This is a genomic window from Streptomyces sp. NBC_01268 (assembly GCF_036240795.1).
GTDB lineage: Bacteria > Actinomycetota > Actinomycetes > Streptomycetales > Streptomycetaceae > Streptomyces.
Genome location: NZ_CP108454.1, coordinates 1 through 922,746 on the forward strand (window position 1 = coordinate 1; position 922,746 = coordinate 922,746).

The 922,746-nt window shown below is 72.6% G+C and carries 744 protein-coding genes, 1 tRNA gene, 29 pseudogenes and 1 riboswitch (1 of these 775 only partly in view); of the genes and pseudogenes, 399 read left to right on the forward strand and 375 right to left on the reverse strand.

Annotation, left to right across the window (positions count from 1 at the left end):
• Positions 1 to 4,367 precede the first annotated feature (4,367 nt).
• The 4 genes from OG309_RS00005 (at position 4,368) to istB (OG309_RS00020) (ending at position 7,031) form a co-directional block, all read left to right on the forward strand.
• On the forward strand, positions 4,368 to 4,679 hold the full coding sequence (locus tag OG309_RS00005; protein WP_329417070.1) for a hypothetical protein: 312 nt from the start codon (positions 4,368 to 4,370) through the stop codon (positions 4,677 to 4,679).
• A gap of 204 nt (positions 4,680 to 4,883) precedes the next feature.
• Entirely contained in the window at positions 4,884 to 5,465 is a 582-nt protein-coding gene (locus OG309_RS00010; protein ID WP_329417072.1) for a hypothetical protein, read from the forward strand.
• Positions 5,466 to 5,550: 85 nt separating this feature from the next.
• On the forward strand, positions 5,551 to 6,240 hold the full coding sequence (locus OG309_RS00015; protein WP_329417074.1) for a Mu transposase domain-containing protein: 690 nt from the start codon (positions 5,551 to 5,553) through the stop codon (positions 6,238 to 6,240).
• A complete protein-coding gene (istB, locus tag OG309_RS00020) occupies positions 6,237 to 7,031 on the forward strand; it encodes an IS21-like element helper ATPase IstB (RefSeq protein ID WP_329417076.1) in 795 nt (264 codons plus the stop codon). The genes OG309_RS00015 and istB (OG309_RS00020) overlap by 4 nt, the downstream gene beginning before the upstream one ends.
• A gap of 64 nt (positions 7,032 to 7,095) precedes the next feature.
• On the opposite strand, the gene OG309_RS00025 is transcribed toward istB (OG309_RS00020), so the two are convergent.
• On the reverse strand, positions 7,096 to 7,635 hold the full coding sequence (locus OG309_RS00025; RefSeq protein WP_329417079.1) for a 2'-5' RNA ligase family protein: 540 nt from the start codon (positions 7,633 to 7,635) through the stop codon (positions 7,096 to 7,098).
• A gap of 230 nt (positions 7,636 to 7,865) precedes the next feature.
• A pseudogene (locus OG309_RS38080) lies at positions 7,866 to 9,529 on the reverse strand (transposase).
• A gap of 322 nt (positions 9,530 to 9,851) precedes the next feature.
• On the opposite strand from OG309_RS38080, the pseudogene OG309_RS00040 reads away from it, so the two are divergent.
• From OG309_RS00040 to OG309_RS00095, 11 genes and pseudogenes are all read left to right on the forward strand, one after another.
• A pseudogene (locus OG309_RS00040) lies at positions 9,852 to 9,968 on the forward strand (IS5/IS1182 family transposase); the annotation flags it as partial.
• A gap of 333 nt (positions 9,969 to 10,301) precedes the next feature.
• Positions 10,302 to 10,730 (forward strand): hypothetical protein, encoded by a 429-nt coding sequence (locus OG309_RS00045; RefSeq protein WP_329417084.1) that lies wholly within the window; start codon positions 10,302 to 10,304, stop codon positions 10,728 to 10,730.
• 66 nt (positions 10,731 to 10,796) lie between these two features.
• Positions 10,797 to 11,432, forward strand: a complete 636-nt coding sequence (locus OG309_RS00050) for a Crp/Fnr family transcriptional regulator (RefSeq protein ID WP_329417087.1) — start codon at positions 10,797 to 10,799, stop codon at positions 11,430 to 11,432.
• A gap of 104 nt (positions 11,433 to 11,536) precedes the next feature.
• Positions 11,537 to 12,373 (forward strand): hypothetical protein, encoded by an 837-nt coding sequence (locus OG309_RS00055; RefSeq protein ID WP_329417088.1) that lies wholly within the window; start codon positions 11,537 to 11,539, stop codon positions 12,371 to 12,373.
• A gap of 371 nt (positions 12,374 to 12,744) precedes the next feature.
• A complete protein-coding gene (locus OG309_RS00060) occupies positions 12,745 to 14,814 on the forward strand; it encodes a hypothetical protein (RefSeq protein ID WP_329417091.1) in 2,070 nt (689 codons plus the stop codon).
• A 20-nt stretch (positions 14,815 to 14,834) separates the two neighbouring features.
• Positions 14,835 to 15,503, forward strand: a complete 669-nt coding sequence (locus OG309_RS00065; RefSeq protein WP_329417093.1) for a hypothetical protein — start codon at positions 14,835 to 14,837, stop codon at positions 15,501 to 15,503.
• Positions 15,504 to 16,467: 964 nt separating this feature from the next.
• Positions 16,468 to 17,499 carry a YaaC family protein gene (locus tag OG309_RS00075; protein WP_329417095.1) on the forward strand — a complete coding sequence of 344 codons (1,032 nt, stop codon included), beginning with the start codon at positions 16,468 to 16,470 and terminating at the stop codon, positions 17,497 to 17,499.
• A 278-nt stretch (positions 17,500 to 17,777) separates the two neighbouring features.
• On the forward strand, positions 17,778 to 18,878 hold the full coding sequence (locus OG309_RS00080) for a dsDNA nuclease domain-containing protein (protein ID WP_329417098.1): 1,101 nt from the start codon (positions 17,778 to 17,780) through the stop codon (positions 18,876 to 18,878).
• Positions 18,868 to 19,449 carry a hypothetical protein gene (locus OG309_RS00085; RefSeq protein WP_329417099.1) on the forward strand — a complete coding sequence of 194 codons (582 nt, stop codon included), beginning with the start codon at positions 18,868 to 18,870 and terminating at the stop codon, positions 19,447 to 19,449. The genes OG309_RS00080 and OG309_RS00085 overlap by 11 nt, the downstream gene beginning before the upstream one ends.
• Positions 19,446 to 21,365, forward strand: a complete 1,920-nt coding sequence (locus OG309_RS00090; RefSeq protein ID WP_329417100.1) for a hypothetical protein — start codon at positions 19,446 to 19,448, stop codon at positions 21,363 to 21,365. Before OG309_RS00085 ends, OG309_RS00090 begins: the two co-directional genes overlap by 4 nt.
• A 1,345-nt stretch (positions 21,366 to 22,710) precedes the next feature.
• The gene (locus OG309_RS00095) at positions 22,711 to 23,526 is read left to right on the forward strand and encodes a hypothetical protein (protein ID WP_329417101.1); all 816 of its coding nucleotides are present in this window, start codon (positions 22,711 to 22,713) and stop codon (positions 23,524 to 23,526) included.
• A 5-nt stretch (positions 23,527 to 23,531) separates the two neighbouring features.
• On the opposite strand, the gene OG309_RS00100 is transcribed toward OG309_RS00095, so the two are convergent.
• From OG309_RS00100 to OG309_RS00115, 4 genes are all read right to left on the reverse strand, one after another.
• Positions 23,532 to 24,929, reverse strand: a complete 1,398-nt coding sequence (locus OG309_RS00100) for a hypothetical protein (RefSeq protein WP_329417102.1) — start codon at positions 24,927 to 24,929, stop codon at positions 23,532 to 23,534.
• A 33-nt stretch (positions 24,930 to 24,962) separates the two neighbouring features.
• Positions 24,963 to 25,382 (reverse strand): hypothetical protein, encoded by a 420-nt coding sequence (locus OG309_RS00105; RefSeq protein ID WP_329417105.1) that lies wholly within the window; start codon positions 25,380 to 25,382, stop codon positions 24,963 to 24,965.
• A gap of 245 nt (positions 25,383 to 25,627) precedes the next feature.
• A complete protein-coding gene (locus OG309_RS00110) occupies positions 25,628 to 25,876 on the reverse strand; it encodes a hypothetical protein (RefSeq protein WP_329417107.1) in 249 nt (82 codons plus the stop codon).
• A gap of 470 nt (positions 25,877 to 26,346) precedes the next feature.
• A complete protein-coding gene (locus OG309_RS00115) occupies positions 26,347 to 27,483 on the reverse strand; it encodes a DUF4238 domain-containing protein (RefSeq protein ID WP_329417109.1) in 1,137 nt (378 codons plus the stop codon).
• A 136-nt stretch (positions 27,484 to 27,619) separates the two neighbouring features.
• Between OG309_RS00115 and OG309_RS00120 the strand changes: the two genes are divergently transcribed.
• The 6 genes and pseudogenes from OG309_RS00120 to OG309_RS00145 all read left to right on the forward strand — a co-directional run.
• Positions 27,620 to 29,017: a DNA-binding protein gene (locus OG309_RS00120; RefSeq protein ID WP_329417112.1), complete on the forward strand. Its 1,398-nt coding sequence runs from the start codon at positions 27,620 to 27,622 to the stop codon at positions 29,015 to 29,017.
• A 183-nt stretch (positions 29,018 to 29,200) separates the two neighbouring features.
• Positions 29,201 to 29,932: a TnsA-like heteromeric transposase endonuclease subunit gene (locus OG309_RS00125; protein WP_329417115.1), complete on the forward strand. Its 732-nt coding sequence runs from the start codon at positions 29,201 to 29,203 to the stop codon at positions 29,930 to 29,932.
• On the forward strand, positions 29,896 to 32,028 hold the full coding sequence (locus tag OG309_RS00130; protein WP_329417117.1) for a Mu transposase C-terminal domain-containing protein: 2,133 nt from the start codon (positions 29,896 to 29,898) through the stop codon (positions 32,026 to 32,028). The genes OG309_RS00125 and OG309_RS00130 overlap by 37 nt, the downstream gene beginning before the upstream one ends.
• Before the next feature lie 74 nt (positions 32,029 to 32,102).
• On the forward strand, positions 32,103 to 33,071 hold the full coding sequence (locus tag OG309_RS00135; RefSeq protein WP_329428052.1) for a TniB family NTP-binding protein: 969 nt from the start codon (positions 32,103 to 32,105) through the stop codon (positions 33,069 to 33,071).
• A 225-nt stretch (positions 33,072 to 33,296) separates the two neighbouring features.
• Positions 33,297 to 34,157, forward strand: a pseudogene (locus tag OG309_RS00140) (helix-turn-helix transcriptional regulator); the annotation flags it as partial.
• A 173-nt stretch (positions 34,158 to 34,330) separates the two neighbouring features.
• Positions 34,331 to 34,619 (forward strand): annotated as a pseudogene (locus OG309_RS00145) (HNH endonuclease); the annotation flags it as partial.
• A 258-nt stretch (positions 34,620 to 34,877) separates the two neighbouring features.
• On the opposite strand, the gene OG309_RS00150 reads toward OG309_RS00145, so the two are convergent.
• Together OG309_RS00150 and OG309_RS00155 are read right to left on the reverse strand one after the other, a co-directional pair.
• Positions 34,878 to 35,123 carry a hypothetical protein gene (locus OG309_RS00150; RefSeq protein ID WP_329417118.1) on the reverse strand — a complete coding sequence of 82 codons (246 nt, stop codon included), beginning with the start codon at positions 35,121 to 35,123 and terminating at the stop codon, positions 34,878 to 34,880.
• Between the two features lie 894 nt (positions 35,124 to 36,017).
• On the reverse strand, positions 36,018 to 36,419 hold the full coding sequence (locus OG309_RS00155; protein ID WP_329417120.1) for a MarR family winged helix-turn-helix transcriptional regulator: 402 nt from the start codon (positions 36,417 to 36,419) through the stop codon (positions 36,018 to 36,020).
• A gap of 162 nt (positions 36,420 to 36,581) precedes the next feature.
• Here OG309_RS00155 and OG309_RS00160 point away from each other — a divergent pair, with 162 nt between their 5' ends.
• Complete coding sequence (locus tag OG309_RS00160; protein WP_329417122.1) at positions 36,582 to 37,529, forward strand: quinone oxidoreductase family protein; 948 nt, start codon at positions 36,582 to 36,584, stop codon at positions 37,527 to 37,529.
• 1,056 nt (positions 37,530 to 38,585) lie between these two features.
• The gene (locus tag OG309_RS00165; RefSeq protein WP_329417125.1) at positions 38,586 to 38,933 is read left to right on the forward strand and encodes a hypothetical protein; all 348 of its coding nucleotides are present in this window, start codon (positions 38,586 to 38,588) and stop codon (positions 38,931 to 38,933) included.
• Here the strand turns inward: OG309_RS00165 and OG309_RS00170 are convergent.
• Complete coding sequence (locus tag OG309_RS00170; protein WP_329417127.1) at positions 38,914 to 39,198, reverse strand: hypothetical protein; 285 nt, start codon at positions 39,196 to 39,198, stop codon at positions 38,914 to 38,916. The genes OG309_RS00165 and OG309_RS00170 overlap by 20 nt on opposite strands.
• Before the next feature lie 387 nt (positions 39,199 to 39,585).
• Positions 39,586 to 40,265 (reverse strand): annotated as a pseudogene (locus OG309_RS00175) (IS5 family transposase); the annotation flags it as partial.
• Between the two features lie 197 nt (positions 40,266 to 40,462).
• On the opposite strand from OG309_RS00175, the gene OG309_RS00180 reads away from it, so the two are divergent.
• Positions 40,463 to 41,212, forward strand: coding sequence for a transposase family protein (locus tag OG309_RS00180; RefSeq protein WP_329417130.1), 750 nt, complete (start codon positions 40,463 to 40,465; stop codon positions 41,210 to 41,212).
• Between the two features lie 173 nt (positions 41,213 to 41,385).
• Entirely contained in the window at positions 41,386 to 42,135 is a 750-nt protein-coding gene (locus tag OG309_RS00185; RefSeq protein WP_329417132.1) for an RICIN domain-containing protein, read from the forward strand.
• A gap of 261 nt (positions 42,136 to 42,396) precedes the next feature.
• Here OG309_RS00185 and OG309_RS00190 read toward each other — a convergent pair whose 3' ends face one another.
• The 4 genes and pseudogenes from OG309_RS00190 to OG309_RS00205 all read right to left on the reverse strand — a co-directional run bounded on the left by OG309_RS00190 (position 42,397) and on the right by OG309_RS00205 (position 44,537).
• Entirely contained in the window at positions 42,397 to 42,546 is a 150-nt protein-coding gene (locus OG309_RS00190; RefSeq protein WP_329417133.1) for a hypothetical protein, read from the reverse strand.
• Positions 42,547 to 42,683: 137 nt separating this feature from the next.
• Positions 42,684 to 43,148, reverse strand: a complete 465-nt coding sequence (locus tag OG309_RS38085) for a transposase (RefSeq protein ID WP_443067524.1) — start codon at positions 43,146 to 43,148, stop codon at positions 42,684 to 42,686.
• Positions 43,094 to 43,322 (reverse strand): annotated as a pseudogene (locus tag OG309_RS00200) (transposase); the annotation flags it as partial. The pseudogene OG309_RS00200 and the gene OG309_RS38085, both read right to left, overlap by 55 nt.
• Before the next feature lie 204 nt (positions 43,323 to 43,526).
• Positions 43,527 to 44,537 carry a PucR family transcriptional regulator gene (locus OG309_RS00205; protein ID WP_329428054.1) on the reverse strand — a complete coding sequence of 337 codons (1,011 nt, stop codon included), beginning with the start codon at positions 44,535 to 44,537 and terminating at the stop codon, positions 43,527 to 43,529.
• Positions 44,538 to 44,871: 334 nt separating this feature from the next.
• Between OG309_RS00205 and OG309_RS00210 the strand changes: the two genes are divergently transcribed.
• From OG309_RS00210 to OG309_RS00240, 7 genes are all read left to right on the forward strand, one after another.
• On the forward strand, positions 44,872 to 45,273 hold the full coding sequence (locus tag OG309_RS00210) for an SdpI family protein (RefSeq protein WP_329417135.1): 402 nt from the start codon (positions 44,872 to 44,874) through the stop codon (positions 45,271 to 45,273).
• A 34-nt stretch (positions 45,274 to 45,307) separates the two neighbouring features.
• On the forward strand, positions 45,308 to 45,991 hold the full coding sequence (locus OG309_RS00215; protein ID WP_329417137.1) for a hypothetical protein: 684 nt from the start codon (positions 45,308 to 45,310) through the stop codon (positions 45,989 to 45,991).
• A complete protein-coding gene (locus tag OG309_RS00220) occupies positions 45,991 to 46,599 on the forward strand; it encodes an SdpA family antimicrobial peptide system protein (RefSeq protein WP_329417139.1) in 609 nt (202 codons plus the stop codon). Before OG309_RS00215 ends, OG309_RS00220 begins: the two co-directional genes overlap by 1 nt.
• Positions 46,581 to 47,522 (forward strand): sporulation-delaying protein SdpB family protein, encoded by a 942-nt coding sequence (locus OG309_RS00225; protein WP_329417141.1) that lies wholly within the window; start codon positions 46,581 to 46,583, stop codon positions 47,520 to 47,522. The genes OG309_RS00220 and OG309_RS00225 overlap by 19 nt, the downstream gene beginning before the upstream one ends.
• A gap of 457 nt (positions 47,523 to 47,979) precedes the next feature.
• On the forward strand, positions 47,980 to 48,159 hold the full coding sequence (locus OG309_RS00230; RefSeq protein ID WP_083102527.1) for a CopG family transcriptional regulator: 180 nt from the start codon (positions 47,980 to 47,982) through the stop codon (positions 48,157 to 48,159).
• A gap of 1 nt (position 48,160) precedes the next feature.
• Entirely contained in the window at positions 48,161 to 48,505 is a 345-nt protein-coding gene (locus OG309_RS00235; RefSeq protein ID WP_329417146.1) for a VOC family protein, read from the forward strand.
• A gap of 25 nt (positions 48,506 to 48,530) precedes the next feature.
• The gene (locus OG309_RS00240; protein ID WP_329417148.1) at positions 48,531 to 49,388 is read left to right on the forward strand and encodes a class I SAM-dependent methyltransferase; all 858 of its coding nucleotides are present in this window, start codon (positions 48,531 to 48,533) and stop codon (positions 49,386 to 49,388) included.
• 383 nt (positions 49,389 to 49,771) lie between these two features.
• On the opposite strand, the pseudogene OG309_RS00245 reads toward OG309_RS00240, so the two are convergent.
• Positions 49,772 to 49,971: pseudogene (locus OG309_RS00245) on the reverse strand (GlsB/YeaQ/YmgE family stress response membrane protein); the annotation flags it as partial.
• A 437-nt stretch (positions 49,972 to 50,408) separates the two neighbouring features.
• Here OG309_RS00245 and OG309_RS00250 point away from each other — a divergent pair.
• From OG309_RS00250 to OG309_RS00275, 6 genes are all read left to right on the forward strand, one after another.
• Entirely contained in the window at positions 50,409 to 50,639 is a 231-nt protein-coding gene (locus OG309_RS00250; RefSeq protein WP_329417150.1) for a hypothetical protein, read from the forward strand.
• 802 nt (positions 50,640 to 51,441) lie between these two features.
• Entirely contained in the window at positions 51,442 to 51,687 is a 246-nt protein-coding gene (locus OG309_RS00255; RefSeq protein WP_329417152.1) for a hypothetical protein, read from the forward strand.
• A gap of 106 nt (positions 51,688 to 51,793) precedes the next feature.
• On the forward strand, positions 51,794 to 52,600 hold the full coding sequence (locus OG309_RS00260; protein ID WP_329417154.1) for an HlyD family efflux transporter periplasmic adaptor subunit: 807 nt from the start codon (positions 51,794 to 51,796) through the stop codon (positions 52,598 to 52,600).
• A gap of 197 nt (positions 52,601 to 52,797) precedes the next feature.
• Complete coding sequence (locus tag OG309_RS00265; protein WP_443067525.1) at positions 52,798 to 54,918, forward strand: NHLP family bacteriocin export ABC transporter peptidase/permease/ATPase subunit; 2,121 nt, start codon at positions 52,798 to 52,800, stop codon at positions 54,916 to 54,918.
• 1 nt (position 54,919) lies between these two features.
• A complete protein-coding gene (locus tag OG309_RS00270; RefSeq protein ID WP_329417159.1) occupies positions 54,920 to 55,291 on the forward strand; it encodes a hypothetical protein in 372 nt (123 codons plus the stop codon).
• 37 nt (positions 55,292 to 55,328) lie between these two features.
• The gene (locus OG309_RS00275; protein ID WP_329428056.1) at positions 55,329 to 58,352 is read left to right on the forward strand and encodes an NHLP bacteriocin export ABC transporter permease/ATPase subunit; all 3,024 of its coding nucleotides are present in this window, start codon (positions 55,329 to 55,331) and stop codon (positions 58,350 to 58,352) included.
• A 436-nt stretch (positions 58,353 to 58,788) separates the two neighbouring features.
• Here the strand turns inward: OG309_RS00275 and OG309_RS00280 are convergent.
• Positions 58,789 to 59,586, reverse strand: a pseudogene (locus OG309_RS00280) (MerR family transcriptional regulator).
• 157 nt (positions 59,587 to 59,743) lie between these two features.
• Between OG309_RS00280 and OG309_RS00285 the strand changes: the two are divergent.
• Together OG309_RS00285 and OG309_RS00290 are read left to right on the forward strand one after the other, a co-directional pair.
• A complete protein-coding gene (locus OG309_RS00285; RefSeq protein ID WP_329417161.1) occupies positions 59,744 to 59,932 on the forward strand; it encodes a hypothetical protein in 189 nt (62 codons plus the stop codon).
• A gap of 99 nt (positions 59,933 to 60,031) precedes the next feature.
• Entirely contained in the window at positions 60,032 to 60,355 is a 324-nt protein-coding gene (locus tag OG309_RS00290) for a hypothetical protein (protein WP_329417164.1), read from the forward strand.
• Positions 60,356 to 60,364: 9 nt separating this feature from the next.
• On the opposite strand, the pseudogene OG309_RS00295 reads toward OG309_RS00290, so the two are convergent.
• Together OG309_RS00295 and OG309_RS00300 are read right to left on the reverse strand one after the other, a co-directional pair.
• A pseudogene (locus OG309_RS00295) lies at positions 60,365 to 60,556 on the reverse strand (transposase); the annotation flags it as partial.
• Positions 60,557 to 60,631: 75 nt separating this feature from the next.
• Complete coding sequence (locus OG309_RS00300) at positions 60,632 to 61,006, reverse strand: hypothetical protein (protein WP_329417166.1); 375 nt, start codon at positions 61,004 to 61,006, stop codon at positions 60,632 to 60,634.
• A gap of 180 nt (positions 61,007 to 61,186) precedes the next feature.
• Here OG309_RS00300 and istB (OG309_RS00305) point away from each other — a divergent pair, with 180 nt between their 5' ends.
• The 3 genes from istB (OG309_RS00305) to OG309_RS00315 all read left to right on the forward strand — a co-directional run bounded on the left by istB (OG309_RS00305) (position 61,187) and on the right by OG309_RS00315 (position 65,867).
• A complete protein-coding gene (gene istB, locus OG309_RS00305; protein ID WP_329417169.1) occupies positions 61,187 to 61,813 on the forward strand; it encodes an IS21-like element helper ATPase IstB in 627 nt (208 codons plus the stop codon).
• A gap of 191 nt (positions 61,814 to 62,004) precedes the next feature.
• Entirely contained in the window at positions 62,005 to 62,343 is a 339-nt protein-coding gene (locus OG309_RS00310; RefSeq protein WP_329417170.1) for a cyclic-phosphate processing receiver domain-containing protein, read from the forward strand.
• Positions 62,344 to 62,855: 512 nt separating this feature from the next.
• Positions 62,856 to 65,867, forward strand: coding sequence for a hypothetical protein (locus OG309_RS00315; protein WP_329417173.1), 3,012 nt, complete (start codon positions 62,856 to 62,858; stop codon positions 65,865 to 65,867).
• Here OG309_RS00315 and OG309_RS00320 read toward each other — a convergent pair whose 3' ends face one another.
• Positions 65,868 to 66,020, reverse strand: a complete 153-nt coding sequence (locus OG309_RS00320) for an ATP-binding cassette domain-containing protein (protein ID WP_329417175.1) — start codon at positions 66,018 to 66,020, stop codon at positions 65,868 to 65,870.
• A gap of 361 nt (positions 66,021 to 66,381) precedes the next feature.
• On the reverse strand, positions 66,382 to 66,543 hold the full coding sequence (locus tag OG309_RS00325) for a hypothetical protein (RefSeq protein ID WP_329417177.1): 162 nt from the start codon (positions 66,541 to 66,543) through the stop codon (positions 66,382 to 66,384).
• Positions 66,544 to 67,426: 883 nt separating this feature from the next.
• Between OG309_RS00325 and OG309_RS00330 the strand changes: the two genes are divergently transcribed.
• Both OG309_RS00330 and OG309_RS00335 read left to right on the forward strand, forming a co-directional pair.
• Positions 67,427 to 67,837, forward strand: a complete 411-nt coding sequence (locus tag OG309_RS00330) for a hypothetical protein (protein WP_329417179.1) — start codon at positions 67,427 to 67,429, stop codon at positions 67,835 to 67,837.
• Positions 67,838 to 67,894: 57 nt separating this feature from the next.
• Positions 67,895 to 68,770, forward strand: coding sequence for an IS5 family transposase (locus OG309_RS00335; protein ID WP_329417181.1), 876 nt, complete (start codon positions 67,895 to 67,897; stop codon positions 68,768 to 68,770).
• Here the strand turns inward: OG309_RS00335 and OG309_RS00340 are convergent.
• Entirely contained in the window at positions 68,725 to 68,907 is a 183-nt protein-coding gene (locus tag OG309_RS00340) for a hypothetical protein (RefSeq protein WP_327383086.1), read from the reverse strand. The two genes, OG309_RS00335 and OG309_RS00340, sit on opposite strands and share 46 nt — an antisense overlap.
• Positions 68,908 to 68,990: 83 nt before the next feature.
• On the opposite strand from OG309_RS00340, the gene OG309_RS00345 reads away from it, so the two are divergent.
• The 3 genes and pseudogenes from OG309_RS00345 (at position 68,991) to OG309_RS00355 (ending at position 70,409) form a co-directional block, all read left to right on the forward strand.
• Positions 68,991 to 69,152 (forward strand): hypothetical protein, encoded by a 162-nt coding sequence (locus OG309_RS00345; protein WP_329417183.1) that lies wholly within the window; start codon positions 68,991 to 68,993, stop codon positions 69,150 to 69,152.
• A gap of 109 nt (positions 69,153 to 69,261) precedes the next feature.
• Positions 69,262 to 69,528: pseudogene (locus tag OG309_RS00350) on the forward strand (GNAT family N-acetyltransferase); the annotation flags it as partial.
• 110 nt (positions 69,529 to 69,638) lie between these two features.
• Positions 69,639 to 70,409 carry a transposase gene (locus tag OG309_RS00355; RefSeq protein WP_329417185.1) on the forward strand — a complete coding sequence of 257 codons (771 nt, stop codon included), beginning with the start codon at positions 69,639 to 69,641 and terminating at the stop codon, positions 70,407 to 70,409.
• 287 nt (positions 70,410 to 70,696) lie between these two features.
• Here OG309_RS00355 and OG309_RS00360 read toward each other — a convergent pair whose 3' ends face one another.
• The 3 genes and pseudogenes from OG309_RS00360 to OG309_RS00370 all read right to left on the reverse strand — a co-directional run bounded on the left by OG309_RS00360 (position 70,697) and on the right by OG309_RS00370 (position 73,673).
• A complete protein-coding gene (locus OG309_RS00360; protein WP_329417187.1) occupies positions 70,697 to 71,959 on the reverse strand; it encodes an FAD-dependent monooxygenase in 1,263 nt (420 codons plus the stop codon).
• Positions 71,960 to 72,524: 565 nt separating this feature from the next.
• Positions 72,525 to 72,677, reverse strand: a pseudogene (locus tag OG309_RS00365) (hypothetical protein); the annotation flags it as partial.
• Positions 72,678 to 72,845: 168 nt separating this feature from the next.
• On the reverse strand, positions 72,846 to 73,673 hold the full coding sequence (locus OG309_RS00370) for a class E sortase (protein WP_443067526.1): 828 nt from the start codon (positions 73,671 to 73,673) through the stop codon (positions 72,846 to 72,848).
• A gap of 85 nt (positions 73,674 to 73,758) precedes the next feature.
• Between OG309_RS00370 and OG309_RS00375 the strand changes: the two genes are divergently transcribed.
• The 3 genes and pseudogenes from OG309_RS00375 to OG309_RS00385 all read left to right on the forward strand — a co-directional run bounded on the left by OG309_RS00375 (position 73,759) and on the right by OG309_RS00385 (position 78,451).
• Positions 73,759 to 74,190 (forward strand): hypothetical protein, encoded by a 432-nt coding sequence (locus OG309_RS00375; protein WP_329417189.1) that lies wholly within the window; start codon positions 73,759 to 73,761, stop codon positions 74,188 to 74,190.
• Between the two features lie 206 nt (positions 74,191 to 74,396).
• Positions 74,397 to 77,579 carry a glycoside hydrolase domain-containing protein gene (locus OG309_RS00380; protein WP_329417191.1) on the forward strand — a complete coding sequence of 1,061 codons (3,183 nt, stop codon included), beginning with the start codon at positions 74,397 to 74,399 and terminating at the stop codon, positions 77,577 to 77,579.
• Positions 77,580 to 77,706: 127 nt separating this feature from the next.
• Positions 77,707 to 78,451, forward strand: a pseudogene (locus OG309_RS00385) (IS5 family transposase).
• On the opposite strand, the gene OG309_RS00390 reads toward OG309_RS00385, so the two are convergent.
• The 4 genes from OG309_RS00390 to OG309_RS00405 all read right to left on the reverse strand — a co-directional run bounded on the left by OG309_RS00390 (position 78,448) and on the right by OG309_RS00405 (position 82,451).
• A complete protein-coding gene (locus OG309_RS00390) occupies positions 78,448 to 78,921 on the reverse strand; it encodes a ribosomal maturation YjgA family protein (protein WP_329417193.1) in 474 nt (157 codons plus the stop codon). The pseudogene OG309_RS00385 and the gene OG309_RS00390 sit on opposite strands and share 4 nt — an antisense overlap.
• Positions 78,922 to 79,647: 726 nt before the next feature.
• On the reverse strand, positions 79,648 to 80,835 hold the full coding sequence (locus OG309_RS00395) for a serine hydrolase domain-containing protein (protein ID WP_329417195.1): 1,188 nt from the start codon (positions 80,833 to 80,835) through the stop codon (positions 79,648 to 79,650).
• Between the two features lie 298 nt (positions 80,836 to 81,133).
• Complete coding sequence (locus tag OG309_RS00400; protein WP_329417197.1) at positions 81,134 to 81,472, reverse strand: hypothetical protein; 339 nt, start codon at positions 81,470 to 81,472, stop codon at positions 81,134 to 81,136.
• A gap of 403 nt (positions 81,473 to 81,875) precedes the next feature.
• Positions 81,876 to 82,451 (reverse strand): TetR/AcrR family transcriptional regulator, encoded by a 576-nt coding sequence (locus tag OG309_RS00405; RefSeq protein ID WP_329417200.1) that lies wholly within the window; start codon positions 82,449 to 82,451, stop codon positions 81,876 to 81,878.
• A 110-nt stretch (positions 82,452 to 82,561) separates the two neighbouring features.
• Here OG309_RS00405 and OG309_RS00410 point away from each other — a divergent pair, with 110 nt between their 5' ends.
• The 3 genes from OG309_RS00410 to OG309_RS00420 all read left to right on the forward strand — a co-directional run bounded on the left by OG309_RS00410 (position 82,562) and on the right by OG309_RS00420 (position 86,270).
• On the forward strand, positions 82,562 to 82,999 hold the full coding sequence (locus tag OG309_RS00410) for a nuclear transport factor 2 family protein (RefSeq protein ID WP_329417202.1): 438 nt from the start codon (positions 82,562 to 82,564) through the stop codon (positions 82,997 to 82,999).
• Entirely contained in the window at positions 82,992 to 84,002 is a 1,011-nt protein-coding gene (locus tag OG309_RS00415) for a zinc-dependent alcohol dehydrogenase family protein (protein ID WP_329417204.1), read from the forward strand. The genes OG309_RS00410 and OG309_RS00415 overlap by 8 nt, the downstream gene beginning before the upstream one ends.
• A gap of 69 nt (positions 84,003 to 84,071) precedes the next feature.
• Complete coding sequence (locus OG309_RS00420) at positions 84,072 to 86,270, forward strand: hypothetical protein (RefSeq protein ID WP_329417205.1); 2,199 nt, start codon at positions 84,072 to 84,074, stop codon at positions 86,268 to 86,270.
• A gap of 215 nt (positions 86,271 to 86,485) precedes the next feature.
• Here OG309_RS00420 and OG309_RS00425 read toward each other — a convergent pair whose 3' ends face one another.
• Positions 86,486 to 89,836 (reverse strand): FlgD immunoglobulin-like domain containing protein, encoded by a 3,351-nt coding sequence (locus tag OG309_RS00425; RefSeq protein WP_329417207.1) that lies wholly within the window; start codon positions 89,834 to 89,836, stop codon positions 86,486 to 86,488.
• A gap of 620 nt (positions 89,837 to 90,456) precedes the next feature.
• On the opposite strand from OG309_RS00425, the gene OG309_RS00430 reads away from it, so the two are divergent.
• Positions 90,457 to 92,307 (forward strand): IPT/TIG domain-containing protein, encoded by a 1,851-nt coding sequence (locus OG309_RS00430; RefSeq protein ID WP_329417209.1) that lies wholly within the window; start codon positions 90,457 to 90,459, stop codon positions 92,305 to 92,307.
• Between the two features lie 525 nt (positions 92,308 to 92,832).
• Here the strand turns inward: OG309_RS00430 and OG309_RS00435 are convergent.
• Both OG309_RS00435 and OG309_RS00440 read right to left on the reverse strand, forming a co-directional pair.
• Positions 92,833 to 92,994 carry a DUF5670 family protein gene (locus OG309_RS00435; protein ID WP_329417210.1) on the reverse strand — a complete coding sequence of 54 codons (162 nt, stop codon included), beginning with the start codon at positions 92,992 to 92,994 and terminating at the stop codon, positions 92,833 to 92,835.
• Positions 92,995 to 93,114: 120 nt separating this feature from the next.
• Positions 93,115 to 93,519, reverse strand: a complete 405-nt coding sequence (locus OG309_RS00440) for a hypothetical protein (protein ID WP_329417211.1) — start codon at positions 93,517 to 93,519, stop codon at positions 93,115 to 93,117.
• A 141-nt stretch (positions 93,520 to 93,660) separates the two neighbouring features.
• Here OG309_RS00440 and OG309_RS00445 point away from each other — a divergent pair, with 141 nt between their 5' ends.
• Together OG309_RS00445 and OG309_RS00450 are read left to right on the forward strand one after the other, a co-directional pair.
• The gene (locus OG309_RS00445; RefSeq protein WP_329417212.1) at positions 93,661 to 95,280 is read left to right on the forward strand and encodes an FMN-binding glutamate synthase family protein; all 1,620 of its coding nucleotides are present in this window, start codon (positions 93,661 to 93,663) and stop codon (positions 95,278 to 95,280) included.
• 157 nt (positions 95,281 to 95,437) lie between these two features.
• Positions 95,438 to 97,168, forward strand: coding sequence for a thiamine pyrophosphate-dependent enzyme (locus OG309_RS00450; RefSeq protein WP_329417214.1), 1,731 nt, complete (start codon positions 95,438 to 95,440; stop codon positions 97,166 to 97,168).
• A gap of 361 nt (positions 97,169 to 97,529) precedes the next feature.
• On the opposite strand, the gene OG309_RS00455 is transcribed toward OG309_RS00450, so the two are convergent.
• On the reverse strand, positions 97,530 to 100,970 hold the full coding sequence (locus tag OG309_RS00455; RefSeq protein ID WP_329417215.1) for a phosphocholine-specific phospholipase C: 3,441 nt from the start codon (positions 100,968 to 100,970) through the stop codon (positions 97,530 to 97,532).
• Between the two features lie 363 nt (positions 100,971 to 101,333).
• On the opposite strand from OG309_RS00455, the gene OG309_RS00460 reads away from it, so the two are divergent.
• The 3 genes from OG309_RS00460 (at position 101,334) to OG309_RS00470 (ending at position 103,656) form a co-directional block, all read left to right on the forward strand.
• Complete coding sequence (locus tag OG309_RS00460; RefSeq protein ID WP_329417217.1) at positions 101,334 to 101,810, forward strand: hypothetical protein; 477 nt, start codon at positions 101,334 to 101,336, stop codon at positions 101,808 to 101,810.
• A gap of 134 nt (positions 101,811 to 101,944) precedes the next feature.
• Entirely contained in the window at positions 101,945 to 102,280 is a 336-nt protein-coding gene (locus tag OG309_RS00465; protein WP_329417219.1) for a hypothetical protein, read from the forward strand.
• A gap of 869 nt (positions 102,281 to 103,149) precedes the next feature.
• Positions 103,150 to 103,656: an HAD domain-containing protein gene (locus OG309_RS00470; RefSeq protein WP_329417221.1), complete on the forward strand. Its 507-nt coding sequence runs from the start codon at positions 103,150 to 103,152 to the stop codon at positions 103,654 to 103,656.
• A 471-nt stretch (positions 103,657 to 104,127) separates the two neighbouring features.
• Here the strand turns inward: OG309_RS00470 and OG309_RS00475 are convergent, their stop codons facing one another.
• Entirely contained in the window at positions 104,128 to 104,802 is a 675-nt protein-coding gene (locus OG309_RS00475) for a hypothetical protein (RefSeq protein ID WP_329417223.1), read from the reverse strand.
• Positions 104,803 to 105,407: 605 nt separating this feature from the next.
• Here OG309_RS00475 and OG309_RS00480 point away from each other — a divergent pair.
• Positions 105,408 to 106,298, forward strand: coding sequence for an NAD-dependent protein deacetylase (locus OG309_RS00480; RefSeq protein WP_329417225.1), 891 nt, complete (start codon positions 105,408 to 105,410; stop codon positions 106,296 to 106,298).
• 98 nt (positions 106,299 to 106,396) lie between these two features.
• Here the strand turns inward: OG309_RS00480 and OG309_RS00485 are convergent, their stop codons facing one another.
• Genes OG309_RS00485 through OG309_RS00495 form a run of 3 tightly spaced genes read right to left on the reverse strand, consistent with a single transcriptional unit; the run spans position 106,397 to position 112,079 of the window.
• Positions 106,397 to 107,608 (reverse strand): tetratricopeptide repeat protein, encoded by a 1,212-nt coding sequence (locus OG309_RS00485; protein ID WP_329417227.1) that lies wholly within the window; start codon positions 107,606 to 107,608, stop codon positions 106,397 to 106,399.
• A 23-nt stretch (positions 107,609 to 107,631) separates the two neighbouring features.
• Positions 107,632 to 111,501, reverse strand: coding sequence for an ATP-binding protein (locus OG309_RS00490; RefSeq protein ID WP_329417229.1), 3,870 nt, complete (start codon positions 111,499 to 111,501; stop codon positions 107,632 to 107,634).
• Positions 111,502 to 111,503: 2 nt separating this feature from the next.
• A complete protein-coding gene (locus OG309_RS00495) occupies positions 111,504 to 112,079 on the reverse strand; it encodes a hypothetical protein (protein ID WP_329417231.1) in 576 nt (191 codons plus the stop codon).
• Positions 112,080 to 113,330: 1,251 nt separating this feature from the next.
• Between OG309_RS00495 and OG309_RS00500 the strand changes: the two are divergent.
• The 3 genes and pseudogenes from OG309_RS00500 to OG309_RS00510 all read left to right on the forward strand — a co-directional run.
• Positions 113,331 to 113,477, forward strand: a pseudogene (locus OG309_RS00500) (Chromate resistance protein ChrB); the annotation flags it as partial.
• A 346-nt stretch (positions 113,478 to 113,823) separates the two neighbouring features.
• Positions 113,824 to 114,195 (forward strand): ClpX C4-type zinc finger protein, encoded by a 372-nt coding sequence (locus OG309_RS00505; protein ID WP_329417233.1) that lies wholly within the window; start codon positions 113,824 to 113,826, stop codon positions 114,193 to 114,195.
• A gap of 715 nt (positions 114,196 to 114,910) precedes the next feature.
• Positions 114,911 to 115,444: an RICIN domain-containing protein gene (locus OG309_RS00510; protein WP_329417235.1), complete on the forward strand. Its 534-nt coding sequence runs from the start codon at positions 114,911 to 114,913 to the stop codon at positions 115,442 to 115,444.
• An 18-nt stretch (positions 115,445 to 115,462) separates the two neighbouring features.
• Here the strand turns inward: OG309_RS00510 and OG309_RS00515 are convergent, their stop codons facing one another.
• The gene (locus OG309_RS00515) at positions 115,463 to 115,765 is read right to left on the reverse strand and encodes a hypothetical protein (RefSeq protein ID WP_329428060.1); all 303 of its coding nucleotides are present in this window, start codon (positions 115,763 to 115,765) and stop codon (positions 115,463 to 115,465) included.
• Between the two features lie 193 nt (positions 115,766 to 115,958).
• On the opposite strand from OG309_RS00515, the gene OG309_RS00520 reads away from it, so the two are divergent.
• Positions 115,959 to 116,756 (forward strand): DUF817 domain-containing protein, encoded by a 798-nt coding sequence (locus OG309_RS00520; RefSeq protein WP_329428062.1) that lies wholly within the window; start codon positions 115,959 to 115,961, stop codon positions 116,754 to 116,756.
• Between the two features lie 209 nt (positions 116,757 to 116,965).
• Here the strand turns inward: OG309_RS00520 and OG309_RS00525 are convergent, their stop codons facing one another.
• From OG309_RS00525 to OG309_RS00550, 5 genes are all read right to left on the reverse strand, one after another.
• Positions 116,966 to 117,229 carry a hypothetical protein gene (locus OG309_RS00525; RefSeq protein WP_329428751.1) on the reverse strand — a complete coding sequence of 88 codons (264 nt, stop codon included), beginning with the start codon at positions 117,227 to 117,229 and terminating at the stop codon, positions 116,966 to 116,968.
• 646 nt (positions 117,230 to 117,875) lie between these two features.
• Positions 117,876 to 118,079: a cold-shock protein gene (locus tag OG309_RS00535; RefSeq protein ID WP_329417240.1), complete on the reverse strand. Its 204-nt coding sequence runs from the start codon at positions 118,077 to 118,079 to the stop codon at positions 117,876 to 117,878.
• Positions 118,080 to 118,311: 232 nt separating this feature from the next.
• The gene (locus tag OG309_RS00540) at positions 118,312 to 118,941 is read right to left on the reverse strand and encodes a hypothetical protein (protein WP_329417242.1); all 630 of its coding nucleotides are present in this window, start codon (positions 118,939 to 118,941) and stop codon (positions 118,312 to 118,314) included.
• Between the two features lie 117 nt (positions 118,942 to 119,058).
• Complete coding sequence (locus tag OG309_RS00545; RefSeq protein WP_329417244.1) at positions 119,059 to 121,035, reverse strand: RICIN domain-containing protein; 1,977 nt, start codon at positions 121,033 to 121,035, stop codon at positions 119,059 to 119,061.
• A 918-nt stretch (positions 121,036 to 121,953) separates the two neighbouring features.
• On the reverse strand, positions 121,954 to 122,208 hold the full coding sequence (locus tag OG309_RS00550) for a zinc finger domain-containing protein (protein ID WP_329417246.1): 255 nt from the start codon (positions 122,206 to 122,208) through the stop codon (positions 121,954 to 121,956).
• 449 nt (positions 122,209 to 122,657) lie between these two features.
• On the opposite strand from OG309_RS00550, the gene OG309_RS00555 reads away from it, so the two are divergent.
• From OG309_RS00555 to OG309_RS00575, 5 genes are all read left to right on the forward strand, one after another.
• A complete protein-coding gene (locus OG309_RS00555; RefSeq protein ID WP_329417248.1) occupies positions 122,658 to 124,169 on the forward strand; it encodes an aldehyde dehydrogenase family protein in 1,512 nt (503 codons plus the stop codon).
• Positions 124,166 to 125,692, forward strand: coding sequence for a GMC family oxidoreductase (locus OG309_RS00560; protein ID WP_329417250.1), 1,527 nt, complete (start codon positions 124,166 to 124,168; stop codon positions 125,690 to 125,692). Before OG309_RS00555 ends, OG309_RS00560 begins: the two co-directional genes overlap by 4 nt.
• Positions 125,689 to 126,786, forward strand: a complete 1,098-nt coding sequence (locus OG309_RS00565; RefSeq protein WP_329417252.1) for a quaternary amine ABC transporter ATP-binding protein — start codon at positions 125,689 to 125,691, stop codon at positions 126,784 to 126,786. The genes OG309_RS00560 and OG309_RS00565 overlap by 4 nt, the downstream gene beginning before the upstream one ends.
• Before the next feature lie 214 nt (positions 126,787 to 127,000).
• Positions 127,001 to 129,013 carry an ABC transporter permease subunit gene (locus tag OG309_RS00570; protein ID WP_329417254.1) on the forward strand — a complete coding sequence of 671 codons (2,013 nt, stop codon included), beginning with the start codon at positions 127,001 to 127,003 and terminating at the stop codon, positions 129,011 to 129,013.
• A gap of 1 nt (position 129,014) precedes the next feature.
• On the forward strand, positions 129,015 to 129,974 hold the full coding sequence (locus tag OG309_RS00575) for an ABC transporter substrate-binding protein (RefSeq protein WP_329417256.1): 960 nt from the start codon (positions 129,015 to 129,017) through the stop codon (positions 129,972 to 129,974).
• A 211-nt stretch (positions 129,975 to 130,185) separates the two neighbouring features.
• Here the strand turns inward: OG309_RS00575 and OG309_RS00580 are convergent, their stop codons facing one another.
• A complete protein-coding gene (locus OG309_RS00580) occupies positions 130,186 to 130,440 on the reverse strand; it encodes an LPXTG cell wall anchor domain-containing protein (RefSeq protein ID WP_329417258.1) in 255 nt (84 codons plus the stop codon).
• Here OG309_RS00580 and OG309_RS00585 point away from each other — a divergent pair.
• The gene (locus tag OG309_RS00585; protein ID WP_329417260.1) at positions 130,405 to 130,698 is read left to right on the forward strand and encodes a hypothetical protein; all 294 of its coding nucleotides are present in this window, start codon (positions 130,405 to 130,407) and stop codon (positions 130,696 to 130,698) included. The two genes, OG309_RS00580 and OG309_RS00585, sit on opposite strands and share 36 nt — an antisense overlap.
• A gap of 306 nt (positions 130,699 to 131,004) precedes the next feature.
• On the opposite strand, the gene OG309_RS00590 is transcribed toward OG309_RS00585, so the two are convergent.
• The 3 genes from OG309_RS00590 to OG309_RS00600 all read right to left on the reverse strand — a co-directional run bounded on the left by OG309_RS00590 (position 131,005) and on the right by OG309_RS00600 (position 136,262).
• Positions 131,005 to 132,606 (reverse strand): alpha/beta fold hydrolase, encoded by a 1,602-nt coding sequence (locus tag OG309_RS00590; protein ID WP_329417263.1) that lies wholly within the window; start codon positions 132,604 to 132,606, stop codon positions 131,005 to 131,007.
• The gene (locus tag OG309_RS00595; RefSeq protein WP_329417266.1) at positions 132,603 to 133,967 is read right to left on the reverse strand and encodes an alpha/beta fold hydrolase; all 1,365 of its coding nucleotides are present in this window, start codon (positions 133,965 to 133,967) and stop codon (positions 132,603 to 132,605) included. Before OG309_RS00595 ends, OG309_RS00590 begins: the two co-directional genes overlap by 4 nt.
• Positions 133,968 to 134,921: 954 nt before the next feature.
• Positions 134,922 to 136,262 (reverse strand): helix-turn-helix domain-containing protein, encoded by a 1,341-nt coding sequence (locus OG309_RS00600; RefSeq protein ID WP_329417268.1) that lies wholly within the window; start codon positions 136,260 to 136,262, stop codon positions 134,922 to 134,924.
• Between the two features lie 162 nt (positions 136,263 to 136,424).
• On the opposite strand from OG309_RS00600, the gene OG309_RS00605 reads away from it, so the two are divergent.
• Together OG309_RS00605 and OG309_RS00610 are read left to right on the forward strand one after the other, a co-directional pair.
• Complete coding sequence (locus OG309_RS00605) at positions 136,425 to 137,750, forward strand: M64 family metallopeptidase (RefSeq protein WP_329417270.1); 1,326 nt, start codon at positions 136,425 to 136,427, stop codon at positions 137,748 to 137,750.
• Positions 137,751 to 138,235: 485 nt separating this feature from the next.
• Positions 138,236 to 139,471, forward strand: coding sequence for a DUF7507 domain-containing protein (locus tag OG309_RS00610; RefSeq protein ID WP_329417272.1), 1,236 nt, complete (start codon positions 138,236 to 138,238; stop codon positions 139,469 to 139,471).
• A gap of 141 nt (positions 139,472 to 139,612) precedes the next feature.
• Here the strand turns inward: OG309_RS00610 and OG309_RS00615 are convergent, their stop codons facing one another.
• On the reverse strand, positions 139,613 to 140,407 hold the full coding sequence (locus OG309_RS00615) for an SGNH/GDSL hydrolase family protein (protein WP_329417274.1): 795 nt from the start codon (positions 140,405 to 140,407) through the stop codon (positions 139,613 to 139,615).
• 350 nt (positions 140,408 to 140,757) lie between these two features.
• On the opposite strand from OG309_RS00615, the gene OG309_RS00620 reads away from it, so the two are divergent.
• Both OG309_RS00620 and OG309_RS00625 read left to right on the forward strand, forming a co-directional pair.
• A complete protein-coding gene (locus OG309_RS00620) occupies positions 140,758 to 141,870 on the forward strand; it encodes a patatin-like phospholipase family protein (protein ID WP_329417275.1) in 1,113 nt (370 codons plus the stop codon).
• Positions 141,794 to 144,178 carry a hypothetical protein gene (locus tag OG309_RS00625; protein WP_329417276.1) on the forward strand — a complete coding sequence of 795 codons (2,385 nt, stop codon included), beginning with the start codon at positions 141,794 to 141,796 and terminating at the stop codon, positions 144,176 to 144,178. The genes OG309_RS00620 and OG309_RS00625 overlap by 77 nt, the downstream gene beginning before the upstream one ends.
• A gap of 89 nt (positions 144,179 to 144,267) precedes the next feature.
• Here the strand turns inward: OG309_RS00625 and araA are convergent, their stop codons facing one another.
• The 4 genes from araA to OG309_RS00645 form a co-directional block, all read right to left on the reverse strand.
• On the reverse strand, positions 144,268 to 145,776 hold the full coding sequence (gene araA, locus OG309_RS00630) for an L-arabinose isomerase (protein ID WP_329417277.1): 1,509 nt from the start codon (positions 145,774 to 145,776) through the stop codon (positions 144,268 to 144,270).
• 12 nt (positions 145,777 to 145,788) lie between these two features.
• Entirely contained in the window at positions 145,789 to 146,451 is a 663-nt protein-coding gene (locus OG309_RS00635; protein ID WP_329417278.1) for an L-ribulose-5-phosphate 4-epimerase, read from the reverse strand.
• Positions 146,452 to 146,453: 2 nt separating this feature from the next.
• On the reverse strand, positions 146,454 to 148,151 hold the full coding sequence (locus OG309_RS00640; protein ID WP_329417279.1) for a ribulokinase: 1,698 nt from the start codon (positions 148,149 to 148,151) through the stop codon (positions 146,454 to 146,456).
• A 283-nt stretch (positions 148,152 to 148,434) separates the two neighbouring features.
• A complete protein-coding gene (locus OG309_RS00645) occupies positions 148,435 to 149,463 on the reverse strand; it encodes a LacI family DNA-binding transcriptional regulator (RefSeq protein ID WP_329417280.1) in 1,029 nt (342 codons plus the stop codon).
• 300 nt (positions 149,464 to 149,763) lie between these two features.
• Here OG309_RS00645 and chvE point away from each other — a divergent pair, with 300 nt between their 5' ends.
• The 3 genes from chvE to mmsB all read left to right on the forward strand — a co-directional run bounded on the left by chvE (position 149,764) and on the right by mmsB (position 153,757).
• Positions 149,764 to 150,858, forward strand: coding sequence for a multiple monosaccharide ABC transporter substrate-binding protein (gene chvE / locus OG309_RS00650; RefSeq protein ID WP_329417281.1), 1,095 nt, complete (start codon positions 149,764 to 149,766; stop codon positions 150,856 to 150,858).
• 112 nt (positions 150,859 to 150,970) lie between these two features.
• Entirely contained in the window at positions 150,971 to 152,518 is a 1,548-nt protein-coding gene (gene mmsA, locus OG309_RS00655) for a multiple monosaccharide ABC transporter ATP-binding protein (RefSeq protein ID WP_329417283.1), read from the forward strand.
• 3 nt (positions 152,519 to 152,521) lie between these two features.
• Positions 152,522 to 153,757, forward strand: a complete 1,236-nt coding sequence (gene mmsB / locus OG309_RS00660) for a multiple monosaccharide ABC transporter permease (RefSeq protein WP_329417285.1) — start codon at positions 152,522 to 152,524, stop codon at positions 153,755 to 153,757.
• A 362-nt stretch (positions 153,758 to 154,119) separates the two neighbouring features.
• Here the strand turns inward: mmsB and OG309_RS00665 are convergent, their stop codons facing one another.
• From OG309_RS00665 to OG309_RS00685, 5 genes are all read right to left on the reverse strand, one after another.
• Positions 154,120 to 155,286: an aldose epimerase family protein gene (locus OG309_RS00665; RefSeq protein WP_329417287.1), complete on the reverse strand. Its 1,167-nt coding sequence runs from the start codon at positions 155,284 to 155,286 to the stop codon at positions 154,120 to 154,122.
• A 109-nt stretch (positions 155,287 to 155,395) separates the two neighbouring features.
• Positions 155,396 to 156,862 carry a non-reducing end alpha-L-arabinofuranosidase family hydrolase gene (locus OG309_RS00670; RefSeq protein ID WP_329417290.1) on the reverse strand — a complete coding sequence of 489 codons (1,467 nt, stop codon included), beginning with the start codon at positions 156,860 to 156,862 and terminating at the stop codon, positions 155,396 to 155,398.
• A 152-nt stretch (positions 156,863 to 157,014) separates the two neighbouring features.
• Positions 157,015 to 157,845, reverse strand: a complete 831-nt coding sequence (locus tag OG309_RS00675) for a carbohydrate ABC transporter permease (RefSeq protein ID WP_329417292.1) — start codon at positions 157,843 to 157,845, stop codon at positions 157,015 to 157,017.
• Positions 157,842 to 158,738, reverse strand: a complete 897-nt coding sequence (locus OG309_RS00680; RefSeq protein WP_329428065.1) for a carbohydrate ABC transporter permease — start codon at positions 158,736 to 158,738, stop codon at positions 157,842 to 157,844. Before OG309_RS00680 ends, OG309_RS00675 begins: the two co-directional genes overlap by 4 nt.
• Positions 158,739 to 158,847: 109 nt before the next feature.
• Positions 158,848 to 160,140, reverse strand: coding sequence for an extracellular solute-binding protein (locus tag OG309_RS00685; protein ID WP_329417294.1), 1,293 nt, complete (start codon positions 160,138 to 160,140; stop codon positions 158,848 to 158,850).
• A gap of 234 nt (positions 160,141 to 160,374) precedes the next feature.
• On the opposite strand from OG309_RS00685, the gene OG309_RS00690 reads away from it, so the two are divergent.
• From OG309_RS00690 to OG309_RS00705, 4 genes are all read left to right on the forward strand, one after another.
• A complete protein-coding gene (locus OG309_RS00690; RefSeq protein WP_329417296.1) occupies positions 160,375 to 161,388 on the forward strand; it encodes a LacI family DNA-binding transcriptional regulator in 1,014 nt (337 codons plus the stop codon).
• A 9-nt stretch (positions 161,389 to 161,397) separates the two neighbouring features.
• A complete protein-coding gene (locus OG309_RS00695) occupies positions 161,398 to 163,617 on the forward strand; it encodes a glycoside hydrolase family 3 N-terminal domain-containing protein (protein WP_329417298.1) in 2,220 nt (739 codons plus the stop codon).
• Positions 163,614 to 165,083: a glycoside hydrolase family 43 protein gene (locus OG309_RS00700; RefSeq protein WP_329417299.1), complete on the forward strand. Its 1,470-nt coding sequence runs from the start codon at positions 163,614 to 163,616 to the stop codon at positions 165,081 to 165,083. Before OG309_RS00695 ends, OG309_RS00700 begins: the two co-directional genes overlap by 4 nt.
• A gap of 267 nt (positions 165,084 to 165,350) precedes the next feature.
• On the forward strand, positions 165,351 to 166,784 hold the full coding sequence (locus OG309_RS00705) for an endo-1,4-beta-xylanase (protein ID WP_443067527.1): 1,434 nt from the start codon (positions 165,351 to 165,353) through the stop codon (positions 166,782 to 166,784).
• A 13-nt stretch (positions 166,785 to 166,797) separates the two neighbouring features.
• On the opposite strand, the gene OG309_RS00710 is transcribed toward OG309_RS00705, so the two are convergent.
• Both OG309_RS00710 and OG309_RS00715 read right to left on the reverse strand, forming a co-directional pair.
• On the reverse strand, positions 166,798 to 167,328 hold the full coding sequence (locus OG309_RS00710) for a universal stress protein (RefSeq protein WP_329417303.1): 531 nt from the start codon (positions 167,326 to 167,328) through the stop codon (positions 166,798 to 166,800).
• A gap of 4 nt (positions 167,329 to 167,332) precedes the next feature.
• Positions 167,333 to 168,592, reverse strand: a complete 1,260-nt coding sequence (locus OG309_RS00715) for an SLC13 family permease (protein ID WP_329428067.1) — start codon at positions 168,590 to 168,592, stop codon at positions 167,333 to 167,335.
• Positions 168,593 to 168,970: 378 nt separating this feature from the next.
• Between OG309_RS00715 and OG309_RS00720 the strand changes: the two genes are divergently transcribed.
• The gene (locus OG309_RS00720; RefSeq protein WP_329417304.1) at positions 168,971 to 171,118 is read left to right on the forward strand and encodes a glycoside hydrolase family 9 protein; all 2,148 of its coding nucleotides are present in this window, start codon (positions 168,971 to 168,973) and stop codon (positions 171,116 to 171,118) included.
• 238 nt (positions 171,119 to 171,356) lie between these two features.
• Here the strand turns inward: OG309_RS00720 and OG309_RS00725 are convergent, their stop codons facing one another.
• From OG309_RS00725 to OG309_RS00740, 5 genes and pseudogenes are all read right to left on the reverse strand, one after another.
• Entirely contained in the window at positions 171,357 to 172,367 is a 1,011-nt protein-coding gene (locus tag OG309_RS00725) for an ATP-grasp domain-containing protein (RefSeq protein ID WP_443067528.1), read from the reverse strand.
• A pseudogene (locus OG309_RS38090) lies at positions 172,262 to 172,531 on the reverse strand (hypothetical protein); the annotation flags it as partial. The gene OG309_RS00725 and the pseudogene OG309_RS38090, both read right to left, overlap by 106 nt.
• A gap of 102 nt (positions 172,532 to 172,633) precedes the next feature.
• Positions 172,634 to 173,335, reverse strand: coding sequence for an ATP-grasp domain-containing protein (locus OG309_RS00730; RefSeq protein ID WP_329417308.1), 702 nt, complete (start codon positions 173,333 to 173,335; stop codon positions 172,634 to 172,636).
• Between the two features lie 100 nt (positions 173,336 to 173,435).
• On the reverse strand, positions 173,436 to 173,930 hold the full coding sequence (locus OG309_RS00735; RefSeq protein WP_329417310.1) for a DUF3237 domain-containing protein: 495 nt from the start codon (positions 173,928 to 173,930) through the stop codon (positions 173,436 to 173,438).
• 809 nt (positions 173,931 to 174,739) lie between these two features.
• Positions 174,740 to 175,309, reverse strand: a complete 570-nt coding sequence (locus OG309_RS00740; RefSeq protein WP_329417312.1) for a TetR/AcrR family transcriptional regulator — start codon at positions 175,307 to 175,309, stop codon at positions 174,740 to 174,742.
• A 72-nt stretch (positions 175,310 to 175,381) separates the two neighbouring features.
• On the opposite strand from OG309_RS00740, the gene OG309_RS00745 reads away from it, so the two are divergent.
• Positions 175,382 to 176,233: a patatin-like phospholipase family protein gene (locus OG309_RS00745; protein ID WP_329417314.1), complete on the forward strand. Its 852-nt coding sequence runs from the start codon at positions 175,382 to 175,384 to the stop codon at positions 176,231 to 176,233.
• A gap of 83 nt (positions 176,234 to 176,316) precedes the next feature.
• On the opposite strand, the gene OG309_RS00750 is transcribed toward OG309_RS00745, so the two are convergent.
• Positions 176,317 to 176,781, reverse strand: coding sequence for a Clp protease N-terminal domain-containing protein (locus OG309_RS00750; RefSeq protein ID WP_329417315.1), 465 nt, complete (start codon positions 176,779 to 176,781; stop codon positions 176,317 to 176,319).
• 7 nt (positions 176,782 to 176,788) lie between these two features.
• The gene (locus OG309_RS00755; protein ID WP_329417318.1) at positions 176,789 to 176,992 is read right to left on the reverse strand and encodes a helix-turn-helix domain-containing protein; all 204 of its coding nucleotides are present in this window, start codon (positions 176,990 to 176,992) and stop codon (positions 176,789 to 176,791) included.
• 371 nt (positions 176,993 to 177,363) lie between these two features.
• Here OG309_RS00755 and OG309_RS00760 point away from each other — a divergent pair, with 371 nt between their 5' ends.
• Positions 177,364 to 178,008: a GAP family protein gene (locus OG309_RS00760; protein ID WP_329417320.1), complete on the forward strand. Its 645-nt coding sequence runs from the start codon at positions 177,364 to 177,366 to the stop codon at positions 178,006 to 178,008.
• Positions 178,009 to 178,098: 90 nt separating this feature from the next.
• Here the strand turns inward: OG309_RS00760 and OG309_RS00765 are convergent.
• Positions 178,099 to 178,691, reverse strand: a pseudogene (locus OG309_RS00765) (DUF1214 domain-containing protein).
• Between the two features lie 280 nt (positions 178,692 to 178,971).
• Here OG309_RS00765 and OG309_RS00770 point away from each other — a divergent pair.
• A complete protein-coding gene (locus tag OG309_RS00770) occupies positions 178,972 to 179,766 on the forward strand; it encodes a DUF4389 domain-containing protein (RefSeq protein WP_329417322.1) in 795 nt (264 codons plus the stop codon).
• A 231-nt stretch (positions 179,767 to 179,997) separates the two neighbouring features.
• Here the strand turns inward: OG309_RS00770 and OG309_RS00775 are convergent, their stop codons facing one another.
• On the reverse strand, positions 179,998 to 180,375 hold the full coding sequence (locus OG309_RS00775; RefSeq protein ID WP_329417323.1) for a nuclear transport factor 2 family protein: 378 nt from the start codon (positions 180,373 to 180,375) through the stop codon (positions 179,998 to 180,000).
• A gap of 141 nt (positions 180,376 to 180,516) precedes the next feature.
• Positions 180,517 to 183,540, reverse strand: a complete 3,024-nt coding sequence (locus OG309_RS00780) for an AfsR/SARP family transcriptional regulator (protein WP_329417325.1) — start codon at positions 183,538 to 183,540, stop codon at positions 180,517 to 180,519.
• A gap of 150 nt (positions 183,541 to 183,690) precedes the next feature.
• Between OG309_RS00780 and OG309_RS00785 the strand changes: the two genes are divergently transcribed.
• From OG309_RS00785 to OG309_RS00825, 9 genes are all read left to right on the forward strand, one after another.
• Entirely contained in the window at positions 183,691 to 183,897 is a 207-nt protein-coding gene (locus OG309_RS00785) for a hypothetical protein (protein ID WP_329417327.1), read from the forward strand.
• A gap of 172 nt (positions 183,898 to 184,069) precedes the next feature.
• On the forward strand, positions 184,070 to 184,627 hold the full coding sequence (locus tag OG309_RS00790; RefSeq protein WP_329417329.1) for a MauE/DoxX family redox-associated membrane protein: 558 nt from the start codon (positions 184,070 to 184,072) through the stop codon (positions 184,625 to 184,627).
• Positions 184,628 to 184,655: 28 nt separating this feature from the next.
• Positions 184,656 to 185,177 carry a TlpA disulfide reductase family protein gene (locus OG309_RS00795; protein WP_329417331.1) on the forward strand — a complete coding sequence of 174 codons (522 nt, stop codon included), beginning with the start codon at positions 184,656 to 184,658 and terminating at the stop codon, positions 185,175 to 185,177.
• A 128-nt stretch (positions 185,178 to 185,305) separates the two neighbouring features.
• Positions 185,306 to 187,144, forward strand: coding sequence for an ABC transporter ATP-binding protein (locus tag OG309_RS00800; RefSeq protein WP_329417333.1), 1,839 nt, complete (start codon positions 185,306 to 185,308; stop codon positions 187,142 to 187,144).
• The gene (locus tag OG309_RS00805; RefSeq protein ID WP_329417335.1) at positions 187,141 to 187,950 is read left to right on the forward strand and encodes a S26 family signal peptidase; all 810 of its coding nucleotides are present in this window, start codon (positions 187,141 to 187,143) and stop codon (positions 187,948 to 187,950) included. The genes OG309_RS00800 and OG309_RS00805 overlap by 4 nt, the downstream gene beginning before the upstream one ends.
• Positions 187,947 to 188,405 (forward strand): hypothetical protein, encoded by a 459-nt coding sequence (locus tag OG309_RS00810; RefSeq protein WP_329417337.1) that lies wholly within the window; start codon positions 187,947 to 187,949, stop codon positions 188,403 to 188,405. Before OG309_RS00805 ends, OG309_RS00810 begins: the two co-directional genes overlap by 4 nt.
• A 40-nt stretch (positions 188,406 to 188,445) precedes the next feature.
• Complete coding sequence (locus tag OG309_RS00815; protein ID WP_329417339.1) at positions 188,446 to 188,802, forward strand: hypothetical protein; 357 nt, start codon at positions 188,446 to 188,448, stop codon at positions 188,800 to 188,802.
• A gap of 653 nt (positions 188,803 to 189,455) precedes the next feature.
• Positions 189,456 to 189,668, forward strand: coding sequence for a hypothetical protein (locus OG309_RS00820; RefSeq protein ID WP_329417341.1), 213 nt, complete (start codon positions 189,456 to 189,458; stop codon positions 189,666 to 189,668).
• A complete protein-coding gene (locus OG309_RS00825; protein WP_329417343.1) occupies positions 189,650 to 190,639 on the forward strand; it encodes a PucR family transcriptional regulator in 990 nt (329 codons plus the stop codon). Before OG309_RS00820 ends, OG309_RS00825 begins: the two co-directional genes overlap by 19 nt.
• Positions 190,640 to 190,678: 39 nt before the next feature.
• Here the strand turns inward: OG309_RS00825 and OG309_RS00830 are convergent, their stop codons facing one another.
• From OG309_RS00830 to OG309_RS00865, 8 genes are all read right to left on the reverse strand, one after another.
• The gene (locus OG309_RS00830) at positions 190,679 to 192,079 is read right to left on the reverse strand and encodes a carboxylesterase/lipase family protein (protein ID WP_329417345.1); all 1,401 of its coding nucleotides are present in this window, start codon (positions 192,077 to 192,079) and stop codon (positions 190,679 to 190,681) included.
• 118 nt (positions 192,080 to 192,197) lie between these two features.
• The gene (locus tag OG309_RS00835) at positions 192,198 to 193,040 is read right to left on the reverse strand and encodes an alpha/beta hydrolase family protein (RefSeq protein WP_329417347.1); all 843 of its coding nucleotides are present in this window, start codon (positions 193,038 to 193,040) and stop codon (positions 192,198 to 192,200) included.
• Between the two features lie 202 nt (positions 193,041 to 193,242).
• On the reverse strand, positions 193,243 to 193,758 hold the full coding sequence (locus OG309_RS00840; protein WP_329417350.1) for a hypothetical protein: 516 nt from the start codon (positions 193,756 to 193,758) through the stop codon (positions 193,243 to 193,245).
• The gene (locus OG309_RS00845) at positions 193,755 to 195,020 is read right to left on the reverse strand and encodes a molybdopterin-dependent oxidoreductase (protein ID WP_329417353.1); all 1,266 of its coding nucleotides are present in this window, start codon (positions 195,018 to 195,020) and stop codon (positions 193,755 to 193,757) included. Before OG309_RS00845 ends, OG309_RS00840 begins: the two co-directional genes overlap by 4 nt.
• A gap of 137 nt (positions 195,021 to 195,157) precedes the next feature.
• A complete protein-coding gene (locus tag OG309_RS00850) occupies positions 195,158 to 196,672 on the reverse strand; it encodes a glycosyltransferase family 87 protein (RefSeq protein WP_329417356.1) in 1,515 nt (504 codons plus the stop codon).
• Positions 196,669 to 197,403: a class I SAM-dependent methyltransferase gene (locus tag OG309_RS00855; protein ID WP_329417358.1), complete on the reverse strand. Its 735-nt coding sequence runs from the start codon at positions 197,401 to 197,403 to the stop codon at positions 196,669 to 196,671. Before OG309_RS00855 ends, OG309_RS00850 begins: the two co-directional genes overlap by 4 nt.
• Positions 197,400 to 198,029 carry a TIGR04282 family arsenosugar biosynthesis glycosyltransferase gene (locus OG309_RS00860; RefSeq protein ID WP_329417361.1) on the reverse strand — a complete coding sequence of 210 codons (630 nt, stop codon included), beginning with the start codon at positions 198,027 to 198,029 and terminating at the stop codon, positions 197,400 to 197,402. Before OG309_RS00860 ends, OG309_RS00855 begins: the two co-directional genes overlap by 4 nt.
• Complete coding sequence (locus OG309_RS00865; RefSeq protein ID WP_329417364.1) at positions 198,026 to 198,733, reverse strand: glycosyltransferase family 2 protein; 708 nt, start codon at positions 198,731 to 198,733, stop codon at positions 198,026 to 198,028. Before OG309_RS00865 ends, OG309_RS00860 begins: the two co-directional genes overlap by 4 nt.
• 159 nt (positions 198,734 to 198,892) lie before the next feature.
• Between OG309_RS00865 and OG309_RS00870 the strand changes: the two genes are divergently transcribed.
• On the forward strand, positions 198,893 to 199,621 hold the full coding sequence (locus tag OG309_RS00870; protein ID WP_329417366.1) for a response regulator transcription factor: 729 nt from the start codon (positions 198,893 to 198,895) through the stop codon (positions 199,619 to 199,621).
• The gene (locus OG309_RS00875; RefSeq protein WP_329417369.1) at positions 199,618 to 200,736 is read left to right on the forward strand and encodes a sensor histidine kinase; all 1,119 of its coding nucleotides are present in this window, start codon (positions 199,618 to 199,620) and stop codon (positions 200,734 to 200,736) included. The genes OG309_RS00870 and OG309_RS00875 overlap by 4 nt, the downstream gene beginning before the upstream one ends.
• Positions 200,737 to 200,757: 21 nt before the next feature.
• Here OG309_RS00875 and OG309_RS00880 read toward each other — a convergent pair whose 3' ends face one another.
• The 3 genes from OG309_RS00880 to OG309_RS00890 form a co-directional block, all read right to left on the reverse strand.
• A complete protein-coding gene (locus OG309_RS00880) occupies positions 200,758 to 201,819 on the reverse strand; it encodes an NAD-dependent epimerase/dehydratase family protein (protein WP_329417371.1) in 1,062 nt (353 codons plus the stop codon).
• 64 nt (positions 201,820 to 201,883) lie between these two features.
• A complete protein-coding gene (locus tag OG309_RS00885; protein WP_329417372.1) occupies positions 201,884 to 202,570 on the reverse strand; it encodes a cytochrome b/b6 domain-containing protein in 687 nt (228 codons plus the stop codon).
• Positions 202,554 to 203,267, reverse strand: a complete 714-nt coding sequence (locus OG309_RS00890; protein WP_329417375.1) for a molybdopterin-dependent oxidoreductase — start codon at positions 203,265 to 203,267, stop codon at positions 202,554 to 202,556. Before OG309_RS00890 ends, OG309_RS00885 begins: the two co-directional genes overlap by 17 nt.
• Positions 203,268 to 203,467: 200 nt before the next feature.
• On the opposite strand from OG309_RS00890, the gene OG309_RS00895 reads away from it, so the two are divergent.
• The 3 genes from OG309_RS00895 to OG309_RS00910 all read left to right on the forward strand — a co-directional run bounded on the left by OG309_RS00895 (position 203,468) and on the right by OG309_RS00910 (position 207,513).
• Positions 203,468 to 204,133 (forward strand): TetR/AcrR family transcriptional regulator, encoded by a 666-nt coding sequence (locus tag OG309_RS00895; protein ID WP_329417377.1) that lies wholly within the window; start codon positions 203,468 to 203,470, stop codon positions 204,131 to 204,133.
• Between the two features lie 138 nt (positions 204,134 to 204,271).
• The gene (locus OG309_RS00900) at positions 204,272 to 205,489 is read left to right on the forward strand and encodes a serine hydrolase domain-containing protein (RefSeq protein WP_329417379.1); all 1,218 of its coding nucleotides are present in this window, start codon (positions 204,272 to 204,274) and stop codon (positions 205,487 to 205,489) included.
• Between the two features lie 863 nt (positions 205,490 to 206,352).
• On the forward strand, positions 206,353 to 207,513 hold the full coding sequence (locus OG309_RS00910) for a hypothetical protein (RefSeq protein WP_443067650.1): 1,161 nt from the start codon (positions 206,353 to 206,355) through the stop codon (positions 207,511 to 207,513).
• Between the two features lie 12 nt (positions 207,514 to 207,525).
• Here OG309_RS00910 and OG309_RS00915 read toward each other — a convergent pair.
• Together OG309_RS00915 and OG309_RS00920 are read right to left on the reverse strand one after the other, a co-directional pair.
• A pseudogene (locus OG309_RS00915) lies at positions 207,526 to 207,687 on the reverse strand (GNAT family N-acetyltransferase); the annotation flags it as partial.
• A gap of 32 nt (positions 207,688 to 207,719) precedes the next feature.
• Positions 207,720 to 208,568, reverse strand: a complete 849-nt coding sequence (locus OG309_RS00920; protein WP_329417382.1) for a LysR family transcriptional regulator — start codon at positions 208,566 to 208,568, stop codon at positions 207,720 to 207,722.
• A gap of 95 nt (positions 208,569 to 208,663) precedes the next feature.
• On the opposite strand from OG309_RS00920, the gene OG309_RS00925 reads away from it, so the two are divergent.
• Positions 208,664 to 209,395, forward strand: coding sequence for an SDR family oxidoreductase (locus OG309_RS00925; protein WP_329417384.1), 732 nt, complete (start codon positions 208,664 to 208,666; stop codon positions 209,393 to 209,395).
• A 165-nt stretch (positions 209,396 to 209,560) separates the two neighbouring features.
• On the opposite strand, the gene OG309_RS00930 is transcribed toward OG309_RS00925, so the two are convergent.
• Complete coding sequence (locus OG309_RS00930; protein ID WP_329417386.1) at positions 209,561 to 209,992, reverse strand: VOC family protein; 432 nt, start codon at positions 209,990 to 209,992, stop codon at positions 209,561 to 209,563.
• 262 nt (positions 209,993 to 210,254) lie between these two features.
• Between OG309_RS00930 and OG309_RS00935 the strand changes: the two are divergent.
• From OG309_RS00935 to OG309_RS00955, 5 genes and pseudogenes are all read left to right on the forward strand, one after another.
• Positions 210,255 to 210,437, forward strand: a pseudogene (locus OG309_RS00935) (amidohydrolase); the annotation flags it as partial.
• A gap of 881 nt (positions 210,438 to 211,318) precedes the next feature.
• Complete coding sequence (locus OG309_RS00940) at positions 211,319 to 211,513, forward strand: DUF6229 family protein (RefSeq protein ID WP_329417388.1); 195 nt, start codon at positions 211,319 to 211,321, stop codon at positions 211,511 to 211,513.
• A 128-nt stretch (positions 211,514 to 211,641) separates the two neighbouring features.
• Positions 211,642 to 214,494 carry a type 2 lanthipeptide synthetase LanM family protein gene (locus tag OG309_RS00945; protein ID WP_329417390.1) on the forward strand — a complete coding sequence of 951 codons (2,853 nt, stop codon included), beginning with the start codon at positions 211,642 to 211,644 and terminating at the stop codon, positions 214,492 to 214,494.
• A 38-nt stretch (positions 214,495 to 214,532) separates the two neighbouring features.
• On the forward strand, positions 214,533 to 214,787 hold the full coding sequence (locus OG309_RS00950; RefSeq protein ID WP_329417393.1) for a hypothetical protein: 255 nt from the start codon (positions 214,533 to 214,535) through the stop codon (positions 214,785 to 214,787).
• Between the two features lie 432 nt (positions 214,788 to 215,219).
• Positions 215,220 to 215,492 carry a TetR-like C-terminal domain-containing protein gene (locus OG309_RS00955; RefSeq protein ID WP_329417395.1) on the forward strand — a complete coding sequence of 91 codons (273 nt, stop codon included), beginning with the start codon at positions 215,220 to 215,222 and terminating at the stop codon, positions 215,490 to 215,492.
• Positions 215,493 to 215,612: 120 nt separating this feature from the next.
• On the opposite strand, the gene OG309_RS00960 is transcribed toward OG309_RS00955, so the two are convergent.
• Positions 215,613 to 216,548 (reverse strand): virginiamycin B lyase family protein, encoded by a 936-nt coding sequence (locus OG309_RS00960; RefSeq protein WP_329417396.1) that lies wholly within the window; start codon positions 216,546 to 216,548, stop codon positions 215,613 to 215,615.
• Positions 216,549 to 216,898: 350 nt separating this feature from the next.
• Between OG309_RS00960 and OG309_RS00965 the strand changes: the two genes are divergently transcribed.
• The 3 genes from OG309_RS00965 (at position 216,899) to OG309_RS00975 (ending at position 220,395) form a co-directional block, all read left to right on the forward strand.
• Positions 216,899 to 217,513: a dihydrofolate reductase family protein gene (locus OG309_RS00965; RefSeq protein WP_329417398.1), complete on the forward strand. Its 615-nt coding sequence runs from the start codon at positions 216,899 to 216,901 to the stop codon at positions 217,511 to 217,513.
• 546 nt (positions 217,514 to 218,059) lie between these two features.
• A complete protein-coding gene (locus tag OG309_RS00970; RefSeq protein ID WP_329417401.1) occupies positions 218,060 to 218,710 on the forward strand; it encodes a DUF4360 domain-containing protein in 651 nt (216 codons plus the stop codon).
• Positions 218,711 to 219,120: 410 nt separating this feature from the next.
• Positions 219,121 to 220,395 (forward strand): ricin-type beta-trefoil lectin domain protein, encoded by a 1,275-nt coding sequence (locus OG309_RS00975; RefSeq protein ID WP_329417403.1) that lies wholly within the window; start codon positions 219,121 to 219,123, stop codon positions 220,393 to 220,395.
• Between the two features lie 206 nt (positions 220,396 to 220,601).
• On the opposite strand, the gene OG309_RS00980 is transcribed toward OG309_RS00975, so the two are convergent.
• From OG309_RS00980 to OG309_RS00990, 3 genes are all read right to left on the reverse strand, one after another.
• The gene (locus OG309_RS00980; RefSeq protein ID WP_329417405.1) at positions 220,602 to 221,558 is read right to left on the reverse strand and encodes a helix-turn-helix transcriptional regulator; all 957 of its coding nucleotides are present in this window, start codon (positions 221,556 to 221,558) and stop codon (positions 220,602 to 220,604) included.
• A gap of 243 nt (positions 221,559 to 221,801) precedes the next feature.
• On the reverse strand, positions 221,802 to 222,152 hold the full coding sequence (locus tag OG309_RS00985; protein WP_329417406.1) for a hypothetical protein: 351 nt from the start codon (positions 222,150 to 222,152) through the stop codon (positions 221,802 to 221,804).
• A 526-nt stretch (positions 222,153 to 222,678) separates the two neighbouring features.
• Positions 222,679 to 223,401: an NAD-dependent epimerase/dehydratase family protein gene (locus tag OG309_RS00990; protein WP_329417408.1), complete on the reverse strand. Its 723-nt coding sequence runs from the start codon at positions 223,399 to 223,401 to the stop codon at positions 222,679 to 222,681.
• A 725-nt stretch (positions 223,402 to 224,126) separates the two neighbouring features.
• On the opposite strand from OG309_RS00990, the gene OG309_RS00995 reads away from it, so the two are divergent.
• A complete protein-coding gene (locus OG309_RS00995) occupies positions 224,127 to 226,709 on the forward strand; it encodes an FG-GAP-like repeat-containing protein (RefSeq protein WP_329417410.1) in 2,583 nt (860 codons plus the stop codon).
• A gap of 133 nt (positions 226,710 to 226,842) precedes the next feature.
• Here OG309_RS00995 and OG309_RS01000 read toward each other — a convergent pair whose 3' ends face one another.
• Positions 226,843 to 227,007: a hypothetical protein gene (locus OG309_RS01000; protein ID WP_329417412.1), complete on the reverse strand. Its 165-nt coding sequence runs from the start codon at positions 227,005 to 227,007 to the stop codon at positions 226,843 to 226,845.
• A gap of 310 nt (positions 227,008 to 227,317) precedes the next feature.
• Between OG309_RS01000 and OG309_RS01005 the strand changes: the two genes are divergently transcribed.
• Positions 227,318 to 227,722 (forward strand): type II toxin-antitoxin system PemK/MazF family toxin, encoded by a 405-nt coding sequence (locus OG309_RS01005; protein ID WP_329417414.1) that lies wholly within the window; start codon positions 227,318 to 227,320, stop codon positions 227,720 to 227,722.
• Between the two features lie 513 nt (positions 227,723 to 228,235).
• Entirely contained in the window at positions 228,236 to 228,778 is a 543-nt protein-coding gene (locus tag OG309_RS01010; RefSeq protein WP_329417416.1) for a DUF3291 domain-containing protein, read from the forward strand.
• A 27-nt stretch (positions 228,779 to 228,805) separates the two neighbouring features.
• Here OG309_RS01010 and OG309_RS01015 read toward each other — a convergent pair whose 3' ends face one another.
• The gene (locus tag OG309_RS01015) at positions 228,806 to 229,333 is read right to left on the reverse strand and encodes a GNAT family N-acetyltransferase (RefSeq protein ID WP_329417418.1); all 528 of its coding nucleotides are present in this window, start codon (positions 229,331 to 229,333) and stop codon (positions 228,806 to 228,808) included.
• Between the two features lie 171 nt (positions 229,334 to 229,504).
• Entirely contained in the window at positions 229,505 to 229,894 is a 390-nt protein-coding gene (locus OG309_RS01020) for a VOC family protein (protein WP_329417421.1), read from the reverse strand.
• A gap of 206 nt (positions 229,895 to 230,100) precedes the next feature.
• On the opposite strand from OG309_RS01020, the gene OG309_RS01025 reads away from it, so the two are divergent.
• The gene (locus OG309_RS01025) at positions 230,101 to 230,730 is read left to right on the forward strand and encodes a class I SAM-dependent methyltransferase (RefSeq protein WP_329417423.1); all 630 of its coding nucleotides are present in this window, start codon (positions 230,101 to 230,103) and stop codon (positions 230,728 to 230,730) included.
• A gap of 132 nt (positions 230,731 to 230,862) precedes the next feature.
• Here OG309_RS01025 and OG309_RS01030 read toward each other — a convergent pair whose 3' ends face one another.
• On the reverse strand, positions 230,863 to 231,429 hold the full coding sequence (locus OG309_RS01030; protein WP_329417425.1) for a DUF4291 domain-containing protein: 567 nt from the start codon (positions 231,427 to 231,429) through the stop codon (positions 230,863 to 230,865).
• A 345-nt stretch (positions 231,430 to 231,774) separates the two neighbouring features.
• Between OG309_RS01030 and OG309_RS01035 the strand changes: the two genes are divergently transcribed.
• A complete protein-coding gene (locus OG309_RS01035) occupies positions 231,775 to 232,215 on the forward strand; it encodes a VOC family protein (protein WP_329417427.1) in 441 nt (146 codons plus the stop codon).
• A 202-nt stretch (positions 232,216 to 232,417) separates the two neighbouring features.
• Here the strand turns inward: OG309_RS01035 and OG309_RS01045 are convergent, their stop codons facing one another.
• Positions 232,418 to 233,353, reverse strand: a complete 936-nt coding sequence (locus OG309_RS01045) for a helix-turn-helix domain-containing protein (RefSeq protein WP_329417429.1) — start codon at positions 233,351 to 233,353, stop codon at positions 232,418 to 232,420.
• A 132-nt stretch (positions 233,354 to 233,485) separates the two neighbouring features.
• Here OG309_RS01045 and OG309_RS01050 point away from each other — a divergent pair, with 132 nt between their 5' ends.
• Positions 233,486 to 234,523, forward strand: coding sequence for a saccharopine dehydrogenase family protein (locus tag OG309_RS01050; protein ID WP_329417431.1), 1,038 nt, complete (start codon positions 233,486 to 233,488; stop codon positions 234,521 to 234,523).
• Positions 234,524 to 234,555: 32 nt separating this feature from the next.
• Here OG309_RS01050 and OG309_RS01055 read toward each other — a convergent pair whose 3' ends face one another.
• Positions 234,556 to 235,005, reverse strand: coding sequence for a TetR/AcrR family transcriptional regulator C-terminal domain-containing protein (locus OG309_RS01055; RefSeq protein ID WP_329428071.1), 450 nt, complete (start codon positions 235,003 to 235,005; stop codon positions 234,556 to 234,558).
• Between OG309_RS01055 and OG309_RS38095 the strand changes: the two genes are divergently transcribed.
• Positions 234,963 to 235,331, forward strand: coding sequence for an aromatic-ring hydroxylase C-terminal domain-containing protein (locus tag OG309_RS38095; RefSeq protein WP_443067529.1), 369 nt, complete (start codon positions 234,963 to 234,965; stop codon positions 235,329 to 235,331). The genes OG309_RS01055 and OG309_RS38095 overlap by 43 nt on opposite strands.
• 190 nt (positions 235,332 to 235,521) lie before the next feature.
• Here OG309_RS38095 and OG309_RS01065 read toward each other — a convergent pair.
• Together OG309_RS01065 and OG309_RS01070 are read right to left on the reverse strand one after the other, a co-directional pair.
• Positions 235,522 to 235,595: transfer RNA gene (locus tag OG309_RS01065), tRNA-Met, on the reverse strand.
• 54 nt (positions 235,596 to 235,649) lie between these two features.
• A complete protein-coding gene (locus tag OG309_RS01070; RefSeq protein WP_121829160.1) occupies positions 235,650 to 235,850 on the reverse strand; it encodes a cold-shock protein in 201 nt (66 codons plus the stop codon).
• 472 nt (positions 235,851 to 236,322) lie between these two features.
• Between OG309_RS01070 and OG309_RS01075 the strand changes: the two genes are divergently transcribed.
• Complete coding sequence (locus tag OG309_RS01075) at positions 236,323 to 237,483, forward strand: ATP-binding protein (RefSeq protein ID WP_329417435.1); 1,161 nt, start codon at positions 236,323 to 236,325, stop codon at positions 237,481 to 237,483.
• A gap of 116 nt (positions 237,484 to 237,599) precedes the next feature.
• Here OG309_RS01075 and OG309_RS01080 read toward each other — a convergent pair whose 3' ends face one another.
• Entirely contained in the window at positions 237,600 to 238,481 is an 882-nt protein-coding gene (locus OG309_RS01080) for an ATP-grasp domain-containing protein (RefSeq protein WP_329417438.1), read from the reverse strand.
• A 198-nt stretch (positions 238,482 to 238,679) separates the two neighbouring features.
• Positions 238,680 to 239,165 (reverse strand): cupin domain-containing protein, encoded by a 486-nt coding sequence (locus OG309_RS01085; protein ID WP_329417440.1) that lies wholly within the window; start codon positions 239,163 to 239,165, stop codon positions 238,680 to 238,682.
• Between the two features lie 25 nt (positions 239,166 to 239,190).
• Here OG309_RS01085 and OG309_RS01090 point away from each other — a divergent pair.
• A pseudogene (locus OG309_RS01090) lies at positions 239,191 to 239,739 on the forward strand (LysR family substrate-binding domain-containing protein); the annotation flags it as partial.
• 128 nt (positions 239,740 to 239,867) lie between these two features.
• Here the strand turns inward: OG309_RS01090 and OG309_RS01095 are convergent.
• Positions 239,868 to 240,104, reverse strand: coding sequence for a DUF6479 family protein (locus OG309_RS01095; RefSeq protein WP_329417442.1), 237 nt, complete (start codon positions 240,102 to 240,104; stop codon positions 239,868 to 239,870).
• 249 nt (positions 240,105 to 240,353) lie between these two features.
• Here OG309_RS01095 and OG309_RS01100 point away from each other — a divergent pair, with 249 nt between their 5' ends.
• The 3 genes and pseudogenes from OG309_RS01100 to OG309_RS01110 all read left to right on the forward strand — a co-directional run bounded on the left by OG309_RS01100 (position 240,354) and on the right by OG309_RS01110 (position 243,241).
• Positions 240,354 to 241,571: an MFS transporter gene (locus OG309_RS01100; protein WP_329417444.1), complete on the forward strand. Its 1,218-nt coding sequence runs from the start codon at positions 240,354 to 240,356 to the stop codon at positions 241,569 to 241,571.
• Between the two features lie 34 nt (positions 241,572 to 241,605).
• Positions 241,606 to 242,004, forward strand: a pseudogene (locus OG309_RS01105) (TetR-like C-terminal domain-containing protein); the annotation flags it as partial.
• Between the two features lie 40 nt (positions 242,005 to 242,044).
• Positions 242,045 to 243,241, forward strand: a complete 1,197-nt coding sequence (locus tag OG309_RS01110) for an SGNH/GDSL hydrolase family protein (protein ID WP_329417446.1) — start codon at positions 242,045 to 242,047, stop codon at positions 243,239 to 243,241.
• Positions 243,242 to 243,304: 63 nt separating this feature from the next.
• Here OG309_RS01110 and OG309_RS01115 read toward each other — a convergent pair whose 3' ends face one another.
• The 3 genes and pseudogenes from OG309_RS01115 to OG309_RS01125 all read right to left on the reverse strand — a co-directional run.
• Positions 243,305 to 244,354: an LLM class flavin-dependent oxidoreductase gene (locus OG309_RS01115; protein WP_329417448.1), complete on the reverse strand. Its 1,050-nt coding sequence runs from the start codon at positions 244,352 to 244,354 to the stop codon at positions 243,305 to 243,307.
• Positions 244,355 to 244,541: 187 nt separating this feature from the next.
• Positions 244,542 to 245,384 (reverse strand): serine/threonine-protein kinase, encoded by an 843-nt coding sequence (locus OG309_RS01120; protein ID WP_329428073.1) that lies wholly within the window; start codon positions 245,382 to 245,384, stop codon positions 244,542 to 244,544.
• A gap of 81 nt (positions 245,385 to 245,465) precedes the next feature.
• Positions 245,466 to 246,023 (reverse strand): annotated as a pseudogene (locus tag OG309_RS01125) (SPFH domain-containing protein); the annotation flags it as partial.
• Positions 246,024 to 246,426: 403 nt separating this feature from the next.
• Between OG309_RS01125 and OG309_RS01130 the strand changes: the two are divergent.
• Genes OG309_RS01130 through OG309_RS01140 form a run of 3 tightly spaced genes read left to right on the forward strand, consistent with a single transcriptional unit; the run spans position 246,427 to position 248,848 of the window.
• Positions 246,427 to 246,981 carry a hypothetical protein gene (locus OG309_RS01130; protein ID WP_329417449.1) on the forward strand — a complete coding sequence of 185 codons (555 nt, stop codon included), beginning with the start codon at positions 246,427 to 246,429 and terminating at the stop codon, positions 246,979 to 246,981.
• Between the two features lie 20 nt (positions 246,982 to 247,001).
• Positions 247,002 to 248,183 carry a sensor histidine kinase gene (locus OG309_RS01135; RefSeq protein ID WP_329417451.1) on the forward strand — a complete coding sequence of 394 codons (1,182 nt, stop codon included), beginning with the start codon at positions 247,002 to 247,004 and terminating at the stop codon, positions 248,181 to 248,183.
• Positions 248,180 to 248,848, forward strand: a complete 669-nt coding sequence (locus OG309_RS01140) for a response regulator transcription factor (RefSeq protein WP_329417452.1) — start codon at positions 248,180 to 248,182, stop codon at positions 248,846 to 248,848. Before OG309_RS01135 ends, OG309_RS01140 begins: the two co-directional genes overlap by 4 nt.
• Before the next feature lie 81 nt (positions 248,849 to 248,929).
• Here the strand turns inward: OG309_RS01140 and OG309_RS01145 are convergent, their stop codons facing one another.
• On the reverse strand, positions 248,930 to 249,457 hold the full coding sequence (locus OG309_RS01145; RefSeq protein ID WP_329417454.1) for a GNAT family N-acetyltransferase: 528 nt from the start codon (positions 249,455 to 249,457) through the stop codon (positions 248,930 to 248,932).
• A gap of 297 nt (positions 249,458 to 249,754) precedes the next feature.
• Here OG309_RS01145 and OG309_RS01150 point away from each other — a divergent pair, with 297 nt between their 5' ends.
• The 3 genes from OG309_RS01150 to OG309_RS01160 all read left to right on the forward strand — a co-directional run bounded on the left by OG309_RS01150 (position 249,755) and on the right by OG309_RS01160 (position 254,366).
• Positions 249,755 to 252,067, forward strand: a complete 2,313-nt coding sequence (locus OG309_RS01150) for an FdhF/YdeP family oxidoreductase (protein WP_329417455.1) — start codon at positions 249,755 to 249,757, stop codon at positions 252,065 to 252,067.
• Positions 252,068 to 252,474: 407 nt separating this feature from the next.
• Positions 252,475 to 253,704 carry an NUDIX hydrolase gene (locus tag OG309_RS01155; RefSeq protein ID WP_329417457.1) on the forward strand — a complete coding sequence of 410 codons (1,230 nt, stop codon included), beginning with the start codon at positions 252,475 to 252,477 and terminating at the stop codon, positions 253,702 to 253,704.
• Between the two features lie 77 nt (positions 253,705 to 253,781).
• Positions 253,782 to 254,366 (forward strand): SAM-dependent methyltransferase, encoded by a 585-nt coding sequence (locus OG309_RS01160; protein ID WP_329417459.1) that lies wholly within the window; start codon positions 253,782 to 253,784, stop codon positions 254,364 to 254,366.
• Positions 254,367 to 254,497: 131 nt separating this feature from the next.
• Here the strand turns inward: OG309_RS01160 and OG309_RS01165 are convergent, their stop codons facing one another.
• On the reverse strand, positions 254,498 to 255,484 hold the full coding sequence (locus OG309_RS01165) for a deaminase domain-containing protein (protein ID WP_329417461.1): 987 nt from the start codon (positions 255,482 to 255,484) through the stop codon (positions 254,498 to 254,500).
• 581 nt (positions 255,485 to 256,065) lie between these two features.
• Between OG309_RS01165 and OG309_RS01170 the strand changes: the two genes are divergently transcribed.
• Positions 256,066 to 257,136 carry a hypothetical protein gene (locus OG309_RS01170; protein WP_329417463.1) on the forward strand — a complete coding sequence of 357 codons (1,071 nt, stop codon included), beginning with the start codon at positions 256,066 to 256,068 and terminating at the stop codon, positions 257,134 to 257,136.
• Between the two features lie 16 nt (positions 257,137 to 257,152).
• Here the strand turns inward: OG309_RS01170 and fabV are convergent, their stop codons facing one another.
• Positions 257,153 to 258,361, reverse strand: a complete 1,209-nt coding sequence (fabV, locus tag OG309_RS01175) for an enoyl-[acyl-carrier-protein] reductase FabV (protein WP_329417466.1) — start codon at positions 258,359 to 258,361, stop codon at positions 257,153 to 257,155.
• 742 nt (positions 258,362 to 259,103) lie between these two features.
• Here fabV and OG309_RS01180 point away from each other — a divergent pair.
• Positions 259,104 to 259,328: a hypothetical protein gene (locus OG309_RS01180; RefSeq protein WP_329417468.1), complete on the forward strand. Its 225-nt coding sequence runs from the start codon at positions 259,104 to 259,106 to the stop codon at positions 259,326 to 259,328.
• Positions 259,329 to 259,580: 252 nt separating this feature from the next.
• Positions 259,581 to 259,799, forward strand: a complete 219-nt coding sequence (locus OG309_RS01185) for a hypothetical protein (protein ID WP_329417470.1) — start codon at positions 259,581 to 259,583, stop codon at positions 259,797 to 259,799.
• Positions 259,800 to 260,244: 445 nt separating this feature from the next.
• On the opposite strand, the gene OG309_RS01190 is transcribed toward OG309_RS01185, so the two are convergent.
• Entirely contained in the window at positions 260,245 to 260,700 is a 456-nt protein-coding gene (locus tag OG309_RS01190) for a VOC family protein (RefSeq protein WP_329417472.1), read from the reverse strand.
• 363 nt (positions 260,701 to 261,063) lie between these two features.
• Between OG309_RS01190 and OG309_RS01195 the strand changes: the two genes are divergently transcribed.
• Positions 261,064 to 262,242 (forward strand): Cmx/CmrA family chloramphenicol efflux MFS transporter, encoded by a 1,179-nt coding sequence (locus OG309_RS01195; protein WP_329417474.1) that lies wholly within the window; start codon positions 261,064 to 261,066, stop codon positions 262,240 to 262,242.
• Positions 262,239 to 262,709: a helix-turn-helix domain-containing protein gene (locus OG309_RS01200; protein ID WP_329417476.1), complete on the forward strand. Its 471-nt coding sequence runs from the start codon at positions 262,239 to 262,241 to the stop codon at positions 262,707 to 262,709. Before OG309_RS01195 ends, OG309_RS01200 begins: the two co-directional genes overlap by 4 nt.
• A 69-nt stretch (positions 262,710 to 262,778) precedes the next feature.
• Here OG309_RS01200 and OG309_RS01205 read toward each other — a convergent pair whose 3' ends face one another.
• The 3 genes from OG309_RS01205 to OG309_RS01215 all read right to left on the reverse strand — a co-directional run bounded on the left by OG309_RS01205 (position 262,779) and on the right by OG309_RS01215 (position 264,504).
• On the reverse strand, positions 262,779 to 263,150 hold the full coding sequence (locus OG309_RS01205; RefSeq protein ID WP_329417477.1) for a hypothetical protein: 372 nt from the start codon (positions 263,148 to 263,150) through the stop codon (positions 262,779 to 262,781).
• A 351-nt stretch (positions 263,151 to 263,501) separates the two neighbouring features.
• Positions 263,502 to 263,732, reverse strand: a complete 231-nt coding sequence (locus OG309_RS01210) for a hypothetical protein (RefSeq protein ID WP_329417478.1) — start codon at positions 263,730 to 263,732, stop codon at positions 263,502 to 263,504.
• Positions 263,733 to 264,132: 400 nt separating this feature from the next.
• Positions 264,133 to 264,504: an RICIN domain-containing protein gene (locus OG309_RS01215; protein ID WP_329417479.1), complete on the reverse strand. Its 372-nt coding sequence runs from the start codon at positions 264,502 to 264,504 to the stop codon at positions 264,133 to 264,135.
• Positions 264,505 to 265,125: 621 nt separating this feature from the next.
• On the opposite strand from OG309_RS01215, the gene OG309_RS38100 reads away from it, so the two are divergent.
• Together OG309_RS38100 and OG309_RS01220 are read left to right on the forward strand one after the other, a co-directional pair.
• Positions 265,126 to 265,356 carry an SRPBCC family protein gene (locus tag OG309_RS38100; protein ID WP_361838290.1) on the forward strand — a complete coding sequence of 77 codons (231 nt, stop codon included), beginning with the start codon at positions 265,126 to 265,128 and terminating at the stop codon, positions 265,354 to 265,356.
• 447 nt (positions 265,357 to 265,803) lie between these two features.
• On the forward strand, positions 265,804 to 266,502 hold the full coding sequence (locus tag OG309_RS01220; RefSeq protein ID WP_329417480.1) for a YoaK family protein: 699 nt from the start codon (positions 265,804 to 265,806) through the stop codon (positions 266,500 to 266,502).
• A 217-nt stretch (positions 266,503 to 266,719) separates the two neighbouring features.
• Here the strand turns inward: OG309_RS01220 and OG309_RS01225 are convergent.
• The 3 genes and pseudogenes from OG309_RS01225 to OG309_RS01235 all read right to left on the reverse strand — a co-directional run bounded on the left by OG309_RS01225 (position 266,720) and on the right by OG309_RS01235 (position 270,858).
• A pseudogene (locus tag OG309_RS01225) lies at positions 266,720 to 268,608 on the reverse strand (alkyl/aryl-sulfatase).
• Between the two features lie 274 nt (positions 268,609 to 268,882).
• Positions 268,883 to 270,544, reverse strand: a complete 1,662-nt coding sequence (locus tag OG309_RS01230; RefSeq protein ID WP_329417481.1) for a serine/threonine-protein kinase — start codon at positions 270,542 to 270,544, stop codon at positions 268,883 to 268,885.
• 11 nt (positions 270,545 to 270,555) lie between these two features.
• Complete coding sequence (locus tag OG309_RS01235) at positions 270,556 to 270,858, reverse strand: hypothetical protein (RefSeq protein ID WP_329417482.1); 303 nt, start codon at positions 270,856 to 270,858, stop codon at positions 270,556 to 270,558.
• Between the two features lie 133 nt (positions 270,859 to 270,991).
• Between OG309_RS01235 and OG309_RS01240 the strand changes: the two genes are divergently transcribed.
• The 4 genes from OG309_RS01240 to OG309_RS01255 all read left to right on the forward strand — a co-directional run bounded on the left by OG309_RS01240 (position 270,992) and on the right by OG309_RS01255 (position 275,573).
• Positions 270,992 to 272,443: an MFS transporter gene (locus OG309_RS01240; protein WP_329417483.1), complete on the forward strand. Its 1,452-nt coding sequence runs from the start codon at positions 270,992 to 270,994 to the stop codon at positions 272,441 to 272,443.
• Positions 272,444 to 272,680: 237 nt separating this feature from the next.
• Positions 272,681 to 273,298, forward strand: coding sequence for a hypothetical protein (locus OG309_RS01245; RefSeq protein WP_329417484.1), 618 nt, complete (start codon positions 272,681 to 272,683; stop codon positions 273,296 to 273,298).
• A gap of 342 nt (positions 273,299 to 273,640) precedes the next feature.
• A complete protein-coding gene (locus OG309_RS01250) occupies positions 273,641 to 275,149 on the forward strand; it encodes an APC family permease (RefSeq protein WP_329417485.1) in 1,509 nt (502 codons plus the stop codon).
• Position 275,150: 1 nt separating this feature from the next.
• Positions 275,151 to 275,573: a universal stress protein gene (locus OG309_RS01255; protein WP_329417486.1), complete on the forward strand. Its 423-nt coding sequence runs from the start codon at positions 275,151 to 275,153 to the stop codon at positions 275,571 to 275,573.
• Positions 275,574 to 275,593: 20 nt separating this feature from the next.
• Here the strand turns inward: OG309_RS01255 and OG309_RS01260 are convergent, their stop codons facing one another.
• Positions 275,594 to 276,436 carry a GntR family transcriptional regulator gene (locus OG309_RS01260; protein WP_329417488.1) on the reverse strand — a complete coding sequence of 281 codons (843 nt, stop codon included), beginning with the start codon at positions 276,434 to 276,436 and terminating at the stop codon, positions 275,594 to 275,596.
• A gap of 286 nt (positions 276,437 to 276,722) precedes the next feature.
• Here OG309_RS01260 and OG309_RS01265 point away from each other — a divergent pair, with 286 nt between their 5' ends.
• The 5 genes from OG309_RS01265 (at position 276,723) to OG309_RS01285 (ending at position 282,981) form a co-directional block, all read left to right on the forward strand.
• Entirely contained in the window at positions 276,723 to 277,994 is a 1,272-nt protein-coding gene (locus OG309_RS01265; RefSeq protein ID WP_329417490.1) for an extracellular solute-binding protein, read from the forward strand.
• Positions 277,995 to 277,996: 2 nt separating this feature from the next.
• Entirely contained in the window at positions 277,997 to 278,932 is a 936-nt protein-coding gene (locus OG309_RS01270) for a carbohydrate ABC transporter permease (RefSeq protein WP_329417492.1), read from the forward strand.
• On the forward strand, positions 278,929 to 279,795 hold the full coding sequence (locus tag OG309_RS01275; protein WP_329417494.1) for a carbohydrate ABC transporter permease: 867 nt from the start codon (positions 278,929 to 278,931) through the stop codon (positions 279,793 to 279,795). Before OG309_RS01270 ends, OG309_RS01275 begins: the two co-directional genes overlap by 4 nt.
• Positions 279,796 to 279,854: 59 nt before the next feature.
• Positions 279,855 to 281,465 carry a beta-N-acetylhexosaminidase gene (locus tag OG309_RS01280; RefSeq protein WP_329417496.1) on the forward strand — a complete coding sequence of 537 codons (1,611 nt, stop codon included), beginning with the start codon at positions 279,855 to 279,857 and terminating at the stop codon, positions 281,463 to 281,465.
• 85 nt (positions 281,466 to 281,550) lie between these two features.
• Complete coding sequence (locus OG309_RS01285; protein ID WP_329417498.1) at positions 281,551 to 282,981, forward strand: cellulose binding domain-containing protein; 1,431 nt, start codon at positions 281,551 to 281,553, stop codon at positions 282,979 to 282,981.
• 229 nt (positions 282,982 to 283,210) lie between these two features.
• Here OG309_RS01285 and OG309_RS01290 read toward each other — a convergent pair whose 3' ends face one another.
• The 4 genes from OG309_RS01290 to OG309_RS01305 all read right to left on the reverse strand — a co-directional run bounded on the left by OG309_RS01290 (position 283,211) and on the right by OG309_RS01305 (position 288,928).
• Positions 283,211 to 284,230 (reverse strand): TolB family protein, encoded by a 1,020-nt coding sequence (locus OG309_RS01290; protein ID WP_329417500.1) that lies wholly within the window; start codon positions 284,228 to 284,230, stop codon positions 283,211 to 283,213.
• Between the two features lie 5 nt (positions 284,231 to 284,235).
• On the reverse strand, positions 284,236 to 285,612 hold the full coding sequence (locus OG309_RS01295; RefSeq protein WP_329417502.1) for an MFS transporter: 1,377 nt from the start codon (positions 285,610 to 285,612) through the stop codon (positions 284,236 to 284,238).
• Between the two features lie 103 nt (positions 285,613 to 285,715).
• Positions 285,716 to 287,134: a CBM96 family carbohydrate-binding protein gene (locus OG309_RS01300; RefSeq protein ID WP_329417505.1), complete on the reverse strand. Its 1,419-nt coding sequence runs from the start codon at positions 287,132 to 287,134 to the stop codon at positions 285,716 to 285,718.
• Between the two features lie 294 nt (positions 287,135 to 287,428).
• The gene (locus tag OG309_RS01305; RefSeq protein WP_329417507.1) at positions 287,429 to 288,928 is read right to left on the reverse strand and encodes an alpha/beta hydrolase; all 1,500 of its coding nucleotides are present in this window, start codon (positions 288,926 to 288,928) and stop codon (positions 287,429 to 287,431) included.
• A gap of 327 nt (positions 288,929 to 289,255) precedes the next feature.
• Between OG309_RS01305 and OG309_RS01310 the strand changes: the two genes are divergently transcribed.
• Positions 289,256 to 289,432, forward strand: a complete 177-nt coding sequence (locus OG309_RS01310; RefSeq protein WP_329417509.1) for a hypothetical protein — start codon at positions 289,256 to 289,258, stop codon at positions 289,430 to 289,432.
• Positions 289,433 to 289,456: 24 nt separating this feature from the next.
• On the opposite strand, the gene OG309_RS01315 is transcribed toward OG309_RS01310, so the two are convergent.
• Positions 289,457 to 290,575, reverse strand: a complete 1,119-nt coding sequence (locus OG309_RS01315) for an FAD-dependent oxidoreductase (RefSeq protein ID WP_329417511.1) — start codon at positions 290,573 to 290,575, stop codon at positions 289,457 to 289,459.
• Between the two features lie 54 nt (positions 290,576 to 290,629).
• On the opposite strand from OG309_RS01315, the gene OG309_RS01320 reads away from it, so the two are divergent.
• Positions 290,630 to 291,322, forward strand: coding sequence for a TetR/AcrR family transcriptional regulator (locus OG309_RS01320; protein ID WP_329417513.1), 693 nt, complete (start codon positions 290,630 to 290,632; stop codon positions 291,320 to 291,322).
• Between the two features lie 12 nt (positions 291,323 to 291,334).
• Here OG309_RS01320 and OG309_RS01325 read toward each other — a convergent pair whose 3' ends face one another.
• On the reverse strand, positions 291,335 to 291,838 hold the full coding sequence (locus OG309_RS01325) for an anthrone oxygenase family protein (protein WP_329417514.1): 504 nt from the start codon (positions 291,836 to 291,838) through the stop codon (positions 291,335 to 291,337).
• A gap of 170 nt (positions 291,839 to 292,008) precedes the next feature.
• On the opposite strand from OG309_RS01325, the gene OG309_RS01330 reads away from it, so the two are divergent.
• Positions 292,009 to 292,302, forward strand: coding sequence for a putative quinol monooxygenase (locus tag OG309_RS01330; protein ID WP_329417516.1), 294 nt, complete (start codon positions 292,009 to 292,011; stop codon positions 292,300 to 292,302).
• Between the two features lie 25 nt (positions 292,303 to 292,327).
• Here the strand turns inward: OG309_RS01330 and OG309_RS01335 are convergent, their stop codons facing one another.
• Together OG309_RS01335 and OG309_RS01340 are read right to left on the reverse strand one after the other, a co-directional pair.
• A complete protein-coding gene (locus OG309_RS01335; protein WP_329417518.1) occupies positions 292,328 to 293,533 on the reverse strand; it encodes a hypothetical protein in 1,206 nt (401 codons plus the stop codon).
• A gap of 185 nt (positions 293,534 to 293,718) precedes the next feature.
• Positions 293,719 to 294,297 carry a hypothetical protein gene (locus tag OG309_RS01340; RefSeq protein ID WP_329417519.1) on the reverse strand — a complete coding sequence of 193 codons (579 nt, stop codon included), beginning with the start codon at positions 294,295 to 294,297 and terminating at the stop codon, positions 293,719 to 293,721.
• 279 nt (positions 294,298 to 294,576) lie between these two features.
• On the opposite strand from OG309_RS01340, the gene OG309_RS01345 reads away from it, so the two are divergent.
• Complete coding sequence (locus OG309_RS01345; protein ID WP_329417521.1) at positions 294,577 to 295,494, forward strand: SDR family NAD(P)-dependent oxidoreductase; 918 nt, start codon at positions 294,577 to 294,579, stop codon at positions 295,492 to 295,494.
• 148 nt (positions 295,495 to 295,642) lie between these two features.
• Positions 295,643 to 296,080, forward strand: a complete 438-nt coding sequence (locus OG309_RS01350) for a glutaredoxin domain-containing protein (protein WP_329417523.1) — start codon at positions 295,643 to 295,645, stop codon at positions 296,078 to 296,080.
• Between the two features lie 118 nt (positions 296,081 to 296,198).
• Here the strand turns inward: OG309_RS01350 and OG309_RS01355 are convergent, their stop codons facing one another.
• On the reverse strand, positions 296,199 to 297,413 hold the full coding sequence (locus tag OG309_RS01355; protein ID WP_329417524.1) for a glycosyltransferase: 1,215 nt from the start codon (positions 297,411 to 297,413) through the stop codon (positions 296,199 to 296,201).
• A 9-nt stretch (positions 297,414 to 297,422) separates the two neighbouring features.
• On the opposite strand from OG309_RS01355, the gene OG309_RS01360 reads away from it, so the two are divergent.
• A complete protein-coding gene (locus tag OG309_RS01360) occupies positions 297,423 to 299,612 on the forward strand; it encodes a hypothetical protein (RefSeq protein WP_329417525.1) in 2,190 nt (729 codons plus the stop codon).
• A gap of 181 nt (positions 299,613 to 299,793) precedes the next feature.
• Here OG309_RS01360 and OG309_RS01365 read toward each other — a convergent pair whose 3' ends face one another.
• Positions 299,794 to 300,138: a hypothetical protein gene (locus OG309_RS01365; RefSeq protein ID WP_329417526.1), complete on the reverse strand. Its 345-nt coding sequence runs from the start codon at positions 300,136 to 300,138 to the stop codon at positions 299,794 to 299,796.
• Positions 300,139 to 300,789: 651 nt separating this feature from the next.
• Between OG309_RS01365 and OG309_RS01370 the strand changes: the two genes are divergently transcribed.
• Positions 300,790 to 309,051: a SpvB/TcaC N-terminal domain-containing protein gene (locus OG309_RS01370; protein ID WP_329417527.1), complete on the forward strand. Its 8,262-nt coding sequence runs from the start codon at positions 300,790 to 300,792 to the stop codon at positions 309,049 to 309,051.
• 13 nt (positions 309,052 to 309,064) lie between these two features.
• Positions 309,065 to 309,358: a hypothetical protein gene (locus OG309_RS01375; RefSeq protein ID WP_329417529.1), complete on the forward strand. Its 294-nt coding sequence runs from the start codon at positions 309,065 to 309,067 to the stop codon at positions 309,356 to 309,358.
• Positions 309,359 to 309,457: 99 nt separating this feature from the next.
• Here the strand turns inward: OG309_RS01375 and OG309_RS01380 are convergent, their stop codons facing one another.
• The 5 genes from OG309_RS01380 to OG309_RS01400 form a co-directional block, all read right to left on the reverse strand.
• Positions 309,458 to 310,114, reverse strand: coding sequence for a hypothetical protein (locus tag OG309_RS01380; protein WP_329417530.1), 657 nt, complete (start codon positions 310,112 to 310,114; stop codon positions 309,458 to 309,460).
• A 67-nt stretch (positions 310,115 to 310,181) separates the two neighbouring features.
• Complete coding sequence (locus OG309_RS01385) at positions 310,182 to 312,992, reverse strand: TIM-barrel domain-containing protein (protein WP_329417532.1); 2,811 nt, start codon at positions 312,990 to 312,992, stop codon at positions 310,182 to 310,184.
• Between the two features lie 291 nt (positions 312,993 to 313,283).
• Entirely contained in the window at positions 313,284 to 315,533 is a 2,250-nt protein-coding gene (locus OG309_RS01390; protein WP_329417534.1) for a choice-of-anchor A family protein, read from the reverse strand.
• A gap of 226 nt (positions 315,534 to 315,759) precedes the next feature.
• On the reverse strand, positions 315,760 to 315,963 hold the full coding sequence (locus tag OG309_RS01395) for a YdeI/OmpD-associated family protein (RefSeq protein WP_329417536.1): 204 nt from the start codon (positions 315,961 to 315,963) through the stop codon (positions 315,760 to 315,762).
• A gap of 43 nt (positions 315,964 to 316,006) precedes the next feature.
• Complete coding sequence (locus OG309_RS01400) at positions 316,007 to 316,420, reverse strand: VOC family protein (RefSeq protein ID WP_329417538.1); 414 nt, start codon at positions 316,418 to 316,420, stop codon at positions 316,007 to 316,009.
• 429 nt (positions 316,421 to 316,849) lie between these two features.
• On the opposite strand from OG309_RS01400, the gene OG309_RS01405 reads away from it, so the two are divergent.
• Positions 316,850 to 317,719 (forward strand): alpha/beta fold hydrolase, encoded by an 870-nt coding sequence (locus OG309_RS01405; protein ID WP_329417541.1) that lies wholly within the window; start codon positions 316,850 to 316,852, stop codon positions 317,717 to 317,719.
• A gap of 31 nt (positions 317,720 to 317,750) precedes the next feature.
• Here the strand turns inward: OG309_RS01405 and OG309_RS01410 are convergent, their stop codons facing one another.
• The gene (locus OG309_RS01410) at positions 317,751 to 318,416 is read right to left on the reverse strand and encodes an MSMEG_1061 family FMN-dependent PPOX-type flavoprotein (protein WP_329417543.1); all 666 of its coding nucleotides are present in this window, start codon (positions 318,414 to 318,416) and stop codon (positions 317,751 to 317,753) included.
• A 189-nt stretch (positions 318,417 to 318,605) separates the two neighbouring features.
• Here OG309_RS01410 and OG309_RS01415 point away from each other — a divergent pair, with 189 nt between their 5' ends.
• A complete protein-coding gene (locus tag OG309_RS01415) occupies positions 318,606 to 320,012 on the forward strand; it encodes a mycothione reductase (protein ID WP_329417545.1) in 1,407 nt (468 codons plus the stop codon).
• Between the two features lie 59 nt (positions 320,013 to 320,071).
• Here OG309_RS01415 and asnB read toward each other — a convergent pair whose 3' ends face one another.
• From asnB to OG309_RS01445, 6 genes are all read right to left on the reverse strand, one after another.
• Positions 320,072 to 321,913 carry an asparagine synthase (glutamine-hydrolyzing) gene (gene asnB, locus OG309_RS01420; protein ID WP_329417547.1) on the reverse strand — a complete coding sequence of 614 codons (1,842 nt, stop codon included), beginning with the start codon at positions 321,911 to 321,913 and terminating at the stop codon, positions 320,072 to 320,074.
• A 526-nt stretch (positions 321,914 to 322,439) separates the two neighbouring features.
• Entirely contained in the window at positions 322,440 to 323,978 is a 1,539-nt protein-coding gene (locus tag OG309_RS01425) for an MFS transporter (protein ID WP_329428075.1), read from the reverse strand.
• A 345-nt stretch (positions 323,979 to 324,323) separates the two neighbouring features.
• A complete protein-coding gene (locus OG309_RS01430) occupies positions 324,324 to 325,469 on the reverse strand; it encodes a mannosyltransferase family protein (protein WP_329417549.1) in 1,146 nt (381 codons plus the stop codon).
• Positions 325,470 to 325,715: 246 nt separating this feature from the next.
• Complete coding sequence (locus tag OG309_RS01435; protein ID WP_329417550.1) at positions 325,716 to 326,231, reverse strand: hypothetical protein; 516 nt, start codon at positions 326,229 to 326,231, stop codon at positions 325,716 to 325,718.
• A complete protein-coding gene (locus OG309_RS01440) occupies positions 326,224 to 326,748 on the reverse strand; it encodes a SigE family RNA polymerase sigma factor (protein WP_329417552.1) in 525 nt (174 codons plus the stop codon). Before OG309_RS01440 ends, OG309_RS01435 begins: the two co-directional genes overlap by 8 nt.
• A gap of 251 nt (positions 326,749 to 326,999) precedes the next feature.
• Complete coding sequence (locus tag OG309_RS01445) at positions 327,000 to 327,680, reverse strand: response regulator transcription factor (RefSeq protein WP_329417554.1); 681 nt, start codon at positions 327,678 to 327,680, stop codon at positions 327,000 to 327,002.
• Between the two features lie 237 nt (positions 327,681 to 327,917).
• On the opposite strand from OG309_RS01445, the gene OG309_RS01450 reads away from it, so the two are divergent.
• The 3 genes from OG309_RS01450 (at position 327,918) to OG309_RS01460 (ending at position 331,512) form a co-directional block, all read left to right on the forward strand.
• Positions 327,918 to 328,859, forward strand: a complete 942-nt coding sequence (locus OG309_RS01450; protein ID WP_329417557.1) for an ATP-binding cassette domain-containing protein — start codon at positions 327,918 to 327,920, stop codon at positions 328,857 to 328,859.
• A complete protein-coding gene (locus tag OG309_RS01455; RefSeq protein ID WP_329417559.1) occupies positions 328,856 to 329,677 on the forward strand; it encodes an ABC transporter permease in 822 nt (273 codons plus the stop codon). Before OG309_RS01450 ends, OG309_RS01455 begins: the two co-directional genes overlap by 4 nt.
• Before the next feature lie 125 nt (positions 329,678 to 329,802).
• Entirely contained in the window at positions 329,803 to 331,512 is a 1,710-nt protein-coding gene (locus tag OG309_RS01460) for a sensor histidine kinase (RefSeq protein ID WP_329417561.1), read from the forward strand.
• Positions 331,513 to 331,554: 42 nt separating this feature from the next.
• Here the strand turns inward: OG309_RS01460 and OG309_RS01465 are convergent, their stop codons facing one another.
• The 3 genes from OG309_RS01465 to OG309_RS01475 are packed head-to-tail and all read right to left on the reverse strand — an operon-like array spanning position 331,555 to position 335,302.
• Positions 331,555 to 332,130, reverse strand: a complete 576-nt coding sequence (locus OG309_RS01465) for a 2OG-Fe(II) oxygenase (protein WP_329417563.1) — start codon at positions 332,128 to 332,130, stop codon at positions 331,555 to 331,557.
• Positions 332,127 to 333,248 carry a hypothetical protein gene (locus OG309_RS01470; protein ID WP_329417565.1) on the reverse strand — a complete coding sequence of 374 codons (1,122 nt, stop codon included), beginning with the start codon at positions 333,246 to 333,248 and terminating at the stop codon, positions 332,127 to 332,129. The genes OG309_RS01465 and OG309_RS01470 overlap by 4 nt, the downstream gene beginning before the upstream one ends.
• Complete coding sequence (locus OG309_RS01475; protein WP_329417567.1) at positions 333,245 to 335,302, reverse strand: carbamoyltransferase family protein; 2,058 nt, start codon at positions 335,300 to 335,302, stop codon at positions 333,245 to 333,247. The genes OG309_RS01470 and OG309_RS01475 overlap by 4 nt, the downstream gene beginning before the upstream one ends.
• A gap of 209 nt (positions 335,303 to 335,511) precedes the next feature.
• On the opposite strand from OG309_RS01475, the gene OG309_RS01480 reads away from it, so the two are divergent.
• Both OG309_RS01480 and OG309_RS01485 read left to right on the forward strand, forming a co-directional pair.
• Positions 335,512 to 336,963 carry a radical SAM/SPASM domain-containing protein gene (locus OG309_RS01480; RefSeq protein ID WP_329417569.1) on the forward strand — a complete coding sequence of 484 codons (1,452 nt, stop codon included), beginning with the start codon at positions 335,512 to 335,514 and terminating at the stop codon, positions 336,961 to 336,963.
• 20 nt (positions 336,964 to 336,983) lie between these two features.
• The gene (locus tag OG309_RS01485) at positions 336,984 to 337,193 is read left to right on the forward strand and encodes a hypothetical protein (RefSeq protein WP_329417571.1); all 210 of its coding nucleotides are present in this window, start codon (positions 336,984 to 336,986) and stop codon (positions 337,191 to 337,193) included.
• Positions 337,194 to 337,285: 92 nt separating this feature from the next.
• Here OG309_RS01485 and OG309_RS01490 read toward each other — a convergent pair whose 3' ends face one another.
• Both OG309_RS01490 and OG309_RS01495 read right to left on the reverse strand, forming a co-directional pair.
• Positions 337,286 to 338,305, reverse strand: a complete 1,020-nt coding sequence (locus OG309_RS01490) for a metallophosphoesterase family protein (RefSeq protein ID WP_329417573.1) — start codon at positions 338,303 to 338,305, stop codon at positions 337,286 to 337,288.
• 303 nt (positions 338,306 to 338,608) lie between these two features.
• Entirely contained in the window at positions 338,609 to 338,830 is a 222-nt protein-coding gene (locus OG309_RS01495) for a DUF7489 domain-containing protein (RefSeq protein ID WP_329417576.1), read from the reverse strand.
• 233 nt (positions 338,831 to 339,063) lie between these two features.
• On the opposite strand from OG309_RS01495, the gene OG309_RS01500 reads away from it, so the two are divergent.
• On the forward strand, positions 339,064 to 340,575 hold the full coding sequence (locus tag OG309_RS01500; protein WP_329417578.1) for a DUF4246 domain-containing protein: 1,512 nt from the start codon (positions 339,064 to 339,066) through the stop codon (positions 340,573 to 340,575).
• Positions 340,576 to 340,695: 120 nt separating this feature from the next.
• On the opposite strand, the gene OG309_RS01505 is transcribed toward OG309_RS01500, so the two are convergent.
• Positions 340,696 to 341,142: a MarR family winged helix-turn-helix transcriptional regulator gene (locus tag OG309_RS01505; protein WP_329417580.1), complete on the reverse strand. Its 447-nt coding sequence runs from the start codon at positions 341,140 to 341,142 to the stop codon at positions 340,696 to 340,698.
• Positions 341,143 to 341,260: 118 nt separating this feature from the next.
• Between OG309_RS01505 and OG309_RS01510 the strand changes: the two genes are divergently transcribed.
• The 3 genes from OG309_RS01510 to OG309_RS01525 all read left to right on the forward strand — a co-directional run bounded on the left by OG309_RS01510 (position 341,261) and on the right by OG309_RS01525 (position 347,089).
• Positions 341,261 to 342,388: an NADH:flavin oxidoreductase gene (locus tag OG309_RS01510; protein ID WP_329417582.1), complete on the forward strand. Its 1,128-nt coding sequence runs from the start codon at positions 341,261 to 341,263 to the stop codon at positions 342,386 to 342,388.
• A 709-nt stretch (positions 342,389 to 343,097) separates the two neighbouring features.
• Complete coding sequence (lanKC, locus tag OG309_RS01520; protein ID WP_329417584.1) at positions 343,098 to 345,698, forward strand: class III lanthionine synthetase LanKC; 2,601 nt, start codon at positions 343,098 to 343,100, stop codon at positions 345,696 to 345,698.
• Between the two features lie 464 nt (positions 345,699 to 346,162).
• Entirely contained in the window at positions 346,163 to 347,089 is a 927-nt protein-coding gene (locus tag OG309_RS01525; RefSeq protein WP_329417586.1) for a serine hydrolase, read from the forward strand.
• Between the two features lie 82 nt (positions 347,090 to 347,171).
• Here the strand turns inward: OG309_RS01525 and OG309_RS01530 are convergent, their stop codons facing one another.
• The 8 genes from OG309_RS01530 to sigK all read right to left on the reverse strand — a co-directional run bounded on the left by OG309_RS01530 (position 347,172) and on the right by sigK (position 359,430).
• Positions 347,172 to 347,588, reverse strand: a complete 417-nt coding sequence (locus tag OG309_RS01530; RefSeq protein WP_329417588.1) for a hypothetical protein — start codon at positions 347,586 to 347,588, stop codon at positions 347,172 to 347,174.
• A gap of 323 nt (positions 347,589 to 347,911) precedes the next feature.
• Entirely contained in the window at positions 347,912 to 348,394 is a 483-nt protein-coding gene (locus OG309_RS01535) for a helix-turn-helix transcriptional regulator (RefSeq protein WP_329417590.1), read from the reverse strand.
• Positions 348,395 to 348,565: 171 nt separating this feature from the next.
• Positions 348,566 to 348,976 (reverse strand): VOC family protein, encoded by a 411-nt coding sequence (locus OG309_RS01540; protein ID WP_329417592.1) that lies wholly within the window; start codon positions 348,974 to 348,976, stop codon positions 348,566 to 348,568.
• Positions 348,977 to 349,134: 158 nt separating this feature from the next.
• Positions 349,135 to 355,224 (reverse strand): DNRLRE domain-containing protein, encoded by a 6,090-nt coding sequence (locus OG309_RS01545; protein ID WP_329417594.1) that lies wholly within the window; start codon positions 355,222 to 355,224, stop codon positions 349,135 to 349,137.
• 110 nt (positions 355,225 to 355,334) lie between these two features.
• Positions 355,335 to 355,883, reverse strand: coding sequence for a hypothetical protein (locus OG309_RS01550; RefSeq protein ID WP_329417597.1), 549 nt, complete (start codon positions 355,881 to 355,883; stop codon positions 355,335 to 355,337).
• 208 nt (positions 355,884 to 356,091) lie between these two features.
• On the reverse strand, positions 356,092 to 357,534 hold the full coding sequence (locus OG309_RS01555) for an RICIN domain-containing protein (protein WP_329417599.1): 1,443 nt from the start codon (positions 357,532 to 357,534) through the stop codon (positions 356,092 to 356,094).
• Between the two features lie 484 nt (positions 357,535 to 358,018).
• Positions 358,019 to 358,768, reverse strand: coding sequence for an anti-sigma factor (locus OG309_RS01560; RefSeq protein WP_329417601.1), 750 nt, complete (start codon positions 358,766 to 358,768; stop codon positions 358,019 to 358,021).
• Entirely contained in the window at positions 358,765 to 359,430 is a 666-nt protein-coding gene (gene sigK / locus OG309_RS01565) for an ECF RNA polymerase sigma factor SigK (protein WP_329417603.1), read from the reverse strand. Before sigK ends, OG309_RS01560 begins: the two co-directional genes overlap by 4 nt.
• A gap of 615 nt (positions 359,431 to 360,045) precedes the next feature.
• On the opposite strand from sigK, the gene OG309_RS01570 reads away from it, so the two are divergent.
• Both OG309_RS01570 and OG309_RS01575 read left to right on the forward strand, forming a co-directional pair.
• Positions 360,046 to 361,632 carry a molybdopterin-dependent oxidoreductase gene (locus tag OG309_RS01570; RefSeq protein ID WP_329417605.1) on the forward strand — a complete coding sequence of 529 codons (1,587 nt, stop codon included), beginning with the start codon at positions 360,046 to 360,048 and terminating at the stop codon, positions 361,630 to 361,632.
• A gap of 88 nt (positions 361,633 to 361,720) precedes the next feature.
• Positions 361,721 to 362,371: a fasciclin domain-containing protein gene (locus OG309_RS01575; protein WP_329417606.1), complete on the forward strand. Its 651-nt coding sequence runs from the start codon at positions 361,721 to 361,723 to the stop codon at positions 362,369 to 362,371.
• Between the two features lie 760 nt (positions 362,372 to 363,131).
• On the opposite strand, the gene OG309_RS01580 is transcribed toward OG309_RS01575, so the two are convergent.
• Complete coding sequence (locus tag OG309_RS01580) at positions 363,132 to 363,347, reverse strand: hypothetical protein (RefSeq protein WP_329417608.1); 216 nt, start codon at positions 363,345 to 363,347, stop codon at positions 363,132 to 363,134.
• A 216-nt stretch (positions 363,348 to 363,563) separates the two neighbouring features.
• Here OG309_RS01580 and OG309_RS01585 point away from each other — a divergent pair, with 216 nt between their 5' ends.
• A complete protein-coding gene (locus OG309_RS01585; RefSeq protein ID WP_329417610.1) occupies positions 363,564 to 363,920 on the forward strand; it encodes a PRC-barrel domain-containing protein in 357 nt (118 codons plus the stop codon).
• A 19-nt stretch (positions 363,921 to 363,939) separates the two neighbouring features.
• Positions 363,940 to 364,107, forward strand: coding sequence for a hypothetical protein (locus OG309_RS01590; RefSeq protein ID WP_329417613.1), 168 nt, complete (start codon positions 363,940 to 363,942; stop codon positions 364,105 to 364,107).
• Between the two features lie 88 nt (positions 364,108 to 364,195).
• Here OG309_RS01590 and OG309_RS01595 read toward each other — a convergent pair whose 3' ends face one another.
• From OG309_RS01595 to OG309_RS01615, 5 genes are all read right to left on the reverse strand, one after another.
• On the reverse strand, positions 364,196 to 364,462 hold the full coding sequence (locus OG309_RS01595; RefSeq protein ID WP_329417616.1) for a DUF4235 domain-containing protein: 267 nt from the start codon (positions 364,460 to 364,462) through the stop codon (positions 364,196 to 364,198).
• Entirely contained in the window at positions 364,459 to 364,926 is a 468-nt protein-coding gene (locus OG309_RS01600) for a hypothetical protein (protein WP_329417618.1), read from the reverse strand. Before OG309_RS01600 ends, OG309_RS01595 begins: the two co-directional genes overlap by 4 nt.
• 295 nt (positions 364,927 to 365,221) lie before the next feature.
• Positions 365,222 to 366,274: a YihY/virulence factor BrkB family protein gene (locus tag OG309_RS01605; RefSeq protein WP_329417620.1), complete on the reverse strand. Its 1,053-nt coding sequence runs from the start codon at positions 366,272 to 366,274 to the stop codon at positions 365,222 to 365,224.
• Between the two features lie 152 nt (positions 366,275 to 366,426).
• Complete coding sequence (locus OG309_RS01610) at positions 366,427 to 367,296, reverse strand: serine hydrolase (RefSeq protein WP_329417622.1); 870 nt, start codon at positions 367,294 to 367,296, stop codon at positions 366,427 to 366,429.
• The gene (locus OG309_RS01615) at positions 367,293 to 368,258 is read right to left on the reverse strand and encodes a LysR family transcriptional regulator (RefSeq protein WP_329417625.1); all 966 of its coding nucleotides are present in this window, start codon (positions 368,256 to 368,258) and stop codon (positions 367,293 to 367,295) included. Before OG309_RS01615 ends, OG309_RS01610 begins: the two co-directional genes overlap by 4 nt.
• 249 nt (positions 368,259 to 368,507) lie before the next feature.
• Here OG309_RS01615 and OG309_RS01620 point away from each other — a divergent pair, with 249 nt between their 5' ends.
• The 4 genes from OG309_RS01620 (at position 368,508) to OG309_RS01635 (ending at position 373,916) form a co-directional block, all read left to right on the forward strand.
• Entirely contained in the window at positions 368,508 to 370,136 is a 1,629-nt protein-coding gene (locus OG309_RS01620; RefSeq protein WP_329417627.1) for a penicillin-binding transpeptidase domain-containing protein, read from the forward strand.
• Between the two features lie 209 nt (positions 370,137 to 370,345).
• Entirely contained in the window at positions 370,346 to 370,885 is a 540-nt protein-coding gene (locus tag OG309_RS01625) for an ArsR/SmtB family transcription factor (protein ID WP_329417629.1), read from the forward strand.
• Between the two features lie 17 nt (positions 370,886 to 370,902).
• Positions 370,903 to 372,168 carry an MFS transporter gene (locus OG309_RS01630; RefSeq protein WP_443067625.1) on the forward strand — a complete coding sequence of 422 codons (1,266 nt, stop codon included), beginning with the start codon at positions 370,903 to 370,905 and terminating at the stop codon, positions 372,166 to 372,168.
• Positions 372,169 to 372,743: 575 nt separating this feature from the next.
• Positions 372,744 to 373,916 carry a glycosyltransferase gene (locus tag OG309_RS01635; RefSeq protein ID WP_329417635.1) on the forward strand — a complete coding sequence of 391 codons (1,173 nt, stop codon included), beginning with the start codon at positions 372,744 to 372,746 and terminating at the stop codon, positions 373,914 to 373,916.
• Positions 373,917 to 374,180: 264 nt separating this feature from the next.
• Here the strand turns inward: OG309_RS01635 and OG309_RS01640 are convergent, their stop codons facing one another.
• Positions 374,181 to 375,995 (reverse strand): CAP domain-containing protein, encoded by a 1,815-nt coding sequence (locus tag OG309_RS01640; RefSeq protein WP_329417636.1) that lies wholly within the window; start codon positions 375,993 to 375,995, stop codon positions 374,181 to 374,183.
• Positions 375,996 to 376,411: 416 nt separating this feature from the next.
• On the opposite strand from OG309_RS01640, the gene OG309_RS01645 reads away from it, so the two are divergent.
• From OG309_RS01645 to OG309_RS01655, 3 genes are all read left to right on the forward strand, one after another.
• Entirely contained in the window at positions 376,412 to 376,915 is a 504-nt protein-coding gene (locus OG309_RS01645) for an SRPBCC family protein (protein ID WP_329417637.1), read from the forward strand.
• Between the two features lie 191 nt (positions 376,916 to 377,106).
• Positions 377,107 to 377,844 (forward strand): VOC family protein, encoded by a 738-nt coding sequence (locus tag OG309_RS01650; RefSeq protein ID WP_329417638.1) that lies wholly within the window; start codon positions 377,107 to 377,109, stop codon positions 377,842 to 377,844.
• Between the two features lie 228 nt (positions 377,845 to 378,072).
• Positions 378,073 to 380,448, forward strand: a complete 2,376-nt coding sequence (locus OG309_RS01655; protein ID WP_329417641.1) for an Orn/Lys/Arg decarboxylase N-terminal domain-containing protein — start codon at positions 378,073 to 378,075, stop codon at positions 380,446 to 380,448.
• Between the two features lie 28 nt (positions 380,449 to 380,476).
• Here the strand turns inward: OG309_RS01655 and OG309_RS01660 are convergent, their stop codons facing one another.
• The 3 genes from OG309_RS01660 to OG309_RS01670 form a co-directional block, all read right to left on the reverse strand.
• Complete coding sequence (locus OG309_RS01660; protein ID WP_329417644.1) at positions 380,477 to 381,307, reverse strand: phosphatase PAP2 family protein; 831 nt, start codon at positions 381,305 to 381,307, stop codon at positions 380,477 to 380,479.
• A 311-nt stretch (positions 381,308 to 381,618) separates the two neighbouring features.
• Positions 381,619 to 382,578, reverse strand: a complete 960-nt coding sequence (locus OG309_RS01665) for a hypothetical protein (protein WP_329417646.1) — start codon at positions 382,576 to 382,578, stop codon at positions 381,619 to 381,621.
• Positions 382,575 to 382,916, reverse strand: a complete 342-nt coding sequence (locus OG309_RS01670) for a PadR family transcriptional regulator (protein ID WP_329417648.1) — start codon at positions 382,914 to 382,916, stop codon at positions 382,575 to 382,577. The genes OG309_RS01665 and OG309_RS01670 overlap by 4 nt, the downstream gene beginning before the upstream one ends.
• A 248-nt stretch (positions 382,917 to 383,164) precedes the next feature.
• Here OG309_RS01670 and OG309_RS01675 point away from each other — a divergent pair, with 248 nt between their 5' ends.
• Positions 383,165 to 384,235 carry a hypothetical protein gene (locus tag OG309_RS01675; RefSeq protein WP_329417651.1) on the forward strand — a complete coding sequence of 357 codons (1,071 nt, stop codon included), beginning with the start codon at positions 383,165 to 383,167 and terminating at the stop codon, positions 384,233 to 384,235.
• 88 nt (positions 384,236 to 384,323) lie between these two features.
• Here OG309_RS01675 and OG309_RS01680 read toward each other — a convergent pair whose 3' ends face one another.
• Entirely contained in the window at positions 384,324 to 384,878 is a 555-nt protein-coding gene (locus OG309_RS01680) for a hypothetical protein (RefSeq protein ID WP_329417653.1), read from the reverse strand.
• 373 nt (positions 384,879 to 385,251) lie between these two features.
• Between OG309_RS01680 and OG309_RS01685 the strand changes: the two genes are divergently transcribed.
• Positions 385,252 to 385,659: a TipAS antibiotic-recognition domain-containing protein gene (locus OG309_RS01685; protein ID WP_329417654.1), complete on the forward strand. Its 408-nt coding sequence runs from the start codon at positions 385,252 to 385,254 to the stop codon at positions 385,657 to 385,659.
• 144 nt (positions 385,660 to 385,803) lie between these two features.
• On the opposite strand, the gene OG309_RS01690 is transcribed toward OG309_RS01685, so the two are convergent.
• Complete coding sequence (locus OG309_RS01690) at positions 385,804 to 386,685, reverse strand: GNAT family N-acetyltransferase (RefSeq protein WP_329417656.1); 882 nt, start codon at positions 386,683 to 386,685, stop codon at positions 385,804 to 385,806.
• A gap of 205 nt (positions 386,686 to 386,890) precedes the next feature.
• Positions 386,891 to 387,352 carry a pyridoxamine 5'-phosphate oxidase family protein gene (locus tag OG309_RS01695; protein WP_329417658.1) on the reverse strand — a complete coding sequence of 154 codons (462 nt, stop codon included), beginning with the start codon at positions 387,350 to 387,352 and terminating at the stop codon, positions 386,891 to 386,893.
• A gap of 181 nt (positions 387,353 to 387,533) precedes the next feature.
• Here OG309_RS01695 and OG309_RS01700 point away from each other — a divergent pair.
• Positions 387,534 to 388,482, forward strand: a pseudogene (locus OG309_RS01700) (IS481 family transposase).
• Between the two features lie 342 nt (positions 388,483 to 388,824).
• Here the strand turns inward: OG309_RS01700 and OG309_RS01705 are convergent.
• Complete coding sequence (locus OG309_RS01705) at positions 388,825 to 389,181, reverse strand: hypothetical protein (RefSeq protein WP_329417660.1); 357 nt, start codon at positions 389,179 to 389,181, stop codon at positions 388,825 to 388,827.
• 301 nt (positions 389,182 to 389,482) lie between these two features.
• Here OG309_RS01705 and OG309_RS38105 point away from each other — a divergent pair.
• Both OG309_RS38105 and OG309_RS01715 read left to right on the forward strand, forming a co-directional pair.
• A pseudogene (locus tag OG309_RS38105) lies at positions 389,483 to 390,088 on the forward strand (eCIS core domain-containing protein); the annotation flags it as partial.
• A gap of 780 nt (positions 390,089 to 390,868) precedes the next feature.
• Entirely contained in the window at positions 390,869 to 392,374 is a 1,506-nt protein-coding gene (locus OG309_RS01715; RefSeq protein ID WP_329417663.1) for a hypothetical protein, read from the forward strand.
• An 83-nt stretch (positions 392,375 to 392,457) separates the two neighbouring features.
• Here OG309_RS01715 and OG309_RS38110 read toward each other — a convergent pair.
• A pseudogene (locus OG309_RS38110) lies at positions 392,458 to 392,680 on the reverse strand (hypothetical protein); the annotation flags it as partial.
• Positions 392,681 to 393,006: 326 nt separating this feature from the next.
• Here OG309_RS38110 and OG309_RS01725 point away from each other — a divergent pair.
• From OG309_RS01725 to OG309_RS01755, 7 genes are all read left to right on the forward strand, one after another.
• Entirely contained in the window at positions 393,007 to 394,440 is a 1,434-nt protein-coding gene (locus OG309_RS01725; RefSeq protein ID WP_329417666.1) for a multicopper oxidase family protein, read from the forward strand.
• Between the two features lie 469 nt (positions 394,441 to 394,909).
• On the forward strand, positions 394,910 to 395,815 hold the full coding sequence (locus OG309_RS01730; RefSeq protein ID WP_329417668.1) for a sterol desaturase family protein: 906 nt from the start codon (positions 394,910 to 394,912) through the stop codon (positions 395,813 to 395,815).
• An 80-nt stretch (positions 395,816 to 395,895) separates the two neighbouring features.
• Positions 395,896 to 405,321: a non-ribosomal peptide synthetase/type I polyketide synthase gene (locus OG309_RS01735; protein WP_329417670.1), complete on the forward strand. Its 9,426-nt coding sequence runs from the start codon at positions 395,896 to 395,898 to the stop codon at positions 405,319 to 405,321.
• Positions 405,308 to 406,993 carry a phytoene desaturase family protein gene (locus tag OG309_RS01740; protein WP_329417671.1) on the forward strand — a complete coding sequence of 562 codons (1,686 nt, stop codon included), beginning with the start codon at positions 405,308 to 405,310 and terminating at the stop codon, positions 406,991 to 406,993. Before OG309_RS01735 ends, OG309_RS01740 begins: the two co-directional genes overlap by 14 nt.
• Positions 406,994 to 407,004: 11 nt before the next feature.
• Positions 407,005 to 408,648 (forward strand): phytoene desaturase family protein, encoded by a 1,644-nt coding sequence (locus OG309_RS01745; protein WP_329428077.1) that lies wholly within the window; start codon positions 407,005 to 407,007, stop codon positions 408,646 to 408,648.
• Positions 408,645 to 409,700: an MDR family NADP-dependent oxidoreductase gene (locus OG309_RS01750; protein ID WP_329417672.1), complete on the forward strand. Its 1,056-nt coding sequence runs from the start codon at positions 408,645 to 408,647 to the stop codon at positions 409,698 to 409,700. The genes OG309_RS01745 and OG309_RS01750 overlap by 4 nt, the downstream gene beginning before the upstream one ends.
• Positions 409,697 to 410,779 carry a Rieske 2Fe-2S domain-containing protein gene (locus OG309_RS01755; protein ID WP_329417673.1) on the forward strand — a complete coding sequence of 361 codons (1,083 nt, stop codon included), beginning with the start codon at positions 409,697 to 409,699 and terminating at the stop codon, positions 410,777 to 410,779. Before OG309_RS01750 ends, OG309_RS01755 begins: the two co-directional genes overlap by 4 nt.
• An 89-nt stretch (positions 410,780 to 410,868) precedes the next feature.
• On the opposite strand, the gene OG309_RS01760 is transcribed toward OG309_RS01755, so the two are convergent.
• The 5 genes from OG309_RS01760 to OG309_RS01780 all read right to left on the reverse strand — a co-directional run bounded on the left by OG309_RS01760 (position 410,869) and on the right by OG309_RS01780 (position 414,753).
• On the reverse strand, positions 410,869 to 411,513 hold the full coding sequence (locus tag OG309_RS01760; protein WP_329417674.1) for a response regulator transcription factor: 645 nt from the start codon (positions 411,511 to 411,513) through the stop codon (positions 410,869 to 410,871).
• The gene (locus OG309_RS01765; protein WP_329417675.1) at positions 411,465 to 412,739 is read right to left on the reverse strand and encodes a sensor histidine kinase; all 1,275 of its coding nucleotides are present in this window, start codon (positions 412,737 to 412,739) and stop codon (positions 411,465 to 411,467) included. The genes OG309_RS01760 and OG309_RS01765 overlap by 49 nt, the downstream gene beginning before the upstream one ends.
• A gap of 16 nt (positions 412,740 to 412,755) precedes the next feature.
• Positions 412,756 to 413,589 (reverse strand): CPBP family intramembrane glutamic endopeptidase, encoded by an 834-nt coding sequence (locus OG309_RS01770; RefSeq protein WP_329417676.1) that lies wholly within the window; start codon positions 413,587 to 413,589, stop codon positions 412,756 to 412,758.
• A gap of 109 nt (positions 413,590 to 413,698) precedes the next feature.
• On the reverse strand, positions 413,699 to 414,373 hold the full coding sequence (locus OG309_RS01775; RefSeq protein ID WP_329417678.1) for an NUDIX domain-containing protein: 675 nt from the start codon (positions 414,371 to 414,373) through the stop codon (positions 413,699 to 413,701).
• Positions 414,370 to 414,753, reverse strand: a complete 384-nt coding sequence (locus OG309_RS01780) for a DUF4406 domain-containing protein (protein ID WP_329417679.1) — start codon at positions 414,751 to 414,753, stop codon at positions 414,370 to 414,372. Before OG309_RS01780 ends, OG309_RS01775 begins: the two co-directional genes overlap by 4 nt.
• A gap of 48 nt (positions 414,754 to 414,801) precedes the next feature.
• Here OG309_RS01780 and OG309_RS01785 point away from each other — a divergent pair, with 48 nt between their 5' ends.
• Positions 414,802 to 415,560 (forward strand): DeoR/GlpR family DNA-binding transcription regulator, encoded by a 759-nt coding sequence (locus OG309_RS01785; protein ID WP_329417680.1) that lies wholly within the window; start codon positions 414,802 to 414,804, stop codon positions 415,558 to 415,560.
• 107 nt (positions 415,561 to 415,667) lie between these two features.
• Here OG309_RS01785 and OG309_RS01790 read toward each other — a convergent pair whose 3' ends face one another.
• Positions 415,668 to 416,288 (reverse strand): TetR/AcrR family transcriptional regulator, encoded by a 621-nt coding sequence (locus OG309_RS01790; protein WP_329417681.1) that lies wholly within the window; start codon positions 416,286 to 416,288, stop codon positions 415,668 to 415,670.
• An 85-nt stretch (positions 416,289 to 416,373) separates the two neighbouring features.
• Between OG309_RS01790 and OG309_RS01795 the strand changes: the two genes are divergently transcribed.
• Positions 416,374 to 416,778 (forward strand): DUF4345 domain-containing protein, encoded by a 405-nt coding sequence (locus OG309_RS01795; RefSeq protein ID WP_329417683.1) that lies wholly within the window; start codon positions 416,374 to 416,376, stop codon positions 416,776 to 416,778.
• Between the two features lie 307 nt (positions 416,779 to 417,085).
• Here the strand turns inward: OG309_RS01795 and OG309_RS01800 are convergent, their stop codons facing one another.
• Together OG309_RS01800 and OG309_RS01805 are read right to left on the reverse strand one after the other, a co-directional pair.
• Positions 417,086 to 417,997 (reverse strand): SDR family oxidoreductase, encoded by a 912-nt coding sequence (locus tag OG309_RS01800; RefSeq protein ID WP_329417684.1) that lies wholly within the window; start codon positions 417,995 to 417,997, stop codon positions 417,086 to 417,088.
• A gap of 25 nt (positions 417,998 to 418,022) precedes the next feature.
• Positions 418,023 to 418,802 carry an SDR family oxidoreductase gene (locus OG309_RS01805; RefSeq protein ID WP_329417685.1) on the reverse strand — a complete coding sequence of 260 codons (780 nt, stop codon included), beginning with the start codon at positions 418,800 to 418,802 and terminating at the stop codon, positions 418,023 to 418,025.
• Between the two features lie 78 nt (positions 418,803 to 418,880).
• Between OG309_RS01805 and OG309_RS01810 the strand changes: the two genes are divergently transcribed.
• Genes OG309_RS01810 through OG309_RS01825 form a run of 4 tightly spaced genes read left to right on the forward strand, consistent with a single transcriptional unit; the run spans position 418,881 to position 422,363 of the window.
• Positions 418,881 to 419,660 (forward strand): enoyl-CoA hydratase family protein, encoded by a 780-nt coding sequence (locus OG309_RS01810; protein WP_329417686.1) that lies wholly within the window; start codon positions 418,881 to 418,883, stop codon positions 419,658 to 419,660.
• The gene (locus OG309_RS01815; RefSeq protein ID WP_329417687.1) at positions 419,657 to 420,523 is read left to right on the forward strand and encodes a CoA transferase subunit A; all 867 of its coding nucleotides are present in this window, start codon (positions 419,657 to 419,659) and stop codon (positions 420,521 to 420,523) included. The genes OG309_RS01810 and OG309_RS01815 overlap by 4 nt, the downstream gene beginning before the upstream one ends.
• Positions 420,520 to 421,302 carry a CoA-transferase subunit beta gene (locus OG309_RS01820; protein ID WP_329417688.1) on the forward strand — a complete coding sequence of 261 codons (783 nt, stop codon included), beginning with the start codon at positions 420,520 to 420,522 and terminating at the stop codon, positions 421,300 to 421,302. Before OG309_RS01815 ends, OG309_RS01820 begins: the two co-directional genes overlap by 4 nt.
• Positions 421,299 to 422,363, forward strand: a complete 1,065-nt coding sequence (locus OG309_RS01825) for an NAD(P)H-dependent flavin oxidoreductase (protein WP_329417689.1) — start codon at positions 421,299 to 421,301, stop codon at positions 422,361 to 422,363. Before OG309_RS01820 ends, OG309_RS01825 begins: the two co-directional genes overlap by 4 nt.
• A gap of 98 nt (positions 422,364 to 422,461) precedes the next feature.
• Here the strand turns inward: OG309_RS01825 and OG309_RS01830 are convergent, their stop codons facing one another.
• The 4 genes from OG309_RS01830 to OG309_RS01845 are packed head-to-tail and all read right to left on the reverse strand — an operon-like array spanning position 422,462 to position 426,229.
• The gene (locus OG309_RS01830) at positions 422,462 to 423,619 is read right to left on the reverse strand and encodes an acetyl-CoA C-acetyltransferase (RefSeq protein ID WP_329417690.1); all 1,158 of its coding nucleotides are present in this window, start codon (positions 423,617 to 423,619) and stop codon (positions 422,462 to 422,464) included.
• A 2-nt stretch (positions 423,620 to 423,621) separates the two neighbouring features.
• On the reverse strand, positions 423,622 to 424,245 hold the full coding sequence (locus OG309_RS01835) for a TetR/AcrR family transcriptional regulator (protein ID WP_329417691.1): 624 nt from the start codon (positions 424,243 to 424,245) through the stop codon (positions 423,622 to 423,624).
• The gene (locus OG309_RS01840) at positions 424,242 to 425,030 is read right to left on the reverse strand and encodes an SDR family oxidoreductase (RefSeq protein ID WP_329417692.1); all 789 of its coding nucleotides are present in this window, start codon (positions 425,028 to 425,030) and stop codon (positions 424,242 to 424,244) included. Before OG309_RS01840 ends, OG309_RS01835 begins: the two co-directional genes overlap by 4 nt.
• Positions 425,027 to 426,229: an acyl-CoA dehydrogenase family protein gene (locus tag OG309_RS01845; RefSeq protein WP_329417694.1), complete on the reverse strand. Its 1,203-nt coding sequence runs from the start codon at positions 426,227 to 426,229 to the stop codon at positions 425,027 to 425,029. Before OG309_RS01845 ends, OG309_RS01840 begins: the two co-directional genes overlap by 4 nt.
• 45 nt (positions 426,230 to 426,274) lie before the next feature.
• Here OG309_RS01845 and OG309_RS38115 point away from each other — a divergent pair, with 45 nt between their 5' ends.
• The 4 genes from OG309_RS38115 to OG309_RS01865 are packed head-to-tail and all read left to right on the forward strand — an operon-like array spanning position 426,275 to position 429,852.
• Complete coding sequence (locus OG309_RS38115; protein WP_443067530.1) at positions 426,275 to 426,568, forward strand: hypothetical protein; 294 nt, start codon at positions 426,275 to 426,277, stop codon at positions 426,566 to 426,568.
• The gene (locus OG309_RS01855) at positions 426,568 to 427,737 is read left to right on the forward strand and encodes an acyl-CoA dehydrogenase family protein (RefSeq protein ID WP_329417696.1); all 1,170 of its coding nucleotides are present in this window, start codon (positions 426,568 to 426,570) and stop codon (positions 427,735 to 427,737) included. The genes OG309_RS38115 and OG309_RS01855 overlap by 1 nt, the downstream gene beginning before the upstream one ends.
• Entirely contained in the window at positions 427,737 to 428,735 is a 999-nt protein-coding gene (locus OG309_RS01860) for an acyl-CoA dehydrogenase family protein (protein ID WP_329417697.1), read from the forward strand. Before OG309_RS01855 ends, OG309_RS01860 begins: the two co-directional genes overlap by 1 nt.
• A 46-nt stretch (positions 428,736 to 428,781) precedes the next feature.
• Positions 428,782 to 429,852: an acyl-CoA dehydrogenase family protein gene (locus OG309_RS01865; protein ID WP_329417698.1), complete on the forward strand. Its 1,071-nt coding sequence runs from the start codon at positions 428,782 to 428,784 to the stop codon at positions 429,850 to 429,852.
• A gap of 48 nt (positions 429,853 to 429,900) precedes the next feature.
• Here the strand turns inward: OG309_RS01865 and OG309_RS01870 are convergent, their stop codons facing one another.
• Positions 429,901 to 430,551, reverse strand: coding sequence for an HAD family hydrolase (locus tag OG309_RS01870; RefSeq protein ID WP_329417699.1), 651 nt, complete (start codon positions 430,549 to 430,551; stop codon positions 429,901 to 429,903).
• Positions 430,552 to 430,728: 177 nt separating this feature from the next.
• Positions 430,729 to 431,151, reverse strand: coding sequence for a MerR family transcriptional regulator (locus OG309_RS01875; RefSeq protein ID WP_329417700.1), 423 nt, complete (start codon positions 431,149 to 431,151; stop codon positions 430,729 to 430,731).
• A 55-nt stretch (positions 431,152 to 431,206) separates the two neighbouring features.
• Between OG309_RS01875 and OG309_RS01880 the strand changes: the two genes are divergently transcribed.
• Positions 431,207 to 432,178, forward strand: coding sequence for an SDR family NAD(P)-dependent oxidoreductase (locus OG309_RS01880; protein WP_329417701.1), 972 nt, complete (start codon positions 431,207 to 431,209; stop codon positions 432,176 to 432,178).
• Positions 432,179 to 432,446: 268 nt separating this feature from the next.
• On the opposite strand, the gene OG309_RS01885 is transcribed toward OG309_RS01880, so the two are convergent.
• The 3 genes from OG309_RS01885 to OG309_RS01895 form a co-directional block, all read right to left on the reverse strand.
• Positions 432,447 to 434,606, reverse strand: a complete 2,160-nt coding sequence (locus OG309_RS01885) for a GAF domain-containing SpoIIE family protein phosphatase (protein WP_329417702.1) — start codon at positions 434,604 to 434,606, stop codon at positions 432,447 to 432,449.
• Positions 434,607 to 434,976: 370 nt separating this feature from the next.
• The gene (locus tag OG309_RS01890) at positions 434,977 to 436,113 is read right to left on the reverse strand and encodes an erythromycin esterase family protein (protein ID WP_329417703.1); all 1,137 of its coding nucleotides are present in this window, start codon (positions 436,111 to 436,113) and stop codon (positions 434,977 to 434,979) included.
• Between the two features lie 653 nt (positions 436,114 to 436,766).
• Positions 436,767 to 437,171, reverse strand: coding sequence for a hypothetical protein (locus OG309_RS01895; protein ID WP_329417704.1), 405 nt, complete (start codon positions 437,169 to 437,171; stop codon positions 436,767 to 436,769).
• A 437-nt stretch (positions 437,172 to 437,608) separates the two neighbouring features.
• Here OG309_RS01895 and OG309_RS01900 point away from each other — a divergent pair, with 437 nt between their 5' ends.
• From OG309_RS01900 to OG309_RS01910, 3 genes are all read left to right on the forward strand, one after another.
• Positions 437,609 to 439,150 (forward strand): adenosine deaminase family protein, encoded by a 1,542-nt coding sequence (locus OG309_RS01900; RefSeq protein WP_329428079.1) that lies wholly within the window; start codon positions 437,609 to 437,611, stop codon positions 439,148 to 439,150.
• Positions 439,151 to 439,396: 246 nt separating this feature from the next.
• Complete coding sequence (locus OG309_RS01905) at positions 439,397 to 439,558, forward strand: hypothetical protein (protein WP_329417705.1); 162 nt, start codon at positions 439,397 to 439,399, stop codon at positions 439,556 to 439,558.
• A gap of 36 nt (positions 439,559 to 439,594) precedes the next feature.
• Positions 439,595 to 440,293 carry a response regulator transcription factor gene (locus OG309_RS01910; protein ID WP_329417706.1) on the forward strand — a complete coding sequence of 233 codons (699 nt, stop codon included), beginning with the start codon at positions 439,595 to 439,597 and terminating at the stop codon, positions 440,291 to 440,293.
• Here the strand turns inward: OG309_RS01910 and OG309_RS01915 are convergent.
• From OG309_RS01915 to ligA, 4 genes are all read right to left on the reverse strand, one after another.
• Entirely contained in the window at positions 440,265 to 441,503 is a 1,239-nt protein-coding gene (locus OG309_RS01915; protein WP_329417707.1) for a sensor histidine kinase, read from the reverse strand. The two genes, OG309_RS01910 and OG309_RS01915, sit on opposite strands and share 29 nt — an antisense overlap.
• A gap of 161 nt (positions 441,504 to 441,664) precedes the next feature.
• Complete coding sequence (locus tag OG309_RS01920; protein ID WP_329417708.1) at positions 441,665 to 443,047, reverse strand: ABC transporter permease; 1,383 nt, start codon at positions 443,045 to 443,047, stop codon at positions 441,665 to 441,667.
• A 5-nt stretch (positions 443,048 to 443,052) separates the two neighbouring features.
• A complete protein-coding gene (locus tag OG309_RS01925) occupies positions 443,053 to 443,805 on the reverse strand; it encodes an ABC transporter ATP-binding protein (protein WP_329417709.1) in 753 nt (250 codons plus the stop codon).
• 310 nt (positions 443,806 to 444,115) lie between these two features.
• Entirely contained in the window at positions 444,116 to 446,185 is a 2,070-nt protein-coding gene (ligA, locus tag OG309_RS01930) for an NAD-dependent DNA ligase LigA (protein ID WP_329417710.1), read from the reverse strand.
• A gap of 61 nt (positions 446,186 to 446,246) precedes the next feature.
• On the opposite strand from ligA, the gene OG309_RS01935 reads away from it, so the two are divergent.
• Positions 446,247 to 446,810: a hypothetical protein gene (locus tag OG309_RS01935; RefSeq protein WP_329417711.1), complete on the forward strand. Its 564-nt coding sequence runs from the start codon at positions 446,247 to 446,249 to the stop codon at positions 446,808 to 446,810.
• 25 nt (positions 446,811 to 446,835) lie between these two features.
• On the opposite strand, the gene OG309_RS01940 is transcribed toward OG309_RS01935, so the two are convergent.
• From OG309_RS01940 to OG309_RS01960, 5 genes are all read right to left on the reverse strand, one after another.
• Entirely contained in the window at positions 446,836 to 448,740 is a 1,905-nt protein-coding gene (locus OG309_RS01940) for a hypothetical protein (RefSeq protein ID WP_329417712.1), read from the reverse strand.
• Positions 448,737 to 452,720 (reverse strand): DUF5682 family protein, encoded by a 3,984-nt coding sequence (locus OG309_RS01945; RefSeq protein WP_329417713.1) that lies wholly within the window; start codon positions 452,718 to 452,720, stop codon positions 448,737 to 448,739. The genes OG309_RS01940 and OG309_RS01945 overlap by 4 nt, the downstream gene beginning before the upstream one ends.
• Positions 452,717 to 453,871 carry an ATP-binding protein gene (locus OG309_RS01950; protein WP_329417714.1) on the reverse strand — a complete coding sequence of 385 codons (1,155 nt, stop codon included), beginning with the start codon at positions 453,869 to 453,871 and terminating at the stop codon, positions 452,717 to 452,719. The genes OG309_RS01945 and OG309_RS01950 overlap by 4 nt, the downstream gene beginning before the upstream one ends.
• Positions 453,872 to 454,013: 142 nt before the next feature.
• A complete protein-coding gene (locus OG309_RS01955; protein ID WP_329417716.1) occupies positions 454,014 to 458,927 on the reverse strand; it encodes a DNA-binding protein in 4,914 nt (1,637 codons plus the stop codon).
• Positions 458,924 to 459,790 carry a DUF4132 domain-containing protein gene (locus tag OG309_RS01960; protein WP_329417718.1) on the reverse strand — a complete coding sequence of 289 codons (867 nt, stop codon included), beginning with the start codon at positions 459,788 to 459,790 and terminating at the stop codon, positions 458,924 to 458,926. The genes OG309_RS01955 and OG309_RS01960 overlap by 4 nt, the downstream gene beginning before the upstream one ends.
• A 192-nt stretch (positions 459,791 to 459,982) precedes the next feature.
• On the opposite strand from OG309_RS01960, the gene OG309_RS01965 reads away from it, so the two are divergent.
• From OG309_RS01965 to OG309_RS01980, 4 genes are all read left to right on the forward strand, one after another.
• Entirely contained in the window at positions 459,983 to 460,387 is a 405-nt protein-coding gene (locus tag OG309_RS01965) for a VOC family protein (protein ID WP_329417720.1), read from the forward strand.
• Between the two features lie 307 nt (positions 460,388 to 460,694).
• A complete protein-coding gene (locus tag OG309_RS01970) occupies positions 460,695 to 461,594 on the forward strand; it encodes a hypothetical protein (RefSeq protein ID WP_329417722.1) in 900 nt (299 codons plus the stop codon).
• Positions 461,595 to 461,749: 155 nt separating this feature from the next.
• Positions 461,750 to 462,199: a hypothetical protein gene (locus OG309_RS01975; RefSeq protein WP_329417724.1), complete on the forward strand. Its 450-nt coding sequence runs from the start codon at positions 461,750 to 461,752 to the stop codon at positions 462,197 to 462,199.
• Complete coding sequence (locus OG309_RS01980; RefSeq protein ID WP_329417726.1) at positions 462,196 to 465,741, forward strand: NB-ARC domain-containing protein; 3,546 nt, start codon at positions 462,196 to 462,198, stop codon at positions 465,739 to 465,741. Before OG309_RS01975 ends, OG309_RS01980 begins: the two co-directional genes overlap by 4 nt.
• 102 nt (positions 465,742 to 465,843) lie before the next feature.
• Here the strand turns inward: OG309_RS01980 and OG309_RS01985 are convergent, their stop codons facing one another.
• Complete coding sequence (locus OG309_RS01985) at positions 465,844 to 466,497, reverse strand: hypothetical protein (protein ID WP_329417728.1); 654 nt, start codon at positions 466,495 to 466,497, stop codon at positions 465,844 to 465,846.
• Positions 466,494 to 466,796: a hypothetical protein gene (locus tag OG309_RS01990; RefSeq protein WP_329417730.1), complete on the reverse strand. Its 303-nt coding sequence runs from the start codon at positions 466,794 to 466,796 to the stop codon at positions 466,494 to 466,496. The genes OG309_RS01985 and OG309_RS01990 overlap by 4 nt, the downstream gene beginning before the upstream one ends.
• 268 nt (positions 466,797 to 467,064) lie before the next feature.
• On the opposite strand from OG309_RS01990, the gene OG309_RS01995 reads away from it, so the two are divergent.
• The 3 genes from OG309_RS01995 to OG309_RS02005 are packed head-to-tail and all read left to right on the forward strand — an operon-like array spanning position 467,065 to position 471,988.
• Positions 467,065 to 470,691, forward strand: coding sequence for a CHAT domain-containing protein (locus OG309_RS01995; RefSeq protein WP_329417732.1), 3,627 nt, complete (start codon positions 467,065 to 467,067; stop codon positions 470,689 to 470,691).
• On the forward strand, positions 470,688 to 471,323 hold the full coding sequence (locus tag OG309_RS02000; protein ID WP_329417734.1) for a hypothetical protein: 636 nt from the start codon (positions 470,688 to 470,690) through the stop codon (positions 471,321 to 471,323). Before OG309_RS01995 ends, OG309_RS02000 begins: the two co-directional genes overlap by 4 nt.
• Entirely contained in the window at positions 471,323 to 471,988 is a 666-nt protein-coding gene (locus tag OG309_RS02005; RefSeq protein ID WP_329417735.1) for an RES family NAD+ phosphorylase, read from the forward strand. The genes OG309_RS02000 and OG309_RS02005 overlap by 1 nt, the downstream gene beginning before the upstream one ends.
• A 70-nt stretch (positions 471,989 to 472,058) precedes the next feature.
• On the opposite strand, the gene OG309_RS02010 is transcribed toward OG309_RS02005, so the two are convergent.
• The 4 genes from OG309_RS02010 to OG309_RS02025 are packed head-to-tail and all read right to left on the reverse strand — an operon-like array spanning position 472,059 to position 478,688.
• Positions 472,059 to 472,547 (reverse strand): FHA domain-containing protein, encoded by a 489-nt coding sequence (locus tag OG309_RS02010; protein WP_329417737.1) that lies wholly within the window; start codon positions 472,545 to 472,547, stop codon positions 472,059 to 472,061.
• Entirely contained in the window at positions 472,544 to 474,607 is a 2,064-nt protein-coding gene (locus OG309_RS02015; protein WP_329417739.1) for an AAA family ATPase, read from the reverse strand. The genes OG309_RS02010 and OG309_RS02015 overlap by 4 nt, the downstream gene beginning before the upstream one ends.
• Positions 474,604 to 476,355, reverse strand: coding sequence for a hypothetical protein (locus OG309_RS02020; RefSeq protein WP_329417741.1), 1,752 nt, complete (start codon positions 476,353 to 476,355; stop codon positions 474,604 to 474,606). Before OG309_RS02020 ends, OG309_RS02015 begins: the two co-directional genes overlap by 4 nt.
• The gene (locus tag OG309_RS02025) at positions 476,352 to 478,688 is read right to left on the reverse strand and encodes a protein kinase domain-containing protein (RefSeq protein ID WP_329417743.1); all 2,337 of its coding nucleotides are present in this window, start codon (positions 478,686 to 478,688) and stop codon (positions 476,352 to 476,354) included. Before OG309_RS02025 ends, OG309_RS02020 begins: the two co-directional genes overlap by 4 nt.
• 196 nt (positions 478,689 to 478,884) lie before the next feature.
• On the opposite strand from OG309_RS02025, the gene OG309_RS02030 reads away from it, so the two are divergent.
• On the forward strand, positions 478,885 to 480,114 hold the full coding sequence (locus OG309_RS02030; protein ID WP_329417745.1) for a macro domain-containing protein: 1,230 nt from the start codon (positions 478,885 to 478,887) through the stop codon (positions 480,112 to 480,114).
• Here the strand turns inward: OG309_RS02030 and OG309_RS02035 are convergent.
• A complete protein-coding gene (locus tag OG309_RS02035; RefSeq protein ID WP_329417747.1) occupies positions 480,089 to 480,823 on the reverse strand; it encodes a 4Fe-4S single cluster domain-containing protein in 735 nt (244 codons plus the stop codon). The genes OG309_RS02030 and OG309_RS02035 overlap by 26 nt on opposite strands.
• Positions 480,824 to 481,025: 202 nt before the next feature.
• Between OG309_RS02035 and OG309_RS02040 the strand changes: the two genes are divergently transcribed.
• The 5 genes from OG309_RS02040 (at position 481,026) to bla (ending at position 486,886) form a co-directional block, all read left to right on the forward strand.
• Positions 481,026 to 481,778, forward strand: coding sequence for a hypothetical protein (locus OG309_RS02040; protein ID WP_329417749.1), 753 nt, complete (start codon positions 481,026 to 481,028; stop codon positions 481,776 to 481,778).
• Positions 481,775 to 482,545, forward strand: coding sequence for a hypothetical protein (locus OG309_RS02045; RefSeq protein WP_329417751.1), 771 nt, complete (start codon positions 481,775 to 481,777; stop codon positions 482,543 to 482,545). Before OG309_RS02040 ends, OG309_RS02045 begins: the two co-directional genes overlap by 4 nt.
• Positions 482,520 to 484,253, forward strand: coding sequence for a hypothetical protein (locus tag OG309_RS02050; protein ID WP_329417753.1), 1,734 nt, complete (start codon positions 482,520 to 482,522; stop codon positions 484,251 to 484,253). The genes OG309_RS02045 and OG309_RS02050 overlap by 26 nt, the downstream gene beginning before the upstream one ends.
• A 467-nt stretch (positions 484,254 to 484,720) precedes the next feature.
• Entirely contained in the window at positions 484,721 to 485,872 is a 1,152-nt protein-coding gene (locus tag OG309_RS02055) for a hypothetical protein (RefSeq protein WP_329417756.1), read from the forward strand.
• Between the two features lie 72 nt (positions 485,873 to 485,944).
• Complete coding sequence (gene bla / locus OG309_RS02060; protein WP_329417758.1) at positions 485,945 to 486,886, forward strand: class A beta-lactamase; 942 nt, start codon at positions 485,945 to 485,947, stop codon at positions 486,884 to 486,886.
• Between the two features lie 54 nt (positions 486,887 to 486,940).
• Here bla and OG309_RS02065 read toward each other — a convergent pair whose 3' ends face one another.
• The 3 genes from OG309_RS02065 to OG309_RS02075 form a co-directional block, all read right to left on the reverse strand.
• Positions 486,941 to 487,420: a hypothetical protein gene (locus tag OG309_RS02065; protein WP_329417760.1), complete on the reverse strand. Its 480-nt coding sequence runs from the start codon at positions 487,418 to 487,420 to the stop codon at positions 486,941 to 486,943.
• Positions 487,421 to 487,477: 57 nt separating this feature from the next.
• The gene (locus OG309_RS02070; RefSeq protein WP_329417762.1) at positions 487,478 to 488,887 is read right to left on the reverse strand and encodes a choice-of-anchor A family protein; all 1,410 of its coding nucleotides are present in this window, start codon (positions 488,885 to 488,887) and stop codon (positions 487,478 to 487,480) included.
• A 236-nt stretch (positions 488,888 to 489,123) separates the two neighbouring features.
• Positions 489,124 to 490,056: a peptidoglycan-binding domain-containing protein gene (locus tag OG309_RS02075; protein ID WP_329417764.1), complete on the reverse strand. Its 933-nt coding sequence runs from the start codon at positions 490,054 to 490,056 to the stop codon at positions 489,124 to 489,126.
• 473 nt (positions 490,057 to 490,529) lie between these two features.
• On the opposite strand from OG309_RS02075, the gene abc-f reads away from it, so the two are divergent.
• A complete protein-coding gene (gene abc-f / locus OG309_RS02080) occupies positions 490,530 to 492,182 on the forward strand; it encodes a ribosomal protection-like ABC-F family protein (RefSeq protein ID WP_329417766.1) in 1,653 nt (550 codons plus the stop codon).
• Positions 492,183 to 492,239: 57 nt separating this feature from the next.
• Here the strand turns inward: abc-f and OG309_RS02085 are convergent, their stop codons facing one another.
• Positions 492,240 to 493,082: an isocitrate lyase/PEP mutase family protein gene (locus OG309_RS02085; protein WP_329417768.1), complete on the reverse strand. Its 843-nt coding sequence runs from the start codon at positions 493,080 to 493,082 to the stop codon at positions 492,240 to 492,242.
• Positions 493,083 to 493,227: 145 nt separating this feature from the next.
• Here OG309_RS02085 and OG309_RS02090 point away from each other — a divergent pair, with 145 nt between their 5' ends.
• From OG309_RS02090 to OG309_RS02100, 3 genes are all read left to right on the forward strand, one after another.
• On the forward strand, positions 493,228 to 493,965 hold the full coding sequence (locus OG309_RS02090; RefSeq protein WP_329417771.1) for an SOS response-associated peptidase: 738 nt from the start codon (positions 493,228 to 493,230) through the stop codon (positions 493,963 to 493,965).
• 391 nt (positions 493,966 to 494,356) lie between these two features.
• Positions 494,357 to 495,583 (forward strand): FUSC family protein, encoded by a 1,227-nt coding sequence (locus OG309_RS02095; RefSeq protein WP_329417774.1) that lies wholly within the window; start codon positions 494,357 to 494,359, stop codon positions 495,581 to 495,583.
• Between the two features lie 47 nt (positions 495,584 to 495,630).
• On the forward strand, positions 495,631 to 497,118 hold the full coding sequence (locus OG309_RS02100; RefSeq protein WP_329417776.1) for an MFS transporter: 1,488 nt from the start codon (positions 495,631 to 495,633) through the stop codon (positions 497,116 to 497,118).
• Positions 497,119 to 497,143: 25 nt separating this feature from the next.
• Here the strand turns inward: OG309_RS02100 and OG309_RS02105 are convergent, their stop codons facing one another.
• Positions 497,144 to 498,334, reverse strand: coding sequence for a M20 family metallopeptidase (locus OG309_RS02105; RefSeq protein ID WP_329417779.1), 1,191 nt, complete (start codon positions 498,332 to 498,334; stop codon positions 497,144 to 497,146).
• Between the two features lie 334 nt (positions 498,335 to 498,668).
• Here OG309_RS02105 and OG309_RS02110 point away from each other — a divergent pair, with 334 nt between their 5' ends.
• On the forward strand, positions 498,669 to 498,851 hold the full coding sequence (locus tag OG309_RS02110; RefSeq protein ID WP_329417782.1) for an SflA family class IV lanthipeptide: 183 nt from the start codon (positions 498,669 to 498,671) through the stop codon (positions 498,849 to 498,851).
• A 2-nt stretch (positions 498,852 to 498,853) separates the two neighbouring features.
• Positions 498,854 to 501,460 carry a class IV lanthionine synthetase LanL gene (gene lanL / locus OG309_RS02115; protein WP_329417784.1) on the forward strand — a complete coding sequence of 869 codons (2,607 nt, stop codon included), beginning with the start codon at positions 498,854 to 498,856 and terminating at the stop codon, positions 501,458 to 501,460.
• A 9-nt stretch (positions 501,461 to 501,469) separates the two neighbouring features.
• On the opposite strand, the gene OG309_RS02120 is transcribed toward lanL, so the two are convergent.
• The gene (locus tag OG309_RS02120) at positions 501,470 to 502,108 is read right to left on the reverse strand and encodes a DUF998 domain-containing protein (protein ID WP_329417787.1); all 639 of its coding nucleotides are present in this window, start codon (positions 502,106 to 502,108) and stop codon (positions 501,470 to 501,472) included.
• Positions 502,109 to 502,248: 140 nt separating this feature from the next.
• Positions 502,249 to 503,112 (reverse strand): helix-turn-helix transcriptional regulator, encoded by an 864-nt coding sequence (locus OG309_RS02125; RefSeq protein WP_329417790.1) that lies wholly within the window; start codon positions 503,110 to 503,112, stop codon positions 502,249 to 502,251.
• 137 nt (positions 503,113 to 503,249) lie between these two features.
• Between OG309_RS02125 and OG309_RS02130 the strand changes: the two are divergent.
• Positions 503,250 to 504,030 (forward strand): annotated as a pseudogene (locus OG309_RS02130) (NAD(P)H-dependent oxidoreductase).
• 16 nt (positions 504,031 to 504,046) lie between these two features.
• On the opposite strand, the gene OG309_RS02135 reads toward OG309_RS02130, so the two are convergent.
• Positions 504,047 to 504,199, reverse strand: coding sequence for a rhodanese-like domain-containing protein (locus tag OG309_RS02135; RefSeq protein ID WP_329417792.1), 153 nt, complete (start codon positions 504,197 to 504,199; stop codon positions 504,047 to 504,049).
• Between the two features lie 243 nt (positions 504,200 to 504,442).
• Here OG309_RS02135 and OG309_RS02140 point away from each other — a divergent pair, with 243 nt between their 5' ends.
• Positions 504,443 to 505,066, forward strand: a complete 624-nt coding sequence (locus OG309_RS02140) for an RNA polymerase sigma factor (protein ID WP_329417794.1) — start codon at positions 504,443 to 504,445, stop codon at positions 505,064 to 505,066.
• A gap of 62 nt (positions 505,067 to 505,128) precedes the next feature.
• Positions 505,129 to 505,416: a hypothetical protein gene (locus OG309_RS02145; protein WP_329428081.1), complete on the forward strand. Its 288-nt coding sequence runs from the start codon at positions 505,129 to 505,131 to the stop codon at positions 505,414 to 505,416.
• On the opposite strand, the gene OG309_RS02150 is transcribed toward OG309_RS02145, so the two are convergent.
• Both OG309_RS02150 and OG309_RS02155 read right to left on the reverse strand, forming a co-directional pair.
• The gene (locus OG309_RS02150; RefSeq protein WP_329417796.1) at positions 505,406 to 506,458 is read right to left on the reverse strand and encodes an iron-containing redox enzyme family protein; all 1,053 of its coding nucleotides are present in this window, start codon (positions 506,456 to 506,458) and stop codon (positions 505,406 to 505,408) included. The two genes, OG309_RS02145 and OG309_RS02150, sit on opposite strands and share 11 nt — an antisense overlap.
• Positions 506,455 to 506,763, reverse strand: coding sequence for a CDGSH iron-sulfur domain-containing protein (locus tag OG309_RS02155; RefSeq protein ID WP_443067531.1), 309 nt, complete (start codon positions 506,761 to 506,763; stop codon positions 506,455 to 506,457). Before OG309_RS02155 ends, OG309_RS02150 begins: the two co-directional genes overlap by 4 nt.
• A 172-nt stretch (positions 506,764 to 506,935) precedes the next feature.
• Here OG309_RS02155 and OG309_RS02160 point away from each other — a divergent pair, with 172 nt between their 5' ends.
• Positions 506,936 to 507,496, forward strand: a complete 561-nt coding sequence (locus OG309_RS02160) for an SRPBCC family protein (protein ID WP_329417799.1) — start codon at positions 506,936 to 506,938, stop codon at positions 507,494 to 507,496.
• Here OG309_RS02160 and OG309_RS02165 read toward each other — a convergent pair.
• The gene (locus OG309_RS02165) at positions 507,448 to 508,176 is read right to left on the reverse strand and encodes a HemK2/MTQ2 family protein methyltransferase (RefSeq protein WP_329417802.1); all 729 of its coding nucleotides are present in this window, start codon (positions 508,174 to 508,176) and stop codon (positions 507,448 to 507,450) included. The genes OG309_RS02160 and OG309_RS02165 overlap by 49 nt on opposite strands.
• A 199-nt stretch (positions 508,177 to 508,375) precedes the next feature.
• Here OG309_RS02165 and OG309_RS02170 point away from each other — a divergent pair, with 199 nt between their 5' ends.
• The gene (locus OG309_RS02170; RefSeq protein ID WP_329417805.1) at positions 508,376 to 508,531 is read left to right on the forward strand and encodes a hydrophobic protein; all 156 of its coding nucleotides are present in this window, start codon (positions 508,376 to 508,378) and stop codon (positions 508,529 to 508,531) included.
• Positions 508,532 to 508,712: 181 nt separating this feature from the next.
• On the forward strand, positions 508,713 to 509,120 hold the full coding sequence (locus OG309_RS02175) for a hypothetical protein (RefSeq protein WP_329417808.1): 408 nt from the start codon (positions 508,713 to 508,715) through the stop codon (positions 509,118 to 509,120).
• 96 nt (positions 509,121 to 509,216) lie between these two features.
• Here OG309_RS02175 and OG309_RS02180 read toward each other — a convergent pair whose 3' ends face one another.
• The 4 genes from OG309_RS02180 to OG309_RS02195 are packed head-to-tail and all read right to left on the reverse strand — an operon-like array spanning position 509,217 to position 513,836.
• Positions 509,217 to 510,077, reverse strand: a complete 861-nt coding sequence (locus tag OG309_RS02180; protein WP_329428084.1) for an amidohydrolase family protein — start codon at positions 510,075 to 510,077, stop codon at positions 509,217 to 509,219.
• A gap of 8 nt (positions 510,078 to 510,085) precedes the next feature.
• Positions 510,086 to 510,970 (reverse strand): 3-hydroxyacyl-CoA dehydrogenase NAD-binding domain-containing protein, encoded by an 885-nt coding sequence (locus OG309_RS02185; protein WP_329417811.1) that lies wholly within the window; start codon positions 510,968 to 510,970, stop codon positions 510,086 to 510,088.
• The gene (locus OG309_RS02190; RefSeq protein ID WP_329417813.1) at positions 510,967 to 513,045 is read right to left on the reverse strand and encodes an acetoacetate--CoA ligase; all 2,079 of its coding nucleotides are present in this window, start codon (positions 513,043 to 513,045) and stop codon (positions 510,967 to 510,969) included. Before OG309_RS02190 ends, OG309_RS02185 begins: the two co-directional genes overlap by 4 nt.
• Entirely contained in the window at positions 513,042 to 513,836 is a 795-nt protein-coding gene (locus OG309_RS02195; RefSeq protein WP_329417816.1) for a crotonase/enoyl-CoA hydratase family protein, read from the reverse strand. Before OG309_RS02195 ends, OG309_RS02190 begins: the two co-directional genes overlap by 4 nt.
• Positions 513,837 to 513,972: 136 nt before the next feature.
• Between OG309_RS02195 and OG309_RS02200 the strand changes: the two genes are divergently transcribed.
• The gene (locus OG309_RS02200) at positions 513,973 to 514,398 is read left to right on the forward strand and encodes a MarR family winged helix-turn-helix transcriptional regulator (RefSeq protein ID WP_329417819.1); all 426 of its coding nucleotides are present in this window, start codon (positions 513,973 to 513,975) and stop codon (positions 514,396 to 514,398) included.
• A gap of 22 nt (positions 514,399 to 514,420) precedes the next feature.
• On the opposite strand, the gene OG309_RS02205 is transcribed toward OG309_RS02200, so the two are convergent.
• The 8 genes from OG309_RS02205 to OG309_RS02240 all read right to left on the reverse strand — a co-directional run bounded on the left by OG309_RS02205 (position 514,421) and on the right by OG309_RS02240 (position 523,171).
• Entirely contained in the window at positions 514,421 to 515,449 is a 1,029-nt protein-coding gene (locus OG309_RS02205; RefSeq protein ID WP_329417821.1) for a LacI family DNA-binding transcriptional regulator, read from the reverse strand.
• A 70-nt stretch (positions 515,450 to 515,519) separates the two neighbouring features.
• Positions 515,520 to 517,556 (reverse strand): glycoside hydrolase family 36 protein, encoded by a 2,037-nt coding sequence (locus OG309_RS02210; RefSeq protein WP_329417824.1) that lies wholly within the window; start codon positions 517,554 to 517,556, stop codon positions 515,520 to 515,522.
• Between the two features lie 5 nt (positions 517,557 to 517,561).
• Complete coding sequence (locus OG309_RS02215) at positions 517,562 to 518,377, reverse strand: carbohydrate ABC transporter permease (RefSeq protein WP_329417826.1); 816 nt, start codon at positions 518,375 to 518,377, stop codon at positions 517,562 to 517,564.
• A complete protein-coding gene (locus OG309_RS02220; RefSeq protein WP_329417828.1) occupies positions 518,374 to 519,369 on the reverse strand; it encodes a carbohydrate ABC transporter permease in 996 nt (331 codons plus the stop codon). Before OG309_RS02220 ends, OG309_RS02215 begins: the two co-directional genes overlap by 4 nt.
• A 2-nt stretch (positions 519,370 to 519,371) precedes the next feature.
• A complete protein-coding gene (locus OG309_RS02225) occupies positions 519,372 to 520,715 on the reverse strand; it encodes an ABC transporter substrate-binding protein (protein ID WP_329417830.1) in 1,344 nt (447 codons plus the stop codon).
• A complete protein-coding gene (locus tag OG309_RS02230) occupies positions 520,691 to 521,971 on the reverse strand; it encodes an aminotransferase class V-fold PLP-dependent enzyme (protein ID WP_329417833.1) in 1,281 nt (426 codons plus the stop codon). Before OG309_RS02230 ends, OG309_RS02225 begins: the two co-directional genes overlap by 25 nt.
• Before the next feature lie 192 nt (positions 521,972 to 522,163).
• Positions 522,164 to 522,802 (reverse strand): hypothetical protein, encoded by a 639-nt coding sequence (locus tag OG309_RS02235; RefSeq protein ID WP_329417835.1) that lies wholly within the window; start codon positions 522,800 to 522,802, stop codon positions 522,164 to 522,166.
• 18 nt (positions 522,803 to 522,820) lie between these two features.
• Entirely contained in the window at positions 522,821 to 523,171 is a 351-nt protein-coding gene (locus OG309_RS02240; RefSeq protein WP_329417837.1) for a hypothetical protein, read from the reverse strand.
• Between the two features lie 87 nt (positions 523,172 to 523,258).
• Between OG309_RS02240 and OG309_RS02245 the strand changes: the two genes are divergently transcribed.
• Both OG309_RS02245 and OG309_RS02250 read left to right on the forward strand, forming a co-directional pair.
• Complete coding sequence (locus OG309_RS02245; protein ID WP_329417839.1) at positions 523,259 to 523,864, forward strand: TetR/AcrR family transcriptional regulator; 606 nt, start codon at positions 523,259 to 523,261, stop codon at positions 523,862 to 523,864.
• Between the two features lie 509 nt (positions 523,865 to 524,373).
• Positions 524,374 to 525,090 (forward strand): tectonin domain-containing protein, encoded by a 717-nt coding sequence (locus OG309_RS02250; protein ID WP_329417842.1) that lies wholly within the window; start codon positions 524,374 to 524,376, stop codon positions 525,088 to 525,090.
• Here the strand turns inward: OG309_RS02250 and OG309_RS38120 are convergent.
• From OG309_RS38120 to OG309_RS02265, 3 genes and pseudogenes are all read right to left on the reverse strand, one after another.
• A pseudogene (locus OG309_RS38120) lies at positions 525,060 to 525,435 on the reverse strand (Tn3 family transposase); the annotation flags it as partial. The gene OG309_RS02250 and the pseudogene OG309_RS38120 sit on opposite strands and share 31 nt — an antisense overlap.
• A gap of 112 nt (positions 525,436 to 525,547) precedes the next feature.
• Positions 525,548 to 525,949, reverse strand: coding sequence for a VOC family protein (locus OG309_RS02260; RefSeq protein ID WP_329417844.1), 402 nt, complete (start codon positions 525,947 to 525,949; stop codon positions 525,548 to 525,550).
• Between the two features lie 250 nt (positions 525,950 to 526,199).
• On the reverse strand, positions 526,200 to 526,766 hold the full coding sequence (locus OG309_RS02265; protein ID WP_329417847.1) for a GNAT family N-acetyltransferase: 567 nt from the start codon (positions 526,764 to 526,766) through the stop codon (positions 526,200 to 526,202).
• Between the two features lie 64 nt (positions 526,767 to 526,830).
• Here OG309_RS02265 and OG309_RS02270 point away from each other — a divergent pair, with 64 nt between their 5' ends.
• Positions 526,831 to 527,448 carry a hypothetical protein gene (locus tag OG309_RS02270; RefSeq protein WP_329417850.1) on the forward strand — a complete coding sequence of 206 codons (618 nt, stop codon included), beginning with the start codon at positions 526,831 to 526,833 and terminating at the stop codon, positions 527,446 to 527,448.
• A gap of 85 nt (positions 527,449 to 527,533) precedes the next feature.
• Positions 527,534 to 528,004 carry a hypothetical protein gene (locus OG309_RS02275; RefSeq protein WP_329417852.1) on the forward strand — a complete coding sequence of 157 codons (471 nt, stop codon included), beginning with the start codon at positions 527,534 to 527,536 and terminating at the stop codon, positions 528,002 to 528,004.
• 4 nt (positions 528,005 to 528,008) lie between these two features.
• Here OG309_RS02275 and OG309_RS02280 read toward each other — a convergent pair whose 3' ends face one another.
• Positions 528,009 to 528,917, reverse strand: coding sequence for a hypothetical protein (locus OG309_RS02280; RefSeq protein ID WP_329417854.1), 909 nt, complete (start codon positions 528,915 to 528,917; stop codon positions 528,009 to 528,011).
• A 368-nt stretch (positions 528,918 to 529,285) separates the two neighbouring features.
• Here OG309_RS02280 and OG309_RS02285 point away from each other — a divergent pair, with 368 nt between their 5' ends.
• Positions 529,286 to 530,854 (forward strand): carboxylesterase/lipase family protein, encoded by a 1,569-nt coding sequence (locus OG309_RS02285; RefSeq protein ID WP_329428086.1) that lies wholly within the window; start codon positions 529,286 to 529,288, stop codon positions 530,852 to 530,854.
• Between the two features lie 38 nt (positions 530,855 to 530,892).
• Here OG309_RS02285 and OG309_RS02290 read toward each other — a convergent pair whose 3' ends face one another.
• Complete coding sequence (locus OG309_RS02290; RefSeq protein ID WP_329417856.1) at positions 530,893 to 532,068, reverse strand: amino acid aminotransferase; 1,176 nt, start codon at positions 532,066 to 532,068, stop codon at positions 530,893 to 530,895.
• Positions 532,061 to 533,014, reverse strand: a complete 954-nt coding sequence (locus OG309_RS02295) for a DMT family transporter (protein ID WP_329417858.1) — start codon at positions 533,012 to 533,014, stop codon at positions 532,061 to 532,063. The genes OG309_RS02290 and OG309_RS02295 overlap by 8 nt, the downstream gene beginning before the upstream one ends.
• 147 nt (positions 533,015 to 533,161) lie before the next feature.
• Between OG309_RS02295 and OG309_RS02300 the strand changes: the two genes are divergently transcribed.
• Positions 533,162 to 533,632, forward strand: a complete 471-nt coding sequence (locus OG309_RS02300) for an Lrp/AsnC family transcriptional regulator (protein WP_329417861.1) — start codon at positions 533,162 to 533,164, stop codon at positions 533,630 to 533,632.
• A gap of 414 nt (positions 533,633 to 534,046) precedes the next feature.
• Positions 534,047 to 537,406: a S8 family peptidase gene (locus OG309_RS02305; RefSeq protein WP_329417864.1), complete on the forward strand. Its 3,360-nt coding sequence runs from the start codon at positions 534,047 to 534,049 to the stop codon at positions 537,404 to 537,406.
• Between the two features lie 135 nt (positions 537,407 to 537,541).
• Here the strand turns inward: OG309_RS02305 and OG309_RS02310 are convergent, their stop codons facing one another.
• The 3 genes from OG309_RS02310 to OG309_RS02320 form a co-directional block, all read right to left on the reverse strand.
• Positions 537,542 to 538,597 carry a polyprenyl synthetase family protein gene (locus OG309_RS02310; RefSeq protein ID WP_329428088.1) on the reverse strand — a complete coding sequence of 352 codons (1,056 nt, stop codon included), beginning with the start codon at positions 538,595 to 538,597 and terminating at the stop codon, positions 537,542 to 537,544.
• Between the two features lie 68 nt (positions 538,598 to 538,665).
• Positions 538,666 to 539,817 carry a tetratricopeptide repeat protein gene (locus tag OG309_RS02315; RefSeq protein WP_329417866.1) on the reverse strand — a complete coding sequence of 384 codons (1,152 nt, stop codon included), beginning with the start codon at positions 539,815 to 539,817 and terminating at the stop codon, positions 538,666 to 538,668.
• A gap of 229 nt (positions 539,818 to 540,046) precedes the next feature.
• Positions 540,047 to 541,015 (reverse strand): winged helix-turn-helix domain-containing protein, encoded by a 969-nt coding sequence (locus tag OG309_RS02320; RefSeq protein WP_329417867.1) that lies wholly within the window; start codon positions 541,013 to 541,015, stop codon positions 540,047 to 540,049.
• An 85-nt stretch (positions 541,016 to 541,100) separates the two neighbouring features.
• On the opposite strand from OG309_RS02320, the gene OG309_RS02325 reads away from it, so the two are divergent.
• Positions 541,101 to 542,219: an alpha/beta hydrolase family protein gene (locus OG309_RS02325; RefSeq protein WP_329417869.1), complete on the forward strand. Its 1,119-nt coding sequence runs from the start codon at positions 541,101 to 541,103 to the stop codon at positions 542,217 to 542,219.
• 85 nt (positions 542,220 to 542,304) lie between these two features.
• On the opposite strand, the gene OG309_RS02330 is transcribed toward OG309_RS02325, so the two are convergent.
• Both OG309_RS02330 and OG309_RS02335 read right to left on the reverse strand, forming a co-directional pair.
• Positions 542,305 to 543,186, reverse strand: a complete 882-nt coding sequence (locus OG309_RS02330; RefSeq protein ID WP_329417871.1) for a diacylglycerol/lipid kinase family protein — start codon at positions 543,184 to 543,186, stop codon at positions 542,305 to 542,307.
• Between the two features lie 78 nt (positions 543,187 to 543,264).
• A complete protein-coding gene (locus OG309_RS02335; protein WP_329417873.1) occupies positions 543,265 to 544,860 on the reverse strand; it encodes an FAD-binding oxidoreductase in 1,596 nt (531 codons plus the stop codon).
• Positions 544,861 to 544,934: 74 nt separating this feature from the next.
• Between OG309_RS02335 and OG309_RS02340 the strand changes: the two genes are divergently transcribed.
• Together OG309_RS02340 and OG309_RS02345 are read left to right on the forward strand one after the other, a co-directional pair.
• Positions 544,935 to 545,534: a TetR/AcrR family transcriptional regulator gene (locus OG309_RS02340; protein ID WP_329417875.1), complete on the forward strand. Its 600-nt coding sequence runs from the start codon at positions 544,935 to 544,937 to the stop codon at positions 545,532 to 545,534.
• Positions 545,531 to 547,108: a glycerol-3-phosphate dehydrogenase/oxidase gene (locus tag OG309_RS02345; RefSeq protein ID WP_329417878.1), complete on the forward strand. Its 1,578-nt coding sequence runs from the start codon at positions 545,531 to 545,533 to the stop codon at positions 547,106 to 547,108. The genes OG309_RS02340 and OG309_RS02345 overlap by 4 nt, the downstream gene beginning before the upstream one ends.
• Positions 547,109 to 547,250: 142 nt before the next feature.
• Here OG309_RS02345 and OG309_RS02350 read toward each other — a convergent pair whose 3' ends face one another.
• Together OG309_RS02350 and OG309_RS02355 are read right to left on the reverse strand one after the other, a co-directional pair.
• Positions 547,251 to 548,324: a chitinase gene (locus OG309_RS02350; protein ID WP_329417880.1), complete on the reverse strand. Its 1,074-nt coding sequence runs from the start codon at positions 548,322 to 548,324 to the stop codon at positions 547,251 to 547,253.
• Between the two features lie 160 nt (positions 548,325 to 548,484).
• Positions 548,485 to 549,903 carry an amidase gene (locus tag OG309_RS02355; RefSeq protein WP_329417883.1) on the reverse strand — a complete coding sequence of 473 codons (1,419 nt, stop codon included), beginning with the start codon at positions 549,901 to 549,903 and terminating at the stop codon, positions 548,485 to 548,487.
• 387 nt (positions 549,904 to 550,290) lie between these two features.
• On the opposite strand from OG309_RS02355, the gene OG309_RS02365 reads away from it, so the two are divergent.
• From OG309_RS02365 to OG309_RS02380, 4 genes are all read left to right on the forward strand, one after another.
• Positions 550,291 to 550,965 carry a response regulator transcription factor gene (locus OG309_RS02365; protein WP_329417885.1) on the forward strand — a complete coding sequence of 225 codons (675 nt, stop codon included), beginning with the start codon at positions 550,291 to 550,293 and terminating at the stop codon, positions 550,963 to 550,965.
• A gap of 101 nt (positions 550,966 to 551,066) precedes the next feature.
• Positions 551,067 to 552,374, forward strand: coding sequence for a sensor histidine kinase (locus tag OG309_RS02370; protein ID WP_329417887.1), 1,308 nt, complete (start codon positions 551,067 to 551,069; stop codon positions 552,372 to 552,374).
• An 83-nt stretch (positions 552,375 to 552,457) separates the two neighbouring features.
• The gene (locus OG309_RS02375) at positions 552,458 to 554,146 is read left to right on the forward strand and encodes an alpha/beta hydrolase (RefSeq protein WP_329417889.1); all 1,689 of its coding nucleotides are present in this window, start codon (positions 552,458 to 552,460) and stop codon (positions 554,144 to 554,146) included.
• A gap of 176 nt (positions 554,147 to 554,322) precedes the next feature.
• Entirely contained in the window at positions 554,323 to 556,305 is a 1,983-nt protein-coding gene (locus tag OG309_RS02380; protein WP_329417891.1) for an ABC transporter ATP-binding protein, read from the forward strand.
• Positions 556,306 to 556,363: 58 nt separating this feature from the next.
• Here OG309_RS02380 and OG309_RS02385 read toward each other — a convergent pair whose 3' ends face one another.
• Positions 556,364 to 557,632, reverse strand: a complete 1,269-nt coding sequence (locus OG309_RS02385; RefSeq protein WP_329417894.1) for a phospholipase D-like domain-containing protein — start codon at positions 557,630 to 557,632, stop codon at positions 556,364 to 556,366.
• Positions 557,633 to 557,785: 153 nt separating this feature from the next.
• On the opposite strand from OG309_RS02385, the gene OG309_RS02390 reads away from it, so the two are divergent.
• Positions 557,786 to 559,078: a nitric oxide synthase oxygenase gene (locus OG309_RS02390; RefSeq protein WP_329417897.1), complete on the forward strand. Its 1,293-nt coding sequence runs from the start codon at positions 557,786 to 557,788 to the stop codon at positions 559,076 to 559,078.
• 21 nt (positions 559,079 to 559,099) lie between these two features.
• Here the strand turns inward: OG309_RS02390 and OG309_RS02395 are convergent, their stop codons facing one another.
• Positions 559,100 to 559,567 carry an Lrp/AsnC family transcriptional regulator gene (locus tag OG309_RS02395; RefSeq protein ID WP_329417900.1) on the reverse strand — a complete coding sequence of 156 codons (468 nt, stop codon included), beginning with the start codon at positions 559,565 to 559,567 and terminating at the stop codon, positions 559,100 to 559,102.
• A 101-nt stretch (positions 559,568 to 559,668) separates the two neighbouring features.
• Between OG309_RS02395 and OG309_RS02400 the strand changes: the two genes are divergently transcribed.
• Together OG309_RS02400 and OG309_RS02405 are read left to right on the forward strand one after the other, a co-directional pair.
• Entirely contained in the window at positions 559,669 to 560,637 is a 969-nt protein-coding gene (locus OG309_RS02400; RefSeq protein ID WP_329417903.1) for an SMP-30/gluconolactonase/LRE family protein, read from the forward strand.
• Positions 560,638 to 560,720: 83 nt separating this feature from the next.
• Entirely contained in the window at positions 560,721 to 561,104 is a 384-nt protein-coding gene (locus OG309_RS02405) for a VOC family protein (RefSeq protein WP_329417906.1), read from the forward strand.
• Positions 561,105 to 561,129: 25 nt separating this feature from the next.
• Here OG309_RS02405 and OG309_RS02410 read toward each other — a convergent pair whose 3' ends face one another.
• The 3 genes from OG309_RS02410 to OG309_RS02420 are packed head-to-tail and all read right to left on the reverse strand — an operon-like array spanning position 561,130 to position 563,887.
• Positions 561,130 to 561,657, reverse strand: a complete 528-nt coding sequence (locus OG309_RS02410; protein ID WP_329417908.1) for a hypothetical protein — start codon at positions 561,655 to 561,657, stop codon at positions 561,130 to 561,132.
• Positions 561,654 to 563,201: an ATP-binding protein gene (locus tag OG309_RS02415; RefSeq protein ID WP_329417910.1), complete on the reverse strand. Its 1,548-nt coding sequence runs from the start codon at positions 563,199 to 563,201 to the stop codon at positions 561,654 to 561,656. Before OG309_RS02415 ends, OG309_RS02410 begins: the two co-directional genes overlap by 4 nt.
• A complete protein-coding gene (locus OG309_RS02420; RefSeq protein ID WP_329417912.1) occupies positions 563,198 to 563,887 on the reverse strand; it encodes a response regulator transcription factor in 690 nt (229 codons plus the stop codon). Before OG309_RS02420 ends, OG309_RS02415 begins: the two co-directional genes overlap by 4 nt.
• A gap of 154 nt (positions 563,888 to 564,041) precedes the next feature.
• Between OG309_RS02420 and OG309_RS02425 the strand changes: the two genes are divergently transcribed.
• From OG309_RS02425 to OG309_RS02440, 4 genes are all read left to right on the forward strand, one after another.
• Positions 564,042 to 564,710 carry a hypothetical protein gene (locus tag OG309_RS02425; RefSeq protein ID WP_329417913.1) on the forward strand — a complete coding sequence of 223 codons (669 nt, stop codon included), beginning with the start codon at positions 564,042 to 564,044 and terminating at the stop codon, positions 564,708 to 564,710.
• Positions 564,707 to 565,795, forward strand: a complete 1,089-nt coding sequence (locus OG309_RS02430; protein ID WP_329417916.1) for a peptidoglycan-binding protein — start codon at positions 564,707 to 564,709, stop codon at positions 565,793 to 565,795. The genes OG309_RS02425 and OG309_RS02430 overlap by 4 nt, the downstream gene beginning before the upstream one ends.
• A 113-nt stretch (positions 565,796 to 565,908) precedes the next feature.
• Positions 565,909 to 566,697 carry an ABC transporter ATP-binding protein gene (locus OG309_RS02435; protein WP_329428090.1) on the forward strand — a complete coding sequence of 263 codons (789 nt, stop codon included), beginning with the start codon at positions 565,909 to 565,911 and terminating at the stop codon, positions 566,695 to 566,697.
• Positions 566,694 to 567,890: an ABC transporter permease gene (locus OG309_RS02440; RefSeq protein WP_329417918.1), complete on the forward strand. Its 1,197-nt coding sequence runs from the start codon at positions 566,694 to 566,696 to the stop codon at positions 567,888 to 567,890. The genes OG309_RS02435 and OG309_RS02440 overlap by 4 nt, the downstream gene beginning before the upstream one ends.
• Here the strand turns inward: OG309_RS02440 and OG309_RS02445 are convergent.
• Positions 567,877 to 568,335, reverse strand: coding sequence for a MarR family winged helix-turn-helix transcriptional regulator (locus OG309_RS02445; RefSeq protein ID WP_329417920.1), 459 nt, complete (start codon positions 568,333 to 568,335; stop codon positions 567,877 to 567,879). The genes OG309_RS02440 and OG309_RS02445 overlap by 14 nt on opposite strands.
• Positions 568,336 to 568,493: 158 nt before the next feature.
• Here OG309_RS02445 and OG309_RS02450 point away from each other — a divergent pair, with 158 nt between their 5' ends.
• From OG309_RS02450 to OG309_RS02460, 3 genes are all read left to right on the forward strand, one after another.
• Entirely contained in the window at positions 568,494 to 569,984 is a 1,491-nt protein-coding gene (locus OG309_RS02450; protein WP_329417922.1) for an MFS transporter, read from the forward strand.
• Positions 569,985 to 570,068: 84 nt separating this feature from the next.
• A complete protein-coding gene (locus OG309_RS02455) occupies positions 570,069 to 570,752 on the forward strand; it encodes a GntR family transcriptional regulator (protein ID WP_329417925.1) in 684 nt (227 codons plus the stop codon).
• Between the two features lie 170 nt (positions 570,753 to 570,922).
• Positions 570,923 to 572,266 (forward strand): amidohydrolase, encoded by a 1,344-nt coding sequence (locus tag OG309_RS02460; RefSeq protein WP_329417928.1) that lies wholly within the window; start codon positions 570,923 to 570,925, stop codon positions 572,264 to 572,266.
• Between the two features lie 184 nt (positions 572,267 to 572,450).
• On the opposite strand, the gene OG309_RS02465 is transcribed toward OG309_RS02460, so the two are convergent.
• The 3 genes from OG309_RS02465 to OG309_RS02475 all read right to left on the reverse strand — a co-directional run bounded on the left by OG309_RS02465 (position 572,451) and on the right by OG309_RS02475 (position 575,774).
• A complete protein-coding gene (locus tag OG309_RS02465) occupies positions 572,451 to 573,308 on the reverse strand; it encodes a LysM peptidoglycan-binding domain-containing protein (protein WP_329417931.1) in 858 nt (285 codons plus the stop codon).
• Between the two features lie 4 nt (positions 573,309 to 573,312).
• Positions 573,313 to 573,467: riboswitch (cyclic di-AMP (ydaO/yuaA leader) on the reverse strand.
• A gap of 271 nt (positions 573,468 to 573,738) precedes the next feature.
• On the reverse strand, positions 573,739 to 574,542 hold the full coding sequence (locus OG309_RS02470; protein ID WP_329417934.1) for a pyridoxamine 5'-phosphate oxidase family protein: 804 nt from the start codon (positions 574,540 to 574,542) through the stop codon (positions 573,739 to 573,741).
• A complete protein-coding gene (locus tag OG309_RS02475; RefSeq protein ID WP_329417937.1) occupies positions 574,539 to 575,774 on the reverse strand; it encodes a globin domain-containing protein in 1,236 nt (411 codons plus the stop codon). The genes OG309_RS02470 and OG309_RS02475 overlap by 4 nt, the downstream gene beginning before the upstream one ends.
• Before the next feature lie 400 nt (positions 575,775 to 576,174).
• On the opposite strand from OG309_RS02475, the gene OG309_RS02480 reads away from it, so the two are divergent.
• A complete protein-coding gene (locus OG309_RS02480; protein WP_329417940.1) occupies positions 576,175 to 578,268 on the forward strand; it encodes a SpoIIE family protein phosphatase in 2,094 nt (697 codons plus the stop codon).
• On the forward strand, positions 578,265 to 580,757 hold the full coding sequence (locus tag OG309_RS02485; RefSeq protein WP_329417943.1) for a SpoIIE family protein phosphatase: 2,493 nt from the start codon (positions 578,265 to 578,267) through the stop codon (positions 580,755 to 580,757). Before OG309_RS02480 ends, OG309_RS02485 begins: the two co-directional genes overlap by 4 nt.
• Positions 580,758 to 580,764: 7 nt before the next feature.
• Here OG309_RS02485 and OG309_RS02490 read toward each other — a convergent pair whose 3' ends face one another.
• The 9 genes from OG309_RS02490 to OG309_RS02530 form a co-directional block, all read right to left on the reverse strand.
• Entirely contained in the window at positions 580,765 to 581,175 is a 411-nt protein-coding gene (locus tag OG309_RS02490) for a RidA family protein (RefSeq protein WP_329417946.1), read from the reverse strand.
• 69 nt (positions 581,176 to 581,244) lie between these two features.
• A complete protein-coding gene (locus OG309_RS02495; RefSeq protein ID WP_329417949.1) occupies positions 581,245 to 581,922 on the reverse strand; it encodes an HAD family hydrolase in 678 nt (225 codons plus the stop codon).
• A complete protein-coding gene (locus OG309_RS02500) occupies positions 581,919 to 584,987 on the reverse strand; it encodes an alpha-mannosidase (RefSeq protein WP_329417951.1) in 3,069 nt (1,022 codons plus the stop codon). The genes OG309_RS02495 and OG309_RS02500 overlap by 4 nt, the downstream gene beginning before the upstream one ends.
• A gap of 86 nt (positions 584,988 to 585,073) precedes the next feature.
• Positions 585,074 to 586,828, reverse strand: coding sequence for a glycoside hydrolase family 35 protein (locus tag OG309_RS02505; RefSeq protein WP_329417954.1), 1,755 nt, complete (start codon positions 586,826 to 586,828; stop codon positions 585,074 to 585,076).
• 69 nt (positions 586,829 to 586,897) lie between these two features.
• Entirely contained in the window at positions 586,898 to 588,835 is a 1,938-nt protein-coding gene (locus tag OG309_RS02510) for a glycoside hydrolase family 5 protein (protein ID WP_402545312.1), read from the reverse strand.
• Positions 588,836 to 588,969: 134 nt separating this feature from the next.
• Positions 588,970 to 589,812, reverse strand: a complete 843-nt coding sequence (locus OG309_RS02515) for a carbohydrate ABC transporter permease (protein WP_329417958.1) — start codon at positions 589,810 to 589,812, stop codon at positions 588,970 to 588,972.
• A gap of 7 nt (positions 589,813 to 589,819) precedes the next feature.
• The gene (locus tag OG309_RS02520) at positions 589,820 to 590,884 is read right to left on the reverse strand and encodes a carbohydrate ABC transporter permease (RefSeq protein ID WP_329417961.1); all 1,065 of its coding nucleotides are present in this window, start codon (positions 590,882 to 590,884) and stop codon (positions 589,820 to 589,822) included.
• A complete protein-coding gene (locus OG309_RS02525; RefSeq protein WP_329417964.1) occupies positions 590,884 to 592,164 on the reverse strand; it encodes an ABC transporter substrate-binding protein in 1,281 nt (426 codons plus the stop codon). The genes OG309_RS02520 and OG309_RS02525 overlap by 1 nt, the downstream gene beginning before the upstream one ends.
• A gap of 162 nt (positions 592,165 to 592,326) precedes the next feature.
• Positions 592,327 to 593,517, reverse strand: coding sequence for an ROK family transcriptional regulator (locus OG309_RS02530; protein WP_329417967.1), 1,191 nt, complete (start codon positions 593,515 to 593,517; stop codon positions 592,327 to 592,329).
• A gap of 176 nt (positions 593,518 to 593,693) precedes the next feature.
• Between OG309_RS02530 and OG309_RS02535 the strand changes: the two genes are divergently transcribed.
• The 3 genes from OG309_RS02535 (at position 593,694) to OG309_RS02545 (ending at position 599,802) form a co-directional block, all read left to right on the forward strand.
• Complete coding sequence (locus OG309_RS02535) at positions 593,694 to 595,823, forward strand: alpha-galactosidase (protein ID WP_329417970.1); 2,130 nt, start codon at positions 593,694 to 593,696, stop codon at positions 595,821 to 595,823.
• A gap of 144 nt (positions 595,824 to 595,967) precedes the next feature.
• Positions 595,968 to 596,813, forward strand: coding sequence for an alkaline phosphatase family protein (locus tag OG309_RS02540; protein WP_329417972.1), 846 nt, complete (start codon positions 595,968 to 595,970; stop codon positions 596,811 to 596,813).
• A 190-nt stretch (positions 596,814 to 597,003) separates the two neighbouring features.
• Positions 597,004 to 599,802, forward strand: a complete 2,799-nt coding sequence (locus OG309_RS02545; RefSeq protein WP_329417975.1) for a hypothetical protein — start codon at positions 597,004 to 597,006, stop codon at positions 599,800 to 599,802.
• 50 nt (positions 599,803 to 599,852) lie between these two features.
• Here OG309_RS02545 and OG309_RS02550 read toward each other — a convergent pair whose 3' ends face one another.
• Together OG309_RS02550 and OG309_RS02555 are read right to left on the reverse strand one after the other, a co-directional pair.
• The gene (locus OG309_RS02550; RefSeq protein ID WP_329417978.1) at positions 599,853 to 600,473 is read right to left on the reverse strand and encodes a DUF998 domain-containing protein; all 621 of its coding nucleotides are present in this window, start codon (positions 600,471 to 600,473) and stop codon (positions 599,853 to 599,855) included.
• 115 nt (positions 600,474 to 600,588) lie between these two features.
• Complete coding sequence (locus OG309_RS02555) at positions 600,589 to 601,005, reverse strand: hypothetical protein (RefSeq protein WP_329417980.1); 417 nt, start codon at positions 601,003 to 601,005, stop codon at positions 600,589 to 600,591.
• 110 nt (positions 601,006 to 601,115) lie between these two features.
• Here OG309_RS02555 and OG309_RS02560 point away from each other — a divergent pair, with 110 nt between their 5' ends.
• Positions 601,116 to 601,664, forward strand: coding sequence for a GNAT family N-acetyltransferase (locus tag OG309_RS02560; protein ID WP_329417982.1), 549 nt, complete (start codon positions 601,116 to 601,118; stop codon positions 601,662 to 601,664).
• 20 nt (positions 601,665 to 601,684) lie between these two features.
• Here OG309_RS02560 and OG309_RS02565 read toward each other — a convergent pair whose 3' ends face one another.
• The 5 genes from OG309_RS02565 to OG309_RS02585 form a co-directional block, all read right to left on the reverse strand.
• Positions 601,685 to 602,830, reverse strand: coding sequence for a PP2C family protein-serine/threonine phosphatase (locus tag OG309_RS02565; protein WP_329417984.1), 1,146 nt, complete (start codon positions 602,828 to 602,830; stop codon positions 601,685 to 601,687).
• A 346-nt stretch (positions 602,831 to 603,176) separates the two neighbouring features.
• A complete protein-coding gene (locus tag OG309_RS02570) occupies positions 603,177 to 603,785 on the reverse strand; it encodes a GNAT family N-acetyltransferase (RefSeq protein WP_329417986.1) in 609 nt (202 codons plus the stop codon).
• 69 nt (positions 603,786 to 603,854) lie between these two features.
• Positions 603,855 to 605,186: a sugar ABC transporter permease gene (locus tag OG309_RS02575; RefSeq protein WP_402545227.1), complete on the reverse strand. Its 1,332-nt coding sequence runs from the start codon at positions 605,184 to 605,186 to the stop codon at positions 603,855 to 603,857.
• Complete coding sequence (locus tag OG309_RS02580; RefSeq protein WP_329417988.1) at positions 605,183 to 606,001, reverse strand: ATP-binding cassette domain-containing protein; 819 nt, start codon at positions 605,999 to 606,001, stop codon at positions 605,183 to 605,185. Before OG309_RS02580 ends, OG309_RS02575 begins: the two co-directional genes overlap by 4 nt.
• Before the next feature lie 15 nt (positions 606,002 to 606,016).
• Positions 606,017 to 607,108: a sugar ABC transporter substrate-binding protein gene (locus OG309_RS02585; RefSeq protein WP_329417990.1), complete on the reverse strand. Its 1,092-nt coding sequence runs from the start codon at positions 607,106 to 607,108 to the stop codon at positions 606,017 to 606,019.
• Between the two features lie 350 nt (positions 607,109 to 607,458).
• On the opposite strand from OG309_RS02585, the gene OG309_RS02590 reads away from it, so the two are divergent.
• Entirely contained in the window at positions 607,459 to 609,237 is a 1,779-nt protein-coding gene (locus OG309_RS02590; RefSeq protein ID WP_329417992.1) for a B12-binding domain-containing radical SAM protein, read from the forward strand.
• 15 nt (positions 609,238 to 609,252) lie between these two features.
• Here OG309_RS02590 and yddG read toward each other — a convergent pair whose 3' ends face one another.
• A complete protein-coding gene (gene yddG, locus OG309_RS02595) occupies positions 609,253 to 610,206 on the reverse strand; it encodes an aromatic amino acid exporter YddG (protein ID WP_329417994.1) in 954 nt (317 codons plus the stop codon).
• Positions 610,207 to 610,373: 167 nt separating this feature from the next.
• Between yddG and argG the strand changes: the two genes are divergently transcribed.
• Positions 610,374 to 611,828 (forward strand): argininosuccinate synthase, encoded by a 1,455-nt coding sequence (argG, locus tag OG309_RS02600; RefSeq protein WP_329417996.1) that lies wholly within the window; start codon positions 610,374 to 610,376, stop codon positions 611,826 to 611,828.
• A 108-nt stretch (positions 611,829 to 611,936) separates the two neighbouring features.
• Here argG and fusA read toward each other — a convergent pair whose 3' ends face one another.
• From fusA to OG309_RS02615, 3 genes are all read right to left on the reverse strand, one after another.
• A complete protein-coding gene (gene fusA, locus OG309_RS02605; RefSeq protein WP_329417998.1) occupies positions 611,937 to 613,985 on the reverse strand; it encodes an elongation factor G in 2,049 nt (682 codons plus the stop codon).
• Between the two features lie 322 nt (positions 613,986 to 614,307).
• Complete coding sequence (locus tag OG309_RS02610; protein WP_329418000.1) at positions 614,308 to 614,748, reverse strand: nucleoside deaminase; 441 nt, start codon at positions 614,746 to 614,748, stop codon at positions 614,308 to 614,310.
• A complete protein-coding gene (locus OG309_RS02615) occupies positions 614,745 to 615,542 on the reverse strand; it encodes an LLM class flavin-dependent oxidoreductase (RefSeq protein WP_329418002.1) in 798 nt (265 codons plus the stop codon). Before OG309_RS02615 ends, OG309_RS02610 begins: the two co-directional genes overlap by 4 nt.
• A gap of 93 nt (positions 615,543 to 615,635) precedes the next feature.
• Here OG309_RS02615 and OG309_RS02620 point away from each other — a divergent pair, with 93 nt between their 5' ends.
• The 5 genes from OG309_RS02620 to OG309_RS02640 all read left to right on the forward strand — a co-directional run bounded on the left by OG309_RS02620 (position 615,636) and on the right by OG309_RS02640 (position 620,883).
• On the forward strand, positions 615,636 to 616,091 hold the full coding sequence (locus OG309_RS02620) for an Lrp/AsnC family transcriptional regulator (RefSeq protein WP_329418004.1): 456 nt from the start codon (positions 615,636 to 615,638) through the stop codon (positions 616,089 to 616,091).
• A 147-nt stretch (positions 616,092 to 616,238) separates the two neighbouring features.
• Entirely contained in the window at positions 616,239 to 618,518 is a 2,280-nt protein-coding gene (locus tag OG309_RS02625; protein ID WP_329418006.1) for an MMPL family transporter, read from the forward strand.
• A 163-nt stretch (positions 618,519 to 618,681) separates the two neighbouring features.
• On the forward strand, positions 618,682 to 619,641 hold the full coding sequence (locus tag OG309_RS02630) for an aldo/keto reductase (protein ID WP_329418008.1): 960 nt from the start codon (positions 618,682 to 618,684) through the stop codon (positions 619,639 to 619,641).
• A gap of 116 nt (positions 619,642 to 619,757) precedes the next feature.
• On the forward strand, positions 619,758 to 620,627 hold the full coding sequence (locus OG309_RS02635) for an N-formylglutamate amidohydrolase (RefSeq protein WP_329418010.1): 870 nt from the start codon (positions 619,758 to 619,760) through the stop codon (positions 620,625 to 620,627).
• 1 nt (position 620,628) lies between these two features.
• Positions 620,629 to 620,883: a DUF6296 family protein gene (locus tag OG309_RS02640; RefSeq protein WP_329418012.1), complete on the forward strand. Its 255-nt coding sequence runs from the start codon at positions 620,629 to 620,631 to the stop codon at positions 620,881 to 620,883.
• Here OG309_RS02640 and OG309_RS02645 read toward each other — a convergent pair.
• On the reverse strand, positions 620,835 to 621,455 hold the full coding sequence (locus OG309_RS02645) for a hypothetical protein (RefSeq protein WP_329418014.1): 621 nt from the start codon (positions 621,453 to 621,455) through the stop codon (positions 620,835 to 620,837). The two genes, OG309_RS02640 and OG309_RS02645, sit on opposite strands and share 49 nt — an antisense overlap.
• A gap of 166 nt (positions 621,456 to 621,621) precedes the next feature.
• Here OG309_RS02645 and OG309_RS02650 point away from each other — a divergent pair, with 166 nt between their 5' ends.
• The 3 genes from OG309_RS02650 (at position 621,622) to OG309_RS02660 (ending at position 625,572) form a co-directional block, all read left to right on the forward strand.
• Positions 621,622 to 621,945 carry a hypothetical protein gene (locus tag OG309_RS02650; protein ID WP_329418016.1) on the forward strand — a complete coding sequence of 108 codons (324 nt, stop codon included), beginning with the start codon at positions 621,622 to 621,624 and terminating at the stop codon, positions 621,943 to 621,945.
• Positions 621,946 to 621,995: 50 nt separating this feature from the next.
• Positions 621,996 to 624,182, forward strand: a complete 2,187-nt coding sequence (locus tag OG309_RS02655) for a protein kinase domain-containing protein (protein WP_329418018.1) — start codon at positions 621,996 to 621,998, stop codon at positions 624,180 to 624,182.
• A 151-nt stretch (positions 624,183 to 624,333) separates the two neighbouring features.
• Entirely contained in the window at positions 624,334 to 625,572 is a 1,239-nt protein-coding gene (locus OG309_RS02660) for a glycoside hydrolase family 64 protein (protein WP_329418019.1), read from the forward strand.
• Positions 625,573 to 625,667: 95 nt separating this feature from the next.
• Here the strand turns inward: OG309_RS02660 and OG309_RS02665 are convergent, their stop codons facing one another.
• On the reverse strand, positions 625,668 to 627,479 hold the full coding sequence (locus tag OG309_RS02665; protein ID WP_329418021.1) for a S8 family serine peptidase: 1,812 nt from the start codon (positions 627,477 to 627,479) through the stop codon (positions 625,668 to 625,670).
• 194 nt (positions 627,480 to 627,673) lie between these two features.
• On the opposite strand from OG309_RS02665, the gene OG309_RS02670 reads away from it, so the two are divergent.
• Positions 627,674 to 628,039: a YrdB family protein gene (locus OG309_RS02670; protein WP_329418024.1), complete on the forward strand. Its 366-nt coding sequence runs from the start codon at positions 627,674 to 627,676 to the stop codon at positions 628,037 to 628,039.
• Positions 628,040 to 628,076: 37 nt separating this feature from the next.
• Here OG309_RS02670 and OG309_RS02675 read toward each other — a convergent pair.
• Positions 628,077 to 628,729, reverse strand: a pseudogene (locus OG309_RS02675) (maleylpyruvate isomerase N-terminal domain-containing protein).
• Positions 628,730 to 628,799: 70 nt separating this feature from the next.
• Complete coding sequence (locus OG309_RS02680; RefSeq protein WP_329418027.1) at positions 628,800 to 629,753, reverse strand: dihydrodipicolinate synthase family protein; 954 nt, start codon at positions 629,751 to 629,753, stop codon at positions 628,800 to 628,802.
• 72 nt (positions 629,754 to 629,825) lie between these two features.
• Between OG309_RS02680 and OG309_RS02685 the strand changes: the two genes are divergently transcribed.
• From OG309_RS02685 to OG309_RS02705, 5 genes are all read left to right on the forward strand, one after another.
• A complete protein-coding gene (locus tag OG309_RS02685; RefSeq protein WP_329418029.1) occupies positions 629,826 to 630,773 on the forward strand; it encodes a LysR family transcriptional regulator in 948 nt (315 codons plus the stop codon).
• Between the two features lie 61 nt (positions 630,774 to 630,834).
• Complete coding sequence (locus OG309_RS02690; RefSeq protein ID WP_329418030.1) at positions 630,835 to 632,676, forward strand: acyl-CoA dehydrogenase family protein; 1,842 nt, start codon at positions 630,835 to 630,837, stop codon at positions 632,674 to 632,676.
• 550 nt (positions 632,677 to 633,226) lie between these two features.
• Entirely contained in the window at positions 633,227 to 635,947 is a 2,721-nt protein-coding gene (gene mgtA / locus OG309_RS02695) for a magnesium-translocating P-type ATPase (protein ID WP_329418032.1), read from the forward strand.
• A gap of 83 nt (positions 635,948 to 636,030) precedes the next feature.
• Positions 636,031 to 636,816 (forward strand): methyltransferase domain-containing protein, encoded by a 786-nt coding sequence (locus tag OG309_RS02700; RefSeq protein ID WP_329418034.1) that lies wholly within the window; start codon positions 636,031 to 636,033, stop codon positions 636,814 to 636,816.
• Between the two features lie 106 nt (positions 636,817 to 636,922).
• Positions 636,923 to 637,999 (forward strand): ferritin-like domain-containing protein, encoded by a 1,077-nt coding sequence (locus OG309_RS02705; protein ID WP_329418036.1) that lies wholly within the window; start codon positions 636,923 to 636,925, stop codon positions 637,997 to 637,999.
• Between the two features lie 162 nt (positions 638,000 to 638,161).
• Here the strand turns inward: OG309_RS02705 and OG309_RS02710 are convergent, their stop codons facing one another.
• Positions 638,162 to 638,569 (reverse strand): DUF5997 family protein, encoded by a 408-nt coding sequence (locus OG309_RS02710; protein ID WP_329418038.1) that lies wholly within the window; start codon positions 638,567 to 638,569, stop codon positions 638,162 to 638,164.
• A 58-nt stretch (positions 638,570 to 638,627) separates the two neighbouring features.
• Between OG309_RS02710 and OG309_RS02715 the strand changes: the two genes are divergently transcribed.
• Positions 638,628 to 639,461, forward strand: coding sequence for a LysR family substrate-binding domain-containing protein (locus OG309_RS02715; RefSeq protein WP_329418039.1), 834 nt, complete (start codon positions 638,628 to 638,630; stop codon positions 639,459 to 639,461).
• Between the two features lie 18 nt (positions 639,462 to 639,479).
• On the opposite strand, the gene OG309_RS02720 is transcribed toward OG309_RS02715, so the two are convergent.
• A complete protein-coding gene (locus OG309_RS02720) occupies positions 639,480 to 640,286 on the reverse strand; it encodes an SDR family NAD(P)-dependent oxidoreductase (RefSeq protein WP_329418041.1) in 807 nt (268 codons plus the stop codon).
• A 35-nt stretch (positions 640,287 to 640,321) separates the two neighbouring features.
• Positions 640,322 to 641,776 carry an MFS transporter gene (locus tag OG309_RS02725; protein WP_329418043.1) on the reverse strand — a complete coding sequence of 485 codons (1,455 nt, stop codon included), beginning with the start codon at positions 641,774 to 641,776 and terminating at the stop codon, positions 640,322 to 640,324.
• Between the two features lie 150 nt (positions 641,777 to 641,926).
• Here OG309_RS02725 and OG309_RS02730 point away from each other — a divergent pair, with 150 nt between their 5' ends.
• The 3 genes from OG309_RS02730 to OG309_RS02740 all read left to right on the forward strand — a co-directional run bounded on the left by OG309_RS02730 (position 641,927) and on the right by OG309_RS02740 (position 647,451).
• Positions 641,927 to 642,382, forward strand: coding sequence for a MarR family winged helix-turn-helix transcriptional regulator (locus tag OG309_RS02730; RefSeq protein ID WP_329428094.1), 456 nt, complete (start codon positions 641,927 to 641,929; stop codon positions 642,380 to 642,382).
• 100 nt (positions 642,383 to 642,482) lie between these two features.
• Positions 642,483 to 642,881 carry a Pepco domain-containing protein gene (locus OG309_RS02735; protein WP_329418046.1) on the forward strand — a complete coding sequence of 133 codons (399 nt, stop codon included), beginning with the start codon at positions 642,483 to 642,485 and terminating at the stop codon, positions 642,879 to 642,881.
• A gap of 13 nt (positions 642,882 to 642,894) precedes the next feature.
• Complete coding sequence (locus OG309_RS02740) at positions 642,895 to 647,451, forward strand: wHTH domain-containing protein (protein WP_329418048.1); 4,557 nt, start codon at positions 642,895 to 642,897, stop codon at positions 647,449 to 647,451.
• A 12-nt stretch (positions 647,452 to 647,463) separates the two neighbouring features.
• Here OG309_RS02740 and OG309_RS02745 read toward each other — a convergent pair whose 3' ends face one another.
• On the reverse strand, positions 647,464 to 648,648 hold the full coding sequence (locus tag OG309_RS02745; protein ID WP_329418050.1) for a 4-hydroxybenzoate 3-monooxygenase: 1,185 nt from the start codon (positions 648,646 to 648,648) through the stop codon (positions 647,464 to 647,466).
• Positions 648,649 to 648,836: 188 nt separating this feature from the next.
• Here OG309_RS02745 and OG309_RS02750 point away from each other — a divergent pair, with 188 nt between their 5' ends.
• Positions 648,837 to 650,489, forward strand: coding sequence for an IclR family transcriptional regulator domain-containing protein (locus OG309_RS02750; RefSeq protein ID WP_329418052.1), 1,653 nt, complete (start codon positions 648,837 to 648,839; stop codon positions 650,487 to 650,489).
• Here OG309_RS02750 and pcaDC read toward each other — a convergent pair.
• The 6 genes from pcaDC to OG309_RS02780 form a co-directional block, all read right to left on the reverse strand.
• Positions 650,455 to 651,606 carry a bifunctional 3-oxoadipate enol-lactonase/4-carboxymuconolactone decarboxylase PcaDC gene (gene pcaDC, locus OG309_RS02755; RefSeq protein ID WP_329418054.1) on the reverse strand — a complete coding sequence of 384 codons (1,152 nt, stop codon included), beginning with the start codon at positions 651,604 to 651,606 and terminating at the stop codon, positions 650,455 to 650,457. The genes OG309_RS02750 and pcaDC overlap by 35 nt on opposite strands.
• Positions 651,603 to 653,048, reverse strand: a complete 1,446-nt coding sequence (gene pcaB / locus OG309_RS02760; protein WP_329418056.1) for a 3-carboxy-cis,cis-muconate cycloisomerase — start codon at positions 653,046 to 653,048, stop codon at positions 651,603 to 651,605. The genes pcaDC and pcaB overlap by 4 nt, the downstream gene beginning before the upstream one ends.
• Positions 653,045 to 653,602: a protocatechuate 3,4-dioxygenase subunit alpha gene (gene pcaG / locus OG309_RS02765; RefSeq protein ID WP_329418058.1), complete on the reverse strand. Its 558-nt coding sequence runs from the start codon at positions 653,600 to 653,602 to the stop codon at positions 653,045 to 653,047. Before pcaG ends, pcaB begins: the two co-directional genes overlap by 4 nt.
• 3 nt (positions 653,603 to 653,605) lie before the next feature.
• Positions 653,606 to 654,382, reverse strand: coding sequence for a protocatechuate 3,4-dioxygenase subunit beta (gene pcaH, locus OG309_RS02770; protein ID WP_329418060.1), 777 nt, complete (start codon positions 654,380 to 654,382; stop codon positions 653,606 to 653,608).
• 99 nt (positions 654,383 to 654,481) lie between these two features.
• On the reverse strand, positions 654,482 to 655,138 hold the full coding sequence (locus OG309_RS02775; RefSeq protein WP_329418063.1) for a CoA transferase subunit B: 657 nt from the start codon (positions 655,136 to 655,138) through the stop codon (positions 654,482 to 654,484).
• Between the two features lie 7 nt (positions 655,139 to 655,145).
• Positions 655,146 to 655,922 carry a CoA transferase subunit A gene (locus OG309_RS02780; RefSeq protein WP_329418065.1) on the reverse strand — a complete coding sequence of 259 codons (777 nt, stop codon included), beginning with the start codon at positions 655,920 to 655,922 and terminating at the stop codon, positions 655,146 to 655,148.
• A gap of 193 nt (positions 655,923 to 656,115) precedes the next feature.
• Between OG309_RS02780 and OG309_RS02785 the strand changes: the two genes are divergently transcribed.
• From OG309_RS02785 to OG309_RS02800, 4 genes are all read left to right on the forward strand, one after another.
• Positions 656,116 to 656,577 carry a MarR family winged helix-turn-helix transcriptional regulator gene (locus tag OG309_RS02785; RefSeq protein WP_329418067.1) on the forward strand — a complete coding sequence of 154 codons (462 nt, stop codon included), beginning with the start codon at positions 656,116 to 656,118 and terminating at the stop codon, positions 656,575 to 656,577.
• 86 nt (positions 656,578 to 656,663) lie between these two features.
• Positions 656,664 to 657,416, forward strand: coding sequence for a VanZ family protein (locus OG309_RS02790; protein WP_329418069.1), 753 nt, complete (start codon positions 656,664 to 656,666; stop codon positions 657,414 to 657,416).
• Between the two features lie 90 nt (positions 657,417 to 657,506).
• On the forward strand, positions 657,507 to 658,196 hold the full coding sequence (locus tag OG309_RS02795) for a response regulator transcription factor (protein ID WP_329418071.1): 690 nt from the start codon (positions 657,507 to 657,509) through the stop codon (positions 658,194 to 658,196).
• Complete coding sequence (locus tag OG309_RS02800) at positions 658,189 to 659,268, forward strand: sensor histidine kinase (RefSeq protein WP_329418074.1); 1,080 nt, start codon at positions 658,189 to 658,191, stop codon at positions 659,266 to 659,268. The genes OG309_RS02795 and OG309_RS02800 overlap by 8 nt, the downstream gene beginning before the upstream one ends.
• Before the next feature lie 14 nt (positions 659,269 to 659,282).
• Here OG309_RS02800 and xylB read toward each other — a convergent pair whose 3' ends face one another.
• Positions 659,283 to 660,770 carry a xylulokinase gene (xylB, locus tag OG309_RS02805; RefSeq protein ID WP_329418076.1) on the reverse strand — a complete coding sequence of 496 codons (1,488 nt, stop codon included), beginning with the start codon at positions 660,768 to 660,770 and terminating at the stop codon, positions 659,283 to 659,285.
• A 190-nt stretch (positions 660,771 to 660,960) separates the two neighbouring features.
• Here xylB and xylA point away from each other — a divergent pair, with 190 nt between their 5' ends.
• The 4 genes from xylA (at position 660,961) to OG309_RS02825 (ending at position 664,921) form a co-directional block, all read left to right on the forward strand.
• Positions 660,961 to 662,130: a xylose isomerase gene (xylA, locus tag OG309_RS02810; protein ID WP_329418078.1), complete on the forward strand. Its 1,170-nt coding sequence runs from the start codon at positions 660,961 to 660,963 to the stop codon at positions 662,128 to 662,130.
• A 94-nt stretch (positions 662,131 to 662,224) separates the two neighbouring features.
• On the forward strand, positions 662,225 to 662,800 hold the full coding sequence (locus tag OG309_RS02815) for a hypothetical protein (RefSeq protein ID WP_329418080.1): 576 nt from the start codon (positions 662,225 to 662,227) through the stop codon (positions 662,798 to 662,800).
• Positions 662,797 to 663,915 carry a hypothetical protein gene (locus OG309_RS02820; RefSeq protein WP_329418083.1) on the forward strand — a complete coding sequence of 373 codons (1,119 nt, stop codon included), beginning with the start codon at positions 662,797 to 662,799 and terminating at the stop codon, positions 663,913 to 663,915. The genes OG309_RS02815 and OG309_RS02820 overlap by 4 nt, the downstream gene beginning before the upstream one ends.
• A gap of 76 nt (positions 663,916 to 663,991) precedes the next feature.
• Positions 663,992 to 664,921 (forward strand): poly-gamma-glutamate hydrolase family protein, encoded by a 930-nt coding sequence (locus OG309_RS02825; protein WP_329418085.1) that lies wholly within the window; start codon positions 663,992 to 663,994, stop codon positions 664,919 to 664,921.
• Between the two features lie 87 nt (positions 664,922 to 665,008).
• On the opposite strand, the gene OG309_RS02830 is transcribed toward OG309_RS02825, so the two are convergent.
• Positions 665,009 to 667,972 carry a glycoside hydrolase family 48 protein gene (locus OG309_RS02830; protein WP_443067532.1) on the reverse strand — a complete coding sequence of 988 codons (2,964 nt, stop codon included), beginning with the start codon at positions 667,970 to 667,972 and terminating at the stop codon, positions 665,009 to 665,011.
• Positions 667,973 to 668,237: 265 nt separating this feature from the next.
• Between OG309_RS02830 and OG309_RS02835 the strand changes: the two genes are divergently transcribed.
• Positions 668,238 to 669,800, forward strand: a complete 1,563-nt coding sequence (locus tag OG309_RS02835) for a cellulase family glycosylhydrolase (protein ID WP_329418087.1) — start codon at positions 668,238 to 668,240, stop codon at positions 669,798 to 669,800.
• Positions 669,801 to 669,814: 14 nt separating this feature from the next.
• A complete protein-coding gene (locus OG309_RS02840) occupies positions 669,815 to 671,563 on the forward strand; it encodes a glycoside hydrolase family 6 protein (protein WP_329418090.1) in 1,749 nt (582 codons plus the stop codon).
• A 327-nt stretch (positions 671,564 to 671,890) separates the two neighbouring features.
• On the opposite strand, the gene OG309_RS02845 is transcribed toward OG309_RS02840, so the two are convergent.
• The gene (locus tag OG309_RS02845; protein WP_329418093.1) at positions 671,891 to 672,955 is read right to left on the reverse strand and encodes a LacI family DNA-binding transcriptional regulator; all 1,065 of its coding nucleotides are present in this window, start codon (positions 672,953 to 672,955) and stop codon (positions 671,891 to 671,893) included.
• Between the two features lie 344 nt (positions 672,956 to 673,299).
• Between OG309_RS02845 and OG309_RS02850 the strand changes: the two genes are divergently transcribed.
• The 5 genes from OG309_RS02850 to OG309_RS02870 all read left to right on the forward strand — a co-directional run bounded on the left by OG309_RS02850 (position 673,300) and on the right by OG309_RS02870 (position 678,853).
• Entirely contained in the window at positions 673,300 to 674,643 is a 1,344-nt protein-coding gene (locus OG309_RS02850) for an ABC transporter substrate-binding protein (protein WP_329418095.1), read from the forward strand.
• Positions 674,644 to 674,720: 77 nt separating this feature from the next.
• On the forward strand, positions 674,721 to 675,725 hold the full coding sequence (locus OG309_RS02855; protein ID WP_329418096.1) for a carbohydrate ABC transporter permease: 1,005 nt from the start codon (positions 674,721 to 674,723) through the stop codon (positions 675,723 to 675,725).
• 3 nt (positions 675,726 to 675,728) lie between these two features.
• Positions 675,729 to 676,586, forward strand: a complete 858-nt coding sequence (locus OG309_RS02860; RefSeq protein ID WP_329418097.1) for a carbohydrate ABC transporter permease — start codon at positions 675,729 to 675,731, stop codon at positions 676,584 to 676,586.
• A gap of 100 nt (positions 676,587 to 676,686) precedes the next feature.
• Entirely contained in the window at positions 676,687 to 678,132 is a 1,446-nt protein-coding gene (locus OG309_RS02865) for a GH1 family beta-glucosidase (RefSeq protein WP_329418098.1), read from the forward strand.
• A gap of 76 nt (positions 678,133 to 678,208) precedes the next feature.
• Positions 678,209 to 678,853, forward strand: coding sequence for a maltokinase N-terminal cap-like domain-containing protein (locus tag OG309_RS02870; protein WP_329418099.1), 645 nt, complete (start codon positions 678,209 to 678,211; stop codon positions 678,851 to 678,853).
• A 65-nt stretch (positions 678,854 to 678,918) separates the two neighbouring features.
• Here the strand turns inward: OG309_RS02870 and OG309_RS02875 are convergent, their stop codons facing one another.
• Positions 678,919 to 679,836 (reverse strand): glutaminase, encoded by a 918-nt coding sequence (locus OG309_RS02875; RefSeq protein ID WP_329418100.1) that lies wholly within the window; start codon positions 679,834 to 679,836, stop codon positions 678,919 to 678,921.
• 123 nt (positions 679,837 to 679,959) lie between these two features.
• Here OG309_RS02875 and OG309_RS02880 point away from each other — a divergent pair, with 123 nt between their 5' ends.
• Together OG309_RS02880 and OG309_RS02885 are read left to right on the forward strand one after the other, a co-directional pair.
• Positions 679,960 to 680,919 carry an endonuclease/exonuclease/phosphatase family protein gene (locus tag OG309_RS02880; protein ID WP_329418101.1) on the forward strand — a complete coding sequence of 320 codons (960 nt, stop codon included), beginning with the start codon at positions 679,960 to 679,962 and terminating at the stop codon, positions 680,917 to 680,919.
• A 127-nt stretch (positions 680,920 to 681,046) separates the two neighbouring features.
• A complete protein-coding gene (locus OG309_RS02885) occupies positions 681,047 to 681,850 on the forward strand; it encodes a VOC family protein (RefSeq protein ID WP_329418102.1) in 804 nt (267 codons plus the stop codon).
• A 19-nt stretch (positions 681,851 to 681,869) separates the two neighbouring features.
• On the opposite strand, the gene helR is transcribed toward OG309_RS02885, so the two are convergent.
• The gene (helR, locus tag OG309_RS02890) at positions 681,870 to 684,038 is read right to left on the reverse strand and encodes an RNA polymerase recycling motor ATPase HelR (RefSeq protein WP_329418104.1); all 2,169 of its coding nucleotides are present in this window, start codon (positions 684,036 to 684,038) and stop codon (positions 681,870 to 681,872) included.
• Between the two features lie 186 nt (positions 684,039 to 684,224).
• Complete coding sequence (locus tag OG309_RS02895) at positions 684,225 to 685,289, reverse strand: enoyl-CoA hydratase/isomerase family protein (RefSeq protein WP_329418106.1); 1,065 nt, start codon at positions 685,287 to 685,289, stop codon at positions 684,225 to 684,227.
• 210 nt (positions 685,290 to 685,499) lie between these two features.
• On the opposite strand from OG309_RS02895, the gene OG309_RS02900 reads away from it, so the two are divergent.
• On the forward strand, positions 685,500 to 688,271 hold the full coding sequence (locus OG309_RS02900) for a SpoIIE family protein phosphatase (RefSeq protein ID WP_329418107.1): 2,772 nt from the start codon (positions 685,500 to 685,502) through the stop codon (positions 688,269 to 688,271).
• Positions 688,272 to 688,315: 44 nt separating this feature from the next.
• Entirely contained in the window at positions 688,316 to 688,726 is a 411-nt protein-coding gene (locus OG309_RS02905; protein WP_329418109.1) for a VOC family protein, read from the forward strand.
• Positions 688,727 to 688,739: 13 nt separating this feature from the next.
• Here the strand turns inward: OG309_RS02905 and OG309_RS02910 are convergent, their stop codons facing one another.
• On the reverse strand, positions 688,740 to 691,049 hold the full coding sequence (locus tag OG309_RS02910; RefSeq protein ID WP_329418111.1) for a glycosyl hydrolase family 18 protein: 2,310 nt from the start codon (positions 691,047 to 691,049) through the stop codon (positions 688,740 to 688,742).
• A gap of 314 nt (positions 691,050 to 691,363) precedes the next feature.
• On the reverse strand, positions 691,364 to 692,533 hold the full coding sequence (locus OG309_RS02915; protein WP_329418113.1) for an erythromycin esterase family protein: 1,170 nt from the start codon (positions 692,531 to 692,533) through the stop codon (positions 691,364 to 691,366).
• 101 nt (positions 692,534 to 692,634) lie between these two features.
• Here OG309_RS02915 and OG309_RS02920 point away from each other — a divergent pair, with 101 nt between their 5' ends.
• Complete coding sequence (locus OG309_RS02920) at positions 692,635 to 693,339, forward strand: TioE family transcriptional regulator (RefSeq protein WP_329418114.1); 705 nt, start codon at positions 692,635 to 692,637, stop codon at positions 693,337 to 693,339.
• A 48-nt stretch (positions 693,340 to 693,387) separates the two neighbouring features.
• Complete coding sequence (locus tag OG309_RS02925; RefSeq protein ID WP_329418115.1) at positions 693,388 to 693,972, forward strand: TetR/AcrR family transcriptional regulator; 585 nt, start codon at positions 693,388 to 693,390, stop codon at positions 693,970 to 693,972.
• Between the two features lie 27 nt (positions 693,973 to 693,999).
• Here OG309_RS02925 and OG309_RS02930 read toward each other — a convergent pair whose 3' ends face one another.
• On the reverse strand, positions 694,000 to 695,277 hold the full coding sequence (locus tag OG309_RS02930) for a phosphoribosyltransferase family protein (protein ID WP_329428098.1): 1,278 nt from the start codon (positions 695,275 to 695,277) through the stop codon (positions 694,000 to 694,002).
• Between the two features lie 211 nt (positions 695,278 to 695,488).
• Here OG309_RS02930 and OG309_RS02935 point away from each other — a divergent pair, with 211 nt between their 5' ends.
• Entirely contained in the window at positions 695,489 to 696,808 is a 1,320-nt protein-coding gene (locus tag OG309_RS02935) for a serine hydrolase domain-containing protein (protein WP_329418116.1), read from the forward strand.
• 11 nt (positions 696,809 to 696,819) lie between these two features.
• On the opposite strand, the gene OG309_RS02940 is transcribed toward OG309_RS02935, so the two are convergent.
• Complete coding sequence (locus OG309_RS02940; RefSeq protein ID WP_329418117.1) at positions 696,820 to 697,413, reverse strand: DUF6197 family protein; 594 nt, start codon at positions 697,411 to 697,413, stop codon at positions 696,820 to 696,822.
• A gap of 162 nt (positions 697,414 to 697,575) precedes the next feature.
• Here OG309_RS02940 and OG309_RS02945 point away from each other — a divergent pair, with 162 nt between their 5' ends.
• Positions 697,576 to 698,223, forward strand: coding sequence for an NADPH-dependent F420 reductase (locus tag OG309_RS02945; protein ID WP_329418118.1), 648 nt, complete (start codon positions 697,576 to 697,578; stop codon positions 698,221 to 698,223).
• Positions 698,224 to 698,233: 10 nt separating this feature from the next.
• Here the strand turns inward: OG309_RS02945 and OG309_RS02950 are convergent, their stop codons facing one another.
• Together OG309_RS02950 and OG309_RS02955 are read right to left on the reverse strand one after the other, a co-directional pair.
• Positions 698,234 to 699,655, reverse strand: a complete 1,422-nt coding sequence (locus OG309_RS02950; RefSeq protein WP_329418119.1) for an aspartate ammonia-lyase — start codon at positions 699,653 to 699,655, stop codon at positions 698,234 to 698,236.
• A 218-nt stretch (positions 699,656 to 699,873) separates the two neighbouring features.
• Complete coding sequence (locus OG309_RS02955; protein ID WP_329418120.1) at positions 699,874 to 700,917, reverse strand: asparaginase; 1,044 nt, start codon at positions 700,915 to 700,917, stop codon at positions 699,874 to 699,876.
• Between the two features lie 110 nt (positions 700,918 to 701,027).
• On the opposite strand from OG309_RS02955, the gene OG309_RS02960 reads away from it, so the two are divergent.
• The 5 genes from OG309_RS02960 to OG309_RS02980 all read left to right on the forward strand — a co-directional run bounded on the left by OG309_RS02960 (position 701,028) and on the right by OG309_RS02980 (position 706,443).
• Positions 701,028 to 701,483 carry an Lrp/AsnC family transcriptional regulator gene (locus tag OG309_RS02960; protein ID WP_132918258.1) on the forward strand — a complete coding sequence of 152 codons (456 nt, stop codon included), beginning with the start codon at positions 701,028 to 701,030 and terminating at the stop codon, positions 701,481 to 701,483.
• Between the two features lie 179 nt (positions 701,484 to 701,662).
• Positions 701,663 to 703,189 carry a hydrolase gene (locus tag OG309_RS02965; protein WP_329418121.1) on the forward strand — a complete coding sequence of 509 codons (1,527 nt, stop codon included), beginning with the start codon at positions 701,663 to 701,665 and terminating at the stop codon, positions 703,187 to 703,189.
• 95 nt (positions 703,190 to 703,284) lie between these two features.
• Complete coding sequence (locus OG309_RS02970) at positions 703,285 to 704,085, forward strand: endonuclease I family protein (RefSeq protein WP_329418122.1); 801 nt, start codon at positions 703,285 to 703,287, stop codon at positions 704,083 to 704,085.
• Between the two features lie 189 nt (positions 704,086 to 704,274).
• Positions 704,275 to 705,621: an AMP-binding protein gene (locus tag OG309_RS02975; RefSeq protein WP_329418123.1), complete on the forward strand. Its 1,347-nt coding sequence runs from the start codon at positions 704,275 to 704,277 to the stop codon at positions 705,619 to 705,621.
• A gap of 105 nt (positions 705,622 to 705,726) precedes the next feature.
• Positions 705,727 to 706,443 carry a flavodoxin family protein gene (locus OG309_RS02980; protein ID WP_329418124.1) on the forward strand — a complete coding sequence of 239 codons (717 nt, stop codon included), beginning with the start codon at positions 705,727 to 705,729 and terminating at the stop codon, positions 706,441 to 706,443.
• A gap of 25 nt (positions 706,444 to 706,468) precedes the next feature.
• Here the strand turns inward: OG309_RS02980 and OG309_RS02985 are convergent, their stop codons facing one another.
• Complete coding sequence (locus OG309_RS02985; RefSeq protein WP_329418125.1) at positions 706,469 to 707,185, reverse strand: GntR family transcriptional regulator; 717 nt, start codon at positions 707,183 to 707,185, stop codon at positions 706,469 to 706,471.
• Between the two features lie 184 nt (positions 707,186 to 707,369).
• Between OG309_RS02985 and OG309_RS02990 the strand changes: the two genes are divergently transcribed.
• The 3 genes from OG309_RS02990 (at position 707,370) to OG309_RS03000 (ending at position 710,164) form a co-directional block, all read left to right on the forward strand.
• On the forward strand, positions 707,370 to 707,960 hold the full coding sequence (locus OG309_RS02990) for a hypothetical protein (protein WP_329418126.1): 591 nt from the start codon (positions 707,370 to 707,372) through the stop codon (positions 707,958 to 707,960).
• Positions 707,961 to 708,056: 96 nt separating this feature from the next.
• Positions 708,057 to 709,355, forward strand: coding sequence for a VWA domain-containing protein (locus tag OG309_RS02995; RefSeq protein ID WP_329418127.1), 1,299 nt, complete (start codon positions 708,057 to 708,059; stop codon positions 709,353 to 709,355).
• A complete protein-coding gene (locus OG309_RS03000; protein ID WP_329418128.1) occupies positions 709,355 to 710,164 on the forward strand; it encodes a hypothetical protein in 810 nt (269 codons plus the stop codon). The genes OG309_RS02995 and OG309_RS03000 overlap by 1 nt, the downstream gene beginning before the upstream one ends.
• An 84-nt stretch (positions 710,165 to 710,248) precedes the next feature.
• Here the strand turns inward: OG309_RS03000 and OG309_RS03005 are convergent, their stop codons facing one another.
• The 7 genes from OG309_RS03005 to OG309_RS03035 all read right to left on the reverse strand — a co-directional run bounded on the left by OG309_RS03005 (position 710,249) and on the right by OG309_RS03035 (position 718,303).
• The gene (locus OG309_RS03005; protein ID WP_329418129.1) at positions 710,249 to 711,004 is read right to left on the reverse strand and encodes a response regulator transcription factor; all 756 of its coding nucleotides are present in this window, start codon (positions 711,002 to 711,004) and stop codon (positions 710,249 to 710,251) included.
• Positions 711,001 to 712,311 (reverse strand): sensor histidine kinase, encoded by a 1,311-nt coding sequence (locus OG309_RS03010; protein ID WP_329418130.1) that lies wholly within the window; start codon positions 712,309 to 712,311, stop codon positions 711,001 to 711,003. The genes OG309_RS03005 and OG309_RS03010 overlap by 4 nt, the downstream gene beginning before the upstream one ends.
• Before the next feature lie 55 nt (positions 712,312 to 712,366).
• A complete protein-coding gene (locus OG309_RS03015) occupies positions 712,367 to 713,680 on the reverse strand; it encodes an acyltransferase family protein (protein WP_329418131.1) in 1,314 nt (437 codons plus the stop codon).
• On the reverse strand, positions 713,673 to 714,665 hold the full coding sequence (locus tag OG309_RS03020; protein ID WP_329418132.1) for an alpha/beta hydrolase: 993 nt from the start codon (positions 714,663 to 714,665) through the stop codon (positions 713,673 to 713,675). Before OG309_RS03020 ends, OG309_RS03015 begins: the two co-directional genes overlap by 8 nt.
• Before the next feature lie 152 nt (positions 714,666 to 714,817).
• A complete protein-coding gene (locus tag OG309_RS03025) occupies positions 714,818 to 715,399 on the reverse strand; it encodes a dihydrofolate reductase family protein (protein WP_329418133.1) in 582 nt (193 codons plus the stop codon).
• Positions 715,400 to 715,437: 38 nt separating this feature from the next.
• On the reverse strand, positions 715,438 to 715,917 hold the full coding sequence (locus OG309_RS03030; protein ID WP_329418134.1) for a (2Fe-2S)-binding protein: 480 nt from the start codon (positions 715,915 to 715,917) through the stop codon (positions 715,438 to 715,440).
• Positions 715,918 to 715,948: 31 nt separating this feature from the next.
• Positions 715,949 to 718,303 carry a molybdopterin cofactor-binding domain-containing protein gene (locus tag OG309_RS03035; RefSeq protein ID WP_329418135.1) on the reverse strand — a complete coding sequence of 785 codons (2,355 nt, stop codon included), beginning with the start codon at positions 718,301 to 718,303 and terminating at the stop codon, positions 715,949 to 715,951.
• A 104-nt stretch (positions 718,304 to 718,407) separates the two neighbouring features.
• Here OG309_RS03035 and OG309_RS03040 point away from each other — a divergent pair, with 104 nt between their 5' ends.
• The 5 genes from OG309_RS03040 (at position 718,408) to OG309_RS03060 (ending at position 721,767) form a co-directional block, all read left to right on the forward strand.
• Positions 718,408 to 719,262 (forward strand): NADPH-dependent F420 reductase, encoded by an 855-nt coding sequence (locus OG309_RS03040; RefSeq protein ID WP_329418136.1) that lies wholly within the window; start codon positions 718,408 to 718,410, stop codon positions 719,260 to 719,262.
• A 20-nt stretch (positions 719,263 to 719,282) separates the two neighbouring features.
• On the forward strand, positions 719,283 to 719,930 hold the full coding sequence (locus OG309_RS03045) for a class I SAM-dependent DNA methyltransferase (RefSeq protein ID WP_329418137.1): 648 nt from the start codon (positions 719,283 to 719,285) through the stop codon (positions 719,928 to 719,930).
• A gap of 54 nt (positions 719,931 to 719,984) precedes the next feature.
• The gene (locus OG309_RS03050) at positions 719,985 to 720,146 is read left to right on the forward strand and encodes a hypothetical protein (RefSeq protein ID WP_329418138.1); all 162 of its coding nucleotides are present in this window, start codon (positions 719,985 to 719,987) and stop codon (positions 720,144 to 720,146) included.
• A 330-nt stretch (positions 720,147 to 720,476) separates the two neighbouring features.
• Entirely contained in the window at positions 720,477 to 721,238 is a 762-nt protein-coding gene (locus OG309_RS03055; protein ID WP_329418139.1) for a type 1 glutamine amidotransferase, read from the forward strand.
• An 88-nt stretch (positions 721,239 to 721,326) separates the two neighbouring features.
• Positions 721,327 to 721,767: an OsmC family protein gene (locus OG309_RS03060; RefSeq protein ID WP_329418140.1), complete on the forward strand. Its 441-nt coding sequence runs from the start codon at positions 721,327 to 721,329 to the stop codon at positions 721,765 to 721,767.
• Between the two features lie 66 nt (positions 721,768 to 721,833).
• Here OG309_RS03060 and OG309_RS03065 read toward each other — a convergent pair whose 3' ends face one another.
• Complete coding sequence (locus tag OG309_RS03065; RefSeq protein ID WP_329428100.1) at positions 721,834 to 722,526, reverse strand: RraA family protein; 693 nt, start codon at positions 722,524 to 722,526, stop codon at positions 721,834 to 721,836.
• 303 nt (positions 722,527 to 722,829) lie between these two features.
• On the opposite strand from OG309_RS03065, the gene OG309_RS03070 reads away from it, so the two are divergent.
• On the forward strand, positions 722,830 to 723,597 hold the full coding sequence (locus OG309_RS03070) for a metallophosphoesterase (protein ID WP_329418141.1): 768 nt from the start codon (positions 722,830 to 722,832) through the stop codon (positions 723,595 to 723,597).
• 53 nt (positions 723,598 to 723,650) lie between these two features.
• Here the strand turns inward: OG309_RS03070 and OG309_RS03075 are convergent, their stop codons facing one another.
• Positions 723,651 to 725,123 (reverse strand): carboxylesterase/lipase family protein, encoded by a 1,473-nt coding sequence (locus OG309_RS03075; RefSeq protein WP_329418142.1) that lies wholly within the window; start codon positions 725,121 to 725,123, stop codon positions 723,651 to 723,653.
• A 305-nt stretch (positions 725,124 to 725,428) separates the two neighbouring features.
• Between OG309_RS03075 and OG309_RS03080 the strand changes: the two genes are divergently transcribed.
• Together OG309_RS03080 and OG309_RS03085 are read left to right on the forward strand one after the other, a co-directional pair.
• On the forward strand, positions 725,429 to 726,700 hold the full coding sequence (locus OG309_RS03080; RefSeq protein ID WP_329418143.1) for an ROK family transcriptional regulator: 1,272 nt from the start codon (positions 725,429 to 725,431) through the stop codon (positions 726,698 to 726,700).
• Positions 726,701 to 726,752: 52 nt separating this feature from the next.
• On the forward strand, positions 726,753 to 727,121 hold the full coding sequence (locus tag OG309_RS03085) for a hypothetical protein (RefSeq protein WP_329418144.1): 369 nt from the start codon (positions 726,753 to 726,755) through the stop codon (positions 727,119 to 727,121).
• Here OG309_RS03085 and OG309_RS03090 read toward each other — a convergent pair.
• From OG309_RS03090 to OG309_RS03145, 12 genes are all read right to left on the reverse strand, one after another.
• Positions 727,103 to 727,633: a GNAT family N-acetyltransferase gene (locus tag OG309_RS03090; protein WP_329418145.1), complete on the reverse strand. Its 531-nt coding sequence runs from the start codon at positions 727,631 to 727,633 to the stop codon at positions 727,103 to 727,105. The two genes, OG309_RS03085 and OG309_RS03090, sit on opposite strands and share 19 nt — an antisense overlap.
• 95 nt (positions 727,634 to 727,728) lie before the next feature.
• The gene (locus OG309_RS03095) at positions 727,729 to 728,238 is read right to left on the reverse strand and encodes a DinB family protein (RefSeq protein ID WP_329418146.1); all 510 of its coding nucleotides are present in this window, start codon (positions 728,236 to 728,238) and stop codon (positions 727,729 to 727,731) included.
• Between the two features lie 79 nt (positions 728,239 to 728,317).
• Positions 728,318 to 729,415: a hypothetical protein gene (locus OG309_RS03100; protein WP_329418147.1), complete on the reverse strand. Its 1,098-nt coding sequence runs from the start codon at positions 729,413 to 729,415 to the stop codon at positions 728,318 to 728,320.
• Positions 729,412 to 730,380: a hypothetical protein gene (locus OG309_RS03105; RefSeq protein ID WP_329418148.1), complete on the reverse strand. Its 969-nt coding sequence runs from the start codon at positions 730,378 to 730,380 to the stop codon at positions 729,412 to 729,414. The genes OG309_RS03100 and OG309_RS03105 overlap by 4 nt, the downstream gene beginning before the upstream one ends.
• On the reverse strand, positions 730,377 to 731,297 hold the full coding sequence (locus OG309_RS03110) for a hypothetical protein (RefSeq protein WP_329418149.1): 921 nt from the start codon (positions 731,295 to 731,297) through the stop codon (positions 730,377 to 730,379). The genes OG309_RS03105 and OG309_RS03110 overlap by 4 nt, the downstream gene beginning before the upstream one ends.
• 108 nt (positions 731,298 to 731,405) lie before the next feature.
• Positions 731,406 to 733,721, reverse strand: a complete 2,316-nt coding sequence (locus tag OG309_RS03115) for an arylsulfatase (RefSeq protein WP_329418150.1) — start codon at positions 733,719 to 733,721, stop codon at positions 731,406 to 731,408.
• Positions 733,718 to 733,897 (reverse strand): hypothetical protein, encoded by a 180-nt coding sequence (locus tag OG309_RS03120; RefSeq protein WP_329418151.1) that lies wholly within the window; start codon positions 733,895 to 733,897, stop codon positions 733,718 to 733,720. The genes OG309_RS03115 and OG309_RS03120 overlap by 4 nt, the downstream gene beginning before the upstream one ends.
• Positions 733,894 to 735,753, reverse strand: coding sequence for an ABC transporter ATP-binding protein (locus OG309_RS03125; protein ID WP_329418152.1), 1,860 nt, complete (start codon positions 735,751 to 735,753; stop codon positions 733,894 to 733,896). Before OG309_RS03125 ends, OG309_RS03120 begins: the two co-directional genes overlap by 4 nt.
• Positions 735,750 to 736,700, reverse strand: a complete 951-nt coding sequence (locus OG309_RS03130) for an ABC transporter permease (protein WP_329418153.1) — start codon at positions 736,698 to 736,700, stop codon at positions 735,750 to 735,752. The genes OG309_RS03125 and OG309_RS03130 overlap by 4 nt, the downstream gene beginning before the upstream one ends.
• A gap of 5 nt (positions 736,701 to 736,705) precedes the next feature.
• A complete protein-coding gene (locus OG309_RS03135; protein ID WP_329418154.1) occupies positions 736,706 to 737,650 on the reverse strand; it encodes an ABC transporter permease in 945 nt (314 codons plus the stop codon).
• A gap of 3 nt (positions 737,651 to 737,653) precedes the next feature.
• Positions 737,654 to 739,246, reverse strand: coding sequence for an ABC transporter substrate-binding protein (locus OG309_RS03140; RefSeq protein WP_329418155.1), 1,593 nt, complete (start codon positions 739,244 to 739,246; stop codon positions 737,654 to 737,656).
• Between the two features lie 528 nt (positions 739,247 to 739,774).
• Entirely contained in the window at positions 739,775 to 741,013 is a 1,239-nt protein-coding gene (locus OG309_RS03145; RefSeq protein WP_329418156.1) for an ROK family transcriptional regulator, read from the reverse strand.
• A 399-nt stretch (positions 741,014 to 741,412) separates the two neighbouring features.
• Here OG309_RS03145 and OG309_RS03150 point away from each other — a divergent pair, with 399 nt between their 5' ends.
• Together OG309_RS03150 and OG309_RS03155 are read left to right on the forward strand one after the other, a co-directional pair.
• On the forward strand, positions 741,413 to 742,369 hold the full coding sequence (locus OG309_RS03150; RefSeq protein ID WP_329418157.1) for a TauD/TfdA dioxygenase family protein: 957 nt from the start codon (positions 741,413 to 741,415) through the stop codon (positions 742,367 to 742,369).
• Positions 742,369 to 743,892 (forward strand): sulfatase-like hydrolase/transferase, encoded by a 1,524-nt coding sequence (locus tag OG309_RS03155; RefSeq protein WP_329418158.1) that lies wholly within the window; start codon positions 742,369 to 742,371, stop codon positions 743,890 to 743,892. The genes OG309_RS03150 and OG309_RS03155 overlap by 1 nt, the downstream gene beginning before the upstream one ends.
• Here the strand turns inward: OG309_RS03155 and OG309_RS03160 are convergent.
• Positions 743,868 to 744,239 (reverse strand): cupin domain-containing protein, encoded by a 372-nt coding sequence (locus OG309_RS03160; RefSeq protein WP_329418159.1) that lies wholly within the window; start codon positions 744,237 to 744,239, stop codon positions 743,868 to 743,870. The genes OG309_RS03155 and OG309_RS03160 overlap by 25 nt on opposite strands.
• Before the next feature lie 347 nt (positions 744,240 to 744,586).
• Here OG309_RS03160 and OG309_RS03165 point away from each other — a divergent pair, with 347 nt between their 5' ends.
• Positions 744,587 to 744,970 carry a VOC family protein gene (locus tag OG309_RS03165; RefSeq protein ID WP_329418160.1) on the forward strand — a complete coding sequence of 128 codons (384 nt, stop codon included), beginning with the start codon at positions 744,587 to 744,589 and terminating at the stop codon, positions 744,968 to 744,970.
• Here the strand turns inward: OG309_RS03165 and OG309_RS03170 are convergent.
• Positions 744,945 to 745,115, reverse strand: coding sequence for a hypothetical protein (locus OG309_RS03170; RefSeq protein WP_329418161.1), 171 nt, complete (start codon positions 745,113 to 745,115; stop codon positions 744,945 to 744,947). The two genes, OG309_RS03165 and OG309_RS03170, sit on opposite strands and share 26 nt — an antisense overlap.
• Positions 745,116 to 745,684: 569 nt before the next feature.
• Between OG309_RS03170 and OG309_RS03175 the strand changes: the two genes are divergently transcribed.
• From OG309_RS03175 to OG309_RS03185, 3 genes are all read left to right on the forward strand, one after another.
• The gene (locus OG309_RS03175) at positions 745,685 to 746,026 is read left to right on the forward strand and encodes an SPW repeat protein (protein WP_329418162.1); all 342 of its coding nucleotides are present in this window, start codon (positions 745,685 to 745,687) and stop codon (positions 746,024 to 746,026) included.
• Positions 746,027 to 746,222: 196 nt separating this feature from the next.
• Positions 746,223 to 746,579, forward strand: a complete 357-nt coding sequence (locus OG309_RS03180; protein WP_329418163.1) for a DUF805 domain-containing protein — start codon at positions 746,223 to 746,225, stop codon at positions 746,577 to 746,579.
• Between the two features lie 202 nt (positions 746,580 to 746,781).
• On the forward strand, positions 746,782 to 748,071 hold the full coding sequence (locus tag OG309_RS03185; protein WP_329418164.1) for an ATP-binding protein: 1,290 nt from the start codon (positions 746,782 to 746,784) through the stop codon (positions 748,069 to 748,071).
• A gap of 76 nt (positions 748,072 to 748,147) precedes the next feature.
• On the opposite strand, the gene OG309_RS03190 is transcribed toward OG309_RS03185, so the two are convergent.
• The 3 genes from OG309_RS03190 to OG309_RS03200 form a co-directional block, all read right to left on the reverse strand.
• A complete protein-coding gene (locus OG309_RS03190; RefSeq protein WP_329418165.1) occupies positions 748,148 to 748,636 on the reverse strand; it encodes a GNAT family N-acetyltransferase in 489 nt (162 codons plus the stop codon).
• Between the two features lie 62 nt (positions 748,637 to 748,698).
• Positions 748,699 to 749,886 carry a threonine synthase gene (locus OG309_RS03195; RefSeq protein ID WP_329418166.1) on the reverse strand — a complete coding sequence of 396 codons (1,188 nt, stop codon included), beginning with the start codon at positions 749,884 to 749,886 and terminating at the stop codon, positions 748,699 to 748,701.
• A 66-nt stretch (positions 749,887 to 749,952) separates the two neighbouring features.
• A complete protein-coding gene (locus OG309_RS03200) occupies positions 749,953 to 751,485 on the reverse strand; it encodes a hypothetical protein (protein ID WP_329418167.1) in 1,533 nt (510 codons plus the stop codon).
• Positions 751,486 to 751,698: 213 nt separating this feature from the next.
• Here OG309_RS03200 and OG309_RS03205 point away from each other — a divergent pair, with 213 nt between their 5' ends.
• Positions 751,699 to 753,129: a PP2C family protein-serine/threonine phosphatase gene (locus tag OG309_RS03205; protein ID WP_329418168.1), complete on the forward strand. Its 1,431-nt coding sequence runs from the start codon at positions 751,699 to 751,701 to the stop codon at positions 753,127 to 753,129.
• Between the two features lie 237 nt (positions 753,130 to 753,366).
• Here OG309_RS03205 and OG309_RS03210 read toward each other — a convergent pair whose 3' ends face one another.
• The gene (locus OG309_RS03210; RefSeq protein ID WP_329418169.1) at positions 753,367 to 754,857 is read right to left on the reverse strand and encodes a DNA-binding protein NsdB; all 1,491 of its coding nucleotides are present in this window, start codon (positions 754,855 to 754,857) and stop codon (positions 753,367 to 753,369) included.
• Between the two features lie 237 nt (positions 754,858 to 755,094).
• Here OG309_RS03210 and OG309_RS03215 point away from each other — a divergent pair, with 237 nt between their 5' ends.
• The 3 genes from OG309_RS03215 to OG309_RS03225 all read left to right on the forward strand — a co-directional run bounded on the left by OG309_RS03215 (position 755,095) and on the right by OG309_RS03225 (position 760,897).
• Positions 755,095 to 756,222 (forward strand): aminoglycoside phosphotransferase family protein, encoded by a 1,128-nt coding sequence (locus tag OG309_RS03215; RefSeq protein WP_329418170.1) that lies wholly within the window; start codon positions 755,095 to 755,097, stop codon positions 756,220 to 756,222.
• Between the two features lie 368 nt (positions 756,223 to 756,590).
• Positions 756,591 to 758,471, forward strand: coding sequence for an N-acetylmuramoyl-L-alanine amidase (locus tag OG309_RS03220; RefSeq protein WP_329418171.1), 1,881 nt, complete (start codon positions 756,591 to 756,593; stop codon positions 758,469 to 758,471).
• A gap of 161 nt (positions 758,472 to 758,632) precedes the next feature.
• The gene (locus OG309_RS03225) at positions 758,633 to 760,897 is read left to right on the forward strand and encodes a terpene synthase family protein (protein ID WP_329418172.1); all 2,265 of its coding nucleotides are present in this window, start codon (positions 758,633 to 758,635) and stop codon (positions 760,895 to 760,897) included.
• 46 nt (positions 760,898 to 760,943) lie between these two features.
• Here the strand turns inward: OG309_RS03225 and OG309_RS03230 are convergent, their stop codons facing one another.
• The 8 genes from OG309_RS03230 to OG309_RS03265 all read right to left on the reverse strand — a co-directional run bounded on the left by OG309_RS03230 (position 760,944) and on the right by OG309_RS03265 (position 769,614).
• The gene (locus tag OG309_RS03230; RefSeq protein WP_329418173.1) at positions 760,944 to 761,309 is read right to left on the reverse strand and encodes an RNA-binding S4 domain-containing protein; all 366 of its coding nucleotides are present in this window, start codon (positions 761,307 to 761,309) and stop codon (positions 760,944 to 760,946) included.
• An 18-nt stretch (positions 761,310 to 761,327) separates the two neighbouring features.
• The gene (locus OG309_RS03235) at positions 761,328 to 761,828 is read right to left on the reverse strand and encodes a hypothetical protein (protein ID WP_329418174.1); all 501 of its coding nucleotides are present in this window, start codon (positions 761,826 to 761,828) and stop codon (positions 761,328 to 761,330) included.
• 49 nt (positions 761,829 to 761,877) lie between these two features.
• Positions 761,878 to 764,979, reverse strand: a complete 3,102-nt coding sequence (locus tag OG309_RS03240) for an ATP-binding protein (protein ID WP_329418175.1) — start codon at positions 764,977 to 764,979, stop codon at positions 761,878 to 761,880.
• A 118-nt stretch (positions 764,980 to 765,097) separates the two neighbouring features.
• Complete coding sequence (locus OG309_RS03245; RefSeq protein WP_329418176.1) at positions 765,098 to 765,508, reverse strand: ACT domain-containing protein; 411 nt, start codon at positions 765,506 to 765,508, stop codon at positions 765,098 to 765,100.
• A 61-nt stretch (positions 765,509 to 765,569) separates the two neighbouring features.
• Positions 765,570 to 766,736, reverse strand: coding sequence for a thiolase domain-containing protein (locus tag OG309_RS03250; RefSeq protein ID WP_329418177.1), 1,167 nt, complete (start codon positions 766,734 to 766,736; stop codon positions 765,570 to 765,572).
• Positions 766,729 to 767,790, reverse strand: a complete 1,062-nt coding sequence (locus OG309_RS03255; RefSeq protein ID WP_329418178.1) for a thiolase domain-containing protein — start codon at positions 767,788 to 767,790, stop codon at positions 766,729 to 766,731. The genes OG309_RS03250 and OG309_RS03255 overlap by 8 nt, the downstream gene beginning before the upstream one ends.
• Positions 767,787 to 768,749: a Zn-ribbon domain-containing OB-fold protein gene (locus OG309_RS03260; protein ID WP_329418179.1), complete on the reverse strand. Its 963-nt coding sequence runs from the start codon at positions 768,747 to 768,749 to the stop codon at positions 767,787 to 767,789. Before OG309_RS03260 ends, OG309_RS03255 begins: the two co-directional genes overlap by 4 nt.
• Before the next feature lie 61 nt (positions 768,750 to 768,810).
• The gene (locus tag OG309_RS03265) at positions 768,811 to 769,614 is read right to left on the reverse strand and encodes a crotonase/enoyl-CoA hydratase family protein (protein WP_329418180.1); all 804 of its coding nucleotides are present in this window, start codon (positions 769,612 to 769,614) and stop codon (positions 768,811 to 768,813) included.
• 176 nt (positions 769,615 to 769,790) lie between these two features.
• Here OG309_RS03265 and OG309_RS03270 point away from each other — a divergent pair, with 176 nt between their 5' ends.
• Positions 769,791 to 771,437 (forward strand): acyl-CoA synthetase, encoded by a 1,647-nt coding sequence (locus OG309_RS03270; protein WP_329418181.1) that lies wholly within the window; start codon positions 769,791 to 769,793, stop codon positions 771,435 to 771,437.
• Positions 771,438 to 771,516: 79 nt separating this feature from the next.
• Here the strand turns inward: OG309_RS03270 and OG309_RS03275 are convergent, their stop codons facing one another.
• Positions 771,517 to 773,052: an alpha/beta fold hydrolase gene (locus tag OG309_RS03275; RefSeq protein WP_329418182.1), complete on the reverse strand. Its 1,536-nt coding sequence runs from the start codon at positions 773,050 to 773,052 to the stop codon at positions 771,517 to 771,519.
• Between the two features lie 102 nt (positions 773,053 to 773,154).
• Between OG309_RS03275 and OG309_RS03280 the strand changes: the two genes are divergently transcribed.
• Positions 773,155 to 773,970: a pentapeptide repeat-containing protein gene (locus tag OG309_RS03280; protein WP_329418183.1), complete on the forward strand. Its 816-nt coding sequence runs from the start codon at positions 773,155 to 773,157 to the stop codon at positions 773,968 to 773,970.
• Positions 773,971 to 773,986: 16 nt separating this feature from the next.
• On the opposite strand, the gene OG309_RS03285 is transcribed toward OG309_RS03280, so the two are convergent.
• The 5 genes from OG309_RS03285 to OG309_RS03305 are packed head-to-tail and all read right to left on the reverse strand — an operon-like array spanning position 773,987 to position 778,926.
• The gene (locus OG309_RS03285) at positions 773,987 to 774,763 is read right to left on the reverse strand and encodes a GNAT family N-acetyltransferase (protein WP_329418184.1); all 777 of its coding nucleotides are present in this window, start codon (positions 774,761 to 774,763) and stop codon (positions 773,987 to 773,989) included.
• Between the two features lie 42 nt (positions 774,764 to 774,805).
• Entirely contained in the window at positions 774,806 to 776,017 is a 1,212-nt protein-coding gene (locus OG309_RS03290) for a cytochrome P450 (RefSeq protein WP_329418185.1), read from the reverse strand.
• Positions 776,014 to 776,583 carry a cupin domain-containing protein gene (locus OG309_RS03295; RefSeq protein WP_329418186.1) on the reverse strand — a complete coding sequence of 190 codons (570 nt, stop codon included), beginning with the start codon at positions 776,581 to 776,583 and terminating at the stop codon, positions 776,014 to 776,016. Before OG309_RS03295 ends, OG309_RS03290 begins: the two co-directional genes overlap by 4 nt.
• 16 nt (positions 776,584 to 776,599) lie before the next feature.
• Positions 776,600 to 777,823, reverse strand: a complete 1,224-nt coding sequence (locus OG309_RS03300) for a cytochrome P450 (protein ID WP_329418187.1) — start codon at positions 777,821 to 777,823, stop codon at positions 776,600 to 776,602.
• Positions 777,820 to 778,926 carry a type III polyketide synthase gene (locus OG309_RS03305; protein WP_329418188.1) on the reverse strand — a complete coding sequence of 369 codons (1,107 nt, stop codon included), beginning with the start codon at positions 778,924 to 778,926 and terminating at the stop codon, positions 777,820 to 777,822. The genes OG309_RS03300 and OG309_RS03305 overlap by 4 nt, the downstream gene beginning before the upstream one ends.
• Before the next feature lie 360 nt (positions 778,927 to 779,286).
• Here OG309_RS03305 and paaK point away from each other — a divergent pair, with 360 nt between their 5' ends.
• Both paaK and OG309_RS03315 read left to right on the forward strand, forming a co-directional pair.
• Positions 779,287 to 780,576 carry a phenylacetate--CoA ligase PaaK gene (gene paaK / locus OG309_RS03310; RefSeq protein WP_329418189.1) on the forward strand — a complete coding sequence of 430 codons (1,290 nt, stop codon included), beginning with the start codon at positions 779,287 to 779,289 and terminating at the stop codon, positions 780,574 to 780,576.
• A 23-nt stretch (positions 780,577 to 780,599) separates the two neighbouring features.
• Positions 780,600 to 780,980, forward strand: coding sequence for a VOC family protein (locus OG309_RS03315; protein ID WP_329418190.1), 381 nt, complete (start codon positions 780,600 to 780,602; stop codon positions 780,978 to 780,980).
• A gap of 60 nt (positions 780,981 to 781,040) precedes the next feature.
• Here OG309_RS03315 and OG309_RS03320 read toward each other — a convergent pair whose 3' ends face one another.
• Entirely contained in the window at positions 781,041 to 782,573 is a 1,533-nt protein-coding gene (locus tag OG309_RS03320; RefSeq protein WP_329418191.1) for a fatty acyl-CoA synthetase, read from the reverse strand.
• Positions 782,574 to 782,702: 129 nt separating this feature from the next.
• Between OG309_RS03320 and OG309_RS03325 the strand changes: the two genes are divergently transcribed.
• The gene (locus OG309_RS03325; RefSeq protein ID WP_329418192.1) at positions 782,703 to 785,132 is read left to right on the forward strand and encodes a penicillin acylase family protein; all 2,430 of its coding nucleotides are present in this window, start codon (positions 782,703 to 782,705) and stop codon (positions 785,130 to 785,132) included.
• Here the strand turns inward: OG309_RS03325 and OG309_RS03330 are convergent.
• The 3 genes from OG309_RS03330 to OG309_RS03340 form a co-directional block, all read right to left on the reverse strand.
• Positions 785,122 to 786,228, reverse strand: coding sequence for a calcium:proton antiporter (locus tag OG309_RS03330; RefSeq protein ID WP_329418193.1), 1,107 nt, complete (start codon positions 786,226 to 786,228; stop codon positions 785,122 to 785,124). The two genes, OG309_RS03325 and OG309_RS03330, sit on opposite strands and share 11 nt — an antisense overlap.
• Positions 786,229 to 786,306: 78 nt before the next feature.
• Positions 786,307 to 787,857: an acyl-CoA synthetase gene (locus OG309_RS03335; RefSeq protein ID WP_329418194.1), complete on the reverse strand. Its 1,551-nt coding sequence runs from the start codon at positions 787,855 to 787,857 to the stop codon at positions 786,307 to 786,309.
• Positions 787,854 to 788,963: an NAD(P)H-dependent flavin oxidoreductase gene (locus OG309_RS03340; RefSeq protein ID WP_329418195.1), complete on the reverse strand. Its 1,110-nt coding sequence runs from the start codon at positions 788,961 to 788,963 to the stop codon at positions 787,854 to 787,856. Before OG309_RS03340 ends, OG309_RS03335 begins: the two co-directional genes overlap by 4 nt.
• A 170-nt stretch (positions 788,964 to 789,133) precedes the next feature.
• Between OG309_RS03340 and OG309_RS03345 the strand changes: the two genes are divergently transcribed.
• Positions 789,134 to 790,939: a serine hydrolase gene (locus OG309_RS03345; protein WP_329418196.1), complete on the forward strand. Its 1,806-nt coding sequence runs from the start codon at positions 789,134 to 789,136 to the stop codon at positions 790,937 to 790,939.
• A 662-nt stretch (positions 790,940 to 791,601) separates the two neighbouring features.
• The gene (locus OG309_RS03350) at positions 791,602 to 794,655 is read left to right on the forward strand and encodes an NPCBM/NEW2 domain-containing protein (RefSeq protein ID WP_329418197.1); all 3,054 of its coding nucleotides are present in this window, start codon (positions 791,602 to 791,604) and stop codon (positions 794,653 to 794,655) included.
• A gap of 14 nt (positions 794,656 to 794,669) precedes the next feature.
• Here the strand turns inward: OG309_RS03350 and OG309_RS03355 are convergent, their stop codons facing one another.
• From OG309_RS03355 to OG309_RS03400, 10 genes and pseudogenes are all read right to left on the reverse strand, one after another.
• Entirely contained in the window at positions 794,670 to 795,623 is a 954-nt protein-coding gene (locus tag OG309_RS03355; protein WP_329418198.1) for an IS481 family transposase, read from the reverse strand.
• Positions 795,624 to 795,726: 103 nt separating this feature from the next.
• The gene (locus OG309_RS03360) at positions 795,727 to 796,632 is read right to left on the reverse strand and encodes a LysR family transcriptional regulator (RefSeq protein ID WP_329418199.1); all 906 of its coding nucleotides are present in this window, start codon (positions 796,630 to 796,632) and stop codon (positions 795,727 to 795,729) included.
• Between the two features lie 4 nt (positions 796,633 to 796,636).
• Positions 796,637 to 797,836 carry a glycine C-acetyltransferase gene (locus tag OG309_RS03365; RefSeq protein ID WP_329418200.1) on the reverse strand — a complete coding sequence of 400 codons (1,200 nt, stop codon included), beginning with the start codon at positions 797,834 to 797,836 and terminating at the stop codon, positions 796,637 to 796,639.
• A gap of 45 nt (positions 797,837 to 797,881) precedes the next feature.
• A complete protein-coding gene (tdh, locus tag OG309_RS03370; RefSeq protein ID WP_329418201.1) occupies positions 797,882 to 798,910 on the reverse strand; it encodes an L-threonine 3-dehydrogenase in 1,029 nt (342 codons plus the stop codon).
• Positions 798,911 to 799,116: 206 nt separating this feature from the next.
• Positions 799,117 to 800,661: a phytoene desaturase family protein gene (locus tag OG309_RS03375; RefSeq protein ID WP_329418202.1), complete on the reverse strand. Its 1,545-nt coding sequence runs from the start codon at positions 800,659 to 800,661 to the stop codon at positions 799,117 to 799,119.
• A 91-nt stretch (positions 800,662 to 800,752) separates the two neighbouring features.
• Complete coding sequence (locus OG309_RS03380) at positions 800,753 to 803,062, reverse strand: serine/threonine-protein kinase (RefSeq protein WP_329418203.1); 2,310 nt, start codon at positions 803,060 to 803,062, stop codon at positions 800,753 to 800,755.
• A gap of 71 nt (positions 803,063 to 803,133) precedes the next feature.
• Positions 803,134 to 803,973: pseudogene (locus OG309_RS03385) on the reverse strand (oxygenase MpaB family protein); the annotation flags it as partial.
• A gap of 66 nt (positions 803,974 to 804,039) precedes the next feature.
• On the reverse strand, positions 804,040 to 804,504 hold the full coding sequence (locus tag OG309_RS03390) for a hypothetical protein (RefSeq protein ID WP_329418204.1): 465 nt from the start codon (positions 804,502 to 804,504) through the stop codon (positions 804,040 to 804,042).
• Positions 804,505 to 804,592: 88 nt separating this feature from the next.
• Positions 804,593 to 805,858, reverse strand: coding sequence for a phage baseplate protein (locus tag OG309_RS03395; protein WP_329418205.1), 1,266 nt, complete (start codon positions 805,856 to 805,858; stop codon positions 804,593 to 804,595).
• Between the two features lie 105 nt (positions 805,859 to 805,963).
• The gene (locus tag OG309_RS03400) at positions 805,964 to 806,644 is read right to left on the reverse strand and encodes an MBL fold metallo-hydrolase (protein WP_329418206.1); all 681 of its coding nucleotides are present in this window, start codon (positions 806,642 to 806,644) and stop codon (positions 805,964 to 805,966) included.
• 105 nt (positions 806,645 to 806,749) lie between these two features.
• Between OG309_RS03400 and OG309_RS03405 the strand changes: the two genes are divergently transcribed.
• Complete coding sequence (locus tag OG309_RS03405; RefSeq protein WP_329418207.1) at positions 806,750 to 807,709, forward strand: GlxA family transcriptional regulator; 960 nt, start codon at positions 806,750 to 806,752, stop codon at positions 807,707 to 807,709.
• Positions 807,710 to 807,836: 127 nt separating this feature from the next.
• Positions 807,837 to 808,835, forward strand: a complete 999-nt coding sequence (locus OG309_RS03410; RefSeq protein WP_329418208.1) for an aldo/keto reductase family protein — start codon at positions 807,837 to 807,839, stop codon at positions 808,833 to 808,835.
• 39 nt (positions 808,836 to 808,874) lie between these two features.
• Here the strand turns inward: OG309_RS03410 and cynR are convergent, their stop codons facing one another.
• Positions 808,875 to 809,843 (reverse strand): transcriptional regulator CynR, encoded by a 969-nt coding sequence (gene cynR, locus OG309_RS03415; RefSeq protein ID WP_329418209.1) that lies wholly within the window; start codon positions 809,841 to 809,843, stop codon positions 808,875 to 808,877.
• 147 nt (positions 809,844 to 809,990) lie between these two features.
• Between cynR and OG309_RS03420 the strand changes: the two genes are divergently transcribed.
• The gene (locus OG309_RS03420; protein ID WP_329428104.1) at positions 809,991 to 810,596 is read left to right on the forward strand and encodes a carbonic anhydrase; all 606 of its coding nucleotides are present in this window, start codon (positions 809,991 to 809,993) and stop codon (positions 810,594 to 810,596) included.
• Positions 810,597 to 810,682: 86 nt separating this feature from the next.
• A complete protein-coding gene (gene cynS / locus OG309_RS03425; protein WP_329418210.1) occupies positions 810,683 to 811,153 on the forward strand; it encodes a cyanase in 471 nt (156 codons plus the stop codon).
• 238 nt (positions 811,154 to 811,391) lie between these two features.
• On the opposite strand, the gene OG309_RS03435 is transcribed toward cynS, so the two are convergent.
• The 6 genes from OG309_RS03435 to OG309_RS03460 all read right to left on the reverse strand — a co-directional run bounded on the left by OG309_RS03435 (position 811,392) and on the right by OG309_RS03460 (position 816,493).
• Complete coding sequence (locus tag OG309_RS03435) at positions 811,392 to 812,012, reverse strand: anthrone oxygenase family protein (protein ID WP_443067533.1); 621 nt, start codon at positions 812,010 to 812,012, stop codon at positions 811,392 to 811,394.
• Positions 812,013 to 812,165: 153 nt separating this feature from the next.
• On the reverse strand, positions 812,166 to 812,729 hold the full coding sequence (locus OG309_RS03440; RefSeq protein WP_329418211.1) for an Rv1733c family protein: 564 nt from the start codon (positions 812,727 to 812,729) through the stop codon (positions 812,166 to 812,168).
• A 91-nt stretch (positions 812,730 to 812,820) separates the two neighbouring features.
• Positions 812,821 to 813,639, reverse strand: a complete 819-nt coding sequence (locus OG309_RS03445) for an ABC transporter permease subunit (RefSeq protein ID WP_329418212.1) — start codon at positions 813,637 to 813,639, stop codon at positions 812,821 to 812,823.
• Complete coding sequence (locus OG309_RS03450) at positions 813,636 to 814,583, reverse strand: ABC transporter ATP-binding protein (RefSeq protein WP_329418213.1); 948 nt, start codon at positions 814,581 to 814,583, stop codon at positions 813,636 to 813,638. Before OG309_RS03450 ends, OG309_RS03445 begins: the two co-directional genes overlap by 4 nt.
• A gap of 4 nt (positions 814,584 to 814,587) precedes the next feature.
• Positions 814,588 to 815,568 carry a universal stress protein gene (locus OG309_RS03455; protein WP_329418214.1) on the reverse strand — a complete coding sequence of 327 codons (981 nt, stop codon included), beginning with the start codon at positions 815,566 to 815,568 and terminating at the stop codon, positions 814,588 to 814,590.
• 58 nt (positions 815,569 to 815,626) lie between these two features.
• Positions 815,627 to 816,493, reverse strand: coding sequence for a universal stress protein (locus OG309_RS03460; protein WP_329418215.1), 867 nt, complete (start codon positions 816,491 to 816,493; stop codon positions 815,627 to 815,629).
• 343 nt (positions 816,494 to 816,836) lie between these two features.
• Between OG309_RS03460 and OG309_RS03465 the strand changes: the two genes are divergently transcribed.
• The 3 genes from OG309_RS03465 to OG309_RS03475 all read left to right on the forward strand — a co-directional run bounded on the left by OG309_RS03465 (position 816,837) and on the right by OG309_RS03475 (position 818,692).
• Entirely contained in the window at positions 816,837 to 817,679 is an 843-nt protein-coding gene (locus tag OG309_RS03465) for a universal stress protein (protein WP_329418216.1), read from the forward strand.
• A 77-nt stretch (positions 817,680 to 817,756) separates the two neighbouring features.
• The gene (locus OG309_RS03470) at positions 817,757 to 818,191 is read left to right on the forward strand and encodes a VOC family protein (protein WP_329418217.1); all 435 of its coding nucleotides are present in this window, start codon (positions 817,757 to 817,759) and stop codon (positions 818,189 to 818,191) included.
• 144 nt (positions 818,192 to 818,335) lie between these two features.
• Entirely contained in the window at positions 818,336 to 818,692 is a 357-nt protein-coding gene (locus OG309_RS03475; protein ID WP_329418218.1) for a hypothetical protein, read from the forward strand.
• A gap of 25 nt (positions 818,693 to 818,717) precedes the next feature.
• On the opposite strand, the gene OG309_RS03480 is transcribed toward OG309_RS03475, so the two are convergent.
• Positions 818,718 to 819,908: an acyl-CoA dehydrogenase family protein gene (locus OG309_RS03480; protein WP_329418219.1), complete on the reverse strand. Its 1,191-nt coding sequence runs from the start codon at positions 819,906 to 819,908 to the stop codon at positions 818,718 to 818,720.
• A gap of 161 nt (positions 819,909 to 820,069) precedes the next feature.
• Positions 820,070 to 820,270: a hypothetical protein gene (locus tag OG309_RS03485; RefSeq protein WP_329418220.1), complete on the reverse strand. Its 201-nt coding sequence runs from the start codon at positions 820,268 to 820,270 to the stop codon at positions 820,070 to 820,072.
• A gap of 155 nt (positions 820,271 to 820,425) precedes the next feature.
• On the opposite strand from OG309_RS03485, the gene OG309_RS03490 reads away from it, so the two are divergent.
• Complete coding sequence (locus OG309_RS03490; protein WP_329418221.1) at positions 820,426 to 821,307, forward strand: siderophore-interacting protein; 882 nt, start codon at positions 820,426 to 820,428, stop codon at positions 821,305 to 821,307.
• A 205-nt stretch (positions 821,308 to 821,512) separates the two neighbouring features.
• On the opposite strand, the gene OG309_RS03495 is transcribed toward OG309_RS03490, so the two are convergent.
• On the reverse strand, positions 821,513 to 824,821 hold the full coding sequence (locus OG309_RS03495; protein WP_329418222.1) for a BTAD domain-containing putative transcriptional regulator: 3,309 nt from the start codon (positions 824,819 to 824,821) through the stop codon (positions 821,513 to 821,515).
• A gap of 141 nt (positions 824,822 to 824,962) precedes the next feature.
• Here OG309_RS03495 and OG309_RS03500 point away from each other — a divergent pair, with 141 nt between their 5' ends.
• Both OG309_RS03500 and OG309_RS03505 read left to right on the forward strand, forming a co-directional pair.
• Positions 824,963 to 827,038, forward strand: coding sequence for a SpoIIE family protein phosphatase (locus tag OG309_RS03500; protein ID WP_329418223.1), 2,076 nt, complete (start codon positions 824,963 to 824,965; stop codon positions 827,036 to 827,038).
• A 19-nt stretch (positions 827,039 to 827,057) separates the two neighbouring features.
• Positions 827,058 to 828,083, forward strand: a complete 1,026-nt coding sequence (locus OG309_RS03505) for a PHP domain-containing protein (protein WP_329418224.1) — start codon at positions 827,058 to 827,060, stop codon at positions 828,081 to 828,083.
• A 26-nt stretch (positions 828,084 to 828,109) separates the two neighbouring features.
• On the opposite strand, the gene OG309_RS03510 is transcribed toward OG309_RS03505, so the two are convergent.
• The 3 genes from OG309_RS03510 to OG309_RS03520 form a co-directional block, all read right to left on the reverse strand.
• Entirely contained in the window at positions 828,110 to 829,501 is a 1,392-nt protein-coding gene (locus OG309_RS03510; protein WP_329418225.1) for an NADP-dependent succinic semialdehyde dehydrogenase, read from the reverse strand.
• Between the two features lie 107 nt (positions 829,502 to 829,608).
• The gene (locus tag OG309_RS03515) at positions 829,609 to 830,280 is read right to left on the reverse strand and encodes a ThuA domain-containing protein (protein ID WP_329418226.1); all 672 of its coding nucleotides are present in this window, start codon (positions 830,278 to 830,280) and stop codon (positions 829,609 to 829,611) included.
• Between the two features lie 332 nt (positions 830,281 to 830,612).
• A complete protein-coding gene (locus OG309_RS03520; RefSeq protein ID WP_329418227.1) occupies positions 830,613 to 831,221 on the reverse strand; it encodes a TetR/AcrR family transcriptional regulator in 609 nt (202 codons plus the stop codon).
• 115 nt (positions 831,222 to 831,336) lie between these two features.
• Between OG309_RS03520 and OG309_RS03525 the strand changes: the two genes are divergently transcribed.
• The 3 genes from OG309_RS03525 to OG309_RS03535 are packed head-to-tail and all read left to right on the forward strand — an operon-like array spanning position 831,337 to position 835,652.
• On the forward strand, positions 831,337 to 833,685 hold the full coding sequence (locus tag OG309_RS03525; protein ID WP_329418228.1) for an FHA domain-containing protein: 2,349 nt from the start codon (positions 831,337 to 831,339) through the stop codon (positions 833,683 to 833,685).
• Between the two features lie 6 nt (positions 833,686 to 833,691).
• The gene (locus OG309_RS03530) at positions 833,692 to 834,552 is read left to right on the forward strand and encodes a hypothetical protein (protein ID WP_402544931.1); all 861 of its coding nucleotides are present in this window, start codon (positions 833,692 to 833,694) and stop codon (positions 834,550 to 834,552) included.
• Positions 834,549 to 835,652 carry a serine/threonine-protein kinase gene (locus OG309_RS03535; RefSeq protein WP_329418229.1) on the forward strand — a complete coding sequence of 368 codons (1,104 nt, stop codon included), beginning with the start codon at positions 834,549 to 834,551 and terminating at the stop codon, positions 835,650 to 835,652. Before OG309_RS03530 ends, OG309_RS03535 begins: the two co-directional genes overlap by 4 nt.
• A 44-nt stretch (positions 835,653 to 835,696) precedes the next feature.
• Here the strand turns inward: OG309_RS03535 and OG309_RS03540 are convergent, their stop codons facing one another.
• The gene (locus OG309_RS03540) at positions 835,697 to 837,049 is read right to left on the reverse strand and encodes a streptophobe family protein (protein WP_329418230.1); all 1,353 of its coding nucleotides are present in this window, start codon (positions 837,047 to 837,049) and stop codon (positions 835,697 to 835,699) included.
• An 84-nt stretch (positions 837,050 to 837,133) separates the two neighbouring features.
• Here OG309_RS03540 and OG309_RS03545 point away from each other — a divergent pair.
• Positions 837,134 to 838,507: pseudogene (locus OG309_RS03545) on the forward strand (DUF6777 domain-containing protein); the annotation flags it as partial.
• Positions 838,508 to 838,686: 179 nt separating this feature from the next.
• Here the strand turns inward: OG309_RS03545 and OG309_RS03550 are convergent.
• Both OG309_RS03550 and OG309_RS03555 read right to left on the reverse strand, forming a co-directional pair.
• Positions 838,687 to 839,220 carry a universal stress protein gene (locus OG309_RS03550; protein WP_329418232.1) on the reverse strand — a complete coding sequence of 178 codons (534 nt, stop codon included), beginning with the start codon at positions 839,218 to 839,220 and terminating at the stop codon, positions 838,687 to 838,689.
• Positions 839,217 to 839,417 carry a hypothetical protein gene (locus tag OG309_RS03555; protein WP_329418233.1) on the reverse strand — a complete coding sequence of 67 codons (201 nt, stop codon included), beginning with the start codon at positions 839,415 to 839,417 and terminating at the stop codon, positions 839,217 to 839,219. The genes OG309_RS03550 and OG309_RS03555 overlap by 4 nt, the downstream gene beginning before the upstream one ends.
• Before the next feature lie 109 nt (positions 839,418 to 839,526).
• On the opposite strand from OG309_RS03555, the gene yczR reads away from it, so the two are divergent.
• Complete coding sequence (gene yczR, locus OG309_RS03560; RefSeq protein WP_329418234.1) at positions 839,527 to 841,008, forward strand: MocR-like transcription factor YczR; 1,482 nt, start codon at positions 839,527 to 839,529, stop codon at positions 841,006 to 841,008.
• A gap of 76 nt (positions 841,009 to 841,084) precedes the next feature.
• Positions 841,085 to 841,588: an FBP domain-containing protein gene (locus OG309_RS03565; RefSeq protein ID WP_329418235.1), complete on the forward strand. Its 504-nt coding sequence runs from the start codon at positions 841,085 to 841,087 to the stop codon at positions 841,586 to 841,588.
• A 76-nt stretch (positions 841,589 to 841,664) separates the two neighbouring features.
• Here OG309_RS03565 and OG309_RS03570 read toward each other — a convergent pair whose 3' ends face one another.
• Complete coding sequence (locus OG309_RS03570; RefSeq protein WP_329418236.1) at positions 841,665 to 842,870, reverse strand: acyl-CoA dehydrogenase family protein; 1,206 nt, start codon at positions 842,868 to 842,870, stop codon at positions 841,665 to 841,667.
• Positions 842,871 to 843,007: 137 nt separating this feature from the next.
• On the opposite strand from OG309_RS03570, the gene OG309_RS03575 reads away from it, so the two are divergent.
• The 5 genes from OG309_RS03575 (at position 843,008) to OG309_RS03595 (ending at position 849,005) form a co-directional block, all read left to right on the forward strand.
• On the forward strand, positions 843,008 to 844,177 hold the full coding sequence (locus OG309_RS03575) for a CaiB/BaiF CoA transferase family protein (protein ID WP_329418237.1): 1,170 nt from the start codon (positions 843,008 to 843,010) through the stop codon (positions 844,175 to 844,177).
• 128 nt (positions 844,178 to 844,305) lie between these two features.
• Positions 844,306 to 844,971 (forward strand): GntR family transcriptional regulator, encoded by a 666-nt coding sequence (locus OG309_RS03580; protein WP_329418238.1) that lies wholly within the window; start codon positions 844,306 to 844,308, stop codon positions 844,969 to 844,971.
• Between the two features lie 94 nt (positions 844,972 to 845,065).
• Positions 845,066 to 846,835: an FAD-dependent monooxygenase gene (locus OG309_RS03585; protein ID WP_329418239.1), complete on the forward strand. Its 1,770-nt coding sequence runs from the start codon at positions 845,066 to 845,068 to the stop codon at positions 846,833 to 846,835.
• A gap of 88 nt (positions 846,836 to 846,923) precedes the next feature.
• On the forward strand, positions 846,924 to 848,261 hold the full coding sequence (locus OG309_RS03590) for a serine hydrolase domain-containing protein (protein ID WP_329418240.1): 1,338 nt from the start codon (positions 846,924 to 846,926) through the stop codon (positions 848,259 to 848,261).
• Between the two features lie 108 nt (positions 848,262 to 848,369).
• The gene (locus OG309_RS03595) at positions 848,370 to 849,005 is read left to right on the forward strand and encodes a CBS domain-containing protein (protein WP_329418241.1); all 636 of its coding nucleotides are present in this window, start codon (positions 848,370 to 848,372) and stop codon (positions 849,003 to 849,005) included.
• Here OG309_RS03595 and OG309_RS03600 read toward each other — a convergent pair.
• Both OG309_RS03600 and OG309_RS03605 read right to left on the reverse strand, forming a co-directional pair.
• Positions 849,002 to 850,405: a DUF7507 domain-containing protein gene (locus OG309_RS03600; protein WP_329418242.1), complete on the reverse strand. Its 1,404-nt coding sequence runs from the start codon at positions 850,403 to 850,405 to the stop codon at positions 849,002 to 849,004. The two genes, OG309_RS03595 and OG309_RS03600, sit on opposite strands and share 4 nt — an antisense overlap.
• A 425-nt stretch (positions 850,406 to 850,830) precedes the next feature.
• Positions 850,831 to 851,130, reverse strand: coding sequence for a DUF1876 domain-containing protein (locus OG309_RS03605; RefSeq protein WP_329418243.1), 300 nt, complete (start codon positions 851,128 to 851,130; stop codon positions 850,831 to 850,833).
• A 202-nt stretch (positions 851,131 to 851,332) separates the two neighbouring features.
• Between OG309_RS03605 and OG309_RS03610 the strand changes: the two genes are divergently transcribed.
• The 3 genes from OG309_RS03610 (at position 851,333) to OG309_RS03620 (ending at position 855,265) form a co-directional block, all read left to right on the forward strand.
• The gene (locus OG309_RS03610) at positions 851,333 to 852,808 is read left to right on the forward strand and encodes an APC family permease (RefSeq protein ID WP_329418244.1); all 1,476 of its coding nucleotides are present in this window, start codon (positions 851,333 to 851,335) and stop codon (positions 852,806 to 852,808) included.
• On the forward strand, positions 852,805 to 853,245 hold the full coding sequence (locus tag OG309_RS03615; RefSeq protein WP_329418245.1) for a hypothetical protein: 441 nt from the start codon (positions 852,805 to 852,807) through the stop codon (positions 853,243 to 853,245). Before OG309_RS03610 ends, OG309_RS03615 begins: the two co-directional genes overlap by 4 nt.
• 157 nt (positions 853,246 to 853,402) lie before the next feature.
• Positions 853,403 to 855,265: an eCIS core domain-containing protein gene (locus OG309_RS03620; protein WP_443067534.1), complete on the forward strand. Its 1,863-nt coding sequence runs from the start codon at positions 853,403 to 853,405 to the stop codon at positions 855,263 to 855,265.
• A 270-nt stretch (positions 855,266 to 855,535) separates the two neighbouring features.
• Here the strand turns inward: OG309_RS03620 and OG309_RS03625 are convergent, their stop codons facing one another.
• A complete protein-coding gene (locus tag OG309_RS03625) occupies positions 855,536 to 856,846 on the reverse strand; it encodes a COG1470 family protein (protein ID WP_329418246.1) in 1,311 nt (436 codons plus the stop codon).
• 213 nt (positions 856,847 to 857,059) lie between these two features.
• Between OG309_RS03625 and OG309_RS03630 the strand changes: the two genes are divergently transcribed.
• From OG309_RS03630 to OG309_RS03740, 23 genes are all read left to right on the forward strand, one after another.
• Positions 857,060 to 857,875: a helix-turn-helix transcriptional regulator gene (locus OG309_RS03630; protein WP_329418247.1), complete on the forward strand. Its 816-nt coding sequence runs from the start codon at positions 857,060 to 857,062 to the stop codon at positions 857,873 to 857,875.
• Positions 857,876 to 858,060: 185 nt separating this feature from the next.
• On the forward strand, positions 858,061 to 861,237 hold the full coding sequence (locus OG309_RS03635) for a hypothetical protein (RefSeq protein ID WP_329418248.1): 3,177 nt from the start codon (positions 858,061 to 858,063) through the stop codon (positions 861,235 to 861,237).
• Positions 861,234 to 861,938: a DUF4255 domain-containing protein gene (locus OG309_RS03640; RefSeq protein ID WP_329418249.1), complete on the forward strand. Its 705-nt coding sequence runs from the start codon at positions 861,234 to 861,236 to the stop codon at positions 861,936 to 861,938. The genes OG309_RS03635 and OG309_RS03640 overlap by 4 nt, the downstream gene beginning before the upstream one ends.
• 176 nt (positions 861,939 to 862,114) lie before the next feature.
• Positions 862,115 to 864,232 (forward strand): ATP-binding protein, encoded by a 2,118-nt coding sequence (locus tag OG309_RS03645; protein WP_329428109.1) that lies wholly within the window; start codon positions 862,115 to 862,117, stop codon positions 864,230 to 864,232.
• A 160-nt stretch (positions 864,233 to 864,392) separates the two neighbouring features.
• Positions 864,393 to 865,955, forward strand: a complete 1,563-nt coding sequence (locus OG309_RS03650; protein ID WP_329418250.1) for a phage tail sheath family protein — start codon at positions 864,393 to 864,395, stop codon at positions 865,953 to 865,955.
• Positions 865,956 to 865,999: 44 nt separating this feature from the next.
• Entirely contained in the window at positions 866,000 to 866,440 is a 441-nt protein-coding gene (locus OG309_RS03655; RefSeq protein WP_329418251.1) for a phage tail protein, read from the forward strand.
• Positions 866,437 to 866,928: a hypothetical protein gene (locus OG309_RS03660; RefSeq protein WP_329418252.1), complete on the forward strand. Its 492-nt coding sequence runs from the start codon at positions 866,437 to 866,439 to the stop codon at positions 866,926 to 866,928. Before OG309_RS03655 ends, OG309_RS03660 begins: the two co-directional genes overlap by 4 nt.
• Entirely contained in the window at positions 866,925 to 867,083 is a 159-nt protein-coding gene (locus OG309_RS03665) for a DUF6760 family protein (protein ID WP_329418253.1), read from the forward strand. Before OG309_RS03660 ends, OG309_RS03665 begins: the two co-directional genes overlap by 4 nt.
• A gap of 1,783 nt (positions 867,084 to 868,866) precedes the next feature.
• A complete protein-coding gene (locus OG309_RS03670) occupies positions 868,867 to 870,141 on the forward strand; it encodes a hypothetical protein (protein ID WP_329418254.1) in 1,275 nt (424 codons plus the stop codon).
• 34 nt (positions 870,142 to 870,175) lie between these two features.
• Positions 870,176 to 870,601, forward strand: coding sequence for a phage tail protein (locus tag OG309_RS03675; RefSeq protein ID WP_329418255.1), 426 nt, complete (start codon positions 870,176 to 870,178; stop codon positions 870,599 to 870,601).
• A gap of 95 nt (positions 870,602 to 870,696) precedes the next feature.
• Entirely contained in the window at positions 870,697 to 871,425 is a 729-nt protein-coding gene (locus OG309_RS03680) for a CIS tube protein (RefSeq protein ID WP_329418256.1), read from the forward strand.
• Positions 871,422 to 873,239, forward strand: a complete 1,818-nt coding sequence (locus OG309_RS03685; protein ID WP_329418257.1) for a VgrG-related protein — start codon at positions 871,422 to 871,424, stop codon at positions 873,237 to 873,239. The genes OG309_RS03680 and OG309_RS03685 overlap by 4 nt, the downstream gene beginning before the upstream one ends.
• Positions 873,240 to 873,312: 73 nt before the next feature.
• Positions 873,313 to 873,630 (forward strand): PAAR domain-containing protein, encoded by a 318-nt coding sequence (locus tag OG309_RS03690; RefSeq protein WP_329418258.1) that lies wholly within the window; start codon positions 873,313 to 873,315, stop codon positions 873,628 to 873,630.
• Entirely contained in the window at positions 873,630 to 874,052 is a 423-nt protein-coding gene (locus tag OG309_RS03695; RefSeq protein WP_329418259.1) for a GPW/gp25 family protein, read from the forward strand. Before OG309_RS03690 ends, OG309_RS03695 begins: the two co-directional genes overlap by 1 nt.
• Positions 874,052 to 876,025, forward strand: a complete 1,974-nt coding sequence (locus tag OG309_RS03700; protein WP_329418260.1) for a putative baseplate assembly protein — start codon at positions 874,052 to 874,054, stop codon at positions 876,023 to 876,025. Before OG309_RS03695 ends, OG309_RS03700 begins: the two co-directional genes overlap by 1 nt.
• The gene (locus OG309_RS03705) at positions 876,022 to 876,600 is read left to right on the forward strand and encodes a phage tail protein (protein ID WP_329418261.1); all 579 of its coding nucleotides are present in this window, start codon (positions 876,022 to 876,024) and stop codon (positions 876,598 to 876,600) included. Before OG309_RS03700 ends, OG309_RS03705 begins: the two co-directional genes overlap by 4 nt.
• A gap of 415 nt (positions 876,601 to 877,015) precedes the next feature.
• Positions 877,016 to 877,735, forward strand: coding sequence for a zinc ribbon domain-containing protein (locus OG309_RS03710; RefSeq protein WP_329418262.1), 720 nt, complete (start codon positions 877,016 to 877,018; stop codon positions 877,733 to 877,735).
• Positions 877,736 to 877,844: 109 nt separating this feature from the next.
• Entirely contained in the window at positions 877,845 to 878,837 is a 993-nt protein-coding gene (gene dhaK, locus OG309_RS03715) for a dihydroxyacetone kinase subunit DhaK (RefSeq protein WP_329418263.1), read from the forward strand.
• A 5-nt stretch (positions 878,838 to 878,842) separates the two neighbouring features.
• Positions 878,843 to 879,451: a dihydroxyacetone kinase subunit DhaL gene (gene dhaL / locus OG309_RS03720; protein WP_329428110.1), complete on the forward strand. Its 609-nt coding sequence runs from the start codon at positions 878,843 to 878,845 to the stop codon at positions 879,449 to 879,451.
• Positions 879,448 to 879,852: a PTS-dependent dihydroxyacetone kinase phosphotransferase subunit DhaM gene (locus tag OG309_RS03725; RefSeq protein ID WP_329418264.1), complete on the forward strand. Its 405-nt coding sequence runs from the start codon at positions 879,448 to 879,450 to the stop codon at positions 879,850 to 879,852. The genes dhaL and OG309_RS03725 overlap by 4 nt, the downstream gene beginning before the upstream one ends.
• 309 nt (positions 879,853 to 880,161) lie before the next feature.
• The gene (locus tag OG309_RS03730; protein ID WP_329418265.1) at positions 880,162 to 882,192 is read left to right on the forward strand and encodes an NADPH-dependent 2,4-dienoyl-CoA reductase; all 2,031 of its coding nucleotides are present in this window, start codon (positions 880,162 to 880,164) and stop codon (positions 882,190 to 882,192) included.
• A gap of 31 nt (positions 882,193 to 882,223) precedes the next feature.
• Complete coding sequence (locus OG309_RS03735; RefSeq protein WP_329418266.1) at positions 882,224 to 882,775, forward strand: PadR family transcriptional regulator; 552 nt, start codon at positions 882,224 to 882,226, stop codon at positions 882,773 to 882,775.
• 103 nt (positions 882,776 to 882,878) lie between these two features.
• Positions 882,879 to 884,282: an NAD(P)/FAD-dependent oxidoreductase gene (locus OG309_RS03740; protein WP_329418267.1), complete on the forward strand. Its 1,404-nt coding sequence runs from the start codon at positions 882,879 to 882,881 to the stop codon at positions 884,280 to 884,282.
• 71 nt (positions 884,283 to 884,353) lie between these two features.
• Here the strand turns inward: OG309_RS03740 and OG309_RS03745 are convergent, their stop codons facing one another.
• On the reverse strand, positions 884,354 to 885,691 hold the full coding sequence (locus OG309_RS03745) for a DUF2252 domain-containing protein (protein WP_329418268.1): 1,338 nt from the start codon (positions 885,689 to 885,691) through the stop codon (positions 884,354 to 884,356).
• Positions 885,692 to 885,893: 202 nt separating this feature from the next.
• On the opposite strand from OG309_RS03745, the gene OG309_RS03750 reads away from it, so the two are divergent.
• Complete coding sequence (locus OG309_RS03750; protein WP_329418269.1) at positions 885,894 to 886,661, forward strand: GntR family transcriptional regulator; 768 nt, start codon at positions 885,894 to 885,896, stop codon at positions 886,659 to 886,661.
• Between the two features lie 16 nt (positions 886,662 to 886,677).
• Here OG309_RS03750 and OG309_RS03755 read toward each other — a convergent pair whose 3' ends face one another.
• Together OG309_RS03755 and OG309_RS03760 are read right to left on the reverse strand one after the other, a co-directional pair.
• Positions 886,678 to 888,210 (reverse strand): amino acid permease, encoded by a 1,533-nt coding sequence (locus tag OG309_RS03755; protein ID WP_329418270.1) that lies wholly within the window; start codon positions 888,208 to 888,210, stop codon positions 886,678 to 886,680.
• A 60-nt stretch (positions 888,211 to 888,270) separates the two neighbouring features.
• On the reverse strand, positions 888,271 to 889,266 hold the full coding sequence (locus OG309_RS03760) for a hypothetical protein (protein WP_329418271.1): 996 nt from the start codon (positions 889,264 to 889,266) through the stop codon (positions 888,271 to 888,273).
• A gap of 307 nt (positions 889,267 to 889,573) precedes the next feature.
• Between OG309_RS03760 and OG309_RS03765 the strand changes: the two genes are divergently transcribed.
• From OG309_RS03765 to OG309_RS03785, 5 genes are all read left to right on the forward strand, one after another.
• Complete coding sequence (locus OG309_RS03765) at positions 889,574 to 891,055, forward strand: FGGY family carbohydrate kinase (RefSeq protein ID WP_329418272.1); 1,482 nt, start codon at positions 889,574 to 889,576, stop codon at positions 891,053 to 891,055.
• Positions 891,052 to 892,473 (forward strand): FAD-dependent oxidoreductase, encoded by a 1,422-nt coding sequence (locus OG309_RS03770; protein WP_329418273.1) that lies wholly within the window; start codon positions 891,052 to 891,054, stop codon positions 892,471 to 892,473. Before OG309_RS03765 ends, OG309_RS03770 begins: the two co-directional genes overlap by 4 nt.
• Positions 892,470 to 893,672, forward strand: a complete 1,203-nt coding sequence (locus tag OG309_RS03775) for an FAD-dependent oxidoreductase (protein WP_329418274.1) — start codon at positions 892,470 to 892,472, stop codon at positions 893,670 to 893,672. Before OG309_RS03770 ends, OG309_RS03775 begins: the two co-directional genes overlap by 4 nt.
• A gap of 47 nt (positions 893,673 to 893,719) precedes the next feature.
• On the forward strand, positions 893,720 to 894,199 hold the full coding sequence (locus tag OG309_RS03780; RefSeq protein ID WP_329418275.1) for an NUDIX domain-containing protein: 480 nt from the start codon (positions 893,720 to 893,722) through the stop codon (positions 894,197 to 894,199).
• A gap of 62 nt (positions 894,200 to 894,261) precedes the next feature.
• The gene (locus tag OG309_RS03785; RefSeq protein ID WP_329418276.1) at positions 894,262 to 894,507 is read left to right on the forward strand and encodes a hypothetical protein; all 246 of its coding nucleotides are present in this window, start codon (positions 894,262 to 894,264) and stop codon (positions 894,505 to 894,507) included.
• 130 nt (positions 894,508 to 894,637) lie between these two features.
• On the opposite strand, the gene OG309_RS03790 is transcribed toward OG309_RS03785, so the two are convergent.
• A complete protein-coding gene (locus OG309_RS03790; protein WP_329428112.1) occupies positions 894,638 to 896,578 on the reverse strand; it encodes an NAD-binding protein in 1,941 nt (646 codons plus the stop codon).
• Positions 896,579 to 896,798: 220 nt separating this feature from the next.
• Between OG309_RS03790 and OG309_RS03795 the strand changes: the two genes are divergently transcribed.
• Positions 896,799 to 898,055 (forward strand): D-alanyl-D-alanine carboxypeptidase family protein, encoded by a 1,257-nt coding sequence (locus OG309_RS03795; RefSeq protein ID WP_329418277.1) that lies wholly within the window; start codon positions 896,799 to 896,801, stop codon positions 898,053 to 898,055.
• A 235-nt stretch (positions 898,056 to 898,290) separates the two neighbouring features.
• Here the strand turns inward: OG309_RS03795 and OG309_RS03800 are convergent, their stop codons facing one another.
• Together OG309_RS03800 and OG309_RS03805 are read right to left on the reverse strand one after the other, a co-directional pair.
• Positions 898,291 to 898,623 (reverse strand): DUF3040 domain-containing protein, encoded by a 333-nt coding sequence (locus OG309_RS03800; RefSeq protein ID WP_329418278.1) that lies wholly within the window; start codon positions 898,621 to 898,623, stop codon positions 898,291 to 898,293.
• 91 nt (positions 898,624 to 898,714) lie between these two features.
• Positions 898,715 to 898,969, reverse strand: coding sequence for a DUF5133 domain-containing protein (locus OG309_RS03805; protein WP_329418279.1), 255 nt, complete (start codon positions 898,967 to 898,969; stop codon positions 898,715 to 898,717).
• Positions 898,970 to 899,152: 183 nt separating this feature from the next.
• Here OG309_RS03805 and OG309_RS03810 point away from each other — a divergent pair, with 183 nt between their 5' ends.
• On the forward strand, positions 899,153 to 900,190 hold the full coding sequence (locus OG309_RS03810) for an NAD-dependent epimerase/dehydratase family protein (RefSeq protein WP_329418280.1): 1,038 nt from the start codon (positions 899,153 to 899,155) through the stop codon (positions 900,188 to 900,190).
• 21 nt (positions 900,191 to 900,211) lie between these two features.
• Here OG309_RS03810 and OG309_RS03815 read toward each other — a convergent pair whose 3' ends face one another.
• Positions 900,212 to 901,105: a glutathione S-transferase C-terminal domain-containing protein gene (locus OG309_RS03815; protein ID WP_329418281.1), complete on the reverse strand. Its 894-nt coding sequence runs from the start codon at positions 901,103 to 901,105 to the stop codon at positions 900,212 to 900,214.
• 476 nt (positions 901,106 to 901,581) lie between these two features.
• Here OG309_RS03815 and OG309_RS03820 point away from each other — a divergent pair, with 476 nt between their 5' ends.
• The 4 genes from OG309_RS03820 (at position 901,582) to OG309_RS03835 (ending at position 905,655) form a co-directional block, all read left to right on the forward strand.
• Complete coding sequence (locus tag OG309_RS03820) at positions 901,582 to 902,040, forward strand: RrF2 family transcriptional regulator (protein WP_329418282.1); 459 nt, start codon at positions 901,582 to 901,584, stop codon at positions 902,038 to 902,040.
• 156 nt (positions 902,041 to 902,196) lie between these two features.
• A complete protein-coding gene (locus OG309_RS03825; protein ID WP_329418283.1) occupies positions 902,197 to 903,612 on the forward strand; it encodes an acyl-CoA dehydrogenase in 1,416 nt (471 codons plus the stop codon).
• Positions 903,613 to 903,774: 162 nt separating this feature from the next.
• On the forward strand, positions 903,775 to 904,662 hold the full coding sequence (locus OG309_RS03830; RefSeq protein ID WP_329418284.1) for a universal stress protein: 888 nt from the start codon (positions 903,775 to 903,777) through the stop codon (positions 904,660 to 904,662).
• 105 nt (positions 904,663 to 904,767) lie between these two features.
• A complete protein-coding gene (locus tag OG309_RS03835) occupies positions 904,768 to 905,655 on the forward strand; it encodes a CAP domain-containing protein (protein ID WP_329418285.1) in 888 nt (295 codons plus the stop codon).
• Between the two features lie 18 nt (positions 905,656 to 905,673).
• Here the strand turns inward: OG309_RS03835 and OG309_RS03840 are convergent, their stop codons facing one another.
• The 6 genes from OG309_RS03840 to OG309_RS03865 all read right to left on the reverse strand — a co-directional run bounded on the left by OG309_RS03840 (position 905,674) and on the right by OG309_RS03865 (position 913,138).
• Positions 905,674 to 907,194 carry a sigma-70 family RNA polymerase sigma factor gene (locus OG309_RS03840; protein WP_329418286.1) on the reverse strand — a complete coding sequence of 507 codons (1,521 nt, stop codon included), beginning with the start codon at positions 907,192 to 907,194 and terminating at the stop codon, positions 905,674 to 905,676.
• Between the two features lie 126 nt (positions 907,195 to 907,320).
• Positions 907,321 to 907,611, reverse strand: coding sequence for a hypothetical protein (locus OG309_RS03845; RefSeq protein ID WP_329418287.1), 291 nt, complete (start codon positions 907,609 to 907,611; stop codon positions 907,321 to 907,323).
• Between the two features lie 106 nt (positions 907,612 to 907,717).
• Positions 907,718 to 909,943, reverse strand: coding sequence for an NADP-dependent isocitrate dehydrogenase (locus OG309_RS03850; protein WP_329418288.1), 2,226 nt, complete (start codon positions 909,941 to 909,943; stop codon positions 907,718 to 907,720).
• A gap of 45 nt (positions 909,944 to 909,988) precedes the next feature.
• Positions 909,989 to 911,026 carry a phosphoesterase gene (locus tag OG309_RS03855; protein ID WP_329418289.1) on the reverse strand — a complete coding sequence of 346 codons (1,038 nt, stop codon included), beginning with the start codon at positions 911,024 to 911,026 and terminating at the stop codon, positions 909,989 to 909,991.
• A gap of 60 nt (positions 911,027 to 911,086) precedes the next feature.
• Positions 911,087 to 911,284: a hypothetical protein gene (locus OG309_RS03860; protein ID WP_329418290.1), complete on the reverse strand. Its 198-nt coding sequence runs from the start codon at positions 911,282 to 911,284 to the stop codon at positions 911,087 to 911,089.
• A 15-nt stretch (positions 911,285 to 911,299) separates the two neighbouring features.
• Complete coding sequence (locus tag OG309_RS03865) at positions 911,300 to 913,138, reverse strand: glycoside hydrolase family 15 protein (protein WP_329418291.1); 1,839 nt, start codon at positions 913,136 to 913,138, stop codon at positions 911,300 to 911,302.
• 218 nt (positions 913,139 to 913,356) lie between these two features.
• Between OG309_RS03865 and OG309_RS03870 the strand changes: the two genes are divergently transcribed.
• From OG309_RS03870 to OG309_RS03900, 7 genes are all read left to right on the forward strand, one after another.
• Complete coding sequence (locus OG309_RS03870; protein WP_329418292.1) at positions 913,357 to 914,139, forward strand: glycosyltransferase family 2 protein; 783 nt, start codon at positions 913,357 to 913,359, stop codon at positions 914,137 to 914,139.
• Between the two features lie 615 nt (positions 914,140 to 914,754).
• Positions 914,755 to 915,531 (forward strand): glycosyltransferase, encoded by a 777-nt coding sequence (locus OG309_RS03875; protein ID WP_329418293.1) that lies wholly within the window; start codon positions 914,755 to 914,757, stop codon positions 915,529 to 915,531.
• A 5-nt stretch (positions 915,532 to 915,536) separates the two neighbouring features.
• Entirely contained in the window at positions 915,537 to 917,084 is a 1,548-nt protein-coding gene (locus OG309_RS03880; protein WP_329418294.1) for a glycosyltransferase family 4 protein, read from the forward strand.
• On the forward strand, positions 917,081 to 919,531 hold the full coding sequence (locus OG309_RS03885; RefSeq protein WP_329418295.1) for a lipopolysaccharide biosynthesis protein: 2,451 nt from the start codon (positions 917,081 to 917,083) through the stop codon (positions 919,529 to 919,531). Before OG309_RS03880 ends, OG309_RS03885 begins: the two co-directional genes overlap by 4 nt.
• Positions 919,528 to 921,411, forward strand: coding sequence for a glycosyltransferase family 4 protein (locus tag OG309_RS03890; protein WP_329418296.1), 1,884 nt, complete (start codon positions 919,528 to 919,530; stop codon positions 921,409 to 921,411). The genes OG309_RS03885 and OG309_RS03890 overlap by 4 nt, the downstream gene beginning before the upstream one ends.
• Positions 921,393 to 922,217 (forward strand): PIG-L deacetylase family protein, encoded by an 825-nt coding sequence (locus OG309_RS03895; protein ID WP_329418297.1) that lies wholly within the window; start codon positions 921,393 to 921,395, stop codon positions 922,215 to 922,217. Before OG309_RS03890 ends, OG309_RS03895 begins: the two co-directional genes overlap by 19 nt.
• Positions 922,214 to 922,746: the 5' portion of an ArnT family glycosyltransferase gene (locus tag OG309_RS03900; protein ID WP_329418298.1), read on the forward strand. It continues 1,036 nt past the right edge of the window; the window shows 533 of its 1,569 coding nt (coding positions 1-533); it begins with the start codon at positions 922,214 to 922,216; the stop codon falls past the right edge of the window. The genes OG309_RS03895 and OG309_RS03900 overlap by 4 nt, the downstream gene beginning before the upstream one ends.

Consider the following 922,746-nt stretch of genomic DNA (forward strand, 5'->3'; position numbering starts at 1 on the left):
CCGCGCAGGCGGGGAGCAGAAGACGGCCGACGACTTGGCCCGCCGGTCGGTGGGACCATCCCCGCGCAGGCGGGGAGCAGTGGCGTCGCTCGGTGACGTACCCGATCCCGCCGGGACCATCCCCGCGCAGGCGGGGAGCAGACTCCGTGACCTGCAGTCCTACCCCACACTCACTGCCGTCTGAACCACTTTCACCGAAACCGGCAAACCAGACACACCTAACAGCACATACCGAGCACCCACGGTAAACCGGTCCCGCCCAGGCATCCACGACCAGGAACACCGCCGGGCACGCACAGCCGTCACACCGCTGACGCCAGACCTGAGCCGTCACACAGGCGAACAGACGACACAAGCCCTCGCTCAGCCCAAACCCACAGCCGGCACCACCAGACGCCAACCTCACCACTCACAGCACTCCCCCCTCACCCGAGGAAACACCCCCAACCTCACAGACCAACACCCCACCAACCCTGCAATGAGCACCAACTCACCACCAGCCAAACCCGAGCCGGGACCATCCCCCGCGCGGAGCAGCCGACCTCGCCGACGCCCCGAAACACGCGGAAAGAAACACCCCGCAGACACGAAGAACAGCCAAATACAGATTCCGCATACCGAATCCCAAAGGACGCAGGCGCGGGCGCAGGCCACCCGGCCTGAGACCATCCCCACACGAACACGGAACAGACACGGCCACCTGTCCCCCTTCGCCAGGATGCAGAAGCCATCCCCACACGAGCAGGGAACAGGAGCTGGTGATCGTGTGCCGCTCACGCTCCACAGGACCATCCCCGCGCAGGCAGGGAGCAGCGCGCGGACCTGGGCTCTGACGCCCATTACCTGGAACCATCCCCACACGAGCAGGAACACCCCCGCCGCCGTCGTCTTCGTCGACGAGGGGCCACCCCCGCACAGCCGGGAGCAGAAGGCGCTCACGCCGACGGCGGAGAGCAGGATGGGACCATCCCCGCAGGCGGGAAGCAGGCCCCGGGCCCAGAGGCCGGCGCCCGTTGAGGGGACCATCCCCACGCGAGCACGAGGAACACGGGCCGTGGATGCCGTGCATAGCAGCCTCGTCCGGACCAACCCCGCAGGGTACGGGGAGCGATGCCGCAGCTCGGCCGCGACATGAGCAGGCATCGAGCCATCCCCGCGGCAACCGGGAGCAGACGGTCCGCCAGATCCACAGCAGCTCTGGCATGGGACCATCCCCGCACACGCGGGGAGCAGATAGAGCCGGACCAGCGCGCAGTGGGCATAGGGGCCATCCCCGCACGCGTGGGGAGCAGGTCCTGCTGACGCTGCAGGCCGGGATGGAGACGGGACCATCCCCGCAGGCGCGGGGAGCAGTGTGCGGGGGGAGAGACCGACAAGCCGATAGTGGGGACCATCCCCGCGGGTACGGGGCTCAGTCCTCGTTGAAGGTCTCGCGCGGCTGGTCCTCGGGACCATCCCCGCGGGCGCTGGGAGCAGGGTGGCCGCGACTCCGGCGTTTTCATCCTGCCGGGACCATCCCCGCCAGCGCGGGGAGCACTGCGCGCCGGCGCGCGTCAGGGGCCGGTCGTCGGGACCATCCCCGCGTGCACGGGGAGCAGAACCTGTCCATCCGCCTCGCCCAGGCCAAGCAGGGACCATCCCGGCGTGCACGGGGAGCAGAGCCACGCCTTCATCGCGGAGAGTAGGCCGCGGGACCATCCCCGCGGGCACGGGGAGCAGCTCGCCGCGGCGACGACCAAGGATCAGGCCCGGGGGCCATCCCCGCAGGCGCGGGGAGCAGGTGGAGCAGCACCTGCTGGACGGCTACACGGTGGGACCATCCCCGCGGGCGCGGGGAGCAGAACGGCTACGCCTACTACACGGGCGCCTGGGCGGGACCATCCCCGCAGGCGCGAGACACAGTCGTTGGTAAGCACGGTGGTAAGCCGCAGACACAGCCAAGCCAGCACACCGCAACACTCGCCCAACACAGCGACCCAAGCGACCAGAACTCCACGTACGTGGGGAACAAGTCACGTACCCGTCACGGGTACCCCTTGATCTCGAGACCATCCCCGCAAGCGCGGAGAGCAGCCCGACGCCTGGCTCGCCTACACCTACGGGCCCGGGACCAACCTCCCGCACACGCGGGGAGCAGGGACGGCCGTCCCGTACTGCTGATCAAGCCGCGGGACCATCCCCGCGGGCGCGGGGAGCAGGACGCATGACACGACGGCGAGGAGTGCGGTCTGGGACCATCCCCGCAGGCGCGGGGAACAGATCGAGGCGCAGACCCCAGTAGCGAGCACTGCGGAGCATCCCCCCTCGCGTACGGGGAGCAGGTCCAGATGCCCGTCACCGAGTTCCACCCATTGGGGCCATCCCCACGGACACAGGGAGCAGCCGGCGGGGTGTACGCCCACCCGGCCCGGCCGGGACCATCCCCGCGCGGGCGGCGAGCAGGGCTTCGGCTGGTCCGTCTGCTGGCTCACTCGGGGCCATCCCCGCGCGGGCGGCGAGCAGTCCGTGCTGTCGGTGTGCGTGCCGTGCCAGGAGGGACCAACCCCGCGGGCGCGGGGAGCAGTCGACGACGACGCCGTACCGCAGCTTCTGCGGGGGACCATCCCCCGCGGACGCGGGGAGCAGCCCTGGTCCTGCCGGGCCGTCAGACGGCCTCGGGGGCCATCCCCGCGCGGGCGGGGAGCAGACCCTCGCGGCGTCGGCGAGGCTGTAGCGCGTGGGACCATCCCCGCGGGTGCGGGGAGCAGAGGCCAGCGTCCATGATCTCGCGCCAGAGGTAGGGACCATCCCCGCAGACGCGGGGAACAGTGGCGGTCGGTTCGGTGCGGGGCCCGGTGGGGGGACCATCCCGGCGCAAACGGGGAACAGTCTTTCCTCGGCTTCGGCCCCGCCCCGGTCGAGGGACCATCCCCGCGTGCGCGGGGAGCAGCTGGCGGACGCCCTGACTGATCTGCGGCTGTGGGGACCATCACCGCGGTGCGGGGAGCAGTACGACGCCGCTGACGCTGTCACCATGCAGGCGGGACCATCCCCGCGGGTGCGGGGAGCAAGACGTAGCCGACGGCCACGGCCGGGACACCGGACGACCATCCTCGCCGGCACGGGGAGCAGCCGAGGGTGTAGTCCGCATCGACGGACGGGGCGGGACCATCCCCGCGGGCGCGGGGAGCAGGTACCGCCGTGCGCGGCGCTGTCGCGTCTTCTGGGACCATCCCCGCGGGCGTGGGGAGCAGGCGTCGCTGCCGAACAAGTCCGGCACCGCGATGGGACCATCCCCACGCGAGCGGGGAGCAGGACCAGCCTTTCGTGCCCTGAACGCTCGGATTGGGACCATCCCCGCGCGAGCGGGGAGCAGAGGCTGGCGCCGGTGAGGTTGGTGCCGGTGGAGGGACCATCCCCGCGGGCGCGGGCAGCAGCTCGGCTTCGAGGCGTGGAACGCCGAGTGCCGGGGACCATCCCCGCGGGCGCGGGGAGCAGGACGACTCCGAACCCGCCCTCTGGGGCAGGGCGGGACCAGCCCCGCAGGCGCGGGGAGCAGCAACGTCAAGCCGCACGTCAGGTGGTTCCGCGAGGGACCATCCCCGCAGGCGCGGGAGCAGCAGACAGCGCGCAACGAGACCGGGCTGGCGTGGGGACCATCCCCGCGGGCGCGGGGAGCAGGCCCGTGGCCGGGCGGCGGGACGCCGCCCGGGGGGACCATCCCCGCGCAGGCGGGGAGCAGACTTCCTGACCTGCAGTTCTACCCCACGCCCCAGGCCATCTGAACCAGTTCACCGAAACCGACAAACCAGACAGCACTCCCCCGCACCCGCAGGAAACCGGAACGACCGCCAGGCACCCGCCTCACAACTCACAACACGCCCACCCAACACGAACAACAGCCTGCAAGCCACACAGGCCAAGCCGGCCCCACCCCCGCGGTAAAACCCACTCACCACACCCACAGACACATGAAGCAGAACCTCAACGGCAGCCGCCGACCGATGAGAGAGCAACCATCCCCGCACGAGCAAGAAAGAGCCACACGCCAAGGACTGACGGGACGCCGACGAAGAACCATCCCCACACACGCCAGGAGCAGAGGACCTCGGCGAGCCGGGTGGCCGCGCCCGCGGGACCATCCCCGCCAGCGCGGGGAGCAGCTCGACAACGAGACCGCCAAGTGGATGGCGAAGGGACCATCCCCGCGGGCGCGGGGAGCAGGGCTTCACTCTTGTCTCGGGACCCTACGCCTTGGGACCATCCCCGCGCAGGCGGGGAGCAGCCCCAACAGGTCTAACCCTGGTGAGTACCTGATCCATATCCCTCGCGGTGCTCCTCTGCCGACGTGGTCCGGGTCCATGTAGCGTCACGGCCAGGGGGATGAGATGAACTTCGACGAGAACGAACCTGAGTCTGTTCGAGAGGAACGGTTCGCCGCAGAACGAGCCGAGGGCGGAGCGGCGCGAAAGGCTGCGTCGCTCGACTCGCGGGGAGCCCACCTCGGCGCGGCAATCGTGACTATCGCCTTGGTCCTCCTCAGCTGGTACGGCAAGCTGGTAGCTCTGGGCATCGTCAGCGGAGTCTTTCTGCTTTGGTTCTCCGCAGCCCTCGCGTGGGCCTACGCCGACGGGGACCATGGCCGGCACGCACTCCAGCGCGCGTACAACGTCACCTTCGGATGGGGCGACGGGTTCTGAGTACCACTGTCCTGTCTCAGTTGATCATTGCCGGTGAGCCGTCCAGTGCCCTGGGCCGATGCAATCAGTGGTGAGAGGTGCTGGGCGGCCAGTCTCAGTCGATGTTGCCGCTGGGCGGCAGATCGGCAGGTCTGTCTCGCCTGACGCTGTCGGTTGCTGACCCAAGCTCGTGCTGCAGCAAGACAGCATCGGATACTGACCAGTGTGATCACTGAGCCCTCGCCCTCACCCGTCAATGACCCAGCTGACTTCGCGTCGCTACTGGCTGCGGCCGAGGACTGGACCAGTGCCGCTGTGGAAGCGCAGCAAGAGGGACAGTGGGTCCTGACTGGAGCGGAACGCCAGATCCTGGCCGACGTGGAGGCGGCCACCAATCCCCTGCACGGTGGCCATTTGCCGCCGCACGACGACGAGTCCGTATACGTGCGCCTTGGACGCATCAGGAACTGGGCTGGTGTGCTGCGGCTCGCGGCACGGGCCGGGGGCTGGGAACTTCATCCTGTCGTGGGCACGAAACCCTCATCACTCTCTCGCCCGGTCGGCATGGCCGACCTGCTCTCTGGCATTTACGCGCTCGCCGAACAGGGCGAGCGGTGGCAACAACTGATGTTGGCAACCATCTCCGACCTCAACGCCACGGCCCGGGACCAGCCTCTGCAGCAACGACAAGACCTCGACCAGGCACTGGCCGAGCGCGAGCCCCGATTCGCCAGAGACCTGGCCACCGCGGAGGGCTTCTTCACCGGCCCCGGCTCGTTGGAAGACCTGTCCCTCTTCTTCGACTGAGCCATCCCCACGGGCGACGCGACGGAGCCGTCTCGGCTGACCTTGTCGCTGACGTACGAACGGAGAGGTCGAGCGACCGCTGCTGATGCCGCTGCCGGAAGAGTCCTTTGAGACGGGCCGGCTCTTCACTCCGAGGGTCGACCGCTACAGCCAGATCGCGGTCCGCACGAACCGCTACTCGGTGCCGGTCCGGCTGATCGGCAAACGGGTCCGTGTCGTGCTGCACGCCTCTCACCTGGTGGTTTACGACCGGAACGTGGAAGGGGCCCGACACGAGCGGCTGATCGCTAAGGACGGCTGCCGCCTGGATCTGGACCACTACCTGGAGGCCCTGATCCGCAAGCCAGGTGCCTTCCCCGGCGCCACCGCGCTCGAACAGGCCCGCTCGGCGGGCAAGTTCACCCCGGTCCATGACGCCTGGTGGGCCGCGGCGGTCAAGGCCCACGGAGACACAGCCGGGACGAGAGCGCTGATCGAGGTGCTGCTGCTGGCCCGCCACCTCCCGCACGAGCACCTGGTCGCCGGACTCGCGATGGCCTTGCGGGCAGGAGCCCTGACCGCGGACACGGTCGCACTGGAAGCCCGCAAAATCGCCCAGGCCGAGGACGAGCCGGACGGAACCCCGGGCGCGGCCACCGTGACGTTTCTGCACGAGTGGCGGCTCGCGCATTTTCCCCCGGACACCAGGCCGCTGCCCTCGGTGACCCACTACGACCAACTGCTCCGACGCCGTCGCGCCAGCGCCGGTGAACAACGCGAGGGAGAAACACAGTGACCCTGCCCCGCCAGCGAGGACTGACCGAGCAGGCCGCCACCACGGCCATCGACACCGCCTGCCGCCTGCTACGGCTCCCCTCGATCAGAAACGAGTTTGCCGACATCGCCGACCGGGCGCTGAAGGACCAGATGACCTACCGCGGCTTCCTCGCCGAACTGCTGATGGCCGAGTGCGACGACCAGTCCCGGCGCCGTTCGGAACGGCGGATCAAGGCAGCCGGCTTCCCCCGGGACAAGTCCCTGCGGACTTTCGACTTCGACGCGAACCCGAACATCGACGCCGCCACCATCCACACCCTCGCCAGCTGCGAATGGATCAAGAAGAGCCAGCCCCTCTGCCTGATCGGCGACTCCGGAACCGGCAAGTCGCACATGCTGATCGCCCTGGGAACCGAGGCGGCCATGGCCGGCTACCGGGTCAAGTACGTGCTCGCGACGAAGCTGGTCAACGAGCTCGTCGAGGCCGCCGACGAGAAGCAACTCTCCAAGACGATCGCCCGCTACGGCCGGGTCGATCTTTTGTGCATCGATGAACTCGGCTACATGGAACTCGACCGCCGCGGCGCCGAACTCCTCTTCCAGGTCCTGACCGAACGCGAGGAAAAGAACAGCGTCGCCATCGCCTCCAACGAGTCGTTCGGCGGCTGGACCAAGACGTTCACCGACCCTCGCCTCTGCGCGGCCATCGTCGACCGCCTCACCTTCAACGGCACCATCATCGAGACCGGCACCGACTCCTACCGCCTCGCCAGCACCCGAGCCCGCGCCGAGCACGCTGAAGCCGGCTGACCGGAGTCCTCTGCTGGTCCGCTGCCCCAAGGGGCAGCGGACCAGCCAAGCCTCATGACCTGCTTCATTCTCCGAGTGCGAACGACGCCCGTTCTTGCCACTTCGTGCCGTCGTGCACGATGAGTTCAACCGACGAGACCTGAGACGTGAACGGGAGCCTGCTGGCGAGGTCAGCCTCGATCTCCTCCAGGACCACGTCTTCCTGACCTTGAGCGATGGTCAGGTGCGGCACGACCTCGGCGAACCGGCCGCCATACGGCGGAGCCTCAGGCCAACGATCAGCGATCGCCTCCGTGAGCTGCCGCAACTGCGTATCAGGCTCGGGGACGAGATACAGCACTCCCGGGAGCCGTCCACATCTCTCGAACCGCAGGTCAAAGGTCTGGTGACTTCCCAGCACGCTCGCGAGAGCCGAGTAGACGAGCGCATCTATTCGGCTCTCGTCGAGGAACGGGAAAAGCACGGTGACATGGGCTGGAACCCCGGCCCGAGCTGAGGGGTCGAGCCGTTCACGCCACCCACGGACGGCCGGCTCCGCCTCCGGAATCCGGACGATGAGCCCCGTCTGGCCCGCCTGAAACGCACTGGTGCTGTCATCTGCCATGACACCGCATGGTGCCACCTCTGCCCCAGACAGCACGGCTCCTTTTTCGCTGACCGATCACGCCGATCGGAGACGCACGTCGACGAGCGGCACGACCAAGACGCTGCCGCTATTTCCCGTGAACATTCCAAGCGCCGATCATCACCGAACGCCGCCGGAACTCACGAACAAACGCTGTCGGTTGAAGTGAACAAAGCCAGGTAGGTCGACGTACTGGTAGGTGACCGCGGTCACGAGGCATCTCCATGTTCGTCGGTGGAGCGAGGCGACGAAGCGTCTGCGTCGTCGGCGCAGGCAGGTTCCGTCAGCTCGTGAGGGGCTTCGGGGGCGCAGGCACCGCTTGAAGCGGGTGAGGCACCGTTGTGAGCGAGTGATGCCGGCCCGGGCCGGCCGGGACCGGTCAGCGCGGCCAGGGAAGCAGGAGTACGCCACCCGGCCGGGGGTACGGCGGGCGGGACGATGTCCGGCAGCGCGAGCTGCGACAGGCTGGCGCCGGCACTCAGGGCGAGCTCGGCGTCGGCCTGCGCACCGGTCAGCGCGCCGAGCCGCTGGGGTGCCTCGGGCTGATTGACGGCGGCGTAGCGCTCGCGCTGGGAAGCCTGGAGGTCCTTCTTCAGGCGGCGGGTACGGGCCGCTCGTGCCTTGCGTACGGCGCTGATCTGTTCATCGGTGGCCCGGTCGGCCAGGTCCGCGGGGCCGAGGTAGCGGCCGGTGGTGGCGTGGTAGACCTCGACGCGGTGGTCGTGGTGGGGCATGAAACGGATACGGACGGGGACACCGGCCTGGCCGGTCATCCACGCCCCGACGTAGTCACGTCTCCTGAAACGGATGCCGCGGGTGGTCAGCGTGCGGGTGCCGGCGTCTTCCAGGGTGAACGTCCACAGGTCCACGGCCGGTACGTCCCGCAGCGGGGTGAGATCGTCCTGCCACGCCTCAAGCGGAGTCCTGCCCTGCAGGGGTGCGGGGCGGTGCTCGGCGTTCCACCACCGGGTCCAGTCCAGCAGCCGGGCGGTGAAGTCCTCGAAACTGAGCAGTACCTCGTCCTTCGCACGGGCAGCTCGTTTGCCGGGGCGCGGCTGGCGGGCGTAGCCGGGCAGCGCGGCCAGGAACATGCTCTCCACCGCACGGTTCAAGCCCTCCACGTGCCTTTGAGATGAGGGGTGTAGGCGGGCAGATCCTCCACGGTGACGTCGAGGAGAGTGAACGCGGCGGTCACCGTCCGGGACAGGAAGTCCTTGCCACGGTCCACCCGCACCTTCTCTGGTAGACCGCCGAACGGGCCGTAGGGGTCCTCGCGCACCACGGCGGAGCGCAGCGCGGCCAGTACCGACTCCCGCGACGGATACACCGGGGTGACGGCAACGCCGGTGATCGCGTTCGTGGCGCAGTCGGTGAACCAGGTGATCCACGGCCGGCGGGCTTTGCCATCAACGTCGACCAGCACCGGGGCCTGCACATGGTCGGTCTCCCACACCTTGTTACGCCAGCCCCGCGGCCGGGCCAGGAACACATCATGCTTACGCGCCGCCCGCTCCCCGCCCGCAAGCCCCACCCGCTCCCCCGGTGTCAGATCACGACGGATCGCACGGTGCAACGTCGGAATCGACGGAGGCGACTCCCCCTCACCCCTGGCCGCGCGAGCGGTCAACTCACGATGAACCGCCGCGACGTTGCCCTTCCACAGCCCCAACAGAACCCGGATCTCATCAGTAACCGTGAACCGGCCGGGATACGCGGCCCGCTCACCCGGCGCCGCAGCCGCGGCCTCGTCCCCCTCAGCCGCGGCCAGCCACCGCCACACCGCACGCTCCCGCACCTCCAGCACGTCCGCCACCGACCTCACCTGCCCAGTGGTGAGTTTCCCCTCTCGCCGCAGGGCCAGCAGACGACGCACCGCCGGTGACCGCAACGCCCGAACCGACACGGCCGGCAACACCCCACCCACATCACCACCCGCCCCTTCCGGAGTCAGGTCCTGCTCTGTCCGATCCACACCCTCGAGCACACCAGCACCCACCCGCCAGCGGATCAGAACTCACGAAACTGACACAGCATCACCCCCCATGCGAAAACACTCCACGACAGCCATGCTCTATAGATCTCTCACTTCCAGGACAGTGACCTTTCAACCCCAAAACAATCCATGACCAGCATCAACACCCTCACAACCCGCTGCCCCTCACACCACTGCCACCAAAACGAGAGATCGCAGCCACGGCATCCCGCTCTCCGTGTCGCTGACCGGCGGCAATCGCAACGACGTCACCCAGTTGATGGCCCTGCTCGCGAAGATCCCGTCCGTCGCCGGCTTTGTCCGACGACCGAGGCGGCGGGCGGTGCGGGCGGGGGTGGAGCCGGAGCGGGTGTTCGCTCTGGCCATGCGGTGGTGGCGCGATGGTGGAAGCAACTTTGGCTGGGAACAGGGGCGATCTTGCAGCGGCGCCTGCATCAACTGCGTCTGGCGAGTGGTAGGTGCGGAGGCGTTCCAAGGAGTCGTCCGCGCATGGGGTGTGAGGAAGCGCTCGTGTCCGGTGCCCTGCTGAGGGCGGCGGGCGGGGCGCCGTAGGACGAAGGTGGAGGTCGAAGCCAGAGGCTGAGGAGAGGGGCTACTCGTGGGGAAGCGGCGGATTCATGGACGTGCCGGGGAGGGTGAGGAGGCACTGAGCATGCTGCGGACGCGCAACGCTGAGTTGTTCGTGGAGGTGCAGCGGGCAGATACGAAGGCGACGGCCCTGTGCGGGGTGGCCGGTGGTCTCCTGGCCCTGATCGCAGGGGTGTGGGTGACGTCGCCGGGCGGTGGTCCGATCGAGCCGGTGCTGATGGCCATAGCGGTCCTGCTGGGATCGGCCGTGGGCACGGCGCTCATGGCGCTGCGGCCGGTGCTTCCCCGTGGGGCCGCCTTCGGGTGGGGGGCCGCGGGCGTCGCGCAGCGGACGGATGTCGAGTCGTTGACGCATCAGGAGGTCGGCCGGCTGGCTGTGTTCGAGGTGCTAGCCCGTCGGAAGTTCGGTGCCGTCCGTTGGTCCGTCGATTTCGTCATCGCGGCGTTGGCTATGGCCGGAATGGGACTGTTGATCGCTCTTCTCGCTCCCTGACAACCTTCGTCCGGTTTGGTAGAGCCGCGGGTCTGGGGGGATATGTATCAACCACACAGGAACGTGATGGGCGAGCGGCTGTGGGCGCTGTTGCGTGCCCTCGCCCCCGAGCGGGTACGTCCCGCGCGTAGCGTGCTGCTGCGCCAGGGTGATCCGGGTACGCATGTGATCGTCCTGTCGGAAGGGTCGGCGCTGGTGACCCTGACAGGTTCCGGCGGGGAGCGAACGCTTTTGTCGGTGCGGGGGTCCGGCGAGTTACTGGGTGAACTGGCGGTCCTGGACGCGCAGCCGCGTTCGGCGTCCGTGATCGCGGCGGAGACCTGCCGTGTCCACCTCGTTCCCGCGCCTGAATTCCTTCAGTTCGTCGAACGATACAGCCTGCTCGACTCGCTGCTCCGGCATGCGATCGCACGCATCCGGGAGGGCGAGGCGGTCCGGCTCGAGCTTGCCACCGCATGTGTGCCCGTACGGCTGGCGAATGCGCTAGGCCGGCTCGCGCGGGCGGCTCCGGCGGGCCGGGCCGGACTCGTCGTACGCCTGACTCAGGCCGAGCTCTCGCAGATGATCGGGGCTTCCCGCAACGCCGTGGGGGCAGCGATCAAGCCGTGGCGGGAGCGGGGGTGGCTGGAGACCGAGCCGGGCGGCGGTCTGCTGATCCACGACATCGAGGCGATCGAGGTTCAGGCCAGCGGCACCGAGTGACGGGGCACACACGCGCGGTGCCCAGTAGTGGGCACCGCGGTGCGAACGGACCGCTGACCATGATGCGACCGCTTCCCGCTCCTGACCGAAAGGCCCGTGGCGTCATGCCCGATTCCCCGTACGCGTCGTCCGACGTCCCGCCCCAACAGGCCCTGCTGGCCGTCGACATGCAGGGCTACAGCAGGCTCCCCGAGGCCATGATGGCGCCGGTGCGGTCCGACCTGGACGATGTCCTCACCACCGTGCTGGCCCATAGCGGGATCGCGGACCCTCGGTCCGTGCCCGGCACGTTCAAGGACACAGGCGATGGCGCGATCCTCGTGCTGCCCGCCAAGGACACCGGCCGGCTGATCGATCCTCTACTCGGCCACCTGCACGCGGCGCTCGTCCGTTACGACCGGGAGCGTCTCCCCGACGGCCCCTCGATCCGGCTGCGCGCCGCCGTGCACATCGGGTCACTTTCCCTGCCCGATCATCGCGGCGACGCCATCAACGAGGTGTGCCGGCTGTTGGACAGCGGCGCCGTCCGCCAGGCGCTAGCCGCTGCTGGCGAGCACGAGGGCGGGTTCCTGGCGGCCATCGTCTCGGAGCCGGCGTACCGGTGCACCGTGGGTGCGGGCCGGACGGCGGAGCCGTCCGAGAGGCACTTTCTGCCTGCGGTGGCGCGGGTCGAGGGGAAGCCCGGCTTCGAGGAGCGGTGCCGGCTTTACGTACCGGGTCTGACCCCGTACCTCCTCAGCCTGGCGATGTCCGCGAAGGCGACCGAGGCTACCGAGGAGACGGGCGGTACCGCCGATGTCTGCGCAACGGCCCCAGCCGACGCCCCGCCGCACACCCCGTCAGGGGGCTCCTCGTCGGTCTTCCAGATCAACGGTGCCATGTCCGACCCGACGCTCATCAACCACGTCGACCACATGCGCATCGACCGGCGCGGCATCTGACACGCGCGTACCTGGCCGTACCCGTGCGCGAGCCCGTGTCTGTGCCCGTGCCCCCCCTGCCCGTTGCCGTACCGACCCTGTCCGCCTCGTGGAAAGGCATCCCCCGCATGACCTCGCACGACCCGCTCGTATCCCCTGATTCGGTACCGTCCGGACCCGGGAACGGCTTCCGCGCCGGTGGCTCGCCTGCCAGTGGCTTCCCTGCCGGTGACGAAACCGGCACCGGCGATCCCGCTACCGGTGATGTCACCGATGCCGACGGCGGTCAGGCGCCTCCGCCCGGTGTTCCCGCCCCTCCCTCGTTCGCACCCCCCGCCCCCTCCCGGCACACGGAGGACCCGCTCGTTGGACGACGCACCGATCCGCCGGTCGTGGTCGTGCCGTCCCTGACGGCGGGCTCGGCACAGGTCCCGGTCACGGTGAACCGCCCCGAGATGGTCGTGGGCAAGGTCGACCACATGCACCTGGAGACCCGTAAGAAGGACGTTCTGGAGGGTGTCGTCCAGTCCCGTGAGGCCATCCGACGCGGCCCGCTGGTTCGCGCGGGGCAGTGGAACCAGGTGTGGGCGCAGGCGCTGGAGCCCGAGGCGGCGCCGGCGCGGTTGCGCGAGCCGGTGCTGATCATCGTGTCCCCCCGTTCATACGGTTCGACCACGCTCGCCCTGCATCTGCTCGCCGAGACCACGGACGATCGCGTTCCCCTCGTCAAGCTGGACGCCGACTGGAACACGCCTAAGGCGGGACGGCTCCCCCTGGAGCTCCGCCATGCCTATCAGCTGGATCTCAAGGACGCCGAGCACGACAGGATCTCGCCGGATTTCCTTGACAATCTCGCCCACCACTCGAAGAAGCTGGGTGATCTCGGTTCCACTCTGGTGCTGGCCGTCGACAAGAACCTCTGGAACGAGCGCTACGCGCCGGCCCGTACGGGGATCCATGTTGTCCACCTGACCGAACCTCCCCCGGCACGGGAGGTGGTCGAGGCCCATCTGCGGGCCCGACACGTTCCCGGTCTTGTCCCATACCTCCATTCCGGCGGCGCGGCGAAGGACTCGCTCGACGGCCGGGACGCCGTGGAAGCGGTCCGCGCGACCGACACCATCGTGCTCGCATGGCAGGAGCACGTCCGGCTGACGAGCACCGAGCTGCCCATGGACGAAGTCTCCTGGAGCAAGGTCGACGCCGGACTCTCGGCACGGATCACCGCCGCCCTCTCCGACTGGCGGGACAAGCTCGACCTCCTGTTCGGCGAGACGACCTCTACGCACCGCGGCAAGGACGCATCCCTGCCCCTCGAGGACCGCTGCCTGCTGCTCGCCCTCGCCGTGCGCCAGTCCGCGTCGATGCCTCAAGTGGCCGTGGCCGCCCGCAGCCTTCAGAACATCATCACCACCAACGACGCGGACAAGGGCGGCTTCACGTCGACGCCCGAGGCCGTCTTCGCGGGACGAGGGTTGCGTCGCCGCGTAGTCGACGCTGGAGCCCGTGTCGACACCCAGGACAACGTGGTGTTCGACCAGCCCGGCTACGGCGGGGCCGTCCTCACCTATGTCTGGGACAACTACGAGATCATGCGCGACCCCCTGCTGAAGTGGCTGGTGGGCGGCAGAGAAGGCGCCGGCGACGGAGAGCGCGTTGTCGACGCGCTCTCCGTCCTGACCCTGCGGCACGGCAGCACCCCTCGCTTCGGTCAGCTCGGCCCCCTCGCCCGCACCGGCAAAAAGGAAGTGCTCAGCGCGGTGATGACGCGGGCCGTGCGCGACGAGCACGCGGGGCGCCAAGCCTGGGGCACGCTGTACGGATGGGCGTCGGGTGCCGAGTACGCCTCGACGGTGATCTCCATCTGCCGCGGCGTCCTCAGCGCCGCGGACGCCACCTCGTCCCAGGCCAGGATGGCCATGGTCCGGCTGCGCCGCGTCGCCAACCACACGCGCGACGAGGCGGCTCTCGCGGAGGTCCTCGACGCCTTCGAGGAACTGGCGAAGCAGCCCGACGGCATGGAACGGTTGGTCTTTGAGGTCCGTTCCTGGCAGCAGCCTGGGAAGTCCGGCAAGGCCGGTCCGCTGGCCTTCCTCGCCCTGATGCCGGTGGCAGGCGATTCCGGACCGTGGCTCCTCACTGACGACGCCCGGTCGAAGGTCGACGTGGAAGCGGCCCTGCGCGCACTGCTGGGCAGTGTCGCGACGGCGCCTGACGCCATCACCCGGATCACCGACTGGGTCAGGGCCGCGTCGGCCGATCCCGCCGCTTACGCCCGGCTCCGGGATCGGCTGCTCCCCGCTCTGCGTGGACAGAGAATGTTCAAGGCTTCCATGGCTCTGATGAAGGCTCTGGCCGACGTCACCCTCGAAGAGGGCGCGACCGCCGACGAGGACTTCTGGGACCGCCTCGTCGACCCGCGCGTACGCACCGTGTTCCCGCTCACCAGGGCCTCCGTATGAGGTGGCCCTGGCAACGCTCGGTGTGTACCGTCCGGTGCGCCGAGCCCCGGCTGCTGCCCTGTGCCACACCGGGCATCTGCTTCGAGGCGACGTTCACCATCACATGGCGTCCCGCCCTGCGCACCCGCCCCGGCCTCGAAGAACTCGTCGTCAGCCGCACCGTCGCGCGGGCCCGCGAGATCGCACGGCAGTTCCCGGCAATGGAAGTACGCAGCGCACAGGACGCCGTCAACGCGGAGCTCGGCGCCGAACAGCCCACGCGCGGCGCCCCGTACCGCTACCTGACCGCCCGCACTGAGCTCGGGCTCCCGGCGGCGGCACGTGCCACTGTGGCGCAGCGACAGGCGGACGAGGAGCGCGTCCAGCGCCTGCGGTTCCTGCGCACCCACCTCTATGACCATCCCGACCTTTTCGTCCTCGACCGGATCGAGCGGCACGGAGGGTGCCCCGGGCCCGAGCAGGTGGCGGACTGGCACCGGCTGGCCCGGTCCATCGCCGCGGCCGGCCAGTGGTGGGAACCCGTGCTCGCCCAATGGGAGAGCGTTGGCCGAGGGTTCACCGACGTCGACCTGCAGAACCGGGCCATGCTCGCGCTCCACGACGCACTCGAAACCCTGAAGGGAAAGGACGGGCCGGCCCAGCCCCCGGACCCGCTGCCACCGGCACACGCAGGGGGACCACGGGCATGAGACTGACGCTGTTACGTGTCCTACTCGACCCCGTCACCTCCTGGCGGGCGCTCCGCATGCGCCACGGAGACCCGACCGCCACTCCGGTGAGCTTCGACGCCGCTTGGCGTCGCGCACGCATGATCTCGGCACCTGACGAAATGGTGTTCCGCCTGCACGGCCACTGTTTCCCCGCAGAACGGGAGCCGGACAGACCCACCCGGTCCTGACCATCCGCTTTGCACTACGAGGTGCCCCGCCTCCTTCCCAACCTCCTCCAGCGCGAGTAGGGCGGTCGCACGAAGGACGGCGAGTGCACCGCACCACGACACTCACCCTGCAGGACCCACAACGTGCTTCGGACCGTGCGGCCCAGCTGACCGCGTTCGACGAGCAGTGAGACTGCCCGTGGGCGCTGGACTCGCAGCGGCAATACCGCGTCCTGGCGGGACCTGGTCGACGCCGACGGCGTCCTGCCCCACATCGCGCACCGGGCGTCGTCTTCGACGGCAGCGACGTCGCCAAGTGGCTCCGGCCCATCTGAGCACGGCTCCTGCCCGAGCGGCAGGCACGGCTGACGGCTCTCGGCGTGCAGCCCGACCAAACGCCCTCTCCCTCCCCTGCAGCCAGTCGCGGGGCCCGAAGGGCCAAGCGAGGCGCAGCAGGCGTTCCAGCGGAGGCTGGCGGCACTCGCGCAGCCGACCAGCTCGTGTCGCTCGCGAAGCTGGGTGTGGACTGGGCGTGACACGCCACCTCGCCCATCGTTGAGCTGGGAGGTCAGCGAAGTGGAGGCCTCGGGACGTCGTGACCCCAGGGACTTCGTCTCGTCTTCCGGCAGCGGGTGGGGTGGAACACAGGGTGCAACGCGCCGGCGGGTTGCAGTGCCGCTGTTGCACGGCCGAGCGGGTACGTTGCACTCGCTGGTCGAGTCGGCTGCCCGTGGGAACGCCCTCCGACGGCACCGGCTGTTGGATAGCGTCCCACCATGTACATGCGGATCGATCCACTTGAGGCTTGGGAGAGGCTGCGGGCCAGCCGTTCCAGCCGGCCCGGTAGAGCAAGCGGTGGGGCGCGGGCCAAGACGTACTCCACGGCGCTGGAGCAGGCGCAGCAGATGTTCAGGGCGGCTGAGGGCGTGGGTCCGCAAACCCGCCCCCTGCTGGTGTTCTACGGCCTGAGTCAGGCTGGCAGAGCAATCGCGGCCGCGGCCGTCGACCTCAAGGGCGAGGACTGGAACCTGATCTCGCACGGCATCCATGCCTCGGGCTATCACCTGGACTTCGCCGACATCGAGATCCGCACGGATCCTGCTGGCACTGCTGGGAGTTTCGTACGGCTGAGCGAGCTGCTGCGGTCACCGGTCTGGGGCAACGACACGGTCGTGCGGTTGGAAGAAGTCTGGGACACGCTCCCTGCCAATTTGCAGTACCCGCTGACAGGCCGGGAGCGGTTCACGCCCCTCTACGCCGGCGCGGACTCAATCGACGGCACTGACTTTCACCCGCTGCTCACCCTGCACGTCGGCGACATCTTGGACCGCGTCATGGACGACGGCAGTCGCGCGGCACTGGATGAGTTCCTGCAGAGCTACCCCGGCACCGCTGGGTACGAGGAGTTCGCCCGTCGCCGGACGGGAGCCAATGCCGAGCCAGATTACGTGCGTCACCACCCGAACGCCGGCTGGCTCTACATGCACTGGAAGATGCCAGCAGGGGCAGGCACCAAAGAGGAGCGTCTGGAACGCCTGTCCGGGATGACTCGAAGCTACGCCGGGCATTGCTATTTCCTCCCCACCGTCGCGGACCTGCCACGTGAACTCCACCCGCTGATGGCGTGGTGGGCGGTGCTGTACGCGCTGTCAATGCTCGCTCGCTACCAGCCCGCCCAGTGGGCGAACCACATCAACGTGGACGGCAGCCGACACGCGGTGCCCATCGAGAAGATTCTGGAACGGGCCATGGAGCACCTGCCCGTACTAATCGCGGACACCATCGAGGAAGTCGCTGCCTGGTCGTAGGCGCCGAGCAAAGATCCATCTTCGGGGCGGCCCTTTCGGAACGACGGCGCGCAACTCGGGCGGGGCGGATGCTGGGAGCACGTGGCCGAGCTGAAGGGGCTCAAGGGTGCGCAGTTCTGGGCACTTCACACCTTCCGATCTATCCGAACGGACCGTTGCGATCCGTATCCACTGGGTGATCTACTGCACTCTCCACACGCCGTTGGGGGGCACTGTGCGAATAGGAACCAGTACCGCTGTCGCGGTTATGTCCAGTCGGCGACGCAGCAGGAGCGCCGGTGACGCTTGCACCTGCTGATGGAGGGCGCCGAAGTCGGCGCGGCTTCCTCTACCAGGACGCGGTCACGCTACTGGACTGCCTCGACATGCTGGATGGCCACTGGACGGAAGTCTCCTGGGAGGATCTGGAAGACATCCTCTGCCTTCGCGGAGACGTGCCTGTCTATCGTCAGGTGAAGACGGTAGAGGGTCCCGGAAAGCGCCACAGCATCGCCGACGTCTGCCGTCCCGACATGTCCAAGAAAGAAGCGAACAGAACAGCGGAGTCGAGCTACCTCGGCAAGCTGTTCATGGGGAAGCCACTCCCTGAGGGCACGCGGTTCACCCTCATAGTTAACGAGACCCCCTTTGCGGACCTGTACCCCTTCGCCTGCGAGCGCGGCGGCAAGCGTGAGCCGGTGAGCAGTGCGACCCACACCAAAGTGGTCGGGAAGCTCTCGGGGCTGAGCCTGCGTGACGGCCGGGACGTCGGATGGTGCGTCGATCGCCTGGATGTCCTGATCACAGCCCGGACTACGGAGCACGTCGAGAGCGAGGCCCACCGGCGCTTGGTTCCGCTGATCAAGGACTACCTTGGGCAGGAACCCTTGGTGACTGAGGTCGACGAGGTGCTGAGCGGCCTGGCCCAGTACATCGCGCGAAGCGCAGCCGAGCTACGTCCGCGAAGTCACACCGCTGAGGACTTCCGAGCCATCCTGGACGGCTGTATTCGCAAGGTCACAGGCTTGCGCAGTGACGGCTCCACCGAGCGCCTGATGACCCTCCAACAGAAGCTTCGTCCCGCCGGCGTACTTGAAGCCGAAGCCGAGCGTCAGCATGAGTCGATGCTCGCCTTCCGCCAGGCCCAGCGCAGCACCGTAGGACTGGGCCGTCAACGCATTGCCGCCTTCGCAGACAAGGTATATGCCATCTGTCAGCTGGCCTCGGCCCGAAGGCGTGGCGGCTCCATCGCAACTGGTCAGCTGGCATACGCAGCCATCCTGGAGGCGATCCTCCAGCTTCCCGAGGTGCAGTCCGGGGAAGTGGACTTCAGCCAGGCCGTGGCAGTGCTGAGTGACATTACTGCGCGCTGCCAGAACAGGTACGAAGATGCCTCCTAAGATCGGCAGGCAGGCCGTGCCGCCCGCCCACAGGGCCTGGGACCCCGATGATTCGGTCGACTTCCACGCCTCCCGGCTGCTGCTTCTCATCCACCTGTGCGGAGAGAGCCCCGGTCCGTACATCGCGGGGCGGACGAAGTTCGCGAAGCTCGACTTCTTTCTGCGCTACCCGGGGTTCCTTGAGCGAGCCCACGCTGCCCTGCCAGGGATGAATGACTGGCAGGGCAGGTACGTCGCCTCGGACGCTGCCGAGATCGAGGCGCCGATGGTGCGCTACCGATACGGTCCCTGGGATCACCGGTACCGCCAGTTCCTGTCCTTCCTCTCCGCTCGCGGTCTGGTCTCCATCACCGTGTCCTATACCCCCGAGCGCGTGAAGCTCACTGCGGCTGGCAAGGCCGCAGCAGCGCGCTTCGCGGCGATGGATCAATTCGGGCCCCTGGTACGCCGCTGTGAAGCCATGCAGGGCAACCTGGCGACGATGTCGGGCACCGACTTGAAGGACCTCATCTACGACCTGTTCCCGGACGAGGTCGGCAACGCGACGTTTCATCAGGAGATTCGACCATGAGTGAGCCCCGTACATCCGAGCGCGGCCTGCGGATCGACAAGGTCTCCTTGGTCCATCACAGCGGCGAGCTGGACGAGTACGCCTTCGAGTCGGGCAAACTCAACATCCTCACCGGTGTCCGGAACAGCTCAAAGACTACGACCCTCAAAGTGATCGACTACTGCCTGGGCGACCGGGGAAGCCCAGCCGATGCACTCAAGGCCGCCGTCGCCAGTGAGCACGTCGAGGTCAGTACGGATCTCCGGGTCGATGGTCGGCCGTACAAACTCACGAGGTACTTCACTCATGGGCGGATGGGCAAGATCGGCATCAACGGTGACGAGATCGCAGCATCCGACTTCTCCGACTGGATCCTGAACGAGCTGGGCTGGCCCAACCTGCTCATCCCCAAGGGTCTCCATCCGACCTCAGCCACCGAGCAGACCCCTCTGTCCTTCCGCAACACCCTGCGACACTTCTATCGGAACGAGGACTCCTGGACCAGCTTCGCCGACAAAGAGCAGGAGTTCACGCGGCGAGCCGTAGTCAGCCAGCTCTTGGGCTTCGTCCGGTCTCGGACTGCTCAAGCGAACAGGGACTTCGATCTCGCCCGAGCGAAGCGGCGCCTGAACGAAGCCGAGGCCGTCGACCGAGAGGTTCGCGAAAGCACGCTCCAGGCCGTCACAGCGATCTCCCAGAACCTGGATCTCCCCCTCGTCCGCTCCGTTGAGGAGGTTGCGGGCGCCCGGAGGGAGCTCCGTCGCGAACTTGATGCTGTGTACGAGCGGCGCCGGCTCCTGACGGAAGAGATTCAGGGCCTCACCGACGGGAGCCCCTCGGCCGGCTCCCCTGCCGGGTACGACCCCTCGCTGACGGACGTGTACAGCGACATCACCAACCGCCTCCGTCGAGCCACCGAGGAGGTGACCAATCTCGGGCAGCTTCTTGAGGAGCACCAGCGCTCGGCTCGAACGGTCACCGCGGAGGTAAGCCGCATGGAGCGCCTGGCGACATCCATCGAGGTGTTCGACACGCTCCCGGTCCGGCTGTGCCCCGCGTGCGAGCAGAACGTCGACCCGCACCGTGACCACGACGAGGATGCCTGCTACCTCTGTTTCCAGCCCGTGGACGACGACAAGCGTCAACGCAGAGCCCAGGTGGAGATCAGGTCCCTGAAGTCAGAGCTGGACGATCTCGATGACGTCATCGCGCGCTCACGGGGCGACCTGGATTCCGCGCGAGCCCATCAGCAGCAGTTGCATGCGCGGCAGGCTCAGCTGGCCCAACAGCTCAACCAGCGCCGCGCGGCGGAGCTCGCTCCCTTCATGGCCACGCTGGAAGGTCTCGCCGCGCAGATCGCTCAGCTGGAACACAAGCTGACGGCCTTCCCCGCGATGGAGGAGATCTTCCAACGGCGTACCGATGCGCATCGCAGCGTGCTCTCCGCGCAGCTGCTGGTTGAACGGATCGAGAAGGAACAGGCAAACTCAACGGCGCCCGGGCTGAGTCCCATGGACCGCTGTTTCATCTTCGCCGAGCGCATGAACGGCTTTCTTGCCCGCTATATGGACACGCTGTGGGTGGCCGGACAAGTCTCGATCAGGGACACCGACCTGACCTTCTACGTCGGCTCAAAGCCGTGGGATCAAGGGCTGGGCGCAGAGGCGAAGGTTCTCTTCTTCCTGGCCTACAGCTACGCCACCCTCTTTCTCAACTCGGACCTTGACGAGGAATGTGCCTTCCCCGGCCTGCTCCTGCTCGACAACCCCTACCAACAAGGCATCGCCAGCGGCGTGGTGCACCAGGCGCTTACAGAGCTGGCCGAAGCCGCCCACGTCACCGGCACTCAGGTCATCAGCACCCAGACGCTGCGGCCACCGAGTGCCCAGCACACAATCCGCGAGATCCCGATGCTGCAGGTCTACGACACCCCGTAAGCGGTGCAGCGGATCCCGTCGGCGGGGTGTCACTCCAGCACCGGATCGACGGCGCGGCGTCGCGGAGGCGGTGACGTGCGGACGGAAGCGGCGGGGCTGCCCAAGCGCTTCGGTGAGGCGGTCGGCCGCCCAGGACGCTCCGGTCGGTCCGCGCGGCGCGGACCGCTTCCGCGTCGGCGGCCTCCACGACGGCCCGGGACCTCAGGCGGGTGCCCGCATCGGCGGGTGGGGCGACGCCGGAGGCGGTGGCCCAGCGCCAGGCCGCGACCGACACCCTCAGCCGGCCCGCAGCCGCTGACCAGGTACCCCCAAGGCCCCAGACGAACGAGCAAAACGGAAGCCGAGGAAAAGCGGCCGTCACCGGAACGGCGCCAGCCGCAGCAGAGGACCGGGACGGCTGGAGGCCGGGGCGCAGGGTTGTGACCGGCCTCGACGAGCACGCCGCCGACGCCGGCTGGCCCCACACAGGCAGGCAGCGGGAGCAGCAACAGGCCAGAACGGGCAGACACGCAAGTATCAGAGGTATTAGGCCGCGTATGCAGAAAACGCAAACAGTCATAGCCTCCGGACTGCGCGTACGTATGCGGAAAACGCAAGCACTGGAGAGCGATCGCCCTAGAGATGCGGGAACCACATACGGTGACGAAGAACGACCAGCCACAGGCCGGTCACACGCACCCAGGTACGTACAGATAACCCACCGCGAATCCCAGTCGCCCCAGTCACTCACAAGTGCCCTGGCCCCCTGTGCCAGGACCCCGCCGTGATCCCGTGCGACGCCTGCGACGGCACGGGCACCGTGCCCGCGGACACCCACGCCGACTAACACCTCACAGCCTCACAGACCACCCCTCCACCAGGGAAAACGGTCTGTGAGCCTCACAGACCGCCCGCTCACCACCACCCCGTGGTGAGCAGCAACTCACCACGCAGGGACGGCCGCCGCAGGCATCGGACGAGGACGACCCGGCAGCGCACTCGCGTACGCGCAGGGCACGCAGCGGTCCGGCCCTCACGGCCTGGTGGAGCGGCTCCTGGTCCACGCCGAGGCCGGGCCGGCGGCGCCCGTCCCACCCACGGACGCGGTCGAAGGTGGGCCTTCCTGGCTGCTACGGGCGCGTCACTAGCGCCGGTGCGACCGGGCTCCTTCCCTCCCGCCAGGAACAGCCGCCATTGGCCCCGTGCAGGGCCGTGTCCGGGCGTGTGGTCGGGAAAGAGACAAGGAAGGAACCCTCGATCGTGTCATCACCGCGCCCGGCCAGGCCCCAGGCAGCCGGGAGCGCCACAACCAGGGCAGCCGCTACGGTCTCCTCCAACCGACTACGCCAACGTGAGGACCGCCCACATGGCCAACTCCCCGTCGATACCCGTAGCTGCCAATCCGACTTCGCCACGCGACTTCGACTTCTCCCAGGTCTTCTTCAGCCAGGCCCTCCGCGCGGCGCGGCAGGCGAAGCAGTACGCGAAGCAGGCCCAGGCCGAACAAACCGGATCCGAGCGCCGTGCCCGCGAGCGCGAGGCGGTCGGCCAGGTCATCGTGCTGGCTCAGGCCGCTGTCGAGGGCTACATCAACTGGACCCTCATCAGGGCCGGTGTGACTGCCGGGGGGAACTCCTTCAACCAGCACAGGGACGCCTTCCTTGACGCCGTGAAGGTGCTCGTCCCGAAGGCGCCCGCGTTCGCCTGGTCGTTGGAGAACGAGTCTTTCTTCCTTTTGCTCAACCGGTGGCGCAACTTCCTCGGTCACTCCGATGAGAAGGCGCGGGAGAACCTGGCGATGCACCTCGCCAGCCTGGGCGAGGTAGAACCTGGAGCGGCGGACACCGAGCTCGTCGCCCTCCTCACAATGGAGCTTGCCGAACGCATCATCAGCGGCGCCGGAGCAGCCTTCGACAACGCTCGGTCTGCCCTTGGGACGGCGCCGTCCGCGACCGGGGCGTGGGTGCCGCTGGACGAGCAGGAGACCCCTTCGCTCGAAGACCCTGTCACGCTGCGGGCCGTGCTGAGGATCTCTCTCAGGCAGGCCGGAGAGGTCAGGTTCACCGAGGCGGAGCTCGCCGCTGAAGCCCGGCTTCAGGCCGCAGCAGGCCAGGGCCTCAGGCTGGCCCCCGGCACTGCTGGCGACGGCACCCAGTGGTCCGTGAGCGTCGCTGCGGAGTGATCTCGTCAGGCTGTTCCAGCGCTGATCTCGAAGCGCTGGAACAGTGCTGGCAGGAACTGTTCCATGAGGGCTTGGGCGTCACGGGCTTCTTCAAGTTCGTCGTGGCCGAACCGGAAGACCTCGTACTTCCTGAGCTTGAGGTCGCGGTCGGCGGCCACCATCTCCGCGTACTTCGCGGTGTCGGGGCGCCGGCCTTCGTCGCGGGTGTAGTGCTGGGATCCGTCGACTTCCAGAACGATGCGCTGTCCGTACGGAAGCAAGAGCAGGAAGTCCATGCGGGAGCGGAGGAGGGCCTGAGGGCCGCGTTCGCGGACCGTGCGGGGGTCCCAGTGGAGCCACACCTCGGGGAGCAGCACGGGCAGGTCGTGGACCCTGTCGCCGAGGACATGGTGGTAGGCGCCGAAGAGGTTGCGTTGGCCCGGCGAGTTCTCGGGCAGGCAGCGGTGGAGTCGCTTGTAGAGGGAGGCCTTGGCCTCGGCGTCGTTTTGGATCTTCTGCGTGTCCTGCCACCAGGCCTGGAGGTCGCGCCAGCGGAGGCCGTGATCGGGTGTCGGGCGGTCGTAGACCAGTTGGTTGTCCGGGTCGCCGACGATCTCGATGTCGTTGTCCATGGCGTTCTTGAAGCGGATGTCGGGCTTGGTGAGGGACGCGAAGATGATGTTCTTCGGCTTCCCGTTTCCGCCGAGGCGGGTGGAGACCAGGGTGAAGCGCGGGTAGCCGCCTTCAGTCCCCGTTTCCCTCAGTTCAATGGCTGCACTGCGGACGTGTTCGTTGATCGTGTCCACGAGGCGCCGTTGTGCGGATTCGTCGAGGAGGACGTCGGCGGAGACGATCGCTTCGAGGAACCGGGCGAACCTGGCGTCGCCAGCCTCGAAGGCGCCCAGGTGCTCGAAGAGGTCCTCGGTCGTCCAGTCCCCCGGGTTCCGGAAGACGTGCTGCTCGATGTCCCCCTTGATGCTGGGGCCCTGAGAGCCGAAGAACGCATCCAGGACGGGGCTCAGCTCGCTGCCGAGCACCCAGTACTGGCCCAGCATCGCCATGAACCGGCTCTCGCTGGGCGTCATCACGTCCAGGTCCAGGTGCCTGGCCAACTCGCGCCGGATCCTCGCGGGTATCTCCGGCGGCGAGGACTCCGCCCAGAGCGCATCCTCAATCCGGAATCTCTGCGGACGACTCCCCTGACCTGCGGCCAAGATACGGGTCGCCACGAGCGGGAGATCGCTGTCGGTCACCTGCGCGAAGCTCCGCTCCAACCGCTCTGCCTTGGTTCCCTCCTCAGGAACTTCTGGCATGCCCAGCTCCGCGAAGGCCGCGTTCAGTCTGGGGTGTGAGTGCCCTCCGAGCAGAGCGACGACGTCGCGCACCGCCCGTCGAAGAAGCGAGCGATCCCTGCTGTCGGCCATCCGTCGATCCTCGCAGAGGGCACCGACATCCCATCAGGAAATCGGGGCACCGGCCTCTACCGCCAGCACGAGACGGCCACCACCTTGGTGGACACCGCGAAGGCAGTCGTCCCAGTCCGTCTGCGGCAGCCACGCCTTCTCCATGAGGTGGGCCGTCCAGTCCAGGAGTTGCTCCCACGACCGGATCTTGGCCGCGGGGATGTCGTAGGCGCCCGCGCCTGGTGCCGGATCACAGCGAGCGTGGTGTGCCTGCCAGCGCACCTTCTCGGGGTAGTCGAAGATGTCGCCCCCGCTGAAGGAGAGGGATCCATCGGCGTCCGTTCGCTCGGACTCCCATGCGCGCACGGACTCTTCGGTGCGACGGACCTCCGTCGTGTCCACCCAGAGGTATCCGTCGTCGTCGGCGATGGGCTTTCGGCATCCATCACAGATCAGGTTCAGTGCAGGGGCCACATCACGCTCCAGGTGTCGCTTCCTGCGTACAGACTGCCGTAGCAGCCCCCTCAGGCGGGCGGGAATGCGGCGACGGGGCAGCCCACGCACGGCGAGCTCGCACAGGCCCATGAGACGGCTGGCGCGGACGTGTTCCGCGAAGACCCACGCGAGGGCGGCCAGTGCTAGAAGCGGGCAGCGTGATCCGATGCGGAAAGCGAATACGGTGCTACGGCTGCGGTACGCGCACGGCCGCCGGGAGACGTTCAGGCGTCTGCGGCGAGGGCTGCGGCGGCCGCGCGGGCCACGGCGGGGTCCGCCCGGATCGCCGCGACGATCGCCTCGGCACTCACACCGGCACCCTGCGCGGGCACGGTCCGGCACACCCTGTCCCCCAGCTCCGCCAGGAGCGCCTGCGCGGTCGCGCACTCCTCAGCCAGCTCCGCGTCGTCCTGGGCGAAACCGGCGCACCCTGCGTCCAGGGCGGTGCTCAGGCCGGTGAACACCCTCTTCATCTGCCCGGGGCAGCGGGCTGTGGGGAACAGACTTCACTGCGAAGCGAAGGGCGCTGGACCAAGCCCTGCAACGCCGACTTCAGAATGGCCGCTTGTCGCCATGAACTCGCTCTCACGCCCATCGGGCAAGCGGAGCACTCCCGGGTCCGCGTCGAAGAGGTCAACGCGGCTTCCCGGATCTGCCAGTGTGATGCTGCCAGCCCAGGTGCTGTCCCGGTCCGACTCGCGGTTGTCGCTCCGGAGCGGGTCGTAGCGCAGAACGAGGGACGCGGTGACCGCGACTTCGCGACCGTCAGGCATGACAACGACAGCAGGGCCCGCATAGCGCTGACGGCCATCGCCTGGGTGGAAGGGCGCTCGAGGATCCATGCCGAGAGGCTAACGCGCAGCACGTGCACCTTCTACGTCCCCCGGCCGTCACTCAGGCACGCCGGACTGCTCGGGCCAGATAGTTGGCAGCGTCTCGCGGGTCAGGCATGGGCCGTGTCTGGGGAACGAGGCGGTGGATGCTCCACGGTCCAGCGACGTTCGATGTTCAGGCTGGGCGGGAAAGCGGCGTACTTCAAGATGTACTGAGGAGCGGAATGTGTCTGCCCCTCCCAAGGCTTGGGCTGACTTGGGCTGTTCGGCTTCCAATGCTTCCAGGGATCGTGCTGCGGGTGGTGGATCACGAACTGGTCAGCTACGTCGTACGCCACCTCCACAAGTGCGAAGCCGGTGGCGCCCTCGGCGTGCATCAGGTGGTCTACGTGCTTATGCCGGTCGGTGCCCCGGGTAGCGGGGCTGGGTAGAAACAGAAAGCGGTGAGGGTCCAGCGGGAGCAGGATGTCGCTCATTGCTGCAGCACGCAGTTGGTCTTCGTCGTCGGGGCGGTTCCATATGGCGACTGGCGTATCGCTGGTTAGCAGACACATGTCGCTGAAGCCCAGCGCCCACGGACGTGCTTCCAGGCGAAGCGCCAGCGTGGCGATGTTCTCGACGATGTAGCGCAGGTGGGAGTTGTTCTGTGCGAGCGTGTGCACTCCCTGCGGGAGGCTGGTGATATCCGGCGCTTCGGCCTGCTGGTGGGTAAGCCGTTTTCGTTGGCGCGTCGTGCGCAAGATCTGAGCAGCCATCCACCATGCGAGGACATGGCGCTGGTCCGGGCTCAACGGCCAGCGCGGCGTGAACGCCCAGTCCGGGTCGTTCAGAAGGACCTTCAGCACTGTTTCGGCTTGTCCCTCGAGGGAGGTGAACAGTTCCTCGACAGCGTGGTGCGGGACCCCTTCAGCACTGATCCCCCAGTAGTAGCCGGTCTCGGCGGCGATGCCGGGGGGCGTCACGGGAAATGGCTCATCGATCTTGTCGAGCCGCCGCACGTTCAACTCGTACTTGCGGCTTGCGACGTGCTGAGCGAAGTGCTTCAGGTACATCTGCGGCACTGTGTGATCCCGGGTACCGCCTGCCTTCGTTGCCCGCTTCCGCGACGACGCCTTCCCCACGGCTGCCTCCCTTGTCTGGCTCTCCACGCCAGTCATACAGGGAACCGAGCGAGGGGTGTCAGCGGATTTCTTGGGGCACCGCGAACTGTCTAGTGACCAACCGCAGCGTTGTAGGGCCTTGGACATGGGGGTCCCGTGCCGCGTGCGGTGGCGGGAGCTCCGCCACGACGTCGTTCACGGCTCCTCATCCGGTTCGTTTGATCTTCTAGGCATCCGTTGCGAACGTGCCCGTCCGGGGCTGCGAACACGGCACTGTGGTGGAGTGTTCCATCACCTTGGCCTCCTGCGGACCGCTCCCCTGCAGGGGGAGACGGCCTCGTCGCTGATCTGCCGCATCGCGAGCTGCTACGGGCTGGAAGCGAAGGCTTTGCGGTCCTGCTGGCACTGGCACAACCATCAGCCCAATCACGATGGCGGCGCCTGTCGGGCTGACGCCGAAGTGCTGCTGAACGCAACCGGGCGTCAGCTCCTGGCAGATCTGTGCGGCGTCGACGAGGACGTGCTGGCGCGTGCGCTGCCGTCCTGGGCGGGGCAGGACGGCGAGCTGCCGGCCGAGGGGGATGGAGTGCCAGCGGCGGCGTGGCGGGTTGGCGGCGTTGTTGCTGGGCCGGTGGCGTTTGGCTGTCGGTTGTGCGCGGCCCGGCGCACGGGGACAGCTTTCCGGACGATGCGGTACGCCCCTCGGTGGGATCGGGTGTGCGTGCGGCATGGGCGGTGGCTTTTGGACGCGGACGCCGACCAGCCTCGTGAGTACCTGGACGTGCGGCAACTGCCGGAGGTGGTCGCGGCGCAGCGTCGGTGGAGGGGGGTGGCGCGGCGGGCCGTACGGGCCGGGGCCGAGCCGGAGCGGGTGTTCGCTCTGGCATGGGCGGTGGTGGCACGGTGGTGGGATCAGGCGTATGGCTGGGAGCAGGAGACGGTCTGGCCGCGGCGGCTGCACCAGGTCGCGGGCGGGGATGCGGGTGGTGATCTGGAGTGGTGGCGGGTTGTGGGGCGGGATGCGGTCGTCTTCCCTGAGGTGGTGGCGGTCGCGGACGCTCTGCTGGATCCGGGCATGTCTGAGCTGGTGTGGGTGGACAGTGGTGCGGGGCGGCCGCGGGCGCTGCCCGCTGACGGGATGTTCTGCCGCCGGCTCGGGGAGGGGGTCGGGCGCGCGTGGCTTGGTCCGTTGGCGGCGACGGATCATGGCGGTCCGTTGATCGCGTGGATGGGCGGCGTCATCCGTCGGCGCCGCGGAACCGGCAGCCCGCCGGGGTACGCGGACGATCCGTGGTGGGTGCGCCAGGAGCATCAGCCGGTGACCATGGCCGGGCAGCTTCGGGTGCTGGGCAAGGAGAAGCGGGCGCCGGGCTCGGGGACGATGTGGCGGGCGGTGGTGCCGCCCGAGCAGCGGGCGCGGATCGGCAGTCTCGTCGACAGTGCTGAGGAACAGTTGCTTCAGCTGCGCCGTGTGCAGAGCGGGCCGACCGCCGATGTAGCCCAGCAACTGCTGCGCGGTCTCGGTCACTGCGCCGGTCTGATCGAGGCGGCCTGGAAGCGGACCGCGGTGGCGGCGGTGAACGGCGGGGTGCCATGGGAGGAGGTGGCCCGGTGGGCGGACGTGCCCGTCGAGGTTCTTAGGAGCATGCTGACGACAGGCGGGCGGGAAGACGGCGGCTGAGAACGACGGGACGGGGTGTCACCTGTTAGCTGATAGGGCACTCGTTTGTGGCAGAAATCCTGAAAACAGCGATATCTGCCGGCGGGAGCGGCTTGGCTGACGCAGGTGATCAGCACAGGGGCGACCCGGCCTGGAGGCCGGGCAGGGCGAGTGGCCGTGGATCGAGGGTGCGGGTTCGAGGCGGTGTTCCTCGATCCGGTGGGGCAGCCGGTCCAGCAGCGGTGGGCGGATGCCGCCATGACCGCGGCGTTCGAGGAGCTGCCGCCGGTGTCGGCGTTCCCGGTGATCCCGGGGCGGCGCTGGGGGCCAGGCCTGTGGTGGTCAGCAACCACCGGGCGGCACGTGGCTGCGGGGTCGAACGCGATGCGTACCCAGCTGATGGTCTTGGACCGCGACCCGCATGTGACCGGGCTCGCGGGGCGTCCGGTGCGGCTGCTGTGGCGGGACAATCGGGGGCGGGTGCGTTCCTGGGTGCCGCAGCTGTTCGTCCGGTACCGCGACGGCACGGGTCTGCTGGCCGACTGCCCCAGCCACCCAGAAGCCGGCGGCGACCGTGCTTTGAAGGCTGCCGAAGCGATGGGCGAGGCGTGTGAGGAGATCGGCTGGAACTACCGGCGCCTTGCGCCGCTCGACGATGTGCCGGCCGCCAATCTGAAGTGGCTGGCCGGCTACCGCCATCCCCGCAACGCCGGCCGCCTGGGCCTGACGCCCGCTGTTGTGGAGGTGTTCGCGCGGCCACGGCCGCTGCTGGAGGGAGCCGAAGCTGTCGGTGACCCGATCGAGGTTCTTCCCGTCGTCTTCCACGCCCTGTGGCACGGACAGCTCACCACGGACTTGGAGGTGCCGCTGCACGAGTGCGTCCTTGTCGGTCCCAGGGGATGGAACGGTCTGGGCGGGACGGGAGGTGCCGGGTGAGCGCGCGGCGCACTGCGCGGCCGGCCGTGGCGGTCGGGGCGCATGTCTGTTTCCGCGGTGTGAAGTGGCAGGTGGCCGCCCTGTCCGGGCAGACCGTTCACCTCGTCGGCCCGGACGGCGGTGGCGAGGCGGTGCTCGCCGGGTACCTGTTCGCCGATCCCGGCTTCAGCGTCATCGGGGCCGACGCACCGCAGGCGGCCCCGCAGTGGGGGCTGTTCGAGACCGCGCCCGCCGCGGCGCGGAACAAGGCCCTGGCCTGGCAGCGGCACGTGAGGGAAGTCGAATGCGGCCTTGCCGACGGGCCCGGCAGCGGTGGAGTGGTGCGGGAGCAGTACGACCCCGCACGGCACACGCTGGCCGAGCGGGAGCAGGCCAAGGCCGAGGAGCTGACCGCCCTGGGGTTCGGGCGGGTGTCGCGTACCACGGTGCAGCGCATGCGCCTGGCCTACCGCAAGCAGGGACTGTGGGGGTTGCTCGACCACCGCACCACCCGCGCCTCCAGCCCTACCGGGCGCTGCGACGAACGGGTCGTCGCCGCCGTCCGTGAGGCGCTGCGCCGCCGGCGCGGGCGTTCCAGGGGCACCATCAGCGGCCTGTTCCCGCTGATCAACCAGATTCTCAAGGAGCGGCACGGCCCCGGTGCGGTGCCCGTTCCGTCCCAGGCCACGCTGTACCGGCTCGTCACCACGCTCGCCCGCCCCGGTGAGCTGCCCAGTGGCCCGGTGCGGCAGGTGCCTGCGAGTGTCGAGGGGCGGGCTTTCACCCCTGCCACGGCGCTGCGGCCGGGCGAGCAGGTCCAGATCGACACCACCCGCCTGGATGTTCTGGCTCTCTTCGACGACGGGCGCCTGGCCCGGCCCGAGCTGACCATCGCTGTCGATGTCGCGACCCGCTCCATCCTGGCTGCCGTGCTGTGCCCGAGCGCGACCAAGGCTGTGGACGCGGCCCTGCTGCTGGCGGAGATGGCCGTCCCTCACCCGGCCAGGCCGGCCTGGCCGGACATCCTGCGCATGGACCATGCCCGCGCGCTCCCCCACCAGCGGCTGGCCACGCTGGACGAGCGTCTGGCCGGTGCGGCGGCCCGGCCGGTCGTCCTGCCGGAGACGATCGTCGTCGACCGGGGCAAGGTCTTCGTCTCCGCCGCGTTCACCGCCGCCTGCGAGACCCTCGGCATCAGCGTCCAGCCCGCCCCGCCCCGCGCTCCCACCGCGAAGGGCATCGTCGAGCGGACTTTCGGCTCCATCAACGCCCTGTTCTGCCAGCACCTGCCCGGCTACACCGGATCCGACGTCACCCGCCGCGGCCCCGATGCCGAGAAAGACGCCTGCTACAGCGTCGCCCAGTTGCAGGACCTCCTCGATGAGTGGCTGGTGCACTACCACCACCGGCCTCACGAAGGGCTGCGCCACCCGATGATGCCCAAGAAGGCCCTTACCCCGAATGAGATGTGGGGCGTGCTCGTCGCCGTCGCCGGACACGTACCCGTCCCATTGACCGGGCGCGATTACCTCGAACTGCTGCCCGTGCGCTGGCAGGCCATCACCCCCGCCGGCATCACCATCCACCACCGCACCTACGACGCCGATCTCCTCGCCCCGCACCGCGGCCAGGCCTCCCCCGTCGCCGGCCGCGGCGGGAAATGGGAGATCCACTACAACCCCCACGACGTACGCCAGATCTGGGTGCGCCTGCCTGACGGTGAACTCACCGAGATTCCGTGGATCCACCGCGACCACGTCCACCGGCCCTTCGACGAACGCACCTGGCAGCACATCCGCACCCAGGCCGTCGACGGCAGCCACGGTGACGCCGAGCAGTACGAAGCCAGCCTCGCCGACGCCCTCGACCAGCTCATGCGACGCGTCCACAGCGGCCACGCCACCAAAACGGATCAGGCCCTCATGGCCCGCACCGCTCACATCCCGCTTCCCACAGCCCGCAATGGGAACCACGGCACCGAAGCAACCGCCGGCAGCCCGGAACAGCGGGACGACGACAGCATCGACGACCTCGACGACCTGCCCGACGACGTCAGCCCCGCCCCGGCCACCGGATTCGGGCTCTACAACGCGCACGAGGAAGCCGCCACATGGTGAACCCCGGCCAGACAAGCGCGAGCAGCACACAAGGCGGCACCGACGACAGCGGCGAGGCCGAGCTGTCCTGGCCCCTGACCACCTGGCAGGGCTGGCACCGATTCGCCACCACCGACCCACCCACCCCGCCCAGCCCCGGCGACCCGCCCCGCAGCACAGAAGAACGACTGGCCTACCACTCCGCGTTCGTCACCATCCGCACCCCCGCCATCAGCCAGCTCGCCACCCAGGTCCGCACCCTGATGATCCTCGGCCGCCACCAGCAGACCACCGCACGGCCCTCACTGATCGTCACCGGACCCGCCGCAGCAGGGAAAACGACCGCACTCCTCAACGTCGGCCGTACCTGCCACCTCGCCCACACCCGCAAAAACCCCGCACCGCCCGGATCAGCACACGCAGCAGTACCCGTCGCGTATGTCCTCGTCCCGCCCGGCGCGACCGCAAAGACCCTCGTCACCGAGTTCGCCCGCTACCTCGGCATCCCCACCACCGCGCGCATGACCCAGACCCAGATCACCGACGCCGTCTGCCACACCTACACCCAAGCCGGTGTGCAGCTGGTGATGATCGACGAGATCCACCGCCTCAACCCCCGCACCACCACCGGCGCCCAAACCGCCGATCTGATCAAAGACCTCAGCGAACGCCTGCCCGCCACGTTCGTCTACGCCGGCATCAACGTCACCGAAACACCCCTGTTCAGCGGGACACGGGGTGCCCAGCTCGCCGGACGCGCCACCCTCGTCGACTGCGGTCCCCTCCCCGCCCGCCACGGCACCCGCCACCCGTTCCGCGACGTCATCACCGACATCGAAAACAACCTCGACCTCCACCAGCACACACCCGGCACCCTCCCCCGCCACGCCCCCTACCTCCACCAGCGCACCGCCGGCCGCATCGGATCCCTCACAAGGCTCATCCGACAAGCCGCCATCACCGCCATCCACGACGGCACCGAACGCATCACCAAGACCACCCTCGACGCCATCCGCCTCGACCACCTCGCCGAAACCCACCACCGCCCCCGCCGAAGCCGATAAGCCCACCCCGCCGAACAGGCAGAACAGCCCTGACCAGCACAAACACCAACCGGGCCTTTACACGCTAGAACTACCTACAACACACCCAGCCCCACTCAACACAGAACACATATCCCCAGCCCACACACCACAGCCACCCCGTCGAACCGCCAACTCAACCTCTCAACAAACCCACAACACCCCAGGCCACCAACGACCCGACACACCAACAAACCCCCCACCGAGCGTTACCGCCGCACCCAGACACGCCCCGAACAGGTCGGTCTCACCATCGGCGCCGGCCTGCGCCGCACCCCGGGCCTGCGACGCGAAGAGCTCGCCACCCTGGCGGGGATCAGCATCGACTACTACGTGCGCCTGGAGCGCGGCAAGGAGACCCGGCCCAGCCCCGCCGTCCTCGACGCCCTCGCCCGCGCGCTCCACCTCGACGACCAGGAACACCAGCACCTGCGCGAGCTCGCCGTCCACGCCGCCCGCTACGCCCCCGAACCGCCCCCGGCGCCCAGCCGCACCGTGCACCCCCACCTCAAACTGCTCCTGGAGACGATGCGCCCCAACCCCGCGTACATCGTCAGCCGCAGCATGGACTTCCTCGCCTCCAACCCCGGCGGGCTCGCCCTCTACACGGGCCTGGCCGACTGGCCGGTCAAGCAGCGCAACCTTGCCCGCTACCTCTTCCTCCACCCCGCCTCACGCGACCTGTTTCCCGACTGGGACCGCCAGGTCCGCGCCTGCGTCGTCCGCCTGCGCGCCACCGCCGGCACCATCCCCGACGCCCCCGACCTGACCAACCTCGTCGGCGAGCTCCTCCTCAAGAGCCCGGACTTCGCAAGGCTCTGGGAACGCTACGAGGTCACCGGCAACAAGCCCGCCCGCAAGACCTTCCACCACCCCCAGGTCGGCACCATGCACCTCACGGGCCAGTCCATGTTCCTCGACGGCACCCCCGGGCAACGTCTCGGCGTCTACACCGTCGAACTCGGCACCCCCGACTACGACGCCATGATCCTTCTCGACATGACCGCGCCCAAGCCTGACCGCGCCCCCACCGCGAAGGACGAAGAGCAGCAACGCACGGACTCCTGAGCCGACTTCCGGAGCGGCCCCCGGAATCTCATGGAATAGCGCATCGAGAACGCCTCTTCACCAGTACAGGACCTCCTCGCCGCGCAGGCGCACCAGTAGGAGCACTGGTGCGAAGCGCTCAGACAACCGCGCCAGGCACGAATACCGCACGGTTCGAATGACGCTCCCCGCCAGCTGGCGCCAGCGCCTGGACGGCGCAGCGCAGGGAGGCGTACGCCAACGACCAGGACGCCTCCACGAGTCTGGTCGCGGTGAACCGCGCGGTCCAACCGGCAGAAGGCCGACCAGGACCCGCAGACCTGGCTCCCCCCGGTCCCCGAACCGGTGTGCCGGTACCTGTCCGAGTGGGCCGGCACCAAGCTGCGCTGGAGCCTGGCTGCAGATGCCGGCGAGCGGGACGCTTTGACCAGGCTCGCGGAGTCTTGCCCTGACGCCACGGTCAGCTACGAGCAGGCCCTCTGACCACTGGCGTGCGGCGGCCCGGTGGCCACCACGCGGTGCGTGGCCCCTGAGTGCCGTGAAGCTGACTCGGCGCGGTGCAGGTGTGTCTCCCGTGTGGTGCGCGGATGTGGTCCGCTTCCGTAGAGGGGCGTTGCCCCCGGAACCGGCACCCTCCAGTTTGAAAGGTCCGGGCCCGGCTCTGCGGCTTGGCCGTTGCAGCTGCTGTTCGATCGGCGGCGCTGTTGCGCCGCCGATCGAACACGTCGGCGCCGGCTTGGATCAGCCGAAGGTGACCTTGTCGGTCCACAGGTCGTCACCGGTCTGGATGACGTTGCCGTAGGAGGCCTGATGTGAGGTGCGTCCGCCTCGGTAGAAGCGGACGTTGCCCGTCTTGTACATGGCCCAGAAGTCGGGGATTCCGTCGGCGACAACCCGCTCGACATCCCGGCCCTGGAGGCGTTCTTCGCGGCGATCGCCGTACTCCTGCGGGCGGGTACGACCGTCGTCGCCGAAGCCGCCTTCCAAGACCGTCTCTGGCGCCCCGGGCTGGAGCCGCTCGCGGAGTTCGCCGACCTACGGATCATCCGGTGCACCACCCCCGCCTCAGCCATCGCCCGACGTATCGCCGACCGAGCGCACAGCGACCGCCACCGGGTCGCCCATGGAGACAAGGCTCTGCTCGCCGACATGGAGGCCGGCGTCTACGACCCTGACCGGTTCATTCCCATCAGCCTGGCCGCCCCTAAGCTCCTGGTGGACACCTCCGACGGCTACGCGCCCGGCATGGCGGAGATCCACAGATTCCTGCTGCGGCCGGGCAGGGCCGACTCGGGCATGCTGCCCGCGTGAAGCCACCCGGGATCGGCGAGGTGACTGAAGCGCGTGTCGCCCGCTACCTCCGCGAGCGGGCTACACCTTCGCGGTGGAGCCCGAGTTCGGCACCGGCCGCCACCCCGACTACCTGACCACCGCAGGCGAGCACACGCTCGTCGCCGAGGTGAAGGCGCTGGAGACCTGTGACATGTTCGAGAACACTGTCCCGAGCCAGGTGATGCACCGCTCGTCGACCGAGGATCCGGCCCCGACCCGCAAGCAAATCACAGCATGGCCGACGGGTGCCAGGCGCGGCGCAAGAGGCCGAAGACCCAGAAGTCGCAGACGTCACCGTTGACGACGCAAACAGGTCTCGGTGGCTATCCGGGCGTTGCTACGGCCACGAGCCGCCGGCAAGGCGGTCGCCGCCCGCTGCTGCATCTGGTGCGGGGCTGGTGGCCGTAGGCCCTCTTCTTCAGCCGGTGGCACTCAGCCGCGGTCAGCACCACGGGCGCGGCAGGGCAGGCAGACCTCGCAGGCAGGTCAGCCGAATCTTCCGGGGTCGTACGGAGGGACGGGGCTCGTGCGCGTCCGGCGGCTGAGGACTCAGGTGGCGGGCGGGGCCGTCGCGTGGCGCGTCTGCTGGATCAGCACGGCAGTGGCTCGTTCCAGGAGTTCGCAGAGTGCTGCGTGTTCGGAGGGCGTGAACGCGTCGGTCAGTGCGCGCTCAAGGATGATCACCTCCTGGTAGGCGCGGTCGAGGACGGTCTGACCCTCATCGGTCAGGGTGGCGATCTGCACCTTGGCGTGCACCGGGGACGTCTCGCGGCGGATCAGTCCCTTGGCGTCCATGTTGGTCAGCACACTGCTCATGCTCTGCTGCGTCACCCCGCAGGAGCGGGCCAGCTGGGCGCCGGACATGCCGCCTTCACGCGAGAGGGCCAGCAGCACGGTGTACTGCGTCATGGTCAGCCCGTAGCCGCGCAGCACGGCCTCGTGATGCGCCATCAACGCCTGCTCCGACCGCCTGATCCGGGTACAGAGGGACTCCTCGACCGGGGTTTCCACGATGCACTCCTACTCAACTAACAGATTCATGGGTTGACTCAGGAACCTTATACACCTAGGTTCCAGTATCAGGATACTGAGTCAACGCAAGGAGCTGTACTCATGAAGGCTGTCCTTCTCGACGCCGAGGGCCACTACCAGGTCGCCGAACTCGATGAGCCCGCTCCCGGCCCCGGCGAGGTGGCGATCCAGGTCGCCTACGCCGGAATCCAGTGGGGGGACACCATGCTCCGGGACGGCCACTTCCCCGCCCCGCGCCCCTTCGTCCCCGGATTCGAGGCGTCCGGGTACATCTCCGCGGTCGGCGAGGGCATCGACCATGACCGCATCGGTACACCCGTGGCCGCACTGACCGCTGCGGGCGCCTGCGCCGAGGTGGTCGTGGCGCCCGCCGTCCTCAGTCTGGACGTCGGCGACCTGCCACTGCGGACGGCCGGGGGGCTCGGCTGGGCCGCACCGACCGCCTACGACCTGATCAACACCGCGACTCGAGTACGGCCCGGCGAAAGCGTGCTGATCCATGCCGCGGCCGGCTCGGTAGGCACCCTCGCCGCCCAGTTCGCCCGGCTTGCCGGGGCCGACCGGATCGTCGGCGTCGTCGGCAGTGCGGCCAGAGCCGACTACACGGCCCGGTTCGGCTATGACCAGGTCGTGCTCCGCGAAGAGTTCCCGACCGAGCTCGGCGACGAACGCTTCGACGTGATCCTCGACCCGGTCGGCGGCTCGACCCGCCGCACCGGCCTGGAGCAGCTTGCACCGCACGGCCGCCTTGCGGTGTACGGCAACCTCAGCACCTACGAACCCGTCCTGGCCGACACCAACGACCTGCTCATGCAGGGCAAGTCACTGATCACCTACAACAGCAACCTGCTCAGCCGGACCCACCCCGAACGCCTCGCCGACAGCGCCCGCCGCGCACTCGGTCTCGTCTCAGACAGTACGGTGCACGTGGACATCACCGCCGAATACGAACTGGCCGACCTGGCCACCGCCGTACAACGGCTCGCTGAGGGCGCCACCTACGGCAAGAGCATCCTGCGCATCGCCTGACAAGGCGATAACCCGCACAACCTCGCCAACCACCAGCCACCAACCACCCGGGCGGGTGAACCGCGGTGCGCGTCGGCAGCACCGTGACCACGCCGACAGGGCTCGGTCACAGACAGGCCACACCGGCCGACGCCCCCCTGGCCGCCGACCGGACACCGCGCGCGGCTCGGCGCGGGGACGGCGATAGTGGCCGCAGGACCCCGCCGGCCACCCAGACCACGAGCCGCACACCCCTGTCCCCACTGACCGTCCAAAGCCAGCGGCCCGCAGGTCAGACCCCGTGACCAAGGGGCTCCGTGCGCGCCAGCACTTCCGCGTGCATGACGGGCGGCATCGAGGGCACACGGAGGTGGAGCGAGTGGGACACGCTCACTCACCGGAACCCTCCGGCATCCCCCGCCGCCGGGGCCCCCACAGGTGAACACCGCCCGCACCGTCGTGGGTGCGCACACGAGGAGCCCCCCGACCGGAAACGGCCCGGGGGACTCCTCACCATCCAGGCCCGAGAGGAGCGTGGCGAGCGCTCCCTCGTCGTGGCCGCCGGCGTCGCTCGTGCGGCTATCGGCCAGGACGATGCGGCGGGCGGTGGCGTCGTCGCACTGGCAGACGGCGACCTGGGCGGCGGGCACCCGCTTGCGGACGTGGCGAGGGCGCACAAGCGCTCCTCCTCGCCGGCGCGGGTGACCAGGCCCTAGGGGCCGGAACCGTGGGGCGGAGGGCCTACAAGGTGTGGTTGCCGGCGAAGACGTCCAGCTCCCCGTCCTCCTGCTCGCGGACACCAGCGGGCGGAACTGGCCGTTCCCGGCCAAACTCTCCAGGATCATCCCGACGTCCCCACGGCGCGGGCCGCCAAGAGACGGCGCCGGCGGGCCCGGTGGTGGTCGTCATGGTTGGGTCTCTCCTGGTCGGCCGGAGGTTGGGCCGCAGGAGGATAGGCGCCCGTGGTGATCACTTCCGGAGGAAGGATGATCACTCGTTGTGGTGATCGGGGACCAACGGCCGCGACTCCCACTCTAGGTTCTGATCATTCATCGCCGAACGAAAGGCGGATCAGCCGTGGTGAAGAGGGCTCTTGGAGCGGCGCTGGCGGCAGCGGGGCTCGCCCTGGGAATGGTGGTCGGGACGGGAGGCACGGCCTACGCCGTCACCTGCCCCTCCTCGGCTCACCCGAGGACAACGGGCGGGGAGGCGAGTTGGCAGCTCACGTGCGACCAGTGGGGCCACCTGACCGTCCACGGGTGGGTGGAGGACACCCTGCCCGACAACCGGTGCGCACACGTCACCATCAAGCCCCAGAGTGAGCAGAGCCGGACAATCAAGGCATGTGGCTCCGGCGTGCGAAAAAACTTCAGTGAGGTGTTCGTCGACGAGTACGAGGCAGAGGTCAAGCTCCGCGTCGCCTGACGACACGTGACCTCGCACGTCGCAGGGCCCGCCCGGGTGGGGCGAGCCCTGCAGCGGCACCAGGAGCTTCGTCCCGGCTCATCGTGCTGATCGGGCCCGCGTCGATATCGACGCCGAGGTCACCGAACCAGTAGCCGAGGGTGTCGACGACGTCGCCGCCGTTCCAGCTCCCACCCGGATCCTCGTCGGCCTTGATCAGGTTGAACAGAACGACGATCGCCTCACCCCCGGGCGTGGCCGGGTCGAACTGCAGGCGGTGAGCCATGGTCTTCTCCTTGTCCTGGCCAAGGCGGGATGGGAGCTACTCGAGGCTGGTGCTCGCCGAGCGGTTCCAGACCTCGGATGCCGGGCGGGACCCGCTCTTCTCGCCGGTGTGAGCGAGCCCCGTCTCCGGGGTGACCCCCGAGGCCTCCATGCGCTGTCCAGGACACGGCCGGCATCGCCAAGGCCGCGCCGCAGGCGGCCCCGCACGGTGCGCAGGGCCGCGAAAGGCCCGTTGGCCTGCGGGATCACATGAGCACGAACAAGGACACAAGCCGGGACACGAACCGAAACACCAGGACACGGCACAGACCCCCGCGCGGCCCGGAACGACGAACCCGCCGCGGAGGGGCCGGCTGTCGCCTCAGGCGTTGCAGCACCGGACCGCCACCCGCTCGACTACCCAGCGGGTCTTGCCCAGGCCGGAGCCGTGTGGAACACCGCGTCGGGCGATCTTGGGCGTGATGCCGCGGGCCCAGAGGATGCGGCGGTACTTGTCGTAGTCGTAGCCGCGGTCGGCAAACAGCCGGCCCGGCCGGTGCCGCTGCCGCCCGACCAGGCCGCGGATGCGGGGGATCGCGTCCAGCAGCGGTGTCAGCTGGGTGACGTCGTGCCTGTTTCCGCCGGTCAGAGTCACGGCAAGGGGAGTGCCAGGTCGGTCGACGATCAGGTGGTGCTTGCTGCCCGGCCGTGCGCGGTCGATCGGCGAAGGTCCGGTGTGAGCCCCCCTTTCAGCGCTCTGACGTGCGAGCCGTCGATCGCGCAGTCGTCCATGTCCAGCAGACCTGCCTTGCACAGCTCGGCCAGGAGCACTTCGTGCAGGCTGGGCCAGACTCCGGCCTCGGTCCAGTCCCGCAGATGCCGCCAGGCCGTCACTCCACTGCAGCCGGTCCGCTCGGCGGGCACGTCTCTCCAGCTGACGTTCTTGCGCAGCACGTACACGATGCCCCGCAGGGCCGCACGGTCGTCCGCCGGCAGCCGCCCCGGATACCGATGACGCCGCGGCGGCCGGGGCGGCAGCAGCGGAGCGATACGTTCCCACAGGTCATCAGGCACAAGATCATCCGACACCCGCAACACTCTGCCGTCAACAAGCCCGACAACCATCCCCCAGCAGCGAACTCATTCTGAAACGATCAGTGAGCTCTTTCAGGGTGGCCACTGATCGAGTGACCCCGGTCGAGTCAGTACGAGGACCGCAACGCACAAGGCTCCCGTGCCGTTGAGGGAGGTGTTCGAAGTCTCAACCCATCGGCACAGGAGCCCTGTTGGTTCCCCATCCTGCCGCACTCGACCTGCCGCACGCCCTGGTCGAGTGGGTATCCATGCTCATCGTCACCCGTGAGGGTGACCGCCGCTGCAAGCTCCCGCCCCACCAGCGTGCTCTCGTCGGCCTGGTCTACCTTCGCCGGCACGACACGCTCGCGCAGATCGCCGCCGGCTTCGGCATATCCGTCGGCACCGCCCACGCCTACGTCAAAGCAGTCGTCCAGCACCTGTCCGGCCGGGCACCCGGACTGCTGCGGGTTCTGCGTGAGACCGGCCCGGACTACGTCCTGCTCGACGGGACCCTCGCCGAGTGCGACCGCGTCGACGACAGCCGGGCCGACTTCTCGCAGAAGCATCGCCGTCACGGCGTGAACGTGCAGGTCGTCGCCGATCCCGCGGGCAACCTGCTGTGGATCTCGCCCGCGCTGCCCGGCCGCACCCATGACCTGACCGCGGCCCGCACCCACCGCATCATCCGGATCTGCGAACGCCAGGGTGTCCCCGTCCTCGCCGACCGCGCCTACATCGGCGCCGGCCCCTGGGTGACCACACCCATCAGACGGCTCCCCAACCGGGACCTCAACCCGACCCAGCAGACGATCAACCGGGCCCTGTCAGCGGCGCGGGCACCGGTCGAACGCAGCATCGCAAGGCTGAAGACCTGGCGAATCTTCCGCAAAGCCCGCTGCAGCCCCAACCGCATGACCGCGATCGCCGCAGCCATCCTCACCCTGGAGCGTCAACGCTGAAAAGGCTCAGTAAGCGCCATTGCACGGACCGCTGGCGTGATCTCCACCCTGCGTTGTTGACCATGCTCACATCGCACCCGAAACTTCCACGTGACCCGCACAACTGTCGCATCGTCACCACGGCCTGTCGGCAGGCGGGTTGACCGGCTACCCGTCTTCGTGAGGATCTTTCGATGCGCCGTACCGCCGCGCTGTTAGCCACCGTCCTGCTCGCGGGAGCCGCCGCGCTCATCGCGCCCGCCGCCGACGCCGCCGAGAAGCCCGCCCCCGCGCGGTCCGCGGCGACCGTCCCGGGCCCCGGCGGCGTCGGGAGCTGCGTCGAGTCCGGCTCGTCCGCCACCTGCACCGGCCTCGACGAGATGCAGACCTGGAGCGTCGGGGGCACCTGCGCGACCTGGGACTGGAACACCAACCTCTACAGCTTCTCGCAGACGTGGAGCGGCTGGGTCAGGGGCAACACCACCGCCTCCGCGAGCTGCTTCCCCACAGGCACCTGGTGGGGCGGCGGCGTCTCCTTCGGACCCGCCGTCCCGGCCGGACCGGTCGGGCAGGTCACGGGCCTCGCGGGCAAGTGCCTGGACGTACGCGGCGGCAGCATGGCCAACAAGACGCCCACCCAGATCTGGGACTGCCTCGGCAACGTCAACCAGAGATGGAAGATCGGCACCGACGGCACCATCCGCGCCGTCGGCGTGTGCCTGGACATCTGGGACGGCCGCACCGCCAACGGCACCCCGGTACACACCGGCCCCTGCAACGGCAACATCGCCCAGCAGTGGTCGGTCCGGAGCGACGGCGTGATCGTCAACACGAAGTCCGGCCGCTGCCTGGACGTCCGGGGCTACGACAGCACCAACGGCAACATCGTGCAGATCTGGGACTGCAACGTCACCTCGAACCAGATCTGGCACCTGCCCGTCTGACACGACCCGGCCGCCCAAGCGGCGCCCAGGGTCGGCCAGGTGCTCGATGACGTACGCGCGCAGGCCGTCGAGCACCCCGCCGGCGTCCGGCCCCGGTCACGCCCACGCCCATACGCCCCGATCCGCCGACGGCGGCCGTACCGTACGGACCTCCCACGGCAGGACGCCGACTCCATGCGTTCGGACAGCACCGGTACACGGCGGGCCGTGGCTACGGTGCCGGGATGTCCGACGAGGCACGCCCCTCCATAAGACGTCATCTCATGTGATGAGGTGCTGTCGGATGAACGGTGCCGTTCCCAGGACGAGTGTGGCGAAGAGGGTCAGTCGTTGAAGTCCGGGCTGAGCGGCGAGGTTGCTGTGCTGGATGCCGTGGACCGCGTACCAGTTGGCGGCGAGATCGGTCGCCATGATGGCGCAGGCGAGGTCGATTCCTCGGCGTTTACCCGGACGGCTGCGATGCCGCAGGCCGATATGACCGCCCAGCGCGGGGTGTGGTGCATCCGTCCGATCACGCTGTGGATCGTCCCACCTGCGGGTGCCACCCGTCAGGCTGCCAGTCTGCGGTAGCAGATGAGGGTGCAGGCGATAGCGGTGAAGGCCAAGAGGTGCTCGGCCTTGCGCTCGTAGCGGCGGTGCAGGCGGCGGCAACCGCCCAGCCAGGACATCGTGCGCTCGATCGTCCAGCGATGCCGGCCCAGCCGCGTGGAGGATTCGAGTCCTCTGCGGGCGATGCGGTGCCGGATGCCGCGCGAGCGGAGCCAGCAGCGCAGATTGGTCGTAGTCGTACCCCTTGTCCGCGTGGAGCGTGGCGGGCCGCCGGCGTCGCGGGCCGCGACGCGAGCGGATCGGCGGAATGCCGCGCACCAGCGGCTCAAGCGCCTGGCTGTCGTGGAGGTCGCAGTGGAGATCCCGACGGAGATGGGCAGACCGGTCCGCTCAGTGATCAAGTGGATCCGGACTCGACACCCTTGCGCGCGATGCGGACGCCGATGCGTTTGCCACGGAGCCATCTTCGCAGTTCAGGTATGTCGTAGGCCTTGTCGGCATGAAGACGCAGGGGTTTGAAGTAGCGGCCGCGGTGAGGGTCGTGTCGTTTGGTGACCGAGCACCATGGGTTTCAGCCCTTGGCTGTCGTGGGTGTTGGCGGCCGAGAGGCCGACGAGGAGGGGCAGGCCGTTCGCGTCGCGGCTTCGCGATCTCCCACAGCGCGTCCGGAACAATCCAACTCCACGTACCCCGCCCCGTGAACGGACCAACGACCGCTTCACCACAGAGGACGCGGTCTTAGCCTGCGGGGCCTCCCTGTACGTAGCTGGGCCCCCGGGCACCGGGGAGCGCCGTCTGGGCCGTCGACGGCCAGCTGCGCCACCGCAGGACCGGTGCCGGGCTCAGAACTCCTGGCGCGGCCAGTCCAGGATTCGGGCGCCGATCACCGCCGTCTGCAGCGCGTAGCGGTCCTCCGGATCGGCTGCGTCGGCACCGGTGAGCCAGTGGATGCGTTCAAGGCGGTAGGAAAGGGTACGCACACTCACTCTTAGGTGTCGGGCTGCCGCGGCCGCGTTGCAGCCCGTGCCGAAGTACACATTGAGCGTGTCGAGCAACGGGAAGGCTCCGCCCCGGGCGTTCTGCAGCGGGCCGAGAGTGTGGCGCACGAGGTCGACCATGGCGTCACGATCCCGTGTCAGCACGGGGTAGACGAGGAGTTCAGCAGCACGCAGTATGGGCCCAGCGAGGTTCATGCGCTCCGCAAGATCATGGACGTTGAGGGCCTCTTCGTAGGACCGGCCCACTCCTCCAGCGCCGTTGTGGGCACGGCCGATAGCGACGCAGGCGCCGTCAAGGGCGGGACCCGCCTGCTGGGCGAAGCAAACCAGAACCTCGTCTTGGTCGCCGGGGGCGACACACACCAGCCGGCCGTCCTTGGTCGTGAGCAGGATGCGGCGGTTGCCGAAGCGGGCGAACAGCGTCTGTTCCACGCGGCGCAGGAGGTATTCGGACTGCTCGTCCGACGCGGAGCGTCCGGCGACAGCGACGGCGTGACTGCGCGAGAAGCGCAGCCCGAAGCGCTCAGCGCGCTCGGCTAGCCGACCGAGGTCGCTCCGCCCGTACAGCAGGTCATCGACGAACTCCCGGCGAGCCGCATGTTCTTGGCGGACCGAGGAGTCCTGTGCGCGCTCGAATCCCTGAACAAAGGCGTCGATCGCATCTGCGACGGCTGCAAGCAGGCGGTCGGCAGGGGCGTCTGGCCCGGGCCACGCGGCGCGCGTGGCGAAGAGGTGCGAGCCGACCAGAGTCCGCAGGGCGTGGCCCGCCTCGGCGGCCCGCTCGCCGAGCTCCCTGCGGGTGCGCAGCTCGTTGAGGGTCAGCGACCGCCCGGTCGCGGCCACGTCCGCGAGCATTCGCTCGTACCCCGCCAGGTACTCGGGGGATCTCCGCTGCTCCGCCACTCCGTTCTCCTTTGTCTTCCCGATATCGATGCAGCGTCGAGAGTACATAAAGCGCGCCGAGGTGCATCAATCTGGTGATAACTGCGCTGTTTGCCGATCGCGGGATGGAATGTGGCAACCCAGACAGGGGGAGGTTGCCGGATTCTGGCGGTGAAATCTGATGCTCATGCCAGCCAAGATGTTCATGATCGTTTTCGCGTGGGGCCCTCCCCTGGCTCATGGACACCCGTGCGCGAAGCGGCTTCGGCCGCATGCCGTCAACACTTACGTCCTTGGAGGATGCGCAGTGGATCCGACCGCGGGATTCGGTTTCGCCGCAGGGCTCGCCCCACTGGGCGCCCTGGTTCACTACGTGAGGAACCAGGTCGCGAACGGGAGGGTCGGGCGCAACTCCGCGGTGGGCATCCGAACGAGGGCGACCCTGGCTTCGGACGACGCCTGGCAGGCCGGTCACACGGCGGCCGCGCCGATGCTGACGGCCTCGTTCCTGACCGCGTACGCCGCGGCCCTGACATGCCTGGCGCTGGCCATGACACTCACGCCAGCCGGCTCCGAGAGCCCGGCGGCGGGAATCGTCGCAGCAGCGGGCATCGTGGCAATCCTCGTGCTCCTCACAGGGGCTGCGGTCAAGGCGAACTCGGCCGCACGCGCGGCCATCGATTCGGACGATCGCTTCGGCTCGCGCTGAACGCGCGCCACAACCCACGTCCCAGGAGGACAGAGTGAAGTTCACATCCAAAAGGACCGTAGCCACCGTGGCAATGCTCTCCATACTCGCCGGAGGCAGCGTCACCGCCCAGACCGCGTTCGCGGCCGCGGGCCACGGGGCTCCCGCACCGGGCAAGGCGCGGCTCAAGGAGGCGGTGAAGAAGACCGCCGAGTACAGCGACACGGACCTCCTTCGGCTGCTTCTCGCCGCGCAGGGGCCCATCGCCGACTCGCATCCTGAGCTGAAGCAGATGCTCGGCTTCAATCCCGACAAGCCCCAGACCGACACCGACGCTCTGGACCGGGTCATCGCCGGGTACCTGGCCGCCCACCCCAGCTTCCATCGGGATGTGGCGGCTGCCTTGCAGAGCGGCGATCCGGTACGCGTTGACACCGCACTGCGCGCCTTCTCCGTTTGCTTCAACGGATGGCTCAAGCAGACAGCCCAGCCCGCACCCGGTGGCGGTGGGCCGGTCGTTGCACAGGCGCGGGGCTGGTTCTGGATGGGAGCCTACGTGGCCATCTACGCGAACGCCGTGGGAGCCGCCAACGCCCTCGCTTACACGAATGCGGGAGTCGCCACCAACGCCCTCGCCACACTCGTGGTCGTCACTTGGTACCTCGAGGACGGCAGTCCGGGTAGCTCGGACATCGAGCGCGACGCGTTCGTCAACGCCCTGACCTCCGCGCTGACGTGATGCACGGTCTGGCGGCCACAGAGCAGCACACCGCCCCCGCCGGGGGCGCGGCCCGACGGCCGGTCCTGCTCTCCGCCGCGGGCAGCATTATCGTGGTCGGAGTCCTGCTGGCCGGGTCGGTCTTCTTCTCGCTCCCCAGCAACGTGCTCTCCACCCGCGACGGCGGCGACCTACGGTCACTGTCGGCGAGGGTCCTGCCGCAGAGCTGGGCCTTCTTCACCAAGCCCCCGAGCGATCCCGAGTTCGTTCCCTATCTGGTGTCCGGCGACGACGTCTCCAATGCGTCACGGCTGCCGAACTCGCGCTCGGAGAACCTGTACGGGCTCACCCGACGTCAGCGCGCGCAAGGCCCCGAGGTGGCGAACATGGCCAACCAGGTGCGGGAGTGGCGCAACTGTGAGGAGATCGAGGGGGACTGCCCAACCGTGGTCGCCCGGTCCTCGACACCCGTCCCCGCCGAGAACGCCTCTCCCGTCCCGACTCTGTGCGGGCGAGTGGTCCTCGTCCAGACGAGGCCCGTTCCGTGGAAGTTCCGCGAAAAATACGAAGGCTGGCGGCTCGACAAGAGAGCCGCCCTGGTGGAGGCGAAGTGTTCACGGAACGGCTGATCGCGGAAATAGAGCGCTCCGTCCGCCGCTTCCCCGCCGAATCCCGGGCCCTAGGAGCGGGCCGGTCGACGATCGCCCTCGCCCAGGCGTCGATTCTGCTCTTCACCCCCGCGTCCCACCTCTTCGTGCCGGTAGGCGCGACACAGGCCGGGGTCGACTGCTCGGCCCCGGTACAGGCCATGTCGCTGTACTGCCTGGCGGACACCGCGGACCGGCAGTTCCTCAACCTCGTGCTCCTAGTCCTGCTGCTCGTAGTAGCGAGCGGGATCCTGCCCCGCTACACGACCGTGCTGCACTTCTGGGCGTCTTTCTCCCTGAGCCAGTCGGTCTCACTGCCCGACGGCGGTGACGCCGTCTCACAGGTCGTGACCTTCTTCCTCGTCCTGGCCTGCGCCAATGACAGGAGGACCTGGCACTGGCAACGGCCGGGAGGCAAGGACCGGTCAGGATCCCTGTGGCAGGGTCTCGCTTGGGCTGGCTGGTGGGGGGTACGGCTCCAGGTTGCGTACATCTACCTCAACAGCGCAGTAGCGAAGCTGCCGGTCGGCCCGTGGGCCGAGGGCAGCGCGACGTACTACGTCGCGCGAATGGAGAACTTCGGAGCAGCCGGCTTGTTCGCCGACCTGTTCCGCTGGGCGACGGGCATCACGGTGATCGCCCTCCTGTCGACCTGGGGGACGATCCTCGCGGAATCGCTGATAGCGCTGTTCCTGCTGCGCCGGGCCTCCCGGCAAGTGGTGGCGGCGATGATCAGCGTGGCCCTGCACCTCCTGATCGTCCTTCAGATAGGAATCGTGTCCTTCGGCTTCATCATGGTCGGTGCGGTGCTGTGCGCGGCGTCCCGAGGCATCGACGCGTACGCCCCGCGATGGCGGCGACGGTTCACAGGCGGGCTCCCTGCCGGCTTCGCCACCGACCCCTAACGGGCGCGGCGGACCACCCGGAGGTGGTCCGCCGCGCTTCGTCGCTCCCGGCGAGGTCCAAATCCCTCCTGGTCCGGGGTTCTTGCACGGGAGGTCACCCGGCCCTCTCCGACTCGCTGGGATGCAGGGGTATGCCTCGTGGTTAGCGTGCTCGGCGAGCGCCCGGTAGATGCTGGCCACCGAGGGGTTATGTCCCTTGTGCTTGCCGGTGGGAACGACGCGCCGATCTTTACCAGGGTTTGCTCGAACTCGCCTGCAGCCTGACCTGCATCCGACATCCATCCAGCGGTCCCAGAGTGATCGGCTAGGAGTCCGAGCGCAGCCCCAGGGCGCTGTGCTGAATCAGGTCAGCCGGAGCATCGGAACCCGACTCCCGACGTGTCAACTCGACCAACTTCGTCCGGCTCGGATCGGTTCACCACAACGGCTAGTTGGCTAGGATGCTAGCATCCGGCCTGTGGGTGATGAGGAAGTCAAGCAGTTCAACGTGTACCTGCCGATCGGACTGATCAAGCAGGTCAAGTACCGCGCCATCGACTCGGGCATGTCGTTGTCAGCGCTCGTCGCTGACGCGCTGCGCGCCTACCTCGACGACGCCCAAGGGGACCATCAGCAATCGCCTGAGAAGGAGACCTGACATGACGACCGAAGGCATCGAGGCCGTGTTCCTGACGACGCACAACTGGGGAAAGGCGGCGAAGTTCTTCCAGGCGCTGGGCTACGAGCTGGAGTTCGCGACGGACCACAGCTCCGGCCAGTTCCGCAACGGCGAGGGTCCCTACATGTTCATCGCCGAGGTTCCCCAGGACCAGGAGCCCCAGACGCGGATCGTGCTGAAGGCGCCGGACGCAGACGCGCTGTGTCCCGATCCTGTCGTCGAGGTGGTCACGCCGTTCGAGGACACCCATTACGGGACCAAGGAGATGACCGTCCGCGACCCCGATGGGCGCCTGTGGACCCTCCAGGCTCCCGTCAAGAACTGACTACGGCAAAAGAAGGGGGAACACCATGGCGCACGAGCAGATCGAGGCACCGGACAACACCGCGGTACGGACCGCCCTCTGGCGGGCGATGCACCTTCAGATCGACCCGCCCCCGCACGTGGTCGAGGACGAGATCGGCCTGCAGTTGGCGGCCCCCGGCGACGCCTGGCGCGCCCGCCCGGACATGGACCCTCGGGCCACCGGCGGGTTTCGGGCAGCCATCGTCGCCCGCGCTCGTTTCATCGAGGACCTGATCGCCGAACAGGCCGACCAAGGCGTGACCCAGTACGTCATCCTGGGAGCCGGTCTGGACACCTTCGCCCAGCGCAAGCCGGAGCTCGCCTCCCGCCTTCAGATCTTCGAGGTCGACCAGCCCGGCACCCAGGCCTTCAAGCGCCGCCGCCTGGTCGAGCTCGGCTACGGCATCCCCGACTGGCTGCACCTGGTGCCGGTCGACTTCGAGGCCGGCGCGTCCTGGCCTGAGCAACTGTCCATTGCCGGCTTCGATCCCGGCCGGCCGGCGGTCATCGTCTCCACCGGCGTCACCATGTACCTCACCAAGGACACCACCGCCGCCACCCTGCGCGAGATCGCCGGGCTTGCACCCGGCTCGACGCTCGCCATGACCTTCCTGCTGCCGACCGAACTCGTCGACGCCGCCGACCGCCCCGGCCTCCAAGCGAGCGAGGAAGGCGCACGAGCCTCAGGGACGCCGTTCATCAGCTTCTACACCCCGAACGAAATGTTGGCACTGGCCCGCGACGCCGGCTTCACAGATTCCCGGCACGTATCGGGAGCCGCGCTCGCCGAACGCTACTTCGCCGATCGCACCGACGGCCTTCGCCCGTCAAGCGGAGAAGATCTACTGCTGGCCACCACCTGACTTCCCGCTCAACTCCGCGTGCTCCAGGAAGCTGCATGCCGCACGCCCCTGCCGCCCACCCCGTCCGGGGCCGGCCTCGTCCAGCGCCCCGCACGGCTGCGGTGCCGGACGAGGGCAGGAGCGGGCGCCGAGGGTCATTTCCCGGTCAGGGTCCGATGCCGACCGAGGACACGCAGGATCCCGGCAGCTTCGCAGCAGGGGTAGAACTGCGGGGCAGGAAGCCTGCTCCCCGCGCGTGCGGGGAACAGGCTCGCTGACCGGTAGTTCCACCCCTGCCAGAGCACCACCCGAACCGCTCACCACCCCCGCGTCCGGCGTGGTGAGCGCAGCTCATGACCTGTGACAGCGGATCTGGACCGATTGCCATCGACGGTGGGCCCCGGTCAGCGCGAACGCTGCCCGGTGAAGAGGCGGTACAGCAGGAGGACGATCATCGAGGCGACGATCGCGGCGATTCACGTCGAGAGGTGGAAGAAGCCGTTGATGGAGGGCACGCCGAAGATCACCTTGCCGAGCCAGCCGCCGAGCAGACCGCCGACGATGCCGATGAGCATGTGACGAGGCAGCCACCCGGCACCCGACCCGTCGCCCCATGCTGTCGAGAGCAGACTCGGTGACGGGTTCACCTTCGATGGCATCGGTCCAGCTGCCGTCACGGTCAACGTTCACGCCGGCCCAGCCGAGTACGGCGGTGGGTGGCTGCATGGCGGCGAGCCCTCGCATGCGGGGCACGCGCGGCCCACGACGGATCACCCCGCAGCCTGCCCTGGGTGCTGGAAAGGGTGTGTCACACGAGGCGTCGTACAGGGGATTCGGGGCTCGTTGGGCAGCTGACCTTGTGATCGGCCGTGATGCGGTGAGGCATGTGACTGTCACGTGACTCGGGCGCGGGGTGCGCGAGTCACAGGTGGTGTCGAGGCGGACCGGGACGTTTCTGTGCCCCCGGCCTGGCAGTGGCCAGGCATGCAGGGCGGGGGTGGGGCGTGGGCGGGTGCTGATACTGACGCAGGAAGCGGTGCCGTGACCTGGCTGACGGTCTTTCTCTTTTCGCATGGGCATGAAACCTTCGAATCCAAGACGCGGGGGCGCGGTGGCATCTTCGATTCGATGGCAGGTGGGGCGGGCTTGTGGGTGTCGATGGTGCTCGATCGGCGGCAGTTGGTGTCTGTGGCGCCGATCGAGCGCGTCGGGATGGGTTCGATCGACCGGGCGCAACCGTGTCGGGCCGCGGGTCGTCGCCGGTCTGGGTGACGTTGCTGTAGGCGGCCTGATGTGAGGTGCGTCCGCTGCGGTAGAAGCGGACGTTGTCTGCCTTGTGCATCGCCCAGGGGTCGGGGATTGCGTCGCCGTTGATGTCGGGGGTTGCCGTGAACTGGGTGATCCCGGTCGGCTGCCAGTCGGGAGAGGTGGCTGCGGACGGGGCCGGTCGGAGTGGTTGGTGTCGCGGCGCTGGACAAGGGCATCGGGTCGGTTCCGTCGGAAGCGGCGGGCTGCCCTGGCTCAGGCGGGCTCGCCTGGGGGTGTTGGGCGGAAGAAGCGGTCTCTCGTTTCCACCAGGGCGTGATGAACGTTGCCGCCGCGATGAAGGGAAGGAACGCATCCCGGTTTCGCAAGGGCGGCTGACCCACCAGCACGTGTGGTGGCGGGTGCTCCTCACTTCGGCGAGGGCACCCGCCGCCCGGCTTTCCCGGTGCCACCTTCACGGAGTGTGACTCTCCGTTTCCGTTCGCGGCACCCCAGGAACCTGCACATTGTGCGTATGGCTTGAACCATGCCTCCCTCACCTTTCCCTGGTCGGGCACACCGTCCGGTGTCTCTTGTCGGGTTTCGGCCCGGTCCGTCCCGCGGGTGCGGAGCACCTGCGGAATCTGTTACTCCGTTTTGCGGAGATGCTGTCGCCGCCGCGTGAACATGCCGCACACCACGGCGCCCGAGGGTGCGCTTGGGGCGCTGAAAAGGCCTCAACGCGGTTGGCTCGGACGGTCGTTCGCGTGCTTTGATCTGCGGCGCCGCGGTAATTCGGATTCCCCCCACTGACTGAAAGGTGCGCATCATGCGTAACGACCTTGAGACCCGTGTGATCGACGACGCCGAGCTGGACGCCGTGTCCGGCGGTCTCGTCAGCGTCAACGGTGGTCTCGTCGGCGCCGTGACCGGCGACGTCAACACCGTCCTCGGCACCGTCGGCGCGCTGCAGACCGTCGGTGCCGTCGAGGGCCTCGCGGGCGGTGTCCCGGGCCTGGCCCAGGGCATCACCGGCGTGCACGTGAACGCCGGCCTCGGTGTCGCCGGTCTCTGAGCGACCGCGCGGTCGTGAACCCCGGGGCCTTCCCGCCCCCGGGGTTCACACCCTTCCGGGGCGCCCGGCCCGCGGAGTGCAGGAAATGCGGTCGAAGGAATAGTCCATGCAGTTTCGCCAAAAGGCCCTTTCCACACTGCAGTCGCCCGAAGAACTCGATCTTCCGGTGCGTTTCGCCCGCCCCCAGGGACGGCTCGTCCTCGCCGTCACCGTCCTCGTCATGGCGGCCGCCGCGTACTGGACGTTCACCGGCACGGTCACCTCGAAGCTGTCCGCGCCCGGGATCCTCACCCACACCCAGGGCCGCTACCTGCTGCAGAGTCCCCTCGCCGGACAGGTGACCGAGGTCCTCGTCACCGAGGGATCCGTTGTCTCCGCGGGCCAGCCCCTCGTCGTCGTGCGCACCGGGCGCGGCGAGGCGCAGGTGCGGGCGCTCGCCGCAGGGCGGCTGACCGCGCTGTACGCGCGGACCGGAACGGTCGTGTCCACCGGCACCGACGTGGCGACCGTCGAACGCACCACCGGCCCGCACGAGCCGCTCGTCGCCGTCCTCTACGTCCCCGGCAGCGACACCTCAAAGCTGCGCAAGGGCGCACGCGTCGACCTCACCGTCGCCTCCGCCGCCCGTGACACGTACGGCGTACTACGCGGCAAGGTCACCGCGGTGGGCCGCGCGCCGCAGACGAAGGCGCAGATCGGCGGCTTCCTCGGCGACGACCAGCTCGCCGCCGCGTTCACCCGCCAGGGCAACCCCATCGCCGTGCTCGTCACCCTGGACCGCTCCCCCGACACCGCATCCGGCTACGCCTGGTCCTCGGCCGACGGCCCGCCGTACGCCGTCGAGTCCGGCACGCCCGTGAGCGGCTCGGTCCATCTGTCCTCGCAACGCCCCGTCGACTGGCTGCTCCCGTGAACCCGCACTCCCACACCCCCACCACCAGCCCTACCGACGCTCCCGCCGGCACTCCCGCCGATGCTCCCGTCAGTGCGTCCCGCGCCGCCCGCCCGCGCAGGAAGAACGCGCATCCGCGGCGCCGTCCGCCGGCCCGCCGCCGCCCGGTGCCCCGGAGCCGGCGGCCGCGCACGGTCCGAACCCCCACGGTGCTCCAGATGGAAGCCGTGGAATGCGGCGCGGCCGCACTCGCCATGGTCCTGGGCCACCACGGCAGGCATGTGCCGCTCGAAGAGCTGCGCATCACGTGCGGTGTCTCCCGGGACGGCTCACGGGCGAGCAACCTGCTGAAAGCGGCCCGCAGTCACGGCCTTACGGCCAAGGGCATGCAGATGGACCTGGCCGCGCTCGCCGAGGTCGCAGCCCCGGCCGTGCTGTTCTGGGAGTTCAACCACTACGTCGTCTACGACGGGATGAGCCGGCGCTTCGGCCAGGCGGGTGTGTATGTCAACGACCCGGCGAAGGGACGCCGGTTCGTACCCATGGAGGAGTTCGACTCGGCGTTCACCGGCATCGTCCTCGTCTTCGAGCCCGGCCCCGGCTTCCGGCGCGGCGGCCGCAAGCCGAGCGTGCTCGGCGCGCTGCCGGCCCACCTGCGCGGCACCTCGGGCACCATGGCCGCAGCCGTGCTCTCCAGCGTGCTGCTCGTGGCCGTCGGCGCCTGGGTACCGGCGCTGAGCCGTACGTACATCGACACGTTCCTGATCGGCGGGCAGACCTCGCTGCTCGGCGTGCTGTTCGCCGCCATGACCACCGCGCTCGTGCTCACCGCCGCGCTGACCGCGCTGCAGCAGGGCAATCTGCTGCGCGGCCGGATCGTCTCCTCCACCCTCGCCGGCGCACGATTCCTGCGCCATCTGCTGCGGCTGCCCGTCGCCTTCTACGCCCAACGCGGCCCCGCCGACCTGGTCCAGCGGCTGCGCTCCAACGACACGGTCGCCGAAACCCTGGCCCGCGACCTGTCAGCGGCAGGCGTGGACACGGTCGTCGTCCTGCTCTACGCCGTGCTGCTGTGGACCTACGACCCCCAGCTCACCGTCGTCGGCATCGGCGTCGCCCTGCTCAACGTGGTGGCGCTGCGCATCGTGGTACGCGTACGGGCCACCGGCACCCGCAAACTACGCGCCGAAACCGCCCGGCTGACCAACACCTCCTACGGCGGACTCCAGCTCATCGAGACCATCAAAGCCACCGGCGGCGAAGACGGCTTCTTCCGCCGCTGGTCAGGACAGCACGCCCTCACCCTGGACGTCCAGCAACGACTCGGCGTGCCCAGCGCCTGGCTGGCCATCGTCGCACCCACCCTCGCCGCACTCAACAGCGCATTGATCCTGCTCATCGGCGGGCTGCGGGCGGTCGAAGGGCACCTCACGGTCGGCCTGCTCGTCGCCTTCCAAGCCCTGGTGACCGGCTTCACCACACCCATCGCCCGCCTCGGCAACGTCGCCAGCCGCATCCAGGACTTCACCGCCGACCTCGCCCGCCTCGAAGACGTCGAGAACTTCCCCGTCGACCCGGTCCACTCCCACCCCCAGCCCGCGGCCGGCAACATCCGCAGGCTCGCCGGCCACGTCGAGCTCGACCAGGTCACCTTCGGCTACAGCCCGCTGGACGCACCCCTGCTCACCGGCTTCTCCCTCACCGTCGGCCCCGGGCAGCAGGTCGCGCTCGTCGGCGGCTCCGGCAGCGGCAAATCCACCGTCTCCCGACTCATCGCAGGCCTCTACACCCCCTGGGAAGGCACCATCCGCATCGACGGACGACGCCTCGACACGATCCCCCGCGGCACACGCGCCGCCAGCGTCGCCTTCGTCGACCAGGACGTCTTCCTCTTCGAGGGCACCGTCCGCGACAACATCACCCTGTGGGACCCGTCCATCCCGGACGAGGCCGTCACCGCCGCACTCGCGGACGCCGCCGTCCTGGACGACGTCTCCCGCCGCCCCGGCGGCATCCACAGCCGCATCGAACAAGACGGCCGCAACTTCTCCGGCGGACAACGCCAACGCCTCGAACTCGCCCGAGCCCTCGTCCGCGACCCCGCCGTACTCGTACTCGACGAAGTCACCAGCGCCCTCGACGCCGCCACCGAACAAACCGTCATCGACAACCTCCGCCGCCGGGGCTGCGCCTGCATCGTCATCGCCCACCGCCTCAGCACCATCCGCGACAGCGACGAAATCCTCGTCCTCCACCGGGGCACCATCATCGAACGCGGCCGCCACGAACACCTGCTGGCCACGGGCGGCCCCTACGCCCAACTCGTCAAAGAACACTGACATGACCACCCCACACACCACCACCACAGACGTCCCGACGGCTGTCGGGGACGGCACGACCGCTGTCGGGGACTTCACGACGGGCGTCGGAGTCATCGCCGACCAAAGCCGCATCCTCGGCCCCGATGACCAGCACACCCTGCTCAGCCGCCACAACCGCGCTCAAACAACAGGCGCGGCCGACAACCCGGACGCAGCACGGGACCTGTACACCGCCGTCCTCGCCGACCGGGGCCTGAAGGCGACCATCCACATCGGCGACGTGACGACGGCGGTCGGCGACCGAGTCGGCGACCCCGGTCGAACGCCCCCCACCCACGAACACCTGGCGGCCGCGGGCGGCCCGTACGCCGAACTGGTCAAGGAGCACTGACGTGACCACCCCGCACACCGCCACCGAAGACGGGACCATGGTCACCGGAAGCGTCCCGACGGCCGTCGGAAACGCGACGGCGGCCGTCAGTGACACCGTCGTCACCGCGTTCGGCGCCCTCGGCGCGCCCGTCGACTGCACCGGCCTGCGCAGCCTCCCCTTGGAAGGCCCGTCCGTCCTGTGGCTGGTGGTGCACGGCGCGCTCGACCTGTTCGCCGTGGACGCGGCACACGCCAGAGCCTGGCACTTCCTCGGCCGCGCGGGCCCCGGCGCAATGCTCCTCGGCCCGGCCGAAGGCCCGCACCACACACTGATCGGCCGGCCCACACGCGAATGCCGGCTGCGCCGCATCGAACTGCGCGAGCTATACCGGCAACAGCCCTACGAGGGCGGGTACGAGGCGCAGTACGGGATGCCGTACGAGGGCGGGTACGGGATGCCGTACGAGGGCGGGTACGGGATGCCGTACGAGGCGCAGTACGCGCAGGGAGACGACACACCGTACGGGCAGGGGTACGAGGCCCCCTACGGGCCGGGGTACGGCGACGGATACGGGACGGTCGGCGGGGCGGCGCCCAGCCCGCTGGAGGCGGCCTTCGCGCTCGGTGTCGGCCGGGGGCTGCGCGTGCTGTACGAGGCCCCGCTCGGCAGCACCGGCGTCGGCGGGGCCGGCGGGCCGGACGCGGGCCATCCGGCGGACGACGACATCGTGTGGATGCACGTCGCGCCCGGCAGCATCGGCTACGGCCCCGCCTACGACCTGCTCGTCGAAGCGGCACTATGGCAGGGCATGGTCGAGCAGCAGTACCGGCTCCTGTACGCCCTCGACGACTGGATCGAGGAACGCGAGCGCGCCCACCAAGACCGCACGGCCGCCGGTCTCGCGGCGGGCCGGGCAGCCGGCAGCGAGGCGGACCGGACGCTGCTCGCCGCCATCGACCGCCCCAGCGGCGGACGGGCGGGCGGCGGGCGGCGCGGGGCGGGCACGGACGCGACGCTCGCCGTGTGCCGGCTCGTCGCGGCCGACGCCCGCATCACCCTCCCGCAGTCCGCGGAATCGGTCGAGGCCGCCTCAGGGTCCTCGGGCCCGGACGAGTCCGATCCCTTGGAGCGGATCGCGCTCGCCGCCCGCGTGCGCACCCGCCCGGTCGGCCTGCGCGGCCGATGGTGGCGGGAGAACTACGGCCCCCTGGTAGGCCGGCGCGAACACGACGGGGCGCCGGTGGCACTGCTGTGGCGCCGCGGCGGCTATGAGGCCCTCGCCCCGGGCGGGCACCGGGAACGGATCGACCAGGACAACGAGGCCGCCTTCGAACGCCAGGCCGTCATGTTCTACCGGCCGCTACCCGAAGGCCCCATCGGACTCATCCGGCTGCTGCGCTTCAGCACCCGCGGCACCCGCCAGGAACTACGGGCCCTGCTCCTCGGAGGCCTGGTCTCGATGGTGCTCGGCGCGGCCGTACCGGCGGCGACCGGGCGGGTCCTGGGTGAGTACGTGCCGGCCGCGGAGAACGATCTGATCGCGCAGACCTCGGTGGCGCTCGCCGCCGCGGCCGTCGTCGCCGCCGCGTTCGGCCTGCTGCAGAACGTCGCCCTGCTCCGCATGGAAGGCCGCATCGAAGCCACGCTGCAGCCCGCCGTCTGGGACCGGCTGCTGCGCCTGCCCGCCACCTTCTTCACCGGCCGCTCCACCGGCGAACTCGCCAACGCCGCCCTCGGCATAGGCGCCATCCGCCGCATGCTCGCCGGCGTCGCCCCCGTCTGTCTCCAGGCCGCCACCGTCGGCACCATGAACATCGTCATGCTGTTCGTCTACAGCCCCTCCCTCGCCGCCGTGGCGCTCGCCCTGCTACTCGCCGTCGGCGCCGTCTTCACCGGCCTCGGACTGTGGCAACTGCGCTACCAACGCCAGCTCGTCGAGCTGAACAACCGGCTCGACAACCAGGCCTTCCAGACCCTGCGCGGCCTGCCCAAACTCCGCGTCGCCGCCGCCGAGAACTTCGCCTACGCCGCCTGGGCCCGCACGTTCGCCCGCACCCGCATCCTCCAGCAACGCGCCGGCCGGATCCAGAACACCCTCACCGTGCTCGGCGCCCTCTGCCTGCCCCTGTGCACACTCGTGATGTTCACGCTCCTCGCCGGCCCGGCCCGGGGCACCATGACCGCCGCCGGGTTCCTCACCTTCTCCACCGCCCTGACCATGCTGCTCTCCGCCGTCACCCAAATCACCGGCGCACTGCTGTCCATCGCCGCCGTCCAGCCCGTCTTCCAGCAGGTCGCCCCCATCCTGAAGGCCGCCCCCGAGGTCCGCGGCGGCGCCGCCCGACCCGGCCCGCTCACCGGCGCTATCGAAGCCCGCCAGCTGTCCTACCGCTACAACGACGACGCACCCCTCGTCCTCGACGGCATCGACCTACGCATCAGACCCGGAGAGTTCGTCGCGATCGTCGGCGCCAGCGGCAGCGGCAAATCCACCCTGCTCCGCCTCCTCATCGGCTTCGACCACCCCACTGAGGGCAGCGTGCTGTACGACGGCCAAGACCTGTCCGCGCTCGATCAGGCCGCCGTACGCCGCCAATGCGGCGTCGTCCTCCAATACGCCCAACCCCTCACCGGATCGATCTTGGACTGCCTCCGCGGCACCGACGCCTTCACCCTGGAGGAGGCGTGGGCGGCACTCGCGATGGCGGGCCTCGCCGAAGACGTCCAAGCCATGCCGATGGGCCTGCACACCATGCTCACCGACGGCGCCGGCACACTCTCCGGCGGCCAACGCCAACGACTCATGATCGCCCAGGCTCTGATCCGCAGACCACGGATCCTGTTCCTGGACGAGGCGACCAGCGCACTCGACAACCAGGCCCAGCGCACCGTCATCGACTCCACACGCACCCTGCGCGCGACCCGGATCGTCATCGCCCACCGGCTGTCCACCGTCATGAGCGCCGACCGGGTCATCGCCATGGCGGGCGGCCGCGTCGTCCAACAAGGCACACCTGCCGAACTCCTCACCGACCCCCACGGACTCTTCCACCAACTCGCACACCGACAACTGACCTGACGAGCTGACTCGGCCGAAGAGACACCCCAAGGCGCCAGGCCCCCCGGGCGCCCCCGGCGTGCGTGACGGCGCTGGAGCAGCAACCGCTGGACAGCCGGCGGTGGTCAGCACGGCGGCGTACTCCTCACCACGGGCGCCCTCGATACGGACCTCCTCAGACAGCGCCCACAGGCTGACCCGCAGCAGGCACCACAGGCGCCGTCCCCACACGCGCAGGGAGCAGGACGCGCTCGCCCGCTCGTCGAGGCCGACGGGGGCGAGGTGGCCGCGGCTGGCCCACTGGCGGATGGTGGCTGGTGTGACGGCGGCGGCGCCGGCGAAGGGGGGCGACGCCACTTGGATAAGGGGGCGGTCCTCGGGATCGAGCATCGGTGGCCCGCCGTGACGTGGTGCAGCCGCCATCGTGGTCCTCCCTCGATGGCGGCTGCACCGTGTCTCAGTTCAGCCGGGTGGTGGCGTACGCCTCGATGGCGTCGCGCTGGTACGCGGCGAGCCCCGGGGCGATGGCCTCGTATGCGACCCGCCAGGTCTCGTTGTCGACGACGGAGCGCCCGATGGCCCGGTACTCCTCGGCGGACACAGGTCGCAGTTCGGCCAGCGCCCGGTACTGGTTGTCGATCTCGGCCTGGACCAGGTCGGCGTCGGCCGGGTGACCCGCGGTCACGAGTTCGGCCAGCCGGACCATCTGGGCGGTGCGCTCGCGGTGCGCGGTGTCGGCGTCGGCCTGGCTCATCGTGGCGGCGCGTCGTGCGACTTCCTGGGCGAGTTCGGGGAAGTCGCGCATGTTGTCCTCGTAGTGGGAGGGCGTCACGCCCTCGAAGAGGTTCTCCGGGCGGTTGATGGTCATGGGATGGCCGTCCTTCCTGGATTGCTCCAGTTCGGCGATCGTGCGGGCGACGGTGCCGGCCTAGGCATCGAGTCGGTTCCTCTCCGCGAGGAGGCGCTGGTGGTGGCCTCGCGGGGCGTCCGCCTCGTCGACCTGTGAGGACACGATCCGGCCGATCTCCGGCAGAGCGACGCCCAGTGCCCGCAGCACGAGGATCTGCTGCAGCCGCAGGAGCTGACGCTCTTCGTAATAGCGGTGGCCGTTGGCGCCGATCCGGGCCGGTGTCAACAGGCCGATCTCGTCGTAATGGCGCAGTGTCCGGGCGGTCACGCCCGACATCCGGGCCACCTCTGCGATCGGCCAGTCCGTCGCCGCACGGGCTCTGGTCCACTTTCCGTGGAGGCTCACTGATCGTGATGTCAGCGGCGTGTGGTGGGATGGCCGGACTCTGCCGTTGATCTACTGGGAGACCGTCGTGACGTCTTCGTACCCGTCCCTGACTCGTGCTTTGGCCGAGGCTTTGGTCGATGTCCTGTGGTACATCGACGGTAGCGAGGACGAGCAGATGGATCAGGACGATGCGGTCAAGGTCATGGAGGGCGTCGCCCACGTGGTCAGCGCGCTGCCGAGTGATCAGCAGCAGGAGCTGATCGCCCTGCTCGGAGAGATGGCAGCTGCCGAGACCAACCCCGCTCGCCGTGAGTTCCTGGAGGAGTGCCCGGAAGGCTTCGGGCTCATCGACGATCTGTCCTGAAGGTTCGGCTTGCCGCGCGGCCGGCACAAACCCGTGCTGCGGCGGTTGACCCTCCACCCAGACTCATCACCATGAACTCGACGACGTTGGACAGGCGGCATGGTGAGACGCAAGAAGGAAAAGAAGAAGCGGCCCGCCTGGGGCATTCCGCAGGGGATCCTCCTGTTTGCGACGCCGGCGGGCTGGCGCACCAGTGTCCTCACTGAAAGCGGAAATCTCTGCGGACGGCTGGACGTGCCGATCAACACCGACCCGCAAGACGCGCGGGCCGCGGCGGCGGTGATGGTGACGGAACTCGCACGCGACTTCCACGACACCGAGGTGGAGGTGAACTGGGAGCCGCCCCGGGAACCTTGGTCATGGACCGCCCAGGTCACCCTCGCCGCCGAAAACGACTCACCTTCGCCGGACGCTGAAGGCTGAACGGCAAGTTCAGGAGTAGAGCAGAACGCGCTTGCGGAGGAGTTCGAAGCCTGCTCGGCCGAACATCTGGCGTTTCAGCATCTTGATCCGGTTGACGTGGCCTTCGACGACTCCGGAGTTCCACGGCTGTGTGAGACCGGCGGTGACGGCGTCGAGGTCGCGTTCCAGGTGCCGGGCGAATCGCTGGAGGCTGGGCAGGTCGGCGGTGGTGGCCATCGAGCGCGAGAACGACGTGGTCTGACCATCCACGACGCTTCCGGCGGCCGAGCACTTGGATCATTCGTTGGTCACCCGTTGAAAGATCTTGGAGAACTCGCCGTTCTCGATCAGGCCGGCGATCACGCCGGTCATGCCGTCGATGCCGGGATCCCTGACGATCAGGCCGTCCGAGACCCAGAAATACCGGCCCCCGAGGGCCTCGTCGGTCCCTGTCCAGAGCTTCATCAGGCGCTCGACTTCCGCGACGGTGAACACGGTCGCGGTCCCACAGGAACCGTCCTTCAGAGTCACGAAGACATCGACGTTGCAGACCTCGTCCAAGTCCTCGCCGTCGCTGGGCAGGAACGACGCCTGGAAGTTCTCCATGCGGACCCGATACCAGGGCTCGTCCCACCCTCGCTCGATCGGTTCAGACGATGTGCTGGGGCTCATCGCGTGAGTGTCCCTGCTCGGGTCATCGATCTCAACCGAGATCCTCTGTCCCGTTGCCGCTGCCTGCGGCCAGAGCCGGGGGCGTTCGTCCGTACGCATCTGGGGAGAAAAGTCCGTACGCCGACAAGTGGCTTCGACCGACCGGCGCGAGCCGGCCACTACAAGCAGTTCCTGCTGGACGTGCTGCAGGTCGAACTAGCCGACCGGGACCTCCGCCGCCAGCAGCGGCTGCTGCGGCTGGCCCGCTTCCCGCGGCCCAAGCGGCTGGAGGACTTCGACTTCGCGAAGAACCCCAACGTCGCCCCCGAGGTCGTCGCGGACCTCAAAACCCCGACCTGGGTCCGCGAGGGCCGGCCACTGGTGCTGATCGGCGACTCCGGCACCGGCAAGTCCCACCTGCTGATCGGCATCGGCACCGCAATCGCCGAGACCGGCCTGTCCGTCCGCTACACCACCACCAGCGCGCTGGTGAACGAACTCGCCGAGGCCGATGCGAACCGCCGTCTGTCCTCCGTGATCGCCCGCTACGGCAAGATCGATCTTTTGTTCCTGGACGAATTCGGCTACCTCGGCCTGGACCGCAAGGGCGCCAAGCTGCTGTTCCAGATCTTCATCGAGCGCGAGGAGCGCAAGGCCACCGCGGTCGCCAGGAACTCCCCCTTCACCGAGTGGGACAAGACCTTCGGCGACGCCCGCCCCTGCGCGGCCCTCTCCGACCGGATCACCTTCCGCTGCACCCTGATCCAGACCGGCACCGAGTCCTACCGCTACCAGGCCACCCAGGAATCCCTCTTTCCCCCGAACTGACACGCCACCCCCGCACCGCTGTGAGCACCACTCAGGCCCAAGTCGGAACCTCAAACGGCTTTGGACGGGCACCGGCCCACTCATGATGGATCAACAGAAGCCTGTGGCCCCGCCTTGATGTGGGCGCGGCCTGTCCAGCAGAGCCTCAATACCCCGTGGTTATCCCACCCGCCTACTGTGACAATAACCCGGTGAAAGAAGCGCCTACCTCGTCGATACCGGTCATCCTTGGCATAGACGACCTCCGCCCCTTTCCCAGGGCCACGCGGATTGCCCGCACCAGCAGCGAAGGTATCCAGCTGCTGGAAGAGCACCGTGACCGCTTCATTGACGAGCTGTGGCTTGACCACGATCTCGGCGGCGACGACACCATCATGCCGGTGGTGACCCTCATGGAAGAAGCCGCCTTCAACGGACAGCCCTTTCGGGTCGGAGCTGTATTCGTTCACAGCGCCAACCCCATCGGTGCTGCAACCGTCGTCAGGTCACTCGCACGCTGGAGCTACCGTGTCCAGCGGGCAACGGTCTAACTGCTCGATTCAGAAAGAAGTTCGGAGCTTCCGGAGGCATGTGCTGCCAGCCCGGATCAAGCGCAGGCTGGTCCCCGCGCTAGACAACAAGGCGCTTTGACGCGTGGCCACTCCGCTCCCCAGTTCGTCCCGGAGGACAGAGGACACCGCGCCGTACGCGCTGCGTCCTCGATCCGCGCAAGCACTGTGCTCCGAGGCCAAAAAGGCCGTGCGGTCATCGTCATGAAGCCCGGCAGGCGGGCGGGCAACGACCTCAACTCCATGCTGTGACAGCGTTGTTGATATCTCAGGTGCATCTTCTGGCCATTTCCGGCAGAGTTTGCTGCTGCTGTGAACAAGCTGTGTAGCTTTCGAGCGGTACGGAAGGCGACGTTGCCTTTGCGCCAGACGCCGTGGGGGCCTGGCAGGCCTGGCGACTGCCCTTCTCTCCTCTTGAGACGGGACACTTGATGAGCACTCCGAGCACCGGAACACCCGCGACCACCCCGACGACCTCGGCGAGTACGCCTGCCATGTCCGAAGCGGACAAGACGATGCTCGACGGCCCGACGCCGAAGGACCTGCTCCCCACCACCGGCAACTACCCGACGGAGATCGTCCGGTACCGCTCGGTGGTGCTCACCGACATTCCCGGGGCGAAGCCGGCACGCGCGCTGACCGGTGCCATCGACCTCGGCGAGGAGAACCTGCCGTTCTACGACCGCCCGGCGGAGGGCATGATCGTCACCACCGAGCAGAGCTGGTCGGCCCAGGGCGTCACGCTCGGCAGGCTGCTGCACAGCCTGGCGCTCGCGCCCGGCGAGAGCACCAGGGTCGCGGTCGTCGACTGGCAGCGCACCACCCGGGCTACCGGCACGGAGACGGCGTCCGAGGCCGAGGCGCTGTCCGGGACCACCGAGCAGAATCGGTCGATCAGCGAGGTCGCGAACGCGATCGCCCGCGAGGAGCAGTTCGGCGACTCCCTGGGGTTCCAGTCCAGCCAGTCGTCCAGCTCCGGCGGTAGCGTCGGCGTCGCGCTCTTCGGCATCGGCGGCGGCGGCAACTGGAGCAAGTCGTCGAACACGGGCATCGCGACGTCGGTATCGCGCTCCACGGGCGTGAAAACGGTCGCGGCGGAGGCGACGCAGCGGATCAGCGCGCGGACCCAACAGCTTGCGACTGCGGCCCGCAGCCGGAACATGACGGTCGTGCGCGAGACGACGCAGACGGAGAAGGACCAGGTCATGACCCGGGTCGTGACCAACTACAACCACATGCACGCGATGTCGGTGCAGTACTACGAGGTCGTGCAGGTCTACAACGTGACGACCAGGCCGACCAAGCTGGAACGCTGCCTGTTCATCCCGCTGCAGGAGCTCACCTTCACCCACACCAGCCTCCAGCGGTACAAGGAGGTGCTCGCGTCGGTGGCGCCGGTCGACTGGGCGGCGAAGATCCGCGCGGCGAACCCGTTCGACACCGCCGTGCGCAAGCTCGACGCGTGCTCGGCGCCGGAGGTGCCGGACCGCCAGGAGTTCGACGGGGTGGAGCTGGCCGGCATCGCCGCTTCGGCGATGGGCGTGTACGGAGTGCGCAAGGCCGACGGCAGCCCGGTCCGGTTCGATCCGGCTACTCAGCGGTGGAACCCGCTGCCCACCACAGGTCTGGGCGGCGGCCTGATCGGCATCGCACCGGGCAAGGACACCGTCTGGGCGCTCAGGACCGATAAGGCGGTCATGCAGTTCGACGGAACGACCTGGCGAATTGATCCAGCAGGTGGCTGGGGGCTGCGCATCGCCTGCGGCACGGACGGCACGGTCTTCGTCATCGGCACCAACAACACGATTCACCAGCGCGGCCCGAGCTCATGGACGAACCTGGGCATCACGGCCGACGACCTCGCAGTCACCGGCAAGGACAAGGTGTGGTACTCCCGGCAGGGTGTCGTCTACGAGCGCAGTGGCACCGACGGGATTCGGCGGAACGGGCCGGGCGTGCAGCGCCTGTCCGCCACGTCCGACGGTGCGCTCTGGGCCGTCGTCCAGTCCCAGTCCAGCGGCGAGACGACGCCCCTGCTGGTGGAGTCCGGTGCGACGACCGTGATCCGTCCCGCGACCGGCGGCCTCCAGAGCATCACCGGGCTGGCGCAGATCGCCTCTGCAGGCGCGGACTACTGGGTGCTCATGAGCAACGGGACAGTGCGCCGGATCATGGGACGAGAAACACAGATACCCTTCGACGACCAGCCGAAGGCGGACTCCTCCTACGCGTCCAGGATCGACGTCTGGTCCGACACCGACGGAATCCGCGGAGTCCAGGTGGTCTTCCCGAGCCACACCTTCGGCTGCGGCGACATCGGCGGCTCCGGCGCGCAGCAGGCGTCCTACACCTTCGGCGGCGCCGACAAGCTGATCTCCTACGAAGCCTGGTCCGGCAAGGCAGCCCGCGGCAGCCTCGCCGGGCTGCGCCTGAAGATGACCTCGGGCGTGGCGAACTTCGGCGTCGCCGCGACCACCACCGTCGCGCCCGACCTGTCCGAGGACGCCGGCGGCGCCTCGACCATCTGCGGGCTGTTCGGCTCGACGGCGAAGTCCGGCAGCCGCACCTACGTCGCGTCGCTCGGCTTCCACGTGCGGGGCGGGAACGTACCCCAGACGGTCCTGGACCACCTGAACGACAACAGCCGGCACTACAGCCAGGCCGTCTGGGCCAACGCCGACGAGCTGACGCTCAGCCGCATCCTCGCCAACTACTCCTACACCCCTGCGGGCTCGACCGCCGCGCCGGTCCCGCTCGGCACCCTGCTGGACCCGAAGCCGATCGCCGCCACCGGCAACTACCTCGGCTTCCGCTGGAACTTCGCCAGCGAGGAGGAGCGACAGGAGTGGACCGACTCCCGCAAGGCGAGCGACAACACGTTCGGGGCACCGGCGACCAACACGATCGCCATCGCCACCAACGGCGTCTTCGCCGAGGCCGTCCTCGGCCGGTCCAACTCGGCCGAGAAGATCGACCTCACCCGCTTCTGGAACTGGAAGGACTCGCCCATCCAGATCACCCCCGCCGACATCGCCCCCCTCTCCACCGCCTCACGCGCGCAGAACCTCGACACCACAGCGGCCGGCATGGGCGCCTCCCAGGCCAGGTTCACCCCGCTGGTGGCCATGCCCGACCCGAACGGCCTCCAGGCGGTCCAGGCCATGACCACGGCCAACCTGTTCCGCGACATGAGCGGCCTCGCCCAGATGAGCCAGGTCCTCAGCAAGGGCATCGAAGCCGCCGCCACCAACGACAAGGAAGCCGGCGCACGCGCCCAGGAAGCCCTGAAGACCGCCACTGAACACCTCCAGAAGATGGCCCAGATCGCGGTCGACGCGGCCAGCAAGGCGGCACCGCTCGTCACCGGCGGAGCCGGGGGCGGCAACCTCAGCGCCCTCGGCGGCATGCTCAACCAGGGCGGCAAGGCCGACACGCCCAAGCCCACCCCCGCGTCGGCGTCCGGGACCGCCCCCGCGTCCGGCGGGGACTCCGGCACGAAGGCCTGATCACCGCGCCGGGTGGGTCCGGGCCGCCGCCCCGACCCACCCGGCGGCAGAGGTCGGCTCGTCGCAGATCAGCACGGGAGCGTCCTGGCGGAAGAACGCGCGCGCCCCAGCAAGGCGCTGCCACTGCCCGCCGGACAGGTCCCGGCCACCCACTGCGACGGAGCCGGGTTGGTGTCGAGCCCATCGGCGAGCTGGGCGATCACTTCGCCGGCCCCGGCGAGCTTGGCCGCTGTCATCACCGCCTGGTCGTCACCGTCACCTTGACCGAGGGTGGCATTCTCCCGGGCCGTGACGGGCCAGCGGGCGATGTCCTGCGGCAGCATCGCCGGCTTCACCCACACCGCTTCCCGGTTCGACGTCCGCCAGGTCGACGCCGCCCCACTCGACCGCGCCCGACGTCGGCTCGTACAGCCCCGCGAGCAGTTAGGACCTCTTGGCGAGCCGCCGGTCTAGGGGGTGAACCCGCGGATCCGTCGCTACCGTCCATCGTCCGGCTTCTGGTCGGGTCCCACGATCACCCGGGTCCGCCGACCGCCCTGTCGGCCGGCTGGCAAGCGCTCCAGGAGTGGGCCGCCACGACGAGGCCGAGCAGCAGGACCAGGACGGTGAGGAGGACGCCTTCCACACCGGCCCGGGCGTGCAGAAGACCGCCCGTGAGCGCCCCTGCGGCCAGCACCGCTACCGACACTCCGCGCCGCAGGCTCGCGAGCCCCGGCCGGTCCGCCGCCGAGGAACCCGGCCGGGCCCGGTAGGGGTGGCTCGCCGCGGGTGACCCTCTGGAAGCACGCACAGAGTTCTGTGATCGCAGGCTTTCGGGCCGTGACGGCCCCCGGCACGGCAGGTTAGGTCGAGATTCGGCGGCGCCTGGCACTGCCGACCATAAGACCGGTCTATGACCCTATAGGGCTGTAGGTACTACCTGTCCGTTTCTGGAATGGGAGAGGCTGTAGCGAACAGTCTGAGTGGGATCGAGGAATTTGTGCGTCTGGGGAGTGTTGTTCTCGCAGCCATGGCCGGCACGGACAGGGCGGTGCCGACTGGAGGATCAGGGCTGCCGCGGCTGCCGCGGACATCGCCTGCTCCAAGGGCCGCCGCAGAGAGCCACCCCGCCGCGGGGCGGGAGACACCGGCTGTGTCCGTGGGTCCTTCACGGCAGTCCGCTATGGAGGGTGCGGTGCAGGTACCGGACTCCGATGGGCCGAAGCCGGCGAGGTTCGCTTGGCACGGTGGCCCGAGGAGCCCGGATGCCGGAGGCGTCTGGGCGGAGGCCGACCTGCTCGTGGACAACTCCACCGGTGCGCTGAAGCACAACGACGCCTACAAGCAGGGCATCGCCGCCGGCACCCTTCCTGCTGTATGTCACGAGCACCGTTTTCTCTTTCCCCCGTCCTCGGCATCGCGCTCCACGCGACCTTGGACGGAGCCCAGCGGCCGAATGGTGCCTCGCCCATGGGACGAGACCGCCGTTGCCACCGAGACACGGACGGCCACGCTGGCGGCCCGGAATTCCCCGGGACGGGCGCCGTCAGGACAACATACGAGGGCGATTGAGGTGCGACGTGAAGCGTAAGGGAAGCGAATTCGGGTGCGCTGCGGCAGCTGTTCTGGCCGCAATGGCGCTTGTCGTCGGGGTGTACACGCAGCGAGCCGGTATCACGGGGAAGGCGTGGGACATCACCTACACGGCCTCTGGATCAGAAGGCGCGGCACTATCGGTGGTCTATCAGGACACCGCGAGCCGCTATCTATGGGGGGACCGGTCGGTCAGGGAACACGTCGAACCGAACGTGCACAAGACGTGGTCCAAGAACGTGCTTCTGGCCGCGAATCGGCAAGCAAAGGTGACCGTGACCCCTCAAGCGGGTGCCAGTGCCACATGCCGGATCGTCCTGGACGGCAAGAAGGAACTGGCGCAGTCCACTTCCGCAGCACCCGGCCAGCCGGCCGTCTGTATCGCTGACCTGGATTAGGTCGTGTTCTAGGCTGTGTGTCGAAAGTGGATCTTGTGTTGTGGATGATCACGGTTCATGGGTCGGGGAGATCTCACGGACGAGCAGTGGGCGGTGCTGGAGCCGTTGTTGCCGAAGGGCTCGAAGGCGGGTCGGCCACCTGTCTGGCCTCGGCGGCGGTTGATCGATGGCATACGGTTTCGGGTCCGTACAGGGGTTCCGTGGCGGGACGTGCCCGTCGAGTACGGGCCGTGGGGCCGGGTCTACGACGTGTTCCGCCGGTGGCAGCGCAACGGCACCTGGCATCAGGTCCTCACCCGGCTGCAGTCCTTGGCCGACGCGAAGGGGAGGATCACGTGGGACCTGAGCGTCGACTCCACGGTCTGTCGTGCTCATCAGCATGCGGCTGGGCCCCGCAGGCAGGGTGACCTGCAGAAGGAACCGCCAGGCGGTGTGTTCACCGAACCCGAGGATCACGGACCGGGTCGCTCACGCGGCGGGTTCACCACCAAGTTGCACCTGGCCGTCGAGCAGGGTCAGAAACCCATGTCGATCGTGATCACGGCCGGGCAGCGCGGTGACTCGCCGCAGTTCGAACCCGTGTTGGACAAGATCCGCGTGCCCCGCATCGGTCCGGGACGGCCACGCGTCCGCCCCCACCGAGTGCGGGCCGACAAGGCGTACGCCTCCCGCAGGAACCGCGGCTACCTGCGCCGCCGCGGGATTCGCTGCACCATCCCGGACAAGACCGACCAGGCCCGCAACCTCCGAAGGCTCGGTTCCCACGGCGGCCGGCCGCCGCGCTTCGACCCGGCCGACTACCGCGAGCGCCACGCGGTCGAGTGTGGGATCAACCGCCTCAAGAGGAACCGCGCTGTCGCCACGCGGTACGACAAGCTCGCTGTCCGCTACGAGGCGACAGTCCTGGTCGCGGCGATCAACGAGTGGCTGTAGTCCTTCACTGAAAAGGCATCGGGGTCCACGGCAACGCCTCCCGCCATCTCAGACAGCAGGTCGTGCAGAACCTCCTTGGTCGGATCGTCCACGGTACGACCGCCCGCTTCAGCTACACGCAGCACTGGCTTCAGCATGCACGCGACTGTGCCGACCCATAGGAGTCAACTGCCCAGCCGTCCACAACCTCCCGAGGCACACTACGGGTAGGCTCGTGGGTATGGGAATTGACTGGGAGAACATGCTCGACGCAAGCGGTAACGGCCTCGACGATGCCTACGACAGCGCGGTCTCCGCGGTCATCTACAGCGATGACCCGGTGGAGGAGCGTCGGCCACTCCCAATCGGCGAAGAGCACGACGACACAGACGGCTTGCGCTGAACTGAGCGCACGCACGAAACGCCGCGGCATGCCGCGGCGTTTCGCCGTCTCAGAGATCGTGTCAGGTCAGGGACCAGTCAAGAGACGGCCGAGCTCAACTCTGCGGATCGTCGCCGCCTTCACCGAACTCGTCATCCCCGGCAACGGCACAGGTGACGGCCAGCACTACGGCACGGGGGTGCTGCCCGAGCACCGAGGTCACGGCCTCGGCGAATGGATGAAGGCCGAGTCGATCCGACAGGCCCACAGGGACTATCCGGGCCTCGGTGGCCTCCTGACCGACACCGCCGACAGCAACGCGCACATGCGACGGGTCAACGACGGTCTCGGCTACACACCCACGCACACGACACACCAGTACCAGCTCGACCTTTAGCAGAGAGCGGACGGGCCGGACCGGGACTTCACCCCGCTCGGCCTGTCCGTGCATTCGATACACGCCCTAAAGGGTGTTGCAGAAGGCTTCGTTCTGGGCATTTTGCCTGTATGGGTGGGGTGTTGCGGGCTGAGCCGGTGTGGGTGGAGACGTTCACTGGGTTGCGGATGGAGCGGTTCGCGAAGCTGGTGAAGGCGGTGCGCGAACGAGGCGGGAACGGACCGGGTGGTGGCCGGCCGTGGTGTCTGCCGCTGGCGGACCGGGTGCTGCTGGTGGCCGTGTACTACCGCACGAACCTCACCATGCGGCAGCTCGCGCCGCTGTTCGGTATCTCGCCTGCCACGGTCTGCCGGGTCATCCAGCGGCTGCGGCCGCTGTTGGCGCTCGAGCGGGCTCCGCGGCCGGTTGCGGACACCGAACGGTTGTGGATCGTGGACGGCACCCTGATCCCGGTCCGCGACCGCAAGGTGGGCGCCTCGTCCCGCAACTACCGGTTCTCGGCGAACGTGCAGGTCATCATCGACGCGGACACCCGCCTGGTCATCGCGGCGGCCCGGCCGGCGCCGGGCAACAAGGCCGACGCACATGTCTGGCGCGAGTCGGACCTGCCCGCCCTGGCGGCGAGCACGACGGTCATCGCGGACGGCGCCTACCTCGGCACCGGCATGATCGTCCCGCACCGCAAGAGAGCCGGTCGCCCCCTCCTGCGCGGGCAGGAGGAGGACAACGCCGAGCACCGAAGGGTCCGAGCCCGTGTCGAGCACACCTTCGCCCGGATGAAGAACTGGAAGATCCTGCGCGACTGCCGTCAACGAGGCGACGGCCTCCACCACGCCGTCCAGGCCGTCGCCGCCATGCACAACCTCGCCATGACCCGGTGAACCAGCAGGTCAAACGCCATACAGGCCTGCCCGAAGCGGACCTTCTGCAACACCCTTTAGTAGCGTTTCGTTAGGTCCTGGGTTGCGTCCAGACGGCGACTGCGGCCGCGCATCCTGCTTCCGGGCTATGCGGCCGCGGGCCGAAACGGCGGGAGAGCCAGCTGCCCCTTGCCTGCAGGAGCTCGGCGTCGCTGGCTCCGGAATCTGGCAGCAGGCGGGCCGCGAGCTTGCTCGCTGACCGGGGCGACCAGCGTGGGGACGTACGTGAACGGCAGGCCCGGCCCTCCCTACGGCTTGGCTGACGAGGTGATCGGCGACCCGGCCGGGGCTGCGGAGTCAGGCACCCCCGCGTAGTCGGGCAGCTCGATGCCGTTGATCGCGCGCTCGACCAGCTCGGCAAACCATTCGCTGGCGAAATCGGGGCGCGGCTCGGCGTCTGGCCCGGGGACGTCGCGGCTGCGGGCGTTCAATCGGCCGATCTCCTGGTTGGCCTCGACGAACGAGCGCATCCGCGCCTCGTAGCGGGCGAACCCGGTGTCGGGTTTCCAGTCGGCGGCGGCCAGCTCTCCGGCCAGCACGTAGGCGCCGACCAGTGCCAGCCCGGTGCCCTGCCCGGACATCGGCGACGAGCTGAACGCGGCGTCCCCGAGCAGCCCCACCCGTCCGCTCGACCAGCGGTCCATCACCACTTGGGCGACCTGGTCGAGGTAGAAGTCCGGGGTGTCGTCCAGGTGCGCGAGGATGTCCGGAGCCAGCCAGCCCAGGCCTTCCATCCGCTCACGCAGCAGGCGCTTCTGGGCCGCGACGTCACGGTAGTCGACGTCGAAGTCAGCGGAGGCGAAGTAGAACATGGTCATCGCCCGGGTGGCGTCCTGGATGGGTCGCAGGAGGGCTGAGCGCCCGGACTCCTGGTCCTGGTACTCGAGCAACCAGCGGTCCAGCCCGAACTCGTTGGGCACACTGTAGAAGGCCAGTACGTGCCCGAGGTGGCGGAGGAACCGCTCGTGCGGCCCGAAGGCCATCGCCCGCAGTGCCGAGTGCAGCCCGTCGGCTCCGACCACCAGGTCGAAGCGCCGCCGGTTGCCGCCCGCGAAGACCACGTCGACCCCGTCCGCGTCCTGGGCGAGCTCGGCGATTCGGTCGCCGAAGATGTACTCGACGCCGTCGCGGGTGTCGTCGTAGAGCAACTGGGACAGGTCTCCGCGCAGGATCTCAATGTCCGCGATGAACCCGTCGCCACCGTCGTCGTCCGCGCGGAAGGTCTCCAGCACCTGTCCGTCCGCGTCCACGGTGTGCGCGCCGGCGGTGTCGGTGCACGCCGCGCGGACCGCCGCGTCCAGCCCCATGCGCCCGATGACCTCCTTGGCGACCCCGCGCGCGTCCACCGCCTGCCCGCCGGGACGCAGCTCGGGAGCCCGCTCCACCACGGTCACCTCGGCCCCCCGCCGGCGCAGCCAGTGGGCCAGCGCGGGTCCCGCGATGCTCGCCCCCGCCACCAACACCCTGGGACCGCTCACCCGCGTCCGCCCCGCGGAGTCGTCGACGCCCATCACTGCCTCCTCGTGCTTCCTCCCGTGCTGGAACGATCCCAGCACAGGCCCACCGCTGTCGGTGGATCCAGCGGTATCGACTGCGGATCCGCACACAACTCATCGGTATACGCGGCCGCACCGTAGCCTGCGGTCCTACCGTCTTCTTCGCTGCCTGCGCCCGCTTGATCGCCTCGCGCTGCGCCTTGCCGTACCGCTTCTTCGGCTGCTGCCCGCGTGCCGGCTTCGCGGCCTTCTGTGCCGGGGTCTGACCCACGCCCGGATCGTAGAGGCCGGCGTCCGGTGGGCGACGCGCACCACGCTCGCCGGAGGTCCGGGACCACAGCGCGCCGATGCGGACCGGGGCGCGCACGGCGCGTTGAGCGACGCACGAGGCACCGCGCTCACCGCACCGTGGAGCGCACCCTGGACTCCACCCGCATCCGCTGCGCAGCTCGAAGGCCTCCCCTAGGACTGCCCTGCCCCCCATGTGATCAGCCCCGCCACGTCCGCGCGGCCTGCAATACTGCTCCAGTACACGCGCCCAGGTGCCGTCGCGCTGCCAGCGCCGGAACAGGCTGTACGCGGACTCCCACGGACCGTACCGCTCGGGTATGTCACGCCACGGCGTGCCTGTTGCGTACGCCACCGGACCGCATGGATCTGATCGCGTCGTGTCCACTCCGTCGGCCGGCCGCGCTTCCGCGCAGTCGGCAACAACGGCTCCAGAGCCGCCCATTGCCTCTCGGTCAGATCTCCCCGTCCACCCGGCGATCACCTCAGGACAAGATCCACTTTCAAGTGGACCCTAGTCGAGGCCCCTCGGGGTGCTGGCGTCTTCCGGCGCGGTTTCCCGACTTCGCCACCAGCGAGGGCGCGGCCGAACCCGAGCGGGCGTGTCCGTCCCTCACGGCGTCCCCGGTGCCGGCCGTACCGCCGCCAGGACGCCGATCTTGTCGATGCGGTGCTCTGGGTTGCCCTGGGCGTCCCGCCAGTAGTTGCCCGCCGCGTTGTCCTCCGGCGTCGCGCAGGTGGACAGCGTGATCATCGCGCGAGTGGGCTTCTCACCCGGCTCTCCGGGCACGGCGGCCCGCTGCTCGGCGAGGGAGCGGGCCGAGCGGAACGAGGTCACCCGGGTCTTGACGATCCGGTACTCGTACGCGCTGCCGCTGGCCGTCACGACGACCCGGTCGCCCACGTCGACGGCGGGCAGATCCTGCAGCGGCCCGCCCGCCGAGATCCGGTGTCCGGTCACCAGATAGTTGCCGATCTCTCCCGGCCCCACACCGCCCCGCTCCCCGTACGGGCTCGCGGCCATCCCACGGTCCTGGATCCGTGTGCCGGCCCGGTCGTCGGTCGTCCCCTCGAACGGTACGACGCGCAGGTCGACCACACCGATCGACGGGATGTCCAGCTCGGCGGCCCGTGAGCGGGCGACGGGCGGCGGCGTCGGCGAGTGGCTCGGCGCGGGCACCTGCCTCAGGGAGAGAGCCTGGTCGGATGTGCGTACCGCCTCCGGGGCGCCCGTCCGGGAGCCCGAGGAGGAACAGCCCACGAGCACGCCGACGACCGTCGCGAGGGCCGCGAGGACGGCGACGGCCCCGTGCCGACGGGACCGGGCCACGCCCCCCGGCCGTCGGGCCGACGAGGTCGCGCCTCCACGCGTGATGACCATGAGGCGTCCCAGTGCTCCGGTCGGGCGGAGCCCGGGCAGCAGGCGCCACCTCTGGGGCACACCCGACACCTCCACGCTACGCGCTGCCGCCGGACGCGGCACGGCGCCCCTGATCGCGACACGGGGAGGGTGGGAGGATGACCCGATGGGGATGATCGACAGCGACGGCGAGACCGTCCAGTACGTACGGTTCCAGTCGCCTCACCGGAACAGCAGGGGCCACTTCACCGGCGTCTTCGGGCTCGTGAACAACCTGGCGCGCGAGGGCAGGCTCTCGGACCGACAGGAGTCCTTCCGCCGCACCAACAACAGCTGGTACGACGCGGCGTACACCGACCCCTCGACCGTTGACCCCACCGTCTACGACGACGCGATCAACCCTGGCGCCGCGGCGTGGTTCAAGCCGTCGGCCGCACATCTCCTCGCTCGGGTCCCCGGCTATCTGGAGATTCTGGCCGCTCACGGCGTCGATTGCCGGGTTCTGCGTTCCGCGGATCCAGGGCGCGTCGTCTACGAGGACGACGTACAGGTCGTGGTCGTGCCACACGTGTCGGATTCCACGGCTCTCGACGCATGACCTGCTGAGCGACGGCCCGGCCGCGCGTCAGGTGTCGACGGGCAGTTCTGTGTGCCCACTCGCCGAGCCAATTGCCATGCGCATGTCGCCGTGAGGTATGACTGGCCGTGCCACGGATCCGCCGTGAGCAGATCAGGATGCATTCCCAAAAGGACATTGTGAGACAGATATTCATAAGAGCATCAGTCACGGCAGTCGCCTGCCTGTTGCTCACGTCCGTCGTCGCCCCGACGCAGGCCGCCGCCGCGACACAGCCGTCCGTGTGGGTCGCGAGCGGGGCCGACCACGTCTTCTCGTCGTCGCCCGCCCCCCAACGGCCGACGAACGCGGTGACGCTGTTCGCAGCGCGCAACGAGGTCCAGGCCGCCCAGATCGTCGTCCGCTCGGGCGAGACGCTGAGTGGCGTGTCGGTGCAGGCGAGCGACCTCGCCGGGCCGGGGGGAGCAGTGATCCCGTCCTCCCGGATCACCGTGAACCGTGAGTACAACCACCCGAACATCGCGAAGGTCCAGACCGGACGCCAGCAGGAGCCGCCGAACGGCGGCACGAGCTACTACGACGCGCTCGTCGGCAACGCCCCCTACCAGCTGGCACCGAACACGACGCAGCCCTATCACTACAGCGTGGCGGTGCCCACCGGGCAGGCGCCCGGCACCTACACCGGCAAAGCCACCGTGCAGAGCTCGGCCGGCCCGGTGGACGTGCCCGTCTCCGTGAAGGTGTACGACACCGAGCTGCCCCCGACGAACCGCTCGACGTTCCGGATGAACAACTGGTTCACCTCGGTCGGCTGGGACTACCAGTGGACGGCGACGTCCATCCCCGACCAGTACGGTGTCGCGGACTTCTCCCCCGAGTGGTGGACGCTCATGGGGAACTTCGCCAAGAACCACGCCAAGCACCGCAACAACGTCATCTACGCGGACTTCCAGGCCCTGTCCATCCCGGACACCACGCTCGTGAACGGCACGTACACGTTCACCTGGACGAACTTCGACCGCTTCGTCCAGCTCTTCCAGGACGCCGGGGCACTCCAGTACATCTACACCCCCACCCTCGTCGAGGACGCCGGCCGCAAGGTCGAGGCGCTCGTCAGCGACGGCAAGGGCGGGGTGAAGATGAACTACCTGACGCCCGGCACGCCCGAGGCCACCGCGTACCTCGACACCGTGCTCCCGGCGCTGAAGGCCCACCTCGACTCCAAGTGCCTGGACGCGGGGCCGACCTGCGCACCGGGCCGCCGGTGGAGCGACGTGTTCTATATGAGCGCGGTCGACGAGCCCTACCGCGCGGACCAGACCCAGGTCTCCGCCGCGCGCTGGCTGTACGAGCGCTTCCACGCGTACTTCCCCCAGGGGCAGTCGAACGAGGCGCACCACGAGGCCGTGCCCGCCCTGGACGACGTCCTCGGCACCGTCACGCCGCTGGCCAACGATCACTACGACGAGAACGCCGGCTACTACCAGAGCCAGCGACTCGCCGGAAAGGATCTCTGGCTCTACTACTGCATCGGCCCGCAGGACCGCCACCTGAACCGCTTCATCAGCTACCCGCTCTCCGACTCCCGACTGACACCGTGGATGGTCTCGGCGGTCGGCGGCAACGGAGCCCTGCACTGGGGCTGGAACATCTGGACCTGGCCGGTGGGCAGCCCCGCGACCCGCTACGACCACATCGACACGTTCGACGGCTGGACCAACGGGGACCCGTTCCTGGTGCGCCCGAACAAGAACGCCCTCGATGTCTACGACAGCATGCGCAGTGAGGCGCTGCTGGCCGGCATCCAGGACTACGAGCTGCTGACCCGCCTCGCCGCCGACAAGCCGGTCCTGGCCCGGGCGCTGACCTCGTCCCTGATCACGAACACCACCGAGACCACCACCTCGGGTGCGGAACTCGACCACCGCCACAAGCAGATCCTGGACGCGCTCACCACCCAGGGCGCCGACGCCTCCTACCCGTTCGCCGAGGACTTCGCCTCCGGCGGCGACGGGGAGTGGCGGCACACCCGCGGCTCCTGGGCGGTCACCGGCGACCAGGCGTATGCGCAGAGCGACACCGCCGCCAACTGGGACACGGTCTCCGCGGTGGCCGGCCGGGCCTACGGTGACGTCGCGGCCTCCGTCGACGTCCGGATCACCGGCGTCAACGCGGATGGCGGCAACACCAACTGGGCCGGCCTGACCGTCCACAGCCAGAACCCCACCGACCGGCAGACCGGCTACCTGGTGGCCCTGCGCAACAACGGCGAGGTCTTCGTCCACCGCAGCGGCACCGACCTCGCCAAGGCGCAGGTGCCCGGATACACCCCCGGTCAGACGGTCACCCTGCGGGCCGTCACCCGCGGCTCCACCCTCACGGTGTACGCGGGCGCGACGCAGCTGATCTCCCTCACCGACGCGAGCTACCCCGTCGGCAACGTCGGCCTCGCCACCGGCGGCGCGAGCGCCCGGTTCGACAACGTGCGGCTCAACCCCGGCACCAACCCCGTCGAGAACGGCACCGTCACCGCCTCCAGCAGCTACGAGGCCGACGGCTGGAGCAGCAAGGCCCTCACCGACGGCCGCCGCTCCCTGCCCACCGGCACCAACGGCTGGACCAGCATCGACAACCTCTCCGTCGACCACACCGAATCGGTGACCGTGGACCTCGGTGCGGCTCGCCGGATCGGCCGCCTGGACCTCTTCGGCCGCGCCGACGGCGCCAACACCGGGCTCGGCTTCCCCGTCGACTTCACCGTCCAGGTGTCCGCCGACAAGGCCACCTGGACCACCGTCGCCGACCAGCACGACTACCCGAGGCCCGGCGCCGGCGCGCAGGCCTTCCCGTTCGCGGCCACCGACGTGCGCTACGTCAGGGTCACCGGGACGAAGCTGCGCCAGGACCCGCGCGGCAACTTCCACCTGCAACTGGCCGAGATCGAGGCCGCCGGCGAGGAACTGGCCGCCAACCGGCCGGTGAGCACGTCGAGTTCGATCGAGGGCTCGGGCTGGAAGCGCACCGCCGCCACCGATGGCGTACGGAACTCGGCACTGGGCTACTCGATGGGCTGGAGCAGCCTCAAGTCCCCCACGGCGACGGCCAACGAGTCGATCACCGTCGACCTCCAGGGACCGAGCCTGATCAGCCAGGTCCGGCTCACTCCGCGCACCGACGGCGTGAACACGGGGCTCGGCTTCCCCGTCGACTTCACCGTCCAGGTCTCCCCCGACAACGTCACCTGGACCACCGTCGCCGACAAGCGCGACCACCCGAGGCCCGACGCCTCCGCCCAGACCTTCCCGTTCGCGCCCACCAAGGCCCGCTACGTGAAGATCACCGGCACCAAGCTCAGCGCCGACCAGTTCGGTGACTACTACATGCAGCTCGGCGAGATCGGCGTCAGCTGACGTCCGGATCGTCATGACGGCCCCGGACCCGGCGATGCGCCGGGGCCGGGGCCGTCCTCTTGGCAGTGTCTGATGGCTCTTGCCCGGGTGGTGGATCTACCGCTGTTCCGGGCAGGAGTTCGTCTTGGTGCGTCGGCATGAACTGACGAATGCTCAGTGGGAACGGATAGCCCCGCTGCTGCCGGAGACCGGAAACCCGGGCGGGCGGTGGGCTGATCACCGCACCGTGGTCAACGGTGTGTTCTACCGGACACGGACCGGGATTCCCTGGCGTGACCTGCGCGAACGCTACGGAACCTGGCAGACCGTCTACGAACGTCACCGCCGCTGGTCGGCCGACGGCACCTGGTCGAGAATCCTGCGCGCCTTGCAGACCGGTGCCGACGCCACCGCGTCGGCTGCGGACGGCGAGTGTGCGGTGAACATCGACTCGACGACCTGCCGGGCCCACCAGCACGCGGCAGGAGCCCGGCACGCTCCCCCGACCGACCATCCCGAAAAAGGGGCGGCGCACGTGTGGACGAAGACGGGCGTGCGGCCCTGGGACGTTCCCGGGGCGGACTGACCAGCAAGGTCCACCTGCTGGCCGACGACCGCTGCCGGCCTCTGGTCTGGCTGACCTCGCCCGGTCAGCACGGGGACAGTCCGGTGTTCATCCCGCTCATGCAGGCCCTCAAGGTGGCCCGCACCGGGCGAGGGCGTCCCCGGACCCGACCGGACCGGGCCCGCGGCGACAAGGAAAGCTGAAGCAACACCGGGCCGTCGCCACGCGATACGACAAACGCGACTACAACTTCAACGGCACCCTGACCACCGCAGCCATCAGGATGTGGCTCCGCGACCTCATCAAAGAGCCGTCAGACACGGCCTAGGTCGCCCCGGTGCGCGTGCTGCGCCGGGCCCGCCGCAGCACAAAGTGGACCAGCCAGCCCGCAGCGGCGCCGACCGTGTACCAGGCCAGGTCGGGCGTGTTGAAGGTGGAGCCCAGCACGAGACGGGCGAGGGTGCTGCGCCGGGAGAGCTCCGCGGGCACCGGACCGAGCTGGAGGAACTCGACCGCCCAGCTGGCGGTGAGCGCGATCGCGGCGGCTCGCGCGGGCGACAGCCGCGGGGCGGCCGCGACGACGAGCGTCACAAGAAGGACGGTGTACAGCGCATCGCCGCCGTACTTGGCCACGTCCCCCGCCGCCATCGCCCTGAGCCCCAGCCCCGCGCCGACGGTCAGCGCAGCGGCCACCACCGCCACCGCACGGGTACGGGTACGGGACGGCCTGGCAGGGGCGCGGTCCGGTGCGGCGGGGTCCGGGGTCGCACGGTCGGGATTCGCTGGTGCGGAGGCCATCCAGCCATGGTGCCGGATGGCAGTCCGGGCCACGGACTGGGGCCGGTGCAGCGGGGGCGGGCAAGACCCGAAGGAAACGCCCCTGGTTCGGCCTGGGCGCAGTCGAATGCGTGGCGGCGAGCCGTTGCACAGCGGTGACCTCTGGCGTACGGGCGGAACCGCGCGCACCGCAGAGCCCCGAGTCACGCCCTCAGACGAGGCGGGGCCACGTACGCCACGCCGGGCTCTGGAGCGATCGCCTCACTCGTCCTCGCGTCCGTGCAGTACGCAGTGAAGGCGTCGGCGGTGCTGAACGGTTCGGCGCACAACTCCACCAGCTTGCCACCGCGTACCCGGGAGATCTCGGCAGCGAGGCTCGTACGCATCACCACGCCCCGCCGACGGACGCCGCGAGAGCGAGGATCGCCTCGCTTCGTGAGCATCGTCCGGGTCCAGGCCGGTCGCCCCTCCCATGGTGTGGAACGGCACGGGGGCCCAGTGCGCTGCGGCCGTCCGCCCGACCCTCCGCAGTCACCCGGTCGATGGCCGCACGGGAAGGCTCACTGATCTATGGGGTCTCGTCAGCGCCGGCGCCGCGACGTGTGCATGGGCTTGTCACTTCGGCCGTCTCGCGTACATGAACGGCCTCGTCCAGACCGGCGTGCTGTCAGGATGCCTCAGTGGCAGGCGCGAGCACCGTGCCAGAGGGCCGTGCTCGTCGTCCCCTCGCAGCCGCGCACGAGCTGGTCAGCTGCCGAAAGCCGTCAGGGCCAGTCGTTGGGCGACCGCGGGGACCCCGTCGACGGGTCCGGCGGTGCCCACCGCGTACACCGCGCGCAAGCGCAGATCCCGGGAAGCGAAGACACCACTGCGGTACCCCGGATCCGATCCGGTCTTGCCCCACAGCAGCGTCCCGTCAGGCAGCGGCGTGGACATCAACCCCACGCTGAAGCAGGCTGTGCCCTTGCCAGGACCCGTGTTGCAGTGGGAGCCGCCCACGTACGGCACGGGCTTGCCATCGGTGCCCTTCGGCACCGTGAACAGTTCGGCGGCCTGCTCCGGGCGCAGCAGCCGGCCGTCGAACAGGCCGGAGATGAACCGGTCCAGGTCCGCCGTTGTCGACGTCATGCTCGCGGGCAGCCCGCCTTGCACGTTGACGTCGACCAGATCGCCGCCGTTGCCTGCAAGGTAGCCGGGCAGGTACGGCCTGGGCACGGGCGTGGCTCGGTTGGGGACGGTGGGGCGCGTGTCCCGCATGTTCAGCTGTCCGACGATCCGGGTCATTACCTCGTACTGGTACGAGTGCCCGGTGATCTCCTCGATGAGCTTGCCCGCGATGCGGTATCCGAAGGAGTTGTACTCCTGACGGGTGCCGGGGCTGAAGTGCGGCCCCGGGCCCGGCCTTCCTTCGGGGCGAAGAGTCTTTTGGATCACCTCGTCGAAGGTGACGTAGTCCAGCCGTCGCTCGATCTCCTCGTCCGGCGTGGTGGCCGGCGCACCCTCCAGGTCCTGCGGGAGTCCGCTGGTGTGGTCGAGCAGCTGTCGCACGCTGATCGGTTCCGTGAACCGGTCCTGTGGCAGCAGGCCGGGCAGATAGTGCTGGACGGTGTCGTCCAGATCGACGCGGCCCTCGGCGGACAGCTGGAGCAGGGTCACCGCCTCCATGGTCTTGGTGACGCTGCCGATCCTGAAGTGCGCGCGGGGTGCGATGTGCCGGCCGGTGACGATGTCCCCGGCCGCGCCCCGCCACGTCTCCCCGTTCTTGTGTACCTCCGCTACGACACCGGCCGTACTGTCACCCGGGCGCGGTTCGATCGCCGCGCGCAGCGCGGCCCGGTCCAGCCCCGGGGCCGGACCGTCGGGGACGGCCTCGGCGGGCGCGACCACGCCCAACGCCAGAGCAGCCGACAGAACGAGGATCGCGGAACGACGCATGGGAGGACTCCACCTCTCGAAGCGGTGATCACTATGGCTCGACTCTGGCCGCATGGGTGTGTCCGCGACGACAGGGATCACCCTGGCTCCACCCCTGAATCAGCCCTGAATCAGCCCTGACCACTCCTCAGGGATCACCCCGCCCACACACTGCCGACGATCGGGCACGGGGGAGGGTGCAACGTCGACATGCCGACGTGTTCAGCGCGTTGCATCGAGTCTGCAGCCAAGACCAGCCTCGGTGCCCGGCCTCGTAAAGATCACCTCTGCCACACGCCCCAGAATGCCGAGTGAGCTGTCAAGCGACAGCGAGGACGTCCAAAAGACCCACAGCGGGGCGGCCTAGCATGTCCGTCAGCGTGCGCCGCTGACGCTCCGTCAGGGAAGCGGTGAAGATCACTGCGTCAGCGTTGGCCTGCTCACACGCCAGGGCCACCTCGCGGACTTTCCCGTAGGTCAGCAGAGTTCTCGAGGAGTAGGGCAGACCCATCTTCTGGGCACCGCCGTCCGAGACCCCTCGGCGTTGCACAATCTGCACGACGACCCGAGCGCCGTGCGCTGCCAGTTCCGTGGCTGCCGATGCCATGAGTGCCTCGAAGTCCTTCTGCTTTGCGGAGAAGTAGCCGACCAAGGCCACATCGACGCCCCTTGCAGGGACTCGGAAGGCCTGGGGCTGGGCCGGCTCTGACGACACACGGCGAGCCGGGCGCCGGTCGCGCCTTCGAGGCTGATGCATGGACCGCAGGCTAGAGCCCGGCTTCCGGCAGCGACACCGAATTCCTCTCTGACCGAGCCTGGCGAGCAACATCAGAGCCACTCGCCGATGACTGCGATCAAGACATCGAGCGCCTTGCGGGCGCGGGACCAGCCCCGAAGGCGCAGGGAGCAGCGCGCAGTCCGGCACCCGCGCCAGGACGCCCTGGGACCATCCCCGCGTGCGCGGGGAGCAGGAGCCGACGGAGGCGCTGGGGGCGGTCTGAACCGCGCTGGTCCGGTCGCCCGACCGGGTCGGCGGGCGGGCAGCCGGGCGGCCGGGCGGTTCAGCTGCCCGCCGCCTCCGCGAGGATCCCCTCGGCCAGCTCCCGCGCGGAGGCGACCGGGTCGGTGGCGGGGCGGGTGGCCCCGACGGCCATGGCCCCGTCGATGAGCAGCAGGAGCTGGTCGGCGGCGCGGGCCGGGCGGGGGTGGCCGAGCCGGGTGAGCTCGGCCGCCAGGAGGCCGCTCACACGCTCGCGGTACGCACGGGTGACGGCGTGCCCGGGATGGTCGGGGTCGGCCAGCGCCAGGTCGGCGGCGAGGTAGCGGCAGCCCCGGAAGTCCGGTCGCGCGACGACGGCGGCGAGCTCGTCGAAGACGGCTGTGAGCCGCGCGCGCGGGTCGTCGCCCGCCGCGTCCATGACCCGCTCGTACGCGGCCTCGTCCTCGGCGGCGCTGCGCCGCAGCACCTCCGCGATCAGGCCGTCCTTGCCGCCGAAGTGCTCGTACAGGGAGCGGCGGGCCACGTTCGCGCTCTTGAGCAGGGTGTCCACGCCCACGCCGACGCCGTGGCGGTAGGTCAGTTCCTGGGCGGCGTCGAGGAGGCGGTCGCGGGGGCCGGGTCCGGTACGGGTGCTCATGGCCACCAGTGTGCCGACCCTTGACCGGTAGATCAACCGGTCTATATATTTCGAGCCCGCACCCAGTAGACCGACCGTTCTATCTACTGTTTCCTCCACCTGGAGACCTCATGCATCCCCACCCCCGCACCACCACGGACGTCATCGACCTCTTCAACCACGCCTTCATCCACCACTCCCCCGACGTCCTCGACGACCTGGTGGCCGAGGACTGCGTCATGGAGTCGGTCCAGCCCGCCCCGGACGGCGAGCGCTTCGAGGGCCGGGAGGCGTGCCTGGCCTTCTGGCGGACGCTGGCCGCCGACCGCACCACGCGCTTCGGCCCCGAGGACGTCTTCGTCGCGGGCGACCGGGCCACGATCCGTTGGCGCTACCGCTTCGGCGACGGCCCCGCCGACCACGTGAGCGGCGTGAACCTCATGCGCGTCGAGAACGGACGGATCGTGGAGGCCCTGGGCTACAGCAAGACGGCGGGCGAAGTCCCCCTGGCCACCGACACTCTCGGCTCCGGCTCCCGCTCCGACGCGGAGGGGGCGGCCCGTGCGTAGCCACCACGTCGACAGCGGCGCCGGCATCGACGGCCTGACGCTCCGGGAGCACGCCGACCCCACCCCCGGCCCCGGCCAGGCCCTGGTCGCCGTCCGTGCGGCCTCCCTGAGCTACCGCGACCTGATGATCCTGCGCGGCGACTACGTCCTGCCCGTACGCCCCGACGTCGTGCCGCTAGCGGACGGCGCCGGCGAGGTGGTGGCGGTCGGCCCCGGCGTGGATGCCGTACGGGTCGGGGACCGGGTGGCCGCCACGGTCTTCCCGAGCTGGCGGGACGGCCCCTTCGGCCTGGGCCACCTCCCCCAGCTCGGCGGCTCCCTGGACGGCATGCTCACCGAACTCGCCGTGCTCGACGCGACGGCCCTGGTGCCCGTACCGGCACACCTGTCGTACGAGGAGGCCGCGACGCTGCCCGTCGCGGCGGTCACCGCCTGGAACGCCCTGACCGGCGACGGCGAGGGCCTGCGCGCCGGGCAGACCCTGCTCACTCTCGGCTCCGGCGGGGTGTCCCTCTTCGCCCTCCAGCTCGGCAAGGCCCTCGGCGCCCGCGTGATCGCGACGACCAGCAGCCCGGAGAAGGCGAAGCTGCTGACCGGCCTCGGCGCGGACGCAGTGATCGACTACCGGGCCGTGCCCGACTGGCCGTCCGCCGTGCGGGAGGCGACGGAAGGCGGGGGCGTCGACCGGGTGGTCGACGTCGCGGGCCACCTCGACGCGTCCCTCCGGTCGGTACGGGTCGCGGGCCACGTCGCCTGCGTCGGCTTCGTCTCGGACACGGCACCCCCGCTGGACCCCCGCGTCCTCTTCGGCTCGGGCGCGACCGTCCGCGCGCTCGCTGTGGGCAGCAGGGCCCAGTTCACCGCCCTGAACGCCTTCCTGACCCGGCATCACATCCGCCCGGTCCTGGACCGCGCCTTCCCGTTCGAGCGGGCGGCGGACGCGTTCCGTCACTACGCGTCGGGGGCGGCGTTCGGCAAAGTGGTCGTGCGCGTCGGGGCGTGAGGGCGGTTTCGCCGGTGTCGGCGGTGCGCCTCCGTGTCACGGGCCGGCGGCTGGGCTTGATTGCCGTCCATGTGGAGACGACTTGTTCGGGCCCTGGCCCTGGTGACGCTCGTCCTGGCCACCACGCTCGCGGCGGTCCCCGCCGACACGGTCGCGCAACAGACCTGCGAGGCGGCCGACGGCCACCGCGGGCAGGGATCGTTGAACAGGGCGCAGGCTCTGTACGAGTCCGTGAAGGCGGGAGACGGCGACCAGAAGTGCGCGGTGGACGGCCTCCGGCTGGTGGCCGAGGCGCGCCGGGCGGCGGCCGAGCTCGTCACGGCCGGTCAGCTCCTGATCCGCTCCGGGCACCTCGACGGGGCGAAGGGCAAGTTCGACGCCGCCCTTCGCCTCGACGCGACGAACGCCGCCGCGGGCGCGGGCATCGCGAAGGTCGTGGACCTCGAAAGCCGCCCCCTGCCCACAGCGGTCTCGAACGGCGATCGCTTCTACCAGGACTGGGCGCTCCCCATCGGACGCCTGGTCGTGCTCGCCACGATCGGGATGCTGATCTTCTACGCCCTCGCCGGCCTCTCCTCACGCTGGCTGGTCAAGGTGGACGCGGTCGCCTGGCAGAAGTGGATCCGGTGGACGACCGGGAGCCTGGGCGCCCTTCTGCTGTTCGCGGCCGCGGTGATGGCACCGCTGTTCGCCATGTTCAGCCCTTTCTCCCCCACGTGGACCGAGTGTCGGATCGGCGCGCTGGGCATCGGGGTGGTCGCCCTGGCGGCGGTCGCCCTGGTGCTCTGGGGCACACGCGGCAGGGCGAAGCCGTGGCGCAGGCTGCTCATCGCCCTGGGCATCGTCACCGCGGCCGGGATCCTTCCGGTGCTGCTGGCCGACGCGCTCAGTTACGACGTACGGCTCATGCTCGTACACATCGCCCTCTCGGCGCTCGGGGTGTTCCTGACGGGGGCGGCGCTGGGCCAGAACCTGCGGCTCCAGGTCGAGGTCCAGCAGTCCGACGGCAGCGTGAACGCCGCCTCGTCCGACTACCTGCTCGCCAGGATGAAGGACCTCGGAACCGAGACCCCGCAGGCCCTGCACAAGAGTACGAGCACACCGGGGAGCACACCGCTGAGCCAGATCCCGGTGGAGGAGCTGAGCGTCCTGCCCGCGGGGAAGTTCGTGGGAGCACTGACGCGCCTGTTCTTCGCCCTCAGACCGGATCTGACCTGGCGTGCCAGGGTCACCCTGGTGGACGGCAACCGTGTCGCGACCACCCTCACGCGCAACGGAAAGCATGCCGCGAGCGCGGTGTTCAGTAGGCCGGACCTGAGACTCCCCACGGACGACGACGAAAACCGGGCCAAGGCACAGATGCTCACCGGCGCCGCCGCCTTCATCCTCGTGCAGCTGAGCGCGGTGCACACGGATCTCCAGCGCGGCCTGTACGGCGCCCGGCAGTGGCGGAGCGTCGCCCTCCAGGTGATCGCGACCAGCAAGTCGCTGCTCAAGAACGACGACAGCCGGCCCGCCACGCAGGTGCGGCTCCTGGCCAGAGCCGTCAACGAGGACCCCGGGAACGAGCTGGCACGGTTCGAGTACCTGTGGGCGGCGTACGAGCACAGGACCTACAAGGAGACGGATCTCGGCGCGTTCGCCCGTGTCATCGACAACGCCTACGAACGCTCCTCGATCCTGCAGGTCACCGACGACCAGGAGGGGTGGATGCCGCTGAAGATCCGGATCCTCTACAGGCTCGCCACACAGTGGCTCAACGCCTACGCCTACGCCCGAGCCGACATCGACGGCGACGGCGACGGCAGCTACGTGGACCGTGCCGCCGTGCTGGCCTCCGCCCGGCCGCCCACGGACGAGCTGAGCCGCCTGTGCGATGCGGGCAAGATCACCTGGAAGGGCCAGGATCTGCGGCGCCGGCTGACGGTGATGCACCCGCACGCCGTCAATCTCCTGGCATGCCTCGACGTGCTGCAAGGCGTCAAGGCGGTCGAGGACGTCGACGCAGAGCACCCCCACAAGGGTGCGACCGCCACCCCGAGACTGGCCTACGACCATGCGTGCCTGCACATGTTCGTCGCACGGCGGAGGGACGTCGGGGAGGAAGCCCGTCGGCAGCAGTGGGACTACGCGATCGAGGACCTTCGCCACGCCCTCGTCACCGCAGACGAGAGGCAGGAGGCCCAAAGCGATCCCTGTTTCATGGAACTCCGGTCGGACCCGCGCTTCCGGGAACTGATCACCGTCGCCGGAGGGCCTGTCCGCTGATGCGGCCGGGTCGCGAGCGAGACAGAACGTAAACCTTAGTTGTCGTCTGTCTGAACGCACGGCGCGTGACGACCCACGCAGCAGGGCGGGCACGAGGACGAGAGAGCAACTGAACCCGCATTCCCTCGCGTTCTACGTGGACGTGGTCATGAGGGCCGGGCGCGCACCGCGATGGTGCACGCCCGGCCCTCGGAGTTTGTTCTGCGTCCAGTGGGTCAGGGGCCGTAGAACCCGGCGACGTCGGCGATGAGGTCGATGCTGCCACTCCGGTTGTAGAAGGTGACCTTGCCGTCCTTCACCGGGACCACGACGAGGTTGGGGACGGTCTGCCCGGCGACGACGTTGAGGTTCGACGCGCTGGTGCGGGTCGTCCCGTACGGGTAGACGGAGACGAACGTCGACGAGGTCGGGTTCGTGGCCGTGACGTTCAGGACGACGGCCGTCACGCCCTCAGCGGGGACGCCGCCCCTGCCCGCGACGGTCAACGTGACGGTCTTGTCCGCGCCGACCTTCGGCGGGGGCCCGCCGAATCCGTCGCGGGTGTCCATGAGGCGGGCCGGGGTCACCGGCTCGTACAGGGAGCCCGTGGTGCCGCTGGTGTAGTACCCGGCGACGTCGGCCAGCAGGTCGAGCGAGCCGTTGCGGTTGTAGAAGGTGACCTTGCCGTCCTTGACCGGGACCACGACGAGGTTCGGGACGGTCTGCCCGGCGACGACGTTGAGGTTCGACGCGCTGGTGCGGGTCGTCCCGTACGGGTAGACGGAGACGAAGGTCGATGCCGTCGGGTTCGTGGCCGTCACGTTCAGGACGACGGCGGTCACGCCCTCGGCGGGGACGCCGCCCTTGCCCGCGACGGTCAGGGTGACGGTCTTGCCGGCGCCGACCTTCGCCTTGGCGACGCCGGTGCCGTCGCGGGTGTCCATCAGCCGGGTCGGCGTCACCGGCTCGTACAGCGAGCCCTGGCCCGACAGCGTGTAGTACCCGGCGACATCGGCGAGGAGATCGACGCTTCCGCTGCGGTTGTAGAAGGTGACCTTGCCGTCCTTGACCGGGACCACGACGAGGTTGGGGACGGTCCGGCCGGCGACGACGTTGAGGTTCGACGCGCTGGTACGGACCGTTCCGGAGGGGTATGCCGAGACGAACGTCGACGCCGTGGCGTTGGTCGCCGTCACGTTCAGGACCACGGCCGAGACGCCCTTGGCGGGCACCCCGCCCCGGCCCGCGACGGTCAGGGTGACCGTCCTGTCTGCGCCGAGCTTCGCCTTCGCCACCCCGGTGCCATCACGGGTGTCCATCACCCGGGTCGGCGGCACCGGCTGGTAGCGTCCGGTGGCGAGGGTGGACTGCCCGCGGACCAGGACCGTGTCGCCGGTGCGGGTGAGCGCGGGGCCCACGCCGTCCGCCGGGGCGGCCGTCAGGGTCCAGTCGTACAGCCCGTCCGGCAGCGCGTTCCCGGCCGCGTCCTTGCCGTCCCAGGCGGGCTTCACCACGCCTCGGGCTTCACCACCGCTTAGCGTGCGCACGACCGTGCCCGCGCTGTCGCGCACGTCGACCTTCCAGGAGGCGGCGGGCTTGTTCAGCCACCACTTCGCGGTCCACGTCGGGTCCTTGGCCTTGCGGTCCACCTTTCCGCGCTCCTCGTCGAGGAGGCGCAGCGGTGAGGCGGGGACGCCGGTCGGCACGACGTGGATGTTCTGGTCCGCGTCCACGAGGCTCACGTGGCCGCCGAAGCGGTCGACCGTCCAGCCGTAGTCGGGCCGTGAGTCGGCCACGGTCCCGATCGCGCGGGTCGCGCCACCGCCGCGCAGCGGGGTGACGGAGACCGTGCCGCCCTTCTCGTGGGCGAGGTAGCCGTCGCCCAGGAGCGCGTTGGTGTGTGCGGGCAGGGAGATGTTCGCGAGGGTGTCGAGGTTCTTCACGCCGGAACTCGTCGCGCACTTCCAGTACGCGAAGGAGCCCACGACCTGGAGCCCGGTGAGGTCACACCCGGCCAGCTTCACCGTGCGCTTCGTCGTGCTGGTGCGCAGATCGACCGCGTCGACAATGCCGGTGGTGGTCGACTCGGCCCACAGGGTGTCGCCGTCGAGGGCGGTCCGGCGGTCGCCCAGGTCGTGGCTGAACACCGCATTCGTGGTGTCGATGTCGCGGACCTCGCGCATCCGGGACGGCCCCGTCTGCGCCTCCGCGACGAACGAGACGTAGCGGCCCGAGACCTGGAAGTCGCGCCCGTACTCGAAGGGTTCGGCACCCGTCCAGCTGGCGTGGTCCATGTCCTGGCCCTCACCGATCGCGTACAGGCCGCCCGGGTACTTCTGGAGGACGATACGCCCGTCGCCGGTGGGGACCACGGGCACGCAGGCCGGAAGGCAGTGGCCCGGGATGAGAGCCTCGGGGTCAAACCCGAGATTGGTCTTGGGGCCCACGGCGAGCTCGCCGCTGACGGTGAGCCTCCTGCTGGTCACCCGCCCGTACATGTCGTCGAAGCCGTTGGCGTCGAGGCCGAAGTTCTCCGAGGCGTTCAGCTCGCCCTGGGCGACGGCGATCCGCCGGGTCTGGGCGATCATGCCCGGAGTGGCGTAGAGCCTGGTGAGGACCGGCGCCGAACCGTCCGCCGGGATCGCGGCCTTGTGGACGACACTCTGGTCGTCCGCGCCCGTGATCGTGGCCAGGACGCCGCCGTCCTGGGTGGGGACGACGTCGGCCGCGTCGAACGCCGGGCGGGGCTCGCCGCCGGAGAGCGGGTACAGCGCGTACACGTCGTTGCCGGACTGGACGTTCTTGGTCCGCACCAGGACGTCCTGGCCCACCAGCGCGGTCGGCGGCTCGGGCAGTGCGATGTCCGCCACGGGCTTGGTGAGGTCGCCGGCCAGGTCCCAGAGGCTCAGCCGGTGTGCCTGCCAGTCGTACGTGTAGGCGCGCATCCCCGAGACACCGGGCGGGCTGACGCTGTCGACGTACGGGATCGATGTGGGTCTGACCGCCGCGTTCGGGTCGTCGAGGGCGACCCAGCCGACGAGGGTCTTGCCGTTCAGGGAGTACGCGACGAAGAAGCCCCGGCCGTTGCCCTGCCAGTCGCCCATCCGCGGCAGGGGGGAGCTCCAGGCGGAGCCGGCCGGGGCGACCGCCTTCACGTCCTTCTGGACGCCGTTCTCGACCGACAGGACGTGTACGGCCTTGTCCTCGCCGTTGGTGAGGACCTTGCCGCCCTGGACGCCCGCGAAGCGCTGCCGCTGCGGGATCGTCACGGTCCGCCCGGGCCCGGTGGGCCCGTCCTGGAGGACGACCCTGTCGTCGTACTGGCGCGCGATGACGTCACCGTCACCGCCGTGCATTGTGTACGTGCGGTCGGCGGCGAACCGGGTGGGCTTCCCGCCCGCGTACGGCACCCAGGCGTAGCCGCCGGAGTCCTCGTGCATGAAGCCGGTGGTGCCGGCGAAGCGGAGCAGGCCCTGGCCCGGGTGGCGCTCCGCCGGAATGGTCAGCGGCGCCTGTGCGGCGGGTGCCTCCGCCGCGACCGCCGTCCCCCCGGCGAGCGGTGCGAGCGAGGCGACGGCCGCCGTCACGGCGACCGCGGTCGCCGTCAGACGTCTGCCGCCGGTGTTCCTTCGGGACCGGCTTGATCGTGTGTCGCGCACAGTGTCCCCCCTCAGAGTCACTAGTAGTTCACGTGTCAACCTCCTGAGGTTAAAAGCTTCCCCTCCTTCGAAACGTTCATGATCGTCACAATCTCGTCCCTGTTCGTCACGGGTCTGTGACAACGCCCCCATCTCACCGCATCGGCCCACTGACCACCTCAGATGACGTGGCACCCCGTGGCCACCGAGACCACTCACCAGCCGACGCTGCGGCCGCCCCAGGGATCCGCGACGCCGACCTACTGCGGAAGGCGCCGGTCGACGATGACGGCGTGGCCGACCGGATCGGGCCGGCGCCCGAGAAGCGCGTCCGCCCTCGAAGAGCCCCGTGCGCGCACCCCCGGCCGGGAGCTCGCGCCAACGGCTGTACCGATGTCCTCCGAGGCGGTGATACGAATCCCGCGCCGTCAATGACGATCAGCTCCAGTCAAAGAAGATCATGTTGAGTCACAATCACGCATGTGATGAATCGTCAAAAGAGCTGTGAATAGCATGAGTTGCAACCAGATCGACAGGATTCGGTCACTTCCCTCCGAGAGGTGTCACCCATGCCACTGGCCTTCCACAGCAGCACCAGGCCCGACGGGCGGCTGCACCGCCTGCGGCGCGGTGCGGCGGCAGCGCTGACGACTGCGGTCCTCGGCTCAACTGCCGCGGTGCTGCCGGTTGGGCCCGCGCACGCGGCCGGCCCGGGACAGCTGATCTACGTCGCCGACCAGGGCTCGAACTCCGTCGCCGCCGTCGATTCGGCGACCGGGGCGACGGTCGCCACCATCCCGGTCGGCACCCAGCCGGTCAACGTGGCGCTCACCCGGGACGGCTCACAGGCGTGGGTCGTCAACAGCGGCAGCGACTCCGTCTCGGTGATCGACACCGCCACCAATTCCGTCTTCGCCACCATCGCCGTAGCCGACGCCCCAGGGTCGATGTCCGTCTCGCCGGACGGCGCACGGGTCTACGTGGCCCACACCGGCCCTGCCGGAATCGAGGTGATCGACACCTCCTCCCTGACGGTCTTCACCACCGTCCCGGTCGGCACGTACACGTCCGGGCTCGGGCTGTCCCCGAACGGGAGCCGCCTCTACGTCAGCGACTTCAGCAGCGGCGCGGTGTCGGTAGTCGACACCGCGACCCTGACCGTCACCGCCAGTGTCCCGACCAACGACCCGGCCGGGATCGCCGTCAGCCCCGACGGCGCGCACGTCTACGTCGCCAACTACAACGACAGGGCCGTCACGGTGATCGACGGCGCCACCAACACGGTCACGGCGACCGTGCCGGTCGGCCAGGTGCCGTATGGCGTCGCCGTCGCGCCGGACGGCGGAACCGTCTACGTCGGCAACCGGCTGGGCAACTCGGTCTCCGTCATCGACACCGCGACCAACACGGTGACCACCACCATCGGTGTCGGCGCCGGGCCGCAAGCCGTCCTGGCGGACCCAGACGGCACCCGCGTGTACGTCGCCAACACCTTCACCGACACCATGACCGTGATCGACACCGCGACGCTCACCGTCACCGCCACCGTCCCCGCCGGATCCCGCCCGTACGGCCTGGCGATGGGCAAGGCCGTCCTGCCCGCGGTGACCGCCCTGGCCCCTGACAACGGCCCGACCGCCGGCGGCACCACCGTCACCCTGACCGGCAGCAACCTCACCGGCACCACCGCCGTCACCTTCGACGGCACCCCGGCGGCCAACCTCACCGTGGTGAACGACTCGACCGTCACCGCCACCGCTCCGGCGCACACCGCCGGCACCATCGACGTGACGCTCACCTCCGCCGGCCACACCGCGGCTGCCGGGCAGTACACCTACGAAGTCCCCGCGCCCGCGATCACCCACATCGCCCCCGCCAACGGGCCCGTCGCCGGCGGCACTGCGGTCACCATCACCGGCAGCAACCTCGGCGGCGCCACCGCCGTCGCCTTCGGTGCCGTGCCCGCCGCCTCGTTCACCGTCGTCGACGACACCAAGATCACCGTTACCGCGCCCGCCGCCCCCGCGGCCGGGCCGGTCGATGTCACCGTGACCACCCCCGGCGGCAGCAGCGCCCCGGCGGCGGTCGGCCGGTACACCTACAGCAAGGACACGACCAAACTCACTGCGAAGCCGCTGCTGCTGTCCATCGCCCCCGGCCAGCTGACGGTCAACCTCAACCTGTCGGCCACCCTCACCGACACCACCACCGGCAAGCCCGTCGCCGGCGCCACCATCACCTTCACCGTCGGCACCACCACCGTGTGCACCGCCGTCACCACCGCGGCCGGCACCGCCACCTGCACCGGCCCGTGTCCCGTCGTCGCCGTCCTGCTGAACCTCGGCTACACCGCGACCTACACCGGCTCCCCGGCCCTGGCACCCACCAGCGCAACCGCCGGCCTGGTCCGCCTCGGCTGACCCGACACGGCACCGACAGCCACGCGCAGGCGGCCGGCCCGAGAACACGCCGATCGGCTCAATGCAGCTCAGGGCGCCACCTTCACTCTCCGCCTCCACGTAGAGGCGCGCCGACCTCGCCAGATCGCTGTCGCGCAACCTGGATGCCATGCGTCCAGCACGTCGAAATCGTGCCGACTGCAGTCGAACTCGGAAGGAACCGGTGTACGGCGTTGGCTACGAGACCGTGCGGCGGGCGTCGGCAATCGGCCTTGTCGGAACCGTGCAGGAAGGAGGTCGCGGGCGCCACATCTGAACCACCCCTACGGGCCGTGGTCACACGTGTGGGGCCGATGGTCCCCACGGCCCCTCGCCGACGCGGAACCCACCCTGGTGACCCAGGCCGTTCGACAGCCTCCGCTAGTCCTGGAGACCCTGGGCGACACCACCCTCGAGTGACGCCCGTCTACCCGGCGCCGGAGCACGCGCTGGGGCCCGCCCCGCAACAGAAGCGGGACGGGCCCCAGAACTCCCAGGGGGAAACGCCTACCAGCGGTACCAGCGGCCCGTGCTCCCCTTGGGTCGGGCCACGAAACCGATCAGCCACAGGACGAGCACGATCACGGCGATCCACCAAAGCGCCTTGACAGCGAAGCCGACGCCGAAGAGCAGCAGAGCGAGCAGGAGAACCAGCAGCAGGGGGACCATGTGTGTCGACCTCCGGAATAGCAGGGACGGACGGTGCGCACGAACGACATGCGCGAACGGGCGGACGAGCCTCCGGGAAGGGGTGGGGCGCCCTCCGGGGGCGGAGGCGGCTTCCGCGCCTCAGGCGCGGCCGCCCAAGAGCAAGGTCAGCGGGCCGCGGCGACGCCGCCCCGCCCGCCGTCCCCACGCGTACGCACCGGCGACGGCGGCCGTCGTCCCCACGGCGGCGGCCCCGGTCGCCGTCTTGTGCGAGCGCACCACGGTCCACATCGCGCCCCCGCTGCCGCGCGCCACGTACGCGGCCGTACGGGCCTTCTCGGCGAACGGGGCGGGAAGGACACGCAGCGCCCCCGTGGCCGCCCGGTCGGACGTCTCCGCCGTCCCCGGGCCTGACTCTCCCGCCCGTACGGCGGCTCCGGCCGCGTCCGACGGACCCGTGCCGTCCGACGGACCCGTGCCGTCTGTCGCCGCGGGCTCGTCACTCCAGCGGGAGGGGTTGCGGTCGTTGTTCTGCGAAGCACTCATGTGGGTCGTGTAGCCGGGTCCGCCCGGCGCAAACCCGCCCTCGTCGCGCCGCGCCGGATTCACCCCTCCCCGGCCGGCCGGACCACGGGCGCCCTCGCAGCGGCGGGCGTGACATCCCCGATCGGGGACAGGCGGCGTTGCATGGTGACGATTCTGCTCGCGGCCTTCCCGGCCCTGACCGCGCTCGCCGCCGGCCTCCTGGCCGCCCTGGTGTCCCCGTGGTGGTGGTGCGCGGCCGGCCCCGCCCTGCTGCTCGCCGCGGTGGCGGCGTACGACCTGCTCCAGCGCCGCCACTCGGTCCTGCGCAACTACCCGGTCCTGGGACACCTGAGGTTCGCGATGGAGGCGCTCCGGCCCGAGGTGCAGCAGTACTTCGTGGAGCGGAACGTCGACGGCGCGCCCTTCGACCGGGACACCCGCTCCATCGTCTACGAGCGGGCCAAGGGAACCGACGCCGAGGACCCCTTCGGCACGGAGCTGGAGCTGGACCGCCCGGGCACCGACTACCTCGTGCCCTCCATGGCCCCGCGCCCGGTCCCGACCGAGCCGCCCCGGGTCCGGATCGGCGGGCCCGCCTGCACCAAGCCGTACGACATGGCCCTGCTCAACGTTTCGGCGATGAGCTTCGGCGCCCTGTCGGACCGCGCCGTGCGTGCCCTGAACGAGGGCGCCCGCCGGGGCGGCTTCGCCCATGACACCGGTGAGGGCGGGATATCGGAGCACCACCTCGCCCCAGGCGGGGACCTGGTCTGGGAGATCGGGACGGGGTACTTCGGCTGCCGGACCGAGGACGGCGACTTCGACCCGCGGAGGTTCGCCGAGAAGGCCGCCCTCGACCAGGTCGCCTGCGTGCTGCTGAAGATCAGCCAGGGAGCCAAACCCGGCATCGGGGGAGTGCTGCCCGGCCCCAAGGTCGGCCGGGAGATCGCCTCGGTCCGGGGCGTCCCGGAGGGTCGTACGGTGATCTCACCGCCGTACCACCGCGTCTACCGGACTCCCCGGGAACTCGTGCGCTTCCTGGACCGGATGCGCGACCTCGCCGGCGGCAAGCCCGTCGGGTTCAAGCTGTGCGTCGGCTCGCGACGCGAGTTCCTCGCCGTCTGCAAAGCCATGCTGGAGGAGGACGTCACCCCCGACTTCATCGTCGTCGACGGGGCCGAAGGCGGCACCGGCGCCGCGCCGCTGGAGTTCGCGGACTCCGTCGGACTCCCGCTCACCGAGGGCCTGACGACGGTCCACCGGGCCCTCGTCGGCGTCGGGCTCCGCGACCGGATCCGTATCGGCGCCTCCGGAAAGATCGCCACCGGCGGCGACATCGTCAAGCGGCTCATCCAGGGGGCCGACTACACCAACTCCGCCCGGGCCATGATGTTCGCCCTCGGCTGCATCCAGGCACAGCGCTGCCACACCAACACCTGCCCCGTCGGCGTCGCCACACAGGACCCCCGACGGGCCCGGGCCCTGGATGTCGAGGACAAGGCTCGGCGTGTCCAGCGCTTCCAGGAGGCGACCGTCAAGAGCGCCCTGCAGATCATGGCCGCCATGGGCGCCGACGGCCCCGTCGAACTGACGCCCGGGATGCTCCTGAGCCGGGTCGGACCGGACGACGTCCGATCCCATGCGGAGGTGTACGAGCCGCTCACCCCGGGACAGTTGCTCACGTCGGCCGGGTCCGGGGATCCCGGCACCTCCGGATCGCTCCCGGATTCCTGGGCACGCGACTGGAAGGCGGCTCACCCGGACCGGTTCGCCCTCCGGTGACCCGGTCGGTCGGCGTTCCCTCCTCCGTACCTCCCCCCTCCCTCCGTCCGTTCCTCCCCCCTCCCTCCGTCCGTTCCTCCCCCGTCCCTCCGTTCCTTCTGCTCTCGTGCCCTCTCGGCCTCGACAGCCGACGTTCCTTCTCGACAAGGGAGACCTCATGACCCGTACCGTCGCCCAAGTGATCGTCGACGGTCTCGCGGACCTCGGCGTGGAGCACGTCTTCGGCGTCGTCGGCGACGCCCTCAACCCCCTGACGGACGCCATCCGGACCACCGACGGCATCGAGTGGACAGGCTTCCGGCACGAGGAGGCGGCGGCGTTCGCCGCCGGCGCACAGGCGCAGCTGTCGGGCCGGCTCGCGGTCTGCATGGGCACCGTGGGGCCCGGCTCGGTCCACCTGCTCAACGGTCTGTACGACGCCGCCAAGAGCGGCGCCCCGGTCCTGGCCGTCTGCGGCCAGGTACCGCTGTCGGAGGTGGGCGGCGACTACTTCCAGGAAGTCGACAACGACCTCCTGTTCCGGGACGTGGCCGTGTACCGGGCCACCGTGACGTCCCCCGCGCAGATGCCGAGGCTGCTGGAGTCCGCGGTGCGGGCGGCCGTGACCCGCCGGGGCGTTGCGGTGCTGACCGTGCCCGGGGACGTCGGCGACCGGAAGGTGGAGGAGGACCGGCCGACGCGGTTCGCCCTGCCCCGTCCTGCCGTGACCCGCCCCGACGACCCGGCCCTGGCCGAGGCCGCCGAGGCGATCGCCGCCGGTTCCCGGATCACCCTGCTCGTCGGACGCGGCGCCCGAGGCGCCCGCGAGGAGGTACTGCGCGCGGCCCGGCTCCTCTCCGCGCCCATGGTGCTCACGCTCAAGGGCAAGGAGGGCTTCGAAGCTGACAACCCGTACGAGGTCGGGCAGACCGGCCTGATCGGCAACCCGGCCGCCGCCCACGCCCTGGACACCTGCGACACCTTGATCATGCTGGGTACCGACTTCCCCTACCGCGAGTGGTACCCGGAGGACTGCCGCGTCGTGCAGATCGACGTCCGCGAGGAACACCTCGGCCGCCGCGTACCGGTCGACGTCGGACTCGCCGGGGACGTCGGCGCGACGCTGCGAGCCCTGTTGCCGCTGCTCGACACGGTCGGCTCGCGGGCCCACCTGGACGAGGCACGCGAGCGGTTCCTGCGGTGGGAGGAGGGTCAGGCGGGCTTGGCCGATCCCGCCCATGACCGACGCCTGCTCGGGCGGGTGCGGGCGATGTTCGACAACCGGGTCGAGGAGATCCGCCCGGAGGCCCTGGTGGCGGCGGTGGACCGGCACGCGGCCGACGACGCGATCTTCACCTCGGACACCGGAATGGCCACCGTCTGGCTGTCGCGTTTCGTCCGGATGCGCGGCGGCCGCCGGCTGATCGGTTCGTACAACCTGGGCTCCATGGCCAACGCGATGCCGCAGGCCATCGGCGCCCAACTGTGGGCACCCGAACGCCAGGTCGTCGCCCTGTGCGGCGACGGCGGCCTGAGCATGCTGCTGGGCGACCTCATGACGATCCGGTCCGAGCGCCTGCCGGTCAAGCTGGTCGTCTTCGACAACCGCCGCCTCGGCATGGTCAAGCTGGAGCAGGAACAGGCCGGGCTCCCCGAGTTCGGGACGGTCCTCGACAACCCCGACTTCGCCGCGGTGGCCGAGGCCCTCGGACTGACGGGCATCCGCGTCACCGACCCGGCGGAGCTCGACGAGGCCGTACGCCGGGCGCTCGCGCTCCCGGGCCCGGTCCTCCTGGACGTGCTGACCAATCCGGCAGAGGTGGCCGTGCCGGGCAAGCCGACGGTGTCCCAGGGCTGGGGCTTCGCCATCGCCAAGATCAAGGAGAACCTGCCGTCGGGCGACAGCTGAGCTGTTCCGGCCCCACCGGACGGAACTCGGAGCCGGTGAGGCGGGGACACGGACAGCGCGCTGACGAAAGTTCAGCTGACGCGATCCGCCCACCCTCTGGAGGGATCTGGCCGCGGGGTACGGGCCGTAGCGGGCGCTCTACGGATTCTTCCGCCGTCGGCAGCGTGACGGCAGGTGAGACCGAACTGCCCACTACGGGCCTGGCGATGCCGGAGGCCGACGTCCTGGGGCACCCGCCCCGTCGGCGTCCTGGAGCGCAGTGGACGCCGGCGGGCTCGGTAGCGGGCCGGTGCTCGCCGCGGAGGTGACGGCCCGGCTGGCCCCCGGTGTCCGGGGCCCAGCCGGAGAGGCCCAGGGTCGGTCAGGCGTCGGTGACGGGGAAGGCGCTCAGCCTGATGTTGTCCACCGCCCAGAACCAGTTGTTGCCCGCGTGGTGGATCCGGAAGCCCACCTTCACCGAGCGCGCGTCGGCCGGCACCGGGAAGGAGGCGGTGACGAGACGGTTCTGCTGGTCGCGGCCGCCGTTGGTGTTCCCCGACGCCGCGCTGGAGTAGTGCAGCACCCGAGAGGTGGCGCCGGTGTCGAAGACCACGGTCACCTCCGCCTCCTGCGGGCTCTCCTGCCGGTAGTGGGAGTCGAAGCCCAGGTACAGGGTCTCGGTCCCCGCCGGGATCACGACCGCAGGCGTCGTCAGCGTCGAATCGAAGGTGCCACGGCTGGACGGGCTGCCCGTGTCGTCCCAGTCGTCCGGGTCGGCGACGGCGACGATGCCCAGGGACCGGCCGAACGCCGAGCGTTCCTGGCCGGCCGGGAACCAGAACTGCCGGGACAGGAACGACCAGCCGTTGAGCTCCTCCGTGCCCTTCGGCATCCCGGCCGCGTTGGTGACCGTCCACCCCTCGGGTGCGGTCCGCGTCCAGCCCTTCAGCCCCGGACGGCTCAGGTCGGTGGCCGGGGCCAGCCGGTCGGTGAGGGACTCGAAGTCCTCGGCCATCAGGTAGCCGGTCATCACCGGGCCCACCCGGGTGGCCAGCGACCCGGCCTGCTCCACCGCCGCGCCGCCCGCGGTGCGCGCTCCGATGGTCGCCTTCAGCGTCGCCGAGGTGCGGGCCGCCGATGCCGGGGCCGTGACCTCCCAGACCACCTTCACCGACGTACGGGCCGGGACCGAGGCCGGGGTGCCGGCGGTCGCCTCGGCACGCCACCCGTCCGGTACGGCCAGCGCCGCCGACAGCGCGGTGAGCGGAGCGCTCCCCGCGTTGGTGACGGTCGCGGTCACGGCCAGCGGCTTCTGCGGGTACAGCGCGCAGCCGTCGGTGCCGGGCGAACTCGCCGGCGCGGTCAGGGTGAGGCTCACCGCGCGGGCGACCTCGGCCCGGACCCGGGCATCCGCGATCCGCAGCAGTCCGTCGCCCTCGGCGCGGGCGGCGACGGTGAGCGTGGCGGCGGTGGCGTCCGCCGCGGGGGTGACGGTGAACCGCAGGTCGGCCGATCCGCCGCCGGACAGGCTCCGCGGGGCCGGCCCGGAGGATTTCACCGTCCAGCCGGCCGGTGCCAGCAGGGACACCGCGAGGTCCCTGAGCCGTCCCGTCTCCTCATTGCGTACGCGCACCACCACGTCGGCGGGACTGCCCTGCACGAACGGGGCGGTCAGCGGAGGCAGCGGCTCCGGCAGGGTGAGCGCCGCGCTCAGCGCCGACCCTGTCCCGATCGCCGGGTCGGTGCTGCCCGGTCCGCTGTCCGCGGGCCGGCCGGACATCCGGCGCAGGAAGCGCGGGTCGTCCTGGTCGAGCACCACGATGTCGTACCAGCCGTGCCGGGCGAGCGGTACGGACACGGTCCGCTTCCGACCGGGCGCCAGCCTGACGGTCTGCACGCCGCCCTCGCCGCGCCTCCGGTGGGTGGACTCCCCCACCAGGAGCGTCCGAGTCCGCTTCGACGGGTTGCTGCATTCCACGTCCACGCTGCGGGCGTGGGCACGCTCCACCACATGCGCCTCGGCGCCGGTACCCGCGCCGCGCAGTTCCCACAGCGCCCAGCCGGGCCCGTGCACCTGAAGGTCGTAGCCCTCGGGGCCGTACGGGAGGCTTCCGGTGGTGCTGTCCCGGCCGGCGACGGTCCAGGTCCGCGGGGCGGTCCCGTCCCCCGGGTACGCGGTGATCGCGGCGGTCCGCCGCCCTTCGTTGCCGAGCCCCAGCCGCACCTCGGTGTCGGTGACGGTGGCACGCAGCGAGAGCCGGTACGGGGAGGGTCGTGTGGGGCGGACGCCGTGCTCCTGGACGGGCCGCTCCTGGGTCGCGGGCGGCACCGGGTTCCAGCGTCCGATCGGCGCCGGGACCGCGCCGGGCTGCTTCACCTCGGGCTGCCGGTAGCTACGGTCGAAGTCGAACGCGGAGGTCAGGTCACCGAAGACGCTGCGCCGCCAGGCGCTGATGTTGGGTTCCTGGACCCCGGTCCACTTCTCCAGGAACCGGATCACCGAGGTGTGGTCGAAGAGCTCGGAGTTCACGAACCCGCCGACCGTCCAGGGGGATACGACGGTCATCGGGACGCGCGGGCCGGGGCCGACGGGACGGCCGCTCACCCAGTCGTCTCCGTCGCCGGTGTCCGGCCTGGGGGCGGTGGGGGCGGGGACGTGGTCGAAGTAGCCGTCGTTCTCGTCGAAGTTGATGAACAGCGCGGTCTTCGACCAGGTCTTGGGGTCCGAGGCGATGGCGTCCAGCAGGTCGTAGACGAGGCCGGCGCTGCCGACGGGCGTGGAGGAGCTGGGGTGTTCGGACAGCGCGGCCGTGGGCACCACCCAGCTGACCTTCGGGAGGGTCCCGGCCTTGATGTCGGCCTTGATCCGGGTGAGCAGGGTGCCCGGTTCGGAGCGGTGCGCGCCGCGGAGGAACAGCCGACGCTCGTCTTCGGGGAGGGCGTCGACCGCGGTACGGAACCGGGCCAGGTCGGCCTGGCGCTCGCCGGCGCTCTTCGCCCACAGCTTGTCGTAGAACTCCTCGGTCGTGGCGTAGGAGAACCCGGCGGCGGTGAGGATCTTCCGGCCGATCCGCTTCCACGGCTTGAAGTACTCCACCGCGTTGTCGGTGAAGTTGTCCCACTCCTGGTAGATCTGCCAGGACACCCCGGCGGCCTCCAGGCGCTCCGGGTAGGTGGTCCAGTCGTAGCCGGCGTGGCTGTAGGAGTACGCGGCGTTGGTGACGGCCCGGCCCCCGCCGTTGGGTTCGAACCCGGTCGTGCCGGTCCACAGGAAGTTGCGGTTGGGGTTCGTGGAGCCGAAGACGGAGCAGTGGTAGGCGTCGCAGATCGTGAAGCGGTCGGCGAGTTCGTACTGGAGGGGGATGTCGCGCCGGTCGTAGTGGGCCATGGTGCTCTGCCCCTTGGCCGCGATCCAGTCGTTCCACCAGCCGTTCGCGCGGGCCTGCACCCCGTCGGCGAAGCCGTGCGGCAGCGAGCCGAGGTACTGGATGTCGCTCTCGGGCCGTCCGGCGTCGACGGCCGCCTGCCGCGCGGAGAACGGCAGGACGGCGGGCCCGCCGGAGCGGGGCTGCTCGAACACGCTCGCGCCGTCGGGCAGTCGCAGTGCTCTCCGGTCGCCGAAGCCGCGGACGCCTCTGAGGGTGCCGAAGTAGTTGTCGAAGGAACGGTTCTCCTGCATCAGCACGATGACGTGCTCGACGGCCCGGAGGCCACCGCGCGGCATGGGGGCGGCCATGGCCGTCAGGAGGGAGGGCGGCAGGACGGAGAGCGCGGAGCCCGCGGCGAGGGTGCCGAGGACCTTACGGCGTGAGAAGTCGGACATGGCGGGGACGCTAAGGCGTTGCACGGCGCCTCCGAAACCCGTCGCGCCAGGGGTTCGCCCACTGTTCACGCCGGTGACTCGTACGAAATCCGCAGGTCAAGGCCATGATCACGCGGGGGCGTGGACTACGGCGGGAGCCTGGACCGCCCGCCCGGTCCAGTCGTCCGGGCCCGTCCTGCGACTCCTCAGCCCCGCCGATGCCCAGCCCGTGGAGGCGACGCGTGCGCGCCATCGCGCAGCGGCCATCGCTGCCGTTCCAGATCCCCCGCATCTGCGGAGTCCGCGGAGTTCGCGGAGTTCGCGGGCGACCGAGACAGCGTCCGAGCCGGCTGTTCACCGACGACGGCGACCACAATGAGAGCCATGGTCAATGAGGGGAACACCGGCTTCGCACTGCCGCGGGGCGCGACGGGCTTTCTCGTGCCGAAGGACGGCCCCGTTCCGGAAACCGATCTACGGGCCTTCCGAGGCGCCCTGCACGCCGCTGCCCGAGCCGTCGAAGGCCAGGTCGGCGAGATCCAGGTCCAGGAGTACCCCCTGACCTTCCACACCGCCTCGGTCGTCGACCGCACGCGCGAGCACGTCGTTCTGTGTCACGCCCACCACCCCTGGATAGCCTTCGCTCAAGAACGCCGGACCTGGTACGCGGAGGAGTTCGTCCCCCTTCCCTCGTGGTCCTCCCACTTCACGGAGGCAGGCTTCGCGGTTCTCAGCGATGAGCTGCTCGCCACGCCTCTCTCGGACATCGACACCTCGATGCTCACGCGGAACGAGTGGCGTCACATTCGTTCCTACGGCATCACCACGCTGGGCGGCGCACTCATCAACGCCTGGGACTGACGACCGAGACCCCGCACACCGCGCGGCCCTGCCCGACACCACCGTCATGGTCATCTGCGTCTCCGGACCCGGCTACCTCAGCACACCCTCACATCTCTTGCCCTGAGCGGCGCAAGCACCCGAGCATGATCGGTATGACCGGATTCCTGAGCTGGGACAAGAAGACCGACGCCGTCCTCCTGATCCGGGAGGCGGACACGATCGCATCCGCCCTGCGGGACACCCTGGCCGAAGCGACCCCTGCCGAGCGACCGGGGCTGCGGCGTGCGCTCGCTTTGGCCGAGGCCGCCGCCGCAGTTCCCGAGGCCGCGCTGCGAGCGGGGTGGGTGCGCACACGGCTCGCCGCCGTCGAATTCACCGAGGACATCGCCTCGATCGCGGCACTCAAAGCACTGCGCCAGGCCGAGCCGAGGCTGAGCCTGCTGGCCGCGACTCAGCTGCAGAAGGACGCGGTCGCACATCCCGCCTGACGCCCCAAGAGGGTGTCTCACCGTGCCTGACCGCTCTGTCGCTCGATGAGCGGATCCGTTCAGCTGATCGCCAACGGCATGGGATCCAGTCCCAGCTTGCTCCGGCAGGAGTTGACGGTTCGTGTGACCCAGGCGGTCACGGCGTCGTGATCTGCCGCGATCGAGTGAAGATCACGCGCTTTCTCCTGGGATACCGGGCGACGTCCGACAGGGCTGAGAACCTCTCCCTCAGCGCGGGTCACGTTCTCCACAACCGTGACCGTCCGCGCTGGACCAGGCCGAGCGGTTTCAGGGAGTCGCGCGCGGCTGAGGTGATGATCCGGAGCACCGGACTGCGATCTGCCATGCCCGGCATTATCGACTGCCCCACCGACACCCCGTCGGTCGTCGTGGCACATCACCATCCCGCGCATGCGCCGGACCCAGGTGCGGTCCGCGTGGCCACCGGTCGGCTCGGCCAGGCTTGTCCATCTCTCTCCCCGCCCAGCGCGCGCCGCACCGTCGCCGAGCTGTGCGACCAGTTCGGCTCGGCCCCGCCGCCCGAACCTGATATGACGCACAACTCGTCAGGGTGGGCAGAGGAGGCTGACAGGGCGGAGCGGACAGAGAGCGCGCCCCTCCCTGCCGCGCTCCGGCCACGAACCCGCCGGGAGGGCCCGTCGGCGACGTTCGGCCGAGGGAAGGACGCCCCGGCCCGCCATCCCGTATCCCCAGCCCGTATCCCCAGCCCTGCCCGGCATCGCCTTCGGCGGGGTACCAGGGGGCATCATGCGGCAAGGACAGCGAGAAAGGATCCATTGCGGACGATCGGCGAGAGACCGAAAGACCGGCGCAGGTGCGGGGCAGGGGTCTCGTGGCAGGCTGAGGGCATGCGGCCTTTGCTTTTCCTTGACGTGGACGGTCCTCTGATTCCTTTCGGCGGCCCTGGCCCGCACCCTGCGTACGCCCCCGAGCCGCCCCCGGACGCCCATCCACTCCTCCGCCGCGTGGACCCCGCCCACGGGCGGCGCCTGACAGCGCTGGGCTGCGAGCTGGTCTGGGCGACCACCTGGACCGACGAGGCGAACGACGTCCTCGCCCCGCGGCTCAAACTCGAACGGCTGCCAGTCGTGCACTGGCCGGACGAGGAACAGGAGCCGGGCGCGGGGGGGGCGGCGGGCCTGCACTGGAAGACGCGGGCCCTGGCCGCCTGGGCTGCCGGACGTCGGTATGTCTGGCTCGACGACGAGATCACCCGGGCCGACCGGGACTGGGTCACCACATGTCATACGGCCCCCGCCCTCCTCCACCGCATCGACCCGCAAAGAGGCCTGACGGAGGCCGACTACGCTGCGGTCGCGGCCTGGGTGGGTGAGTACGGAGCCACCAGGAGATGAGCGGGCCGCTCAGACCGGCCCGGGTCGCGCGGTGAGGACCGGGCCGTCACCCCGCATCGCGCCCAAGGAGTCGTCCATGAACCCCGAGGCGCACACGACGCTGTACGGCCCGGCCGACCGTTGCGGACGCGGACAGGCCCGGCCCGCGGGCGCCGCGGAGGCGCCCAGCGCGGTGGGCGGACGGGCGTCGGCACTACGGCCACAGCAGGCCAACACTCCGCGGGTCGACGAGCCTTCCCGCGGCACAGCACGAAGGCCGAGAGGCCCAACTCGACGGCGAACGGCTGGTCAGCGGGCGGACGTCCGGGGTGCCAGGGGCCGGCCGCGTGGATGCGGCGGGGCATGCGGGAGTCGTCGAGGGCCAGGACGCATTCGGCGCCGGCCGGCGCCTGACCGGGTTGGTCTCGCAGGAACCGCCACCGGACTTCGACGTACCGGGCGCGCGCCTCCAGGTCGCCGGGCCGACCGGCCTCAGTGGGCCGCGATTTCCTCCCGCGAGGTGACGTCTCGGTCCGTGAGGATGTGGAACTCCCGGTCCTGCTCGGTCAGCACCTTGAGGAAGCCTGGTTCGGCTGCCAGGACGAAGGCCCGCAGCCGTGTCCCGTCGAGCAGGTCGATCCGCTCCAGTGGCAGCCACGGGGTGGTGATCGTCGCGGCCCCGATCAGCATGGCCAGACCGACCAGCGCCACCAGGTGGCGGCTGGCCCACAGGGCACCCTGCTTGACCCGACCGCCGACGCTGAGGCCGTAGCCGATCCCGAAGACCAGCCCGCCGGCCACGAGCACGAGCACCGGCAGCCACCAGCTGCGGTAGGTCCCGACGTACGCGATGACGGCCACGACGGCGACGAGGAGGAGCACCGCGCCCGTCATGTCCGGCCGCTCGGGCACTCCCGCCTCCGGACCCGGGCGGCTCCCGGCCCCTCGCATCCTCCGTAGTTCCATGATCGTCCGTAGGGCGGCGATGGGTACGAGGAGGGCGAGGACCAGGACCGCCGCGAGGGACTCGGCCATGACGGTGCCGAGAACCAAGCCGATCGTGTCGTCCAGGTCCAGCGTGTGGAGCACGGCGAAAGCCGTGTGCCAGTTGTAGCCGGACACGGCGAAGAGCCGGAGAACGAGAAAGGCGAACGCGGCTGCGGTCACGGTGAGACCGGTGCGATGCCCGCCCTGTTCTGCCTCATGAGGTGCCATGTACGCCTGACTGCCTTCCTGCCCCCATGAGGGGATCTCGCACGGCCGAGGCCGTGGAGATCGCGGGGGCTCATGACTCCCCCATGGGTTCGCCGGCCGTCACCCGGGAGGGAGACCAGCTTGCCAGGGCGAGCCCGTCCAGCATGAGACAAGGCCTCAGCCCGGTGTGGCGCGGACAACCGCGGGCTGGTGGGGGCCGCCACGACCCCGGGTTCCGGGCCTCGGCGTCTCTCCACCCATGGACTTCCGCGAGCGGTGCGAACGCGGGGTCAGCAGCAGTTGCGGGGTGGTGCCTTCGGCGGGGGCTGGCCGGTCGGCTGCCACCCGGGCCGGCGCGGCGGCGATCGGTGCTTCGATGACCGGACGTCGGCGCGCCGACACCGGGGCCCGGGGCGGCGTCAGCGTGCCAGCGCCTGGAGGTAGCCGTCTCACGTGGGCACGTACACCCAAGGGGCGCTGGCCGTGAGCAGTCCGTCCACGGTCGTCGTGTAGGGCACCCCGACGCTCCAGCGGGGCGGGTTGCGGTGTTCCGGGTTCGGCGTCCGTACCCTGGCAGCATGCGTATGCGCCCGACGCTCTCCTGGACCCCGCCCGCCGATCTGCCGCCGGGCACCACTGATCCGCGGCCGATCGCGGACGCGCTGCGTCGGGGCGGGGTGCTGGTGCTGAGCGGGGCGGGGATCTCCACGGAGTCGGGGATCCCCGACTACCGGGGCGAGGGCGGCAGCCTGAGCCGGCACACCCCGATGACCTATCAGGACTTCCTCGCCGCTCCGAACGCCCGGCGCCGGTACTGGGCGCGCAGCCACCTCGGCTGGCGTACCTTCGGCAGGGCCCGTCCCAACGCCGGGCACCGGGCCGTTGCCGCGTTCGGCCGCCGTGGCCTGCTGTCGGGGGTCATCACGCAGAACGTGGACAACCTGCACCAGGCTGCGGGCAGCGACGGGGTCGTGGAGCTTCACGGCAGCCTGGAGCGGGTCGTGTGCCTCGCGTGCGGTGCCCGCAGCCCGCGCCGCGAGCTGGCCCGGCGGCTGGAGGAGGCCAACCCCGGCTTCGCGCCGGTGGCTGCCGGGATCAACCCCGACGGTGACGCCGACCTCACCGACGAGCAGGTCGCGGACTTCCGGGTGCTGCCCTGCGTGGACTGCGGCGGGGTCCTCAAGCCGGACGTGGTGTTCTTCGGGGAGAACGTCCCGCCGGATCGCGTCGAGCACTGCCGTCGGCTGGTCCGCGAGGCCGCCTCGTTGCTGGTGCTCGGCTCCTCGCTGACGGTGATGTCGGGGCTCCGCTTCGTCCGCCAGGCGGCCGAGTCGGAGAAGCCGGTACTGATCGTCAACCGGGACCCGACCCGAGGGGACGCCCATGCGGTCACCCGGGTCGCGCTCCCCCTGGGGGCGACGCTCACCGCGGTGGCGGAGCTGCTCGGCGTCACGTCGGACACGGTCTAGACGTAGGGACCCGCACGGTTGGCGACTCGGCTGACGGGCGGGGGGCCGTCGACTGCGGCGCCGGCCTGGCGGTGACGGGCGGAGAGGCCCGGTGGGGCCTATCGGAGCGACCGCTTCAGCTCCTCCAGGTGGCCGCGCACCTCGGGGAGTCCGGGGTGGTCGGGGCCTCCGACGCGCAGCAGGGCGGCGACGAGCCGTTCGGTCGCCTCGACGGCCTCGGCGATCCGGCCTGCCCGGTCGAGGACGTTGACCAGGTAGACGAGGGCGTCCAGGGTCCTTCCGTGGTCGGCGCCGAAGGAGTGCTCGCACGCCGCGAGGGCCTCCTCCAGGTGGGGAATGGCCCGGTCGGGGTGGCCGCCGTCCAGGTGGGCGATGGCGAGGTTGTGGTAGCGGTAGGAGATGGCCTCGCTGTCCGGGCCGTGGATCTGCTCGAGGCCCGCGATGGCCCGCTCGTAGCAGGCGATGGCCGCCTCCAGGTCCTGTTCGTCGTGGTGGAGGTGGGCGAGGTTGTCGATCCAGACGTAGGTGTCGAGGTGGTGCGCGCCGTAGAAGCGCTCGCTGTCCCTGATGATCTCCTGGCACAGGGCGATGGCCTCGGCCCGTCGGCCCGCGTCGCGGTGGGCGTCGAACAGCTTGGCCTTGCGGTTCCGCACCGTCTCGGCCCCCGGCGGGAGCAGCCTCTCACTGACCGCCACCGTCTCCTCCAGCAGGGCGATGGCCCGGTCGGTCATCCCGGCCGCGGCGCAGGCGTCCGACAGCTTCTCGCGGGCGGTCAGCGTGGCCTCGTCGTCGCGGGCCTCGTCGTGCTTGCGGCCCTCCAGGACCCGTTCGAGGTACGGGATGGCGAGCTCTGGCCGGCCCGCGGTCAGATGGGTGTGTCCGATGGACTGGCAGGTGCTCAGTGTGGCGCGGTGGTCCGGACCCAGTGAGGCCTCCTGGTAGCCCAGGTTCACCTCCAGCAGGGCGAGCACCCGGTCGGCCATCCGCGTGTCGCCCGGCGGGGCCGCGGCGGCCCAGGAGCCCAGCAGCATCGCGTAGTTGTTGCGCGTCAGCAGCACGTCCTCGTGTCCCGGGCCCAGGTCGCGCTCCATCTCCGCGAGCTCTGCGTGCCACTGCGTGATCAAGTCGGGCGTCAGGTGCAACGCGGGGGTGTCGTGGTGCTCGTCCAGCCGGAGGTCGAGGGGCTCCGGCTCCGCGGGAGCGTCGGCCTCGGCCGGGCCGCCCGGCTCGGCGGGGCCCGCGGGCTCGGCGGGGCCCGGCGGATCGGCCGGGGTGTCCTGGGCGCCCTTCTTGCGGAACAACGCGGTCACTCTCCTCGCTCCGGTGGCGGTGGTCAGTCGGCGGACGCGAGGTCCCGTACGAGTCCGAGCAGCTCGCGGACGGCCGCGGGCGCCGCGGCGCCGCCGTCGAGGAAGGTGCCGAGTGCCGCCCGGTCGGCGGGGGTCAGCGAGGCGACCGGCCGCCCGGCGAAGGAGAGCGGGAGGCCGAGGTCGTGCACCTCGTCGCCGTGGACCACGTACCGGCCTCCCGGTGAGGCGGTGACCGTCCGGGGCCTGCGCCCGGAGGTCCCCGCGAGCGGCCGCGGGGTCGGCACCGGGGCGAGGTCCACGGCGTCGAAGGTGTGCACGGTCTCCTCCCCCGCCGCCCCGCCGCCGAGCACCCGCCACGCCGGCACCGCGAACAGGTGGTCCATGCGGGGGGAGTCGGACATGGCGGTCACCAGGGTCCGGTCGGCCTCCTGCTCGAACAGCCAGACGCCGCCGGTCGACGCGGAGGTGACCACCTCGTCCGGCGACAGGAACACCGCGGCATCCACCTCACCGTGCCCTTCCGGCACCCGCCACCAAGAGCGGGCGGACAACGGCTCAAGCCCGGCGTCGGTCAGGACCACGCGTTCGCCGCCCGCGAGCAGGACCCGCTGCCCGGTCGGGTCGACGGCGTAGGTGGTGCAGTTCTGGACCAGTCCGAGGTCGACCAGGCGGACCTCACGCACCGGCCGGCCCGGCTCCGCGACCAGGGCGACGGACGCACCCCACGGCAGGATCACGAACCCGCCGGCCGTCGCGAAGATCCGGGCCTCCATGAGGGTGGGATCGCTCGAAAGGACCTCCATCCGTCCGCCAGGCCGGTACAGGACGAGCTCGATCTGGCCCCAGAGCCTGCCCGTGCGCACAGCGAGGACGGCATCGGGCCCGAGGCAGGCCACCGGATCGGTCCCCGTCCTGACGTGGTCGGCCGACCAGAGGAGCGAGCGGCCGGCGAGGTCGTACACGTCGATGCGGGTGGCGTGCTCGCCGCGGCGGCGCTCCTTGCCCGGACGGTACGTCTCCCACGCCATCACCGGCTGCTGCCCGGGCGCGAACGAGACCCGCTCCGGTGCGCCGAGAGCGCCGGTGCGGGGCAGCCGCCACACCGCCCGCGCGGCCGCGGCCCGGGCGGCCCGGTCGACGGCGTGCGGCCGCCGGCTCCGGGCGGCGAGCCGCAGCGCGGCCGACCGGGCGGGCCCGTCCTCGGGAGGGGCCCAGTGGTCGGGGCCGTGGGCGTGGGCGATCCTGACCGCGTCGGGGGCGGGGACCGCGCGCAGGAGGTCCCACAGGCCCCGCGGGTCGGCGGCCCGTACCAGCCGCTCGGCCTCCGCGTCGATCTCGGCCGGCCCGCCCCAGGGCAGCCGGTCGGCGCCGCGCCGCCCGCGCAGGTAGTGCCGGGCCTTGTGGATGGCGATGAACGCGGCCTCGGCGGCTTCGCCCGGCTCGGGCCCGAGGACGGCCAGGCGCTCCCGCTGGAGTGCGAGGACCTCCTCGACGAGCGCGGCCGCCTCGGTGTGCCGGTCCAGCGCGATGAGCCGGTCCGCAGCCTCGTCGATCCGGCCGGGCAGGGCGTCCCGGTGACCGGGGCTGACCGCGGCGAGCTGGCGGTAGAGGTGGAGCGCCTCCAGCAGTGCGCCGACGGCTTCGACACGGCGGCCGGCCGCCCACAGGTGAGTGCTCTGCAGAGAGAGGGAATGAGCCAGGTCACGCCCGTGAAAGGCGGGGCTGAACTCGGCCATCTGGCGCGCGTTCGCCACCACGACCGCGGCGCCTTCGATCGCCTCCTGTGGGCGGCCCTCGGTCGTCAGCAGGGCTCCCCTGATCGTCTGCACGAGGCCCACGTCGGAGGACATGGACCACCAGCGGAAGGGGTCCTGGTCCAGCAGGTCCGCGAAGGCCTGATGGGCCTCCGCGAGGGAGGCGTGCGCCTGCGCCAGGTCCCCGGTCTCCCAGCGGGCGACGGCCAGCCTGGTGTGCGCGATGCCCAGAGAGCCCAGGACGGCGCCAGGTCGCCGCAGTCGCTCCTCGTCGTCCTCCTCGCCCTGCTGCCCCTCCTCGGCCCCCCTTTCCGCCTCCGCCCGCAGCAGCGTGATCGCCTCCTCCAAGAGGGCGGCCCGCCGCCCTCCCGGGATCTCGCCGATGAACAGACCACCCAGGTTGAGAAGGGCGTCCGCGTAGTCGGGCAGGTGTGCCGGGTCCTGCGCGGCGGCCTCCCGGGCGAGGCGTACGGCCTCCTCCATGTGCGGGAGCGCCTCGGCGCGGCGGTCCGCCCTGAGGTGGGCGGAGGAGAGCTCGGCGTGGAGGCGGGAGCGCTCCGCCGGGTGCTCGGCTCGCTGGAGCCGGCGGGTGGTGATCCGGGCGGCGAGTTCCCCCGCCCCGGCACCCATGCGTACGTCTCCCCGCGGCACCAGGGGGGCGATGGCCTCGAGGACGTCGGGGTCCACGAAGTCGAGGGCGGCGATCGCGGCCAGTACGGCGTCGCCGCCCCGGACGGCGAGGGCCGGGTCGCGGCGCAACAGCGGGAAGAGGACGTCGGGGCCGATGTGTGGCCAGCGCTCGGCCGCGGCGAGGAGGAAGGTGAGGGAGCGGGGGGTCCAGGCGGGCGCGTTCCCGGTCTCGCGCCGCAGGATGCGGGCGACGGCGGTCACGGACCACAGATCGGTGGGATAGCCGCTGACGGGGCTACCCGGGAGGGTCAGGGCCAGGTAGTCCTCGGCGAGCCGGTCGGGGAGCATCGGTTCGAGCACGTGGGCGGCCGCCGGGTCGGTGGGCGGGTAGCGCTCGGCGTGAGCGCTCAGGAGGCCGTCCACGGGGGTGCGCAGGAGGAGACGGTCCAGCAACGGGCGGGCGTCGGCGCGGCGCATCGGGCCGGTGAGGACGGCGGTGAAGACGGTCCGCGCGAGGTCGACGGCGTACCGGTCGTGGCCCCCGGGCAACCGGACTGCCGGCTGCCCGGCGGCGTCGTGCTCGCCGGGCGGCCGGCGCCAGTTCTCGTGTTCGCGGTCGAGGAGGTACGCGGTCATGCCGGTGAGGTCGGACGGCGGCTCCCGGCCGGCGGCGCGGGCGTCGACGGCGACGAGGGCGGCCATGTGGACGGCGAGGGTCAGCCCGAAGTCGGGACGGGCGAGGTCCTCGTACGGCGGACGCAGCGCGGCCAGGGCGGTGGGGTCGGGGTAATGGGAGGCGAAGCTGCGGCCTGCGGCCTCGAACATGCGGAGGCGTTCGCCGCCCTGTCGGCCGGAGAGCGGGCCCAGGGGCTGGTCGGAGAGGTCGGTGGCGCGCCGCTGGCGCGTCAGCTGGGCCCGGAGGGCGGGCCAGGGGCGCACGGAGCGGGCGATGAGGAGGACCCGGGCGGGGAGTTCGCCGAGGAGGAGGCCGTTGTGGAAGAGCCACCGCAGATGGGCGTCGGGCCAGCGGTCGGCGTAGTCGACGAGCAGCAGGACGCCGGTCCTGTGGTCGGTGCGAAGGTCCTGGCTGCCTTCGGCGGGCGGATAGGTGTCCGTGCCGTGCACGGCGTCCACCACGAGCCAGCCCGCTTCGGCGCTCTCGGCGGCGAGGCGAGCGGCGAGGCGTGACTTGCCCGCGCCACCGGGGCCGTGCAGCCACCGCACGGCCGACCGGACGGGCCGGTCGCGCCACTGGCGCAGCCCGGCCAGGTCCGCCTCGCGGCCGGTGAACTCCACGATCTCGCTGCGGGCGTCGAGCATGCGGCTGGGCTGGGCGCGCAGCCAGGCCGAGTCCCGCCGCAGGGGATCGGCGGAGCCGCGGGTGTCGCGTGCGTAGAGGAGGTAGACGGGTGTGCCGTCGCCGAAGACGTGGATGTCGGCGCCGACCGCGCCGTAGGCGAAGCCGGCGACGGCGTGGACCTGCTGATGGACCTGGTCGGGGAGGTCCACGGTCAGCGGGCCCCGCCGGTGCCGTCCCGGCCGTGCTGGCCGTCCCCGCCGTGCTGGCTGTCCCCGCCTTGCTGGCTGTCCCCGCCTTGCTGGCCGTTCCGGCCGTCCTGGCTGTGCTGGCCGTCCATGCTTTCTGGGGCCGGCACGTGTCCGTCGCTTGCCTGGTGGTAGTGGATGCTGCCGCCCTGGACGGCGAAGAGGGTGCCGTGGTCGCGCGCGGTGTTGTTCTGCGTCCACACCTGCTGCCCGTCGGCCGGCCCGCCGCGCACGCTCTCGACCAGTGCCCGCAGGTCCGCCTCGTATTCGGGGTGCTCCTCAAGCAGCAGAATCAGCCGACGGCGCCACACCGGCAGCAGCTCCGCTCGGATCTCGTCCGCGTCGCCGTCCGGATCCGCGCGGCCGACCAGGGCAGCGTCCTCGTCGAGCTGGGCCCCGATCGCGCTGCCCCGCGCCTCGCCGCCCCGCCCGAAGAGCCGTACGGCTCCACCGCGGGCCCCCTGCCACAGGTCGGTGGCCATCGCTCCGATCAGAGCGGTCGCGCCCGCCCCGGCGAGCGCCGTCACCTGCTCGGCCAGCATCCGTCCTCCTGGTGCGGTTCCATGCGGAGCCGGTCGGTTCCGAACTGTCCTTGCCCGTAACCAGGTTAGCCCGGGAGTGGCGGCGCGGGCCGGGCCGTCAGCCCGGGAAAGCCGACGACAGTTCCGGGAGGCGTCCTCGGGGTCCCGGCGGGGCCTCGGCGGGGGGCCCGGCGGGGGCCCCGGCGCGAGCCTCGTAGCCGCCCTTCGACCGGGCCCGCGCCCACTTCGGGCCCGCGATCGCCGCAGCCGCCTACTGCCTAGCTCCGGCTGATACTCGCGCAGCCCGGCGTCTGACCACCGGACGCTGCCTCCAGCACGGACGGATGCATGTGGCCACGGATGGGTGAGGAAATTCGACCGTGTCGGGGAAGACGCCCTCCAGCAGGGGTGAAACAGAGGGGGCGCCCGCACCGGCAGTGCCGTGAGGCCGGTTGAAGCAGGCATGAGTTCTGTTGCGAGCAGTCCGATACTGACCAGTGCCGCGTCGACGACCGCCGAAGGGGTGGGCGGGGACACCGCCCTCGGGGCCATACGGCCGACCTGGGCGACCCCGGCCACGCAGCAAGCAAGGATCACCCTGAAGCGCTCGCACAGGCGCCGGACCGGGTCTCCCTACGAGCGCCTCAGCCAGTACGTCCGGCTCCAGTGCCACGCCGCCGTCGGGCAATTCCTCCGCGGCCTCGCCTATGGCACCGGCCTCAGCCTCGCCGGAACCATCGTCCTGAGGATGCGTGGACTGTGGTGATCACCCGCGGCGCTGAGCAGCCGATGCCGAGGATACGAGGGGATGCGAGGGTCGTCGGCGCCGGCACCGATGTGCCGGACCTCGGCGGCGGGTTCGCAGATCAGGCCGGGACGCCTCCTCGCCGTCGCCGAAGCGGTACCGCGCGGACTCGCCATGACAGTCTTGCCGACGCCGCGGGCGGTCCGCACCCGGGTCTGACCGCCGTCGCCGCCACGTAGACCAGGCAGCCCGGCTTCTCACCCTCGCCGAAACCCTCGAAACCCCTGCCCATCCGAACGCCCGCGCCTTTCTGGCGCGGGCGTTTCGCTGCCCTCCCCGCGTCTGGCGCGAGTTGCGCCGCATCGGAGCCCTGACCCTCGGCCAGGGCGTGTGGGCCGTGCCGGACGTACCGGCCTTCCCCGACGGCACCGCCCGGGCTCTGGAACTGACCGACAGGGCCGGCGGCCACGCGGTGACGCCGAGCGCCACGGGGCGCGGCCCCCGGGGACGCCGCTCGCTTCCGCGCCCTGTTCACGGCGGCCGGGTCGGCGGACTGGGCCGAGTTCCTGGCGGACTGCGGCAAGTTCGAGGAGGAGATCGCCGAGGAGATCCGGATCGGCAAGTTCACCCTCACCGAGCTGGAAGAGGAGGAGCAGTCGCTGGAGCGGCTGCGTCGCTGGCACCGCGACCTGACCGCCCGGGACGTCTTCGGCGCCCCCGAGGGGCGTAGAACCGGGCCCGGCTCGGTCCGGAGGCAGCGCGCGCAGGCCCGGCCGGGCAGACCACGGCGCGGGTTGCGAGAGACGGCCGAGGCCCCGGCGGGAGAGCGGCCCGGCAGCGGGCGAGCCCCGGCAGGCCGGCGGCGGGGCAACGGGGCAGCCGCCGCGGCCCTGTCCGCGTCACACTCAGCACCCGCTAGAGAGGCCGGCGACAGCCTGTTTGGCGATTGCGATTGTCAGGGTCCCCCTGACGCCCTAGCCTGCCAGGGAGACCCTGACACACCATCACGGGAGCACGCCCATGTCGGCACTCACCCCGCCTACGGGCCCCCCGCACTGCTCCTTCTGCGGGAAGCCCAGCTCCGACGTCAAGAAGCTGGTCGCGGGGCCCGGGGTCTACATCTGCGACGAATGCGTCGCCCTGGCGGAGCAGATCGTCGCCGACACGCTCGGACAACACTCCTCTCAGGGCACGACGGTAGGGGACTCGATGACCGACGAGGAGCTCCTGAAACACCTCCCCCAGGTCGCCGCGCGCATCGAACAGGCCGAGGCCGACCTCCACCTGTGGGTACAAGAACTGCGACGCCGCAAAGTGACCTGGACGCGGATCGGCGAAACCCTCGGCATCACCCGCCAGTCCGCCTGGCAGCGATTCTCCGGCGAGGAATGACCGCACGCAGACCAACGGCCCAACCATCGCGACAAACAACGCGTGGACGCCAGAAGGTCAGGCCCGACGGGAAGACGGCGCGCACCCTTGCGCCCGGCCGGGGGCAGCAACCCGTCAGGCCCCGGGGGGCGAGCCCTGAAATCGACCGGGCGCCGAGCGTGCCGGCGAGGAGACAGCACACCGCAGGCGACCGAAGAAGTGACGGGTGTCAGGGACAACGACCGCCCGCCGAGCCGGCGCCGGAGCGGCGCGCGCCCCGGCAGCGCACCGGCGCCGGCCGGAGAAGTGCGGCGCAGCGACAGGAGCATCTTGGCCCCCGGCTGGACTACGCCCGGTACCACCCCGGCCACCCGTCTGAGGACGGGCGACCCGACAGACGGGCCAGTTCCGGGACGACTACGCCGGCGGTGGAGTCCTGTCCCGGGATCAGGCACGGCTCGCATCGGCTGAGGCTGGTCACCCCCGATGTCCACGAAGTCGTCAGCGGGGAGGAGAACGCGTACGTCCTGCGGGAGTGGGTGAACCACTTCGGGGACGTGCCGGCCGAGCTGGAGGCGGATCTGCAGCAGGAAGTCACCTGTACGGAAGACAGGCGCCGACGCCGGACCGTGAGCGCCCGGTCGTGATCAAGAAAGGCCGGTACGCGTCTGTGAACTGACACCGGCACGGACCTAGCGTCAGGTGACCGACACGGCTCGCCCACGGGAGTCCACGCATGAAGGTTTCCATACGGATCGGCTCGGTCCTCGGGGCCGCTGCGGCCGCGTCTGTGCTGTGCGCCGGGCCGGCCGCCGCGAACGGACAGCCCGCACCGTCCCCGGCAGGAGCGGTCGCGCAGGTCGGCCAGGCCTCCACGATCACCAGCGCCAGTCCGGAGGCCGCCGGGAAGTGCCTGGACGTCTACGACTGGGGCAAGGGGCCGTGGATCCAGATGTGGGACTGCCACGGCGGCAGCAACCAGTCCTGGAGTGTCTCCTGGAACAGCACCAGCGGGGGCTGGAACATCCGGAGCAACGCCAGCCAGTACTGTGTCGACGGCTCCCTGGGCCACGGAGAGCAACTCATCCAGAACTCCTGCGGCAACGGCCTGGGACAGGCCTGGAAGATCGACTCCCTCTCGGGCCCGACCCGCATCGAAAGCATCGCCTTCCCCGGCCAGTGCGCGGACATCTACAACTGGGGGCGCAGCCCTGTGGTCATGCTGTGGGACTGCGGCAGTCAGGCCAACCAGTACTGGCTGTTCAACTGACCGTCCTGTGTGCCCCGGTCAGCCGGGCGTGCCCGCGATGTGGCGACGCGCGCGCCCCCAGACCTCCTCGAACTCCTCAGAGGTGAGTTGTTCGGGGTCGTGGCCTTCCCATTCCGAGACCGCCAGATAGGCTGTGGCCCCGTACCTGCCGTCGTACTCGTCAAGACGGCCTGCGTCGTAGCACCGCTGCCACTCGGCGAGGGAAGCAGCTGCGATCGGGGTCAGCTCAGGCCCTTCGAGTTCGACCTGCCGCATCACCCGGCCTTCGGCATCGACCTCGAAGTAGAACCACGTGGCTTCCTCGTCCCAGTAGCAGCGCATCCATGTCGTCGTCACCGGGTCATGATGCCCGGCATGGTGCGCTGCCCTCCTCCGCTTTGTTTCATGGCTGGGCGATGCATCCTGCGGATCGGTCCGGGGGCAGGTGGGGTGGGCCTGCGGGTTTCACGCAGAACGCGACCGCGTGGCACCGCCCGCAACCGCGCCCACCGTCGTGCTCGTCCTACAGCGCACCATGCCGAGCTTCCCAGCGCCGTTCGCCGCCACCCTGACCACGTCCTGCCGCCGCCTGCTCGCCTTCGCCTGGGGACAGACCCGTGCCTGCGCCTTCGCGATCGCGCTGCTGTCGGGGGTGGCGGCCTCCAGCCTGCTCCCCGGGCTTCCGGTGGCCCGCTACGACCTGCTCGTCGTGTACGGGGTCCTGCTGACCGTGCTCTTTTGGACGCGCGGCTGGGAGACCGGTCGGGAGGTGGCGGTCATCGCCGTCTGCCATGTCATCGGCCTGGCCTTCGAGCTGGTGAAAGTGTCGCTCGGCTCATGGAGCTATCCGGAGCCCGCCGTACTCAAGTTCGCCGGCGTCCCGCTGTACGGAGGGTTCCTGTACGCGGCCGTCGGCAGCTACGTCTGCCGGGCTTGGCACCTCTTCGAGCTGGAGCTGGTCCGCTACCGGCCCCGGTCGACTGCGGTGGTGGCCGCGGCGATCTACGTCAACTTCTTCACCCATCACTGGCTGCCGGACGCACGCTGGCCGCTGGCCGCGCTCCTGCTGCTGGTCACCACGGGCACCTCCGCACACTTCACGGTCCACGGCGCCCGCCTGCGGATGCCGCTGGCGCTCTCGTTCGTCCTGATCGGCTTCTTCCTGTGGCTGGCGGAAAACCTGGCCACCTACATCGGCGCCTGGCGCTACCCGTACCAACTGCACGGATGGCAGCCCGTCGGCGTGGAGAAATTCGGCGCCTGGTCCCTGCTCATCAGCATCACCGTCGTCCTGGTGGCCGCCATCCACCACACACCAGCCCGCAGACCATGACAGAACCTGCCAAGAACCCGCCGAGACGGGGCCGGCGAGGCGGCGTCGCCCATGCTCGGCAGAGTACGGGTTGGGGATGAGGGCGCCGCAGACCTGCCGTGCAGCCGGAGGGCGGGCAGGTACCGAAGCCGGGCCGACGCGGCCGTTCGGTCGTGATGCACGTCGGGGGCCGACGCGGCACCTGGTGGCGAAGCCCGGCGGGTGGGAGGTCAGGAAGAGCGGAGGAATCCACCGATCTGGTAATCCAGCCCCTCACGGAACTCCAGGCGCGGGATGGCACTGCGCATCGCCGGGTACAGCGTGGGCGGCACCTCGTAGACCGCGGTCTCGAGGAAGTCGTCGTCCCGCTCGGGGAACAGGCCCCTGATCCGCAGGATCTCGACTCGGTCCAGGGAAGTGACGTGCGCGGCTTCGTCATCGGCGTCCCAGCCGATGATCTCCCATCCGAGCACGTCGGTTTCCATGTCGTTCACACGCCTACCGTATGCGATCACTGTCGCCGCCCGCGGGCGGCGGGCTCGACAACGCCGATCCGGGTCGGCCGCTGGTGCTGCCTGCGGTACCCGGTCGCCCGCGACCTCGCCGACTACCGCCAGGTCTGGTCGCCGTCCGCCCCTCACCGCCCGGACGGGGCCCTCGGCGCGCTGCTCGCCAGCACCCGCGCACGCGTGCTGCGGGCCGCCGAGGCGCCCGCGAGCACGGCGGAGCTGGGGCGGCGCGCGGGTACGTCTCCGGCGACCGCGAGCCACCACGCAACGGTGCTGCGGACGGGCGGCCTGCTGACGTCGGACCGGAACGGAAACGGGGTCCGCCACACCCTGACGCCCTTGGGTCGCGCGCTGCTGAGCGACAACCCTGAAACGTCGATTCAGGACCGTGAGTTCTCGCGTCACGGGCTGCCGGGGCGTGTGGACGACTGACCAGTGGCCGGTCGGTCCTCGGCATCGCAGCCCTGCAGCCAGGCGCTCCCCGTCGCGGTGTGGCGTCGCCAAGGGCGCGCCCGCAAAGGGGCCGCGTATGAGAGGGAGGGAAAGCACGAAGGCCCTGCTCCTCCTGGGAAATGAATCCAGAAGGAGCAGGGCCTCGGGGCAGGCTCAGCTGCCCATGAGGCGCGAAGGGTCAGGCGGGGGTGATGTTCTCGGCCTGGGGGCCCTTCTGGCCCTGGGTGATGTCGAACGTCACGGCCTGGCCCTCCTGGAGCTCACGGAAGCCCGACGCGTTGATGGCGGAGTAGTGGGCGAAGACGTCCGGGCCGCCACCGTCCTGGGCGATGAAGCCGAAGCCCTTCTCCGCGTTGAACCACTTCACAGTTCCCGTAGCCATATCTCATGCCTTCCAGTCGATGAACGCCTTCCGCACCATGCGGAAGACGGAGGTGATCGCCCTGGTTCCTGCGGCACAGCACAGCAAAAAGCCCACGCCTCAGGCGTGGGCAAGGGAACTTCCGAACCACGACAGCTGACGCAGACGGTACACGCCCGCACATGCTGTCACCACCCTAAATCGAGTACACGCCGTGAACCTTGTGCAGGCAGCCCGCGCCGAGGGCCCGTCCTCAACGCCTGCGGGCGCGGGCCCGCCGTACGAGCAGGCCGACCGCGGCGCCCACGAGCGCGAACCCGGCCAGACCGGCCACGGTCCACTGGACGACGTGCGTACGGTCCGTCCCGTCGCCCGCCGGGCTCGCTGGGCTCGCGGAGGGAGAGGAGGGCGCGGACGGGACCGGAGCGACAGCCGTGGTCGGGCCCGGAGCGGGCGTGGCAGGGGTGGGGCGGGGGCCGGGCGGTGACGGGTCGACCGCGGGCACCGAAATCTCTCCCTCCCCGTGGCCGAGGGAGGGGAAGCCCACGTCGACGGTGACCTTCCAGGTGCCGGGGGTGAGGACCTCGGAGGTGCTCCAGCGCGTACGCGTGCCGGGGTCGCGGACCAGCACCCACGGGCCCACGGAACGAGATCCGTCGGGGCTCCTCGCGTTGACCGTGGCGGCGACGGCCTCGTCGACGGCGTCCCCGTCGTTCTCCCAGGTGATCTCGGTCGTGACATGGCCGTCTCGCTGGCCGGTCACCACCACTTCGACGGTGTCGCCGTGGGCCTGGGCCGTGGTCGGCAGGGCCACGGCATGCGTGAAGAGCATGAGCAGGAGGCCGAGGCCCGTGCCGGCACGGGAGGCCAGGTGTGTACGCATCTTTGCAGGGCTCCTGGTACGTGGGTGTGGTGCGGCGGTGGCGCCGGTGAACGGCCACGGTGGCCGTTCACCGGCGCTGGGGCGACCCAGAGGTCGCCGCCGGGGTTCAGATCGAGGTCAGGAGAGCTTCTGGACCGTCCAGGACTGGGTCGCACCGCCGTCGGTGCGCTGCATGTCGAGCAGCCAGCTCCCGTAATACGCGCGGCTGCTCACCGCCAAGGCGTATGCGCCGCTCGGGTCGGTCACGGTGATCGCTCCCTTGCTGCTGGACAGCCGCCACCTCTGCGTGGCGACGTTGCCGCACGTCTGCTGCGCGATCCACATGCCCTGGGCCGGGGCTCCGCCCGTCTGCAGGCACTTGCCGGAGACGGCGGAGCGGATGCGGACGAGTCCGCCGCCGGCGTCGTCGAACAGCCACTGCTGCTGGGCGTAGCCGGTGGCCCGTGCCCCGACGAGCACCGTGCCGTCGGCGGAGCGCCCGCCCCAGATCTCCGCGGCCATGCCGGTACCCGCGTTGCCGAGGGTGTAGCGGGTGCCGGGGGTGGTGGCGCCACCGCCCGCTTCGGCCGTCCGGAAGGTGGTCGTCGGTCCAGCCCCGCTGTCACGGTCGGAACGGTCACGGACCGAGACGGCGACCTTGTACGCGGTGCCGGGCTGGAGGTTGTAGATGCGCAGCGCCTGTGACTGCACCCAGGTGAGGTGCCTGCCGTTCAGCAGGACCTGGTACCAGGCGGCGCCGTCGACCCGGGGCCAGCTCACGACGGCGGCCGTCGACTGGATCTGGCCAACCGTCACTGCGGGGCCGCCGGTGGGCTGCCTGGTGGGTGTCGGCGTCGGGCTCGGCGTGGGCGTCGGGCTGGGGTTCGGGTCGGGTCCGGTGCCACCCCCGGACCGCATCAGGAACTGGTTGTCGGCGATGTTCCAGTGCGTGGCCAGGTAGCTTCCGGGGCTGGGGTTGGTGTGGAAGTAGTCGTCGTGATGGCAGTCCAGGATGTTCTCGGCCGCCTGGTTGGAGCACACGTACCGCATCTGGGGGTAGTACGGGGTGTCCGAGTAGCACATGACGTCGTACTCGTCCGTGCAGTGCGCGCCGCGGCTGGTGTTGGGCGCACTGTTGTTGACCGCGCCGAGGTTGTGCCCCAGTTCGTGCGCCGCGGTGTGACCGCCCCAGCAGCCGGCGTCGGTACGTCCGTAGGAGGGGCCGAAGTTGCTCTGGTTGTTCTGGCCCGGCCGTTCGTCACCGGCGAAGGTGCCGATGCCGCAGTAGACCTTGGTGTCCGCGAAGATCATGTACTTGCGGTCGCGACGGTTGAGGCCCTTGTCGGCGAGCGCCCGGTTGGTGGCGCTGAACTCGGCGAGCGCGGAGTCCGGGAGCTCGATGTCGAGCACGGTCGGCGTGCAGTCGGCCGCGGTCACATAGCGGATGTGCCGCACACCGCCGGTCTCCTTGGCGCTCGTCGCGTAGATGAGGTCGGCGTCGGCCGCCCACTTGCGGAACGAGGCGACGTACTCGGCGTACCGGTCACGGTCGGGGCCGTGCAGATACACGACCTGTACGCGGTTGCCGGTACTGCCGTCACCGTCGCACTGGACGGTCTGGCCCGCGGGGCCTGCTGCGACGGCTTGGCTTCCGGACGTCGCGGCCGGCTCAGGTGCCGCGGCGGCAGCGGCCTTGGCGCCGGAGGCGTCGGCGGCGGGCGCGTCCTGCGGCCGTCCGGCTGCGGGCGCCTTGGCTCTCACCACAGGTGCCACGTCCGCCTTGATGTCCACGCCCTTGGGCGGAGCGTCGGGGCCGTGGGTGCACAGTCCGGCTTCGGTGCGGTAGACGCCCGTGCAACGGTCGCCCTTGGCGGCCGCCTTGAGCCCGTCGTACACCATCCCCCGCCGGGTGTCGTTGGCGGGCTTCCCGACGATGGGCTTCGGCTCCTCGTCCCTGGCCGGCACGGCGGCCGGCGCGAGGGGGGCCGTGGCTGATCCGGCCTGCGCGGGTATGCCCGCTGCCGGCGTCCCCGCTTGGGCATCGCCCCCTATGCCGGCGTAGGCGACTCCTGCCGCGATCACCGCCGCCGACGCCACGGCGACGGTGGCGAACATCAACCCCCTGGGCTTGCGTCTGTGTTCAGGCTTCCTGCGATGTCTGGTCATGCGCACCTCAAATCCTTGGTCGGAGGAGTGGGTGGCGGAAGCCTGCCAGACGCACACGGTGGAGAATTCGGGCAAACAGGAATGGCCGTCGAGATATCAGACCGTTACCTCCCCGATTGATCTGATGAACACTCAACTCTCTTAAGATTTCGGCTAGTTGGGGAAGCTCGCGCGAAAGGTCTAGGCTTTTCGGGAGATCTCGTTATCGAATCGAGATATACAGACCGAACCTATTGACGGTAATTCAGTATGGGATTCACCTAATTACTACTTCGCGAATTCCCTTAGTCACCAGCCGTGAGGGTCTCGGCTTCCGTCGAGCAGGCCGGCCGCCCCGCCACCGGTGCGCACTCAACCGCGCGGCCGTCAGGGGCACTTTGCCGACGGATCCCCGTCCCCCTGCGCTACCTGAATGCACTCGGACTACAGGCACCCCTGCTCGTCGCAGGGCGCGTGCTTCACGGGGTACGAGCGCTGCACCATCGGTCAGCTGTGCATCTTCAAGAGGCCGAACGCCTGTGACGGATGCGCGGCACCGCGCACGAAGGGCCTCGGGCCCCGTCACGGCGTCTCCCAGTCAAGGTCGTAGAGGGTGTTCTCCACGATGTCGAGCCTGAGGCCGTCACGGGAGCGGGCCAGATCGGTGGACCTCTCGCCATTGGCTTGGGCCTGCATACCCCTACGCAACGACGTCCCGGGCGCCTACAGGGGCTGCCTACGGGGCGTCGTCCGGTCGGATCTGTTCCTCGCGACCGATTCCCGGCCGGTCACGCTTGGCTCGGTGACCACCGGCGGTGGTCCGGCTCTCGCCTTGCCGGGGTCTCCGACCCACCGGTCAGGGCCCCATCGTCACCGTGCCGCGCGATGTCAGCGGGCGGCCGCGACGAGCAGCGGGACGAGCGTGCGGCCCTCCAGGGCCTGTCGGTATGCCCCGCGCCGCTCGGCGTGCACGCTGCGGCGGGCCAGGCACAGCGTCCCGGCCGGCACTCCGCACGTCGGGCAGGGAACACCGAACGCGCCGTGCCCGTACAGGCGCTGCGTCTCGTACGCGGCGTCCAGGACCGCGTCGGCGATCCGGTCGCCGAAGGACGGTGCGCGGCGCGGCGTGAGGGTCGTGCTCATGGCGGGTCCATCTCCTGAGTTCGGCGGAGGTCGGCATCGTCAGGCCGTCCCGGGACTCCGACCCCGCCGCCGTTCACCCGTCGGCACGGAGGGGAGCCCTGGTTCACGACTCGACTGCGATGAGCCCTGTTCTACGGGATGGGTCTGACAGTGAGGGGCGGAGCCGATTCCGGGGGCCCTGACTCCGGCCTGGCAGCCGGTTCCGGGGGCCCTGGTCGCGGGACTGGCTGCCGCCCTGCCACGCTCCTCGACGGTCAGGTGCGGCGTTGCACGCCCGGCCGTCGAGCCTCGCTCACTCGAATCCCCCCGATGCCGCTTTTGTCCCTTCTCGTCAGTGATGCAGGTCACTCTCCGTAGGGCGTTGCGCATGGATCGCAGAGGTCAGGGCAGGTGGCCGGATCGCCGGACACCCGGCAGGGGGACTAGGAAAACGGAAGGCCAGACGCGACGTGACGGCAGCACAACAGACCATCCATGTGGGCGGAGAGTGGCGCGCAGCCCTGTCCGGAGCCACGCGCGAGATCATCGACCCCGCCGACGCGACCGCCTTCGCGCTCGTGGCCGAGGGCGGTGTCCAGGACACGGACGACGCCGTGGCCGCGGCGCGGGCCGCGTTCGACGCCGGTTCCTGGCCCCGTACGCCGGTCGCCGAGCGCGCCGCCCTCCTCAGGCGGGTCGCCGACCTGCTGAAGCGCGACCGCGAGCTGATCGGCGCTCTGGAGAGCCAGGACGCGGGCAAGACGCTGGAGGAGGGCCGCGTCGACGTCGACTGCGTCCGCGACGCCTTCCTCTACTTCGCCGACCTCGTCGCGAACGAGGACGGTGGCGGGCGGGTCGTCGATGCCGGATCGGACGAGATCCGCAGCGTCGTCGTGCACGAGCCCGTCGGGGTCTGCGCCCTGATCACGCCGTGGAACTACCCGTTGCTCCAGGCCAGCTGGAAGATCGCGCCCGCCCTCGCCGCCGGCAACACCTTCGTGATCAAGCCCAGCGAGATCACCCCGCTGAGCACCGTCGTCCTGGTCGAACTGCTCCTGGAGGCCGGACTGCCACTCGGCGCGGCCAACGTCGTGACCGGCCCCGGCGACACCGTCGGCGCGCGGCTCGCCGAGCACCCCGACGTCGACCTCGTCTCGTTCACGGGCGGTCTCGTCAGCGGGACGAAGGTCGCCAGGGCGGCTGCCGACAGCGTGAAGAAGGTCGCCCTCGAACTGGGCGGCAAGAATCCCAACGTCGTCTTCGCCGACGCCTGTGCGACGCCCGAGGGGTTCGACACCGCCGTCGACCAGGCCCTCAACGCCGCGTTCATCCACAGCGGCCAGGTCTGCTCCGCCGGCTCCCGTCTCATCGTCGAGGCCTCGCTGCGGGAGCGCTTCGTCGCCGAACTCTCGCGGCGTGCGGCCCACATCAGGCTCGGGCGCGGTACCGACGAGGGCGTGGAGTGCGGTCCGCTGGTCTCCGCCGCGCAGCTGGCGAGGACCGAGGAGTACGTCGCCTCGGCCCTCGGCGAGGGCGCGGTGCTGCGGGCGGGCGGCGAGCGACCGGCCGGGGCGGGCTACTTCTACCGGCCCACGGTCCTCGACCGCTGCCACCGCCGCATGCGGGTCGTCCGCGAGGAGGTCTTCGGGCCCGTCCTCACCGTGGAGACCTTCGAGACGGAGGACGAGGCCGTCGCCCTCGCCAACGACACCGAATTCGGCCTCGCCGGAGCGGTGTGGACCGCCGACGAGGACCGCGCCCAGCGCGTCGCGGCCCGGCTGCGCCACGGCACCGTCTGGATCAACGACTTCCACCCGTACCTGCCGCAGGCGGAATGGGGCGGCTTCGGGAAGTCCGGCATCGGCCGGGAACTGGGCCCCAGCGGTCTCGCCGAGTACCGCGAGACCAAGCACATCTACCGGAACCTCGCTCCGCGCCCCGTGCGCTGGTTCGCGGGCGAGACGCAGAAGGACCAGGCATGAACGACCAGCACCTGTACGACTACGTCGTCGTCGGCGGCGGCACCGCGGGTTCGGTGATCGCCTCCCGGCTGACCGAGGACCCGAACGTCACCGTCGCCGTCATCGAGGGCGGCCCCAGCGACGTCGGCCGCGACGACGTCCTCACCCTGCGCCGCTGGATGGGCCTGCTCGGGGGCGAGCTGGACTACGACTACCCCACCACGGAGCAGCCCCGGGGCAACTCGTACATCCGGCACAGCCGGGCCCGGGTGCTGGGCGGCTGCTCCTCGCACAACACCCTCATCGCGTTCAAGCCCCTTCCCTCCGACTGGGACGAGTGGGCCGAGGCCGGTGCCGAGGGCTGGGACGCCGCCGCCATGGACCCCTACTTCGCCCGGCTGCGCAACAACGTCGTTCCCGTCGACGAGGCCGACCGGAACGCGATCGCGCGGGACTTCGTCGACGCGGCTCAGACCGCGCTCGGGGTGCCCCGCGTCGAGGGCTTCAACCGCGAGCCGTTCCACGAGGGCGTCGGCTTCTTCGACCTCGCCTACCACCCGGAGAACAACAAGCGGTCGTCCGCCTCCGTCGCCTATCTCCACCCGTTCCTGGACCGGCCGAACCTGCACATCGCCCTGGAGACCTGGGCGTTCCGGCTGGAGTTCGAGGGCACCCGGGCGACCGGCGTGCACATCCGCGCGAAGGACGGCACGGAACACGTCGTGCGCGCTCGGCGCGAGATCCTGGTGTGCGCGGGCGCCGTGGACACCCCGCGCCTGCTGCTGCACTCCGGCGTCGGGCCGCGCGCCGATCTCGAGAAGCTCGGCATACCCGTCGTGCACGACCTGCCGGGCGTCGGAGAGAACCTGCTCGACCACCCCGAGTCGGTCATCGTGTGGGAGACCCACGGCCCGATCCCGGAGAACTCCGCGATGGACTCCGACGCCGGTCTCTTCGTCCGCCGGGACCCGGAGTCCGAGGGACCGGACCTGATGTTCCACTTCTACCAGATCCCCTTCACCGACAACCCCGAGCGACTGGGCTACGAACGGCCCGCGCACGGCGTGTCGATGACACCGAACATCCCCAAGCCGCGCAGCCGCGGCCGGTTGTACCTGACGAGCGACGACCCCGAGGTCAAGCCCGCTCTGGACTTCCGGTACTTCACCGACGAGGACGACTACGACGGCCGGACCCTCGTCGACGGGATCCGCATCGCCCGGCAGATCGCGGCGAGCGAACCCCTGGCCGGCTGGCTGAAGCGCGAGGTGTGCCCGGGGCCGGAGATCACCTCGGACGAGGAGCTCAGCGCCTACGCCCGGCACGTCGCACACACCGTCTACCACCCGGCCGGCACCTGCCGGATGGGTGCCGTCGACGACGAACTCGCCGTCGTCGCACCCGACCTGAGGATCCGGGGCCTCGACGGCATCCGGATCGCCGACGCGTCCGTCTTCCCGACCATGACCGCCGTCAACCCCATGATCGGCGTGCTCATGGTCGGCGAGAAATGCGCCGACCTGCTGGGAGGTACGACCCGATGAGCATTCCGTACGCCCCGACCCGCACCACCACGCCGTCCCCGACCGCCGCGAGGTCCGTCTTCTCCGTACGCGGTCTGTGGAAGGTCTTCGGGCCCAAGGCCGAGCGTGTGCCCGACGACCAGGCGCTCGCGCGGCTCGGCGCGGCCGAGCTGCGCGAGCGCACCGGCTGCACCGCCGCTGTCCGCGACGTCTCCTTCGACGTCGCGAAAGGCGAGGTCTTCGTCGTCATGGGCCTGTCGGGCTCGGGCAAGTCGACGCTCGTACGCTGCCTGACCAGGCTGATCGAGCCGACCTCGGGCTCGGTCTCCATCGACGGCGAGGACGTCCTGTCCATGGACCCCGGCCGGCTCCGCGAACTGCGCCGGCACCGGGCCGCGATGGTCTTCCAGCACTTCGGTCTGCTGCCGCACCGCACCGTGCTCGACAACGTGGCGTACGGCCTGGAGATCCAGGGCGTGGGTCGCGGTGAACGGCGTGAGCGGGCGGCGGAATTCGTCGCCAAGGTCGGCCTCGCAGGCATGGAGCAGCGCAGACCGGGTCAGTTGTCCGGCGGTCAGCAGCAGCGGGTCGGTCTGGCCCGCGCTCTCGCCGTGGACCCCGAAGTACTGCTGTTCGACGAGCCGTTCAGCGCGCTGGACCCGCTCATCCGCCGGGACATGCAGGAGGAGGTCGTGCGCCTGCACCGGGAGGAGGGGCGCACGATGGTCTTCATCACGCACGACCTGAGCGAGGCGCTGAAGCTCGGCGACCGCATCGCGCTGATGCGCGACGGCCGGATCGTGCAGCTCGGTACGCCGGAGGAGATCGTGGGCTCCCCCGCCGACGACTACGTCCGGGACTTCGTCCGTGACGTGCCGCGCGAGCAGGTGCTGACCGTGCGCTCGGCGATGCGCCCCGCGCTCGCGGAGGAACACGAGGCCGGCCCGGCGCTCGCCCCCGACGCCACCGTCCAGGAGGCCATCGAAGCCGTCGCCCGGACGGGCGAGAACGCCCGGGTGGTCGAGGGCGGCCGGTGCCTCGGTGTGGTGGACCACGCGGGACTCCTGGGTGTCGTCGCCGGCGTACCGGCCGCGGCGGGGAAGGCGGTGGCCTGATGCACTCCCCTACGACCTTGTCGCCGCCGGGCGGCACGACCGGTGCCGGTGCCCGGGGAGAGCGCCGCTGCACCGGAAGCCCCCGCCCGTCCTTCGGCGCCCCCGGTTCCGCTCTTGACGCCGGACGCGCCGGCGTCGCTCCGGCCGGCGGGGACTCCGGCCGCCGCGCCATGCGGCCCGCGGGCCGTACGCGCGGCCCAGGGCGGTGGGTGCGATGACCGTGACCGTCACCCCCGCCCCTTCCGGCCGGACGGCCACCGGCACTGCCGGCGTCGACGACGCCGACGGCGCCGCGACCCATGACGCCCGGCCCGGAGCGCTGCGCGCGCTCGCGCGGCACCGCGGCCGCCTGATCGGCGCCGGCACGGCCCTCGGCCTGCTTCTCGGCGCCGTACTCCTGGGCGGCGGCAGCTGGCCGGGAGCGCTGGCCGTCGACGTGTCCGCCCCGCTCGGGCGCGGCAGCGACTGGATCATCGACAACCGCGACAGCCACCCGCTGTTCCTCTACTTCCTCGGTCACGTGAGCAACCTGGTGGTCGTGTCCGTCCGCGCGGTGTACCTGGTGCTGCTGGCCGCCGGCTGGGCCGGCGTCGTCACGGCCGCCGGCCTGGTGGCCTGGCGTGTCGCCGGTGTCCGGCTCGCGCTGGCCTCCGTCGTCGCCCTCGCCGGGTGTGGACTGCTCGGCATGTGGGTGCCCACCATGCAGACGCTCGCGCTGATGGTGGTCGCCGTCGCCGCGTCGGTGCTGCTGGGTGGTCTCCTCGGGCTCGCCGCCGGCCTGTCGGACCGGATGCACCGGATGCTGCGACCGGTCCTCGACACGATGCAGGTGCTGCCGGCCTTCGCGTACCTGCTTCCGGTCGTGCTGGTCTTCGGCATCGGCGTGCCCGCGGCCGTCCTCGCGACCGTCGTCTACGCCGCCCCGCCCATGGCCCGGCTCACGGCGCTGGGCCTGCGCGGCGCGGACGCCGGGGTCATGGAGGCGGCCGCGTCCCTGGGCGCCACCGCGAGGCAGCGGCTGCTGACCGCTCGGCTGCCCCTGGCCCGCAAGGAGCTGCTGCTCGGCGTCAACCAGTCGATCATGATGGCCCTCGGCATGGCCGTGATCGCGTCCGTCATCGGTGCGGGCGGCCTCGGTGACCGCGTGTACCAGGCGCTGGCCTCGGTCGACGTCGGTGCCGCGCTCGCCGCCGGTGTGCCGGTGGTGCTGCTCGCCGTCGTCCTGGACCGCGTCACCGCCGCGGCGGGAGCACGGATCGGCGCGCCGCCGGTCCCCCGCGCGCGGCTCGGCTGGGCCGTCGCCGTCGTGGTGACCGCCGCCGTCGCGCTCGCGGGGCGCCTGTCCGGCCGGCTCTCCTGGCCCACGGAGTGGACCGTGGACGTCGCCGAGACCGTCAACCGGGTCGTGGACTGGATGACCGCCCACCTCTACTCCGGTGTGCCCCTCGTCGGGGGGACCGCCGACTGGGCGGGGCGGTTCACCGTCTGGGTCCTCAACCCGCTGCGCGACGGGCTGCAGTGGCTGCCCTGGTGGGCGGTCCTCATCGGCGTCGGCGCGCTCGCCCTGCTCATCGGTACCTGGCGCACCGCGGCGACCGCCGTCCTCGCGATGGGCGTGATCGGTGTGCTCGGGGTCTGGACCCCGGCGCTCGACACGCTGTCCCAGGTCCTGGCCGCCGTCGCCGTGACCCTGGTGCTCGGCGTCGCCCTCGGGGCCGCCGCGGCCCGCAGCAGCCGGTTGGGGCGCGTGCTCCGTCCGGTGCTGGACGTCTTCCAGACGCTCCCGCAGTTCGTGTACCTGATCCCCGTGGTCGCCCTGTTCGGGGTGGGCCGCGCCCCGGCGGTCGCGGCGGCGGTGGTCTACGCGCTGCCCGCGGTGGTACGGATCACGGCGCAGGGCGTGCGCGCCGTGGACCCGGCGGCGCTGGAGTCCGCCCGGTCGCTCGGAGCGACCGGCCGCCAGCAGCTTCTCCAGGTCCAGCTGCCGCTGGCCCGGCCGGCGCTGCTGCTCGCCGTGAACCAGGGCGTCGTGCTCGTCCTCGCCGTGGTCGTCATCGGCGGCCTCGTGGGCGGCGGCGCGCTCGGCTACGACGCGGTCTTCGGCCTCGCCCGGGGCGACCTGGCGACCGGTCTGGTCGCCGGTGCCGCGATCGTCTGCCTCGGCCTGGCGCTGGACCGGGTGACCCAGCCCACGGAACGCCGTGAGCTCGCCGGAAAGGGGGCCTGACATGGCTCGCACACGTTACGCCGCTCTCGCGGCCGCCGTCGCCCTGACGGCACTCACCGGTTGCGGTGCCGCCGACATGACCCGCCAGGCCTCCCCGTACGCCGCTGCCGAAGGCTCCCGGACGGTGACGCTGTCCGTGCAGTCGTGGGTGGGCGCGCAGGCCAACGTCGCCGTCGCCCAGTACCTGCTGGAGCACGAGCTCGGCTACCGGGTCGACACCGTCCAGATCGACGAAGTGCCGGCCTGGGACGCACTCAGTCAGGGCCGGGTCGACGCCATCCTGGAGGACTGGGGCCACCCGGACCAGGAGAAGCGGTACATCGACGACAAGGGGACGATCGAACGGGGCGGCGATCTCGGGGTGACCGGTCACATCGGCTGGTTCGTGCCCACGTACTTCGCCGAGCAGCACCCGGACGTCACCGACTGGAAGAACCTGAACAAGTACGCCGAGGCGTTCCGCACCGCGGAAAGCGGCGGCAAGGGCCAGCTGATGGACGGCTCCCCGTCCTACGTCACCAACGACAAGGCGCTCGTGGACAGCCTCGGCCTCGACTACCAGGTCGTGTTCGCGGGCTCGGAAGCGGCGCAGATCACGCAGATCAAGCAGTTCGCCAAGGAGCAGAAGCCGTTCCTGACCTACTGGTACAAGCCCCAGTGGCTGTTCGAGAAGGTCCCGATGACGGAGGTGAAGCTGCCGGCCTACAAGGAGGGCTGCGACGCCGACCCGGAGAAGGTGGCCTGCGCGTACCCGCACACGCCGCTCCAGAAGTTCTTCAACGCACGCTTCGCCGAGGGCGGGGGCGACGCCGCCGCCTTCCTGAAGAGGTTCCGGTGGACGACCGACATGCAGAACGACGTCGCCTTGATGATCGCCGAGCAGAAGCTGTCGCCGCAGGAGGCGGCCGGCCGATGGGTGAAGGACCACGAGTCCACCTGGCGGGCGTGGCTCCCGTCCTGACGCGCACGGGGAGACCGGCCGCCCACGCCGGTGTCCCCCGGACGTGCGACGCGCACGTGTCGTACCGACGGTGATCGAATCGAGGCGGCGGGACCGGATGAGGCCATAGACGGTCGAGCGACCCGGTCCGACTGCGGCAGCACACAGGGGAAGGGCCCCGCCCCGGGGCGAACCGGGGTGGGGCCCTTCCTGTTCGTGCTGCCCGTTCGGGCTACTGGTGGACGGTGCGGCGACGCCGCATCCACCACACCAGGGCCGCGCCGGTGGCGGCGATCGCCACGGCGATGCCGGAGATCAGGCCGACCGGGGTGTCCGATCCGGTGTCGGCGAGGCCGCCGTCCGGGTCCGGCCTGTTCGCCGGAGGCGTCGCGCCCCCACTGCCGCCCGTGTCACCGTTGCCGGGCGCCGCTCCCTCTTCCTCCAGGGTGCCGTGTGGTACATCGGCGAGACCCTGCGCCGACGGCACGAGGGCTGGGCGTGGAAGTTCGAACCGGACGTCACCTTCGGCCTGCTCCCGACGTTCTATCCGACGGTCCCGGACCCCGCGTACCTGGACACCCCCTGCGTCGGCGCACCCGATGCCGAGCCCGGCGAACACTGGTACCCCCTGAACACGCTGCGCCGGCTCCTCGCCACCGAGGACGAGTTCGACAACCCGATCGACGAACGACTCGTCGGCATGGTCGAAGGCTGGTACGACGAGGACGATGAGGACAACGAGTAACTGACGTGCGCAGTACGGGCGTCAGGTCGTGTCTGATCGACCGATCCCCTGGCAGGTCGTAGTGAGCTGACGGATGCGGCGTGGCTCGGCTCCCCCGCGCCCTCCCCTCCCGAACCAGCACCTCGCGTTCGGCGACGGACATCGCGGCCGTTCTCTACACCCGCGGCACCACGGGCAGGCCCAAGGGCGCCCGGGACGCCCACCGCGCCCAGGAATCGACCGTCGCGGTCCACAGTCGTCACAGAGCCCGGCCCGCTCCCTCGGGTCGAGGGAGCGGGCCGGGCCGGTGCCGGAACGGGTCGCCTTCTACGGTGCGATCTCGAACGTGGGCGGCTTGAGGCCCGCGAGACAGCTGGTGTCCGGCGCGGTCGGGCTGTCGAAGAACGAGACCGTCATGGTCTGCGCGCACTTCGAGTCGGCGAAGACCACGTGGGCGACGTAGGGCACCGTGACGACGGTGGACCGGCTCAGCGTGCGGCCGACGTACGCCCCGTTGCTCGCCGCGGTCTGGGCGTCGAAGCCACCGGACAGGACGAAGGTCGGGATGTCGCTGACCGTTCTGTCCCGGATCGAGGGGTCCGCCGGGGGGACGTCCCAGGCGCGGCAGTCCTGGTGGAGCCAGGCGAGCTGCGGGGCGTTGGCGAGGAGCGAACGCGGGAACGACGGGAACGCGCGCCGGCCTCCCCGGATCACGTCCTCCTCGCTCTCGTACGGCGTCCACTGCCTGCAGAAGACGCCGTAGACGAGACCGTGGGACGTCCTCCCCAGGGCCTGCGGGCTGTACTTGCCGCCCGCCAGCTGCTCGGCGATCCGCTGCGGGTTGCCGTGCGCCAGTTCGTCGATGGAGCGGGGCACGCCCTCCGCCAGGTGGGAGGCGGAGGTCAGCCAGTTCACCAGGGTTCCACCGTCGACCACGACCTTCACCGGCGCCGACTGGCCGGGCACCGCGACGGTGGTGGAGGCCGGCCGGGCTTCGAGGTCGACGACGAGCCGCTCGAAGGTGGCCTTCAGGTTCGGATAGCGGGTGTTGCAGGCGGGCTGGTTCGCGCAGGCCTTGAAGATGCCGTCGAATCCCTCTCGTGCGGCCTTCCAGGTCACGGCACCGCCGGCCAGGGACGGCGGCAGGATGCCGTCGATGCCGACCGACCGGATGCCCTCCGGGTGCAGGCGCATGTACTGGAGCGCCAGGTCGGTGCCGTAGGAGATGCCGAACACGTTCCACTGCCGGATGCCGAGCGCCTTGCGCAGGTCCGCGTAGTCGGCGGCGCTCTCCGTGTCGTCGTAGGCGCTGAGGTCGGCCCCCCGATCCACCAGCCGGTCGCGGCATTCCCGCGTCGCCCGGACGTGGAGGCGGCCGGTGGACGAGGCGTTGGAGACGAGGCCGAGGGCACGCGCGTTGAACTGGTCGATGTTGAGGCAGGTGAGCTCCGGGTCGGCCGAGTAGGTGCCCCGCTGGGACATGAAGATCAGGTCCCGGTCGCGGTTCAGGCCGCCGTTGAGCGCCATCGGGATCTCCGACACCGCGTCGTCGCCGGGTCCGCCGGCGAGCCACACGATCGGGTCGCCCGCCGGCTTTCGCGTGGCCGCCGGGATGATCGCCACGGCGAGGGTGATCCTGCGCCCCCAGCCCTTGTCGTGCCGGTCACGCTTCTCGGGGACCGTGAGCGTCCCGCACTGGGCGTCCTTCAGGGCGGGGATCGGGTCCGCCGTCCTCGGGCAGGGCCCCGGTACGTAGTGGGCGTGCCCCGCCGTCCGGGCGACTGTGCCGAGGTGCGCTCCGCCGCCGGACTCGGCCTGGGCGGGCATCGCGGCGAGGCCGACCACGAGGACACCGGCTGTGGCTCCGGCCAGCGTGGCCGCGAGCCGGCGCGAGGCAGGCCCGTGGCGCGGTGGGCAGGGGGATCTCATGTTCTCTCCGGGTCAGGGGCGATGGTGAACGGGGCCGGTGCGAGACCTGCCACGCAACGGCTGTCGGGTGCGGTCGGACGCGCGAGGAAGGAGGCCAGGACGGTCTGCGCGCAGGGCGACTGGGGGACCACGAAGTGGCCGATCCCGGGAATCCGCACGGCGGTCGAGCGGGGCAGCGTGCGGCCGGTGTACGGCCCCCACTTCGCCCCCGTCTTCGCGTCGAACGTTCCGGAGACGATCAGCGTCGGCACCTTGCTGAAGGTGGCCACCCGCTGGATCGCGGTGCGGTCCGGGACGTTCCAGGCGCGGCACAGGTCCTGCTCGAAGGGAAGCTGCGGTGCGTGGGCCAGGACCGTGTCCGGCCACCCCGGGAAGGCCCGGCGCCCCGCCTCCAAGAGGTCGGACTTCGTATAGCCCGGCACCCACTCGCTGCACGCCACCGAGTGCGTCAGGCCATGGGCGAACTCGGCGGTCGAGGGCGTCGCGCCGGCGGCTCGTGCCTTCGCCAGTCGCTCGGGGTTTCCGTGGGCGAGTTCGTCGAGAGCCGCCGGGACATCGGCGGCAGGCAGGGCGCCGCCGTCGGCGACCAGCAGGTTCACCAGCGCGCCCCCGTCGAGGACGACCTTCACGGGGCTTCCGCCCCCGGGCGGCTCGACCGTCAGCGTCAGTGGGTTCGCCTCAAGGCGCCGGACCTGTTCGGTCAGCGTGCGCGGGAGGTCGGGATAGCGGTTCTCGCAGCGGGGCTGGGCCTCGCACGCCGCGAAGATCGTGTTGATCCCCTCCTGTGCGCTGTCCCAGGTCCAGGGCAGGCTCACGATCTGTGGAGGGGCGACCGAGTCGATCGCGACCGAGCGGATCCCCTGGGGGTGCAGGCGCAGGTACGTGAGGGCCAGGTCGGTGCCGTAGGAGTAGCCGTAGACGTTCCATTTCCTGATGCCCAGGGCCTTGCGCAGATCGGCGAAGTCGGCGGCGTTCTCGGTGGTGTTGTAAGCGCTCAGACGGATTCCGTCGGCCGTCAGACGGTCCCGGCACTCCTTCGCCGCGCGCACCAGGAGCCGGCCGGTCGAGGGCGCGCCGTAGGGCAGCCCGACGGCCCGCACGTTGAATCGGTCGATCTCCGGGCACGCGAGGTACGGCTCCGAGTAGGGCCCGCCGCGCTGGGTCATGACGATCAGGTCGCGGTCCTGGTTCAGCTTGGAGGCGATCAGGAAGGGGATGGCGTCGATCGCGTCGCCCCCAGGACCCCCTTCCATGAACACCACCGGGTCCTTGGCCGGCTTCGCCGACGTGGCCGCGATGATGGCGACGGTGAGTTTGATGGTCCGGCCGCCGCGGTGGGCTCGGCTCTCCGGCACCTCCATGACCCCGCACCGCCCGTGGATGGGCTCGGGCGCGTCCGGGCAGGGGCCGGGCACGAACCGCGCGGGGGTGCCCCACGGGGGCCCGTCGAGCGCCGGCGAGAGGGCGCTGCTCGGTGTCGGAGCGGCGGCAGCCAGGAAAGCCAGGCCCGCTGCGGCAAGCGCCGCTCCGGTGCGTGCGTCCCGGGAGCGTAGCCGCCTGTCCCGGTGTTCCCCCCGTTTCCGGAGGAACCTGCCGTTCCCCCGAACGGACCGCGGCCGGCCCGTTCTGATGCCCTGTTCCGTCATGTGATCCCGTCTCTCCTGCGTGGTCGGGCTTCCCGGCCGTCGCGTCGGGGCGGTGCCGGCCGACTCCGCCCGCCGCCTCATGGTTCGGGCGGGCTCTGCCCGGCCCAGCCTGCGTTCGAGGCGGGAGGTCCGCCACCAGTGGGCTCCACTCGGAGCAGCCCGCCGGCAGGACGGGCGCTCGTCGGCGAACTGGCGTCGGCGGAGGGCTGAGGACCGTGGCTGAGGGAGGGGTGGAGGGAGGGGTGGAGGGAGGGGTGGAGGGAGGGGTGGAGGGAGGGGCAGCGGGTGAAGAGGCAGCCCCTGGTCGTCCGCCGTCGAGGGGACGGCGGACGGGATCGAGGGCTGCGCCACGGATCGGCGCGGCCGTTGCGCGAGCGCCTTCCGCGCGAGTCCTTACGGGCCGCCGCCTCCGAGGGCCCTCAGAGGTAGGAGGGCGGGAACCCAACCGGTCGTCCGGCCTCGACCTCGGCCGACCGGCATCCGTCCGACTCCCGGTACCAGGTCCGGACCTCGCCGGTCACCAGCCGGCTTCGCCACCGAGAAGGTGTTCCCGTCCTTCGCCCGTCCTCGTCCTTCGCCCGTTCCCGTCCAGTCCCGCACGCCATGGGTGTTGGCCCGCTCCCCCGGGTCCCGTCCGAGGGCGACGGCGCTCGGCGGTCGGCTGCTCGTTCAGCGCCGCGGGAACGCCGGTGCCGTGGGAGCCGGCCCCAGTGTCGTCGTGCCGGGGAGCGACCGGTGACCCAGCCCCGTACGGTAGGCGTCCAGGGCTGCTTCGGTACGGCCGCCGCGGCGCAGAAGGTCGCCCAGCAGGCGGCACAGATCGGCGAGGTCGCCGCTCGCGCCGCTGCGCTCCAGCAGCCCCAGGGCCGTGACGTAGTGCTCCTCGGCAGTCTCGCAGTCCCCCCGCTCCTCGGCGATCAGCCCGAGCAGCCGGTGCGCACCCCCGGCGTGCACCGCGCCGTGCCGGTCACCCAGCTCGAGAAACGCCGAGAGCAGATCCGACGCCTCGCCGTGCCGGCCGAGTCGCCGGAGGACATCCGCCAGCTCCACCTCCACCTGCGCGGTGAACAGCGCCGCACGTCTGACGTTCAGTATGTCCCGGGCAGCGCGCAACTCCGTTTCAGCTGCCGCCAGTTCTCCGCTCTGAGCCAAAACGTAGCCGCGCATCCAGTGGCAGTGCGCGAGGTCGGTGCGCAGGCTCAGCTGGTGGTAGATCGCCTGCGCCTTGGCCAGTGAGGCGTCCGCGTCAGCCGTGCGCCCCTCGGCGAGGAAGGTGCGGGCCACCTGCCGGTGCATGCCCGCCACCAGTGCCGGGTCGTCGACCTGTGGAGCCAGTGCCAGGGCGAGCTCGGCGGCGTGGGCGGCACGGGCGTGGGCGCCCATGTCCATGTACGGACCGATCACGGCGGCGTACAGGACGACCAGTGCCTCGGGGTCGGCCAGGCCGCTCGCTCCGAGCTCGTCGATGGTGGACTCGAGGAGGTAGCAGGCGTAACGCAGCTCGCCGGCCAGGAGGTGCGCGACGGCACGGCCCCGGATCGCGCGTGCGCGGCGCGGCAGCGGCTCCTCGGCGAGGAGCCGCTCGACGGCCTGGAAGTGGTGGCCCGCATCGACCAACTGACCGGTCTCCAGGGCACAGTCACCGAGCCCGAGCAGCGCCTCGGCCTGCTCGGGCACGAGGTCGAGGTGCTCCGCGTCGGTGAGCAGGCGCCGGTAGCGCACGGCGGCCTCCTCCGCCGTCCCGGTGGCCAGCTGCCGCCGCGCTTCGACGAGGGCGAGCCGCAGCTCCGTGGCGAGGTGCGCGGGCCTGCCGGTGGCCAGCTCCTCGTACGACGTGCCGAGCCGCTCCGCGAGGAAGCGCAGCGCGGTCTCCGAGGGCCTGACCCGGCCCGACTCCAGCGTCGACACGTACGCGGGGGTGTACGAGGGCTCGGCCAGCTGCCGCTGTGTCAGACCGCGTTGGGCGCGCAGTCGCTGCACTCGGCGGCCGATCGTGGCCGGATCGTCCATGAGGACCCCCTGGTTCGTGAACTGCCCAGTATCCAGAAGCAGTAGGCATTGCGCACGCCCTCGCCTTCCCCCTAGGTTAAGCGACTCGTTCAGTGTATTTACTCCTTCAGTTAACTCGCTTGGCAAGGGGCTGATCTCATGCGTTCAGTACGACGAGGGGCCATGGCGGTCGGAGTGGCCGTCGCCCTCACGGCCGTGCTCGCCGCCGCACCCGGCAGCGCCGCCGCAGACCCGTCGGCACCACGCACGGCCGGAGTCGAGGTCGAGGTCCCGGGTCCGGAAGACGGGACGTTCGCCGGCTCCGGCCACACGCACGTGCCGCCGGAGCGCCGGAACCGGACGGCCTCCCGCCTGACGTCGGCAGAGGTGGCCGCCGACGGCGAGGTGACCAAGACGGTCGACAACGGCCCCACCGCCGACCGGCTCGACATCGTCGTCGTCGGAGACGGCTACACCCTCGCCGAACTGCCCCGGTTCCACGCCGACGCCCAGAAGAAGTGGGCCGAGCTGACGGCCGTCGAGCCCTACACCACCTACCGCAACCTCTTCAACGTCTGGACCGTCGACGCCGTCTCGAACCAGTCAGGCGTCTCCGGCGACCCCTCACCCGACACCGTCCGCGACACGGCGCTCGGCTCGTACTTCTGGTGCGACGAGATCGAACGACTGCTCTGCGTCGACCAGGACAAGGTCGACGGATACGTCGCGAAGGCGCCGGAGGCCGACCTGGTCCTCGTCCTCGCCAACAGCACCAAGTACGGCGGCGCCGGCTACAACGAGCGCAGCGAGACCCTCGGCTACGAGGGCATATCGACGGCCTCGGCGGGCAACGAGAAGTCCGGCCAGGTCGCGATCCACGAGACCGGCCACTCCTTGGGCAAGCTCGCCGACGAGTACTTCTACGCCGACTACCCCGGCTACGAGCGGTACCTGGGCCCCGAGCCCGCCGACTCCAACGTCACCACCCTCACGGCCGACGACATGGCCGACCGGGGCACCAAGTGGCACCGCTGGCTCGGCGAGCAGTCTCCCGACGGCGGCATCGTCGGCGCGTACGAAGGCGGCGGGTACTACGTCACCGGGCTGCGGCGCCCCACCGAGGATTCCCTGATGCGCTCGCTCGGCAAGCCCTTCAACCTGCCCGGAGTGGAGGCGATGATCGCCGGCTTCTACCGCGAGGCGCGCATCGCCTCCCCCGTCACGGCCACCGGTCGCACCCTCCGCACGGGTGACACCGCCAAGGCCCTCGTACCCCGACTGGCGGGGGCGGACGGGCGTCAACTCACGATCCGCTGGTACCTCGACGGGCGGGAGATGAAGGCCCTCGCGGGCCGCAGCCACGTACGGGTGTCCGACCTGACCCTGCGTCTGCTCGACCTCCGGAAGCACACGTTGTCCCTCACGGCCGAGGACCGCACGCCTTCGGTTCGGGACCGCGGCATCGCCCGGACGATGAGGTCCACGGTCAGCTGGACGGTCCGGCTCTGACGGTCCGGCGGGCGTACGTCTTGGTTCACGGCCGCCTCGAAGGAAGCAGCCGAAGAACGCCTCCGGGCGCCGGTCGCGACCAGAGAGGCTCGCGACCGGCGCAAGCAGTCACGCCACCTGACGCGCACCGGGAGAGCCGGTACGGGCACCTGGGTGAGGACCTCGGGAACCGGCCCGGTGCCCCCCGCAGAACGGCGCCCCCCACGGCTATCTGCGGCTGACCGACTCCGGGAACGACGAGAGCGGCGCCGTCCTCTTCGACCAGGCCCTCCCGGCGGGCAACGGCCTCGACGTCACCTTCGACCAGTGGCAGTACGGCAGTACAACCCCAACCTCGAGTTCCTCCCCGGCGTCGACCGCGGCTACCTCGGCGTCGGCCTCGACGTCCTCGGGAACACTTCGGCGACTGGGAGCACCGCGGCAACGGCTGCCCGACCCGCTCCCCGGGCGGCACCGGCTTCCGCATCCCCGCTCCCGGCCGCAACATGGTCACCGTCCGCGGCCCCGGCGACGGCACCGTCGGATACTGCTTCCTGACCGCTACGGCCAGTAACTTCACCACCACCCCGCCCTGGCCGTCCACCCTGCCCGGCTCCCTCCAGGGCCCGCTCACCACCCTGCCGGCCGATGCGACTCCGCAACAGGCGGAGACCCTGCTCGAACCGTCGCGCCGCCGAGTGAACGTGCACCTCACCCCGGCCCCCTCCCCCGTCCTCACCGTCTCGGTCGACTTCAACGACGGCCAGGGCATGCGCCAGGTCCTCCAGACCCTGGCCCGCGAGCCGGTGCCGTCCACCTACAAGTTCGGCTTCGCCGGGTCGACGGGCCTGTTCACCGACGTCCACCTGATCCGCAACGTCTCGGTCAGCACCCAACAACCGCTGCCCGAGCTCAACCTGGTCAAGCAGGTCCACGAGCCGAGGCCGGGCGAACTCGTCGTCGGCACCCCTGTCCAGTACGACTTCGTCGTCACCAATGCCGGCAGCACCCCGATCAACGACATCGCGGTCCACGATCCGACGGTCGGCGACATCGACTGCCCGGTCAGCGTGCTCGAACCGGGGCGGACGATCACCTGCACCGGCACCTACCTGATCACCGCCGCGGACGTGGCCCGGGGCCACGTCACCAACACCGCGCGCGCCACCGGCACCTCCGGCAGCGCCCCGGTCACCTCCCCCGACTCCACCGTCAAGGTGCCGATCGAGGCGCCCCCGAGCATGCCCGTCGTCAAGAGCGTCGACGCCGCCGAGCCCTTCGACATCGGCGACGTCGTGCCGTACAGCTACGTGGTCACCAACGTGGGCGGCACCGAGATCACCGGCCTCTCCATCACCGACGACCGCGTCACCGGCATCACCTGCGACTCCGCCACCCTCGCCCCGGCCGGCAGCCCCGGCGACAGCACCACCTGCCGCGGCTCTTACACCGTGACCGCCGCCGACGCCCAGACTGGACACGTCACCAACACCGCCAAGGCCACCGGCACCGACCCCGACGGCGCCACTGTCGAGAGCCCCTCGGTCCGGCTCCGCATCCCCGCCGTCTGCCCTCCCGACTACGGCTACGGCGGCTGCAAGGAAGGTGATCACGGCTACGGCAACGGCAACGACGGCTACGGCTACGGCTACGGCTACGGCTACGGCTACGGCGACAGCCACGGCTACGGCGACAGCCACGACAAGACCGCGAAGCGGCCCGGGAAGGAGACCGGCCGCTGACCTGGAGCAGATGTGACACGGGACCGGACCGAGCCGCCGAGCGGCCGGTCCGGTCCCTTCGTACGGGCGGGCCGCGCATGTGCGGGCTTTCGCCAGCGCCTTGGTCCCGGCGCCGGCGCCGGTCGGCAGCTGCGGGCAGCGTCAGACCGCCGAACGGAAGGCGGGCAGGTATCCGCCCGACTGCCCGGCGGCCGTGGGGTGGTAGGAGTTGTAGACCGGTACGGACAGGCTGTGCAGCCAGGAGTCCCCGGAGCAGATCTCGTGGCCGGTGAACTCGTCGACGACGCTGCTGAAGGTGAAGCCGGCGTTCGCCGCCTGCTTCGCCAGAACGCCGTTGAGGGTGTCGGAACCCCGGTTGATGGCCGCTCGCTCGGTCTCGCTGAGTCCGGCGATACAGCTTCCGGACAGCTTGTAGAACCGGGGGTACCCGAGAACCACCACGCGCGCCTGCGGTGCGCGGCTGCGGATGTCCCCGTAGAGCGCGGAGAGGCCGCCGGGCAGCGTGCCGTTCATCTTCACGATTGCGGCGTTCACGGCCGCGACGCAGGTGGCCTCGCTGTTGAGCACGCAGGTCTGCATGACGTCCGCGAACCCGACGTCGTTGCCGCCCGCCGTGACGCTGACGAGCGTCGTGGTGGAGTTCAGAGGGCCGAGCTGGCCGCTGCGGACGGACCCGGTGGTCGCACCGGAGCACGCGGTGAAGGAGAACGAGGAGGGAGAGTTGGCCGCTGCCCACAGGCGAGGGTACGCGTGGGTGCTGCGACGGCAGTCGCCGCTGTCCGAGAGGTAGCTTCCGGCCCCCACACCGGAGGAGTACGAGTCTCCGAGGGCCACGTAGCGGTGGCCGGCGGCAGTGGCCGGCTGGGCGACTCCGAGGGCCGCGGCGGCCACTGCGAGCGCGGTTGATGCGGACAGCACGAATCTTCGCCAGAGCATGGCGATCAGCCTCAAATCCGGAGCGTGGGAGGTGAGTTGGTTGAACGCGACACTTCTAGCAGGGTGCGCGTACCGGCGGGTAGCCCCCGGTACGGATGTCTTCCGCTTTGGGGCGCCTCCTTTTTCTCCGCGCGTAGACTCGTCCCGATTGCGCCAGGTACGCGCCGGGCGGCGGCCCAAGGCCGTGACAGCGACAAGCGGCATCGCGGTGAAGAGATCGCGCCAAGGCCCGTGACCCCAGGGAAGGTTCCGGACACGCTGCGCCCCGGGCGTTTGGTGCGAGAGGGGAGGGGGACAGGGTTGTGCGGTGTGGTGACGTCGCATCGGGGATCTGATCGCACGGGGGGACCATGCAGGTCGACGCTGTCAAGAGCATGCACGAGTACTGGGATCCGGCGCATCCCGTCCTGGAGATCCTGCGCGCCCGCCGGGATTCCGGGAGCTTGCCGGGGCAGCGCACGGACGGTGCGACCGTCGCCCTCGCCGTCGAGGGCGGCGGCATGCGCGGGGTGATCTCCGCGGCGATGCTTTCCCAGTTGGAGGACTTCGGATTCAAGAACGCCTTCGACGTGGTCTACGGGTGCTCCGCCGGAGGGATCAACGCTGCCTACTTCCTCGCGGGCGAGACCTGGTACCCGCTGTCGATCTACTACGACGACCTGACGAACAAGCAGTTCGTCGACTTCTCCAGGGCCCTGCGCGGGCAACCGATCCTGAACCTGGCCTACTCCTTCGACCACATCATGGAGCAGGTCAAACCGCTGGACTACGAGGCCGTCCTGCGCTCGCCGATCGCCCTGGCCGTCCCGATCACCGACGTCGACGCCCTGCGGACCGTGGTGCTGCGGGAGTTCGCCTCCCGGCACGACCTCAAAGCCGCGTTACGCGCCTCCGCTTGGCTTCCCATCGCCGTCCCCGGCACCTTCGCCACGCCCGACGGGAGACGCGCCGTCGACGGCGGCGTCCTCACCGCCCTGCCCTTCCGGCTCGCCGTCGGGGACGGCTGTACGCACGTCCTGTCGCTCAGCACCCGGCCGATGGGACCGGCCGGCACCGGGCTCAACCTGATGCACCGCTACACCTTTCTGCACCTGGAGCGGATGCGCCGCGGCCTCGGCGCCGGGTACCTGGCGGCGATCCGTCAGAAGCACCGCGACCAGGACTGGCTCCGCCGGATGAGAACGGCCCCCGCAGCCGACGCGCCGTACGTCCTCGATCTGGCCCCGCTGCCGTGGATGCCCGAGCTCAAGCGGCACGAGCAGAACCAGGGCCGGCTGCTCCACCACGCGCGGATGGCCTACGGCATCGCGTTCTGCGCCACCGAGGGAAGACCGGCCGAGCTGATGCGCCAGGGCGGAATCCGTGCCATGCCGAGACTGAGGGTGGTTGACAGCGCGAATGGAGCACCGGGGCGCGACGCTGGATCTGCTGCTCGCAGCACTGTCCGATCTGACGGGATATGACGAGGGGCACCTGGCACGGCTACAGGACCTGCTCGAGCTGCCCGCCGACGGCGGACCGGAAGCCGCCCGGCAGCGGACCCGCCGGCTCGAACTATGGCGGCGCCTGCTGCAGGACATCCCCCTCGACGAGCGGTCGTTCGACGACCGCTTCGGGCTCGCGGGCAGGCGGACCGCGATAGCGCACCTCGAAGCCTGGTGCCTCGGGCACCGGGACCCGGACGGCGGACGCCCGGGGGGCCCGGACGAGCTGTTCGGGTTCGTCAGCCTGTTCCTGCTGACCCTGCTCGGCCTCGCCGAATCCGAGGCGCAGCGCTCGCTCCCGCAGCCGGGGGCCGTCACCGGCCGGAGCGGCCAGGCGCTGACCCACGACTGCGACGGCGTCTGCGGGGTGCTCGTGGCCGAGGTCGCGGTCGCGGAGGTCATCGCCGACGTCTACAGCCCGCAGCGGCGGCCCGCCGGGCGCAGCGCGGCCGAGACCGTGGAACCCGCCCGGCGCGAATGGGACGCCATGCAGCGCAAGCTGCGGTTCCATCGACACGGCAGCACCTCGATGATCCTGCGCGGTGCCACCGCGGACGCCGTGCACGGCATCCGTCCGGAGTTCGCCCTCAAGCTGATCCTCTACCCCTTCACGCGGATCGGGACCCTCGCGCAGGCCACCCGCACTTACGCGGAGACGTACGGCACGTCGAGCACCGGGTCACGGCACCTGGTGCGGGTCTGGGCCAGCTGGGACAGCTGGATCCTCATGGACTTCATCGAGGGCAGGACGCTGGCCGAGCTCGTCCGCGAGGAGTGGGGACCGGAGGCCGGCGGCGCGGGCCAGGTCGCCTCCCTCCGCCTCGACCGGCTCCGGGAGAAGGGGCTGCTGCTCTTCGAGGCCCTGGAGGACCTCCAGCGCGTCGCGCGCGACGACCCCGTCCACGGCGGGCTCAAGAGCGTGCATGCGGACCTCGCACCCTCCAACATCATCGTGTCCGCGGCCGACGGCGCCTTCAAGCTCATCGACCTCGGCCGCAACTACTTGTACACCCACACCGTCACCGGGACGGCAGGGGCCGAGGCTGCCTACATCGCTCCGGAGGTGAGGGCCGGCGAGACCGGGATCGCCCGGGCCGACCTCTACTCGCTCGGGCAGCTACTGATCCTCTTCGGCACCGGACGGGCGAGCGCCGACGGCGTCGTTCCCGACATCTTCTACATGCGCGCCGCGCTGCTCGCGCGGTTCGTCGAGGACCTGGTCGACGCCGACCCGAGGCGGCGACTGCTCATCTTCTCCGCCGGAGCCGGGCGGGCGCTCTCGTACGCGCGGGTGAAGGACGACTTTCTCGCGGAGCTCGACATGGTCCAGGCCGCCGAGCAGGGCGAGTCCGACCTGCGGGTCGAGACCGGGTGGCGGGCCCTGCGCGAACTGACGCGGCCGCTGGCCGGCGACCCGGGCCGCGAGTGGCGGCTGTGGCGGATGCGGAGACGACTCGACGAGCGGCCGGAGTCCGACCGCGGGCAGTTCACGGACTGGCTCCTCGCCTGGTCCCTCCTCTCGGCACTGATCTGGGCCGTGACGAACACCGTCGTCGTCACCTGGTTCCTGCGAGACCTGGACCTGGACTGGGGGAACAGGCTCGTGGAGCTGGCTCAGCACGCCAGTCGCAACCCTGAGGGCCTCCCGGTCATCGACGCCTGGCGGCGCGACGGCTACGAGGTGCCGGACTGGCGGGCCAACCTCCCGGCCCGGATGGTCGGGCTCTCCTACGCGATCGCCGCACCGAAGTACTACCAGATGCTGTTCTCCGGCCTGACGCCCCTCGTCATCGGCTGGCGGGCCGGCTCGATGACCCGGCTGGCCCTGCTGGCCGAGGCGAGCATGCGGATCATGGCCGTCGTGCCGTGTCTGCTCGTGCTGGCGATCACCCTGGTCGATCCCCGATGGTGGCCGATCAACTCCGCGATCGGGCAGGTCCTGACTCTGCTCGCGAACGTGCTGACCCTCGCCTACGTCCGCGCGGTCATCGTCCGTTCACGACAGCTCGGCCTCAGCACGGTACCCGGCGACGACACCAAGATCACGGGCCTGGCCTCCTTCACCCAGTGGGTGCCGACCTCGCTCTTCTACGCCACGGCCGTACTGACCATCGGCACCGCGCTCTACCTGGGACTCCTCCACGACACCTACGTGTACGCGCTCGCCGTCACCTCGACCAACATCTTCCTCTTCTACGCGATCAAATGCGGCATCGGCGGCCCCACGATCCGCGTCACGATCGTCCGGATCTGCCTGGCCGCCGAACGCGTCGGCCGATGCCGGTGACCACTTCCACGGCGAAGCCCTGGGTCTCCTGGCGAGCACGCCCCCGTGACTCCTTGCGCGGCTCCGTCGCCGATCCGGGACCGCAGGGGTCAGAAGCCCTGGGCCAGCCGGTGGTAGGCCTGGTTCCAGCGCAGTTCCTTGGTGAAGCGGCGCATCGTGGTGTCGGCGTCGATCACCAGGAGTTCGACGCCGAGCATCTCGGCGAGGTCGTCGATCTCATCGGTGCCGACCGCTCCGGAAAGCACGGTGTGGTGCGGCGCGCCGGCGGTCAGCCAGGCTTCGGCGGAGGTGCGCAGGTCCGGGCGCGGCTTCCAGACGGCACGGGCGACGGGCAGCTTGGGCAGCGGCTCCGGTGACGGGACCACGTCGACCTCGTTGGCGACCAGCCGGAAACGGTCACCCAGGTCCGCGAGGCCGACCACCACGGCCGGACCGGGTTCGGCGTCGAAGACCAGACGGACCGGGTCCTCGCGGCCGCCGATGCCGAGCGGGTGGATCTGGCACGAGGGGGTGCCGGAGGCGATGCTCGGGCAGACCTCCAGCATGTGCGCGCCGAGGATCAGCTGACGGCCGTGCTCCAGGTGGTAGGTGTAGTCCTCCATGAAGGACGTGCCGCCGGGCAGTCCGCCGGCGGTCACCTTGAGGGTGCGCAGCAGGGTCGCGGTCTTCCAGTCGCCCTCGCCGCCGAAGCCGTACCCGTCGCCCATCAGCCGTTGCACCGCCAGGCCGGGCAGCTGGCGCAGCCCGCCGAGGTCCTCGAAGTTGGTGGTGAAGGCCTTGAAGCCGCCCTGCTCCAGGAAGCCGCGCAGGCCGAGCTCGATGCGCGCGGCATAGCGCAGTGACTCGTGGCGTTCCGCGCCGGCCCGCAGTTCGGGCGCGAGGCGGTAGGTGTCCTCGTACTCCTTGGTCAGCTCGGTGACGTCGGCGTCGTCCGTCGCGTCCACGACGGCGACCAGGTCGTTGACGCCGTAGGTGTTGACGGAGACCCCGAAGCGCAGCTGGGCCTCGACCTTGTCGCCCTCGGTGACGGCCACGTCACGCATGTTGTCGCCGAAGCGGGCCAGCTTGAGGCCGCTCAGTTCGGCGCGGCCGGCCGCGGCACGGGCCCAGGTGGAGACCCTGGCGGCCACGTCCGGGTCGCTGACGTGTCCGGCGACGGTCTTGCGGGCGACGCCGAGGCGGGACTGGATGTAGCCGAACTCGCGGTCGCCATGGGCGGCCTGGTTCAGGTTCATGAAGTCCATGTCGATGCTGTGCCAAGGCAGTTCGACGTTCGCCTGAGTGTGCAGATGGAGCAGCGGCTTGCGTAGGGCGTCCAGGCCGGCGATCCACATCTTGGCCGGCGAGAAGGTGTGCATCCAGGCGATCAGGCCGACGCAGGCGTCCGCGGAGTTGGCGTCCAGACATACCCGGCGGATCGCGTCGGCGTCCGTGAGGACGGGCCTCCAGACGATCTCGACCGCAACGGCGGGGTCCCGGTCCAGGGTTTCGGCGATGCGCTGGGACTGCTCGGCGACCTGGCTCAGCGTGTCCTCGCCGTAGAGCCCTTGGCTGCCGGTCAGGAACCAGACCTGGCGGCCTTCGAGTGGCTTGCTCATGGGGGTGGCTCCTTACCGGGCCTGGGGCTGGCCGTAGACGTTCTGGTAGCGGAAGTTGAGGCTGTCGATGTCCGCCTGGGCGATCGGCAGGGGCTCGCCGAGCTGGCGGGAGAGGTGGACGGTGCGGGCGACGTCCTCGCACATCACGGCGGCCTTGACCGCTGCCCTGGCGTCCTTGCCGATGGTGAAGACGCCGTGGTTCTGCATCAGGACGGCGGGCGAACGGTGGCCCTTGAGGGTGTCCACGATGCCCCGGCCGATAGAGTCGTCGCCGATCAGGGCGAAGGGGCCGACCGGGATCTCGGCTCCGAACTCGTCTGCCATCGCGGTGAGGACGCACGGAACGGCCTCCCCGCGGGCCGCCCAGGCGCAGGCGTACGTGGAGTGGGTGTGCACCACTCCACCGACCTCGGGCAGGTGGCGGTAGACGTGGGCGTGCGCGGCGGTGTCGGAGGAGGGCGCGTGCTCGCCTTCGACGACGTTGCCTTCCAGATCGCAGACGATCATGTTGCCGGGCGTCAGCTCGTCGTAGGAGACGCCGCTGGGTTTGATGACCAGCAGGTCCTCGCCGGGAACGCGGGCGGAGACGTTCCCCGCCGTCCACACGACGAGGCCGTAGCGGACGAGTTCCTGGTGGAGGTCGCTGACCTGGCGGCGGATGACGTCGATGGTCACGTTCACAATGCCTCGCTCGGGGTGGTGAGGGCGGCGTTCCGGATGTCACGCAGGCGGTGCAGGAGCTTGTCCGGGCCCAGACCGAAGGAGTCGTGCAGGGCGCGGTATTCGGCGAAGAGCAGGTCGTACGTGTCGGCGTCGGCCCGGTGCGGTCGGTAGGCGCCCCGGTGCACCCGGCCCATGGCGGCGGCCGCGGCACGGACGTCCGGGTGGGCTCCGGCCGCGACGGCGGCGTGGATCGCCGAGCCGAGGGCCGGGCCCTGCTCGGACGCGGCGACCGAGACGGGGCGGCGCAGCACGTCGGCGTAGATCTGCATCAGCAGGGCGTTCTTCTTCAGCCCGCCGGTGACGATGAACTCCGTGACGGGGACGCCGCCCTGCTCCAGGGCCTCGACGATGACGCGGGTGCCGAAGGCGGTGGCCTCCAGCAGCGCGCGGTAGATCTCCTCGGGCCGGGTGGCGAGGGTCAGGCCGGCGATCACCCCGGAGAGGTGGTGGTCGACCAGGGTGGAACGGTTGCCGTTCATCCAGTCGAGCGCCACCAGGCCGTGCGCGCCGACGGGTTGGGCGGCGGCCTTGCGGGTGAGCAGCTCGTGCGGGTCTTCGCCGGTCTCCTCGGCCTCGGCCAGGTAGTCGGCCGGCAGGCCCTGGCGCAGCCACCAGGCGAAGACGTCCCCGACGGCGCTCTGGCCGGCCTCGTAGCCGTAGGAGCCGGCGACGATGCCGTCCTCGACCACGCCGCAGATGCCGGGGACGTCGGCGAGCGTGGCACCGTTGACGACGTGGCAGGTGGACGTGCCCATGATGGCGAGGAGTTGACCGTTGTCGACGGCTCGGGCGGCCGGTGCGGCGACGTGCGCGTCGACGTTGCCGGCGGCGACCGCGATGCCCTCGGGCAGGCCGGTCCACTCGGCGGCCTGCGCGGTGAGCGAGCCGACCCGGGAGCCGAGTGGGGAGAGCGGGTGCTCCAGTCGGGTGCGGGCGAAGTCGGCGAAGTCCGGGTGGAGAGCGGCGAGGTAGTCCTCGCTCGGGTAACTCCCGTCCTGATGGATGCCCTTGTATCCGGCGGCGCAGGTGTTGCGGCTCTCGGTGCCGGTGATCTGCCAGACGATCCAGTCGGCTGCCTCGATCCAGCGGGCGGTCGCGGCGTACACGGCCGGGTCCTCTTCCAGGACCTGGAGAGCCTTGGCGTACTGCCACTCGGCGGAGATCCTGCCGCCGTATCGGGAGATCCACTTCTCTCCTCGGGCATGGGCCAGCGCGTTGATCCGGTCCGCCTGCCCCTGGGCGGCGTGGTGCTTCCAGAGCTTGGGCCAGGCGTGCGGGCGTTCGGCCCACTGCGGCAGTTCGGCGAGCGGGGTGCCGTCGGCCAGGGTCGGCAGGACGGTGCAGGCGGTGAAGTCGGCGGCGATCCCGATGACGTGGGCGGGGTCGACGCCGGCGGCGGCGAGCGCGGCCGGGACGGTGGTGCGCAGCACCTCCCGCCAGTCGGCGGGGTGCTGCAGCGCCCAGTCGGGCGGCAGCGCCCGGCCGGTGCCGGGCAGCTCACGCTCGATGACGCCGTGCGGGTACGCGTGGACGGCGGTCGCGATGTCCTCGCCGTCACGTACGCGGACCACCACGGCGCGGCCGGAGAGGGTGCCGAAGTCGATGCCGACGACGTAGCGGTCGGCGTCATGGGCGGCGGGGATCACGGTCACTTCCTCATCCTTCGTACGGGAGGTATGCGTCGTCGCCAGTCGCAGGCGCCCTCGTCGGCTCCCTCCGGGGGCGGAACGAGGGGCTCGCCGGTAGACGGACGGGAGCGGGGGATGTCGGCCCGGCAGGCGGCTCGGGGAGAGCATTTCCGTCAACGCTCACGGTGATTGTGAGCGCTCACAATCACCTGCGTCAAGGGTGCTTCCGAGCCGAGTGGGCCACCGGACCGCCCTCCGGGGACCCCCCGCGAACCGGGTGGACCCGATGTTCCGAACCGCTAGGACGTCATCGGCGGGCGGGGGCGACGCTGCGGCGCAGCACCATCTCCGGGGAGATCTGCGCATGGGCCCGGGAGGCCGCCCCGCCTTCCAGCTCTTCGACCAGCAGTTCCAGAGCACGGCGGCCGAGTTCACCGAAGTCCTGCCGCACGGTGGTCAGCGGCGGACTGAAGTACGCGGCTTCCGGGATGTCGTCGAAGCCCACCACGCTGATCTCGTCCGGCACGGACCGGCCGGCCTCGTGCAGGGCGCGCAGCAGGCCGAGGGCCATGTGGTCGTTGGCGCAGAAGACCGCGGTGACGTCCGGCAGTTCGGCGATCCGCAGACCCGCCTGGTAGCCCGAGCGGGCACTCCAGTCCCCGCGTTCCACCTCCGGTACCGGTGCTCCGGCCGCCTGCAGGGCGAGGCGCCAGCCCTCCTCACGGTCCTGGCTCTCCAGCCAGTTGGCCGGGCCCGCCAGGTGGTGCACGGTACGGTGCCCCAGGTCGAGCAGGTGACCGGTGGCCACACCGGCACCGTAGCGGTTGCCCACCGACACCATGGGCACCCGGGCCTGGTCGCCGGAGCCGACCGCGACGAGCGGCACGGAGCTGGAGAGCCGGGCCACCGCGCTGACCGCGGAGATCTGCGGCGCGATCACGACGACACCCTCCACCCCCTGGTCCCGCAGCCGGTCGACGGCCTCCTGGACCGACCGGCCGTCCAGGGAGCGCAGACTGGTCACGCTCACATAGTATCCGGCGCTGCGCGCCGCCCGCTCGATGCCCTCCAGCATCGAGGCCGGGCCGTAGAGCGTCGAGTCGAAGCTCACCACGCCGAGCGTCTGGGAGCGGCGTGTCACCAGGGCGCGGGCCGCGGAGTTGGGCCGGTAGTCCAGCTCCCGGATGGCCGCCAGCACCCGGTCGCGGGTGTGCGGCCGCACGTGCGGGGCGCCGTTGAGCACACGGGACACCGTCTGGTGGGACACTCCCGCCAGCTTCGCCACGTCCGCCATCACGGGCTGGCGCTGTTCCGTCCCGGCGCTCTCGGTTCCCACGCGTAGTCCCTCCTCGACCGTGGACCACAGTACGCGACCAGGTCCAGGCCAATCCGTCACTCTCGGCTTCGACGATGCCTCTCTCTTCTTACCAGCCGTGAAGGCCTGCCGTTAGTGCTCCCCGAACCCTTGACGGTCGTTCTTGTGAGCGTTAACACTTCATCCACGCCAGGCCGGAGCCACCGCAGCCCCCGATGCCCCACAGCCCGAGGGAGCACTCCCGGCCGGCCCCGCCCGACCGCTCCCAGTCGCCCAGTCAGGGTCGCTCTGCGCCGGTCGCGGAACACCACTGGAGGAACTGTGCGAAAGATTTCGGCGGGCCTCGTCGCCGCGGGCCTGGTGCTCTCGTTGGCGGCCTGCGGCCAGAGCGCCAACGGCGTCGGCGACGGCGCGCCCAAAGGGGCCGCCAAGGGCGGCCTGGTCGGCATCGCGATGCCGACCAAGTCCTCGGAACGCTGGATCAACGACGGCGCCAACATGGTCAAGGAGTTCCAGGCCAAGGGCTACAAGACCGACCTGCAGTACGGCGACAACGTGGTCGAGAACCAGGTCTCCCAGGTGGAGAACATGATCACCAAGGGCGCCAAGCTGCTGGTGATCGCCGCCGTCGACGGCTCCTCCCTCACCAACGTGCTACAGAAGGCTGCCGACGCCCACATCCCGGTGATCTCCTACGACCGGCTGATCCGCGGCACGGCGAACGTCGACTACTACGCGACCTTCGACAACTACAAGGTCGGTGTCCTCCAGGGCGGATACATCGTCGACAAGCTCGGGCTCAAGGAGGGCAAGGGCCCGTTCAACATCGAGTTGTTCGCCGGCTCCCCGGACGACAACAACGCCGGATTCTTCTTCAACGGCGCGATGAGCGTACTCAAGCCGTACATCGACAAGAAGAAGCTGGTCGTGCGGAGCGGCCAGACCGACTTCAACCAGGTCGCCACACTGCGCTGGGACGGCGGCCTCGCCCAGTCCCGGATGGACAACCTCCTGAGCAAGTCGTACACCAGCGCCCACGTCGACGCCGTGCTCTCGCCCTACGACGGCATCTCGATCGGCATCCTCTCCTCCCTGAAGGGCATCGGCTACGGCACCGCCAAGCCGCTGCCGATCGTCACCGGCCAGGACGCCGAGCTGGCCTCGGTGAAGTCGATCATCGCGGGCGAGCAGACCCAGACCGTCTACAAGGACACCCGTCAACTCGCCAAGGTCGCCGTCCAGATGGGCGACGCGGTGCTGACCGGCGGCAAGCCCGAGGTGAACGACACCCGCCAGTACGACAACGGCGTCAAGACCGTCCCGGCCCATCTGCTGCAACCGGTCAGTGTCGACAAGGACAACTACCGGAAGGTCCTGGTCGACAGCGGTCAGTACACCGCCGGCCAGCTCAAGTAGCCCGCGGGGCCCGGTTCCCCGATCCTCACGCCGACCCCGCGGTGCGGAATCCGGGCTCCCTCGCGCCCCGAGGGCTCCCCCACCGCACCGCCCCGAACGATACGGACGCAACATGGACGGACCCGTTCTCGAAATGCGGTCGATCAGTAAGTCGTTCCCCGGTGTCAAGGCGCTCGCCGAGGTCAACCTGAGCGTCGCCGCCGGTGAGGTGCACGCCATCTGCGGCGAGAACGGCGCCGGCAAGTCCACCCTGATGAAGGTGCTCAGCGGCGTGTACCCGCACGGCGGCTACGAGGGCGAGATCCTCTTCGAGGGCGAGCCCTGCCGGTTCAAGGACATCCGGGCGAGCGAGCAACGCGGCATCGTCATCATCCACCAGGAACTGGCGCTGGTGCCGTACCTGTCCATCGCCGAGAACGTGTTCCTCGGCAACGAGCACGCCTCCCGGGGCGTCATCAGCTGGCACCGCACGCTCACGCACGCTGCCGAACTGCTCCGCCAGGTCGGCCTCGACGAGAGCCCGCACACCAGGATCGCCGACCTCGGCGTGGGCAAGCAGCAACTGGTCGAGATCGCCAAGGCGCTCGCCAAGAAGGTCAGGCTGCTCATCCTGGACGAGCCGACGGCCGCGCTCAACGACGAGGACAGCGGCAAGCTGCTCGACCTCATCCTGGAACTCAAGGCGCAGGGCATCTCCTGCATCATCATCTCGCACAAGCTGAACGAGATCGCCCGGATCGCCGACGCCGTGACCATCCTGCGCGACGGGCAGACCATCGAGACCATCGAGATCGGCCCCGGGGGCATCTCCGAGGAGCGGATCATCCGCGGCATGGTCGGCCGCGACCTGGAGCACCGCTATCCCGAACGCGCCCCCGACATCGGCGAGATCGCCTTCGAGGTCGAGGACTGGAGCGTCCGGCATCCGATCGACCAGCAGCGCACGGTGGTGGACGGCGCCTCGCTGAACGTGCGGCGCGGCGAGATCGTCGGCATCGCCGGACTGATGGGCGCCGGCCGCACCGAGCTCGCCATGAGCGTCTTCGGCCGCTCGTACGGGCGGTGGGCCGCCGGTCGGGTGCGGCTGCACGGCCGGGAGATCCGTACCCGGACGGTTCCCGAGGCGATCGGGCACGGCATCGCGTACGTCACCGAGGACCGCAAGCAGCTCGGTCTCAACCTCATCGACGACATCAGCCGGAACATCTCGCTGAGCGCGCTCGGCAAGGTCGCCCGGTACGGCCGGGTCGACCGGCACGAGGAGGCCCGGGTCGCCGAGTCCTTCCGGCGCACCATGAACATCAAGGCCCCCTCCGTGTTCGCGGAGACCGGCAAGCTCAGCGGTGGCAACCAGCAGAAGGTCGTCCTCAGCAAGTGGATCTTCGCCGAACCCGAGGTGCTGATCCTCGACGAGCCCACCCGCGGGATCGACATCGGCGCCAAGGCGGAGATCTACACCGTCGTCGCCGATCTCGCCGCCCAGGGCAAGGCGGTGCTCGTCATCTCGTCCGAACTCCCCGAACTCCTGGGCCTGTGCGACCGGATCTACACCATGGCCGAAGGCCGGATCACCGGTGAGGTGGCCCGTGCCGACGCCACCCAGGAATCTCTCATGCGGCTCATGACCATGAGCGCCGCATCCAGCAACGAGCAGGTGTGAGGCATGGCCCAGACCGAGATCATCCCGGATTCGTCCCCGAAGGCACGGCAGGACGGCCCGAGCGCCTCCGCCGGCTCCGCCCTGGCCCGCGCGCTGCGCGGCAACGTGCGCCAGTACGGCATGCTGGTCGCCCTCGCGCTGATCGTGCTGCTGTTCCAGATCTGGACGGACGGCATCCTGCTCCAGCCGCTGAACATCACCAACCTGATCCAGCAGAACGGCTACATCCTCATCCTGGCGATCGGGATGATGATCGTCATCATCGCCGGGCACATCGACCTCTCGGTCGGCTCCCTGGCCGCCTTCGTCGGGGCGGCCGCCGCGGTGATGATGGTCGAGCACCACGTGTCGTGGCCCGTGGCGATGCTGGCCGCGCTGCTGATCGGCGCGCTGGCCGGCGCCTGGCAGGGCTTCTGGATCGCCTACCTGGGGATCCCTTCGTTCATCGTCACCCTGGCGGGCATGCTGCTGTTCCGCGGCGGCACCCAGATCCTGCTCCAGGGACAGTCGGTGGCGCCGTTTCCCAAGGGCTTCCAGAACATCAGCAGCGGGTTCCTCCCCGAGGTCGGCCCGCAGACCAACTACCACAACCTCACCCTGCTCCTTGGTCTCGCGGTGCTGGCCGTCGCGATCCTCCAGGAGCTGCGCGGACGGCGCCAGACCGCTTCGTACGGGCTGGAGGTGCTCCCGCTCGGGCTGTTCCTCGCCAAGCTGGCCGTGATCACCGCGGCCGTGGCCGTCTTCACCCTGCTGCTGGCCAGCTACCACGGCGTGCCGATCGTGCTGCTGATCCTCGGCGCGCTGCTGGTCGGCTTCGGCTACCTGATGCGCAACTCCGTCATCGGACGGCACACCTACGCCATCGGCGGCAACGAGGCGGCGGCGAAGCTTTCCGGGGTGAAGAGCAAGCGGGTCGTCTTCCTCGCCTTCACCACGATGGGCGTCCTCGCGGCCCTCGCCGGACTGGTCTTCGCCGCGCGCCTGAACGCCGGCACCCCGCAGGCCGGCATCAACTTCGAACTGGAGGCCATCGCCGCCGCGTTCATCGGCGGCGCCTCCGCCAGCGGTGGCGTGGGCACCGTCCTGGGCGCGATCATCGGCGGCCTGGTGCTCGGCGTGCTCAACAACGGCATGTCCCTGGTCGGCGTCGGCACCGACTACCAGCAGGTGATCAAGGGCCTGGTCCTGCTCGCGGCCGTCGGCTTCGACGTCTACAACAAGCGACGGGCCGGTTCCTGACCGTCGCCTCCGAGCCTCCAGCGATTCCGGTGCCGCCCCGCCTCCGGGCAGAGAGGCGGGGCAGGCGGCTCCGGTGGCCCCCGGGAACCGCATCCTGCGGCGGGTGCCTGACTCAGTGACCGTCGACCTGCCGGATCCAGTCGGGCGTGGGGGCAGGCGGAGATCCTCACGGGCCGCCGTACGCGCACGGAAGTCGTCGCCCACCGCCTTGCGGTCCCACGCCCGCCCGACCTGGGCTGATCCCCGACCGTCACCCGACCGGGTGGCCCGGGCCGGCGAGGAGCCGGCCCGTCCGCACGGGCCGGTCCGACGACCCGTGCGGGGAAGTGCTGGGGTCAGCCTGGTCTCTTGACCCTCCCGTGTCAGAGGGTGGCGAAGGAGTGGACCGTCGTCGAGCGGTAGGTCCGTCCGGGACGGAGCACGGTCGACGGGAAGGACGGCTGGTGGGGCGAGTCGGGGAAGTGCTGGGTCTCCAGGCAGAAGCCGTCACCCTGGCGGTAGACCTTGCCGGAGGAACCCGCGAGCGTGGCGTCGAGGAAGTTCCCGCTGTACAACTGCACGCCCGGCTCGGTGGTCGCGATCTCCATCACGCGGCCGTGGACGGGTTCAGTGATGGTCACGGCATGCTGCGGAGCATCGGTGAGCCCCTTGTCGAGCACGAAGTTGTGGTCGTATCCGCGGCCGAAGACGACTTGTGGGTGCGCCTCGCGGATGTCCCGGCCGATGGGCTTGCCGTGGCGGAAGTCGAAGGGGGTGTGCGCGACCGCGGCGAGTTCACCGGTCGGGATGAGGGTGGAGTCGACGGGGGTGTAGCGGGACGCGGCGATCCTCAGCGTGTGGTCGAGGATGCTGCCGCCGCCTTCGCCCGCGAGGTTGAAGTACGTGTGGTTGGTGAGGTTCACGATGGTGGGCCGGTCCGTGACGGCCTCGTAGTCGATACGGAAGTCACCGCGGGGCGTGAGGACGTAGTCGACCCGGACGCGCAGGGTGCCGGGGTACCCCATCTCGCCGTCAGCGCTGACATAGCGCAGGGTGAGGCCGGTGTCCCGCCCTCGCGCGTACGGCTCGACGTCCCACACCCGCTTGTCGAAACCCTTGTCCCCGCCGTGCAGGCTGTTCGGGTCGTCGTTGAGGGGGAGGCGGTACGTCCTGCCGTCGAGCGTGAAGGCGCCGCGCGCGATGCGGTTGCCGTAGCGGCCGATGATCGCGCCGAAATACGGGCTGCCCGCCACGTAGTCCTCGAGGTGGTCGAAGCCCAGCGACACGTTCGCGTACCGCCCACGCCGATCAGGTGTTTCGAGGGCCTGGACGATCCCGCCGTACGACAGCACGCGCAGCCGGGTGCCTCCCGCGGCCACGGTCCAACGGTGGACGCGTGTGCCGTCGGGCAGGGTCCCGAAGGGCTCTTTCATCGGCCTTTCACCCCGCGGCTCCGCGCCGTCCGAGGCGAACGCCGGGGCCGTCCCCACGGCCGCTGCCGCCACTCCGGCGGCGCCCGCCGCCATCACCGTACGTCTGTTGATGGTCATGTCGTCGTGGCTCCTTGACAGAGAGGGTTCCGTGCTTCGTCACATGTTCGAGATCGTGGCGTGGCGGATCGGCCGTCGGCGAGCGAGCCGCCACGCCGGTGTCGGGTCGTCACCGCTGCAGCGTCAGCAGGCCCGGCCGGTAGGGCAGGAGGCCGTAGTCGACGCCGTCGGAGCTGGGGCTGCGTCCCTGGTAGAGCAATTGCAGACGGCAGGGATCGACGGTCATGGTCTGATCGGCGCCGGTGCGGATCAGTTCGCCGTGGCTGATGTCGTCGGTCCAGGTGGCGCCGCTGTTGGCCTTGCCGGCGAAGGGGGTGCTCTCCGTCGCGGCCTGGGGTGTCCATGAGCCGTTGAGGCTGGTGGCCGTGAACGAGCGGAAGTACCGGCCCCGCGAACCGATCGCCTCGACGAGCATGAGGTAGCGGTCCTGGCCCTGGAGCTTGTAGACCTGCGGGGCTTCGAACAGGTTGTTCGTCGTGTCACTCATGACCACGGTCGAGGTCGTGCCGAAGCTGCCCGGAAAGTTCCCGATCGGCATACCGGCCCGGTAGATCCTGCCGTTGTCACCGGCGAAGAACAGGTACATGGTGGTCCCGTCAGCGATGAGCGTCTGGTCGATGGGGCCTGTTCCGGAGTCGGCGATGGTTCCGGAGAAGAGCTCCTTCGGGGACGACCACCCCTTCGGGTCGGTGGGGTCGTTCGACGTCCGGTAGGAGAAGGAGGTCCCACCCCACTGGTAGGCGAGCACCCAGATGTTCTTCGGCGCGAAGTAGAAGAGCGTGGGCGCCACGGTGGAACTCGACATGGCGTTCTGGCCGGCCGAGGCCATCTCCGACCAGTTCGTGAACGGGCTGAAGCTCATCGAGCCCCAATTCGTCCCGGTGTCGTGCGTCGTCGCGTAGACGAGCTGCTTGCCGTTGTGCGGGACGACGGTGAAGTCCTTGAGCGAGGCCCACCCCGGCTTGGGCTGTGCCAGCGCGCCCGTCGAGGTCCAGCGATAGGTCGACGGAAGATCGCACACGCCTGGGTTGCCGGCGCCCACCTGGACGAGTTGCCACTGCTGGTTGGCGCCGCCCCAGTCCTCGTACTGGACGATGTTCGCGCCGTCGGCGGTGGAACCGCCCTGCACTTCGAGGGCCTTGTCGCTCTGGCGCGCGATCAACCGCACGTAGCCGCCCGAGCTGTCGGCGAGCCGCCACTGCTGGTTCGCGGCGTTCAGGTCGGTCCACTGGACGATCGGAGCGCCGTTGGCGGTCGATCCGCCCTGGACGTCCAGCACCTTGCCGGAGTGGCGGGACTTGATGCGGTAGTAGCCGCCGCCGGCGTCGACGAACTGCCACTGCTGCTGGTTCTGGTCGTTCCTGGTCCACTGGGTGAGGCGCGCGCCGTCCCCGGTCGCCAGGTTGTAGACGTCCAGGGCCTTACCGCTGTTGCGGTTGACCAGCACGTACCAGGCGTTGGGTTCGACGCTCGCCGCGGCGGCGGGCGGGGCATTGAGGAGAGCGGCCCCGAGTAACAAGGACGACAGGACCGCGAGCACGAGACCCAGGATCAGGGGTGGATGGCGAAAACGCATCAGAACAGCTCCTTCGGGGGACGGAGGTGGGTGGACTCGACGAACCGGGGGCGGCCGCGGCGCAGAAATGTTAGCGCTCACAATCTGGCGAACATCCGTGCGCTCGGACCATTCACGAGGATTCCTCGGGATGGAGGGGGCGCGGGGGCGCGTCAGCCCTTGGTGGCGCCCGCGGTGAGGCCGCCGATCAGCTGACGCTCGGCGACGGCGTAGAAGGCGAGGGCGGGGACCATGGCGAGCACGATGTAGGCGAGGACGAGCGCGTAGTCGGTCGAGTACTGACCCTGGAACTGCTGGACACCGACGGGGATCGTCTGCCATTGCGGGTCGTTGAACACCAAGAGCGGCAGAAGGAAGTTGTTCCAGCTCGCGACGATCGCAAGCACCGAGACCGTGCCGAGCGCCGGCCGCGCCATCGGCAGCAGGATCTTCCAGAAGAAGCGGAGCTTGCCGCAGCCGTCCATGATGGCCGCCTCCTCGACCTCGGCCGGGATGGTCCGGAAGAAGCCGCGCAGAATGATGATCGTCATGGGGAGCCCGAAGGCGGCCTGCGGGAGGATCACTCCGAGCGGGTTGTCGAGCAGGTCGAGCGTGCGCAGCAGCAGGAACAACGGCAGGACGGCCACCGCGAACGGGAACATCAGCCCGATCGTCAACAGCGTGGAGAAGAGCTCCCTGCCCCGGAAGGCGTAGCGGGCGAGCACGTACGCCGCCATGGCGGAGGCCGCGACCGTGCAGAAGGTCGTGCCGATCGCGATGCCCGCGCTGTTGGCGATCTGCCGCCAGAACATCCCGTCGCCGAGGATGCCGGTGTAGTTGCCGGTCTTCCAGTGCGCCGGCAACCCGAACGGATTGCTCGTCAGCTCGCCGGTGCTCTTGAACCCGGAGATCACCGCGTAGACCAGCGGTCCGGCGACGAAGGCGGCGATCAGCCAGACCACGGTGTGTGTCGACAGGCCGCGTACTGCCCTGCGCGCGTTCATCGGCCGCCTCCCGTCGTGACGGCCCCGCTCAGGTCACGGCGGAGTACGTAACGCTGGTAGAAGAGGGAGAAGACCAGGCTGATCATGAACAGCACCACGCTGATCGCGCTGGCGTAGCCGACCTGGTAGCGCTTGAACCCGAACTGGAACATCGAGAGGGCCATCGTCTCGGAGGAGTGGTTGGGGCCGCCGGTGGTCATGACCCAGACGAGGTCGAAGAGCTGGATGGCCCCGATGACCGAGAGGAAGGCGCTGATCCGGATCGTCGGGCCGAGCAGCGGCAGCGTCACGTACCGGAATCGCTGCCAGGCTCCGGCGCCGTCGATGGAGGCGGCATCGAGGATCTCGCGCGGGATGCCCTGCAGCCCGGCGAGGAAGAGCATCATGTGGAAGCCGAAGTACTTCCAGGTCATGACCAGGAACAGGGTCGGCATGACCGTCGAGGGATCGGCGAGCCACCTGCCCCGCAGCCCCTCCAGGCCGAGAGCGCCGACAAGGTGGTCGGCCACGCCGTCCCCGGGGAGGAAGACCATCGTGAAGAGGACCGCCGTGACCACCTCGGACAGGACGTACGGCGCGAAGAACAGCATCCGGTAGACCGCCCGGCCGCGCAGCTTCTGGTTGAGGAGTACGGCGGTGAACAGCGCGAAGGGCAACTGCACCGCGACCGAGAGGACGATCAGGTACAGCCCGCGCCCCATGTCGCCGAGGAAGACCTGATCGGCGAACAGCTTCGTGTAGTTCTCGAGGCCGATGAAGTCGTCCAGGGGGCCGATCCCGCCCCACTTGAAGAAGCTGGTGCGAACGGCGACGACGATCGGGGCGAGGACGAAGACCAGGAAGAGGACCAGAGCCGGGAGGAGGAACCAGGCGACCGACACCCAGCTTCGCAGCCCGCGCGGGAGCGACCGGGCCGTGGCGGGCGGGCGGACCGGTACGGCGTTCTCCGTCCGCTCCTCGGCCGGGCCCTTGACCGGGCCCTTCGTCGGGGTGGCCACGGAGCTAGGCACTCTTCGCAGCCTCGGTGATCGACCGGGTGACCTGCTCGGGCGTCTTCTTGCCCGCGATGAGGTCGGCGACGCTGTCGTTGACCTCCTGGCCGACCGCAGGCGGATAGGCCTGGTCGAGGAAGAGCTGGAAACCCGTCGCCTTGACCAGGTGGTCGGCGACCACCTTCTTGTTGGCGTCGGTGAGCTGTCGCTCCGCACCCTTGACCACCGGCAGGTAGCCGTTGGAGGCCAGCAGCTTGGACTCGTTCTCCAGAACGAAGAACTTCAGGAAGTCCAGCGCTTCCTTCGGAGCGCCCTTGCGCACCGCGAAGCCACCACCGCCGCCGAACACCTCGGTGGCCCGGCCGACACCGCCGTCGACCGTCGGGAAGGGAAAGAAGCCCAGGTCCGCTCCGAGGTCGGCGCCCGCGTCCTTCTGCACCGACGGTCCCCACTGCCCCATCAGCTCCATGGCGGCCTTGCCGTTGCCCATGGTCGCGGCCTGGCCGCCCGGCGTGGCGTAGCCGGCGCCGAGGAAGCCCGCCTGGAACGGCCGGAGGTCGACCAGCTCCTTGAGATGGGTACCGGCCTGGACGAAGCCGGCGCCGTCGAAGTTCTTGCCGGTCGCGGCCTGTTGCAGTGCGGGGAGGCCCGCGACGCGCATCGCGAGGTAGGCCCAGTAGTAGTGGCCCGGCCACTTCTCCTTGCCCGCGAGGGCGATCGGAGTGACGCCCGCCGTCTTGAGCCTCCTGACCACGTCGAGGAACTCGCCCCAGGTGGCCGGCGGCGCGGTGATCCCGGCCCTGGCGAAGAGCTTCTTGTTGTACCAGAATCCGACCATGCCGATGTCGTAGGGCACCCCGTAGGTACGCCCCTCGATCTGATAGGCCTGCAGCGACACCGGAGTGAGGTCGGACGACCAGCCGAACGCGTCGGTGAGGTCCTCGACAAGGCCCGCGTCGACCTGCTGCTGCAGCACGCCCCCGCCCCAGGTCTGGAAGACGTCGGGGAGCTTGCCTGACGAGCTGGTGGCGGTCAGCTTGGACTTGAACGCCTCGTTCTCCAACGAGGTCGTGCGGATCCCGATGTCCGGGTGAGCGGCCGTGAACGCCGAGGCTATCTGCGGGAAGAGGGACTTGCCCGGTTCCGTCGTGGCGATGTTCCACCACTCGAAGGACACCTTGCCGTCGGCCGCCGGCTCGCCGCCGGAGCCGCCACCGCCGCAGGCCGCGGCCAGCGGGACGGACAGAGCGGTCAGGGCCGAGAAGGCCAGGAACTTTCGTCGGCTCGGGGGAACGCCGGCCATGAGACCTCCGGGGTGAGGGATGCCATTGCGAGCTCGAAAACCTTTCGTAACTTTCTCGAATTCCGCGCTGCCACAAACTAGGAAGGCAGGGCTCCTCGGTCAAGACCTGCCACCGAACTTCCCCCAGAGGTCTGCCAGTTACGGGGTTGACAAGCAGGTCACACGGCCGGAAACTCTTGCGAAAAGTTTGCGGTACTTGTCGCCGGACGAAGACGTCCGCGCAGAGGAGATGAGTTGAGCGAGCCGCGTCCGACCCTGGCCGTCATCGCCGAGGCGGCAGGGGTCTCCCTGGCCACCGTGTCCAAGGTGGTCAACGGTCGCCCCGACGTCGCACCCGCGACGCGCGAACGGATCGAGACCCTGCTGCGATCCCATCGCTACCTCCAACCCGGCCGGGAACGCAGGGCCCGCAGGTCGGGCCTGGTCGACCTGATCATCGGCGGTCTGGACAGCGCGTGGGCGGTGGAGATACTGCGTGGCGTCGAGGCCGAGTGCGCCCAGCGGAGCGTCGGCACCGTCGTGTCGCTCGTCCCTCCGGGCGAAGCCACGCCGTCGAGCTGGGCCGCACTGCCGGTCCTGCACCACAGTGACGGCGTCATCCTCGTCACCGCCTCGGTCACCCAGGCCCAGCGCGCCCAGGTCGAACAGGCCGGGGTGGCGCTGGTCGTCATCGACCCGATCGACCTGCCGGACCAGGGCGTGCCGAGCATCGGAGCGACCAACTGGGCGGGCGGCCTCGCCGCCACCGAGCACCTGTTGGAGCTGGGGCACCGCCGGATCGCCACGATCGGCGGGCGCAAGGAGATGCTCTGCAGCCAGGCCCGCATCGACGGGTACCGGGCAGCCCTGGAGCGGGCCGGGATCGAGGTCGACCGCGATCTGATCCGGTTCGGCGATTTCCAGCACGAGAGCGGCTTCCGGTGCGCGCAGGAACTGCTCGCCCTCCCCGAGCCGCCGACGGCCGTCTTCGCCGGTAGCGATCAGCAGGCGATGGGCGTCTACGAAGCCGCCCGGCAGCGCGGACTGAGCATCCCGAATGACCTCAGCGTGGTCGGCTTCGACGACCTGCCGATGGGCGAATGGCTGTCACCTCCCCTGACGACGGTACGTCAGCCGCTGGAGGAGATGGGCCGCCTCGCCGCCCGCGCACTGTTCCAGCTTCTGGAAGACCAACCCCTGGTCAGCCCCCGGATGGAGCTCTCGACCGAACTCAAGGTCCGGCTCTCCACAGCCCCGCCTCGCCTCTAGGAGAACCCCTTGACCGAGCCCTGGCGTGACCCCCACCTACCCGCGTCCGAGCGCGTCACCGATCTGCTCGGACGCATGACGCTGGAGGAGAAGGCGGGACAACTCGCGGGCTTCTGGGCGTTGCCCTCGGATCCGGGCGCACCCGTCGCGCCGATGGAGGACGATTCCGGCGAGCCCGCGCCCGGCCTCGACGACATCGTCGCCCACGGGCTCGGCCAGCTCACGCGGGTGTACGGCACCGCCCCGATCAGCGCGGAAGCCGGGATGGCGCGGCTCGGTTCGCTCCAGCGGCAGGTGACCGCATCCGGCCGCTTCGGGATCCCCGCGGTCGCTCACGAGGAGTGCCTGACCGGGTTCATGACGTTCGGCGCGACGGTCTTCCCCGGGCCGCTCGCCTGGGGTGCGTCCTTCGACCCCGGGCTCGTGCGCCGGATGGCCGCCGCCATCGGCACGGCGATGCGGCGGGTCGGCGTCCACCAGGGGCTGGCTCCGGTCCTCGACGTGGTCCGCGACTACCGGTGGGGCAGGACCGAGGAGTGCATCGGCGAGGATCCCTACCTCGTCGGAGCGATCGGCACAGCGTACGTGCAGGGCTTGGAAGGCGCCGGGATCGTCGCGACGCTCAAACACTTCGCCGGGTACTCGGCCTCGCGCGGCGGCCGCAACATGGCCCCCGTCGCCTCGGGGCCGCGCGAGTTCGCCGACGTGCTGGTCGAGCCCTTCGTACGGGCCTTGCGCGAGGGGGGAGCCCGATCGGTGATGAACAGCTACACCGACGTGGACGGCGTCCCGGTCGCCGCCGACAGAAGACTGCTGACCGAACTCCTCAGGGGCGAACTCGGTTTCAGCGGCGTGGTCGTCGCCGACTACTACGCCGTCTCCTTCCTGGAGACCCGTCACGGCGTCACCGGATCGCGGGGCGCGGCCGGCGCGCTGGCGCTGACCGCCGGGATCGACGTCGAGCTGCCCACGGCCCGCTGCTACGGCAAGCCGCTGACCGAACTCGTGCGGGCGGGAACCGTACGCGAGGAGCTCGTCGACCGGGCCGCGGAGCGGGTCCTGCTGCAGAAGGCCGAACTCGGCCTCCTCGACCCCGCCTGGGAACCCGTCAAGCCCGAGCCGGTCGATCTCGACCCGCCGGAGAACCGCGCCTTGGCCAGGCTCCTGGCCGAACGGTCCACCGTGCTCCTCTCGAACGACGGCATCCTGCCGCTGCGGCCGTGCCGGGTCGCGATCAGCGGCCCGTACGCCGACGACCCGCAGTCCTTCCTCGGCTGCTACTCCTTCCCCAACCACGTCGCGCTGCCCGGTGACCTCGGGCTTGAGATCCCGACGCTCGGCGAGGCGCTCACCGCTGCCGGGTTCACTGTCACCACGGACGATCCCGACGTGCACGTGCTGATGCTCGGAGACCGGGCCGGCATGTTCGGCCGGGGCACCTCCGGAGAGGGCTGCGACGCCGAGACCCTCGACCTGCCCGGCGACCAGGCCGCACTCGCCTCCGCAGTTCTGGACTCCGGAGTGCCGACCGTCCTGGTCCTCGTCTCCGGACGCCCGTACGCGCTCGGCTCACTGGCCGAACGCGCGGCGGCCGTGGTGCAGGCGTTCTTCCCCGGCGAGGAGGGAGGGACGGCGCTCGCCAGGATCATCAGCGGGGCCGCCGAACCGTCCGGGCGGCTGCCCGTCTCCATCCCTCGGCAGGCCGGCGGCCAGCCCGGCACCTACCTGCACTCCAGGCTGGGCGGGCACACCGACTGGAGCTCGGTGGACCCGACCCCGCTGTTCCCCTTCGGACACGGGCTGAGTTGGACCAGCTTCACCTACTCGGGGCTCTCGGTGGATCCCGTCGCCGCGACGGACGGAGCCGTCTCCGTGGCGGTCACCGTGCGCAACGTCGGCGAGGTGCCCGGGACCGAGGTGGTCCAGCTGTACCTGTCGGACCCCGAGGCGTCCGTCGTCCGGCCGCACCGGTGGCTCGCCGGCTTCGGAAGGGTCGAGCTGCGACCGGGCGCGGCCGCCAGGATCACCTTCTCCGTCCATGCCGACCGGACCTCCTTCACCGGGATCGACCTGCGGAGAAGAGTGGAGCCCGGGGAGATCGGCGTGGCCGTCGGACGGTCCAGCGGCGACCTTCCGCTCCAGGGCTCCTTCACTCTGCACGGCCCCGTGCGTCACCCGGCGGCCGAGCGTGTGCTGTCCGTGCCGGTCGAGATCGTGGAGGTTCCATGACGACGCCGTTCGGTGATCCCGTGCTGCCCGGGTTCCGGCCCGACCCGTCCGTCTGCCGAGTGGGAGCGGACTACTACCTGGTGACGTCCAGCTTCGAATGGTTCCCGGGCCTTCCCGTGTTCCACAGCCGCGATCTGGTGAACTGGCGCCGCATGGGCTCCGCGCTCGACCGGGCGTCCCAGCTCGACCTCGACGGGTGCGAACCCTCACGGGGCCTGTTCGCACCGACGATCCGGCACCACGACGGGGTCTTCCATCTCGTATGCACGCTGATGGACGGCCCCGGCCATTTCGTCGTCACGGCGACCGACCCGGCGGGGCCGTGGTCGGACCCTCACTGGTTGGAGGGCGAGGGCTTCGACCCGTCGCTCTTCTTCGATGACGGGCCGGACGACGGCGTCGACGGCGACGGCGACGGCGACGGCCGCGCCTGGTTCACCGCTGCCCGCGTGGTGGACCAGGCCGCCGGTCGCACAGAGATATGGATGCGCGCATACCTCCCCCGTGAGCGTCGGCTCACGGGACCCGAGTACGTCCTGTGGCAGGGAAGCCACGAAGGCGCCCGCTGGTCGGAAGCCCCACACCTCTACAAGGTCGGCGGCCGCTATCTTCTCCTCACCGCCGAGGGCGGCACCGATGTGGACCACAGCGTGGTGGCCGCCCGCGCGGACCGCGTGACCGGCCCCTACGAGGGCGCCCCCGGCAACCCGGTGCTACCACCTGCCGAGGGCCCGGTCACCTGCATCGGACACGCCGACCTCGTCCAAACCCCGCACGGCGACTGGCGGGCCGTCCTGCTGGGCGTGCGCCCGGGCTCCGCCCTCGGCCGCGAGACGTTCCTCAGCCGGATCACCTGGGACGCCGGCTGGCCGGTCTTCTCCCCCGTGGTCCACACCGGCCTTCGCCGCCCCCTCCACGACGACTTCGCCACCCTGTCCGCCGACTGGGGCACCCTGCGCACCCCACGCGAGCGGTTCTGGACGACCGGCGACGGGCTCCGTCTCCGGCTGTCCCCCGAACGCCTCGGCGATCACACCACCGCATCCCTCCTGGCCCGTCCCCAGGAACAGCCCGACTGCGACGTCTCCACCGAACTGCACTTCGCGCCCTCCTCACCGGACGAAGAGGCAGGCCTCGCCGTAGTCGTCGATGACGACGCCCACCTCCTCCTCCTTCGCACCGCGGAAGGGCTCAGCCTCCGCCGCGGGACCGAGGTCCTGGCCGGCGCTCCCCTTCCCCCGGGTCCCGTTCGCCTGGGGGTCCGCATCCGCGGCTTCAGCCACACCTTCGCTCACGCGGCACCCGACGGCGCCTGGAAGGACCTCGCCACCGTCGAAGCCACCTTCCTCGCGCCGCTGTTCACCAGCGTCCAGCTCGGCCTGTACGCCACCTCCAACGGCCGCCCCTCCACCCATCAGGCCCACTTCACGTGGTTCGACATCACGTACCCGGCCGCCACGGGCTGAGCCGAATTCCCGCCCGCCCGAGCTCTTCCCCTATTCGAATGCCGCGCGATTTCACCTGAGCCACGAAATGCTTTCGACGGGGATTATCGAAACCCCTTCGAAACCGTTGACATGTTCCTGCCGCATTTCCACACTGAGTTCCGAGGCCCTGGCGGCAATCGCCCTTTGCCTGTGGACGCGACACGCCGCCGCTGCGGTTTCCTTCCGCCGCGCGCCAATTCTTCCGTGATCTTCCACGATTTCAGCCCGGGAGGCCCAGCCATGCGCTTGGACACCATTCCCCCGACCGCCCTCCGCCGGAAGACCGGCGGCCTCCGTACGGCCCTGATCGGCGGCGTCCTCGTTCCGGCCGCCGTGCTGGTGGCGCCGGTGACCGCACACGCCGCCGAGAGCACGCTCGGCGCCGCGGCCGCCCAGAGTGGCCGCTACTTCGGAACCGCCATCGCCTCGGGCCGGCTCAACGACTCGGCGTACACGACGATCGCGGGCCGCGAGTTCGACTCGGTGACGCCCGAGAACGAGATGAAGATCGACGCCACCGAACCCCAGCAGGGCCGGTTCGACTTCACCGCCGGCGACCGCGTCTACAACTGGGCGGCGCAGAACGGCAAGCAGGTCCGCGGCCACACCCTGGCGTGGCACTCCCAGCAGCCGAGCTGGATGCAGAGCCTCAGCGGCAGCGCGCTGCGCCAGGCGATGACCAACCACATCAACGGCGTGATGGCCCACTACAAGGGCAAGATCACCCAGTGGGACGTGGTGAACGAGGCCTTCGCCGACGGCAGCTCGGGAGCCCGGCGCGACTCCAACCTGCAGCGCACGGGCAACGACTGGATCGAGGTCGCCTTCCGTACCGCGCGCGCAGCCGACCCGGCCGCCAAGCTCTGCTACAACGACTACAACGTCGAGAACTGGACCTGGGCCAAGACCCAGGCCGTGTACGCCATGGTGCGGGACTTCAAGCAGCGTGGCGTACCGATCGACTGCGTCGGCTTCCAGTCGCACTTCAACAGCGACAGCCCGTACACCAGCAACTTCCGCACCACCCTGCAGAGCTTCGCCGCCCTCGGCGTCGATGTGGCCGTCACCGAACTCGACATCCAGGGCGCCTCGGCCACGACCTACGCCAACGTCACCAACGACTGTCTGGCCGTCCCGCGCTGCCTCGGTGTCACCGTCTGGGGCGTGCGCGACACCGACTCCTGGCGAGCGGAGCAGACGCCGCTGCTGTTCAACGGCGACGGCAGCAAGAAGCCCGCGTACACCTCCGTCCTCAACGCACTCAACGCCGCCTCCCCCACCCCTCCGACCCCCTCGCCCGGTTCCGGGCCGATCAAGGGCGTCGCTTCGGGCCGCTGCCTGGACGTTCCCGGCGGCGGCACCACCGACGGCACCCAGCTCGACCTGTGGGACTGCAACGACCGCACCAACCAGCAGTGGACCTACACCGCCGCGGGCGAGCTCAGGGTCTACGGCGACAAGTGCCTGGACGCCGCCGGCACCGGCAACGGCGCCAAGGTCCAGATCTACAGCTGCTGGGGCGGTGACAACCAGAAGTGGCGCCTGAACTCCGACGGCACCGTCGTCGGCGTCCAGTCCGGCCTCTGCCTCGACGCCGCCGCCGGCGGCACCGCCAACGGCACTCTGATCCAGCTCTACTCCTGCTGGAACGGAGGCAACCAGCGCTGGACCCGCACCTGACACCCTGCGGAGCTCAATGAGCACCGCCGGTGTGACGCGGAGGAGGGGACGGCATGGTGGGGAGCCCCGGCGGCGGCTCGGGCCACACGAGCAGCACCGGACAAGGGGCGTGGTCGACGACGAAGCGTGCGGCGGGGCCGAGGCTGTGCGGTCCGAGGTGGGTGCGGTCGCCGTCCCGGGCCAGGATCAGCAGGTCACTCCCTTCGGCCGCGGCGACGACCTCGCGCTCGACGCGGCCGGTGCGTTCCGTACGGACGCAGGGGCGGTCCAGGCGGTCGGCGGCGTCCTGGAGCAACTGCCGCGCGGAGGTGGCGGCGAGGTGTTCCAGGCGCGTGCCGGGGTCCCTCCCCCAGCCTTCGGCAGGGCGATCCTCCGCAGGGTGGCCGCGGCCGAGGAGTCCGGCGAAGGCGCCGTGCGCGGCGCCCGGGACGTCGGCGGGGGTGACGTGCAGGAGGACGACGTCGGCGTCCGCCGGGGTGTGCGCGCGGGCGGCGTCCACGCAGGCGCGCCACGTGCCTTCGACGATCCAGACGACCACGGCCATGGGTTCAGCCTCCTCCGATGACGGTCAGCGAGAGCCACAGTGCCAGTACGGCGGCGACCAGGCTCGCGGGTACCGCGTACACGCCGAGCCGGGTGAACTCCTTCAGTTCCACCTCGCCGTCGTGGGCGTGGACGATACGCCGCCACAGCAAGGTGGCCAGCGAGCCGGCGTAGGTGAGGTTGGGGCCGATGTTCACCCCGAGCAGGACGGCGAGGACGGCGCCGGGCCCCGACGGCGCGGTCAGCGGCAGGAGTACCAGGACCGCGGGCAGGTTGTTGATGACGTTCGCGAGGACGGCCGCCAGTCCGGCCAGGGCGAGGAGCTCCGGCAGGCCGGTGCCGTCGGGGATCAGGTGCCCCAGGGCGTCGTCGAGACCGTTGTCCACCACGGCCAGGACCACGATCCCGAGGGCCAGGACGAAGGCGAGGAACGGCACGGAGGCGGCGCGGACCAGCGCACGGGGACTGGTGCGGCGGCGGACGAGGGCCCGTACGGCGAGGGCGAGCGCCCCTGCCAGGGCGGCCCACGCCGGATCGACGCCGACCACCGAGGTCAGCACGAACCCTGCGAGCGTGCACCCCACCGTCACCATGGCGAACAGCGGCAGCGGCGGCGGTTCGACGGCCGTGGGGGCCTGCGCTCCCGCGTCCAGGTCGGTGGCGAAGAAGCGCCGGAAGACCAGGTACTCGACAGCGATCGCGGCTGCCCAGGGCAAGGCCATCAGGGCGGCGAACCGGGTGAAGCTGAGCCCGCTGGCGGCGAAGGCCAGGAGGTTGGTGAGGTTGGAGACGGGCAGCAGCAGGGAGGCCGTGTTCGACAGGTGCGTGCAGGCGTACACATGGGGCTTCGGACGGGCGCCGATACGGGCCGCGGTGGCGAAGACCACGGGGGTCAGGAGCACGACCGTGGCGTCCAGGCTGAGCACGGCGGTGATCACCGAGGCCGCCAGGAACACCTGGGCGAGCAGCCGACGCGGCCGGCCCGCCGCCGTACGCGCCATCCACGCCCCGCAGGCCTGGAACAGCCCCTCGTCGTCGCAGAGCTGAGCCAGCACCAGTACGGCCGCCAGGAAGCCGATCACCGGCCCGAGCCGTTCCGCCTCGGCCAGGGCGTCGTCGAGGGAGACGGCCCCGGTGACGATCACCAGGACCGCCGCCGGGACGGCCACGACCGCCTCCGGCCATCCGAAGGGGCGGATCACCGCACAGGCCAGCACGAGGACAAGCAGGGCCGCGGACAGGGCCTCCGCGAGCTGGGGGTTCAGAATCGGGTCCTTCCGTCGCGGCGGGCGACCGCCTGCACCTTCGCGCCGAACGCTACCCGTACGAGCGTCGCGTCCTGGGGACCGGCCAGGCGGTCGACTTCGCGCCACCGGTCGATCCCGTTGACGGTGGGGGCGCGCCTCACTAACCTGCGCTCAGATCTCCGCCTCCCTCGACCGGTGTTCGATCCTTCACCGTTTGGGAGCGCTCCCACCCCAGGGAGGCCAAGAGACAACCCTGGACAGCCCCCTCGTGCAGATGAGCCCTCCGCCAGGGTCCTGGTCCGCCGGAGGCGCCCGTCTCCGCCACCCCGGCGGAGGGGCCTGCTCACGCAGACCCGCACACCTGCTGTTCTCCCCGACGACACACAGGAGCCGCACATGCCACCCTCTCGCTCGTTACGTCTCTCCACCGCCCTGCTGACGGGCGCCCTGCTCCTGGGCGGTCTCGCGTCCGCACCCGCCGCCGCGGACGTCCCCGCCGCCACGGCGGCGACCACGGCCGTGCGCGTCAACCAGGTCGGCTACCTGCCCGACGGGCCCAAGCGCGCCACGGTGGTCACCACGGCGACGCAGGCGCTCTCCTGGCAGCTGCGGAACGCGTCCGACACGTTGGTCGCCTCCGGTTCGACCGTCCCGCGCGGCGCGGACACCCCCTCCGGGCAGACCGTCCAGGTGGCCGACTTCTCCTCGTACCGGAGCACGGGCTCGGGATACGTCCTGTCCGTGGACGGCAACAGCAGCGCCCCCTTCGACATCCGCGCGGACCTCTACGACACCTTGCGCTCCGACTCGATGGCGTTCTTCCACCACCAGCGCAGCGGCATCGCGATCGACGCCTCCCTGGTGGGGTCCGCCTACGCACGCCCGGCCGGACACCTCGGCGTCACGCCCAACCAGGGCGACACGTCCGTACCGTGCCAGGCCACCGTGTGCGACTACACGCAGGACGTCAGGGGCGGCTGGTACGACGCGGGCGACCACGGCAAGTACGTCGTCAACGGAGGCATATCCACCTGGCTGGTCGTCAACTCCTTCGAGCGGGCCAAGCGGGCCGGCAGGGATGCCGCGCTGGGCGACTCGACCCTGCGCGTCCCCGAACGTGGCAACGCCGTACCCGACGTCCTCGACGAGGCACGGTGGGAGCTCGACTTCCTGATGCGCATGCAGGTGCCCGAAGGAAGGCCGTACGCGGGCATGGCCTTCCACAAGGTCCACGACGCGGCCTGGACCGGCATGCCGCTGCGTCCCGACCAGGACGCACAGCCCCGCGAGCTGCACCGGCCGTCCACGGCGGCGACCCTCAACCTCGCGGCGGCCGCCGCACAATGCGCCCGGGTCTTCCGCCCGTACGACTCCACGTACGCCGACCGGTGCCTGTCGGCCGCCCGCCGGGCCTGGACCGCGGCGCAGGCCAACCCCGCCCTGTACGCGTCGGCTTCGGACAGCACCGGCGGCGGAGCCTACGAGGACTCGCGGGTCACCGACGAGTTCTACTGGGCAGCCGCCGAGCTGTACGCGACGACCGGCGAGAGCGCCTACCGGGACGCGGTGACCTCCTCGTCCTGGCACACCTCCGCCGACGCGTTCAGCCCGTACGGCTTCGGCTGGGCGGACACGGCGGCGCTCGGCCGGCTCGTCCTGGCCACCGTCCCCAACGGCCTGCCCGCGTCCGACCTGGCCCGGATCAGGTCGTCGGTGGCCGCGGCCGCCGACGGCTATCTGTCCAGGATGGCCGCGCAGGGCTACGCCGTGCCCGTCCCGGCGGACGGATACTTCTGGGGCTCGAACGGCGAGGTCGCCAACGACGCGATCGTCATGGCCGTCGCCGGTGAGCTGACGGGCGACGGGCGCTACCGCGCCGGCGCACTGGAGACCATGGACTACCTGCTCGGCCGCAACGCCCTCGGCATGTCGTACGTGACCGGCCACGGCGAGAGGTCCTCGCAGAACCAGCACCACCGCTTCTGGGCCCACCAGTTGGACGCGTCCCTGCCCCACCCGCCGGCCGGGTCGCTCGCGGGCGGTCCCGACAGCGCGCTCCAGGACCCGGTCGCGCAGGAGAAACTGACCGGCTGCGCGCCCGCCGCCTGCTACGTCGACGACATCGGTTCGTACTCGACCAACGAGGTGGCGGTCAACTGGAACGCGCCGCTGGCCTGGCTCGCCGCCTACGCCGCCGAGCGGACCTCCACCGGCGGCGAACCGCCCACCGCCGCCTGCGTGGTGACGTACACGGTGAACAACGTCTGGAACACCGGCTTCACCGCGACCGTCACCGTCAAGAACTCCGGCCCGACGGCCGTGGACGGCTGGGTGTTGGCCTGGGTCTACCCCGGCGGCCAGCGCGTCACGAGCGCCTGGAACGCCACCGTCACCCAGCTCGGCACCACCGTCAGCGCCCGCGACGCCGGCTGGAATCGGACGATCGCCCCCGGTGGGACCGCGAACTTCGGAGTACAGGGCACCCACACAGGATCGAATCCCTCCCCCACGGCCTTCACGCTCAACGGGAGCGCCTGCGCCTGAACCACGGCCGGCCGGGACCGTGCGGAAGCGTCCGCCCGGTCCTGGCCGGCGCCGCACCCGGCCGGAGCCGCCCCCGTCATCGCGGTCGACCCGCTGGCCGAGGCCACGGACGCCGTCTCTCGACTGGAGAGATGATCGGAGACCCGATCCGCCTCGTGCTCTCCCCCTGAGCAGGAGGGGCGGTGGCCGGCTGACCACGCACGGCGCGGACGATGCGGCCCCTGCCCCCACCGTCGTTTCAGGTGTCCGTGGAGGTCCAGCCGTAGACGAAGCGCAGCATGCCGGTTGCGGTGCGGGCGTGGTGGAGTGCTTCCCGAGGTGAGTCGCCGACGGCGAGGACCCGGCCGGAGCGGTCGAAGTTGTGCCGGACGGTGGGCTGGGGACTGCCCGGTTCCCTCAGGAGCGTGACGGCGCGGACATGCGGGAGGTCGCGGACCTCGTCGATGCCCTGGACTTCCAACAGGGTGCGCGTCGGGGGGCCGGAGGGTGCCGCGTACCAGGCGGCTGCGCTGCGTTCGTGGACGATCTCCTCGGGCAGCAGCGGGCCGATGTCCTCGCCGATGCTCTGCCGTGCGACCAGGTCGTACATGTCCACCCCGGTGGAGAGGTGGACGAGGTCCATGATCGCGTCGCCGCCGATCCGGTTGTGCATCTCGATGATCCGCGGGCCGTGCTCGGTGAGCATGACCTCGGTGTGCGAGGGGCAGTCGTGGAAGCCGAACGCGTCGAGGACACGGGTGACGTACGCCGTCACGGCGGCGTGCTCGTCGGTGGTGAGGGGGGCGGGGATCACGTGGCCCCGCGAGACGAAGGTCATCGGGTCGGTGAACTTGCGGGTGACCGCGATGATGCGATGGCGGCCGCCCGTGGACAGCGCCTCGACGCTGAACTCGTCGCCGTCGAGGAACTCCTCGACCACCACACCCCTTTCGACGTGGTGGGGGCCGACCCGGCGCAGTGCCGCCTCGATGTCCTGCGCGGTGTCGATGCGGGACACCCCGAGGCTCCCTTCGGGACGGCCCGGCGGCCCCGTGCGAAGACGAAGCTGCAGCTGGGGATGGCGTGTTCGTCGAGGATCCGCCGCATCCGTGCCTTGTCCAGGACCCGGTGGAACAGTTCGGCGTCGACCGTGGTGGGGATGCCCAGCCGCTCGCTGACGGCCCGCACGAGGGGATAGGTGTGCTCGTTGTAGGCGGCCACGACGTCGAAGGGGTACCGGCGGTGCAGGACCTCGGCCGTCTCGGCCCACAGGTCCGTGTCGGCCTCGTCGTCGAGGATCACCACATGGGAGTACGGGCCGACGGCGTCCTCGCGCCGGGCCCGGCCCCGGGGAACGAAGAGCACCATCTCGTGCCCCTGGTCGCGAAGTCGGTCGTGGCACACCCGGTTGGTGCCGGTGACGAGAACGCGCATGGTCCCTCCAGGACGTGGTGCGGGGGCGGCGCCGTGCCCGGTGCACGGCGCCCGGAGGGATCCGGATCCCTCCGGGCGCCGGTCCGGATTCCTCCGGGGTGCTCAGGTCCCTCGTGTCGTGCCGGGACCTTCGGTGAGCGGCACGGAGTCGACCCGGACGAGGTCCCGCGCCGCCTCGGCCTTGGCCATGGCGTCCTTCGTGCTGTCACCGGCGCAGAGCACGTATCCCTGCCGGGAGTCGGAGGACAGGAGCGGGCCGAGGTCCTGGCCGGGGCGCAGCGTGCACACCACCCGGATCACGCCCGGTGCGGTCCCGGCTTCGGTGACACCGTCCACGTGCCGGACGCGGACGTTCGCCTGGGAGAGGAAGCGGATGGCGGCCGCGGGGGCGCGGGGGACGCGCGGCGGGTCGGGAAGGCCGAGCAGGGCGCACATGGTCTCGGTGATCTGGTCGGCTCCGCTGACGGTTTCGCACATCTCCCAGATCTGGTCGCCGCCGACGCGAGTCTGGGCCTCGATCAGGCGGGGGCCGTGCGCGGTGAGGCGCAGTTCGCTGTGGACCGGACCGGTCTTCTGGCCGATGAGTTCGAGGAACTCCAGGATGAGCTTCTCGATCGCCTCCAGATCTCCGGTGTCGAGGCGGGCGGGGACCTGGTGGCCGAGTTCCACGAAGCCCGGGAAGCCGGTGGTCAGCTTCTCGGTGACCATGACGACTTCGTGGGCTCCGTGCCGGGAGGCGGACTCGACGCTGTACTCGGGCCCGGACAGGAACTCCTCGGCGAGCACCGGTTCCGGGCCGGCCACGGCCGAGGTCCAGGCCCATCGCTCCGCGAGCTGGCGGACGGTGACCGAGGAACCGGCCCGCCACGGCTACCTGACCAGCCCCGGTTCGTCGCGAATGCGGTCAGGACACGGAATAGAAGCGGATGGCGACTTCGGAGTCGTCGCCGCGGGCGAGACCGATGAAGACGGTCCGGGCGAGCCAGAGATGGGCGGGGGCGTCAGTGCGGAAGACGGGGGAGGTCCGGTAGTACACGCCCGCCTCGGACACCCGCAGGACGCCGTCGTACTGGGCAGGCACAGTGGGATCGTCCTCGTGGTAGTAGCCGCGGTTGGTGATGTCGATGACCGCTCCGTCATCGGCTTGCAGGAGGTATCGGGCATCGAGCTGATAGACCCCGCCGCGTCTGTCGCACCAGTCGCCGCCGCCGGCCAGGACAGTGCCGCGCAGACGGGGTCCGTCAACAGTGCCCCCGGTGATGGGGACGTACTCGGTGATCTCGCCGGCGCCATGCCCGATGTGCAGGGAGGGAGCGAGGAAGACACGGACCTCGAATGCGAAGTCGAGAGCGGGCGTGAAACCCGACCCGGCGACGGTCTGCGACTCTGAGTCGATCACGGCACTCCGTAAGGCTGCAGGGGGGCGCGGCGGTACGGCAGATACTAGGCAAGCCACACCCAAGCCGGTCAACAGCGTTGACATAACGCAGCCGGCCCGCCCAAGGCCGTTGACGGGAGTCCGTGCGGCGAGTACTCCCCTGTGCACGGTGATCGAGGAAGCGCCGCCACGCCTCGTGGTCGTCGCCCTCAGGACGGGGGCCGGGCTCGCTGCTTGCGGAGCCGCAGCGCTGCACGGGCCGGGCTCGCCGAGGAGCCCGGGCGGGGCCACGAGCCCCCGGGTACGGCAAGTGCTGCGGGGCCTCTGGCAGTTTCCGCTCTACCGGTGCTTGCGGACCCGCCGGTCGAAGGCCGGGGCGGCGATCCTCTGCCGCTGACGGCCGGTCCGAGACGTGCGTGCATGCCGAGGGGCGCGGGGTCGTCGGTGTAGGGGCGAGCATGCCGCAGGATCCGAGAACCGCGGTCGCCGATCCGGATGAACTCCGAGGTCATCGCCAGGTTTCGGGGCAGATCTCGAAGGCGCGGCGGCATGCTGCTCCACCCGACGACACGGACCAGGTCTCGCATGTGGCGATGCTCTGGTGGCGAGAGGGCGACGACCTGGAGCGGGGCCAGGCTTGCCGACCTGGGCGGCGACGGGACGACGCCGGCGAGCATCGCCTCCGCGTTGGAGACGGAACGGGACATCGACGGCCTGGGCGGCTGGGCGAGGAAGTACCTGAGCCTCACCGTAAAGACGGTCAACCGCCCCAAGGACGCAAAGGCGATCGCGCTCCTGCCCCGGCTCGGGACGGCCGAGCGCTCCGCCAGTCAGGTCTTGTACGCCTGGAAGAGGGCGGCGAACTGCCGTAGGGCGAGGTCGACGCGCTCGCGTTCGTTGGTGGTGGCGAGGTCGAAGAGAAGGCCTCGCATGACGGCCATGACGAGGGTGGGGGTGGCCGTGTCGTCGTTCCCGGTGGCGACGTCGGCGAAGACGGTACGGAGGGGTGCGAACCAGTCGGTGATGGCCCCCGCCTGGTCCGGGTAGTTCTCGGGGTGGGCCTGCAGGTCTGCGTGGACTTCGAAGAACAGCCTGACGAGCGGTACGCGTTCGGGGGCGCTGAGCCACCTCCAGACTCCGTGCAGCCGCTCCTCGATGTCGGCGCCGCCCGGCGGCAGGTCGTTCACCAGGCGCTCGGCGTCACGACGGCGCGCCTCGGCGAGAACCGCGGACACCAACTCCTGCTTGCTGCCGAAGTCGTAGAGCAGCATCCGCGGGCTCGTACCCAGGGCCGCGGCCAGCGGACGAAGGCTCATCCCGGCCAGCCCCTCCGCGAGGACGTGGTCGGTGGCCTGCGCGAGAACGCGTTCGCGCCGGTCCGGATCGGGAGGTCGTCCCACAGTGCGTCGTCCTTTCTCACGAGGGCTGTGCAAGTATATGACACGGGCGTTTCAATAATGAATGGAGAGCCAATGGACACCGACGGCACGCACGAGCTCGACCGGGCGCTGGTTCTGGGTCCCGGCGGACGCCTTGGCACCGCGTGGACGGCCGGACTGGCCGCCGGCCTTCGCGGCTTCGGGGTCGACCTGGGTGAGGCCGACCTCATCGTGGGCACCTCGGCCGGGGCCATCGTCGGCGCGGTCATCGCCACCGGACAGGACCCCGCCCGCCTCGCCGCCGTCTCCCTCCCGCGCACTGCCGACGCTTCGTCCGCGCCGCGTCACCCCGACCCGGCGGTGATGGGCGCGGTGCTCGCCACCCTCGCCGACCCGGGCCTGGACCCCGCCGAGAAGCGTCGCCGCGTGGGCCGGATCGCCCTGGAAACGGTCGACGCGGAGGCGGACCGCCGGTTGATCGCCCAGCGTGGCGCACTGATCGGCACCGACACATGGCCGCGACGCCCCCTGCTGATCCCGGCCGTGGACGCCGAAAGCGGCGATCCGGTCGTGTGGGACACCGGCGCCGGAGTCCCCCTGGCGCATGCGGTCGCCGCGTCCAGCGCCTTCCCCGGGGTCGAGTCCCCCGTCGCCATCGGCGATCGCCGTTACCTGGACGGCGCCTTGCGGGCCGGTACCAACACCGACCTGGCGGGCGAGGCCCGCACCATGGTGATCGTCGCCCCACTCGCCCACCGCCGCCCTCAGCCCACACCCGATGGTGCCCACCTCCTCGCGCCCGACGCGGCCGCTGTACGCATCCTGGACGCCGAAGGAACCGGCCCGGAGGCGTGGACGGCGGCCTTCCAGGCGGGCGAGGCCCAGGCCGGAGCGGCGGCCGAGAAGTTGCGCCCGCACTGGTCCTCCGGCTCTGCACGGGACTGAGGGAGGTTCAGCGGCTTCGGCCGTCTCGGGGTCCATGGCGCCGAGCAGGCCGGGTGGCCGTTGAGGCGCCGCACCTTTGCCGCTCAGGCGCCCGTCCGCCGCACGCGTTCCCGGACAGCGGCGCGGTCGACGCCGCATCGTTCCATGAGCTCTGCCGCGGGGTCCGGCTGCTCACAGTCGAGGAGGGCCATCAGGAGGTGCTCCGGCGCGATGCGCCGGCTGCCGGCCCTCCTCGTCTCAGCCAGGGCGCGCGGGAGAACGGCACGGGCACCGGAAGTGAACGGGGTGCGCTTGCGCGAGGGCGGAATCGGAGGCCGCTCGATCCCCTGGACGTCAATGCCGACCGCGGCCAGCGCGGACCGGTCGAGGGCGTCGAGAGCGGCGCGTGCGCTCTCCAGGTCGGTTCCGAAGGCCCGGACCGATTCGGGGTCGTGGAGCACTCCCAGGAGGAGGTGCTCGGTACCGATGCGGCGGTCGCCACGCAGCGCGGCTTCGCCCAGCGCCGAATTGACGGCCGCACGGGCGGCCGCTGCGAACTGTTCGAACATGGTCGTCTCACTTCCCGTACTTGGCGTGCACGGACTGCCGGGAGACGCCGAGGGCGTCACCGATCTGTTCCCAGGACCACCCCTGCCCCCTGGCGCGTGCGACTGCCGCCGCTTCGACCTGCTCGGCCAGCCGGTGCAGGGCGCCCACGGCCCGCAGCCCCACCGCGGGGTCATGCGACCTGAGTCGTTCCGAGAGATCTCCCGCTTCCATGCTTGTCAGTCTGGGTTGACGTGACGCTGCTTGTCAACCCAGACTGACGCCGCGATCTCCGCGAGCGGAATGCGGTTGCCGTCCGGGTCCACCGCCTCGACAGGGACCCGAACGGACAGTCCACGGGCTCGGACCCCTCGCAGGCGACGCCACGACGGCGCACGATCTCGAAGGCCTGTTCGCACGTCCTCGGATGCGGGAATCAGCGGACCGGGCGACCGGCAGCGCCTCGTGGGCGTGCCGTGCTTGACCTGTCAGGCCCCCACCTGCACAGTCGGGATGCGGCGCCGTGGCAGCGCCGCATCCCTCTGTCGACCGGCTCCTCGTCCGCGGGTGGCGGACGGCCCTGACGCCCAGGAGCCACTGGTCCAATGGTCCTCGACCTCGTGGTGATCGGTACGGCCATCACCCTGGGGCCTTTGCACAACAGCGCCTTCATCCTGCTGCTCTCGTCGCGGCGCGGCGTCCGTCAGGGCTTGGCGTTCCTGTTGTCCTGGCTGGCCAACCTGATCGCCGTGATCGCCGTCGTGGTGCTGTTGACCGGCGGTCAGCCACCGGCCCGCCACAGCGCGCCCTCGACCGCCGCGATCGCCGCGAAACTCGCCATCGGTCTGGCGCTGGTGCTCTACGGCGCGCACCGGCGACGCCGGCCCCCTCGCCCGCACGGCCCACCCCGCTGGGCGGCCCGGATCGACAACGCTTCCTGGGTTGCGGCAGCCGGTCTGGCGTGGCTGCTGCAGCCATGGGGACTGGTCGGCGCCGGTGCTGCGACGGCCCTTGAGGCGGACCTCTCCACCGCCGACGACTGGTTGGCGCTGGCCGGCTACTGCCTGCTGGCCAGCCTGAGCCTCATCGTCATGGAGATGTACGCGGTGTGGGCACCTGCGGCCGCGGAAGCCCGGCTGAACGCCCTGTGGAGCTGGCTGGGCCGGCACCAAGAGCAGCTGATCATCACGCTGTCCGTCCTTGCCGGCCTGTGGCTGACGGCCGCGAGCATCTACGAGCTGGTCTCCTGACGCAGGCGCCGGCAGCTGCGATCAGCACCCTCGACCGGCTCGGTGGTGATCCACGCGGAGCCCTGGGCGGGGAGCCACGGCGAGAAGGACTCAGCTGGTGCGCCGCAGCGTCGGTGGGATCCAGTCGCCGGTGAGGGCGGGCTGCTGGGGCCAGTACAAGCGCAGGAAGACATTGAACTTCGCCGCGGGGGCGGGTAGCCGGTGGCTCTCGCGGCCGGCGCCGGGGCTGTCGTGCTGGACGTGGATGTCCAGCGAGCCGTCGGGGTTGGTCCGCATGCCGCTGAGGTCGCCGATCGCGCAGCGGTTCAGCGCGTTGTCGGCGAAGAGCTGCCGCTCGTCATCATCGTGAGGGACCAGAATCCGTCGACGGGCGGGGTCTGAGCGGCGTCGACGTGGAGGACGTAGGCGTGGGCGGCGCCGTCGAGAGGCCGGCCGTCGGAGTCGGTGGTGGCGTGCGGGTACAGGGCGTCGGCGTCGAGGTCGGCTCCGTACCCGAACCGGGTGATGAGCGCGCGCTTGGCGTAGTCGGTGCCGTAGTCCCCCAGGCCTCGGTGGACGGTCCACCCGCCGGCGTCCGCGGATTCCGCCTGGGTGAGCAGATCGCGCAGGGTCTCCGGATCCGCGCCGCGCGCCCGCGTCCAGGGCGCGGAGCTCCTGGTCGGACAGGTCGTCCAGGCTCGCACCGGGTGCGATGCCGAGTTTGGCGAGGCGGCCCAGGACGGGGGCGTCGGCGGCGGCGGGAGGGTTGTCCACCATCATCCGGTTGAGCAGGCCCCCGGCACCGCGAGCCCGCCGAACGGGTGACGGCGGGAGACGGCCTGCGGGCGATCCCCAAGTGGCTGCGAATGCCCAGGCCCCCGCGTGGGTCCGGTGGCGTCGTCGCGGTGCGAAGGCCGGTCGGATACGGCAGCATCGACGTGACCCTGGAATCCACGGGGAGCGGGAGAGACGGAGGTGGGCAACATGGCAGCAGGTTGGGAGCCCCGGCCCTCGGCCGACGCCGAAGGAGCCGAATGGCGGCCGGCTCTGGACGTGCCCCCGCCGGGGCGGCAGCGTCGCTGGACGGTACTGCTGCGCTGGTTGTTGCTCCTGCCGCAGTTCATCGTGGTCGCCGTGCTGTCGTTCGCCGCGTTCTTCGTCACGATGGTGGCCTGGTTCAGCGCCCTCATCCTGGGCCGTCTGCCCGAGTCGATCGCGTCCTTCCTCCGCTCGGTCCTCGCCTACCAGACCCGGGTCTCGGCCAGTGCGTCCCTCCTCGTCGACCGATATCCGCCGTTCGCCTTCGACGCCTTCGACTACCCGGTGCGCATCGAGCTGCGCGCCACCCCGCTCAACCGGCTCGCCGTACTGTTCCGGCTGATCCTGATGATTCCAGCAGCGATCGTCAGCAGCCTCGCGCAGACCGGCTGGTTCGCGATCAGCTGGGTGTTCTGGCTGATCGGCATCGTCCTGGGCCGTCTGCCCGAGCCGGTCTTCGGTGCGACGGCGGCCGTCGTCCGGTACCGGATGCGGCTGGCGGCGTACGCCATGATGCTGACCCCGGTGTATCCCAAGGGACTCCTGGGCGACACCCCCGACCCAGCCGGGCAGCCCTCGTACTCCGCGACGCGTCCGCTCCGCCTGAGTACCGGCGCGCAGGTACTGGTCTGGCTGTTCCTGTTCCTCGGGCTCGCGGGCCATGTGACCTCGGGCTCGATCGACTACGACGACTCACGGGACGACCACACGGAGGTGTCCGCCGAAAGGGGCGCGGGGTGATCGCGCCGAAGGGCCCCTAGGGCCTGTCGTCACACTCCCGTCGTCGCCCGAAGGGCGGCCCCGCGGCGTCTGGAGCGCGTGCCAGGCGTCGCGGGGCCAGCGGGAGTTTGACGACAGGCCCTAGTGCTCTGACCGGGAAGGTGCGCCGGGTTGGTGGTCGCGACGGTCGGATGTGCGGTGACGTCCGGAGGCGCGGTGGCTGAGCCTGTCCGTGTAGGCGGGCTGACCGACTCAGGGGGCGGACGGCTCGATCTCCCCCGCGAAGACGATGACCTGGTCGATGAGGCTCCGTCGCAGATGGACGACGTCCGTTCCCGCCAGGCGGGGGCCTCCGTCAGGCGTGGTGAAGACCCACTGGTACCGGGCCCATTCGCCAGGCATGTCCACCGCTGAGCAGCGCACCATCGTGCCGGTCCCGGCCGGGTGGCGCCGGATGTCCAGCACGAACCGCTCGACCGCCGCGATTCCTTCGCTGCGACCCAAAGGTCCCCAGAAGACCACGTCCGAGGTCAGGGCCTGGGAGAGCAGGGCAGTCACATAGCTGTCGTCCGAGGCGTTGAACGCGGAGATGAACGTGTCGATCGCGGAGCGTGCGGTCTCTTCCTGCATGCCCCAGTAATACCAGCCGTTTCGCGTGCGCTCGTCCCACGAGCCGCTTTCCGGTCACGGTGAACCACCCTGGTCGCATCGTCGGCCGGGGCGGCCCGGCGACCCGCTGAAGTCCCCCCCCGGCACGTGTGCTGATACGGGCTATCGACCGGCTGCCCCGGCTCGCAGCGTGTCCGCCTCCTCGCGTGCGCGGGCCGCAGCCGCATGGTCGCCGTTCAGGGCGTGTGCCGCGCCCAGGGTGTCGAGGCCGACGGCCAGCCACCTGCTCGCGCCGATCTGCCGCCAGAGTCTGACGGCGGCCTCGCCGCGTCTGCGGGCGGAGGCCGGGCGGCCCACCGCGAGGTGGGCCTCGGCGAGGGCGTACAGCGTCGCGGCCTCGCCCCAGAGGTTGCCGTACTCCCGGTAGGTCCACAGGCTGCGGGCCAACAGGCGCCGCCCTTCCCGGTGTTCGCCCTGCCGGACCAGGACGTCGCCGAGCCAGCAGGTGGCGTGTGTCGCGGTGAGCCGGTCGCCGAGGTCCTCGCTGATCGCGGCGGCCCGCCGGTAGGCGTCGGCGGCGGCCTGGTGGGCGCCGAGTGCCCGGTGGCTCTGGCCCAGGCACCGCAGGGCCTGGGCCTCCCCCGGCCGGTAGCCCGCGGCACGGCTGACCCGCAGGCACTTCGTGAACCGCTCGACGGCGGCCTCCACCCGACCCTGCTCCAGGTCGATGACGCCGAGGCCGTTCGTCGCGTAGACGAGGCAGTTGACGTTGCCGGCCGACTCGGCGAGCCGGGCGGCCTCCTCGAAGTGGTGTACGGCGGAGGCGTACTGGCCGAGGAGCCGGTGGACGTAGGCGAGCCCGGCCGTGGCACTCGCCCGGTACGTGGGTGCCTGGCCCTCGGCGCGCTGCAGGGCCTGTTCGAAGTGGTCCAGGGCTTCCGGGTAGCGGTCGAGGATGGTGGTGAGTTCGCCGAGGCAGCGGTGGACCTTGGCGGCGCTGTGGCGGTCGCCGCTGCTGAGGGCCGCTTCGAGGGCCCTGTTCTGAAGCCTCTCCCAGTCGTCGAAATGGCTGCCGACCTGGAAGAGGGTGGTGAGGGCGGTGGCCAGTCCGGCGGCGGGTGCGACGTTCCTCGCTCCCTCAAGCGCCCGCTCCGCCACGTCGATGAGGAACCGGCGTTCGTCGGTGAACCAGGCCAGCGGATCACCGAGCAACTGGGCGGACTCGGCGGCGGGCGGCCGCCAGGTGACCAGGTCCAGCTGCGGGATGCCCTGGAAGTCGACGCTGAGGGTGTCCGCGGCCAGGTCGGCGAGGTGCAGGCTCGCACTGAGGAGTCGGGTGAGCGCGGCCTCGCGATGCCGTGCCGGGACGTCCTGCTCGGCCCGCTCCTTGCTGAACAGCCGTACCAGATCGTGCAACTGATAGCGGATACCGGAGGTGCCCGCCGCCTCGACCTGTACGAGGTGCACCTCGACCAGGTCGTCGAGGACGGCTTCGGCCTCGGCCAGCCCCGTGTCCAGGAGCGCGGCCAGCGCCCAGGCGGCGAAACTCGGTTCGGGCAGCAGGGCGATCATCCGCAGAGCGTGCTGCGTCGCCGCGGTCATCTGCTGATAGGTGAGTTCGAGACTGGCCCGTACGGCGATGTGGCCGACGGCCAGCTCGTCCAGCTTGCGCTGCTCGTCGGCGAGGGCACGCGCCACCTTGGCCAGGGGCCAGCCCGGCCGGGCGGCCAGCCGCGCACCGGCCACCCATACCGCGAGCGGAAGGCCCCCACAGGTGTCCACGATGGCGCGGGCCGGACCGGGCTCCGCGTCGGTCCGGTCCCGGCCGACCATCTCCCGCAGCAGGTCGAGCCCCGTCCCGGTGTCCAGTACGCCCAGCGGGAGCCTGCGGCAGGACAGCTCGGCCATGGTCGTCCGGCTCGTGACGATGGCCGCACAGCGCACCCCGCTGGGCAGGAGGTCGCTCACCTGCTGGACTGCGGCGGCGTTGTCCAGGACGACGAGGGTCCGCTGTCCTGCCAGCAGGGTGCGGTAGAGATGGACGCGGTCCGTCAGCTCCGCGGGCACGGCTCCTCCAGGGATGCCCAGCGCGCGGAGGAAGGCGCCGAGCACCGTGAACGGCTCGGCCGGCTCGTCGCCGAAGCCACGCAGATCCGCGTGGAGCTGGCCGTCCGGGAAGAGGGCGGCGAGCAGATGCCCCGTCCGTACGGCGAAGGCGGTCTTGCCCACTCCGGCGGCGCCCGTGACCAGCAGCGTAGGTGGCCCGGGCTGCTCCGCACCGAGCAGCCGCCGGGCCTCGTCCACCTCGCCCTCCCTGCCGACGAAGAGCGAGGGGCCCGCCGGCAGGAGCCGGGGTACCAGGCGCACCGAGGGCGGGCTGACCGCCGGGCTGCTCGGGCCGGCCGCTCGTGCGGTGGCGGTGGCGGTCGGCGCGGTGGAGCGGGGCTCGGCCGGTTCGGGATCGCCGGCGAGGATCCGTGCGTACAGTCCCCGCAACGCCGCGCCGGGGTCGACGCCCAGTTCGTGGGCGAGCCGCTGCCGAGCCCGCTCGTACACCTCCAGCGCCTCGGCTTGGCGTCCGCACCGGTGGAGGGCCAGGATCAGCTGACCGGTCACCCTTTCGTCGAGCGGATGCGACCGCGCCCGGTCGGCCAGTTCGCTCACCATCCGGTCGTGCTGCCCCAGCCGCAGCCGCACATCGACCGACTCCAGCTGCGCGGTGAGTCGCTCGTCGTCGAGGAGACGGCGCTGGGCGTTGAACCACGGCGTGTCCGCCCCCGCGAAGGCGCTGCCCCGCCACAGCGCCAGCGACTCCTGCCACAGCGCCTCGGACTGCGCGTCCCCGCCCGCCTTCCGGGCCCGGTCCGTCAGTTCGCGGAATCGGTAGGCGTCCACCGCCGAGGGCTCGACCGTCAGCCGGTAGCCGTCGCGCTCCCGGGTGATGGACGTGCCGTCGGCCGCCAGCACGTGCCGCAGTCGGGAGAGGTACCCGTACAGCTTCTGGCGGCTGTAGCCCGCCCCGGCGTCCCCCCACACCCGCTCCACCAGCGCATCGGCGGACACCCCTTGATCCGCGTCGACCAGCAGCGCTCCCAGTACCCGCCGCTGCATGGCGTGCCCCACGTCGATGGGGACGCCGTTCCGCCGTACCTCGATGGTCCCGAGGATCCCGAACCGCGTGGCCATCACACCCCCTGTGTCACCCGACGGACCCCTCCCTCACACTGTGGGCGCCACCGACCTGCGGATCCAGGCGGATTCAAGCTATTCCGAAGGTTTGCCGACGCCTGCCCGGCCAGCGTGAACAGCACGTATCCGGACCACAGGAGAGTGGACATGTACCGAAAACTGGAATCGCTCGGCGCGGCACTGCTCGGGGTCTTCGTTCCCCGGATCGAAGCCGCGGCGGGCTGCGGCTCCTGGCCCAGCTGCTGGCAGTGCGCCTCCGCGTGCGGCGGCTGCTGGGCTCCCTGCGAGGGGTGCACGCAGGGCATGCCGGACAAGCCCGGCGAGTGGCTGTACTGCCGCTGCGAAGAGTGCTGACCGGAGCACCCGGTGCGGCGTCCGCGGTGAGCGCGCCTGACCACCGCGTACGGCGGAGCCGCCCGAGTCCCGGGATCCGGCATCGATTCCTCCGCCGGCTTCCGGGACTCGACCCCGCGGCGGTCGCCGACGGCTGCCGGACACCGGCCGCAGGACCCTGGAGAGGCTTCTGATGCAGTACTTCGAGATCGGCGTTCGCTACCTGCTGGGGACGGTGTTCCTGACGTCGTTCCTCGGCAAGGCCACGGGGCGGGTCGCCTACGACGGCTTCGTCGCCTCCTTGCGCGCCACCCGGCTGTTGCCGGGTCTGGCGGGGGTGATGGCGCCGGCCCTGGTGGCCGCCGAAGCGGTGGTCTGCGCGCTGCTCGTGGTGCCGGTGGCCCCGACGGTCACCGTCGCCGGTCTCGTCGCCGCCGCATCGCTGCTGGCCGGCCTCACGGCGGGGGTCGCCCTCGTCGTGAGGCGCGGTGTCACGGCCCCCTGTCACTGCTTCGGCGCGTCGGCCACCGTGCTCGGCCGACGCCACGTCGCCAGGAACGGGGCACTGGCCGCCCTCGCCGTGGCGGGTGCGGTCGCGTCGCCGGACCTGCGCGCGCACCCGGCGGGAGCCGTCCTGGCCGCGCTCGGCGGGGTGGTGCTGGGGGCGCTGGTCGTGCGCCTGGACGACGTGCTCGAACTGTTCCGTTCCACTCCTCACGCCCCGCCGAGCACGGTCCGGAGCGGGCGGTAACCGCGTTGGCAGAACTCAGGGAGCAGAAATGCCATTCCTCATCACGGCGGTCGTGTTCGTCGGACTGCTCTGTGCCCTCGACCTCGTCCTCACGTTCGGAGTCGTGAAGCGGCTGCGGGAGCACAGTGGTCTGCTGTCCGCGATGGAGCCCGGGCCCGGCCTGGGTGTGGGCGAGAGCGTGGGCGGGTTCCGGACCGCGGACGTCGACGGCGCACCGCTGAGCCCCGACACTCTGGCGGCCGCCACCTTCGTCGCCTTCATCTCGCCGACCTGCGGGTCCTGCAAGGAGAAGCTGCCCGAGCTGGTGCGTTACGCCCACCGGCTGCGGGAGGTGGGCGAGGAGATGCTCGCCGTCGTCGTCGGGAACGCCGAGGAGGCCCGTTCCTTCGCCGCCGACCTGCGTCCGGTCGCCCGCGTGGCGGTCGAGGGTTCCGGCGGGCCGCTGGGGACCGCGTTCAGGGCGTCCAGCTACCCGACGATGCTGTGGGTCGCGCCGGACGCCGACGGCCGCCTCGTGAGGGTGGCGCGCTCGGCCGCACTCGCGTCATGAGCGGGCGACGAGGCGGGGGGCCGTCGGGATACGGTGCGAGCCGGCCGTCCGGCCGGGCCTCCGGGAGTGCGGCGGGCGCACCGTCCGGCCGCGATCCGGCCGGGGAGGTGCCCGCCCGGGGCAGGTCGGTGCGTGCCGTCTGCCGGACGGTCCGCGCGGCCGTCGTGCTGGGGGTGACGGTGGCTCCCGGGCTGACCGCCTCGTATGCCGCTCTGATGCTGGCGGGCGGTGCGCTGCCGGTCGCGGCCGCCTGGCTGACCAAGGTGCTGCTCGACTCGCTGGCCGACCCGGCCGGTTCCTCCTCGCTGATCGGCGTCGGAGCGGGACTTGCAGCGGTCGGCACGGTCACCACGGTCATGCCGCACGTCGTGCGGTACCTGCGGCAGGAGGCCGGGCGCCAGGTGGGCCTGCGAGCCCAGGACCGCCTCTTCAGGGCGCTGAACGGCCAGGCAGGGATCGGCCGCTTCGAGAACCCCCGCTTCCTCGACCGGCTGCGACTGGCCCTCCAGGCCGGCGGGAGCAAGCCCACCGAGATGCTGGACAGCCTGCTGGCCACCGCTCGGGCACTCATCACGATCACCGGCTTCCTGGGCGTACTGACGCTCCTCGGCCCGCTCATGCCGGCCCTGGTGCTGGCCGCTGGAATCCCCGTACTCCTCGCGGAGATGGCGCTGTCGCGCCGCCGCGCACGCATGCACTGGTCGGTCACTCCCACCGAGCGCCGCGAGTTCACGTACATGCAGCTGTTGTCGACCGTCGCGGCGGCGAAGGAGGTGCGCCTGTTCGGAGTCGGTGATCTGCTCCGACACCGGATGCTGCACGACCGGCGCGGGATCAACGCCGAGCGGCGCGCGCTGGACGTCCGCGAGACGCGGGTGCAGGGCGCGCTCGCGCTGATGGCGGCCGTCGTCCCCGGCCTGGGGTTGTTGTGGGTCGTCTCCGCGGCTCGGGCGGGCCGGTTCTCGATCGGCGAGGTCACGGTGTTCCTCGCGGCGGTCGCCGGGGTGCAGACCGCCATCTCCATGCTGGCCGCCGAGATCGCCCGCGTCTACCAGGCACTCCTGCTGTTCGAGCACTACGTGGCGGTGACGACGGCCGGTCCGGACCTGCCGGTGACGGTCCCGCCCGTCTCCCTGCCCCCGCTCCAACGCGGCATCGAACTGCGCGGCGTATGGTTCCGCTACTCCGACGACCACCCGTGGATCCTGCGCGACGTCGACCTGACCATCCCGGCGGGCGGTTCGCTCGCCCTGGTCGGACTCAACGGCGCCGGCAAGTCCACCCTCATCAAGCTGTTGTGCCGGTTCTACGACCCGACCCGCGGCACCGTCCTCTGGGACGGCGTGGACATCCGCGACGCGGACGTGACCCGTCTGCGCGAGCGGATCAGCGCCACCTTCCAGGACTTCGTGCAGTACGAGATGACCGCGGCGGAGAACATCTCCCTCGGGGACGCGTCGGCACAGGGAGACATGCCCCGCGTTCGGGCCGCCGCGGACCGCGCCGGTGTACACAAGAGCCTGGCGCAACTGCCGCACGGGTACGAGACGTTGCTGACCCGCGTGTTCTCCCATGAGTCCGACGACGACCACCCCGCGCCCGGGGTGGTGCTCTCCGGGGGGCAGTGGCAGCGACTCGCCGTGGCGCGCGCGTTCCTGCGCGAGCGGCGGGATCTGGTGATCCTCGACGAACCCTCCGCCGGACTCGATGCCGAAGCGGAGCACGAGGTCCACACGTCCTTGCGCCGCTACCGCGCGGGGCAGACCAGTCTGCTCATCTCCCACCGCCTCAACACGGTCCGCGACGCCGACCGCATCGTCGTGCTGTCCGACGGACGGGTCGTGGAGCAGGGCGATCACGAGGAACTCATGGCCGCCGACGGCCGGTACGCCCGGCTGTTCATGCTCCAGGCAGCCGGCTACCGAATCCCGTCGTCGACGCTCCTCAAGCCGATCGGAGAGCGATGACCGCCGAACCCGGTACGGAGCGGGGTGTGGTCCGGGTACGTCACGACTGGTCCGGACAGCCTCCCCACCCGACCGTGCCGCGGCCGCCGGACCCGCACCGCCGCCGAGCCGGCTCAGCCGCCGCCGTCACCGGCGCGCCCGCCCTGGCGGCGGCCGCGTCGATCACCGCGGGCGCCTGCCTCCCCGTGGATCGTGGACTGCTGTACGCGCTACCGCCGCTGCTGGTCTGCATCGTCGTGACCGCCCGTCGGCTCCTCGCCCGTCGTCTCGCCGCGGTCACCGTGCGCGGCCGGAGCATGGAACCCTCCTACCACGACGGCGACCGCGTCCTGGTACGGCGTACCGGCACCCCCGCGGCGGGAGAGGTCGTCGTGGTGGAGCAGCCGGGAGCGGACGGCCGGTGGCTCGGCCCCCCGCCGGCCTCCGGAGCGGACGACGCGAGGTTGTCCGGACGCCGTTGGCTCATCAAACGCGTCGCCGCCGTACCCGGTGAGCCGGTGCCGCGTGCGGACTTTCCCGCGCTGGCCCATGCCGAGGAGGACGCCGTCCCCCCGGGCAAGGTCGTGCTGGTCGGGGACAACCGGCGGCTGAGCCTCGACTCGCGGCGGATCGGCTACTTCCCCGCGGAACGCGTGCTCGGCGTCGTCGTACGCGGAGCTCATCCGGCGCCGGGCCACCGGACCGCGCCGGAACGGAACGCGCCTCGGGCCGCCGCGCAGGCGTCTCGACCGGGACGCGCCCCCCACACCACCACCTCGCTCCACTCCCGATCCCGACACACCCCAAGAGGAAAGGAATCCCCATGATCACCCGTATCGCGCGGCGTACCCGCCGCGCCCTCTCCGCCGCAGGTGCCGCCACGGTGGCCTTCACCGCCCTCGGCGTGGCCCTGCCCGCCCCGGCCCAGGCGGCCGGCTGCGAGACCCTGTCCGCCACGGTGCGGAACTCCGCCGGACTCAGCGGCGGCCACGTCCAGGCGACGGTCTGCATCTACAGCGCCAGCGCCGACTTCAACGACTCGTACTTCAACTACGTCCAGGACTACCAGGCCGACGGAGTCGCCGCCCGCGCCTACGTGACCACCCCCGGCTTCCTCTACGGGCCCCTCGCCACCGACGACACCTCCACCTCCGGCGGCCAGGACATGGTCTGGGAATCGACCGACTCCGACGTCGCGTGGGTCCGCGTGTGGGTGTGCCTCGGCAAGTCCTACCCGGGCCAGAGCGGCGCGCGCTGCGCCTCCGACATCACCTACGCATGACATCGACGCTCACCGGCTCCCGGTGAAGGAAGGGGCTTCCATGCGCAACGCCTCCCGCTTGGCGGTGGCCGTCGCCGGCGCCGCCGCGACCGTCCTGTGGTTCTCGACGTCGGCCCACGCCGATGCCGTGGTCAGCAACGGATACGCCGACGGCGGATTCATCAGCTACGGCGACAAGATCTGGGTCGAGCACTACGAGGGCCGTACGAGTTCCGTCGAGTGGTTCACGAACTACGGCCGTTCGGGTTCCTGCAGCGTGACCACCCCAGCGGTATCGAAGACCTGCAACTACGACATGCGCGAGGACGGAACCATCACCCTCTGGGTCTGCACCACGGGGCCCGACCTGGGCAACGACGAGTGCAGCACGCCGGTGACCGACCGGATCGGCGGCTGAGTCACGCGGTCGTGAGCCGAACGGGGCTCACGACCGCGGGGGCGGAAGGGCGTGCATGGGAGGGAGGTTCGAGGGCATGCGGGAGGAGAGCGGAAGACATGGCCGCTCCATCTGGGCCCATGGCCTCCCCCGCCCGTGGGTCCGGCAGGGTGAAGACCGGCCCGCACCAGTGGTGGGTGCGGGCCGGCCGCCCAGGCGCTCCGGCCAGTCCTGCCGTCGGCCATGCGAGCCGGTGAGCGGCTGGTGGGCCTATGTGGAGGAACGGACCCGCCGAGAGGTCGACGCGGACGTGCTGCGCGACCGCCGGATGTCGGCGGTCAGGTCCGTGTGGCAGACCCTGAGCCCGTTGGGCTCCCGGCGTTGGCTCCGAAGAGGCCGGCCGGGCGCTGGCCGAGCACCTTGGCGTGCCGTTCCCCTTCGCTTCCCCGCACATCCCGGACGACGACTCCCCGCGGTGGCGGACGCTCCGGCAGGCGGCGAAAGGACCCCGCCTGAGGGCGCGTCTTGTCAGCCGGCACGCCCACGACAGCTCGCCGTCCTCGTGAAGGGTGCCCGGGAGGTCAGGAGGGGCGGATCCAGCCTTGGGCGTTCGCGAGGCACGGACCGGGGGGCTCTCATTGACGGCTCGGTCGGGGTGGTGTGACGATGCGCCGATGTCGGAGCTGCACGCCCGGATGGCCGCCCGGGTCGGTGACCTCACGGCCGTCGTGATCGCGCGCTGCGCGGCGGAGGCGCCGTTCTACGCGGCGCTGCCCCGCGCCACCCTCCAGGGCGAGGTGGCGCGGTCCGTCGAGGCGGTGCACGCGCTGTTGCTCCGGGCACTGCGCGACGGCGGCGTCGGAGTCCGATGGGGCCGAGCGATCTGACCCGGCTCATCGAGTGGTCGGCGCGCCGGGCGGAGGAGCGGGTCCCCCTGGAGGCGGCGATCACCGCGTACCTGATCGGCGCCGAAGTGTGGTGGCAGACACTGGCCGAGGTCGCGGAGCCCGGTGAGCTGGCCGGGGCCGGCGGCACGCTGCTCGCCTGCCTGCACGCCGCTCTGCCCGCGGTCGTCCTCGCCCACCAGAACGCCCAGGAGGACCTCCACAGCGAGGACAGGCGCGTACGGCGGGCGCTGCTCGACGCCCTGCTGGCAGGACGGCCGTACGAGGAGCTGGCGGGCGTGGCGCGGGTGGCCGTGGCGGGTGCGTACGAGGTGGTGGCCTTCCGGTTCGAGTCCGATCCGCCGAGCAGACTGGTGCAGTCCTCGCTCGACGCCTTCACAGGGATCCCCGTGCTGATGGACCACGTCGCTCGGATCGCCGTGCTGCCGGGCAGGCCCGACGTACCGGGCCTGGTGGCCCGGTTGGCCAAGGACGTGGGGCAGCCCGTGCGGGCCGCCGCCGGCCACGCCTCCGCGCCGGGGGCCATCGCCTCGGCGGCGCAGGAGGCCGGCCGCGTGCTGGATCTCGTCCTGCGCCTGCGACGCCCGCCCGGCTGCTACCGCCTCGACGACGTGCTGCTGGAGCACCAGCTCGCGCGCCCCGGGGTCGGCCTGGTGCGGCTGGCGGCCAAACTCGACCCCTTGGAGGAGCATCCGTACCTGCTCGAGACGGTGCGCGTGTGCGTGGAGCAGGGGCTCAACCGTCGCCGGACGGCGTTGGAGCTGTGCGTCCACCGCAACACCCTGGACTACCGGTTGCAGCGGGTGACCGCGCTGACGGGCCTCAACCTCGCGGTTCCCGCGCAGGCGCGGCTGATCCAGGCGGCGCTCGTGGCGAGGGACCTGACCGGACGCGGGGAGGACCGCGGGGTCCTCGGTGGGCAGGGTTCCTCAGGGGCTGCGGACGGCGGATGAACCACGGCCGGTGCCGGCGGGCGCTCGGCTGGTCATCTCTCAGAGCCAGGCGCCGAGTTCCTCGTGCCGGGGGGACAGGACCGTGCCGACGCCGGGGTGGTCGAAGACCATGAGGGGCCGGTCCGGGCTCCAGCCGGGCCAGCCCGGCTGTCCGGTGGTGGCGAAGGCGACCCAGGCCCGGTGCATGGCGTCGGCCAGTGGCTGGGGCGCACCGGGCCCGGTCAGGTCCTCGGCGGCGCGCAGGTTGTCGAAGACGAAGCCGATCTCCAGCGCATGGCACGCGCCGAGCTCCATCACGGGCGAGCGCCAGCCGAATTCGTAGACGAAGGTGCGGGCGGGCCGGGAGTCGGCGAGGCGGTTGAGCGGTCCCCGCAGCAGCAGGTCGGTGGCGATCTCTCCGAGGATCTCACCGGGTTTGGCGTGCGGCCGGGTGGCCCGGTAGAGCCGCGCCAGGCGCTGCGGGACACCGGCCTTCAGCAGGGCCAGCCGCAGGGTGAGCCGGCTGATCCGGTCCACGGTTCCGCCCGGCACGAGCCACAGTCGGTACTCCTCCCGGTTGCAGCCCAGCAGCAGATCGGCCTCGGGTGGGGGCGGGGCGGCCGGCACCACGTCGCCGTCGACGACGATGTGGAAGCCGGGACCGCCGCCGATGGGATCGGACCGGTCGACGACGGCGGCCTGCGCGTCCAGCAGCAGGTCCCGGTCCACCGTCGCGAACGCCGCGGCGGTGGCCGGGATCCGCAGTCTCCTCGCCATCGACCGTACCGACTTCGCACCCTCACGGCGCGACACCGTGTGCGGCGGGCCGCTCTGCAGGACCGCCCGCCGGAACAGTCCTGTCGCGCGCGGGCTCGTCATGAGGGCCGCGATGCTGATCGCACCGGCGGACTCCCCGCACACGGTGACGTTCGCCGGATCTCCGCCGAAGGCGGCGATGTTGTCGCGGACCCAGGTGAGGGCCGCGATCTGGTCGAGGAGGCCCCGGTTGTCGGGGGCGTCGGGGAACACCCCGAACCCCTCCACGCCGAGCCGGTAGTTGAAGGAGACGAGGACCACCCCGTCGCGCGCGAAGGCGCCCCCGTCGTAGAGCGGCAGGCTCGACGAACCGTTGCGCAGGGATCCCCCGTGGATCCAGACCAGGACGGGCAGCCGGCCCTCGCCGACGGATGGGGTCCAGACGTTGAGGTTGAGACAGGCGTCCCCGGCGATGCTCGGGTCGGGTATCAGCCGGTCGAGGGGCGGGCGGTAGGGGCGCTTGGGGGCGGTCGGCCCGTACTCCAGAGCGTCTCGCACCCCTTCCCAGGACTCGACCGGGGCAGGAGCCCGGAAGCGGTGGGCGCCGAAGGGCGCGGCGGCGTAGGGGATGCCGAGGAAGGTGGCGATCCCGTCGTGGAATCGGCCTCGGACCTTTCCCTGCCCGGTGGTCGCGATGGCGTCCATGGCGGTCCTTCCGTCAGTGAACGGGGGGCCGGCCGCCCTGACCGCGGGGAGCGTCAGGAGCGGGCGGCGTGGATCGGAACGGCCGCCGGTCACGGCGGAAGGGGTCTCCGGCAGCGGGTCACCGGTCGGCGAGGCCGTTGCGGCGGACGTCGGACCAGGTGGCGCTGTCCGTGCAGATCCCGCAGTCGGGCCCGAAGAACTGTGCGCGCGCCGCCTGGTCCCCCATCAGCTGCGCCTTGAACCAGGCGGTGGTGGGCGCGGCGAACGGACCGGGGTCGCCCACGACCGTGAAGTGATCGGCGCCGCGCAGCTCCCCGTAGACGGCCGGTATGTGGTCGGCGTCGTCGTAGAAGGCCTTGACCAGGAAGGGGAAGACGATGCTGTCCTTCTGCCCGGCCAGGAGCAGCGCGGGTCCGTGCACGTCGTCGATGTCGGCCAGCGGCCCGGGCTGGATGGGCAGGATGGTGTCGATGCGCGGGTCCGCACCGACGACGATGGCGGCGGCGCCGCCCTGCGAGTGACCGGAGGCGCCGATGTGCTCCAGGTCGACCCGGTCGTGGAAGACGCTGCCGGGGTCGGCGTCGCGGCGGGTGAGCATGTCGATCCCGGCGCGCATGGAGATGCCGAGGTTGGACTGCGGGGTGTTGGCGGCGGCGACGATGAAGCCCTGACCGGCCCAGTGGAGCAACAGGTCCCGGTAGACGACCGGGAAGGCGAAGGTGCCGTTTCCCCATACGATCACGGGGTGCCGGCGGTCGCTGGTCGCGATGTCCCGCGGGTAGTACAGGGTGGTCACGACCCCGACCTCCACGGCGGTGGCGTAGGGGCCGGGAGCACCGTAGTCGGGCGCGGTCGCCTCGGCGGGGGCGCTCGTGGGCGACGCTGCCGCGCCGGCGCCGGCGGATGCCGTCAGGAGCAGCAGGGTCGAGGTCAGAGGGACGAGCAGTCTTCTCCACGGCACAGCGGACTCCCGGGGTCGTCACGGTGAGCCGGACGGTTCATCCGGCTCCCACCTTGTCTGTTCGCACATCCTGGAGCAGGGCTCGCGTCCCGTCTCTGCGCCAGCGCGGCAAGCAGCGGCCTCGCGATGTGTGCAACATGCCGAGAGGCCTCGGCGCGGAGGGACCGGTGCTGCGCTCTGTGTTCCTCCGCCCGGGCCGGCCCTACGCCCGTGCGCGAGCCCTCGCCTTCCGCCGGTCTTTGCCGCCGTTCCACGACCGCACGGCGAGGACGGCTGCCGATGCGGCGAACAGGCCGGCGGTGATCAGGAGCCACCGCCCCAGGAAGGTGTCGGCCGGGAGGCCCGTGGCGGCCGAGTAGTGACCGACCTGGCGGAGGATCAGTGGCCAGTACACGAGCAGCAGGACGCCGGAGACGAAGGCGGGTACCCGGACGTGGTTGACCCCGATCCGCGGTCTTCCCGGTGCCTTCGCCGGGCGGTGTCCCAGGACCCGTTGCACGGCCAGGTCGGTGCACGCGTACAGGGGCAGGAGGACGAGGTCGTGCAGGAGCGCCGCACCGACGAACCACACGGCGACGCCGAGGGTGTCCCCTTCGAGCATGCGCAGACCCGCGTAGCAGGCCAGGGCGAAGGAGGCGAGGACGAGGAGGAGGTGGAGCGGCGAGGCTCCGTAGCGGCGCCGGAAGGCCGTGCGGAACGAGGGCCTGGAGGATGTCATGACGGTTCCCCGAAGGTGAGGCGGGTGACCCACTTGGTGTTGTGGACGCCTGGCGCGCCGGGGATGATGACCCGGGCCGGGTAGCCGTGGTCCCGGGACAGGACGGCTCCGTTGACCCGTACGGCCAGGAGCGACCGGGCGTCGCGGGCTTGGTGGGCGGCCAGGACGACGGAGCTGAACGACCCGCCTCGTTGGAGGGACTCGACCAGGACCTGGGGGGTGTCCGTGCCCAGGCCGACGAGTGCGGCCAGGTCGGTGAGGCGGACGCCGCTCCAGTGCTGGTCGGGGGTGGACCAGCCTTCCACGCAGGCGATGGGCAGCAGTGCGTCGTTCTGCGGCAGGGACAGCAGTCGGTCATAGGTGAGGTCGGTCTGGCGGCCGGCCCCCCGTACGGTCAGCCGCCACGCGGGGCCGGTGTCGCTGGGCCGGATGCCGACGGAGGCGGCGGTCTTGTTGATCTGGAAGCCGTTCGGGCCGGGGCCCGGGTCCTGCCCGTGCGGGGCCAGCAGGGCCGTCTGCCGGAACCAGCCGCCGATGCTCTGCCCGGCGGTCACCACGAACAGCGCCAGCGACCCCAGTCCGACCATCCCCAGCGCGCCCCGCCGGGAGATCGTGGGCGCCGCGGGACGGGGCGAGACGAGGCCGGCCGCCTCCTCGCTGTCCGCGGCGGGCTGCCGCGGCCCGGCGCGCAGGGACCGCACGGCCCGCGGCAGGCGGAAGGTCACGTGGACGGCGAAGGCGCCGATGAACACCCAGGCGCCGTACAGGTGCAGCGTGTAGAAGGAGCCGGGGAAGATGTAGTGCAGCTGCACGTTGAGGATGCCGGTGACGAACTCGAAGCCGGCGCCTCCCACCAGCAGGAGCAGAGAGAGACGCTCGACGGCCTGGGCGGCCGAGCGGACCGGTGGCCAGGCGAACAGCTTCGGAATCACCGACCACAGCTTGGCCAGGAGCACGGGCACGAGCACGATGCCGAGGGTGACGTGCACGCCCTGGGTGACGCGGTAGAGCCAGTACGGGGAGGTCGGCCAGGAGAACAGGTAGAAGCCGAGCCATCCCTTGTCCGGGGTCTGGTCGTTGACCGCCGCGAGATCCGGGTCGTACGCGGCGTACGACAGCAGGCCCGTGAGGAAGAGGATCGTGACGCCGAAGAGGAGGACCGTCCCCAGCACGGCGGTCAGCCAGGGGCCGCGCAGTGGACTGCGCCAGAACTCCGGTCGGGACGGCCCTCCCGGCGGGCCGGCCTGCCACCTGGAGGCCATCGTCGCGCGCAGGCGCGTGAGCGGTGTCGGGCCGGCGTCGTCGGGACCCGTTCCCGCTCGCGTCCGGCGGCCGGGGACGGATGAATCACTGCCGTTCGCTTCCATCGCAAGCCTCCGCAGGTTGCGCGTTCCAGGGCTCAACGGGCATCCCCCGCCGAGAAGAACCGGCTTGTCCGCAGGCGCGGGAGGGCCGGTGGCGGGCCGGTCCGGAGCGCGTCGCTCCGACGCCCGACCGCATGAGGACCCGGCCGGCGGACCTCGTGGGACCGGGGGCTCCGCTCCTCACCGGGCGTCCCCGCGGTCCCGGGTCGCCTCCGGACCAGCCCGCCGCACACGACGGCCAGGGCGGTCACGGCATACGCGACCGTGCCCGCGTCGGCGACCGCGCGGGTCGTCAGGTACGCGGCCGCTCCGGCCACCGCGACGCCCATCCACTCCCAGCGGCCGTCGAGCGCCACCAGGGCCACCACGAGGAGGGAGTACCAGGAGTAGCCGGGTGTCGTCAGGAGGAACGCGGTGCCGGTGACCAGGAGGGCGCCGCTCCAGGGCCGTCGGGGGTCGCCGCGCAGCATCACGTACAGGACGACGGCGAGCATGCCGGCGATGACGGCGGGCAGGGCCCAGGAGTCGGGGAGCAGCAGCCGCAGCAGTGCGTAGCGGTTGCCGGTGGCGGCGTCCTGGTAGCCCTCTTCGTCGGCGTAGCCGCCGAGGTAGCCGAGGACGGAGGAGTGCGACACCAGGACGTAGGGCACGTAGAGGGCCGTGAGGACGGTGGCGGCGGGGACCAGGACCGTCGCCACGTCGCGGGCGCCGCGCGCTCCGGACAGGGCCCCGGGGACGAGGACCGCCGGCAGTAGTTTGACGGCCGTGGCCAGGCCGAGTAGCGCGGCGCCCCACACCCGGTGGCGGACCGTCAGGCCCAGGGCCGCGACGGCCAGGAGGACGCCGAGGACGTCGGCGTGGGCGTTGTTCACCGCTTCGACGGGGACGGCGGGGCACCATGCCCAGGAGGCGGCGGTGCGGGGATCCCCTCTGCGGCGGAGGATCCGCAGCAGTACCAGGGTGGTCGCCACGGCGAGGGCCGCACCGCCTGCCTGAAGGGCCTTGTGTCGGGCGCCGTCCGGTGAGACGGCGTGGACGAGCAGGAAGTACAGCTCACCCGCCGGGGGGTAGATCGTGTGGACGCGGGGGCGGTTGATGCGCGTGCAGACGCCCTCGGACACGGCCGCCCGGCCCGGCCCGGCGCACTCCCGCCCGGTGGGGAACAGCCATGCGTCCCGGTACGGCACGAGGGCGGCATCGGCCGGGGCGTGGTCGTAGGGCGAGATGCCGGCCGCCTGCACCCGGCCGTCCCAGGCGTAGCGGAACATGTCGCTGCTCGTACGGGGCACCGCCACCAGACCCGTGGTGGCGACGACGACGCCTCCGGCGAGCACGAGGGCGGCGACGTGCCGGCCGGGCACCGAGCGGAGGGACCAGGCCGCCGCCGCGAAGAGCGCCCAGCACACGGCGTACCACCAGGACAGGCCCGCCGGGTCCGTGTAGTAGCCGTCCTTGCGGACGGTGAGGAGGAGGACCGCGCCGAGCGCCGCCACGAGAACGGCGGTGCGGAGGGTCGCGCCGATGCGGGAGCGGGCCGACGGTCGCGTCACCGTGCGGCCCCCTCGGAGCTCGGTGCTCCGGCAGTGACGTGACCGCACGCGGCGACGGGCACGAGCTCGGCGAAGTGCCGGCCGGTCGCCTGCCAGCTGCGGACCGTCCGCCAGCCGGTCGACTCGGCGTGGCGCCCCAGGGCCCGTGTGCCGACGCGAGCCCAGAGGAAGGGGGCTCCGAGGCTGCCTCGGCCATCGTCCAGGCGTACCTCGCAGCGCTCGTCCACCTCGGCGGACGCCGTCTCGACGAGCAGGCGTCCGCCGGGGGCCAGGAGGCCCGCGACGCGCTCCAGGAGTGCCGCGGGATCACCGCCGATGCCGATGTTCCCGTCCATCAGCAGGGCGGTGTCCCAGCGGTGTTCGCCGGGCAGGGGGTCGAACACCGAGCGGCACAGGGCCGTGCCGCCGCGGCTCACCGTCCGTGCCACCGCGGCCGGGGTGACGTCGATGCCCAGGGCGCGCCGGCCGCGTTCGGCCAGGGCCGCGACGAGCCGGCCGGGACCGCAGCCGATGTCGAGGACGGCCCCGTGGCAGCGGGCCAGGACGCTCTCGTCCGCGGTGTCGGTGCCGGCGCACCAGCGTCGGACGTCCAGGGGCAGCAGCCAGCCGTCGGTCCGGTGCAGGAAGAGGGGGCCACGCCCGGCGCGCAGGGCCACGGAGTAGGGGTCGGCCCGCCACGCCAGGGACAGCGCTCCGCGCGGGTCGGAGGTCGTGGGGGCGATGGTGGTCATCGTGTCACCGTCAGCTCGGTCGTGAGTTCCCGGTGGCGTAGGGCGAACCGCCCGTTCGGCACCAGTGCGGCCACCTCGGCGGCGTCGGCCGCGGTGTCCACGTCCCGGAGCAGAGGGAGGAGCCCCGTGCGCAGCCCGGCCGCGCGGAGTCTTCGGTACTGCACGTCACCGGTCTCGGGCACGGACATGGGTACGCCGAGCAGCAGGTCCGGGTCCGGGTCCGCCAGGCCCAGGGCCCAGAAGCCCCCGTCGGCGGCGGGGCCGAACCAGGCGTCGCAGGTGTCGAAGTCCAAGGCGGGCGCCAGGAGCTCCGGGGTGGCCTGAGGGGTGTCCATGCCGATCAGCAGCGCGGGGCCGCGACACGCGGCGAACGCGTGCGCGAGCCGCTCGTCCAGGCACCCGCCGGACTGGGGCACGACCTCGAAGCCGGGTGGCAGCCACGGGCCGGGGGCGCCGTCCAGGACCAGGACGTGCCGGTCGGCGGGAGTGGCCGCCGCCACGGCCAGGGTGTCGGTGAGGGCGGCCTCGGCCAGGGCCGCCGCCTCGCGGGCGGTGAACGGCGGGGTGAGCCGGGTCTTGACACGCCCAGGGACGGGCTCCTTGGCGATCACGAGGAGGCTCGTCACCGCGCACCCCCGAGGGCCGGGGCAGTGCGGGGAGCCTCTGCGAGCACGGCCCGCATGTCGCGGACCGCGTGCCAGGTCCCCCGCCAGGTGCCGGTGACCTTGGACTTCCCCGCTCTCGGCAGGTAGGGCACGTCCTCCTCCCGTACCCTCCAGCCCGCGTCCGCGGCCCGGACGACCATCTGCAGCGGATAGCCGGAGCGTCGGTCGGTCAGCTCCAGGCTCAGCAACGCCTCCCGGCGCATCGCGCGGAGGGGGCCGAGGTCATGCAGCCGCAGCCCTGTGCGGCGGCGCAGCATCCGCGCCAGCGCCACGTTCCCGGCCCGGGCGTGCGGCGGCCAGGTGCCCCTGCCCTGCGGCCGGCGGCGTCCCAGCACGAGGTCGGCCTGTCCGGCCGCGACGGTACGGACGAAGCCGGTCAGCAGGCCGGGGTCCAGGGAGGCGTCGCAGTCGCTGAAGCAGACGTACTCGGCGTCCGAGACCATGGCTCCGGCGTGGCAGGCGGCTCCGAAACCCCGCCGGGACTCGGTCACGACGGTCGCCCCGAGGGAGCGTGCGATGCCGGCGGACCCGTCGGTGGACCCGTTGTCCACGACGAGGGCCCGCCAGCCGGCGGGGATGCGGCCGAGGACCCAGGGCAGGGCCTCGGCCTCGTTCAGGCAGGGAAGGACGACGTCCACGGTGTTCACGGGGTCCCCGGTGTTCACGGGGTTCCTCACGGGGTTCACTCGGTTCACGGTCACAACCGCCACCGTAGGAACTCTGGCCGGACATAGCGGACATCGACTCCTTACGAAACGCGGACGTCGGCCGTTCGTGGCTGCCGCGGGGCGGACGGCGGGGCGGTGGGGTGCGAGGCTTGCGGCATGAGCACGTCCTCGCCCCCGCCGCCCGCCCGGGTCCTCGTCGTCGACGACGACCCGACTGTCGCCGAGGTCGTCACCGGCTATCTGCGCAGGGCCGGTCACGACGTCGAGCACGCCGCCGACGGTCCGGCCGCCCTCGGGAGCGCCGCCAGGACCGCGCCCGACCTGGTGGTCCTCGATCTGATGCTGCCCGGCATCGACGGGCTGGAGGTGTGCCGCCGACTGCGCGCCGAGCGCCCCGTACCGGTGATCATGCTGACGGCGCGGGGGGACGAGGACGACCGGATCGCCGGCCTGGAGCTGGGCGCGGACGACTACGTCACCAAGCCCTTCAGCCCCCGCGAGCTGGTCCTTCGCGTCGAGTCGGTGCTCCGGCGCAGCCGCACGACGCTCCCCGCCCGGCCCGGCCCGACGGTGCTGCGCGCTGCCGGGATCCTCGTGCATCCCGAGACGCGCCGGGCCACCAAGGAGGGCCATGACCTCGCCCTCACGCTGCGGGAGTTCGACCTCCTCGCCCACTTCCTCGCCCACCCCGGCCGGGCTCACGGCCGCGAGGAGCTGATGCGGGACGTGTGGGGCTGGGACTTCGGCGACCTGTCCACCGTCACCGTCCATGTGCGCCGGCTGCGCGCCAAGATCGAGGACGACCCGGCCTCCCCCCGCCTCATCCAGACCGTCTGGGGCGTCGGCTACCGTTTCGCACCGACGGGGCCGGAGGCCACCGGATGAAGGACGCCCTGCTGATCGCGCTCTTCGCGCTGGGAGGCGCGGCCTGCGCGGGCGCGGTCGGGGCGGTCGTGCTGCGCCTGCTGCGGCACCGGTCCGTCGCCGTCTCCCTGACCGTCGTCGCCGCGGTCACCGTCACCGCCATGCTCGCCGGCACCCTTGCCGTGGCCTGGGCGATGTTCCTGTCCCCGCACGACCTGACCGTCGTCACGCTCGTCGTCGCCATGGCAGCCGTGGTCTCGCTGGCCACCGCGCTCGCGCTCGGCCGATGGGTCGTGGCCCGCGGGCGCGAACTCGCCCGTGCTGCGCGCGAGTTCGGCGATGGGGGCAGTTTCTCCGCACCTCCCGGCAGGGCCACGGCGGAGCTGGCCGCGGTCACTCGCGAACTCGCCGCCACGAGCGCCAGACTCGCCGCCTCGCGGGAACGCGAACGGGCCCTGGAGGCGTCCCGCCGTGAGCTCGTCGCCTGGATCTCCCATGATCTGCGCACCCCGCTCGCCGGGCTCCGGGCCATGGCGGAAGCCCTTGAGGACGGCGTGGCCTCCGAACCCGCCCGCTACCACCGCCGGATCCGCACCGAGGTCGAACGCCTCGACTCCATGGTCGGCGATCTCTTCGAGCTCTCCCGCATCCACGCCGGCGCCCTCGAACTGGCTCCCAGCCGCATCTCCCTGCAGGACCTGGCGGCCGACGCCCTCCTGGGCGCCGACCCGCTGGCCCGCGAGCGCGGCGTACGGCTGCGCGGCGACGGCATCGCCCACGCCCCCGTCGACGTGGACGGCAAGGAGATGACCCGGGTCCTGGCCAACCTCCTCGTCAACGCCATCCGCCACACCCCCGCCGACGGCACCGTCGCCGTGCGCGTCATCCGGCACGAGAGCACCGCCGTCCTCTCCGTCACCGACGGCTGCGGCGGGATCCCCGAGCAGGACCTGCCGAAGGTCTTCGACACCGGCTGGCGCGGAAACCCGGCCCGCACCCCTCCCGCCGGCGCCGGGCTCGGACTCGCGATCGTACGAGGCATCGTCGAGGCCCACGCCGGGGAGGCCCGGGTGCACAACGTTCCCGGCGGCTGCCGCTTCGAGGTGACACTGCCGCTCGCGCGTCCGCACGCGTGACGGTCGCCGCGTCGCCGTGGGCTACCCCACTACGGCCGAGGGCCGCTGCCCCGCTCGGGCGAACTCGGCCATGCCCTCGGCGAACCCCACGCAGGGACGCCAGCCCAGTTCGCGCCGCAGGCGGGACGAGTCCGCGGTGATGTGCCGGACATCGCCCAGACGGAACTCCCCCGTCACCACCGGTCCGGGACCGCCGTGCTCGGCGGCGAGCGCCGCGGCCATCTCCCCCACCGTGTGGGTTTCTCCGCTGCCCACGTTGTACGCCGTGTGGCCTCCCGGAGGCAGATCCCCGACGCCCGCCAGGACGGTGGCATTGGCGCCGGCGACGTCGCTCACATGGACGAAGTCCCGCCGTTGCGCGCCGTCCTCGAACACCCGGGGCGCCTCACCCCTGGCCAGCGCCGAACGGAAGAACGAGGCCACACCGGCGTACGGGGTGTCCCTCGGCATCCCCGGCCCGTACACGTTGTGGTAGCGCAGCGAGACGGCCGTACCCCCGACGGACCGTGCCCAGGCGGCGGCCAGATGCTCCTGCGCCAGCTTCGTCGTCGCGTAGACGTTCCGCGGATCGGTCGGGGCGTCCTCCGCCACCAGCCCGGGCCGCAGCTCGGCCCCGCAGCGCGGACACCATGGCTCGAAGCGGCCGCCCTCCAGGTCCGCCACCGTCCGCGCGCCCGGCCGCACCGCCCCGTGCTCACCGCACTCGTAGCACCCCTCGCCGTACACCACCATCGACCCCGCCTGTACGAGCCGGCGCACACCGGCCTCGGCCATCGCGGCCAGCAGGACCGCGGTGCCCAGATCGTTGCAGGCGACGTAGTCGGGCGCGTCGGCGAAGTCCTTCCCCAGGCCGACCATCGCGGCCTGGTGACAGACCGCGTCCACGCCTCGCAGGGCACCCCGGACCGTCTCCGCGTCCCGGACGTCGCCCCGCACGAACTCGACGTCCGGAGCGTCGGGCGCATGGGGATGGACGGACGGCAGCAGCGCGTCGAACACCACCGGTGTGTGCCCCTCGGCCGCCAGAGCGGATACCACCTGTGAGCCGATGAACCCGGCTCCTCCTGTGACGAGTACTCGCATGCCCCGCACGCTACGGAACCCGGCCCCGCGGTGGCCGTTCCCGCACCGGGCCGTAAGGCTTCCGTCATGCTCCCGGCCCGAAGAACGGAGCTCTCGTGGCCCTGCTCCCACAGCCGTGGGAGGACGTCTCCCCGCTCTGCTCGCTCTCCGCCACGCCGTCCTTCCACAGCGGATGCTCACGCGCGGCCCAGCGGGGATCCACCGTGCCGGTCCGCATGCCCGTCCTCGCCTCCGGGTCCCGCAGGGCCATGGCGACGTGAGCGAGGACCGCCGCCGAGACGGCCGTGGCTCCCCAGTCGTGCACGAAGTTCGCTCCCGTCCGCCACGCGAGCGGAGCGAGCCCTGTCGCAGTCATGACCAGTCCGGTTCCGAGCATCACGAGCATGGACCCCAGCGTCCACTGGGCGTAGAGCTTCTGTCCGGCGTTGAACTTGCCCGCGGGGCGTTCGGGCAGCCGGCGGCGCACGGCGCGCAGCCACGCCCGGTCGGCCGGGCCGAACCGGCTCAGCCGTACCGCGTCGGCCCGGACCGCCCGGAGGGCGAGCCCGCCTGCGAACGGAACCGGAAGGGCGATGCCGCACCACAGGTGGACGGCCGCCACCGCCCGCCGGTTGCCCACCATCTGGGCCAGCGGCGGGAGGTAGAGGCAGGCCGCGGTGGCCAGGCAGACCAGCATCAGGCAGGCGGTGGTCCGGTGGACCCGTCGCACGGCTCGGTCGAAGCGGATCAGCCGGTCAGACGGTGGCGGCATCGTCACGTCCGTTCGACCTCCCGACCCAGGCGTCGGTGTCGTACCCGCGTTCCTCCCAGTACCCGGGACGGACCGTGTCCGTCACGGTGATTCCGGACAGCCACTTGGCCGACTTGTAGAAGTACATGGGTGCGACGTAGAGGCGGACCGGTCCGCCGTGGGCATGGGAGATCGGGGCGTCGCGGAGCCGCAGGGCGATCAGGACGTCGTCCCGCCGTGCCTGCTCCAGGGTGAGGCTTTCGGTATACGCGCCGTCGAAGCACCAAAACCGCACCGCGCGCGCCTCGGGCCGCACCCCCGCCGCCGAGAGGACATGGGCGAGCGGTACGCCTTCGAAGGGGGTGCGCGGCACGCGCCAGCCGGTCACGCACTGCACGTCGTGCACGATCCTGCGCTGCGGCATGGCGTGGAGGTCGGCCAGTCGGTACTCCGCGGGGCGCTCGACCAGTCCGTCGACCCGCAGGGTGTACGTGGCCGGTCCCCGTTCCGGGACCGACGAGGTCACGGAGTAGTACCGGAAGCCGGCGGATCCGGGCAGCACCGCCGTCAGCCCGGTCGGGTCCCGGCTCACCACCTCCTCCTGCGCACGCTGGAGTCGAGGTCCCGCCAGGACTCCCACCGCCCCAAGGCCGAGGATCCCCAGCACGACACGTCGGCCGACCGGAGCGCCCCGGATCTCGTCATGGTCGTCGTCCATGGCGTCGATTCGACCAGGTGGCGGCGCCGACGAACAGGGCCGACGCCCGCCCGTCAGGGTTTCGTCATCTTTCGCCCGGCAGGTGGCGCCGCCGATGCACCGCCCGCCGCCGCGCCTTGGCGCCGAAGCCGGCGTCGCCTCCCGTCAACGCGGATGTCATCATTGATGACATCGGTGATTTCTTGGTGGAGGGAAGGTCCGTGGCCGGCGGAAAGCAAGGGGTACGACTGTCGCCCGAGTCGATCGTGGAGGCCGCCGTGCGGATCGCGGCGCGTGCGGAGCCGGACGGTCTGACCGGCAAGACGCTGGGGGTCGAACTGGGTGTGGACCGTTCCTCGGTGTGGCGGCACTTCGCGGACCGTGACGCGCTGCTGCTCGCGGTCGGCGACCGCCTGTTGCGGATGGCCGTGGAACGGGTGCCCGACGGGCTGCCGCCGCGTGACCGGCTCACCTGCCTGGCCCACCGTGTCGTCGAGGTCTACGTGGCCCACCCGTACGTCGGAGCGGCCATCGCCTGCCGCACCCTGCGGGGACCGGGCGAACTCGCGGCGATCGAGATGATGCTGGCGGCCCTCCAGGAGCTCGGTCTTCCGCCGGACGCCGCGGCTCGCCTCCAGAAGCTGTTCGCCAACACGGTGCTGTCCTACGCCGGCATGCTCGCGGGATACGCGGTCCTTCCCGCGCACGTCCGGGAGGCCGACGAGCGTCTGTGGGCCGGGACCTACGCCACCGTCTCCGCCGACGAGTACCCGGCGCTCGCCGCCCACCTCCCGTATCTGGCCCGGCAGGACGAGGACGTCTTCGACTCGCTCCTGCAGACCTTCTGGCTGGCCGCGGAATCGGTCCAGGCGACGAGCGACGGCTGACGGCTCCTCGGACCACCTCACGCGCACCGCTGTTCCTGCCCGCCCCCGAACTCCCGGGACGGCCGACCTCGGCGTCCAAACCAGCACGACCGTCCCGGGCCCCCATCCCCGTACGAAACGAGCTGGGAGACCTCCAGTATGAATCCCTCGAGCGAGCACACGCCCCGTGTCTCCACCCGCGCCCCGTGGTGGCCCGCGCGCCGGACCGGACGGGCGGCGGCCGGCACAGGCATAGCCCTGACCCTGCTGGCCGGTTCGACCTACGCGGCGACCACGCTCATGGACGTCCCCGCGCCCCACGATCTGGCCCGACTGCAGTCCACCCAGCCCTCCCGGCAGGGCGACCGGTTCCCCGCCCGTACGGTCACCACCGCCTCCACCACCTCCGAGCTGCCCGCGTCCCCGCAGCCGGCGCCTCGCACTGTGCCGTGGAAGGGAGGGAGCCTTCCGTTCGAGCAGTTCCTGGAGACAACGCACACCAACGCCTTCGTCGTCCTCCAGGACGGCAAGATCGCCCATGAGTGGTACGCGGACGGGGTGACCGCCGACACCCGCATGTCGTCCTGGTCCATGGCCAAGTCGCTCGTGTCCCTGCTCGTCGGCCAGGCCGTCCAGCGCGGCGAGCTGAGCGAGGAGGACCGACTGGTGGACCTCCTGCCGGAGCTGCGCACCGGAGGCGCCTACGACACCGTCACCGTGCGCCACCTGCTGGACATGTCCTCGGGCATCGACGTGGACGAGAACTACAAGCCCTGGTGGCCCTTCACCGGGACCGCCCGCATGCTCCTCACCCGGGACCTGCCCGCCTTCGTGCGGGACCACCGGAGCGTGACCTACACACCCGGCAGCCAGGCCACCTACCGCAGTGTCGACACCCAGATGCTGGGACTCGTCCTGTCCCGCGTCGAGGGCAGGCCCCTGGCCGAGATCCTCGGTGAACGCCTGTGGGGCCCCATGGGCGCCACCCGTACGGCCACGTGGAACCTCGACCGCGACGGCGGCACCGAGAAGGCCTTCTGCTGCGTCAACGCCACCGCCCGCGACTTCGCGCGAGTCGGCCAGCTGGTGCTCGACAGGGGCAGGGCCGGCGGCCGGCAGGTCATCCCCGAGCAGTGGATCGACCGCCTCTCCACCCCCACACTCCACAGCATCGACGGCTGGGGCTACTCCGCCCAGTGGTGGCACCCCACGGGAGGCAACGGCAAGGACTTCTCCGCCATCGGCGTCTACGGCCAGTACACCTACGTCGACCCCGTCAGCCGCACCGTCATCGTCAAGCTGAGCGACCACGGCACCCAGCAGGACGAGCAGGAGACCATCGACGCCCTGCGCTCCATCGCCCATGGCGATGCCTGAACGGTCCTTCCCCGTGGCTTGCGGGTGGCTCTAGGCTCGTCCCGTGGCCGGAAGCTCGCAACCAGGCGTCAGCACCGCTATCCAGGGGAGACCGTGGACGTCCCTACGTTGATTCTGTTAGGGGCGTCGGGCGGTCTGTTGCGCGGGGCACTGGACCTGTACACCCGGTTCGTCTGCTGGCAGGCCGACCGTCGCGCCCACCGGCAGTCGGCAGCAGAGGGAACGGCACCGGGAGCAGCCCCGCAGTTCACGGCCTACTTCGACCCCGTCGTCGACCCCGTCGCTGCCATCGTGCACAGCGTGATGGGGGCAGGGGCCGCTGTGCTGTTCGGGACCACGGGTCAGATCAGCGGTGGGTACGCCGCCCTCGTCGTCGGAGTGTCGGCACCCATGCTGCTGACCCAACTGGGCCGCATACAGACGGTGAACGAGGCGGTGACGGGCGAACGGTCACCGGCCGGCGCTGCCACGGAGACCGAGGCGCCCATCCCTACGGCCACCGGTGCCGTGGGGGTGGGCGGTGCGGGCGACCCGGGTGCCGTCGGCTCCCTGCCCCGAGTGGTGCAGAGGTCCATGCCCACCGCCGAGCTTCCCAACCAGCCCACCGCCTCCGAGGAAGGACCGCATTCCTCCGTGTCCGGGCGACGCTCGCGTTCGCCGGCGCAGCCTCCGAGGCTCACGGACACCCGTAGGCCGGAGCCCGTGTTCGACGAACTCTCCATGGAACACCCACAGCTCCCGGATTCCCCGCAGATCGGGGACACTCCCCTCCCCGCCGTGCCCCCCGACACGGCGGGGCCGGGCCTCGACGGTCCAGGCGCGCCACGATGGCGCCCGGGGCCCGCACTCGGGGAGGAGAGGCCGTGAACAGCGGTCCGTACTTGAATGACGAAGACCGCCCCGAGTACGAGCGGCTCCTCGACGACGTGCTCCGTCGCGCCCACGAACGACCGGGGCTGCGGGCGGGCGGGGAACGGCTCAGCACCGAGCAACTGCGCACCTTGGCGCTGGGCGCCACCCACCGGATCGCTGCGGCAGCGGCGACCGAGTACGACCGCTACGTTCAAGTCCGTGAGGGACGGCGGGGGTCGGCAGTTCTCTCCGCATCCTCGGGCACGGTGTTCTCGCCCCCGCGCTCGGATTCCGACTTCTCCGGCTCCGGAAGCCGGACCTCCGTCCGCCGCGCCTCGGCAGCTCTGGGCCTTCGGTTCGCGGCTGCCGTGCTGGGCGCCGGACGACCGGGAGACCGCCGGATCAGCGACGGAGTCGCCCCGCGGCGGTGGGCCGGTATGTCCTTCGGCCGTCGTCTGCTGGCAGCGCTGCTTGGGCTGCGTGTGATTCCCGAGGCACCGAGAGCCGCGCAGACGCATCGCCGGCGCGGCTCAGAGCGGCATCGGGCACCGCACACCTCAGTGCGGCGTCCCGCCGACCACACGCCTGATCGCTCTCGGCCGATCAGTCATGAGTTCCTGGACGAGGAACCGACCGGGGCCGGCGCACTCGCCGTGGCCGCGGTCCTGGCGCCCGTGTTCGCGGGCACCGCCACGGTGATCTTCCTGCTGGTCGGATATCTCCTGGCCTTGCTCAGCCCGCAGCCCGGGTTCGCGCACACCCTGGTGACTGTGGGCTGGTGGTTCGCGGCGGCCACTGCGGCAGCCGTCCTGGCCGCCGCCGTCGGACTCGTCGTCACCGCCCTACGGTCCGGCCCGACGTCACCAGCTGCCGAGGAACAGGCCGAGGACCTCGGAGATGACGTGTCGTCCGCCAGAGAGGCATGGCAGCGCGCCTTGGTGGAGCGTGGCATCCTGCCGTTTCTGCGTGAGGCAGAAGCCGACCCCAGCGCCGAACCTCCCCAGCACGACGCGCACCGCTCGCCCGGCCGCATCCCGACCATCGGCTACGGGAGGGTGGGCCTCTCCAACCCCGACTTCTCCGGCCCGACAGTCGGTCCGGGACCCGCCTCCTACTCCAGGCCCGACCTCGCCACGCCTGACTTCGGGGGCTCGGAATCCCCCTCGGAATGAGGCTGCCGCCGCATTCTCCTCGTCCGTGATCGTCCACACGCCGTAGCAGCCCCGCTCACGTGACAGGTCCGCAAGCGCAGACACCAGAGCCCGGCCGACGCCACGCCCACGGAACGACTCGTCCACGCCCAGCTCGTACTGGAACGTCTCGGTTCCCTTGTCCGGGTGGGTCATTTCTCCCCCGAGCGATCCCGACGCTGGAACCGCTAGAGACGGGTCGCAGTCCGGACCAGGTCGGCGACGGCTCTGGACCGGCTCTGCGGCGGCCAGGCGATCACGGTGGTGACTGTCGGCGCGTCCAGCACGGGCACGGCTGCGAGGTCACCGTGCAGCTGGGCTCGGCACGACTCCGGTGAGACTGCGCAAGCACGGCCGAGCGCGACGAGCTGCAACAGCTGCGCGTGGTCGCGGACCTGCGGGCCCGGGCCCGGCGGGTAGGTGCCGTCGGGGTCGGGCCAGCGTGGCAGCGGCAGGCCCGGCAGGCCGGTGATGTCGGCCATGGACACATGGGGCCGGGCGGTGAGCGGATGCCCGGCCGGCAGGACCGCGACCTGGCCCTCCGTGCTGAGCTCCTCGGTGTGGAACCCGGCCGTCGAGTCGAACGGCCGGTGCAGCAGCGCCACGTCGGCCCGGCCTTCGCGCAGGAGCCGTTCCTGCTCGGCCGGGCCGCACAGGATGACGTCGACGGGGACCGCGCCAGGTTCGGCGGCGTACGCGTCGAGCAGTTTCGCCAGCAGTTCTCTGGACGCGCTGGCCTTCGTGACCAGGACCAGGCCGGGACGGCCGGTCGCGGAAAGGGCAGCGCGGCGGGTCCGGCGCTCGGCGGCGTCGACCGCGTCGAGGGCCGCCCGGCCCTCGGCCAACAGCACCGAGCCCGCCTCGGTCAGCGTGACAGTGCGGCTGGTTCGATCCAGCAGCGCCGCCCCGAGCCGGCGTTCGAGCTGCTGGATCGCCCGTGACAAAGGCGGCTGCGCGATCCCGAGCCGCTGCGCGGCGCGCCCGAAATGCAGCTCTTCAGCGACAGCGACGAAGTATCGCAGTTCCCGCGTCTCCATGGCGCCACGCTATCCCCGATCAATACCCTGACGGTATCGCCGACCACCCGATCGGTCTTGGACCCCCGCCGCGGCCCGAGGGCAGCATGGTCCCCATGAGCGAACGAACGATTGCGCTGGTCACCGGCGCGAACAAGGGAATCGGCTACGAGATCGCCGCGGGTCTGGGCGCCCTCGGCTGGCGCGTCGGCGTCGGCGCCCGCGACGATCAGCGCCGCAAGGCAGCGGTGGAGAAGCTGCGAGCGGGCGGCGTCGAGGCGTTCGGCGTACCGCTGGACGTGACCGACGACGCGAGCGTGAGCGCCGCCGCGCGGTTGGTCGAGGAAGAAGCCGGGCGCCTCGACGTGCTCGTCAACAACGCCGCCATCACCGGCGGCGGGCCGCAGGAGCCCACCCAGGTCGATCCCGCCACCATTCGGACGGTGGTGGAGACCAACGTGATCGGCGTCATCCGCGTCACCAACGCGATGTTGCCGCTGCTGCGCCGCTCCGCCTCACCGCGGATCGTGAACATGTCCAGCACTGTCGGCTCTCTCACCCGGCAGTCAGGAGCCGCCGCCGAGCAGACGACGGGTCCCGTGTCCGCGGCGTACACGCCGTCGAAGACCTTCCTGAACGCCGTCACCCTCCAGTACGCCCGGGAGCTGAGCGGCACGAACATCCTGATCAACGTCGGCTGCCCCGGCTACGTCGCGACCGACCTCAACGGATTCAGCGGCGTGCGCACCCCCGAACAGGGCGCGGCGATCGCCATCAAGCTCGCGACCCTGCCCGACGACGGCCCGACCGGCAGGTTCTTCGAAGACGCCGGGGTAGTGCCGTGGTGATGTGCACGGCGGTCGTCACCCGCCGGACAGATGGCAATGCGCCGCAGGCTGCAAGTCCGCGACACCCGGATTTCCACTTGATCAACCAGCGCCCCAGTGTCGATCCTCTTGGCGAGTGGGTCATCTTGCTGAGGGGCGGCTTCCCCTCGCGGTCTCGGAGGAGGTTCAGGCGAGGCAGAACTCGTTGCCCTCGATGTCCTGCATCGTGATGCAGGACTCGTTGACGCCATCGGCGCGCTGCGTCAGCACGTGCTTCGCGCCGAGCGCCATCAGCCGTGCGCATTCGGCCTCGAGTGTGGCCAGGCGCTCGTCACCCACGAGTCCGGTGCCGACCCGCACGTCAAGATGCACCCGGTTCTTGACGACCTTGCCTTCGGGGACTCGCTGGAAGAGCACGCGCGGCGCCACACCCGAGGGATCAGTGCACGCGAAGTAGACCTCATCCTCAGGCGGCAGCGAGTCGTGGTACTCCTCCCACGTGGCGAAGCCCTCCGGGACGGTCGGTACGACGTACCCCAGCACCTCGCACCAGAAGGCGGCGAGGCGCGCGGGTTCCGCACAGTCGAAGGTCACTTGGAACTGCTTGATCGTTGACATCGGCGCACGATAACAGGGGCCCTGCTCATCTCCCCCGCGCGGGTCGGTCCACACGTTGCCGGTGGGGGCGGTCGCGCTGTCCGGCTCCTCGGCCAGGTTGTGCCGGTGCACCGGGACGGAGTCGGTGGCCTCTACCTGGACGTCCACCGGACCCCGGAGCTGTCCGGTGCGGAACGCCGTACGGCCGCGCTGTTCGGCGACCGGGCGCTTCGGCAGATCGGACGTCGTCCTCGCCCAGCACACCGCGCCCCTTCCGGCTGGCATGGTCGCGCACGGCACCGGACAGGCCCCGTTGACCGCGGCGAGCGTCGCGCTCGACGTCGTCCTGCACGGGCGCGGCGGGCACGCCGGCACTCCCCATCTGACGGTCGACCCGGTGGTGACGGCGGCCGCCGTGATCACCCGGCTGCAGACCGTCGTCTCCGGCGAGAGCGCCCCGGGCGAGCAGCTCACGCTCACCGTCGGCACCGTGCGCGCGGGGACGGCGGTGAACGTGGTGCCGGACCCGGTCGCGACCCGGGCGGTCCGCGCCGCCCACACGGGGCTCTTCGGCCCCGCCCGGGGCGCGGACTGGCCGCCGTCCCTGGCCTCGGAGGACTTCGCGCTGTTCGGCGACGCGGGCACCGCGCTGCACGGTGAGCAGGGCGTCCCCCTCGTCTACTGGACGATCGGCACCGCGAGCCCCCGCCCGTGGGCGTCCTCGGCCGGCGGCCTGCCGCCCAACCACTCGCCCCTCTTCGCCCCCGACCCGCGCACGGCCCTGCCGCCCGCCATCAGCGCCCTCGCGGTCGCGGCGCTCGACAGGCTCGCCGGGGACGGAACCGGGGCCGGGGCCGGGGGCCCGGGGGCCCGGGGGCGCGGACGCAGGACGTCAGGTGAACCCGCGGCGGCGCCCACTTGGAACCGAGCGCATCGCCGCCCCGCATGCTCAGCGACGGTCTGCTCCGTACCCGGAACGCCGATCCGCTCGCCGAGTTCCCCTTCCGACGGTGTACGCCGTGTCCGCGGTGTCCGCCTACCGGACGGCTGTTGGCCGGATGTACGCGGACCGCACCCCTTGACGGGCGCAGTCGTCGCACGGCCGGGATCGCGCGGCAGCGCGGCAACGGGGGAAGGCGCGACGCCCGCGACCACGGCGTACCCCTCCCGCGCCGGGTCCCTACGCCGCCGCGTCGACGGCGCGAGGCGGCTTGCATGCCGGCTCGACGCCGCCCGAACGTCCCGCGGGCAATTGGCCGGTTCAGGCGGATCCCGGATGGGGTTCCTCCGGTGGATTCTGGAGCTCCGCGCCATTCCGGCGAATCACAGGAGGAATCCATGCCTGTCATGTCCACGACGCATACGGACGAGATCGTCACCGCCTGGCTCCAGGGCGCCGAAACGGCCTTCGGCGCCGACAACCCGGCCGGCCCGCTCTACGTCGGCGGCGCCGCCGGAGAGGCCGCGCTCACCGACGGCACGGAGGCCCTGCTGACGGGGTGCAGCAGCTGTACCGGCTCCTGGCACAGCTACTGCTGCTGACGAGCCGCCGCACCGAACGCACCACCCGGGGAACCCGCAGCGGGTTCCCCGGTCCGGGCCGGCCGGCCCTCAGCTCCGGCCGGCCCGGTGCGCGGCACCCCGCCCCAGCCGTCAGGAGAGGACTCAGCATGGTGGAACCCGTGGCAGCGGCCCGCGCGGCCGAAGGACCGCCCCCCGAAGGGTGGTTCGCGGGGCCGGTGGACACCTTCGCGGAGCCCCTGTTCACGGAGCTGGACCGCCGGGTGCCGCAGATCACCGGGCTGGCTCCCGAGGAGCGCGAGGTACTGCGCGAGGCGACACGCGACGCCCTCCGCCGTACCCTCCAGCTCCGGCTCAACCGCGTACTCCTGCTGGAACTACGGGCCGCCTCCCTGGCCGGCGAGCTACCGGGCGCAGACCCGTCCGCGCGCTGGGACGCCTTCCTCGGGCGCGCCTGTGCCCCCGGCTTCGCCGAGACCCTGCGTCGACGGTATCCGGCGCTGCACCCGCGGGCCCTCGCCTCCGGACGACTGCTGATCGAAGGGGCCCTGGAGCTGGGGGGCCGGTTCGCCGCGGACCGGCAGGCGGTCACGGAGCTGCTCGGCGCCGACCCCGGCCCCCTGCGCGGCCTGGAGCTCGCCCGAGGGGACACCCACCACGGCGGGCGGGCAGTGGCCCGGCTGGCCTTCGCGCACACCGCCGTCATGTACAAGCCGCGGCCGGTGGAGGTGGACGCCGCCCTCCGCGCCTTCGTCACGGCCGTCCCCGGCGCCGAGGACCTCGGCGTGCCGAGGGTGGTGGTCCGGGACGGCTACGGCTGGGCCGAGTACCTCGCGCACCACTACTGCCGCGACGAGGCCGAGCTGGCCCGCTTCTACCGCGCCCTGGGCGGCTGGCTGGCGGTCATGCGCCTGCTCGGCGGGACCGACCTCCACGCCGAGAACCTGGTGGCCCACGGTCCGGTGCCCGCCGTGGTCGACGCCGAGGCCCTGTTCACCCCGGACGTGGAGGTCGCGCCGAGTGGGCGCGGCGACGCCGTCGACCAGGCTGCCCGGACGATCCGCACCACCGTGCTGCGGACCGGCATCCTCCCGCTGCGCACCGACGGCTACGCCCTGGCCGGGGTGGACCTCTCGGCCGCCGGCGGCCTGCCCGGGCAGCAGCCGCGTATCCGCGTCCCGGTCATCGCGGACGGAGGGCGGGACACCGCGCGGCTGGAGGTCGAGGAGGTGGACCTGCCGCCGGCCGCCAACCACCCCAGCCCCGAGCCTGTGCTGATCCGCCACTGGGACCGGGTGCTGGCCGGCTTCGACGCGGTCACCGAAGCCCTCACCGAGCTCGACGCGGCCGGTGGACTCGGCCCGCTTCTCCATGAGTTCGCCGGCTGTCGGGTGCGCCGGATCCGCCGGCCCACCCAGACGTACACGGACATCGGCCGGATGCTCTGGCACCCCGCCTCGCTGCACGACCCCGACGCCGCCCGGGCACGGGCCCAGGACATCCTCCACCGCAACGCCCTCGCCGCCCCGGGCGCACCCCGTGAACCCGCGGTGATCGACCGGGAGATCGAGGACCTCATGGTGGGGGACGTCCCCGTGTTCGACACGCGGGTGGAGGCGGAGCTGCCGGCCGCCTTCCTGGCGGGGTGGCGGCACGCGGACCTCGCACGCGAGCGGGACACCATCCGCAGCGCGTTGGTCGGCGCCTATCTGAACGAGCGCCGCCTTCCCGGACGGGTACGCACGCCCGCCCGCTCCCCTCACGCCGACGACCTGGACCGGCGCCGGCGCGCGTTGGCGGCCCAGGCCGTGGGGACGGTCTGCGCGGCCGCCGTGCGCGGCACCGACGCCACCGCGACCTGGATCAGTCCGGTGCTCACGGACTACGGCTGGGCGATCCGCCCGCTCGGCGCGGACCTCTACACCGGGCAGGGCGGTGTCGCCCTCGCCCTCGCCGAGTACCTGCGGGAACAGCGCGCCGGCCGGGCCGATCAGGTGCACGGCGTCGACTCCGTCCTGGCCGGCACCCTGGAGGTGCTGGCCGCCACCGAGGATGCGACGCCGACCCGTCAGCTCGGCGGGTTCACCGGCATCGCCTCCCAGGTGTGGACGTGGGCCGCGCTGCACCGCCTCCTCGGGACGCCCGGCCTGCTGGAACGGGCCCGCGCCAGAGCCGCGCTGCTGACTCCGTCGGCCCTCGCCGAGGACCGGGCGCTGGACGTGCTCAGCGGCGTGGCCGGCGTGCCGGTCCCGCTCCTCGACCTCGCCGAACTCACGCGCGAGGAACGCTGGTTGGACGTCGCCGCGGAGGCCGGCCGACAGCTGGAACGGACGGCGATCGTGAACGACCGCGGAGCGCGCTGGTCCACCGTCATGTTCCCGGAGGGCATCGGCGGGTTCGCCCATGGCGCCACCGGGGCCGGGTGGGCGCTCACCCGCCTCAGCCTCTCCCCGGCCGGCAGTCCGGCCGACCGCAGCCGGTGGCGCGAACTCGGCTCTCTGGCACACGACTTCGAGGAGACGCTGTACGAGCCGGAGGTGTCTGCCTGGGCCGACGCGCGGGTCGGAGGGGACGTGGACCATCCCACCGCGTGGTGTCACGGCAGTACGGGCATCGGGCTGGCCGCCATCGACCTCCACGCACGCACGGGCGACCCCCGCCACCTGCGCACGGCGCTCCGCTCGGGTCCCGCCGGCCTGCGCGAGGGGTTCGGCTGGAGCCACACCCTGTGCCACGGCGACCTCGGGCTGTCGGAACTCCTGCACCGCCTGCGCGCCCTGGAGGGCTACGAGGGCCCGTCGGCCGCACAGGCGGACGGCGAGTTGCTCACCGGCATCGAACAGCGGGGCCCGGTCGGCGGTCTCGCGAAGGAGGCGTTCTCACCCGGCCTGCTCCCCGGCCTGTCCGGCGTGGTGCACCACCTGCTCGGCATGCATCCGGACGCCCGACTGGGCTCACCGCTCCTCCTCGCCCTCCCCGAGGAGCCGGATGCCGCTCCCTGACCCGGCCCCGCCGCAAGAAGACCGCTCCGGAGGACCCGTTGCACCGGCGCGCCTTCCTCACCGCCGCCTCCGTCGCCGCCGGCACCGTGACCCTCTCAGGGGTCGCCCCGCCTGTCGGCAGCGGTGACATCCTTCGCCTGGGCCGGCAACTGGACACCGTCAACGCCCTCGACGCCCAGCGCGCGGGACACGACCGGATGGACCGTCCCGTGACGGCACGCTCGTCAGCCAGTACGGACCAGCGCCGCATCGGGCGCGCCACCGTCCTGGCGGCCTTTCCTTCCGTAGTCTGAACACCTGGCCGCGCTCACCTTGCAGACGGAAAGTCCCTGACCCTTGACCATGCGACGTGTGACCTGCGCAGAGATTGGAGTGGCCTTCACCGTCTTGGGCACAGCGATCGGTGTGCTGACCTACCTCGGCCTCCAGCCGCACAGCGGTAGTGGACCGTCGCGACCACCCGAGATCGGCCGCCCGATCAACGTCCTCGCATACTGCGTGCACGAAGGGTTCGCCTCGTCACGCTCAGAAGGGGACGATCTCCAGGCCGTCAAGGACTGGACTTGCATACGCGCGGACGGAACTTCTGAGCCGATCAAGGACAAAGGCCGATTGTCTTGGACTGAAGCCTGCCAGTACCAGTACGGCCCTGCCGTCGTCGCCACGAACACCGCCCCCGACGATCCGTGGGACACCGTCAGGTGCGTGAACGGCTGAGGAATTCGATGCTGGTCCCGGAGCCGCCCGCTCAGGCATGCGGCGTGGCCGCCGCGCTCCACGAGCGGTTCATCGCGCCACAGGCGCAGAAGACCGTGGCGCGCCTCACGACAGCACGAGACCAAGGGCGACTCGCGCCCGCATTCGACCTGGACCTGGCGATGGGCGTCCTCTCCGGCCCCCTGTACTTCCGCCTGCTCATCACGCAGGAACCCCTGACACACGCGTACATCGGCCGTGTTCTCGACGCCCTCTTCAACGGGACGGGGCCCCGGCCCTGAGGTGGGACCGCTCCCCGCCCGGTGTGTCCTGCGCTGCCACAGTGGGCCTCTGGGTCCGGCCGGTCCGGGATCGCCGCCCGGACGCCTCGCCCGCGCGTCGGTTCCCGGCAGGCCTGGTGCTCATCGTTGTACCGGCGGGAATGCGAGGCCCGTCGGGGTGTTGAGGCCGGTCGACGGGACGGTGGTCTGACCGCCGCCGGTCTCCCGGACGCGCACCACCCGGTTGTGGAAGCCGTCAGCGATGTACAGGCCGCCGCAGCCGTCGAGTGCGAGGCCCAGCGGATCGGCGAGGTCGTCGGTGGTCACCGTCGTCTGGCGCCCGCCGTCGGCCGCCACCTTCACCACACGGTTGTTGCCGCTGTCGGCGATGTACAGGTCCCCCGCGGAGTTCAGCGCGAGCCCCGTGGGCTGGGAGAGGCCGACGGTGGGCACGGTGGACTGGCCGCTGCCGTCGGCGCCCACTCTGACCACGCGGTCGTTCACGAAGTCGGCGATGTAGAGGCTCCCCGCGGCATCGAGAGCGAGTCCCCAGGGGTGCAGCAGGCCGGAGGTCGGGACGGTCGTCTGCCCACCTCCGGAAGCGGCGATCCTCACGACCCTGTCGTTGAAGCTGTCGGCGACGAACAGGTCCCCGTCACGGGCGACGGCGAGGCCCAGGGGCCGCGAGAGCCCCTCGGTCGGGACGGTGGACTGGCCGCCGCCGGCGGCCAGGACGACCACGCGGTTGTTCCCGGTGTCCGATACGTAGAGGCGTCCGCCGGCGTCCCACGCCATGCCGGTCGGGCGTACGAGGCCCTCGAAGGGCACGGTGGTCTGGGCGCCGCCGTCCGTGGGCAGGACGACCACGCGGTTGTTGCCGTAGTCGGACACGTACAGGCTCGCCGGCCCGTGTGGCCGTCCCGGCCCGGTGTCGGTCGCGCCCGCCGCGCCGACGGGTAGCGCGCACAGGGCCAGGAGGCCCGCCGCCGCGGCCAGCCGACGGGCCCATCGACGTGCCGTGGGCCGGCCGGGGAGCTGCGAGGTCACCGCGTCAGGACCGACCGTCGTACGTCTCATCACTCACCCACCGCATCCGGGCGACCGGCCCTGTGCCGTGCCTCCGCCGACCCTAGGGACCGGCACCGGCCGCGACGGGGACCACGCCGCTCCCCCTCCGCCGCACCACTCCAATGCGCGGACTCCTGAGCCTCGCCGGCGCGCACGCGAAGGCCGTGCGCGCAGCCCTGGACCTTCCGCGGGGGCCTGGGTCAGCGGTGTCCCCGCGCTCCCTGTGTCGTTGTGCCGGGCATGCACTCATCTCCACCGCTGCACGGCCGTCCGGCTTCCCCGCCTCCCCCGCCCCCACGGCCGGCGCACGGCTACGGGAGGGGCGGAGACCGCGGGCCCCGGGTGGGGACGGTGGCCGCATGACGCGTGTCGTCGCCGACATCTCGGTCTCCCTCGACGGCTTCGTCACGGGTCCCGACCCAGGGCCGGACACGGGTCTGGGCACGGGCGGGGACGCCCTGCACACCTGGGCCTTCTCCGACGACCCCGACGACCGGCGCCTCCTCGCGGAAGGGACCGCCCGCTCGGGCGCCGTCGTGCTCGGGCGTCACCTCTTCGACGTGGTCGACGGGCCGTACGGCTGGGACGACACGACCGGCTACGGGGCCGGCGAGGTCGGCAAACCGGCCTTCGTGGTGGTGACGCGCACGCCGCCCGAGACGGTACGGCTCGTCGACCTGGACTGGACCTTCGTCACCACCGGTCTGGTCGACGCCGTCGCCGTCGCGCGCGAGCGCGCCGAGGCCGCGTCGGCTGCCTCGGGACGCGCGCTCGATGTCGTCCTCATGGGAGGGGGTGCCACGATCGGCTCCGCCTTGGCGGCGGGGCTCGTCGACGTCCTGGTACTGCACCTGGCCCCGGTCGTACTGGGCGCCGGGACTCCGCTGTTCACGGGTGGCGCGCCCCTGACGCTGGCGCAGCGGAGCGTCACGGTGACCTCGACGGCGACGCACCTGGTGTACGACGTTCCCTGACGGCGCTGCTCCTGCGACGGGGGCTGCCGGGGCGGCCCGTCGAACGGACGTGCCGGTGGACCGGACGGGCCGGCGAGTGGCGGGCCGGGCGAGCCGGCGGGGCGACGGACCGGACGTCCGGCGGTCCTTCGTTCCGGAATCGGCTGTGCCGCTTCCGTGACAGGCGAGACGTGGGGTGGGGGTGGGACCCCAGAGGCGTCACCCGATGTGTCCGAGCCAGAACAGGGCCTTCAACGAGGCGATTGTTGGCCGGGCTCCCCCCTGCCCCGCAGCGTCGGGGCTCCTAGCATTCCAGCACCCCCGCCCGCACTGGCGGGGACACCGTCGGCAGCGACCTGTCATGCCCATGATGCTTCAACTGTTGCCGACTACACCACCCTTCTGCACGACCAGGACCGCAATCCGTACGTGCGATCCGTCGCATCAGGTCACGTGACGGGCATCCGCGCCGAGGGCTCACCGAGCGACCTGTCCCTCCGTCACCCGGACGCGCCGCCGTGCGCCCGCGCCCGCCCGGCACCGAAGCTCTGGATGGGAGAAACGAACATGAGAGTCCCCCTGCTGGTCGCCGCGGCGACCGCCGCGCTGTTCGCCTCGGCGCTGCCCGCACACGCGGGGCCGTCGTCGATCGTCGACCCGCCCCCGGACCGGATCGTCATCGACATCGCCACCGTGAACGGCTCCGGCTGCCCCCTGGGCACCGCCGCCATCGCCGTGTCCGAGGACAACACCGCCTTCACCGTCACCTACAGCGAGTACCTGGCCCAGGTGGGCGGCAACTCCGCCCCCACGGCCGCCCGGAAGAACTGTCAGCTCAGCCTCGTGGTGCACGTTCCGCAGGGCTTCACCTACGCCGTCGCCAGCGCCGACTACCGCGGCTACGCCTCCCTCCGGCCGGGCGCGAGCAGCACCGAGAAAGCCTCGTACTACTTCCAGGGCTCGCCGAGCACCGCGTCGCGCACCCACGCCTTCCGCGGCCCGCACGAGGACAACTGGCAGGCCACGGACGAGACCGACTGGGCCCAGCTCGTCTGGGCGCCGTGCGGGGTGCAGCGGAACTTCAACATCAACACCGAGCTTCGCGTCAACCTCGGCACGTCGAACCCCGCCAACACCAGCTACATGACGATGGACTCCACCGACGGCGACATCAACACCATCTACCACCTCGCATGGAAGGAGTGCCCCGGCAAGTGACCCGATTCCCCGGTCGGCCCCACAGAGGCCGGCCGGGGCCCCTCATCGGGAGGATCCGCGCTCGGCGCACCGGCACCCGACCGCGCGGTGTCGGCCGTCCCCTCACCCCCGGAACAGCAACAGTTCCCTCAGCGGCTGGAGTTCGAAGGAGAACGCGCGCTTCCGCAGGCGCTCCAACCCTCTTGACGGGCTCTTAACTTACTTCTTAAATCATGGGGGCAACAAACGAGTCGCGCGCTCCCCGACCGGCGCGGCATGTCATGCGCACGACATATGGCACCTGGCGCATCGGAGCCCGTGCACGGACTCGGCTTGGATCGGGTCCGGATCGAGCTCGGATCGAGCTCGGATCAGGCCTCGGGAACGCCCGCCCCCTCCCCCCACCCCCTACCGCTGACGGAAGAGAGAGCATGCACTCCTCCCGCCCACCCCGCCGCCGCCTCGGCAAGGCCCTCTCGGCCCTCGCCGGCGCCGCCCTGCTGCTCGGGCTCGCCGCCACCGCTCCCGCACCCGCCGCCGAGGTCGACACCCGCGTCGCCCCGGCCGCGCAGGCCGCCGCCGTCACCTTCAACGAGGACTTCGACGGCCCCGCCGGCTCCGCCGTCAACGCCGGTCGCTGGCAGATCGAGACGGGCGACAACGTCAACAACCACGAGCGGCAGTACTACACCGCGGGCGCCGCCAACGCCGCCCTCGACGGGCAGGGCCACCTGGTCATCACGGCGCGGCGCGAGAACCCCGGCAACTACCAATGCTGGTACGGCCGTTGCGAATACACCTCGGCCCGCCTCAACACCTCCGGCAAGTTCACCGCGCAGTACGGGCGGGTCGAGGCGCGGATGAAGGTGCCCCGCGGTCAGGGCATGTGGCCCGCGTTCTGGATGCTCGGGAACGACATCGGCCAGGTCGGCTGGCCCAATTCCGGCGAGATCGACGTCATGGAGAACGTCGGCTTCGAGCCCTCCACCGTCCACGGCACCCTGCACGGTCCGGGCTACTCGGGCTCCGGCGGCATCGGCGCCGGCTACACGCTGCCCGGCGGGCAGGCCTTCGCCGACGCGTTCCACACCTTCGCCGTCGACTGGGCGCCCGACCGGATCACCTGGTCCGTGGACGGGACCGTGTACCAGACCCGTACGCCCGCCGACCTGGGCGGCCGCAGCTGGGTCTTCAACAAGCCGTTCTTCCTGATCCTCAACCTGGCCGTCGGCGGCTACTGGCCCGGCGACCCGGACGGCTCGACCACCTTCCCGAAGGAACTCGTCGTGGACCACGTCCGTGTCACCACCGGGGACGCCCCCGGCACGGGCGGCCGGATCACGGGCATCGGCGGCAAGTGCGTGGACGTCGCCGCGGCGAACACGGCCAACGGCACCCCCATCCAGCTCTACGACTGCAACGGAACCGCCGCCCAGCAGTGGACGGTCGGCTCGGACGGCACGATCCGCGCGCTCGGCAAGTGCCTCGACGCGGCCTCCGGGGGTACGGCGGACGGGACCCTCGTGCAGCTGTGGGACTGCAACGGCACGGGAGCCCAGCGCTGGGCCGTCAGCGGAGCACGGGACATCGTGAACATCCAGGCGAACAAGTGCCTGGACGCGACGGGCAACAGCTCGGCGAACGGCACCCGGCTCCAGTTGTGGACCTGCAGCGGCGGGGCGAACCAGAAGTGGACGGTCGGCTGACCGGGCTCCGGCCCCGCACCGACTCCAGAGCGGTCACCAAGCACTGACCACCCCGCCCGGCGTCCGACGCCACCTCCGTCGCCCGGTCGGGCGGACATCTCGTCGTCGTCACGCGCCCCCGACGAGATGTCCGTCCGGCCGGGGGTGGTCGGTCTGCCCGTGGAAGTGTTGGAGGCTACCCCTAGGGCCAGCGCGCTGCCTATTGCTCAGGAAGGGGCCGGCGGTCCGTACACACCGGCCAGCTCCACCGCAAGACGTGCGAGCCGCTCCCTTGCCTCCGGCGGGTCCAGCACCTCGATGCGTGCCCCGAGCCCGGCCAGCTGTGTCGCGACGACCTCCGTCGTCGGCCCGTCGACCCGTATCTCCGTCCACCCGTCGGGGAGCTCCGGGCCGACGTGCAGGCGCCCGGCGAAGAGCCTCTCCAGGATCGCCATGGCACCCGGCTCGGCCCGGGCCCGGACCGTCGCCGCGTACAGCCGTTCCTCCAGGCGCGCGGCGAACGAACGCCAGACCGTGGGAAGGTCGAAGCCGGGCGGCCGTACGACGGGCTCGCCGGTCGCCTCGACCGAGGCGACCCGGCTGAGCCGGAACGTCCGCAGGCCCCGCTCCGTCTCGGCGACGAGATAGTCGTGACCGGCCTTGGCCACGAGCCCGAGCGGATGGACGGTTCGCACCCCGAGGGGCTTGCCGGGCCCGGCGTACCCGAGCCGCACCTGGATCCCGTCCACCACGGCCCGCCGGAGCGCGTCGAGGTGCGGCCCCGTGGCCGTGACGTCGGCGCGGGACCAGTCCGTGCCGTCGTTGTGGCCGGCCCGCGACGCGGCCTCGGCACCCGACCGCAGGGGTGCGGGAAGGGCACGTACCAACTTGCGCAGTGCCGTGCGGAGTTCGGGCGTGGTCGACGAGGGGCCCGCCAGCAGGAACAGTGCCCGGGTCTCCTCCGCTGTCAGCCCGGTGAGGTCCGTACGGGCGCCGCCGACCAGCGACCAGCCGCCGCCACGGCCACGCTGCGAGTAGACCGGGATGCCCGCGGTGGACAGGGCCTCCAGGTCGCGGCGCGCCGTCCGCGGCGACACTTCGAGTTCGGCGGCGACCTCGGCCACGGTCACACGGGTACGCGTTTGGAGGAACAGCAGGGTTGCCACCAGGCGATCGGCTCTCATGCCGACCATTCTCTTTCTGAAAGCGGCCAGGAGATGACCTGTTTCGGCTTCCAGGATGAGGTCATGACGCACACCGTGTGACGGTGCGCCGTTCGGGGCCGCGGTCGACGTCGACGAGGACGCGCCGGCCATCGACCGCCTCGTAGCGTGGTGTGGACGCAAGCCGTGATCAGCCTCCGAAACGAGGCATGACGGCGTCGGCCCCGTCCTCGGACGAGGACGGGGCCGACCGGGGGCTTTCGGTCAGAGGTTCTTCCAGCTCGAGCAGCCCTTGTTGTCCTCGCAGACCCGGATCGATGTCACGCTGGACCAGTACGTGACGGAGGAGCCAGTGGAGTCGTGTCCGGTGCCATCCCACTGGGACAGGTGACTGCCGTCCGCCAGCCGGAAGTCCGCGAAGACCCCGTTGCCGTCGGACTCGCCGTCGTAGACGTAGACGTTGCTGCCGTTGGCCACGGCGAAGTCGTCGCCGTGCCAGACCTCGGCGTAGCCGAGGGTCGATGCGGACGCCGACGTGGTGACGGCGAGAGTGGCGGCGGCGACACCGATGGCGATGGCCGCGATCTTGCCCGCAAGGGGCTTCTTCGTTGTCATGCCGTGGACGCTAGTAGGGGCTGATCGCCCCCTGTCATACCGCTTCGCGTCGTCTGGGAAGGCCTCTGGAACAGGTCGTTCGCCGGTCGGGCGCCGGCTGCCCACCGGTGGTATCCGACCGCAAACGAACCGCAAGGCGCGTCAGCAGTGGCGATGACGCCGACGCCCTGACCGGCGCAGCGGTGCCGCTTGACACGATTCAGCCGGAGCCGGGGCGCCCCGCACCGTTCCGCGCGGCGTGAACTGGGCGTCGTGACACCCCGTCGGGCCTCTGTCCGCCCGCGCCGAGTGAGGCCTTACGGGCCTGGCGGTCATCCGGCGCCCTGAGCCTCGGTGTCCAGGTGCCGAGGGTCGGCCGGAACGGGCAGAGTCCCCGGCCGGCTCCCCGCCGTACGCGGAGTCAGGACCCGCCCAGCCTCTTCTTCGACAGGGTCACCGTCGGGGGACGTGCGCGGAGGCGAGCCGGCGCACGTGGCCGTCGCGGTGGTTGACCTACCTGGCCGGGGTGTTGTCGCCGGACGTGTGGTCAGCGGCGTCGTGGTTCCCAGCGCAGCACGTCGCGGGCCTTGGCGGGGCTCCAGCGTCCGTCTTGGTCCGTGCCGGTGATGTGGAAGACGTCGAAGCCGTCGCGGTGCTCGAGGGCGGCCAGCACGGCTCGTGCCAGGTCGTCGGCGGCCAGGGCGTGGACCGGTGCACCGTCCGCGGTGTGGGTCCTGGGTGGTTGGCCGGGCAGTGCCCAGGCGGGCCATGCCTGGTCGGTGGTCGGCCAGGCCAGACGCAGCACGGTCACCGACATGTCCCACTCGAAGGCGGCGGCGTGGCAGACCTGTTCGGCCAGGCGTTTCGTCAGGCCGTACAGGTCGGTGGCGTCCGGCGGCACCGATTCGTCGAGGCGGCGTGTGGTGAGGTCGCGGTAGACGGAGAGGCTGGACAGGTGCACCGCGTGGGGGACGCCGGCCTCGTGGGCGGCGGCCAGGGCGAGGTGGACGGAGGTGACGTTGACTTCGAAGGCGTGCGCGGCGTCGGCCAGCTGGTGGCCGGCGGGGTTGGCGAGGGCGGTGTGCAGGATGACGTCGGCGCCGACCATGGCGGCGGCGAGGTCGTCCGGATCGGTGGCGGATCCGGTGCGGTGGGTGTGGGCGCCGGTGCTGGGCCGCGGGTCGAGCACGGTGACCTCGTGCCGAGCGGCCAGGGCGGGGAGGATCAGCCCTGCGACGTAGCCGCCACACCCGATCACCAGGACGCGCATGCCGCCACGCTAGCAGCCGGGTACGCGCGCCGGGGAGACGGAGGATCCGGAGCTCTCGTTCTCCTTCGTGAGGACGAGCGGGCCGAAGGGGGGAGGGCGAGGGCAGGTCGTCGCCGTCGGCCGCTGCCGTCTCCCGCCAGTGCGCACCTGCCCCGTCTCCCGACCTGTCGGATCCGGTCGGCAGCTCCTCGGGCCGTCCAACGCGACACGGTCCCTCCACACGGTCCATGCGGTGCCGGCAACGGAGAGACCGCTGTACCGCTCACACGAGAACGATCAGGACACGACGCAGTCGACGGCTTCACGGCCGAGGACCGTTCACGCCGTCTACCGGACTCTCCGCGCCAACCGGGATGTCCACACCCGACCGGGCGGCCGTCCCACGGAGCCTCCGGCGATCCGGAGATCGATGCCCTCACCTGCACGACTGCGCCGACAGCCCCGCTGGGGCCGCCTTCGCGCACAAGGTGGCGACGACTCAGGTGAGAAGCCGGCCCGCTTGACCTGACCCCGTGCAGTGGACCATGGTCACCCGGGCCTCGGTGATCCCCATCGACCCGCATACTTCACGCCGCCGGCTAGGCCGGCATCAGTCTCGACCACCGCCCCTTCCGCCGAAGGCCTCTGCACCGGCGGCGGTCCCCGCAAGCGACGAAGCGACGAAGCGACGAAAGGCAGTTCCTGTCATGCCTGGCACAACATTCAGACTCACGAGGACGAGGTCCGTGGCGGCCGCCCTCGTGATCGGGCTGGCCGCCACCGGACTCGCGGCGACGCCCGCGAGCGCCGCTGACACGATCTATCCCTCGTTCAGCAGCGCATTCAACAACGCCGGCATCGCGACGAACGCCAATCCGAGCATCGCCGACCTCGACGGCGCGGGCAACAGCCTGTCCGCCGACGCGCTCAACGCCGCCGGCTGGACCCGCGGAGCGAACGTCACCGTCAACGCCACCACGTACACGCTCCCCGACGTGGCCCCCGGTCAGCCGGACAACATCATCGCCGACCAGCAGACCGTCCCCGTGTCCGGTTCCGGCAATGCCCTCGGATTCCTGCTCACCTCGACCGGTGGCGCGGTGAGTGGCTCGGGGGAGGTCCACTACAGCGACGGCACCACCTCGGCATACGATCTCGACAAGGTCGGAGACTGGGCCACAGGCAGCTCCGTCGTGGCCGCTGTCGTCCTGAACCGCTCTGCGCGGGCCACCACCCCGGTGAATCTCTACGCAGTGACCGTTCCGATCACCCAGAGCAAGACCGTCAGCGCCGTCACCCTGCCGGCCGCCACCGCCGCAAAGCGCCTGCACGTCTTCTCCGCTGCGGTGCGGAGCACCCCGGCAGCACCTGGAGGCGACTTCTGGACCGGGAGCTGGGGCACGGCCTTCAGTTCTGCCTATACCACCACGAAGATGGGGGCCGCGTACCCCGACTGGACGAACCAGACCTTCCGCATGGTCGTCAGTCCTCATACGAGCGGTACCACGGCCCGCCTGCGGTTCGCCAACACCTTCTCCCCCAGTCCTCTGAAGCTCGGGCATGTCACGGTGGCCACACAAGCCGCGGGAGGAAGCGCCACGCAGACCCCGGCCACCCTGACCTTCCGGGGCAGCCAGCAGGCGACCATCCCCGCGGGTGGCGAACTCGTCAGCGATCCGGTTCCCTTCCCCGTCACGGCCGGGAAGAGCCTGCTGGTCAGCTACCACCTGCCGGGGTCCGTGAAGGTGTTCTCCTACCACGGGTACGCCAAAGCGACCTCGTACACCACCGCCTGGCAGGGTGGTGATCACACCACGGACGTGAGCGAGACCGCTTTCACCAAGAAGGACCTCACGTTCTGGGGGCTGCTCAACGGCATCGACGTCGCCACCAGCGGCAATCCGGGAACCGTCGTCGCCCTCGGTGACTCCCAGACCGACGCCGCACGCAGCACCACCAACGCCAACCGGCGTTGGCCCGACTTCTACGCGGCCTTCCTCAGGGAGAAGGGCGACGGCAGCGGAGTCCTCAACGCCGGCATCAGTTCCAACCGGCTCATCAAGGATCCCGAAGATCACCCGGACAGGGGGCCCAGTGCGCTGAACCGCCTCGACCGTGACGTCTTCGCCCAGCCCAACGTCCGCGAGGTCGTCCTCTACGAGGGCGTCAACGACATCGTCCACGAGGGAGCATCAGCCGCGGACGTCACGGACGGCATCAAGAAGCTCGCCGCCCAGGCACGCGCCCGTGGAATCCGCGTCACCGTCGCCACCATCCCCGGGTTCTCCGGCTACACCGCCTACCCCGCTCTCTACGCGTCCTCCAACTTCCGCATCCACGAAGCGGTCCGCCAGTCGGTGAACGCGTACATCCGCACCACGGGCGACATCGACGCCTACGTCGACTTCGACCTCGCCACCCGGGACACGGACGACCCCTACGCGCTCCGCAGCACGTACGCACTCGCCGAGGAGGGCGAAACGACCGACTGGCTGCACTTCAACGACGCCGGCACGGAGCTCCTCGCGCGTACCCTCGCCGACCGTTCCAACGGTGTGCCGTTGCCGATGGGGGAAACCGTGTCAGCCGACTTCAACGGCGACTCGATCTCCGACGTCCTCGCCCGACACGACCCTTCGGGCGCGCTGCAGATGCGGCTCGGCCTCGGCGACGGCAGCTTCGCCGCCCCCACCCATGTGACCAACGGCTGGCAGGACTTCTCCGAGACCGTCGCCGGGGACTTCAACGGCGACCACAAGGCGGACATCCTGGCCCGCTACGACGGCCCCGCCCGTCAGGGCGCCCCTCCCAGGGGCACCCTCCGCATCTGGACCAACCGGGGCGACGGCACCTTCAACGCCCCCACGACGGTCACCGAGGACTGGGAGTTCACCCAGACCACCGCCGCCGATTTCGACGGCAACCACACGACCGACCTCATCGCCCGCGACGCCGCCGGCAACCTCAAGATCTGGTCCGGCCTCGACACCGGCAAGTTCCTGGGCCCTTGGCAAGTCACCGCGGGCTGGAACTTCACCCAGACGACCGCGGCGGACTTCAACGGCGACGGCGCGGCCGACATCATCGCTCGTGAGCCCACCTCGAACCGGCTCAAGATCTGGACACACAACAAGGAGGGATACTTCAACGCCCCGACCAACGTCACCGGCGGCTGGAGCTTCGGCCAGACCACCGCAGCCGCTGACCTCGACGGCGACGGCAAAGCCGATCTCATCGCCCGGGACGACACCACCGGCATCCTGAAGGCGTGGTCAGGCCGAGGCGACGCCACCTTCACCACCGCCAGCAACGTGATCGAAGGCTGGTAGCCCCCACCGGACGACACGCCCTCGGCTCCCCCATCGAACAGCGGCCCAGGCCAAACTGCGCCCGGCACGCAGGGCGCAGCTGAACCCCACCCCCACACAGGCCACCGCGGAGGCAGCCCGCCGTCAGCTCGGGTCAGGCGACCCGCTGGCGCGCGGGCGCCTTCCGCGTCTTCACCCCTCCGATGACGAGCGCCAGCCCCACGGCCACGATGCCGAGGTAGGCGGAGGACGGCAGGTCGACGAGTTTGTGCATCCAGCCCCACTCCGTGCCGAAGAAGGTCTGCGAAGCGAAGCTCACGAGCCCCTGGGCTCCTACGACGTAGCCGATGCTTTCGAGGGTGTATCCGATGGTTGTCCGCACAGGTCAACCCTCTCGCGGCGGTGCCTCAAGATCGTCCTTCGTAGGGTCGAGAACGCAGTAGGCCAAAGGATGCAGACCGAGTGCTCGAAGCCATCCGCCAGGAAGCCGAAGCCCTGACCGATGCCGTATCAGGGTTCTCGCCCCGGGCTGACGTAGTCTCCCGTCCGTGACCTGACCATCCGGCAATCACCCGGTACGCGGGCGCAGCGTGTGTGCGTCCGCCCGCCGTCTTGTATGAGGAGGACTTGTGCGACGTGGTGAGGTCTGGTGGGTCGAGTTCGACGAGCGGCGGCCGGCCGTACTGCTGTCGGGAGACAGTGCGTCCGGGGTCCGGGTGATGCAGGTCGTCGCCCCGGCGGGTGTCGACATCAGCGGTCTCGGTGTCGAAGTGGCCGTGGGCGCCATGGAGGGGCTGCCCTTCGAAGGTGTGCTGCGGCTCGCGTTCCCGCGCCCGGGTTTCATCCCCTGTACGTGGCTGACCACGGTGTCCCGGGACGAACTGATCGAGCGGGCAGGCGTCCTGCCCTCCGCGAAGCTTCGTGAGATCGAGGAGGCCCTCCGACTCGCCGAGCAGGCGCGGGAGCGGACCCCGGAGGCGACCGCGAAGCTCAGTGAGATAAGGGACGCTCTTCTTCTCGGCGACCGCGGGTAGGCGGAGCGGGAACGAACGCGCGTCGGCGATGACGTCGTCGCGCCTCGTCCAGGTGACGGTACCTCGGTCCCGTCAGGGCGTTACAGCCCCCAGCGCGTCGCGCCTCGTCCATGCCGGCCCCGCGCGGCTCCCATGGCACTGCGTCCCGGTCCTCTGGCGACGCGCTGGTGGAATCGCCTTCCGACTCGTCGGCCGAAGCGCCTTCCGACGGACCCGGGCGGCGTGTTGCTCGTGATCGCCGGTACCCCGCAGCCTGCCCCTCCGGCACCGCCCCCGAACCCGGAATGCCCGGTACAGGAGGGCACTTGGGCTGGGAAAACGCAACTTGGACAGGGTCTGCTGAGGCAGCTACCTTCACCTGGTCCGCGGCGATCACGCATGGTCGCCCAGGAGTTGTTCGAGGCTGAGCAGCGCGCGACGGGACGAGTCGGTCGATCACGCCCCACGAGTCGTCGCCCCGTGCGCATGCCACCGAACCTGGTCCGCACCAGGCGCCCCCAACCAAGGAGAGACATGCCCCGCCTCGCGCTGTACACATTCGGCGTCCTGAAGTCACCTCTCACCGATCCCACACCCCTCACGCGCGAACTCCAGGACGCCGGCAAGGCCATCTACCAGAAGATCGGACAGCATCCCGGGTACCTCACTCGCGCCCAAGCGGCAGACAGCACCCTGGGCACCCACTTCGACCTGGACTGGGGTGCATGGGGAGAGTTCGCCGTACCGACCTGGTACGGCAAGGGCCGAGCGGCGGGAACCACCGCCCTGGACGCCACCCTCTCGCTCTGGACCGACCCGCACTCGGCCTTCGACGCCATCTACACCGGTCTGCACCGTGCGGCTCTGAACAGGCGTTACGACTGGTTCGAGAGGACGGGACACCCGAGTTACGTACTCTGGTGGGTTTCTGACGAGGCGATACCCGCCTGGCAGGACGGGGTTTCCAAGCTGGAACACCTCCACGAGCACGGCTCCGCGCCGCACGCCTTCACCTTCCACCACTCCTTCGCCCCGGACGGAACTCCGACCGAGATCAAAGGCATCGGGTCGAAGTGACCCGCGCCTCGTCGGCATGGTCGGTTCTCATGCGTTCCCGGGTTGTGTCACCAGATCACGGGCCATGCGCACGTTGGGCAACCTGCCTCGCCACAGCTCGCGCTCACCCGTGAGCTCGAACCCGTATCGCTCGTAGAACCGGACCGCTCTCTCGTTGTACTCAGTCACCCACAAGCGCATGGGGACATCGTCCGCCCATGCCAGGAACTCGTCCATCAGCCGGCGGCCGGTGCCCTGGCCTTGGGCTTCGTCCAGCAGGTACATCGGTCCGAGACCGACCACGGTGTCCCGGCGGCCGCAGAGGACTCCGACGATCTGCGCCCCGGAACGGACGACGCGGCAGAACAGCAGCTCTGGGTGACGTATCACCTCCTCGATGAACTGTTGCCACTGCCCTATGCCCTCCGCGGAGACAGCAGACCCTCGTTGCTCGAGAATCCATGTCTCATCAACGCCGGCGTCTTCGTTCGGGTAGGTCTGGAGCCAGGCCGTGAGCAACATACGGCCCACGGATTCAGCATCGCCAGGGTCGGGCACTTCGATCTGGTGAACCATGCGGTCATTCTCATGGTGCGACCGAGCCACCGCATGCGGATATGCCCGAACCGTCAGCCGGGCGACGAAGCGCCGCTCGACGAGGGGCAGTTCCTTCAGCCGAGGTCACGGTGGGGCACTGGGGGCGCAGGCCGCACCCCGGGGACGGGGTGCGGCCCGCAGCGCAGGTGCCTACGCGGTCCAGCCGCCGTACGGCACGGTGATCAGCTCCATGGCATGGCCCGCGGGGTCCATGAAGTACACCCCGCGGCCGCCGTCGTTGTGGTTGATCGCGCCGGGCTGCTGCCGCTGCGGGTCGGCATAGTGCTCGACGCCGAGCTCGCAGATCCTCCTGTACGCCGCGTCGAACTCCTCCTCGGAGACCAGGAAGGCGTAGTGCTGCATCACGATGTGGTCCGCGGGGATGGTGGCGAAGTCCAGCGTGACGCCGTTGCTCAGGCGGACCGCGATGAACGGGCCCCACTCTGCGGTGATCTCAACGCCCAGCAGGTCCACGAAGAACTGGGCGGACTCCCGGTTGTCCCGGGCATGGACGATCGTGTGGTTCAACTCGACTGACAAGGAATGCCTCCGAAGGCACCTTCTGACACCTCCATGCCTCACCCAGCCGGTGATCGACACGCGATGTCCCGGTAGATCCTAGCCGACCTTGTCAACGAGACGTCCATGTGCGGCGTCAGGGGTTCGATCCGCTCCCCCACCCCGTCCGCCACCTCATCTCGGCCCGCCACAAGACCACTGCCCCGACCGGCTATAGGGTCCGTCCTGTGGCGAATCATCGGGACGAGACCAAGGCGGCCTACGACGGTGTCGTCGAGCTGTACGCGTCGCTGTTCGCGGACCGGCTGGAGGCACGGCCGTTCGCCCGGGCCATGATCGGCACCTTCGCCGAACTGGTGCGCGCGACGGGCAACCCACGGGCGGCGGACGTCGGGTGCGGGCCCGGACATCTCACGGCCATGCTGAACGAACTGGGCCTGGACGCCTTCGGGCTCGACCTCTCTCCGGGCATGATCGACCACGCCCGCCGGGCCCATCCGGGGCTGCGCTTCCAGGAGGCGCGGATGGAGTCCCTGCCGATCGAGGACGGTGCGCTCGGAGGCGTACTGGCCCACTACTCGATGATCCACACCCCTCCGCGGGAACTGCCGGAGCTGCTCGACGAACAGGCACGCGTCCTGGCCCCGGGCGGCCTGCTCCTGGTCTCCTTCTTCGGGACGGACGGACCGGAGCCGATCCGATTCGACCACAAGGTGACGCCTGCCTACAGCTGGCCGGCGGACGACCTTGCCGGACTACTGGCCGACGCCGGTCTCGTGCCCTTCGCCCGGCTGCTCCACGACCCGGCCACCGAACGGGGCTTCCTCGACTCCCACCTGCTGGCCCGCCGTTCGTAGGGCCCGTCCCCGCACTGCCGGCTCGGAAGGCCGGTCGCTGTCCGACCGGAAGCGCCGGACAGGCCCTACGGCGTGTGCCGTAGGCGCTCGTTTGGCGATGGCTCGGGGGGGCGGACCCTCACCGGTCCGCCCTCATCTGCCGGGGGAAACGAGGCCTTCCAGCGCCCGGGGCATCGGGTAGGCGCGCTCCGCAGGAAGCAGCCGCTGCGCCTTGCTCGCGTGCCCGGTCTGTATGAGCGTCGCGGCCTTGCGAACCAGGGGGGTGAGGTCGGTGAGACCGACGATCCACTCGTCGGTGAACGTGCGGATCAGGTGACGGCCGATGCCGACCTGGATGCTGTAGTGGTTCAGTGCCGCTCCGCGAGGCGAACGCTCCGGGTCCCACTGGACGTGTACGGCTGCCTGGGCCACCGCCGCCGGGTCGGCGGTCGTCAGCACGGCCTGGGACAGGGCCTCCTCCCAGCCCTCCCGGGTGATCCGCACCGCGAGAACGCGTTCCTGGCCGGGCTTGCGGGCCCAGTTGCTGCGGTGCATCAACCACATGAACGACGGCTTGATCCATGTCATCCGGTGGAACGAGAACGGCGCGACGAAGCGGCCGGCCCGGAGTGCCGGGTCAGCGATGGCAGGTGAGTACGCCTGATAGACCACGATCGTGCGAGCGTCGTAGTCGGCACGGATCTGATGCTGGGGCGTCATGCTCCGCACCCTGCCATCTGGTCCGCCGACGCGGCGAGCCGATTTCGCCGCACCAGTCCGGGCGTCACGACAGACCGGCAAGCGGCGTGCGCCGTGGACGCGCTCGCGGCGGGCGCCGGCTGGACTGCGAGCGGCGGCGCGGGGATCACGGCAGCGAGAGTCGCGGTTGCGGGGGATCTTTCGCGCGTGGCCGCAGGCACCCCGGACAGGCTCTGACCGTGCAGCGGGGTCAACGCGCGGGCCTGCGGAACCCAGCCCCTTTCCGGGTGTCGAGACGGGGCCGCCGGCTCCGTCCCCGGTATACCGGTGGCCTCGAAGAGGCGGCAGCGGAGAGGGAGAACGATCATGGTGCTTCATCGGATGGACAACGTCGGCATCGTCGTCGAGGACCTGGAGGGCGCCATCGCCTTCTTCAGCGAACTGGGCATGGAGGTCGAGGGCAGGGCACAGATCGAGGGGCTCTTCGCCGACCAGGCCGTCGGACTCGACCAGGTCCGCAGCGACATCGCGATGATGCGGACTCCGGACGGCCACGGCAAGCTGGAGCTCGCGCAGTACCACAACCCCGCGGTGGTCGGCTGCGAGCCGCGGAACCCGCCGCCGAACACGCTGGGTCTGCATCGCGTCATGTTCGCCGTCGACGACATCGACGACACCATCGCCCGTCTGCGCCCCCACGGTGCGGAAGTCATCGGCGAGGTGGCGCAGTACGAGGACGTCTACCGGCTGTGCTACCTCCGGGGCCCGTCGGGCATCCTCCTCGCCCTGGCAGAGCAGATCGGCTGACGGTCCCGGGTCCACGAGCGGGCGCACGGCATGGCGAGCCACCGCCCCGAGTCGCCGCTGGGCGAGAGGATCCGCTTCGACGCGGCGCCACGCGGCCGGGCCATGCCGGGCAGCTGGGCGGTCGTGGCGCCGTCAGCCCGGCCCCGGCACGCCGACGTCCCGTCCGGCCGCGGGCCGGGGAGGGACGGTGAGGCGGCACCGGTCACGCGCGGAAGGTACGGCGGTACGCGTCGGGCGGGACGCCCACGCTGCGGTGGAAGTGGCGGCGCAGGGTGGTGGCGGTTCCCATGCCGGTGGTCTCGGCGATGGTGTCGACGGTGGCGTCGGTGGTCTCCAGGAGCTCCTGGGCGCGGCGGATGCGCTGGGTGTGCAGCCACTGGAGCGGGGTGGTGCCCGTGATGTGCTTGAAGTGCCGGGCCAGGTGACGGGAGCTCATGCGGGCCCGGCGGGCCAGGTCCTCGACACTGAGGGGCCGGTCCAGTCGCTCCAGGGCCCAGGGCAGGAGGTCGGTCAGGGGGTGGTTGCCCGGGGCGGGGAGGGGGGTCGCGATGAACTGGGCCTGGCCGCCGTCGCGGTGCGGTGGGATGACCAGGCGGCGGGCGATCCTGTTCGCGTCGGCCGAGCCGTGGTCGAGGCGTACCAGGTGCAGGCACAGGTCCATGGCGGCGGCCTTTCCCGCGGAGGTCAGGACGTCGCCGTTGTCGACGTAGAGGACGTCCGGGTCGACGGTGGTGGCGGGGTGACGCCGGGCCAGCTCCCGGGTGTGGGCCCAGTGCGTCGTGGCGCGCCGGCCGTCGAGCAGGCCGGCGGCGCCGAGGACGAAGGCGCCGGTGCACAAGGAGGCCACACGAGCACCGGCACGGTGGGCGGCACGTACGGCGTCGAGCAGCTCCGCCGGGGGTTCGCGGTCGGTGTCGGCCCAGCCGGGGACGATGACGGTGTCCGCGTGCGCGAGGTGGCCCAGGTCCTGATCGGGTTCCAGGACGAATCGGCCGACGCGCACGGGTCCGGGCCCGCACAGCGCGAAGTCGTACCAGGGGTTCACGACATGGGTGAGGTCGGATCCGAAGATCTCGACCGCTACGGACAGTTCGTAGTGGAGCATGCCGTCCGTGACGGCCAGCGCAACACGATGCATGTCCGAAAGTGTACGCGTCCCGTCGTTTCCGACTCTCGTGCGGGGCTCATGCGGCCCGGCACGATGAGGGCATCACATCGGGCCGCAGCGGAACGAGACCGTCGCGGACGTACGAATGCAGGGAGCAGTCTCATGGAGTCTGGCCGACGGGTAGCGGTGTTCGGGGCGTACGGTCACACCGGGCGGTTCGTGGTCGCGGAGCTGCTCGCCCGTGGTTTCGTGGCCGTGCCGTCGGGGCGCAACGCGGAGGCGCTGCGGGAGCTGGCCGACGAGAACGGCTTGGAGGCACGAGTGGCGTCGGCGGACGACGCCGCCTCGCTGGACCGCGCCCTGGCGGGCACGGCGGCGGTCATCAACTGCGCCGGGCCCTTCGCCTCGACGACGGGCCCCGTGATCGAGGCCGCGCTGCGCGCGGGCATCCCGTACCTGGACGTGGCCGCCGAGATCGAGGCCAACCTCGACACCTTCGCCCACTACCGCGACCGCGCCAAGGACGCGGGGGCGGTGATCGTCCCGGCCATGGCCTTCTTCGGCGGCCTGGGCGACCTGCTGGCCACCGCGGCCATGGACGACTGGACCTCCGCCGACGAGGCGCACATCGCCTACGCGCTCAGCAGCTGGCACCCCACCGCCGGCACCCGCCTGTCCGGCGCGGTCTCCCGCGAGCGACGCGGCGCGCGCCGTCTGCGCTACCACGGCGGCCGGTGGGAGCACCGCACCGACGCCTCCCCCACCCTCGACTGGGACTTCCCCCAGCCTCTCGGCCGGCGGCCTGTGATCGGGGAGTTCACCATGGCGGACGTCGTGACCGTCCCCCAGCACCTCCCCATCCCGGACGTGACCACCTACATGAGCATCGAGGCGGCCCGCGACGTCGCCTCCACCGACACCCCGGCCCCGACGGCCGCCGACGGGAGCGGTCGTTCCGACCAGACCTTCCTCGTCGACGTCCTGGTCCGCTCCGGCGGAGCCGAACGCCGCGCCACGGCGGCCGGCCGGGACATCTACGCCGTCACCGCGCCCCTCGTCGTCGAAGCCCTGGACCGCGTCCTGACCGGCCGGACCAAGACCGTCGGTGTCGCCTCCGCCGGCGAGATCTTCGACGCCGCCGACTTCCTGCGAGCCCTCGCCCCCCACATCACGCTCGACGGGCATCAGCAGGAGCTCTGACCCGGCCTGCCGAGCCGCCCGGCAGGGCGGGTTCAGGAAGGGCGGCTGGTCGCGGTGATGCCGGCGAGGATGAGGTCGATGCCCGTGAGGAACTGCTCCCGGTCGTCGTGTCGGCGCATCTGGTCGGCGACGTCGTGGAGGAACGGGTAGTCGCCGACGTCGAGGCCCTGCCACGCCTCGGCCGCGGAGTCGAGGTGTTCGGCCCGCCGCGCACCGGCCCGCGAGGCCGCGAGGCCGTCCGCCGGTTCGGAGGGCTGGGCGTTCTGTCTGGTGGCGCCGAGGATGTAGAACACCAGCGTCGAGGTCGTGGCGAACCATTCGCTCCGTGGAATGCCCAGCGTGCGCACGCGCCCGCCGATGCTCTCGAAGACCCGAGGCGTCACTGCTCCCCAGGGACGGCGGGTGACCTGCACGGCGAGCTGGGTGGCCAGCCAGGGGTGTGCGGCAACCGCGTCGTACAGGCCGAGGGCGACGGCGCGGATCTGGTCGCGGCCGACATCGACACCGGCGCCCTCCCGCCCCGGCTGCCCGGACCGGCGTTGGAAGGGGTCATGACCAGCCTCGAAGCGGTCACCAGCGTCCTGGAGGAGCGGGCGGTCGCGCTCGGCGCGCGGATCGTGCGCGACGCACCGCGACCCACTGGCAGGACCGCATCCGCTACGCCCCCGGCCCGGTGGTCAACGACCTCGGACTCGGCGCCCCGCTGATCCGGCCCGACGGTGTCGTGGCCTGGGCCGAGGGCCCCGACCCCGACCCCGAGGCGTTCCGGCGCGCCGCCACCCGCTGGTTCGGCGCCCCCACCGCATGACTGCGCACACCACGCGGCCCTGCCTGCGCCCGTTGCTTCCCGCCCGCCTGAAGGAGCGTCAGGTCTACCGCTGACCGCAGGTCGTTCGATCCGGATGCCTCGCCGCCGATGCCGGCGGAGTGCGGTCGGTTGAGGCCGAGACTAGAAAAACGCGACAGGGGCCCGGCACATGCCGGGCCCCTGCCTTTCGTAGCGGGGACAGGATTTGAACCTGCGACCTCTGGGTTATGAGCCCAGCGAGCTACCGAGCTGCTCCACCCCGCGTCGGTAGTGCCACCTTACACGGCTGACGACGCGAGATGCGAACAGGTCTACCGGTCAGCCGCGAACGATGTTCTCGGCCTGCGGACCCTTCTGCCCCTGGGTGACGTCGAAGGTGACCACCTCGCCCTCGACCAGCTCCCGGTACCCGTTGCCGCTGATGTTGGAGTAGTGAGCGAAGACGTCCGGGCCGCCGTCCTGGGCGATGAAACCGAAGCCCTTCTCAGCGTTGAACCATTTCACGGTGCCGCTGGCCATGCTGCGTATCCTTCGACTCTTGCCGGGTTCCCCCGGCGGGTGACGTGGAGAGGCCTTCCGCTGCCGGAGAGACCCGGCGTCCGTCCTACCCCGCCCAGGGCCCGACTATTCGATCACCCGTCCACGCATCGGATGTTGCACGGGCCGACAGCCGCACGACCCTCCCGAGCGCTGGGGCGAGGCGCCGCTGAGCCCCGTTGGGCCGTGATCGGCACACGGAGAGGCCCTGGCAGAGACCTTGCACGGGACGAGTGGAATCGGGGGCCTCGGGGCCGCCGTGAACGGTGCCGTGCGCGGCGTCGGCGAGCTCGCAGCCGCGGTCCTGCGGCGGTCGTGGAGTCCGGGTCCAGCCGGGGCCGGACAGGCGATCAGACGCCCGTCCATACCCCCGGGCAACCTGCCCTGACCTGGTGCTTTATCGGGGTACGCCTAGGCTTTGAGAGTCCTGGGGAGCAGCTTCGGAGGGGGCCTCATGAGCGATGACATCAACGCGTACGACGCCAGCCGGATCCAGGTGCTGGAGGGGTGGCAAGCCGTGCGGAAGCGGCCCGGGATGTTCGTCGGCTCCATCGGTGAGCGTGGTCTGCGGCAGATGGTGTTCGAGGTCGCCGACCGGGCGGTGGGCGAGGTCCTGGCCGGCCGGGCCACGCGCGTGGATGTCACCCTCACTCCGGACGGCGGCGTGCGGGTCGGCGACGACGGGCCAGGTGTTCCCATCGAGGAGACGGCGGATTCCGGTCCTGGCCTCGAAGACCTGCTGACTCGGATGCAGTCCGGGGCGGGAGCCGGTGACCGTCACACCGTTCCACTCGGCCTCTGCGGCATGGGGCCCTTCGTCGTCAATGCCCTCTCCAGCCGGCTGACGGCCGAAGTGCGGCGCGAGGGCGTCCGCTGGGTCCAGGAGTACGGGCGCGGCGTCGCGATCGCCCCGCTCACCGAGCAGGGTCCGGCGACCGGCAGCGGGACCACCATCACCTTCTGGCCCGACTCCGAAATCTTCGGGGAAGCCGAGTTCTCGTTCACGGAACTGGCGCATCGCTTCAGGGAACTGGCCTTCCTGAACCGCGACCTGGAAGTCACGCTGACCGACCAGCGTCGCTCGTCCCGGCCCCGGTCGGACCGGTTCCGCTCCACGGGCGGCGCCAGGGACTTCGTCGCCTTCCTCGACTGCCAGGCGACGGCATCCGACGAGCCGGACGTCATCCATGTCGAGCAGGAGGACCCTCGGATGGCTGGAACGCTGGAGGTGGCCTTGCGGTGGCATGACTCCGGCGAAGGGCGCGTCCACGGCTTCGCCAACAGCCGGCCCACCGCCGGTGGGACGCACGAGCAGGGATTCCGCGACGGGTTGGCAGCGGCTGTCAGCACGTATGCGCGGAAGCGGCGGCTGCTGACAGGAGCGGATCCCGATCTCGACCCTGAACGGATGGGTGCGGGGATCACGGCTGTCGTGTCGGTAAAGCTGGACGATCCCGAGTTCCACGGCTCCACGCGGGAGATGCTGGGTGGCCGCTTCGTGCGCTCCTGTGTCGACCAGACCGTCCGGGAGCACCTCGGCAGCTGGCTCGAGGAGCACCCCGAACGGGCGGCGACCGTCATCGGCCGAGTCGTCCGGGCCGCCCACCGGACTTGACCGGTTCAGCCGGCGGGGCGCTTCCATTCCTCCGGTTGCGGCTGTTGCTCTGCCGGCGCCGCCGGTGACTGCGGTGCCGGCATGAGCCGTAGGCCTTGTCGGCGCACACGGAGGAGTCACTCGACCTGTTCCGGACGCGCCCCGGCCATGCGAGCCTTGGCGGTCACAGCGTCGACGAGACGCTTCAGGCCTTTCGGGTAGTCTCCGAGGAACAGGTTCGGCTCGATCAGTTCCAGCTCCATGACCACGGGCCTTCTTCTCTCGTCCAGGACCAGATCCACTCTGGCGAACAGCGGGATCTCCGGTGCCGGGACGGCTGCCAGCGCAGCCAGGGCCACCGAGATCTCGTCGTCCGTCGGCTGGTACGGGGTGACGTCGGGGTGCGGCACTCGTCCGTTGTCCACCACTCCTGACTCGGTGAGCACGGGGCCTTTGCGGATCGCGTGGCTGAACGTGCCGGAGATGAAGACCAGTGCGCGTTCCCCCTCTTCCACGAGCCGCAGGTACGGCTGCACCATCACGGCCCGGCCCTGGTCCAGAAGCATCCGGACGTGCCGCTCGGCGTCGGCGCGCTGATCAGGCTCGTACCGTGCCGTGTCGAGTGCGCCGGCGGAGACCACGGGCTTGACCACCACCGCGCCGGTGCCGGGGAAGTCCTCCTCGCCGTATGACGAGCCCGGTTCGATGAAGCGGGTGGGAACGACGGCGACCCCTTGCTCGGCAAGGTCCGTCAGATAGCGCTTGTCGCTGCTCCAGCGGACCACGGGAGCCGGGTTCCACAGACGCGTGAGGCGAGCCGTTGTGTCGGCCCAGGCCAGGTACTCGTCGATGCGTTCCGCGTAGTCCCAGGTCGACCGGATGACAGCCAGATCGAAACCGTCCCACTCCGCGTCCTGTGCGTCCCAGGCCACCGCAGTGCCCGACACGCCGTTGGCACGCAACGCCTCCACGATCAGCGGAAGGTCGGTGTCCCACGCCCTGCCGGCCTCGCTGGTCACGATCGCCACCCTGCCCACGCCCACGTGCCACTCCTGTCGTCCACCGTCCCGCCTTCACTGCCCGGACCACATTGTCGTCTCGCCCTCGGGCGGAACCCCACGGGCCCACCTCAAGGGGCGCAGCTTGGGGCAGTGAGCGTACGAGGAGATGTCGGCGGGCGGACGCGGGAGGTGGCCGGTCCTCCTGTGCCGTCGGCCTCAGGCGCGGTCGGTTGCGGGCTCGGTCGCGTAGCGGCTCATCGCGTCGATGTCGGCCTGTGGTGTCAGCGGCCTGCCGTCGGCGAGCGCCTCTTGGAGGTCGCGGAAGTACTGCACGTACAGGTCGGGGGTGAAGGTACTGAGCATGACGGCGGGTTGGTCGGTCACGTTGGCGAAGGTGTGCGGGGTGCCGGGCGGAACCATCACGAGCGTGCCCGCGGTGGCGTCGTGGTCCTCGTCCCCGACGGTGAACCGCACGGTGCCGGAGAGGATGTGGAAGCCCTCGTCGTGCAGGCCGTGGCGGTGCTGCGGCGGTCCCTGGGTGTGCGGGGCGAGGACGGACTCGGCGATCGCGAGACGGTGCCCGGTGCGGCTGCCGTCCTCCAGGACGCGCATGCGCGTGGTGCCCAGAACGATCGTCTCGCCCTCGCCCGGACCCACTACCGACAGGATCTGCGGCTCGCCGGTCTTCGCTTCGTCGGTCATGTGCACCAGTGCACCGTCCGAGCACCCGGGGGTGGCCAGGCTGGCCGCCGCCTACCGCCGGAGCCGGCCCGGCATCGACGTCCGCATCCGCGAAGCCGATCTGACCGACCCGACCTGCGGGCTACGGGCCGGACTGGTCGACGTCGCACTGACTCGGGCGCCGTTCGACGAAACCGCCCTGACGGTGCGTGCGCTCCGGACCGACCCGGTCGGTGTGGTCCAGCGCGCCGACGATCCGCTGGCCCGTCGCGACGGGCTGCGGCTGGCCGAGCTGAACGACCGTCACTGGTTCCAGTTCCCGCCAGGAACCGACCCCGTGTGGCAGTCGTACTGGAACGGGGGCAGGCCGCGCGAGGGTCCGGTGGTGCGCGCCGTCCAGGAATGCCTGCAGGCCGTGCTGTGGAACGGCACGGTCGGCCTCACCCCCCTCGGACACGACCTGCCCGCACAACTGGCTGCGGTGCCCCTCCTCGACATGCCGCCGAGCCGCGTGGTGGCGGTGTGGAACGAGGGCGACACCAATCCGCTGATCCGCTCCTTCGTCGAGACCGCGACGGCCGCGTACCGTCACTGAGCACCGGCAGCCGGCGTTTTTGCGGAGGGTGAGCGACTCGCGCGCACGCCGCCGCCCAGGAGCCGCTCCACCCCCGTCGGGCCCGAACCGGCGGACGGGGGGCGGTCGCCGGCCGCTGCCGCCGCTCCTCAGCGGCCGGATCCCCCGCCGCCGGGGTCTTCGGGGGTGGACCACGATTCCCGCCCTCCGCCGGCATCCGTGCGCGCGGGGTCACCGGTCGCCCGGCGCCTGCGCGCGACACGGCGGCTGCCCCACCAGAACGCGGCGAGGAGGACGAGGACGACCACGATCCCGAGACAGATGGCGAAGAGCAGGGCGTTGGATCCGGCCGACGCGAGAGCAGGGAAGGCAGCGATGCCAGTCATGTTCACCTTTCCAGGGGCAGCGACACGCCGCGACAGCCGGGCGTCGCGGGCATGCATCGCGACTGTCCCGTCCCGGCCCTCGCAAACGCTCGGCCCCGCGCATGCGGCGGTAGACGTTCGCGATGCCGAGCCGCCCCTGACGAGTGGGGAGCTCAATGTCGGTGTCGGAAACCTGCCGGAGGATCATGCCCGTTCCTGCTGGACTGGTGGTCGCACCCTGCATGTGACGACCGACTCAGGACGGGATTCATGTCCGCAGCAACCACGCCTTCTGTCCAGGCTCCCGCACCGCCGGATCGCCCTTCTCTGATTGCCTGGCTGGCCGTGATCTCGGTGATGCTGGGGATCTTTTCGATCGTCACCACGGAAATTCTGCCGATCGGCCTGCTGACCTCCATCGGATCGAGTTTCGCCGTCTCGGACGGAATGGCCGGTCTCATGATGACCATGCCGGGATTTCTGGCCGCGGTTTCAGCCCCCTTGGTGACGGTGGCCACGGGGCGCATCGACCGGCGGGTCATGCTGGGTGTGTTCATCCTTCTGCTGGCGCTGGCCAATTTCCTCGCCGCCGTCGCACCGAACTACTGGCTGGTCCTGGTCTCCCGCGTCATGGTGGGCGTCACGATCGGCGGATTCTGGTCCATCGGAGCCGGGCTCGCCGGCCAGTTGGTGCCCGCCGCATCCGTGGGCCGCGCGACCTCGGTGATCTTCTCTGCGGTGCCGCTCGGCTCCGTACTCGGGGTACCGCTGGGCACGTTCATCGGTGACGTCGCGGGCTGGCGGACGGCGTTCCTGGTCATGGGCTGCTTCACGCTGACCGTCCTCGCCCTGCTGTTCCTGGTCGTCCCACCGCTCCCCTCCGACCGATCGACGCGCCTCGACGTCCTCGGTCGCTTGCTCCGGAGCACCGACACCCGCTTCGCCCTGGTGATGACGTTCCTCGTCGTCCTCGCACACTTCGGCACGTACACGTACGTCACCCCCTTCCTGGAGCAGGTGACCCATACGAGTGCGGCTCTCATCACGATCTTTCTGCTCGTGTACGGAGCAGCCGGAATCGCCGGCAACTTCCTCGGCGGGTCAACCGTGGGGCGCTATCCGCGGGCGACTTTCGCCGCGGCCGCCGCGTCGATCGCCGGTGCGACGCTGCTCCTCCCGGTCCTCGGCCGGTCGGAGGTGGGAGCGGTAGCGCTGCTGATCGTCTGGGGCGTCGCGTACGGAGCCGTGCCGGTCTGCTCGCAGACCTGGTTCGCCAAGGCTTCGCCCGACTCCCCCGAGGCGTCCGCTGTCCTCTTCACCGCCTCTTTCCAGGCCACCATCTCCATGGGAGCCCTGGCCGGAGGGGCTCTCCTCGACCGTTCCTCGCCCTCGACGGTCATGGTGCTGGGCGGAGTGGCAGCCGCCCTGACTGTGCTGGTGGTCTGGGTCCACTGGGCGGGGAGGTTCCACCGACCCAGGGTGTCCTAGCCACAGCGTGTCAGGCACAGCCGTCCCCCTCGGCGCGTGTCGTTGGGCCACCGCGCTGGCGGGGCGGTCGGGCCGGGACGCGCTGGAGGCGTTCGCCGAGGTCTACCGCGACTACGCCCGGTCGCACCCCGGCCGCCACGCCGCCGCCCGGCTGCCGCTGGCCCCACAGGCCGCGGCCGCGAGCGCGGGGCCCCGGCACGCGCGGATGATGCGGGCGATCCTGCATGGATACGACCTGTCCGAGCCGGAAGCCACGCATGCCGTACGTCTGCTCGGCAGCGTCTTCCACGGCTACGCGGACCTGGAACTCAGCGGGGCCTTCAGTCACAGCGCCCCGGACAGCAGGGAGAGCTGGACCCGGATCGTCGACGCCTTGGACGTCGCCCTGCGCCACTGGCCGACCGGCGGCGCCGAGCCGCGACGACAGCCCTGACACGAACGAGGACGAGCGAAGAGACAAGGACGAACGAGACATGGACACCGAACACACCCCGACGCCCGCGCCCACCACTGCCGCCTCCACTCCCGTGGACCCCGACCTCGTGCTCGGAGCGATCGAGCTGGAACGTACGGCGAACGGTCTGCTGCCGCACCGGCTCCCCGCCCGGGCCCGCGCGCAGAACACCGACCCCCAGCTCGCCATGGTCGAGGCACAACCGTCCGGCGTGCGGCTGGCGTTCCGCACCCGGGCGAGCCGCGTCGAGCTGGACACGCTGCCTACCAAGCGGGTCCATCCGGGGGCTCCCCCGCGCCCCGACGGCGTGTACGAGCTGTACGTCGACGGGCAGCCGGTCGCGAGCGGGGTCGCCCACGGCGGCAACGTGATGACCGTCGACCTGACCACCGGCCACTCCCGGACCGGGCCCGGACCGGTCGCGACGCTGCGCTTCACGGATCTCCCGGACACCGAGAAGGACGTGGAGATCTGGCTCCCGCACAACGAGACCACCGAGCTGGTCGCCCTGCGGACGGACGCCCCCGTCACACCGCTCGGCGCGGGAGGACGCCGTGTGTGGTTGCACCACGGAAGCTCGATCAGCCACGGCTCCGACGCCGCCGGCCCGAGCACGACCTGGCCCGCGCTCGCCTCCCGCCTCGGTGGGGTGAACCTGGTGAACCTGGGCTTCGGCGGCAGCGCGCTCCTCGATCCCTTCACCGCCCGCGCCCTCCGAGACGCGTCCGCCGACCTGATCAGCCTCAAGATCGGCATCAATCTCGTCAACACCGACCTGTTGCGGTTGCGCGCCTTCGGGCCGGCGGTGCACGGCTTCCTCGACACCATCCGTGAGGGACACCCGACGACACCACTGCTCGTCATCTCCCCCATCCAGTGCCCGATCCACGAGGACACACCCGGCCCCACCCTCCCGGACACCTCCGCCCTCAGCTCCGGCCGGCTCTCCTTCCTCGCGGCCGGCGACCCGGCGGAATCGGCCACCGGCAAGCTCACGCTGAACACCGTACGGACGGAGCTGGCCCGCATCATCGCCCAGCGCTCCGCCGCCGACCCCCACCTCTTCCACCTCGACGGCAGGCAGCTCTACGGGCCGACCGACGCGGCCTCCCTCCCCCTCCCGGACAACCTCCACCCCGACGCCCCCACCCATCGTCTGATGGGCGAACGCTTCGCGCGGTACGCCTTCGCACAGGAAGGGCCCTTCGCACCGTAGAACCCCACCGTAGAACCCCAAGGGGCGCGGTGGTGCGGGGACTCTTGGCACGGTTGCGCGGCATCAGGGCAGCAGGAGCCGCGCGAGCTCGGCCATCTCCGCCTCGGGATCCACCACGGGCTGGATCACCAGCTCGTCGACCCCTGACTGCTCCAGCGCGTCGATCTGCTGTCTGATCCGGTCTTTGGTCCCGACCAGACCGAACGTGTCCACCAGGGACGGCACGACGAGATCCCGGTCCTCGGTGGTCAACCGGCCGAGGTAGTTGCGGTAGAGGGTGTGGTGGCGGTCGGGGTCGGTGGCGGTGGTACCGCGTAGCTGGAGAAGGCGGTCGACGGCCCCGGCCTCCTCCGGAGTCAGGGACGCCCGGAAGGCCGGGTTCTCCACTGCGAGGATCAGGGCGCTCACCGCGATGTGCCCCATCGCGTCCTTGACCTCATCGCCGTACCGGTCCTCTCCGTCGGCAAGGACGTACAGGGAGGAGATGAGGTACGCATGCGTCTTCTCGCTGTTGCCCGCGGCCTGCGCCGCTGACCGGCGGGCGTGGCCGAGCGCGGACCAGACCGCGGGGGCGTGCAGCGCGAAGGAGATCAGTCCCGTACCCAGGCGGCCGGCGACGGCGGCGACCTTCGGGCCGAACGCGGCCACGACGAACTCCACCGGGTCCTCGACGTTGACGTAACCCCCGGCGTGCAAGAAGCGCACGCTTCTGGTCCGGGTTCCCTCGCGGTAGGCCGTCTCACGGCCGGCGGTGAGGTCCTGCAGGGCGGCCGTGAACGACTCCAGCTCCGCCGTCTTCGCAGGTCGCATGCCCAGCGTGCGCCGCGCGGTGTTGCCGGTGCCGACCCCGCAGATGATGCGGCCGGGAGCAAGGGCGTTGAGACTGCTGAGCGCCGCCGCCGCGGCCGGTGCGGAGCGCAGCGCCGGTGAGGTGACGCCGATACCGAGTCTGATGCGGCTGGTGGACTCGGCGCAGAGCGCGAGGCTGACGAACGGATCCCCGTGGACCATCGGCGTGTCGTACACCCAGAAGCTGCTGAAGCCGAGTTCCTCCGCGCGGGCGGCCAGGCGCTCCAGACCCGGGCGGGCGGTCATGACGATGCCGGTCCGCATGCTGACCCCTCTCACCGTCGGGATCTCTGGCTCGACGACTCACGTCGCGTCTTCCCCGGCGGTGGCTGTGATCGTGCCCCATGGAGCGATGGCTGCACGCCACCCCTGGCCTATCGGCCCGCATGTTCACGCGCTCGGCTCCGTCCACCGTAACGCGCGGTCCGTGACCGGGCGACGCTCCGTCCCCTCAAGGCGCCTGGGAATGACCGGTGTTGTACAGATCGACCATCGTCCGCACAGAAGGCGGCAGCCATGCGTCGGGCGGCGACGTGTGCGGAGAGAGGTGTGCGAGTACCTCGGTGGGTGTGGGACGCCGGGCGGGGTCATGGTCGAGGCATCGGGTGACGATGCCGACGAAGCTCGACGGCAACAGGCCGAGGGCCGACTCCAGGGACTGCCCGTCCGCGAGCGGCACGACTCCGGCGGCATGGCACAGCACCATGCCGAACGCGTAGAGGTCCGAGGCACGCGTGATCGGTGCGCCGGTGAGCTGTTCCGGCGCGAGGAAGCCCTGGGTGCCGATCACGTAGTTCGTTCGGGTGAGTGCGGTGCCGTCGAGCGATCGGGCGATTCCGAAGTCGATGATCCGAGGGCCTGAGGCGGAGATGATGATGTTGGAGGGTTTCAGGTCACGGTGGACGATGCCGCAGGCGTGGATGCGTTCGAGTGCTTCGGCGACGCCGGCGGCGAGGGTGTGCAGGGTTCTTGTGGGCAGGGCACCCTGCTGCCTGAGGACGTCGTCCAGTGACGGGCCGGGGATGTACTCGGTGGCCAGCCAGAGCGGGTTGCCGCGGGAGGCCGCGTCGACCACCGGTGCGGTGTGGAATCCGCCGACACGGCGTGCGGCTTCGATCTCGCGGGTGAACCGCTCCCGGAACGTCGGGTCCGCGGCGAACTCCGACCGGATGACCTTGACCGCGACCAGGCGTTGCCCGGGCGACCGGCCGAGATAGACCGTGCCCATCCCTCCTTCGCCCAGCACGGCCGTCAGTTGGTAGCGGCCGATACGGCGAGGATCGTCCTGTCGCAGCGGCCGGTGTCCGGGCGCGGAGCCTGCCTGGGCGGCTGACTGCGGTGCGCTGCGGACCGCTCCGCCCCCGCCGGCGGCAGAGGCGGCGCGCTGGTTCCGGTCGGTGTGCCTCTGCCCTTCCGCCGCAGGCCGGGTGGGCGGTTCGATCGCCTCGAACTCGACGCGGTGGACGCTGACGCCCCAACGTGCGGTGGCCTCGTCCAGCACGCCGCGCAGGGCTGCGGTGATCACCCCGCGGGAGGTCAGGGTCCGTTCCAGCTCCATGCCGCTGACGATGCTCCGCAACGAGGTGACAGCGAGCTGCTCGATCGCCTGGATGTAGCTCGCGACTTCGTAGGTGGCGGACCGCGCGTCGGTGACCTGGTACGTGATGACGACGCCGATGTCGACGACCCGGCTGTCCCGCGTGATCAGCTGTTGCGGCGGAATCGTCAGTGCCTGTTCCCGCAGGTCGACCCGGTTGCGGATGCTGTCGACGGCCGGGACGACGAAGTTCAGGCCGGCGCTGAGGGTACGGGCGTAGCGCCCGAAGCGCTCCACGATGACGACGGTCGTCTCCGGAACGACCTGGACCGTCTTGACCAGGGTGATGAAGAAGAGCACCGTCAGAATGATCAGGACGATGACGATCGGTTCCACAGTGGCTCCCCCTGCCCCTCTGGTTTCCCTGTGCTGGCGTCGGCTCGTGCCGCGCGCAGCCTTCCAGATCTACCACACCAGGAGGCGGGTGTTCAGATGCCTCCGCGTATTCACCCCCGGCGCCGAAGCAGCCGGCGGCGGCCGGTACGCCTGCTCGGCGTGGTGGCCCAAAATGCCGAGCGCGAGGTGCTCGTTCGTGCCGGTGACGGTGAGACCGGCTCCTTGGAGCCACTGCTGGACGGCCTTGCCTGCGCGGCCGGTATCCCGGCGGCGAGTGCCAGGGAATTGAGGAGAGGGCTCCCCCGGTCGCCTGCCGTCCTGGGCGCGTCTGGGCCTGCATCTCCACCCGTACCTCCACCCGTGGGTGCAGGTGTCACGAGGCGGCCTTCAACATGCTGGATCCATGACTCTCACCGACTGGCTCGTCGACATCGCGCTCATCCTCGTCGTCTTCCGGCAGCTGCGGGAAGGACGGCTGGGGCCCAAGTCCTACCTGATCCCTCTGGGGATCGTGGCGTTCTTCGCCTCCCAGTACCTGGACGGCATACCTACGGAGGGTAACGATCTGCTGCTCATCGGCGTGACGGCCGGTGTGGGAGCCGCGCTCGGCGTCGCCGGTGGTGTGTTCACCCGGATCCGCGTGCTGGACGGCGACCTGATGATCAAGGCCGGGGCGATCTCGGCGGTCCTGTGGGTGCTCGGCATGGGCTCCCGGCTGGCGTTCCAGCTGTGGGTCGAGCACGGGGGCGCCGATGACGTCGGCAGGTTCAGCCTCGCGCACCGGATCACCGGCCAGCAGGCATGGGTCACCGCGCTTCTGCTGATGGCGGTCGCCGAGGTCGTCACCCGTCTGGCCACGATCTTCGTCCGCAGCCGGATGGTGGCCCGTGCGCCCGGTACGCCCCGTACGCCTCAGCCCGGGACGCCGAGCATGCCGCTCACCGGTCGGCTCAAGTGATCATGGCGTATCGTCACAGCATGCCCCTGAGGAACCCATGGTCTCCCGGCAGCGTCGAGGGAGCCGGGCCTGGTCTCACGGAGCGCAGCCGGGTTGCTCCGTGGGTGTGGACGGCGGTTCTCCTCGTCGCCCAGATCCTCACCCTTCGGCCGCTGGGTCTCAGTGGCCGTGGTCTCGCCGTGACGGTGCTCTTCGTCGTCAACTTCGGTGTCTTCGCGCTGCGGCTCGTTCCCCGGAGACTGCTGCCCGACCGCCTCCTTCTTCCTCTGATGGTGGTCGGGGTCGCGGCGGTGGCGGGCCTGCTGGCCGTCGCGGACACGGGGACGGCGTCGCTCTTCGCCTTCTTCCTCGCCGCTTACATCGGCTACCGGCTGAGCGTCAAGCCGGCCGTGGCTCTCGCGGTGGCACTGAGCCTCCTGTGCGGCGCCGCTCTGGCGTTCCGTGCCGACCCGGGCCAGCAGGGACTGCTCTTCATGGCCGGGTTGTCGACCGGCGCCCTGGTGCTGGCGGGAATGTCGGGGCGGAGCCGGAGCCAGGCCGTCGAGGCCGCGATCGCGGCCGCCGCAGCGTCCGAGCGGGCCGCCCGCGCCGAAGCCCGCACCTTGGTGCTGACCGAACGAAGCAACGTGGCACGGGACGTCCACGACGTACTCGCACACTCCTTGGCCGGCATCAACATGCAGCTCGAACTGGCGGACGCACTGATCGAGGTCGGCGAGACGGAGAAGGCGCGGGAGGCGACCGCCCGGGCTCAGAGCCTGGTGAGGGAGAGCCTGAAGCAGGCGCAGTGGACGGTGCGTGCGCTGCGCGAGGAGGACCTGCCCCTGCTGGAGAGTCTCACCGCCATGCTGGAGTCGTCCGGTCACCGTCAGGCCCTCACGGTGACCGGAACGGTGCGTGAGCTGCCCACGCAGACCGCGCACAACCTCCTGCGGATCGCGCAGGAGGCCCTGACCAACGCGACCCGACACGCGCCTGGCGGCACGGTGCGCGTGACGGTTTCGTACGAGGAGAAGACGACCACCTTGAGCATTCTCAACGGGCCGGCGACGCTGCCGGTGTCCACGGGCGCGGGCAGCGGGATGGGGCTGATCGGCATCCGCGAGCGCGTCGCCCTCATGAACGGGACGGTGACGACGGGGCCCGTGCCGTCCGGCCCCCAGCGGGGGCACTGGAAGGTCGAAGCGGTGATTCCGGCATGACCGGGTCGGCAACGGCCTCTCCCCCGATCAACGTCGTCATCGCCGACGACCAGGCCGCCGTGCGCGAGCCGCTCGCGATGGTCCTCGCACTGGCCGGAGACATCAGCGTCGTGGCGACCGCCGCCAACGGCCGCGAAGTGCTGGACATCGTCGCCGCGGAACCGGTCGACGTCGTGCTGATGGACCTCCGCATGCCCGAGATGGACGGCACCGAGGCGACACGTCGGCTGAGCGAAGCCCACCCGGACGTGGCCGTGGTCGTCCTCACGACGTTCGCCGACGACGACTCGATCATGGCGGCGCTCGCCGCGGGTGCCCGTGGCTATCTGACGAAGAACGCGGGCCGTGAGGACATCGCCCGCGCGATCCGCGCCGCCGCGGCCGGCCAGTCGGTCCTGGATCACGAGGTGCGCAATCGCCTGCTCGCCGCCGTGACCGGGGCGCAACGCTCCGCGCCGGGTGAACCCCTGCCCGACGACCTGACCCCGCGCGAGCGCGAGGTGCTGGCCCTGATCGGGGAGGGACTCCCGAACCGGGCGATCGCCGAGCGGCTCTTCATCAGCGAGGCCACGGTCAAGACGCACATCAACAACCTGTTCGCCAAGGCCCGCATCCGGGACCGGGCGGATGCCGTGCGACGGGCCATCGCCGCCGGACTGGCGTGAGTGCCGCGACCGTGCCGGCCGGGGCCCGGGTCGGCGGACCGGGTTGCGTCGTCGAGGCGGGCTGCGTCGTCGCGCCGGGCGTCAGCTCGCGCGGGCGGCGCGTCGCAGGCGGGCGCGGGCCGGGTCCTGGGTGGGGCGGGTGGACGGTGCGGGGTGGGCGTGCGGGGCGCCGCGGACGAAGAGGGTGACGGAGACGCCCTCGGTGAAGCCGTTGCGCCGCATCATCGCCGCGGACGCCTCGTTGCTGCTCTCCACGTCGGTGATGATGCGTGAGGCGCCCGCCGCGAAGAGGGCGTCACAGCAGTGCTCCACCAGCGCGCTCGCGACGCCACGGCCGCGGGCGCGTTCCTCCAGGGCGATCCACTCCAGGTAGCCCCAGTCCTCTCTTTCGTCGTACGAGAGGGAGCCGAGGACGAAGCCGAGCAGCCCCTGATCGTCGCGGGCGACCCAGCAGGCGTCCGGTCGGGCGTCCCAGTGCGCCGCCACCGAGGACAGCGACCAGGAGGTGTACGGCATCGCCTTGACGTCGTAGACCCGGTGTCCGAGGTCGAGCACGTCGTGGAGGTGGACCAGTTCCAGCGGGACGATCTCGACTGCGCTCTCACCCATGGAAGCGATGATGACAGAAGATGACATGACCGGATGGAAGGCATTCCGCATCCTTTGTTCTCGTCGCTGACGAGTCGGGCGTTCGCGGGACGCTTCAGCCGGGGGGCGCGCCGTCGGGTCTCTCCCGGCACCGAGGGTCGTCCCGGCCGTCACGGGCTGCGATGGCGGGGCTTCGCCGGGCGTCCTAGGCTGGGGAACCGTACGCAGGACCACATGTCGAATGCACCCGTCGAATCCACGATCCGCATGTCGGACCGTACTTTTCGGCGGGTACGCCCTGGCGGAGGGGTGAGTGACGTGAGCGCTTCCCAGGATGAGGCGGGCGGACGCGAGACCCGGGTCGGGCCCGCACCCGTGGGGGAGCCCGAGTTCGAGCCGTATCACCACCCGGCCGCGGGCTGGGGTGCCGCCAAGAGCGTGACCCGCTTCATGTCGCGCGAGGGCGCCCTCGTCGACGGGCCCCGCGCCATCCTGCGGATGAACCACGAGAACACCGGCTTCGACTGTCCGGGATGTGCCTGGCCCGACGACACCAAGGGCCTGCACCTCGACATCTGCGAGAACGGCATCAAGCACGTCACCTGGGAGATGACCCGCAAGCGGGTCGGGCCCGAGTTCTTCGCCTCCCGCTCGGTGAGCGAGTTGTCGGGCTGGAGCGACTACGACCTGGAGAACCAGGGCCGGCTCACCGAGCCGATGGTGTACGACCCCGAGACCGACCATTACGTCCCCATCAGCTGGAAGGACGCCTTCGAACTCGTCGGGAGCACCCTGCGCGGCCTGGACTCCCCGCACCAGGCGGCGTTCTACACCTCCGGCCGACTCGGCAACGAGGCCACCTTCCTCTACCAGCTGATGGCCAGGGAGCTGGGCACCAACAACCTGCCCGACTGCTCCAACATGTGCCACGAGGCCAGCGGCCGGGCCCTCACCGCCTCCCTCGGCACCGGCAAGGGCACCGTCGACCTCAAGGACTGGGAGACCACCGACGCCCTGTTCATCATCGGCGTCAACGCCGCCTCCAACGCGCCCCGCATGCTCACCGCCCTGGCCGAGGCCCACAAGCGCGGTGCCCGCATCGTGCACGTCAACCCGCTCGTCGAGGCCGCCGCCACTCGCGCCATCATCCCGCACGACTTCCGGGATATGGCCACCCTCCACTCCACACGCACCAGCAACCTCAACATCCAGCCCCGCATCGGCGGAGACATGGCACTGCTGCGCGGCGTGGCCAAGGCGCTCCTGGAGCAGTCCTCGGCCGACCCCAAGGCCCTCGACCGGGAGTTCATCGACCGGTACACCGCCGGTTTCGAGGAGTACCGGGCCGCGTGCGAGAGCGCGTCCTGGGAGGAGATCGAGCGCCAGTCCGGCGTCGACCGCGCCGCGATCCTCCAGGCGGCCCGCGTCTACCGCGAGGCGGACCGCTCCATCGTCAGCTGGTGCCTGGGCGTCACGCAGCACGAGCACGGTGTCGACACCGTGCGGGAGATCGTCAACCTGCTCCTCCTGCGCGGGAACCTGGGCCGCGAGGGCGCCGGCCCCTCCCCGGTCCGCGGCCACAGCAACGTCCAGGGCAACCGCACCTGCGGCATCGACCATCGCCCGGCCCCGGAGTTCCTCGACCGCCTCGGCGAGGTCTGCTCGATCGACCCGCCCCGCGAGCACGGTCTCGACACGGTGGGCACCATCCGGGCCATGCACCGCGGCGATATCAAGGTCTTCGTCGGCATGGGCGGCAACTTCGCGCTCGCCGCGCCCGACACCCCGTACACGTACGAAGCGCTGCGGCAGTGCGAGCTCACGGTCCAGGTGAGCACCAAGCTCAACCGCAGCCATCTCGTGCACGGCCGCAAGGCCCTCATCCTGCCGTGCCTGGGCCGCACCGAGAAGGACGAGCAGCGCGGCGGAACCCAGAGCACCTCCGTCGAGGACTCGATGAGCATGGTGCACCTGTCCGTCGGCATGAAGCGGCCGGCCTCCCCGCACCTGCTGTCCGAACCGGCCGTCGTCGCCGGCATGGCCCGCGCCGCGCTGCCCGACAGCGCGACGCCGTGGGAGTGGTACGTCGAGGACTACGACCGGATCCGCGACACCATGGCCCAGGTCCTCAACGGATTCGAGGACTTCAACCGGCGGGTCCGGCTGCCCCTCGGCTTCCGCCTCAAGCAGCCGGCGCGCGAACTCGTCTTCCTCACGCCGTCCGGACGGGCCGAGTTCTCCGCGGCCCCGCTGCCCGACGTGGTTCCCGAGCCCGGCACGCTCGCACTCGGCACCATGCGCTCCCACGACCAGTGGAACACCACGATCTACTCCGACAACGACCGCTACCGCGGCGTCAAGAACCTGCGCACGCTGGTCTTCATGAACGAGGACGACATGCGGGAGCGCGGCATCGCCAAGTTCGACCCGGTCGACATCACCAGCACGGCCAAGGACGGCAGCCGGCGCGGCCTCAACGGCTACCTGGCCATCCCCTACGACATCCCGCGCGGCTGCGCCGCCGGCTACATGCCGGAGATGAACGTGCTGTGCGCGCTCGGCGACTACAGCACGCAGAGCGACCAGCCGATCATGAAGCACGTCAAGGTGACGATCACGCACGCTGCCTGACGTACCGCCGTGGTGCGCGGCCGGCGCTCGCAAGGCTGCCGGTCCGCGCCACGGGAGCATCGCCGTCACCACCGCCCGCGCTGCGCATCACCATGGCACGACGGCCTCGCCCCCACCCCACCACCTTCCTGACCACGTGCGAGGAGGCCGGCCTGCCGCGCCCGGCGTACGGTCGAACTCCTCTGGCCGGCGCGTGACTTCGCCCTCGGCGTTTCGGCCATGCGCGACATCGAAGGCCCCGGCGGCAAGGGCTTGCCCCACACGGATCGATGCACGCCACACGAACTCGCTTTCGCCTGAGCTCGGGGTTCGAACGGCGTCCGAATCCGCTGTCCTCGAACCACGCACCCGCGTCGTTGAGCCACCCGACACCCCAGCATTCCGTCTCGACCTGGCGAGGTGCCGACATGCCGCCATCCGTTGACCACATCCGATGTACGGTCGCCGACTACCTCGGCCGCCATCCCTCCGAGCGCATCGCTCTCTCCGGACTCCTGTCCACGCTCGACTCCGGGAGTGACCCGACCAGCCGGGGCACGCTGCCCGGGCACGTCACCTGCAGTGCCGTCGTGCTCGACGCCGATCGACGCATCCTGCACATCGCGCACCGGGCCAGCGGTCTGCTGCTCACCCCCGGCGGTCACGTCGACAGCGGTGACGACACGCTGCTCGCGGCCGCGCTGCGGGAGCTCCAGGAGGAAACCGGCATCCCGGCGGCGTGTCTTGCTCTCACGCACGAGTTCGGAGGGGCGCCCCTCGACATCGACGTCCACGACATCGACGCCCGCCCGTCGAAGGGCGAACCCGCGCACCAGCACTACGACTTCCAGTACGTCTTCCGCCTGACACCCGACGCCCCGGACCTCGCCCTGCAGGAGGAGGAGATCGCGGGGGCGGTCTGGCTGCCTCAGGACGAGGTCCGATCACCGACTCTGCGCATGAAGCTGCGGGACGCCGCCTTGGACGGCACGATCACCCCGGTGAACGCGTCGGCGCGCGGGGTCGACTCCGGCACGACCTCGTGCACACCCTGGCGCGCCGCGCGACGGCTGGGCACAGAGGGTGACGCACACAGCCGGCCGGCCCCGGTCCGCCTCGACACCACGGAGAGAGCATTGTCCAGCTCTACAACGAACGACAGCGGCACGCGGCCCGACCTGGCTCAAGAGCTCCTGGCACGGGCGGCAGCCGATCAGAAGGCCGGGCATCAGGGCGACGGCCCCGCGATCCGACGTGTCGACGCCGCCAACACCGCGTGGCTCCAGCACGTCGTCACCGCCTTCGGCTGGCCGGTCCGGAGCCTGGTCGGCGAGGCGGCGTCCGAAGCGGCCTGGCTCCTTGCCCAGCACGCCGACCGCGACCCCGCGTTTCAAGAATCCGCCCTCGCCCTGATGGTCGAAGCGGCCGCACACGGAGAAGTCCCCGGCCGGCACCTCGCCTATCTCACCGACCGCTGCCAAGTCGCCAGGGGCGAGGCCCAGACCTACGGAACACAGTACGGGCCAGGCCCAGACGGCCGGCTGGCTCTGCAGCGGGTCATCGACCCCGCCGGCCTCGACGAACGGCGTGCGAGCGTCGGACTGGGACCGCACGCCGAGTACGCCGCGCTGATCAATGAGCGGTACGGATCCACCTGACCGCCCGCCCCGCCATCGTGCGGCCTGCCCGCCCCCGCCATCGTGCGGCCTGCCCACCCACCAGAGAGAAGGCCCTGATGACCACCAGCCTGTCCACCGCGAGCAGTGCCTACTGGGAGCCCCTCTGGGCCGACGGCCGACGCTACCGGCAGTTGTGCGAGGCCGAGTTGCGGCTGATGTCCGAACACCTCGGTCCCGGCGCAGGCCGCCCCGCCCTCGACATCGGCAGCGGCGACGGCACCCTGGCCCGGTACCTCCACCACGAGCGCGGCTACCGCACGACCGGCATCGACTGCTCCCCCAGCGCGGTCGCGCTCGCCGCATCCCGCGACACCGTCCCCGGGCCGTCCTGGAGGTGCCTCGACATCACCACCGATGCCCTCGCCACCCTGCCGAACCCGGCCTACGCTCTGATCACTTGCCGTTTGGTGTACCGGTGGATGGAAGACAAGCCGACGTTCCTCGACCGCGTGCGCCGCCTCCTCGCGCCCGGTGGGACGTTCTGGGTCGTCACCGAAATCGCGGGCCGCCGCAGGACCACCGACTCGGCTCTCCTGCGGCTCGGGATTCAGCCCGCGGACGCCGAGCTGCTGACGGCCGGCTGGTCCGCGATGCGTACCGCCGACCTCGACGTCCTGCGCTGCTACGCCCTACGCCCCTGACCCTTGCCGCTCGATGCGCAGCAGGCAGCCCCGCGCGCCCACAGAGGTGGCCCCGATGCCGATACCCACGCCGCTGACCGCCCGTCCGTGGCGTGGGCCATCGCCGGAGGCGATGGCCCGGGGGACGTTGTCTAGGAGGAGGCGGGGAAGGACTTCAGCCAGGTTCCGTCGCCCTGGGCGATGGCGTTGGTGTACCCGCAGTCGTCGGCCTGGGCGGCGGCTCCGGGGTAGGCCACCTCGACGGCGACCTTGGGGAAGTCCTTGATGAACGCCGCGACCGCGATCCTGCCCTCCTTCACGGGCCCGCGTTCGCAGTCGAGCCTGACGGTGCCCCGTTCGATGCCCTGGATCCATTGCCGGAAGGACTGCGGGCGCATCAGCGGTTCGGGCACCATCTGGGCGCTGAGGTCCAGGGCGATCCCGTCGAGCACGGCGGTCACCTCGTCGAGCGGTACGGATCCCGCCTTCGGTGCCGGGTACAGGTACGAGGAGTGCGGTTGCCGGTCGATGGCCGTCGCCGTCCCCGCATAACGCTTGCCGGCCTTCCCCCCGGCGAACTTGACGTCGAAGGTGCCGGTGGCCGCGGCCACCGGGCTGCCGGGGTACGTCTTGGCCCACAGCCCGTCACTGCCCTGTGTGGCATCGCCGATGCCGTACGCCCCGTACAAGCCGCCGCCCGCTTCGATCAGTGCCGCGGAGCCGCCGCCGCGCACGGCGTTGCGATAGCGGACCCGGAGGGTCAGGGCCGGGAAGTCCTTGCGGAAGTCCTTGATCACCGAGCGGCAGGAGTGGCACGGGCCCATGTCGGAGTACAGGTCCAGCGTGCCCTTGCGGACGGCTCCGATGCGCCCCTTGTAGTCGGCGGTGCTCGTACATCCGAGGTGGTTGTAGATCTTGTCGGCCAGGAGGTTCACCACCTGGCGCTCGGCGTCCTTGGTGTGCTGACGCTCCCTCAGGGCACCTGTCCAGTCGGCGGGTTCGGGAATGTCCTTGTAGTAGTTGTCCCCGCGCAGCGCCTGGTGCGAGACGCTCTGGAACTCTCCTTCGAGGCCGGGATACCCGATGAAGGCGATCGAGTACGTGAGGATCGCCTTGTTCGTGAATGCGGCGGTGGTCATGGGCTGAGCTCCCCCACTCCGTCACAGGATGTACCGGGCGGCCGCCCCCGCAGGCCCGTACGCGCTGCGCGCAGGACGGGCCCGGCGGGCGGCCCCTGGTGGCTTCCCCTCCGAAGGACCCGCCAATCCCGGGTTCACGGGTGTCCGGCCCTTGGCCGGGAAGGACGCCGATCGGCCCCCTGCGCCGCTGAGTTGGTCCATGCCGACGTCCATTGGGTCCACCCCCGCGTCGGCACCAGCTACTGGGCTGCCGGGCTGAAGCCGAAGGCTTCGACCCGGCCACTTCGAGGTTCACCCTGAACGTGCCGGCCGACCCCGGCCAGAGGATCCGCTCCCTGCGGGACGCTGCCTCCTCCTGAGCGGCAAGGTGGCCACGTCCGACCTCCGCAACGTGAGAACGCGACAGGGCCGGGCGGCTAGAAAGGTTGTAGACCGGTCGATGCGTACCGAGCCCGGAGCGCGCACGCGGAGTGGGTGAGCAAGTCCGCCGCCTGGACGGAAATGGCCGGTTGAAGGCTGAACGGATCAGTCGGCGGGGGCTGAGGATGAGCCTTCGAGGTGTACGGGGGATAGGGGGCGCCGTGGAACCGGCAGAGTTGGCAGTGGCTGCGGTGAGCGTAGTGGTCGCGACGGCGACAGGAGCGGCTACCGGCCTCGGGGAAGGCCTGGGTGCCGCGGCCGCCGACTTGGTGCGTTCGCGGCTGCGCGCCACAGACCGTGGACGGGCGGCCCTCGAGCGGCTCGACGAGGACCCGGCAGCGCCGGGGGCGCGAGAGGAAGCCCAGGAGGTTCTGCGCGAGGAGATCGAAGCCGATCCTGAGTGGAGAGACCGCCTGCAGGTGCAGCTGACCTCCCGCACGACACACACCACCACGCACGTCAGCGGCGGAGTGCTGATCAGCGGCGGACGGGTGTCCCGCAACCAGATCGTGGTCGGCCCGCTGACCGTCAACAACACTCCAGGCGGCAGGGCGCTCCTCGCCGCCGTCATGGTCCTCGTTCTCGTCCTGCTCTCGCTCGGCACCTACGGAGTCGTGCAGATCGTCACGTCCGACGACGCCGCGGGTCCCTCACCGCGGAGTGCCACAACGGGGCCACTCGAAGGCCCTCCACCGAGCGAGGATGCGAGCAGCGCCACCACCCCCGATCCGGCTCCCACCACGCCTGGGTTCGACCTCAAGCGGGATGCCATGGAGGTGCTCCTCTTCCAAGACGAGATGCCGCCATGGCTGGAATACGGCGTGGTGGCCCATGTGCTGTCCGAGAGCGGGATTGGTTGCAGCACCTCAGTCGTCACCTACGCAAAGCACGACAGTCAGACGGACCTGGTGAGCTGCCACGCCGACGCCTGCGACTCCATCACCACTGCAGAGTCCACTTACAAAGACAGGGTCCGGCAACTCGATGGCTCACCCGACGACTCGGCACCACCCCAACCGGTGCCCATGGCAGACCTCGGCGACGTCTACGTCAGCTATGTACGCGAGGAGTCGATCAGCGCCAGCAAGATGCGCTTCGTGATCGTACGCACGGGAAGGATCGTCCTCAGGTTCGCGTACGGACCCATCAGTGACAAGGCCGTCTTCCCGAAGGAAATCGACACCATGATCCGCACCTTCGTGAAGAAGGCCGCGGCGAAACCGGTCGGATAGAGAGAGCAGGTGCGCGTCAGATGGTGGCCGTGGGCCAGGGGACATCGGTTTCCACTGCGGCGGTGTAGTCGATGCCGGGGACGGAGAAGCCGTAGAGCCGGCGGACTTCGTCGCTGAACCAGTCGAGGTCGGCGAGTTCTGTGATGGTGTCGCTCGTGGCCGAGCTCCAGCGTCTCGCGACGGCGTTCTGCACAGCGGGGCCGAGTTCCCAGGTGTCGAGGCGGACCCGGCCCTCGTCGTCAAGGTCAAGCGGGCGGGCTCCGGTCAGTTGGTCCCACAGCTGAACCAGTTGACCGATCGGGGCCACCACGTCATCACCGAGGACGCCGCGCAGCAGCCCGACGTACAGGGCGATGCCGGGGATGGCGGTGGACGACTGGGTGACGGCAGCAGCGTTGACCGACGTAACGGCCCGGCCGCCCAGAGTCCTCCCCAGGCGCTCGTCCAACGTGCGCGCGGTGGCTTCCACGTGGGACTTTGCCGCGCCGATGGTGCCCTGCCGGTAGATCGCCGCGGTAAGCGGCGAGCCGATGTAGGACAAGGCGGCGGTTGTGAAGCCGTCGGCGAGCAGGGACCGGTCGTCCAGGAACGTGACCCACCGTTCCCAGTCCGTGCCCCCCATCACCCTGACAGTCTGCTCGATGTCGTCGCCCTGGGCCGGTGCCGTGGTGACTTCCTTGACCTCGGGTGCCCCGTGCTCGTCGAAGACGAGGGTCTTGGTCGTGTACGGGGAGCCGATCGGCTTGAGAACCGAGGCGTACACGTCACCGGTGTCCGGGTCGCTGCGGCGAGGAGCGGCCACCGAGTAGATCAGGAAGTCGAGTCGCCCCCCGAACCGCTCGGCGAGGAGGTCGGCAACCTGCTCCTTCACCACGTCACTGAACGCGCCGCCGTTGAGAAAGACCATGTCCCGCCCGTGCTGACGCGCGAGCCGGGCGGTGGCGGCGGTGCGATACCAGCCGGCCGTTCCGGTGCGCCGCCCGGGCGCCTTCTCGAAGCACACGCCGATGCCACGGATACCGGCACGGGCCAGGCCCGCGATCGTAGCGGCCAGTCCATAGCCCGCTGACGAGCCGATGACCAGCGCCACCGGCCCCTCACCTCGGGCGGGCACCGGGCCGGGGACGGCCTGCCACATCTCGTCCACCAGCTGCCGGCAGCCACCAGGATGGGAGTCGAGGAACAGGAATCCTCGGCTCTTGGGCGCAATGACGCGTTCGCTCACAGTGTGGTGTCCCCGATGTCGTCACGGACGAAGACGCGGCGGCCACCTCGACCGCTGCGTCCTGTCAGTCTCCGGGCGTGCCGATGAGCACGGTGATCTTGACCGCCACAACGATGCCCGGCCGGGCTTGGAGGGTTCCCCACTGGCTCACACCCCCGCGGGCCGGCGATGCCCACGTCCGGTCCCGCAGGGCCGGACGGACCCGGCCGACCGAATCACGCACGCGCCATCAGCTGGGACAACGCACGGGCCCGGCAGCGCGGCCGCCAGGGCAGCCTGCCGCGGACGACCGCGAGCAGCCAAAAGACACGACGCCGCGGGCGGGCGGGTTGGCGCCAAGGGCGCGACAACGGCCGAGTCCAGGCCTGCCCCGGCAGGACAGCGGCCGGCGGGACACAGCCTCTGCCGACCCCAGGCGGCCGGCCCGGCGGCGGCCAGACACCACGCCCGGCACCGGGCAGCGACATCTCCTCGCTGGGCCCGCTGAGAAGTCCGGCGCCAGCCACTTCAGTCACCACGCTCTCGCGTGAATCCGGCTGGGAGCGTGCGGTGTGGCGACTTCCGGGGTGGCGGCCTCGGCGTGGAGGCCGGGCCACCGGTGGCCGCGCGCGTTGACCTCAGGGCCCGGCGGGGCGCAACACGTCACTCGCGTTCCGCCTGCTCACCCCTCTGACCTGGTGGTTCCCCCGCCCGTCGTATGCTTCATCGGCACTGTGCAGGGGTGAGGGTTCGGAGGGACGAAGTGAAGGAGCTCGCCAAGGCGTGGGGCTTCTGGCTCGTGCTGGGGTTCGTCACGATCGACGACCGGCACAACAGGAATCTTGCCGACACCATCTCCCTGGTCCTCTTCGCGATCGTCACCCTCGCCGTCATCGGTACGACCCTCCGCTCCCTGTACCGGTTCACCCGCGCGCTGCATCGGCTCACCGTGGCGAGACGGAGCGCGGAAGCCGACCCGACCGGCTGACCCGGCTGCCACGGAGGTGCACCACGGAGGAAGCACTGCGAGCCATGCGCCAAGCGGGTCAGGACCTGTCCTGTCGATCAACGATGTCGTCGTCCGGCAAGCTCGACGTCTGTCTGCTGCCGGAAACCGGCAGTGTGGTGGGCGGCCTTCTTCGTCTACGGTCGGTCGGCCGCCTGTCGGTTTCGACAGCCCGTGGCCACTTCGCATGGCGGCGCGCACACTAGGGGTCACGTCGTATAGGGGGAGGTAGCCATGGCATTCATCGTGCTCTTCGGTGTCTTGGGTGGGCTGGTTCTGCTGTTGGTCCTCACGCTCCTGCGCCGCAGCCGGAACCAGACGGAGACCGCCGAGGGGCTCCGCATCGAGGAACAGGCTCGCACGCAGGCAGGACGCGACCGCGTCTCCTTCAGCACGACGGCCATGCACAACGCGCCGCCCACCGCCAGCGACGCTCATCACCGCCGCCGCTGAAGCCCCGGCATAACCGGGGCCCGGCCCCCTTCTGACCGGGCACCACGTGCCTGCCCGTACTCAAGTCCCTGCTCCAAGGCCAGCCTTGCAGGAGCCAGGGTGCGCATGATCGGCCGGAGCTCCCAGACGGCGTGCCACTCGAAGAGAAAGCGCCTGAGTAGGGCGATGCGGCGAGTCACGACAGCCGGGTCGGCGCCGGGAAGGGTCGTACCCCTTGGGCTAGGGTCTGCTGCGAAAGTGGATCTTGTTCGTTGGTGATCCCGTGTCGTGGGACGTGAGGATCTGACGAATCCGGACCGGGTCCGGGCCGACGAAGCCTACGACTCCCGCAGCAACCGTTCGGGCCGTTGCCACTCGGTACGACAAACTCGCTGTCCGCTACGAAGCGACCGTCCTGGTCGCAGCCATCAACGAATGGCTGCGACCAGGACCGTACCAACGCCCCTCAGACGATATCGAATTCGTTGCCCTCGGGGTCCTGCATGGCGGCGGCGTAGAACCCCGCTTCCGGATCGTCCTTGATCCGCAGCACGGTGGCGCCGGCTTTGACCAGCCGCTCCACCGTAGCCTTGACCCGCTGCATGCGGACGTCCAGTGGGACGTCACGGCCCCCACCGACCTTCAGGTCGAAGTGCCACCGGTTCTTGGCGGCCTTCGGCTCTGGAACCTCCTGGAACCACACCCGTGGCCCGCGCCCCGCGGGATCGATGATCGACTCCGGAATGTCCCCGGCGCCGGCCGGCAACTCTTCCTCCGGCACCCCCATCGCCCCCCAATAAGCACGCCACGTGGCATGCCCGTCGGGCGCAGGCTCAGGCACGTAGCCCAGGGCCTCGGCCCAGAAGGCCACCATCCTCTGAGGATCGGAGCAGTCGATCGTCAGCTGCACTGTCATCTCCATGGCGCGAAGCATGCCAGGCAGGTCTGACAGGCGATCCACTTCACAACAGGCCCTAGCCCCATCTAATTCTGCGGGGCCCGGAAGCTGCGCACGTACGCCACCGAGATGGGCCGACAGCTGGATGTTGCGGGACATGACGTTGGTGACACAGGTGCCTCGCTGGGCGTGGGTCGGGTAGCGTGCGAGCTATGTCGAGTCCTGAGTCAGACAAGGTGGGGGCTTTCGGTCACGCCGCCAGCCCCCTGAAACCCTGAGCTTGAGCCCTGTCGTTGCGCCGCATTCTGTGGTGGACGAGTGTGCCCGTGGGGCTGGCCGCGGTGACGAGATGACCCTCTCGTGCTTCTCCTCACCTCGGAGCCTTCGATGTCTCTCCCGCTGTACCTGCTTGCCGTGGCGGTTTTCGCCATGGGCACCTCGGAGTTCATGCTCGTCGGCCTGTTGCCGGACGTCGCCTCAGATTTCGGCGTCCCCGTCGGGACCGCAGGTGTCCTCACCTCGGCCTTCGCGATCGGTATGGTCGTCGGGGCCCCTCTTGCGGCCGCGCTTGCCCGCAACTGGCCCAGGCGATCCAGCCTTCTCGCATTCGTCCTGACTTTCGCGGCAGCTCACGCCGCGGGGGCCGTCACCACCAGCTTCCCGCTCCTGTTCGCTACCCGGGTCCTTGCCGCACTCGCGAACGCAGGGTTCCTAGCCCTCGCTCTGACGGCTGCCGCCACGCTGGTCCCGCCCGACAAGAAGGGACGTGCGCTGGCCGTGCTGCTGTCGGGCACGACGGTGGCCACGATCGCCGGTGTCCCCGGAGGGTCGGTACTCGGCACGGTGCTCGGCTGGCGGGCCACATTCTGGGCAGTCGCCGCTCTCTGCCTGCCCGCGGCTCTAGGTGTCCTGAAGGGCATCGCAGCAGGACGAGTGAAGGCAGCGGCCACGGGCGGCCCTGCCTTGCGGGCGGAGCTCGCCCTGCTCACAAGGCCGCGGTTGATCCTGGTGATGCTGCTCGGCGCGCTGGTGAACGCGGCAACATTCGCAAGCTTCACCTTTCTCGCCCCCGTCGTGACCGCCACCGCCGGGCTGGATGAGCTGTGGATCTCTGTCGTGCTGATGCTCTTCGGTGCCGGTTCCTTCGTCGGCATCACCGTCGCCGGCCGGCTGTCCGACCAGCGTCCCGGTCTGGTCATCGCCGTCGGTGGTCCGCTGCTGCTCGTTGGCTGGCCGGCCCTGGCGGTACTGGCCGACAAACCAGTCGCCCTGTGCACTCTTGTGTTCGTGCAGGGCGCCCTGTCGTTCGCACTGGGCAGCACGCTGATCACCCGGGTCCTCTACGAGGCAGCACAAGCCCCCACAATGGCCGGCTCGTATGCGACCGCGGCACTCAACATCGGCGCCGTCGCCGGCCCTCTTGTCGCCGCGACCACCCTCAGTACCAAGGCCGGGAGCGTCGGACCGCTGTGGGCGAGCGGACTCCTGATCGCTGTCGCGCTACTCATCACCTTCCCCCTCCGCACGCGCGTCGCGACCAGCCCAAGCGCCGAGGTGTTCCAGTGACACATGCGAACGCCCCCTTGGACATCGAAGGACGCCGAAGGCTCGTGGAACGCTGCCGCAGCCGTCCGATCGCCCACGTGGCAGCCGAGGCCGGCGTCTCCCGCGCCTGCCTGTCCACGTGGAAGAGCCGATACGACACATACGACGAGGCCGGGCTACAGGACCACTCCAGCGTCCCGCACTCTTCACCGTCCCAGACCCCGCCCGAGGTCGTTGAACGGATTGAGCGGCTGCGTCGAGACAACGAATGGTCCGCCCGCCGGATCGCGCTCGAACTCACGAATCAAGGCGTGCGGATCAGCGAACGCACCGTGGGCCGGTGGCCGGTCCGCCCGGGCACTAACCATCGCCGATACCTCGACCCCGACGGATCCATCAACCGACACCCGTCACAACAGATCGTGGCCCGCTACCCAGGCCCCGCGCGATCCGATCCCATCTGCGGCGGCGTGAAATCCGTGCGGTGATCCCACAGCCGTCAGGTCAGACTCTCCGCCCTCTTCGTCCGGGCGGCGAGATGACTCCAGCCAAGCTGTCTAGACCCATCCGTCGTCGAGGCGGACCGTCCAGGTGTCTCCTACTGCCCGGTGCATTTCGACCAAGGCCGCGACGTCCGCGATGACTGCGGGCGCGTCGGACAGCCGCAGGGGAAAGGCCGGGACTCCGTTGCGTGTGTAGGTCGGCAGCTCACCGTTGCAACTGAACGCATGAAGCCGCGGCGGGCCATCGTTGAACCATGCAGGGCAGTTCTCCTCTGCCCACGCAGCTGCGGCGTCGACACGATCCACCTGCGCAAGCAGGTGCTCAGGAGCTGGACCGCCGCTGAACTGCACGAGGAAGCCCTGGGCATCCACTGCCCACCAGTCCCACATGAATCCAGGTCGAGGGTGCCGCAAGATCGTTGTCATGCCGTCACCGTATCCGGGCCGCACATGACCGGTGAAGACGATCCGCAGGGGACGGCCTACGGGCTGTCCCGCAAACGATCTCTGTCTCAGGGCCGTTGCGGGTCGTCAGGGTGATCGGCGTAGGGCGAGGCGAGGTCGAGCCGGCGTGGTCGACTGACAGACCGGCTCCACCCTGCGGTGGTGGAAGTTCCTCCCGCCCGACGAGACCATCCGCCAGGGTCAGGGCGCGCCGCGTCGTTGCGGTGCGAGTCGGCTCCGTGTTGTTCGTCGCAGGTGTCCAGGGGTCCAGCCTGCGACTGGCCCAGGTCACGACCGGTCGGAGCGTCGCCCCCTGGCCTGGTGGCCGCATCTTCAGCGGACCAGGCGGTCCAGCATCGCGTTCAACTCAGGAGGGCACTCTTCGCGGGGAACCCCGCACTGTTCAACCAACCGGGCCGTCTTCGCGAGTTCCGCAGGATCGTTCGACTCGTCCAGAACCTGCGCGAGCAGGCCTAGAGCCGGGACGAGATTGGCCTCCAAGCGATCGGGAAGTGAATCGAGGAAGATCGCGTCCTCGGTGAACACCAAGTCGAGCAGAGCCACACAACGTGCCCTCAACCCGTCCGAGTCGTGAGCACTGCCGTTCGGCTGGGTCGTGAAGTCCCGGTCAACCACGGATCCTCCGCAATCATCGACGTCCTGCCGGAAACCAGCCCGGCGGACAAGGATCCCTCGTACCGGACAGGTAGATCAACTTTCCGCCAGCACTACCGGCGCCGGATCGGTCGACATCACCCAGCTGACGGCAAGCGCCGAACGAACGGCGGGCACCGTGCCGCCTCCCGTGGCCGGGACGGCCCGGCGCAGTGTCCGGACGGGGAGTCGGCTCGTGGTGGGTCGTCATGCCTGGTCATCGATCCGGCGTGGGGCGGGTCGCGAGCGGGCGGCCGTCACTGGGGCGAGGGCCGCGCGGCCTCGCTGCGCCTGCGGCGCCTGGAACAGGTCAGTAGCCCCACGCCTGGTAGCCGTTGAGGAAGGCCGCTTCGCTGCACGTGTGCAGGCGCAGACCGCGGCTGGCGCTGTAGTCCAGGCACTGTCCGGTGGCAACGTTCTGGTAGCTGAACTGCGAGAGGGTGTGGTTCGTCCGGACGGCCTTCCAGGCCTGGTAGCCGTTGTTGTAGCTCGCGGTGCTGCACGAGTGGGTGCGGACACCGTAGTTGACGCTTCCGTCGAGGCACTGTCCCGTGGCGACATTGCGGAACTGCGCTGTGGAGAGGCCGCTGCCGAGCGTCACCTCCCACTGCTGCTGCCCGTTGACGTAGCGCACGGTGCTGCACTCCTGCATCCGCAAGCCCTGGGCACTGCTGTCATCCATGCAGAGCCAGCCGCTGCTCAGGGACCTGTTGCTGTCGCTCGTCTCCGCGGTCGAGGCCGCCGCGGCGGGCGCGGCAGCGAATGCCCCGATCAGCGCTATGGCGGCGGCAGCCGGGGCAAGGATCTTGTGCATGGGTGAAGCCCTCCGAAGCAGTGGTGTGGTGTGACGTGGCAGCGCCGGGCGACAGCCGGAAACCGGAGACGTTCGGTCGCACTCACCGCGCTGCCGTCCCCTCCAGCACCGCTGTCAGGCACCACCCATGAACCTAGAGGGCCGTGCGTGATCTCTTGGAGGTCCGAGCACGCCAGATGCGGGACACACCGCGCCACCATGCGTACCGATCTGCTCGGCGTCGCAGAGGTGTGGGCCTGCGGCCGGACACCCCCACGTCCTCGGCCCAGGAGACCTGCCCCCTTCGTCTCGCGACACCGCACCGGGAGGCCGATGGCGCACAAGGCAGGCAGCCCGTGGAACCGCGATCTTGCTGGTCGGCGACTCGTCCGGCGCGAACATCGCACTCGCGGTCGCCACCCGCCGCCCGAAGGGGCTGCGCGCCCTGGGCCGACCGGGTGCCCGGCGAAGGAACGACCAAGCACTTCGACAACACCCTGACCGTCCACCATCCACGCACCCGTCAGGCAGGTCTTCGCCTACCTCGCGCGGCCCGAGAACCTCCCCCGCTGGAACTACGCGCTCGACCACACCGAGCAGACCTCCCCGGGACCGATCAGCCTCGGATCGACCTACCGCCGGACGCGCACGCTCCCGCGCCCGGCCGAGGAGCACTTCCGCGTCACCGAGTACGCCCCCCGAACCTGCTCACGGCGGAAGGCGGCGTCGGCCCACACCTGACAGATTCCGTCACACACCGGGTACGGGCAACGACGGAGGGCTACTCTGTGACGCGTGCAGCCGGCCCCGTCCGGCAGGTGCTGCTCATGGACCCCTGGCTCCCCCGTGCCAGGGGTCCTTTGCGCAACCGACCGGGCCCGAGCATCCCCCGGAGCCACCCACGAGGCGTCACCCGGTTCCCCTCCTTCGTCTTCTGGCGATGGTCGCGGCCGCCTCGTGAGCAGCCACTGGTCCCGCCGAGCGTTCCGGGACGCCTGCCGATGCTCGGCCTCCGCGCCGCCGCATGGCGTTCGAGTGGGCCTGCGCCCGGCGTGTGAGGTCCGGCTGCCTCACCGTTTTCTGGTCCAGTGAGGAGATGAGAGGGACACCAGTCGTCGACGAAGTCGGCGGCCCCTGGCACGGGTGCTCCTGCGACGGCCGGAGACGTACCGGCGGGAAGAGGACGCCGTGAGCGGTGGCGGGCAGGTCTCGCGGTGGCTGTTCCCCGACGGGCACCGCTACGCGCGGTTCGTGCCCCTGCTGCTCGTGCTGACGTTCGTCAGCGGGCTGGTGGACGCGGCGAGCTTCCTCGGACTGGGCCGGGTGTTCGTGGCCAACATGACCGGCAACGTGGTCTTCCTCGGGTTCGCCCTGTCGGGCGTGGCTCAGCTGTCGGCCCTGGCCTCCGCGGTGGCGCTGGCAGGGTTCCTGGCCGGTGCTGTGGCGGGCGGTGCTTGGCGCCGGGAGACCGAGCCGGGGGGTCTGTTCGCTTCGCTGATCGCCTTCCAGGCCCTCCTGCTTGCCTTCGCCCTCGCAGCCCAGGCGGCCGGCTGGGGCCGGTACGCGGTCCTGGTGCCGCTGGCCTGCGGGATGGGGCTGCAGAACGCCGTCGTGCACCGCCTGGGGGTTCCGGACCTGACCACCACCGTGATGACGCGGACCCTGACCGGGCTCGCGGTGGACCCGCCGGGACCCACGAGCCTGCGGCGCGGCGTGTCGGTGGCGGTGCTGGCCGCAGGAGCGCTCGCGGGCGGTCTTCTGCACGCCCACGCCGGTGTGGAGGGCGTCCTCGGCACAGTCCTGGTCCTGCTGCTCGGCGTCGTCGTGGCGGCCCGTTCCTTCAGCGCCCGCCGGCCGGCCGACGGTGGGCTCGGCGAGCCCGGGTGACCAGCAGCCGGTGCGTCTCGGCAGGGCGTTCGGTCTCGGGCAGCTCGGTGGCAGCCGGAATCCGGCAGCTCATCCGAACCGCCAGGTCGCGTGGTTCGGCTGACGAGCGGGTCGTCTTCGGCATGAGCGGCGAGGCGTTCCCCTCCTCGGCGAGCGGGTACGGCGAGGGGCGGGACGCCGGTGGTGTCCCGCCCCGTACGCCGCTCGGCGCTCCCCGTCAGGGGGTGACGATGGCGAAGTCCGGGTCCGGGGCGGTCAGGTGGCCCATCAGTTCGCGCAGGATCCTCGGGTCGCCCGTGATCTCGGCGCGGCCGTCGGCAGCCAGCTGCTCCAGGTCGGCGGCGCCGAACAGGACGGCGCGCAGGTCCGCCTCGTCCAGGGTGATGGTCACCCCGGGCGCGGCCACGGCCGGACCCTCGCCCGTGACGTGGATGAGCACGCCGTTGTGCAGGCGCATGGTGACCGCAACCGCGCCGCGCAGGTTCCAGCGGACCGTCAGGTCGGCGTCCCAGCTGCCCGGCCCGTCGACGCGGATGGCGAGGGAGTCGAAGAGCTGGTCGACGGTCAGGGCGGCGAGCACGTCCGCCGACGCGGCGGATGCGGGTGTGCCGACGATGCCGTCGCGCAGTTCGAGGGCGCCCATCAGGTAGAAGTTGCGCCAGGTGGCGTTCTCGCTGCCGTAGCCGAGCTGTTCGAGCGCCGCGGCTTGCAGGGTGCGGGCGTCGGCGTTGCCGGGGTCGGCGAACACCACGTGGTTGACCACCTCCGCGACCCACCGGTAGTCGCCCGCCGCGAACGACTCCCGGGCCCGGCGCAGTACCTCCTGCGCGCCGCCCATGAAGTCGACGTAGCGGCCGGCCGCCTCGGTCGGCGGGTGCTGCCACAGATGGGCGGGGTTGCCGTCGTACCAGCCCATGTACCGCTGGTAGATCGCCTTGGTGTTGTGGCTGACCGAGCCGTAGTAGCCGTGGGTGTGCCAGGCCTTCTCCAGTGCGGGCGGCACCTGCATCAGCTCGGCGATCTCCGGCCCGGTCATTCCGGTGTTGAGCATCCGCAGGGTCTGGTCGTGCAGGTAGCCGTACAGGTCGCGCTGCTCGGACAGGAAGGCGATCACCCGCTCGCGGCCCCACACCGGCCAGTGGTGCGAGGCGAACGCCAGGTCCGCGTCCGCTCCGAACAGGTTGATCGCCTCGGTCAGGTAGCGCGACCACACGTGCGGATCGCGCACCTGCGCGCCGCGCAGGGTCAGCAAGTTGTGCAGGTTGTGGGTGGCGTTCTCCGCCATGCACAACGCCGCGTGTGCGGGGAAGAAGATGTTCAGCTCCGCCGGGGCCTCGGTGCCGGGCGTCAGCTGGAACACCATCCGGATGCCGTCCACCACCTCCTCCTGCCCGGTCCGGGTGATGTCCACGGTCGGCGCGACCAGGGTCACCGTCCCGGTCGAGTTGGTCCGTCCCAGCCCCGCCCCCACCTGCCCGCGCGGCCCCTTCGGCAGTACCGCCCCGTACATGTACCCCGCCCGCCGCGACATCGCCGTGCCCGCGTACACGTTCTCGCTCACCGCGTGCGCCAGGAACCCCTCCGGCGCCAGGATCGGCACCTCCCGGTCGGTCGGCAGAACGCCGCGCACGCCGCCGAAGTGGTCGATGTGGCTGTGCGTGTACAGCACGCCCGTCACCGGACGCTCGCCCCGGTGCTCCCGGTACAGGGCCAGGCCGGCCGCCGCGGTCTCGGCGGACACCAGGGGGTCGATCACCAGGACGCCCTGCTCGCCCTCCACGAGGTCATGTTCGACAGATCGAAGCCGCGGACCTGGTAGATGCCCTCGGTGACCGCGAACAAGCCGTGGTCGCTGGTCAGCCGGCTCTGCCGCCACAGGCTCGGGTTCACCGAGTCCGGGCATGCGCCGGACAGGAAGCCGTACGCCTCCAGGTCCCACACCGTCCGGCCGCCGCTCTTGATCAGCGGGTCGGCCGCGGTGCCGAGGAAGCCGCGCTTCGCGTCGTCGAAGTCCTGGGTGTCGTCGAAGGGGAACCGGCCGAGCACCGCGCGGTTGGCTTCGACGATGCTCGGCTCGGCGGCCTCGGACGGAGTGTGCTGCGCCATCGGTGTCTCCCGGATCGACAGGCGTACCCTGCCGCCACCCTCACCCAGGTCCGACGGGCCCGCCTGCCGCAGATAGGCCGACCGGATGACGCTCCGAGGCCCGCACACCCTCCGCCGTCCCGCCCGGAGAAAGCCCGCCGGACAGCAGCCGAGTCGAGCGGAGACCCCGCCCCGCACCAACCCGTGTGCTCGTTCCCCGCGACCGAACATCCCGCCGACACCATGCTGCCGGGTTCACGTCCCCCTGGGCCGGGCCCAGGAGCCGCAGGCCGGATCAGCTGCGGTACACCTTCACCACCTTGCCGTCGATGCCGGCGTGCACGTAGCCGCCGTCCCCGGTCTCGTCGGTGAGGTACGGGCGCATGGAGGGGCTGCCGTCCATCAGCCACGGTTCCACCAGTACGTAGCGCAGGTTGACGTGGCCGACGCCCAGGTCGCGCTGGGCCCGTGCCATGAGGGCGGGCAGGGCGTCCCAGTTCACCTTGGTCATGTCGAACGGCGGCTTGCCCTGCTGTACCGGCATGCCGCTCGCCCCGAAGCGGCTGACCTTGCCGCCGCTGTAGCGGTAGGAGTCGGTCGCCTTGGCCCCCGGGGTGACGGGGACGTCGGCCAGCACGTAGCTCTCGTAGATGCGCAGGTTGAGGAAGGTGGTGGTACCGGTCTCCTGGCGCAGCGCCTCGACGGCCGCACGAGCGCCGGCCGGGCTGATCAGGCTGCCCTCGGGGGCGGTGGCCGCTGGGGTGGCCGGGGCGGAGCCGGTCGGGTCGTCCGCGGGCGGCGCCGTGCTCTGGCTCTGGCTCTGGCTCTGGCGACTGGGTCCCGCCGCCCCGTGGTTCGATCCGGAGCCGTCGGGCAGCCACTGGACGGCGGCCAGCGCGCCGCCCGCGAGGACGGCCGCCGCGGCCAGCGCGATCACGGCGTTGCGGCGGCCCCTGGCGGGCCGCGGCCCGGGAACCGGCACGGTGGGCGGGGCCCCGGAGCCGCCGGGCGGCGAGGGCAGCGGCTGCACCACCTCCGTGGGGACGGGGATGGCAGGGCCGAAGCTGCCGAGCGGCGGTGCGACGGCGGGCGCGGCCCCGGCGGCGGCGAGGGCGGCGCCCGCCGTGCGGAGCAGGTGCTCCAGCCGCGCGGCGTCGGGGCGCGCGGCCGGGTCCCGTACGAGCAGCTCCTGCAGTACCGCGCCCAGCGGGCCGGAGCGCACCGGGGCCGGGATCGGCTCGTCCAGGACGGCGACGACGGTGGCCAGCCCGGTGGCCCGGCGCAGCGGATGGACACCCTCCGCGGCCACGTACAGGAGCATGCCGAGCGACCACAGGTCGGAGGACGGGTTGCCCTCCTGGCCGCGGACCCGTTCGGGGGCGATGTACTCGGGCGAGCCGATGAGGTCGCCGGTGGCGGTGAGGTTGGTGGCCCCCTGCAGCGCCGCGATGCCGAAGTCGGTGAGGACGGCGCTGCCGTCGGGGCGCAGCAGGACGTTGGCCGGCTTCACGTCGCGGTGCAGGACACCCTCGGCGTGCGCGGCCCTGAGGGCGGAGAGCACTTCGAGGCCGAGCCGGGCCACGTCGGACACCGGCATGGGCCCTTGGGCGAGCCGGTCGTGCAGGGAGCCGCCCTTGACCAGCTCCATCACGATCCACGGGTGTCCACCGCTGTGCGGGGCCGGCTCGACGATGTGGTGGATCGTCACCACGTGCGGGTGGGCCAGCCGGGCCAGGGCGCGGGCCTCCCGGACAGCCCGTTCGCGTAGTTGCAGGGCGAGCCCGGGGTGGGCGGCGGCGATCGCCGGGTCGGGCGGGCGCACCTCCTTGAGGGCGACCTCGCGGTGCAGGGCGGTGTCGCGGGCCCGCCACACGGTGCCCATGCCACCGCTGCCCAACGGGGAGATCAATTCGAAGCGGCCGTCGACCGGCTGTCTGCCGCCCTCACTCGTGTCCATGGCGCGTCATGCTAGGGCCCCGGCGCGGCGGCGGCCGAACGGACCCCGCGGCCCCGGCGGGACAGCGGCCGGTACGACGGGCGAGGGCCGTCCGGGCTCAGGCAGGCGCGATCGGTCGTGTGGTGAGGGGCGTCGAGCGTCGGCCCGGACGACGGCGGCTCGGCCTCACCTCCGTGCACGATCGTGCGACGGGTTCCCGCGGGCTCGGCGATCCGGGCGACGAGCGGGGCGTCTTCGGCGCTGGTGCAGCCGTCGGTGCAGGTGACCGCGTGGACCTGGCCGACCGGGCGGGGCTCGGCATTTGCCGACGTCAACGGATGATCCCGGAGGAAAGAAGGCATCGGGAACGCCCGCGCCGGGTAACCGGGCCTTCGCAGGCCGGAAGGCGCACACGGCCCGTGCCGCACGCCGTCCCCCGCGCCGAACCCGACGGAACGAGGAGGACACGTGACCTGGCAAGAGGCGGCGCAGGCCCCGCGCCGACAGCAGGAGGAACCGGACCCGAACCGTTGGAAGGCGCTCGGCGTCTGCCTCGTGGCGGGCTTCATGACCCTCCTCGACGTGTCGATCGTGAACGTCGCGCTGCCCTCCATCCGTTCCGGACTCGACACCCCCGAGTCGGACCTGCAGTGGGTGCTCTCCGGGTACGCGCTCGCCTTCGGCCTCGTCCTCATCCCGGCCGGCCGGCTCGGCGACGCACGCGGCCGGCGCACCGTCTTCATGGTCGGCCTCGCGCTCTTCACGCTCGCCTCGGCCTCCTGCGGAGCGGCGCAGTCGAGCCTCTGGCTGGTGGTCTCGCGGCTGCTGCAGGGAGCGGCCGGAGGCCTCGTCTCGCCGCAGATCTCCGCGCTCATCCAGCAGATGTTCCGGGGAGCCGAGCGGGGCAGGGCCTTCGGGATGTTCGGCACCATCGTCGGCGTCTCCACCGCCGTCGGCCCCCTCCTCGGCGGGCTGCTGATCCAGGGGGCGGGGTCCGAGGAGGGCTGGCGCTGGGTCTTCTACGTCAACCTCCCGATCGGGATCGTGTGCCTGGCCCTCGCCCGGCGGCTGCTGCCCGACACGCCGGACGCCAAGCCGGTGCGGCTCCGCAGCCTCGACCCGGTCGGCGTGGTGCTCCTCGGCGCCGGCGTCCTCGCCCTGCTGCTCCCCTTCGTCCAGTCCCGGCAGTGGCCCGGGAACGCGAAGTACCTGCTCGTCCCGCTCGCCGCCGTCCTCCTCGCGGCGTTCGTGGGATGGGAGCGGCGCTGCGCGCGGTCGGGGACCGAGCCCCTCGTCGACCTGGAACTCTTCCGCCTCCGGTCCTACTGGCTCGGCTCGCTGCTGAGCCTGCTCTACTTCGCGGGCTTCACCTCGATCTTCTTCGTCAGCACCCTCTACCTGCAGAACGGCCTGCACTACACCGCGCTCCAGGCAGGTCTCGCCATCACCCCCTTCGCCTTGGGCTCGGGGGTCGCGGCCGGGATCGGCGGCCGGATCGTGGACCGCTACGGCCGGCCGCTCGTGGTCGTCGGCCTGGTCATGGTGACGGTCGGCTTCGCCGGGGCGGTGCTGGCGGTGCACCAGGTGCCCGGCCAGGGCGCGGGCTGGGCGCTCCTCGCCCCGCTGCTCCTGGCGGGGCTCGGCAGCGGCCTGGTGATCTCCCCGAACCAGACCCTCACCCTGTCCGAGGTGCCGGTGCAGCGGGGCGGCAGCGCCGGCGGCACGCTCCAGACCGGTCAGCGCGTCGGCTCGGCGATCGGCATCGCCGCGGTCGGCTCGGTCTTCTTCGACCGCGTCTCCCTGGACGGCTGGGCCGCCGCCTACGACCACGGCCTCCTCGTCTCGATCGCCTTCGTCGCGGCCGCCCTCGTCGCGGCGCTCGCCGACGTGGCGGCAGGGCGCCGCGCCGCCCGCGGCTGACGCTCCGCGCGCCCCGGACGCAGGCACCGCCAAGGACGTGCGTCCGGTCGGCTGCGCGGGTGTCGCTTGTCCGAGGACAAGACGGCTTGTCCACCTTCCTCGCTGTGCTGAGCTGCGGGTCCTCCACGGGAGGACCCGGACAACGCACCTCGCCGCGAGGGTGACGGTGCTCCCGGCAGGCGCGGACGACGTGCGCCGCGGCGAGCGGCTTCCATGTAGGCAGACAGAGGAGATCCGATGCCGCCCACTCGCGCATCCCTTGTTCGTACGGCAGTCGCCGTCGCCGTCGCCCTGGCGGGGCTGGGCCTCGGCGTTCCGCAGGCCACCGCCGAGGGTCCGGGGGCCGTCGGAGCGAAGGACAGGACCACGGCGGCGGTAGCCGCTCCGGTCCAGCGCTCCGCCTCGGCCGCAGCTGCCCCGGCGGCGGTGTCCGCCACGGCGAGCGCCTCCACTCGGGCCATCGCCGCGGCCGACCCGGCGGCGGTGAGGGCGGCGGCCACCGTCTGCGGCAGCGGATGGACGCTCGACTACGCCGAGACGCTTCCGCCGCATCTCAACCGGCTGGGCACCCTCTTCATCTACGTGGGGAACCCGCCGAACTACGATCCCAACGACGTGCCGGTCTGCACGATCTTCGACAACAACACCGGCTCCCGAAAGTGGATGAAGCTGAAGCTCTGCTCCAACTACATCGACGACGGCTGCGCCGAGGACGTCGGCAACTACTCGCAGTACGCCGGTCCCGTCTACCGCACGCGCGGCGGCTGCGGCAAGGTAACCGCGATCATGAAGAACACCAGCACCTCCTCCACCGCCTTGATCGATGCCATCCGCGGGGCCACGACCTGCAACTGAACGCACATCAGCGGGGCAGCCCGTCGAGAACGCTCCTGACCTGATCGGCGTACCGCGCGGCGCCCTCTTCGACAGCCCCGCCGTCCCCCACGGTGTGATCGCCCCGTCGGCCGGGCACTCCATGTCGGTGGCCGACGGGGCTCCGGCGGAGCCGTAGCGCGCTCGACGCGGTGGCGCCGGCTCCTCCGCGGACGGTTCGCGGACGCGCTGGGGCGCGCCGCCCCAGCGCGAGCGGCGCGTACGCCGTCACGCTCCCTCCTGCACATGCACGCCCGCGCCGGTCTCCCTACGATGAAGGCGCCGGTCTGGCTGTTCTGTCCGGCTCGACGGGAGCGAGGGAGCATGGCCGCAGAGGACGCCGCGCCGGCTGGGCGCCCCGAGGGCTTGAAGCCCAACGCCATCGGGTTCGTCGACGCCCTCGTCATCGGGCTCAACGCCACCTCCCCCGCGTACTCCCTCGCCGCCGTGATCGGCCCTGTCGTGGCCTTGGTCGGGGTCTACGCACCCGGCGTCATGGTCGCGTCCTTCGTCCCGATGCTGCTCATCGCTTCGGCCTTCTACTACCTGAACCGGGTCGACCAGGACTGCGGCACCACCTTCTCCTGGGTCACCCGCGCCATGGGCCCGTGGGCCGGCTGGCTCGGCGGCTGGGCCATCACGATGACCGGGGTCCTCGTCGTCGGCTCCCTCGCCGACGTGGCCGTCAGTTTCGCCCTGCTCGCGTTCGGCCTGGACGGCTGGGTGGACAACACCTTCGTCCGGCAGCTGCTCACGGTGCTGCTCATCCTCGTCATGACCGCCGTGTGCGTCATCGGCACCGAGCTGTCGGCCAAAGTGCAGAACGTGCTCATCCTGGCCCAGGTCGCCTGCCTGCTGATCTTCGTGGGCGTGGCGCTGTACAGCGTCTACGACGGCACGAGCGCGTACGACTCCGTGGAGCCTTCCCTCGGCTGGCTCAATCCGTTCGGCGCCGGTGGTGCCGCGCTGACGGGTGGGCTGCTCCTCGGCGTCTTCATCTACTGGGGCTGGGAGTCGGCCGTCAACCTCACCGAAGAGGTCGAGGACTCTGCGACCGCCCCCGGCAAGGCCGGGCTCTGGTCGACCGTCATCCTGCTGGTGACCTACGTGTCCGTGGGCTTCGCCGTCGTGGCGTACGCCGGCCCGACGTTCCTCGCGGAGAACGCGGACGAAGAGGAGTTCGTCTTCGCCCAGCTGGCCACGGACGTTCTCGGCGGCTGGGACTGGATCCTCCTCCTGGCCGTCGCCACCTCCGCCATCGCCTCCACCCAGACGACGATCATCCCGGCCTCGCGCACGGCGCTCTCGATGGCCCGCCGCCGGGCGCTGCCCGCCTCGTACGGCCACATCAGCCCGCGCTTCCGCACTCCCGACGTGAGTACGTGGTGGGTCGCCGCGATCGCCATCGCCTGGTACCTCGTGGTGAGCCGGATCAGCTCCAACGCGCTCTTCGACTCCCTCACCGCGCTCTCGCTCCTCATCGCCTTCTACTACGCGCTCACGGGAATCGCCTGCGTGGTCTACTACCGCCGCCACCTCTTCGCGAGCGTCCACAACCTCCTGTTCATCGGGCTCGGCCCCCTGATCGGTTCCGCACTGCTGACGTGGCTCCTGGTGCGGTCGGTCGCCGACATGTCCGATCCGCAGAACTCGTACAGCGGTGACTCGTGGCTCGGCCTCGGTCCCCCGCTCGTGATCGGCATCGGCATCACTCTCGTCGGAGTGATCCTCATGGTCGTGTGGCGCCTGCGGTCACCCGCGTTTTGGCGGGAGCGCCCGAGCGTCGCCGACCCCGACCTGGTCCGCTCCCACAGCCCGCGCAAGGAGCCCTGAGATGTCGGTCGTCCTGGGATACGACGAATCCCCCGGCGCCGCCCGGGCGCTGCGCATCGCGGTCGAGGTCGCGGCGGCCTTCCACGAGCGGCTCGTCCTCGTCTACGGAGCGGCGGCCCCCGGCCCGGTGGGCGAGGAGTACGCGTCCCACTACGAGGCCATCCGCCAGGCCGGCCGCACCGGGCTCGAGCACGCGGTCACCGAGGCCGACCGGGCGGGCGTGCCGACCGTCGTCGAGGTGATCGACGACAAGCCCGCCCAGGCCCTCATCGACGCGGCGACCCGGCACGCCGCGCGCGTCATCGTGGTCGGCAGCTGGGGCGACAGCCCGATGCGCGGAGCGCTCCTGGGCTCGACCCCGCACAAGCTCCTGCACCTGTCCACGGTCCCCGTGCTGTGCGTCCCTCCCGAGGAACCGGAGTGAAGCGCGGTACGGCTTCGGGTTCAGTGGCCCTCCTGGACGACGCCGCTCGTGGAGTAGGTGACCGGGTCGCCGCTGGTGAAGTCGCTGGGAGGGATGCCGGGGTGGTGGCCTTCGCGTGATGCCGGCGGCGCGGGGTGGGGGCTGAGCGCGAGTCGGGAGACGATGCGATAGCGGTCGCCCCGGTAGAGGGAGTGCACGTACTCCACCGGGCGGTCGCCCGCGTCGCGGGTCAGGCGTTCGAAGAGCAGGGCGGGCGAGAGCTCCGGGACGCCGAGCAGTTCGCCTTCGGCGGCGGTGAGGACGGTGGGTTCGATGGACTGCACGGCTTCGCTGACGTGCACGCCGTGTCGGGCCAGGTGGTGGTAGAGGTCGCCCTGTTCCAGTTCGTCGCTGGTAAGGCCGGGTACGAGGTCCGCGGGGATGTGGATGTGCTCGATGGCGATGGGTGCGCCGTCGACGAGGCGGAGGCGGGCCACGTAGTGGATCTCGGCTGCGGGTGACACGCGGAGCTTGCGGCCCACTCGGGCTCCGGCCGGGAGGGTTCGCAGCTCCAGCAGCCTGCTGGTCCAGACGCCCGAGGCCTGGGGCAGGGTGAAGGCGTGCCGGTCCGGGAGTAGTTCCTGGCTGATCTTCTCAGCGGCGACGAACATGCCGCGGCCGTGCTCGCGTACGAGCAGACCGGCGACGACGAGTTCGTCGACCGCGGCGCGCAGGGTGGGCCGGGAGACGCCGAGGTCGGCGCACAGGGTGCGCTCGGAGGGGATGGCGTCGCCGGGGCGCCGCACTTCGATGAGTTCCAGGATCGCGTCGCGGACACGTTCCCGCTTGAGCAGAGCGCCGGAGGCGGCGGCGTCGATCTCCATGGAGGGTTCTCGTTCCTCGTCGGGCGGCGGGCACTGGTTCGGTGCCGATCCTAACTGGTCAGGCTCCGACTGGTCCGCTGGTCAGGTATCAACTTCGCCTCCAGAGGCCGTCCGCTTCGACCGCCGGAGCGCGGGATGCAGCCAAGTCCCGTTTTTTCGCGCAGGGTTGACGTCGACATTGGTCCATGCCACCTTCATCCCGGCACCGACTGGTAAGGCCAACTGGTCAGATCGGGGGCTCGACTGTCGTGTGCCGTTCCGTCTCCAGCTCCCCCAGAGGTGAACCGTGAAGAACCGCTCTTTCGCCCTGCTCGGCGCCGTGGCGCTGAGCGTCGGGCTCACCGCTTGCAGCTCCTCGTCCAGTGGCTCCTCGGAGGGCACCGAGAACGGCAGGACCGTTCTCGACGTGTGGCTGATGCGGGACAGCGTCTCGGCCGCCTTCCAGGACGAGTTCGAGGCGGGCTTCGAGAAGGCCCACCCCGAACTCGACGTGAAGATCCAGATCCAGGAGTGGGACGGGATAGGCGAGAAGGTCACCGCGGCCCTGGCGAGCAACGACGCGCCGGACGTCATCGAGGTGGGCAACACCCAGGTCGCCCAGTACGCGCAGAGCGGAGGCCTGACGGACTTCACCGGCGAGGTCGCCCGGCTCGGGGGCCGTGACTGGCTGAAGGGCCTGGCGGAGCCCGGCTCGTACGAGGGCAAGCAGTTCGGCATCCCGTACTACGCCGCCAACCGCGTCGTCATCTACCGCACCGACCTGTTCGAGCGGTCCGGTGTGGACGCGAGCACGATCAGGACGCGTGAGCAGTGGATCGCCGCGACCGAGAAGCTCAACCAGGGCGGCACGCAGGGCATCTACCTGCCGGGGCAGAACTGGTTCGCGTTGTCCGGCTTCATCTGGGACGAGGGCGGCGACCTGGCCGTGAAGGCCGGCGGCACATGGCGCGGTGGGCTCGACTCTCCCGAGGCGCTGCGTGCCATGGCCTTCTACCAGCGCCTCCAGGGGCTCGGAAGGGGCCCCCGGGATTCCGACGAGGCCCAGCCTCCGCAGGCGGAAGTGATGGCCAAGGGGCAGATCGCCCAGATCATCGCCGCCCCCGGCGGCGCGAAGGTGGTGGAGGAGAAGAACCCCGCCCTCAAGGGCAAGCTCGGCTTCTTCCCGATCCCCGGAAAGAGCGCGGACACCCCTGGTGCCGTCTTCACCGGCGGCTCCGACCTCGTCGTACCCGCCGTCGCCGCGCACCAGAAGGAAGCGCTCACGTTCATCGAGGAACTCACCGGCGACGCCTGGCAGAAGAAGCTCGCCCTCGCGATGAGCTACGTGCCGAACAAGACCACCCTGGCCGGTGCCGTCGCTTCGGACCCTGGCGCCGCGGCCATGGCGGTCGGCGCCGCCAACGGGCACGCGACGCCCCACACACCCCAGTGGGCGGCGGTCGAGGCGAAGAACCCGATCAAGGAGTACATGACGGCCGTACTCACCGGTCGCGCCACGGCCGCCGAGGCGACGAAGGCCTCGAAGACCATCGCCGACGCGCTCAACAGCGGTTCGTGAGCGTGGCCTGGTCCTCCCGGGCGGCCCGGTCGGCCCTCCCGGTCCGCCCGGGCACCTCCCCCTGGCCGTACGTCCTGATCGCACCCGCGGTTCTCTGCATGCTCTACCTGCTGCTCTATCCGCTCGCCCGCGCCGTGGTCATCTCGTTCCAGGACTTCCGGCTGCGCCAGCTCATCCTGGGCGATGCCGAGTTCGTCGGGCTGCGCAACTACCGCACCCTGCTGTCGGACCCTCGGTTCTGGGAGGTCGTGCGCCGCACCTTCTGGTTCATGTCGGTGAACGTGGTCGCCATCATGGTCCTCTCGACGCTGGTGGCGCTCATGGTCGAGCGGCTCGGGCGGACCGGCAGGACGATCGTCCTCAGCTCTCTCGTGCTGGTCTGGGCGATGCCCGTCGTCGCCGCCACCACCGTCTTCCAGTGGCTGTTCCACTCCGAGTTCGGCATCGTCAACGAAACGCTCACCGGCCTCGGCTTCACTTCCTTCGAGGGATACCCCTGGTTCGCGCACCCGGGCGCCGCGTTCACGATCGTGGTCGTCCTGATCGTCTGGCAGTCCGTGCCGTTCGCCGCGATCACCCTCTACTCGGCACTCACCACCGTGCCCGGCGAGCTGTACGAGTCGGCACGGCTGGACGGCGCCGGCGCGGCACGCGTCTTCCGCTCCGTGACGTTCCCGCTGATCCGGTCGATCTTCATGCTCGTGCTCTCGCTGGAGGTCATCTGGACGTTCAAGGCCTTCGTCCAGATCTGGGTCATGACCCGGGGCGGGCCGGGTGACGCGACCACCATCCTCCCGGTGTACGCCGTGCAGACGGCACTCGCCGACCAGCGCTACGACCTCGGATCGGCCGCCTCCGTCATCACCGTCCTGCTCATGAGCAGCGTGCTGGTCCTGTACTTCCGTCAGCTCTTTCGTCAGGAGGGCGAGAACCTGTGACCGTCACAACCCCCGTCGCCCGCCGTGGTGCGGTGCGCAAGGCGGTGCGGCGGCTGCCTCTGCACGCTGCTGCCGCCCTCGCCGTCGTGGTCTGCCTGCTCCCCGTCTACTGGATGGTGGTCACGGCCTTCAAACCGTCCCAGGACATCCAGTCGTACGACCCGCGTCTGATCCCCGAGACCTGGACGCTCGACCACTTCCGCCACGCGGTGCAGGCCGAGGGGTTCGCACTGTTCTGGCGCAACAGCATCCTGGTCACGCTCAGCGCCGTCCTGCTCGCCCTGCTCGTCGCGCTCGGTGCCGCCTACGCCGTGGCGCGGATGCGGTGGCGCGGCCGGCGTCAGTTCATGCTGGCGGTGTTCCTCGCGCAGATGGCGCCGTGGGAGTCGCTGATCATCCCCGTCTACATCATCTCCCGTGACACCGGCATGCTCGACCGGCTGCCCACCCTGACCCTCGTCTACTTCATGATCACTCTGCCCTTCACGCTGGTGGTCCTGCGGGGTTTCATCGCCGGCATCCCGCCCGAGCTGGAAGAGGCGGCCCAGGTCGACGGCTGCACCAGGGTCGGCGCCTTCCGCAGAGTGGCCTTCCCGCTGCTGGCACCCGGCCTGATGGCGACCTCGCTGTTCGGGTTCATCACCGCGTGGAACGAGTTCACCTACGCCAACTTCCTGATCATCAAGCAGCAGGACAGCCGCACCCTGCCGGTCTGGCTCGCCTCCTTCCAGTCCACCTTCGGGACGGACTGGGGCGCCACGATGGCGGCCGCCACCCTCTTCGCGCTGCCCGCGCTGATCATCTTCGCCGTCCTGCAGCGCCATGTGACCTCGGGCCTCGCGTCCGGCGGAGTCAAAGGCTGACCTTCACGCCCTGCTCCCCCGCCCCGTACGAGAAACACCGATCCCGGAGAGGCATCCTCGTGGACCTGCCGCGTCCCGAACTCGCCCTGATCCCCCGTCCCAGCAAACTGACCCCACGTCCCGGCCGCTTCCGCCTCGACCACGCCACCCGCCTGCGCGTCACCCCCGGGGCCGAGGCCGCGGCCGCGCTCCTGCGCACCTCCCTCGCCCCCGCGACCGGACTGCGCCTGGACCACGCCGCCGACGGCTCCTTCGTCCTGGCTCTCGACCCCACCCTCACCGGCCTCGGGGACGAGGGGTACGGCCTGACCGTGGGCAGCAGCGGAGTGCTGCTGCGTGCGGCCCGGTCGGCGGGCCTCCTTCGCGGAGTCCAGACGGTACGCCAGCTCCTTCCTTACGAGGCCCTGTCCGACACGCCCCGGCGTGAGGTGCGCTGGGAACTGCCCGGCGTGGAGATCACCGATGTCCCCCGGCACTCCTGGCGCGGCGCCATGCTCGATGTGGCCCGCCACTTCCAGCCCGCCGCCTACCTGCGCCGATACGTCGACCTGCTGGCCCTGCACAAGCTCAACGTGCTCCACCTCCACCTCACCGACGACCAGGGCTGGCGGATGCCCATCGCCGCCTACCCGCGGCTGACCGAGGTCGGCGGCCGCCGCTCCGAGTCGATGATCGGCCCGTCCGGCAGCGACCGCTTCGACGGCCGGCCGCACGCCGGCCATTACACCCGTACCGAACTCTCCGACCTCGTGGCGTACGCGGCCGGACGCGGCGTGACGGTGCTGCCGGAGATCGGCGTTCCCGGTCATGTGCGGGCCGCGCTCGCGGCCTATCCCGAGCTCGGCAACGACCCTGGCCGACAGCTGGAGGTGTGGACGCAGTGGGGCGTGTGCCGCAACGTCCTCGGCGTCGGCGACCACGTCCTGGACTTCTTCCGCACGGTCCTGGACGAGGTCATGGACGTCTTCCCCTCTCCGCATCTCCACATCGGCGGCGACGAGGTCCCCACCGACGAGTGGGAGGACAGCCCCGTCGCGCGCGCACGCGCCCGCAGCGAGGGACTGTCCGGACCGCGCCGGCTGCACGGATGGTTCATGGCCCGGATGGCGGACCACGTCCTGCGGGCGGACCGGCGGCCGGTCGCCTGGGCCGAGACCGGCACGGCCCTCCCCCGTGAGTGCACCGTGATGAGCTGGCGCGAACCGGCCCACGCCTGGGCCGCGGCACGGCGCGGGCACGATGTCGTCTACGCCGATCACCGTGCCACGTACTTCGACTACGCCCGCGGCAGCGGCCCGCTGGAGCCGCCCGCCCAGCCCGGTCTCGTCGTCGACCTGCGCACCGTGCACGGCCTCGACCTCACGCCGCCGGCGTCCGACCCGGAGACGGCCCGCCGGGTGCTGGGTGCGCAGGGGCAGCTGTGGACCGAATTCGTCACGACACCAGGCCACGTCGAGTACCTCGCCTTTCCCCGCCTGTGCGCCCTGGCCGACCGGGTGTGGGGCCCGTCGCGCACCTGGCAGGACTTCCGCCGACGCCTGAGCGGGCACCAGGCACGACTGGACGCCCTGCACGTCCCGTACGACACCCCACCTGCCGTGCCACGACCCCAGCCGTCCTCGCACGGCGTCGCCGCGTGCACGACGTCCTCCGTCCACGCGAGCGGATAGCGCCGTCCGCGGCCCTCCAGGCGCTCCGCGCGCAGCACCCTCGACTCTCCCGCAGGCAGCGGGAGTTCCCTCGAAAGGATCAGGCATGACTACTCGTCCCACCCGCCACCGCACCCGGGCGGCTCTGGCCGTGACGGCCCTGCTGGGCAGCGCCGTCCTGGCCGCTCTTCCGGTCTCCTCCGCTTCCGCGGCCGGTGAAGGACTCGCTGTCCAGTACCGCACCAGTGCGTCCGGAGCCACCGCCGACCAGAGTGAGCCCTGGCTCAAGCTGCGCAACACCGGTTCGGCCGCGGTCAGTCTGAGCCAGGTCAAGATCCGGTACTACTTCAAGGCCGACTCCGCGAACGCCTCGTACCGCTTCGCCTGCTCCTGGGCGGTCAAGGGGTGTTCCGTCATCACCGGCACCTTCGGCACGCTCGCCAACCCGACCTCCACGGCGGACCGCTATCTGGAGATCGGCTTCACGCCGGCCGCGGGATCGCTCGCGCCGGGCGCGGACACCGGCGACATGCAGCTGCGCTTCTACCAGTCCACGTGGCAGACCCTGAACCAGGGCGACGACTACTCCTTCAGCGGCGCCCAGACCTCCTACGCCGACTGGACCAAGGTCACCGCCCAGCTCTCCGGCAGCACCCTGTGGGGCACCGCACCGGGCGGCAACACCCCCGATCCGACCCCCACGCCCACTCCGACCGACCCGGGGCCGTCCGGCGCCACCCTGTTCGACGACTTCAGCTACGCCTCCTCCACCGACCCCGCCCTCTCGGCCCACGGCTGGAACGTCCGGTCCAACGCCGGTGGCCCCGGCGTCCCGGGGGCGACCTGGGACCCGTCCAAGGTCACGTTCAGCAGCGAAGGCGGCAGCTCGGTGATGAACATGGAGACCTCCAGCGCGGGAACGGGCTCCACCACCACGCACACCGAAGTCCTCACCAAGAACACGAAGTTCAAGAACGGCACCTACGCCGCGCGCGTGAAGTTCTCCGACGCACCCAAGTACGGGCCCGACGGTGACCACATCGTCCAGACGTTCTTCACCATCAACGACCTCAAGGCCCCGATGGCCGACGACTACGCCGAGTACGACTTCGAGTACCTCCCCAACGGTGGTTGGGGCGAGCCGGCGAACATCCTCTACACGACGTCCTGGGAGACCTACGATCCCGACCCCTGGCAGGCGGTCAACCAGCACAGCGAGAGCCGCCAGAGTTTCGCCGGCTGGCACGACCTGGTCGTCACCATCGACAACGACGCCATCACCTACTCCATCGACGGCCGGCTCTTCGGCACCCACGGCTCCCAGTACCTGCCCGAACGCCCGATGTCGATCAACTTCAACCAGTGGCTGATCGACCTCAACGGCCAGACGTCGACGACCGCGCGCGCCTACGACCAGCGCGTCGACTACGTCCTGCACGTCAAGGACCAGGTGCTCACCCCGGCCCAGGTGGCCGCGAAGGTCGCCGCCCTGCGCGGTGCCGGCACGTCGTTCGTCGACGAGGTCCCGGCCTCCTAGCAGGTCCGACGAGACCAGGGGACCGGCCCGCGCAACACCACGAGCGCGGGCCGGTCCTTCACCCGGTCGGACCCTGCGGCAGGGGAGGACCGCGGGCCCGATGAGCAGTCCCACCTGCTCGACAACCGCCTGCCCACGAATCGGATCAGCATGCACGCGGTTTCACTCCGGCATCCGCGTCTTCCGGCTCGGTCACGACGGCGTGATCCCGACCGGAGCCGCGACTGGCTCAGTCTGCCGCCGGCAGGACGGCCGGGGAGTTGGCGCCGGGGACGAGCAAATGGGGGCTGCCCGATCCGTCGGCGGGGACCGTCCACACGTCGTTGGTGCCGTCGGGGCGCTGGAGGGCGTACGCGACGGTGGTGTCGTCAAGCCATGCAGCTTGGTCGTCCACGTTCCGCGTCTCGGCCAGTTCCGTGCGCCGGAGCGTGGCGAGTTCGAGGACGGACACCCGCCAGCCCTTGGCCGGGTCGGCGCCGACTGCCTGCTTGAAGGCGATCCGCCTGCCGTCCGGGGACAGCGACGGGCACTCGACGTTGTCCGCCAGGGTGCGCAGGGTCCTCGCCTCGATGTCCCCCTCCACCAGAGAGCGGGTGCCGGCGCTGGCGACCGTGGCGTAGAAGCGGTTGGCGTCGGATGCGAACGTCACACCCCACACGTTGATGTCCGCCGCCCGGTAGCGGCGGCCCTCCCGGAAGACGGCGAAGTCCTCCAGTGACGGCACGAGGCGCCCCGTACGCGTGTCCAGGATGCCGGTCCGGGTCGAGAAGCCGCCGCCGGCGTACGAGTCGCCGCCCACGAACAGCGTCCAGGCGACCATGCGGCCGTCGGCCGACACGCGGGTGCGGTTGGGGAGGCCGGTCAGGGGCACGGTGCGGCGGGTCCGCTGGTTCTCGTCGAGCACGAGGAGCCTCGGCCCGCTGAGCGCTCCGGCGGGCGTGAGGCAGGCGGTGGTACCGCCCGACGTGTACGCGCGGTCGCAGTGCGTCGACGTGACGGTGCGCGGCCCTGACGGGTCGTCGAGCGACACCGTGGACAGCAGCCCGTTGCTCAGCACCCGGACCCGGACGCCGGGGTGGCGGGCGGCCTCCGAGGAGGCCGCGGCGCCGGCCGGCGCCCGGTCCGCTCCCCCGGTGCCGGGCGCCGCGTTCTGCCGGGCGCGGACGACGGTGGCAGCCGCCAGGGCCGCCAGCAGGACGGCGGCGAGCACGGTGATGAGGATCTTCACGCGCGGGGAGGTGGCGTTCATGGCCTTCATGAGGAGGAGCCGCGCCTTTCGTGCGGGGTTCGGGAGTCCGGCGGCAACGGTGCATCCGGGTCGGCCGGGGAATCCGGGGAATCCGGGGAATCCGGGGAATCCGGGGAAGTCTGAGGGGGCCGGGTGGCTCGGTGCAGCCGAGGAGACAGCAGGAGCGCCGTCGCCGCCCCCGTCACGACGACCGTCACGGCCGCTCCCCGGCTCGCCGCCTCCGGGCCCCACGCCTGCCACGCCGAACCGAAGAGCACGGACGAGCCGAGGTACGCCAGGGCCTGGCCGCTTTGGACCAGGGCGATGCCCGTCGTCCGCAGTCGTTCCGGCAGGACGGGACCCGCGAGGGCCATCAGGACTCCGTCGGTGGAGGCGTAGAACAGGCCGTACAGGAAGAGGACCGTGACGAGCAGGACCGGCCCGTCCAAGGGGCCGTGCAGCAGCAGGTAGACCACGGCGAGGACGCCGTAGCCACCGAGCATCACCGGCAGGCGTCCGATCCGGTCGGCCAGCGCCCCGAGTGGGGCTGCCAGCAGGAGGTAGGAGAGGCTCGTGCCGACGGCGAGGAGGGGGAACCAGCCCAGGGACAGGGATTCGCGCCGCTGGAGCAGCAGGTAGACGAATCCGTCGCCGACGGTGGCCAGTCCGAGGAGGCACGCGACGATCGCCAGACGCCGTACCGGGGCGTCCCGCAGCAGCCGTCCCACGGCACGCGGCGAGACGGTGCCCGTCGGCGGCCGGGGGGTCCTGTGGTCCCGTACGAAGACGAAGAGGACCAGCACGCCGAGGGCCGCCAGACAGAAGCTGGTGACGAAGACCGCCTCGAAGGACTGGGCGGCGACCGTCAGCACGGCGAGGGCCACGAGGGGGCCCGCGAACGCGCCCGCGCTGTCCATCGCCCGGTGCACTCCGAAGGCGCGGCCGAGCGCGTGCTCGGGGGTGGACAGGGTGATGAGGGCGTCGCGGGGAGCGGTGCGCAGGCCCTTGCCCGCCCGGTCGGCGGTCAGGACGAGGCCGAGCGCCGTCGCGGAACCGCCCGCCGCGACCAGGCCGAGTTTGGCGAGAGCCGACAGACCGTAGCCCACTCCGGCGACCGTCCTGCGCCGGCTGACCCGGTCGGCGACGTAGCCGCCGACGACCCTGAGCAGGGCCGTGGCCCCCGAGTTGAGGCCGTCGAGGGCACCGTACGCCACCGGGCTGAGCTGCAGCCCGAGGACGAGGTAGAGCGGCAGCACGGCCGTGACCATCTCGGCGGAGACGTCGGTGATCAGGCTGACGGTGCCGAGCGCCAGGACGTTGCCTCCGACCGCCTTCCAGCGGCGGCGGCCGGGCGGCGGGGTGTCGGCCGGCAGTTCCGTCCTGCCGATCGTGGAGAGGTACACGGGATGACGACCTCCGAGTGGGGGGTCCGGGCGCCGGACGCCGCCCGCGCCGCCACCCGTGTGCGGGGCGGCGCGAACGGTGTCCGGGCCGGTCGGGCTGGGGTCAGTGGCAGGAGCCCGTGCCGCTGTCGTTGTACGTCTTGCCTGCCTGCGGCACGAACTGCCAGTCGTAGCTCTGCGCGTGCAGGGTCAGCTTCAGGACGCCGAAGGTGTCGTTGTTGCGGGCCTCGCTGTTGGGCTGGACGGTGCCGAAGCCGTAGAGGTCGGCGCCGCCCATGCCGGCGACGAACTGCCGCAGGCCGCGGGCGGTGTCAAGCTGTCCGCTCGGGTTCTGCGGGGCGAAGCGCTCGTACTGGTGGTTGTGCCCGGTCAGGATGACCTCGGCGTTGTAGTCGTACAGCGCCTGGACCAGCGGACCCGTCGCCGGGTCGGGGGCGTGGCTGGAGCTCGAGGTCCAGCGCGGCTTGTGCCAGTAGGCCACCGTGCACTGCTTGGTGCTGGCGGCGAGGTCGGCGCGCAGCCACTTCTCCTGGGCCGAGCCGACGGCCATGGAGGTCTCCGAGTTCAGCGAGACCACGTGCCAGTCGCCCAGGTCGTAGGAGTAGTAGCCCCGGCCCGTCGGGCCCGCGTTGGCACCGAAGTAGCTGTAGTACGCGGACGCGCCGGACGTGTTGTAGTCGTGGTTGCCCGGTGCCGGCTTCGTGCGGCCCTTGTGGCGGCCCCAGGTCGGCTCGTAGTACGTGGAGAAGTCCGAGGCCGTGCCGTTGGGGTAGGCGTTGTCGCCGACCGTGAAGACCGTGCCGGAGATGTTGTCGAGCAGGTTCGCGGTCGCGGTGTCCCCGGAGCCCGAGGTGGCGATGTCGCCCGCGCCGACGAGCACCGGGTCGCCGGCCGGCGGCGTGGTGGTGGAGGTGGGCGTCGGGGTGGTCGGCGTCGGGGTGGGCGTGCTGCCCGTCTCGATCACCAGCTGCGGAGCGGTGGCACCGGTCTCCCGCGAGTCGTAGTCGGCGCCGTTGCTGCTGGACGACGTGACGCCGATGGAGAAGGTGCCGTTGCCCTTCACGTAGGAGGTGACGTCGACCTCGTACCAGGTGTTGCGGGCGACCGCGCCGAGGGTGCCGAGCGTGGCACCGTCGATGGCGGGCCGGTTGTTGTAGGTGACCGAGGTCTCGGGCCACGTGGTGTTCGACATCGCGCGGAACGTGCCACCGACCGATGCCTCCGCGCCGGACACGTCGTCGACGTGGATCCGGAGCTTCGCACCCGTCACCGGCTGGGTGAGGCCGGACACGTCGAAGCGCAGCAGCAGCTGCTTGACGGGGCTGTTGTCCACGCCGAGCTGCTGCGAGGCGCCGTAGTTCGTGGTGGCGTTCTGGCTGTCGACGTACGTGTCCGCCGTCGCGGTGAACGTGGTGCCCGCGGCGGCGGCCGTGGGCGCGAGACCGGTCAGGGCCGTGGTGGCCACGGTACCTAGGGCGAGGGTGCCGACGAGGGCCACCATGGTGACCTTCCGACTGGGCATGCCAAACCTTTCGATCGCAGGACGAGGGCGTTGGCAAGGTAGGGCGCGCGCGGAGATCCCCGGTGTTGCAACGGAGTTGGCCCGGTTGCGATTGGGTGAACTGACAGAGGCGGCGGACGACACCGGGGCACGGCGGGACCGTCGACGTGACGGATGCCTTCCGCCACCTCGACAGGGGGCCACCTCAGGCAGCGGCGGCGCCGAGGCAGCGGACGGCCACGAGCCCGGGCCTTCGTCGACTGCCCCCGCGCGTCACCGTGAGCCCGAGGCCACAAGTCACCTGCGGCGGTCTTGTCAGCTGCAGGTGCGGTCCTTCGCGGGGAGCCGCCCCGTCGTCAGGTAGCGGGTGACGTCGGCGTCGGCGCAGGACGGGCGGCCGGTCACCAGCACCCCGTGGCCCTCACCGCCCGCGACCGTCACCATGCGGGCGCCGTGCAGGGCGCGCCGCATGCCCTTGGCCATCGCCAACGGCGTCTGCGGGTCCCACTCGTTCTGCACGATCAGCGCGTCGACGTCGTTGTCCACCATCGTGGCCGCCTCACGCGGAGCGGACTTCCAGAACGCACAGGGCTGGACGTTGGCGCCGAAGTCGCCCGCCAGGGGGCGGGCGGCGCGGTCCCGGATCGCGTCGCGGCGGTACTGCTCGGGATCGCGCGGCCAGCTCCGGCCCTCGCCGCACAGGACAGCCCAGGCGACCGACACCACGTTGTCCACGTCCGGCCCTTCGGTCGCCGCCTCGGCCGCCGCAGGCACGGAGGTGCTCGCCCCGGCCGGGGCCTCGGCGCCCGCCGCCGCGGCCTTGAGCGCGACGATGAACGGCGTGACGGCCTCGACCTGGACGAAGGCCCGGTACTGTGCCCGGATCGCGTCACCGTCGAACGGCCGGCCTTCCAGCACGACCGGTGTGCGGTCAGCACTCGCGACCAGCTCCCAGAACGCCGCGCGCACCGCCTGCGGGGTCGCCCCCAGCCCGTACGTCGCGTCGCGCGCCGCGGCCCACTCCGTCCAGCGGGTGAAGGCGAGTTCGGCCGCCCCGGTCGTCCCGCGCTGCACGCCCCGCCAGACCAGAGTCGGGTCGAGCGCGCTGTCGAGCACGAAACGGTCCGCCCGGCGGGCGAACATCTGGGTGTAGACCGCACCCAGGTAAGTACCGTACGAGTGCCCCAAGTAGGAGATCTGCCGCTCCCCCAGCGCGGCCCGGATCACGTCCATGTCCCGCGCCGTGTTCCGGGTGGTGAGGTGCGGCAGCAGGTCCCCGGCCTTGGCCCAGCACTTGTCCGCCACGCTCCGGGCCCGGGCCACGTCCTGCCCGAACGTCCCGGCCGAGTAGGGGTGGTCGAGGCCCTGCTCGTCCGCCGCCAGACCGCAGTTGACCGGCGCGCTGCGTCCGACGCCGCGCGGGTCGAAGCCGATCAGGTCGAAGCGGTCACGCACCTCCTCGGCCAGCAGCGGCGCCATTTCGGCCGGCATGGTCAGCCCCGGACCGCCTGGACCGCCGGGGTTCATCAGCAGCACACCGCGCCGCTTCGCCGTACTCCCCGTCTTCACCCGCGACACCGCGATCCCGATGCTCCGCCCGTGCGGATCGCCGTAGTCCAGCGGCACCTTCACCGTCGTGCACTCCAACGACGTCGGCTGGTCCTCCGCGCAGCGCTCCCAGCGCAGTTGCTGCCGTCCGTACTCCTGGAGCGGCTCCTGGGCCGCGAGCGCGGTCGCCGGCGTGAGCGCCGCCAACACGGCCGTCGCCGCCCCGGTCGTCAGGAGGGAAGTCGTTCGTCCAGCTCGCAGCACCATGCCGCCCCTTACACGGAATTCGGTCTCTCGGATCGCCTCAAGTCTCCGATCGGAAGAGACCGTGACCCGTCCTGCTACGGGATGGCTTCATGATCCAACTGAAGTACCGGGGACCACTCCGCACCCCCTACGGGACCGGCGCCACCAACCCTGAGCCGGGGGCGCCAGCCGCGGCGGTCACGACGAGCACCCAGCGGCCCGTCGCCGGAGCAGGGGCGGGCGCCAGCCGTCACCCCTGCGGACGACCGGCCGACCGCCCCGGTGCCCGTCCAGGGGCCCGTCCAGGGGCCCGTCCAGGGGCCCGCCGGCGACGTCGACGGCCCGCGCATGGGCATGGGCGCCATATGGTCGCGCAACCTGCTGTTGGTCACCAGCAACTGGGCCACCGTCCTCTCTCTCGGGCTCGATGGCTTCGACGAGGTCGGCGATGCCATCGGCGAGTTCGCCCGCCTGCGTGCCGTTGTGTCCCGTGAAGCCGAGGCGAGCTGCCGGCGCTTGTGCTGATGCCGGGGTCTTCGTGTTTGGCGGTCAGGATGGCTGCACTTCATCGAAAAGGGCGAGGGCTTGTGCGGGGTCCGCGCTGACGAGGCGTTCCAGACCGGCCGTCGTGATCTCCGACCACCTGCCCGCCCGTGCCCACATCCGTTCCTCGAAGGCGCGGACGGCCTCGTTCAGGTCTCCAGGGCCGGTGGCGATGGACTCGGCGAGTTCGGCGCCTTCCAGCATCGCGAGGTTCGCGCCCGCTCCCAGAGGGGGCATGAGGTGGGCGGCGTCGCCCAGGAGCGTCACCCCGGGGACGTTGGTCCAGGTGTGGGACACGGGCAGGACGTAGAGGGGGCGGTGGACGAAAGCGCTGCCGTGGCGGAGGAGCTCGAGGACCGGAGCGGCCCAGCCGTCGAACAGGGCCAGAAGGCTCTGGCGCACGGCCTCGGCGTCGGCCAGGTCCAGGTTCGCGTGCCAGTTCAGCGGCGCGCGGAACTGGGCGTACACCTTGGCGTGGCCGCCGCTGTTGCGCTGGGCGACGAGGGCTCGGTTCACGCCGTACACGGCCAAGGAACCGTCGCCGATGAGCCGGGAGAGGTCGGGGTGGTGGGTGTCGATGTCGTCGAGGGAGGTTTCGACGTAGGTGACGCCGGTGTAGTGCGGTGTCACAGGGGAGACTGCCGGGCGTGTCCGGGACCAGGCGCCGTCCGCGCCGACCACGAGGTCGAACGTCTCCTGTTGCCCGTCCGCGAAGTGGACCGCTACGCCGTCCCGGGTTCCCGGCACTACCTCCGTGACGTCCCGGCCCCACTGGACGTCGAGAGGGCCGAGGAGCAGGTCGCGGAGCTGCCCGCGGTCGATCTCGGGATTGGCCCGGTCATCAGGTCGCGGTTGCCAGTCGCGCAGGACGGTGCCGTTCGGGTCGAGGATGCGCATGGCTTGCCCCTCGGGGCGGGACAGCGCCTGGAACTCTGTCAGCAACCCAGCCTTGTTCAGCGCGAGCTGGCCCATCCCTTCGTGCAGGTCCAGCGTGCCGCCCGGGGGACGGGCGTCGGGGGCGGGGTCGCGTTCGAGGACGGTGACGGGGTGCCCGTGGCGGTGCAGGACACGGGCGAGGGTAAGGCCTCCGGGGCCGCTCCCGACCACAGCGATACGATGTCTCATGGCGATACACTGTATCGATTCAATTCGCCGCATCGCAGCAGAACGGTGTGAACCATGAGTGTGTGGGACCGGCCTGAGCCCCCGACCCGGCCCGTGCCGCTCGACCGGGAGCGGATCGTCGCCGCCGCCATCGAGCTGGCCGACGAGGGCGGGCTGGAGGCGGTGTCGTTGCGCAAGGTCGCCGCCCGACTGAACGCCGGCCCGATGCGGCTGTACGGATACATCTCCACCAAGCAGCAGCTGTTCGACCTCATGCTCGACGAGGTCTACGCCGAAATCCTCCCCCCGGAACGGTCCGGTGACTGGCGTGAGGCGCTGCGCACTCTCGCCCACCGCACCCGAGACGCCGCTCTGCGGCACGCATGGCTGGCCGACCTCCTTGGCGGCCGACCCGCCCTGGGCCCGAACGCCCTCGCCGTGGGCGAAGCGACGCTCGCAGCCTTCGACGGCCGCACCGACATCGACACCGCCCTGCGCGCCGTGGAGACCGTCGGCGCCTACTCCACCGGCGCGATCCGACGCGAGATCGCGAACCTGCGGGCCGAGGACGCCACGGGCCTGTCGAAGCACGAATGGCAGCGCGCCTCCGGCCCGCATCTGACGAGGATGCTGGCCACCGGCCGCTTCCCGACGCTGTCCAAAGCCGTGTGCGACGGCACGGACGTGGATGCCGAGACCTCCTTCGCGACCGGCCTGGACTGGGTCCTCGACGCCGTGGCCGCCAAACTCGCTCGGCCGCCCCTTTGACGTCGCCCCGCGTCAACCCCGCGTCCTCACCGCCAACGCCCGCAGCAGGCACCCGAATCCCGCCACCGTGAGCACCCCGCGGACGTCGTTCCAGACCGCCCACGGGCCCTCGAAGGCCGCCCGGGCCTGCACCGGGTCGGTGGCGGCCGCAAGAGCGTCGTTGAGCGGGACGTTCGCGGCCGAGGTGACGGCGAACACCGCCACGTACAGGACCAGAGCGGCCACCGTCCAGCCGCGCGCCCGGCCATCGGCCCGCAGCTGCCAGGCGGCCAGCGCCGTGAGCAGCAGCGCGCCGAAGAACGGGGTGAAGAACACCGGGTTCTGGATGACGTCGTTGATGTTCCGCATCACCTCCACGTAGACCCGTGCGTCGCTGCGCGCGAGCGCCGGCATCACCGAGCACGCGTACGCGAACCACACTCCCGCCGTCAGCCCCGTCGCCACCACCGCCGCACCCAGCGCCACCCCGGCGGCGCTCTTCGTAGGAGCTGAGGTCGTCTGCTTCGTCATCGTCATGGGCCCATTCAAGGACGGTCGTTGGAGCGGGAACATGGTTCTGCGTCGCACCGGCATACGCAGACGTCCACGGGACGGGGACGAAGGAGGGAGCAGTGGCGCGTTGTGGCGTACGGAGCAGGGACGTAGACTCGCGCGTCCCGCCGACTGCGCCTGGAACGGAGCTCCCGATGCCCAAGGTGACCACGATCGCCCTGCTCAAGGCTGCCCCTGGCGCCGAGGACAAGGTCCGGGAGCAGGCCCTGTCCTTGGTCGCGCCGTCGCGGGCCGAACCGGGCAACATCAGCTACCAGGCGTACGTCCACCCCGAGGACCCGAGTGCATGGCTCGTGTTCGAGGAGTGGGAAGACCGCGCCGCGTTCGAGGCGCACCTGTCGAGCCCGCATCTGACCGAGGCACTCGCAGCAGGTCCGGGACTGCTGGTCGGCCCGCCGACCGAGCACGTGTTCACCGCCGCGGACTGACCGGCACCCCGGCGACCGCCTGTCACTACGGCTTCAGAGCGTCCTCGATGGCCTCGACGACGTCGCTCAGGCGTGGGAAGATCCGCACCGGCCGGCGCAGGCGCTCGACGCCCTGCTTCAGCGCACCGCCCATGGCCCGCTCGCAGACCACGAAGTCCGCGTAGCCGGCGGCGCAGGACAGGTAGAGCATGTCCGTCAGGTCGTTGGTGCGCCACGTGGTGCCCTTGTTGAGGTGGCGCTCGTGGAACATCTCACGCAGCAGGCCCAGCGCCGGTGCTGCGGCCAGATCACCGGTGGCGTGCTCCGTCACCCACGCGGACGCGGCCGCGGGCGCCAACCGTGCGGCGCGGGCCTCGGTCGCGATGTCCATCCGGATGTCGTTCAGGAAGAACACGTCGACGCTCCTGCGTTTTTGCCGTGCGTCACGCTTCTCGCTGTCCAGCCAGTCGCTGAACCTCTGGTGGGACTCCACCCAGCCGGATACCGATCCGGGAGGAACCCGTTCGGTGTCGAGCATGACATCGATCAGGGCCGCGGTGGATCTCAGCGCTACAAGCTGGAACCGCTGCTCGGACGGCAGGTCGGCGGGCACCCGAGCGGGGGTCCACCCGCGGGCGGCTCCATGGATGACGTCGGGGGCGAGTGTGAACACCGCGTCCACCGGCGCCTCGGCGTGCGTCGCGCCGTGGCGGGCGAGAGCAGCGCGGAGTTCGTCGCGGCGCACCTGCAGCGGGTCACGCATCTGCCAGCCCCGGCCGAGTCGCAGCATCGTCAGGCCGAGCTGGTAGCGCTTGTCGGTGTCGGACCACTTCGTGGTTTCGGCCCAGTGGGCGGCGGACACGGGCAGGACGATCTTCCGTTCCCCCACCCAGTGAGCCAGTTGCCGAGCGGCCTCGAGTTCTGCGGGCGTGGTGCGGCCGATGCCGGTGAGGGCGTTGGTGACGTCCCGCCACTTGTTCTGGTCCAGGTAGACGGCCAGGCGCCCGTCACGCTGGTCCGTGCCGTCGCGGGCGGGCAGTTCGAGAGCGACGTCGTCGCCGGCGGTCGTCGTCGCGAGGAGCGCGTCGAAAGCCCCCGTGTGGGCAAACCGGGCCACGGTACTGGTGGCCTCGAACGGACTGTGCGTCAGCGGGAGGTGCGCTTCCCTTCCGTCCGAGCGTGTGAAGACCACCGACTCCGACGCGCGGTCCATCGTGACCAGGAGGATCGACGGCTCAGATTCCGGACTCATCCCCTCATGATGCACCGACGGTCCGACAGACTGGACGGCGCCCACCGTGGGGATAGCCCGAGGCCGTGACCGGCCGCCACCAGGGCCGGGCCGCCGCCTGCCCGCACGTTCCGGTCCTGCCTCCGCCGACGCGGGATCAAGACCACGATCCCCGAACGCACGGGCCGGCTCGACATCCGGGCCGTTCACGCACGCCGCAGCATGGCTTCCTTGCCCCACTCCAAGCCGTTGAGGAACAGCGTGGCCCCCTTCAGCGTGAAATCGATCTGCGCCTCGGCGCGGCATCTCCGCTGGGGGTCCTCGGTGATGACCTCGTGCATGACCACCTTCTCCGTCATGACGGCCATCAGGGTCAGCTCTCCCTTGCACGACGCCAAGGGCCAATCGATCGTTCCGACCACCTGGCCCTCCTTCCCCGTCCTCAGATTCACGATGATCAGCTCATCGTCGTCATGGGTGGAACCCCGCCACGTCCCTGCCCAGTCCGCGGGGAGCCGGCCGCTGAGTGCCGGGGAGACAGGCGTCGTCGACGGGGAGGTCTCCCCTCCGGGCGTCGTCGGCGCCTTCGGTTCGCCAGGCTGAGTGGTGCCGCCGGAAGGTGTCCCGCCGCCTGTCCCGGCCGCAGCCGATTCGCTTGCGCGCCCTCCCCCGTCCCTCGCCCCGCCGACCACGGGAAACAACCAGGCCAATATCCCGATGACGATCCCCAGAGCCGTGACACCCAGGCTCGCGAACACCGTCCAGGACGGTCTCGTGTCGGTCATTCGCGTCTCCCCCGCTCCCTGCACTCCCGTGACCACGTAAAGGGTGGCCGATGCCCGGTCGTCTCGCCAGACACTGGCGAGCCGCAGGACGCTCATGGCGGTCAGGGATCAAGCAGTCCCGTCGCTGCTGGTGGCGCGGCGGGCGTGCGCCCGCGAGTGGCCTCGCGGTCGGAGCATCGCTGTCGGTCGGATATCGGCGATATATCGGTGGCCGATGGCACCGTGGACGCCAGTTGCTCCGCCGAGCAGCCGCCGTCACGCCCCAAAGGAGCTCCCGTCATGTCGCAGGCCCCATCCACGAGCCGTCGCGTGTACCTGGTCACCGGCGGCAACGCAGGCATCGGGTACTTCACCGCTGAGCAGCTGGCCGGCACCGGCGCCACTGTCGTGCTGGGCAGCCGGAGCGCCGCGCGGGCCGAAGCCGCCATGGCCGCCATCCGCGCGCGAGTGCCTGGAGCACGCGTACGGTCGGTGGGCCTGGACCTCGCGGACCTCGGCTCGTTGCGGGCGTCGGCGGAATCTCTGGAGGTGGAGCGCCTCGACGCAGTGGTCCACAACGCCGGCGTGCTCCTCGAAGGACCCGAACGGAAGGAGACGACGGACGGCAACGAGATCCACTTCGGCACCAACCACCTCGGGCACTTTGCGCTGACCCACTGGCTGATGCCGCTGCTGGAGGCCGCACCGTGCGCCCGCATCGTGACCGTCGGCAGCTTCGCCGCCAAGTCGGAGCACCTGGACCTGGAGGATCTGCAGACCCGCAGCGACTACCAGGCCAAGCGCACGTACGCCCGGTCGAAGCTGGCCCAGATGCACTTCGGCCTGGAACTCGACCGCCGGCTGCGCGCCGCGGACAGCACGGTGTCGAGTGTCGTGGTGCACCCTGGCGGGGCACTGGACTCACTCACCCCGTCACGACCGCCCGTCCACGTCCGGAGGGCCGGGGTGCTGCTGCGCGCGGCGCCCGCCGCCCTCGTGCTCCAGGGCAAACACGCCGGTGCCCGGCCCGCGGTCCGGGCCGTGCTCGACCCAGGGATCACCGGAGGCGAGCTGTGGGGCCCGCGCGTCTTCGGCCTACGGGGCCGACCGCACCGCGAGCGACTGTGGACCCAACTGGAGGACCCCGAAGCAGGGCGCCGGCTGTGGGACGCCAGCGTGAAGGCGACCGGTGTCACGCCCGCTGCCCACCGCCGATAGCCCCCAGAGGACTTGAGACGGGCCGGGCAGCTGCCGGACAGCCGCAACCAAGCGACCGGGCTCGATGGCGGGCGAGGAGACGCGGACGGCTCGGCCAGGAGGCAGGCCGGCGTCGAGCTCGGCCCTCTGATCGGTAACATGCATCACCATGGTGCGCGCGTGGATCCTGCCGATACTGCTGGTACTCAGCGGCGCAGCCGTCGCGACTGGGCAGTTCTCGAAGGGGAGCCCCGGGACGGCCGCAGCACTCCTGCTGGGGTTCCTGGCGCTCGCCGGCGTACACTCACCCCTGATCTTCCCGAGGGCGATCGGTGCGCAGGAGGCGCAGCGCCTCAGTGCGCTCGACGGTCGGCCGGTCGTCTTCTGGCGGCCGGGCTGCAAGTACTGCATACGACTGCGCATCCGGCTGGGCCGCGGCGCCCGCCAGGTCCACTGGGTCGACATCTGGCGCGACCCGGCAGGAGCCGCAGCGGTGAGAGCAGCCAACGACGGCAACGAGACCGTGCCGACCGTGGTCGTGGCAGGCCGGCCGCACACCAACCCCGATCCCGTCTGGGTGCGCGAACAGCTGTCCCCTTCCGCCTGATCAGATGTCGCGCCCTGGGGGCATCCGAAGACACAAGCGCGCAGGTCCCCCGGAGTTGCTCTGCACCGTCACCGCACCGCTCTCCGGGACGGGCCACGCCGACGCGGCTGACGAGCGGTCAGCGAGCGAGCCGGGCGAGCGCTGCGAGTACCGGCGCGACGCCGTCCTCCGCGGCCAGGCGGTCGGCCAGCGCGCGGGCCCGCGCACGGTGAGAGCCGTCCTCCGTGGCCCGGCGCAGGGCCACGGCCAGAGCCCCGGAGGTGAGGCGGCGCAGCGGCACCACCCCGGGAGCGGTCCCCAGCGCCGTCAGCCGGGACGCCCAGAACGCCGCGTCGAACTGGACCGGCACCGGAACGGTGGGCACCCCGGCCCTCAGGACGGCGCCGGTCGTGCCCGCTCCCGCGTGGTGGACGACAGCGGCCGTGCGGGGGAACAGCAGGGAATGCGGCACCTCGTCGATGGTGAGGATGTCGTCGCCCCGGGCACCCAGCCCCGCCCATCCCCGTTGGACGATCCCGCGCACCTTCGCCGCCCGCAGCGCGGTGACGATCTCACCGCTCACCCGATGGGGATCAGGAACGGTGGCGCTGCCCAGACCGACGAAGACCGGCGGGGGCCCGGCAGCGAGGAAGTCCTCGAGTTCCCGGGACAACTGCCCGGTCTCGTGCGGCCACCAGTACCCGGACACCTCCAGTCCCGCGGGCCAGTCCCGGGGCCGGGGGACGACGAGTTCGCTGTAGCCGTGCAGCACGGGCCTCGTCCGGGACCGGCCCGCCGTGGCGAGCCCGTGGCGTCGCAGCGACCGTACGGCGTCGGAGAACAGCAGCTCCACCGACGCCATGACCGCTTGCCCGCTCAACCGGTTCCCCAGCGTGCCCAGGGACCGCGTCCCCAGGACCGGGGCGGGAAACTCGCGCGTCGGATGCAGGGGCTGGAGGTGCAGGCCCAGGGCGGGCACCCCTAGCCCCTGGGCGATGGCGTACCCGAGCGGCCCCAGCGCCCCGCCGACCAGCAGGACCTCGCCTTCTCGCGCGGCCTCCACCAGGGCGGCCGCCATCGCGTCGGCCGCTCCCCGGGCCATGGACGCCAGCCGTACGAGCTTCCCCGCGCCGGTCCTCGCGTCATGGAGCCGCCGGCCCCGCGCGGAATGCAGCTCGGCACGGGGATCCACCGGCAGCGGGCGGAACCGCACTCCCGACCCGGCCACCAGCGGCTCGAACACGCCGTGGGCGGCCAACGTCACGTCGTGCCCGGCCCGTACGAGACCTGCACCCAGACCCGTGTACGGCGCGACGTCGCCCCGGGATCCCGCCGTCATCATCACGATGCGCACCCGGCCAGTGTGCCCCACCCGCACGCGACGCCGCGGCAGACCTGCCCGATCGACCCGGTGACGGCCCAGGCGGAGCGCCGTCGGCTGGACGGCTCCGATGGCTTCGCCGTGGTCCCACGCATCCAAGTCCGCCCTGCGCGGTCGATCCGCGGGGCTGGCGTGGTGCCCTCTCGGTTCGGCAGGATTTCCGGCATGGGGATACGGCGAGCGCTCCAGCGCCGCCTGCTGTGGTCTGGGGCAGGCGCGGTCACGGTGTGGCTCCTGGCGTTGGGGGTCTTCGGCGGCTGGGACGTCGCGGATCCCGTCGCCAGTGTCGTGGGGGCCTTGGCCGGCGTGGCGGGCCTGTGCTACGCGCTGGTTGCTCCTGTGGACGTGGAGCAGATGGCTGATCGGCTGGCCGGCGAGGTCGTGCGGCGGGAGCAGGGCGAGTACGCGCGGTGGCTGGACGGGAACATCGGTGGGCGCATCGACCTTGCCTACGCCGTCCACGTCCACGGCCAGGTCGCAGGCGCGCAGTCCGAAGGGCGACTGGACGACCTGACCGCACTGCACGGGCGGTTGTCGCCGCCGCGCATGGTCATCACGGACGGCGACGCGACGGACGACGCCGGAACCGGAAAGTCCCTCGCGGCTCTGTCGATGGTGCTCGACCTCGCACGGGACAGGCGGTCCGGCCAGGCCGTGGCCCTGCGCATGGCCGCCGCCTCGTGGACCGGCCAGGAGCTGGAGGAGTGGATCGCCCGGCATCTCGTGACGGCCTTCGGGGTGGGCCGTGGGCTCGCACGGCGGTTGGTGGAGGCACGCCTGGTGCTTCCCGTCGTCGACGGCCTGGACGAACTGGACCCGCCGGGCACCGCCCCGTACTCCAGCCGGGCCGCCGAGTTGGTGCGCCTGCTCAACAGCTGGCAGCACGGTACGCAACCGGCCGCCGTGGTCGTCACCTGTCGACGCGGCGCCTACGAAGGCCTCGTCGGCGTGGAAGCTCACCTGCGGACCGCCGCCGTGGTGCGCCTCGCTCCGGTCGACGCGGAGCAGAGCCGCGCGTTCCTCCGCAGCAGCGTGGCCGACACCGAGGCGGGGCTGAGCCGCTGGCAGCGGGTGCTGGACGTGTTGGTCACCGCCCCGCAGGCGGACGGCGTTCCGGATCCTCCCACCGTCGTGCGGCTACGGCAGGCACTGGCGACACCGTGGCGCCTGTCGCTCGCTGTGGCGGTCTACCAGGAGCGGACCTCCGACGGCCGCTATCGACGCGACCCCTCGGACCTCCTGCCCCTCGCCGAGTCCGGCACGCTCCACCAGCACCTGCTCGGCCTCTACGTCCCGGCGGTGCTGGCCTCCCGGGGAGACGGGACGGTGGACCCCGACGGTCCGGCTCGGCGCTGGCTGGCCGTACTGGCCGCCTACCTCGACGGCAACCGCGAAGGCAGGCAGGTCGAGGGGCGCAGGCTCTCCGCCACGGACCTCGTCCTGCCCGAACTGTGGCCGATGGTCGGGGCGGAGCGCGCCAAGCGGGCGATCCGGTGGGCCTGCCTGTCGTGGGCGGGAGCGATAGAGCTCGCCATCGTGGCCCAGGCGGCCGTGAGCTCCTGGGAGCATCTCGTCCTCTCCTTCCTGCCGCTGATGGCTGCGCTGTTCGCGGTCAATCCGGACCTTTGGGAAGGGGAAGACCGCATGGTTCTGCGTCCGGTCCGGTTCGCACTGGGCTGCGCCCTGGGTTCCGCTCCTGTCGTGCTCATCGGATTGCTCGATGCCGCTGCGGATGCAACGGCCGACTGGGTGATGGTCGCGACGGTCTTCGGGCTGATGGTGGGGGGCGCCATGGGCATGGCCGTCGTGCCCGACGAACGTCGAGACGGGCCTCGCGCTCTGGTGCGCCGTGACGCGGTGTCGTGGACGCTCTTCCTCGGGGACCTCGTGACGATCTTCGCCGTGCTGGGCTATGGGGCGGGCGGTTGGCGAGGTGCCTTCGTGATGCTGGTGGTCATAGCGCCCTTCGGTGCGCTGGTCTTCCACTCGTTGTCCTTCCGGTACGTGGCCTTCCTCGTGCTGGCCCGCGGAGTGCTGCCGTGGCGCTTCGGGCGATTCCTCCACGCGTGCCACCACGCCGGCATACTGCGCACGGTGGGGGCCGCCTACCAGTTCCGGCACCGCGAGCTCCAGGATCACCTGGCTGATCGACACCCCGCGCGGTCTCAGTGACGGTCCGGCCTGTGCGGGAAGACCGAGGCCACTGCGGCGGATGACGGGGCCCGCTCCAGGGCGCCAGAACGCCCTGAGCTTGTCGTTCGGCGTCCAGCCGGATCCGGCTGGACGCCGAACGACAAGCTCAGGTGCGAGGCCCTGTGGTCATGGACGGCTCCCGCTGCTCGCGGGGGCCCGATCAGTAGTACATGAACGTCGGGATCAGGCCGCCACCGCTGGCGTTCGGGATCGTCACCAGCCCGCCGGGGCCGACGCCCCTGCTGTTCGCGACGTTGACCACGTCGTAGACCGAGCCGTAGTTGCCCATCCAGTGCCATGAGGGGTCAGCCCTCTGAGACTTGCAGGCGTTGACGAGCTCGATGCCTTCCTGGGCGGTGAGAACCTGGTCAGCCCCCGGCTTGTAGCAGCTGGCGGCCGGCATGGTCGGCGCCTGCGGCATGGGTGCGGCGGGAGCAGGAGACGCCAGGCCGATCAGCAATGCTGCGGGCGCGGCCGCGATGGCGAGGGTGCGAAGTCGGATCATGGTTGACCTCCCTAGCTGGCCCCCTGTCTCGGAACCGAGATCTGAACCGACCGTAGAGTCGCCGGGCGCTGTGCCGCCATTCGGATGCGTCCATTCGAGTGATGGCGAGTTGTCGATCCGGGGATCGTTCAGATGGGGCGCGCAAGGGGACTGACCTGGGGTGTTGCCGGTTGGTTGGCGTCCAGGTCTTCCCGCAGCCCCACTCTGCCGGGTGACTCGAGGCCACGCGCCGGCGAGTTGCCGAGACAGCGGAATTGGTGCTCACCGTCCTCGTGAACCCGGCATTCCGGGGCCGGATTCCCGGTCCGCCTGACCTGATCGACGCCTTCCGTGGGTCGGATAGCCGGTAACGGCGGCTCTCATCCGCGAGAGCCGCTGCTTCTCATAACGGCTGCGGGAGGCGCGTGGCGATGCCACGCACCACCGGCGTTCCAGGGGTCGGACTATCGGCCACCCGCGCCGCGGGAGTCCGATCACCGACCTTGCCCGCATTCTTTTTGAACGTGTACGTTCAATGCGCGATCGCCGGGGTGGGGCTATGGGTCGCGTTTCCACGGAAAGTGCCGTGTTCCAGGTCGAGTTCAGTCTCCAAAGGGGGTCGGGGGCATGATCGTCCTCGCGTCGGCTCGTGCGCGCGTCAAGAGCTTGCTCGTGACCTTGGTCGTCGCGTTGCCGGCCATGGGGGTGGCGCCGCCGGGGTGGGTCACGGCGGCGGCACCGCAGGCGGGTGCCGACTCGTCGGTGCAGGCCCCCGAGCACCCTGAGGGCACGTCGTTCAATCCGAACCAGATCAAGGACATCAAGGCCGCCGACCCCGGCTCCGGAGTGAACCTGATCGAGGCGCCCTCGGCGAACAACAGCGGTGACGCGCGGCTGTCGTACCCACTGGAGGTGCCCAAGGGCCGCGCGGGCCTGGAGCCGAAGCTGGCCGTCACCTACAACTCGTCGGGGACGAACGGGTGGCTGGGCGTCGGGTGGGACGTGACCGCCCCGGTGGTCGCGGTCGACACACGGTGGGGTGTGCCGCGCTACGACGCCGGGCTGGAGACCGAGACCTACCTCCTCAACGGCGAGCAGCTGACCCCGGTGGCGCACCGGAGCCAGTTACGGGCGCGTACGGCGGAGAAGGTGTTCCACTCCCGGGTGGAGAGCCGGTTCGACCGCATCGTGCGGCACGGCGACAGCCCCGCGAACTACTGGTGGGAGGTCACCGACAAGCAGGGTGTCCGCACGCTCTTCGGCGGCACCGCCGACAGCACGCTGGCCGACGACAAGGGGCGCGTCGCGACCTGGGCGGCGCGGGAGATCCGCGACGGCAACGACAACGTCCTGCGCTACCGGTACGCCAAGGTGGCTGACGGCGGCACGGCGGACTCCACGGTGCCGGGCAGCGACCTGTACCTGAAGAAGATCACCTACACCGGCCGCGGCGACACCGACGGCAGGTACTCGGTGACGTTCATCCGGGACCGTGAGCGCGGCGAGCCCCGCCGGACGGACGTACGCATCGACGCGAGGTACGGGTTCAAGAAGGTCACCGCCGACCTGCTGCGGCGCATCGAGGTCAAGCTGGACGACCAGCTGATCCGCGCCTACGAGCTGAACTACCGGACCGGCGCGTTCGCCAAGACACTGCTCACCTCGGTGTCGCAGTACAGCGAGACCAACCAGCTGTTCAACACCCACACGTTCGACTACTTCGACGACGTGCGCGACCAGTCGGGAAACTACAACGCCTTCGCCGACGCGGCGGGTTGGTCGGTGCCGGACGACGACCTCGGGGTGAACATCCGCGAGGGCGAGGCCAGTGCGATCTCGGCGAACACGTCGGTCGGCTTCGGCGCGCACCTGTTCGCGGGCTACAACGTGCAGGGGCTGCCGACCAAGGAGGGTTCCGTCGGGTTGAAGGTCGGGTTCAGCGCGGGCCAGTCCGACGGCCTGTCGACCCTCACCGACATGAACGGCGACAACCTGCCGGACAAGGTGTTCCGCAAGAACGGCGACGTCTACTACCGGCCCAATCTGGCCAAACCGGGCGGTCAGCCGAAGTTCGGCGACACGCCGGTCAAGCTCACCGGGCTGCCGGGAATCTCGACCGAGCGCACGCTGTCCGGCACCATCGGCGTCGAGTCGTACGTCCTCACCACCTCGGCCCAGCTGGACTTCGTGGGCACCACGACCACCTCGGACCGGTTCTTCAGCGACGTCAACGGCGACGGCATCACCGACCTGGTGAACAACGGCGGCGTGCTGTTCGGCTACCTGGACGCCGATGGGCAACCCGCCTACAGCGCGGACTCCGCCCACACCCCGGCGCCGATCGGGGGCGGTGCGGTCACCGGCGCGATCGTCGGCGATCAGACCGCGCAGTTCAACCAGCAGGTGGACAACTCGCCGCTCCTCGACACGGTCCGCCGATGGGTGGCGCCGTACGACGGCAACGTCCGCGTGGACGGGCCCGTGCAGCTGACGCAGGACCCTTCGGCGGCGCGGGCGGCGTACACCAAGGCCGACGGCGTGCGGGTCACCATCCAGCACAAGGACGCCGAACTCTGGGCGCAGCGCATCGGCCCCGATGACCACACCGAGTTCACCCCGGGCAACGTGGCCTCGATTCCGGTGAAGAAGGGCGACGCGCTCTACTTCCGCACCCAGTCCATTCTGGACGGCAAGTACGACACCGTGGCGTGGGACCCGGTGATCACCTACACCGGCCTGCCGGCCGGCACGGACGCGAACGGGTTGGCGAACACCGTGTTCCGCGCGTCGACCGACTTCACCTTCGGCGGCAGGCCGTCCCTGGTGACCGTGCCGGTGAACGGCACCCTGCGGCTGACCGGTGACGTGGTCAAGTCCAAGGCGACCTCGGACGACGTGACCGTGGTGATCGAGAAGGGCAACGGCGTCCACCCGGGCACGGAGGTGCTCCGCAAGGTCCTGCCCGCCGCGTCGACCGGCACCACCGCGATCGACCTGAGCATCCCGGTCAGCACGTTCGAGAAGATGTCGTGGAAGCTGAAGACCGACTCCCCGATCGACGCCTCGGCCGTGAGCTGGGCCCCGAAGGCGTACTACACGGCAGCGCAGGGCGTCGAGTCGGTCGTCGACGCCAAGGGCGAGCCCACGCTGGTGATCACCCCGCCGTACGACCAGACCATGTACCCGGCGGACACCCTCACCGCGCCGCAGCAGACCTACAAGGCCACCAAGACCGGCCAGTTGAAGGTGCGGCCGAAGCTGAACTTCAACTTCAACCTCCTCGGTGACGCCAAGATCGCGTTCACCGTGAAGAAGCGCGGCGGGCAGCTGGTCGGCAAACGGATCTTCCAGGCCAAGGACACCTCCCCCTTCGGTGGCCCGAACCTGGACCTGACCGTGCCGGTCACCGCGGGCGACGACCTCTACATCGACTACTCCACGGCGGAAGCCGGACTGCTCCCCCTGCTCGTCGACCAGTCCGCGTCGGTCACCTACGACGTGGCCTCGTCCTGGCCGACCTTCACCCCGGCGCCCAGCGCCATGCACGGTTCCGTCGGGCAGGGCGCCTTCGCCCAGCCCTACCGCGGCTGGGGGGTGATCGGCTACCAGGGCAACCGCGACCGTGCCACCCAGCCGCTCAAGCAGGCCGAACTCACGTTGGACCAGAGCTTCAAGGACGCGCTTCCCAAGGAGCCCAAGGAAGCGGACGTCCCGGCGTTCGCCGCGAATCCCCGGCTCAGCATGCCGCGACTCGCGGTGTTCGCCCCCGTTCCCGCCAAGGGCGGCTGGGCCGCTCAGGACGAGTCCTCCTGGGTCACCGCCGCGATGGCGACGAGTTCCCGCCTCGGCGCGGACACCATCGACGTCGTCACCGACGCCGACGTGGCGGGCGACCGCGCGGTGATGCGCCGCGGTGTCACCGGTCAGGTGTCGGCCACCCTCGCGGCGGGCCCGTTCGGCGGCACCGTGGTCGGCGGGATCACCGCGGGTTCGGTCGACTACCTCGACCTCAACGGCGACGGCTACCCCGACGTCGTGGGCGCCAAGGAGATCCAGTTCTCCGACATGAGCGGCGCGCTCGGCGCCACGCGCGGCACCCTCGGCGGCAACGTCCGCGAGGCGGACAACGTCTCCGGCAACGTGTCGCTCTCCGCGGGCAGCGAGACCGCCACCATCGCCAGCGCCCTGGGCATGGCCGCGCCCGACGCGGGCACCAGCGCCAACACCGCCACCACCGGCGCGGTCCAGCCCTCGCTCGGCATCGGCGGCAGCCTCGGCGGCGGCGAGTCCGACGCCCGCGTCGACCTCATCGACATCAACGGGGACGGGTTGCCGGACAAGGTGTTCGGCAACGGCGACGCCCAGCTGAACCTGGGCTACTCCTTCGCCGCCCGCGAGCCCTGGCCGACCGGACCGATCAACGACGCGTCCACCCGCAACGTCGGGGTCAACCTCGGCTTCAACATCGACCGCTACGGCTTCGCGGGCGGCGTCTCCGCCGAGCTGGGAACCTCCTTCACCAACGCGAGCATGCTGGACGTCAACGGCGACGGCCTCACCGACCGGGTGTTCACCGACGGGGCCAACCCGCTCAAGGTCGCTTTCAACACCGGCACCGGCTTCACCGCGCCCACCCCGTTCCGCGGCAGCTTCCCCGAGATCGCCGTCGACAAGAACGCGACTCTCGGCGCGGGCGTCTACTTCACCGTCGGCCTGCCCACTCCCGTCGGCGTCTTCGTCTTCAACCCGGGCGCCAGCGCCTCCACCGGCATCAGCCGGGCCGAGACCATCCTGCGCGACGTCAACGGCGACGGCCTCGCCGACCACGTCAGGTCGACCCGCGACAACGAGATGCTGGTCGCCGCCAACAAGACCGGGCGCACCAACCTCCTGCGCTCGGTGTCGCGCCCGATGGGCGCGCGGATCGACCTGGACTACTCCCGTACCGGCAACACCCAGGCCATGCCCGAGAGCCGCTGGGTCCTGTCCCGCACCTCCGTGTTCGACGGGCTCGCAGGTGATGGCGCCGACACGCGTCTGACCACCTTCCGCTACGAGCAGGGCCGCTACCACCGCGCTGAACGCGAGTTCCTCGGCTTCGGCCGGGTGATCACCGCACAGCGCGACCCCGGCGCCGACGACGCCGTCCGCCGCGTCCGCACCGACGACTACCGCACCGACGGCTACGTCACCCGCGGACTCCCCACCCGCAGCCTCACCGAGGACGGCGCAGGGCACCCGTACAAGGAGACGCTGAACACCTACACGCTGGTGGACGCCGCCTCCGGTGGGACTGCCGAGCCGGACAGCCTCACCGCCACCGTCTTCCCGCAGCTCACCCAGGTCGAGCGGAAGGACTACGAAGGCGCCGCCAACGCCGGAGCCGGCACGATCACCCAGCTCACCTACGACTCCTACGGCAACGTCACCCGCGTCTTCGACACCGGGGGTGAGGGCACCGCCGACGACCTGGAGACCACCTACGCCTACACGGCCTCCGACGCGCAGTGCCGCGACGCGAACCGCACCGGCATCGCTGACGAGATCAGTCAGAAGGACGCCGCCGGGAAGGTGCTACGCCACCGTGCGACCGACGTCGACTGCGCCACGGGTGACGTCCGCCAGGTCCGCGAGTACCTCGACGACGGCACCGCCGCCGTCTCCGACATGGTCTACCACCCCGACGGCAACCTGAAGTCGGTCACCGGCCCCGCCAACGCCGAGGGCCAGCGCTACACCCTCAGCTACGGCTACGACCCCACCGTCGGCGTCCAGATCGAGTCGGTCGAGGACAGCTTCGGCTACCGCTCCACCTCCGCCTACAACCTCCGGTACGGGGTCCCCACCCGGAACACGGACCAGAACGACCAGTCCGTGACGATGACGTACGACAGCGTCGGCCGCCTCGCCACGCTCACCGGCCCCTATGAGCAGGACGCGGGCCGGGCGACGATCACCTTCGGCTACCACCCCGAGGCGCCTGTCCCGTACGCCACCACGCAGCACCTCGACCGGGCCGTCGACGGTGTGCGCGAGGACACCATCGACACGGTCACCTTCAGCGACGGCCTTCAGCGGATCCTGCAGGAGAAGAAGGACGCCTCCGTCGCCGGCTCACCGAACGCCGACCCGACCGACGTCATGACGGTGTCCGGCCGTATGAAGTTCGACGCCCTCGGCCGCACGGTGGAGACGTACTACCCGGTCACCGAGCCGAAGGGCGCCGCCAACACCACCTTCAACACGGCCTACGACACGGTCGCGCCGACGAAGCAGACCTTCGACGTCCTCGACCGATCGGTGAAGACGGTCCGGCCCGACGGCCTCAGCACCAGCACCGCATACGGCTTCGGCCCCGACAGGTCCGGGGTCACACGCTTCGAGACCACCGTCACCGACGCCAACGGCAGGAAGCGCGTCACCTACACCGACGCGCGAGAAGTGACCACCGCCGTCAAGGAGTTCCACGACGCCCAGCCGGTGTGGACGAGTTACGCCCACGACCCGATGAACCAGGTCACGGCCGTCACCGACGACAAGAACAACGTGACCAGGGCGAGTTATGACGGCCTGGGCCGCCGCGTCTCGTACGACAGCCCCGACACGGGCCGCACGGAGACCCGATACGACCTCGCCGGGAACGTCACCTCCAAGATCACCGCCAACCTCCGCGCCGCCGACAAAGCCGTCGAGTACGACTACGAGTACTCCCGCCTCAAGGCCGTCCGCTATCCGACCTTCCCCGCGAACAACGTCAGTTACAGCTACGGGGCCCCGGGCGCAGCCCACAACGCCGCCTCCCGCGTCAGCGAGATCCACGACGCCGCCGGCACGGTGCAGCGCGTCTACGGAGCCCTCGGAGAGCTCACCAAGGAGACCCGCACCGTCACCGCGGTGCACGGCGGTCCCCGCACCTACGACACCTCCTGGCGCTACGACGCCTTCAACCGAGTCCTCGCCATGACCTACCCGGACGGCGAGACCCTCACCTACGACTACGACTCCGGCGGCCAGGTCACGCGGGCCACCGGCACCAAGAACGGCGCCACCTACACGTACGTGGCCCGGATCGACTACGACAAGTTCGGTCAGAAGGTCCTCCAGCAGGCCGGCAACAGCGTCCGCACGACCTACACCTACGACGCCGAGGACCGCCGCCTCGCCACCCTGAAGTCCGCGCCGTCGGGCGGAACGGCCTTCCAGGACCTCGGCTACACCTACGACAAGACCGGCAACGTCGCCTCGCTCGCCAACAACGTGCCCCAGGGCGGCGACATCGGCGGGCCCAGCACCCAGACCTACGGCTACGACGACCTGTACCGGCTCACCTCGGCGTCCGGCACATACACGGACAAGAACGCGGCCCGGAACACATACACACTGAGCCTTGAGTACGACTCGATTCACAACACCACACACAAGGCGCAGACTCACGAGATCACCGGCGGTGCCCCGGCCTTCCCGTCCGGCGGAGGCGGCAGCGGGCCCATCGAACCGGTCGAGAACCCGGACAACAATCCCGCCGTCCAGGACCGCACCAGCTACGACTACACGTACGCGTACAACGGCTCAAAGCCGCATGCCCCAGGCGAAGTCGGCCCGGTCAGCAACGAGTACGACGCGAACGGCAATCTGACGAGCGCTCTCAACACCGCCGTCGCCGACAAGAGTCGCCAGTACGTCTGGGACGAGGAGAACCGCCTCGCCTGCAACCAGGACACCGCGACGGGTGCCGTCACCCAGGACCCCAGCGGCTGCGACGGCGCCACCGTGTCGTATACCTACGACGACCAGGGCGACCGCGTCGTCAAGACCGGCGACGCAGGTCTCTCCCTCTACCCGAACCGCTACTACAGCGAACGCGACAGCATCGGCTACAAGCACATCTTCGTCGGCGACAGCCGCGTCACCACTCAGACGGTGAAGGCAACGGGCGTCGAGGAGGACCAGCAGTTCTTCCACGCCGACCACATCGGCTCCTCCGGCTATGTCACCGACAAGTACGGCAAGGTGACCGAGCACCTCGAATACTTTCCCTACGGCGAGACCTGGATCGAGGAACGCGCCGGAGACGCCGACACCCGGTACCAGTTCACCGGCAAGGAACTCGACACCGAAACCGGGCTCTACTACTACGGCGCTCGCTACTACAACCCGCGCACGCAACTGTGGGCCAGCCCTGACCCGGCGCTGCCGGACTACCTCGACAAGGACATCGCGGGCGGCATCAAGGAGCCACGCAACCTCGCCGCTTACACGTACACGCACAACAATCCGGTGCGGTACACCGATCCCACGGGCGAATTCCTCCAGCTGGCTCCCCTGGCGGCAGGGGCCGCCTCCACGGGGGTAGGAGCTGTGGTCGTGGGCGCCATTGTGGCCACCGTCGTGATCGGAGGCGTCACCTACGCAGTCTGGGACAGTACAAAAAACGGTGGCCCTTCCACGCCCGCCGGTTGCAACGCGAGTCCCCCCGTAGCGTGCGCACCGAGTGATCGAGCCCCCTCGGCTCCGACGACCACTGCGCCCACTACGGCAGCACAACCTGGCGCTGTTCCCAGCCCTCCGCCCGCACCGGGTGGTGCGAGTACAGACGACGACGATGACACCGTCACGCTCTACAAGGCACCCGGCAAGGGAATGACCCAGCGACTGCTTCAGTTCGGGTTCCAGCCACAAGACTTCCCCGGCGAAGGTAACGAGTATCCGGATGGTCGCGCATATTTTGGCCTGGGTGAGGCGGGTAGAATGATTGCGCTGGACTACGCCAGCCGGGGTGGATATGACGGCACGGTCATTGAAGTCCGAATACCGAGAAAAGACTTCGAGATGTATTTCCGGGACAACGTCGGACGGCATAACGGTGTCCCAGATTCGGAAGTCGGCATCCCGAAGGAGAAGTTCGACATCCTCAATCGCTATCCCCGAATTTAGAAGTGGAGATGCAGTGACCGATCTCGACGACATCAGCGAGTCCGAAAGGAAATTGATCGGCAGCGTCACGGAAGGAGTGATCGAGGCGGTATTTCGGTGGGGAGTGATCGTCGATCTAGGACTTTCACGCGTAGGCCTCATCGATGCACTCTATATCGATGAGGCGAGCCATTACTTGCCAGGCGAGCTGGTGCGCTGCCACCTCGACGACTTCGACGAGATGAAGGGGAAATTCATCCTGCGGCCCATGGGACAGATCCCTCTCATGGAACGTTTGAGGGACGCCGGGTACCGGCCTGGCGGATGAATTTCAATCCGCTCGTACGAGGAGGTGGTCGATCTCGTACGTACCGCCTGCGCCGGGGTGACGGTCGTCAGCCTGGTCGCGGCTGCGGCCGATCCGCTCCTATGACCGCGGTGTGCTGTCCGAACGCCACGTGGTGAGACGAGGGTGCCCGGGCAGTTCGGCGCGGCCGGTGGCCCACAACAGGCTGAGCCAGGGGTCCTCACCCCGCGGAGCCTCTGGGAACAGACGGGCGAGCAGCCGCGAGCAGAGAGCGGAGGGCGGGGTCCAGTCGAGCCCGAAGCCTTCCGCCACATCGTGCATGTGCACCAGCGTTTCCTGCACGCCCAACGCCGCGAAGCCTTCGGGGTCCGACACCCCGGCGGCGTGGTGGGCACGGACCCGGGGCGACGTCGTACGCACCATGGCGACCAGGAGCGCGCCGCACGCCTCCAGCACCTGCACCAGGCCGGCCGGACCCGCATCGCGGTCCGCGTAGACGAAGACCGTGGGTCCGTCCGGCCTCTTCTTGCACAACGCGAAGGGCACATGGGTGTCCAGCGGCGGGCTCTGCGGCCCCAGCTGCACGGCGTAGTAGAACAGGTCGTTGGCGAGGTGCTCGACGGTCTCCCAGCAGTCCCACTCCAGCGAACCGGCTCTACCGTCCCACCCCTCCGGGGGCGCGTCCCGAAGGACGCCCACGGCGAGCCGCACGGCAAGGTCGACGTCGTCCGCGGTGACGGGAGACAGGACTGATCCGGTTTCGACTGGTCGAGACATGACAGCACCGTATCGCGGGAGAGGGCGGGCGCCCGCTACAGCGCCCGCCCCGCTTCCGTGGCCGGGCTCAGCCCGAAGGCCGCCCGGTCGCCGTCAGCTCGGCCAGGCTGGTCCACGGGCCGCGGTTCCCCGCCTCCGACAGTGCCCGCAGCCGCAGGTAGCGGCCGGACTTCGCGGTGAACGCCACCCGGGTGGCCGCCGCGGTGTCCGGGAAGGTGCCCGTGGCCACAGGGGCGCCCCAGGAGGTCGTGCTGTCGGAGACGTACACCTCGTAGGAGCCGATGCGGCCGTTGACTCCCCCGTCCTGCCGGGGCAGCTGGGTGACGGAGTCGACGTCGTAGCGGGCGCCGAGGTCGATCTGGATCTCGTGCGGGAGTGCGGTGGCGCCGTTGGACCACTTGGTGTGCCAGTGGGTGGACGGCTTGCCGTCGATGGCGTTGGCGGCGGCGCCGTTCTCCGAGGCCGTCTCCTGGCTGTCGGCGTAGCGGACGGTCCAGCCGGCCTGGCTGATCGGGCTGCTCGGAGCCGTGCCGCCGACAGGGGTCCCGGCGGGGACGGTCAGCCCGGTGGCGGTGAACGCGAAGGCGGCACCGGTGCTGCCGGTCTTCACCGCCAGGGTGCCCGAACGGTCGGCGGCGTCGTAGAACCAGCCGGTTGTCGCGGCGTCGTAGGCGGCCCTGCTCGCCAGCGCCGGGAGGGTGGTGCCGCCGACCTTGACGGTTCCCGGCGCGCTCGCGCTGCGCAGGGTGAACGCGTAGCCGCGGGTGGCGGGCTTGCCCGTGTACGAGCCGGTGCTCGCGCCCACCGAGACGGTCACGTCGCCCGTGCCGGACGCGGGCGCGGTGACGTCGACGCGCTGCCGCGCGGAGGCGCCGGTCTTGTAGGCGCGGGTGACCCCGTCGTCCTCGTAGAGGGTGAAGGAGGAGGAGCCGCGCGGCTGGATGTCGTACGTGAGGGTGGAGACGGGCTTCTCGCCCGTGTAGTTCATCTGCGGCCACATCGGCACGATCGCGCCGGCCTTCACGAAGAGCGGCAGGGTGTCGAGCGGCGCGGAGTAGCCGTCGAGCCAGCCGGGTCCGTTGTAGACCTTTCCGGTCCAGTAGTCGGTCCAGCTGCCGGCCGGCAGGTAGATGCCGTCGCGGGTGGTGGTGTCGGTGACGACGGGGGCGACGAGGAGGGAGTCGCCCGCCATGAACTGCCCGCTGGTCTGGTTCCCGCGCGCCACCGGGTCGTTCGGGTACTCCAGCACCATGGCCCGGGTGGACGGGACTCCGGTGTCGGTGGCGTTGCGGCTCAGGGTGTACAGGTAGGGCATCAGGCGCATCTTCAGCTGCAGGTACTTGCGGTTGATCGACAGGTAGGGCTCGGCGAAGCGCCAGGGCTGCTTGTCCTGGTAGCCGGCGGAGGGGTTGACGGGACCCCACCCGGACATCGTCATGAACGCCGGGGTGAGGGCCTTCCACTGCAGGTCGCGCACGTACGTCTTCGGGCTGCCGCCGAAGATGCCGTCGATGTCGCCGCTCGCGTAGTTCAGGCCGGACAGGCCCGCGCCCGTGATGGCGGGAACGTGCCAGCGCATGGCGTCCCAGGTGCCGGAGGTGTCGCCGGTCCACACGACGGCGTTGCGCTGGGTACCGGCCCAGCCGTCGACGGTCCATACGAAGCGGCGGGCGTCGGAGTGGGACTCGATGCCGTCCACGGCCTGCTGCACGCCCTTGAATGCGGTCTTGTAGCCGCCGCCGATCCACGCGACGTCCGTCTTCACGGCCCGCGAGCCGGCCGTGCCGACCTCCCAGCCGATGCCGGAGAGACCGGTGGAGGTCCACAGGCCGGTCTGGAATCCCTTGGCCTTCAGCTGCGTGGCCGTCTCGGGAAGGCTGGTGTAGCCGCAGCCGTAGCCGTCGTTGGGGAGGAACCAGCCGGAGGGCATGTCCGCGGCGCGGGCGTCCGTCGCGTACCCGACGACGTCCGGGGTCGTCTGGTGCCGGAGCCGGTCGTGGGCGCCCTGGTAGTCGGGGTTCGAGGCGTTGAAGCAGTCGGCGTTGCCGAGTTCCAGGCCCCAGATCGGGGCGAGGAACGGCTTGCCGGTGACGTCGGTGTACCCGTTCAGGACGTCCTTGAGGGAGCTGCCGGCGAAGTACCAGGCGTCGAAGCGGCTCTCGTTGTGGCGCAGGGAGGTCGGCGCGGTGAAGGAGTACGAGCCCGGTGACCAGGTGTTGCGCATGACGCCGTAGCCGTTGGTGGACATGTAGAACGGCGCGGGGCTCGCGTTGGTGTTCTCGCTCCACTGGTTGGAGACGGCCACGGGCACGGTCTTGTCCCGCAGGGCCCACTCGCCGAGCCGCAGCCCGGTGCCGTAGAACTGCTCGTCGGCGGCCCGGGTGAGGTACTGGGTGGTCTGGGAGCCGGTCCAGTTGGTGGGCTGCGCCTCCGACCACAGCAGCGTGGTGTCGTTCGCCCGGTACAGGGCGAAGGTCAGCGGGGACTTGTTGATCCGCAGGCTGACGGCGGAGGTGCCGATCCGGTAGTACGACCCGGCGTCGGTCAGGGTGGCGCCGACGGCGCCGAAGGCGGTCGTGACGGCGAGGTCGCCGCCGGCCGGGTCGTCGGTGAAGGCCCCGTTGGGCGAGAGCCAGATCCGGAAGATGTCCGCCCGCGCCATCACGATCCGTGCGGCGGCGCCGCTCGACGTGGCGACCGTGAACGTGTCGCCGGACCTGGTGACACCGGTGGCGTCTCCGGCGGTGGCGGCGTGCGCGGACGGGGCGGGAAGGACGACGGACAGGAGGGCGGCGATCAGGACGGCGGCGAGTGCCAGGGCGGTGCGTCTGACGCCCGGTCGCGGGCGTGGCGGGGCGGGCAGGGCTGCGGCTGTCATGCGGCTGGTTCTCCTCACGAGGTCTGCGGCGCCGGGAACGCCGGGCAGTGGTCGTTGGAGCTCCCCCGCGCGTGGGGGCGTGAGACATGGCAGCAGCGAGGCATGGATGACGTCAAGTGCTCAAACAGGCATGGTTACGCGCAAGTTCAAGCATCCAGGAGGAAGGGTCGGTGAGCGGCGGGCGGTGGGACCCACGAGTCGGCGACGTGGCGGGGCGGGCCGGACGAGCGCGTGTGCTCGTCCGGCCCGCCCCGGTGTTCGTCCGCTGCGCGGGGACCCGACTCCGTCGGATCAGGCCTTACGCGCGCGTGAGGTGCAGGCGCCGTAGCCCTGGTCTCCGTGACCTTCGTCGCCGTAGCCCTGGTCGCCGTAGCCCTCGTCCCCGTAACCGGTGGGCTCGCAGGGCGTGTCCTCGCGGCTGTTTTCCAGACGCGCGATCACGGCCGGGTGGTCGGCACTGACGACGTAGGGGCCCGACACGGGGTCGGCGGGCAGGACGTACCCGTTCGGGACGCCGGTCTCGCGGAGGTAGTACGTGCCCAGCTCCAGGTGGTCGAAGGAACACAGTCCGCCCGCGCTCGTGGTGCAGGCCGTGCCGACGCGGGTGTCCGGAGCGGAGCCGGTGGTCTGGAGGCCGTCGCGCCCGTTGGTCTCCTCCCACAGCTCGAACGTGGCCCCGCGCAGCGGCGCCTTCGTGTCGGCGTCGGTCTTGAAGAGCTTCAGGCTCCCCTTGTCCTGCGGGATCACGGACTTCCGGTTGGTGGCGGTGACGGAGACGCCGGCGCTCGCGTTCTCCTTCGTGAGCACGAGCGGGCCGAAGACCGCGGGCGACGGCAGGTCGTAGCCGTCGGGCGCGTCCGTCTCCTGCCAGTAGTACGTGCCCGTCTCCACCGTCCGGGCACAGACACCGTCAGCACCCGTCACACACGCCGCCCCCACCTGCGTGTCGGCATTCGCGCCGGTCGTCTGCAGGCCGGTGACACCGTTCGTCTCCTCCCACAGCCGGAACGTCGCCCCGGGCAGCACCGCACCCGTCTGCGCGTCCGTCTTCACCACCTTCACCTGGCCCTTCGTCGGCACGACGGGCGTGGCGGTGTTCTTGGCGGTGACGGAGACGCCGGCGCTCGCGTTCTCCTTCGTCAGGACGAGCGGGCCGAAGACCGCGGGCGAGGGCAGGTCGTAGCCGTCGGGCGCGTCCGTCTCCTGCCAGTAGTACGTGCCCGTCTCCACCGTCCGGGCACAGACACCGTCAGCACCCGTCACACACGCCGCCCCCACCGGCGTGTCGGCATTCGCGCCGGTCGTCTGCAGACCGGTCACACCGTTCGTCTCCTCCCACAGCCGGAACGTCGCCCCGGGCAGCACCGCACCCGTCTGCGCGTCCGTCTTCACCACCTTCACCTGGCCCTTGACCGGCGGAGGGGTGGTGCCGCAGTCGGGCAGGTCGCCGTCGAAGGGGTAGGCGTGGAACTCCTGGCCGCCGCCGCCCGTGGCCGAGCTGGTGTGGGTGACCGATCCGGTGGTGAAGAAGCGGCCGTTGATGCCGGGCAGGGTCACGGTCGTCATCGAGGACTGCTCGCCCATGAGGAAGCTGCCCTGGAACTGTCCGGTGCCGTTCAGGCCGATGGTGGTGGCGTCGGGGAAGTTCCACAGCAGCCGCTCGCGGTAGGCGTTGAGCGGGTCGGTGGCGTCGACGAGTGCGCCGCTGTACGTGTTGATGGTGCGGTTCGCGCCGAGGACGTTGACCAGGATCGTGGCTCCGGCGGGGATGCCGGCGAAGACGACGCCCTGCTGACCGCCGTTGGAGGAAACCAGGTCGAAGTCCACGTTGAAGACCTGGAGGGCGGAGGTGCCGTCGCCCGTGAAGAGGGTCTGGTAGTTCTGGTTGACGGCCGTGCCGGTGGCCGGCCGGGGCTGCCCGTCGACGCGGGCGTAACAGCGGCTCGCCGTGGTGAGCTGGTCGCGGAGGCCCGTGTACGGCGCGGCGGCGTTGGCGTCCTTGACGAGGGTTCCGGTGACGTTCCCGGTGACCGTGCCCGCGTGACGTACGGTCCCCGTCTCGTCGAGCAGGCCGCCCGTCGTCTCCAGACGCTGGCCCGTGGCGATGGTGACGTCGCCGCCGGTGGTCAGGAAGTCCGCGTCCTTGGGCGGGACGACCCGGGAGCCGACACCGACGATGCCCAGGTTGTACAGGCCGCCGGCGGCCGCGTCCTTGTTCTGGTCGAAGTCGTCGAGGACCACGACACGGCCCTCCGCCTCGGCCGCTCGGCCCCGTACGAGGTAGTCGTTCCCCACGAAGATGTTGATGCCGGCGTCACGGCCGGCGAGGGGCCTGTTGCCGACTTCGGGGAACGGATCGGGGCAGCTGCCCGGGACGCACGGGCCGAGCCCGCCGGGAAGGGGCGCGGCCGCAGCGGCCTGGCTGCCCGGGCCCAGGAGAAGGGCGGGGACGGCGGCGAGGGTGACGGCGCAGGAGAGTCCGGCCGAGAAGACGGCCCTCCTCGGCCGGCGCGAAGAGCGCCGCACGGTGTGATGTCTCATGTCGGGAGTCTTGGTCGGCGGGACCGGGACCACCATCCGTGCGGATCAGGGTTGGGCCGCTCAGGGAGCGCGCTCACCGAGGGGCGTGAAGTGTGGCCGCCGAAAGGAGTACGGGAGACCCGGTCCCGTCGCCACCCCTGCTCCCCGCTCTTGTCGCCCCCGCCCTGGCCTCCCCACCCCGCGGTGGGCAGTCCGTGGCCGAGCCCCTGGGTGTCGGTTTCAGGGTTCAGGTCCGCAGGGTGGCGATGGCCTTCTCGATGCGCCGTCGGCACGTCTCGGGCTTCTTCGCGCCCTCGATCGCGTGCACATGCTCGCGCTTGCGGCTGTAGGCGAGCTTGTCGTAGGCGGCGCGGGCGGCCGGGTCGGCGTCCAGGGCCTCGGTGAAGTCAGCGGGCTCGACGACGACGCGCGGCTCGGTGTCGGGTTCCACGACGACCTCACCCTCCCTGATGCCGGTTCGGCGCGGACCGCGGTCACTCCGCGTAGGGCTGGTCGGTGCCGTGCTCGCTGTAGCCGAGGCTCCAGATGTAGCCCTCCGGGTCCGCGAAGGTGCCGCCGTACCCACCCCACTGCAGTGCCGCCGCGGGCTTGAGGATCGTGGCGCCTGCCTTCCGCGCCTCCGCCATGATCTCGTCGACCCGCGCCTCGCTGCGCACCACGTAGGTCAGGACCAGGCCGCTGAAGCCGCTTCCCTCCTGGTCCGTGCCCACCTGGTCGGCCAGGCCCTCGCGGCTGTAGAACCCGACGGGCGATGCGCCGTCGGACGCGAAGAACACCGAGATCCCGAAGTCGTTCTCGACCTTCCACCCGAGCCCCTCGGTGTAGAACCGCTTGGCCCGGTCCATGTCCCGGACACCCAGAAGAATCGAGCTGACGTGCGCCTTCATGTCGTACTCCTTGCGGGTTGGATGTATGCGTGGCGGACATGCGGGCCAGGGCCCGGATGTCTCCTCGGCGGGTGTTCGCCGCTCGATCGGTACGGCAGGACGGACGTCACGAGGGGGTGGGGACGGTGACGTCGTCCGGAGATCAGCCGGCTGCGGTGGAAGCCGTGGTTGCCATGTCCCTCACGCTAAGGGCTGCGCAGCGGCCGGGGCTTCTCGAATCCTGACCGGTCGCACGATCTGCGTCGTCCAGCCGGACGTGCCCTTCGCTCTCCTCTCGGTGAACCAGCGGTGCTCGTCCCGGCCGCCGAGATCGACCGGGTCGTCGGGGGAGTCGTCGGAACGCGGGAGAAACTGATCCGCTCGGGACCGATGAGGAGAGCCCCGACGGGACGTCTACCCTACGACCGCCACACCACCGAGGAGATCACCATGACCGAGACCGACACCCGCGTCCTGCACACCGTCGGCGCGACCCTCCACTACGACGTCCGCCCCGGCACCGGACCGGACCCGCGACCCCTGCTGCTGATCGGCTCCCCCATGGACGCCACCGGCTTCGCCACGCTCGCCTCGCACTTCGCCGACCGCACGGTCGTGACGTACGACCCGCGCGGAGCCGGCCGCAGCAAGCGGACCGACGGCGCCCCCGAGAACCTCCCGGAGGAGCACGCCGACGACCTGGCCCGGCTCATCGAGGTGCTCGACGCCGGCCCCGTCGACCTCTTCGCCAGCAGCGGCGGCGCCGTCAACGCCCTGGCCCTCGTCGCGGCCCGCCCCGATCTGGTCCACACCCTCGTCGCGCACGAGCCGCCGAGCGTCCCCGTCCTGCCGGACCGCGAGGCCGCCCTGGCACTGTGCGCGGACATCCACACCACGTACGTCCGGGAGGGCTTGGGCGTGGCGATGGCGAAGTTCATCGCGCTGGTCGGCCGGACGGGCCCGATCCCGGCGAGCTGGGCCGAGGAGCCCGCGCCCTCCCCGGAGGCCTTCGGTCTGCCCACCGAGGACGACGGCACCCGCGACGACCCCCTGCTCGGGCAGAACATGCGCGGCTGCACCTCGTACGCCCCCGACTTCGGCGCCCTGCGGGCCGCGTCGACCCGGATCGTCATCGCCGCGGGCAAGGAGTCCGAGGGCACCCTCTGCGCGCGGACCGCCGTGGCCGTCGCCGAGGGCATCGGCATCCCGCTCGCCGTCTACCCCAGCCACCACGGCGGCTTCCTCGGCGGCGAGTACGGCCAGCAGGGTGCCCCGGCGGAGTTCGCGGAGGCGCTGCGCGCTTCACTCGAGGACGCCTGAACGGTCGGGCGACCGTGACGAGTCCGGCGGCTCACTCGTAACGCAGGCGCAGCGACTCCCTCTCGGCCTCCTCGATCTGCTCGACCGTGAGTTCCGGGAGGTCGAGCTGGGCCAGGGTCACCTCGGCGCTCGTCGGCTGCGCGTCGGCGGGCAGCCATTTCTCCGGCTGCCACGCGTGGGCGCGCATCAGCGACTTGGGGCAGTGCGGGTAGGCCTCTTCGATGTGGACGACCAGCGCGGTCACGGGCGGCTTGCCGACGGGCGTGAGCTGTGAGAGCAGCTCCGGGTCGGCCGAGACGCAGGCACGGCCGTTGACCCGGAGGGTGGTCGGGCGGCCGGGCGTGAGGAAGAGCAGGCCGACGCGTCCGGTTTCGAGCACGTTGTGCAGGGTGTCCAGGCGCTTGTTGCCGGTGGCGTCGGGTATCGCCAGGGTCCGCTCGTCGAGGACGGAGACGAAGCCGGCGGGGCCGCCGCGCGGCGTCACGTCCGCTCTGCCCTCGGCGTCGGCGCTGCCGATGAGGACGAGCGAGGAGCAGCCGATCAGCGCGCGGGTCTGTTCGGTGAGGTGGTCGATCTCCTTGCGGAGGGAGTTCGGGTTCGGCTGTGCGTACCGTTCGCGCAGTTGGTCCGGGCTGGTGAGGGCGTCCGCGCGGAGGGTGTCGAAGAGCCGGTTGCGCGTCCCCGTGTCGATCGTCATGGGGACGACCCTAGAAGACGCCGGCGGGGGGGGGATCTGCCGCGGAGCGCCATGGACGCCGGGCGCAGCGGCCCCGAGGGGCACCCTCGCGGCCCACGGACGCACCGCACGGGTCATGATGGCAACCGGCAGCACGGATCTCGCCGACAGCGCCGTCATGGCTCATGGCGGCTCGATAAGGAGCATGTCGTGGAGCGTCACTTGGACCTTGTCGTCATCGGCTCGGGTTCCGGGAACTCGATCGTCGACGAGCGTTTCGCCGACTGGGAGGTCGCGTTCGTCGAGAAGGGCATCGGCCCGCTCGACAGTTACGGCGGCACCTGCCTGAACGTCGGCTGCATTCCGACGAAGATGTTCGTGCACCCCGCCGACATCGCCCGCGCCCCCGAACACGGCGCGCCCCTCGGCGTCGACCTCGCCCTGCGGGGTGTGGACTGGCCGGCCGTACGCGACCGGGTCTTCGGCCGCATCGACTCGATCGCGTCGGGCGGCGAGCGCTACCGGGAGACCGGAAGCGACAACGTCACCCTCTACCGGGGTACGGCCCGGTTCACCGGCGAGCGCCGCCTGACCGTCGCGACGGCCGACGGGCTCGTCACCCTCACCGCCGACCGGATCGTCGTCGCCACGGGCAGCCGCCCGGTCGTGCCCGACGTCCCCGGCCTCGACGAGGCGCTCGGCTTCCACACCAGCGACACCGTCATGCGCCTGGAGCGGCTGCCTCGCCGCATGACCGTCCTGGGCTCCGGGTTCGTCGCCACCGAACTCGCCCACGTCTTCTCCTCGTTGGGTGTCGACGTCACGCTGATCGCCCGTGGCGACCTGCTGCTGCGACACGAGGACTCCGACGTCGCACGCCGCTTCACCGAGCTCGCCCAGGGCCGGTGGGACGTACGCCTCAACCGCAAGCTGCTGCGCGCCGAGCGCGCAGCGGACGGAACGGTGCACCTCGAACTGGAGGGTCCCGAGGGCTCGGAGAGCGTGGAGACCGACGAGCTGCTCGTGGCGGTCGGCCGGCGGCCCAACTCCGATCTCGTGGACGCCGGGGCGGGCGGCCTCGCCCTCCACGCCGACGGGCGGATCGTCGTGGACGAGCGCCAGGCCACGTCGGTGCCGGGCGTGTGGGCGCTCGGCGACGTGTCCTCGCGCTGGCAGCTCAAGCACGTCGCCAACCACGAGGCCCGGACCGTCCAGCACAACCTGCTCCACCCGGACGCCCCACGCGCCTCCGACCACCGCTACGTCCCGCACGCCGTGTTCTCCGAGCCGAGGATCGCCTCGGTGGGCCTGACCGAGCGGGAGGCGCAGGCGACCGGCCGGGCGTACGTGACGGCGACGCGGGAGTACGGCGGCACCGCCTACGGCTGGGCCATGGAGGACACCACCAGCTTCACCAAGATCCTCGCCGACCCGGCCACCGGCGAACTCCTGGGCGCTCACATCATCGGCCCCGAGGCCCCGACCCTGATCCAGCCGCTCGTCCAGGCGATGTCCTTCGGCCTGGACGCCCGCGCGATGGCCACCGGCCAGTACTGGATCCACCCCGCGATGCCCGAGGTCGTCGAGAACACCCTGCTCGACCTTCCCCTCGACTGACCGGCTCTCCGGCCGAACGCCCCGGTCCGTGCGGCCTCTCCCGCCCTCGCGACCAGGGGTCAGTTCGGCCGGATCTCCGGGCGGTACAGGTCCAGCCACAGGGCGAGGTCCAGCGTGCGCTCCAGGCCGCGCCGTTCCGCCTGCGTGCTGACCGGGGAGTCGCGGTGGAGCAGCCGGCGCAGGCGGTCGGGGTCGACGAGTTCGAAGACCGGGTGGGCGGAGCGGGCCAGGAGGTCCTTGACCTGGTCCTGGAGGGCCGCGGCGTACTTGGGGTCCTGGGTGGAGGGGTACGGGCTCTTGACCCTGTCGTAGACGGACCTGGGCAGCAGGTCGGCGGTCGCCTCGCGCAGCAGGCTCTTCTCCCGGCCGTCGAACGACTTCAGCGCCCAAGGGGTGTTGTAGACGTACTCGACGAGCCGGTGGTCGCAGAACGGGACCCTGACCTCCAGGCCGACGGCCATGCTCGCGCGGTCCTTGCGGTCGAGGAGGACGCGGACGAAGCGGGTGAGGTGGAGGTGGGAGATGCGGCGCATCCGGTACTCGAGGTCGCTCTCGCCGTCGAGGCGGCCGATGCCGGCGGTCGCGGTGCGGTACTGGTCGGCGACGTAGCCGTCCAGGTCGAGGGTGTCCAGGAGTTCGGGGCGCAGGACCTCCGCGTCGTCGCCGAAGTGGCGTCCGAAGCGCACCAGCCAGGGGAAGGTGGTGCCACGACGCGCCTCTTCGTCGAAGAACTGCTGGTAGCCGCCGAAGACCTCGTCGGCGGACTCCCCGGACAGGGCGACCGTCGACTGCTCCCGGATGGCCCGGAAGAGCAGGTACAGCGAGGCGTCCATGTCGCCGAACCCGGTGGGCAGGTCGCGCGCACGGACCATGCTCGCGCGGACCTCCGGGTCGGCCAGGGCCTGGGGGTCGAGCACGATGTCCTGGTGTTCCGTGTGGGCGGCGCGGGCCACGTCGTGCACGAACGGGGTGTCGGGGGTGCCACGCAGTTCGTCGGCGACGAAGTTGTCCGTCCGCCCGACGAAGTCGACGGCGAAGCTGCGGACCTTATCGCCGTGCGCGCCGAGCCGGCGGGCGGCGAGTGCGGTCATGGCGGAGGAGTCGAGGCCGCCGGAGAGAAGGGTGCAGAGGGGCACGTCGGCGACGAGCTGGCGGCGCACGATGTCGTCGAGGAGGGAACGCACCGTGGTGATCGTGGTGTCGCGGTCGTCGGTGTGCGGGCGGGTCTCCAGCTGCCAGTAGACCTGCCGGTGCACCCCTGTCCGGTCGACGGTGACGACGGTGCCGGGTTCGACTTCCACCATGCCGTCCCAGACCGCGTGTCCGGGCGTCTTGACCATGGTGAAGAGTTCGCGCAGGCCGTCCGCGGTGACGCGGGCGGTGGCCTGCGGGTGGGCGAGGATCGCCTTGGGTTCGGAGCCGAACAGGACTCCGTCGGGCGTCGGGTAGTAGGAGAGGGGCTTGACGCCCATGCGGTCCCGGATCATCAGCAGGCGGTCGTGCCGGGCGTCCCAGACGGCGAAGGCGTACATCCCGTTGAGCCGTTCCGCGATCCGTTCGCCCCATTCGAGGTAGCCGCGCAGGACCACTTCGGTGTCGGACCGGGTCGTGAAGCGGTGCCCGCGGCCGCTCAGTTCGCTGCGGAGTTCGGTGAAGTTGTACACCTCCCCCGAGTAGACGAGGCAGACGCTGCCGTGCGGGGTGTCGACGGTCATCGGCTGGCGGCCGCCGGGGAGGTCGATGATGGCCAGCCTGCGGTGGCCGAGGGCCGCGTGGCCCTGGATCCACGTGTCGTGGGCGTCGGGGCCCCGGCATGCCATCGTCTCCGTCATCGCGTCCAACGCGGCGGGCTGGGTGCCCAGGTCGCGGTCGAAGGAGATCCAGCCGGTGATGCCGCACATACGGTGCCTCCTGCTCCGGGTGTGTCCGGGCCGCCGGCCGAGCGGTCTCGCGTACGCGCCGGCCGGCCCTCGCACAAACAAGTTGCAGTTGCCATGCATGTGGAGTGTGCGCCGCCCCTCGGGCGACGGTCAACACTCCCGCCGGAGCCCGCGATCCCCCAACCCGGCTCATTTCGGCCCCACTTGACGTGCGCGATACCTTCGGACGCCGGTATCCACGGTTCGGCTCGCAGGGGAATGCGCCACAGGCAAAGCCTTCGCCAGTTCGGCGGCACCCATCGACCGCGCTCCGCGGGCGGCCGCGCCGCATCGGGGCGGGGGTCGCGTCGGGAAGGCGTCTCAGGCGGCCTCCACCGGCGTCCCCGCCGGTCCGGCGCGTCCGCCGGTGGTGCCCACCCGGAGCGCCCCCTGGTCAGCGGCCCCCCGGCGCCTCACCCGCACCGCCGATGACGGCCTCATGGAGCACCGCGCCCACGGGTCCACCGCGCCCCGGGCGTCCGCGTTCCCGGACGCCGGCCTCCTGCCGTCAGGCGCCGCGCTCCGCACTCGGGTCCGCTGGCGTCGGGTCCTTGACGGCGACCCGGCCGCCCGGGTGGCGCAGGGCGCACACGAAGGCCAGGGCGAGGGCGACGGCCATGCCGTAGAAGACCCACTGGTTGGCCTGGGCGAAGTCCGTCTGGATGGCCGACATGGCGTCGCGGGTGGCCTCGGCGACAGGACCGGTGCCGGTCGGCGGGGTCCCGTCGCCGTGGCCGGAGACGGAGTCGGTGATGCCGCGCGCGACCTGGTCCGCCACGGCGGGCGAGACGCCCCGCGCCCGGAGCGTGTCCGTCACGTTCTGCGTCATGGCCCGGGACAACAGGGTGCCGAAGACCGCGAGGCCGACGCTCGCCGCGTAGTTGCGGACGGTCTGGGTGATGCCGGTGACCTCGCCGTACGAGGCGCCGATGGCCCGGTTGACCGCGTCCGTCGACGCCGGGGCCAGGATGAAGCCGATGCCCGCGCCGGCCAGGGCCGCGTAGGGCCACTGGTCGTGCATGGACAGGTTGGTGAGTTCGTGGGCCCAGAGGGCGAAGCCGACCGCGCCCAGGACCGCTCCGGCCTTCAGCGCGGGGCGCGCGCCCCGTTTGTCGAGGATCCGGCCGCCCCACTGGGAGGCGAGGGCGAAGCCGGCGAAGAAGTAGAGCAGGAAGAGCGCCGCCTGGTTCGGGGAGGCGCTGAGGGACACCTGGGCGTAGACGGAGGAGAAGAAGAACACCGGCACGAACGCGAGCATCGCGAAGAACAGCACGGCCGTGTCCGCCCGGAACGCCTTGTCCTGGAAGACCCGCAGGTCGATCAGGGGGTGGCGGACACCGCGCTCGTACCGTACGAACACGTACAGGATCACGAGACCGCCGACGACGCACAGCCAGGTCGCCCAGTTGCCCCATCCCCAGGTCCAGGCCTGCTGGAAGCCGAGGACGCTCAGGCCCATGCCGGCGGCGACGAGGGCCGCGCCGGGCACGTCGAGGGTGCCGGGGCGCGGGCGGTTCGTGATGTGGGCGAGGGCGGTGAGGACCAGGGCGATGACGGCGACGGGGACGTTCACCCAGAAGACGGCGCGCCAGGTCCAGGAGGCCGTGAGCCAGCCGCCGAGGAGCGGGCCGACGGCGGTCAGCGCACCGGAGATCCCGAAGAACAGGGCGAGGGCCCTGCCCCGCCGTTCGACGGGGAAGACGGCCACGACCACGGCCAGCGCGGCCGGGAACAGCAGCGCCGCGCCGAGGCCCTGGACGGCCCGGAAGGCGATGAGCCAGGGCTGGGCATAGGTACCCGAGGGGACGCAGCCGCAGAGGACCGACGCGATCACGAAGACGAGCGTGCCGATGACCACGATGCGCCGTGGCCCGTACAGGTCGGCCAGGCGGCCGCCGAGGGCGAAGAACGCGGCGAGGGCCAGCAGGTAGGCGTTGACCACCCACTGCATGCCCGAACTGGAGAGTCCCAGCTCGCGCACGATGTCGGGCGCGGCGATGGAGACGATGGTCTGGTCGATGAAGGTCATCGCCACCGCGAACATCATCGCCGCGAGTGCCACGGTCTGGTTCGGGAACCGCCCGCCCTCCTGCCGCGCGGGGCGCGGCGGCGGACCGGGTTCTGTCCGGCTGCTCACTCTGCCCAGTGTGATCCCGGACGCGACGCCGCGCACGCCGCGGCGGAGCCGGGGGGGCGGCCCGTACGGGACGGGAGGCGAGGTCCGGGACCGCTCGGCCGCTCCCCCGGCATGATCCACGGATGGCGTTCGACGCCCAGGCACTTGCGGGCCATCCGATCCCTCCGGTCGTGCGCCTCCTCAGCCCGGGGACGTACCGCCTCCGGGCCCGGCGCGGCGGAAGGACGACCGGGAGGGGCGGGACGCGGCGGGGCCTCAGCCCGCCCAGCGCCCCGAGAAGTAGGTCACAGCGAGGATCACGCAGAGCGGGACCGACAGGCAGAACCAGACCGCCGTCCGCCGGGAGGAGCGCAGTGTCCATCCGGCGAGGCCGATCCACAGGGGCCACCAGAGCAACGTGGCGCGCGGGATGGACATGTACCAGTACGAGGTGCCCAGCGCCCAGAGGCTGAGCGCGACGTAGACGGCTTCCGGCCAGCGTCGTGCCCGCGCGAGCAGGACGACGGTCGCGATCCCCACCAGCATCGCGACGAGTTCGCCCTGCCACAGGAGCGCGTACGGGGTCGGGTAGGCCTGCCCGAAGGCGGCCTCCCAGGTGGTGCTCCACGACTCCCACGGGGAGTGGAACTGCCGGTACCAGCCGCGCTCCTGGGCGTGCTTCCATGCCATCCAGTCCCCGGTCCGGCTGTACAGGTATCCGACGTAGAGCAGCGGCGGGACCGCAGGCAGCGCCGGCCAGGGGAACGCGCGCAGCGTGCCCCTGCGGCGGGCCGTGAGGGCGAATTGGACGACGAGCGCGGCGACCAGGAAGAGGCCGGTCACGCGCACGGTGGTGGCACCGGCCGCGAGGAGCGAGGCAAGCCGCCAGGCGTCGCGGCGGGCGGCGAGCCAGGCCGGGAGGGCGAAGGCGAGAAAGAGCGACTCGGTGTAGCCGACGGCGAGGAAGACCGCGCACGGCGAGGCGAGGAGGAGCAGCGCGGCGCGGCGGGGGCCGCCCGGCTCCGGCAGGTGGTGGCGGGCGATGCGGGCGAGGGCGACGACCGCGACGGCCCCCGCGGCCAGGGAGACCGCGAGCCCGGCGGCGATCCAGTCGCCGAGGAGGAGGTGTGCCGACCGCAGGGCGAGGGGGAAGCCGGGGAAGAAGGCCTCCCGGTTGTCCCACTCGCCGGGGCGGGCGGCGGGGTCGTCGGGGAAGTACCCGTCCCGGGCGATGTGCAGGTAGTGGTTCCAGTCCCATCGGCCCACGACCGCGCCGAAGGGGGCGGGCACGTGGCTCTCCGGGTCGTGGGGGAAGAGCCAGGCGGTGCAGTACGCGGTGAGGAGCAACGCGACCCGGGTGGCGAGGTAGAGGACCAGGACGTCGCGGTCGGCGCCGTCCAGGTGGCGCAGGGCCCTGCGCACCACGAGAGGGAGACGCGGACGCGACCTCCGGGACGCGGACGGGTACGGGGGCGAGGCGGGTATGTCGGGCGCGCCCCGCACGCCGCAGCCCGCGCCCCGCCCCGTACGGGCGACCCTTGCCTCGCGGACGTCCTGAAAGTCATCGTCTGTCACTGTCATGGTGATGTGCACTCACTTCGAAGGCGCGACGGGGCGAGGGACGACCTCGGGGCGACGGCGGTCCCTGGGGGGGTGGGCGGGCGGGTGCTACCCGGCGCCGCCGGGCGGGGCGGTGGTGGCGGAACCGCCCGGCGGCGTGGTGCTCCTGAACCTGCCGGACGGGGGCGCAGTCGTGGAGCTGTCCGACCCGATGGTGCTCGTCGACGTGGGCTCACCAGCGGGCGGAGAGGACGTGGCGCCGGCCGACGGGGCCTGCGTCGGCGACGAGAGAGGGGTGGACGGACCGGTGGCCGTGCCGGCAGGGGCCGGCCCGGTCACGGACGGGCTCGTCGCGGGGGCGACCGGCCGGGACGGCCCCGACAGCGCGGCGCCCAGCCCGACCCCGCCCGCGCCCACCACCAGGCAGGCCCCCGCGGCAAGCACCGCGACGCGGTGCCGGTGGACGCGTCGGCCACGGGCGCTGATCTCACCCGCCGGCGCGTACGTCGCCCGGGACCGGCCCGCTGCCGCCGCCTGCTCGAACAGCGCCTTCAGCGGATCCTGGGAGGCGTCGTGGGACGGGCCGGGGGCGGGGTCCTGCGACGGACCGGGGAAGTCATGCATCGGGTGCCTCCTCGCTGGACGGGCGGGCGGTACGAGGGTCGTGCGGATCCTCGATGCGGCCGGCGAGCGCCGCCCGGCCGCGGGACAGGTGGGTCTTGACGGTGCCGGCGGACAGGCCGGTCTCGGCGGCGACCTGGTCGACGCTCAGGTCGCAGAGGTAGTGCAGGGCGAGGGTCCGCCGCTGCTGCTGCGGCAGGTCCCGCATCGCCTCGACGAGGACGAGGTGGTCGGGCCCGGGCCCCTCGACGGCCGCCGGCTGCACCGTGCCGCGCCGCCACGCCTCGCTCGTCCGTCGGCGGCGCCGCCAGCGGCTGACGGCGAGCCGCCACGCGACCGTGCGGATCCAGGCCTCAGCCTGCCCGTCCCGGTCCAGCTGCCGCCGACGGTTCCAGCCCTTGACGAAGGCCTCCTGCACGACGTCCTGCGCCTCGTGCAGATCGCCCAGCATCACGTACAACTGCCCCGTGAGCCGCGCCACCGCATGGGCGTAGAACTCTTCGAACTCCTCGACCGTCAACGAATATCTCCCGGATCTCCGACTACACCCCGCATACGCCCGCCGCGCGGTCCCCGGTTGACACGGCACCGCAACGAACAGAGTGATCGTCCTCACGCAACCGGACGGACACGACACGCGTCCTGGCCTGCTCCTCCGGCAGGGTTGTCGACCCGCCTCCTCTGGTTGGACGGCGAGGGAAGCCGCACGTCCTGACCGCCGGGGGGCGCGCCGCCGCTCACCGACCGGGGCGCCTCTCCTTCAGCTCGCCTTCACCCGCGGTGCGACCGGGTCAGGCCCGCCTCGTGGGCGGCGACGGCCGCCTCCACCCGGTTGCGGGCGCCCAGTTTCGTCAGGACGGCGCTGACATGTGCTTTCACGGTGCCCTCGACGAGGTGCAGCCGGCCCGCTATCTCCGCGTTGGACAGCCCTGCGGCGAGCCCGGTCAGGACGTCGCGTTCCCGCTGCGTGAGCCGGTCCAGGGAGCGGTGGGGATGGGCCGTGCGGTGGGCGCGCATTCCGGCGATGACCCGGCCGGCGACCCGGGGTGACAGGTAGGCGCCGCCGGCGCCGACCGCCCGTACGCCGTTGAGGAGTTCTCTGGGGTCGTCCGCCTTCAGCAGGAATCCGTCGGCGCCTTCCTCCAGTGCCCGGGTGATGTACTCGTCCTGGCCGAAGGTCGTCAGCATGATCACGCCGACGGGTGTCGGCTCGCGGCGGAGCCGGGCCACCGTCGTCAGCCCGTCGAGGCCCGGCATCTGGATGTCCAGCAGGACCACGTCCGGCCGATGCCGGCGGGTGAGCACGAGGGCCTCGCTGCCGTCGCCCGCCTCGGCGACCACGTCGACGTGCGGGTCCCGGGCCAGGATGGCCCGGATGCCGGCCCGGACCATCGCCTCGTCGTCGGCTACCAGGACGCGTACCGGCCGGCTGTGCGGCGTCGTCTCTTCCACGCGAAGAGCCTACGGCGGGCTCAGGGCCGTGCCGGGGGTGAGCCGCGGAGTTCGTCCCCGGGGTGGGGTGCTCCCCCTGACGAAAGGCAGGGCGCCTCTTCCCTTCGGCCCATGTGCGACGGCCTCGTGCGCTCATAGCGTCGACGCCGTACGGGAAACACGACGGGCTGCCACGTTCCGGACGCCGCGCTTCGCGTCCCGTGCGCCGAGTCCTCCGACCTACAGCAAGGAAATCTCGTGATCAGCCTTCGAGGACTGACCAAACGCTACGGCGAGACGCCGGCCGTGGACGACCTGACGCTCGACGTCCACGCCGGCCGGGTGACCGGCTTCCTCGGCCCCAACGGGGCCGGGAAGTCGACGACGATGCGCATGATCCTGGGGCTCGACCGCCCCACACGCGGACGGGCCCTGATCGCCGGCCGGCCCTACGCCGACCTCCGCCGGCCGTTGCGGGCGGTCGGGGCGATGCTGGACGCCCGCGCCGTCCACCCGGCCCGCTCCGGCCGCGCGCACCTGGTCGCCCAGGCCCGGGCCAACGGCATCGGGGTACGACGGGTGGACGAAGTCCTGGAGGCGGTGGGTCTGGCCGAGGCGTCCCGCAGACCTGCGGGGACGTACTCCCTGGGTATGAGCGGGCGGTTGGGAGTGGCGGGCGCTCTGCTCGGCGACCCTCCGGTGCTGATCCTGGACGAACCGGTCAACGGCCTCGACCCCGACGGGGTGCAGTGGATCCGCGGACTCGTGCGGGACCAGGCGGCGCAGGGGCGCACCGTGTTCCTGTCCAGCCATCTGATGAGCGAGATGCAGGTGACGGCCGATCATCTCGTGGTGATCGGGCGGGGGCGGCTGCTGAGCGACACGTCCCTGGCGTCGTTCCTGGCTGCCGCGTCGCCCGCCTCGGCTCGGGCCTCGGTGCCCGACCCGGAAGGGCGGTCCGCGCTGGTCCGCTGTCTGACGGCGGCCACCGACGTGCGTGTGGAGACGTCCGCGTCGGGGGAACTCGCCGTGGGTGGCATGAGCGCGGCCGAACTCGGGGACCTCGCCCACCGCTGCGGCGTGCGGCTGCACGCGCTGGGCGACGTGACGGTTTCGCTGGAGCAGGCGTACATGGACCTGACCGCGCGGAGCGTCGAGTACGCCTCGGGCGCCACCGAGCAGAAGGGGGCACAGCGGTGAGTACCGGGATGTCCACCGGCAATCCGGTGACCGGGCGGCCCGAGGAGGAGCCCGCGGCTCCAGGACGGCGCTGGGCTGGTGGCTTCGCCGGGGCCGTGGCCTGCGAGTGGACCAAGCTCTGGTCCGTCCGCGCCTCCTCCCTCTGTCTTCTGGCGGGACTCGTGGTCACCGCCGTGTTCACCTTCTACTACGCCTCGATCTCCCGTATCAACGAGCACCCGGTCCAGCCCGCGGGGAACGCGGTGGCCGCCTCCGTGGTCGTCACCCAGTTCGCGGTCGTCGTCCTGGCCGCGGTCGCGGTGACCTCCGAGTACTCGACGGGGACCATGCGTTCCTCCCTGTTGTGGGTGCCGCGGCGGCATCGGGTCCAGGCGGCGAAGGCGCTGGTGGCGGGCGCGGTCGCGTCCCTCGCGGGTGCCGTGTACACCGTGGTGGGCACGGCCGTCGCCTGGCCGGCGTTCGAGGGGCGGGCCTCCTTCGACGCCGGCACGACCGTCGGTCAGATCCTCGCGATCGGGGGCTATCAGGCGCTCGTGGCCGTACTCACCGTCGGGGTGGCTTTCGCCGCGCGGCATCCGGCCGGCGCGCTGTCGGTCCTCGCCGGGCTGCTGTGGGCGCTGCCGAGCGTGCTCCTGGGGCTCGGCAGCGACGCGCTCGCGGCCGTGAACGACGCCCTGCCGTACGGAGCGGGCTCCCATCTCATGCGCTCCGGCGGCGACGCCCCGTACTCCTCGGCCACGGCCCTCCTCATCGTGGCCGCGTGGACGGCGGTGGCGCACATCACCGGCCGGTACGTGCTGCGCCGCAGGGACGCCTGACCGCGTCGCCGCCGGACGACCGGGCTTCGGCCCCGGCGGGCGAAGGCGGGCGGCCGGTCCACGTACCCGAGCGAGAATCGACGCGAGCGGCTCTCGCCACCCGACCGGAAGGACGTCCCCACCCCATGCGGCACCCTCTCCTCCCTCCGACCAGGCTCGTCCTCGCCGACGGGGCGCTGTGGGCCGTGCTCGCGACCGTCACCGGATACGGGTTCCGGGACGCGGGCGGGGCCGCCTCTCCGGTCCGGGACCTGCTGCTCCCCCTGGCCGTCCTGGCGGTGTCGGTCCCGCTGGCCCGCACCAGGCCGGCGTCGGCGGTGCTCGTCGTCAACGGGCTGTGCGCACTGGGTCTGGCGGATTCCGCGACCCCGGCCAACGCTCACGTCCTGTCGCTGGCCGCGTTGAGCTGTCTGCTCGGTGTGCGGATCGCCCGGGCCCGGGCGGCGCTGGTGGTGCTTGCGGCGTGCCTGGTCGTCGACGTCGCGACCTGCGCGGTGCTGCGGGTACCGGCCGTGTGGTGGTTCTACACCCTGACCGTGATACCCGCGGCGCTCCTGCTGCCGTGGCTGGTGGGCCGCCACTGGCGCGGCCGACGCGAACTCGTGCGGGGTGGCTGGAGGTTGGCCCGGAGCCTGGAGGAGCGCCAGCATCTCGTCGCGGAGCGGGCGCGGCTGACCGAACGCGCGGACATCGCGGCCGACATGCACGACTCGCTCGGCCATGTCCTGAGTCTGGTCGCCCTGCGCGCCGGGGCCCTGGAACTCTCCCCCGACCTCACCGACCGTGATCGCGCCGACCTGGCCGAGCTGCGCGGGACGATCGCCGATGCCGTCGAGCAGCTGCGGCAGACCGTCACCGTCCTCCACGACCCACGGGACGCGGGTACCGGGACCGGGACCGTGGCCGGCGCGGGCGGCCTGCCCGTCAAGGACACGGTCGCGGACCTCGTCGCCCGGGCGGCCGCCTCCGGGGTGCCGGTGAGCTGGGAGCAGCGCGGACCGGTGCCGGTGCTGCCGCCGCTGGTGGAACGCGGAATCTACCGGGTGGTGCGGGAGGGCCTCACCAACTCCGTGAAGCACGCCCCGGGAAGCGCCGTCAGGATACGGATCGACCACGCGCTCGACCACACCCGCGTGAGTGTCGTGAACGCCGCGCGGGCGGACGCACGGGCCGGAGAAGCCGACGAGCAGACGTCCGCCACCGGCGGCCGGGGACTGACAGGGCTTCGGGAACGGATGGAGGTCCTCGGCGGCGCCTTGCACACCGGTCCGCACCAGGGCGGCTTCCGCGTCACCGCCGTCCTCCCCCACCAGACGACGGCCCGCCCCCTGGAACGGACAGCCGTCACCGGGGCAGGCACGCACACCGACCACCTCGGGGCCACGGAATCCGCCGAACGACTCGCCGCGGTGAGGCGCGCCGCGCGGCGCCGCACCGTTGCGGCGTTCGCCGCGCCCGCCGCTGCGGCAGCGATCTTCCTCCCGGCCGCCGCCTATCTTGCCTGGCAGCTGACGACGGGAGTGCTGACACCGTCCCGGTTCGATGCCCTGGAGCCGGGACGCCCCCGCGCCGAGCTCGGCCGTCTGCTTCCGGCACGCGCCTTCCCGTATCCGCCGGACGACGCCCGTTCCGCACCCCGACCGCCCGGTACCGATTGCGACTTCTACCGCTCCGGCCGCGACCTGCTGCACCAGGTCGATCTCTACCGGCTCTGCTGGTCGGACGGCGTCCTCGTGGCCAAGGACACCCTGGAAGCGAACCGGAGCCGACCGGCCCGGCCCGCGGAGACGCCTCACGACGTCGAGAGCCCGGCCGCCACGACGTACAGCCCCTGACCGACAGGCACCCCGGGGACGAACTGCTGCGGTGGCTGCGTCCTAGCGCAAGGGCGGTCCGGCCAGCCACCCGACCAAGGCGCACCTGATTCCCGATGTCACGGGTGTGACCTTGTGGTGTACGAAGGCGGGGAGCACGATGATGCTGCCCTGCGTCCTCGGCATGGGCTGCGGCGTGCCGAACACCTCGAGGTCGCCGCCCTCGTAGTCGCGGCCATCGCTGAGTTGGATGCTGACGGTCAACTTCCTTTTGGACAGCGGTTTTTCGAGGCCGTAGTCGTTGTGCCAGTGGAAGTGCCCGTGGCCCCCGACGTACTCGAGGAACTGCGGGGGTTTGACGATCTCGGTCACGTCCAGCTCGAAGTAGTGGCGGTTCAGCACCTCGGCCGCGTCCCAGATGAGTTGGTAGACGTCCTCGAACAGCGCCGACCGCGGAAGCAGACGTGAATGGCCGACGCGGTGATCGGGCAAGGACTCCTGGCCGACGACGCCAGTGGCGACGGTGTCGAGAGACCTGCACCGCTCGGCGAGTTCCGCACACACATCGGGGGCGAGGCCGGGCACGATCGTGGCCCACTGCCCGGGCTGGCCCGTGACGCGAGCCGTGTCGTTCCTCATCCTGCTCCCTCGCATGCCAACGGTCGGAGCATCATGTGGTCGAAGGGTCGCTCGGCGGGGATGTCCAGTGCGCCGGTGTCCCTCACGGCGCGTACGAAGCCCGCGATGAGCGAATCGGTTTCGGCGGCCACGTGCTTCCGCAGGAACCCACGCACCTGTGAGGGTTCGTCGAGCGCGGCCAGGGCTCCGAGCACCACCCGGTGGTCGGGCTCGGTGATGCGGTGCAACATCGTCACGGCGCCCACATGGCGCAGCTCGGCCGACACAGCGTCGCCGAACGGCCCCGCCACTCCCGGCCACCGCGCCTCCGACCACCCGAGCGCGGCATGCACCAGTGTCGAGGCCGCCGCGTTGCGACTGAGTTCGCGCACCACCAGGAACGCCGTGTGCACGTCGCAACGGGCGATCAGCGTCTCCACCGTCCGGGCGAGCCCTGTGGCGCCGGAACGGATCAGCATTCTGACCAACTGCACGGTGCGCGTGCGCAGCAGATCGTCCTTGCTGGGGTCGAGAGCGATGGTGGGAGGGAAGTAGGCGTACTCGGGGATGGGGGAGGAATGCCCACAGGTGCGCGCCACCAGGGTGACGCTCGGGCAGCCGAGATGCACGACGGAGTGGATCAACGCGGGGCCTTCGTGGATCTCGTGCACGGCTCCGACGTCGAGCAACTCCGCACCGGTGGCGACGACCCGTCCGATCATGAAGTGGTCGTCGAACCGGTGTGTCTCGGCGAACTCGAAGCGGGTGTGGACGCTCTGACCGTCCAGGACGGCGAACGCACCGGAGAATCCGTGCGCGTGCACGTCGGTGCTGCTCTGGACCCAGTACAGGGCGTCGAGCTGGAACTCGCCGTCGTGGTAGAGCGTGACGGGTGGTTGCCCGAAGGTCTCGTCGAGCCGCGGCTGGAAGGGGAGTTCGGCGCCGTCGAGTACCCAGTGCAGGACGTCGTCGCCCGTGACGGGCTCGCGGGCGAGGCCGTCCGCGATGGCTCCGGCGGCGAGGGATGGAAACGATGCGCGGGTGCTGTCGGCCCGGCGCCAGCGGCGCCGGAGCTCGGCGGCGGTGGAGGACACGAAGCTGTCGACCCGAGCGCGTGTCAGCGTCTCGATGCCCGTCACGATGCTGCAACCTCCTGGCGGTCAACCAATGGAATCGAGGGCACCGTTGCCCGGAAATCCAGAATCCGGGTTCGGCGGAGGAACCGCATCGTCCGGGTCAGCTGGGCGGCGGTGAGTTCGTCGTTCCGGTCGCGCCGAAGCCGCTCGTGGATCTCGTGCCCCGTCGACACGCCGTCGACCGACGCCAGCACGGACAGCGCCTCCGCGGTGACCGGCTGGACCCTGCTGCCCCACGGTGTGGCCACTTCGAACGCGACGGCCGACGCCCGGCTCTCGACCGAGGCCGTTGGCCCTGGCGGGAGCGCGTGGTCGACGGTGTACCCGGCGGCGGCGATGACGGGCACCAGCCCCAGGATGGAGTCGAAGTCCGGCGCCGGCTCGACGAGCACGCCTTCGATCACCGCGAAGTCCAGCCCCAGTTCGAGCATCGTCCACAACGCGTCGGTCGGCGTCTCGACGATGGGCTGCCCGGAGCCGTTCAGCGAGGTATTCAAGATCATCGGCACGCCGGTGCGCTCGTGGAAGCGCCGGATCAGCGCGTGGTAGCGCGGCTGGAGCTCTTCGTGAACGGATTGCACGCGCGCGCTGTCGTCGACGTGCGCGACGGCGGGCACCCGGGACCCGCAGCCCGGTCGGAAGGTGAACGTGCGCAGCATGAACGGGCTGACGCACCGCGTCTCGTCGACGTCGAACCAGGTGTGGACGTGTTCGGCCAGCACCGACGGAGCGAACGGGCGGAACGCCTCTCGCTGCTTGACGTCGCGGTTCAGCCTCACCTTGTGCTCCGCACGGCGAGGATCCGCCACGATGCTGCGTTGCCCCAGCGCGCGTGGGCCGAGTTCGCTCCGGCCGTCGAACCACGCCCCGAGCTGTCCGCGCTCCAACCGGTCCGCAGCGACGTCGGCGATGTCGGTCACGTCCCGGTCCGGGCACACGGCGACGAGCGGGACCGACCGGATGGCTTCCTGCACGTCGCTCGGTTCGTAGCGGTGCCCGAATCCCTCACTCACCAGCCTGGCAGGTCGGTGCCGGCGGTGACGCCAGAGACCGTAGAACGCGGCGCCGACGGCGGGTCCGCTGTCCTCGGCGAAGGGCGCGACGAAGACGTCGGAGAAGCCGGACTCGTGCATCAGGCGTTCGTTCACCAGGCAGTTCAGCGCCACGCCGCCGGAGTAGCACAGGTTCGCCGAGGTGGACGACGCGCGCAGCCGACGCACCAACGCCAGGATCGCCTCCTCAAGGGCGGACTGGACCGAGGCGGCGAGGTCGGCGTACTCGCGCCGGCGCAGAGGCCATCGGTCGGAGTGCGGAAACCGCTCCGGTACGGCGGTGGCGAACGTCGCCAAGCCGTCGGTCACGGACACGAACTCGTGCGGCTGGAACGACGGCGTACCGAACGGAGCCAGCCCCATGACCTTGCCCGCGTCCATGGGGTCGCCGAAGATCTGCTGAGCGACGGCGGAGTACATGCCGCCGATACTGCCGAAGCCGGGCATTCCCGCGCCGTCGCGGTCCAGCCACTTGCCTGCTGGGACGAGCTGCTTGGCGAGGGGGCGGACGGTCGCTCCCGACGCCTCGTACGTCGAGATGATCTCCCAGCCGCCGGGTGCGCCGATGACGGCGCGGCACTCCTCTTCGCTGAGATCTCGATCGGGTGACCCCATTCCGTCCACGACGAGGATGGCGGCATCCGAGAAACCCGACACGGCGTAGGCGCTGAGGGCGTGGCCGAGGTGGTGCGAAATCCGCAGGGTGGGAATCCCGTGGAAGCACGGGCGCAGTTGACGATTCAGGCTCACGTCCTGCTCGGCCTGACCCGCCTCCCCCTGCACGCACAGCACGATGGCGTCCAATTGCCGCGGCTCGATCCCGGCATGGCGCAGGCAGTACTCGGTGGCCAGGCTGACGGAGGCGCCGTAGGTGCGGTCGCGCTTGATTCCCGAGAGCCGTTCCTCTTGGACGGCGGCGACGATCTCGTCTCCGTGCAGCAGACACGCACCGCCGTTGTGTGCGGCGCTGAGTCCGAGAATCCACGGCGTTTCAGTGTTTCTCAAGCGATCTCCCGCCCTATCATCGGAAATCGGTGGCGACCCGGCGCGCGTACCAAGCAAGCCTATGCCCGACGGGTGCGTCGTCCTCGAACTGGCCGATGGAAGACCGGCCCGATAACCCATCCGAACGAAAGTCGCGCCGCCAAACGGCGGCACCTCGATCAGGTTCGGCACGGGGATTACGGATTCCGGTCCCCACGAATGGAGGCGGAATGCTGAAGCAGCTGCCGCTCTTGAACTCCGCGAACACGTCCGGGTGCGGGTCATGCACGTCCAAAGCCCGCCCGCGGGACATCTCCGCCCTCGCGCTGCAGGAGGAAATGCGCACTCTGGTGCAGCGAGCAGCCGACGAGCAGGCTGAACACGTCACGCTGAGCGCAGCGCCGACCGACCCGGGGCCGGCGGAGCTCACGCTCGCGCTCGACGAACCCGTGCCGCTGGTCCACGAACTGCACCACGAGCCGGTGAACGGCTCGCACGTCTGGGTGGGCGTCCAGGAGGCCGCGCTGGCAGTGGCGGACGACGCACAGCACCGGCTCATCACCAGACTCGCGGCCGGCGAATCGCCGCGCAGCATCGCGAACGACGTCGGATGGAGCGAAGCTTCGGACGTCGTGTCCCTCCTGGCGACCTCCGGGCTGATTCGCGGCTTGACGGGCTACCGCGACCGCACGCCCTCAGGCGTCACGGTGTTCGCCCGCCTCCACCTCACGCAGGCCTGCCAGCTCGAATGCGCACACTGCTACGCGGACTCGAGCCCGCACGTCGATCGCGCGAACGAGCTCCCGACGGAGCGGTGGCGCAGGTTCATCGACGACTTCGCCGCGGTCGGGGGCAAGCAGGTGCTGTTCACCGGCGGTGAGGCGCTGATGCACCCCGGCTGTCTCGAGCTCATGGCGGCCGCCAAGGCGCACCGGATGAAGGTGACGCTGTTCAGCAACGGCCTGCTGATCCCCAAGCTGGCCGAGCGCATTCATCCGCTGGTCGACCTGGTGCAGATCAGCATCGATGGACCCGACGCCGAGTCACACGACGCCATCCGCGGCCGCAACTCCTTCAAGCATGCGATCGCGGCGGTCGACAGGTTGGCCGAACTGGGAACTCCGACGCGCATCGGCATGACGATCGTGCCCTCCACATGGCCCAACTGGGTGCAGAATTTCCCCCAGCTGCGAGACCGCTTCGCGGGGGCGCCGAACGTCGTCTTCAAATTCACCTACGGCATCATGCCGCACGGCCGCGGCAGCCAGATCGACCCCGCAGGGCCTGCGTCGCGAGAGGAAGTGAGCGACCTCCTCTCCACGGTCAACGGTTCCGCTCCCCAGATCACGCGCTATATGGCCACGTGCGGATACGCCGATCAGATGGTGATCGGTCCCGATGGGTCGGTCTACCCGTGCCATCTGCTGGACGGAAAGGTCTGCCACATCGACGACATGCCCGTGCGCGACATCGTCGACCTGGTGGGGGGACTGGCAACACAGATCGACGTCGACCATGTCGAGGGATGCAAGACGTGCGAGATTCGGTATCTTTGCGGCGGGACGTGCCGCGTACGCGACAGCAAGAACACCGGCTCTCGCCTGATCACCACGTGCACGCCTGAGGACAAGCGTCGTATCTACGTGAAGATGGCTGGCGATTTCGCTCAGCACGCGCGGTAAAAGCCGAGAAAGGGAAAATCATGCCTGACGAGCCCAAGGCGCCCGAGTCCGTGGAATCGGAGTGCGAGGACACGCTTCGCGTCCCGTCGGCGAACATCAAGCTGTCCGCCGACGAGGGGTTGCGGATCGTGCTCGACGAGGCCCAGCTCGCGGACCTCAGCAACATGCTGGACCAGAACGCGGAATGTTCGCCCGGGTGCATCAGCCTGCCGGGCGGGCCCCGCTGCTGACTGCCAGGTGAGGCTCGGGGCGCTCGGTCGCGTCGGGCCCTGCCGGCGCGAAGAGGGCGCCGGGACTCCGGCGCCCTCCGGTCACACGTGGCTCAGATCCGCGTCGACAGCGGGACGGTGATCTGCTTCAGCCAGGAGCCGGCCGCGAAGTCTCGTGCCTTTACGACGACGCGGTCGTGGAAGACCTCGACCTGGAGGCCCTGGTTGAACGTGCCGGGGACGGACACCTCCCCGCCCTTGCCGTCGTCCGTGTATCCCGTCTGCACCGCGCCGGTGTTGATGACGGAGAAGCCGTCCAGGTTCGCGGTGCCGGGCACCACCCTGCGGACGTACCAGTCCGAGAGGGCGAGGTCCCAATGCGTGTGGCCGCAGAAGAGGAAGACGTCGCGGTGTCGGCCCAGGATCCCGAGGAGCCGGTCCGACTGGAGGTAGTCGCGCGAGTAGAGCTGGTTGTGGCTGCCGGAGACGGTGTTGGGGAGCGGGTGGTGCGTCACGACCATCACGGGCTTGCGGCGGTGCGCCCAGTGCGCGAGGCGCTGCTCGAGCCAGGTGAACTGCGCCTCGCTGATCCACACCTCGTCCCACAGCTCGGGGTCGTGGTAGTGCATGTACTTCTCGGTGCCGAGGCTGAGCACCGGGATGCCGCCGAAGGAGTGCTCCGCGTACACCGTGTTGCGGCCGGCGAAGGTGTAGAAGCTCTTGAAGAGCGAGTCCTCGGTGGTGCCGTTGGGCCAGGTCGCCTGCGCGAGGGTCGCCGGGTCGCGCCACTTGGGGACGTAGAACTCGTGGTTTCCGATGGCCCAGGCGAGCGCCCTCGGGTGGGTGTGGTGAGCCAGTTCGGCGCTGACGGCCGCGTACTCGGCATCGTACCCGCGCGGCGTGATGTCGCCCGCGATCGCGAGGCCCGAACTCCGGGGGTTGGTCCGGTTCATGTCGTCCAGCGCCACACCGAGGTCCCGGAGGTCGCCTTGGATGTCGCTGATGACGTTGAACGTGGTGAGCGGGCGTCCCTCACCGGCGTGTGCGGGCGTGGCCGCGCTCGCCGGTATCCGGGAGGCGGCGACCGCACCCACCGCTCCTGTGGCGACGGTGAGCAGAGATCTGCGATCCACGGAAAGTTTCCTTCCGACGGGCGGCAGCCGCCGACGGGCGCCCCTGCTGGCGCGCCCAGCCGCTCAGCCCCCGCACACGCTCCCGGGGCCACCGCTCTTTGAACTAGACCCGTTACGAATACGCAGCTTGATCGACCCGCTGCCCGCTCCGAGGTGTCAGTTGCGTGAACGCGTCTCGACGACGGGCCTGCTGCGGTGATGACACACCCTGGAACCGGCTCGCCTGGGTGCCACCAGGTGCTCAGCCGCCTTGGGCCGGTTGTTCGCGGAAGCCGCTGCCCGTGGCGCGGACTCGTCCGGGGGCTACCCCTTGGCCGGTTCGGTGCCCGGCCGCTTGACGACCCGGTCGTCGACTTCGAGCGACCTCCAGAGGCGGCGGCCGATCCTGACCTTCACGAGTTCGCCGTCGGCCAGGCGCACTTCAACGAAGTGGTACATGTTCGAGCCGTCGAGCATGCCTCGGGTCTTACCCGTGACGATGCCTTCCCAGGCGTCATCCTGTCCTGCTTTGCGCGATTTCATCATGTTCTGGAGTCTACGAGGACCGGCCCGCCACCTGGCAGGTCCTGGAGTCACCTCCTGGCGATGACAAATGTCATGGCCGCGGCCGGGCTCGGGCCGCTGGAGCAGATCCGTATCCTCGTCGAACCGGCCTGGACCGCTCCGGACCGGGGGCCCGGTGGGTGCGCGAGCACGGCCCCGCCCGGTCCGGTCCGGTTCTTCCCGCCACCGCACACCGATACAGAGGAACAAGAGACTTGACCGCGCTGTCCGCTTTCCCGCTGCCCTTTCACGCCCCGCGCTCCCGGCCGTTCGCGTCGCCACCCCGGACGCTGCGGGAACTGGAGATGATGGAGTGCAGCGCGCACATCCGGGCGAAGTCGGGGTGGTTCGACAAGAGGAACGACGCCGGGATCGTCGCCCGGTGGACCGAGGAGGCCCTCGCCCAGGGCCTGACCGAGGCGCAGGTCCGCTATGTGCTGGACGAACTCGCGTACTACGCCACGCTGCGGGACGCGCGGACCGGCGTCGAGGTGTCCGCCGTCGACGGTGTCTGGCAGTCGGACACGCTCGTCGACGACGCGCTGCGTTCGCGGCTGCGCGAGGCGGTGCGGGTTCTGGAGGAGGTCCCCGAGGAGGAACGCGACTGGCATCCCGGTTCCGAGGGGAAGGTCCTGGATCTGGTGCACCCGTCGCTGTTCTGTCTGGTGCGCGAGGTGAGCGGGGCGCCCGAGCAGGCGTGGCGGAATCCGTCCGACCGCTATGCGAAGTACGAGTTCTCGGAACGGTTCCAGTGGCTGCCGACGGAGGTCGACGTCGACGACGACGGCGGTGTCGCCTTCCGTTCGTACGTCAACAACGTGCACCCGGAGCGGCACCGGGAGCTGCTCTCCGTGCTGCCGGACGTCTTCGCCCGGATGCGCCCGCTGCTGGAGAACGTGCTCACCGACCTACGTCATCCGCGGCCCCTGCGGATCGACGTCGATCCGTACGGCTGGTACGACTCCGAGCCGACGTACCCGACGAGGTCCGCCTACAGCGATGACGCGGCCTACGAGGTAGCGCGCCAGGCCTGGTCGGAGGCGCACGACGAGTGGTGGGAGAACCGCCGCCCGGTCGTCCCGGACGCCCCGGCCTTCACCGCGCCCGAACGGCCCGCCGCGTCCGCCCGCGTCGACCTGCGCGGCCGCCGCCTCCAGGTCATCGTCAAGGTGGCCGCCATCCATCTCACCCCGGACAGCCCCGAGTACGCCGGCGGCTCCTGGCACGTCGAGGGGATGTCGAACGAGCGGATCGTCTCGACCGGCCTCTACTATTGGGACAGCGAGAACATCACCGAGAGCCGGCTGAGCTTCCGGACCGCACTCGACGACCCGGAATACGAGCAGAGCGACGACGACGGCGTGCGCGAGGTCTACGGCCTGGAGAACGAGGACGCGCTGAACCAGATAGCGGGGTCCGCGTCGACCCCGGCGGGCCGCTGCCTCGCGTTCCCGAACGTGCTGCAGCACCGCGTCGGCTCGTTCCGCCTCGCGGACCCCACCCGTCCGGGGCACCGGAAGATCCTCGCGTTCTTCCTCGTCGACCCTTCGGAGCGGATCGTGTCGACGTCCGACGTGCCGCCGCAGCAGCCCTGGTCCGACAGCTCGACCATGACGCTCGACGAGGCCAAGGAGTACCGCGAGCAGCTCATGCGGGAGCGCACGTTCTTCGTCGACGAGCACAACGAGCAGCTCTACGAGCGGGAGTTCTCCCTCTGCGAGCACTGAGCGCGCCCGCCCGCCCCGAGAAGGCCGCCCTACCGGGGTGACCTGGGGCGGACCGGGATGACCACTGCCTGACCGCTGCCCTACCGGTGTGACCTGCGTGAACCCGCGCGGGTCACCCGGTCAGGTCGCGGGCCGGCAGCCGAAGACGCGTTCCAGCAGGAGACAGAGGGCGTCGCGCTCCTCGGCGGCGAGCCCGTCCAGGCCGTCCTGCGTGGTGCGCATCTTCGCGCGGATCGCGTCGGTGACGCGCTCGCCCTCGGCGGTGAGGATGACGTTCTTGACGCGCCGGTCGGACGCGTCGGCTTCGCGGTGCACCAGGCCGCGCTTCTCCAGCCGGTCGACGATGCCGGTGATGTTGGAGGCGTCGCAGGTCATGGTCTCGGCCAGCGCGCGCATCGCGGCGGGGCCGCGGCGGAGCACGGTCAGCGCCTTGGCCTGGCTCGCGGTGAGGTTCTCGCTCGCCGCCGCGACCGTGAAGTCGCCGAGGTAGACGCCCCAGGACATCGAGAGCTGCTCCATGAGCCGGTCCGTGTCGACGGGCGCTTCCGCACGAGGAGCTTCTGTCATGGGACCCATTCTATCCCGAGAAACTTGACCATCTCAAGCATGTGGCTCTACCTTCGCCCTATTGCATGAAGTTCTCAAGCATCAAGGTTGTCAAGTAAACGCCATAAGGAGCGCCCCTGTGACCGTCACCGCGTCCCCCGCCTCCCGCGCGGCCGAGATCCTCTCCCGGCCCGTGGCCCTGAACGGCCTTACCGTCCCGAACCGCATCGTGATGGCGCCGATGACGCGCATGTTCTCCCCGGGTGGCGTGCCCGGCGAGGACGTCCGCTCGTACTACGCCCGCCGCGCCGCCGCCGGCGTGGGCCTGATCGTCACCGAGGGCACCTACGTCGGCCACGATTCGGCCGGGCAGAGCGACCGTGTGCCGCGGTTCCACGGCGAGGAGCAGCTGGCGGGGTGGGCGAAGGTCGCCGAGGACGTGCACGCGGCGGGCGGGACGATCGTGCCGCAGCTGTGGCACATCGGCATGGTGCGCCAGCAGGGCCAGGCGCCCTACCCCGACGCCCCGGCCATGGGCCCCTCCGGCATCCGCACCGACGGCACCGAGGGCACGGGCCAGGCGATGACCCTCGGCGACCTCGACGACGTCATCGGCGCCTTCGCCGAGGCCGCCGCGGCCGCCGAGCGCATCGGCTTCGACGGCGTCGAGCTCCACGGCGCCCACGGCTACCTCATCGACCAGTTCCTGTGGGCGGGGACGAACCGGCGCACCGACGCGTACGGCGGCGACCCCGTGGCCCGTACGAAGTTCGCCGCCGAGATCGTGGCCGCGGTCCGCGCGTCCGTCTCGTCCGACTTCCCGGTGCTCTTCCGCTACTCGCAGTGGAAGCAGGACGCCTACGACGCCCGGCTCGCCGAGACCCCGGAGGAGCTGGAGGCGATCCTGACGCCCCTGGCCGCCGCCGGTGTCGACGCGTTCCACGCCTCGACCCGCCGTCACTGGATCCCCGAGTTCGACGGATCGGACCTCAACCTGGCGGGCTGGACCAAGAAGCTCACCGGCCGCCCCACCATCACCGTCGGCTCGGTCGGCCTCGACGGCGACTTCATCCACGCCTTCGCGGGCGAGGGCGCGCCGGTCCAGGGCATCGACGAGCTCCTCGACCGTCTGGAGCGCGACGAGTTCGACATGGTCGCCGTCGGCCGCGCGCTGCTCCAGGACCCGGAGTGGGCGGCCAAGGTCCTCGCGGGCCGGACGGACGAGCTGAAGCCGTACGACGCGGCGGCGGTCAAGACCCTGAGCTGAGGACCGCGCCGCAGGCGCTGATCGACCGCCGCGGCGGCCGGGAGATCGCTCCCGGCCGCCGCGGCGGCGTGTCCGCCCGTCCCGGGGCCGATGCGTACCGGCCGGCCGTCGTACGGTCCGTGCGCGGTCCCTTCAACCTGGTCGCGGACCCCGTCCTGGACACCTCGGCCCTCGCGCGCCTGTTGAACGCCCGGACCGTTCCACTGCCCGCCGCGGCGGCCCGCACCGCCCTGGCCGCGGCCTGGCGACTGCACCTGGTCCCCGCCGCGCCCGGACCGCTCGGACGCCGTCCTGCGACTGCCTCTCCTCGACGCGGGCCGGGCCGGTGACGAGCTCGGCCGGGCCCCGTCGCGTACGTCCACGGAGGCGGTCAGTGCCTTCCTGGAGGGCCTGCGCCAAGGGGCCGGACTGGACACCCCGCCCCTCGCGGGGACGGGTCCCCGGGCATAGCCAGGCACCCCCGAACGGCATCGGGAACTCCCCGGCCGTCGCCACCCCGGCCCTCCGACCGGCGAGCACAGCAAGGGTGTCGCCCGGTTCGTCACGCGGCGACGCCCCACGTGAGCACCGCGCGGCGCCCCGGAGGCGCTCGCACCCGGCGCCGTCGTACACCGCCGCCGGAACCGCCTCCGCACCTGCCGGTCCTGACGTCCGGCCCGCGAGACGGTGGTGACGGCCCACCATCACCACCGCCCTGTGAGGAGATCCCGTGCTCGAAGGCTTCGGCGAGGCGCTCGCGGACCGGGAGTACTACCTGCCGCTGGCCGGCGTGGCCGACCCCGGGCCGCGCTTCGCTCCCGGCGAGGTTCCGCCGGGCCTGCGCGGCTCCGCCCAGGGCATCTGGACGGTCTGGGGCAGCCCGCGGACCGGGCTCGCCGAGCAGGGCTGGAAGATCCACGTGTCGGCGCGGCTGGACCGGGCGCAGCACGTGCTCGACACGGTCGCCGAGATCTGCTTCTCCGAAGGCGTGCCGTTCAAGCACCTGAGCGCCCGGCTGTTCTTCCTGTTCCTCCACCACAAGCACGCGCCGCGGACCCAGGCGGGCAAGTTCTGCGCCGTCTACCCTCCGGACACGGCGACCGCCGGCCGGCTGCTGGAACGCCTGCGCGACGCGCTCGACGGGGAGGAGGGGCCGTACGTCCTCACCGACCGGCGCTATCGCGACTCGCGGACCGTCCACTACCGCTACGGCTCCTTCGACGGCGCCCGCAGCCGGCTCCGGGCCGACGGCACCCGGGAGGGGATCCTCCGCGACGGGTCCGGACGCGAGGTCGTGGACTCCCGGCTGCCCGTGTTCCACCTGCCCGCGGGGATCACGGACCCCTTCGTCGAGCGGGAGGAGCAGCCGCACGCGGGCCCGATCCTGATCCGCGACTACGAGGTGACCGGCGCGGTCCGCCTGAGCAACGCCGGCGGCGCCTACCAGGCCCGCGACCGGCGGACCGGCCGCGCCGTCTTCCTCAAGGAGGCCCGCGCCCACAACGGCCTGGTCTTCGACGGGACCGACGCGCAGCAGCGGCTGCGGCACGAGTACGAGGTGCTGCGCGAGCTGCACGCCGCGGCCCCGGGCGTGGGCCCGGAGCCGCTGGACCACTTCACGGAGTGGGAGCACGACTTCCTCGTCACCGAGTACGTCGCGGGACAGCCGCTGGTGGGCTGGCTGAGCCGGTCCTCCCCGCTGGCCCGCGCCGACCGCACGGCCGAGTCGGTCGCCGCCTACTACGCGGCGTGCCGGCGGCTGCTGGCCGCGCTGGACGCCTCTCTTGAGCGGCTGCACGCCGCCGGCTACCGATTCGGCGACCTCAGCCTGGGCAACGTCCTGGTCACGCCGTCGGGCGGGGTCCGGCTGGTGGACTTCGAGGCGGCCTCGGCGCTGTCCGCTGCCCCGTCCGGGATCGGCACTCCTGGGTTCACGCCACCGCCCGGCCTGCGCCGCTCCGACAGCGATCCGCTGCTGCAGGACCGGTACGGCACGTCGGCGGTCGCGCTCGCCTTCCTGGCGCCGTTCAACGAGGTCGCCGAGCACGCGCCCGCCAACCTCGCACTCCTGCGCCGCGATCTGGCGGACGTGGCTCCGCCGCAGGACCTGTGGCAGCGGGCGACCGTCTTCCACCTGACGAAGGAAGGGGCGCAGGACCGGAACGTTCCCGACTGCCCGCTCTCCCCCGCCGATCCGGACACCGATCCGCGCGGCCGCCTCACCCGGCTCGCCGAGGAAGTGGCCGCGGGGCTGCTGGAGATGGCCGACGCCGACCGGCCCGACTGGGCCTTCCCGCCCTCGCCGGAGGCGTTCCGCACCAACAACGTGTGCCTGGCGTACGGCACGGCCGGGGTGGTGCACGCCCTGCACCGCGCCGGGGCCACGGTCCCGGAGGAGATCCGCGAACGGCTGCGCCGCGACACGCTGGCGCAGCGCGGCGCCCTGCCCCCCGGCCTGCTCGTCGGCTCGGCCGGCATCGCCCAGGTGTTGGCCGGCCTCGGCCTGTTGGACGAAGCCGTCGACCTGCTCCGCGACGCCGACGGGCACCCCCTCACGGCCTCCTGCGCCACGCTGGCCGGCGGGCGGGCCGGAGTCGGCCTGAGCTGGCTCACGCTGCACCGGCTGACCGGGGAGAGCAGCCACCTGGAGCGGGCCGCGGCTGCGGGGGAAGCCCTCCTGCGCACCCCGGACCTGCCGGCCGCCCTCGGCGAGCACGACGCCCGCGGCCTGCTCCACGGCCGCTCGGGGCCGGCCCTCTTCCTCCACCGCCTGGCCCGCGACACCGGCGAGGCCCGCTTCCTGGAGGCCGGCCGCCTGCTGCTCCACCAGGAGCTGGACCGGACCTTCCCGCTGGACGACGGCAGCCTGTCCCTCTCCGACAACGCGCAGCTCACCCGCGCCATGCCGTACCTGGCCACGGGCGCGGCCGGTCTCGCGACGGCACTCACCCGTTACGTGGCCACCGCGCCGGACGAGCGCTGCGCCGCCGCCCTGCCGCGGCTGGTCTCCGGCATCCGGGTCTCCTGCGCCACGAAGGAGGCGGGCCTGTACCGGGGGCTGGCCGGACTGACCTGGTTCCTGGCCGAGCACGCCGAGCTCACCGGCACGGACGCCGCCCGCGGGGACGCCGTGCGCGCCGCGACCGGACTGCTGAAGTACGCCGTTCCGCACCGGCGCGGTGTCCGCTTCCTCGGAGCGGGATCCCAGCGCTTCACCGCCGACCTGTCCAGTGGCGGGGCCGGTGTCCTGCTGGCGCTCCACCGCCTGCTGTCCGGCCCGCCCCTGACGGGGCACCGGCACGCGCGTCCCCGGCTCCCGGCAGCAGCCTGACGTCCCCGGACGCGCCCCCCCATGAACCCCTGGGCACGGCGGCGAACGCCGCCGCGCCCAGGTACGCAGTGACCGACCGACCGTCACGACCCCGACAGGAAAAAGGAGATCATCCAATGAGTCAGATCCTCGCGCTCCAGACCCTGGACACCGAGCAGGAGACCCACGCCCTCGTTCCCTGCTTCAGCGTCGCCTGGAGCATCAGCGACATCTTCCCCGAGCCGATGTAGCAGGCCGATACCGTGAGGGCCGGGAGCGGGCGGCATGGCGCCCCTTGTCTCCCGGCTCCCGGCTCCCCCGGTGTGCCGGCGGGCCCCCGCAGATCATGGAATCCCTCACCGGAGAGTCTCCGGCTCTTCCAGGCGCACCGTGGTCGGATTCGTACGCAACCATCCGGGCCCACAGGAGTCATGTAAAGCGAGTACGCCATCGGCGTGTTCGCTTCACTTCCAAGGGGGACCCGCATGACTCACCACATATCCCTGCGCGCCCGCGTCCTTCCGGTCGTGGCCGCCGCCGGGATGCTCGTGCCTGTCGTCGTCGCAGGCGCGGCGCCCGCTTCCGCCGCTCCCGCGCCGCAGGTCAGCTGTACCTCGGGCAAGGCCGGGCTCGCGTCCAAGCTCCAGCGGGACATCACCGCCGCTCTCGCCGGTCGCACCGGTACCGTCGCCGTCGGCGTGCACGACCGCACCACGAACACCACCTGCACCCTGCGCGCCACGGTCTCGTACGACTCGGCCAGTGTCGTGAAGGTGACCGTCCTCGCCACGCTCCTCTGGGACGCGAAGAAGCACCATCGGTACCTGACCACACGCGAGTCCCATCTCGCGAACGCCATGATCACCAAGTCCGACAACGCGGCCACCACCGCCCTGTGGAACCAGCTCGGCGTCAGCAAGGTGAAGGGGTTCCTGGCGGCTGCCGGGATGACGCGGACGGTGCCGGGGTCCGGCGGCTACTGGGGGCTCACCCGGATCAACGTCACCGACGAGCAGCGGCTGCTCTCCCTGCTCACCACCAGGAACACCGTCCTCAGTGACAACTCCCGTGCCTACATCCTCAAGCTCATGGGGAACGTCATCACCTCCCAGAAGTGGGGGACCCCCGCCGGCGCGCCCTCCACCGTGTCCAAGCATGTCAAGAACGGCTGGCTGCAGCGCGCCTCACGCGGCTGGCGCGTGCACAGCGTCGGGGTGTTCCGGGGCGGCGGCCACGACTACACGATCTCCGTGCTCAGCGACGGCAACAGCACGATGAACTACGGCGTGCAGACGATCCAGGCCGTGGCCAAGGTGATCCACCGGGACCTGGTGCCGACCGCTCCCGCCGCGTCGCGCTACACGCCGACCACCTCGCCGAGGGAGGCCTACGTCGCGGTGCCACGGGGCTGACGCCCTGATCCCGTACGAGAATTCACGGGCATGAGCCGGTGGGGCGGGGCGATGGACGCGCGCCCGCACCGCCTCAACGGCCTCAGGACCTGGCCGCCGGAGCGTGCGCGGCCGCCCCGGTGGGCGGGGCCTGGCAGGGCAAGGTGACGGTGACGACGACGCCCCCGTCCTGACCGGCCTCCATCTCGCCCCTCAGGGAAATGCTGTACGGGTCGGGCTTGTGGACGGCCTCGAAGTCCCCGGCGGGCGAGGTGGACGAGGTGGACCCGCCGGCCGAACCGGACTCGTCCGGGGTGACCTCGAAGCCCTCGTCCGCGAGCTTCTCCCGCAGCGCCCGGAGCACCTCGTGGCGCCGGTCATCCGTGACCTTCAGCTGGGTCGCCGAGCTGAGCTCATACGCCTCACCCTCCTCGGCCAGACCGGCCCCCCGCCCCGGGCACCTGTAGTAGGCGAGGACGTTGATCCACGGATTCCGCTCAAGGCCCGTCAGGTCGCGCACCTGGTCCTGGACCCGCTGCGCCCGTGTCAGCGCCGCCTCCCGGGACTCGACGCGCGTAGGCTCGCTCGGCGTTCCCGGTCCCCCGCCGGGTGACCCCACGAGCGAGCATGAGCCGAGCGTCAGTGCGCCTGACACCATCAGCACGGCCGCCCCGGCCGCTCGTGCGGCCGCCCCGGACTTCCGAGCCGTCGATCTGGTCAGCAAGTGCGGTACTCCCCCGTGGACAGGCGTGCGTTTCCGACGTCCGGATGCTAGGCACCACCAGGAAGAATCCGCACGCGATTATGAGCATGACGGGTTGACCCGTACGGCAGGGCCAGGGGTCAGGACGGCATGGGGGCGAGCGGTACGGCGGCCTGGGCTTCTCGGTTCCTGACCGGTCTCGCGACGTGCTGCGCCACGCACGCCGGCATCCCCTCCAGCTTGGCCGCCGCATCCGCCGCTTGCCGCCGAAAGGCCTCGGGCGGCATGCCGACCAGCTCTGTGAAACGGGTGGTGAACGCGCCCGGCGACGCGCAGCCGACCGCGACGCGGACCTCCGTGACGCTCAGGTCGCCCCGTTGCAGCAGCGCCGCCGCCCGCTCGACGCGACGCGTCATCAGATACGCGTACGGCGACGCACCATAAGCCGCCCGGAACTGCCGACTGAGATGCCCCGCGGGCATGCTCGCCTCATGAGCGAGCGCCTCCAGGTTCAGCGGCTGCGCGTACTGCCTGTCGATCCGGTCACGGACACGGCGCAACCTGGCGAAATCAGCCAGACGCTGCGCCTGGACACGTGCACGTCCCCACTCAGGTCGACACATGAGACTCCTCCCCTCCCTCTGTCCTCTTCGTTTCCAACGAGGTCTTCGAGCGTCCGGGGCACCCGCCGAAGTGGGCGGCCCGGACGCCCGTCCGTGTGAACCGGCCCGCCGGCCCCTACCGGCCGCCGGCCTGGCGACGGCCCTCAGGGCCGCATCGCCACCCCGCACGGCTCAGCGCAGCTCCTGGAAACGGACCAGGTTGCCCGCGGGGTCGCGGAATGCACAGTCACGGACGCCGTACGGCTGCTCGGTGGGCTCCTGGACGACCTCGGCGTCCCCCGCCTGCACCTTCTCGAACAGCGCGTCGAGGTCCGGGGTGGCCAGCAGGATCCAGCCGTAGGTGCCCTTCGCCATCATCTCGGTGATCGTGCGGCGCTCGTCCTCCGTGACACCGGGGTCGGCGGCAGGCGGCGCCAGAAGGATCGACGTACCCGGCTGACCAGCCGGACCCACCGTGATCCAACGCATCCGGCCCTGCCCGACATCGCTGCGCACCTCGAATCCCAGAACGTCGCGGTAGAAGGCGACCGACGCGTCCGGGTCGACATGCGGAAGGGAAACCGTGTGAATGGTGATGTCCATGCCCAGCAGACTAAGCCCGGCTCCGTGACCGGCGCTTCTCCGAACCTGACCGATCCGCACACACCTCACGCAGAGGTCGCGCGTGCGGCCCCCTGATCGCTCAGGGGGCCGCACGGTGGGTCAGATGCCCGGGGGTGCCGGCTCAGGCCGGAGCGGTGTCAGAAGCATGGGGTGTTGCCCCATGAGACGTATCCGGAGAGGTAGACCCTGCTGTAGGCGCACTTGCGCTTGTTGATGGCCTGGCGTGCGTTCCACGCCCCGGCGTAGATGGCGCCCGCCACCAGCCAGCCCCACGGAGGCGGTACGAGGAACCTGATCCAGTACGTGGAGAGGGTGCTCAGCATGATGGAGAACGTGAAGTCACGGTCCCATCGGATACCGACGCTGTACCAGTTGCCGCAGCACAGCTGGACCCGCCACAGGCCGGTGAGGTCCTGGTTGGTGACGGGGTTCTGGTCGGCGTAGTCGTAGGCGTTGGCGCTTCCGTAGCGCACCGGGTCGGTGCTCTGGAAGCGGCCGGTGGCCGGGTTGTAGACGCGGACGCCCATGAGGATGCTGCGGGTGGGGGTCTCGGAGGACCGCTGGTAGCCGCCGAGCCAGCCGTAGCGGTCCGTACCGCCGGACTTGGGGTTCCCGTACTCGTCGTAGTCCAGGACCCGGGGTGCCTGGGACGAGTTGAGGGGAAGGGTGACGTTGATGTCGCCGTGCAGGCCGGTGAGTTCCAGTGCGACGGCGCCGGTGTCGGTGGTGACGGCGGCGAGGTTGCCCGTGGGGGCCGTCACCTGACGGCTGGTGCCTCCGGTGGTGGTGTTCTCCACGATCCAGCGGGGGTTGTCGCCGTCGGCTCCGTAGTGGTTGAGCTTGCTCGCGGTCGGGGACCAGGTGCCGGCGGTGTTGGTCTCGGTGGTCCAGCCGCGGAAGCGCAGGGCCGCGTCCAGCGTCCAGGTCTGCCGGCTGTTTCCGGCGGTCTGCTGCTGGGCGAGGTCGTTGGTGTAGTAGGCGGTGGTGGCGCCGGGCTGCGCGGTGGTGCGCCCGAGGGCGTCGTAGGTGTACCCGGGGTCGGTCAACCGATCGCCCGAGTCGTAGGTGTGGGCGGCGGTGGTGGCTCCGGAGGTCGTGCACGGGGCTCCCGGTGCGGCCTTGGTGGTGCCCTGGGCCGTGCGGTTGGTGTTCTTGTCGAAGGTGTAGGTGCGGGTCGTGCACACCCCGTTCGCGCTGTCCGCGACCTGCGTCAGGCGGCCGATCGCGTCGTAGGTGTACGCCTGGTTGGAGGCCTGACCGGGGGTGCCGGTGTGGGCGGCCCACCCACCGTGCGCGGTGACCGCGACGCTGTCGTTCATGACGGTGACGTGGTCGGCGTCGCGGGTGTAGGTGCGCGCGGTGAGGTTTCCGGCGGTGTCCTTGGTCTGCCGCATCGTGTAGCCGCCGGGCAGACCGCCGCCGACGGGTGCGCCGTCGGTGTCGTAGCGGGCGGTGAAGACGCCGGCCGCGGAGTCGTCGGTCGAGGTGAGCAGGCCGCGCGGGTCGATCGCCGTGTCGTAGGTGTAGGTGGTGGTGGACGGCGCGGTGTCGGTGACCTTGGTCGGTCGGTTCAGCGCGTCGTACCGGGTGGTGGTCACGCCGCCGTCGGCGTCGGTGTAGGAGATCAGGCGGCCGAGCCTGTCGTACGCCTTGGTGATCGTTCCCGCGGTGGGCGAGCCGCTGGTGGCGGGCAGGCCGGTCGCCGGGTCGTAGTCGGTGGTGGTGGTCGGGGTGGTGGTGCCGAGGCCGCCGGTGACGGTGACGGTGGTGGGCCTGGCGGCCGCGTCGTGGCCGGTGGTCGTGGTGCGGGTGACGCCGTTGGCGGCCTCCGTCACCTTGGTGGTCTGGCCGAAGAGTCCGTACTCGTGGGTCTTGGTGGCCAGTTGGGCGGGGTTCGATCCGCCGCCGGTGGTGTTCCCGGCGGGGCCGACGGTGCAGACGAGGTCGGCCCATTCCGGCCTGCCGCCGCACGGGCCGGTGCCGTCACCGCTGTAGTACGTGGTCACGGTGGCACCGGCGTCCGTGCCGTTGGAGGCGGGCAGGGTGGTCCTGGTGACGCGGCCTTGCGCGTCGTAGGCGGTGGTCTTGCTGAGGTTGAGGCCGCCGGGGTCCTGGGTCACGCTGGTGGCGAGGCCCTTGGTCCAGTCGTAGCCGGTGGCGGTCACCCGGGCGTCCGCGAGCAGCGCCGTGTTCACGCGCGGTTGTGCGCCGACGCTGGTCTTGGTGATCTCGTCGCGGGACACCGCGGTGCCGTCGGTCGGGCGGCCGGTGTCGAACTCGTTGACCGTGCGGGTCCTGGCCGCGATGGCGGTACCCGCCGCCGCCACGGTGGTGGAGCCGTCGACGAGGGCGCCGGCCAGGGTGATCATGTGGAGCGGGCCGCGGACCTCCAGTTCACGGGTGCCTTGCGGGCTGAACCTGCGCTGCGTCGACAGCTGCAGCGCGCGCTCCGCGGTGGAGAGCCCACTGATGCCCAGCGCGTCGAGCGCGGCCGTCGCGCCCGGCGCGCCGCCGAGGGCCAGCTCCCGGTTGCCGGCGGTGAGCTCCCGGACGAGGTGGCCGGTGCGGTCGTACTCGGTGGTGGTGATGCCTCCGCCGGGTCGGACGGTGTTCACCGGCCGGCCGGAGGCGTCGAGGTAGGTGGTCGTCGCGCGGCCGTAGGCACCGGCGCCGAGCTGCGGACCGTTGCTGGACGCCGGGATCTGGTCGGGCGGGAAGACCGCGGTGGCGTCGGTGGCGAGGTCGGTCTGGCCCCAGCCCGCGGCCGCCGTGGCGCCGAGGTTCTGCGGGGCGGAGGCGCCGGTGACCGGGACGCCGTAGACGAGGGTGGTCGTCGCGGTGCCGTCGGTCTGGTCGGCGCTGCCCGCGGCGAGCGTCGGGCGGGCCACGGACAGCAGCATGCCGTCGCCGGCCGTCGCCGACCCGCCGGCCTGCCCGTAGGCGAAGGTCCACGGCAGCTGGCCGGCCGGGGTGAGCTGGGTGACCCGGCCGGCGGCGTCGTAGGCGTAGGCGGTCTTCAGCGCGGGACTGATGCGCGGATCCCACACCTCGCGCAGGCGTCCGGCGCTGTCGTAGGCGTACCGGGACACCTCGGTCGCGGTCGACGCGGTGGCTCCGGGCACGGTGGCCCAGAGCCGGATCGTCTGGACCTGGCCCGTGTAGTCGCCGAGCGTCGAGGCGGTCGCGGTGGTGGTGTCGGCGTAGACGAACTCCAGGATCCTGCAGCCGCGGGCCGCCTGGTTCGCCTCGCAGGCGGCGAGGGTGACCGCGCTGCTGGCCGTGATGATCCGCTTCGGGCGGGCCAGCGTCCTGTTGTCGGATGTGGTGACGGTCTCGGAGATCACCTCGGTCGTCGAGTTGTTCAGGCCGTTCGACAGCGAGGTGGTCACGGTCCACACCGTCGCGGCCGGGGAGGCCTTGGCGAAGGTGGTGACGGAGCCGGCGCTGTCGGTGAGCGTGAAGACACCGGTGAAGGAGCCGGTGAGCGTGAGGTGCTCCGCCCCGGGTTCGGGTACCCATCCCGTGCCGGCGGTGTTCGCGGTGAATCCGATGGTGGTGCCGTCGTTCTTGACCAGGTCGACCGAGGTGTCCGACGTCCGGCGTACGGCGGTGTGGTCGGGGTTGGTCTTGGCCGCCTGGACTCCGGAGACCCACTCCTTGCCGAAGACGGGTGCCTGGCCGTCCTGCTTCGCACCGGCGTCCGGGGTGCGCGAGTTCGCGCTGCGGGTCACCGTCATGTCGAACGCCGAGGCGTCGTTGCCGCCCAGGTTGTAGCTGCCCGTCAGCAGGTTGACGGTGCCGGGGCCGACGCCGGTCGAGGCCGCCCCGTCGGCGGTGCGGTCCACGACGACGCGCAGGGCGTCCGCGCTGCCGTTGCCGCCGGGGCCCGTGAAGTCCGCCTTGATCTGGACGGCGCCGTCGGGGTTGGCGGTACTCGTGGCGTTCCACACCAGTTGCGGGCTCGCGCCGTCGGTGAGCGCGACCGGCCATGCGGACAGCGGCTGGCCCGCGAGGGTGACGTGGCCGGGCGGAATCGGCGCCCAGGGGTCCGCGTCGGAGCGGCGCCAGGCGAAGGTGACCTTGTCGTACTTGGAGGCGTCGGCCTCCGCGGCGAGCGGGAGGCGGGCCGGGGTGCGCTGCCCTTCGCCGACGGAGGTGATGCCGCCGGCGCCGACGTGGAAGACGTACGGGACCGCCTCGGACTTGTTGTCGGCCTTGTCGACGCTGCGGACCAGCAGGGTGTTGGTGCCGCCCTTGTCGGGGGTGACCTGGACCGTGACGGGGGTGGTGGCCCCGTTGGTGGCGACCTTGGTCCAGGTGACGCCGTCCAGGGACCATTCGATCCACTCGTGGTCGGCGGCCGGCGGGCTGACGGTGAACGCACCGGTCTGACCGATGCCCTTCACCCAGCCGGACGACGGGTAGTCCGTCGAGGCCACCGACGCGGGCGCGGACGGGGCGGTGGTGTCGACGGTGAACGTCCGCCACGCCGACCAGTCCACGTTGTAGTGGGTGCCGTCGTACGGGTTGGTGCGGAACCGGTAGGTCCTGCCGTTCTGCAGCAGCCCGGCCGGAACGGTCACCGAGACCGGCTGTCCGCTGGGCGCGTACGGGGAGACCAGCAGGTTGCCGATCTGCGTGTCCATGACGCCGTCGAAGATCTGGAAGGTGCCGTTGATCTGGTCGTTGTTGGTGTCGGTGAACGTGTCGCGCAGGTTCGGCGTCAGCGTGTTGACGACGTAGCCGCTGCCGTTGGCGAAGAACGGCGGCCCGGCCTGGAGGTCGGCGCCCGTCTTCGGACGGTAGTTGTACGTCACCGACAGCTTGGGGATCTGCGTCGCGGCGGCGTTGCCGGAGTAGAACCGCTTCCACGCCAGGGTGTTGGCCTCGTCGGTCGCGCGGATGCCCAGCCCCTGTCTGGCCACGGTGGTCTGACCCGCCCAGTACTGCAGCAGTGTGGTGACGTCGGCGTTGACGTACCCGCCGTTGGAGCAGTTCTGCCCCTTGGTCTCGGTCGAGGTGCCGTATCGCTGGTACCAGGTCGGCTGCGCGGTCCACACGGTGCCGGTGTTCGCGGTGCCGGTGTCCCACACCTCCCAGGACGTGGGCTTGGTGCAGTCCCAGGAGTGGTAGTTGAAGAGCGACAGCGTCGCCTTGGAGACCAGGGCGTCCTTGATCGGCGCCATGTCCCAGGTGATGAACGAGCGTGCCACGCGGGGCTTGGTGTTCGGACCGGGATCCGCGTAGTCGCCCGGCCAGCCGATCTTCAGATCGGTGGTGTTGGACTGGTCGACGGTGTCGCCCTGCTGGACGTAGGTGTCGAAGACGTCCGACAGGACGCCGTCCGACGGGTCGACGGTGACCGGGTACGTCGTCGCCGGGTCGGCCAGGAACCCGGCGTTCGGGGTCAGCCGCAGTTCGATGTCGTCACCGAGCTGCACCACCTTCAGGGCCACCGGCGCCTTGTGGGTGTGCTCCAGCGACCTGCGGTCGACGGTGGCGTCCCACATCACCGGAGCGGGCATGGTGGACAGCTTGCGTCCGGTCGCCTTGTCGGTGAACAGGACGGATCCGTCGCGTTGTTGACGTGCCGCCACTCCGGGTGCCTTGATCGGCAGCGTGAACGCCGCCGTTCCCGCGGGGCGCTTCCTGAGGACCAGGGACTGCTCGTATCCCGTGCGGGTCGCGTCGACCACCAGGTCGGCGTCCGGCAGGACGTTCCGGTACGTGGCCCGGGCGCCGTCGAGGGTGGGGGCCGGCAGGCCGCCCTTCCACTTCAGGGACATGCTCTTGCCGCCCGCCGACAGCGACAGGAGCTCCTGTGCGGGAGCCTGGGAGGCCGCCGCGAACGAGGGTGCCGCCGTCCCCTTCGGCCCTGACAGGGTCAGACCGCGCGGGTGCGCCTCGGAGGCGACCGTGCCGTCGGGACGCCGGGCGAACGCCACCTCGACGTCGACCCAGTCCGCGCCGCGGCGGAACCGGACCGGCCCCGCGGCCGTCTCCGTGGTGAGCGTCCCGTCCGGGTTCGCCCACGTCGTGGACGTCGTCGTGCGTGCGTCCAGGGCTTCGACGCGCGTACCCCACAGCTTCGCCGCGAGCCGCGCGGAGGCCACGTCGTCGACGGGTCCGCCGGGCTTGGGCGCGTCCACGGGCGGTTTCGGTTTCGCGGGCGCGGCGAAGGCCGCCTCGGAACCCGCCAGCAGGGTGATCGCCAGCGTGCCGGCCATCACGGCTGAGGTGAGACGCCGGGCACCGGGCCGTGGTGATCTCTCGCGCTGTCGCCGGGCGGATCTGAATGAGCGTACGGACATGATTCCCCCTCCTCGGGTGTCGGCAGTCAGAACGGGAACCACTGCGTGCACCAGGAACGGCCGTCGGCGTTCAGGTAGACGCACGCCTGCACCTGCTTGTAGGACGGGTCGTAGTACATCCCGGACCAGGTGGCGATCGTGTTGGTGCCCGCGGACGTGGTCCAGTTGGTCTGGCCCAGCTCACGCGGTCCCAGACCGCCTTCGAAGCCGCCGCCCCCGTAGTTCCGGCGGTTCACGTACACGTGCCCGCCGCCGCTGCCCGTCGCGTAGGTCGCGCGCGCCCAGGCGTACCGGTCCCCGTCCGTCGTGCCCAGACGGAGGGAGAGCCCTCCGAAGGGGTGGGGGATGTCGAACTGGCTGCCCGGGCCGCTCTGCCAGGTCTGGATGTTCGGGTTGTGGTCGTCGCAGCCGAACCCCGCGCACGCGGTGGCCGTGGCGGAGGCCTCTCCGGCCAGCCCCGCCGAAGCGCCGAAGGTGAGGCACAGGGCCGCCGCCGTCGAAGCGAGGCGGCGGGCGCGGGCCCCACGCCGCGACGACGGCGGATCCATGGGCTGATGGGTCGTCTTGCCGTTCAAGTGGGTTCTCCCTGCTGTGGCATGTCCGAGCCGCCGGCCACACCACCCCCCGTCGACGCGGTGTGGACGGCGGCCTTCCCGATCTGCGACGAGGGTGGCGGCACACAGGGTTGTCCTGACCGGCACGCTGCCATCACCGCAGGTCAGAGACGTCACTCGAACGGACAACGGCTTGTCCGGGGACAACGGGGCTCGTCAGGCACGAGCCTCAGGGGCGCCACAGCATCCACGGGTCGTCCGCGCAGGTCGACTGGAGTGCCTGCTCCAGGTCGGCGCCACCGGGGCGGATCGCGACGCACTTCCCGCTGTTGCGGTTGACCAACTGCCACGCGCGGTGCGACGGACGGTACCGGAAGGACCAGAACTGATCGGGGAAGAGCCCGGCTTCGTCGCCGCACGGGTAGTGGGTGATGATCGCGTCGTCCGTCGTCCGCGCCGCGTCGACCGAAAGGCACAGGCCGCTGAACCGGTTGCGCACCGCGTACACCGTCCCCTCCCGCCCGGTCTTCTCCGGCGTCAGCCGCCAGAACTGTTCCGCGTCCGCGGCACATGTGGTCTGCACCATTCCCGCCGCGGGAATGTCGCTGTTCCGAGGTGTGGACAGGCACATACGGCTGGCCACGCCCGTCAGCCGGAACAGGCCGTCCGGCAGCGGAGGAGCGGCATGCCGGCCCGGAACTCCATGACCTCCGGTGGCCGAGGCGGAGGGCGACGCCCCGGATGTCGGGCGCGCCGAGGCACCGTCCGGGGGCGGGGCCGCCGGAGCGGTCCGCTGCGGCTTCCCGGGCCCTCCGGGAAGGGCGTTCGCGTAGGTGGGCGATGCGGAGCCGGGCCCCGGCGTCGCGGCGGCCGGCGAACCACCGCCCGCGCCACCCGAGGGGAGCAGCCCCGGGGACGGCATCACCATCGTGACACTCACGCGGGGCGGCACGTCACCGGCGACGTCCGCGGCGGGCGCCCGCCCACCCGCGATCACCACACCGGCTGCCGCGGACACCAGAGCGAGGCACAACACGCCTGCCGCGTACAGACCGCCTGACCGACTCCCCTTCGAGCCGTCGCCGACCCGTTCCAGGAAGCTCCGCGCCGCGCCGCCCGCCGCGAGCGCGCGGCTCACCGGCACGGCCCAGGGCACCAGCTCGGCGGCGTACGGGCCGAGGGCCTGCCCGCTGATCCGCCACTGCAGCACCAGCACCTCGTCCCCGTGGTGCTGGAGCAGGCACGCGAGCCGCGCGAGCGCCAGGACGTGCTCATGGTCCGCGGCCGCTTCCCCCCTCACCACGCCCGGCTCGATCTCGTCGGCCAGGCGGAAGGCCGCGACCTGCACCTCCCGCACGGCAGCGAGGCGCGCCAGGGCGTCGTCCGCGCGGACGACGGCCGTGGACCGCACCACGGCCGCGACCAGGGGAAGCCTGTTCCTGTCCGCGTCGCCCGGCTCGTCGACCCCGAGCACCGCTCCCCCGCCGGACCCCGCAGCCAGGAAGGGGCCCTGAAGAAGCCGGATGATGGCGAGCAGTACCTCGACGAGCACGGCGGCATCGGCGGCCGCCGCCTCGGCGCGCCGGAGCGCCTCGCCCGGAGACAGCTCCGGATCGGCGGCGGCCTGCGCGGTCAGCGCCGCGTCATGCAGCACCCGGGCGCGCTCCAACATGGCAGCACGCCCCCGCGCATCCCGGAATCGGTCGCGTACGACCGCGTTGAGCCTGCCCAGCGGCGTGACGCGAGCACCCGAGCGGTATTCGCTCCATAACGTCCGCCCTCCGCCGAAACGATCCGCCAGTTCGCGTACGGTGAGATGCGGGGTGATGTCCCGCAGGAATCCGGCGAGTTCGTCCGCCGCCGGATTGGCTCCCCTCACCGGTCCTTGCCGCCGTCCCGTCCTTGCCATCGTGCAACCCCCCTCGGATCACGCCCGTCAGCCGGATCGACCAGAGACAACCGGCCCGCGCCGACACCCGTCCAGCGCCCTTCGACGAATTGACGGAATTACGCGGATGTGGCGTGATCGCATCATCGGGGCGACGGGGACCGGGGACGCGCCGCCGCGTCCCGCGACGGCGCCTCGCGACGGAGAAGCGTCGCGCCGCACGACAGCTTCCTGGAAGGGGAGGGACTCGCGACCGAAGCTCTCCTGGTCAGGCGGGGAGGGCCATCAGGAGCAGCGGGCTGGTGGTGGGCTGGGGCGAGCCTCCGGCGGGTTCGAGGGTGAGGCCGACGGCTCCCGCTTCGGTGGGGTCACCGGTGAGGACGACGGTGCCGTCGTGGTCGATCAGGCCGGCCGGGCGCATCGTGCCGTCGTGGTCCAGCCAGAGCTGGTAGGTCTTGCCGGCGCCGGGTGCGGGCAGGTTGGCCGCGGTGAAGACCGCCTTGTGCTGCCGGTCGGAGGCGACGACGGTGGTCAGTGCTCCGTTGGCGGCCCGTGCGTGGGCGGTGCGGGCGTCGGGTGCGGCGAGGACGGCGCTGACCGCGTCGAGTTGCTGCTGGGCTTGGCGGGCCTGCCGTTCGAGGTCCTGGGTGTGCCGCAGTTGCCACACCGTGGCGCCGCCGAGTACGGCCGCGGCCACGCCGGCCGCCAGGGCCAGCGGCAGGGCCTTGCGGCGCAGGGCGCTGCCGAAGGCGGGGGCGGTGGCCTGGGCGGGGATGCGCGGCGGAAGCCGGCGCACTCCGTCGATGGCGGCCATGACCGCGGCTTTGGCTGTGGCGGGGGGTGTCTGGGAGACGGCGGCCGCCAGGCGGGCAGCGGTGGCCTCGAACTCCGAGGCTTCCTGCCGGCATGCCTCGCAGGTGCGCAGGTGCGCTTCGAAGGCGCGGCGTTCGGCCGGGTCGAGTGCGCCCAGGGCGTAGGGGGCGGCGAGGGTGTGGGCGTCGGTTGCGTCGTGTTTCATGTGGTCACCCCCATGCAGTCGCGGAGCCGGATGAGCCCGTCGCGCATGCGTGTCTTGATGGTGGGAAGAGGCGTGCGCAGGGCTTCGGCGACTTCACGGTAGGTCAGCCCCTGGTAGTAGGCGAGGGTGACCGCCTGCCGCTGGAGTTCGGTCAGGCCGCGCAGGCAGCGGCGGACCTGCTCGGACTCCAGCCGGGTCTCGACCTGTTCGGCGACCTCGTCGAAGGCGGTGGTGTGTTCGCGGGCGGCCTGGGCGTGCTCGCGGTCGGAGGCCGCCTGGGCCGAGCGGACCCGGTCCACGGCCCGCCGATGGGCGAGGGTCGCGGCCCAGGTGGTGACCGAGCCCGCGTCCGGGCGGTAGCGCGCTGCCTGTCGCCACAGGTCGATCATCACCTCCTGCGCGACCTCCTCCGACTGCGCACGATCCCGTACGACCTTGATCACGATCCCGAACACCAGGGGTGCGAGGCCGTCGTAGAGGACGGCGAAGGCCTGTTTGTCACCGTGCGCGACCTTCTGCATGACCTCGGCCAGGTCGCTGCGGGCGGAGTCGCCGCGGCGACCGGCGGCGAAGGGGTGCGGTTGTGTCACCGGCGCGGCTCCGGACGTGGTGAGGAGGTGAAGGGGTGGTCGGGCAGGGCCGCCGGGGGGCGGGGTGTCCATCGCATGTCGGTCCTCGACTGGTCGCTCAAGGGGTGCTGGTGCCGCCCCGCGTGCCGGGCCGGCCACCAGGGGAGGCGTGGGTGTGTCGGGGGTTCTTCGTAGCGGGCGGGCGCGCGGATGGGTGGCCGCGTCGTGGCTGGTGCCTCTGCCCGGCGGACCGGTCGGGGGATCCGTGACTCGCGGACCCGGCCGTGGAAGGAGCGGGAGCGGCGAGGGCACGGGAGCGGGATCCGTCTGGTGTTCCCCCATGGCCGGTGCCGCGGGCGGCGCGATGCCGATTCCGGCATGTCCGCGACGCCCCGCGTCGGCGGCACGGACAGAACTCCTGCCGGGGCTCCGGCAGTCGGGCACCGTTCGCGGGGGCACACCGTCATGGCAGTCAGCGCCTCCAGCTCGTCGATCAGCGTGTGCGTCGATCAGCGTGTGTCGTGCGTCCTCCGGCTTCGGAGGTCTCCTACGGACACTTCGGGGCGGGGGCGCCCGACGGATGCCGCGCGTGCCGGGGGGAATGTTCGCGTCCGTACCCCCTGTTCCACGGCCGTTCCGTGAGACGACTCGGGGCGGAGTGTTCACTCGTCCGGGGGGCGGACCCATCCGCTGGGCGGGGCCTGCCGAATGCCGGGTGTGAGCAGCTTCCGCACCACCCTTTCCCGCGCCGCAACGGGCGCGTCGGCCGGGCTTCTGGCCGGTTCCACGGCGCTCGCCGTGGCCGAGCTGGTCGCCGGGCTGGGGCGGCCGGCCTCGGGACCGGTGACGGTGGTGGGCGGCGCGCTGATCGACCGGACTCCGGCCCCGGTGAAGGACTTCGCGATCCGCACGTTCGGCGAGGACGACAAGACCGTCCTGCGACTCGGCATCCTCGCCGTCCTCGGGCTCGCCGCGGTCGGTCTCGGTGTGATCGGCCTGCGCCATCGACGCCTCGCCGCCGCCGGCGTGCTGTTGTTCGGGACCGTCGGCGCCGTCGCGGCCCTGGGCCGCCCGGACTCCAGCGGCACCGGTGACGCGCTCCCCTCGATGGCCGGGGGCCTGGCCGGTTCCTTCGCCCTGTACGTCCTGCTCTCTCAAGCAGCCGCCGTGAAGGCCCCGGCCGGCCGCGGGGGCGAGTCCGCGGTGTGGGACCGGCGCGGTTTCCTCGTCGCGGCGGGCGTCACCGCGGTGACGGCGACGTCGGCAGGTGTGCTCGGGCGCTTCCTTTCCGCGCAGCAGGGTCAGGGGGCTGGAGTGTCCCGGGACAGGCTGGTCCTGCCCGAGCCCTCTTCCCCGGCCCCCGCTGTTCCGGCCGGCGCGCAGTCGAGGGTGCCGGGCATCTCCTCCTTCCTCACGCCCCACCGCGACTTCTACCGCGTCGACACCGCCCTGACCGTCCCCAGGGTCGACGCCGCGACCTGGCGGCTCCGGATCCATGGCAAGGGCGTCACCCGTCCGCGTACGTACACCCTCGACCAGCTCCTGGCACGCCCGCTCATCGAACGCGACATCACCCTCACCTGTGTCTCGAACGAGGTCGGCGGCCCCTACGTCGGCAACGCCCGCTGGCTCGGCGTGCCCCTCGCCGGTCTGCTCCGGGAAGCCGGTGTCCGGCCGCCCTCCCACGGTGGCGCGGCGGATCAGCTCGTGGCCCGGTCGGTGGACGGCATGACGCTCGGCTCCCCCGTCGAAGACGTCATGGACGGGCGCGACGCGATGCTCGCCGTGGGCATGAACGGAGAACCCCTGCCCTTCGCCCACGGCTTCCCCGTCCGCATGGTCGTCCCCGGGCTGTACGGATACGTCTCGGCCTGCAAGTGGATCGAGTCCATCGAGCTCACCACCTTCGACGCCTACGACCCGTACTGGGTCAAGCGCGCCTGGGCCCGCCGGGCGCCGATCAAGACCCAGGCGCGCATCGACACCCCCCGGCCCTTCGCCCGGCCCGCCGCCGGCACCGTCACGATCGCGGGCGTCGCCTGGGCCCAGCGCCGCGGCATCGCCCGCGTCGAGATCCGCATCGACGACGGGCCCTGGCAGGACGCCGACCTCGCTGCCCAGGACAGCATCGACACGTGGCGCCAGTGGTCCTACCGCTGGAACGCCGCTCCCGGCGCACACACGATCACCGTCCGCGCCACCGACGGCAGCGGCCGGATCCAGACCGGACGACGCGCTCCCACCGTCCCCGACGGAGCGAGCGGCCGGCACAGCGTTCTCGTCACCGTCCCCTAGACCACCGGACCGCCCTCAGGGCACGCCCGGCAGCTCGACCCACGCCCCTCACCACCCGTACGGACAGCTCTTCAAGGAGTAAAAGGTCATGAACAGCATGAACATCCGCCGCACCGCGATCGCCGTCGCCGCGGCAGCCCTGCTCCCCCTCTCCCTGGCCGCCTGCTCGAACGCGGACGGCGACACCAAGGCCGGTCCCACCGCGGCCGCCGGGGACCAGGCGCGGACGGAGGCGAGCTCCCCCTCCGAAGAGGCGATGACCGGTGACCAGCCCTTCGGCCCGGCATGCGCCGGGGTTCCCCAGGAAGGTGCCGGTTCCTTCGACGGCATGGCCAAGGACCCGGTCGCCACTGCCGCGTCCCACAACCCGGCCCTGTCGACCCTGGTCACCGCGGTCGAGAAGGCCGGACTCGTCGACACTCTCAACAACGCCAAGGACATCACCGTCTTCGCGCCGACCAACGAAGCCTTCTCGAAGATCCCGAAGGCCGACCTCGACAAGGTCCTCGCCGACAAGGCCGCCCTCACCGACATCCTCACGTACCACGTCGTCGGCGAGAAGCTGACCCCGAAGCAACTCGAGAACGGCACGTTCGCAACCCTCCAGAAGGGCATGATCACCACCACCGGATCCGGCCAGTCCTACAAGGTCAACGGCACGGCCCACGTGGTCTGCGGCAACGTCAGGACCGCCAACGCCGAGGTCTACATCATCGACACCGTCCTCATGCCCAAGTAGCCCGCTCGGGCCCGCACCATCGGGCCCCGACAGCCGAGGGGCGGCGGCCGACCGCCCCACGCCGCCGGTGAAGTGGCGCCGCGAGAGCAACGCCGGCCGCCACACCCCACCCACCGACCGCGCAGGCCCCGCCGAGCCGGCAGGGCCTGCGCATCCTGCACCCGCAGGAACGCACCATGCCCCCCTCCCCGGCCGACGGCGTTGCACCCGGCCTACGAGGGGCGGGCCGTCTGCTGTCTGCCTGTGGACCAGCCTGACCAGCGCGCCGAAGGCGCGGGACCGTTCACCACCCGCCTCACCTGGCACCCGCCCACCGGCGGCACCGCCACCTGGGACTCCAGCCCCGCCCGCCGCCAAGGGCTCATCACCGTCCGCCCACCCGGCACGGTCAGCCCCCGGCAGGCCGCCGCCGACACCGTCCTCGCCCGGCTCCGCACGCTCAACGCGAACGCCTACACCCGCCCCGCCACCGGCAGCCCTGATCAACACCGACCCGGAGCGCGGGCAGGAGGAGCAGCAGGCGGGCATGGGGCTCGTGGACACCGGGGGCGTCCAGGTCGGACGTGCCGGCGAGGTGCGCGAGCTCCCACCAGGAGAGTCCCGGGCCCGCAGGGTGCCCGTCGACACTCGCCAGGTGCCCGTGCCCGTCCCATTCCTCCTGAGTGACGAGGTACTCGGTTCCTGCCCCCACCGACATCCGTCCGCCTGCGTACGGTGGGTGTGCGGGGCCCGGCTCCGCGACCCGCGGCGGGGCGCGGTGTCAGGCGGCCTCGTACGTGTGGGCTCGTCCGCCGCGCCACTCCACCCAGCGGGGGTCGTCGAGCAGCGGCTCCGCGTCTTCGAGGCCCGCGCGCCTCAGGAATTCGGTGACGTCCTGGTCGCTGTGGGCCAGCCCGAGGATGCCGCCCTGGCGGACGGTGACCCTGCGGCCGCCCGTAGGTGAGGGTGGGTGGACGATGATCGGGGCAGTGCCCATGCCTCCAAGGATGCTCCTGGCGGGCCGAGGACGAAGGGTGTCGGCGTCCCGGAGGCGGTGATCCCGCTGGTTCCGGCGTTCCTGCAGCAGCAGGCGTCGCAGCGCTTCCGGGGCCGGACCGCCCGCGGCCGTCACACCGATGACCGTGTTGTCCGCAGGGCGAAAGGGCACATCCGGCCACATGATGGAGTCCGGGCATCGAACGGAGGCCGATGGATGATCCAGATCGCCGACATCCGGGAATGGCGCGAGCATGACGTCGTGGACGCGGACGGGAAGAAGATCGGCACGCTCGAGTCGGTCTACGTGGACACCGCCACCGACGAACCGTCGTTCGCGACCGTCACCATCGGCCTTCCGACCCGGCACCGGCTGGTCTTCGTACCCCTCGGCGAAGCCACGGTCGGCCCTGGCTATGTGCGGGTCCCGTTCACCAAGTCCTCGGTGAAGGACGCACCGGCCATCGACACCGACGGGGTGCTGCCGGCCGAGCGGGAACCCGAGGTGTTCGCGCACTACGAGCTGGAGTACCGGCCCGGCGTCGGCGGCGAGCGACGTCTGGCCCGGCGCTGAACGGCGGGAAGAAGCGCTCATGGTCTGGGTACTGCTGCTCGTCATCGTGGCGATCGTCCTCGGCATCGTCGGTGCGGTCGTCGACGGACTGCTCTCTCTCCTGGTCATCGGCGTCCTCGTGTTCGCCACCGCGCTGACCCTGGGGGCCCTCCGATTCCGGCGCACCGGGCGCCGCCCGGTGCGCTAGGGCGCGGCGAGGTAGCGCTGACTCGCGCCGTCGACCGGCCCGCGGTCACGCACGGTGCCGGACGATCGGGCAGGCGGGGGACGTCTCGTCAGCCGGGCCAGCTGCCGGTCAGACGCCGGGTGGCGGTCGCCCCGCCCCGGTCGACGGCTGCCTTGACCACGGCGAAGATCGCGCCCTGCAGGGCCGCGGCGACCAGGACCTCCTGCCAGGTGCGGTCCTCGTCGGTCGCGCCCGGAGCGTCGCCCTCGTGGCCGATCAGCTTCCAGGCCTGCTTGAAGGCGGCACCGGCCGCCATCCCGCTGACTGCGCCGAGCGCCAGCCCGACGGGCTTGTAGGCGATCTTGGATGCTTTCACTGGGGCCTCCGGTTGCGGCGCAGGAACAGGAGCACCGCGATCGTCGCGGCGGCTGCGGCCAGGACGGGGGCGCGGTGGGATCGTGCGGTGGTCCCGGCCGATGCCACCCTCGCGCGCACCTGGTCAGGGATCTTGACGGCCGTCAGGTACCCGGCCGGGACCTTGCCGTGACGGACCCGGGCCGCGGCGTGGGCTGCCCGGTCGACGAGCGGGTCGGGCGTCTTGTCCTTGACCACCTCGGCCGCCTGCGCCACCGTCGTCCGGAGGCGGTCCGCCACGAGGGTGGCCGCCCCCGCCGCCTGCTCCTTGAGCGCGTGCGCCCTCTCCCTGGCCTGCGCCGTGACGTCGGCCTTGCCGGCCGGCACCGCCACGGTGCGGCCGTGTTCGTCACGGGTGCGCCTGACCTGCTCGCGCGGTCGGGCCGTACCCGGTGCGGATGCGCCGTCCTCGGCATGGTGGCTCATAGGTGTGCCCTCTCCTCGGTCCCGGCCACGTCGGCCTGACGCTGTCGATGGTCTGCTCGGGTACAGGACTGTGGGGCCGTCGGTGTCACGGGCATCGGGCTCACCGGCTCGTCGCCGCCGTGGCCGCGACCTCGTTCGACGGCGCTCATCGGCTCATCACCTTCCTCCACTCGCCGTGGGGTGTCCCTGACGCGCCTACCCGGCAACCGGCCGGTCACCCACCGGGCGGTGATGATGACCCCGCGGCCCGTCGGCAACCCCGTACCCGAGTCGTCGCCGCCCGGGCCGGAGCCCCTCACTCCACCCGGCGTCGGTCCTCGTCGTTCCACGCCCGGGTGTCCCGCGGCTCGACGTACGGCTCCTCGTCCTCGGGGAACCCACCTGCGATGGCCCGCTGCCTGACCATCTCGGCATCGAACTCCAGACCCAGGAGCACGGCCAGGTTGGTGATCCACAGCCACACCAGGAAGACGATCACGCCCGCGAGCGTGCCGTACGTCCTGTCGTACGAGCCGAAGTTCGCGACGTAGAACGCGAATCCGGCCGAGGCGATCATCCAGATCACCAGCGCCAGGAGACAGCCCGGGGTCACCCACGTGAAGCCTCGGCCCTTCGCGTTCGGCGCGGCCCAGTAGAGCAGCGCGATCATGACCGTGACCAGGACGACGAGGACGGGCCACTTCGCGATCGACCACACCGTCATCCCGGTGTCCCCCACCCCCAGGGCCGCCGCGGCCTCGCGGGCCAGACTGCCGGTGAAGACCACGATCAGCGCGCCGACGACGGCCAGGACCATGAGCGTCAGGGTCAGGCCGAGCCGCAGCGGCAGCACCTTCCACACCGGGCGGCCCTCGGGCACGTCGTAGACGGCGTTCGAGGCGCGGATGAACGCGGCGACGTATCCGGAGGCGGACCAGATCGCGACCACCAGACCCACGACGGCCAGCAGCGAGCCGACGCCGCCGTCGTCCTGCAGTCGCCGTACCGCGTCGCTGATCACCTCGCGGGCCGCGCCTGGCGTGAGCCTCTCCAGACTCGCCAGCACCCGGCTCGTGACCGACTCGCCCGCGATGCCCAGCAGCGACACCAGGACCAGAAGGGCCGGAAAGAGAGCCAGCACCCCGTAATAGGTCAGCGCCGCCGCGCGGTCGGCCAGCTCGTCGTTCCTGAACTCCGTCAGCGTCCCGCGCAGCACCGCCCGCCAGGACCCCCTGGGCAGCTCGGAGAGCCGGTCCGGCGCCCGCTCCTCGACACCAGGGCTCGGGCCTGCCGCCTCGCCGTGACCCGGCTCGGACGGCCGGCCTTCACCTCGTCCCGAACCGTGCCGGGTCTTCCCTGTGGGTCTCATGGTCGGCGCCTGTCCGCTCACGCCCCTCTCACGCGCTCCCGAGCGGCCTGCCACACCTGCCCCTTTCGGCGCCCGGACACGCTCGAACGTCGCGGCCCCGGCCGGCCCCGGCCGGCGTTCACCCGTCGAGCGACGGCGGGGATTCCCGTCGGCTACCGGCTGCGCAGGCTGTCTACCGCGATGCGTGCGGTGGTTCCGATGACGGCGTCGACGGCGGGGAGCGTGGCTGCGGGGTTGGCGGCGCGGGTGAAGACCGCGATCGCGTACCGGCCCCCGTCGGGGTACTCGATGACGCCCACCTCGTTGCGGAGGGTGGGCAGGCTGCCGGTCTTCCCGGCGACGTGTACGTCGTCGAACGGGAACCCCGAGGCCATGCGATGGGGCCAGACCTGAAGGCCCAGGAGGCGGCGGATCGCCGCGCCGTGCTCGGGCATGCAGGCCTCGTCGCGCCACAGGGCCCGCAGGAGCGTGGTCATGTCGCGGGGGGTGCTGTGGTTGGTGCGGGCGGGGTCGAGGGCGCGGAGGCGGGCGATGACACGGGGGTCGGCCAGGGCGTGCGTACCGCCGGGGCCCGCGTCGTCCCGGATGGTGGCGAGGACCTGGGCGAACGAGTGGAGGGCACGGGTGCGGGTGAGGCCCAGTCCTGCGGTGGTGGCGTTGACGGCGTCGAGACCGACGCGTTCGAGGAGGAGGCCCGCGGCGGCGTTGTCGCTGAGCGCGGTCATGAGGTAGGCGGCGTCGCGCAGTGAGATGCGGACCGGGTCGAGCATGGCGGACAGGCCGGTGGGCCCGGTGGCACGGGGCTGGGGCGGGCATTCCACCTGCTCGGTCAGGTCCAGGAGGCCTTGCTCGGCTTGCTGGTGCAGGGCGACGAGCAGGCAGAGTTTGTGGACGCTCGCGGTGACGACCGGATGGTCTGCGCCGACGTTGACCTCCGCGCCGCTGTCGATGTCGACGGCGTGGAGCCAGCCGGTGGCTCCTGCTTCGCCGAGAGCGCTGTGGATCAGCGGGACGGGGTTCACAGCCAGTACTCCGATGCGGGGCGCAGGTGCAGGGGGCGCGGCGGCAGGTCGTCGGACATGCGGGTGGTGCGGCTCAGTGCCTTGGGAGTCGCGTCCGCGAAGGCGGTGACGGCGGCGTCCTTGCGGTCGCGCGGCCAGGCGACCGAGTAGCGCCAGGCGAGCGGAGCGTCGGCAAGGGGCCGCCAGACGACGTCGGGGCTCGGCGGGCCGACCGTGGGGCGGGACGGCTGCGGGCCGAAGGCCACGGCGTTCAGGGAGAGGATCAGGCCTCGGACGAAGCTGTCGCCCTGGCCGTGGCGGATCAGGCCCGGGGTGTATCCCCCTCGGGCGCAGGTGGTGAGCATGTCGTCGTAGAGGGCGGGTGCGTCGGCGCGGGGGAAGAGGACCAGGCCGTGTCCGGTGAGGGCGGCCAAGGGCACCTCGTCGCGTGCGGTGAGTGGCGAGGCGGGTGGCAGGAGGACGCCGAGTTCGCAGCGCAGGACGGGGCCCAGTTCCAGTCCGGCGACGTCGCACGGGTGGTGGATCAGCCCCGCGTCGAGGTCGTGCGAGGCCAGGCGGGCGAGCTGGTCGGAGGTGCTCAGTTCGTGCAGCTCGACTTCCAGGCCGGGGTGGTGCTCCTGCAGTTCGGCCAGGATCGCGGCGACGGTCTCACCACCGATGCCGGAGGGCAGGGCGGCGCGCAGGAGTCCCCGGTGGCCGTCCCTGATCCGGGCGGCACTGGCCGTGAACGTGTCGCAGCCGGCGATCAGGGCGCGTGCTTCGCCGAGGAGGAGGGCGCCGGCCCGGGTCAGGGTGACCTGGCGGCTGGTCCGCTCGAAGAGCCGTACGCCGAGTTCCTTCTCCAGGCGCTGGATCCGCTGGGACAGGGGAGGCTGAGCCATCCCCAGGCGCGCCGCGGCCCGTCCGAAGTGTCTTTCTTCTGCAACAGCGACGAAGCACCGCACATGCCCGACCATGTCCACGAGCAGCAACCATATCAAATATTGATTGATTCTCTCTTGATCCAGATATTGGACATGATGTGGTGCTTGCTGTTGATGTCGCGTCATGCCCGCATTCCTCCACCTCTTCGTGCTCGCCGCGCTGTTCGCGGCGGGGCTGACGGCCCGCGCCCTCGCGACCCGGCCGCGCTCCGCCCCGCGGCGCGGGGGGCCACCCCGGGCCGGCCGCCCTGCCGCACGAACCTGGCGTCGACAGCGAAGGACTCCGTGATGTACGACACCGATCACCAGCTCCCCCCTCACCGCAGGGCCTCCCGCGCCGCCCGCCCCGCCGTGGCAGGGGCCGTCGTCCTCGCCGTTGTCGCGGGTGGCGCGTACGCCGCCGAGTGGGGACCGTTCGGGCCGGGAACCGCACCTGTGGACCCCGCCGCCGTGTCCGAGGCGCGGGCCTTCCTGGCGGACTGGGCGGCCGGCCGCATCGAGAGCGCCGGGGCCCGGACCACCGACCCCGACGAAGCACGGACCATCATCCGCAACTTCACCGCCGGGCTGGAGATCAGCAAGCCCAGGCTGACGGCGGCCGAGGCGAAGGCGGCGGAGGACGGCACGATCACCGTCCCCTACTCGGCGGACATGCCGGTCACGGGACTGGGCACCTGGTCCTACGACGCGCGGATCCCGGTACGTCGTCAGGCCGACGGGTCCTGGAAGGTCACCTGGGCGTTGTCCGTGGTCCACCCGCAGCTGAGCCGCACCGAGAAGTTCCGCCTGACGCGCCAGGACGACGCGGCGCCGCCGGTGACCGACCGGGCGGGAAAGCCGCTGTCCCCGGAGCGCAGCCCCTCCCTCAAGCCCGTGCTCGACCAACTCGCGCGAGCCTCGGGAACCCGCCCGCGCGGTGCCATCGAGCGGATCGACCGGGCCACCGGGCAGGTCACCGCCACCGAGGTCTCCTTCGGCGAGGCCCCGGCCGCCGAAGCCGACCGGGACATCCGTACCACCCTCGACTCTCGATGGCAGACGGCGGCCGACCGGGCCCTGGCAGCGAAGGCGGGCGGCAAGAACGCGGCGCTGGTGGCACTGCGCATCGACAACGGCGAGATCCTCGCCGTGGCCAACTCGCCGGCCACCGGATTCAATCGGGCCGTCTCCGGCACCTACGCCCCCGGCTCGACCTGGAAGATCGTCACCACCACGGCGCTTCTCCTCGACAAGGCCGTGGCGCCGGACGACATCGTCGACTGCCCCCGGTACATCACCGTCGGCAAGGAGTTCCACAACGTCGAGACCTCCGAGTTCCCGGGCGCCACCTTCACCAAGAACTTCACCGAGTCCTGCAACACCGGCTTCATCGGCCTCCGCGGCAAGGTCTCCGACAGCGGACTCGGGGATGTCGCCAGGAACTACTTCGGCATCGGCCAGGAGTGGAACGTGGGCATCCCCTCGTTCGACGGCTCGGTACCGGTCCCCGGCGACCAGACCGAGAAGGCCGCCTCGATGATCGGGCAGGGCAAGGTCCTGGGCAACCCGCTGACCGTGGCCTCCGTCGCCGCGACCGCCGCATCCGGCACCTTCCACCAGCCCACGATCACCGGCGGCACCGAGGACACCACCCGGACGAAGCCGCTGCCCCGCGATGTCGTCGCGCAGCTGCGCACCCTCATGCGGGCCACGGTCACCGACGGCACCGCCCGTCACCTGGCCGGCCTGCCCGGGAACGTGGGGGCGAAGACGGGCACCGCCGAAGTCAGCGAGAGCGCACCCAACAACGGCTGGGTCGCCGCCACTCGGGGCAACGTCGCCATAGCCGTCGTCGTGGAAGGCGGCATCACCGGCGGATCCTCCGCGGTACCCGTGGTGCGCCACCTCCTGGAAGCCGTCCCCCAGGATCCCTCCTGACCCGCCTCGCCCTCGTCTGGACGGCGAGGGCGAGGCGGCGGCGCCGGAACCTGTCGCGGAACGGTGTCAGGGAAGCTGATCGGTCATCACGGTCACCACGGCCAGGAGCACTTCGAAGGCGCACGCGGCCGGCGTGTGGAGCGACTGGTTCCGGAAGCCGGAGCGAAATCCCCTTGCTCAATGGTCAAGAATCGTTGACCATTACTCACATGCCTACCGATGATCTTCCCGAGACGTTTCACGTCACCACGGACGAGCAGTTGCGCGCCGTCTCCAATCTCACCCGCCACCGGATCATGGCCGTGCTCCGCTCCGCGCCGGCGACGATCACGCAGATCGCCGAACAGGTCGGCCTCGCGAAGGGGAGTTCCAGCTACCACGTGCGACTGCTGGAGCGGGCAGGCCTGGTGAAGGTGGTGCGGACGCGGAAGGTGCGGGGGGTCACCGAGCGGTACTACGCGATGGCCGCGCGGTCCATCGAGCTGCCGGCACCCGCGACGGGGCAGCCGGATGTGCTGATGCGGCACGCGCTGGCGGACCTGGAGGCGTCGCCGGTGGACGGCGAGCGGCACGTGGGGATGGCGCATCTGCGGCTCACCGACGCGCAGTTCACACAGCTCGGAAAGCGGCTGCAGGCGCTGGCGGAGGAGTACCGGGAGCTGCCCGACCCCTCGCTGCCCGCCGCGTCGTTCGTCTTCGCGCTGTTCCACCCGGCGACGCCCGACCAGGCCGAGGGGGAGGCCAAGTGACCAAGGACATGGAGAAGTTGCCGACCGGGTTCGGACGCCTGTGGACCGCGCAGACGGTCTCCTCGCTCGGTGACGGGGTGACGCATGCCGCGCTGCCGCTGCTCGCGCTGACGTTGACGCGCGATCCGATGGCGCTCGCCGTCGTCATGGCCGCGGGGACGCTGCCGTGGCTGCTGTTCGGGGTGCTCGGCGGTGCGCTGGTGGACCGCTGGGACCGCCGGCGCACGATGTGGGTCGCGGACGCGGCACGTGCGGCGCTGCTCGCGATACCCGCGGCGGCGGCCGTGCTCGACGTGCTGAGCATTCCGCTGCTCGCGGCCGTCGCCTTCCTGCTCGGCCTCGGCGGACTCTTCTTCGACACGGCCGCCACCGCCTATCTGCCGGATCTGCTCCACCGCGACGCCGCACTCCTCGAGCGCGCCAACTCCCGTCTGCGCGGCGCCCAGACCGCCATGTCCGGCTTCGCCGGGCCGCCCGCGGGCAGCGCCCTGCTCACGCTCGGCCGGGCGGTTCCCCTGCTCGCCGACGCGGTGTCGTTCGCGCTCTCCGCCCTGCTCGTACGGTCGCTGCCCGCCATGCCCCGGCCCGTGCCGGAAGCCCGTGAGTCGCTGCTCCGGCAGGCGCGGGCCGGCGCCGCGTACGTCTTCCGGGACCGCTTGCTCCTCGGGCTCGCGCTGCGTCCGGCGGTCGGGAACATCGCCTTCCTCGCCGTGGAGACCGTCCTCGCCCTCTTCGCGCGCGACCACCTCGGCATCGACACGTACGGCTTCGGCCTACTGCTCACCGCGGAGGCCACCGGCGGCCTGCTCGGTGCGGGCATCGCCTCCCGGTTCGGCCGACGACTCGGCACCGGCACCGCACTGACCTGCACGGCCGCAGTCGAGGGACTCGCCATCCTGGGCCTGGCCGCCGCCCCGAACCCGTACGTCGCCGGCCTCGCGCTCGCCGTCTGCGGAGCGGGCATGGGCGCCACGATGGTGCTCGCCCCCTCCCTGCGACAGGCGATCGTCCCCGCGCATCTCATGGGCCGGGTCGCCTCCACCTCCCGCATGCTCGCCATGTGCGCCGCCCCCGTCGGCGCCTTCCTCGGCGGCTGGCTGGCCACCGCCTACGACCTCCGCACCCCGCTCTACACCGCCGCCGGCCTCCTCCTGGCGATGACGGCCATCACGGCGTCCATGACCAGCAACCGCCGGGTCGAGGCGGCGCTGCGGGCCGCCGCCCCGGCCGAAGCTCCAGAGCACCCGGCATCCTCGGACCGAGTCCGGGAAAGCGCCCCGTAGGGAGACCGCCGGGTCGCTGAGCCGGTGCCGAGCGCACTCGGCTTGGGCCTGGACGCATGGGCGCGTGCGCGTGGGCGCGCTACGGTACTTCCTGGAGCCCTTGTACTCGGCCGTGTAGCCGCCACCGAGCGCCTGCACCCACGCCTGGGGTCACCGGTGTACTCCTTGGTGTGGAGGACCGCGTCACCGTTGGCGTCGGTGATGGCCGTACCGGCCGCCTTGTTGTCGATCACGAAGACGATCCGCTCACCCTTGATCGGCTCGCCGTCCTCGTCCGTGAGGTTCGCGGGTCACCGAGTCCGAGATCAGAACGGACAGTCGGCCGTAACCGTCCGACGTGGTGAGCAGGGGCACGTTCGAGAGGATCCCGCCGGGAGTGCGGCCGGACCGGGCCGGGACCGGAGGAGGCGCACCCACCCCTTCCATGATCAACATATAGCGCACCGGGGGGCTTGCGGCAAGGCCCCCGGCATGCCGCAGAATTGCCGATCTCAGCCACACAACACGAGGTCACGGGGGCGCAAGAGATGCGGGTGCTGTTGTCGACGTACGGGGGGCGCGGGAGCGTCGATCCGATGGTGGGGCTCGCGCTCGGGCTGCGGGATCTCGGCGTGGAGGTACGGGTCTGCGCGCCGCCGGACGAGGAGTTCACGGCCCTGTTCGACGGGGTGGGGGTCCCGGTGGTGCCCGTCGGCGCGCCGGTGCGGCCGCTCGTGACCACGGTCGTGCCGGGGTCCGCGGAGGGTCTGGCACAGCGCATGGCCGAACTGATGGCCGCCGAGTTCGCCACGCTGGCCGTGGCCGAGGGGTGTGACGCGCTGGTCGCGACCGGGCCGCTCCCGGTCGTCGCCAGTGCGCGGTCGGTGGCCGAGAAACTGGGCATCCGGTACGTGCACGCCAGCCACCAGCCGGTCAGCATGCCGTCGCCGCACCAGCCGCCGCCCGCGCGGCGGGGCCGGCCGCTGCCGCCCGGGGTGCGGGACAACCGTGAGCTGTGGGAGATCGACGCCCGCAACGCGAACGAGATGTTCGGCGCGGAGCTCGACGCCCACCGGGAGGCCATCGGCCTGCCCCCCGTCAGCAACGTCCGCGACTACGCCTTCACCGACCGCCCGTGGCTGGCCACGGACCCGGTGCTGAGCCCGTGGCGGCCGACGGAACTCGGCGTCGTGCAGACCGGCGCGTGGCTGCGGTCGGACGAACGCCCGCTCCCCGCGGACCTGTTGGCGTTCCTGGACGCCGGAGACGCACCGGTGTACGTCGGCTTCGGCAGCATGCCCGTCGGCGATCCGAAGGGCGTCGCCCGAGCGGCCGTCGAGGCGATCCGCGCCCAGGGGCGTCGTACCGTCGTCTCCCGGGGCTGGGCCGAACTGGACCTGATCGACGCCGGTGCCGACTGCATCGCCGTCGGCGAGGTCGACCAGCGGGCACTGTTCGCCCGCGTCGCCGCCGTCGTGCACCACGGCAGCGCGGGCACCACCACCACGGCCGCCCGGTCCGGCGCGCCGCAGGTCGTGGTGGCTCAGGGTGCGGACCAGCCGTACTGGGCGGACCGGGTCGCCGGACTGGGCATCGGCGTGGCCCACGACGGACCCGCGCCGACCCCCGAGTCCCTGACCGCCGCGCTCCGTACGGCCCTCGCGTCCGAGACCCGCGCCCGGGCCGCCGCCGTGGCCGGCACGGTCCGCACGGACGGGGCGAGCGTGGCGGCGCGGCTGCTGGTCGAGGAGGTCGGCCGCGCGCGGTGATCCGCCGTGCTCCGCAGGGCCGGCGGCGCGGCCGGCGATCTCGTCTCCCCTCTGCCCTGACAGGTCTACGGAGTTCGCCGATCGCATCCGACGGCGAGAAGGTCGACCAGCACGCCCCTCCCCCGCGCCACGGACGACGGCACCGGCCGCCTCACGGACGAACACGGTTCACGGGAAGGCGTGTTCGTCCGGGAGGCGGCTCCGGCGGGCTGCGCTGCCAGGTGCGGGCACGCCGGTCTGCGGCCCTGTCCCGTACCTCGGGGGTCAGCGCGCGCCGAAGACCTGGGTCCAGTACGGGCCGCCGGCGTCGTGGATGCCGACGCCGATCTCCTTGAAGTCGCAGTTGAGGATGTTCGCGCGGTGGCCGGGACTGTTCATCCAGGACTCCATGACCTGCTCCGGGCTGCTCTGCCCCATGGCGATGTTCTCGCCGTACGTGGACCAGGGATAGCCGGCGGCCGTCACACGGTCGCCCGGGCCGGCGCCGTCGGGGTTGGTGTGGTCGAAGAAGTCACGGGCCGCCATGTCGTCGGAGTGCCCCTGAGCCGCCCTGGTGAGTGTGGCGTTGGCTGTCAGCGGGCCGCAGCCGGCCTTGGCGCGCTCGGCGTTGACCAGGGCGACGACCTGGTCGGCGACCGAGGACTCGCCGGAGTCCTGTCGGGGGGTGCGGGTGGGGGCGGTCTTCGGCCGGCTCGCGGGCGTCGTGGCGGCGGACGCGGTGGTGCGCTTGGGGGCCGGGGTCGTCGTGGCGGGCCGGGGGGTCTTGCTCGGGGTCGCGGCGGGCGACTTCGAAGCGCCGGGGGTCCGCGTCGCGGAGGCGGACGCGGAGGGGGACGAAGAGGCGGTGGACGGCGAGGCGGTGAGGGTGCCGGGGTCGTTCGTCAGGGGGAGGCCGAGGTCGGGAGCCGAGGCCCGGCCCGCTTCCAGGAGGCCTTCGTCACCGCCACGTCCGGCGTGCAGCGTGAACGCGCCCCCGGTGACCGCGACAACGGCCAGGCCGGCCGCGACGACCACACGGCGGCGGTTGCGCTCGTCCGCCTGGCGACGGCGCCGGCGGTCGGCCCGGGTGCCCCGCCGCCCGGCCATGGCCACGGTGGCCTCCCGCCCCGCGGGGGCCGGGTGCCCGGCCGCGCCGGAAGGGACGGCCGTGAACGTCTCGGTCGGGGCGAGTGCTTCGAGCCCGACCGCGCCGACCGCTCCCGCCGCGGCGAAGCGGTCGGCGGCACTGCCGTACGTGACGTCCCTACCGTCGGCGCTGCCGTACGTGCCGTCCCGACCGTCGGCCCTGCCGTACGTGACGCCCCAACCGCCGGCGCCGACGTCCGTGCCGTCCCCACCCGCGGCGCCGACGTCCGTGCCGCCCCTGCCGACAGCGCCCGGGACCGCCGCTCCGTACGCCTGAGGCGCGCCGGCGGGCGCTGCCGCAGCGAACCCGGTCGTGCAGTACCCGCAACGGGCGGTGTGCCCGGCCAGCTCGTCACGCCAGCCGGCGTCGGGGTAGCCGTCCCAGGCGGCGGCCCGCTCGTCGAGGGCGGGGCAGCGCGGGGTACGGGCCAGGGCGGTCGTGACGGACCGGGCCGCGTCCAGACGCACCCGCACCACATCCAGGCGCAGGGCCAGCTCCTGCGGGGACCAGCTCAGCGCGGCCGCCGTCTCGAATCGCCCCAGAAGCCCCTCCTCCTCCAACGACCACAGGGCCGCCAGCGCGGCGTCCTCGACGTCGAGCCAGGACACGGTGCCGGAGAGACCTGCGGCCGGACCGGCCGGGGCGGCCTGAACGGGGAGGCCGGCCACGTACGCGAGCGTGCTCGCCACCCCGATGCCGACGAGCCAGGGGCGGAACGCGTCCGGCGACGTCAGAGTGCCCAGCGCGAACTCGGCGCGCCCCAGCGTGTCCCGCACGATCGCCTGCACGGCGGCGTCGGCCCCGAGTCGGCCGTCGGCAGCACGGGACGCGAGCGCGTGGACAAGAGGCCGGCAGCCGCCGACGAGCTGCTCCCGCGCCCAGGTGTCCCCGTACTGCGCCGCTTGTATCAGCTCTACGTCCGTCAACTGCTCGAAACCCGTCGTCCGCTGCACGCTGCCCGTCCTTCCCATGCCCCTTGTGGAGATCGTTGTGCAAGGGAGAGCCACCACCCGGACCTGGATAACGGAAAGACGAAAACCGGCGCTATGACGTGGGTCACATGCGCGACAGGGGTGTCGGGGCGAGCATGGCGACGATTGCGCCGCCTTGGGGCTCCGCCCTCACCTGGTTGGCCGAGCGGACCGCTCGGCGCCCGCTGGAGGGACAGCACGCGACGAGATCGTGATCGCGCCGGGTGACCCGGTCGCCCTCGATGCCGAGCCGATGACGTGCCGGCCGCCGCTGCGAGTGCCGAGGGTGCGCACCGCGGCTAGTGTCGAGGAGCACTCCGAGCAGCCGGGAAGGCGCGCCGCGCCCGACGGCATGGTCATGAGGGCCGGTCCCAACGGCAAGAAGGAGCGTGGTCGGTGTGTCTCGGAATCGTCGGCTGATCCTGAGTTCGCCGCCCAGAGTCTGGGACCTGCTGTCCGCCGGCCATCGGTACGGGGAATGGGTCACAGGAACGCAGCAGGTCATCGCCACGGACCCGCACTGGCCGAACGTGGGCGCCCGACTGCAAGTACGAGTCGGCGTCGGGCCTCTGGTCCTCGACGACACCTGCGTCGTCCGCATCTGTGAGCCGCAGCGGCGTCTGGAGCTGGAAGCGAAGGCAGGCCCCTTCGGTGCGGCGCGCATCGCCATGAACTTGATCCCCTGGGGCGAGAACACTCTCTTCGTTCTCGACTGGCATCCCCTGCGAGGACCCGGCACCCGGATGCACGGGCTGCCCGTGGACTACGTCGTCTCGATCCGCAACGGGATGATGCTGACGAAGCTGGCCCGGATCGCCGTCCGCGAGAACGGCGGCACCGCCGGCGGCTCCGGTGGCACCGCCGGCTCCGGCGCCGCTCCGCAGAGCACGCGGAGCGGATGAGCAGACGATCGGACGAGGGACGAGCGGATGAGCAGACGATCGGACGAGCGGACGAGCGGACGAAGCACTGTCCAGGCGTTCCTCCGGCTCGATGGCCACGGGCTCGAGCCCGAGCAGGTCGCTCCCGCCGGGCGACCTGGACGGCTGATCGCGGGGGCCCGGGGGCAGCCGCCGCTTCTAGGATCTGCGGCATGGCGACAAGACTCGTACAGATCAACATGAAGGCCCAGGACGACGCCGCGCTCGGCCGTTTCTGGGCGGACGCGCTCGGTTGGGGCATCGACAGCGAGGCGCCCGGCGTCACCAACCTCGAACCCGTGGGCTTCTCCTACCCCGACCCCGTGGCCGTCTGCATCGACATCGTCGCCGGCCCCGAACCCAAGACGGTGAAGAACCGGGTGCACCTCGATCTGGCCACCACCTCGCCGGCCCACCAGGCGGAGCTCGTCGCACGCTTGAAGGACCTGGGCGCGACACTCGCCGACGTGGGGCAGGGCGACGTCCCCTGGACGGTCATGGCCGACCCGGAAGGCAACGAGTTCTGTGTCCTGGAGCCGCGCCCGATCTACCGCGACACCGGGCCGGTCGCCGCGGTCGTCGTCGACTGCGCCGACCCACGGGAGATGGCCCGGTTCTGGGGTCAGGCCATGGACTGGACGGTGCACGAGGTCACCGACGGCCAGGCTGCCCTGCGATCCGCCGAAGGCGTCGGACCCTACCTGGAGTTCATCCGCACCCCTGACGCCAAGAGCGTATGGAACCGCGTCCACCTCGACGTCCGCCCCTACCCCGGTGACGACCTGGAAGCGGAAGAGGCCCGGCTGCGTGCCTTGGGCGCCACCGACCCCGGCATCGACCAGTCCGCGATCCCCTGGACGGTTCTGGCCGACCCGGAAGGCAACGAGTTCTGCCTCCTCACCCCGAGCTGACCCGAAGCGAGCCGGGTGCCGGCCGGGCAGCCCCGTCGGCCGTGTCGCGTGCCTGCGCGGGTCGCCCTCGTGCGGGTGAAGCCGGTGGTGAAGACGGGTTGCGGGGTGGCCCCCTGGACAGACTGATCACTGCCCTGCACGTGGCGGTCTCGTCCGGGTTCGCGTGTCGGGCGGCCCCGCCGGCGTCCGGCCCGTCGGGCCCCCTCGTGAGGGAAGGCGGATGCGGTCATGGCGAACGGCACGGTGCTGCTGGCACTGCGGGAGGACCCCCTCGGAGGCGGTGTCGGCGCCGAGCAGCTGCGGCGGATCGCCAAGGAGCTGGAGAACCGGGGCCTGGAGCTGCGGCGGGCCTGCGGGGCGCGCGACGCTCGGGCGATGCTGCAGACGGAGGCGGGCATCGCGGCCGCGGTCGTCGCCTGGGACCTGCCCTCCCAGGCCGTCGGCGCCCGCAGCGACCCCGCGTGGACGACGCCCGACGATACGGAAGCGCCGACGGGCGGGGCGGAGGTCCTGGACCGGATCCGGCACCGTTTCAAGGACCTTCCCGTCTTCCTGCTGATGACCGACAGCTCGGACCACGACCTCGAACACCTGCCGCTGTGGGTGTCGGAGACGGTCGTCGGGTACATCTGGCCGCTGGAGGACACCCCCGCGTTCATCGCCGGCCGCGTCGCGGCCGCCGCCCGCACCTATCTGACCGACGTCCTGCCGCCGTTCTTCCGCGCCCTGAAACGGTTCGAGGACGCGCACGAGTACTCCTGGCACACTCCCGCCCACTCCGGCGGAGTCGCCTTCCTGAAGTCACCGGCCGGCCGGGCGTTCTTCGACTACTACGGCGAGCGCCTCTTCCGTACCGATCTGTCGATCTCCGTCGGGGAACTCGGCTCGCTCTACGAGCACAGCGGACCGATCGGCGAGGCCGAACGCAACGCCGCCCGTGTCTTCGGCTCCGAGCGCACCTACTTCGTCCTGCACGGCGACTCCACGTGCAACCGCATGGTCGGCCACTACAGCGTCACCGCCGACGAGATCGCCCTGGTCGACCGCAACTGCCACAAGTCGGTCCTGCACGGCCTGGTCGTCTCCGGCGCCCGCCCCGTCTACCTCGTACCGACCCGCAACGGATACGGTCTCGCCGGACCGCTCCCGCCCGCCACCATCGCCCGGGCCGCGGTCGCCGCCCGCGTCGCCGCCAACCCCCTCACCGCCGGCGCCGTCTCAACCGACGTCCAATATGCGGTCGTCACCAACTCCACGTACGACGGCCTGTGCTACGACACCGTGGCCACCGCCCGAACGCTCGCCCCCAGCACGCCCCGCCTCCACTTCGACGAGGCATGGTTCGCCTACGCCCGCTTCCACCCCCTCTACCAGGGACGCTACGGCATGTCGGTGACCGCTGACGCCCTTCCGGACGCCGACCGGCCGACCGTGTTCGCGACCCACTCCACCCACAAACTCCTCGCCGCGCTTTCCCAGTGCGCCATGGTTCACGTCCGCCCCGCGCCCCGCGCGCCGGTGGAACACGACCGCTTCAACGAGGCGTTCATGATGCACGGCACCACCTCCGCCTTCTACCCGGGCATCGCGTCGCTCGACGTGGCCACCGCGATGATGGACGGCCCGCAGGGCCGATGGCTGATCGACGAGGCCGTCACCGAGGCGATTCGCTTCCGGCAGGCCGTCGTCCGCACCGGCCGACGCATCAGCGCCGCCGCGGACCGCCCGGACTGGTTCTTCGGCGTCTGGCAGCCCGAGCACGTCCCCGACCCCGAAACCGGCGCCCGCATCCCCCTCGCCGACGCCCCCGTCGCCCTCCTGGCCACCGACCCCGCCTGCTGGCAGCTCGAACCCGGTGCCGCCTGGCACGGCTTCGCCGGCCTCACCGACGGCCACTGCCTCCTCGACCCCGTCAAGGTCACCCTCACCTGCCCCGGCGTCACCGCCACCGGCCACACCCAGCCCTGGGGCATTCCCGCCCGGGTCCTGACCGAATACCTCGCCACCCGGGGCATCGTCGTCGAGAAGACCGACAGCTACACCACCCTCGTCCTGTTCTCCATGGGCATCACCAAGGGCAAGTGGGGCACGCTCATGGACGCCCTGATGGACTTCAAGGCCCTCTACGACGGGGACGCCCCCCTCGACCGGGTCCTGCCCGCCCTCGCGGAACGCCACCGGGCCCGCTACCGCGGCACCACTCTGCGCGAGCTCTGCACACAGATGCACGAGCACCTCACCCGCGGCGCCTTCATCACCGCACTCGACGAGGCGTTCCACGACCTGCCCACCCCTGTGCACCCGCCCCGCCACTGCTACCAGCAGCTCATCCGCGGCGGCACCGAACGCGTACGCCTGAGCGACGCAGCCGGCCGGATCGCCGCGGCCATGGTCACCGTCACCCCGCCCGGAATTCCCGTCCTCATGCCCGGCGAGTCCCTCGGCACACCCGAAGGCGCCCTCCTGCGCTATCTCACCGCCCTGGAGAACTTCGATCGCACCTTCCCCGGATTCGGCAGCGAGGCCCACGGCGTCACCACGGACCCCGACACCGGCGACTACCTCATCGAATGCCTCCGCGTACCTGGCTCGTCGGCTCGGTGACGCGGGAAGCGCGCCGTTCCCGACCCCCTTAGCCCCGTACGGGGCGGGTGCCGCGCGAGCTGCCTGCGCCGAGTCCGGGGTGTGCGCGCCCCGGCGCCGTGGCGAGCCAGAACAGGCCCGCGCACAGGAACGCCGCTGCCGCGAAGACCAGCGACTGAGTGACCGAGTCGTCCCGCGCGCCGGCGACGAGCGCGCCCGCCGCGGCCAGTGCCAGGGCGACCGCCGGCAGCGCGCGGGGGTGCCGGGCGGTGCCCGGTGCGTCGGCCTTGCGCAGCAACCGGGTCGCCAGGGCGTAGCAGGCGCAGGCCAGCAGCGTGGAGCCCAGTACGTCGCTGGGCCGGTGGTGGTAGGTGGCCTGGACGGCCCCGGCGGTGACGGCGAGCCACAGGATGCCGACCGTGGTGACGTAAGGGCGGAGGCGGGGGGAAGCGACGAGGACGGCGCCGAGGACGAGCCCGGCGGGGACGGCCACGTGTCCGCTGGGGAAGCTGGCCTCGGTGAGCGAATCCCCCGCGGCCACCAGATCGGGGCGGGGCAGGAGCAGCCTGGTGAGCTCCTTGGACCCGATCGTGCCGATGACGACGCCGATCGCCGCGACCCCCTGCCGCCAGCGCCTGCGCACCAAGGTGACGGCCGCGATCACCGCGATGCCCACGAGCAGGGTGGGCATCGCGGTGTGCTCCAGGGGCGGCAGGGCCGAGGACCGGTAGGCCGCGCCGGACCAGTCGTATATCCACGCCGGGTCGGCGCCGTCGCCGCTGAGCAGGGCGTTCTCCGCACGTTGCCCGAACGGGGTGCAGACGGCGACCAGGTAGACCGTCAGGAACGCGAGCAGGCAGAGCGGAGCGGAGACCCGCATCCGCACCGCCCGTGCAGGGTCAGGGCTGGGGCTGAGGCCGGGGCTGGGGCTGGGGCTGGTCGAGCTGCTCGGGGCCTGGGCGGGGTGCGGTCGCGTGGACGGGGTGGTCGAGGGATCTTGCCGAGTCATCGTCTTCTCTGTCTTCGTGGGCGAGCAGCGCCGTCACGCGCCGCTTCGTGCACGGGTGCGGGCGCGTGGGTGCGGGCGCGTGGGTGGGTCCCAGGGGCTCAGGCGCGAGGTGCGCCGACAAGGTCCAGTGGGCTCAGGCCGGGATGAGCCGGCCCGGTCGTCGGCCCACCGGGTCTCCGTTCCTATCCGAGGAGCGCCCGGCTCTCCCGGCGTCGGGCGGTGATCGCCAGGACCGGCAGGGGAGCGACGAGAAGGAGGAGGACGACCAGGTCCGGAAGGGACTGCATGAAGCCGTCCGGCTGGGCGACGATCGCCTGCGTCCGGATGAAGGCGAACGCGGCGACGGGGATCAGCCACCTGCGGTCACCGGTGGCCGCCGTAGCCACCCACGCACCGATCAGCGCGGCGACTTCGAGGGTGAACATGCCGCGCTGGAAGCTCGGGCTGACGGAGATGACGTGGAGGGACCCGGCCACGGACATGGCGAGGACGACGGGGACCAGCCGGCGGTACGAGTGGCGCCGCAGCCGGCCGGGACGGCAGGCCGCCAGCACGGCGCACGCGGTGCACAGCGCTCCGGACAGCATCAGGTCCCTGGCCGTGATCGGGGCGCCGAGACCGTAGTAGCCGAGGCCCGCCTTGCCCTCGTCGCCGAAGAACGGACTGCTGCCGAAGGTGGCACCGGCGTAGATCATCGCTGCCGCGGAGGGCAGGGCGATCCACGCCTTGCCGCGCAGCAGGGCGACCAGGCAGACCAGCGGCAGCAGCCCGTAGGGCAGGAGTCGTGTCCGGGTGTCGGGACCCTGGGCCCACGGGTACCAGCCCGAGAAGTCGAAGGCGATGGCGTGCGGGCCGGGATCGATGTGCAGGGCCCAGTGCCACACGTCCTGGAGGTACGGCACCAGGGCCAGCGCCGCGAGGACGAGAGCGGTGAGGTGGATGCCGTCCAGCCACCAGGGCCGGGCCGGGTCGTCCGCGACGGCGCGGGCGCGGGCCTGCGCCCCGGCGCGCACCACGGCGACGACCTCCCGCGGCGGGGGCCAGGAACGGCCGGGGTAGGCCTCGGAGAGGCAGTCCAGCAACTCCCTTCCCTGCCGGGAGCGGTAGGGCTCGGGGTAGGCGGCGAGCAGCAGTCGGTTCATGCCGGGGCCACCCCGACGTCCCGGGTACGCCCGAGGACGACGGCCGCGGCCTGCCGCATCCGCAGGGCCTCGCGGCCGAGCGCCTGGTCGCCGTCCTCCGTGATCCGGTAGTAGCGCCGAGCCCGCCCGTCCACGATCTCCTCGTCACCGGCGGCCACCAGCCCGGCCCGCTCCATCCGGTCGAGAGCGCCGTAGAGGGTCCCGACGGCGATCCGGAGCCGCCCCTCGGTGGCCTGCTCGGCGGCTTTGATGATGCCGTAGCCGTGCAACGGTCCGTCCATGAGCGCGGCGAGGATGAAGTACTGCGGTTCCGTCAGGGACGGGCTCTGGCGTGTCATGGGCCGAGCATATATCGGAGCGCGAAGTATATCGGCAGCGGGCGGGCCACGCGGTGACCTGGGGTGCAAGGTCGCTCGCAAGGTCGCTCGCAAGGTTTCTCGCAAGGTCGGCCGTGCATCGTTGCCGACGTGTCCGAACCCGGGTGGTCCGCCGCCCGGAACAGGTCGGGCAGCTCTCGTGCCGCACGAGTGGCGGGAAGAGACGACCCGCTCGTGCCGCACACGGCCTTTGATGGGGAGGAAGATTCATGAGCAAGCACCTGCGCGTCGGCCTGCCGTGTCTGGCGGCGGTCGTGATGACGCTGGTTCCGAGCGGGGCGGGGGCGTTGGCCGCTCCGGCCGGGGGCGAGGACGTGACCGTGTACGTCGGTTCCGGCGGGACCTCGCTCGCCGGGCTTTCGGGGAAGTCGCTGCTGCGTGCGGCGGGGAAGGCCGGCCTCTCGGCGCAGCGTCCGGTGGGCTCCCTGCGTGACGCCCAGGCCGTGCTCAAGGCCAGGAACACGACGAACGCGACGATCATGGTCCGCGGCGGCACCTACACCGACGCGGGAGTGGAGTGGGGGCCGGGCATCGCCAAGGGCACGGTCACGGTCACCGCGCAGCCGGGGACGGGTCCCGTCACCTTCGACGGACGGGCGGCCAAGGCCGGGTACTGGACGAAGGTCGGTCCGAAGTCGCCCAAGCTGAGGTTCCAGGGGCCGTACACCGTGCAGCGCTACGGCGACGGCGGGATCAAGGCCACCGGGACCAGGAGGGACGGCCCGGTCAAGGGGCTCGTGGTCAACGGGATCACCTTCAGGCAGATCGGCAACGCCTGGGTCAAGGGCGGCAAGGGCTACGCCGGCGTTCACCTGAACTACGTCTCGAACGCCGCGATCACCGGAAACGCGTTCATCAATCTCGAGAACAGGACGGACGCGGGCCCGGGGAACACCCACGGTGTCTACCTCGCCTTCAACCAGACGGAGAGGACGCCCGGGAGCAACGGGAACCTGGTGAAGGGGAACACGTTCCAGGTCATCTCGGGCGACCCGGTCCGCGCCAGTGACGGCAGCAGCGGCAACAAGGTCCAGGGCAACACCTTCAAGAAGGGCCGCGACTACACGGGCAAGACCCGGGGGAACGGCAACTACGGGATGTTCACCTACTGGGTGTTCCCGAGGGCCGACACCTGCGGAAGGGGCGGGAACACCTTCTCGGGCAACACGTACACCGTGAACTACTACGGCAAGAGGGCACCGGCCGTCCGCTCGGGGTCCTCCACCGCTCGCACCTGCACGTCGGTCAAGGCGACGGGGAGCAACCCCTACAAGCGCTGACCGACCCGCATCCGACGGCGCCCACGACCTCGGGCTGCGCGTCCGCCCCCGCCCCCAGGGAGGGCGAGGGCGGCTGCGGGGGTGGGGATCAGCAGGGGCGGATGTGGTAGACGGGGGTCCAGGACGCGGTGCCCGAGCCCTTGGCCACGTGGGACCAGCGTTCGCTGCCGTCACTGTTGTAGAAGCGGGCGCGGGTGCCGGGGGTCTGGTTGTTGTTGAAGGTTCCGTCGCCGATGCCGTTGAAGTCGTAGTAGCCGCAGCGGTAGTAGTCGTAGTTGACGCCGCGCCCGTCCGTGATGCACAGGTGTCCGTCGTTGCAGGCCCGGGGCGCGCTCGGGGAGGCCAGGTCGCGGGGTTCGGACTGTCCGGGCACCGGGATCGTGACGGTGCCGCCGGGGATGGCGAGGGTGTTCGCCGAGGTCTGGCGGGCCTGCGGGTCCTGGGCGAGAACGGCGTCGACCCGCCGCTGGAGATGCCCGACCTGCTGGTCGGTCAGGCCCGCGGCCCGCGCCTGATCGGAGTAGGTCTGCTGCTCGTTCGGGGCCGTGGGGGTCGAGGCATGGGCGGACAGGGCGGGACCTGCCATCAGGGCCACGGCGGCGACCACCAGTCCTGCGGACCGGCGGAACGGAACACGCTTCAAGGTCTTCTCCCAGAGTCGGCTGCGCTCCTCACTCGAGGAGCAAGGCCACCCTTTCCACTCCCACATCCCTTCAATGACCACTGGCGAGGGTGCGCCACACGGCATGAGCGTCACAGCCCACCAGGACGCCACCCGCACGACCCACCAGCCTGCCCCCGGCGCGCAAACGCCCCGACGTCGCCAGTCGCCACGTACACCTCCAACAGGTCCGACGGAGCGCCGGAGGGTCCGAGAAATGGTTTGCCGACCCATTTGCCTGCGTGTCACCGTTCGGCCTGGACCGGCAGTTGATCATCGGCGGCGCCGATGTCGACAAGTCGGCGGCCTCTCGGGGATCCACCGGAGAGGTGACGAAACGACGGGAACGGGTGCCATGGGGAACAGCTACGAGGACGAGTGTCGCCGGGCTTTGGCCGAGGAGCAGGCGAAGAGCCTTGCCGGGACCAACGACTGGGAACACGTGGACAGGGAGCGGGTCCACCAGGACTGGGACGTCCTGTACCGGGAGATCACGGCTTGCCTGGACGGCGGCTCCCTGCCCGGAGACCAGCAGATCCAGGAGCTCGTCCGCAGGCACTTCGACATCGCCTGCCGGTTCTACATCCCCTCCAGGGAGGCTTACGTCGGCATGTCGTTCTTCTACGCCGAGGACGAGGGCATGAGGGCGTTCCACGATTCCTACCACCCCGGGTTGGTGGAGTTCATGGGCGCCGCGATCAAGGTGTTCGCCGAGCAGGGCCACGGGTTCGCCCCCAGCGCAGGGGCCGGGGCTTCGGCGTAGTCGGGCGACACGGGCCAGGACCATGCATGCGGATCAACGTTCGTCTGGTCCGCCCGCTGATCCGGAAGAAGGGCCCAAGGCCGCGTATCGACGCACGGGCGGACCGGACGGTGTGATGTCCAGGCCCGGCCCGCCCGACCGCCGCTACAGGTTGAGTTGGTACTGATGTGTCGTGTGTGTGGGCGTGTAGCCGAGACCGTCGTTGATCTGTCTCATGTGCGTGTTGCTGTCGGCGGTGTCCGTCAGGAGGCCGCCGAGGTCCGGAAAGCGCTCATGGGCGTGTCGGATCGACTCGGCCTTCATCCATCGGCCGAGGCCGTGTCCACGGTGCTCGGGCAACACGCCGGTGCCGTAGTGCTGGGCGTCCCCTCTGCCGTCGCCGGGGACGACCAGCTCGGTGAACCCGGCGATCGAGTCGTCGGAGGCGTCGACGGCAACGACGGTGTGCAGATGGTCGCCACGCTGTTCGACAGCCTTCGCCGCGGCCCGGACACGGTCCACGTCCCAGGTCACCGTGCCGTAGTCGGTGTCGTCCATGGGCATGTCGTCCATGGCGCGACGCGAGTCGGCGAACGTCTCGGCGAGGCCGTCGGGCACGGTTCCGTGCCATGACATCAGCCGGTAGCCGGGATGCGGACGCCCGATGATGCGGTCGAGGGCGGTGGCGTCCGTGTCGCCCAGCGACAAGCGGGAGAACCTCAGGGTGAGGACCTTCCCGAAACCGCGCGCCGGCAGGAAGTGGTCGCCTGGCGATCCGGCCTCGGCCTGCGCGATGACGCAGCGTCGGGCATCGGCTCGGGCGGCGGCCACGGCGGCGTCGAGGAGCTGCGAGCCGACGTGCCGGCGTCGCTCCGCCGGGTGGACCTGGAGCGTCAGTTCGGCCAGGTGCTCCTGTCCGGGACTGTTGAACAGGCGCAGAAAGGCGGTTCCGATGGGAATGGAGTCGACGTCGGACGCCAGCCATGCAAGGCGCCGGCTGTTCGCGCCGTGAGCGGGGTCGGTCAGTGGGGTGATGCGAGACGACAAGGTGTCTCCGTCGTGAGGAAGTGGCCAAGGTCAGTACGCGGGCTCAACTGCTGGGCACTCCTGCGCATGTGCTCCACACCTCCTCGTCGACGGCACCGGTCCCGAACGGCATCGGACGGCCGGGAGAACCTAGCCGTCCCATCGGCTCCTCTGCAAAGGGTTAACGAAAGGCTGGTGCGATTCTGCAAGCCGCTTGAGGCCCCTGCTACCCCAGCCACGCCCCGTCGCGCATGACGACCCTGCCGCGCAGTTCCGGTACTCCGCGCCACGCACGCACCGTCAGCGGCGCCACGCGCAGGTACACGTACGGCGTCGCCTCCTTCCGCGGATCCCAGCCGAACTTGCCCGCGAACGCGTCCGCGGCACCCTGAGGTACCTCCCTCGCGGGATGGCACTCCGCCTCCCCTTGCAGCAGCACCACGTCCATGGCGTCCGGCAGCGCCAGCCGTACGCGCGGCTCGCTGCGGGCGTTGCGCACGGTCGCGGAGTTCGCGCCGGTACACATCCACACCGCCTGCCCGTCCCACACGAACCACAGGGGTACCTGATGCGGGCCGTGGTCGGGGTGAGCTGTGGACACCCACATGTCGCGCTCTGTACCGAGCCGTTCCAAGGTGTCCCGGCAGCGCTCCGCCGTGTCGCGGCAAACGATCTTCGTAGCTTCCACGAGCGTCGACCCTAGCCAGCGGGTTCACCGTGCGCATGGGGCGCGCGCCCTAGGCCCGAAGTGAGGCGCAGGTCCTAGGTGTATTGATCACGAGCGTTGTTGACACCGGTTCGGTCTTGAACATGGCGAAGACCTCCGATGTGGTGGGAGCTGTCTAGGAACTCACCGCACGGAGGTCTTCGTGCCCCACCGTAATGCCCGACTGACCGTCTTCGGTAGGAGACTGCTGGTCGAACGTGTCTGCTCAGGCCGTCCGGTCGCCCACGTGGCCGCCGAGATGGGCATCTCCCGGGCCACCGCCCACAAATGGATCCGCCGGTGGCGGACCGAGGGCAGGCCTGCACGACCGGCCGAGCCGGCCTCACACCACCCCGCACCGGACCCCGGCTGACATCGAAGCCCGGGTCTGCGGCCTGCGACAGAGCCGCAAGCTCGGCCCGGCCCGGATCGGCCCGATCCTGGGCCTGCCCACCTCGACCGTGCACCGGATCCTGACCCGCCACCGGCTCAACCGGCTCGCCTGGATCGACCGGCCGACCGGCACCGTCATCCGCCGCTACGAGCGCGACCGCCCCGGCGAACTGATCCACGTCGACGTGAAGAAACTCGGCCGGATCCCCGACGGCGGCGGCCACAAGGCCAACGGCCGCGAGGCCGGCCGTCCGATCCGCGGCATGGGCTTCGACTACGTCCACTCCGCCGTCGACGACCACTCCCGCCTCGCCTACAGCGAGATCCACGGCGATGAGAAGGTCGCGACCTGCGCCGGGTTCCTGACCCGCGCGGCCGCGTTCTTCCAGGCCCAGGGCATCGACCGCATCGAGCGGGTCCTGACCGACAATGCCTGGGCCTACCGCAAGGGCCTGGCCTGGAAGAACGTCCTGGCCGACCTCGGCGCGACCGGCAAACTCACCCGCCCCTACCGGCCCCAGACCAACGGCAAAGTCGAACGCTTCAACCGCACCCTCCTCGACGAATGGGCCTACCTACGGCCCTACACGTCGAACAACGAGCGAACCGAAGCCCTGGCAGACTTCCTCCACACCTACAACCACCACCGCTGCCACACCGCACTCGACGGACACCCGCCCATCAGCCGCGTCAACAACCCTGCGGGTCAATACACCTAGGACGTCGTCTCGAATGGCCGTCCGGCACCCGACGGCGTCGCCCGCGGTTCGGTGTCAGTCGAACCGCGTAGCGTTGCGTCGAGTGGGTCTCATGGGGAAGCGCATGCGGTGCTGACCCTTGGACGAGGCAGATGTTCAGCTCGGCGACAGATCCTCGGCGAAGCGCCGTGCGGCTGCGCAACGGCTGCGCAGACTCGCTGCCACGACCGCCGGCCCGTCGCTGCTCGATGCCCTGCGGCGCGAGGCTCTCGGTTCGCGGACGTGGGAAACCCAGCACCAGATGGTCATGGCGCTCGAAGCGTGCGACCACCGGCCGGCGGTCCCGTTCCTGATCGATCTGGCTCAGCGCCCCAGGGATGCCATGGGCCACCTCTCCAGGGCCTGGACAATCTGCGCCAGTTCGGTCTGGAAGTCCGTCATCTCGACCTTGCCGCGCCCGAACGCCTGCCACAGGCCCACGAGCCGGTCTTCCCACTCGCCGAACTCGATCAGCTTGTCCGCCAGCGTGAACCCGTCCAGCGACGGCTTGCCGACCTCAAGCACCCAGCGATTCGCGGCCGCGCTCGCGGTGACACCCCGGCCGGCCAGCTCGACCACGGCAAACGGTGTCCGGTCATCCGCCGCGACTGCAAGGAACACACCCAGCGAAACGGAATTGTTCACGGCCAACCCCCGCCCAGAGGCATCCGACTCGCTCACTCGCCGTCCTTCCTGCCCGGGGCCCCGATCTGGAGAAGACTACCGAGTCACCCAGACAACGATCCGAGACGAGCCACCAGCTCGGGCCGGACGAGCCGTGGCGGTCGCCGGCATCTGACTGCTCGGGCAGCAGAGACTGCCCTTGGGGACCTTCCCGGGCGCTTTGTGCCCGCAGTTTCGTGGCTATGTCAAAGACCACTACCGAAGGCGCCTCGTGACACACCAGCACACCAAGGACCAAGCCGCTACGAAGCGATCGCCCACCCCCCGAGTCCCCGCCGCCACGGAGCCCACAGGTCTGATGGCGCTCCAGCGGGCCGCCGGGAACGCAGCCGTGCTTCACGTGCTGCAACTCGCAGGTCACCCCTACGCCCAGCCGCAGGCCCAGGCGGGATCCCAGGAGCGGCACGAGCACGGTGCGGGCTGTGGCCACCGGCAGGCCGATCAGGCCCCCATGGTCCAGCGCTCGGCCGTGCACGAGGTGCTGCACGGTTCCGGACGGCCGCTGGATGCGCCGCTGCGCGAGGAGATGGAGGCCCGGCTCGGCGCGGACTTCTCCGACGTCCGCGTCCACGACGACGGCGCTGCCCGCGCCTCCGCCGCCGAAGTAGGCGCCCGCGCCTACACCTCCGGCAGTCACGTCGTCATCGGCGACGGCGGAGCGGACAAGCACACGCTCGCCCACGAACTCACCCACGTCATCCAGCAGCGCCAAGGCCCCGTCGCGGGAACGGACAACGGCAGCGGACTGAAGATCTCCGACCCGAGCGATCGATACGAACGGGAAGCCGAGGCCAACGCCCGGCGCGCCATGGCCTCCGCCACGCCTGCCGACCGGCAGGCGACGAACGACCCGGCTCAGAGCGGCACTCCACTGACCTCGGCCTCCGACACGCCCGTGCAGCGCATGAACAATCCGAACAACCAGAACCCGTTCGGAGGCTATCGCCGCGCCAACATCTCCATTCCTATCACCCGCGAAATGCTGCAGTACCAGGACACCGGTATGCAGTCTCCTCGAGGGCAGCAGAGAGCAGCGGATTTCCAGACCGGCGGCGCCAACCCCAACACCTGGGACGACGCCTTGTCCGCGAACCTCGCCAACGGGGGCAACAGGATGGGAAGCGGCCCCAACGGCCGGATCTCCAGGAACCATCGCCTGGCCGACAACCAGATCAACCTGATCATCCAGAGCCTGGGAACAACCCATCAGCAGCAGGGAGGATTCCAGCCGGCACAGCAGGCCGCGATCAACGAATTCGTCGAGGCCATGGCACCGAGCAACCAACACGCCGCACTGACACAGGACATGAACGCCCTGTTCCAGAACCCGAACCCCGCCAACAACCAACTCTTCAACAACGTCGTGGCCAGGTTGTCCAACAACGCGAGAAACCTTCGCGCAGGCTACCTGAACGAGAACAGCGCCATCCACGACCACTACGACCCCGTCTACCATCAGGCCGGCGGCATGACGCCCATTTCGAACAACATCCAGGCCGCGGTGACCAACCTGGGAATGTCCGGAGCGATTCCCATGACGGTCTCGACCCGAGCCACTCAGGTGGACCCGAATCACCCGACTTCGTCCGACCACCGGTAGAAGGGGAGTCGTCGACGCACCACCAGATCGACGCGGTCGTCGCATGGCCCCGGCCCGGGAGGGAGGAGGTGGCACGATGGCGCGGTGTCCGATCCTCTCGAAGCGCTGTGGCTACGCGGCGTCGCCTTCAACCCGGCGGCGCCCTCCGACGTACTGATACGCCTGTTGGATCGGGCGGCGGCAGGTGAGGCCGGCCTGCTGATGTGCGAGGGTCGCGACCTGCCTGACGTCGTCATCGACGCGACCCTGCGCCATCCGGACTACGTCATGCGCCGCGCGCTCGCCCGCAACAGGTACGTCGACCCGGCGCGGCTCGCGCCCTTGGCGACGGACCCGTCGGGGATCGTCCGCGGATGGCTCGCCGCCGGCCCCCGCCACTACCCCCGATGGGTCCGACCGCTGCCGGACGACATCCTCGTGGCCCTCTTGACCGCTCGGGACGGGGGCGAGGACGGCAAGGTCACCGCGGACGAGATCGCCGGGGAGCTCGACTCGTCCCGGCAGATCCCTCCGTCCTTCCACCGCTCCATGGCCGGCCACGAGCACCCCGAGCTCCGGATTCGGGCCACCCGAAGGTGGCAGTCGCTCACTCCGGCGCAGCGGGCGCGGCTGCTGGACGATCCGGACCCGGCGGTCCGCGCAGCGGCGCGGGACCGGAGCTGGGAGCTGGACCCCGAACGGGTGGAGGCCACGCTGCCGTCCCTCGGCTCGCACGGCAGGGGATTCGTGCTCGGCACGTGCGCCCTGTCCCCCGCGCTCGTCGAGCAGTGCTTCACGGACGGCACGGTGCAGCCCCTGGCACGGAACCGGCACACACCGGCCCACGCCGTCGCCCGACTGGCCCGCCATCCCGATGCGGTCGTCCGCGCTCTGGTCGCCGCCCGCCCCGACCTGGGACCGGACCTGGTCGGCGAGCTCGGCAGAGACGCGGACCACGACGTGCGGAGACGGGTACGGCTCCACCCCTTCCCCCGTACCTGGGCCGAGTACGGGGCGATCCAGAGAGTCATGGGGCACGGTCCGGACTGCACCTGCCCGATCGCCGGGCCCGACACCGAGCCGTCACCGGACTGGTTCGCCGCCTGCGCGGCGTCCGAGGAACCGGCGCTCCGCCGTGTCGCGGCGAGCTGGCCCGGCCTGCCCGCGGGACGCGTCGCGGCACTCGCGCAGGACACCGACGAGGAGGTACGGATCCGGCTGGCCTGCCACCACCCCCTGGCTCCGCCACGCCTCCTTCTGGACGTCTTCGTCACCCGCCCTGCCCACCGCCCGCACCTGCTGTCCCTGCCCGCGTTCCCTCGCACCGGCACGGCCTCCCTCATCGGCCATCCGGATCCGCAGGTGCGCGCCCTGGCCGCAGCCGATCCCGCCCTGCCCGAGCCCCCGGTGGACGACCCCGACGAGACGGTGCGCAGGGCCGCCGCCGCCAACCCGAGCCTGACACCGGGGGCCTTGGAGGCCCTCCTCGCCGACCCCCGCACCGCGGAGGGGGCCGCGGCCAACCCGTCCCTCCCCGTCGCCCGCATGCGGGCGCTCCTCGACCGCTGCCCGGACGGCGCCGCCTCCCCGCCGCCGGCGGTCCCGCGCTGAGAGACGTCGCCTGCCCGGCGATCACGGGCAGGGCGCCTTCCGTCGGCCGCAGACGGAGGCCGGCCGTGTCCCGCGCGCTCCCTTCCGCGGTCGGGGCTGTCGACCGCCGGCGTCACGGTGGGGTCGAGCACATCGGCGTCCAGGTGCACCCGGAAGCCGTCCAGGGCCGGGGTCTCCAGGCCGACGGCGGTCACGGAGCCGAGCGCCCAGCGGGATGGAGCAGTCGCCGCCGAGGACGAGCACGAAGTCCCCGGCCGACACGTGGCGTTCGATGCGGTCGGCGAGGCGGACGGTGTACGCGGCGAGGGGGCTCAGGAGCAGGCACAGGGCGACCTCGGGCAGGTGGGGCCGGAGGCGGGCGCCGTCCGTCTGTCGCGACCTCGCGCCTCCCGTCGTCCCGGATGCCCACGGTGCGCCATCCAGTCCCACGGGGGCGAATTGCACTAGATTGCCCGGTTATGAGAAACGGTGACGGGATCACCCGTCGATCGGTGCTGAAAGCCATCCCCGCCGTGGGTCTCGCGGTGGGGCCCGGCCACATCCTGGCCCCGCAGTACGCGGTCGCGGCGCCGGCGCCCTTTCCGCAGCCTGCCGTATCGGCCTCTCGGCGGTTGCCCGGTTCGACGTCGGGCGTGCTGGAGCAGACGCTGGACGTCCGGGTCACGGACGTCTCCGTCCCGGGGTTCGGGCCCGTCACCACACGTGCCTACAACGGGTCACTCCCGGGGCCGACCCTGCGCCTGCGCGCAGGGGACACCCTGCGGCTGACGCACATCAACGGCCTGCCGCCCAATCCGGCCCACAGGGGCCGCAGCAACACACCGCACCACCCCAACAGCTTCAACGTGCACACCCACGGGATGCACGTCTGTCCGTCGGGGGACGCCGACAACGTCCTGCGCGAGTTCGCGCCGCGCACCCCGGACGAGGTCGCCGCCGGTGCCGCGGAGCCCCGTTTCGCGACGACCATCCAGGTGCCGGCCGATCACCCCGCCGGCACCTACTGGTACCACCCGCACCTGCACGGGTCCATCGCCGAGCAGATCGCCGGCGGTATGGCCGGGGTCATCGTCGTCGAAGGCGATGTCGACGAGGTCCCCGAGATCAGGGCGGCCGCCGACGTCGTCGTGTGCATCAACGAACTCAAGGTCAAGGACGGCAGGATCCCCGCCTTCACCTCGGGCGGCTGGGTGAACGGCGTCCCGTCCACCTTCACCGTCAACGGCGCGGTCAACCCCACCGTCCGGCTGCGCCCGGGCGAGGTGCAGCGGTGGCGGCTGGTCGCCGCGACCGCGTTCACCTCCCTGCGGCTCCGGGTCGGCGGGGACGGCGGCAGCATGTCGCTGCACCAGATCGCCCAGGACGGCGTCACGCTCCCCAAGCCCGTGGCCCTGGACCGGGTGGACCTGGCCATGGGCAACCGCGCCGACGTCCTGATCCGCGGTGCCGCACCCGGCCGGTACGAACTGCGGGCCGAGAAGGTGACCGTGCCGCTGATGACGATCGAGGTCGCGGGAGATCCCGTACAGCCGCCGATGGGACTGCCGACGTCGCTGCCACCCGGCCGGCCGTTCCTCGACGAGAGGGACATCGCCAACCCCGGCGCCGACCGGGAGGTCGTCTTCCACGCCGACGCCGGCGTCTTCGGGGCGCCGTTCCCCCACGCCTTCCGCGTCCTGGGCACCAACCCGACGCCCGCGACCGACCCCCACGGCGACCTCACCCGCGACCCGACCTACGGCCTGTTCGACCCCGCCTTCACCAACCACACCCTGCGCCTCGGCGCCATCGAGCGATGGACCGTCCGCACCGACGAGACACTGCCACCGCACCACCACCCGTTCCACCTCCACACCAACCCGGTGCTCCTCACCCACCGCAACGGCCGACGGCTCGATCCGCCGGTCTGGCACGACACCATCGGCCTGGCGGGCGGCAGGCCCGGGGACTCCGCCACCTTCCTCGTCAAGTACGAGGACTTCACCGGCCGCACCATCGGGCACTGCCACCAGCTCCAGCACGAAGACCTCGGCATGATGCAGACCGTCGAGTACGTCCCAGCGTGACGACCCGCGCCGGCCGAACACCCCGCCGCAGGGCGGGCTCGGCGCCCCCGCGCAGAGCAGCCCGGTGATCCGGCCTCCCGCGCGGGCGCCAGGGCGTTTTCGGGCATTTCCCTTCCTGGGGGACTCCCTCGGTCCACCCCCCACGCGATCGCCAATCGGTGCCCGCGGACGGCGGCCCGGCGGCCCGGCCCCCGACCGGAGGCACCGCGACCGGGGAACGTCGGGGGCGAGGGCCGGTGGCGACGGCCGCTTCACAGAGCCGCTGAATCGTTGCTGCCGCCGGGCGACCGGCCCGCATCGTCATCCCGGATATGCCAGTGATGACGAACGTAAAGCACTTCTTCCTACCAATCGCATGGACGTAGCCCTCGTCGCGCGCTGGCCAGAAAGCGTCGTCGTGGAATGCACGGGCCCTCTCGTCCGCTGCTAGTGTTCGGTCCCTCATTCGGACATGAGGGAGATTCTCCGTATGGAAAATCGACCCGAGATGGGGTCGCTTTCGGCGAAATCGCGGGCCATTGGCGCTTCCTCGCGCGAGGTGCTCCGCTATGCCGCTTACCCGGCCCTGGCCCTCTCCGCGGTCTGGCTCTTCGCCTCGACGCTGCGCCACGGCTGGGACCGCGGGGAGGCCGTCCAGTTCTTCCTGGTCGGGGTCATCCTGTATCTCACGGTGCTGGAACGACTGATCCCCCATCGCACCGACTGGCATCCCAGCCTCCGGGAACTCTGCTGGTACGCGGCCTACTTCCTGTTCACCATGGCGGGGGCCGTGCTCGCCCAGGCGGTGGTCGCGGTCGTGGTCGCGGCGGCTCCCGGGGCGGGGCTGGGGCTCGCGCTGTGGGCGGAGGTTCCCGTGGCCCTGGCGGCCTCCTCGCTGGCCGGGTACCTGGCGCACCGCTTCGCGCACTCCCATCGGTGGCTCTGGAAGTTCCACGGAATTCACCATGTTCCACGGAAGGTCAATGTCGCCAATAACGGCGTCAATCACGTGCTGGACGTCGGGTTCAAACAGGGTGCGGTTCAATTGAGTCTCGGATTGCTCGGATTCTCCGCCGACTGTCTCTTCGCCGTGGCACTCTTCACCATCGTTCAGGGCTATTTCGTGCACGCGAACGTGGATGTCCGCCTCGGGCCGCTCAACCACGTCCTGGCCGGCCCCGAACAGCATCGGCTGCACCACAGCGCCGACGTGGCCGAGGCCGGCCACTTCGGCGTCGACCTGTCGGTCTGGGACCGGCTCTTCGGCACCTTCACCTGGCGGCCGGGCCGCCGACCGGCCTCGGTGGGCGTCCAGGATCCGAGCGCGTTCCCGGAGACCGGGGCGGTCCTCGCCGGCCTGCTCCACCCCTGGCGCCGCCCCACTCGCACCGCGTAGCCCCGTGCCGTACGGGCCTCGTGCCCGAAACCGCTCATCGCCTGGCCCGTACCGAGGCGCCATCACCTCCGGATTGGATCATGACGGACTCACCCAACGCCGCCTTCCGTGACAAGGTCGCGATCATCGGCATCGGCTGCCGCCTCCCCGGACACGCGGGTGACCACCGGGCCTTCTGGCGGAACCTGATCGAGGGGCGGGACTGCCTCGTCCCCACCCCGGCGGACCGGTACGACACCACCACGCTCGGCAGCCGCGACCGAGCCAAGCCGGGCCGGCTCATCGGTGGCCGGGGCGGCTACATCGACGGATTCGACGAGTTCGACCCGCACTTCTTCGGCATCAGCCCGCGCGAGGCGGAACACATGGACCCGCAGCAGCGCAAGTTGCTGGAGGTGTCCTGGGAGGCACTGGAGGACGGCGGGCAGAAGCCGGGCGAACTGGCCGGCCGGAACGTCGGGGTGTTCGTCGGCGCCTTCACCCTGGACTACAAGATCCTGCAGTTCGCCGACCTCGGCTTCGAGACGCTGGCCGCCCACACCGCCACCGGCACCATGATGACGATGGTGTCGAACCGCATCTCGCACTGCCTCGACTTCCGCGGCCCCAGCGTCTCGATCGACACGGCGTGCAGTTCCTCCCTGGTGGCGGTCCACCTGGCCTGTCAGAGCCTGCTGCGCGGTGAGAGCGAACTGGCCCTGGCCGGAGGCACCCTGCTGCACCTGGCGCCGCAGTACACGATCGCCGAGACCAAGGGCGGCTTCCTCTCCCCCGACGGGCGCTCGCGGGCCTTCGACGCCTCCGCCGACGGTTACGTACGGGCCGAGGGCGTCGGTGTGGTGGCGCTCAAGCGCCTGTCGGACGCCCTGCGCGACGGCGACCCGGTGCACGCGGTCGTGATCGGCAGCGGCGTCAACCAGGACGGGCGTACCAACGGCATCACCGTTCCCAGCGCGGACGCCCAGGCCACGCTGATCGAGCGGGTGTGCACCGAGGCGGGCGTCGCACCGGGCAGCCTCCAGTACGTCGAGGCGCACGGCACCTCGACGCCGGTCGGCGACCCGATCGAGGCCGAGGCGCTCGGCCGGGTGCTGGCATCCGGCCGGCCACCGGGGGCCCGCTGCTACGTCGGCTCGGTCAAGACCAACATCGGGCACACGGAGTCCGCCGCAGGAGTGGCCGGACTGATCAAGACGGCGCTCGCCCTCCGGCATCGCCGCATCCCGCCGCACCTGAACCTGGAACACCCCAACCCCGCCATCGACTTCGCCGCCCTGCCCTTCGAGATCCCGACCGTCGCGGTCGACTGGCCGGAGCACGACGGCCCCGCCCGGGCGGGCGTCAACTCCTTCGGCTTCGGCGGCACCAACGCCCACGTCCTGCTGGAGGAGGCTCCGCCGCTCGGGCGACGCGAGCGGAGCGCGGCGGGTCAGGCGCCGCCCTTCTCCGTGCTTCCGCTGAGCGCCCGCCACCCGGCGGGGCTCGCCGAGCTGGCCGGCGGGATCCGGCGGGAGCTCGCCGCGGGGGTGTCGCTCGCGGACCTCGGGCACACGCTCGCACACCGCCGCCAGCGGTTCGAGGAACGGCTGGCGGTCGTCCACACCTCCCGGGAGTCCCTGGACGAGGCGCTGGCCGCCTGCGAGCGCGGCGAGCAGCACCCCCGGGCGGTGCGGGGCCGCCGGCGGGAGCCCGGGCAGCGGCGGCTGGTCTGGGTGTTCACCGGCATGGGGCCGCAGTGGTGGGGCATGGGACGTCAGCTGCTCGACGCGGAGCCGGTCTACCGGGCGGCGGTGGAGCGTTGCGACCAGGAGATCCGCCGGCAGGCCGGCTGGTCGCTGCTCGACGAGCTGACCAGGCCCGAGCCGGAGTCCCGGATGGCCGAGACCTGGCTCGCCCAGCCGGCCAACTTCGCGGTCCAGGCGGGGCTGGCGGCGCTCTGGGAGCACTACGGGGTGCGGCCCGACGCGGTGGTCGGCCACAGCACCGGTGAGATCGCGGCCTTCCACCAGGCCGGGGTCTACGGCCTGGAGGACGCGGTCCGGGTGGCGCTGGGGCGCAGCAGCCTGCAGCACCGGCTCGCCGGTACGGGCGCCATGCTGGCGGCGAACCTGCCCGAGGAGGAGGCCGAACGGCTCGTCCGCCCGTACCGGGACCGGGTGTCGGTGGCCGCCGTCAACAGCCCGGCCTCGGTGACGCTCTCCGGGGATGCGGACACCCTCCGCGAGCTCGCCGACCGGCTGGGCCGTGACCAGGTCTTCACCAGGTTCCTCGACGTCGAAGTCCCGTACCACAGCGTACGGATGGACCCGATCCGCGACGAGCTGCACGAGGCGCTGGCCGGGATCGAGCCGCGTCCGGCGACGCTCCCGCTGTACCTGACGGCCCGGGACGGACGCGCGCGCGGGCCCGAACTGGACGCCGGCTACTGGTGGGAGAACGTCCGGCAGCCCGTCCGGTTCCGCTCGGCGATCGACCGGCTCGTCGACGACGGCCACACCCTGTTCCTGGAGCTCGGCCCGCACCCCGTCCTCGGTCACTCGATCCGGGAGTGCCTGGACGGCCGGGCCGCGGACGGGCTGGCCTTGCCCTCGATCCGCCGCCGGGAGGACGAACCCGAGCGGTTCGCGCGCTCCCTGGCCGAGCTCCACACCCTGGGCGTCGAGGTGGACTGGACGGTGCTCCAGCCCGAGGGCCGGCCGGTGCCGCTGCCCTGCTACCCGTGGCAGCGGGACCGGTACTGGGTCGAGCCCCGCCCGGTGGCGCAGATCCGCCTCGGCCGGCTCGACCACCCCCTGCTCGGCCGCCGTACCGCCTCGCTCCAGCCGACCTGGGAGAGCCGGCTGGACACCGAGCGCCTGGCGTACCTGGCCGACCACCGGATCGAGGGGAGCACGGTCTTCCCGGCCGCCGGGTACCTGGAGATGGCCGCCCAAGCGGTCCGCGCGATGACCGGCGGCGATCTCGCCACGCTGGCCGACGTGGAGTTCTCCCGGGCGCTGTTCCTGCCCGAGGGCGAGTCCGCCACCGTCCAGCTCTCCTTCGCACCGGAGGAGGCCAGGTTCACCATCGCCTCCCCCGCCGCCGGAGGCGGAGGCGGACAGGACGCCGGAGCCGGAGGCGCGGACCCCACGGTCCACGCGAGCGGAGTCGTCCGCACCGGCCAGCCGTGCCGGGTCACGGGCCCGCTGGACGCCGAATCCATCCGTGCCCGCACGGAGCGCCGTCTCGACCGGGCCGCGTGTTACGGCGAGCTCGCGGCGCTCGGCTATCAGTACGGCCCGGCTTTCCAGGCCATCGACGAGGTGTGGACCGGCCCCGGCGAGGCGCTGGCCCTGATCCGCCCGACCCCGGGGATCGGCGCCGACGCGGCGGGCTGCCACGCGCATCCGGTGCTGCTCGACGCCTGCTTCCAGACCATGCTGACCGCGCTGTCGCCGCACGGCGGCCGTGCCGGTGGCATCCGCCTGCCCGTCGCGATCCAGGAGCTGCGCCTGGACCCGGTCGGGGACCGGCCGCTGTGGGCGCACGCCACCGTCACCGAGCAGAACGGGGAGGAGCTGGTCGGCGATCTCGCCCTGTACACCGAGGACGGGACACCGCTCGGCAGGATCACCGGGTTCCGCGCGGCTGCGGTGGATCGCGTGGCCTCCGCGGTCAGGCTGGGCACCATCGACGGGTGGCTGGCCGAGGTCGGCTGGGAGGAACTGGCGTCCCCCGAGCCGGTGCGCCCGGAGGGTGAGGTGTCCGGCGGCCCGTCGGGGACGCGGGCTCCCGACCTGCTGCTGTTCGCCGACACGGGTGGCCTCGCCGACCGGCTGGCCGATCGGGTGCGGGGCCGCGGCGGGCGGTGCCGGCTCGTGCGTCCCGGCCGCCGGTACGAGCACGGCGAGCGGTTCACGACCGTCCGGCCGGACTCGGCCGACGATCTGCGGAGGCTGTTCGCGGACCTCGACCCGTCCGTCCGGACCGTGGTCCACCTGTGGAACCTCGACCTGCCGCCGATGGACACCGTCGCCGCCGAGGACCTCGCCGGGATCGGCACCCTCGGCGCCTTCTCTCTCGTCCCGCTCGCCCAGGTGCTGCCCGAGGCCCGACCGGACGGACGGCTGCACATCGTCACCCGGGGTGCCCAGGCCGTCCGGCCGGGCGATCCGGTGGAGCCGTTCGGCGCACCCGCCTGGGGCATCGGCCGGGTGCTGTGGCAGCAGGAACTCATCGGCCACTCCGGAAAGCTGATCGACCTCGATCCGGCCACGGGACCCGACACGGGACCGAACCCGGGAGCGGACCAGGGAGCGGACGTGGGCCCGGACACGGTCCCGACCGCGACCCCGCCCGCCCCCTCCGCGGAGGAAGGGGAAGCCGACGCCCTGCTGCGCGAGCTGGCGGCCGACGACGGCGAGGGCGAGATCGCTCTGCGTGGCGGCCGCCGCCACATCAGTCGGCTGCGGCCGCCCGCCGGGCTCACCCGCCCGCTGCCCCTGCGACTGCGCGCGGACGGCAGTTACCTGGTCACGGGCGCTTTCGGCGCGCTCGGGCGGCTGCTCTGCCGCACCCTGGTCCGGCGCGGAGCCCGGCGCCTCATCCTGCTGGGCCGCACCGCCGTGCCCGACCGCGGCGCGTGGCACGGGCTCGATCCGCGGAGTCCCGCCGGGCAGCGGGTCGCCTTCCTGCGCGAGCTCGAGGCCCTGGGGGCCGAGGTGCTGGTCGCGGCGGTCGACGTGACCGATCAGGAGGCGATGGAACGCTGGCTGGCGGAGCGGACGAGCAGCGGGCTGCCGCCGGTGCGGGGCGTGTTCCACCTCGCCGGGCAGGTGCGGGACGTCCTGCTGCCGTCGCTGGACCGCGCGGCCTTCGACGCCGGCTACGGGCCGAAGGTGCACGGCGGATACCTGCTGCACCGGCTGCTGTGCGAGGAGCCGGTGGAGCACTTCGTCCTGTTCGCCTCGGTCGCCTCGCTGCTGACCACGGCCGGCCAGGTCAACTACGCGGCGGGCAACGCCTTCCTGGACGCGCTCGCCCATCACCGTCGCGCGCGGGGCCTGCCCGCGCTCAGCCTGGACTGGGGGCCCTGGGCCACCGGCATGATCGAGGAACTCGGGCTGGTCGCCCACTACCGGGACGCCCGGGGAATGAGCTCGCTCGCACCGGAGACCGGGATGGCGGTCCTGGAGCGGGTGATCGGGCAGGACCGGGCCCAGCTGCTGGTCGCGACCGTGGTGGACTGGCCGGTGTTCCTCTCCTGGTACCCCACGCCGCCGCGGCTGGTCTCCGGGCTCGCGGCCGCCGCGGCGCGGGCCACCCCGGCCGGGCAGGACGGCAGCCTGCTCGACGCCTTCCGCCGCTCGGACGCGACGGCCCGCGCGGAGCTGGTCGCCGAACGCTTCGCCGCGCTGGCCGCGGGCGTGCTCCGGGTGGGGCCGGAGCTGATCGACGCGGACAGCCGTCTCGGCTCGCTCGGTCTCGACTCCCTGCTCGCGATGGAGCTGCGGGCCCGGGTCCACACCGAACTGGGTGTCTCGCTGCCGGTGGTGGCGCTGCTCAGCAACGGTCCGGTCGGTGAGCTGACGGGCCGGCTCCACGAAGGACTGGACGAGCTGGTGTCGGCCGACGGAGCGCCGCAGGAGACGGATGTGGAGCTGTTCACCGACGAGCGGTGCCACCCGCTCACCCACAACCAGCAGGCCCTGTGGTTCCTCCGGCAGCTCAACCCCGACGGCTTCGCCTACAACATCGGCGGCGCGGTGGAGGTCCGCGCCGAGCTCGACCCGGAGCTGGTGTTCGAGGCGTTCCGCACCCTGATCGGGCGGCACCCCAGCCTGCGGGCCAACGTCACCACCGAGTCCGGCCGCCCCGTCCAGCGCATCCGGAGCGACGTCCGCGCCGACACCGGCCTGTTCGACGTCGAGGGCCGGCCCTGGGAGGAGATCCGCGCCCTGCTGGTCGGGGAGTACCGCAGGCCGTACGACCTGGAGGCCGATCCCCTGGTCCGGCTGCGGCTGTTCCGGCGCGCGCCGGACCGATGGGTGATCATGAAGGCCGTCCACCACATCGTCTCGGACGCGATCTCCACCTTCACCTTCATCGAGGAGCTGTTCGAGGTCTACCACGGCCTGCGCACGGGCCGGCCCGCGGAGCTCGCCCCGGTGCCCGCCCGCTACCTCGACTTCCTCAACCGGCAGAACCGCTTCCTGGCCGGGCCCGAGGCACGGCGGATGCTCGACTACTGGCGCGGTCATCTGCCCGACGAGGTGCCGGTGCTCGACCTGCCCACCGACCGGCCGCGCCCGCCGGTGCAGACCGACAACGGCGCCTCCGAGTTCTTCCTGCTGGACGAGCGGCTCAGCGCCCGGGTGCACGCGCTGGCCCGTGAGCACAACGTCACCGTGTACACGGTGCTGCTGACCGCGTACTACCTGCTCCTGCACCGGTGGTCGGGCCAGGACGAGATCGTGGTCGGCAGCCCCGTCACCGGCCGCACCGAGGAGGAGTTCGCCTCCGTCTACGGCTACTTCGTCAATCCGCTGCCCCTCCACGTCAGCCTGGCCGGCGATCCGACGGTGTCCGAGCTGCTGGCACGGGTGCGTGACACCGTCCTCGGCGGGCTGGACAACCAGGAGTACCCGTTCGTGCTGCTGGTCGAGCAGCTGGGCCTGCAGCACGACCCGAGCCGCTCGGCGGTCTTCCAGGCGATGTTCATCCTGCTCACCCACAAGGTCGCCGCCGAGCGCGTGGGATACGAGCTGGAGTACATCGAACTCCCGGAGGAGGAGGGGCAGTTCGATGTCACGCTGTCCGCCTACGAGGACCGTTCGGACGGGCGCTTCCACTGCGTCCTCAAGTACAACACCGACCTGTTCGACGCGGGGACGGTGCGGCGGATGGCCGAGCACTACCGCAACCTCCTCGACGGGCTCACCCGCGCACCCGCCGAGCGCCCGGCCGACCGGCTGCCGATGCTCGGTGCCGGGGAACGGGACCGGATCCTCACGGAGTTCAGCGGCGGCACCCGGAGGATCGACCACGACGTCCCGGTGCACGACCTGATCGGCAAGGTCGCCGCCCAGTACCCGGAGGCGGTCGCCGTGTCCGTCCCCGGCGGACGGCGGCTCGGCTACCGGGAGCTGGAGCACCGCTCCCGGCGCATGGCGGCCTCGCTGCGCGAACTCGGCGTCGGGGACGGCACGGTGGTGGCCCTCTGCCTGGACAAGTCCCCGGAGCTGGTGATCGCGCTGCTGGCGGTGGTCCGGGCGGGCGGCGCGTACCTGCCGCTGGACCCGGACCATCCGGCCGAGCGGCTGGCCGAGCTGATGACCCACGCCGGTGCCCGGCTCGTCCTGACCGATCGGCACCAGGACGGCGCGTGCCGCCTGCCCGGCAGGCCGGTGACCCTGGACGAGCTGGACCGGCCCGAACTCGACGCCCGGCCGGAGCCGGTCGTGGGCCTCGACCAGGCCGCGTACGTGATCCACACCTCCGGATCCACCGGCCGCCCCAAGGCCGTCCAGGTCAGCCACCGCAACCTCGCCTCGGTGTTCGTGGCCTGGCAGGCGGAGTACCGGCTGGACACCGAGGCCCGGGTCCACCTGCAGATGGCGGGCGTCTCCTTCGACGTCTTCACCGGGGACGTGGTCCGGGCCCTGTGCTCCGGCGGCACCCTGGTCCTGGTCGACCGCGAGCTGCTGTTCGACACCGCACGGCTGTACCGGACCATGCGGTCCGAGGGCGTCGACTGCGCCGAGTTCGTCCCGTCCGTGGCGCGCGGCCTGCTGGCGTACTGCGAGCGGGAAGGTCTGCGCCTGGACTTCATGAGACTGCTGATCGTCGGCTCGGACTCGTGGAAGGCGGGCGAGCACCAGCGGCTCCTCGCGCTCTGCGGACCGGACACCCGGGTGGTGAACTCGTACGGACTCACCGAGGGCACCATCGACAGCGCCTACTTCGAGGGCCCGGCCGGCCACCTGGAGGCGGGCCGGATGGTGCCGATCGGCCGGCCGCTGCCCAACAGCCAGCTGTACGTCCTCGACCGGCACGGCGAGCCCGTGCCCCCGGGCGTGGCGGGCGAGTTGTGGGTCGGTGGCGCCGGGGTCGCCACCGGGTACCTCGGCGAGCCGGAGCGGACGGCCGAGCGGTTCGTCACGCTCACGCCGGGCCGCGAACCCGTGCGGCTGTACCGGACGGGCGACCTCGGTCACTGGGACGCCGACGGGGTCCTGCACCTCCTCGGCCGGGCCGACGGCCAGGTCAAGGTCCGCGGCCACCGGATCGAGACCGGCGAGATCGAGGCCCGGCTGGCCGCCCGGCCCGAGCTCGCCCAGGTGTGCGTCACGGTGCGCCGGGACGAGGCCGGCGAGAACCTCCTGTGTGCCTACTGCGTGCCCGCTGAAGGCGCCGGCGTCGACCCCCGGGAGCTGCGCCGCCACCTCGCGGAGCAGCTGCCCACGTATCTGATCCCCGCGCACTTCACCGAACTCCCGGCCCTGCCCCTCACCGCGAACGGCAAGGTCGACCTCGCCGCACTGCCGGAGCCCCGGGCAGAGGCGGGACCGGACCGGCACGAGCCGCCGGTGACGCTGTACGAGCAGCGGATGGCCGCGCACTGGAAGACCCTGCTCGGGCTCGGACAGCCGGGCCTGCGGGACGACTTCTTCGAGGCGGGCGGCAGCTCGATCAAGCTGATCGAGCTGATCCACCACCTCCGGACCGAGTTCAACGCAGCCGTCCCGGTCGGCAGGCTGTTCCGGACCAGCACCCTGCACGGCATGGCCCGCACCCTGGAGGACGTCGTCACCGGTCGGCTCCCCGGCGCCGAGCCGTACCTGTGGTTCAACCCGGGTGCGGAACGGAGCAGGACGGTCTTCTGCCTGCCGCCGGCGGGTGGTCACGGGCTGGTCTACCGGCAGCTCGCCGCCCTGCTCCCCGAGTACCGCTTCGCCGCGTTCAACTACCTCTCCGGTGCGGACAAGGCCGCCCGCTACGCGGATCTGGTCGAGGAGCTCCACCCGGACGGGCCGTACACCCTGTTCGGCTACTCGCTGGGCGGGAACCTCGCCTTCGAGATCGCCGAGGAGCTGGAGCGGCGGGGCCGCACGGTGCGCACCGTGGTCATCATGGACTCCTACCGGATCGCCGAGGCCGTCACCCTCGGCGAGGAGCACCTGGCCGAGTTCGAGCACGAGCTGGCCGGGCACCTGCGCCGGCACACCGGGTCGGAGATCGTCGCCCGGGAGACCGTCGAGCAGGCCCGGGAGTACCTGGCCCACTGCGGTGCCCATCCCTCCGTGGGTGTGCTGCGCGCCCCGATCGTGGTGGTCGCGGACCAGGACAAGCTGCGCCGTTTCGCGGCGGGCGAGCCCGGCAGCTGGCACAGCGCCTCCACCGCCGGCTGCACGCTGCACCAGGGCCACGGGCGGCACGCCGAGATGCTCGACGGGGCGTTCCTGGAGCGCAACGCCGAACTGGCCCGCACCCTGCTGGCGGGAGGTGCCCGGCATGGCGGCGCGTGACACCGGCCCCCAGTGGAGCCCCCGGCCTCCGGGCGGACGGCCCCGCGTCATCATCATCGGCGCGGGCATGTCGGGCCTCGCCGCCGGCTGCTACGCCCAGATGAGCGGAGTGGAGAGCCGCGTCTTCGAGAAGCACGTCCTGCCCGGCGGCTGCTGCACCGCCTGGGCCCGGCAGGGCTACCTCTTCGACTACTGCATCGACTGGCTGATCGGCACCGCCTCCGGCACCGGGGCGAACGAGGTCTGGCGTGAGCTCGGCGCGCTGGACGGCAAGCGGATCACCGTGTTCGACCAGTTCAACCGGGTGGTCGACGAGCAGGGCAGATCCGTCACCTTCTACAACGACCCCGACCGCCTTGAGCGCCACCTGCTGGAGATCTCGCCCGCCGACGCCCGGCTGATCCGGTCGTTCTGCCGGGACCTCCGACGCTTCGCCGCCCTCGACCCGCGCTGGGAGCTGAAGCCGCCGCCGCTGAAGTCCGCGGTGGAGAAGGCCCGGACGCTCCTCGGCATCCTGCCCGCGTTCCGTCTGTACTGGCGCACCGCGGCCACCCCGATGCGCCGCTTCGCGGACCGCTTCCAGGACCCGCTGCTGCGCCGGGCCTTCCCGAACATGTTCCTGCAGGAACTGACCGGCTTCCCGCTGCTCCCCTACCTCTTCACCATGTCCTGCGCGCACAACGGCAACGCCGGCTTCCCGGAGGGCGGTTCGCTGGGGCTGGCCCGTTCGGTCGAGGAGCGCTATCTGGGCCTCGGCGGGCACGTCGGCTACCGCTCGCGGGTGGAACGCGTCCTCGTCGAGGACGGGCGCGCCGTCGGCGTCCGGCTCCGCAACGGGCAGGAGCACTTCGCCGACCACGTGATCGCGGCCTGCGACGGCCCGACGGTCCTGGACCGCCTGCTGGACGGGCGGTGGACGAGCCCGCGTACCGAGCTCCTCTACGGCGAGCTGCTGGACCGTCCGGACAACCTGTACCCGGCGGTGGTCTCCGCGTTCGTCGGCCTGGACGGCGCCCTGCCCGCCGGTGAACCGCACAGCACCACCTACCTGCTCGGCGCGGAGCGGGGCGCCGCCCTGCCGGGCTGCCTGCAGAACAGCCTGGTGGTCCAGCAGCGTTCGGGCTACGGCACCGGCTTCGCGCCGGCCGGGAAGTCGGTGCTGCACTGCACGTACTTCACCGACCACCGGTCCTGGCAGGAGCTGCGCACGGCCGACCGCCCGGCGTACCGGGCCCGCAAGCGGCAGGTCGTCGACTTCGTCCGCCGGTTCCTGGCGGAGCGGCACCCGGGCATCGACGAGCGGATCGAGCTGGTCGACGTGGCCACCCCGGCCACCACGGAGCGCTACACCGGCAACACCTACGGGAGCATCCTGGCCTGGAAGGCGTTCTCCGAGGCCGACGACGTGTCGACCGCGCTGGTCAACCGGGACCGGATGCGGCTGCCGGGCCTGAGCGGCTTCTCGATGGCCGGGCAGTGGACCGGCATGGGCGGCCTGATCCGGGCGGCCACCAGCGGCCGGTTCGCCGTCCAGTACCTGTGTGCCGAGCTCGGCCTGGAGTTCCGGGCCCGGCCGAGCGAGGGGACCGGGACCTGGCATCCCGGGAAGCTGGGCCGGCTGCCGCAACTCGAACCACGACGGACTGCCCGGAAGGCGGCGGTGGCCGAATGACCAGAAGGACCATGCTGATCGTCGGCGGGGGTCTCGGCGGACTGTCCACCGGCTGCTACGCCCAGATGAACGGCTACCGCAGCAGGGTGCTGGAGATGCACGAGATCCCCGGTGGTTCCTGCACCGCCTGGGACCGGGGCGACTTCACCCTGGACTGCTGCGTCAGCTGGCTGCTCGGCAGCGGCCCCGGCAACGAGATGCACCAGATCTGGCTGGAGCTCGGTGCCCTCCAGGGCAAGCGGATGCGCAACTTCGACGTGTTCAACACGGTGCGCGGCCGGGACGGTCGGGCGGTGCACTTCTACTCCGACCCGGATCGCCTGCAAGCCCATCTGCTCGCCCTCTCGCCCGCCGACGCCCGCCAGATCCGGGACTTCTGCGACGGGCTGCGCACCTTCCGCCGGGCCCTGGCCCGATACCCCTTCCTCACCCCGGTCGGGCTGATGAGCCGACGGGAACGCTGGCGGATGCTGGCCTCGTTCGTCCCCTACTTCAACGTGATCCGGCGCTCCCTCACCGTCCTGATGCGGGACTACTCCCAGCGGTTCCGGGACCCGCTGCTGCGCGAGGCGTTCAACTTCATCCTGTACGAGAAGCACCCCGGCTTCCCGGTCCTGCCGTTCTACTTCCAGCTCGCCGCGCATGCCGGCCAGTCGGCCGGCGTGCCCGAGGGCGGCTCGCTCGGCCTGGCCCGCTCGGTCGAACAGCGCTACCGCGGGCTCGGCGGCGAGGTCGCGTACAACGCCAAGGTGGTGGAGATCCTGGTCGAGGAGGACCGTGCGGTCGGTGTCCGGCTCAGCGACGGGAGCGAGCTCAGGGCCGACATCGTGGTCTCCGCCTGCGACGGCCGCACCACCCTGCTGGAGCTGCTCAAGGGCCGGTACCTCACCGACGCCTACCGCGAGCTCTACACCAGGACGATCACCGAGCCGGGCATGGTCTTCCCCGGCTACCTCACCGTCTTCCTCGGCCTGCGCCGCGCCTTCCCGGAGGGCGAGCCCTGCACCACCCACCTGCTGGACGAGGCCTTCGCCGCCCGACTCACCGGGATCCGCCACCCCAGCATCAACGTCCAGTTCCGCAGCCGCCACTACCCCGAGCTGTCGCCCCCGGGCACCTCCGTCGTCTACGCCACGTACTTCTGCGACATCGCCCCCTGGCGGGAGCTGAGCACCGGCCCGGAGCAGGCCACGCGGCTGCGCCGCGGCGAGGAACTGCACACCCTGCCGGTCGGCCGCGGCCGCGCGTACCAGCGGGCCAAGCGGCAGGTGCGGGACGCGATCACGGACTTCCTGGAGCAGCGCCACCCGGGCCTGCGCGACGCGATCGCGGTCCGGGACGTCTCGACCCCGCTCACCCAGGTCCGCTACACCGGCAACTACGACGGCACGGTGCTCGGCTGGCAGCCCTTCGTGGCGAGCGGCGAGGCCGTGGAGCAGGAGGTCAAGCGCCACGGACCCGGCCTGCCCGGGCTCGCGAACTTCTACCTCTCGGGAGTCTGGGCCACCACCGGCGGCCTGATCAGGGCCGCGGCGTCCGGACGGCACGTCATGCAGTTCGTCTGCCGTGACGACGGCCGGCCGTTCACCGCCACCGTCGACCACAGCGCCCCCCTCCCCGTCCAACTCATCGACCCGGCAGGAGCAACCCCTTGAAGACCGAGAAGTGGATCGTCAGCGAGCACAACGACGGTGTCCCGGACGTGGACCGGATGTACGTGAAGGTGGTGGAGGACCTCGACACCGAGCTCGCCGACGACGAGATGCTGCTGCGCACCCGGTACGTCTCCGTGGACCCGTACCTCCAGGGCATCGCCCTGGACACTCCGGTCGGCGACCACATGGGCGCCGACTCGATCATGGAGGTGCTGGCGGCGGGACCGCGCGCCAGGTTCGCCGTCGGTGACCTGGTCCAGGGCTTCGGCGGCTGGCGGACGCACCTGGTCAGCACCGGTGCCCCGTCGCTGTGGCAGACCGGGACCTTCCCGATGGTCTTCCCCGCCTACCGCCGGTTGGACCCGGCCCACTACGACGACGCGCTGCCGCTGAGCACCGCGCTCGGCGTGCTGGGCGGTGCGGGCATGACCGCCTGGGGCACCCTGAACCGGTTCATGAGCGTCCGGCCCGGCGACACGCTGGTGATCAGCGGCGCGTCCGGCGCGATCGGCACTCTGGTGGGCCAGTTGGCCAAGCGTTCCGGCGCGCGGGTGGTCGGCACCACCGGTTCGCCGGAGAAGGCGGCCCGGCTGACGGCGCTCGGCTTCGACGCGGTGGTCGCCTTCCGGCACGGCGGGGACTCCGGCCAACTGCGCGAGGACCTCGCCAAGGCGGCCCCCGGCGGGGTCGACAAGTACTTCGACAACCTCGGCGGGGTCATCACCGACACCGTCTTCCCCATGCTCAACGTGGACAGCCAGGTCGCGGTCTGCTGGCAGTGGGCCAGCCAGGTCGGCGGCGAGTGGTCCGGCCCTCGCCTGCTGCCGTACATCATGTTCCCCCGCACCACGATCCGCGGGATCTTCGCGCTGGAGTGGTTCACCGACGAGAACTGGGCGGCCCTGCACGCCGACCTCGGCCCGCTGGTCCGCGGCGGGGAGGTCCGGTACCAGCAGACCGTGCACCGGGGCTTCGACAGCATCCCCGCCGCCTACCGCAGCCTGTACACCGACCGGGCCGGATCCTTCGGCAAGGTCCTGGTCGAGCTGTGAACCGCGGGTACACCCGGTCCTTCACCGAGGGACCGAGCCCGGCCGACGCCCACGCGCCGAGCCTGCCGTACCCCGACGGCTGGTTCGCGGTGGCGTTCTCCTCGGAGCTGGTGCCGGGCACGGTGCTGACCCGGCCGCTCCAGGGCGAGGACGTGGTGCTCTACCGGCTCCGCGACGGCGGGGTCCGGGCGGTCCGGCCGTACTGTCCGCACCTGGGGGCCCACCTCGGGCTCGGCTCGGTGGAGGGGGACGACCTCCTGTGCCCCTTCCACCGGTTCGCCTTCGGCCCCGACGGCTCCTGCGTGCGCACCGGGTACGGCACGCCTCCCCCGCCGTCGTCCGACCTGACCCTGCTGCCGGTGCGCGAGGTCAACGACACCGTCTTCGTCTGGCGGCACCATGACGGTCGGTCCCCGGACTGGGAGCTCCCGGCCTGGCACACCCTCGGCGCGCGGGCCCCCCGCCTCGCCACCTGGGAGATGGCGGGCCACAGCCAGGACGTGGTCGAGAACGCGGTGGACCTCGGCCACTTCACCCCCCTGCACGGCTGGGGCGAGTCCGAGGTCGCCGAACCCGCGGTGTTCGAAGGACGGAGCTTCCGGGTGTCGGTCCGCTCCCGCGAGCGGGTGCCGCTGCTGGGCGAGAGCCCGCTGGAGGTGACGCTGGAGGGCTGCGGCATCAGCCGCGTCCACGTGTGCACCGCCCTCCCGAGGTTCGGCGTGCGCACCTGCGCCATGTACGCGGCCACGATGATCACGCCCGGCGCCTTCCAGTTGCGGCAGGCGAGTTGGCTGGACGTGGCCGAGCCGGACGCGCTTCCGGCTCCGGTGGGCCGGTGGCTGAGCCGGTCGGCGGCGCGCCTTCTGGCCGGGGTGATGTTCCGGGGGAACTGCGAGTTCGTCGCCCAGGACTTCCCGGTGTGGGCGACCAAGCGCTACCAGTCCCCGCCCCGGCTGGCCCGGGGCGACGGTCCGATCGGACCGTTCCGGCACTGGGCCCGCCAGTTCTATCCGGCGGACCCGCTGCGGGCGCACGTGCCGTCGTCGGTCCGCGCGGCGGAGGGGAGCAGGGCGACCTGAAGGGCGGGCCGGAGGCACCATGCCGCTGGGCCGAAGCTGACGGCGCTGACGGCACTGACGGCACTGACGGACGGCACCGACGGCGCGGGTCAGCGGCGCAGGTAGGCCAGGACCGCGAGGACGCGCCGGTTGTCGTCGGCGGACGGTTCGATGTGCAGCTTCGTGAAGATGCTCGCCGTGTGTTTGGCGATGGCGCTCTCGCTGATGTGGAGGGTGTGGGCGATCGCCGCGTTCGAGCGGCCTTCGGCCATCAGCGTGAGGACGTCGTGTTCGCGCGGGGTCAGCGTGGAGGTGTTGCCGCGGGCGTCGCTGCGGGCGAGGAGCCGGGCCACGACCTGCGGGTCGAGGACGGTGCCGCCGGCGGCGACGGTCCGTACCGCGTCGACGAACTGGGCGGTGTGGGTCACCCGGTCCTTGAGGAGGTAGCCGACGGCTCCCTCGCCGCCGGCCAGGAGCTCCTGGGCGTAGAGCTGGTCGACGTACTGGGACAGGATGAGCACCGGGAGTCCGGGACGGTCGCGGCGGGCGTCGAGTGCGGCCCGCAGTCCTTCGTCGGTGAAGCCCGGCGGCAGGCGGACGTCGATGACGGCGACGTCCGGCCGCTGCTCGTGCAGTGCCCGCCGCAGCCCGGGCTCGTTGTCGACGGCCGCGACCACGTCGAAGCCGTGTTCGCGCAGGGTCCTGGTCAGTCCGTCGCGGAGGAGGAAGAGGTCTTCGGCGAGGACGACGCGCACGATATCTCCAGGGTCGCGAGGGTGGGTCCGCCCGGTGGGCTGTGGAGGGTGAGGGTGCCGTCGAAGGCGAGCAGCCGGCGGCGCACGCCGGGCAGTCCGCCGCCGGTGGCCGCGTCCGCACCGCCTCGGCCGTCGTCGGCGACGCTCACCCGCAGGACTCCGGCGTCGTGGCCGAGGCCGATGCGGACCTCCCGGCCGCCCGAGTGCTTGCCCGCGTTGGCGAGCAGCTCGGCGACGGCGAAGTACGCGGCGGACTCGACGGCCGCCGGGAGGCGTCCGGGAGGCAGGGCGTTGTCCACGTGCACGTCGAGGAAGCTGTCCAGGGCCAGCGAGCGGACGGCGTCGCCCAGGCCCCGGTCGGCGAGGACCGGCGGCAGGATGCCGTGCACGAGCTCCCGCAGGTCCTGCAGGGCCCGTTCCGAGGTCGCGCGTACCTCGACGAGCAGGGCGCGGGCCGCCGGCGGATCGGTGTCCAGGAGCCGGGTCGCCTGCTCCAGCGTCATCCCCAGGGCCACCAGGCGGGCCTGCGCACCGTCGTGCAGGTCCCGCTCGATGCGGCGCAGTTCGGCGGCCTGCACGTCCAGCGCGTCGGCCCGGGTGCCCGTCAGGTGGTCGATCCTGCGGACGAGTTCGGCGGTGTACGGGGCGGCGAGGGCTCGGGCGCTCCAGCGGGCGTGCCCGGCGAGCACCCGGGGCGCGAGCGTCCCGGCGGCGGCGACGAAGGCGAGGCCCAGGGCCATGGCGGCCGTCATGGTCGCGGTGGACCGGACGGGCACGAAGGCGTACCAGTTCCCGTCCCCCAACTCCCGCCACACGAAGGGCTGTACGAGCAGGGCGAACGCCCCGTACCAGAACAGGCACAGCGGCACCGCCACGAGCAGACCGCCCGTGACGGGCTCCAGCCACGCCCAGCGCAGCTCGCGCCAGAAGACCTCGTCGCCGAGCAGCGCCCTGGTGGTGCCGGGCAGCGGCGTGGGCGGACCGGCCCGGCGGCCGGACCGGTCGGCGGCACGCTGCCGCTGCCGGTCGGCGCGCCGGCGCAGGGCCGCCGCCGCGGGCGGCAGGAGCGGGAAGCCGAGGCCCACGGGCAGCAGGAGCAGCGCGCCGACCACGAGAGCGCCGCACAGGGGCAGGAGCAGAGCGCTCAGCGAGTGCCGCTGGCACTGCACGAGAGCCGTCCAGGCCGTCCGTCCGCCGCCCGCCCAGACCCCCCGCCCCGTCCTCACCGGTCGTTCCCCCATGTCAGAGCGCGCCGTGTCGCGCCGCCGCGATCGTAACCCCCGGCGCCCGCGCCCCCGCCCGTACCGTCCACAGGGCCGCCGCGGCCAGGCAGGCCGCCCCGAACAGGAGCATCGGCGCCACCGCGCCCGACTCCTCGTCCATGAACAGCAGCATCCCCAGGTTCACCAGGGCGTGGAAGCCGCCCGCGAGGAGCAGACGGCCCGCCCGGATCCGTTCGAGGGCGAGCCCGAGGACGACGGACAGCGCGACCGTCGCCGTCAGGAACCCGGCCGCGTACGCCGGGGCCTGCGCGAACACCCCGACATGCCACACCCCCCACACCAGACCCACGAGCACCGGGGCGGTGAGCGGCCCGAAACGCGTCCGCAACAGTGGTTGCAGCAGGCAGCGCCAGCCGATCTCCTCGCCGCACGCGCCCAGCAGCTGCGCCACCACCACGAGGAGGAAGGGATGCGACAGCGTGCGCGGATCGGTGGACACCGGCCCGTCGTGCACCAGCGCGTACCCGCCCGCCGAGACCGCGATGATCAGCGGCGCGGTCGGCAGCAGCCACCTGGCGCGCGAGCGGGCACCGGAGGCACCTCCACTCGACGGCCCGGCCGCGTCCGGGGCCGCGCGCAGCACCCCGGCCAGGCGCCGCCGGATCCGCGCGGGCCACAGCGCCGCCAGCGCGAGCACCCCCGCCGCGGGCCCGAACTGCGTCAACTGCACCACCTCGGGCGGTATCCCGGTCGCCGGCTGCACCGCGCCGAACAACCCCGCCGCGACGAACGCCACGACGAGGAAGACCCCCGCCTCCGCCTTCCAGCCCCACGACCCCATACCTCTGCTCACCCCACGGCTCGGTCCGTCCCTGTCACCACCGACTCTCCCGCCCCGCGCGGGCCCGGACCCTGGACACGGCTCCCGAACCCGGGTGCACCTGGGTACACCCCGTCGGTCTTCACGGGTGGTGCTGTCGGGCGAAGGGGCCGTTCAGGGCCGCCCACTGCAGGAGCAGGATGGTCTTGCCGTCGGTGATGCGTCCGTCGCGCGTCATGGCGAGGGCCTGGGCGAAGGGGAGTTCGAGGACTTCGATGTCCTCTCCGTCTTCCTCGAGTCCGCCGCCGGTGCCGGTCCGGTCGGCCGGGGTGTAGGGGCCGGCGAAGAAGTGGAGGCGTTCGGTGACGGAGCCGGGGCTCATGTAGGCGTCGAGGACGTGGGTGAGCGGGCCGAGGGTGACGCCGAGTTCTTCGGTGCTCTCGCGACGGATCGCGGTGAGCGGGTCGTCGGCGTCGAGCAGCCCTGCCGCGGCCTCGATGAGCATGCCGTCGGGGTGGTCGTTCACGTAGGCCGGGTAGCGGAACTGGCGGGTGAGCAGGACGCATCCGCGTGCGGTGTCGTACGGCAGGACGACGGCGCCGTTGCCGCGGTCGTAGGTCTCGCGCTGCTGGGACTCCCAGCGCCCGTCGCGGCGGCGGTAGTCGAAGGTGGTGCGGCGCAGGACGTGCCAGCCCTGGGAGGTGAGTTCGACGTCGCGGACGCGGACGTCGGGGTTGCGGTCCAGGTCGCGTCCGGTCCGGTCGAGGGCGGTGCGTCCGCGGTGGTCGGGAGTGTCGATGCCGGGGCGGTTCGTCATGCGGTCTCCTGCGGGGTGCGGCGGGGGATCTCGGCCACGTCGTGGTAGACGGGCAGGCCGCGGCGGCGGGCGGTGGCGACGTCCTGGTCGGCGCCGGCCGAGTCGCCGGGCAGGCGCAGCACGGCGTCGCAGTGGGCGAGCAGGCGGTCGGCGGTCGGGTAGAGCACCCGGTCGGCGAGGGGGTCGGTGGGGGCCGCGCCGGCGGAACGCAGGACGGGCAGGGCGATCCACTCCCCGATGACGGGGAGGTGGCCGGCCTCGAAGACGGGCCAGGCGGCGGTTTCGAGGCGGGCGAGGTTGGCTGCCATCGCCTGCGGGTCGCCGTCGGTGCCGGAACGGTAGGGGCCTGCGATCAGGATGAGCATGGGCTTGTCGGTCACAGGCGCTAACATACATGCAGAAGTGTGCAAGAACAGGAAGGAACGTGAATGCTGGCCGCCGAACGACGCGATCACCTGCTCGGTCTGCTCGCCCGTACGGGAAAGATCGTCGCCAAGGACGTCGCCGCCGAACTGGGCATCTCCGAGGACAGCGTGCGGCGGGACCTGCGCGACCTCGCCGCCGAGGGACTGTGCCAGCGGGTCTACGGGGGCGCGCTGCCCGTGTCCCCGGCGGTGGTCGACTACGGCGCCCGGCAGACCGTCGCCCCGGACGGAAAACGGAAGGTCGCCGCGGTGGCCGCCGGGCTGGTCCGGCCGGGCGGGGCGCTGATCCTCGACGGCGGCACCACCGCCCTCGCCGTCGCCCGCGCGCTTCCCGGCGATCTCGCGTGCACCGTGATCACCCACAGCCCGACGATCGCCGCGGCCCTGCTCGACCATCCGCTGGCGGAGCTCTACCTGCTCGGAGGCCGCGTCTTCAAGCACTCGGCGGTCACCTGCGGCGCCGCCGCGGTCGAGGCCGCGCAGAACGTCTCCGCGGACCTCTGCCTGCTCGGCGTCACAGGCGTCCATCCCGAGGCGGGACTGACCACGGCGGACTCCGAGGAAGCGGCGATGAAGCGCGCCCTGTCCGCTCGGGCCGCCGACACGTACGTCCTCGCCTCGTCCGAGAAGATCGGCACCGCTTCACGGTTCCGCGTCCTGCCCTGGGAGAAGGTCACCGGGGTCATCACCGACGCCGACCCCCGCCACACCGTCGTCGAACAGCTCACGGCGCTGGGCGTGGCGGTCCTGACGGCCGACTGACGGCTGACGGCTGACGGCTGACGGCTGACGGCTGACGGCTGGCTGGATGGCTGGATGGCTGACGGTCGGCGGCGGGCCGGGCGCGGCTGCCCCAGGGCGGCCGCGGCTCAACGAGCCGCGGCGGGCGGCCAGTCGGGGGCCGGGTCGGCGGGGAGCAGGGGCCGCAGGGCACCCAGCACGGCACCGATGCAGGTGTCGCGGAGTTCGGTGCGGGTGCAGGTCTCCTGGGTGAGCCAGTCCACGCACAGGACCTGGACGAAGACGAGCCAGGCCTTCAGTGCCGCGGAGACGGCGGCGCGCGTGTCCGCGTCGGCGAGCGGGAGCACACCGAGCAGGCGCGAGCGCAGGGCGTCGAGTTCGTTCGTCATGATCGTCTGGATGACCGGGTCACCGGCGAGCACGCGGTTGGCGGCGAGCACGGCATGGCGGTTCGCGACGAAGTAGTCGAGATGGGCGTCCAGGCCCTGCGCCAGCTGCTCGGCGAGCGTGGCGTCGGGGTCGAGCCGGGTCGCCTCCAGGAGCCGGTCGGCCGCCTGCTGATAGACCGCCGCGAAGAGCGCTTGCTTGCTCGGGAAGTGCTGGTACAGCAGGGCGCGGGACACCCCTGCCCGCTGGGCGACCTCCTCCATCAGCACCTTGTCGTAGGGGGTGGCGGAGAAGAGCAGCGCGCCCACGGCCAGGAGCTGGGCGCGTCGGTCGGCGGGGGTCAGGCGTCTACGGGGCGGCACCCGACCAGACTACTTGACATGTGTCCACTAAGGGGCCGTACCGTGGCCCTTAGTAGACACACGTCAACTAAAGGGGGACGGGGTCATGGTCAGGACGCTGCGGGTACTCGCGTGGTCGATGGGACTCGCGTGCACGGCGATCGGGCTGTTCCACGTCGTCGCCGGCAATGCCGCGATTCCGGGAGAGGCCGACGCCGGCCCGACCGTGGACAGCCTGGGCCGGTTCCTCGGCGCGGTCTTCGCCGGCTACGGCGTGGCCTGGCTGTGGGCCGCCCGCCGGGACCCGATTCCGGCGCGCGTGGTCCGGTGGCTCGCCGCGGTGTTCCTGCTGGGCGCCGTGGGACGGCTGCTGTCCCTGGCCGTGCACGGGTGGCCACACTGGTTCCAGGTGGCCCTGACCGTGATCGAACTCCTCCTGCCGCCCGTCCTGTTCCTCCTCGCGGACGCCGACGAGCGGTCGTCCCCCGCGCGCCGGCGCACCGCCACCTAGCCCCCCCGGCAGCACCCTCGGCCGCGCCACCGCGCGCCCCCCGCCCCCCATGTGGGCAATCGTCCCGCAGGGCGGGACGGGTGGGCACACGGGACGGCGCCCTTGGCGGCGCCTCCGCTCCTGGCGCCTTGGCCCGCACCCCCCAGCGCGCCGCACCACCGGTGGGCGGGGCCCCAGCCCCAGCGGAACGATTGCCCACGACGAAGCGGGGCCCAGGGGGCACACCGCCCCAACGGGGCCGAGGCATGCGGGCACCGCCCCGGCGGGGCGGCCCGAGCGACGCAACCGCCCACCAGGGCGGCGGCGTTCAGCGACTGCCGTACACCGGGTGCGGCGGCTCCGACCGGGCGAGGAGTTTCAGGGTCGTCTCGCCGGCCTCCGCAGGGGTCCAGCGGGCCCCCTTGTCGGCCGTCGGCCCGGGCCGCCAGCCCTCCATGACGGTGATCCGGCCGGCCTCGGCCTCGAAGACGCGGCCGGTGACACCGGCCGAGGCGGCGGAGCCCAGCCAGACGACGAGGGGGGACACGTTCTCCGGCGCCATGGCGTCGAAGCCCGCTCCTTCGGGCGCGGCCATCGTCTCGGCGAAGGTCCGCTCGGTCATCCTGGTTCGGGCGGCGGGGGCGATCGCGTTGACCTGGACGCCGTAACGGGCCGTCTCGGCCGCCGCGACGAGGGTGAGGCCGACGATCCCGGCCTTGGCGGCGGCGTAGTTGCCCTGGCCGACGCTGCCGAGGAGGCCCGCCCCGGAGCTGGTGTTGATCACCCGCGCCTCGGGCGTACGTCCGGCCTTGGCCTCCGCCCGCCAGTGCGCGACGGCATGCTTGAGCGGCAGGAAGTGGCCCTTGAGATGGACGCGCATGACGGCGTCCCAGTCGTCCTCGTCAAGGTTGACCAGCATGCGGTCCCGCAGGAAACCGGCGTTGTTGACGAGGGTGTCGAGGCGGCCGAACGCGTCCAGCGCGGCGGCGACGAGCGAGGCGGCACCGTCGACGGTGGCGATGTCGCCGCCGTGGGCGACCGCCTCGCCGCCCGACGCCCTGATCTCGTCGACGACCCGCTGGGCGGGCCCGGCGCCGCCTCCGGTGCCGTCCAGGCCGACACCGAGGTCGTTGACGACGACCTTGGCCCCCTCGGCGGCGAAGGCGAGCGCGTGCGCGCGGCCGAGACCGCGGCCGGCCCCGGTGACGATCACGACGCGTCCCGTGCACAGTCCTGTCATGGTGGGTGCCTTTCGATGAGTGGGTTCAGTGGTGGTCGGCCGTTGCCGCGTCCAGGAAGGCCGGACGCTCCCCGCCCCCGTGCACGAGCAGGCTGGCGCCGCTGATGTACGCGGCCCGGTCGGAGGCGAGGAAGACGCAGGCGTCGCCGATGTCGGCGGGCTCGGCGAGCCGGCCGAGGGGCACCGTGCGGCCGACGGAGGCGATGCCGTCCTCGTCGCCGTAGTGGAGGTGGGACAGTTCGGTGCGCACCATGCCGGGGACGACGGTGTTGACCCGCACCGACGGCGCCCACTCCACGGCCATGGACCGGGCGAGGTTGTCCAGGCCGGCCTTGGCGGCTCCGTAGGCCGCGCTGCCCGGTGAGGGACGGGTGCCGCTGACGCTGCCGATCATGATGACGGTTCCTCCCCCGCGCTGATGCCGCATCACCTCGTACGCGGCGAGTGAGGCGGTCAAGGGGGCGACGAGGTTCAGCTCGACGACCCGGGCGTGCTGTTCGGCGCGGCCGTCGCCGAGCGTCCGGAACGGTGTTCCTCCGGCGTTGTTGACCAGGACGTCCAGCCGTCCGTGGTCGTCGCGCACCCGGCGGAAGAACTCCGTGACGGCGGCCGGGTCGCGCAGGTCGACGGGGAGGAAGCGGGCCGTGCGGCCGGCTGCCTCGACGGGCCGGTCGGGGGCCCGCCGCGCACAGGTCACGACCTCCGCCCCGGCTTCGAGCAGGGCTCTGGTGATCCCGGCGCCGACGCCCCGTGTGCCGCCGGTGACGACGGCGACGGATCCCGACAGGTCGATGGTGACTGCCAATGCGCACCTCCCGCAGCGGGCGAACCGCTGCTATCTTCCACCTAACAAACGTTTGGTGGAAAGGTAGCTGATCTGCTCATGGGTGTCTCCACCTCCGCCCCGGACAAGGGCATCGCCGTCGTCACCGTCGACTTCCCACCGGTCAACGCCCTTCCCGTGCAGGGCTGGTACGACCTGGCCGCCGCGGTACGCGCCGCGGGCGCCGATCCCGAGGTGCGCTGCGTCGTGCTCACCGCGGAGGGCCGCGGCTTCAACGCGGGCGTCGACATCAAGGAGATCCAGCGCACGGCCGGACACGACGCGCTCCTGGGCGCCAACCGCGGCTGCTTCGAGGCCTTCGCCGCCGTCTACGACTGCGAAGTGCCCGTGGTCGCCGCCGTGCACGGCTTCTGCCTCGGCGGCGGGATCGGCCTGGTCGGCAACGCCGACGCGATCGTCGCCTCCGAGGACGCGACCTTCGGCCTGCCCGAGCTGGACCGGGGCGCCCTCGGCGCGGCCACGCACCTGTCCAGGCTCGTCCCGCAGCAGCTGATGCGGGCCCTGTACTACACCTCGCGCACGGTCACCGCCGAGGAACTGCACCGGCACGGCTCGGTCTGGCAGGTCGTCCCGCGCGAACGGCTGCTCGACGCCGCGCTGGGACTCGCGCGGGAGATCGCCGCCAAGGACGGGCAACTGATCCGGCTCGCCAAGGCCGCGATCAACGGCATCGACCCGGTGGACGTCCGGCGCAGCTACCGCTTCGAGCAGGGCTTCACCTTCGAGGCCAATCTCAGCGGCGTGGCCGACCGGGTCCGCGACACGTTCGGCGAGCGCCGGGGCGGCGCCGTCGGCACGGAACAGGAGGAGCAGTCGTGAGCAGGGACAAGACGACGACCGCCGAGGAGGTCGTGGGCCGGCTCCGCAGCGGGATGACCATCGGCATCGGCGGCTGGGGCTCCCGGCGCAAGCCGATGGCGTTGGTGCGGGCGCTGCTGCGGTCCGACGTCACCGATCTGACCGTGGTGTCCTACGGCGGCCCGGACGTCGGGCTGCTGGCCGCCGCCGGGAAGATCCGCAAGCTGGTCGCGGCGTTCGCCACGCTCGACTCGATCCCCCTGGAGCCGCACTTCGGCGCGGCCCGGCAGCGCGGCGCCTTCGAGATGGTGGAGCTGGACGAGGCCATGGTCATGTGGGGGCTGACCGCCGCCGTGCACCGGCTGCCCTTCATGCCCATCCGGGCCGGGCTCGCCTCGGACGTGATGAACGTCAACCCGGAGCTGCGGACCGTCACGTCCCCGTACGGCGACCGCGAGGAACTCGTCGCCGTCCCCGCGCTGCGCCTGGACGCCGCGCTGGTCCACGTCAACCGTGCCGACGCGCACGGCAACGGACAGTACCTGGGCCCCGACCCGTACTTCGACGACCTGTTCTGCGAGGCCGCCGACGCCGCGTACGTCTCCTGCGAGCGGATCGTGGCGACCTCGGAGCTGCTCAAGGACGCGGGGCCCCAGTCGCTGCTGGTCAAGCGCGCGTTCGTCGACGGTGTCGTCGAGACCCCGAACGGCGCCCACTTCACCTCCTGCGCCCCCGACTACGACCGCGACGAGGTCTTCCAGCGCGCCTACGTCAAGGCGGCCCGGGACCCGGAGGCCTGGCGGGACTTCACCGCCCGGTTCCTGTCCGGCGACGAGGACGCCTACCAGGCCGCTGTCGCGGCGTTCCACGAGGAGGAAGCATGAGCGGCACCGGCACCCCGTCCACGACGGCGACGGCGACACGGGCGGAGTACTGCGTCGTCGCCTGCGCCGAGGCGTGGCGGGACGCGGGTGAGGTCCTGGCCAGCCCGATGGGCACCGTCCCGACGATCGGCGCCCGCCTCGCCAGGCTCACCTTCTCCCCCGACCTGCTGCTGACCGACGGCGAGGCGTTGCTCATCGGCGACGTGCCCGCCGTCGGCGCCGCGCCCGGGGTGGTGGAGGGCTGGCTCCCGTACCGGCAGCACCTGGCCTTGGTCGCCACCGGGCGCCGGCACGTGATGATGGGCGCGAGCCAGCTCGACCGGTACGGCAACCAGAACATCAGCTGCGTCGGCGACTGGGCGCGCCCGAAGCGCCAGCTCCTCGGCGTGCGGGGCGCGCCGATCAACACCCTCAACAACCCGACCAGTTACTGGGTGCCCAAGCACTCGACGCGCGTCTTCGTCGAGCGGGTCGACATGGTCTCCGGCGTCGGCTACGACCGGGCCGCCGCGGCCGGCCCCGCCGCGACCCGCTACCACCGCGTCCCGGAGGTCATCAGCGACCTGGGCGTCTTCGACTTCGAGACCCCGGACCGCGCCATGCGGCTGCGCTCGCTGCACCCCGGCGTCACCGTCGAGGAGGTCCTGGCGGCCACCGGTTTCGCACCGGTCGTCCCCGACGACGTGCCGTACACCCGCGAGCCCACCGCCGAGGAACTGCGCCTGATCCGCGAGGAGATCGACCCGAAGGGGCTGCGCGACCGTGAGGTCCCCTCATGAGCGACCTCACGATCACCACCCGCTTCACCGAACTCGTCGGGGTGCGGCACCCCGTCGTACAGACCGGCATGGGGTGGGTGGCCGGTCCCCGGCTGGTCTCGGCGACCGCGAACGCCGGCGCGCTCGGCATCCTGGCGTCGGCGACGATGAGCCTCGACGGGCTCCGCTCCGCGGTACGCGAGGTCAAGTCCCGCACGGACGCGCCCTTCGGCGTGAATCTGCGGGCCGACGCCGGGGACGCGGCCGAGCGGGTGCGCCTCATCGTCGAGGAGGGCGTGCGGGTCGCCTCGTTCGCGCTCGCCCCGTCCCGCGAGCTGATCGGGCGGCTCAAGGACGCGGGGGTCGTCGTCATCCCCTCCATCGGCGCCAGACGACACGCCGAGAAGGTCGCGGCGTGGGGTGCCGACGCGGTCATCGTGCAGGGCGGGGAGGGCGGCGGCCACACCGGCAGCGTGGCCACCTCCGTACTGCTCCCCCAGGTCGTGGATGCCGTGGACATCCCGGTCGTCGCGGCCGGCGGCTTCCACGACGGGCGCGGCCTGGTCGCGGCGCTGGCCTACGGCGCGACCGGGATCGCCATGGGCACGCGCTTCCTGCTGACCTCGGACAGCACGGTCCCGGACGCGGTGAAGGCCCGGTACCTGGCCGCGGCGGTCACGGACGTCATCGTCACCACGCAGGTGGACGGGCTGCCGCACCGGATGCTGCGCACGGAGCTGGTCGACGCGCTGGAGCGCTCGGGCCGGGCGGCCGCGCTGCTGCGGGCGGTCCGGCACGCCGCGGCCTTCCGGCGCGAGACCGGCATGAGCTGGGCGGAGATGGTCCGCGACGGGCTGGCGATGCGGCACGGCAAGGACCTGGCGTGGAGCCAGATCCTGCTGGCCGCCAACACGCCGATGCTGCTGAAGGCGTCCATGGTCGAGGGCCGTACCGATCTGGGCGTGATGGCCTCCGGGCAGGTCGCGGGGCTGATCGACGACCTGCCGTCCTGCGCCGAACTCCTCGACCGCCTCATGGCCGAGGCGCGCGCCACGCTCCACGGCCTGCCCGGGGCGGCCTGACGCGAGCACGGGCCGGACCGCGGTGGTCCGGCCCGTCACGCACCTGTCCGCCGGGACGCCGTCGCCCCGGCGGACGGGTGTCCGTGGCGGTTGCCCCGTCAGAGCCGTTCGATGATCGTCACGTTCGCCTGTCCGCCGCCCTCGCACATGGTCTGGAGGCCGTAGCGGCCGCCCGTGCGCTCCAGTTCGTGCAGCAGGGTCGTCATCAGCTTGGTGCCGGTCGCGCCGAGCGGGTGACCGAGGGCGATGGCGCCGCCGTTGACGTTGACCTTCTCCGGGTCGGCGCCGGTCTCCTTCAGCCAGGCCAGGACGACCGGGGCGAAGGCCTCGTTGATCTCCACCAGGTCGATGTCGTCGAGCGTCATCCCGGCCTTCTTCAGCGCGTACGCCGTCGCCGGGATGGGTGCGGACAGCATGCGGATCGGGTCCTCGCCCCGTACGGACAGGTGGTGGACCCGGGCGCGCGGGGTCAGTCCGTGTTCCCGTACGGCGCGTTCCGAGGCGATCAGCATCGCCGAGGCCCCGTCGGAGACCTGGGAGGAGACGGCGGCGGTCAGCCGGCCGCCCTCGATCACCGGCTTCAGGCCGGCCATCTTCTCCAGGGTGGTGTCGCGGCGCGGGCCCTCGTCGGCGGTGACCTCCCCGTACGGGACGATCTCCCGGTCGAAGCGGCCCTCGTCGATGGCCCGGGCGGCCCGCTGGTGGGAGCGCAGGGCGAACTCCTCCATGGCGCGGCGGGTGATGTCCCACTTGGTGGCGATCAGCTCGGCGCCGTGGAACTGGTTGACCGGCTGGTCGCCGTAGCGGGCGCGCCAGCCCGCGGATCCGGCGTACGGGCCTTCGGTGAGGCCGAGCGGTTCGGCGGCCTGGCGGCTGGCGAAGGCGATGGGGATCTGCGACATGTTCTGCACGCCGCCGGCGACCACCAGGTCCTGGGTGCCGGACAGGACGCCCTGTGCGGCGAAGTGCAGGGCCTGCTGGGAGGAGCCGCACTGCCGGTCCACGGTCGTCCCGGGGACCTCCTCGGGCAGTCCGGCGGCCAGCCAGCTGGTGCGGGCGATGTCGCCGGCCTGCGGGCCGACGGTGTCCAGGCAGCCGAAGACGACGTCCTCGACGGCGGCGGGGTCGGCGCCCGAGCGCTCCATGAGCGCCTTGAGCACGTGCGCTCCGAGATCGGCCGGGTGGACGGCGGAGAGTCCGCCGTTCCGCCTGCCGACCGGGGTCCGTACCGCTTCGACGATGTATGCCTCGGCCATGGTCACTCCTTGTTCGTACGTCGTTCGTGCGTCCGATGTCCGTCACGGAGAGCGACGCCCTCCAGCACCATCGACAGGTACTGGCGGGCGATCTCCTCCGGGCTGTGCCGTCCGCCCGGCCGGTACCAGGACGCGGCGACCCAGACGGTGTCGCGCACGAAGCGGTAGGTGAGCCGGACGTCGAGGTCCGCGCGGAAGACCCCGGCGGCCACGCCGCGCTCCAGGGTCCTGAGCCAGGCCTCCTCGAACCTCCGCTGGGAGCCCGCGAGATAGCCGAAGCGCGGCTGCTCCCGCAGGTGCCTGGACTCCTTCTGGTAGATGGCGACGGCGGCGCGGTGCCGGTCGATCTCCCGGAACGATTCGGTGACGAGGGCCTCCAGGGTCTCCCGGGGGCCGGCCTCCGCGGCGAGCACGGCGTCGTACCGGGCCCACAGGTCGTCCAGGAAGGCGCGGAGGATCTCGTCGAGCATCGACTCCTTGGAGTCGAAGTGGTAGTAGAGGCTGCCCGCGAGCAGGCCGGCCGCGTCGGCGATGCGGCGGACGGTCGTGGCGTCGTACCCCTGGGCGGCGAACACCTCGGCCGCCGTGTCCAGGATCTCGCGGCGCCGCTCCGGCGCCGGTCTCACGGGTGCTGGCTGCTCACGGAGAGGACCTCCCCCGTCAGGTACGAGGAGTACCCGCTGGCCAGGAAGACGATCACGTTGGCCACCTCCCACGGCTCGGCGTAGCGCCCGAAGGCCTCGCGGGCGGTCAGTTCCTCCAGGAGCTCGGGGGTGGTGACCTTCACGAGGTGCGGGTGCATGGCCAGGCTCGGGGAGACGGCGTTGACCCGTACGCCGTACTCGGCGGCCTCCAGGGCGGCGCAGCGGGTGAGGGCCATCACGCCGGCCTTGGCGGCGGCGTAGTGGGCCTGGCCCTTCTGCGCCCGCCAGCCGACCACCGAGGCGTTGTTGACGACGACGCCCCCGGCGCCCGCGGCCTTCATCCGGCGCAGTGCGGCGCGGGTGCAGCGGAAGGTGCCGTTCAGGGTGACGTCGAGGACCTTGTCCCACTGCTCGTCGGCCATGTCGACGAGGTCGGCGGTGCCGCCGAGGCCCGCGTTGTTGACGACGATGTCGAGGCGTCCGTGGTGCTCCACGGCGAGGTCGAACAGCGCGGCGACCTGGCTCTCGTCGGTGACGTCGCAGGGCAGGGCGGCGACGCGGTCGGGGCCGAACTCCGCGGCCAGCTCGGCCTCGGACTCCTTCAGTCTGCGGGCGTGGGCGTCGGAGATGACGACCCGGGCGCCTTCCTCCAGGAGCCGTCGGGCGGTCGCGCCCCCGATGCCGGCGCCCGCTGCGGCGGTGACGACGGCGCCGCGGCCGGCGAGCAGACCGTGGCCCGGCACGTAGGGGGGTGGTGTGCCGGTCATGGGCGGACCTCCTTGGGCAGGCCGAGGACGCGCTCGGCGATGATGTTCCGCTGGATCTCGTTGGAGCCGGCGTAGAGGGTGTCGGAGCGGGAGAACAGGTACAGCCGCTGCCAGTCGGTGAGGTCGTACGGTGCACCGGCGGCCAGCATGCCCTCGGCGCCGCAGACGTCCATGGCGAGTTCGCCGAGCTCCCGGTGCCAGGTGGCCCAGAAGATCTTCCCGATGGACGCTTCGGGGCCCGGGGCCCCGGCCGCGACTCCGCCGAGCATGCGGAGGGCGTTGAACCGGATGGTCTCCAGGCCGATCCAGGCGCGGGCGATCCGGTCGCGGATCAGCGGGTCGGCCGCCGCGCCGTTGCGCCGGGCGAGCTCGATGACGGCCTCCAGCTCGCGACGGAAGCCGACCTGCTGGCCGAGGGTGGACACGCCCCGCTCGAAGCCGAGGGTGGCCATGGCCACCCGCCAGCCGTCGCCGGGGGCGCCGACGACGTGGGAGGCGTGGGTACGGGCCCCGTCGAAGAACACCTCGTTGAACTCCGAGGTCCCGGTGAGCTGGACGATCGGCCTGATCTCCACGCCCGGCTGGTCCAGGGGGACGAGGAGGTAGGACAGGCCCTGGTGGCGGGTCGACCCCGGCTCGGTGCGGGCGATGACGAAGCACCAGTCGGCCTCGTGCGCGAGCGAGGTCCACACCTTCTGCCCGGTGACCACCCACTCTCCCCCGCCCGCGTCCCCGCCCGTCCGGGAGGCGCCGCCGTCGTCCCGCTCGGCGCGGGTCCGCACGTTGGCCAGGTCCGAGCCGGCGTCCGGCTCCGAGTAGCCCTGGCACCACAGCTCCTCGGCGGCGACGATCGGAGGGAGGAAGCGCTCGCGCTGCGCGGGCGTGCCGAAGGCGATGAGGGTCGGCCCGAGGAGCTGCTCGCCGATGTGGTTGACGCGGGCGGGGGCGTCGGCGAGGGCGTACTCCTCGTGGAAGGCGACCTGCTGTTCGAGGGTCGCGCCGCGTCCGCCGTACTCCTTCGGCCACCCCACGCAGGTCCACCCCTCGGCGGCCATGTGCCGCTCCCAGGCGAGGCGTTCGGCGTGCGCCTCGTGTTCCCGTCCGGGGCCGCCGCGCCCGCGCAGGGCGGCGAACTCACCCGTGAGGTGGGAGCGCAGCCAACTGCGGGCCTCTCTGCGGAACTCCTCGACGTCGCTCATGGCGGTACGTTAACCTACCAAACACTTGTTAGGGAAGGAGGACGGATGTCCGCTGCCCGCGCCGCGTCCACGGAACCCGTCGAACCCGTCGAACCCGTCCGCTACGCACGCCAGGGGCCCGTGGCCGTGGTCACGATGGACCGGCCCGAGTACCACCGGGTCCATGCCGGTGTGCAGGCCCTGGAGGTCCTCGGCCTGGTGGACCGCGCGCTTGGTCAGGGCCAGGCCCATGCGGGGCAGTTCGGACCGCACCACCCCGCGCACGCGCACAACGCCGAGACCGCGCCCGACGCGCTGGGCGGCATGGACATTCGCTCGATGAAGGCGGCGGGAGCCTGATGGACCTCGACTTCTCCACGGCGGAGGAAGCCTTCCGGGCCGAGGCCCGCGCCTGGCTCACCGCCCACGTGCCCGAGACCCCTCTGCCCTCCCTGGAGACCGAGCGGGGCTTCGCCGCCCACCGCACGTGGGAGCGGACCCTGTTCGCCGACCGCTGGTCGGTGGTCTCCTGGCCCGAGGAGTACGGCGGCCGGGGCGCCTCGATCCTCAGGTGGCTGATCTTCGAGGAGGAGTACTACGCGGCCGGAGCCCCCGGCCGCGTCAGCCAGAACGGCATCAACCTGCTCGCCCCCACCCTCTTCGAGCACGGCACCGACGAGCAGCGCGCCCGCGTCCTGCCCTCCATGGCGAGCGGCGAGGTCATCTGGGCCCAGGCCTGGTCCGAGCCGGAGTCCGGCTCCGACCTCGCCTCGCTGCGCTCCACGGCCGAACGCACCGACGGCGGCTGGCTCCTGAACGGCCAGAAGACCTGGTCCTCCCGGGCTGCCTTCGCCGACCGCGCCTTCGGCCTGTTCCGCAGCGACCCCGACACCGCGAAGCCGCACCAGGGCCTGACGTACCTGATGTTCCCGCTGGACGCCGACGGGGTGACCGTACGGCCCATCGGACGCCTCGACGGCAAGCCCGCCTTCGCCGAGCTCTTCCTCGACGACGTCTTCGTGCCCGACCACGACGTGATCGGCGCCCCCGGGCAGGGCTGGCGTGTCGCGATGAGCACGGCGGGCAACGAACGGGGGCTGACCCTGCGCAGCCCGGGCCGGTTCACGAGCGCCGCCGCGCGGCTGACGGCGCTGTGGCGGGAGACCGCCGACCCCTCCGACACCGCCCTGCGCGACCGGGTCGCCGACGCGGTCATCGGCGCCCGCGCCTACCGGCTGTCCGCCTACGCGGGCGCCTCGCGCCTCGCCGCCGGGGGCACGATCGGCGCCGAGTCCAGCCTCAACAAGGTCTTCTGGTCCGAGCTCGACATCGCCCTCCACGAGACCGCCCTCGACCTGCTCGGGCCGTACGGCGAGCTCGCCGACGCCGCCGGGGACGCGCCCGCGCACGGCGCCTGGGCCGAGGGCCACACCTTCTCCCTCGCCGGCCCCATCTACGCCGGCACCAACGAGATCCAGCGCGACATCATCGCCGAGCGGCTGCTCGGCCTCCCGAAGGGACGCCGGTGATGCGGTTCCTCCTCGACGACGAGCAGCGGGAGTTCGCCCGCTCCCTCGACGGCATGCTCTCGGCGGCCGACACCCCCGGGGCCGTACGGGCCTGGGCGGCCGGGGACACCGCGCCCGGCCGCTCGCTCTGGACGCGGCTCGCGGACGCGGGCGTCTTCGCCCTCGCCGTACCGGAGCGGCACGACGGCCTCGGCCCGCTGCCCCTCGAACTGGCCGTCGCCTTCACCGAGCTGGGCCGCCACGCCGTGCCCGGCCCGCTGGTCGAGACGGTCGCCGCGGCGGCGCTGCTCGACCGGCTCGACGGAGTGGGCGTGGACGGGGCCGCCGCCGCGTGGCTGCCGCAGATCGGCTCGGGCAAGGCGCTCGTCTCCCTCTGCGTGCCGGCCGCCGGCGGCCCGTACGCCCTGGACGCGGACGCCGCCGACGCCGTACTCGTCGTCGAGGGCGACACCGTGCGCCTGGCGGCCACGACCGGTCCCGTCCAGCCCTCGGCCGACCCCGCGCGCCGACTGGCCCGCCCGCTCGGCGGATCCGTCCTGGCACGGGGCCCCGCGGTGACCGCCGCCGCCGCGTACGCCGCCGAGACCGCCGCCCTGGCCACGGCCGCCCACTCCCTCGGCCTCGGCCGCGCCCTCCTCGACCGGACCGTCGCGTACGTCCGACAGCGCACCCAGTTCGGGGCCGCCATCGGCTCCTTCCAGGCGGTGAAGCACCGCCTCGCCGACACGCTCGTCGCCCTGGAGTTCGCGCAGCCGCTGCTCCATTCCGCCGCCCTGGCCCTGGCGGAAGGGGCGGACCACAGCGCCGCCGAGGTCGCCGCGGCGAAGGTCACGGCGGGCGAGGCCGCGTACGCCGCCGCCCGCACCGCCTTGCAGCTCCACGGAGCCGTCGGCTACACGGAGGAGCTGGACCTCGCCCTGTGGATCCGCAAGGCCCGGCCCCTCCGCGACGCCTGGGGCACCCCTGCGGCCTGCCGCGCCCGTGTCCTCGGCTCCTGACACCGGGCGCGGCACCGTACCCGTCCCCATCGAGAGGAACTGAGGCGTGAGGCTGACGGAGGAACAGGAAGAACTGCGGTCCGCCGTACGGGCGGTGCTCGGGCGCCATGCGGGGGACGCGGCCTGGCGTCCGCTGACCGAGCAGATCGGCGTCGCGGGACTCGCCGTCCCCGAGGAGTACGGCGGCGCCGGGTGCGGAGCGCAGGAGGTCCACGTGGTGTTGGAGGAGCTGGGGCGGGAGCTCAGCCCCGTCCCGTTCCTCGGCTCCGCGGTGGTCACGGTGCAGGCGCTGCTCGCCTCGGGCGATGCGGCGGCATGCGCGCGGCTGCTGCCCGAGCTGGCCTCGGGCGCCGTGGTGGGCGCCCTGGCGTGGGCCGAGCACGGCTCCTGGGACCCGTCGGCCGTACGGGCCGAGGCCCTCCCCGGGCCCGGGGGGACGTGGCGGATCAGCGGGACCAAGGAGCACGTGCTGGACGGCGCCCAGGCCGGGATCCTGCTCGTGGCGGCCCGTTCGGGAGCGGACGTCTCGCTCTTCGAGGTGCCGGTCCACGGCTCGGGCGTGCACCGCGAGGCGGCCGTGACGATGGACTCCACCAGGGCCCAGGCGCGCGTGGTGCTCGCGGAGGCGGAGGGCCGGCTCGTCGGAGCGGAGGGAGCGGGCGAGGGGGTCCTCGCGCACGTACTGGACCTGGCGTGCACGGCACTCGCCGCCGAGCAGGTCGGCGCGGCCTCGCGCTGTCTGGAGCTCACGCTCGCCTACACCGGGGAACGGGTCCAGTTCGGGCGGCCCATCGGCTCCTTCCAGGCGGTCAAGCACCGTCTCGCGGACGCGTACGTCCTGGTCGAGTCGGCCCGCTCGGCCGCCCTCGGCGCCACCTTCGCCGCCGCCGGAGACCCGGGGCTGACCCGCCTCGCGGCCGCCGCCAAGTCCGCCTGTTCGGAGGCGTTCTCGGCGGTCGCGGGCGAGATGATCCAGCTGCACGGCGGCATCGGCATCACCTGGGAGCACGACGCCCACCGCTACTTCAAACGGGCGCACGGCTCGGCCCAGCTCTTCGGCCCGCCGGCCTGGCACCGCGCCCGGTTGGCGGCCGACTTGGGCCTGGCCCGGACGTGAGCCACCCTTGCGCAGGTCTGGGCAAGGAGAGAGGCGCGGACCAGTCGTCTACGGACACGCGAGGAGTGAAGGCAGTTCACGCATGTCGTGGAAGACGGTGGTGTCCGGCCCTTCGAGGCGCTCGGCCGGGGTCAGCCCGCCGGCGTAGCCGAGGGAACGCATGCCGGCCGCGCGGGCGGCGTGGACGCCGGGCCGGCTGTCCTCGACGACGACGCAGGCGGCCGGGTCGACCCCCATCCGGCGGGCCGCGTGCAGGAACAGGTCGGGGGCGGGCTTGCCCCGGGTGACCTCGGAGGAACTGTAGATGCGGCCGGCGAAGCGCTCGTACAGCCCGGTCCGGCCGAGGGTGTGGCGCATCTTGTCGTGGGAGCCGCTGGAGGCGACACAGGTCGGCAGGGTGAGTGCGTCGAGCGCCTCCGGCAGCCCGTCGACCGGGGCGAGACCGGCGTCCACGGCCTCGCGGTGGAGCTTCTCGAACCTCTCCGCCCAGAGAGCGGCGGTCTCCTCGCCGAGCCGGTCGGCGACCTGCTCCCGGATGGCGGCGTGCGAGCGCCCGATGAACCGCTCCACGACCTCGTCCTCGGTCAGCGGCCAGCCCAGTCGGGCCCCGAGGGTGACCTGTACGCGGGCGGCGATGCGCTCGCTGTCGACCAGCACGCCGTCACAGTCGAATATCACGAGTTCGATGGGCTTGATCATCTCCGCAGGATAGGGCCTCTCCCCCGTCACGCACCGGGCGGTGTTCCGATGGGCAGGGCGAGACCCGCAGCCTGAAACGAGGACCGCGAGCGGGACGTGGACGCGGTTCGGCAGCGCCGCCGTTCAACCGGTACGTCTTCGGCCGCCTCTGGCCGCGCCGGGCGCCGCGAGGCCTCCTCAGGCGGTCGGGTCCCAGAGCCCGCCGGCCTCGCCACGAGCGAGGTGCTCGGCGTAGACGCCGACCTTCCAGGCGATGACGGAGCGGCACTCCTCCAGCGCCTGGATCTGCGCCTCGACGCGCTGTTGGTGAGCGTCGAGCAGACGCAGGCGTTCCGCCTCGTTGCCGGGGCCGTGCCGCACCAGTTCGGCGAATTGCTTGAGCTCGGAGAGCGGCATGCCGGATTCCCGGAGTCTCACGCAGATCAGCAGCCAGTCGACGTCGAAGGAGGTGTACCTCCTTCGACCGCCCGACGTGCGGTGGACCGGTCCGACCAGCAGGCCCTCGCGCTCGTAGAAGCGCAGGGCGTGCACGCTGAGTCCGGTCCGCTTGGCCACTTCGCCGATGCTCAGCGACTCCCCGTGGGTCCCAGCGGTCGTCATGTCACTCACTCCAGGAGTTGATCTAGACCTCGCTCTAGATCGTAGCGTCGACGACATGACCACAACCGCTCAGCAGCCGCTCGGCTCGCCCTTCTCCGCCACCACCACCGCCGAGGAGGTCCTGAAGGGCCTCGACCTTTCCGGCAGGACCGCCCTGGTGACCGGGGGATACTCCGGACTCGGGCTGGAGACCGCCCGAGGCCTGGCGGCCGCCGGGGCCCGCGTCATCGTTCCGGCACGCCGCCCCGACACCGCCCGTGCGGTCCTCCGGGATGTCGAGGGATGCGAGGTCGTCGCCATGGACCTGGCCGACCTCGGCAGCGTGCGTGCCGCCGCCGCACAGATCAGCGACCGGCTCGACCGGCTCGACCTTCTGATGGGCGTCGCGGGCACCATGGCCACTCCGGAACGTCGTGTCGGGCCCGGCTGGGAAGGCCAGTTCGCCGCCAACCACTTCGGCCACTTCGCGCTCGTCGGCGAGCTCTACCCGCTCCTGGCCGCCGCGGACGGCGCGCGCGTCGTCGTCAACAGCTCCGCCGGACATACCCTGACCGACATCCGCTGGCACGACCCGCACTTCCGTACCGGCTACGACAAGTGGCTGGCCTACGGCCAGGCGAAGACCGCCAACGCACTGTTCGCCGTACACCTCGACGCCCTCGGACGCGACGACGGTGTCCGAGCGTTCGCCCTCCACCCCGGAAAGATCCTCACCGGCCTCCAGCGGGAGATGAGTCTCCAGGAGCAGATGGACCGCGGATGGGTGGACGAGCACGGCAACGTGATCGACACCCACTTCAAGACCCCCTCCCAGGGCGCCGCCACCGGCCTGTGGGCAGCCACGTCACCGCTCCTCGACGCCCTCGGCGGCCTCTACCTGGAGGACTGCGACGTCGCACGCGTCTCCGCGCCCGAGCAGCCCATGGACGACGGCGGCGTCCGCGACTACGCCGTCTCCCCCGACGCCGCCGCCCGGCTCTGGGAGTTGTCCCTGGCGGCGACCGGCACCGCCCCGATCTGCGGCTGACGTAGGTGACCCGGTGCAGGACCCGCCGGCTCGGGGGCTTGGCGGAGCTCTGGGACCAGCACCGCCCGGCCCTTCGCGTCGTAGACCTCCTTGCCGTCGGCGTCCCGGCGCTGCAGGTCCGTCCGCTTCACGGGGCCGAGGTGACCGTGACACCCGACGAGAGCGTCGTACCGGAGGCGGGCCGGTCCTTCCCGTTCCGTCACCACGGGCGTGCCGCCGGCTCCGTCACCGTGACTCGCCTTCCCGGCTGGGACAGGCCCTACTGGCGTCATGCGGCCGGCGGAGCTGTGGGGCTCCCGTGCGGGGTGGTGCGGAGCAGGAGCAGGGCGGTGTCGTCGGTGTAGCGGCCTGTGGGCCAGGCGTGGTCCAGGAGGTGGTCGATCAGGTGCTCGACGTCCTCGTCGTGTCGGCGGGCGAGGTGGTCGGCGAGGTCGATGGCGTTCCGGTCGGGGTCGGTGCCGGGCACCTCCACGAGTCCGTCGGTGTAGAGCGCGAGGGTGCTCCCCGGCGGGATCGCGAAGCGGGTGACGGGGTAGGTCGTGGCGACGTCGACGCCGAGCGGGGGCGCGGGGTCGATCCCGACGACGATGCCCGACTGCCCCGGCCGGTGCAGGAGGGGCGGCGGGTGGCCGGCACTGGCCAGCGTGGTCCGCCCGTGGGCGAGGTCGATGCGGGCGTAGAGCGTGGAGACCAGGAGGTCGGTGCCCAGGTCCATCAGGACGCGGTTGGTGTGGGCCAGGACCTGGTCCGGCGGGGCGCCGGCGGTGGCGCGGACCGCCGTGCGCACCTGTCCCATCAGCGCGGCGGCGGAGACGTTGTGGCCTTGGACGTCGCCGATGACGGCGGCGACGGTGGTGGCGTCGAGGCGGATGACGTCGTAGAAGTCGCCGCCGATGTCCATGCCGCGGCTGGCGGGCAGGTAGCGGGCGGCCATCGTGAGGCCGGGTACGGACGGCAGGCTGTGCGGCAGGAGCGTTTCCTGGAGGCCGAGGGCGAGGCCGTGCACGGCGTCGTAGAGCCGGGCCCGGTCCAGTGCCTGGGCGATCAGGCCGGCGAGGGACGTGAGGATGGCCCGCTCGTCGGCGGTGAACGTGTGCGGTCGGTCGTAGGACAGGACGCAGCAGCCGACGGGGCGGCCGGAGATGAGCAGGGGCAGGAAGGCCCAGGCGCGTTTGGCGCTGAGCGCGGGGGCCTGGGGGAACTCGCGGGCCAGCTCCTCGACTCCGGCGAAGAAGGACGGGATGCCGGTGGACAGCACGTGCCCGGCCGGCGTGACGTCGGTGTCCAGGGGCAGGCCGTCGAGGCGTTCGATGGACTGCTGGTCGTAGCCGTGCCAACCGGTGATCTTCAGGCGGCCCGCCTCGGCCGCGGAGAGGACCAGGCCGTCCGCGCCGAAGGCGGGCAGGACCTGGCCGGCGATCGCTTCGACGACGTCGCTGACGGCCACGGTCTCGGTGAGGGCGGACGCCAGGTGGAGGAGCTGGTAGAGGCGGCCAGTGTGGGCGGGCGGGGACGCCGTGGGCGCGCGTTCGGACGGGCGGGCGGACTCGGGCCCGTCGCCGGCGGGGGCGGGGGCTGGGGTGATGCGGACGCTGATGCCGCTGGCGTCCGGGTAGAGCTGGAAGCGGAGCCGGTGGTCCAGGGGGTCGAGGGCGGTGAACTCGACCGGTTCGCGGCTGATGACGGCGGTGCGGTAGGGGTCCTCGACCGCGGGCTGGTCCAGCCAGGGCAGGGACTGCCAGGGCCGCGTCCCCAGCAGCCGGTCGGCGGCCCGGCCGAGCAGGACGGCCGCCGCGCCGTTCACGAACGTGATCCGGCCTTCCAGGTCCAGGGCCAGGGTGCCCTCGGGCAGCCGCTCGGCATAGTCCGCGGCCGCGTGCGGGTCCGGGACCGCGAACGGGTGGGGTTCCGTGAGCGACACCCGGTGGGGCTGCGCGGGCGCCTGTGGCGGCTCCGGGGACTGGTCGAGGGCGTGGGCGATGCCTCGGGCCTCGGCGGATATGTGGCCCCGCTCGCGGCGGCCGGCGTGCTCCGGGTGGGAGGCCGGCCACAGCAGGACCAGACCTCCCCAGCGGCGGAAGCGGCCGGACAGCGGCGTGGCCGCGAGGGCGAAGCGGTACGGCAGGCTGGCCGCGACCCGCGGGTACGCACGGGCCATGTCCTCCTGGGACCCGACCCACACCAGGCGCTCCTCCCGGACGGCCACGCAGATCGGGGCGGCGGTGTCCAGCGGGATCCGGTGCCAGGGCCAGGCCACCTCCTCCGGGAGTCCGCACAGCACCGCCAGGACGAGCGTCTGCGTGGCCTCGTCCAGCAGGTAGAGCACCCCCGCGGAGGCTCCGGTGCGCCGCACGGTGTCGACCAGCGCGGTGCCGAGCAGCCCGGTCGTGCCGGGCTGGTCGCCGAAGCCGGGGACCGCAGCTCGCATACCAGGACCATACGCCGCCGAGCCTGACCGATCGCGCTGGTGCCCCACCGATGCGGGCCCGGCGGCGCTCCGGGCGGCAGGGGCGCGGCAGGTCGCGTCGGGCGGCTCCTCGCCTCGCCCGGAGCCCCGTGGGGGGGGCGCCCGGTTCGGGCCACCCGTTCCGCATGGTCACAGAGTGTGCGGGGCGGGTGCCCGGAGCCGGTCCCGGGCTCGGGTGCCCGGAGCCCGGTCCCGGGCCGTACCCGACGGCTGCGGGGCGCACACCGAGCGTGACAGTCGGCGGGCGCGGCAGGCGGTGCCGGAGCCCGTCACCCCGGGCCCGGCGCCGTGCGGGGTGGTCCGAGTCCGCCCGCAGGTGCTGCGGAGCCCGTCATCGGAGCTCGTCGGCCGCCCGGACCCGGTGCAGGTGGACCAGGATGTCGTAGGCCGGGCCGAGGGCCAGGGTCGGCTGGGGGTCCGGGACGAAGATCGAGCCGGCGTCGTAGACCGGGCGGGCGCGGGCGAGCCAGGTGCGGGCCGTGGGGGAAGCGGTCCGCAGGTCGAGGTAGAAGTCGGGGTACCCGACCCGGTCCAGGGTGTGCTCGTTCATGCCGGGGTGCGCCGCCGGTACGGTGACCGGCTTCCACGCGCCGTCGAGGGACGTGTCCTTGGTGAGGAAGGTGCCGCCGGCGAAGGTGAGGCCGATCGCCGCGTAGTCGCGGCCCAGGCGGTCGCGCAGCACGGCGCCCTGGGTCCGCGGGTACGTGTCGGGGTGGGCGGAGGCGTATCCGACGTGGCCGTTGTGGGCCGACACCAGCATCTTGTGGCCCGTCTGACGCTGCCACCACAACACGTTGTCCGCCATGGCCTGGTCGCGCAGGCGCTCCGCGGCGGTGACCGAGGCCGGGTCGGCGGGGTCGATGGTGGCGAAGGCGAAGGTCTGCGCGATGTTCCGGGCGTGCTGCACCGTCCACGCGTACGTGTCCTCCTCGGCCGGACGGGCCCCGGTGACGAGGTCGAGGGCTTCCTGGGCGCGGGCGGCGTTCGCCTCGCGTTCCGCGAGCGGCTTGCGCAGGTAGTCGAAGATGTCGTCGAAGGGGCGGAGGCCGGCGTACAGCTCGGTGAGGCGGGGCAGGGCCTCGGGACGGCTCGCGCGGACCGAGGTCAGGACCCGCTCGAAGATCGGGTCGCCCAGCTTGGGTGCCCCGAGGTCGTCGCCCATGAAGTGGACCCGGCGGCCGGGGTGGCGTCGGTTGTGCTCGCGCATCCAGCCGATCAGGCTGACGAACTCCTCCCGTTCCCAGGGGGATCCGGCCAGGGTCTCCTCCGCGATCCGGCGCGGGTCGCCGAGGCCGCCCTGCAGGTACTCGTCGATCCTGAGCCCGGCCGACCAGCTCATCTCCAGGGCGAAGGTGGTGAAACCCTTGTCCTCGACCAGATGCCGGAAGACGCGTTCCTTCATGGCGAAGAACTCGTGCGAACCGTGCGTGGCCTCGCCCAGACCCACCACCTTCGTGGCCCCGACCATGCCGCTCAGTGCCCGGAGGTCCGAACTGCGGCCGCCGGGCTCGGTCGTGCGCAGCGGGTGCGCGGACCGCTCCAGGGAACGTACGACGGATGCGGAGGCGTCACGGCCGGTCGCCGCGGGTGGGGGCGCGGAGCCGGGAGCGTGTGGTGCCGCATGCGCCGTCGGGGCGGCCAGTGTCGTGGCGGCGACGGCTCCCGTGAGCGTGAGGAACCCTCGTCGGCTGGTCGTCGGGCCGTACCCCTGCGTGGTGATCTCCCCTTGGTGCGTGGCGGCTTCGTGAGCCGATGAGGTGATCTTGGTCTGGCGCGGCGCCGATCGCGCTGGGGTGCCCCACCGGCTTTCCCCAGGGGCTTTCCCCCGTGCACGAGCGGGGGATGCCCCCCACATGCCCGCGTGAGCGCACGGGTCACGGAACCGGCTGTTCAACCGGCCCGCGCCCCGGCGCACGTCGGATCGCCGGCGACCGCGGCTTCGCTCCCTAGGGCCTGTCGTCACACTCCCGTCGTCGCCCGAAGGGCGGCCCCGCGGCGTCTGGTGCGTGCTCTCGGCGTGCCGGGTGGAAGCCCTCGTACTGGACGTACTCGGACTTTCACCCGGTGCGGCGAGAGCGCGTGCCAGGCGTCGCGGGGCAGGCGGGAGTTTGACGACAGGCCCTAGAGCCGGAGCCGTGCGCGCAGGCGTTCCGTGAGTGCGACCTCGTGCGGAAGACGCTCCCACTCGTGCGCTTCCACGTTCCCACCGTGCTTCTCGAGCCTGGCGGCGAGGAAGCTCCAGTGGTCGGCCGCCATCTGCTCCTGCGTTCGGCCGTCGTACGGCTCATCCGGTCCGACGACCGTCCGGGCGTCCGCCTCGACGTCCTCGAGCGAGATCCGCGGGTGGGCGTCCGTGGGAGCCGACGAGCTCCAGCCCCAGCTCCACCCCCGGTCGTCGAGCAGCACCACGCTGCGACCGTCCGCGAGTACGGCCTCAAGCCGTGCCGTCACCGACATCTGCCCAGCGTCGTCCGCAGCATCGTCGTCCAGATCGACATGAGTGACCAGCCGCGTCACAGCAGTCACGTCGCCCCCTCTCGGCTCGCCCGGCCCTGACCCGAGCCGTCGCACGGACGCCCACGATATCCGGGACCCCTCACTCGCCTCACCGCCCATTCCCCCTCCCGCTCCCGAAGCGCCCGCCGGCGGGCTGCCGGGCGTGGTACTCCGTCAGATGCGCCGCGACCGGCCGGTCCACGGGCCCGCGGGGGCAGTGGGGCTTGCCCCTTCGTGCAGCCGCGGCGCACCCGGATTCCCCCGTGCGGGTGGAGTGGGCGTCGAACAGCGCCGAAACCGCCCGCGCGGTCTGTTCCGGTGGCGATCATGCACAGGTGATTTCATCCCAAGCCAACCAGGAGTCAGCCGCGCGCACTTCGCGCGCCCAGGGCACGAAGCGGGGGCCGGGTCTGCGCCCCGCCGCGACCGGGGTCGCCGCGCTGGCCGCCCTCTGTCTGCTCCCGACCATGGCCGTCGCCGCGCCGTCGGCCTCCCCCGCCGCGCCGGCCGGGCCCGCCGCGCACCGGCCGCCCGCGGCGACGCCGAGCGAGGCCCTGACCTCGGCCCGCCTCGACGCGGTCCGCGACGACCCGGCGGCGCTCCGCGCCTTCTTCCGCGCCCTGCCCAAGGGCGGAGAGCTGCACAACCACCTCTCCGGCGCGGTCAGCACCGAGTACCTCGTCGAGCTGGCCGCCGAGGACGGGCTGTGCATCGACACCGCGACCACGACGGCCGTCGTGCCGCCGTGCGGCCCGGGCACCCGCCCGGCCACCGACGCGCGCACCGACAGCGCCTTCCGCGACAAGATCATCCGCGAGTGGTCCATGCAGGACTTCCCGCCGGGCGGCAACGGCCACGACCACTTCTTCGACACCTTCGGCAAGTTCGGCGAGGTGACCTGGCGGAACCGCGGCAAGCTGCTCGCCGAGGTCGCCGACAGCGTGGCCACGCAGAACCAGTTCTATCTGGAGACCATGGTCTCCCCCGCCTCGGAGGAGGCGAAGAAGCTGGCCGGCGAGGTCGGTTGGGACGCCGACCTCGCCAGGCTGCACGGCAAGCTGGTCGCCGGCGGCAAGCTGGACAAGGTCGTCGACGCGGCCGTCAAGGAGGCCGACGGCGGCGACGCCGACTTCCGCACCGAGGCCCGCTGCGGCACCGCGCAGGCCCGCCCCGGCTGCGGCCTCGCCGTACGCTGGATCTCCCAGGTGAACCGCGGCAGTTCCAACGAGCGGGTCTTCACCCAGATGGCCGTCGGCATGCGCCTGGCCGAGCGCGACCCCCGCTTCGTCGCGGTCAACCTCGTCCAGCCCGAGGACTGGGACAGCTCCCTCGCCAACTACCGTCTCCAGATGCGGATGCTGGCCTACCTGCGCGGCGTCTACCCGAAGGCCCATGTCACCCTGCACTCCGGCGAGCTGTGGCCCGGCCTCGTCAAGCCCGAGGACCTCACCTTCCACATCGCCGACGCCGTGAACGTGGCGGGCGCCGAGCGCATCGGCCACGGTGTCGACCTGCGCCACGAGGACGCCTGGCAGGACACGGCCGGCACGATGGCCGACCGCGAGATCGCCGTCGAGGTGCCGTTCACGAGCAACGCGCAGATCCTCGGCGTCAAGGGCGCCGAGCACCCCTTCGAGACGTACCGCGCCTTCGGCGTCCCCGTGGTCCTCGCCACCGACGACCCCGGCGTCTCGAGGATCGACATCAGCCACGAGTACCAGTACGCGAGCAAGACGTACGACCTCGGCTACCGCGACCTGAAGGACCTGGCGCGGGCCTCCCTGGAGTACGCCTTCCTGCCGGGCACGAGCCTCTGGCAGGGCAACCCCACCCGTGACGGCTACCGCCTGGTCGGCCCCTGCCGCGGCGAGCGCCCCGGCACGGCCGCCCCGCGCCCCTCCTGCCGCCGCGTCCTCGACGCCAGCCCCAAGGCGTCGGCGGAGTGGCGCCAGGAGGCCGCCTTCACCGCCTTCGAGCACCGCCTCCCGGCCGCCCGCGTCACCGGCTGACCCAGTGCCCCAGTGACCCGCTGACCTGCTGACCCGCTGCACGGCACCCCCGACGGCGTCCGGCTCGCTCTGCTGCCGGACGCCGTCGGGCTGCGGTGGGCACGGTCGGGCCTCGGTGGGGGCGGTCGGGCGCAGGCGGGGTCCGGTCCGGCCGCGGCGAGGTGTTCCTCGACTCCGGGAACCGAACGGGCCCGGTTCGGGGTCCCCTTGCATGACGTCATCGGGGGCCGAGAGGGGAAGCTACGCATGGACTGGCTGGACGGGGAGATCGGCGGCGGCCGGGACGACGACCTGCCGGACACCGGTGGGTCCTGGAACTGGGTCAACGTGGTCCTCATCGGCGTCTTCGTGCTGCTCGCGGTCGGGATGTTCAGCGTGCTCCACTGGCTGCGTGACCTGGTCTTCTAGGTCCCGGCCGACGTCGGCCCGTGATCAAATGGCGTGGTGACCGACAGGCAGCTGCGCGTGGTACTGGCCGAGGACTCCGTCATTCTCCGGGACGGCATGGTCGAACTGCTCGGTGCCCGCGGGTGCGAGGTGGTGGGCACCGCCGGTTCGGCGCCCGAGCTGCTCGACGCCGTGACCGAGCACCGGCCCGACGTGGCCGTGGTGGACATCCGGATGCCGCCCACACACACCGACGAGGGGATCCGCGCCGCCGTCGAGATCCGTGCGCGGACCCCCGAGGTCGGCATCCTCGTCTTCTCCCAGCACGTGGAGACCGCCTGGGCCGCCCGGCTGCTCGCGGGCGGCGCGGCGGGCATCGGCTACCTGCTGAAGGAACGCGTCGCCCGCACCTCCGAGTTCGTGGCCGCGCTGCACCGGGTCGCCGAAGGCGGCACCGCGCTCGACCCGGAGATGGTGACCCGGCTGATGCGCGGCGGCGCCCGCAGCCGGGTGGACACCCTGACCGCCCGCGAGCGCGAGGTCCTCGAACTCGTGGCGCAGGGCCACTCCAACCGCTCCGTGGCCGGCCTGCTCGGGGTGTCGGAGCGAGCGGTCGAGAAGCATGTCGCCGCCGTGTTCACCAAGTTCGGGCTTCACCCCACGGACACGGACAACCGGCGGGTGAAGGCGGTCCTGACCTACCTGGCGGAGGGCGCCGGCCCGTCCTTCACAGGCGGCTCGGCAACTCGGCCGTGACCACCGTGGGCCCGCCGGGCGGGCTGTCCACGCTCAGCACGCCGTCCACGGCCGCGAGCCGCTCGGCCAGACCGGTGAGGCCGGTGCCCGCACCGAGCGCCGCACCGCCGCGGCCGTCGTCACGCACCGTCAGCCGGACCCGGCCGTCGGCCGCCCGGGCCGTGAGTTCGGCGGAACGGGCGGCGCTGTGCCGGGCGATGTTGGTCACCAGCTCGGCGGCGCAGAAGTAGACGGCCCGCTCGACCGCGTGGTCCGGGCGCTCCCGCAGCTCCAGCCGGACGGCGAGCGGCACGGGTGAGGCGGCGGCGAGGCCCGGCAGGGCCTCATCGAGGCCGCCGTCCAGTGCCACCGGGTGAATGCCCCGGGTGAGTCGTCGCAGCTCGACGATGGTGTCGTCGGTCTGGCTCCGCGCCCGGTCGACCAGGCCGCGCAGCCGGCCGAGGTCCGGGCCCTCGTCGGCGTCCGGCGCGTCGCCGGCCAGCGCGTCGCCGGCCAGCGCGAGGGTGAGGGCGACGGCGACCAGGCGGGCCTGGGTTCCGTCGTGCAGGTCGCGCTCCAGCCGGCGCAGCCGGTCGTCGTTCTCCGCCAGCAGCGTGGCCCGGGCGGTCTCCAGCTCCCGCACCCGCCGTTGGGCCCGGGCGGGGCCCAGCAGTTGGCGGGTCAGCCACCGGTTCGCCGCGCTCAGCGACCGTACGGCGGCCGGCACCGCGTACAGCAGGAGCAGGCCCAGAGCGACGGCGGCGGGGTCCAGCCAGAAGGGTTGCGGACCCGCTTCGAGGAGCCGGCGCCAGAGCGGGTAGCCGATCAGCCAGCCGCAGCCGAGGGGAAGCCCGACGGCGGCGACGAACCCCAGCACGCCGAGCGGCATCCGCAGGACCAGGTAGAGCAGCGTGCGCCAGGCCACCGGATCGGCGAGCACGACCCGGCCCCGGGCGACCGCGCCCGGCGGTCGGGGCAGCGCGGCCGGCGCCTCGACGGCCTCGCCGAGCAGCCTCGCGACCAGCCACCGGTGCGCTCGGCCGAGTCCACGGGCGCCCAGCAGCGCGAGCACCACGAACGGCAGCCCGAGCACGGTGAGCGACAGCAGCGCCCCCGCGTACACGACCGCCAGCGCGTAGACCCCGCAGAGCAGGGCGAGCGGCAACCCCACGACGGCGAAGGCCCATTCGCCGCCGCGGAGCGGGAGGCGGCGCCTCCGCGCCTCAGCCATGCCGCCCCCCGGACGCGGGCCCGGGGGCGCACCTCGCTGCGGGCGGGGATTCCGATACGGGCGCGGGCTCGGGCGCAGGCTGGAACGCGGGCACGGGGGCGCCTACAGATGCGGACACGGGTACGGAGGCGGATACGGATACGGATACGCGCGCAGTGCGGTCAGTCACGTCCGGCTGCCCCTTCCGTCGCCGGCCCGCGGAGCGCGCGGAGACCGGTGACCAGGATGGCCGGGACGGTCAGCGTCGCCGCCGCGGCACCGATCCAGGCACAGGCCGCCGATGACACGTACGGCAGCGGCGAGCCGGTCACGGCGACGCTGAAGGCACCCGTGGCGGCGGCCGTGACCGCCGCGCCGAGCAGGACGCCGACCACCGTGGTCAGGACCGCCTCGACGGTCAGCATGCGCGTCAGCTGCGTGCGGGTCGCGCCGACGAGCCGCAGCAGGGCGAACTCGCGGCGCCGCTCGGCGGTGACGGCGACCAGGGTGTTGACCGTGGAGACGGCGGCGAAGCAGGCGAGCAGCGCCAACTCGGCCTGGCGCAGCCAGATGTCGGTGGCGGACGTCGCGCCGTTCGTCGCCGCGGCCGCGGCGTGCTGGGCGGTGGAGGTCATGATCGACATGGTGCCCGACAGACCCACCAGGAGCGCGACCGGGACCACGGCGGACGACAGCCGCCGCGCGTATCCGCGCAGGTTGGCGTCGGCGAGCCAGCCCGTCCCCGGTGCCAGGGCCCGCACCGGCGCGCCCAGTACGGCGGCGAGGACACGGGCCACGAGCGGCCCCAGCAGGGCGACCGCGACGAGCAGTACCAGCGCACCGAGCAGCGTCGCCTGGCCGGCCTTGTCCGCCTCCTCCAGTGGGCGGGTCGCGGCCAGCCGCAGCAGCAGACCGCCGCCGACCAGGACGCCCGCCCCCGCGACGAGCCGTATCGCACCGGTCCGGGCGTGCTCGGTGGAGCTCGCGGCGAGGGCGGCCGCCGGGGCGATCCGGGTGATCCGGCGGGCGGCGACGGCCGCGGCCACCAGGCCGACGACGAGGACGACCGCCAGTGTCACGGGCGCGACCACCGTGACGACCGGTGCCCCCGGCACCCGTACCTCCGGCGCCGCCAGCCCCCGCCGCTGCAACGCGGCGAGGAAGCGGCGGGCCGCCGCCCAGCCCACCGCCCACCCCGGCGGGGCGACCAGCAGGGTGGTCGCGACGAGCTGGCCGCGCACCATGCGCCGGGCCTGGCGGGGCGTCGCGGCGATCGTGCGGAGCAGGGCCAGTTCGCGGTGCTGCCGGCGAAGGGCGAACCCGAGGGTGTTGACGACGACGAAGAACGCGACGAGCACGGCGATCTCGCCGAAGACTCCGGCGATCACCATCAGCCCGGGCCCGTGGTCCGCGGCTCGGCCGCCCGCTGCGGGCGGGGCGGTGGCGTCGGCGGCCACGAGCGAGCCGAACAAGGTGAGGACGGCGACGGCGAGAAGGAGTGCGACCGCGAGCCCGGCGAAGGCCGCGGGGCGCCGGCGCATCTGCCCGAGGGCGATCGAGGCCATCGCGATCACCCGCCCAGCAGGCTGAGGCGTTCGCCGACCCGCGCCGCGGTGGGCCGGTCGAGCTCGTCGACGACCACGCCGTCGGCGAGCAGCAGCACCCGGTCCGCGTACCCGGCGGCCACCGGGTCGTGGGTGACCATCACACAGGTCTGTCCGTCCCGGTCCACTCCCGTCCGCAGCAGGCCGAGGATCTCGTGGCCGGTGGCCCGGTCGAGGGCACCGGTCGGCTCGTCGGCGAACAGCACCTCGGGGCGACCCACCAGGGCGCGGGCGATCGCCACCCGCTGCTGCTGGCCGCCGGACAGCTGCCCCGGCCGGTGGCGTTCGCGGCCCGCGAGACCCACCCGGGCGAGGGCGTCCAGCACACGGGCGCGCTCGGGGCGCCGGCCGGCCAGCCGGCCGGGCAGCTCGACGTTCTGCGCGACCGTCATCGCCGGCATCAGGTTGAACGCCTGGAAGACGAATCCGATCCGGTCGCGCCGCAGTGCGGCGAGCCTTCGCTCGGGTAGTCGGGACACCTCGGTGTCGCCCCACCACACTGTCCCGCGGGTGGGCCGGTCCATCCCGGCCAGACAGTGCAGCAGCGTCGTCTTGCCCGAGCCCGAGGGGCCCATCACCGCCGTGAACGTCCCGCGTTCGAGGCGCACCGACACCCCGCGCAGCGCCCGGACGGCGGCGGTGCCGCGGCCGTACTCCCGATGCAGGTCCTGCGCCCGCGCGGCGGCACCGCCGCCGAGCCCGGTCCGCGTTCCGGGCATGTCCGGCTCCTGGAGTCCCTGGAGCTTCCGGAGCTTCCGGAGCTTCCGGAGCTTCCGGAGCTTCCGGAGCTTCCGGGTGGGCTCGGCGGCCGTCCCTGCTTCTTCCATCGCCTTGATCTCTTCCGCTTCCTCGACTTCGCGCATGCCTTCATCCTTCGCGGCCGGGGCACGGCGATCGATCGTGCCGGCCCCCGCATCAGGGGTTCGGGAAACCGAACCCCTGATATCGCGGTGGGCCCGAGGGGGAGGCGGGGGCAGCGGGGCGCGGTGGCGTCGGAGGCGCGCGTACGAGCGGGCGGTGGGCGGGTGGTCAGGCGAGGTAGTCCGCGACGAGGTCGGCGAACTGCTCCGGAGTGAGGACGTCGACGCCCAGTCTCTGGGCGGCGACGGCCTTCGAGCTGGGCTTGCCCCCCGATGCGGAGGGGGCGACGAGGCAGGAGGTCTTCGCGTTGACGCTGCTGCCGGCCCGCCCGCCGGCGCGCTCGATGAGCTCGTTCATCTGGGTACGGCCGAGGCCTTCCAGGCGGCCCGTCATCCTGCCCGTGACGACGACGGTCCTGCCCGCCAGCGGCCCCTCGCCCACGGGCCCGGGGGCGTCGGAAGCCTGCTGCGGTTCGGACATGTTCACTCCCGCAGCGATCAGCTTGTCGATGACCGGCGCCAGGGCGACGAGCTCCGCGACGACGACCGGGGCTTTCTCGGGACCCATGCCCTCGACGGCCTGGACGTCCTCCTCGGTCGCCGCGCGGATCGCGTCCATGGTGCCGAAGTGCGCGGCGATCCGCCGCGACATGCTGCGGCCCGTGCCGGGGATGCCGAGCGCGCAGAAGACGCGGCTGAGCGGGCGGCCCTTGGCCAGGGCCAGCTGTTCGACCAGCTTCGCGCCGCGCTTGGCGCTGCCCGAGGCGGTGGCCAACTGCTCCTCGGTCAGCGCGAACAGGTCCGCCACGTCGCCGACGAGCCGGGAGTCGATGAGGGCCTTGACGTAGGTCTTGCCGAGGCCGTCGATGTCGAGGATGTCGCGCCCTGCGGCGTACTCGATCAGCGGGGCGAGCGCGCACGCCGTGCCCTTCGCGCACCGCCACCGCTCCTGGCTCCTGTCGATGGCTCCGCCGCAGTTCGGGCACGCCTCGGGCAGCGGGACGGGCAGCGCGCCCTCGGGGCGGAGCTCGACGACCGGGGCCTGGACGCGGGGGATGATGTCGCCCGCCTTGTAGACGGTCACGGTGTCCCCGAGGTGCAGCCCGCGCCGGGCGATGTCGGCCGGGTTGTGCAGCGTGGCGCGGGAGACCGTCGAGCCGTCGAGGTCGACGGGCGTGAGGACGGCCGTCGGGGCGAGCACGCCGGTGCGGCCGACCTCCCAGACCACGTCCTCCAGCACGGTCTGCCGCTCGACGGCCGGGAGCTTGTACGCGATCGCCCAGTGCGGGTAGCGGCTGCCCAGCCCGGCGGCCTCCTGCTCGGCGGCGCTGTTGGCCTTGACGACCACGCCGTCGATGCCGAAGGGCAGCCCGGCGCGCATCGCGGCGATGGCGTCGACCTGTGCCTGGGCCTCGGCGATGGTGCCGACCACGTGCAGGCCGCAGGGCGTCGCCGCCGTGGTCCGCACCCCGGCCGCGGCGACCGCGGCCAGTGTCTCGGCGTGCGTCGCCCCGACGGGCAGGAACGATTCGCCATCCAGGTCGACCGCGCCGTACGCCCAGAAGGTCATCGCCAGCCGGTAGGGCCGGTCCTTCGCCCGCAGCGTCCCCGCCGCCCCGTTGCGCGGGTTCGCGAACAGCGACGCCCCGTGCGCGGCGCGCACCTCGTTCGCCGCCTCGAACTGCGCCTGCGTGAACAGGACCTCACCGCGCGCCTCGAACGTCACCGGCTCGGCCAGCCGCTCCGGCAGACCGACGATGCTGCCGATCACATGGCTGACGTCCTCGCCGTGGCTGCCGTCGCCGCGGGTGACGATCTGCACCAGCCGGCCGCCGCGATAGCGGACGGCGACGGCCGCGCCGTCCAGCTTCGGCTCGACCGTGAAACCCCCCTCGGCCCCGCGCCCGAGCCGTCGCTCCAGCGACGCCTCCCACCCGGCCAGCTCCTCGGGGCCGAAGACGTTGTCCAGGCTGAGCAGACGCGAGGTGTGCGGGACGTCGCCCTCCGGAGCGGCACCGTCGGCGACCAGCCCCGTCGGCGAACCGGCCGTCTCGCCCGGGTGCGCGGCCTCCCAGTCCAGTACGGCACGGCGCAACGCGTCGAAGGACGCGTCGTCCATCGGGCTGTTCCCGCCGCCGTAGTAGGCGCGGGACGCCTCACGGAGCAGGTCGAGCGCGGACGCGTAGGCGACGGCGTCGGACAGGGCAAAGGACGCCTCAGCGGCGGGAAGTGCGGTCATACCGGCATCATGTCGCGAGGGTCTGACAACGCCCTCCGAGAGGTGAGCGATCATGGCAGCCATGACGGATACGACCGGAGCAGAGTCACTGGGCCTATGCCTCGTGGCCAACGTCGCGCAGGAGACCAGCCACGGCGAGGGCGGCTTGGAGATCCGCAAGGGGCTGCGGCACTTCGCGCCGGGCGCGAAGGTGTGGATCGCCCCGCCGGCCTGGGGCGACGGAGGCGAACGCGTCATCGTGGCCGGACGCCATCGACGCAACCACCGTCGATACATGCGGATCGTGCTCGAACGCCGGTTCCTGACGAACTTCCGCGTCCGCGCCGTCTACAGCGCGGCACTGCTCCGCGCGCTGATGGAACTGGAGCCCGGCGAGGAAGAGCTGGGCGCCGGCTTCCTGTGGACACCCGAACAGGCCGAGAGCCACGCACGGTCCTGGAACACGCCGACGATGGAGGCCCGGGTGGAGGGTCTTCCCTACTGGCCCGCCCACGTGGTCACCGACCCCCCGCCCTTGGAGTTGCACCTCGACGGCGTCACCTACCACCTGGCCCATTTCAACGCCCGCGGAGCCCGCTACTCCCCCGAGCCGCCACCCTCGGAACCGTCGCCGACGGTCGGCTGAGCGAGGCGACGCCGCGCCATCCCCCTCAGGACCAGGATGCGGCCACCAACGTCCTCTCCGCGGCCGCCAGATGGACGGCCGCGGCGAGCCAGGCGCGCGCGTAGCCGTCGGCGGAGGCGTCGGTCAGGCGGCCGAAGGCGTCGCGGGGGCGGCGGCCCGCCTCCGCGGTCAGGGCCTGCGCGAGGTGCGCCGCTCCGCCGAGCCCCGCCCGGGTCAGCCGGGCGACGAGCGAGGCCGGGTCCGCCCCGCGGCCCGCCTCCGCCACGGCACGGCGGCCACCCGCGACACCCGTCTCCAGCAGGCGCCGCACCCGCCACAGGGGTGCGTCCGCCAGCGGGTCGGGCCCCAGCGGCACCGGCCCGAGGGCCGCGCCCCCCGTCGTCTCGCGGGGGAAGTGCCCGCCCTGCAGCCGGTCGTAGCCCAGGTCGGCGTGGCCCTTCCACTCGTCCGGCAGCCGCAGCGTCGCCGCCACCCCGGGCGCCGGCCCGACCGCCAACGGCCGGAGCGTCGCCGCCCGGTCCAGGTCGGGGCGCCCGAGCACGCGCAGCACGAGACCCGGGTGCTCGGCGATCCGGCGCAGATTGGCCGCGTGCGGCAGCTCCGGATGGGGATGCGCCGGGCGGAGCCGCAACAGCGGCCCCTCCGCGGCGGCACTCACGACGCGGACGACTACGGCGTCGCCGGCCGCGCCGATCACCTCGACGTCGCAGCCCAGCAGACGCGTCGGCGTCCTTCCCGGTTCGGCGGACTCCGGGCCGCCGTCGGCGAGCGCGGCGCCCATCGCGTCCCGCACCGGCCGGGCGAAGAGAGCGGCGGCGGGCTCCTCGGACCAGTCCACCCCGCGCAGCGGCGTCGCGCTGACGCCGCGCCCCGCCCCGAGCCGGCCGTCCGCGGAGACGGTCGCACCGACGATCCTCAGGCCCCCGCGCGCGAGCCCCGCATGGTCGAGGACGGCGCCCCCGAGCGCCACCGACGCCGAACCCGCGCCCTTCACGCGGGCGAGACCACCGGGGCGCACGTCGGACACCGTGTACCCGGCGCCGTCCGCACCGACCAGGTGCGTGGTCACGCCGCCGTATCCGGTCGCCGACAGCACCGGCTCCCGGCACAGGCCGTACACCCGCAGGCTGCCGCCCTGTTCGTACGCCCGGCGCGCGGAACCCGCCGCACCCGCGTCGGCCGAGCCGGCGGAGAGCAGGGCGGCACCGGCCAGCAGCTCGCGGAACGCGTCCGCGAGGTCGCCGAGCCGCTGTCCCTCGCTCCGCTCCCGCGCGGCCCGCAGGCCCCGTACGACACGCAGCGCGGCGGCCTCGGCCCGCGGCAGCGCGGCCAGCCGCGCGGTGTGGGCTGCGCGGAGCAGCTCGGCCTGCACCACCGCGCCGCCCGCGGTGACACCGGCCGCCAGCGCCTCGGCGGCGGCGTTCCACAGCGCGGAGGCGGCGCGGACCTGTGCGGGGGTGAGGGTGGCGGGTGCGCTCTCGCCGAGGGGTGCGGTCATGTCGGGGGCCCTACCCGACACGGTCCTCCCCGTGGCCACGCCTGTGTCTGTGCCTGTGCCTGTGTCTGCGCCGGTGTCCGTGTCCGCAGCCGGGGCCGCGACCGTGCGTGAGCCCGCGTCCGGGTCGTCGCCCTGCCCCTCCGCAAGGGGAGCCGCTCCGAGGACGGCGGCCCGGTGCAGACAGCGGGGGGCCAGCAGGCAGGTGCACGCGACCTGTTCGGCCTGCGTGACCGCGCCCGACGGGCCCGGGCGCAGGGTGACCGTGGCGTCCTCGCCGAAGCGCACCTCGACCGACCCGTCGGTCGAGGCGGAGGCCTGGTCGGCGCAGCCCGCGATCGCCGCGTCCAGCTTCTTGCGCAGGCGGGCACTGAGCTGCTCGACGGCGTCGGCGAGGACGTCGGGAGCGACGGGTGGCAGGAGTTCGGTGCTCAACGGGGTTCTCCACGGAGGCGGTCGCCCACCCAGCGGGCGAGGGCGAGCGGGCTGAGGGCGGCCACCGGCATGCCGGCCGCGACGAGTTGGCGGGCCACCGACACCGAGTAGCGCGGTGCGCCGGTGTCGTCGAGTGCCGCGCAGCCCAGCAGGTGGGCGCCGGAGGACGCCAGGGCTCGGACCTCGCCCAGCAGGCCGCCGAGCGGAGGGCCCTCCTCGAAGTCGCTGACCACGACGACGAGCGTGCGGCTCGGCACGGTGATCAGCGAGCGCGCGTGCGCGAGACCGGCCGCGATGTGCGTACCGCCGCCGACCCGGACCTCCAGCAGCAGCGACAGCGGATCCTCCACCCGGTCCGTCAGGTCGATCACCTGGGTGGAGAAGGCCAGGAAGTGCGTGGACAGGGTCGGCACCCCGCCCAGGACGGCGGCCGTCAGCGCCGACCAGATCACCGACGCCTCCATCGAGCCGGAGACGTCCACGACGAGGATCAGGCGCCAGTCCGCCTCCTTGCTCGCCCGCGTGCTGAACACCGGGCGCTCCGGCACGACGACGAGCCGACCGTCCTCGGCGCGCCGGGTGTGGGCGAGGTTGGCCCGCAGGGTACGGGGAAGGTCGAGGCGGCCTCCGGGACGCCTGGTGGGGCGCGGCGTGGCCAGTCCGGAGAGCGTCGGCCGCAGGCGGGTGGCCAGCTCCCGCGCGAGCTCGTCGACGAGCCGCTTCACCAGCGGCCGCAGTCGGGCGAGTTGGGCCTCGGGCATGCCGCCGGCCAGCGACAGCACCGAAGCGAGCAGCTCCACCGACGGGCGTACAGCAGCCGGATCGAGCTGCGCGAGGACGTCCGTGCGTCCGGCGTCGGCGGCCTCGGCGAGGACCTCCTCACGCACGTCCGCGCCGAAGAGGGCCTCCAGCTCCTGAGCCCATTCCCGGGCGGTCGGGAAGGACGGGTCCTGACCACCGCCCTGGCCCGTCGCGCCGCCGTCCAGGTCCTGCGCGCCCTCGCCGCGCCCCCGGCCGTAGAGCTCGTCCAGGGCGTGGGCGTACCGGCGCGCGTCACCGGTGAGCCGCTCCTTGTGACGGCCGAGCAGCAGCCGCCAGCGGTCGGCGCGGCCGAGCCGCCTGCCCGCGTCCCCCGGGGAAGGGGTGCCGGCCGCCCCCGTGCCCCCGGCGCCGGTGACGGTGCCTGCGGCGGTGCCGGGCGTGGGAGCGGGGGGCGCGGTCGGGTCCGCAGCGAGCCCGGAACGGGGACCGTCGGCCGCGTCCGTCCCGGACAGGCCCAGGGCCTTGAGCGCGGCCGACCCCGCCGCGTCGGCCGCCGCCCACAGGGCGAGCAGCTCGGGTGGGGCGTCGAGTGACAGGTCGAGCCGGTCGCCGAGCCGCTCCGTCACGGTGGTGAGCAGCCGGTCGCGCGCGGCCGGTGTCAGGGTGTCGAACCCGCCCCGCAGGGCCGGGAGCCGGTCGAGGAACTCCTGGTCGGCCAGCTCGTCGACCCGGTCCATGAGGGGGGTGAGCGCGTCCGGTGAGGCCTGGAGCAGCGGTCCCGCGGCCGTGAGGAGGCCGGCGAGGCGCTTCGTCAGCGCCCGCCGGGTGTCGGGAGCCGTGGCCCCGTCGATCCAGCCGGCCGTGCGCTCGCCCAGCCCGGCCGCGTCGTCCAGGTCGAGCAGTACGCGTACGGCCGGGGCGGCGCCCTGCATGAGCGGGGAGCCGTCGGCGGCCAGCTCGGCGAGGGCCCGGTCCAGCCGGAGGCCCAGGTGACGTGCGGCCGTCCGGTCCGCCAGGGCCACCAGCGCCCCGGCGTCGGCGACGCTGTCGCTCCCGGCGAGGCCGGGCAGGGACCGGACGGCGGCTTCCAGCAGCTCCTCCGTGAGCGCGCCTGCCGCCGCGCGGGCCGCCGGCTCCGTGCCGGGGTAGTGGCCGCGCCGCAGGCCCTCCACCAGGTCGAGGGCCTGCAGGAGTTGGGGCAGGTCGGCGGTGTCGGGCAGCAGGGTGGAGGCCTCGTGGAGGCGCGCTTCGACGAGTTCGGGCAGGTCGCAACGCGCGGCCGCGGCCAAGCCGGTGAGGATCTGGTCCGGGGTGGGGCCGCCCTCGGCGGCCTCGCGGCGCGCGGTCGCGGCGAGCGTGCCGGCGGCGGCCTGGGCCGCCGTGACGCCGCGCACTCCCGCCAGGTCGAGCCGGGCGGGCACGGACGGCGTCCACGCCGCACGCCACTTGGTGCCGAGCGCCGTGCCGTCGCCCGTGCTCGCGACGGCGAGGGGTTCGCCGTACGACGCGCCGATCACCAGCAGGCGCTGGAGCAGCACCTCGCGGCGGCCGTCCAGGGGCGAACGGAGCGGGTCGAGGCGCAGGTCGCGGCGGTCGGCGTCGTCGGGGCGGGGCAGCCGCAGGTCCGTGAGCTCGGCCTCGACCGCGGGGCCGAGCCCGGACCGTGGCGCGTGCGGGCTGATCCGGCCGCGCGACGTTCCGACGAGTACGGCTTCCAGCGCGCGGGCGAGGGCCCTGCCACGGCCGAGGGGTTCGCCCTGGCCGAGCACGGTGGTGACGGCCTCCAGGAGCTCGCCGCGGCCGGGTGCGGGCAGTCCGCGCAGGGCGGCCAGGTCACAGGCCAGGCGCAGTGTCTCGGCGGCCTCGCCGGTCCCCGCGGTGTGGCCGGCGCGGCGCATCTCGCGGCACAGGCCGGTCAGCGCGTCGGCGGCCGCCTCCCGGATCCGTTGCGGATCGCCGGCGGCGGTGAGCACGGCCTGCTGCCACAACGGGTCGCGGATTCCGGCGGGGTAGCCGGAACGGGAGTCGAGCAGGTCGAAGGAGTACGGGACGAGCGAGGTCACCGCCGTGCCGTCACCTCCTCCCGAGCCCATGCGCCCGGCCGTCCCGCCTTCCCCGGTGCTTCCGGCTGCACCGCCCGACCCTCCCGCGTCCGTACGGGACCCGTGCGGTGCACTCGTGAGGGATCCGTCCGGCACGTCCGCACCGGACCCGCCCCGCACGCCCGCACCGGACCCACCCGGCGCGCTCGTGCGGGATCCCCCCTGTACGTCCGCACCGGGCACCACGGCGCCACCGTCCGCGTCGGCCGCGCCGCCCGTCTCGGCGGGCAGGAGGAGCGCGGGCGCGTGGAAGGCGCCGATCACGGCTGCCACCCGGCGCCCGTCCGCCGCCGCGGTGGCGATCACCTGCCGCATCCGCTCCTCCCGCGCCAGGTCGGTGGCGGGCACAGGGGCGTCGGCACGCAGGGCCCAGCCCACGCCGAGCGCGGCGCGGCGCACCGCGTCCGGGGAGCACCCCGGGGCCAGCACCTCGACCACGCGGTCCCACAGGTCGTCGCCGTCGCGGCCGGTTCCGGCGGCGGCGAGCGCTCGGGCGTAGGAGTGCCGCCCCTGCTCCGCACGCTCGCCTGGAGCGGCGTCGAGGGAATCCGCGGTCCCTTCGGTCCGCTCCGTAGCGTCTGCGTTCGCGTCTGCGCCCGCCTCCGTGTCCGCCTCCGTGTCCGCCTCCGCCGGCCCGCCGGCCCACGTGGGCGCGGCGCCGTCCGGTCGTACGGCCCCGGCCCCGGCCTCGGCCTCGCCCCCGGTCCCGTCCCCGGTCCCGTCGTGCGGGCCCGCCGGCCCTGCGGCCTCCGCCGACCAGCCAGGATGGCCGAGGGGAAGGTCGCAGCACAGCACCTCCACCCCGCGGCGCCTCGCCCAGCGGATCGCGGCGAGTTCCGGCGAGAAGTCGGCGAACGGGTAGAACGACAGCGCACCGTCCTCCCCCGTCGTACCGGCCAGGGCGACCGGGGCGACGGTCTCGGGGTCCGCCAGGTGTTCCAGCCAGGGCTGGAAGTCGGCCGGCAGCTCGACGCAGACCACCTCGGCCCGCGCCTGCTCCAGCAGGGTGGGGACGACCGCGGCGAGTGCCGGACTGTGGTGACGCACGCCCAGCAGGTACGGCGCGTGCGACGCGGCCAGCGCGTCCACGGCCGCGCGGGGATCGACGGTCGTCAACGCAGGCTCCCGCGCAGGTCCCAGAGCCGGCGCCACATCGCCGAGCCGTTCTCGGCACGACGGCGCACCGGGCCGTCCCAGTACCCCAGCAGTCGTGCGTGGTCGGCCGGATCGTCCTTGCGGACCACGCCCAGCAGGTGGCCCGGCAGCAGGTCCAGTACGTCGCCGCCGGGCAGGTAGGCCGCCGCGACACCCAGCGACGCCGCCACCTGCACGGCTTCGGCGGTGGACATGACCGTGCCCGGCCGCTCCACGTCCCAGCCCTCGGTGGAGCGGCCGGAACGCAGGTCGCGGAAGACGGTGACGAGGGCGTCGAGGACGGCGTCGTCGACGGCGAAGGCCGCGCCCGCCCGCCGCACGGCGGCGACGGCCTGGTGGCGGATGAGGACCGCCTCCGCGTCGGCGTCGGCGATCGGGTCCACGGTCTCGAAGTTGAAGCGGCGCTTGAGCGCGGCCGACATCTCGGAGACGCCCCGGTCCCGCAGGTTGGCGGTCGCGATGACGGTGAAGCCGGGCGCGGCGCGGACGACCGCGTCCTCGGTGGCGGTCAGTTCGGGCACGCTGATCCGGCGGTCGGACAGGATGGAGACGAGGGCGTCCTGGACCTCGGGCAGGCAGCGGGTGATCTCCTCCACCCGCACCACCCGTCCGGTCCGCATGGCGGCGAGGACGGGTGAGTCCACCAGTGCCTGCGGGGTGGGGCCCTGGGCGAGCAGCAGGGCGTAGTTCCAGCCGTAGCGGAACGCGTCCTCGGTGGTGCCCGCGGTGCCCTGCACGGTCAGGGCGCTGCTGCCGCTGACGGCGGCGGCGAGCAGCTCCGACAGCATCGACTTGGCCGTTCCGGGCTCGCCGGTGAGCAGCAGTCCGCGCTCTCCGGCGAGGGTGACCACACAGCGTTCGACCAGGGCGCGTTCGCCGACGAACTTCGGGGCGATCGTCAGCTTCGACGGCAGGTCCGCGTGGCGCTCGGGCAGGGACAGGGCCACGCCGTCGCTGCCGCAGACGAACGTGACGACGGCGCGCGGGGTGAGCGCCCAGCCAGGCGGACGCGGGCCGGGGTCCTGGGCGGCGAGGAAGGCGAGCTCGGCGGCGTGGCGTTCTTCGGCCGGCCGGCCCTGCCGGACGGGGGCGGTCTGTTCGGTGTCGGTCATTCGGGATCCTTCTTCACGGTTCGGAACGCGCGCACGAGGGGCGGGACGGGGGTCGTGGTCGGTGGGCGGGGGCCGGCGCGGCGCACCCGGGGCGGGTGCGCCGCGCCGTGCTGACGAGGGGGCGGCGGTCAGGGGCGGTGCCTCAGCGCCGCCTCCTCGTCCGCCGGACCTTCAGCTCCTCGAAGCGGGGGACGTCGCCGTCGAGGATCCGCCGCCATGCGCGGGCGAACAGCTCCGCGGCCGGTTCGGTGGGCACCAGGGCGCCCAGGAGCGGCCGGGTGCCGGTGGCCACCCCGTACAGTGGCAGCTTCCACTGCTCGACCGGCAGCACGGGCGCCGACTGCTCCGTCCAGGCGCCCGGCAGGAACAGCGAGCGTCCCGCCCGGGCCCGTACCGCCGTCACCACCAGGTCCGTGTCCGCCAGTTCGGCCCGCGCCGCCTTGAGACGGGCGGGCTTCCACCCCGTCCACCGCGCGGTGTTGCGGTCCGTCGGGTCGGGCATGGCCAGCAGCATCAGATACAGCGTCGCCGCGTCGGTGCCCAGCGCGCGGGCCCCGGCGACCTCGGCGACCAGCTCGGGCACCGAACGCGACGGATCCTGCGGCCACCACAGGCCTTCGTCGTCCGCCTCGCCGGCCGCGGGCGCGCCCGGGTCGGCCAGCAGCCGTGCGAACGCCGGGTCGTGCACGCGCCGCAGGGCCGTCTCGACTCCTGTCGGCCGCTGGTCGTCGCCGCGCAGCGCCACCAGATACGGGTCGGAGCCGGTGGAGTCCAGCAGCGCGGGCCGTACGGCGGGCCGCGGCTGGTTGTCCTGCGTGGCCATGAGCACCGCGCCGTACCGCTCGTGGTCCGGTGCCGTCTCCGTCGGAGCGCCCGCCACCTTCCGGAAGTCCGAGAGGCTCGTGTAGTGACCGGCGGAGAGCAGCAGTTCGGGTGCGGCGAGCCGCTGCCGTACGGCGGTCAGGGCGCTGGGCAGCGCCGCCCGCACCGGATCGCCCGCGGGCAGCCGGTGGGCCAGCCAGGCCGTCAGGCTCATCGAGCCGGTGAGCACCGCCGAGGTGAACGGCGCCTCGGCCGGGGTCGCCGTGGCCGGGTGGTCGCCCTCGATGCGCCACGGCACGTCGACGCCGAGCTCCGAGGAGGACTCCGGGTCGAGCAGGGCGGGGAGCGCCTGGTGCACGGGCCAGCCGGTGCGGGCTCCGCGCGCGGCCTCCGCCGCGAGCCAGTCGGGCACCTGCCGGCGGCGTCCCACCTTCTCGTTCCACACGACGGCCGCCGACGCCACGTCGGGGCCTTCGCTCCACAGCCGGGCCGGGTCCTCGGGCAGGAGCGCGGCGAGCACCGCCCGGCGCACCTCGACCGGGAGCGCGCGCAGTTCGTCGCGTGCGTGTCCCGCCTCGGCGACCTTCAGACCGAGCGTCTTGCGCAGCTCCGTCGGCAGGAAGTTGCTCTCCCAGCTGTCCACGTCGGGCATGCCCACGAGAACGATCCGGGCGAGCGCTCCGGACACGCCCGTGAGGCGGCTGAACTCGTCGGCGGCCGCCGGCAGGAACGGCGCCTCCGCGTGTGTCCGCGCCTCCCGGAGGAAGTCCGCGAGCCACGCGGCGCCGCGCACCCGGTCGCCGACCGGCGCGTCACGGCGCACCGTGTAGGGGCCGGGCACCTCGAACCGCCCGCTCGGGTCGTGGAGCAGCGCACCGAACTCCCGTCCGTCGGTGACGCTCTCGGTGTGCTCGGTGATGCCGAGCGCCGCGCCACCGCCCAGGGGCAGCACGCTGCGGTGGGAGACGTTGCGGCCCTGCCCGTCCGGAGTGTGCAGGTGGGGCGGCGTCAGGTGCACCAGGACCCGGCGCCAGTGACCGGCCGACGCCGCCGTCGAGGCCAGTCCCAGCGCGTCGAGCTGGTCGAGGACGCCGAGCAGGGCGGCCCGGTGTGCGGGGTCGCTGCCGGGCGCGACGGCCCGGTAGGCGATCGCTGCGGGCTCGTCCACGAGGGAGTCGAAGGGCAGCCCGGAGTACGGCAGCGACGGCACGTCGAAGTGCAGCCGTCCCGGCGGCGCCTCGACGGCGGTATCCGCCCGTACGGACGCCAGCGTCTCCAGGAAGCGGTGGGTCACGTCGCTGTCCGCGCCGTGGCGGTGGTAGCCGGTGCCGACGATGCCGTACAGGGCCCTGCCGATCAGCTGGTCGCTGGGTCCCGGGACGCGGGCCTCCGCGGGCTCGGCCGCCGGGTCCAGCCGGGCGGCCACGTCGTCCAGGGCCTTCTGCTGCCGCACCGCGAAGCGCAGCACCTTCACGACGCCGGCGATCAGCTCGGGCGACGAGAGCCGCGGCAGCGCGGCGCTCACCAGCTCGGGCAGGTCGGCCGCCCGCTCCGCCACCACGGCAGCCTTCAGGAGGACGCCGGCCGACTCCGCGTCGGCGCCCCGCAGCGCCGCCGACCCCTGCGGGTCACGGGCGCGCAGCATGTACAGGTACGGCATCGGCGGCAGGGCCTTCCCCGCCGTTCCGTACAGCTCGTCGCGGTGGTCGCACCCGGCCGTGGTCGTGACGACGCCGTCGGGGTCGCTGAGCGACAGCTCGCGCCACTGCCGGGTCAGCGCCCGCGGCCGGTCGTCGCCGGGGAAGGTCAGCGCGGCGACCGGCCTGTCGGCGCCCTTCGGCAGCGTGACGGCCCGTCCGGTGGTGTCCTCCGCGTGGTGGCCGCCGTCCGGCAGGCGCACGACGCGCCAGCCGAGGAGTCCGTCCGCGGAACGCCCCTGAGCCGAGCCCTCCACCGCAGGTGCGGGGCGCAGCCAGGACAAGTCGGCGGACAACTCGGCGCCGGGGGCGTGCCGCAGCAGCGCGTCGGCGAGGAAGCCGGGCTGCGAGCGACGGCCGTACGCGCCGCCCACGGGGTCGTACTCGAGCCAGCCGCCCCGGTCCTCCCCGTCACCGCTCTGCCACACCCAGTACGACGTGCCGTCGGACAGCATCGGGCGCTCCGGCGGCAGCTGCGTGTCGCCGCGGTGCAGGACGCCGCCGCCGGTGGTGCGTCCGCCGCCGGGCAGCTGGAGGCTGGGATGCTGCGAGCGCATGGTCCAGTAGTCGGTGCCGGCGAGGTCGAACACGGTGTCGGGCGCGGTGTGCCAGTAGCCCCGCGGCTCGCGGTTGCCGTAGGTGCTCCAGAACACCAGCAGCGCACCGTCCACGTAGTGGAAGCCCGTCCGCCACACGGAGGCGGACGGCATCCGCAGATCGTGCACGAGCACGGTGGAGTCGGCGTCGATGACGCGTGCCTGCGTCGCGTTGGCGACGATCAGGTACGGCCAGGCCTCGGAGACGGTGAGGCCCTCGGTGCTGTGCCGCCCGGGCGCCAGTTCCGTGAGCGCCTCCTCCCAGGCCGGCCAGCTCAGCTCCTCCCACAGGCCGCCGCGCAGGGTGCGTGCCACGGTCGCGCCGAGGTCGGCGCCGGCCGCGGCCGCTACCTCCCGCGGCGCGAGCGAGAGCGCCTCGGAGGGCAGCCAGGAGAGCCTCTCGATGGCGGCCGGCAGTCCGGGCAGCCCGGCGGCCACCGAGGATTCGGCCACCTCCCGCATCCACTCGGTGAGCATCGGGCGCCCACCGGTCGAGGCGGCGAGCCGTCGCATCACGTCCGTACCGGAGGTCGCGCCGTTGTAGCTGTCCGCCCCGCGCCGGAAGGCGGGACGGAAACGCGGGTCCGCCGCCAGCGCGACCAGGTCCCGCGGCTCCTCGCCGCGCGCCCAGTCCGACAGGTTCAGGGCGTCGCCCCGCCGGTTGCGGGCCTCCTTCTCCTCGGGGTCGGCGACCGCGACCTCCAGCGAGAGCAGGAGGTCCAGCAGGTTCACGTCCTCGACGCCGATCCGCAGGAACCGCCGGCCCTCGGGCCGGGCTGCCAGGTCGGCACGCAGCCGGCCGCCCGTACGCGCCACCAGCTCCAGCAGTGCCGGGGGCGTGGGGCGCGTCCCCCAACCGCGGTGCCGGGCGCCGTGGAAGCGCTCCAGCCAGCCCGCCGCGCCGTCGGAGCACCGCTCCTCCGGCGGCAGGTCCGCGTCCACGAGACCCGCGTCGGCCCCCGAGTCCGCCAGGATCCCCAGCCACAGGTCGGTCATGTCCCCGTTGTCCCCGGGCGGGGTCATCGTCAGCAGCGCGCCCCGCACGGACGGGACCCGCCGGGCCAGCGCGACCAGCGCGCCGCGGTGCGACTTCCACCAGCCGGCCGCGGCCCGCAGCGTCGCGGGCAGTGGCAGGAGTTCGGCGAGGTGGTCCTGCTCCGCCTCGTCCGCCGACAGGGCCGCGGCGCGCGCCAGCCGCTTCAGCTCCACCGCGGCCTGGGCCGACGGCGCGAGCCCGCCGGCCGTCCGGCGCACGCACAACCGCCGGAACCGCTCGTACGCCTCGGCGGGCGCGAGCCGCGCCGACAGCTCCTTGCCGTACCCGGCGAGCACCTTGACCGGCAGGGCGCCGGCCAGGGCGAACTCCAGGAACACGGCGTCGAGCCGGTCCTCGTCGACCGTCAGCCCGTGCTGCGCCTCGCTCGTACGGGCGCGGCCGAACAACTGACCGGCGTACGTGGTGTTCTCGACGCCGAGGAAGACCCGCGCGGCCTGCTCGTAGAAGACGGGGAGGAAGTGCGGCACGGCCGAGGCGAGCCGCCCGGCCAGCTCGTGGCAGGCGTCCAGGGCGGCCTTGGGCTTGGTCCTGGCCTGCCGCGCCAGCCGGTCCAGCTCCGGCACGACCGCCAGGGCGTGGTGTCCGTCCTCCGGGTGGTGCACCAGCACCCACTCGGGGAAGCCGAGCTCCTGGCGCCGCCCGAGACCGACCACGGCCGGCTCGCCCTCGGGCTCGAGTCCGAGGAAGCCGGCGGCGAGATCCTCGGCGGGGCCGAGTTCGGCCGCGGCCAGCCGCACCACGACCCGGTCGTCTCCCCACACCGCGTGGCGGTAGGCCCGTGCGGTCAGCTCGACCGCCGAGGGGCCCGCGTCCCGTGCGTCGGCCGGGAGCACCGCTCCTGCCGCGAGCAGCTTCCTGTTGTCGTTCGCATCCGTGCCGCTCACGCGTCCCCACCCTCTTCGATCGTGCGGCCGGCGTAGAGCGCGGCAGCCATGCGCATCCCCTCGGACCAGGCCACCGGCCCGACCTCGCCCAGCCGCACCGCGCGGCCGTCCTCGTCGTGCCAGCTCAGCCCGCCGGTCTCCGACTCCCCGTCCCAGTACGGCTCGCCGATCCACACCGACGCCTCCGTGCTGCGGCCCCCGTCGCGCACCTTGCAGGTGGCGTAGCCGCCGGACACCCGGTAGCCGAGGCCCGTGGCGCGCGCGGCGAGACCGAACCGCGAGGCGAACTTGCCGCCCGCGTAGTCCCGTACCTCCGTCGCGGTCTCCGGTCGCCCGGCGCCCGCGCCGTCCGGCTTCGCCCAGGTGGCCCGGTGGATCTGCTCCACCTTCTGGGTGATGCCGAGGTCGGCCGCGAAGTCCCGTACGTCGTCCAGGTCCGGGAGGAGCACGGGGTGAGGAAGCGTCACCGTGCGCGGCGACAGCCGCACGGTCTCGCCGTCGAGGTCGACGACCTTGAGCTCCCCGTCGGCGGTGACGTCCCGCAGGAAGCCGACCTCGTCCGGGTCGTCGCCCACGACGGCCATGTCCCGCAGCGCCGCCTGCCATGCCTCGTCCGGCCACACCCGCGCGATCAGCTCGGTCGGAACCGGGAGCGACGACACCATCCACGCGTCCACCTGCGCCACGCAGGAGACGGCGTGCCGGTCCAGCCACTCGGCGAGCTGCCGCAGCCGGTCGGCCTCGGAACTGTCGCGCAACGCCTTCGGCAGTGTCTTCAACTGCCGCCCCCCGACGCGCCGTGCGACCACACGCCCGTCCTCGAGGGTGATCTCGTACCCCTCACCCGCTGCCAGCCACGCCATCAGCCGTGCCCCTCCGCCTGTCCGTCGGTTGTGTCAGCGCAGCCCGAAAGAGGGGGCGCGAAGCCCCTGAACTGCGGTATGTGGGGAGACTAACGAGGGGCACTGACAACGCATCGGGCGCACACCCCTCATCGGTCGGCGCGGATCACGACCCCCTCGCGTGGAGGGGACGCGAGCGGGCACACGCAGGCTATGACTGTCTCCAAGACCGGCGTCCTCGTCCTCGACAGCACCGATCCCGAACCCCTCGCCCGTTTCTACGCCGCGCTGCTCGACGCCACCGTCGAGCCGGGTGGTGACGGCGACCTGTTGTTGCTCTCCGGAAGCACCGGCATCGTCCTGGGCATCCACCGCGACGTGGGTCACGCGCCGCCGAGTTGGCCCCGGCCGGACGACTCCCAGCAGTCCCACCTGTGGATCGTCGTGGCGCCCGACGCGCTCGACGAGGCCGAGCGCGAGGCGGTCTCCCTGGGGGCCCGCCCGCTGACCGCGGAACAGAACGGCACCCGGACGGACCGGCGCACGGATGTGCGGCGGTTCATGGATCCGGCCGGGCACACGTTCGTGCTGGCCCCCGCGCGCGGTGTCTCACCGTGACGGCGGAGGGGCGGCCGCCCTCCTCCTGGGCGTTGAGGAGGGCGGCCCCCACGCAGCGCCTGCTGTGACCCTCCGGGCCGCGGACCGGTCGCTGCCCGGTACCTCCATCGACGCATCCGTCGATGCGTCCGTCGGCGCATCCATCGGCGCATCCGGACGTGACGTTCTCCCTGGCCGCGTACCGCTGCCGCACCGCGGGGGTGCCGGGCGTGGAGGGGGGTGCCGTGGTGCATGATGTGCACCGGAGGGGATTTGAATGTGTTCAGAATTGCGGAATCCGGCGCCGCCGCCTCAGACGCGGACACGGGTGAGGGACAGGTTCGGCGCCGTCCTGACGGCTTCGCTCTCGGTGCTGTTCTTCGAGGCCGCGATCGGGCTGATCGCGGGCTACGTGTGGGGGCAGACCCAGGAAGCCCCGCCGCTGCCCTACAACGCGATGGGGCTCCTGGTCATGCTGATCGCCGCGCCGTTCGTCGCAGCGGCGGGAGCCGCGCTCGGCGCTCTCGTGACCGTCTGCGTGATCATGCCGCTGCTGGCCGCGGCCGGCTGGCTCGGCCGCACCGTCTCGGGGCGCGAGGCGTGGTGGTGGATCCCGGCGGCGACCGCCGCCGCCGTCGCCCCGCCCGCCCTGGCCGTGACGGCCTCCGGGACCGGGCCCCTGACGTGGCTCGGCGCCTGGCTCACGGTGACGACCGTGCTCGCCGCCCCTGCCCTGGTCGCCCGCAGACTGCTGCTCCCCGACCGCCCACCGCTCTCCGGGGGCTCGATGTTCGGGTGGATCGCACTGTACGGAACGCTCGCCGCCGTCACCGCCTTCGCCCTCGCGGGCATCGCCCTGTACGCCGGGATCGGATACGAGCCCCCGCAGCTGAACAGGGAGCAGATCGTCGGCACGTACGCCGACGGCAAGGGCGGCACCCTCACCCTCGCTCCGGACGGCAGGGCCACCGCGAACCGCGTCGACACCTTCGCCTACGACGACTCCGTCGACCCCTTCGAACCCCAGGTCCGCGCATGCACCGGCAACGGCACCTGGACCTACGACCCGGCCGAGGGCCCGTACGCGCAACAGGTCGACGTCACCATCGACGGCTGCGCCGTCGGTATGGACAGCTGGAGCGTCTACGGAAGCCTCGAGCACCCCAAGCTGTACGTCTACATCGGCGACCCCGACTCCTGGGACCTCTACACCCTCCGGCACGACTGAGCCGGCCGACCCCGGCCAGGAGCCGAGAGCGGCCGGAGAGCCGGAGGCGAGGCCCGCCTCCGTAGCACCGAAGTGCCCTGCCCTCCAAGGAGGTTGAGGCAAGAGCGTGTCGGCAGCCGGCGGCGTACGATCTACGCGACGGAGTGCGAGGGGAGGTGCCGGCGTTGCTGGACGAGGCGATGACGGCTCTGGCCGCGGCGGGCGGAACGGCCGTCGTGCAGGCGGCGGGAACGGACGCGTGGGCGGGGTTGCGGCAGGCGATGGCCCGGTTGTTCGGCCGCGGTGACGACCAGCGCGCGAGCACCGCGCTGGAGCGGCTCGACGGGACGGCCGCTGCCGTGGGTGCGGGCGACGAGGACGATCCCGGACAGGAGCGGGTCCGCCAGGAGGCCCTCTGGCAGGGTCGGTTCGAGGTCCTGCTGGAGAGTGTCGACGCGGCCGAGCGCGACTCGGTGGTCGCCGCGCTGCGCGCCGTGGTCGCCCCGTACGCCCCACGGGAGCACGACGGCCGGGGCGAGGTGTCCGGCAACACGTTCAACGGCCCGGCCATCATGCAGGTCGGCAACGGCAACCGGCAGGACAACCACTTCGGGAACGGTGCGTGACCGCCCCACCCGGCGGGGGCGGCTTCTTCGGCAACACGTTCGACGGCCCTGCCGCCGTGCAGATCGGCGACCACAACCAGCAGACCAACACCTTCCATCTGCACGCCGCCCAGCCGCCACCTCCGCATCCGGCCGCACCGGAGGTGCCCGGATGGTGGGTGGTCGATCGGGCAGAGGCCGATCAGGTCGTCTCCACCGTGTGCTCGCCCGTCGCCGGCGGGCCGGTGGGGATCACGACCGCGCTGGAGGGTGCGGGCGGCTTCGGGAAGACGACACTGGCCCAGATCGTGCGCGCCAGCCCCCGGGTGCGGCAGCACTTCCGGGGCGGGGTGTACTTCTTCGTGGTCGGCCGGGGCGCGGACGGCCCGCAAGCCGTCACCCGGCTGGTGCACGACGTCACGCTCGCCGTCACCGGCAGGGACGTGTCCTTCGACAGCCCGGACCGGGCGGGCGAGTACCTCGGCCGGCTGCTGGACGAGCGCTCCGACCGGCCCACCTTGCTGATCTTCGACGACGTGTGGACGCAGGAGCAGCTCGACCCCTTCCTCTCGGGCGGCGCGTCCTGCGTGCGGCTGGTCACCACGCGCGTCCCCGCGATCCTCCCGCCCGACGCGCGGACGGTGCGGGTCGACGCGATGTCCCAGGACCAGGCCCTGCGGGTGCTGACCTGTGAACTGCCGGGCCTGCCCGCGGAGGTGGCCAGGGACCTCGTGCGGGTCACCGGCGGATGGCCCTTGCTGCTGCGCCTGGCCAACCGGCTGATCAGCAGGCGGGTCCGGACCGGAGCCGACGCGGCCTCCGCCGCCGCGGACCTGCTGGGAAGCCTGCGCGCGCGAGGCCCGGCCGCGGTGGACCGGCCCACCGCCGTACCCGACCTCGGCGACCCCAGGCAGCGCGCGACGACGGTGCGCGCGACCCTCGAGGCCTCGCTCGCGGACCTGAGCGCCGACAGCCGGGCGCGCTTGGCCGAACTGGGGATCTTCGCTCACGGCGAGGCCGCGCCCCTCCCCGTCGTGGCCACGCTGTGGCGGGCCACGGCGGACCTCGACGAGTGGCGGACACGGGATCTGTGCGCGGACCTCGACGACCTGTCCCTGCTCTCCGTGGACGACACGGACGCAGGGCGCCTGAGCCTGCACGACGTCATCCGCGACTACCTGCGCGCCGGACTCGGCCCCGAGCGCCTCACCGACCTGCACGCCACGCTGGTGGACGCCGTCCAGGCCGGCCTGCCCCCGGCCGACCCGCTCACCGCGGCCGCGCCGCACCCGCCTGCCGCGTGGTGGACGTTGACCGACCCGTACCTGCTCGACCACGCCGTCACCCATCTCCTCGCCGCACACCGCACCGCTCACGCCGAAGCCCTCGCCTGCGACCTGCGCTGGATCGAGACCCGCCTGCACCACCGGGGCCCGACCGCCCCCTGGACGGACTGCGCCCGGATACCCACCCCCGCGGCCGCACGGAGGGCGCGCGACCTCTCCAGCGTCACCCACCTGCTCGGACCGACCGAGCCCGCCCACGCGGTGACCGCGGTCCTGTACAGCCGCCTCCGCCCTCTTCCCGCCTGGCGCGACCAGGTCGCCGCCCGGGAGGACCGATGGCCCCACCCCGCTCTCCGCAACCACTGGACACCACCCGACCTGCCGCACCCCGGTCTGCTCCGCACGCTCACCGGCCACACCGGGACGGTGCTCGACACGGCGATCGCGCCGGACGGCACCTGGCTCGCCACCACCAGCGAGGACGGGACCGTGCGGATCTGGGACCCGGTCACCGGGCGGGAGACCGGCTGCCTCGGCAGCCACGCGGACAAGTTGTACCGGGTGGCGATCGCGCCGGACGGCACCTGGCTCGCCACGCTCGGCCGGGACAGGACCGCGCGCGTGTGGGACCCGGCCACCGGGCGGGAGATCACCCGTCTCACCGGTGACGCCGAGTCGGTGCACGACGTCGCGGTCGCCCCGGACGACGGCCGGCTCGCCACCGTCGGCGTCGGCGGGGCGATCCGGACCTGGGACCTGGTCACCGGCGAGGCGACCACCCGTGTCACCGGACACGGCGGTCTCGCGCATCGAGTGGCCATCGCACCGGACGCCGCATGGCTGGCCACTGCCGCCGGCGACGGGAACGTACGGCTCTGGGACGCCGACACGGGCCGGCTGACCGCCTGCCTCTCCGGCCACAAGGGCCCGGTGAGAGGGCTGGCGGTCGCCCCGGACGGCACCTGGCTGGCGAGCACCGGAGACGACAAGACGGTACGCGTCTGGGACGTGGCCACCGGGCGGGAGACCGCCTGCCTCACCGGCCACACCGGACTCGTGCGCGGGGCCGCGATCGCACCCGACGGGACCTGGCTCGCCACCGCCGGCGACAACACCGTGCGCATCTGGGACCGGGCCACCGGACAGGAGACCGCCTGCCTCACCGGACCGGCATTCTCGGTGAACGGAGTCGCGATCGCGCCCGACGGCACCTGGCTCGCCACCACGGGCGGCAACACGGCTCAGATCTGGCACCGGGACGCCGGGCAGGACGCCACGCCCCTCACCGGCCACTCCCTCCCGGTGGAGACGGTGGTGGTCGCACCGAAGGGCGCGTGGCTCGCCGGCTACGGCTACGACGGCCGGGTGCGGATCCGGGACCAGGCCACCGGCCGGGAGACCGCCTGCCTCACCGAACCGTGGGCGAAAGTGGGCGCGATCGCGCCGGACGGCACCTGGCTCGCCACCGTCCGCTTCGACACGGTGCAGATCTGGGATGCCGCGACCGGCGAGGAGACCGCCCGCCTCACCGGGCACGACGGGCCGGTGAACGGGGTGGCGATCGCGCCGGACGGCACCTGGCTCGCCACCACCGGCAACGACGGGACGGTACGGATCTGGGACCCGACCACCGGCGGGGAGAGCCGGCGCCTCGCCGGCCACACCGACATGGGGTACGAGGTGACGATCGCTCCCGACGCCACCTGGCTCGCCACCACCGGCAAGGACGGGACGGCGCGGATCTGGGACCCGGTCACCGGACGGGAGACCGCGCGGTTCCCCGGAGCCGCCCTCTCGGTGTCCTCGGTGGCGATCGCGCCGGACGGCACCTGGTTCGCCACCAGCAGCGACAGCGGGTCCGTACGGGTCTGGGACCGGGCCACCGGACGGGAAACCGCGCGTGTCACCGGGTACCCCGGCTGGGTGCAGGTCACGGCGGTCGCGCCGGACGGCACGTGGTTCGCCACCACCGGCGGCTACCACCCGACGGTCTGGCTCTGGGACCGGGCCACCGGCCGGGAGATCACCCGCCTCGTCGGACACACCGGCCGGGTCACCAGGGTGGCCGTCTCACCGGACGGCGCCTGGCTCGCGACCGCCGGCGACGACGGCACGGTGCGGGTCTGGGACCCGAGGTCGGGGCGCGCCGCCGCCATGATGCGCACCGACGGGGTCCTGTACTCCTGCGCCTGGACTCCCGAAGGCCACGGAGTCGTCGTCGGCGGCACGCGGGGCGTGTACGTCTACGCGTTCCACCCCGGCGCTCCTGACGCGTGATCGTGCGCGAGCCGCCGAGGCCCACTCCCCCCTCGGCAGCTCGTCCGCCCTCCCACCTGAGCTCGACCGTCAGGGCGGACCGGGCGGTCGGCGCCGGGGCGTTCAAGGGCCGCCCGGCGGGGCGCAGGAGGCCGTCGGGCGGAGGGCGAGGGCGGTCGACAGGTCGATGCTCAGCTCGCCCGACGAGGTCCTCAGGGCGAGGCGGCCGCCGGCGGTGCGGAGCGGCTCCCCGCAGAAGGAGCCGGCCGGGGTGGTGACGGTCAGCCGCGGGCCCTCACCGGCCGGGCCGTACCAGGTGAGGGCGACGGCGGACGTGAGCAGCGCCGCGCAGCCGAGCGTGGCCACCACTCCCCGGGTCAGGGCCCGCGCCGCGCGCAGCGCCTCCTCGTGCCCGGCGGTCACCGGTCCGGCGGGCAGGGTGCCCGGCGCCGGATCGGGCACCACCGACGCCGCCGGCCGCCCGTGTGCGGCGCGCAGCAGGAGCATCCCGCCCGTCGCCCCGCTGAGCAGCGCGCCCAGCAACAGCCCGCCGACCAGGGCGCCGTAGGGCGCGGCGAGCGCGCCCACGTCCGTGCGCCCCTTGAGCAGCCCGAATCCGATCAGCCCGAGGAGCAGCGCGCCCAGGCCGTTGCGCCAGGCCAGGGCCGCCGCACGGACCCGGGGCAGTTCCTCGCGCAGGAGTCGGCGGCCACCTCGTGCGGCCATCAGGTCGGCGGGCGTCCCGGCCGGACCGGAGCGGGCCCGCCACGGTGTCACGGCGACCGCTCCAGGACGACGTTCCAGTACGCGCCGCAGCCCTCCTCGTCGGCCGGGCGGCCCTCGTGCGGAGCCTCGCACACGCACAGGACCGGCACGGTGACGGCCGGCGCGGAGCGGCCCCCCGGGCGCGGGTAGCGGAAGACACGACGGGTGTAGCTGAAGTCGAACGGGCAGGCGCAGCGGGGGCACGAGCCGCTGAGCACCGCGCCGTCCCGGGTGTCCGACACGCGGAGCCCGGCGGTGTACGCGTCGGCGTAGGACGGGTCGGTGACCTCGCGGTAGGGAAGCAGGGGCAAGAGCGGTCACCTTCCGAAGCGGAGGAGACGGTCAGGGCGGGACGAGGGCCGGTCCGGTGCGTGCGCGGGCCTTGGCCCGCGTCGGTGGCTCCGGGGCGTGCGCACGGGGCTTCGACCTCGATCGTGTCACGCGCCCCGCCGAAGGGCCGGGCCCTTCCGGCCATGATCCGGTCGATCGCCGGACGGTTTCCGCTGACTCGCGCGAGCACGCGCCGCACGCCGCACGAGCGGGCCATGATGAGCCGTATCGGCTTGCTGAGGAGGGGTGTTGGGGATCGAAGGCGAAGCGATGGAGTCCCCCGGCGGTGACATCGGAAGCCGGGTGGCCGACGCGGTGCGGCGGGCCGCGGGCACGAAGGTTCTCCCGATCGGAAAGGAGCCCCCCGCGGCGGCGCCGCCGGCGGGCGAACGGGACGCACTCATCACGGAGTTCCGCCTGCTGGTACGGGAGCTGGGCGACGGCCCTCCGGGCGCGCCGGCGCTGCTCGCCGCGTGCCTCGAACGCCTCGGCGCGCTGATCGGCGCCCGGTGGAACGACCGCCGCGAGGAGGCCGACCGCACCGAGGCCGTCCAACTGCTGCGCAGGGCACGGGAAGGGCGCCTGCTCGACGTCGGGACGCACACCGACGCGGCACGGAACCTGCTCGTACTGCTCGCGGGCCCGTTCACCGAGCGCCGGCCGCTCGGGATGGACATGGTGCAGTCCATCATCGACGCCTCCGTTCCCCTGGCGAACGGCGGACTCGGCGTCATCGAGTCGGCCCCCGAGATCGAGCGGCTCGTCCACGAGATCGGCGCCGCCACGCCCGGCGGGCTGCCCCCGGGCGCGGCGGACTTCCTCGCCTTCCAGACGGACCTCCAGGCCGCACTCCTCTCCAACGACCCGGCGGCTCTGCACGGCGTCCTGCGTCGGATGGACACCATCGACCCGGGCATGCTGGGGCCCGTCGCTCCGCTCGTGGAGATGATGCGGAAGATGCTGCCGCCCACGGCGGAAGGGCTGTCGTCCGAAGTGACTCGCCTCCCCACGAGGGAGGAGCAGCAGGAGCTCCGGACGCTGCTCGGGATGCTCACCACGGCCGCCGAGCCCGGCGCCGTCTCCGTCGAGCAGATGGCCTCCCTGCTCGCCGCCGCCGGGGCCCCCGGTCCGCTCGCGGAGAACCGGATCCCCGGCCCGCTGCTCGCCATGGTCCGCGCGATGCTCGGCGTGGGCACGGGTGACGCCGCTCAGGTCGAGGCGGCACTCGGTCTGTTGCAGTCCGAGTCCGCCCAGGGCGGGACCGACGACGTCCTCGGCGGACTCGTGCGCGGAGTGCTGCCCGGGCTGCTCGCCGGGGCCGGCCAGGTCGGCGGCAGTCACGTCGACATGACCGCGGCAGCGAAGCTGCTGGAGAACATCCTCGCGCCCGGGAACGGGCAGCCGCCTCCCTCACAGCCGTACGGGAACCAGCCCGGCGCCGACGACCTGCTGTGGACCAACCGCAACCTGCTGCTGATGGGGCGCCTGAACCAGGCCGCCGACGCACAGGACACGACGGCCCTCGACGAACTGATGGGGCAGGTCCTCGACGTCCTCGACGAACTCGACGCACCCGACGAACCCGACGAACCCGACGGGATCAAGGACCCCGGCGCGGTCGTCGCCCGGCGGTTCATGCCGCTCTTCCTGCTCTGCTACGGCCACATCGCCCTCGCGCGGGCCACCTCCGACGTCGAGCCCCTGCGTCGCGCGGGGCACTACCTGGACCAGGCCTACGAGGCGGCGGAGACCGTGCCGTTCGCGCGGCGGCTCATGGACGCCCTCGCGGCACCGCTGCTGGCCCTCACCTCGTACCTGGACCCGGATCCCGAACGGGTCGCCGAGGCGGTGGAACGGGCCAGGGCCTCCCTCGAAGGCAACCCCTTCGTCGCCGACCAGCGGATCCGCACGCGGATGGGCATCGCCCTGGCGCTCTCCCTCCAGGGAGGCGCGGACCGGGATCCCGCGGTCCTCGACGAGGTCATCGACGAGCTCGAGCGTGCCCGTGCCGAACTGGACACCGGCACCGCCCAGGTGTCCGCGTCGCTGCACTGGGATCTCGCCGAGGCGTACGCCTCGCGGGCCGGGAGCGGCGCGGGGCCCGACCTCGACCGCGCCGTCGCCGACGCCCGCGCTTCGCTGCGGGCGACCGCGGACGACGTGCTGCTCCAGGAGGGCGTCCAGCACGGTCTGGACGTCGCCCGCGGCGGCGCCGCCCGGGGGCTGCGGGCCGCGTCGTGGGCCGTCCGGGCCGGGCGCCCCGAGGAAGCGGTGTCGTGTCTGGAGGCCGGACGGGCCCTGGTGCTCGGGGCGGCGGCCGTCTCGGCCACGGTGCCGGAGCGGCTCGTGGAACTCGGCGAGGAGGAACTGGCCCGGCAGTGGCGGGACGCCCGGCCGGACGGCACGGTCACGGCGCCGGAGCAGGATCCGGAGCGGCTGCTGGCGACGCTGCTCGACGGCGGGCCGAACACCCGGCTGCTGCCCAGCGGGCTGCGCCGCGAGGTACTGGCGCTGCTGCGGGGACGGAGCGACGGCCGGGTGCCCGAGGACACCGCGCTGGGGGACGCGGTCGCCCGGTCGGGTGCCGAGGCCCTCGTCTACCTGCTGCCGGGCGAGGCGGCGGGCGAGGGCTGGGCGCTGGTCGTGGCTCCGGGCCGGGACCCCTGGACGTTGTCCCTGCCGGCCCTGTCCGGGCCGGGCCGGGCACCGGTCGCCGCCTATCTGGAGGCCACGGCCGGGCGTTTCACCGCCCGGCGCGGCGCCGAACGGTGGGAGGCGGCGCTCGACGCGCTGTGCGACTGGGCGGGCGAGCACGTCATGAGCCCCGTCCTGGACGCGCTCGGGCTGTGGGAACGGGGCCTGGGCGAGGCCGGTCTGCTCGACGGCGCGGCCTCCACCGCCCCACCGGTGCGGCTGGCCGTCGTCGCCTGCGGGAACCTGGGGGTGGTGCCGTGGCAGGCGGCCCGGCTCCCCGTGCCCGACCGGTGGCGGGCCGCCGGCGCACCCGCGACCGTACGGGCCTGCGAGACCGCCGTGCTCACCTACGCCGCCTCCGGACGGGAGTTCCTCCGGGCGGTACGCGCCCGGCGGCTGCCGCTCGACCAGGGCCAGGCGCTGGTCTGCGTACCGGCCGATCTGGACATGGCCGAGGACGAGGTCCTCGCCGTCCACGACGCCTACTACCCACAGGCGGAGCTCTACGGCGAGTACGACACCCGCACGTTCGCGTCGCCGCCGCCCGCGGGCACACCGGCCCAGGTCCTGGGCCTGCTCGGCGCCCGCGCCGCGGGCGCGCGGCCGGTCGCCGTCGTCCACCTCGTCTGTCACGGCACGGCCGGGGCCGACCCCGGCTCGTCCGTGCTCGAACTGGGCCGTCCCGTGGGCGCGGAGCCCGGGGCCGGGCGCCTGTCGGTGACCCGGCTCCTCGACACCCGCCCGGGACCGGACGGCGCGGGTCTGCCGCTGGTCGTCCTCAGCGCCTGCGAGACCGACCTGAGCACCCACGACCACGACGAGGCGCTCACGGTGACCACCGCCTTCGTGCACGCGCTCGCGGCGGACGCCGTCGGCTCGCGCTGGAAGGTCAGCGACGACGCCTCGGCCGTCCTGATGACCGTCTTCCACCACCACCTGGCGGCCGGCCTCGCGCCGTCCGACGCCCTGCGCGCCGCGCAGCGCTGGATGCTGGCCCCCGCCGGCCTCCGGCCCGAGGTACCGGGTCTGACCCCGCCGCTGCGGCGTACCGCCGCCCGTCCGGAGCTGACCACGCCCGCCTACTGGGGTGCCTTCATCCACCAGGGCAATCCCGCGCCCCGTACCGACGGCACGGCCCCCGCCACCGGACATCCCCACCAGGAAGGAGGGGCCGCCACATGACCCCCGACGAGTTCGTCGCCCTGCTCCGCGACCACTGGCCGCGGACACTCGCAGCGCTCGACCCGGCCGCCCGCGAGCAGCTGGCGTCGGCCCTTCGGAAGCTCGCCGACAGCACGGAGCCGCAGGCCGCGCAGGCGGCCATGCGCGGCCTGCGGCGGGTCCTGCGGGACCTGCCCGACGAGCACCCGGTGACCCGGGCCCTGCGGGACGGCGTCCGCTTCGCCGGCAGCGTCGACGCCCCCTTGCTCGACCGGCAGCCGCTGCTCGCGCTCCTCGGCTCCCTGCAGGGCCCGCCGCCGCTGGACCCGGTCCGGGCCCGGCTGCTGGCCGCGCCCTCCCTGCCGGCCGCCGGCATCGGGGCGGCCGCCGGCGACCCCCGACTCATCCGGCTGCGCCACCCCGAACTCGGTGACCGCTACCCGCGGTTCCAGTTCGAGGAGGGCACGGACCGGCCGCTGCCCGTGGTCGGCGTGATCAACCGCCTGCTGATGGCGGACCGGGACCCCTGGGGTGCCGCCGACTGGTGGCTGGGCGGAAACTCCTGGCTCGGCGGCGTACCGGCGGACCTCCTCGGCTCCGTGCCCGACGAAGAACTGGCGCTGGCCGCCCGTGAACTGGTGGAGGGCGACTGATGTCGGGCCAGATCCCGCCCAGCGGAGCCCGGATGCGGCCCGTCGTCCACGAGCTGACCGCCGGTACCCGGCTGTGGCGGCTTCATCTGCACCAGTACGGGGGCCAGGAGTTCAATCCCCGGCTCGCCCACGAGTTCTTCCGGGGAAGCCGCTTCGACGGCACCGAGCAGGACCCGTACGCCTCCCTCTACGCGGCCCTCGACCCGGTGACCGCACTCTCCGAGGTCCTGTTGCGATCGGTCGACTTCGACGACGCGACGGGTACCCGGCTGGTGCCGTGGGCGCAGGCCTCCCGCTACCGCCTGTCCGTCCTGCGCACCACCGAGGACCTCACCCTCGTCGACCTCACGACCGCCGAGGGGCTGGCCGGGGTGTGGCAGGACAGCTGGCTGGTGGACTGCGAGGAGCCGGACTACCCGAAGACCCGGTACTGGGCACGGCTGATCCGCCGGCACTGCCCGGAACCGGCGGGGCTGCTGTGGCAGTCCAAGCGCTGCCGCCCCCGCCCCGCCCTCCAACTGTTCGGCGACCGCTGCGAAGAGAAGCGACTGCGCGCGGAACCCGAGGCGGCCCTCCGCCTCGACGACCCGGGCGACGTCCGCGAGGTGAACGCCCTCCTGGAGCCGCTGCGCGCCCGGATCTCGGTCCCGGACGACCTGGCCTGATCCGGGGCGGTGCGCCCCCGGGACCGCCCCCGGGACCGCCCCCGGGGGCCCGCCCCGGGGCGGGCCGCGGTCACCCGGGCCGGCCCGCTCCCCGCCCCAGGGCGATCACGCAGCCGATCCGCGCGCCGAGCCGCAGGAGGTCGCCGTCGGTGAGCGGGTAGGGCCGCCCGGGCAGCAGGTCGATGCCGTTGAGGCGCGTGCCGTTGGCGGCGGTGGACGGTTCCTCGGTGACGGTGGCGGTGCCGTCCGGTGCCACCGCGACGCTCGCGTGGCGACGGGAGACCGTGGGGTGCGCGGCGAGCGCGGCGGCGGTGGCGGGCGCCCACTCGGGGTCGCGGCCCAGCCCGGCCACGGTGCCGGGCAGGACCGTCACCGTCAGCGCGACCTCCTCGAAGCGCAGCCGGGCCGGGTGCGCCGGCGGGCCCGGCGCCACGGACACCGGCGCGTCCGGCACCGGTGCGACGGCCACCGCCCCCGGGTCGTCCGCCGGTTCCCCCGCGTCCAGGTCCTCCCAGTCCTCGTCCGGGTCCTCCCAGGCGGCGCCCTCCTCCGCGCTCATCGCTCTCCCGGCAGCGTCTCGACGTCGATCTCCACGTGTCCGTCCTCGGTCTCGTGGACCCCGTGCACCAGGACGGTCTCCCCCGGACCGGTGCCGGGGCGGTCGAACAGGGCGCCGGCCAGTGGGTTCAGCAGGTGGGTCTCCAGGACCATCCCGATGCCCCGGCCGCCGTTCCACAGGTCCCGGGTGCAGTACGTCGCCAGTTGGGCCCGCGCCCCCGGGGACAACCGCAGCCTGAGCTGGTGCTCGGCGGCCAGTTGGCGCTCGATGTTGCCGATCTGGAGGTCGAGGATCCGGCCGGCCGTCTCCTCCGTGATGAAGCCGAAGACCACGACGTTGCCGCCGATGCGGTTCATCAGCTCGGGCCGCCCCACGACCGACTCGAAGTGGTGCTTCACGTTGCGCTTCACCTTGTGTGCCAGCTCCCGGTAGGGCGTGCCGGGTTCGACGATCCACTCCCGTTCCTCGGTCACCGGGTCCGTGCGCTGCACGCCCAGGTTCGAGGTGAAGATCAGGACGCACTCGCTGAAGTACGTGGTGACGCCCTGTCCGTCGGTGAGGCGGCCGTCCTCCAGGACCTGGAGGAACTTGTCCAGGACGCCCTTGTCCGCCTTGTCTATCTCGTCGAAGAGGATCACGCGGAACGGGTTGGCCCGTACCGCCGTGGTCAGCTCTCCCCCGGCCTCGAAACCGACGTACCCGGGCGGCGCGCCGACCAGCCGGTCCGCGGAGTGCGGTGCGGAGAACTCGCTCATGTCGAAGCGCAGGTACGCCTGGTCGCTGTCGAACAGCACCGAGGCGACGGCCTTGGCGAGTTCGGTCTTCCCGGTGCCGGTCGGCCCGGCGAAGAACAGCGTGCCGCGCGGCCGGTGGCCCGGGGTGCTCGCCTGCGCGCCGGAGAGGCCGAGCGCGGCGCGCTTCAGGATGGCGAGGGTCATCCCGACGGCCGCGTCCTGGCCGAGGACGCGGGCCGGGATCCGCTCCTCGCCCTCCTTGATCCGCTGCCGGATCTCCTCCCGGCGCCAGGGGTTCTTCTCCACTCCGAGCCGGTAGACGCGCACGGCGTCGGGCATCGCCGTGAACGGCATTCCGCGCGCGACCGCCAGGGTGACGCTCTCCCGCATGGCCCGCAGGTTCATGCCCTGCGCGGCCCGCGCGAAGTCGTCCGCGAGGGCGCTCCCCCCTGTCGTCGCGGTCTCCGCTCCGGGCACGTCCGCGCGGCGCACCCGGCCCGACTCCCGGGCGTGTTCGCGCTCCAGGAGCCGTGCCATGCGGCGCCGTTCGTCGGCGTCGGGCTCGGGGACGGCGATCCTGCGGATCCGGTTGCTGCCGGAGACGAACCACGACGGCAGGTCCCGTTCGCCCGGGGTCAGCCAGATGACCGGGTTGAACAGCGCGGGCGGGGCGGGGTGTTCGGGCATGGCCAGGGCGGCGGCCGGGTCCGGGGCGAGCGGCTCCGCGGAACCGGCCAGCTTCAGGCAGGCGAGGAAGAAGTCCCGCTCGGCCTCGCTGAGCCGCCCCGGATCGGTCGGCAGCCGCCCGGCGTGGTCGACGAGCAGCGCCACCCGCAGCGGACCCGCCTCCTGCGTGGACGCGCTGACCGCCCGCCGCTGCGCCCATCCCCGTACCAGCTCCTGGAACTGCGGTACGACCTCCAGGAGCGGCGAGGTACGGGCGGAGCGGCCGACTCTGGGGAGCGCGGTGGGGCCGCTCTCGGCCAGCAGGTGCCGGACGATGTCGAGGTCGGGTCCGGACCGGGGGCCGGCCACGCGGAAGCCGTCGATCTGGTCGTACCGGACGAGCGCCCGGTAGCCCTGTGCGCGCAGCGAGTTCCACACCACGGTGACCAGCCCGTGGTGACTGTCGGTGCCGCGGGGCCGCACCAGGTGCAGATCGTCGACGTTGCCGTGGAGGACGTACTGCGCGTGGACGCTGAGCGTCCCGGTCAGTTCCTCGACGAACAGCGGCACCCGCCGGTCCTCGGGGGTCTCCCGGCGCGGGCCCGGACCGTCGTGGCCGGAGGTCTCCCGGGGCGTCTTGGTCAGGTCGTGGACGCTCATCGTCCCGTGCTCCTCCTGTCGTCGTCGACGCGGCGCGCCCGGGGCTGTCCGGCCGTGCGGAGGTCGTCGCGTGCTCCGGTGTCCGGTTCCGTGCGCTCCTCGGCGTCGGCGTGGTCGAGTACCACCGCCCCGTCGCCGCCCCGGACCCCGGGCACGGCCGCGCCGCTCTCCCGGAAGGTCACGGGAAGGTCGATGCCCCAGCGGCGGCCGGCCTCGCGGAGCTCGTCCAGGTGACCGCGGGCCTCGTGGCAGCGGCGGGCGTCCAGGGCCCGTTCCGCGGCGCTGCCGGGTCCGGGGCGCTCCGCGTGCATGGTGACCATCTCGGTCGCTCCGTCGCGGACGGTGATGCGCAGCCAGTGGTCGGGCCACCACCCGGCCGGGGTCAGGTCGAAGCACAACGGCGTGTCGGACGCGTCGGGTGCCCCGGCCGCCGTGCCGTCGCCGTCCGCCGCCGCGCCCGCCCGGGCGGCCGGCAGTCCGGTGGCGTCCGGGTCGGCGAGCCGGGCGACGGCGAGCCCGATCAGCTCGGTGGTGTAGCGGCACTCCAGGTCGGCGGTCCGCTCCCGGATGCGCAGCTCCACCTTGCGCTGCTCCTCGGGGGTGGGCGCACGCCCCGTCTCCAGGGCCGCCCGCAGGATCGCGATCTCCTCGCCGGCCGGGACCAGCGGGGGCTCGCCTGGCGGTGCCTCGGTGAGGAGGCAGTCGAGCTGCACGGCGGCCTTCTCCTGTGCGGCGAGCCGGGACCGTACGGCCCGGTTGGCGTCCCTGACGAACTGGCGGGCCTCCCGCAGGTGGTTGCGGGCCTTGGCCGGCCGGTCGTCCGCGCAGGCGACGGCGAGCCGCACGGCGGCCACCGCCAGTTCGGCGTCCTTGCCGTCCGTCCCGGGCACCAGCCGGGCGAGGAGTTCGGCGCCCGACTCCTCGGCCCGTTCCCGGCCGAGTCCCTCGACCGCCGGCGCCGGCGGGAGGGTGGGCGCGTCCGCCGTCGACGGGTCCTGGAGACCCTGTACGAGCGCCTCGCGGCGCTCCCGTGTGCGCCGCCGCCATGCCTCGTCGTCCGGGCCGCCGGTGAGGTGGAGCGTCTGCTCGATCGTCCACCGGTCCTGGGCCGTCTCCGCCGTGGTCAGGGCCTCCTCCAGCACGGCGAGTTCGCGGCGCAGGACGTCCAGCCGGGTGCCCACGCAGGTGAGCGGGGGCGGCAGGTCGGGCAGCGGGGGCGGGGGCGCGTCCGGCGCGGTGCGGACGGCGGCCCGGCGCACGCGGGTCAGGAGTGCGGCGCGGCGGGCGTTGGCCCGTACGGCCGCGAAGGCGGCCGCCTCCCACTGGGCGGCGGCCTCCGTGGCGGCACGCTGGACGCGTTCGAGGCAGCGCTGCTCCTCGGCGGCCCGTCCGGCGGCCGCCGCGAGGAGCCGGGTGCCGGCCATCGCGGCCCGGCAGACGAGGAGCGCCCCGCTGAGGGCACCGAGGGCGACGGCGGCGGGCTCCAGGAGCTCCTGGAGGGCGTGGCCGGCCGCGTCGAGGGCGTGCGAGGCCGCCGCCTGGGCGCCGTCGACGGCATGACCGACGCCCTGCCCGAGGCCGTCGACCGCGTGGCCGACGCCCTGGCCGAGGCCGTCGACCGCGTGGCCGGCGCCCTGCCCGGCGTCGGTGAGCGAGGCGAAGTCGAGGGTTCCGGGCGTGGCGGAGGCCGGGTATCCGACCGTCGGCACGATCTCGGCGATCGAGGGGAAGACCAGGCCCTGGCTCATGTGTTCCTCCTGGAGGGTGCGGGCCCCTGTGAGGCGACGGGCCGTTGCCGCGTGGGGCCCCGCCGGTGCCGGTCCTCGCGCCGCAACGGCGGGTCCAGGCGGGCCTCCCGGGCGATCCGCCGCCACGCCAGCCACCGGTGGACGGTCCACGCCGCGAGGCCCAGGACGGTCGCGGCGGGCCAGGCCCAGGGCGCCACGACGACGGCCCAGACGCCCAGCGCCCCGAGGGTGGCCAGGCAGGCGGCGGCCACCGCGATCCCGATCCGGCCGCGGGAGCGGGCGGCGTGGAAGGGCCGTTCGGCGGCGGGGATCAGCAGCCCGGCGAGGGACCGGTCCGGATGGTAGACGAGCGCGCCGAGGGCGAGGGCGATCCACAGTTCCAGGGCGTAGACGACGGTCGCCGCGGGCAGCGCGAGCATCCAGGCGAGCACGACCTGGCGCTGGTCGGCTCGGTCGAGCAGGTCGGCGAGGCCGATGAGGAAGGTCCACGGCGCGGTGACCAGGGTCGCGCCGAGCAGCGCCCACCCCAGGGTGGGCTGCCGGTCCAGGCGGCGCAGCACCTCGTAGCGCGCGCCGGTCTCCCGAGCGAGCTGCCGCTCCCACTGCCGTGCCCACTCCCTGGCCAGCTGCTCCCTCGCCTCGGTCTGCGCGACGCCGCGGAGCAGGGCCGCCGCGAGGAGCCGCAGCGGGTTGTCCTCGTCGGCGCGCAGTGCGCGGTACCAGGGCGGCTCGGGTCCGTCGGCCGCGTCCCAGGCGCCGGCGGCCAGCAGGTGGCTCCGGGTGCGCTCGGGTTCCTGGGCGAGGCGCAACAGCCGTGCGTCGAGCTCCACGGTGGGGCGGAGTCGCCGGGCCGCCGGGCCGCGCGCGGCGGGGCCACCCCGTACGAGCACGTCCGCGACCGCGGCGTCCCAGCCGTCCCGGTGGCTCTGCCAGCGGCGCTGGACGTCGTCGAGGCCCTCGCCGCCGGGCCGGCCGGCGAGCAGGGGCAGCAGCTCGTGCCGGGCCAGGGCGGTCACCAGCTCCCGGGCCGGGTGGTCGCCGTCCTCGGCCGCGCGGGTCAGTTCCGCCAGGTGGTAGGGGTCCAGCTCGGCGCCGTGCCAGGAGGCGATCCGCTCGGGCCCCATCCAGTTGAGCAGGCGCAGCATGGCCGGGGGGTCCGGGGCGTCGGTGAGCCGTTCGCGCAGCTCGGCCAGTTCGGCGGCGTCCTCCTCGGTGCGGCCCGGCGCGTCGGTGAACTGGCCGAGCCAGGCCGCGAGTCGCTCGCGGCCGCGGCGGCGGGACAGCAGCCGTGCGGCGGTCTGCCACTGGGTGTCGAACTGCCGGGCCAGCGTCTCGGTGCCGGTGAAGTCGCGGCCCTGGAAGGCGAAGGGCTCCACGGTGGAGGGCGGCGGCGCGTACCCGCCGACGGTGCGCGGTGCGACCGGCGGGGAGTCGCCCGAGAGCCAGCCGTCCACCTGCTCGCTGCCCCAGCGGTGTTCGGGTACCCGGGTCAGCAGGCCCTCGCAGAGCATCCGCAGGCGGCCGTCGGTGACGCGGGACAGGTCGGGATCGCGCGTGGCGATCTCCACGAGCGTCTCCCCCGTGCTCAGGTAGTCGATGGGGTGCTGTCCGCCGGCGAGTTCGGCGACGACCATCCCGAGGGACCACCAGTCGACGGCGGGGGTGACGCTCTGCACGTGGATGGCGGCCTCGGGGGCGAGGTAGTGGGGTTTGCCCAGCCAGTCCCGGCGCCTCGGGGAGTCGTCGTCCCGGCCGAGGTGGACGGCCGCGCCGTGGTCGACGAGGACCAGGTCGAGGCGGTCCTCGTTCTGCGTGCTCACGACGATGTTGTCGGGGGCGACGTCCCGGTGGACGAGTTCCTCGTCGTGCAGGGCGGTCAGTGCCTCGTGCAGCTGGGCCACCACGGCACGGACGAGCTCCGGGCTGACGGGCCCGGGGTGCCGGGCACGGTAGTGGGCGAGGGTGGTCTCGCCGTAGGACGGCATCAGTTCGTACGGGTGCCCGTCGGCGCTCCCCCGCTCCAGGACGCGGACGACGTGCCCGAGCTCGCCGGTGAGGACCCGGCTCGCCTCCGCGTCGGGCGCGTAGGCGCGGTGGTACCACTTGAGGACCAGGGGCACGGCGCCGTCGTCGTGCCGGGCCTCGCGGTCCTTGACCCGCAGCACGACCGCCTGGGCGGGGGTCGCGGCCTCGGAGAGGACTTCGGTGAGGTCGAAGCGCCCGCCGAGCTGGGCGGGGACGCGGTCGAGGGCGGGACGGGACTCGACGGGGCGGGAATCGGCGTGCCCGGCGAATCCCTCGGGGTCCCATTCCGTCGGCGGCACGGTGGTCACGGTCTCCTCCTTTCGCCGGACGGGGTCACACGGAAAACAGGGGAATTCTCGGGATCATTCACCACGGCCACCCGATGCGGATCACACACGGACATCCTTTTCGCGTAAAAGCGAGCACAGAATGGAAGAAGATCGTTCCGGCCAGTTCTCATGGCACGGGCCACGGCATCCGGCGGCCGGGATTATGGTGGCCGCCATGAGCCCGCAGAATCCCCCCTCGGAGCCGACAGGGCGCTCCGCTCCGGACGACCCGGGACTGCCGTCCCACGCCGCCCTGGCCGAGGAACTGGCCGCGCTGCGCCGCCCCGGCCTCGCCACACTCCGGAGCCTGCGCCCCCAGGCCCTGGGCCGGGTCGCCCGGACCACCGGACACGCGGCGGCCGGCACGGACGAGGCCTCCGCGGTCGAGGCGCTCCTGGAAGCCGCCGTACGACGGCTCGCCCGCCCCCAGGGGGATGCCGACGAGCCGCTCCCCACCGGCGAGTTGGCGGACGACCGGACGGTCGACCCGCTCGCCCGGGCCGCCGCCCACACCTTCGGACTGCTGCCCGGCCGGCGCGGGGCACCGGCCCAGGAACGCCGCAAGGCTGCCGCCGCCGTGTACGGCGTCACGTCCGAGCGGTTCCGCCGGGGCCAGGAACAGCAGGTCATCGCGGAACTCGCCGCGGCCGCACTGGCGTTGGCCCGTGAAGCCGCCTCGGGACGGCCGCGGTCCGGCACCGCGGACGGCGGGGCCGGTCCGCGGCGCGCGGCCCCCGACCCGGTGCCCGACCCGCCGAGGCGGGCGGGCGGATCCGGACCGGCGCCGACCGTGCCGCACCGGGTCACCGTGCACCTCTCCTCCCTGGAACTGCTCCGGGACATCGATATCCTGGTGTCGTCGGAGAACACGCACATGGAGATGTCGAAGACCTTCCGGCCCACCGTCTCGGGCGCCCTGCGCAGGGCCGCGGCCCTGCGCAACGAGGTCGGCGAGATCACCGACGACGTGCTCGCCAGGGAACTCGGCGCGTGGATGCGGTCGCACGGCCGCACCGGCCTGCCCGTACGCCCCGGCACGGTCGCCTCCACCTCGGCGGGCGCCCTCGCCGGGCGGGGCGTGCGCCGCGTCTACCACGCGGCCGTCGTCCGGCCGGCCGGCGACGGCGGTGTGTACCGGACCGATCCCGAGACGCTCGTCGACGCCGTCGCGGCGGTCTTCGCCCTGGCCGAAGCCGAACGGGACGCCTACGACCCGCCCTTGAGATCCCTGTGCTTCCCTCTGCTGGGCTCCGGGCAGGGCGGCCTCACCCCCGTCAAGGCCGCCCGCTGGCTCAGTTGGGCGGTCCAGGAGGAGCTGGGCCGTCACCCGGGCTGGGCGGTGCACTTCGTGACCCGCGATCCCGAGCTCGCCCCGCTCCTCACGGGCGCCAGCTCCGCTCCCTGAGTCGCAGCCCACGGTCCCCCAACCACCTCTCGTAGAAAGCGAGTTCCCCTCGGGCCGGCACGCCGAGGAGGCGGGCGGCGGGCGCCCCTGCGGGCGTCCCGCCGGAGGCTCCCCCGAACGCCCCGGCCGGCTCACCGGCGGGTTCCACCACCACCTGTACCGACGGCCCCGTGGTCCGCCGGTACAGGTGGGGTCCGTAGCGGGCCCGGCCGAGCGCGGTGCGCGGCAGCAGCCGCTGGTTGGCCGAGCCGCGCCACACCAGCCCGGTCGGCTCGGCGATCCTGAACCGGCCGGCGATCACCGCGTCCGCGTGGCGCAGGGCCCGCAGCCGGTCCGGGTCCCACTCGTCCTGTTCGTAGCCGGTGTAGACGAGGATGTCGGCGGTCGGTCCACGCCCCGCCGCGTCGCGCGCCCCATCGGCCCCGGCCAGGAACTCGGCGAGCCCCGCGGCCTGTTGGAGGGGTTCCCCGCCGCTGACCGTCAGCCCCTCCGCGCCCCGGGCGAGCGCGTCCCGCCACAGGCCGAGGAGTTCCCCGACCGACGAATCCCGGCCACCCTCGGCGTCCCAGGTGTGCCGGGACATGCACCCGGCACAGGCCAGCGGACAGCCCTGGAACCACACGCCGAGGCGCCGGCCCGGGCCGAGCGTCTCCAGCGGGAAATGCGTCCCGCCGATCCTGATGCGCATCACGCCCTCCCCCTTGGACATGAATCGAGTATCGACGCAACCGACCGCGCTCGGCAAACAATTCCGGAGAATGTTCCGGTCGTTTTCCGGGCGGCTCCCGGACGGTTTCGGGACGGGCCGGTGGGAACCCGGAAAGCGTCTCGAACGGACGGCCCCTTTCTGCTTTTCTTCGCGTAGCCCTCCATCCGGAACGAGGGCAGCGGAGAAGGGGGAATCCGTCGTCATGATCACCACGGACCAGATCAGAGGGCCCGCCCGCCGGGCCCGGCTCGGCGGGGTGACCGCGCTCCGGGCCCGTCGGCGGGGTCGCCGCGACGCCCCCGGACTGCGTCCCCTGCTGCCCGCGCACCCGCCGGAGCCCGGCACCGTCCCGGACCTTCCGGAGCTCGTGACGCCCTTCGTCGTGGAGGCCAGGGCGGACGCGCTGCGTGCCGCGGGCCAGCTGCGCTCCCGCCTGCTGAAGGACCGGCGGGCGGCGATCGCCCGCCTCCACGCCGAGTCGGTGCGCGTGGTGACCCAGTACGACAGGCGGGGCGCACCCCTGCCCGCCGCCCTCGCACGGTACGGGGAGTGGGTCGGGGCCTGGCGGGCGGACGCCGAGGTGTGCCGCGCCCGGGCCGTCGCGCTCACCCACGAGGCCAACCAGCGGCTCGCCTGCTACTGGGACGCGGTCTGGCTGACCGTCCACCGGATGCGGGCCGAGGAGGCGGGGCGGGCGCGCCACCGGGGTGCGGTCCCCGAGGCCGGCCTGCCCGCGCATCCGGCCTTCGCCGCACGCCCCGGGCACTGGCTGCCCGGACGGGTCACGCTCGACGACACCTGGGAGGACCTGGACACCTGGCTGTTCTCCGGTCCCGTCCCCGCCCGGGCGGCCGTGGACCGGGACCGCACCCACGCCGTCGCGCGGGCGCTCCAGATCCTCGACGTCCAGCCGCACCACGCCACCACCGACGCCCCCGGGAGGGGAACCCGATGACGTCCCACCAGGCGCACCCGCGCCCGCCGCGCGCCCGGCGCCCGGTCCGGCCCCTGGCGGCGGTCCTGCCCCTGGCGGCCCTCCTGATCGCCGCGACCGGCTGCTCCAGCCAGGAGGCCGACACGCTGGACGCCGCGTGCGCGGTCGTCCTGGACGGGTCGGGCTCCGGATCGGCGGCCCACGGCTTCGACGCGAAGGCCAAACTCGACGCGACGATCGTCCCGTTCATGAAGGAACAGCGCTGCCGCTCGATGGCGTACGCGCCCATCACCTCCTCGTCCAAGGCGTCCCCGTGCCACGCCGACGACGTGGACCTCGACCCGGCCACGGAGAGCACCGACGACGTGGAGGCCGTCCGCCACGAGGCCAGGGTCCAGGCCGTGCTCGCCGCCCACAGGATGCTCGCCTGCGCGAGCAGGACCGACGGCGGCTCCGACGTCCTCGGCGGCATCGCGCGCGCGGCGGAGACCCTGGGCTCGGGCGGCGGCCGCAAGGTCCTGCTCGTGGTCAGCGACTTCGAGCAGTACGACCCGGAGTTCGGGCTCACCGCGAAGTCCATAGCCACCCCGGAGGCCCGTGGGAAGTCCGTCGACAAGCTGATGCGCTCCCGGGGCGTCCCTCCGATCACCGGCATGGACGTCTTCCCTGTGGGCTACGGCATGAACCGCAAGGCCAAGCCGAGCGAGTTCGAACCGTTCGACGCGTTCTGGACGGAGATCCTGACGAAGAGGGGCAAGGCACGTGTCCACGACGACTACCGGCGCTGACCCCGGACGCACGCCCCGCAGGGCCCGGTTCGGCGTTCCCTTCCCGCGCGGTGCCGGCCGCGGGGCCGGCAGGATCCGGCAGGCCGAGGACCTCACCGTGCAGCGCCGGGTCCAGCCCGCCACGGAGACCCGCCACGAGGGACGTCTCCGCCGCAGGGCCAACCGCCGTGGCCGCAAGGCCGCCGGGGGCCGCTACCTGAACCCGTGGATCCTCGGCAGCGGGGACCGCGTCCCCTACTTCGCGGAACTCGCCTCCGTGCGCGACCTCCTGCACGCGCGGATCGCCGAGGAGCACGCGCGCGAGGAACACCGGCTGAGCACTCAGCGCGCACTGGCGCGCGGAACCGCCGAGAACGCGGACCAGGAGATCCGGCGGCTCGACCGGCAGCTCGCCGAGAACGCGGCGTGGCTGGTGACGAACCGCGAACAGCTCGATCAGCTCGCCGCCCGGTCCGTGCGCTGGGAGCGGTACCGGGACCGGGTACGGGAGCTGGTCGAGGGACGCCGGCTGCAGGACCGTTTCGACGGCACGGCCGACGACGACACGGCCGACGACGACACGGCCGGGCGGCGGGCCGGGGACGGGAGGGGCGACGGAGACGGGCGCGGCGCCGGAAGCGGGCACGGCGACGGAGCGGCGTCCGTGGCCGGGGGCGCGTCGGCGGACGGGCGCACCGTTCCGCCGGAGTCCCGCCCCGCGGGGCGGGACGACGCCGCCTCGGAGGCTCCGTCGGCGGACGAGGAGGAGGACTACCAGAACCTGGACGAGGACGCCGAGACCGCCGCCCCGCCCGCAGCGGACACGCCGCCCGGCCGCGGATCCGGATCCGATCCGCTCGCGCCGCCGGACCTGCTCACGGCCGCGTCCACCCAGACGGACATCGCCCGGTGGCCCGGCCTCCAGAGCCGTCCGGGCCTGCCCGACTGGATGGTCGCCGCCCTGCTCGTCGTCGTCGCGGCGGTGGAGGTGCCGATCTACTGGATGGCGTTCCAGCCCTTCCACGGCGTCGGCAGCACCGGGGCCGACACCCTGACGGGCACCCTCGCCGTGTCGGCGGCGCTCGTCATGGTCGTCGTCCCGCACCTGGCGGGCCGGGCCCTGCGCGGCAGCTCGGGCACCGGCGCGTCGAAGTGGGCGAACCTGCCCGCCCTGGCGCTCCTCGGCGCCTGGGGCTTCTCCACCTGGGCCCTGGCGCACCTGAGGACCAAGCTGGTGTTCCGGAGCAGCCCCGCCGGTTCGACGCTCTCGGGGGTGCGGGACCTCGACGCGCAGCGCCCGACGAGTCTGCTGGGCAGTCTCCATCTCGAACAGACCACCGTGACCTGGATGTTCGTGGCGCTCCTCGTCCTGTCCGGCGGCATCGGCCTCCTGACCGGTCTGCTGCGGGAGCACCCCGCCCTCGACACGTACCGCTCGCACGTGGAGGAGTCCGCCCGCCTCCAGCGGGAGCGGGAGGCGGCCACCGTCCGCGCCCAGCGGGCACGGGCGACGGCGGCTTCGGTGGACGAGGGCTCCGAGCTGCGGGCCGACGCGAGCCGACAGCGGCAGCGGGCGACGACGAGCCTCTATGAATCGGTGGCGCACGCGTACCTCATGGGGGTGGCCGAGGGGTCGTCGGACCCGGCGGTCACGGAGGCCGCGATGAGGCTGTCGAACACGTGGCCCTTGGTGCCCTTCGCGGCGGTACGGGAACGCCCGGCCGGCTGACCCCGGCCACGCCGGGCCGGGCCGGACCCGGGGCCCTGCGGCCGGCCGGGCGGCGGGGCCCGCCCGGCCGTGAGCGCCGGCGCCGTACCGCGGCACCGGCGCTCATGTCGTACCGCCGTCCCGGGATCCCGCCCCCTCGCAGGGTGGCGCAGCGGAGCCCGGGCGTGCCGCCGGGGTCCGTTGGCGGGGCGTCCACCCGGGCAGCGGCGAGCCGTCCGGAAGTCTTCCCACGAGCCGGAGCGGTGCCGCCCCGCCGGTCCGAGGGGACTGCACGTACGGGGAACGACCCCGTGGGGGCGACGTCACCTCGGACCTGTGACCGGGTCCCGCCCGGACCGGTGCCGCGGCTGACGTCACGTGCGGGCCGGCCCGGCACACGCATCACGGCGGCACGGACGGGGTACCGCTTCCCTCGCCGGGGCCACGGACCATACTGGTCGGGCCCGCACCACCGACTGAACGGTTCCATGGCCAAGAACAGCGCTTCATCGACCACCGTCCCCGACACCGCCTGGCTCGGGCGTGGGCGTCACCTCGGGCCCGAGCCCGAGCGGGACGTCCGGCGCAACCTGATCGCGCTCAAGGCGGCCGGGGTGATCGACGACTTCCTGGATCTCGACCCCGTCGAGGCGGCCCTCTCCACCGACCTGTACCCCCGGGACGAGTCCGCCGACCCCGGCCCGCTGGCCCGCCGCCTCTTCGAGGCCCGTTGGCAGGTGGCCGAGGGGGTCACGGTGCGGGCGCAGCTGACCACGTACGACCCCGAGTCCCGGCGCACGGAGGGCGAGGGTGTCACCTGGGTGCTCGCCGCCGAGGCGGAGCGGGCGTGGGACGCGGGCTGGCCTTCACCCGCCACCGTGTTCTGGCCCGACAGTGATCAGGTCGCCTGGGATCACGACAAGGCGCCGGGTGTGCGCCTGCGGACGCCGAACCACCTGCCGAAGGACGACGACGAGGTCCGCCGTCTGCTGCGGGACTGCACCCGGCAGAGTTGGTTCATCCACGTCCTGGTGCACGAGGCGATGACGCCGGACACCCTGGGGCGGCGCCCGGTCACGGCGTTCCTTCCGCCGAGCCTGCGACACCGGGTGGTGGAGCACCGGGCGACGCCGGAGCAGGCGCTGTCCGCGGACTTCGTGCTGAAGCGTGAGCTCGGTGTCGGGATACCGCGCGGCGGCGCGGTCGTCCTGCCCGCGGCACCGCAGGCGCCCGACCACGACGCGCAGCGCTTCACGGTGCGCAATGTCTTCCTGGACGGCACGGAGCCGACCGAACTCCTCGACAGGATCAAGGAGTTCGCCGCGCTGCCGCAGCCGATGCCGGCCGACGCCGAACAGGCCCTGACGCGCCTGCGGCAGGGCTGGCACCTGCTCACCCCCGAAGAGGAACTGGCCCACGCGCGGGCCATGGTCACCAGGTACGCCACGTCGCTGGAGGCCATGACCGCGTCCTGCGACCTGTACCGGGAAGCGGCCGAGTCGGCGCTGGCCGCGCTCGCCGAGGCGACCGGGAGCGACGGCACCGCCCGGCCGCCCTCGCCGACCGCAGGCAAGCCGGACACCTCACCGCTGAAGTCCTTCACGAAGACGTTCGGTCTCTTCCGGGGCCCGAACAGATAGCCGACGAAGGCCGGGGGAAGTCCGGCAGCGCAAGCTGCCCCATAGGTCCGACGACTGACGGAAGGTTCGGCCATGCCGTATCCCTACGCGGCCGCGCGGCGTCTGGCTCTCGGAGCCGTCGCCGTGCTGGCCGTACTCCCGCTCACGGCCTGCGGCCACGCCGGGCCCCCGGCCGGTGCCCCGGCCGACGCCCGGGCTTCCCTGACGCCGCCGCCGGCCCGACCCACCGCGGCGCCCGCCGCCGAGTTCACAAGGCTCGAGCGGGCCTACGGCGCCCGCCTCGGGGTCTACGCGGTCGACACCGGCAGCGGCCGGGAAGTGGTCCACAACGACACCGAACGGTTCGCCTACGCCTCGACGTTCAAGGCACCAGCCGCCGCGGCCGTCCTCCGCGCGTACCCGCCGAGCGGCATGGAGAAGGTGATCAGGTACACGCGGGAGGACCTGGTGGACCACTCGCCGGTGACCGAGAAGCACGTGGGGACCGGGATGACGCTCCGCGCGCTGTGCGACGCGGCCGTCCGCCACAGCGACAACACCGCGGCGAACCTCCTGCTCGACGCACTCGGCGGGCCGAAGGGCCTGGCCGCCGCGCTGCGGGAGGTGGGCGACACGACGACGCTCGTGGAGCGGCGCGAGCCGGAGCTCAACCAATGGGCACCGGGCGCCACACGGGACACCACCACGCCCCGCGCGTTCGCCGGCGCCCTGCGGGCCTTCGTCCTCGGGGACGCCCTCGGCAAGGACGAACGCGCGCAGCTCACCACGTGGCTGCGGACCAACACCACCGGAGACGAACTGATCCGGGCCGGAGTGCCGAAGGGCTGGACGGTCGGCGACAAGACCGGCGGAGGCGGCGACTACGGCGTCCGCAACGACATCGCCGTGGTGTGGCCACCCGACGCCGCGCCCATCGTCGTGGCGATCATGTCGAATCGGGGCACGAAGGACGCCGACTACGACGACAAGCTGATCGCGCAGGCCGCCTCCGTCGTCGTCGGAGCGCTGTCATGACCGTGCCCGTCCCGGCGCTTCGGCGCCGGGACGGGCACGGGGGTGGTGGTGCGCTCAATCGATTCCGAGGGGGCCGACGCCCAGGTCCTCACGCATGAGCCGACGCATCTGCGCCATGGCCTTGCGCCGGCGCTCGATCAGGGGCGCGTCGTCGGCCGAGCCGACGGCCGCTCCACGGGCGTAGGCGTCGCGGATCGCGCGCAGGCAGTGGAACGCCTCGTTGCCCGCCGCCACGACCTGCGGCGGGCCCACGAGCCAGAGGCGTTCGCTCGCCGTGTAGAGGCCCGTGCCCCTCACGGCCTCCCGCACCGCCGCGTCGCGCACGGCCTCGGACCTGTGGTCGCCCAGGGCGACGGCGCGCATCTCCTCACCGGCGGCTTTGAGGGCGGTGACGTACTCCGTGTACACCGTGCGCCGCACGTCCAGGGCATGCCTGGCCTCCTCCCGCCGCCACCGGTTGCGGTCGGCGATCAGTGTGGCCGCGATGCCGATCACGGCACCGGCCAAGGTGGAGAGCAAGGGCGTCCAGTCCATGCGTCGCAGCTTGGCCGAAGTGCCACGCCCGTACCAGTGCCTTTCGCTCGGGCCGGGTCAGAGCCGGGCGCGGCGACGCCGGGTGACGAGCAGTACGGCCGCGCCCGCCGCGCCGAGCGCGGCGGCCCCGACGAGGTAGGGAGCGACCTGGCCGCCCGTCGTCGCGAGTGAGCCGTCGCTCTTGCCGCCGCCCGGGGGAGGCGTCGTGGACGACGAGGGCGTCGGCTGCTCGGGGGTGCCCGGCGTCGGGGTGGAGGTTCCCGGTGCCGTGGGGGGCGTGGTCTCCTCGACGGGCCGGCTCGGCGTCGGGGTCGGCCGGGAGGAGGCCGGCGGCGCCGTGGAGGGCGTGCCCGGGGTTCCCGGTTCCGGAGTGGGCGTCGTGGGCTTGCACGCGAACGTCGACGTGCCGGTCCACGGGTAGTTGTGGCTCTCGTTGCCCGAACCGTGGGTGCGGATGTCCCCGCCGACGTACACGCGGCCGTTGGTGCTGGCGGTCAGGTCCGCGGTCGCCTTGGGCGCGAGGATCGAGCCCATGAAGTTGCCTCCGCCGCCGAGGCGGATCGAGGTGGCGCCCTCGAAGTTGTAGAGGATCCGCGACGCGGCCTCGCCGAAGTGCGCGGAGTCGTACGTGTCCGCGCGGTCCCCGTTGAAGCCGACGGACATCGGCGAGATGCCGACCGCCCGTCCGCCCGTCACGTTGACGACGACCGCGTCCCCGGCGGGGATCGACGTGAACAGGAACGTCGACGTGCCGTCGAGCTCCGCCGCCGGGATCTCGAAGACCTGCGGGCCGCCGCCCGCTGCGCCGGCTCCCTTGAAGGTGACGGTCTCGCCCGACTTGACGGTCGTCCCGGTGGGCTTGAGCGCGGCGAGCGAGGCCGACTCGCGGCGGATCGTGTCACCGAACGCGGCGTGCGGGCTCAGTGCCGCGCTCGCGCCCATGCCGGAGGCGCGGGAGCCTCCGTTCGTGACCAGCTCGCCCTTCTCGTCGATGGCACCGCCCACCTGGACGGAACCGCCGTAGCGCGGCCCCGCCGTCAGGCCGTGGCCCACGTCGACCGTCGTCCCCTGGGCGATCTTCAGGTCGCCGCCGACCGCGAGCATCACCGAGCCCGACGGGGGAAGGATGCCGGAACCCGCTCCCACCCGGCCGACGTTGAACACGCCACCGGACGTCTTGGCGAAGGTGGCGTTCCCCCCGACGACGAGCAGGCCCTCGGCCTCGGCCGTCCCGCCGTCCGCGGTGTAGTCGCCGCCCGCGAACAGGGCCACGTTGGCGTCGGTGAACCGCGGGTCGTGGCCGATCCCCGGTTCCTTTCCGGCAGCCGGGCACGTGGGGAGCTGGCCGGCCGTGGGGGCGAGCGGCGCGGCTTGGGCGACGCACGGGGTCGAGAGACCAAGGACGAAGGCGAGCGCCACGGCGCGTCGCATTCCGGGGCGCGTGCCGGTGGTGGCTGTCTGGGACATGGCTGTGCCGTTCTCTGTGGGGTGAGGGGAGGGAATTGGTGAAGGGGAGGGTGAACGCGGAGGAGCGTGAGGGGTGTGACGGGTGTGAGGGGTGTGCCGGGTGTGAGGGGTGTGCCGGGTGTGAGGGGTGTGCCGGGGAACTGAGGAGGACAGGGCTGTGGGGCGGGGAGGGCTGTGGGGCGGGGCAGGGGCTGTGGGGGTTCGCTACGGCGAGGGTCGGGGGCCGTAGTACGGGGTCAGTCGCCCCAGCCGTCCCTGTCCGCGTTGTCCCAGTCGTCCCAGGGGTTGCGGTCGGACCCGCCTTCCCGGTCGGCCTCGGCCCGCAGGGCCGCGCGCGTCGTCGGGCCGTAGACGCCCGGTTCCTCCGTGATGCCGCGGGAGGTCTGGAAGCGGATCAGGGCCGCCTCCACGTACGCGCCGAACATTCCGTCGACGGAGCCGAGGTAGAGGTGGAGCCGCGCGAGGCGGCGCTGGAGGTCCTTGACCTCGGGGCCGGAGCCGCCGCGCCTCAGGACGTCCCCGTCCGGCCGCTCGACGGGCGGCGAGTGGTGGGTGGGTGAGGACGTCGGCGGGTGGGCCGGGGGCGGCGGCGGGGTCGTGCGCGCGGGAGTCCGCGGGCCGGCGGGCGTGCGCGAGGGCGTGGGGTCGGCTTGCCTGGTCGCGCGGGCGGTCGGCGCCGCCGGCGGGGTGGATACGCGGGTGACGGTCGGCGGTTCGGCGTCCACGGGCGAGCTGGGGTACGGGAGGTCGGGCATCGTGACGGACCGGGCGTCCGGGTGCCGCTGCTCCAGCCCGGAGGTGAGACCGACCGTCAGCCCGATCCCCGCGGCAAGGGCGCCCGCGATCAGCAAGGGGAGCGACAGACCGGCGCCTTGCTCGCGTTCCGGCTTCGGCACGGAGTTCCGTGACCGCGACGCCCGCGCCGAGTCGCGTGCGTGGCGCGACTTCCCGGCCACGTGGCGCCCGCGGGGCCTGACCTCCCCCGCGATGCGCGGCAGCGTGAGCGTCAGCGTCGTGTCGAAGAGCTCGACGTCCTGATCCCGGGCGCCCGGACCGTCGGCACCGGGTCCCGCGACCTTCCCGAAGACGAGGCTGTCCCGCCCCGGATGCGACTGCGGCTCAGGGGCGCTGGACGTGACTGCTGCGGTCAGGGCAGTCCTGTTGCGCATGCGTGTGCTCCAGAAGTGGTGAAGCTGTGGACGATGTGGCGAGGACGCGGGGATACGCGGGATGCCGAGGAGACTCTGACCGGCGTTCAAAGTAAGCGTCAACTGTGCACATGAACCGCATAACAGGACACTCGCGGCGTTGATTCTTAAACAACCCTTAATAAGTGACACACGTCACGCTCACGCCGCACCAGGGGACTGTTTGCACACCAAGTCGACCCGATTGAAAGGCAGTTGAACACTCCCCGCCGAGCGAGGACCCTGGACGGCCGCGCGGTGCGGAGACGCCCGTCGCGCACGCCGGGGACCACCGGACACTCCCCCGCGGCGGGCGTCGGACGCACGTGCGAGTCGAGGCGAGACGACTCGTCTTGTTATGGTGGGGGCATGGCTTTCTTCTTCGTCTGAGTCCGGGCACGGCCGCCCCAGCCGTCTGCGCTGCCCGTCGACCCTTCGCACGCCAGGAAAGTCCTATGCGCGATCGCGCCCACCACACCGTTCCCGCTGCCGTCTCCGCGTCCGTGGCACAGCTGTCCGTCAGGGACGTCAGCAAGTCCTACGGCACCCGGACCATGCTCGACCAGGTCTCCTTCTCCGTCCGCCCGGGCGAGAAGGCCGCCGTCATCGGCGAGAACGGATCCGGCAAGTCCACCCTGCTGCGGCTGCTCGCCGCGGCCGAGACGCCTGACGGCGGGCAGGTCACCGTCCGCTTCCCCGGCGGCACCGGACACCTCCCCCAGACCCTCTCCCTCGCCCCCGACCGGACCGTGCGGGACGCCGTCGATCTCGCCCTGTCCGACCTACGCGACATGGAACGCCGGCTGCGCGCGGCGGAGGAACGCCTGGGCGACGCGGCTGACGACGAACTCGCCGCGTACGGAGAGCTGTTGCTCGCCTACGAGGAACGCGGCGGCTACGAGGCCGACGTCCGCGTGGACGCCGCCCTGCACGGCCTCGGGCTCGCGGGGATCACCCGCGACCGGGCGCTCGGCTCGCTGTCCGGCGGCGAGCAGGCGCGCCTCGCGCTCGCCTGCGTGCTGGCCGCCGCCCCCGAGCTGCTGCTCCTCGACGAACCGACGAACCACCTCGACGCGGCTGCCGTCCGCTGGCTGGAGGAGCACCTGCGCGCCCACCGCGGCACCGTCGTCGCGGTCACCCACGACCGCGCGTTCCTGGAGCGCGTCGCCACCACGATCCTGGAGGTCGACCGGGACGCGCGCACGGTGTACCGGTACGGCGACGGCTGGGCCGGATACCGGGCCGCGAAGGCCGCCACCCGGCGCCGCGCCGAGCAGCGGTACACCGAGTGGACCGAGGAGGTCGCCCGCGTGGAGGAGCTGCTGGAAACCGCGGGGCGCCGGCTGGCCGCCACCGGGCGGGACCCCAGGCAGGGCTTCGGCAAGCACCGCCGGTCCAGCGAGGCGAAACTGGGCGGGCAGGTGCGCTCGGCCCGGGAGCGGCTGGCCCAGCTGCGACGTGACCCGGTGGCGGAGCCGCCGCCTCCCCTGCGCTTCACGGCGACGCTCCCGGCGGCGGGCGGCCCCGCCCCGGGCCCGCTCGCCGAGCTCGACGGCGTACGGGTCGGCGAGCGGCTGCGCCTGGACGGGCCGCTCGCGATCGCGCCCGGACAACGGCTGCTGGTCACGGGAGAGAACGGCGCGGGCAAGACGACGCTCCTGCGCGTCCTGGCGGGCGATCTGGAGCCGGACGCGGGTACGGTGCGGCGCGCCGCCCGGATCGGCTACCTCGCGCAGGAGCTGCCCACCCGAGCGCCGCACCTCCCGCTGCTCGGCGCGTTCGCCGCCGGACGGCCGGGGCTGCCGGACGAGTACGCCGAACCGCTCCTGGCCCTCGGCCTGTTCCGCGCGGAGGACCTGCACGTCCCGGTCGCCGCCCTGTCCGCGGGCCAGCAACGGAGGCTGCAGATCGCCCGCCTGGTGACCCGGCCGGCCGACCTGCTGATCCTCGACGAGCCGACCAACCACGTCACCCTCGACCTGGCAGAGGAGCTCCAGGCCGCGCTCACGGCGTACCCGGGGGCCGTCGTCGTGGTCTCGCACGACCGCCACTTCCGCGCGGGCTTCGCGGGAGAGCGGCTGGAACTGCGCGCCGGCCGCGGGCACTGACCCCACGTCACCCCGCGGGGGGGCGACGCCCTGGTGTCGCGCGGCCCGGCGCGGGGGTCAGTCGCCGAAGCGGTGGTCGAGGTCCTGGTGGACGCCGGTGCCGACGATCCGGGAGAACTCCTCGTAGCTGTGCCGCGGCGGCCCGCCCTCGGGGGTGCCGGCCGCCCGGAGGTGGGCCAGGGCGTCGGCAGCCGCGCGGGTCGCGGCGAACAGGGCGGTCAGCGCGTAGAAGGCCAGCGAGAAGCCCAGTTCCTGGAGGTCGGCGGCGGTCAGTCCGGCGATCTCGTTGCCGTCGACGACGGACACCACCTTGGGGCCTTCGACCGCGGCCGCCACCGCCTCCAGGTCCTTGATCCTCTTGATGCCGTCGACGAAGACCAGGTCGGCGCCCGCGTCCCGGTACAGCCGGGCCCGCCGGACCGCCTCCTCGACGCCCTCCACGGGCAGCGCGTCGGTGCGGCCGATGACCAGCATGTCGGCCGCTCCGCGGGCCTCCACGGCGCATCGGAGGCGTTTGACGCCGCTCTCCGCGTCCACCAGGCGCACCCCGCCGGTCTGCCCGCAGCGCTTGGGCATGGCCTGGTCCTCCAGGTGGATCGCCGCCACCCCGGCCTGCAGGTACTCGCGCACGGTGCGGTCGATGCTGCTCGGTCCGCCGTAGCCGGTGTCGGCGTCCGCGACGACCGGGACCGTCACCGCCCGCGTCATGTTCCGGGCGTGCTCGGTCATCTCCGTCTGACTGAGCAGCCCGACGTCCGGCATGCCGAGCCGGCTGGCCGTCGCCCCGAACCCCGTCATGTACACCGCGGGGAATCCCGCGGCCTCCACGAGCCGCGCGGTGACCGCGTCGGCCGCTCCCGGCGCCAGGACGATCTCCCCGGCTGCCAGGAGGCCCTTCAAGGATGTGCCTGCGGACGACAACGCGACCTCCCCCGGCGCCCGGTTCCCGGGCGGATCTCCCACACTGGCCCTCACCCTGCTACCCGACGGCGCCTCGTGGCACACATCGAGCGGCAGGGGGGCGTGGCGTGGCAGAGTTGCGGCCATGTGCGGTCGTTACGCCTCCTCCCGCGGTCCTCAGGACCTGACCCGGCTCTTCGACGTCACCGAGTGGCGCCCCGAGGAGACGCTCGCACCCAGCTGGAACGTCGCCCCCACCGACCCCGTCTACGCGGTCCTCGAACGCGCGGCGCGCGAGGAGGACGGCGGGGAGGTCCGGCGGGAGCTGCGGGCGCTGAAGTGGGGCCTGGTGCCGTCCTGGGCGAAGGACCCGAGATCCGGCGCGCGGATGATCAACGCGCGGGTGGAGACCGTGCACGAGAAGCCCGCCTACCGGCGCGCCTTCGCCAAGCGGCGCTGCCTGCTCCCGGCCGACGGCTTCTACGAATGGGACCCGGTGGAGGACGGGGCGACCGGCAAGGTGCGCAAGCAGCCGTACTTCATCCTGCCCGCCGACGGCCGGGTGATGGCCATGGCCGGCCTCTACGAGTTCTGGCGCGACCCCGAGGTCGCCGACCCCGACGATCCTGCCGCCTGGCTGACGACCTGCACGATCATCACCACCGAAGCCACCGACGCGGCGGGCCGCGTGCACCCCCGCATGCCGCTCGCCCTCTCCCCCGACCACTACGACGCCTGGCTCGACCCCCACCACACCGACACCGCGGACCTCCGCGCCCTGCTCACCCAGCCCGCCGACGGCCGGCTCATCGCCCGGGCCGTCTCCCCCGCCGTCAACAACGTCCGCAACGACGGCCCCCACCTGATCGACGCGGCCACCTGACCTGAGGTGAGGCGCCGAGGGGGCAGGCCACGCACCTCCTAGTACCAGGGGCGGGCTTCATGCGTGGGCAGCGGACGCAGCTTCCCCCGCGCGAGCGCGCACCCTGGCCCCGCCGGAGGGGCGGCGTCCCGGCCCCTTCCGTCCTGTGACGTCGTCCCGGCGGACGGCGCCACCTGGGCCGAACGCCTCGCTCCGATCGTCGGCGAGCGCACTCCGCGCCGCCGTCCGCCCCCCGGCCCGCGGCTCAGGCCCGGCATGGGTCGGGTCGGGGTCGGGTCGAGGTCGGGCACTCGGCCACTCGGACGCGCCCCGCGCATGAGCCCGGGGCCGTCCGGGCAGGCGGTCGTCCAGACGGCCTTTCGGGGGCGGCGACGACGGGACGAGGTGGGACGTGGCACGGGACGGAGGCCGGGGCGACCGGGGTGAAGGGCTGATCGCGCGCCTGCGCCGCGACCCCTTCGCCGTCCAGACCGTACGGTCCACGGCCGCGGCCACGCTCAGTTATGTCGTCGCCCTCCGGCTCAGCAGCGAACCGGTCCCGCTGACCGCGCCGCTGACCGCGCTCCTCGTCGTCCAGGTCACGCTCTACTCGACCCTGACCACCAGCCTCCGCCGGGTGAACTCGGTCGTCGTCGGGGTCCTCATCGCCATCGCGTTCAGCGTCGTCGTCGGCCTGTCCTGGTGGAGCCTCGCCCTCGTCATCCTCGCCTCGCTGCTCGTCGGCCGGCTCGTCCGGGTCGAGGAGTTCGTTCCCGAGGTCGCGATCAGCGCCATGCTCGTCCTCGGTGTCACCCAGGTCTCCGACACGGCCTGGGACCGCGTCCTGGAGACCCTCATCGGTGCCGTCGTCGGCATGCTGTTCAACCTGGTCCTCGCCCCGCCGGTCTGGGTCGACACCGCCGGCGACTCCATCGAGGACCTCGCCCGGCGGATGCGCCTGCTGCTGCTCGACGTGGCGGACGCCTTCACCGGGGCACCCCCCGTCGAGCAGGCCGCCGCCCGGCTGCACGAGGCCCGCCGGCTCGACAACGACGTCGCGGACGTCGACGGGGCGCTGCGCACCGCGGAGGACAGCCTGCGGCTCAACCCGCGCGTCAAGGAGGGCCTGCTGCACCGCGTCGTACTCCGCACCGGCCTCGACACCCTGGAGATCTGCGCCGTCGTCCTGCGGGTCCTCGCCCGGACCCTCACCGACCTGGCCAAACACCGCGGCGGGCAGGAGCTGCTGCCCGAGCGGGCCGCCCTCGCCGTCCGGGAGACCGCCCAGTACACCGCCGACGCGCTCGTCAGCTTCGGCGTCCTCGTCACCGCGCGGGGCAGTGAGGGCGCCGAGGCCGCCGAGACCCGGCTGGCGGGCGAGCTGCGGGCGGCCAGGGCCTGCCGGGACGGCGCCGCCGACCGGCTCCTCGCCCTCGCGCTCGCCGACCCCGGGCGTTGGCAGCTGTACGGGGCGCTGCTCGCCGAGATCGACCGGATCCTCGACGAGCTCGACCCCGAGCACCGGGGCCGCCGGCTGATGGAGGAGCTGGACCGGCGGGTCCGCGAGCGCCACGACCGCCGCCGCCGGCTCACCCTCCGCGACCGGTGGGGCACCCGCGGGTCCGGCCGCGCCGACTGATGACCGCCCGCGACGGGGGCACCCGCCCCGGCGGAGAGAGGAGAACCATGAGTGCGACGACTCCTTCCACGAGCGACGGGGCGGGCACGGTCACCACCGCCGTACCGGCCCGGCTCGACCGGCTTCCCTGGTCCCGCTGGCACTGGATGATCGTCATCGGCCTCGGCACCGTCTGGATCCTCGACGGGCTCGAAGTCACCATCGTCGGCAACATCGCCGGCCGGCTGGCCGAGGAGGGCAGCGGCCTCGACATCACCGCGGCCCAGGTGACGGGCGTGGCAGCCGCCCTCTACGTGGCAGGGGCCTGCTCGGGCGCCCTGTTCTTCGGGTGGCTGACCGACCGGTACGGCCGCAAGAAGCTCTTCATGATCACCCTGGTCGTCTATCTGGGCGCCACGGCGATGACCGCCCTGTCCTTCGAGTCGTGGTGGTTCTTCCTCTTCCGCTTCCTCACCGGCTTCGGCATCGGCGGCGAGTACGCGGCCATCAACTCCGCGATCGACGAGCTGATCCCGTCCCTCTACCGGGGACGGGTCGACCTGATCATCAACGGCAGCTACTGGCTGGGCGCCATCGGCGGCGCCCTCCTGTCGATCGTCATGCTGGACACCGACATCTTCCCGAAGGACCTCGGCTGGCGACTCAGCTTCGCCCTCGGCGTCGTCCTCGGCCTGGTCATCCTGCTGGTACGCCGGCACGTCCCGGAGAGTCCACGCTGGCAGTTCATCCACGGCCACGAGAAGGAGGCCGACGAGCTGGTCACCTCCGTGGAGCGGGAGATCGAGGCCGAGAAGGGCACGGAGCTGCCGCCGCCGGCCGGCGAGATCACCGTCCACCAGCGCAAGAGCATCGGCTTCGGCACGATCGCGAAGACGGTCTTCGGCCTCTACCCGCGCCGCGCCGTCCTCGGGCTGGCCCTCTTCATCGGGCAGGCGTTCCTCTACAACGCGATCACCTTCGGCTTCGGCACCATCCTCATCACCTTCTTCGACGTGCCGACCGGCAGCACCGGCTACTACTTCGCCGTGATCGCGGCGGGCAACTTCCTGGGGCCGTTGCTGCTCGGCCGGCTCTTCGACACCGTCGGCCGCCGGATCATGATCACAGCCACCTACCTGCTGTCGGGCCTCCTGCTCTTCGGGACGGCCTGGCTCTTCGGCCGGGGCTCGCTGACGGCGACGACCCTGACCGCCTGCTGGTGCGTGGTGCTCTTCTTCGCCTCGACAGGCGCCTCCAGCGCCTATCTGACGGTCTCCGAGATCTTCCCGATGGAGACCCGTGCCATGGCCATCGCCTTCTTCTACGCGCTGGGGACGGCGGCCGGCGGCATCACCGGCCCGCTGGTCTTCGCCGAGCTGACCGAGTCGGGGGTGGTCGGGGACACCGTGCTGGCCTTCCAGATCGGGGCCGCGCTGATGTGCGCGGCGGGGATCGTGGCCGCCTTCCTGGCGGTGAACGCGGAGCGCCGCTCGCTGGAGGACATCGCCGCGCCGCTCTCGGCGGTGCGGGACGGGGAGGAATCCACCCGGGGCTGAGCCGCCGGGACGGGACCCGTGTGCCTCAGCCGCCGAGGAGTTCGAGGACGGCCCGCCGGTAGACCCCGTAGACCCGCGGCAGTTCGGCCAGGTGGGCGCTTTCGTCGATGCCGTGGAGCCCCTCGTACGGGACACCGAAGCCGGCCGTCGCCGCGATGCCCTCCCCCGCCAGCAGATTCCCGATGTTGGACGGGCCTGCGGTCTTCGCCCGGACCTTGAGGCCCTCCTCCGCGGCGGCGCGGAGGAGGGCGGCTGCCGGCTGTTCGTCCTCGGTGAGGCGGAACGGCGGCCATGCGGCGACCGGGCTGACGTCGGTGGGGGCGGGGGCGGGCAGTTCGGTGTCGAGCGCGGTGACGGCCTCGCGTACGAGGGTCTCGGCGGCGGCGGCGTCGAAGCCGGGGGTGGTGCGGATGTCGACATGGATGTCGACCCGGTCCGGGGTGACGGAGAATCCCTGGCCGCCGTGGAAGGCGGTGACCGTCAGCTTCGGCGGCAGCGGGAACCCCGGGGCGTCCTCGGTGCCGGGCAGGCCGGCGGCGTCCAGGAGGCGTACGAGGTGGGCGCCGCGGGTGACGGCGCCGACGGTGGTCCCGCGGGATCCGGAGTGACCGGAGGGGGCGTGCACGGTGATCGTGGCCCGCCACAGGCCCCGGCCGCCGACCACGACCTCGTCGATGCCGGGGTAGCCGATCAGCACCCCGGCGGGGCGGACCGCGTCCGGGTCGGCCAGGTAGGCGCGGGCGCCGCCGAAGCCGCCGGTGTGCTCGTCGACGTCCAGGAGGACGGCGAGACCGCCCGCGAGTCGGGGTGCGCGGGGGGCGAGGTCGGCGGCGATGTGGCAGAACATCGCGGCGGCCAGCTTGGAGTCCGCCGCTCCCCGGCCGCGCAGCCGGCCGTCGACGACGTCGCCGCAGGCCGGCGGGAACGTCCAGGCGGTCTCGTCGCCGTACGGGGCGGTGTCCACGCACGCGTCCAGCGTCCACCACGGCCCCGGACGCCCGCCGGGGATCTCCACCAGCAGCCCCACCGGGTCGCCCGCCGCGTCGTGCAGGCGCCGGTGGGGCAGATCGCGGACGGCGAGCCAGTCCTCCAGCACGCCCAGGACGGGCCCGTACGCGTCGATGCCGCCCCGGCTCGGACGCCGGACCAGCTCCTGGGCCAGCTCGACGACGGATGCCGTGGTGGCCTCGTCCGCACCCCGAAGGCTCTCGTTCACGCTTCTCCCCACCCTGTCGGTCGTGTCGTACCGGTACCGCGCGGACGGCTGCCATCCTCTCCGCCGCCGGGCGGACGCGCGCACCCCCGCCGACGGGGAACGTTTCCTTCCGCGTCCCGCGTCCGCGACGCCGCACGGCCGGCCCGTCCCCGCGGCCGCCGCCGCCGGGGACATTGCCCGGGGCGGCCACTCCCAGGGGCAGCACCCATGCCCTCTTGTCAGCACGTACGCCCCTCCCTACCGTGGTCCAGCGAGTCCTTGGCCCACCGGGTCCACCGGCCCGTGCCGGCCATTTCCTGTTCCTCAGCGCACGACAGACATATGGAGGCGTCACATGCCCGTAGCCGTGCCGGACGTTCTGGAAGTCGACGGTTTCCGCGACGCGGGTCCGTTGGAGATCGACGACGAGGCGATCGTGTTCGAGGACGACGACCGCAGCGACCGTGAGTACTCGGCGTGTCTTGCCGACCCCTGGGTGACCGCCACCACCCGGTTCGCCTGTGATCTGAACTCCTGACGGTGGCCGTTTCCATCACCGGCCGCATCGGTGGGGCCGATGACACGTGGACGTATCTGAGCGATCCGCGGATGCCGGCGATGGAACACGGCTGGAAACTGCACGTCTCGGCGCGTCCCGGCGACCTCGACACCGTGATCCGGCTGGTCCTGCCCGTGCTGGAGCGGCACGTCTGCCACGCGAAGTTCGCGCGTGACCCGGAGACGCTGCGCCGCCTCAACTCCGGTGGGGTGAGCGCCGGAGCCGTCGGCAAGGCGATCACCGTGTACCCGTCGGACGGGACCGTGGTCGAGGTCGCCCGGGAACTCGCCGCCGTGCTGCGCGACCGGGAGGGCCCGCGGGTCGTCAGCGACCGGCGGGTCGACCCGAGGGCTCCGGTCTACTACCGGTACGGCCCGTTCACGGGCGAGTACCGGACCGGCCGGAGCGGACGGCTCGAGTCCGTCATGACCGGGCCGGACGGCCGGATCTTCGACGGCCTGGCCGTCGGACGCTACCGGTGCCCGCCGTGGGCCGAGGACCCCTTCGACGCCGGCGGCGGAAACGCTGCCGAGCCGTCCGGCCCCGGCTTCGGCGGCGGACGCTACACGGTCACCGCCGGCATCGCGCGCTCGGCCCGGGGCAACGTCTACCGCGCGGTCGACCGCGCCCTCGGGCTCCCCGTGGTCGTCAAGCAGGCACGGGCCTTCGTGGGCGAGGACGAAGCCGGTACGGACGGCCGCCACCGGCTCCGCAACGAGCGCGTGGTCCTCACCGCGCTCGACGGCGTCACGGGCGTGCCGCGTGCGCTGGACTACTTCGCCCACCAGTCGGACGAGTACCTGGTGATGAGCAGCTGCGGCGACCGGGACCTGCGCAGGGAGGTCCTGCGCGACGGCCCCTACCGGGACGACGGCACCCGTCCGGTGCGCGCCCTGTCCGACCTCGCCTCCCGGCTGCTCGGCGTCCTGGACGCCGTCCACGGCCGGAACGTGGTCGTCCGCGACCTCAAACCCGACAACGTCGTGCTCGACGACTCGGGCCCCGGCCACTGCCACCTGATCGACTTCGGCATCAGCGAATGGAACGGCGACGGTCCGGGAGGCGCGACCCCGGGATACAGCGAACCGGTTCTGCGCGGGACCGGTCCGGCCACCCCCGCCGACGACCACTACTCCCTCGGCGCGACCCTCTTCTTCGCCGCCACCGGCATGGACCCGGTGATCGTCGACGCCGACCACGAGGTCAACCGGGACCGGACCCTGGCCTGCCTGGCATGGGCGCTGCCCGGGCGCGCCCACCGGGAGATCCGGGCGTCGATCACCGGTCTCCTCAGCTTCGACCCGGCGGTACGGACCGCCGCCGCCGGCCGGCTGCGCACGGGCGCGGCCGGAACCGCGCGGCGGCCCGCGCGTCCCCGGATCGACAGCGCACTGCTGGACGAGATCGTCGAGCACACCACCGCGTACTGCGTCGCGGAAGCCCGGGCGATCGTGGACCCGGAGCGGGCCGCGCACTTGAACGTCCCCACCTCGATCGACGTCTACGGCGGCAGCTCGGGACTCGGGCTGGAACTCCTCCGGCACGCGCACCGGCCCCCGGTCCGTTCGGCGGTCACGGCGCTGGCCCGGTGGACCGCTGATCAGTCGAGGAACCTGTCGCCCGGCTTCTACACGGGCCGCACCGGCGTCGAACTCTTCCTCGCGGAGGCCGGGGCGGAGGCCGGGGCGGAGGCCGGGACGGCGGGGGCGGCAACGCCGTCGGACGCGGGCTCGGAGTCGCGGTCGGGCGCGGACTCCCCCGCGCGGCCCGGGCACCCCGGCCTCCCGGACCGTGCACCGGACGGCGGCCCCCCGGAGGCGGACCTGATCGCGGGTGCCGCCGGCATCGGGCTCGGGCGGCTCCTGCTCGCCCGGCACGCCCTCCGGGGCGGTGACCGAACCGCCGCGGACGGGCACCTCGCCGTCGCCGCCGCGTGCGACCGGATGCTGGCGTCCGGCACCGCCCGGCTGACCCCGGCCGGTCCGGTCACGGCCGGCAGCGCCGCACTCCGCGAGGGCCTCGCGCACGGGGAGGCGGGGGTCGCCTGCTTCCTGCTCGAATACGGCGCCGTGACCGGGGACCCCGATGCGACCAGCCGCTCCGAGCAGGCCGCCGCGCGCCTGGCCGCCGTGACGCCGGACATCATCGCGGCGGCCGCCGCGCCGGGGGCGACCCGCCGGTACGGCTCGTGGTGCCGGGGGCTCGCCGGCATCGGGACCGTACTCCTCCGGGCCGCCGTACACCTCGACGATCCCGGGTACCTCGACCTGGCCCAGCGGGCCGCGCGCGCCTGCGCCGTACTGGCGCCCCGGATGCCGCTGGTCACGCAGTGCTGCGGCCTGGCCGGAGTGGGCGACCTGATGGTGGACGTCGCCGACGCGTCCGGGTCCGAGGAGTTCCGGGACGCCGCCGAGACCGTCGCCCTGCTCATCCTGAGCCGCAGCGGCGGCAGTTGGTCGCGGCCCGTGTTCCCGGACACCGGGCTGGCCCGGTCGAGCGCCACCTGGGCCGGTGGCTCCGCGGGCGTGCTGGCCTTCTTCAGACGGCTGCGCGACCGGGGCGGTCCGCGGCTCGGCCTCCTCGCCTGACCGGCGCTCTCAACCGGCGTGACCGAGACGCTCCCTCGGGGGTGCCGCGTGCGCGGGAGCCGTCCGGGGGACGAGGCCGCGGACGCCGGCGGCCAGCGCCCAGAGCAGGACCGGGAAGGCGGCGACCCGTTCCATGCCTCCCATGCCGAGACCGAGGTAGTGGTGGGAGAGGAACAGCCCGAGGGCCGTGACGGCCGCGGCTCCCAGCAGGCCGGTGCCCCACCGCAGGGGGGCCGGCGTGCGTTCCGCCAGGGCGGAACCCGCCAGGATCAGACCGATGTTGCCCGTCGCCATGATGAGCAGGGCTCCCAGGACGTGCAGGTTCTCGTCGACGTCCGCGGGAGCGAGCCCGACCAGCACGAATCCCGCCCCGGCGCCGGCGAGCAGCAGGCGGGCCACGGCAGCGGTCCGGCCACGGCGCCACAGGGCACCTCCGGTCAGGACCGCGCCGACGACGAGCAGCACCCCCAGGGCGACGAACGAACCGTTCATCAGACCGTGCTCCGGAGAACACACGTAGCGCGGCTCGGGCTCCGACTGCAGGGCGCAGTGGGCGTTCCCCAAGTCGCTGATGTTGTTCCGCGCCCAGCTGAACGGTCTCGCCCAAGCCGACTCCGTCATCACGTGGACGACGAAGAACTGCACCACGCCCACGATCCAAGCCGCGCACCCGATCCGGACCCTCACCCTGTCCACCTTCCGCTCCGTGAATCCCGTGCGGACAGCTGATCATCCGCCGAGGAGCCCGGGCACGCCGACGAGCCCCCTGGGGCGGGGTGGGGCAGGCCCTACCGCGGGTCGGCCGACTCGCTCGCCTGCGCGCCCCGTCGGGGATGCGGGTCGGCCTCGGCCGTGCCCAGACTCCCGAGCAGGCGCAGTCCGTCCTCGGCGGGGGTGCCGGGGGCCGCGGACAGCACCAGGAGTTCCGTGCCGGACGCGTCCGGGAGGGCGAAGTTCTCCTGGTGGAGTTCCAGGAGTCCGACGAGCGGGTGCCGGTACGCCTTGCGCCCGTGGGCGCGGGCGCGCACGTCGGCGCGGGCCCACAGACGGCGGAAGCGTTCGCTGCCCATGGACAGTTCACCGATGAGGGAGGCGAGCCGGGGGTCGTCGGGGTACGTCCCGGCGGCCAGGCGCAGGTGGCCGACCACGTCGAGGGTGCAGGTGTCCCAGTCCGCGTAGAGGCCGTGTTCGGCCTCCTCCAGGAAGAGGTGCCGGGCGATGTTGAGGCCCGGCAGCGGGCGGCCGAAGAGGAGTCCGGCGAGGCGGTTCCCGGCGAGGACGTCCAGGCGGTGGTTCATGATCAGCGCCGGTGCGCCGGCGACCAGGTCGAGGACGCGCAGGAGCTCCGGCCGGATCCGCTCGCCCGGCGTCCTGGCGGGGCGGCGGGGCTGCCGGGCGAGCCGGTCGAGGTGACCGCGCTCGGTCTCGTCGAGGCCGAGGACACGGGCGAGGGCGTCGAGGACCTGCCCGGAGGGCTGGGTCGCGCGGCCCTGTTCGAGGCGCACGTAGTAGTCGACGCTGACCCCTGACAGGTGCGCGACCTCTTCGCGGCGCAGGCCCGCGACCCGGCGGCGGGAGTCGGTGGGGATGCCGACGGACGCCGGGTCCACTCGGGCGCGACGGGTGCGCAGGAAGCCTGCCAGATCGTCCATCGCTCCAGTATGGCTTCGCCCGCGCCGGCGAGGGTGGCCCTGCCGGTACCAGGAAGTCCCGTCCTACGGAAGAGGAGCCCCTGAACACCGGGCGCCGCGACGGCCAGGATCGGGGCATCCGATGCGAAGGAGTTCCCATGAAGACGCTGATCGTCCACGCCCACCCGGAGCCGAGGTCGCTCAACAGCTCGCTGAAGGACCTCGCGGTGTCCACGCTGGAGGCCGCCGGGCACGAGGTGCGGGTGAGTGATCTGTACGCGATGCAGTGGAAGGCGGTCGTGGACGCCGAGGACTACGGCTCCCACGCTTCGAGTCCGCTGAGGGTGGCCCTGGACTCGGGCCGGGCCTTCGAGGCAGGGGCGCTCACCGCGGACGTCCGCGCCGAGCAGGAGAAGCTGCTGTGGGCCGACACGATCATCTTCCAGTTCCCGCTGTGGTGGTACTCGATGCCCGCGATCCTCAAGGGCTGGGTGGACCGGGTGTTCACCTACCGCTTCGCGTACGGCGTCGGCGAGCACAGCGACACCAAGTACGGCGAGCGATTCCCGCGAGGGCACCCTCGCGGGCAGGCGGGCCCTGCTGTCGGTGACCGTCGGCGGGCCGGAGTCGCACTACTCCGCTCGCGGGATCAACGGCCCCATCGACGATCTGCTGTTCCCGATGCAGCACGGCGTCCTCTACTACCCGGGCGTCGAGGTGCTGCCCCCGTTCGTGCTGCACGGCGTCGACCGGATGGGCGTCGAGGAGTTCCCGGAGGTCGCCAAGGCGTGGGAGGAGCGCCTGCTCACCCTGGAGTCGACCGAGCCGATCGCGTTCCGGCGGCAGAACTTCGGTGACTACGAGATCCCCTCGCTGCACCTGAAGGAGGGTCTGGAGCCCGCGGGCCGTACGGGTTTCGGGCTGCACGTACGCGGCTGAACACGGGCACCGGACCTCATCGGGCGGCGCGGGCGGCGCGCCGGGTGAGGTATCCGCCGTCGAGGTTGCCGACCCGGTGGCCGAGCCGGGCCGGCTGCCGGGCGGCGGTGTGGCCGCGGATGCCGACCTGGGAGTAGACGATCACCGGGCGGTCCGTCAGAGGCCCCACCCGCGGAGCCGAACGGCCCCTGCGCGCCGCCGTGAATCCTTTTCCGTCCCCGCCGCCTCTTGTGGGTGCACCGGCCGCAAGGGGCCGGCGGAACCAGGAGGACACCATGATGGTCATCGGTCTCGTAGCGCTCGCTGCCCTGCTCGTGGGCGCGTGCAGCTGGCACCTGCTGCGGCGCTACAAGAGCCGCGGCTGACCGGCGCCCACCGCACGGAACGTCTTGTGATTGCGAGTAGCCCGCCCATGAACCATCGCTTCAGCTGGCCCGACGAGCGGCTGATCAGAGCCGCCCAGGACGGCGACGTCCCGTCGCTGACCACCGTCGTCATGCGGTCGCAGCCCCATGTGCGCAGGTTCGCCCTGTCGCTGTGCGCCTCCCCGCAGGACGCCGAGGACGCGGCGCAGGAGGCCCTCATCATCCTCTACCGGAAGATCGGCACCCTGCGGGCGAGCGGTGCGCTCGCCTCGTGGATGTTCCGGATCGTGCGCAACGAATGCCTCCGGCAGGTCCGTTCGCTCGTGGCGACGAGGCGCGCCGAACAGCCGGACCAGCCGGGGGCCAAGCCGGACGCGGACGCGGAGCCGTCCGCCGAGGACGCGGTACTGCGCAGGCTGGAGGCCGAGCGGATCGCGGCCGCCGTCAGCGCGCTGCCCCGCGACCAGCGGCAGGTCCTGATCATGCGGGACGTCCAGGGCCTGCCCGGCAGGACCGTCGCCGACGCGCTCGGCCTGAGCACGGCCGCGATGAAGTCGCGGCTGCACAGGGCACGTGCGGCTCTGCGTGACGCCCTGGAGGCCCCCGGCCCGGACACCGGCCTCGCCACCGACCGGATCACCGCCCCACCAGCCGAAGGAGACCCGCTGTGAAGACCGCGCAGCCCCCGCACGCCGCCGAGGCGGGTGCCACCGCACCGCCCCCGGCGCCCGCGATGAACTTCGCCAGCACGTCCGTCCCCCGCCACCTGGCACGGGGCGCCATCGGATTCGGGCTGATCATCGGCTCGATCGCCGCGGTGCCCGTCGCCGGACCGGTCACCCTGCTCGCGGCCCCGCTGGCCCTGATCGCCTTCCGCGGCTGCCCGACCTGCTGGGCCGTCGGCCTGGCCCAGACCATCTCCCGGGGGCGTCTGCAACGCCGGTGCGAGGACGGCGTCTGTTCCCTCGCGCGGACGCACCCGGCGGCGCGGGCCGCGCACGAGACGTCCGTCAGGCCCTGACGGCCACGCCGGGCCGGGTGCGGCGGTCCCCCGGGCGGGCCGGGTCCAGCGGTGCGCGCAGGGCGGTGGCGTCGGCGTCCCAGGCGCGCGTGACCTCGGCCGCGAAACGGTCCTCCAGGAGCGTGGTGGCCTCCGCTCCGAAGGCGACGTCGTCGGCGAGGTGGGGCTCCTCGGCCAGGAGGGGGGCCACCACCTCGCGGCGGACGAGCTGTTCGTGGACCGCGTCGGCCTCGACGTGTTCGTCGTAGAAGAGCGCCGCGGCTCCTCGGGCGCCGGCGCGGCGCAGGGCGGCCGCCATGCGCGACGCCGCCGGGGACGAGGTGATCTCCAGGGCGGCGAAGTGGCCCACCAGGGCGCCCCGGTGGGACCGGCGGAGCCCGAACAGCGACATCAGGTTGGCGGGGGCCAGGGCGGCCGCACCCACCGAGGGCAGGTAGTGGCCGTAGGCGGGGTTCAGGCCGAGGTCGCGGAGGAGCTCCGCGTACAGCCTGGCGTGCACGCGTTCCGCGCGGCCGCAGCCGTACTCGTCGTACTGCACCGTCATCATCCCGGCCTTGGCGCGGCCCTGGAGCCTGGGCAGCACCCACAGGTGCGGGTCGGCCTCGCGCAGTTGGTGCACCGACCGCAGGACCGCGTGCTCCCGCAGCCGCTCCAGGGTCCCGTGCCGGATCAGGTAGTGGGAGACGCCCGTGCCGTCGACGGGTTCCGTCAGCAGGGCGTCGAAGACCTCCGAGAGGGGCGGGACAGGACCGCACTCGGCGCGCAGCGCCTCCTCGAAACGCGCTTCCAGCTGGGCTCGCAGCCGCAGCAGGTCCACGTCCCACTCGGCGTCGTCCGGGACGTCCTCGAAACCCCGGTAGTGCAGTTCGTAGCCGAGGTGGAGCGCCAGCTGCACGTCCTCGCCGTACGGGTCGGCGGCGGCGACGGCGTCCGACCCCGGCAGGGATCCGGGGCGGCCGCGCAGCCGGGTCACCACGGCCGAGGACAGTTCCCCGCGCGCCGGTGGCAGCGCGGGTCCCGTCCGCTCGGGGTCGGCGGTCACCGGGACCCCTCCGTCCGCGTCGAGGCCCGCCGTGAACGGTGGCGGTGGCTCGTGTCGCAGAACGGCTCCCGGAGACTGCGCCGGCATCGGCACAGCGCGACCACCGGACGATCGCTGCGGCGGATCGTTCCGTCGGGCAGGACGATCTCCACGGGGCCTTCGACCAGCAGCGGTCCCTCGGCCAGCGGGGTGATCCGCGCCGCTGCCCGCTGCCTCTCCCCGTCCGGCATCCCCTCGTCCGGCATCCCCTCGTCCGGCATCCCCTCGTCCGGCTTCTCCGTGTACCGCTCCTCCGCCTGATGCACGATGTTCCTCCGCTCCGTGGGGCGACGCCCTGGCGGCTGCCCCGGACCGGACGGGTTATGCCTCCCTGAGGCGCGTGCGCGTGGTCGGACCGGGTAGTCGCACGGGCCCAGAGAGGATTCCGCCCCTGGTCGCACGTGCGCCGGGTGCGGAACACGGCCGGAGGAGGAGACCATGAGCATGGTGCAGGAGACGATCCGGGTGACCGCCCCGCTGCGCGCCGTGTACGGGCAGTGGACCCGCTTCGAGGACTTTCCGCGGTTCATGGACGGCGTCGAGGAGGTACGCCAGCTCGACGACCGCCTCTGCCACTGGCGCACGCGGGTGGCCGGCGTGACCCGGGAGTTCGACACCGAGATCGTCGACCAGCTTCCGGACGAGCGCATCGCCTGGCGCACCGTCGGCGACGGGGTCAGGCAGAAGGGTGTCGTCACCTTCCAGCGCCTCGACGAGGAGCACACACGGGTCAGCCTGGCCATGGAGGTGGCGCCGCAGGGGATCGTCGAGAAGGCCGGTGACGCCCTCGGCTTCCTGGAGGAGCGCGTCCGAGGCGACCTGCAGCGCTTCAAGGAGTACGTCGAGGAGGGCGGCGGCACCGAGAGCGGCTGGCGCGGGCGGCTGCGTCCGGCCGACAGCGTGGGCGAGGCACCGGAGCCTCCGCCGGAACCGTTCGAGCGCCCCGGTCCCTACCCCGGGCCGCTGCCGGACTCTCCCGAAGGCGCGCCCCACACCTGATCGGGCGCGGGCGGCGACGGGCGGACGGCGGCCTCGCTGACGGCCCGGATCACGACCAGTTCCTCGGCGCGGGTCCCCGGCTCGACCAGGCCGCCGCGTTCGAGCCAGCCGGCCCGCGCCGCCATGACGGGGCCGAAGCGCTGGACGCGCCGTGCCGAGACGTGGGCGCGCAGCCCTTGTGCGTACAGCGCGGTGAGGCTGGCGGCGATCCCGCTGAGGGAGGACTGCACCAGGAGGAGCACGCCGTCGCGGGCCAGGAGTTCGGGGGCGATCCGGCAGATCCGGTCCAGCAGCAGGCGTCCGTCGTGGCCCGCGTCCCAGGCGCGGCGGCGTCCTCGTACGGGTGCGGTCGGCGTCCGGGCGGGGACGTAGGGCGGATTGACGGTGACGAGGTCGAAGCGCTCACCGGCGAGCGGCGCCGCCAGGTCTCCGTGCAGGACGCGCACCCGGCAGCCGTGCAGCCGCGCGTTGGACCGGGCCGCCGCGACGGCCGGGAGAGAGATGTCGGACGCGGTCGCCTCGGCTCCCCGACGGGCCGCGGCGACGGCCAGGACGCCCGTGCCGGTGCACAGGTCCAGCGTGCGTGCGCCGGGGCCGAGGGGTTCGCGGGCCAGGCTCTCCAGGAGCAGGGCCGTGTCGCCCTGCGGGCGGTAGACCCCGGGCGGTCTGATCATCCTCATCGTGTTCATCCCGCGCGGGTACCCGTCTCTCGCGCCCGCACACACCACAGCGGTCACGCCCGGACGGTTAGCGGCCCCGGCCGGGGGTAGCCGCGCTGGCGACCGTGGTTCCCGCCGCGTGGGGCCGATGCCCGCGTGATCGACACGCGCTCCGTGAGCGCCCTGGCGGCGGGGCCGGTTCGACGCCGAGGAGGCTGTCATGATTCCACTCCTACTCGTTCTGCTGGTGCTCCTGCTGCTCTTCGGCGGCGGCTTTGCCCTGCACGTGCTGTGGTACATCGCGATCGCCGTGTTGGTGCTGTGGCTGCTGGGGTTCCTGTTCCGCGGCTCCGATCGGCGCTGGTACCGCTGGTGACGGGTCCGCGCTGAGCCGTCGGCCCGTGCGCCCCGCCCTTCCGGCCCGTCAGGCCCCCACGGTCAGGCGGGCCAGCCCGTCCACCACGCCGTCGGCGTCGGTGGCCGGTGGAACAGGAGCACGATCACGGGGAACACGACCGATGTCTCGCACGTGGCGCGGCACGAGGCGGTGAACTGCGATGGACGGTTTCGAACTGGTGGACCTCTCCGTGTACACGGAGGAGCTGGGACGCCTCGGAGTGGTCCCGTCCGGAGGTACGGGCACTGCTCCCCTGCTGCTGCCGGAAGGCGCGGTCATCAACATCGGGATCACGTTCCGGCTGGGCCGGGAGGTCGACGGGCTGACCTTCGAGGAGACCCGGACCCTGGACGGGACGGAGCTCCCGACCGTGCGGACCGTGCTGGGCGGCTTCCGGACCGGCGGCCCCTACGAGGTGCGGCTGCCCCCGGAGCGGCTGCCGGTCGGCCGGGCGCACTGCGGTCTGTACGAGGTCACCTGCCGTTTCACCGACGGTGACGGGCGGGAGCTGGCGGCCTTGCGCCACCGGATGCGCCTGGTGCACCAGCCCACGGTGACGGCGACGTAGTCGCTGGTCGGACGGCCCAGGCCGGCCCGAGGGCAGGGACACGGGCTCGGCGCGGACACGGAGCGCACGGGATGCCCCGCGCGCTCCGTGCGCGGGTCACAGGCCCAGGACGCGGAGGGCGTTCTCCTTGAGGATCAGGGGGCGGGCCTCCGGCTTGATGGCGAGGGTGTCGAAGTCGGCGAGCCAGCGGTCGGGGGTGATGACCGGGAAGTCCGAGCCGAAGAGGACCTTGTGGCGGAGGAAGGAGCCGGCCGCCTTGACGAGCTGCGGCGGGAAGTACTTCGGGGACCAGCCCGACAGGTCGATGTACACGTTGGCCTTGTGCGTGGCGATGGAGATCGCCTCGTCCTGCCAGGGCACCGACGGGTGGGCGAGGACGATCGTCAGGCCGGGGAAGTCGGCGGCGACGTCGTCCAGGAGCATCGGGTCGGAGTAGCGCAGCTTGATGCCCCGTCCCCCGGGCAGGCCCGCGCCGATGCCGGTCTGCCCGGTGTGGAACAGGGCGGGGACGCCCAGCTCCTGAAGGGCCTCGTACAGGGGGTAGTGCTCGGGGGCGTTCGGTGCGAACGCCTGGAGGCTCGGGTGGAACTTGAAGCCGCGCACGCCGTGGTCCCGGACGAGCGCGCGGGCACGGGCGACGGCGTCCGGTCGGTGCGGGTCCACCGAGCCGAACGGGATGAGGACGTCCGGGTGGGCGGCCGCGGCTTCCGCGATCTCCTCGCTGGACAGGGCCGGGTGGCCCAGGCCCGTGGTGGCGTCCACCGTGAAGACCACGGCGGCCATCCGGCGCTCGCGGTAGTGGGCGGCGATCGCCTCGACGGTCGGGGTGCGGTCCTGGCCCGCCTTGAAGTAGGCGGCCGAGGCGTCCATCAGCTCGGCGTCGAGCGCGAGGTGGCCGTGGGCGTCCTGCTCCACGTGGACGTGGAAGTCGATCGCGGTCAGGTCGGCGGGGTTCATCGGCGTGCTCACAGGTGGTCGGTTCTCTTCTTGGCGTCGAGGAGGAGGTTCAGGAGGGTGTCCCGCGCGGCGATCAGGTCGGCCTCCGGCGTGCCGGCCAGCTCGTCGGCCACGCCCTCGGTGATCGCGCGGGTCAGTTCGGGCGTGAGGCGCGGTGCGCCGAGGTCGGCCCACCACTCCTCCATGGGCGGGCCGAGGTGCTCCAGGACGTGGGCGATGCCGCCGGGGCCGCCCGACAGGTGCTGGTTGAGGAACGGGCCGAGCAGCGCCCAGCGCAGTCCCGGGCCGTGGGCGATGGCCGCGTCGATGTCGGCGACACTCGCCGCTCCCCGCTCGACCAGGGAGTACGCCTCGCGCCACAGCGCCGCCTGGAGCCGGTTCGCGACGTGGCCGGGGAGCTCCTGGCGGAGTCGGATGGGGTGGCGTCCGAGGGTGCGGTAGAAGGCCATGGCCTCTTCGACGGCGCCCTCGGCGGTCCGCTCGCCCGGGACGACCTCGACCAGCGGGATGAGGTGGGGCGGGTTGAACGGGTGGCCGACGAGGACCCGTTCGGGGTGAGCCGCGCAGGCCTGCTGGATCCGCGACGGCAGCAGGCCGGAGGAGCTGCTCGCCAGGACGGTGCCGGGCGGGGCGGCCGAGTCGAGGACGGCGAAGACCTCGTCCTTGAGCTCGGGGCGCTCGGGGCCGTTCTCCTGGACGAAGCCGGCGTCCGCGACGGCCTCGGCCAGGTCCGGGGTGAAGGACAGGCGCTCCTGCGGGGCGGTGACCGCCGCACGGAGCCGCGCCTCCGCGCCGGGTGCGGGGTCGGTCGCGACGACCTCGTGCCCGTACTCCAGGAAGAGGGTCGTCCAGGAGGCGCCGATGACCCCGGTCCCTACGACGGCGACCTTCATGACGCGCTCCTCCCGCCGGGCGTGGTGCCGGGGGCCCGGTCGGCGGACCCCGCGTCGGCGGCGTGTCCCGGCTCGGCCGATCGGTCGGCGGATCCTCCGTCGGCCGCCGGCCCGGACGCTCGTCCCGCCGCGAACGCGACGAAGGGGCCCAGCGCGTGCGGGTCGGCGAGGACGTCGGTGCTGGCGACGGAGTCGGGCCGGGCACCGAGGAGGATGCGTTTGACCGGCACCTCCAGCTTCTTGCCGGTCCGGTTGCGCGGGATGGCGGGCACCCGCTCGATGACGTCCGGGACGTGCCGCGGCGACAGCGCCGAGCGCAGCGTGCGGGCGATGCGCGTCCGGAGGGCGTCGTCCAGCTCCTCGGGTCCGGTGACGAAGAGCAGCAGTTCCCCGTTGCCGCCCTCGGGGTCCTCGATGTGGACGACGAGGCTGTCGTCGATCTCGGGCAGGTCCTCGACGACCGCGTAGAACTCGGCGGTGCCGAGCCGGACCCCGCCGCGGTTGAGGGTGGCGTCGGAGCGGCCGGCGACGACGCAGTGGCCCTCGGGCGCGAAGCGCACCCAGTCGCCGTGCCGCCACACGCCGGGATACTCCTCGAAGTACGCGGCCCGGTAGCGCGAGCCGTCGGTGTCGCCCCAGAAGCCGACGGGCATGGACGGCATCGGCTCGGTGATCACCAGCTCGCCCAGCTCGCCGACCACCCGCTCGCCCTCGCTGTCGTACGCGTAGGCGGCCACGCCCAGGCAGGGGCCGGAGATCTCACCGGCGCGCACGGTCTGGAGCGGGCTGCCCTGGAGGATGCCGGTGCACACGTCGGTGCCTCCACAGCCGACGTTGAGCAGCACCCGGTCCCCGAACTGCTCGGCCACCCAGCGGAATCCGTCGGCGGCGAGCGGGCTGCCCGCCGCGCCGAGCTGCCGCAGCCGCGACAGGTCGAACTCCTCGGCGGGCCTGATCCCCGCCTTGCGGCAGGCCATCAGGTAGCCGGGGCTCACGCCCATCAGCGTCGCCCCGGTCTCCGCCGCGATCCGCCATTGCTCCCGCAGGTCCGGGTGGACCGGGTTGCCGTCGATCATGACGAGGGACGCGCGGACGAGCAGCGCGGAGACGAGGGTGTTCCACAGCATCCACGCGGTCGTGCTGAACCAGAGCATCCGGTCCCCCGGCTTCAGGTCCCAGCTGAGCGCGTTGTTCTTCAGGTGCTCCACCAGGATCCCGCCGTGCCGGTGCACGATCGCCTTGGGGATGCCGGTGGTCCCGGAGGAGAACAGCACGAACAGCGGGTGGTCGAACGGCACGGCCTCGAAGGCGGGTTCCGGCCGGTCCGCCGACCCCGCCGGTGTCGCGAGCAGGTCCGTCCAGCCCAGCGCGTCGGGCAGGGTGTTCTCCCCGTACGGGACGTGGACGATCCGCTCCACGCTGGGGAGCTTCGCGGCGATCTCCGCGACCTCGGTACGGCGGTCGATGTCCCGCTCCCCGTAGCGGTAGCCGGCGACGGTCAGCAGCACCTTCGGTTCGAGCTGGGCGAACCGGTCGACCACGCTGCGGGAGCCGAACTCCGGTGCGCAGGACGCCCAGACGGCGCCGATGCTCGCGGTGGCGAGGAAGGCCACCAGGGTCTCGGGGATGTTCGGCAGGTACGCGACGACCCGGTCGCCCTTGCCGACGCCGAGGCGCAGGAGTCCGGCACGGGCCCGCGCGACCTGGTCGCGGAGTTCGCCGAAGGTCAGCTCGACCGGCGCCCGGGTCTGGGAGTGGGCGACGACCGCGACGGCGTCGAGGTCCTCGTCGCGGCCGAGGGCGTGCTCGGCGTAGTTGAGGGTCGCGCCGGGGAACCACTCGGTGTCCGGCATGGCCTTGCGGCCGAGGGGGGCCGTGGGAGGGGTGTGCGGGCGGACGTCGAAGAACTCCCAGACCGACGACCAGAAGCCGGCCAGATCGGTGACGGACCACTCCCACAGGCTCGCGTAGTCCGGGAAGCTCAGCCGTCGCTCGGCCTCCAGCCAGCGGAGGTAGCGTCCGATCTCCGAGTCGTCCCTGACCGTGGCGCCGGGGGTGCTGAGGATCTCGTTCATCGGGCGGCCTTTCCGGGGGCGGCCTGCGCGGCGGCCACCTTCGCGGCGCGGCCGTCCAGGAACGCCCGCATCCGTTCCTGGGCGTCGGTGCTGCCGGCCGCGACGGCCGACATGAGGGATTCGAGCAGCAGGCCACCGGCCGGCGAGGCCTCGGCGATCCTGGGGAGCGCCTGGAGGACGGCGAAGTTGGTCAGCGGCGCGTTGCCCGCGATGCGCTCGGCGAGTTCCAGGGCCTTGGCGCGTGCCCCGCCCTGGCCGGTCAGGTACTGCGAGAGACCGGCGGCCTGGCCCTCGGCGGCGTCGAGGACGCGGCCGGTGAGCATCATGTCCGCCATCCGGTGCGCGCCGATCAGGCGCGGGACGCGGACGGAGCCGCCGCCGCCGACGAAGAGGCCGCGCTGTCCTTCCGGAAGGGCGTAGAAGGTGGAAGGGTCGGCCACCCGGAGGTGCGCGGCGGCCGCCAGCTCCAGGCCGCCGCCGATGACCGCGCCCTTCAGGGCGGCGACCACGGGGACCCGGCCGCCTTCGATGGTGTCGAAGACGCGGTGCCACATGAGCGAGTGTTCCAGGGCCTCCTCGGTGGACCGCTCGGTGAGCTCGCCGAGGTCGAGTCCGGCCGAGAAGTGGTCGCCCTCGGCGTCCAGGACGACGGCCCGCACGTCGGGGCCGGGCTTGCGGAAGAACTCCTCGATGCGCAGCACCGTGGCGTCGTCGAGGGCGTTGCGCTTGGCCGGGCGGCAGAGCGTCAGGACCGCCACTCCGTCGCGCCGGTCAATGGAAAGCGTGCTCAAGGGAAGGCTCCTCAATCATCAGGAATCCTGAGTATCGAAGGCCGAGCCGCCGCCGAGCAAGGGGGGTGGGCTAGAATTTTCGACAGGATTCCTGATGATGGGGATTCGACAGGATTCCTAATGTTGGGGAGGGTGAGTGAAGGACGTCGCTCCGCCGTCGCTGCTGTACTCCGTGAAGCAGGTCGAGCTGGCCACCCGCGCCCGCCTCGACGACCTGCTCAAGCCCTCGGGCGTCACCGCCCTGCAGTACACGGCGCTGACCGTGCTCGAACGCCGGGACGGCATGTCCGCGGCCGAGCTCGCCCGCAACTCCTTCGTCACGCCCCAGTCCATGTCCGACCTGGTCGGCGCGCTGGAGCGGCGCGGCCTCATCACCCGCTCCCCCGACCCGGTGAGCCGCCGCCGCCACGTCATCGGCCTCACCGACGCCGGGCGCGCCCTGCTGGCCCTCCACGCCCCGGCCGTCCAGGAGTTGGAGGACGAGATGCTGAAGGGCTTCGCCGCCCGCGAGCGCACGGCCTTCCGGGACTACCTCAACCGCGCCCGCGCGGCACTCGGGTAGCGCGCCGCACGGAGCCCGTCGGTTACCGGCTCGGCGTGCTGCCGCGCACCACGCGTTCCGCCGGGAGCAGCAGCCCCTGCGTCGCGGTCGCGTCGCGGTCCTCGACGGCACTGATCAGGCGGTCGAGGAGGGCCTGCGCGATGGCGGGCAGGGGCAGGCGGACACTGGTGAGGGTGGGCTGGAGCAGGGTGCACAGGGGCATGTCGTTGAAGCCGGTGACGGCGACGTCGGTGCCGACGGCGAGGCCTGCGGCGCGGATGGCCTGGTAGGCGGGCAGGGCCAGCCAGTCGCTCGCGCAGACGAGGGCGGTGGGACGGTCGGGGCCGACCAGCAGGCGCTGGAGCGCCTGGGAGAGGGCGGCCGGGTCGTCGTCGGGGACGCCGACCTCGAAGGCTCCGTCGGGCGCGGCGGCCGCGGCCTGGAGCAGGCCGGCCCGGCGGTCGGCCAGCCAGGGCAGGGACGCGGCGGAGTTCACGTAGCAGATCCTGCGGTGGCCCTGGCCGAGGAGCAGCCCCACGAGGTCCGCCGTGGCGGCGGCGGAGTCGATGTCCACCCAGTTCTGCGGGCGACCGGGAGCCGTACGGCCGAAGGCGACGAACGGGAATCCGGCCTCGGCGAGCACGTCGACCCGGGGGTCGTCGTGGACGACGTCGGAGAGCACGAACCCGTCGACCTGACGGGCGGCGATCAGCCCGTTGAAGGACTTGGCGACGGCGCCGGCACCCTGCTGGGGGTCGCAGCGGAACAGCAGGACGCGGTGCCCGACGGCGTCCGCCGCGCTGACGAGGGCCTGGAGGAAACCGCCCATCAGCGGGTTGGGGTCGGCCGGGTTGTCGGCGGGCGCGGGATAGCCGATGACCTTGCGGGTGCCGGTGCGCAGGCTGCGGGCGGACTGGTCGGGCTGGTAGCCGAGTTCCTCGATGGCGGCGGTGACCCGGGCGAGCGTGGTCGCGCGCAGCCGGTGGGGGGCGTTGAGGGCGTTCGAGACGGTCTGGCGGGAGACGCCCGCCGTGCGGGCGACGTCCTCGATGGTCACCTGTTGAGCGGTCATCGTTCCTCTGTGGGGGCAGGGTGGCCGGTGGTCCGGGGCGGCGCCGGGCGCCGCCCCGGACCACCGTCGTTCAGTCCTCGCGGCTCAGGGTGAGCAGCCCGCCGGTCGGCACGGTCACCGGGTTCACCCCGGCGACGAGGTCGAGCGCGGTCTCGGACAGGATCTCACCACGGCAGTCCTGGACGAGGGCGAGGGCCCGTTCCGGCCGGGCCGCGGTGAGCAGCACCACGGGGTCGCTGTCGGCGTTGGCGACGAGCAGCGTCCACGGAGCCTCCCCCGCGCCCCGCTCCGGGAGCGCCACCGGCAGCGGCGCGTAGCGTGCGACCACGGTGGTGCGGGGGTCGTGGGCGCGGACGAGGGGGTAGCCGAGGTCGGGGCGGGCGGGTTCCAGGACGCCCCGCTGCAGGACGTCGGCGTAGCGCCGGAAGACGCCGAGCCAGAAGCGCAGGGTGGCGAGCTGGTCCGGGGTCTGGGCGCCGAGGTCGACGGAGATCTGCGGGACCGAGAAGAGCGCGTTGACGAGGTGGACCGCCACCGCCTCGGGGGTCTCCGCGGAGTGCCACATGATCATGTCGGCGTGGACGGCGAGCGGACCCGCGACGAGCCGGCAGTCGACGGTCCGCTGGCGGTTCTCGGCGGGGCTGAGCGGGCAGTCGGTGGCCCGGACCATGGTGGCGTACGGCCAGAGGCCGGGGCCCACGTACGGCTGGCGGTGCTCGACGATCACGTCGGGCCGGGCGCGGCGCAGCCGGGCGTCGAGGTCGGCGACGAGTCGGCGTACGCCCTCGTGGACGGTGTCGTGGTCGGCGCCCGCCGGGGCGGGCGGGGGTTCGGCGACGGCGAAGAGGTCGAGGAAGTCCAGCTTCACGCCGTCCATGCCCCACTCCTCGACGGCGCGGGCGATCTTGTCGATCAGGTAGCCGCGGACCTCGGGATGCCGGGGGTCGAGCACGGCCGCGTCCAGGCGGGGCGTCTCGCGGAGGATCATCCCCTTGAAGCGGTCCCAGGCCTCGTTGTGGCGCCCGATGAACGGGACCGCGTACCAGAGGAGGTAGGCGAGGCCCAGGCGCTGCACCTCGGCGACGTGGGCGGCGGGGTCGGGGAAGGCCGTCGGGTTCATGTCCCAGTCGCCGCAGTGCCCGTAGCCACGGGTACGGTCGGCGGTCTGCCAGCCGTCGTCGACGATGATGCTGTCGCAGCCGACGGCCGCCGCCAGGGCCGCCTGGCGCTCGACGGTGCCGGTGTCGACGTTCTGGTGGAGGCTGTACCAGGTGGAGTAGGCGGGCATCCGCGCGGCGGGCGCGACACCGGGGTGGTCGGGGCCCTCGGCCGCCCACCAGTCGGTGACGGCCCGCAGGGTCGCGGCGAAGTGCCGGCCGCTGAGGTCGATCCGCACGCGCAACGGGGGCCCGTCCGGGGTGAGTTCCTGCTCGACGGTGAACGCGAACTCGCCGCTCTCCTCCACCACGCCCGCGCCGACCCGTACGGGCGCGGTCGTCTCGCCCGCCGCGGCGGTGCACAGGGCACGGTCGCCGGTGCCGACCAGGCTGGCGACGGGGGCGCCCAGGGCGAGCGAGACGGTGCGCGGAGCGCTCCACGAGGGCGGGAGCCAGCGGGTGGCGTTGGTGTCGGGGGTCCAGTAGGCCACGGCTCCGACGCAGGGGACACGCCATTCGGCGCGGACGGTGACCGCTTCCGTCGCCGTGACCTCGACGAGCGCCACACCGTCGGCGACCGGGCTGACGGCCGCCTGCCAGCCGTCGCCGCCGAGCCCGGTGAGGTGGACGGTGAGCGGGGCCCCGGTGGAGTGGAGCAGGTCGGTGGCGAGGTTGCGGTGGACGGCGGGGCGGGCGGCGCCGGAGGCGCCCTCCGTCGGGGTGTTCGGCCGCCAGGCCGGCACGGGCCGGGGCGCGGTGGGGTCCGTCGGCTCGGCGCCCGGCGCGGTGGGGTCCGGCGCGGTGGGGTCCGGCGCGGTGGGGTCCGGCGCGGTGGGGTCCGGCGCGGTGGGGTCCGGCGCGGTGGGGTCCGGCGTGCCGGTGCCGTCCGGCGTGGCGGTGCCGTCCGGCGTGGCGGTGCCGCGGGGGGCGGCGCCCGGGGTGGTGGTCACGGTGGTCACTCCTTGGTCGCGCCGGCCAGCAGGCCGGAGATGAACTGGCGCTGCAGGACGAGGAAGAGGGCCATCACGGGGATGGCGGCGAGGGCGCCGGCGAGCAGGACCTGCGCGTAGTTGGTGGTCGAGAGGCCCTGCAGGGTGGCGGTGGCGACCGGCAGGGTCTGCATCTCGGGGCTGCGCAGCGCGATCAGCGGCCAGACGAACTGGTTCCAGCCGCCCAGGAAGACGAACAGCGCGAGCGCCGCGATGACCGGCCGGTTGACCGGAATGACGATCCGCCACAGCACCCGCAGCTCGCCCGCCCCGTCGACGCGGGCCGCGTCGAGGAGTTCGTCGGGCATGGAGCGCAGTGCCTGCCGCATGAGGAAGATGCCGAACGGCGTGACGAGGCCGGGCAGGATGACGGACTGGTACGAGTCGATCAGTCCCAGGTCCATCATCATCTGGAAGATCGGGATCAGCATCACCGTGTCGGGGATGACCAGGGTGCTGAGCAGCAGGACGAAGAACAGGTTCCGTCCCCGGAAGTCGAACTTCGCGAAGGCGTAGCCGGCCAGCACCGACACGACGACCGCGCCGACGGTCTGGAGACCCGCCACGATGACGCTGTTGAGCAGGACGCGCGTCAGGCCGATGGAGTCCTGGAGGCCCTGGAGGTTGTCCAGGAGGTGGCCGCCGGGCAGCAGCTTGGGCGGCCAGGAGAACACGTCCCTGTCGTCCTGGGTGGCGGCCATGGCGAGCCAGTAGAACGGGCCGACGCAGAGCCCGAAGGCACCCGCGAGCAGGACGGTGAGCAGAGGCGCGCGGGACTTCATCGGCGTTCTCCCATCAGGCGGACCTGGAGGACGCCGAGTACGGACACGATCAGCGCGAGGGCGTAGGCGAGGGCCGAGGCGTAGCCGAAGTCGAAGTACTTGAAGCCGTTGTCGTAGAGGTACATGGTGACCGTCAGGGTGGCGTTGTCGGGGCCGCCGCCGGTGAGGACGTACGGCTCGTCGAAGAGCTGCAGGGTGCCGATGGTCGAGAGCACGACGGTGAGCAGGAGGATCGGCCGCAGCTGGGGAAGGGTGATGGAGAGGAAGCGGCGGACCGGTCCGGCGCCGTCGACCATCGCGGCCTCGTACAGCTCCTTGGGGATGCCCTGGAGCCCGGCGAGGTACATCACCGCGTTGTAGCCGGTGTAGTGCCAGGTGAGGACGAGGACGACGCCGATGCGGGCCCAGAAGGAACTGCCGAGCCAGTCGACCGGGTCGATGCCGAACAGGGAGAGGACCCAGTTCAGCAGACCGGCGTCGCGGTTGAGGATCACGGAGAACATCACGCCGGTGGCGACCAGGCCCGTCAGGGACGGGATGAAGACGCCGAGCCGCCACAGCGGGCGCAGCCACACCTTGGAGTGGTTGAGGCCGAGCGCGACGAGCAGGGCGAGGCCGAGCATCAACGGGACCTGGACGACGAGGATCAGCGCGGTGTTCCTGAGCGCCGTCCAGAAGAGCGGGTCCGCCAGGAGGCGCCGGTAGTTGTCGAGTCCGGCGAAGTGCTGGGAGTCGCCGTTGCCCGTCGTGAGACTGAGCCAGAACGAGGCGGCGATCGGGTACGCCTTGAAGACGGCGAAGCCCAGGACGGCGGGCATGATCAGGACGTACGGGATGGAGCCGCGGGTCAGCAGCCGGCGCCGCCCGGAGGGGCGGGCGGGACCGGCGGGGCTCGTACCGGAGTGCCGGCGCTTCGGGACGCGGCGGGCGGCGGGGCCGTCGGCGGCGGCGTCCCCCGTGGCGCCGAGGCGTTCGGACGGGGCGAGGGACATGGTCAGGCCGCCTGCTTCCGGCCGGTCTGCTGGGCGAGCTGATCGGCCGCGGCCTTGAGCACGGCGGCCGGGTCGGCTCCCTTGAGCAGGACCTGGGTCTGGGCGTCGGCGGCGAACTTCAGGGCCCGGCTGTAGTCGCCGGTGAAGTTGGTGGCCGCCGCCCCCGGGCCGAGCGAGGTGACGAAGGACCGCAGCACCTGCTGACCGCCGTAGAACGGGTGCGGCGCGCTGAACTTCGGGTCGTCGTACGCCTTCTTGAGGGCGGGGAAGACGCCGCCCGAGGCGAACATGCGGTTGATCTCGGCCGGCTTGGTGAGCGCGTACTCGATGAACCGCCAGGCCGCCTTGCGGCGCTTGCTGGTGGCGGAGACGGCCAGGTAGGTGGAGTTGACGATGGCGCTGCGGCCTCCCCCGGGGACGGCGGCGGGCGGCTGCATGACCCGCCACCTGCCGCTCTGCGCGGGGAACTTGGTGGCCAGGTACTCGACGGCCCAGGCGGGGTCGGGGGCGGTGGCCAGCTTCCCCTGGCCGACCAGCCGCTTCCAGGTGCCTTCGCCGGCGATGTCGGAGACGAGACCGGCGTCGTTGAGCCTCTTGATCACCGTGAGGGCTTCGACAGCGGGCTTGGAGGCGAGCGTGATCCTGCCTTCGGCGTCGAAGTAGAAGGCGCCCTGGAGCTGCAGCAGGTTCTGGAAGAAGTCCACGTCCTGACTGGAGCCGGGCTTGTCGAGCCCGAGCAGCCGGGCGCCGGTCGCGGCGCGGATCTTCGGCCCCGCGGCGATCAGGTCGTCCCAGCTGGTGATCGACGCGGGGTCGACGCCGGCCTTCTCGAAGTAGTCGTGCCGGTAGAACAGTCCCAGCGGGTTGACCTCCCAGGGGAGGGCGTGGACGGCTCTGTCCTTGCCCACGACGGTCGGCCACAGGCCGTCGGCGAAGGCGTCCTTGTGCCGGTCGGCCCCCAGCCTGGACAGGTCGGCGAGCCCCTGGGGGAACTTCTCCATGTAGCCGGGCAGGTAGTCGACGCCGATGTGCAGGACGTCGGCGAGGCCCTTGCCGCCCGAGGCGAGACCGACGGTGATCTTGTCCCAGATGGCGGGGTTGCCGAGGTCCTGGACGTCGACCTTGATGCCGGGGTTGTCGCGCTCGAAGGACGGGACGACGCCGCGCAGGGCCTCGGCGGCGGTGGTCCAGCTCCAGACCGTGATCGGCCCGCTGTCTCCGTCGGCCCCACCGGCGCCACCGCCCGAACCGCCGCTGCCGCAGGCGGTCAGGCCGAGTCCGGCGGCGGAGGCGGTCGCGAGCTGGAGTATCCGGCGGCGGCTCAGGGAGTGGGCGTGCTGGGACATGTCGGCTCCTGGCTACGGGGGTGGTTGGGGGTGCTGAGGGTGTTGGGGGTACTGGGGGCGCTGGTGCTTGTGGTGGCGCTGGTGTGGATCTCGCCCACCGGAACCCGGCGCACGGCGATGCGGCTCGTGCTCCGGGTGAGCGTGTCCAGCGCGTCGGCGAACAGCTCCGCCGCGGCGGGCGTCGTGGTGGCGTGGGGCGACAACCGGATCCACTCGTCGCGGCGCGTGGTGGTCACGCCCGCCGCTTCGAGGGCGCGGTGGACGGCGGCGGGGTCGTGGCCGGGGAGGCGGAAGGTGCCGATGCCGGCCCGTTCCCGCTCTCCCAGTCCGTCCAGCAGGACGTCGGCGCCGGCTCGCCGCGCACGGTCGAGGAGTTCGGCGAGGGTGGCGCGGATACGAGCACCCAGGACGGCGGGACCTCCCTGGGCGAGGAGGGCGTCCACGGCCGTGCCGAGGGCGGCGGCGGCCGGGAAGTCCGGGTTGGTGGCGAGGTGTCCGGCCGCTCCGGGCAGCGCCGGTGCCGGATGGCGGGCCGCGAAGGGCTCCGTGACGCCGGCCCAGCCGCCGAGCCCCGGGGCGAGCCGCTCGGCGCACCGGTCGCGGATCAGCAGCAGGGCTGCTCCCCAGCCGGCCCGCAGCCACTTCTGGCCGCCGCCGACGAGGATGTCGGCGGCGTCCGCGTCGAGGGGGACGGCGCCGAGTCCCTGGATCGCGTCGACGATCAGGAGACGGTCCGGCCCGAGGACCTCCTTGAGGGCGGCGAGCGGCGCCAGGTGTCCGGTGAGGGAGTCGACGGCGCTGACGGCGAGTGCGGTGACGTCGGGGCCGAGGTGCCGGCGCAGGAGGTCGGGCGTGATGTGCCGCTGCCCGTCCGGGTCGACGAACCGCACGTCGGGGCCGCCGCGGCCGGCGAAGCGGAGCCACGGATAGACGTTGGCGGGGAACTCGTCCCGGGGCACCAGGACGGTGCCGGGTCCGCGCAGGGCGGCGGCCGCGGTGAAGAGGCCGTTGCTGGTGGACGGGGCGAGGGCGATCTCGTGGGGTCGGGCGTCGAGGAGTCGGGCCGCCGAGGCGCGGGCGGCGTCGCTGAGGGCGAAGAGCCGGTCGATGTCGCCGGGCCCGCATCGGCCCGCCAGGGTGACGGCGTCGGCGAACGCGGTGGCGGACTCGGGGGTGAGGGGACCGACCCGGGCGTAGTCGAGGTAGCCGACCGGAGGGCCGCCTCCCAGAGCCGGCCGATGAATTTGATCGTTCAAAATTTGTCCCTCAAGAAGCCAGGGTCATGGCATCCCTGGAATTTGAAGGTTCACATTAGAGAGCTGAGGGCGCCCCGACAAGAGGTCGGACGGCGGGTTTCGGCGATCGCACCCGAGGCCGGGGCAGGCCGCCGCGCCGAAGCGGGCGGGGCCGGGCCCCCGCCCGGCCCCGCCCGGGGGCCGGGGCACGCCCTAGCCCAGCGCGCTCTCGATCCGGGCGGCGAGCGCGAGGACCGCCTCCGCGCCGGGGCTCCAGCCTCCGGCGGTCTGCCGGTGGAGCGTACGGGCCAGGAGCAGCCCGCCGTCCGGCCGGGGCTGGACGGTCAGGAGCCGGTCCACGTTCCACTGGTGGGTGGGGTCCGGGCCCGCGACCGTGGCGGACACGCGGTCCGCCAGGGTAAGGAGTCCGGGGTCGAGGCCGAGCCGGCGCGCCGTCTCCTGGTCGCCCTGGAAGTCGGAGGGGTGCCCGCGCCGCCGTTCGCCGAGGGCCACGGGACCCGGGACGGGGACGCCGAGCGGCACCGCGTACTGGAGCAGGCCCAGGCCGAAGCTGCGCCGGATCGCCCGGCCGGTCATGACGGAGGCGCGCAGCTCGAAGGGTCTGGGCGCCCGGGCGTCCACGTACACGAAGCAGTGGGTCGGGGCCGGCATCCCACTGAACCGCTCGCGGGGCGGCAGCAGGCTCCCGGCCGGCACGCCTTCGCTGTCGCCCGCGAGGACGTGGGTGGGCGGTGGGCAGGGAAGGCCGAGTTCGGCGGCGAGGACGCGGGCGATGTCGGCGGCGACGACGCGGGGGTCCCGGCTGCGGCCGGTCCAGTGGGCGAGAGCCATGAGGGGGTCCTTCCGCGCTCAGGCCGACCCGGTGCGGCTGCGCAGCTCCTCGAAGCGGCGCAGCGCGGACTGCCGTTCGCCCTGGAACCGGCCGACGCGGGCCTGGGTGAGGGCGGTCCAGTGGTCGACGGCCTCGCGGGCCTGGCCGAGCGCCTCGGACAGGCGGCCCTGGGCGGCCAGTTCGTCCCGGGTGCGGTCGGCTTCCTCGGCGTACCGCAGCAGGGCCTGGGTGGGGTCCTCGGCCGCGGTCTGCACGGCCTCGGCGCGGGCGACCTGCCGGCGGCGGCGCGCGACGCTCGCATATCCGACCAGGGCGACCAGGCCGCCGGTGATGGCGGCGGAGACGAGCTTCATCATCACATCATCCATGGCCGCAGTATGGACCCGCCGACGGCCTTTCTAGAGTTTAGTTCTAGAAAAATATTCGAGATCTTCACGTCTGCCTATACTCCCCCCATGGCAAAGCAGTCCCGTGGCGAGGCCACCGTCGAACGCCTCCTGACCGCGGCACTGGAGGTGTTCGCCACATCCGGGCAGGCCGGGTTCACCGTGCAGGCGGTGACCCGGGCGAGCGGGGTCAGTCTCGGCAGCCTGTACCACCACTTCGGCAGCTTCGACGGCCTGGCGGCGGCCCTGTACGGGCACTGTCTGCAGCAGACGTACGCGGCGGCCCTCGGCGCCCTGGACCGGGCCCGGACCGCCCGCACCGGCATCCGGGCGTTCGTGACGACGTACTTGCGGTTCATCCAGGAGAACCCGGCCGTCGCCCGCTACCTGCACGGCTCGGCGTACTCCAGCTACCTGGCCGTCGACGCCGACCGCGCCCGCGGTGTCCGGCCGGACCACTTCCCCCGGGTCGCCGACCACCTCAGGCGCTGGGCCGACGCGGGCGAGCTCGCCGAACTGCCCGGCCCGCTCCTGGAGGTCCTGATCGTCGGCCCGGTCGCGGTCGCCGCCCACCGCTGGCTGGCCACTCCGGAGGAACTCGACCTCGACCGGGCGGCCCGGGTCCTGTCGGACCGCATCTGGGCGTCGGTGCGGTCCGACGGGACCGTCGCGTGAACGGTGGGACGGCGCCCGGCTCAGGGGCCGACGTACGCGTACACGCCTCGTAGATGCCGGTGAGCGGGCCGGTGAGGAGTTCGAGCTGGCTCGCCAGCTCCTGCCGCGCGGTCGAGGTCCTGGCGTACCCGATGCGGACCGGGCGCTCGGTGCGGGGCGCGGGTACGACGGCGAGCGCCGGGCCCTGCTTCCCCGCGCGGCCGGGGTGGCGGTCGGCGGGGACGAGGACTTCGAGTTCCTCGCGGAGCGCGGGGACGAGGACGATGCGGGCATCCCGGCGGGACGCATGAACGTGCAGGCGTGTCGATTCCCCGGGGGTGGGACAGCGCTTCAAGTCGAAGTGGTGTCGGCCGAGCTGTTCCCGTCCAACCGCCTGCAAGGTGATGAGCCGTCAAACATCGATTTGCTGGCCTATTCAGTATGAGGACAAGTATTCACCCGCTCTGTCAGTTCGTCTTTGCATCCAGGATGGGTCGGGTCAGCAACGGCTCGCAGAAGGGTGTTTCGGCATGGCGGATTGGGTGACGGTCGCAGGAGGTCTCTCGGCGATCTCGGCGGGGTCCAGGACGACGGTGTGGGGGGTGAACGCGGCGAGCGCGATCTACCGTTACACCAACTACGACGCCAACCCCTGGATCAACATCCCCGGAGGTCTCAGCGACGTCGGCGCGGCCGCAGACGGCACCGCCTGGGGTGTTAACGGCGGCAACCAGATCTACCGGTACACCGGGGACACTGACGGCGCCAACCCGTGGAAGGGCATCGACGGAAGTCTGGTGCGCATCGACGCGGGCTCGCGGACGAACGTGTGGGGCGTGGACTCCGCAGGCGGCATCTTCCGCTACACGAACCATGACGCCAACCCGTGGATCAAGATCCCCGGGTCGCTGAGTGACATCGGCGCGGGCGCCGACGGCACCGTGTGGGGCGTCAACGGGGGCAACCAGGTCTTCCGCTACACCGGAGACCAGGACAGCGCGAACCCCTGGAAGAGCGTCAACGGCAGCCTCAAGCGCATCGCGGTCGGCTCCCGGACGAACGTGTGGGGCATCGACCCCGCCGGCAACATCTACAAGTACACCAACAACGACGCCAGCGGCGGCAACCCGTGGATCAAGATCCCCGGACACAGCGCCATCGACATCGCCGCCGGCGCCGACGGCACGGTGTGGCACATCAACACCGACGGGGCGATCTACCGGTACACCGGCGACCAGCCGAGCTGACAGTGGACCGGCCCGGCACCCCACCCTGACAACGGTCCGGGCCCGGCCGCGTCCGGGTCGCGCAGCGGGCGCAGGGCGCCGGCGGCCGGGGTGGAGGCGGTGAAGCTGTAGCGGCCCCGGCCTGTGCCGCGACTCCTGCACGGTGAGCTGCCGGTTCATCTGCCTGCGGTAGGTGTCGTCGACCGGGTCGACCATCCGCATCAGGTGCTCGGTCTTGGCGATCCGCCCGTACTCCGCGAACGCCTGCCCCAGCGGAGTCGGGTGGCCCTCGCGGCCGAACATCCGCAGCAGGTCATAGGCGCGGACCTGGTTGGTGACCAGGGAGCCCGCGACCCGGAGCATGTTGATCACCGGCTTGACGCTAACCGCCGTACCGCTGTGCCCCAAGGCCGGGTTCAGCAGGGTCCGCTTCGACGGCGTCATGCTCATCGCCATCTGTGACCGGGCCGACGCGCGGTCAGGCGTCGGCGCGGGCCGCGCGGCTGCGCTCACGCAGCGAGATGCGGTTGCCGTCCGGGTCCGCCGTCTCGATGCGCACGCCGAACCCGTAGTCCTCCGGCTCCGGCTGGTCGAAGGTCACCCCGCGGTCGCGGAACACCTTGAAGTCCGCCCGCAGATCGTCCGACTCGAGGATGACCGGTCCGGGCGTGGCGCCCGGCTCGGCCGGCTGCCCCGCCGCCGCGGGGTGCGCCCACAGGAGGAGCTCGACCGGGGTGCCGGGGACGCCCACCGTGAGGAATCGCCCGCCGGGGTTCGGGAAGTCGACCCGCTTCTCCAGGCCGAGCTGCTCCGTGTAGAACCTCAGCGCGCGGTCCTGGTCGGTGACGTAGAGCGTGACGTACATGAGGTTGGTCAGCATGGGGTGTCCTCTTTCGTCTGTCGTTCCGTTCCACCTCCCTGACGGACCCCGACAGGTGAATGTGACGGGTCGGCGGAGAAGTTCCGCCCCGGCTGCGCACTCAGGCCGCCGGGGCGGAGTCTCCTCGTGAAAGCGCTGGCCGGGCGGTTGCCAGGGTCCGGGCATGACGCGCCTGAAGATCGAGGTATCCGTCCCGGAGAGTCATGCGGAGGCCGTGATCGCTCCCGGCGACCCGGCGGCCGCGGCCGCCTCAGGCTGCCCCGTGCCGTACGTGCAGGTGTCCGTCGAGCGGGAAGGCCGGCGGGGTCGCGGGCAGGAGGCGGTCGAAGGCGTACCCGCTCTTCTCGGCGACGCGGCAGGACGCCGCGTTGTCCACCTGGTGGAGCAGCTCGAGGGTGTGCAGCCCGCCGTCGCCGAAGGTGCGGAAGGCCCAGGCGGTGACGGCTTCCAGCGCGCGGGGCGCCACCCCCCGGCCGCGGGCGTGCGCGGCGGTCCAGTAGCCCACTTCGGCCGCCGGCTTCCCGGCCGCCGCGCCCTTGAGGGCCACGTTGCCGACCAGTTCGGCGTCGTCCGCACCGGCTCGGGTCTCGAGGACCGCGAAACTGAGGCGGGTGCCGGATGCCCATCCGGTCTCCTGGGTCCGGACCCAGGACTCCGCATCGGCCTCGTCCTCCACGACCGAGGTCGTCCAGCGCCTCAGTACGGGGTCCCGGAACGCCTCGACCAGGGCGGCGACGTCCTCCATGGACCAGGGACGCAGGACGAGGGAGGGCGCGGACGGAGAGGCGTCCGCACGGAGGAGCACGGTGGCGTTCATCAGTCGATCCTATGCGTCACGTGCGCCCCGGAACGGCTCCCGAGTCGCCCGTTACAGTTCCCGCGTGGACAGTGACGAAGGCGTACGAAACATCCCCGGCTGGCGCGTGCTCCTCGTCGGTGGCGCGTCGGGCATGGGCAAGACCCGGGTCTCCCGGGACCTGGCGCGGCGGTACGGCGTCCCCGTCGTCGAGCTCGACGACATCGTGGAAGCCCTGCTGGCGGTGACCCGGCCCGAGCACCTCCCCGAGGTCCACTACTGGCGCACGCACCCGGAAGCGGGCCGGCGGGAGGCGGAGTTCGTGGTCGAGCGGCAGATCGCCATCGCGCGGGCCCTCGCACCGGCGGTCGAGGCGGTCGTCGCCAACCACGTGGAGACGGACACCCCGGTGATCCTCGAAGGGGACTACGTACTCCCCGGGCTCGCGGCGGCGGACGGCCCGGTGCGCGGCGTCGTCGTCCACGAGGACAGCGAGGCCCAGGTCGTCTCCAACTACCTGGCCCGCGAGCCCCGGGAAGGGCCGCAGCACCATCGCGCGCGGATCAGCGTCCTGTACGGGCGGTGGCTCGCCGACCAGTCCCGCGCGGCCGGGGTGCCGGTGGTCGCCCCTCGCCCGTGGTCCGACCTCCCGCAGCGCGTCGACCGCCTGCTCGGGACCGAGGCCCCGCTTCCTGCGCGTTGACGATCCGTTCGACGCGTCGGCGCACATAAGGCCCAGGTAACGGCCGGGTTCGTGGCTGAGCTCACGTCCCGTACGGTGTGTAATCATGCGAAACTGGATGTTTGGCGGAATTTACGGGACGGTCCTGGCAAGCGCCCTGCTCGCGGCGTTGCAGAGCGAGGGCCAACGCTTCACGCCCGTCTACGACGCGCTGTGGATCCTCGTCACCGCGATCGCCGCGGGCCTGGTCCACGGATACGCGCACCACATGGCCACCCACCACACCGGCAGCGCCGCCGTCCGCTGGCGGCGTCTGCTCACCGCGCTGGGAGAGGAATGGCCCCTCGTGGTCGCCGTCCTGCCCACCGTGGCGCTGCTGCTGCTCGCCGGGGCAGCGGGCTGGGAAGGGGAGCCGGTCACGGGAGTCGGCCTGGCCCTCAACACGCTGCTGCTCGGCGCCTGGGGCACCTTCGCCGCGCTGAAGTCCGGCTACCGGCGCCGTTCGGCCGTGTTCGTGGGTCTGGCGGACGCGACGATCGGGTTCGCGATCGCGGTGGCCAACGCGCTGATCAAGTAGGGGGTCAGACGCCGCCCTCGATGAGCGACCAGCCCGAGGAGACATCGGCGAGGGGGCCGACGTTGGTGTAGTGGCCGTCGACGAGGGTCGAGGTCCAGGCCGTGCCGTCGTTCTTGTAGAAGAACAGGCTGTCCGAGGTGCGGCCCACCTTGTCCCAGATGCCGGAGGCGCCGATCTTGTCGAAGGAGACGTCCGAGCCGTCGGTCGCCTTGGACACCCGGAACTCGAGTTGGCCGCCCGCCCTCGCCGTGGACAGGACGGAGTCCTTGGTCGCGGTCAGCTGCCCCAGGTAGGCGGTGCGGGGGATGCTGCCCGTGTCCGTGTAGACGCCGCCTTCGAGGACGCCGTAACCCACGTTGCTCCAGGCGGAACCGCCCGATCCGTGCCCGGCCGCCGCGAGCAGCGTGTCGCAGGAGGCGGCCATGGCCCGCCAGCCCGTACTGAAGTCGTCGTACACGCGCCCCTGCCGGTACGCGCCGCCCTTGAGCGTGCCCGTGACGCCGTGACCGGTGTTCCCGTCGTAGAAGACCACCGAGTCGCCGGAAGCCTCGACGAAGGTCCATCCCGCGGAGAAGTCGGTGTAGGTCCGCATGCGGTGGTACTGGCCGCCGCCGAAGGTGCCGACCTCGCCCGCCCCGGTGTTCTTGTTGTACAGGAGCAGCGAGTCGCGGCTCGCCGCGGCGTGGGTGTAGCCGGTCGGGAGGTGGAACAGGGCCTTCTGCTGCCAGTGGCCGGAGGAGAGCGTGCCCGTGCCGGCCTGCCCGTTGTCGGCCCGGTAGAACAGCATCGACGTGCTCGGGGTCGTCCCGTCGCAGAACGCCGAAGCCGCCGCCTCGGAGGTCGCGGGACCGGCCAGCAGGACGGCCGTCGCGGCCGTGACCGTGGCCAGTGCGGCCACCAGGGTCTTCCTCATGACGCTCCCCATTTTCTCGCACGGGGCAGTCCTGAGCTCGCCCGTGCCTCACCGGCGCACGACGGGAAGAGGACGCCTTCCGCGCGGACGGCCGACTCCCGTCGGCCCGCTGCCGCCCCGAGCTCCCGTTCCGCGCTCGCGCAGAGGTCCCTGTCCATCGTGCGCCGCTCGGGGCCGCGCCGCATCCCGATGCGGCGGAGTGGGCGGACGGACGGGCCGGGCGCCTTCGGACCTGCCCGGCGCCACGGATTCACATCGCGAGTGCGTCAATCGTCATGATCTTGGTGTTGGTGCGCGCAGGCCGGCCGATGTGAAGCTGGGCGTGCGCCCGTTCCGGGCGGTACGGCGTCGTGCGAGAGGCAGTCCACGTGGTGTTCTTCGAGACGGGCAGCGGCCGGGTGCGGGGCTTCCGGGCTTCCGAGGGGGTCGTCGCCGCGCTCGGCATCCCTTATGCCGCACCCCCGTTCGGCGCGGACCGGTTCAAGGAGCCCCGCCCTGCGGCGCCTTGGGCCGGGGTGCGGGACTGCACCCGCTTCGGCGTCGTCGCCCCGCAGTCGGCTCAGCTGCCCGGCGCGCCCGCCTGGTCGCCCGGCGACGAGGACGTCCTCACGGTGAACGTGTGGACCCCCGCCGCCGACGGCGGCCCCGGCGAACGGCCCGTGCTGGTGTGGATCCACGGCGGCGCGTACACCTTCGGCTCGTCCGCCCAGCCCGACTTCGACGGGACCGCGCTCGCCCGCGCGGGTCTGGTCGTGGTCACCCTCAACTACCGGATCGGATTCGAGGGCTTCGGCCGCATACCGGCGGCGGACGGGGTCGCGTACCCGGACAACCGGGGGCTGCTCGACCAGATCGCGGCGCTGCGCTGGGTCCGCGAGAACATCACCGCGTTCGGTGGCGATCCCGGCAACGTCACCGTCGCCGGCCAGTCCTCCGGGGCGGCCTCCGTGGCCTGCCTGATGGTGATGGACCGGGCCCGCGGCCTGTTCCGGCGCGCGATCGCGCACAGCCCGGCCAGCCCCTGCTACACGCCGGAGATCGCCGCCGCGACCACCCGCGAGATCGCCGCCGCGGCGGGCTGCCCCGCCACGCCCGAGGGGCTGACGGCCTGTGCCCCCGAGGTCCTGGTCCGTGCCGGCGACCGGGTCGTCGAGGACTACCGGCGTGACCCCGGCTCGGGGTCACGCCACTACGACCCCTCGCTCTACGCCCCCGTCCTCGACGGCGACACGCTGCCCGTCGACCCGCTCACCGGGATGGACCGGGGACTGAGCCGGGACGTCGACCTGCTGGTCTGTCACACGACCGAGGAGTACTGGCTCCTCGACGCCGTCGGCAGCTGCGCCACGGTGGACACGGAGGAGCGGCTCGCCGCGTTCGCGCGGGACTTCGGGCTTCCCGACGGCCTGATCGACGCCTACCGCGCCGCCGCGCCCCAGGCCCCGGTCCTCGACGTCTACCTCGCGGTCTTCGGCGACCTGCTCTTCGGCGCGTACGCCGACCGGCTCGCCGAACACCACGCCCGAGCGGGCGGCCGGGTCCACCTCTCCCGTTTCGACCGGCGCCGCGGCGGCCCCGGCGCGACCGGCAAGACCGTGCGGGCCTGGCACTGCGCGGACATCCCGTTCGCCTTCGGCAACCTCCACGACGAAGCCCTCGCCTTCCTCATCGGCGGCACGCCCACCCCCGAGGACCACGACCTCGCCGACCGCATGGTCCGCGCCTGGGCCGGCTTCGCCCGCACCGGGGATCCCGGCTGGCCCGCCCTCGACGACGGCGGCGCCCAGGAAACGACCGGGGAGACGACCGGGAAGGCGCCCCGGGAGTGGTCCCGGGAGCGGACATGGAGCACGGACGACGCCCGGTCCGTCCGGGACCGGCCCGCCGGCACCCGGGCCCTGTGGGCCCGGGCCGCGTTCCCGCTGCTGCGCGCCTGACGGGACCGTCGCCGGCCCCGTACGCCCGAGCGCCCCCGTCACACCTCGCCGGCCGCCAAGGCCTCGGCGATGCCCTGGGCCAGGAAGGGGATGCGGTGGGCGGGGACGCCCGCGATGTTGATGCGGCCGGAGGTCGTGCCGTAGATGCCGGAGCGGCGCCGCATGCGGGCCATCTGGTCCGGCCGGAGCGGGAGCATCGAGAACATGCCCTTCTGCCCGGCCAGGGCGCTCGCCTGCCGCTCGTGCCCGAGGGCGCTCAGGTGGGCGACGAGGTCGGTGCGGTTGGCCGTGATGCGCAGGCGCATGGTCTCCAGCTCGGTGCGCCAGGCGGCCCGGAGCCGCTCGTCCGCGAGGACGGTGGCGACGACGGCGGCGCCGTGGTCGGGCGGCATCGAGTACAGGGTGCGGGCGGCGTTCTGCAGGGTGGTCTCGACGTGCCGGAGCGTACGGGTCGAACGGCCGAGGACGATGGCGCAGCCGGTGCGGTCGCTGTAGAGGCCGAAGTTCTTGGAGCAGCTGACGGCGATCAGGACCTCGGGGAGGCGTTCGGCCAGCAGGCGGGTCGGGGCCAGGTCGGCGTCGAGGCCGTCGCCGAGGCCGTGGTAGGCGAGGTCGACGAAGGGGACCCAGCCGTTGGCCGCGGCCAGGGCGGCGATCTCCTCCCAGGCCTCGACGGAGGGCGACACTCCGGTGGGGTTGTGGCAGCAGCCCTGGAGCAGGACGACGTCACCGGGCCCGGCCTCCCGCAGGTCCGCCAGCATGCGCGCGGGGTCGAGCCAGCCGTACGTGCGGACCCGCAGGCCCGCTCCTTCCAGGATGGGGCGGTGGTTGACGTACGCGGGGTCGCTGATCCACACGGTGGCGCCCGGGCGGGTCTGCCGTACGAGGTCGGCCAGGAGGCGCAGGGCGCCGGTGCCCGCGACGGTCTGGACGGCCGTCGCGCGTCCGGTGAGGTCCTCGCCGCCGAGGACCATGGTGAGCATGGCGCGGTTGAAGGCGGCGTTGCCCGAGAGGCCGAGGTACTCCTTGGAACCGGAGCGTTCCGCCAGGCGTATCTCGGCTTCCTTGACGGCGGTCATGACGGGGGTGATCCCGGTCTGGTCGCGGTAGACGCCGAGGACGAGGTTGAGCCGCTCGGGGCGCGGGTCGTCCGCGTACTCGGCGGTGAGGTCCCACAGCGGGTCGACGGGCGGGGCGGGGAGGAGCTCAAGCATCGGGTGAAACCTTGGTTCGGGGGCGCCGGTTGGCGAGGACGACGCCGAGGGTGATGAGGGGGACGCCGACCAGCACGGGCAGGGTCGGCGCCTCGTCGAGGAGGAGCGTGGCGAGCAGGACGACGACGGCCGGGCTCAGGCTGCCGACGACGGAGCTGCGTTCCGGGCCGAGCCGGCGGATGGCGAAGGCGTACAGCAGTCCCGCGCACAGGCCGACGCCCAGGCCCTGGACGACGAGGAACAGCGCGATGTCGGAGCCGGCGGCGTGGGCCAGTCCGGACGGCAGGACCCCGGTGAGGGTCAGCAGCGCGATGACCGCGAGCGAGGGGAGGCAGAGCAGGCCGATGGATCCGATGGGGTCCAGATCCACTTCGCGCAGGCCCACCGTGTAGAGCGCCCACAGGCCGCTGGCGACGAGCAGTGTTCCCGTGCCGAGCAGGGCGTCCGCGTCGAAGGCCGTCATGTGGCGCCACACCAGGGCCGCGACGCCCGCCACGATCAGCGCCAGGCCGACCGCCTGCGTGCCGCGCGGAGCGCTCTTCCCGCCGGCGACGACGAGGGCGGAGACGAACAGCGGGACCATGCCGGGCACGATCGCCCCGACGAAAGCGGCCGAGGTCAGGGAGCCGCCGTACATGGCGGCGAGGAAGAAGGGGACCCCGGCACCGCAGACGATCTTCAGGGCGGGGCCCGGGCGTACCGCGGCCAGGCGGCGCCTGCGCCGCCACAGGGCGGGCGCCAGGACCACCAGGGGCACCCCGAAGCGCAGCAGGGCGGCGTCGGCGGGCAGCAGGGTGGAGGCGCTCAGGGCGCGGGCGCTGAGCGCGAAGGCGGCCCAGATCATCACCGTGAGCAGCAGGGCGGCCATGCCCACCGCCCGTGGGGAGAGCCCCCGGGTGGGCGGCGGCTCCACCGGCCGCACCTCCGTCGTTCGTGTCGCCGCCACCAAAGATTCCTCCCGCTCGGAGCCGTTCGGGCGGAACCGACAGCCGGACTCCCCCGATGAGCAACCGTAGAGCTTCGCGGTAGGCAGATGATTGCTAGTTCTGCCCTCCAGACATAGCCTGGGGGCAGAATCTGCCAAGGAGTGCCGATGGACGCCGTGGACTTCCAGATCATCCACGAGTTGCAGGCCGACGGACGCCTGTCGAACCAGGACCTCGCCGACCGGATCCGGCTGTCCCCCTCTCCCTGTCTGCGCCGGGTGCGACGCCTGGAGGACGCGGGCCTGATCAGCGGCTACACGGCCACGGTGGACCAGGTCGCCTTCGGGCTGCCGATCACGGTCTTCGTCCGGATCAGGCTGGAGCGCCACACCGCGGAGGCGGTGAACGTGTTCGAAGAGCACGTCGGGCTCATCGACCACATCCAGGACTGCTACCTGATGGCGGGCAGCAGCGACTACCTGCTGCGGGTCGTCATCGAGAGCCTGGAGGCGTACGAAGCGCTGGTCCGGACCCGGATCCATGCCATCCCGGGCATCGCGTCGATCGAGTCCAGCTTCGCCTTCGGCAGCGTCAAGCAGTCCCGGGTCTACCCGCGCCCGGAGCAGCCCTCCCGCTGACGCGCGGCCACCTGCCCGGAACGGGGCGGCCGGTCGGGACCACGGGGTGGTTTCGCCTCCGGTCGATTACAGCCAATCGGAGTCACGCGCTCCGACCTCGGGCGGGCCGTCCGCGAAAAGTGCGCGGAGGCCCGCCCTGACGGCGATCCGGCGAGGTCGGCAGGGGCCGCTGTCGCACAAGGATCGTCCGGCGGTCACACAACGGTCACACGCCCATCGTCGTCCCATCGAACTGCGCGCCGCCGCGGTGGCCTGAAGTCGTACGGATCAACACCCCGCGCCCGTACCGCCGTTGATCACGCCCTTTCCCGCCTCGCATACTGCGCGGACCGGCGGCGGGCGGCGTTGCGCCCCCTGGCCGGAATCGACCACACGACTTCATCCCAAGCTCCTGGGGGAGACTTGCGTCCACATGTGAAGCGAGCACACGCCTTCACCATCGCAGCGGCCACATCGGTGGCCCTCGTAGCGGGCATGACCGGCCCCGCGACGGCGATCGCCGCCCACGCGACCGCCGCACCGGACACCGCACGCGTCGGCGGCGACGAGCGGATCCCGCTCGTCACGGGCGACAGCGTGGTGGTGAACGCCCAGGGCCGCATGGTGGCCTTCGAGGCCGCCGAGGGCCGTGAGCGCATACCCGTGCAGGTGCAGCGCATCAAGGGCCACACCCTGGTGGTGCCCAGCGACGCGCAGAGCCTCATCGCCTCGGGCCGGCTCGACCAGCGCCTCTTCGACCTCGAGGTGCTGACCGACCCGCGGCTGCGCGAGAGCCACCGCGCCGGGCTCAAGCTGATCGTGCAGTACGAAGGGGGTGCCACCGCCGCGCGGGCCGAGCTCCGCGCCGCCGGGGCCACCCCGTCGCTGCGCACCTTCCCGACCCTCAACGCCGACGCCGTCCGCGCTTCCGGGGACGACCTGTCCGGCGTGTGGAACGCGCTGACGGACCGGCAGCGGAGCGGCCTGCGCGCCACGGCCGCCGGCATCGCCAAGGTGTGGCTGGACGGCGTGCGCGGCGCCCGGCTCGACCGCAGCGTCCCGCAGATCGGCGCCGACAAGGCGTGGGCGTCCGGCTACGACGGCAAGGGCGTCAAGATCGCCGTCCTCGACACCGGCGTCGACAAGACCCACGAGGACCTCAAGACCCAGGTGGTGGGCGAGAAGAACTTCTCCTCCTCCGCCGACGCCGTGGACCGGGTCGGGCACGGCACGCACGTGGCGTCCATCGCCGCGGGCACCGGCGCCCTGTCCGGCGGCCGGTACAAGGGCGTCGCACCGGGCGCCAAGGTGATCAGCGGCAAGGTCCTCGACGACCAGGGCTTCGGTGACGACTCCGCCGTCATCGCGGGCATGGAGTGGGCCGCGGCCGAGGGCGCGGACGTGGTCAACCTCAGCCTCGGCAGCAGCGACTCCCCCGGCGTCGACCCGCTGGAGGAGACGGTGAACCGCCTCTCCGCCGAGAAGGGGATCCTGTTCGCCATCGCGGCGGGCAACGAGGGCGAGGGCGGCAGCTCGACGGTCGGCTCCCCCGGCAGCGCGGACGCCGCGCTGACCGTCGGCGCGGTCGACAAGGACGACCGGCTCGCGCCCTTCTCCAGCATCGGCCCGCGCGCCGGTGACGGCGCCGTCAAGCCGGACCTGACCGCGCCCGGCGTCGCCATCGCCGCGGCGGCCGCCGCCGGCAGCCTCATCGACACGCGCCCGGGCACGCCGCACCCCGCGCCGGGCTACCTGCAGATCGACGGCACCTCCATGGCGACCCCGCACGTCGCGGGCGCCGCCGCGATCCTGAAGCAGCGGCACCCCGACTGGAAGGCGGCCGAGCTCAAGGGGGCGCTGACCGGTTCCACCAAGGGCGGCGCCTACACCGCGTTCCAGCAGGGCTCCGGCCGGGTCCAGGTCGACAAGGCCCTGGACCAGAGCGTGATCGCCGAGCCGGTCTCGCTGAACTACGGCACGGCGCAGTGGCCGCACGCCGACGACCGGCCCCTCACCAAGAAGCTGGCCTACCGCAACCTCGGCACCACCGACGTCACCCTCGACCTGTCGGTGGCCACCGTGGACCCGGCGGGCAAGCCGGCTCCGGCCGGGTTCTTCACGCTGGGCGCCTCGCGGGTGACCGTGCCCGCCGGCGGCCGGGCCGAGGTCGACCTCGTCGCCGACACCCGGATCGGCGACGCCGACGGCACCTACTCGGGCTACGTCACCGCGGCCGCCGCGGGCCAGTCCGTGCGCACGGCCGCGGTGGCCGTGCGGGAGGCCGAGTCGTACGACGTGACGGTCCGGACCATCGGCCGCGACGGCGCCGACGCGCAGAACTTCTCCAACACCCTCGCCGGCGTCGGCGGCCCCGCCGCCGGCTTCTACACCCGCGTCGACAACGAGCCGGGCACCCACACGATCCGCGTGCCGAAGGGCTCGTACACCTTCAACACGGCGGTCTACGTCGACCCGTCGGACTACGCCAAGGGCACCGACTGGATCGCCCAGCCGAAGCTGGAGGTCACCGGTGACGTGACCCTCACCGCGGACGCCCGCACCACCAAGCCGGTCGAGCTCTCCGTGCCCGGCATCCAGACGCCCGACCTCGCGGGCACGTACTACGAGCGCAACACCGAGAGCGGCCGTATCGGCAACGGCTGGGTCCTGCGGGGCTTCACCGGCTTCCGCACCGCACACCTCGGTCCGGCCGTCACCGACGGCTCGCTCCTGCAGACCTGGGACGGGCACTTCGTCAAGGACGCCACCAGCCAGTACGCGGTGGCCTTCGGCGGACCGGTGAACACCGTCGCGACGGGCTACACCAAGCACGTGAAGGCCGACGAACTGGCCACCCTCAAGGTCGGTCTCGGGGCCTCCGCCCCCGGGAAGACCGCCGTCGCCTCCCCGTTCGCGCAGCTGCCGGGCGCGCCCGAGGGCAACGGGCTCTACGCGACGCAGGCGGCGCCGGGGACGCGCACCTTCTACGTCTCCACCGCCGACGGCGTCCAGTGGCTCACCCGCTTCGGGCAGCAGGGCCCGCCGGACGAGTGGGGCTACCCGGCCTACGAGGGCAGCCTGGAGATGACCCGGGCGAAGCGCTACGAGACCGGACGCACCTACACCGAGACCTTCAACACCGGTGTCTTCGGGCCGCTCCTGAACGAGAAGGAGGGCGTCTTCCGTACCGCCCCCGACCCGGCGACGGGCGAGCAGCAGATCGTCGGCGCCCTCTCCCTGTTCGCCGACGGCAAGGGCCACTCCGGGTTCAGCCCGTTCACCTCGGCCACGTCGACGCTGTACCGCAACGGTGTCAAGGTCGCCGAGAACGACGACCCGCTGACCGGCTCGAAGCCCTTCACGGTCGACGGCGCCGACGCCGAGTACCGACTGACGACCTCCGTGGAGCGCTCGGCGGCCCTGGCCTCCGCGTCCACCAGGATCGAGACGGGCTTCACGTTCCGCTCGCGGCAGGTCGCGGCCACCACGGCGCTTCCGGTGTCCACGGTCCGCTTCGCGGCCCCCGTCGACCTCTCCTCGCGCGCCCCGGAGCGTCTGCCGGTCCTCGTCCCGGTCACCGTGCAGGGCGCGGCGGCCGGACAGAACCTCAAGTCGCTCTCGGTGTCGGTGAGTTACGACGCCGGGAAGACCTGGCAGCGCGTCGCGGTCCGGGACGGCCGGATCGCCGTGCCGAGCCCGGCGAAGGACCGCGCCGTCTCGCTGGCCGCCGAGGTCACGGACCAGCAGGGCAACACGTCGACGCTGAAGATCCACAACGCGTGGTACGGGAAGTGACGCTCCCGCGTCCCCTCCGACTCGCGCGCTGACCGACCGGGCCGCCGACACGGCCCGACACGGCGCCACCACCCTCGGGTGGTGGCGCCGTTCGGTCGCGTGGGGCCGGTCGACGGGGCGCCGCCCGGCCCGCGGTCACCAGGTGCGGTCGAGCAAGTGCGTGAACAGCGCGTCCAGTTCCCGCGCGGCCGCGTGCGCCAGCGGCGTGTCGCGCAGGGCGCGGCGCGCGGTGTCCAGGTGGCGGCGTGCCTCGTCGCGGGCGGCGGCACGCCCGCCGGCCTCCTCCACGAGCGCCGCGACGAGTTCGGCGGAGGCGGCGTCGACCGGCCGGGGGGACGAGAGCAGCGGGACGAGCTCGCGGGCGATCTCGCCGCCACCCGCCACGGCGACGAGGACCGGGTACGTCTTCTTGGACCGGAGCAGGTCGGCGTGGACGGGTTTGCCGGTGACGGCGGGATCGCCCCAGATGCCGAGGACGTCGTCCACCGCCTGGAAGGCGAGGCCTAGATGGCGCCCGGCCCGGTCGAGCGCGGTCACGGTCCGCTCCGGGGCGCCGCCGAGCACCGCGCCGAGCGCGAGCGCGCACCCCAGCAGGCTCCCGGTCTTGCGCTCGGCCATGGACCGGTACTCGTCCGGTGCGACCGCGCCGGGCCCGTGCCAGGGGCGCTGCTCGAAGCGCAGGTCCTCCGCCTGCCCGGACACGAGGGCGCCGAGGGTCGCGCAGAGGCGTCGGACCGCGGCCCCCGTGTGCCGGCCCCGGGCTTCGGCCAGGACGGACACGGACTGGGCGTGGAGCGCGTCGCCCGCCAGGACGGCGGGTCCCGTCCCGTACGCCTTCCAGACGGCCGGGCGCTGCCGTCGTAAGGCGTCGGCGTCCATGATGTCGTCGTGGAGGAGGGAGAAGGTGTGGACGAGTTCGACCGCCACGGCTCCCGGGACGGCGTCGGCGGCGTCGGCACCGACGGCCTCCGCGCCCAGGACGGCGAGGGCCTGCCGCACGCCCTTGCCCTCGGATCCGCCGGGGTCCGGGGTGCCGGCCGTGTCGGCCCAGCCGAGGCCGTAGGCCGCCATCTCGCCGATCCAGGGATGCAGGCGGCCCACCGCCTCCGCCAGTGCGGGCCGGGTCAGTTCGCGGGCGCGCTCCAGGACTCCGGGCGCGGCGGGGGCGTGGCCGAGGGAGGTGCGGGGCACGGTCGGAGCCGGGGTGGCCGACGGACCCGCGGGGGTGCGGACCGGCGGGGGCGGGGTCGGGAGGGCGTTCACCGCAGCGCCGCCACGTCGGCCGCGCGCAGGGCCTCCGCCCCGACGGCCGGCAGGACCGGTTCGCCGGGCACCCGTCCGTCCGCGCCGGGGTCCGGCAGCGGTCCGACCCCGAGTTCGGCGGCGGCCTTGTCCACCATGTCCCGGGCGTGCCGGAGCCCGATGCGGTCGAGCGTCGCGCGGAGTTCGGCCAGGTCCGCGGCGGTGTGCGCGGCGTCGCGGCCCAGCCGGGCCTCGGACTTGACCAGTCCCAGCCGCGACAGCGCCGTGCCGCGCGGCTCCTCCATGCCGCGGAACTCCTCCAGCGCCTGCGCGTACAGGTCGCGGGCCTCCGCGTGACGGCCCGCCCGGTAGAGCACGTTGCCGCGCATCTTGTGGTTATAGGCGAGGGCGCCCGCCAGCTCGATCTCCCGGCAGGCCTCCTCCGCCCGTGACAGCAGGGACAGGGCCCGGTCCACGTCCCCGTCCCGTACGGACACCACGTCGGCTATGCCGCGCAGGGCCCACGCCCAGCCACGCCGGTCCTCGGCGCGGGACGCCGTCTCGGCCGCCTCCTCGAACAGGGCGAGGGCCTTGTCGAAGGAGCCGGTGTTGCGGTGCATCTGGGCTATCCCCTCCAGCGCCCACACCGTGTGCCGGGCCTCGCCGCGGCGGCGGGCCTCGGCGAGCAGCTGTTCGTGCAGACGCCCCACGGCCTCGTAGTCGCCCTGGATGCGCCCGGTCTCGGCGAGCCCGGCCAGCGAGTAGCCGCGCACGACGACGTCCCCGCCCCGCTCGCCCGCCTCGGCCGCCAGCCCCAGCAGCCGGTACGCCAGCCGGAGCGCGCCGCGCTGGCGGGCCAGCGTGCCGCCGCTCCACAGGGCCCAGGCCATCGCCCCTTCGTGCCCGGCCGTGCGGGCCGCCCGGTAGCTCGCCTTCCAGGCCCGGTCGGCGTCCTCGATCCGCCCGAGCCTGCGGCAGGCCTCGGCCACGGCCAGGCCGCAGCGCGCCACCTCGCCCAGGTCGCCGGACCGCTCCGCCGACCGGAGCTCCTCGACGCCCTTGGCGAGCACCTCGGGCAGGGAGGCGTTCACCGACAGCGACCCGAGCGCCCCCTGATACTCCGGCGCGGACGCCTTCTCCCGCGTCGCCGCGCCCACCTGACCTGCCATCAGACCCTCCTCAGGCCGGCTCGACGATCAAGCCGGCACGAGGATCAAGACGGCGCTCGCGCCCCGGGGTTCCGCCTCGGCCGCAAAGATCCCTCTCGGTAGGGGCGCCGGGTCATCCTCAAGTGCTACGCGGGCGTCGGCCGGTCCTCAACAAGAGGGACGACGGCGCCCGGTGGGAGGTGTCACGGAGCACGGCCCGGCCGACGGCGGGGCTCGTCCCCGAGCTCCCCTACGGGCCGGTGCCCACGGCCAGCAGCGTCCCGAGCGGCGTCCGCTCGTGCGTCACCGACCGTCCGGTGCGCCGCGTCGTCACCAGCCCCGCCCCGCGCAGCGCCGCCGCGTGGGCGGACGCCGTCGCGTTGCTGACGCGCAGGGCGCGGGCCAGGTCCGTCGTGGTGTGGGGTGCGGCGAGGAGGCGTAGGAGTTCGGCGCGGGTGCGGCCGAGGACGGGCGCCAGCGACCCGTCGTGCGGCGCCGGCCCTTCCGGTACGGGCGGGCGGCCGGGGCCCGCCGGGTAGGTGAGCACCACCGGGCGGCCGGGGAGGTCCCGGAGCAGCGGGCCCGCCGGGTGGTGGAAGGTCGGCAGCAGGACGAGGCCCCGGCCGGCGAGGCGCACGTCGCGCTCCTGGGCGCCCGGCCACTCCCACACGCCCTCGTGGAACCGGCTGCCCGGGGCGAGGACGACCAGCGCGGCGGCCACACCGTGTGCGGCGACGGCCAGCGCGTGGCGGGTGAACTCGTCGCGGTGCAGGTCCTGCACGACGGACCACACCGGGGCCAGCACCGTCTCGTAGGCGGCGTGCTGGGCCCGGCGCACGGTGCGCCAGGCCGCCTCCTCGCCCGCGTGCAGGCCGCGGACCCAGCCGGGCGCGGGCGCCGCCCCGTACACCCGCTCCAGTTCCGAGCGGACGGTGTCGGGGCTCGTCGAGCGGATGCGGGCGAAGCCGTCGGCGAGCGTGTCGCCCTCGACGCCGAGGTCGAGGAAGGTGGGCGGGCGGCCCGCCGGGACGAGGTCGGCGAGCGGTTCGGAGGCGGCCGGCAGGGCGCGGAGCACACGGCCGCGCCACGGCCCGAACAGCGGCGCGCCCCGGGGTGCGACGGCCGTCGTCAGCGCCGCGTGCAGCTCCTGCAGCGGAGCCGGACGGGCCGCGAAGCGGACCCCCGCGACGTCGTCCGCCGTGAAGTGGATCCGCAGCACCCGCACGACTCCTCGCTCGACACCAGCCTTTCGGTCAGGGCCTGAACCTTCGCACGGACCCCCGTCCCGCCCCAAGGATGCCGTCATGACGACGAACCACGCCATCAGCCGCCGCACCCTGGTCAGGGGCGCGCTGCTCGGCTCCGCGACCGCGCTCCTCGCCCCGGCGGGCGCGGCGCCCGCCGGGGCCTCGACCGCCGGGCCCGCCGGGGTGCCGCTCCGGCTTCCGGCGCCGACCGGGCCGCACCCCGTCGGCCTGCGCACCGTCCATCTGACCGACCCCTCCCGTACCGACCCGTGGGTGGGCGGGGTGCGGGAGGTGATGCTCACGGTCCTGTATCCGGCCCGTACCGTACGGGGCTGCCCGCGCGCCCCGCAGCTCTCCCCCACCGCCGCCGGGATCTTCGCCGACTACGCCCCGCTCGTGCACCCCGGGTTGCCCGAGCCGGGAGAGGTCGACTGGGGCGCGGTCCTCACCCACGGGCACGTCGACGCCCCGCCGCTGCCGGGCCGGCGGCCGGTGCTGCTGTACAGCCCGGGCGGCGGCGACTCCCGCACGCTCGGCACCAGCCTCGCCGAGGACCTTGCGAGCCACGGCCGGGTCGTCGTCCTCGTCGACCATCCCGGGGACGCGACGCAGGTGGAGCTGCCGGGCGGGATGCGGACCACCGTCCTGTTCGGGCCGCCGGACCCCGCGACCTTCCGTACGATGGTCGACACCCGCGTCGCGGATCTCCGCTTCGTCCTCGACCGGCTCGGCGACCTGCCGACGGCCTCCGTGACGGACCCGCGACGGCTCGGGGCCTACGGACACTCGGCCGGCGGCACCGCCGCCGTGTACGCGGCGCACGACGACGCGCGGATCCGCGCGGTGGCGAATCTGGAGGGCTATCTCGACCTGCGCCCCCTCGACGGCCCGGACCCCTTCGGCCGGCCCCTGCTGCTCTTCCGCAGCGAGGGATTCGAGGGTGCCGCGCGCATCGACAGCTCCTGGGCCGGCCTGCGCGCCCACCGCGCCGTGCTCCGCCGCGGCGGTCACGGAGCGTTCACCGACTACGGGGCCCTCGTCCCGCAGCTCCACGCCGCCGGGCTGGTGACGGACGCCGCGCGGGCGGCCCTGGTCGGCACGGGCGACCCGGCACCGACCAGGGCGGCTCTCCGGCACCGGGTCGGGGACTTCTTCGAGCGGAGCTTTCGCTCGTGACGACGGGACACCGGGCCGGACGACGTACCGCCGCCGCGGGCCGGAAGGATCCGGTCCGCGGCGGCGGCGGGGGTCGTCCGGTGGGTCAGGCCAGGACCTTGAGGGCGGCGGGGCGGACCCGGAGGGTGACCGGGAGGGTCGCGTCGACCTCGCCGTCGGCGCCGTACGGGAGGGGGCGGTCGGCCTCGATCCGGATCTCCTTGCCCCGCAGGATCTCGACCTCGGGGCGCTGCACGTGGGCCCCGGTCTTGAGCTCGTTCATCAGGGTGAAGAAGAGGTGCTTCGGCGCCTGCTTGATGACGACGACGTCGAGCAGTCCGTCGTCGACGCGGGCACCCGGCGCGACCTTCCGGCCGAATCCGTAGAAGCCGGAGTTGGCCGCGACCACCGTGTAGCCGGTGCGTTCGTGGCGTGTGCCGTCGATCGTGATCCGGTACGCGGCGGGCTTCCAGGCGAGGACCGCCCGCAGGCCGCCCGCGTAGTACGACGCGGCGCCGCGCAGGACGCGGGAGGCGTTGGCGTGGCGGTTGGCCACCGCGTCGACGCCCGCGTACACGCTGCCGAGGATGCAGGTCCGCGCGTGCCGGGCGGACTCGACCTCGATGGTGTCGACGGCCCGCGGCTCGCTGTGGAGCAGGACCTCGGCGAGGCCCGGGGCGTCGGTGGGGAGCTCCAGGGCCCGGGCGAAGTCGTTGCCGCGCCCCGCCGGGACGAGGCCGAAGACCGTGTCGGTGCCGCTGAGCGCGCCGCCGACGGTGCCGGCCATGCCGTCACCGCCGACGGCGAGCACGACGTGCCCCTTCGCGCCCGCCTCCCTGGCGAGTTCCCGGGCGTGCTCCAGGCTGCGGCTGTAGACGGTGTCGAGTTCCGCCCCCGCCTCCCTCAGCAGCCGGGCCAGCGGGAGGAGGCTCGCCGTGCCGCTGGAACCCCCTGCGGTGGGGTTGACGACGGCGGTGAACTGTCGCATGGATCTGGCCTCCGGGCGGCAGGAGAAGGGTCGGGAGGAGGGAGCGGAAGGAGCGGCGGAAGGAGCGGGCCGCCGGATTCAGCGGATCGGGATCAGGACCCCGGGGCTCAGCACGCCGGACGGGTCGACCTCGGCCTTGACCGCCTGCAGCATGCGGATGCCGAGGGGGCCGATCTCGCGGGCGTACCAGTCGCGGTGGTCGGTGCCGACGCCGTGGTGGTGGCTGATGGTGCCGCCCGCCGCCAGGATCGCGTCGTTGGCCGCCCGCTTCACCGGCGCCCAGTGCGCGACGGGGTCCTCGCCCTGTGCGGAGACGACCGTGAAGTAGAGCGAGGCGCCGTTCTCGTAGGTGTGCGAGATGTGGCACATGACGAGCGGCGGGGTGCCGGCCTCGGTGAGGGTCCGCGTCAGGGCGTCGCGGACCGCCGCGTACAGGCCGGGGATCGCGGACCAGAAGGCCGCCGTCTCCAGCGTCTCGGCGAACGCGCCGGCGTCGAGCAGCGCGTCCCGCAGGTAGGGCGCGTTGTAGCGGCCGTGCTCCCACTTGTCGCCGGGCTCCTCGCCGACGAACTCGCCGTCGCAGGCGAGGAGGAGCTCGCGGACCGCGGCGCGGCGGGCGGCCGTCTCCTCGTCCGTGCCCTCGAAGCCGACGATGGCCATGCAGCCCGGGTTCTCCGGGAGGGCGGAGCTGCCGATGGCGTCGGGCTGCGCGAGGCCGATGAAGGTCTCCGACTCGTCGGACAGGCGCAGCACGGTGGGTCGCGGGCCGTCCTGGGCGACACGGCGCAGGGCCGCCGTGCCCGCCTCGAAGGAGGCGAAGCGCCAGCCCTCGTAGACCCGCGTGCGCGGCAGCGGCCGGATGCGCACGGTGACCGCGGTGATCACGCCGAGGGCGCCCTCGGAGCCGAGGAGCAGCTGGCGCAGGTCGGGGCCGGCGGCCGAGCGGGGCGCCCGGCCGGTCTCCAGGGTGCCTTCGGGGGTGGCGACGGTCAGGCCGAGGACCATCTCGTCGAAGCGGCCGTAGCCGGACGAGGCCTGGCCGCTGGAGCGGGCCGCGGCGAAGCCGCCGACGGACGCCCACTCGAACGACTGCGGGAAGTGCCCGAGCGTCCAGCCCTGTTCGTTGAGCAGTTCCTCGCACCGGGGGCCGCGCAGGCCGGGCTGCAGCGTCGCGGTGCGCGACACCTCGTCCACGGCGAGGAGCCGGTCGAGCCGGCGCAGGTCCAGGGCGACGAAGGGCCGCCCGGTGGTGGGCGCGAGGCCGCCGACGACGGAGGTGCCGCCGCCGAACGGGACGGCGGACAGGCCGTGTTCGGCGCAGGCGCGCAGCACGGCGAGGACCTCGTCGTGGCTGCCGGGGAGCACGACGGCGGCCGGGATGTCGTCGACCTCGCCGGCGCGGATGCGCAGCAGGTCGGGGGTGGACTTGCCGCGGGTGTGCCGGATGCGGCTCTCGGCGTCGTCCCGTACGCCGTCCGGTGCGGCGACGGCGGCGCGCAGCGCGCCGTTCGCCTCGTCGGTCAGGGCCGGGGCGGGCGCCTCGATCTGGGCGAGGGCGGACGGGCCGCTCTCGCGCGGGGTGACGCCGAGCAGGTCCCGCAGCAGGCCGGTGACCGACTCGGGCAGGGGCGCCGCCTTGGCCGGGTCGCCCCAGCCGCTCCACAACATGTCCACTTCGAGAGGTTCCTCACGGTTTGTTTCACGGACGGCGCTGCCGAACGGCCTGCGCTGGCATTACACTGTGACAGATGACGCCCATTCGTCACAACCATGCGGACGCAGATCCCGTGCTCGACGCCGCACGCGACTGCGTGCTCGCCGTCGGCGTACGCCGGACGACCCTCACCGACGTCGCCCGGCGGGCCGGCGTGTCCCGGATGACGCTCTACCGGCGCTGGCCCGATGTGCGCAGCCTCGTCGGCGACCTGATGACCCGTGAGTGGATCGCCGTCGCCGCCGGGGCCATGCCGCCCTCCGACGACGACCGGCCCGAGCGGGAGCGGATCGTCGAGGGACTGGTCGAGGGGGCCGCCGCCTTCCGGGCCCACCCGCTGTTCCACAAGATCCTCGACGTCGACCCCGAGCTGCTGCTGCCGTACGTCCTCGACCGCCGGGGCGCCAGCCAGGACGCCCTGCTCGGACTCCTCCACACGGCACTGGAGGACGGGCACGAGGACGGCTCGGTGCGGCGCGTACGGCCGGACCTGCAGGCCCGCTCCCTGCTGCTCGTCGTCCAGTCCTTCACGCTGTCGATGCGCACCATGACCGACGAGACCGATCCCGAACTGAGCGAAGCCGCCTTCCTCGGAGAGCTGCGCACCCTGCTGGAGAGGACCCTCACCCCATGAACCCCACGAGCAGCACCGCCCGCCCCGGTTCCTCGCTGGACGCCGGGCGACGCCGACGCGAACTGGGCCGGCTCGCCGACGGCGATGCCGGCGCCGTCGTCGACGTACTCGTCGTCGGGCTGGGCGCCACCGGAGCCGGAGCGGCGCTCGACGCGGCCACCCGTGGACTCAGCGTCGCGGCGATCGACGCGCACGACCTCGCGTTCGGCACGTCCCGCTGGAGCTCCAAGCTGATCCACGGCGGGCTGCGCTACCTGGCCTCCGGCCAGCTCGACGTCGCCCACGAGAGCGCCGTCGAACGCGGCATCCTCATGGAGCGCACCGCCCCGCACCTCGTGCGCGCCCAGCCGTTCGTGCTGCCCCTCACCCCGCTCGTCAGCCGCGGCCAGGCCGCCCTCGCGCGCGCCGGGTTCGTCGCCGGCGACATGCTGCGCGTCGGCGCCCGCACCTCCCGCCGCACGCTGCCGCGCCCGCGCACGCTCTCCGCCGTCGAGACCCGTCACCTCGCCCCGGCCCTGCGCCCGGTCGGACTGCGCGGCGGGCTCCTCTCCTGGGACGGGCGGCTCACCGACGACGCCCGCCTGGTCACCGCCATCGCCCGCACCGCCGCCGCGCACGGCGCCCGCATCCTCACCCGCACCCGGGCCCTGGAGCTCCACGGCGACGGCGCCCTGGTCCGCGACGAGACCACCGGCCAGGAGCTGCGCATCCGCGCCCGTACGGTCGTCAACGCGGCCGGCGTCTGGGCGGGCGGCCTCGTCCCGGACATCCGCCTGCGGCCCTCGCGCGGGACGCACCTCGTGCTGCGCGCCGAGACCCTCGGCCGGCTCTCCGCCGGCCTGCACATCCCGATCCCCGGCGAGACGAACCGCTTCGTGCTGGTCCTGCCACAGGGCGACGGGCGCGTGTACGTCGGGCTCACCGACGAACCCGTCGACGGCGACGTCCCCGACGTGCCGGAGGTGCCGGAGACCGACATCGGCTTCCTGCTCGACGTGCTCGGCTCCGCGCTGGACGTCTCGGTCCAGCGCTCCGACGTGGTCGGGGCGTTCGCGGGACTGCGGCCCCTGCTGGACGTCCGGGACGAGGGCGGCCGCACCGCCGACATCTCCCGCAAGCACGCCGTGCTGGCCTCGCCCGACGGCGTCGTCACCGTCGTCGGCGGCAAGCTGACCACCTACCGCCGCATGGCCCAGGACGCGGTCGACGCCGCCGTGGCCGCCCGCGGCCTGACCGCCGGCCCCTGCCGCACCGCGTCGCTCCCCCTCGTCGGCGCCGCGGGGCCGCGGACCCTCGCCGGCCTCGACCTCCCGCCCCGGCTGGTGCAGCGCTACGGCACCGAAGCGGCGGGCGTCCACGCACTCGGCGTCGAGGACCCCGCGCTCGCGCGGCCGATCGTGCCCGGCCACCCGGTCACCGGCGCCGAACTCCTGTGGGCGGTCCGCCACGAAGGCGCCCTGGACACCGCCGACCTCCTCGACCGCCGTACGCGCGTCGGCCTGGTGCCGGAGGACCGCGCGGTCGCCGAGGAGGCGGCCCGGGACGCCCTGGCCCGGGGCGAGCGGGTGGGCTGACCGACCGCGGACGGGCGCTCGCCGTGCCGGGGGGCGACGGCGCCGCGCCCGTCCGCGCGGGCGTTCCTCCGGCACGGCACCGCCGTGCGCGCGAGGAACGCCCGCTCTCCCGTGGGGGTTCGGGGCCGGACGGCTCAGCGGGTCAGCGGCCCTGGAGGGCCTTGACGTTGTTGCCGAAGGTCCAGCCCTTCGAGCCGTCCCAGTTGGCCGACCAGGTCATCAGGCCCTTGAGCTGCCCGCCGTAGCGGTTCCACGCCTGGGCCACCAGGGACGGGGCCATGTAGCCGCCGCCCGCGCCCGGCTGCGCGGGCAGGCCGGGGACCTGCTTGTCGTACGGGACCCGGATCGTGGTGCCCTGGATCACCAGGCCCTTGTTCAGGCAGTCGGTCTGCGCGGCGAAGCCGGCGACGGTGCCCGCCGCGTAGGAGTCGCCGGAGCATCCGTACATGCTGCCGTTGTAGTACTGCATGTTGAGCCACCACAGGCGCCCGTTGTCGGCGTACTTCTTGACGATCGGGAGGTACGCGCCCCAGATCGAGCCGTACGCGACGCTGCCGCCCGTGACGTACGCCGTCTCCGGCGCCATCGTGAGGCCGAATCCGGCGGGCATGCGGGACAGGACCCCGTCGATGATGTACGTCAGGTTGGCCTGCGAGGCGGAGAGCGTGCCGATGCTGCCGCTCCCGACCAGCCCGGTCTCGATGTCGATGTCGATCCCGTCGAAGTTGTACCTCTGCAGGATCGGCACGATGGTCGCGATGAACCGGTCGGCGACCGCACGGGAGCTCAGGTCGATGCCCGCGGCCGCTCCGCCGATCGACATCAGGATCGTGGCCCCGGCGGCCTTGGCGTTGCACATCTGCGCCGGGGTGGAGACCCGGACGGTGGCGTCCATGCCGTCCTCCCACAGCACCGTCCCGTCCGAACGGATCACCGGGAAGGCGGCGTTGATCACGTTGTACCCGTGGGCGGCGAACCGCGGGTCGTCGATGGGCGCCCAGCCGAACGGCGGGTGCACGCCGTTCGCGGAGCCGTCCCAGTTCTCCCAGTATCCCTGGAGCACCTTGCCGGCGGGCCTCGGCTTGAGGGCGCAGGTGTCCGCCGCGGGCGCGGCGGGCGAGGAGGCCGCCTGCGCGGCGGGGACGGCGAGCGCGGTGGCGGCCAACAGGGCGGCGAGGCCCGCGCCGAGGGCGCGGGCGATCCGGCGGACTGGCATGCGTGCTCCTTGGGACGTGGGGGGATGAGAAGAGTCCGGGGTGTGCACTCACGCCGACGGTAGGTTGGTCCAGACCATTCGTCAACAGGTCTGCGAGGGTGGGTAGTTGGGACTTCGATGGGCGTGGACCCAGGAAGCCTGCGATTCGCTGCCAGGGGCGTCACAGGTCCTGGATGCGGCGGAACGGGCGGTCCGCCTCCAGCTCGAACGCGAGCTCCAGCAGGGTGCGTTCGGCGCCCGGGCGGCCCGAGAACATGACCCCGATGGGCAGCCCGTCGTCCGTCGCGCCGGTGGCGGGGAGCGAGAGCGACGGCGTGCCGACGACGTTGTTGACCGGAGTGAAGGCGACGTACGCGAGGATCCGGTCGATGAGCGTCTCGTACGGGACGGTCGGGCTGAGGTGGCCGATCGGCGGAGTGGTGTGGGCGAGTACGGGCGTGAGCACGAGGTCCAGGCCGCGGAACGACGCCGCGTACGCCTCCTTCGTGCGCTTCAGCCGCCGCAGGACGCCGGGCGTGCGCCGCCAGTCCTTCAGGTACGCCTCGCGCAGGCCCCGGCTGAGGCCGTCCATGCGGCGCCGGTCGAAGTCCGCGCCGAGCGTGCGGCCGGTGACGCCCAGGAGGAACGACAACAGCCCCCAGTAGGTGAGGAAGTCGTCGGTGAAGCGGGGGTCGAGCGACAGCTCCACCGGTGTCACCGCGTGACCCAGGCGTTCCAGTCGCGCCACCGTCTCCGTGACCGCCGCGCGGGTGGCGGGGTCGGCCCGGACGCCGTTCGGCGAGTCCACCAGGAAGCCGATGCGCAGCCGGCGCTCGGCGGGGCCTTCCACCAGGCCCACGGGCGGCAACGTGGGGTTGCGCCAGTGGGCCTCGGCGGCGGCGAGGAACGCGGCCGTGTCCCGTACGGAGCGGCTCACCACGCCGTCGGAGACGATGTCCAGGGGAAGCTGGCGGCTCTGGGCGTTGGTCACGACCCGGCCGCGGGTCGGCTTGAGGCCGACCAGGCCGCAGCAGGCGGCGGGGATCCGGATCGAGCCGCCGCCGTCGTTGGCGTGGGCGATCGGGACCGCTCCCGCGGCGACGAGCGCCGCGCTGCCACCCGATGAACCCCCCGCCGAGAAACCGGTGTTCCACGGGTTGCGGACCGGCTCGGCGCCCTCGTACTCCGTGCTCGGACTGAACCCGAACTCGGGCAGGCGGGTCTTGCCGAGCACGGTGACACCGCTGCTGAGGAACTGGCCGGTGAAGGGCGCGTGCCGGCGGGCGGGGCGCGGCGCGAAGGCCGCGCTGCCGTGCCCGGTGGGCAGCCCCAGGTAGTCCGTGTTGTCCTTGACGAAGGTCGGCACCCCGGCGAGGGCACCGGCCGCGGACGCCGCCTGCGGCGCGGGGGCGTCGATGTGCACCTGGACCGCGTTCAGCCGCGCCTCGACCGCCCGCACGCGCTCGGCCGCGTCCCGGGCGGCCTCCGCCGCGCCGACCTCGCCGCGCCGGATCGCCGCCGCCAGACCGACGGCGTCGTGCTCCCCCAGGGCGTCGTCCCGGAATGCGTGCACCGTGGCTTTTTCCTCGAAAGTCGTCACCGCTACCTCAGTCCCCGGCCGCCGTGTGGATGTTGACGGACATCATGACTTACCGCCGAGTAACAGGCGAGGGTTCCGGCCGCTCGCCACCCCGTCCACTCCCCCGGACAGGTGGGTGACCGTCGGCGATTCGGCCGCACTTCTTCGCGCCCCGGCTCAGATCGGTCGACGGTGCCGGCCCTCGGGCCTGCCCCTACGGGTCACGACGACGTGCTCGATGCCGCCCGGCGGCTTCCCGTCCCAGCCGTCCGTCCTGTCGACGACGTGGCGGCCGACGACCGTCACCCTCGTAGGAAGACGACCGGCCGGGTGCGGGTGCGGCGGGCGTCGAGGTGTGGTCCCGGGCCTGGAGGCCGGGCCGGCGGGTCCCCGGCTAGGGTGAACGGCGTGCGCGTACTGCTCGTCGAGGATGACGAAGACCTCCGGTTCGGTGTGGCCGCCGCCTTGCGGGCGGCGGGCCTCGCCGTCGACGAGGTCGCCGATCTGCCGCAGGCGGACGAGGCGCTGTTCGTCACCGCGTACGACTGCGCGGTGTTCGACCGGATGCTGCCGTCCGGGGACGCCGCGGTCTTCGTCGACGGGCTGCGGCGCGGCGGCCGGGCCGTGCCCGTGCTGTTCCTGACCGCGCGGGACACGGTGGCGGACCGGGTGGAGGGGTTCGCCAGCGGGGGCGACGACTACCTCGTCAAGCCGTTCGCCGTGCCCGAGCTGGTCGCGCGGGTGCGCAGCCTGTGCCGGCGCGCGGCGACCGTGCGCCCGCCGGTGCACCTCGTCGGGGACCTGGAGGTCGACACGGCGCGGCGGCAGGTGCGGCGCGGCGGTGTGCTGCTGATGCTGACGAGCCGGGAGTTCGCGGTCCTCGAAGTGCTCGCCTCGCGCGCGGACCAGGCGGTCTCCCGCGCCGAGTTGGTCGAGAGCTGCTGGGACGAGATGGCGGAGCCGCAGTCCAACGTCCTCGAAGTGCTCGTCTCCCAGCTGCGGCGGAAGCTGGGCGGCCCGGTGCTGATCCACACCGTTCGCGGGGTCGGCTACCGACTCGCTCCGGGCGACGAGACACCGTGAGGACCGGCCTTCCCGCGCGTACGAGGGCCGGTGGGCGTGCGGCAGCCGGTGGGCGAGCCCGGGCCGGTGGGCGTGCGCGGGCGCTCACTCCGACCGCGCGCGTGGTGCGGCTGCGGCGGCGGATCAGCCTGCTGTTCGCGCTGACCAGCGCCGTCGGACTGGTCGCGATGGGCGTGCTGGCCGTGCGCAGCGACAGCGCGCGGTGGCGGGAGCAGCTCGACCACTCGATGGACGCGGACACCAGTTGGGCCCTCGGGCTCCTGGAGACCGACGCGGACGGGCGGCTCGACACCGCCGTCCTGGCCGAGACGGTCGACACCGACTGCCCTCCCCTCACCGTGCTCCTCGTGGACGCCGACGACCCCGACGACCCCGGCGCCGTGACCGTCCAGCACGCACCGGCCAAGGCCTGTCTGGCCGTGAGCCCCGCCGTGGTCCTGGAGGCCGGGCGGGCGGCGGCCCGGGCCGACCACACGCTGGCCTTCGACCGGCGCACGCGGGACGGCGCGCCGGTACGGGTCTTCGCACAGCCCTTCTACGCGCCCGAGGCGCCCGACGACGAGGGCCCTCAGGGCGTGCTCGTCGCCTTGGCGGACGCGGCCGGCCCACGCGCCGACCACCGACGCCTCGTGTGGATCGTGGCAGGGGGCGGCGCGGTGCTCGTGCTGCTGTCGGCGGCCGTCGGGCACGTCCTTTCCGGGTGGGCCGTACGGCCCGCGCTCGCGGCCCTGGGCCGGCAGGAGGCGTTCCTCGCGGACGCGGCGCACGATCTGCGCACCCCGACCGCCTCGCTCCGGACGCTCGCGGAGACGGCGCTGCGCGGCGAGACGGACAGCGCGGAGGTGCACCGGCGCACCCTGCGCCTGGCGGAGGGCATGGGCCGACTCGTCGACGGGCTGCTGACCCGGGCCCGGCTCATGTCGGGCACGGCCACGGTGGCCCGCCAGCCGCTGCGGCTCGACCAGCTGGCGGAGGCGGTCGTCGACGAGGCGCCCGTCGCGGGCCACCGGGTCCGGATCGAGGCGGAGGAGACCGTCGTGGCGGCCGACCCCGAGCTGGTACGCCGGGCCGTCGGCAACCTCCTCGGAAACGCGCTCGCGCACGGGCACGCTCCGGGCGTTCCGGCGGACGTGCTCGTGACGGTGACCCGGGACGGGACGCTGACGGTCGAGGACGCGGGTCCCGGGCTGCCGCCGGAGGTCGCGGGCGCGTTGTTCGAACGCTTCCGCAGCGGGTCCGGGTCCACCGGGCTCGGCCTGTCGATCGCCTCCTGGGTCGCCCACGCGCACGGCGGCACGCTGACGGTGGAGGACGTCGGGCGGGGCGACCCGGCCGAGCCCGGGGAGCCGCGCGAGTGCGGCGCGCCGGGCGGGGCCCGGTTCGTGCTCCGGCTGCCGACGTCGGGCTGACGCCCGGGATCGGCGCCGTCCCCGCGCCTGTCGCCTGCCGTCCGCCTCCTGCCGTCTCCTCAGCAAATCCTCAGCAACCGCGCGTGATCATTCCCTGGACCGACCAGCTAAGGGAGTACCTCGTGATCCGCGCCGCCGCACGCCGCCGCCAGGCCTTCGCCATCGCCCTCGCCGTCCTCGGCACCACGTCCCTCGCGGCCTGTACGTCCGGGAGCGCCCCCGCCCCGGGGCGCCCAGGGGCCGCGGCCGCCGCCGATCCCGCCGACCGCCCCGACCTGCGGCGCTTCTACGGCCAGCGGCTCGCCTGGCGGGCCTGCGGCGACTCCTACCAGTGCGCCGATCTCACCGTGCCGAGGGACTACTCCCGGCCCGGCGACGGCAGGACCTTCGTCCTGCCCGTGGCGAAGGCCGCCACCTCCGCCGCCGGCAAGCGGATCGGCTCCCTCCTCTACAACCCGGGCGGTCCGGGAGAGCGTGGCGTGCAGGCCCTCAAGGACGGGCTCGCCGACGACCTCGGGCGCGGAGTGCGCGAGCGGTTCGACATCGTGGCCTTCGATCCGCGCGGGGTCGGCGAGAGCCGGCCGGCCCTGACCTGCCGCGCCGGAACGGAGTCGGACGACGCGTCCCCGGCCGCCGCCGAGACGCCGCTCTACCCCCGGACCGCGTCCGAGCGCGCCGACGCCCTGGCGGGCGCGCGGGCCACCGCCGACGCCTGCCGGAAGGCCAGCGGGCCGTTGCTCCCGCACGTCGGGACGGACGACGCGGCCCGGGACCTGGACGTGCTGCGGGCGGCGCTGGGCGACCGCAGGCTGACGTACGTCGGCTGGTCGTACGGGACGAGCCTGGGGACCTCGTACGCCGAGCAGTTCCCGCGCCGGGTCCGCGCGATGGTCCTGGACGGGGCGGTCGACCCGTCGCTGGACTGGCGGCAGCGGATGCTGGGCCAGGCCAAGGGCTTCCGCGACGCCGTGGCGGACTACGCGGAATCCTGTGCCGCCACGGTCGGCGACGCCTGCCCCGGCGCCACGCCCGACGAGATACGCGCGCTGATCGACCGGCTCCTCCGGCGGACGCGGGACGAACCGCTGCGGGTGGACGGTTCCGAGGAGGGACTCGACGCGGCGGGCCTGGTCTCCGTCCTCAGCCTGTCCATGTACACACCGGAGGCACAGTGGCAGGGCCTGTCAGAGGCGCTGCGGGAGGCGGACGGCGGGGACGGGACGAAGCTGGCGGCCTTGGAGGCGGGAGAGGAGGAGTCGGAGGGGGAGGAAGAAGAGGAGCAGGAGGCGGACGCGGCGTCCGCCTCGGGCCCGTCCTCCGAGGAGAGCCCCGCCGGGGCGGCGCCCGCCGTCCCCGAGGACAACAGCGACGCCGCCCTCATCGCCGTCAACTGCCTCGACGTCCCCCACCCCCGCGACGAGCGGGCCTACTGGGACGCGCTGGCCCCCGCCGACAAGGCCGCCGGCGTCTACGGCACGTCCGGCCTGACGGGCGAGCTGGTCTGCAAGGACTGGCCGGCCGGCCACCAGCGGCCGCACCGGGTGGACGCGGCCGGGGTCCCGCCCGTGCTCGTCGTGGGCACGGCGGGCGACCCGGCCACCCCGTACGGCGAGGCGGTCAGCCTGGCGCGCCAGTTCCCCGGCGGCATGCTGCTGTCCTTCGAGGCGGCGGGCCACACCGGATACGGGCGCAACGCCTGTGTCGACCGGAAGGTCGAGGACTATCTGGTGTCGCTCACGAAGGTCAGGCCCGGCACGACCTGCGCTCCGTGACGGCGCAGGCGCCGATCCGGCCGAGGAGGCCGAAGGCCGTCCCCGACCTCCGGCACGCACCGGCCGGTGTCGTCGCCGGTCACCCCCTGGAGTGATCCCGCCGGGCGTGGGTGCGCGGGGCCTTCGGGCCGGGTAGCCCGTTCCTTCCGTCGCAACTCCGTCGAAGGGACCGGACCTTGCCTTCCGTAAGCGACAGCGACAGCGTCGGCGAGAGCAGCAGCGCCCGTGCGAACGACTCGGACTCCGTCACCGACCCCTCCCCTCCCGTCGAGCAGTACCGCTACGTCCAGCCCAAGCTGGCCGCGCTCGACGGCAAGCCGACCTCCCCGTGGGTGATGGTGCGCCGGCTGCCCCAGCTCGTCCGCAAGGGGCTCGCGCTCGGCTGGCGGGTCGACCGCCGTGCCGTGACGGTCCTGCTCTCGTGCCAGGCGCTCTCGGCGGTCCTGGAGGCGGCGGGGCTCGTCGCCACCGGCAGCACCATCACCTCGCTCGTCTCCGCCGGCGACATCCGCGAGCGGCTGTCGGAGGCGCTGCCGTCCATCGTGCTCATCGGCGCCGCCGTCGCGGTGCGCGCCGTGCTCGGCATCGTCATCTCCGACGTCTCCTCGCGCCTGTCGCCGCGGATCTCCCGCGAGGCCGAGCTGGAGATGCTGCACGCCGCCGCGAACGCCGAGCTCACCGCGTACGACCACCCCGGCTTCAACGACAAGTGGGACCACGCCGACCGGGGTGCGGACGTGGCGAAGGACCTGATCACCGAGTCGCAGATGCTGATGTCCTGTCTCGCCTCGATCATCGCGGCGGCCGGCGTCGTCACGGTCCTGCACCCCGTGCTGCTGCCCCTGCTCGTCCTGGCCGTGCTCCCGCAGGCCCTCGCCCGGATGAAGGGCGCCCACCTGCACTGGGAGAGCAGCCGTGCCGTGTCGGCGGAGCGGCGCACGCTCGGGCATCTGCGCTGGTACATCGCCGACCGGCAGATCGCCGACCAGCTCCGCGCGGGCACGATGTTCGGCTTCCTGCTGGGTCGCTACCGTGAGATCGGCGCCCGCGTCGACGCCGTCACGGACCGGGCCATCCACCGGGGCGCGCGCTGGGCGTTCGCCGGGTCGCTCGCCGGCGGGATCGCCTCCGCGGTCATGTGGGGCGCGCTGGTCGGGCTGCTCGCCACCGGCCGGATGACGCTCGCGACCGCCGGAACGGCCGTCTTCGCGCTGCAGACCGTGAGCAACAACCTGTACGGGATCGTCGGTTACGGTACGCAGATCTTCCGCACCGGCCTGTACGTCGACGACTGGGTCGACTTCATCACCGAGGCGGGCGGCCACCGCCTCGACCGCGGCGCCGTCGTCCCCGACCCGCCGACGACGGTGCGCGCCGAGGAGCTCACGTACACGTATCCGGAGGCCGACGAGCCCGCCCTCGACGGGATCACCCTGGAGGTACGGGCCGGGGAGATCATCGCGCTGGTCGGGGAGAACGGTTCCGGCAAGACCACGCTGTCCAAGCTGCTCGCCGGCCTCTACCTCCCCACCGGGGGCACGGTCACCTGGGACGCCCGGGACGTCCGCACGCTCGACCCGTACGCGATGTGGAAGCACACCGCCGTCGTCCCGCAGGTCTTCGCCCACTGGCCGCTCACCGCCGAGGAGAACATCACCCTCGGCCAGCCGCACGGCGATGCCCGGGAATCCCTCCTCCAGGCCGCCGAGCGCTCGGGCGCGGCCGAGGTCGTCCAGGGCCTGCGCAGCGGCTGGAACACGCTGCTCGCCCGCGAGTGGTTCGGCGGCGTCGAGCTCTCGGGCGGCCAGTGGCAGCGCCTCGCCATCGCCCGGGCGTTCTACCGCCCGGGCCTCCTCGTCCTCGACGAGCCCACCAGCGCCCTCGACGCCCGCGCCGAGCACCGCATCTTCGCCGGACTCCGCGAGATCGCGAAGGACCGCCCGGTCGTGCTCGTCACCCACCGACTCGCCAACGTCGCCGTCGCCGACCGCATCATCGTGCTCAGCCACGGCAGGGTCATCCAGCAGGGCACGTACACCCGGCTCGCCGAGGTCCCCGGCCTGTTCCGGGAGCTGCTGGAGCTTCAGAACGACCGGGGGATCCCCTCGCAGCGCACGGCGGAACCCGAGTCCGAGGCGGGAGCGGGCGCGACCGCCTAGCGAGGCGTGGAAAGACGGAGGAACGGACAGGGGGAAGGCGGAAAGGGGGACGGATCGCTCAGCGGCAGGCGGCCGTGTCGTCCGAGGCACCCGGGTAGGCCGCGGCGCGCACCTGACCGAAGTTGACGACGAAGGCGTCGTACACCGACGGCGTGGTGATCCGCAGCATCGTCTCGTCGTTGTCGCGGAGCGCGGGGCCGCTCCAGTTGTGGCTGCCGGTGAAGACCAGCGTGTCGCGCACCCCGGCGTACATGCCGTCGATCATGAGGTTCTTGGAGTGGACGATGCGGTTCGGGGTGGCGGAGTCGGCGTCGTGGTCGTGCTGGTAGCAGCGGGTGGTGAGGCGCGTCTGGCCGTGCAGGGCGCTCCACGTACCGCTGTCGGTCTCGCTGTAGACGATGTCGACGGTGCAACCGGCGGCGGCGAGCGCCCGCAGCTTGTCGGCGACGCCCTGCCGGGTGATCTTCAGCATGGCGGCGCGGATGGCGGTGCGGTGGGTCCCGGCGGCGTCGGTCCAGGTGCAGCCGACGTTGTCGAGGGCGTTGACGACGGTGTCGGTGTCGTCCGTGGTCCCCGCGCGCGGGAAGAAGTACGCCTTGTAGTCGCCCGACCCGGCGTACGTGTAGGTCCAGTCGGCGCGGTCCTGCCGGGCGAGCGCGGTGAAGTAGGAGGTGTAGGCGGAGTACACGGTGGGGTTGCCGGCGAAGGCGACGGCGCTGTTCCAGTAGCGGGAGTAGTTCGACGGCGTCAGGTTGGACGTCATCTGCAGCACCGCCTGCGTCACCGCGCCGCCGCCGACGCTGCTGAACAGCAGGAACTTGTTGTGGTTGATCCCGCTCGCGCTCGTCCCCAGACAGGACCGGCCCTTCGCGCACAGGGTGACGTACGAGCTCTTGGTGAGGTCGGTGCCGAGCGCCGCCTTGAGCGTGTTGTAGGAGGCGGGGCTCCCGGCGGGGTCGCTGAACGTCGTCTCGTCCAGGACGACCTGGACGTTCACGCCGCGGGCGGTGTGCGCGTCGGACAGCTCCTGGGCGACGGTGGCGTCCCACAGGTGGTACATCGCCATCCGGATCGTCGATCCGGTGTCGGCGGCGGCGATGAACTCGCGCGCACGGTCCCGGACGGCGTTCTGCCGCGCCGGGTCGGTCGACGTCGGGTCGTTGAACACCGGCCCCAGCTGCGGCACGGCGACCTCGCCCTCGGCCGCCACCCTGGACGGAGCCTCCCCTTCCGGTGCGCTCGCCGCCTGCGCGGGCCCGAGCGCACCGGTCGCGAGTATGAGAGCGAGTCCGGCCACGCCGAGGCGTCGGCGGATGCTGGAGAGCATGAATCCCCCTCGATCTGCTGCTGGTTGAAGGGACGACCTTAGTGGATCGCAAACCGGGCACCATACCAGCGGCGCCTCTCCGCCGGACGGCTTTGACTACTCTCCACACTCGCGTGGCTCCATGGCGTAATCATGAGCGCGGGAGGGAACATCTTGATCTTCAGCCTGAGCCGCCGCCGCAAGTCCGCGCCGATGTCCGCGTCCGCGCCCGCATCCGTGCCCGCGCCCGCATCCGCTTCCTCATCCACGGCCGGGTCCGCGCCCGCCCCCGTCAGCCATGCCTGCCCCTACACGTCGGTCGCCCCAAGGCGCGACGCGCCCACAGCCGTGGCCCGCGTCCGGTCCGAGCCGGAGGCGGCGTCCGATGTCGTCGACCGGCGGCAGGCGGAGACCTTCATCCGGCAGTTCCATCACGAGCAGCCGAACGAGGGGGACGCAGAGCGCAGGGTCCGGGCGGTCCTGGACGAGATCGACCGGACCGGCAGCTACGAGCACTCCCCCGCCGAGCTCGCGTTCGGCGCGCGGGTCGCGTGGCGCAACGCGGCACGGTGCATCGGGCGGCTGTACTGGCGCAGCATGGTGGTACGGGACCTGCGGCACCTGACGGACGCCGACGACATCGCCGCCGCCTGCTTCGAGCACCTGCGGCTCGCCGGAAACGGCGGCCGCGTCCGTCCGGTGCTGTCCGTCTTCGCGCCCGACCGGCCGGGCAGGCCCGCGCCGCGGATCGTCAACGACCAGCTCGTGCGGTACGCCGGACACCGGACCGGTGACGGCGACTGGATCGGCGACCCCCGCAGCTCCCTGCTGACCGCCCGCGCCCGCCACTTGGGCTGGAAGCGCGACGAAGAGGCCTTCCAGACCCTCCCGTTGATCGTGCAGGAACGTCCCGGCCTGCGCCCGGACTGGTACGAGCTGCCGGACGACACGGTGCTGGAGGTCCCGCTGAGCCATCCCGATCACGACTGGTTCGCGGAGCTGGGGCTGCGCTGGTACGCCGTGCCCGCGATCAGCGACATGACGCTGGAGATCGGCGGCGTACGGTATCCGGCGGCGCCGTTCAACGGCTGGTACATGGGCACGGAGATCGGAGCCCGCAACCTCGCCGACCCCGAGCGCTACGACCTCCTGCCGGTGGTGGCGGACCGGCTGGGCCTCGACCGGACGTCGGAGCGCACGCTGTGGCGGGACCGGGCGCTGGTCGAGCTCAACGTGGCGGTGCTGCACTCCTACCAGGAGGCCGGGGTGACGATGGCCGACCATCACACCGAGTCGGACCGGTTCCTGCGCCACATCGCCCAGGAGACCCGCCTCGGCCGCTCGACCCCCGCCGACTGGAGCTGGATCGTCCCCCCGATATCCGGCTCCGCCACGTCCGTCTTCCACCGCTACTACGACCCCGTGGATCCGTCCCTCCGCCCCGCGTTCCTCCCCCGGGAGGCGTAGCCGGCCGCGCCCACAGAAGACTCACGCGCTCCCCGCGCCCGGCTCCTGCCCCGCCCCCGGCGAGACCGGCCGCTCGAAGAAGGTCTCCAGAACGACGGTGGCCTGCGTCCCGCTGACCCCGTCGATCGCATAGATCCGGCGCAGCACGTCCTGGAGCTGCTCGGTGGTCGCCGTCCGCACCTTCACCAGCACGGAGGCGCTCCCGGCTATGACGTGCGCTTCCACGAGTTCGGGGAGCGCGGCGAAGTCCCGCGCCGAATCACCCATCCAGGCGGTCGAGTCGACCATCACGTACGCCAGCACGCCGCTGCCCACCGCCGCCGGGTCGACCTCGACGGTGGTGCGCCGGATGACGCCCGACTCCCGCAGTTTGCGTACCCGCTCGTGGGCGGCACCGGCGGAGAGGCCCACCGCCCGGCCCAGTGCGGCATAGGACTGGGTGGCGTCCTGCTGGAGCTGCGCCAGCAGGCCGCGATCTATGTGATCCACAACTCTCCGTTCGACACCGTCTTGCCGAGACCGTATCCCATCCATCAGTGTCGGTCACAGGCCGAAGGTGATTCGGCAGATCTCATCACGAGGAGAACGGCATGCCCACGCCCACCGAACGCCCCGCCTTGTACGAGATGTTCGACGAGCGGTTCCGTACCGGCCGGTGCATGAACGGCGACGCGGAGCTGGAGGTCCTGTACACGGGCTGCCGCTGGGCGGAGGGGCCCGTCTACCTGCCCGCCTGGCGGCAGGTCGTCTGGAGCGACATCCCCAACGACCGGATGCTGCGCTGGGACGAGGAGACGGGGGCCGTCAGCGTCTTCCGCCGCACCGCCGGGCACACCAACGGCAACACGCTGGACCGCGAGGGCCGCCTGATCACCTGTGAGCAGGGGAATCGCCGGGTGACCCGGACCGAGCACGACGGCACGGTCACCGTGCTGGCCGACCGCTGGCAGGGCAAGCGGCTGAACAGCCCGAACGACGCGACGGTGAAGTCGGACGGCTCGATCTGGTTCTCCGACCCGGACTTCGGCATCACCAGCGACTACGAGGGGCACCGCGCCACGAGCGAGATCGGTGCGAACAACGTCTACCGCGTCGATCCCTCGACCGGCACGGTCCGTCTGGTCGCCGACGGCTTCGGCGCGCCGAACGGTCTGGTCTTCGCGGCCGACGAGCGGCAGCTGTTCGTCTCCGACACGCGCGCGGGATGCATCCGGGTCTTCGAGGTGCGCGAGGACGGCACCCTCTCGGACGGCAAGGTCTTCGCCGACGCCTCGGCCCGCCCCCGGGCCCGCTTCGACAACCTGCGCTTCGACGACGACGGCCGGCTCTGGGCGGCGGCGATGGACGACGGCGTGCACTGCTACGACCCCGACGGCACCCTCATCGGGCGCCTGGACGTCCCCGAGGCGGTCGCCAACATCTCCTGGGGCGGCACCAAGCGCAACCGCCTCTTCATCACCGCCGAGACCAGCCTCTACTCCCTCGTCATGGCCGTCACCGGCACCCACCCGACGGGTCCGGGGCGACGGCCCTGGCTGGACGCCGAGGGCCTCGGCTGACGGACTCCTCGTCCCCGTAGCGCAGCTCGGCGTCGTTCCGGTCGACGCCGAGCTCCTTCGTGAACACCCCTACACTGATCCTCATGGCATGCCGCATCAGTGAGCTGGTCATCGACTGCGTCGATCCCGAACGACTCGCCTCGTTCTGGAGCGAGGTCCTCGGCTACGTCGAACTCAGCCGCGAAGAGGACGGAAGCATCGAGATCGGGCCGGCCGACACCGGGTTCGGCGGACCGCAGCCGACCCTCGTCCTCAGCCCCAGCACCGATCCCCGGCCCGCGAGGCTCCGCCTGCACATCGACGTCAGCCCCACCGACCGCGACAAGGACGCCGAACTGGAGCGCCTCCTCGCCCTCGGTGCCGAGCCCGCCGACATCGGCCAGACCGGCACCGAGAACTGGCACGTCCTCACCGACCCCGAGGGCAACGAGTTCTGCCTCCTGCGCACCCGGATCCAGCCGGTCTGAGCGTCCGCGTCGTCGTACCGCACGCTCACTGGTCGCCCAGGAACTGGGAGCAGCGGTACGGCCCCAGGGGGCGGCCTTCGCCGTTGAGGGTGACCTGGACGTCGTCCGGGCGGATCGTGGGGTGGAGGGCGGACTGGGCTCGGGCGAGGGTGCAGACGAGTTGGCCGTTGACCAGGTCGTCGCGACGGTTGCCGGAGAACGTGGTGCCGGGCGAGCTGAGGGTGACTCGGGTGCCCTGTCCCGTGGCGTCGTAAGGGAGTTGGCTGACCAGGGTGGTCAGGCCTCGTTCCTGTTCCGGGTCGGTGGGGCCGGCGGCCAGGAGTTTGAGGGCCGCGTCCAGTTCGGTGATCTGCACGTCGGGGCGCGAGACGCCTTCCAGGTGGCCCGTCGGTGACACGAAGTAGAGGCGGAGGCCCTTGGTGAGGCCGGTCGGCGGTTCACCCGCGCCGATCACGCCGCTCGGCTGCACGCCGCAGGACGACAGCGACGCGGCCGTCAGCAGGGCTGCGAGTGCGACCGTCAGGGAGCGGAGGACGGGAGGGGCGGTGGTCATGCGGTGGGGGCCTTCGCCTCGGTCTCGGACAGGGGCAGGGGAAGGCTGAGGGTGAAGACGGCGCCGCCTTCCGGGGCGTTCGTCGCCTCTATCGTTCCGCCGTGCAGGCGGGCGTTCTCCAGGGAGATGGCGGTGCCGAGGCCGCTGCCTTCGGAGCGGGTGCGTGCCGCGTCCGCCTTGTAGAAGCGGTCGAAGACGCGGGTGAGCGCCTCGGGCGAGAGTCCCGGGCCCTGGTCGGTGACCGTGACCACGGCCGTTCGGCCGGTGGGCGTGGGCGTCGAGGTCAGGGTCAGGGTCACCGGGGGCGCTCCGTGGTGCAGGGCGTTTCCCACCAGGTTCGCGATGATGACGTCCAGGCGGCGCCGGTCCAGCGGGGCGCGTACGCCTTCGGGGAGTTCCGTACGGACCGCGTCCGTCCAGCCGCGCAGGGCCAGGCTCGCCCGGATCGCCTCGGCCACGTCCGTGTCGGTGAGGGTCAGGCGGGCCGCGCCGGAGTCGAACCGCGACATCTCCATCAGGTCGTCGACCAGGCGGGACAGCTTCGCCGTCTCGGCGCTGACCGTGCGGGCGGCCTGGGCGGTGTCCGGCGGGAGCTGGTCGGCGTCCTCCTCCAGGACGGTGGCCACCATGGTCATCGCGGCGAGCGGGGTGCGCAGTTCGTGGGAGACGTCCGCGACGAAGCGCCGGGCGCGTTCCTCCTGGTCGCGCAGGTGGGTCACCGAGGACTGGAGCTCGTCGGCCGTCTCGTTGAAGTCCTGGGCCAGGTTGGCGAGTTCGTCGCGCCCCTTGACCGCCACCCGGATCGAGAGGTCGCCTTCGGCGAGCTTCCGGGTCGCCCGTCCCAGGTCGCGCACCGGGCGCAGGACGGCGCGGGCGGAGAGCAGGGCGAGGAGCGCCGAGAGCAGGACGACGGGGGCGACGCCGTCCCGCACCGCCGTGAGCAGTGCCCCCGTGTCGTCCTGTTCGGGGCGCAGTGAGGTGACGGCGTAGACCTCCAGGCCCGAGGCCCGCCCGTCGTCCCCGAAGGTGACGGGGGTGCCCACGACGAGGTACGGGGTGTCGCGGTGGGTGACGCGCTGGAAGCTCATGGCCGAGCGCGTGCGGACCGCCTCGCGCAGTTCCGGGGTGATCCTGCTCGAGTCGGCGAGCCGGTCGGAGCTGCCCTGGAGTTCGCGGTAGCGGGTGACGACGAGCGGGGCGCCGTCGAGGCTCTGCGAGACGCGTTCGGCGAGTTCGGTGAGTCCGCGTGCGGTCGGCGGCAGGTCGACGTCGGGGGCCAGCGTCGTCACGCGGTCGTGCACGTTGTCCTGGAAGGAGTCCTGGGCGCGTTTGAGGATCGCGGTCCGCGCCTCGCGGTACGCGAGCACGGTCGCCGTGGCGGAGCCGGTCAGTGTGACGAGGACGAAGGTGACGACGAGGCGGGTGCGCAGGCTGCCCAGCCACGGCCCGCGCGCCCGCCGGGAGCGGAGGGGGCGGAGGGGGGCTTCCGGGCGGCTTCCGCCTTCGGGGTTCCGGGCCCGCGGCGAGGGGCGGCGCGGCTTCATACCGGCCCGAAGCGGTAGCCGAAGCCGCGGACCGTCTGTATGTAGCGCGGTCGCGCCGGCTCGTCCTCGATCTTCGCGCGCAGGCGCCCCACCGCCGCGTCGACCAGGCGCGAGTCCCCGAGGTAGTCGTGGTCCCAGACGCGTTCGAGCAGCTGCTCCCGGCTGAGGACCCGGCCGGGCGACGCGGAGAGTTCCAGGAGCAGGCGCAGCTCGGTGGGCGGCAGGGCGACGGGGGTGCCGTGCCGGGTGACGGTGAGTCCGGCGCGGTCCACGACGAGTCCGGTGTACTCGGAGCGTTCGGGGTGGGCGGGCTGCGGCTCGGCCCGGCGCAGGGCGGCCTTGATGCGGGCTTCCAGGACGGGCGCGGTGACGGGCTTGACGACGTAGTCGTCGGCGCCGGCCTCCAGGCCCTGCACGATGTCGGCGTCGTCCCCGCGGGCGGTGAGCATGATGACGGGCAGGGTGGAGCGGGCCCGCAGGCGGCGGCAGACCTCGAAGCCGTCGATGCCGGGCAGCATGAGGTCGAGGACCGCGAGCTCCACGGTCTTCCCGGCCGGGCCGTCGAGGAGGGCGAGCGCTTCCTCACCGGTGGCCGCGGTGTCGACGTCGTAGCCGTGTCGGCGCAGGACGAGCTCCATGCCGTCGCGCACGGCGGCGTCGTCCTCGATCAGAAGCACATGGGGCATGCGTCCGATTATGGGTGAGGATTTCGCCGCGTCCGCCCTGCTCAGGGCCCCGATCCGCAGGCCGCCGGCATTGTTACGTTCTCATCATGTGGTGTTACGTGTTCATGGAGCGGCGCGGGAGAGACCGTCACGTCGGCGCCTGAGAGTCGTCCGCATGACCTCGAACACCTCGAACACCTCGGACGCCTCCGCCGCCCGTACGCGCCGTCGCCGTCCCCGTGCCGCCCTCTCCTCGCTCCTCGCGCTCCCGGTCCTCGCCTTCGCCGTCGCCTGCGGCTCCGACGGCGGGGTCAAGGAGGCCGGGGTCGCCACCGTCCCCGACGAGACGCCGGCCGCCTCCGCCACCCCGAGCGGCACCGGCGGGGGCGGATCGTCGGCGGCCGGCGGCAAGGGCGCCTTCTACGACGCGCAGATGAACTACGTGCGGTGCATGCGCGGCAAGGGCGGCGTCAAGGAGTTCCCCGATCCCAAGCTGAGCGGCTACCTGGACTGGTCGAAGATCGACGAGCTGAGCCCCACGTACCCCGAGGTGTCCAAGGGCGGCAAGAACGGCGTCTGCGTGACCGAGATGACCGCGGCCGCGCAGGAGGAACCGGAGCGCGACGCGCAGACGGAGTACGAGTCGATGCTCGCGCACGCGCAGTGCATGCGCGAGAAGGGCGTGTCGCGGTTCCAGAACCCGACGATGTCCGGCGGCAACGTGATCCCCGGCGGCGATCCGAATCCGGCGAGCCCGTCGTTCGACCGTAACTCCCCCGCGTACAAGCAGGCCGTCGCGGCCTGCAAGGACAAGCTCCTCGACGGCCTGGACGGCATGCAGTGACGCGGCGCAGGACCCTTCTCCTCGGTGGTGCGCTGACCGTGGTCCTGGCGGGCGGTGCCGGGGCCGTCGTGCTCGGCGCCGGGCCGGAGGCGGCGCCCGCGGGCGGTGGGCGGGGGCTGCCGCCCGCCACGGCCACCGTCGTACGGACCGACCTGGTGAGCAGCAAGACCGTCGACGGCCGGCTCGACTACGCGGGCCGGCGGCCGGTGAAGGCGGCGGTCCCGGGCACGGTCACGGTGGCGGCCGAGGAGGGCGCGACCGTACGGCAGGGGCAGGCGCTGTACGAGCTCGACGACAAGCCCGTCACCCTGCTGTACGGGCCGGTGCCCATGTTCCGCGAGATGCGGACCGGCGACCGGGGCACGGACGTCCTCCAGCTGGAACGCAATCTGCGGGACCTCGGGTTCGGCGGCGGGATGTACGTGGACCCGCGGTACGACGCGGCGACGGAGGCCGCCGTCAAGCGCTGGCAGAAGTCGCTCAACCGGGAGCCGACGGGTCGGGTCGGCAAGGGGGACGTGGTCTTCCAGCCGGGCCGGGTCAGGGTCGTCACGGCGGACGCGGCCCTGGCCGACCAGGTCGGGCCCGACCGGCCGGTGCTCACCGTCGCCTCGCCCCGTCCCGTCGTACGGGCCGACCTCGACCAGGCGGACGCGCCGCTGACCGCGCAGGGCACCCGCGTGGAGGTGACGCTGCCCAGTGGGACGACGGTACCGGGGAAGGTGACGGGCACGGTACGGCCCGGCGGCGACGGGGCCGGGGGCGCCGACGGGGCCGGGGGCGGGGGCGCCCGGGAGGGGATCACCGTCGAGGTGACCCTCGACGACGGGACGCCGACGGGCGAGGACGCCCGGGCCACGGCGAGCGTGAAGTTCGTGAGCGAGAGCAGGAAGGGGGTGCTCGTGGTACCCGTCGAGGCGGTGGTGGCGCTGCGCGGCGAGAACGGCGGCTACGGGCTCGAAGTCGTCGAGGGGTCCACGAGCCGGATGGTGCGGGTGGAGACCGGCATGACCGCCGACGGGAAGATCGAGGTCAGCGGTGCCCACCTGCGCGAAGGGATGCGGGTGGGGGTGGCGGCGTCGTGACCGCCGGCCGTCGTCGTGCCACCGCCCCGGGCGGCGGTGCGGGCTCCGTGGCAGCCGCCGTCCCGGGTTCCGTCCCGACCGGCGCCGCCGAGCGGCCCGCCCCTCGTGGCCCGGTGGGCACCGGCTCCCCGGTGCCTCCGGTCGTCGAGCTCCGCGGGGCCTCGAAGACCCACCCGGGGCCGGTGCACGCGCTGCGCGCGGTGGACCTGACCGTCGGGGCCGGTGAACTCCTCGCCATCGTCGGCCCGTCGGGCTCCGGCAAGTCGACCATGCTGAACATCATGGGGACCCTGGACCGCCCCACGACCGGCACCGTCCACGTCGCCGGGCGGGACGTGGGGGCGCTGTCGGACGCGCAGTTGTCCGCGTTGCGCGCCCGGCACATCGGCTTCGTGTTCCAGCACTTCCATCTGTCCGCCGGGCGCGACGCCGTCGACAACGTCGGCGACGGGCTCCTCTACGCGGGCGTCGGCCTGCGGGAACGGCGCGCGCGGGCCCGGGCCGCGCTGGAACGGGTCGGGCTCGGGCACCGCCTCGGCCACCGGCCCACCGAACTGTCCGGCGGCGAGAAGCAGCGCGTCGCCATCGCCCGGGCGCTCGTGGGCGCACCGGACCTGCTGCTCGCCGACGAACCGACCGGCGCCCTCGACACCGCTTCCGGACGGATCGTGATGGAACTCCTGCACGAACTGAACGCCGCCGGCACCGCGGTGTGCGTCATCACCCACGACCACGACATCGCCGACTCCCTGCCGCGCCGGGTGCGCTTCCGCGACGGCGCGGTCGTGGACGACTCAGGGAGGAACGGGTCCAGGAGGGACGGATCCCGGAGGGACGAAGCCGAGAGGGACGAAGCCGGACGGGACGCCTCCCTTCGGCATCGGAAGGAGGGGAAGGCATGAACCCGGCACCGCTGCGCCCCGCGCGGCTCGCGCCCCGTGACGTGCTGCGTACCGGAGCGGTCGGCCTGCGCACCCGCCGTACCCGGGTGGTGCTGTCCGCGCTCGGCATCGCCATCGGCATCGCGACCATGATCGCCGTGGTCGGGCTGTCGACCTCCAGCCGCGCCGATCTGATGAGCCGCCTCGACCGGCTCGGCACCAACCTGCTGACCGCCGAGGCCGGTCGCGATCCGTACGGTCAGGAGGTCACCCTGCCCAAGAACGCCGTGTCGATGGTGCGGCGCATCGGGCCCGTCCAGCACGCGACGGCCACCGCCGACGTGGACGCGCGGATCCGGCGGAGCGACGTCGTGCCCGAGGAACGGACGGCGGGCGTCACCGCGCAGGCCGCCCGGCCGGATCTGCTCACCGCGCTGGGTGCCGAGGTGAGCCGTGGAGTGTGGCTGAACCGAGCGAACGAGCGCCTTCCGGTGACCGTGCTCGGGGCGGTCGCGGCACGGCGGCTCGGCGTCACCGAGCCCGGCGAGAAGATCATGATGAACGACGAGTACGTCGTGGTGATCGGCATCCTCGAACCGATCGAGCTGGTCCCCGCTCTGGACCGGGTGGCGCTGGTCGGGTTCCCCGCGGCCGAGCGCTACTTCGGCTTCGACGGGCACCCGTCCACGGTCTTCGAGCGTTCTTCGGACGGGTCGGTCGAGGACGTGCGCGCCGTGCTGGCCCGCACGGTGAGCCCCGGCGACCCCACCGGGGTCAAGGTCTCGCGCCCGTCCGACGCCCTCGCCGCGAAGGCCGCCACCGACAAGGGCCTCACCGCGTTGATGCTGGGCCTCGGGGCGGTGGCGCTGCTGGTGGGCGGCGTCGGTGTCGCGAACACCATGGTGGTGTCCGTGCTGGAGCGGCGTCAGGAGATCGGGCTGCGGCGGGCCCTCGGGGCCACCCGGGGGGCGATCCGGCTGCAGTTCCTCACCGAGTCGCTGCTGCTGTCCGCGCTCGGCGGGGTGACGGGAGCGGTCCTGGGTGCGGCGGCGACCCACGGCTTCGCCCTGGTGCAGGGCTGGACGCCGGTGGTTCCGCTGTGGTCGCTCGGTGGCGGTCTCGCCGCCACGCTCGTCATCGGCGCGCTGGCGGGTCTCTATCCCGCCGTCCGGGCCTCCCGCCTGGACCCGACGACGGCGCTCAACGCGACCTGAGCCCCCGGTCGCCCTGCTCCATGCCGGGGCGCAGGCGGCCGAGGAGGGTGTAGAGCAGGGTGCTCTCGGCGGTGGTGAGGGTGTCGAGGGCGCCGTGGGTGGCCTGCATCTCCTCGCGGACGCGGCGGATGATCTCCCGGCCGCCGTCCGTGGCCACCACGTTCTTGACGCGGCGGTCGGTGAGGTCGGGCTCGCGGCGCACGAGCTCGCGGGCTTCGAGGCGGTCCACGATCCCGGTGACGTTGGACGCGTCGCAGACCAGCAGGGTGGCGAGGGCGCGCATCGGCATCGGGGTGTCGAGCTGGGCGAGGACCTTGGCCTGGGTGGAGGTGAGGCCGTGGTGGGCGGCGGCGGTGGCGAAGTCCCGCCACTGGGCCGTGCCGATGGCGGCGAGGAGCTCCAGGAGCTGGAGCTTGTCGGGGGTCTCGGGGGCCGTCGCGCTCATGGTTCGAGCGTACTCAAGATCTTTCACATTATCAATTGTTTACTTGACCATCTTAAATATCGGGGTCTACCGTCATCGATGAACTACTTGATGACATCAAACATCGACGTCCTGAAGCGATGAGGGGCGGAGCGATGAGGCATGGAGAAGGCCCCCACATGAGCACCACCACCCCGCCGTCCACCGCCGGCGCCAGACGCGAGACCGTCATCGTCTTCGCCCTGAGCCTGGCCGCCATGGTCGTGTCGATGATGCAGACCCTGCCGGTCCCGATCCTCGGCCTGATCCGTGCCGACCTGGGCGTCTCCACGGCCGAGGTGAGCTGGGTGACCACCGCCACGCTGCTCTCCGCCGCCGTGTTCACGCCGCTGCTCGGCCGCTTCGGCGACCAGCACGGCAAGAAGCCCACCCTCGTGGCGGTGCTCGGCGTCATGGTCGTCGGCTCCGTCGTCGCCGCCCTGGCGACCTCGCTGCCCCTGCTGATCCTGGGCCGCGTGCTCCAGGGCGCGGCGACGGCGATCTTCCCGCTCGCGCTGTCCGTCCTGCGCGAGGAGGTCCGGCCGCAGAAGCTGCCCGGCGCGATGTCGCTGGTCAGCGGCACCCTCGCCTTCGGCAGCGGCCTCGCGCTCGTCGCCACCGGCCTGCTGACCTCCGGCCCGGACGCCGACTACCGCAGCGCCTTCTGGATGGCGACCGGCTTCGCCGCGCTGGCCCTGCTCGCCGTCCTCTTCCTGGTCCCCGCGACCCGCCACAAGACCGGTGGCCGCACCGACTTCCTCGGCGCGCTGGCCCTCGGCGCCACCCTGCTGCTCCTCCTGCTGCCCATCTCGCAGGGGCACGAGTGGGGCTGGACCTCCGGCCGCACACTGGGCAGCTTCGCGGGCGCGGCCGTCATGACCGGTGTCTGGGTCCTGATCGAGCTGAAGGTCCGCGAGCCCCTCGTCGACATGCGCATGTTCGTGCACCGGCCGGTGCTCATGGCCAACCTGGCCGGCATCCTCGTCGGCTTCGGCATGTTCGCGAACTTCCTGGGCGTCTCGTACCTCGTCCAGATGCCCCAGGCGCTCACCGGGTACGGGTTCGACGCGTCGATCCTGCGCGCCTCCGTGCAGTTCCTGCTGCCCGGCGCGATCGTGTCGCTGCTCGCCTCCCCGGTCGGCGGCCAGCTGGTCCGCCACCGCGGGCCCCGTACGGCGCTGGTCCTGGCCGCGGCGCTCGGCGCCGTCGGCTTCGGCTGGCTGGCCCTGGACCACGGCCACACCGTCTCGGTGATCGGCGCCGGCGTGATCGTCGGCGCGGCCGTCAGCTTCGGCTACGCGGCGATGCCCGCCGTCATCATGGCGAGCGTCCCGCACCACCAGAGCGGCATCGCCAACGGCATCAACTCCATCTCCCGCTCCACCGGCAGTGCGATCGGCAGCGCCGTCGTCACCACGATCCTGGCCTCGAAGACCCTGGAGCACCTGCCGGCGGGTGTCCCGCCGCTGCCCGCGGAGTCCGGCTTCACCCTCACCTTCTGGATCGGGGCGACGGCCTTCGCCCTCGTCGCCGTCATCGCGCGGTTCGGCCTGCGCGCCGCCCAGGGCCCCCGCGCCACGGCGGCGCCCGCGCCCGCCGCCGATCAGACGGCCGAACCCGCGGCCGTCTGATCCGTCCGGCCGGGCCCGCCCGTCGTATCCTCGGCGCGGCGGGCCCGGGTGGTCCCGGCGCGAGGACGGAAGAGGTCGGACAAGGTGGCGGACAGCAGCAGGGCCGGGGCGACGGCCAAGGAGGCCGGATCGGGCCCGCTCGGAGCGCGGGCCCGCGAGGCCGTCCTGCAGCGCATCGTCGACCGGCGGTACGAACAGGGCGCGCGGCTCGTCGAGCGGGAGGTCGCCGAGGAGCTCGGCATGTCGCGCGTACCCGTCCGCGAGGCGCTGCGTGCGCTCGTCGCCGAGGGCCTGCTCGAACTGCTCCCGCACAGCGGGGTGCGCGTACGGCGCCTGGAGCGCACCGACGTGGAGCATCTGTACGAGGTGTGGGAGCCCCTGGCGGTCCAGGCCTCGCGGCTCGCGGCCCGGGTCGCGGCGGCGGGTGACCCCGCGGGGCTGACCGCGCTGGAGGCGACGCTCCACCAGGCCGAGTCGGCGGCGGCCGAGGCCGAGGGGACGCGGGAGGTCGCCGCGCACACGGCGTTCCACGAGGGCGTCGTCGCCATGGCCGGCAATCCGCTGCTCGCGCGCATGATGGAGCAGTTGAGCTGGCAGTTGCGCCTGCTCTTCGGGCTCCGCGAGGAGCCCGCCCACATGCGGGCCCAGCACGCCGAGATGTTCCGGCACATCGCCGCGGGGGACGCGGAGGCGGCGGGGGCCAGCACGCTGCTGCACGTGCGGGACAGCCGGGCGGTCGCCCTGCGCTCCCTCTTCGGCGACGCCTGAGAGAATTTGTATACCAAAAGCGAGGCCCGACTCCAGCTCCCCCTTGGCGATGCCTTCAGGATCGGCTTCCATCTGGCGATTCCCCGCCCCTGATGCCCTTCCCTTGTTCGGTGCACCTTGATTGGTATACAAAAACGGGGAGCCGTTGGCCCCCTCCTCAAGGAGTCCCCATGCAGCCGTCCTCCCCCTCCCCCGCGCTCTCCCGTCGCACGATGCTGGCGGGCGCCGCCGCCCTGGCCGGAACGACGGCCACCGCGGGCGCCGCCGCCCCCGCGACGGCCGCCCCCGTCGAAGCAGTGGCGGCCACCGGCGCCGCTGCCGGCCGGCAGCGCGACAGGACGGTGGTCTTCCGCAACGTGCGCGTCTTCGGCGCGGCGAAGCCGACGGACCTCGTGGTCGTCGACGGGCGCGTCTCGGGCCGCCCCGCACCGCACGGGGCGAAGGTCGTCGACGGCGGGGGCCGGATCGCGCTTCCGTCGCTGGTGGACGCGCACATCCATCCCGACAAGACGACCTGGGGCGGCTCCTGGGTGTCGCGGCGCCCGGCGAGCGGCATCGCCGACTACGTCGCGCAGGACGTGGAGCTGTTCCGCAGCCAGCGCCGGCCGGTCGCCGAGCGCGCGTACGGGCTGATGTCCCACGCCGTCGCCCGCGGCACCCGGGCGATGCGCGCCCACGCCGACGTGGCCCCGGCGTACGGCCTGGCCGGAGTGCAGGGCGTCGCCGACGCGCGGGCGCGGCTTCGGCACGCGCTCGACGTCCAGATCGTCGCGTTCCCCCAGCACGGTGTGATCCGGACCCCGGGGACGGCGAAGCTGCTGGAGGACGCGGCCCGCGAGGGACTCGTGGACATGATCGGCGGCATCGACCCCATCGGCTTCGACCAGGCCCTCGAGGAGCAGCTCGACCTGGTCTTCGGCATCGCGGACCGCCACGGCGTCGGCGTGGACATCCACCTGCACGACCGCGGCGAGAAGGGGATCAAGGCCATGCGCGGCATCATCGACCGCACCCGCGCCCTCTCCCTCTCGGGCAAGGTCACCGTCAGCCACGTCTTCTGCCTGCCCGCCCTGTCCGACCGCGACCTGGGCGCGATCGCCGCCGATCTGGGCGCCCAGGACATCGCCCTCACGACCGTCGCCCCCTCCGACTCGCTGGTCCTGCCGATCGCCCGGCTGCGCGAGCACGGCGTACGGGTCGGCCTCGGATCCGACGGCGTGCGGGACTCCTGGAGCCCGTTCGGCAACGCGGACATGATGCACCGCGCCCACCTGCTCGGCTGGGTCACGGACGTCCGCCTCGACGACGAGCTGACCGACTGCTACGGCGTCGCCGCGAACGGCGGTGCGGACGTCATGGGCCTGCCGCACGCCGACCTCCGGCCCGGCGCGCCGGCCGACTTCGTCCTCGTACGGGGCGAGTGCCTGCCCCAGGTCGTGGTGGACATGCCGCGCCGGGACCTGGTCGTGCACGGCGGCGTCGTGGTGGCCCGCGACCGGGAGTTCCTCGCCTGAACGGCGGGCGAGGCGCAGGCGTCTGGCCGACCGGTGAGGCGTGACGGACGCCGGTGAGCTTCTGGGACGCGGTCCACAGGCGCTCACCGGCGACGTCGCCGCACGTCCCGAAGCCGTCGGCGGTGCGGCCGTGGGATCGAGGCCACCTCGGCGGAGACTCCGACCCGGAGGCCGCCCGGCCCCGTCAGTAGGCGCCGTTGACGTTGTCGATCGAGCCGTAGCGGGCGGCCGCGTAGTTGCAGGCGGCCGTGATGTTGGCCACCGGGTCGTAGAGGTCGAAGGCCGTGCCGGCCACGTGGTAGGCCTGGAAGGTGGGCTCGATCACCTGGAGCAGGCCCTTGGACGGCGTGCCGGCGAGGGCGTTGGAGTCCCAGTTGTTGATGGCCAGCGGGTTGCCCGAGGACTCGCGCATGACGTTGCGGTAGATGCCGTCGTAGCTGCCCGGGATGCCGTTCCTGGCCATGATGTCGAGGGACTCGCGGATCCAGCCGTCCAGGTCGTTCGAGTACGAGACGGCCGAGGCCGCCGACGAGACCGCGGCCTGGACCACGGCGGGCGACGCGGCGGACGACGGGTGCGAGACCGCCGGACGCGCGGCGGCGGCGCCGGTCGCGGCTGCCGTACGCGCCACCGCCGGACGCGCCGCGCTCCCGGCACCCTTGGCGTTCTTGGTGTCGATGGTGAGTCGCAGACCGGGGCGGATGAGGCCCGGGTCCGCGCCGACGGCGGCGCGGTTGTCGCGGTAGATCGTCTTCCAGCCGCCGCTCACGTGGTGCTTCCGGGCGATCTTCGAGAGCGAGTCGCCGGCGACCACGGAATAGCGGACGGGGCCGCTCGCCTTCGCCGTCCCGACCGCCGCCTTTTCGATTGCGACGAATGCGACGGCGTGCACCGCCTGCGGGGCCCTCGGGGTCTCGGCCGCCGCGCCGGTGGCCCCGGCGAGCGGCAGGACGAGTGCGGCGCTGCCGGTGATGCCGACGACGGCCAGTCCGCGGGCGAGCGGGGTGTTCTTGGGGCGGCGGTGCTTCCCGGGTCCACGCATGGCGAATTCCTCTCCTTCGCCTGCGAGGTGAGCTGTCGGGTTCGGGCAGGAGCTGCCCGGCCGCGCTGCGCGCGGCTGCACCCCGAGCCGCCCCGGAGACCGGGACGGCGGCGAACCTGGGTCCCCCGCTCCTGCCGTACGAGTGGGTGAGTGCGGTGCCCGGGCGGCGGCAGGATTCGGCGTTCCGTCCGGATTGCGGGTGACCGTAGGCGAAGGAGAACAGCGAGAACAAGGGCCTGATTCGCAAAAGCAAGCAGATCTTTTATGGGGCGGAAAAGGATCAATCGGCGCTCTGTGATCCATTTCCCCAACTGGTTGCCGGACGCTGACGCGTGACGCCACGACAGCGTTCCGCGAGAACGTCCGACCGTGACTCAGATCACCGGCCACCCTTTAATCGGACATGTCCGGATCCGATTGATTTGAGGGATTAGGGAATCCGGCTTTCGACACCCCTGCTGAACCAGCCGCTGAACCCCTCGGACGCGTGGCGCCGCCGCTCCGCCCGCTCCAGCACCCGCTCGGCCTCCGCCCGCCACGTCTCCGCGCCCGCGCGGGGCGGCGGGAGGAACGGTCCCCGTTCCGGCGCGTCCGCCGCGGCGCCGAAGAAGTCGCCGCCCTTGCGCCGGACGTCGTCGGTGCCCCACGCCCGGCCCTGGCCGTGCCGCGGCACCTTCTGGAGGTGCGGGATGTGCTTGGCGCAGTGGATGTACGCCTCCTCCACGGTGATCTCCACCCAGCTCAGCGCGCGCCGCCCCGGCACCGGGTCGACCGTGAGTCCGGGGTGGCCGGCGCGCATCTCGTCGTCGGCCACGACCCGGGCCGTGCCGTTCACGTGGAGCCCGACGCGGTCCCGGAGGAAGTCCACCATCAGGAGGCCGACGTGCGGGTTCTCCTCGATGTTGCCGAGGCTGGCCTGCACCCCGTTCCCCCGGTACTCGGGGTAGGCGAGCCGCACCTCGTCCAGGACGTGGAGGAAGCCGGCCGGGCCAGCCCGGAAGGTGTTGTCGCAGGCCCCGTGCCGGTCGGCGGTGGCCAGGAAGAACATCTCCTGGCGGGCCACGAACTCCCGCATCCGGGGGTTGAGCCGGTCGAGGACCTGCTCGGCGTAGAACCGGTCGGCGCGCTCGGTGGTGCCCGTGCGCCGCTGGACCAGGTGCTCGCCGTCGCTTCCCGGGCGGACGGTGCGCGGCGGGGTCGCCGACCGCGGACCGGTGTGCTCGAAGGTGCTCAATTCCTCGCCCCGACCAGTTCTTCGATGGAGTCGTGCCGTATGCGGTGGGTGGGGATGCCGATGCCCACGAGGGTGTCGACACCGCGGCGGATCATGCCGGGCGGGCCGGAGAGGTACGCCTCGTACGTGTGCCACGGGCCGAACTCGCGCACGGCTCCGGACAGGCCCCCGGACAGGGCCGAGCCGGGACCGGTGTCGACGACCGGGCGCACGGAGAGCCAGGGGTGCGACTGCTGCAACCGCAGCATGGTCTCGATGTCGTACAGGTCGTCGTTGCTGCGGGCGCCGTAGAACACGTCGACGGAGCGGCGCCTGCCGTGCTGGGCGACGTCCTCGACCAGCGCCTTGATGGGGGCGATGCCCGTACCGCCACCGAGGCACAGCAGTCCGTTGTCGGTGTGGTGGTCGACGGTCATCGAGCCGCTGGGGCCGCCGAGCCGCAGGACGTCCCCGGGCCGGGCGCGGTGCACGAGCGCGTTCGACACCCAGCCCGCGGGCACGGCCTTCACGTGGAAGGAGAGCAGGCCGTCGGAGCGGGGCGCGGAGGCGAAGGAGTAGTGCCGCCAGACCCGTGGCCACCAGGGTGTCTCCAGGGCGGTGTACTGCCCGGCGCGGAAGGGGTACGGCTGGTCGGGGCGGACCGTGACGACGGCGACGTCGGCGGTGCGCGGCTCGTGGGCGACCACCTCCGCCTGCCACCAGGCGGGGGCCCGGAGCTCGTCCTGGGCGGCCGCGTCGATCATGATCTGGGAGATGGCGGTGTACGCGCCCACCCAGGCCGCCTCGGTCCGCGGGCCCCAGCTGTGCGGGGCGTGCTGCGCGAGGGCGCCGATCAGGCACTCGCCGACGGCCGGGTAGTGCTCGGGCAGCGTGCCGTACTTCCGGTGGCCGCGGCCGAGCCCGGTCAGGTACGCGGTGAGGGTGGCGGTGTCCTCGGCGTGCGTGGCGGCCGTGAGCAGCGCCTTGAAGAGCCGGTCGCGCTGGGCGTCCATCGCCGCCGGGAAGAGGGCCCGCAGGTCGGGGTGGCGGAGGAAGAGCAGGGCGTAGAAGTACGAGGTGACCTTGTCCGCGATCGGTTCGATCTCGGCCATCGTCCGGCGCAGCAACACCGCGTCGGGCGCGTCGTCCGGCACGGCCGCCCGCCCTGCCGCGGGTGCCTGCGCCGCGGTGGGCCGCTCGCCCGGGCCCGGCCCGAACCAGCCCCCCTGCCGCCCGTCACCACCAGCTGCCATCGGTCCGCCTCGCCTCGAACGTCTTTGGTCGGTCTTCGCCCGCGGAGTCCGCGTGTGCCCCTTTTCCCCTCTCCCCCACGGAATTCCCCGAGACGAATCGACGAATGAACGGGCCCGACCATACCTGCCGTCCGCTATCCGTCCAGTGCTGCGCTCCCGTCCCGACGATCACCTTGTTCTTCCAGGTCAGAGACTTGTTACTGATCAGTCGGGCAATTCGCGAGCCATCACGGACAGCAATCCTCCGGGGGTTTCGCGACGGAACACTCACGGACCTGTCAGCACTCCTCCACATTTCCCGGCTCCCGTCTTCATCTCTTTCACGATTTTCACGACTGGCGGTCCGCTTCCGGGGCGGGATGATGGAGGGGCTGCGGGGTGGAGGAGGGACACGGTCTGGATGAGCGCGGCGGCCTTCCCTGCCGGTCCGGACCCGGCGGACGGCGATCTCGCCATGGAGCCGGGCGGTCTCCTCGACGTGCTCGGGGTGGCCGCCGTCGTCCTGGACGAGCGCGGGCGGATCGTCCTGTGGAGCCCCCAGGCGGAGGTGGTCTTCGGCTATCCGACCGCCGAGGCACTCGGCCGCCCCGCCGTCACGCTGCTGGTGGAGGAGGAGCAGAGGGAACTGGTGCGGTCGCTGTTCGCCCGTGTGATGTCGGGCGCCGGGCCCTGGGCCGGGGTCTTCCCCGTACGGCACAAGGACGGCCGCACGATCCTGGTGGAGTTCCGCAACACCCGGCTCCAGGACGAGCAGGGGCGGCCCTACGCGCTCGGGCTCGCCTCGGACCGGGCCACCGTCCAGGACGTGGAGCAGAACCTGTCCCTGTCCTCGCTCCTGGTCACCCACTCCCCGATCGGCCTGGCCGTGCTGGACCACGGCCTCCGCTTCGTCCTGGTCAACCCCGCGCTGGAACGGATCGACGGCCTCGCCGCCGAAGGCCACCAGGGGCGCACGGTCCCGGAGGCGCTGGCGTCGCCGGACGCGGAGGCGCTGGAGACGGCACTCCGCGAGGTCCTGGACACCGGGCGGTCGGTCCTCGCCCGGAGCATGCGGGGAGTGACCGGGCCCGACGGCGTGGAGCGGATGTGGTCGGTCTCGCTCTACCGGCTCCAGACGCCCGAGCGGCGGGTCATGGGGGTCGCCGTCGCGGTCAGGGACGTCACCGACCAGCACCAGGCGGCCAGGACCGCCGCCCGGGCCCGCCGCCGGCTCGCGGTGATCGCGGACGCCTCCGAGCGGGTGGGCACCACGCTCGACCTGGACCTCACCGCCCACGAGCTGGCGGACCTGGTGGTGCCGGAGTTCGCGGACATCGCCGCCGTCGACGTCCTGGAGTCCATCCTGACCGGACCGCACGCCGGGCCCGCCCGGACCTCGGGCCCGGCCGTGTTCCGGGCGCTCGCGGTGAAGGCCGCGTACACCACCCCGGCGCAGGAGGCCGCCGACCCCGTCGGCGAGCCCGCCCGCTACGGCGCCGAGCGGCTGGTCACCCAGTGCGCCCGCACCGGCCGCCCGGTCCTCGTGCAGCACGTCACCGACGGCGACCTGCCCCGGATCGCCCGCAGCGAGGGCGCCGCCGCGCTGCTGCGGCTGGCCGGCATCCACTCCTACCTGGCCGTCCCGCTGCGCGCCCGCGGCGTGGTCCTCGGGGTGCTGGACCTGAAGCGGGCCCGCAACTCCGTGCCGTTCGACGAGGACGACGTCCTGCTCGCCGGGGAGCTGGCGGCCCGCGCGGCGGTCGCCATCGACAACGCCCGCTGGTACCGGCACCAGAGCCAGGCCGCCCTGGCCCTCCAGCGGCACCTGCTGCCGCACGGGCCGCCCCGGCTCAACGGCCTCGACGTGGCGTACCGCTACCAGCCCGCCTCCGAGTCGGTCGAGGTCGGCGGCGACTGGTTCGACGCGATCCCGCTGCCCGACGGCAAGACCGCGCTGGTCGTGGGCGACGTGATGGGCAGCGGCATCAACGCGGCCGCGACCATGGGGCAGTTCCGCACCGCGGCCCGCACCCTCGCCGCGCTCGGGCTCGCGCCGGCCGTGGTCCTGGAGCACCTGGACCGCACCGCCGCCGATCTCGACGACGCCATGGCCACCTGTGTGTGCGCCGTGTACGACCCGTACAACGGCAGCTGCCGGATCGCGAACGCCGGGCACCCGCCGCCCGTCCACGTCTCCGCCGGGCGGCCCCCCCGCCTGCTGGACCTGCCCGCGGGCGCGCCCCTGGGCGTCGGCGGCGTCCCCTTCGAGAGCCGGGAGATCCCGTTCGTGACGGGCGACGACCTCGTCCTGTACACCGACGGCCTGGTCGAGACCCGGGACCAGGACATCGACGTACGGCTGGACGCCCTCACCGACCTCCTGGACCGCGCCCCGCTCCCCCTGGAGCAGACCTGCGACCTGCTGCTCGGCGCGCTGCGCGGCCCGGACGACCACGACGACGTGGCGCTGCTGATCGCCCGGGCCGGACAGCCGCACGGAAAGGGGGCGCCGTGAGCGACGCGCGCCTGCCGGACGACGTCCTGCCGCCCTTCACCGAGGACAGCGCCGCCGCCCTGCTCGACGGCCGGGGCCGGATCGACGGCTGGACACCGGAGGCCGGGGCCCTGATCGGCCGGTCCGCCACCGACGTCGTCGGCCACTCCGCCCGCGCGCTCCTCGCCGATCCCTCGGCCTGGCCGGCGCTGGCGGCCTCGTACCGGGCGGGCGTCCGGCGCGGCGACGCGGTCCTGCGGACCAACCGGGGCGCGGAACTGCCCGTGGTCTTCCGGGCGTTCGACCTCGCCGGGAACGGCGGGCCCGCCGGGTGCCTGGTGCTGGCCACCCCGAAGGCCCGGGCCGTCCGCAAGCACCAGGACCGGGCGTTCGTCCGGGAGCTGTTCCTCCAGGACCGGGTGGGGCTCGCCGTGTTCGACCCGGGGCTGCGGCTCCTGCGGACCAACACCCACCTCCTGCCGTACACGGGCGTGCCGCCCGACCTGCGGGGGCGCCGCCTCGGCGACTTCCTGTGGCCCGGGGACGCGGACGCCATCGAGGAGAAGCTGCGCGGGGTGCTGCGCACCGGCACGCCGCTGATCGGGGTCGAGGAGGTCCTGCGCACGCTCGACGACCCGCGCGGCGGGGTCGTCATCTCGATCTCGGCGTTCCGGCTGCAGTCCCCCGACGGGCAGGTCCTGGGACTGACCGCGCTGTTCACCGACATGACCGAACTGCGCAGGTCGGGCGAGCGTCTCGCCCTGCTGCACCGCGCCACCGCGTCCGTCGGGCGCTCCCTGTCCGTCACCGACACCGGCCGGGAGCTGGCCGCCGCGCTGGTGCCCGACCTGGGCGACCTGGCCGTCGTGGAGATCGCCGACGGCGTCGCCCACGGCGAGGAACCGGTGCCCGACCGCGAGGGCCGCCTGCTGCTGCGCCGGACCGCCGTGGCGGGCCGGCTCCCGGAGCCGGCCGCGGACGGCGGGAGCCAGGCGGCGACCGGACCCACCGGCCACACCCGGAGCGGCCCGGACGCCGTGCCCCCCACGGACCCCGCCCCCCTCCTCCCCGCCGACGTCGTCCTCGCCACCGTCCCGGCCGACGACAGCCCCCTCACCGGACCGGGCGTCGACGTCCCGGCGGTCGACGGCTATCCGATGACCATGACGGCCCCGCTCCGGGCCCGCGGCATGGTGCTCGGCCGGGTGTCGCTGGGCCGGAACGCGGACCGGGGGCCGTACCAGGCGCCCGAGCGGGATCTGCTGCGCGAGATCGCCGCCCGGGCCGCCCTCGCGCTCGACAACGCCCGGCGGTTCACGCGGGAGCACCGGGCGGCCGTGGGGCTCCAGCGGAGCATGCTGCCGCCGACGCAGAACGAGACGCCCGGGGCGAGCACGTCCGCCGTCTACCTTCCGGCCGGGACGGCGACCGGGGTCGGCGGGGACTGGTTCGACGTGATCCCGCTGTCCTCCGCGCGGGTCGCCCTCGTCGTGGGGGACGTCGTCGGGCACGGCCTGGCCGCGACGGCGACCATGGGCCGGCTGCGCACGGCCGTGCGCACGCTCGCGGACCTCGACCTCGAACCCGACGAGCTGCTCGCCCATCTCGACGACCTGGTCGCCCAGTTGCCGGCCGAGTCCGAGGGACCGGCGGACCCGGCGGACCCGGCGGACCCGGCGTACGGGGACGACCCGGACGCCGACGGGTGGCGGGACCGGCACGCCTCGCCGACCACCGGGGCGACCTGCGCGTACGCGATCTACGACCCGGTCTCGCGGCGCTGCTCGGTGGCCTCCGCCGGGCATCCTCCGCCCGTGGTGGCGGATCCGGCCGGCAGAGTGTCGTACCTGCCGGTGGACCCCGGGCCGCCGTTGGGCGTCGGAGGGCTGCCGTTCGAGACGACGGAGGTCGACCTGGCTCCCGGCAGCGTCCTCGCGCTGTACACCGACGGTCTCATCGAGGGCCGCGACGGCGACCTGGACGCGGGCATGGCCGAACTGGCCGCCCGGCTGGCCCGGCCCGGAGCCCTGTCGCGCCCGTTGCGGGAGCTGGGCCGGGAGATCGTGACGGGCCGGCCCGTCGTCGGGCTCGCGGACGACGTGACCCTGTTGCTGGCCCGCACCCGCACGGTCCCGCCGGAGGACGCGGTCTGCTGGCCGGTCGAGGCCGATCCGGCGGCGGTCGGGCAGGTGCGCGAGGCCGCGGCGGCGCGGTTGCGGGCGTGGGACCTCGACGAACTGGTCTTCACCACCGAGCTGGTGCTCAGCGAGCTGGTCACCAACGCGATCCGTTACGCGGGCGGCCCGGTCGAGGTGCGCCTGATCCGGGCCGGGCGGCTGATCTGCGAGGTGTCCGACCCGAGCGCCACCCATCCGCGCATGCGGCGGGCGCGGCTGACCGACGAGGGCGGCCGGGGCCTGTATCTGGTGGCCCAGCTCACGACCCGTTGGGGCAGCCGCTACAGCCGTCGCGGCAAGACGATCTGGGCCGAGCAGGAGCTCCCGCGCTGACGGGCGATCAGGAGTCGAGGACGGCCGCGACGGCCTCGATCTCCACGAGCTGGTCGCGGTAGCCGAGCACGGTCACCCCCATCAGGGTGCTGGGCACGTCGTGGGCGCCGAACGCGTCGCGGACCACCTCCCACGCCTTCACCAGGTCCTCCTGCCGGTGGGTGGCGACGAGCACGCGGGTGCTGATGACGTCGTGCAGCGTGGCGCCGGCGTCCGCGAGGGCGGTGCGCAGGTTGGCCACGGCCTGGGCGGCCTGGCCGGCGACGTCCCCGACGGCGACGGTGGCGCCGTCCGCGTCGAGCGGGCACGCCCCGGCGAGGAAGACCAGCCGCGCCTCGGCCGGGGCGGTGGCCGCGTAGGCGTACTCGGCGACGTCGGAGAGGGAGGCGGAGCGGATCAACTCGACGGCACGCGGCATGGGGTTCCCCTGGGGAGCTGGTGGAGGGCCGGGAGGCTCGGACGGCGTTACGGGACGGGGGTCACCCTGTCAGAGATCGTCCGCGGTCTCGACGGGATTTCCCGGGGCCGCCGCCAGGTCCCGCAGCAGGGCGAGGTCCACGTCCAGCAGGCTGCGGACCACCCGGCGGCGAGGCGCCGGCGGGATGGCGGTGAGCGAGGGCACGGCCACGACGGCGCAGCCGGCCGCTTCGGCGGAGGCGACCCCGGTCGGGGTGTCCTCGACGGCCACGCACACGTCCGGGGTGAGGCCGAGGGTGGCGATGGCCGCCCGGTACGGGTCGGGGGCGGGCTTGGTGCGCGGGGTCTCGCCCTCGGCGACGGAGGTGGTGAACCAGTGGCGCCCGAGGGTGTCGAGGACGGTGTCGACGACGGACCGGGGCGAAGCCGAGACCAGCGCGGTGGGCACGCCCGCGGAGCGGAGCGCGGCCAGCAGTTCCAGGGCGCCGGGCAAGGGGACGACCCGGCCCCGGACCAGTTCCGCGAAGCGTTCCCCGAGGGCGGCGGAGAGCCGGGGCAGGTCGGTGGGGGCGCCGGCGAGCGTGGCGAGGTGCACGGCGGTGTCCTCGATCGCGCGCCCGCGCACGAAGGCGATGTCCGCGTCCCCGAGGGGGAGACCGAGGCGTCGGGCCTCCTCCTCGACGGCCTGCTGCCAGAGGCGTTCGGTGTCGACGAGGGTGCCGTCCATGTCGAAGAGGATCGCGGTCACGCGCCGGCCTCCCGGGCGAAGCGGAGGGTACGGATCTCGAACGGGCGCAGGGTCAGGTGCAGCCGCCGGTCGCCGGTCGCGGGCGGGCCTTCGGGCGGGTCCGCGTCGAGGGGGCGTTCCAGCAGGTCGGTGACGGTGACGCCGGTCCAGCGGAAGACGGTGGTGAGGACGGTGCGGGCGCGCGCCCCGTGGGCCTCGTAGAGGCGGACGACGACGTCGCCGGAGCGGTCGTCGGCCAGCTTGACGGCCTCGACGACGACGCCCGCGTGGTCCGTGCCGACGAGGGGCGTCACGGGCGCGGATCCGGGGACGGCGCGCTCGGGCAGGTTGGCTGCGTAGCCCTCGCGGACGGCGTCGGCGATGCCCGCTCCGACGACGAAGCCGTAGCGCAGCCGGTGCCGGCCCTGGTCGGCGTCGGGGTCGGGGAAGCGGGGGGCGCGCAGGAGGGTGAGGCGGACGGTCGTGGTGGTGCCGCCGTCGTCCTCGCGCACGTCCCGGGTGACGTCGTGTCCGTAGGTGGAGTCGTTGACCAGGGCCGCGCCCCAGTCCTGTTCGCCGACGTGGAGGAAGCGGTGCGCGCAGATCTCGAACTTGGCGGCGTCCCAGCTGGTGTTGGTGTGGGTGGGGCGCTTGACGTGGCCGAAGGGGATCTCGGCGGTGGAGTGGTCGGCGCGGACGTCGAGGGGGAAGGCGGCCTTGAGGAGCTTCTCGCGCTCGTGCCAGTCGATCTCGGTGTCGATGTCGAGGCGACGGGCGCCCTCGCGCAGGGAGAGGAGCTGGCGGACGCGGGAGTCGCCGAAGGTGCGCAGGACCAGGACGCCGTCGTCGACGGCGGTCACGGAGTCGGCTTCGGTGAGGTCGCGGACGGTGTTGCGGTAGAAGGCGTCGACGTCCCAGGCGTCGTACTCGTTGGGGAAGTCCTGGTGGAGCTGGAGCAGGTTGGCGGCCGTCCCGGGGGCCAGGGCCTCGCGGCCGGCGGCGAGGTCGACGGCCGAGACGACGAGGCCGCGGGCGTCGATCTCGAAGCGCACCAGGCCGTTGTCGAGCACGTGCCCGGCGCCCTGGGGCACGGGCGGGACGGGCGGGTGGGGGTCTTCGGCGCGCGGGGCGGCGCCGAAGGCGTCGACGCCGCCCCGCGCGAAGGGGGCGCCGTTGAAGACGACGGTGCCGGGACCGGGGCCCGCGAGGGTGCGCTGGGCGGCGTCGACGAGACCGTCGAGCTCGCCGGTGACGGCCGCGTAGGTCTCCTCGGCCTCGCGGTGCACCCAGGCGATGGAGGAGCCGGGCAGGATGTCGTGGAACTGGTGGAGGAGGACCGTCCGCCACAGCCGGTCGAGGGCGTCGTACGGGTAGGGGGCGCCGGTGCGCACGGTCGCCGTCGCCGCCCACAGTTCGGCTTCGCGCAGCAGGTGTTCGCTGCGCCGGTTGCCCTGTTTGGTGCGCAGCTGGCTGGTCAGCGTGCCCCGGTGGAACTCGAGGTAGAGCTCGCCGAGCCACACGGGCGCGTCGGGGTACTCGGCGTGGGCGCGGTCGAAGAAGTCGGCCGGCGGTTCGATCACGACCTTGGGGGCGCCCTCGAGGTCGGCGAGGCGCCGCGCGCGGGCGAGCATCTCGCGGGTGGGACCGCCGCCGCCGTCGCCGTACCCGAAGGGCAGGAGGGAGCTGTTGGCCGCACCCTTGTCCTGGAAGTTGCGGACGGCGTGGGCGAGTTCGCCCGGGGTCACCTCGGCGTTGTAGGTGTCGGCGGGCGGGAAGTGGGTGAAGATGCGGGTGCCGTCGATGCCCTCCCACCAGAAGGTGTGGTGGGGGAACTTGTTGGTGGTGTTCCAGGAGATCTTCTGGGTGAGGAACCAGCGGACCCCGGCCAGCTTCATGAGCTGGGGCATCGCCGCGTTGTAGCCGAAGGTGTCGGGGAGCCACATCTCCTCGGTCTCGACGCCGAACTCACCCGCGTAGAAGCGCTTGCCGTGGATGAGCTGCCGGGCGAAGGCCTCGCCGCCGGTGATGTTGGTGTCGGGTTCCACCCACAGGCTGCCCACGGGCAGGAACTGTCCGGTCGCCACCTTCTCGCGGACCCGCGCGTAGAGCTCCGGGCGGCGTTCCTTGAGCCAGGCGAGCTGCTGGGCCTGGGACATGGCGAAGCGGAAGTCCGGGTGGTCGTCCATCAGGCGGGTGACGTTGGAGACGGTCCTGGCGACCTTGCGGGACGCCTCGCGCAGCGGCCACAGCCAGGCGGTGTCGATGTGGGCGTGGCCGACGGCGGAGACCCGGTGGGCGCTGTCGGCGGCGCGGGCGGCCAGGGCGGGCCGCAGGGCGTCGCGGGCGGCGGGCGCGGTGCCGGCGATGTCCTGGAGGTCGACGGCGTCGAGGGCGCGCTCGACCGCGTACAGGATCTGCCAGCGGCGCTCGGACCCCTCGGGCAGCTCGTGCATGAGCTGCCCGAGGACGTCGAGGTCCTGGGTGAGTTCCCACACGTCCTGGTCGAAGACGGCCAGGTCGGCGCGGCGGAGCCGGTAGAGCGGATCCTCGCCGGCACCCCGGCCCTCGTCGCCGGCGGTGAGCCAGACGGGCCGGTCCCCGGCGAGGGTCGGGGCGTGCCGGCCCTCGCCGGGGAAGGGGACGGTCGGGTTGGCGGCGGCCTCGACGTAGCAGGTGAACGTCTCGCCGCCGGTGACGGGGTCGCCGACGGGGATCCAGGAGTTGCGCGGGTTGAGCGCCTTGATCACGGTGCCGTCGGGCCGGTGCACGAGGCCTTCGGTCGAGAAGCCCGCGCCGGTCACGTCGAAGCCGAGGTCGACGACGGCCTCGACCCGGCGGCCCGCCCACTCCGCGGGCACCCGTCCGCTGACCTCGAACCAGCTGGTGGTCCAGGCCGGCCCCCACCGGTGCCCGACGGCGACGGGCCGGTACGGGGCGGCCAGGCCCTCCGCCACGGGTACGGGCTCGCCGGGGACGTCCCAGATCCGCACCTGGAGCGGGGCCGTCCGGGCGTGGGCGGCGGGGCGGATGCGCTGGTTCAGGACGCGGTCGAGCCGCTGCTCGATCAGGCGTCGGTTGCTGTGCATGGCGGCTCCGTCGGGGGCGGGCGAGGCAGTCGAGGCAGGGGAACCGGACGGGTGGGCGGGCGCGGCGGTGGCCGGCGCGCCTCGGGTCACTCCTCGGTGGCTCCCAGGGCGGGGGTGTCGCTCAGCCGGACGTGGCGGCCGGTGGAGGCGTGCAGTTCGAGGACGGTGAGCTCGTTCTCGCCGGTGCGCAGGACGGGCGCCGGGACGTACAGGGCGGCCTGCGGGCCGCGGGACCAGTAGCGGCCGAGCGGGAAGCCGTTGACCCAGGCCAGGCCCTTGGTCCAGCCGTCCAGGTGCAGATACGTGTCGGCGGGGCCGTCGACGGTGAAGGTGCCGCGGTGGAACGCGGGCCCGACGGGCGGTGCGCCGAGGTCGAAGGGGGCGTACGCGAGGGTGTCGAGGCGGTCGAGCGGCAGGGCGCGGCTGCGCCAGGCCTCGGGCGGGTGCCCGTTGACGGTGACCCGGCCGAGCAGGCCCTTGCGGTCGTGGAGGGCGGCCCCGTAGTTGACCCGGCCCTGGTTCTCGACGAGGACGGTCACAGTGGCGCCCGCCCGGGGCACGGTGAAGGCGAGGGCGTGTTCGTGGTTCTCGCGCTCCAGGACGCCGACCGGCTGCCCGTCGACGAAGACCTGGGCCCGGTCGTGGACCCGCTCGGCGCGCAGCAGCGCCGGTCCCGGCCCGGCCAGCTCGGTCTCGTACAGGACGAAGCCGAAGGAGTGGCCGAGCTCCTCCATGGTGAGCGGCCGGTCGGACTTCTCCGGCGTGCCGAGGGCGTCGGCCTGGGCCAGCAGCGGCGCGGTGTGCGGGAGGTCCACGGTGCCGTACGCGGCCTTGGGGGCGGCCGGGGGGACGGGCTCGTCGGGCACGGGGGCGTGGCGGGCGATGACCTCGCGGAAGGCCCGGTACTTGTCGGTCGCGTCGCCGGCCTCGTCGAGGAGGGAGTCGTAGTCGTAGGAGGTGACGGTGGGGCGGTAGGTGCCCTTGTCATTGGCGCCGTTGGTGAAGCCGAAGTTGGTGCCGCCGTGGAACATGTAGATGTTGACGGAGGCTCCGGCGGTGAGCAGCGCGTCCAGCTCGGCCGCGGCGTCGGCGGGCGCGCGGCGGGTGTGGATGCCGCCCCAGCGGTCGAACCAGCCGATCCAGAACTCGGAGCACATCAGGGGGCCCCGGGGCTGGTGGGCGCGGAGCGCGGCGAGGCCCTCGGTGGTGCGGCTGCCGAAGTTGGCGGTGGCGAGGACGCCGTCGAGGCCGCCTCGGGCCAGGTCGGCGGGCTGGTCGCAGGTGAAGAGCGGGACGTCGACGCCGTGCCGGCGCAGCAGGTCGGCGAGGGCGGCCAGGTAGGCGGTGTCGTCGCCGTGGGCGCCGTACTCGTTCTCCAGCTGGACGGCGAGGATAGGGCCGCCGTTGCTGCCGAGGTGGCGGTGGAGCGGGGGCAGGAGGGCGCCGAGGTAGGCGTCGACGGCGCTCAGGAAGCGCGGGTCGCGGCTGCGCAGGACGATGTCGTCCTCGGCGAGCAGCCAGGACGGCAGGCCGCCGCCCTCCCACTCCGCGCAGATGTAGGGGCCCGGCCGGAGCAGGACGTGGAGTCCTTCGGCGGCGGCCAGGTCGAGGAAGCGGGGCAGGTCGAGACCCGCGTCCATGTGGAACTCCCCGGGGCGCGGGGCGTGCAGGTTCCACGGGACGTAGGTCTCGACCGTGTTGAGGCCGAGGAGCCGTGCCTTGTGGAGGCGGTCCGCCCACTGGTCCGGGTGGACGCGGAAGTAGTGCAGGGCGCCGGAGACGATCCGGAACGGGCGGTCGTCGAGACGGAAGCCGTCGTCGGCGATCTCCAGTCGGGGCATGGCGGTGGTACTCCTCGGGGAGCTCAGTGGAACGTGTTCAGGTGGTTCGGGTGCGCGTGGGGCCGGTGATCAGGCGAGCGGCCGGCACAGCAGGGCGTCGGGGACGCCGCCGTGGTTCCACTTCCAGGTGAAGGCGACTCCGGCGAGGTACTCGCCGTCGGCGCACTGCCCCTTGTAGTAGCCGGGGGCCCAGTCGCTGGCGTTCGAGCCGCCGGTGGCGGGCCGGTTGTCGCCTTGGTCGAACCAGAGCACGCGCCCGTTGGTGGGCAGGGTGGCCGTGGCGGGGGCGCAGAGCAGGGCGGACATGGCGTTGCTCTTCACGCTGTAGCCGACGGCGAAGGTGCGGTCGGGGCACTGCAGCTTGTTGTAGCCGCTCGCCCAGTCGCCGCCGGTGACGTACCGCTCGTCGGTGACGGTGGTCCAGGCACCGGTGGCCTTGGCGGGCTGTCCGGCGTCGGTGCACAGGCCGCGGCTGTCGCTGCGGCCGAGTCCGGCCAGGCGCTGGGTGTCGGGGCAGTTGCCCTTGCGGTTGCCGGCGGACCAGTCGGGCTTGGCCAGCATGGTGGCGGAGACGTCGTTGTCGCCGTAGTCCAGGTTGAGCATGTTCCAGCGGGGCGTGGTGTCGACCCGGCCCGAGCGGGCGGGGGCCTCGACCAGCTTGGTCCAGTCGGCGGCGCGCCAGTCACCGGGGTCGAGGACGCCGAGCCGGGCGCCGGCCGCGTTGTAGTTGACCATGGCCCAGGTGTCCTGGGGGGTGCCGGCGGCGTTGGTCCAGCCGACCAGCGGCCAGATGGCGAAGTCGGAGTCGTTGCGGACGAGGATGTCGGTGAAGCGGGCGAACCAGTCGCGCTCCCGGGCGTTGACGGCACCCCGGCCGCCGGCGCCGAACTCGCTGATCCAGACGGGGGCGGTGAAGTGCTGGCCCTCGCGGGTCACGAACAGGGCCTGGTCGTCGACGGCCTTGACGAGCTGCTCGGGGGTGAGCTCCTCGTAGCGCAGGTCGTGGGTCTCGCCCGTGCCGGTGGCGCCGGTGTGGTTCGGGCCGGTGTAGCCGTAGAAGTGCGCCGCGTACACCAGCTTGTCGGAGTGGATCAGGGTGTTGGAGAGGGTGGCGACCGGGGTGAGCATGGGGCGGCCGTGGGGCGTGATGTCGGTCGGGATGCCCTGCCAGTTGATGCCCTCCATGACGATCAGGAGGTCGGGGTCGGCCCGGAGGATCTCGTTGCCGGCCTCCTCGAAGGCCTTGTTGAGGTCGTAGTCGTTGCCCCAGCCCCAGTTGGTGTCGTTCCAGGTGTCGCGGCGGACCTCGTTGCGCAGGTCGGCGCCGACGACGCGGGTGTTGTCCTGGTACCGCTTGGCGAGGAACACCCAGTCGTCGATCCACTGGCGGGTGGTCTGGCCGCTGTTCCAGCGCTCGTTGCCGTCGAGGCCGCAGCAGAAGCGGTAGCTGGTGGTGTGGTTGTTGAGGACGACCGCGAATCCGTCGGCGGTGAGCGCCGCGATCACGGAGTCCATGACCTGCAGCGGGGTCTTGCCCCTGAGCTGCGGGTTGGCGGTGACGGCGGAGTCGGGGACGGGGACCGTGTCGTGCAGCACGGCGTTGGCGAACGGGAGCCGGATGCTGTTCAGGCCGAGGGCGTGGAAGTCGGCCAGGATCCGGCTGATCGGGGTGCGGTCGAGGCCGAGGGGGATGTTGTGCGACATCTGGTCGGCCTGGTGGTTGGTGACGTCGTTGACGTCGCCGCTGCCCTCGTAGGTGCCCTGGGCGCCGGCCCAGTTGCCGGACTTCAGCTTGAAGCGGTTGCCCGTGGCGTCGACGATCCACCGGCCGCGGGTGCTGAGCGGTCCGGTCCAGGAGGCGGCGAGCTGCGGCCCGGTGAGGACGGTGGGCGCTGCCGCGACGGCGGGCCCGGAGGGTGGGGTGGCGTCCGCGGTGGGGGCGCCGATGAGCAGCGCGGAGACCGTGGCCAGGGCCGCGGTCGCGCGTCGGAGCAGTGTGCCAGGTATCACGAGGGCTCCTTGTGGAGGGGGGTGTGGTGCCTGCTCTGGGGGAACGGTGAGGGGTAGGGGTCAGGGATGCCGTACGGGGTGCGGAACGGGGTTGCGCGTACGGGGTTGCGCGTACGGGGTGCGGGGGTGCGTCAGCCCTTGAGGCCGCTGGTGGCGATGCCTTCGACGATGTACCGCTGGGCGACCAGGAACATGACGACCAGGGGCGTGATGGTGACGACGGCACCGGCGAAGAGGCCCGGCAGGTTGACGGTCTGGGAGGTGAGGAAGGTCGACAGGGCGATCTGCGCGGTCCATGCCGACGGGTCCTGCCCGATGACCAGCGGCCACAGGAAGGAGTTCCAGCTGTCGATGAAGGACAGGGCGCCCAGCGAGGCGAGCATCGCCCCGGAGCTCGGCAGGGCGATCCGCCCGTACAGGCCGAACCAGCCGAGGCCGTCCAGCCGTCCGGCCTCCTCGATCTCGGCCGGGAACTGGAGGTAGAAGTTGCGGAACAACAGGACGGCGAAGGGGTTGAACAGGCCCGGCACGATGATGCCCCACAGCGTGTTCACCCCGCCCATGGAGCCGACGACGACGAACGTCGGCACGAAGGTGACCGAGCCCGGGATCATCAGCGTGGCGACCACCAGGGCCAGCAGGACGCCGCGGCCCGGTACGGGGATCCGGGCGAAGGCGTAGCCGGCCGCGGAGGCCAGCAGGGTGGAGACGGGGGCGGTGATCGCGGCGATCAGCAGCGAGTTGCCGAGCGCCTGCGCCATGGAGACGGTCGGGTCGTCGAAGAGCGCGGTGAAGTTCTCGAAGTGGGTGGTCGAGGGCCACCACGTCCACTCGGGTGCCGTCAGGCCCTGGGAGTCCATCAGCGAGTTGCGCAGCATCAGGTAGAACGGCGCGAGGAAGACCGCCGTCAGCAGGCCGACGAGGAGTCCGCGGGCGACGAGCCGGAAGGCTCGGGAGAGTCCGGGAAGGGTCATGTGTGGCTCATCCTTCGCTCTTGCCGAATCCCGTGAACCGGCCCTGGATCAGCGTCACTCCGACGATGAGGGCGGTGAGCACGAAGGCTCCGGCGGAGCCGAGACCGTAGTTCTGGCTGCCCATGGCGGTGTTGTAGAGGTGGACCAGCGGCGTCTGGACGGGGGCGGTGCCGGTGCCGGACAGGCCGCTGTTGAACAGGTTGTAGAACTCGTCGAACGCCTGGAAGGCGGCGATGAACAGCAGCATCAGGACGGCGACGGAGGTGTTGCGGAGCATCGGCAGGGTGATCCTGCGGAGCATCTTGAAGCCGGTGGCGCCGTCGAGTACGGCGGCCTCGTGGATCTCCTTGGGGATGGCCTGGAGTCCGGCGAGGAACAGCACCATGTAGAAGCCGACCTGGAGCCACAGCCGCAGGGTGACGAGGACGATCCAGTACAGCGGGGGCGACGTCGTCTGCAGCCAGGGGACCGGGTCCGCTCCGAACCAGCCGCCGACGGTGTTGGCGATGCCCGCGGGCAGGCCGTTGAACAGGCTCATCTTCCACAGCAGCGACGCGGCGACGTAGGAGACGGCCGTCGGGATGAGGAAGGCGGTGCGCACCACGGCTCGGCCCCGCCGCACCCGGTGGACCAGCAGGGCGAGTCCGAGGGAGGCGGCGAAGGTGACCGGCACGATGAAGGCGGTGAAGACCAGGATCTGCACCAGGGAGCCGCGGAAGGCCTGGTCGGCCAGGAGGGTGCGGTAGTTGTCGAGTCCGACCCAGTGGCCGAGCGCGATGCTGCCGCGGGCGTCGCTGAGGCTGAGCAGGAAGCTCCAGCCGATCGCGACGTACTTGAAGATCGCCAACCCGATCAGCATGGGCGCGGTCAGCAGCACGAAGGCGAGCCATCCGGACCGGCCGGCGCGCGACCGGCCGGCGCGCGACCGCCCGACCGGCGTCCGGCCGTCCCGGGGCCGGCCGCCGCTCGGTCGGCCGGCGCCGGGACGGCGGGTGCGGTCCGCGTCCCGCGTGCCGGGCGCGGGGCGCCCGGCACGCGCGGACGGAAGGGTGAGTTCCGGTGCCGGTTCCATCAGCCGCGCTGCTTGTCGATCTCGCCCTGGGCCTTCTTGACCGCCTGGGCCAGGAGGCCGGCGGCGTCGCCGTCACCTGCGGCGATCTTGACCGCGGCCGCGTTGAAGGCGCTGCTGACCGCGGTGTCCCAGGTGCCGGGGTTGTGCTTGCCGTACCGGTCCGCGAGGGTGACGGTCTCCTTGGCGGTGCCTTCGGACAGCGCCTTGGTGGTGGCCGCCACGGACCTGCGGGGCGGCACGTGGAAGCCGTAGCTCTCGGCGAAGTCCTTCTGCAGGTCGGCCTGCTGGATCCACAGCCACTGGGCGAACTTCTTCGCCGCGTCCAGCTTCTTGCTCTTGGCGTTGACGCAGCTGGTCCAGCCGCCGACCCGGACGGCGGGCGACCCGCCGGCCTTGAAGGCGGGCCAGGGGATGACGCCGAAGTCGTCGCCGAGAGCGGACTTGACGGCGGGCATCGCCCACAGGCCGCACCACTGCATCGGCACGACCCCCTGGGTGAGGGCGGCCGGGTCCCACCAGTCGGTGGTGAAGCCGAGCAGCAGCGACTCGTCGTCGTGCAGGCGCTTGAGCCCGGTCAGCGCTTCGAGCGCCTGGGGGGAGCCGAAGGCCACCTTCCCTTCGCGGGAGACGAGTTCACCGCCGTTGGACCAGACGGCGAGGATCGCGGAGTCGCCGAGGCCGTCGTTGCCGACGAACAGGCCCTTGCCCTTGCCGGTGGTCAGCGCCTTCGCGGCGGCGACCAGGCCGTCGTAGCTGGTGGGCGGGGTGATGCCGGCCTTGGCCAGGGTGCTCTTGCGGTAGTAGAGCATCATGACGTCGTCGATCATCTTGATGCCGTACAGCTTGCCGTCGACGGTGACCAAGTCGATCGCGTTGCTGTTGAAGTCGGTCTTGGCGGTGCCGTAGACGTCGTCCAGGGCGGCGATCTGACCGCGCCGGGCCAGGCTCTCGTTGAAGTCGCCGATCTCGAACACGTCGGGGGCCGCGTCGGTGAGCAGCGTCGCGTTGAGCTTGCCGGCGTAGTCGCCGGGGACCCAGGTGACCTTCACCGCGATGTCCGGGTGAGCCTTGGTGAAGGCGGTGGCGTAGCGGAGCGCGGCCTGCTGGGTGCCGGTCTCGCCGTAGGCGTGGTACCAGACGTTGAGGGTGGTCTTCGCGCCGGAACCGGACGCGCCGGTGGGGTCGGTGCTGCAGGCGCTGGTCAGGACGGTTCCGGCGGCGACCAGCAGCGATCCGGTCAGGAATCCCCGTCGGCTAAGCTCGGTTCTGCGTGCGCTCATGTCGCATCCTTCTGTGAGGGTGGGGCGGTGCGGGTGTGCTACCTGGCCGGTGCCTTCGACAGTGCTTGCCGGCAGTGGAGGGCACTGGCCAGGGAGTCGTACGGGTCGGCCGCGCGCGAACGGGGTGGGCCGCACGCGAGCCGTGGTGGCGGCCTTGGCGGTTCAGCCGGAGCCGGTCGCGGCGGTGGCCGCGTACTGCGGGAAGAGCGCCTGGATGGCGACGGCGGCGGCGCCGCGGGACCACTCCTCCCAGGGCAGCGGGCGGAGCAGCAGCGGGCACCGGGACGCCGCACCGAAGGCGTGGGCGGCGAAGGCGTCCTTGATGTGGCGGCCGAACAGGTCGTAGGCGGCCAGTCCTTCACCGCTGACCACGACGCGCTCCGGGCCGACCAGGTTGACCAGGGTGGCGATGCCGACGCCGATGGCGCGGCCGGCCCGGGCGAAGGCCTCCCGGGCCGCCGGGTCGCCCTCGCGGGCCAGTTCGACGACCTCCTCGAAGGCCAGCGCGGGCCGTCCGGTGGCCTCGCGGACCGCGCGGAGGATCGCGTCGGTGGACGCGAGTGCCTCGACGCAGCCGTTCGCGCCGCAGCGGCAGCGCGGTCCGGTCTGGTCGACGCAGATGTGTCCGACCTCGCCGGAGACGCCGTAGGCCCCCCGGAGCAGCTCCCCGTTGACGACGAGGGCGGAGCCGATGCCCGCGCCGATGGTGACGAGCGCGAAGTAGCCGGTGCCGATGCCCTCGCCGAACCAGTGCTCGGCGACGGTCAGGGCCCGTACGTCGTTCTCGACGGTGACGGCGAGGCCGGTGGCGGCGGTGAGCAGCGCGGCGAGCGGGACGTCGCTCCAGCCGAGGAGGCCGGAGTGGCGGACCAGGCCGCTGTCGCGGTCGACGTCACCGGACACGGCGACCCCGACATGCCGGGTACGGTCGCGGAACTCGGGCTCGCTGTCAAGTAGTTGATCGAGGAGAGCGGCGAACGCCGCAGCGACGGTGTCCGGTTCGCAGTCGTCCAGGGGCAGCATCGCCGTGACGCGGATGCCGGCCCGCAGGTCGCACACCGCGCCGAAGAGGTGGTCGGGGCTGACCTTGACGCCCACGAAGAACTCCCGGTCGGGGGCGACCGCGAGGGGGTTGACGGGCCGTCCGGCGCCGGGAGCGGTGCGCTCCGGCGGGAGTTCGTAGAGGTAGCCGTCGTCGATGAGCGGCCGGGCCGCCTTGGTGACGGCCGTCGAGGAGAGTCCGGTGCGCCGCGCCAGCTCCACCCTGCTGAGCGGTCCTTCCGCCAACAGGAGGGCGAGGACCGCGGTTTCGGCGGGTGCGCTGACCAGAGGCCGGGAGTGATGTCGAAACACGGGTGAAACGTAGAGCAAATAAATAACTTCTTCCAGTATTGATTTCCTGTCAGACCTCGCCCTACGCTCGTGGCCGCCTCCGTGCCTTCCGCCAAGGGGCCTTCGCCGAGGGCGCGTTCACGCCGTGCCGCCCCGGCTCCACCCCCGTTCCTCTCCGCACGTCAGGGGACTCATCCGTGCTCGACACGCTCCCTCCCGTCACCTTCGACCCCGCGCTCGGCCTCGCGGTCCTGCGCACGCCGAACAGCCAGTACGCGGTGCTCATCGGCGCCGACGGCAGCCCGCGGCACCTGTACTGGGGGCGCCCGCTCGACAGCGCCGTCCTCGCCGCGCTCCCCGAGGCGGTGTCGCCCGCCGCGAGCAGCTTCGAGGCCGACGCGGCCGCCGACGAGCTCGCGCCCCAGAGCGGCGCCCGCTTCGGCCCGGCCGGCCTCCAGGTCCGCTTCGCGGACGGCACCCGTGGCGTCCAGTGGCGCTTCGCGGGTGCCTCGGTCGACGGCGGCGAACTGCGGCTGCGGCTGGACGACCGGCGCCGCCCGCTGCGCACCGAGCTGTGCTACCGGGTGCGGCCCGACAGCGACGTCGTCGAGCGCTGGACGGAGCTCACCCACACCGCGCCCGAGGCCGATCCGGCACTGCCCGTCACCGTCGAGCGGCTGGACTCCGCCTCGTGGACCGCGCCCGCGCTGGCCGACTACCGGCTCAGTCACCTGGTGGGCGGCTGGAACAGCGAGTTCCAGCTCCGCGGCGACCGCCTCCCGGTCGCCGAGACCGTGCTGACCAGCAGGCGGGGCCTCACCGGCCACCACGCCAACCCCTGGCTGGCCCTGGACGACGGCACCGCCTCCGAGGAGCGGGGCGAGGTGTGGAGCACCGCCCTCGCCTGGAGCGGCAGCTGGCGCGTCACGGTCCACCGCGACCCGGTCGGCCGCACCACCTGGACCGGCGGCTTCGGCCACGAGGGGCTCAGCTGGACGCTGCGCCCGGGCGAGACGCTGCGCACCCCGACGTACGCCGGGCTGTACACGCCGGACGGCTTCGGCGCGGCCAGTCGCGGCTGGCACGAGCACCTGCGCCGGCACGTCCTGCCGGAGCCCGAGCGGGACCGGCCGGTCCTCTACAACTCCTGGGAGGCGACGGGCTTCGACGTCGACCAGGCCGGGCAGATCCGGCTGGCCCGGCTCGCCGCGGGTCTCGGGGCCGAGCTGTTCGTCCTGGACGACGGCTGGTTCGGCGCCCGCCGCAGCGACGAGGCCGGGCTCGGCGACTGGAGCCCGCGTCCCGAGGCCTTCCCCGAGGGCCTGACGCCGCTCGCCGACGAGGTGCACCGCCTCGGCATGGACTTCGGGCTCTGGGTGGAGCCGGAGATGGTCAACCGCGACAGCGAGCTCTACCGCGCGCACCCCGACTGGGTCCTCCACTCCCCCGAGCTGGACGCCACCGAACTCCGCAACCAGCTGGTGCTGAACTTCGCCCGCCCCGAGGTGGAGTCCTGGGCCTGGCAGACCCTCGACCGGCTGGTGCGCACCCACCGGGTCGACTGGCTCAAGTGGGACGCCAACCGGGCCTTCACCGAGGCCGGGTGGGCCGGTCACCCCGACCCCGACCGCCTCTGGATCGACCACACCCGGGCCGTCTACCGGATCATGGACCGGCTGCGGGCCGAGCACCCCGGGCTGCGGATCGAGGCGTGCGCGGGCGGCGGCGGCCGGGTCGACCTCGGCATCCTGTCCCGTACGGACCAGGCCTGGGTCTCCGACAACACCGACCCCGTCGACCGCATCGGCATCCAGCACGGCTTCAGCCAGCTCTTCCCCGCGCGGGCCATGGCCGCCTGGGTCACCGACAGCCCCAACATCACCACCGGCCGGCGCACCCCGCTGCGCTTCCGCTTCCACGTCGCCATGGCCGGGGCGCTGGGCATCGGCGGGAACCTGACCGAGTGGAGCGACGAGGAGCTGGCGGAGGCCGCCGAACTCGTCGCGCGCTACAAGGAGATCCGCCCGCTCGTCCAGCGCGGGATCCAGCACCGCGTCACCCCGGCCGGACCGGTCCACGCCGTCCACTACGCGGCGCCCGACGGCGACGACCACGTGCTCCTCGTCTGGCGCCCCACGACCCGCTTCGGGCATGCCCCGGCCCCGGTGCGACTGCCCGCGCTCGACCCGACGGCGCACTACCTGGACCCGGACCGGGACGAGGTGCACAGCGGGGCCGTCCTGGTCCGCCAGGGCCTCGACCCGCGCCTGCCCGAAGGGGACCACGCGAGCCGGCTGATCCGGCTGCGCCGCGTCACGCCCGCCTAGCACGCGGACGTCCGCCGCACCCCGGTTCGCGGCGGCTCCGCCGCGGCACCCTGCCCGTACCCCTCGGCCGACACCGCCGCCGGGCGGCTCCCCCAGCCGCGCGGCGGCGGCACCACGCCCGCCCCACGACCCTTTGGACCACCCATGGAGACCTCCCGCGTTCTGGTGATCGGCATCGACGGCGTACGCCTCGACCTGCTCCCGGAACTGGACACCCCGCACCTCGACGGGATCGCCCGCGCCGGCTTCCTCGCACCCGTCGAGGTGGACGCCACCACCCCCACCATGTCGGGCCCCTGCTGGACGACGATCGTCACCGGCGTCGGCGTCACCAAGCACGGCGTCTGGGGCAACCGCCTCGACGGCAACCGCCTCGACGTCTTCCCGGACTTCACGACCCGGCTCGCCGCCGAGTGCGGACGCCGGACCTTCGCGGTCGGCGGGTGGGCGCCGCTCTTCCTCGCCAAGGAGGGCGGCCCGCTGTTCGTGGCGCCCACCCGCCTCGGCTACGTCGCCCCCGCCGAGGACACCCCCGAGGCCTGGGAGGAGGCCGACGAGCGGGTGACCGCCGAGGCGGAACACCTCCTCGGCCTCGACGAGGACCTCCACGCCGGCTTCGTCTACCTGGGCGCCGTCGACGAGACCGCCCATTTCGTGGGCTGCGGCAAGGAGTACCGGGCGGCGGTCGAGGCCGCCGACCGGCGGCTCGGCCGCGTCCTCGACGCCGTACGCGGGCGGCGCGAGCGCGCGGGCGAGGAGTGGACGGTCATCGCCGTGACCGACCACGGGCACCGGGACGAGGGCGGGCACGGCGGGCGCAGCACCCTCGAACGCACCGCCTGGATCGCGGCGTGCGGCCCCGGCCTGCCCGCCGGGAAGGCTCCGTCGGCGCCGCTCCACCACGCCGATGTCGCCGCGCACGTCTACACCGCGCTCGGCATCGCCCCGGACCCGCACTGGACCCTGGACGGCCGGGCCTTCTCCGTCTGAGCTCGGGTCCCGTGGGCACGCCGCCGGACGTCCTTCCCTTTCCCTGGCGGGTTTTTGACGCTCCCTTGAGGCAACCCACAGGTTCCTCCCACCGTCCTCACGGGACGAGGGGGGCACCAGGGACGGGGGACGCCCGGGGGACCGGGACACCGCAGGTGCCCTCACGAGACCGATCGTGAGGAAGACCGCTTTGATACGTGTCACACGCGGCGTGACCACCGCCGTGGCGCTGGTCGCCATAGCGGCTGCGTCGCCCTCGCCGGCGTACGCGCAGCCGTCACCGGGATCGCCGTCGGCGTCGCCGGGGAGCCGGGCCGGGGACGCCGGCCTCCCCGAGGGCTGGCAGATCTCCGGCACCGGCGCCGACAGCCACCTGGTGTGGACCTCGCCCGAGCCCGTCCGCATGGGCGACGCCCGGGTCGAGTTCCGTGCCGGGGACCGGCTGCTCGGCCTTCCGGAGGCCCAACGGGACGGCCGGACCTTCCGGTTGCCCCTCGGCGACGTCCGGATCGACAAGAACTCCGACCTGCGGGTGACGGCCGGCGGGCGGCGGCTCGACACCGCCGCGCCCGCCCGCTCGGCCCACGTCCGTCCGTCGGCCCCGGCCGCGCGCCCGCAGGCGCCGCTGCCCGCCAACGAGGTGGACCCGGGCAAGCCCGGCCCGTACCGGACGACCGGCGGCGAATACGCCCTGCGTTCCGTCTCGTTGCCCGGCTTCGCCAAGCCCGTCGAGATGCGCGCCATGGTCGTCGGCCCGACGAACGCTCCGGGCCGGCGCCCGGTGGCCCTGTTCCTGCACGGCCGCCACGCCACCTGCTACAAGCCCGGCACCGAGGACATGACCGGTGAGTGGCCGTGCGCCCCGGGCACCCAGCCGATACCCAGCCACCAGGGGTACCTCAAGGCCCAGAAACTGCTGGCCTCGCAGGGTTACGTGACGGTGTCCATCTCCGCCAACGGCATCAACGGGCAGGACTGGCAGTCCGAGGACGGTGGCGCGCAGGCCCGCTCCTCCCTCGTGCGCCAGCACCTCGCCCGCTGGGCCACCTGGGCGGCGAACCGGCCCTCCGCGCCGGCCGTCGTCCGCGGCACCGCGCCCGCCGACCTCTCCCGCGTCCTGCTCGTCGGTCACTCCCGTGGCGGCGAGGGCGTCAACCGGGCGGCGCTCGACAGCCTCTACCCGGCCCCCGCCGACCAGGACGGCTACCGCGGCCCGGTGCGCTGGAAGATCCGCGGCAACGTCCTCATCGGACCCACCGTCTTCGGCCAGAACCCGGCCCCCGACGTGCCCTCCACGACCATCCTGCCGGGCTGCGACGGCGACGTGTCCGACCTCCAGGGCCAGATCTACGTCGACGGCACCCGCGGCGTCAGCCAGGGCGCCGCCCTGCACAGCGCCGTCTACATGGTCGGCGCGAACCACAACTACTTCAACAGCGAGTGGACCCCGGGCCAGGCGAAGGCGTTCGCCTACGACGACTTCTCGTCCGAGGACGGCACCGACCCGCTCTGCAGCCCCGGCACCCGGACCCGGCTGACCGCCGACCAGCAGCAGACCGCGGGCGCCACCTACATCGCGGCCGCCGCCCGCCTGTTCGTCGGCGGGGACGACAAGGTCCGCCCGCTCCTCGACGGCACCGGCCGGCGCGCGCCCTCGGCCGGCCCGGCGCAGGTCGTCACCCACGCCGTCGGCGGGCGGCGCACGCCGGCCTTCCTGCCCGGCCCCTCGGTCACGGTGTCCGGCAGCGGCGGGCGCCTGTGCGCCCAGGTCGACCCGAACGCCGCCCGCTCCTGCCTGCCGCCCGAGGAAGGCGGCTCGCCGCACTTCGTGTACTGGGAGGCCTCGCCCGAACCCGGCCGTGACGCCGTCGCGCTGCGCTGGACCAACCCGGGCGCGCCCGTGACGGTCCGCTCGAAGCAGCCGGTCTCGCTGGCGGGCTCCGAGTCCCTGGCGCTGCGCCTGATCGTGCCGCCGAACACCACCGGCACCCAGCTGGACGTCGCCGTGACCGACGCCGCCGGGAAGCGCGCGGTCCTGGGCCGCGCCCGCGTGGACGGCATGCCGGGCAGCCCCCGGACCGCGTCCTCGTGGGCGCGCGAGATCCGCGTACCGCTGTCCGCCGCGTCCCGGGCCCGTCTCGACCTGAAGCGGATCGCCTCGCTCGAACTGACCCCGCGCAGCCGCGACGGCCGCGCCTGGCTGATGGACGCCTGGGGCTGGCGCCCGGGTACTCCGGCGGTCCGCCCGGGCGCGCTGGCGCGCGTCGACATCGGGCGCCTGTCGGTGCAGGAGGGGAACTCGGGGGTCCGCACGTACCGGGTCCCGGTCCGGGTCTCCGGGCAGGGCAGCGGCCAGGTCCGCCTGTTCGTCCCCAAGCCGGACAGCGACCAGGTGACCTCCCGTCTGGTGACGGTGCGCCCCGGGCGCCAGGACATCGTCGTCCCGGTCACGGTGCGGGGCAACACCCGCTTCGGCTACGACCTGTCGCAGGACGCGTTCGTGAAGGCGGTGCGCGGCGTCGTGGTCGGCGCCCACCGCGGCGGGGTGACCGCCCGGAACGACGACCCCATGCCGAAGGTGACGCTGACGCCCGTCGCGGACGACGTGACCGAAGGCGCGGCCCTGACCTGGCGGGTGACGCTCTCGGAGCCCGCCGACGTCGACATCATGGGTGCCATCGTCCTGGAGCCCGTGACCGGTGGGGCCGAGCTGTCCACGGCGGACGTCGACCGGAGCTGGCTGGAGGAGCAGCTCGGGCACGTGCCCGACCCGCCGGTGGCGCTGTCCCGGGCGATGGAGGGCAGCGGCCTGTACCTGGGCGTGAACATCGCGGCCGGGCAGACGAGCACGGAGCTGCGGGTCCCGACCGTCAAGGACGGGATCGCCGAGCCGGCCGAGTCGCTGCGGGGGCAGCTGACCACGTACGACGCCGACTGGGACCCGGTCCCGGGCCCGGTGATCACGGGGACGGTGCGGGACGCGGCGTGACGCGACCTGACCTGACCTGACCTGATCTGACCTGACCTGACCTGACCGGATCAGGAGGCGGACGCCGGGCCCTTCGGGGGCCGGTGTCCGCCTTTCCCGTACAGCAGGCAGGAGACCACGACCACCAGCGGCCAGACGGACTGCAGGCAGGTCACCAGGCGCTCGGCGACGCCCACGGCGCCGTGCCGCTGCATGTCGACGAGGAACCAGCCCGCTCCGAGCCCCATCAGTGCCGTCACGCCGACGGCGGGCACCGGCCTCAGGCCCCACGGCGCCGGTCCCGCGCGGTCGGCGGCGAGCACCGGCCACAGCGCCAGGAAGGCGAAGCCGGCGGCCGCGACCGAGCCGTGCCGGAGCGAGCCTCCGCTGAGGGGTGCGGGGAGCAGGGCGACGACCAGCGCCGTCACGCCGCCGGCGGCCAGGGCGACGCGTCCGGCGAGGGCGGCGGCCCGCAGCCCCCAGGCGGTGACCAGGTGGCAGACGCCGAGGCCGAACAGCCCGCCGGTCATCACCCACGCTCCCGGTGCCCCGTACGCGGCGAGGACGCTGATGGTCTGGGTGACGGGGTCGTAGCCGGGGCCGTGGAGCAGGCCCGCGATCGTCCAGCCGCCGATCAGGAGGACCGGGGCGCACCCCGAGGAGATCAGGGCCCACCGGGGAACTCGTCGCATCGCCCCACCGTAACCACGGCGGTGGGCCGCGGCGTTCCTCCGGCGCGCTCGCGTGGTCAGGTGGGTCCGAACGGTACGCGCCGGGCCCTCCCTCCTTCCCTCCCCCGGCGGATGCTCAGAGCCCGCCCCGGTAGCCGGGGTCGGGGAGCTGCCGGGGCTCCCAGCAGGCGTCCACGCCGTACAGGAAGAGGGCGAGGGCGAGCAGGGCGGTGAGGGCGGCCGTCCAGGGGCCGCGCGGTCGGCGCCTCCGGCGGAGCGTCAGCAGCCAGGCGACGAGGGGCAGCACGGTGGCGCCGAGGAGGATGAGCGGGAGGTCCACGAAGACCACGCTCAGGTCGCGGGCGTGCCCTTCGAATCCGCCGTCGATGCTGAAGGAGGCTCGCGGGGCCCAGTAGACCAGTGCCGCGAGGGCTCCCGCGGCGGTCAGCAGACAGCCGCCGGTGCTCTCGGCGGTGGTGCCGTCGGCGGACGCCGTGTCATGGGCCGTTCCGTCATCGGGTGTTCGCCCGTCCGGCGCCGGTTCGTCGCTCATACCCGGCAGGGACGCGGGCGCGCCGCTCGCGGTTGCGCTCCCGGGGCCGTGGCGGTCGCGGCGGGCACGGTGGCGGCACGCGCCGTCCGGGGGTCCCCTAACGTGGGCCCATGGTCAACTTTCCGCCACGGGTCGAACTCCACCCGCTCACCCTGTCCGACGAGGACGAGTTCTGCGCGCTCGTGCGCGCCAGCACCGAGCTGTACGGGCCGTGGATGCAGCTGCCCGCGACCGCGGAGGAGTTCCGGGTCTGGATGCGCCGCTTCGACGACGCCTCCAACCGCGGCTTCCTGATCCGGGTCCGGGAGACCGGCGCCGCCGCCGGCATGGTCAACATCAACTCGATCATCCGGGGGCGCTATCAGGGGGCGTCCCTCGGCTACGCGGCCTTCGCGCCGTCCGCGGGCCACGGGTACATGTCCGAGGGGATCGCCCTCGTCCTGGAACACGCCTTCACCGAGCTGCGGCTGCACCGGCTGGAGGCCAACATCCAGCCCGGGAACGAGCCGTCGCTGGCCCTGGTCCGACGGCTCGGCTTCCGGTACGAGGGGATGTCGCCCGGCTACCTCTACATCGACGGGGACTGGCGGGACCACGAGCGCTGGGCCGTCAACGCGCCGCGGCCGTGGACGCCCCACCACTCACTCCCCGAGGTCTGAGCCGTACGCGGTGCCTTCGGCTACGGCTCCGGGGCGAGGCGCTCGACGGCGACGAGCGCCGCGTCGTCGCCGAGGTGGCCGCCCGCGTACGCCTGGAGGTCGGCGCGCAGGCGGCCCAGCAGGGTCGGCGGGTCGTCCCCGACCCAGGCGGTGAGCCGCTCCGTCAGCGGGTAGAAGGCGCGGGAGGCGTCCCGGGCCTCGACGACCCCGTCGGTGTAGAGGAGCAGCACGTCGCCGGCGTCGAAGGGGAAGGTCTCCACGGTGACGGCGGGCGCGAGGACGTCGGAGAGGCCCAGCGGGGGGCTCGCGTCGGCGGTGTCGAGGGGGATCACCCGGCCCCGGCGCAGGAGCAGCGGCGGCGGGTGCCCGCAGTTGACGAGCCGCACGACGGGCTCGCGGTCGGGGATGTCGAGGACCAGCGCGGTGACGAAGGCCTCGTCCGAGGTGTCGTCGGCCTGCTCGGCGCCGACTCCCGTGCCCGGGTCCTCGTCGGTCACCTCGGCCGAGCCGACGCCCGCCTCCAGGTGTCCGATGAGGTCCGGCAGCTCCCGCTCGCGGCGGGCGGTGACCCGGAAGGCGCCCAGGACCAGGGAGGCTTCGCCGATCGCGTCGAGGCCCTTGCCGCGGGCGTCCCCGATCAGCAGGCGTGTCCCGTCGGCGGTGCGGGCCGCCGCGTACAGGTCGCCGCCCATCTGCGCCTCCTCCTCCGCCGCGAGGTAGACGGAGGCGATGTGCAGCGGTCCGGCGCGGTGCGGCAGGGGGCGCAGGACGACGCTCTGCGCGGCGTGGGCGATGGAGCGCAGCCGCCGCACCCTCTCCTCGTCCCGCTCGCGCAGGTGGGCGAAGAAGGTCGCGATGACCGAGATCAGGACCAGCGCGATGATCTGGTAGGTGTGGTTGAGGTCGGTGATGCTGGTCCGCGCGACCGCCACCACCGACTGGGCGGCCACCGCGACCGCGCCGACGAAGGCGGTCATGCGCGCGCCCGCGAACGAGGCCGTCACGGCGGGGGCGGCGATCAGGAAGGGCCCCAGGTGCACGTCGGGGGGTGACAGGACGTCCACGACGGTGACCACCGCGATGATCGCGAACGGCACGGCGAGCAGCAGTCGGCCGCCGCGCCGGCTGAGGCGGGGGACGGCGGATGCCTGCCGGTGGGGATCCATGTGAAAGGCCTACCCCAGGCGCTGAGGTATGTCCCGTTTGCCCCGACTCACGGCGCGGCACGCGCGTGCGCGCACCCGAGGGCCCGGGCCCGCAGCTTCCGCCCGTCGGCCGCTGACGGCCCATGACCGGCATCAGCCTTGCACCGTCCGCTGCCCGCTGTCCGCTGTCCGCTGTCCGCTTCATCCGTGCTCATCGGGGCGTCGACCGCAGCGGACGGCGGATGCACGACACGACCCCAACTCCCTTGGGACGCGCCGGTGACGAACGGTCCGCCGCGGCTCGTTCCGCAGCGCACGGGAACGCCCCGGAGTCCCATGGCGGCCTCCGGGGCGTTCGCCGCTCCCGCTACGCGTCGGCCGGACGGCGCGGCTCGCGCCACATGCCCCAGAGCATCGGACCGTCGCCGGGCAGCGGCACCTCCTCGCGCACGGTGAAGCCGAAGTGCTCGTAGACGGGGAGGTTGGCCGCCTTCGAGGACTCCAGGTAGACCGGCATGCCGGCCGCGTCGGCCTGGGCCAGGCCAGAGCGCAGCAGCGCGGCGCCGTGGCCCTGGCCCTGGGCGGCCGGGTCGGCGCCGATGAGCGACAGGGACCAGTGGGGCTCCTGCGGCGTGTGCGCGGCGGCGGTCTCGACGGCCGCACCGAACTGCGCGACGCGGTCGCCGAGGATGCTCTTGAGCTCCTCGATCGTGTCCGCGTCGGGCACGGCCTTCTCCTGCGCCTCGGCGGGCACCCAGAACGAGACGGCCGCGTCGGTGCGCTCGCACACGCCGTGGTGGACGTACTGGCGGGTGAAGATCGTGGTGAAGTAGCGGCTCAGCGAGGCCGCGCGGGAGGCGTCCTCCGGGAAGAACCAGCGCATCATCGGGTCGTCGTCGAAGGCGCTGGTCAGAATGGCGCTGATGAGTGCAGCGTCGTCGACCGTGGCCGTCTTGGGTATGTTCGTCATGGTCATGCGGCTCATTCTGCACGAGATGATCTTGAACTCTCGGGCGGGGTCCCCCCCACCCGGAGCGACCTCTCGTCAGGCGCGTCCCGCGGCCTTCTGGCTGCGCCGGGACAGCGAGTCGACGACCACGGCGGCGAGCAGCACGGAACCGGTGATCATGAACTGGACGGCGTTGCTGACACCCATGATGTTCATGCCCGACTGGATCGAGCCGATGACCAGCGAGCCCAGCAGCGCCGACCACACCGAACCCCGGCCGCCGAACAGGCTGGTGCCGCCGATGACGGCGGCGGCGATGACGTTCATCAGCAGGTTGCCACCGCCGGAGGTCTGGCTCGCGGACTGGATCTGGCCCGCCAGGAACAGCCCGCCGACGGCCGCCATCAGACCGGAGATCGTGAAGACGCTCATGCGGATGAACGGCACGCTGATGCCGGCCCTCCGGGCGCCCTCGATGTTGCCGCCGACCGCGAAGATCTGGCGCCCGTACCGGGTGCGCCGCAGCACGAAGTCCACGACGACCAGCAGGATCAGGAAGATGAGCAGCGCCAGCGGGAGGCCCTGGTACTGGTTGAGGATGTACGCGGTGGCGAAGGCGATCGCCCCGATCACGACGGTGCGCAGCACGATCTCGGCGACCGGCCGGAACGGCACCCGGGCCGCCTGGCGGCGCTTGGCGTCGAGCAGCGAGGCGAGCAGGAACAGACCGACCCCGACGCCCGCGGCGACGTAGGCGGTCGCCGGGCTGTGGAAGATCGTCGAGTACAGCTTGGAGACGACGCTCTCGCTCGGGATGTTGACGGTGCCGCTGCTGCCGAGCACCTGCAGCATGAGGCCGTTCCAGGCGAGGTTGCCCGCCAGGGTGACGACGAAGGCGGGCACGCCCACCTTGGCGAAGAAGAAGCCCTGGATGAGCCCGACGGCCGCTCCACCGACGAGCGCCACGAGCAGCGCCAGCCACTGGTTCATGCCGTTGATGACGTTCAGCACGGCGAAGAGCGCGGCGCACAGGCCGCTGACCGAGCCGACGGAGAGGTCGATCTCGCCGAGCAGCAGGACGAAGACGATGCCGACGGCGATCATGCCGGTGCCGACGATCTGCTGGCTGAGGTCGGAGAGGTTCTGCGCGGAGAGGAACGCGCTGTTGAGGCTGCCGAACACCGTCCAGATGATGATGACGGCCACGACGACGGGCAGCGAGCCCAGTTCGCCGCTGCGCAGCTTGCGGCGGAACTCCGTGGCGTAACCGCGCAGCCCCTCCTCACGGACGATCAGCCGGCTGTCGACGGCGGGCATCGCCTCGGGGGCGGTCCGCTGCGCCGCCTGGTCGGCGGCGGCGCGTTCGCCGCCGCCCGCGGGGCCGTCGAACCGACGGTCCCGGTCCTCGGGGTCTCCGGCGCGCCTCATCGTTCCTCCTCCCGACGCCCGCCGCCTTCGCCGCGCGCCTCCCGCTCCTCGCGGATGCGGGCCTGGCGGCGGGTGACGGCGCTGTCGCTGGCTCCGGTGATCGCGGAGATGATCTCCTCGGTCGTGGTGGAGCGCTTGTCGAAGAACCCGTTGTTCCGGCCGAGCCGGAGCACCGCGATCCGGTCGGCGACGGCCATCACGTCGACCATGTTGTGGCTGATGAGGATGGTGCCCAGGCCCTGGACACGGAGCCGTTCGACGAGGTCGAGGACCTCGGCGGTCTGCTCCACGCCGAGCGCGGCGGTCGGTTCGTCCAGGATGACGACCTTGGGGTCGCCGATGAGGGACCGCGCGATCGCCACGGTCTGCCGCTGGCCGCCGGAGAGGGAGGCCACCGGGATGCGGACGCTGGGGATGCGGATGGACAGGGTGTCGAGCAGTTCGCGGGAGCGCTGCTCCATGCGGACCTCGTCGAGCACTCCGAAGTGGCGCAGCTCCCTGCCGAGGAAGAGGTTGCCGACCACGTCGAGGTTGTCGCACAGGGCGAGGTCCTGGTACACGGTGGCGATGCCGAGGTTCTGGGCGTCGTGCGGGCGGCCGATGGTGACCGGCCGCCCCTGCCACTCGATGACGCCCTCGTCGGGCGGGTTGACCCCGGCGATCGTCTTGACGGCGGTCGACTTTCCGGCGCCGTTGTCGCCGACCAGGGCGACGACCTCACCGGGGTGGACCTCCAGGTCGAACTCCGACAGGGCCTGGACCGCGCCGAACCGCTTGGAGATCCCCCTCAGTGTCAGCACAGGTTCTTCCGGCAATTCCACCGCCTCCGACTACGTCAGGCCGGCCTGCTTGCACGCTGCCGCATAGGTCGGTGTGCAGATCTCCTGGACCGTGTACATGCCGTCCTTGACGACCGTGTCCTTGATGTTGTCCTTGTTGACGACGACCGGCTTGAGCAGGTTGGACGGCACCTTCTCGCCACTGCCGCTGGTCTTGGTGACCGGAACCAGGTCGGCAGGCAGCGACTTGCCCTGGGCGAAGTCGACGGCCATGGTCGCGGCGATGTCGGCCTCGGGCTTGTACGGCTTCTGGATGGTGATGGTCTGCGTGCCCAGCAGGATCCGCTGGATGGCGTCGAGTTGGGCGTCCTGTCCGGTCAACGGCACGTTCAGGCCTGCCGACTTGAGAGCCGTGGAGATACCGGCGGCCAGGCCGTCGTTGGCCGAGTAGACACCGACGATCTTGTCCTTGCCGAGTGCGCTGATGGCACCGGACATCTGCTGGTTGGCGTTGTTCGGGTCCCAGTTGGGGGTGTCGTACTCCTTGCCGATCGTCACCTTGCCGTCGAGCACGGAGTGCGCACCGGCCTTGAACTCGGCCGCGTTGGGGTCGGTCGGCGACCCGTTGTGCATCACGATGTCGCCGCTCTGCGCCTTGGCGCCGAGCGCGTCGAGCAGCGCCTGGCCCTGCAGTCTGCCGACCTCGCGGTTGTCGTAGGAGACGTAGGAGTCGACCGGACCCTGCGCGAGGCGGTCGTACGACACGACCTTCACGCCCGCGTCATGGGCCTTCTGCACGGAGGACTGGATGGACTTGGCGTCCACCGCGTCGAGGATCAGCACCTTGTCGCCCTTGGCGAGCGCGGTGTTGACCTGCTGCTGCTGGGTGGTGGCGCTCTCGGCGGCGTTGTAGTAGTCGACCTGGGCGCCCGGCGCCAGCTGCTGGATCTTCGCCTCGATGTACGGCCGGTCGAACTTCTCGTACCGGGTGGTCTTGCTCTCCGGGAGCAGCAGGCCGATCTTCACCTCTTCGGCCTTCGTCGGCGCGGACGCCGGCTGGAGTGCCCCGCTGGTCGACACCACTCCCAGGGAGAGCGCCGCGGTCCCCGCCAGGGCTATCGCGGCGCGCAATGTACGGGTCATGGGAGGCTCCTTTCGCACGCCGCGCGAGTCCGCCTGCCGAGACCGCGGGGGCGCGGGCGCACCTCTGGCCATATCTCGACATTAGACCCAACCACCAGCGGCGACCATTCGCGCTCGGCGCGCGGAATTCGGGGACGGAGTTCCGTTTCACCTGGGGTGGCCGCGGCGTCACGTCCCGTACCGGACTTTCCATCGGATTCGGACGCAGGGGGCGGCAAGGCGCGTGAATTCACGCCAATGACCGCGGAAACACCGACCCGACGGTTCGCCGGGAGTCACGATCTGAGCTCATTGTCCATTCGCATCGGACAGATGGAGCGCTCGTGTCGCGAAACGTTTCCCCTTCGCCCGTGCTCATCGAAAACCCCTCCGTCGCCTTCTCCAGCGCCCCGCAGCGGGCGCCGCTGCGGCACCTGGGCCGGCCCTCCCTGCGCACGTCGGTCTCGGGCACCCGGCGGCGCGCCCGCGGCGAGTCGCCGCGCGTCCTGCTGCTCGTGCCCTCCTACACGCGGGTGGTGGAGCCCTCTCCGGAACGGAGCAGCTTCCGGGCTCTCGGCCTGGACACCTTCGAGGTCATGAAGCGGGCCGGTACCCCGATCGGCCTGCTGCGCATCGCCACCAACGCCCGGCTCTCCGGCTTCGAGGTCAAGATCGTCGACTCGCCCTTCGCCGGCTGGGAACAGGAACGGCACCTGGTCGACCTCGGGGGCGGCAGCAACCTGGTCCGCTACGGCCTCGACGACGCTCAACTCCGCGCGATCATCGAGGAGTTCGACCCTGACGTGGTCGGCGTCCAGTGCATCTACACCGTCCAGTGGGGCAATGCCCGGGCCCTCGCCGACCTGGTCAAGGAGATCGATCCGTCCCTCGTGACGGTCACCGGCGGGGCGCACCCCAGCGGCGACTGGCGCTACTCGGTGCCCGACTCCCCCTTCGACCACGTGGTCATCAACGAGGCCGACCAGACGTTCACCGCGCTGCTGCAGGCGCTGACCGAGGAGGGAGGGGACATCGACGCCGTACCGGGCCTCGCGTACCGCCGCGCGGACGGCGCCGTGGTCCGGACGACGGCCTCCTCCCCGTACATGCGGATCCTGCCGAAGCGTCAGGGGCTGGACCAGCGGCTCGGCATGATGCCGCTGCCGGACTTCGGACTGCTGGACATGCGCCAGTACGAGCAGGCGTACCACTCCTCCGGCAAGCGGGTCCGGGCGCACGGCTCGTGGGCGCAGATCTTCTCGACGATCGGCTGCAACGTCGGCTGCGACTTCTGCTACATCCCCATGGTGAACGGGCCGTGGCGAGCGCTCGGCACCGACTGGTTCGACCTGCACCTCGGGGAGATCAGCAAGCAGGGCGTGACCGAGGTCCTCATCGAGGACGACCATCTGCTGCACGATCCGCTGTACGCGATGCGGGTCTTCGAGCTGCTCCGCAAGCACGACCTGCCGTGGGTCGAGGAGGGCGGCCTGAGCCTGTTCAACCTGGTGCTGCTGCACCTGGGCGAGAAGTTCGCCGCCACCATGGCCGAGTCGGAGCGGCGCAACCCCAACTTCCGGAACGTGCTCGCCGCGATGCGCGGCGGGCTGACCTGCCGGGACCTCATCAAGGCGATGGCGGACGGCGGCTGCTACAGCGTGTACCTCGCGGTGGAGAGCGCCAACGAGGACAGCCTGGAGCAGTCGGGCAAGCCGCGGCTCAACGCCTTCCAGCAGGCCACCGGCGAGATCGTCGAGATGTTCACGGAGTACGGGATCCAGGTCACCGGCGGATTCATGCTCGGCTTCGTCAATCCGCCCGAACGGCCCGGCGCCGAACCGTACATCGAGTCGCTGGAGCAGATCGAGAAGACCATCGACTACGCGGTGACGCTGATGGACCACGGCATGGCGTACGCGAACCCGTTCATCGTCACCCCGCTGCCGGGTACGAAGATGTGGGACTTCCAGAAGGACTACGTCGTCCGGCACTACGACAACGGCTGGTCGCACGAGAAGGCGACGATGGCCACGGAGAAGTGGAGCGCGGAGGACATCGAGCGGATGCGCCTGGAGCTCCTCGTGCGGGCCAACGGCGCCGACAAGGTGACCGAAATGGTCCGCCGGGGGACGTGGCCGGTGGACGCCTGACCGGCCGCCGACCCCCTATGTCCGGCGGCGCGCGGAGCGCAGGGCCTCGGCCGAGGCCAGCATGGCGCCGCCGGTGATCAGCACGCAGGCGACGGCGACGGGCCAGCTCGCCCCGGCCCGTCCCGTCGCGACCAGCAGACCCGTGGACAGCAGGGGGGCGAAGTAGGACACGGTACCCAGGAGCCGGATGTCACCGTGCTTGGTGCCGTGGTCCCAGACGTAGAAGGCACCGCCGACCGGGCCGACGCCCAGGGCGAGCACGGCGAGCCACTGCCAGCCGTCGGGGCGGACCGTGGTCTCGAAGAGCAGGTGGGCGACGCCGGCCAGCGCGGCGGTGGCCAGGCAGAAGAAGGCCACCGCGTCGGTCGGCACCTGTGGGTAGCGCCGGTTGGCGACCGAGTACACCGACCACACCACGGCGCAGACGGCCGCCGCGGCGTAGCCGAGCAGGTACTCGCCGCGGAAGTGCACGCCCTGCCCGCCGGTCACGAGCAGGAAGGTGCCACCGAGGCCGAGCACCGCGCCGGCCGTGTGCCACCAGCGCAGCCGCTCGCCCGGCAGCAGCGCGGAGAGCACGACGATCAGCAGCGGCCACAGGTAGGCGATGAGGCCGGCGTCGACGGGCGGGGCGTTGCGCAGGGCCAGGAAGTAGAAGAAGTGGTAGCCGAACAGTCCGCCGATCCCCAGCACCCAGGCGCCCGCGGGCAGCCCCCGCGCCAGGGCGGCGCCGCCGCGCAGGGCCCGCGGCAGCCCGATGAGCCCGCCGACGGCGAAGGCCATGGCGGTGAGCTGGAACGGCGGGATCCGCCCGGTGAGCGTGGTGAAGAGGGCGAGCGACGCCCACAGCAGCACGGCCACGCCGCCGACCGCGGTCGCCCTGAGGCGGCGCGCCGGGCCGGCGGCCGGGCCGGCGTCACCGGGGCCGTCCACGGAGGTGACGACCTGCTGTCGCGCGTCCTGTGCGTCCACGTGCTCCCCAGTCCCTCGGGTCCGGTGCTGCTGCCCGACGACGACTATCGGGGAGCCACGAGGCGGCGCACCACCCGCACCCCCTCTTTCCGGACACGCGGCGGGCCGGAGGACGGGATTCCGAGACGGGCTTTGCATGACCATGCGTCTTGATGCATAATATTGCCATGTCTAAGGTCCTCACCTCCCTCCCGGTCGGCGAGCGCGTCGGCATCGCCTTCTCCGGCGGTCTCGACACCTCGGTCGCGGTCGCGTGGATGCGCGACAAGGGCGCCGTGCCCTGCACCTACACCGCCGACATCGGCCAGTACGACGAGCCCGACATCGCGTCGGTGCCCGGCCGCGCCCAGGCCTACGGTGCCGAGATCGCGCGTCTGGTCGACTGCCGGGCCGCGCTCGTCGAGGAGGGCCTGGCCGCGCTCGCCTGCGGCGCGTTCCACGTCCGCTCCGGCGGCCGTGCCTACTTCAACACCACCCCGCTCGGCCGCGCCGTCACCGGCACGCTGCTCGTCCGGGCGATGCTGGAGGACGACGTCCAGATCTGGGGCGACGGCTCGACCTTCAAGGGCAACGACATCGAGCGGTTCTACCGCTACGGTCTGCTCGCCAACCCGCACCTGCGGATCTACAAGCCCTGGCTCGACGCGGACTTCGTGACCGAGCTCGGCGGCCGCAAGGAGATGTCGGAGTGGCTCCTCGCCCACGGCCTCCCCTACCGGGACAGCACCGAGAAGGCGTACTCCACCGACGCCAACATCTGGGGCGCCACCCACGAGGCCAAGACCCTGGAGCACCTGGACACCGGCGTCGAGACCGTCGAGCCGATCATGGGCGTCCGCTTCTGGGACCCGTCGGTCGAGATCGCCGCCGAGGACGTGACGATCGGCTTCGACCAGGGCCGCCCGGTCACCATCAACGGCAAGGAGTTCGCCTCCGCCGTCGACCTGGTCATGGAGGCCAACGCCATCGGCGGCCGCCACGGCCTGGGCATGTCGGACCAGATCGAGAACCGGATCATCGAGGCCAAGAGCCGCGGGATCTACGAGGCCCCGGGCATGGCGCTGCTGCACGCCGCGTACGAGCGCCTCGTCAACGCCATCCACAACGAGGACACCCTCGCCCAGTACCACAACGAGGGCCGCCGCCTCGGCCGGCTCATGTACGAGGGCCGCTGGCTGGACCCGCAGGCGCTGATGGTGCGCGAGTCCCTGCAGCGCTGGGTCGGCGCGGCCGTCACCGGCGAGGTGACCCTGCGGCTGCGGCGCGGCGAGGACTACTCGATCCTCGACACCACCGGCCCCGCCTTCAGCTACCACCCGGACAAGCTGTCCATGGAGCGCACCGAGGACTCGGCCTTCGGCCCCACGGACCGCATCGGCCAGCTCACGATGCGCAACCTCGACATCGCCGACTCGCGCGCCAAGCTGGAGCAGTACGCCGGTCTCGGCCTCATCGGCACCGGCAGCCCCGCGATCGGCGCCGCCCAGGCCGCCGCGACCGGTCTGATCGGCACCATGCCGGAGATGCCCGAGGGCGGCGCCGAGGCCATCGCCTCGCGCGGCGAGGTCTCGGCGGAGGACGAGCTGCTCGACCGCGCCGCGATGGAGTCCGGCACGGACTGATCCCGCACCACCCGGCAGCACCCCGGAGACCGGCTCGACGCCCAGGGCGTCGGGCCGGTCTCTCGGCGTCCCGGGGCGCTCGGCCCCGGGACGCCGGTGGGGGGCGGGTCAGCCGGCCGGGGCGTAGCCCGCCGGGCGCGTCGTGAAGGTGCCGCGGCCCTGGGTGCGGCCGCGGAGCCGGGACGCGTAGCCGAAGAGCTCGGCGAGCGGGACCGTCGCCGTCAGGACCGCCGTGCCGCCCCGGGTGGTCGAGTCGGTGACCCGGCCGCGCCGGGCGGACAGGTCGCCCAGGACCGTGCCGACGGCCGAGTCGGGCACGGTCACGGTGACCTCCGCGACCGGTTCGAGCAGCGTCATCGCGCTCTCGCGGAGCGCCTCGCGCAGCGCGAAGCGGCCGGCGGCCCGGAAGGCGAGCTCGGACGAGTCCTTCACGTGCGTCGCCCCGTCGGTGAGGGTGACGCGGACGCCGGTCACCGGATGTCCGCCGAGCGGGCCCTCGGCCAGGGCGTCACGGCAGCCGGCCTCGACCGCACGGACGAACTCCTGCGGGACGCGCCCGCCCGTGACCGTCGAGCGGAAGACGAACTCCGCCGTCCCGGAATCCTGCCGCTCCCCCGCCTCCTCTCCCGCCGCGTCCTCCAGTGGCGCCACGTCGAGGACGACGTGGGCGAACTGGCCCGCGCCGCCGTCCTGTTTGACGTGTCGGTACACGAGACCCGTGACGCCCCGGGCGACGGTCTCCCGGTACGCGACGCGGGGCCGGCCCACCGTGACCTCCAGGCCCTGGGCCCGGCGCAGCCGTTCGACCGCGACCTCCAGGTGCAGTTCGCCGAGTCCGGAGAGGACGGTCTGGCCCGATTCCGGGTCGGTGCGCACCACCAGCGACGGGTCCTCCTCGGCGAGGCGGGCCAGCGCGGTGGCGAGCCGTTCGGTGTCGAGGCCGCGCCGGGCCTCGACGGCCACGGAGACGACCGGGTCTGCGGAGACGGGCGGTTCGAGCAGCATCGGCGCGTCGGGGGCGCAGAGCGTGGCACCGGTGCGGGCCGTCTTGGGGCCCACGACGGCGACGATGTCGCCGGCCTCGGCGTGGTCCGCCTCGGTCGTCCGTTCGGCCTGGACCCGCAGGATCCGGGCGATGCGTTCGGTGCGGCGCGCGGTGGTGTCGAGCACGGTGTCCCCCTTTCGGATCGTTCCCGCGTAGACGCGGAGGTAGGTGAGGCGGCCGGTGGGTGTGGCGCTCACCTTGAAGGCGAGCGCGGTGAACGGTGCCTCCGGGTCGGCGGGGTGTTCCCCGCGGACCGGCGGCAGGTCCGTCGGCGCGGGCAGGTAGGCGACGACGGCGTCGAGCAGTGGTTCGATCCCGCGGTTGCGGTAGGCGGAGCCGCACAGCACGACGACGCCCTCGCCGGAGAGGGTGAGGTCCCGCAGTGCGGCGGCCAGGGTGGCGTCCGTGAGCGTGCCGTGCTCGCAGTACTCCTCCAGGGCGGCGGCGTGCAGTTCGGCCACCGTCTCCGTCAGCTCCCGGCGGCGGCGTTCGGCCTCGTCCCGCAGGTCCGCGGGTACGGGACCGTCGGTGTGCGTGTCGGCTCCGTCGGGCCACTCGTAGGCCCGCATGCGGACCAGGTCGACGACGCCGGTGAAGGCGGCCTCGCGGCCGATGGGGAGCTGGACGGGCAGCGGCACGGTGCCGAGCCGGGTGCGCAGGGAGTGCACGGCGGTGTCGAGGTCGGCGCCCGCGCGGTCCAGCTTGTTGACGAAGGCGATGCGCGGGACCCCGTGCCGGTCGGCCTGGCGCCACACCGACTCGCTCTGCGGCTCGACGCCCGCCACGCCGTCGAAGACGGCGACGGCGCCGTCGAGGACGCGCAGCGCGCGTTCGACCTCGTCGGAGAAGTCGACGTGCCCGGGGGTGTCGATGAGGTTCAGCCGGTGCCCGGCCCAGTCGCAGCTGACGGCCGCGGCGGAGATGGTGATGCCGCGGTCGCGCTCCTGGGGGTCGAAGTCGGTGACGGTGGTGCCGTCGTGGACCTCGCCGCGCTTGTGGACGGCGCCGGTGAGGAAGAGGAACCGCTCGGTGAGGGTCGTCTTGCCGGCGTCGACGTGGGCCAGGATGCCGAGGTTGCGGAGAGCGGTACGGGCGATACGGGTGGTACGCATGGTGGTGGTCTTTCGCTGCGAAGCGGTGGCTGGGCAGCGCGATTCCCGTGACGGCGGGCACGCGGAAGGGTGGTGAGAGGTGCGTGGATCCGTCTTCGTCGCGGGTCAGCGGTGTCGGCCGCGCAGCCGGCACCGGACGGACGAAGAGGCCAGGATCACGTCGTACCGGGCACGGGAGACGACGGCGGCGGCGTGGGCACGCATGGTCGGCTCCCTTCGTGGCTCTGCGGTCGTGACGGGTCGGACCTGCCGGCCCGCTTCGGGGAGTGTAGGGAGAAGCGGGCCCGGGAGAACAACGGTTTTCCGGCGGCCGGTCCGGAGCTCAGTCCCGCGCCCCGTAGTAGGCCTCGATCGGACGGCGCGCCTCGTCGAACAGGGCCGGGCCGTCCTGCGGGACGGCGGGCCAGGCTCCCGACTCCGGGTTGAGCGCGATCAGTTGCTCCGTGGCCAGCGCGAAGACGACCCGGCCGACGCCGGAGCGCACGAGGGCTCCCGTACACATGCCGCAGGGCTGACAGCTGGTGTAGAGGGTGGTGCGGGCGGCCGTCTCCCGGTCGAGTTCGCTCGCCGCCCAGCGGGCCAGCTTGAGTTCGGGGTGGGCGGTGATGTCGTCGTCGCGCCGCACCGTGTTGTGGGCCTCGGCGAGGACGGTGCCGTCGGGCCCGGCGAGCAGGGAGCCGTAGGGAGCGTCGCCCAGGGCGACGGCTCGGGCGGCGACCTCGACGGCGCGGCGCAGCAGCTTCTCGTCGGCGGGGCTGATCATGAGGCGGTCCTCCGGTGTGCGGCAAGGGTGGTGAGGTCCCGCCAGGCGGTGTGCGGCCTTCGGGTGGCCTCGGGGTCTCCGTGGTAAGGGTCGAGCACGACGGTCCCGGCGCCGAGCAGTCGGAGCTGTTCGAGGTCGTCGAGGACCTGTTCGAGGGTGCCGACCCCGGCGAGCCGCTCGGGGTCGTCGACGGGGGCGGTGGTCAGGCGCAGCGCGATGCGGGGCGCGAACCCGGGCAGCTCGTGGCTCCGCACGACCGCGCGCATCCAGGGCAGGGTGCCCCGCAGCGGGTGCCAGGCGTCGCCGAACCGGACGGCACGGCGGATCCCCGCCTCGCTGTTGCCGCCGACCCACAGGGGTACGGGGCCGATGCCGGCCTCGCGCAGGGCGGCGAGGTGCTCGTCGGTGATCCGGCCGCGCCGGGCGAAGGGCACCCCGAGCGCCTCGAACTCCTGCCGGGCCCAGCCGACGCCCACGCCGAGCACGAGGCGGGCTCCGCTGAGCGCGTTCAGGTTGGCGGCCATGCGGGCCACCAGGAGGGGATGCCGGTAGGGCACGATCAGCACCGTGGTGCCGAGCCGCACCCGGGTGGTGACGCCGGCCAGCCAGGACAGCGTGGTGAACGGCTCGTAGAACGGCTCGGGGTAGCGCTCGGCCACGTCCGGGGTGACCGCCACGTGGTCGGAGACCATGAGCAGGTCGAAGCCGAGGCCCTCGACGACCCGGGCCCAGTCGCGCAGCATCCCGGGATCGGTCCCCGGGCCGAAGTTCGGTACGTTGACGCCTAGTTGCATGCCCGGAGGCTATCCCGGCGATCAAGGACGACTGAAGACCGTTCTCCCTGTGCTGGCACCGTTCTCCCGTGGATTTCCCGGTAGGGTCGCGCCATGACGACGAACCTCGACGACCTCGACGATGTCGACTGGGCGATCATCGCCCAGTTGCAGCAGGAAGCCCGGGTCTCGCTCAGCGAGTTGGGGCGCCGGGTGAGCCTGAGCCCCTCGGCCACCACGGAGCGGGTGCGCCAACTGGAGGCGCTGGGGGTCATCACCGGCTACCACGCGACGGTCGACCTGTCGAAGGTCGGCTATCCGGTGCTCGCCGTCGTCCGTCTGAAGTACCCGGGCAACCGCCACCAGCCGCTGCGCAGCCTGCTCGCCGAGCGGCGGGAGATCCTGGAGTGCCTGCGGACCACCGGCGACGACTGCTACACCCTCAAGGTGGCCGCGACCTCGATGGCGCACCTGGAGACGCTCATGGACGAGCTGGCCGGCTTCGGTTCCACGACCACCAGCGTCGTCTACAGCCAGACGCTGCCGTTCCGGGGGCCCGACCGGCCGTGAGGCGGGGGCACGCGGGCCCGAGATGCCGACGCGTCCGCGAGGGCGAACAATTGGCTGAGGAGGCACGAGCCAAGGAGGCCGTACGGCAGGACGTGCTGGAGCCGCCGCCTCCGCTCGGGGACTCCCCTACGGAACGTGGCCCACGTCATGAGCGCAAAAGACCCCGCCACGAGCGGGCTCGCACGGCGTAAGAGTGCCCTCTACCGGCTCGGGCACTGGTGTGCCCGACGTTTCGTCGTCGTCATCGTCCTGTGGCTGGCGGCACTCGTGGGTCTGCAGTTCGCCAACCGGGCGGTCGGCGGTCAGTACTCCGACAACTTCACGCTTCCCGGCGTGCAGTCGGCCGACGGACTCGCCGTCCTGCAGGCGCACGACCCCGCCGCGGGCGGATACGGCGCCCAGATCGTGCTCAACGACCCCTCGCAGCCGCTCACCTCGGAAGCGTCCGCCGTGAACTCGGCGGTCGCCTCGCTGCAGAAACTCCCCGACGTGCTCAGCGCCCAGAACCCGCTGCCGCCGCCGGGCACTCCGCCGCCCACGACCCCGTCCTCGGTGCCCAACACCGGGCCGCTGTCCACCGACGGCAAGACCGCGTACATCACCGTGCGGTTCAGCGTCCCGCCGTCCACCCTCGGCACCGACTACCTCAACAGCGTCGACACCGCCGTGAAGCCGCTCCGCGACGCGGGCGTCACCGTCGAGTACGGCGGCACGCTCGGCGAACTGGCCAGGCCCGCCCCCGACGACCGCACCAGCGAGGCCATCGGCTTCGCGGTGGCCATCGTCGTCCTCCTGATCGGCTTCGGCAGCGTCATCGCCGCCGTCCTCCCGCTGGTCACCGCGCTGATCGGAGCGATCTGCGGGCTCGCGCTGCTCGGTCTGACGGCGGCGGCGTTCACCTTCGGCACGGTCTCCCCGACCCTGGCCACCATGATCGGCCTGGGCGTCGGCATCGACTACGCCCTCTTCCTGATCACCCGGCACCGCCAGAACATCATGGACGGGCACGATCCCGCCGACTCCGCCGGTCTCGCCACGACCACCAGCGGCCGGGCCGTCCTGGTCTCCGGCTGCACCGTCATCATCGCCCTGTCCGGCCTGTGGGTCTCCGGCGTCACCTTCATCGGGAAACTCGGGCTCGCGGCGGCCTTCACCGTGGTCACCGCCGTGCTCGCGGCGCTGACCCTGGTCCCGGCCATGCTCGGCCTCGTCGGCCGCCGCATCGACCGCTACCACGTCCGCAAGCCCGTCGCCGAGACCGACGCCGAGCCGGGCGCCACCGCGCACGGCACCTGGCACCGCTACGCCCAGCGGGTCGAACGGCGCCCGTGGACCTTCCTCACCTGCGGAGTCGTGACCCTCGTCATCCTGGCGATCCCCCTGCTCTTCATCCAGCTCGGGCACATCGGCGACGGCGCCGACCCCAAGTCGTTCACCGACCGGCGCGCCTACGACCTGATCTCCACCGCCTTCGGGCCCGGAGCCAACGGGCCGCTGACCCTCGTGGTCGACCAGACCGCCGTGCCCCAGGCGGATCGTGCCGCGCTCGCGACCTCACTCCAGAAGGCGCTCACGAACGTCCCCGACGCGGCGTCCATCACCCCGCTCCAGACCACACCCGACGGCGACGTGCTGATCGGCACGGCCTACTCGGTCGCCGCCCCGCAGGACGAGCGCACCACCCGGCTCACCGACCACCTCGTCGACGACGTCCTGCCGCAGGCCGTCGCCGGCACCGACGCCCAGACCTACGTCACCGGCACCACCGCCGCGCAGGTCGACTTCCTGGACATCGTCTCCAGCCGCCTGCCGCTGATCATCGCCGTCGTGGTCGGACTCGCCTTCCTCGTCATCCTGACCGTGTTCCGCGGCCTCCTCGTCGCGGTCAAGGCGGCCGTGCTCAACGTGCTGTCGATCGCCGCCTCGTACGGAGTGGTCGTCGCCGTGTTCCAGTGGGGCTGGGGCGGTCCGGCGCTCGGCGTCTCCGGCAAGGTGCCCGTCGAGAGCTACGTACCGATGATGATGTTCGCGATCGTCTTCGGCCTGAGCATGGACTACGAGATCTTCCTGCTGTCCCGCGTGCGCGAGGCGTGGCTGCGCACCGGCGACTCCAAGGCGAGCGTCGCGCACGCGCTGGAGATCACCGCCCGGGTGATCACCTGCGCCGCGCTGATCATGGTCAGCGTGTTCGCGGCGTTCATCATCTCCGACAACATCGTCGTCAAGATGCTGGGCCTCGGCCTCGCGGCGAGCGTCCTCATCGACGCCACGATCGTGCGCCTGCTCCTGGTCCCCGCGGTGATGACCCTGCTCGGCGCCCGCGCCTGGTGGACACCGCGCTGGCTCGACCGCTTGCTGCCGCACCTGGACACCGAGGGTGAGGCCGCGCTGGAGCGCGACGCAGAGACGCCCGTCCGGCCCAGCTGAGCGGCCCGGCCGGACGGGTGGGGGGATCGGGGGCGGGGGGGAGGAGGACGCCGGCGCGCGGGCCGTGTGAGCGGTGCGGGCCGGGCGAGCGCGTGGGCCCGTGAACGGCCTGCGAGGCGGAAATGGCCTGGGGGCGGCGAAGGGCCTGTGACAGGCTGGCCCGGTGACCGCACATCAGACCTCCCCCCGCCCCGACCACCTCGTCCTCGGCTGCATGGGCCTCGGCGGAAGCTGGGACCCGAGCCCCTACACCGCCGCCGACATCGACGCCGCCGAGGCGACCGTCGAGGCCGCCCTGGACAGCGGCATCACCGCCTTCGACCACGCCGACATCTACCGGCACGGCAAGGCGGAGGCCGTCTTCGGCGAGGTGCTGGCCCGGACGCCGGGCCTGCGCGAGCGGATCACCCTGCAGTCCAAGTGCGGCATCCGGCTCGCCGAGGAAGGGCGGCCCGGGATGTACGACCTGCGCGGCGACACCATCGTGCGGAAGGTCGAGGAGAGCCTCACCCGGCTCCGTACCGACGTCCTCGACGTGCTCCTGCTGCACCGGCCCGACCCCCTCGCCGACCCCGCCGAGGTCGCGGAGGCCCTGGAGTCGCTCCACCGGCAAGGGCTGGTACGCCGGTTCGGCGTCTCCAACATGAACGCGCCCCAGATCGCCCGGCTCCAGGACCACCTGAGCCTGCCGCTCACCGCCAACCAGTTGGAGATGAGCCTGCTGCGCCGGGACTGGCTGGAGGACGGCGTGCTCGTGAACACCCCGGCGTCGGCGGCGAACGGGTTCCCCGCCGGCACGGTCGAGCACTGCCTCGCCCACGGGATCGCCCTCCAGGCCTGGGGCCCGCTGGCCCAGGGGCGGTTCACCGGCCGGCAGGAGACCGCCGAGGAGCACGCCACCGCCGCCCTCGTCGCCGAACTGGCCGAGGCCAAAAGCACGACGCCGGAGACCGTCGTCCTGTGGTGGCTCCAGCGGCACCCGGCCCACGTGGTGCCGGTCATCGGCACCACCAACCCGGCCCGCGTCCGCGCCTGCCGGGACGCGGCACTGGGCGAGCCGCTGCTGAGCCACGAGGAGTGGTACACGCTGTGGACCACGGCCCGCGGGGCGGCCCTGCCGTAGCCCCGCGCTTCCCCCCGCCGACCATCGGACGCCCTCCGAACTCACTCCTCACTCACCCCGAACGCGCCCCGAGCTCCCGCCGGACCTCCGCCGGACTCGCGCCCAGGAAAGGCAACATGACCGACCGTTCGCCGCAGACCGCCTCCTCCTACCGGCTCCTCCCGGGCGCGGCGGACTCGCCCGTCCTGCTGCACGTGCCGCACTCCTCCCGCACGGTCCCGGCCGAGGTGCGGGCCGGCATCGTGCTCGGCGACGAGGAACTGGCGCGCGAGCTGGACCACATCACCGACGCCCACACCGAGGACATCGCCGCCGAGGCGGCGGCGCGCGCCGGCGCGGCTCCCTGGCGGTTCGTCAACCGGCTCTCCCGGCTGGTCGTCGACCCCGAGCGGTTCCCCGACGAGCGCGAGGAGATGCTGTCCGTCGGGATGGGCGCGGTCTACACCCGCACCACGCACCGCGCCGCGCTCCGCCCGGCCGGCTTCGACCCGGCGCCGCTGATCGACCGCTACTTCGACCCCTACGCGCGGGCGATGACCGACGCGGTCGCCGGGCGCCTCGCGGCGGTCGGGCGTGCCGTGATCGTCGACGTCCACTCGTACCCGACGCAGACCCTCCCGTACGAACTGCACGGCGAGGGCCCCCGCCCGCCGGTCTGCCTCGGCACGGACGCCTTCCACACGCCGCCCGCGCTGCTCGCGGCGGCGCGGAAGGCCTTCGCGGGCTTCGGCGAGGTAGGCACCGACAGTCCCTTCGCCGGTACCTACGTGCCGCTGGCCCACTACGGCCGCGATCCGCGCGTCAGCGCCCTCATGGTGGAGATCCGCCGCGACCGGTACATGACCGAACCGGGAGGCCCCGCGGGCCCGGGCGTACGGGCCCTGGGCGCCGCCCTGGCCGAACTGGTCGACGCCGTGAGCGGTCAGGCCCTCCGGGCGCCCCGAGGGCCCCGGGCATCAGCGGGCCGAGAACCGGGCGAAGCGTAAAATGGGGCGGGTGAGCGTACACAGGTACGAGCTGGTGTTCTCCGGCGGCGAAGGCCCCGCGGAGGAGCACGTCGTCGTCGAGCGGACCGCCGCCAAGGGGCCCGGCGGGCATCCCGTCTACACCGACGCGACCGGCATCATCCGCGCCGAGATCAGCGACCGCGACGAAGTGCGCGTCCTCGCCTCCGGCGGGCACCAGGAAGCCCCTCAGAGCGTCGTGGCCCGGCCGCTTCCCGGCGAGGCCCATGAGGCCTGAGCCCCGCCGGGTACCGCCGCCGTGAGGCGCTCCCTGAGCCGGGTGGCGGTGTACGGGGTCATCGTCCTGACGGCCATCCACGAACCGTCCGGGAACGCGATGTCCACGCCCCGGCGACGCCGCCGGGGGTACGGAGTGGCGCGGACTCCGGCGTGGGCGAACCGCACTGCCTCCCCGTCGGACTGCCAGGGCGCGCGGACCGTGAGGCCACCGTCCGCGTCGGGCACCAGCCGGAAGTCGGCCTCCTCCGCGCGCAGCGCGTCCCGTGTCCAGTACGGCTCGTGGACGGCGATCAGCAGACGGCCGGCCTCGCTGTCCCAGCCGCCGCGCACACCGGGCCCCACCACGATCCGCGCCAGCAGCCGGAACGCCTTCCGTACCGGTTCGAGCAGCGCCCCCAGGGCCTCCAGCGGATCCTCCGGCAGCGCGAGGAGGAACCGGACGAGGAAGACGTCCCGGAGCGAGCGCAGGCGGCTCCGCCGCGGATGCGTCGGCAGCCGCCGCACCGGCGCTCGGCGCCCGTACGGCGCGGTCTCGACATCGAAGCCCGGTTCCGTGCAGCCCTGGGCCATGGCCCCCCACCGGTCCGCCCGCCTCCACGGTCCCTCCCCGATCCGCCCGGTCACCACGGCCCGGCCGCCCGGATCCGGGATGATCGTACGGTGCCCGGCCGCCCGCCCCCGGAGGGATGGGCTCCCGGGGGGCGCGCGGGCGGCGGGCGTCGCCTAAGCTGCCCGGATGACCAGCACCGACCCCACCGAGTCCGCTCCGCGCTACGTGCGCGTCACCATCGAGCTCGTCGCCGAGATCACCGACGAGGACGCGCTCAAGGCCGCCGCCCTCACCCAGGTCCAGGACGACGAGTACCTGGAGGAGGACGAGCGCGCCCAGGCCGTCGAGGCCATCGACGTGGACCCGTCCGGCTCCCTCGCCCACTTCATCGACCCGGTCGCCCTCCTCGGCGCCGTCCCGGGTGTCGAGCTCGCCTCGGCGACCTGGGAGTCCGCGCACACCGAGTTCGACCCCGACGACGAGACCTGGGAGGAGCACTCCCTGGACTGATCGCCCCACCGGGCGCGATCCTGTCCCGGTACATCGCGCGAGGGGGCACCATGAAGCCGCTGGAGTCGAACGACCCGGAGTCGGTCGGCGGGGGAAGATACCGACTGGTCGGGCGGCTCGGACAGGGCGGCATGGGCGTCGTCTACCTCGGCCGTTCCCGGTCAGGGCGGGCGGTCGCGGTCAAGGTCGTACGGCCCGAGCTGAGCACCGACCCCGAGTTCCTGCGCCGGTTCGCCCGCGAGGTGCAGGCGGCGCGGCAGGTCGGCGGATTCCACACCGCTCCCGTCGTCGACGCCGACCCCCACGCGGATCCCGCCTGGCTGGTGACCGCCTACGTCCCCGGGCCGACCCTGCGCGCGGTCCTGGACCGGGTGGGGGCGCTGCCCGAGGACAGCCTCACCGTGTTGGCCGCGGGCCTCGCGGAGGCCCTGGAGGCGATCCACCGGGCCGGAGTGGTCCACCGCGACCTCAAGCCGGCCAACATCATCGTCGCCGAGGACGGCCCCCGCGTCATCGACTTCGGCATCGCCAGGGCACTGGACGGCACGGCCGCCCTGACCCAGACGGGCTTCCAGGTCGGCACGCCCGGTTACCTCGCGCCCGAGCAGCTCACGGGCGGCGGCATCACCCCGGCCGTGGACATGTTCGCGCTCGGGGTGGTGCTCGCCCAGGCGGCCGGCTGCTCGCCGTACGGCGAGGGCCCGTCGGCCGGGTGGCTGTACCGGGTGGTGCACGAGGAGCCCGACCTGAGCGCCGTCCCCGCGTCGCTGCGGGACGCCCTCGCGGCCTGCCTGTCCAAGGACCCGCTGCACCGCCCCACCCCGACCGCCTTCCTCCAGGGCCTCACCGTCCGGCACCGCGCGGACGGCGGCTGGTTGCCGGACGAGGCGACCCGACTGCTCGGCCCCGGGAAGGACCCGGACGCCGGGCGAGGACCGGAGCGGGACCCCGCGCCACGGCCCGAGCCGGATCCGGAGCCACGGCCCGAGCCGGAGCCCGAGTGGGACTCTTTGCCGGTCACCCCGCCCGTGACCCCGCCGGAGACCTCGCAGGACGTGCCGGTGCCCGCCGCAGCACCGCCGGAGCACCCCGCCACCGTCGCCGCACGGCCCGAGGGCGGCGAGATCAGCGTCGAGCAGGCCGTGACGAGCCTCCCGACGCCGCCGCTGCCGCTGCCGCTTCCCGAGCCCCTACCGGAACCGGCCCCCCTCCCGACGCTCCCTCACACCCCCTCCGCCGAGCGGCCCGGTCCCCAGCGCCCGACCCGGCGTACGGCCGTCGGTGCCGCCCTCCTGGTGTGCGCAGTCGCCGCCACCGCGGGCCTGTTGGTCTGGCGCCCGTGGGAGGGCGCGCCCGGCACCGGGGACAAGCCGAAGGCGGACGCGTCGTCGTCGAGCCGGTCCCCCGCCGCGTTCCCGACGGCTCCCCTGCTCGTTCGGATGGACACCGCGCCCGGCTGGCCCCGGGCCTGCCACGGTGTGATCGCCGTTCGCGCGTCCACGACGGACCGCCCGCGCACACTGCTGCCCGGCGGCACCTGCGACGTCCTGCCGCAGTGGGCTCCGGACCGGCGGTCGTTCGCGTTCACGCGGGTGACGCCCGAGGGGTCGGCGGTGTGGACGGCGAACGCGGACGGCTCCGGCGAGCGGCTCGTCGCCGAGATCGCCGGCGGGCGCGTCTCCTGGTCCCCGGACGGCGCTCGCCTCGCCGTCCTCCGCGACAAGGACGGGGTGCAGCAGCTGTTCGCGGTGGACGTCTCGGACGGCTCGGCCCGGCAACTCACCACCGGTACGCGGCGGGTGGAGGATCCGGCCTGGTCGCCGGACGGGACCCGGATCGCCGTCTCCCTGGAGGCCTCGCCGGGCGACTGGCAGATCCACGTGGTGGACCCGTCCGCGCCCGACAGCGCGCCGCGCCAGGTGACGCGTCTGCCGCACCCGGCGCTGGACGCGGTGTGGTCGCCGGACGGGCGGACGTTCGCGTACACGGCGGGGACGTACAAGGGCAGCACCAAGGGGGACATCCGGCTGGTCGGCACGGACGGGTCGGGGGACCGCCCGCTGGTGGCGACCGACGCCCACGAGATGGATCCGGCGTGGTCGGCGGACGGGCGCTGGCTGGCCTTCGTCCGTGGCCCGTACGAGACGCCGGTCGTCTGGGCCGTGCGCGCGGACGGCACGGGCCAGCGCAGGCTGACGACCGGCAGCACGTCGGAGGGCCACCCCGCCTGGCGCTGACGACCCACCCCGACTGCCGCACGCACGGACGGCAGTTGGGGACTCCTCGGTCATCCCGAAGGCTTGACAGGGCGACGGCACGCTCACATTCTGAGAGCGCTCTCAGAACGGATTCCCCCCACTCCCCCCACGATCCCCAAGGAGCCCCCCCGTGCCCTCCCCCACCCACCGACGCCGACGGCGGATCCCCCGTACCCTGCTCGCCCTCACGCCCGTGGCCGCGGTCGCGGCCCTCCTCGTCCCCTCCCCCACCGTCAACGCCGTGGTGGCTCCCGCCCCGGCGCAGGCCGCCGTCCCCGCGACCATCCCGCTCACCGTCAAGAACGACTCCCGCCGCACGGAGCCGGTCTACCTCTACAACCTCGGCACCGAGCTCTCCACCGGCCGGCAGGGCTGGGCCGACGCGGGCGGGACCTTCCACCCGTGGCCGGCCGGCGGCCCGGTCCCCTCACCCGCGCCCGACGCCTCCATACCGGGCCCGGCCGCCGGCCAGTCCCTGACGATCCGGATGCCCAAGTTCTCGGGACGCGTGTACTTCAGCTACGGTCGGAAGCTGGTCTTCCAGGTGGCCACGGGCGGGCTCGTGCAGCCGGCCGTCCAGAACCCGAGCGACCCCAACCGGGACATCCTCTTCAACTGGTCCGAGTACACGCTCAACGACGCCGGGCTGTGGATCAACAGCACCCAGGTGGACATGTTCTCCGCCCCGTACGCCGTCGGCGTCAAGCGGCCCGACGGCGGCGTGGCCACCACGGGGCACCTCAGGCCGGGCGGTTACCGCGGCTTCTTCGACGCGCTCCGCGCGCAGCCCGGCGGCTGGGCGGGGCTGATCCGGACGCGGTCCGACGGGACCCTCCTGCGCGCGCTCGCGCCGGGCCACGGCATCGAGGCCGGTGCACTGCCACGGGATGTCATGGCCGGCTACATCGACCGCGTCTGGGCCCGGTACGCCGGCTCGACGCTGACGGTCACGCCCTTCGCGGACCGCCCGTCCGTCGTCTACTACGGGCGGGTGTCCGGTGACACCATGAACTTCACCGACGCCTCGGGCGCCGTCGTGACGTCCTTCCGCAAGCCCGACTCCGACAGCGTGTTCGGCTGCTACAAGCTGCTGGACGCCCCGAACGACCAGGTGCGCGGCCCCATCTCCCGCACCCTGTGCGCGGGTTACAACCGCTCGACCCTGCTCACCAACCCGCACCAGCCGGACACCTCGGCGGCGGGCTTCTACCAGGACGCGGTGACCAACCACTACTCCCGGAAGGTCCATGCCCAGATGGCGGACGGCAAGGCGTACGGGTTCGCCTTCGACGACGTCGGCGCGCAGGAGTCGCTCGTCCACGACGCCGATCCGCGGCAGGCGTTCCTCACGCTCGACCCGCTCGACTGAGTCCGGACGCGGATGCCGAACGCCCCGCCTCCGCCGTGCAGTTCACGGCGGGGGCGGGGCGCGGGTGCGTCCGGGTGGAGCCGGGGGCGCGCTGCCTAGAAGGTGAGGTTCCAGGCGTCGACGCGGCCGGTGTCCTGGCTGGCGATGTCCTGGACGCGGAGCTTCCAGGTGCCGTTGGCCACCTCGGAGGAGGCGTTGACGGTGTACGTCTTGAGGACGTCGTCGGCGCTGTCGCTGTTGGAGAAGTCCTCCAGCGGGTACACCGTGCCGTCGGGAGCGACGAGGGTGAGCACGAGGTCACCGCGGTAGGTGTGCTTGATGTCCACGCCGACCTTGAGGGTCGCCGGGGCGTTGCCGGTGACGCCGGAGACCGTGATCGGGCTCTCCACGGTGGCGTTGTCGACGATGGTGACGTCGTTCAGGTTCTCGAAGTACGGGCCGGTGGGGGGCGTGGTGGTGCCGCCGACGGCCTTCAGGGCGTCGACCGCGCCTTCGCCGAAGAAGCCGTTCTTGGCCGTGGTGCCCTGGCAGCGGGTGTCCGAGGGGCAGGCCTTGTCGTTCGCCTGGGTGGCGAGCGCGGCGCGGATGTCCGCCGGGGTGTAGGTCGGGTGGGCGCTCGCGATGAGCGCGGCGACGCCGGTGACGTGCGGAGAGGCCATCGAGGTGCCGCTCATGTTGCCGTACTTGCCGCCCGGCAGCGTCGAGTACACCTGGGTGGCACCGTCGCCGCCCGGCGCGGCGACGTCGATGACGCCGTTGCCGAAGTTGGAGTACGAGGCCTTGGCGCCGCCGCTGGCCTGCGCGGCGACGGTCACGACGCCCGGGAGCTCGGTCGGGATGTCGATGCAGGCGTTGGTGATGGTGCGGGTGACCGGGGTGGAGTCGTTCGGGCTCTCCGAGTCGGTCGTCTTGTTCGCCAGGTCGTAGTTGGAGTTGCCGGCGGCGGCGACCTGGAGCGAACCCTTGCCCTCGGCGTACGCCTGGGCGCGGCGGACGCCCTCGATGATGGCGGCCTGGTCCACGTTGTCGGGGCAGTTGAACTGCCACGGGTCCGTGTAGTAGCTGTTGTTGGTGACCTTGAAGCCGTGGTCACCGGCCCAGACGAAGCCGCAGATGGTGTTCTCCGCGAAGAACAGGCTGCTGGTGGGCTCCGCGATGCGGACCGAGGAGATCTTCACGCCCGGCGCGACGCCGATGACGCCCTTGCCGTTCTTGGCGGCGGCGATCGTGCCGGCGACGTGGGTGCCGTGGGTGCCGACGTCGCGCCAGGCACCGGCGCGGGTGTCCGCCTTGCCGTAGGCGCAGGAGGCGGAGTCGGCGGCGTTGAAGTTGGGCGCGATGTCCTGGTGCTGGTCGTCGACGCCGGTGTCCAGGACGCCGACCTTCACCGAGGCGGATCCGGTGCTGACGGCCCAGGCCTGGTCGGCCTTGATCTGGGTCATGTCCCAGCGGTTGGACTCGGTCAGCGTCGTCGTGGACTGCGTCGGGTTCGCGGGCAGCGCCGGGGAGTAGGCGTCGGCGGGGACGTCGGAGGTACGCGTCGCGCCGACCTGCTGCACACCGGAGACGCCGCGCATGGTGGCGGCGAAGGAGGCGCTGGTGGAGTGGGCCACGATGACGCCGATGGCGTCATAGGCGGCGAAGACGGTGCCGCCGTTGGCGGTCACGGCCGTCTGCGCGGAGGCGGTGGCGCCGGGCGCCGTGATGACCAGGTAGGCGCGGGTGCCGGCGGCCCAGGTGCCGGTGGTGGCCTGCGGGGCGGTCACCGCGCGGGTGCCCGTCGCCGCGGCGGGGGCCACGGGTCCGGTCGGTGCGGCCTGGGCGGGGGCGGCGAGGGCGACGGCGGCGCTGACGACGGCAGCGGCCGCGATCGTGAGTCTCAGCCGGCTGGATATGTGGGAAAACAATGCGTCCTCCGATGGCCCGGGACGCTGGTGGCGCCGGCCGGGTCCTGTGATGTGTGGGGTGGACGCAAGATCCCAGGCCACAGGTACCGGAGGGAAGGATTCTGCCTGACAAGCCCCTTTTCGTTACACGTTGTTGATCTGATGTGACAGCAATCTGACAACATTCGGCCGCAGTTGGCGCAGAATGGACCTTCATGAAGCTGCCCGCACCCCTGCACGTCCTGAACGAGACCCTGGCGTTCCTCCTGGAGCTCGCGGCTCTGGCCCTGCTGGCCTGCTGGGGCTGGCAGACCCCGGAGTCCACCGTCCCCCGCCTCCTCCTCGCCGCGGCCGCCCCCGCCGCCGCGGCCACCGTGTGGGGCCTCTTCGCCGCCCCGAAGGCCCGGATCCGTCTCCCCCTCGCGGGTGTCCTCGGTGTGAAGGCCCTGGTCTTCGGCTCCGCGACGGGCGCGCTGTACGCCCTGGCCGGGCCGGGCCTGGCACTCGCCTTCGGCGTCGTGGCGACCGTCAACACCGCCCTGGCCACGCTGGGGAGGAGGGGCCGAGGCAGCGGCGCGTGAGGAATCCGCCGGTACGGGGCGGCCGTGGGCGGGCCCCTCAGCCGAGGACGAACGGCAGCCGCGCCGCGAGCGGGCCGAGGGCGGCCGTCTCCTCGGAGGTCGGGGCGCGTCGGCCGGTGCCGACCAGCAGCGCCGCCTCGTCCGTGAAGGACGCGGGGAACGGGGCCACGGCGATCCGCTCCAGGGCGCCCCGTGCCGCCGCCGGCGTCTCCGCGGGCGGGCGGGCCGCCGCCGGGAGGTGGGCGATCAGGTCGAGGTGGTGCACCGTCCACTCGAGGACGTACGCGGACAGGTAGTCGCCGGCCGTCAGCACCTGGCCGCGGGTGCCCACGAGGGCGGCGGGTCGGCGAGTTGCGCGGCGCGGCCCGCCGCGGAACCCACGTCGTCGAGGTGGAACCTGAGCAGCCCGGGATCTCCGTACGCGGCGGCCAACCGCGGGATCAGCGCGTCGAGCGGGTCGTCGCCGGTCCGCGGTTCGACCGGTTCCCAGGAGGTGACCGCGTCCGCGGTCGGCGCGGTCGTGGCGGGCGTGACCAGGGTGATCAGGACGTCCTGGGCGTCGATGACCAGGTGACACACCAGGTCCCGCACGAGCCGGCCGGCACAGCCGGAGGGGCGCGCGAAGTCCTCGTCCGGGGTGTCGGCGACCGCCGCGCGCAACGCCGACCAGGAACGCGAGAAGAGGTCCACGTCGGCACCGTACGGGTGGGCGCGGGGGCGGACTAGCAGGCGCGGTCCGGCCGGGCCCCGCGCCCCGCCGCTACCGGCCGCCCGCGGCCCCCGCCTCGGCGAGGGGCCGATCGGCACCGGGTCCCGCCGGCTCCACCAGCTCCCGCAGCGCCGCCGCCACGGACGCCTCGCCCGCGGGAAGCAGCGGCAGGCGCACGTCCGGCGTCGGGATGCGGCCCTGCGCGTGCAGGACTCCCTTGATCACGGTGGGGTTCGGCTCGGCGAACAGGAGCGAGGACAGCCGCGCCAGGCGATGGCCGAGCGCGCGGGCCCGCGCGGTGTCGCCCGCGCGCCACGCCTCGGCGAGCTCCACGAAGCGTCCGGTGGCCAGATGGGCCGAGGCGAGGATGCCGCCACTCGCGCCGAGCGCGAGCATCGGCGAGGCGAAGGCGTCGTCGCCCGCCAGGACGGCGAAGTCCGGCCGCGGGTCGCCGAGCAGCGCGACGGCCGCGTCGTCGACGGAACCGGTGGCGTACTTGACCCCGACGACACCCGGAACGCTCCCCACCGCGCGCAGGGCGGCGGCGTCGAGCGGCCGGCCGGTGCGGTACGGGATGTGGTAGGCGACCAGCGGCACCGGACTGTCGGCGGCGAGCCGGGCGAAGTGGGCCAACACCCCCTCCGGGGAGGGCCGGACGAAGGCGGGCACGGTGACCAGCGCCGCGCGCGCCTCCGGCCACCGCCGGAGCGCGGCGAGCTCCCGGCCGACGGCGTCCGTCCCGCCGCCGCCCGCGCCGACGACGAGCTGGGCCCCGCGCTCGCGGCAGACCCCGGCGCAGGTGTCGACGACGGCCCGGCGCTCGTCGGCGTCGAGGGCGGCCGCCTCCCCGGTCGTTCCGAGGGCGACGAGGCCGGCGGCGCCGTCGTCGAGGACGGAGCGGGCCAGGCCCGCCAGGGCGTCGAGGTCGGGGCGGCCGTCGCGCGCGAAGGGGGTGACGAGGGGGACGTGGATGCCGTGCGGGGTGAAGTCCTGTGCGTGTGCCATGCCTCCGAGGGTGGGCGCGCCGGACCCCTCAGGTCCAGTTCGCTTTTCCGATCCGAACCGTAAGCTGAGCTGATGCTCGATGTACGACGTCTGCGCCTGCTGCGCGAACTGGCCCTGCGCGGGACCATCGCCGCCGTCGCCGAGGCCCTGTCCTTCACCCCGTCGGCCGTGTCCCAGCAGCTCGCGACCCTGGAGCGGGAGGCCGGAGTGCCGCTGCTCGAACGGACCGGGCGGCGCGTGCGCCTGACGCCCGCCGGGGAGAAGCTGGTCCGCCACGCCGAGGCGGTGCTCGAACGCCTCGAACTGGCCTCCGCGGAGCTCGCCGAGGCGCGCAGCGGTCCGGCGGGGCCGCTGCGCATCGGCGCCTTCCCGACCGCGACCCGCACGATCGTGCCGGGCGCGCTCGTCCTGCTCGCCGCCCGGCACCCGGCGCTCGAACCGATGGTCTCGGAGGTGGACCCGGCCGCCGTGGCGCACGCCCTGCGGGCGGGCGACCTCGACGTGGCCCTGGTGCACGGTTACGACCTGGTGCCGGCGGCGCTCGAACCGGGGCTCGCGGAGGAGCCGTTGTGCGAGGAGGCCATGTTCCTCGCCACCCACGCGCCTTCGCACGGACCGGCCGAGGGACCCGACGCCGGCCTCGCCGTGCTCGCGCCCTGGCACGACGCCCCGTGGATCGTCTCGGCCCCCGACACGCTCTGCCGCGCGGTGACCGAACGGGTCTGCCGGGCGGCCGGGTTCGCGCCCCGGGTGCGGCACCAGGTGGACGAGTTCGCCACCGTGCTGGCCTTCGTGGCCGCCGGTCAGGGCGTGGCCGTGGTCCCGCAGCTGGGCGCCCTCGCGCCCCCGCCGGGGGTGCGTCTCACCCCGTTGCCGGTGCGCCGGCGCACCCGCATCGCCTTCCGCGGCGGCGCGGGGCCACACCCGGCGGTCGCCGCGCTCACCCGCGCCCTGCGCGACTCCGTACCGGCCGTGCTGGACGGGTCACCGGCGACACCCGCCCCGGCGCAATTCCGATAAACGTCATGCGCCGTTGTACGCCAGGTGGTTTCCCTGAGCGCACGGTGTCGTTGGACCGATCATGTCGATCATCAACGATGCCCTCGCCGACCCCGCGCTCACCGGACCGCTCGGCTCTCCCGACGTCCGCGCACTCTCGAGACCGCTGTTCCGCGAAGGCGGCGGGGACGAGGCCACCGACACCTGGGAATCCTGGGACGCCACGCACGGGCACTGGCGGAAGCTGATCTCCACGGACCTCTTCACGCCGCGCACGGACGCCTCCCCCGAAGACCGCCGTCGGCTCTCCTACCAGCGCTTACGTGCGGTGAACGCCGAACTCTCCGCACCCGAGCGGCTGGCCGCCGACCCGCGCGGGCTCGCCGCGCTGCACGAGTGGACGGCCGTCGTCGACGGCGCGACGTCCACCGTCGCGGGGATCCACTACAACCTCTTCCTGGGCAGCCTCCTCGACGACACGGTCTCGCCGCCGCGCGATCTGCGCCCCTTCCTCTCGCTCGACCGCGTCGGCACCTTCCTCTGCACGGAACGGGCGCACGGCAACGACGTCGCCGGGCTGGAGACCGTCGCCCGATACGACCGCGAGCGCACGGAGTTCGTGCTGCACACCCCGCACGAGGGCGCGGCGAAGTTCATGCCGAACACCGGGCCGGCGGGCGGCCCGAAGACCGCCGTCGTCGCGGCCCGGCTCCTGGTCGACGCCCAGGACCACGGGGTCTTCCTGTTCCTCGTGCCGCTCCGCGACGAACGCGGCCTCCTGCCCGGCGTCCGCGTCAGCGCACTGCCCGAGCGCGTCGGCAGCCCCGTGGACCATTGCGTCACCTCCTTCGACCGGGTACGGCTCCCGCGCACGGCGCTCCTCCAGGGCGCCCACGGCCGGATGGACCCCGAGGGCCGGGTGAGCGGCGCGGTCCGCAGCCCCCGGCGGCGGATCCTGCACGCGATCGGGCGGGTCACGGTCGGCAAGCTGTGCATGAGCGCGGCGACCCTGGGCGGCGCGCGGGCGGCGCTGGCCGTGGCCGTGCGCTACGCCCACGCCCGTACGATCTCCGGCCCGGTCCTCGGCGAACGGGTCCCCCTGGCCGCGCACCGGACCCACCAGGGCCCCCTGCTGCGGGGCGTGGCCACCGCGTACGCCATGACCTTCCTGCACCGTGCCGTCCTGGAGCGATGGCTGGCGCACGAGGAGGCGGAGCGGACCGAGGCCGAGCGTCTGGTGGCCGTGGCCAAGGGCTGGATCACCTGGCAGGCGCGCGGGATCGCCGTGGAGGCCCGGGAGCGTTGCGGTGCCCGCGCGATGTTCCCGGTCAACGGTCTCGCCGAGTACCCGGCGAACATCGACGGGGCGATCACCGCGGAGGGCGACAACCTGGCGGTCTGGTGCAAGGCCGGTTCCGAGATGCTGTTCGGGCAGGAGCTCGCCCCGGCCGCCCCGCGCGCGACGGGGCGCGAACCGCTGACCGATCCGGCCTTCCTGCGCCGCCTGCTCTCCGCCGACGAGCGCCGGTGGCACGCGGGCGCGCGGGACGAGCTGCGTTCCGCACCGGGCGGCGACCCGCTCGGGCGGTGGAACGCCGCGTCCTCGTCCGCCGTGCGGATGGTCGAGGCGCACGCCCTGGGACGGGCGGCGGACGCGTTCACCGCCGCGTGTGCGGGCGTGCCGCACGCGGCCACCCGCGCGGTGCTCCGCGAGCTGTGCGCGCTGTTCCTGCTGGAACGGATCGAGCCGCGCGCCGGGCTGCTGCTCGCCGAGGGCGCCCTCACCGCCGGACAGGTCGCCGCGCTCCCTGGCGTGGTGCGCCGGCTGACCGCTCGACTCGCCCCGTACCTGACGGAGTTGACGGAGGCGTTCCTGGTGCCGGAGGAGTACCTCTCCTCGCTCCCCATGCTCACGGAGCACTGAGTGTCCACCCGAAGACGCCCGCCGAACGCCCACTCCTGACCTAGGGCCCGCACCGGACGGGACTTTCGTCCTGATCATCACGGTGGGGCATGGGGTACGGTCGAGGTGTCGCCGCGAGGTCGAGCCTTCGGACTCCCGCACCGCACGTCCTGTGCGGTGGGCGACGGTTCTGTCGGTGCGAGGCGAGGAGGTGTTCGGGATGAGTCCCGAAGGAAGTCCTTGCCGCACCCTGCCGGTCGGCTGACCCCGGCGACGTCTCGACGCCGCCCGGACGTCCGCTTTCCGGCCCGTTCCGGCATCACTCCGGCGCCCACCCGCTGCCGCGCCGTCCCGTACGTGAACTCCTCTGACGTGCCCCTCTGACGCGTGCGTCGACACATGCCGAGGCGTGTGCCGACGCGCGCACGTGCCTGTGCCCGTCAGACGTCCGCGTGCGTACCCACCCCACCCTTCCGTCGCCCGGGGGCCTCGTGCCGCCCGTGCGTCCACGACCGCTCCGTGCCTCCGGCGCCGCTTCGACGTGCCCGGAGACGCGGAGGGAGGATTCGCCATGACCATGCTCACCCCTGAGAAGCTGGCTCCGCCGGGCCGGGGCGTCCGCACCCGCCGCGAGCGCAAGGCCGCCGAGCTGGAGGCCCGGACCCGCCGCGTCGGCGAGCGGCTCGTCGAGGTCGGCGCCCGCCCGGGCGACCTCGTCCTGCGGGACCTCTCCGCCACCCGCAACGGCCTCACCCACGCCGAGGCCGCCGCCCGCCTGGAGCGCCACGGTCCGAACACCGTGGCCCAGGAGCGCGCGCCGCGCTGGTACGTCCAGCTCGCGAAGGCGTACGCGAACCCCTTCATCGCCGTGCTGGTCATCCTGGCGGCGGTCATGTTCTGGCAGGACCCGGCGGACCCCGGCGTCGTCATCCTGTCGGCGATGGTGCTGATCAGCGGGGCGCTGCGGTTCTGGCAGGAGTACCGCTCCGGCCGTGCCGCCGACGCGCTGAAGCGGCTCGTGACGACGACCACCGCCGTGCTGCGGAGGTCCGGCCGTGCCGACAGGGCGGCGCCCGTCGAGGTCGGCATGGACCAGGTCGTCCCCGGGGATCTCGTGAAGCTGGCCGCCGGTGACCTGGTCCCGGCCGATCTGCGGCTGATCGCCGCCAAGGACCTGATGGTCTCGCAGGCCGCCCTCTCGGGCGAGTCGTTGCCGGTCGCCAAGGACGACATCCGGGGCGTGGACGACGGGCAGCGAACGACGGGCGACCCCGTCGAGGCCGGCAACCTCTGCCTGATGGGCACGTCGGTGACCTCCGGAACGGCCACCGGGGTCGTCGTCGCAACCGGCTCCGCCACGTACTTCGGCTCGATGGCCGGCTCCCTCGTCGGGGAGCGGCCGCAGACCAACTTCGACACCGGGGTGCGCAGGGTCAGCTTCCTGCTGATCCGGTTCATGCTGGTGATGGTGCCGGTCGTCTTCGCGATCAACGGTCTGACGAAAGGCGACTGGGACGAGGCCTTCCTGTTCGCGATCGCGGTGGCCGTCGGTCTGACGCCCGAGATGCTGCCGATGGTCGTCTCCGCCAACCTGGCGCGCGGCGCGGTCGCCATGTCGAAGCGGAAGGTCGTCGTCAAGCGGCTCAACGCGATCCAGAACCTGGGCGCGATGGACGTGCTGTGCACGGACAAGACCGGCACGCTGACCGAGGACCGGATCGTCCTCGACCGCTACCTCGACGTCCACGGGCACGAGGACCGCGAGGTCCTGGAGTACGGCTACCTCAACGCGCACTTCCAGACGGGCCTGAACAACCTGATGGACCAGGCGGTCGTCGACCGCGTCGACGAGGCCGAGGAGGTTGTCGTCGACGCACGGTTCTCGATGGTCGACGAGATCCCCTTCGACTTCGCGCGCCGCCGCATGTCCGTCGTCCTCAACCGCAACGGCCTCCTCGGGGCGGCCGGAGAGCCCGAGCACGTCCTGGTCACCAAGGGGGCCGTCGAGGAGGTCCTCGCCCTGTGCACCCGGATGCGGGACCGCGGCGAGACCGTCGACCTGACCGCGCAACTGCGGGCGCACGTCACCCACGTGGCGGAGGAGAACAACCGGCAGGGCCTGCGCGTCCTCGCCGTGGCCACCCGTACGCTGCCGTCGCCGCGCGACAGCTACACCGTGGCCGACGAGTCGGACCTCACCCTGGTGGGCTTCCTCGCCTTCCTCGACCCGCCGAAGGCCGACGCGGCCGACGCGCTGCGGGGGCTCGCCGACAAGGGCGTCGCGGTGAAGGTGATCACCGGTGACAACGAGCTGGTGGCCGCGCGGGTCTGCGCGGACGTCGGCCTGGACGTGGGCCATGTCGTCACGGGCGCGGAGCTGGACGCCCTCGACGACGCCCGGCTGCGCGAACTGAGCTCCCGCACCACCGTGTTCGCCAAGGTCAACCCCGTACAGAAGGCCCGGATCGTGCGCGCGCTGCAGGCGGACGGGCACACGGTCGGCTTCCTCGGCGACGGCATCAACGACGCCGCCGCGCTGCGCGACGCCGACGTCGGCATCTCGGTCGACACCGCCGTCGACATCGCCAAGGAGTCCGCCGACATCATCCTCCTGGAGAAGGACCTCACCGTCCTCGAACAGGGCGTGATCCAGGGCCGCACGACCTTCGGCAACACCATCAAGTACATCAAGATGACCGCGTCGTCGAACTTCGGCAACGTCTTCTCGGTGCTCGTCGCCAGCGCGTTCATCCCGTTCCAGCCGATGCTCGCCGTCATGCTGCTCGTGCAGAACCTGGTGTACGACATCGCGCAGCTCGCCACGCCGTGGGACCGCATGGACGAGGAGTACCTGCGCAAGCCCAGGAACTGGGACGCCAAGGGCATCGGCCGGTTCATGCTCACCATCGGTCCGATCAGCTCCATCTTCGACATCGCCATGTTCCTCGTCATGTGGCACGTGTTCGCGGCCAACACCCCGGCCGAGCAGGCGCTCTTCCAGTCCGGCTGGTTCATCGAGGGACTGCTGTCCCAGACCCTGGTCGTCCACATGATCCGCACCCGCAAGATCCCGTTCGTCCAGTCCCGCGCCTCCTGGCCGGTCATGGTGATGACGGTCCTCGCGGTGCTGACCGGCCTCTACCTGCCGTTCTCGCCCCTCGCGGACGCCCTCGGCTTCGTCGCCCTGCCGGCCGCGTACTTCCCGTGGCTGATCGGCGTCCTGCTCGCCTACTGCGCCCTCACCCAGCTGGTGAAGACGCTGTACATCCGGCGCTTCGGCACCTGGCTGTAGCGCCGACCCCGGGCCCGCGTACGGGGCTCGCGTCCGGAGCCCCGGGCGCGGGCCCCGGGCGCGGGCCCGGATAGGGTCGGCGAATGGCTGATCACGAGACGTTCGACACGGCGGTCCCCGCTTGGCAGGAGTGGCAGGAGGCCCCCTGGGGCCGGCTGCGGTACGCCGTCGCCGAGGCCGACCTCGCCCGCCACCTCGACGGGGACCGCCCCCTACGGATCCTCGACCTCGGCGGCGGTGACGGCGGCGACGCGGTCCGCCTCGCCGCGCGCGGCCACCGGGTGACCGTCGTCGACTACGCGCCGGCCATGCTCGCGACGGCGACACGGCGTGCCGCCGAGGCGGGCGTGGCGGACCGGATCACGTGCGTCGAGGCCGATGTGGAGGCGCTGCCGGGGGACTTGGCGGACGGCGGCTTCGACGTGGTGCTCTGCCACGGCGTGTTGCCGTACACCGCGGACACCGAGGGAGTGCTCGGCACGGCGCTGGGCGCGGCCCGGGAGGGCGGGCTGGTGTCGGTGATCGCCATGAACCGGTACTCCGAGCCGTTGCGGACCGCGGTGCGGACCATGGACCCCGGAGCCGTGCTCGCCGCGCTGGACGCCACCGGCGTGCACACCGAGCTGTTCGACGCCGACCTCCGGCTGCACACCGCGGAGGAGGTGGGCGGCGTGCTCCGCGCGCTCGGCTGCGCGCAGGTGCACCACTACGGGATCCGGGTGTTCTGCGACTACATCCCCGACGACTCCCTCAAGTACGACCCCGACTACTACGCCCGGCTGGAACGCCTGGAGATCGAGACGGCCGGGCTCGCCCCGTACAAGCACACCGCGAGGTTGCTGCACCTGATCGGCCGGAAGGGCCGCTGAGCGAGCCTCCCCCGGGGCGTCGGCGTACCGTGGGAAGTACCTCTCGGATCGCTCGCACCAACTCCGGCGCTCTCGGGCGTGCGCACGCGCAGAGGGGAAGAGGCTCATGACCACGCTTCCGGGTTACCGAAGCAACCGGATCGTCGAGTTGATGCGGGAGCCCGCCGCGAGCCGGGGGCCGGACTGGCTCCAGGAATCGCTCCAGCAGGCCGTACTGCTCGAACTCGCCACGCTGCCGCCGTACTTGTGCGCCATGTGGTCGATCCAGGACGAGAGCGACGAGGTGGCCGGCATGCTGGAGCGGGTCGTCTTCGACGAGATGTCCCACCTGGGCCTCGCCGGGAACCTGCTCACCACCATCGGCGGCACCCCCCAACTGGCGCACCCGAGTACGGTCCCGGAGTACCCCGGGCCGCTGCCCGGCGGTGTGCGGCCCAGGCTCGTCGTGTCGCTCAGCGGCCTGTCGAGGGAGAGCGCCGAGCTCTTCTCCCGGATCGAGGAGCCCGACGAACCGCTGGCGAGGGACACCTCGCCGGACACGTCCATCGGCGCGTTCTACACGGCGATCCTCGACGCGTTCCGCCTGCACGCGGACCTGATCACGGGGCAGCGGCAGCTCGTCCGCCAGATGGCCGCCCACGGAGCGGGCAACGACATCGTGGCGATCGGCTCGTTGAACGCCGCCGAGAAGGCCATCGGTGTGATCAAGGAGCAGGGCGAGGGCACGACCGCGTCACCGGAGAACCCGCATCCCGAAGCCGCCGGGGAACTCGCCCACTACTACGTCTTCCGGGAGATCTACCGCGGCCGCAAGCTGGTCAGGGTCTCCGAGAACCCGCCCCGCTGGGACTTCACCGGCGACCCGGTCCCCCTGCCCGCCACCCGTCACATGGCGACCGTCCCGCCCGGCGGCTGGGCGGCCTCGGGCGCCATCGTCCCCGACAGCGACGCCCAGCAGCGCCTCACCGCCGGCAACCTCGCGTACAGCCGCCTCCTGAGCCTCCTGGAGAAGGCCTGGAAGGCCGAGGACAGCACCACCGCCCGCCAGCTCCTCGGCAAGGCGGTCGCCGCGATGTTCGGCCTCAAGGAACCGGCCCAGTGGCTCATGGACCACCCGTTGCCCGACGGCAGCGGCCGGACCTACGGTCCCGAGTTCCGTTACGTGGAGACGCCGGAGCCGTAGCCCCGGCCCCGTGACCTGCGCCCCTGCCCGGAGACCCGCGCGAAGGGCGGCCCAGCCGTCGAGGTACGCGTCGCGGCGTCGTCGTCCCGCATCGCGCGATTGCACCACCGGGGGCGGAGCGACCGCACCCGAGGTTCGGCCGACGGGAGCGCGGGAGAGGCGTCAGTCCTGCTGCGACTTGGCGGCCTTCTCGGCCTTCTCGGCGCGCATCTCCTTGATGCGGACGGTCTCCTTGCGGACCTCGGACTGGGTGGCGCGCTCCTTCTGGAGCCACTCCGGGTTCTCGTCCTTGAGGGCCTCGATCTGCTCGGTGGTCAGGGCGTCCGTGACACCGCCGCGGGCGAGGCCGGAGATGGAGATGCCCAGCTTGGCGGCCACGACGGGGCGCGGGTGCGGACCGGTGCGGCGCAGCTCGATGAGCCACTCCGGCGGGTCGGTCTGGAGGGCGCTGAGCTCGGCGCGGGATACGACGCCCTCGCGGAAGTCGGCGGGGGTGGCGTCGAGGTACACACCCAGCTTCTTCGCCGCGGTGGCGGGCTTCATCGTCTGGGCGGTCTGGTGCTGCGTCATGGTGACAAGAATATCGGTCGGGTGCGCCGCCGCCGACCACGGCCGGTAATCTGGCCAGGTGACAGGCTCGGACGTATCCCACACCCCCGCTCGCCCCGCTCCCACCGCCCCCGCGGCCCCGTCCTTCCGGCTGGCGTACGTGCCGGGCGTGACGCCGTCGAAGTGGGTGGGGATCTGGAAGGAGCGCCTGCCCGACGTGCCGCTGGAGCTCCTGCAGGTGGAGGCGGCCGAGGTGGCCGGGCTGCTGCGCGAGCGGAAGGCCGACGCGGGTTTCGTGCGGCTGCCCGTCGACCGTACGGACCTGAGCGCGATCCCCCTCTACATCGAGACGACGGTCGTCGTGGTCCCCAAGGACCACGCGCTGGCCGCGGCGGACGAGCTGGGCGTCGAGGACCTCGCCGACGAGATCCTGCTGCACCCGCAGGACGACACGCTCGACTGGGAGCGGCCGCCCGGCCGTCCGGCGTTCGAGCGGCCGGCGACCACGGCGGACGCGATCGAGCTGGTGGCCGCGGGGATCGGGCTGCTGGCCGTGCCGCAGTCGCTGGCGCGGCTCCACCACCGCAAGGACCTCACGTACCGGACGCTGAACGGCACCCCGCAGTCGCAGGTCGCGCTGTCGTGGCCGGAGGAGGCCACCACCGACCTGGTGGAGGACTTCATCGGGATCGTGCGCGGCCGGACCGTGAACAGCTCGCGCGGCCGGCGGCCCGACGAGAAGGCCCAGAAGGCCGCCACCGCGGCGAAGCCCAAGCAGGGGCAGAAGCAGGGGCAGCGGCAGGGCGGCCAGAAGCAGGGGCAGAAGCCTCAGGGCGCGGGCGGCCGGCGCAAGGCGGCCGGGGGCGCGGCTCCCAAGAGCGGGCGCTCCGGGAAGCCGCGCCGGCGGTCCTGACCGCCGCGGGCGCCGGTGTCAGACGGCGGACCAGCCGCCGTCCACGGGAAGTACCGCGCCGTTGATGTTGCGGGCCGCGTCGGAGGCGAGGAAGACGATCGCCGCCGCCTGGGTCTCGGCCTCGGCGGGCTGCCCGACGTTGCCCATGTAGGCGCCGAGGGCCTGCGGTCCGGCGGCCTCCGGGTCGATGTCGAGGCGGATGTTGGTGATCGTCCCGCCGGGGGCGACGGCGTTGCTGCGGATCCCCCGATGGCGGTAGGTCACGGCGAGCGACTTGGTGAGGCCGACGATGCCGTGCTTGGCGGCGGTGTAGGCGGCGCCGGCGGCGGAACCGCGCAGCGCCGCCTCGGAGGCGGTGAAGACGACGGCGCCGCGGCCCGCGTCGAGCATGTGCGGCAGGACGGCCCTGGTCAGCAGGAACGGCGCCGTGAGGTTGATCCGCAGCAGCCGCTCCCACTCGGCGTCGGTCACGTCGGCGACCGCGGACATGCTGTCCATGATCCCGGCGTTGTTGACGAGCACGTCGATCGTGCCGCTGGTGCCGTCGGGGCCGTCGGCCGCGAGGGCGGTCGCGACCAGGCGGTCGACGACCGTCTGGTCGCTCAGGTCGCCGACGACCGCGACGGCGGTCCGGCCGGTCTCCTGGATCCGGGCGGTGACCTCGGCGGCGGACTCGGCGTTCAGGTCGGCGACGAGGACCCGGGCGCCGCGTTCGGCGAAGGCGAGGGCGGTGGCGCGGCCGATGCCGGAGCCGGCGCCGGCGCCGGTGACGACGACGGTGCGGCCGGTGAAGTCCTGGGCGGGCGGGGCCGTGGGCAGGGTCATGGGGGTGTTCTCTCCGTTCGTGGTGGCCGGGCCGGTCAGGCCGCGGTCCCGGCCGCCGGGGCGGGCTGCGGCTCCGTGGCGGGCGCGGTGAGCGGGCGTACGGGGATGAGGGCGGCGACGGCCGCGGCGGCGAGGGCGACGCCTCCACCGATCAGCAGGGCCACGCGGAAGCCGGTCTCGGAGGGCAGGGCGTGGCCGCCGAGGTCGATGGTGAGCTGGGCGAGGACGACGCCGATGACGGCGGCCGACACGGAGCTGCCGATGGAGCGCATGAGGGTGTTGAAGCTGTTGGCGGACGCCGTCTCGGCCTGGGGCACGGCTCCCATGATGAGGGCGGGCATCGCGCCGTAGGCGAGGCCGACGCCCGTGTTGCAGACGAGGGTGACGACGAGCAGGCCCCAGGTGCTGCCCATGAGGAGCAGTGAGGAGAGGTAGCCGACGGCGATGACGAGGCTGCCGACGGCGAGGGTGACCTTGGGGCCGCGGGCGGCCGACAGCTTGGCACCGAGGGGCGACAGCGCCATCATCATCAGGCCCGCCGGGGCCATCCACAATCCCATGGCCATCATCGACTGGCCGAGACCGTAACCGGTCGCCTCGGGCAACTGCAGGAGCTGCGGGATCACGAGCGACTGCGCGTACATGGAGAAGCCGACCAGGACCGAGGCGGCGTTGGTCATGAGGACCTGCGGCCGGGCGGTGACGCGCAGGTCGACGAGCGGCTCGCGGGTCCGCAGCTCCCACCACACCCAGGCGCACAGCACGACGGCCGCGGCGGCGAACAGACCGAGCGTGGTGGCGCTCCCCCAGCCCCAGACGGAGCCCTTCGACACGGCGAGGAGCAGGGCGACGAGTCCTCCGCCGAGCCCGAGGGCGCCGAGGACGTCGAAGCGGCCAGCGACGGGGGCGATCCGGCCGGCCGGGGCGACCAGCCAGACGAGGACGCCGACCAGCAGGCTGAGCCCGGCGGCGACCCAGAACAGCACCCGCCAGCTGGCGTGCTCGGCGACGGCAGCGGAGAACGGCAGGCCGAGGGCGCCGCCGACGCCCATGGAGGCGCTCATCAGGGCGATCGAGGAGCCCAGCTTCTCGATCGGCAGGATGTCGCGCAGCAGGCTGATGCCGAGCGGCACGACGCCCATGCCCAGGCCCTGGAGTCCGCGGCCGACGACCATCGGGGCGACCGAGCCGGCCAGCGTGCAGACGACCGAGCCCGCGACGAGCGGGACGGTGGAGGCGAGGAGCAGGCGCCGCTTGCCGTACATGTCACCGAGGCGTCCGGCGACGGGGGTGGCGACGGCCGAGGCGAGCAGGGTCGCGGTGATCACCCAGGAGGCGTTGGACGCACTGGTGTGGAGCAGCTCGGGAAGGTCGCCGATGAGGGGGACGACGAGCGTCTGCATGAGCGCGGCGACGATGCCGGCCAGCGCGAGCACACCGACGATGCCGCCGGTGCCTCCGGAGCGGGCGGCTGGGGTGGGGGTGGGCATGGGCTCTCCTCGATCGGCACGCGGCGGGGTGGGCGGACACCCCACCCCTCAGGTGTGCAAAGTACACACGATGTGCATGATGCACAACCGATGCAAGCTGCATATGCTGCCCTCATGAACGCGATGGACCCGACGGAGCCGAAGGACCCCATGGACAAGCCCACGCACCTGATCGAGTTCGAGACCATGCTCCTCGGACGCCACTCCCACCTGTACGCCCCCCGCTCGCGGGCGGCCGGCGTCCAGCTGGACCGCAGCGCGTACGTGCTGCTCAGCCGGATCCGCATGGTCGGCCCCATGTCGATCAGCCAGCTGACCGAGGCGTTCGGCCTGGACGCCTCCACGCTCAACCGGCAGACGGCGGCGATGCTCCGGGCCGGCGTCGTCGAACGCATCCCCGACCCGGACGGCGGCATCGCCCGCAAGTTCCGCATCACGGAGGAGGGCGAGCGCCGCCTCGACGCCGACCGCACCTTCAACCTCCAGGGCCTGGCCCGGGTCCTGGAGCACTGGACCCCGCAGGAGGTCGCCGACTTCGCCGCAGCCCTCCAGCGCTTCAACCGCGACATCGAACGCCTCGACGGGCGGCCCTGGCCCCGGCCCTGACGGGTTTCGGCCACTCCTGGCCGATGCGCCCAACTCCCGTACAGCGTGGTGGAGCCGCCCCTAGGATGTCGCCTCCGCACATACCGCCACCGGGGGAACGATGTTCGAGAAAGCCCAGTCCAGCGCCGATGCCACGGACGCCGCCCTGGACACCCTCCCCTTCCTCGTCTCGATCGACGACCGGGACACCGCGCCCGAGCCCGCGGGCGCCGGCGACAAGGGCATCTTCGGCCGACGCGGCGGCCACGAGGAGCGCGACGGGGACGGGGGGCGCACGGGCGTCCGGGACATCCCGGTGTCCGTGCTCCGGGACAACCTCCAGCGCGCGGTGAACAGCCTCCAGGACGTCCTGGGCACCCTCGACGTCCCCGAGAACGGCATGCCCCTGCGTCAGGCGCAGGTCTCCTTCGAGGTCACCGCGAGCGGCGGGATCGCGTTCGTGGGCACCTCCGCGCAGGTCGCCGCCAAGGGCGCGATCACGCTCACCTTCGGCGGCTGACCGGCCGACGACCATGAGCCGACCGTCCTACCGGGCCCTGCTGATCGGTGTGCCGTCCTACAAGGACGCCCTCATCCCCGACCTGCCGTTCATCGAGGACGACCTGACCGAGCTGTCCGGCGCGCTGGAGCGCGTCGGCTACGACGTCGAGGTGCACGACGCGGACCAGACCGGGCGGGACGACATCGAGTCGGCGGTCGAGATCTTCTTCCAGGAGGCCAAGCCCGACCAGACCCTGCTCGTCTTCGTCAGCGGCCACGGCATCCACCACGCGGACACCGACTACCTGATCCCGCGCGGGGCCCTGACCCGCATGCACGACTTCCCGGCCAAGTGCGTCCCGATCGACTTCGGTCCGTACGCCGAGCGGAGCGAGGCCGGCGACATCGTGGTGTTCGTCGACGCCTGCCGCGAGGGCATCGACCTGCGCGAGAAGGGCGTCGGCAACACGCGGAACTGGTCCGACGTGCGCGTCCGACGGGTCGGCGACCGCCACTACTGCCACGTGTACGCCTGCTCCAAGGGCGAGACCGCGAGCTACGCGACCGCGGGCCAGAGCACGTTCAGCCTCTTCTCGCGTGCCCTGAGCACACTGATCGTCGACACGACCGGCCCCAGTACCCTCGGGGAGCTCCAGGAACGGCTGCAGCCCGCCCTCGACCAGCTCACCTCCGAACACGACCGGCACCGCCAGCGGGTCCGGGTGCAGACCGAGACGGACATCGACGCGTTCGTCCTCTTCCCCCGGCCCGACCGTGCCGCGCCGCTCGCGCCCGGCGAATCGCCCTGGGCCGCCCTGGCCAGGGAGCACCCCGTCTGGCAGCAGGTCGAGGGCGGCCCCGGCGCGGACGTCCTCCAGGAAGCCACCGCGCGCCTCGCCCACCACCTGCACGCCACCTCGACGGCGGACCGGGACCGGCTGAAGGGCGACCCCTGGTCGGTGCCCGGCTTCGCCGAGCGCATGACGGAACGCGTGGCCTGGCTCCTGTCGAAGGTCGTCGACCCCAAACGGCTCCTCCTCTCCCCCGCCGAGGCGGCCCTCCTCGTGGCGGTGCCCTTCCTCTACGCCGCCTACGGCAGCCGCTCGGCCGCGGACGCCCTGGACGTCCTGCCCCTGCGCCTGGACCGTTTCCCCGACCCCTCCCCCGCCCGGGCCGCGTACGAGGACCACATCGCCAACCACTCGCGGCTGACCCGCCGGGCGGCACGGGCCGCGGCCGGTGACCCGGCGGGCGCCGCGGGGATCGCCTGGTGGCTCTTCCACCGCTGGCTCGACCGCCGCCCGCCGACGCTCCGGGGCGACGTCCTCACCGAACTGACCGCACCGCTCCGGACCCCCTGCGCACCCACCGCGCCCATCGAGCGGCTGGTGTCGGAGGTCTTCGAACCGGCAGGGCTGATGGCCCTGATCCGGGGGCTCCGCGCCGTACCGGACATCGCGGCCAAGCGTCTCGTGCGCCCGATCGCCGGTTCGTCCGACGTCGAGCAACGCGTGCGCGAGCAGCTCGTCTTCGCCCTCCTCACGGTCGCCCACCGGTCGGCCATCGACCCCCTCATGCTGGGGGACGTCGTCGTCGACCACGTCGGCATCAGCTACGCGGTGGACCTGGCCGGCATGCACAACACCCTCGACAAGGCGGGCTGGGACCCGCACGGCCGCACCCGCGTCCTGCGCGCCACCTGCGAGCACCCCGCCGTCGGACTCGCGCTCCAGCAGCAGGCCGCCTCCCTGGACGGCGTACTCGGCACGATCGACGTCCTGGCCTCCACCGAGCCACAGCTCGACGCCCTGTACGGTCTTCCGGCGCACGCCACCGCCGACCAGGTCCTCGCCGCCCTCACCCCCGAGGGCAAGCGCGTGTACGAGTCCACCGACCTGCGCTTCCGGCTCGCCGACGACCGCGTGCAGGAACTCCTGATGGGCGAGGAACTGTACGGCGATCCCGCCCTCGCCATCCGCGAGCTCTACCAGAACGCCCTGGACGCCTGCCGCTACCGGGACGCGCGCACCGCATACCTCCGGGCGACCTCCCCCGGCTACGCGACCGGGTGGACCGGCTCCATCGCCTTCGTCCAGGGCGTCGAGGACGGCCGCGCCTACATCGAGTGCGTCGACGACGGCGTGGGCATGGGAGAGCGCGAACTCCGCGAGGTGTTCTCGCACGCGGGCATGCGCTTCGCGGACCTTCCCGAGTACGTCGACGAGCTGGCCAGGTGGCGCTCCCAGGGCATCGACATGCATCCCAACAGCCGGTTCGGCATCGGCGTGCTGAGCTACTTCATGATCGCCGACGACATCCAGGTCACCACGTGCCGCCTCGACCGCGAAGGCCACCCCGGCCGACGCCTCCGCGTCGACATCGCGGGCCCGGGTGCGCTCTTCCACATCCAGGACCTCGGCCGGGGCCACGAGGCCGGCACGACGGTCCGGCTCTACCTGCGCGACCCGGCGAACGCGCCCTCGGCGAAGGAGCTGCTGCGGCGGCTGCTGTGGGTGTCGGACTTCGGGGTCCGGGCGGAGGACGTGCGGGAGGGGCCGGACGGGGACGCGCTGGTGTGGCTGCCGGGGAAGCTGTCGGAGGCGGCGCCGCTGGGGACCACCGACCCCTTCGGGGGCACTGCGGTGCGCGATCACGACGCGGCCGTGGTGGAGACGTCGGCCCGCGGCGTGTGGTGGTGCGGCTCGATGGGGGCGGTGCTCGCCGACGGGCTGTGGTGCGGGGAGCCGTATTTCGGGGCGGTGGTCAGTCTGGCGGGGGAGAAGGCACCGTCGCTGACGGTGGACCGGAAACGGTGTCTCTCGTTCGAGGTGGAGCACGTGCGCGGCGTGCTCACCGAGCAGATCCCGTCGCTCCTGGACGCGGAGGGGGCCGTCCTCTCGCCGGAATGGCTGACACGCCTGATGCGTCACACATCGGCGAAACTGGCCGAGGCCGTCCTGGCACAGGCCATCGCCGCCGACCATCAGCCATGGGGCGTGCACGGGCACGTCGGCGCGGTGGCCGCCGTCGGCTGCTTCGCGCCGGACTCGTCCCTCTTCGCCCCCCATGCGACGAACCCGTGGCCCACCCCCCAACGCATCGAGGACCACCCCCGGCTCACGGAGTGGCGCATTCTGGCGTGGGCCAAGGCGGGCGCCTATCCCGGCGTCACCGTGACGGCCCCTGACAGGGTGACGGTCGCCCGGCCCATCGATCACTCACTCCTGGATCCCTCTCGGTGGCCGTCCCGAGCCGACTCTCTGATCAACTTCAGCATCGTCAGTCTCTACAGCGACCTGCGCATCATGCAGAGCGTGCTCGCGGCTGCCCGTGATCACGGCCTCCCGCAGGCTGCGGCAGCTCAGCGCCTGCGGGAGCTCGGGTACCACCTCGCCCCGGCCCTCACCCCGCCCGAGAACGCCTCGGCCGATGACATCCATCTGCTGGCCACGCTGGACGAGGTGCTGGAGGATCCCTTCAGGGCAGAGCAGGCGATCCCTCCCTCCGCGCTCGTCGACGTCGCCCGCAGGCTCGGGTGTACGCCAGGGGACGCGGCGGAACGGCTCGCGTCGTTCGGGATCCGTCCTCCTTCCTGGTTCCGCATGCCGGACTCGTTCGAGCAGGACGACATCGCAGTGATCGGCCGATGCGGGACCACTCCGTCCGTCTCCTTGGCCGGAGTGATCCAGGCCGCCCGGACCGCGGGCAGACGACCGGGTGAACTCGTCGGGAGGTTCGAGGCCCTGGGCTGCCACCTGCCACGCGTCTCGGTCGACATCGACACGGTCGACGATGTCGATCTGCGCCTGATGAGCAGCGATCTGGACGGCGCGGCCCCCTGGCTCGCCGTCGGGACGCCCGTACCGTGGGGACACGTACTCCTCGCCGCCGAGCGCCTCGTACGGCGTCCGGAGGCGATCGCCGAGCGACTGACGGAGCTCGGATTCGAGTGCCGGGTGCCGCTCGGCCCGACGGTCCGGGAACGGCGTTCCCAGGATCTGCTGATCCTGAGCGAACACGGCGACAGCTCGCGCCCCTGGGTGGACGCGAAGGAAGTCTCCGTGCCCCAGGCCATCCTGGCGGCGACACGCGCCGGCTTGACGGTGGACGAGGTCGTCGCGCGATGGGCGGACCTCGGCGTCCCCGTGACCGAGGGCCTCACCGCCCCGTTTCCGACGTACCCCGACGATCTCCTTCTGCTCAGTCGCGACCTGGATCGCAAGGCCCCCTGGCTGAGCACCGGACAACCCGTTCCCCTGGGGCACGTGCTCACCGCCTCGACCATGGCGGGGCGGCCTTCTCACGATGTGCGGGATCGCCTCGCGGCACTGGGACACCATCTGCCGTCCGCGACACCCCTGCCCGAGGAGGGTCGTCTCACCGATGCCCTGCTGGTGTCGATGCCCCACCGCACCGTCCGCGCCTGGCTCACCCCCGGCCGGCCCGTCCCCCTCGGCCACATCGTCCACGCCGCTTCGACCACCGGCCTCACACCCCCCGAAGTGGCCGCCCGCCTCGCCGAACTCGGCTACACCCTCCCCTCCGGCATCGCCTTCGACCCGGTGCCGGCGCCTCGGGCGGGCGGGTAGCTCCCCGGCGCCCTACAGGTCGAGCGGAAGCCCCGTGTAGTTCTCCGCGAGTTCGGCGGCCGCGTGCCGTGACGAGCCGATCCGGTCCAGCTGGGACTGCTGGAGGCGGGTGTCGAAGGGGGACTGGGCCGGGTCCGTGTGGAGGGTCGTGGTCATGAAGTACGAGAAGTGTTCGGCTCGCCAGACGCGGCGGAGGCACGTGTCGGAGTACGAGTCGAGGAGCTCGGTCGAGCCGGTCCGCTGGAGGTGGGTGAGGGCGCGGGCGAGGACGACGACGTCGGCGGCGGCCAGGTTGAGGCCCTTCGCGCCCGTCGGGGGGACGATGTGCGCCGCATCGCCCGCGAGGAGGACGCGGCCGTAGCGCATCGGCTCGGTGACCGAGCTGCGCATGGGGAGCACGGACTTCTGGGTGACGGTGCCGCGCTTGAGGCGCCAGGTGGGGTCGGCGCGGAGGGCGAAGCGGGCGTCGAGTTCGTCCCAGACGCGCTCGTCGGACCAGTCGGCCGGGTCGGTTCCGTTGGGGACCTGGAGGTAGAGGCGGCTCACCGAGGGCGAGCGCATGCTGGCGAGGGCGAAGCCGCGCTCGGAGTGCGCGTAGATCAGCTCGTCGTACACGGGCGGTGCGTCGGCCAGGATGCCGAGCCAGGAGTACGGGTACGTGCGCTCGTACGTGCGCCGCTCGCCTTCGGGGACGGCGTTGCGGGTGACGCCGTGGAAGCCGTCGCAGCCCACGACGTAGTCGCAGGTGAGCGTCTGCTCGCGGCCGCCCTGGGTGTAGCGGACGACCGGGCGGTCGGTGTCGGCGCCCTCGACGGCGGTGACCTCGGCCTCGAACAGGAGGGGGCCGCCCTCGGCGAGCTGGAGGGCGATGAGGTCCTTGACGACCTCGGTCTGCGCGTACACCCAGACCCGGCGGCCGCCGGTGAGTCCGGGGAAGTCGATACGGGCGGCCCGCCCGTCGTGGCGCAGCTCTATGCCGTCGTGCGGGAGGCCCTCGACGTCGAGGCGGCTGCCCGCGCCCGCGGCGCGCAGGGCGTCGACGGTGGCCTGTTCGAGGATGCCGGCCCGCTGCCGCGCCTCGACGTAGTCGCGGTCCCGGCTCTCCAGGACGACGCTGTCGATGCCCGCCCGGTGGAGCAGCCGGGCCAGGAGCAGGCCGGAGGGGCCTGCTCCGATGATGCCGACGGTGGTGTGCATGGGATCTCCTCGTCGTCGCGCTCGTTCTGGCGATCATCATCGCCATTGTTACTCGTTCGCATAGTGAAGATATCTTCACTATGGTCGGGGTGAGTCTGGGTGCGGCCGGGTGCCGGTGTCAACGGCCCCCCGCACCCCGCCGCAGTCGTGTTCACTACGGTGGACCGAAGATCCACGACGGAGACCGCATGCCACCGACGCACGACCCGACCTCAGCCGCGCCGCCCGAGGCCGTCACCCCGCTGCTGCGCGGGGTCGACGTGCTGCGCCGGCTCACCGACGCCGGCGGACGGATGCCGGTGGGAGAGCTGGAGCGTGCCGCCGGGCTCGCACGGTCCACGGTCGACCGGATCACCGCGACGCTCTCCCGCATGGGTTACGTACGGGCCGAGGGCCGGGACGTCGTCCTCGCGCCGCGCCTGCTCGAACTCGGCAACGCCTATCTGGCCTCCGTGCGCCTGCCGGACCTGCTCGGCGGCCTGGCCGACGCGCTGGCCGACGCGCTGGACGAGTCGGTGTCGCTGGCGGTGGCGGACGGGGACGGCATCCGCTTCGTGCACCAGGCGACCCGGCGGCGGGCGATGTCCGTCAGCTTCCGCATCGGGGATCTGCTGCCCGCCGAGCGCACCGCGCCCGGGGCTTTGTTCGCCTCCGAGTGGAACGAAGACGTGTGGGCGCAGTGGCGGGAGCGGCGGACCGTCGATCCTCGGGAGCTCGGGTTTCCCGCCGCGCCCCGACGGGCCGGTGCGCCCGGCGACTTCGAGCGGCGCGTCGACGGGGCGCGGGAGCGTGGCTGGGCGGTGGACGACCAGCTGATCGAACCCGGGCTCGTGGCGCTCTCGGTGCCGGTGCGCGAGCCCGCGGGACGGATCGTGTGCGTGCTGAGCGCGGTCAGCCACACCAGCCGGCACGACGCCGCCGCGCTGCCCGGGGTGCTGCTGCCCCGGCTGCGGGAGACGGCCGCCGAGATGGAGCGGATACTGCGGGAGGCGCCGCCGGCGGCTCCCGCCGAGGCGACCGGGCTCGCCTCCTGGACCGGGGCGTCCAAGCAGGAGCTGGGGCGGGAGTTCGTCGAGTCGCTGGCGCGCGGGCTGACCGTGCTGACCGCGTTCGGCGAGGGCCGGGAGGCGCTGCCCCTGACGGCGGTGGCCGAGGCGACCGGCCTGGCCCGGGCCACCGCGCGGCGGGCGCTGATCACGCTGGAGCACCTGGGCTGCGTGGCGGTCGACGGGCGGGCGTTCCGGCTCACGCCGAGGGTGCTGTCGCTCGGATTCGCGCCGCTGTCGCGGACCACGCTCACCCGGATCGCCCAGCCGCACCTCGCCGAGCTGGCCGCGCGGGTGCGCGAGTCGACCTCGCTGGCCGTGCTCGTGGGCGACGAGGTCCAGTACACGGGCCGGGTCGAGACCAGCCGCATCATGAACGTCCACATCACCATCGGCACGCGCTTCCCCGCGTACGCCACCTCCATGGGCCGGGTCCTGCTCGCCGGGCTCGACCCCGAGGAGCGCGCGGAGCGCCTCGCGCGGACCGAGCCGGCCGCCCTCACCCCGTACACGGTGACCGGCCGCACGGAGCTCGGCACCCTCCTGGAGGAGGTGGGGCGGCAGGGGTACGCGCTGGTCGACGAGGAGCTGGAGGTCGGGCTGCGGTCGATCGCCCTGCCGGTGCGCGACCGGGCGGGCGGGGTCGTCGCGGCGGTCAACGTGGCCCTGCACAGCGCCCGCAGGTCGCGTGAGGAGTGCGTGGCCGACGTCCTGCCCGAGCTGGCGCGGACGATCGCGGGCATCGAGGCGGACCTGCACGTCACGGAGCGGTTCGCCCGGGTTCCGGCGCACTGAGCTCTTCCTCCAGGACGCGCTGGGCGACGGCGAAGGCCGCGTTCGCCGCCGGGACGCCGCAGTAGACGCCGGCCTGGAGGAGGGCGGCGGCGATCTCGTCGGGGGTGAGGCCGTTGCGGCGGGCGGCGCGCACGTGCAGGGCGAGTTCGTCGTGGTGGCCGTGGGCGACCAGGGCGGTGAGGGTGATCAGGCTCCGCTCGCGGCGGGGGAGAGTGGGATCGGTCCAGACCTCGCCCCAGGCATAGCGGGAGATGAAGTCCTGGAAGCGGGCGGTGAACGGGGTCTGCCGCGCCTGCGCCCGGTCCACGTGCGCGTCGCCGAGGACCTCGCGGCGCACCTTCATTCCGCTCCGAGCGGAAGTACCCGTGAAGTGGGCGCGCAGGGCGGCGAGGACGGCCTCGGGCCGTTCGGCCGGGGCCAGGTGGGAGGCTCCGGGCAGTTCGGTGAGGGCCGCGCCGGGAACGGCGTCGGCGATCTCACGCAGATGGGCGGGAGGGGTGGCCGGGTCCTCGCGGCCGGCGACCAGGAGGGTGGGCGCCGTGATGTCCCCGAGGCGTTCGCGCAGGTCGAAGGCGGCGAGTGCGTCGCAGCAGGCCGCGTAGGCGGCGGGGTCGGCGGCCCGGTGGTCCTCCACCAGGCGCGGCACGGTGAACCCGGGCGTGAACCAGCGGGCGTCGGCCGTCTCCGCCAGCTCCGCCAGGCCCTCGCGGCGGACGGTGGCCGCGCGCGCCTCCCAGGGGGCGGATCCGCCGAAGTGCGCGGAGGAGCAGAGGACGGCGAGCCGTTCGATGCGCTCCGGACGGTGGGCGGCGAGGTGCAGTCCGACCGCGCCGCCGAGGGAGACCCCGGCGTACGAGAAACGGGCGGCGCCCAGCGCGTCGGCGAGGTCGAGGACGAGACGCGCCAGGTCGGCGACGGTCGCCCCGCGGCCGATCAGCCCGGCGGGTGAGCGTCCGTGGCCCGGCAGGTCCCAGCGCACGACCCGGTGGGTGAGGGAGAGTTCGGGGGCGACGGCGTCCCACAGGGCGGTGGAGGTGCCGAGGGAGGGCCCGAGGATCAGGACGGGCGCGCCGGCCGGGCCCTCGGCGCGGTGGTACAGGCTCGTGGTGGGGGTCAACGTCGCTCCAGGGCACGGTCGGTGAGGTGTCCGGCCAGGCCGGTGGCACGGGTGGGGTCGGTGAGCTCGGCCAGGTCGACGCCGGCCAGTTCCGGTACGTCGACGGCCGCCTCGGCGAGGAGTCCGGCGAGGCTCCGGCCCTCGGTGCGGGTGCGGGCGGCGAGTCCGGTCAGCAGCGCGCGGGCCCGGGCCCGTCCGAGGAGCGGGGCGAGGACGACGGAGAGGCGTTCGGAGACGAGCAGTCCGCCGGTGAGGTCGAGGTGGGCGCGCATCGCTGCCGCGTCGACGCGGAGCCCTTCGGCGAGGGCGGCGGTGTGGTGGGCGGCGGCGCCGGTGAGGCGGAGCAGTTCGCGCAGCGGTTCCCATTCGGCGTGCCACGCGCCCGCGGGCCGCTCGTCCTCGGCCGGCAGGCAGGCGTAGAGGCTCGCCGCGAGGTGCGGGGAACGGCGGGCCGCCGAGGCGACGAGCGTCGCGCGGACGGGGTTCGCCTTGTGCGGCATGGCGGAGGATCCGCCACCCGTGTCCTCGGCGAGCTCGGCGATCTCGGTGCGGGACAGCGTGAGCACATCGGCGGCGATCTTGCCCAGCGCGCCGGTGGCGAGGGCGAGCGCACCCGCGAGGTCGGCGACGGGGGTGCGCAGGGTGTGCCACGGGATGAGGGGTGCGGCGAGGCCGAGTTCGCGGGCGTACGCGGCGGGCAGCCCGGCCGCGCTCGCGGCCCCGCCGTCGCCCCCCGCGGGGCCTCCGTCGCCGCTCGCGCTGTCGCGCCCGCCGTCGCTCCCGGCGTCGGCGAAGGCGGCCAAAGTCCCCGCCGCGCCGCCGAGTTGGGCGGGCAGCCGGTCCCGTACCGCGAGCAGTCGGTCCCGCGCGTCGAGGACGAGGGAGCGCCAGCCGGCGGCCTTGAGGCCGAAGGTGGTGGGGACGGCGTGCTGGGTGAGCGTGCGGCCGGGCATCGGCGTGTCGCGGTGCCCGGCGGCGAGGGCGGCCAGCGCCGCCTCCGTACGGGCGAGATCCGCGAGGACCCCGCCGAGGGTACGGGCGGCCACCAGCATGGCGGCCGTGTCCAGGACGTCCTGGCTGGTCGCACCCCGGTGCACGTACGCGCCCCACTCCCCCGCCGCCGCGGTGAGGTCCGCGACGAGGGGGATCACCGGGTTGCCCCCGGCGCGGGCGCGCAGGGCGATCGAGCGGACGTCGAAGCGGTACGGGTCCGCCGCCGCGTCCGTGACCGCCCGCGCGGCCTCGGCGGGCACCGCGCCGAGGGCGGCCTGGGCGCGGGTGAGGGCCGCTTCGGCGTCCAGGAGGGCCCGCAGGAACGCGGCGTCGCCGGTCGCCGCCTCGGCGGGTGAGCCCGCCCGTAGGGGATCGAGGAGCCCGGCGTCGAGCTCGGGGTCCCGGTGGGGCGGCTCGATGGCAGGGCCCGGCCCGGTCGGCCCGGTCACGGGAACTCCAGGAAGACCGTCTCGCCCTCGCCCTGGAGGCGGATGTCGAAGCGGTGCGTGCGGTGCGGTTCCTCGGCGGCGAGGAGGGTGGCGCGCCGGTCGGCCGGGAGCCGGTCGAGGAGGGGGTCGGGTCCGTCGGCGAGGTAGGCGCGGGTGTGCAGGTGGTGCAGGAGTCCGCGGGCGAACACGACGACGGCGATGTGGGGTTGGCCGGGGTTTCCGGGGGCCAGGGTGTGCACGGCGTAGTGGCCGTCGGCGTCGGTGGCGACGCGCCCGAAGCCGGTGAAGTCCGTGCCGTTGCGGCCGAGGAACCCGCCGGTGACCGGGTCCCGGCGCAGCGATCCGGGCGCGCCCGCGAGGGAGCCGTCGGGGGCGGCCTGCCAGAACTCCAGGAGCGCGTCGGGGACGGGCTCGCCCGCACCGTCGCGGACGTACCCGTGGAGGGTGATGCGGTCGGGGTGCCCCTCGGGCGCCATGCGTTCGCCGCCGGGGAAGGGCAGGGCGTAGCCGTAGAAGGGTCCGACGGTGCTGGAGGGGGTGAGCGGCAGGGTCATGGGTCAGCGTCCTTCCTCGGTCCAGGTGGCGGCGGGCCCGTCGAGGACGATGTCCCAGGCGTAGCCGAGGGAGACCTCGGGCTCGGACAGGCCGTGCTCGTAGCGGGCGACGAGCCGGTCGCGCGCCGCCGTGTCGGTGACCGAGCGCATGATCGGGTCGTGCGCGAGGAGCGGGTCCCCAGGGAAGTACATCTGGGTGACGAGCCGCTGTGTGAACGCCGTGCCGAAGACCGAGAAGTGGATGTGGGCGGGGCGCCAGGCGTTGGTGTGGTTGCGCCAGGGGTAGGCGCCGGGCTTGACGGTGGTGAAGGCGTACCGGCCCTGATCGTCCGTCAGGGTGCGTCCCACGCCGGTGAAATGGGGGTCCAGCGGGGCCGGGTGCTGGTCCCGGAGGTGGGCGTACCGGCCGGAGGCGTTGGCCTGCCAGATCTCGATCAGCTGGCCGCGCACGGGGCGGCCTTCGCGGTCCAGGAGGCGGCCCGACACGGTGATCCGCTCGCCGAGGGGCTGGCCGGTGGGCGCGAGGGTCAGGTCGCCGTCGGCCTCGGTGACGTCGGTGGCCCCGAAGACGGGTCCGGTCAGCTCGACGGCGTCGGGGTCCCCCGTGGCGTCCATCGCCACGAGCTGCTGCCGCGGATGGCGCAGGAGCGAGCTGCGGTACGGGGCGTAGGCGCGGGAAGGGTGGGGGCGGGGCGTGGCGCCGGAGGCGAGGGCCTTGTCGTAGGCGTCCTGGTGGGCGTCGATCTCGGCGTCTATGTGCGCCTGGGTGAGGTCGGCCATGAAGGCTCCTGGGGTGGTGGGGGCCGGGAGGGACGGAGAGCGGTAACGGAGAGGCGGGGAGGGAGAGGAGGGGCCGGGCCGGCGGCCCGCCGCGGCACGTCAGCGCCCGGCAGCGGGCTCCGGATCCGGGATCCGTACCGGCGCCGCCGTCTTCTCGGCCACCTCCTGGGGGGTCACGCCCGGGGCCGTCTCGACGAGGACGAGGCCGGTGTCCGTGACGTCGAGGACGCAGAGGTCGGTGACGATGCGGTCGACGCAGCCGCGTCCGGTGAGCGGCAGGTCGCACTCCTCGACGACCTTCGGGGAGCCGTCCTTGGCGGTGTGGGTCATGACCACGATGACCGTGCGGGCGCCGTGGACGAGGTCCATCGCGCCGCCGATGCCGGTGACCATGCGGCCGGGGACGGCCCAGTTGGCGAGGTCGCCGCGGGCGGAGACCTGCATGGCGCCGAGGACGGCGACGTCGATGTGGCCGCCCCGGATCATGCCGAAGGAGAGGGCCGAGTCGAAGTAGGAGGCGCCGGGCAGGACGGTGACGGTCTCCTTGCCCGCGTTGATGAGGTCGGGGTCGACCTGGTCCTCGGTGGGGTAAGGGCCGGTGCCGAGGATGCCGTTCTCGGATTCGAGGACGACCTCGACCCCTGCGGGGAGGTGGTTGGGGATGAGCGTCGGCAGGCCGATGCCGAGGTTGACGTACTGTCCGTCGCGCAGTTCGCGGGCGGCTCGGGCGGCCATCTGCTCACGGTTCCAGGTCATGCCGGGTCTACTCCGTCTCTCGTGCCGCGGGCGCGGAGATCGTGCGCCGTTCTATGCCCTTCGCGGCGGCCTGGGCGGGGGTGAGGGCCACGACGCGCTGGACGAAGATCCCCGGCAGGTGGACCTGGTCGGGGTCGAGGATGCCGGGTTCGACCAGCTCCTCTACCTCCGCGACGGTGATCCGGCCGGCCATCGCGGCGAGCGGGTTGAAGTTGCGGGCGGAGGCGTGGAAGACGAGGTTGCCGTGCCGGTCGCCCTTGGCGGCGCGGACGAGGGCGAAGTCGGTGCGGATGGCGTGTTCGAGGACGTACGGGACGTCGTCGAACTCCCGGACCTCCTTCGCCGGGGAGGCGAGCGCGACGCCGCCCGCGCCGTCGTAGCGCCAGGGCAGTCCGCCGTCGGCGACCTGGGTGCCGACGCCGGCCGGGGTGTAGAAGGCGGGGATGCCGCAGCCGCCGGCCCGGAGGCGTTCGGCGAGGGTGCCCTGCGGGATCAGCTCGACCTCGAGCTCGCCGCCGAGGTACTGGCGGGCGAACTCCTTGTTGGCGCCGATGTACGAGCCGGTGACGCGGGCGATGCGGCCCGCGGCGAGCAGGACCGCGAGGCCGGAGTCCATGGCGCCGCAGTTGTTGGAGACGACGCCCAGGCGGCCGACGCCGCGCTCGTGGAGCGCCTGGATGAGGACGTTCGGTACGCCGCTGAGGCCGAAGCCGCCCACGGCGAGCGACGCCCCGTCCGGGACGTCGGCCACCGCTTCCGCGGCGGTGGCGACCACCTTGTCCATGGGAAGCCTTTCGTTTCGGTCCGAGCGAAATGAAGGAGAGGAGCGAGCCGCAGATTTACTCAGTGCACTGAGCATCTTGTCGACCCGGGCCATGCTGGCAGTCGTCTGCCCCCTCGTCAACGGGTCTTCACGCCGGAACGGAGGATCGGGGTATCGTTCCGTGCACCGACGAAACGGCACCAGGAGGCGCACCATGGCCGCGGTGGACCTGACCACACACCCAGGGCATCTCGCCCGGCGACTCCAGCAGGCGCACCACTTGCTCTGGACGACCATGGTCTCGGAGGAGATCACCTCCCCCCAGTTCGGCGTGCTCAACGCCCTGCTGTCCGAACCCGGCCTGGATCAGCGGACCCTGGGCGAACGGGTGGGCCTCGACCGGTCCACCATCGCCGAGGTCGTCAGCCGGCTGACCCGCCGCGGGTTGCTCGACAAGGTGCGCGACCCTGACGACGGGCGCCGCTCCCTGCTGCGCCTCACCGAGGACGGGGAGCGGACCCACCGGAAGCTGACGGTGCGCACCGCCCGTATGAACCAGGTCTTCCTCGCCCCCCTCTCCCCCGAGGAGCAGGCCCACTTCCTCTCCCTGCTCCGCCGTGTCTCGGACGCCGCCGAGCAACTGCGCAGCCCGGCGGAGCCGGTCGCCGCGCCCTGACGCCGACAGGAGGGTCCACCCGTGTATCGCGAGCGTATGGAGATTCCCATACGCCGCCGGAACGGCCCTCCGCCTCTCATGGGCACATGCTCCCCAACGCCTCTGCCGCCGCACCGGACACACCACCGGGACCGCCCGCACCGCCGACACCGCCCGCACCACCCGCACCGCCCCTCCGCACGCGCGGGATCGCGCTCTCCGGCCTGGCGGTCCTCGGCGTGGCGGGCGTGCTGTTCGGCATCCGGCGGCCGCTCGTGATGTCCGCCCCGGCGTGCCTGGCCGGGCGATGGCACGGCTGTTACGACACCTTCAACGGCACCGTGCTCATGACGCTGGTCGCCCTCCCGCCGGCGGCGCTGGTGGCATGGCTTCTGGCGCGGCGGCGGCGCGGCGCGGGCGTCGCCTCGGCCGGGCGGCTCTCGCTGGCCGAGGTGGGCCTGGTGGTGGGCACGGTGCCGTTCGTGTGGATGACCATGATGCCGGGCGCCGGCGCGGGCAGGGTCCCCGCCCGGGTGAGCCTGGTGCCGCTGCGGGACCTGGTCACGATGGGGCCGCTCGGGATCGCCGGCAACCTGCTGGTCCTCGCGGCGCTGGGGTTCTTCGCCCCGATGCGGTGGGCGGCGTTGGCGTCCCTGCCGCGCGTGCTGGCGCTCGGGGCGGCCTGCTCGGTCCTGGTCGAGACGGCGCAGTACGCGCTGCGGCTCGACCGGGTGTCCTCCGTGGACGACGTCCTGGTCAACGCCGTCGGCGCCGCGCTGGCCGGGCTGGCGTCACGCCGCTGGTGGCGCGCCGCCCCACAGGCGCCGTCGGTCCGGTCGCTCGGAGGGAGCCGCCGGTAGCCGGACGTCCCGCGGCCGCCGCCCATCGGTTCGGCGGGGTCGCGCGGCCCCCATACGCCGACGATATGGTGCGTTCCCTACGCTGCGGGGATGCGTGTACTGATCGTGGAGGACGAGCCCTATCTGGCCGAGGCCGTACGTGACGGGCTCCGGCTGGAAGCGATCGCCGCCGACATCGCCGGCGACGGCGACTCCGCCCTGGAGCTGCTCGGCGTCCACTCCTACGACCTCGCCGTCCTGGACCGCGACATCCCCGGCCCGTCCGGCGACGAGGTCGCCCGGCGGATCGTCGCCTCCGGCAGCGGCATCCCGATCCTCATGCTGACCGCGGCCGACCGGATCGACGACAAGGCGTCCGGGTTCGCGCTCGGCGCCGACGACTACCTCACCAAGCCGTTCGAGCTGCGGGAACTCGTGATGCGGCTGCGCGCCCTCGACCGCAGGCGCGCCTACGCCCGGCCGCCGGTCCGCGAGATCGCGGGCCTGCGGCTCGATCCGTTCCGCCGCGAGGTCTTCCGGGACGGACGGTACGTCGCGCTCACCCGCAAGCAGTTCGCCGTGCTCGACGTCCTCGTCGCGGCCGAGGGCGGCGTCGTGAGCGCCGAGGAGCTGCTGGAACGCGCCTGGGACGCGCACACCGACCCCTTCACCAACGCCGTACGGATCACCGTCTCCGCGCTGCGCAAGCGGCTCGGCGAACCCTGGGTCATCGCGACGGTGCCGGGCGTCGGCTACCGCATCGACACCGCCGCCTCCCTCCCCCGCGGTGCCCGTGCGTAGACGCCCCGGGCTCAGCGCCCGGCTCAAGCTCACCCTCAGCTACGCGGGGTTCCTCGCCGTCGCCGGGTCCCTCCTGCTCGCCGTGGTGTGGGCGTTCCTGCTGCGGTACGTCCCCGACACCTCGCAGGGGCTGCTCGGCATCTCGCCGAACCGCTACCTCCTCGTGCACACCTTCGCCCCCGCCGCGGCCGTGGCGATGGCCTTCCTCCTCGTGTTCGGCCTGGTCGGAGGATGGGTCCTGGCCGGGCGGATGCTCGCTCCGCTCGCACGGATCACCGGTGCGGCGCGGCTGGCCGGGGGCGGGTCGCTGTCCCACCGGATCCGGATGGGCGGCCGCCGGGACGAGTTCCGCGAACTCTCCGACGCCTTCGACACGATGCTGGAACGACTCGAGTCGCACGTCGCCGAGCAGCGCAGGTTCGCGGCCAACGCGTCCCACGAGCTGCGCACCCCGCTGGCCATCTCGCAGACGCTGCTCGACGTCGCCCACCAGGACCCCGCACGGGACCGCGACGAACTCCTCGCGCGCCTCCGGACCGTCAACACCCGCGCGATCGACCTCACGGAGGCCCTGCTGCTCCTCAGCCGCAGCGACCGCGCGACCTTCACCCGCGAGAGCGTCGACCTCTCCCTCGTCGCCGAGGAGACCGCCGAGACCCTGCTCCCGCTCGCCGAGCGGCGCGGGATCGCCCTCGACGTCACCGGCGCGGCGGCGCGGGCCGACGGCTCCGCGGAGCTCCTGCTGCGGATGGTGACGAACCTCGTCCAGAACGCCGTCGTCCACAACCTGCCCGACGGCGGCACGGTGACGGTCCACACCGAGATGTGCGGCGACACGAGCCTGGTGCGGGTCTCGAACACGGGCCCGCCGGTCCCGCCGGAGCTGGTGCCGACCCTCGTCGAACCCTTCCAGCGCGGCACGGAGCGGGTCCGCACCGACGAGCACGCGGGCGTCGGCCTCGGCCTCGCCCTCGTCCACAGCGTCGTCCGCGCCCACGACGGGACCCTCGCCCTGGTACCCCGTCCGGCCGGTGGCCTTGAGGTGACGGTCCGGCTGCCCTCCGTCCCGTAGGAGGCACAGGGGGATCAGGCGAGGAGCGTCGGCGCCGCCCGGTCGAGGACTCCCTCGATCCGGGCCCATGTCTCCTCGTCCCGTGCCACCGGTTCGAGGGTCCGCCCCTCGCCCGTCCCCCAGGCGGTGGCGAGCGCCACCGGGTCCGTTCCGGTGGCCGCGGCCGCGGCGAGGGCGGCGGCGCCGAGGGCGACGAGTTCGGTGGCGGCGGGGACGACGAGGGCGCGTCCGGAGAGCCGGCGCACCGTCCCGGTCCAGGCCCGGCCGCGCGCGCCGCCGCCGATCAGGCGCAGGGGGCGGTCCCGTACGGCCGGTTCGGCGGGGTCGAGGCCGCAGGCGGCGAGCAGCTCGTCGAGCGCGCGCAGCACGGTGAACACGGCGCCTTCGTAGGCGGCGCCGAGCAGGGCGGGCGGGGTCGTGGCGTGCGTGAGGCCGGTGAGGAGTCCGGTGGCACGGGGCAGGTCGGGGGTGCGTTCGCCGTCGAGGTACGGCAGGAGGACGAGGCCGTCGCCGGGCCGGGCGTCCTCGCGGTCGAGACCGAGGAGGCCGGCGATCCGGTCGACCGCGAGCGTGCAGTTCAGGGTGCAGCCGAGCGGCAGGTAGCTGCCGTCGGTCGCGGTGAAGCCGGAGATGCCCGGGCTCGCGGGGCGGGTGCGGGTGGCGGCGAAGACCGTGCCCGAGGTGCCGAGGCTGACGACCGGGTGGTCGAGGAGGCCGCCGGCGCCGAGACCGAGGCCGACGGCGGCGGCCATGTTGTCGCCCGTTCCGGCGGCGACGGCGGTGCCCCGCGGCAGGCCGAGGGCGTCGGCGGCGGCGCGGGTCAGGGTGCCGACGCGGGTGCCGCCGGTGGGGGCGACGACCGGCAGCAGGGCGGGGTCCAGGCCGAGGAGGTCGAGGACGACGGGATCGTAGGCGGCGGGTCCGGTGGCGGGGTTCGTGGCGTACCACCCGGTGCCCGACGCGTCGCCGGGGTCGGTGACCGCCTCGCCGCAGAGGCGTTCGGTGAGGAAGTCGTGCGGGAGGCGGACGGCGGCGACACGGGCGGCGGTGGCCGGTTCGTGGTCGCGCAGCCACTGCCACTTGGTGGCCGTCACGGCGGCGACGGGGACGGAGCCGGTGCGGGTGAGCCAGGGGCCGGGGCCGCCGAGCGCGGCGGTGAGGGCGGTGGCCTGGGGTGCGGAGCGGGTGTCGTTCCAGAGCAGGGCGGGACGCGGCGGGCGGCCCCCGGCGTCGAGGGTGACGAGGCCGTGCTGTTGCCCCGCCACGGCGATGCCGGTGACGGCGGCGGGCGGTACGTCCGCCTCCTTCAGGGCCGCCGCGACGGCTTCGCCGAGGGCGGTCCACCAGCCTTCGGGGTCGCTCTCGCGGGCGCCTCCGGTGCCGGTGACGGTGTGCGGTGCGCGGCCGACGGCCAGCAGGGCGCCGGTCTCGGCGTCGACGACCGCGGCCTTGGTGGACTGGGTGGAGCTGTCGACACCGATCACCACCGGGCGTTCCGGCATGGCCACCTCTCCTTCCGGTTCTGCGCGTCCTCTCGCCCTCTCGGCTCCTCGGTTCCGCGCCTTCTCGTCTTCACGTCTTCACGTCGTTCCGGGCCTCGTCGTGGGCCGCCACTGGCGCCCGGACCCTTCCCGACGGTATTAGTTATCTCAGAAAACAAATCTGGCGGCCAGCCTCGCGAAGGAGCCGGACATGCCGCAGCATCTTCTTCCCACACCCGACGACCGCTTCACCTTCGGCCTGTGGACCGTCGGCTGGCAGGGCCGTGATCCGTTCGGGGACGCGACCCGCCCCGCCCTGGACCCGGTCGAGTCGGTCGAACGGCTCGCCGCCCTCGGCGCGTACGGCGTCACCTTCCACGACGACGACCTCATTCCGTTCGGAGCGGAAGAATCCGAGCGGGCGACAGCCGTCAAGCGCTTCCGCACCGCGCTGGACCGCACGGGGCTCAAGGTGCCCATGGCCACCACCAACCTCTTCACGCACCCCGTCTTCAAGGACGGCGCCTTCACCGCCAACGACCGGGACGTGCGCCGTTTCGCCCTGCGCAAGACGCTCCGCAACATCGACCTCGCCGTGGAACTCGGCGCCTCGGTGTACGTGGCCTGGGGCGGCCGCGAGGGTGCCGAGTCCGGTGCCGCCAAGGACGTGCGCGTGGCGCTCGACCGGATGAAGGAGGCCTTCGACCTGCTCGGGCAGTACGTCACCGAGCAGGGCTACGCGCTCCGCTTCGCCATCGAGCCCAAGCCGAACGAGCCGCGCGGGGACATCCTGCTGCCGACGATCGGCCACGCCCTCGCCTTCATCGAGCGCCTGGAGCGTCCCGAACTCGTGGGCGTCAACCCGGAGACGGGCCACGAGCAGATGGCCGGGCTCAACTTCCCCCACGGCATCGCGCAGGCGCTGTGGGCCGGCAAGCTGTTCCACATCGACCTCAACGGCCAGTCCGGCATCAAGTACGACCAGGACCTGCGCTTCGGCGCGGGCGATCTGCGCCAGGCCTTCTGGCTGGTCGACCTCCTGGAGACGGCCGGCTACACGGGTCCGCGCCACTTCGACTTCAAGCCGGTGCGCACCGACGGCTTCGACGGCGTGTGGGAGTCCGCGAAGAACTGCATGCGCAACTACCTGATCCTCAAGGAGCGTTCCGCCGCCTTCCGCGCCGACCCGGAGGTCCGGGCCGCGCTCGCCGCCTCCCGTCTCGACGACCTGGCCGTGCCCACCGCCGCCGACGGCCTCGCGGGCCTGCTCGCCGACCCCACCGCGTACGAGACCTTCGACGCGGTCGCGGCCGCCGGGCGCTCGATGGCCTTCGAGCGGCTCGACCAGCTGGCTCTCGAGCATCTGCTCGGGGTGCGCTGACCCGACCGTACGCGAGCCCTGTACGCAGGGTGAGCACGTGTGCCATCCTCCGAGCACCACTCCATCGTCGGGGGATCGGTGATGCGCCATGTGGATGTCGACGAGCGCCGCCCGTCTGGCTGTCGTCCTTCTCCTGTGTCTTCCGGCCGCGGTCGCCTGCGAGGACACGGAGGACGGGGGCGGCGGTCCCCGCGGCGGCGCCGACGCCGGCGGGCAGCCCGCTCCCGGCAAGGGCGGGAGCGGAGGCGGGAGCGGGGGTGGCGACGGCGGTGTGCCGGGGCCGCTGAAGATCCCCGAGTGGGGCAGGAACGGCTTCCTGTACGACGCCGGCACCGCCAACGGGCGCGCCAACTGGGCCGACATCAAGAAGCTGTTCGAGGGCGCCTGCGGGGACGGCACCCTCTGCGTGACCCTGGAGCGCGTCTACCTCACCGAGGACGGCGCGCAGACCGACGGGCCCTGCGGCTACGACCACATGGAGCCCGCGGCCGAGACCTCGGTCAAGCGGGGCGGGACCGTGTCCGTCGTGGGCGTGTGCGGCCCGGAGACGGAGGGACCGACGGACGGTTCCACGGACACCGGCGGGCCGACCGACACCACCGGCCCGGCCGACCCGCCCGCGACCACCGACGGGACCTCCACGTCCGCCGGCAGTGCCCCGTCGTCGTGAACGAAGGCGCGGGCGGCCTCAGCCGCCTCGGCACGCTCGTCGGCGCCGTCGCCGCGCCGACGAGCCTGGTCACCGCACTGCTCTACTACTTCGGCTACTACCACGCGTACTGGTTCTTCGCGTACTTCAGGGTGAACTCCACCGTCCTCGGCTTCAGCACGGCGGACTACCTGATGCGCAGCCTGGACGTCATGTGGGTGCCGCTGACGGTGCTCGCGACCCTCGCCGTCGGCGCGTTCTGGGGGTACGACACGGCGCGGCGCAGACTGGCCGCGCGCATGGGGCCGGTGGCGCGGCGCCGGGCGACGGGGGCCCTCGCGGTGTCCGGATTCCTGTTGACGCTCGGGGGTCTGTGGTCGACGTTCAGGGAGACGTTCCTGAGCGACGTGCTGACCCTGGCCCCCCTGAGCCTGTCCGTCGGCGTGACGCAACTGGCGTACGCCCGCCACCTCGTGCGCCGGGCGGCGAGGGAGCCGGTACCGACGGCGCCGCCCGCGCCGGAGGCCGTCCCCGCACCCGTCCCCGTACCGGCATCTGCACCCGCGCCCCTCCCCGTACCGGCGCCGACACCGGAGCCCGTACCGGTCGTCCCCTCCCCCGCGTCTCCCGACACCACCGCCCCGCAGCGCGCCGGGCCGTCCCCGCGACAGACCTCCGCGCCCGCGACCGAGCCGCCCCCGCAGCCCGCCCCCCGTCCCGAATGGGCCACCCTCGCCGAGTGGTCGGTGGTCTTCGCCCTCGTCATGCTCGGCGTCGTGTGGGCCACCAACGACTACGCCGCCTCCGTCGGTACGGTCCGGGCGAAGCGCTTCGCGGCCGGGCTCAGCGACTACCCGTCCACGGTGGTGTACAGCGCGCACAGCCTCGCCATCGGCGGTCCCGGGGTCCGCGAGACCCGCTGCAAGGCCGGCAGGGACGCCGAGCCCGCGTACGGCTACCGCTACGACGGGCTCGTACTCATCCTGCAGTCCGGGAACCAGTACGTCCTGGTGCCCACCCGGTGGACGCCGGCGGACGGGGTCGCGCTCGTCCTGCCCCGCAACGACTCCGTGCGGCTGGAGTTCGGGCCGGCGCCGGGGCCCCGCCGGGGCGGGACCCCGGCGCCGGGCTGCTGACCAGGGCGCATCCCGCTTGTCATGTCCAGGGGGCCCCGTGGCCGGGGCCGCGGGGCCGTCGTGCAGGATCGCCCCCATGAACAAGACCAGCCGACGTTCCGTCCTCGCCTCCGCCGTCGCCGCGGCGGCCGCCCTGCCCACGCTCAACGCCGTCGCCGGCAGCGGCGCCGCCCCGGCCGCGGCGGCCACCCCGCCCGCCCTCTACGACTTCAACACCGAGCTGTACACCAAGGCCGCGAGCAAGGAAGGCACCGACTGGGTCCGACGCTTCCGCATCGGCGCTCCGGTCCAGGTCACGGACAACGTCCGTGCCACGAGCGTCGCCGTGAACAGCACCGCGATCATCGCGCCGCACGGCGGCGGCATCGAGGGGGGCACCAGCGAGCTGTGCATGGCCGTCGCCGGGTACACGCCGTTCGCGCACAACACGGACCCCGCGACGGCGGCTGTGGCCGGCGAGCCGCAGCGTGACTTCTGGATGTTCGAGACCCTGCAGAACTCGCAGCCGCAGCACGTGACCTCCACCGGCTGCGACGACCCGGCCGCGCTGGCCGCCTGTGCGAACAACCTGTACGCCGTCTCCCTGCACGGCTTCTCCGACACGGCGAACAAGGCCGTCGTCATCGGCGGCCGCGACGAACGGCTGAAGCGCAACCTGGCCGCGGCCTTCGCCGCCAACGGGCTCCACGACCAGAACGGCGACACCAACCTGAACGTGAGCGTGCAGCTGAACGGCAACGACCCGACCATCGACGGCAACCATCCGATGAACATCGTCAACCGCACGCGCACCGCAGCCGGCGCCCAGCTCGAGATATCCACCGCGCTGCGTGCCGCGATGTTCGGCACCTGGGACCAGGGCGTGACCGGGCGCATGGCCAGCTACGGCAAGAACACCGCGGCCAACGGCTACGCCGAGCACTTCTGGAACGCCTTCGTGACCGCCGTCCGGCAGGGCATCGCCCACCACGAGCTCGGCAAGGACCCCCTCCACACGGAGGCGTGACCGGTCCGACGGAGACCGGGCGAACCCTCCCGCGGGCCCGCCCGGTCTCGTCGTACGCGCAGCTCGCTCGCCTTCGCGGGGCGGCGGTTATTCGAGCAGCTCCGCGTACGAGCCCATGGCCAGGGCGACGTCCGCCTGGGCCCAGAAACGGTGGTAGGTGAAGACGGGGGCGGCGCCGCCCGCCAGGTAGGCCTCGATCTTCGGCCAGGCCGGGTCCTTCTCGTAGAAGGAGCGGAGCGAGGCGAAGGTCGACGCGGAGTTCACGGTGTCGCCGTTCGGCATGGTGCCGGTCCAGCCGCCCGGGACGTGGACGGGGTCGTCGAAACGGCTGTAGTCGGCGCGGGTCTCCGGCACACCGAGGCCGAGCGGGTCCTGGTGGTGGGTCCACATGCCGTCGAGGAGGGCCTTGGCGACCCGCTTGGCCTCGGCGTGGCCGGTCCTGGCCGCGTAGTAGGTGAGCGTCTTGGCATAGGCGGCGGTCACGCCGACGTCGTCCGTGTAGTCGGCGACGGTGACGTGCAGCCCGGCGTTGCCGCCGGGGTCCGCCGCGTTCCAGGTGTCGGGTGCGCCGGACCACTGGAGGGTGGACGGGACGCGGTAGGTGCCGTCGGGGTTGATCGTGGTCCGGGAGAGGGCCCAGGTCACCCACTTGTCGAGCACGGTCCCGGCCCGGACGTCGCCGGTCTGCTGGTAGTACTCGGCGACCCGCTCCATCGACCACGCCTGGAAGCCGAACCACTGGTTGGACGGCGGGTCGTGGTAGACGGGCTTCTCGTCGTAGTACATGCCGTGGAAGGTGGGGGTGCCGGCCGGTGGGGTGGCGTAGCGGCCCTGCCAGCTGTTGGTGGCGCCGCCCGCGATGGCGCCCTCGCTGGACTGGAGCCAGCGGTAGAACTCCAGTTGCCGGCCGAGGCTGGTGGCCCAGTCCGCCGCGCCGGTCGCCGACTTGGGCTTCAGCGGGGCGTAAGCGCTGAGGGCGTAGGCGGCGAGCGGGTTCTGGTAGCCGCCGTGGGCGTGGCTGGAGCCGATGCGCCAGGCCCACCCGGCGCCGGTGTCGGCGGCGCCGCCCCAGGCGTAGTACCAGGACATCAGGTAGTGGGAGCTGTTCTTGCCGGCGCCGGCGGGGCAGGCGGTCGGTCCGACGCAGTCGCCCACCTTCTTGAAGTACTTGTCGAACATGGCGTAGCGCAGGTAGTCGCCCATCTTGGCGGCCTTGCCGACGGTCGTGGCGACCTGGGCGCCCCGGCCCTGTTCCTTGGCCCAGACGTCGGCCCAGTAGGCGGCCTGGACGGCGCGGGCGTCGGCGTCGGGGGCGTTGGTGAACTTCCACTGCCGGGCGTACGAGCTGTCTCCGGTGAACAGGTCGAGATAGCCGTTCCTGCCTCCGTAGGCGAACCGGTCGCAGGTGGGGTGCGGGACGGTCTCCCAGACGGACTCCTGCGGGCCGCGCTGGAAGGTGTTGATGTACGAGGGTCCGGTGGCCGCCGGACCGGCGGAGCAGGTACCGGGTCCGTTGCCGAAGCCGTAGACGTTGTCGACGTCCTGGATCCAGTGCATGCCGTAGACGTCGTCGGTGCCGTACGCGCTCTTCAGCTCGGCGGCGAGCGGGTCCGCCCCGGCCGTGACCGTGGAGTCGAGCGCGGCCGGGTACTGCGAGGGCAGGTCCCATTCGGGCGCGTAGGTGGCCGGCTTGGCGGCATTGTAGGAGGAGTTGGTGGCCTGGTCGGCGTGGGTGGGGATCATGTACCTCTCCAGGGTGTCCCACGCGCCGTTGAACGCGGACCAGTCGCCGGTGATCTTCCCGTACATCGCCTGCAGCCAGACGAGGTAGCTGTACGCCTCCGAGGTCGTCTCGTGGCCCTGGTCGGGGGCCTCGACGATCAGGGTCTCGACGGAGTGGTACGGGATGCCCTCGGGTGAGAAGTAGCCGTTGGCCGGGTTGGTGATCTTCCCGTAGAGGTCGAGGAAACGGGCCTCGTACGTGGAGTCGGCGGCGAGCTGGGCGACGGTGACCGCGGTCGCGGTGTGGCCGGGGGCGGTCGCGGTGAAGACGGCGGTGCCGGTGCCCGTCGGCGCGGCGGTGACGGTCACCTGCTGGGCCGTGTTCCAGTTCGCCGGGGTGAAGGTCAGGGCGGCCGGGCTCGCGGTGAGCCCGGAGACGCCGGAGGTCCGGGCCACGGTCACCGTGACGTTCGCGCTCGGCCGGGTGGAGAGCCTGAGGCCGAACGTGCCGGTCGCGCCCTGGCGTACGGAGAGCTGTGCGGGGGTGGCGACCAGGGCCGGTCCCGCGGCGACGGTGATGCCGACGGGCGCCGACTCCCCGGTCGCGCCGAGGGAGTCGTAGGCCGTGGCGTAGAGCGAGTGGGCGCCGGCCGGCAGGGAGGTGGCGCCGAGGGTGTAGGGGGCGGTGGTGTCGGTGCCGATCAGGGTCGTGTCGCTGTAGAACTCGACCTTGCCGATGGTGGCGCCGTCGGCGGCCGCCGCGGTGGCGGCCAGCGGGACGGCGTCGCCCTGGGAGTAGACCGCGCCGGGTGCCGGGCTGGTGAGGACCGTCACGGGCGGCTGGTGGGCCCCCGTGCAGGGGGTGCCGTCGACGGTGAAGGAGGCCGGTGCCGCGTTGGTGCCGCTGTAGGAGAACTGGGCGCCGGTGGTGACGGCTGCGCCCGCGGCGACGGTGCCGTTCCAGGCGGCGTTGGTGACGGTGACGGCCTTGCCGGACTGGGTCCAGGTGCCGTTCCAGCCGTTGCCCAGCTTCTGGTCGCCCGCGTACGTGAAGCCGAGGGTCCAGCCGTCGAGCGGCGCGGTGCCGCGGTTGGTGAGGGTGAGTTCGGCGGTGAAGCCGGAGCCCCAGTCGTTGGTCCGGTAGTCGACGCCGCACTGCACGGCCGCCGCCTGTGCGGGCGGTCCGGCGGCCAGCATCCCGGCGGGCAGGGCGAGCAGGGCGGCGAGGGCGAGGAGCGGCCGGTGGAGACCGGGGCTCAGGCGCCGCCGCGGCGGTCGGTGCGGGCTCGGGTGAGGGCTCGGGTGAGGGCTCGGCGGTCCTGGTGGCATGCGGGGGTCTCCTCGCGGCTCGGGAGGTGGGGGAGCACCGGAGTGGGGGACGGTCAAGCTCTGAACCAGTGGGAGCGCTCCCACTGTGCAGAGCCGAGGAGACCGCGTCAAGACACGCGAAGAGTCGAAGGCATCCGGCCGGGGAATTTGACCAACTCCTCTTTTCCTTGGCGCCAGTTGGCGCTACGGTCTGGCCCCACCAGTGGGAGCGATTCCATTCCGTCGGCACGCCGTCAGGGCCGTGCCCTCGCTGAAGGACTCGCTCATGCGACATCCCCCGCGTCTGTCCGCGCTGCTCGCAGGAGCAGTGCTCACCACGGCGAGCACCGCTCTCGCCGTGGCCGGTACGGCCCAAGGAGCCGCGGCCGCACCACCCTGCACCGTCAGCTACTCCGTCGCCGGCTCCTGGGCCGGCGGCTTCCAGGGCGCGGTGACCGTCACCAACACCGGCCCCGCGCTGACCTCCTGGAAACTCGCCTTCGACTTCCCGGCCGGCCAGGTGGTCGGTCAGGGCTGGGGCGCCCGGTGGTCCCAGTCGGGCCCGAGCGTCACCGCCGTGAACGAGAGCTGGAACGGTGCGCTCGCCACCGGCGCGAGCGCGACCACCGGCTTCCTCGCCTCCTGGTCGGGCGCCAACCCCCCGCCCGGCGCCTTCACGCTCAACGGCACGGCCTGCGACCAGGTGGCGGGACCGAACCCGACCCCCACGCCCACCCCGACCCCCACCACTCCCACTCCCACTCCCACTCCCACGACACCCACCCCGACTCCCACACCCACCACACCCGACCCGACCCCCACCCCCGTCCCCGGCGCACCCGAGCTGAGCGTGAGCGGCAACCGGCTCGTCGACCAGAACGGCGCCACCCGCCGCCTGCTCGGCGTGAACCGCTCCGGCGGCGAGTTCATGTGCGTGCAGGGCCACGGCATCTTCGACGGGCCCGTCGACGACGCCGCCGTCCGCGCCATCGCCGACTGGAAGGCCGACACCGTCCGCATCCCGCTCAACGAGGAGTGCTGGCTCGGTCTGGACAACGTCAAGCCCGAGTACCGGGGCAGCGCCTACGTCAGTGCCGTCAAGGACCTGGTGAACCGGGTGCTCGCCCACGGCATGACACCGGTCGTCGAACTGCACTGGACGCACGGCCAGTACACCGGCAACTCCTCGGGCTGCGCCGACGTCCACGCGACCTGTCAGAAGCCGATGCCCGACGCCCGGTACACCCCGGCGTTCTGGACCTCGGTGGCCGACACCTTCAAGGACGACCGCCGGGTGGTCTTCGACCTGTTCAACGAGCCCTACCCCGACCGGGCGGCCCCGACGGCCGCCCAGGCCTGGGCCTGCTGGCGCGACGGCGGCAGCTGCCCCGGCATCGGCTACGAGGTCGCTGGCATGCAGGACCTGGTGGACGCGGTCCGCGCGACCGGAGCGCTCAACCTGCTCCTGGTGCCCGGCATCGCGTACTCCAACGACCTGAGCCAGTGGCTCGCGTACGCCCCTCAGGACCCGGCGGGCCGATCGGCCGCCGCATGGCACGTCTACAACTTCAACACCTGCTCCGACGAGACGTGCTGGAACGACACCCTCGCCCCGGTCGCCGCCCGGGTCCCCCTGGTGGCGGGCGAGATCGGTGAGAACACCTGCGGGCACGCGTTCGTCGACCGCGTCATGAAGTGGTTCGACGACCGCGCCCTGTCGTATCTCGGCTGGACCTGGAACACCTGGAACTGCGGCTCCGGGCCCGCCCTGATCACCTCGTACGACGGCACCCCCACCGCATTCGGCATCGGGCTGCGCGATCACCTGCGCACCCTGAACGGAAACTGAAGGGTCTCTTCTCCATGAGCCGCTCAACCAGCCGTACCGCCCTGCTCGCGGCCCTCGGCCTGATCACGGCGACCGGCGCCACCGCCACCGTGATCGGCACGGCCACCGCCGGGGCCGCCACCCCGGGCTGCCGGGTCGACTACCAGATCTCCAGCCAGTGGAACACCGGCTTCGGCGCCAACGTGACCGTCACCAACACCGGCGACCCGGTCTCCGCCTGGACCCTGGAGTGGTCCTTCGGCGGCGACCAGAAGGTCACCCAGGGCTGGAACGCCGCGCTCACCCAGTCCGGCGCAGCCGTCACCGCGAAGAACGCCTCCTACAACGGCACCCTGGCCACGGGCGGGTCGACGTCCTTCGGATTCAACGGCTCCTACAGCGGGACCAACGCCGTGCCGACGGTCTTCACGCTGAACGGCGTCGTCTGCAACGGCGCGACGCCGCCCACCACACCCCCGACGACCCCGCCGACCACACCGCCCACCACGCCACCGACGACCCCGCCCGCCGGGACGAAGGCCGACAACCCCTACGCCGGCGCCAAGGTGTACGTGAACCCCGAGTGGTCCGCCAAGGCGGCGGCCGAACCGGGCGGCACCAAGGTGTCGAACCAGCCCACGGGCGTCTGGCTGGACCGGATCGCCGCCGTCAACGGCTCCTCGACCTCCATGGGCCTGCGCGCCCACCTCGACGAGGCGCTGAAGCAGAAGGGCTCCGGCGAGCTCGTCGTCCAGCTGGTGATCTACAACCTGCCCGGCCGCGACTGCGCGGCCCTCGCCTCCAACGGCGAGCTCGGGCCGACGGAGATCGACAAGTACAAGACCCAGTACATCGACCCGATCGCGGCGATCCTCGGCGACGCCAAGTACGCGGGCCTGCGGATCGTGACCACGGTCGAGATCGACTCGCTGCCCAACCTCGTCACCAACGTCTCCGGCCGCCCGACCGCGACCGCGAACTGCGACGTGATGAAGGCCAACGGCAACTACGTCAAGGGCGTCGGCTACGCCCTGAACAAGCTGGGTTCGATCGCCAACGTCTACAACTACGTGGACGCGGGGCACCACGGCTGGCTCGGCTGGGACGACAACTTCGGCGCCTCCGCCGACCTGTTCAAGACGGCCGCGACGGCCGAGGGCTCGACCGTCGCCAATGTGCAGGGCTTCATCGTGAACACGGCCAACTACAGCGCCCTGAAGGAGGACCACTTCGCGATCGGCGACTCCGTGAACGGGGTCTCGGTGCGCCAGTCGAAGTGGGTCGACTGGAACCGCTACACCGACGAGCTGTCGTACGCGCAGGCCATGCGGGACAAGCTGGTCTCCCTCGGCTTCGACCCGAAGATCGGCATGCTGATCGACACCTCCCGCAACGGCTGGGGCGGCACCGCACGGCCCAGCGGCCCCGGCGCCGGCACGAACGTCGACACCTACGTGAACGGCGGCCGTTACGACCGGCGCATCCACCTCGGCAACTGGTGCAACCAGTCGGGCGCGGGCCTCGGCGAACGCCCCCAGGCGGCTCCGGCGGCCGGCATCGACGCGTACGTCTGGATGAAGCCGCCGGGCGAGTCCGACGGGGCGAGCAAGGAGATCCCCAACAACGAGGGCAAGGGCTTCGACCGGATGTGCGACCCGACGTACACCGGCAACACCCGCAACGGCAACAGCATGTCCGGGGCACTGCCGGACGCGCCGCTGTCCGGCCAGTGGTTCTCGGCCCAGTTCCAGGAGCTCCTGAAGAACGCGTACCCGGCGCTGTGACGCACGGCTGAGCCGACCGGGGCGGGCCGGAACCCCTCGGGGCTCCGGCTCGGGCGTCCTCCCGGACGCGCCCCCGCCTCGCGGCTGCCGAGGAGCGGACGTTGATGTGGGGCCCCGGCCCGGCTCGTCGCCGGGTCGGGGCCTTGGCCACGATCAGGACGTCAGCCGGCGCCGATCGATGCTGGTCCAGCCCTTGGTGCCCGTGAGCGGGGAACGGCGGCCGTCGGTGCGGGCGTTCTTGCTCCGGCCTTCGGCCTCATGGCTGCCGGAGACGGTGACGGAACCGTTCTCGACGGGGTGGGTGCCGGGTCGAGCCGCACGTCGTCGTCAGGACGAGTCCCGCAGCACCAACGTCGTCGGCAGCACGCGCCGCTGGGGCTCCGCCGCCTCCGCCGGGCCGGCGATCCGGTCGAGCACCATGCGGGCCATGGTCCGGCCCATCTCCTCGATGGGCTGGCGCACGCTGGTCAGCGGCGGGTCCATCAGGCGGGCCACGGCCGAGTCGTCCACGCCGACCAGGGCGACGTCCTCGGGGACGCGGCGGCCCGCCTCGCGGAGCACGCCGCGCGCACCGGCCGCCATGACGTCGGAGGCGGCGAAGACGGCGTCCAGGCCGGGGCTGCGGGCGAGCAGTTCGCGCATGGCCCTGCGGCCGCCGTCCTCGGTGAAGTCACCGGTGGAGACGAGGAGTTCGTCGGGTTCGAGGCCGGCCGCGGCGATGCCCTCGCGGTAGCCGTCGAGGCGGGCCTTGGCCGCGTACATGTCGAGGGGGCCGGTGATGGTGGCGATCCTGCGGCGGCCGCGCGCGGCGAGGTGGGCGACGGCGGCCCGGCCCGCGCCCGTGTTGTCGGAGTCGACGTAGGCAGCGGACTCGTCGGCGGTGCGCCGGCCGCCCAGGACGACCGGGAGGCCGAGCTCGCGGACGAGGTCGGGCAGCGGGTCGTCGGCGTGCACGGAGGTGAGCAGCACGCCGTCCACCCGCTGGGCGGCGAGGTACTGCTCGAAGCGCTGCCGCTCCCGCTCGGTGCGGACCAGGGTGAGCAGCAACTGCTTGTCGGCCTCGCCGAGTTCGGCGCTGACCCCGCGGATGATGTCGAGGAAGTAGGGCTCGGCGAAGAGCCGGGCCTCGGTCTCGGGGATGACCAGGGCGATGGCGTCGGTGCGGCTGCCGGCGAGGGCGCGGGCGGCCTGGTTGGGCACGTAGCCGAGTTCCTCGATGGCCCGGTGGACGGCCTGGCGGGCCTGTTCGCTGACCCGCGGCGAGCCGTTGATCACCCGGGAGACGGTGCCCCGGCCGACCCCGGCCCTGGCGGCGACCTCCTCCAGCGTGGGCCTGCCACTCTGCCGTCCGTTCACGACCTTCGTACTCCCCTCGTGCGGGCCTCGGCCCATCCGCCGATCTGGTCAAGATAGGCCACGATCGGCGCTCCCGTCAGAATCGGGCGCCGTTCGGTACCCGAACGATGGGAGCGCTCCCACATTAGCGGATTCCCGGCACAGGCCCCGTCGGCCCCCGCCCGGCGACGAATCCGCGTTCATGTCTTGACACCGGCACCCGGGAGGCAGGAACCTTCCGGCAACGACGACGTGGGAGCGCTCCCACCCAGGGGCGCTCAGGACGCTGCCTGTCCGACCGCACCGACGTCGTGACCGGTCCCGACCGCCCGAGCCGAGCCGTGAGAGCCGTCCGGACCCCCTGGCGCACAACGAGCACCACCTTGGACGAGGAGAGTGGAATGCGCACTTCCAGCAGCAGACGGACGCCCGGCCGCACACGCCGAACCGTGCTCGCGGCCGTCACCGCCCTGGCGGCCGGCACGGCCCTGCTCACCGGTTGCGGCGGCGACGGGGCGGACGCCGCCGACGACGGGACCATCACGCTGCGGATCGGCACCTTCGGTTCGTTCGGCTACGACGACAAGACGGGCGCCAAGCTGTACGCCGAGTACGAGAAGGCGCACCCCGGAATCAAGATCGTCGAGTCGAACGTGGCCGACGGCCAGAAGTACTGGGACACGCTCAAGCTGCGCCTCTCCCGCAACAGCGGCCTCGCCGACATCCAGGCCGTCGAGGTCGGCTACATAGCCGAGGCCACCGGCTCCTCGATGGCGGACAAGTGGGTGGACCTGTCCAAGAGCGGCGGCGCGGACCTGGGAGCCTTCCTCGACTGGAAGGTCAAGCAGGCCACCACCGCCGACGGCAAGGTCATCGGCCTCGGCACCGACATCGGCCCCATGGCCATCTGCTACAACAAGGAGCTCTTCGCCCAGGCCAAGCTGCCCACCGAGCGCACCGAGGTCGGCAGGCTCTGGACCGGGGACTGGTCGAAGTTCCTGGAGACCGGTCGGACGTACCAGAAGAACGCCCCCGCCGGCACCTCCTTCCACGACTCCGCGAGCGGTCTGTTCAACGCCGTCATCTCCAGCGAGCCGGAGCAGTACGCGAACACGAGCGGGCAGCTCGCCTGGGAGGACAGTCCCGGCGTGAAGAAGGCCTGGGACACCGCCGTCGCGGCGGCGCGCGGTGGACTCACCGCCAAGCTGCGCCAGTTCGACGAGAAGGGCACCTGGAACGCCGCGTTCAAGAACTCGAAGTTCGCGACGGTCGCCTGCCCCAGCTGGATGACCGGCATCATCAAGGACCAGGCGGGCGCCGGCAACCAGGGGAAGTGGGACATCGCCGCGCCGCCCGTGGCCGGCAACTGGGGCGGCTCCTTCCTCGCCGTCCCCAAGTCGGGCAAGCACGCCAAGGAGGCCGCGGAGCTGGCCGCCTGGCTCACCGCCCCGGCCCAGCACGCCAAGGTCTTCGCCGTGAACGGCAACATCCCGTCGACCAAGGACACCCTGTCCTCGGCCGCGGTGGTGGGCGCCAAGCTGCCCTACTTCGGCGACACCCCGGTCGGTGAGATCTTCGCCGCCGCGGCCGCGAACATCCGCCCGGCGCCGATCAGCCGCTGGGACGGGCAGATGAAGACCTTCCTCACCGACAACGGCATCCTCGACATCGAGCAGCGCGGCACGGACCCGGCGAAGGCCTGGGAGAACGTCAGGAAGCTGGCCGAGGACAAGATCGCCCAGTAGCGGGAGGCGCGCGGCGGCCCGCCTCCGGGTCGCCGCCATCCGCCCCCCCGTACGCTCCGACCTGGAAGGACGCCCTCGTGGCCACCTCCGTACGGGCGAGGAACGGCGGCTCGTCGTCGCCCGACGCACCGCCCTCCCCCACCCCGCGCCCGGACGCCGCCCGTTCCGGCTCCGCCCGCCGTGCCCGGCTCTACCGCTGGGACCTGAAGGCGACCCCGTACCTCTTCGTCGCCCCCTTCTTCCTGACCTTCGCCGCCTTCGGCCTCTTCCCCCTGCTCTACACGGGCTGGCTCTCGCTCAACCGGGTCGAGCTCGGCGGCGATCCGCGGTGGAAGGGCCTGGAGAACTACACCGACCTGGCCACCAGCGAGTTCTTCTGGAACGCGCTGGCCAACACCTTCACCATCGGGCTGATCTCGACCGTCCCCCAGCTGCTCATGGCCCTGGGACTCGCCCACCTGCTCAACTACCGCCTGCGCGGCCGCGGTTTCTTCCGGGTCGCCGTCCTCGCCCCCTACGCGACCTCGATCGCGGCGGCCACCCTGGTCTTCGCCCAGCTCTTCAACACCGACTACGGGCTCATCAACTCGGCCCTCGGCTGGGTGGGCTTCGACCCGGTCGACTGGGAGGCGTCGAAGTGGCCCGCGCAGATCGCCATCTCGACGATCGTGATCTGGCGCTGGACCGGCTACAACGCCCTGATCTACCTGGCCGCCATGCAGGCGGTCCCGCAGGACCTGTACGAGGCGGCGGCCCTCGACGGGGCCTCGCGCTGGCGCCAGTTCCTGAGCGTGACGATCCCCTCGATCCGGCCCACCATCCTCTTCACCGTCATCGTCTCCACCATCGGTGCCACCCAGCTGTTCGGCGAGCCGATGCTCTACGGCGGCAGCGTCGGCATCTCGGGCGGCAGCGGCAACCAGTTCCAGACGCTCAGCCTGCTCATGTACGAGAAGGGCTGGGTCACCGGCGCCCTGGGCCAGGCCTCCGCCATCGCCTGGGTGATGCTGCTGCTGCTCCTGCTCGTCGGCGGCGTCCAGTCGCTCGTCGCCCGTTCGCAACGCAAGAAGCTGGGGGGCTGACCCATGGCCCGTACTCTCCTGAGGCAGTCGGCCGGCCGGCAGCACCACGCGGGTCCGCTGACCTACGTCCTGCTCGGCGTCGCCGCGCTGTTCTCGCTCTTCCCCCTCTACTGGAACCTCGTCGCCGCCTCGCACAGCGGCGAGCGGGTGGTGGAGGCCCCCGCGCCGCTGCTGCCCGGGCCGCGCCTCTTCGACAACCTGTCCTTCGCCTGGAACCAGGTCGACATGGGCGAGGCCCTGGTCAACACGACGGTGGTCGCCTCGCTCGTCGCCCTGTCGACGGTCCTGTTCGCCACGCTCGCCGGTTTCGCCTTCGCCAAGCTGCGCTTCAAGGGGCGGGGCGCCCTGTTGACGCTGGTCGTGGCGACGATGACCGTTCCACCGCAGCTCAGCGTGATCCCGCTGTACCGGATCATCACCGACCTGGGCTGGGTCGACCAGCTCCAGTCGGTGGTCCTGCCCTCGCTGGTGGCCGCGTTCGGCGTGTTCTTCATGCGCCAGTACCTCGTCGAGGCGCTGCCCGTCGAGCTGGTCGAGGCGGCCCGGATGGACGGCGCGCACTCGCTGCGCATCGTCTGGCACGTGGTCTTCCCGGTGGCCCGGCCCGCGATGGCCGTGCTCGGCATGCTGGTGTTCGTGCAGGCGTGGAACGACTTCTTCTGGCCGTTCATCGCGCTCACCCCGGATGGCAGCCCCACCCTCCAGGTGGCGCTCGCCGGGCTGGGCGCGGGCAACCACACGGTCGACCAGGCCGTGGTGCTGACCGGCGCCCTGATCTCCACGGTGCCGCTGCTGCTGGTGTTCGCCGTGCTCGGCAAGCACATCGTCGGCGGGATCACCGCGGGCGCGGTCAAGAGCTGACCCCGCCCCATCGCGCCCCTCATCTCCCCCGTCCCTCGCTTTCTCCGTTCCTCGCCTTCTCCGTTCCTCTTGTCGTCCTCTGCGTTGGGAGCGCTCTCCTATGACCGCGTCCGAGACCCGGCCGCTCACCGCCGTCCGCCGATTCCCGTCCGACTTCCTGTGGGGCGCCGCCACCGCCGCGTACCAGATCGAGGGCGCGGCGGCCGAGGACGGGCGCACACCGTCCATCTGGGACACCTTCTCGCACACCCCGGGGAAGGTCTTCCAGGGCCACACCGGCGATGTGGCCGTCGACCACTACCACCGCTTCCGCGAGGACGTCCGGCTGATGGGCGAACTCGGTCTGAACGCCTACCGGTTCTCCGTCTCCTGGTCGCGGGTCCAGCCGACCGGGCGGGGTCCGGCCGTCCAGAAGGGCCTCGACTTCTACCGGCGGCTCGTCGACGAGCTGCTCGCGGCGGGGATCGAACCGGCGCTCACGCTGTACCACTGGGACCTGCCGCAGGAGCTGGAGGACGCGGGGGGCTGGCCGGAGCGGGCGACGGCGGAGCGCTTCGCCGCGTACGCGGGTCTGATGGCCGACGCCCTGGGCGACCGGGTCACCCGATGGACCACGCTCAACGAACCCTGGTGCTCGGCCTTCCTGGGCTACGGTTCCGGCGTGCACGCCCCGGGCCGCACCGACCCGGTGGCCGCGCTGCGGGCCGCCCACCACCTCAACCTGGGGCACGGGCTCGCCGTACAGGCGCTGCGGTCGGCGCTGCCGGCCGGGGCGAAGCTGGCGGTCTCGCTCAACCTGCACGAGGTGCGCCCGCTGACGCCGTCGGCCGCGGACCGGGAGGCGGCCCGTCGGATCGACACCGTCGGCAACGGGGTGTGGCTGGGCCCGATGCTGGACGGCGCCTACCCCGAGGAGCTGTTCGCCGACACGGCGCGCCTGACCGACTGGGCGTTCGTCCGGGACGGGGACACGGCGACGGCCGGGCAGCCGCTGGACTGGCTGGGCATCAACTACTACACGCCGACGGTGGTCTCGCGGGTCGCCGAGGGCGAGGAGAAGCCGCAGGACGACGGGCACGGCAACAGCGCGCACTCCCCCTGGCCGGGCGCCGACGACGTCGCCTTCCACCAGGCGGACGGCGAGCGCACGGCGATGGGCTGGCCCGTGGACCCGGACGGGCTCTACGACCTGCTCACCCGGGTCTCGGAGCGCTACCCGGGACTGCCGCTGGTGGTCAGCGAGAACGGTGCCGCCTACGAGGACGTGGTCGGCCCGGACGGCTCGGTGCACGACCCGGAGCGCACGGCGTACGTCCACGCCCATCTGCGGGCGGTGCACCGGGCGGTGACGGACGGGGCCGAGGTGGCCGGGTACTTCCTGTGGTCGCTGCTCGACAACTTCGAGTGGGCGTACGGCTACGCGAAGCGGTTCGGCGCGGTGCACGTCGACTACGGGACGCTGCGCAGGACGCCGAAGTCCAGCGCCCGCTGGTACGCGCGGGTGGCCCGCTCCGGGGAACTGCTCGCGCCGGGCGCGGAGGGCTGAGTCCGGCGCGAGAGGTACGGTTCGGAGCGGGGGCGCACGCCCGGAACCGTATCGTCTCGGAGGAAGTGCACGAGGAATGGCCGTCATTCACAAGACCACGATGCAGCCGACCAAGCTGGAGCTCCTGGAGAGCTGGCTCCCGACGCGGCCCTGGTACCTGGGCCGCGAGGGGGCCGTGCCCGTACTGGAGAAGGCGGGCGGCTTCCGTCTCGACGACCCGGAGGGCGAGGTGGGCATCGAGTTCATGGTGGTCGCCGACTCCTCGGGCGAGGAGACCCACGCCTATCTGCTGCCGCTGACCTATCGGGGGGCGCCGCTGGAGGGCGCGGAGGGCGCGCTGATCGGGACGTCCGAGCACGGTGTGCTGGGCACCCGGTGGGTGTACGACGGGGCGCACGACCCGGTCCTGCTGGGCGAGTTGACGGCCCTGCTCGAAGGCCGGTCGGTCCCGCAGGCGCAGAGCCTGACCGACGTCCCGGACCCGACCGTCGCGGCCTCCTTCGACGGGTCGGGCACCTGGGACACGAGCGCCGCACCGGGCGTCGAGGACGGGGCGTACGGCACCGACGTGCGGCTCGGCGCGGGCGCGCCGCTGCTGCGGGTCGTGCGGGTCCTCGATCCCAAGGTGTCCGGGTCGCGGGGCGAGGTGACGGCCGGCTGGCACCTGCCGGACGGCGAGGAGCTGCGCGGCGCGTACGTCGTGGTGTTCGACGCGGCCTGACGGGCAGCCGGCCGGCGTCCGGTCGGTTCCGCCGGCCTCGTCGGGCTCGGCCGGCCGCTTCGCGGTCAGAAGACGGACAGGCCGGTGATGGTGGTGAAGCGGTCGAGCGCGGCGACTCCGGCGACGGAGTTGCCGCGCTCGTCGAGGCCGGGGCTCCACACACAGAGGGTGCAGCGGCCCGGGACGACGGCGATGATGGCGCCGCCGACGCCGCTCTTGCCGGGCAGTCCGACCCGGTACGCGAAGTCGCCGGCGGCGTCGTAGGTGCCGCAGGTGAGCATGACGGCGTTGACCTGCTTGGCCTGGCTGCGGGTGAGCAGCCGGGAGCCGTCGGCGCGGATGCCGTGGCGGGCGAGGAAGCCGGTGGCGAGTGCCAGGTCGGCGCAGGAGGCCTCGACGGAGCACTGGCGGAAGTACTCGCGCAGCAGGGTCGGCACGGGGTTGGCGATGTTGTCGTAGCTCGCCATGAAGTGGGCGAGGGCGGCGTTGCGGTCGCCGTGCGCGGTCTCGGACGCGGCGACGTCGCGGTCGAAGTCGAGGTCGTGGTTGCCGCTCTCGGCGCGCAGGAAGTCGAGGAGGACGCCGGAGGCGTCGCCGGTCATCCGGTGGAGCTGGTCGGTGACGACGAGGGCGCCCGCGTTGATGAACGGGTTGCGCGGGATGCCGTTCTCGTACTCCAGCTGGACGAGCGAGTTGAACGGGTTGCCGGAGGGTTCCCTGCCGACGTGGTCCCAGAGCGGGTCGCCCTTGCGGGCCAGCGCGAGGGCGAGGGTGAAGACCTTGGTGACGGACTGGGTGGAGAAGGGCTGCTGCCACTCCCCCACGCCGTACACGGTCCCGTCGAGTTCGGCGACGGCCATCCCGAAGCGGTGCGGGTCGGCTGAGGCCAGCGCGGGGATGTAGTCGGCGGGCCGGCCGCGGTCGGTGAGGCCCGTGATCTCCTCGGCGATCCGGTCCAGGACGGGTGCGAACGTCAACAGCATGATCACATCATGCGCCGGGCGGCCCCCGGGCGCTGTCGGTACCCCCGCCTATGATCGTTCCCGATGCCGCTCGGAGCGGCGCCCGGCCGCGACGTGGCCGGTCACAGGAGGGGGAGTTCCATCATGGGCGGTTCCACGAGACGCGCTCCGGCCGTACGGCGCCGAGGCCTGCGGCTGGCGCTGGCGGGGGCACTGGCCTCCGTGCTGCTTCCGGCGACGGCGGCCCAGGCGGAGACCCCGGCCCCGCGCACGTACACGGTCTGGCAGTGGAACGTGGCGGGGAACACGATCCACGACGGTTCCACGACCGACGGCATGGTCACGCAGGCGGCCGCGTCCGTGGTCAGCCGCTCGGCCGACTTCGCGGCCTTCAACGAGCTGTGTCAGGGGCAGTACAGCGCCCTGGTGGAGGAGCTGCGGGCCAAGGGCTGGCCGCAGAACGCGCAGAACTTCGCCCGGTTCGAGCCGAGCCGCCCGGCGGGCAACGCCTCGGTGTGCAAGGGCGAGGCGTTCGGGAACGCGCTGTTCAGCAAGCGCCCGCTGGGCGGCGCGGCCCGCATCGCGCTGCCGGACGACGGGACGGCCGAGAAGCGCAACCTGCTGTGCGCGCCGCTGACCGACGGCACGGCCACGCGGTTCTGCACGACGCACATCACGACGAGCCAGTCGTTCAACGTGGCCCAGCTGGAGTTCGTGCGGCAGAAGCTGGAGGAGTACGACGCGGCCGGGGAGACGACGCTGATCGCGGGCGACTTCAACGCCCAGCCGAGCTACGGCCGGCTGAACTCGTACTACTCCGCGAGCGTGGACACCCCGAACAACTCGAACAACACGGGCCGGTACCGGGAGCTCGACGACAACGACCCGGACCACTGCCCCGGGTACGGGGAGTGGACGGCCGACGGCACGCCCGGCACGACGCCCCCGTGCGGCGGGAACGCCAAGATCGACCACATCTTCGTGCGGGAGAGCGCGCTGGCCGGTCCGTACAGCGCGGACTCGCTCGCGATCTCGACGAGCTGCACGGGCGTCGCGGCCTGCTCCGACCACCGGATACTCGTCGGTACGGTGACGGTCGGGTAGCGGTGTCACCCGTCTGCGGCGGCCCGGCGTCCCGCCGATTCCCACGTACCGGCCCGACCGAGTGGCGAAGCCGGAAGGTCCGGGCGAGGGTGGCGTGGGGGGACGGACCGAGAGTGAGGTGAGCCGGGTGCCGCTGACCGCGGACGAGCCGGGAGCGCCGTGCTGGCTGAGCCTGGCCGCACGCGACCTCGAAGCCGCCGAGCGGTTCTACGGGGCGGTCCTCGGCTGGACCTTCCGGCACGGCCCCCTCGGCCAGGGCTTCTCCGTCGGCGAGCGCGACGGCACACCGGTCGCCGGGATCGGCGAGGTGGTGGACCGGATGGCGGTGCCGGTGGCCTGGACGGCCTACTTCGCGGTCGCCGACGCCGACGCGGCGGTGGCCCGCATCCGCGAGCGCGGCGGCACCGTCGGGGTCGGCCCGGTGGCCTTCCCGCCGCGCGGCCGGGCGGCACTCGCCACCGACCTGGAGGGCGCGGCCTTCGGCGTCTGGGAGGGCCGGGTCTCCTCCCGCTGGCGGGTGGGCGAGCAGCACGCCCCCGCCTGGCTGGAGCTGCACACCCGCAACGCCTTCGACGCCGCCGTCTTCTACGGCGGGGTGCTGGACTGGCTCGACGGCGGCGCGGACCGCTTCGAGGTGTCCTACGAGGACGACCAGGTGGTCCTGCGCCGCCAGGGTGACGCGGTCGCCCGGCTGAACAGCGGCCCGGCCGATGCCGCCGCCGAGCAGCCGCAGCGCCGCCCGCGCTGGCTGGTCCACTTCCGGGTGCCGGACCTGGAGCGGGCGACCGCCGCGGTCCTCGACCACGGCGGCTCCCTCGTGCCCGAGGCCGACGACGGCTGGCGGGCCCTGTCCGGCCGGCGGACCACCGTACGCGACCCGCAGGGCGGCCTGTTCACCCTGGACGAGAACCCGGCGGCGCCGGCACCGTGACGTCGCCGGTCCGTACGGATCAGCTCGTCAGGACGACCAGCTGCCGGGTGGCCCGGGTCATCGCCACGTAGCGGTCGACGGCGCCCTCCACCCCCTCGCCGAAGGCGTCCGGGTCGACGAGGACGACCAGGTCGAACTCGAGCCCCTTCGACAGCGTCGGGGTGAGCGACCGGACCCGGGACGTCGCCTCGAAGGCGGGGTCGCCGATGACGCAGGCGATCCCGTCGGCGTGGGCGGCGAGCCAGGCATCGAGGATCGCGTCGCGTTCCGAGACGGAGCCGTGGACGACGGGGATCCCGCTGCTGCGCACGGAGGTCGGCACGTTGGCGTCGGGCAGCGCGGCCCGGATCACCGGCTCGGCCTCCGTCATGACCTCTTCCGGCGTGCGGTAGTTGATGCTCAGGGAGGCCATCGTGATCCGGTCGAGGCCGATCCGCTCCAGCCGCTCCTGCCAGCTCTCGGTGAAGCCGTGCCGCGCCTGGGCGCGGTCGCCGACCAGGGTGAAGCTGCCGGAGGGGCAGCGGAGCAGCAGCATCTGCCACTCGGCGTCGGTCAGTTCCTGGGCCTCGTCGACCACGATGTGCGCGAACGGTCCGGCCAGCCGGTCCGCTTCGGCGCCGGGCAGGGCGCTCTCGTCGATCAGGCTGTCCCGCAGGTCCCGCCCGTTCAGCATGGTCACCGCGCCCTCGCCGTCGTCGTCCGCGGCGAGGATGTTGTCGATGACCCCGGCCATGCGCTCGCGTTCGGCGGCCACGGCGGCGTCGTGCCGACGCTTGCGCAGCGAGGACTTCGGGTCGCCGAGCCGCTGCCGGGCCGCGTCCAGGAACGGGAGGTCGGAGACGGTCCAGGCCTGGGCGTCGGCGCGGCGCAGGGTGCGGACCTCGTCGGGGGTGAGCCAGGGCGCGCACAGGCGCAGATAGGCGGGGACCGACCACAGGTCCCCGACGACGTCGGCGGCCTCCAGCATCGGCCAGGCCCGGTCGAGGGTGTCGACGAGCTCCCGGTCGGCCCGGAGCGCCTTGCGGAACAGCTCCTCGGGGACGTCCTCGTCCAGCTTGTCCAGGAGGATGGAGACGAGCTCGTCCCAGATCTGCTCGCGGGCCTCGTTGTGCGGCGTGCCCCGCCCCGCGGCCTCGAACGCCTCGGCCCAGTCGCCGGCGCCGAGCCAGATGTCGGACCAGTCGGTCGAGACCCGCAGGCCCTCGGTGGGCGGCTCCTCGTAGAAGCGGACGGCCTTCTCGACGGCCTTCACGAGCTCCGCGGACGCCTTCAGGCGGGCCACCTCCGGGTCGCTCTCGGGCGGCGCGGTGGCTCCCTCGACGACCAGGTCGCGCAGGGTGCAGGTGCGTACGCCCTCCTCGCCGAGGCTGGGCAGGACGTCGGAGACGTAGTTGAGGTAGGGCTGGTGCGGGCCGACGAAGAGGACGCCGCCCCTGCGGTGGCCCAGGCGCGGGTCGGAGTAGAGGAGGTAGGCGGACCGGTGCAGGGCGACGACGGTCTTGCCGGTGCCGGGGCCGCCGTCGACGACGAGGGCGCCGCGGGACCCGGCGCGGATGATGGCGTCCTGGTCGGCCTGGATGGTGCCGAGCACGTCGCGCATGCGGGACGAGCGGTTGCCGCCGAGGCTGGCGATGAACGCGGACTGGTCGTCGAGGGCGGCGTGTCCCTCGAAGCCGTCCGCCGTGAACACCTCGTCCCAGTAGTCGGCGATCCGGCCGCCGGTCCAGCGGTACCGGCGGCGGCTGGCCAGGCCCATGGGGTTGGCGTGGGTGGCGGCGAAGAACGGCTCGGCGGCGGGCGAGCGCCAGTCGATGAGGAGCCTGCGGCCCTCGGCGTCGGTGAGGCCGAGGCGGCCCACGTACACGGGTTCGGCGTCGTCGGCGGTGACGATCCGGCCGAGGCACAGGTCGAGGCCGAAGCGGCGCAGGGCGCGCAGCCGGGCGGTGAGCCGGTGGATCTCGGCGTCCCGGTCCATCGCCTCCCGCCCCAGGCCGCCGGGCGCCTTGCGGAGTTCGTCGAGGCTGTCGGACAGTTCGGCGATCGACTCGTCGAGGCTTCGTGCGACGGCGGCGAAGTGCCGCTCGTCGGTGGCGACGAGCTCCGGGTCGGCCTTGGCCGACAGGTTCTCGGGAAGGGCGAACGCGCTGGTGTTCAGGGGGTGGTCATGGACGGACGACGACGCTTGCACTGAGTGGATCTCCCATTTCCGCAGGTCCTGGCCTCGATGGGCGATTCTGCGGTGCACAGGGGGCCTTGCCGCAAGCCCCCCTGTGCGCTATAAGTTGAGAGTGGCAAGGAGAGCTTTCACCTCCTTGCCTTTCCTTTTGCCCGGATGTCCGCCCCGGTCGTGCCCGGATCTCGGCCCGGATCGGCGTCAGTGCGCCGGCAGGCCCAGTTCACCGGCCGCGCGCGGCGCGAACCAGCGGGCGGTGTCCTCCTCCGTGACCTCGGCGAGGGTGGCCGGGGCCCAGTGCGGGTCGCGGTCCTTGTCGACGACCTGGGCGCGGATGCCCTCGACGAGGTCGGGCGAGGCGAGCGCCGCGCAGGAGAGGCGGTACTCCATGTTCAGGGCGGCCTCCAGGGAGTCGAGCCGACGGGCACGGCGGACCGCCTCCAGGGTGGCCTTGAGGGCCGTGGGCGAGCGGCCGAGCAGCACGGTGGCCGCCTCCTTGGCCTCGGGCACCCCGGAGTCGGAGAGGCGCTCCACGATGTCCTCGACGGTGTCGGCGGCGTAGCAGGCGTCGATCCAGGAGCGCCGGGCGGCGAGCTCGCCGGGCGGTACGGGGCGGGCGAAGCGGGCGACGGCCTCGGCGGCGGGGAGCCGGGTGAGCGCGGCGGCGAGCTCCGGGAGGGCGGCGGCGGGGACGAAGTGGTCGGCCAGTCCGGCCAGGATCGCGTCGGCGGCGCCCGCCTGCGTGCCGGTGAGGGCGAGGTGGGTGCCCAGCTCGCCCGGTGCCCGGCCGAGGAGGTGGGTGCCGCCGACGTCGGGGACGAAGCCGATGCCGGTCTCGGGCATGGCGACCCGGGAGCGTTCGGTGACGATCCGCACCGACCCGTGTGCGGAGACGCCGACGCCGCCCCCCATCACGATGCCGTCCATGAAGGCCACGTACGGCTTGGGGTAACGGGCGATCCGGGCGTTGAGCCGGTACTCGTCGCGCCAGAAGGCGGGCGTGGCGGTGCCGCCGGCGCGGGCGTCGTCGTGGATGGCCCGGATGTCCCCGCCGGCGCACAGTCCGCGCTCCCCGGCGCCGCGGATGACGACGGTCTCGACGGCGGGGTCGTGTTCCCAGGCGGTGAGGGCGTCGTCGACGGCGCGGACCATGGCGTGGGTGAGGGCGTTGATCGCCCGGGGCCGGTTGAGGGTGAGGAGGCCTGCGCGGCCCTCGGTGTGCACGAGCACGTCCGGCTCACGGGGGTCGGCGGTGCCGTGGGACATGGTGTCGCTGCTTCCTGCCGGTGACGGGCGGTGGCCGATCGGTCCCGCCGGGTGGCCGGTACGCCGCCGGGAGAAACGATCTTCCACCCACCGTAACGGCCCGCCCGGCCCGCGCACAGGGCCGCCGGACCCGTCCCGTTTCCCCTGCCGGTCACAGCGGGGGCAGCATGGAAGGTGGCGCCCCATGGAAAGGGCGGGAAGGAGCGCACCGTGACGGGAGGCGCTGAGCGGTCCGCCGGCGGCCCCAAGGGGCGGCCCACGGGGCTGCGGAGCGTAGCGGGCCAGGTCTTCGCCCTGCAGGCGCTCATCGCGTTGCTGATCATCGCGGCGGCGGCGCTGGCGCTCGTCCTGCAGGGGCGGTACGACAGCGAGCGCGAGGCCCGCAACCGCTCGCTGGCCGTGGCCGAGGCCTTCGCGCACGCGCCGGGGCTCGCCGAAGCGCTCCGGTCCCCCGATCCCACCTCGGTCCTGCAGCCTCGCGCGGAGGCCGCCCGGCGCGGCTCCGGCGTCGACTTCGTCGCGGTGCTCTCCCCGGAGGGGGCCCGGTACACCGACTCCGATCCGAGCCTCATCGGACAGCGGGCGCAGGGGGACATCGGGAGGGCCCGCGCCGGGGAGTCGTTCACGGAGATCTTCCACGGGGCCCCGCACGACGCGGTGCGGGCGGTGGTACCGGTCCGCGACGCCGACGGGACCGTGGTCGGCATGGTGACCAGCGGCGTCGAGGTGGAGACCGTCGGGAACGCCGTGCAGGGCCGGTTGCCGGTGCTGCTGGGCGCCGCGGCGGGCGGACTGGCGATCGCGGTGGGCGGCGCCGGTCTGGTGAGCGCCCGGCTGCGGCGCCAGACGCACGGTCTGGGCCCGGCCGAGATGACCCGGCTGAAGGAGCACCACGAGGCGGTGCTGCACTCGGTGAAGGAGGGTGTGGTGATCGTCGGGGCCGACGGGCGGCTGCTGCTCGCCAACGACGAGGCCCGGCGCCTCCTCAAGCTGCCCGAGGACGCCGAGCGGAGCCATGTCTCCGAACTCGGTCTCGAACCCCGTACGGCGGCGCTGCTGCTGTCCGGGGAGGCGGCGACGGACGAGGTGCACCCCGCCGGGGACCGGCTGCTGGCGGTGAACGTCCGCCCGACCGGGAACGGCGCGGCCGACGGCGGTTGCGTCATGACCATGCGCGACACGACCGAGCTGGCCGCGCTCACCGGCCGCGCCGAGGTCGCGCGGGGCCGGCTGCGGCTGCTGTACGAGGCGGGGACGCGGATCGGGACGACGCTGGACGTGGTGCGGACGGCGGAGGAGCTGTCGGAGGTGGCGGTGCCGCGGTTCGCCGACTACGTGACGGTGGAGCTGCTGGACCCGGTGGTGCGGGGCGAGGAGCCTTCGGGGGCGTTCACGGAGATGCGGCGGACCGCGCTGACCGGGATCCGGGGCGAGTCGCCGCTGCAGCCGGTGGGCGACCTGATCCGCTTCGTGGTGCCGAGCACGCCGATGGCGTCGGCCCTGGACGAGGGGCGTGCGGTGCTCCAGGCGGATCTGGCGGCGGCCCAGGGCTGGCGGGAGCAGGACCCGGAGGGCGCGGCGCAGGCGTTGACGTACGGGCTGCACTCGCTGCTCACGGTGCCGCTGCTGGCGCGCGGGGTGGTACTGGGGATGGCGAACTTCTGGCGGGCCGCGGACACCCCGGAGCCGTTCGGCGAGGAGGACCTGTCGTTCGCGGAGGAGCTGGCGGCCCGGGCGGCGCTCGCGATCGACAACGCGCGCCGGTTCACGCGGGAGCACACGATGGCGGTGGCGCTGCAGCGGAGCCTGCTGCCGCGGGTGCTGCCCGACCAGAGCGCGGTGGCGGTCGCGCACCGCTATCTGCCGGCGACGGCCGGGGTGGGCGGCGACTGGTTCGACGTGATCCCGCTGCCGGGTGCGCGGGTGGCGCTGGTGGTGGGGGACGTGGTGGGGCACGGGGTGCACGCGGCGGCGACGATGGGGCGGCTGCGGACGGCGGTGGCCAACTTCTCGACGCTGGACCTGCCGCCGGATGAGCTGCTGGGGCATCTCGACGAGCTGATCGACCGGCTCGGCGAGGAGAACGAGTCCGGGCCGCAGGACGGCCGGGAGCCGGACGGCGACGGCACCGCGGAGGGCAGCACGGGCGCGACCTGTCTGTACGTGATCTACGACCCGACCACCGGCGCCTGCACGATGTCGAGCGCCGGGCATCCGGGGCCCGCGCTGGTCCGGCCCGACGGCAGTGTGGAGTTCCCCGCGCTTCCTGCCGGGCTGCCGCTGGGGCTCGGTCTCGGGGAGCGCCCGTTCGAGTCGGCCCGGCTGCGGCTCGAACCGGGCAGCAAGCTGGTGATGTTCACGGACGGTCTCCTGGAGGACCGCGCGCGGGACTTCGACACCGGTCTCGCGCTGTTGCGGAAGACCCTGTCGCGGCCGGACCGCTCCGCCGAGCAGACCTGCGCGGACGTGCTCGCGGCGATGCTGTTCCCGGTGCCGTCGGACGACATCGCGCTGCTCGTGGCGAGCGCCCGGCGGATCCCGGCGGACCGGATCGCCGAGTGGGAGGTGCCGGGCGATCCGTCGGCGGTGGGCCCGGTCCGCAACCAGGCCGCGGCGCGGCTCGCCGCGTGGGGTCTGGAGGAGGTCGGGTTCACGGCGGAGCTGGTCCTCAGCGAGCTGATCACCAACGCGATCCGGTACGGCAAGGCGCCGGTGCGGGTGCGGCTGGTGTACGACCGGGCGCTGATCTGCGAGGTGTCCGACGGGAGCAGCACCTCGCCGCACCTGCGGCACGCGACGGACACGGACGAGGGCGGCCGGGGCCTGTTCCTGGTGGCCCAGTTCGCGCAGCGCTGGGGCACGCGTTACGCGCGCCGCGGCAAGACCATCTGGGCCGAGCTGCCGATCGCCCCGGAGCAGCCCGGCGGTGAGGCGGCGGCTCCGCTGTTCGACCCGGACGCCCTGGAGGACCTGGCCTGGTGAGGGCGGGGTACGGTCGGCCCGACCCCGCTCCCCTGGAGGAACACGTGACCGGCCCCGTCGCCACCGGAACCCTGCACCACGTCGAGCTCTGGGTGCCCGACATCGGCCGTGCGGCCGCCTCGTTCGGGCCGTTGCTCGGTTCGCTCGGTTACGTGCCGTTCCAGAGCTGGGAGGGGGGCCGGAGCTGGCGGCTGGGTCCCACGTACCTGGTCGTGGAGGAGTCGCCGGCGCTCAGCGCGGACGCGCACGACCGGCTGCGGCCGGGCCTGAACCATCTGGCGTTCCATGTGGCGACGCGGCCGGAGTTCGACCGGCTCGTCGAGGAGGCGGTCCGGGGCGGCTGGCGGCTGCTGTTCCCCGACCGGCATCCGCACGCCGGCGGGGAACAGACCTGTGCGGCCTATCTGGAGAACGCGGACGGTTTCGAGGTGGAGCTCGTCGTCACGGAGCCCTGACCCGCCCGGCGGGTCAGCCGAGTCCGGTGCGCAGGGCGGTCATCAGGGTGCCGTCGGGGGTGTCGCCCGACATCTCCCAGATGAAGACCCCGAGCAGGCCCTTGGACTTCAGGTAGGCCGTCTTGCGTCCGATGGACCAGGCGTCGTCGAAGCTCCACCACTGGCCGCCGGCGCCGGTGTAGCCGTAGGTGGCACCGGACTGTTCGTCGTGGCGGACGGTGAGACCGGGGACCGAGGCGAGCAGGTTGGCGTAGCCGCGTACGCCGGCCTCCTCGGCGAACTGTCCGGGGGCGGCCCCGGTCGCGCTCTGCCATTCGCCGGTGGCGCCGCCGTCGGTGACGCCCTGCCAGCCGCGGCCGTAGAAGGGGATCCCGATGGTGAGCTTGCGGGGGTTGAACCCGGCGGCGAGGTAGGGCTTGATCGCCTCGTCGACGCTGAAGTGGAAGCCGTAGGGGTCCTGGGCGTCGGTGTACAGGTTGGCCTGGTGACCGGTGCGGTTCGGCTCCCAGGAGTTGTCGCTGCCGGCGCCGTGGAAGTCGTACCCCTGGACCATGGCGTAGTCGAGGGCGGTGGCCGCCGTGCCGAGGTCCCAGCCCTGCCCGATCTTGACCGGGTCGGCGGGGGTGAACGCGGTCAGCAGGCGGTGCTCACCGCCGAGTTCGTCGAGCTGCTTGCGGAACTCGGCGACCAGGGCGGCGTTGTTCGCCTTGTCCTGCGGCCCGTAGTGGTTGCCGGGGTGCCCGTCGGGCGAGCCGGGCCACTCCCAGTCGAGGTCGATGCCGTCGAAGACGCCCGCGGCCACGCCCTCGCCGCCCGCGCCGTTGTAGACGGGCAGATTGCCCTTGATCCACACGTCGATGCAGGAGCGGACGAACTTCTGCCGGGAGGCCTCGGTGGCGGCGACGTCGGAGAAGTACGTGGAGTAGGTCCAGCCGCCGAGGGAGACGACCACCTTGAGGTTCGGGTACTTGGCCTTGAGCTTCTTCAGCTGGTTGAAGTTGCCGCGCAGCTTGCCCCAGCCGTCGTCGGCGACCCCGTCGACGGACTGGGCGGCGCTGAACGGCCGGGCGTAGTCGGCGTCGGCGTCGCCCGCGCCTTTGCCCTGGTCGGGGTCCTGCGGGTCGGAGCCGACGCCCTTGGTGACTCCGGCGAGGCAGGTGAGGTTGACGGGGTCGATGTTCTCGAAGGAGTAGTTGACGACGTCGAGGGAGGCGGCGGCGCCGGAGGTGTCGAGGTTCTTCACGAAGTACTGGCGCCCGTAGATGCCCCACTGGGCGAAGTAGCCGACCTTGAGGTGGCGCCCCTGGGCCAGGTCGGCGGTGGTGACGGCGAGGGCGTTCGACGGCGGCGAGGCGTTGTCGGCGGCGTCGCGGGCGCGGACGGTGAAGGTGTACCGGTTGGCCGGGCCGAGGCCGCTGACGGTGGCCGTCGTGGCGGTGCCCTGGACCGTGCGGACGAGGGTGCCGTCGCGGTAGACGTCGTAGCCGACCACGCCCTTGTCGTCGGCGGACGCGTTCCAGGCGAGGCTCACGCTGGAGGCGGTGGTGGCGGTGGAGCGCAGGGCGGCGGGCGCGGTGGGCGGGTTCGGGTCGCTCGCCGGGTCCACGGTGGTGACGGTGAGGGGCGGGCTCTCGGGTCCGGTGTTGCCGCGGGTGTCCTTGGCGCGGACGGTGAGGGTGTACGCGGTGGCCGGGGCCAGGCCTGCGACGGTGGCCGAGGTGGAGGTCGCGGTGGCGACGACGGCGCCCTTGGAGAGGACCTCGTAGCCGGTGACGGTGTGGTCGCCGGGCGTGGCGGCCGTCCAGTCGAGGCTCACGGTCCGCACGGTGACGGCGGTGGCGCGCGGGGTGCCGGGCGCGGTGGGCGGAACGTCCGGGCTGCCGTCGCACTTGCCGCCGTTGACGGTGCAGCCGGTGGGTGCGGACTGCGGGCCGGTGGCGACGAACCAGTAGCTGTACGGCTCGGTGGAGCCGCCCGCCGCGACGGTGCCGTTGTAGTGGGCGTTGCGGACGGTGACGTGGCGTCCGGTGACGGTGGCCTCGCCGTTGTAGTGGGAGCTGATGCTCACGCCCGTGGGCAGGTCGAACTCCAGGGTCCAGCCGACCACGGGGGTGGTGGTGCCGTTGCGGATGACGAGGATGCCGCGCCACCAGCTGCCGTTGTTCTCCGAGGTGAAGCCGGCGGTGAGGGCGCCGGCGGCGTGCGCGGGGGTGGCTGCCGGGCCGGCGAGCGCGGCGATCGGGAGGAGGAGCGCGGCGAGCAGGACCAGGAGTCCTCTGCCGTGGTGCGGCCGTCTGCGGCGGCTTCTCCGGTCTGTTTCCATCGGGTCTCCCTGGACGCGGGTGAGGGGAACGGGAGCGCGTCGCGGGACCGTGTGGGGCTCGGGTACGGCCTTGCGGTTGTGGGACCGCCGAACGGGAGCCAACGGCAACGTAGTTGGTACGGACCATTGCGTCAACGCGGTGCGGGACGCTTGACGTCGCCCAGTGGTCTACTCCACCGTGGAGGCGGGTCGGGGACAGTGCCGGTGTGGGCCGGCCCCGCCCCCGGCTCGGCACCGCCGTTCCACGCAGGACCGTGTCCGCACGGCCCGGCCGCCCCTATCGCGGGGGCGGCCGGTTGCCCGACGAGCGCCCGTCAGGCCACGGGCGCGGCGACGGCCCCGGCGTCGGGGACGTGCAGGACCGCGTCGAAGCCGTCGAGGGTCGCCCGGTCGAGCGGGAAGTAGCCCTTGGCCGGTTCGGCGCCGGTCCGCTCGCGCCCGCCGCCCACCTCGTCGGCGCGGAGGACCGGCCCCCAGGCGTCGACACGGTCCTGGAGGAAGCCTTCGTACGTGTCCGGCTCGGGGTCCGCGAGCCCGAGGGCCTCGCTGCGACCCACGCTCCCGGCGACGCACACGTACCGGTCCCCCAGGAGCGCCCCGACGATCCCGCCCGCGCAGGTCCAGGTCGCGCCGATCTCGCCCGCGCTCCAGGCGCTCGGGGTGCGCCGCAGATGCAGGTTGTGGGCGAGGACGACCGTCGGGCCCCTCAGCTCCTCGGCCTCCCGGATCGCGAGGAGGTTCTCGGCCATGAGCGCGTCCCGGGTGGCGAGCAGGCGGGTGACGCGCGCGCCGGTGGCGCCGGGCTCGGCGCATTGCCGGTGGTAGCGCAGCAGGCCGATCCCGGCGGTGAGGTGCGTCCTGGCGCGCCGCCAGGCGGTGAGCGAGGTCGCCGCGATCAGCTCGGGCGCGCGCGAGTGGAGGGTGGTGACCAGGTCGTCGGCGAGGGCCCGAGCCTTCTCGGCCGCGGCGGTCGCGCCGGGCGACTGCGCGGCGTCCAGGACGGCCTCCTGGCGGCTCCAGCGCTCGTCCTCGCCGAGCAGCCCGGCCAAGGTGCCGCCGAGGCCGGGGGCGAGGCCGAGGTAGTCGAGGACGTGCTCCAGGGCCGCGCGGGGGCTGGGGGCGCTGTAGTTCTCGGACGGGGTGTCGAACCCGTGGAAGGCCAGCCGTTCGGCCGCCGGGCGCCCGGCGTTGTGGTCCCGCATCCAGGCGACGAGCTCGCGGTGGGGGGCCAGGGCCCCGAAGCCGTGCGAGAAGCCTTCGGCCAGGACGGAGTCGAGGCTTCCCGGGCCTCCCTGGACGTAGTCGTCGACGCGGAGCGCGGCCAACCGGTCGGTCTCCAGGGCGACGGACCTGAAGCCGCGGTCGGCGAGCCGGGCGAGAAGGGCGTTGCGCACCCGGCCGAAGGCGGGTTCCTGGTGGCTCGGTTCACCGAGCCCCAGCAGGGCGCAGGAGGGGGTGACGAAGTCATGGAGGTCGTGGCTCATGAACCTCCACCGTATCCTTGAAAGCCCGGTTGAGACTTTGCGAAGTCGAACCCTTACAACAAGGACTCAGACCGTCCCGAAGTCTCCAATCGAGGAGGATCGTGCGCCCCACCGACCTGGCCCGCCGGCACGGCCTCTCGACCCAGGCGGTCCGCAACTACGAGGCCGCCGGATGCCTCCCGCCCGCCACGCGCACGCCCAGCGGCTACCGGGTCTACACGGAGGCGCACGCGGCGGCGCTGGACGCCTATCTCGCCCTCGTCCGGGCGTACGGGCACGCCACCGGTGGCCAGATCATGAACGCGCTGCACGCGGGCGCGCTCGACGCCGCCCTGACCGCCCTGGACCGCGGCCACGCCCAGTCGCTCCGCGACCGGGAGACCCTGGACGCGGTGCGCGGCGCGGTGGAACACCTCCTGGAGCACCCGCCCGAGCACCCCGGGGCCGCCACCGGAGCCCGCACCGTCGGCGAGCTCGCACACCGGCTCCGCCTCACCCGGGCGACCCTGCGCAACTGGGAGGCCGCCGGGATCCTCACCCCCGCGCGGGACCCGGCCACCGGCCACCGCGCGTACGGGGCGGAGGACGTCCGGGACGCCGAGCTGGCGCACCTCCTGCGGCGCGGCGGCTACCCACTGGACCGGATCGCCGAGGTGATCCGGCAGATCCGCACGGCGGGCGGCACCCAGGCGCTCGCCGCCGCGCTGGAGGGCTGGGAGGAACGCCTCACGGCGCGCCGGCTCACCATGCTGGACGCTGCAGCGCGACTCGGCCGCTATCTGGAACTCCTTCCACTCCAGGCGTAGTACTCTCCCCGGAGTACCAGCAAGGCCGAGAAAGCAGGAGTGACGCCGGTGGCCCGCAGCAACCCCGAGCGCCGGGCGGCGCTCGTCGACGCCGCCATCGAGGTGCTCGCCCGGGAGGGGGCCAGGGGCCTCACCTTCCGCGCGGTCGACACCGAGGCCGCCGTGCCCCCCGGCACCGCGTCCAACTACTTCGCCAACCGCGACGACCTGCTCACCCAGGCGGGCGCCCGCGTCTACGAACGGCTCCAGCCGGACGAGGCGACCATCGAGCGGCAGCGGGCGGCGAGCCCCGACCTCGACACGTACAAGGTGCTCATGAAGGAGCTCGTCGGCCGGGTCAGCGGCTTCCGCACCGGCTACCTGGCCCTCCTGGAGCTGCGCCTGGAGGCGACCCGGCGCCCGGAGCTGCGTCAGGTGCTCACCCAGCGGGTCCGCGCCGACGTCGAGGCCAACGTGGCCTACCACGAGGCGTCGGGGCTGCCCGGCGACGGAACCGCCGTCAAGCTGCTGATGCTGGCCTTCAACTGGCTGATCGTCGAACAGCTCACGCTCCCCGACGTCTTCTCGGAGGAGGAGCGCGACGCCTTGATCACGGCGGCCGTCGACCGCGTCGTCGGCGGCTCCGGGGACTGAGTCCGGGGCGCGCGGCGGCTCCCGGGCTCACAGTCGTCGGGCGAACCAGGCCGCCGCCAGCTCGCCCACCCGTTCCAACGTCCCGGGCTCCTCGAAGAGATGCCCCGCGCCGGGCACGGTGACGAGCCGGTGCTCGCAGCGCAGGCGGCGCTGCGCCCGCTCGTTGAGGTCGAGGACCAGGGGGTCCGCGCCGCCGACGATCAGCAGCGTGGGCGCCGTCACGTCGGGCAGCCGCTCGTCCGCGAGGTCGGGGCGCCCGCCCCGCGAGACGATCGCCGCGACTCGGCTGTCCGGCTCGGCGGCGGCCCACAGGGCGGCCGCGGCACCCGTACTGGCCCCGAAGTAGCCGGTGCTCAGGGCGCCGGCGCCGAACCGGCCGGTCAGCCAGTGATCCGCCTGACGCAGGCGGTGGGCGAGCAGCGGGGTGTCGAAGACGTTGGCGCGGTCGGCCGCCTCGGCCTCGGTGAGCAGGTCGAAGAGGAGGGTGCCGAGGCCGGCCCGGCCGAGGGTGTCGGCGACGGCCAGGTTGCGCGGGCTGTGCCGGCTGCTGCCGCTGCCGTGCGCGAACAACACGATCCCGGTGGCCCGTTCGGGCAGGGTGAGCCGCCCGCCGACCTCGGCGCCGCCGAGCGGGATCCGCACCTCGGTCGCCTCGGCACGTCCGACGCGCCCCTCGCGGCGGGTCAGCAGGCAGGCCACGACCTCCTCGTCCGTGGTCTGCGAGAAGTCGTCGTAGAACTGCCCGATCGCGTAGAACGGCTCGGGCTCGCGCACGCTGTACGTCTCGTCCGCCGCGCCCGCGACCCGCGCGGTCCAGTCGTGCGGCGCCACCGGTACGGCGAGCACGATCCGGACGGCGCCCCGTGCCCGTACCACCCGGCAGGCGGCGAGCGCGGTGGCGCCGGTGGCGAGGCCGTCGTCCACGACGACGGCGGTGCGGCCCCTCGGGTCGGCGGAGCCGCGGGCCGCCCGGTAGCGCCCGGCCCGCTCCTCCAGGACGGCCCGCTCGCGGGTCTCGACCTCGGCGAGCGCGGCGGCGGAGACACCGGCGTCGGCGAGGACCCGGTCGTTGAGGACCCGGACGCCGTCCTCGCCGATCGCCCCCATGGCGAGCTCCGGCTGGTAGGGGACGCCGAGTTTCCGTACGAGGCAGATGTCGAGGGGCGCGTCGAGGGCGTCGGCGACCTGGGCGGCGACGGGCACTCCCCCGCGGGGCAGCCCCAGGACGACCACGTCCTGCCCCTTGAGGCCGGTGAGCCGGGCGGCGAGCTGCCTGCCGGCGTCGGTGCGGTCGGTGAAGTACATGTCCTGCCCGCCTTCCTGGTCCGCGTCTTCGCGGAGGAACAGCCTGGTCAGAGCCCCGCCCATACACCCAGGCTAGCCCTTTCGGCGTCATGCGCTCCGATGATCGTGATCGTCCCGGGGGCGGACGCGGCCCCGGCGTGGGGCGGCGAGGATGGACGGTCCGCGCCCCGGATCCCGGGTGCGGACCGAACGACGGAGGGGACCTCTTTCCATGCGTTTACGCGTGACGCACCCGGCGCGGACGGCGGCCGTGGCCGCGACCGCACTGCTGACCCTGTCCCTGGGGGTGCTGCCGGCCCAGGCGGCCGACACCGCCACAGCTCCGCGGGCCGCGGCGGCGGCCCGCCACACGCCCGCCCTGGACCGCGAGGCGCTGCGCGCGTCGCTCGACGCCTTCCGCGACGCCGGGATGTACGGGGCGTTCACCTCGGTCCGGAGCGGTGCCGAGCGGTGGCGGGGCGCCACGGGCGTCGCCGACACGGCCACCGGGCGCCCGATGGCGCCGGACTTCGAGCACCGGATCGGCAGCATCAGCAAGAGCTTCACGTCCGTGGCGATCCTCCAGCAGGTGGAGCGCGGCCGGATCGACCTGGACGCGCCCGTCGGGCGCTACCTCCCCGGCCTCGTCACCGGCGAGCGCGGCGAGAAGGTCACCGTGCGGATGCTGCTCAACCACACGAGCGGCATCGCCGACTACGTGCTGCCGGCCTTCCCCGGCATCCTGGAGGACCCGGGCGCCACGCTCGACCGCAACCGGCTGCGGCACATCGAGCCCGAGGAGCTGGCCCGGCTCGGCCTCGCGGCCCCGCCGGTGCAGGAGCGCGGCAAGTTCGGCTACGCCAACACCAACTACATCCTGGCCGGCCTGATCCTGGAGAGGGTCACCGGGCAGGACGCCGAGGCGTACATCACCCGCCATGTGATCCGCCCGGCGGGTCTGCGGCACACCTACTACCCGTCCTCGCCCTCCCTCAAGGGCCCGCACGCGGCGATGTACGAGTCGTTCTTCGGCATGATCGACCCGCCGCGCGACTACAGCACGTACGACATGTCGTGGGCGAGCACGGCCGGTGCGATGGTGTCGACCACCGACGACCTCAACACCTTCTACCGCAAGCTGCTCGGCGGCAGGCTGCTCGGCCCGGCGGCGCTGCGGGAGATGAAGACGACGGTCCCGGGGTACGACACGGCGCCGGGTGAGGAGGCCCTGATGCGGTACGGCCTCGGGATCTACACGCTCAGGATGCCGAGCGGCAACTGGTACTGGGGCCACGACGGCGCGGTGTTCGGGGCGGGCACCTGGTCGCTCGCCACGGAGGACGGAAACCGCCAGGTCTCCCTCGCGTACAACCTGATGAAGTACCAGCGATTCGACGAGCAGGGACAGCAGCTGCCGGACCCGATCACACCGGCGATGGCCGCCTATGTGGACGGCGCGCTGAGCGGCGCCCCGGCCCCGCAGGGGCTGTGGAGCGCCGCCCCGGCGGCCCAGGAGCTGCCGCCGCTGGTCGACGTGCTCCCGGTGCCCTGAACGCCGGGTGACTAACGGCCCACCCGGGCCGCGCGGCGGATCGTGGCGTCCACCAGGGCGAGCGCGTCCGCCGCGGTACGGCCCGGGGCGCGGTTCCAGGGGCCGATGAGCTCGGTCCAGCCGCGCGAGCGGAGCTCTTCGAGCATCCACGCCCCCGCCTCGTTCATGGTGGGGGCGCTGCCGTATCCGAGCCGGTGGGCGGCGAGCATGGCGCCGCAGACACACCGTGCGCCACGGACGTCGCGCAGCTTGTACGGGGTGTTCTGCCAGCCCCATTCGGTCAGGACCCGCCGGGCGTGGGCGAGATGGACCGAGGGCCGCACGTCGGGGCTGCCGATCCGGCGCCAGACGTGCAGCCGGTCGGGCAGGATCGCGCCGAGCCTGCCCGGGAGCGGCCGTTCGGCGGGCGGGGCGGGCGGCAGCGCGTCGAGGGCGTCGGCGACGAGCCGGTCCACCGGGACGGACAGCAGCAGCCGCCAGTCGCCGGCCTCCTCCCGCACCGGCGGGGTGTCGGGCCAGCGCGCCACGATCTCCTGCCAGGCGGCGGTGTCGAGGAGGGCGGCGGCCTCCCGGTCGAGGGCGTCCGGAGTAGCGACGGTCTGCATACAGCACTCCCATTCGTACGGATACTCATACGAATGTCGGCTTTGCCCCACCTTTTCTTGAGTACACGACCGGAGTCCGCGCACCGGAGGCCCCCATACCGCCCTCACAAGGGCATACGGTCTGACACGAGTTCACCGCACAGCACGAAGGAGCACAGCAAGATGAAGATCGCCGTACTCGGCACCGGTGACGTGGGCCGGCAGCTCGCGACCAAGCTGGTCGCGCTCGGTCACCAGGTGACGCTCGGCTCCAGGTCCGCCGACCACGAGGGTGCGACGGCCTGGGCAGCGGAACACGACGCGGCACACGGCACGTTCGCCGCGGCGGCGGCCGGGGCGGAGCTGGTGGTGAACGCCACCGGCGGCATGGTGTCGCTGGCCGCGCTGGAGGCGGCGGGCGCGGAGAACCTGGCGGGGAAGGTGCTCGTCGACGTGTCGAACCCGCTGGACTTCTCGGAGGGCTTCCCGCCGAAGGTGGCGACCCCGGACGGCGGCAGCCTGGCCGAGCAGATCCAGCGCACCTTCCCGGACGCGCGGGTCGTGAAGACCCTGAACACCATGACGAACACGGTGATGGTGGACCCCGCCCGGGTCCCCGGTGACCACGTCGTCTTCGTGTGCGGCGACGACGCGGCCGCCAAGGAGGCCGTCACCGGCCTCCTGAAGTCCTTCGGCTGGCCGGACGCCCGGATCGTGGACCTCGGCGACCTGTCGGGCGCCCGGGGCACCGAGCTGCTGCTGCCGCTGTGGCTGCGCCTGATGGGCACCCTGGGCACGGCGGACTTCAACTTCGGGATCCTGAAGGCCTGACGGCCCCGGGTCAGAGCTCCAGCACGCCGCCGGAGGTACCCGTGAGGTGCTCGGTGGTGAGGAGCTCGGCGAGCCGCTCGGGCGGGAGCAGCCCCTTCTCCAGGGTGAGCTCCGCGACCGAGCGGCCGGTGATCAGTGCCTCCTGGGCGATCGCCGTGGCCGCGCTGTAGCCCAGGTGCGGGTTGAGGGCGGTGGCGAGGCCGATGGAGTTCTCGACGCTCGCGCGCAGGGTCTCGACGTTGGCGGTGATGCCGGTGACACAGCGCTCGGCCAGCGTGAGGCAGGCCGCCCGCAGCGAGATCATGCTCTTCGACAGCGCGTGGAAGATGACCGGCTCGAAGGCGTTGAGCTGGAGCTGACCGCCCTCCGCCGCCATCGTGATGGTCATGTCGTTGCCGATCACCTCGAAGGCGACCTGGTTGACGACCTCGGGGATGACCGGGTTGACCTTGCCCGGCATGATGCTGGAACCGGCCTGCACGGCCGGCAGGTTGATCTCGCCGAACCCCGCGCGCGGCCCGGAGGACAGCAGCCGCAGGTCGTTGCAGGTCTTGGAGAGCTTCACGGCGATCCGCTTGAGCACCCCGGAGAGCTGCACGAAGGCGCCGCAGTCCTGGGTGGCCTCCACCAGGTTGGCCGAGGTGACCAGGGGCAGCCCGGTCAGCTCCGCCAGGTGACGCCGGGCGGTCTCGGCATAGCCGGGGGCAGCGTTGAGCCCGGTACCGATGGCGGTGGCACCGAGGTTGATCTCGTGGATGAGCTCGATCGCCTCGGCCAGCCGCGCCCGGTCCTCCTCCAGCATCACCGCGTACGTGGAGAACTCCTGGCCCAGCGTCATGGGCACCGCGTCCTGGAGCTGGGTCCGCCCCATCTTGACCACGCCGCCGAACTCGACGGCCTTCTCGGCGAAGGCGTCCTGGAGCACGGCCATGGCGACCAACAGCTCGCGGGCGGCGCCGATGGCGGCGATGCGGATGGCGGTCGGGTAGACGTCGTTGGTGGACTGCCCGAGGTTGACGTCCTCATGGGGATGCAGGTGCGCGTACTCGCCCTTGCCGTGCCCGAGGAGCTCCAGAGCACGGTTGGCGACGACCTCGTTGGCGTTCATGTTGGTCGAGGTGCCGGCCCCGCCCTGGACGACGTCGACGACGAACTCCTCGTGCAGCGCGCCGCCGCGGATCTCCCGGCAGGCGGCGACGATGGCGCCGGCCTTCTCCGCGGGGAGCAGGCCGAGCTCCTCGTTGGCGAGGGCGGCGGCCTCCTTGACGGCGGCCAGCGCGTCGATGAGCTGCGGGTAGACGGAGATCGGAACGCCGGTGATGGCGAAGTTCTCCCGGGCGCGCAGGGTGTGCACCCCCCAGTACGCGTCGGCGGGGACATCCCGGTCACCGAGCAGATCATGCTCACGACGAACGGACGACGGAACGGGCATCACGATGGCGGGACCTTACGCGTGGTGGAGGGAGAGCGGACGACGGCGGGAGGGGGCCGGTGCCGGAGCGGGGGTGGGGGTGGGGGTGTCCGGACGTGGCGGCGCCCGGAACGAGCGCAGCGAAGTGAAGGTCGCAGTCCGGACACCCCCACCCCCGCGGAGGCACCGGCCCCCGTCGGACCACCGGTGGAGGCGCCGGTGGGCGAGCCGGTGCGAGGTCAGTGCGCGGCGGCCAAAGCGGGCTCGGACCGCACGGGCCCTTCGAGCAGGGTCCGGAGCAGGGACACCCGTCGCTCGGCGGACGGCACCTCGGCCAGCAGGGCGGCCAGCAGCGCGATCCGCGCCTGACCGGGCCGCAGCGTCCCGGCGAGAACCGCACCGGCGGCGGCCAGGTCGACGGCCCCGCCGCCCGTGTAGACCTCGGCGACCGGACCGGAGGCGACCCGCGTGGACAGGACGACGAGGACGCCCTGGGAGACGGCGTCGGCGACGGCCGCGGCTATCTCGGGAGTGGCGTTCCCGGCGCCGGTGCCGACGAGGACGACACCGCGCGCCCCGGCCGCGACCGACGCGTTCAGGAGCACCGGGTCCCCGTCGGAGTGGTGCATCACGATGTCGACGCGGGGCACGGCGGCCGCCCCGGCGGCGGGCGCGGGCAGGGGCGCCGGCCGCACGGGCTCGCGCTCGATGTCGACCTGGCCGAAGCCGAGCCGGCCCACCCGCTCGCCGGAGGGGTCGGCGAAGGGGTCGGAGGCGAGGGTCTTGGTCTTGACCGTGCCGCGGGCGGCGTGGACCAGGCCGTCGAAGACGACGAGGACGCCGAGGCCGTGCACGGTGGCGGCGACCTGGAGCGCGTCGTAGAGGTTCCCGGGACCGTCGCCGTCGCCCGTGCCGAAGGGCCGCTGGGCACCGGTGAAGACCACGGTGCGCGGGTCGGAGTGGTGCAGGTCCAGGAAGAAGGCCGACTCCTCGAGGGTGTCGGTGCCGTGGGTGACCACGATGCCGTCGACACCGGGGTCGGCGAGCGTCTCGCGGACGGCGCGCAGCAGACCCAGCTGGCGGTCGGTGGTCATCCGGGAGCTGTTGACGTTGAACAGGTCGAGGACCTCGACGTTCACGCCGTCGGGCACGGCCGCGGTGGCGACGACGTCGTCACCGGAGGCGTCGGCGGCATAGCCGCTGCCCGTCCAGCGGCTCGCGATGGTGCCGCCGGTGCTGATCACCACGATGCGGCGAGGCCTGGCGTCGCGCGTCCATTTCATACCCGTACATCCTTTTCCCTCACAGTACGCCGCAACGATAGGCCAATGAGCACGCAAGACGATTGCGATTCCAACCCGGAATCATGAACTCCGTGGCGGATAATTGCGCCATGGACAGAATCGATCTCCACATCTTGCGCGAGCTCCAGGAGGACGGCCGCCTGAGCAACCAGGAGCTGGCCCAGCGCATCGGCCTCAGCCCCTCCCCCTGCATGCGCAGGGTCCGCCAGCTGGAACAGGACGGCGTGATCCAGGGGTACCGGGCCGTCATCGACCCGGCGGCCGTCGGCCGGAGCTTCGAGGTCCTGGTCTCGGTCGAGGTGAAGCGGGACCGGGAGACGGTCGAGGCCTTCGAGGAGGCGCTGCAGGACATCCCGGACGTCATCGAGGCGTACCGCCTCTTCGGCAGCCCCGGATGCCTGCTGCGGATCGCGGTCGCGGACCTCGCCGCGTACGAGCGCCTGTGGATCGAACGACTGACGACGCTGGTCGGGGTCACGGAGGTGAACTCCCAGATCATCATGAAGCGGGTCAAGGAGCCCAGGGGCCTCCCGGTCGAGCGCTGATCCGCGGCCGGAACGTCAATCTCCGGGCGGAGCAAGGCATTCCATAGGCGGGATCTGGTCATGTACGGTTCAACCGCGCGTGATCTGGGCGTCCGATCCCCGACGTTCTACGCGCGCAGAGTGGGCGCCCGCACCGCCTTTCCGCCACATCGCCCCTTCCCCTCACGGAGGTCTGACGGATGCTCGGACTCAGAAGGTCCACCCGCCACACCGCGACGCACCGCACCACCCCGCACCGCCCCGCGACCGCACGCCTCGCCGCCCTGACCGCCGTCGGCGCGCTCGGCGCCCTCGTCGCCGGCGCTGCCGCCCCCGCGACGGCGGCCACCGCGGTGGGCACCGCCGTGCCGCAGGAGACCGCGACGGCCGCCGCGCCCCTGCGCGTCCTGTTCGACAACTCCAAGGCGGAGACCGCCGGAAACGCCGACTGGATCATCGGCACCGGCCAGCCCGACCCGCTCACCCAGAACGCCTCGCCCGCGACCGAGAAGGACTGGACCGGGGCCATCTCGGCCTGGGGCGTGGCGCTGCAGCGGACCGGCCGGTACGCGCTCAAGACGCTGCCTTCGGGCGGCACCATCACCTACGGCACCACGGCCGCCACCGACCTGCAGAACTTCGACACCTTCGTGCTGCCCGAGCCCAACGTGCGGCTCAGCGCGAGCGAGAAGACCGCGGTGATGAAGTTCGTCCAGAACGGCGGCGGTCTGTTCCTGGTCTCCGACCACGCGGACGCCGACCGCAACAACGACGGCTGGGACGCGCTGGAGATCATCAACGATCTGATGGCCGACAACGGCGTCGACAACACCGACCCGTTCGGCTTCACGCTCGACACCGGAACGGTGCAGACGGACAACCCGCGTGCGATCGCCGACACCGCCGACCCCGTCCTGAACGGCACCTTCGGCAAGGTGACGGGCAGCATCATCCGCAGCGGCACCACGGCCACCCTCAAGCCGGCCGACAACCCCAGCGTCAAGGGCCTCGTCTACCGCACCGGCTACTCGGGCAACACCGGCGCGTTCTTCGCGACGAGCACCTTCGGCAGCGGGCGCGTCGCCGTGTGGGGCGACAGCTCGCCGATCGACGACGGCACCGGCCAGTCCGGCAACACCCTGTACGACGGCTGGAACGACACCGCCGGCACGAACGCGGCGCTCGCCCTGAACGCCACCGACTGGCTCTCGAAGGCGACCACCGGCGGGGGCGGCGGGGGCGGGGGCGGCACCTGCACCGCCGGCCAGCTGCTGGCCAACCCGGGCTTCGAGTCGGGCGACACCTCCTGGACCGGCTCGGCCGGCGTCATCACGAACGACACCGGGCGCCCGGCCCGTACCGGCGCGTACAAGGCGTGGCTGAGCGGCTACGGCTCCGCCCACACCGACACCCTCTCCCAGACGGTGGCGATCCCCGCGGGCTGCACGACCGCCACGTTCGGCTTCCACACGCGCATCGACACGGCCGAGACCACCACGACCACCGCGTACGACACGCTCAAGGTCCAGGTCCTGAACAGCGGCGGCACGGTGCTGTCCACGCTCGCGACCTACTCGAACCTCAACGCGTCGAGCGGCTACGTCCAGCGCTCCTTCGACCTGGCCGCGTACGCGGGCCAGACGGTCACGCTGAAGTTCACCGGCGCGGAGGGCTCGACCCTCCAGACCTCCTTCGTCATCGACGACACCGCGCTGACCGTGGGCTGACCCACCACCCGCGCACGCGCAGCGTCACCCCGCACCACGCACCGCCGCGATACGCACGCCACCACCCCACCCCCACCCCCCTCAGGAGGACCCCCATGTCCGTCGCGTCCATAGGCAGATGGAAGGTGTGGGCAGCGCTGTCCGCCGCCGTCGTCGGCCTCACGCTCCCCACGCTCACCGCGACCCCCGCGAGCGCCACGACCACCGCGTACGACGCCACGTACTACAAGAACGCGGTCGGCAAGTCCGGCACGAGCCTGAAGTCCTCGCTGCACACCATCATCAGCAGCCAGAGCAAGATCTCGTACGACGCGGTCTGGAACGCGCTCAAGGTCACGGACCAGGACCCCAACAACACCGCCAACGTGATCCTGCTCTACAGCGGCACCTCGCGCAGCAAGACCCTCAACGGCGGCGATGTGGGCGACTGGAACCGCGAGCACGTGTGGGCCCAGTCGCACGGCAACTTCGGCACCTCGGCCGGTCCGGGCACCGACCTGCACCACCTGCGCGCGGCGGACGTCCAGGTCAACAGCACGCGCGGCAACAAGGACTTCGACAACGGCGGCACCGCGGTCAGCGGCGCGCCGGGCAGCTACACGGACAGCAACTCGTTCGAACCGCGCGACGCGGACAAGGGCGACGTGGCCCGCATGATCCTCTACATGGCCGTCCGCTACGAGGGCGACGACGCGTGGGCGGACCTGGAGCCCAACGAGTCGACGACGAACGGCAGCGTCCCGTTCATGGGCCGCCTGTCGGTCCTGAAGCAGTGGAACGAGCAGGACCCGCCGAGCGCGTTCGAGGAGCGTCGCAACGACGTCATCTTCAACAGCTACCAGGGCAACCGGAACCCGTTCATCGACCACCCGGAGTGGGTCGAGGCGATCTGGTAGGCACCGAGCGGAACGGAGGCACGCCGGGCCGTACGACGGCCCGGCGTGCGCCGGTTGGACGTTCCGCCGAGGGATCCCGGCATCCATGGTCGGGAACGCGCATTGCCCCCACGGGCGACACCAGCCTGAAATGCCGAGGTCAGCACGTGTCCACGCGCCCGGTCGAGGGACCGGCACCGAAGGAAGCACATGACCTCCCTGCTTGACGGCTGCAAGCCCTGGCCCGAGGAATTCGTCGACCACTACTGGGCGGCCGGGCACTGGCAAGGCAACACGCTCGACAACCTGTTGCGCGGCTGGGCCCTGGACCACGGCCCGCGCACGGCGCTCGTCCACGGGGACACCCGCCTCACGTACGCGGCCCTGAACCGGCGCGCGGACCGGATGGCCGCCGGCTTCCGGCTGCGCGGGCTGCGGCGCGGGCAGCGGGTCGTCGTGCAGCTGCCGAACGTGCCGGAGTTCGTCGTCAGCGTGTTCGCGCTGCTGCGCGCCGGGGCCGTCCCCGTCCTCTGCCCGATGACGCACCGCATGCCCGAGGTGTCCCACCTGGTCCACCTCACCCAGGCCGTCGGCTACATCGGCCCGTCGGTGCACGACGGCTTCGACCACACGGCCATGGCCGCGGGGATCGCCACCCAGGGCCCCTTCCTGCGCCGGGTGTTCACGTACGAGCCGCCGGGCGCGGGCTCCCCGTACGGCGGCCTGACGACCGACCCGGCGGGCTGCCACTACAGCCCGCTCGGCTCCATCGACGCCCCGCCCGAGCCGGCGCTCGCGCAGAGCGCCGACCAGGTGGCGCTGCTCCTGCCCTCCGGGGACCGTCTCGTCCCGCGCACGCACAACGACTACGCCTATCAGGCGCGGGCCGCCGCCGAGCAGGTGTCGCTCACCGAGGACGACGTGTACCTCGCCGCGCTGCCCGCCGCGTCCAACTTCGCCTTCGGCTGCCCCGGCATCCTCGGCACGCTCACCGCGGGCGGCACCGTCGTCCTGGCCGGTACCCCGGACCCGGCGGAGTGCCTGCCGGTCATCGCGCGCGAGCGCGTGACCGTCACGTCGGTGTCCTCGGCCGTCGCGGAAAGCTGGCTCGACGCCCGTCCCGCGCCCTGCCCCGCCGAGCTGAGCAGCCTGCGCCTCCTGCAGATCGGCGGCGCTCTTCTGCCCGGCCCGGCCGCGGAGCGCCTCGCCTCCGCACGTGCGTGCCGCCTGCAACAGGTCTTCGACCTGCCCGAAGGCGTCCTCGCCCTCACCCGCCCCGCCGAGGGCGCGCCGGCCTCGCACGGCCGCCCGCTCTCCCCCGACGACCAGGTCCGCCTCGTCGACACCCATGACGCGGACGTGCCCGACGGCACCCCTGGACACCTCCTCGTCCGGGGCCCGTACACCCCCCGCGGCTCCTACCGCGCCCCCGACCACGACGCCCTCGCCTTCACCCGGCACGGCTACCTCCGCACGGGCGCCCTCGCCCGCCGCACCCCGGACGGCACCCTGCTGGTGACGGGTCGCGTCACGGGGGTGCCGGCCCGGGAAGGGTGACCGTGCCGCACCCGGCGCCGTCACGCGTTCGGGTGCCCGGGCTCGCGGGGTTCCGGGGCGGCTCGCAGGCTGGGAGGGTCCGTCCCGTCTGCGAGGAGTCGGCCGATGGCCTCGACCGCGTACCGTTACGACGATCTCCGTGCGCTCTTCATCAACTGCACGCTCAAGCGCTCCCCCGAAGTGAGCAACACCGAGGGGCTGATCGCGCGCAGCCGGGAGGTGATGACGGGGCAGGGGGTGACGACCTCGCTCGTCCGGGCGGTCGATCACGACATCGCCACCGGGGTGTGGCCGGACATGACCGAGCACGGGTGGGAGTCGGACGCCTGGCCCGCCCTGTACGAGCAGGTGATGGCGGCCGACATCCTGGTGCTGTGCGGGCCGATCTGGCTGGGTGACAACAGCTCCGTGATGAAGCGGGTGATCGAGCGGCTCTACGGCTGCTCCGGTCTCCTCAACAGCGAGGGCCAGTACGCGTACTACGGGCGGGTCGGTGGCTGTCTCGTCACCGGCAACGAGGACGGCGTGAAGCACTGTGCCATGAACGTGCTCTACAGCCTCCAGCACCTCGGCTACTCCGTGCCGCCGCAGGCCGACGCGGGGTGGATCGGGGAGGCCGGGCCGGGACCGTCGTACCTGGACCCGGGCTCGGGCGGGCCGGACAACGACTTCACCAACCGCAACACGTCCTTCATGGCGTGGAACCTCATGCACCTGGCCGCCCTGCTCAAGCGGTCCGGCGGCATCCCGGCGCACGGCAACCAGCGCTCCGTGTGGGACGCGGGCTGCCGGCCGGACTTCGCCAATCCCGAGCACCGTTGAGGCCGGGGCGAGGTCCCGGCACCCGTCAGCGTCCGAAGAGGCGGCGCACCGCCACCTCGCGGTAGTGGCGCACGTGGTGCAGCGCGTACGCGGCCGCGGCGTCCGCGTCCGCCGCGGCGATCGCCTCGTACAGCAGGCGGTGCTCCTCCCACAGCGGTCCCGGGTCGTCCACCTGCCGGAACAACCAGCGCAGTCGGCCCTCCAGGGACTCCAGCGCGGTGACGAGCAGGTCGTTGCGCGACATGCGCACGATCTCGGCGTGGAAGGCGGCGTTCGCGCGCGACAGGTCCTCGGGGCCCCCGGAGTCGGTGGCGGCGCGGGCCCGCGCGAGCAGTCTGGCGAGGGCGTCGAGCTCGGTGAGGGTGCGACGTTCGGAGGCGCGGCGGACGGCCAGGACCTCCAGCGCCTCGCGCATGTCGAAGAGGTTCTCGACGTCCTGCGGGGTCATCTCGCGGACCACGATCCGGCGTTGCGAGACGGTCCGCAGGAAGCCCTCGCCGATGAGGATGCGGATCGCCTCCCGCACCGGGACCCGTGAGACGCCGAAGTCCTCGGCCACGTCGCGTTCGACGAGCCGGTCGCCCGGCTTGAGCCGGCCGGCGATGATGCGGTCGCGCAGTCCCTCACAGACCTGGTCGCGGAGCCAGCCCCCTGAGGGGGCGGCCGCGCCGGCGCCGCCCGAGCCGCCCTTCCGCGAGCCCGCGCCCGGCCGCGCCCCCGGCCCCGGTTCCGCCCCGGTCATGTGTCCTCCCGGTGTTCAGGCCTTACCGTATGCCACCCGCGCGCCGCTCCGGCACGACCCCCGGCCGCGGCCCCGCGCCGACCTGCCGTGATCCACTTGACGTGCTCACAGAAGGCACTTAGCTTCGCCTTACCTAACTTCCAGATCCGCGCTCCCCCGCGGCCCGCCCCGAAAGACTCCTGTCATGCCGAGACCCCTGCCGCGCCCGCACCTGACCAGCCCCGCTGCGACGGCGGACGCGGCAGCGCCGCATGAGCTCACCCCCGGCTGGCTCCTCGCGGCGGTCGGCGCGCTCGCCGCCGCCTTCCTCGCCGCCTCCTGCTGGACCTCCGGACACGTGCACGCGGGCGTCACCCTGCAGACCGCCGCCCGGTTCCTGCACGTGGCGAGCCTCGTCGTCGGGCTCGGCTCGGTGCTCGCGGTCGACTGGTTCGCGGTGCTGTGGCTGACCGGGCGGCGACCGCTCGCCGGGGTCCTCGACACCGCCTGCGCGCTCCAGACCCCGATAGGGGCCGGGCTCGGCGGCCTCACCGTCACCGGGCTCTTCCTCCGCCCCGACCTCGGCTCCCCGCTCACCCTGGTCAAGCTGGGCCTCGTGCTCGCCGTCACCCTGAACGGTCTGTACGCCCACCGCCTCGGCCAGCTCCTGGAGCGCTTCCGCGGCAACGGCGCCGTGCCGCGCCGCCTGCTCGTGCGCTCGGCCGCCGCCGCGACCGTCAGCCAGGTGGGCTGGTGGGGCGCGACCTTCATCGGCTTCCTCAACAGCCAGTCCTGACCCCGCCCGACCCCTTCGACCGGTCCTGACCCCCTTTCACCGCCCCCGGTCCGGCCCGGTTTTGGATTGCCGGACGATCATCCATACGATCCTGCGATGATCACGAGAAAACGGCTGGCGACCGGGGCCTGCGGCGCGCTGCTCGCCGCCCTGGCCGTCGGGCTCCTCCCGACGAGTGCCGCCGCCGACGACGGCCCGGCGGCGACGGACTCCCCCAAGGAATCCCCCAAGGTCGAGCTGGTGCTCGACGTCAGCGGCTCGATGCGGCAGCGCGACATCGACGGACAGTCCCGCATGAGCGCCGCGAAGCAGGCCTTCAACGAGGTCCTGGACGCGGTCCCCGAGGAGGTGCGGCTCGGCATACGCACCCTCGGCGCCGACTACCCGGGCCAGGACCGCAAGCGCGGCTGCAAGGACACCCGCCAGCTCTACCCGGTCGGCCCGCTGGACCGCACCGAGGCCAAGACCGCGGTCGCCACCCTCGCCCCCACCGGGTGGACGCCCATCGGTCCGGCGCTGCTCGGCGCCGCCGAGGACCTCAAGGGCGGCGAGGCCACCAAGCGGATCGTGCTCATCACCGACGGCGAGGACACCTGCGCCCCGCTCGACCCGTGCGTGGTCGCCAGGGACATCGCCGCCAAGGGCATCCACCTGGTCATCGACACCCTGGGTCTGGTCCCCGACGCCAAGACCCGCCGCCAGCTGATGTGCATCGCCGAGGCAACCGGCGGCACCTACACCTCCGTGCACCGCACCGAGGAGCTCTCCGGACGCGTACGGCAGCTGGTCGACCGCGCGGCCGACCCGGTCGTCACCCCGGTGGCCGCCACGGGCGCCGAGCGGTGCGCCGACGCCCCGACGCTCAAGCCGGGCCTGTACACCGACCGGCAGACCTTCGGCCGGCACCGCTGGTACCGCGTCGACGTCCTTCCCGGCCAGGAGCTGCGCGCCTCGGTGAGCATCTCGGCCGACCGGGCCGTCAACAACGACTACGGCGTGCTGCTGCGGGCCGTCACCGTGCACGGGCGGGAGATCGTCCGCGGTGCCGAGGCGGGCGACGGGCGCACCGACGTCGTCTCGACCGGTCTGCGCTACCCGAAGGCCGAACTCGACGAGGGCTTCGGCGACGGCGACGCGAAGCCGGCCGCCGAGGTCGTCTGCCTCCAGGTCAGCAACTCGTTCTCCGCTCCCCCGTCGGTCAAGACCACCCCGGGCATGCCGGTCGAGCTCGCCATCGACGTCGTCGACGGCCCCGGCTCGGCCTCCGACGTGGCCTCGTTCGGCCTCGGCCGCGGCTGGTGGCTGCTCGGCGCGCTCGCGCTCGCCGGGTTCCTCGGCGGCCTGCTCTGGGGCTGGCTGTCCCGTTGGCGCCTCGCGGTCTGGAGGACCCACTGATGCCGATCGTCCCCCGCACCCTCGGCCGGCTGACGGCGGGCCTCGCGCTCGCGGGCGCCGCCCTGCTCGGCCCGGCCGCCACGGCCGGGTCCGCCGACACGGCGACGCCCGGTCCGAGCGCCTCGGCGACGGACGCCGGGCCCACCGAGGCCGGCACCTCCTTCCGTACCGCCGCCTTCTTCCGGCAGGGCCAGGAGGCCACGGCGCAGGCGTCCACGGGTGACTACCTGTACTGGGTGTTCCCCGCCGACACCGGACAGCGGCCGACCGTCGACGCGACGGTCACGCTTCCGGACGCCGCCCTGCGGCACGGCTCCTCCGCCTGGCGGATCGACGTGTACGACGGGCTGCGCAGGCGCCAGCCGTGCATGTACGGCATGCAGAGCAGGCTCGCGGCCAAGGAGACGGCCACGGTCAAGCTGACCTGCGTGCTGCGCCCCGTCCGGGCCGCCGCGGACACCTGGTCGAACGACGCGCTGCCCGGCAGCTACTTCGTACGCCTGACGGTGACCGGGCTCCCCGAGGAGGACCTGGGCCAGCCGTTCTCGGCGCGGCTCGCCGCGACCTCGCTCGACAAGGGCGGGGCGTACGCGACGGACGGCGCGCTCGCCGTACCGCTGGTGCCGGGGGCGACCACGCCGGAGACGGTCGAGGCCCGCGCGCCCGAGGACGGCTGGTCCTCGGGCTGGTGGTCGGACCGCTGGATCTGGACGGCCGCCGGCGGTGTGCTGGCCGCCCTCGCGGGGATCGGCGGGTACGTCCTGACCCGCGGCTCCGGCCGCCCGGGCCACGTCCCTCCGACGGCCTGACGGTCCCCCGCCCGCGCTCCGGCCCCCGCCGCTCGTACCCGTACGAGCGGCGGGGGCCGAGTGCTTTCCCCGCCCCGGTGCGCGTCAGAACCCGCCGGGACGGACCAGGCCCGTCTCGTAGGCGTGGACGGCGGCCTGGGTGCGGTCGCGCAGCGACAGCTTGGTGAGGATCCGACTCACGTACGTCTTCACGGTCTGCTCGGCGACCACGAGCCGTCCGGCGATCTCGGCGTTGGACAGGCCCTGCGCGATGAGCGTCAGCACCTCCGTCTCCCGCTCCGTCAGGGCGCCGACCCGGTCCATGAGCGGGGAGCGGGGCGTGGGGCTGAGCCGGGAGAACTCGGCGATGAGCCGCTTGGTCACGTTGGGGGCGAGCAGCGCGTCGCCGCGCGCCACGACCCGTACCGCCTGGGCGAGTTCCTCGGCGGAGGCGTCCTTCAGGAGGAAGCCGGAGGCGCCGGCGCGCAGCGCCTCGTACACGTACTCGTCCAGGTCGAAGGTGGTGAGGACGAGGACCTTGACGGTGGCGTCGGCGGGCGCGGTGAGGATGCGGGTGGCTTCGAGGCCGCCGGTGCCGGGCATCCGGATGTCCATCAGGACGACGTCGGGAGCGAGTTCGGCGGCCTTGGCGACGGCGTCGGCGCCGTCGACGGCCTGACCGACGACCTGGATGCCGGGCTCCGCGTTCAGCAGGACGGTGAAGCCCTGCCTGACCATCACCTGGTCGTCGGCGATGAGCACCCGGATGTCGCGGCCGGCCCCGCCGCCGGGGCCGCCGGGATCGCCGTCACTGCCGGGGCCGCCCGGATCGCCGTGACTGCCGTGACTGCCGTCGGTCATGAACCGTCCTTCGCCGTCGTGCGGGGTGGGTCGAGGAGAGGGGCGGGCAGGGTGGCGGTGACGTCCCAGCCGCCGTCGGGGGTGGGTCCGGCCGCGAGTTCGCCGCCCAGCATGGCGGTGCGTTCCCGCATGCCGAGCAGTCCGTGCCCGGGCTCCCTGCCCCCGCCCGAGGGTACGGGGCCGGCCGCGCGGGTGGCGGCCGTGTTGGTGATCCGTACCGTCAGCCCGTCGGCGTGGTAGTGCGTGGCCACGGCGGCCCGGGCGCCGGGCGCGTGCCGCATGGCGTTGCTCAGGGCCTCCTGGACGATGCGGTACGCGGAGAGTTCGGTGCCCGGGGAGAGCGGCCGCGGTTCGCCGACGGTCTCGGAGGTGACGTGCAGGCCGGTCGCACGGACGTTGGCGAGGAGCTCGCCGAGCCGGTCCAGCGTGGGCTGCGGGGCGTGCCGTACGCCCGCCGCGGCGTCGCCCGCCGCCCCGTCACCGCGCAGGACGCCGAGGACACGGCGCAGTTCGGTCAGGGCGTCGACGGCGTTCTGCCGGATGCCGGCCAGGTTCTCGCGCAGCTCCGGGGACGGGTCCTCGACCAGGTGGGGGGCGACCTGGGCCTGGATGGAGATGACGGACATGTGGTGGGCGACGACGTCGTGGAGCTCGCGGGCGATCCGGCCGCGCTCTTCGAGCAGGGCGCGCCGGGCGCGTTCCTCCGCGGTCAGTTCCTCCTGCTCCACGAGCCGGGTGCGCGAGACGCGGGTCGCGCGCAGCGATGCGCCGACGACGGTCGCGGTGGCGAAGGCGACGGCGCCCGGCAGGAGGGTCGGCAGGTGCGGGACGCCGCCGGGGGCGAGCGCCCCGACTCCGGTGAGCAGGCTGACGCCGAGGGCCGCCGCGGCGGCGACGGGGCGGACGCGCAGGGCGAGGAGCAGGAGGACGAGGGTGTGCAGGGTGATGGCGGCGGCGTTCCAGGGCCATCCGGCGCCGAAGAGGGAGGAGGTGACGTTCATCGACACGAAGAGCCCGGCCGTGGAGAGCCACCAGCCGGCGGCGGGCCGGGTGAGGGCCAGGATCGGGGCGGCCGCCTGGGCGACGACGAGGAGCGTGACGCCACCGGGGAGGGGGTCCATGCTCTGGGCGTCGAGGTTCAGGTTCCAGATGCCCAACAGGACGGTGAGCAGGACGAGATGGGCGTGCGGGAGCCAGTTGAGCCAGCGGTTGCGCGGCAGCGGATCGCGGCGCGTGGTCCACAGGTCCGCGCGCAGGATGCCCGGCGCGGCGCGCAGCGCGCCCTCCCAGCGTGTCGTGTCCTTCACCGTGCTCCCCCTGCCGTGTCCGTGGTCGTGCGGATGATCATCGTGCTGCCCCAGCCTAAGCACGCCGCGACTCCGTCCGGACGCCGGACCGCTGCTCGGCCGGACCGGCCGGCCGGGGCACTCGGATCGCTCGGGACGATCCGCGCGGCGGGGAGGATCCGAGCGGTGGGGACGGGTGGCTCGTGCGTACCGTGCGCGGCGCGCGGCGCGGACGTCCCGGCCGCCGCGTGGCCCGCTCGTACGCGTGGAACGCGGCGCCGCAGATCAGCAGGGCGCCCACGAAGAGGGGGAGCCAGCCGAGGCGGGCGAGGACCCAGGCGTAGCCGTCGGGGACGGTGTGGAGGCCGGTCAGCGGCCCGTGGCCGAGGAGGCCGCCGGTGAGGAGTCCACCGGCGGTGACGGCGATCATCGCGGTCTGGTGCCAGAGGAAGACGGTCATGGCGCACAGGTTGAGCAGGGCGACGGCCGCCCAGGCGGCGGGCCGGCGCAGGGCGCGGCGGAGCGGGCCGAGGAGCAGCACGGCGCCGCCGGACTGGGCCAGGCCGAAGGTGACGGCGGCGAGCGTGGGCGGGTTGAGGTTCGAGACGGGGGCGCCGGGCACGCCGACCATGGAGCCGGGGTAGCCCGCGAAGGCGACGAGCAGTCCGGTGGCGGCGGCGCCGCCCAGCAGCAGGCCCCAGGCCGCGCCGCCGGTCAGCGGGCCGCGGCGGGCGAGGAGGCTGCCGAGGCAGTACGGGACGAGCCAGCCCGCCGGCAGGTTGAGCCAGCCGAGGGCTTCGGGTCCGTCGAACCCGAAGCGGACCAGGTCGACGTGGAGGACGACGGCGAGCGGCCACAGCGGGTGGATCCGGGCGACGAGCGGGGTGGCGGCGGTGAGCGCGGCGAGGACCAACAGGAACCACAGCGGGGAGAGCACCAGCTTGCCGAGCGTGTGGAGGGTCTGCCAGGGCACCCCGCAGGCCAGCATGACGCCGCTCGCGACCGTCCAGACGCCGAGCAGCGGGACGACCGGCCGGAACAGGCGGCGCAGTCGGGCGGAGATCCAGCTCCCGTGGCTCTCGCCGTGGGCCCGGGCGGCGGCGTGACCGCGCGCCGCGACGTGTCCGCCGACGAGGAAGAAGACCGCGAGGGTCTGGAACACCCAGGAGACGGGGGTGAATTCGGGGAGGTGCCCGAGCGGGCTCTCGGCACGCAGGGTGCCGCTGTCGCTGACGAGGGCGGTGACGAGCCAGTGTCCGAGGACCACCCCGAGGATGGCGAAGGCGCGGAGCGCGTCGAGGGCGCGGTCACGCCCGGGCGGGGTGGCGGCTTCGACGCGGTCGACGACGGCGCGGAGCGAGGCGCCGGTCCGGCGGGTGCGCTCAGGCATGGTGGGGCTCCCGTCCGTCGACGATCCTCGCGATGTTCTCCAGCGGTACGGAGCCGGGGACGAGGTAGTCGCTGTGGCCGCCGTCGCCCGCGTCGAAGGTGCGGGCGCCGAAGCCGGCGGCCAAGGGGTCCTCGCCGAAGCCGAGTTCCGAGCCGGGCAGCAGCGGGAGCCGGACGTGCGGGACGTCGCCGATCCAGTCGGCGGCGCCGCGCCCGGCCCAGACGGCGGCCCGGGTGTGCAGGTCGGCGACGGTGTCGGAGCCGGTGCCGGGGCTGCCGTAGAGGACGAGGGCGTCGGCCGGGAGGCCGGCGGCCGCGCGGCCGCAGACCGCGGAGCCGTACGAGTGGCACAGCAGGGTGATGCGGGCGCCGGGCTTCGCTCGGCGCAGCTCGTCGACGAAGGCGCGGAGCGCGGGTGCCGCCTGGTCGGCGCGGCCGGGGGTGAGGGAGGCGGTGCTGCCGGTGGCGGGGGTGCGGTAGCCGAGCCAGGCGACGACGGCGGCGCGGGCGCCGGGGCGACCGGGGAGCGCGTCGTGCAGGGCGACGGCGCCGGCGCGGAAGCGGCCGTAGCGGTCGAGGTCGGTGTCGGCTCCGGGGACGAGCACCGCGATCCGGTCGGCCGCGGCGAGGTCGCCGACGACCTCGGCGGCGCGGCCGCCGTCGCGTCCGTCGAAGGAGAGGAACTGGCGCCCTGGTGCGGCCATGGCGTGCAGCGAGGCCGCTCGCTTGCGCGCCCCGTAGGCGTCGGCGCTCCGCTCGGCCGCCCGTACCGCGGTCCGCGCGGCGGTGTACCGCGCGGCGAGCTCCGCGGAGGTCGCCGAGACGAGCGGTGCGACGGGGGCCGGAGCGGGCGCGGGCACGTCCACGGGCCGGGCGGCCCCGGCGACCGGCACCGCGACGGCGGCGGTGACGAGCGCGGCGAGGAGGGTGCGGCGCAGTCGTCCGGGAGAGGGTGCGCGGCGGGGGCCGCGCGGGAGGGGCGCCATGGGTGTTCCTTCCGTACCGGTGGTCGATCCGGCACCGAAGGTACGAAGCGCGGCGTGTGGTCGGCGTCCCGCCGGGGAGCCAAACCCCTACGTAGCTCTCAGGTATGACGGGTAGTCCGCACGGGGGCGGCGCCGGGCCTGAGGGCGGGCGGTCACTCCCCCGCCGTCCCGGCCGCCCTCTCGTACCGCAGCATCACCACGCCGTTGGGGAAGGTGCGGGTGGCGTCGAGGCGGAGGTCGGCGGTGGCGTCCGTCGGCGCGAGGAGCGGGGTGCCGCGTCCGATCACGACGGGGTGGACGTAGATCTGGTAGGCGTCGATCAGGTCGTGCGCGCGGAAGGAGGCGACCAGGTCTGCGCCGCTGAGGGTGAGGTCGCCGTCGGCCGCGGCGGCGAGCGCGCGGACCTCGGCCGGGTCGACGCGCGGGACCACCGTGGTGTTCCAGTCGGCGTGGTCCAGGGTGGTGGAGTAGACGGTCTTCGGCATCGTGCGCCAGATCCCGGCGAACTCCCTCACCGCGGGGGAGGCCGCCGGGTCGGCGTCGGCCGTGGGCCAGAAGTCGGCCATCAGCTGGTGGGTGCGGCGGCCGCTGAGGAACCGGCCCATGGTGGCGAGTTGCTCGTTGAAGTGGAGATGCAGCTCCTCGTCGACGCGGTGCCACGCGATGTCGTGGTCCGGTCCCTCGGTGTAGCCGTCCAGGGACACGCCCGCGAACAGAACGATCTTTCCCGGCATCTGGTGCACGCCCTCTCGTAGGGAGGGCCCCGGCCGTGTCAGACCATGCGGCGGGCGCCCTCCTTGATGGCCTCTCGGATACGGTTATAGGTTCCGCAGCGGCAGATGTTGCGGATCTGGTCGAGATCGGCCTCGTCGACCTCGCGTCCGGCCTCGTGGGCGCGGCGCACGGCCGCCACGGCGGTCATGATCTGGCCGGGCTGGCAGTAGCCGCACTGGGCCACGTCGATGTCGAGCCAGGCCTCCTGCATCGGGTGGAGGTCCCTGCCGACGGTCGCGGGCAGGCCCTCGATGGTGGTGACCTCGTCATCGGGCGTGAGGTCCTTCACCGGTACGGCGCAGGGTGTGAAGGCGCGGCCGTTGAGGTGGCTCGTACACGCCTGGCAGACGCCGACGCCGCAGCCGTACTTGGGTCCGGTGACGCCGAGGACGTCCCGGAGCACCCAGAGCAGGCGGACGTCGTCCTCGACCTCGGCGGTGACGGCCTTGCCGTTGAGGATGAAGGTGTGCTGGGGCACGGTGGCTCCTGGTTCCTGCCGGAGACCGGCGTCAGAGGGCGCGGGTGCGGCCGTCGGTGGGGGAGGCGGGGATGGGCGGGACGGTCGGCAGCGGCGTGAACGGCAGCGGCTCGGCGTGGTTGACCGGGAAGCTGGTCGGCATCGTGCCGGTGGCCCGGCCGTAGGCGCAGGCGACGGCGGCCGCGGCCGCTCCGACGGCCAGCTCGCCGGCGCCGCCGGGCTTGTCGCCCGTCGGCGGCATGACGATGATCTCCAGCTCGGGCGGGGTGTTCCACTGCCGGGTGTAGTAGTAGTTGTCCCAGCTGCTCTCCTGGAAGTGCCCGTCCTTCAGGTGGAGGCCGGAGGTGAGCGTGAGGGCGATGCCGTCGATGATGCCGCCCATCATCTGGGCCTCCAGGCCGCGCGGGTTGACGGCGAGGCCGACGTCGACGGCGCACACGACCTTGGTGACGCGCGGGCCCGTGTAGGCGTCGCGCACCTTCCGTCCGGTGGTGGCGGGGCGGCAGTCGATCTCGGCGAGCACGGCGACGAAGGCGTGGTACTCGGGGTGGACGGCGATGCCCTGCGCGGTGCCGGGCTCCATCCGCCGGCCCCAGCCGCCGACCTCGGCGACCTTGTCGAGCACGGCGCGCGCCCGCTCGTCCTTCAGGAGGCGGCGGCGCAGCGCGAGGGCGTCCTGCCCCATCCGCTTGGCGAGCTCGTCGAGGACGAGCTCCTGCGCGCAGCGCACGTTCGGCGAGTAGATGTTGCGCATGGAGCCGGTGTTGAAGCCGGTGTCGACCTCGTTGAGGAGCTGGGTGGTGAGGCCGAGGTGGTACGGGCTCGCCTGGGTGAGCTGGAACATCGTCTCGGAGAACGCCAGGTTCGCGACGGGGAGCTGGGCGACCTCGGAGGTGATGATCTCGCCGATGCCGTGCCCGAAGTCGGTCGCGACGGAGGTGTGCCGCTGCTCGTACGTGAGGACCTCGCCCAGCGCGTACGTGGCGCGCACCCGGGACGTGGCCATCGGGTGGGTACGCCCCTGCCGGAAGTCGTCCGTGCGGTGCCACATGAGTCGGACGGGCTTGCCCATCTTCCGGGAGATCTCGGCCGCCTCTCCGGCCGCGTCGTGGAACAGCTTGCGTCCGAACGAGCCGCCGCCCTCGGTGACGTGGACGGTGACGGCGCCGAGGGGCAGGCCGAGCTGGAGGGCGATCTTCTCCTGGGCGACGATCGGCGACTTCAGGCTCGCCCAGATCTCGGCGGAGCCGGGGCGCACGTCGGCGACGGCGCAGTTCGTCTCCAGGGCGCCGTTGCTGGCGAAGGCGAAGGTGAAGCGGGCGTCGACCGACTTGGTGAGCAGGTCCAGCGGCGGTACGACGAGGGGCAGTTCGGCCCGGCGGAGTTCCTGGAGGACGGTGGCGTCGGAGGCTCCCTCGGCGGTGCCGGGCCCCCAGGTGACCTTCAGGGCGCGGACCGCGTCGATGCACTGGCCGAAGGTGCGGCCCCGGACGGCGACGCCGGTGGAGACGGTGACGACGTCGGTGATGCCGGGCAGGGCCTTCACCTCGGCGAGGTTGTCCACCGAGCGCACGGTGCCGTTGATCGTCGGCGGGCGGCAGACCATCGTGGGCAGTGCCCCGGGCACCTGGACGTCCATCGCGAACTTCTTGCGCCCGGTGACGGCTTCGAGCGCGTCGACGCGCCCCCGTCCGGTGCCGATGACGCGGAACTCCTCCGGGTCCTTGAGGGTGACGGAGACCTGCGTGTCGGTGAGCGCGGCGGCCTTCACGGCGAGGTCGCCGTAGCTGAGGCTCACTCCGGCGGTGGAGGTGATGACGCCCGCCTTGGCGGTGAGCGTGCCGACGACCTCGCCGAGTTCGAGCGCGGCGGCGCGCAGCAGCCGGCCGCGGGCGACGGCGGCGGCCACGCGGATCGGGGTGAAGGTCGAGATGGTGGTGTTGGAGCCACCGGTGAGCTGGTTGAAGAGCAGCTCGGGGCGGGCGTCGGCGAGGGTGACCCGGACCCGTTCCACGGGCAGGTCGAGCTCCTCGGCGATGATCATCGCGGTGGAGGTGGTGATGCCCTGGCCGACCTCGGCGCGGGGCAGTGCGAAGTGGGCGGTGCCGTCGGGGTCGACCCGGATGGTGATGAGGTTCGCCGTCGGCAGGGCGGCGTGCGTGAGCATGTCGTTCAGGTCGTAGATGTCCGCCGGCCCGGGGAGGGACGGCACGACGCCCGGGACCGCGGCGGCGGCGGGCGTGGGCGCGAGGACGTCCACGCCGACCTGGGCGGCGACGGTGAGGGTCGGCGCCGCCAGTACGTACCCGAGGAATCGGCGCCGGCCGATGCCGCGGGGCGGCGCGGCCTCCTGCTCGTGCTGTGCGGCGCGGTCCTGCGCTGTCATCGGCGCTGCCCTTTCGATGCGGGGTGAGGGGTGAGGGGTCGTGCGGTGCCGGATACGGCGTGCTGCGTGCTGCGTGCTGCGTGCTGCGTGCCGGGTGGGTGCGGATGGTGCTTGCCAGTCGCCACCCAGTGGATCATCACCCGTTCGGGCCAGCGGCAGGGCCCGAACGGTTCGGCTTTCACCCGGGGCACGCCAAGTTCTCACGCCCACGGCGGGGAATAGCGGGCGGGGTCGCCCGGTTGCGCACTCCCATAGCGGCGAACCGCGCCACCCGCTCGAGAAGGAAGACACTCATGAAGATCGGCATCATCGGGGCAGGCAACATCGGCGGCAACCTCACCCGCCGCCTCACCGCCCTCGGGCACGAGGTGTCCGTCGCCAACTCCCGCGGCCCGCAGACGCTCGCCGCCCTCGCCGAGGAGACCGGGGCGACCCCGGTCCCGGTCACGGAGGCGGCCCGCGGCGCGCAGATCGTCGTCGTGACGATCCCCCTGAAGGCGATCCCCGACCTCCCGGCGACCGGCCTGTTCGACGGGGCGGCCGAGGGCTTCGCCGTCCTGGACACCGGCAACTACTACCCCCGCGAGCGCGACGGGCGCATCGCCGCCATCGAGGACGAGGGCCTGACCGAGAGCCGCTGGACCGAGACCCACCTGGGCCACCCGGTGATCAAGGCCTTCAACGGCACGTACGCCCAGGACATCCTCGACCGCCACCGCCCGTCCGGCGACCCCGAGCGCATCGCGCTGCCGGTCGCGGGCGACGACGAGCGGGCCAAGAAGGCCGTCCGCGAACTCATCGACGAGCTCGGCTTCGACACGGTCGACGCGGGCGGCATCGACGACTCCTGGCGCCAGCAGCCCGACACCCCCGTCTACGGCCTCCGCGGCGGGGTCGAGGCGGTCGAACGCGCCCTGGCGGAGGCTTCGCCGGAGCGTCCGCAGTCCTTCCGCGCCTGACGGCGGCCGGGCCCCCTGCCGTGATCGAATCCGCGCGCGTCGCCGCCACCCGTGCCTCCTACGACGCCGTCGCCGCCTCCTACGAGCGGCTGCTCGCCGACGAGCTGGCGGGGAAGCCGTGGGACCGGGGGATGCTCGCGGCCTTCGCCGAGGAAGTGCGGGTACGGGGCGCGGGGCCGGTCGGTGATCTCGGGTGCGGGACCGGACGGGTGACGCGCCATCTGCGTCGGCTCGGGACGGACGTGTTCGGCCTGGACCTGTCGCCGGGGATGATCGCGGTCGCCCGCGAGAGCCACCCGGAGCTGCGGTTCGAGGTCGGTTCGATGACCGCGCTCGATCTGGCGGACGGGTCGCTGGGCGGAGTGCTGTCCTGGTACTCGACCGTCCACCTGCCGACGGCTGAACTGTGCGACGCCTTCGCGGAGTTCCGGCGCGTCCTGGTGCCCGGCGGGCCGCTGCTCGTCGCGTTCAAGGCGGGCGACGGGCAGGTCCGCCTGGAACGGGCGTACGGGCACGAGGTCGACCTCGACGTCTACCGCCACCCGGTCGAGCGCGTCACCTCGCTGCTCACCGACACGGGGTTCTCCGTGACCGCGCGCCTGGTGCGCGGGCCGGACCCGGACGAGGCGACCCCGCAGGGCTTCCTGCTCGCCCACCGGGCGGACTGACCCCACGCGCCCCGCGCCGTCGCGAGGGCCCGGCCCCGGCAGTCCCGCAGCTGTGTGCGGGACATCCGCGCCCGCTGGCCGCCGCCCGCGATCAGGGCGTTCACCGACACCATCGGGTCGCCCCCGGCGGTCCGCGCCACGAGTGCCCCGACCACGAGCGGCAGCAGCGCCACCGCGAGGGCCGAACCGGTGGCGGTGGCCGTGGCGGTGACGTGACGCAGGGGGCGGGAGCCCTGGGCGGTGCGGCGCGGGGTGTGCGTGTTCATGGCGACAGTTCACCAGCGGCGTGGGGTACGGGGCACCGTGCGAGGTACTCAGACGGCCGGGCGTCGGGTACTCATCCTCCGGCGTCCGACGCCCGTTCCTCGTACCGTGCCCGGTCCGGGGTTCGCCTGGGTGACGGCGTGCTCGAATGAACGGGGCGCACCGGAGCGGACGTCCGGTGCGCCCTCGACCGGACGGAACGCGCCAAGGCGTTCCTTCGACGCATCGACGCATCGTGGAGGCGGAACGCCTGTGACTCATCTGTCCGCACACCCTGTCCTGGTGGTCCAGCACGAGGCCGACGCCGGCCCCGGCCTGGTCGGCGAGCGGCTCCGCGCGGCCGGGCTCGACCTCCGGGTCCATCACCCCTGGCGCGGCGAGGAGTTGCCCGCCGCGTCCAGCGGCTGGGCGGGGCTGCTCGTCCTCGGTGGTGCCCCCAACTGCGAGGACGACACGGCCGCGCCCTGGCTGCCGCGCGTCCGGGAGCTGATACGGGGGGCCGTCGACGACGGCGTGCCGGTCCTGGGCATCTGTCTCGGCGGGCAGATGCTGGCCCATGCCCTGGGCGGGCGCGTCGGCCGGCGCCCGCAGGGGCCCGAGGTCGGGGCCGTACCGCTGCGCCGGCTGCCCGCCGCCGACGCCGATCCGGTGCTCGGCGCGGTGCCCGAGGGAGCGCTCGCCGCCCAGTGGCACTGGGACGAGATCGAGGCGCTGCCGGCCGGCGCGGTGCCGTTGCTGACCGGGGACGACTGCCCGTACCAGGCCTTCCGGGTCGGGCCCCGGGCGTGGGGCGTGCAGTTCCACCCCGAGGTCCTCGCGGACGCGATCGCGGACTGGGCGGGCTCGGACGGGCCCGCCGTACGCGGGGCGGGCGGGGATCCGGACGGCGCGATCGCCTCCGTGCGGGAGGCGGAGCCCGAGCTGCGCGCGGTCTGGGGCGCGGTGGCCGAGGCGTGGGGCGCCGTCGTGTGCGAGGCGGCGGAAGCGGAGGGCGTGCGCGTCACGGTGCCGGGCCCTCGCGCCGGCGAGCACGAACGCGCGTGACGGCGGGCCCGGGGGCGCGGGAATGATGGGATGGTCCGTGCGCACGCGTTCGTGTGCGCACGGACCGCAGTGAGGAGCAGTGCCGCCCATGGCCGAGTACCGGATCGAGACCGTCCGCACCGGATACCGCACCTGGACCGCCCGCAACGACCGGGGCGCCGAGGTGCACATCGGCGCCGCCGACGACGCCGACGCCCAGCCCTCGTTCACACCCGTCGAACTGCTGCTCGCGGCGATGGGCGGATGCGGCGGCATGGTGATCGACCGGACGGCGCGGGCCGTCGACCACGACGACCTGCGGATCGTGGTCGAGGGCGTGGCCGGTCCCGAGGACGACGGGCGGGTCGGGCGGATCCGGGTCAGTTACGAGTTCGAACTGCCCGACAACAACCCGCGTGCGGCGGACGTGTTCGCCCGAGGGGTGCGGCTCACGCACGAGAAGTTCTGCACGGTGAGCCGGACCGTCGAGCACGGCGCGGAGGTGGAGGCGATCCTCCCGGACGGCACCGTCGGCTTCCGGGCCGGCTGAGCCCGCCGGACACGGCGACTCCCACCCTGGCCCGACCCGACCCGGCACCGCCCGGCCGCGGCCCTCCTACTCCTCGATGGCGCCTCCGATCGCGCGCAAGTGCCGACGGAAGGTGTACGCGGGGTCCTGGGCCCGCTGTTCCAGGTAGGCGTCGAAACGGGTCTGGTCGCGGAGGGTCTGCCCGGCCCTGATCAGCCGGGCTTGATTCCGCTCGGTGCGGAAGATTCCCTCGGCGGTCTCCAGTACGGCCTCCGCGCGGTCCGCCGCCACGAACAGCACGCCGTCGTCGTCGGCGAACACCACGTCGTCCGCGCCGACGGTGTGCTCGCCGACGCGGGCGCTGCCGAGCGCTTCCGGCCCGCGCGGGTCGAGGCGCACCGGGCCGGGAGCGTGCGCCCCGTAGGAGAACACCGGCAGCCCGATCTCCACCAGGTCGGGCGTGTCCCGGTGCAGCCCCCACACGACGACGGCCGCGACCCCGACCGTCCCGGCCTCCAGGACGGCGAGGTCCCCGATGCAGGCCTCGTCCCTGCGGCCCTCGTTGTCGATGACGAGCACGTCGCCGGGGGCGGCGCGGGTGTAGGCCTCCAGGAAGACGTCGACGCTGCCGTAGTGCCGTACGGGCAGCGCGCGGCCGGCGACCCGGCGCCCGGGGAGCACGGGCAGGATGCCGGCGGGCGCGGCCCGCAGCGGTTCCCCGAGGCGGACGCAGGCGTCGGCGATCAGCGGGGTGGCGAGCCCGGCGAAGCGCTTGTCCAGTGCGCTGAGGCCGGCGAATCCGGCGAGAGCGGCGGACTCGATCGGCTCCGCGGGCGTTGTCGTCACGGCGGGCTCGGTGCGCCTGGTGGGCCCGGTGGGCCCGGTGCGCCCGGCGGACTCCGCGGGATCGGCGGACTCGTTCACGGCGTGCTCCCTTCGACGGGGTGGGAGGTCCGGATGCTAGCCGAGCCGGCGGGTCACGAAAGGGCCAGTGGGCGGGTGTTGGCCCCTGCCGGGTCTTGGGCGGGCGGGGTACCGTCCGACGGGACCGCAGGGTGACGGGGACCAGAGGAGACTTCCACCGTGATCGTGATTGCGCACTTCAGCGACATCCACGTCGACGCCTCGCCGCGCAGCAGGGAGCGGACGCTGGCCGTGACGGAGTTCCTGGACTCGCTCCCGTACGCCTTCGACGCGGTCGTCGCCACCGGCGACCTGGCCGATCACGGCGCGGAGGCGGAGTACGCGTGGATCCGTGAGCACGTGCTGGGCTCCCGGCACCCTCTGCTCGCCTGTCCGGGCAACCACGACCGCAGGGACGTGTTCCGGCGCGTGCTGCTCGGTGCGGAACCGGCGGTCCCGGAGGCGCCGGTGAACCAGGTGCTGCGCGCGGACGGTTTCGTCCTCGCGCTGTGCGACTCCTCGGTGCCGGGCAAGGACGAGGGGTTCCTGGAGGAGGAGACGCTGGACTGGCTGGCGGCGGAGCTGGCCCGCACGCCCGAGGACGTCCCCGTGTTCGTGGGCTTCCACCATCCGCCGGTCACGCTCGGCATCCCGTTCGTGGACGGGCTCCGCCAGTTCGGCGAGGAGCGGCTCGCGACGCTGGTGCGCCGGCACCCGAACGTCGTCGCGCTGCTGTGCGGGCACGCCCACACCGGCGCGGCCACCACGTTCGCGGGCCGGCCGCTGCTGGTCGCGCCCGGCGTGGTGTCGACGTCCAAGCTGCCCTGGGAGCAGAACGGCGGTCCGCGGGACTACGTGTACCGGGACGAGTCGGCGCCGGCGCTCGCCTTCCACGTGTTCGACGCGGGCCGGGTGACGACGCACTACCGGAGCGTGCCGGTGCGCTGACGGCCGGCACCCGTACCCCGGCGTACCGGCGCGCTCCTGCCCCTCCCTCGGGCTCAGCCCAGCCAGATCTCGCGGACCGCCTTCAGCGGGTCCTCCGCCACCTCCGGCGTGGTGTTCCAGAGCATCGTCGCGCGGTCGCCGGAGGTGTACGCGGGCCACCCCTCCCCCGGATTCCGCTCGGTGACGAACGAAACCCAGGCGCGGTGCATGGCGTCGGCCAGCGCCTGCGGCGGGTTGTCGCCCGCGGCGGCCGTGACGCCCTCCGCGTCGAGCAGGTCGAAGGCGTAGGGCAGGTCGAGGCAGTGGAAGGACTGCCCGTTGAGCGGCGAGGTCCAGTCGAACTGGTAGAGCCAGGTGGGCTCGCCGCGCTCGGCGCGTGCGTCGGCGACCGCGAGGGACGGCGCGCGGAAGGTCGCGTCGGTCAGGGCGTGGCCGAAGAGGGCGGCCGGGGCGGTGCCGGCGTACGTCGCCGCGAAGGCGTCCGCCCCCGCCTCGTCGAGGCCGAGTCCGCCGAGCAGCAGAGGGAGCGGCAGCGGATCGCCGTCGGGGCCGGCGGTGGGCGTGGGGATCATGTTGAACTCGTGGGCGGTGAAGCCCAGCATCAGCGGCACCCCGGCTCCGCCGTCGCCGGTGGTGAGCGCGTCGAGGACGGGCTCGGGGATCAGGTCGCCGTCGGCGAAGGGCACGAGGGAGAGGATCGGCGGCAGGCCCAGGACCTCGCGGTCCGGCCCCGGCTCGCCGAGCCGGTCCTGGAGGTCGAGGATCTCGGCGTCGCCGAGGTCCTGGAGGGCGGCCGCGGTGGCCGGGAGGCCCGTGCGGGCGGTGAAGAGCTGCGCGACGGCGCGGGCGACCCGGGGGCCGTCGGGGCGCGTGACGGCACCGGACACGGAGATCACGCCGCGGAACAGCTCCCGGGCGGACGGGACCGCGAGGAGGGTCTGGACGGCGCCGCCGCCCGCCGACTGGCCGGCGATGGTGACCTTGGCGGGGTCGCCGCCGAAGCGGGCGATGTTGTCGCGGACCCACTCCAGGGCCGCGATCCAGTCCCGCACGCCGCGGTTGTCGGGCGCGTCGTCCAGGTGGAGGAAGCCCTCGATGCCGAGCCGGTAGCCCAGGGAGACGAGCACGACGCCATCGCGGTTGAACGCGGCGCCGTCGTACCAGGGGCTCGCGGCGGAGCCCGCGACGTAGCCGCCGCCGTGGATCCAGACGAGCACCGGCAGGGCCGCGTCCGCGTCCGGCGCCGGGGTGAAGACGTTGAGGTTGAGGACGCCGTCGCCGGGGATGGTCGGCTCCGGGATGGTGGTGACGTCCGCGAACGGGCGGCGCTGCGCGGTCGGTCCGTACGCGGTGGCGTCCAGCGGTTCGGTCCAGGGCTCCGGCGGCACGGGCGCGGCGAAGCGGAGCGGGCCGACCGGCGGCTGGGCGTACGGGATGCCGAGGAATCGGCAGCTCCCGTCGGCCCGGCGCTCGCCGCGGACGGGGCCGCGGGTGGTGGTGACGAGGGGCGGGTTGGTGCCGGTCATGGGGGCTCCTGTCGGTGCTCGGAACGGTTCGCTTGACGCTCTTGACGGGCTTGAGGTCGAGGGCGCCGGCCGGGCGGCATGGCGCTGCTGCCTTCCTGGTCGGGCCGCCGGGGGTGCCCGGGGCGGTTCCCTCGCCGGGCTCGCCGGCCTCGTCTGCCTCGACTTCTCCGTCGGGCACGTCCACAGCCTCCGGCCGGAAGGCCATTTACGTCAACGGTCGAAATAAAATGGTGACGCGTGTCACTTACTCGTGTCAACATTGGGTGGTCCGCCGTTCGCTCCCCGCCGTCGGAGAGAATCGCCGCGTGCCCGCAGCCCCCGCAGAACCGCCCTCCGACTCCGCCGCCGTACGCCGCCTCAACCTGTCGCGCGCCCTGCGGCACATCGCCGAGCGCGGCCCCTGCTCCCGCAGCGAGGTCTCGGCCGCGACGGGTCTGGCCCACGGCTCGCTCACGGCGCTGACGGCCGACCTCATCGACCGCGGTCTCGTGCGGGAGGCCGGGCTCACTCCGGCGGGCGGACGCGGACGGCCCCGGCGGCAGCTGGAACTGGTGCCGGGACGGGTCCTCACCCTCGCGGTACGCATCACCCGCGAGCGGCTCCAGGCGACCGTCGCCGACCTCGCGGGCGAGGCCCTGCACCGTGCCTCGCTCCCCCACCGGACCCCGCCGGGCGACCCGCTGCCCCTCGCCCGCGCCGTCGCGGACGTGCTGCGCGCGGCCCGGGCGGCCGCCTCGGCCGTGCCGGGGGCGCACGTGTGGGGTGCGGTGATGGCGATGCCGGGTCCGGTCGACGCGGACGGCGCCCATGTGTTCAGCACCGACTTCGGCTGGCCGGGGCCGGTGGACCTGGCGGGTCTCGTACGGGAGGAGCTGCGGCGGGCGGGACCGGGCGAAGGACCCGTGGAGCTTCCGCTGACCCTGGTCAACGACGCCAACCTCGCCGCGCTCGCCGAGTACCGCGCCCTGGCCACGCGCCGCGGCACGCCGCCGCGCTCGCTCGCGTACCTGAAGGCGGACATCGGCGTCGGCGGCGGGCTCGTCCTCGACGGGCGCATCCACACGGGCGGGCACGGGGTGGCGGGCGAGCCGGGGCACATGCCCGTCGCCTTCGACGGGCCGTCGTGCGCCTGCGGCGGGCGCGGCTGCCTCGCGCTGTACGTGGGACCCGAGGCGCTGACCGACGCGGCGGGGCTGACCGGGCTGCGCGCCTCGGCGGGCCCGGACGCGGCGCTGGCGGCCCTCGGCGAGGCCCTGGAGGCCGGGGAACGGCGGGCCCTCGACGCCCTGGACTCCGCCGGCGAGGTCCTGGGCGCGGCCGTGCTCGCCGTCACGAGCCTCCTCGATGTCGACGAGGTCGTCCTCGGCGGCTACCTCGCCGACTGGCACCGCTGGCTCGAACGCGGCCTCGCCGCCCGGCTGTCCGGCCGCCGCGCCCTCGCGGACCGGCTCGTCCCGGAGCCGGTGCCGGGCGTGCTGGGCGCGGACGCGGCGCTGACGGGTGCGCTCACGTACGGGCGGGACGCCGTCCTAGACGACCCGGCGGCCGTGCCGTCGTCGAGCGCGGGCGGCGGGTGAGCGGGGCACCCGGTTGCCCGCTCCCCCGCCAGGGAAGGCTCGCGGTGTGAACGTGAGTCCCGATGCCCTGCTCGGAGCCCTGGTCGTCGTCGCCGGTGCCGTCCTCGTCGCGGCGGGTGCCCGCTGGAAGGGGCGGGCCGTGCGCCCGCCGGCGCCCCGACGGGCGCGGAGGGCCGCCTGGCAGAGTTACGTGCGGGCGCTGACGCGCTCGGCGGAGCTGGCCATCGCCGCCGCCCGCGACGCGGCGGGCCGTGGTGAACCGGCCATCGTGACCGTCGAGTCGGTCGTGCGGCTCGCCCACGAGCGTTTCGGTTACGAGGAGGTCAGCCGGGGGCACGCCGCCGCCGCGCTGCGCCACGCGTACGAGCGCGGACGGTGCGAGGCGGACTGCATGACCGACGCCTACAGCTCGATCCAGTAGCGGCGCTTGACGCCGATCTCGGTGGTGCGGACGTCTTCCAGGACGCCGCCGTTGCGCTCGATGGTGCGGGCCGAGGCGGTGTTGGTGTCGTCGCAGGTGAGCAGGACCCGGGTCATGCCGAGGGCCCGGGCCTCGGGCAGGACGGTGGCGAGCGCCCAGGTGGCGAGGCCCCGGCGGCGGGCGGAGGGCCTGATGCTGTAGCCGATGTGGCCGCCGGCCCGGAGCAGGAAGTCGTTGAGCTCGTGGCGCAGGTCGATCGCGCCGAGGTACGTGTCGTCCTCGACGATCCACCAGTGGGTGGCGTGGACCCGGCCCTCGGGCTGAGGGCGGGTCAGGTCGGACTGTTCGCGGAGCCTGCCGACCCAGGAGGCGAAGACCTCGGGGAAGGTGAGGGCGTCGTCCGCCGCGAGCCGCATTCCGGAGCCGTCCTGGTTGGCGCCGGGGCTCCATTCCGCGTGGGCGTCGAGCCAGGAGGAGTGGAGTCGCGCGGTGGGGGCGATCAGCTGCGGCATGCGGCGACGATAACAGCCGCGGACACCGCACCGACCAGGAGTTTCTTCCTCTCGGAGCGATACGGGGCAAGGAACGGTGGAACGGCCCCGTAGCGCTACTCGCCGGTGACGCCGTCGATGCGCTCGCGCAGCAGGTCGGCGTGGCCGTTGTGGCGCGCGTACTCCTCGATCATGTGCACGAGGACGTAACGGAGCGAGAAGGCCTCCTCGTCGATGTGTCCGGTCACGTCGAGCGAGTCGGCCGCGTCGACGATCGCGCGGGCGCGCCGGCACTCCTCGCGCCACACCGCGAAGGCCTCGTCGACGTCGGCGTCGTCCACGTCGAAGTCGGCCCAGTCGGTCGAGCCGGCCGGGGTCCAAGGGCTGCGGCTGCTCTCCCCGTTGATGACGTTACGGAACCACCCGCGCTCCACCTCGGCGGCGTGCCGCACCAGCCCGAGCAACGACAGCGCGGAGGGCCCGACGGCCCGGTCCCTCAGCTGCTCGGCCGTCAGCCCCTCGCACTTCATGGCGAGGGTGTCGCGCTGGAAGTCCAGCATCGTGGTGAGGGTGGAGCGTTCGTCGGCGCTGGTGGGCGGCTGGGTGCGGAGGTCTCGGGTCGTCATGGGCGCATTCTGCCCGTGCGGGCGCGGCGCGGCCCCTGGATTTCCCGGGCCTCTGGGGGTCTGGCCGAGGGCGGCGCCGTCATGCGCAGCGCGTTCCGAAGGGGGGCGCCTCGGGCTTCTTGTCGGGGATGGCGGTGAACACGACGGTGGTCTTGCCGTTGATCACGTCCCATCCGGCGAGCACACCGAACGCCCATTGCCTCCCGAACCCCCGGTAGGTGGCGAGCGCACCCGAGTCCCCGTAGATGTTCTCCCCGTTCTTCTCCCCGGTCACGACCTCCACGAAGATGAGGTTCTCGAAGAAGGCCACGCGCTTCTTGCCCATGCCCCACTGCATGGTGTGCCGGCCGTAGACGCTGTCCAGCGTTCCCTTCTGGATCGTGGGTCCGGTCGACGCTCCCACCCACTCCACCTCCACCCCGTGCCAGGGGGCGAGGCGGTGTGCGAGACCGATCGAGTCCTTCTCGGGCTGCCAGAGCTCCGCGCGCTCGGCCCCGATCCGATAGCTGCAGGTGTCCCCCTTGGGGCGCACCCAGCCGAGGTCGTGGTGGTTGTAGGTCGGGAGCTTCGGGGGCTTGGGGATCTCGTCCGGCAGATAGGACACGACGGGGACGGTGCCCTCGATGATGCCGACCTTGAGGTCTTCCCACCGCCTGAACAGGTCGTTCCAGATGATGTCGGGGAGCGGCTGGTAGAAGTCCGTTCCCGTGTCGCAGCCCGTGAGGACGTGGCCGGCCGTCAGGACGGTTTTCGCCCCTCCCCAGTTGATCATTCCCCCGAGCGTGCCGTTGCTGTACCAGTCGTCGAAGCGCGTTCCCGGCCGGTAGCCGCCCGCCCGGTAGCCGCCCGGGCACGGGCGGGCCTTTCGTTCGAGGGCCGCCGGCATGATCCCGGTGGATTCGACGACGTCCGTCGGGATCCGCTCGACGGACGCCGTGCCGTCCGGGTGGCGCACCGCCAGGTCCACGGTCGGGGGTATGGAGAGGTCGCCCGGCCCCAGCTCGTGCGGCGGTCTCTTGCGCAGCACCTGGACCTGGATGGCGAGCCGGGGCGTCTGCCTCCCGTCGACGTACTTCCGGGCCATGGTGAGCCCCACGACGCCGGGGCGGCCCAGCCAGTGGCTGACGCCCTCGTGGAGCCGGTGCGGTTCCAGCGGTTCCGGTACCACGGTGGTCACCCCGCTCCGTCGCCCGCCAGGAGCGCGCGCATCCGGTCGGACATCGGGGACGTCTTCGCCAGCGGGCGTTTCGGAAGCTTGGCCGGGTTGTACGGGCCGTCGATCACCGCCGGTTCCTCTGCCCCGTAGATGAGGGAGGAGAGGGCGGTCCCGTCCGAATCGAACACGGTGACGACGTTGGTGAGTTGCCAGTACAGGAACAGCTGCGCGTCACCGCCCGCGGAGTTGTCGAACTCCTGCGAGACGAAGGACGTGGTCTGGGTGTTCGTGCTGACCTGCTGGAGCCTGCTGGAGGAGGCGCTGATGCTGGTGGAGATACCGGCCGAGATGGGGCCCCAGCCGGCACTCGCGTCCATCCCCAGGGCCACCGCCAGCTTCGACTGCTCGGAGGTCGTGGTCTCGATCCCCGCCGTGGTCGTGTAGTTCTCCGTCCGGTGCTCGCCCTTCGCGATGCAGTACGACTTGGGGAGCCGTCGCCAGTACTGCTCCCTGGCGATGCGATTCTTGCCCGACTGTCCGCAGCCGACCACCACGCGAGGCGAGTCGGGGGGAATCACGACGGCCTGGTTGGGTGTCGGCGGTGTTCCGATGCCGTTGGGGTCGAGAAGGTCGGAACAGGTCACGGTGACCCAGTTCTGGGGGTCGCTCCCGCCTGAAGCGGCCTGGAGGACGGCGGCGAAGGCGCCGCTGTAGTAGTTGACGAAGAGGAAGTACCAGCCGTAGTCGATCTGCCCGGTGAATCCGGGCCACGTCTTGCCCGGCTTGACGAGCAGGGACGGATATCCGAACCCGAACTGGTTGCTGCCGCCGGGCACCATGCCCATCCAGACTCCGTGGTCGGAGACGAGGTACACCCCCAGGGGGATCTCCGTTTGATTGGTGAAGCTGAACTGTGCGCTCTGGCCGGTGTTGCGTGACTGGAGCGTCCCCGACAGTGCCTTCTGGTAGATCTCGTTCATCTTCATGCCGCGCCCCCTGCGCTCCGGGTACCGGCCGTGGCGGGATCGGGCAGGATGTAGGGGCCTCGGACGACGGTCGGCTGGGTCGCCGTGACGATCGAGCCGAGGGGGGTGCCGCCGTCCCACGCGAACATCGAGACGACGTCGGCCAACTGCCAGTTGAGCATCATCTCGGGCTTGTCGGCGTCGTGGTCCAGGCTGTACTTCTCGGAGACGTAGGACGTCGTCTGCTCGGTCACGGTGATCTGCTGGAAGGTCGTGGACGAGGTGCTCAGGGAGGCGGAGACCGATGCGGACACGGGCCCCCAGCCGGCGCCGGCCGAGGCACTGACCGCCGTTTCGAGGGTCTTCAGGTCCGAGGTGGTCTCCTGTTTCCCGGAGGAGACGGTGTACGAGTACTCCATGGTCTCGCCGGGCGCGATGCTGTAGGAGTCCGCCAGACGCTGCCAGTACTGTTCCCTGAGCACCCGGGTGGGCGCTTCGCCGCCGGCCGGAGGGATCAGGCCGCAGCCGACCGCGATCCGGGGCGAGTCGGCGGGGAGGAGCAGCCCGCCGTCGATGTCCGGCTCGGGGACCTTGCCGATGTCGTTGGGTTCCAGCAGGTCCCATTCCGTGATGTAGATGCTGGAGGTGCCGTCGGTCGGGGTCGCGTAGACCGCGACGAAAGCACCCGTGTCCGCGCTCGTGACAAGCCAGTACTCGCCTTCCAGCGCCCGCACGGTCGTCTCGCCGCCCGCCTGGCCGGCCTGGCTCGTACCCGGGAGGCCGAACGTTTCGGTGCGTTCTCCCGGGCGGCCTAGGACCCGGTAGCCGACCAACACCAAGGCGGTCATGTTGACGAACCTCAGATTGCTCGGCGTCCCGATCGGATGCGACTGCAGGGTGCCGTTGATGGCCTTCTGGTAGTCGTCGTTCATCTGCATGGTGGATCCCCGCCTCTGTCGCGGAGTTCAGCCTCTGAGTTCTGTCCCCACCTCCCAGTTACGCACGCCCGAGGGGGCCCCGCACATCGAGGCCCCCGGCCCGTCCCGTCACTCGAAGGCCGCGGCCGCCGCCTTCAACGCCTCGGCCACCGTCTCCGGCGCGTCCGGTCCCGGCGGGCCCGGACGGTAGGTGACCGAGCGGAGCCTTCCCTCGAAGCGGAAGGAGCGCCGGCGCTCGAACAGGGGCCAGGAGACGGGGGACTTGCGGTCGACGCCGATGCTGATGCCCTGGAAGGGGGCCATCCCGACGAGTTGGTGGACGGGGGCGGGGGTGGCGCGGAGTTCTTCGTCGACGGTGACGGTGAAGCGCCAGCGCAGGCCCTCCTCGGCGGTGGCGGTGAGCAGGATGGCGTGGGCTCCGGGGGCGAGGGGGCCGGCGTCGGTCTCGTGGAGGCTGCCGTACTCGTTGTACGCGAGGACGAGTCGGCCGTGCTCCACGTAGAGGCTGTAGCCGCCGCCCTGGTCCCCGTGGGAGACGAGGACGCCCTCGCCGGTCTCGTCCACGGCGACGGCGATCTCGAAGGAGCGCAGGGAGGTCAGCCGTGAGGAGCGGTAGCGCTCGAGTTCGGGGGTGCCGGGGAGCAGGGTGAGGGGGCGGGCGAGGCGCTGTTCGGCAGGGTTGCGGCGGGCGAGGGCGCCGCTGTGGTCGGGGAGCGGGAAGACGCCGTTGCGCCAGGCGGCCTCCTCCCAGGCCTTGGACAACTCGGTCACGAGGTCGGGATGGCGGGCGGACAGGTCATGGATCTCGGTGGGGTCGGTGCGGATGTCGTAGAGGGCCCATTCGGTGTCGTCGTAGGGGGCGCCTGGGCGGTGGAGGGTGACCAGTTTGTGGCCGTCGCGGTAGTGGCTGCGGTTGCCGGTCATCTCGCAGTACTGCTCGGGGTGGGTGGAGTCGTGGGCGGGGTCGGCGAGGACGGGGGCGAAGCTGGTGCCGTCCGGCTCCTGGAGCGGGGTGCCCCGGCGGGTGTCGGGCCGTGCGATGCCGGCGAGTTCGAGGAGGGTGGGGGTGATGTCCGTGACGTACTGGTACTGGGGCCGCAGGCCGCGCGCGAGCCGTCCGTCGCGGGCGCCCGCGGGCCAGGACAGGACGAAGGGGACGCGGACGCCGCCGGCGTAGGTGTGGCCCTTGTAGAGCCGGAAGGGCGTGTTGGAGGCCATGCCCCAGCCGCGCGGGTAGTGGACGAGGCTACGCGGTCCGCCGATGAGCTCGGGGTCGCGGTCGACGTCGGGGTCCCAGTCGCCGGGCAGGCGGGGGTGGTGGACGAAGCGGCTGAAGTAGGAGCGGGTTCCTTCGGCGCCGCCTTCGCCGGTGCCGCCGTTGTCGGAGGTGAACACGATGACGGTGTTGTCGAGTTCGCCGAGGGCCGCGAGGGTGTCGGTGAGCCGGCCGAGGTTCTGGTCGATGTTGTCGACGAGGGCGGCGTACACCTCCATGTAGCGGGCGTAGAGCCGCTGCTGCTCCTCGGTGAGGGAGTCCCAGGCGGGCACGTCGAGTCCGGCCTCGCTGTTGCGTTCGGGTAGTTCCGTTCCGAGCGGAAAGAGCCCGGCGGCGATCTGGGCGGCGAAGCGCCGGTCGCGCAGGGCGTCCCAGCCCTCGTCGTAGCGGCCACGGTGGCGGGCGATGTCCTCGGGCTTGGCCTGGAGGGGGCCGTGGACGGCGTTGTGGGCGAGGTACAGGAAGAAGGGCTTGTCGGGGTCGTGCGCGCGCAGCGACGTGACCATGGAGATGGCCTGGTCGGTGATGTCGTCGGTGTAGTAGTAGCCGTCGGGGAACTCGTCGATGTCCAGGGGGCTGTTGTCGCGGACGAGCTGGTGCGGGTGGAACAGGCTGGTCAGCCCTTCGAGGACGCCGTAGTACTGGTCGAAGCCCTTCCGCAGGGGCCAGTTGCGCCGGTCGTCGGCGGCGTTGGAGGCGGAGTCGCGCACGAGGTGCCACTTGCCGACGGCGAAGGTGGCGTAGCCGGAGTCGTGGAGGAGCTCCGCGAGGGTGGGGACGTCGTCGGCGATCTCCATGCCGTAACCGGGGAAGCCGGGGTCGGAGTTGGCGACCATGGCGTAGCCGACGCGGTGCGGGTTGAGGCCGGTGAGCAGGGCGGCGCGGGCCGGTGAGCACAGCGGCATGGTGTGGTAGTTCGTGAGCCGTACGCCGTCCTCGGCGAGGGAGTCGAGGACGGGGGTGGGGATCTCGGAGCCGAAGGGCCCGATGTCGCTGTAGCCCATGTCGTCGACGAGGACGACGACGATGTTGGGGGCCTTGGCGGGCGGCGTCGGCCGGGTGGGCCAGGCGGGCTCGGACTCGGCGAAGGTGCGGCCGATCCGGCCGGGGAAGCCCTCGTACGGGTCGCGGCGGGTGCTGGTGGTCATGCGGGCAGGTCTCCGGTGAGTGAGGGGGCGCAGCGGAAGCCGCCGTGGCCGGTGGAGGAGTCGGGCGTGGCAGCCACGAACCGCGCGTACGGCGTGTGGGTCGGCAGCGGAAGCGGTTCGGCGGCCCCGGTGAGCTTCCCCGCGCACGGGCGGCCGGGCGCGGGGCGGGAGCTCATGCGCTCGCCCCCGCCGTCAGGAGCCGCGGCGGCGCCGGTACGGGTTCGGGTGCGGCGGCCAGCAGGGCGCGGGTGTACGGGTCCCGGGGGTGCTCGCAGACCTCGTCGGCGCTGCCCGTCTCCACGATCCGGCCCCGGTGCATGACGGCGATGCGGTGGCTGACCTGCCGGACGACGGCGAGGTCGTGGGCGATGAAGACCAGGGCGAGGCCCAGGTCGCGCTGGAGGTCGGTGAGCAGTCCGACGATCTGGGCCTGCACGGACACGTCGAGCGCGGAGACGGGTTCGTCGCAGATCAGGACGGCGGGTTGGGGGGCGAGGGCGCGGGCGATGCCGATGCGCTGGCGCTGGCCGCCGGAGAAGGAGCGGGGCCTGCGGTCGGCGACGGCCGGGTCCAGGCCGACGAGCGACAGCAAGTCGGCGACCCGCCGCGCGCGGCCCGCCCGGTCGCCGAGCCCGAAGGCGCGCAGCGGCTCGGCGACGATCTCGCCGACGGTCATGCGGGGGTCGAGGGAGGCGTACGGGTCCTGGAACACCATCTGGACCCGGCGCCGTACGCTGTGCAGCTCGCGGCGCCCGGGGCGCGTGACGTCCCGGCCGTCGAGGAGCAGCCGGCCGCCGTCGGCGGGGTGGGCGTGGGCGAGGACCCGGGCGAGGGTGGACTTGCCGGAGCCGGACTCGCCGACGATGCCGAGGGTCTCCCCGGCGGCGAGGGTGAGCGACACGTCGTCGAGGGCGGTGAGGGTGCGCCGGCCGCGCCGGCCGTACGTCTTGCGCAGCGATTCGGCGGCGAGGACGACGGCTCCGGGCTCCGGCCGGTCGATGCGGACCGGGGGCGGGGGCGTCGGCAGGGGCTCGGTGCGCTCGGCGGCGAGCACGCAGGCGGCGCGCACCCCGCCGTCGAGGGCGACCGGTGCGGGGACGGCGGTGCGGCACCGGTCGGTGACGAAGGCGCAGCGGTCGGCGAAGGCGCACCCGTCGCCGAGGAGGGTCGGGTCGGGCGGGTTGCCGGGGATGCCGGTGAGGCGGGTGCCGGAGGGTGCGGAGAGCCGGGGCACCGCGGCGAGGAGTCCGGCGGTGTAGGGGTGGCGGGGCCGCGTGAGGACCTCGGCGGTGGGGCCGTCCTCGACGACGGAGCCGCCGTACATGACGAGGACGCGGGCGCAGGCGCGGGCGACGACGCCCATGTTGTGGGTGATGAGGACGAGCGCGGTGCCGGTCTTGCGGCCGAGCTCGGCGAGCAGGGTGAGGATCTGGTCCTGGACGGTGGCGTCGAGGGCGGTGGTGGGTTCGTCGGCGAGCAGGATGTCGGGTTCGCCGGCGAGGGCCATGGCGATGAGGATGCGCTGGCGCTGGCCGCCGGAGAACTGGTGGGGGTGGTCGTCGAGGCGGCGGGCCGCGTCGGGGATGCCGACCAGGTCGAGGAGTTCCCGGGCCCGTGCCCGGCGGGCCGCCCGGTCGCCGTACCGGTGGGCGCGCAGCACCTCGTCGAGGTGGCCGCCGGCCGTGAGGACCGGGTTGAGGGCGGTCATCGGGTCCTGGAAGATCATGCCGATGCGTGCTCCGCGCACGGACCGCAGCTCGCGCTCGTCCGCGGTGGTGAGCTCGTGTCCGTCGAGGCGGACGGAGCCCGCGGCGATCCGGCCGGTGCCGGGCAGCATGCGCAGCAGGGCGAGGGCGGTGGTGGACTTGCCGGAGCCGGACTCGCCGACGACGGCGAGGGTCTCGCCGCGCCGCAGGGTGAAGGAGACGTCGCGCACGGCGCGCAGGGTTCCGCCGTCGGGGGTGGTGAACTCGACGTCGAGGCCGCTGACTTCGAGGAGGGCCGGGCCCTCGTCGGGTACGTGACGGGTCATCGGCGGGTCTCCCGGTTCAGCGCGTCGGCGATCAGGGAGAGGCCGAGGACGAGCACGGTCACGGTGATCAGGGGGCCGGCGGCGAAGTGCGGGGCCTGGGCGAGATAGGGCATGGACTGGCTGAGCACGGCCCCGAGGGTGGGTTGCGGGGGCCGTACGCCGACGCCGAGGAAGCTCATGGCGCCCTCGATGAAGACGGCGACGGTGAGGGAGACGGCGATCTGCACGACCAGCGGGTCGGCGGCGTTGGGCAGGATGTGCCGGGTGAGGATCCGGCCGGACGAGGTGCCGCCGACGCGGGCGGCGGTGACGTACTCGCGTGCCCCTTGGACGAGGATGCCCGTGCGCAGGAGCCGTCCGAAGGCGGGGATCTCGGCGAGCGCGATGACGAGGACCACGGGCAGCGGGCCGGGGCCGAGGACGGCGGTGACGGCGAGCGCGAGGATCAGTCCGGGGAAGGCGAGGACCAGGTCGAAGGCGCGCTGCACGACGGTGTCGGCGACCGGGTGGACGGTGGCGAGGAGAGCGGCGAGGCAGCCGAGGACGGCGCCGAGCGGCACGGCCACGGCGATGATGCCGAGGTCGGCCCGGATGCCGTAGAGCAGCCGGGCGAGCAGGTCGCGGCCGAGGTCGTCGGTGCCCAGCGGGTGCCCCGGGGTGCCGAACCCGGCGAGGGACTGGCCGCTCTGGTCGGTGGGACCGTGGCCGGCGAGGAGCGGGGCGAGCAGCCCGGCGGCGACGACGAGAGCGACGAGCACGAGCCCGGCGCGGCCGCGGGCGGTGCGGAGGGCGGCCCGGTAGGGGTGCTGGGGACGGCGGGTGGGGGCGGCAGCGGAGGCGGGCGGGGTGTTCGCGGCCGTTTCGGTCCGAGCGGTCCGAGCGGTCCGAGCGCTCTCGGCGAGCTGAGTGGTCTGTGTGGTCTGAGTGGTGGTCTCTGTGGCGGTCATGTCGGTCACTCCCACCTGATCCGGGGGTCGAGCCAGGCGTGCACGAGGTCGGTGAGCAGTTGGACGAGTACGAAGACGGTGACGAGGAGGAGCAGCAGGTCCTGGACGACGGGGTAGTCGCGGCGGACCAGGGCCTGTTCGGCGAGCTGGCCGAGGCCGGGCCAGGCGAAGATGGCCTCGACGAGGACGGCTCCGCCGAGGAGATGGCCGGTCTGCATGCCGAGGAGGGTGACGACCGGCGGCAGCGCGCCGGGCAGGGCGTGGCGCCACAGGATGCGGCGGGGTGCGATGCCGGCGGCGGTCGCGGTGCGGACGTGGTCCTCGGCGAGGGCGCGTTCGATGCCGTCCTTGAGGTAGCGGCCGAGGACGGCGGCGCTGGGCAGGGCGAGGCAGAGGGCGGGCAGCAGCAGGTACTGCGCCCCCAGGTCGGGCGCGGTGAGGATCGGGACCCGGCCGCCCGGCGGCAGCACGCCGAGGACGACGGCGAAGAGCAGGACCAGCAGGACTCCGGAGACGAACGGCGGTACGGCGAGCGCAGCCGTGGTGACGACCCGCACCGCACCGCGCACCCAGGAGCTGCGGGCTGTGGCGCCGAGGACTCCGAAGGTGCCGCCGAGGAGCACGACGAACAGCAGCGCGCCCAGGGTGAGTTCGACGGTCGCGCCCAGTCCGTCGCCGATCAGGTCGGCGGTCTGGCCGCCGATGGCGTACGAGGGGCCGAGGTCGCCGGTCGCGAGGCCGCCGAGCCAGTGGACGTACTGACCGAGCAGCGGGGCGTCGAGGCCGAGCCGGGTGCGGATGGCGGCGACGGTCTCCGGTGTCGCGTCGGGACCGGCGAGGGAGCTCGCGGGGTCGCCGGGGACGAGCCGGATGAGGGTGAAGACGAGGAAGGAGGCGAGGAGGAGGACGAGGAGGGCGGAGGGGATCCTCCGGAGGAGGTGGCGGCGCATCGCTCAGCCCGCCAGGTAGGCGTCGTCGAGGTTGAGGTAGGAGAACTTGTTGAGGGCGACGCCGTGCAGCTTGGCGGAGGCGACCTGGACGTTGCCGCGGATGACCAGGTCGATGATGAAGGCCTCGTCGAGGAGGAGGTCGGAGATCCCGCTCTGCAGGGCGTTGGCGGCGGCGCCGGTGGCGCGGCTGGTCCAGGCCTCGCGGACGATCCGGGTGTACGCGGCGGAGCGGAATTTGGAGGTGTTCTTGGCCTCGTTGAAGGGGTACGCGCTGACGGCGAGGGTGGACGGCTGGACCTGCGCGAAGCCGTGGCCCATGCTCCACAGGGCCGGCATGTTCTGCGAGATCAGGTTCTTCTGGGCGGTGGCGGGGTCGGTGGGCTGGAGGGTGACGTCGACACCGGCCTGCTTGAGGTCGTACTGGATCGACTCCGCGAGGGCGGTCTCGCCGGGCAGGCCGACATGGAGCAGCGGCAGCTCCAGCCGGGGGTGTCCGGCGGCCTTGAGGAGTTCGCGGGCCTTGCCCGGGTCGTACGTGTAGTGGGTGCGGCCGGTCTCGGTGAAGGCGGGCGAGGACTTCGGCCAGGGCGCGGCGGAGGCGAGGCCGTAGCCGCCGAGGGCCTGCTTGAGGAGGCGCTCGCGGTCGATGGCCCAGGCGAGGGCCTGGCGGACCAGCTTGTCGTCGAGCGGGGCGACGGTGGTGTTGACGCCGAGGTAGTAGGCGCCGGCGCCGGTGTCGTAGCTGGTGAGGGTCAGGTCGGGGTTGTCCTTGACGACGGCGAGGCTCTTGCCGGGGACGCTGAAGGAGAGCTGGGACTGGCCGGAGCGCAGGGAGGAGAGGAGCGCGTCGGCCTGGGGTATGACGCGGAGTTCCACGCCGTCGAGGTAGGGGCGGCCTGGCTGCCAGTACGCGTCGTTGCGGGTGAGGCTGAGTCCGGTGCCGGGGCTCCACTTGGCCAGCCTGAACGGGCCGGTGCCGTTGAGCCGCTTGCCGGTCACGGCGTCCTCGATGCTGTTCCGGTCGGTGACGATCATGAACTCGAAGAGGTCGAAGAGGTTGTTGACCGGGTGGGCGAGGCGGAGGGTCAGTTCGTGGTCGCCGCGCTTGTCGAAGCCGGTGATCGCGGCGGCGGTGGCGCGCAACTGGGCGGCCCTGAGCGGGTTCTGGAGGTTCTTCACCGCGAAGACGACGTCGTCGGCGGTGAAGGGGCGGCCGTCGTGGAAGGTCACTCCGGTGCGCAGCTTGAGGGTGATGCTGCGTCCGTCCTGGGCGTACTCCCAGGAGGTGGCGAGCTCGGGCTGGGGGCGCAGCCGGTCGTCGTAGCGGGTGAGGGTGTTGAACACCAGTCGCTGCTGGAGGGACTGGTTGCTCTGGGCGAAGAGCAGGCTGGGGGTGAAGTCGCTGTTGACGGCGACGGTGACGGTGCCGCCGCGGCGCGGTCCCGCCGCGGCCTTCGGGTCGGTGGCGCCGGACTCGGAGACGGCCGAGCGGCAGCCGGCCAGACCCAGCCCCAGGAGCAGGGTCCCGCCGCCCGCGGCGCGCAGGGCGGTGCGGCGGGAGGGGGTGCTGGGCGTGGAGGGGTACAGCTCGGTCATCGGATGCCTGCCTGTGAGAGGGAGGGAGGGGAGGAGTGGGATCTCCGAACCGGGCACGGGCCCGCGAGAACCGGTGGGGAGGAACGGCTCCACCGATTACTTCCGCTGCGGGAGAAACAAACCCCGGGCAGCGGAAGGGAACTCAGGAACGGGAGAACGCTGAAGGGATCAGGAAGGAAGGTGCGTGCAGGGGAGGTGCGTGCGGGGGAGGTGCGTGAAGCGGAGGTCCGCGCAGGGGATCAGCGCATGGGCCGACGAGTTCCCGGTGGCCGGGTCCGCAGGCCGTAGGCCCGGGGCCGGGCGCACCGCGGCGGGCCGGACGCGTCGCGTTCGGTCGGCCGGAGCCCGGGAGGAATGCGGGGGTGTGCGGAGCGGACCGCTCAGAGGCGGACGGCACAGACCGCGCTGGCCTGTCGACAGAGGTCGACGTGCCTGCGGCAGATGAGGCGCATGTCCGGATTCACGGGAGCAATATGGCAGCGGCTTCCCGACCGGGTCAACCAGGCTTGTCCGCATTCTGAGACACCCTCAGCTTTCCAGCATCCTCCCCGACAGCCTTTCGATGCCCTGAAGAGGGTTCCTGAACAGGGGATTCAGCAGAACCGTGCCCGCCGCGACGGGCAGCACGGCCGGTCCGGCATGTGGACTGACGATCCGTTCGGGGTCGTCGCAGACGTGCGAGAGGTCGACCGCGGCGCCCCGGATCTCCTCCAAATACTCCGGGTCGAGGATGCTGGCCTGCTCGGTGACCACCACCAGGTCGGGGTTGAGCACGTCGAGCAGCAGGGCGACCGCCCGCCCCACCGCACGGGCCCGCTCGCGCAGCAGCCGGTCCGCGCGCCGGTCGCCGGTCGCCGCCGCGTCCACCACCAAGGACACGTCCGGCTCGGGCACGATCCCCCTGCGGTACGCGGTCTCGCCGACCCAGGTGTTCGACGCGGTCGCCTCCAGGCAGCCCCAACGCCCGCACGGGCAGGGCGTGGTGGAGTCCGGCACGGGCAGGTGGGCGACGTCGCCGGCGGCCGAGCCGGGCCCCTGGTGGACGACGCCGGCGATCCCGAGAGCGGCGTCGACCACGTTGCCGACGAAGAGGTGGACCAGGCTGCGGCGCGCCTCGGGGCGGCCGAAGAGGATCTCGGACTGGGCGATCGCGCGGGCGTGGTTGTCGATCCGCACCGCGCGCCCGCGCAGGCCGCCGGTCAGCTCGGCGACCAGCGGCCGGTGGAACCAGCCGAACGCGTCGTGCCGCACGACGTGTCCCCGATCGGGGTCGACCCAGCCGCCGACGGCCGCTCCGACGCCGAGCAGCGGGCGCCCGTCGGCGTACTCGGCGAGGAAGGCCCGCATCTCCCGGGCGACGGTCCCGGGCAGGGTGCGCGGGTCGACCCCGGCATGGCTGAGGGTGCGCCGGGCGAGCACCCGGCCGCGCAGGTCCACCAGGCCCAAGGACGAGGCGGGGACGCCGAGATGGACGCCGCCGGCCACCGGGCCGCCGGTGGCGCCGAGGTGCAGGTCGACGGGGATCTGCGGGCGGCCCACTCCCCCGCCCTCGGCGTGCTCGGGCAGTTCGTGCAGCAGGCCGTGCCGGAGCAGGTCGGTGGCCTGGCGGGAGACGGCGGCGGGGCTGAGTCCGCAGAGCCGGGCGATGGCGCTGCGGGCGACCGGCCCGTGGTCGAGGACGGTGCGCAGCACGGTGGCGGCGTTGGTGTCGCGCCGGCCGTCCCCGGCCATCCGGGGGGCGTGGGGGCTGGGAGAGGTGAAGGTCATGAAGGCCTCGTCTCGGGAGTGCTGCTCAGTGTTGCCACGGCGTGAAATCCCCCGGCGCCGCGCGGACCGCCCGCCGAGGGCGCGGCCGGACCGCCCGCCGCGCCCCTCCGTACCGGCGAATCCACTGGTCACAGGGGGTTTGGTGGAGTCCGGTGGGCGGCTGCCCGGTGCCGGAGGAGAGGCCGATTCAACCACCACGGCGCGATCTTCGCCGGGCCTGTGGATCGTTGACGGTCCGCCGGGAGCCCTGCGATGGTCCTGGTCATCGCCCTGCCGCACCGTTCGGCTCACCGGTGCGCACCCCGAGGCGCCCTCCGGTCTCTCCGGTGTCCGCCCTCTGGCGCCTTCATTACTTCCCCTGCGAAATTAACTCCGCACCCCGTCCCGAAGGGATCCGTCATGTCGACCACGACCGCCCCCACCACCGCCACCGAACTCACCGTCCGCAAGGTCGGCGGCAGGCTCGGCGCCGTCATCTCCGGCGTGCGCCTCGGCGGCGACCTCGCCCCCGAGACGGTCGCCGCGATCCGCGCCGCCCTCCTGGAGCACAAGGTCGTCTTCTTCCGCGACCAGGACCACCTGGACGAGGACGCCCACGAGGCCTTCGGACGGCTGCTCGGCACGCCGGTCGCCCACCCCACCGTCCCCTCGGCCGACGGCCGTTACTCCTTCCCCATCGACTCCGACTACGGCGGCCGGGCCAACCAGTGGCACACCGACGTCACCTTCGTCCCCGCCTACCCGGCCTTCTCGATCCTGCGCGCCGTGGTCATCCCGCCCTACGGCGGCAACACCCTGTGGGCCAACACCGCCACCGCGTACGAGCGCCTGCCGGAGCCGCTGCGCGTCCTGGCCGAGGGGCTGCGGGCGGTGCACTCCAACGACTACGACTACGCGGCACTGCGTCCCGACACCCTGCCGGAGCAGCTGGTGCGCTTCCGCGAGGTGTTCGCCTCGACGAAGTTCCTCACCGAGCACCCCCTCGTCCGCGTCCACCCCGAGACCGGCGAACGCACCCTGCTCCTCGGCAACTTCGTCCAGCGGATCAGCGGCCTGACCGGAGCCGACTCGCGCGCCCTGGTCGACCTGTTCCAGTCCCACGTCGAGCGCCCGGAGAACACCGTCCGCTGGCAGTGGCAGGTCGGCGACGTGGCGATCTGGGACAACCGGGCCACCCAGCACTACGGCGTCGACGACTCCGACGCCCACGACCGCAAGCTGCGCCGGGTGACCATCGACGGCGACGTCCCGGTCGGCGTGGACGGACGCTCCTCGGTCCTGCTCGCGCCCGAGGGCGTGCCCGACCCGGCCTTCGGCATCGCCTCCGGCGCCTCGACGGCGCAGCCCGCCGCCTGATGCCGCCCGCCGCCGCCCGGCCGAGCGTCGTCGTCGTCCTCACCGACCAGCAGCGGTGGGACACCACCGGCGCGCACGGCAACCCCGCCGGGGTGACCCCGGAGTTCGACCGGCTGGCCCGCGAGGGCACGCTGGTCGAGCAGGCGGTCACGCCCAATCCGGTGTGCGCGCCGGCCCGTGCGGCGCTGCAGACGGGCCGCTATCCGACGGCCACCGGGGTGTTCCGCAACGGACTTCCGCTCGGAGCGGAACTCCCCACGCTGGCCGGGACCTTCGCCGAGGCCGGGTACGTCACCGGCTACATCGGCAAGTGGCACCTGTCGGGCGAGGACAACCCCGACGGCCCGGTCCCGCCCGGCCGGCGCGGCGGCTACGAGCACTGGCTCGCTTCGGACCGGCTGGAGTTCACCTCCGACGCGTACCGGACGGTGGTGTACGACGAGGAGGGCGAGCCGGTCCGGCTGCCGGGGTACCGCTCGGACGCCCTGATCGACGCGGCGATCCGTTTCGTGGCCGACCACCACGAGCGGCCCTTCCTGCTCTTCCTCTCCCTCCTGGAACCGCACCACCAGAACGCCACCGACAGCTACCCTGCGCCCGTCGGCTACCGGGAGCGCTACGAGGGCCGGTGGCTGCCCCCCGATCTCGCGGCGCTCAGTCCCGGGGCCGCGCAGGGCGGCGCGCACCGGCACCTCGGCGGCTACCTGGGCCAGATCAGACGCGTCGACGAGGGGGTGGGGCGGCTGCGGGACGCGCTGCGCGGCCTGGGCATCGAGGACGACACCCTGATCGCCTGGACCGCCGACCACGGTTCGCACTTCCGAACGCGCAACGGCGAGTACAAGCGCTCCGCCCACGAGGCCTCGGTGCGCGTGCCGTTCGCACTCACCGGCCCCGGATTCCGCGGCGGCGGCGTCATCCGCCATCCGGTCTCCACCGTGGACCTGATGCCGACGCTCCTCGACGCGGCGGGCCTGAAGGTCCCGGAGGGCGTGCAGGGGCGTTCGCTGCGGCCGCTGGTGGGCGGCGGGTCCGACCCCGAGCGCCCGTACTCGGTGTTCGTGCAGATCAGCGAGGACGTGATCGGGCGGGCGGTGCGCACGGAGCGGTGGAAGTACGTGGTGACGGCGCCGCCCGGCCCCGATCCCTGGTGGCATCCGGACGCCGACCGCTACCGCGAGAGCGAGCTGTACGACCTGGCGGCCGATCCGTACGAGCTGGAGAACCTGGCCGGACTCACCTCCCACCGGCGGGTGGCCGACGGGCTGCGGGACTCCCTCGCCGCGTGGCTGCGCGAGGTGGAGGGCGCTGATCCGGTCATCGAGGCGGCGGCGCCGCGCACGCTCGACCAGCGCTCCCCGGACTCCTTCCCGCACGACCGGCTGCCGTGGGAGGGGGTGCGCTTCGGGCACGCCCCACGACGCCCCGCCACCCGGCCGGGAAGGCCGGGAGAGCCGGAAGGGTCCGGGCGGTCAGGAGGGCCGGGGAGGAAGGGGGGTCAGGAGCCGGACGGTACGGCGTAGTCGCCGAAGCCGACCCAGTCGAGGGCCACGCAGGGCTCGTCGCCGAGCACCCAGGCGTCGTGTCCCGGCTGGACCTCGTAGAAGTCACCGGGGCCCAGCTCCGCGCTGTCGCCGCCGTCCAGGACCACCTTGATCCGGCCGCTGACGACATAGCCGACGTGGTGCGCCTGGCAGCTGTCGGTGCCCGCGATGGGCTTCACGTGCTTGGTCCACTGCCAGCCCGGTTCGAACACGGCCCTGCCGATCTGGCCCTTGTCCGTGTTGAGCAGGTCCAGCCGGCCCTTGCCCCCGTCGAAGGGGCGGGTCTCGTCTGCGGAGTCGAAGCTCCTGGAAACGATTCCGGTCATCGTCGTCCGCCTCCCCGGCGGTGGAACGTGGAACCCCGAGTCCACTTCCAGGCTACGCCGCGAGGGCCGGGCGCACTTCCCGCGCCGGTCGACCGCCCGGCGCCCGCCCGGAACCGATGCCGACCGGCCGCGTCGTGGCCGTAAACCACGTTGTCGTACAAGATCGGCTCGGGCTACCGTGGAGGCATGACTGCCGGGTCGGCCATGGGCCGTGAGCGAGTAGGGCACCCGGCCGTGGCGTGAGCGCCGCCGGGTGGTGGGCGCGGGGTCCGCCGCGGCCGTCCCTCCCGTACCGCGTGTACGGGGCAGGAGACAGTCGACAGCGCTTGCCCGTGAAAGGACCCCCCATGACCGCTGAGCTCAACCACACCGTCGTGTACGCCCGTGACCGGCGGGTCTCCGCCGAGTTCCTCGCCGAGGTGCTCGGCCTCGCGGTCGGTGCCCCGATGGGCCCGTTCCTGCCGGTGGACACCGGCAACGGCGTGACCCTGGACTACTACCAGCAGGGCGACGAGCCGTTCACCCCCACCCACTACGCGTTCCTCGTGCCGGACGCCGAGTTCGACACGATGATCGACCGTCTCGAGCGGATGCGGGTGACGTACTACGCCGATCCGAACCACACCGAGCCGGGGCGGATCAACCACCGTTACGGCGGCCGGGGCGCCTACTTCGACGACCCCGACGGCCACAACATGGAGATCATCACCCGCCCGTACGCGCGCCGTTGACCTCGATCGGCAGCCGGGCGAGACGCCGGACGAAGAGGCTCGGCACGTAGGCGGGGGCGGTGCCCGCCGACTGCGTGAGGTCGCTGGTCGCCGACAGCAGGAGGCGCAGGGCGACCACGGCCTCCAGGCGGGCCAGGCTCGACACCGGCGTCCGCCCAGGCGGTGAGCCGCGCCGCGTCGGCGTCGGGGAGCCCGAGGACGCGGGCGATGACGAGCACCGGGAGCGGCGCGGCGACTTCGGACATCCGGTCACCGCCGCCGCGCGCGGCGAGGGCCGCGATCCGGGGTGCGGCGATCCCCTCGACGGCGGCGCGCCAGGACTCCACGGCGCCTCGGGCGGCCGGGCGGTCCGGGCCGGGGACGGAGGATGGAGGACGGCGCGTGACGAATCAAGAGGTAATGCGCATATCAATGCGGTGCTCTTCTTGATCTTCCCCTGAACGCTTGTTGAACATTCCCCATCTTTGGCAGTTCCACGCATATACGGACGCCCATTTCTGTGCACATCCGGTATCGGGCAGATCTACACATAAAGGCCAGATAAGAGCACAATGAAACCGCGGCACCCGTGCCGCAAACGCGGTCAGACGTGCAGGACGCCAGAAGGAGGCGAGTCGTATGGCCGACGTCTCTCACCGTCCCGGTGATATCAGCGGACACCCCGACGCGGGAGAAATGCGGGACCGTTATGCCCGTGTGCTGCAGACCCGTGGTGTGGCAGCGGTCGAGGAGCTGGTGATCCTGGCCGGCATCTACGCCGCGGTCTCCGCGTGGACCGTCCACTTCGCCGCCGCAAAGCCGGAACTGGCCATCAGCAACCTGATCGTCGGCATCGCTCTCGCCGGCCTCGGGCTGTGCATGTCGATGGCTCCGGAGCGGTCCCAGGACCTCAACTTCGTGGTCCTGCTGCTCGGTGCATGGCTGATCGTCTCCCCCTGGGTCGTCTCCCGGGACGCCGGTACCGGCGCGATCCTCAGCAATGTCATCACCGGCGCGTGCGTCTGTCTCTTCGCCCTCACCGCGGGCGGACTGCTCATGACCAAGAGAAGGACGTGACTCCGATCCTCTCCCCGGAACGGCGTCGCCCTCTCGCAAGAGAGGGCGACGCCGTTCACTCACGTCGCGCCCGTATCTGTGAACGGACACCACCCTGTAACGGATTGACCCACGCGGTTTCAGCCACATAAGTTCTGCGTAAAGCTAGCTCCACAGGGGCAGGCCCCACTCACGATCCAGTCCTTGGGGGGACTAAGTGAACTGGTACCTCGACGTTCTCAAGAAGTACGCGGTATTCACCGGCCGGGCGCGGCGCCAGGAATTCTGGATGTTCGCCCTCTTCAACCTGATCGCGGCGATCATCGTCATGATCGTCGACATGGCTCTGGGCACGTACCCGCTGCTCTACGCCATCTACGGCCTCGGCGTGCTCCTTCCGAGCCTGGGCGTGACCGTCCGGCGCCTGCACGACACGGGCCGCTCCGGCTGGTGGATCCTGATCGACCTGGTGCCGCTCGTCGGCTTCATCATCCTGATCGTCTTCCTCGCCACCGAGGGTGACTCCCAGCAGAACGCCCACGGCCCGAACCCGAAGCTGGCCCCGGCCTACTGACGGTTCCGTCCCGTACGCCGAAGCCCCCGTGCGTCCGTCACGGGGGCTTTTCGCGTGGCGCGGGGCCGGCGCCTCTGCATAGAGCCGGTACGGCGTGTTCGTCCGCGCCCCTTGTGCACGATGGTGCGGGACCCGCCCCCGCCGCCCCGCCTAGCCTCGCCGTCACGGAGCGCGACAGCAGCAACGAGGGGCGGTACCACCGGTGAACTGGCTCATCCACGACTACCGGGAGAGCGATCTCGCCGGCGTAGTCCATCTCATCGACACCACGGCCGAGCTCGGCCAGGAGTCGGTCTTCTCGCTCGCCGAGTGCATCGGCGCCCTGACCTCCCGCCAGCCGGCCGTCGTCGCCGTCCACCAGGGCGTGCCCATCGGCGCCGCGCTGGCCTGCGTCGCCGGCGAGCGCGCCTGGGTCATGCGCATCGCGATCGCGTCGGCGTGGCGGGGCCGCGGCCTCGCCAGCGCGCTGCTCGTCGAGCTGGAGCGGCGTCTGGTGGCCGCCCGGGTGGGCCGGATCGCCTATGTGCTGCCCGAGGAGGAGCTCGTCGGCGAGGGGCTGCTCAACGCCGGGTACACCCGGCAGCCCGCCGTGGCCTACTTCGAGAAGGTCGAGCCGCTGCACGGGCCCGCCGCGAACCTCCTCGACGACCTCGGCGGGCGGCTGCTCCCCGCCGACCTGTGGGCGAAGGTCGCCGGCATGGAGCGCGAGAAGGACCTGATCGAACGGCGTGTCGTGCTGCCGCTCGCCGAACCCGAGCGCGCCGCCCGGCACGGGGTCAGGCCGCCGCGCGCCCTCGGCCTCTTCGGCCCGCCCGGCACGGGCAAGACGACCTTCGCCCGGGCCATCGCCTCCCGGCTGGGCTGGCCGTTCGTGGAGATCCTGCCGTCCCGCCTCGCCGACGAGGGCAACCTGGCGGCCGCGCTGCGCTCCGCCTTCGCCCGGATCGCGGAGCTGGAGCGGGTGCTGGTCTTCATCGACGAGGTCGAGGAGATCGCGCCCGTACGCACCGAGCCCGTGCAGCCCGGAGGGACGCACGGCGTGACGAACGAGCTGCTCAAGCTCATCCCCGGCTTCCGGGAGCGGGACGAGCGGCTGCTGGTCTGCGCGACCAACTCGATCCGCTCCCTCGACCCCGCGTTCCTGCGCCCGGGCCGCTTCGACTACCTGATCCCCATCGGTACGCCGGACAAGGCGGCCCGGGCCGCCATCTGGTCCCGCTACACCGGTGCCCGGCCGGACGTCGACGTCGACGAACTCGTCCTCGCCAGCGAGCTGTTCACCCCCGCCGACATCGAGCACGCGGCGCGGATCGCCGCGCAGAACTCCTTCGAGCGGGACCTCGTGTCGGTCGGCTCCCGCACCGGGGACGAGCCCGCGCCGGGCGCGACCACCCGGGACTACCTGGACGCCGTCGCGCAGTGCCGGCCGACGGTCACACCCGAGATGATCACCCAGTTCGAGTCCGACATCACGACACACGCCCGGTTCTGAGCGGGCGGGCGGCGGGCGGACCGGGGCCGGGCTGCGGACGGGTACGGGTACGGGTACGAACTGGCTCGGGGGCGCCTCAGGTGCGGCGCCGCCGGTACAGCACCTGGTGCGCGTCCCACTCCACGAACGAGCCGGCGTGCGCCATGCCCACGGACTCCAGGAGGTGCCGGGAGCGTGCGTTGGCCTCCTGGGTGACCGCGACGACACTCGGCGTGTCACCCAGGGCCCGCTCGACGGCGGCGGCGACTGCCTCGCGGGCGTAGCCCTGCCCCCAGTGCTCGGGAAGGAACTGGTAGGACACCTCCGTCTCTCCGTCCCGCGCGCCCGCCGCCACGGTGACCAGGCCGAGGACCGCGCCGTCGGCCGTCCGCTCGACGGCGTGGAAGCCGGTCGCCCCGACGATCCGCCGCTGCCGGATGCGCACCACGGAGTCGATCACCGGCCCGCCCAGGTGGCGCCGCACCTCGGGGTCGGTCCACAGTCGCGTCACGGCGGGCAGGTCGCGGGCGCGTACGGGGCGCAGGACGAGCCGCTCGGTGCGGAGGGAGGCGGATGCAGGGGCCATGCATCGATGATGCCAGGCCCGGCGGCCCACCCGGACCCGTGAGGCCCCGGCCCGCCGCCCCCCTACGCCAGCAGCGCCTTCACCTCGGCCCACTCCAGGTCCATCGGGGCGTACGCCTCGCGCGCGGTCGCCGTGTCCTTGTAGCCACTGGACGTGACGACGCAGACGACGGGACCGTCCGTCTCCCGGGGGCCGTGGGCGCGCAGGCTCGCGAGACCGGCCGCCGAGGAGACCTCGCACCACATCCCCTGCGCCGCCAACTCGGCCTGCGCGTCGTCCATCTGAGCATCCGTCACGGTACGGGCCGCTCCGCCGCTCGCGCGCAGTGCGACGACTCCCCGGTAGCCGCTGATCTCGCAGTCGATGGCGTACGCGGCGGTCGGTCCGACCGGGACGCGGGCGGTGTCCGCTCCGGTGCGCATCGCCTCGGTCAGGGCCCCGGCGGCGGCCGGCTCGGCGGCGTACACGCGGGGGACGGAACCCGTGACCCCGAGTCGGGCGAGTTCCTGGAAGCCCTTGGTGACACCGAAGAGCAACTCGCCGTATCCGGTGGGCAGATGGACGGCCGCCGGGGCGCGTCCGAGGTCGAGCGCGATCTCGTACGCGATCGTCTTGTAGCCCTCCGGGCCGAAGGGGTGCCCGGTGTGCGCGCTGTCCGTCACGCTGCTCACCGGCTGGTAGCCGAGCTCGTCGACGATCCGCCGCATCAGCGGGCGCACCGACGGACGCGGGGCGGTGAGCACGGTCGCGCCGTAGGCGCGCAGGTGGGAGGCGACCGCCGGCGGGGCGTCGGCCGACGCGAAGACCACGCACGGCAGGCCCGCGCGGGCCGCGTAGGCGGCGGCAGCGGCCCCGTGGTTGCCGGAGGACGACACGACGATGCCGCGCGCGCCGGACGCCACGGCGGCGCTCACCGCGACCCGGTTCAGCCGGTCCTTGTGGCTCCAGGTGGGGTTGCGCGACTCGTCCTTGATCCAGATGTCGTCGCCGAGCGGCACCAGCGGCGTGTTCCCCTCGCCGAGCCCCGGCGCGGCGAGCGGCGGGAGCAGCGGCGCCCAGCGCTCCAGGCCGTGCGCGGCGGGGCGGGTGAACAGGTCGCCCGGGACCTCGTCGTAGGCGTAGTCGATGTCGAGCGGGTACGCGACCTCGGCCGTGGAGGTCACCGGGCACCCGGCGGTCAGTGGCGGCCAGAGCGGGTGGTGTACGGAAGGGTCGAGCAGAGCGCGCTGGGTGGTGGCGAGGGAGGTCACGGCGTCCTTTCGTGCGGCAGGGGCGAGAGGCGGGGGCGTCCTGGGTGCGGCGGCCGGGCGCGGGCCTCAGCCCATCCTGCGCTGCAGTGCGGCGAGCGCGCCGGCACGGCGGCCCGGGACGTGGCGTCGCAGCTCGACGAGCGAGGGTCCGAGGGCGCGGGCCCTGGCCGGGTCCTGGATCTGCTCCCACTGGTGGTGGGCCCGGTCCACGGCTCCCTCGACGTCCGGCTCGTCGGGACCCTGCCGCAGACCGAGCCGGGCCTGCGCGGCGGCGATCCACAGCTCGCAGCTGCGCGCGGGCTCCCCCGCCAGCCGCGCGAGATCGGCCCGCACCTCCACCCAGTGCACCGCCTCCTGCGACCGGGGGCCGTACCGGCGCAGCGCCTCGCTCTCCCACGCCGCGGCCATGCCCGCGGCCTCCCCGTGCCGTCCGGCCATGGCGGCGGCCAGGATGGCGGGGTGCGGGTCGCCCCCGCTGCCGGGGCCCGGGGGGACGGGCGGCTGCGCCTGCCGCTGCGGGTGGGGCTGCGGCGCGGGGGCGAGGGGAGCCACCGGAGCGGGAGCCACGCATGGGGACACCACCGGGACGGGAGGCACGGCGGCGGGAGCCGGAGCGGCGGAGGCCGCGGGCACGGGAGCCACGGCGGCGGGAGCCGGAGCGACGGAGACCGCGGGGCCGGGAACGACAGGAGCGGGAGCCGGAGCGGCGGAGGTCGCGGGGCCGGGAACGAGGAGGGCGGGAGCCGGAGCCACGGAGGTCGCGGGGCCGGGAACCACGGGGGCCTCCGCGGGGGCCGCCGCCGTTCGCCGTTCCGTCAGGGCCGGGCCGCCCGTCCCCCCCAGCCGCCTGGTCGGCGGCGACTCGACGGCGGCCTCGCCAGGAGGCGCGACCGGCGCCGGCGGCACGCCCGGAGGCGCCGTCGCGACGGCCTGGTGCGGCTCGTCCACGGGCGGCGCGGGCGCGAGCAGGAACGCGTCCGCGACGGAGGCCGCCGCGACGGCCTCCGCGTGGAGGACCGGGAGCGGGGGCCGGGCGCCCGTGCGCCAGACCGTGGCCCAGTGCCGGAGGTACTCCGGGGTCGAGGGGGCACCCCGGCGCGGGAAGGGCGTCACATGGGCGAACAGCGCGACGGAGGAGCCCAGTTGCAGGACGTTCGGGTCGGCGGCGAGGCTCTGGAGGAGTTCGGGTTCGGCCGCCAGGTCGGCGATGACGGTGGTGGTGCCGGGCCGGCGCGGCGCCAGTTCGCCGGCGAGCCAGTGCCAGGGAAGTCCCGTGTAGCGCAGGGTCGTCGGGGTGGAGCGGGCGAGCGCGAGGTGCGGAAGCCGTTGACGGCGGTCGATGTGCAGCTGCCCCGCGAGACAGAGGGTGAGCGGGCCCGGGGTGGCGGCGGCGGCGCGCAGGCGGGTCAGGACGGTCTGCGGGTCCAACGGGTCCGCCAGTTCGACGACCGTCGCCATGTCCGTGCCCGTGAGGGCCCCGGCAGGCACCGCGGCCAGCGCGGGCAGCACGGAGGCCGCGTCCATCGCCCGGCCTCTTCCGGCCGGCGCGGCCGCCAGCAGGAGGGCCGTACCCACCGTGTTCACCTCGTCGCTCACCACACCAGCACCGTAACCCGAGTCGGTGTGGCCGAAATGCCGATGGGTACCGGTCGGTCACTTTGTGGGCCTTTGGCATATGCCAGAAGCACCACCGTATCGAGTGTTGCCATATCCCTTACGAGGTGTCCCGGCCTGTGGGAAAGTCGTAGCCGGGCTTCAACTTCATGACCTGGCCGTGCCGTGTGGTCCCAGTCGCCTGTATCGGAGTACGACATGCCGTCCCATCTGTTCGCGGACCGTCCCGCCCAGCCGCCCGAGCCCGGCACGGTGGACGCGCTGATCTCGCAGACGCGCCGGCTGCGCGGCGACGTGGACGCGGTCCGCAGGGACTCGGCCGTGGACGAGGACGACCCGCACAACCGGTGGCAGCGCGCCCTGTGCGACCTGGCCGTACACCAACTCGACGACCTCGGCGCGCACTTGGGTCAGCTGAAGACCGGCCTGCCGGTCGAGCACCCGGTCGACGCGCCCGCCGCGTACGCCGTGCCGGCCCCGCGGTCCGGCGGCTCGCTCCTCTCCCGGGTCGGCAGCGCCGAGTGGGATCTGCTCACCGACGACGTGCACTGGTCCGAGGAGCTCTTCCAGATCTTCGGCCGCCCGCAGGAGAGCGGCCCCCTGTCGCTCGACGAGCTGCCCTCGCTGGTCTTCGCCGAGGACCAGCCGCTGCTCCAGGCGATGGTGACGGACTGCCTGATCGACGGGAAGCCCATCGACGGCGAGTTCCGCATCGTCCGCAGCGACGGCCGGGTCCGCACGGTCCACATGACCGGCGAGCCCGTCCTCGACTCCGACGGCTGCACGGCCTCGATGTGGGCCGTCCTGCGGGACGTCAGCGAACTGCGGCGCAGCGAGCGCGCGGTCCGCGAGAGCCGTGACAGCCTCCAGCGGCACCGGCAGATCGAGCACACCGAGCGACGGGTCGCCGTCGAGCTCCAGGAGGCCGTGCTGCCGCCCTGGCGCGGCTCGCTCAGCTTCGCCCACGACGGGCAGGCCCCCCTCGACGTCGCCGGCCACTACCTGCCGGCCGCGTCGACCGGGCTCATCGGCGGCGACTGGTACGACGCCCTCGCGCTGCCGGACGGGGACGCCCTGCTGACGGTCGGCGACCTGACCGGGCACGGGGTGGCGGCGACCTCGTCGATGGCCATGCTGCTCGGCGCGCTGCGCGGCATGGCGGTGGCCGGGATCCGGCCCGGCGCGCTGATGGGACACCTCAACCAGCTCCTGGAGACCTCCGTCCAGCCCGCCCTGGGCAGCGCGATGTGCTGCCGCTACGACCCCACTTCCCAGGTCCTCACCTGGTCCCAGGCCGGGCACCCCGCCCCGCTGCTCTTCCGCGGCGGGACGGTGCGCACCCTGGCCAGGCCCGAGGGCGTGCTCCTCGGCGCGACGACCGGCGCCACGTACGAGGAGGCCGAGACCCCGCTGCTCCCCGGCGACGTGCTGCTGCTGCACACCGACGGTCTGACCCGCGCGGCGGGCGCCCTGGACGCCGACGACGGTACGCGGCGCCTGCTGGCCCTCGCTCCGCGGCTGGCGGCCGCGCGCGACGCGCAGGACTGCGTCCGGTCGGTGGTGGAGGAGTTCGGCGAGGGCCCGCGCGAGGACGACGCCTGCGTGATGGTCGTACGGGTCGGCCGGTAGCCCCGTCCCCGGGCTCCGACCCCGTATCCACGCACGCAGCACACCCGTATCCGCGCACACCTCGAACGACGCCCGGGACCGTCCTCAGGCATCAGTCGAAGGCATCAGTCGAGAGATGCACGCACGGGTGTCAGGAGCAGGCCGATCGGTCCGGCACGCCCCTCTCCGTACTCTCCCGTGATCCCCCGCACTTGCCCTCGTCCCCGGTCTCCCCGTAGCCCCCGACGACCCGGCGCCTCACACCTCCCCGGTTCTCGGCCGGTTGGCCGGCGCCTTCGGCAGCGCGATCTCGATCTCCTCGCGCAGGTCCTCGATCTTCGTGTAGCCCGCGTACTGGCCGGTGAGCCGGTACATCTCGCGCAGCCGGTCCCAGGTGCGGTGGGAGGAGGTGTCCCCCATCGACACCAGGGCGAGGCGCGCGTACCGGTCCGCCTGCTCGGGGTCGTCGGCGATGAAGCAGGCCGAGGCGAGCGAGATGTGGTCGAACAGCTTCGACCGGTCGTGACCGTTGCTGCGCAGCTCGATCGCCAGCTTCGCGTGACGCTTCGCGGGGACCGCGGCCGCCGGATCGTGCTCGGCCAGCGTGCGGTAGGCGAGCGCCTGCATGCCGTGCAGATCGGCCTCGTCGAAGTTCTGCATCCAGCTCGGCTTCTCCTCGCCCCGGTCGGAGACGAAGAGGTCCTCGGCCTCGCCGAGCGTGCGCCGCATCGCCTGACCGCGGCCCATCGACGCCTGCGCCCAGGCCTCGATGGTCTGGAACATGGCCTGCGTCCGGGGCAGCACCCGCTCCCCCGAGCCCGACTTGGCCAGCTTCATCAGGTCGAGGGCGTCGTCGGGGCGGCCCAGGTGCACCATCTGGCGGGCGGCGCGGGAGAGCGCCTCGCCGGCCCGCGGCCGGTCGCCGCCCTCGCGGGCCGCGTGCGCGGCGATCACGAAGTACTTCTGGGCGGTGGGCTCCAGGCCCACGTCATGGGACATCCAGCCGGCCAGGACGGCCAGGTTGGCGGCGACGCCCCACAGGCGCCGGTGGAGATGGTCGGGGTGGCGGTAGGCGAGCATCCCGCCCACCTCGTTGAGCTGACCCACCACCGCCTTGCGCTGGAGGCCTCCGCCCCGGGAGGCGTCCCAGGCCCGGAAGACCTCCACGGAGCGCTCCAGCGCGTCGATCTCCTCCGACCCGATGGGGGCCGCCTCGTAACGGTCGAACCCGGCGGGATCGGCGTAGAGGGGATCGACGGCGCGGGGGGTGGCGCCGGGTCGTGCGGGGTCGGTGTGGAGCCAGTCCTGCATGGCGTTGCTGAGTACGGAGCCGGCGGCGAGCGCGGCACCCGCGCCCACCAGGCCGCGTCGGTTGAGCATGAGGTCCATTCCCGTGAATTCGGTGAGGACCGCTGCCGTACGCTCGGGCGCCCAGGGCAGCCCGTCAGGGTTGTCGGTGTTCCTGACGTCCCGCCTCTTCCCGGCGCGCCCGTGTCGTACGAACCCGAGGTCCTCGATGGTCACGACACGGCCGAGTCGCTCGGTGAACAGCGCAGCCAGCACCCGGGGCACGGGATCGCGCGGGGTCTCCCCCATGTCGATCCAGCGCCGCACCCGCGAGGTGTCGGTCGACAGCTGGGGGTGGCCCATGGCCGCCGCCTGCCGGTTCACGAGTCTCGCGAGTTCGCCCTTGGACCAGCCGGCGAGGCCGAAGAGGTCCGCCAGGCGGGTGTTGGTCTGTCCGGTCACGTCTAAGCCCCCAGGTTCTCGGCTGAGTTGACAGTAACCCCCTGTCATAGGGCTGGCGACTATTCGCCAGGGTTCGCCAGGGTGCGCCCGATGTTCCGCCACCCGCGCCACGGTGTCAGGTAGGAAAGCGCCACCCCGCCCCGTCGACCGGCCCACATTTTCCCCAGGGTGCGGACCGTTCGGGCGGGCGGGGCGACGCACGCAACTCGTCGGCGCACGAAGGGATCTGTCTCCTCCATGTACACAGCATCGTCCTCCGTGACCGCCCCGCCCCGGCCGCTGCACCGCACCGTCCCGGCCGGCTCAGGACCGTACCTCGCCCCCGTTCCGCAGGGAGCGCCACGGCCGAGGCGCTGGGCCGGGAGCACCGTCCAGCCGCCCAGCGGGAGAATCGACCTGTCCGGCCCCCAGGGCGCGCAGCTGCGCATGGCGATCGCGTCCGTCCACCGGATCTGCCCCGAGTTCAACCCGGTCCAGGTGCTGCGACGCAGCGGCCGTTCCGTGCTGATCGTCGGGACGACCGGGCGGACCACAGCGGTCGCCAAGTGTTTACTGGACCATTCCCCCGCGTGGGTCGAGCGGTTCAGGCACGAGATAGCTTCCTACCGTTCCTTCGTCCGGCACCGTCCCCCGGTGCGCGCGCCGCGGCTGATCGCCGCGGACCCGGAGAACTGCACGCTGGTGATCGAGCGGATGCCCGGCCGGGCGGCGGCGCTGACCCGCCACCCCGTCGAGGCCCCGCCCCGCGCGGACGTACGGGCCGCGCTCGGAGCGGTCGCCCGGCTCAACGCCTGGCGCCCGCCGGCCGGGACCTTCGACGCCCCGCTCGACTACGGGGCCCGGATCGCCCGCTTCCACGAGCTCGGCCTCTTCACCGACCGTGACCGCGACGACCTGCAGAAGCTGCTGCACGGACTGGCCCAGGCGGGCGGGCGGCAGGGCATGGGGCAGTTCTGCCACGGGGACGCCCTGCTCTCCAACATCCTGCTCTCCCCGGCGGGACCGGTCTTCGTCGACTGGGAGCACGCCGGCTGGTACCTGCCCGGCTACGACCTGGCGACGCTCTGGGCGGTCCTCGGCGACGCCCCCCTGGCGCGACGGCAGATCAGCCAGCTGGCGCAGCAGGCGGGCACCGCCTCCCGGGACGCGTTCCTGGTCAACCTGATGATCGTGCTGACCCGTGAGATCCGCACGTACGAGACGGCGGTGCAGCGCACGATCAGGGAGGCGCCGCCGGCCGGCTCGGTCCCGGTGCCCGCCGGGGCCGTGTCGCCGGGCGAGGAGCAGCGGCTGCTGCTGCGCCGGCTGCACGACGACTGCGCCATGGCACGGCGGGCCGTGCGCGCGGCGGTCGGGACACGCTGAGGGGTTCCGACACGAGACGGGGGTGGCGCGCCGCGCGCCCGGTGCCGACACACCGGACGCGCGGCGCGTCGGCGTTCGTCCGGAACACGGGCCGGCACCCCCAATGGTCCAGTCCACTGACGCGTCGCAGGCGGGCGGGCCGCCCGCGCGAAACTCCTCTGACGTGCGAAATCGACCTGCTCGACGGGTGATTGACGGATGGTCCGGGAGCCGCTACCCCTGTACGGGACCGGTCCCGCACGACGCCCTGCCCTCGTGGTCCTCACCCGTTGCTGGAGGCTGCCTTGCCCCGTATCGCGTCCCCTGGGTCCCCCAGACGTGTTCCCCGGGCGGTGGGCGCCCTGGCGTCCGCGGCCCTGTTGTTCCCGATGCTGTCCGCCGCGCCGTCCGCGACCGCCGAGGAGCCGGCGGCCGGCGCGTTGCAGCGCCAGTTCGCGGCGGCGGCCGAGCGGTACGGCGTGCCGCGGAGCGTGCTGCTCGGCGTGTCCTACCTCCAGTCGCGGTGGGACGCCCACGCTGGCGCGCCGAGCGTGACCGGCGGCTACGGTCCGATGCACCTGACGGACGCGGTGACCGCGCTCGCCGACGCGCCGCACCACTCGGAGGGCGCGGAGGACGCGCGCGGCGACGACGCGCGGGCGCCCCGCGTCGGCCCTGTCACGACGGCCCCGACGGCGGCGGAGCTACCGCCCAGGTCGCGGACCCTGGAGCGGGCGGCGGAGCTGTCCGGACGGTCCGCCGAGGAGCTGCGGACCGGCACGGCGGCGAACATCGAGGGCGGTGCGGCGCTGCTGGCGGCGGCGCAGCGCGAGGCCGGTCTGCCGGCGAGCACCGATCCCGCCGAGTGGTACGGGGCGGTGGCGCGCTACTCCGGCGCCGACGACTCGGCGACGGCCGCGACCTACGCGGACGACGTGTACGACGTGATCCGGTCCGGTGCGTCGCGGACGACGGACAGCGGGCAGGTGGTGACGCTGGCGGCGGACCCGGCGGTCGCCCCTGCCACCGGCCAGGTGGCCGCGCTGGGCCTGCGCGCCCCCGCCCGGGGCGCGGCGGAGTGTCCGCGCACGGTGGCCTGCGAGTGGGTCCCTGCGCCGTACGAGGAGTTCGGCGACGGCGACTACGGCAACCACGACCTGGGGAACCGGCCCGCCTCGCAGTCGATCGACTACATCGTGATCCATGACACCGAGGCGAGCTGGGACACCACCCTGAAGCTGGTGCAGGACCCGACGTACGTCTCGTGGCAGTACTCGCTGCGTTCCTCGGACGGGCACGTCGCGCAGCACGTGGCGCTGAAGGACGTGGGCTGGCACGCGGGCAACTGGTTCGTGAACGCGAAGTCGGTGGGACTGGAGCACGAGGGCTTCCTCACGGCGCCGGACTCCTGGTACACGGAGGCGATGTACCGCAGCTCCGCGCGCCTGGTGAGGTACCTGGCGAAACGGTACGGCATCCCGCTGGACCGGCAGCACGTCCTGGGCCACGACAACGTGCCGGGCACGGTGACCTCGTCGATCCGCGGGATGCACACCGACCCGGGTCCCTACTGGGACTGGGCGCACTACTTCCGGCTGCTCGGCCGGCCGATCACGCCGAGCGCGGGTCCGGACGCGGGGGTGGTGACGATCCGTCCGGAGTACGCGGCGAACCAGCCCGTGTACACCGGGTGCGTGACGGCCGGTGAGGCGTGTGCGCCCCACGGGAGCGGGGCCGTGCGCCTCCACACCGCCCCGAGCGCCGACGCGCCGCTGGTGAAGGACATCGGGCTGCGCCCGGGTGGGCAGGACTCGACCGACGGGGTCAACGACACGGGCGCGCGGGCCTCGACGGGCCAGAGCTTCGCGGTCGCCGAGCGGCGGGGCGACTGGACGGCGGTCTGGTACCTGGGGCAGAAGGCGTGGTTCCACAATCCGAAGGAGCGGCGGACGGCGGTGAACGCGCGGGGTGCGGTCCTGACGCCGAAGGAGGGTCTGGCGTCGGTGCCGGTGTACGGGCGGGCCTATCCGGAGGCCTCGGCGTATCCGGCGGCCGTGCCGGTGCAGGCGGTGTCCCCGCTGCCGTACAAGCTGCTCGCCGGGCAGCGGTACGTGGTGGGCGGCCGTACCCCGGGCGAGTACTTCTTCGCTCCGACGTTCGACCCTGCGGGGCACGTGGTCGTGCGGGGTCAGGAGGAGTACTACGAGATCCAGTTCGGGCACCGGGTGGCCTTCGTGAAGGCCGCTGACGTGCGGATCTCCCGGGCCTGACGGCACCGCGGAGGACGCGCGCCAGGGGGTGCCGGCGGGCCGTGGCCCGACCGGCACCCCCTGGCGTTCATATGACTATTCCGGTGTTCGCGTGAACGTCCGGGCCGAGGGGTAATGCTCGGCCGGAAGACAGCCCCCGCTCACCGAGAGGCCTCCCTGGCATGGCTCAGCCCTTCGTTCTGCCGGATTTCTATGTCCCGTATCCGGCGCGGCTCAACCCCCATGTGGAGGTGGCCCGCACCCACACGCGGGACTGGGCACGGGAGATGGGGATGCTGGAGGGCTCCGGCGTCTGGGAGGAGGCGGACCTCCAGTCCCACGACTACGCGCTGCTGTGCTCCTACACCCACCCGGACTGCGACGCGGACGTGCTCTCCCTCGTCACCGACTGGTACACGTGGGTCTTCTTCTTCGACGACCACTTCCTGGAGATCTTCAAACGCTCCCAGGACCGGCTGGGCGCCAAGGCCTACCTCGACCGGCTGCCGCTGTTCATGCCCGCCGACCCCGTCGCGGGCATGCCCGAACCGACCAACCCGGTCGAGGCGGGTCTCGCCGACCTGTGGCGGCGGACCGTCCCCGCGATGTCGGAGGCCTGGCGGGCGCGGTTCGCGGAGGCCACCGAGCACCTGCTGTACGAGTCGCTGTGGGAGCTCGACAACATCAACGAGGGGCGGATCGCCAACCCCGTCGAGTACATCGAGATGCGCCGCAAGGTGGGCGGCGCGCCCTGGTCGGCGGGGCTCGTCGAGTACGCGGCGGGCGCCGAGGTCCCGGAGAAGGTGGCGCACTCCCGGCCGCTGCGCGTGCTGCGGGACACCTTCTCCGACGCCGTCCACCTGCGCAACGACCTCTTCTCGTACCAGCGCGAGGTGGAGGACGAGGGCGAGAACAGCAACGGTGTGCTCGTCCTGGAGAAGTTCCTCGGCTGCACGACGCAGCAGGCGGCGGACGCCGTCAACGACCTGCTGACCTCGCGGCTGCACCAGTTCGAGAACACCGCGCTCACCGAAGTGCCCGCGCTCTGCCTGGAGCAGGGGCTCGGTCCCGCCGAGGCCGCGGCCGTCGCCGCGTACACCAAGGGGCTGCAGGACTGGCAGTCCGGCGGCCACGAGTGGCACCTGCGCTCCAGCCGCTACATGAACGACGGCCTGGTCCAGGACGCGTCGCCGTTCGGGCGGCCGATCGGCACCGCCGCGCTCGACATCAGGAACCTCGTCGGCCCCCGCCAGACCGCGAGCCGGCTGCGGACGCTCACCCACCGGCCGCACCGGAGGGTCGAGCACCCGCTGCTGCCGGAGTTCGACCTGCCGTACCCGCTGGCCGTGAGCTTCCACCACCGGGAGGCGAAGCGGCGCTCGGAGGACTGGGCGGAGCGGATGGGGCTGCTCGACGAGCTCTGGGACCGGCCGCTGATGGAGGGCTTCGACCTCGCGCTGTGCTCGGCGGGGCTCGACCCGGACGCCACCCTGGAGGAGCTGGAGCTCAGCGCCCTGTGGCTGACCTGGGGCACCTACGCCGACGACTACTACACGTACGTCCTGGGGCGGCCGCGCGACCTCCTCGGCGGCAAGGAGCAGACCGACCGGCTCAAGTCCTGCATGCCCCTGGACGACCCCGCCGCCGGGATGACGCACGCGGCGAACCCGCTGGAGCGTTCGCTCGCCGACGTGTGGGCCCGTACGGCCGGGCCGATGGACGACGCGTCCCGGGCGCGGCTGCGGACGGCGCTCGACGCGATGATCGACAGCTGGATGTGGGAGCTGTTCAACACGGTCCAGCACCGGGTGCCCGACCCGGTCGACTACATCGAGATGCGCCGCAGCACCTTCGGCTCCGAGCTGACGATGCTGCTCTCGCGGCTGCGGCACGAGCAGACGCTGCCGCCCGAGCTCTTCCGCACGGGCACGGTGCGGGCCCTGGAGGGCTCCGTCATGGACTACGCCACGCTGCTGAACGACCTCTTCTCGTACCGGAAGGAGATCGAGGTCGAGGGCGATGTGCACAACGGCGTGCTGGTGCTGCAGACGTTCTTCGACTGCGACTACCCGACGGCGGTCGCGATGGTCGACGACCTGATGCGGGGCAGGCTGCGCCAGTACGAGCATGTGAAGCGGCACGAAGTACCGTTGCTCTACGCGGACTTCGAGCTCGACGCGGCGGGCCGGGCGGCCTTCCGGGCATATCTGCGGGAGTTGGAGGACTGGCTGGCCGGCATCCTCAACTGGCACCGGAACGTGCGGCGTTACGGGCCGGAGGACGCGCCCCCGAACAGCGCCGCGGTGCCGGCCCGGCGGAGTCCGGCGGGACTGGCCGGGCAGGCGGGACTGGCCGGGCCGACGGCGCTGGCGGGGCTGGCCGGGCCGACTGGTCCGGGGACCTCCGCGGCGCGGATCTCGGAGGTGTTCGGCGCGCTCGCGCCCTGAGGCCGACGGGCCCCCGGCGCTGTGCCGGGGGCCCGTCGGGGTGTCGTCAGGGGCGCAGGCCGCGCAGCTGGTCGAGTTCGCGGCGGTCCCGCTTGGTGGGGCGGCCGGCGCCCCGGTCGCGGACGGCCGCGACGGCCACCTGCTCGGTCGGCGGCGGAGGCGGGCTGTTGTCCACGTAGGCCTCCGCGGCCACCGGCGGGCCGACCCGCTTGGTGAGCAGCTGCTTCACCTCGACGATCCGTTGCCGGCCACCGTGCAGGAGCCGCACCTCGTCGCCCGGCTTCACCGGCTGGGCGGGCTTGGCGCGCTCCCCGTTGACCTTGACGTGGCCGGCCCGGCAGGCCGCGGCGGCCTGGGAGCGGGTCTTGGTGAGCCGGACCGCCCAGATCCAGCTGTCGACGCGTGCGCTCATCGGCCCCCGCCCTCTCCGTCAGCCCTGCTGGAACAGCTCGGCGGGCAGCGGCTTGAGCAGCGCGTACAGGTCGTCGGTGATGGGCCGGTCCCAACTGGCGATGGTCACCAGGACGTTGTCGCTGCGGTCGAACTGCACGCAGGAGATCCGGCTCTCGGAGAGCTTCAGGCGGCGCACGATGAGCAGGTTGTCGCCCTGCATCACCGGGACGTCCTCGACGTCGAGGACGTCGACCGGCTCGTCGTTCTCCAGGGCGGCGAGGAGCTGGGCCACCTCGAAGGGGATCTGGCCGTCGGCGAGCTCGCGCGCCGGGGAGCCCTCCGGCAGGTTGCCGATGATCATCGCGGGTCCGCGGCCGCCGAACAGGTCGTAGCGCAGGAACACGCCCTGGCAGGTGCCGTCGGGGGCCGGGAGCAGACCGGCGCCGAGATTGCCGGGCCAGTCTCCCGGGTCCATGGCGAGGACGTCGAAGTCCGGGCCAGCGGGTGTGGCGGCGCTGCGGCGGCGGAGGAAGGACATACCGCCATGGTACGTGTCCCGGCGCGCGGTGCGGCGCGCCGGGGCGGCGTCACGGCCTGCCACTGGTCAGGGCCTGGGCGAGTCCCGCCGGGTCGGTGCCCAGCTTGCGGTAGACGGCCGAAAGGAGCCGGGTGACGGCCGCGTGGTCCAGGCCCAGGACGACGGCCGGGTCCTCGCCGCGGGCGGTCAGCTCGGCCGCGCTGCGCTCGCGGACGGTCAGCGTGTCGGTCCCCGTCGGGTGGAGCGTACGGGGGCGCAGTCCCGCGGCGGCCAGCTCGGACCTGGCGTCGTCGACGAGGCCGTCGGCGCCGCAGCTCTGCGCGGTCTCCAGGCCCCGGTAGAGGTGCTCCGCCGCCTCGGCGGTGCGGCCCGTGCGGCGCAGCGCCGCGCCGAGGGCCACGAGGGAGCGGGCCAGCTCGTACGCGGCGGGCGAGCGCTCCAGCCAGTCGACCGACTCCTCCAGCAGCTTGACCCGGTCGGCCTCGCCCGAGACCTCGGCGGTGACGCGGAGCGCCTGGCCGATCGCGGAGGGCGCGCCGTACTGGCGGGCCCTGGCGACGCCCGCGAGGGCCGTTTCACGGGCTCGCTCGGGGGTCTCGCAGGCCTCGGCGAGGGCGAGGTGCAGCTGCCACGGGCACCAGGCGGGGTTGCGCATGCCGCGCGGGTCGAGGCGGCGGCCGACGGCGGCGAGCTCGGCGGCGGCCTCCTCGGTGCGGCCGGTGGCCAGGAGCAGTTCGCCGTGGACGGTCTGGGAGTCGGGGAAGGTGACGGCGGCCGGGAAGGGCTCCCCGAAGTCGTGGGCGCGGGCCACCCGCTCGGCCTCCTCCGTACGGCCCCGGGCGAGCAGCACCTCGATCATCACGCCCACGGCGTACCACTCGGCGGGGGTCCGGGGCCCGACGCGCTCGGCGAGCCGCAGGCCCGCGCGGACGAAGTCCTCGGCCTCGACGAGACGGCCGCGGCGGTAGCGGATGTAGCCGAGGAGCGTGTACGCGAAGGAGAGGTGGGCGCCGCGCCAGCCCTGGCGCTCGAACTCGGCCGTGCCGGCGGCGAACAGCTCCTCGGCGCGGCCCGGCCGGTCGGCGTAGAGGAAGGTGAGGGCGACGAGGACCGGGACCTCGAAGCCGCGGCTCTCGTCGGCCCAGCTGAGGCCGCCCTCCAGCGCCCGATCGGCGTGACCGACCCCGACGCCGGACGGCTCGGCGCGCAGGGTCGCGTCCCAGGCGCGCAGGCCGATGATGTAGCGCTCCGTGAGGTCCCGGCCGGTGAGCCGGTCGGCCAGCCGGGCGAGACGGCGGGAGCGGGCGGGTGAGTCGGGCTCGTCGGCGCGGAAGGCGTCCCACATGAACTTCTCCGACTGCATCCGCAGTCTGCTGCGGGCGTCCGTCGTCAGCCGGGACTCCCTGCCGAGCAGCTCGGACGCCTCCACCAGCCGGTCGCTGTGGGCCAGGACCTGGGACAGCCGGTACACGATGCCGTGCCGCAGCGCCGGGTCGGCGACCGGCTCCTCCAGGGCGGCGCGCAGATGGTTGACGGTCGTGGCCGGCTCCGTGAGGAGGGAGGCGCAGCCGAGCTCGAAGAGGACGGCCGCCCGCTCGTCCTGGTCCGGAGGTTCGCGCAGGGCGCGGGCCAGGTAGCGCCGGGCGGTGTCGGGGGCGCCGGCCCGCAGCGTCTCCTGGGCGGCGGTGCGCAGGTGCTGCACCACCCAGGGGTCGCCCTCCGGGTGGGTCTCGACGAGGTGGCGGGCGGCGGTGGTGGAGCCGAGCCCGGCGTCCACGACGCACCAGGCGGCCTGGCCGTGCAGGGCGACGCGCGTGGCGGCGGGGATGGCGTCGTAGACGGCGGTCGCGATCAGGGGGTGGACGAACTCCAGGGTGTCGGAGCCGGGTTCGGCGTCCCGGACGGCCTGGGCGGCCGGGGCGAGCACCCGGGCGTCGCGGAGGCGTTCGGCGCAGCGGGCGACCTCCTCGGCGCCCAGTCCGGCGACGGCGCCGGCGAGCTGCGGGGAGATCTCCGTGCCGAGGACGGCGCAGGCCCAGGCGAGGCGCACGGTCGACGTGCCGAAGGCCTCGATCTGGGCGATCAGGCCGCTGCCCTTGACGGCCGCGGCGAGGTCCCGCAGCGCGTGGGCGCGGTCCGCGGTGGGCTCCAGGCCCCGGTCGCGGACCCTGGCCGCCAGTTCGACGGCTTCGAAGGGGTTGCCTGACGTGACGGCCCAGCACTCCTGGCAGAAGGCGTCGTCGGCGTGGGCGCCCACCCGGTCGCGGACCAGGCTCGCGATGGCCTCGGAGGTCAGCGGCTCCAGGCCGAGGGGGCGCTGGCCGGAGCGGCGGCCGGTGAACTCGGCGCCGGATTCAGGTAGTTCGTCGGGCCGGTAGGCGACGACGAGCAGCATCGGGAGGTCCTCCGCGCGGGGCGCGAAGGCGGACAGCCAGCCCAGGGACTCCGGGTCGGCCCAGTGGGCGTCGTCGAGGACGACGACGAGCGGGGCGCGGCGGACCGCGAGATGGGTGAGGACCCAGTCCAGGCCGTCCCGCAGGCCCTGCGGGTCCGGCGGCGACCCCTCGGCGGCGGTGCACAGGCCCAGGGCGGGGCCGACGATGTCGTACCAGCCGCCCAGGCGCTCCGTCAGCTCCGTGCGGGAGGCTGCGGCCAGTTGGGGCTGGAGGAGCTGGCGGGCCACGTGGAAGGCCACGCGCTGCTCCTGGTCGCCGCCCCGGGCGGAGAGCACGGTGCAGCCCTTGGCGGCGGCGCTGCGGCGGATCTCGGCCAGGAGGGTGGTCTTGCCCAGGCCGGCGGGGGCCGCGTAGGCGAGGACGCCGCCTCGGCGGGGGTGGGTGGGCTGCGTCGGCTGCGGGGCTGCGGCCGGGTGGGGCTGCGGGGTCCGGGGGCTCCGCGGGGGTGGGGGTGTCCGGACCGCGACCTTCACTTCGCCGCGCTCGTTCCGGGCGCCGCCGCGTCCGGACTCCCCCACCGCTCCGCCCTCGGAGCCCTCCCCGCCGTCTTCGGCTTCCCGTACGAGTCGGAGGGGTGGTCCGACGGCTTCCCGACCCGTCAGCAGGTTCAGGGCCTCCTCGGCCGCCGCCAGTTCGGCCTCGCGCTCGAACAGGCCGAAGCCACGGGCCCCGGACCTGCCGGTGTGTACTGCCATCGTCCACCCCCACGCCGGGGGCGCATACCCGGCGCACGAGGGATGCGGCCTGGGCGTCGGCCCCGCGAAAACCCCAGCGTACGCCGGGATGCGCCCTCAGGGAGGGGGATTGTGGGGATCATGTGAATGCGCCGGACGCCCGTTCCGACAGGGCGTTCAGGGCGGCCAACGCCTCGTCCGCCCTTGCGTGTTCCACGAACAGGTGGTCGTGGTGGAAGCCCGCCACCACGTTGCAGCTCAGGCCCGCCCGGGCCAGCTCTCGCGCCACCGCCGCGGTCAGGCCCACCGCGTCCAGGGCGGAGTGGACGCGCAGGGTGATCCAGCCCGCCACGTAGTCGTACGCCAGCGAGGCCGCGTCGGCGTCCTCCTGGCGTACGACCATCGTCAGCCCCTCGCGTTCGGTGACGGTGGCGACCGGGGCGACGCCCGCGGGTGCGGGGCCGTCCACGGTGGTGAAGACGTAGCGGCCGGGGTGGAGCTCCGGACGCATCCCGGCCACCAGCCGGGTCAGATCGCGCTCTGCACTCATGATCCCCACCCTAGGGCGGGGACGCCCCGCCTCACGTCACGGAGAGCCGGGGTGCGGTGGGTCAGCTCGTGGGACGGTCCGCGCCCACCAGCCACATCGCGAAGAACTGGGCGCCGCCTCCGTACGCGTGGCCCAGGGCCTTTCGGGCTCCTTCTATCTGGTGTTCTCCCGCCTGGCCCCGGACCTGGAGGGCCGCCTCGGCGAAGCGGATCATGCCGGAGGCTCCGATGGGGTTCGTCGACAGGACTCCGCCGGACGGGTTCACCGGGAGGTCGCCGTCCAGTTCCGTGACGCCCGCCTCGGTGAGTTTCCAGCCTTCGCCCTCTTCGGCGAAGCCCAGGTTCTCCAGCCACATCGGCTCGTACCAGGAGAACGGCACGTACATCTCCACCGCGTCGATCTCGCGGCGCGGGTCGGTGATCCCGGCCTGCCGGTAGACGTCGGCGGCGCAGTCGCGGCCGGCCTGCGGGGAGACGAAGTCCTTGCCCGCGAAGAGGGTCGGCTCGCTGCGCATGGCGCCGCCGTGCACCCACGCGGGCGGCCGGGGCGAGCGGGCCGCGCCCGCCCGGTCGGTGAGGATCATGGCGCAGGCGCCGTCCGAGGAGGGGCAGGTCTCGGAGTAGCGGATCGGGTCCCACAGCATCGGCGAGGACTGGACCTTCTCCAGGGTGATGTCGTGCTCGTGGAGGTGCGCGTACGGGTTCTTGAGGGCGTTGCGGCGGTCCTTGTACGCGACGAGCGAGCCGATCGCGTCGGGGGCGCCCGTGCGGCGCATGTAGGCGCGCACGTGCGGGGCGAAGAAGCCGCCGGCCCCGGCGAGCAGCGGCTGCTGGAACGGGACGGGCAGGGACAGGCCCCACATGGCGTTGGACTCGGACTGCTTCTCGAAGGCCAGGGTCAGCACGGTGCCGTGCACGCGGGCCGCCACGAGGTTGGCCGCCACCAGGGCGGTGGAGCCGCCGACCGAGCCCGCCGTGTGCACGCGCAGCATCGGTTTGCCGACCGCGCCGAGGGCGTCGGCCAGGTAGAGCTCCGGCATCATCACGCCCTCGAAGAAGTCGGGGGCCTTGCCGATGACGACGGCGTCGATGTCCGACCAGGTCAGGCCGGCGTCCTCCAGGGCGCGCAGGGCGGCCTCGCGGACCAGCCCGGCCATGGAGACGTCCCGGCGGGCGGCGACGTGCTTGGTCTGGCCGATCCCGACGATCGCGACGGGCTCCTTACTCATGCGAGTCCCCTTCCAGGACGGCGACCAGGTTCTGCTGGAGGCAGGGCCCGGAGGTGGCGTGGGCGAGGGCGCGGTCCGAGGCGCCGCGGTGGATGCGGGCGGCGGCCTCGCCGAGCCGGATGAGGCCGGCGGCCATCACCGGGTTGGCGGCGAGCGCCCCGCCGGACGGGTTGACCCGGACCTCGTCCCCGAGGCCGAGGGCCTTGCGCAGCACGACCTCCTGGGAGGAGAACGGCGCGTGGAGTTCGGCGGTGTCGAGCGGCGGGCGGGCCGGGTCGAAGGCTCCGGCGCGTTCGGCGGCGAGCCGGACGGAGGGCGCGTCGGTGAGGTCGCGCACGCCGAGGGAGTGGGCCTCGATGCGGTGGTCCATTCCGGTGATCCAGGCGGGCCGCGCACACAGCTCGCGCGCCTTGTCGCCGGCGGCGAGGATCACGGCTGCCGCGCCGTCGCCGATGGGCGGGCAGTCGCCGGTGCGCAGCGGCGCGACGACGTAGTCGCCCTGGGGGCGGGCCCCGGGGAGCTGGGCGTGGGGGTTGGCGGCGGCGTCCTCGCGGCTGCGGGCGGCGATCCGGGCGAGCGCCGGTTCGTCCGTCTCCCCGGCGTCGATCAGGGCGCGTGCCTGCAGGGCGGCGAGGGCGACGGAGTCGGGCCACAGCGGTGCCACGTAGTACGGGTCGAGCTGGCGGGTCAGGACGTCGCGCACGGAGCCGGGCGAGGACTTGCCGTAGGCGTAGACGAGCGCGGTGTCCGCCTCGCCGGTGAGCAGTTTCACCCAGGCCTCGTACAGGGCCCAGGCGCCGTCCATCTCGACGTGCGACTCGGAGATCGGCGGCCAGGCGCCCACGCCGTCCAGGGCCATGGTGAAGGAGAAGGCGCGGCCGGCCAGGTAGTCGGAGGAGCCGGAGCAGGTGAAGCCGATGTCGGAGGTCTTCAGGCCGGTCTGCCGCAGCACGTCGTGGAGGACCGGCATGACCATCTCGACTTCGGAGAGTTCGTCGGTGCGCCGGGCGTGGTCGGTCTGGGCGAAGGCGACGATCGCCACTTCTCGGCTCACAGCAGCTCCTTGTACGTGTCGTAGTCGGCGTCCGGCTCCCCGGTGGGGCGGTAGTGGTCGGGGTAGCGGCCGTCCTCGCTCCACACGGGTTCGACGCGCAGGCCCATGCGCACCTGGTCGTAGGGGATGCCGCCGATCCGGCCGTGCAGGGCGAGCCCCGCGCCGTCGAGCGCGATGTGGGCGTAGACGTAGGGGACTTCGATGTCCAGGTTCTTCGCCTTGATGTTGACGATGCAGTACGTGGTGACCGTGCCGCGCGGGCCGACCTCGACGCGGTCGGTGGTGGCGACGCCGCAGGTGGGGCAGGCGCCGCGGGGCGGGACGTAGACCTTGGCGCAGGACGGGCAGCGTTCGCCGACGGTGCGGCGCTCGGCGAGTCCCTGGAGGTAGCCGGTCTGGGCGCGGCCGGGGCTGTACGTGTAGTCGAGGCGGGCGTGGGCCACGATGCCGGTGACGGGGTCCTCGAACCGGCCGTCGTGGGCGCGGGGCGCGGCCTCGTCGGGGGTGCCGGCGCCTTCGTACGGTTCGAAGCAGGCGATGTCGGTGAGGGCGCCCTGCCGTTCGGCGGCCCAGCGGATCCGGACCCGCATGCCGGTGTGCACGGCCTCGGGGCCGGGCGCGTCGAGGGCGTGCAGGAGGGCCGAGTCGGCGCCGTCGGGCCGGACCAGTACCCAGGCGAAGGGGGTCGCGAGGGGCTGTTGGGGGCGGGGGTCGGGGTTCCAGGCCCAGGTGGTGACGGTGCCGGTGGTCGGGAGCTCGACGAGCTCGCGGAGTTCGGCGGCGGTCTCGGGGTCGTACTCGACGGGCGGTACGAGGACCCGGCCCGCCTCGGTGCGCACGCCGAGCAGGGTGCGCTCGCGCAGCCCGGTGAGGAAGGCGGACTGGACGGGGCCGAGGGAGCGGGTGAAGGGGAACTCGACGACGAGCGGCGCGGAGAGCGTTTCGGGGGCGGATGTCACGGGGCGGCTCCTTGGTGGGTGGGACGCGGTGGCGGTGCCTGCGGCGCGCGGGTCCGTTCCCTCATTCGCGCCGGTACACCGGCGCGCGCTTCTCCGCGAAGGCCTTCGCCCCCTCCTTGGCGTCCGCGGTGGCGAAGATCGGCCAGCCGCGCTTCAGTTCGGCCGCCAGGCCCTCCTCCTCCGTCATCTCCGCGGTCTCGTAGACGGAGGCCTTGACCGCCTCGACGGCCAGCGGCCCGCAGGCGTTGATCCGTTCGGCGATCTCCAGGGCCGCGTCGAGGGTGGTGCCGTCGGGGACGACGCTGCCCACGAGGCCGATCCGGAGGGCCTCGTCGGCCGTGTAGGGGCGGCCGGTGAGGAGCATCTCCAGGGCGTGGGTGCGCGGGATCTGCCGGGGCAGGCGGACCGTGGAGCCGCCGATCGGGAAGAGGCCGCGGCGGACCTCGAAGAGGCCGAAGGTCGCGGAGGCCCCGGCGACGCGGATGTCGGTGCCCTGCAGGATCTCGGTGCCGCCGGCGACGCAGTGGCCCTCGACGGCGGCGATCACGGGTTTGCGGGGGCGATGGTGGCGCAGCATCGCCTTCCAGTGCAGGTCGGGGTCCGCGGTCATGCGGTCCCGGTACGCCTCGCCCTCCATGCCCTTGCCGGCCAGTGCCTTGAGGTCCATCCCGGCGCAGAAGCTGCCGCCGGCGCCGGTGAGGACGACGGAGCGGATCGTGTCGTCGGCGTCGGCTTCCAGCCAGCCGTCGTAGAGGCCGACCAGCATCGGCAGCGAGAGGGCGTTCTTGGCCTCGGGCCGATTGAGGGTGAGTACGAGCGTGGCGCCTTCGCGCCGCACGGTGAGGTGCTCGGTGCTGCCGCCCATGGGCGTCTCCCGTCTCCAGTTCTGGAACAGGTTGCAGGAGTGACGGGTCCAGTTCAATAGTTTTCTGACACCCAGTCAGATTCTTCTGCGCGCCCCCTTCCCACCTCCGCCCGTCGGTGCTCTGATGACCGCGCCAGTGACCGTCGGGTCCGTCCGGGCCAGGATCAGGAGGAACGGTGGAGTACAACCTTGCCGACCTGTTCGAATCGGTCGTCGACGTGGTCCCGGACCGCGAGGCGCTGGTCTACGTCGACCACCCCGGCACCGGCGCGGAGCGCCGGCTGACCTACGCCGCACTCGACGCCGCGGCCAACCGCCTGGCGCATCACCTGATCGACGCGGGTCTGCGCCCCGGCGAACAGCTCGGCATCCACCTGTACAACGGCATCGAGTACCTGCAGACCGTGCTCGCCTGCCTCAAGGCCCGGATCGTGCCGGTGAACGTCAACTACCGGTACGTGGAGGAGGAGCTGGTCTACCTCTACCGGGACGCCGACCTGGCCGCGCTCGTGTTCGACGCGGAGTTCACCGAGCGGGTGGCGGCCGCGCAGCCGCAGACGGAGAAGCTGCGGCACCTCGTGCGGGTGGGGACCCCGCCCGAGGGCGCGCCGGAGCTCGACTGCGTGGAGTTCACGGCGGCGGAGGCGGCCTCGTCACCGGAGCGCGGATTCGCGCCGCGCTCGGCCGACGACCTCTTCATCATCTACACGGGCGGCACCACCGGCATGCCCAAGGGCGTGATGTGGCGCCAGGAGGACCTGTTCTTCGCGGGGCTCTTCGGCGGCGACCCGTCGGGCGAGCCCGTGAAGCGCCCCGAGGAACTGTCCGAGCGGGTCGCCGCGGGCGGCGCCGGGATCACCTTCTTCCCGACTCCCCCGCTGATGCACGGCACCTCGACGCTCACCTCGTTCGTCGCCTTCAACTACGGGCAGCGGGTGGTGATCCACCGCAAGTACGTGCCCGAGGAAGTGCTGCGGACCATCGAGAAGGAGAAGGTCTCCAGCGTCTCGCTGGTCGGCGACGCGATGCTGCGCCCGCTGATCGACGCCCTCAACGGACCGCTCCGGGGCACCGACCTGTCCGCGCTCTTCAGCCTCTCCTCGTCGGGCGCCATCATGTCCGACACCGTCCGCGCCCAGTTCCAGGCGCTCGCGCCGAACGTGCTGCTGCTCAACAACTTCGGCTCCTCGGAGTCCGGCTCCAACGGCCGGGCCACCGACGACTCGGGCCCCGAGAAGGGCTTCCGGCTGCAGGTCAACGAGCGCACCCAGGTGGTCGACCCGGCCACCCACGAGCTCGTCGGCGTCGGCGAGATCGGCCGGCTCGCCCAGCGCGGCCACGTGCCGCTCGGCTACTACAACGACCCGGCCAAGACCGCCGAGACCTTCTTCCAGAAGGGCGACGAGCGCTGGGTGCTCCTCGGCGACATGGCCACCGTCGACGAGGAGGGCATCGTCACCGTCCTCGGCCGCGGGTCGCAGTGCATCAACACCGGTGGCGAGAAGGTGTATCCGGAGGAGGTCGAGCAGGCGCTCAAGTCCCATCCGGACGTGTACGACGCGCTGGTCGCCGGAGTGCCCGACGCCAGGTGGGGCAACCACGTGGCCGCCGTCGTCCAGCTGCGCTCCGGGGCCGCGCCGCTGGACCTGGCGGCCGTCCAGGCCCACTGCCGCACCCGGCTGGCCGGCTACAAGGTGCCGCGCCAGCTCGTGCTCGCCGACCGGATCCAGCGCTCGCCCAGCGGCAAGGCGGACTACCGGTGGGCGCGCACGGTGGCGGTGGACGCGGACGGCGCGACGGCGGCGGAGGGCGACGCCTCCTGACGGATCGCGGCCGCCCTCGGCGGATCGCGACGGCGCAGACGGTCCAGACGCTTCAGACGCTTCAGACGCTTCAGACGCTTCAGACGCCGAACTCCCGGAGAGCGGCGAGGAATTCGCGGGGCCGGGCAGCGTGCACCAGGTGTCCGGCCTCGATCGTGACCAGCCGGGCGTCCGGCACCCGCTCGGCCATCCAGGCCAGGTGCTGCTGCGGCAGATGGCTGGTCGGCCCGCCGCCGATGATCAGGGTCGGGGCGGTGACGGCGGTCAGCTCCTCGCGCCAGGCCGGGTCCGGGTCGTTCAGATCGGCGTTGGTCGCGTCGAGCACCGCCCAGTCGAAGGCGACCGGCTCCTCCGGGAGGCCCGCCGGGCCGCGCGGCGGCAGGACGGGGAAGAAGACCGGGGCGTCCTCCAGGACGAGCCGCCCCACCAGGGCCGGCTCGCGCTGCGCGAGCAGACAGGCCGCCGCCCCACCCATCGAGTGCCCGACGACGGTGGCCCCGACGAGCCCGAGGGCCTTGAGGAAGCCACCGATCTCGTCGCGGAGCGCCGCGAAGCCGTACTCCCCGGGATGGTCGCTCAGGCCGTGGCCGCGCAGGTCGAGCGCGTACACCCGGCGGTCGGCCGCGAGCTCGGCCGCGATCTCCGCCCACTCGGTGGAGTCGCCCCCGCGGCCGTGCACCAGGACGACGGGCGGGGCGCCCTCGGGGCCCCGCACCCGGTAGGCGAGCCGGACGCCGTCGACGGTGACCGTGCGCACCTCGGGGTCGAGGAAGGCCGCGACCGGGCGGGCGAACGCGCCGGGGTCGTCGACCCAGGGGAAGTGTCCGGCGCCCGCCTGGACGACGAGTTCGGCGTGGGGGAAGCAGGCGGCCAGCTCGGCGGCCTTGGCGGGGGTGGGCCCGTTGTCGTACCCGCCGGCGAGGACGAGGACGGGGGCGGTCACCGCGCGCAGGGCGTGCCGGGTGGCCTCGGGGGTGAAGGCGCCGTCCCCGTGGTAGGCGGCGGCCGCGGCCCAGTTCTTCTCGGTGCGCACCCCGGCGGCGTGGGCCCGCGCGGCCTCGTCCCAGCGGCCGTACGCGAAGGGCATGACCAGCTCGGCGGCACGCTCCATCGGGGTGGTTGCGTCGATCGTCTCCAGGGCCGCGCGGGCCTCGGGGTACCAGGGGCGGTCGGCGAAGGTCTCGGCCGCGGCCCTGTCCCACTCCTCGTCGGTGGTCTCGACGCCGACGGCGCGGGTGCCGGGGGTGACGAGGACGAGGGAGCGCACGCGCTCGGGGTGCGCGGCCGCGTACAGGGTGGCGAGGTTGCCGCTCGCGGAGTGCCCGAGGAGGTCGATCCGGTCGAGCCCCAGGTGGGCGCGGAGCGCCTCGACGTCGGCGACCTGCCGGTCGCAGCGGTAGGTCTCCGGGTCGGCGGGGGCCGCGCTGTCCCCGGTGCCGCGCGCGTGGAGCACGACGAGGGTGCGGTGGGCGGGCAGGCCCCCGAGGTCGCCGAGGTAGACCGGGTCGCGCATGGGCCCGCCGGGCAGGACGACCAGGGGTTCGCCCCGGCCCTGGACCCGGTAGGCGAGTTCGGTTCCGTCGTACGTCGTGAACGTGCGCGTGTGCTGAGCCATGCCGCCGATCATGGTCAGGCGGGCCCGGTCGGGGCAACAGAGTTCGCCGACAGCGCGATACGGTGGGATGTCCGCCCCACCAGCGAAGGAAGCCGTTTCACCGTGTCCGAGACCCGTCAGGCCGAGCTGCGCGGCGACTGCGCCAACTGCTTCGGGCTGTGCTGTGTGGCCCTCCCCTTCGCCAAGTCCGCGGACTTCGCCGTGAACAAGGCCTCGGGCGAAGCGTGCCGGAACCTCCAGGAGGACTTCCGCTGCGGCATCCACACCCGGCTGCGGGACAGCGGCTTCCCCGGCTGCACCGTGTACGACTGCTTCGGCGCCGGCCAGAAGGTCTCCCAGGTGACCTTCGGCGGCGTCTCCTGGCGCGAGGCCCCGGACACCGCGCGCCGGATGTACGAGGTCTTCCCGGTGATGCGGCAGCTGCACGAGCTGCTGCGGTACCTGGCCGAGGCCCGTGCCCTGCCCGCGACCCGCACGCTCCACGGCGAGCTCGACCGGGCCCTCGCCCGGGTCACCGCGCTGACCGAGGGCGCCCCGGCCGACCTGGAGCGGTTCGACGTCGGCCCGGTGCGGGCCGAGGTGAACCCCCTGCTCCTGAAGAGCAGCTCCCTGGTCCGCGCGGCCGCCGGCGGCAAGCCGAAGAGCCGGCGCGGCGCCGACCTGATCGGCGCCCGGCTGCGCGGGGCCAAGCTGCGCGGGGCGGACCTGCGCGGGGCGCTGCTCATCGCCGCCGACCTGTCGGGGGCGGACCTGTCGCTCGCGGACCTGATCGGCGCGGACCTGCGGGACGCCGACCTGTCGGGGGCGGACCTGACCGGTGCGCTCTTCCTCACCCAGCCGCAGCTCAACGCGGCGCGCGGCGACGCCGCCACCCGTCTGCCGGACGGCTTCGCGCGCCCGGCGCACTGGTCGCGCTGACGCCTCCGGGGGCCGCTCAGACCTCGTACACGTACGGGGTCATCGTGGTCAGTTCGGCGAAGCCGAGGCGCTGGAGGATGGGACGGCTGGTGGGCGCGGCGTCGACCTGGACGTAGCGGTGGCCCCGGGCGGTCGCGAGGCGGGCACGGTAGGAGACGAGGGCGCGGTAGAGGCCCCGGCCGCGCCATTCCTCGACGGTGCCGCCGCCGTACAGGCCGGCGAAGTCGGAGCCCTCGGGCAGGTCGAGGCGGGCCGAGCTGACGGGGACGCCGTCGGCGAGGACGACGACCGCGGCGACGGAGTCGGGCGCGGCGGCGAGCTGGTCGAGCAGCCGGCTGGCGTACTGCGATCCGTCGGTGCCGAAGGCCTTGTCGTGCACCTCGACCATCATCCGTACGCCGGCCTCGTCGGTGACGGGGTGGATCTCCACGCCGTCCGGCAGGTCCACGGCGGCGGGCAGGGACGCCGCCTCGGCGACCATCAGGGTCTCGGGCTCCTCGGCGGTGAATCCGGCGGCGAGGAGCCGGTCGGCGAGGTCGGCCGGCCCGTCGTGCCCGTACAACGTCCATTCGAAGGAGTGGCCGACGGTGCGGAAGTGGCGGATCTCGGCGGCGATGGCCGCGTCGGCGTCCCGGGGGCCGAGGCCGGACCACAGGACGCCGTTCCAGGCGTAGGAGGGGCCTTCGTGGCGGACGACGAGGCCGTCGCGTTCGACCCGGCAGCCGGGTCCTTCGGGGCGGGCGCCGATGCGGCGCTGGCGGTCGTAGAGGGTGCGCAGTGCGGTGATGTCCATGACCTCCACCTCAACATCCGCCACGGCGCCGACGCCACTGGATTACCAGGTCACGGGCAGTGCCTCGGGTCCTCGGTTGACCGTGCCCGTCCGCCAGGCGACCTGTCCGGGCGGCACGGCGAGCGCCAGGGCGGGGAAGCGGGCGAGCAGGGTGCCGAGCATCACCTCGGCCTCCATGCGGGCCAGTCGGGCGCCCGCGCAGTAGTGGGCGCCGTGGCCGAAGGCGAGGTGCGGGGCCTCGTCCCGGTCGAGGTCGAGCCGGTCGGGGTCGGTGTAGACGGACGGGTCGCGGTTGGCGGCCGGGTAGAAGACGTAGACGGCCTCGCCTTCGCGGAGGGTGACCCCGCCGACCTCGATGTCGGCGGTGACGATCCTGGGCATGCCGACGCCGTCGCGTTGCGGGATGTAGCGGAGGAGTTCGTCGACGGCCCGGGGCAGGCGGTCGGGGGCCGCGCGCAGCTTCGCCGTCTGCGCGGGATGGACGAGGAGGACGTACGCCATGGTGGAGACGATGTTCCGGACGGCGTCGAGCCCGTTGAGGGTGAGCATGACGGCCATCGACACCAGTTCGGGGGTGCTGATCCCGCCGGTCCCGCGGGCGGCGGCGAGTTCGCTGACGAGGTCGTCGCCGGGGTGCGCGGCCCGGTGCCGGGCCAGGTCGGCGAAGTAGCCGGCGATCTCCTTCTTGACGGCTTCGCCCGCGGCGGCGGTGGTGTCGTTCGACAGGATCCCGGCCCGCCAGGCCTGGACGCGGTCCAGGTCGGCGGCGGGGACGCCGAGGAGTTCGGCGATGACGGTGGCGGACAGCGGGCCGACGAAGCTCTCGGCGAGGTCGGCCGGCGGGCCGGTCTCCAGGGTGCGCAGGGCGAGCGTCGAGGCCATCCGCTCGGTGTGCTCGCGCAGGGCGGTCATGCGGCGGCGGCCGAAGGTGGGGGCGATCAGCCTGCGCAGCCGGGTGTGGTCGGGCGGGTCGGCCCGGCCGACGCCGCCGGCCGGGGCGAGGGTGTGCGGGGTCATGCTGGTGACCGGCCGGCCGACGGTGCGGGCGCGGCTCAGCCGCGGGTCGGAGGCGACCAGCTTGACGTCCTCGTAGCGGGTGACGAGCCAGGCGAGCCCCTCGCCGTACGGGAGGCGCACCCGGGCGACCGGCTCCTCGTGCAGGAGCCGGTGCGGGAGGGGGTCGAAGACGGTGTCGGGCAGGGGGGACGGGATCCAGTCGTGGACGACCCCGTCGGGTCCGTCGGGCGCGTTCATGGTGTGGGGGCCGTTCTCCGCGGGTGTCCGGCGTCGTGCCGGAGCGGGGTGATCTGGTCGATGTCGTAGCGGAGCCGCAGCTGTTCGACGGCGGCGTGGTCGACCGGGCCGCCGGAGCCGAGGATCTCCATCAGCTCCTCGAAGTAGCGCTCGTGGTCGGGCGGTGGGGAGGCCTGGAACAGCATCCGTACGGGTTCGCCGGTGGGGTTGGCGAAGGCGTGCGGGCAGCCGGGCGGCACCAGCATGAGGGTGCCGGCGGTGGCGCGGACGGCGCGCTGTCCCGAGGCGGACTCCCAGTCGCGCCAGCTGTCGCGGGTGCGGACGAGCGGCTCGAAGGCGAGGACGTCGAGCTCGCCCTCCAGGACGTAGAAGAGCTCCTCGCTGTGCCCGTGGGTGTGCGCGCCGACGTCGAAGCCGGGCGGGACGAGGACCTCGAAGGTGGAGGAGGTGGGGGTGTGCTCGCCGGTCACCTTGAAGGTGACGCGCTGGGCGGCGGTGGTGAGGGTCTTGCCGTGGCCGGGCGGCACGATGAGGCCGCCGCCCGTTCCGATGGCGGTCGCGGTCATGGGGCGGCAGGTCCTCTCACCAGGTGACGGGCAGGGTCTCGGGGCCTCGGATCAGGGCGCCGCGCTGCCAGCGGAGCTCCTCCTCGGGGACGGCGAGCCGCAGGTCGGGGAAGCGGGTCCACAGCGAGTCGAGGAGGATCTCGGACTCGATGCGGGCGAGTGCGGAGCCGGGGCAGTAGTGCGGGCCGTGGCCGAAGGCGACGTGCGGGTTGTAGCCGCGGTCGAAGTCCAGCTTCTCCGGGTCGGGGAAGACGGAGGGGTCGCGGTTGGCGGTGAGGTAGGAGACGTAGACGGGGTCGCCCTCGGCGATGGTGACGCCGCCGACCTCGACGTCCTCCATGGCGATCCGGGAGAGGCCGACGGCGTTGCGGTGCGGGATGTAGCGCAGCAGTTCGTCGACGGCCCGGGGCAGGAGTCCGGGTTCGGTGCGGAGCCGGGCCAGGTGCTCGGGGTGGGTGAGGAGCGCGTAGACCATGTTGGCGCTGTTGTTGCGGACGGCGTGGGCGCCGCCGATCTGGATGAGGACGGCGAGGCCGACGGCCTCGTGCTCCTCCAGGGTGCCGTCGTCGACGGCGTCGGCGAGGACGGCGGCGAGGGTCTCCTTGCCGGTGTCGTGGCTGCGGCCGACGAGTTCGGTGAAGTAGCGGGCCATCTCGCCCTTGGCGTGCTCGCTGGCCTCGCGGCCGGCCGCGGCGGAGATGATGGCGTCGGACCACTTCGCCATGAGGGGCCGGTCGCCCTCGGGGACGCCCATGAGTTCGCTGACCATGGCGAGCGGGAAGGGGCGGTTGACCATCTCCATGAGGTCGGCGGGCGGACCGTGCCGTTCGAGGCGGTCGAGGAGGCCGTCCATCACGTCCTGGGCGTGCTCGCGCAGGGAGCGCAGGGCGCGGGCGCTGAAGGCGCGGGCGACGACCCGGCGCATCCGGGTGTGGTCCGGCGGGTCGGCGAAGCCGACGGCGCCTTCCATGGGGATGAAGTGGGGGGCGAGCCGGGTGATGGAGCGCCCGTAGACGGCCTGGCGGCTGAACCGGGGGTCGACGGAGACGAACTTGACGTCCTCGTAGCGGGTGACGAGCCAGGCGTGGCCCTCGCCGTGCGGGAGGCGCACCCGGGTGACGGGGTCCTCGTGGAGCAGTCGGGCGAGGAGCGGGTCGAAGGCGAGTCCGGTGAGATCGGGGACGGCCCAGAAGTGCACCTGGGGGTCGTCGGCGTTCTCGGGGGTGTGGGTCGTGGTCATCGTGCCACCGCCGCTGTCGTGGTGGGTGGGGTGTCGAGGAGGGTGCGGGGAGGGGCCTCGCCGGTCCAGCTGCCGAGGGAGATCTCGGCGGTGATGCCGGGGCCGAAGCCGGCGATGAGCCCGGTGGCGCCGGGCGCGGCGCCACCCTCGTCGAAGAGGCGGCGCAGGGCGTCGAGGACGACGGCGCTGGCGATGTTGCCGTACTCGGTGAGGGTGGCCCGGCTGAAGCGGAACATGTCGGGGACGACGTCCAGGTGTTTGCAGAGGTCGTCGAGGATGCGGGGGCCGCCGGCGTGGATGAGGTAGAAGTCCTGCCGGCCGGCGTCCCTGCCGTACCGGGCGGCGAGGTCGACGAGGGCGGGCGCGAGCTGCTCCATGGTGCCGGGGACGCGCTTGTCGAGCAGGAAGTGGAAGCCGGTCTCGCGGACCTTGTAGGCGATCCAGTCCTCGCTGTCGGGGACGAGGTGGGAGCCGTTGCACTCCAGGAGGACGCCGGTGCCGCCCGAGCCGCGGACGACGGCGGCGGCGACGGCGTCGCCGAAGAGGCCGTTGGAGAGCAGGTTGCCGACGGTGAGGTCGGTGGGCTGGTAGCAGAGGGAGCAGAACTCGCAGGCCACGATCAGGACGTTGGCGCCGGGGTAGGCGGCGCAGAAGTCGTGCGCCCGGTTGATCGCCGCGCCGCCGGCGGCGCAGCCCAGCTGGGCGATGGGCAGTTGGCGGGTGTCGTCGCGGAAGCCGAGGGTGTTGATCATCCAGGCGGTGAGCGAGGGCATCATGAACCCGGTGCACGACACGTAGACGATGAGGTCGATGTCGGGCGCCTGGAGCCCGGCGTGGGCGAGCGCCTCGGCGACGACGGCGGGGACGCGCGCCTTGGCCTCGGTCTCGTACGTCGCGTTGCGCGCCTCGAAGCCCGGGTGGGCGAGGGTGCGCTCGATGGGCTGCACGAGATGCCGCTTGGCGACGCCGGTGTTCCCGATCAGGCGCAGGACGAGAGGCAGTTGCTCGTGCCCCGCGTGCAACGTGCGGGCCAGGTCGAGGGTCTCCTCCCGGGTGATGACGTGCTCGGGCACGGCGACGGCGGGACGGCACAGGACAGGCATGGGGGTCCATTTCGTCCGGGGAGTGGGGAGGGGGAGCCGGACGGGATCATCTTCCGGCCCGTCTCCCCCGCCGCAGCACCGTTCCTGCTCTGCGGCGGACAATCACACCCGAATGTGTGATCTTCGGCAGACGTCCGTGACCTGCGGGAAGGTGCCTGTGACGGGGATCCCCCCGGGGGCTTCGGGAGCGTCGGGCGCGCTCCTGCGGCCGGTCCGGTGCGCGAGGGAAGAAAAGCCGCCCCGACCTCTTGCCAACCCCCGGGGGTCGCCGGTTTTACTGAAGCCGGAAGATCAACCGAATGATCGGTCGTCCGATTTACGACGGGCGGCGGGGTGGTACGCGAGGCGAGGGAGTGGCGCATGAGCGAGCTGCTGGACGCGGGCGAGCGACTCGGACGCGACGAGCTGGAGGCGCTCCAGCTGGAACGGCTGCGCGCGACCCTGCGGCACGCCTACGACAACGTGGCGTTCTACCGGCAGGCCTTCGACGAGGCCGGCGTGCGGCCCGAGGACTGCCGCGGCCTCGCGGACCTGGCCCGCTTCCCCTTCACCGCCAAGGCCGACCTGCGCGCGCACTACCCCTTCGGCATGTTCGCCGTCGACCAGTCGCGGATCCGGCGCATCCACGCCTCCAGCGGGACGACCGGGCGGCCCACCGTGGTCGGCTACACCGAGCGGGACCTGGACACCTGGGCCGACGTCGTCGCCCGCTCCCTGCGCGCGGCCGGCGCCCGGCCCGGCCACAAGGTGCACGTGGCCTACGGGTACGGCCTGTTCACCGGCGGCCTCGGCGCCCACTACGGGGCCGAACGGCTCGGCTGCACGGTGATCCCCGCCTCCGGCGGCATGACGGCCCGCCAGGTCCAGCTGATCCAGGACTTCCGGCCCGAGATCATCATGGTCACGCCCTCGTACATGCTCACCCTGCTCGACGAGTTCGAGCGCCAGGGGATCGACCCGCGGAGCACCTCGCTCCAGGTCGGGGTCTTCGGCGCGGAGCCCTGGACCGAGGAGATGCGCCGGGAGATCGAGGAGCGCTTCGCCCTCGACGCCGTGGACATCTACGGGCTCTCGGAGGTGATGGGCCCCGGCGTCGCACAGGAGTGCGTGGAGACCAAGGACGGCCTCCACATCTGGGAGGACCACTTCCTCCCCGAGGTCGTCGACCCGATCACCGGCGAGGTGCTGCCGGACGGGGAGGAGGGCGAGCTGGTCTTCACCTCCCTGACCAAGGAGGCGATGCCGGTGATCCGCTACCGCACCCGCGACCTCACCCGGCTGCTGCCGGGCACCGCGCGGGTCTTCCGGCGGATGGAGAAGATCACCGGCCGCAGCGACGACATGGTGATCCTGCGCGGGGTGAACCTCTTCCCCACCCAGATCGAGGAGATCGTCCTGCGCACCCCCTCCGTCGCCCCCCACTTCCAGCTCCGGCTCACCCGCGAGGGCCGCCTCGACGCCCTGACCGTACGGGCCGAGGCACGCGCCGGGGCCACCCCCGAGCAGCGCCGGGAGGCGGCCCGCGCCATCGCGGCGGCGGTGAAGGACGGGATCGGGGTCTCGGTGGGCGTGGAGGTGGTCGATCCGGAGACGCTGGAGCGCTCGGTGGGGAAGATCAAGCGGATCGTGGACCTCCGGGACGGCGCGTAGCCTGGAGGGAGGAGGTGGTTGCGATGCTGGCGGAGTCCCCCATAGCGGCGATCATTCCGGTCAACGACATGGTCCGCGCGAAGCGCTTCTACAGTGAGACCCTCGGCCTCACGCTCATCAAGGAATCGGCCGAGGACGTGATGTACGAGACCGGGGGATCCATGATCGGCCTGTACGAGACCCCCTACGGCGGCCAGGCCCAGCACACCCTGGCGAGTTGGAAGGTCGCCGACCTCGACGCCGAGATGAAGGAGCTGCGCTCCAAGGGCATCGCCTTCGAGGACTACGACCTGCCCGGCATCAAGACGGTCGACGGCGTGGTCGAGTCGGAGGACATGCGGGGTGCCTGGTTCAAGGACAGCGAGGGCAACATCCTCTGCGTCCTGGAGGAGCGCAAGGGCTGACGGGCGCCGGGGCGGCGGACCCGGGACACCCCCTGCGGGGCGCCCCCCCACGCACCGGTCTCACGCGGCTCCGTAGCGGTCGCGCAGTTCGCGCTTGAGGATCTTTCCGCTGGCGTTGCGGGGCAGCTCCGGCACGAACAGCACCCTCTTGGGCGCCTTGAAGTGGGCGAGCTTCTCCCGCGCGTGCGCGAGGAGTTCGGCCTCGGTGACCTCGCCGCGCGGCACGACGAAGGCGGTGACGGCCTCGATCCAGCGCTCGTCCGGGAGTCCGACGACCGCCGTCTCGACGACGGACGGATGCGTGTAGAGGGCGTCCTCGACCTGCCGGGAGGCGACGAGGACACCCCCGGAGTTGATGACGTCCTTCACCCGGTCGACGACGGTGAGATAGCCCTCCGCGTCGCGCACGGCGAGGTCGCCCGAGTGGAACCAGCCGTCCCGGAAGGCCGCCGCGGTCTCCTCGGGCTTCTCCCAGTAGCCGGTGCACAACTGCGGTGAACGGTAGACGACTTCGCCGGGGGTGCCGTCGGGCGCGTCCTCGCCCCGCTCGTCGACGACCCTGGCCTCGACGTGGCGGACGGGGCGTCCACAGGAGTCCATCCGGCCCTCGTGCTCGTCGGGGCCGAGGACGGTGGCGAGCGGGCCGATCTCGGACTGGCCGAAGCAGTTGTAGAAGCGCAGACCGGGCAGGTGTGCCCGCAGCCGCTCCAGGACCGGCACCGGCATGATCGAGGCGCCGTAGTAGGCCTTGCCGAGGGCCGACAGGTCGCGGGTGGCGAAGCCGGGGTGGTCGGCGAGCCCGATCCAGACCGTCGGCGGGGCGAACAGGCTGTCGCAGCGGCCCGATGCGACCAGGTCGATGAGGACCGCCGGGTCGGGCCCGTCGACGATCGTGTTCTCGGCGCCCACGGCGAGGTAGGGCAGCAGGAACACGTGCATCTGCGCCGAGTGGTAGAGCGGCAGCGAGTGCACCGGCCGGTCGTCCTCGCCCAGGTCGAGGGCGTCGAGGGCGCTCGCGTACTCGTGGACCAGGGCCCGGTGCGTCATCATCGCGCCCTTGGGCAGGGCGGTGGTGCCCGAGGTGTAGAGGAGCTGCACGAGCTCGCCGGGATCGCGGTCGGCGTCGTACGGGCGCGGTGCGGCGAGGCTCGCGAGCAGCGAGTCCTCGGCGTCCCGCAGCACCTGTACGGGGAAGTCCTCCGGGATGCGTCCGGTGAGCGCCGGGTCGGCGAGCACCAGCGAACTGCCCGACTGGTGCAGGAGGTAGTCGAGGTCCTCGCCGGTCAGGTGGTGGTTGACCGGCACGTGGACGAGGCCCGCCCGGGCGCAGGCGAGGAACGCGATCAGATAGGCGTCCGAGTTGTGGGCGTAGGTCGCGACCCGGTCGCCCGCCACGAGTCCGGCGCCTTCGGGGTCCACCAGGACGGCGGCGGCCGTCGAGACGGCGGCGTCCAGCTCGGCGTAGGTCCACGTCCGGTCCGCGTAGCGCACGGCGGTCCGGTCGGGGACGCGCCGGGCGCTGGCGCGCAGCACGCCGTCGACGGTGAGAGTGAGCAGCTCGCGGTCGGTTCCCCGGTCCAGTCCTCGTTCCATGGACGGATCCTGGGCCGGGCGGAGCCGCCGGTCAAGTACCCCGGACATCGAACGTGATGTTGACAAAGCAAGCGCTCAGCTGAATGCATGGCCCAACCCGCATGCACCGCACGCCCGTTGGGAGGGATCTTGCATTTCCGCACCTCGTTCCCCGCCCGGTTCAGACGCCTGGCGCTGGTCGGCGCGGCTCTCGCCACCGTCACCGCCTCGCTGCCCGCCGCGGCCGTCGCCGACACCGGTGACCGGGACCGGCACCCGTCGGACCGGGGCCTGTCGGCCGTCATCCGCTACACCGAGTACGGCATCCCGCACATCGTGGCCGAGGACTACGCGAACCTCGGTTTCGGCACCGGCTGGGCACAGGCCGCGGACCAGGTCTGCGTCCTCGCCGACGGCTTCGTGACCGTGGCCGGTGAGCGCTCGCGCTGGTTCGGCGCCGACGGCGTGCCGGACGGGTCCCTGTCGTCGGCGACGAAGAACCTCTCCAGCGACCTGTTCTTCCGCGGGGCGAAGGACGCCGGCACGGTCGAGGCACTGCTCGCCACGCCCGCGCCCGCCGGTCCCAGCCGCCGGTCCAGGGAGCTGATGCGCGGCTGGGCGGCCGGGTACAACGCCTGGCTGCGCAAGAACCGCGTCACCGACCCGGCCTGCGCCGGTGCCGCCTGGGTACGGCCGGTCACCGAGCTCGACGTGGCGCGCCGCGGCTGGGCGGTCTCCGTCCTCGGCGGCCAGGGGCGTGGCGCGGACGGCATCACCGCCGCCCGGCCGCCCGCCGCCACGGGGGCCGTCGCCGGGCCCTCCGCCGGCCGTGCCACCACCGTCCCCACCACCCCGGACCCGGACCGTACGGCCGAGGCGGCGCGGGCTCTGTTCGCGGCCGAGAACGCCACGATGGGCTCGAACGCCGTCGCGTTCCAGGGCTCGACGACGGCGAACGGGCGCGGTCTGCTGCTCGGCAATCCGCACTACCCCTGGCAGGGCGGCCGACGCTTCTGGCAGTCCCAGCAGACGATCCCCGGCGAGCTGAACGTCTCCGGCGCCTCCCTGCTCGGCACCGTCCCGGTCAGCATCGGCTTCAACGACAAGGTGGCCTGGAGCCACACCGTCGCCACGGGCGTCCCGGTCAACCTGCACCAGCTCACCCTCGACCCGTCCGACCCCACGGCGTACCTGGTGGACGGCAGGCCGGAGCGGATGACGCCGCGTACGGTCACGGTCGCGGTCAAGGACGGCGCCCCGGTCACCCGTACCCAGTGGTGGACCCGGTACGGACCGGTGGTGTCCGGGCTCGGGCCGCAGCTGCCGCTGCCCTGGACCACGACGACGGCCTTCGCCCTGAACGACCCCAACGCCGCCAACCTGCGCGCCTCCGACACGGCGCTCGGCTTCGCCCGGTCCCGTTCGACGCAGGGCCTGGTCGACACGCTGCGGCGCACCCAGGGCCTGCCCTGGGTGAACACGATCGGCGCCGACTCCTCGGGCCACACCCTGTTCACCCAGGCGCAGCTGCTGCCGCGGATCACCGACGAGCTGGCGCAGCGCTGCTCCACCCCGCTGGGCCGCGCCACCTACCCGGCCTCCGGCGTGGCGGTGCTGGACGGTGCGCGGGGCGACTGCGCGCTCGGCTCGGACCCGGACGCGGTGCAGCCGGGGGTCTTCGGGCCCGCGCGGATGCCGGTGCTGCGGGACGCCCCGTACGTGGAGAACTCCAACGACAGCGCCTGGCTGGCCAACGCCGAGCGCCCGGTCACTGGCTACGAGCGGATCTTCGGCACCGTCGGGACCCCGCGCTCGCTGCGCACCCGCGGCGCCGTCGAGGACGTGGCGGCCATGGCGGAGCGCGGCCGGCTGACGGTGGCCGACCTGCAGCGCCAGCAGTTCGCCGACCGGGCGCCCGCCGGCGACCTGGCGGCGGCCGACACGGCCCGGGCCTGCGCTTCGGCCCTCGCGGACGATCCGGAGGCGTGCCGGGTGCTGGGCGCCTGGGACCGCACGATGGACGCCGGGAGCCGGGGCGCGCTGCTCTTCGACCGGTTCTGGCGCAGGTTCACGGCCACGACGCCGCAGGCCGAGCAGTGGAAGGTGCCGTTCTCGGCGGCCGACCCGGTCGGCACCCCGAACACCGTGAACACCGACGCGCCCGCCTTCGCCAAGGCCCTCAGGGACGCCGTGGCCGAGCTGCGCGCGGCGGGGATCGCGCTGGACGCGCCGCTGGGACGGCACCAGTTCGTGGTACGCAACGGGGTGCGCGTTCCGGTGGGCGGCGGCACCGAGGCGCTGGGCGTCTGGAACAAGACGGAGCCCGTGTGGAACCCGGCGGGCGGCGGCTACACGGAGGTCGCGCACGGCAGCAGCCATGTGCAGGCGGTGGGCTGGGACGGCGGGCGGTGCCCGGTGGCCCGCACCCTCCTGACCTACTCCCAGTCCTCCAACCCGCTCTCGCCGCACTACAGCGACCAGACGGCGCTCTACTCCGGCGAGCGCTGGGTGACCTCGCGGTTCTGCGAGAAGGACATCCTGCGCTCGCCGGCGCTGAGGATCGTGGTCGTCAGGGGCTGAACGACAGGAACACGAAGGCGGCGAAGATCGAGAGATGGACGCTGCCCTGGAGCAGCGTGGCCCGTCCCGGGACCACGGTGAGGGCGCTGACCACGGCGGTGAGCGCGAGCAGCACCATGTGAAGGGGTCCCAGGCCGAGGATCAGGGGCCCCTTCAGCCAGACCGAGGCGAGGGCGATCGAGGGGATCGTGAGGCCGATGCTGGCGATGGCCGAGCCGTAGGCCAGGTTCATGCTGGTCTGCATCCGGTCCCGGCTCGCCGCGCGCACGGCCGCCAGCGTCTCGGGCAGGAGGACCATGAGGGCGATGACGACACCGACGACGGCCTTGGGCAGGCCCGCGGACTCGACGCCGTCCTCGATGGTGGGCGAGACCAGTTTGGCGTTGCCGACGACGGCGACGAGGGCGACGACGAGCATGCCGAGGCTGAACCAGGTCTGGCGGGAGGTCGGCGGGGCAGCGTGCTCGTCCTCCGACTGCTTTCCGTCGTCGCCCGGCCGTGGCACGGGCAGGAAGTAGTCGCGGTGCCGGACCGTCTGGACGGCGACGAACACCCCGTACAGGAGGAGGGAGGAGACCGCGGCGAAGGCGAGCTGGGCGGCGGAGAACTCGGGGCCGGGGTGGCTGGTGGTGAACGTGGGCAGCACCAGGGTCATGGTCGCGAGGGTGCAGACGATGGCGAGCTCGCCGCCGGAGCCCTCCGCGTTGAAGACGGCGGTCCTGTTCCGCAGCGCGCCGACGAGCAGGGAGAGGCCGACGATGCCGTTGCAGGTGATCATGACGGCGGCGAAGACGGTGTCCCGGGCGTAGCTGGTCGCCTTGTCGCCGCCGCCGATCATCAGCATGACGATCAGTCCGACCTCGATGACCGTGACGGCGACGGCGAGTACGAGGGAGCCGTAGGGTTCGCCGACACGGTGGGCGATGACCTCGGCGTGGTGGACGGCCGCGAGGACGGCGGCGAAGAGGCAGAGGGCGATGAGCACCACCGCGAAGGCCGGTAGGTCACGCCCCCAGCCGAGGGCCAGCCCCACCGCCGCGACCACGGGGCCCCAGGTGGTCCACTGTCGTGTCAGTCCTGCGGTACTCGAACTCATGCCCTGAATCCTGCCATAAAGGGAGGATCGTCCTCCGTGCGCCGCGTGCTCGCACACCTGACGCGAGGTCAGGGTCCGTCAGAGCGCGCGGTCGTGGCCCTCCCAGTACGGATCGCGGAGTCGGCGCTTGTACAGCTTGCCGTTGGGATCGCGGGGCATGACCGTGACGAACTCCACGGACTTGGGACGTTTGTATCCGGCGAGACGGCTCTCGCAGTGCGCCAGGATCGCGGCGGCGAGCTCCGGTCCCGGCTCGTGACCCTCGGCCGCCTCGACGACCGCCTTGACCTCCTCGCCCCAGTCGGCGTGCGGGATGCCGAAGGCGGCGGCGTCGGCGACGGCCGGGTGGGCGAGGAGCGCGGACTCGATCTCGGCGGGGTAGATGTTCACGCCGCCCGAGATGATCATGTCGATCTTGCGGTCGCGGAGGAAGAGGTAGCCGTCCTCGTCGAGGACGCCGAGGTCGCCCACCGTGAAGAAGTCCCCGATGCGGCTCGACTGCGTCTTGGCCTCGTCGCCGTGGTAGCGGAAGGCTCCGGTGCTCATCTTCATGTACACGGTGCCGAGCTGCCCGGGCGGCAGCCGGTGGCCGTCGTCGTCGAAGACGGCGAGCTCGCTGATGGGCCAGGCGCGGCCGACGGTGCCGGGCTTCTTGAGCCAGTCCTCGGCGGTGGCGAAGGCGCCGCCGCCCTCGCTGGCCGCGTAGTACTCCTCGACGCAGTGCCCCCACCACTCGATCATCGCCCTCTTGACGTGGTCGGGGCAGGGTGCGGCGCCGTGGATGGCGTGCCGCATGGAGGAGACGTCGTAGCGGCTCCGGGTCCCCTCGGGCAGGGCGAGGAGCCGGTGGAACTGGGTGGGCACCATGTGGGTGTGGGTGCAGCGGTGGGCGTCGATGAGCCGCAGCATCTCCTCGGGGGTCCACTTGTCCATGAGGACGAGCGGGTGCCCGATGTGCAGGGCGGCGCCGGCGAACTGGAGCACGGCCGTGTGGTAGAGCGGCGAACAGACCAGGTGGACGTTCCCGTCGAAGGGCCGGATGCCGAAGATGCCGAGGAAGCCGCCGAGGTAGGTCTCCTCGGGCAGCTTGCCGGGCAGCGGGCGGCGGATGCCGCGGGGCCGGCCGGTGGTGCCCGAGGTGTAGTTCATCACCCAGCCGAGGGTGCGGTCGGCGGGCGCCGACTCGGGCTGCCCGTCGAGGAGTTCGGCGTAGGAGCGGAAGCCGGGCAGTGCGCCGACCCCGTAGCGGTGGCTCGCCGGCAGCGCCGCCTCGTCGGCGGCCTGGGCGGCGGCCTCGGCGAAGCGCTCGTGGGCGATGAGGACCTTGGCGCCGGAGTCGGACACGATCCAGGCGATCTCGGGGCCGACCAGGTGGTGGTTGACCGGGACGAGGTAGAAGCCCGCCTGGGAGGCGGCGAGGTAGGCGGTGAGGAAGGGGACCCCGTTGGGCAGGACCACGGCGAAGGCGTCGCCGCGTTCCATCCCGGCCGCGCGCAGGCCGTGGACGAGCCGGTTGGCGTCGGCGAGCAGGCGGCCGGCGGTCCACTCCTCGCCGTCGGGTGCGACCAGGACCGTGCGCCCGGGATCGGCGGCGGCCTGGGACCAGAAGCCGTTCGGCGTTTCCGTCACTGGGTGCTCCTTCCGGCGATGCGGTTGATCCGGTCGATGGCCTTCTCGAAGCCGCTGGTCAGCTCGTCGAAGACCTGCTGGACGCTGCGCTCGGAGTTCATCCGGCCGACGATCTGGCCGACCGGCGTGCCGAGCAGCGGCGCCACCTCGTACTTCTGGATCCGGGAGACGGCCTCGGCGACCAGGAGCCCCTGGAGCGGCATGGGCAAGGTGCCGGGTCCGGCGGGGTCGTCCCAGGCGTCGGTCCATTCGGTACGGAGCTGGCGGGCGGGCTTGCCGGTCAGCGCGCGGGAGCGGACCGTGTCGCCGGAGCCGGCGGCGAGCAGTTTGGCGGTGAGGGCGCGGGAGTGCATCTCGGCCTCGGTGGTGGTGAGCCAGAGGGAGCCGAGCCAGACGCCCTGGGCACCGAGGGCGAGCCCGGCGGCGATCTGCTCGCCGCTGCCGATGCCGCCGGCGGCGAGGACGGGCAGCGGGCCGACGGCCTCGACGACCTCGGGGGTGAGGACCATGGAGGCGATCTCACCGGTGTGGCCGCCGGCCTCGTAGCCCTGGGCGACGACGACGTCGATGCCGGCCTCGGCGTGGTGGCGGGCGTGCCGGGCACTGCCGGCGAGGGCGGCGACGAGGACACCGTTCGCGTGGGCGCGCTCGACGACGTCGGCGGGGGGCGAGCCGAGGGCGTTGGCCAGCAGTTTGATGGGGTAGTCGAAGGCGACGTCGAGCTGGCTGCGGGCGACCTGCTCCATCCAGCCGGTGATGCGCCAGCCGGAGGCCTCGCCCGCGGCGAGCTCGGGGACGCCGTGTTTGGCGAGGGTGTCGCGGACGAAGGCCCGGTGCCCCTCGGGGATCATCGCCTCGACGTCGGCCTCGCTGACCCCGTCGACCTTCTTGGCGGGCATCACGACGTCGAGGCCGTAGGGCAGCCCGTCGGTGTGTTCCTGCATCCAGTCGAGGTCGCGGGCGAGGTCGTCGGGGGCGGTGTAGCGGACCGCGCCGAGGACGCCGAACCCGCCTGCTCTGGTGATGGCTGCGGCCACCGCGGGGAAGGGCGTGAAGCCGAAGATGGCGTGCTCGATCCCCAGTGTGCGACTCAGCTCCGTCTTCATGGGCGGCAGGATGCCGCAGTGGTCCTGCCGAGGGAAGAGATTTTCTGATGCTGTGTCAGATTTCTTGGCGCGCGGCACGCTTCCCCGGCACCCACCGCTCCGGTAGAAAGTTTCCGATCTTGCCGGAGTCGCCGAAGCTTTCTTTCAGGGAACGGTGGGAGAGGGTGGGCATGACGGAGGAGTCACGAAGCGGGAGCCGCGGTCCGAGCCGTCGCGCGTTCGGCGGCCGCGCTCTCGCCCTGGGAGGTGCGCTGATGATCGGTTCGGTGCCGGGGGCCTCGGCCGCGCCCGAGCCCGGGTCCCGAGGCGGGGGTCCCGCGTCCGGCCGCGCCCGGCGCACCACCCTGCGGCGCGGCTCCGCCGAGCGGGCCGGGCTGCTCCCCGAGCACCTCGACCGGCTCGTCGCCGACGCCGAGTCCTTCCTGCGCCCCTCGCCCCGGCACCCGTGGTACGCGGGCGCGGTGCTCCTCGCGGGGCGCGGCGGGACGGTCGCGCTGCACCGGCCGATCGGGATGGCCGTGCGCTACGCGGCGTACGACGAGAAGACCGACACGGGCGTCGAGCTGCCGGCCGACCGGCAGATCCCGATGACCGAGGACACCGTCTTCGACCTGGCCTCGGTCTCGAAGCTGTTCACCTCGCTGCTCGCGGTGCAGCAGGTCGAGCGGGGCGCGCTGGTCCTGGAGGAGCGGGTCACGGCGTACCTCCCGGAGTTCGGGGGCGGCGGCAAGCGGGACGTCACGGTCCGCCAGCTGCTCACGCACACCTCGGGGTTCCGCGCCTGGATCCCGCTCTACAAGGAGCCGACGCGGGAGGGACGCCTGCGGCTGCTGTGGAACGAGGTGCCGGCACACCCGCCGGGCACGGTGTACCTCTACTCCGACCTCAACCTGATCACGCTCCAGCTGATCCTGGAGGCGATTACGGGCCGCCCCCTGGACGCACTGCTCCACACCGAGATCACCGCTCCCCTCGGGATGCACCGCACACGGTTCAACCCCCCGCCGTCCTGGCGCCCCTCGATCGCCGCCACGGAGGACTCCCGGGCGCCCTGGTCCGGGCTCGACCGGGGGATGGTGTGGGGCGAGGTGCACGACGAGAACGCGTACGGCATGGGCGGCGTCGCCGGTCATGCCGGGGTGTTCTCCACCGCCTGGGACCTCGCCGTCCTCGCGCGCGCCCTGCTCAACGGCGGGGCGTACGGCGCCGCCCGCATCCTCTCCCCCGCGTCGGTGGAGTTGATGTTCACCGACTTCAACACCGCGTTCCCCGGCGACGAGCACGGCCTGGGCTTCGAGCTCTACCAGCACTGGTACATGGGCGCCATGGCCACCCCGCGCACCGCGGGCCACACCGGCTTCACCGGCACCAGCCTGGTCCTGGACCCCACGACGGACGCGTTCCTCGTGGTCCTCGGCAACTCCGTCCACCCCGTGCGCACCTGGCGCTCCGGCTCCGCCCCGCGTGTCGCCGCCGCCGACCACCTGGCCCGTGCCGTGCCGGTGCGCCCGGCGCGCGGGCGCACGGCGTGGTTCTCCGGCATGGCGAACGACACCACCGCCACCCTCACCCTGCCCGTCGTCCCCGGCGCCGCGCGCCTCACCTGCGCGCTCTGGTGGGACACCGAGCCCGGCACGGACGCCGCGCACCTGGAGAGCTCGCCGGACGGCGGCGCGACCTGGCACCCGCTGCCCTTCACCGTCACGGGCCAGGCCCCGGGCCCGCACCCCACGGGCACGGCGTCAGGCTGGTCCGGCCGCACCTGGCACACCGTCACGGCGGACCTGCCCGGCTCCGCCACGTCCTCCACCCGCCTGCGCTGGCGCTGTACGACCGACGGGCGCTACGTCGGCCGCGGGGTGTACGTGGACGCCCTGCGCGTCCTGGACCCCTCGGGTCACCCCCTGTTCGACGAGGCCCGGCCGGCCGACGGGGCGCGGGTCGAGGCGTCGGGGTGGGTGAAGTCGGAGGACTAGCGGTCGGGGCCCGACGCCCCGTGGGCTGCGGGCCCGGTCCGTACGGGGGTTCGGCGGTCACGCCGAACGTGGAGATCCTGACCACGTCGTCGGCCTGACCGAGCGGGACGCTCGGGTGGCGCGCCCGCACCCGGGGGCGCGATCGGGCATCGCCGCAGAGGGGGCGGACACCCAAGGATGTTTGTTCCTGTGTGTTTTACGGAGCCCTTCCGGCCAGGACCCTACCGCCGCCCGTCATGAGCATGCAATACACCGATGAAGACTTTCTGAAGGCACGTCATTCCTGAAGGGAAAGTCACCGGGCACGTCGCCAGCGCCCGGCACCGCCGAGGCGCCCGGAACCTCCACCTCCCGCACGTCCGGAGGCGTTGAGGATCGCGCCCCATCCCCCGTCTGAACTGGGATTTGATCGTTCCCCCTGGGGCTCGCGCCACAGCCGCGGCACCCCCCGCCCACGCCGGACCCGACCGACACCCCCCGTCGACCGGCAGGCAGGCCCGACGCAGGCAAGGTGAACGCGAAGTATTGACAGCAGCTCGACCGAAAGCCTCAATATTCAACACAGTTCAACAGAGCGCACCCTCAGCTCTCCCCAGCGGAGGGACACCCCCACCCGAAGGGATCGACCGCAGATGCGTCGTTCTTCCTGTGCGACGACCGCTGTGCTCGCAGTGGTCGGCACCGCACTCGCCCTCCCCGGCCCCGCGCCGGCGATGGCCGCCACCTCCGCCGGTGCGGCGGCGGGCCCGTACGTGATCGAAGCCGAGAACATGTCGCTGACCAACTTCGCGACGGACACGGTGAACCACACCTGGAACGGGACGACCGTCGACAACGTCACCTACGTCCGGGGCGCGGCGGGCCAGTCGAGCACCGCCCGGAGCACCTTCTCCGGCACGGCCGGGACGTACGACCTCATCACGCGCTACAACGGCATGACCGAGAACGGCGTGACGTACAAGATCACCGTGAACTCCACCGCCGTGGACTCCTGGGGCACGTCGCGCCGCTACGGACGCGACTACACCGACCCCGTCAACATCGACACCCGCACGTCGAGCAAGGTGCGGCTCACGCCCGGTGACGTCATCGAGCTGACGGCCACCTCGACGGGCGAGGTCCCGCGGATCGACCGGATCACGATCCAGGAGCACGTGGGGGCTCCGACCAGCACCCTGAGCATCAAGTCCCCGAACGCCGCCCTGAACGACGGCTTCAACTGGGGCAAGAACCGGGCCCTCGGCATGACGTTCTACCCGGGCAACCCGATGATGGGTCACGAGCCGGAGTGGTGGCGGCTCAAGAACGCGGCGCACCCGACGGTGGAGCCGGGCTACTGGGGCGCGTACACCAACCGCGAGTCGTACTACAACCGCGACATCTCCCACCAGTCGGACGGCGCGCACGCCGTCGGCCTGGACACGGAGACCTTCCGCATGATGAAGACCTTCGCCGGCGACGCCGACGACCCGGGCCAGAACGGTTGGCCGCTGTGGGCGCACAGCTCGTACGGCGCCATGTACTACATCGACGGCACCGGCTTCCGCGAACTGCCCTCGCCCTTCAACCTGATGACGAAGGCCTACAAGCAGTACCAGTGGACCGGCGACTCCGCCTGGCTCAACGACCCCGACCTCTCGAAGTTCTACGACTCGACGATGGGGACGTTCCTCTCCGGCCACGAGGTCAAGTGGAACGACGCCGACCCGGCGGCGGAGCAGCCGGTCTCGCGGAAGCAGTCGGGCGAGTACACCGCCACCTACTTCGAGTTCCCGAACGAGAACCTGGTCTCGGCCGCCGACTCCCTCGGCTACCAGTACCAGTCGATGCTGGACTACTCGGCGATCCTCAAGGCCAAGGGCGACACCGCCGGCAGCACCACGTGGGCGGCGCGCGCCCAGCGGGTCCGCGACCACTTCGAGACCAGCTGGTGGGACGCGGCGAACAACCGGTACGTCCGGGGCAAGGACGCCGCCGGCACCGGATACAGCAGCTGGGGCCACGAGGCCAGCTTCCTGATGATGCTGACCGGGCTCGGCGACCACGGGCCCCGGACCGAGGGCTACCTGGACTTCATCGCCGCGAACGACGACAACCTGAACGTCGAGGCGACCTCCTACCTTCCCGAGATGTACTACCAGTACAACCGCACGGCCGAGGGCTGGGCCTGGCTCAAGAAGCTGATGGCCGACAAGAACACGTACCCCGAGATCTCCTTCCTCGCGGTGAGCAACACGATCGACGGCATGATGGGCGTGCAGCCCGACGCCCCGAACGACAAGGTCGCCACCGTGTCGCGGCTGACGTCCGAGACTCCCTGGGTCGAGATCGACCACCTGAAGGTCGGTGACAACGACCTGAACCTCCAGCACACCGGCGCGACGGCGTCGAAGCTCACCAACAACTCCGGTGGCACCGTGAACTGGGAGGCCCAGTTCTACGGCTCTCACGGCACGATCACCGTGAACGGCACGCCGTACGCGGCGCAGACCAAGACCCTGTACGGCAAGACCGTCTCGTACGTGACGGTGCCGGTGACGGCCGGCGCGACCGTGACCGCGACCGCCGGGACCCCGACGGGCGACACCATCGCGCCCACCGCGCCGACCGGTCTCGCGGCGAGCGGCGCGACCTCCGGCAGCGTGGACCTGGCCTGGACGGCGTCCGACGACAACGTCGGCGTGACCGGCTACCAGGTCTACCGCGGCACCACGCTCGTCGGCACGACGACGGGGACGACCACCCGCTTCACCGCCACGGGTCTGACGCCGTGGACGCCGTACACCTTCACGGTGAAGGCGGTCGACGCCGCCGGGAACGTCTCCGGCGCGAGCAACGCGGTCACCGCCTCCACCGGCGGCGACGGCCGGCAGATCGACCTGAGCGCACTCACCTGGAGCAGCGCCCGGAGCGACTTCGGCAGCGTCAACAAGGACACGAGCGTCGGCGGCACCCCGATCAGACTCAACGGCACGACGTACGCCAAGGGCATCGGCACCCACGCCAACAGCACCGTCACCTACGCCCTCGACGGCGGCTACAGCCGCTTCCAGTCCGACCTCGGCGTCGACGACGAGGTGACCGCCAACGCCTCCGTGAAGTTCGAGGTCTGGGGCGACGGCACCAAGCTCTACGAATCCCCCAGCCCCATGACCGCCGGCAGCGCGACCGCCTCCGTCGACCTGAACGTCACCGGAGTCACCACCCTCACCCTCAAGGTCACCGACGCCGGCGACGGCATCAACAGCGACCACGCCGACTGGGCCGGAGCCAAGCTGATCACCCGCCCGCAGACCCGGACGGCACTCGCCGACCTCAGCTGGACGGGCACCCCGGTGATCGGCTGGGGCACCGTCCGCAAGGACAAGAGCGTCGGGGGCAACACCCTCACGCTCAACGGCACCACCTACACCAAGGGCATCGGCACCCACGCGACCAGCACCCTCGTCTACGCCCTCGACGGCGGCTACAGCCGCTTCCAGTCCGACCTCGGCGTCGACGACGAGGTGACCGCCAACGCCTCCGTGAAGTTCGAGGTCTGGGGCGACGGCACCAAGCTCTACGAATCCCCCAGCCCCATGACCGCCGGCAGCGCGACCGCCTCCGTCGACCTGAACGTCACCGGAGTCACCACCCTCACCCTCAAGGTCACCGACGCCGGCGACGGCATCAACAGCGACCACGCCGACTGGGCCGGAGCGACGCTCCTGAACTAGCGGGTGCGGACGCCCTAGGTGTATTGACCCGCGGCGTTGTTGACGCGGCTGATGGGCGGGTGTCCGTCGAGTGCGGTGTGGCTGCGGTGGTGGTTGTAGGTGTGGAGGAAGTCTGCCAGGGCTTCGGTTCGCTCGTTGTTCGAGGTGTAGGGCCGTAGGTAGGCCCATTCGTCGAGCAGGGTGCGGTTGAAGCGTTCGACCTTGCCGTTGGTCTGCGGCCGGTAGGCGCGGGTCAGCTTGCCCGTCGCGCCGAGGTCGGCCAGGACCGTCTTCCAGGCCAGGCCCTTGCGGTAGGCCCAGGCGTTGTCGGTCAGGACCCGTTCGATGCGGTCGATGCCCTGGGCCTGGAAGAACGCGGCCGCGCGGGCCAGGAAGGCCGCGCAGGTCGCGACTTTCTCATCGGGGTGGATCTCGCTGTAGGCGAGGCGGGAGTGGTCGTCGACGGCGGAGTGGACGTAGTCGAAGCCCATGTTGCTGCGGGTGGCCCGGCCGGCCTGGCGGCCCAGGGCCTTGTGGCCGCCGTCGGGGATCCGGCCGAGTTTCTTCACGTCGACGTGGATCAGTTCGCCCGGGCGGTCGCGTTCGTAGCGGCGGATGATCTGGCCGGTCGGCCGGTCGAGCCAGGCGAGCCGGTTGAGCCGGTGGCGGGTCAGGATCCGGTGCACGGTCGAGACGGGCAGACCCAGGATCGGGCCGATCCGGGCCGGGCCGAGCTTGCGGGCCCGCCGCAGGCCGCAGACCCGCTCTTCCACCGCGGCCGGGGTCCGGTGCGGGGTGGTGTGAGGCCGGCTCGGCCGGTCGTGCAGACCCGCGTCGCCCTCGGTCCGCCACCGGCGGATCCATTTGTGGGCGGTGGCCCGGGAGATGCCCATCTCGGCGGCCACATGGGCGACCGGACGGCCTGAGCAGACACGTTCGACCAGCAGTCTCCTACCGAAGACGGTCAGTCGGGCATTACGGTGGGGCACGAAGACCTCCGTGCGGTGAGTTCCTAGACAGCTCCCACCACATCGGAGGTCTTCGCCATGTTCAAGACCAGACCGGTGTCAACAACGCTCGTGATCAATACACCTAGGGCCGCCTCGCCGCCTCTTGCAGGGCGGCGAGGACGGGGTGGATCAGCGGGTGGTCCTCCGCGCCGCGGCGGACGGCACCGAAGACGCGGCGGGTGGGGGCCACGCCGTCGACCGGTCGGACGACGACGCCGGTGAGGTCGGTGCCGCGCAGGGCCGAGCGGGGGACCAGGGCCACGCCGGCGCCGGCCGCGGCGAGCGCGACGACGGCTCGGAAGTCGTCGGAGACATGCGCGAAGACCGGGGCGAAACCGGCGTATTCGCAGGCCAGGACGGTGACGTCATGGCAGGGGTTGCCGGCCGACTGGCCGATCCAGGAGTCCTTGGCCAGATCGGCGAGGGAGATCCGCTCGCGGTCCGCGAGCGCGTGGTCCGGCGGGAGCACCGCGTCGAACGGCTCCGCGTACAGCGGTACGCGGGTGAGGCGGGCGTCGTCCTCGCCGGGCGCCCCGCGGTACTCGACGGCGACCGCCACGTCGACCTGCCGGTCCAGGACCATCAGCAGGCTCTCGTCGCCCTCGGCGTCCTGCACCCGGACCCGGATGCCGGGCGAGGTGCGGGCGAGGGAACCGATCGCCGGGGCGACGACCAGGCCGATGCCGGTGGCGAACGCGGCCACCGTCACCGTGCCGGCCTCGCCCGAGCCGTACGCGGCGAGCTCGGCCTCGGCCCGTTCCAGCTGGGCCAGGACGGCGTTGGCGTGGCTCAGCAGGATCTCGCCGGCCGGGGTGAGCCGGGTGCCCCGGGCGTTGCGGTCCACCAGCCGGTGGCCGGTCTCCTGCTCCAGGGCGGCGAGCTGCTGGGAGACCGCGGAGGGCGTGAGGTAGAGCGCGGCGGCAGCCGCCGTGACGGTACGGTGGTCGGCCACCGCCCGGAGAATGTGCAGCCGCCGCGCTTCGATCATGCCCCTAGTTTCGCAGGGCGTCCCGGGCCTCGACGAACGCGTCCACCGCGCGGTGCACGTCGTCCGTGGAGTGGGCGGCCGACAGCTGCACGCGGATCCGGGCCTGGCCCTGCGGCACGACCGGGTACGAGAAGCCGATCACGTACACGCCGCGCTCCAGGAGGAGCTCGGCCATCCGTCCCGCCTCGGCGGCGTCGCCGATCATGACGGGGGCGATCGCGTGGTCACCGGGGAGGATGTCGAAGCCCGCGTCGGTCATCCGGGAGCGGAACAGCGCCGTGTTGGCGTTGAGGCGCTCGCGCAGGTCGCCGGCGGACTCCAGCAGGTCGAGGACCTTGAGGGAGGCGGCGGCGATGACCGGGGCGAGGGTGTTCGAGAACAGGTACGGGCGCGAGCGCTGGCGCAGCAGGGCGACGATCTCGGCGCGGGCCGCGACGTAACCGCCGGAGGCGCCGCCGAGGGCCTTGCCGAGGGTGCCGGTGATGATGTCGACGCGGTCCATCACGCCGTGCAGCTCGGGGGTGCCGCGGCCGCCGGGGCCGACGAAGCCCACGGCGTGCGAGTCGTCGACCATGACCATGGCGTCGTAGCGCTCGGCCAGGTCGCAGATCTCGTCGAGCGGCGCGACGTAGCCGTCCATGGAGAACACGCCGTCGGTGACGATCAGCTTGCGCCGCGCGCCGCCCTCGTCCGCCGCCTTGAGCTGCTGTTCCAGGTCGGCCATGTCGCGGTTGGCGTAGCGGAAGCGGCGGGCCTTGGAGAGGCGGATGCCGTCGATGATCGAGGCGTGGTTGAGGGCGTCGGAGATGACCGCGTCCTCGGGGCCGAGGATCGTCTCGAAGACACCGCCGTTGGCGTCGAAGCAGGAGGAGTAGAGGATCGTGTCCTCCTGGCCCAGGAAGGAGGACAGGCGCGCCTCCAGCTCCTTGTGGACCTCCTGCGTGCCGCAGATGAAGCGGACGGAGGCCATGCCGTAGCCCCAGCGGTCGAGCGCCTCGTGCGCGGCGGCGACCACCTCGGGGTGGTCGGCGAGGCCCAGGTAGTTGTTGGCGCAGAAGTTGAGCACCTCACCGGGGCGACCGCCCGAGGTGACCGCGACGGTCGCGTTCTGGGGGGTGCCGATGACCCGCTCGGGCTTGTGGAGGCCGGCCTGCTTGATCTCTTCGAGGGTGGCGAGGAGGTCGTCGCGTACGGAATCGAACATGGAGTGCAGCTCCTGAAGGTCTACGGGAGGACGTCGGTCCGGGGGTCAGACGGTCCAGTCGAGGATGATCTTGCCGCCCTTGCCGGAGGCGGCGTCGTCGAACGCGGCCTCGAAGTCGGTGTAGGCGTAGCGGCCGGTGATCACGGGGGCGAGGTCGAGGCCGCCCTCCAGGAGCACGGACATGGCGTACCAGGTCTCGAACATCTCGCGGCCGTAGATGCCCTTGATGGTGATCATGGACGTGACGATCTTCGCCCAGTCGACGGAGAAGTCCTCGCTGGGCAGGCCGAGCATGGCGATCTTGCCGCCGTTGGTCATGTTGGCGACCATGTCGCGCATCGCGCGCGGGTTTCCGGACATCTCCAGGCCGACGTCGAAGCCCTCCTTCAGACCGAGGGTGCGCTGGCCGTCGGCGATGCTCTGCTCGGCGACGTTCAGGGCCAGCGAGACGCCCGTCTTGCGGGCCAGGGCGAGGCGCTCCTCGCTGACGTCGGTGATGACGACGTGGCGCGCGCCGGCGTGCTTGGCGACCGCGGCGGCCATGATGCCGATCGGGCCCGCGCCGGTGACCAGGACGTCCTCGCCGACGAGCGGGAAGGACAGCGCGGTGTGCACGGCGTTGCCGAAGGGATCGAAGATCGCGGCGACGTCGAGGTCGACGTCGACGCGGTGCACCCAGACGTTGGACGCGGGCAGGGCGACGTACTCGGCGAAGGCGCCGTCGCGGCCGACCCCGAGGCCGACGGTGGCGCGGCACAGGTGCCGACGGCCGGCCAGGCAGTTGCGGCACTTGCCGCAGACCAGGTGGCCCTCGCCGCTGACCAGGTCGCCGACCTCGATGTCCGCGACGTCGCGGCCGGTCTCGACGACCTCTCCGACGAACTCGTGCCCGAGGGTCAGCGGCGTGGCGATGGTCTTCTGCGCCCAACCGTCCCAGGAGCGGATGTGCAGGTCGGTCCCGCAGATACCGGTCCGCTTGACCTTGATGAGTACGTCACCCGGACCGATCTCGGGCTCGGGAACGTCCATGAGCCAGAGTCCCGGCTCCGCCTTCTGCTTGACCAGCGCCTTCAATGTAACGGCTCCCGACGTACGCGTCCTGTGATGTGCAGGTTCCGGGCGCGGCGAAGCACCCAAGATCCCTGAAACAAATCTTTCGTACCTGGGGCCCATGGTCCATCGAGGATTTCTTAAGCGCACTCGCAGATCAGCTTCACGCCGCCGGTGGGAGCCCGCCCGGCGTCAACCCCGGGGCCCGCGGAGCCCACGAGGCCCCGGGGTCACCGGTCGCCTTCGAGCACCGCCATCGCCGCGTTGTGCCCCGGCACCCCGCTCACTCCGCCGCCGCGGACCGCGCCCGCGCCGCACAGCAGGACGTTGGCGTGCGGGGTCTCCACGCCCCAGCGCCCGGCGTCCCGCGCCCCGTACGGGAAGGAGAGGTCGCGGTGGAAGATGTGCCCGCCGGGCAGTCGCAGCTCCCGTTCGAGGTCCAGGGGGCTCTTGGCCTCGATGCAGGGGCGCCCGTCGGCGTCCAGGGCCAGGCAGTCGGCGATCGGCTCGTCGAGGCAGGCGTCGAGCTGGTCGAGGGTGGCCTTCAGGAGTGCCTCGCGGGCGCCGTCGGGATCGGCGGCGAACAGCCGGGCGGGCGCGTGGAGTCCGAACAGGGTGAGGGTCTGGTAGCCGCGGGCGGCGGCCTCCGGGCCGAGGATGCTCGGGTCCGTCAGGGTGTGGCAGTAGATCTCGGAGGGCGGGGCGGCGGGCAGCCGGCCGCTCGCGGCCTCGGCGTACGCGGTCGCCAACTGCCGGTAGCCCTCGGCGATGTGGAAGGTGCCGGCGAAGGCCTCGCGGGGGTCGACGGCCCGGTCGCGGAGCCGCGGCAGCCGGGTGAGCACCATGTTCACCTTGAGCTGGGCGCCCTCGGCGGGCGGCGGGGGCGGGTCTCCGAGGAGCGCGGCGAGCGCCTGCGGCGAGGCGTTCACGAGGACGTGCCCGGCCTCGACGACGCCTTCGCCGTCGGCGGTGCGGTAGGTGATCTCGGCGCGGCTTCCGTCGGTGTCGATCCGGGTGGCCTCGTGGCCGGTGAGGACCGTCGCCCCGGCCGAACGGGCCGCGTCCGCGAGGGCGTCGGTGAGGGCGCCCATGCCGCCGACGGGCACGTCCCAGTCCCCGGTGCCGCCGCCGATGACGTGGTAGAGGAAGCAGCGGTTCTGTGGCAGGGAGGGGTCGTGGGCGTCGGCGAAGGTACCGATGAGGGCGTCGGTGAGGACCACTCCGCGCACGAGGTCGTCGGCGAAGGTCCGCTCCACGGCGACGCCGATCGGCTGCTCGAAGAGCATGTCCCACGTCTCGTCGTCGTCGACCCGGGCGCGCAGCGCGGCCCGGTCGGGCAGCGGCTCGGTGAGGGTGGGGAAGATCCGCCGCGCGGCGCGCTCCGTCCGCCCGTAGAAGGCCCGCCACGCCTCGTACTCGCGGTCCGAGCCGGTGAGCGCCGCGAAGGAGGCCCGGGTGCGGTCCCGGTCGCCGCCGACGAGCAGGCCGGATTCGCCGTACGGGGTGTACGAGGAGACGGACCGCTTGCGGACGGCGAAGCGCAGCCCGAGCTCACGGACGATCTTGTCCGGGAGGAGCGAGACGAGGTACGAGTAGCGGGACAGCCGGACGTCGACCCCGGTGAACGGCCGGGTGGAGACGGCGGCCCCGCCCGTGGAGCCGAGCCGTTCGAGGACGAGGACGCGGCGTCCCGCGCGGGCGAGGTAGGCGGCGGCGACGAGCCCGTTGTGCCCACCGCCCACGATGACGGCGTCGTAGGAGCGCTGTGCGGTCATGCCCCTTGCTAGCACCTCGGGGGCGGGTGCGACCAGAGGGCAGCGGTGCCGTCGGTTCGTGGGGGCGGTGGGAGCCGCTCCGCCGCCCGTCCTAGCGCCGTTCCCTGCGCCCCATGCGCTCCATGCGCTCCGTGCAGTGTGCTTCGTCCGCCCGTGCCGCGAGCGTGTCGGGGTGGGCGGCGCCCAGGGTGCGGGTGCGGCTCTCGGCGACGCGGCGGTACTCCTCCAGGGCCTCTTCGTGGCGGCCGAGCCAGCCGAGGCCGATGCCGATCTCGCGGCGGCTGACGAGCGTGTCGGGGTGGTCCGGGCCGAGCACGCGCGTCCGCAGCCCGCACACCGCGCGGGCCTCGGCCAGGGCGTCCTCCCACCGGCCGAGCCGGCCCAGGCTCACGCCGAGGCCGTGCCGTGCCCGCAGCGTCTCCGGGTGCTCGGGCCCGACGGCCCTGCTGCGGGCCCCGGTGAGCTCCCGGTACAGCTCGGCGGCCTCCTCCGCGCGGCCGAGCCGCCCGAGGCAGATGCCCGCCTCGTAGCGGGCGGCGAGCGTGTCGGCATGGTCGGCACCGAGGGCGGTGGCGCGCGCGTCGGCGACCTCGCGGTACTGGGTCAGCGCGTCCGCCCAGCGCCCGAGCCGGCCCAGGAGGTGCGCCACCTCGTGACGGGTGGCGAGCGTGTCGGGGTGAGCGGTGCCGAGGAGCCGGGCGCGGGCGTCGGCGACCTCGCGGGCCGTCGCGTACGCCTCCGGCAGCCGGCCGAGGCGGCCGAGGGTGAAGGCCAGGTTGTGCCGGCAGCGCAGGGTGTCGGGGTGCTCCCGGCCCATGGTGCGCTCGCGCACGGCGAGCACCGCCTCGTACACGGAGTGCGCCTCGGCGTGGCGGCCGAGTCCGCCGAGGACGTACGCGGTCTCCTGGCGCGCGGCGAGGGTGTCGGCGTGGTCGGTGCCCAGGGTGCGGGCGCGTCCCTCGGAGACCCCGCCGAACTCGCGCAGCGCGTCGGCGTGCCGGGCCGAGCGGGCCAGCGCGAAGGCCAGTTCGTAACGGCTGGCCAGGGTGTCGGGGTGGTCCGCGCCGAGGACCTGCCCCCGGTCCCGCACGACCGTCCGGTGCACCTCGGCCGCCTCCTCCCAGCGCCCCAGCCGCCCGAGCCCGAGCCCGGCCCGGTGCCGGCCGGCGAGCACCGCGAGGAGCTCGGAGGCGGGCGCGGGGACGAGGCCCGTCGGGTCGGGGGCGGGCAGGGGGAGGGGGCCGGTGCCGGGCAGGGTGCTGTGGTCGTGGCCGGGGGCCGAGGTCTGCGCGGAGGCGGGGGCCGCCGCGGGCGTCATCGAGGGGAGGAGCGGGTGCGGAGGCGCGAGGGTGCCGGTCGCCGGGCTCGTCACGCCGTTCGGGCCCGCCGGGCCGGGCAGCGCCGAGGTGGCCCGGGTCCACTCCCCCGTCAGGGCCGAAGCCGGGTCGTACGCGGCCGTGGGCGCGCCCATGAAGGTGGTCGTCGCCGGGCGGCCGGTGGTGATCCGGCCCGCCCAGCCGGGGAGGGCGAGCGGCGGGCGCGGTGCGGTGCGGCCCGGGGAGAGCCGGGCGCGGATCTCCGCCGCGTCCGCCGGTCGGGCCTCCGGGGCCTTGGCCAGCAGGTCGAGGACGAGCAGGTCGAGGGCGGCCGGCAGCTCCGGGCGGTGACTGCGCAGGGGCGCCGGCTGGGTGTCCCGGTGGCCGACCAGGACCGCCCAGGTGTCCTCCAGGTCGAAGGGCGGGACGCCGGTGGCGATCTCGTACAGGACGCAGCCCAGCGAGTACAGGTCGCTGCGGTGGTCGATCTCCCCTCCGCCGCCGATCTGCTCGGGGGACATGTAGTGCGGGGTGCCCATGGCGATGCCGGTGCCGGTGAGGCGCGAGGTGATGCCGTTGTCGGCGGCGAATCGCGCTATCCCGAAGTCGCAGATCTTCACGGCGCCGTCGCCGAGCCGCACGATGTTGGCCGGCTTGAGGTCGCGGTGCACCACGCCCTGGCGGTGGGTGTAGGCGAGCGCGTCGGCGACCTGCGTGGCGATGTCGACGACCTCGTCGACGGGGAGCGGGGCCTTGTCGTTCTTGTCGCCGAGCAGCTGGCTGAGGTTGCGTCCGTCGAGCAGCTCCATGACGAGGAAGAGCACGCCGTCGGACTCGCCGAAGTCGTGCACGACGGTGATCCCGCGGTGCTGGAGCGCGGCGGCGACCCGCGCCTCGCGGCGGAACCGCTCGCGCAGCACGGTGAGCGAGGCCGGGTCGCGCTGCGGGCCGAGCGGCCGCAGGCACTTGACGGCGACGCGCCGGCCGAGCGCCTCGTCCGTCGCCCGCCAGACCTCGCCCATGCCGCCGCGACCGATCACCTCGTGCAGCCGGTACCGGCCCTGGATCAGCCTGGTGTCCGCCATCGCGTGCTGTCGCCCCCGTTTGCCCCGTGGCCGTGCCCGTCCCGGCCCGGCCGGTCCAGTATGGCGGCCTACGCGCGCAGACTGTACGGCGCGGGTCGGGTGTCCTCGCCGAGCCGGTCCATCGCCCGCAGGATGTGCCGCGGGGGCAGCCGCCAGCGGAGCTTGTCCGGCAGGCAGCGCAGCAGATTGGCCGTGGCGGTGAGCCGGTGCGTCACGGTCCGGGGCGGGGGCGCGGGGCGCCCGTACAGCTCGTGGGCGTACGGGGGCAGGGTGTCGTAGGCGAGTGCCGCCACGCGCCGCCAGAGTGCCTCGCGCGCGGGCACGAGCGCGGGCGGGACGGGCGGCGCGCGCAGGAAGTCGTCGACCACCTTCGCGTCCTGGCCCGCGGCCAGCGCGGGGCGGACGCCGTCGAAGTAGCGCCGCAGCCCGTCGGTCGTGCCGGGCACCCCGTCCGGGTCCAGGCCGACGAGCCGGGCGGCGGCGCGCTGCTCGTCGACGTACCGGTCGGCCTGGGCGTCGGTGAGGGGGATGCCGGAACGGCGTACGACGTGGAGGTACGAGTCGATCTCGGCACAGTGCACCCAGAGCAGCAGCTCGGGGTCGTCGACGCCGAGCAACCGGTGGATCTTCCGCACCCGGGCCCCGGCGGCCTCGGCGGCCTCCGTCGTGCCGTAGGTGAGCGTGCCGACGAAGCTCGCGGTGCGCAGCAGGCGGCCCCAGGCGTCCTTGCGGAAGTCGCTGTTGGCCATGACGCCACGGATCGCGGCGGGGTGCAGCGCCTGCAGGTACAGGGCGCGCACCCCGCCGATCCACATCACGGGGTCGCCGTGCAGCTGCCAGGTCACGGACCCGGGGCCGAAGACCCCGGGGTCGGCGCCGGGCCCGGTCCCCACGGCTCGCTCGGCTCGCATCGCTCGGACGGATCGCGTGGCTCCCATGGATTCAGGCTAGGCGGGCCGGCACCCGGGGGCGACGGGTCAGCGCCAGATCGCCTGGACGGAGTCGAACTGGACCCAGGTGATGGGGTTGGCCGTGTTGCCGCCGTAGACGGTGACCGAGCCCGCCGGGTTGATCTCGAAGCGGCAGGCGTTGATGCCCTGGCTGTTGTTGCGCGGCGCGGTGGCGCGCACGTACCAGGTCGGGCGGGCGAGGGCGGCCGGCAGCGTGGCGATCTTGGTGTCGGCGGCGAAGGAGCCGGTGACCTGGCCCCGGGCCTGGAGGAAGGCGGTGCCCGCGATCGTGACGAGGCGGACCTGCGGGGTCGCCCCGGCGGTCGCGGTGACGCCGGGCTCCAGGACGAGGTCGGTCCACTCGCCGGCCTCGACGCCGCCGGGGGCCGCGGCCGCGGGGGCCGCGGTGGCGAGCCCGCCGACGGTGACGGCGGCGGGCAGGGCGAGGGCGGCGCCGAGGATGCTGCGGCGGCGGTGGGAGGTCGGGGACATGCGGAGGGCTCCTCTGGGTGACGGGTGGGGGCTGTGTGCGGGGCGAGGCCGGGGCACCGGGCAGACGGCGCTGGGTTCCGGACCCGGCCTAGCGCCAGGCGGCGCTGAAGCTGTCGAGCTGCGCCCACGTGATGACGTTGGTGGTGCGCCCGCCGAACAGGCGCAGTTCGCGGTCGGTCCCGGCCTCGACGCGGGCCACGGTGTATCCGCCGTTGTTGTTGCGCGGCACGTTGGCGCGGGCGGTCACGCTCGGGGTGAGGGAGTCCGGCAGGTGGCCGATGACGGTGTCGGCGTCGAAGCTGCCCTTGACGCCGCCGCTCAGCTGGAGCGTGGGGGTCCCGGCGATGCTGATCAGGCGGCCCTGGGGGGCGTTCTGGTCGACGCTCACCCCCGCCGCGAGCGTGATCGGCTGCCAGTCGGTGAGCACCTTGACGCCGTCGGTCTCGGGCGCCCCGGAGAGCGTCACGACGGTGCAGGTGCGCGGACCGGGGTCCTCGCAGGCGAAGCCGAAGTGGAGGTGCGGGACGCCACCGCGGACGGAGACCGCCATGCCCTCGGGCTCGCGCCACTCCAGGCCGGGCGCCGCCGTGCTGAACTGCCGGTCGAGCAGCGTGCCGGTGGCCCACTCGAAGGCGGTGAGGTACGTGTTGCCCGGCAGCGGGTTGGCGGCCGAATAAGCCTCGCCCTGCAGCGTGTAGAGGATGCCGTCGTGGGAGGCGTACCCCTGGAACACGGCGCTCGGCAGGGCCGGGGTCAGCCGCTGGATCGGCTCCCACACGCCGGCCGCCGCCTTGGCGAGGTCGTAGCGCTCCCAGTGGGTTCCGTTCAGGGAGAAACGAATGACGAGTTCGCCCGTGCCCCGGTCGATCGTGGGGGTGATGAAGCGGGCCGCCGGGTCGGGCGTGTACGGCGTGGTGTGCCGCGCGGTGCCGTAGGTGACGACGTCCCCGTCGGCGTAGGTGAAGCTGGTGACGGCGGTGCCGTAGCCCTCGTTCTTCGAGTTGGGGGTGGACGCGGTCTCGGTCCACAGCCAGATCGTCCCGCCGCGGTTCTCCACCCCGATGCTGACGCCGTGTCCGAAGCCGCGCAGGTACATGAAGCCGGCCGTCCGGCCGTCCTCGGTGAGGCGGGTCAGGCACAGGTCGCCGTCGGCCTTGCGGGTGTCGTAGTCGACGGCGGCGGCCTCGCCGGCCAGTCTGATCCCGCCCTCCATGATCTGGAGCACGAAGACGTCTCCGGACACCGGATCGATGCCGAACGACTGCATGACCGTGCTGTTCTTGAGCGGGCGGCGGTGGAGCAGTTTGCCCACCGGGCCCGCGATGTCTATCTGTCCTTCAACGGTGACGCTCAACGACGCCGCTCCTTGGGATGGTTCGGGTGTCCCTGGTGACCGGAACCGCGTCAGTCTGCCAAACCTCGTCGCGGGCGTGTGGAGGCGGGCGTCCGGCCGAGCGGATCAGAGCGGGGCGTTCTCGTCGGCGGCGAAGGGGGCGCCGTGGCCGGGGACGATCACGTCCGTGGCGGCCAGGACGCGCAGCCGGGACGTGCGCTGGAGGGCGTGGTCGGGGGCGACCGGGTCCTCGACGGGGCCGTTGGGGCGCCACCACAGGTCGCCGACGAAGGCCACGACGCCTTCGGCGGTACCGGCGAGGAGGGTGATGTCCTCGGGGCTGTGGCCGGGGGTGCGGATCAGCCGCAGGGACGGGGTGAGCTCGTGCCCCTCGGCGTCCCGGTCGGTCCACTGGTCGGCCTCGTAGATCGCCTTGTGGTCGTGCACCCGGGCCCGGCCGAAGAGGCCCACGTTCATGGTGTTGTCCGGGTGGTGGTGACTGAGGACGACGTCGGTGATGTCGTCCGGGCCGAGGCCGAGTTCGGCGAGCGGGCCGAGGATCCGGTCACGGCTCGCGACCATGCCCGGGTCGACGATGACGTGCCGATCGCCGTCGGTGACGTAGGAGACGGTGGCCGCGACGCCGGGTCCGGTGGAGAGCGTGTAGCCGGTGGTCAGGACCGTGAAGACGGCGGTACGGGCGAGCGTGGCGGCCTCGTTCGAGGTTTCGGTCGTGGCGGTGGCGGTGGCGGTGGCGGTGGCGGTGGCGGTGGCGGTGGGGAGCGTGTGGGGCGTCGTGTTCGTCATGGGAACGATCATGCCGAGGAGGTCGCGCCCCCACGAGTGGCACCGATGCCACTGATCGCAGGAAAAGTGCCAACCCCTCCGCGACCCCTGTGCCAGACTGCGCGGATGCCCGCCTTCCGTACCGTCGCCGCCTATGCCCCGCCCGGTGTCGGCATGTTGGCCGTCGGCATCGTCGCCGAGGTGTTCGGTCCGCACGGGAAGGAGTTCCCCGGCTTCGACTTCGCCCTGTGCACCGACCGCCCCGACCAGCCCGTGCCCACGGACTTCGGCGTGCCGCTGGCCGTCGGCGGCGGCCTGGACCGGCTGGCGGCGGCGGATCTCGTGATCGCCCTGCCCGGGGCCGGGTTCCGCACCCCACCGGCGCCCGCCGTCCTGGAGGCGCTGTCGGCGGCGTACGCGCGCGGCGCACTGGTGGCCGCCCACTGCGTCGGCACGTTCGCACTCGCGGCCGCCGGGCTGCTCGACGGCCACCGGGCCACCACCCACTGGCGGTTCGCCGACCTGCTGGCGAGCCGGCATCCGCTCGTCGAGGTCGAACCCGACGCCCTCTACGTGGACCAGGGGCGGATCGTCACGGGCGCGGGCGCGGCGGCCGGCTTCGACCTGTGCCTGCACCTGCTGCGGCGCGAGCACGGCGCCGCCCTCGCCAACGCGGTGTCCCGGGACATGGTGCTGCCCTCGCACCGCGACGGCGGGCAGGCGCAGTACCTGGCCGCGCCCGTCCCCGAGGACGGCGAGGACGAACGGCTCGCCGGGGTCCTCGGCTGGGCCCGGGCCCATCTGCACGAGCCCATGCCCGTCGCCGAGTTGGCCCGGCGCGCGATGATGAGCAAGCGTTCCTTCGCGCGCCGCTTCACCGCCGCCACCGGGACGACCCCGCACGCCTGGCTGCGGGAGCTGCGCCTGAGCGGTGCCGAGGAGCTCCTGGAGACCACGGACCTGCCGGTCGAGGAGATCGCCCGCCGGGTCGGCTACGGCAGCGCGGCCGTGCTGCGGGAGCAGTTCGTGCGCCGCCGCGGGGTGCCCCCGCGCACGTACCGGCGTTCCTTCGCCCGTACGCCGTAGCTCCCCGTGGGCGTCCTGCGCCGTGCGTGCGGCCGGACGGGCCACACCCGGCGCGAACGGTCCGACACGGCCTAGGTTGGGCGCCTGAGGATGTACGCGTTCTTTCCGCTGCGAAAGGAAGTCCCCCATGCGGTACCGCAAGCTGGGCAACTCGGACCTGGAGGTCTCGGAGATCTCGCTCGGCTCCTGGCTCACCTACTCCGGCGGCGTCGAGGCGGACGCGACCCGCGCCTGCACCGAGGCGGCCTTCGACGCGGGCATCAACTTCTTCGACACGGCCAACGTGTACGGCCGCGGGGCGGCCGAGGCGGCCTGGGGCGAGATCCTGTCCTCGCACCCCCGCGACTCGTACGTCCTGGCCACCAAGGTCTGGGGACCCATGTCGGACGATCCGGCCGACCGGGGCCTGTCCGCCGCCCAGATCGCGCAGCAGATCGACGCGTCCCTGGCCCGGCTGAGGACCGACCACGTCGACCTCTACCAGGCCCACCGTTTCGACCCGGCCGTGCCGATCGAGGAGACGATCGAGGCGTTCCAGAAGGTCGTCGAGCAGGGCAAGGCCCGCTACCTCGGCTTCAGCGAGTGGACGAACGAGCAGATCCAGGCGGCGATCGACCTCGCGGGCCCGGAGCTGTTCGTCTCCTCCCAGCCGCAGTACTCCATGCTCTGGCAGGCACCGGAGGCCGGGCTCTTCGACCTCACCGAGGCACACGGCATCTCCAACATCGTCTGGTCCCCGCTCGCCCAGGGCGTCCTGACCGGCAAGTACCGCCCGGGGCAGCCCGTCCCCGAAGGCAGCCGCTTCGCGAACGACGCGATGGCGGGCGCCCGAGACCTCGTCTACAACGAGGCGAACCTGGAGGCCGTCCAGCGCCTGGTGCCGATCGCGGACGAGGCCGGTCTCACCCTCCCCGCCCTCGCCCTGGCCTGGGTGCTGCGCCGCTCCGAGGTCGCCTCCGCCATCACCGGCGCCTCTCGCCCCGAGCAGGTCCACGCCAACGCCGCCGCCTCCGGGGTCGACCTCTCCCCCGACCTGCTGGCCGCCGTCGACCGCGCACTCGGCGACGCCCCGCTGACCGGCCCCACGCTGGCACCGAACGCCCAGGCAGGCATCAAGCGGCGCTGAGCGGCCGGCCGGCCCCGCGCGGCCGAAGCGGCCGGCCCGTCACCCCTGGAGTGCCGGGCCGGCCGCCCCCTCCGCCCCCTCCGCCCCGGCACCGGTGTACCCGCGCGTCCGGACCAGGTCGTGGGTGAGCCGGGCGAAGGCACGGGTGGCGGCGCTGTGATAGGCGCCCTGCCGGTGCAGGAGCGTGACGGTGCGGGTGGGCAGGGGCGGGTCGAGGGGGACGGGCGCGAGGTGGGGGTGGTCGTGGGTGATGGCGTCGGGCAGGACGGTGGCGAGCGGGCCGCGCCGGACGATCTCGGTGAGGGCCTGGATGGAGTTGGCCTCCACCGTGATGCGCGGGGCGACTCGGTGCGCGGCGAAGTAGGCGTCGATGTGCGTGCGGGTGGCGAAGTCATCGCTGAGGAGGGCAAGTTGACGGTCCGCCAGGGCGTGGACCGGTAGCGGGTCGGAGGCGGTGGAGTCCGGGCCCGAAGGATGCTCCCCGGCGGCGGTGACGAGGCTCAGGGTCTCCGTGAAGAGCGGCGCTGCGGCGATGCCGGGCGGGTGCGGTCCGGCGAAGGCGATGCCCAGGTCGAGTTCGTCGGCGAGCAGGGCGGCTTCGATGCGGTCCTGGGTCGCCTCGGTCAGGGTCAGGCCGATCCCGGGGTGTCGGGAGTGGAACGCGGCGGCGAGCGGGCCGACGAGGTAGGCGGTGAACGTCGGGGTGACGCCCAGGCGCAGGTGCCCGCTGGAGAGGTCCTGGACGTCGCGGACGGCGCGTTCGGCGGCGGCCAGGTCGCGCAGCGCGCGCCGGGCGTGCTCGGCGTACGCGGCACCGGCGTCGGTGAGCCGCACCGTGCGCCCCGTGCGGTCGAGGAGCTGTACGTCGAGGGCGCGTTCCAGCTGCCTGACCTGCTGGGAGAGCGTCGGCTGGGAGATGTGCAGGTACTCCGCGGCGCGGGTGAAGTTGCCGTGCTCGGCGACGGCGAGCAGGTAGCGCAGGTGACGCAGTTCCAGTGCAGCGGCCATGCGCACCACTATAGGCCCATCCATAGATGACACCACTAGCTCCTATCGCCAGCAGGTCTTGGACTCTATAGCCGCAGGTCGTGCATGGTGGATTTCGCCGGCACCGAGGGGCCGGCGGCCACCGAAGGGAGTGACCCCATGCAACCCATGCAGGACCTCGCCGAAGGCGTCGCCCGTTTCCAGCGGGACGTCTTCCCGGCCAAGGCGGAGCTCTTCGCCCACCTGGCCACGCACCACACGCCGCACACGCTGTTCATCAGCTGCTCCGACGCCCGCGTCGTCCCCGAGCTGATCACCGGCACCGAGCCGGGTGACCTGTTCGTCATCCGCACGGCCGGGAACCTGGTGCCCGCCCACACCCCTGGCGCGGACGGTGTCGCGGCGAGCATCGAGTACGCCGTGGCGGCGCTGGGCGTGCGGGAGATCGTCGTCTGCGGTCACTCCGCGTGCGGCGCGATGACCGCGCTCGCCCGGGGGCACGACCTCACCGGCGCCCCCGCGGTCGCCGCCTGGCTGCGGCACGCCGACGCCTCCCGGGCCCGTACCGCCACCGGTGACGTACCCGCCCTGGTGCGCCAGAACGTGCTGGCCCAGCTGGCGAACCTGGCCACCCACCCCTCGGTCGCCCGTGCCTTGGCCGAGCGGCGGATCACCCTGCGCGGCTGGGTCTACGACATCGGCACCGGGGGCGTGGAGGACCTGACCTCCACCACCGGAGCCGACACCAGGCCCGTCCCCGCGACCGCGGCCTGACCTCCCGGCCCGCTCGCCCTTCCCCTTCCCCTTCCCCTTCCCCTTCCCCTTCCCCCTCCCCACCCGACACAGAAGGAGACACCCCCATGGTGCACGCACAGTTCGACCCGACCGCCCGCCAGTCCCTGGCCATCGCCGCCGTCGAGGCCAAGACCCGCAAGGACCTGTCCTGGGAGCAGATCGCCGACGCCGCCGGCCTGTCCGTCGCGTTCGTGACCGCCGCCGTCCTCGGCCAGCACGCACTGCCGGAGGCCTCGGCGAAGGCGGTCGCCAAGCTGCTGGGCCTGGACGAGGACGCGGTACTGCTGCTGCAGACCATCCCCACCCGCGGCTCGATCCCCGGCGGCATCCCGACCGACCCGACGATCTACCGCTTCTACGAGATGCTCCAGGTCTACGGCACCACCCTCAAGGCCCTGGTGCACGAGCAGTTCGGGGACGGCATCATCTCCGCGATCAACTTCAAGCTGGACGTGAAGAAGGTCGCCGACCCCGAGGGCGGCGAGCGCGCCGTCATCACCCTGGACGGCAAGTACCTGCCGACCAGGCCCTTCTGACCCCGAGCGGTGCGGGCGGGGCGGGGCGGAAGGCCCTCCCGCCCCTCCCGCACCACCCACACCGCCCGCTTCACCCCCGACCCCACGCCCCACCCACGTACGTCCTCGCCCACCCGTGCCCGATGTGCCTGGGCTCGCTGTACTACTGCTCCCCGGACGAGGTCGTCTTCCTCACCACCCGGGACGCCTACGAGCCCCACTACGTCGACGACCGCACGTACTTCGAACTGGACACCTTCTACGCCGAGTTCGCGAAGCCCTGGCAGGAGCGCTCCCCATGCGCCACGAGCCGCGCGAGGACGCCGTCGAGGTCTACCGGCTCTGCCAGGAGCGCAACGGCGGCGAGCGTCACGTCGCCGGCGCCCCCACCGGACCCGTCCCGTCGTCCGGCCGACGGGCCGCCCGCCTGCCGCAGGGCGATGCCGATCAGGACGGCGAACGCGACCACGGCCGTGCAGGTACGCGCGTCGTTGAACAGTTCCCAGCGGCGCAGGATCTCCGCGTGGTCGGCCGGCGGCGCTGTGACGGCCCACTGTTTGATGCGGCCGTTGATCGACACGTTGCCGAAGCGGGTGATCAGGAACGACGCGACGGTCAGCAGCCCCGCCGTGGCCGCGAGGGCTCGGACCCGCGCGCGTGCCACGGCGGCCAGCGCGAAGGCGGAGACCGCGGACACCGCCATCGCCGTCTGCATGGTGATGCCGTTCGTCTTCATCAGCTGGGCGTGGAAGTCGAGCCTCATCCCGATCGGTACGGAGTCGAAGGCCGGGACGAGGTTGGCCACGCCGTAGCCGAAGGCTCCGGCGAGCAGCCCGGTGGACAGCAGGGCCACACCCAGGAGGATGCGGATGGTTCGCATGCGGTTCACGCCTCCTCGGCGGGGTGGGTGAAGCGGCTCCCGGACTCTCCTCGGAGGCGGCCGACTTCTCGCTGCGCCGGGCCCACGGGCCCGCCGCCGGCACGATGGCCGGGGCGGTAGCGGGTGCGGGACGGTAGGTGCGCCGGGTACCCGTCAGTCGTCGTCCGTCCCCTGTCCGCTGCCCCGCCGCAGCCGGCCCGACCACACCGGTTCCACCTGCTCCCACTCGCGTTCCCAGGCCGCGAGACCGTGGGCCTCGATCGTCCGTCGTACGAAGACCAGGAGGCCCATGCCGACCGCGCCGACGGCCGTCGCCGTGGCCGTACCCCCGGAGAGGGAGACCAGCGCGCGGTTCGTGGCGCTGCCCGGCGGCAGGGCCGGGGCACCGGCGTCGTCCACCCAGACGGTGACGGTGCGGCCGCGCGGCGCACCGGGCGGTACGGGGACGCTGCCGGTCCTGCGGACGTCGCCGGGGTAGCTCCAGGCCGCCGGAGCGACGGCCTGCGGACGCGTTCCGTACCGGGTGGCGACGGGCAGGTCCTCGGCCGGTCCCGTGGTCGTCGCCGTCACCTGGTGGCGGTGGGCCGCGAGGGCGCGGTCGGCCCGGGAGCCGGCCGTCCACAGCACCCCGGTGGCCACGGCGCCGCAGATCAGGGCCGTCAGCAGGACGAGGACCAGGGCGGCGCGGCGGCGGGGGGACGACTCGTGGCGGGTCATGGCGCACCTCCTGGTGGGACGGCTCGCGGGGCGGCCGGGCGGGACCGGCCGGCCCGTGCGCTGCGACGCCCGCTCACCATCGCCGTCACCGTCACCTGGTGAGGTCCCGGCGGCGCAGCAGCGCATGGGCGGCGAGCAGGCCGACCGCGCCCGCCCCCGCCAGGACGGCGACGTGCGTCCAGACGACCGCGCCGTGGGCGAGGGCGTCGCCCGGCGTGTAGTAGTGGAACGGGCTGACGTAGCGGAGGGGAGCGGCGGGCTCCCAGGCGAGGGCGACGAAGTTGACGGCGAAGCCCACCGCGCCGATCGCGACGACGGCGCCGAGGACCAGGGCCCGGCGCGCCACCGCGGCGGACACGGCGAGGGCGGGTCCCGTGACGCAGAGGGTGAAGGCGTATCCCATGAGTCCGGCGGCGAGGACCCCGCCGAGGCCGACCTCGGCGTGGATCTTCGGGGAGAGCGCCACGCCCGCCGCGACGGTGAGCGTGGCGGCGGCGGTCACGGCTGCGGAGGCGAGGAGGAGGGCGGCGGCGCGTTCGGCGAGGAGCCGGGTGCGGGTGACCGGCCGGACCATGACGAGTTCGATCGTGCCGGATTCCACGTCGGCGGCGACGGCGGCGGCCGCGAGTGAGCCGATCACGGTCAGCTGGAGGGCGATCCAGAACGGGTGGGTCAGGCCCGCGCCGAGCAGTCCCGGGTAGCTGGCGATCGAGACGTCCCCGCCCGAGCCGCTGAACGCCCGGTACGCGGAGGGCGGCGAGCGGCCGCCCGAGAAGAGCTGCTCGGGCGGGATGGTGTTCGTGACGACGACGATGAGCGCCTCGAAGGCCACCATGCCGATCAGTACGGCGGTGAGCATGCGCCGCCTGCGGTGGAGGGCCAGCCAGAGGAGGGGCAGGCGGGCGTTCACGGCGCGGTCCCGGTCGGGGGGTGCGGCGGGGGCACGGGCCGGCGGTCGCGGTAGAGGTCCAGGAACGCCTCGTCGAGGCCGGCCTCCTCCACGGTGATGTCGACGACGGGAAGGGTGAGCAGGGTGCGCAGGGTGGTCGTGATGTCGCTCGGCGGGACCAGCAGTTCGGCCCGGTCGCCCTGCCAGCGCGGGTTCCAGCGGTCGGCGTCCCCGAGGCTCCGGGGCCGGTCGGGGCGCAGGCCGGTGAGGGTGACGCGGATCCGGCGGGCCCGGGCCTCGCGCAGCGCGGCGACGCGTTCGACGGTGACGAGCCGCCCCTCGCGGATGATGGCGACCCGCCCGCAGGCGCGCTGGACCTCGGGCAGCACGTGGCTGGAGAGCAGCACGGTGCGTCCGGCCCCGGTGGCCTCGGCCATGAGCGCGTAGAAGGTCTCCTGGACGAGCGGGTCCAGGCCCTCCGTGGGTTCGTCGAGGACGACGAGGCGGGGATCGTGCTGGAGCGCCTGGACGAGACCCAGCTTCTGCTTCATGCCCCGGGAGTAGCCGAGGACGGGGCGCCGCAGGTCCCGGTCGGACAGGTCGAGGCGCTCGCAGAGCTCCCGGCGCCGGGGCGAGGGCGTGCCCTGGAGGGCGGTGAGCAGGTCGAGGGTCTGCGCTCCGGTGAGTTCGGGGTAGAGGCGCAGTTCGCCCGGCAGGTAGCCGAGTCGGGGGGCGAGTCGGGCGTGGTCCGCGATCGGGTCGAGGCCGAGCACCCGTGCGTGGCCGGCCGTGGGGCCGAGCAGGCCGACGAGGCACCGCAGGGTGGTCGTCTTGCCGGCGCCGTTGGGACCGAGGAAGCCGAAGACCTCCCCCGCCTCGACGACCAGGGACAGGGACTCCACGCCGACGACCGGCCCGTATCGCTTGGACAGCCGGTTGAGCTCGATGGCGCACGTCCCGCCCATGGGTTCAGTGTGGGCCCGGGACGGCCGGAGGGCCTGGTGTCGTCGACGGGCCGCCGGCCTCCCCGGCCTCCCCGGCCTCCCCGTCGTCAGGGGTCCGGGTCACGAAGTCGCGCGGGACGATCTCCACCGGGCAGTGCGCGTGGTGGATCAGCGAGTGCGCGACCCGTCCCAGGGACGGTCCGACACCCAGCGGGCGGCGGCCCCGCCCCATCACGAGCAGGTCGGTGCGGGCACTGGCCTCGACGAGGATCCCGGCGGAGCTCGTGCCGGTCTCCACGTGGTGGGCGACGACCAGTTCGGGGTGGAGCCGCCGGATCCGTTCGGCGACCGACTGCGTCTCGCGCACCCGCCGGCGGGCGACCCCGTCCAGGTCGTCGAGCATGGTCGCGACGCTGCCGACCTGGGTCAGCACGTTCCAGACGCTCACGACGTGCAGGGCCGCCTTGCGGGCCCGCGCCTCGGCGGCGGCGAGCGGCAGCCAGTCCAGGTCCGCGACGCCGCGTACGGCGGCGGTCACCGAAGCCGTGCCGGGGCGGGTGGGCTCGCCGCGGACGACGATCACGGGGACGTCGGCGCGGGCGGCCACGCCGAGGCCCACGGATCCGAGCATGAGCGTGGCGAAGCCGCCGAGGCCGCGGTGGCCGACCACGATCGTCCCGCGGGCTCCGGCGGCCGCCCGGAGGGCGGAGAGCGGTTCCTGGCGGCCGAGCTCGCCGGTGACGTCGAGGTCCGGGAAGCGCTCCCCGACCAGGCGCGCGGTGCGGGCCAGCAGGTCGCGGCCCGCTTCCCGTACCTCCTGGATCGTCTCGGCGTCGGCGAAGAGGGCGCGTCGGTCGGTGTCGGCGGCGTGCACGAGGTGCAGGCGGCTGCCCCGGCGGTCCGCCTCGGCGGCGGCCCACAGGACGGCGGTCCGCGCCGAGGGGGAGCCGTCGACGCCCACGACGACGTTGCCGAGTTCCGCTCGGCCGGAGTGCTCGCCGCTCATCGTTCCTCCCACGGGGTACGTGTCGGGCGCGGGCGCCGGGTCACGGGGACGCCGCCTCTCACGCAGGGCGCTGGGGTACGACGGCGACCGGGCAGGAGGCGTGGTGGAGGGCGCGGTGGGCGACCCTGCCGAGTTCGAGGCCGACGAGGCCGTCGCGGCGGCGGGCGCCGATGACGAGCAGGTCGGCGGCGGCCGAGCGTTCGGTCAGCGCCCGGTGGGCGGGGCCCTCGACCGTGCTCCGGAGGAGCCGTACGCCGGGATGCCCGCGGACGCCGGCTTCCAGCGCCTCGTCGAGGCGATCGGACGCCCGCCCCTCCTCGTGCCCGTCCGTCCCGCCGTCCGGGAGGGGGAGGTGCGCCGGGCGCCGCCAGGCGCGGACGGCGTCGAGTTCCGCCTCGCGGGCCGCCGCCTCGCGGAAGGCGAACCGCACGGCGGGCGAGTCCGCGTCCTGCTCGCCGACTCCCAGCAGGACGCGTCCGTGGCGTGCCGCGAGGGCCTGGGCGTCGCCCCGGACGACGACGACCGGGCAGGAGGACCGGGCCGCGACCACGAGGCTCACGGAGCCGAGCAGCAGGCCGGCGAACTCCCCCCGCCCCCGGGACGCGACGACGAGGAGGGCGGCGTCGCGCCCTTCCCTGAGCAGCGCGCCGGAGGGGTCCTCGGGGAGGACGTCCGTGGTGAGGGGGAGGCCGGGGGCGCGGAGGAGGGCCCGGTCGGCGGCGGAGCCGACGACGTGCTCGGCGCGGACGCGGCCCGAGGGCCGGTCCGCGTTCGCGTCGGGGACGGATCCTTCGTACCGCTCCCACAGCGAGGCGTGCACGATCCGCAGCGGGAGCGCGTGCCGTACGGCTTCGTCGACGGCCCAGTCCACGGCGGCGAGGCTGGGCTCGGAGCCGTCCACTCCCACGACGAGGGGTGCTTCCATCGTGCCCACCTTCCGGGACGTGGCGGCGCGGCCGTGCCGCGCACGGGCGCCGGGCACGGGCGGGAGGAGGGGCCCATCCGCTTCTCGCGGATCCTGATTGCGCGGTGCGCGGCACGAGACCGCTTCCCCGCGTCTCTGGGTGGGTCCCCTCCTCCTCTTCAGGAGAACACCGCTGGGCGTCCCGCGCCACGGCTGGCCGCGGCGGGCCCGCGCGCGTTGGTGGGGAGATGCCGGTGCGCACACCATGGAGGTACCGGACGGGCGCACGGCCCGGGCGCAGCAGCCGACGGGGCGGCCCCGGGCACCGGCCCGTCACCCGGCCCGCCGAAGGAAGTGAACGGCCATGACGCAGGCCATCGTCGTCGGTCTGGACGGCACCGAACAGGCGGACGCCGCCGCCGGCTGGGCGGCCGACGAGGCCGTGCTGCGGGGCACCGGGGTGCGGCTGGTGCACGTGCTGGAGCCGTCGCCGGAGGTCCTCGTCCCGCTGGTGTCGCGGGAGCCCGTGGAGTCCTGGGCCCAGGAGCTGCTCGCGCGTACGGCCGCCGGGCTGCGCGAGCGCCGTCCGGGACTGGCCGTGACCACCCAGGTGCTGACCTCGGGCCCGGTTCCGAGCCTGGTCGCGGCGGCGGACCAGGGGGACCTGCTGGTCCTCGGCTCGCGGGCGCTGGGCGGTGTGGCCGGCTACCTCGTCGGGTCGGTCGGGATGACGGTCGCCGGGCGGGTCGAAGGGCCCGTGGTGCTCGTGCGTGCCGACGGCGAGGGGGCGCGGCGCGGCCCCGTGGTGGCGGGGGTCGACGTACAGCAGCCGGCGGACGCCCTCCTGCGGTTCGCGTTCGAGGAGGCGGCGTGGCGGGGCGGCGCCGTGGAGGTCGTGCACGTGCGGCGCCTCCCCCTGCACGCGCGCCTCGGCCGGGGCACGGCGCCGGACGCGCCACCGGAGATCCAGCGCTCGCTGGACGACCTCCTGGAGTCGTGGCGGGCGGAGTTCCCGGAGGTGGCGGCGGACGGGCGCGTCCTGCTCGGTTCCGCCGCCCAGGAACTCGTACGGATCGCGGAGGGCGCGGCGCTCGCCGTGATCGGCAGGCGCACCCGGCGGTCGGTGCTCGGCGGCCACCTGGGCAGCGTGGCCCACGCGGTCATGCACCACAGCACGGCGCCGGTGGCGGTGGTCCCCCACGACTGAGCGCCGGGCACCGGGCACCCTCCAACCCGCGTCCCCTGACCGTGACATGAGCAAAACAGCCTTGCTACGGTGGCGCGATGGCAACGATCAAGAAAGTCCAGGTCACCTTCGACTGCGCGGATCCCGAGCGGCTCGCCCGCTTCTGGTGCGAGGTGATGGGGTACGTCGTGCAGCCCCCGCCGAAGGACTTCGACACGTGGGAGGCCTACCACGCCTCTCCCGAGCCCAAGGAGCCGACGAACTGGTTCTCCTGCAGCGACCCCACCGGCGAGGGCCCGCGCCTGCTGTTCCAGCGCGTCCCCGAGGGCAAGGTCGTGAAGAACAGGGTGCACCTGTGCGTACGCGCCGGCATCGGCCTGGTGGGCGACGAGCGCCTGGCCACCCTGCAGGCCGAGAGCGCCCGTCTGGTCGCGCTGGGCGCGGAGCAGCATCGCGTCCTGCTCGCCGACGAGGAGAACGAGTCCTGCATCGTGATGCTGGACATCGAGGGCAACGAGTTCTGCCTCGACTGAGCGGGGGGCGGCGAGGTGGGCGACCGCGTCGCCGCTCCCGGCCGGCCCCACGAAACTCGTTGGTCCCCGCGCTCACCGCACGGGTAACGTCCGTTCTCCGACGCCCCTCGGCGGCGCTCCCTTCCGAGTACGAGGACACGACAGATGACCGGCCGGCAGTCTCCGACGACCACCCTGTGGCGCCCCACGGGCCCCAAGGAGCTGGCCCTGGTCCGCGACCTGGACTGGCGCGCCTGGCCGCCCCGCCTCCCGGAGCAGCCGATCTTCTACCCGGTCCTCAACGAGGACTACGCGATCAGGATCGCCCGGGACTGGAACGTGAAACACAGCGGAGTCGGCTACGTCACCCGCTTCGAGGTCGAGTCGGACTTCCTGAGCCGCTACCCCGTCCAGCAGGCGGGCGGCCGGACGATCCTCGAACTCTGGGTCCCGGCGGGGGAGTTGGACGTCTTCAACGCGCACATCGTGGGCGCGATCCAGGTGGTCCACGAGTTCCGCTGAGGAGCCGGGGGGCTCGGACGGGCCGTCAGCGGCGGACGCGGGGCATGCCCAGGCCGATCCAGGAGATGATCTCGCGCTGGATCTCGTTGTTGCCGCCGCCGAAGGTGAAGATGACGGCGGAGCGGTAGCCGCGTTCGAGTTCGCCGTGGAGGACGGCGCCCGCCGAGCCCCCCTTGAGGGCGCCGGCGGCGCCGGTGACCTCCATGAGCCAGGCGTAGGCGTCGCGGCGGGCCTCGGAGCCGTAGACCTTGACGGCCGAGGCGTCCTGGGGGGTGAGGGTGCCGTTCTGGACGGCGTTCACCATCTGCCAGTTGAGGAGCTTCATCGCGTCGAGGCGGGTGTGGGTGCGGGCCAGGGTGCGGCGGACCCAGGCGAGGTCCAGGACGCGGCGGCCGTCGGCCAGCTTGGTGTCGGCGGCCCAGCGCTGGACGTCGTGGAGGGCACGGATCGCCATGGTGCCGTGGGCCGCGAGGGTGACCCGCTCGTGGTTGAGCTGGTTGGTGATCAGGCGCCAGCCCTTGTTCTCCTCGCCGACCCGGCGGGAGCAGGGCACGCGGACGTTCTCGTAGTAGCTCGCCGTGGTGTCGTGCGAGGCGAGGGTGTTGATCAGGGTGCAGGAGTAGCCGGGGTCGCTCGTCGGCACCAGCAGCATGGTGATGCCCTTGTGCGGCGGCGCCGCCGGGTCGGTGCGGACGGCGAGCCAGACCCAGTCGGCGGTGTCGCCGTTGGTGGTCCAGATCTTCTGCCCGTCGACCCTGTAGTGCCCGCTCGTCTCGTCGCCCTCGCGCACCGCGCGCGTCGTGAGCGCGGCGAGGTCGGTGCCGGCGTCCGGCTCGCTGTAGCCGATGGCGAAGTCGATCTCCCCGGAGAGGATCCTCGGCAGGAAGTACGCCTTCTGCTCCTCCGTACCGAACTGCATGATCGTCGGGCCGACCGTGTTCAGCGCCATCAACGGCAGCGGTACACCCGCCTGCGCGGCCTCGTCGAAGAAGATGAACTGTTCCATGGGGCTCAGCCCGCGCCCGCCGTACTCCTCGGGCCAGCCGACGCCCAGCCAGCCGTCCGTGCCCAGGCGGCGCACCGTCTCGCGGTAGAAGCGCTTCTGCGCGGCGGGGTCGGCGTAACGGGCGTGTACGTCCTCGGGGACGAGCTCGGCGAAGTACGCACGCAGCTCGGCGCGCAGGCTGTGCTGGGCGGGCGTGTACTCGAGGTGCATGGCGTCGTCTCCCCTGGATCGGTCTCCGCGCGGTGCGGCGCCACGGTAGAACGTGTTCCACAAATGGGGAAGGGTCTTGCACCTGTCCGGTACGCGCACCGGGCGCCGCCCGGCCACCTGTCACGGCGACCGACCGCGGCGCCCCGGCTACCGCACGTCGTTCAGGGGAGCAGCTCGTCGAGCGACGCGCGCCCCTTGTCGGCCATGCGCCGCTCGGCCCAGGCGAGGTTCTTCGGATTCAGGTCCCGACCGGACGCGAGGCACACGTCCTCGGCCGAGAATTCGCCCTCCGACCCGGCGTGCAGCAGCCTGTCGGGCGTCGGGATGTCCCCCCGGGACGTCTTGTCGGTCTCACCGTTCATGCCGCCTCCTCATGATTCTGCAGGCACTCGCCATTCTCGTGTCCGCTCCCCGCTCCCGCATCCGGGCGGATCCCGGGTGTCGGCGGCGCGTCGGTGCCGTGTCGATGCCGGCGGCGAGGGTGACGGCATCCGCACACGTCAGACGAGGAGCCCCCATGGCGACAACGCCCACCGCGCACCCGACCGCCCCGCAGCTGCCCCTGCGCCGCGTCACCGTCAAGACCGTCCGCCGGATCACCCCGAGGACGATCCGCGTCACCCTCGGCGCCCCCTCCCTGGCCGGCGCACCGCTCGCCGGCCCCGACCGGCAGGTCAAGCTGTACTTCCCCCGTCCGGGGCGGTCCGAGCCCGTACTGCCCGCCCCGGACCCGGACGGCGACGTCATGCGCTGGTACGCCGCCTACGCCGCGATCCCGGAGGAGCGGCGCCCCTGGATGCGGAGCTACACCCTGCGGTCCCACGACCCGGCGGCCGCCACGGTCGACGTCGACTTCCTCCTGCACGGCGACGGGGACGACGGCCCCGCCACCCGCTGGGCCCGGGGCGCCCGCGCGGGGGACGTCCTCGGCATGTTCGGGCCGTCCGACCTCTTCGCCCCGCCCGTCGACCCCGCCTCGGGCGACTGGGCCCTCCTGGTGGCCGACGCGTGCGCGCTGCCCGCCCTGGCCACGCTCGTCGCGGCCCTGCCGCCGGGCCACCGCGCCCTCGCGTTCGTCCACGTCGCCGACACCGCCGAGGAACAGCCGCTCCCCACACAGGGCCGGCTCACGACGCACTGGCTGCACGGCGACGCCTCACCGGAGGACGCCGTACGGGCGGCCGACTTCCCCGCCGGACGGCCGTACGCCTGGCTGGCGGGTGAAGCGGGAACCGTACGCGCCCTGCGCCGCCACCTCGTCGAGGAGCGCGGCGTCGACCGCCGCGCGATCGACTTCGCAGGTTACTGGCGCCGGAAGCTCACCCAGGACGACGCACCCACCGAGGAGGACCTGGCAGAGGCCCGAGAACGCCTGGCGTCCCTGCGCGACGACGCGTGAGGCACCCGCATCACGGACACCCCGCCACCCCGCACCCGACGACGGCGGGAGGGGGCCGGTGCCGGAGCGGGGGTGGGGGTGTCCGGACGTGGCGGCGCCCGTGACGAGCGAAGCGAAGTGAAGGTCGCAGTCCGGACACCCCCACCCCCGCGGAGGCACCGGCCCCCGTCGGACCACCGGTGAAGGGCCCGAAGACGCCGGCCGGTCAGCCGACCAGCCCCGCCGCCTCCTGCACCGTGAGCCCGCCGCCCTCCCGGTGATGGACGCGGTAGGCCACCGCACCGAGGGCCTCCCGCAGCACCCCCTCCGCCCGCTCCCGCATCGCCGACTCGGTCTGGGCCGTGTAGGGACGGAATCCGGCGGCACCGCCCAGCGCCCCGCGGTGAGCGTCGTACGCGCCGAGCAGGCGGGCGCCGGCCTCCGGGGCGCCGCTCTCGGCCCGAGCCCAGGCGGCCGGGGCGAACTGCGCGACGACCAGGTAGGGAGCGACGAGGTACGCCAGGGCCTCCATGTCCCGTACCGCACGGGCGAGATGCGCCGTCGCCTGCTCGTACGCGCCGTCCTCACAGGCCAGCCACCCGCGCAGTCCACCGAGCATGCCCCGGAAGAGGCTCGGCGTCTCGTCACCGAACTCGGCCTCCATCAGGTCGAGTTGCGCGCGGGCGAGCGCGGTGCGACCGGTGTTGCCGTAGTGCTGGGCGAGCAGCAGGCGGGCGGTGCTCACGGCCTCGGCGCCGGACTCGCCCGCCTCGTCGGCGGATTCCGCGAGCATCCGTTCCGCCTCCGCCCAGGCCACGGGGTCGTCGGCCACGGCCCGGGTGCGGAGGCGGACGGCGGCGAGGAGCGCCTTGAAGACGGGGACCTGGGAGTGCGCGCCGAGCCGTGTGGCGGCGTCCATGGCGCGGGAGAAGTCGGCGGCGGCCTCGGCGGAGCGCCCGGCCCGCTCGTACGTCTCCCCGCGTGCGGCGAGCGATTCGGCGATGCCCCAGGAGTCGTCGGCGGCCTCGAAGAGCCCCAGGGCCTCCTCGGCGTCGTCGAGCCGCCCGCCGAGCAGCTTGGCCCGCAGGAGCAGGTTGAGGGCGACGTCCCAGTCCTCGCCGTGTTCACGGGCGGCGGCGACGAGCGCGGCGAGGGTCTCGTCGAGGCTGGCGAAGCCGCCGGTCATGAGCCGGGCGAAGTACCACATCGCTCCGGGCTGGCGGCAGGTCTGCGGCAGTCCGGGCCGGTACGCGCTGACGACGGCCTCCAGGCGGGCGCGGGTCTCGGGGCGTTCGAGGACGGCGCCGCCCTCGCCTCCGCCACCGCCCTCGGTGGCGAGGACGAGCAGCCGTCCCCCGCGCCGCGCCTCCCACAGCCGCTCTCCCGCCCAGGGCGGCGGTGCGTCGAGGCACCGTCCGGCGAAGGGCTCGGCGTTCCGCACCGGCGCCAGGAACGGGTCGGGCCCGAGGTCGGCGGCCGCCCGGGCCCAGGTGCGGGAGTCGAACTGGTGGTTGCGCAGCTGCCAGAACCAGCTCATGGCGTGGACGAGGCACAGGGCCTCCTGCTCCTCCCCGAACCGTACGGCCGTACGGAGCGCGCCCCGGATGTTGTCGTGCTCGGACTCGAAGCGGGCGAGGGCGGACGTCTGCCGCGGCCCGCGCAGTTCGGGATCGGTCAGCCGGGCCAGCTCCCGGTAGTACACGAGATGCAGCCGCTCCGTGCCCTCCCGGTCCCCACCCTCGTCCAGCCGCTCCCCCGCGTACTCGGCCACCGTCTCCAGCAACCGGTACCGCATCCCCCCGACCCCCTCGACCGCCACCACCAACGACTTGTCGACCAACGACCCCAGCACATCCAGCACACCCGGCCCGCCCGGCCCACCCACCGAACCCGCCCCGCAGACCGCCTCGGCAGCCTCCAGATCACACCCACCCGCGAACACCGAAAGCCGCCGCAACACCACCCGCTCCGGCCCGTCCAACAGATCCCACGACCAGTCCACCACCGCCCGCAACGTCTGCTGCCGCGGCAACACCGTCCGCGCCCCCGACGTCAACAACCGGAAACGATCATCCAACCGCTCCGCGATCTGCCCCACCGACAACATCCGCAACCGAGCCGCCGCCAACTCCACCGCCAACGGCAACCCGTCCAACCGCCGAACGATCTCCTCCACCCCACCCCGCTCCCCCTCCACCACGAACCCCGGCCGCACCGCAGCCCCCCGCTCACCGAACAACCGCACCGCCACCCCCAACGGCAACGGCCCCAACGAACGCACCACCTCCCCCGGCACCCCCAACGACTCCCGACTCGTCGCCAGCACCGTCACCCCCGCACACCCCGCCAACAACACCTCCACCAACCCCGCCACCGCACCCACCACATGCTCACAGTTGTCCAGGACCAGCAGCATCCGGCGGCGGGCGCAGTGCTCGACCAGGGTGGCGAGCGGGTCGCGGACCATGCCCTCGGCCAGGGCGGGGCCGCTCCACAGCTGGGTCTCGCGGGCGCCGAGTGCGGTGAGAACGGTGGAGAGGACGGCGGATTCCTCGCGCACGGAGGCGAGTTCGACCACCCACACCTCGGTCTCCCGGTCGGCCGGGTCCGCCTCCACGCCCCGGGCGGCCTCCATGGCGAGGCGGGTCTTGCCCACGCCGCCGGGCCCGAGCAGGGTGACCAGCCGGGAGGACCGCAACTCGGCGGCCAGTTGGCCCATCTCGGCGTCGCGGCCGTGGAACGAGGTGAGCGCGAGGGGCAGGCCGGGCCGGGGCGCGGCCGGCTTGTCCTGCGGCGCTCCCGCCAGCAACTCCCCGTACAGTTCCTTGAGTTCCGGCCCCGGGTCGGTGCCCAGGTGGGCGGCGAGGGCACCGCGGACGGTCTCGTAGGCGGCGAGGGCCTCCGCCGGGCGGCCCGCGGCGCGCAGGGCACGCAGGTGGAGGGCGTGCAGGGGCTCGTCGAGGGGGTGCTCGGCGACGAGCTCGGCCAGCGGGGCGAGCGCGTCCTGGGCCCGGCCGAGGGCTACGGCGGCGGCCAGCCGGTCGCGCCGGGCCCGGGTGCGGCGCCGTTCGGCCCGGAGGGCGAGGGGGTCGGTGTCGCGGTCGGGGAGGTCGGCGAGCGCGGCGCCCCGCCACAGGCCCAGGGCCTCGTCGAGGAGCTTGGCCGCCCGCCGCGGGCGGCCAGCGTCCAGCTCGCGGGCGGCGGCGTCCGCGTTCCGCTCGAAGAGGAAGTAGTCGATCTCCTCGGGTGTCTCGACGACGAGCCGGTAGCCGCCGGGATCCGAGGCGACCGCGTCGGACCCGAGGGCACGCCGCAGGCGCCCGACGAGGGCCTGGAGGGCGGCCAGGCGGTCGTCGACCTCGCCCCCGCCCTCCCCCCAGACCTGCGCGATCAGCGCGTCCGTGCGCACCGCGCGCCCGCCCGCCGCGGCCAGGGCGGTGAGGAGGGCCCGGAGCCGGGCGCCGTTCAGGACGGCCTCGCGGCCGTCGGTGCGGAGGGCCTGGCCGGGACCGAGGATGCGATAGGACGGATGCACCGGCCCATTCTGCCGAACCTCAGGAGGTTCCTCCCCGCAGCCCTTCCGGGGAGGAACCCCCTGTCCCCTCTCCGAGGAATCCCCCACCCGGCGGTGTCGTCGCCATGGCGTCCGGGGGGTGCCGGTTCGACAATGGGGGGGATGACCGAAGACGAACGCAGCGCGCGCGGCGGCGGCGAGATCGGGCCGACCGAGCGTCTCGCCATGAACCGCACCGGCAGCTTCGACTGGGATCTCGACACCGGCACCATCGACGTCGACGACGCGGGGCTGCTGGTCTTCGGGGTCGCCGCGGACTCGTTCGACGGGCGGCCCGCGACGCTGGTGCGCGGGCTCGACCCGGAGGAGCGGTCCCGGCTCGACGCGGTGATCCGGCGGGCGATCACCAGCGGGGAGACCTCGTACACCGCGCACGTACGGCTCGAACGGGCCGACGGGACACCCCAATGGACGCATGTGCAGGCGCGGATCCTGCGCCGGGACGGGCGCATGGCGTACCGGATCGTCGGGATCGTGCGGGACGCCACGGCCGAGGTGACGCATTCGGCGTTCCTCCTGGAGCTGGAGAAGCGCCGCGAGGTGCAGACGTCGATCGTGGAGCGGACGACGCACGCGCTGTCGCGGGCGGTCACGGTGGACGACGTGACGGCGGCGCTCACCGGCCCCGGTGGGCTGGCGCGGCTCGGCGCGGACGGGTTGGCCCTCGGGCTGGTGGAGAACGACTCCCTCAACATCATCGCGCTGTCCGGGGAGTCGCTGGAGGTCTTCGACGACTTCCGGATCCGGCGCCTGGACGAGGGGCTGCCGATGGCGGAGACGGTGCTGAGCGGCCGCCCGCGGTTCGTCCCCGCCTTCACGTCGCTGGGGCAGGACTTTCCGGAGCTGGCGCCGTACGTGAGCCGGATGCCGTTCAAGTCGGCCTGCTATCTGCCGCTGATCGCGCAGGCCCGCAAGCTGGGCGGGCTCGCGCTGTTCTACCGGCGCCGGAGCACGTTCAACGCGGACGAGCGCAATCTGCTGCTGGGCCTGGCGGCGATCGTGTCGCAGTCGCTGCAGCGGGCGATCCTGTTCGACGAGGAGCGGGAGCTGGCGACGGGTCTGCAGGCGACGATGCTGCCGCGCCGGATCCCGGTGATCACCGGCGGCGAGATCGCGGTGCGCTATCACGCGGCGTGGAGCGGCCGGCAGGTCGGCGGCGACTGGTACGACGTGATCCCGCTGCCGCGCGGGCGGGTCGGGATCGTGGTGGGCGACGTCCAGGGCCATGACACGCACGCGGCCGCGATCATGGGACAGCTGCGGATCGCGCTGCGGGCGTACGCGGGTGAGGGGCACGCCCCGTCCACGGTGCTGGCCCGGGCCTCCCGCTTCCTCGCCGAGCTGGACACGAACCGCTTCGCGACCTGTACGTACGCCCAGGTGGATCTGGCCGGGGGCACGGTGCGCGGGGTGCGGGCAGGGCATCTGGGGCCGTTGATCCGGCACACGGACGGGCGGGTGGGCCGGCCGAAGCTGCGGGGCGGGCTGCCGCTGGGGCTCGCGACGGTGTTCGGGGACGAGGAGTTCCCGGAGACCCGGCTCGACCTGGTGCCGGGCGAGACGCTGGTGCTGTACACGGACGGTCTGGTCGAGCAGCCGGGCACGGACATCGAGGCGGGCCTGTCGGCGCTGGCCGACGCGGTGGGCAGCGGACCGCCGCAGGCGGAGGCGCTGGCCGACCACCTCTCCGAGCAGCTGTGGGAGCGCTGGGGTTCGGGGGACGACGTCGCGCTGCTCGTGCTGCGGCGCAGTCCGGACCCGGGCACGCCGCGGGCGCCGCGCATCCACCAGTACATCCACCAGGCCGACCCGCAGGGCCTGTCGGACGCGCGGGCCGCGGTGGGCCAGGCGCTGGTGGACTGGGGCATGCCCGAACTCGCCGACGACGCGGAGCTGTTGACGGGCGAGCTGCTGGTGAACGTGCTGCTGCACACCGAGGGAGGCGCGGTCCTCACCCTGGAGGTGCTGCCGGAGCCGGTGCGGCGGGTCCGCCTGTCGGTGCAGGACCGGTCGAGCGCGTGGCCGCGGCGGCGCACCCCGGGCGAGGCGGCGACCTCGGGGCGGGGCCTGCTGCTGATGGACGCGCTGGCCTCGCGCTGGGGCGTGGAGCCGCGCGGCGAGGGCAAGGCGGTGTGGTGCGAGATCGGGCCCGCGCCCGCCGCGGGCCCGGCGGGCTGACCGGAGGAGGGTGCGGCCGATGGACCCGGTGGCGGCGCTGGAGCGGATCGCCTTCCTCCTGGAACGCTCGCAGGCACCCACGTACCGCGTCCGTGCCTTCCGTACGGCGTCGGCGTCGGTGACCGCGCTCGGCGCGGACGAGACGGCGCGGCGGGCGGCGGCGGGGACGCTGGAGTCGGTGAAGGGCATCGGGCCGAAGACGGCGGCGGTGGTGCGCGAGGCGCTCGAAGGGCGCGTGCCCGACTATCTGGAGCGCCTGGAGCGGGAGATCCCGATGCCGGAGGTGTCGGGCGGCGAGGCGCTGCGGGCGGCGCTGCGCGGCGACTGCCACGTGCACTCGGACTGGTCGGACGGCGGCAGCACCATCGTGGACATGGGGCGTACGGCGGCCCGGATCGGGCACGAGTGGACGGTGCTGACGGACCACTCGCCGAGCCTGAAGGTGGCGCGCGGCCTGTCCCCCGGGCGGCTGCGGGAGCAACTGGACCTGGTGGAGCGGCTGAACGAGGAGTGGGCGCCCTTCCGGCTGCTCACCGGGATCGAGTGCGACATCCTGGAGGACGGCTCCCTCGACCAGGAGCCCGAGCTCCTGGACCGGCTGGACCTGGTGGTCGGTTCGGTGCATTCGAAGCTGCGGATGGAGTCGCGGGCGATGACCCGCCGGATGGAGAAGGCGGTCCGCAATCCCCTGATGGACGTGCTGGGGCACTGTACGGGCCGGCTGGTGAGCGGCGGGCGGCTGCGGCCCGAGTCGGAGTTCGACGCGGAGCGCGTCTTCGCCGCGTGCGCCGAGGCGGGTACGGCGGTGGAGATCAACAGCCGCCCCGAGCGCCGTGATCCGCCGACCCGGCTGCTGCGGCTCGCGGTGGCGGCCGGGGTGTACTTCGCGGTGGACACGGACGCGCACGCGCCGGGGCAGCTGGAGTGGCAGATCCTGGGCTGCGCACGGGCGGAGGAGTGCGGGGTGCCGACGGAGCGGGTGATCAACACGTGGACGGCGGAGCGGTTGCTCGCCTGGACGCGGGGCCTGCCGGCCTCGTCGTAGGCGGCGCCGGTCAACCCGGACCCGGGTCAGCCGCGCTGCCAGACCGTGGTCGCGTTGCAGAACTCGCGGATGCCGTGGCCGGAGAGCTCGCGTCCGTACCCGGAGCGCTTCACGCCGCCGAAGGGCAACGCGGGGTGGGAGGCGGTCATGCCGTTGACGAAGACGCCGCCGGCCTCCAGGTCGCGCACGAAGAAGGCGACGTCCTCGTCCTTGCGGGTCCACACGTTCGAACTGAGCCCGAAGGGGGAGTCGTTGGCGACCGCGACGGCTTCCTCGATGTCGGCGACGGGGTAGAGGGTGGCGACGGGGCCGAAGGTCTCCTCGCGGTGGATGCGCATCTCCGGGGTGATGCCGGTGAGCACGGTCGGCCGGTAGTACCAGCCGCGGGGCAGCTCCTCGGGGCGGGCGCCCCCGCACAGGACGGTGACCCCTCGGCGTACGGCGTCGTCGACGAGGGTCTCCAGGTCGGTGCGGCCCTGTTCGGTGGCGAGGGGGCCGACGTCGGTGTCCTCGTCGAGGGGGTCGCCGACGGTGAGCGCGTTCATGGCGGCGGTGAAGCGCTCGGCGAAGTCGTCGTAGACGTCCCGGTGGACGATGAACCGCTTGGCCGCGATGCAGGACTGCCCGTTGTTCTGCACGCGGGCGGTGACGGCGGTCTTGACCGCGCGGGGCACGTCGGCGGAGGGCATGACGATGTACGGGTCGCTGCCGCCCAGCTCCAGGACGGTCTTCTTCACCTCGTCCCCGGCGATGGCGGCGACGGAGCGGCCGGCCGGTTCGCTGCCGGTGAGGGTGGCGGCGACGATCCGCGGGTCGCGCAGGACGCCCTCGACGGCGCCGGAGCCGATGAGCAGGGTCTGGAAGCAGCCTTCGGGGAAGCCGGCCCGGCGGAACAGCTCGCCGAGGTACAGGGCGGTCTGGGGGACGTTCGAGGCGTGCTTGAGGAGCCCGGTGTTCCCGGCCATCAGCGCGGGCGCGGCGAACCGGATCACCTGCCAGAGCGGGAAGTTCCACGGCATGACGGCGAGGACCGTGCCGAGCGGACGGTAGTGCACCCGGGCCGTGTCGGCGCCCGCGTCCTGGACGTCGTGTTCGTCGGGGTGCTCGTCGGCGAGCAGGGCCTCGGCGTGTTCCGCGTACCAGCGCATCGCCTTGGCGCACTTGGCCGCCTCGGCGCGGGCGGCGGCGATCGGCTTGCCCATCTCCGTGGTCATGGTGCGGGCGATGTCGTCGCTGTCCTCGTCGAGGAGGGCGGCGGCGGCCCGCATCAGCCGGGCCCGCTCGGCGAAGGGCGTGGTGCGGTACTGGCGGTACGTCTCGTGGGCGGCGTCGATCCGGCGCTCGATCTCGGCGGGCCCGTGGGCCTCGTAGGTGCGCAGCGTCTCGCCGGTCGCCGGGTTCACGGTGGCGATGCCCATGTCGTCTCCTCCTGGCCTCCGCCCCCATCGGGAAACCTCTCGCGCCCGGGCGCCGGGCGCAATCGGGGCGGGGCGGTGGGGTGACGCGCCCGGGGGCCGGGGGGTGCTCAGCCGCCCGTGACCCAGTGGAGGGCGCCCGCCAGGTGGGCGCGGAAGGCGGGGTCCGCGTAGGCCTCCGAGGCGTGGCCGAGGGCGGTGAACAGGAAGCGGCCGCCACCCGGTCCGGTCTCGCGGGACCACACGAGGGGGTGGTCGGCGCCGAGGGTGCCGCCCCGGTAGGCGGTCTCGTCGCCGCGGGCGAGCACGCGGACGCCGGTGCCCCGGGGGTTGGAGGTGAAGTTGTACCACTCGTCGGTCCACTGCCAGCGGGCCGGCAGGCAGGCCGTCGCCGGGTGGCCGGGGGCGTCCACGCACACGGCGCCCGGCTGGAGCTCGGGGTGGCCGTCGAAGCGGGTGCCGAGCAGTTCGCCGTAGAAGGGCCAGTCGGGTTCGGCGTTGGCGGCGGCGTGCACGGCGAGGAGCCCGCCGCCGCCGCGTACGTACGCTTCGAGGGCGGCGCGGCCCGCTTCGGTGAGGACGGTGCCGGTGGTCGACAGGAGGACGACGGCGGCGCAGCGGGCGAGGCGGGCGGGGGTGAAGACGCCGGGGTCCTCGGTGGTCTCGGCGGGGCGGCCCGCGGCGGCGGCGAGCCCGACGAGCGCCGCGGCTCCGGCGGGGATCGAGTCGTGCCGGTAGCCGGCGGTACGGGTGTAGACGAGGACGTCCCTGGTGTCGCTCACGCTGCTCCTGTGTGTGCCGCGCCCGGGACGGTCCCGGGCGTGCGCGGTCGGGTGCGGATGGCGTCCAGCAAGCGCTTTCCGTCCGGCCGCCGGGTGCGACGGTAGCCAGCCGGATCCGCGCGCCGCAAGGCATCCGGGTCGGAATGCGGGATGCGCGGTGCGGAAGGCGGGATGCGCGGTGCGGCTGGGACGACGCGGCCCGGTCCGGCCGGTCCGGCCGACGCGTTCTTCGCAAACCACGGGATCTACGCCGACCACCGGGGCGTCGTCAACGAGCTGGAGGAGGGCCGGCGGGTCGCGAAGGCGCTCGGCCCGGCCCCGGGAGGCGACCCTCAGACCGGGCGGGTGCAGGACGCCAACAACGGGGCCAGGAAGTCCCGTTCGAGCGTCCCCGGCGGCAGGGCGGCCGGTTCGACATAGCTCTGCGCGAGTCCGCCCTCGCGCAGGGCCACCACCATCCGGGCGAACCGGTCGGCGTCGACGGTCAGTTCACGTCCGGACCGGCGCAGGACGAGCTCGATCGCGCGGGCGATCTCGGTGCGCAGCCGGGCGTCGTGCCGGGCGAGCACCCAGGCCGCCTGGGGATCTCGGATGGCGTGCAGGGTGAACTCCGTGCTGACCAGGTACCAGTCGCGCTCGTCCGGCTCCACCCGGGAAGCCAGCTCCGCGACCCGTTCCAGCGGGTAGTCCTCGGGTCCGAGCGCGTCGACCGACTCGGCGAGGCGGCGCACGATCCGCTCGCTGTGCTCGTCGAAGAGGGCGAGGAAGAGCTCTTCCTTGCTGGCGAAGTTCGAGTAGTACGCGCCGCGCGTGAATCCGGCCCGCTCGCAGATCTGCTCGATCGAGGCGGCGTGGAACCCGTGCTCGGCGAAGGTCTCCAGAGCAGCCTTCAGAAGGGCCGCGCGGGTACGCGGCCGGCGCCCGGTGACACCCTTCGGCACGGTCTCTCCTCCTCGTTCCCGCACGTCGTCCGCCCTGCCCGGAGGGGTGGCGGGGCGACCACCATACCGGCGGCCCGCCCGGGCACGGACCGGCGTCCGACGTTAAGATTCGGTCATGGGAGAGCGGCCCGTCGCGCCCGCCGCGCCCGAGCTGGTCCTGGAGATCGGCGGGGACGCGACCGTGATGAACCCGAGCCGCGTCTATCGCATCGGACGCGACCCCACCAGCGACTTCGTCCTGGCCGACGCCAGGACGTCGTGGCACCACGCCGTGCTGAGGGCGGCCGGCGGACGGTGGACCGTCGAGGACGAGGACAGCACGAACGGCACCTTCGCCGACGACCGGCGGGTGCATCTGAGCTCCGTCGGCCCCGGCACGGTCATCCGCTTCGGGCATCCGTCCGACGGGCCGGTGGCGGTCCTGTCGACGGCGGCGCCGCCGGAGGCCGCGCCCGCCCTCCCGCCCGCCGTCTCGTATCCCGACCGTACGGGCACCTTCCGGCAGCCGACCTCCGTGCGGCCGCTGCCCGTGCGCAGCGTCCGGATCGGACGGGCGCCCGACAACGACCTGGTCGTCGACGACCTGACGGTCTCCCGGCGGCACGCCGAGCTGCGGGCGGCGCCGGACGGCACGTACTGGATCCAGGACCTCGGCAGCCACAACGGCACCTTCCTGAACGGCAGCCCGGTCGACCGGGCCCGGGTGACGGCGGAGGACATCGTCGGCATCGGGCACTGCGCGTTCTGCCTCATCGGCGGCGACCTCGTCGAGTTCACCGACACCGGCGAGGTCTCCCTCGACGTGGCCCAGCTCGCCGTCACCGTCGACCACGGCCGCAAGACCCTGCTCGACGACGTCTCGTTCCCGGTCGGCCAGAAGTGCCTGCTGGCCGTCGTCGGCCCGTCCGGCGCGGGCAAGTCGACCCTGCTCGGGGCGCTCACCGGGCAGCGGCCCGCCGACCGGGGCACCGTGCTCTACGACGGCCGCGACCTGTACCGGGACTACGCGGAGCTGCGCCAGCGCATCGGCCTCGTCCCGCAGGACGACATCCTGCACCTCCAGCTCACCGTGCGCCGGGCCCTCTCGTACGCCGCCGAGCTGCGCTTCCCCGAGGACACGGCGGCGGACGAGCGGCGCGCGCGGGTGGACGAGGTGATCGGGGAGCTGGGTCTGGTGGAGCGGGCGGGGCAGCCGATCCACAGCCTCTCCGGAGGGCAGCGCAAACGGGTCAGTGTGGCCCTGGAGCTGCTCACCAAGCCCTCGCTGCTCTTCCTGGACGAGCCGACCTCCGGTCTCGACCCGGGCATGGACCGTTCGGTGATGCACATGCTGCGCGGCCTCGCCGACGACGGGCGCACCGTCATCGTCGTCACGCACAGCGTGCTGAGCCTGGACGTCTGCGACCGGCTGCTCGTCCTCGCGCCGGGCGGCCGGGTCGCCTACTACGGCCCGCCCGACGAGACGCTCGGCTTCTTCGGCTTCGACCAGTGGCCGGAGGCGTTCGAGGCCTTCGAGAACGACCGGGACCGCGACTGGGCCGGCCAGTACCGTGCCTCGCGCTTCCACCGGCAGTACATCGACGAGGCCATGGAGCGGCCCGGACCCGCCACCCCCGGCGCTCCGACCGCCCCCGCGCCGCCGCCGAAGGCCCAGAGCTGGTGGTCGCAGCTGCGGACGCTGGTGCGCCGCTACACGGCCGCCCTGGCCGCCGACCGGACCTTCCTCGCCATCATGATCGCGCTGCCGTTCGTCATGGGCGCGATGGCGCGGGCGCTGTCGGAGGGCAGCCTCGGCCCCGAGTCGACGCTGAACGTCCTGCTGATCCTGTGCGTCGGCGGTGTGCTCACCGGGGCCGCGAACGCCGTGCGGGAGCTGGTCAAGGAGCGCACCATCTACCGCCGGGAGAGAGCCGTCGGGCTGTCGCGCTCGGCGTACCTCATGTCCAAGGTGGTGGTCCTCGGGGCGATCACGATCGTGCAGGCCGTGGTCCTGACGCTGGTCGCGCTGATCGGCGTGCCGCTGAACGTGCCGGACGGCAAGGGGGTGCTGATGCCCCCGCTGGTGGAGCTCACCCTGGCCGTCGCCCTGCTCGCCTTCACCGCGATGATGCTCGGCCTCTTCGTCTCCGCCTTGGTGCGCAAGGAGGAGGTGACGATGCCGCTGCTCGTCCTCCTGGCGATCGTGCAGGTGGTGTTCTGCGGGGCCCTGCTGAACGTCCGGGGGACGCCGGTCCTGGAGCAGTTGGCCTGGCTGGTGCCGTCCCGCTGGGCGTTCGCGGCGATGGGGGCGACCATCGACATCGGGGCCGTCGCGCCGAGCGAGAAGACGGCGGACCCGCTGATGAACCACACCGTGGGCGCCTGGCTCTTCGACATGGGGATGCTGGTGGTGCTCTGCGTCGTCCTCGGCTTCGTCGTCGCCCGGCTGCTGCGCCGGCACGAGCCGGTCGTCATGCGGAGGTAGCGTGCCGTGAACAGCGTCGTACCGGATTCCGACTACGCGTACGTGCCCGACTTCCGGCCCACGCACGTGGTGCCGCGCGACGGGCTGCCCGCCTGGGAGTCGCCCGATCCGGGGCTGCCGACCGTCCCGCTCGACGCGTTCCTTCCGGTGCGGCTGCTGGACCGGGTGGGCGACTGGGGGCGCATCCTGTGCTCCAACGGCTGGTCGGCCTGGGTCGACGCCCGCCTCCTCGTCTCCGTGCCGGACGATCCGCCCGCGGCGGGCCGCCCGCTCGCCCGCACGGCCGATCCGCGGCCGCTGATCGCCCGCGCGGAGGACGCCCTGGGCCGCTACCGGCGCGCGGCGGAGGAGCTGGCCGGCGGGCGGGCGGACGGCGAGACGTTCCGGCGGCGCACCCGCGGACTGCGGGTGGGGATGGTCGTCGACGGCGAGTCGCTGTGGCTGTACGACGCCGAGCACGAGCGGTGGCTGTACTGCGACGGGACCGGCCTGAGCACGTACGCGGCCTCGGCGGGGCCCTCGGCCGCGGCACCGGCGCCGGTGTCGGTGTCGGGCGCCGGGGTGCCGGTGCCGCAGGCGGCTGGGCGAGGCGAGCGAACCGACGGAGGCCACGGAGGCGATGGCGGCAACGGGAGCGATGGATCCGGCGGGCCCCAGTCGCCGCAGCCCCCTCAGTCGCCGCTGACTCCGGTGGCCCCGCACGAGCCGACGCAGATCGTGCCCCAGCTCGACGCCGGACCTCCCGACCCGACGTCGCGCACCCGGGTGGTGAGACGACCGGACGGCCCTGACGGATCTGATGGACCGGACGGCCCGGACGGACCGGACGGCCCTGATGCGCCGGACGGACCGGGTGAAGGCCGATGACGGCCCCTGACCTGCCACCGGACACACCTCCGGACTCACCGCCGGGCCGGACTCCCGGCGGCCCCACGGACACCGCCCCCGGCGCGGTCCCCGATACGGGCGGCTACGCCCGGTTGCCGGTCGGTCGTGACTCGGGGCTCATCGGCAAGCGGATCGCGGGCTACCGGGTCGAGGAGGAGATCGGGCGCGGCGGCATGGCGGTGGTCTACCGGGCCCATGACCTGAACCTGGAGCGGACCGTGGCCCTCAAGCTGCTCGCTCCGGAGCTGGCGCGCGACGACACCTTCCGCAGGCGTTTCGCGCACGAGTCGCGGGTGGCCGCGGCGATCGACCACCCGCACATCGTGCCGGTCTTCGAGGCGGGCGAGACGGAGGGCCTGCTGTACATCGCGATGCGGTACGTGCCGGGGCAGGACCTGCGGGCCCTGGAGGACCGCGAGGGCGCGCTGGACCCGGTGACGACGGGCCGGATCGCGATCCAGGTGGCGTCCGCCCTGGACGCGGCGCACGCCCACGACCTGGTGCACCGGGACGTGAAGCCGGGCAACATCCTGGTGGCCGAGGGCACCGACCGGGACCATCCGGAGCACGTGTACCTGACCGACTTCGGCCTGACGAAGAAGTCGCTGTCCCTGACGGGGTTCACGACGGTGGGGCAGTTCGTCGGCACGCTCGACTACGTGGCGCCCGAGCAGATCTCCGGCAAGCCGGTGGACGGCCGTTGCGACGTCTACAGCCTGGGCTGCGTGGTCTTCGAGATGCTGACCGGGGTGGTGCCGTTCCGCCGGGACGACGACATCGCGGTGCTGTGGGCGCAGCAGTACGATCCGCCGCCGCCGCTGTCGGAGGTGCGGGACGGGCTGCCGGAGGCGGCTGACACGGTGCTCGCGAAGGCGCTGGCGAAGGCGCCCGAGGAGCGGTACGGCACGTGCCTGGAGTTCGTGACCGAGCTGCGGGCGGCGCTGGAGCGGGGGACGCGCGCGAAGGATCCGCCGCGCGAGACCGGCGGTGGCGGGCGGGCGGCGCAGGGCCCGCCGCCCGAGCCGCCGGCGTGGGCACGGCCGGTGTTCCGGCGGATCGGCGACGCTTTCGGGCCGTGAGGTCCGGTCGGGCCGTCGTCCCGCCCCGCGGCCGGCGTCCTCGGTCAGGGCTTCGTCGGGGCGTCGGCCTCGCCGCGGCGGCGGACCGGGCTCGCGAGGAGAGCGCCGAGGAAGCCGGCGACCAGGCCCCACAGCAGGGCGAAGCCGACGGTCCGCCAGACGTTCGGGCGGAGCACGACCTCGCCGCCGAGGGACTCCAGCTCGCCGATGCCGAGGATGGAGAGGCCGAAGCGTGCCTCGACGAGGGTGAGCGGGGTGATGACGAGCATCGTGAGGGCGAAGGCGATCCCGAGGTGGAGGGAGTGCTGCCACAGGCGCGTGCGCGCCGGGGAGCGCACGGCGGCCACGAAGGCGGCGGCGAGGACCAGGACGGCCGCGATCGGCAGCAGCCACCAGGCGCGCGCGTCGTAGGAGGTGAGGCTGGACAGGTCGACGGTGGACAGGTCCTCGCCGCCGTTCCCGCCGCGCAGGACGTCGTCGAGGATCTGCGGCATGGGCAGCCCGAACGGGCCGTCGACGCGGCCCTCCCAGGAGCCGCCGATGCCGACGCCGAGCGCGAGCCAGCTGACATTGGGCAGGCCGAGCAGGAGCACGGCGAGCGTCTGGGCCGCGTGGCCCTTGGTCGCGGCGACGACGACGCCGATCACGAGGCCGACCACCACGTACGCGAGGACGAGCAGGAGCATCGCGGAGGCGGCCGGACGAACGGCCGCGTGGTGGCGGACGAGCCGGGTCGGCAGCGGGGTGCGGCGGGAGACGAGGAGGGCGACGAGGAGGACTCCGAGGATCCACAGCAGGCCGTAGAAGAGCGTGGGGCCGAGGTCGGTGCGGAAGCCCACCGAGGGGTTCACGGCGTCCAGGAGTTCGCTGAAGAGGTCTCCGAGGTCGCCGATGTCCTCGGAGGTGCCGCCGCCGATGCTGATCGGGAAGTCGTGCCGGGCGACCGCGGAGAGGCCCGCGAGCGCGGCCAGCCAGATCAGGACGGTCGGCACGGCGAGGGACAGCAGGTCGCGGGTGCGGGCGACGGCGTGGTGGCGCAGTGGGCGCAGGAAGCAGAAGCCGGTGACGAGTGCGCCCACGAGGGTGACGGTGAGCGGCATGGCGGTGAGTTCGGCCTGGGTGCCGGCGAGGTCGCCGGCCTCTCCCGCGAGGCCGACCTGGCCGCCCGCGGCCATGACGACCACCGCGGCGAGGACGGCGACGAAGGCGCCCGCGCCGCCCGGGAGGTCCGCGGCGCCCGCGGCCCACAGCCCGAGGCCGGCGACGACGCCCATCGCCAGGAGGCCGGCGACGACCGCCAGGAGGGCCAGGGCCACGTCACGGGCGAACCGCCCCGGGGGGCGTTCCGCGGAGGACGGGCTGGGTGGGGTGGGGAGCCGGTTGCTCACCTCGCCCACGCTAGTACCGCCGGACGCCGTCCGCTTGCGGGCGGCACCCGGTCGGCGCACACAATGGGCGCGGAACGGAAGAAAGGGAAAAACGTGACTTCCCACCCGCCGTCCGGCACCCCCTCGGTCCCCCCTGCCGGCCCGCCCTCAGGACCCCTCTCGGGTCCGACCACGCGCCCCGGGCAGGCCGTACCCCCACCGCCTTCGGGCCCGCCGCACGACGGCGCGGGCGGGGGCGGGGGCGGCGGCTCCGGCGGAGGGGGCGGTTCCAGCGGCGGTGGCGGTGCGGGCGGCTCCCGTGGCGGCGGGTCCGGTGATTCCGGCGCCGGCGGTACGGGCGGCGGCGCGGCCGGTGGTGGCGGCAAGGGCCCGTGGTGGCGTTCGGTGCCCAAGGTCGCCTCGATCACCGCGGTCCTGGTGGCGGCCATCGCGCTCGTCGTCGTCCTCACCCGCGGAGACAGCGGCGGCGGCAAGAACGAGGCGGGCGGCGGGGGCGGCGAGGTGTTCCTGCAGAACGCGGCCGCGTCCGGCCCCGACCCGTTCACCCAGTCGACGTCCCGCTCGACCGGTGCCTCCATGTCGCCCGTCCCGCTGCCCGAAGGGACCGGCCCCGACACCAACGTCACGCGCAGCGTGTCGGGTTCGGCCCCGGGCCTGTACGGCGGCACGCACCGGACGGCGAGCTGCGACGTCGAGCGGCAGATCCGCTTCCTGGCGGACGAGCCGCCGAAGAACGCGGCCTTCGCGAAGGTCGTCGGCATCTCGGCCAACGAGGTCCCGGGCTATCTGCGCTCCCTGACCTCGCTTCAGCTGCGGGTGGACACCCGCGTCACCAACCACGGCTTCCGGGACGGCTCCGCGACGCAGTTCCAGTCCGTGCTCCAGGCCGGCACCGCCGTCCTGGTCGACGACCACGGGGTGCCCCGGGTGCGGTGCGCCTGCGGCAACCCGCTGACGCCGCCGGTCGCGCAGTCCGCGCCGAAGCCGGTCGGCCCGGTCTGGCCCGGCTACCGGACGAGCAACACGGTGGTCGTGCAGCCGTCGGTGACCGTGATCAACATCTTCGTGATCTACGACCCGCACGACGACCGCTGGATCGCGCGGAAGCCGGGCGACACCGGGCACCACGACCGGCACACGACACCCCCGCCGCCCCCGACACCCACCCCGTCGAGGTCCACGTCCCCGTCCCGTTCCACGTCTCCGTCGACGTCGCCGAGCTCCCCGGTGCCATGCGTGACGGTCACGGGCACGGAGACGCCGACCCCGAGAAACGGCGTGACGCCGTCGCCCTGCCCGTCGACCCTGTCTCCGCCGCCGTCGTCCCCCGCCTCCTCGCCTCCCTCGTCACCGCCCTCCTCGCCGCCCTCGTCACCGCCCTCGTCACCGCCCTCCTCGCCGCCCTCGTCACCGCCGTCCTCACCGCCCTCCTCACCGCCCTCGTCACCGCCCTCGTCACCGCCGTCCCCGGCGTCCGCACCGGCGTCGGATTCGTCGCCGGCGGACCTCACGACGACGGGGTCGGGCACCGCTTCCGCCTCGTCGGCGCTCTCGCCGTCGGTGTCCGGATCGGCGCCCCGGTCGATGCCGGCGTCGACCTCGGCCTCCGCGCCGACCTCGCCGTCGGCGCCCGGCTCGCCCGGCTCTCAGCCGATCGTCTGAGTGGGCGTCCGGGTCGCCCCCGGCGCCAGGACACCGGCACGGGCGTGCCGCCGCAGGACCCGGGCCTCGCCCCGACGCACCACGGGTCCGGGCACCACGAGGACGGGCCGCCCGGTCCGTGCCAGGACGGCCCGCAGCACCGGCCGACGGCGCGGCCCGCCGAGCCTGCCCCGGCCGGTGGTCGTGCCCAGGACGAGCAGGTCCCCGGGGCGGTCGGCCGCCCGGCACAGTGCGTCCGCCGGAGCGTCCCGCACGATCCGCCGCTCCACGGACGGCCCCGCGGGCACGGCCCCGAGGCCGTCCTCGAAGGCCCTCGTCAGCCTGGCCCTGGCCTCGTCGGCCCACAGGCGCGCCCAGGCCCGGTCAGGGGTGCGGGCGTGCGCCGCCTCCCCCTCCGGCGGCTCCCAGGCCAGGACCGCGAGCAGTTCGGCGCCGTCGCGGCGGGCGAGCGCGGCGGCCTGGCGCAGGGCGGCGAGCGAGGCGAGCGAGCCGCTCACGCCGACGACGATCCTGCTCACGCCGGCTCGCAGGGGCGCGGACGGGAGCGGGGCCGGGCGACGGTGGCGACGGGCGCGGAGCCGGGCGGCGGGGCCGTGCGCCGCAGCGACGTGATCCACGCGTGGATCCGCTCTCCGATGGCCGACGGCGCGGCGATCCGCTGCTCCGCCCTCCGCTGCCATGCCCTCTCGTCCCGGTCGGTGAAGTGTCCGGACACGTCGTGCTCCTCTCCCCTGGCTATTCCCCTGGCCCTGAACCACGGGCCACTTGACGGGAGTCTGTAGCCTTATTGGCCTGGACAGCAGAGCCAATGAGGAGTGATTGGCATGGCACAGGGTCGAGTGGTCCGTTCCGTGGTCACCGTCGCGGACCGCGTCTTGAGCGGCCGCCAGTTGGCGGCGCTGCTCACACCGCCGCCGGAGGGGCGCTTCGGCTACCGGGAACTGGCCCGGGCGGTGCGCGAGACGCTGCTCGACGGGCGGGTGGCGCTGCGGATGCGGCTGCCCGCCGAACGCGAGCTCGCGACGGCGCTCGGGGTCAGCCGGACCACCGTGACGTCCGCGTACGACCTGCTCCGGGAGAGTGGTTACGCGCACAGCCGCCAGGGCGCGGGGACCTGGACGGCGCTCCCCGAGGGGCAGTCGCCGATCGGTCCCGCGGCGATCCACGGCGACCCGGGCACGGTGATCGACTTCGCCCTCGCCGCACCCGAGGCACCGGCGGGCCTGCTCGCCGAGGCACTGGCCGTCGCCTCCGCCGAGCTGCCCCGGTACGCGACGACCCAGGGCTACCACCCGTACGGCCTGCCCGAACTGCGCGCCGCCATCGCCGACCGGTACTCCGCCCGCGGGCTGCCGACCCGGCCGGAGCAGATCCTGGTGACGACCGGCGCCCAGCAGGCCCTGGCGCTGGCCCTCGCGCTGCTCGGCGGGCCCGGCGACCGGGTGTTGGCGGAGAACCCCTCGTACACCAACGCCCTGGACGCCATGCGCAACCACCGGCTGCGGATCACCCCCGTTCCGGTCACCGAGACGGGCTGGGACAGCGGTCTGGTCGACGCGGCGCTGCGTCAGACCGCGCCGCGGCTCGCCTATCTGATCCCCGACTTCCACAACCCGACCGGCCGGCTGATGCCGGCGGAGCAGCGCCGGGAGGTGGCCGCGGCGGCGCGGGCCACCGGGACCTGGCTGGTCGTGGACGAGACGCTCTCCGACATCGCCCTGGACGTGCCGGCGCCGCGCCCGTTCGCGGCCTCGGCCGGGCCGGGCACGGGTGAGCAGATCATCAGCGTGGGCTCGCTCAGCAAGAGCGTCTGGGGCGGGCTGCGGGTCGGCTGGGCGCGGGCGTCCTCGCGGATGGTGACGGAGCTGGCCCGGGTGAGGATCACGCACGACCTGTCGGGTTCCGTCCTGGACCAGCTGGTCGCGGTGGCGCTGATGGACCGGATCGACCCGCTGCTCCCCGAGCGGGCGGCGGAGCTGCGGCGGCGCAGGGAGGCGCTCGTGGACGCGCTCGCCCGGCACGTGCCGGAGTGGCGGTGGACGCTCCCGCCGGGCGGGATGTGCCTCTGGATCGACCTGGGCCGCCCGATCGCCTCGCAGCTCGCGGCGCGGGCCCTGGGGCACGGGATCCGGGTCGAGGGCGGCGCCCGGTTCGGGGTGGACCCCGGCACCCACGAGCACCGGCTGCGCATCCCTTACACGCTGCCGGGCGAGGTGTACGAGACGGCGGCCGAGCGGCTCGCGGCGGCTCTGGCGGGCGCCCCGGCGCGGATCTCCGAGCCCGGCCTGCCGGAGTGGGTGGCCTGATCCTCCGCGGGGGCCGACGCCCCGCGCGCCCGATAACCGGATGCCCTGGGCAACGGGCTGTGTGTACGGTCCCCGGGTGGAACCTCTGACCGACAAACAGATCCGTGCGTCCTTCGTTAACTGCACGAAGGGCGACGCGGCCCGGATGAAGACGCCGCTCGACTTCGCCGAGCTGCCCTGGCCCGACCTCGACTTCCTCGGCTGGGTCGACCCGGGCGCGCCGCTCCGCGCCCATCTCGTCGTGCCGCGCCCGGACGGCCCGGTCGGCGTCACCCTGCGGGTGCCCGCGGTGGGCCGGACGAGCGCCGTGAAGTCGAGCATGTGCCAGATCTGCCTGACCGCGCACGCCTCGTCCGGCGTGACCCTGCTGGCCGCGCCGCTCGCGGGCAGCCGCGGCCGGGAGGGCAACACCGTGGGCACGTACGTCTGCGCCGACCTGGCCTGCCCGCTCTACGTGCGCGGCAGGCGGGAGCCCCGGCTGCGCGGCATCCGGCAGGAGGAGTCCCTCAGCGTGGCGGAGCGGGTCGACCGGATGATGGGCAACCTGCACGGCTTCGTGGACCGGGTGACCGCGGGCTAGGGGGTGTCCGGCCACGCCCGCCTGACCGGGCGGGAAGGGCCGGACACGCCCCGGGGCAGGCCGTGGGAGCCGGTGGTCAGCGGAAGGCCTGCTCGCCGGTGAGCGCCTTGCCGATGACCAGGGCGTGCACCTCGCTGGTGCCCTCGTAGGTGAGGACCGACTCCAGGTTGTTGGCGTGGCGCAGCACCGGGTACTCCAGGGTGATGCCGTTGGCGCCGAGGATGGTGCGGCACTCGCGGGCGATGGCGATGGCCTCGCGGACGTTGTTCAGCTTGCCGACGCTGATCTGCTCGGGGGTCAGTTCGCCCGCGTCCTTGAGGCGGCCGAGGTGGAGGGCGAGCAGCATGCCCTTGCCGAGTTCCAGGGACATGTCGGCCAGCTTGGCCTGGGTCAGCTGGTACGAGGAGAGCGGCCGGGCGAAGACGGTGCGGTCGCCGGCGTAGGAGAGGGCGGTCTCCAGGCAGTCGCGGGCCGCGCCGAGCGCGCCGAAGACGATGCCGAAACGGGCCTCGTTCAGGCAGCCGAGGGGGCCGGAGAGACCGCGGGCCTCGGGCAGCATCGCGTCGGCGGGCAGGCGCACGTCGTCCATGACGAGCTCGCTGGTGACGCTGGCGCGCAGGGAGAGCTTCCGCTTGATCTCGGGCGCGCTGAACCCGGGGGTGTCGGTGGGGACGACGAAGCCGCGGACGCCGTCCTCGGTGCGGGCCCAGACGACGGCCACGTCGGCGACGGAGCCGTTGGTGATCCACATCTTGGTGCCGTTGAGTACCCAGTCCGCGCCGTCGCGCTTGGCGTGGGTGCGCATGGCGCCGGGGTCGGACCCGGCGTCCGGCTCGGTGAGGCCGAAGCAGCCGATGTACTCGCCCGCGGCCATCCCGGGCAGCCAGCGCTGCTTCTGCTCCTCGGAGCCGAACTTCCAGATGGCGTACATGGCGAGCGAGCCCTGGACGGAGACGAGCGAGCGCAGGCCGGAGTCGACGGCCTCCAGCTCCATGCAGGCCAGACCGTACGCGACGGAGTTGGTGCCCGCGCAGCCGTAGCCCTCCAGGTGCATGCCGAGGACGCCGAGTCCCCCGAGGGTGCGGGCGAGTTCGCGGGCGGGGATGGCGCCCTCGTCGAACCAGCCGGCCACGTGCGGGCGCAGGTCGCGGTCGGCGGCCGCCCGGACGGTGCGGCGGATCTCGCGCTCCTCGTCGGTCAGCAGTCCGTCGATCGCGAGCAGATCGAGGGGGTGGACGGACGCGGACTGCGAGGAACGCGACGGCTGCGGCGACGACTTCACGGACGGCCTCCTGGCGACTGTGGCAACTCGGCGTGCCGCAGCCTAGCCCCAGATTGGATATTGGATCCAGTCTTGAACATCCGCCGACCGCTGCGTACGGTCCGGGGACATCCCGATCGCCGACGAAGGAGAGCGGAATGCCCATGGACCATCCGGAGACGCTCCCTCCGGGCGCCTTGTCCGGAATCGTCGTCGCCGACTTCGGCCGGGTGCTCGCCGGCCCGTACATGACGATGCTCCTCGCGGACCTCGGGGCCGAGGTGGTGAAGATCGAGCGGCCGGGCACCGGCGACGACACCCGCGCGTGGGGCCCGCCGTTCGCCGAGGGGCAGGCCACCTACTTCCTCGGCGTGAACCGCAACAAGCGTTCCGTCACGCTCGATCTGACCGACCCCGCCGGCCTGGCGGCCGCCCGCGCGATCGTCGACCGCGCCGACGTCCTCGTGGAGAACTTCCGCCCCGGCACGATGGACCGGCTCGGCCTCGGCTACGAGGAGGTGCGGGCCTCCAACCCGGGGCTCGTCTACTGCTCGGTGACCGGCTTCGGCACGGCGGAGGGCGCCCACCTGCCCGGCTACGACCTGCTCGTCCAGGCCATGGGCGGCCTCATGAGCGTCACCGGCGACCCCGGCGGCACCGGCACCAAGGCGGGCGTCGCCCTCGTCGACGTGATCACCGGTCTGCACGCGGGCCTCGGCGTCCTCGCCGCCCTGCGGCACCGCGAACGCACCGGCGAGGGCCAGCGGGTGCAGGTCTCGCTGCTCACCTCGCTGCTCTCGGCGCTCACCAACCAGGCCGCCGCGCACCTCGCCGCCGGGGTCGTCCCGCGCGCCATGGGCAACCGGCACCCGAGCATCGCCCCGTACGAGGAGTTCGGGGCGAGCGACCGCCCCCTGGTGCTGGCCGTCGGCAACGACCGGCAGTTCCGCGTGCTGTGCGAGCGGATCGGGCGCCCCGGCCTCGCCGACGACCCCCGGTTCGCCACCAACACCGCCCGCGTCGCCCATCGCGAGGAGCTGGTCGAGGAGCTCGCCGGGCCGCTCGCGCGGCGCACCGCCGACGAGTGGTTCGAGGAGCTCACGGGCGCCGGTGTGCCCTGCGGACCCATCAACGACCTCGAAGCCGCCTTCGCCCTCGCCGACCGCCTGGGACTCGCCCCGCGCGTTCCGGCCGGGACCGCGGGACCCGGACAGGTCGCCCACCCGATCACGCTCGGGGCGACCCCCGCCGCCTACCGGACCGCTCCCCCGCGCCTGGGCGAGCACACCGACGAGCTGCTGGCCGAACTGGCGCACCGCGAGGCCTGACCGGGCGCGGCCGCCCCGGTCGACGGTCCGCCCGGCCGAGGGCCGGTCGTCCACAGGCTTCGACACGCGGCACACGGTCCGTCGCACGATGCAGGATGTACGCCGAACCCCGACGAAAGGTCACGACGATGAGCAGCGCGGTGGAGAAGCGGCGGCCACCGACCGTCCAGCAGTTCGTCCTGGCCGAGCTGCGACGCGCCATCACCTCCGGGGAGTTGCGGCCGGGCGGTGCGATCCGGCAGGAGACCCTGGCGGCGCGGCTCGACGTCAGCCGGGTCCCGCTGCGCGAGGCCCTGAAGGCGCTGGAGGCCGAGGGGCTGGTGGTGCACCACGTCCACCGGGGTTACTTCGTCGCCGAGTTGTCCCTGGAGGACCTGGAGGAGATCTACCGGATCCGGCGGCTCCTGGAGACGGAGGCCGTGCGCACCGCGGCGCACCGCATGCCGGACGGCACGCTCGACGCCCTGGAGGAGATACAGCGCGAGGTCGAACGCGCGGCCGACGCCGGGGACGTCGCGGCGATGGCCCAGGCCAACCGACGCTTCCACTTCACGCTGATCGAGGCCTCCGGCATGCCCCGCCTGGTGCGCCTCATCGGCACGCTCTGGGACGCGACCGACGCCTACCGCTCGCTCTACTACACCGAGGGCATCCACCGGGAGCAGGCCGTCCACGAGCACCGCGGGGTCATGTCGGCGCTGGCCGAAGGCGACGCCGACGCGACGGTGCGGTGGCTGGACGAGCACCGGGACCACGCGGTCGCCGCACTGCGCGCGGTGCTCGCCCCGGCGTGAGCCGGGCCCGTGCCACGGACCGGGCCGCGCGGGTGCGCCGCCAGGTCCCCCGGCCGACCATGGTGGAAGGGCCACGGGTCAGGAGGCGCCGACGATGCGCAGCGACAGCGACACCCTCAGTGGCGGGCCCCGGCCCCGCACGGACGGGACGGACGGGCGGGGCGTCCTGGACGTGCTGGTCGTCGGCGCGGGACCGGTCGGGCTGACCGCGGCCGCCGAGCTGCGCCGTCGCGGCACGGGCGTGCGGATCGTCGAGCGGCTGCCGGCCCGCCTCCTGTACGCCAAGGCGATCGGCATCCAGCCCCGCACCCTGGAGGTCTGGGACCGGATGGGCTGCGTGCGGGCCGCGCTGGAGGCGGCCGTCCCGCTGCGCGGACAGCTCCTCTACGTCGACGGCGTCGAGCGGTCCCGGTTCGACCTGGTGCTGCCGCCCGAGGTGCCGTACCGCTTCGCCGCGCTGCCGCAGTACGAGACGGAGCGGATCCTGGAGGAGTTCCTGACCGGCTTCGGGACCCGGGTCGAACGGGGCACGGAGCTCGTGTCGTTCGGACAGGACGCGGACGGCGTGACCGCCCGGCTCGTTTCGGCCAGTGACACGGGGCCGCCGGTCGAGGAGGAGGTCCGCTGCCGGTATCTGGTGGGCTGCGACGGCGCGCACAGCGTGGTGCGCAAGCAGCTCGGTCTCGGCTTCGAGGGCGGGGCGTTCCCCGAGGAGTACATGCTGGGCGACGTGGTCGTCGACTGGGACCTGCCACCCTGGTACGCGGTCCGCTCGACGCGCCCGGGCGGCGCGGACGGCGCCGATGACGACGTCCTGGTGTGCATCCCGCTGCCGGGGCAAGGGCGTTACCGCGTGTCGATGCGGATGTCGCCGGAACTCTCCGCGCACCGCGCCGAGGGCCCCGCACCGGGTGACGGGGTCGCCCACGGCCTGGACGGCGGCGCGCGGGCGCCGGGGCTCGCCGACATCCAGGAGGTCCTGGACCGGCTCTCGCCCCGCCCGGCGACCGCCTCGGAACTGCGCTGGTCCTCGGTGTTCCGCATCAGCCACCGGCTGGTCGACCGGTACGGCGAGGGCCGGGCGTTCCTCGCGGGCGACGCGGCGCACATCCATCCGCCGACCGGCGCGCAGGGCATGAACACCGGCATCCAGGACGCCTACAACCTGGCGTGGAAGCTCTCCCTCGCCGTCGAGGGGATCGCGAGCCCCGGGCTCCTCGCCAGCTACGACGCCGAGCGGCACCCGGTGGGCGAGGAGGTCGTCGGCCGCACCGTGCGGCACGCGAGCGGGGGCGTCCAGGCCGATCCGGAGGACCCGGAGACGCTGCTGATGCGCGAGGCGCAACTGCTCGTCGGCTACCGGGGCAGTCCGCTCACGGACGGGAGCACCGCGGGCGCGGCGACCGGCGCCGCCGGTCGCGACGAGGGCGGGGCCGCCGGCGTGGACCGCGCGGGCCCGCGGCCCGGCGACCGGGTCCCGGACTGCACGGGCCTCACCACCGTGCTGGCCACCCAACCCCTGCGCCTGTACGACCTGTTGCGGGGCCGGGACCACGTGCTGCTGCTGTACGGCGACGACCGGACGGCCGACGGCTTCGTCCGACTCGCCGCGCGGGCGGCGGAGTCGTCGCACGGCGCCGTGCGGGCCTGCGTGCTGCTCGCCGCCGGCGGGACGTCCACCGACGGGGTGGGCGTGCCGGGGCTTCCGGTCTACCGGGACACGCGCGGCGAGTTCGCCCGGCTGTGCTCCGTACGGGCGCCAACGGCCCTGCTCGTACGGCCCGATGGCTACCTGGGGGCCCGACTGCACCCGCCCACGGAGGAAGGCCTCGCCGAGGCGCTCGCGCGCGTGTTCCGCACGTGAGGGGGTGCGCGGGGCTCGCCGTGCGGGCGACCGGGCGCGGGCCTAGCCTGGAGAATGGAGTGTCGCCCTCGTCGGGCAGGAGGCTGCCGTGAGGTACTCGCAGGCGCGTTGGCGCAAGCTCTGCACCGGTGCGGCCCTCGCCGGCACCCTGGCCGTCCCGGCGGCCGCGGGAGCCGCGTACGGCGTGACGGTCCCCGCTCCACCGCCACCGGCCGCCGCCTCGACGTCCGTCACCGCGCCCTCCCCCTCGGGGGACGGTTTCCCCCAGCTCAGCCCGGCCGTCGCCGCGAAGCTGGACACGGCGATCCGGGGCGTCATGAGCGAGGCGAAGGTCCCCGGCGTGATGGTGGCGCTGTCCGCGCCCGGCAAGGGCGAGTACATCCGCGCCTTCGGCACCGCCGACAAGGCGACGGGGCAGCAGATGAGCCCGGGGCTGTACATGCGGATCGGCAGCGAGACCAAGACCTTCACGGTGACCGCGCTGCTCCAGCTGGTGGACCAGGGCAAGGTCGGCCTCGACGACCCGATCGGCAAGTACATCACCGGAGTCCCGAACGGGGACCGCATCACCCTGCGAGAGCTCGCCGGAATGCGCAGCGGTCTGTTCAACTACTCGGCGGACGAGGACTTCTTCAAGGCCCTCACGTCCAACCCCCGACGCCCCTTCACCCCGCAGCAGTTGCTCGCCTACTCCTTCAAGCACCCGGTCAACTTCGAGCCCGGCGCGGAGTTCGAGTACTGCAACACCAACACGATCCTGCTGGGCCTGCTGGTCGAGAAGGTCAGCGGCCTGCCGCTGCACGACTACATCGCGAGGAACGTCGTCCGGCCCGCCGGTCTCCCGCACACGCTCTTCCCGACCGGCGCGGAGTTCCCGCAGCCGCACGCCCACGGCTACACCAACCAGACGGCGACGGGACAGATCGAGGACGCCACCGACTGGAACCCGTCCTGGGGCTGGGCGGCCGGCGCGATGATCTCCGACCTCCAGGACATGCGCACCTGGGCCAGGGTCCTCGCCACGGGCACGCTGCTGACCCCCGAGACGCAGGCGCAGCGGCTGAAGACCGCCCCGACGGGGATGCCCGACACGGGCTACGGCCTCGGCATCTTCAAGGTCGAGGGCTGGACCGGCCACAACGGCTCGCTCCCCGGCTACGAGTCGCTGACCGTCTACCTGCCGCAGGAACGGGCCACCCTCGTCGTGCTCCTGAACACCGACATCCTGCACGACCAGATCGAGCCCAGCACCCTGTTCGGCAAGGCGATCACCGAGATCGTGACCCCGGACCACGTGTACGACCTGCCGAAGCCGACCGAACCGGCCGCCTCGACGCCCCCCGCGTCCACGTCTCCCGCGTCCACGCCGCCCGGCTCGACAGCTCCCGGCTCGACACCCCCCGTGACGAGGTACCCGACCCCCTGACGGTCCGTCTCTCCCGGCCGGTCGCACGGGCCGACCGCCCCTCGGCTCCGTCCTCCGGCTCCCGTGAGGGATCATGGACAAAGGAGTCGAGAAGGGACGGGACGAACGATGAGGCACCGCAGTGTCGCCGACCTCATGACGCCGACCGCCGTGTCGGTACAGCCCGGCACGCCGTTCAAGGAGATCGCGCGGCTGCTCGACGAGTACGGCATCACCGCCGTACCCGTGGTCGACGCGGAGAACCGGCCGGTGGGGGTGGTCTCCGAGGCCGACCTGCTGCGCCGTCACACGGCCAAGGAGGGACCCAGCACCGCCGAGGCCATGATGTCCAGTCCTGTCTTCGTCGCCCGCCCGTCCTGGACGGCGGTCGAGGCGGCGCGGCTGATGGAGCGCCACCGGGTGAAGCGGCTGCCGGTCGTCGACGCGGAGGGACGCCTCATCGGCGTGCTGAGCCGCAGCGACCTGCTCCAGCTGTTCCTGCGGCGGGACCGGGCCATCCAGGAGGAGATCCTGGAGGACGTCGTCACCCGGATCCTCGGCCTCTCCCCCGCGTCCCTCCACATCGACGTGGCCGAAGGCCGGGTGACGCTGACCGGCACGCTGCCCCGCAAGGGCGTCGGGCCGATCTTCGTGCGCCTCTGCGAGGACGTGGACGGGGTGGTGGAGGTGGTGGACCGGCTCGTCTACGGGGAGCAGGGCGCGGCGGACCCCTCACCGGGGTCCGCCGCGCAGGAGAGCGCCTAGCCGCGGGGCTTGCAGGGGTCGCAGCAGGCCGGTGCCGGTTCGACGCAGACCTTCACCGAGTCGGTGTTGTCGGACGGGTCGGGGTCCTTCTCGACGGCGGTGACCGAGGCGGTGTTCGTGATCAGCCCGGTCCTGGTCGCCTTCGCCCGCAGGGTGAGCGTCGCGCGGCCGCCCACGGGCAGATCGCCGACCGACCACTGCCCGGTCCCGGGGTCGTACGTGCCGCGGGAGGCGTCGGCGGAGAGGAACACGAGGCCGTCCGGGAGCCGGTCGGTGACGGTGACCCCGGTCGCCGGGCTGGGGCCTGCGTTGTGGACGCTCACCCGGTAGGCGACCGTCTGACCGACGGTGACGGTGGTGTCGTCGGCCGCCTTCGTGACGTCCAGGTCCGCGGCCGGCCGGACGACGGTGACGGCCTCGTCGGACGTGGCGGTGAGCGACTCCGGCGTGGGGCCGAGCCGGTTCTCGTAGGCGGCGGTCGCCGTGTTGGTGACGCGCGTCCCGGCCGTCTCCAGGCCGAGGACGACCCGGTACTCGACGGTCGTGCCGCCGGGCAGGGAAGCGGTGTTGGCCAGGCTGCCGCCCTGCGTGGCGGAGGCGTCGGAGCCCAGCCGGAAGACGACCGCGTTCGCGGCGGCGTCGTAGGAGGCCTGGTCGTCGCCGGCCCGGTCGGTCTTCACCCCGCTGTTGGGGCCGTCGATGACGCGCAGCGAACCCGGCACGTACGCGGTGCCGGCGGGCAGCACGTCGGTGAGGACGAGCCGCTCGGCGGCGCCGCCGCCCTCGTTCCGCGCGTTGATCCGGTACGTGACGACGTCACCGACGTCCAGCGGGCCGGCCGGGATCGCGGTCTTGGTGAGCACCACGTGGGGGGCGGTGCCGAAGAAGATCCCGTCGAGGAAGTTGCCGATCCCCTGGTTGCCGCCGGCGGCGGAGACGGAGCGGAAGGCGAAGCGGGTGGTGGTCTGCCCGGCCGGGACGGTGTAGGTCCCGGTGTAGTAGCCCCACGCCGTGTTCCCGTCGGTGAACGTGCGCTGCTCGACCACGCCGCCCGGGGCGCCGATGTCCAGCGCCATGGTGTCCTGCCCCTGCCGGCCCCGGTGGTAGAGCCGCCAGTACAGCTTGGTGCCGGGGGTGGTCGGCAGGTCCTGGTACAGGGTCGAGACCTGGTTGGCGTTGAGCTCGGCGAACTGCTCGCCGTCCGCCGACGGCACGCCGTTGAAGCCGGAGTGCCATAACTCGATCATGTGGTCCGTGGCGGTGGTGCGCCAGCCCGGGACGCTCCGCGGGGCCTGCGTCTGGGAGGCGTCCGGCAGGAACGCCATGTCGGTGACGGGCGGTTGCTCGAAGCTTCCGTTGACGAGGGCGACCCGCAGCGGGGCGGGAGGAGGGGTGCTCATGCTGACGTCTCCTGTCGGTCGACGGTGCGCCATCGCCCGTCGGCCGCGACCCCCGCGTTGCGGGCGGTGCGGACGAGCGGGATCGGGAACGCTCCGTAGCCCACCACCCGCCACAGGATCACGTACAGTCGCGGCGAGGGAGTCCCGGCCACCGCGGACCTGGAGGTTTGCGCGCGCCGACCCCCTGCGTCACAGCCCTGCCACCGGCTCCCGCGCCCGCCGCCGCGCCCCTTCCCCCACCCTGGGCAACACCGCCCCCACGCACACCGCCGGTGCTGACCGGATGCCACCGCCCCGTGACGACCCCGCGCCACAGGACCAGGTGAATTCACGGGCGCAGCGTTGACGCACGGGCGTTCGGGGCGCAGGCCGGGCCCGCCGGTGCGCATCCGGCACCGGCGGGCCCGGCTTGCCCGGCGGCTCCGTCAGGAGACCGCCTCCGGCCAGCCGTATCCGGGTCCGGTGCGCCGCGGCACGGTGTCGGCGCCCACGGCCTCCATCTCCCGGTCGGCCTCCCTCATCAGCTGTCCGGCCAGATCCTTCATGGCCCGGCTCGCGGCGAGCTCGTCGCCGATCGCCGGCACGTCCACGTCCGCCGGGTTGCACCGGGCGGTGCCGCGGCCGGTGAGGGTCGAGGTGCCGGTGTCCAGGTGCGCTTCCGCCCTGGTCCTGCCGCCCTCCTCGACCAGATCCAGGCCGACCTTCCACTCCAGGTGACGCGTCATGGCCTGCCTCCTCGTGCGCTCGTGCCCGCGGACCACGCGGGAGCGCCGCGCGGCCCTCTCCCTTCAGCATCCGTCCAGCGGCGCGCCGGCGCGACACGCCGCCCGAGAGATCCGTCGTTCACCCGTCCGGCGGACCCCGACTGCGCCCGCCCGCACTCCCGCCGACGCTGGTGTCCCACACGGCCGCACCTGAGGAGGGCCCATGGCATCGATGGACGTCCCGGCCGATCTGCCGAAACAGCGTGCGCAGACGCGTGCCGCCGCACCGCCCACGCTGACCTGGGTGACGCTCGCGCTGATGACCACCGCCTCGGTGGCGAGCCTGCGGGCGGCACCCACGATGGCCGTGTACGGCCTCGCGTGCGTGTTCCTCTACCTCGTGCCGGCCGTCGTCTTCCTGCTGCCGACCGCGCTGGTCTCCGCCGAGCTCGCCTCCGGCTGGAGCGGCGGCGTCTACCGCTGGGTGGCCGAGGGGCTCTCCAAGCCGCTGGGCTTCCTCGCGGTGTGGTGCCAGTTCGCGATGACGATCTTCTACTACCCGAGCCTGCTGGCGTTCGTGGCCTCGACCATCGCGTACGTCATCGATCCCTCGCTCGCCTCCAACGGCGTCTACACCGCGATCGTGATCATGGTGCTGTACTGGACCGGCGTCTGGGTCTCCTCGCGCGGCATGAAGGCCCTGGCCGGGCTGTCGAGCTGGGGCCTGGTCATCGGCACCCTGGTCCCCGGCACGGTCCTCGTCGTCCTCGGCATGGTCTTCCTCGGCCAGGGCAACCCGTCGGCCGCGCCCATGAACGCCGGCCACCTGCTGCCGCAGTGGACCGGACTCGCGAGCCTCGTCCTGATCGTCAACAACTTCCTGTCGTACTCCGGCATGGAGATGAACGCGGTGCACGTCTCCTCGCTGAAGGACCCGGCGAAGGAGTACCCGAAGTCGATGTTCCTGGCGATGGGCCTGGTGCTGCTGATCTTCATCCTGCCCGCGCTCGCCATCAGCTGGGTCGTCCCCGCGGACCAGCTCAGCCTCACGGCCGGCGTCATGCAGGCCTTCGACGCGTTCTTCTCGTACTTCGGCGTGGGGTGGATGACCCCGATCGCCGCCGTCATGCTGATCTCCGCCTCGCTCGGCGGCATGCTGACCTGGCTGGCCGGCCCGTCCAAGGGCCTCCTGGAGATCTCCCGCAGCGAGGGCTACCTGCCGCCGTTCCTGCAGAGGCTGAACAAGTTCGGCATCCAGCAGAACATCCTGGTCACCCAGGGCGTCGTGACCTCGGTCATCGCCCTCATGTACGCGCTGATCCCGAACGTCTCCAGCGTCTACTGGATCTTCTCGACCATCACCACCCAGGTCTACCTCATCGTCTACCTGCTGATGTTCGTGGCCGCGATGCGGCTGCGGAGGAACAAGCCCGACCACCCGCGCGGCTACCGCGTGCCGATGCTCGGCCTGGTCTGCACCGTAGGCCTGGTGGCCTCGCTGGCGGCGATGGCGATCGGCTTCGTGCCGCCCTCGCAGTTCGGCGGCAGCAGCGTGCTCGCGTACGTCCTGTTCATCGCGTGCGGACTCCTGGTGCTCGGCCTCCTCATCCCCTGGATCTTCCTGAAGGTCCGCAAGCCCAGCTGGCGCACGGCAGCGGCCACCGGCGGCGAGGGCGCCAGCGAGGGAGACGCGTCATGAGCCCGACCCGCTTCGCCTCCGAGCACAAGGTGATCTACTGGGGCGCCATCGTCATCCTGGTGGGTCTGCTGATCGCCGGTCTCGTGCGCTACAGCAGCTTCAAGCGGACGAACGAGAGCCAGAAGAAGGCCGACCAGCTCAGCCAGGAGCTGGTGAAGGCCGGCTACCCGGCCCCCGACACGGACACCGTCCAGCGCCTGCTCGGCACGGACGGCGGCCAGGTCTGCGAGGACCCGGGCAGCGCCCTGAAGACGGCGCTCTACCGGATCCAGCAGCTCTCCAACGGCGCCACGGGCCCCGGCAGCCGTCCGATCATCGCCGACACCAAGGCCGTGGACGCCGAACGGATCGTGCTCCAGGTCTACTGCCCCGACCAGGTCGACGACTTCGACGAGGCCGTCGCCGATCTGAAGACGGACGACACCGTGAAGAGGTGACCGCGCCTCCACCGGACCCGCACCCCCGCCCCTCCCACGGGCGGGGGTGCAGGCACGAGGGACCCCGGTCTGCCCTCCCGGGACTGGGCGGGCGGGGCGGCGCGCGGGAGCATCGGGGCAGGAGCCGTGACCGTGACCGTCCACCGGGAGGCAGCTCGTGCGCGCGAAAGCCAAAGGCCGGGAGGCCACGTCCGACGACCGGCCGCTCGGGAACGCCCGCACGGGCACGACGGCCAGGGAGCCGCTGACCGCCACCGGACCGGCCCGGGGTGCCGTCTCCCCCGCGAACGCCGCCGCGTTGCAGGCGCGCATCGGCAACGCGGCCGTGGCGCGCGCCGTGCGGCGGGAGCAGGAGGGCGGCGGGAGGCGGGAGCAGGAGCCGTCCGGGCGCCGCTCCCTCGTCCACGACGTGCTCCGCCGCCCAGGGCGGCCCCTCGGGGAGCCGCTGCGGGCGGAGATGGAGGAGCGGCTCGGCGCGGACTTCTCCGACGTACGGGTCCACACCGGTGCGACGGCCCAGCGCTCCGCGGCCGAGATCGGGGCCCGGGCCTACACCTCGGGGCGGGACGTGGTCATCGGGGCCGGCGGCGGTGACAAGCACACCCTCGCGCACGAGCTGACACACGTCATCCAGCAGCGCGGCGGTCCCGTCCCCGGCACGGACAACGGTGCGGGCCTGTCGCTCTCCGACCCGTCCGACGCCTTCGAGCGGGCCGCCGAGGCCAACGCCACCCGGGTCATGGCCGGGCCGCGGCCCCGGTCCGCACCCGGCCCGGCTCCCGACGCCCCGGCGGCACAGCGGGCCACGACTCCGGGCGCGCGCCCGGACGCACCCGTGCAGCGGATGCTCGGCTTCGAGACGGAGATCAGCCTCCCCGTGGAGGACGCCCGGGGACACATGTACGAGGGCGACACCGACCTGGCCAAGAGCACCAAGGAGGACTTCAAGGTCGTCTCCGACAAGCGCACCCTGAACAACAGGCGCGGGTACTCGAACATCGAGTTCGTGACCGGGGCGGTCAGGGTCGTCGGCTCGATGAACGAGGCGGGGAACGAGCGGCTCGACCGGCTGGTCGACGAGATCCGCACCGTACGGGAGGCGTTCTACGGGGCCGATGACAAGACGCTCCTGGCGGAGCTGCCGCTGGAGCTGGAGGTCCTCACCGAGGGCGCGGAGGCCCGCGTCGCGCCGAAGCTCCCCTACCCGGAGCACTCCGGGCAACCTGGCCTGGGCGACGGCCTGTTCGTGCACTACTCCGTCGGCGTGCCGCTGAAGGGCATGCCGCTGTTCTTCGACCACCTGAGGACCGCCGCGCCCGACGCGCCGGGGGCACCCAACCGGCGCGCCCGGTTCCGGCTCACCCAGGCGAAGGCCTTCGCCGCGGGGGTCGTGGAGATGTACGAGGGTGACGCGGGCGCCGCGAAGAAGCGCAAGCAGCAACCGGACACGGACGCGCTCGACGGCTACTGCCAGTTGTTCTTCACGCAGGTCGCCGCGGTGGCGGACTACGTCGCCGAGGAGGAGGACCGCGGCCAGATCAAGAACCTGACGGCCGTGCTGTCCCGGTCCAGGCTGTCGGACGTGCGGGCGCTCCTCGACACCGAGTTCAGGGGCTTTCTGAACAAGCGGGCCGATGACGTCCTCAACCTGCTCGCCCGGTACCAGGAGGACTCCGGGGAGGGCACGAAGCTGGCGTTCAAGGACAGGGCCACCCGGGACGTCGAGGGCGGTCCGGTGTCCCTCCTCGCCTTCGCCCGATCGGCGATCAAGGGGACTCCGAAGGTGTTCCAGCAGCGGGTCTTCGGCGGCATGAACCAGATCGACCCGCACGAGGAGGAGGGCGCCGTGATGGTCCCCTTCGAGATCCGCACCATGGGCAGCCAGATGAAGACCTGGGACCAGCTGAGGACCGAGCTGCACGACCTGGCGCGCTGGGCCGAGGAGGCGTACCGGCACGACCGGGGGGAGGCCGGCGACACCAGCCGGCGCCGCACCGGCCCCGGTCCCGACAGCCCGTGACCCCCGGGCCATTGAGGTGCCGGCGACCCCGGGGAGAACACCCCAGGGCTTCGCACCTGTTCTGAGAGCGCTCTATACCGGTCTTCCTGAAGCCCGGGCGAAACGCGGATCGGCGGACCGAAGTCCGCCGATCCGTCCCTTTATGACCCGCGCGCGAACCGGACAATCCGGACGTCCGGCCATCGCGTGGTGGATACATTTTCCGGACAGCGGAAACAGGGCGACATTGCGCGGACGCAAAGATGCCCGAGGATGGGCCGCGTCGCCGGTTCACCTCAGGTCGCTGAGCACACCGCTCACGTTGAGGACCTCGTGGCACTTCTGCGCTCGACGGCCCGTGGCCGGGGTGCCCGGCTTCGCGCAGGTCACCTGGATGGTCACGGTCTGACTCTCGTTGATCCTGATGGGGGTGACCCAGTGGTAGTCCTGGTTGCGGAACGTCTCCAGGGCGATCGTCGTGATCTTGCGATCGCCGAAGCCGATGGTCATGACGCCCTCGTCGCCCTGGAAGTTGGCCACGACGATGTCCGTGATCCCGAACGCCTTCCCCTTCGGCACGGTGTAGGTGCCGGTCGCGGTCTCGCCGGCGCCCGTCTCCAGGTCGATGGTGGCGGAGCCCTGCTGGCCGCCGGACGTCCCCGGCCCGGTCCCGGTCCCGCCGTCGCCGCCCGTTCCGGGCTTGTCGCCCGTACCGCCGGGCTGCTTGCCGTCACCCGTCCCCGGCGGCCGGACGCTCGGTTCGGCGGTGGGCGCGGGACGCTTCTGGACCACCTCGTCGGCGGCCTCCTCGGCGGCGCTGCGGACGGCCGGGCGGACCAGCGCGAACCAGGCGATCAGCAGCGCGAGGAGGGCCGCGAGGAGTACGAGCAGCCAGCGCGGGAAGATCGGGATCTGGACGAACTCGGCGTCCACCGGCGGCCGGACGAGCGCCGGGTCCGGCGGCTCCGCACCGTCCCGGGTCTCGGTCGCCGCCACCGTGAACGGCCACGTCGTCGGCGTCCCGAACCACACCGGCCGGCCGGCCCTGACGCGCAGCCCCGCCTCCGCCGACTCGCCGGGTTCCAGGTCCTGCGCCGTGGGCCGGAAGTCGAACTTCAGCTCCTCGCCCTGCTGCCCGGCCGTGAAGGCCACCCGCACGGGCGCGTTGCCCTCGTTGCGGACCGCGAGCCGGTAGCGGCCGCGCAGCCAACCGCGCCTGCGGCCGGGGGCGAGAGCGGTGCGCAGCTCCCGGAACTCCTCGACGTGCACGACGGTCTCCGGCACCCGCACCGCCTCGGGGTGCTCGGTCGGCAGCACACGCACCGCGAGCGGCACGTCTCCGGCCCGCACCTGCGGCGAGCGCGGGGGCTCCAGACGGATCGTCACCGTCTCGGCGGTGCCCGGGTAGAGGGACACCCGTTCGGGTTCCACCGTCGCCCAGGCGGCACAGTCGCCGACGACCTCCAGGTGGTACGCCTCGACGATGTCGCCGTCATTGCGGACGGTGAGGCTGGTGGTCGCTGTGCCGCCGGGAACGACCGACACCCGTGGGATGTCGAGACCGGGCGCGCCAGCGCTGGAAGAGGCAGCTGAGGACGTCACCCCGACGACGCTAGGCCGAAGCCCCCGGGGGCTCCACGGATGCGAGGGCAACGCCCCGGGCAGCCGCGGTGCCTGAAAGGGGCGCCCCGTCGGCGCCGCGGCCGGTGCGCCTCCCGCACTCCCGCACCCCGCCCGTACCTCTCCTTCCACGACCCGTCACTCTCCCTCCTCCTCTCCACGCACGTCTCACCGAAACCGAACAGGTAGCGACTCATGAGCCGAGCTCAGCACAGCGGACCCGTCACCGCGTCCGGCACCGGACCCCTCACCATGCCCGCCCGGCACTCCGCCCGGAACCAGGGCGCCGCCCGGGACCAGGACGCTCCCCGCACCCACGACGCCCCCGGTCCCCCGGACCTCATACAGACCCCGCCCGCCCCCCGGTCGCCCTCCGGCCTCGCCGACCGGCGGATCACCGTGGCCGTGTACGCCTCGGACCCGATCCTGCACGTCGGGGTCGTGCACCAGCTCCGCCAGCGCCCCGAGATCGAGCTCCTCGACGGGGCCCGCGCCGCCGAGGCCCACGTCTCGCTGGTGACGGTGGACAGCGTGGACGACGAGACCGCCGCGCTGTTACGCCGGCTGCGGCACAACTCCCGTACCCGCACCGGGCTCGTGGTCGGCACCTTCGAGTCCGGCGACGCGCTGCAGCGGGCCATCGACTGCGGGGTGACCGCGGTGCTGCGGCGCGCCGAGGCCGACCAGGACCGCCTGTTGCGGCTGGTCCTGGCGATGGCGAACGGCGAGGGCGTGCTCCCCGGCGACCTGCTGGCCAAGCTGCTCAGCCACGTCGGCAGCCTGCAGCGCTCCGCACTCGACCCGCACGCCTCGTCGCTCTCCACGCTGACCCAGCGCGAGGCGGACATGCTGCGCCTCGTGTCGGAGGGCCTGGACACCGCCGAGATCGCCCGCACGACCTCGTACTCGGAACGGACCGTCAAGAACGTCCTGCACGAGGTCATCACCCGGCTCGAACTGCGCAACCGCACCCACGCGGTCGGCTACGCCCTGCGCAACGGCCTGATCTGACCGGCCCGGTGCGCGGGCCGGTGCGGGCGGCGGTTCCGGCCGCACCGGCCCCCCGGGACTGCCCCAAAGCGCACCCGCCCCTTCCCCCGGGTGCGGCCCCGGGGGCCCTGCCGGGCGGCGCCGTCCGGCGGGCAGGGTGGCGGGTCGTACAGACCCTGCTGCACCCGACTGTGAGGTGGACCGTGATGAGCACGGGCGGCTCCGGTGGCCGGCGGCACCGCTGGGGGAGGGTCGGCGCGCCCATGCTGCTGCTGGTCCCCCTGCTCGCGGTGACCGCGGCCTCCGCCCCCGACAAGGCCGAGGCGGGCCCACGGGCCGCCGACGCCGGTGACGTCCGCGTCGCGTACGCGGGGACGCGGCACCGCAGTCTGGGCCGGGTGACGAGCGACACCACCAGCGCCCCGCTGTTCGGCGAGGGCCCGACCCATCTGGACGTGCAGCCGGCCGCGCTGGGCGACCGGCTGGTGTTCGCCGGCCGCCGCGACGAGAAGACCCCGCAGATCTACCTGCGCGCCGCGGACGGCTCGGTCGCCCGGCTGACCAGCGGCCTCGACGCGGCGAACCCCCGGCTCACCCCGGACGGGCGCGCCGTGGTCTTCGACGCCGCCCCGGCCGGCGGCGGGCAGCGCGACCTGTGGCGGGTGGGCACCGACGGGACCGGTCTCGGCCGGCTGACCGACACCGCCGCCGACGAGGAGCACCCCACCGTCTCGCCGGACGGCGGGCGGCTCGCGTACGCCAGTGACGCCGACCCGGTCCTCGGGCGTCAGGTCTACGTCCGTCCCCTGGAGGGCGGCGCCGCCACCCTGGTGAGCGACCCCTCCCAGGGGACCGCCACGGAGCCCGTGTGGAACCCGGTGGACGACGCCGCGCACCGGGAGCTGATCGCCTACACCGCGACCGGCGACGGCGTTCCACGGCTGCGGTGGACCGACGGGCGCACCGGCGGGGCGCTGTTCGCCGGCACCCCTGCGCAGTGGCGGACCCACGGGGCATCGTGGATGCCCGACGGGGACAGGGTGCTGTTCCTCAGCCCCGACCGCACCTGCAACTGCGAGGGCGACTGGGACCACGTCTTCCGCGTGACCGCCCGCACGGACGCCACGCCCGAGGTGGTGCTCAGCGAGAACCGCGAGGTCGGCTCGCCGACCTGGCTCGGCCCGCCCGACGGCGGCGGCACCGTGGTCGAGCGGATCACGGCGGCCGATCCGCACGAGGTGACGCTCCAGGACGTACGGTCGGACGGCGCCGATCCCCGCGACCTCGGCCGCGCCGTCCTGAACGAGGACCCGGCCGCCGACACCGAGACCGATCCGACGCGGGATCCGCTGTTCCGGCCCGCCACCGGGTTCGACCCGTGGACCGAGCGGCAGAACTACACCCCCGACGGGCGCCGGATCGTCTTCACCCGTTTCGAGGGCCCCCGCGACGCCGGCCGGATCGAACGGATCTGGACGGCGGACGCCGACGGCACGAACGAGGCGGTGCTGCCGCTCGCCGGGCGCGGCCCCCGCGACTGGGACACCGACCCGACGTTCTCCCCCGACGGCAGGCTCCTCGCCTTCACCCGCACGTCCCCCGGCGGGGTCGGCGACGCCTCGGGACCCGGACGCATCCTGATCGCCGACGTCGCGACCGGGGCGCTCCGCGGGGAGATCGTCCCGCCGACCGGGCAGGCGCGGGGTGGCGACGCCCAGCCCACCTGGTCGTCCGACGGCACGACGCTGGCGTTCACCCGCAACCAGGTCATCGCCGGCAACGGCGGCAACAAGCACGTCTGGACCGTGCCCGTCGACCGGCTCGACCGGCAGCGCGACCTGAGCGCCGCCATGTGCCCCGACGGCTGCGAGGTCATCGACGACAGCCCGGCGTTCTCGCCGGACGGCACCCTCGTCGTCTTCAACCGGAAGAACGGCGGCGGCCGGGTCGACGAGCGCAACGGCCTCCTGCTCGCTCCCCTGAACGGCGCCGCGTTCGACGGCGGCTGCCGCGTGCTGCTGCCCGACGCCGCCCGCGACGTGCCGGGGGCCTGCCACCGCGAGCTGCCCGACACCACGGCCACCGGGCCCCATCAGCCGCGCGACGCGGCCTGGACCGCCGACGGCAGGAGCCTGGTGATCAGCGCCCGGGCCGCATCGGCCCCGAACAGCCCGGAGAAGCTGCACCTGGTGGACGTCGCGACCGGTGCGCTCACCCCGCTGACCGCCGACCTCCCGGGCCGTCAGAAGGAACCCGCCGTGCAGCAGTCCGTCGACCTCGCCGTGCGGGCGCCCGACACCGTCCCGCCGCTGACCGTCGGCGTGCCCGGGATCGTACGGGTCGAGGTCGCCAACGCCGGCCCCGCGGCCTCGCCCGGCACCCGGCTGACCCTCGCACCCCCCTTGGGCCTCACCGTCACCGCGCTCACCGCGCCCGGCGCCGCCTGCGACGCGGCCGCGCTGACCTGCGCCCTGGGCATCGTGCCGCCGGGCGGCAGCGTCCCGGTGGACGTCACGTTCACCGGGTCCGTGCCCGGCGACCAGCCCGTGGACTGGTCGGTGACCGGCGCCGTGCTCGACCCCCGACCGAGCGACAACGCGGGCCGCACGGTCGTGCCGGTGCGCGAGGCCGCGCCGCCCACGCCGTCGCCGTCGACGCCGACCGTCCCGCCGACATCGTCCGCGCCGCCGACGCCGACCCCGACGCCCCCACCGCCGCCCGAACCGCCCGCGCCACGGGCCGGGCCCGGCGTCCGCATCACCGCACAGCCCCGACCGGGATACGTGGGCGGGCGCGTCGTCGTGACGTACACGGTCCGCAACGGGCGCGCCGCGCTCGCGACCGGCCTCAGGCTGCGCATCGGCCTGCCGCCCGGCGTCCCCCACAACGGACCGCCGCCCGGCTGCGACAGCGGCTGGACCTGCGCACTGCCGGACCTCGCGCCGGGCGCCCGCGCCGTCCTCCAGGTCGTCCTCAGCCCCGACCGCGCCTTCACGGCCCGGGTCACCGGGGTGCTCACCACCACCGGCACGGACGCCGACCTCCGCGACAACACCGCCCGACAGCGCGTCCGCGTCCTCCAGCCGCGCATCGTCGCGGTACCCCCGATCGGCAAGCCCGGCTTCGTCACCTCGGTGCGCGGCAGGGACTTCCCGCCCGGCGCGCCCGTACGGTTCACCTGGCGGCCGGGCATCACCGCCGCGGCGGCGCCGACCGTGCCCGGCCCGGACGGCACGTTCATCGGACAGCTGCTGATCCTGGCCAAGGACCGGACCGGACCCCGGGAGATCACCGCGAGCGGGCCGGGATTCGGCCCGGTGCGCACCGACTTCCTCGTGGTCAGCGGCACGGTGCAGCCGCCCGACGTGGTGACCCGCCGATGATCCACGAGGTCGACGAGGCGCTGCGCCGCCTCCTCGCGGAGTCCGGCCTGGAGGCGGCGGGCGTCGACGTCGCGTTCGACGCGCCGACCCGCGACTGGGCCGCGCGCCGCAGCACGCCCACGGTCTGCGTCTTCCTGTACGACATCCGCGAGGACCACGCCCGGCGCGGCAGCGGCGCGGGCGAGGTCCACGACGAGGAGGGGTTCGTCGTCGCGCGCCGCAGCCCGCCGCGCTGGTTCGAGCTGACGTACCTGGTCTCCGCGTGGGCGGGCCGCCCCGAGGACGAGCACCGGCTGCTCTCCCAGGTCCTCGTCTGCCTCACGGCCCGCGACGACCTGCCGGCCCGTCTGCTCGGCGGGACGCTCGCCGAACTCGGCCTGCACGTACCCCTGGACACGGGAGCCACCGGCCCCGACACCCCCTCGGCGTCCGACGTCTGGTCGGCGCTCGGCGGCGAGCTGAAGCCGTCGATCGGAGTCCGGGTCCGGGCCCCGCTGGCCGGCATCAGCCGGGTCGCGGCGCCACCGGTCACCGAAGGCCTCGTCGTACGTGCGGCACCGCGCTCCGGCCCGGCCGCCGAGGACACCCGCCGCCTGCGCTACACCGAGGTGGACGCGCCCGGGCCGGACGAGGGCTTCGGCGGCACCCGGGACCGCCGGCCCGCCCCCGCACGCCGTCGCCGAGGAGAACGCCAGCCGTGACCAGCACCGTCCCCACCACGACCCAGGAACCGGCTTCCGGCCGGACCGGGGCGCAGGAACCGGCTCCCGACCTGGACGGGGCGCGGGAACCCGCACCCGTCGACGCCCAAGAGCCGCCCCCCGCCCCCGGCCCCGCCGGGTCCGCCGGGTCCCCCGGGTCCGCCCCTCCCCCGTATCTGTGGGGCCGGCTGCGGGTCGTCGAGGAGCGGGTGCGGCGGGCCGTGGCGCGGCGGCTGGCCGTCGATCCCGACCCGGACGACCCCTACCGCGGGCAGTACCTGACGCCGGAGGCCGTCGCCCGGGTCCTCGACCCGCCGTACGACCCCGTCCTCCCGGCGCTCGCGGCCGACCTCCCGCCGCCCGGCTCGCCGCTCGGCGTCCTGGCCGGCCGCTTCGGGCTCGCGCCGCTGGACCTGGACCTGCTCCTGATGGCCCTGGCCCCGGACCTGGACGCCCGGTTCGAGCAGCTCTACGGCTACCTCAACGACGACCTGACGCGCCGCCGGCCCACCGTCGGGCTCGCGCTCGACCTGTGCGGGCGCACCGGGGTCCCGGCCGCCCGGTTCCGGCTCTCCCCCGCCGCGCCGCTCGTCGCCGGGGGCCTGATCGAGGTCGCGGAGCCCGAACGGCCGCCGCTGTCCCGCGTCCTGACCGTGCCCGACCGGGTCACCGCGCACCTGCTCGGCGACCTGTCGCCCGACCCGCTGCTCGCCGACGTCCTCGGCCGGGCCCCCGAGGACCCGGCCGCCGATCCCGCCGAACGGGACCGGGCGGTCGCCGCGTCGGGCCACGGCCACGTCCACCTCCGCTCCCGCGGGGGCGACCCGGCGGGGCTCGCCGCGGCCGCGCTGCGCGCCCGCGGTCTCGGCTCGCTGTCACTGGACGCCACGGCCCTCGGCCGGGCCGTCGGCACGGTGCCCGCGCTCGCCCGGACCCTCGCCCGCGAGGCCCGCCTCGCCGATGCCGGAGTGCTCCTCGGGCCGTTGGAGGAGCTGCCCGACAACCCCGCCGAACGGGCCCGCGTCCTGCGCGCGCTCTGCGCGGAGCTGCGCGGCGTCCCCCTGTTCACGTACGGCACGAGCGGCTGGGAGCCCGCCTGGGCCGGTGACACCCCCGTCACCCTGACCGTGGCGGCGCCCTCCCCCGAACGCCAGGCGGCCCGTTGGCGGGACGCCTTGGAGCGGGCCGCCGCGCGGTACGAGGCGGGGCGGGACGGGGCGGCGTACGGGACGGGGCCGGGCACGACGTACGCGCGGCGGCCCGGGGAGGCGGACGGCGCGGCGCCCGGCGGCACCGCGGGCGACGCCGACGCGCTCGCGCGGTCCGTGGCGGCGCACCGCCTCGACGCCGGGCAGCTGCGCCGCGCCGCCGGTGCCGCGGTGCGCACGGCCGCGCTGGACGGCCGGCCGGTGTCGCCGGACGACCTGCGCGCGGCCGCGCGGGCCCAGAACGGCGCGGGACTCGCCCGGCTGGCCCGCCGGGTGGAGCCCGCGGTGGGCTGGGACGACCTGGTCCTGCCGGCGGCCACGCACCGGCAGTTGAGGGAGCTCGCGGTGCGGGCCCGCCACCGCGACCAGGTGCTCGGCCGGTGGGGCATGCGCCCCGGCGGCGGCCGCGGGCGCGGGGTGATCGCGCTGTTCGCCGGTCCCTCCGGCACCGGCAAGACCATGTCCGCCGAGGTCGTGGCGGCCGATCTGGGCATGGACCTGTACGTGGTGGACCTGTCCACGGTGGTCGACAAGTACGTCGGCGAGACCGAGAAGAACCTGGAGCGGATCTTCACGGAGGCTGCGGCCGTCAACGCGGTCCTGCTGTTCGACGAGGCCGACGCGATCTTCGGCAAGCGCGCGGAGGTGAAGGACGCCCACGACCGGCACGCCAACATCGAATCGGCGTACCTGCTCCAGCGGATGGAGTCCTTCGACGGCATCGCCGTCCTGACCACCAATCTCCGCGCCAACCTGGACGAGGCGTTCACACGCCGCCTGGACGTGATCGCGGACTTCCCGGTGCCCGACGCCGCCCAGCGGCTTGCCCTGTGGGAACGGTGCCTGGGCGGACGCCTGCCCCGGGCGGACGACCTCGATCCCGCCTTCTGCGCGGACCGGTTCGAGCTGGCCGGCGGTTCGATCCGGGCCTGCGCGGTCACCGCCGCCTACGCCGCCGCGGCCGCCGACGCGCCACTGACCATGGTCCAGCTGGTGTCGGCCGTCGCCCAGGAGTACCGCAAGCTGGGCCGTCTCGTCCTGGAGGGCGAGTTCGGACCGTACCTGTCCCGGGTCGCGCACGCGTGATCCTCCCCGGCTGCCGGGGACGCCCGGGGAGGGCAGCGCGGGTGCCCCCGGCCAGGTCCGTGTGCCCCTGCCGCCGCCGACGCCCGCCGGAAAGGCTGGGCGAAGCCGATCACCGCGCGGCGCCACCCGTGGCCGACAGAAGCCGACCGAAGGAGCGAGCATGCCGACGTACCTCACCCCGGGCGTGTACGTGGAGGAGGTGCAGTCCGGTGCTCGCCCGATCGAAGGGGTCGGCACCGCCGTCGCCGCGTTTCTCGGGTTCGCCCAGAACGGGCCCTTCCACGAGCCGACCCTGGTCACCAGCTGGGAGCAGTACACCCAGTCGTTCGGCGGGTTCACCGCGGGCGCCTATCTGCCCCTCGCGGTCCACGGGTACTTCGCCAACGGCGGCGGCGCCGCGTACGTCGTGCGGATCGGCGGGTCCGTGCCGGACGGTGCCGGAGGGTCCCCCTCCGGACCGCAGGAGCTCCCGGCGGCCCGGCCGGTCGAGCTCGGCGGCTTCCTCGTGGCGGCCCGGCCCGGTGTGACGGGCGTGTCCGTCGAGATCGCCGACGTGGAGGGCGAGAACCCGCCCGAGGACCGCTTCCGGGTCCTGGTCCGCCAGGGCGACCAGGTGGCCGAGACCTTCGACGTGTCCACCCGCAAGAGCGTCAAGGGGTACTTCGTCACCCAGGCCCGCGGCTCGCGGCTCATCGAGGTCGGCGAACAGCGCGAGGCCACCCAGAACCGGCCCGCCGCGCAGACGGTCGCGCTGCCCGACGCGCCGGCCGCCCCCGCGCCGGCCCCCGCCGGGCAGGGCGACGCGGCGGCCCGCCTCGACCCGGCCGAGTACGTCGGCGACGCGGACGCGCGCACCGGCTTCGCCGGCCTGGAGACCATCGACGAGATCACGATGGTGGCGGTGCCGGACCTGATGAGCGCCTACGAGCGCGGCGACATCGACGCCGAGGGCGTGCGCACGGTGCAGCTCGCGGTGATCGCGCACTGCGAGCAGATGGGCGACCGGGTGGCCGTCCTGGACACGCCCCCCGGTCTCTCCGCCCAGCAGGTGCGCCGCTGGCGCAACGACGAGGCGGGCTACGACTCGCGCCACGCCACGCTCTACTACCCGTGGGTGCGGGTCTTCGACCCCGCGGCCGGGCGCAACACGACCGTCCCGCCGAGCGGGCACATCGCCGGCGTGTGGGCGCGCAGCGACGCCGAGCGCGGCGTGCACAAGGCACCCGCCAACGAGGTGATCCGCGGCGTCGTGGACCTGGAACTGAAGCTCAGCAAGGGCGAGCAGGACCTGCTCAACCCGATCGGCGTGAACTGCGTGCGCGCGTTCCCCGGCCGCGGAATCCGGATCTGGGGTGCCCGTACCCTCTCCTCCGACCCGGCCTGGCGCTATCTGAACGTGCGCCGCCTCTTCAACTACCTGGAGGAGTCCATCCTGTTGGGCACCCAGTGGGTGGTGTTCGAGCCGAACGACGACCGGCTGTGGTCCAGCATCCGGCGCAACGTCACGGCGTTCCTCACCGAGGAGTGGCGCCGGGGCGCCCTGTTCGGCAGGACGGCGGCGGAGGCGTTCTACGTCAAGTGCGACCGGGACAACAACCCGCAGGAGTCGATCGACCAGGGCCGGGTGATCTGCGAGGTCGGCGTCGCACCCGTCAAGCCGGCCGAGTTCGTGGTGTTCCGGCTGGCCCAGTTCTCGGACAGCACCAGCCTCGTCGACGAGTGACGAACAGCAGGACAGAGAGCCAAACGAGAGAGGTGTAGACGGTCATGGCAGAGGGCGATGCTCTTTCCACCCACGTGTTCGGCGTGCAGCTGGGCGGCTACCTGGTCGAGTCGATCCAGGAGATCAGCGGGCTGAGCGTCGAGGAGGAGGTCGTCGAGGTCCGCCAGGTCAGCTCGACGGGCAAGCAGATCATCCGCAAGCAGCCCGGCGCCCGGCAGGCCGGCGAGATCACGATCACCCGGGGACTCGACAAGAGCAGCGAGTTCACCAAGTGGATCAAGGAGACCCTGAACAACGGGGCCGTCGACGCCGCCCGGCAGAACATCACCATCGAGATCAAGGACAGCACGGGCTCGACCGTCCGGCGCATCCAGCTGATGCAGGGCTGGGCCTCCAAGTGGGAGGGCCCCTCGCTGAAGGCCGGCGAGTCGTCCGGGGCCACCGAGACCGTGACCATCGTGTTCGAGGAGATCATCGTCGAATGAGGCGTCGCACGGTGACGGCGGGCAGCCTGGAGGAGATCCTCCAGGCCACCGCGCCCGCCACGGCCCCCGAGCAGCCGACCCCCGCAGCCGCCGCACCGGCGCCGCGGCAGGACCACGGACTGCGCACCGATTTCGAGTTCGAACTGCCCCGCGGGTACGTGGACGAGGACGGCACCCTGCACCGGCACGGCGCGATGCGGCTGGCCACCGCGCGGGACGAACTGCGGCCCCAGATCGACCTGCGGGTCAAGGAGAACCCCGCGTACCTGAGCGTGGTGCTGCTCAGCCAGGTGATCACCCGACTCGGCACGCTCACCGACGTGCACGCGGGGATCGTCGAGCGGATGTACGCGACCGACGTCGCGTTCCTCCAGGACTTCTACCGGCGCGTCAACAGCGAGGGCCACACCCGCGCGGCCGTCACCTGCCCGCACTGCGAGGGCGGCTTCGAGGTCGACCTCTCCGGTGGGCGCCTGGGGGAATCGTGACGTACGCCCTCCCCCGGCTCCGGGAGGAGATCGCGTACATCGCCTACCACTTCCACTGGGGGCGCGACGAGATCCTCGACCTGACCCATCGCGAACGCCAGGACTGGGTCACCGAGATCGCCCACATCAACACCCGTGTGAACGAAGGCGGTTGAGAGCATGACATGGCGGGACAGGCTGCGGCGGCACGCCGCCGCGCCCGCCCGGGGCACGGCTCCCACGGAGCCCCCGGCACCGGGCCCGGCGGCCCCCCGGGGCGCCGCCGCACCGGACTCCGGTGTGCCCGGGAACTGGGACGGCGGCTGGCGCATGACGACGAGCCCCCGGCTGACCGTCTCCCGGGCCCCGCTCGCCGTCAGCGACGGCCTCGTCTTCCGCGACGGCCTCGCCGCCTGGCAGAACCCGACCTTCGACACCGGTCTCGCCCACGCCCTGACCCCCACCGCCCCGCCCGGCCTGGTCCGCGGAGTGACCGGCCCCGCCACCACCACCCCACCGGCCCACAGCACCGGCGGCCCCCTCCTGCTGCGCGCCCTCAGCCCGTACGGGACGGAGCCCGAGGCCCCGTCGCCGGAACCGACCCGGGAGCCCGCCCCCGAGCGCACGGCTCCCGCGACGGGGCCGGGCACGGTGCAGCGCGCCGCGACGACCGGTCCGGGCGGAGCGTCGGCGGCGCCCGAGGCGCCGCTGACGGGTGCGGCTGCCTCGGATGCCGTCGCCGCCACCGCTGCCGTGGCGCCGACCGCCGACCCCGTACCGCGGAGCGCCGTCGACGGGCCGCCCGGACCGCTGGTGGCGCGGGCCGTCACCGAAGGCGCGGGCGGGCGGGGCGCGCCGGATCGGGAGGCGCCCGCCTCGCCTTCGGGACGGGGCGGAGAGACACGCGGCCCGTCTTCGGAGCAGGGGCGAGCGGCTCGGCCCCTGCCCTCGGGGCGGGGAGGAGAGACCGGTACCCCGCCGTCGGGACGGGGCGGGGAGACCCGCAGCCCGTCTTCCCGGCGGGGCGGGGAGACGGCCGGCCCGGCATCGGCGCAGGGGGCAGAGTCCCGAACTCCGGCCTCGGGAGCGGGAGAAGCCGCTGGATCCTCGCCCTCGGGCCGGCACGGCGAGACCCGGTCCCCGTCAGCGGGCCGGCACGGCGAGACCCGGTCCCCGTCAGCGGGCCGGGACGGCGGCCGGGTCCGGCCCGCCGGGAAGGCGGGCCCGCCGGAGCGGGTCCAGGCGAGGTCGGACGCGTCGGGACGAGCGCCCGTGCCCGGTCCCGCGGCGCGCGGCGCGGCCCGGCCCCTTGCGGAGTCGTCGGACGCGGGCGGGCCCGGCAGCGCGCCCGGAAGCCGGGGGCTGCTCGCGCCGGACGGCCTGGGGGCCGCCGTGCGGCGGGCCGAGTCGGCGGGCGGCGCGGGCACGGCTCGTCCCGCGCCGACCCCGGATCCGGTGCTCCCGCACTTTCCGCTGATACGACGCATCGCCGTCGTCCCCGGGGCGACGGCGGAGGAGACCGTGCAGCGGACGGCGTCCGGCGGCGCACGGGGCTCACGTGCGTCAACGGCGTCCGGGGCCCGGAACCCCGGCCCCGGCGACGGGGCGGGCGTAAGGACACCCAGCCCTTCCCCCTCCTCCGCCCCACGGGTCCCAGGCCGCTCCACCGACTCCAGCGCCCCGCCCCCTCAGCCTTCCGCCACGGCCGGCCCGCGGACCACCCGCCCTCCGACCACCCCCGCCGCACGGATCCCGGGCGCCTCCACCGCCTCCGGTGCATCCTCCATGCCCGCCGAGAGGGCGACCCAGAGGGCCGCGTCCGGCGCCCCTGCGCGCACCGGAGACGCCAGCTCCCAGGGTCCCGTCCCCCACCCACCGCACGGCCCCACCGGCGCCCCTCACGTCGTGGTGCGCCCCCGCGCCATCGGACCGGCCCCGATCGTCGCCCGAAGTCCCTTGATGCCCAGGCGCCGTGTGACCGCGGTGGCTCCCCCGGCCGCCTCCGCGTCCGACGCGCCCCCGGACACCCGGCCCGCCGTCTCCGCGCCCCCGGCCACACCCGTCGCCCGGCGGGCGAGCCGGACCTCGCTCGGCGCGCCCCTGGCCGGACTGCCGCCCACCGCCGAGCCGGCGGACGGCGGCGCGGCGCCCGGTCCGACGATGCCCGTGGTGCAGCGCCGGGCCGAGGAAGCCGCCGATGCCCCGGCCCCGTCCGGCACACGCCGGAAGGACTCGGCGAGCCCCGCGACCGACTCCCCGCCCGGGCCCGAGCCTCGCGTACGGAGCGGCCTCGGAGCTCCCCTGTCCGCACTGCCGCCGAGTGCGGCACTGCCCGCCGCCCCGCCGTCCGGGTCCCGCGTGGTGCGCACCGGTTCCCCCGCTGACGTGCGGCGCACCTCCGCGCAGCGGACGCCGCACGCGCCGCTGTCGGGAGAGGGCGGGGGCCCCGCCGTGCCCACCACCGCACCGAAGCCGCCTGGCGTCTCCCCGTCCGCCGCACCCCCGCTCGTGCAGCGTGCCGCAGGACCGGACGCGGGAGCGACCTCCGGTGCGGTGCCCCTCGTCGTCCCCGGGCCCGTCACCGACCGCGGCCACGGCAGCGACGGCGGCCGCCTCGTGACCCCCACGCCCGTCCTGCGGCTGCTGTCGGCCCGCCAGTTGTCTCCGGGGCTGGATGCCGGTGACACCGGGGCGTCGGCCGCGTCCCGCGAGGACCCGACGACTCCCGGTCCCGTGGTCCCCGCGCGCTGGCCCGACCCTCCGCCCGCGTCCGCACCACCGGTACAGCGCGCGACGGACCGGCCGCGGGCGGCGCCGAGCGGGCCGAGCTCCGCCCGTACGCCGGTCTCCGCCGGCAGCGGCCCGGGCCCGTACCGTACGCCCCTCCCCGTGACCGGCCCCCAGCCGCCTCCCCTCGCGGTCCCCCCGGCCCCGGCGCCCGCGGGGAAGGGCGGCGCGCCCCCGAGCCGCCCGGTTCCCGTGGCGCGGCCCGCACCCGTGCAACGCGCCACGGGCGGCGCCGAACCGGACCCGCCGCCCGGCGCCGCGCGCCCGGTCCAGGCGGCCGCGGCCGCGGCCAGGAGCGGCAAGGCCCGTGAGACGGCGCCGCAGGGATCGGACACCGAGCTGGACGATCTGGCACGGCGGCTGATCGATCCGGTCGCGCGCCTGCTGCGCACCGAGTTGCGGCGCGGGCGCGAACGCGCGGGCAGGCCCTTCGACGGGCGTCGCTGAGCAGACGGACGAACGAGAAACGGACGGCGGACCGATGACCGACAGCATCTTCGCGACCAGCGTGTTCTTCCGGCTGGCGATCGGCGGCAACGACCTGGGCGCGTTCCACACGTGCTCGGGCATGGGGGCCGAGGTCGAGATGGAGAGCTACGCCGAGGGCGGCAACAACGGTTTCACCTGGCAGCTACCGGGGCGCGTCACCTGGTCGAACATCACGCTCACCCGGCCGGTGACCGCGGACACGGCGAAGATCGGGCGCTGGCTGGACGAGACGCTGCGCAGGGTCGAGCCGAAGGACGGCGAGATCGTGGCGCTGCGGCCCGATCTGAGCCGGATCATCAGCTGGCAGGTCTTCGGGATCGTGCCGGTGCGGTGGCAGGGGCCCTCGTTCGATCCGGCCCACTCGGAGGCGGCGGTGGAGACCTTGGAGATAGCCCACGCGGGCCTGCTGCCCTCCTGAGCACCCGGCCGCCGCCCCCGCTCCCGCCGCCCACACCGCACCTGGTTCCGCCCTCGCCCCCGCCCCACGTCCGCCCCGGAAGGGAGTCCCCCACCATGCCCGCATCGGCTCGCGCCAGTCGCGCCAGGGCCCAGCTCACCCTGAAGGAGCCGCCCGCCTCCGTCGGGACGAAGCCCGGCGGGACGATCGCGCGGCTGGACCTCCAGTTCAACCCGTCGTCGCTGGAGCTGCGCAAGACCACCGAGTGGCGGCGGTCGCCGTCCCGGATGGCCGGGCAGTCGGCGCTGCCGGAGTTCGTGGGCAGCGGGCCGCGCGCGCTCAGCCTGGAGGTCTTCCTGGACGCCACCGCGACGCACGACAACTCGGTGGAGCAGGCGGTGGAGAAGCTGATGAAGGCGTGTGTGCCGACACCGGCCAGTCTCGGCCGCAAGAAGCCGGCGAGTCCGTGGGTGCGCTTCGAGTGGGGCAACGCGCGGACGACGTCGTTCGACGGGGTGCTGTCGAGCCTGTCGGTGACGTACACGCTGTTCGACGTGGACGGGAAGCCGTTGCGGGCCACCTGCGCGCTGTCCATCGAGGAGGCGAGCGTCGACCCGCCCGGCCAGAACCCGACGTCGGGGGCGCGCACCGCGCGCAGCACGCACACCGTGGTGGCGGGCGACAGCCTGGCGATGCTGGCGTGGCACGAGTACGGCGACGCGACGGCCTGGCGGGTCATCGCGGAGGCGAACGGGATCGACGATCCGATGGCGCTGGTGCCGGGAACCGAGCTGGTGGTGCCGGGGATGCGGGACGCGGACGACGACGAGGAGGAGGGGCGATGAGCGCGTCCGACGCCGGGGGCCGGTCGTTCGCGGCCGATCCCATCGTGGAGGCCCCGGGTGAGCTGCCGGCGGTCTGGGCCGCACAGTTGGTGAGCTGTGTGGTCGACGAGAACGTGGCGCTGCCCGACACGGCGGTGCTCACGTACCGCGACCCCGACCACGAGTTCCTCCGCTCCACCGGCATCACGATCGGCAGCCCGTTGAAGGTGTCGGTGGTGACGGTGAAGGGGCCGGCGCGGGAGCGCCTGTTCCAGGGCGAGGTGACGGCCCTGGAGCTGGACCGGGACCGGACGGGTTCGTTCACGGTCGTCCGCGCGTACTCCAAGGCACACCGGCTGCAACGGGGCCGCAAGGTCGTGGCGTTCCGGAACATGACGGCGGCGGCCATCGTGCGCAAGGTGGCGGCCGGGGCGGGGCTCGCGGTGGGGAAGGTGGAGGCGGCGCCCGTCACGTACCGGCAGCTGTCCCAGGCGAACGTGTCCGACTGGGACTTCCTGCAGTTCCTGGCCGCCGAGAGCGGCGCCCAGGTGCGGGTGGACGACAAGGGCCTGCTGCAGTTCACCCGGCCGGTGAAGGCCTCGGGCGCGCCCGCCCCGTCGACGTCGGCGACGCGCCACCCGATGGTCCTGGAGTACGGGCGCAACCTGCTGGCGCTGCGGGCGTCGCTGTCGGCGGCCGACGGGGCGGCGCAGGTGCGGGTGCGCGGCTGGGACGTGACCACCAAGCGGCCGCTGGTGGCGGAGAAGGCGTCGGTGGTGAGCGACACGGTGGTGCCGGGGCTCGGCCCGCAGGCCGCCGCGCGGTTCGGGGCGGCGACCGTGACGGTGACCGACACGCCGTACCGCACCCAGGCGGAGACGACGGCGGTGGCGGGGGCGACGGCGGCGCAGATCAGCGCGGGCTACGGCGAGTTGGAGGCGGTGGCCGAGGGCAATCCGCTGCTCCGCGCGGGCAAGGCGGTGGCGCTGGGCAACGTGGGTCCGGCGTTCTCCGGCCGGTACACGGCGACGGCCGTGCAGCACGTCCTGGAGCCGCACGGCGGCTACCGCACGACCGTCTGGGTCAGTGCGAGCGCGGACCGTTCGCTGACCGGTCTGGTGACGGGCGCCAACGCCCCGGGGCGCGGGCCGCGCATCCCGGGTCTGGCGATCGGCGTGGTGACGGACGTGCGGGAGCCGAACGGCTCGCAGCGCGGAGCGGTGCGGCTGCGCTTCCCCTGGCTGGACGACACGTACGTCACGGACTGGGTGCGCACCGTGCAGTGGGGCGGCAAGGGCGGCGGCGGGGTGGTGAGCCCGGAGGTGAACGACGAGGTGCTGGTCGGATTCGAGCAGGGCCTGCTGGACAGTCCGTACGTCATCGGCGGCCTCTACAACGGCGTCGACGAGCCGTCGCCGCACGACGTGCCGCTGATCGACCGGACCAGCGGCAAGGTCAACCGGCGCTCGGTGGTGTCCCGTTCGGGCCATCGCGTGGAGCTGCTGGACGCCCCGGCGCCCGGACCTTCGGGGCTGCGCCTGGTGACCGGGGACGAGCGGCTGGAGGTGCGGCTCGACGACCGGCGGGACCGGATCGAGGTCACCGTGTACGCCGGGCGGAACCGTCCGGTGAGCTCCGTCCTGCTGGACCGCGACGGCATCACCCTGGACGCGCGGCAGGGCACGGTGAAGGTGACCGGCCGCGAGGTGGACATCGACGCCACGGCGGGCGTCCGTGTCGGCGGTCGGACGGTGCGGGTGGCCGGCACCGCGGACGTCACCGTCGACGGCGGCCTGCTCGCCGTCCTCAAGGCCCGACTCATCCGCATCAACTGACCTCCGTTCCAGCCCACTTACCCCTGCCACCCCCTACCCCTCCCCCCCTCCCCCTCTCCCCCAGGAGTCCCTGATGCCAGCCGCGGCCCGTACCGGCGATCCGACCGACCACGGTGGCCGGATCGCGACTCCGCCGCCCGGTGCCGCCGCGAGCGTGGCGACGGTGCTGATCGGCGGACTGCCCGCCGCCGTGGTGGGCAGCCTGCACGTCTGCGTCGTCCCGCCGCACGCCGCGACGGGACCGGCCAACGTGGTGCTGCCCAGTCCGGCGGGACTCGCCTCGGGCGCGGTCCTGATCGGCGGGCTGCCGGCGGCGCGGGCCCGGGACCGGACGGCGTGCGGCGCGACGATCCTCACGGGCGCGCCGAACGTGCTGATCGGCGGCGTGTGATGAGCGAACGGTTCATCGGCCGCGGCTGGGGCTACCCGCTGCGGGTCGGCCCCACCGGCGGGATCGTGATGGTCGAGCGGGAGCGGGAGCTGGAGGAGGCGATCCGCCTGGTCCTGGGGACCGCGCCCGGCGAGCGCCCGATGCGGCCCGAGTTCGGCTGCGGCATCCACGAGTACGTGTTCGCTCCCGGCGACGGCGACACCGCCGGACGGGTCGCGCAGCGGGTGCGCGAGGCGCTGGAGCGGTGGGAGCCGCGGATCGTCGTGGACGAGGTCGTCGTGGCCTTCGACTCCGTGGACGCGGGCACCCTCTACATCGACGTGCACTACACGGTGCGCACCACCAACGACCGGCGCAATCTGGTCTTCCCCTTCTACACGATCCCCTCCGAGGAGGGGACCGGGAACATGGCCGAGGACTGATGGCACTGCCCTCCCCGAACCTGGACGACCGACGGTTCCAGCAGCTCGTCGACGAGGCGAAGCGGTACGTGCAGCAGCGCGCCCCGGAGTGGACCGACCACAACGTGTCCGATCCGGGCGTCACCCTGATCGAGACCTTCGCGTACCTCGTGGACCAGCTGCTGTACCGCCTCAACCGGGTCCCGGACAAGAACTACCTGGCCTTTCTCGACCTGTTGGGCATTCGGCTGTTCCCGCCCTCGGCGGCCGTCGCGGAGGTCGACTTCTGGCTGTCGGCGCCGCAGCCCGACGCGGTGACGCTGCCCGCGGGCACCGAGGTGACGACCGTGGCGGGCGGTCCGGACGAACCGGACGAGGGCGTGGTCTTCGCGACGGTGGACCATCTCCGCATCATTCCCAGCGAGTTGACGCGTCTGGTGACCGCGCCCCGGTCCGGCGGCCAGACCGACGTGACGGGTCGGCTCGCCGAGGGGCGGGACATACCGTGCTTCCAGGCGGCACCGGAGCCCGGCGACGCGCTGCTGTTCGGACTGCCGACGCCGGTGCCGCGCTGTGTGGTCGCCGTGCGCCTGGACAGCCGGGTGCGGGGCGTCGGTGTCGACCCGCGGCAGCCCCCGCTGGTCTGGGAGGCGTGGGACGGCGGCCGGTGGCGGCGCTGCGAGACGGGTTCCGACAGCACCGGCGGGCTGAACCGGCCGGGTGAGGTCATCGTGCACGTCCCCGCCGGGCACACCGCGTCGGTGATCGCGGGGACCCGCGCGGGCTGGCTGCGCTGCCGGGTGACGGAGGCGGAGCCCGGCCAGCCGTTCTACTCGGAGTCGCCCACGGTGCGCGAGGCCGCCGTCTTCACCATCGGGGGCACGATGACCGTGGAACACGCCGAGACGGTGACGGACGTGCCGCTCGGCATCTCGGAAGGGGTGGCGGGGCAGAGCTTCCGGCTCGGCCGCCCGCCGGTCCTGCTGGACGGGGAGCCGCCGCGCGTCGAGGTGTCGTCGCCCGAGGGGTGGCAGCGCTGGCAGGTGGTGGAGCACTTCGGGCGCTCGGGCCCGCAGGACCGGCACGTCCGGGTCGACGCCACCCTCGGCGAGTTCACGTTCCCGCCGGTGCTGCGCGAGCCGGACGGCACGCTGGGCGCGCGGGGGGCCGTGCCGCCGAAGGGCGCCCACGTGCGGGTGGCCCGCTACCGCACCGGCGGCGGCCCGTCGGGCAATGTCGCCCGGGGCGCGATCTCGGTGCTGCGCAGCTCCGTCCCGTACGTCGCCCGGGTGGCGAACCGGGAGGCCGCGCGTGGCGGCGTCGCCGGGGAGACGCTCGACAACGCCAGGCTGCGGGCCCCGGAGGCGCTGCGCATGCAAGAGCGCGCGGTGACCGCGGAGGACTACGAGATCATCGCCCGGCAGGCGGCGCCGTCGGTGCTCAGGGTCCGGTGCCTGCCCGCGTCCGCCGAGGGCGGTGCGGGAGCCGTACGGGTCCTGGTGGTGCCGGACGCCGTGCCCGACGAGGGCGACCGGCTGCGCTTCGAGCAGCTGATCCCTACCGACCAGGTGCTCACGACGATCACCACGGCACTCGACGAGCGGCGCCTGATCGGCACCCGCCTGGTCGTGGAGCCGCCGTTCTACCAGGGCGTCACCGTGGTGGCCCGCCTGTCCGCGCCCGCCGGGGAGACCGACCGGGTGCGGGAGGCGGCGCTCGCCGCGCTGTTCCGGCACCTCGATCCGCTGCGGGGCGGCCCCGAGGGCACGGGGTGGGCCTTCGGGCGGCCCGTGCAGTACGGGGAGGTGTTCGGCGTCCTGCAACGCGCGGTCGGGGACGTGCTGGTGGAGGAGATCCGGCTGTTCGCCGCGGACCCGGTCACCGGGCGGCGCGGCGCACCCGTCGACCGGATCGACATCGGCGCGGGCGCGCTGGTCTTCTCCTACCAGCACCAGGTCGTCGTGACGGCGTTGCCCGACGAGGAGCGGTCATGACGCGGGCCGCCGTCCCGGACCTGCCCAGCCGTCACCCGATCGGCGAGCAGCTGCCCGCGATGTACGCCGAGGACGACTTCGCGCAGCGCTTCACGGCGGGTCTCGACACGGTCCTGGCCCCGGTCTTCGCGACCCTGGACAACCTGCCCTCGTACTTCGACCCGCGCCTGGCCCCCGACGACTTCCTGTCCTGGCTGGCCTCCTGGGTGGGCGGCGTCGACGACCCCCGGTGGCCCCTGGAGCTGCGGCGCGAGGCGGTGGCCGGCGCGGTCGAACTGCACCGGCGCCGCGGCACCCGGCGCGGACTGGTCGACGCGCTGCGCCTGGTGCTCGGCGTGTCCGCCGAAGTCCACGGGGACGGAGCGGCCACCTGGTCCAGGACCCCTGGCACCCCCCTTCCGCCGTCACCGGCGGAGGAGATCCTGATCCGGGTGTGGCCGGGACGCGAGGCGACGGTCGACGCCGACCGGGTCCGCGCGCTGGTCCGCACCCTGTGCCCGGTCCACACGGCCTGCCGGGTCGAGGTCCTGCCCGGCGCGCCCACCCGAGCCGAAGGAGACGAACCCCATGCGTGAGTGCCCGGCGTGCGGCGCGCCCAACGGCGTGACCGACGACTTCTGCGGCAACTGCGGTGCGTACCTGGGCTGGTCGGACGGTTCCTCGGCCCCGGGGAGGCCGACCGCGCCACAGACGGACACGGACGCTCCGGGCCCCGATCCGACGCCGGAAGGGCAGCAGGCCCCCCGGGACCGACAAAAACCGGGCACGGACACGGACACGGGCACAGCCCCAGGCACGGATACACACCAGGGCAGGGATACACACCCACCAGGCGCAGCCCCCGCCCACCACGAACCCACACCGGCACCGGAGGAACCCCTCTCCCCCCAGCCCCCCGCCCAGGAGACGGCACCCCGCCCCGTCCAGGAGACGGCACCCCGTCCCGTCCAGCCCGCGAGGGCGGTCGCGGCGCGTCCGCAGGTTCGTGCGGTGCCGCTGGAGGAGGTGGTGGCCGGGGTGCCGTGCCCGGCCTGTGGGACGCCGAACGCACCGGACCGGCGTTTCTGCCGCCGGTGCGCGGCGCCGCTGACGCCGACCGTGGCACCGGCGGCGCTGCCGTGGTGGCGTACGGTCTGGCCGTTCCGCCGCAGGGTGCGGACGGGCTCGGGCCGGGCGGTGCGCTTCCTGACGGTCCTGGTCGTGGTTCTGGCGCTGTGCGCGGCGGCGCTCCTGCTCCTCCCGGCCGGCCGGGACCTGGTCGAGGACACGCGGGACAAGCTGGGCAAGGCGAAGCCGGTGACGCCCACCGGCGTACGGGCGAGTGCGGAGGTGCGGGGGCACCCGGCGGCCGACGCGACCGACGGACTCAGCAACCGCTACTGGGGGGCGCCCGGCGCGGGGGCCTCGGTGACGTACACGTTCGCCAAGCCGTTCCGGCTGGTGGACGTGATCGTGACGAACGGGGCGTCGTCGGCCCCGGAGCAGTACGCGCTCCAGGGCCGAGCGCTGCGCATCGAGATGGAGGCGAAGACGAAGGACGGCGGGACCGTCCACACGTCACTCGCTCTCAGCGACAAGCCCGGGCCGCAGACCTTCCCCACCGGCATCAGCGACGTGACGACGGTCAGACTGGTCCTGGACTCGCCCGCGGGTCTCGCGGGGGGCCGCCATCTGGCCCTGGCGGAGGTGGAGTTCTTCCAGCGGGGCTGACGCGGCCGGTTCCGGTGGCTCGCCTCGCCGATCTCCGTGACCTTCCCGCCCGCAAGGTCGATACTGCCGAGGTCACAGGTTGATCCGCCGGCCCCACGAGGAGACACCCTTGAGGATGTTGATCAATGTTCCGGAGACCGTGGTAGCGGACGCGCTGCGCGGGATCGCCGCAGCGCACCCGGAGCTGAACGTCGATGTGGAGAACCGGGTCGTGGTGCGGCGGGACGCGCCGGTGGCCGGGAAGGTGGCGCTGGTGTCGGGAGGCGGTTCGGGGCACGAGCCGCTGCACGCCGGGTTCGTGGGGCCGGGGATGCTCGCGGCGGCGTGTCCGGGCGAGGTGTTCACCTCGCCGGTGCCGGACCAGATGGTACGGGCGGCGGCCGCGGTCGACAGCGGCGCGGGGGTGCTGTTCGTCGTCAAGAACTACACGGGTGACGTCCTGAACTTCGAGATGGCCGCGGAGCTCGCCGAGGACGAGGGCGTGCTGATCGCGAAGGTGCTGGTCGACGACGACGTGGCGGTGACCGACAGCCTGTACACGGCGGGGCGGCGGGGCACCGGGGCGACGCTGTTCGTGGAGAAGATCGCCGGGGCGGCGGCCGAGGAGGGTGCGCCGCTGGCGCGGGTCGAGGCGATCGGGCGCCGGGTGAACGAGCGGTCGCGCAGCTTCGGGGTGGCGCTCAGCGCGTGCACGACCCCGGCGAAGGGCTCGCCGACCTTCGATCTCCCCGAGGGTGAGCTGGAGTTGGGCATCGGGATCCACGGGGAGCCGGGCCGCGAGCGCCGTCCGATGATGACCTCGCGCGAGATCGCGGACTACGCCGTCGATGTCGTCCTGGAGGACCTGCGGCCGAAGGGCCCGGTGCTCGCGCTGGTGAACGGGATGGGCGCGACACCGCTCCTGGAGCTGTACGGGTTCAACGCGGAGGTGCAGCGTGTGCTCGGCGAGCGCGGCGTGGCGGTGGCCCGCACGCTGGTCGGCAACTACGTCACGTCGCTCGACATGGCGGGCTGCTCGGTGACGCTGTGCGAGGCGGACGAGGAACTGCTGCGCCTGTGGGACGCGCCGGTGCAGACGGCCGCCCTGCGCTGGGGCCGGTGAGCGCGATGGACGACATCGACCACGACGCCGCGTTCTTCCGGAGCTGGCTGGAGAAGGCGGCTCAGGCCGTGGACCGTGAGGCGGACCGGCTGACCGAGCTGGACTCGGCGATCGGCGACGCCGACCACGGGGTCAACCTCAAGCGCGGCTTCGCGGCCGTCACCGCGACCCTGGACAAGGAGGAACCGGCCACGCCGGGGGCGGTGCTCGTGGCGGCCGGGCGACAGCTGATCTCCACGGTCGGCGGCGCGTCGGGCCCGCTGTACGGGACGCTGCTCCGGCGTACGGGCAAGGCGCTGGGCGACGCGGATCGGGTCTCCCGCGCCGCCCTCGCGGAGGCACTGCGCACGGGAGTGGCCGCCGTGTCCCAGCTGGGCGGGGCGCAGGTGGGCGACAAGACGATGCTGGACGCGCTCGTCCCGGCGGCCGAGGCGCTCGGCACCTCGTTCGAGGCGGCCCGGGAGGCCGCGGAGGCGGGCGCGCTGGCGACCGTACCGCTGCGCGCGCGCAAGGGCAGGGCGAGCTACCTGGGTGAACGTTCGGTAGGGCACCAGGACCCGGGGGCGACCTCGTCGGCGCTCCTCATCGGCGCACTCGCGGAGGTGGCGGCATGAGCGGACGCGTGGGAATCGTCCTGGTCTCGCACAGCGCGGCGGTGGCCAGGTCGGTGGCGGAGCTCGCCCGGGGCCTGGCGGGCGGGGGTGACACGGCACCGATCGTGCCCGCCGGCGGCACCCCGGACGGCGGCCTGGGCACCAGCTCGGAGCTGATCGCCGAGGCGGCGAAGGCCGCGGACGGCGGCGCCGGGGTGGCCCTCCTGGTCGACCTGGGCAGCGCGGTCCTCACGGTGAAGGCCCTGCTGGCCGAGGGCGACGAGCTGCCCGAGGGCGCCCGCCTGGTGGACGCCCCGTTCGTGGAGGGCGCGGTGGCCGCACTGGTGACGGCGAGCACCGGAGCCGATCTGGACGCGGTGACGGCGGCGGCATCGGAGGCGTACGCGTACCGCAAGGAGTGACGGAGACCGGCACCCGACGACGGCGGGGAGGGCTTCGGGGCCGGAGCGGGGGTGGGGGTGTCCGGACGTGGCGGCGCCCGTAACGAGCGAAGCGAAGTGAAGCGAAGTGAAGCGAAGTGAAGGTCGCAGTCCGGACACCCCCACCCCCGCGGAGGCCCCGAAGCCCGCGGCCCCGCGAGGACGTCGTGGCCCTGCCACGGACCTGTGGCATGGCGCACATCCCACCCCCACCCTTATGCAACTTGTTGCACAAGCCTCCTCCGGTCGTCTACAACAGTCCGTGACGATCCCGCGCGAGGAGGCGCCCCCATGGCCCCGACCCAGACCACCCCGTACCCGCACCTGCTGAGCCCGCTGGACCTCGGGTTCACCACCCTGCCCAACCGGGTGCTGATGGGATCCATGCACGTCGGCCTGGAGGAGGCCGAGCACGGATTCGAGCGCATGGCCGCCTTCTACGCCGAGCGCGCCCGCGGCGGCGTGGGCCTGATCGTCACGGGCGGCATCGCCCCGAACGAGGCCGGACGCCCCTGGGACGGCGGCGCCAAGCTGACCACCGCCGAGGAGGTCGCCGAGCACCGCCTGATCACGGACGCCGTGCACGAGGCGGGCGGCCGGATCGCGATGCAGATCCTCCACTTCGGCCGCTACGCCTACCACCCCGGTCTGGTCGCCCCGAGCCCCCTGAAGGCCCCGATCAGCCCGTTCGCGCCGAACGAGCTGACGGACGCCGAGGTCGAGCAGACCGTCGAGGACTACGTGCGCTGCGCGGAGCTCGCGAAGGAGGCGGGGTACGACGGCGTCGAGGTGATGGGCTCCGAGGGCTACCTGATCAACGAGTTCATCGCGGCGGCCACCAACCAGCGCACCGACCGCTGGGGCGGCTCGTACGAGAACCGGGTCCGTTTCCCGCTGGAGATCGTGCGCCGCATCCGCGAGCGCGTCGGCGCGGAGTTCATCCTCGTCTACCGCCTCTCGATGCTGGACCTGATCCCCGGCGGCTCGACCCTCGACGAGGTGGTCGCGCTCGCCAAGGAGATCGAGGCCGCCGGCGCCACGATCATCAACACGGGCATCGGCTGGCACGAGGCGCGCATCCCGACCATCGCGACGTCGGTGCCGCGCGGCGCCTACACGTGGGTGACGAAGCGCCTGATGGGGGCGGTCTCGGTGCCGCTGGTGACGAGCAACCGCATCAACACGCCCGAGGTGGCGGAGGAGATCCTGGCCGGGGGCCGCGCCGACATGGTGTCGATGGCCCGCCCGTTCCTGGCCGACCCGGACTTCGTGGCGAAGGCCGCGGCGGACCGCGCGGAGACCATCAACACCTGCATCGGCTGCAACCAGGCCTGCCTGGACCACACGTTCAGCCTCAAGATCACCTCGTGCCTGGTGAACCCGCGCGCCTGCCACGAGACGGAGCTGGTCCTCTCCCCGACCCGCCTGGCCAAGCGGATCGCCGTGGTCGGCGCGGGCCCGGCGGGCCTCGCCTGCGCGGTGTCGGCGGCGGAGCGCGGCCACGCCGTGACGCTCTACGACGGCGCCGGGGAGATCGGCGGCCAGCTGAACGTCGCGAAGCGCGTCCCGGGCAAGGAGGAGTTCGACGAGACCCTGCGCTACTTCCGCGTGCAGCTCGCCGAGCGCGGCGTCGAGGTCCGTCTGAACACCTTCGTCGAGGCGTCGGACCTGGAGGGGTACGACGAGGTCGTCGTCGCGACCGGTGTCACGCCCCGCACTCCGGAGATCGAGGGCGTCGACCACCCGAGCGTGGTGGGCTACCTGGACGTGCTGCGTCACGGCGCGCCCGTCGGGGAGCGGGTGGCGATCCTGGGCGCGGGCGGCATCGGTTTCGACGTGGCGGAGTTCCTGACGGACGGCGGGGAGGGCGCGAGCCAGGACCCGGAGACGTACTTCCGACAGTGGGGCGTCGACACCTCGTACGCGTCGCGCGGCGGTCTGCGCACCCCGGAGCGGCCCCGCCCGCCGCGCCAGGTGCACCTGCTCCAGCGCAAGACGACGAAGGTCGGCGCGGGCCTGGGCAAGACGACGGGCTGGATCCACCGCACGGAGCTGAAGCACCGGGGCGTGACGATGGTGGCGGGCGCGTCGTACACGCGGATCGACGACGAGGGCCTGCACCTGACGATCGACGGCGAGGCGAAGGTCCTGCCCGTCGACACGGTGGTGCTGTGCACGGGCCAGGAGCCGCGCCGCGGACTGTACGAGGAGCTGGTCGCGGCCGGCCGCGCGGCGCACCTGATCGGCGGGGCGGACGTCGCGGCCGAGCTCGACGCGAAGCGGGCGATCGACCAGGGCACGCGGCTCGCGGCCGCGCTGTGAGGGCCCGGCCGGCCGAACCTAGGATGCCTGCATGTCCCTCCCGCACGCGATCCTGACGGCGCTGCTCGAGAAGCCCTCGTCGGGCCTCGAACTGACGCGCCGCTTCGACCGGTCGATCGGCTATTTCTGGTCGTCCACCCATCAGCAGATCTACCGCGAGCTGGGAAGGCTGGAGCAGGCGGGGTACATCCGCGCCCTGCCCTCCGCCGTTCCGGCGCGGGGGCAGAAGAAGGAGTACGAGGTGCTGCCGGCGGGCCGTGCGGAGCTCGCCGGCTGGGTGGACACCCCGGAGGACCCGAAGCCGCTGCGTTCGGCGCTGCTGCTGCGGATGCGGGCGGCGGCCGTGGTGGGCGGCGCCGGGCTGCGGGAGGAGCTGGAGCGCCATCTGGGCCTGCACCGGGCCCAGTTGGCGGAGTACCTGGCGATCGAGGCGAAGGACTTCCCGCCGGAGCGCCGCACCACGGAACCGGACCGGCTGCGGCACCTGGTCCTGCGGGGCGGCATCGACCTGGAGCGCTTCTGGGTCGAGTGGCTGACCCGGGCGCTGACGGAGCCGGCCGCTTCGCGCGACGACGAGCGGTGAACCGGTACTGAGCCGTCCTGTCCGGCACTCGCACCCCGCCCCCGGCCACGGTGGATACTGGTCAGTCCAGACCAGTCCGGACCAGTCAGGTGAAAGGGCGAGCATGGCCGACGAGTTGGGTCACCGCAGGACACGTCACGCGGTGGTCATCGGGGGAAGCCTCGCGGGGTTGCTGGCCGCGCGGGTGCTCAGCGAACACGCGGAGCGCGTCACGGTCGTCGAGCGCGACCGCTACCCGGAGGGGCCGGAGGCACGGCCCGGCGTTCCGCAGGGCCGGCACCTGCACGTGCTGATCGAGGGAGGGCAGCGGGCGCTCGACGAGCTGCTGCCGGGCTTCATGGACGAGCTGCACGGGCTCGGAGCGCCGAAGGTGGGCGTGCCGCGGGACATGATCCAGTGGCAGAACGGCCAGTGGTACGTGCGCACGGAGGCGACGGCGCACTTCTACACCGGCCCCCGGCCGCAGCTGGAGTGGCTGGTGCGGCAGCGAGTTCTGGCCGATCCCCGGATCGAGCTGATCGAAGGCACCGAGACGGTGGGGCTGCTCGGGGACGCGGCGCGGGTGCGCGGCGTGAGGGTGCGCGAGCGGGGCGCGGGCGCGGACAAGGAGCCGCGCGCGCTGGAGGCCGATCTGGTCGTGGACGCGTCGGGCCGCTCGACGCGGGCGCCGGACTGGCTGGCGGCGATCGGCGCGGAGGCCCCGCACGAGGAGACCCTGGACACGGGTCTCGCGTACGGCACGCGGGTCTACCGGGCGCCCGCGGAGGACGCGTCGACGGATGCCCTCGGTTACTACGTGGTGCCCAATCCGGGCCAGGTGTACGGCGGTGTGGTGCTGCCGCTCGGCGACGGGCGGCACCTGGTCACGCTCTCCGGTCTGCGCGGCGACGAACCGCCGTCGGACGAGGCCCTGTTCGAGGAGTACGCGCGGAAGCTGCCGCACCCGGTGGTGAGCGACTGGATCGCGAAGGCGGAGCCGCTGTCGCCGGTGTACGGCTTCCGGAAGACGTCCAACATCCGCCGTCGGTACGACCGTCCGGGCCGCCGTCCGGCCGGTTTCCTCGCGACGGGCGACGCGCTGTGCGCGTTCAACCCGATCTACGGGCAGGGCATGGCGGTCGCGGCGCTCACCGCGGTCGCGCTGCGCAAGGCCCTGGCGGACTCCCGGCGCACGCCGACCACGCGTCGGGTGCAGCGGGCCCTGTTGGACGCCTCGAAGCAGGCGTGGGACATCTCGGCGGGTGCCGACAAGAAGATGCCGGGCGCGACCGGTGACGCGGCCAGGTCGGGCGCCGCCGACAAGGTGACGGGCTGGTACCTGCGCCGGGTGCAGGACCGCGCCTCGGGCAACCCGGTGGTGGGTACGCCGTTCCGGGCGGCGCTGACGCTGACGGCCCCGCTGACGGGCCTGTTCGCGCCGGCGGTGGCCCGCGAGGTGCTGTTCGGCCCGGTGCCGCGCACTCCGGACGCGCCGCCGCTGCTCCGCAGCGGGGACGAAGGGCGCTGACCCCGGGGCCGCGGCCCGCGGCCCCGAAGGATCCGGCGAAGCCCGACGGCGGCCCGGGGAACGGTGCCCGTTCACACCCCCGGCGCCGCCGTCACCACGCCCGCGGCGATGCCCGCGCTCAGCGCCGCGTAGTCGTCGGCGTTCTGCGCCGTGTAGCGCAGGGCGAAGTCGGCGATGCCCCGGTCGAAGACGTCGGAGGAGCCGAGGTACGCGGCGATGGCGATGCGGTCGCCGGAGCGGGCGTGGGCGCGGGCGAGGGCCCAGCCGCACAGGCGGGCGTACTCGCGGAGCATGACCGGGGTCATGGTCTCGACCTCGGCCGATCCCTTCATGTCGCGCAACTGGCGCCAGTAGAAGTGGCGTTGCTCGGGTCCGGTCATCCAGCCGAGGAAGATGTCGCTGGCGGCCTGGGTGAGCCGCTGGCCGCAGACCACCCGGCGGCCCTGGTGGCTGAAGACGCTGGGGGTGAGGTACTGCTCCAGGACCGACGGGACGGCCTCCTTGATCTGGAGGAAGAGCGGGTCGGTGTCGTCGCGGCCTTCCAGGAGCAGGATGAAGCAGCGGGTGCCGACGCTGCCGACGCCGACGACCTTGCGGGCCGCGTCGACGAAGTGGAAGCGGTCGAGGAGCAGCCGGCGTTCCTCGCTGAGCGAGCTGCGGTAGTCGCTGAAGATCTTCCCGAGGGTGACCCGGTCGACGTCGGTGACCCGTTCGAGGAGCGGCGGGTCCTCGACGATGTGCCGGCCGGTGGCGTCCTTCTCGGTGAGCTTGCCGAAGGCCTGGAGGCTGGTGCGGCGCCGGGCGCGGGCGATCCGGTCCTCCAGGCGCTTGCGGTCGGCGCCGCGGATGAGTCCGGCGACGTCCTCGGCGGAGATCCGCTCGTACCAGACCTCGAGTTCGGCGAGGCCGGCGAGGCGGCGCATCGCGGTGCGGTAGCCCTCGGCGGAGACCTGGGCGGCGCGGTGGGCCTTGGCCTTGGAGGTGCCGTTCTGGAGGGCCGCGACGGCGATGGAGGCGGCGAGGCGTTTGACGTCCCATTCGAAGGGGCCGGGCAGCGTCTCGTCGAAGTCGTTCACGTCGAACAGGAGCGTCCGTTCGGGTGAGGCGTACACCCCGAAGTTGAGGAGGTGGGCGTCGCCGCAGAGCTGGACGGTCAGTCCGGTGTGGCGCTGGGCGGCGAGGTCGGCGGCCATGACGGCGGCCGCGCCGCGCAGGAAGGCGAAGGGGGACGCGGCCATGCGGCCGTAGCGGATCGGGACGAGCTCGGGGACCCGGTCGACGGACTGGCGCTCCAGGACGCCCAGTGGGTCCGGGCGCTGCGAGGAGGGTATCCACTGCCCGTGCGAGGAGCGGGGGACGCGCTTGCGTGCCGCGCGTCCCCTCTCGGCCCGTTCGGAGGGTGTCGTCATCCGGCCTCACCCACTTCTTCCACCGCCGCGGCCTCCACTGATCCGTTGCGATCCATTACAAATCGGACCGCCCGATTCGGCCACTTCCGGCGACCGGACTTCCCGAATGGTTTAGACCAATGATAGGTATTGATCACCCACACGGTTCAGGTGGTCACACCGCGCAATGGTTGAACCATGCATGACAGAGAGGGTCCGAGACATGGCCGAGCCCGTTTCCGAGCCCGGACCGAGGGCGGCGCTTCCGCTCTACCTCCGGGTCGCCGCAGTACTGCGGGACGACCTCATCCAGCGGCGCATCTCCCCCGGCACCCGGCTGCCGTCCGAGCGCCACCTCGCCCACCGCTTCCACGTCAACCGCCAGACCGTCCGCGGCGCGCTCCAGCTGCTGCGCGACGAGCGGCTCGTGGTCACCGACCGGCGGGGCACCTTCGCCGCCGAGCACGACCAGCGCGGCCCGTCGCCGACGGCGCCGCGGCGCTCCTTCCCGGGCGGCCCCCGGGCGGCCGACGCCCTGGTGCGCGCCGCGCTCGCCTGGGAGGCCCCGCCGGTGGCGCTCGCCGCGCGGCTCTCGCTCGCGCCCGGGGAGCCGACGCTGGTGCACCGGCACGCGGTCCTGGCACCCTCCGGGGTCTCGCTGCAGCGGTCGGTGTCCTGGTTCTCCCGGCCCGCCCTGACGGAGATCCCTCAGCTGGGCCGCTACCGGCGGGTCGCCGACCGCTACCGGCAGCAGCCGGATCTGCGGCTGCTCTACCACTGGATGCACCACGCGGGGCTGCGCACCACCCACCGGGAGTCGGTCGGGGTGCCGCAGGACCCGGGCGGCCACCCGGCGGACCGGGCGGCCGACGGCGCGGCCCGGCTGAGCGTCCACCGGGTCGTGAGCGACCAGCACGGCCATGCCCTGGAGGTCACGGACATCGATGTCGCGGCCCGGACCGGCTCCTGGACCTACGAGTTCAGCGGCTGACGGCCGAGCGGCGGGCTCAGACGATGCCCTCCGCGATCTCCGCCTCCTCCTTCGCGTTGCCGTACGCCGACGGCGTCCCGTACGAGCGGCGCGCGACGTACCACCAGACGCTGGCGAGGACGAGCACGACGGCCAGCGCGATCACGGCGTAGTTCATGCTGTCGACCGTCACCGGGGACTTCTGCGGCAGGCAGAAGAGCACGGTCACGCAGGCCACCCAGATCACCGCGATCCAGCCGATCGGCCGGCTCCAGCGGCCCAGGCTCCAGGGTCCGGGGACGAAGTTCCGGCCGGCCCGCAGCCGCAGGAGGATCGGGATGGCGTAGGCGGGGGTGATGCCGATGACGTTGATGGCGGTCACGGCCCCGTACGCGGTGGCGGAGTACAGCGACGGCAGGGCGAGCAACGCGGCCACCACGACGGAGAGCCAGACGGCCGGCACCGGGGTCTGGGTGCGGCTGCTGACCCGGCGCCAGAGCGCGGAGCCCGGCAGGGCGTTGTCGCGGCTGAACGCGAAGACCATGCGGCTGGCGGCGGCGACCTCGGCGTTGCCGCAGAAGAGCTGGGCCACGATCACGACGAGCAGCAGGGCCTTGGCGCCGCCGGCGCCCAGCGCGTCCAGGAGGATCTGGGCGGGCGGCACGCCGGTGGCGCTGTTCTGCGTGCCCGCGTAGTCCTGGATGGCGAAGGTGAGTCCGGCGAGGAGGGCGAAGCCGGCGATCCAGGAGGCCCAGATGGAGCGGACGATGCCCTTGGCGGCGGTCACCGAGGCGTTCGCGGTCTCCTCCGAGAGATGGGCGGAGGCGTCGTACCCGGAGAAGGTGTACTGGGCGAGGAGCAGACCGATCGCGGCGACGTAGAGCGGGTTGGTCCAGCCGGTGTCGTTCACGAACTCGGTGAAGACGAACGAGGCGGACTGGTGGTGGTCGGGGACGAGGGCGAGCGCGCCCACGATGACGGCGACGCCGCCGAGGTGCCACCAGACGCTGATCGAGTTGAGCACGCTGACCAGGCGGACGCCGTAGAGGTTGAGCACGGCGTGCAGCAGCAGGATCACCAGGAAGATCAGGAAGGTCGACCCGGGCGTGGGGACGATGCCCCACTGGAGGTTGAGGAAGGCGCCGGTGAACAGGGCGGCGCCGTAGTCGATGCCGGCGATGGCGCCGAGCAGGCCGAGGAGGTTGAGCCAGCCGGTGTACCAGCCCCAGCGGCGTCCGCCGAGCCGGTCGGCCATGTAGTAGAGCGCGCCCGAGGTCGGGTAGGCGCTGGTGACCTCGGCGAGGGCGAGGCCGACGCACAGCACGAAGAGCCCGACGCCCGCCCAGCCCCAGAGCATGACGGCGGGGCCGCCGGTGCCCATGCCGAAGCCGTAGAGGGTCATGCAGCCGGAGAGGATGGAGATGACCGAGAAGCTGATGGCGAAGTTGCCGAAGCCGCCCATCCGGCGGGCGAGGACCGGCTGGTAGCCGAGCTCTCTGAGCCGCGCCTCCTCGTCGTCCTTGGCCGGAGGTGGCTTGCGTATCGCGTCGGTGGGGGCGGTGCGGGACATGCGTTCCTCCGGGGACGGGGGTGTTCGGGGGATGTGGGGGGGGGAATGCGGGGCGGCCGGTCAGGGACCCGGCCGGGACTCCGGGGCGCCGAGGCAGCGGGCCCTCGCGCGCAGGAAGACCTCCTCGGCGGGACCGCGCTCGTCGGGGACGGCGGTGCGGTACGCCCAGGGCTGCGGGGTCCAGTACGGGCCGAGGGCCTCGAACACCCGGGCCGCGTCGGCGAACTTGAGGGCGCCGTACAGGGCGTGGGCCAGGTGGTTGAGGTCGAGCAGGCTGGCTTCCTCGGTGGCGCAGAAGAGGAACCAGGTGTCCATGGCGCGGCGGGCGTCGCGGACGGCGTCCTCGGCGACCCAGTGCAGGTCGAGGGCGCGCTCGTGGCCCCGGTCGCGCCGGTAGCGCTCGACGCGCACGTACAGCGGCAGGGCGTGCAGCGCGGAGCCGACCGGCGCGGAGGAGGAGGCCCACTGGGCGTAGTTGACCGCCTCGGAGAGCGGCCCCTTCCTGCGGGCGTAGACGAACTGGAGCATCCGGTGGTGCGCCTCGCGGTTGTGCGGGTCGCGCTTCTCCGCCTCGTTGAGCAGGCCCCAGGGCCCCGGCGGCAGCATGGGGGCGGGGGGCGGGAGCCGGTGCTCCTCCATGCTCTGGCGGGCGTCGAGTAAGGAGAGGGCGAGCCGGCACACCCAGGGCACGGGGTCGGCCGGGGCGCGTTCGACGGCCTCCCGGCAGGCGGTCCAGGCCTCCTGCCACAGGTCGCGGGTACGGGGGTGGCCGGCCCGGTGGGCGCGGACGGCGCGCTCGACGGCGACGCGGGAGTGCATGACGGCGGCGGCGATGGAGTCGGGCTCCTCCGCCCGCCAGGTGGCGACCACGTCGGTGCCGGCCGCGACGGCGGCGAGGACCTGGGTGCGCCGGGTCCAGGCGGGCCAGCCGGTCGTCTCGTCGAGGAGCCGGGCCATGGCCACCCAGCGGCCGGTCCGCAGGTCCTGGACGGCGCCCCGCAGGGCATGGTCGTGACCCGCCGGGTGGTAGACGGGCCGGAAGCCTTGCGCGGCCATCAGGCGGCCGTGCGGGGGGTGGGGGACATGGTTCCTCGGTGAGGTGAGCGGAGGGGGTGGTCAGTCCCCGTGGCCATCCCGGCCGGTGATCGGCGATCACTATAGAGGTCGCTGGACGTGACCGGTCCACTTTCTTCTGTGACCGTAACTATCCAGCCAGCGACTGAATTTGACTTGATGTCAGCGATGTTTCGGAAACTGACGGGTTCGCCGCCGAAGCCTTGACGGCGCGCCTCCGCTGCATCAGGCTGACCGGTTCCACGATCAAGGACCTCCACCCACCGCACAGCAGCAGGGAGTCGCGCGCATGACGGGCCCGGTACTCGCCGTCGACCAGGGCACGTCGGGCACCAAGGCCCTCGTCGTGTGCCCCGAACGCGGGGTGATCGGCAGCGGATTCGCCCCGGTGCACCCGCGCGCCCTCCCGGGCGGCCTGGTCGAGGTCGACCCCCGTGAGCTGTACGACTCCGTGGTCGCGGCCGGACGCGCGGCGCTCACCGCAGCCGGGGAGCCGGTCGTGGCGGTGGGCCTCGCCAACCAGGGCGAGACGGTGCTCGCCTGGGACCCGGCGACCGGAGCGCCGCTCACCGACGCCCTCGTCTGGCAGGACCGGAGAGCCGCCGACCTGTGCGCCGAACTCGCCGCGCACGACGCCGAGTTGAAACGTATCACCGGTCTGCCGCTCGATCCGTACTTCGCCGCCCCCAAGATGGCCTGGATCCGCCGCAGCCTCACCGGCGCCGGGGTCGTCACCACGAGCGACGCCTGGCTGGTGCACCGGCTCACGGGCGCCTTCGTCACCGACGCCGCCACCGCGGGCCGCACCGGGCTGCTCGACCTCGACACCACCGCCTGGTCGGGGCACGCCCTCGACGTCTTCGGTCTCGGCGGGGAGCGGCTGCCGCGCGTGGTGGACTGCGACACCCCGGTCGGCACCACCACCGCCTTCGGCCCCCCGCTCCCGCTGACCGGGCTCCTCGTCGACCAGCAGGCGGCGCTCCTCGCCCAGGACGTGACCGAGCCGGGCGCCGCCAAGTGCACCTACGGCACCGGGGCGTTCCTGCTCGCCCAGACCGGGCACGTGCCCCGGCGCGGCGACTTTGGCCTGGTCTCCTGCGTCGCCTGGCGGCTGCGGGACCGGACCAGCTACTGCCTCGACGGGCAGGTGTTCACGGCCGCCTCCGCCGTCCGGTGGCTGACCGGCCTCGGCGTGATCGCGGGCGCGGCCGACCTCGACACCGTCGGAGGCGCCGTCCCGGACGCCGGAGGCGTCACCTTCGTGCCCGCACTCGCCGGGCTCGCCGCCCCCTGGTGGCGCGGCGAGGTGCGCGGCTCGCTCACCGGACTCGGCCTGGACACCGGCCCCGGCCAGCTCGTCCGGGCGCTGTGCGAGGGGATCGCCGCCCAGGTGGTGGAGCTCGCCGGTGCGGCGGCGGCCGACCTGGGCGCGCCGCTCACCACGCTGCGGGTGGACGGCGGCCTGACCCGGTCGGCGCTGCTCATGCAGACGCAGGCCGACCTCCTCCAGCGGCCCGTCGAGGTCTCCGCGCTGCCCGACGCCACCGCGCTCGGCGTGGCGGCGGTCGCCCGGCTCGGCCACTCCCCCGAGCTCGCCGTCCACGAGGCCGTACCGGAGTGGAAGCCGTCCGCCGTGTACGAGCCGCGGATCACGCCCGCCGAGGCCGCGGAACGCCTGGACCGTTTCCGTACGGCGGTGGCACGGCTGCTGGCCGACGAGCCGCCCGGAGCCGGGGGTCCGGGCGGCGCGCCCGGCGGGTCGGCCGCGTGAGCGTCACCCGGCGCGGTGCCCTGCCCGACACCTCGGCACCCGGCACCGCGTACGACGTCACCGTGGTCGGCGCGGGCGTGGTGGGCTGCGCCATCGCCCGAGAGCTGGCCCGCCGCTCGCTGCGGGTCGCGCTCGTGGAGGCGTCCGGCGACATCGGCGAGGGCAGCTCCAAGGCCAACACGGCGATCCTGCACACCGGGTTCGACGCCGTCCCCGGCTCCCTGGAGGCCCGGCTCGTCCGCGAGGGCGGCCGGATGCTCGCCGCGTACGCCCGGGAGACCGGCATCCCCGTCGAGCCCGTCGGCGCGCTCCTGGTCGCCTGGGACGAGGAGCAGCTCGCCGCGCTCCCCCGGCTCGCCGCCAAGGCCGCCCGCAACGGACACCACGGCACCCGCTTCGTCGACGCCGCCGGACTCCGCGCCCTCGAACCCCATCTGGGGCCCGGGGCGCTCGGCGCGCTGGCCGTGCCCGACGAGTCGGTCGTCTGCCCCTGGACCACCCCGCTCGCCTACGCCACCCAGGCCGTACAGTCCGGGGTCGACCTGCATCTCGACTGCCCCGTGGAGAAGGTGCGGCCCGGCGGCCCCGCCGCCCCGCACCGGCTCATCACCCGCCGCGGGGTCCTGCGCACCCGCTTCCTGGTCAACGCCTGCGGCCTGTACGCCGACGCCTTCGACGCGCTGGTCGGGCGGTACGACTTCACCGTCACCCCGCGGCGCGGGCAGCTCCTCGTCTTCGACAAGTTCGCGCGCGGGCTGGTCCGGCACATCCTGCTGCCCGTGCCCGGCGCGCTCGGCAAGGGCGTGCTCATCGCGCCGACCGTCTACGGCAACGTGATGCTCGGCCCGACCGCCGAGGACCTCGACGACAAGACCGCCACCGGCTCCACCGCCGAGGGCCTCGACGCGCTGCGCGCCCAGGGGCGCCGGATCCTGCCGGCGCTCCTCGACGAGGAGGTCACCGCCGTGTACGCCGGGCTGCGGGCCGCCACCGGCGCCGAGGACTACCGGATCGCGGCCCACCCCGAACTGCGGTACGTCACCGTCGGCGGGATCCGCTCCACCGGACTCACCGCCTCCCTCGCCCTCGGCCGGCACACCGTGGAGCTGCTCGCCGACACGGGCCTGGAGCTCGGCCCCGAACGCCCCCTCGCCCCGGTGTCGATGCCGAACCTGGGCGAGGCCTTCCCCCGTCCGTACCGGGACGCCGCCCGCATCGCCCGCGATCCCGCGTACGGCGAGATCGTCTGCCACTGCGAGCGGGTCACCCGCGGCGAGATCCGCGACGCGCTCGCCTCCACGGTGCCGCCCGCCACGCTCGACGGCCTGCGCCGCAGGACCCGCGCACGGGCCGGGCGCTGCCAGGGCTTCTCCTGCGGGGCGACGGTGCGGGCGCTGTTCGAGGAGCGTGCTCGGTGACCGGCGGAGGCGTGGTGGAGCGGGCCGTCGACGTCCTGGTCGTCGGCGCGGGACCGGCCGGTCTGGCCGCGGCCGCCCGGCTCGCGGCGGCGGGTGCGGGCCGGGTCGAGGTCCTGGAACGGGAGCGGACCGCGGGCGGGGTGCCGCGGCACTGCGCGCGCGGCGGCTTCGGGGCGTTCACCGGGCCCGGCTACGCGCGGCGGGCGGTGCGTGCCGCCGTACGGGCCGGAGCGGTGGTCCGCACCGGCGTCGGCGCGACGGGCTGGGCCGGGCCGCTGACCCTGGAGGTGACCGCGCCCACCGGCCTCGAACGGATCACCGCGCGGGCCGTGGTCCTCGCCACGGGGGCCCGCGAACGGTCCCGCAGCGCCCGTCTGGTGCCGGGCAGCCGTCCTGCCGGGGTGTTCAGCACCGGTGAACTCCAGCAGTCCGTGGAGCTGTTCGGGCTGCGCCGGGAGCGGATCGGACGCCGGGCCGTCGTCGTCGGTTCGGAGCCGGTCGCCCGGCACGCGGTGCGCACCCTGCGCCGGGCCGGGGTCACGGTGGCGGCCGTCGTCTCGGAGCGGCCGCGCGGGGCGCGCCTTCCGGTGCCCGTGCTGCGCGGCGCGAGGGTGCTGGAACTCGTCGGCCGGGGGCGCCTGTCGGGGGTGCTGGTGCGCGGCGCGGACGGGCGGACCGGGCTGCTGCGCTGCGACACGGTCGTCTTCACCGGCGACTGGATCCCCGACCACGAACTCGCCCGTACCGGCGGTGTCCCCCTCGACCGGGCCACCCGCGGCCCGGCCGTCGACCCCGCGTTCCGCACCTGCGTGCCGGGGGTCTTCGCCGTCGGCAACCTGCTCCGGGGCGTGGAGCCCGCGGTGGTGGCCGCGGCGGAGGGCCGGGCGGTCGCCGACGCCGTCCTCGCACGGCTCGCGGGCGCCCCCTGGCCCGGCCCGGGAGTCCCGGTCACCGCCGGGGGCGCCGTGCGCTGGGTCTCCCCCCACCGCCTCACCGGACCGGCCCCGACCCTGCTGCTCCGCCCGTCCGGCCGGCTGCTCCGCCCGGTCCTGACCGTGGAACAGGACGGGCGCGTGCTGCACGAGGCGCGGCTCCCGGGACGCGTGGACGCGCACCGCTCGGTCCGCCCGCCCACCGGCTGGACGGCGGACGTGGACCCGGCGGGCGGACCCGTGGTGATCCGGCTGGACAAGCCGTAGCACGCGCCCGATTCCCCCGGCGCGCGCGATCGTCCACACTGGGCAGTATGCCCGACAAGCGCAGTGCCGGTCTCCTCCTCTACCGCAGGACCGCCGACGGCGGTACGGAGGTGCTCATCGGCCATATGGGAGGGCCCTTCTGGGCCGGGCGGTCGACGGCCGCCTGGTCGGTCCCGAAGGGCGAGTACGGGCCCGACGAGCCGCCCGAGGCCGCCGCGCGGCGCGAGTTCGAGGAGGAGCTCGGCCTGCCGCCGCCGGACGGGGAGACCGTCCCCCTCGGTGAGATCCGCCAGGCCAACGGAAAGACCGTCACCGTGTGGGCCGTCGAGGCCGATCTGGACCCGGAGCGCGTGGTGCCGGGGACGTTCACCATGGAGTGGCCGCGCGGCTCCGGCACGGTGCGCGAGTTCCCGGAGCTCGACCGGGTGGGCTGGTTCTCCTTCGAGGCCGCCGCGCCCCTGCTGGTGGCGGGTCAGCAGGCCTTCCTGGAGCGCCTCGCGGCCCACCTCGGCGGGCCAGGGACCTGATTGTCAGACCCGTACGAGAGGGTGGTGGGGACGACCGCCACAAGCTCGACAGGGAGCCCGACATGACGACGATCACCGGCCGTGAGCGCGCCGCCGCCCAGGCCTACCTGCGCCTGCTCGAATCCACCCAGGCGGTGCTCGCCGATCCGCGCCTCGAGCCGTACGCGGCGGCGATGCTCACGCATCCGATGGCCGAGGCGGACGAGGCGCTGCGCCGGGCGGGCTTCTCGGGGAACGAGGCGCATCTGCTGCACCTCGTGGCGGCCCTGAGGGCGTCTCCCCCGGTGGAACGGGGAAGGCCCGTGTGAGGCGGGGCCCGGGACGACGACACGGGCCTGGGCGGGTCGCCGCTCGACCCCCGGCCCGCTCGCTCCCGGCCCGCTCGCTCCCGGCCGTTCGCTCGGGCCGGCGTGGGCGAGCTGCCGAGACCTGCCGCAGTCAGCCCACCCGCCCGTCCTCCCACCGGTCCGCCGGGTCCTGCTGCCGGGGGCGGCGGCCGAGGAGTTCGGCGAGGCCGCGGCGGGTGGCGGCGACCACGACCCGGTCGCCGGGACCCAGGACGTCGGCGGGCGGCAGCTGCCAGGCGAGCCCGTAGCCCGAGCGGTTCGCCGGCACCCCGGCGGCGCCCCGCGCGATCACCCGCCAGGCGCCGGGCCGGAACGCCTCGGCGACCGTACGGCCCTCCAGGAGCGGGTGGTCCTTGACGTCGAGCGCGGCGAAGAGCAGCACCCGGCGCTCCACGGGGATGGCGCCCAGGACCTGGCGGCCCATCATCGCCCCGGCGAACGCGGGCGCCGCCAGGTGGGAGACGCTGCGGCTGCGGGTGAGGGCGCCGGGGTGCGCGGCGCGCAGGGTGCGGTAGACGGCGGTGGCGAAGTCGTCGTCGTACAGGCGCAGTGCCACCCTCAGGTCGGGGCTGATCGACCGGGCGTGCAGTGCCGCCTCCAGGTTGGTGATGTCGACGCTGGTCAGGGCGAGGAGGGCGCGGGCCCGGTGGATGCGGGCGGCTTCCAGGACGCCCTCCTCGGTGACGTCCCCGATGACCGTGGGCACCCGCAGCCGGCGGGCGAGCGCGAGGCCGCGGGCCTCGGGGTCGGCCTCCACGCAGACCACCGGGATGTTCATCCTGCGGAGCCGGGCCAGCACCCGGGTGCCGACCTTGCCGAGGCCGAGCAGCACGACGTGTCCGGACAGGCCGCGCGGCGGGCGGCGCAGGGTGGTCGCCGAGCGGAAGGTGCCGAGGGCTTCCAGGAGCGCGGCGACGAGGACGGGCAGCAGGAGCAGGCCGACGAACCCGGCGAGGATCTGGAGCACCTGACGGCTGGTGGGCTCGCCCACCGCGGGGTCGCCGATGGCGAAGACGTCGAGCAGCGTCAGGTAGGCGGCGTGCAGCGGGTTGTCGCCGGTGGCGATCGTCGATGCCAGGGCGAGCCCGAGGACGGCGGCCGCCACGCCCGCGAGCGACCAGCGCAGCCGCCGGGAGAACAGCGAGCCGACGGGCAGCGCGGAGGCGCCGAGCCAGCCGGTGGCCTGGGCGGGGCCCTCGTAGCTCACGGCCTCCAGGGCGACGATCCCGCGTCCGGTGGCTGCGGCGACGGCCGCGTCGTCGGGCAGCAGCTGCGGGCCCTGGTCGCCGCTGCGTTCGGAGCCCTCGCTGCCGGCCGGGTCGCTGGCCGTCGCGGAGAGCAGCGCCAGGGTGCACAGGCCGGGGTCGGCGACCTCGCCCCGGGCGGGCGGGGTCCGGTCGACGGCGTGCAGCAGCAGGCCGCCGGCCTGGATCACCTTCTTGCTCCCGGCGATGGCGGTGGCGGCGAGGGCGGGTGCGGCGGTGTCGGCGTCGGAGAGGACGGTGGTCGCCGCGTCCAGCTTCTCGGGGTCGAGACCGGGTTCGGAGACGGCCGCGGCCTGGTCGAGGAGGGTGGCCAGGTGCTGTCCCAGCTTGCGGTTGTAGAGCCGGATGACCAGGCGCAGCCTCGGGTTGAGCCGGCGGGCGGCCAGCGCGGCCCGGATGTTGCGCTCGTCGTCCTCGTGGACCAGCGCGAGCGCGGCGGCCCGCTCCACCCCCGCGTCGAGCAGCGCCTGGTCGTCGGCCTCACCGGTCTCCATCACCCGGATCGTGCGGGCCTGGGCCGTGCCGCGCGGGTCGCCCGCGCCGGTCGGGCCCGCGGCTCCGGCTCCGGCTCCGGCTCCGGCTCCGGTGGTGCGGCTGACGGCCGCGGTGACCCGCCCGAAGAGCGCCGCGGCCCGTCCCGTCCGGGCCACGGGCCGGCTGGGCGTGTCGACGGGCGCGGGGACGAGCAGGGTGACCCGCTCCCCGTACATCTCGTGCAGCTCCGCCGCGAGACGGTGCGCCAGCACGTCGTCACCACAGACGATCATGTGTTCGACGGGGCCGGGGCCGTCGGAGCCCGGTGGGGCAACGGGCCTGCTCTGGTTCGGGAATGAGGACACGTCACCAGCATGCCCTGCCCCACCGACAGCCCGGACGGCGCCCGGCCCGGCCGTCGGCGCGGCGACGCGCCCACCCTCCGGCACAGCCGCTACGCCGGTCGGCGCACTCCGGTCTGCGGGCGTCCCGTCCCGTTCCTACCGTGACTGAATGATCGTCACGCCAGCTGTCCGTCATGCCACCGCCGGTGCCGCGGTGCTGCTGCTCGTCCTGCCGGTCCCCACGGCCACGGCCTCGGCTCCCGCCGCCCCCGCCGCTCCCGCCTCCGCCGTCTCCTCGGTCGGCGAGCCCACGCCGCCCGCGCGGTCCTTCGTCGACCCCGCCCGGCTCGACCGCTCCGGCACCCAGGTGCAGCCGCTGCGGGGCGCGCCACAGCTGCCGTCCGTGTCGGCCCTGTCCTGGGTGGTCGCCGACGCGGTCACCGCCGAGGTCCTCGCGGCGCGCGACGCGCACCGGCCGCTGCCGCCCGCGAGCACCCTGAAGACGCTCTTCGCGCTGACTGCGCTGCCGCACCACGGCGGGAACGAGCGGCACACCGTCAGCGACGAGGAGCTCAACGGCATCGGCGAGGGGAGCAGCCTCGTCGGCGTGAAGGAGGGCTACACGTACAAGGTGTCGGACCTGTGGAACGGCGTCTTCCTCAGCTCCGGCAACGACGCGGTGCACGTCCTCGCCGCCATGAACGGCGGCTGGGAGTCGATGACCCGGCAGATGCAGGAGAAGGCCCGTGCCCTGGGCGCCCGCGACACGCGCGTCGTCTCGCCGGACGGCTACGACGCGCCGGGCCAGGTGTCCTCCGCGTACGACCTGGCGGTCTTCGGGCGGGCGGGACTGCAGGACCCGCAGTTCACCCGCTACTGCTCCACCCGTTACGCGGACTTCCCGGCCGGCTCCTGGTCGTTCGGCATCGCCAACACCAACCGGCTGCTCACCGGCGCCGACGGGGTGGCCCGCTATCCCGGGCTCATCGGCATCAAGAACGGCTACACCAGCAACGCCGGGAACACCCTCGTCGTGGGGGCGCGGCGTGGGGGCCGCACGCTGGTCGTGTCGGTGATGAACCCGCAGGGCGGCGGCGGGTTCGCCGTGTACGAGGAGGCCCGGGAGCTGCTGGACTGGGGCTTCGACGCGGCGGGCCGGGTCCGGCCGGTGGGGTCCCTCAAACCGGCGAAGTCCCTGCGGCAGGAGGCGCCGCAGCCGGTACGCGCCGCCGCGCGGAAGGTGACCAAGGCGGGACCGGAGGCGGCCGGCGCCACCACGCCGGCCGCGGCGGCCGCCCGCGACCCGCACCGGCAGGCCACTCCCTCGGGCAAGGCGGCCGGGCTCCCGCTGGCCCTGGTCGGCGCGGCGCTCGGCGCGGCGCTCTCCCTGTGGCTCTGGCGGCGGTTCGGGGCGCGCGCGAACTGAGCCCGGAACAGGACCGGACCGAACAGCCGCGGCGGGACCGGAGGAGACGGGAAGCAGCGCGGATCCGGACGGAAGGCGGCGCGGATCCGAACGGGACCCCGGACGGAAGGCGGCGCGGACCCGGCCGGAAGGCGGCGCGGATCCGACGAAGAGCGGCGCGGCCCCCGGACGGCAGCGGCGGGGTGGGCGCGGCCGGCGGCTCCGGCCGTGTCCGGCGGGTCCGCGGCCGGCCGCCTCAGCGCTCCGGCTCGTCCGGGCGGGGCCGCTCCGCACCCGTGAGGTGGCGGCGCGACCAGACGAGGAGCAGGCGGAGCAGGCACACCAGGGTCACCACCCACACCGCGGCGAAGGCCCAGATCAGCGGGGGCGACTCGGTGGCGACGGCGGTCACGAACAGGGTGAGCGTGACGGCGCCCAGGAGGGCGGTGACGCGTCCGCCGGGACGGCGGAACCGGGGACCGGGGCGTCCGGAGCGCAGGCCCCGGGCGAGCGGCCGGTCCGCGCCCAGGCCCTGCTCGATCTCCTCCAGGATGCGCCGCTCCCGCGGCGAGAGCCCTGCCTCTTCCATCGCCGACACCTCCAGGCGGGCGGCGCCCGGGGCCGCCGCGCGGCCCGGGGCGCTTCGCGGGCCGTGACCGCCCGCGCTCCCTACCCTTCGCCTACCCCGCACACCCCCGGCCAACCGCCCCCGGGGCCATGACGGCGGCGACCGGACGGGGCTCGGCCAGGTAGCGCTCGGCGGCATGGACCGCCTCGCGGGCGGTGCGGACTCCCATGAGGACACAGAGCGTGTACGCGGTGTCCTCGAACCGGCGCAGGACCGAGGGGTCGCACGGCAGGGCCAGGGTCTGGCGTTCCTGGGCGCGGTAGCTCCGCAGCAGCCGGTCGATCGTGTTGCGGTCAGGGAGCAGCATCCGTTCCTCCTGGTACACGCCATCCCCCCGGCCCCACCATCGTGGGGCCGGATGCTCACCGACGCGACCCGCAGCGCCACGCTCCGTGATGTCCGCGACCTCCCCACGTGCGCGGGCGCCGCCGAGGGCGGAAGGTCGAGAGGAGAGGAAGGCCGTGGCGGGGGAGGTCGGAGGGCCGAGGTCATGAACCCGAGCGATCGCCTGCGTGTCGTCGTCACCGGCGCCACGGGGAACGTCGGCACGAGTCTGGTCCGCGCCCTGGAGCGCGAACCGCGGGTCGCTTCGGTGCTCGGGCTGGCCCGGCGACGGCCTGCCCTGACCCTGGCGAAGACGGAGTGGGCTGAGGTGGACCTGTCGCACGAGGGTGCCGGGCCCCGGCTCGCCCAGTACCTGGAGGACGCGGACGCGGTCGTCCACCTGGCCTGGCGCTTCCAGCCGACGCACGATCCGGTGGCGACCTGGGAGACCAACGTCCTCGGCGCCGTACGGGTCTTCGACGCGGTCGCCGCCGCCCACGTCCCGGTCCTGGTGCACGCCTCGTCGGTCGGTGCCTACTCCCCCGGTCCCCGGGGCGGTCCACCGGTCTCGGAGTCCTGGCCGACGCACGGCTGGCCGGGGGCCGCGTACACCCGGGAGAAGGCGTATCTGGAGCGTGCCCTGGACACCTTCGAGCGCGACCATCCGCAGACGCGGGTGGTCCGGATGCGGCCCGCCTTCCTGTTCAAGGAGGAGTCGGCGAGCGAGCAGCGGCGGATCTTCGCGGGGCGCTTCTTCCCGGGCCGTCTCTTCCGGCCGGACCTGCTGCCGCTCGTACCGGAACTCTCCGGCCTGCGCTTCCAGACCCTGCACACCGACGACGCGGCCGACGCGTACCGGCGGGCGCTGCTGCGGGACGTGCGGGGCGCGTTCAACCTGGCGGCGGATCCGGTGATCGACGCCCCGACGCTCGCCGGGCTGCTCGACGCCCGCCCGGTGAAGGTGCCGAACGCCGCCGTGCGGGGCGCGCTGGCGACGGCCTGGCGGCTGCGCGTCGTCCCGTCGTCCCCCGGGCTCTTCGACGCGGTGCTGCGCCTGCCGCTGCTGGCCACGGCCCGGGCGCGGCGGGAGTTGGAGTGGGTGCCCTCCAGGACCTCGGTCGAGGCCCTGGAGGCGTTCCTGCGCGGGGTCCGCACGGGTGCGGGCGACGCCACGGAGCCGCTCACCGGTCGGCGTACCGGCTGATCCGTCGGGCCCCGGGGCCCGTCAGCCCCAGTCGACGATCCGCATGGCGGCACCGGCCGCCTCCCGGCCGCGGCAGTGGGCGCGGTGGTGGGCGAGGACGCCCTCGATGTCGAGGTGGCGGCCGAACGCGGGCAGCGCGGCGAGCCGTTGCGCGTAGGCCCAGAGGGCGGGGTGCCCGGCGACCCGGTCCATGGCGGCGGCGTCGAGGTGCCAGCGGTGGACGGTGTCGAGCTGGACGAGGGTGACCCAGACGGTGACGTCGGCGGCGGTGGGCGCGTCGCCGAGGACGTACGGGTGGCGGGCGAGCCGCCGTTCGAGGGAGCCGAGGGCGGCGAAGAGGACGGTGAGCGGGTCGTGGTGGGCGGCCTGGTCGTCGAGGCCGAGCTCGCCCGCGCGCTGGGCGGCGGCGTGGACGCTGCGCGCGCACAGGTCGGCGACGGCGCGGATCTCCTCTTGGTGCGCCTCGGGGAGGAGTTCGGGTCCGTCGCCGCGGAAGCGCAGGGCGAGGTCGCGCAGGATGTCCGGCACGTGGGTGGAGACGATGCGGCCGGTCCAGCCGTCGCTGAGGACGGGCGCGGTGGCGGGTCCCGCGTACTGGTGGGCGCTGGCCTCGTAGAGCGGGCGCAGGACGGCGTAGCCGCCGTCGGGCGTGTCGGGGGTGGCGGGCAGGACGGTCAGCGGCAGCGTCTCGTCGAGGCCCAGGAGGCTGTGGGTCACGGCGATGCCCAGACAGCTGGGGTCGGCAGGTGCCAGATGGAGCCGGTAGCGGTGCGGCACCGCGTAGTGGCCGCTGCGCACGTCGCGGCCGATCCGGCCGCGGAAGGCCGGGGTGGTGGAGGCGGGGACGATCGACGGGACGACGGAGGGGAGGGCGGCGGGGACGGCGGACGGGGCGGCGGACGGGATGACGGACATGCTTCTCCCTGGGTTGCTCGGTGCTGGGTCGCGGTGGCGCACGACGGCGTCGGCGCGCGCCCGGAGGCAGCAGAGGTACGGGAAGGAGGAATCACGCGGAGCGGCGGTGCGACGGTGCGGCGGTGCGGCGGACAGGCGGAGGGGGAAGAAGGGCGGGGGCGGAGGGCGGCGAGGTGGCCGGGAACGGACGGTGGGCGACCGCGGCCCGAAGCGATCGACCCCGGTCGCCGGTGACCCGCCGGTGATCCGCGGATGACCGGCCGGTGATCCGCCGCAGGGCGCTACGCCGCGCTGCAGACCCGCAGCAGGTCGATGTGACGCCGGGAGGTCAGCGGCAGGGAGCGGGGCAGGCGGGGGGCGTGTGCCGTCTCCGCCGCGTCCGTGGCTCCCATGGTTCCCTACCTGTTCGCTCGGTTTCCCGTCCCCGAGTGTGGGATCGTCCGCGCCCTCCGTCAAGACTGCGGAATAATGCTCCTATGCGCATTTCAGCCAGGGCCGACTACGCGGTGCGGGCCGCCCTCCAGCTCGCCGCGGCCCAGGACACGGGGCCGGTGAAGGCCGAGGCGATCGCCGACTGCCAGGGGATCTCGCACAAGTTCCTGGAAGGCATCCTCGGGGACATGCGCAAGGGCGGCCTGGTACAGAGCCAGCGCGGCGGCAACGGCGGCTACTGGCTGGCGAAGCCGGCCGCGGAGATCTCGGTCGCGGACGTGATCCGCTGCGTGGACGGCCCGCTGGTCTCGGTGCGCGGGGTGCGCCCGCCCGAGCTGTCGTACACCGGCCCCGCCGAGTCGCTGCTGACCCTGTGGGTGGCGCTGCGGGCCAACGTGCGCCATGTGCTCGACGGGGTCTCGCTGGCGGAGCTGGCCTCGGCGAAGCTGCCGCCCGAGGTCGTGGCGCTCGCCGAGGACCCGGACGCCTGGACCAATCCGTAACCGTCCGGCCGCCCCCGACACCGCTGGCCGGCAGCCTGCCGTACCGGCTTTCGAGATGCCATTGTCCGTGATGCGGACGCCCCTTGGGGCGCGGGCCGCCCCTCTGCCAGTATTCCTACTATTCCAGTGGGGATACTAGGGATCATGTGAGGTGACGTGAGAACGCCGAAGAAGTCAGCGATACGCCCCACCTCCGCGCCGGCCGAACGCCCGGCCGACGACGGGATCTGGCCCCGCGTCACCAGAGAGCTCGCCGACGACCTCGCCGTCGACGCCCTGACCAGGGACCGCGCGGGCAAGGCACCCTTCGACGAGGTGGCCCGGCTCCAGGAGGCGGGACTGCCCGCGCTGCTCACCGCGCCCGGGCCCAGCGGCCGCGGCGCCGACTGGCGCACGGCCTGCGGGGTGATCCGGGAGATCGCCGCCGCCGACGGTTCGATCGGCGAACTCCTCGCCCACCACTGCGTCCTGTCCTGGACCTCGCGATTCCTCGGCCCCGCCGCGGGACCGCTCGACCTCGACACCCGGACCGCCCAGGAGCACTGGCTGCTCGCCGGGGCGGTCGAGCCGCCGCGCGTGGACTGCGCGCCGGCCGGACTCGCCCTGACCCCGGCCGGCGGCGGCGCCTACGTCCTCGACGGGCGCCGCGCCTTCGCCTCCGGCGTCACCGTCGCCGACCGGCTCGTCGTCGGCGCCCGCTGTACCGAGACGGGGGACCTGCTCGTCGTCCTGGTCGACCCGGCCCACCCGGCCGTGTTCACCGACGCGGGCGCCGAGCGGGTCGGGCAGCGCCTCGCCGGCGCCGGTACGGTCACCTTCGACCAGGTGCCGGTCGGGGCGGAGCAGGTGCTCGGCGCGCTCCCCCAGGACGAGCACGCCGTCGCCCCGTACTCGACCCTGGCACCGCTCGCGCTGCGGCTGCTCCTGGTCCAGGTGGGGCTCGGCATCGCCGAGGGCGCGCTCGCCGAGGCCCGGGACGTCAGCCGGGCCACCCAGGCGGCGGCACCGCCCGCCGAAGGGGCACGGGGGCGGGCCGCGTTCGCGGCGGACTTCGCGAACGGCTTCGCGGCGGACTTCGCCGCCACCGGGACGAGCGGCCGCCTGGGCCGCTCCGGACTCCCGGGACTTCCCCGGCCCGGCTTCGCGTCCCCGGGACTCGCGGGCTTCTCCGGTGGCGGACCGGGGGACGATCCGTACCTCCTCCTGGCCTACGGGGAGTTGGCGACGGCCGCGCACGCCGCCGCCGCGGTGGTCGAGCGGGCCACCGACGCCCTCGCCCGCGGTCTCGTCGAGGAACGGGGACTCGACGTCGAGGACCTCGCGGACATCGCCGTCCTGGTCGCCGCGGCCGAGACCGTCACCAACCGGGCCGCGGTGGACATCACCACCCGCATCCTCGAACTGGTCGACCCGGCGACCGCGGCCCGCCCGCACGCCGGCGGCCAGGGCTTCGACCGCTTCTGGCGCAACGTCCGGGCCCTCACCGCCCCGGTCTCCCCCGACCACCGGCTGCGCGACATCGGCGACCACTACCTCAACGGCACCCACGCCCGCCTCACCCTGCCGGTGTAACCCGTCCGACCGGAACGGCGGGCGCCCTCGCCCGAAAGGGGCCGGACGGCACGCCGCCACGGGACCTCCGGCCCTCTCCTCGGGCGGCCGATGGGCCCAAGCTGGAGGCAGCGGGCCCGCCGCCCCTGGCGGGCCCGACACCGAGCCGACGGAGGCAGCCTGATGAGTCGTGAGATCGTCGCGGGAGTGGACGGTTCCCCCGAGAGCCTGGCCGCGGCGGACTGGGCCGCGCGCGAGGCGCTGCTCCGCGGGCTCCCGCTGCGTCTGGTGCACGCCTGGCGCTGGGAACCGCTCGACCTGCCCCTCCTCCAGGACCCGGCGACCCAGCAGCAGGCCGCCCAGGCCGTGCTCCGCGAGGCCGAGGCCGCGGTCACCGCGCGCCACCCGGACCTCACGTCGACCGCCCAGGTCATCGGCGACACCCCGGTCACCGCACTGCTCGACGCCTCGCGCGAGGCCGAGCTGCTGGTCCTCGGCTCCCGCGGGCACGGCGCCGTCGCCGGATACCTCCTCGGCTCGTACGGGCAGCAGATCATCGCGGCCGCGCGGTGCCCGGTCGTCGCGGTCCGCTCCCGCGACGGCGCCGCCGCCGAGCCGCCCGCCGGGGAGATCCTGGTCGGCCAGCAGGGCAGCCCCCAGGACAGCGCACCCGTGCTGCGGTTCGCCTTCGAGACGGCCGCGGCCCGCGGGGCGGCCCTCAGGGCGGTGCGGGCCTGGAGCCTGCCGCCGCTGTTCGCGTACAGCCCGGGCTCGCTGCGGCTCGCCGACGAGGCCGGCGGGCTCGTCCCGTACGAGGAGAAGGCGCTGCGCGAGGCGCTCGCCCCGTGGCGGGAGCGGTACCCCGACGTCCCGGTGACCGAGCACGTGGAGCTGGGCAGCGCCGGGCAGGTGCTGCTGTCGGGTTCGGGCTCGGCGCAGCTGCTCGTGGTGGGGCGGCGTGTCCGGCGCGGGGCGCTCGGCACGCGGATCGGTTCGGTGGCCCACGCGGCCCTGCACCTCGCCCCGTGCCCAGTCGCAGTGGTACCGCACGAGGTTGACGCACAGGATTGACGAGGAGTGTCGCGCTGTCCGGGACCGGAAAGTGTTATAGCCGTCGCCCCGGTGGCTCTCCCCAGTGCCGGACGGTCCGGCGGCCACGAACAGGGAGCGGAGCAGATGCAGCACGACGCGTACGACGCAGGCGTCCCGAACGACCGCCCGGGACCGCCGCCCGAGAGCGCGGCCGGCCGGCACCGCAAGGGGGCCGGCGGACACCGGCACGGACACCGACGGGCCCGCCGCCCTGCCCTGTCCTTCCGCGCGGTGGTCACGGCGGCGGGGGCGGTCGCCGCCGCCCTCACCGTCACGACCGGGGTGTACGTGGCGACCCTCGGCACCCCCGCCGACGCCGGGACCCGCCCGGACGCGGCCGGGAGCCCGGCACCGCTGCCCGTGGAGCCTGCGCCGTCCGGGACCACGACGTCCGCCGCACCGGCAGGCTCCCCGGCGGCCGACACGGCCGGCCGGGTCACCGCCGCAGCGGCCACGACCGCCGCCCCGTCGGCCCCGCCGGCCGCGAGGCCCTCGCCGGCCCGTGTCACGCGCGTGGTCGCCGCACGGCCCGCGACCGGCCAGGAGACGCAGCGGAGGGCTCGGGCGGCGCCCGCGGCCGCCGGGACCGCCGCCCAGTACATCGACCAGGTCCTCGCCCTCGCCAACACCGAGCGCCGGAAGGCCGGTTGCGAACCGCTCCGGTCCGACGCCAGGCTCCGGACGGCCGCGCAGAGGCACGCCGACGACATGTCCGACCGCGACTACTACGCCCATGACACCCCGGAGGGACGCAGCCCGGGCGACCGGATCACCGCGGCGGGGTACGACTGGTCGACCTGGGGCGAGAACATCTTCCGCGGGCCGCACACGCCCGCCGAGGCGGTCGACGGCTGGATGAACAGCGAGGGGCACCGCAGGAACATCCTCAACTGCGCGTTCAAGGAGATGGGCGTGGGAGTGAACCTCACGCCCAACGGCCCCTGGTGGGTCCAGGACTTCGCCTCCCCGTGAGGGCCGCCGCCGTGCCCCTCACCCGAGGGGCGCTGCCAGCTCCTGTACCCAGATCGTGCCGTCGGGCCCGGAGACCGCGGCGACGCCGGTGTCCCGGTACGCGCAGTCGAGGAGGTTGCGGCGGTGCGGGGGGTCGGCCATCCAGTCGGCCACAACGGACGCCGGGTCGGCCTGCCCCTGGGCCAGGTTCTCGGCCCAGGCGCTCCAGGAGTAGCCAAGGCCCTCGAACCGGCTCCCGGCGTCCGTGCCCTCGGGGGTCGTGTGCCCGTAGTAGCCCCGGGCCACCATGTCCCGCCCGTACGCCTTGGCCGCCGCGGACAGCTTCGGATCGCGCCTGAGCGGGGCGCACCCCACCTCGGCCCGATGCCCGTTCACCAGCGCGTTCACCCGCTCCTCCACGCTCGGACGCGGCGCCCGGCTCGGGCTCGGCGTCGGCGAAGGGTGCGGCGGGGGAGGCGGGGTCGTGGTGCGCGTGACGGTCGGCGTCAGCGGGGCGGGCGGCGCGGGCGCGGGCTTCCGCAGCTCCGTGGCCCGGTCCGGGTCACCCGGTACGAGCAGGACCACGGCACCGAGGATCGCGAGGGCCGCCGCGGCGGCGGGCCAGAGGTGGCGGCGGGGCCGACCGGATACCGGGCCCGGGGCGGGGGATGCGCTGCCACTGCCGTCCGCGAGACCGGATCCGGAATCCTGGATGCCGGATCCGGTGTCCGGGCCCTCCCCCGTCCACCCCACCGTCTCCATCCCCCCGGCCCCGGCCCCACCCCGCCCGGCCCACACCAGCAGCGGCGGGACGAGGCCGAAGCCGACGAGGAGGCCTTCGGCCGGGGCGAGGCCCGTGCGGGTGGGGGCGCAGTGGCGGCAGGTGTCGAGGTGGCGGGCGAGGCGTTTGCGCCAGAGCGGGGAGGGGCGGCCGTCCCAGCCGTCGGTGGTCTCGGCGAGCCGCGGGCAGGGCGGAACGGCGGCGAGGGCGCGGACGACGGTGCGGCCGGTCTCCAGGCGTGCCTTCATGCGCTGGACGCGGACGGCGGCGTGCCGGGGCGGCACGTCGAGGGCGGCGGAGAGTTCGGCGCGGGTGAGTTCGCCCGCGGCCTCCAGCCACCACAGGGAGAGGAGCTCCCGGTCCTCGTCGTCGAGCCAGCGGGTCGCCTCGGCGACCTCGCGGCGCTGGCCGGTGAGGCCGAGGCGGAGGATGGTCAGTTCGGTGAAGTCGCCGGCCGGGTCGGCGAGGGTGGCGGCGCCGTCGAGGCCGGGCAGCGGCGCCTGCTGGCGTTCCCGCCAGCGGTGCCGTATCCGGTTCATGGCGATGGCGACGAGCCAGGACCGGAACCGGGCCGGGTCGCGCAGGCCCGGCAGGCCGTCGAGGGCGCGGACCATCGTGTCCTGGACGAGGTCGTCCACGTCGGCGTGGCCGTCGAGGGCGCGGCCGACGATGTTGTAGACGAGCGGCAGGTAGGCCCGGACGAGGTCGTCGCCGGCGCGCGCGTCACCCGCCCGCGCCGCCTCGACGAGCTCGGCGGTGCGGTGCTCGACGCTCTCCATGTGCTGTGCTCCCTCGTCCCCGGTGACGGCTTCCGCCCGGTGCGGGCCGTCGTCGGGAGACCGCGGGGAACGGCCGGGACAACACTTTTCCCGGCGGCACGTGTCCTGTGTCCCCCGAAGGGGCCGCTATCCCGACAGGTGCGGCAGGGTCGGCACCGTCGCCCCGCCCCCTTCCCGTACGGCCGCGACGACGGCGTCGTGCAGGTCGCGGCTCTCCTCCTCGGATCCGCAGAAAACCGGACTGCCCGACATGGTGAACCAGTCGGAGGCGCCGCTGTACTGCACGGCCACACGCGCTTCCCGCTCGGCGAAGGTGGTGTGCACGGTCAGATCGCCCGTGACGACACCGGCCTCGTCGGTCAGGACCCCGCCACGCCCGGTGTAGACACCGGCGGTCGTCCATGATGCCCAGCTCATCCATCCAGACTCACACCCGGACGGCGGATGCGCCACCGACGCGACCGCCCCGGCCGGACGGATGTCCGGCCGGGGCGGTGCTGGTCCCGCGTGGGGCCCTCGCGGATCAGGCGAGGGTCGCGACGGCCTCGTTGAAGGTCGCGGACGGGCGCATCACGGCCTCGGCCTTGGCCGGGTCGGGCTGGTAGTAACCGCCGATCTCGGCCGGGGAGCCCTGGACGGCGATCAGCTCGTCGACGATCTTCTGCTCGTTGGCGGAGAGCGTCTCGGCCAGCGGGGCGAAGGCCTTGGCGAGCTCGGCGTCGTCGGTCTGGCCGGCCAGCTCCTGGGCCCAGTACAGGGCCAGGTAGAAGTGGCTGCCGCGGTTGTCGATACCACCGAGGCGACGGGTCGGCGACTTGTCCTCGTTGAGGAAGGTGCCGGTGGCGCGGTCGAGGGTGTCGGCGAGGACCTGGGCGCGGGCGTTGTCCGTGGTGGTGGACAGGTGCTCGAAGGACGCGGCCAGGGCGAAGAACTCGCCGAGGCTGTCCCAGCGGAGGTAGTTCTCCTTGACGAGCTGCTGGACGTGCTTCGGGGCGGAGCCGCCGGCACCCGTCTCGAACAGGCCGCCGCCGGCCATCAGCGGGACGACGGAGAGCATCTTGGCGCTGGTGCCCAGCTCCAGGATCGGGAACAGGTCGGTCAGGTAGTCGCGCAGGACGTTGCCGGTGACCGAGATGGTGTTCTCGCCGCGGCGGATGCGCTCCAGGGAGAACTTCGTGGCCTCGACCGGGGACAGGACCTTGATCTCCAGGCCCTCGGTGTCGTGCTCCGGCAGGTACGCGTTGACCTTCTCGATCAGCTGCGCGTCGTGGGCGCGCTCGGCGTCCAGCCAGAAGACGGCCGGGTCGCCGGTGGCGCGGGCGCGGGTGACGGCCAGCTTGACCCAGTCCTGGATCGGCAGGTCCTTGGTCTGGCAGGCGCGGAAGATGTCGCCCTCGGCGACCTCCTGCTCCAGCACGGTGGCGCCGGAGGCGTCGACGAGGCGGACGGTGCCGGCCGCGGCGATCTCGAAGGTCTTGTCGTGGGAGCCGTACTCCTCGGCCTTCTGCGCCATGAGGCCGACGTTCGGGACGGAGCCCATGGTCGACGGGTCGAAGGCGCCGTGGGCGCGGCAGTCCTCGATCACGGCCTGGTAGACGCCGGAGTAGGAGCTGTCCGGGAGGACGGCGAGGGTGTCGGCCTCCTGGCCGTCCGGGCCCCACATGTGGCCGGAGGTGCGGATCATGGCCGGCATCGAGGCGTCGACGATGACGTCGGACGGCACGTGCAGGTTGGTGATGCCCTTGTCGGAGTCGACCATGGCGAGGGCGGGGCCCTCGGCCAGCTCGGCGTCGAAGGAGGCCTTGATCTCCTCGCCGAGGCCGTGCGGGATGGACTCCAGGCCCTTGAGCACGGTGCCGAGGCCGTCGTTGGCGGACAGGCCGGCGCCGGCGAGGACCTCGCCGTACTTGGCGAAGGTCTGCGGGAAGAAGGCGCGCACGACGTGGCCGAAGACGATCGGGTCGGAGACCTTCATCATCGTGGCCTTGAGGTGCACGGAGAAGAGCACGCCCTCGGCCTTGGCGCGGGCGACCTGCTCGGACAGGAAGGTGCGCAGGGCCTCGACGCGCATGACGGAGGCGTCGACGACCTCGCCGGCGAGGACCGGGACGGACTCGCGCAGCACGGTGACGGTGCCGTCGGCGGCGACGTGCTCGATGCGCAGGGCACCGGCCTCCGCGACGACGGTGGACTTCTCGGTGGAGCGGAAGTCGTTCTCGCCCATGGTCGCCACGTTGGTCTTGGACTCGGAGGTCCAGGCACCCATGCGGTGCGGGTGGGTCTTGGCGTAGTTCTTGACCGAGCCGGGCGCGCGGCGGTCGGAGTTGCCCTCGCGCAGGACCGGGTTGACGGCGCTGCCCTTGATCTTGTCGTAGCGCGCGCGGACGTCCTTGTCCTGGTCGCTCTGCGGGTCGTCCGGGTAGTCCGGGAGGGCGTAGCCCTGCGCCTGGAGCTCGGCGACCGCGGCCTTGAGCTGCGGGATCGAGGCCGAGACGTTCGGCAGCTTGATGATGTTCGCCTCGGGCGTCTTCGCGAGCTCACCGAGCTCGGCGAGGGCGTCCGCGATGCGCTGGCCCTCTTCGAGCCACTCGGGGAAGCTGGCGATGATGCGCCCGGCCAGGGAGATGTCACGCGTCTCGACGTTGATCCCGGCCGTCGAGGCGTAGGCCTTGATCACGGGCAGGAACGAGTACGTCGCCAGGGCGGGCGCCTCGTCAGTGTGCGTGTAAATGATGGTCGAGTCAGTCACCGGGTGTGCTCCGCTCCACGTCTGCGTCTGCGAGATTGCTCGACATCAAGATATCTCGTGATCGGGCTCCTCGGGAAAGGGGTCCTCGGGAACCGGACTCGCGAGCCGGTACGGGGCGGGCCCCGGGTCGAGGTCGACGCGGCGCACCAGGCCGAGCAGGACGGCGGCGACGGCCGCTCCGGTGCCCGCGGCGAGGGCCTGGCCGCAGCGGTGGGCGATGCGGGGCAGCTCGGCCGGGACGGGCCCGGCGCCCGGCAGGCAGCCGGGCAGCAGATAGGTGCCGACGGCGAGCCCGGCGGCGGCGACCAGGACGAGCGGGACGGCCACGAGGAGCCGCTGCGGGGGCAGCCGCCGCCGGGTGGCGGGGCGGATCTTCCCCTTGCGGGCGAGGAGCGCGACGACCGCGGAGAACGCGGCGAGCACCAGCAGGTCGGCGGCGATCACGTCGCCGGGGCGGTGCCTGCCGGAGGCGATGCCGTACGCGCCGAGGGCGACGGCCCACAGGGCGGCCAGGCCGACGGCGCCGGTCCGCAACCGGTGGGGGACGACCAGGACGAGTCCCAGGGCCGTGCCGGCGGCGATCACGCAGGTGGCGCTGGGGAAGCCGCTCCGTACGGCGGCGCCCGACGCGTCGACGAGGTGCGGCCCCGGCGCGTACCGCTGGAGGAGGACGGCGGCGAGCAGGGCGGCGGCCACGGTGCCGAGGGCCAGGCCGGTGAGCGCGTACCGCTTGCGGAGCGCGCCGACGGCGGCGAGCAGCACGACGGCGAGGACCAGGGAGAGGGTGCCGAGGCCGCGCAGCGAGGGGTGCTCGCGGAGGAACTGGGCGACGGCGGGGTCGGCGAGCCGGCCGGCGAGCGCGGCGTCCCCCCAGCGTCTGCCGGTCGCCGTGAGGACGAGTCCGGCGTAGGCGACGGTGAGCAGGAGGACGGCGGCGAGGCAGGCGCGCCGCATGCGTATGCGGATGCGGGAGCTGAACGATCCGGCGGCCTCGGCGGCGACGGCGGCGTACCACCAGGTGTCACCGGCCGTCGCGACGCTCCGCGGGGAGCCGCCGGTACGGTGCCTGTCGAAGGGTGCCATGCCACGATTCGACCCCGGCGCGGACGGGTCCGCCCGCTGGAGGCACCCGAACGACACGCGTCAGGACGTGCGCCTCGGCAGGGCGGCGGCCCTCGCCGGCTGCGCCCGGCCGAACGCCGCGGGCCACTGGACGTGACGCCGCTGCCGGCGGAAGACCCGGCCGGTGCGGATCGCGGCGATGCCGCGGATCACGATGCCGAGGACGGCGCTCGGTACGCCCGGGTGCGCGCTCGTGGTCCGCCCCCTGCTCCCCGTCACCCGCGGTCGGCGCGATCACGCCACAGGGGTGCGGTGGGCGGGGGCGCGTCCGCCGTTGCGGGCGCGGCGCCTGGTCCCGTCGAGGGTGAAGGCCGTGTTGACGAGGGCGACATGACTGAGCGCCTGGGGGGTGTTGCCGAGTTGGCGGCCCGTGGCGGGGTCCCACTCCTCGGAGAGGAGGCCCACGTCGTTGCGGACGTCCAGGACCCGTTCGAAGACGGTGCGGGCCTCGGCCGGGCGGCCGGTCAGGGCGAGCGCGTCGGCGTACCAGAACGTGCAGGCCAGGAAGGCCCCTTCGGCGCCGTTGAGGCCGTCGACGTCGTGGACGTGCCCGTTCCCGGTGTCGGCGTAGCGGCGCAGGAAGCCGCGGTCGTCGAGGCGGCCCATCGCCCGCACGGTGCGCAGGACGCGCGGGTCGTCGGGGGGCAGGAAGCCGAGCCGCGGGATCAACAGGGCGGTGGCGTCGAGCCGGCTCGCGCCGTAGTACTGCACGAAGGACTGCTGGGAGTCGCTCCAGCCCTGCGCGCAGACCTCCGTGCGCAGTTCGGCGCGCAGGGCCTGCCAGCGGTGCACGGAGCCGCGCAGGCCGGCGACACGGGCGAGGCGCACCGCGCGGTCGGCGGCGACCCAGGCCATCACCTTGGAGTGGACGAAGTGCCGCCGGGGTCCCCGGACTTCCCAGATGCCCTCGTCGGGTTCCCGCCAGCGTTCGCCGAGGTACTCCAGCAGCGCCGCCATCAGGCTCCACACGTGCGCGTCGAGGGTGACCCCGGCCCGTACGGCGGAGTAGATGGTGCTGAGGACCTCGCCGTAGATGTCGAGCTGGAACTGGTCGACGGCCGCGTTGCCGAACCTGACGGGTTGTGAGTTCTCGTAGCCGGGCAGCCAGTCGGCCTGCGACTCGGGCAGTCGCCGCTGTCCCGCGACGCCGTACAGCGGCTGGAGGTCGGCCGGGTCGCCGGCGACGGCGCGGACCAGCCAGTCCTTCCAGGCGAGGGCCTCCCTGCGGTAGCCGCTGCGCAGCAGGCAGGAGAGGGTGAAGGTGGAGTCGCGCAGCCAGCAGAAGCGGTAGTCCCAGTTGCGCAGCCCCCCGATGCACTCCGGCAGGGAGGCGGTGGCGGCGGCGATGACGCCGCCGGTCGGCTCGTAGGTGAGCGCCTTCAGGGTGACCAGCGAGCGGATCACGGCGGCGCGGGCGGGCCCCTCGTAGTGGAGCCCCGCGGCCCACTCGTCCCAGAAGGCGAGGGTCCGGTCCAGGGCGAGGGCCACGTCGGGCGCGGCCGGCGCCGGGGTGTGCGAGGGGTGCCAGCCGAGGACGAAGGTGACGCGCTGTCCGGCGACGACGGGGAAGGCGAAGGTGGCCCGGTCGGCGGTGACGTCGGGGTCGCCCGCGCCCGGGCCGCAGTGCAGCCGGGTCGCGTCCGGCCCGGCGACCGAGGCGAGGGTGCGCCGGTCCACGGCGCGGGTCCACGGCGCCACGCTGCCGTGGTTGAAGCGGACCCTCAACTCGCCCCGCACGTCGACCCGTCCGGCGATCCCGTCGACGACCCGGACGATCCGCGGGGTGCGCTGGCGCGGCGGCATGAAGTCGGTGATCCGGACGGTGCCGGTGACGGATTCCCAGACCGTCTCCAGGACGAGGGTGTCGCCACGGTAACTCCGGCGGCTGCACGGAAGACCGCCGGCCGGGGCGAGCCGCCAGCGGCCGTGCCGCGCGTCCCCGAGGAGGGCGGCGAAGCAGGCGGGAGAGTCGAACCGCGGGGCGCACCACCAGTCGACCGATCCGTCCCTGCCGACGAGAGCGGCGGTCTCAAGGTCGCCGATGAGGGCGTAGTCCTCGATGCGCCCAGCCATGTCGGGAATTCTAATCCCGGGGCAGGCGAACCGCAGGAGCGCGCGGACCGTCAGCGGCGCGGAAATACCTCCGTTCACGGCCCGGGCCTTCATACATTCACGGCCCGACGCATAAGGAGTGCTTCCGGAGACGGGCACGCGCATTCCTTGACCCGGGGGCCGTATGCGCACGATGCTGAAAAGCAGCCGCGCACAGCGGAGATGCAGAAGGCCGAACCATGAGCAGCGAACCGCACCCCCTGCGTCGCTCGACCGACCGCCTGCCCGCCACCGGCACCCGCACGGTGAGCCTGGTGGTGGCGGTCCGGCCGGACGACCGCGCGACGGACTGGCTGCTCGCCCAGATCCCGCCCGCCGTACGGGAGGTCGTGCTGGTCGGAGGCGTACGGGCGGACCCGGAGCGCACCCCGCGCGGGGTGTCGGTGCGTCGGCTCGGCCCGTGGGACTGGGCCTCCGGCGACGTGCCGCACGCCGGCCTGCTGGCCGCGACCGGCGACCACGTGGTCCTCATGGGCGCCGACGGCAGCATGTCCCCGCGGGAGATCCCGCATTACCTGCACTACCTGGAAAGCGGGTTCGACTTCGTCAAGGGATCGCGTTTCATCGCGGGCGGTGATTTCGCGGCCTATCCGCTGCACCGGCGTCTCGGTCACAGTGCGCTGCTGCGGGTCGCCCGGCAGTTGTACGGCCAGCACCTGACCGATCTCTGGTACGGATTCTGCGCTTTCCGGCGGGAATTCGTCGACCTGCTCGCCCTGCGCGAGGACGGGGTGGAACTCGGCGCCGAACTCGTCGCCCACGCCCTGCACTACGGGCTGCGGGTCGCCGAGGTCCCCAGCCTCGAACTCCCCCGCCGCCACGGCCCGTCGCACCCCCGCACCCTCCGCGACGGCGGCCGCATCCTCGGCACGCTGCTCGCCGAGCGCCCGCACACCGCGCTGCTCCGGCTCGCGCCCGCGAACCGGCACGGCAGAGGCCCAGGTCCGGCGGCCAGCGGTTGACGAAGCTCCGGGCGGATGCTAAGCGTGGAAGACAGTGCATCGACCCGATGCACACCTGACCCTCGGCAGGGTCGGTTGTCGGAAGAGGCGCGTCATGACCTCCCTCCCCATCAGCCGAGTGCCGGTGGCACCCGCTCCGCATCCTCTGCGGCGGGTGACCGACTGGCCCACTGCCGACGCGCGCCGCCGTTCCCCGTGCGCGCGCACCCGCCCGGCCACGCCGACCGCGCACCCCGCGCGCCGCGCGTCCGACCGCGTCCGTGACGCGGCCCGGCTCTGCCGCCGCCACGCCGAGGCGCGCAGGACCCGACCGACCCCCCGTCGCCGGCGTTCCCGCGCCGTCCGCACCCGTGCCACGGGTGGCCGGCGACGGTCGGACGGCTCCTCCGGCCCAGCCGCCGACGACGGCGGTCGTCCGCACCCCGGCGCCCGCCCCGACCCGGTCCGGCACGCCGCTCCCCCACACCACGGCCCCCGGGCCCGTAGGCCCGCCGCCCCGGCACCTGCCGCGCGCCGCCGGATCCCGGTCCCCGCGCTCGTCCCCGCCGTGGCCCCCCGCACCCGTACCCCCGCGCCGACCGCGCGCCGGGCCTTCCCCCGAGGAGGCGAGGCGCGATGACCGCGGTCCGCGCGCACCCCCCGCTCCCCCGCTCGCTCACCCGGCCCCCGGTCGAACTCGAGCTGATCATCCCCGCCTTCAACGAGCAGCGGCGACTGCCCTCGACGATCACCGCGACCCTGCGCTACCTCTCCCGGCGCCCGTGGTCCTCCTCCGTGGTCGTGGTCGACAACAACAGCGTCGACGGCACCCTGGACGCGCTCGACCGGTTCACGGGCACGCCGAGCGAGCTGCCGGAGACCGGGCTCGACGTGGGCTTCCACGTGATCGGCTGCGGCGAGCAGGGCAAGGGCGCCGCCGTGCGGCGCGGTATCGAGACCTCCTCCGCCCGGTTCATCGGCTTCGCCGACGCCGACAACGCCACCCCCATCGACACCCTCGACCGGGTCGTGGAGCTGCTGCGCGCGGGCCACGGCGCGGTCATCGCCTCCCGGCACGCCCCCGGCGCCCACCTGGAGGTCGAGCAGGGCGCGCTGCGGCGCGGCGGCGGCGCGCTCTTCCGTACGCTCGCCCACCTCACGCTGCCGGAGATCGCCGACACCCAGTGCGGCTTCAAGTTCTTCCCCGGTCCACTCGCCCGCGAGATCGTCCGCGACTGCCGCGTCGACGGGTTCGCCTTCGACGTCGAACTGCTCGCCCATGTGGTGAAGGCCGGGCGGGACGTCGTGGAGGTGCCGGTGGAGTGGACCGACCAGGACGGCTCGACCTTCTCGGCGCGCCGGGACGGGCTGCGGTCCATGGCCGACCTGCTGCGGATCTCGATGGCCAGGTGAGTGCCGTGACCACGCCCTCGCACCCCGTTCCCGGCCCGGTTCCCGGCTCCGGCCCCGAGGCGGCCCCGCCGAGCGCCACCGCGCTCGCCCGGCTCGCCCGCATGGACATCGCGTTCCTGAACTGGCGCGACCCCTGGCACCCGGACGCCGGCGGCGCCGAGGCGTACGCCCACGAGATCGCCCGGCGGTTCTCGGCGGCCGGGGCGCACGTCACCTTCGTCTCGTCGCGGTACCCCGGCTCGCGCGCCCGGGAGTACCGCGACGGGCTGCGGATCGTCCGGGGCGGCGGCACCTTCGGCGTGTACGCGGCGGCCGCGGCCCACCTGCTGCGCAACCGGCACGCGTACGACGCCGTCGTCGACTTCCAGAACGGCATCCCGTTCTTCTCACCGCTGTTCACCCCTCGCTGGACCGCCGACCTGTGCGTCATCCACCACGTCCACCAGCACCAGTTCGACGTGCGGTTCCGCTGGCCGATGAACACGGTGGGCAGGCTCCTGGAGAAGCAGGTCAGCCGCACCGTCTACCGGGGCAGGCCGGTCGTCGTGGTCTCGCCCTCCACCCGCGAGGGCGCGCGGCGCGAGCTCGGCTTCGGCAACACCCTGCACATCGTGCCCAACGGGCGCCCCGCCGGGGCGCCGGACGCGCCCGACGGCGCCCGCAGCGACACGCCCGCGCTGACCGTGGTCAGCCGTCTGATGCCGCAGAAACGGGTCGACCTGCTGGTGCGGGCCATGCCCGCGCTGCTGCGCCGGATCCCGGCGCTGCGCGTGGACGTCTGCGGCGACGGGCCGGAGCTGGGGGCGCTGAAGGAGCTGGCGAGCCGGCTCGGGGTGGCCTCCGCCGTCGTCTTCCACGGGCGCGTCAGCGACGCGCGCCGGGCCGAGCTCTTCCACCACGCGTGGCTGACCGTCGTGCCCTCCGTCGCCGAGGGCTGGGGCCTCACCGTGATCGAGGCGAACGCCGTCGGCACCCCCGCGCTCGCCTACGACGTGCCGGGGCTGCGGGACGCCATCCAGCCGGGCGTCAACGGGCGGCTGCTCGACCCGTCGACCGACCTCGCCGACGGCGTCGCCGCGGCGCTCGCCGAACTCGCCGACCCCGCCGCCCGTGTACTCGCCGCCGCGCGCTGCCGCGCCTGGGCGGCCGCCTTCTCCTGGGACGCCAGCGCCGAACGGCTCGCGCAGGTCCTCCTGGAGGAGCTGCGGCGCATCCACCGGCACCGGCGGTCCCGGCGCGGCCCCAACGACCTCGCCGTACTGGGCCGGTTCACCGCCCCGGACGCCGAGGCCGTCGAGCGGGCCGCCCGCGACGCGCTGCGCCAGACCGACGTGTGGCGCCGCGAGGGCGACTCCTTCCAGGTGCTGCTGCACGGCTGCGACGAGGTGCAGGCGCTGGCCGCGCTCGCCCGGCTCGGCGTGCGCGACGCGTCCGTGGCACTGGCCGGCGGCCGGGACGTCCTGGTGGGCGGGGCGTCCCGGCACCTTCCCGGCACGGCACGGCGCGCCCTGCGGCCGCCTCGCCCCGGCTCCGGTCGGGAGGCCGGGGCATGACCTCCGCCCAGCCCCTCGCCGCCCGCTCCGAGGCGCACCCGGACGCGGTCACCGCGGTGCGCGGCGCCCGCTGGATCGCGACGGCCGCGGTCGCCGCCGGAGTGCTCAACTACGTCTACGCGCTGGTCCTGACCCGGCTCCTCGACGTCACCGCGTACGCCACGTTCGCCGCGGGTCAGGGCCTCGTCGTGTGCACGGCGGCGGTCGCCGTGGTGACCGTGCCGTGGATGCTGGCGCAGGCGCTGGCGCGGGCCCGGTCGGAGGCCGAGCGGGCCGAGGCGGTGCGGTTCGCGGTGGTGACCGGGGTGACCGGCGGGCTGGTCGCGGCGCTCGTGGTCGGGACGGTGTCCGCGCAGTTCGCCGGCGCGGCGACCGTCGCCGTGATCTCGGCCGCCACCTTCCTCATCTACGTGACCCGGGTCAGCGCCGGCTGGCTGCAGGGCACCGAGCGGCTGCGCACCCTCGCGGTCGTCACCGCCGCCGAGGCGGTGCTGAAGCTGGCCGTGGGGCTGCTGTTCGTCTCGGTCCTGGGCCTGGGCGAGACGGGCGCCCTCGCGGCCTTCGCCGTCGCCGTCGTGCCGTACTTCTTCTGCCGGCCCCGCCGTCTGCGCGGCGGCCGGGGACGCCCGTGGACGACGGTGGCCGGCAACCGTGAGCTGTGGCGGCGGGCCGTCGGGGTCGCGTCCCTCCAGGGCGTGGTCGCCCTGATGGCGGCGGTGGACGTCATCCTCGTGGCGGTACTCCCCACCGACCGTTCCGCGGCGGCGAGTTACCAGGCCGCGGTGATGCTGGGCCGGGTGCCGCTGTTCCTGGCGGGCGCGGTGTCGATCGCCTTCCTCCCGGCCCTGTCCCGGCGCCGCGCGGGCACCGCTCTCTCGGGCGACGCGCTGCGGATGTACCTGATGGTGGCGCTGCCGCTGACGGTGGTCGCCGCCACCACGCCCGCCGCCCTCCTCGACATCCTCTTCCCCTCCGGTTACGCCCGGGTCAGCACGCTCCTCGCGCTCACCGCGGTGACCGGCCTCGCGCTCGGGGCGCTCGCGCTCCTGGTGACGTTCTGCCAGGCCGTCAACGACTACGCGTGCCTGCCGCCGCTGCTCGCGGGGCTGCTCCTGTACGTGACGGGGCTCGCCGCGGGCTGGTCGGCGGACGGTGTGTTCGGCATGGCGGTCGGCGGCATGTGCGGCACGGTCACGGCGCTGGCGCTGTTCGCCGTCCGGCACGCGCGCCGCTACGGGTTCGGCCCGGCGAAGGGCCTGTTCGGGGTGTCGCTGCTGTGGCCGCCGGTGCTCGTGGCGGCGCTGGTGCTGCTGCGGCCGCACACGGTGGCGTGGCTGCTCACCGCCCTCACCGTCACGGTCCTCGCGCTGTGGTGGTTCTTCGGGCGGCACAGCGAGCCCACCCGTGACGGGGCGCCGGAGCCGGAGGAGCCCGGGCCCACGACCGCGCCGGACGAGGAGCGGTCGGTACGCCTGCTGGTGGACGCGGTGTGGCGGGGGCGCCCCGGTCCTGCCGGGGACGCGGAGCTGCTCGGGGCGCTGGCCGTGGCGCGGCGCAACCAGGTCGAGGGCCTGCTGGCGCGCGCGTACCCGGACCGGCTGGCCGCCGTCCGCGCCGAGGTGGACGCCGCCACCGGTCTCTTCCGGCGCAATCTGACGGAGTCGACCGCCCTGCTGCGGTCCGCCGGGATCCCGACCGTCCTCATCAAGGCCGACCTGTCCGGCGACTACGTGTACGGCAACTTCGACCTGGTGGTGCCGACCGGCCGCTGGGAGCAGGCGCAGGAGGTGCTCGCGGGCTGGTACGTGCACCGGGAGCGGTACTGGCTGGAGCGTTCCAGCAAGGTGCTCCTGGAGCCTGCCACCGGCCCCTCGGCCCATCTCCACATCGCGGTCTCGTGGTTCGGGGTGCCGGTGGTGCCGACCGACCGCCTGTTCGCGCGCGCCGTCCCCGGCTTCGGAGACGGCAACGGCAACGGCAACGGCAACGGAAGCGACGGCCGCAGCGGCAGCGGAGACGGTGACGGGCACGGCGACCGGCAGGACGACGGCGTCGGCTGGCTGGTGCCCTGTCCCGCCGACCGGCTGCGGATCTGGCTCGCCCACGCCCTGTTCCAGAACCTCACCCTCGACCTGTCCGAACTGCTCGCCCTGCGCGAGCTGCTGAGCCCCCCGGTGGTCGCCGAGGCCCGCCGGGAGGCGGCCCGCGAGGGCTGGTCGGCGGGTGGCGCGCGCGCCCTCGCCACGGCCCTCGCGGCGATGGAGCGGCTCGACCGCGGGGAACCGGTGCCGCTGCCGGTGCCGCTGCCCGTGGGGACCTCGCTGCGGGCCGGGGCCGAGCACTCGGGCCATCTCCTCGGCGCGGGCCGGGTGCGCACCGCGGTCCGCGAGGCCTCGCTGCGGGTGCCGCTCGTGGTGACCAAGCGCGTGCGGAGGCGGGTGCCATGACCAGGATCACGAGCCCGGGGGCGCCGGCCGGCCGCGGGCCGCACGGCCCCCTGCTGGTGGCCGTGTCCGGGCCGGACAACACCGGCAAGTCCTCGCTGGTGGGCGCGCTCGCGGGGCTGCTGCGGCGGCGGGGCTTCGCGGTGGCCACGACGCACTGCTACGGATGTTTCCTCTGCCGGAGCTTCCCGGTCCCCCCACGGGTGAGGGACGAGGGGGGACCGGGCGAGACGGGGAGGACGGGGAGGTCGGGGGAGGACGAGTGGGCACGGCGGTCCGCGCATCCCGAGCGCCGGGGATCGCGGTTCCGGCGTGCCCACGCGTTCCTCGACGCGGGCGAGCTGGCCCTGCGGATCCGGGTGGCCCGCCTGCGCGTCGGGCTGCTCTCCCGGGGCCGCCCCGCCGTCGTCCTCACCGACCGCGGCCCGCTGGACGGCCTGGTGAAGTTCGATCTGCCGCCCGGCCGCGGCGCGGCCCGGACCTTCGCCCGGGTGGCCGAGGGCTATGACCTGACGCTGCTCCTGGAGGCCTGCCCCGACACGCTGAACGGGCGCGGGTGGGAGGCCGCCGCGGGCTCCCCCGCCGCCTGGTGGGCGCGGTACCGCGCGTGGGCTGCCCGGCTGGCCCGGGTGGCGCGGGTCGACGGCGAGCGCCCGGCCCGGCTGGTGGCGGTCGCCGCCCTGGAGCACGTCCTGGACTCCGTACGTCCCGAGGAACGTCCGCCGGGGCCGGAGTCCGGTGAGCGCAAGCGGGTCGTCGTGTCCATCTACGACGACGCGGAGAACACCGACTACCGGGGCGGCGGGGCGCTGGTGGTGGAGAAGCTGGCCCGACGGCTCGCCGAGCAGTACCGGGTGACGGTGGTGACCGCCGGGCGCCGGGGCGGAACCCGGCAGCGCGACGGCGTCCGCTACGTCCGGCTGCCGGTGTGCCGGGCCGGGCCGCGCGCCGGGCAGCTGCTGTTCCTGATGCTGCTGCCGGCGGTGGCGCGCCGGATCCCGCACGACGTGTGGCTGGAGAGCTTCACCCCGCCGTTCTCGACCAGCTTCCTGCCGCTGGTCACCCGCTCCCCCGTCGTCGGCATCGACCAGGGCCGGGCCGCCGAGGCGCTGTCCCACCGCTACCACCTGCCGTTCACCCTGGTGGAGCGGCTGGGACTGCGCTGCTACCGGCACATCGTGGCGCTGAACGAGGCCGACGCCTCGGCCGAACGGCTGCTGAGCCCGCGCGCCGACGTCCATGTCATCGCCAACGGGGTGGAACAGCGCCAGCTCGACGACGCCCGCCTCGGCAGCGGCGACACCATCCTCTTCCTGGGCCGGATCGACACCTGGGTCAAGGGCCTCGACCTGCTCCTGGAGGCCTACCGGCAGGCCGCTCCGCCGATGGACCTCGTCCTCGCCGGCAGCGGCACCCCCGCCGAGGAGCGGCGGCTGCGCCAGCTCCTCGCCGACCAGGGCCCGGGGGTCCGGTGGGTGGGGTACGCGGACGAGGAGCACAAGCGGCGGCTGCTGCGGGACAGCGCCTTCGTGGTGCTGCCCTCGCGCCACGAGACCTTCGGCCTGGTGGCCCTGGAGGGCATGACGTACGGCAAGCCGGTGCTGCACTTCGACCTGCCGGCGCTGCGCTGGATGCGCGGCGGCGGCGACGTGGCCGTACCGCCCTTCGACACGGCGGCGTACGGCGCGCGCATGCGGGCGCTGGCGACCGATCCGGCGCTGCGCAGACGGCTCGGCCGGCAGGCCGGCCTGACCGCCCAGCACTACACGTGGGACGAGATGACGGGCCGCTATCTGGCGCTGGTCCGCCGGCTCGTGGAGGTGCCCGCCGTACGGCGGCGGCCGAGGAAGGACAGGGGTGTGCCATGGCAGACGACCCGCTGACCGCGCTCACCGCCCGTGCGGCCCCGCTCCTCGTCCTCTCGCCGCACCCGGACGACGCCGTGCTGTCCTGCGGCGCCCTGCTCGCCGCGGTGCGCAGGCCGGCCGCGGTGACGGTGATGACGGTGTTCACCGAGGCCGCGCCGCCGCCCCACACGCTGTCCGCCCGGCAGTACCTGCGGCAGACGGGGGCGGCGCACGCCGACGAGCTGTACGCGGAACGGCGCGCCGAGGACCGCGCGGTGCTGGCCCGCCTCGGCGTGGTCCGATTCCACGCGGGCTTCGTCGACGGCCTGTTCCGGCGCAGTCCCGATCCGGGGCGGTGGCGGGTCCGGGCGGCTCGGCTGCTGCCCGAACTGGGGCACGTCTACCCGACGTACCGGCTGCACCTGTCCCGTGGCCGGCTCTCGCCGCGGGACGGCGAGACCCTGCGCCGGGTGACCGAGACCATCCGGGAGCTGCTGCCGCGCGGGCGTGGTCTGCTGCTCGCGCCGCTCGGCGTCGGCGGGCACGCCGACCACGTGCTGGTGCGTACGGCGGCGGCGCTGAGCGGGCTGCCGGCCGTCTACTACAGCGACTTCCCCTACAGTCTGCGGGCCGCCGCCGACCCGGCGTTCACCGCCGGGCTCGGCGCCACCCGGGCGACCTGGGACCGGGGGCTCGACGCCAAGGCGGAGCTGATCAGGGGCTACCGGACCCAGGTGGACGCCCTGTTCCCCGGCGGGCGCATCCCCAGCGTCCCCGAGGTGTACCTGCTGCCGGCCGGGGTGCCGGACGCGGCGGCCCGCACCGCCGGAGGCAAGCCATGACCCTCCCCCGCCCCTCCACCGCGGCGGCGTCCGAACGGGCCGACGAGCGACCCGGGCCCGAGCACGGCCGGGTGTTGCGACGGCCGGTCCCCACGCTCGTGTACGCGCTGTTCGCGGCGGCCCTGACGGTGACGCTGCGCCTGGTGCAGGTGGGCCGGGCCGGGGACCTGTTCGTGGACGAGCTGATCTACCAGGACCTGGGGCGCGGCGCCCTGCACGGCGGATTCCCCGGCACCGAGGAGGGCCTGTTCTTCCTCCATCCGCCCGGGTTCTTCTATCTGGAGGCCGGCTGGATGAAGCTGTTCGGCGAGCACCAGGACGTCATCGCCGAGGTGCACTCGCTGCGGGTGCTCAACGCGCTGCTCGCCGGGGTGACGGCCGCACTCCTGGTGGCTCTGGTCGCGCGGATCCGGTCGCGTCCCGCCGGGCTGGTCGCCGGTCTGGTCTTCGCCCTGGACCAGTTCTGCATCCGGCAGAACAACCGGGTGCTGCTGGAGACCGACACCATGGTGTGGGTGCTCGCCGGGTT

Coding starts and splice junctions, on each gene's coding strand:
- OG309_RS03020 (WP_329418132.1), bottom strand. CDS start 714,665: ATGGCGCCCCTCCCGCGCGGCCCCCGCCGCGCACCCTCTCCCGGACGA.
- OG309_RS01340 (WP_329417519.1), bottom strand. CDS start 294,297: ATGACCGACACGAGACCGTCCTGGACGGTGTTCGCGAGCCTGGGTGTC.
- OG309_RS00025 (WP_329417079.1), bottom strand. CDS start 7,635: ATGGCAGATGACAGCACCAGTGCGTTTCAGGCGGGCCAGACGGGGCTC.
- OG309_RS00750 (WP_329417315.1), bottom strand. CDS start 176,781: ATGTTCGAACAGTTCGCAGCGGCCGCCCGTGCGGCCGTCAATTCGGCG.
- pcaH (WP_329418060.1), bottom strand. CDS start 654,382: ATGGCCGACCTCACCCAGGCGCACATAGACGCCGAGATCGACGCCCAC.
- OG309_RS01785 (WP_329417680.1), top strand. CDS start 414,802: ATGCTGGCCGCCGAACGACGCGATCACCTGCTCGGTCTGCTCGCCCGT.
- OG309_RS00700 (WP_329417299.1), top strand. CDS start 163,614: ATGACGACGCCGTTCGGTGATCCCGTGCTGCCCGGGTTCCGGCCCGAC.
- OG309_RS03800 (WP_329418278.1), bottom strand. CDS start 898,623: ATGGAAGAGGCAGGGCTCTCGCCGCGGGAGCGGCGCATCCTGGAGGAG.
- OG309_RS02515 (WP_329417958.1), bottom strand. CDS start 589,812: ATGACCCTTCCCGGACTCTCCCGAGCCTTCCGGCTCGTCGCCCGCGGA.
- OG309_RS03105 (WP_329418148.1), bottom strand. CDS start 730,380: ATGAAGATGAACGAGATCTACCAGAAGGCACTGTCGGGGACGCTCCAG.
- mgtA (WP_329418032.1), top strand. CDS start 633,227: ATGACCATGCTCACCCCTGAGAAGCTGGCTCCGCCGGGCCGGGGCGTC.
- OG309_RS03140 (WP_329418155.1), bottom strand. CDS start 739,246: ATGACCGAGCTGTACCCCTCCACGCCCAGCACCCCCTCCCGCCGCACC.
- OG309_RS02340 (WP_329417875.1), top strand. CDS start 544,935: ATGACGCCCATTCGTCACAACCATGCGGACGCAGATCCCGTGCTCGAC.
- OG309_RS00960 (WP_329417396.1), bottom strand. CDS start 216,548: ATGAGACGTACGACGGTCGGTCCTGACGCGGTGACCTCGCAGCTCCCC.
- OG309_RS03360 (WP_329418199.1), bottom strand. CDS start 796,632: ATGATCGAAGCGCGGCGGCTGCACATTCTCCGGGCGGTGGCCGACCAC.
- OG309_RS00410 (WP_329417202.1), top strand. CDS start 82,562: ATGCATCCCCACCCCCGCACCACCACGGACGTCATCGACCTCTTCAAC.
- OG309_RS02915 (WP_329418113.1), bottom strand. CDS start 692,533: ATGAGCCACGACCTCCATGACTTCGTCACCCCCTCCTGCGCCCTGCTG.
- OG309_RS01885 (WP_329417702.1), bottom strand. CDS start 434,606: ATGCGAGCTGCGGTCCCCGGCTTCGGCGACCAGCCCGGCACGACCGGG.
- OG309_RS03340 (WP_329418195.1), bottom strand. CDS start 788,963: ATGAAGACGGAGCTGAGTCGCACACTGGGGATCGAGCACGCCATCTTC.
- OG309_RS00810 (WP_329417337.1), top strand. CDS start 187,947: ATGATCACCCGTATCGCGCGGCGTACCCGCCGCGCCCTCTCCGCCGCA.
- OG309_RS02065 (WP_329417760.1), bottom strand. CDS start 487,420: ATGGACTGGACGCCCTTGCTCTCCACCTTGGCCGGTGCCGTGATCGGC.
- OG309_RS00940 (WP_329417388.1), top strand. CDS start 211,319: ATGTCCACGACGCATACGGACGAGATCGTCACCGCCTGGCTCCAGGGC.
- OG309_RS01935 (WP_329417711.1), top strand. CDS start 446,247: ATGACGGATACGACCGGAGCAGAGTCACTGGGCCTATGCCTCGTGGCC.
- mmsB (WP_329417285.1), top strand. CDS start 152,522: ATGGCCCAGACCGAGATCATCCCGGATTCGTCCCCGAAGGCACGGCAG.
- OG309_RS00620 (WP_329417275.1), top strand. CDS start 140,758: ATGCAGGTCGACGCTGTCAAGAGCATGCACGAGTACTGGGATCCGGCG.
- yczR (WP_329418234.1), top strand. CDS start 839,527: ATGGCACAGGGTCGAGTGGTCCGTTCCGTGGTCACCGTCGCGGACCGC.
- OG309_RS03455 (WP_329418214.1), bottom strand. CDS start 815,568: ATGAGCGGCGAGCACTCCGGCCGAGCGGAACTCGGCAACGTCGTCGTG.
- OG309_RS03655 (WP_329418251.1), top strand. CDS start 866,000: ATGGCAGAGGGCGATGCTCTTTCCACCCACGTGTTCGGCGTGCAGCTG.
- OG309_RS00155 (WP_329417120.1), bottom strand. CDS start 36,419: ATGGCGCATCACGAGGCCGTGCTGCGCGGCTACGGGCTGACCATGACG.
- OG309_RS02420 (WP_329417912.1), bottom strand. CDS start 563,887: ATGCCCCATGTGCTTCTGATCGAGGACGACGCCGCCGTGCGCGACGGC.
- OG309_RS03460 (WP_329418215.1), bottom strand. CDS start 816,493: ATGGAAGCACCCCTCGTCGTGGGAGTGGACGGCTCCGAGCCCAGCCTC.
- OG309_RS00885 (WP_329417372.1), bottom strand. CDS start 202,570: ATGCCGCCACCGTCTGACCGGCTGATCCGCTTCGACCGAGCCGTGCGA.
- OG309_RS00090 (WP_329417100.1), top strand. CDS start 19,446: ATGAGTGAGCCCCGTACATCCGAGCGCGGCCTGCGGATCGACAAGGTC.
- OG309_RS03305 (WP_329418188.1), bottom strand. CDS start 778,926: ATGCCTGTCCTGTGCCGTCCCGCCGTCGCCGTGCCCGAGCACGTCATC.
- OG309_RS02815 (WP_329418080.1), top strand. CDS start 662,225: ATGTCGACGAGCGCCGCCCGTCTGGCTGTCGTCCTTCTCCTGTGTCTT.
- OG309_RS01600 (WP_329417618.1), bottom strand. CDS start 364,926: ATGAGCCACCATGCCGAGGACGGCGCATCCGCACCGGGTACGGCCCGA.
- OG309_RS02215 (WP_329417826.1), bottom strand. CDS start 518,377: ATGAAGTCCCGCGCGCCTCTGCTCACCGTCCTGCTCGCGGGTGCCTTC.
- OG309_RS03865 (WP_329418291.1), bottom strand. CDS start 913,138: ATGGCTGGGCGCATCGAGGACTACGCCCTCATCGGCGACCTTGAGACC.
- OG309_RS00770 (WP_329417322.1), top strand. CDS start 178,972: ATGGCAGCAGGTTGGGAGCCCCGGCCCTCGGCCGACGCCGAAGGAGCC.
- OG309_RS03895 (WP_329418297.1), top strand. CDS start 921,393: ATGGCAGACGACCCGCTGACCGCGCTCACCGCCCGTGCGGCCCCGCTC.
- OG309_RS03345 (WP_329418196.1), top strand. CDS start 789,134: ATGACGGAGGAGTCACGAAGCGGGAGCCGCGGTCCGAGCCGTCGCGCG.
- OG309_RS03510 (WP_329418225.1), bottom strand. CDS start 829,501: ATGGGCATCGCCACCGTGAACCCGGCGACCGGCGAGACGCTGCGCACC.
- OG309_RS00605 (WP_329417270.1), top strand. CDS start 136,425: ATGGCGGTCGGAGTGGCCGTCGCCCTCACGGCCGTGCTCGCCGCCGCA.
- OG309_RS01205 (WP_329417477.1), bottom strand. CDS start 263,150: ATGACAACGATCTTGCGGCACCCTCGACCTGGATTCATGTGGGACTGG.
- OG309_RS02250 (WP_329417842.1), top strand. CDS start 524,374: ATGGCGGATTGGGTGACGGTCGCAGGAGGTCTCTCGGCGATCTCGGCG.
- OG309_RS01070 (WP_121829160.1), bottom strand. CDS start 235,850: ATGGCCAGCGGCACCGTGAAATGGTTCAACGCTGAGAAGGGCTTCGGT.
- OG309_RS00285 (WP_329417161.1), top strand. CDS start 59,744: ATGGATCAGGACGATGCGGTCAAGGTCATGGAGGGCGTCGCCCACGTG.
- OG309_RS01545 (WP_329417594.1), bottom strand. CDS start 355,224: ATGGCCGGCACGCTGGCGATCACCCTGCTGGCGGGTTCCGAGGCGGCC.
- OG309_RS02620 (WP_329418004.1), top strand. CDS start 615,636: ATGACGACGAACCTCGACGACCTCGACGATGTCGACTGGGCGATCATC.
- sigK (WP_329417603.1), bottom strand. CDS start 359,430: ATGGACACCCCGCCCCCCGGCGGCCCTGCCCGACCACCCCTTCACCTC.
- OG309_RS03675 (WP_329418255.1), top strand. CDS start 870,176: ATGACCGACAGCATCTTCGCGACCAGCGTGTTCTTCCGGCTGGCGATC.
- OG309_RS00890 (WP_329417375.1), bottom strand. CDS start 203,267: ATGGACGACGACCATGACGAGATCCGGGGCGCTCCGGTCGGCCGACGT.
- OG309_RS01110 (WP_329417446.1), top strand. CDS start 242,045: ATGGACACCGAACACACCCCGACGCCCGCGCCCACCACTGCCGCCTCC.
- OG309_RS00970 (WP_329417401.1), top strand. CDS start 218,060: ATGAGAGTCCCCCTGCTGGTCGCCGCGGCGACCGCCGCGCTGTTCGCC.
- OG309_RS02635 (WP_329418010.1), top strand. CDS start 619,758: ATGACCGACCGTTCGCCGCAGACCGCCTCCTCCTACCGGCTCCTCCCG.
- OG309_RS01915 (WP_329417707.1), bottom strand. CDS start 441,503: ATGGCTGAGGCGCGGAGGCGCCGCCTCCCGCTCCGCGGCGGCGAATGG.
- OG309_RS02235 (WP_329417835.1), bottom strand. CDS start 522,802: ATGGCTCTCGCCCACTGGACCGGCCGCAGCCGGGACCCCCGCGTCGTC.
- OG309_RS03830 (WP_329418284.1), top strand. CDS start 903,775: ATGAGTCGTGAGATCGTCGCGGGAGTGGACGGTTCCCCCGAGAGCCTG.
- OG309_RS02190 (WP_329417813.1), bottom strand. CDS start 513,045: ATGAACGAGATCCTCAGCACCCCCGGCGCCACGGTCAGGGACGACTCG.
- OG309_RS03315 (WP_329418190.1), top strand. CDS start 780,600: ATGCTGGCGGAGTCCCCCATAGCGGCGATCATTCCGGTCAACGACATG.
- OG309_RS03815 (WP_329418281.1), bottom strand. CDS start 901,105: ATGTCCGTCATCCCGTCCGCCGCCCCGTCCGCCGTCCCCGCCGCCCTC.
- OG309_RS03580 (WP_329418238.1), top strand. CDS start 844,306: ATGAGCAGCGCGGTGGAGAAGCGGCGGCCACCGACCGTCCAGCAGTTC.
- OG309_RS02730 (WP_329428094.1), top strand. CDS start 641,927: ATGGACAAGCCCACGCACCTGATCGAGTTCGAGACCATGCTCCTCGGA.
- OG309_RS02835 (WP_329418087.1), top strand. CDS start 668,238: ATGCGACATCCCCCGCGTCTGTCCGCGCTGCTCGCAGGAGCAGTGCTC.
- OG309_RS00050 (WP_329417087.1), top strand. CDS start 10,797: ATGGGCGAGCGGCTGTGGGCGCTGTTGCGTGCCCTCGCCCCCGAGCGG.
- OG309_RS02570 (WP_329417986.1), bottom strand. CDS start 603,785: ATGACCATGACGAACATACCCAAGACGGCCACGGTCGACGACGCTGCA.
- OG309_RS00095 (WP_329417101.1), top strand. CDS start 22,711: ATGGCCAACTCCCCGTCGATACCCGTAGCTGCCAATCCGACTTCGCCA.
- OG309_RS01095 (WP_329417442.1), bottom strand. CDS start 240,104: ATGACTGGCATCGCTGCCTTCCCTGCTCTCGCGTCGGCCGGATCCAAC.
- OG309_RS00965 (WP_329417398.1), top strand. CDS start 216,899: ATGACGCGTGTCGTCGCCGACATCTCGGTCTCCCTCGACGGCTTCGTC.
- OG309_RS02725 (WP_329418043.1), bottom strand. CDS start 641,776: ATGCCCACCCCCACCCCAGCCGCCCGCTCCGGAGGCACCGGCGGCATC.
- OG309_RS02180 (WP_329428084.1), bottom strand. CDS start 510,077: ATGAACCCCGCCGACCTGACCGCGATCGACTTCCACGTCCACGTGGAG.
- asnB (WP_329417547.1), bottom strand. CDS start 321,913: ATGTGCGGCATCACCGGCTGGATCTCCTTCGACCGCGACCTGGGCACC.
- OG309_RS00745 (WP_329417314.1), top strand. CDS start 175,382: ATGGACACCGACGGCACGCACGAGCTCGACCGGGCGCTGGTTCTGGGT.
- OG309_RS01575 (WP_329417606.1), top strand. CDS start 361,721: ATGAACAGCATGAACATCCGCCGCACCGCGATCGCCGTCGCCGCGGCA.
- OG309_RS02410 (WP_329417908.1), bottom strand. CDS start 561,657: ATGACCACCGCCCCTCCCGTCCTCCGCTCCCTGACGGTCGCACTCGCA.
- OG309_RS02000 (WP_329417734.1), top strand. CDS start 470,688: ATGACCCCCGACGAGTTCGTCGCCCTGCTCCGCGACCACTGGCCGCGG.
- OG309_RS03745 (WP_329418268.1), bottom strand. CDS start 885,691: ATGACGACACCCTCCGAACGGGCCGAGAGGGGACGCGCGGCACGCAAG.
- OG309_RS03075 (WP_329418142.1), bottom strand. CDS start 725,123: ATGACCGGCACCAACCCGCCCCTCGTCACCACCACCCGCGGCCCCGTC.
- OG309_RS00315 (WP_329417173.1), top strand. CDS start 62,856: ATGTCCGAAGCGGACAAGACGATGCTCGACGGCCCGACGCCGAAGGAC.
- OG309_RS00685 (WP_329417294.1), bottom strand. CDS start 160,140: ATGGCCGGCGTTCCCCCGAGCCGACGAAAGTTCCTGGCCTTCTCGGCC.
- OG309_RS00855 (WP_329417358.1), bottom strand. CDS start 197,403: ATGACCACCATCGCCCCCACGACCTCCGACCCGCGCGGAGCGCTGTCC.
- OG309_RS01480 (WP_329417569.1), top strand. CDS start 335,512: ATGCTGAAGCAGCTGCCGCTCTTGAACTCCGCGAACACGTCCGGGTGC.
- OG309_RS01650 (WP_329417638.1), top strand. CDS start 377,107: ATGGCGACAAGACTCGTACAGATCAACATGAAGGCCCAGGACGACGCC.
- OG309_RS02610 (WP_329418000.1), bottom strand. CDS start 614,748: ATGATCAGCCCCGCCGACGAGAAGCTGCTGCGCCGCGCCGTCGAGGTC.
- OG309_RS02690 (WP_329418030.1), top strand. CDS start 630,835: ATGTCGATCATCAACGATGCCCTCGCCGACCCCGCGCTCACCGGACCG.
- OG309_RS03300 (WP_329418187.1), bottom strand. CDS start 777,823: ATGACCACGACCCACACCCCCGAGAACGCCGACGACCCCCAGGTGCAC.
- OG309_RS01675 (WP_329417651.1), top strand. CDS start 383,165: ATGAGCAAGCACCTGCGCGTCGGCCTGCCGTGTCTGGCGGCGGTCGTG.
- OG309_RS03155 (WP_329418158.1), top strand. CDS start 742,369: ATGCCGCCCGCCGCCGCCCGGCCGAGCGTCGTCGTCGTCCTCACCGAC.
- OG309_RS01140 (WP_329417452.1), top strand. CDS start 248,180: ATGACCGGGTCGGCAACGGCCTCTCCCCCGATCAACGTCGTCATCGCC.
- OG309_RS02960 (WP_132918258.1), top strand. CDS start 701,028: ATGGACAGAATCGATCTCCACATCTTGCGCGAGCTCCAGGAGGACGGC.
- OG309_RS02985 (WP_329418125.1), bottom strand. CDS start 707,185: ATGACCGGGGCGGAACCGGGGCCGGGGGCGCGGCCGGGCGCGGGCTCG.
- OG309_RS01525 (WP_329417586.1), top strand. CDS start 346,163: ATGACTCACCACATATCCCTGCGCGCCCGCGTCCTTCCGGTCGTGGCC.
- OG309_RS02290 (WP_329417856.1), bottom strand. CDS start 532,068: ATGCTTGAGCTCCTCCCCGCCCCGCCCGTCGACCCGCTGTGGGACCTC.
- OG309_RS02460 (WP_329417928.1), top strand. CDS start 570,923: ATGCAGCCGTCCTCCCCCTCCCCCGCGCTCTCCCGTCGCACGATGCTG.
- OG309_RS00055 (WP_329417088.1), top strand. CDS start 11,537: ATGCCCGATTCCCCGTACGCGTCGTCCGACGTCCCGCCCCAACAGGCC.
- OG309_RS02160 (WP_329417799.1), top strand. CDS start 506,936: ATGAGCATGGTGCAGGAGACGATCCGGGTGACCGCCCCGCTGCGCGCC.
- OG309_RS02710 (WP_329418038.1), bottom strand. CDS start 638,569: ATGACGCAGCACCAGACCGCCCAGACGATGAAGCCCGCCACCGCGGCG.
- OG309_RS03595 (WP_329418241.1), top strand. CDS start 848,370: ATGAGGCACCGCAGTGTCGCCGACCTCATGACGCCGACCGCCGTGTCG.
- OG309_RS01115 (WP_329417448.1), bottom strand. CDS start 244,354: ATGCGGACCGGCATCGTCATGACCGCCCGCCCGGGTCTGGAGCGCCTG.
- OG309_RS02840 (WP_329418090.1), top strand. CDS start 669,815: ATGAGCCGCTCAACCAGCCGTACCGCCCTGCTCGCGGCCCTCGGCCTG.
- OG309_RS03870 (WP_329418292.1), top strand. CDS start 913,357: ATGAGCAGCGAACCGCACCCCCTGCGTCGCTCGACCGACCGCCTGCCC.
- OG309_RS01800 (WP_329417684.1), bottom strand. CDS start 417,997: ATGACAGGACTGTGCACGGGACGCGTCGTGATCGTCACCGGGGCCGGC.
- OG309_RS01245 (WP_329417484.1), top strand. CDS start 272,681: ATGCCGCCCACTCGCGCATCCCTTGTTCGTACGGCAGTCGCCGTCGCC.
- OG309_RS02775 (WP_329418063.1), bottom strand. CDS start 655,138: ATGACCTGGAACCGTGAGCAGATGGCCGCCCGAGCCGCCCGCGAACTG.
- OG309_RS00445 (WP_329417212.1), top strand. CDS start 93,661: ATGGTGACGATTCTGCTCGCGGCCTTCCCGGCCCTGACCGCGCTCGCC.
- OG309_RS00795 (WP_329417331.1), top strand. CDS start 184,656: ATGCCATTCCTCATCACGGCGGTCGTGTTCGTCGGACTGCTCTGTGCC.
- OG309_RS03875 (WP_329418293.1), top strand. CDS start 914,755: ATGACCGCGGTCCGCGCGCACCCCCCGCTCCCCCGCTCGCTCACCCGG.
- OG309_RS00550 (WP_329417246.1), bottom strand. CDS start 122,208: ATGAGCACGACCCTCACGCCGCGCCGCGCACCGTCCTTCGGCGACCGG.
- OG309_RS00985 (WP_329417406.1), bottom strand. CDS start 222,152: ATGACAACGAAGAAGCCCCTTGCGGGCAAGATCGCGGCCATCGCCATC.
- OG309_RS02075 (WP_329417764.1), bottom strand. CDS start 490,056: ATGCGCAACAGGACTGCCCTGACCGCAGCAGTCACGTCCAGCGCCCCT.
- OG309_RS03290 (WP_329418185.1), bottom strand. CDS start 776,017: ATGAACGCGCCCGACGGACCCGACGGGGTCGTCCACGACTGGATCCCG.
- OG309_RS01035 (WP_329417427.1), top strand. CDS start 231,775: ATGGTGCTTCATCGGATGGACAACGTCGGCATCGTCGTCGAGGACCTG.
- OG309_RS03650 (WP_329418250.1), top strand. CDS start 864,393: ATGCCGACGTACCTCACCCCGGGCGTGTACGTGGAGGAGGTGCAGTCC.
- OG309_RS03320 (WP_329418191.1), bottom strand. CDS start 782,573: ATGGAACGAGGACTGGACCGGGGAACCGACCGCGAGCTGCTCACTCTC.
- OG309_RS00275 (WP_329428056.1), top strand. CDS start 55,329: ATGGTCACCGGAAGCGTCCCGACGGCCGTCGGAAACGCGACGGCGGCC.
- OG309_RS00115 (WP_329417109.1), bottom strand. CDS start 27,483: ATGTCCAAGGCCCTACAACGCTGCGGTTGGTCACTAGACAGTTCGCGG.
- OG309_RS02330 (WP_329417871.1), bottom strand. CDS start 543,186: ATGCGACAGTTCACCGCCGTCGTCAACCCCACCGCAGGGGGTTCCAGC.
- OG309_RS00130 (WP_329417117.1), top strand. CDS start 29,896: ATGGAACGGTCTGGGCGGGACGGGAGGTGCCGGGTGAGCGCGCGGCGC.
- OG309_RS00870 (WP_329417366.1), top strand. CDS start 198,893: ATGAGCACGTCCTCGCCCCCGCCGCCCGCCCGGGTCCTCGTCGTCGAC.
- OG309_RS03660 (WP_329418252.1), top strand. CDS start 866,437: ATGAGGCGTCGCACGGTGACGGCGGGCAGCCTGGAGGAGATCCTCCAG.
- OG309_RS03090 (WP_329418145.1), bottom strand. CDS start 727,633: ATGCCGCAGCTGATCGCCCCCACCGCGCGACTCCACTCCTCCTGGCTC.
- OG309_RS01840 (WP_329417692.1), bottom strand. CDS start 425,030: ATGACCGGCACACCACCCCCCTACGTGCCGGGCCACGGTCTGCTCGCC.
- OG309_RS01015 (WP_329417418.1), bottom strand. CDS start 229,333: ATGGTTCACCAGATCGAAGTGCCCGACCCTGGCGATGCTGAATCCGTG.
- OG309_RS01320 (WP_329417513.1), top strand. CDS start 290,630: ATGAGTGTGTGGGACCGGCCTGAGCCCCCGACCCGGCCCGTGCCGCTC.
- OG309_RS01560 (WP_329417601.1), bottom strand. CDS start 358,768: ATGAAACACGACGCAACCGACGCCCACACCCTCGCCGCCCCCTACGCC.
- OG309_RS00575 (WP_329417256.1), top strand. CDS start 129,015: ATGGCTCGCACACGTTACGCCGCTCTCGCGGCCGCCGTCGCCCTGACG.
- OG309_RS02170 (WP_329417805.1), top strand. CDS start 508,376: ATGATTCCACTCCTACTCGTTCTGCTGGTGCTCCTGCTGCTCTTCGGC.
- OG309_RS03500 (WP_329418223.1), top strand. CDS start 824,963: ATGACCGAAGACGAACGCAGCGCGCGCGGCGGCGGCGAGATCGGGCCG.
- OG309_RS01230 (WP_329417481.1), bottom strand. CDS start 270,544: ATGGACACGAGTGAGGGCGGCAGACAGCCGGTCGACGGCCGCTTCGAA.
- OG309_RS00005 (WP_329417070.1), top strand. CDS start 4,368: ATGAACTTCGACGAGAACGAACCTGAGTCTGTTCGAGAGGAACGGTTC.
- OG309_RS03095 (WP_329418146.1), bottom strand. CDS start 728,238: ATGACGACCCGAGACCTCCGCACCCAGCCGCCCACCAGCGCCGACGAA.
- OG309_RS01085 (WP_329417440.1), bottom strand. CDS start 239,165: ATGACCGACGAAGCGAAGACCGGCGAGCCGCAGATCCTGTCGGTAGTG.
- OG309_RS01730 (WP_329417668.1), top strand. CDS start 394,910: ATGGAAAATCGACCCGAGATGGGGTCGCTTTCGGCGAAATCGCGGGCC.
- OG309_RS00160 (WP_329417122.1), top strand. CDS start 36,582: ATGAAGGCTGTCCTTCTCGACGCCGAGGGCCACTACCAGGTCGCCGAA.
- OG309_RS00505 (WP_329417233.1), top strand. CDS start 113,824: ATGTCGGCACTCACCCCGCCTACGGGCCCCCCGCACTGCTCCTTCTGC.
- OG309_RS02560 (WP_329417982.1), top strand. CDS start 601,116: ATGGTCAACTTTCCGCCACGGGTCGAACTCCACCCGCTCACCCTGTCC.
- OG309_RS00675 (WP_329417292.1), bottom strand. CDS start 157,845: ATGAACGCGCGCAGGGCAGTACGCGGCCTGTCGACACACACCGTGGTC.
- OG309_RS02030 (WP_329417745.1), top strand. CDS start 478,885: ATGAGCCCGCAGAATCCCCCCTCGGAGCCGACAGGGCGCTCCGCTCCG.
- OG309_RS01485 (WP_329417571.1), top strand. CDS start 336,984: ATGCCTGACGAGCCCAAGGCGCCCGAGTCCGTGGAATCGGAGTGCGAG.
- OG309_RS01145 (WP_329417454.1), bottom strand. CDS start 249,457: ATGGGTGAGAGCGCAGTCGAGATCGTCCCGCTGGAACTGGTCCACCTC.
- OG309_RS00595 (WP_329417266.1), bottom strand. CDS start 133,967: ATGGAGGTGCCGGAGAGCCGAGCCCACCGCGGCGGCCGGACCATCAAA.
- OG309_RS02615 (WP_329418002.1), bottom strand. CDS start 615,542: ATGCAACTAGGCGTCAACGTACCGAACTTCGGCCCGGGGACCGATCCC.
- OG309_RS01405 (WP_329417541.1), top strand. CDS start 316,850: ATGACCGAGACCGACACCCGCGTCCTGCACACCGTCGGCGCGACCCTC.
- OG309_RS00265 (WP_443067525.1), top strand. CDS start 52,798: ATGGAAGCCGTGGAATGCGGCGCGGCCGCACTCGCCATGGTCCTGGGC.
- OG309_RS01030 (WP_329417425.1), bottom strand. CDS start 231,429: ATGACGCCCCAGCATCAGATCCGTGCCGACTACGACGCTCGCACGATC.
- OG309_RS02785 (WP_329418067.1), top strand. CDS start 656,116: ATGGCCGCGGTGGACCTGACCACACACCCAGGGCATCTCGCCCGGCGA.
- OG309_RS03400 (WP_329418206.1), bottom strand. CDS start 806,644: ATGACGAACACGACGCCCCACACGCTCCCCACCGCCACCGCCACCGCC.
- OG309_RS03585 (WP_329418239.1), top strand. CDS start 845,066: ATGCGCAGCGACAGCGACACCCTCAGTGGCGGGCCCCGGCCCCGCACG.
- OG309_RS02655 (WP_329418018.1), top strand. CDS start 621,996: ATGAAGCCGCTGGAGTCGAACGACCCGGAGTCGGTCGGCGGGGGAAGA.
- OG309_RS00110 (WP_329417107.1), bottom strand. CDS start 25,876: ATGAAGAGGGTGTTCACCGGCCTGAGCACCGCCCTGGACGCAGGGTGC.
- OG309_RS01365 (WP_329417526.1), bottom strand. CDS start 300,138: ATGATCCGACTTCGCACCCTCGCCATCGCGGCCGCGCCCGCAGCATTG.
- OG309_RS03160 (WP_329418159.1), bottom strand. CDS start 744,239: ATGACCGGAATCGTTTCCAGGAGCTTCGACTCCGCAGACGAGACCCGC.
- OG309_RS02720 (WP_329418041.1), bottom strand. CDS start 640,286: ATGACCCTGCCCACGGCCCCGCCCGCCCAGGACTTCACCGGCCGCACC.
- OG309_RS01875 (WP_329417700.1), bottom strand. CDS start 431,151: ATGACGACCGCTGGGACCCACGGGGAGTCGCTGAGCATCGGCGAAGTG.
- OG309_RS00045 (WP_329417084.1), top strand. CDS start 10,302: ATGCTGCGGACGCGCAACGCTGAGTTGTTCGTGGAGGTGCAGCGGGCA.
- OG309_RS01860 (WP_329417697.1), top strand. CDS start 427,737: ATGCGGTTCCTCCTCGACGACGAGCAGCGGGAGTTCGCCCGCTCCCTC.
- OG309_RS02220 (WP_329417828.1), bottom strand. CDS start 519,369: ATGTCCCTCGCCCCGTCCGAACGCCTCGGCGCCACGGGGGACGCCGCC.
- OG309_RS02735 (WP_329418046.1), top strand. CDS start 642,483: ATGTTCGAGAAAGCCCAGTCCAGCGCCGATGCCACGGACGCCGCCCTG.
- OG309_RS02440 (WP_329417918.1), top strand. CDS start 566,694: ATGAACCCGGCACCGCTGCGCCCCGCGCGGCTCGCGCCCCGTGACGTG.
- OG309_RS03265 (WP_329418180.1), bottom strand. CDS start 769,614: ATGGGCGGCAGCACCGAGCACCTCACCGTGCGGCGCGAAGGCGCCACG.
- OG309_RS02650 (WP_329418016.1), top strand. CDS start 621,622: ATGACCAGCACCGACCCCACCGAGTCCGCTCCGCGCTACGTGCGCGTC.
- OG309_RS03005 (WP_329418129.1), bottom strand. CDS start 711,004: ATGACCGACGGCAGTCACGGCAGTCACGGCGATCCGGGCGGCCCCGGC.
- OG309_RS01350 (WP_329417523.1), top strand. CDS start 295,643: ATGGTGCGCGCGTGGATCCTGCCGATACTGCTGGTACTCAGCGGCGCA.
- OG309_RS03535 (WP_329418229.1), top strand. CDS start 834,549: ATGACGGCCCCTGACCTGCCACCGGACACACCTCCGGACTCACCGCCG.
- OG309_RS01870 (WP_329417699.1), bottom strand. CDS start 430,551: ATGATCAAGCCCATCGAACTCGTGATATTCGACTGTGACGGCGTGCTG.
- OG309_RS03435 (WP_443067533.1), bottom strand. CDS start 812,012: ATGCGAACCATCCGCATCCTCCTGGGTGTGGCCCTGCTGTCCACCGGG.
- OG309_RS02325 (WP_329417869.1), top strand. CDS start 541,101: ATGACGACGAACCACGCCATCAGCCGCCGCACCCTGGTCAGGGGCGCG.
- OG309_RS02895 (WP_329418106.1), bottom strand. CDS start 685,289: ATGTCCCACGGCACCGCCGACCCCCGTGAGCCGGACGTGCTCGTGCAC.
- OG309_RS00240 (WP_329417148.1), top strand. CDS start 48,531: ATGGCGCACGAGCAGATCGAGGCACCGGACAACACCGCGGTACGGACC.
- OG309_RS00075 (WP_329417095.1), top strand. CDS start 16,468: ATGTACATGCGGATCGATCCACTTGAGGCTTGGGAGAGGCTGCGGGCC.
- OG309_RS02520 (WP_329417961.1), bottom strand. CDS start 590,884: ATGGAACCGGCACCGGAACTCACCCTTCCGTCCGCGCGTGCCGGGCGC.
- OG309_RS03765 (WP_329418272.1), top strand. CDS start 889,574: ATGACGGGCCCGGTACTCGCCGTCGACCAGGGCACGTCGGGCACCAAG.
- OG309_RS01345 (WP_329417521.1), top strand. CDS start 294,577: ATGTCGCAGGCCCCATCCACGAGCCGTCGCGTGTACCTGGTCACCGGC.
- OG309_RS02850 (WP_329418095.1), top strand. CDS start 673,300: ATGCGCACTTCCAGCAGCAGACGGACGCCCGGCCGCACACGCCGAACC.
- OG309_RS03840 (WP_329418286.1), bottom strand. CDS start 907,194: ATGGAGAGCGTCGAGCACCGCACCGCCGAGCTCGTCGAGGCGGCGCGG.
- OG309_RS03505 (WP_329418224.1), top strand. CDS start 827,058: ATGGACCCGGTGGCGGCGCTGGAGCGGATCGCCTTCCTCCTGGAACGC.
- OG309_RS03810 (WP_329418280.1), top strand. CDS start 899,153: ATGAACCCGAGCGATCGCCTGCGTGTCGTCGTCACCGGCGCCACGGGG.
- OG309_RS01190 (WP_329417472.1), bottom strand. CDS start 260,700: ATGGAGATGACAGTGCAGCTGACGATCGACTGCTCCGATCCTCAGAGG.
- OG309_RS00220 (WP_329417139.1), top strand. CDS start 45,991: ATGCACGGTCTGGCGGCCACAGAGCAGCACACCGCCCCCGCCGGGGGC.
- OG309_RS01160 (WP_329417459.1), top strand. CDS start 253,782: ATGACCACCAGCCTGTCCACCGCGAGCAGTGCCTACTGGGAGCCCCTC.
- OG309_RS00760 (WP_329417320.1), top strand. CDS start 177,364: ATGGTCCTCGACCTCGTGGTGATCGGTACGGCCATCACCCTGGGGCCT.
- OG309_RS03110 (WP_329418149.1), bottom strand. CDS start 731,297: ATGCAGATGAACGACGACTACCAGAAGGCCATCAACGGCACCCTGCAG.
- OG309_RS01255 (WP_329417486.1), top strand. CDS start 275,151: ATGTCGGTCGTCCTGGGATACGACGAATCCCCCGGCGCCGCCCGGGCG.
- OG309_RS03845 (WP_329418287.1), bottom strand. CDS start 907,611: ATGAGCTGGGCATCATGGACGACCGCCGGTGTCTACACCGGGCGTGGC.
- OG309_RS01460 (WP_329417561.1), top strand. CDS start 329,803: ATGCGGCACCCTCTCCTCCCTCCGACCAGGCTCGTCCTCGCCGACGGG.
- OG309_RS03040 (WP_329418136.1), top strand. CDS start 718,408: ATGGTGCTTGCCAGTCGCCACCCAGTGGATCATCACCCGTTCGGGCCA.
- OG309_RS03150 (WP_329418157.1), top strand. CDS start 741,413: ATGTCGACCACGACCGCCCCCACCACCGCCACCGAACTCACCGTCCGC.
- OG309_RS03725 (WP_329418264.1), top strand. CDS start 879,448: ATGAGCGGACGCGTGGGAATCGTCCTGGTCTCGCACAGCGCGGCGGTG.
- OG309_RS00845 (WP_329417353.1), bottom strand. CDS start 195,020: ATGGCCTCCAGGTGGCAGGCCGGCCCGCCGGGAGGGCCGTCCCGACCG.
- OG309_RS02860 (WP_329418097.1), top strand. CDS start 675,729: ATGGCCCGTACTCTCCTGAGGCAGTCGGCCGGCCGGCAGCACCACGCG.
- OG309_RS02260 (WP_329417844.1), bottom strand. CDS start 525,949: ATGCTGACCAACCTCATGTACGTCACGCTCTACGTCACCGACCAGGAC.
- OG309_RS00375 (WP_329417189.1), top strand. CDS start 73,759: ATGGGGATGATCGACAGCGACGGCGAGACCGTCCAGTACGTACGGTTC.
- OG309_RS03410 (WP_329418208.1), top strand. CDS start 807,837: ATGCGGTACCGCAAGCTGGGCAACTCGGACCTGGAGGTCTCGGAGATC.
- OG309_RS03000 (WP_329418128.1), top strand. CDS start 709,355: ATGCCGATCGTCCCCCGCACCCTCGGCCGGCTGACGGCGGGCCTCGCG.
- OG309_RS00515 (WP_329428060.1), bottom strand. CDS start 115,765: ATGCGCTGCTACTGGGACGAGGAAGCCACGTGGTTCTACTTCGAGGTC.
- OG309_RS00260 (WP_329417154.1), top strand. CDS start 51,794: ATGCAGTTTCGCCAAAAGGCCCTTTCCACACTGCAGTCGCCCGAAGAA.
- OG309_RS03680 (WP_329418256.1), top strand. CDS start 870,697: ATGCCCGCATCGGCTCGCGCCAGTCGCGCCAGGGCCCAGCTCACCCTG.
- OG309_RS01045 (WP_329417429.1), bottom strand. CDS start 233,353: ATGCATCGTGTTGCGCTGGCCGTCACGGACGGCATGCTCCACTACGAA.
- OG309_RS01325 (WP_329417514.1), bottom strand. CDS start 291,838: ATGACGATGACGAAGCAGACGACCTCAGCTCCTACGAAGAGCGCCGCC.
- OG309_RS03190 (WP_329418165.1), bottom strand. CDS start 748,636: ATGGCCCCTGCATCCGCCTCCCTCCGCACCGAGCGGCTCGTCCTGCGC.
- OG309_RS01290 (WP_329417500.1), bottom strand. CDS start 284,230: ATGAACGCCACCTCCCCGCGCGTGAAGATCCTCATCACCGTGCTCGCC.
- OG309_RS02020 (WP_329417741.1), bottom strand. CDS start 476,355: ATGAGCCAGGGCCTGGTCTTCCCCTCGATCGCCGAGATCGTGCCGACG.
- OG309_RS03420 (WP_329428104.1), top strand. CDS start 809,991: ATGCAGGACCTCGCCGAAGGCGTCGCCCGTTTCCAGCGGGACGTCTTC.
- OG309_RS01925 (WP_329417709.1), bottom strand. CDS start 443,805: ATGCCCGGAACGCGGACCGGGCTCGGCGGCGGTGCCGCCGCGCGGGCG.
- OG309_RS00880 (WP_329417371.1), bottom strand. CDS start 201,819: ATGCGAGTACTCGTCACAGGAGGAGCCGGGTTCATCGGCTCACAGGTG.
- OG309_RS03755 (WP_329418270.1), bottom strand. CDS start 888,210: ATGTCCCGCACCGCCCCCACCGACGCGATACGCAAGCCACCTCCGGCC.
- OG309_RS01900 (WP_329428079.1), top strand. CDS start 437,609: ATGGCCGTCGCCGCGCCGTCGGCCTCCCCCGCCGCGCCGGCCGGGCCC.
- OG309_RS02625 (WP_329418006.1), top strand. CDS start 616,239: ATGAGCGCAAAAGACCCCGCCACGAGCGGGCTCGCACGGCGTAAGAGT.
- OG309_RS02480 (WP_329417940.1), top strand. CDS start 576,175: ATGAGCGCGGCGGCCTTCCCTGCCGGTCCGGACCCGGCGGACGGCGAT.
- OG309_RS02705 (WP_329418036.1), top strand. CDS start 636,923: ATGACCACGCTTCCGGGTTACCGAAGCAACCGGATCGTCGAGTTGATG.
- OG309_RS00790 (WP_329417329.1), top strand. CDS start 184,070: ATGCAGTACTTCGAGATCGGCGTTCGCTACCTGCTGGGGACGGTGTTC.
- OG309_RS03685 (WP_329418257.1), top strand. CDS start 871,422: ATGAGCGCGTCCGACGCCGGGGGCCGGTCGTTCGCGGCCGATCCCATC.
- OG309_RS00290 (WP_329417164.1), top strand. CDS start 60,032: ATGGTGAGACGCAAGAAGGAAAAGAAGAAGCGGCCCGCCTGGGGCATT.
- OG309_RS01390 (WP_329417534.1), bottom strand. CDS start 315,533: ATGAGACATCACACCGTGCGGCGCTCTTCGCGCCGGCCGAGGAGGGCC.
- OG309_RS03885 (WP_329418295.1), top strand. CDS start 917,081: ATGACCTCCGCCCAGCCCCTCGCCGCCCGCTCCGAGGCGCACCCGGAC.
- OG309_RS00980 (WP_329417405.1), bottom strand. CDS start 221,558: ATGAGAGCCGATCGCCTGGTGGCAACCCTGCTGTTCCTCCAAACGCGT.
- argG (WP_329417996.1), top strand. CDS start 610,374: ATGTCTAAGGTCCTCACCTCCCTCCCGGTCGGCGAGCGCGTCGGCATC.
- OG309_RS01580 (WP_329417608.1), bottom strand. CDS start 363,347: ATGGGCACTGCCCCGATCATCGTCCACCCACCCTCACCTACGGGCGGC.
- OG309_RS01740 (WP_329417671.1), top strand. CDS start 405,308: ATGGCGGCGCGTGACACCGGCCCCCAGTGGAGCCCCCGGCCTCCGGGC.
- OG309_RS03735 (WP_329418266.1), top strand. CDS start 882,224: ATGTCCCTCCCGCACGCGATCCTGACGGCGCTGCTCGAGAAGCCCTCG.
- OG309_RS01380 (WP_329417530.1), bottom strand. CDS start 310,114: ATGTCTCGACCAGTCGAAACCGGATCAGTCCTGTCTCCCGTCACCGCG.
- OG309_RS03440 (WP_329418211.1), bottom strand. CDS start 812,729: ATGACCCGCCACGAGTCGTCCCCCCGCCGCCGCGCCGCCCTGGTCCTC.
- OG309_RS02045 (WP_329417751.1), top strand. CDS start 481,775: ATGACGTCCCACCAGGCGCACCCGCGCCCGCCGCGCGCCCGGCGCCCG.
- OG309_RS00100 (WP_329417102.1), bottom strand. CDS start 24,929: ATGGCCGACAGCAGGGATCGCTCGCTTCTTCGACGGGCGGTGCGCGAC.
- OG309_RS02750 (WP_329418052.1), top strand. CDS start 648,837: ATGCCACCGACGCACGACCCGACCTCAGCCGCGCCGCCCGAGGCCGTC.
- OG309_RS01555 (WP_329417599.1), bottom strand. CDS start 357,534: ATGTTGGAGCGCGCCCGGGTGCTGCATGACGCGGCGCTGACCGCGCAG.
- OG309_RS00185 (WP_329417132.1), top strand. CDS start 41,386: ATGCGCCGTACCGCCGCGCTGTTAGCCACCGTCCTGCTCGCGGGAGCC.
- OG309_RS00830 (WP_329417345.1), bottom strand. CDS start 192,079: ATGGACGCCATCGCGACCACCGGGCAGGGAAAGGTCCGAGGCCGATTC.
- OG309_RS03780 (WP_329418275.1), top strand. CDS start 893,720: ATGCCCGACAAGCGCAGTGCCGGTCTCCTCCTCTACCGCAGGACCGCC.
- OG309_RS03525 (WP_329418228.1), top strand. CDS start 831,337: ATGGGAGAGCGGCCCGTCGCGCCCGCCGCGCCCGAGCTGGTCCTGGAG.
- OG309_RS01535 (WP_329417590.1), bottom strand. CDS start 348,394: ATGTGTCGACCTGAGTGGGGACGTGCACGTGTCCAGGCGCAGCGTCTG.
- OG309_RS02475 (WP_329417937.1), bottom strand. CDS start 575,774: ATGGCAGCTGGTGGTGACGGGCGGCAGGGGGGCTGGTTCGGGCCGGGC.
- OG309_RS03490 (WP_329418221.1), top strand. CDS start 820,426: ATGGCGACAACGCCCACCGCGCACCCGACCGCCCCGCAGCTGCCCCTG.
- OG309_RS02540 (WP_329417972.1), top strand. CDS start 595,968: ATGGAGACCTCCCGCGTTCTGGTGATCGGCATCGACGGCGTACGCCTC.
- OG309_RS03475 (WP_329418218.1), top strand. CDS start 818,336: ATGACCGGCCGGCAGTCTCCGACGACCACCCTGTGGCGCCCCACGGGC.
- OG309_RS02450 (WP_329417922.1), top strand. CDS start 568,494: ATGAGCACCACCACCCCGCCGTCCACCGCCGGCGCCAGACGCGAGACC.
- OG309_RS03750 (WP_329418269.1), top strand. CDS start 885,894: ATGGCCGAGCCCGTTTCCGAGCCCGGACCGAGGGCGGCGCTTCCGCTC.
- OG309_RS03605 (WP_329418243.1), bottom strand. CDS start 851,130: ATGACGCGTCACCTGGAGTGGAAGGTCGGCCTGGATCTGGTCGAGGAG.
- OG309_RS00710 (WP_329417303.1), bottom strand. CDS start 167,328: ATGGCCGTGGTCGTCTGGATCGTCGAAGGCACGTGGCGCGCCTGCGTG.
- OG309_RS01315 (WP_329417511.1), bottom strand. CDS start 290,575: ATGAGACATCGTATCGCTGTGGTCGGGAGCGGCCCCGGAGGCCTTACC.
- OG309_RS00190 (WP_329417133.1), bottom strand. CDS start 42,546: ATGGCGACCGATCTCGCCGCCAACTGGTACGCGGTCCACGGCATCCAG.
- OG309_RS01585 (WP_329417610.1), top strand. CDS start 363,564: ATGATCCAGATCGCCGACATCCGGGAATGGCGCGAGCATGACGTCGTG.
- OG309_RS02205 (WP_329417821.1), bottom strand. CDS start 515,449: ATGACCGCTCAACAGGTGACCATCGAGGACGTCGCCCGCACGGCGGGC.
- OG309_RS00460 (WP_329417217.1), top strand. CDS start 101,334: ATGGTCAATGAGGGGAACACCGGCTTCGCACTGCCGCGGGGCGCGACG.
- OG309_RS01215 (WP_329417479.1), bottom strand. CDS start 264,504: ATGGATGACAGCAGTGCCCAGGGCTTGCGGATGCAGGAGTGCAGCACC.
- OG309_RS00955 (WP_329417395.1), top strand. CDS start 215,220: ATGCTGGTCCCGGAGCCGCCCGCTCAGGCATGCGGCGTGGCCGCCGCG.
- OG309_RS02345 (WP_329417878.1), top strand. CDS start 545,531: ATGAACCCCACGAGCAGCACCGCCCGCCCCGGTTCCTCGCTGGACGCC.
- OG309_RS03375 (WP_329418202.1), bottom strand. CDS start 800,661: ATGACCGCACAGCGCTCCTACGACGCCGTCATCGTGGGCGGTGGGCAC.
- OG309_RS00610 (WP_329417272.1), top strand. CDS start 138,236: ATGGTCACCGTCCGCGGCCCCGGCGACGGCACCGTCGGATACTGCTTC.
- OG309_RS03135 (WP_329418154.1), bottom strand. CDS start 737,650: ATGCGCCGCCACCTCCTCCGGAGGATCCCCTCCGCCCTCCTCGTCCTC.
- OG309_RS03285 (WP_329418184.1), bottom strand. CDS start 774,763: ATGGACATCACCGCACTGCGCACCCTCTACGACCGCCAGCGCCGCATC.
- OG309_RS02780 (WP_329418065.1), bottom strand. CDS start 655,922: ATGGACAAGGTGGTCGCCACCGCCGCGGAAGCGGTGGCCGACGTCCCG.
- OG309_RS00720 (WP_329417304.1), top strand. CDS start 168,971: ATGCCACCCTCTCGCTCGTTACGTCTCTCCACCGCCCTGCTGACGGGC.
- OG309_RS02790 (WP_329418069.1), top strand. CDS start 656,664: ATGCTCCCCAACGCCTCTGCCGCCGCACCGGACACACCACCGGGACCG.
- OG309_RS03275 (WP_329418182.1), bottom strand. CDS start 773,052: ATGGCTCAGCACACGCGCACGTTCACGACGTACGACGGAACCGAACTC.
- OG309_RS03450 (WP_329418213.1), bottom strand. CDS start 814,583: ATGGGCGGGACGTGCGCCATCGAGCTCAACCGGCTGTCCAAGCGATAC.
- OG309_RS02245 (WP_329417839.1), top strand. CDS start 523,259: ATGGCAAAGCAGTCCCGTGGCGAGGCCACCGTCGAACGCCTCCTGACC.
- OG309_RS00975 (WP_329417403.1), top strand. CDS start 219,121: ATGCACTCCTCCCGCCCACCCCGCCGCCGCCTCGGCAAGGCCCTCTCG.
- OG309_RS01075 (WP_329417435.1), top strand. CDS start 236,323: ATGAGCGATGACATCAACGCGTACGACGCCAGCCGGATCCAGGTGCTG.
- OG309_RS02100 (WP_329417776.1), top strand. CDS start 495,631: ATGAGTGCGACGACTCCTTCCACGAGCGACGGGGCGGGCACGGTCACC.
- OG309_RS02010 (WP_329417737.1), bottom strand. CDS start 472,547: ATGAGCGCGGAGGAGGGCGCCGCCTGGGAGGACCCGGACGAGGACTGG.
- OG309_RS02685 (WP_329418029.1), top strand. CDS start 629,826: ATGCTCGATGTACGACGTCTGCGCCTGCTGCGCGAACTGGCCCTGCGC.
- OG309_RS01495 (WP_329417576.1), bottom strand. CDS start 338,830: ATGATGAAATCGCGCAAAGCAGGACAGGATGACGCCTGGGAAGGCATC.
- OG309_RS00875 (WP_329417369.1), top strand. CDS start 199,618: ATGAAGGACGCCCTGCTGATCGCGCTCTTCGCGCTGGGAGGCGCGGCC.
- OG309_RS03245 (WP_329418176.1), bottom strand. CDS start 765,508: ATGAGTGCAGAGCGCGATCTGACCCGGCTGGTGGCCGGGATGCGTCCG.
- OG309_RS01165 (WP_329417461.1), bottom strand. CDS start 255,484: ATGACCACCGCCGCATTCACGAACAAGGCGATCCTCACGTACTCGATC.
- OG309_RS01135 (WP_329417451.1), top strand. CDS start 247,002: ATGCCCCTGAGGAACCCATGGTCTCCCGGCAGCGTCGAGGGAGCCGGG.
- OG309_RS01310 (WP_329417509.1), top strand. CDS start 289,256: ATGGGCATGGGCGCCATATGGTCGCGCAACCTGCTGTTGGTCACCAGC.
- OG309_RS02945 (WP_329418118.1), top strand. CDS start 697,576: ATGAAGATCGCCGTACTCGGCACCGGTGACGTGGGCCGGCAGCTCGCG.
- OG309_RS00990 (WP_329417408.1), bottom strand. CDS start 223,401: ATGCGCGTCCTGGTGATCGGGTGTGGCGGCTACGTCGCAGGGCTGATC.
- OG309_RS02425 (WP_329417913.1), top strand. CDS start 564,042: ATGACCTCGAACACCTCGAACACCTCGGACGCCTCCGCCGCCCGTACG.
- OG309_RS02145 (WP_329428081.1), top strand. CDS start 505,129: ATGAACTTCGCCAGCACGTCCGTCCCCCGCCACCTGGCACGGGGCGCC.
- OG309_RS00255 (WP_329417152.1), top strand. CDS start 51,442: ATGCGTAACGACCTTGAGACCCGTGTGATCGACGACGCCGAGCTGGAC.
- OG309_RS00930 (WP_329417386.1), bottom strand. CDS start 209,992: ATGTCAACGATCAAGCAGTTCCAAGTGACCTTCGACTGTGCGGAACCC.
- OG309_RS03225 (WP_329418172.1), top strand. CDS start 758,633: ATGGCTCAGCCCTTCGTTCTGCCGGATTTCTATGTCCCGTATCCGGCG.
- OG309_RS00270 (WP_329417159.1), top strand. CDS start 54,920: ATGACCACCCCACACACCACCACCACAGACGTCCCGACGGCTGTCGGG.
- OG309_RS01410 (WP_329417543.1), bottom strand. CDS start 318,416: ATGACGATCGACACGGGGACGCGCAACCGGCTCTTCGACACCCTCCGC.
- OG309_RS01260 (WP_329417488.1), bottom strand. CDS start 276,436: ATGGAGATCGACGCCGCCGCCTCCGGCGCTCTGCTCAAGCGGGAACGT.
- OG309_RS00920 (WP_329417382.1), bottom strand. CDS start 208,568: ATGGAGACGCGGGAACTGCGATACTTCGTCGCTGTCGCTGAAGAGCTG.
- OG309_RS03740 (WP_329418267.1), top strand. CDS start 882,879: ATGGCCGACGAGTTGGGTCACCGCAGGACACGTCACGCGGTGGTCATC.
- OG309_RS00300 (WP_329417166.1), bottom strand. CDS start 61,006: ATGAGCCCCAGCACATCGTCTGAACCGATCGAGCGAGGGTGGGACGAG.
- OG309_RS01100 (WP_329417444.1), top strand. CDS start 240,354: ATGTCCGCAGCAACCACGCCTTCTGTCCAGGCTCCCGCACCGCCGGAT.
- OG309_RS01620 (WP_329417627.1), top strand. CDS start 368,508: ATGTACGACACCGATCACCAGCTCCCCCCTCACCGCAGGGCCTCCCGC.
- OG309_RS00520 (WP_329428062.1), top strand. CDS start 115,959: ATGCCGAGCTTCCCAGCGCCGTTCGCCGCCACCCTGACCACGTCCTGC.
- OG309_RS01400 (WP_329417538.1), bottom strand. CDS start 316,420: ATGAAGGCGCACGTCAGCTCGATTCTTCTGGGTGTCCGGGACATGGAC.
- OG309_RS02645 (WP_329418014.1), bottom strand. CDS start 621,455: ATGGCCCAGGGCTGCACGGAACCGGGCTTCGATGTCGAGACCGCGCCG.
- OG309_RS01590 (WP_329417613.1), top strand. CDS start 363,940: ATGGTCTGGGTACTGCTGCTCGTCATCGTGGCGATCGTCCTCGGCATC.
- OG309_RS00340 (WP_327383086.1), bottom strand. CDS start 68,907: ATGCTGAAGCCAGTGCTGCGTGTAGCTGAAGCGGGCGGTCGTACCGTG.
- OG309_RS02500 (WP_329417951.1), bottom strand. CDS start 584,987: ATGCACAGCAACCGACGCCTGATCGAGCAGCGGCTCGACCGCGTCCTG.
- OG309_RS01685 (WP_329417654.1), top strand. CDS start 385,252: ATGGGGAACAGCTACGAGGACGAGTGTCGCCGGGCTTTGGCCGAGGAG.
- OG309_RS03220 (WP_329418171.1), top strand. CDS start 756,591: ATGCTGTCCGCCGCGCCGTCCGCGACCGCCGAGGAGCCGGCGGCCGGC.
- OG309_RS00825 (WP_329417343.1), top strand. CDS start 189,650: ATGGGGCCGAGCGATCTGACCCGGCTCATCGAGTGGTCGGCGCGCCGG.
- OG309_RS01745 (WP_329428077.1), top strand. CDS start 407,005: ATGCTGATCGTCGGCGGGGGTCTCGGCGGACTGTCCACCGGCTGCTAC.
- OG309_RS01880 (WP_329417701.1), top strand. CDS start 431,207: ATGACCACAACCGCTCAGCAGCCGCTCGGCTCGCCCTTCTCCGCCACC.
- OG309_RS03330 (WP_329418193.1), bottom strand. CDS start 786,228: ATGAGTTCGAGTACCGCAGGACTGACACGACAGTGGACCACCTGGGGC.
- OG309_RS03730 (WP_329418265.1), top strand. CDS start 880,162: ATGGCCCCGACCCAGACCACCCCGTACCCGCACCTGCTGAGCCCGCTG.
- OG309_RS02350 (WP_329417880.1), bottom strand. CDS start 548,324: ATGCCAGTCCGCCGGATCGCCCGCGCCCTCGGCGCGGGCCTCGCCGCC.
- OG309_RS03635 (WP_329418248.1), top strand. CDS start 858,061: ATGAGCACGGGCGGCTCCGGTGGCCGGCGGCACCGCTGGGGGAGGGTC.
- OG309_RS02975 (WP_329418123.1), top strand. CDS start 704,275: ATGACCTCCCTGCTTGACGGCTGCAAGCCCTGGCCCGAGGAATTCGTC.
- OG309_RS02700 (WP_329418034.1), top strand. CDS start 636,031: ATGGCTGATCACGAGACGTTCGACACGGCGGTCCCCGCTTGGCAGGAG.
- pcaG (WP_329418058.1), bottom strand. CDS start 653,602: ATGACCCTGCCGCTCACCCCCTCCAGCACCGTCGGACCCTTCTACGGC.
- OG309_RS00510 (WP_329417235.1), top strand. CDS start 114,911: ATGAAGGTTTCCATACGGATCGGCTCGGTCCTCGGGGCCGCTGCGGCC.
- OG309_RS00815 (WP_329417339.1), top strand. CDS start 188,446: ATGCGCAACGCCTCCCGCTTGGCGGTGGCCGTCGCCGGCGCCGCCGCG.
- OG309_RS00360 (WP_329417187.1), bottom strand. CDS start 71,959: ATGGGCGTCGACGACTCCGCGGGGCGGACGCGGGTGAGCGGTCCCAGG.
- OG309_RS02400 (WP_329417903.1), top strand. CDS start 559,669: ATGCCCACGCCCACCGAACGCCCCGCCTTGTACGAGATGTTCGACGAG.
- OG309_RS01670 (WP_329417648.1), bottom strand. CDS start 382,916: ATGACACGCCAGAGCCCGTCCCTGACGGAACCGCAGTACTTCATCCTC.
- OG309_RS02550 (WP_329417978.1), bottom strand. CDS start 600,473: ATGCGACGAGTTCCCCGGTGGGCCCTGATCTCCTCGGGGTGCGCCCCG.
- OG309_RS03615 (WP_329418245.1), top strand. CDS start 852,805: ATGAGCCCGACCCGCTTCGCCTCCGAGCACAAGGTGATCTACTGGGGC.
- OG309_RS03805 (WP_329418279.1), bottom strand. CDS start 898,969: ATGCTGCTCCCTGACCGCAACACGATCGACCGGCTGCTGCGGAGCTAC.
- OG309_RS02015 (WP_329417739.1), bottom strand. CDS start 474,607: ATGAGCGTCCACGACCTGACCAAGACGCCCCGGGAGACCTCCGGCCAC.
- OG309_RS01855 (WP_329417696.1), top strand. CDS start 426,568: ATGGACCTCGACTTCTCCACGGCGGAGGAAGCCTTCCGGGCCGAGGCC.
- OG309_RS00450 (WP_329417214.1), top strand. CDS start 95,438: ATGACCCGTACCGTCGCCCAAGTGATCGTCGACGGTCTCGCGGACCTC.
- OG309_RS03465 (WP_329418216.1), top strand. CDS start 816,837: ATGACGCAGGCCATCGTCGTCGGTCTGGACGGCACCGAACAGGCGGAC.
- OG309_RS02845 (WP_329418093.1), bottom strand. CDS start 672,955: ATGGGCCGAGGCCCGCACGAGGGGAGTACGAAGGTCGTGAACGGACGG.
- OG309_RS03795 (WP_329418277.1), top strand. CDS start 896,799: ATGATCGTCACGCCAGCTGTCCGTCATGCCACCGCCGGTGCCGCGGTG.
- OG309_RS02055 (WP_329417756.1), top strand. CDS start 484,721: ATGGCCAAGAACAGCGCTTCATCGACCACCGTCCCCGACACCGCCTGG.
- OG309_RS01425 (WP_329428075.1), bottom strand. CDS start 323,978: ATGATGTTCGCGGTGGCGATGACCTTCATCGACCAGACCATCGTCTCC.
- OG309_RS02300 (WP_329417861.1), top strand. CDS start 533,162: ATGGACGCCGTGGACTTCCAGATCATCCACGAGTTGCAGGCCGACGGA.
- OG309_RS02445 (WP_329417920.1), bottom strand. CDS start 568,335: ATGAGCGCGACGGCCCCCGAGACCCCCGACAAGCTCCAGCTCCTGGAG.
- OG309_RS01155 (WP_329417457.1), top strand. CDS start 252,475: ATGCCGCCATCCGTTGACCACATCCGATGTACGGTCGCCGACTACCTC.
- OG309_RS02990 (WP_329418126.1), top strand. CDS start 707,370: ATGCCGAGACCCCTGCCGCGCCCGCACCTGACCAGCCCCGCTGCGACG.
- OG309_RS01385 (WP_329417532.1), bottom strand. CDS start 312,992: ATGACAGCCGCAGCCCTGCCCGCCCCGCCACGCCCGCGACCGGGCGTC.
- OG309_RS01660 (WP_329417644.1), bottom strand. CDS start 381,307: ATGCGGGTCTCCGCTCCGCTCTGCCTGCTCGCGTTCCTGACGGTCTAC.
- bla (WP_329417758.1), top strand. CDS start 485,945: ATGCCGTATCCCTACGCGGCCGCGCGGCGTCTGGCTCTCGGAGCCGTC.
- OG309_RS02165 (WP_329417802.1), bottom strand. CDS start 508,176: ATGAGGATGATCAGACCGCCCGGGGTCTACCGCCCGCAGGGCGACACG.
- OG309_RS03130 (WP_329418153.1), bottom strand. CDS start 736,700: ATGACCGCCACAGAGACCACCACTCAGACCACACAGACCACTCAGCTC.
- OG309_RS02490 (WP_329417946.1), bottom strand. CDS start 581,175: ATGCCGCGTGCCGTCGAGTTGATCCGCTCCGCCTCCCTCTCCGACGTC.
- OG309_RS02265 (WP_329417847.1), bottom strand. CDS start 526,766: ATGAACGCCACCGTGCTCCTCCGTGCGGACGCCTCTCCGTCCGCGCCC.
- xylB (WP_329418076.1), bottom strand. CDS start 660,770: ATGCCGGAACGCCCGGTGGTGATCGGTGTCGACAGCTCCACCCAGTCC.
- OG309_RS02185 (WP_329417811.1), bottom strand. CDS start 510,970: ATGAAGGTCGCCGTCGTAGGGACCGGGGTCATCGGCGCCTCCTGGACG.
- OG309_RS02175 (WP_329417808.1), top strand. CDS start 508,713: ATGGACGGTTTCGAACTGGTGGACCTCTCCGTGTACACGGAGGAGCTG.
- OG309_RS01285 (WP_329417498.1), top strand. CDS start 281,551: ATGACTACTCGTCCCACCCGCCACCGCACCCGGGCGGCTCTGGCCGTG.
- OG309_RS38115 (WP_443067530.1), top strand. CDS start 426,275: ATGTCCGCTGCCCGCGCCGCGTCCACGGAACCCGTCGAACCCGTCGAA.
- OG309_RS01130 (WP_329417449.1), top strand. CDS start 246,427: ATGACTCTCACCGACTGGCTCGTCGACATCGCGCTCATCCTCGTCGTC.
- OG309_RS01810 (WP_329417686.1), top strand. CDS start 418,881: ATGGGTGTCTCCACCTCCGCCCCGGACAAGGGCATCGCCGTCGTCACC.
- OG309_RS03295 (WP_329418186.1), bottom strand. CDS start 776,583: ATGACCGCGACCGCCATCGGAACGGGCGGCGGCCTCATCGTGCCGCCC.
- araA (WP_329417277.1), bottom strand. CDS start 145,776: ATGAGCAAGCCACTCGAAGGCCGCCAGGTCTGGTTCCTGACCGGCAGC.
- OG309_RS02830 (WP_443067532.1), bottom strand. CDS start 667,972: ATGCCACCAGGACCGCCGAGCCCTCACCCGAGCCCTCACCCGAGCCCG.
- OG309_RS00390 (WP_329417193.1), bottom strand. CDS start 78,921: ATGGCCTCCGCACCAGCGAATCCCGACCGTGCGACCCCGGACCCCGCC.
- OG309_RS03640 (WP_329418249.1), top strand. CDS start 861,234: ATGATCCACGAGGTCGACGAGGCGCTGCGCCGCCTCCTCGCGGAGTCC.
- OG309_RS02930 (WP_329428098.1), bottom strand. CDS start 695,277: ATGTACTTCACCGACCGCACCGACGCCGGCAGGCAGCTCGCCGCCCGG.
- OG309_RS02110 (WP_329417782.1), top strand. CDS start 498,669: ATGCCCGTAGCCGTGCCGGACGTTCTGGAAGTCGACGGTTTCCGCGAC.
- abc-f (WP_329417766.1), top strand. CDS start 490,530: ATGCGCGATCGCGCCCACCACACCGTTCCCGCTGCCGTCTCCGCGTCC.
- OG309_RS03215 (WP_329418170.1), top strand. CDS start 755,095: ATGTACACAGCATCGTCCTCCGTGACCGCCCCGCCCCGGCCGCTGCAC.
- OG309_RS00900 (WP_329417379.1), top strand. CDS start 204,272: ATGAATCCCTCGAGCGAGCACACGCCCCGTGTCTCCACCCGCGCCCCG.
- OG309_RS02880 (WP_329418101.1), top strand. CDS start 679,960: ATGGGCGGTTCCACGAGACGCGCTCCGGCCGTACGGCGCCGAGGCCTG.
- cynS (WP_329418210.1), top strand. CDS start 810,683: ATGGTGCACGCACAGTTCGACCCGACCGCCCGCCAGTCCCTGGCCATC.
- OG309_RS00345 (WP_329417183.1), top strand. CDS start 68,991: ATGGGAATTGACTGGGAGAACATGCTCGACGCAAGCGGTAACGGCCTC.
- OG309_RS02865 (WP_329418098.1), top strand. CDS start 676,687: ATGACCGCGTCCGAGACCCGGCCGCTCACCGCCGTCCGCCGATTCCCG.
- OG309_RS03205 (WP_329418168.1), top strand. CDS start 751,699: ATGCCGTCCCATCTGTTCGCGGACCGTCCCGCCCAGCCGCCCGAGCCC.
- OG309_RS00235 (WP_329417146.1), top strand. CDS start 48,161: ATGACGACCGAAGGCATCGAGGCCGTGTTCCTGACGACGCACAACTGG.
- OG309_RS02965 (WP_329418121.1), top strand. CDS start 701,663: ATGCTCGGACTCAGAAGGTCCACCCGCCACACCGCGACGCACCGCACC.
- OG309_RS01185 (WP_329417470.1), top strand. CDS start 259,581: ATGGCATTCATCGTGCTCTTCGGTGTCTTGGGTGGGCTGGTTCTGCTG.
- OG309_RS00085 (WP_329417099.1), top strand. CDS start 18,868: ATGCCTCCTAAGATCGGCAGGCAGGCCGTGCCGCCCGCCCACAGGGCC.
- OG309_RS03235 (WP_329418174.1), bottom strand. CDS start 761,828: ATGTCCTTCCTCCGCCGCCGCAGCGCCGCCACACCCGCTGGCCCGGAC.
- OG309_RS00805 (WP_329417335.1), top strand. CDS start 187,141: ATGACCGCCGAACCCGGTACGGAGCGGGGTGTGGTCCGGGTACGTCAC.
- OG309_RS38085 (WP_443067524.1), bottom strand. CDS start 43,148: ATGGCTCCGTGGCAAACGCATCGGCGTCCGCATCGCGCGCAAGGGTGT.
- OG309_RS00335 (WP_329417181.1), top strand. CDS start 67,895: ATGGGTCGGGGAGATCTCACGGACGAGCAGTGGGCGGTGCTGGAGCCG.
- OG309_RS01920 (WP_329417708.1), bottom strand. CDS start 443,047: ATGGCCTCGATCGCCCTCGGGCAGATGCGCCGGCGCCCCGCGGCCTTC.
- OG309_RS02405 (WP_329417906.1), top strand. CDS start 560,721: ATGGCATGCCGCATCAGTGAGCTGGTCATCGACTGCGTCGATCCCGAA.
- OG309_RS02950 (WP_329418119.1), bottom strand. CDS start 699,655: ATGCCCGTTCCGTCGTCCGTTCGTCGTGAGCATGATCTGCTCGGTGAC.
- OG309_RS02225 (WP_329417830.1), bottom strand. CDS start 520,715: ATGTCCCAGCACGCCCACTCCCTGAGCCGCCGCCGGATACTCCAGCTC.
- OG309_RS00840 (WP_329417350.1), bottom strand. CDS start 193,758: ATGACATCCTCCAGGCCCTCGTTCCGCACGGCCTTCCGGCGCCGCTAC.
- OG309_RS01540 (WP_329417592.1), bottom strand. CDS start 348,976: ATGGACATCACCATTCACACGGTTTCCCTTCCGCATGTCGACCCGGAC.
- OG309_RS01435 (WP_329417550.1), bottom strand. CDS start 326,231: ATGCATGACTTCCCCGGTCCGTCGCAGGACCCCGCCCCCGGCCCGTCC.
- fusA (WP_329417998.1), bottom strand. CDS start 613,985: ATGCGTACCACCCGTATCGCCCGTACCGCTCTCCGCAACCTCGGCATC.
- OG309_RS03120 (WP_329418151.1), bottom strand. CDS start 733,897: ATGAGCTCCCGCCCCGCGCCCGGCCGCCCGTGCGCGGGGAAGCTCACC.
- OG309_RS03250 (WP_329418177.1), bottom strand. CDS start 766,736: ATGAGTAAGGAGCCCGTCGCGATCGTCGGGATCGGCCAGACCAAGCAC.
- OG309_RS00205 (WP_329428054.1), bottom strand. CDS start 44,537: ATGCTCGCGGACGTGGCCGCGACCGGGCGGTCGCTGACCCTCAACGAG.
- OG309_RS00570 (WP_329417254.1), top strand. CDS start 127,001: ATGACCGTGACCGTCACCCCCGCCCCTTCCGGCCGGACGGCCACCGGC.
- OG309_RS02940 (WP_329418117.1), bottom strand. CDS start 697,413: ATGCAGACCGTCGCTACTCCGGACGCCCTCGACCGGGAGGCCGCCGCC.
- OG309_RS01795 (WP_329417683.1), top strand. CDS start 416,374: ATGGTCAGGACGCTGCGGGTACTCGCGTGGTCGATGGGACTCGCGTGC.
- OG309_RS00820 (WP_329417341.1), top strand. CDS start 189,456: ATGTCGGAGCTGCACGCCCGGATGGCCGCCCGGGTCGGTGACCTCACG.
- cynR (WP_329418209.1), bottom strand. CDS start 809,843: ATGGCCGCTGCACTGGAACTGCGTCACCTGCGCTACCTGCTCGCCGTC.
- OG309_RS02640 (WP_329418012.1), top strand. CDS start 620,629: ATGGGGCGGGTGAGCGTACACAGGTACGAGCTGGTGTTCTCCGGCGGC.
- OG309_RS01505 (WP_329417580.1), bottom strand. CDS start 341,142: ATGACAGAAGCTCCTCGTGCGGAAGCGCCCGTCGACACGGACCGGCTC.
- OG309_RS00540 (WP_329417242.1), bottom strand. CDS start 118,941: ATGCGTACACACCTGGCCTCCCGTGCCGGCACGGGCCTCGGCCTCCTG.
- OG309_RS03855 (WP_329418289.1), bottom strand. CDS start 911,026: ATGGCACCCTTCGACAGGCACCGTACCGGCGGCTCCCCGCGGAGCGTC.
- OG309_RS00465 (WP_329417219.1), top strand. CDS start 101,945: ATGACCGGATTCCTGAGCTGGGACAAGAAGACCGACGCCGTCCTCCTG.
- OG309_RS01825 (WP_329417689.1), top strand. CDS start 421,299: ATGAGCGACCTCACGATCACCACCCGCTTCACCGAACTCGTCGGGGTG.
- OG309_RS03240 (WP_329418175.1), bottom strand. CDS start 764,979: ATGGCAGTACACACCGGCAGGTCCGGGGCCCGTGGCTTCGGCCTGTTC.
- OG309_RS03610 (WP_329418244.1), top strand. CDS start 851,333: ATGGCATCGATGGACGTCCCGGCCGATCTGCCGAAACAGCGTGCGCAG.
- OG309_RS00615 (WP_329417274.1), bottom strand. CDS start 140,407: ATGCTCTGGCGAAGATTCGTGCTGTCCGCATCAACCGCGCTCGCAGTG.
- OG309_RS03700 (WP_329418260.1), top strand. CDS start 874,052: ATGGCACTGCCCTCCCCGAACCTGGACGACCGACGGTTCCAGCAGCTC.
- OG309_RS03690 (WP_329418258.1), top strand. CDS start 873,313: ATGCCAGCCGCGGCCCGTACCGGCGATCCGACCGACCACGGTGGCCGG.
- OG309_RS00560 (WP_329417250.1), top strand. CDS start 124,166: ATGAACGACCAGCACCTGTACGACTACGTCGTCGTCGGCGGCGGCACC.
- OG309_RS00780 (WP_329417325.1), bottom strand. CDS start 183,540: ATGGCCACGCGGTTCGGGATCCTCGGGACCATCGAGGTACGGCGGAAC.
- OG309_RS01635 (WP_329417635.1), top strand. CDS start 372,744: ATGGTGGGGCTCGCGCTCGGGCTGCGGGATCTCGGCGTGGAGGTACGG.
- OG309_RS01735 (WP_329417670.1), top strand. CDS start 395,896: ATGACGGACTCACCCAACGCCGCCTTCCGTGACAAGGTCGCGATCATC.
- OG309_RS02955 (WP_329418120.1), bottom strand. CDS start 700,917: ATGAAATGGACGCGCGACGCCAGGCCTCGCCGCATCGTGGTGATCAGC.
- OG309_RS02565 (WP_329417984.1), bottom strand. CDS start 602,830: ATGGATCCCCACCGGCAGGCATCCGCCGTCCCCCGCCTCAGCCGGCGC.
- OG309_RS02970 (WP_329418122.1), top strand. CDS start 703,285: ATGTCCGTCGCGTCCATAGGCAGATGGAAGGTGTGGGCAGCGCTGTCC.
- OG309_RS00470 (WP_329417221.1), top strand. CDS start 103,150: ATGCGGCCTTTGCTTTTCCTTGACGTGGACGGTCCTCTGATTCCTTTC.
- OG309_RS00600 (WP_329417268.1), bottom strand. CDS start 136,262: ATGGACGATCCGGCCACGATCGGCCGCCGAGTGCAGCGACTGCGCGCC.
- OG309_RS01775 (WP_329417678.1), bottom strand. CDS start 414,373: ATGACGAACCGCCCCGGCATCGACACTCCCGACCACCGCGGACGCACC.
- OG309_RS01465 (WP_329417563.1), bottom strand. CDS start 332,130: ATGAGGAACGACACGGCTCGCGTCACGGGCCAGCCCGGGCAGTGGGCC.
- OG309_RS03380 (WP_329418203.1), bottom strand. CDS start 803,062: ATGGCGGACACCAGGCTGATCCAGGGCCGGTACCGGCTGCACGAGGTG.
- OG309_RS00435 (WP_329417210.1), bottom strand. CDS start 92,994: ATGGTCCCCCTGCTGCTGGTTCTCCTGCTCGCTCTGCTGCTCTTCGGC.
- OG309_RS03115 (WP_329418150.1), bottom strand. CDS start 733,721: ATGACCACCAGCACCCGCCGCGACCCGTACGAGGGCTTCCCCGGCCGG.
- OG309_RS01305 (WP_329417507.1), bottom strand. CDS start 288,928: ATGGTGCTGCGAGCTGGACGAACGACTTCCCTCCTGACGACCGGGGCG.
- OG309_RS03470 (WP_329418217.1), top strand. CDS start 817,757: ATGGCAACGATCAAGAAAGTCCAGGTCACCTTCGACTGCGCGGATCCC.
- OG309_RS01905 (WP_329417705.1), top strand. CDS start 439,397: ATGGACTGGCTGGACGGGGAGATCGGCGGCGGCCGGGACGACGACCTG.
- OG309_RS03480 (WP_329418219.1), bottom strand. CDS start 819,908: ATGCACCTCGAGTACACGCCCGCCCAGCACAGCCTGCGCGCCGAGCTG.
- OG309_RS03485 (WP_329418220.1), bottom strand. CDS start 820,270: ATGAACGGTGAGACCGACAAGACGTCCCGGGGGGACATCCCGACGCCC.
- OG309_RS02935 (WP_329418116.1), top strand. CDS start 695,489: ATGCGTTTACGCGTGACGCACCCGGCGCGGACGGCGGCCGTGGCCGCG.
- OG309_RS03785 (WP_329418276.1), top strand. CDS start 894,262: ATGACGACGATCACCGGCCGTGAGCGCGCCGCCGCCCAGGCCTACCTG.
- dhaL (WP_329428110.1), top strand. CDS start 878,843: ATGGACGACATCGACCACGACGCCGCGTTCTTCCGGAGCTGGCTGGAG.
- OG309_RS00430 (WP_329417209.1), top strand. CDS start 90,457: ATGCCACTGGCCTTCCACAGCAGCACCAGGCCCGACGGGCGGCTGCAC.
- OG309_RS02525 (WP_329417964.1), bottom strand. CDS start 592,164: ATGAGCGCACGCAGAACCGAGCTTAGCCGACGGGGATTCCTGACCGGA.
- OG309_RS03600 (WP_329418242.1), bottom strand. CDS start 850,405: ATGAGCACCCCTCCTCCCGCCCCGCTGCGGGTCGCCCTCGTCAACGGA.
- OG309_RS00455 (WP_329417215.1), bottom strand. CDS start 100,970: ATGTCCGACTTCTCACGCCGTAAGGTCCTCGGCACCCTCGCCGCGGGC.
- OG309_RS01890 (WP_329417703.1), bottom strand. CDS start 436,113: ATGGTCGGGGCCACGAAGGTGGTGGGTCTGGGCGAGGCCACGCACGGT.
- OG309_RS00440 (WP_329417211.1), bottom strand. CDS start 93,519: ATGAGTGCTTCGCAGAACAACGACCGCAACCCCTCCCGCTGGAGTGAC.
- ligA (WP_329417710.1), bottom strand. CDS start 446,185: ATGACCGCACTTCCCGCCGCTGAGGCGTCCTTTGCCCTGTCCGACGCC.
- OG309_RS02140 (WP_329417794.1), top strand. CDS start 504,443: ATGAACCATCGCTTCAGCTGGCCCGACGAGCGGCTGATCAGAGCCGCC.
- OG309_RS02505 (WP_329417954.1), bottom strand. CDS start 586,828: ATGCCCCGACTGGAGATCGCCGACGACGGCTTCCGTCTCGACGACCGC.
- OG309_RS01050 (WP_329417431.1), top strand. CDS start 233,486: ATGGAGTCTGGCCGACGGGTAGCGGTGTTCGGGGCGTACGGTCACACC.
- OG309_RS02385 (WP_329417894.1), bottom strand. CDS start 557,632: ATGCTCTCCAGCATCCGCCGACGCCTCGGCGTGGCCGGACTCGCTCTC.
- OG309_RS02825 (WP_329418085.1), top strand. CDS start 663,992: ATGAACAAGACCAGCCGACGTTCCGTCCTCGCCTCCGCCGTCGCCGCG.
- OG309_RS03365 (WP_329418200.1), bottom strand. CDS start 797,836: ATGTTCGATTCCGTACGCGACGACCTCCTCGCCACCCTCGAAGAGATC.
- OG309_RS00755 (WP_329417318.1), bottom strand. CDS start 176,992: ATGGAAGCGGGAGATCTCTCGGAACGACTCAGGTCGCATGACCCCGCG.
- OG309_RS02575 (WP_402545227.1), bottom strand. CDS start 605,186: ATGAGGCGCGCCGGAGACCCCGAGGACCGGGACCGTCGGTTCGACGGC.
- OG309_RS01625 (WP_329417629.1), top strand. CDS start 370,346: ATGCCTACCGATGATCTTCCCGAGACGTTTCACGTCACCACGGACGAG.
- OG309_RS00590 (WP_329417263.1), bottom strand. CDS start 132,606: ATGAGATCCCCCTGCCCACCGCGCCACGGGCCTGCCTCGCGCCGGCTC.
- OG309_RS02315 (WP_329417866.1), bottom strand. CDS start 539,817: ATGGCAGGTCAGGTGGGCGCGGCGACGCGGGAGAAGGCGTCCGCGCCG.
- OG309_RS02040 (WP_329417749.1), top strand. CDS start 481,026: ATGATCACCACGGACCAGATCAGAGGGCCCGCCCGCCGGGCCCGGCTC.
- OG309_RS02740 (WP_329418048.1), top strand. CDS start 642,895: ATGAGCCGACCGTCCTACCGGGCCCTGCTGATCGGTGTGCCGTCCTAC.
- OG309_RS00545 (WP_329417244.1), bottom strand. CDS start 121,035: ATGTTCGCCACCGTCGCCGTGGCGTCGGCGGCGGTGATCGCGGCAGGA.
- OG309_RS01960 (WP_329417718.1), bottom strand. CDS start 459,790: ATGGCGTGGCTGGCAGCGGGTGAGGGGTACGAGATCACCCTCGAGGAC.
- OG309_RS01830 (WP_329417690.1), bottom strand. CDS start 423,619: ATGGCCGAGGCATACATCGTCGAAGCGGTACGGACCCCGGTCGGCAGG.
- OG309_RS01820 (WP_329417688.1), top strand. CDS start 420,520: ATGAGCGGCACCGGCACCCCGTCCACGACGGCGACGGCGACACGGGCG.
- OG309_RS01605 (WP_329417620.1), bottom strand. CDS start 366,274: ATGAGACCCACAGGGAAGACCCGGCACGGTTCGGGACGAGGTGAAGGC.
- OG309_RS02670 (WP_329418024.1), top strand. CDS start 627,674: ATGAAGCTGCCCGCACCCCTGCACGTCCTGAACGAGACCCTGGCGTTC.
- OG309_RS03835 (WP_329418285.1), top strand. CDS start 904,768: ATGCAGCACGACGCGTACGACGCAGGCGTCCCGAACGACCGCCCGGGA.
- OG309_RS03025 (WP_329418133.1), bottom strand. CDS start 715,399: ATGCCGGGAAAGATCGTTCTGTTCGCGGGCGTGTCCCTGGACGGCTAC.
- OG309_RS02240 (WP_329417837.1), bottom strand. CDS start 523,171: ATGGATGATGTGATGATGAAGCTCGTCTCCGCCGCCATCACCGGCGGC.
- OG309_RS01010 (WP_329417416.1), top strand. CDS start 228,236: ATGCCCCGCCTCGCGCTGTACACATTCGGCGTCCTGAAGTCACCTCTC.
- OG309_RS03035 (WP_329418135.1), bottom strand. CDS start 718,303: ATGACAGCGCAGGACCGCGCCGCACAGCACGAGCAGGAGGCCGCGCCG.
- OG309_RS03390 (WP_329418204.1), bottom strand. CDS start 804,504: ATGTCCCCGACCTCCCACCGCCGCCGCAGCATCCTCGGCGCCGCCCTC.
- OG309_RS00535 (WP_329417240.1), bottom strand. CDS start 118,079: ATGGCTACGGGAACTGTGAAGTGGTTCAACGCGGAGAAGGGCTTCGGC.
- OG309_RS02280 (WP_329417854.1), bottom strand. CDS start 528,917: ATGAGGAAGACCCTGGTGGCCGCACTGGCCACGGTCACGGCCGCGACG.
- OG309_RS02980 (WP_329418124.1), top strand. CDS start 705,727: ATGGCCTCGACCGCGTACCGTTACGACGATCTCCGTGCGCTCTTCATC.
- OG309_RS03230 (WP_329418173.1), bottom strand. CDS start 761,309: ATGAGCGCACGCGTCGACAGCTGGATCTGGGCGGTCCGGCTCACCAAG.
- OG309_RS00785 (WP_329417327.1), top strand. CDS start 183,691: ATGTACCGAAAACTGGAATCGCTCGGCGCGGCACTGCTCGGGGTCTTC.
- OG309_RS00495 (WP_329417231.1), bottom strand. CDS start 112,079: ATGCTGGCCGAGCAGGTGACGGCGCTCGCCGGGGCGGGCGCGACCGCT.
- OG309_RS01845 (WP_329417694.1), bottom strand. CDS start 426,229: ATGAGCGACGTCGAGGAGTTCCGCAGAGAGGCCCGCAGTTGGCTGCGC.
- OG309_RS00480 (WP_329417225.1), top strand. CDS start 105,408: ATGCGTATGCGCCCGACGCTCTCCTGGACCCCGCCCGCCGATCTGCCG.
- OG309_RS01950 (WP_329417714.1), bottom strand. CDS start 453,871: ATGACCGACACCGAACAGACCGCCCCCGTCCGGCAGGGCCGGCCGGCC.
- OG309_RS01335 (WP_329417518.1), bottom strand. CDS start 293,533: ATGAGTCCGGAATCTGAGCCGTCGATCCTCCTGGTCACGATGGACCGC.
- OG309_RS01665 (WP_329417646.1), bottom strand. CDS start 382,578: ATGAACCGACTGCTGCTCGCCGCCTACCCCGAGCCCTACCGCTCCCGG.
- OG309_RS00355 (WP_329417185.1), top strand. CDS start 69,639: ATGGGTGGGGTGTTGCGGGCTGAGCCGGTGTGGGTGGAGACGTTCACT.
- OG309_RS03790 (WP_329428112.1), bottom strand. CDS start 896,578: ATGATCGTCTGTGGTGACGACGTGCTGGCGCACCGTCTCGCGGCGGAG.
- OG309_RS02745 (WP_329418050.1), bottom strand. CDS start 648,648: ATGCACACCACCGTCGGCATCATCGGAGCAGGCCCCTCCGGCCTGCTC.
- OG309_RS03695 (WP_329418259.1), top strand. CDS start 873,630: ATGAGCGAACGGTTCATCGGCCGCGGCTGGGGCTACCCGCTGCGGGTC.
- OG309_RS01655 (WP_329417641.1), top strand. CDS start 378,073: ATGGCGAACGGCACGGTGCTGCTGGCACTGCGGGAGGACCCCCTCGGA.
- OG309_RS03630 (WP_329418247.1), top strand. CDS start 857,060: ATGAGCCGAGCTCAGCACAGCGGACCCGTCACCGCGTCCGGCACCGGA.
- OG309_RS01250 (WP_329417485.1), top strand. CDS start 273,641: ATGGCCGCAGAGGACGCCGCGCCGGCTGGGCGCCCCGAGGGCTTGAAG.
- OG309_RS02465 (WP_329417931.1), bottom strand. CDS start 573,308: ATGCGTGGACCCGGGAAGCACCGCCGCCCCAAGAACACCCCGCTCGCC.
- OG309_RS03125 (WP_329418152.1), bottom strand. CDS start 735,753: ATGACCCGTCACGTACCCGACGAGGGCCCGGCCCTCCTCGAAGTCAGC.
- OG309_RS03165 (WP_329418160.1), top strand. CDS start 744,587: ATGACCGCTGAGCTCAACCACACCGTCGTGTACGCCCGTGACCGGCGG.
- OG309_RS00565 (WP_329417252.1), top strand. CDS start 125,689: ATGAGCATTCCGTACGCCCCGACCCGCACCACCACGCCGTCCCCGACC.
- OG309_RS01570 (WP_329417605.1), top strand. CDS start 360,046: ATGCCGGGTGTGAGCAGCTTCCGCACCACCCTTTCCCGCGCCGCAACG.
- OG309_RS00420 (WP_329417205.1), top strand. CDS start 84,072: ATGTGGAGACGACTTGTTCGGGCCCTGGCCCTGGTGACGCTCGTCCTG.
- OG309_RS00925 (WP_329417384.1), top strand. CDS start 208,664: ATGAGCGAACGAACGATTGCGCTGGTCACCGGCGCGAACAAGGGAATC.
- OG309_RS02275 (WP_329417852.1), top strand. CDS start 527,534: ATGCGAAACTGGATGTTTGGCGGAATTTACGGGACGGTCCTGGCAAGC.
- OG309_RS02555 (WP_329417980.1), bottom strand. CDS start 601,005: ATGAGCGACGAACCGGCGCCGGACGGGCGAACACCCGATGACGGAACG.
- OG309_RS00170 (WP_329417127.1), bottom strand. CDS start 39,198: ATGGCTCACCGCCTGCAGTTCGACCCGGCCACGCCCGGGGGTGAGGCG.
- OG309_RS02090 (WP_329417771.1), top strand. CDS start 493,228: ATGTGCGGTCGTTACGCCTCCTCCCGCGGTCCTCAGGACCTGACCCGG.
- OG309_RS00945 (WP_329417390.1), top strand. CDS start 211,642: ATGGTGGAACCCGTGGCAGCGGCCCGCGCGGCCGAAGGACCGCCCCCC.
- OG309_RS02125 (WP_329417790.1), bottom strand. CDS start 503,112: ATGGACGATCTGGCAGGCTTCCTGCGCACCCGTCGCGCCCGAGTGGAC.
- OG309_RS03060 (WP_329418140.1), top strand. CDS start 721,327: ATGGCCGAGTACCGGATCGAGACCGTCCGCACCGGATACCGCACCTGG.
- OG309_RS01330 (WP_329417516.1), top strand. CDS start 292,009: ATGCCCAAGGTGACCACGATCGCCCTGCTCAAGGCTGCCCCTGGCGCC.
- xylA (WP_329418078.1), top strand. CDS start 660,961: ATGCCGCAGCATCTTCTTCCCACACCCGACGACCGCTTCACCTTCGGC.
- OG309_RS00665 (WP_329417287.1), bottom strand. CDS start 155,286: ATGACCATCAACAGACGTACGGTGATGGCGGCGGGCGCCGCCGGAGTG.
- OG309_RS03405 (WP_329418207.1), top strand. CDS start 806,750: ATGCCCGCCTTCCGTACCGTCGCCGCCTATGCCCCGCCCGGTGTCGGC.
- OG309_RS00775 (WP_329417323.1), bottom strand. CDS start 180,375: ATGCAGGAAGAGACCGCACGCTCCGCGATCGACACGTTCATCTCCGCG.
- OG309_RS02415 (WP_329417910.1), bottom strand. CDS start 563,201: ATGAAGCCGCGCCGCCCCTCGCCGCGGGCCCGGAACCCCGAAGGCGGA.
- OG309_RS02680 (WP_329418027.1), bottom strand. CDS start 629,753: ATGGCACACGCACAGGACTTCACCCCGCACGGCATCCACGTCCCCCTC.
- OG309_RS02035 (WP_329417747.1), bottom strand. CDS start 480,823: ATGTCCAAGGGGGAGGGCGTGATGCGCATCAGGATCGGCGGGACGCAT.
- OG309_RS02795 (WP_329418071.1), top strand. CDS start 657,507: ATGCGTGTACTGATCGTGGAGGACGAGCCCTATCTGGCCGAGGCCGTA.
- OG309_RS00395 (WP_329417195.1), bottom strand. CDS start 80,835: ATGCGTCGTTCCGCGATCCTCGTTCTGTCGGCTGCTCTGGCGTTGGGC.
- OG309_RS03575 (WP_329418237.1), top strand. CDS start 843,008: ATGCCCATGGACCATCCGGAGACGCTCCCTCCGGGCGCCTTGTCCGGA.
- OG309_RS03890 (WP_329418296.1), top strand. CDS start 919,528: ATGACCAGGATCACGAGCCCGGGGGCGCCGGCCGGCCGCGGGCCGCAC.
- OG309_RS01965 (WP_329417720.1), top strand. CDS start 459,983: ATGACTGTCTCCAAGACCGGCGTCCTCGTCCTCGACAGCACCGATCCC.
- OG309_RS02875 (WP_329418100.1), bottom strand. CDS start 679,836: ATGCTGTTGACGTTCGCACCCGTCCTGGACCGGATCGCCGAGGAGATC.
- paaK (WP_329418189.1), top strand. CDS start 779,287: ATGAGCGAGCTGCTGGACGCGGGCGAGCGACTCGGACGCGACGAGCTG.
- OG309_RS00405 (WP_329417200.1), bottom strand. CDS start 82,451: ATGAGCACCCGTACCGGACCCGGCCCCCGCGACCGCCTCCTCGACGCC.
- OG309_RS03820 (WP_329418282.1), top strand. CDS start 901,582: ATGCGCATTTCAGCCAGGGCCGACTACGCGGTGCGGGCCGCCCTCCAG.
- OG309_RS03705 (WP_329418261.1), top strand. CDS start 876,022: ATGACGCGGGCCGCCGTCCCGGACCTGCCCAGCCGTCACCCGATCGGC.
- OG309_RS03760 (WP_329418271.1), bottom strand. CDS start 889,266: ATGGCCGCGCAAGGCTTCCGGCCCGTCTACCACCCGGCGGGTCACGAC.
- OG309_RS02070 (WP_329417762.1), bottom strand. CDS start 488,887: ATGTCCCAGACAGCCACCACCGGCACGCGCCCCGGAATGCGACGCGCC.
- OG309_RS02995 (WP_329418127.1), top strand. CDS start 708,057: ATGATCACGAGAAAACGGCTGGCGACCGGGGCCTGCGGCGCGCTGCTC.
- OG309_RS01300 (WP_329417505.1), bottom strand. CDS start 287,134: ATGCCCAGTCGGAAGGTCACCATGGTGGCCCTCGTCGGCACCCTCGCC.
- OG309_RS01195 (WP_329417474.1), top strand. CDS start 261,064: ATGTCTCTCCCGCTGTACCTGCTTGCCGTGGCGGTTTTCGCCATGGGC.
- OG309_RS02870 (WP_329418099.1), top strand. CDS start 678,209: ATGGCCGTCATTCACAAGACCACGATGCAGCCGACCAAGCTGGAGCTC.
- OG309_RS02005 (WP_329417735.1), top strand. CDS start 471,323: ATGTCGGGCCAGATCCCGCCCAGCGGAGCCCGGATGCGGCCCGTCGTC.
- OG309_RS02585 (WP_329417990.1), bottom strand. CDS start 607,108: ATGACCCGTACATTGCGCGCCGCGATAGCCCTGGCGGGGACCGCGGCG.
- mmsA (WP_329417283.1), top strand. CDS start 150,971: ATGGACGGACCCGTTCTCGAAATGCGGTCGATCAGTAAGTCGTTCCCC.
- OG309_RS03145 (WP_329418156.1), bottom strand. CDS start 741,013: ATGACCTTCACCTCTCCCAGCCCCCACGCCCCCCGGATGGCCGGGGAC.
- OG309_RS00670 (WP_329417290.1), bottom strand. CDS start 156,862: ATGCGTTTTCGCCATCCACCCCTGATCCTGGGTCTCGTGCTCGCGGTC.
- OG309_RS03015 (WP_329418131.1), bottom strand. CDS start 713,680: ATGCCTGAGCGCACCCGCCGGACCGGCGCCTCGCTCCGCGCCGTCGTC.
- OG309_RS00015 (WP_329417074.1), top strand. CDS start 5,551: ATGCCGCTGCCGGAAGAGTCCTTTGAGACGGGCCGGCTCTTCACTCCG.
- OG309_RS02910 (WP_329418111.1), bottom strand. CDS start 691,049: ATGGAAACAGACCGGAGAAGCCGCCGCAGACGGCCGCACCACGGCAGA.
- OG309_RS03670 (WP_329418254.1), top strand. CDS start 868,867: ATGCCCAGGCGCCGTGTGACCGCGGTGGCTCCCCCGGCCGCCTCCGCG.